This window comes from Actinoallomurus bryophytorum (assembly GCF_006716425.1).
In the GTDB taxonomy this organism is placed as follows: domain Bacteria; phylum Actinomycetota; class Actinomycetes; order Streptosporangiales; family Streptosporangiaceae; genus Actinoallomurus; species Actinoallomurus bryophytorum.
The window spans coordinates 171510-1081435 of record NZ_VFOZ01000001.1 but is presented as its reverse complement, the minus strand read 5'-3'; the positions used below and the strand labels follow the sequence as shown (position 1 = coordinate 1081435).

At 70.3% G+C, this 909926-nt stretch carries 849 protein-coding genes, 4 tRNA genes, 9 pseudogenes and 2 riboswitches (2 of these 864 cut by a window edge); of the genes and pseudogenes, 478 read left to right on the top strand and 384 right to left on the bottom strand.

Annotated features, from left to right (window positions below; all coding sequences use genetic code 11):
• Positions 1–18: the 3' portion of an HAD domain-containing protein gene (locus FB559_RS05105; RefSeq protein WP_246121358.1), read on the top strand. The gene continues 582 nt to the left of window position 1, outside the view; 18 of the gene's 600 nt are visible here — the last part of the coding sequence; its start codon lies off the left edge, out of view; its stop codon occupies positions 16–18.
• Here the strand turns inward: FB559_RS05105 and mctP are convergent.
• The 8 genes from mctP to FB559_RS05065 form a co-directional block, all read right to left on the bottom strand.
• Positions 15–1634, bottom strand: a complete 1620-nt coding sequence (mctP, locus tag FB559_RS05100; protein WP_221639889.1) for a monocarboxylate uptake permease MctP — start codon at positions 1632–1634, stop codon at positions 15–17. The genes FB559_RS05105 and mctP overlap by 4 nt on opposite strands.
• Positions 1634–1858 carry a DUF3311 domain-containing protein gene (locus tag FB559_RS05095; RefSeq protein ID WP_221639888.1) on the bottom strand — a complete coding sequence of 75 codons (225 nt, stop codon included), beginning with the start codon at positions 1856–1858 and terminating at the stop codon, positions 1634–1636. Before FB559_RS05095 ends, mctP begins: the two co-directional genes overlap by 1 nt.
• Positions 1859–2001: 143 nt before the next feature.
• Entirely contained in the window at positions 2002–2751 is a 750-nt protein-coding gene (locus FB559_RS05090) for a hypothetical protein (protein WP_141953819.1), read from the bottom strand.
• A gap of 71 nt (positions 2752–2822) precedes the next feature.
• Positions 2823–3866, bottom strand: a complete 1044-nt coding sequence (gene bioB, locus FB559_RS05085) for a biotin synthase BioB (protein WP_246121357.1) — start codon at positions 3864–3866, stop codon at positions 2823–2825.
• Between the two features lie 11 nt (positions 3867–3877).
• Positions 3878–4618, bottom strand: coding sequence for a dethiobiotin synthase (gene bioD / locus FB559_RS05080; protein ID WP_141953815.1), 741 nt, complete (start codon positions 4616–4618; stop codon positions 3878–3880).
• Between the two features lie 59 nt (positions 4619–4677).
• The gene (locus FB559_RS05075; RefSeq protein ID WP_185792048.1) at positions 4678–5331 is read right to left on the bottom strand and encodes a Uma2 family endonuclease; all 654 of its coding nucleotides are present in this window, start codon (positions 5329–5331) and stop codon (positions 4678–4680) included.
• Between the two features lie 93 nt (positions 5332–5424).
• Entirely contained in the window at positions 5425–6177 is a 753-nt protein-coding gene (locus tag FB559_RS05070; protein ID WP_185792047.1) for a GntR family transcriptional regulator, read from the bottom strand.
• 15 nt (positions 6178–6192) lie between these two features.
• Positions 6193–7368, bottom strand: a complete 1176-nt coding sequence (locus FB559_RS05065) for an 8-amino-7-oxononanoate synthase (protein WP_246121356.1) — start codon at positions 7366–7368, stop codon at positions 6193–6195.
• A 39-nt stretch (positions 7369–7407) separates the two neighbouring features.
• Here FB559_RS05065 and FB559_RS05060 point away from each other — a divergent pair, with 39 nt between their 5' ends.
• Complete coding sequence (locus FB559_RS05060) at positions 7408–8907, top strand: sensor histidine kinase (protein ID WP_141953809.1); 1500 nt, start codon at positions 7408–7410, stop codon at positions 8905–8907.
• Positions 8908–9213: 306 nt separating this feature from the next.
• On the opposite strand, the gene FB559_RS05055 is transcribed toward FB559_RS05060, so the two are convergent.
• Together FB559_RS05055 and FB559_RS05050 are read right to left on the bottom strand one after the other, a co-directional pair.
• Entirely contained in the window at positions 9214–9468 is a 255-nt protein-coding gene (locus tag FB559_RS05055; protein WP_141953807.1) for a WhiB family transcriptional regulator, read from the bottom strand.
• A 252-nt stretch (positions 9469–9720) separates the two neighbouring features.
• On the bottom strand, positions 9721–10647 hold the full coding sequence (locus FB559_RS05050) for a diacylglycerol/lipid kinase family protein (protein WP_141953805.1): 927 nt from the start codon (positions 10645–10647) through the stop codon (positions 9721–9723).
• 86 nt (positions 10648–10733) lie between these two features.
• On the opposite strand from FB559_RS05050, the gene FB559_RS05045 reads away from it, so the two are divergent.
• Positions 10734–11114: a hypothetical protein gene (locus tag FB559_RS05045; protein WP_141953803.1), complete on the top strand. Its 381-nt coding sequence runs from the start codon at positions 10734–10736 to the stop codon at positions 11112–11114.
• Positions 11115–11197: 83 nt separating this feature from the next.
• Here the strand turns inward: FB559_RS05045 and FB559_RS05040 are convergent, their stop codons facing one another.
• From FB559_RS05040 to sodN, 3 genes are all read right to left on the bottom strand, one after another.
• Positions 11198–11932, bottom strand: coding sequence for an RNA polymerase sigma factor SigF (locus tag FB559_RS05040; protein ID WP_246122392.1), 735 nt, complete (start codon positions 11930–11932; stop codon positions 11198–11200).
• A gap of 142 nt (positions 11933–12074) precedes the next feature.
• Positions 12075–12494, bottom strand: a complete 420-nt coding sequence (locus FB559_RS05035) for an ATP-binding protein (RefSeq protein ID WP_141953799.1) — start codon at positions 12492–12494, stop codon at positions 12075–12077.
• Between the two features lie 228 nt (positions 12495–12722).
• On the bottom strand, positions 12723–13157 hold the full coding sequence (gene sodN / locus FB559_RS05030; protein WP_141953797.1) for a superoxide dismutase, Ni: 435 nt from the start codon (positions 13155–13157) through the stop codon (positions 12723–12725).
• Between the two features lie 58 nt (positions 13158–13215).
• Between sodN and sodX the strand changes: the two genes are divergently transcribed.
• Positions 13216–13530, top strand: a complete 315-nt coding sequence (gene sodX, locus FB559_RS05025) for a nickel-type superoxide dismutase maturation protease (protein ID WP_141953795.1) — start codon at positions 13216–13218, stop codon at positions 13528–13530.
• A gap of 53 nt (positions 13531–13583) precedes the next feature.
• On the opposite strand, the gene FB559_RS05020 is transcribed toward sodX, so the two are convergent.
• The 5 genes from FB559_RS05020 to FB559_RS05000 form a co-directional block, all read right to left on the bottom strand.
• Entirely contained in the window at positions 13584–14372 is a 789-nt protein-coding gene (locus tag FB559_RS05020) for an amino acid ABC transporter ATP-binding protein (protein ID WP_141953793.1), read from the bottom strand.
• Positions 14369–15316, bottom strand: a complete 948-nt coding sequence (locus tag FB559_RS05015) for an amino acid ABC transporter permease (protein ID WP_246121355.1) — start codon at positions 15314–15316, stop codon at positions 14369–14371. Before FB559_RS05015 ends, FB559_RS05020 begins: the two co-directional genes overlap by 4 nt.
• Before the next feature lie 7 nt (positions 15317–15323).
• On the bottom strand, positions 15324–16223 hold the full coding sequence (locus FB559_RS05010; protein WP_221639887.1) for an ABC transporter substrate-binding protein: 900 nt from the start codon (positions 16221–16223) through the stop codon (positions 15324–15326).
• A gap of 190 nt (positions 16224–16413) precedes the next feature.
• The gene (locus FB559_RS05005) at positions 16414–17313 is read right to left on the bottom strand and encodes an ABC transporter substrate-binding protein (protein WP_141953789.1); all 900 of its coding nucleotides are present in this window, start codon (positions 17311–17313) and stop codon (positions 16414–16416) included.
• A 102-nt stretch (positions 17314–17415) separates the two neighbouring features.
• Positions 17416–18351: an ABC transporter substrate-binding protein gene (locus tag FB559_RS05000; RefSeq protein ID WP_141953787.1), complete on the bottom strand. Its 936-nt coding sequence runs from the start codon at positions 18349–18351 to the stop codon at positions 17416–17418.
• Between the two features lie 240 nt (positions 18352–18591).
• Here FB559_RS05000 and FB559_RS04995 point away from each other — a divergent pair, with 240 nt between their 5' ends.
• From FB559_RS04995 to FB559_RS04980, 4 genes are all read left to right on the top strand, one after another.
• The gene (locus FB559_RS04995) at positions 18592–19782 is read left to right on the top strand and encodes an NAD(P)-dependent malic enzyme (RefSeq protein WP_246121354.1); all 1191 of its coding nucleotides are present in this window, start codon (positions 18592–18594) and stop codon (positions 19780–19782) included.
• Between the two features lie 110 nt (positions 19783–19892).
• The gene (locus FB559_RS04990; RefSeq protein ID WP_141953782.1) at positions 19893–20177 is read left to right on the top strand and encodes a DUF2191 domain-containing protein; all 285 of its coding nucleotides are present in this window, start codon (positions 19893–19895) and stop codon (positions 20175–20177) included.
• Positions 20164–20592, top strand: a complete 429-nt coding sequence (locus tag FB559_RS04985; RefSeq protein WP_141953780.1) for a type II toxin-antitoxin system VapC family toxin — start codon at positions 20164–20166, stop codon at positions 20590–20592. Before FB559_RS04990 ends, FB559_RS04985 begins: the two co-directional genes overlap by 14 nt.
• A 43-nt stretch (positions 20593–20635) precedes the next feature.
• Complete coding sequence (locus FB559_RS04980; protein WP_141953778.1) at positions 20636–21604, top strand: zinc-binding dehydrogenase; 969 nt, start codon at positions 20636–20638, stop codon at positions 21602–21604.
• Positions 21605–21612: 8 nt separating this feature from the next.
• Here FB559_RS04980 and FB559_RS04975 read toward each other — a convergent pair whose 3' ends face one another.
• From FB559_RS04975 to FB559_RS04955, 5 genes are all read right to left on the bottom strand, one after another.
• Positions 21613–22347 carry a PadR family transcriptional regulator gene (locus FB559_RS04975; protein WP_141953776.1) on the bottom strand — a complete coding sequence of 245 codons (735 nt, stop codon included), beginning with the start codon at positions 22345–22347 and terminating at the stop codon, positions 21613–21615.
• Entirely contained in the window at positions 22344–23171 is an 828-nt protein-coding gene (locus FB559_RS04970; protein WP_141953774.1) for a DUF4097 family beta strand repeat-containing protein, read from the bottom strand. The genes FB559_RS04975 and FB559_RS04970 overlap by 4 nt, the downstream gene beginning before the upstream one ends.
• Positions 23172–23275: 104 nt before the next feature.
• Positions 23276–23455, bottom strand: a complete 180-nt coding sequence (locus tag FB559_RS04965; protein ID WP_141953772.1) for a DUF6104 family protein — start codon at positions 23453–23455, stop codon at positions 23276–23278.
• Between the two features lie 105 nt (positions 23456–23560).
• Positions 23561–27247 (bottom strand): multifunctional oxoglutarate decarboxylase/oxoglutarate dehydrogenase thiamine pyrophosphate-binding subunit/dihydrolipoyllysine-residue succinyltransferase subunit, encoded by a 3687-nt coding sequence (locus FB559_RS04960; RefSeq protein ID WP_141953770.1) that lies wholly within the window; start codon positions 27245–27247, stop codon positions 23561–23563.
• Between the two features lie 362 nt (positions 27248–27609).
• Positions 27610–28068: a hypothetical protein gene (locus tag FB559_RS04955; protein WP_141953768.1), complete on the bottom strand. Its 459-nt coding sequence runs from the start codon at positions 28066–28068 to the stop codon at positions 27610–27612.
• A gap of 212 nt (positions 28069–28280) precedes the next feature.
• Here FB559_RS04955 and FB559_RS04950 point away from each other — a divergent pair, with 212 nt between their 5' ends.
• Positions 28281–29219: a GlxA family transcriptional regulator gene (locus FB559_RS04950; protein WP_141953766.1), complete on the top strand. Its 939-nt coding sequence runs from the start codon at positions 28281–28283 to the stop codon at positions 29217–29219.
• A 7-nt stretch (positions 29220–29226) separates the two neighbouring features.
• On the opposite strand, the gene FB559_RS04945 is transcribed toward FB559_RS04950, so the two are convergent.
• On the bottom strand, positions 29227–30261 hold the full coding sequence (locus tag FB559_RS04945; RefSeq protein WP_141953764.1) for a serpin family protein: 1035 nt from the start codon (positions 30259–30261) through the stop codon (positions 29227–29229).
• A 31-nt stretch (positions 30262–30292) separates the two neighbouring features.
• On the bottom strand, positions 30293–31195 hold the full coding sequence (locus tag FB559_RS04940; protein ID WP_141953762.1) for a glutathione S-transferase family protein: 903 nt from the start codon (positions 31193–31195) through the stop codon (positions 30293–30295).
• Between the two features lie 109 nt (positions 31196–31304).
• Between FB559_RS04940 and FB559_RS04935 the strand changes: the two genes are divergently transcribed.
• The 3 genes from FB559_RS04935 to FB559_RS04925 all read left to right on the top strand — a co-directional run bounded on the left by FB559_RS04935 (position 31305) and on the right by FB559_RS04925 (position 33780).
• Positions 31305–31967 (top strand): DedA family protein, encoded by a 663-nt coding sequence (locus FB559_RS04935; protein WP_246121353.1) that lies wholly within the window; start codon positions 31305–31307, stop codon positions 31965–31967.
• Positions 31968–32052: 85 nt separating this feature from the next.
• Positions 32053–32952 (top strand): SDR family oxidoreductase, encoded by a 900-nt coding sequence (locus FB559_RS04930; protein ID WP_141953760.1) that lies wholly within the window; start codon positions 32053–32055, stop codon positions 32950–32952.
• Positions 32953–32964: 12 nt separating this feature from the next.
• The gene (locus FB559_RS04925) at positions 32965–33780 is read left to right on the top strand and encodes an enoyl-CoA hydratase/isomerase family protein (protein WP_141953757.1); all 816 of its coding nucleotides are present in this window, start codon (positions 32965–32967) and stop codon (positions 33778–33780) included.
• 2 nt (positions 33781–33782) lie between these two features.
• Here the strand turns inward: FB559_RS04925 and FB559_RS04920 are convergent, their stop codons facing one another.
• Positions 33783–34442 (bottom strand): cupin domain-containing protein, encoded by a 660-nt coding sequence (locus FB559_RS04920; RefSeq protein ID WP_246121352.1) that lies wholly within the window; start codon positions 34440–34442, stop codon positions 33783–33785.
• A 146-nt stretch (positions 34443–34588) separates the two neighbouring features.
• Between FB559_RS04920 and FB559_RS04915 the strand changes: the two genes are divergently transcribed.
• The 4 genes and pseudogenes from FB559_RS04915 to FB559_RS04900 all read left to right on the top strand — a co-directional run bounded on the left by FB559_RS04915 (position 34589) and on the right by FB559_RS04900 (position 39729).
• Positions 34589–35173 (top strand): DUF1707 SHOCT-like domain-containing protein, encoded by a 585-nt coding sequence (locus FB559_RS04915; RefSeq protein ID WP_141953755.1) that lies wholly within the window; start codon positions 34589–34591, stop codon positions 35171–35173.
• 107 nt (positions 35174–35280) lie between these two features.
• Complete coding sequence (locus FB559_RS04910; RefSeq protein WP_185792046.1) at positions 35281–36027, top strand: L,D-transpeptidase family protein; 747 nt, start codon at positions 35281–35283, stop codon at positions 36025–36027.
• Between the two features lie 7 nt (positions 36028–36034).
• A pseudogene (locus tag FB559_RS04905) lies at positions 36035–36867 on the top strand (LLM class flavin-dependent oxidoreductase).
• Positions 36868–36996: 129 nt separating this feature from the next.
• Positions 36997–39729 (top strand): hypothetical protein, encoded by a 2733-nt coding sequence (locus FB559_RS04900; protein WP_141953750.1) that lies wholly within the window; start codon positions 36997–36999, stop codon positions 39727–39729.
• A 550-nt stretch (positions 39730–40279) separates the two neighbouring features.
• Here the strand turns inward: FB559_RS04900 and FB559_RS04895 are convergent.
• Complete coding sequence (locus FB559_RS04895; RefSeq protein ID WP_141953748.1) at positions 40280–41509, bottom strand: CaiB/BaiF CoA transferase family protein; 1230 nt, start codon at positions 41507–41509, stop codon at positions 40280–40282.
• 71 nt (positions 41510–41580) lie between these two features.
• On the opposite strand from FB559_RS04895, the gene FB559_RS04890 reads away from it, so the two are divergent.
• From FB559_RS04890 to FB559_RS04875, 4 genes are read left to right on the top strand one after another with little or no spacing between them, the layout of a single operon-like run.
• Positions 41581–42390: an IclR family transcriptional regulator gene (locus FB559_RS04890; RefSeq protein ID WP_141953746.1), complete on the top strand. Its 810-nt coding sequence runs from the start codon at positions 41581–41583 to the stop codon at positions 42388–42390.
• 47 nt (positions 42391–42437) lie between these two features.
• A complete protein-coding gene (locus tag FB559_RS04885) occupies positions 42438–42803 on the top strand; it encodes a VOC family protein (protein WP_141953744.1) in 366 nt (121 codons plus the stop codon).
• The gene (locus FB559_RS04880; protein ID WP_246121351.1) at positions 42796–43122 is read left to right on the top strand and encodes an ArsR/SmtB family transcription factor; all 327 of its coding nucleotides are present in this window, start codon (positions 42796–42798) and stop codon (positions 43120–43122) included. The genes FB559_RS04885 and FB559_RS04880 overlap by 8 nt, the downstream gene beginning before the upstream one ends.
• Entirely contained in the window at positions 43119–43550 is a 432-nt protein-coding gene (locus tag FB559_RS04875; protein ID WP_141953740.1) for an SRPBCC family protein, read from the top strand. Before FB559_RS04880 ends, FB559_RS04875 begins: the two co-directional genes overlap by 4 nt.
• 108 nt (positions 43551–43658) lie before the next feature.
• On the opposite strand, the gene FB559_RS04870 is transcribed toward FB559_RS04875, so the two are convergent.
• The 3 genes from FB559_RS04870 to FB559_RS04860 all read right to left on the bottom strand — a co-directional run bounded on the left by FB559_RS04870 (position 43659) and on the right by FB559_RS04860 (position 46128).
• Positions 43659–44744 (bottom strand): alcohol dehydrogenase catalytic domain-containing protein, encoded by a 1086-nt coding sequence (locus FB559_RS04870; RefSeq protein WP_141953738.1) that lies wholly within the window; start codon positions 44742–44744, stop codon positions 43659–43661.
• Between the two features lie 52 nt (positions 44745–44796).
• Complete coding sequence (locus FB559_RS04865) at positions 44797–44991, bottom strand: ferredoxin (RefSeq protein ID WP_141953736.1); 195 nt, start codon at positions 44989–44991, stop codon at positions 44797–44799.
• 255 nt (positions 44992–45246) lie between these two features.
• Positions 45247–46128, bottom strand: coding sequence for a ribokinase (locus tag FB559_RS04860; protein WP_141953733.1), 882 nt, complete (start codon positions 46126–46128; stop codon positions 45247–45249).
• A 126-nt stretch (positions 46129–46254) separates the two neighbouring features.
• Between FB559_RS04860 and FB559_RS04855 the strand changes: the two genes are divergently transcribed.
• Positions 46255–46872 (top strand): class I SAM-dependent methyltransferase, encoded by a 618-nt coding sequence (locus tag FB559_RS04855; protein WP_141961503.1) that lies wholly within the window; start codon positions 46255–46257, stop codon positions 46870–46872.
• A 31-nt stretch (positions 46873–46903) separates the two neighbouring features.
• On the opposite strand, the gene FB559_RS04850 is transcribed toward FB559_RS04855, so the two are convergent.
• The 8 genes from FB559_RS04850 to FB559_RS04815 all read right to left on the bottom strand — a co-directional run bounded on the left by FB559_RS04850 (position 46904) and on the right by FB559_RS04815 (position 55278).
• Positions 46904–48022 (bottom strand): prenyltransferase/squalene oxidase repeat-containing protein, encoded by a 1119-nt coding sequence (locus tag FB559_RS04850; protein ID WP_141953731.1) that lies wholly within the window; start codon positions 48020–48022, stop codon positions 46904–46906.
• Entirely contained in the window at positions 48009–48758 is a 750-nt protein-coding gene (locus FB559_RS04845) for a class I SAM-dependent methyltransferase (RefSeq protein WP_185792568.1), read from the bottom strand. Before FB559_RS04845 ends, FB559_RS04850 begins: the two co-directional genes overlap by 14 nt.
• Positions 48739–50028: a glycosyltransferase family 4 protein gene (locus tag FB559_RS04840; RefSeq protein ID WP_141953727.1), complete on the bottom strand. Its 1290-nt coding sequence runs from the start codon at positions 50026–50028 to the stop codon at positions 48739–48741. The genes FB559_RS04845 and FB559_RS04840 overlap by 20 nt, the downstream gene beginning before the upstream one ends.
• A gap of 223 nt (positions 50029–50251) precedes the next feature.
• Positions 50252–51469, bottom strand: a complete 1218-nt coding sequence (locus tag FB559_RS04835) for a cytochrome P450 (protein ID WP_141953725.1) — start codon at positions 51467–51469, stop codon at positions 50252–50254.
• Positions 51470–51519: 50 nt separating this feature from the next.
• The gene (locus FB559_RS04830) at positions 51520–52755 is read right to left on the bottom strand and encodes a cytochrome P450 (RefSeq protein WP_141953723.1); all 1236 of its coding nucleotides are present in this window, start codon (positions 52753–52755) and stop codon (positions 51520–51522) included.
• 113 nt (positions 52756–52868) lie between these two features.
• On the bottom strand, positions 52869–54026 hold the full coding sequence (locus FB559_RS04825; protein ID WP_141953721.1) for a steroid 3-ketoacyl-CoA thiolase: 1158 nt from the start codon (positions 54024–54026) through the stop codon (positions 52869–52871).
• Positions 54027–54159: 133 nt separating this feature from the next.
• Positions 54160–54399 (bottom strand): DUF397 domain-containing protein, encoded by a 240-nt coding sequence (locus tag FB559_RS04820; RefSeq protein ID WP_141953718.1) that lies wholly within the window; start codon positions 54397–54399, stop codon positions 54160–54162.
• Positions 54400–55278, bottom strand: coding sequence for a helix-turn-helix domain-containing protein (locus FB559_RS04815; protein ID WP_141961502.1), 879 nt, complete (start codon positions 55276–55278; stop codon positions 54400–54402).
• On the opposite strand from FB559_RS04815, the gene FB559_RS46415 reads away from it, so the two are divergent.
• Positions 55178–55966, top strand: coding sequence for an ATP-binding protein (locus FB559_RS46415; RefSeq protein ID WP_425455049.1), 789 nt, complete (start codon positions 55178–55180; stop codon positions 55964–55966). The genes FB559_RS04815 and FB559_RS46415 overlap by 101 nt on opposite strands.
• A 4-nt stretch (positions 55967–55970) precedes the next feature.
• Here the strand turns inward: FB559_RS46415 and FB559_RS04805 are convergent, their stop codons facing one another.
• Both FB559_RS04805 and FB559_RS04800 read right to left on the bottom strand, forming a co-directional pair.
• A complete protein-coding gene (locus FB559_RS04805) occupies positions 55971–56240 on the bottom strand; it encodes a DUF202 domain-containing protein (RefSeq protein ID WP_141953714.1) in 270 nt (89 codons plus the stop codon).
• A 40-nt stretch (positions 56241–56280) separates the two neighbouring features.
• A complete protein-coding gene (locus tag FB559_RS04800; protein ID WP_185792045.1) occupies positions 56281–56625 on the bottom strand; it encodes a YidH family protein in 345 nt (114 codons plus the stop codon).
• Positions 56626–56722: 97 nt separating this feature from the next.
• Here FB559_RS04800 and FB559_RS04795 point away from each other — a divergent pair, with 97 nt between their 5' ends.
• The gene (locus FB559_RS04795; protein WP_141953710.1) at positions 56723–57640 is read left to right on the top strand and encodes a sugar kinase; all 918 of its coding nucleotides are present in this window, start codon (positions 56723–56725) and stop codon (positions 57638–57640) included.
• 317 nt (positions 57641–57957) lie between these two features.
• Here the strand turns inward: FB559_RS04795 and FB559_RS04790 are convergent, their stop codons facing one another.
• Positions 57958–59040 (bottom strand): DEAD/DEAH box helicase, encoded by a 1083-nt coding sequence (locus FB559_RS04790; protein ID WP_141953708.1) that lies wholly within the window; start codon positions 59038–59040, stop codon positions 57958–57960.
• A 7-nt stretch (positions 59041–59047) separates the two neighbouring features.
• On the opposite strand from FB559_RS04790, the gene FB559_RS04785 reads away from it, so the two are divergent.
• Positions 59048–59305 (top strand): hypothetical protein, encoded by a 258-nt coding sequence (locus tag FB559_RS04785; protein WP_141953705.1) that lies wholly within the window; start codon positions 59048–59050, stop codon positions 59303–59305.
• 193 nt (positions 59306–59498) lie between these two features.
• On the opposite strand, the gene FB559_RS43635 is transcribed toward FB559_RS04785, so the two are convergent.
• Positions 59499–59876, bottom strand: a complete 378-nt coding sequence (locus FB559_RS43635) for a hypothetical protein (protein ID WP_185792044.1) — start codon at positions 59874–59876, stop codon at positions 59499–59501.
• A 189-nt stretch (positions 59877–60065) separates the two neighbouring features.
• On the opposite strand from FB559_RS43635, the gene FB559_RS04775 reads away from it, so the two are divergent.
• A complete protein-coding gene (locus FB559_RS04775) occupies positions 60066–64598 on the top strand; it encodes a cation-translocating P-type ATPase (protein ID WP_141953703.1) in 4533 nt (1510 codons plus the stop codon).
• Between the two features lie 131 nt (positions 64599–64729).
• A complete protein-coding gene (locus FB559_RS46080) occupies positions 64730–64864 on the top strand; it encodes a hypothetical protein (RefSeq protein WP_281286224.1) in 135 nt (44 codons plus the stop codon).
• 10 nt (positions 64865–64874) lie between these two features.
• On the opposite strand, the gene FB559_RS04770 is transcribed toward FB559_RS46080, so the two are convergent.
• Complete coding sequence (locus tag FB559_RS04770) at positions 64875–65465, bottom strand: TetR family transcriptional regulator (RefSeq protein WP_141953701.1); 591 nt, start codon at positions 65463–65465, stop codon at positions 64875–64877.
• 245 nt (positions 65466–65710) lie between these two features.
• Between FB559_RS04770 and FB559_RS04765 the strand changes: the two genes are divergently transcribed.
• The 7 genes from FB559_RS04765 to FB559_RS04735 all read left to right on the top strand — a co-directional run bounded on the left by FB559_RS04765 (position 65711) and on the right by FB559_RS04735 (position 76351).
• Complete coding sequence (locus FB559_RS04765) at positions 65711–66847, top strand: acyl-CoA dehydrogenase family protein (RefSeq protein ID WP_141953699.1); 1137 nt, start codon at positions 65711–65713, stop codon at positions 66845–66847.
• Positions 66847–68019: an acyl-CoA dehydrogenase family protein gene (locus tag FB559_RS04760; protein WP_141953697.1), complete on the top strand. Its 1173-nt coding sequence runs from the start codon at positions 66847–66849 to the stop codon at positions 68017–68019. The genes FB559_RS04765 and FB559_RS04760 overlap by 1 nt, the downstream gene beginning before the upstream one ends.
• 23 nt (positions 68020–68042) lie before the next feature.
• Positions 68043–69329 (top strand): OB-fold domain-containing protein, encoded by a 1287-nt coding sequence (locus tag FB559_RS04755; protein ID WP_141953695.1) that lies wholly within the window; start codon positions 68043–68045, stop codon positions 69327–69329.
• Positions 69326–70492 carry a lipid-transfer protein gene (locus FB559_RS04750; RefSeq protein ID WP_141953693.1) on the top strand — a complete coding sequence of 389 codons (1167 nt, stop codon included), beginning with the start codon at positions 69326–69328 and terminating at the stop codon, positions 70490–70492. The genes FB559_RS04755 and FB559_RS04750 overlap by 4 nt, the downstream gene beginning before the upstream one ends.
• 388 nt (positions 70493–70880) lie before the next feature.
• Entirely contained in the window at positions 70881–71243 is a 363-nt protein-coding gene (locus tag FB559_RS04745; RefSeq protein ID WP_141953691.1) for a YbaB/EbfC family nucleoid-associated protein, read from the top strand.
• Positions 71244–71246: 3 nt separating this feature from the next.
• Positions 71247–75794 carry a GH-E family nuclease gene (locus FB559_RS04740; RefSeq protein ID WP_141953689.1) on the top strand — a complete coding sequence of 1516 codons (4548 nt, stop codon included), beginning with the start codon at positions 71247–71249 and terminating at the stop codon, positions 75792–75794.
• On the top strand, positions 75791–76351 hold the full coding sequence (locus FB559_RS04735; RefSeq protein ID WP_141953687.1) for a suppressor of fused domain protein: 561 nt from the start codon (positions 75791–75793) through the stop codon (positions 76349–76351). Before FB559_RS04740 ends, FB559_RS04735 begins: the two co-directional genes overlap by 4 nt.
• 44 nt (positions 76352–76395) lie before the next feature.
• Here FB559_RS04735 and FB559_RS04730 read toward each other — a convergent pair whose 3' ends face one another.
• The gene (locus FB559_RS04730; RefSeq protein WP_141953684.1) at positions 76396–76815 is read right to left on the bottom strand and encodes a VOC family protein; all 420 of its coding nucleotides are present in this window, start codon (positions 76813–76815) and stop codon (positions 76396–76398) included.
• 152 nt (positions 76816–76967) lie between these two features.
• Here FB559_RS04730 and FB559_RS44475 point away from each other — a divergent pair, with 152 nt between their 5' ends.
• Positions 76968–77165, top strand: a complete 198-nt coding sequence (locus FB559_RS44475; RefSeq protein ID WP_141953681.1) for a DUF5999 family protein — start codon at positions 76968–76970, stop codon at positions 77163–77165.
• 182 nt (positions 77166–77347) lie between these two features.
• Here the strand turns inward: FB559_RS44475 and FB559_RS04720 are convergent, their stop codons facing one another.
• Positions 77348–78040, bottom strand: a complete 693-nt coding sequence (locus FB559_RS04720; RefSeq protein ID WP_141953679.1) for a TetR family transcriptional regulator — start codon at positions 78038–78040, stop codon at positions 77348–77350.
• A 144-nt stretch (positions 78041–78184) separates the two neighbouring features.
• On the opposite strand from FB559_RS04720, the gene FB559_RS04715 reads away from it, so the two are divergent.
• From FB559_RS04715 to FB559_RS04705, 3 genes are all read left to right on the top strand, one after another.
• Positions 78185–79771, top strand: a complete 1587-nt coding sequence (locus tag FB559_RS04715) for an MFS transporter (protein WP_141953677.1) — start codon at positions 78185–78187, stop codon at positions 79769–79771.
• Between the two features lie 64 nt (positions 79772–79835).
• Positions 79836–80249: a hypothetical protein gene (locus tag FB559_RS04710; RefSeq protein ID WP_141953675.1), complete on the top strand. Its 414-nt coding sequence runs from the start codon at positions 79836–79838 to the stop codon at positions 80247–80249.
• A gap of 96 nt (positions 80250–80345) precedes the next feature.
• Entirely contained in the window at positions 80346–80999 is a 654-nt protein-coding gene (locus tag FB559_RS04705; protein ID WP_141953673.1) for a rhomboid-like protein, read from the top strand.
• On the opposite strand, the gene FB559_RS04700 is transcribed toward FB559_RS04705, so the two are convergent.
• Together FB559_RS04700 and FB559_RS04695 are read right to left on the bottom strand one after the other, a co-directional pair.
• Entirely contained in the window at positions 80926–81447 is a 522-nt protein-coding gene (locus FB559_RS04700) for a twin-arginine translocase subunit TatC (RefSeq protein ID WP_141953670.1), read from the bottom strand. The genes FB559_RS04705 and FB559_RS04700 overlap by 74 nt on opposite strands.
• Positions 81448–81558: 111 nt before the next feature.
• Entirely contained in the window at positions 81559–81861 is a 303-nt protein-coding gene (locus FB559_RS04695; RefSeq protein ID WP_141953668.1) for a hypothetical protein, read from the bottom strand.
• Positions 81862–82036: 175 nt separating this feature from the next.
• Here FB559_RS04695 and FB559_RS04690 point away from each other — a divergent pair, with 175 nt between their 5' ends.
• The 3 genes from FB559_RS04690 to FB559_RS04680 all read left to right on the top strand — a co-directional run bounded on the left by FB559_RS04690 (position 82037) and on the right by FB559_RS04680 (position 83339).
• Positions 82037–82813, top strand: a complete 777-nt coding sequence (locus tag FB559_RS04690) for a helix-turn-helix domain-containing protein (protein WP_141953665.1) — start codon at positions 82037–82039, stop codon at positions 82811–82813.
• Positions 82729–82911, top strand: a complete 183-nt coding sequence (locus FB559_RS46580) for a DUF397 domain-containing protein (RefSeq protein WP_141953662.1) — start codon at positions 82729–82731, stop codon at positions 82909–82911. The genes FB559_RS04690 and FB559_RS46580 overlap by 85 nt, the downstream gene beginning before the upstream one ends.
• A 224-nt stretch (positions 82912–83135) precedes the next feature.
• Positions 83136–83339 (top strand): hypothetical protein, encoded by a 204-nt coding sequence (locus FB559_RS04680; RefSeq protein ID WP_141953660.1) that lies wholly within the window; start codon positions 83136–83138, stop codon positions 83337–83339.
• Here FB559_RS04680 and FB559_RS04675 read toward each other — a convergent pair.
• The 5 genes from FB559_RS04675 to FB559_RS04655 all read right to left on the bottom strand — a co-directional run bounded on the left by FB559_RS04675 (position 83324) and on the right by FB559_RS04655 (position 88254).
• Complete coding sequence (locus FB559_RS04675) at positions 83324–84775, bottom strand: FAD-binding protein (RefSeq protein WP_141953657.1); 1452 nt, start codon at positions 84773–84775, stop codon at positions 83324–83326. The two genes, FB559_RS04680 and FB559_RS04675, sit on opposite strands and share 16 nt — an antisense overlap.
• A 168-nt stretch (positions 84776–84943) precedes the next feature.
• A complete protein-coding gene (locus FB559_RS04670) occupies positions 84944–85156 on the bottom strand; it encodes a hypothetical protein (RefSeq protein WP_141953654.1) in 213 nt (70 codons plus the stop codon).
• An 89-nt stretch (positions 85157–85245) separates the two neighbouring features.
• Entirely contained in the window at positions 85246–86598 is a 1353-nt protein-coding gene (locus FB559_RS04665; RefSeq protein ID WP_141953652.1) for an RNA polymerase sigma factor, read from the bottom strand.
• 266 nt (positions 86599–86864) lie between these two features.
• Entirely contained in the window at positions 86865–87362 is a 498-nt protein-coding gene (locus FB559_RS04660; RefSeq protein WP_141953650.1) for a cysteine dioxygenase, read from the bottom strand.
• A 4-nt stretch (positions 87363–87366) separates the two neighbouring features.
• Positions 87367–88254: an amidohydrolase family protein gene (locus FB559_RS04655; RefSeq protein ID WP_141953647.1), complete on the bottom strand. Its 888-nt coding sequence runs from the start codon at positions 88252–88254 to the stop codon at positions 87367–87369.
• A 204-nt stretch (positions 88255–88458) separates the two neighbouring features.
• Here FB559_RS04655 and egtA point away from each other — a divergent pair, with 204 nt between their 5' ends.
• The 7 genes from egtA to FB559_RS04620 all read left to right on the top strand — a co-directional run bounded on the left by egtA (position 88459) and on the right by FB559_RS04620 (position 95111).
• Positions 88459–89658 (top strand): ergothioneine biosynthesis glutamate--cysteine ligase EgtA, encoded by a 1200-nt coding sequence (egtA, locus tag FB559_RS04650; protein ID WP_141953645.1) that lies wholly within the window; start codon positions 88459–88461, stop codon positions 89656–89658.
• Positions 89649–90938 (top strand): ergothioneine biosynthesis protein EgtB, encoded by a 1290-nt coding sequence (gene egtB, locus FB559_RS04645; RefSeq protein WP_141953643.1) that lies wholly within the window; start codon positions 89649–89651, stop codon positions 90936–90938. The genes egtA and egtB overlap by 10 nt, the downstream gene beginning before the upstream one ends.
• On the top strand, positions 90938–91678 hold the full coding sequence (gene egtC / locus FB559_RS04640) for an ergothioneine biosynthesis protein EgtC (protein WP_141953641.1): 741 nt from the start codon (positions 90938–90940) through the stop codon (positions 91676–91678). The genes egtB and egtC overlap by 1 nt, the downstream gene beginning before the upstream one ends.
• A 39-nt stretch (positions 91679–91717) precedes the next feature.
• Entirely contained in the window at positions 91718–92680 is a 963-nt protein-coding gene (gene egtD, locus FB559_RS04635) for an L-histidine N(alpha)-methyltransferase (protein WP_246121349.1), read from the top strand.
• Between the two features lie 9 nt (positions 92681–92689).
• Positions 92690–93715, top strand: coding sequence for a LacI family DNA-binding transcriptional regulator (locus FB559_RS04630; RefSeq protein WP_141953637.1), 1026 nt, complete (start codon positions 92690–92692; stop codon positions 93713–93715).
• Between the two features lie 143 nt (positions 93716–93858).
• Complete coding sequence (locus FB559_RS04625) at positions 93859–94221, top strand: DUF3592 domain-containing protein (RefSeq protein WP_141953633.1); 363 nt, start codon at positions 93859–93861, stop codon at positions 94219–94221.
• A gap of 104 nt (positions 94222–94325) precedes the next feature.
• Positions 94326–95111, top strand: coding sequence for a DUF899 domain-containing protein (locus FB559_RS04620; RefSeq protein WP_141953631.1), 786 nt, complete (start codon positions 94326–94328; stop codon positions 95109–95111).
• Positions 95112–95500: 389 nt separating this feature from the next.
• On the opposite strand, the gene FB559_RS04610 is transcribed toward FB559_RS04620, so the two are convergent.
• Positions 95501–96946, bottom strand: a complete 1446-nt coding sequence (locus FB559_RS04610) for an aromatic amino acid ammonia-lyase (RefSeq protein WP_141953627.1) — start codon at positions 96944–96946, stop codon at positions 95501–95503.
• A gap of 369 nt (positions 96947–97315) precedes the next feature.
• On the opposite strand from FB559_RS04610, the gene FB559_RS04605 reads away from it, so the two are divergent.
• The 6 genes from FB559_RS04605 to FB559_RS04580 all read left to right on the top strand — a co-directional run bounded on the left by FB559_RS04605 (position 97316) and on the right by FB559_RS04580 (position 103331).
• On the top strand, positions 97316–98149 hold the full coding sequence (locus FB559_RS04605) for an ABC transporter ATP-binding protein (RefSeq protein WP_141953625.1): 834 nt from the start codon (positions 97316–97318) through the stop codon (positions 98147–98149).
• On the top strand, positions 98146–98835 hold the full coding sequence (locus FB559_RS04600; protein ID WP_141953623.1) for an ABC transporter permease: 690 nt from the start codon (positions 98146–98148) through the stop codon (positions 98833–98835). The genes FB559_RS04605 and FB559_RS04600 overlap by 4 nt, the downstream gene beginning before the upstream one ends.
• The gene (locus tag FB559_RS04595; RefSeq protein ID WP_141953620.1) at positions 98832–99563 is read left to right on the top strand and encodes an ABC transporter permease; all 732 of its coding nucleotides are present in this window, start codon (positions 98832–98834) and stop codon (positions 99561–99563) included. Before FB559_RS04600 ends, FB559_RS04595 begins: the two co-directional genes overlap by 4 nt.
• Positions 99564–99617: 54 nt before the next feature.
• Entirely contained in the window at positions 99618–100544 is a 927-nt protein-coding gene (locus FB559_RS04590) for an ABC transporter substrate-binding protein (protein WP_185792041.1), read from the top strand.
• A gap of 97 nt (positions 100545–100641) precedes the next feature.
• The gene (locus FB559_RS04585) at positions 100642–101109 is read left to right on the top strand and encodes an RICIN domain-containing protein (RefSeq protein ID WP_141953618.1); all 468 of its coding nucleotides are present in this window, start codon (positions 100642–100644) and stop codon (positions 101107–101109) included.
• Between the two features lie 305 nt (positions 101110–101414).
• Positions 101415–103331: a glycine betaine ABC transporter substrate-binding protein gene (locus tag FB559_RS04580; RefSeq protein WP_141953616.1), complete on the top strand. Its 1917-nt coding sequence runs from the start codon at positions 101415–101417 to the stop codon at positions 103329–103331.
• A gap of 931 nt (positions 103332–104262) precedes the next feature.
• Here the strand turns inward: FB559_RS04580 and FB559_RS04575 are convergent.
• Positions 104263–105891 (bottom strand): CehA/McbA family metallohydrolase, encoded by a 1629-nt coding sequence (locus FB559_RS04575; RefSeq protein ID WP_141953614.1) that lies wholly within the window; start codon positions 105889–105891, stop codon positions 104263–104265.
• Between the two features lie 132 nt (positions 105892–106023).
• Positions 106024–106329, bottom strand: a complete 306-nt coding sequence (locus FB559_RS04570) for a hypothetical protein (protein ID WP_141953612.1) — start codon at positions 106327–106329, stop codon at positions 106024–106026.
• A gap of 219 nt (positions 106330–106548) precedes the next feature.
• Here FB559_RS04570 and FB559_RS46575 point away from each other — a divergent pair, with 219 nt between their 5' ends.
• Positions 106549–106644 (top strand): DUF397 domain-containing protein, encoded by a 96-nt coding sequence (locus FB559_RS46575; protein ID WP_185792040.1) that lies wholly within the window; start codon positions 106549–106551, stop codon positions 106642–106644.
• A gap of 356 nt (positions 106645–107000) precedes the next feature.
• Here the strand turns inward: FB559_RS46575 and FB559_RS46075 are convergent, their stop codons facing one another.
• Positions 107001–107453 carry a helix-turn-helix domain-containing protein gene (locus FB559_RS46075; RefSeq protein WP_141953608.1) on the bottom strand — a complete coding sequence of 151 codons (453 nt, stop codon included), beginning with the start codon at positions 107451–107453 and terminating at the stop codon, positions 107001–107003.
• Positions 107377–107775 carry an ATP-binding protein gene (locus FB559_RS46570; RefSeq protein ID WP_141953606.1) on the bottom strand — a complete coding sequence of 133 codons (399 nt, stop codon included), beginning with the start codon at positions 107773–107775 and terminating at the stop codon, positions 107377–107379. Before FB559_RS46570 ends, FB559_RS46075 begins: the two co-directional genes overlap by 77 nt.
• Before the next feature lie 159 nt (positions 107776–107934).
• On the opposite strand from FB559_RS46570, the gene FB559_RS04550 reads away from it, so the two are divergent.
• The gene (locus FB559_RS04550) at positions 107935–108741 is read left to right on the top strand and encodes a helix-turn-helix domain-containing protein (RefSeq protein WP_141953603.1); all 807 of its coding nucleotides are present in this window, start codon (positions 107935–107937) and stop codon (positions 108739–108741) included.
• Positions 108741–108833 carry a DUF397 domain-containing protein gene (locus FB559_RS46565; protein WP_185792038.1) on the top strand — a complete coding sequence of 31 codons (93 nt, stop codon included), beginning with the start codon at positions 108741–108743 and terminating at the stop codon, positions 108831–108833. The genes FB559_RS04550 and FB559_RS46565 overlap by 1 nt, the downstream gene beginning before the upstream one ends.
• Positions 108834–108887: 54 nt before the next feature.
• Here FB559_RS46565 and FB559_RS04540 read toward each other — a convergent pair whose 3' ends face one another.
• Both FB559_RS04540 and FB559_RS04535 read right to left on the bottom strand, forming a co-directional pair.
• A complete protein-coding gene (locus tag FB559_RS04540; protein ID WP_141953601.1) occupies positions 108888–109661 on the bottom strand; it encodes an IclR family transcriptional regulator in 774 nt (257 codons plus the stop codon).
• 216 nt (positions 109662–109877) lie between these two features.
• The gene (locus FB559_RS04535; protein ID WP_141953598.1) at positions 109878–111476 is read right to left on the bottom strand and encodes a hypothetical protein; all 1599 of its coding nucleotides are present in this window, start codon (positions 111474–111476) and stop codon (positions 109878–109880) included.
• Between the two features lie 174 nt (positions 111477–111650).
• Here FB559_RS04535 and hutH point away from each other — a divergent pair, with 174 nt between their 5' ends.
• From hutH to FB559_RS04510, 5 genes are read left to right on the top strand one after another with little or no spacing between them, the layout of a single operon-like run.
• Positions 111651–113189: a histidine ammonia-lyase gene (gene hutH / locus FB559_RS04530; protein ID WP_141953596.1), complete on the top strand. Its 1539-nt coding sequence runs from the start codon at positions 111651–111653 to the stop codon at positions 113187–113189.
• Positions 113190–113200: 11 nt separating this feature from the next.
• On the top strand, positions 113201–114853 hold the full coding sequence (hutU, locus tag FB559_RS04525) for a urocanate hydratase (RefSeq protein WP_141953594.1): 1653 nt from the start codon (positions 113201–113203) through the stop codon (positions 114851–114853).
• 3 nt (positions 114854–114856) lie between these two features.
• The gene (locus FB559_RS04520) at positions 114857–116134 is read left to right on the top strand and encodes an allantoate amidohydrolase (protein ID WP_141953592.1); all 1278 of its coding nucleotides are present in this window, start codon (positions 114857–114859) and stop codon (positions 116132–116134) included.
• Positions 116125–117456 (top strand): formimidoylglutamate deiminase, encoded by a 1332-nt coding sequence (locus tag FB559_RS04515; RefSeq protein WP_425455048.1) that lies wholly within the window; start codon positions 116125–116127, stop codon positions 117454–117456. The genes FB559_RS04520 and FB559_RS04515 overlap by 10 nt, the downstream gene beginning before the upstream one ends.
• Before the next feature lie 23 nt (positions 117457–117479).
• Positions 117480–120563 (top strand): AfsR/SARP family transcriptional regulator, encoded by a 3084-nt coding sequence (locus FB559_RS04510; protein ID WP_141953589.1) that lies wholly within the window; start codon positions 117480–117482, stop codon positions 120561–120563.
• On the opposite strand, the gene FB559_RS04505 is transcribed toward FB559_RS04510, so the two are convergent.
• Positions 120542–121954, bottom strand: coding sequence for an FAD-dependent monooxygenase (locus FB559_RS04505; RefSeq protein WP_141953587.1), 1413 nt, complete (start codon positions 121952–121954; stop codon positions 120542–120544). The two genes, FB559_RS04510 and FB559_RS04505, sit on opposite strands and share 22 nt — an antisense overlap.
• A gap of 102 nt (positions 121955–122056) precedes the next feature.
• Between FB559_RS04505 and FB559_RS04500 the strand changes: the two genes are divergently transcribed.
• The 4 genes from FB559_RS04500 (at position 122057) to FB559_RS04485 (ending at position 125704) form a co-directional block, all read left to right on the top strand.
• Positions 122057–122515 carry a DUF4279 domain-containing protein gene (locus tag FB559_RS04500; RefSeq protein WP_141953584.1) on the top strand — a complete coding sequence of 153 codons (459 nt, stop codon included), beginning with the start codon at positions 122057–122059 and terminating at the stop codon, positions 122513–122515.
• A gap of 129 nt (positions 122516–122644) precedes the next feature.
• The gene (gene hutI / locus FB559_RS04495) at positions 122645–123787 is read left to right on the top strand and encodes an imidazolonepropionase (RefSeq protein ID WP_141953581.1); all 1143 of its coding nucleotides are present in this window, start codon (positions 122645–122647) and stop codon (positions 123785–123787) included.
• Positions 123788–124111: 324 nt separating this feature from the next.
• Entirely contained in the window at positions 124112–124717 is a 606-nt protein-coding gene (locus FB559_RS04490; RefSeq protein ID WP_141953579.1) for a response regulator transcription factor, read from the top strand.
• 354 nt (positions 124718–125071) lie between these two features.
• The gene (locus tag FB559_RS04485; protein ID WP_141953577.1) at positions 125072–125704 is read left to right on the top strand and encodes a class I SAM-dependent methyltransferase; all 633 of its coding nucleotides are present in this window, start codon (positions 125072–125074) and stop codon (positions 125702–125704) included.
• Here the strand turns inward: FB559_RS04485 and FB559_RS04480 are convergent.
• From FB559_RS04480 to FB559_RS04455, 6 genes are all read right to left on the bottom strand, one after another.
• On the bottom strand, positions 125701–127431 hold the full coding sequence (locus FB559_RS04480) for an ATP-binding cassette domain-containing protein (protein WP_141953574.1): 1731 nt from the start codon (positions 127429–127431) through the stop codon (positions 125701–125703). The genes FB559_RS04485 and FB559_RS04480 overlap by 4 nt on opposite strands.
• A complete protein-coding gene (locus tag FB559_RS04475) occupies positions 127424–129049 on the bottom strand; it encodes an ABC transporter ATP-binding protein (protein WP_141953572.1) in 1626 nt (541 codons plus the stop codon). The genes FB559_RS04480 and FB559_RS04475 overlap by 8 nt, the downstream gene beginning before the upstream one ends.
• Positions 129050–129103: 54 nt before the next feature.
• A complete protein-coding gene (locus tag FB559_RS04470; protein ID WP_141953570.1) occupies positions 129104–129232 on the bottom strand; it encodes a SapB/AmfS family lanthipeptide in 129 nt (42 codons plus the stop codon).
• 48 nt (positions 129233–129280) lie between these two features.
• Positions 129281–129409: a SapB/AmfS family lanthipeptide gene (locus FB559_RS04465; protein ID WP_141953567.1), complete on the bottom strand. Its 129-nt coding sequence runs from the start codon at positions 129407–129409 to the stop codon at positions 129281–129283.
• A 7-nt stretch (positions 129410–129416) separates the two neighbouring features.
• Positions 129417–131969, bottom strand: a complete 2553-nt coding sequence (gene lanKC / locus FB559_RS04460; protein WP_141953565.1) for a class III lanthionine synthetase LanKC — start codon at positions 131967–131969, stop codon at positions 129417–129419.
• Between the two features lie 789 nt (positions 131970–132758).
• Complete coding sequence (locus FB559_RS04455) at positions 132759–133670, bottom strand: helix-turn-helix domain-containing protein (protein WP_141953563.1); 912 nt, start codon at positions 133668–133670, stop codon at positions 132759–132761.
• Between the two features lie 1164 nt (positions 133671–134834).
• Here FB559_RS04455 and FB559_RS04450 point away from each other — a divergent pair.
• Entirely contained in the window at positions 134835–135038 is a 204-nt protein-coding gene (locus FB559_RS04450) for a hypothetical protein (RefSeq protein WP_141953561.1), read from the top strand.
• On the opposite strand, the gene FB559_RS04445 is transcribed toward FB559_RS04450, so the two are convergent.
• Positions 135019–135504: a flavin reductase family protein gene (locus tag FB559_RS04445; RefSeq protein ID WP_141953559.1), complete on the bottom strand. Its 486-nt coding sequence runs from the start codon at positions 135502–135504 to the stop codon at positions 135019–135021. The two genes, FB559_RS04450 and FB559_RS04445, sit on opposite strands and share 20 nt — an antisense overlap.
• Before the next feature lie 29 nt (positions 135505–135533).
• Positions 135534–137255: a signal peptide peptidase SppA gene (sppA, locus tag FB559_RS04440; protein ID WP_141953556.1), complete on the bottom strand. Its 1722-nt coding sequence runs from the start codon at positions 137253–137255 to the stop codon at positions 135534–135536.
• Positions 137256–137418: 163 nt separating this feature from the next.
• Here sppA and FB559_RS04435 point away from each other — a divergent pair, with 163 nt between their 5' ends.
• Both FB559_RS04435 and FB559_RS04430 read left to right on the top strand, forming a co-directional pair.
• Positions 137419–137775, top strand: a complete 357-nt coding sequence (locus tag FB559_RS04435) for a hypothetical protein (protein ID WP_141953554.1) — start codon at positions 137419–137421, stop codon at positions 137773–137775.
• 61 nt (positions 137776–137836) lie between these two features.
• Positions 137837–138460 carry a prepilin peptidase gene (locus tag FB559_RS04430; RefSeq protein WP_141953552.1) on the top strand — a complete coding sequence of 208 codons (624 nt, stop codon included), beginning with the start codon at positions 137837–137839 and terminating at the stop codon, positions 138458–138460.
• 42 nt (positions 138461–138502) lie between these two features.
• Here the strand turns inward: FB559_RS04430 and FB559_RS04425 are convergent, their stop codons facing one another.
• Positions 138503–140494: a glycoside hydrolase family 18 chitinase gene (locus FB559_RS04425; protein WP_141953550.1), complete on the bottom strand. Its 1992-nt coding sequence runs from the start codon at positions 140492–140494 to the stop codon at positions 138503–138505.
• Positions 140495–140632: 138 nt separating this feature from the next.
• Here FB559_RS04425 and FB559_RS04420 point away from each other — a divergent pair, with 138 nt between their 5' ends.
• Positions 140633–141490, top strand: a complete 858-nt coding sequence (locus FB559_RS04420) for an NUDIX domain-containing protein (protein ID WP_141953548.1) — start codon at positions 140633–140635, stop codon at positions 141488–141490.
• 4 nt (positions 141491–141494) lie between these two features.
• Here FB559_RS04420 and FB559_RS04415 read toward each other — a convergent pair whose 3' ends face one another.
• From FB559_RS04415 to FB559_RS04385, 7 genes are all read right to left on the bottom strand, one after another.
• The gene (locus FB559_RS04415) at positions 141495–142745 is read right to left on the bottom strand and encodes a M48 family metallopeptidase (protein ID WP_141953546.1); all 1251 of its coding nucleotides are present in this window, start codon (positions 142743–142745) and stop codon (positions 141495–141497) included.
• Between the two features lie 63 nt (positions 142746–142808).
• Positions 142809–143768: a ribonuclease Z gene (locus FB559_RS04410; RefSeq protein WP_141953544.1), complete on the bottom strand. Its 960-nt coding sequence runs from the start codon at positions 143766–143768 to the stop codon at positions 142809–142811.
• A gap of 114 nt (positions 143769–143882) precedes the next feature.
• Positions 143883–145820, bottom strand: coding sequence for a Xaa-Pro dipeptidyl-peptidase (locus FB559_RS04405; protein WP_246121348.1), 1938 nt, complete (start codon positions 145818–145820; stop codon positions 143883–143885).
• Between the two features lie 98 nt (positions 145821–145918).
• Positions 145919–148120, bottom strand: coding sequence for a 1,4-alpha-glucan branching protein GlgB (glgB, locus tag FB559_RS04400; RefSeq protein ID WP_141953541.1), 2202 nt, complete (start codon positions 148118–148120; stop codon positions 145919–145921).
• A 103-nt stretch (positions 148121–148223) separates the two neighbouring features.
• On the bottom strand, positions 148224–149609 hold the full coding sequence (locus FB559_RS04395) for a maltokinase N-terminal cap-like domain-containing protein (protein ID WP_141953539.1): 1386 nt from the start codon (positions 149607–149609) through the stop codon (positions 148224–148226).
• A 43-nt stretch (positions 149610–149652) separates the two neighbouring features.
• Positions 149653–151386 carry a maltose alpha-D-glucosyltransferase gene (gene treS / locus FB559_RS04390; RefSeq protein WP_246121347.1) on the bottom strand — a complete coding sequence of 578 codons (1734 nt, stop codon included), beginning with the start codon at positions 151384–151386 and terminating at the stop codon, positions 149653–149655.
• Positions 151383–153380 (bottom strand): alpha-1,4-glucan--maltose-1-phosphate maltosyltransferase, encoded by a 1998-nt coding sequence (locus tag FB559_RS04385; protein WP_141953537.1) that lies wholly within the window; start codon positions 153378–153380, stop codon positions 151383–151385. The genes treS and FB559_RS04385 overlap by 4 nt, the downstream gene beginning before the upstream one ends.
• Positions 153381–153883: 503 nt before the next feature.
• Between FB559_RS04385 and glgP the strand changes: the two genes are divergently transcribed.
• Positions 153884–156481 carry an alpha-glucan family phosphorylase gene (gene glgP / locus FB559_RS04380; protein ID WP_141953535.1) on the top strand — a complete coding sequence of 866 codons (2598 nt, stop codon included), beginning with the start codon at positions 153884–153886 and terminating at the stop codon, positions 156479–156481.
• A 59-nt stretch (positions 156482–156540) separates the two neighbouring features.
• On the opposite strand, the gene FB559_RS04375 is transcribed toward glgP, so the two are convergent.
• From FB559_RS04375 to FB559_RS04360, 4 genes are all read right to left on the bottom strand, one after another.
• The gene (locus FB559_RS04375) at positions 156541–157803 is read right to left on the bottom strand and encodes a hypothetical protein (protein ID WP_141953532.1); all 1263 of its coding nucleotides are present in this window, start codon (positions 157801–157803) and stop codon (positions 156541–156543) included.
• A gap of 169 nt (positions 157804–157972) precedes the next feature.
• Positions 157973–158785 (bottom strand): SWIM zinc finger family protein, encoded by an 813-nt coding sequence (locus tag FB559_RS04370; protein ID WP_141953530.1) that lies wholly within the window; start codon positions 158783–158785, stop codon positions 157973–157975.
• Positions 158785–161775 (bottom strand): DEAD/DEAH box helicase, encoded by a 2991-nt coding sequence (locus tag FB559_RS04365; protein ID WP_141953528.1) that lies wholly within the window; start codon positions 161773–161775, stop codon positions 158785–158787. The genes FB559_RS04370 and FB559_RS04365 overlap by 1 nt, the downstream gene beginning before the upstream one ends.
• A gap of 75 nt (positions 161776–161850) precedes the next feature.
• Entirely contained in the window at positions 161851–162849 is a 999-nt protein-coding gene (locus tag FB559_RS04360) for an SCO2583/SCO2584 N-terminal domain-containing protein (RefSeq protein WP_141953526.1), read from the bottom strand.
• A gap of 209 nt (positions 162850–163058) precedes the next feature.
• Between FB559_RS04360 and FB559_RS04355 the strand changes: the two genes are divergently transcribed.
• The 9 genes from FB559_RS04355 (at position 163059) to FB559_RS04315 (ending at position 172455) form a co-directional block, all read left to right on the top strand.
• Positions 163059–163838, top strand: coding sequence for an enoyl-CoA hydratase/isomerase family protein (locus tag FB559_RS04355; protein ID WP_141953524.1), 780 nt, complete (start codon positions 163059–163061; stop codon positions 163836–163838).
• Between the two features lie 60 nt (positions 163839–163898).
• Positions 163899–164768, top strand: coding sequence for a heavy metal-binding domain-containing protein (locus FB559_RS04350; RefSeq protein ID WP_141953520.1), 870 nt, complete (start codon positions 163899–163901; stop codon positions 164766–164768).
• A 3-nt stretch (positions 164769–164771) separates the two neighbouring features.
• Positions 164772–165587: a heavy metal-binding domain-containing protein gene (locus tag FB559_RS04345; protein ID WP_221639885.1), complete on the top strand. Its 816-nt coding sequence runs from the start codon at positions 164772–164774 to the stop codon at positions 165585–165587.
• 13 nt (positions 165588–165600) lie between these two features.
• Positions 165601–165987 (top strand): hypothetical protein, encoded by a 387-nt coding sequence (locus tag FB559_RS04340; RefSeq protein ID WP_141953518.1) that lies wholly within the window; start codon positions 165601–165603, stop codon positions 165985–165987.
• Positions 165988–166290: 303 nt separating this feature from the next.
• Positions 166291–167217, top strand: a complete 927-nt coding sequence (locus FB559_RS04335; RefSeq protein WP_141953515.1) for a helix-turn-helix domain-containing protein — start codon at positions 166291–166293, stop codon at positions 167215–167217.
• Entirely contained in the window at positions 167201–167374 is a 174-nt protein-coding gene (locus FB559_RS04330; protein WP_141953513.1) for a DUF397 domain-containing protein, read from the top strand. The genes FB559_RS04335 and FB559_RS04330 overlap by 17 nt, the downstream gene beginning before the upstream one ends.
• Positions 167375–167670: 296 nt before the next feature.
• Positions 167671–171018, top strand: a complete 3348-nt coding sequence (locus FB559_RS04325) for a phosphodiester glycosidase family protein (RefSeq protein WP_185792036.1) — start codon at positions 167671–167673, stop codon at positions 171016–171018.
• 67 nt (positions 171019–171085) lie between these two features.
• The gene (locus tag FB559_RS04320) at positions 171086–171916 is read left to right on the top strand and encodes a M55 family metallopeptidase (RefSeq protein ID WP_246121346.1); all 831 of its coding nucleotides are present in this window, start codon (positions 171086–171088) and stop codon (positions 171914–171916) included.
• 11 nt (positions 171917–171927) lie between these two features.
• Positions 171928–172455: a YbaK/EbsC family protein gene (locus FB559_RS04315; protein ID WP_141953505.1), complete on the top strand. Its 528-nt coding sequence runs from the start codon at positions 171928–171930 to the stop codon at positions 172453–172455.
• Positions 172456–172468: 13 nt separating this feature from the next.
• Here FB559_RS04315 and FB559_RS04310 read toward each other — a convergent pair whose 3' ends face one another.
• Genes FB559_RS04310 through eccCa form a run of 3 tightly spaced genes read right to left on the bottom strand, consistent with a single transcriptional unit; the run spans position 172469 to position 177887 of the window.
• Entirely contained in the window at positions 172469–173512 is a 1044-nt protein-coding gene (locus tag FB559_RS04310) for a DUF6177 family protein (protein WP_141953503.1), read from the bottom strand.
• Positions 173509–173874, bottom strand: a complete 366-nt coding sequence (locus FB559_RS04305) for a hypothetical protein (RefSeq protein ID WP_141953501.1) — start codon at positions 173872–173874, stop codon at positions 173509–173511. The genes FB559_RS04310 and FB559_RS04305 overlap by 4 nt, the downstream gene beginning before the upstream one ends.
• Positions 173871–177887, bottom strand: a complete 4017-nt coding sequence (gene eccCa, locus FB559_RS04300; protein WP_141953499.1) for a type VII secretion protein EccCa — start codon at positions 177885–177887, stop codon at positions 173871–173873. The genes FB559_RS04305 and eccCa overlap by 4 nt, the downstream gene beginning before the upstream one ends.
• Before the next feature lie 117 nt (positions 177888–178004).
• On the opposite strand from eccCa, the gene FB559_RS04295 reads away from it, so the two are divergent.
• Positions 178005–178931 (top strand): hypothetical protein, encoded by a 927-nt coding sequence (locus FB559_RS04295; protein ID WP_141953496.1) that lies wholly within the window; start codon positions 178005–178007, stop codon positions 178929–178931.
• A gap of 5 nt (positions 178932–178936) precedes the next feature.
• Here FB559_RS04295 and FB559_RS04290 read toward each other — a convergent pair whose 3' ends face one another.
• From FB559_RS04290 to FB559_RS04275, 4 genes are all read right to left on the bottom strand, one after another.
• Complete coding sequence (locus FB559_RS04290) at positions 178937–180262, bottom strand: EsaB/YukD family protein (protein ID WP_185792035.1); 1326 nt, start codon at positions 180260–180262, stop codon at positions 178937–178939.
• A gap of 39 nt (positions 180263–180301) precedes the next feature.
• On the bottom strand, positions 180302–181309 hold the full coding sequence (locus FB559_RS04285; RefSeq protein WP_141953492.1) for a TNT domain-containing protein: 1008 nt from the start codon (positions 181307–181309) through the stop codon (positions 180302–180304).
• Between the two features lie 102 nt (positions 181310–181411).
• Positions 181412–181717, bottom strand: a complete 306-nt coding sequence (locus tag FB559_RS04280; protein WP_141953489.1) for a pore-forming ESAT-6 family protein — start codon at positions 181715–181717, stop codon at positions 181412–181414.
• A 25-nt stretch (positions 181718–181742) separates the two neighbouring features.
• Entirely contained in the window at positions 181743–182084 is a 342-nt protein-coding gene (locus FB559_RS04275) for a hypothetical protein (protein ID WP_141953487.1), read from the bottom strand.
• A gap of 277 nt (positions 182085–182361) precedes the next feature.
• Between FB559_RS04275 and FB559_RS04270 the strand changes: the two genes are divergently transcribed.
• From FB559_RS04270 to FB559_RS04245, 6 genes are all read left to right on the top strand, one after another.
• The gene (locus tag FB559_RS04270) at positions 182362–182688 is read left to right on the top strand and encodes a hypothetical protein (protein ID WP_141953485.1); all 327 of its coding nucleotides are present in this window, start codon (positions 182362–182364) and stop codon (positions 182686–182688) included.
• Between the two features lie 12 nt (positions 182689–182700).
• Positions 182701–183036 (top strand): DUF6507 family protein, encoded by a 336-nt coding sequence (locus tag FB559_RS04265; protein WP_141953483.1) that lies wholly within the window; start codon positions 182701–182703, stop codon positions 183034–183036.
• Between the two features lie 132 nt (positions 183037–183168).
• Positions 183169–185403: a hypothetical protein gene (locus tag FB559_RS04260; protein ID WP_141953481.1), complete on the top strand. Its 2235-nt coding sequence runs from the start codon at positions 183169–183171 to the stop codon at positions 185401–185403.
• A 50-nt stretch (positions 185404–185453) separates the two neighbouring features.
• The gene (locus FB559_RS04255; RefSeq protein ID WP_141953479.1) at positions 185454–185963 is read left to right on the top strand and encodes a hypothetical protein; all 510 of its coding nucleotides are present in this window, start codon (positions 185454–185456) and stop codon (positions 185961–185963) included.
• Positions 185964–185987: 24 nt separating this feature from the next.
• Complete coding sequence (locus tag FB559_RS04250) at positions 185988–186950, top strand: hypothetical protein (protein ID WP_141953477.1); 963 nt, start codon at positions 185988–185990, stop codon at positions 186948–186950.
• Positions 186951–187134: 184 nt separating this feature from the next.
• Positions 187135–188565: a MinD/ParA family ATP-binding protein gene (locus tag FB559_RS04245; protein ID WP_141953475.1), complete on the top strand. Its 1431-nt coding sequence runs from the start codon at positions 187135–187137 to the stop codon at positions 188563–188565.
• A 55-nt stretch (positions 188566–188620) separates the two neighbouring features.
• Here FB559_RS04245 and FB559_RS04240 read toward each other — a convergent pair whose 3' ends face one another.
• Complete coding sequence (locus tag FB559_RS04240; protein WP_141953473.1) at positions 188621–190078, bottom strand: sulfatase family protein; 1458 nt, start codon at positions 190076–190078, stop codon at positions 188621–188623.
• Between the two features lie 123 nt (positions 190079–190201).
• Here FB559_RS04240 and FB559_RS04235 point away from each other — a divergent pair, with 123 nt between their 5' ends.
• Positions 190202–190633, top strand: coding sequence for a hypothetical protein (locus tag FB559_RS04235; RefSeq protein WP_141953470.1), 432 nt, complete (start codon positions 190202–190204; stop codon positions 190631–190633).
• Between the two features lie 9 nt (positions 190634–190642).
• Here FB559_RS04235 and FB559_RS04230 read toward each other — a convergent pair whose 3' ends face one another.
• Positions 190643–192169, bottom strand: a complete 1527-nt coding sequence (locus tag FB559_RS04230; protein WP_141953468.1) for a DUF885 family protein — start codon at positions 192167–192169, stop codon at positions 190643–190645.
• 51 nt (positions 192170–192220) lie between these two features.
• Here FB559_RS04230 and FB559_RS04225 point away from each other — a divergent pair, with 51 nt between their 5' ends.
• The 6 genes from FB559_RS04225 (at position 192221) to FB559_RS04200 (ending at position 198908) form a co-directional block, all read left to right on the top strand.
• Entirely contained in the window at positions 192221–193030 is an 810-nt protein-coding gene (locus FB559_RS04225) for a serine/threonine-protein kinase (RefSeq protein WP_141953466.1), read from the top strand.
• 56 nt (positions 193031–193086) lie between these two features.
• Positions 193087–194721 carry a serine/threonine-protein kinase gene (locus tag FB559_RS04220; protein WP_185792033.1) on the top strand — a complete coding sequence of 545 codons (1635 nt, stop codon included), beginning with the start codon at positions 193087–193089 and terminating at the stop codon, positions 194719–194721.
• Positions 194722–194745: 24 nt separating this feature from the next.
• A complete protein-coding gene (locus FB559_RS04215) occupies positions 194746–196200 on the top strand; it encodes a protein kinase domain-containing protein (protein WP_141953462.1) in 1455 nt (484 codons plus the stop codon).
• Positions 196201–196269: 69 nt separating this feature from the next.
• Complete coding sequence (locus FB559_RS04210; RefSeq protein WP_141953460.1) at positions 196270–196935, top strand: hypothetical protein; 666 nt, start codon at positions 196270–196272, stop codon at positions 196933–196935.
• 231 nt (positions 196936–197166) lie between these two features.
• On the top strand, positions 197167–197946 hold the full coding sequence (locus FB559_RS04205) for an electron transfer flavoprotein subunit beta/FixA family protein (protein WP_141953457.1): 780 nt from the start codon (positions 197167–197169) through the stop codon (positions 197944–197946).
• 11 nt (positions 197947–197957) lie between these two features.
• Complete coding sequence (locus FB559_RS04200) at positions 197958–198908, top strand: electron transfer flavoprotein subunit alpha/FixB family protein (RefSeq protein WP_141953455.1); 951 nt, start codon at positions 197958–197960, stop codon at positions 198906–198908.
• A 104-nt stretch (positions 198909–199012) separates the two neighbouring features.
• Here the strand turns inward: FB559_RS04200 and FB559_RS04195 are convergent, their stop codons facing one another.
• The 3 genes from FB559_RS04195 to FB559_RS04185 all read right to left on the bottom strand — a co-directional run bounded on the left by FB559_RS04195 (position 199013) and on the right by FB559_RS04185 (position 201359).
• Positions 199013–199462 (bottom strand): cupin domain-containing protein, encoded by a 450-nt coding sequence (locus FB559_RS04195; RefSeq protein WP_141953453.1) that lies wholly within the window; start codon positions 199460–199462, stop codon positions 199013–199015.
• A 98-nt stretch (positions 199463–199560) separates the two neighbouring features.
• A complete protein-coding gene (locus FB559_RS04190) occupies positions 199561–200760 on the bottom strand; it encodes an MFS transporter (protein WP_141953451.1) in 1200 nt (399 codons plus the stop codon).
• Positions 200761–200837: 77 nt separating this feature from the next.
• Complete coding sequence (locus FB559_RS04185; protein WP_141953449.1) at positions 200838–201359, bottom strand: TetR/AcrR family transcriptional regulator; 522 nt, start codon at positions 201357–201359, stop codon at positions 200838–200840.
• A 211-nt stretch (positions 201360–201570) separates the two neighbouring features.
• Here FB559_RS04185 and FB559_RS04180 point away from each other — a divergent pair, with 211 nt between their 5' ends.
• Complete coding sequence (locus tag FB559_RS04180) at positions 201571–202725, top strand: cysteine desulfurase family protein (RefSeq protein ID WP_141953446.1); 1155 nt, start codon at positions 201571–201573, stop codon at positions 202723–202725.
• Between the two features lie 9 nt (positions 202726–202734).
• On the opposite strand, the gene FB559_RS04175 is transcribed toward FB559_RS04180, so the two are convergent.
• Positions 202735–203739 carry a DUF695 domain-containing protein gene (locus FB559_RS04175; protein WP_141953443.1) on the bottom strand — a complete coding sequence of 335 codons (1005 nt, stop codon included), beginning with the start codon at positions 203737–203739 and terminating at the stop codon, positions 202735–202737.
• 93 nt (positions 203740–203832) lie between these two features.
• Between FB559_RS04175 and mnmA the strand changes: the two genes are divergently transcribed.
• The 8 genes from mnmA to gatB all read left to right on the top strand — a co-directional run bounded on the left by mnmA (position 203833) and on the right by gatB (position 215113).
• Positions 203833–204909 carry a tRNA 2-thiouridine(34) synthase MnmA gene (gene mnmA / locus FB559_RS04170; RefSeq protein WP_141953441.1) on the top strand — a complete coding sequence of 359 codons (1077 nt, stop codon included), beginning with the start codon at positions 203833–203835 and terminating at the stop codon, positions 204907–204909.
• 51 nt (positions 204910–204960) lie between these two features.
• Positions 204961–205776, top strand: coding sequence for an LLM class F420-dependent oxidoreductase (locus tag FB559_RS04165; protein ID WP_141953439.1), 816 nt, complete (start codon positions 204961–204963; stop codon positions 205774–205776).
• A gap of 47 nt (positions 205777–205823) precedes the next feature.
• Positions 205824–206822 carry a methionine synthase gene (locus FB559_RS04160; protein ID WP_141953437.1) on the top strand — a complete coding sequence of 333 codons (999 nt, stop codon included), beginning with the start codon at positions 205824–205826 and terminating at the stop codon, positions 206820–206822.
• Between the two features lie 126 nt (positions 206823–206948).
• On the top strand, positions 206949–209111 hold the full coding sequence (gene ligA, locus FB559_RS04155; RefSeq protein ID WP_141953435.1) for an NAD-dependent DNA ligase LigA: 2163 nt from the start codon (positions 206949–206951) through the stop codon (positions 209109–209111).
• A 227-nt stretch (positions 209112–209338) separates the two neighbouring features.
• Positions 209339–211441: a putative bifunctional diguanylate cyclase/phosphodiesterase gene (locus FB559_RS04150; protein WP_185792032.1), complete on the top strand. Its 2103-nt coding sequence runs from the start codon at positions 209339–209341 to the stop codon at positions 211439–211441.
• A 249-nt stretch (positions 211442–211690) separates the two neighbouring features.
• On the top strand, positions 211691–212026 hold the full coding sequence (gatC, locus tag FB559_RS04145) for an Asp-tRNA(Asn)/Glu-tRNA(Gln) amidotransferase subunit GatC (RefSeq protein WP_141953433.1): 336 nt from the start codon (positions 211691–211693) through the stop codon (positions 212024–212026).
• An 85-nt stretch (positions 212027–212111) separates the two neighbouring features.
• Complete coding sequence (gene gatA, locus FB559_RS04140) at positions 212112–213623, top strand: Asp-tRNA(Asn)/Glu-tRNA(Gln) amidotransferase subunit GatA (RefSeq protein WP_141953430.1); 1512 nt, start codon at positions 212112–212114, stop codon at positions 213621–213623.
• Positions 213620–215113, top strand: a complete 1494-nt coding sequence (gene gatB / locus FB559_RS04135) for an Asp-tRNA(Asn)/Glu-tRNA(Gln) amidotransferase subunit GatB (protein ID WP_246121345.1) — start codon at positions 213620–213622, stop codon at positions 215111–215113. The genes gatA and gatB overlap by 4 nt, the downstream gene beginning before the upstream one ends.
• A gap of 367 nt (positions 215114–215480) precedes the next feature.
• Here the strand turns inward: gatB and FB559_RS04130 are convergent, their stop codons facing one another.
• Both FB559_RS04130 and FB559_RS04120 read right to left on the bottom strand, forming a co-directional pair.
• Positions 215481–216821 (bottom strand): YihY/virulence factor BrkB family protein, encoded by a 1341-nt coding sequence (locus tag FB559_RS04130; protein WP_185792031.1) that lies wholly within the window; start codon positions 216819–216821, stop codon positions 215481–215483.
• Positions 216822–218259: 1438 nt separating this feature from the next.
• Positions 218260–218790 carry a suppressor of fused domain protein gene (locus tag FB559_RS04120; protein WP_185792030.1) on the bottom strand — a complete coding sequence of 177 codons (531 nt, stop codon included), beginning with the start codon at positions 218788–218790 and terminating at the stop codon, positions 218260–218262.
• Between the two features lie 57 nt (positions 218791–218847).
• Between FB559_RS04120 and FB559_RS04115 the strand changes: the two genes are divergently transcribed.
• On the top strand, positions 218848–220086 hold the full coding sequence (locus tag FB559_RS04115; protein ID WP_141953421.1) for an IS701 family transposase: 1239 nt from the start codon (positions 218848–218850) through the stop codon (positions 220084–220086).
• Positions 220087–220223: 137 nt separating this feature from the next.
• Here FB559_RS04115 and FB559_RS04110 read toward each other — a convergent pair whose 3' ends face one another.
• Positions 220224–221342: a PQQ-dependent sugar dehydrogenase gene (locus FB559_RS04110; RefSeq protein ID WP_141953418.1), complete on the bottom strand. Its 1119-nt coding sequence runs from the start codon at positions 221340–221342 to the stop codon at positions 220224–220226.
• Between the two features lie 179 nt (positions 221343–221521).
• Between FB559_RS04110 and FB559_RS04105 the strand changes: the two genes are divergently transcribed.
• The 6 genes from FB559_RS04105 to ilvC all read left to right on the top strand — a co-directional run bounded on the left by FB559_RS04105 (position 221522) and on the right by ilvC (position 231313).
• Complete coding sequence (locus tag FB559_RS04105) at positions 221522–222421, top strand: 2-hydroxyacid dehydrogenase (protein WP_246121344.1); 900 nt, start codon at positions 221522–221524, stop codon at positions 222419–222421.
• A gap of 446 nt (positions 222422–222867) precedes the next feature.
• Positions 222868–225606 carry a putative bifunctional diguanylate cyclase/phosphodiesterase gene (locus FB559_RS04100; RefSeq protein WP_141953414.1) on the top strand — a complete coding sequence of 913 codons (2739 nt, stop codon included), beginning with the start codon at positions 222868–222870 and terminating at the stop codon, positions 225604–225606.
• Between the two features lie 109 nt (positions 225607–225715).
• Positions 225716–227614, top strand: a complete 1899-nt coding sequence (locus FB559_RS04095) for an N-acetylmuramoyl-L-alanine amidase (RefSeq protein WP_141953412.1) — start codon at positions 225716–225718, stop codon at positions 227612–227614.
• Positions 227615–227865: 251 nt separating this feature from the next.
• Entirely contained in the window at positions 227866–229668 is a 1803-nt protein-coding gene (locus FB559_RS04090) for an acetolactate synthase large subunit (protein WP_281286221.1), read from the top strand.
• A gap of 101 nt (positions 229669–229769) precedes the next feature.
• Positions 229770–230294 (top strand): acetolactate synthase small subunit, encoded by a 525-nt coding sequence (gene ilvN, locus FB559_RS04085; protein WP_141953407.1) that lies wholly within the window; start codon positions 229770–229772, stop codon positions 230292–230294.
• 35 nt (positions 230295–230329) lie between these two features.
• The gene (gene ilvC, locus FB559_RS04080; protein ID WP_141961494.1) at positions 230330–231313 is read left to right on the top strand and encodes a ketol-acid reductoisomerase; all 984 of its coding nucleotides are present in this window, start codon (positions 230330–230332) and stop codon (positions 231311–231313) included.
• Positions 231314–231370: 57 nt separating this feature from the next.
• Here ilvC and FB559_RS04075 read toward each other — a convergent pair whose 3' ends face one another.
• Positions 231371–232006, bottom strand: coding sequence for an NAD(P)-dependent oxidoreductase (locus tag FB559_RS04075; protein WP_141953404.1), 636 nt, complete (start codon positions 232004–232006; stop codon positions 231371–231373).
• A 99-nt stretch (positions 232007–232105) separates the two neighbouring features.
• Between FB559_RS04075 and FB559_RS04070 the strand changes: the two genes are divergently transcribed.
• Positions 232106–232507 (top strand): winged helix-turn-helix transcriptional regulator, encoded by a 402-nt coding sequence (locus tag FB559_RS04070; RefSeq protein ID WP_141953402.1) that lies wholly within the window; start codon positions 232106–232108, stop codon positions 232505–232507.
• Here FB559_RS04070 and FB559_RS04065 read toward each other — a convergent pair.
• Positions 232479–233369, bottom strand: coding sequence for a CehA/McbA family metallohydrolase (locus FB559_RS04065; protein ID WP_141953400.1), 891 nt, complete (start codon positions 233367–233369; stop codon positions 232479–232481). The genes FB559_RS04070 and FB559_RS04065 overlap by 29 nt on opposite strands.
• A 181-nt stretch (positions 233370–233550) precedes the next feature.
• Entirely contained in the window at positions 233551–234225 is a 675-nt protein-coding gene (locus tag FB559_RS04060) for an SseB family protein (protein ID WP_141953397.1), read from the bottom strand.
• 177 nt (positions 234226–234402) lie between these two features.
• Between FB559_RS04060 and serA the strand changes: the two genes are divergently transcribed.
• Positions 234403–235995 carry a phosphoglycerate dehydrogenase gene (serA, locus tag FB559_RS04055; RefSeq protein ID WP_141953395.1) on the top strand — a complete coding sequence of 531 codons (1593 nt, stop codon included), beginning with the start codon at positions 234403–234405 and terminating at the stop codon, positions 235993–235995.
• Positions 235996–236416: 421 nt separating this feature from the next.
• Here serA and FB559_RS04050 read toward each other — a convergent pair whose 3' ends face one another.
• The gene (locus FB559_RS04050; protein ID WP_246121342.1) at positions 236417–237052 is read right to left on the bottom strand and encodes a maleylpyruvate isomerase N-terminal domain-containing protein; all 636 of its coding nucleotides are present in this window, start codon (positions 237050–237052) and stop codon (positions 236417–236419) included.
• A gap of 97 nt (positions 237053–237149) precedes the next feature.
• Here FB559_RS04050 and FB559_RS04045 point away from each other — a divergent pair, with 97 nt between their 5' ends.
• The gene (locus tag FB559_RS04045) at positions 237150–238427 is read left to right on the top strand and encodes an MFS transporter (RefSeq protein WP_141953390.1); all 1278 of its coding nucleotides are present in this window, start codon (positions 237150–237152) and stop codon (positions 238425–238427) included.
• Here the strand turns inward: FB559_RS04045 and FB559_RS04040 are convergent.
• The 8 genes from FB559_RS04040 to FB559_RS04005 form a co-directional block, all read right to left on the bottom strand.
• Positions 238422–239363, bottom strand: coding sequence for a helix-turn-helix domain-containing protein (locus tag FB559_RS04040; RefSeq protein ID WP_141953388.1), 942 nt, complete (start codon positions 239361–239363; stop codon positions 238422–238424). The genes FB559_RS04045 and FB559_RS04040 overlap by 6 nt on opposite strands.
• Positions 239364–239400: 37 nt before the next feature.
• Entirely contained in the window at positions 239401–239760 is a 360-nt protein-coding gene (locus FB559_RS04035; RefSeq protein ID WP_141953386.1) for a hypothetical protein, read from the bottom strand.
• 128 nt (positions 239761–239888) lie between these two features.
• The gene (locus FB559_RS04030) at positions 239889–240779 is read right to left on the bottom strand and encodes an ROK family protein (protein ID WP_141953383.1); all 891 of its coding nucleotides are present in this window, start codon (positions 240777–240779) and stop codon (positions 239889–239891) included.
• Positions 240769–242172 (bottom strand): APC family permease, encoded by a 1404-nt coding sequence (locus FB559_RS04025; protein ID WP_141953381.1) that lies wholly within the window; start codon positions 242170–242172, stop codon positions 240769–240771. The genes FB559_RS04030 and FB559_RS04025 overlap by 11 nt, the downstream gene beginning before the upstream one ends.
• Before the next feature lie 121 nt (positions 242173–242293).
• Complete coding sequence (locus FB559_RS04020) at positions 242294–243178, bottom strand: ROK family protein (protein ID WP_141953379.1); 885 nt, start codon at positions 243176–243178, stop codon at positions 242294–242296.
• A complete protein-coding gene (locus FB559_RS04015) occupies positions 243175–244383 on the bottom strand; it encodes a sugar ABC transporter permease (RefSeq protein WP_141953376.1) in 1209 nt (402 codons plus the stop codon). The genes FB559_RS04020 and FB559_RS04015 overlap by 4 nt, the downstream gene beginning before the upstream one ends.
• Complete coding sequence (locus FB559_RS04010; protein WP_246121341.1) at positions 244371–245108, bottom strand: ATP-binding cassette domain-containing protein; 738 nt, start codon at positions 245106–245108, stop codon at positions 244371–244373. Before FB559_RS04010 ends, FB559_RS04015 begins: the two co-directional genes overlap by 13 nt.
• A gap of 253 nt (positions 245109–245361) precedes the next feature.
• Complete coding sequence (locus tag FB559_RS04005; RefSeq protein WP_141953372.1) at positions 245362–246441, bottom strand: sugar ABC transporter substrate-binding protein; 1080 nt, start codon at positions 246439–246441, stop codon at positions 245362–245364.
• 231 nt (positions 246442–246672) lie between these two features.
• On the opposite strand from FB559_RS04005, the gene FB559_RS04000 reads away from it, so the two are divergent.
• From FB559_RS04000 to FB559_RS03990, 3 genes are all read left to right on the top strand, one after another.
• Positions 246673–247839 carry an ROK family transcriptional regulator gene (locus FB559_RS04000; protein WP_221639884.1) on the top strand — a complete coding sequence of 389 codons (1167 nt, stop codon included), beginning with the start codon at positions 246673–246675 and terminating at the stop codon, positions 247837–247839.
• Between the two features lie 60 nt (positions 247840–247899).
• Entirely contained in the window at positions 247900–248946 is a 1047-nt protein-coding gene (locus tag FB559_RS03995; protein WP_141953369.1) for a 3-isopropylmalate dehydrogenase, read from the top strand.
• 147 nt (positions 248947–249093) lie between these two features.
• Complete coding sequence (locus tag FB559_RS03990; RefSeq protein WP_141953367.1) at positions 249094–250191, top strand: branched-chain amino acid aminotransferase; 1098 nt, start codon at positions 249094–249096, stop codon at positions 250189–250191.
• Positions 250192–250193: 2 nt separating this feature from the next.
• Here FB559_RS03990 and FB559_RS03985 read toward each other — a convergent pair whose 3' ends face one another.
• Positions 250194–250778, bottom strand: coding sequence for a Uma2 family endonuclease (locus tag FB559_RS03985; protein ID WP_185792029.1), 585 nt, complete (start codon positions 250776–250778; stop codon positions 250194–250196).
• Positions 250779–251141: 363 nt separating this feature from the next.
• Between FB559_RS03985 and cimA the strand changes: the two genes are divergently transcribed.
• Positions 251142–252713 (top strand): citramalate synthase, encoded by a 1572-nt coding sequence (gene cimA, locus FB559_RS03980; protein ID WP_141953363.1) that lies wholly within the window; start codon positions 251142–251144, stop codon positions 252711–252713.
• Between the two features lie 127 nt (positions 252714–252840).
• Here the strand turns inward: cimA and FB559_RS03975 are convergent, their stop codons facing one another.
• Positions 252841–253200 (bottom strand): antibiotic biosynthesis monooxygenase family protein, encoded by a 360-nt coding sequence (locus FB559_RS03975; RefSeq protein WP_141953361.1) that lies wholly within the window; start codon positions 253198–253200, stop codon positions 252841–252843.
• A 391-nt stretch (positions 253201–253591) separates the two neighbouring features.
• Here FB559_RS03975 and FB559_RS03970 point away from each other — a divergent pair, with 391 nt between their 5' ends.
• From FB559_RS03970 to FB559_RS03945, 6 genes are all read left to right on the top strand, one after another.
• The gene (locus FB559_RS03970) at positions 253592–253792 is read left to right on the top strand and encodes a hypothetical protein (RefSeq protein ID WP_141953359.1); all 201 of its coding nucleotides are present in this window, start codon (positions 253592–253594) and stop codon (positions 253790–253792) included.
• A 294-nt stretch (positions 253793–254086) separates the two neighbouring features.
• Entirely contained in the window at positions 254087–254851 is a 765-nt protein-coding gene (locus FB559_RS03965) for a fumarylacetoacetate hydrolase family protein (protein ID WP_141953356.1), read from the top strand.
• A complete protein-coding gene (gltX, locus tag FB559_RS03960; RefSeq protein ID WP_141953354.1) occupies positions 254844–256247 on the top strand; it encodes a glutamate--tRNA ligase in 1404 nt (467 codons plus the stop codon). Before FB559_RS03965 ends, gltX begins: the two co-directional genes overlap by 8 nt.
• An 85-nt stretch (positions 256248–256332) precedes the next feature.
• Complete coding sequence (locus FB559_RS03955; RefSeq protein WP_141953352.1) at positions 256333–257490, top strand: Gfo/Idh/MocA family protein; 1158 nt, start codon at positions 256333–256335, stop codon at positions 257488–257490.
• Positions 257477–258658 (top strand): dihydrodipicolinate synthase family protein, encoded by a 1182-nt coding sequence (locus tag FB559_RS03950; RefSeq protein ID WP_141953350.1) that lies wholly within the window; start codon positions 257477–257479, stop codon positions 258656–258658. The genes FB559_RS03955 and FB559_RS03950 overlap by 14 nt, the downstream gene beginning before the upstream one ends.
• Positions 258655–259449, top strand: a complete 795-nt coding sequence (locus FB559_RS03945; protein WP_141953348.1) for a sugar phosphate isomerase/epimerase family protein — start codon at positions 258655–258657, stop codon at positions 259447–259449. The genes FB559_RS03950 and FB559_RS03945 overlap by 4 nt, the downstream gene beginning before the upstream one ends.
• Here FB559_RS03945 and FB559_RS03940 read toward each other — a convergent pair.
• Positions 259446–260522: an MFS transporter gene (locus FB559_RS03940; protein WP_141953345.1), complete on the bottom strand. Its 1077-nt coding sequence runs from the start codon at positions 260520–260522 to the stop codon at positions 259446–259448. The genes FB559_RS03945 and FB559_RS03940 overlap by 4 nt on opposite strands.
• Positions 260523–260774: 252 nt before the next feature.
• Here FB559_RS03940 and FB559_RS03935 point away from each other — a divergent pair.
• Positions 260775–260846: transfer RNA gene (locus FB559_RS03935), tRNA-Gln, on the top strand.
• A gap of 135 nt (positions 260847–260981) precedes the next feature.
• On the opposite strand, the gene FB559_RS03930 is transcribed toward FB559_RS03935, so the two are convergent.
• Positions 260982–261320 carry a hypothetical protein gene (locus tag FB559_RS03930; protein ID WP_141953343.1) on the bottom strand — a complete coding sequence of 113 codons (339 nt, stop codon included), beginning with the start codon at positions 261318–261320 and terminating at the stop codon, positions 260982–260984.
• Between the two features lie 395 nt (positions 261321–261715).
• Between FB559_RS03930 and FB559_RS03925 the strand changes: the two genes are divergently transcribed.
• From FB559_RS03925 to FB559_RS03915, 3 genes are all read left to right on the top strand, one after another.
• Entirely contained in the window at positions 261716–261961 is a 246-nt protein-coding gene (locus FB559_RS03925) for a hypothetical protein (RefSeq protein ID WP_141953341.1), read from the top strand.
• 327 nt (positions 261962–262288) lie between these two features.
• Positions 262289–263167: a TIGR03619 family F420-dependent LLM class oxidoreductase gene (locus FB559_RS03920; protein ID WP_141953339.1), complete on the top strand. Its 879-nt coding sequence runs from the start codon at positions 262289–262291 to the stop codon at positions 263165–263167.
• Between the two features lie 24 nt (positions 263168–263191).
• Positions 263192–263629, top strand: a complete 438-nt coding sequence (locus FB559_RS03915; RefSeq protein WP_141953337.1) for a nuclear transport factor 2 family protein — start codon at positions 263192–263194, stop codon at positions 263627–263629.
• Here FB559_RS03915 and FB559_RS03910 read toward each other — a convergent pair.
• Entirely contained in the window at positions 263626–264558 is a 933-nt protein-coding gene (locus FB559_RS03910; protein WP_185792028.1) for an RNA polymerase subunit sigma-70, read from the bottom strand. The genes FB559_RS03915 and FB559_RS03910 overlap by 4 nt on opposite strands.
• Before the next feature lie 87 nt (positions 264559–264645).
• Here FB559_RS03910 and FB559_RS03905 point away from each other — a divergent pair, with 87 nt between their 5' ends.
• The 12 genes from FB559_RS03905 to FB559_RS03850 all read left to right on the top strand — a co-directional run bounded on the left by FB559_RS03905 (position 264646) and on the right by FB559_RS03850 (position 277378).
• Positions 264646–266046, top strand: a complete 1401-nt coding sequence (locus tag FB559_RS03905) for a DHA2 family efflux MFS transporter permease subunit (RefSeq protein WP_141953333.1) — start codon at positions 264646–264648, stop codon at positions 266044–266046.
• Between the two features lie 913 nt (positions 266047–266959).
• The gene (locus FB559_RS03900) at positions 266960–267259 is read left to right on the top strand and encodes a hypothetical protein (RefSeq protein WP_141953331.1); all 300 of its coding nucleotides are present in this window, start codon (positions 266960–266962) and stop codon (positions 267257–267259) included.
• A 286-nt stretch (positions 267260–267545) separates the two neighbouring features.
• On the top strand, positions 267546–268091 hold the full coding sequence (locus FB559_RS03895; RefSeq protein ID WP_141953328.1) for a (2Fe-2S)-binding protein: 546 nt from the start codon (positions 267546–267548) through the stop codon (positions 268089–268091).
• Entirely contained in the window at positions 268088–269080 is a 993-nt protein-coding gene (locus tag FB559_RS03890) for an FAD binding domain-containing protein (protein WP_141953326.1), read from the top strand. Before FB559_RS03895 ends, FB559_RS03890 begins: the two co-directional genes overlap by 4 nt.
• Positions 269077–271242 carry a xanthine dehydrogenase family protein molybdopterin-binding subunit gene (locus FB559_RS03885; RefSeq protein ID WP_141953324.1) on the top strand — a complete coding sequence of 722 codons (2166 nt, stop codon included), beginning with the start codon at positions 269077–269079 and terminating at the stop codon, positions 271240–271242. Before FB559_RS03890 ends, FB559_RS03885 begins: the two co-directional genes overlap by 4 nt.
• Positions 271243–271256: 14 nt before the next feature.
• Positions 271257–272450, top strand: coding sequence for a damage-control phosphatase ARMT1 family protein (locus FB559_RS03880; protein WP_246121340.1), 1194 nt, complete (start codon positions 271257–271259; stop codon positions 272448–272450).
• A gap of 286 nt (positions 272451–272736) precedes the next feature.
• Entirely contained in the window at positions 272737–273375 is a 639-nt protein-coding gene (locus FB559_RS03875; RefSeq protein ID WP_141953321.1) for a carboxymuconolactone decarboxylase family protein, read from the top strand.
• A gap of 245 nt (positions 273376–273620) precedes the next feature.
• Complete coding sequence (gene murJ / locus FB559_RS03870; RefSeq protein WP_246121339.1) at positions 273621–275219, top strand: murein biosynthesis integral membrane protein MurJ; 1599 nt, start codon at positions 273621–273623, stop codon at positions 275217–275219.
• A 66-nt stretch (positions 275220–275285) separates the two neighbouring features.
• Positions 275286–275846: a DUF6939 family protein gene (locus FB559_RS03865; RefSeq protein WP_141953319.1), complete on the top strand. Its 561-nt coding sequence runs from the start codon at positions 275286–275288 to the stop codon at positions 275844–275846.
• 2 nt (positions 275847–275848) lie between these two features.
• On the top strand, positions 275849–275971 hold the full coding sequence (locus FB559_RS46070) for a hypothetical protein (protein WP_281286220.1): 123 nt from the start codon (positions 275849–275851) through the stop codon (positions 275969–275971).
• A gap of 295 nt (positions 275972–276266) precedes the next feature.
• Complete coding sequence (locus FB559_RS03855) at positions 276267–277055, top strand: endonuclease/exonuclease/phosphatase family protein (protein ID WP_141953317.1); 789 nt, start codon at positions 276267–276269, stop codon at positions 277053–277055.
• Between the two features lie 250 nt (positions 277056–277305).
• Positions 277306–277378, top strand: a tRNA-Glu gene (locus FB559_RS03850).
• A 110-nt stretch (positions 277379–277488) separates the two neighbouring features.
• On the opposite strand, the gene FB559_RS03845 is transcribed toward FB559_RS03850, so the two are convergent.
• Complete coding sequence (locus FB559_RS03845) at positions 277489–280650, bottom strand: AfsR/SARP family transcriptional regulator (RefSeq protein ID WP_141953314.1); 3162 nt, start codon at positions 280648–280650, stop codon at positions 277489–277491.
• A gap of 95 nt (positions 280651–280745) precedes the next feature.
• On the opposite strand from FB559_RS03845, the gene FB559_RS03840 reads away from it, so the two are divergent.
• The gene (locus FB559_RS03840; protein WP_141953312.1) at positions 280746–281819 is read left to right on the top strand and encodes a DUF2332 domain-containing protein; all 1074 of its coding nucleotides are present in this window, start codon (positions 280746–280748) and stop codon (positions 281817–281819) included.
• Here FB559_RS03840 and FB559_RS03835 read toward each other — a convergent pair.
• On the bottom strand, positions 281772–282101 hold the full coding sequence (locus FB559_RS03835; protein WP_246121338.1) for an ATP-binding protein: 330 nt from the start codon (positions 282099–282101) through the stop codon (positions 281772–281774). The genes FB559_RS03840 and FB559_RS03835 overlap by 48 nt on opposite strands.
• Positions 282102–282468: 367 nt before the next feature.
• Here FB559_RS03835 and FB559_RS03830 point away from each other — a divergent pair, with 367 nt between their 5' ends.
• Both FB559_RS03830 and FB559_RS03825 read left to right on the top strand, forming a co-directional pair.
• The gene (locus FB559_RS03830) at positions 282469–282705 is read left to right on the top strand and encodes a DUF397 domain-containing protein (RefSeq protein ID WP_141961490.1); all 237 of its coding nucleotides are present in this window, start codon (positions 282469–282471) and stop codon (positions 282703–282705) included.
• A gap of 68 nt (positions 282706–282773) precedes the next feature.
• Positions 282774–283679, top strand: a complete 906-nt coding sequence (locus FB559_RS03825) for a helix-turn-helix domain-containing protein (RefSeq protein ID WP_141953308.1) — start codon at positions 282774–282776, stop codon at positions 283677–283679.
• A 37-nt stretch (positions 283680–283716) separates the two neighbouring features.
• Here FB559_RS03825 and FB559_RS03820 read toward each other — a convergent pair whose 3' ends face one another.
• From FB559_RS03820 to FB559_RS03810, 3 genes are all read right to left on the bottom strand, one after another.
• Entirely contained in the window at positions 283717–284532 is an 816-nt protein-coding gene (locus FB559_RS03820) for an SAM-dependent methyltransferase (RefSeq protein ID WP_246121337.1), read from the bottom strand.
• A 487-nt stretch (positions 284533–285019) separates the two neighbouring features.
• On the bottom strand, positions 285020–285886 hold the full coding sequence (locus tag FB559_RS03815) for a hypothetical protein (RefSeq protein WP_141953304.1): 867 nt from the start codon (positions 285884–285886) through the stop codon (positions 285020–285022).
• Between the two features lie 64 nt (positions 285887–285950).
• Entirely contained in the window at positions 285951–286586 is a 636-nt protein-coding gene (locus FB559_RS03810) for a MerR family transcriptional regulator (protein WP_141953302.1), read from the bottom strand.
• A 75-nt stretch (positions 286587–286661) separates the two neighbouring features.
• On the opposite strand from FB559_RS03810, the gene FB559_RS03805 reads away from it, so the two are divergent.
• Positions 286662–287648 (top strand): TlpA disulfide reductase family protein, encoded by a 987-nt coding sequence (locus tag FB559_RS03805; RefSeq protein WP_141953300.1) that lies wholly within the window; start codon positions 286662–286664, stop codon positions 287646–287648.
• A gap of 369 nt (positions 287649–288017) precedes the next feature.
• Here FB559_RS03805 and FB559_RS03800 read toward each other — a convergent pair whose 3' ends face one another.
• Entirely contained in the window at positions 288018–288731 is a 714-nt protein-coding gene (locus FB559_RS03800) for an IclR family transcriptional regulator (protein ID WP_141953298.1), read from the bottom strand.
• Positions 288732–288807: 76 nt separating this feature from the next.
• Between FB559_RS03800 and leuC the strand changes: the two genes are divergently transcribed.
• The 4 genes from leuC (at position 288808) to FB559_RS03780 (ending at position 291582) form a co-directional block, all read left to right on the top strand.
• Complete coding sequence (leuC, locus tag FB559_RS03795) at positions 288808–290205, top strand: 3-isopropylmalate dehydratase large subunit (protein WP_141953296.1); 1398 nt, start codon at positions 288808–288810, stop codon at positions 290203–290205.
• Between the two features lie 9 nt (positions 290206–290214).
• Positions 290215–290805, top strand: coding sequence for a 3-isopropylmalate dehydratase small subunit (gene leuD, locus FB559_RS03790; protein WP_141953294.1), 591 nt, complete (start codon positions 290215–290217; stop codon positions 290803–290805).
• 157 nt (positions 290806–290962) lie between these two features.
• Complete coding sequence (locus FB559_RS03785; RefSeq protein WP_141953292.1) at positions 290963–291178, top strand: SCO5555 family protein; 216 nt, start codon at positions 290963–290965, stop codon at positions 291176–291178.
• 119 nt (positions 291179–291297) lie between these two features.
• Positions 291298–291582 carry an HU family DNA-binding protein gene (locus tag FB559_RS03780; protein ID WP_141953290.1) on the top strand — a complete coding sequence of 95 codons (285 nt, stop codon included), beginning with the start codon at positions 291298–291300 and terminating at the stop codon, positions 291580–291582.
• Positions 291583–291669: 87 nt separating this feature from the next.
• On the opposite strand, the gene FB559_RS03775 is transcribed toward FB559_RS03780, so the two are convergent.
• Together FB559_RS03775 and cofC are read right to left on the bottom strand one after the other, a co-directional pair.
• Positions 291670–291870 carry a hypothetical protein gene (locus FB559_RS03775; protein ID WP_141953288.1) on the bottom strand — a complete coding sequence of 67 codons (201 nt, stop codon included), beginning with the start codon at positions 291868–291870 and terminating at the stop codon, positions 291670–291672.
• Positions 291871–292196: 326 nt separating this feature from the next.
• Positions 292197–292850, bottom strand: a complete 654-nt coding sequence (gene cofC / locus FB559_RS03765) for a 2-phospho-L-lactate guanylyltransferase (RefSeq protein ID WP_141953286.1) — start codon at positions 292848–292850, stop codon at positions 292197–292199.
• An 81-nt stretch (positions 292851–292931) separates the two neighbouring features.
• On the opposite strand from cofC, the gene FB559_RS03760 reads away from it, so the two are divergent.
• The 4 genes from FB559_RS03760 (at position 292932) to FB559_RS03745 (ending at position 297185) form a co-directional block, all read left to right on the top strand.
• Entirely contained in the window at positions 292932–293720 is a 789-nt protein-coding gene (locus FB559_RS03760) for a lysophospholipid acyltransferase family protein (protein WP_141953284.1), read from the top strand.
• The gene (locus FB559_RS03755; RefSeq protein WP_141953282.1) at positions 293717–294721 is read left to right on the top strand and encodes an NAD(P)H-dependent glycerol-3-phosphate dehydrogenase; all 1005 of its coding nucleotides are present in this window, start codon (positions 293717–293719) and stop codon (positions 294719–294721) included. The genes FB559_RS03760 and FB559_RS03755 overlap by 4 nt, the downstream gene beginning before the upstream one ends.
• Positions 294722–294732: 11 nt before the next feature.
• Positions 294733–295995, top strand: coding sequence for a trans-sulfuration enzyme family protein (locus FB559_RS03750; protein WP_425455047.1), 1263 nt, complete (start codon positions 294733–294735; stop codon positions 295993–295995).
• 92 nt (positions 295996–296087) lie between these two features.
• Positions 296088–297185 carry a D-alanine--D-alanine ligase family protein gene (locus FB559_RS03745; RefSeq protein ID WP_141953277.1) on the top strand — a complete coding sequence of 366 codons (1098 nt, stop codon included), beginning with the start codon at positions 296088–296090 and terminating at the stop codon, positions 297183–297185.
• Positions 297186–297191: 6 nt separating this feature from the next.
• Here the strand turns inward: FB559_RS03745 and FB559_RS03740 are convergent, their stop codons facing one another.
• Positions 297192–299057: a beta-propeller domain-containing protein gene (locus FB559_RS03740; RefSeq protein WP_141953274.1), complete on the bottom strand. Its 1866-nt coding sequence runs from the start codon at positions 299055–299057 to the stop codon at positions 297192–297194.
• Between the two features lie 149 nt (positions 299058–299206).
• Between FB559_RS03740 and FB559_RS03735 the strand changes: the two genes are divergently transcribed.
• Both FB559_RS03735 and FB559_RS03730 read left to right on the top strand, forming a co-directional pair.
• Positions 299207–299842 (top strand): acetamidase/formamidase family protein, encoded by a 636-nt coding sequence (locus tag FB559_RS03735; RefSeq protein ID WP_246121336.1) that lies wholly within the window; start codon positions 299207–299209, stop codon positions 299840–299842.
• A 140-nt stretch (positions 299843–299982) separates the two neighbouring features.
• Positions 299983–300363: an ankyrin repeat domain-containing protein gene (locus FB559_RS03730; protein WP_141953271.1), complete on the top strand. Its 381-nt coding sequence runs from the start codon at positions 299983–299985 to the stop codon at positions 300361–300363.
• Positions 300364–300379: 16 nt separating this feature from the next.
• On the opposite strand, the gene FB559_RS03725 is transcribed toward FB559_RS03730, so the two are convergent.
• The 5 genes from FB559_RS03725 to FB559_RS03700 all read right to left on the bottom strand — a co-directional run bounded on the left by FB559_RS03725 (position 300380) and on the right by FB559_RS03700 (position 305646).
• Complete coding sequence (locus tag FB559_RS03725; protein WP_141953269.1) at positions 300380–301336, bottom strand: sigma-70 family RNA polymerase sigma factor; 957 nt, start codon at positions 301334–301336, stop codon at positions 300380–300382.
• Between the two features lie 200 nt (positions 301337–301536).
• Entirely contained in the window at positions 301537–302085 is a 549-nt protein-coding gene (locus FB559_RS03720; RefSeq protein WP_141953266.1) for a YceI family protein, read from the bottom strand.
• Positions 302086–302464: 379 nt separating this feature from the next.
• Positions 302465–303730 (bottom strand): glycoside hydrolase family 36 protein, encoded by a 1266-nt coding sequence (locus FB559_RS03710; protein WP_141961489.1) that lies wholly within the window; start codon positions 303728–303730, stop codon positions 302465–302467.
• A gap of 72 nt (positions 303731–303802) precedes the next feature.
• Positions 303803–304861, bottom strand: a complete 1059-nt coding sequence (gene galT, locus FB559_RS03705; RefSeq protein ID WP_141953264.1) for a galactose-1-phosphate uridylyltransferase — start codon at positions 304859–304861, stop codon at positions 303803–303805.
• Positions 304858–305646, bottom strand: a complete 789-nt coding sequence (locus FB559_RS03700; protein ID WP_141953262.1) for a DeoR/GlpR family DNA-binding transcription regulator — start codon at positions 305644–305646, stop codon at positions 304858–304860. Before FB559_RS03700 ends, galT begins: the two co-directional genes overlap by 4 nt.
• Before the next feature lie 204 nt (positions 305647–305850).
• Between FB559_RS03700 and FB559_RS03695 the strand changes: the two genes are divergently transcribed.
• From FB559_RS03695 to FB559_RS03685, 3 genes are all read left to right on the top strand, one after another.
• Complete coding sequence (locus tag FB559_RS03695) at positions 305851–306894, top strand: substrate-binding domain-containing protein (RefSeq protein ID WP_141953260.1); 1044 nt, start codon at positions 305851–305853, stop codon at positions 306892–306894.
• Positions 306895–307034: 140 nt separating this feature from the next.
• Positions 307035–309050, top strand: coding sequence for an NPCBM/NEW2 domain-containing protein (locus FB559_RS03690; protein WP_141953258.1), 2016 nt, complete (start codon positions 307035–307037; stop codon positions 309048–309050).
• A 121-nt stretch (positions 309051–309171) separates the two neighbouring features.
• Complete coding sequence (locus tag FB559_RS03685; protein ID WP_141953256.1) at positions 309172–310689, top strand: sugar ABC transporter ATP-binding protein; 1518 nt, start codon at positions 309172–309174, stop codon at positions 310687–310689.
• A gap of 29 nt (positions 310690–310718) precedes the next feature.
• On the opposite strand, the gene FB559_RS03680 is transcribed toward FB559_RS03685, so the two are convergent.
• On the bottom strand, positions 310719–311915 hold the full coding sequence (locus FB559_RS03680; protein WP_141953254.1) for an RNA-guided endonuclease InsQ/TnpB family protein: 1197 nt from the start codon (positions 311913–311915) through the stop codon (positions 310719–310721).
• 152 nt (positions 311916–312067) lie between these two features.
• Between FB559_RS03680 and FB559_RS03675 the strand changes: the two genes are divergently transcribed.
• The 3 genes from FB559_RS03675 to FB559_RS03665 all read left to right on the top strand — a co-directional run bounded on the left by FB559_RS03675 (position 312068) and on the right by FB559_RS03665 (position 316255).
• Positions 312068–313090, top strand: a complete 1023-nt coding sequence (locus FB559_RS03675; protein WP_141953252.1) for an ABC transporter permease — start codon at positions 312068–312070, stop codon at positions 313088–313090.
• 100 nt (positions 313091–313190) lie between these two features.
• Positions 313191–313916, top strand: a complete 726-nt coding sequence (locus FB559_RS03670) for an HAD family hydrolase (protein ID WP_141953250.1) — start codon at positions 313191–313193, stop codon at positions 313914–313916.
• Complete coding sequence (locus FB559_RS03665) at positions 313913–316255, top strand: glycoside hydrolase family 65 protein (protein ID WP_141953248.1); 2343 nt, start codon at positions 313913–313915, stop codon at positions 316253–316255. The genes FB559_RS03670 and FB559_RS03665 overlap by 4 nt, the downstream gene beginning before the upstream one ends.
• A gap of 9 nt (positions 316256–316264) precedes the next feature.
• Here the strand turns inward: FB559_RS03665 and FB559_RS03660 are convergent, their stop codons facing one another.
• Together FB559_RS03660 and FB559_RS03655 are read right to left on the bottom strand one after the other, a co-directional pair.
• A complete protein-coding gene (locus FB559_RS03660) occupies positions 316265–316726 on the bottom strand; it encodes a DUF3515 domain-containing protein (protein WP_141953246.1) in 462 nt (153 codons plus the stop codon).
• Between the two features lie 32 nt (positions 316727–316758).
• Positions 316759–316992 (bottom strand): Lrp/AsnC ligand binding domain-containing protein, encoded by a 234-nt coding sequence (locus FB559_RS03655; protein WP_141953243.1) that lies wholly within the window; start codon positions 316990–316992, stop codon positions 316759–316761.
• 62 nt (positions 316993–317054) lie between these two features.
• On the opposite strand from FB559_RS03655, the gene FB559_RS03650 reads away from it, so the two are divergent.
• The 5 genes from FB559_RS03650 to FB559_RS03635 all read left to right on the top strand — a co-directional run bounded on the left by FB559_RS03650 (position 317055) and on the right by FB559_RS03635 (position 320663).
• Positions 317055–317963: a thiamine-phosphate kinase gene (locus FB559_RS03650; RefSeq protein ID WP_141953240.1), complete on the top strand. Its 909-nt coding sequence runs from the start codon at positions 317055–317057 to the stop codon at positions 317961–317963.
• 93 nt (positions 317964–318056) lie between these two features.
• Positions 318057–318674: a cellulose binding domain-containing protein gene (locus tag FB559_RS03645; protein ID WP_185792027.1), complete on the top strand. Its 618-nt coding sequence runs from the start codon at positions 318057–318059 to the stop codon at positions 318672–318674.
• A gap of 25 nt (positions 318675–318699) precedes the next feature.
• Positions 318700–319491: a bifunctional hydroxymethylpyrimidine kinase/phosphomethylpyrimidine kinase gene (gene thiD, locus FB559_RS03640; protein ID WP_141953236.1), complete on the top strand. Its 792-nt coding sequence runs from the start codon at positions 318700–318702 to the stop codon at positions 319489–319491.
• A 337-nt stretch (positions 319492–319828) separates the two neighbouring features.
• Entirely contained in the window at positions 319829–319981 is a 153-nt protein-coding gene (locus FB559_RS43620) for a hypothetical protein (protein ID WP_185792026.1), read from the top strand.
• Positions 319974–320663, top strand: a complete 690-nt coding sequence (locus FB559_RS03635; RefSeq protein ID WP_141953233.1) for a hypothetical protein — start codon at positions 319974–319976, stop codon at positions 320661–320663. Before FB559_RS43620 ends, FB559_RS03635 begins: the two co-directional genes overlap by 8 nt.
• A 1-nt stretch (position 320664) precedes the next feature.
• On the opposite strand, the gene FB559_RS03630 is transcribed toward FB559_RS03635, so the two are convergent.
• Complete coding sequence (locus FB559_RS03630; protein WP_141953231.1) at positions 320665–321156, bottom strand: metallophosphoesterase family protein; 492 nt, start codon at positions 321154–321156, stop codon at positions 320665–320667.
• Between the two features lie 235 nt (positions 321157–321391).
• On the bottom strand, positions 321392–321589 hold the full coding sequence (gene rpmB, locus FB559_RS03625; RefSeq protein WP_141953229.1) for a 50S ribosomal protein L28: 198 nt from the start codon (positions 321587–321589) through the stop codon (positions 321392–321394).
• A 182-nt stretch (positions 321590–321771) separates the two neighbouring features.
• Here rpmB and FB559_RS03620 point away from each other — a divergent pair, with 182 nt between their 5' ends.
• The 4 genes from FB559_RS03620 (at position 321772) to FB559_RS03610 (ending at position 326737) form a co-directional block, all read left to right on the top strand.
• On the top strand, positions 321772–323358 hold the full coding sequence (locus FB559_RS03620; protein WP_246121335.1) for a DAK2 domain-containing protein: 1587 nt from the start codon (positions 321772–321774) through the stop codon (positions 323356–323358).
• Positions 323359–323743: 385 nt separating this feature from the next.
• Positions 323744–325951: an ATP-dependent DNA helicase RecG gene (gene recG, locus FB559_RS03615; protein ID WP_141953225.1), complete on the top strand. Its 2208-nt coding sequence runs from the start codon at positions 323744–323746 to the stop codon at positions 325949–325951.
• A gap of 63 nt (positions 325952–326014) precedes the next feature.
• The gene (locus FB559_RS46560) at positions 326015–326092 is read left to right on the top strand and encodes a putative leader peptide (protein WP_425455103.1); all 78 of its coding nucleotides are present in this window, start codon (positions 326015–326017) and stop codon (positions 326090–326092) included.
• A 42-nt stretch (positions 326093–326134) separates the two neighbouring features.
• Positions 326135–326737, top strand: coding sequence for a HEAT repeat domain-containing protein (locus FB559_RS03610; RefSeq protein WP_141953223.1), 603 nt, complete (start codon positions 326135–326137; stop codon positions 326735–326737).
• Positions 326738–326842: 105 nt separating this feature from the next.
• Here the strand turns inward: FB559_RS03610 and FB559_RS03605 are convergent, their stop codons facing one another.
• The gene (locus tag FB559_RS03605; protein ID WP_141953220.1) at positions 326843–327331 is read right to left on the bottom strand and encodes a DUF2000 domain-containing protein; all 489 of its coding nucleotides are present in this window, start codon (positions 327329–327331) and stop codon (positions 326843–326845) included.
• A gap of 95 nt (positions 327332–327426) precedes the next feature.
• On the opposite strand from FB559_RS03605, the gene FB559_RS03600 reads away from it, so the two are divergent.
• Positions 327427–327888: an Lrp/AsnC family transcriptional regulator gene (locus tag FB559_RS03600; protein WP_185792025.1), complete on the top strand. Its 462-nt coding sequence runs from the start codon at positions 327427–327429 to the stop codon at positions 327886–327888.
• Positions 327889–327947: 59 nt separating this feature from the next.
• Here the strand turns inward: FB559_RS03600 and FB559_RS03595 are convergent, their stop codons facing one another.
• A complete protein-coding gene (locus tag FB559_RS03595) occupies positions 327948–328121 on the bottom strand; it encodes a CsbD family protein (protein WP_141953217.1) in 174 nt (57 codons plus the stop codon).
• 335 nt (positions 328122–328456) lie between these two features.
• Positions 328457–329845 (bottom strand): PP2C family protein-serine/threonine phosphatase, encoded by a 1389-nt coding sequence (locus FB559_RS03590; RefSeq protein WP_141953215.1) that lies wholly within the window; start codon positions 329843–329845, stop codon positions 328457–328459.
• A 258-nt stretch (positions 329846–330103) separates the two neighbouring features.
• Here FB559_RS03590 and FB559_RS03585 point away from each other — a divergent pair, with 258 nt between their 5' ends.
• Together FB559_RS03585 and FB559_RS03580 are read left to right on the top strand one after the other, a co-directional pair.
• Positions 330104–330922: an SAM-dependent methyltransferase gene (locus FB559_RS03585; RefSeq protein ID WP_141953213.1), complete on the top strand. Its 819-nt coding sequence runs from the start codon at positions 330104–330106 to the stop codon at positions 330920–330922.
• Between the two features lie 81 nt (positions 330923–331003).
• Positions 331004–331582, top strand: a complete 579-nt coding sequence (locus FB559_RS03580) for a hypothetical protein (RefSeq protein ID WP_141953211.1) — start codon at positions 331004–331006, stop codon at positions 331580–331582.
• Positions 331583–331661: 79 nt separating this feature from the next.
• Here the strand turns inward: FB559_RS03580 and FB559_RS03575 are convergent, their stop codons facing one another.
• Positions 331662–332300, bottom strand: coding sequence for a hypothetical protein (locus FB559_RS03575; RefSeq protein ID WP_141953209.1), 639 nt, complete (start codon positions 332298–332300; stop codon positions 331662–331664).
• A 311-nt stretch (positions 332301–332611) separates the two neighbouring features.
• Here FB559_RS03575 and rsmD point away from each other — a divergent pair, with 311 nt between their 5' ends.
• The 13 genes from rsmD to ftsY all read left to right on the top strand — a co-directional run bounded on the left by rsmD (position 332612) and on the right by ftsY (position 345401).
• Positions 332612–333178: a 16S rRNA (guanine(966)-N(2))-methyltransferase RsmD gene (gene rsmD / locus FB559_RS03570; RefSeq protein ID WP_141953206.1), complete on the top strand. Its 567-nt coding sequence runs from the start codon at positions 332612–332614 to the stop codon at positions 333176–333178.
• Positions 333179–333206: 28 nt separating this feature from the next.
• Positions 333207–333686, top strand: coding sequence for a pantetheine-phosphate adenylyltransferase (gene coaD / locus FB559_RS03565; protein ID WP_141953204.1), 480 nt, complete (start codon positions 333207–333209; stop codon positions 333684–333686).
• An 88-nt stretch (positions 333687–333774) separates the two neighbouring features.
• Complete coding sequence (locus FB559_RS03560; RefSeq protein ID WP_141953201.1) at positions 333775–334359, top strand: YceD family protein; 585 nt, start codon at positions 333775–333777, stop codon at positions 334357–334359.
• A 1-nt stretch (position 334360) separates the two neighbouring features.
• Positions 334361–334537, top strand: a complete 177-nt coding sequence (rpmF, locus tag FB559_RS03555; RefSeq protein WP_141953199.1) for a 50S ribosomal protein L32 — start codon at positions 334361–334363, stop codon at positions 334535–334537.
• Between the two features lie 189 nt (positions 334538–334726).
• Positions 334727–335425: a ribonuclease III gene (gene rnc, locus FB559_RS03550; protein WP_141953196.1), complete on the top strand. Its 699-nt coding sequence runs from the start codon at positions 334727–334729 to the stop codon at positions 335423–335425.
• A gap of 44 nt (positions 335426–335469) precedes the next feature.
• Positions 335470–336327 (top strand): bifunctional DNA-formamidopyrimidine glycosylase/DNA-(apurinic or apyrimidinic site) lyase, encoded by an 858-nt coding sequence (mutM, locus tag FB559_RS03545; protein WP_141953194.1) that lies wholly within the window; start codon positions 335470–335472, stop codon positions 336325–336327.
• Between the two features lie 437 nt (positions 336328–336764).
• Positions 336765–337043 carry an acylphosphatase gene (locus tag FB559_RS03540; protein WP_185792024.1) on the top strand — a complete coding sequence of 93 codons (279 nt, stop codon included), beginning with the start codon at positions 336765–336767 and terminating at the stop codon, positions 337041–337043.
• Between the two features lie 167 nt (positions 337044–337210).
• Positions 337211–337408: a hypothetical protein gene (locus tag FB559_RS03535; protein ID WP_141953189.1), complete on the top strand. Its 198-nt coding sequence runs from the start codon at positions 337211–337213 to the stop codon at positions 337406–337408.
• A gap of 491 nt (positions 337409–337899) precedes the next feature.
• Positions 337900–341556 carry a chromosome segregation protein SMC gene (gene smc / locus FB559_RS03530; protein WP_141953187.1) on the top strand — a complete coding sequence of 1219 codons (3657 nt, stop codon included), beginning with the start codon at positions 337900–337902 and terminating at the stop codon, positions 341554–341556.
• A gap of 428 nt (positions 341557–341984) precedes the next feature.
• Positions 341985–342386: a globin domain-containing protein gene (locus FB559_RS03525; protein ID WP_141953185.1), complete on the top strand. Its 402-nt coding sequence runs from the start codon at positions 341985–341987 to the stop codon at positions 342384–342386.
• A 67-nt stretch (positions 342387–342453) separates the two neighbouring features.
• A complete protein-coding gene (locus FB559_RS03520) occupies positions 342454–343572 on the top strand; it encodes a globin domain-containing protein (RefSeq protein ID WP_141953183.1) in 1119 nt (372 codons plus the stop codon).
• Between the two features lie 8 nt (positions 343573–343580).
• On the top strand, positions 343581–344231 hold the full coding sequence (locus FB559_RS03515) for a DivIVA domain-containing protein (RefSeq protein ID WP_185792023.1): 651 nt from the start codon (positions 343581–343583) through the stop codon (positions 344229–344231).
• A gap of 33 nt (positions 344232–344264) precedes the next feature.
• Positions 344265–345401 carry a signal recognition particle-docking protein FtsY gene (ftsY, locus tag FB559_RS03510; RefSeq protein ID WP_141953178.1) on the top strand — a complete coding sequence of 379 codons (1137 nt, stop codon included), beginning with the start codon at positions 344265–344267 and terminating at the stop codon, positions 345399–345401.
• 233 nt (positions 345402–345634) lie between these two features.
• Here ftsY and FB559_RS03505 read toward each other — a convergent pair whose 3' ends face one another.
• A complete protein-coding gene (locus tag FB559_RS03505; RefSeq protein WP_246121334.1) occupies positions 345635–347914 on the bottom strand; it encodes a LuxR C-terminal-related transcriptional regulator in 2280 nt (759 codons plus the stop codon).
• Positions 347915–348246: 332 nt separating this feature from the next.
• Between FB559_RS03505 and FB559_RS03500 the strand changes: the two genes are divergently transcribed.
• The 4 genes from FB559_RS03500 (at position 348247) to FB559_RS03485 (ending at position 353871) form a co-directional block, all read left to right on the top strand.
• Complete coding sequence (locus FB559_RS03500) at positions 348247–349647, top strand: ammonium transporter (protein WP_342780910.1); 1401 nt, start codon at positions 348247–348249, stop codon at positions 349645–349647.
• On the top strand, positions 349644–349982 hold the full coding sequence (locus tag FB559_RS03495; protein WP_141953172.1) for a P-II family nitrogen regulator: 339 nt from the start codon (positions 349644–349646) through the stop codon (positions 349980–349982). Before FB559_RS03500 ends, FB559_RS03495 begins: the two co-directional genes overlap by 4 nt.
• A 2-nt stretch (positions 349983–349984) precedes the next feature.
• The gene (locus FB559_RS03490; RefSeq protein WP_141953170.1) at positions 349985–352303 is read left to right on the top strand and encodes a [protein-PII] uridylyltransferase; all 2319 of its coding nucleotides are present in this window, start codon (positions 349985–349987) and stop codon (positions 352301–352303) included.
• Positions 352304–352479: 176 nt separating this feature from the next.
• Positions 352480–353871, top strand: coding sequence for a hypothetical protein (locus FB559_RS03485; protein WP_221639881.1), 1392 nt, complete (start codon positions 352480–352482; stop codon positions 353869–353871).
• Positions 353872–353916: 45 nt separating this feature from the next.
• Here FB559_RS03485 and FB559_RS03480 read toward each other — a convergent pair whose 3' ends face one another.
• Complete coding sequence (locus FB559_RS03480; RefSeq protein ID WP_141953168.1) at positions 353917–354288, bottom strand: cupin domain-containing protein; 372 nt, start codon at positions 354286–354288, stop codon at positions 353917–353919.
• A 96-nt stretch (positions 354289–354384) separates the two neighbouring features.
• Between FB559_RS03480 and FB559_RS03475 the strand changes: the two genes are divergently transcribed.
• The 11 genes from FB559_RS03475 (at position 354385) to FB559_RS03430 (ending at position 363281) form a co-directional block, all read left to right on the top strand.
• Complete coding sequence (locus FB559_RS03475) at positions 354385–354831, top strand: MarR family winged helix-turn-helix transcriptional regulator (RefSeq protein ID WP_141953166.1); 447 nt, start codon at positions 354385–354387, stop codon at positions 354829–354831.
• A gap of 120 nt (positions 354832–354951) precedes the next feature.
• Positions 354952–356505 (top strand): signal recognition particle protein, encoded by a 1554-nt coding sequence (gene ffh / locus FB559_RS03470; protein ID WP_141953163.1) that lies wholly within the window; start codon positions 354952–354954, stop codon positions 356503–356505.
• A gap of 231 nt (positions 356506–356736) precedes the next feature.
• Positions 356737–357207 (top strand): 30S ribosomal protein S16, encoded by a 471-nt coding sequence (rpsP, locus tag FB559_RS03465; RefSeq protein WP_141953161.1) that lies wholly within the window; start codon positions 356737–356739, stop codon positions 357205–357207.
• Between the two features lies 1 nt (position 357208).
• On the top strand, positions 357209–357451 hold the full coding sequence (locus FB559_RS03460) for an RNA-binding protein (RefSeq protein ID WP_141953158.1): 243 nt from the start codon (positions 357209–357211) through the stop codon (positions 357449–357451).
• Positions 357452–357588: 137 nt separating this feature from the next.
• On the top strand, positions 357589–358086 hold the full coding sequence (gene rimM / locus FB559_RS03455) for a ribosome maturation factor RimM (RefSeq protein WP_141953156.1): 498 nt from the start codon (positions 357589–357591) through the stop codon (positions 358084–358086).
• A gap of 5 nt (positions 358087–358091) precedes the next feature.
• Positions 358092–358865 (top strand): tRNA (guanosine(37)-N1)-methyltransferase TrmD, encoded by a 774-nt coding sequence (trmD, locus tag FB559_RS03450; RefSeq protein ID WP_141953154.1) that lies wholly within the window; start codon positions 358092–358094, stop codon positions 358863–358865.
• A 104-nt stretch (positions 358866–358969) separates the two neighbouring features.
• Complete coding sequence (gene rplS, locus FB559_RS03445; protein WP_141953152.1) at positions 358970–359320, top strand: 50S ribosomal protein L19; 351 nt, start codon at positions 358970–358972, stop codon at positions 359318–359320.
• A gap of 142 nt (positions 359321–359462) precedes the next feature.
• Positions 359463–360410, top strand: a complete 948-nt coding sequence (gene lepB / locus FB559_RS03440) for a signal peptidase I (RefSeq protein ID WP_246121332.1) — start codon at positions 359463–359465, stop codon at positions 360408–360410.
• Between the two features lie 486 nt (positions 360411–360896).
• A complete protein-coding gene (locus FB559_RS43615) occupies positions 360897–361046 on the top strand; it encodes a hypothetical protein (RefSeq protein WP_185792022.1) in 150 nt (49 codons plus the stop codon).
• 1107 nt (positions 361047–362153) lie between these two features.
• Entirely contained in the window at positions 362154–362942 is a 789-nt protein-coding gene (locus tag FB559_RS03435) for a ribonuclease HII (RefSeq protein ID WP_246121331.1), read from the top strand.
• A 27-nt stretch (positions 362943–362969) separates the two neighbouring features.
• A complete protein-coding gene (locus tag FB559_RS03430) occupies positions 362970–363281 on the top strand; it encodes a DUF2469 domain-containing protein (protein ID WP_141953149.1) in 312 nt (103 codons plus the stop codon).
• Between the two features lie 482 nt (positions 363282–363763).
• On the opposite strand, the gene FB559_RS03425 is transcribed toward FB559_RS03430, so the two are convergent.
• Positions 363764–364012 carry a hypothetical protein gene (locus FB559_RS03425; protein ID WP_185792021.1) on the bottom strand — a complete coding sequence of 83 codons (249 nt, stop codon included), beginning with the start codon at positions 364010–364012 and terminating at the stop codon, positions 363764–363766.
• Between the two features lie 371 nt (positions 364013–364383).
• On the opposite strand from FB559_RS03425, the gene FB559_RS03420 reads away from it, so the two are divergent.
• From FB559_RS03420 to FB559_RS43610, 4 genes are all read left to right on the top strand, one after another.
• Positions 364384–364740, top strand: coding sequence for a YraN family protein (locus FB559_RS03420; protein WP_141953147.1), 357 nt, complete (start codon positions 364384–364386; stop codon positions 364738–364740).
• Complete coding sequence (locus FB559_RS03415) at positions 364741–366300, top strand: YifB family Mg chelatase-like AAA ATPase (protein WP_141953145.1); 1560 nt, start codon at positions 364741–364743, stop codon at positions 366298–366300. It begins immediately after the preceding gene.
• 97 nt (positions 366301–366397) lie between these two features.
• Complete coding sequence (gene dprA, locus FB559_RS03410) at positions 366398–367495, top strand: DNA-processing protein DprA (protein ID WP_246121330.1); 1098 nt, start codon at positions 366398–366400, stop codon at positions 367493–367495.
• Positions 367496–367532: 37 nt separating this feature from the next.
• Positions 367533–367670 carry a hypothetical protein gene (locus tag FB559_RS43610; RefSeq protein WP_185792020.1) on the top strand — a complete coding sequence of 46 codons (138 nt, stop codon included), beginning with the start codon at positions 367533–367535 and terminating at the stop codon, positions 367668–367670.
• 127 nt (positions 367671–367797) lie between these two features.
• Here FB559_RS43610 and FB559_RS03405 read toward each other — a convergent pair whose 3' ends face one another.
• Both FB559_RS03405 and FB559_RS03400 read right to left on the bottom strand, forming a co-directional pair.
• Positions 367798–368382: a maleylpyruvate isomerase family mycothiol-dependent enzyme gene (locus FB559_RS03405; protein ID WP_246121329.1), complete on the bottom strand. Its 585-nt coding sequence runs from the start codon at positions 368380–368382 to the stop codon at positions 367798–367800.
• Between the two features lie 432 nt (positions 368383–368814).
• Positions 368815–369345 carry a M23 family metallopeptidase gene (locus FB559_RS03400; RefSeq protein ID WP_141953139.1) on the bottom strand — a complete coding sequence of 177 codons (531 nt, stop codon included), beginning with the start codon at positions 369343–369345 and terminating at the stop codon, positions 368815–368817.
• A 277-nt stretch (positions 369346–369622) separates the two neighbouring features.
• Between FB559_RS03400 and rpsB the strand changes: the two genes are divergently transcribed.
• Genes rpsB through FB559_RS03375 form a run of 5 tightly spaced genes read left to right on the top strand, consistent with a single transcriptional unit; the run spans position 369623 to position 373778 of the window.
• Positions 369623–370636, top strand: a complete 1014-nt coding sequence (gene rpsB / locus FB559_RS03395) for a 30S ribosomal protein S2 (RefSeq protein WP_141953137.1) — start codon at positions 369623–369625, stop codon at positions 370634–370636.
• Positions 370637–370683: 47 nt separating this feature from the next.
• Positions 370684–371520 carry a translation elongation factor Ts gene (gene tsf, locus FB559_RS03390; protein ID WP_141953135.1) on the top strand — a complete coding sequence of 279 codons (837 nt, stop codon included), beginning with the start codon at positions 370684–370686 and terminating at the stop codon, positions 371518–371520.
• Positions 371521–371561: 41 nt separating this feature from the next.
• Positions 371562–372329 carry a UMP kinase gene (gene pyrH, locus FB559_RS03385; RefSeq protein ID WP_141953133.1) on the top strand — a complete coding sequence of 256 codons (768 nt, stop codon included), beginning with the start codon at positions 371562–371564 and terminating at the stop codon, positions 372327–372329.
• Positions 372330–372345: 16 nt separating this feature from the next.
• Entirely contained in the window at positions 372346–372903 is a 558-nt protein-coding gene (gene frr, locus FB559_RS03380) for a ribosome recycling factor (protein ID WP_141953131.1), read from the top strand.
• A 20-nt stretch (positions 372904–372923) separates the two neighbouring features.
• Entirely contained in the window at positions 372924–373778 is an 855-nt protein-coding gene (locus tag FB559_RS03375; protein WP_246121328.1) for a phosphatidate cytidylyltransferase, read from the top strand.
• 13 nt (positions 373779–373791) lie between these two features.
• On the opposite strand, the gene FB559_RS03370 is transcribed toward FB559_RS03375, so the two are convergent.
• A complete protein-coding gene (locus tag FB559_RS03370; protein WP_141953129.1) occupies positions 373792–374967 on the bottom strand; it encodes a suppressor of fused domain protein in 1176 nt (391 codons plus the stop codon).
• 129 nt (positions 374968–375096) lie between these two features.
• Between FB559_RS03370 and rlmN the strand changes: the two genes are divergently transcribed.
• The gene (gene rlmN, locus FB559_RS03365; protein WP_141953127.1) at positions 375097–376221 is read left to right on the top strand and encodes a dual-specificity RNA methyltransferase RlmN; all 1125 of its coding nucleotides are present in this window, start codon (positions 375097–375099) and stop codon (positions 376219–376221) included.
• 48 nt (positions 376222–376269) lie between these two features.
• Positions 376270–376776, top strand: a complete 507-nt coding sequence (locus FB559_RS46065) for a DivIVA domain-containing protein (protein WP_141953125.1) — start codon at positions 376270–376272, stop codon at positions 376774–376776.
• Positions 376777–376979: 203 nt separating this feature from the next.
• On the opposite strand, the gene FB559_RS03355 is transcribed toward FB559_RS46065, so the two are convergent.
• Positions 376980–377585, bottom strand: a complete 606-nt coding sequence (locus tag FB559_RS03355; protein WP_141953123.1) for a TetR/AcrR family transcriptional regulator — start codon at positions 377583–377585, stop codon at positions 376980–376982.
• A 122-nt stretch (positions 377586–377707) separates the two neighbouring features.
• Here FB559_RS03355 and FB559_RS03350 point away from each other — a divergent pair, with 122 nt between their 5' ends.
• Positions 377708–378568, top strand: coding sequence for an alpha/beta fold hydrolase (locus FB559_RS03350; RefSeq protein ID WP_221639880.1), 861 nt, complete (start codon positions 377708–377710; stop codon positions 378566–378568).
• Positions 378569–378657: 89 nt separating this feature from the next.
• On the opposite strand, the pseudogene FB559_RS03345 reads toward FB559_RS03350, so the two are convergent.
• The 3 genes and pseudogenes from FB559_RS03345 to FB559_RS03335 all read right to left on the bottom strand — a co-directional run.
• Positions 378658–379479, bottom strand: a pseudogene (locus FB559_RS03345) (IS701 family transposase); the annotation flags it as partial.
• 35 nt (positions 379480–379514) lie between these two features.
• Positions 379515–380207, bottom strand: coding sequence for a hypothetical protein (locus tag FB559_RS03340; RefSeq protein WP_141953121.1), 693 nt, complete (start codon positions 380205–380207; stop codon positions 379515–379517).
• Positions 380204–380908 carry an ATP-binding cassette domain-containing protein gene (locus FB559_RS03335; protein ID WP_141953118.1) on the bottom strand — a complete coding sequence of 235 codons (705 nt, stop codon included), beginning with the start codon at positions 380906–380908 and terminating at the stop codon, positions 380204–380206. Before FB559_RS03335 ends, FB559_RS03340 begins: the two co-directional genes overlap by 4 nt.
• A gap of 56 nt (positions 380909–380964) precedes the next feature.
• Here FB559_RS03335 and FB559_RS03330 point away from each other — a divergent pair, with 56 nt between their 5' ends.
• Complete coding sequence (locus tag FB559_RS03330) at positions 380965–381375, top strand: HIT domain-containing protein (RefSeq protein ID WP_141953116.1); 411 nt, start codon at positions 380965–380967, stop codon at positions 381373–381375.
• Complete coding sequence (locus tag FB559_RS03325; RefSeq protein WP_141953114.1) at positions 381375–382853, top strand: DUF2079 domain-containing protein; 1479 nt, start codon at positions 381375–381377, stop codon at positions 382851–382853. Before FB559_RS03330 ends, FB559_RS03325 begins: the two co-directional genes overlap by 1 nt.
• Position 382854: 1 nt before the next feature.
• On the opposite strand, the gene FB559_RS03320 is transcribed toward FB559_RS03325, so the two are convergent.
• The 6 genes from FB559_RS03320 to FB559_RS03295 form a co-directional block, all read right to left on the bottom strand.
• On the bottom strand, positions 382855–384156 hold the full coding sequence (locus tag FB559_RS03320) for an FtsX-like permease family protein (RefSeq protein WP_141953112.1): 1302 nt from the start codon (positions 384154–384156) through the stop codon (positions 382855–382857).
• Complete coding sequence (locus tag FB559_RS03315) at positions 384153–384824, bottom strand: ABC transporter ATP-binding protein (RefSeq protein WP_221639877.1); 672 nt, start codon at positions 384822–384824, stop codon at positions 384153–384155. The genes FB559_RS03320 and FB559_RS03315 overlap by 4 nt, the downstream gene beginning before the upstream one ends.
• A complete protein-coding gene (locus tag FB559_RS03310; RefSeq protein WP_141953107.1) occupies positions 384821–385348 on the bottom strand; it encodes a PadR family transcriptional regulator in 528 nt (175 codons plus the stop codon). Before FB559_RS03310 ends, FB559_RS03315 begins: the two co-directional genes overlap by 4 nt.
• A gap of 84 nt (positions 385349–385432) precedes the next feature.
• Positions 385433–386086 (bottom strand): pyridoxamine 5'-phosphate oxidase family protein, encoded by a 654-nt coding sequence (locus tag FB559_RS03305; protein WP_425455046.1) that lies wholly within the window; start codon positions 386084–386086, stop codon positions 385433–385435.
• Positions 386071–387426, bottom strand: a complete 1356-nt coding sequence (locus FB559_RS03300; RefSeq protein WP_141953105.1) for an aspartate aminotransferase family protein — start codon at positions 387424–387426, stop codon at positions 386071–386073. The genes FB559_RS03305 and FB559_RS03300 overlap by 16 nt, the downstream gene beginning before the upstream one ends.
• Positions 387427–387454: 28 nt before the next feature.
• Positions 387455–387955, bottom strand: a complete 501-nt coding sequence (locus tag FB559_RS03295) for an Lrp/AsnC family transcriptional regulator (RefSeq protein WP_141953103.1) — start codon at positions 387953–387955, stop codon at positions 387455–387457.
• Positions 387956–388105: 150 nt separating this feature from the next.
• Between FB559_RS03295 and FB559_RS03290 the strand changes: the two genes are divergently transcribed.
• Genes FB559_RS03290 through FB559_RS03265 form a run of 6 tightly spaced genes read left to right on the top strand, consistent with a single transcriptional unit; the run spans position 388106 to position 394961 of the window.
• On the top strand, positions 388106–389530 hold the full coding sequence (locus FB559_RS03290; RefSeq protein ID WP_221639876.1) for a gamma-aminobutyraldehyde dehydrogenase: 1425 nt from the start codon (positions 388106–388108) through the stop codon (positions 389528–389530).
• A gap of 31 nt (positions 389531–389561) precedes the next feature.
• Positions 389562–390659, top strand: a complete 1098-nt coding sequence (locus FB559_RS03285; protein ID WP_141953101.1) for an ABC transporter ATP-binding protein — start codon at positions 389562–389564, stop codon at positions 390657–390659.
• 5 nt (positions 390660–390664) lie between these two features.
• On the top strand, positions 390665–391885 hold the full coding sequence (locus FB559_RS03280) for a polyamine ABC transporter substrate-binding protein (protein WP_141953099.1): 1221 nt from the start codon (positions 390665–390667) through the stop codon (positions 391883–391885).
• Positions 391886–391888: 3 nt separating this feature from the next.
• Positions 391889–392743, top strand: coding sequence for an ABC transporter permease (locus FB559_RS03275; protein WP_141953096.1), 855 nt, complete (start codon positions 391889–391891; stop codon positions 392741–392743).
• Positions 392740–393567: an ABC transporter permease gene (locus FB559_RS03270; RefSeq protein ID WP_141953094.1), complete on the top strand. Its 828-nt coding sequence runs from the start codon at positions 392740–392742 to the stop codon at positions 393565–393567. The genes FB559_RS03275 and FB559_RS03270 overlap by 4 nt, the downstream gene beginning before the upstream one ends.
• Positions 393567–394961, top strand: a complete 1395-nt coding sequence (locus FB559_RS03265) for an NAD(P)/FAD-dependent oxidoreductase (RefSeq protein ID WP_141953091.1) — start codon at positions 393567–393569, stop codon at positions 394959–394961. Before FB559_RS03270 ends, FB559_RS03265 begins: the two co-directional genes overlap by 1 nt.
• A gap of 30 nt (positions 394962–394991) precedes the next feature.
• On the opposite strand, the gene FB559_RS03260 is transcribed toward FB559_RS03265, so the two are convergent.
• The 3 genes from FB559_RS03260 to FB559_RS03250 form a co-directional block, all read right to left on the bottom strand.
• Positions 394992–395519: a PH domain-containing protein gene (locus FB559_RS03260; RefSeq protein WP_246121327.1), complete on the bottom strand. Its 528-nt coding sequence runs from the start codon at positions 395517–395519 to the stop codon at positions 394992–394994.
• Between the two features lie 70 nt (positions 395520–395589).
• On the bottom strand, positions 395590–396087 hold the full coding sequence (locus tag FB559_RS03255; protein WP_141953089.1) for a DinB family protein: 498 nt from the start codon (positions 396085–396087) through the stop codon (positions 395590–395592).
• A gap of 98 nt (positions 396088–396185) precedes the next feature.
• Complete coding sequence (locus FB559_RS03250) at positions 396186–397217, bottom strand: S1 family peptidase (protein WP_246121326.1); 1032 nt, start codon at positions 397215–397217, stop codon at positions 396186–396188.
• Positions 397218–397612: 395 nt separating this feature from the next.
• Between FB559_RS03250 and FB559_RS03245 the strand changes: the two genes are divergently transcribed.
• Both FB559_RS03245 and FB559_RS03240 read left to right on the top strand, forming a co-directional pair.
• The gene (locus FB559_RS03245; RefSeq protein WP_141953085.1) at positions 397613–398869 is read left to right on the top strand and encodes a glycosyltransferase 87 family protein; all 1257 of its coding nucleotides are present in this window, start codon (positions 397613–397615) and stop codon (positions 398867–398869) included.
• Positions 398870–398883: 14 nt separating this feature from the next.
• The gene (locus FB559_RS03240; protein ID WP_141953083.1) at positions 398884–399585 is read left to right on the top strand and encodes a dienelactone hydrolase family protein; all 702 of its coding nucleotides are present in this window, start codon (positions 398884–398886) and stop codon (positions 399583–399585) included.
• Here FB559_RS03240 and FB559_RS03235 read toward each other — a convergent pair.
• Positions 399563–400732, bottom strand: a complete 1170-nt coding sequence (locus FB559_RS03235) for a DmpA family aminopeptidase (protein ID WP_141953081.1) — start codon at positions 400730–400732, stop codon at positions 399563–399565. The two genes, FB559_RS03240 and FB559_RS03235, sit on opposite strands and share 23 nt — an antisense overlap.
• A gap of 11 nt (positions 400733–400743) precedes the next feature.
• The gene (locus FB559_RS03230) at positions 400744–402396 is read right to left on the bottom strand and encodes a PucR family transcriptional regulator (RefSeq protein ID WP_141953079.1); all 1653 of its coding nucleotides are present in this window, start codon (positions 402394–402396) and stop codon (positions 400744–400746) included.
• 40 nt (positions 402397–402436) lie between these two features.
• On the opposite strand from FB559_RS03230, the gene FB559_RS03225 reads away from it, so the two are divergent.
• The 5 genes from FB559_RS03225 to FB559_RS03205 all read left to right on the top strand — a co-directional run bounded on the left by FB559_RS03225 (position 402437) and on the right by FB559_RS03205 (position 407869).
• Positions 402437–402712: a 4a-hydroxytetrahydrobiopterin dehydratase gene (locus FB559_RS03225; RefSeq protein ID WP_141953077.1), complete on the top strand. Its 276-nt coding sequence runs from the start codon at positions 402437–402439 to the stop codon at positions 402710–402712.
• 98 nt (positions 402713–402810) lie between these two features.
• Positions 402811–404073: an aspartate aminotransferase family protein gene (locus FB559_RS03220; RefSeq protein WP_141953075.1), complete on the top strand. Its 1263-nt coding sequence runs from the start codon at positions 402811–402813 to the stop codon at positions 404071–404073.
• Positions 404070–405560, top strand: a complete 1491-nt coding sequence (locus FB559_RS03215; RefSeq protein WP_141953072.1) for a CoA-acylating methylmalonate-semialdehyde dehydrogenase — start codon at positions 404070–404072, stop codon at positions 405558–405560. The genes FB559_RS03220 and FB559_RS03215 overlap by 4 nt, the downstream gene beginning before the upstream one ends.
• A 525-nt stretch (positions 405561–406085) precedes the next feature.
• Positions 406086–406400: a hypothetical protein gene (locus FB559_RS03210; protein ID WP_246121325.1), complete on the top strand. Its 315-nt coding sequence runs from the start codon at positions 406086–406088 to the stop codon at positions 406398–406400.
• Positions 406401–406693: 293 nt separating this feature from the next.
• Positions 406694–407869 (top strand): ABC transporter substrate-binding protein, encoded by a 1176-nt coding sequence (locus FB559_RS03205; RefSeq protein WP_141953070.1) that lies wholly within the window; start codon positions 406694–406696, stop codon positions 407867–407869.
• Positions 407870–408578: 709 nt separating this feature from the next.
• Here FB559_RS03205 and FB559_RS03195 read toward each other — a convergent pair.
• The gene (locus FB559_RS03195) at positions 408579–409298 is read right to left on the bottom strand and encodes a TetR/AcrR family transcriptional regulator (protein ID WP_185792019.1); all 720 of its coding nucleotides are present in this window, start codon (positions 409296–409298) and stop codon (positions 408579–408581) included.
• Between the two features lie 108 nt (positions 409299–409406).
• Here FB559_RS03195 and FB559_RS03190 point away from each other — a divergent pair, with 108 nt between their 5' ends.
• A complete protein-coding gene (locus FB559_RS03190) occupies positions 409407–411512 on the top strand; it encodes an MMPL family transporter (RefSeq protein WP_141953064.1) in 2106 nt (701 codons plus the stop codon).
• Here the strand turns inward: FB559_RS03190 and FB559_RS03185 are convergent.
• Together FB559_RS03185 and FB559_RS03180 are read right to left on the bottom strand one after the other, a co-directional pair.
• Positions 411509–412021 carry a GNAT family N-acetyltransferase gene (locus FB559_RS03185; RefSeq protein ID WP_246121324.1) on the bottom strand — a complete coding sequence of 171 codons (513 nt, stop codon included), beginning with the start codon at positions 412019–412021 and terminating at the stop codon, positions 411509–411511. The genes FB559_RS03190 and FB559_RS03185 overlap by 4 nt on opposite strands.
• A gap of 43 nt (positions 412022–412064) precedes the next feature.
• Positions 412065–413060: a trypsin-like serine peptidase gene (locus tag FB559_RS03180; protein WP_141953062.1), complete on the bottom strand. Its 996-nt coding sequence runs from the start codon at positions 413058–413060 to the stop codon at positions 412065–412067.
• 187 nt (positions 413061–413247) lie between these two features.
• On the opposite strand from FB559_RS03180, the gene dxr reads away from it, so the two are divergent.
• The 4 genes from dxr to FB559_RS03160 all read left to right on the top strand — a co-directional run bounded on the left by dxr (position 413248) and on the right by FB559_RS03160 (position 418629).
• Entirely contained in the window at positions 413248–414435 is a 1188-nt protein-coding gene (gene dxr, locus FB559_RS03175; RefSeq protein ID WP_221640358.1) for a 1-deoxy-D-xylulose-5-phosphate reductoisomerase, read from the top strand.
• A complete protein-coding gene (locus FB559_RS03170) occupies positions 414432–415619 on the top strand; it encodes a M50 family metallopeptidase (protein WP_141953060.1) in 1188 nt (395 codons plus the stop codon). The genes dxr and FB559_RS03170 overlap by 4 nt, the downstream gene beginning before the upstream one ends.
• A 118-nt stretch (positions 415620–415737) precedes the next feature.
• On the top strand, positions 415738–416895 hold the full coding sequence (gene ispG / locus FB559_RS03165; protein WP_141953058.1) for a flavodoxin-dependent (E)-4-hydroxy-3-methylbut-2-enyl-diphosphate synthase: 1158 nt from the start codon (positions 415738–415740) through the stop codon (positions 416893–416895).
• A 180-nt stretch (positions 416896–417075) separates the two neighbouring features.
• Positions 417076–418629 (top strand): alpha/beta hydrolase, encoded by a 1554-nt coding sequence (locus FB559_RS03160; RefSeq protein WP_141953056.1) that lies wholly within the window; start codon positions 417076–417078, stop codon positions 418627–418629.
• Positions 418630–418693: 64 nt separating this feature from the next.
• Here FB559_RS03160 and FB559_RS03155 read toward each other — a convergent pair.
• A pseudogene (locus FB559_RS03155) lies at positions 418694–419918 on the bottom strand (IS30 family transposase).
• Positions 419919–420203: 285 nt separating this feature from the next.
• Here FB559_RS03155 and FB559_RS03150 point away from each other — a divergent pair.
• Positions 420204–421046: a GNAT family N-acetyltransferase gene (locus FB559_RS03150; RefSeq protein WP_141961477.1), complete on the top strand. Its 843-nt coding sequence runs from the start codon at positions 420204–420206 to the stop codon at positions 421044–421046.
• 7 nt (positions 421047–421053) lie between these two features.
• Here the strand turns inward: FB559_RS03150 and FB559_RS03145 are convergent, their stop codons facing one another.
• Complete coding sequence (locus tag FB559_RS03145; RefSeq protein ID WP_221639875.1) at positions 421054–422091, bottom strand: DUF2891 domain-containing protein; 1038 nt, start codon at positions 422089–422091, stop codon at positions 421054–421056.
• A gap of 92 nt (positions 422092–422183) precedes the next feature.
• Here FB559_RS03145 and FB559_RS03140 point away from each other — a divergent pair, with 92 nt between their 5' ends.
• From FB559_RS03140 to FB559_RS03135, 3 genes are all read left to right on the top strand, one after another.
• Positions 422184–422804 carry a pentapeptide repeat-containing protein gene (locus FB559_RS03140; RefSeq protein WP_141953052.1) on the top strand — a complete coding sequence of 207 codons (621 nt, stop codon included), beginning with the start codon at positions 422184–422186 and terminating at the stop codon, positions 422802–422804.
• 48 nt (positions 422805–422852) lie between these two features.
• Positions 422853–422981, top strand: coding sequence for a hypothetical protein (locus FB559_RS46060; protein WP_281286216.1), 129 nt, complete (start codon positions 422853–422855; stop codon positions 422979–422981).
• Positions 422982–423079: 98 nt separating this feature from the next.
• Positions 423080–423895, top strand: coding sequence for an enoyl-CoA hydratase/isomerase family protein (locus FB559_RS03135; RefSeq protein WP_141953049.1), 816 nt, complete (start codon positions 423080–423082; stop codon positions 423893–423895).
• 25 nt (positions 423896–423920) lie between these two features.
• On the opposite strand, the gene FB559_RS03130 is transcribed toward FB559_RS03135, so the two are convergent.
• On the bottom strand, positions 423921–424295 hold the full coding sequence (locus tag FB559_RS03130) for a DUF3037 domain-containing protein (RefSeq protein ID WP_141953047.1): 375 nt from the start codon (positions 424293–424295) through the stop codon (positions 423921–423923).
• Positions 424292–425116 carry a HipA family kinase gene (locus tag FB559_RS03125; protein ID WP_141953045.1) on the bottom strand — a complete coding sequence of 275 codons (825 nt, stop codon included), beginning with the start codon at positions 425114–425116 and terminating at the stop codon, positions 424292–424294. Before FB559_RS03125 ends, FB559_RS03130 begins: the two co-directional genes overlap by 4 nt.
• 350 nt (positions 425117–425466) lie before the next feature.
• Between FB559_RS03125 and FB559_RS03120 the strand changes: the two genes are divergently transcribed.
• Positions 425467–427842 carry a transketolase-like TK C-terminal-containing protein gene (locus FB559_RS03120; RefSeq protein WP_141953043.1) on the top strand — a complete coding sequence of 792 codons (2376 nt, stop codon included), beginning with the start codon at positions 425467–425469 and terminating at the stop codon, positions 427840–427842.
• Positions 427843–427848: 6 nt separating this feature from the next.
• On the opposite strand, the gene FB559_RS03115 is transcribed toward FB559_RS03120, so the two are convergent.
• Positions 427849–428289 (bottom strand): SRPBCC family protein, encoded by a 441-nt coding sequence (locus FB559_RS03115; RefSeq protein ID WP_141953041.1) that lies wholly within the window; start codon positions 428287–428289, stop codon positions 427849–427851.
• 168 nt (positions 428290–428457) lie between these two features.
• Between FB559_RS03115 and FB559_RS03110 the strand changes: the two genes are divergently transcribed.
• The 4 genes from FB559_RS03110 (at position 428458) to FB559_RS03095 (ending at position 431636) form a co-directional block, all read left to right on the top strand.
• Positions 428458–429243, top strand: a complete 786-nt coding sequence (locus FB559_RS03110) for a pentapeptide repeat-containing protein (RefSeq protein ID WP_141953039.1) — start codon at positions 428458–428460, stop codon at positions 429241–429243.
• Positions 429244–429332: 89 nt separating this feature from the next.
• Positions 429333–429686: a YciI family protein gene (locus FB559_RS03105; protein WP_141953037.1), complete on the top strand. Its 354-nt coding sequence runs from the start codon at positions 429333–429335 to the stop codon at positions 429684–429686.
• A complete protein-coding gene (locus tag FB559_RS03100) occupies positions 429608–430888 on the top strand; it encodes an RNA polymerase sigma factor (RefSeq protein WP_221639874.1) in 1281 nt (426 codons plus the stop codon). Before FB559_RS03105 ends, FB559_RS03100 begins: the two co-directional genes overlap by 79 nt.
• Before the next feature lie 136 nt (positions 430889–431024).
• A complete protein-coding gene (locus FB559_RS03095) occupies positions 431025–431636 on the top strand; it encodes a hypothetical protein (protein ID WP_141953035.1) in 612 nt (203 codons plus the stop codon).
• Positions 431637–431639: 3 nt separating this feature from the next.
• Here FB559_RS03095 and FB559_RS03090 read toward each other — a convergent pair whose 3' ends face one another.
• Both FB559_RS03090 and FB559_RS03085 read right to left on the bottom strand, forming a co-directional pair.
• Entirely contained in the window at positions 431640–432464 is an 825-nt protein-coding gene (locus tag FB559_RS03090; protein ID WP_141953033.1) for a YceI family protein, read from the bottom strand.
• A 28-nt stretch (positions 432465–432492) separates the two neighbouring features.
• Positions 432493–434868 (bottom strand): MFS transporter, encoded by a 2376-nt coding sequence (locus FB559_RS03085; protein WP_221639873.1) that lies wholly within the window; start codon positions 434866–434868, stop codon positions 432493–432495.
• A gap of 351 nt (positions 434869–435219) precedes the next feature.
• Here FB559_RS03085 and FB559_RS03080 point away from each other — a divergent pair, with 351 nt between their 5' ends.
• Together FB559_RS03080 and FB559_RS03075 are read left to right on the top strand one after the other, a co-directional pair.
• Positions 435220–436848: an esterase-like activity of phytase family protein gene (locus tag FB559_RS03080; protein ID WP_141953029.1), complete on the top strand. Its 1629-nt coding sequence runs from the start codon at positions 435220–435222 to the stop codon at positions 436846–436848.
• Positions 436849–436917: 69 nt separating this feature from the next.
• On the top strand, positions 436918–437742 hold the full coding sequence (locus tag FB559_RS03075; protein ID WP_141953027.1) for a phosphotransferase family protein: 825 nt from the start codon (positions 436918–436920) through the stop codon (positions 437740–437742).
• Between the two features lie 144 nt (positions 437743–437886).
• On the opposite strand, the gene FB559_RS03070 is transcribed toward FB559_RS03075, so the two are convergent.
• Entirely contained in the window at positions 437887–438552 is a 666-nt protein-coding gene (locus FB559_RS03070; protein ID WP_141953025.1) for an enoyl-CoA hydratase/isomerase family protein, read from the bottom strand.
• Between the two features lie 161 nt (positions 438553–438713).
• On the opposite strand from FB559_RS03070, the gene FB559_RS03065 reads away from it, so the two are divergent.
• Positions 438714–438926: a DUF397 domain-containing protein gene (locus FB559_RS03065; protein ID WP_141953022.1), complete on the top strand. Its 213-nt coding sequence runs from the start codon at positions 438714–438716 to the stop codon at positions 438924–438926.
• A 338-nt stretch (positions 438927–439264) separates the two neighbouring features.
• Complete coding sequence (locus FB559_RS03060) at positions 439265–440158, top strand: hypothetical protein (RefSeq protein ID WP_141953020.1); 894 nt, start codon at positions 439265–439267, stop codon at positions 440156–440158.
• Between the two features lie 92 nt (positions 440159–440250).
• On the opposite strand, the gene FB559_RS03055 is transcribed toward FB559_RS03060, so the two are convergent.
• Entirely contained in the window at positions 440251–441678 is a 1428-nt protein-coding gene (locus FB559_RS03055; protein WP_221639872.1) for a helix-turn-helix domain-containing protein, read from the bottom strand.
• A 320-nt stretch (positions 441679–441998) separates the two neighbouring features.
• Between FB559_RS03055 and FB559_RS03050 the strand changes: the two genes are divergently transcribed.
• On the top strand, positions 441999–442187 hold the full coding sequence (locus FB559_RS03050; protein WP_141953016.1) for a hypothetical protein: 189 nt from the start codon (positions 441999–442001) through the stop codon (positions 442185–442187).
• Positions 442188–442528: 341 nt separating this feature from the next.
• Here FB559_RS03050 and FB559_RS03045 read toward each other — a convergent pair whose 3' ends face one another.
• Both FB559_RS03045 and FB559_RS03040 read right to left on the bottom strand, forming a co-directional pair.
• Positions 442529–443062, bottom strand: coding sequence for a PadR family transcriptional regulator (locus tag FB559_RS03045; protein WP_141953014.1), 534 nt, complete (start codon positions 443060–443062; stop codon positions 442529–442531).
• A gap of 364 nt (positions 443063–443426) precedes the next feature.
• Complete coding sequence (locus FB559_RS03040; RefSeq protein ID WP_141953012.1) at positions 443427–444188, bottom strand: glucose 1-dehydrogenase; 762 nt, start codon at positions 444186–444188, stop codon at positions 443427–443429.
• Between the two features lie 127 nt (positions 444189–444315).
• Here FB559_RS03040 and FB559_RS03035 point away from each other — a divergent pair, with 127 nt between their 5' ends.
• Entirely contained in the window at positions 444316–445950 is a 1635-nt protein-coding gene (locus FB559_RS03035) for a penicillin-binding transpeptidase domain-containing protein (protein WP_246121323.1), read from the top strand.
• Here FB559_RS03035 and FB559_RS03030 read toward each other — a convergent pair.
• On the bottom strand, positions 445937–446608 hold the full coding sequence (locus FB559_RS03030) for an endonuclease V (RefSeq protein ID WP_141953007.1): 672 nt from the start codon (positions 446606–446608) through the stop codon (positions 445937–445939). The genes FB559_RS03035 and FB559_RS03030 overlap by 14 nt on opposite strands.
• A gap of 353 nt (positions 446609–446961) precedes the next feature.
• Here FB559_RS03030 and FB559_RS03025 point away from each other — a divergent pair, with 353 nt between their 5' ends.
• Together FB559_RS03025 and FB559_RS03020 are read left to right on the top strand one after the other, a co-directional pair.
• Positions 446962–447261 (top strand): Dabb family protein, encoded by a 300-nt coding sequence (locus FB559_RS03025; protein WP_141953005.1) that lies wholly within the window; start codon positions 446962–446964, stop codon positions 447259–447261.
• 115 nt (positions 447262–447376) lie between these two features.
• The gene (locus FB559_RS03020; protein WP_246121322.1) at positions 447377–449521 is read left to right on the top strand and encodes an MMPL family transporter; all 2145 of its coding nucleotides are present in this window, start codon (positions 447377–447379) and stop codon (positions 449519–449521) included.
• A 1-nt stretch (position 449522) separates the two neighbouring features.
• On the opposite strand, the gene FB559_RS03015 is transcribed toward FB559_RS03020, so the two are convergent.
• The 3 genes from FB559_RS03015 to FB559_RS03005 all read right to left on the bottom strand — a co-directional run bounded on the left by FB559_RS03015 (position 449523) and on the right by FB559_RS03005 (position 451181).
• Positions 449523–450191, bottom strand: coding sequence for a TetR/AcrR family transcriptional regulator (locus FB559_RS03015; RefSeq protein ID WP_185792018.1), 669 nt, complete (start codon positions 450189–450191; stop codon positions 449523–449525).
• Positions 450192–450280: 89 nt separating this feature from the next.
• Positions 450281–450574: a hypothetical protein gene (locus tag FB559_RS03010; RefSeq protein WP_141953003.1), complete on the bottom strand. Its 294-nt coding sequence runs from the start codon at positions 450572–450574 to the stop codon at positions 450281–450283.
• Between the two features lie 10 nt (positions 450575–450584).
• A complete protein-coding gene (locus FB559_RS03005; RefSeq protein WP_141953001.1) occupies positions 450585–451181 on the bottom strand; it encodes a TetR/AcrR family transcriptional regulator in 597 nt (198 codons plus the stop codon).
• Positions 451182–451349: 168 nt separating this feature from the next.
• Between FB559_RS03005 and FB559_RS03000 the strand changes: the two genes are divergently transcribed.
• Entirely contained in the window at positions 451350–451946 is a 597-nt protein-coding gene (locus tag FB559_RS03000) for an HAD family hydrolase (RefSeq protein WP_141952999.1), read from the top strand.
• On the opposite strand, the gene FB559_RS02995 is transcribed toward FB559_RS03000, so the two are convergent.
• Entirely contained in the window at positions 451943–452362 is a 420-nt protein-coding gene (locus FB559_RS02995) for a TIGR03668 family PPOX class F420-dependent oxidoreductase (RefSeq protein WP_185792017.1), read from the bottom strand. The two genes, FB559_RS03000 and FB559_RS02995, sit on opposite strands and share 4 nt — an antisense overlap.
• 188 nt (positions 452363–452550) lie before the next feature.
• Between FB559_RS02995 and FB559_RS02990 the strand changes: the two genes are divergently transcribed.
• The 6 genes from FB559_RS02990 (at position 452551) to FB559_RS02965 (ending at position 459917) form a co-directional block, all read left to right on the top strand.
• Positions 452551–453870, top strand: coding sequence for an ABC transporter substrate-binding protein (locus FB559_RS02990; RefSeq protein ID WP_141952997.1), 1320 nt, complete (start codon positions 452551–452553; stop codon positions 453868–453870).
• Between the two features lie 88 nt (positions 453871–453958).
• Positions 453959–454924, top strand: a complete 966-nt coding sequence (locus tag FB559_RS02985; RefSeq protein ID WP_141952994.1) for a carbohydrate ABC transporter permease — start codon at positions 453959–453961, stop codon at positions 454922–454924.
• The gene (locus FB559_RS02980) at positions 454921–455796 is read left to right on the top strand and encodes a carbohydrate ABC transporter permease (RefSeq protein ID WP_141952992.1); all 876 of its coding nucleotides are present in this window, start codon (positions 454921–454923) and stop codon (positions 455794–455796) included. The genes FB559_RS02985 and FB559_RS02980 overlap by 4 nt, the downstream gene beginning before the upstream one ends.
• A gap of 336 nt (positions 455797–456132) precedes the next feature.
• The gene (locus FB559_RS02975) at positions 456133–457548 is read left to right on the top strand and encodes a GH1 family beta-glucosidase (RefSeq protein ID WP_141952989.1); all 1416 of its coding nucleotides are present in this window, start codon (positions 456133–456135) and stop codon (positions 457546–457548) included.
• A 4-nt stretch (positions 457549–457552) separates the two neighbouring features.
• Positions 457553–458590: a LacI family DNA-binding transcriptional regulator gene (locus FB559_RS02970; RefSeq protein ID WP_141952987.1), complete on the top strand. Its 1038-nt coding sequence runs from the start codon at positions 457553–457555 to the stop codon at positions 458588–458590.
• Positions 458591–458594: 4 nt separating this feature from the next.
• Positions 458595–459917, top strand: coding sequence for a protein kinase domain-containing protein (locus tag FB559_RS02965; protein WP_141952984.1), 1323 nt, complete (start codon positions 458595–458597; stop codon positions 459915–459917).
• Here the strand turns inward: FB559_RS02965 and FB559_RS02960 are convergent.
• Both FB559_RS02960 and FB559_RS02955 read right to left on the bottom strand, forming a co-directional pair.
• Positions 459892–460443, bottom strand: coding sequence for an NUDIX domain-containing protein (locus FB559_RS02960; protein ID WP_141952982.1), 552 nt, complete (start codon positions 460441–460443; stop codon positions 459892–459894). The two genes, FB559_RS02965 and FB559_RS02960, sit on opposite strands and share 26 nt — an antisense overlap.
• A 73-nt stretch (positions 460444–460516) precedes the next feature.
• Positions 460517–460999 carry a DinB family protein gene (locus FB559_RS02955; protein WP_221639871.1) on the bottom strand — a complete coding sequence of 161 codons (483 nt, stop codon included), beginning with the start codon at positions 460997–460999 and terminating at the stop codon, positions 460517–460519.
• Between the two features lie 180 nt (positions 461000–461179).
• Between FB559_RS02955 and FB559_RS02950 the strand changes: the two genes are divergently transcribed.
• Together FB559_RS02950 and FB559_RS02940 are read left to right on the top strand one after the other, a co-directional pair.
• A complete protein-coding gene (locus tag FB559_RS02950; RefSeq protein WP_141952980.1) occupies positions 461180–461461 on the top strand; it encodes a hypothetical protein in 282 nt (93 codons plus the stop codon).
• A gap of 518 nt (positions 461462–461979) precedes the next feature.
• Complete coding sequence (locus FB559_RS02940) at positions 461980–463068, top strand: SPFH domain-containing protein (RefSeq protein ID WP_221639870.1); 1089 nt, start codon at positions 461980–461982, stop codon at positions 463066–463068.
• A 1-nt stretch (position 463069) separates the two neighbouring features.
• On the opposite strand, the gene FB559_RS02935 is transcribed toward FB559_RS02940, so the two are convergent.
• The 3 genes from FB559_RS02935 to FB559_RS02925 form a co-directional block, all read right to left on the bottom strand.
• Positions 463070–463804 (bottom strand): class I SAM-dependent methyltransferase, encoded by a 735-nt coding sequence (locus FB559_RS02935; RefSeq protein WP_141952974.1) that lies wholly within the window; start codon positions 463802–463804, stop codon positions 463070–463072.
• A gap of 182 nt (positions 463805–463986) precedes the next feature.
• Positions 463987–465063: a MerR family transcriptional regulator gene (locus tag FB559_RS02930; RefSeq protein ID WP_141952972.1), complete on the bottom strand. Its 1077-nt coding sequence runs from the start codon at positions 465061–465063 to the stop codon at positions 463987–463989.
• Between the two features lie 35 nt (positions 465064–465098).
• Entirely contained in the window at positions 465099–465989 is an 891-nt protein-coding gene (locus FB559_RS02925; protein ID WP_141952970.1) for a LysR substrate-binding domain-containing protein, read from the bottom strand.
• A gap of 75 nt (positions 465990–466064) precedes the next feature.
• On the opposite strand from FB559_RS02925, the gene FB559_RS02920 reads away from it, so the two are divergent.
• Entirely contained in the window at positions 466065–467345 is a 1281-nt protein-coding gene (locus FB559_RS02920) for an aspartate aminotransferase family protein (protein WP_141952968.1), read from the top strand.
• Positions 467346–467382: 37 nt separating this feature from the next.
• A complete protein-coding gene (locus FB559_RS02915) occupies positions 467383–468045 on the top strand; it encodes a peptidyl-tRNA hydrolase (RefSeq protein WP_246121321.1) in 663 nt (220 codons plus the stop codon).
• Between the two features lie 158 nt (positions 468046–468203).
• Here the strand turns inward: FB559_RS02915 and FB559_RS02910 are convergent, their stop codons facing one another.
• Positions 468204–468785, bottom strand: coding sequence for a hypothetical protein (locus FB559_RS02910; protein WP_185792016.1), 582 nt, complete (start codon positions 468783–468785; stop codon positions 468204–468206).
• 417 nt (positions 468786–469202) lie between these two features.
• Between FB559_RS02910 and FB559_RS02905 the strand changes: the two genes are divergently transcribed.
• A complete protein-coding gene (locus FB559_RS02905) occupies positions 469203–469382 on the top strand; it encodes a hypothetical protein (protein ID WP_246121320.1) in 180 nt (59 codons plus the stop codon).
• Between the two features lie 53 nt (positions 469383–469435).
• Here FB559_RS02905 and FB559_RS02900 read toward each other — a convergent pair whose 3' ends face one another.
• The gene (locus FB559_RS02900; RefSeq protein WP_141952964.1) at positions 469436–470077 is read right to left on the bottom strand and encodes a flavin reductase family protein; all 642 of its coding nucleotides are present in this window, start codon (positions 470075–470077) and stop codon (positions 469436–469438) included.
• Positions 470078–470458: 381 nt separating this feature from the next.
• Between FB559_RS02900 and FB559_RS02895 the strand changes: the two genes are divergently transcribed.
• Positions 470459–471379 (top strand): DMT family transporter, encoded by a 921-nt coding sequence (locus FB559_RS02895; RefSeq protein ID WP_141952961.1) that lies wholly within the window; start codon positions 470459–470461, stop codon positions 471377–471379.
• An 8-nt stretch (positions 471380–471387) separates the two neighbouring features.
• Here FB559_RS02895 and FB559_RS02890 read toward each other — a convergent pair whose 3' ends face one another.
• The 4 genes from FB559_RS02890 to FB559_RS02875 all read right to left on the bottom strand — a co-directional run bounded on the left by FB559_RS02890 (position 471388) and on the right by FB559_RS02875 (position 474991).
• Positions 471388–472455 (bottom strand): lysylphosphatidylglycerol synthase transmembrane domain-containing protein, encoded by a 1068-nt coding sequence (locus FB559_RS02890; protein WP_141952959.1) that lies wholly within the window; start codon positions 472453–472455, stop codon positions 471388–471390.
• 92 nt (positions 472456–472547) lie between these two features.
• Positions 472548–473936: a threonine/serine exporter family protein gene (locus tag FB559_RS02885; RefSeq protein WP_141952957.1), complete on the bottom strand. Its 1389-nt coding sequence runs from the start codon at positions 473934–473936 to the stop codon at positions 472548–472550.
• Between the two features lie 64 nt (positions 473937–474000).
• Positions 474001–474453 carry a ferritin-like domain-containing protein gene (locus tag FB559_RS02880; protein ID WP_141952955.1) on the bottom strand — a complete coding sequence of 151 codons (453 nt, stop codon included), beginning with the start codon at positions 474451–474453 and terminating at the stop codon, positions 474001–474003.
• Between the two features lie 64 nt (positions 474454–474517).
• Positions 474518–474991: a hypothetical protein gene (locus FB559_RS02875; RefSeq protein WP_141952953.1), complete on the bottom strand. Its 474-nt coding sequence runs from the start codon at positions 474989–474991 to the stop codon at positions 474518–474520.
• A 397-nt stretch (positions 474992–475388) separates the two neighbouring features.
• On the opposite strand from FB559_RS02875, the gene rimP reads away from it, so the two are divergent.
• The 13 genes from rimP (at position 475389) to dapB (ending at position 489818) form a co-directional block, all read left to right on the top strand.
• Positions 475389–475925 (top strand): ribosome maturation factor RimP, encoded by a 537-nt coding sequence (rimP, locus tag FB559_RS02870; protein ID WP_141952951.1) that lies wholly within the window; start codon positions 475389–475391, stop codon positions 475923–475925.
• Positions 475926–475948: 23 nt separating this feature from the next.
• The gene (gene nusA, locus FB559_RS02865; protein ID WP_221640355.1) at positions 475949–477019 is read left to right on the top strand and encodes a transcription termination factor NusA; all 1071 of its coding nucleotides are present in this window, start codon (positions 475949–475951) and stop codon (positions 477017–477019) included.
• Complete coding sequence (locus FB559_RS02860; protein ID WP_342780907.1) at positions 476985–477299, top strand: YlxR family protein; 315 nt, start codon at positions 476985–476987, stop codon at positions 477297–477299. The genes nusA and FB559_RS02860 overlap by 35 nt, the downstream gene beginning before the upstream one ends.
• Before the next feature lie 116 nt (positions 477300–477415).
• Positions 477416–480529 carry a translation initiation factor IF-2 gene (infB, locus tag FB559_RS02855; RefSeq protein WP_141952944.1) on the top strand — a complete coding sequence of 1038 codons (3114 nt, stop codon included), beginning with the start codon at positions 477416–477418 and terminating at the stop codon, positions 480527–480529.
• Between the two features lie 98 nt (positions 480530–480627).
• Positions 480628–480933, top strand: coding sequence for a DUF503 domain-containing protein (locus tag FB559_RS02850; RefSeq protein ID WP_141952942.1), 306 nt, complete (start codon positions 480628–480630; stop codon positions 480931–480933).
• A 161-nt stretch (positions 480934–481094) separates the two neighbouring features.
• The gene (gene rbfA / locus FB559_RS02845; protein WP_141952940.1) at positions 481095–481577 is read left to right on the top strand and encodes a 30S ribosome-binding factor RbfA; all 483 of its coding nucleotides are present in this window, start codon (positions 481095–481097) and stop codon (positions 481575–481577) included.
• Positions 481574–482602, top strand: coding sequence for a DHH family phosphoesterase (locus tag FB559_RS02840; protein ID WP_246121319.1), 1029 nt, complete (start codon positions 481574–481576; stop codon positions 482600–482602). The genes rbfA and FB559_RS02840 overlap by 4 nt, the downstream gene beginning before the upstream one ends.
• On the top strand, positions 482599–483465 hold the full coding sequence (gene truB, locus FB559_RS02835) for a tRNA pseudouridine(55) synthase TruB (RefSeq protein WP_141952936.1): 867 nt from the start codon (positions 482599–482601) through the stop codon (positions 483463–483465). The genes FB559_RS02840 and truB overlap by 4 nt, the downstream gene beginning before the upstream one ends.
• Positions 483466–483561: 96 nt before the next feature.
• Positions 483562–484530 carry a bifunctional riboflavin kinase/FAD synthetase gene (locus FB559_RS02830; RefSeq protein WP_141952934.1) on the top strand — a complete coding sequence of 323 codons (969 nt, stop codon included), beginning with the start codon at positions 483562–483564 and terminating at the stop codon, positions 484528–484530.
• A gap of 247 nt (positions 484531–484777) precedes the next feature.
• Positions 484778–485047 (top strand): 30S ribosomal protein S15, encoded by a 270-nt coding sequence (rpsO, locus tag FB559_RS02825; protein ID WP_141952932.1) that lies wholly within the window; start codon positions 484778–484780, stop codon positions 485045–485047.
• Between the two features lie 215 nt (positions 485048–485262).
• Positions 485263–487593, top strand: coding sequence for a polyribonucleotide nucleotidyltransferase (locus FB559_RS02820; RefSeq protein WP_141952929.1), 2331 nt, complete (start codon positions 485263–485265; stop codon positions 487591–487593).
• Positions 487590–488918 (top strand): M16 family metallopeptidase, encoded by a 1329-nt coding sequence (locus FB559_RS02815; RefSeq protein WP_141952927.1) that lies wholly within the window; start codon positions 487590–487592, stop codon positions 488916–488918. Before FB559_RS02820 ends, FB559_RS02815 begins: the two co-directional genes overlap by 4 nt.
• A gap of 159 nt (positions 488919–489077) precedes the next feature.
• Entirely contained in the window at positions 489078–489818 is a 741-nt protein-coding gene (gene dapB, locus FB559_RS02810) for a 4-hydroxy-tetrahydrodipicolinate reductase (protein WP_141952925.1), read from the top strand.
• Positions 489819–489876: 58 nt separating this feature from the next.
• Here the strand turns inward: dapB and FB559_RS02805 are convergent, their stop codons facing one another.
• Positions 489877–490611 (bottom strand): hypothetical protein, encoded by a 735-nt coding sequence (locus FB559_RS02805; RefSeq protein ID WP_141952922.1) that lies wholly within the window; start codon positions 490609–490611, stop codon positions 489877–489879.
• A gap of 294 nt (positions 490612–490905) precedes the next feature.
• Between FB559_RS02805 and FB559_RS02800 the strand changes: the two genes are divergently transcribed.
• Positions 490906–492294 carry an MFS transporter gene (locus tag FB559_RS02800; RefSeq protein ID WP_141952920.1) on the top strand — a complete coding sequence of 463 codons (1389 nt, stop codon included), beginning with the start codon at positions 490906–490908 and terminating at the stop codon, positions 492292–492294.
• Between the two features lie 40 nt (positions 492295–492334).
• Here FB559_RS02800 and FB559_RS02795 read toward each other — a convergent pair whose 3' ends face one another.
• On the bottom strand, positions 492335–493234 hold the full coding sequence (locus FB559_RS02795) for an alpha/beta fold hydrolase (RefSeq protein WP_141952918.1): 900 nt from the start codon (positions 493232–493234) through the stop codon (positions 492335–492337).
• A gap of 87 nt (positions 493235–493321) precedes the next feature.
• The gene (locus FB559_RS02790; protein ID WP_221639869.1) at positions 493322–494239 is read right to left on the bottom strand and encodes an RNA polymerase sigma factor; all 918 of its coding nucleotides are present in this window, start codon (positions 494237–494239) and stop codon (positions 493322–493324) included.
• 143 nt (positions 494240–494382) lie between these two features.
• On the opposite strand from FB559_RS02790, the gene FB559_RS02785 reads away from it, so the two are divergent.
• Both FB559_RS02785 and FB559_RS02780 read left to right on the top strand, forming a co-directional pair.
• Positions 494383–495003 carry an HAD-IA family hydrolase gene (locus FB559_RS02785; RefSeq protein WP_141952913.1) on the top strand — a complete coding sequence of 207 codons (621 nt, stop codon included), beginning with the start codon at positions 494383–494385 and terminating at the stop codon, positions 495001–495003.
• Between the two features lie 77 nt (positions 495004–495080).
• On the top strand, positions 495081–495587 hold the full coding sequence (locus FB559_RS02780; protein WP_141952911.1) for a MarR family winged helix-turn-helix transcriptional regulator: 507 nt from the start codon (positions 495081–495083) through the stop codon (positions 495585–495587).
• Here the strand turns inward: FB559_RS02780 and modA are convergent.
• The 6 genes from modA to FB559_RS02750 form a co-directional block, all read right to left on the bottom strand.
• Entirely contained in the window at positions 495574–496323 is a 750-nt protein-coding gene (gene modA / locus FB559_RS02775) for a molybdate ABC transporter substrate-binding protein (protein WP_141952909.1), read from the bottom strand. The genes FB559_RS02780 and modA overlap by 14 nt on opposite strands.
• A 67-nt stretch (positions 496324–496390) precedes the next feature.
• Entirely contained in the window at positions 496391–497428 is a 1038-nt protein-coding gene (locus FB559_RS02770) for an ABC transporter ATP-binding protein (protein ID WP_141952907.1), read from the bottom strand.
• Positions 497416–498192 carry a molybdate ABC transporter permease subunit gene (modB, locus tag FB559_RS02765; protein WP_141952904.1) on the bottom strand — a complete coding sequence of 259 codons (777 nt, stop codon included), beginning with the start codon at positions 498190–498192 and terminating at the stop codon, positions 497416–497418. Before modB ends, FB559_RS02770 begins: the two co-directional genes overlap by 13 nt.
• Positions 498193–498220: 28 nt before the next feature.
• Positions 498221–498604, bottom strand: coding sequence for a TOBE domain-containing protein (locus tag FB559_RS02760; protein ID WP_141952901.1), 384 nt, complete (start codon positions 498602–498604; stop codon positions 498221–498223).
• Positions 498605–498704: 100 nt separating this feature from the next.
• Positions 498705–499571 (bottom strand): 1,4-dihydroxy-2-naphthoate polyprenyltransferase, encoded by an 867-nt coding sequence (locus FB559_RS02755; protein WP_141952899.1) that lies wholly within the window; start codon positions 499569–499571, stop codon positions 498705–498707.
• 25 nt (positions 499572–499596) lie between these two features.
• Complete coding sequence (locus FB559_RS02750) at positions 499597–501225, bottom strand: MFS transporter (protein WP_246121318.1); 1629 nt, start codon at positions 501223–501225, stop codon at positions 499597–499599.
• Positions 501226–501698: 473 nt separating this feature from the next.
• On the opposite strand from FB559_RS02750, the gene ung reads away from it, so the two are divergent.
• Positions 501699–502391 (top strand): uracil-DNA glycosylase, encoded by a 693-nt coding sequence (gene ung / locus FB559_RS02745; RefSeq protein WP_141952897.1) that lies wholly within the window; start codon positions 501699–501701, stop codon positions 502389–502391.
• A 71-nt stretch (positions 502392–502462) separates the two neighbouring features.
• Here ung and FB559_RS02740 read toward each other — a convergent pair whose 3' ends face one another.
• The 4 genes from FB559_RS02740 to FB559_RS02725 form a co-directional block, all read right to left on the bottom strand.
• Positions 502463–502990 (bottom strand): GNAT family N-acetyltransferase, encoded by a 528-nt coding sequence (locus tag FB559_RS02740; RefSeq protein WP_342781016.1) that lies wholly within the window; start codon positions 502988–502990, stop codon positions 502463–502465.
• 5 nt (positions 502991–502995) lie between these two features.
• Positions 502996–503508, bottom strand: a complete 513-nt coding sequence (locus FB559_RS02735) for a GNAT family N-acetyltransferase (RefSeq protein ID WP_141952893.1) — start codon at positions 503506–503508, stop codon at positions 502996–502998.
• 65 nt (positions 503509–503573) lie between these two features.
• Positions 503574–504098, bottom strand: coding sequence for a CGNR zinc finger domain-containing protein (locus FB559_RS02730; RefSeq protein WP_141952891.1), 525 nt, complete (start codon positions 504096–504098; stop codon positions 503574–503576).
• Positions 504099–504190: 92 nt separating this feature from the next.
• Positions 504191–505588, bottom strand: a complete 1398-nt coding sequence (locus FB559_RS02725) for an aminotransferase-like domain-containing protein (protein WP_141952889.1) — start codon at positions 505586–505588, stop codon at positions 504191–504193.
• Here FB559_RS02725 and FB559_RS02720 point away from each other — a divergent pair.
• From FB559_RS02720 to FB559_RS02660, 13 genes are all read left to right on the top strand, one after another.
• On the top strand, positions 505587–506567 hold the full coding sequence (locus tag FB559_RS02720) for a DMT family transporter (RefSeq protein ID WP_141952887.1): 981 nt from the start codon (positions 505587–505589) through the stop codon (positions 506565–506567). The two genes, FB559_RS02725 and FB559_RS02720, sit on opposite strands and share 2 nt — an antisense overlap.
• The gene (locus FB559_RS02715) at positions 506560–507588 is read left to right on the top strand and encodes a hypothetical protein (protein ID WP_141952885.1); all 1029 of its coding nucleotides are present in this window, start codon (positions 506560–506562) and stop codon (positions 507586–507588) included. The genes FB559_RS02720 and FB559_RS02715 overlap by 8 nt, the downstream gene beginning before the upstream one ends.
• Positions 507589–508034: 446 nt before the next feature.
• Positions 508035–508253, top strand: coding sequence for a hypothetical protein (locus FB559_RS02710; protein WP_141952883.1), 219 nt, complete (start codon positions 508035–508037; stop codon positions 508251–508253).
• A gap of 376 nt (positions 508254–508629) precedes the next feature.
• Positions 508630–508827, top strand: coding sequence for a hypothetical protein (locus tag FB559_RS02705; RefSeq protein ID WP_141952880.1), 198 nt, complete (start codon positions 508630–508632; stop codon positions 508825–508827).
• A 608-nt stretch (positions 508828–509435) separates the two neighbouring features.
• Positions 509436–510374: a 4-hydroxy-tetrahydrodipicolinate synthase gene (dapA, locus tag FB559_RS02700; protein ID WP_141952878.1), complete on the top strand. Its 939-nt coding sequence runs from the start codon at positions 509436–509438 to the stop codon at positions 510372–510374.
• A gap of 120 nt (positions 510375–510494) precedes the next feature.
• Complete coding sequence (locus tag FB559_RS02695) at positions 510495–512174, top strand: ribonuclease J (protein ID WP_141952875.1); 1680 nt, start codon at positions 510495–510497, stop codon at positions 512172–512174.
• 95 nt (positions 512175–512269) lie between these two features.
• Positions 512270–514846: an FtsK/SpoIIIE family DNA translocase gene (locus tag FB559_RS02690; RefSeq protein WP_141952873.1), complete on the top strand. Its 2577-nt coding sequence runs from the start codon at positions 512270–512272 to the stop codon at positions 514844–514846.
• 348 nt (positions 514847–515194) lie between these two features.
• Positions 515195–515998: a helix-turn-helix domain-containing protein gene (locus FB559_RS02685; protein ID WP_246121317.1), complete on the top strand. Its 804-nt coding sequence runs from the start codon at positions 515195–515197 to the stop codon at positions 515996–515998.
• A 106-nt stretch (positions 515999–516104) separates the two neighbouring features.
• Positions 516105–517526, top strand: a complete 1422-nt coding sequence (gene rimO, locus FB559_RS02680; protein WP_141952871.1) for a 30S ribosomal protein S12 methylthiotransferase RimO — start codon at positions 516105–516107, stop codon at positions 517524–517526.
• Positions 517523–518146 (top strand): CDP-diacylglycerol--glycerol-3-phosphate 3-phosphatidyltransferase, encoded by a 624-nt coding sequence (gene pgsA / locus FB559_RS02675; RefSeq protein WP_141952869.1) that lies wholly within the window; start codon positions 517523–517525, stop codon positions 518144–518146. The genes rimO and pgsA overlap by 4 nt, the downstream gene beginning before the upstream one ends.
• Positions 518112–519392, top strand: a complete 1281-nt coding sequence (locus tag FB559_RS02670) for a CinA family nicotinamide mononucleotide deamidase-related protein (protein ID WP_221639868.1) — start codon at positions 518112–518114, stop codon at positions 519390–519392. The genes pgsA and FB559_RS02670 overlap by 35 nt, the downstream gene beginning before the upstream one ends.
• A gap of 112 nt (positions 519393–519504) precedes the next feature.
• Positions 519505–519873, top strand: coding sequence for a helix-turn-helix domain-containing protein (locus tag FB559_RS02665; protein WP_141952867.1), 369 nt, complete (start codon positions 519505–519507; stop codon positions 519871–519873).
• A 172-nt stretch (positions 519874–520045) separates the two neighbouring features.
• Positions 520046–520513 (top strand): Dps family protein, encoded by a 468-nt coding sequence (locus FB559_RS02660; protein ID WP_141952865.1) that lies wholly within the window; start codon positions 520046–520048, stop codon positions 520511–520513.
• A gap of 3 nt (positions 520514–520516) precedes the next feature.
• Here the strand turns inward: FB559_RS02660 and FB559_RS02655 are convergent, their stop codons facing one another.
• The 6 genes from FB559_RS02655 to FB559_RS02630 all read right to left on the bottom strand — a co-directional run bounded on the left by FB559_RS02655 (position 520517) and on the right by FB559_RS02630 (position 526464).
• Positions 520517–521296, bottom strand: coding sequence for an Fpg/Nei family DNA glycosylase (locus FB559_RS02655; RefSeq protein WP_141952863.1), 780 nt, complete (start codon positions 521294–521296; stop codon positions 520517–520519).
• A gap of 3 nt (positions 521297–521299) precedes the next feature.
• Entirely contained in the window at positions 521300–521767 is a 468-nt protein-coding gene (locus FB559_RS02650; RefSeq protein ID WP_141952861.1) for an RrF2 family transcriptional regulator, read from the bottom strand.
• 7 nt (positions 521768–521774) lie between these two features.
• A complete protein-coding gene (locus FB559_RS02645) occupies positions 521775–523253 on the bottom strand; it encodes a glycoside hydrolase family 3 protein (protein WP_141952859.1) in 1479 nt (492 codons plus the stop codon).
• Between the two features lie 97 nt (positions 523254–523350).
• A complete protein-coding gene (locus FB559_RS02640; RefSeq protein WP_141952857.1) occupies positions 523351–524193 on the bottom strand; it encodes a carbohydrate ABC transporter permease in 843 nt (280 codons plus the stop codon).
• On the bottom strand, positions 524190–525164 hold the full coding sequence (locus FB559_RS02635; protein WP_141952855.1) for a carbohydrate ABC transporter permease: 975 nt from the start codon (positions 525162–525164) through the stop codon (positions 524190–524192). The genes FB559_RS02640 and FB559_RS02635 overlap by 4 nt, the downstream gene beginning before the upstream one ends.
• A 13-nt stretch (positions 525165–525177) precedes the next feature.
• Positions 525178–526464: an extracellular solute-binding protein gene (locus FB559_RS02630; RefSeq protein ID WP_141952853.1), complete on the bottom strand. Its 1287-nt coding sequence runs from the start codon at positions 526462–526464 to the stop codon at positions 525178–525180.
• A gap of 203 nt (positions 526465–526667) precedes the next feature.
• Between FB559_RS02630 and FB559_RS02625 the strand changes: the two genes are divergently transcribed.
• Together FB559_RS02625 and FB559_RS02620 are read left to right on the top strand one after the other, a co-directional pair.
• Positions 526668–527849, top strand: a complete 1182-nt coding sequence (locus FB559_RS02625) for an ROK family transcriptional regulator (RefSeq protein WP_141952850.1) — start codon at positions 526668–526670, stop codon at positions 527847–527849.
• Positions 527850–528634: 785 nt separating this feature from the next.
• Positions 528635–530599, top strand: coding sequence for a serine/threonine protein kinase (locus FB559_RS02620; RefSeq protein WP_246121316.1), 1965 nt, complete (start codon positions 528635–528637; stop codon positions 530597–530599).
• A 665-nt stretch (positions 530600–531264) separates the two neighbouring features.
• Here FB559_RS02620 and FB559_RS43605 read toward each other — a convergent pair.
• The 4 genes from FB559_RS43605 to FB559_RS02600 all read right to left on the bottom strand — a co-directional run bounded on the left by FB559_RS43605 (position 531265) and on the right by FB559_RS02600 (position 538384).
• On the bottom strand, positions 531265–531537 hold the full coding sequence (locus FB559_RS43605) for a hypothetical protein (RefSeq protein ID WP_185792015.1): 273 nt from the start codon (positions 531535–531537) through the stop codon (positions 531265–531267).
• A gap of 572 nt (positions 531538–532109) precedes the next feature.
• Positions 532110–532556: a MerR family transcriptional regulator gene (locus tag FB559_RS02610; protein ID WP_141952846.1), complete on the bottom strand. Its 447-nt coding sequence runs from the start codon at positions 532554–532556 to the stop codon at positions 532110–532112.
• Positions 532556–532882: a hypothetical protein gene (locus FB559_RS02605; protein WP_141961465.1), complete on the bottom strand. Its 327-nt coding sequence runs from the start codon at positions 532880–532882 to the stop codon at positions 532556–532558. The genes FB559_RS02610 and FB559_RS02605 overlap by 1 nt, the downstream gene beginning before the upstream one ends.
• 1035 nt (positions 532883–533917) lie before the next feature.
• Positions 533918–538384, bottom strand: a complete 4467-nt coding sequence (locus FB559_RS02600; protein ID WP_141952845.1) for an ATP-dependent helicase — start codon at positions 538382–538384, stop codon at positions 533918–533920.
• Positions 538385–538439: 55 nt separating this feature from the next.
• Between FB559_RS02600 and FB559_RS44465 the strand changes: the two genes are divergently transcribed.
• Positions 538440–538634 carry a DUF3046 domain-containing protein gene (locus FB559_RS44465; RefSeq protein WP_141952842.1) on the top strand — a complete coding sequence of 65 codons (195 nt, stop codon included), beginning with the start codon at positions 538440–538442 and terminating at the stop codon, positions 538632–538634.
• Positions 538631–539044, top strand: coding sequence for a rhodanese-like domain-containing protein (locus tag FB559_RS44460; protein WP_141952840.1), 414 nt, complete (start codon positions 538631–538633; stop codon positions 539042–539044). The genes FB559_RS44465 and FB559_RS44460 overlap by 4 nt, the downstream gene beginning before the upstream one ends.
• Here the strand turns inward: FB559_RS44460 and FB559_RS02585 are convergent.
• From FB559_RS02585 to FB559_RS02570, 4 genes are read right to left on the bottom strand one after another with little or no spacing between them, the layout of a single operon-like run.
• Positions 539037–539480, bottom strand: coding sequence for a DUF350 domain-containing protein (locus FB559_RS02585; RefSeq protein WP_141952838.1), 444 nt, complete (start codon positions 539478–539480; stop codon positions 539037–539039). The two genes, FB559_RS44460 and FB559_RS02585, sit on opposite strands and share 8 nt — an antisense overlap.
• Positions 539481–539496: 16 nt before the next feature.
• Positions 539497–540642 carry a glutathionylspermidine synthase family protein gene (locus tag FB559_RS02580; RefSeq protein ID WP_141952836.1) on the bottom strand — a complete coding sequence of 382 codons (1146 nt, stop codon included), beginning with the start codon at positions 540640–540642 and terminating at the stop codon, positions 539497–539499.
• A 3-nt stretch (positions 540643–540645) separates the two neighbouring features.
• The gene (locus FB559_RS02575; RefSeq protein WP_246121315.1) at positions 540646–540990 is read right to left on the bottom strand and encodes a hypothetical protein; all 345 of its coding nucleotides are present in this window, start codon (positions 540988–540990) and stop codon (positions 540646–540648) included.
• A gap of 45 nt (positions 540991–541035) precedes the next feature.
• A complete protein-coding gene (locus FB559_RS02570) occupies positions 541036–541896 on the bottom strand; it encodes an ATP-grasp domain-containing protein (RefSeq protein ID WP_141952833.1) in 861 nt (286 codons plus the stop codon).
• 207 nt (positions 541897–542103) lie between these two features.
• On the opposite strand from FB559_RS02570, the gene recA reads away from it, so the two are divergent.
• From recA to rny, 4 genes are all read left to right on the top strand, one after another.
• Positions 542104–543234 (top strand): recombinase RecA, encoded by a 1131-nt coding sequence (recA, locus tag FB559_RS02565; RefSeq protein WP_141952831.1) that lies wholly within the window; start codon positions 542104–542106, stop codon positions 543232–543234.
• A 712-nt stretch (positions 543235–543946) separates the two neighbouring features.
• Positions 543947–544495 carry a regulatory protein RecX gene (locus FB559_RS02560; protein WP_141952829.1) on the top strand — a complete coding sequence of 183 codons (549 nt, stop codon included), beginning with the start codon at positions 543947–543949 and terminating at the stop codon, positions 544493–544495.
• A gap of 174 nt (positions 544496–544669) precedes the next feature.
• Positions 544670–544798 carry a hypothetical protein gene (locus FB559_RS46055; protein WP_281286215.1) on the top strand — a complete coding sequence of 43 codons (129 nt, stop codon included), beginning with the start codon at positions 544670–544672 and terminating at the stop codon, positions 544796–544798.
• Between the two features lie 629 nt (positions 544799–545427).
• On the top strand, positions 545428–547023 hold the full coding sequence (gene rny, locus FB559_RS02555; protein WP_141952827.1) for a ribonuclease Y: 1596 nt from the start codon (positions 545428–545430) through the stop codon (positions 547021–547023).
• An 821-nt stretch (positions 547024–547844) separates the two neighbouring features.
• Here the strand turns inward: rny and FB559_RS02550 are convergent.
• From FB559_RS02550 to FB559_RS02530, 5 genes are all read right to left on the bottom strand, one after another.
• Complete coding sequence (locus tag FB559_RS02550; protein WP_221639867.1) at positions 547845–550001, bottom strand: S9 family peptidase; 2157 nt, start codon at positions 549999–550001, stop codon at positions 547845–547847.
• 134 nt (positions 550002–550135) lie between these two features.
• Positions 550136–551083 (bottom strand): amino acid ABC transporter permease, encoded by a 948-nt coding sequence (locus tag FB559_RS02545; RefSeq protein WP_342780904.1) that lies wholly within the window; start codon positions 551081–551083, stop codon positions 550136–550138.
• Complete coding sequence (locus FB559_RS02540; RefSeq protein WP_141952824.1) at positions 551080–551769, bottom strand: amino acid ABC transporter permease; 690 nt, start codon at positions 551767–551769, stop codon at positions 551080–551082. The genes FB559_RS02545 and FB559_RS02540 overlap by 4 nt, the downstream gene beginning before the upstream one ends.
• 70 nt (positions 551770–551839) lie before the next feature.
• Positions 551840–552697, bottom strand: a complete 858-nt coding sequence (locus FB559_RS02535; protein WP_141952822.1) for a glutamate ABC transporter substrate-binding protein — start codon at positions 552695–552697, stop codon at positions 551840–551842.
• A gap of 55 nt (positions 552698–552752) precedes the next feature.
• Positions 552753–553535 (bottom strand): amino acid ABC transporter ATP-binding protein, encoded by a 783-nt coding sequence (locus FB559_RS02530; RefSeq protein WP_141952820.1) that lies wholly within the window; start codon positions 553533–553535, stop codon positions 552753–552755.
• A 165-nt stretch (positions 553536–553700) separates the two neighbouring features.
• Between FB559_RS02530 and miaB the strand changes: the two genes are divergently transcribed.
• Both miaB and FB559_RS02520 read left to right on the top strand, forming a co-directional pair.
• Positions 553701–555194: a tRNA (N6-isopentenyl adenosine(37)-C2)-methylthiotransferase MiaB gene (gene miaB, locus FB559_RS02525; protein ID WP_141952818.1), complete on the top strand. Its 1494-nt coding sequence runs from the start codon at positions 553701–553703 to the stop codon at positions 555192–555194.
• A 4-nt stretch (positions 555195–555198) separates the two neighbouring features.
• Positions 555199–555867: a class III extradiol dioxygenase subunit B-like domain-containing protein gene (locus FB559_RS02520; protein WP_141952816.1), complete on the top strand. Its 669-nt coding sequence runs from the start codon at positions 555199–555201 to the stop codon at positions 555865–555867.
• Here the strand turns inward: FB559_RS02520 and FB559_RS02515 are convergent.
• The gene (locus FB559_RS02515) at positions 555857–556045 is read right to left on the bottom strand and encodes an antitoxin (protein WP_246121314.1); all 189 of its coding nucleotides are present in this window, start codon (positions 556043–556045) and stop codon (positions 555857–555859) included. The genes FB559_RS02520 and FB559_RS02515 overlap by 11 nt on opposite strands.
• A 134-nt stretch (positions 556046–556179) precedes the next feature.
• Between FB559_RS02515 and miaA the strand changes: the two genes are divergently transcribed.
• A complete protein-coding gene (gene miaA / locus FB559_RS02510) occupies positions 556180–557082 on the top strand; it encodes a tRNA (adenosine(37)-N6)-dimethylallyltransferase MiaA (protein WP_141961462.1) in 903 nt (300 codons plus the stop codon).
• A complete protein-coding gene (dapF, locus tag FB559_RS02505) occupies positions 557070–557876 on the top strand; it encodes a diaminopimelate epimerase (RefSeq protein WP_141952812.1) in 807 nt (268 codons plus the stop codon). The genes miaA and dapF overlap by 13 nt, the downstream gene beginning before the upstream one ends.
• Here dapF and FB559_RS02500 read toward each other — a convergent pair.
• The gene (locus tag FB559_RS02500; RefSeq protein WP_141952810.1) at positions 557860–558453 is read right to left on the bottom strand and encodes a TetR/AcrR family transcriptional regulator; all 594 of its coding nucleotides are present in this window, start codon (positions 558451–558453) and stop codon (positions 557860–557862) included. The two genes, dapF and FB559_RS02500, sit on opposite strands and share 17 nt — an antisense overlap.
• 100 nt (positions 558454–558553) lie before the next feature.
• Between FB559_RS02500 and FB559_RS02495 the strand changes: the two genes are divergently transcribed.
• The 5 genes from FB559_RS02495 to FB559_RS02475 all read left to right on the top strand — a co-directional run bounded on the left by FB559_RS02495 (position 558554) and on the right by FB559_RS02475 (position 563908).
• Positions 558554–560011 (top strand): MFS transporter, encoded by a 1458-nt coding sequence (locus FB559_RS02495; RefSeq protein WP_141952807.1) that lies wholly within the window; start codon positions 558554–558556, stop codon positions 560009–560011.
• Between the two features lie 49 nt (positions 560012–560060).
• Entirely contained in the window at positions 560061–560654 is a 594-nt protein-coding gene (locus tag FB559_RS02490; protein ID WP_185792014.1) for a TetR/AcrR family transcriptional regulator, read from the top strand.
• A gap of 11 nt (positions 560655–560665) precedes the next feature.
• Positions 560666–561835 (top strand): acyl-CoA dehydrogenase family protein, encoded by a 1170-nt coding sequence (locus FB559_RS02485; protein ID WP_141952803.1) that lies wholly within the window; start codon positions 560666–560668, stop codon positions 561833–561835.
• A 2-nt stretch (positions 561836–561837) separates the two neighbouring features.
• The gene (locus tag FB559_RS02480; protein WP_141952801.1) at positions 561838–562872 is read left to right on the top strand and encodes an acyl-CoA dehydrogenase family protein; all 1035 of its coding nucleotides are present in this window, start codon (positions 561838–561840) and stop codon (positions 562870–562872) included.
• Between the two features lie 85 nt (positions 562873–562957).
• The gene (locus tag FB559_RS02475) at positions 562958–563908 is read left to right on the top strand and encodes an ABC transporter permease (RefSeq protein WP_141952799.1); all 951 of its coding nucleotides are present in this window, start codon (positions 562958–562960) and stop codon (positions 563906–563908) included.
• 94 nt (positions 563909–564002) lie between these two features.
• On the opposite strand, the gene FB559_RS43595 is transcribed toward FB559_RS02475, so the two are convergent.
• A complete protein-coding gene (locus FB559_RS43595; RefSeq protein ID WP_246121313.1) occupies positions 564003–564875 on the bottom strand; it encodes a hypothetical protein in 873 nt (290 codons plus the stop codon).
• 595 nt (positions 564876–565470) lie between these two features.
• Between FB559_RS43595 and FB559_RS45225 the strand changes: the two genes are divergently transcribed.
• The 3 genes from FB559_RS45225 to FB559_RS02455 are packed head-to-tail and all read left to right on the top strand — an operon-like array spanning position 565471 to position 569788.
• Positions 565471–566088 carry an ABC transporter permease gene (locus tag FB559_RS45225; RefSeq protein WP_246121312.1) on the top strand — a complete coding sequence of 206 codons (618 nt, stop codon included), beginning with the start codon at positions 565471–565473 and terminating at the stop codon, positions 566086–566088.
• On the top strand, positions 566085–568127 hold the full coding sequence (locus FB559_RS02460; protein ID WP_246121311.1) for a dipeptide ABC transporter ATP-binding protein: 2043 nt from the start codon (positions 566085–566087) through the stop codon (positions 568125–568127). The genes FB559_RS45225 and FB559_RS02460 overlap by 4 nt, the downstream gene beginning before the upstream one ends.
• Entirely contained in the window at positions 568124–569788 is a 1665-nt protein-coding gene (locus tag FB559_RS02455) for an ABC transporter family substrate-binding protein (protein WP_141952795.1), read from the top strand. The genes FB559_RS02460 and FB559_RS02455 overlap by 4 nt, the downstream gene beginning before the upstream one ends.
• 4 nt (positions 569789–569792) lie before the next feature.
• Here FB559_RS02455 and FB559_RS02450 read toward each other — a convergent pair whose 3' ends face one another.
• The 11 genes from FB559_RS02450 to aceB all read right to left on the bottom strand — a co-directional run bounded on the left by FB559_RS02450 (position 569793) and on the right by aceB (position 585389).
• The gene (locus FB559_RS02450; RefSeq protein ID WP_141952792.1) at positions 569793–570095 is read right to left on the bottom strand and encodes a hypothetical protein; all 303 of its coding nucleotides are present in this window, start codon (positions 570093–570095) and stop codon (positions 569793–569795) included.
• Between the two features lie 865 nt (positions 570096–570960).
• Positions 570961–573855, bottom strand: a complete 2895-nt coding sequence (locus tag FB559_RS46050) for an ArnT family glycosyltransferase (RefSeq protein WP_281286213.1) — start codon at positions 573853–573855, stop codon at positions 570961–570963.
• Positions 573855–575090: a bifunctional glycosyltransferase family 2/GtrA family protein gene (locus FB559_RS02440; RefSeq protein WP_141952790.1), complete on the bottom strand. Its 1236-nt coding sequence runs from the start codon at positions 575088–575090 to the stop codon at positions 573855–573857. The genes FB559_RS46050 and FB559_RS02440 overlap by 1 nt, the downstream gene beginning before the upstream one ends.
• 46 nt (positions 575091–575136) lie before the next feature.
• Positions 575137–576537 (bottom strand): HAMP domain-containing sensor histidine kinase, encoded by a 1401-nt coding sequence (locus tag FB559_RS02435; RefSeq protein ID WP_141952788.1) that lies wholly within the window; start codon positions 576535–576537, stop codon positions 575137–575139.
• A 10-nt stretch (positions 576538–576547) separates the two neighbouring features.
• Positions 576548–577210: a response regulator transcription factor gene (locus tag FB559_RS02430; RefSeq protein WP_221640353.1), complete on the bottom strand. Its 663-nt coding sequence runs from the start codon at positions 577208–577210 to the stop codon at positions 576548–576550.
• A gap of 69 nt (positions 577211–577279) precedes the next feature.
• Positions 577280–577942, bottom strand: a complete 663-nt coding sequence (locus tag FB559_RS02425) for a hypothetical protein (protein WP_141952784.1) — start codon at positions 577940–577942, stop codon at positions 577280–577282.
• Between the two features lie 209 nt (positions 577943–578151).
• Positions 578152–579801 carry an L-lactate permease gene (locus tag FB559_RS02420; protein WP_141952782.1) on the bottom strand — a complete coding sequence of 550 codons (1650 nt, stop codon included), beginning with the start codon at positions 579799–579801 and terminating at the stop codon, positions 578152–578154.
• A gap of 6 nt (positions 579802–579807) precedes the next feature.
• A complete protein-coding gene (locus tag FB559_RS02415; protein WP_141952779.1) occupies positions 579808–581070 on the bottom strand; it encodes a (Fe-S)-binding protein in 1263 nt (420 codons plus the stop codon).
• Positions 581070–582230 carry an FAD-binding oxidoreductase gene (locus FB559_RS02410; protein WP_141952777.1) on the bottom strand — a complete coding sequence of 387 codons (1161 nt, stop codon included), beginning with the start codon at positions 582228–582230 and terminating at the stop codon, positions 581070–581072. The genes FB559_RS02415 and FB559_RS02410 overlap by 1 nt, the downstream gene beginning before the upstream one ends.
• Entirely contained in the window at positions 582230–583684 is a 1455-nt protein-coding gene (locus FB559_RS02405) for an FAD-linked oxidase C-terminal domain-containing protein (protein ID WP_141952775.1), read from the bottom strand. The genes FB559_RS02410 and FB559_RS02405 overlap by 1 nt, the downstream gene beginning before the upstream one ends.
• 103 nt (positions 583685–583787) lie before the next feature.
• Positions 583788–585389 (bottom strand): malate synthase A, encoded by a 1602-nt coding sequence (gene aceB / locus FB559_RS02400; RefSeq protein ID WP_141952773.1) that lies wholly within the window; start codon positions 585387–585389, stop codon positions 583788–583790.
• A gap of 239 nt (positions 585390–585628) precedes the next feature.
• Here aceB and hflX point away from each other — a divergent pair, with 239 nt between their 5' ends.
• The 3 genes from hflX (at position 585629) to FB559_RS02385 (ending at position 589607) form a co-directional block, all read left to right on the top strand.
• Complete coding sequence (gene hflX, locus FB559_RS02395) at positions 585629–587032, top strand: GTPase HflX (RefSeq protein WP_141952771.1); 1404 nt, start codon at positions 585629–585631, stop codon at positions 587030–587032.
• Between the two features lie 351 nt (positions 587033–587383).
• Positions 587384–588595 carry an imidazolonepropionase gene (gene hutI / locus FB559_RS02390; protein ID WP_141952768.1) on the top strand — a complete coding sequence of 404 codons (1212 nt, stop codon included), beginning with the start codon at positions 587384–587386 and terminating at the stop codon, positions 588593–588595.
• A 334-nt stretch (positions 588596–588929) separates the two neighbouring features.
• On the top strand, positions 588930–589607 hold the full coding sequence (locus FB559_RS02385) for an alpha/beta hydrolase (protein ID WP_141952766.1): 678 nt from the start codon (positions 588930–588932) through the stop codon (positions 589605–589607).
• A gap of 54 nt (positions 589608–589661) precedes the next feature.
• Here the strand turns inward: FB559_RS02385 and FB559_RS02380 are convergent, their stop codons facing one another.
• Both FB559_RS02380 and FB559_RS02375 read right to left on the bottom strand, forming a co-directional pair.
• Positions 589662–590483, bottom strand: coding sequence for a MerR family transcriptional regulator (locus FB559_RS02380; RefSeq protein ID WP_141952764.1), 822 nt, complete (start codon positions 590481–590483; stop codon positions 589662–589664).
• Between the two features lie 37 nt (positions 590484–590520).
• On the bottom strand, positions 590521–591396 hold the full coding sequence (locus FB559_RS02375) for a helix-turn-helix transcriptional regulator (protein ID WP_141952762.1): 876 nt from the start codon (positions 591394–591396) through the stop codon (positions 590521–590523).
• 193 nt (positions 591397–591589) lie between these two features.
• Here FB559_RS02375 and FB559_RS02370 point away from each other — a divergent pair.
• Positions 591590–591777, top strand: a pseudogene (locus tag FB559_RS02370) (ISL3 family transposase); the annotation flags it as partial.
• Between the two features lie 18 nt (positions 591778–591795).
• Here FB559_RS02370 and FB559_RS02365 read toward each other — a convergent pair.
• Together FB559_RS02365 and FB559_RS02360 are read right to left on the bottom strand one after the other, a co-directional pair.
• Positions 591796–592377, bottom strand: coding sequence for a dihydrofolate reductase family protein (locus FB559_RS02365; RefSeq protein WP_141952759.1), 582 nt, complete (start codon positions 592375–592377; stop codon positions 591796–591798).
• A gap of 66 nt (positions 592378–592443) precedes the next feature.
• Positions 592444–593283 (bottom strand): AraC family transcriptional regulator, encoded by an 840-nt coding sequence (locus FB559_RS02360; protein ID WP_221639865.1) that lies wholly within the window; start codon positions 593281–593283, stop codon positions 592444–592446.
• A 673-nt stretch (positions 593284–593956) separates the two neighbouring features.
• Between FB559_RS02360 and FB559_RS02355 the strand changes: the two genes are divergently transcribed.
• Together FB559_RS02355 and FB559_RS02350 are read left to right on the top strand one after the other, a co-directional pair.
• Positions 593957–594415, top strand: coding sequence for a cupin domain-containing protein (locus FB559_RS02355; protein ID WP_221639864.1), 459 nt, complete (start codon positions 593957–593959; stop codon positions 594413–594415).
• Positions 594416–594503: 88 nt separating this feature from the next.
• Positions 594504–595337: a DegV family protein gene (locus FB559_RS02350; RefSeq protein ID WP_141952755.1), complete on the top strand. Its 834-nt coding sequence runs from the start codon at positions 594504–594506 to the stop codon at positions 595335–595337.
• A gap of 41 nt (positions 595338–595378) precedes the next feature.
• Here the strand turns inward: FB559_RS02350 and FB559_RS02345 are convergent, their stop codons facing one another.
• The gene (locus FB559_RS02345; RefSeq protein ID WP_221639863.1) at positions 595379–597040 is read right to left on the bottom strand and encodes a carboxylesterase/lipase family protein; all 1662 of its coding nucleotides are present in this window, start codon (positions 597038–597040) and stop codon (positions 595379–595381) included.
• Positions 597041–597797: 757 nt separating this feature from the next.
• Here FB559_RS02345 and FB559_RS45215 point away from each other — a divergent pair.
• From FB559_RS45215 to FB559_RS45210, 3 genes and pseudogenes are all read left to right on the top strand, one after another.
• Positions 597798–598226 carry a ComEA family DNA-binding protein gene (locus FB559_RS45215; RefSeq protein ID WP_246121310.1) on the top strand — a complete coding sequence of 143 codons (429 nt, stop codon included), beginning with the start codon at positions 597798–597800 and terminating at the stop codon, positions 598224–598226.
• Positions 598227–599382: 1156 nt separating this feature from the next.
• Positions 599383–601268: pseudogene (locus FB559_RS46410) on the top strand (ComEC/Rec2 family competence protein); the annotation flags it as partial.
• A 126-nt stretch (positions 601269–601394) separates the two neighbouring features.
• Complete coding sequence (locus FB559_RS45210) at positions 601395–602174, top strand: ComEC/Rec2 family competence protein (protein WP_281286321.1); 780 nt, start codon at positions 601395–601397, stop codon at positions 602172–602174.
• A 139-nt stretch (positions 602175–602313) separates the two neighbouring features.
• Here FB559_RS45210 and FB559_RS43585 read toward each other — a convergent pair whose 3' ends face one another.
• On the bottom strand, positions 602314–602508 hold the full coding sequence (locus tag FB559_RS43585; RefSeq protein WP_185792010.1) for a hypothetical protein: 195 nt from the start codon (positions 602506–602508) through the stop codon (positions 602314–602316).
• A gap of 81 nt (positions 602509–602589) precedes the next feature.
• Between FB559_RS43585 and FB559_RS02325 the strand changes: the two genes are divergently transcribed.
• Together FB559_RS02325 and FB559_RS02320 are read left to right on the top strand one after the other, a co-directional pair.
• Positions 602590–605973 carry an NACHT N-terminal Helical domain 1-containing protein gene (locus tag FB559_RS02325; RefSeq protein ID WP_141952749.1) on the top strand — a complete coding sequence of 1128 codons (3384 nt, stop codon included), beginning with the start codon at positions 602590–602592 and terminating at the stop codon, positions 605971–605973.
• 47 nt (positions 605974–606020) lie between these two features.
• Positions 606021–606428 (top strand): PPOX class F420-dependent oxidoreductase, encoded by a 408-nt coding sequence (locus tag FB559_RS02320; RefSeq protein WP_246121309.1) that lies wholly within the window; start codon positions 606021–606023, stop codon positions 606426–606428.
• A gap of 40 nt (positions 606429–606468) precedes the next feature.
• On the opposite strand, the gene FB559_RS02315 is transcribed toward FB559_RS02320, so the two are convergent.
• Positions 606469–607437, bottom strand: coding sequence for an LLM class flavin-dependent oxidoreductase (locus FB559_RS02315; protein ID WP_246121308.1), 969 nt, complete (start codon positions 607435–607437; stop codon positions 606469–606471).
• Between the two features lie 186 nt (positions 607438–607623).
• Between FB559_RS02315 and FB559_RS02310 the strand changes: the two genes are divergently transcribed.
• The 3 genes from FB559_RS02310 to FB559_RS02300 all read left to right on the top strand — a co-directional run bounded on the left by FB559_RS02310 (position 607624) and on the right by FB559_RS02300 (position 609884).
• Positions 607624–608115, top strand: a complete 492-nt coding sequence (locus tag FB559_RS02310) for a nitroreductase family deazaflavin-dependent oxidoreductase (RefSeq protein ID WP_141952745.1) — start codon at positions 607624–607626, stop codon at positions 608113–608115.
• A gap of 50 nt (positions 608116–608165) precedes the next feature.
• Positions 608166–609125 carry a DNA polymerase III subunit delta gene (gene holA, locus FB559_RS02305; RefSeq protein WP_141952743.1) on the top strand — a complete coding sequence of 320 codons (960 nt, stop codon included), beginning with the start codon at positions 608166–608168 and terminating at the stop codon, positions 609123–609125.
• A gap of 198 nt (positions 609126–609323) precedes the next feature.
• The gene (locus FB559_RS02300; protein ID WP_221639862.1) at positions 609324–609884 is read left to right on the top strand and encodes a hypothetical protein; all 561 of its coding nucleotides are present in this window, start codon (positions 609324–609326) and stop codon (positions 609882–609884) included.
• A 115-nt stretch (positions 609885–609999) separates the two neighbouring features.
• Here the strand turns inward: FB559_RS02300 and rpsT are convergent, their stop codons facing one another.
• Positions 610000–610269 (bottom strand): 30S ribosomal protein S20, encoded by a 270-nt coding sequence (gene rpsT / locus FB559_RS02290; protein WP_141952741.1) that lies wholly within the window; start codon positions 610267–610269, stop codon positions 610000–610002.
• A 627-nt stretch (positions 610270–610896) separates the two neighbouring features.
• Here rpsT and lepA point away from each other — a divergent pair.
• From lepA to hemW, 4 genes are all read left to right on the top strand, one after another.
• Positions 610897–612720 (top strand): translation elongation factor 4, encoded by a 1824-nt coding sequence (gene lepA / locus FB559_RS02285; protein ID WP_425455045.1) that lies wholly within the window; start codon positions 610897–610899, stop codon positions 612718–612720.
• Between the two features lie 114 nt (positions 612721–612834).
• Positions 612835–613695, top strand: a complete 861-nt coding sequence (locus tag FB559_RS02280; protein WP_141952737.1) for an LLM class F420-dependent oxidoreductase — start codon at positions 612835–612837, stop codon at positions 613693–613695.
• Between the two features lie 162 nt (positions 613696–613857).
• On the top strand, positions 613858–614364 hold the full coding sequence (locus FB559_RS02275; protein ID WP_141952734.1) for an ATP-binding protein: 507 nt from the start codon (positions 613858–613860) through the stop codon (positions 614362–614364).
• A 140-nt stretch (positions 614365–614504) separates the two neighbouring features.
• The gene (hemW, locus tag FB559_RS02270) at positions 614505–615713 is read left to right on the top strand and encodes a radical SAM family heme chaperone HemW (protein ID WP_141952732.1); all 1209 of its coding nucleotides are present in this window, start codon (positions 614505–614507) and stop codon (positions 615711–615713) included.
• Positions 615714–615736: 23 nt separating this feature from the next.
• On the opposite strand, the gene FB559_RS02265 is transcribed toward hemW, so the two are convergent.
• The 3 genes from FB559_RS02265 to FB559_RS02255 all read right to left on the bottom strand — a co-directional run bounded on the left by FB559_RS02265 (position 615737) and on the right by FB559_RS02255 (position 617845).
• Positions 615737–616333 carry a DUF4870 domain-containing protein gene (locus FB559_RS02265; protein ID WP_141952730.1) on the bottom strand — a complete coding sequence of 199 codons (597 nt, stop codon included), beginning with the start codon at positions 616331–616333 and terminating at the stop codon, positions 615737–615739.
• 8 nt (positions 616334–616341) lie between these two features.
• Entirely contained in the window at positions 616342–616941 is a 600-nt protein-coding gene (locus FB559_RS02260; protein WP_141952728.1) for a DUF4870 domain-containing protein, read from the bottom strand.
• Between the two features lie 85 nt (positions 616942–617026).
• The gene (locus FB559_RS02255; protein WP_141952726.1) at positions 617027–617845 is read right to left on the bottom strand and encodes a DUF3097 domain-containing protein; all 819 of its coding nucleotides are present in this window, start codon (positions 617843–617845) and stop codon (positions 617027–617029) included.
• A gap of 270 nt (positions 617846–618115) precedes the next feature.
• On the opposite strand from FB559_RS02255, the gene hrcA reads away from it, so the two are divergent.
• From hrcA to FB559_RS02235, 4 genes are all read left to right on the top strand, one after another.
• Positions 618116–619129 (top strand): heat-inducible transcriptional repressor HrcA, encoded by a 1014-nt coding sequence (gene hrcA / locus FB559_RS02250; protein ID WP_141952724.1) that lies wholly within the window; start codon positions 618116–618118, stop codon positions 619127–619129.
• A complete protein-coding gene (gene dnaJ / locus FB559_RS02245; protein ID WP_141952722.1) occupies positions 619130–620260 on the top strand; it encodes a molecular chaperone DnaJ in 1131 nt (376 codons plus the stop codon). It abuts the gene before it with no gap.
• Positions 620261–620740: 480 nt separating this feature from the next.
• Positions 620741–621472 carry a 16S rRNA (uracil(1498)-N(3))-methyltransferase gene (locus tag FB559_RS02240; RefSeq protein ID WP_141952720.1) on the top strand — a complete coding sequence of 244 codons (732 nt, stop codon included), beginning with the start codon at positions 620741–620743 and terminating at the stop codon, positions 621470–621472.
• 273 nt (positions 621473–621745) lie between these two features.
• Positions 621746–623128 (top strand): pyridoxal phosphate-dependent decarboxylase family protein, encoded by a 1383-nt coding sequence (locus tag FB559_RS02235; RefSeq protein ID WP_141952718.1) that lies wholly within the window; start codon positions 621746–621748, stop codon positions 623126–623128.
• A gap of 3 nt (positions 623129–623131) precedes the next feature.
• Here the strand turns inward: FB559_RS02235 and FB559_RS02230 are convergent, their stop codons facing one another.
• Positions 623132–623779 carry a hypothetical protein gene (locus tag FB559_RS02230; protein WP_141952716.1) on the bottom strand — a complete coding sequence of 216 codons (648 nt, stop codon included), beginning with the start codon at positions 623777–623779 and terminating at the stop codon, positions 623132–623134.
• The gene (locus FB559_RS02225) at positions 623779–624363 is read right to left on the bottom strand and encodes a SigE family RNA polymerase sigma factor (protein WP_141952714.1); all 585 of its coding nucleotides are present in this window, start codon (positions 624361–624363) and stop codon (positions 623779–623781) included. Before FB559_RS02225 ends, FB559_RS02230 begins: the two co-directional genes overlap by 1 nt.
• 286 nt (positions 624364–624649) lie before the next feature.
• Here FB559_RS02225 and FB559_RS02220 point away from each other — a divergent pair, with 286 nt between their 5' ends.
• The 8 genes and pseudogenes from FB559_RS02220 (at position 624650) to era (ending at position 630786) form a co-directional block, all read left to right on the top strand.
• A complete protein-coding gene (locus FB559_RS02220) occupies positions 624650–625000 on the top strand; it encodes a histidine triad nucleotide-binding protein (RefSeq protein WP_141952712.1) in 351 nt (116 codons plus the stop codon).
• A gap of 115 nt (positions 625001–625115) precedes the next feature.
• Positions 625116–625826 (top strand): annotated as a pseudogene (locus FB559_RS46555) (PhoH family protein); the annotation flags it as partial.
• Positions 625815–626639: pseudogene (locus FB559_RS46550) on the top strand (LAGLIDADG family homing endonuclease); the annotation flags it as partial. The pseudogenes FB559_RS46555 and FB559_RS46550, both read left to right, overlap by 12 nt.
• Positions 626637–627245 (top strand): PhoH family protein, encoded by a 609-nt coding sequence (locus FB559_RS46405; RefSeq protein ID WP_342781015.1) that lies wholly within the window; start codon positions 626637–626639, stop codon positions 627243–627245. The pseudogene FB559_RS46550 and the gene FB559_RS46405, both read left to right, overlap by 3 nt.
• Before the next feature lie 181 nt (positions 627246–627426).
• Positions 627427–627909, top strand: coding sequence for an rRNA maturation RNase YbeY (gene ybeY / locus FB559_RS02210; RefSeq protein ID WP_141952708.1), 483 nt, complete (start codon positions 627427–627429; stop codon positions 627907–627909).
• Positions 627910–627976: 67 nt separating this feature from the next.
• Positions 627977–629278 (top strand): hemolysin family protein, encoded by a 1302-nt coding sequence (locus FB559_RS02205; RefSeq protein WP_141961457.1) that lies wholly within the window; start codon positions 627977–627979, stop codon positions 629276–629278.
• A gap of 136 nt (positions 629279–629414) precedes the next feature.
• Positions 629415–629744 (top strand): cytidine deaminase, encoded by a 330-nt coding sequence (locus FB559_RS02200; protein WP_221639861.1) that lies wholly within the window; start codon positions 629415–629417, stop codon positions 629742–629744.
• Positions 629745–629862: 118 nt separating this feature from the next.
• Complete coding sequence (gene era, locus FB559_RS02195) at positions 629863–630786, top strand: GTPase Era (RefSeq protein WP_141961455.1); 924 nt, start codon at positions 629863–629865, stop codon at positions 630784–630786.
• A gap of 33 nt (positions 630787–630819) precedes the next feature.
• On the opposite strand, the gene FB559_RS43580 is transcribed toward era, so the two are convergent.
• Positions 630820–631557 carry a hypothetical protein gene (locus FB559_RS43580; protein WP_185792009.1) on the bottom strand — a complete coding sequence of 246 codons (738 nt, stop codon included), beginning with the start codon at positions 631555–631557 and terminating at the stop codon, positions 630820–630822.
• A 225-nt stretch (positions 631558–631782) separates the two neighbouring features.
• Between FB559_RS43580 and FB559_RS02185 the strand changes: the two genes are divergently transcribed.
• From FB559_RS02185 to leuA, 3 genes are all read left to right on the top strand, one after another.
• Positions 631783–632397: a zinc-ribbon domain-containing protein gene (locus FB559_RS02185; RefSeq protein WP_185792008.1), complete on the top strand. Its 615-nt coding sequence runs from the start codon at positions 631783–631785 to the stop codon at positions 632395–632397.
• Positions 632398–632439: 42 nt separating this feature from the next.
• Positions 632440–633201, top strand: a complete 762-nt coding sequence (ddaH, locus tag FB559_RS02180; RefSeq protein WP_141952704.1) for a dimethylargininase — start codon at positions 632440–632442, stop codon at positions 633199–633201.
• Between the two features lie 192 nt (positions 633202–633393).
• Complete coding sequence (leuA, locus tag FB559_RS02175; RefSeq protein WP_246121306.1) at positions 633394–635100, top strand: 2-isopropylmalate synthase; 1707 nt, start codon at positions 633394–633396, stop codon at positions 635098–635100.
• Between the two features lie 59 nt (positions 635101–635159).
• Here the strand turns inward: leuA and FB559_RS02170 are convergent, their stop codons facing one another.
• The 3 genes from FB559_RS02170 to FB559_RS02160 form a co-directional block, all read right to left on the bottom strand.
• Complete coding sequence (locus FB559_RS02170) at positions 635160–635429, bottom strand: protealysin inhibitor emfourin (protein WP_141961454.1); 270 nt, start codon at positions 635427–635429, stop codon at positions 635160–635162.
• A gap of 2 nt (positions 635430–635431) precedes the next feature.
• Entirely contained in the window at positions 635432–636469 is a 1038-nt protein-coding gene (locus FB559_RS02165) for a M4 family metallopeptidase (protein WP_141952699.1), read from the bottom strand.
• A gap of 106 nt (positions 636470–636575) precedes the next feature.
• Positions 636576–636944: a hypothetical protein gene (locus FB559_RS02160; protein ID WP_185792007.1), complete on the bottom strand. Its 369-nt coding sequence runs from the start codon at positions 636942–636944 to the stop codon at positions 636576–636578.
• Positions 636945–637042: 98 nt separating this feature from the next.
• On the opposite strand from FB559_RS02160, the pseudogene recO reads away from it, so the two are divergent.
• Both recO and FB559_RS02150 read left to right on the top strand, forming a co-directional pair.
• Positions 637043–637765: pseudogene (gene recO, locus FB559_RS02155) on the top strand (DNA repair protein RecO); the annotation flags it as partial.
• 315 nt (positions 637766–638080) lie between these two features.
• On the top strand, positions 638081–638869 hold the full coding sequence (locus tag FB559_RS02150) for an isoprenyl transferase (RefSeq protein ID WP_141952697.1): 789 nt from the start codon (positions 638081–638083) through the stop codon (positions 638867–638869).
• A 3-nt stretch (positions 638870–638872) separates the two neighbouring features.
• Here FB559_RS02150 and FB559_RS02145 read toward each other — a convergent pair whose 3' ends face one another.
• From FB559_RS02145 to FB559_RS02130, 4 genes are all read right to left on the bottom strand, one after another.
• Positions 638873–639508 (bottom strand): TetR/AcrR family transcriptional regulator, encoded by a 636-nt coding sequence (locus FB559_RS02145; protein ID WP_141952695.1) that lies wholly within the window; start codon positions 639506–639508, stop codon positions 638873–638875.
• A 64-nt stretch (positions 639509–639572) separates the two neighbouring features.
• Complete coding sequence (locus FB559_RS02140; RefSeq protein WP_141952693.1) at positions 639573–640022, bottom strand: hypothetical protein; 450 nt, start codon at positions 640020–640022, stop codon at positions 639573–639575.
• A 282-nt stretch (positions 640023–640304) separates the two neighbouring features.
• Positions 640305–640952, bottom strand: a complete 648-nt coding sequence (locus FB559_RS02135; RefSeq protein WP_141952691.1) for a hypothetical protein — start codon at positions 640950–640952, stop codon at positions 640305–640307.
• Between the two features lie 165 nt (positions 640953–641117).
• A complete protein-coding gene (locus FB559_RS02130) occupies positions 641118–642755 on the bottom strand; it encodes a M4 family metallopeptidase (protein WP_141952689.1) in 1638 nt (545 codons plus the stop codon).
• A gap of 166 nt (positions 642756–642921) precedes the next feature.
• Between FB559_RS02130 and FB559_RS02125 the strand changes: the two genes are divergently transcribed.
• Together FB559_RS02125 and FB559_RS02120 are read left to right on the top strand one after the other, a co-directional pair.
• Entirely contained in the window at positions 642922–644592 is a 1671-nt protein-coding gene (locus FB559_RS02125; protein ID WP_141952687.1) for a helix-turn-helix domain-containing protein, read from the top strand.
• A 23-nt stretch (positions 644593–644615) separates the two neighbouring features.
• Positions 644616–644789 carry an SRPBCC domain-containing protein gene (locus FB559_RS02120; RefSeq protein WP_221639860.1) on the top strand — a complete coding sequence of 58 codons (174 nt, stop codon included), beginning with the start codon at positions 644616–644618 and terminating at the stop codon, positions 644787–644789.
• A gap of 76 nt (positions 644790–644865) precedes the next feature.
• On the opposite strand, the gene FB559_RS02115 is transcribed toward FB559_RS02120, so the two are convergent.
• Positions 644866–645501, bottom strand: a complete 636-nt coding sequence (locus FB559_RS02115) for a TetR/AcrR family transcriptional regulator (protein ID WP_141952685.1) — start codon at positions 645499–645501, stop codon at positions 644866–644868.
• 96 nt (positions 645502–645597) lie between these two features.
• On the opposite strand from FB559_RS02115, the gene FB559_RS02110 reads away from it, so the two are divergent.
• Both FB559_RS02110 and FB559_RS02105 read left to right on the top strand, forming a co-directional pair.
• On the top strand, positions 645598–646323 hold the full coding sequence (locus FB559_RS02110) for an SDR family NAD(P)-dependent oxidoreductase (protein WP_141952683.1): 726 nt from the start codon (positions 645598–645600) through the stop codon (positions 646321–646323).
• A 143-nt stretch (positions 646324–646466) separates the two neighbouring features.
• Positions 646467–647144 (top strand): DUF6461 domain-containing protein, encoded by a 678-nt coding sequence (locus FB559_RS02105; RefSeq protein WP_246122378.1) that lies wholly within the window; start codon positions 646467–646469, stop codon positions 647142–647144.
• Positions 647145–647233: 89 nt separating this feature from the next.
• Here FB559_RS02105 and FB559_RS02100 read toward each other — a convergent pair whose 3' ends face one another.
• Together FB559_RS02100 and FB559_RS45195 are read right to left on the bottom strand one after the other, a co-directional pair.
• Positions 647234–648547, bottom strand: a complete 1314-nt coding sequence (locus FB559_RS02100) for a hypothetical protein (protein WP_221639859.1) — start codon at positions 648545–648547, stop codon at positions 647234–647236.
• A 190-nt stretch (positions 648548–648737) separates the two neighbouring features.
• The gene (locus FB559_RS45195) at positions 648738–649259 is read right to left on the bottom strand and encodes an MmyB family transcriptional regulator (RefSeq protein ID WP_246121305.1); all 522 of its coding nucleotides are present in this window, start codon (positions 649257–649259) and stop codon (positions 648738–648740) included.
• Between FB559_RS45195 and FB559_RS46545 the strand changes: the two are divergent.
• Positions 649207–649719 (top strand): annotated as a pseudogene (locus tag FB559_RS46545) (SDR family NAD(P)-dependent oxidoreductase); the annotation flags it as partial. The gene FB559_RS45195 and the pseudogene FB559_RS46545 overlap by 53 nt on opposite strands.
• 105 nt (positions 649720–649824) lie before the next feature.
• Here FB559_RS46545 and FB559_RS46540 read toward each other — a convergent pair.
• Genes FB559_RS46540 through FB559_RS02060 form a run of 6 tightly spaced genes read right to left on the bottom strand, consistent with a single transcriptional unit; the run spans position 649825 to position 653391 of the window.
• Positions 649825–650193, bottom strand: coding sequence for a DUF427 domain-containing protein (locus tag FB559_RS46540; RefSeq protein WP_141952679.1), 369 nt, complete (start codon positions 650191–650193; stop codon positions 649825–649827).
• Between the two features lie 42 nt (positions 650194–650235).
• Positions 650236–650604, bottom strand: a complete 369-nt coding sequence (locus FB559_RS02080) for a Fur family transcriptional regulator (protein ID WP_141952677.1) — start codon at positions 650602–650604, stop codon at positions 650236–650238.
• Positions 650601–651422 carry a metal ABC transporter permease gene (locus FB559_RS02075; protein ID WP_141952675.1) on the bottom strand — a complete coding sequence of 274 codons (822 nt, stop codon included), beginning with the start codon at positions 651420–651422 and terminating at the stop codon, positions 650601–650603. The genes FB559_RS02080 and FB559_RS02075 overlap by 4 nt, the downstream gene beginning before the upstream one ends.
• Positions 651419–652174: a metal ABC transporter ATP-binding protein gene (locus tag FB559_RS02070; RefSeq protein ID WP_141952673.1), complete on the bottom strand. Its 756-nt coding sequence runs from the start codon at positions 652172–652174 to the stop codon at positions 651419–651421. The genes FB559_RS02075 and FB559_RS02070 overlap by 4 nt, the downstream gene beginning before the upstream one ends.
• A complete protein-coding gene (locus FB559_RS02065) occupies positions 652171–653064 on the bottom strand; it encodes a metal ABC transporter substrate-binding protein (RefSeq protein WP_246121303.1) in 894 nt (297 codons plus the stop codon). The genes FB559_RS02070 and FB559_RS02065 overlap by 4 nt, the downstream gene beginning before the upstream one ends.
• Positions 653065–653115: 51 nt before the next feature.
• On the bottom strand, positions 653116–653391 hold the full coding sequence (locus tag FB559_RS02060; RefSeq protein WP_141952669.1) for a DUF6703 family protein: 276 nt from the start codon (positions 653389–653391) through the stop codon (positions 653116–653118).
• Positions 653392–653456: 65 nt separating this feature from the next.
• Between FB559_RS02060 and FB559_RS02055 the strand changes: the two genes are divergently transcribed.
• The 7 genes from FB559_RS02055 (at position 653457) to FB559_RS02025 (ending at position 659991) form a co-directional block, all read left to right on the top strand.
• Entirely contained in the window at positions 653457–653744 is a 288-nt protein-coding gene (locus FB559_RS02055; RefSeq protein ID WP_141952666.1) for an antibiotic biosynthesis monooxygenase family protein, read from the top strand.
• 77 nt (positions 653745–653821) lie between these two features.
• Complete coding sequence (locus tag FB559_RS02050) at positions 653822–655039, top strand: DUF1906 domain-containing protein (protein ID WP_141952664.1); 1218 nt, start codon at positions 653822–653824, stop codon at positions 655037–655039.
• Positions 655040–655359: 320 nt separating this feature from the next.
• A complete protein-coding gene (locus FB559_RS02045) occupies positions 655360–656748 on the top strand; it encodes a glycine--tRNA ligase (protein ID WP_185792006.1) in 1389 nt (462 codons plus the stop codon).
• 34 nt (positions 656749–656782) lie between these two features.
• On the top strand, positions 656783–657481 hold the full coding sequence (locus FB559_RS02040; protein WP_141952662.1) for a hypothetical protein: 699 nt from the start codon (positions 656783–656785) through the stop codon (positions 657479–657481).
• A gap of 65 nt (positions 657482–657546) precedes the next feature.
• Positions 657547–658146: an RNA polymerase sigma factor gene (locus FB559_RS02035; protein WP_141952660.1), complete on the top strand. Its 600-nt coding sequence runs from the start codon at positions 657547–657549 to the stop codon at positions 658144–658146.
• Positions 658139–659179 carry a CU044_5270 family protein gene (locus tag FB559_RS02030; RefSeq protein ID WP_246121302.1) on the top strand — a complete coding sequence of 347 codons (1041 nt, stop codon included), beginning with the start codon at positions 658139–658141 and terminating at the stop codon, positions 659177–659179. The genes FB559_RS02035 and FB559_RS02030 overlap by 8 nt, the downstream gene beginning before the upstream one ends.
• An 83-nt stretch (positions 659180–659262) precedes the next feature.
• On the top strand, positions 659263–659991 hold the full coding sequence (locus tag FB559_RS02025) for a 2,3-bisphosphoglycerate-dependent phosphoglycerate mutase (RefSeq protein WP_185792005.1): 729 nt from the start codon (positions 659263–659265) through the stop codon (positions 659989–659991).
• A gap of 7 nt (positions 659992–659998) precedes the next feature.
• Here the strand turns inward: FB559_RS02025 and FB559_RS02020 are convergent, their stop codons facing one another.
• The gene (locus tag FB559_RS02020) at positions 659999–661003 is read right to left on the bottom strand and encodes a sigma-70 family RNA polymerase sigma factor (RefSeq protein WP_141952656.1); all 1005 of its coding nucleotides are present in this window, start codon (positions 661001–661003) and stop codon (positions 659999–660001) included.
• A 193-nt stretch (positions 661004–661196) separates the two neighbouring features.
• Between FB559_RS02020 and FB559_RS02015 the strand changes: the two genes are divergently transcribed.
• From FB559_RS02015 to FB559_RS02005, 3 genes are read left to right on the top strand one after another with little or no spacing between them, the layout of a single operon-like run.
• Entirely contained in the window at positions 661197–661988 is a 792-nt protein-coding gene (locus FB559_RS02015; protein WP_141952654.1) for an SDR family NAD(P)-dependent oxidoreductase, read from the top strand.
• 53 nt (positions 661989–662041) lie between these two features.
• Positions 662042–662479: a MarR family winged helix-turn-helix transcriptional regulator gene (locus tag FB559_RS02010; RefSeq protein WP_141952652.1), complete on the top strand. Its 438-nt coding sequence runs from the start codon at positions 662042–662044 to the stop codon at positions 662477–662479.
• A gap of 16 nt (positions 662480–662495) precedes the next feature.
• A complete protein-coding gene (locus FB559_RS02005; protein ID WP_141952650.1) occupies positions 662496–664835 on the top strand; it encodes an MFS transporter in 2340 nt (779 codons plus the stop codon).
• Here the strand turns inward: FB559_RS02005 and FB559_RS02000 are convergent.
• On the bottom strand, positions 664832–664924 hold the full coding sequence (locus tag FB559_RS02000; RefSeq protein WP_141952648.1) for a DUF397 domain-containing protein: 93 nt from the start codon (positions 664922–664924) through the stop codon (positions 664832–664834). The two genes, FB559_RS02005 and FB559_RS02000, sit on opposite strands and share 4 nt — an antisense overlap.
• Positions 664921–665736 carry a helix-turn-helix domain-containing protein gene (locus FB559_RS01995; protein ID WP_141952645.1) on the bottom strand — a complete coding sequence of 272 codons (816 nt, stop codon included), beginning with the start codon at positions 665734–665736 and terminating at the stop codon, positions 664921–664923. Before FB559_RS01995 ends, FB559_RS02000 begins: the two co-directional genes overlap by 4 nt.
• A 171-nt stretch (positions 665737–665907) precedes the next feature.
• On the opposite strand from FB559_RS01995, the gene FB559_RS01990 reads away from it, so the two are divergent.
• The 3 genes from FB559_RS01990 (at position 665908) to FB559_RS46535 (ending at position 667522) form a co-directional block, all read left to right on the top strand.
• Positions 665908–666333 carry an ATP-binding protein gene (locus tag FB559_RS01990; RefSeq protein WP_141952643.1) on the top strand — a complete coding sequence of 142 codons (426 nt, stop codon included), beginning with the start codon at positions 665908–665910 and terminating at the stop codon, positions 666331–666333.
• Between the two features lie 176 nt (positions 666334–666509).
• Positions 666510–666863 (top strand): helix-turn-helix domain-containing protein, encoded by a 354-nt coding sequence (locus tag FB559_RS46400; protein WP_141952641.1) that lies wholly within the window; start codon positions 666510–666512, stop codon positions 666861–666863.
• Positions 666864–666970: 107 nt separating this feature from the next.
• Positions 666971–667522 carry a TetR/AcrR family transcriptional regulator gene (locus FB559_RS46535; RefSeq protein WP_425455102.1) on the top strand — a complete coding sequence of 184 codons (552 nt, stop codon included), beginning with the start codon at positions 666971–666973 and terminating at the stop codon, positions 667520–667522.
• Positions 667523–667529: 7 nt separating this feature from the next.
• Here FB559_RS46535 and FB559_RS01975 read toward each other — a convergent pair whose 3' ends face one another.
• Positions 667530–668084: a TetR/AcrR family transcriptional regulator gene (locus FB559_RS01975; RefSeq protein WP_141952639.1), complete on the bottom strand. Its 555-nt coding sequence runs from the start codon at positions 668082–668084 to the stop codon at positions 667530–667532.
• A gap of 113 nt (positions 668085–668197) precedes the next feature.
• Between FB559_RS01975 and FB559_RS01970 the strand changes: the two genes are divergently transcribed.
• Complete coding sequence (locus FB559_RS01970) at positions 668198–669223, top strand: NAD-dependent epimerase/dehydratase family protein (protein ID WP_141952637.1); 1026 nt, start codon at positions 668198–668200, stop codon at positions 669221–669223.
• A gap of 415 nt (positions 669224–669638) precedes the next feature.
• Positions 669639–670457, top strand: a complete 819-nt coding sequence (locus FB559_RS01965; protein ID WP_141952635.1) for a hypothetical protein — start codon at positions 669639–669641, stop codon at positions 670455–670457.
• A gap of 123 nt (positions 670458–670580) precedes the next feature.
• Here the strand turns inward: FB559_RS01965 and FB559_RS01960 are convergent, their stop codons facing one another.
• Positions 670581–671135, bottom strand: coding sequence for a hypothetical protein (locus tag FB559_RS01960; protein WP_141952633.1), 555 nt, complete (start codon positions 671133–671135; stop codon positions 670581–670583).
• Between the two features lie 350 nt (positions 671136–671485).
• The gene (locus FB559_RS01955) at positions 671486–673369 is read right to left on the bottom strand and encodes a glycoside hydrolase family 15 protein (RefSeq protein WP_141952631.1); all 1884 of its coding nucleotides are present in this window, start codon (positions 673367–673369) and stop codon (positions 671486–671488) included.
• A gap of 233 nt (positions 673370–673602) precedes the next feature.
• Here FB559_RS01955 and ppdK point away from each other — a divergent pair, with 233 nt between their 5' ends.
• The 4 genes from ppdK to FB559_RS01935 all read left to right on the top strand — a co-directional run bounded on the left by ppdK (position 673603) and on the right by FB559_RS01935 (position 680158).
• A complete protein-coding gene (gene ppdK, locus FB559_RS01950) occupies positions 673603–676251 on the top strand; it encodes a pyruvate, phosphate dikinase (protein WP_141952629.1) in 2649 nt (882 codons plus the stop codon).
• 45 nt (positions 676252–676296) lie between these two features.
• Positions 676297–677130 carry a YdcF family protein gene (locus FB559_RS01945; protein ID WP_246121301.1) on the top strand — a complete coding sequence of 278 codons (834 nt, stop codon included), beginning with the start codon at positions 676297–676299 and terminating at the stop codon, positions 677128–677130.
• A 378-nt stretch (positions 677131–677508) separates the two neighbouring features.
• Positions 677509–678501: a chitinase gene (locus FB559_RS01940; RefSeq protein WP_141952627.1), complete on the top strand. Its 993-nt coding sequence runs from the start codon at positions 677509–677511 to the stop codon at positions 678499–678501.
• Positions 678502–678577: 76 nt separating this feature from the next.
• Complete coding sequence (locus FB559_RS01935) at positions 678578–680158, top strand: cellulose binding domain-containing protein (protein ID WP_141952625.1); 1581 nt, start codon at positions 678578–678580, stop codon at positions 680156–680158.
• Positions 680159–680482: 324 nt separating this feature from the next.
• Here FB559_RS01935 and FB559_RS01930 read toward each other — a convergent pair whose 3' ends face one another.
• Positions 680483–680737, bottom strand: a complete 255-nt coding sequence (locus tag FB559_RS01930; protein WP_141952623.1) for a hypothetical protein — start codon at positions 680735–680737, stop codon at positions 680483–680485.
• A gap of 690 nt (positions 680738–681427) precedes the next feature.
• Here FB559_RS01930 and FB559_RS01925 point away from each other — a divergent pair.
• Positions 681428–681895 (top strand): DUF3592 domain-containing protein, encoded by a 468-nt coding sequence (locus FB559_RS01925; RefSeq protein ID WP_141952621.1) that lies wholly within the window; start codon positions 681428–681430, stop codon positions 681893–681895.
• Positions 681896–682186: 291 nt separating this feature from the next.
• On the opposite strand, the gene FB559_RS01920 is transcribed toward FB559_RS01925, so the two are convergent.
• The 3 genes from FB559_RS01920 to FB559_RS01910 form a co-directional block, all read right to left on the bottom strand.
• The gene (locus FB559_RS01920; protein WP_141952619.1) at positions 682187–682660 is read right to left on the bottom strand and encodes a hypothetical protein; all 474 of its coding nucleotides are present in this window, start codon (positions 682658–682660) and stop codon (positions 682187–682189) included.
• Between the two features lie 1291 nt (positions 682661–683951).
• Positions 683952–684215 (bottom strand): hypothetical protein, encoded by a 264-nt coding sequence (locus tag FB559_RS01915; protein ID WP_141952617.1) that lies wholly within the window; start codon positions 684213–684215, stop codon positions 683952–683954.
• Positions 684216–684280: 65 nt separating this feature from the next.
• Positions 684281–684898: a dihydrofolate reductase family protein gene (locus FB559_RS01910; RefSeq protein ID WP_141952615.1), complete on the bottom strand. Its 618-nt coding sequence runs from the start codon at positions 684896–684898 to the stop codon at positions 684281–684283.
• A 391-nt stretch (positions 684899–685289) separates the two neighbouring features.
• On the opposite strand from FB559_RS01910, the gene FB559_RS01905 reads away from it, so the two are divergent.
• The 5 genes from FB559_RS01905 to FB559_RS01885 all read left to right on the top strand — a co-directional run bounded on the left by FB559_RS01905 (position 685290) and on the right by FB559_RS01885 (position 691601).
• Entirely contained in the window at positions 685290–686291 is a 1002-nt protein-coding gene (locus FB559_RS01905; protein WP_141952613.1) for a LacI family DNA-binding transcriptional regulator, read from the top strand.
• 39 nt (positions 686292–686330) lie between these two features.
• Positions 686331–689252: a glycoside hydrolase family 48 protein gene (locus FB559_RS01900; protein ID WP_141952611.1), complete on the top strand. Its 2922-nt coding sequence runs from the start codon at positions 686331–686333 to the stop codon at positions 689250–689252.
• A gap of 70 nt (positions 689253–689322) precedes the next feature.
• Positions 689323–690285, top strand: coding sequence for a GH12 family glycosyl hydrolase domain-containing protein (locus FB559_RS01895; RefSeq protein ID WP_141952607.1), 963 nt, complete (start codon positions 689323–689325; stop codon positions 690283–690285).
• On the top strand, positions 690282–690467 hold the full coding sequence (locus tag FB559_RS01890; protein ID WP_141952605.1) for a hypothetical protein: 186 nt from the start codon (positions 690282–690284) through the stop codon (positions 690465–690467). Before FB559_RS01895 ends, FB559_RS01890 begins: the two co-directional genes overlap by 4 nt.
• 111 nt (positions 690468–690578) lie before the next feature.
• Positions 690579–691601: a lytic polysaccharide monooxygenase auxiliary activity family 9 protein gene (locus FB559_RS01885; protein WP_246121300.1), complete on the top strand. Its 1023-nt coding sequence runs from the start codon at positions 690579–690581 to the stop codon at positions 691599–691601.
• 162 nt (positions 691602–691763) lie between these two features.
• On the opposite strand, the gene FB559_RS01880 is transcribed toward FB559_RS01885, so the two are convergent.
• The 4 genes from FB559_RS01880 to FB559_RS01865 form a co-directional block, all read right to left on the bottom strand.
• Entirely contained in the window at positions 691764–692183 is a 420-nt protein-coding gene (locus tag FB559_RS01880) for a DUF6010 family protein (protein WP_246121299.1), read from the bottom strand.
• 216 nt (positions 692184–692399) lie between these two features.
• Positions 692400–693386 carry a hypothetical protein gene (locus FB559_RS01875; RefSeq protein WP_141952600.1) on the bottom strand — a complete coding sequence of 329 codons (987 nt, stop codon included), beginning with the start codon at positions 693384–693386 and terminating at the stop codon, positions 692400–692402.
• 21 nt (positions 693387–693407) lie between these two features.
• Complete coding sequence (locus FB559_RS01870) at positions 693408–694328, bottom strand: hypothetical protein (protein ID WP_141952597.1); 921 nt, start codon at positions 694326–694328, stop codon at positions 693408–693410.
• 176 nt (positions 694329–694504) lie between these two features.
• A complete protein-coding gene (locus tag FB559_RS01865; protein ID WP_141952595.1) occupies positions 694505–695998 on the bottom strand; it encodes a M48 family metallopeptidase in 1494 nt (497 codons plus the stop codon).
• Between the two features lie 129 nt (positions 695999–696127).
• Between FB559_RS01865 and FB559_RS01860 the strand changes: the two genes are divergently transcribed.
• Together FB559_RS01860 and FB559_RS01855 are read left to right on the top strand one after the other, a co-directional pair.
• Positions 696128–697366, top strand: coding sequence for a deoxyguanosinetriphosphate triphosphohydrolase (locus FB559_RS01860; protein ID WP_141952593.1), 1239 nt, complete (start codon positions 696128–696130; stop codon positions 697364–697366).
• Positions 697367–697438: 72 nt separating this feature from the next.
• Complete coding sequence (locus FB559_RS01855) at positions 697439–698689, top strand: NAD(P)/FAD-dependent oxidoreductase (RefSeq protein WP_141952591.1); 1251 nt, start codon at positions 697439–697441, stop codon at positions 698687–698689.
• A gap of 52 nt (positions 698690–698741) precedes the next feature.
• Here FB559_RS01855 and FB559_RS01850 read toward each other — a convergent pair whose 3' ends face one another.
• The 4 genes from FB559_RS01850 to kduI form a co-directional block, all read right to left on the bottom strand.
• Entirely contained in the window at positions 698742–699530 is a 789-nt protein-coding gene (locus FB559_RS01850) for an NYN domain-containing protein (RefSeq protein WP_141952589.1), read from the bottom strand.
• Between the two features lie 67 nt (positions 699531–699597).
• Positions 699598–700365, bottom strand: a complete 768-nt coding sequence (locus FB559_RS01845) for a DUF1345 domain-containing protein (protein WP_141952586.1) — start codon at positions 700363–700365, stop codon at positions 699598–699600.
• 79 nt (positions 700366–700444) lie between these two features.
• Positions 700445–701224, bottom strand: coding sequence for an IclR family transcriptional regulator (locus FB559_RS01840; RefSeq protein WP_141952584.1), 780 nt, complete (start codon positions 701222–701224; stop codon positions 700445–700447).
• Entirely contained in the window at positions 701221–702033 is an 813-nt protein-coding gene (gene kduI / locus FB559_RS01835; protein WP_141952582.1) for a 5-dehydro-4-deoxy-D-glucuronate isomerase, read from the bottom strand. Before kduI ends, FB559_RS01840 begins: the two co-directional genes overlap by 4 nt.
• Positions 702034–702171: 138 nt before the next feature.
• Here kduI and FB559_RS01830 point away from each other — a divergent pair, with 138 nt between their 5' ends.
• Both FB559_RS01830 and FB559_RS01825 read left to right on the top strand, forming a co-directional pair.
• Positions 702172–703809: an L-lactate permease gene (locus FB559_RS01830; protein WP_221639857.1), complete on the top strand. Its 1638-nt coding sequence runs from the start codon at positions 702172–702174 to the stop codon at positions 703807–703809.
• Positions 703809–704000 (top strand): glycoside hydrolase family 88 protein, encoded by a 192-nt coding sequence (locus tag FB559_RS01825; protein ID WP_141952577.1) that lies wholly within the window; start codon positions 703809–703811, stop codon positions 703998–704000. The genes FB559_RS01830 and FB559_RS01825 overlap by 1 nt, the downstream gene beginning before the upstream one ends.
• Positions 704001–704103: 103 nt before the next feature.
• On the opposite strand, the gene FB559_RS01820 is transcribed toward FB559_RS01825, so the two are convergent.
• Complete coding sequence (locus tag FB559_RS01820) at positions 704104–704655, bottom strand: cysteine hydrolase family protein (RefSeq protein WP_141952575.1); 552 nt, start codon at positions 704653–704655, stop codon at positions 704104–704106.
• A 91-nt stretch (positions 704656–704746) separates the two neighbouring features.
• On the opposite strand from FB559_RS01820, the gene FB559_RS01815 reads away from it, so the two are divergent.
• Positions 704747–705049 carry a ribosomal protein L7/L12 gene (locus tag FB559_RS01815; RefSeq protein WP_185792004.1) on the top strand — a complete coding sequence of 101 codons (303 nt, stop codon included), beginning with the start codon at positions 704747–704749 and terminating at the stop codon, positions 705047–705049.
• 64 nt (positions 705050–705113) lie between these two features.
• On the opposite strand, the gene FB559_RS01810 is transcribed toward FB559_RS01815, so the two are convergent.
• From FB559_RS01810 to FB559_RS01785, 6 genes are read right to left on the bottom strand one after another with little or no spacing between them, the layout of a single operon-like run.
• Entirely contained in the window at positions 705114–705851 is a 738-nt protein-coding gene (locus FB559_RS01810; RefSeq protein WP_141952571.1) for an urease accessory protein UreD, read from the bottom strand.
• Positions 705848–706501, bottom strand: a complete 654-nt coding sequence (gene ureG / locus FB559_RS01805) for an urease accessory protein UreG (RefSeq protein WP_141952569.1) — start codon at positions 706499–706501, stop codon at positions 705848–705850. The genes FB559_RS01810 and ureG overlap by 4 nt, the downstream gene beginning before the upstream one ends.
• A 13-nt stretch (positions 706502–706514) precedes the next feature.
• On the bottom strand, positions 706515–707165 hold the full coding sequence (locus FB559_RS01800; protein WP_141952567.1) for an urease accessory protein UreF: 651 nt from the start codon (positions 707163–707165) through the stop codon (positions 706515–706517).
• Positions 707165–708862, bottom strand: a complete 1698-nt coding sequence (locus tag FB559_RS01795; RefSeq protein WP_141952565.1) for an urease subunit alpha — start codon at positions 708860–708862, stop codon at positions 707165–707167. Before FB559_RS01795 ends, FB559_RS01800 begins: the two co-directional genes overlap by 1 nt.
• Complete coding sequence (locus FB559_RS01790) at positions 708855–709145, bottom strand: urease subunit beta (RefSeq protein WP_141952563.1); 291 nt, start codon at positions 709143–709145, stop codon at positions 708855–708857. Before FB559_RS01790 ends, FB559_RS01795 begins: the two co-directional genes overlap by 8 nt.
• Positions 709142–709444, bottom strand: a complete 303-nt coding sequence (locus FB559_RS01785) for an urease subunit gamma (protein ID WP_141952560.1) — start codon at positions 709442–709444, stop codon at positions 709142–709144. Before FB559_RS01785 ends, FB559_RS01790 begins: the two co-directional genes overlap by 4 nt.
• 159 nt (positions 709445–709603) lie before the next feature.
• Between FB559_RS01785 and FB559_RS01780 the strand changes: the two genes are divergently transcribed.
• Positions 709604–711307, top strand: coding sequence for a hypothetical protein (locus FB559_RS01780; RefSeq protein ID WP_141952558.1), 1704 nt, complete (start codon positions 709604–709606; stop codon positions 711305–711307).
• Positions 711308–711353: 46 nt separating this feature from the next.
• Here the strand turns inward: FB559_RS01780 and FB559_RS01775 are convergent, their stop codons facing one another.
• Positions 711354–712610 carry an ABC transporter ATP-binding protein gene (locus FB559_RS01775; protein ID WP_141952556.1) on the bottom strand — a complete coding sequence of 419 codons (1257 nt, stop codon included), beginning with the start codon at positions 712608–712610 and terminating at the stop codon, positions 711354–711356.
• A gap of 224 nt (positions 712611–712834) precedes the next feature.
• Between FB559_RS01775 and dnaG the strand changes: the two genes are divergently transcribed.
• From dnaG to FB559_RS01745, 6 genes are all read left to right on the top strand, one after another.
• Positions 712835–714709 (top strand): DNA primase, encoded by a 1875-nt coding sequence (dnaG, locus tag FB559_RS01770; RefSeq protein WP_141952554.1) that lies wholly within the window; start codon positions 712835–712837, stop codon positions 714707–714709.
• A gap of 71 nt (positions 714710–714780) precedes the next feature.
• The gene (gene rpoD / locus FB559_RS01765) at positions 714781–715929 is read left to right on the top strand and encodes an RNA polymerase sigma factor RpoD (RefSeq protein WP_141961448.1); all 1149 of its coding nucleotides are present in this window, start codon (positions 714781–714783) and stop codon (positions 715927–715929) included.
• A 258-nt stretch (positions 715930–716187) separates the two neighbouring features.
• Entirely contained in the window at positions 716188–717309 is a 1122-nt protein-coding gene (gene efeO, locus FB559_RS01760) for an iron uptake system protein EfeO (protein ID WP_141952552.1), read from the top strand.
• Entirely contained in the window at positions 717306–718529 is a 1224-nt protein-coding gene (gene efeB / locus FB559_RS01755) for an iron uptake transporter deferrochelatase/peroxidase subunit (RefSeq protein ID WP_141952550.1), read from the top strand. Before efeO ends, efeB begins: the two co-directional genes overlap by 4 nt.
• Positions 718530–718594: 65 nt before the next feature.
• A complete protein-coding gene (locus FB559_RS01750) occupies positions 718595–719887 on the top strand; it encodes an MGH1-like glycoside hydrolase domain-containing protein (RefSeq protein WP_141952547.1) in 1293 nt (430 codons plus the stop codon).
• Positions 719888–719925: 38 nt separating this feature from the next.
• Positions 719926–720390, top strand: a complete 465-nt coding sequence (locus tag FB559_RS01745; RefSeq protein WP_141952545.1) for a hypothetical protein — start codon at positions 719926–719928, stop codon at positions 720388–720390.
• Between the two features lie 968 nt (positions 720391–721358).
• Here FB559_RS01745 and FB559_RS01740 read toward each other — a convergent pair.
• Positions 721359–721619 (bottom strand): YtxH domain-containing protein, encoded by a 261-nt coding sequence (locus FB559_RS01740; protein WP_141952543.1) that lies wholly within the window; start codon positions 721617–721619, stop codon positions 721359–721361.
• Between the two features lie 136 nt (positions 721620–721755).
• Here FB559_RS01740 and FB559_RS01735 point away from each other — a divergent pair.
• Positions 721756–721828, top strand: a tRNA-Asn gene (locus FB559_RS01735).
• A gap of 945 nt (positions 721829–722773) precedes the next feature.
• Positions 722774–723376 carry an RNA polymerase sigma factor SigE gene (gene sigE / locus FB559_RS01730; RefSeq protein ID WP_141952540.1) on the top strand — a complete coding sequence of 201 codons (603 nt, stop codon included), beginning with the start codon at positions 722774–722776 and terminating at the stop codon, positions 723374–723376.
• Here the strand turns inward: sigE and FB559_RS01725 are convergent.
• Positions 723373–724206: an EamA family transporter gene (locus tag FB559_RS01725; protein WP_141952538.1), complete on the bottom strand. Its 834-nt coding sequence runs from the start codon at positions 724204–724206 to the stop codon at positions 723373–723375. The genes sigE and FB559_RS01725 overlap by 4 nt on opposite strands.
• Positions 724207–724240: 34 nt before the next feature.
• Between FB559_RS01725 and FB559_RS01720 the strand changes: the two genes are divergently transcribed.
• Together FB559_RS01720 and FB559_RS01715 are read left to right on the top strand one after the other, a co-directional pair.
• Positions 724241–724723 (top strand): Lrp/AsnC family transcriptional regulator, encoded by a 483-nt coding sequence (locus FB559_RS01720; protein WP_141952535.1) that lies wholly within the window; start codon positions 724241–724243, stop codon positions 724721–724723.
• 59 nt (positions 724724–724782) lie between these two features.
• Positions 724783–726168, top strand: coding sequence for an FAD-binding oxidoreductase (locus FB559_RS01715; protein ID WP_141961447.1), 1386 nt, complete (start codon positions 724783–724785; stop codon positions 726166–726168).
• Positions 726169–726418: 250 nt separating this feature from the next.
• Here the strand turns inward: FB559_RS01715 and FB559_RS01710 are convergent, their stop codons facing one another.
• The 4 genes from FB559_RS01710 to FB559_RS01695 all read right to left on the bottom strand — a co-directional run bounded on the left by FB559_RS01710 (position 726419) and on the right by FB559_RS01695 (position 733450).
• Complete coding sequence (locus FB559_RS01710) at positions 726419–728770, bottom strand: FAD-dependent oxidoreductase (RefSeq protein WP_141952533.1); 2352 nt, start codon at positions 728768–728770, stop codon at positions 726419–726421.
• Positions 728767–729861 (bottom strand): alpha/beta fold hydrolase, encoded by a 1095-nt coding sequence (locus FB559_RS01705; protein ID WP_141952531.1) that lies wholly within the window; start codon positions 729859–729861, stop codon positions 728767–728769. The genes FB559_RS01710 and FB559_RS01705 overlap by 4 nt, the downstream gene beginning before the upstream one ends.
• 93 nt (positions 729862–729954) lie before the next feature.
• Complete coding sequence (locus FB559_RS01700) at positions 729955–732786, bottom strand: helix-turn-helix transcriptional regulator (RefSeq protein WP_246121298.1); 2832 nt, start codon at positions 732784–732786, stop codon at positions 729955–729957.
• A 220-nt stretch (positions 732787–733006) separates the two neighbouring features.
• The gene (locus tag FB559_RS01695; RefSeq protein ID WP_185792002.1) at positions 733007–733450 is read right to left on the bottom strand and encodes an ATP-binding protein; all 444 of its coding nucleotides are present in this window, start codon (positions 733448–733450) and stop codon (positions 733007–733009) included.
• 551 nt (positions 733451–734001) lie between these two features.
• Here FB559_RS01695 and FB559_RS01690 point away from each other — a divergent pair.
• Positions 734002–734078 (top strand) — tRNA-Ile (locus tag FB559_RS01690).
• A 356-nt stretch (positions 734079–734434) separates the two neighbouring features.
• Here the strand turns inward: FB559_RS01690 and FB559_RS01685 are convergent.
• A complete protein-coding gene (locus FB559_RS01685) occupies positions 734435–735094 on the bottom strand; it encodes a choice-of-anchor C family protein (protein WP_185792001.1) in 660 nt (219 codons plus the stop codon).
• 525 nt (positions 735095–735619) lie between these two features.
• Between FB559_RS01685 and FB559_RS01680 the strand changes: the two genes are divergently transcribed.
• Positions 735620–736525 carry a helix-turn-helix domain-containing protein gene (locus FB559_RS01680; RefSeq protein ID WP_141952521.1) on the top strand — a complete coding sequence of 302 codons (906 nt, stop codon included), beginning with the start codon at positions 735620–735622 and terminating at the stop codon, positions 736523–736525.
• Positions 736526–736603: 78 nt separating this feature from the next.
• Here the strand turns inward: FB559_RS01680 and FB559_RS01675 are convergent, their stop codons facing one another.
• Positions 736604–737473, bottom strand: a complete 870-nt coding sequence (locus FB559_RS01675; protein ID WP_246121297.1) for a helix-turn-helix domain-containing protein — start codon at positions 737471–737473, stop codon at positions 736604–736606.
• A gap of 471 nt (positions 737474–737944) precedes the next feature.
• Positions 737945–738511 carry a MarR family winged helix-turn-helix transcriptional regulator gene (locus FB559_RS01670; RefSeq protein ID WP_141952517.1) on the bottom strand — a complete coding sequence of 189 codons (567 nt, stop codon included), beginning with the start codon at positions 738509–738511 and terminating at the stop codon, positions 737945–737947.
• Positions 738512–738794: 283 nt separating this feature from the next.
• On the opposite strand from FB559_RS01670, the gene FB559_RS01665 reads away from it, so the two are divergent.
• Positions 738795–739292, top strand: a complete 498-nt coding sequence (locus FB559_RS01665) for a PH domain-containing protein (RefSeq protein WP_141952515.1) — start codon at positions 738795–738797, stop codon at positions 739290–739292.
• Entirely contained in the window at positions 739289–740791 is a 1503-nt protein-coding gene (locus FB559_RS01660) for a PH domain-containing protein (RefSeq protein WP_221639856.1), read from the top strand. Before FB559_RS01665 ends, FB559_RS01660 begins: the two co-directional genes overlap by 4 nt.
• 10 nt (positions 740792–740801) lie before the next feature.
• Here FB559_RS01660 and FB559_RS01655 read toward each other — a convergent pair whose 3' ends face one another.
• The 7 genes from FB559_RS01655 to FB559_RS01625 all read right to left on the bottom strand — a co-directional run bounded on the left by FB559_RS01655 (position 740802) and on the right by FB559_RS01625 (position 748467).
• Entirely contained in the window at positions 740802–741257 is a 456-nt protein-coding gene (locus FB559_RS01655) for a glycine-rich domain-containing protein (protein WP_141952512.1), read from the bottom strand.
• A 239-nt stretch (positions 741258–741496) separates the two neighbouring features.
• Complete coding sequence (locus FB559_RS01650) at positions 741497–742660, bottom strand: MFS transporter (RefSeq protein WP_141952510.1); 1164 nt, start codon at positions 742658–742660, stop codon at positions 741497–741499.
• 80 nt (positions 742661–742740) lie between these two features.
• Positions 742741–743979: an adenylosuccinate synthetase gene (locus FB559_RS01645; RefSeq protein ID WP_141952507.1), complete on the bottom strand. Its 1239-nt coding sequence runs from the start codon at positions 743977–743979 to the stop codon at positions 742741–742743.
• 55 nt (positions 743980–744034) lie between these two features.
• On the bottom strand, positions 744035–745003 hold the full coding sequence (locus tag FB559_RS01640) for a hypothetical protein (RefSeq protein WP_141952505.1): 969 nt from the start codon (positions 745001–745003) through the stop codon (positions 744035–744037).
• Positions 745004–745030: 27 nt separating this feature from the next.
• Positions 745031–745999, bottom strand: coding sequence for a molecular chaperone DnaJ (locus FB559_RS01635; RefSeq protein ID WP_141952503.1), 969 nt, complete (start codon positions 745997–745999; stop codon positions 745031–745033).
• A complete protein-coding gene (locus FB559_RS01630; protein ID WP_141952501.1) occupies positions 745996–746814 on the bottom strand; it encodes an NUDIX hydrolase in 819 nt (272 codons plus the stop codon). The genes FB559_RS01635 and FB559_RS01630 overlap by 4 nt, the downstream gene beginning before the upstream one ends.
• 87 nt (positions 746815–746901) lie before the next feature.
• The gene (locus FB559_RS01625) at positions 746902–748467 is read right to left on the bottom strand and encodes an amino acid permease (protein ID WP_246121296.1); all 1566 of its coding nucleotides are present in this window, start codon (positions 748465–748467) and stop codon (positions 746902–746904) included.
• Positions 748468–748683: 216 nt separating this feature from the next.
• Between FB559_RS01625 and ggt the strand changes: the two genes are divergently transcribed.
• From ggt to FB559_RS01610, 3 genes are all read left to right on the top strand, one after another.
• Positions 748684–750495: a gamma-glutamyltransferase gene (gene ggt / locus FB559_RS01620; protein ID WP_141952498.1), complete on the top strand. Its 1812-nt coding sequence runs from the start codon at positions 748684–748686 to the stop codon at positions 750493–750495.
• Positions 750496–750660: 165 nt separating this feature from the next.
• Positions 750661–751008 carry a divalent-cation tolerance protein CutA gene (gene cutA, locus FB559_RS01615; RefSeq protein WP_141952496.1) on the top strand — a complete coding sequence of 116 codons (348 nt, stop codon included), beginning with the start codon at positions 750661–750663 and terminating at the stop codon, positions 751006–751008.
• 73 nt (positions 751009–751081) lie between these two features.
• Complete coding sequence (locus FB559_RS01610; protein ID WP_246121295.1) at positions 751082–751921, top strand: oxygenase MpaB family protein; 840 nt, start codon at positions 751082–751084, stop codon at positions 751919–751921.
• A 5-nt stretch (positions 751922–751926) separates the two neighbouring features.
• Here FB559_RS01610 and FB559_RS01605 read toward each other — a convergent pair whose 3' ends face one another.
• The 5 genes from FB559_RS01605 to FB559_RS01585 all read right to left on the bottom strand — a co-directional run bounded on the left by FB559_RS01605 (position 751927) and on the right by FB559_RS01585 (position 756601).
• Positions 751927–752616, bottom strand: a complete 690-nt coding sequence (locus tag FB559_RS01605) for an alpha/beta fold hydrolase (RefSeq protein WP_141952494.1) — start codon at positions 752614–752616, stop codon at positions 751927–751929.
• A 10-nt stretch (positions 752617–752626) separates the two neighbouring features.
• The gene (locus tag FB559_RS01600) at positions 752627–752812 is read right to left on the bottom strand and encodes a hypothetical protein (RefSeq protein ID WP_141952492.1); all 186 of its coding nucleotides are present in this window, start codon (positions 752810–752812) and stop codon (positions 752627–752629) included.
• 229 nt (positions 752813–753041) lie between these two features.
• The gene (locus FB559_RS01595; protein ID WP_141952490.1) at positions 753042–753617 is read right to left on the bottom strand and encodes a histidine phosphatase family protein; all 576 of its coding nucleotides are present in this window, start codon (positions 753615–753617) and stop codon (positions 753042–753044) included.
• Between the two features lie 10 nt (positions 753618–753627).
• The gene (locus tag FB559_RS01590; protein WP_141952487.1) at positions 753628–755910 is read right to left on the bottom strand and encodes an FdhF/YdeP family oxidoreductase; all 2283 of its coding nucleotides are present in this window, start codon (positions 755908–755910) and stop codon (positions 753628–753630) included.
• Between the two features lie 73 nt (positions 755911–755983).
• Positions 755984–756601 carry an acyl-CoA-like ligand-binding transcription factor gene (locus tag FB559_RS01585; RefSeq protein WP_141952483.1) on the bottom strand — a complete coding sequence of 206 codons (618 nt, stop codon included), beginning with the start codon at positions 756599–756601 and terminating at the stop codon, positions 755984–755986.
• Between the two features lie 93 nt (positions 756602–756694).
• Here FB559_RS01585 and FB559_RS01580 point away from each other — a divergent pair, with 93 nt between their 5' ends.
• Positions 756695–757192, top strand: coding sequence for a pyridoxamine 5'-phosphate oxidase family protein (locus tag FB559_RS01580; protein ID WP_141952481.1), 498 nt, complete (start codon positions 756695–756697; stop codon positions 757190–757192).
• Positions 757193–757286: 94 nt separating this feature from the next.
• On the top strand, positions 757287–757754 hold the full coding sequence (locus tag FB559_RS01575; protein WP_281286211.1) for a nitroreductase family deazaflavin-dependent oxidoreductase: 468 nt from the start codon (positions 757287–757289) through the stop codon (positions 757752–757754).
• A gap of 2 nt (positions 757755–757756) precedes the next feature.
• Here FB559_RS01575 and ald read toward each other — a convergent pair whose 3' ends face one another.
• The 4 genes from ald to pucD all read right to left on the bottom strand — a co-directional run bounded on the left by ald (position 757757) and on the right by pucD (position 763467).
• Positions 757757–758872: an alanine dehydrogenase gene (gene ald / locus FB559_RS01570; protein ID WP_141952478.1), complete on the bottom strand. Its 1116-nt coding sequence runs from the start codon at positions 758870–758872 to the stop codon at positions 757757–757759.
• A 119-nt stretch (positions 758873–758991) separates the two neighbouring features.
• The gene (locus FB559_RS01565; protein WP_141952469.1) at positions 758992–760461 is read right to left on the bottom strand and encodes a potassium/proton antiporter; all 1470 of its coding nucleotides are present in this window, start codon (positions 760459–760461) and stop codon (positions 758992–758994) included.
• An 81-nt stretch (positions 760462–760542) separates the two neighbouring features.
• Positions 760543–761163, bottom strand: coding sequence for an FMN-binding negative transcriptional regulator (locus FB559_RS01560; protein ID WP_141952467.1), 621 nt, complete (start codon positions 761161–761163; stop codon positions 760543–760545).
• 78 nt (positions 761164–761241) lie between these two features.
• A complete protein-coding gene (pucD, locus tag FB559_RS01555; protein ID WP_246122375.1) occupies positions 761242–763467 on the bottom strand; it encodes a xanthine dehydrogenase subunit D in 2226 nt (741 codons plus the stop codon).
• A gap of 508 nt (positions 763468–763975) precedes the next feature.
• Here pucD and FB559_RS01550 point away from each other — a divergent pair.
• A complete protein-coding gene (locus FB559_RS01550) occupies positions 763976–765274 on the top strand; it encodes a helix-turn-helix domain-containing protein (protein WP_141952463.1) in 1299 nt (432 codons plus the stop codon).
• Between the two features lie 111 nt (positions 765275–765385).
• On the opposite strand, the gene FB559_RS01545 is transcribed toward FB559_RS01550, so the two are convergent.
• Entirely contained in the window at positions 765386–765976 is a 591-nt protein-coding gene (locus tag FB559_RS01545) for a TetR/AcrR family transcriptional regulator (protein ID WP_141952461.1), read from the bottom strand.
• Between the two features lie 98 nt (positions 765977–766074).
• Here FB559_RS01545 and FB559_RS01540 point away from each other — a divergent pair, with 98 nt between their 5' ends.
• The 4 genes from FB559_RS01540 (at position 766075) to FB559_RS01525 (ending at position 770429) form a co-directional block, all read left to right on the top strand.
• The gene (locus FB559_RS01540; RefSeq protein WP_141952459.1) at positions 766075–766488 is read left to right on the top strand and encodes a hypothetical protein; all 414 of its coding nucleotides are present in this window, start codon (positions 766075–766077) and stop codon (positions 766486–766488) included.
• Positions 766489–766753: 265 nt separating this feature from the next.
• Positions 766754–768772, top strand: coding sequence for a bifunctional copper resistance protein CopD/cytochrome c oxidase assembly protein (locus tag FB559_RS01535; protein WP_141952457.1), 2019 nt, complete (start codon positions 766754–766756; stop codon positions 768770–768772).
• Positions 768773–768853: 81 nt separating this feature from the next.
• Positions 768854–769828, top strand: coding sequence for a TIGR03621 family F420-dependent LLM class oxidoreductase (locus FB559_RS01530; RefSeq protein WP_141952455.1), 975 nt, complete (start codon positions 768854–768856; stop codon positions 769826–769828).
• Between the two features lie 52 nt (positions 769829–769880).
• Complete coding sequence (locus tag FB559_RS01525) at positions 769881–770429, top strand: retropepsin-like aspartic protease (protein ID WP_141952452.1); 549 nt, start codon at positions 769881–769883, stop codon at positions 770427–770429.
• A 20-nt stretch (positions 770430–770449) separates the two neighbouring features.
• Here the strand turns inward: FB559_RS01525 and FB559_RS01520 are convergent, their stop codons facing one another.
• The 4 genes from FB559_RS01520 to map all read right to left on the bottom strand — a co-directional run bounded on the left by FB559_RS01520 (position 770450) and on the right by map (position 774326).
• Positions 770450–771496, bottom strand: a complete 1047-nt coding sequence (locus FB559_RS01520) for a S1C family serine protease (protein WP_141952450.1) — start codon at positions 771494–771496, stop codon at positions 770450–770452.
• Between the two features lie 111 nt (positions 771497–771607).
• Positions 771608–772354, bottom strand: coding sequence for a metal-dependent hydrolase (locus FB559_RS01515; RefSeq protein WP_185792000.1), 747 nt, complete (start codon positions 772352–772354; stop codon positions 771608–771610).
• Positions 772355–772474: 120 nt separating this feature from the next.
• Positions 772475–773443, bottom strand: coding sequence for a DNA polymerase ligase N-terminal domain-containing protein (locus FB559_RS01510; protein WP_141952448.1), 969 nt, complete (start codon positions 773441–773443; stop codon positions 772475–772477).
• Between the two features lie 34 nt (positions 773444–773477).
• On the bottom strand, positions 773478–774326 hold the full coding sequence (map, locus tag FB559_RS01505; protein WP_141952446.1) for a type I methionyl aminopeptidase: 849 nt from the start codon (positions 774324–774326) through the stop codon (positions 773478–773480).
• A gap of 58 nt (positions 774327–774384) precedes the next feature.
• Here map and FB559_RS43575 point away from each other — a divergent pair, with 58 nt between their 5' ends.
• A complete protein-coding gene (locus FB559_RS43575; protein WP_185791999.1) occupies positions 774385–774558 on the top strand; it encodes a hypothetical protein in 174 nt (57 codons plus the stop codon).
• 13 nt (positions 774559–774571) lie between these two features.
• Here FB559_RS43575 and FB559_RS01500 read toward each other — a convergent pair whose 3' ends face one another.
• Positions 774572–775153 (bottom strand): hypothetical protein, encoded by a 582-nt coding sequence (locus FB559_RS01500; protein WP_141952444.1) that lies wholly within the window; start codon positions 775151–775153, stop codon positions 774572–774574.
• Positions 775154–775278: 125 nt separating this feature from the next.
• Between FB559_RS01500 and ppgK the strand changes: the two genes are divergently transcribed.
• The 5 genes from ppgK to FB559_RS01475 all read left to right on the top strand — a co-directional run bounded on the left by ppgK (position 775279) and on the right by FB559_RS01475 (position 779353).
• Complete coding sequence (ppgK, locus tag FB559_RS01495) at positions 775279–776028, top strand: polyphosphate--glucose phosphotransferase (RefSeq protein ID WP_141952442.1); 750 nt, start codon at positions 775279–775281, stop codon at positions 776026–776028.
• A 24-nt stretch (positions 776029–776052) separates the two neighbouring features.
• Positions 776053–776733 carry an NADPH-dependent F420 reductase gene (npdG, locus tag FB559_RS01490; protein ID WP_141952440.1) on the top strand — a complete coding sequence of 227 codons (681 nt, stop codon included), beginning with the start codon at positions 776053–776055 and terminating at the stop codon, positions 776731–776733.
• Entirely contained in the window at positions 776730–777680 is a 951-nt protein-coding gene (locus FB559_RS01485) for a ketopantoate reductase family protein (protein ID WP_141952437.1), read from the top strand. The genes npdG and FB559_RS01485 overlap by 4 nt, the downstream gene beginning before the upstream one ends.
• Positions 777677–778417 carry a helical backbone metal receptor gene (locus tag FB559_RS01480; RefSeq protein ID WP_141952435.1) on the top strand — a complete coding sequence of 247 codons (741 nt, stop codon included), beginning with the start codon at positions 777677–777679 and terminating at the stop codon, positions 778415–778417. Before FB559_RS01485 ends, FB559_RS01480 begins: the two co-directional genes overlap by 4 nt.
• Positions 778418–778464: 47 nt before the next feature.
• Positions 778465–779353, top strand: a protein-coding gene (locus tag FB559_RS01475) for an IS5 family transposase (protein ID WP_425455044.1) whose coding sequence is annotated in 2 segments (ribosomal slippage) — positions 778465–778859 and positions 778858–779353 — 891 coding nt in all. Because the reading frame shifts where the segments join, the coding sequence is not laid out codon by codon here.
• A 270-nt stretch (positions 779354–779623) separates the two neighbouring features.
• On the opposite strand, the gene FB559_RS01470 is transcribed toward FB559_RS01475, so the two are convergent.
• Both FB559_RS01470 and panB read right to left on the bottom strand, forming a co-directional pair.
• A complete protein-coding gene (locus FB559_RS01470) occupies positions 779624–780658 on the bottom strand; it encodes an asparaginase domain-containing protein (protein ID WP_141952433.1) in 1035 nt (344 codons plus the stop codon).
• Between the two features lie 103 nt (positions 780659–780761).
• A complete protein-coding gene (gene panB / locus FB559_RS01465; protein WP_141952431.1) occupies positions 780762–781607 on the bottom strand; it encodes a 3-methyl-2-oxobutanoate hydroxymethyltransferase in 846 nt (281 codons plus the stop codon).
• 198 nt (positions 781608–781805) lie between these two features.
• Here panB and FB559_RS01460 point away from each other — a divergent pair, with 198 nt between their 5' ends.
• From FB559_RS01460 to FB559_RS01450, 3 genes are all read left to right on the top strand, one after another.
• Entirely contained in the window at positions 781806–783365 is a 1560-nt protein-coding gene (locus FB559_RS01460; RefSeq protein ID WP_141952429.1) for a DHA2 family efflux MFS transporter permease subunit, read from the top strand.
• 14 nt (positions 783366–783379) lie between these two features.
• Positions 783380–784000, top strand: coding sequence for a TetR/AcrR family transcriptional regulator (locus tag FB559_RS01455; RefSeq protein WP_141952426.1), 621 nt, complete (start codon positions 783380–783382; stop codon positions 783998–784000).
• Between the two features lie 1180 nt (positions 784001–785180).
• Positions 785181–787244 carry an ATP-binding SpoIIE family protein phosphatase gene (locus tag FB559_RS01450; protein ID WP_141952424.1) on the top strand — a complete coding sequence of 688 codons (2064 nt, stop codon included), beginning with the start codon at positions 785181–785183 and terminating at the stop codon, positions 787242–787244.
• 357 nt (positions 787245–787601) lie between these two features.
• On the opposite strand, the gene FB559_RS01445 is transcribed toward FB559_RS01450, so the two are convergent.
• From FB559_RS01445 to FB559_RS01435, 3 genes are all read right to left on the bottom strand, one after another.
• Complete coding sequence (locus FB559_RS01445; RefSeq protein WP_141952422.1) at positions 787602–789446, bottom strand: NAD+ synthase; 1845 nt, start codon at positions 789444–789446, stop codon at positions 787602–787604.
• 512 nt (positions 789447–789958) lie between these two features.
• A complete protein-coding gene (locus FB559_RS01440) occupies positions 789959–791227 on the bottom strand; it encodes an MFS transporter (RefSeq protein ID WP_141952419.1) in 1269 nt (422 codons plus the stop codon).
• Positions 791228–791282: 55 nt separating this feature from the next.
• Entirely contained in the window at positions 791283–792521 is a 1239-nt protein-coding gene (locus FB559_RS01435; RefSeq protein ID WP_141952417.1) for an MDR family MFS transporter, read from the bottom strand.
• A 908-nt stretch (positions 792522–793429) separates the two neighbouring features.
• Between FB559_RS01435 and FB559_RS01430 the strand changes: the two genes are divergently transcribed.
• The 8 genes from FB559_RS01430 to FB559_RS01395 all read left to right on the top strand — a co-directional run bounded on the left by FB559_RS01430 (position 793430) and on the right by FB559_RS01395 (position 801601).
• The gene (locus FB559_RS01430; protein ID WP_141952415.1) at positions 793430–794236 is read left to right on the top strand and encodes an ABC transporter substrate-binding protein; all 807 of its coding nucleotides are present in this window, start codon (positions 793430–793432) and stop codon (positions 794234–794236) included.
• An 85-nt stretch (positions 794237–794321) separates the two neighbouring features.
• Entirely contained in the window at positions 794322–795848 is a 1527-nt protein-coding gene (locus FB559_RS01425; protein ID WP_141952413.1) for a penicillin-binding transpeptidase domain-containing protein, read from the top strand.
• Positions 795849–795923: 75 nt separating this feature from the next.
• Positions 795924–796730 carry a transporter substrate-binding domain-containing protein gene (locus tag FB559_RS01420; RefSeq protein WP_141952410.1) on the top strand — a complete coding sequence of 269 codons (807 nt, stop codon included), beginning with the start codon at positions 795924–795926 and terminating at the stop codon, positions 796728–796730.
• A gap of 3 nt (positions 796731–796733) precedes the next feature.
• Positions 796734–797555 carry an amino acid ABC transporter permease gene (locus tag FB559_RS01415; RefSeq protein WP_141952408.1) on the top strand — a complete coding sequence of 274 codons (822 nt, stop codon included), beginning with the start codon at positions 796734–796736 and terminating at the stop codon, positions 797553–797555.
• Positions 797552–798313: an amino acid ABC transporter ATP-binding protein gene (locus FB559_RS01410; RefSeq protein ID WP_141952406.1), complete on the top strand. Its 762-nt coding sequence runs from the start codon at positions 797552–797554 to the stop codon at positions 798311–798313. Before FB559_RS01415 ends, FB559_RS01410 begins: the two co-directional genes overlap by 4 nt.
• A gap of 105 nt (positions 798314–798418) precedes the next feature.
• Complete coding sequence (gene glnA / locus FB559_RS01405; protein WP_141952404.1) at positions 798419–799780, top strand: type I glutamate--ammonia ligase; 1362 nt, start codon at positions 798419–798421, stop codon at positions 799778–799780.
• Between the two features lie 75 nt (positions 799781–799855).
• Complete coding sequence (locus FB559_RS01400; RefSeq protein WP_221639855.1) at positions 799856–800788, top strand: RNA polymerase sigma factor; 933 nt, start codon at positions 799856–799858, stop codon at positions 800786–800788.
• A gap of 102 nt (positions 800789–800890) precedes the next feature.
• On the top strand, positions 800891–801601 hold the full coding sequence (locus FB559_RS01395; RefSeq protein ID WP_141952402.1) for an alpha/beta fold hydrolase: 711 nt from the start codon (positions 800891–800893) through the stop codon (positions 801599–801601).
• Between the two features lie 127 nt (positions 801602–801728).
• On the opposite strand, the gene FB559_RS01390 is transcribed toward FB559_RS01395, so the two are convergent.
• Both FB559_RS01390 and FB559_RS01385 read right to left on the bottom strand, forming a co-directional pair.
• Positions 801729–802154, bottom strand: a complete 426-nt coding sequence (locus FB559_RS01390) for a hypothetical protein (RefSeq protein WP_141952400.1) — start codon at positions 802152–802154, stop codon at positions 801729–801731.
• Between the two features lie 247 nt (positions 802155–802401).
• Entirely contained in the window at positions 802402–803640 is a 1239-nt protein-coding gene (locus FB559_RS01385; protein ID WP_221639854.1) for an MFS transporter, read from the bottom strand.
• A 73-nt stretch (positions 803641–803713) separates the two neighbouring features.
• Between FB559_RS01385 and FB559_RS01380 the strand changes: the two genes are divergently transcribed.
• Complete coding sequence (locus tag FB559_RS01380; protein ID WP_141952396.1) at positions 803714–804472, top strand: DeoR/GlpR family DNA-binding transcription regulator; 759 nt, start codon at positions 803714–803716, stop codon at positions 804470–804472.
• Between the two features lie 143 nt (positions 804473–804615).
• On the opposite strand, the gene FB559_RS01375 is transcribed toward FB559_RS01380, so the two are convergent.
• The gene (locus tag FB559_RS01375) at positions 804616–805194 is read right to left on the bottom strand and encodes a TetR/AcrR family transcriptional regulator (RefSeq protein WP_141952394.1); all 579 of its coding nucleotides are present in this window, start codon (positions 805192–805194) and stop codon (positions 804616–804618) included.
• Between the two features lie 173 nt (positions 805195–805367).
• On the opposite strand from FB559_RS01375, the gene FB559_RS01370 reads away from it, so the two are divergent.
• The 4 genes from FB559_RS01370 (at position 805368) to FB559_RS01355 (ending at position 811094) form a co-directional block, all read left to right on the top strand.
• Entirely contained in the window at positions 805368–806909 is a 1542-nt protein-coding gene (locus FB559_RS01370; protein ID WP_246121294.1) for an MDR family MFS transporter, read from the top strand.
• Positions 806910–806995: 86 nt separating this feature from the next.
• Positions 806996–807412 (top strand): NAD-dependent epimerase/dehydratase family protein, encoded by a 417-nt coding sequence (locus tag FB559_RS01365; protein ID WP_141952390.1) that lies wholly within the window; start codon positions 806996–806998, stop codon positions 807410–807412.
• An 81-nt stretch (positions 807413–807493) separates the two neighbouring features.
• Positions 807494–810499, top strand: coding sequence for a bifunctional [glutamine synthetase] adenylyltransferase/[glutamine synthetase]-adenylyl-L-tyrosine phosphorylase (locus FB559_RS01360; protein WP_425455043.1), 3006 nt, complete (start codon positions 807494–807496; stop codon positions 810497–810499).
• 22 nt (positions 810500–810521) lie between these two features.
• Positions 810522–811094, top strand: a complete 573-nt coding sequence (locus FB559_RS01355; RefSeq protein ID WP_141952385.1) for a hypothetical protein — start codon at positions 810522–810524, stop codon at positions 811092–811094.
• Positions 811095–811214: 120 nt separating this feature from the next.
• On the opposite strand, the gene FB559_RS01350 is transcribed toward FB559_RS01355, so the two are convergent.
• From FB559_RS01350 to FB559_RS01300, 11 genes are all read right to left on the bottom strand, one after another.
• Positions 811215–812081: an ABC transporter permease gene (locus FB559_RS01350; protein ID WP_246121293.1), complete on the bottom strand. Its 867-nt coding sequence runs from the start codon at positions 812079–812081 to the stop codon at positions 811215–811217.
• A gap of 204 nt (positions 812082–812285) precedes the next feature.
• Complete coding sequence (locus FB559_RS01345) at positions 812286–813254, bottom strand: ABC transporter ATP-binding protein (RefSeq protein WP_141961440.1); 969 nt, start codon at positions 813252–813254, stop codon at positions 812286–812288.
• Positions 813255–813322: 68 nt separating this feature from the next.
• Positions 813323–814231 carry a Nif11-like leader peptide family natural product precursor gene (locus FB559_RS01340; protein WP_141952383.1) on the bottom strand — a complete coding sequence of 303 codons (909 nt, stop codon included), beginning with the start codon at positions 814229–814231 and terminating at the stop codon, positions 813323–813325.
• A 13-nt stretch (positions 814232–814244) separates the two neighbouring features.
• Positions 814245–817436 carry a type 2 lanthipeptide synthetase LanM family protein gene (locus FB559_RS01335; protein ID WP_141952380.1) on the bottom strand — a complete coding sequence of 1064 codons (3192 nt, stop codon included), beginning with the start codon at positions 817434–817436 and terminating at the stop codon, positions 814245–814247.
• A gap of 93 nt (positions 817437–817529) precedes the next feature.
• Positions 817530–817766: a cinnamycin family lantibiotic gene (locus FB559_RS01330; protein WP_141952378.1), complete on the bottom strand. Its 237-nt coding sequence runs from the start codon at positions 817764–817766 to the stop codon at positions 817530–817532.
• 24 nt (positions 817767–817790) lie between these two features.
• Complete coding sequence (locus FB559_RS01325) at positions 817791–818147, bottom strand: DurN family substrate-assisted peptide maturase (protein WP_141952376.1); 357 nt, start codon at positions 818145–818147, stop codon at positions 817791–817793.
• A gap of 193 nt (positions 818148–818340) precedes the next feature.
• Complete coding sequence (locus FB559_RS01320; RefSeq protein WP_185791997.1) at positions 818341–819132, bottom strand: AfsR/SARP family transcriptional regulator; 792 nt, start codon at positions 819130–819132, stop codon at positions 818341–818343.
• 539 nt (positions 819133–819671) lie between these two features.
• A complete protein-coding gene (locus FB559_RS01315) occupies positions 819672–820472 on the bottom strand; it encodes a phosphatase PAP2 family protein (RefSeq protein WP_246121292.1) in 801 nt (266 codons plus the stop codon).
• A gap of 13 nt (positions 820473–820485) precedes the next feature.
• Positions 820486–821316, bottom strand: a complete 831-nt coding sequence (locus FB559_RS01310; protein WP_141952371.1) for a phosphatase PAP2 family protein — start codon at positions 821314–821316, stop codon at positions 820486–820488.
• A 567-nt stretch (positions 821317–821883) separates the two neighbouring features.
• Positions 821884–822282, bottom strand: coding sequence for an OsmC family protein (locus FB559_RS01305; protein WP_141952368.1), 399 nt, complete (start codon positions 822280–822282; stop codon positions 821884–821886).
• A 41-nt stretch (positions 822283–822323) separates the two neighbouring features.
• Positions 822324–822809, bottom strand: coding sequence for an HAD domain-containing protein (locus FB559_RS01300; protein WP_141952366.1), 486 nt, complete (start codon positions 822807–822809; stop codon positions 822324–822326).
• A gap of 295 nt (positions 822810–823104) precedes the next feature.
• Here FB559_RS01300 and FB559_RS01295 point away from each other — a divergent pair, with 295 nt between their 5' ends.
• Positions 823105–824322, top strand: coding sequence for an MFS transporter (locus FB559_RS01295; RefSeq protein ID WP_141952364.1), 1218 nt, complete (start codon positions 823105–823107; stop codon positions 824320–824322).
• A gap of 255 nt (positions 824323–824577) precedes the next feature.
• Here FB559_RS01295 and FB559_RS43570 read toward each other — a convergent pair whose 3' ends face one another.
• Positions 824578–824748, bottom strand: coding sequence for a hypothetical protein (locus FB559_RS43570; protein ID WP_185791996.1), 171 nt, complete (start codon positions 824746–824748; stop codon positions 824578–824580).
• 135 nt (positions 824749–824883) lie between these two features.
• Here FB559_RS43570 and FB559_RS01290 point away from each other — a divergent pair, with 135 nt between their 5' ends.
• From FB559_RS01290 to FB559_RS01275, 4 genes are read left to right on the top strand one after another with little or no spacing between them, the layout of a single operon-like run.
• Positions 824884–825192: a hypothetical protein gene (locus FB559_RS01290; protein ID WP_141952362.1), complete on the top strand. Its 309-nt coding sequence runs from the start codon at positions 824884–824886 to the stop codon at positions 825190–825192.
• Entirely contained in the window at positions 825189–825425 is a 237-nt protein-coding gene (locus tag FB559_RS01285) for a hypothetical protein (protein ID WP_141952360.1), read from the top strand. The genes FB559_RS01290 and FB559_RS01285 overlap by 4 nt, the downstream gene beginning before the upstream one ends.
• The gene (locus tag FB559_RS01280) at positions 825422–826054 is read left to right on the top strand and encodes a DUF2637 domain-containing protein (RefSeq protein ID WP_141952358.1); all 633 of its coding nucleotides are present in this window, start codon (positions 825422–825424) and stop codon (positions 826052–826054) included. The genes FB559_RS01285 and FB559_RS01280 overlap by 4 nt, the downstream gene beginning before the upstream one ends.
• Entirely contained in the window at positions 826051–826254 is a 204-nt protein-coding gene (locus tag FB559_RS01275; protein ID WP_141952355.1) for a hypothetical protein, read from the top strand. The genes FB559_RS01280 and FB559_RS01275 overlap by 4 nt, the downstream gene beginning before the upstream one ends.
• 58 nt (positions 826255–826312) lie before the next feature.
• Here the strand turns inward: FB559_RS01275 and FB559_RS01270 are convergent, their stop codons facing one another.
• Positions 826313–826558 (bottom strand): GntR family transcriptional regulator, encoded by a 246-nt coding sequence (locus FB559_RS01270; protein ID WP_141952353.1) that lies wholly within the window; start codon positions 826556–826558, stop codon positions 826313–826315.
• An 87-nt stretch (positions 826559–826645) separates the two neighbouring features.
• Here FB559_RS01270 and FB559_RS01265 point away from each other — a divergent pair, with 87 nt between their 5' ends.
• The 3 genes from FB559_RS01265 (at position 826646) to FB559_RS01260 (ending at position 827444) form a co-directional block, all read left to right on the top strand.
• The gene (locus FB559_RS01265; RefSeq protein WP_141952351.1) at positions 826646–826903 is read left to right on the top strand and encodes a hypothetical protein; all 258 of its coding nucleotides are present in this window, start codon (positions 826646–826648) and stop codon (positions 826901–826903) included.
• Positions 826900–827049 carry a hypothetical protein gene (locus FB559_RS43565; protein WP_185791995.1) on the top strand — a complete coding sequence of 50 codons (150 nt, stop codon included), beginning with the start codon at positions 826900–826902 and terminating at the stop codon, positions 827047–827049. Before FB559_RS01265 ends, FB559_RS43565 begins: the two co-directional genes overlap by 4 nt.
• Positions 827050–827330: 281 nt before the next feature.
• Positions 827331–827444, top strand: a complete 114-nt coding sequence (locus FB559_RS01260; RefSeq protein ID WP_185791994.1) for a DUF397 domain-containing protein — start codon at positions 827331–827333, stop codon at positions 827442–827444.
• 601 nt (positions 827445–828045) lie between these two features.
• Here the strand turns inward: FB559_RS01260 and FB559_RS01255 are convergent.
• The 10 genes from FB559_RS01255 to FB559_RS01210 form a co-directional block, all read right to left on the bottom strand.
• A complete protein-coding gene (locus tag FB559_RS01255) occupies positions 828046–828891 on the bottom strand; it encodes a hypothetical protein (RefSeq protein WP_141952349.1) in 846 nt (281 codons plus the stop codon).
• Positions 828888–829145 (bottom strand): hypothetical protein, encoded by a 258-nt coding sequence (locus FB559_RS43560; protein ID WP_185791993.1) that lies wholly within the window; start codon positions 829143–829145, stop codon positions 828888–828890. Before FB559_RS43560 ends, FB559_RS01255 begins: the two co-directional genes overlap by 4 nt.
• A complete protein-coding gene (locus FB559_RS01245) occupies positions 829129–829413 on the bottom strand; it encodes a hypothetical protein (protein ID WP_141952347.1) in 285 nt (94 codons plus the stop codon). Before FB559_RS01245 ends, FB559_RS43560 begins: the two co-directional genes overlap by 17 nt.
• Positions 829414–829451: 38 nt before the next feature.
• Positions 829452–830024, bottom strand: a complete 573-nt coding sequence (locus tag FB559_RS01240; RefSeq protein WP_141952345.1) for a hypothetical protein — start codon at positions 830022–830024, stop codon at positions 829452–829454.
• Positions 830025–830125: 101 nt separating this feature from the next.
• Complete coding sequence (locus FB559_RS01235; RefSeq protein ID WP_141952342.1) at positions 830126–830527, bottom strand: hypothetical protein; 402 nt, start codon at positions 830525–830527, stop codon at positions 830126–830128.
• A complete protein-coding gene (locus tag FB559_RS01230) occupies positions 830524–830808 on the bottom strand; it encodes a hypothetical protein (RefSeq protein ID WP_141952340.1) in 285 nt (94 codons plus the stop codon). The genes FB559_RS01235 and FB559_RS01230 overlap by 4 nt, the downstream gene beginning before the upstream one ends.
• Before the next feature lie 12 nt (positions 830809–830820).
• On the bottom strand, positions 830821–831057 hold the full coding sequence (locus FB559_RS01225) for a hypothetical protein (RefSeq protein WP_141952338.1): 237 nt from the start codon (positions 831055–831057) through the stop codon (positions 830821–830823).
• A 2-nt stretch (positions 831058–831059) separates the two neighbouring features.
• Complete coding sequence (locus tag FB559_RS01220; protein ID WP_141952335.1) at positions 831060–831251, bottom strand: hypothetical protein; 192 nt, start codon at positions 831249–831251, stop codon at positions 831060–831062.
• The gene (locus FB559_RS01215; RefSeq protein WP_185791992.1) at positions 831238–832836 is read right to left on the bottom strand and encodes a DnaB-like helicase N-terminal domain-containing protein; all 1599 of its coding nucleotides are present in this window, start codon (positions 832834–832836) and stop codon (positions 831238–831240) included. The genes FB559_RS01220 and FB559_RS01215 overlap by 14 nt, the downstream gene beginning before the upstream one ends.
• A 225-nt stretch (positions 832837–833061) precedes the next feature.
• Positions 833062–833250, bottom strand: coding sequence for a helix-turn-helix transcriptional regulator (locus tag FB559_RS01210; RefSeq protein WP_141952331.1), 189 nt, complete (start codon positions 833248–833250; stop codon positions 833062–833064).
• Between the two features lie 115 nt (positions 833251–833365).
• On the opposite strand from FB559_RS01210, the gene FB559_RS44450 reads away from it, so the two are divergent.
• Both FB559_RS44450 and FB559_RS01200 read left to right on the top strand, forming a co-directional pair.
• Entirely contained in the window at positions 833366–833872 is a 507-nt protein-coding gene (locus FB559_RS44450) for a helix-turn-helix domain-containing protein (RefSeq protein WP_141952329.1), read from the top strand.
• Positions 833873–833876: 4 nt separating this feature from the next.
• On the top strand, positions 833877–835052 hold the full coding sequence (locus FB559_RS01200) for a site-specific integrase (RefSeq protein ID WP_221639853.1): 1176 nt from the start codon (positions 833877–833879) through the stop codon (positions 835050–835052).
• Between the two features lie 30 nt (positions 835053–835082).
• Here the strand turns inward: FB559_RS01200 and glnA (FB559_RS01195) are convergent, their stop codons facing one another.
• A complete protein-coding gene (glnA, locus tag FB559_RS01195; protein ID WP_141952327.1) occupies positions 835083–836507 on the bottom strand; it encodes a type I glutamate--ammonia ligase in 1425 nt (474 codons plus the stop codon).
• 178 nt (positions 836508–836685) lie between these two features.
• Between glnA (FB559_RS01195) and FB559_RS01190 the strand changes: the two genes are divergently transcribed.
• Complete coding sequence (locus tag FB559_RS01190) at positions 836686–837150, top strand: RDD family protein (RefSeq protein ID WP_141952324.1); 465 nt, start codon at positions 836686–836688, stop codon at positions 837148–837150.
• Positions 837151–837156: 6 nt separating this feature from the next.
• Here FB559_RS01190 and FB559_RS01185 read toward each other — a convergent pair whose 3' ends face one another.
• Positions 837157–837852: a DUF4191 domain-containing protein gene (locus tag FB559_RS01185; protein WP_141952322.1), complete on the bottom strand. Its 696-nt coding sequence runs from the start codon at positions 837850–837852 to the stop codon at positions 837157–837159.
• A gap of 217 nt (positions 837853–838069) precedes the next feature.
• Here FB559_RS01185 and FB559_RS01180 point away from each other — a divergent pair, with 217 nt between their 5' ends.
• The 3 genes from FB559_RS01180 to FB559_RS01170 all read left to right on the top strand — a co-directional run bounded on the left by FB559_RS01180 (position 838070) and on the right by FB559_RS01170 (position 840669).
• Complete coding sequence (locus FB559_RS01180) at positions 838070–839314, top strand: C39 family peptidase (protein WP_246121291.1); 1245 nt, start codon at positions 838070–838072, stop codon at positions 839312–839314.
• Between the two features lie 109 nt (positions 839315–839423).
• Complete coding sequence (locus tag FB559_RS01175; protein WP_141952317.1) at positions 839424–839831, top strand: PaaI family thioesterase; 408 nt, start codon at positions 839424–839426, stop codon at positions 839829–839831.
• Between the two features lie 346 nt (positions 839832–840177).
• Positions 840178–840669, top strand: a complete 492-nt coding sequence (locus FB559_RS01170; protein ID WP_246121290.1) for a DUF1877 family protein — start codon at positions 840178–840180, stop codon at positions 840667–840669.
• On the opposite strand, the gene lipB is transcribed toward FB559_RS01170, so the two are convergent.
• The 6 genes from lipB to FB559_RS01140 all read right to left on the bottom strand — a co-directional run bounded on the left by lipB (position 840651) and on the right by FB559_RS01140 (position 847842).
• A complete protein-coding gene (gene lipB, locus FB559_RS01165) occupies positions 840651–841376 on the bottom strand; it encodes a lipoyl(octanoyl) transferase LipB (protein ID WP_141961437.1) in 726 nt (241 codons plus the stop codon). The two genes, FB559_RS01170 and lipB, sit on opposite strands and share 19 nt — an antisense overlap.
• A gap of 47 nt (positions 841377–841423) precedes the next feature.
• A complete protein-coding gene (locus tag FB559_RS01160; protein WP_141952312.1) occupies positions 841424–842161 on the bottom strand; it encodes a Type 1 glutamine amidotransferase-like domain-containing protein in 738 nt (245 codons plus the stop codon).
• 126 nt (positions 842162–842287) lie between these two features.
• Positions 842288–843175: a TIGR01777 family oxidoreductase gene (locus tag FB559_RS01155; protein WP_141952310.1), complete on the bottom strand. Its 888-nt coding sequence runs from the start codon at positions 843173–843175 to the stop codon at positions 842288–842290.
• A gap of 50 nt (positions 843176–843225) precedes the next feature.
• Entirely contained in the window at positions 843226–844728 is a 1503-nt protein-coding gene (gene sucB, locus FB559_RS01150; RefSeq protein WP_141952308.1) for a 2-oxoglutarate dehydrogenase, E2 component, dihydrolipoamide succinyltransferase, read from the bottom strand.
• Positions 844729–844768: 40 nt separating this feature from the next.
• Complete coding sequence (lpdA, locus tag FB559_RS01145; RefSeq protein ID WP_141952306.1) at positions 844769–846142, bottom strand: dihydrolipoyl dehydrogenase; 1374 nt, start codon at positions 846140–846142, stop codon at positions 844769–844771.
• 221 nt (positions 846143–846363) lie between these two features.
• Positions 846364–847842: a leucyl aminopeptidase gene (locus tag FB559_RS01140; protein WP_141952304.1), complete on the bottom strand. Its 1479-nt coding sequence runs from the start codon at positions 847840–847842 to the stop codon at positions 846364–846366.
• Positions 847843–847994: 152 nt separating this feature from the next.
• On the opposite strand from FB559_RS01140, the gene FB559_RS01135 reads away from it, so the two are divergent.
• Entirely contained in the window at positions 847995–848489 is a 495-nt protein-coding gene (locus FB559_RS01135; protein WP_141952301.1) for a MarR family winged helix-turn-helix transcriptional regulator, read from the top strand.
• Positions 848490–848511: 22 nt separating this feature from the next.
• On the opposite strand, the gene FB559_RS01130 is transcribed toward FB559_RS01135, so the two are convergent.
• From FB559_RS01130 to FB559_RS01105, 6 genes are read right to left on the bottom strand one after another with little or no spacing between them, the layout of a single operon-like run.
• Positions 848512–849300 carry an adenosylcobinamide-GDP ribazoletransferase gene (locus FB559_RS01130; protein ID WP_246121288.1) on the bottom strand — a complete coding sequence of 263 codons (789 nt, stop codon included), beginning with the start codon at positions 849298–849300 and terminating at the stop codon, positions 848512–848514.
• Positions 849297–850250 carry a bifunctional adenosylcobinamide kinase/adenosylcobinamide-phosphate guanylyltransferase gene (locus FB559_RS01125; RefSeq protein ID WP_141952299.1) on the bottom strand — a complete coding sequence of 318 codons (954 nt, stop codon included), beginning with the start codon at positions 850248–850250 and terminating at the stop codon, positions 849297–849299. The genes FB559_RS01130 and FB559_RS01125 overlap by 4 nt, the downstream gene beginning before the upstream one ends.
• A gap of 33 nt (positions 850251–850283) precedes the next feature.
• Positions 850284–851102 (bottom strand): ECF transporter S component, encoded by an 819-nt coding sequence (locus FB559_RS01120; RefSeq protein ID WP_221639852.1) that lies wholly within the window; start codon positions 851100–851102, stop codon positions 850284–850286.
• Positions 851099–852769, bottom strand: coding sequence for an ABC transporter ATP-binding protein (locus FB559_RS01115; protein ID WP_141952297.1), 1671 nt, complete (start codon positions 852767–852769; stop codon positions 851099–851101). The genes FB559_RS01120 and FB559_RS01115 overlap by 4 nt, the downstream gene beginning before the upstream one ends.
• Positions 852766–853806: an energy-coupling factor transporter transmembrane component T gene (locus tag FB559_RS01110; RefSeq protein WP_141952294.1), complete on the bottom strand. Its 1041-nt coding sequence runs from the start codon at positions 853804–853806 to the stop codon at positions 852766–852768. The genes FB559_RS01115 and FB559_RS01110 overlap by 4 nt, the downstream gene beginning before the upstream one ends.
• A gap of 25 nt (positions 853807–853831) precedes the next feature.
• Positions 853832–854452, bottom strand: a complete 621-nt coding sequence (locus tag FB559_RS01105) for an SCO2322 family protein (protein ID WP_141952292.1) — start codon at positions 854450–854452, stop codon at positions 853832–853834.
• Positions 854453–854569: 117 nt separating this feature from the next.
• Positions 854570–854729: riboswitch (cobalamin riboswitch) on the bottom strand.
• Positions 854730–854755: 26 nt separating this feature from the next.
• On the opposite strand from FB559_RS01105, the gene FB559_RS46045 reads away from it, so the two are divergent.
• The 3 genes from FB559_RS46045 (at position 854756) to FB559_RS01090 (ending at position 857659) form a co-directional block, all read left to right on the top strand.
• Complete coding sequence (locus tag FB559_RS46045; protein WP_141952290.1) at positions 854756–855778, top strand: DsbA family protein; 1023 nt, start codon at positions 854756–854758, stop codon at positions 855776–855778.
• Positions 855779–855810: 32 nt separating this feature from the next.
• Positions 855811–856023, top strand: coding sequence for a hypothetical protein (locus FB559_RS01095; protein ID WP_141952287.1), 213 nt, complete (start codon positions 855811–855813; stop codon positions 856021–856023).
• Positions 856024–856648: 625 nt separating this feature from the next.
• Complete coding sequence (locus FB559_RS01090; protein WP_141952285.1) at positions 856649–857659, top strand: MASE1 domain-containing protein; 1011 nt, start codon at positions 856649–856651, stop codon at positions 857657–857659.
• Between the two features lie 50 nt (positions 857660–857709).
• Here the strand turns inward: FB559_RS01090 and FB559_RS01085 are convergent, their stop codons facing one another.
• Entirely contained in the window at positions 857710–858711 is a 1002-nt protein-coding gene (locus FB559_RS01085; protein WP_141952282.1) for an aldo/keto reductase family protein, read from the bottom strand.
• Between the two features lie 20 nt (positions 858712–858731).
• Complete coding sequence (locus FB559_RS01080; protein ID WP_141952280.1) at positions 858732–859319, bottom strand: DUF3043 domain-containing protein; 588 nt, start codon at positions 859317–859319, stop codon at positions 858732–858734.
• A gap of 122 nt (positions 859320–859441) precedes the next feature.
• Here FB559_RS01080 and FB559_RS01075 point away from each other — a divergent pair, with 122 nt between their 5' ends.
• The 4 genes from FB559_RS01075 (at position 859442) to pspAB (ending at position 862087) form a co-directional block, all read left to right on the top strand.
• A complete protein-coding gene (locus FB559_RS01075; RefSeq protein WP_185791991.1) occupies positions 859442–860245 on the top strand; it encodes a PspA/IM30 family protein in 804 nt (267 codons plus the stop codon).
• Complete coding sequence (gene pspAA, locus FB559_RS01070) at positions 860242–860520, top strand: PspA-associated protein PspAA (protein WP_141952278.1); 279 nt, start codon at positions 860242–860244, stop codon at positions 860518–860520. Before FB559_RS01075 ends, pspAA begins: the two co-directional genes overlap by 4 nt.
• A 66-nt stretch (positions 860521–860586) precedes the next feature.
• Entirely contained in the window at positions 860587–861513 is a 927-nt protein-coding gene (gene htpX, locus FB559_RS01065) for a zinc metalloprotease HtpX (protein WP_141961433.1), read from the top strand.
• A gap of 1 nt (position 861514) precedes the next feature.
• A complete protein-coding gene (gene pspAB / locus FB559_RS01060) occupies positions 861515–862087 on the top strand; it encodes a PspA-associated protein PspAB (protein ID WP_141952276.1) in 573 nt (190 codons plus the stop codon).
• Here the strand turns inward: pspAB and FB559_RS01055 are convergent.
• Positions 862047–863051: a LysR family transcriptional regulator gene (locus tag FB559_RS01055; RefSeq protein WP_141952274.1), complete on the bottom strand. Its 1005-nt coding sequence runs from the start codon at positions 863049–863051 to the stop codon at positions 862047–862049. The genes pspAB and FB559_RS01055 overlap by 41 nt on opposite strands.
• A gap of 119 nt (positions 863052–863170) precedes the next feature.
• On the opposite strand from FB559_RS01055, the gene FB559_RS01050 reads away from it, so the two are divergent.
• On the top strand, positions 863171–863896 hold the full coding sequence (locus tag FB559_RS01050; protein ID WP_141952271.1) for an SDR family oxidoreductase: 726 nt from the start codon (positions 863171–863173) through the stop codon (positions 863894–863896).
• 225 nt (positions 863897–864121) lie between these two features.
• Here the strand turns inward: FB559_RS01050 and nadA are convergent, their stop codons facing one another.
• A complete protein-coding gene (gene nadA, locus FB559_RS01045) occupies positions 864122–865264 on the bottom strand; it encodes a quinolinate synthase NadA (RefSeq protein WP_221639851.1) in 1143 nt (380 codons plus the stop codon).
• Between the two features lie 215 nt (positions 865265–865479).
• Here nadA and FB559_RS01040 point away from each other — a divergent pair, with 215 nt between their 5' ends.
• Both FB559_RS01040 and FB559_RS01035 read left to right on the top strand, forming a co-directional pair.
• Positions 865480–865845, top strand: coding sequence for a HesB/IscA family protein (locus FB559_RS01040; RefSeq protein WP_141961432.1), 366 nt, complete (start codon positions 865480–865482; stop codon positions 865843–865845).
• A gap of 167 nt (positions 865846–866012) precedes the next feature.
• On the top strand, positions 866013–866984 hold the full coding sequence (locus tag FB559_RS01035) for a carbohydrate kinase family protein (protein WP_141952267.1): 972 nt from the start codon (positions 866013–866015) through the stop codon (positions 866982–866984).
• A 581-nt stretch (positions 866985–867565) separates the two neighbouring features.
• Here FB559_RS01035 and FB559_RS01030 read toward each other — a convergent pair.
• Both FB559_RS01030 and FB559_RS01025 read right to left on the bottom strand, forming a co-directional pair.
• Complete coding sequence (locus FB559_RS01030) at positions 867566–867862, bottom strand: sulfurtransferase TusA family protein (protein WP_141952264.1); 297 nt, start codon at positions 867860–867862, stop codon at positions 867566–867568.
• A 31-nt stretch (positions 867863–867893) separates the two neighbouring features.
• Entirely contained in the window at positions 867894–869027 is a 1134-nt protein-coding gene (locus FB559_RS01025; RefSeq protein ID WP_246121287.1) for a cysteine desulfurase family protein, read from the bottom strand.
• A gap of 157 nt (positions 869028–869184) precedes the next feature.
• Here FB559_RS01025 and ctaC point away from each other — a divergent pair, with 157 nt between their 5' ends.
• The 4 genes from ctaC (at position 869185) to FB559_RS01005 (ending at position 873364) form a co-directional block, all read left to right on the top strand.
• Positions 869185–869982, top strand: coding sequence for an aa3-type cytochrome oxidase subunit II (gene ctaC / locus FB559_RS01020; RefSeq protein WP_246121286.1), 798 nt, complete (start codon positions 869185–869187; stop codon positions 869980–869982).
• Positions 869979–871664, top strand: coding sequence for an aa3-type cytochrome oxidase subunit I (gene ctaD, locus FB559_RS01015; RefSeq protein ID WP_425455042.1), 1686 nt, complete (start codon positions 869979–869981; stop codon positions 871662–871664). The genes ctaC and ctaD overlap by 4 nt, the downstream gene beginning before the upstream one ends.
• A gap of 4 nt (positions 871665–871668) precedes the next feature.
• Entirely contained in the window at positions 871669–872064 is a 396-nt protein-coding gene (locus FB559_RS01010) for a cytochrome c oxidase subunit 4 (protein WP_141952260.1), read from the top strand.
• Positions 872065–872158: 94 nt separating this feature from the next.
• The gene (locus tag FB559_RS01005) at positions 872159–873364 is read left to right on the top strand and encodes a L,D-transpeptidase (protein WP_141952258.1); all 1206 of its coding nucleotides are present in this window, start codon (positions 872159–872161) and stop codon (positions 873362–873364) included.
• Positions 873365–873388: 24 nt separating this feature from the next.
• Here FB559_RS01005 and trpD read toward each other — a convergent pair whose 3' ends face one another.
• Together trpD and FB559_RS00995 are read right to left on the bottom strand one after the other, a co-directional pair.
• Positions 873389–874441, bottom strand: a complete 1053-nt coding sequence (trpD, locus tag FB559_RS01000) for an anthranilate phosphoribosyltransferase (RefSeq protein ID WP_141952256.1) — start codon at positions 874439–874441, stop codon at positions 873389–873391.
• A 27-nt stretch (positions 874442–874468) separates the two neighbouring features.
• Complete coding sequence (locus FB559_RS00995; RefSeq protein ID WP_141952253.1) at positions 874469–874876, bottom strand: response regulator transcription factor; 408 nt, start codon at positions 874874–874876, stop codon at positions 874469–874471.
• A gap of 312 nt (positions 874877–875188) precedes the next feature.
• On the opposite strand from FB559_RS00995, the gene ctaE reads away from it, so the two are divergent.
• From ctaE to qcrB, 4 genes are all read left to right on the top strand, one after another.
• Positions 875189–875845: an aa3-type cytochrome oxidase subunit III gene (ctaE, locus tag FB559_RS00990; protein ID WP_141952251.1), complete on the top strand. Its 657-nt coding sequence runs from the start codon at positions 875189–875191 to the stop codon at positions 875843–875845.
• 21 nt (positions 875846–875866) lie between these two features.
• Entirely contained in the window at positions 875867–876682 is an 816-nt protein-coding gene (gene qcrC, locus FB559_RS00985; RefSeq protein WP_141952249.1) for a cytochrome bc1 complex diheme cytochrome c subunit, read from the top strand.
• Positions 876675–877736: a cytochrome bc1 complex Rieske iron-sulfur subunit gene (gene qcrA / locus FB559_RS00980; RefSeq protein ID WP_141952246.1), complete on the top strand. Its 1062-nt coding sequence runs from the start codon at positions 876675–876677 to the stop codon at positions 877734–877736. The genes qcrC and qcrA overlap by 8 nt, the downstream gene beginning before the upstream one ends.
• Before the next feature lie 85 nt (positions 877737–877821).
• Positions 877822–879477 (top strand): cytochrome bc1 complex cytochrome b subunit, encoded by a 1656-nt coding sequence (gene qcrB, locus FB559_RS00975; protein ID WP_141952244.1) that lies wholly within the window; start codon positions 877822–877824, stop codon positions 879475–879477.
• Between the two features lie 314 nt (positions 879478–879791).
• Here qcrB and FB559_RS00970 read toward each other — a convergent pair whose 3' ends face one another.
• The 4 genes from FB559_RS00970 to FB559_RS00955 form a co-directional block, all read right to left on the bottom strand.
• A complete protein-coding gene (locus tag FB559_RS00970; RefSeq protein ID WP_141952242.1) occupies positions 879792–880046 on the bottom strand; it encodes a hypothetical protein in 255 nt (84 codons plus the stop codon).
• A 1278-nt stretch (positions 880047–881324) separates the two neighbouring features.
• On the bottom strand, positions 881325–881612 hold the full coding sequence (locus tag FB559_RS00965) for an Lrp/AsnC family transcriptional regulator (RefSeq protein ID WP_141952240.1): 288 nt from the start codon (positions 881610–881612) through the stop codon (positions 881325–881327).
• A gap of 64 nt (positions 881613–881676) precedes the next feature.
• On the bottom strand, positions 881677–882423 hold the full coding sequence (locus FB559_RS00960) for a rhomboid family intramembrane serine protease (RefSeq protein WP_141952238.1): 747 nt from the start codon (positions 882421–882423) through the stop codon (positions 881677–881679).
• 8 nt (positions 882424–882431) lie between these two features.
• Entirely contained in the window at positions 882432–884183 is a 1752-nt protein-coding gene (locus tag FB559_RS00955) for a DEDD exonuclease domain-containing protein (protein WP_141952236.1), read from the bottom strand.
• A gap of 167 nt (positions 884184–884350) precedes the next feature.
• On the opposite strand from FB559_RS00955, the gene FB559_RS00950 reads away from it, so the two are divergent.
• From FB559_RS00950 to FB559_RS00920, 7 genes are all read left to right on the top strand, one after another.
• The gene (locus tag FB559_RS00950) at positions 884351–885691 is read left to right on the top strand and encodes an NYN domain-containing protein (RefSeq protein ID WP_246121285.1); all 1341 of its coding nucleotides are present in this window, start codon (positions 884351–884353) and stop codon (positions 885689–885691) included.
• Between the two features lie 37 nt (positions 885692–885728).
• Positions 885729–885944: a hypothetical protein gene (locus FB559_RS00945; RefSeq protein ID WP_141952232.1), complete on the top strand. Its 216-nt coding sequence runs from the start codon at positions 885729–885731 to the stop codon at positions 885942–885944.
• 187 nt (positions 885945–886131) lie between these two features.
• Positions 886132–886258: riboswitch (cyclic di-AMP (ydaO/yuaA leader) on the top strand.
• A 132-nt stretch (positions 886259–886390) separates the two neighbouring features.
• Positions 886391–887299: a C40 family peptidase gene (locus FB559_RS00940; RefSeq protein ID WP_246121284.1), complete on the top strand. Its 909-nt coding sequence runs from the start codon at positions 886391–886393 to the stop codon at positions 887297–887299.
• A 33-nt stretch (positions 887300–887332) separates the two neighbouring features.
• Positions 887333–888313, top strand: a complete 981-nt coding sequence (locus tag FB559_RS00935) for a C40 family peptidase (protein WP_141952230.1) — start codon at positions 887333–887335, stop codon at positions 888311–888313.
• Between the two features lie 485 nt (positions 888314–888798).
• Entirely contained in the window at positions 888799–889305 is a 507-nt protein-coding gene (locus FB559_RS00930; protein WP_141952228.1) for a C40 family peptidase, read from the top strand.
• 287 nt (positions 889306–889592) lie between these two features.
• Complete coding sequence (locus tag FB559_RS00925) at positions 889593–890906, top strand: basic secretory protein-like protein (protein ID WP_141952226.1); 1314 nt, start codon at positions 889593–889595, stop codon at positions 890904–890906.
• Positions 890903–892330, top strand: coding sequence for a M48 family metallopeptidase (locus FB559_RS00920; protein ID WP_246121283.1), 1428 nt, complete (start codon positions 890903–890905; stop codon positions 892328–892330). Before FB559_RS00925 ends, FB559_RS00920 begins: the two co-directional genes overlap by 4 nt.
• 45 nt (positions 892331–892375) lie before the next feature.
• Here the strand turns inward: FB559_RS00920 and FB559_RS00915 are convergent, their stop codons facing one another.
• Positions 892376–893008 (bottom strand): acetate uptake transporter, encoded by a 633-nt coding sequence (locus FB559_RS00915; RefSeq protein WP_141952223.1) that lies wholly within the window; start codon positions 893006–893008, stop codon positions 892376–892378.
• Positions 893009–893185: 177 nt separating this feature from the next.
• Here FB559_RS00915 and FB559_RS00910 point away from each other — a divergent pair, with 177 nt between their 5' ends.
• On the top strand, positions 893186–894319 hold the full coding sequence (locus FB559_RS00910) for a glycosyltransferase family 4 protein (RefSeq protein ID WP_141952221.1): 1134 nt from the start codon (positions 893186–893188) through the stop codon (positions 894317–894319).
• On the opposite strand, the gene FB559_RS00905 is transcribed toward FB559_RS00910, so the two are convergent.
• Entirely contained in the window at positions 894310–896088 is a 1779-nt protein-coding gene (locus FB559_RS00905) for an AMP-dependent synthetase/ligase (protein WP_141952219.1), read from the bottom strand. The genes FB559_RS00910 and FB559_RS00905 overlap by 10 nt on opposite strands.
• A gap of 270 nt (positions 896089–896358) precedes the next feature.
• Here FB559_RS00905 and FB559_RS00900 point away from each other — a divergent pair, with 270 nt between their 5' ends.
• The 6 genes from FB559_RS00900 to FB559_RS00875 all read left to right on the top strand — a co-directional run bounded on the left by FB559_RS00900 (position 896359) and on the right by FB559_RS00875 (position 900501).
• On the top strand, positions 896359–897048 hold the full coding sequence (locus FB559_RS00900) for a copper homeostasis protein CutC (protein ID WP_141952217.1): 690 nt from the start codon (positions 896359–896361) through the stop codon (positions 897046–897048).
• 45 nt (positions 897049–897093) lie between these two features.
• A complete protein-coding gene (locus FB559_RS00895; RefSeq protein WP_141952215.1) occupies positions 897094–897861 on the top strand; it encodes a metallophosphoesterase family protein in 768 nt (255 codons plus the stop codon).
• Between the two features lie 81 nt (positions 897862–897942).
• Positions 897943–898377 carry an SRPBCC family protein gene (locus FB559_RS00890; protein WP_141952213.1) on the top strand — a complete coding sequence of 145 codons (435 nt, stop codon included), beginning with the start codon at positions 897943–897945 and terminating at the stop codon, positions 898375–898377.
• Between the two features lie 90 nt (positions 898378–898467).
• On the top strand, positions 898468–898821 hold the full coding sequence (locus FB559_RS00885; protein WP_141952211.1) for a DUF5304 family protein: 354 nt from the start codon (positions 898468–898470) through the stop codon (positions 898819–898821).
• A 12-nt stretch (positions 898822–898833) separates the two neighbouring features.
• The gene (locus tag FB559_RS00880) at positions 898834–899781 is read left to right on the top strand and encodes an ROK family glucokinase (RefSeq protein ID WP_141952209.1); all 948 of its coding nucleotides are present in this window, start codon (positions 898834–898836) and stop codon (positions 899779–899781) included.
• Positions 899782–899799: 18 nt separating this feature from the next.
• Entirely contained in the window at positions 899800–900501 is a 702-nt protein-coding gene (locus tag FB559_RS00875; protein ID WP_141952206.1) for an endonuclease/exonuclease/phosphatase family protein, read from the top strand.
• Positions 900502–900516: 15 nt separating this feature from the next.
• Here the strand turns inward: FB559_RS00875 and FB559_RS00870 are convergent, their stop codons facing one another.
• Entirely contained in the window at positions 900517–901239 is a 723-nt protein-coding gene (locus FB559_RS00870) for a hypothetical protein (RefSeq protein ID WP_141952204.1), read from the bottom strand.
• Positions 901240–901821: 582 nt separating this feature from the next.
• Between FB559_RS00870 and FB559_RS00865 the strand changes: the two genes are divergently transcribed.
• Positions 901822–902847, top strand: coding sequence for a 6-phosphofructokinase (locus tag FB559_RS00865; RefSeq protein WP_141952202.1), 1026 nt, complete (start codon positions 901822–901824; stop codon positions 902845–902847).
• A 166-nt stretch (positions 902848–903013) separates the two neighbouring features.
• Here the strand turns inward: FB559_RS00865 and FB559_RS00860 are convergent, their stop codons facing one another.
• Complete coding sequence (locus FB559_RS00860; RefSeq protein WP_141952200.1) at positions 903014–903991, bottom strand: ArsR/SmtB family transcription factor; 978 nt, start codon at positions 903989–903991, stop codon at positions 903014–903016.
• Between the two features lie 62 nt (positions 903992–904053).
• On the opposite strand from FB559_RS00860, the gene FB559_RS00855 reads away from it, so the two are divergent.
• The 3 genes from FB559_RS00855 (at position 904054) to thiI (ending at position 907523) form a co-directional block, all read left to right on the top strand.
• Positions 904054–905247, top strand: coding sequence for an MFS transporter (locus FB559_RS00855; RefSeq protein WP_141952198.1), 1194 nt, complete (start codon positions 904054–904056; stop codon positions 905245–905247).
• 199 nt (positions 905248–905446) lie between these two features.
• Positions 905447–906148 carry a class I SAM-dependent methyltransferase gene (locus tag FB559_RS00850; protein ID WP_141952195.1) on the top strand — a complete coding sequence of 234 codons (702 nt, stop codon included), beginning with the start codon at positions 905447–905449 and terminating at the stop codon, positions 906146–906148.
• Positions 906149–906248: 100 nt separating this feature from the next.
• Positions 906249–907523 (top strand): tRNA uracil 4-sulfurtransferase ThiI, encoded by a 1275-nt coding sequence (thiI, locus tag FB559_RS00845; RefSeq protein ID WP_141952193.1) that lies wholly within the window; start codon positions 906249–906251, stop codon positions 907521–907523.
• Here thiI and FB559_RS00840 read toward each other — a convergent pair.
• The 3 genes from FB559_RS00840 to aroF form a co-directional block, all read right to left on the bottom strand.
• The gene (locus FB559_RS00840; RefSeq protein WP_141952191.1) at positions 907484–908092 is read right to left on the bottom strand and encodes a hypothetical protein; all 609 of its coding nucleotides are present in this window, start codon (positions 908090–908092) and stop codon (positions 907484–907486) included. The genes thiI and FB559_RS00840 overlap by 40 nt on opposite strands.
• 22 nt (positions 908093–908114) lie before the next feature.
• The gene (locus FB559_RS00835) at positions 908115–909020 is read right to left on the bottom strand and encodes an EamA family transporter (protein WP_141952189.1); all 906 of its coding nucleotides are present in this window, start codon (positions 909018–909020) and stop codon (positions 908115–908117) included.
• A 715-nt stretch (positions 909021–909735) separates the two neighbouring features.
• Positions 909736–909926, bottom strand: the end of a protein-coding gene (gene aroF / locus FB559_RS00830) for a 3-deoxy-7-phosphoheptulonate synthase (protein ID WP_141952186.1). 832 nt of this gene lie beyond the right edge of the window; the window shows 191 of its 1023 coding nt (coding positions 833–1023); the start codon falls outside the window, past its right edge; its stop codon occupies positions 909736–909738.

The window sequence follows — 909926 nt, the reverse complement described above, 5'->3', positions numbered from 1 at the left end:
CACGACGGGATGCCCTAGTCGGTGACGAGCTCGGGAAGTTCCTTCACGCCCGGGTCGTCGGCGTCGGCCGTGTAGTCGGCGGGGTCGGTCTCGTCCCCGCCGACCGGCAGCCCGATCGCCTTGAAGATCGTGGTCAGGAGCAGGACGACGATCATGTTGATCACGAAGGCGGTCAGCGCGATGTAGGCGGTGTGGTGGAGGAACGGCACGTCGGCGGTGGACTGGGCGAAGTGCTTCTGTGCCGGTGAGTGCTGCTGGTAGGCGACCACGGTGCCGTACACCATGGCGGCCGCCCAGCCGGCGAGCAGCGCCCAGCGATGGAACCAGCGGGTGTAGAGCCCGAGGGTCAGTGACGGGAAGGTCTGCACGATCCAGATGCCGCCGAGGAGCTGCAGGTTGATCGACAGGGTCTTGTCGAACGCGAGTACGAAGACCAGTGCGCCGACCTTGACCAGCAAGGACACGATCCTGGCGACGCGTGTCTCCTCGGCCGGTGAGGCGCCGGGCCGCAGGAACTCCTTGTAGACGTTGCGGGTGAACAGGTTCGAGGCGGCGATCGACATGATCGCCGCCGGGACGAGCGCGCCCACGGCGATGGCCGCGAAGGCCACGCCGGCGAACCAGCTGGGGAACACGTGGTCGAACAGGGTCGGCACCGCGAGCTGAGGGTTCTTGGCGGCCCTGACCGCCGCGGCCACGTCCGGCTTGGCGAGGGCCATGTAGCCGAGAAGGGCGAGAAACCCGAGCAGCAGGGAGTACGCCGGGAGCAGCGCGGCGTTCCGTTTGATCACGTTGCGCCGTCCCGCCGCGAGCGTCCCGGTGACGGTGTGCGGGTAGATGAACAGCGCCAGCGCCGACCCCATCGCCAGGGTGCCGTACGCCCAGTGGGTCATGTCATTGGTGATGAGCGAGCCGCTCGGCTTACCCGTGGCGGGGTTGGGTTTGGCCAGACTCGTCTGTGCGCTGTCGAAGATGTGACCCCAGCCGCCCAGTTTCGTCGGGATGTAGAGGACCGCCACGATGATCACGAGATAGATCAGGGCGTCCTTGACGAACGCGATGAGCGCCGGGGCGCGCAGGCCCGAGGTGTAGGTGTAGGCGGCCAGTACCGCGAACGCGATGAAGAGCGGGAGATCCTTGGCGAGCCCGGTGCCCTTCACCCCGATGACGGTCAGAACCGCCTGGATGCCGACGAGCTGAAGTGCGATGTAGGGCATCATCGCCATGATCCCGGTGACCGCGACGGCCAGCCCCAGCGACCTGGACCCGAACCGGCCACGTACGAAGTCGGCCGTCGTGACGTAGCCGTGGACGTGGGAGACCGACCACAGCCGCGGGCCGACCAGGAACACGATCGGGTAGGCGATGGCGGCGTACGGCAGGGCCCAGAAGCCCATGGCCCCGCCGGCGAAGACGGCCGCCGGTACGGCGATGAACGTGTACGCCGTGTAGAGGTCGCCGCCGAGCAGGAACCACGTGGTGAACGTCCCGAAACGGCGGCCGGCCAGCCCCCACTCGTCGAGGTGCATGAGGCTCTGCCCGCGCCGCCAGCGCGCGGCCGCGAACCCCATCGCCGTGACGAGGACGAAGAAGACGATGACGATGGTGAGCTCAACGCCGTTGACGTCGTCCATCACTCGCCCCCTTCGTTCGCCGGGTCCGAGGCCGGGGCGTCACCGCGGGGGCGCGTGAGCAGGTAGGCGATCCCGATGAACACCCCTGTGATGATCACCCAGAGGAGCTGCCACCAGTAGAAGAACGGGAATCCGGCGAGGCGCGGCTTGACTCTCGCATAACTCGGAACGGCGAGGTAGGCGACGAATGGCGCGATCAGCAGAACCGCGACCACGATTCGCACGACGGGGCTGGTCGAACGTGGATCACCTTGAGGCATCGGAGGCCCTTTCGAAACATTGTTTCGCTCGGGGCCACTTTGAAGGCGGGTGATTACGTTTCGGCCGCCCCAGATCACGAGTCGGTAACGGTCCGCCCTGTGAAGCCTCAGCGGCTGAGCGCGGCGCAGTCACGCTCGTCGGGCAGCAGTGGCCGGATCCTCACCCGGAAGGACTTCCCGCGGTCGTTCCACTGCGTACGGGCCGTGGCGAGCCGCTGGGCCTTGGCGGCATCCGCGCCGGTGAGCACGGTGCAGCCGCTCGTCCCGACCCGTTTGCCGGAGGTCAGCGGGCCGTAGGGCCACTTCGGGCCGGAGCCCGGCGAGGCGACCGCCAGCACCGCGACCCGCGACGGACGGTACGCCACGGGAGCGGAGGCCTGGTCACCGCGCGGCCAGTTCGCCGGGACGAGCCGCGCGAGGAACTTCTTGGCCGGATCGTCTGCCCGACCACCCTCCTGGATGACCTTCGTCGTACGCGCCCGGCCGCCGGTCACGAAGGTGATGACCTTGTAGGTCCCGTCGGAGATGTTCGGGTCGTCGACGGTGCGCGGGGTCGCCAGCCCGGCCTTGGACGCGTCGCTGACGAGCCGCCGCAGGGCCTGGTGCGTGAGGTGGTACTCGGTCGGCTCCCGGCCGCCGGTGACGGCGCGCCCGTCGCCGTACAGGGAGAAGTCCGGCACGGTGCCGGGGCCGCCCAGGCCGGCGAAGCCTCCCGTGGTCATCGTGCGCAGCACGAGCGTGTCCGCCGAGCCGAGGCTCGGGGACGTGGAGTCGCCGACCTGGGCCTGGGAATCTCCGGCGCACCCGGAAACGAACAGTGCGACGCCGCTGAGGGCCGCCCCGACCGCGTTCCTCATCATGACCACCTTTGTTCGGTGACAGTTGATACTGCTGTCCGAACTTTGACGGTAGCGGGCGCCGGATGGTTCTAGAGAGTTTGTGACAGTGCCTTGATCGGCATTTTCAGTTCACCCAGCATTTCCAGGTCGCTGCCGGTCGGGCGGCCGAGCGTGGTGAGGTAGTTGCCGACGATGATCGCGTTGATCCCGCCGAGCATGCCCGACTTGGTGCCCAGGTCGCCGAGCGTCAGCTCGCGGCCCCCCGCGTACCGCAGGATGGTCCGCGGCAGCGCGAGCCGGAACGCCGCGATGGTCTTGAGCGCCTCGGCGCCCTCGACGAGGGGATACCCGGCGAACGGCGTGCCGGGCCGCGGGTTGAGGAAGTTGAGCGGCACCTCGTCGGGCGCGAGCTCACCGAGCTGCGCGGCGAACTCGGCCCGCTGCTCGATCGTCTCGCCCATGCCGACGATGCCGCCGCAGCACAGCTCCATGCCGGCGGCGCGCACCATCTCGCAGGTCTCCCAGCGCTCCTCCCACGTGTGGGTGGTCACGACGTTGTGGAAGTGGGACTTGGGCGCCTCGAGGTTGTGGTTGTAGCGGTGGACGCCCATCGCCGCCAGCTCGTCGACCTGTTCCTGCGTCAGCATGCCGAGCGAGCACGCGATGTTGATGTCCACCTCCTTGCGGATCGCCGCGACACCTTCGCGTACCTGGCTCATGAGCCGGTCATCGGGCCCGCGTACGGCGGCGACGATGCAGAACTCCGTCGCGCCCGTCTCGGCGGTCTCCTTGGCGGCCCGTACGAGTGAGGGGATGTCCAGCCACGCGGTGCGTACGGGGGACTCGAACTGCCCCGACTGCGAGCAGAAGTGACAGTCCTCCGGGCAGCCGCCGGTCTTGACCGAGACGATGCCCTCGACCTCGACCTCGGGCCCGCACCACCGCATGCGCACCTCGTGCGCGAGCGCGAGCAGGTCCTCGACACGGTCGTCGGGAAGCGTCAGGCATTCGTAGATCTGCTGCTCGCGGAGTCCTTCGCCCTGTTCGAGCACCTGCGCACGCGCGATGGCGAGGATGTCGGTCGGTGCACCGTCGGTCGTGGGCGGCGCCGGGGTCTCGCGAATGTCGCTCACGGCTCTTCCTCTCATGGGGTCAGTTCCCCGTACGTCTGCGTACGGGCATGGCAATCCTCCCGGAAGCTGCCCGGGTCGAAGACTCCGCCGAGGTGCGGAGCGAGGCCGTCACGTGCGGCGAGCAGGAACTCCGGGCCGCCCAGGCGCCCGGAGCCCTCGGGCAGCACCCCGGAGAGCGGGCGCGCCGCGATGGTCTCCAGGTCACGGACGTTGCACAGGTCGTCCAGGAGAGGGCGGCGCGGCCACGCCCCGATGACGATCCCGGCCAGTTCGACGCCGCGGCCGGCCATGGCCTCCAGCGTCAGCGCCGTGTGGTTGAGCGTGCCGAGCCCCGGCCGTACGGTGACGAGCACGGGAGCCCGGAGGGCATGGGCCAGGTCGGCGAGCGTGGCACCCTCGTCGTCGTAACGCACCAGGAGCCCGCCCGCGCCCTCGACGATGACCAGGTCCCGGTCGAGCGAGGTGATCTGCTCGGCACAGTTCGCGAGATCGAGTGGCGGCAGCCCGGCCAGGCGTGCCGCCGAGGCGGGCGCGAGAGCGGCGGCGTAGCGGGCGAACTCATGCAGATCGGTGAGACCGGCCAGCCTGCGCACCTCGTCCAGGTCGCCGGCCACCCCGGGACGCACCCCGGTCTGGGCGGGCTTGACCACCGCCACCGAGGCCCCGCGCGTACGCGCCAGCGCCGCCACCGCGGCCGTCACGACCGTCTTTCCCACACCGGTATCGGTCCCGGTCACGACGAGCACACTCACTCGCGCGACTCTAGCGACTCACCTGATGTCGGGTTCTCCCCGGGGCGGCCGGGCGTCCGTCAGCCGTCCCAGGGCCGCCAGGCGTCGGTGACGATCTCGAGCCCGAAGGGTTCCGGCAGGCGGATCGTCTCACCGAACTTCCAGGACTCGAAGTGCAGATAGGCGCCCGAAGCCGGATCCGGGTCGGAGTAGAGAACGGTCTGCGCGCTGCGGGGAGCCCGGTCGACCAGGAGGTAGTACGGCAGGCCCACCTGGGCGTAACCGTTCCATTTGGTGCCTGTCGAACGACTCAGGGCCGGTTGACGATCGTCGGCGGCGTTCGACCGTGACGTGACCTCCAGAACCAGCCCCACCTGATCGGGAAGCAGATGCCGGGCCTGCGCCTCGCGCGCCTTGTCGGAGGTATCGACGTCCAGGACGATGAGATCCGGGATGTAACCGTCACGGATCTCGCTCAGATTCAGGTCCATGGTGTGCACACAACGCCACCGGAATCCCGGATCGGCCATTTCCGCGGCGAACAACGCGCGCTGAACGTCCTGGACGATCAGGTTGTGATCATATGTCGGCCCCGGCGACACGACCATCTCCCCTCCGACGACCTCAACCTTGGTGCCGTCGTTGGGGAGGTGAAGCTGCTCGGCGAGCTCGTCGCGCAGCCACAGGTTGTACGGCGTGTCCGGCAGCGTGTAGTAATGGGCGACTGCGCTCACGTTGTGTGACTCTCCCCTCACGATCAGCTCCGGTCATCGTAGGGATTCTGCTCGCTCAGCGTACCCAGATCGGCCGAAGTAGCCGGGGAGGTGTCAGGGGGTCTCGCGCTGGCGGCGGAGGCGGGTGACGAACTTGTAGCGGTCGCCGCGGTACAGCGACTGGGCCCATTCGACCGGTTCGCCGTCTGTGTCGAAGGCGTGGCGGGACAGCAGGAGGAGCGGCAGGCCGACGTCGACGCCGAGGAGCTGTGCGTCGTCCGGGGTGGCCAGCACGGTCTCGATGGTCTCCTCCGCCTCGGCCAGGTGCACGTCGTACGCGGTGGCGAGGGTCTCGTACAGGGACCGGTGGCGCGGAAGCTCCTTGCGCAGGCCGGGGAAGCGGCGGGCCGGCAGCAGCGACGTGTCGATCGACATCGGCTCGCCGTCGGCCAGCCGGAGACGGTGGATGCGCAGCGCGCGGCCGCCGGGGCGGATGGCGAGCAGCCGCGCGAAGCGTTCGTCGGCGGTGACGTAACCGATGTCCAGGATGCGCGTCTCAGGGTGCAGGCCGTGGTGGCGCATGTCCTCGGTGTAGCTGACGAGCTGCAGCTCCTGGGAGACCTTCGGCTTGGCGACGAACGTGCCCTTGCCCTGGATGCGCTGCAGGCGGCCCTCGATCACGAGCTCCGCCAGGGCCTGTCGTACCGTGGTCCGCGACGTGCCGTACTTTTCCGCGAGACTCCGCTCAGGCGGGAGCGGGCTTCCGGGCGGGAGCGCCTCGGTCAGCTCCACGAGGTGCTTTTTCAACCGGTAGTACTTGGGAACGCGAGGTTCCACCCCCAGCTCTGGTGCCCGCTCAGCCGTCACTCGCACTCCTCACGTTCACCGCCGCGTCGCTTCGGCGTTACGAGCAGAGTACGGGCCGATCTGCTCCTTGACACCAGTCAGCGCACGGGTGACCGTTGTGAGTTCTGCCTCGTCCAGGCTCGCTCGTGCGGTCAGGCGGAGGCACGCGCGGCCGTACGGAACCGAGGGCGGGCGAAAGCAGCCCACCCGTACGTCGTACCCCGAACAGATCTCCGCCGCGCGCACCGCGTCGTGCGGATCGCCGATGATGACCGGGACCACGGCGGCCGCCGGTGAGGTCGTCTCCAGACCGAGCGCGTCCGCGATGCCGGCCAGGCGGCGGGCACGGTCCCGCGCGCGTTCGGCCAGCGCGGGCTCGGCGGCGAGCACGTCGAGCGCGGCGGCCGCCGCTCCGGCGGACGCGGGGGCGAGCCCGGTGTCGAAGACGAACGAACGCGCCGTGTCGACCATCGTCTCGATGACCTGCGGAGCGCCGAGCACCGCGCCGCCCTGGGACGCCAGCGACTTGGACAGGGTCACCGTCAGGATCACGTCGGGCTCGCCGGCGAGCCCGGCGGCGTACGCCGCGCCGCGTCCGCCCGGTCCGACGACGCCGAGCGCGTGCGCCTCGTCGATGACGAGCAGCGCGCCCCGGCTGCGTACGACGGCGTGCAGCTCGCGCAGCGGCGCGAGGTCACCGTCGACGGAGAAGACCGCGTCGGTCACGACGACCGCGTCCCTCGCGCCGTCGAGCGCGGCGTCCACGGCGGCGACGTCGCGGTGCGGCGTGACCACGACCGGGCATCGGGCGAGGCGGCAGCCGTCGATGAGGGAGGCGTGGTTGCCCTGGTCGGAGACGATCAGGCCGGGGCGCAGGGCGGTGAGCACGCCGAGGTTGGCGAGGTAGCCGGAGGAGAAGACGAGCGCGTCCGGCATGCACGTGAACTCGGCCAGCCGCGCCTCGAGCGCGGTGTGGAGTCCGGTGGTGCCGGTGACGAGTCGTGATCCGGTCGATCCGGTACCCCAGGTGCGTACGGCCTCGATCGCGCCCTCGGCCAGCCGCGGGTCGCGGGACAGCCCGAGATAGTCGTTCGAGGCCAGGTCGAGCGTCCCAGATTGAAAATGGCCGGGCTCGCGGGGCCGCAGAGTACGGCGCAGGCCTGCGGCCGTACGCTCACGCGTCGCGGCCGTCAGCCGTTCCAGAGGATCCACGCGCCGAATCATGCCAGTTCCACCTGCGATGATGCAGTCGTGCCCACGCTGAGCGACCTGATCAAGAAGCACACCGACCTCGACACCGCGGACCTGGAGTGGATCCACTCGCTGGTGTCGGACTGGCAGCTGCTCGCCGATCTGTCCTTCGCCGACCTCGTCCTCTGGGTGCCGCTGGGCTCCGAGGCCGCGCGCGGTGCGGAGAAGGAGAGCTGGGTGGCGGTGGCCCAGATCCGCCCCACGACCGGGCCGACCGCCTACCCGGAGGACCTCGTCGGGGTGGTGGCCGGCAAGGGGCGGCGCAACCTCGTCGACATCGCCTACCGCGAGGGACGCATCTGCCGCGAAGGCGACCCGGAGTGGGGGAGCGGCATCCCGGTACGCGAGGAGTCCATCCCGGTACGGCGTGGCAAGCGGATCCTCGGCGTCATCCAGCGCAGCACGAACCTGAGCTCGGCCCGTACGCCGAGCCGGCTCGAGCTGACGTACCTGCAGAGCGCCAGCGACCTGGCGAAGATGATCAATGACGGGCGGTTCCCGTTCCCCGAGCAGGAGCCCAACCTGGCCCGTTCACCCCGTGTGGGCGACGGTCTGCTGCGCATCGACCGCGAGGGACGCGTGCTGTACGCGAGCCCGAACGCCCAGTCGGCCTACCGGCGCCTCGGTCTCGCCACCGACCTGTCCGGCGCGCACCTGGGCGAGATGACGGCACGGATCAACACCGCGCCGGTCGACGACTCCCTGGCGATGGTCGCCGGTGGCCGTGCGGCCCGCGAGACCGAGGTCGAGGCGAACGGCGCGGTCGTCCAGCTCCGTGCCATCCCTCTCATCGTCGACGGTCACCGCACCGGCGCGCTCGTCCTGCTGCGCGACGTCACCGAGCTGCGCTGGCGCGACCGTGAGCTGATGACCAAGGACGCGACGATCCGCGAGATCCACCATCGGGTGAAGAACAACCTGCAGACGGTGGCGGCGCTGCTGCGCCTGCAGGCCCGGCGCTTGCAGGTGCCGGAGGGGAGAGACGCGCTGGAGGAGGCGGTACGCCGGGTCGGCTCCATCGCGATCGTGCACGAGACGCTCTCCCACACCCCGGAGGAGCTGATCGACTTCGACGACATCGCCGACCGGGTGATGGCCATGGCGGGTGAGGTGTCCGCGCCGGAGACCCGCGTACGGCCCAAGCGGATCGGCGGTTTCGGGGTCCTGCCCGCGGCCATCGCGACGCCGCTCGCGATGGTGCTGACGGAGCTGCTGCAGAACGCCCTGGAGCACGGGCTCACGGACAACTCCGGGCTCCTGGAGGTCGTGATCACGCGAAGCGGCGAGCGGCTGGGCGTCGTCGTGGCCGACAACGGAGTGGGCCTGCCGGAGGGATTCGACGTGGAGTCGGCGGCGAGCCTGGGCCTGCAGATCGTCCGGACACTGATCGTGGGGGAGCTGGGCGGCGTCCTCGAACTCCGCCGCCGAGACGGCGGAGGCACGGAGGTCACGCTGGACATCCCGCTGGACCGGGCACAGCGAACTCCCCAGAGCGGCTGAGCACTTCGGAGGCGTGGGAGGTCACCGGCCGGGGAAGTTATCGTCGGGGAGTTCTCAGCTCGAGGAGGCCACAGATCACCAACGTGACCTGCACGGACACCGCACCCCGCCCCACCGGCAGTGGGCGGTGGTTTGCGCCTTCGCTCCCACCGCCGCGCCGGACGGGCTCAGGTGGTGTCCCGGTCACACCCGGTCGGCGGAGCGGGGCTGGGAAGAACTCAGCGCCCGTGGCAGGGCCACGGGCGCTGGAGGCAGCCGACGAGCCGCGGGTCCACGTTGGGAGGCGCGGTGTCGGGTAGAGAGATTTCAGACGTGGGCGCGGGCGCGAGCGCGGGCGCGGCGGCGCTTCAGGGCGCGGCGTTCGTCCTCGCTCATGGCGCCCCAGACGCCGGCGTCCTGGCCGGAGCCGAGCGCCCACTGCAGGCACGACTCGGTCACCGGGCAGCGGCGGCACACCTGCTTGGCCTCTTCGATCTGCACAAGCGCGGGGCCGGTATTGCCGATCGGGAAGAACAGCTCGGGGTCCTCGTCACGGCAGGCAGCGCGGTGGCGCCAGTCCATGCGGTCCACTCCTTCTTCAAGCGTGAAGCCATGACTCCACTTGTGAACGGTTTCACGATGTAACCCACAGCCGGGTGCTGTTCGGCTTGGCCCCGGGAAGAGTTGTATGGCGCGCGGGGGTGTCATCCCATGTCCCGCGCCTCTTTAGAGATTCGCAGGGCCTCCGGAGGGGCGCAAGGCCTTTGAGAAAGTTTTCTCAAAGTATGGCTGTCGGATGTGTCACACAACCGAAACACCTACCGGGCATGTGTCCTAAATCACGATGCGTATCGCTTTAGGAACCGAACGGAACGTGACAAAGTCCCGCTGGCCCAGGTAGTCGCCGTCCACCTGGAAGGCAATGGGACGGTGGGAACGCAGGGTGAATTCGGGAAGATCGTGCAGGCCGAGGATGTGGCTGCCCCGAGGTAGCCGGTTGAACGGCGGGACGATCTGGGCCAGCACCCCCAGCGTCGACAGCAGGTCGAACCTCCGCAGCGCGAACAGGTCCAGCCCCGTCGCGAAGCTCGCCCGCGGGCTCGGGTCGATCGGCCACCGGCCCGCGTACGTCCACGGGGCGGTGTTGGAGATGATTCCGAGGAAGATGTGGCCGAGCGGCGGCTTTCCGGGCGCCTCCAGCGTGAGCGCGGGCCGCCGCCGGTCGGTCAGCACGAAGTACTGCCGCACCGCCGTACGCGTGTAGAGCGTCGAATGCGCCCGTGAGCCGGAGTTGCGAAGCTCCTCCACGGCGTGCACGACCTCGGCGTCCAGCCCGAGGCCCGCGCAGAACGTGAAGTAGCGGGAGCCCGCCTGGCCGAGAGAGACCGTACGGCTGCGGCCGGCGCGCAACGCCTCCAGCACCTGCCCGGCCGCGTCGAGCGGATTGTTCTGCATGCCCAGGGCACGGGCGAAGACGTTCGCGCTGCCCGACGGGACGACCGCGAGCGCCGGCAGGTCCGGTGACGGGCCATTGGCCAGGAGGCCGTTGACCGCCTCGTTGACCGTGCCGTCGCCGCCGAGCGCGATCACCACGTCGTACCCCTCACTCACCGCCTGCGCGGCGAGTTCGGTCGCGTGGCCGCGTCGCTGAGTCTCGGCCAGTTCCAGCCGAACCTCACCGGCGAACGCGCGCATCAGTACGTCCCTGGCTCGCCGGGAGGTCGTCGTCGCCTTGGGATTGGCGATCAGAAGTGCACGCACGTGCAAAAGAGTAGCTTCCACACCTCTTGCGTCGATCGCGCACCCTCGGTGACGGGTCCCCGCTGACCCGGATAGTGTTCGGGGCTGTGTCCACACGTCCCATCACCCTGAGTTCAGCGGCGGCCATCGAGGCCGTCCAAGGGGTCGCCGTGCTGGCGATCGGCCTGTTCGTCGGCATAGAGGCGATCATCGGCAGCCCGAACGACCTGGCGAGTGCCGTGGTGCTCGCCCTGATGGCGGTCGCCGCAGGTGTCGGCATCGTCGCCGTCGGCCGCGGGCTGTGGCAGGTGCGGCGCTGGGCACGCGCGCCCGCCCTGCTCACCCAGATCTTCGCGGTGATCGCGGCGATCTCGATGATCCAGAGCAGGCGCCTGGCCATCGGCGTCATCCTCATCGCGCTGGCCCTCGCGGGCGCGGCGACCCTGATGAGCCCGCCGTCGACGCGGGCCCTCGACGCGGAGGAGTAGGGCCCGTCTCGCCGTCCGCCCCGTACGGGGACTTCGAGAAAGGCCCCAAGGCCCGTCTCGAAGTCGGTGCCTACGCGCCCTGGCTAGTCGTCGGCCGTGAGGCCGTCGCGCAGCTGGGCGAGGGTACGCGCGAGGAGCCGGGACACGTGCATCTGGGAGATGCCAAGCTCCGCGGCGATCTGCGACTGGGTCATGTTGCCGAAGAACCGCAGCAACAGGATGCGCTTCTCCCGCGCGGGGAGCTTTTCCAGCAGCGGTTTGAGCGACTCGCGGTATTCGACGCCTTCGAGGGCGTCGTCGATGATGCCGAGGGAGTCGGCGACCGCGGGTGCGTCCTCATCGCCGGAGTCGGGCGCGTCGAGTGAGACCGTGGAGTAGGCGTTGGCCGACTCCAGGCCCTCGAGCACCTCTTCCTCGCTCATCTGCAGGTGCTGGGCCAGCTCGCTGACGGTCGGCGCGCGGCCCTCGCGCTGGGCGAGGTCGCTGATCGCCTTGGTCAGCGAGAGCTTGAGCTCCTGCAGCCGGCGGGGTACGCGGACCGCCCAGCCCTTGTCGCGGAAGTGCCGCTTGATCTCACCGACGATGGTCGGCGTCGCGTACGTGGAGAACTCCACCCCGCGTTCGAGGTCGAAGCGGTCGATCGACTTGATCAGGCCGATCGTCGCCACCTGGATCAGGTCGTCGAGCCACTCGCCGCGGTTGCGGAAGCGGCGTGCGAGGTATTCGACGAGCGGGAGATGCAGCTCCACCAGCTCGTCGCGGATGCGCTGGCGCTCCGCGTCGCCGTCCGGAAGGGCGTTGAGGCGTTCGAACAGCATGCGCGCTCGCGCGCGATCCGGTACGCCATGCTCGTTGCCCGCCACGGTCGTCTTCTCTGTCACGACAGCACCTCGCCTCGCGGCTCGGAGCCATGGGACGGGCCTGGCCACGCGGGGCGGTGCTGTGCTGGGTCGACTCTGGTCACGTCGTCTGCCCGCGTCGCTTCTGCAGGACGATGGTCACCCTGTCGTCGGCGCCGACCTCGGCGTCGACGTCACCGGCGAGGGAGCTCAGCACGGTCCATGCGAACGTGTCGCGGCTCGGCTGCCGACCGTCGACGGTGAGAACCGACACCCCGATGCTCATCGCATCGTCGGTCAGCTCGAACTCACACGTCAGGTCGGTGCCCGGAACCGCCTGGGCAAGGAGCATCGCGCATGCCTCGTCGATCGCGATGCGCAGATCTTCGATCTCGTCGAGATTGAAGTCGAGGCGCGCGGCCAGCCCGGCCGTCGCCGTGCGGAGCACGGACAGATAGGCGCTGTCGGCCGGCAGCCGCACGGTCACCACGTCGCGGACTTCAGAAAGACTGGCCGGCATGGCTGCGGTTTCCTCGGTCACGTCACTCCCTAGTTGGGGCTACCCGCTCCCTTGAAACTACCGCCTACGCGTACCTACTCGCGCGTCCGGCACGCCTGCATATGGCCAAGGGATCTTTCCACTGCCCGGGATCATCGGGCTCGGAGATCGCGGCGCCCGCCCGCTCACGCGCTGAACCGCCCAGGTAACGGGCCGACACGATGAGGGCCGCGTCCGCTCTCGCGAACCGGCCCTCATCGTGGGGAGAGATCAGGCGTTCTTGGTCTCCCAGAAAATCTTGCTGATCTCGTCGATCTTGGCCAGGAGTTCTTCGGCCTTGCCGTTGTCGACGCCGCCCTTCGTACCGGCGGCACCCGCGAGCTTGGTCGCCTCGTTGAACAGCTGGTGAAGCTGCGGGTACTTCTCAAAGTGCGGGGGCTTGAAGTAGTCGGTCCACAGCACCCACAGGTGGTGCTTGACCAGCTCGGACCGCTGCTCCTTGATGATCAGGGCGCGGGCGCGGAAGACCGGGTCCTCGTTGGACTCGTACTTTTCGATGATCGCCTTGACCGACTCGGCCTCGATCCGTGCTTGCGCCGGGTCGTAGATGCCGCAGGGCAGGTCACAGTGAGCGGACACCGTGGTCTTGGGGCGCAGAAATCGTGCGAGCACCTGCGTGTCCTTCCGTTGTCTCTCGTAGATCATGCTCTGGTACCAGACACTACTCCTGGGGCCCTACCCCTCGACGGAGAGGTTCATCATCATGCGGGCGGTCGAAGTCACGGGCGAGTCGATGCTGCCCGTACTCCGTCCCGGCGACTGGCTGATCGTACGGCCCGGCGCACGGATCGTCCCTGGCAGCGTCGTCGTGGCGCGGCACCCGAGCGAGACGGACACGCTCATCGTCAAGCGTGCCGCGCACCGGGGCGAGGGCGGATGGTGGCTGGAGAGCGACAACCAGCGGGCGCCCGGCCGCCAGGACAGCTGGGACTTCGGTGCGGTTCCCGACGGCCTCATCGTGGGACGCGTCGTCATGCGCTACTGGCCGAGGCCGTCGCTGCGCCTCGGAGCGCGCTGAGCCGTCCTGACAGAGTGTGACGCGGCCGCATCCGCGGCCGCGTCACACTCTCGTCAGAGCACCTTCGACAGGAAGTCCTGCGTACGCCGGTGCTTGGGCTCGGCCAGGACGTCACGCGGGTTGCCCTGCTCGACGATGGCGCCGCCGTCCATGAAGACGAGAGAGTCACCGACCTCGCGCGCGAAGCCCATCTCGTGCGTCACCACGACCATGGTCATGCCGTCCACGGCGAGCTGCCGCATCACGTCGAGCACGTCCCCGACCAGCTCGGGGTCGAGCGCGCTCGTCGGCTCGTCGAACAGCATCAGCTTGGGCTCCATGGCCAGGGCCCGCGCGATCGCCACCCGCTGCGCCTGCCCGCCCGAGAGCTGCGACGGGTAGGCGGAGATCTTGTCCGACAGGCCGACCTGGTCGAGCAGTGCCATCGCCCGCTCGCGGACGACCGCCTTGGACTCGCCCTTGACCTGGACCGGCGCCTCCATGATGTTCTCCAGCGCCGTCATGTGCGGGAAGAGGTTGAAGCGCTGGAACACCATGCCGATGTCCCGCCGTTGCGCCGCGACCTCGCTCTCGCGCATCTCGTGCAGCTTCTCCCCGCGCTGGCGGTAGCCGACGAGATGGCCGTCCACCCAGAGCCGACCGGAGTCGATCTTCTCCAGGTGGTTGATGCAGCGCAGGAAGGTGGACTTGCCGGAGCCGGACGGGCCGATGACGCACATGACCTCGCCGGAGGTGACCTCAAGGTCGATGCCGCACAGGACGTGCAGGCGGCCGAAGTACTTGTGGATCCCCTCGGCCTTGACCATCGGCCCACCGGCCGAGGCGACCGTCGGCTCGCTCATGACGTGCCCCTCTCCGGCACCTGCGGCCTGACGTGGAAGGTCGTCAGGTTGCGCCGCAGTCGCTGCATCGGAGTCGGCGGCAGTTCCCGCGAGGAGCCTCGCCCGTAGTAGCGCTCCAGGTAGTACTGCCCGACCGACAGGATCGAGGTGATGATGATGTACCAGACGCTCACTACGATGAGCAGCGGGATCGTCTTGTAGTTGGCGTTGAAGATGTCCTCGCCGGCCTTCAGCAGCTCCGTGAAGGCCACCGTGGACGCCAGGGACGTGGTCTTCAGCATCGAGATGGTCTCGTTGCCGGTCGGCGGGATGATCACGCGCATCGCCTGCGGCAGCACGATCCGGCGCATGATCTTCAGCCGCCGCATGCCGAGGGCCTGTGACGCCTCTGTCTGGCCCTCGTCGACCGACAGGATGCCGGCACGCACGATCTCGGACATGTACGCCGCCTCGTTCAGGCCGAGCCCGAGGATGGCCGCGACGAACGTGGTCACCAGGCTGTTGACGTCCCAGGTGATGAACGTCGGGCCGAACGGGATGCCGAGCGAGATGTCGCCGAACAGTGCCTTGATGTTGAACCAGAAGATCAGTTGCACCAGCACCGGCGTGCCGCGGAAGAACCAGATGTACAGCCACGCCGCCGACGAGAGCATCGGGTTGGCCGACAGCCGCATCAGCGCCAGGACCACGCCGCCCACGATGCCGATGGCCATCGCGATCACGGTCAGTTCGAGCGTGGCGACGAGGCCCTTGAGGATCTGCGTCTCGGAGAAGTACTTCCCGAACGTCCCCCAATCCAGGTTCGGATTGGTGAACAGCATGTGGACGAGCATGGCGGCGAGCACAGCCACGATCGCGCCGCTGACCCACCTGCCCGGGTGCCGGACCGGCACGGCCTTGATGGTCTCAGGCCGTACCGGTTCCGCAGTGTCGGTTTCAGTCACAGCGACCTCAGCCAGCCGCTCCGTTGACCTTGGGGTCGGTGATCCCGCCGTCGGAGACGCCCCACTTGTCGGTCAGCTGCTTGTACGTGCCGTCGGTGATCAGGTCCTTGATCGCCTTCTGGATCCCGTCACGCAGCTCGTTCTCGTTCTTGGGGATCGCGATGCCGTAGGGCGCGGTGTCGTACGCCTTGCCGGCGATCTCGAACTTGCCACCCGACTCCTTGGCCGCGTACGCGGCGACGGGGGAGTCGGCCAGCACCGCGTCGGCGCGGCCGTTGCCCAGCGCCAGGTTGGCGGCGTTCTGGTCATCGAGGGAGACCTTCGTCGGCGCGGACTTGCCGCCCTGCTTGCACTTGTCGACGCGAGCACCGGCGTCGGGCTTGGTGGAGGACTTCGGCGTGAGCTCGTCCTCCTGCGTGGTGCCCTTCTCGACCGCGATCTTCTTGCCGCACAGCGACAGGTCGTCCGGCGACAGCTTCTCCGGGTTGCCGGTCTTGACCATCAGGCCGGTGCCCGCCGAGAAGTAGGTCACGAAGTCGAAGCTCTGCTCACGCTGCTTGTTGTCCGTGAAGGACGACAGGCTGATGTCGTACTTCTTGCTCTGCAGGGCGGGCAGGATGTTGTCGAACTTGACGTCCTGGAAGTCCGCGGTGACGCCGAGCTTCTTGGCGATCGCGCTGCCCAGGTCGATGTCGAAGCCGACGATCTGACCGTTCTGCTTGAACTCGTTCGGAGCGTACGACGCGTCCGTCGCGATGACGATCTTGCCGTTCTTCTTGATCGTGTCGAGGGCGCTCTTCTTGCCCGGTGTGGTCGTCTTGGCGTTACACGCGGACAGCGCGAGGGCGCCTGCGATTACTGCGATGCCCACCGCGAGGCCGCGGCGGTGCAGAGGGCCGGTGTACACGGCGTCCTCCTCTAGAGATCGGGGGCGGCCCCCGATGGTTGCCTGTTCAGTGGTGGACATCTTTGCGTAACCGCGCCCTAAGGAGGATTACCGGCGTGAAACAATCATGCAACGCTAATACGCCACGTTGACCCGCGTATCCGGCATCGATCGCCTCGGACCGCCGTACCGGTGCCGGTCCTGCCGGTCCTCAGCCGGCCGCTCCGTTGATCTTGGGATCGGTGATTCCGCCGTCGGAGACGCCCCACTTGTCGGTCAGCACCTTGTAGATGCCGTTGCCGATGAGATTCTTGACGATCTTCTGGATCGCGTCGCGCAGCTCGCTCTCGTCCTTGGGGATCGCGATGCCGTACGGCGCGGTGTCGTAGGCCTTGCCGGTGGTGGCGAGCTTGCCGCCGGACTCCTTGGCAGCGTAGGAGGCGACCGGGGAGTCGGCGAGGACGGCGTCGGCATGGCCGCGGGCGAGTGCCCGGTTGGCGGCGTCCTGGTCGGGGAGGGAGACCTTCACCGGGGCGCGCTTGCCCGCCTGCTTGCACTTGGAGACGCGGGCGCCGTCTTCGGGCTTGGCCGAGGACTTGGGCACGAGTTCGTCCTCCTGCGTGGTGCCCTCCTGGACCGCGATCCTCCTGCCGCACAGCGACAGGCCGACGGGTGAGAGCTTGAGCGGGTTGCCCGCCTTCACCATCAGGCCGGTGCCGGCGGAGAAGTAGGTCACGAAGTCGAGGCTCTGCTCCCGCTGCTCGTTGTCGGTGAGGGAGGACATGCCGAGGTCGTACTTCTTGCTCTCCACGGCCGGCAGGATCTTGTCGAACTTGACGTTCTGGAAGTGCGCGGGGACACCCAGATTCCGTGCGATCTCGGTTCCGAGGTCGACGTCGAAACCGATGATCCGGCCGTGGAACTCGAACTCGTTGGGCTCGTACGACGCGTCCATGGCGATGGTGATCTTGCCGGCCTTCTTGATCCTGTCCAGGGCGCTCCGCTCGCCCGAGGAGGCCGTCCTGGTCCCGCAGGCGGACAGTGTGAAGGAGAGGGCGAGGGCGATGACGCCGGCCACGATGTCGCGGTGGCGTAGAAGGCCGGTATGCACGGCGAGCTCCTGACTTCCGGGATCCCCACGATCACAACGGAGGTCATCCTGGGCCACCCGTGTTAAACAAGGTTGCCGACAGGAAACACTCGTGCAACGCCACTAGCTCGCTGCATTGATCCGCGTATCGGGTACTTCGCCCGAGGATAGCCCCCACTGTCCGGTTAGCCGACGGTAGGTGCCGTCGGACATCAGGCTCTTCACCGCCTTGAAGATGGCGTCGCGCAGATCGCCCTCGCGTTTGGGGATCGCCACGCCGTACAGCGCGGTCGCGTAGGGCTCGCCGGAGCACTGGATGCGGCCGCTCGACTCCTTCGCCCCGTAGATCGCCGATGGCGAGTCGGTGAGCGAAGCGTCGGCGTGGCCCCTGAGGAGGGCCTCGTTGGCCGCGGCCTGGTCGTCGTAGGACATGCGGATCGGGGCCGGCCTGCCGCCGCTGAGGCAGGCGTCGATCCGCGTGCCGGCATCCGGCTTGGTCACGTCCTTGCGGGAGAGCTCCTCCTCCTGCGTGGTGCCCTTCTCGACCGCGATCCTCTTGCCGCACAGGGACAGGCCTTCGGGCCGCAGGTGGCGCGGGTTGCCCTGCGGGACCATCAGCATCGTGCCCGCCGACAGGTACGTGACGAAGTCGAATCTGCTCTCGCGCTCCCGGGTGTCGGTGAAGGAGGACAGGCTGATGTCGTACTTGTCCTCTTCCAGGGCCCGCAGGATCGTGTCGAACCTGACGTCCTGGAACTCCGCCTTGACGCCGAGCTTGCGCGCGATGGCGGTGCCGAGGTCGACGTCGAAGCCGACGATCCGGTCACCTTGCTTGAACTCGTTCGGCGGGTACAGGGCGTCGGTGGCGATGATGATCTTGCCTGCTCGCTGGATGCGGCCGAGCGCACCCGTGCCGGTGTCCCGGCAGGCTACGGCGAGGGGGGTTCCGAGCAGAGCGGCGAGCGTCGCCGCGCACATGCGGCGGACGAGGGGACGGGGGCGCAGAGCGTCCTCCTCTGGGCGGAGGTTCAGGGGTACGGAGAGGGGCTTAGACGACATCTGTGACGGTGGCCGCTAAGCGGGACCAACAATGGCATAAACCCTTTACGGACGGGCCTGAATGGCGGGGTACGCCTCTCTCTCCGGGGTGGTACGGTCCCCGGCCTGGAGTCCGCCGGGGGATGTGGTTGAATCGGTGAACGGGTGACCCCCGTACACCGAGAGACGCCCGCGTCGCCCGTTGACCCAGGGATGACCAGGTCGTCTACCCGTACATACACGCAAATAGCAGGGGTCGCTGTGGCTGCCAAGCCTGATGGATCGACTGATCATGACTACGACGCCGATCCGGCGTTCGCGCTGCACCGAGGGGGCAAACTCGAGGTGCGCTCGACCGTTCCGGTACGCGACCGGGACGATCTTTCACTCGCCTACACGCCGGGCGTCGCCCGCGTCTGCATGGCGATCGCGGAGGAGCCGGAGCTCGTCCACGACTACACCTGGGTCTCCAAGGTGGTGGCGGTGGTCACCGACGGCACCGCCGTACTCGGCCTCGGCGACATCGGCCCCGCCGCCGCGATGCCGGTGATGGAGGGCAAGGCCCTGCTCTTCAAGGAGTTCGGCGGCCTGGACTCCGTGCCGATCTGCCTCGACTGCACCGACGCCGACGACCTCGTCGAGACCGTCATCCGGCTGGCCCCCAGCTTCGGCGGCATCAACCTCGAGGACATCAGCGCGCCGCGCTGCTTCGAGATCGAGGACCGCCTGCGGGCCGCGCTCGACATCCCGGTCTTCCACGACGACCAGCACGGCACCGCGATCGTGGTGCTCGCCGCGCTGCGCAACGCCTCCCGCCTCATCGGCAAGCCGCTGTCGGAGATGCGCGGCGTCGTTGCCGGAGCCGGCGCCTCGGGCGTCGCCGTCTCCCGCATCCTGCTGGAGGCCGGCCTCGGCGACATCGCGATCTCCGACAGCAAGGGCCTGATCTACGAGGGCCGTGACGGGCTGAACCCCGTCAAGCAGGCGCTGGCACGTGACTCCAACCGCTCGGCGCTCAAGGGCTCGACGGAGGACGCCCTGGTCGGCGCCGATGTGTTCATCGGCCTCTCGGGCGGCACCATCCGCGAGGACTGCGTGGACGCCATGGCCGACGACGCCATCGTCTTCGCGCTGTCCAACCCCGACCCGGAGATCCAGCCGGATGTCGCGCGGCGGCATGCCCGCGTGGTCGCGACCGGCCGCAGTGACTACCCCAACCAGATCAACAACGTGCTGGCCTTCCCCGGGGTCTTCCGTGGCGCCCTGGACGTACGGGCCCACTCGATCACCGAGGGCATGAAGCTCGCCGCCGCCACGGCGCTCGCCGGCGTGGTGGGCGACGAGCTGTCGGAGGACTACGTCATCCCGAGCCCGTTCGACGAGCGCGTCGCCCCGGCCGTGACCAAGGCCGTGGCCGACCAGGCTCGCAAGGAGGGCGTCGCCCGCATCTGAGCCGAACGTCCGACACGGCCCGTACTCTCGTTCGAGAGTACGGGCCGTGTTCGTTCGATGACCGCTTGTGATCATTGACATTTTTATGTCACGCTGCTGACACTGAAGGCATGCGGAGGACCACAGTGCGGATCGACGACGAGCTCCTGGCGGACGCCAAGGCGTTCGCGGCCAAGCACGGCCGCAGCCTCAACTCGGTAGTGGAGGACGCCTTGTACCAACTGCTCAGACGCACACGGGAGAGCGGCGAGCGCCCGCACGTCGATCTCCCCGTGTCCGGAGGTGGAGGACTCCAGCCCGGCTGGGCTCCGGATACGGACATCAAGGAGATCGCCTATGAGGTGGTCGTGCAGGACTACATGAGGGAGCAGGACCGAGGCGATGCTGCTTCTTGACGTCAATGTCCTGATCTACGCGAACCGGCTCGATGCGGTTCGGCACGAGGACTACCGACGATGGGTCCTGGGTGTGGTCGGGGGAGATGAGCCGTATGCGGTCTCTGACTTCGTCATCAACGGCTATCTCAGGATCGTCACCGACCGTCGGATCTACAAGAACCCCACAAAGCTCGAGGAGGCGTTGCTGTTCGCGGACGGCATCCGCAACCAGGAACACGCCGTGGTGATCAATCCGGGCGGCCGGCACTGGTCGATCTTCAACGACCTCTGCCGGCAGGCCGACGCGAAAGGCAAGCTCGTCCCGGACGCCTACCTCGCGGCACTGGCCATCGAGCACCGATGCGAGTTCATCAGCACCGATCGCGACTTCGGCCGCTTTCCCGGATTGCGGTGGCGACGCCCACTCGGGTAGGCGGGGGAGCGGGCGGGCGGGCTTTCTGACTACAGTGCCGTTCATGTTCGCCGTCACCGCAGCACGCATCGATGCCGACAATCCGCTCGACGGGATGGAGCTCGGGGAGCGTCCCGACCCCACGGTTCCCGAGGGCTGGACGACCGTGACCGTCAAGGCCGCCGCGCTCAACCACCACGACGTCTGGACCCTCCGCGGCGTCGGGATACGTGAGGACCGGCTTCCGATCATCCTGGGCGGTGACGCGGCCGGGATCGACGAGGACGGTAACGAAGTGATCGTCCATTCCGTCATCGGCGACCTGGAGCGCGGCGGGGGCGACGAGACGCTCGACCCGAAGCGTTCGCTGCTCTCGGAGGTCCACGACGGCACGTTCGCGCAGAAGGTCGCGGTTCCCCGTCGCAACCTCGTGCCCAAGCCCGCCTCGCTGTCGTTCGAAGAGGCCGCCTGCCTGCCGACCGCCTGGCTGACCGCGTACCGCATGCTCTTCGACAAGGCCGGCCTCCAGCCGGGCGCCACCGTCCTCGTCCAGGGTGCCGGCGGCGGGGTCGCGACGGCCGCCATCGCGCTGGGTTCGGCCGCCGGCTATCGCGTCTGGGCGACCAGCCGCAGCGCCGACAAGCGCAAGCGTGCGCTCGACCTCGGTGCCGACCAGGCCTTCGAGTCCGGCGCGCGGCTGCCCGAGCGGGTGGACGCCGTCCTCGAGACCGTCGGCGAGGCCACGTGGAGCCACTCGCTCAAGTCGCTCCGGCCCGGCGGCCGGATCGTCGTCTCCGGTGCCACCAGCGGCGAGGTCCCGCCCGCCGAGCTGAACCGCGTCTTCTTCCTGCAACTGTCGGTCGTCGGGTCGTCCATGGGCACGCGCGACCAGCTCGTACGGCTCGCGCGGTTCCTCGACGTCACCGGCGTGCGCCCGCTGGTCGACCGGGTCCTCCCGCTGGAGCAGGCGCGTGACGGCTTCGCGGCCATGGCCGATGGCAAGATCTTCGGAAAGATCGTCTTTACGCCGTGACCGTGGTGCTACTGCTCTGACGGCCGGTCGTCGGAGTGCAGGATCTCCGACCGGATGCGCTTGGACGTCTCGGTGAGCAGCTCACGCGTGCGCGTGAGCTGCTCGGTGTCCAGGCCGTCCTGCGAAGCCTCGCGTATCTCCTCGACGAACCTGCGCAGCACGCGGTCGAGCTTGACGCGCGTGGCCTCGTCCTGCGAACCCGTGGCGGTCGCCCAGGCGTCCTCCCAGGTGTGGCGCCACTCTTCCTTCCAGACGCGCTTCTGGTCCTTCCAGTAATCCTTCTGGCGCCGCCACTCTTCCTTCTGGCGCTGAGTGGTGTCCTTGAGGTTCTGCGTCGCGCCCACCGGGCCCTGCTTGCGCATCTCGCGCGCGGCGTGGGTCAGCTCCTCGCGCAGTGACCGTACGGTGTCGCGCACGTCCTCCTGGACCTCGCGGGCGATGTCGCGTACGGACTCGGTCAGCTCGTCCTCCAGCTCGGCCAGTTCGTCCATGCGCCGCTCCAGCTCGGCGCGGCCCGCGTCGGTCAGCCGGTAGACCTTCTTGCCCTTGACCACCTCGTGGGTGACGAGCCCTTCTTCCTCCAGCCTCGCCAGCCGCGGGTAGATGGTGCCCGGGGAGGGGGAGTAGACGCCGAGGAAGCGATCCTGGAGCAGCCGGATGACCTCATAGCCGTGCCGTGGGCTCTCTTCGAGCAGCTTCAGCAGGTACAGCCTCAGCCGGCCGTGGCCGAACACGGGACTCATCGGTCGTGGTCACCTTCTCGCTTCAGTGCTTCCGGATCGGGACGGCTCAGGAGCGTTACGGCGCCGGAGACGGAGTTGACGGTCAGTGACGCCGTGCCGTCGCCGAGCGTACCGGTGACGCTCTTGGGTACGCCGCGTTCCTCGCGGCCGAGCCCGTCGAACGCGGCGTCGATCCGCCCGCCCATCGAACTCAGCGTGACCTTGGCCGACGTCGACTTCGGCAGGCGCATGGTCACCTCGCCCGAGACGGTCCTGACCTGTACGCGGGCGGCGGCACGGAGGTCGACGTCGGTGGTGATCCGGCCGCTGACGGAGTGGGCGTTCAGCCGGTCGACGGCGCCGCCGGCCAGAGCGAGGTCGCCGGAGACGGAGTTGAAGGTCACCGAGCCGCCGACCCCCTGGCCCTCGATCGCGCCGGTCGCCGTGTTGGCGTCGATCGTCCCGGTCACGCCGTCGAAGGTGACGTCACCGGAGGCCGTCCGGACCGAGACGCGCCCGGACATCCCGGTGACGATCGCGTTCGCGGTGACGAGGTTGAGGGTGACCGGGCAGTCCTCGGGCACCGTCACCGTGATCGTGGTGCGCCCCTTGGTGTTCTGCAACCACTTGAGGACGCCCTCCATGCCGCTGCGCTTCTGGGTGAGGCTCAGCATGCCCGCCTCGTGTACGACCTCGAGTGGATGCCCGGAGATCTCGCTCACGTGCAGGGTGGGGCGGTCGCCGGTCGGGAGTACCGAGACCGTGCCCGCCACGATGTTCGCCTTGAGCGCGACCACGCCGTCGAAATCGATCTTCGTCGGCTCATCGACCGTCCAGCGCGCCATGTGCGAGTCCCTTCCGTCAGAAACGCTCTTCTATCAAGATATGTCGCGTTTGAGGAAAGTCAAGATGTATCGCGTCTGGGTTCGGCTGCCCGTACCGGGCCGGCTCAGTCGTCGTCCTCGTCGGCCAGCCTCGCCAGCCAGGTGGCGAGGCGTTCGACCGGCGTCTCGAACTCGGGGTTCAGATCGACGAACTCCCTGAGGCGGTCGGCCACCCAGGCAAGGGAGACCTCCTCCTCGCCACGGCGTTCGGCGAGCTCCTCGATACCTCGATCGGTGAAGTACATGCGTCTATGTCCGCAACTGTTCGCTGGCTGAACCGGCGGCGGCATCGGCCGGCCGCCGGGTACCCCGGTGCCCCGCACGCCAGGCGTGCGGGGCGACCCGAAGGATCAGTCCTCGCCGAAGATGGCGGCGACCAGACCCTGCTGCTCGGCCGTGTGTATCTTGGCCGAACCCACCGCCGGGGACGAGCTGGCCTTGCGGGAGACCCGCTTCAGCTCGCGGCCCTCGAGGTGGGGCGGCAGCTTGAGCGCCATGAAGGGCCACGCACCCATGTTGGCGGGCTCTTCCTGTGCCCAGATGAGCTCGGCGTCGGAGGAGTACTTCGCGAGCTCGGCCTTGATCTCGTCGACCGGGAGCGGATAGAGCCGCTCGACGCGTACGAGCGCCGTCGAGGTGTCGCCGGACTTCGCGCGAGCCTTGTCCAGGTCGTAGTAGAGCTTGCCGGTGGTGAACACGACCCGGCGTACGTCTCCGGGCTCCACCGTGTCGCCGATCACCGGCAGGAAGGTCCCCGAGGTGAACTCCGAGATGGCCGACGTCGCCGCCTTGAGCCGCAGCATCGACTTCGGCGTGAAGACGATCAGCGGCTTTTCCCGCGGCGACAGTGCCTGCCAGCGCAGCAGGTGGAAGTAGTTCGCCGGGGTGGTCGGCTGGGCCACCGTCATGTTGTCCTGCGCGCAGTCCTGCAGGTAGCGCTCGATGCGCGCGGAGGTGTGGTCCGGCCCCTGGCCCTCGTGGCCGTGCGGCAGCAGCAACACGACGGAGGAGTGCTGCCCCCACTTCTGCTCGCCCGACGAGACGTACTCGTCCATGATCGACTGGGCGCCGTTGGCGAAGTCGCCGAACTGGGCCTCCCAGCAGACCAGCGCGTCCGGCCGGGTCATGGAGTAGCCGTACTCGAAGCCCATCGCGGCGTACTCGCTCAGGAGCGAGTCGTGCACGTAGAACTTCGAGGTGCCCTGGCCGAACTGCTTGAGTGGGGTGTACTCCTCGCCGGTCTTGCGGTCGAACAGCACGGCGTGCCGCTGGCCGAAGGTGCCACGGCGCGTGTCCTGGCCGACGAGGCGCACCGGACGGCCGTCGATGAGCAGCCCGCCGAGGGCGAACATCTCACCGGTCGCCCAGTCGATCGCGTCGTCCTCGACCATCTGCGCGCGCTTCTGCAGCAGCGGCTGCACGCGCGGGTGCGGGGTGAAGCCCTCCGGCGGGTTGACCTGGGTGTCGAGGATGCGCTTCACCGTCTCCTCGGAGATGGCCGAGGGCACGCTCGCATGGTCGACGGGGATGCGTTCGGTGTCCGGCTTGGTGAAGCTGTCCTGCGGCGGCTGGTTGATCGCCTCACGGGTCTCGCTGAACGCCCGCTCGAGCTGCTCCTGGTAGTCGCGCAGTGCCTGCTCGGCCTCTTCTACGCTGATGTCGCCGCGGCCGATCAGCGCCTCGGTGTAGAGCTTGCGTACCGAGCGCTTGGCGTCGATGAGGTCGTACATCAGCGGCTGCGTGAACGACGGGTTGTCGGACTCGTTGTGCCCGCGTCGCCGATAGCAGATCATGTCGATGACGACGTCCTTGTTGAACGCCTGCCGGTATTCGAAGGCCAGCTGGGCGACCCGCGCGCACTGCTCGGGGTCGTCGCCGTTGACGTGGAAGATCGGCGCCTGGATCATCCGGGCCACGTCGGTGGCGTAGACGCTGGAGCGGGAGTATTCGGGCGCGGTCGTGAAACCGACCTGGTTGTTGACCACGACGTGGATCGAGCCACCGGTGCGGTAGCCGCGCAGCTGCGAGAGGTTGAGCGTCTCGGCCACGACACCCTGGCCGGCGAAGGCCGCGTCGCCGTGGATGAGGACCGGCATGACGGTGAACCCGCCCTCGCCGACGTCGAGGATGTCCTGTTTGGCGCGCACGACGCCCTCGGCGACCGGGTCGACGGTCTCCAGGTGGCTCGGGTTGGCCACCAGCGAGGTCCGGATCTTGGAGCCGTCGCGGGCCACGAAGTCGCCGTCGGCGCCCAGGTGGTACTTGACGTCGCCGGAGCCCTGCGCGCTGCGGGGGTCGAGGTTGCCCTCGAACTCACCGAAGATCTGGCCGTAGGACTTGCCCACGATGTTGGCCAGGACGTTGAGCCGGCCGCGGTGGGCCATGCCGATGACGACCTCGTCCAGGTGCGACTGCGCCGCGGAGGTGATCACCGCGTCGAGCAGCGGGATCAGCGACTCGCCGCCCTCGAGCGAGAAGCGCTTCTGCCCCACGAACTTGGTCTGCAGGAACGTCTCGAACGCCTCGGCGGTGTTGAGCCGGCCGAGGATGTGCTTCTGCTCCTCGGGGTCCGGCTTGCCCGGCGGCACCTCGACGCGTTCCTGGATCCAGGCGCGCTCCTTGGGGTCCTGGATGTGCATGTACTCGATGCCGACGGTGCGGCAGTAGGAGTTGCGCAGCACGCCGAGGATGTCACGGAGCTTCATGGTCGGCTTGCCGCCGAACCCGCCGGTGGCGAACTCCCGCTCCAGGTCCCACAGGGTGAGACCGTGCTTGAGCACGTCCAGGTCGGGGTGGCGGCGCTGGGTGTACTCCAGCGGGTCGGTGTCGGCCATGAGGTGGCCGCGCACGCGGTAGGCGTGGATCAGCTCGTGCACCCGGGCGACCTTGGCGACGTCGTCCTCGTGGCTGGTGCTGATGTCCTGGACCCAGCGCACCGGCTCGTACGGGATCCGCAGCGCCTCGAAGATCTCGTCGTAGAACTCGTCCTCGCCCAGCAGCAACTGGTGGACGCGGCGCAGGAAGTCGCCCGACTGGGCGCCCTGGATGATGCGGTGGTCATAGGTCGACGTCAGCGTCATGACCTTGCTGATGCCGAGCCGGGCCAGTGCCTCGGAGGACGTGCCGGCGTACTCGGCGGGGTACTCCATCGCGCCCACGCCGATGATCGTGCCCTGGCCGGGCATGAGCCGCGGCACCGAGTGGACGGTGCCGATGGTGCCCGGGTTGGTCAGGCTGATCGTGGTGCCGGCGTAGTCGTCGATCGTGAGCTTGTTGCCCCGCGCCTTGCGGACGACCTCTTCGTAGGCCGCCCAGAACTGGCGGAAGTCGAGGGCCTCGGCGCTCTTGATGTTGGGCACGACGAGCTGTCGCTGGCCGTCGTCCTTCTTCAGGTCGATCGCCAGGCCGAAGTTGACGTGCTCGGGCCGGACCAGCGTGGGCTTGCCGTCCACCTCGGTGTAGGAGGCGTTCATCTCCGGCATCGCCTGCAGCGCGCGGACGAGGGCGTAGCCGATGAGGTGGGTGAAGGAGACCTTGCCACCGCGCCCGCGCTTGAGGTGGTTGTTGATGACGATGCGGTTGTCGATCAAGAGCTTGGCCGGCACCGCGCGCACGCTCGTCGCGGTGGGAACCGTGAGGCTGGACTCCATGTTGGTCACCGTGCGGGCGGCGACGCCGCGCAGGCGTACCTCTTCGGCGCCGCTCGGGACCTGAGGCGTGGGGGCCGCCTTCTTCGCCGGCTTCTCGGCGGCCTTCTGGGCCGCGGGCCCGGCGGGCTTGGCCGTCGGCTCGGCCGCGGGCTTCTGCTGGGGCGCGGGAGCCGCCGGGGCGGTCTGCGGTGCAGGAGAGGCCGCGGCCGCACCGTCCGCCTTCGCCGGGCGGTCCGGCTGATAGTCCGCGAAGAAGTTCCACCAGGCTCGATCGACTGAGTTGGGGTCTTCTAGATATTTTTGGTAAAGCTCGTCGACCAACCACTCATTCGGACCGAAGTCGGGAGTGCTCAGGTCGGCAGAGGATCGCGACGACTGAGTCGACACGGCGGAGATCGCCCTCTTCCGCGCTCGCAGGTGGATCTGTAATCGAGACAAGGCTACTCGTCCGTGACCGTCACCGATGCAAGGCCATGCGTTCTCTACATCCAGGAACGGCCACCTCACGACACAGCGCTCGGACGCATGCCGCTATTCCAGTCCAATACGGGCGACGCTAAAGGGCACTTCGGGGGCGTAGCGATCGCGTGACGCGACGTACCGTCTCCTGTTCAGCGCGAGGAAACGGTACGTGCGCCCGTCATCGGGCGCTCCGGCGGCGGGCCCCGGCCGGTGGTCCGCGGCGGCCCGGACGCCACCATCGATGTGACGCAGATCACGTGTAGGATCTGCAACTTTCGGGGAAAGTGTCAAGCCCCCGTGGTCGAGCCGGGCCGGACGATCATCAGCACGGTCACGGTCGCCCAGAGAAGGTTGAACGTCCCGGTGTACATCGCGAGCCGTGCCGGGTTCCCGCCCCCGTTCTCGCCGGTCCGTGTGCCGGCGATCAGCGCGCCCTGGCGGGGGAGGATGAGCAGCAGGAGCACGGCCGCGGCGAGCGCGGTCAGGGCGATCGACACGATCACCCAGGCGTCGCCCATGACGTGCATGGCGCCGGCGGTGGCCAGCCCGAAGACGGGGACGAAGACGCCGATCGCGGCGTAGACGCGGCAGATGCGGTTCAGGATCCGTGCGTCCGCCAGTGCCCGGCCGGCGGGATCGGTCACCGCGCGCCGCGCGGCGGACGGGAACATGCTGGCCGCGACGGCCACCGGGCCGACGGCGAGGATGGCGGCCAGGACATGGGCGATGAGAAGGATCTTGGTCACGGGAGCCGGTGCCTCCGGGGTGGGTGATCGGGTACGGCGCCCACAGGTGTGCGGCGCCGTGCCGACGCTACGGAGGAGGCCCGTGAGGTCGATAGTGGCTCCAATGCCAATAGGCAGCGGATTCTCGCCATCCCTCTGTGGTCATGGGTAATGGGCGAGACTCACTGCTCGGGGCGGCTGACGGGAATCCGCTGTTCGCATAGATTGCGGCCATGCACACGATCGCCGTACTCGCGCTGGACGGGGTCATCGGCTTCGATCTGACGACGCCGCTGGAGGTGTTCGGCCGCACACGCCTGCCCGACGGCCGCATGCCGTACCGGGTACGCGTCTGCGCCCCCGCGCCCGAGGTCGACGCGGGGGCCTTCACGCTCCGCGCGCCCTGGGGGCTGGACATGCTGGCGGAGGCGGACACGATCATGGTGCCGGGCGTCGCCGACCCCACCGCGCCGGTTCCCGCCGAGGTGGTCGACGCGTTGCGGCGGGCGGCCGAGGCGGGCACACGCATCGCCTCGATCTGCGCCGGCGCCTTCACCCTCGCCGCGGCGGGCCTGCTGGACGGCAGGCGCGCCACCACCCACTGGGTCGCCGCCGGGCTCCTGGCCGCCCGGCATCCGGCCGTGGAGGTGGATCCCGACGTCCTCTATGTGGACGACGGGCGGCTGCTGACCTCCGCGGGCGCGGCGGCAGGGCTCGACCTGTGCCTGCACATGATCCGGTGCGACCATGGTTCGGCCGTGGCCGCCGACGCCGCGCGTCTCTCGGTGATGGCCCTGGAAAGAGAGGGCGGGCAGGCGCAGTTCATCGTGCACGAGCAGCCGCCGGCGACACGGGGTTCGCTGCTCGAACCCGTGCTGCGATGGATGGAGGAGAACTCCGGACGTGACCTCACCCTCGACGACATCGCCGCGCATGCCGGGATGAGCACCCGTACGCTCAACCGGCGCTTCCGCGAGCAGACGGGCACGACACCCTTGCAGTGGCTGCACCGGGCGCGGATCCGCCAGGCGCAGTACCTCCTGGAGACCACCACGCATCCCGTCGACCGCATCGCGAGCCAGGTCGGGTTCGGCTCGCCGACGGCGTTCCGCGACCGTTTCCGTCGCGTGGCGGGCACCAGTCCGGGTGCCTACCGGCGCGCGTTCCGCTGAGGGCGGCTCAGGGCTCGACCACGTGGGCGAGGAAGTAGACGGCCTCGGTCGCCGGGTGGCGCACGACGACCGCGAAGGGCCGGTCGACGCGGAACTCCACCGGCCTGCTCATGTCGAGGCCCGCGGGCACCATGACCACCGCGGTCGCCGCCGCGCCCTCGAAGCCGTCCTCGTCGGCGTCGAGCACCGCCTTGTGCTCGATCCGGTCGATCTGCGTGGCCTCGGCGGTGATGCCGGAGAAGTCGGCGTCACGGGTGAAGGCGGTGGTGACACCCAGGGCGCGAAGGGGGTCGGTCAGGCTCGTCTGACTCTCGACCCGGAACCTCGGCACCGACAGCTCCACCTTCACCGACCTCGCGGCGTCGTACAGCCGCCGGAGCACCTGCGGAGACGGCGCGCTCTCGTCCGGCCCGAGCAGGACGTCCGCGACGACCCCGCCCTCGGCGGCGAGCGTGACCATCCGCCAGCCGTCAGCGTCGGCGTACGGCAGGTGCCCGGTACGGCGCATCGTCGGCACTCTCCGCCGTCCACCGGGGCCGTCGAAGGGCGCCGGCCGGGTGTCGCCCTTGGCGAACACCCGCTGCCAGGCGGCCTTGAGATAGAGGGCGTTGACGATGATCGCGGTGGTCTGCGCCTCGACCGAGCCGGGCGGCAGCAGGTCGCGGATGAGCTCGCGCGTCGTCTTGGCCACCTCGGCGTTGACGGCCCGCCGCGCGCCCTCGGCATCGCCGCCGAAGTCGGCGTGCCGCACCGCCGCGCCCGGGAAGCCGGCGACCGCGCGTTCGTAGGCCTCCTCGACGGGCAGCCCCTCGCGCATCCAGAGCGTGTTGGCCACGGCGATCTCCGCGCCGTCGAGCGTGGCCGCCTCGGCGATGCGGAGCTCGCCCGGTGCCGCGCCCAGCGCGCGCACCAGCTCGTCGTAGGTGCGGCCGCGTGCGCCGGCGGCGGCCAGACCGAGCGCCGACGCGACCGAGTACGGCGACCAGACCCGGTTTCCCGTCGCATCCAGCCGGCCGTCGAGGTTCAGCGCGAACTCATACATGCCACGAACGTACCCCGGGGCAGGCCGGAGATCAGGTCCAGGAGATGGCCGGGCCCTTGGGAACGATGCCGGAGGGGTTCAGGTGCCGATGGGTCTCGTAGTAGTGGCGCTTGATGTGGTCGAAGTCGGTGGTCTCACCGAACGCCGGGATCGCGTAGAGCCGCCGGGCGTACGCCCACAGGCCCGGGTAGTCGGTGATCCGCCGCAGGTTGCACTTGAAGTGGCTGTAGTAGACCGCGTCGAAACGCGCCAGCGTCGGGTACAGGCGCACGTCGGCCTCGGTGAGCCGGTCGCCGACGAGGAAGTCATGGCCCTCCAGCCGTGCCTCCAGGCGGTCCAGCGTGGCGAACAGCGCGTCGAACGACTCTTCGTACGCCTCCTGAGTGGTGGCCATCCCCGCCTTGTAGACGCCGTTGTTGACGTTGTGGAAGACCTCGTCGTTCAGCTCGTCGATCTCGGCGCGCAGCTCGCGGGGGTACAGGTCCGGTGCGCCCTGCCGGTGGAACGGAGCGAACGCCTCCGACTCGAACATGAGCGTGATCTGCGGATAGTCGTTGGTGACGAGGCGCTTGGTCTCGGTGTCCCAGACGCACGGCACGGTGTGCCGTCCGTCGTAGGAGGGGTCGGTCGCGGTGTAGAGCTCGGCCAGGAAGCGCATCCCGGTGACGGGGTCGCGGTCGTCCGGCGAAAGCGTGAAGCGCCAGCCGCGTTCGTCGCGGATCGGGTCCACGACCGTCACGCCGATCATGTCCTCGAGCCCCAGCAGCCGCCGCACGATCAGCGTGCGATGGGCCCATGGACATGCCAGAGAGACATACAGGTGATAGCGCCCCTTCTCGGCGGGGAAATCCTCGGAGCCGATCAGGCCGGTGAACCGGTTGGGCTGCCGTACGAACCGGCCGTCCTTCATCTCACGCGTCACGATGTTCGCCATGATCCTTCTCGCGGACGACGGGTAGTCCGACCTCCGGGCGATCCGGCGGCGTCGCCCTCCCCGTACGATTATGGTCATGGAGACGCCGGAACCGGGACGTTGAGCGCGCGTGGGCCACATCACCGACACTCTTCTGAACCTGCACGGCCCGGTCATCTACGCCGTGGTCGCGGCATTGGTGTTCGCCGAGGCGGCCCTCTTCTTCGGAATGGTCTTCCCGGGCGAGACGGCGATCGTCGTCGGCGGCGTGCTGGCCAGCCAGCACCGGGTCTCGCTCCCGATCCTGCTGATCATCGTCGCGGTCTCCGCCGTGGTCGGCGATTCCGTCGGTTATGAGATCGGCCGGCGTTTCGGCGACCGGCTGCTCGACACCAAGGCGCTGCGCAAGCACCGTGAAAAGCTCGACGGGGCGCACCACCTGCTCCGGCGGCGGGGCGCCATGGCGGTCTTCATCGGCCGCTTCACGGCCATCCTTCGCGCGCTCATGCCCGCTCTCGCAGGCAGTGCGCGGATGCCGTACGGGCGGTTTCTCGTCTTCAACGCGATGGGCGGCATCACCTGGGGCGTCGGCTTCACGGTGGGCGGCTACCTCGCCGGCACGGCCTTCGAGCAGGTCGCGCAGTGGGCCGGCCGGGTGCTGGCGATCGCGGTCGCCGCGATCGCGCTGATCGCGATCGCCATCTGGTTCGTCCGCCGCAGGCGCAGGGAGGCCGCCGAGCAGGCGGTGGCGGCCGAAGAGCCCGTGGCCGTCCCGGACCTGAGAGAGAACTGACCGCGACCGCACCTCCTCAGCCGAGCGGGATTCGGTTCAGTGATAGACACTGAGTCAGAAAACGCGTCGCGAGGAGGATGTGGAGATGTCGGAACTCCGGTTCAACGGACGAGTGGCGGTCATCACCGGTGCGGGGCAGGGCCTAGGCCGGCAACACGCGCTCGAACTGGCCGCGCGTGGCGCGAAGGTCGTCGTCAACGATCTCGGCGGAGCCCTCGACGGCAGTGGCTCCTCCACCGGGCCCGCGGCCGCGGTGGTCGAGGAGATCAAGAAGAACGGCGGTGAGGCGGTCGCCAACACCGACAACGTCGCGACCCCCGAGGGCGCCCAGGCGATCGTGCAGACCGCGCTGGACGCGTTCGGCAAGATCGACATCGTGGTGAACAACGCCGGCATCCTGCGGGACAAGTCCTTCAAGAACATGGCGCCGGAGGAGTTCGACCAGGTGATCGCCGTGCACCTGCGCGGATCGTTCCTGGTCACGCACGCGGCCTGGCCGCACCTTCGCGAGCAGGCGTACGGCCGTGTGGTCATGACCTCCTCGCCCGCCGGGCTGTTCGGCAACTTCGGCCAGGCCAACTACGCCTCGGCGAAGATGGGCCTGGTCGGGCTGACCAAGACGCTCGCCGCCGAGGGCGCCAAGTACAACATCAAGGTCAACGCGATCGCCCCGATCGCGTGGACCCGGATGACCGAGGAGATGTTCCCGCCGGAATACAAGGAGAAGCTGAGCGCCGAGCTGGTGACGCCCGTGGTGGCGTGGCTCGTGCACGAGAGCAACGAGGGTACCGGCGAGACCTACACCGTGGGCGGCGGCAGAGTGGCCCGCGTCTTCGTGGCGGAGGGGCCCGGCTTCACCGGCCAGAACGGTCTGCGCGCCGAGGACGTGCGCGACAACTGGCAGCAGATCAACGAGACCGAGCCGTATCTGCTCGCCAAGAACATCGGCGAGCAGACCATGGCCATCTTCGACGCCATCAAGTAGGGCGCGGGGTCGATGGGCGACATCGAGTTCGAGCGGCGGGACGGGCTGGCCGTGATCACCCTGTCCCGCCCCGAGCGGCTCAACGCGGTCACTCCCGCCATGGTCGAGGAGCTCATCGCCCTCTTCGACCGGCTCGCGACCGACCCGGCGACGCGCGTCGTGGTGCTCACCGGCGCGGGCCGGGCGTTCACCGCGGGCATGGACATCCTGGGCGACGGCGCGGGCGCGGCGCCGGCGGACGAGGCGAGTGAGCCGGAGGGCCGGGTCGCGCGGGCCTACAGCGGCATGGTCCGCAGCGGCGAGATCATCCTGCGGCTGCGAGAGATCCCGCAGCCGGTGATCGCCGCGCTGCACGGCCCGGTGGTCGGCATGGGAATGGCGATCGCGCTCGCCTGCGACCTGCGAGTCGCCGACCCGACCGCGAAGTTCATGGCGCCGTTCCTCAAGCTCGGCTTCTCGGCCGGGGATCTCGGGCTGACCTGGATGCTGCCCCGCCTGATCGGCACGTCGAGGGCCGCGGAGATCTTCTACCGGGCGCGCTCGGTCACCTCCGCGGAGGCGCGCGAACTCGGCCTGATCGCCGAGATGGCGGACGAGGGCGCGGACCTGGAGGCCGCGCTCGCGCTGGCCGCGGAGCTGCTGGCGAAGTCGCCGTTCGGGCTGCGGCACACCAAGGAACTGCTCAACCTCTCGCTCGACGCGTCCGGCCTGCGGGCGCACCTGGCGGTCGAAAACCGTACCCAGACGCTGGCGTTCCTGACCGAGGACCTGACCGAGGGCTTCGCCGCCACTGTGGAGAAGCGCGAGCCGCGGTTTCGTAACCGTTGAGGTCAGACGCTGAAGTCGGCGGGGTCGAAGCCGGGGGAGACGACGCAGCTCACGAGCACCTCCTGGTCACCCGCCGGCCGGGCGGCCTGCCAGATCCCGCCGGGCACGAGCGCCTGCGGCACCTGGCCGTGCTCGACGTCGGGGCCGAGCAGGACGGTGTTCTCCTCGCCCGGCGCGTCGCCGCGCAGGGTCAGCTCGAGCGGTCCACCGCGATGCCACAGCCACAGCTCGTCCGAGCGCACGGCGTGCCAAATCGACTCCTCGCCGACGCCGAGCAGGAAGTAGATGCCGGTGGCGGTGGCGCGCTCGCCGCCGTGCGCCGGGACCGGGGTCGTCGTCCTCCAGGTCTCGCGGAACCAGCCGCCCTCCGGGTGGGGCAGCAGGTCGAGCGCCTCGGCCACCGGGGGCCTGGGGAAGAAACCGGTCACCTGGCCGCTCGGGTCGCGCCGGGCGTACCGCACCTCCTCGACGGTGGACCGGTTGACCGCGCCGGGCAGCGGCATCCGCGAGAACGGGACGACCAGACCGACGACCTGCTCGTCGGCGAACGCGTCGTTGGCCAGCGCGACCGCGTCCTCTTCGGGCGAGTACGCGGCCGTCTCGCTGCGGAACGGCTGGTCCGGCTCGGATCGCCACGCGTCGAGTGTCGTGAGTAGCAGCACACGATCAACCTAACGGCCCGAGGTGCGTGCCGGTGGCCGGGCCCCGGCGAGTCGCCGGGTCGCGTCGTCCAAGATGAGAAGGTCTCGTCATTAGAGAGAAATGTCGTTAAGATACATCTCGACTTTGGCCGAAGAGGAGATCAATCATGGAGCCGTACCGCGAGGCGAAGCCGTCCGGCATGCGCGCCTCCGACCAGGAGCGGGACGCCACCGTACAGCGGCTGCAGGTCGCCTTCGCCGAGGGGCGCCTGGCGGACGGGGAGTTCGACGAGCGCATGCGCGCCGCGCTGGCCGCACGGACCCACGGCGACCTGGACGGGCTGCTCGTCGACCTTCCGTCCGCGACGGCGCCCGTCGTGCCGCGTACCGCGGTCACCCCCGGGAGCGGACCCAAACCCGGTCGCTACGCGGTCGCCTACAAGAACAACGTGCGCCACGCCGGGCGGTGGCGCGTGCCGGGGACGTTCCGGACGCTGGTCTACAAGGGCAGCGGGGTGTTCGACCTGCGGGCCGCCGAGCTCACCGAGCCGGTCACGACCATCCTCGCGATCGCCTACAAGTCCGACATCGAGATCATCGTGCCGCCGGGCATCCGCGTCGAGGTGAACGGCTTCGGCGTCACCCGTGACGAGGAATGGGCCGGTGAGCTGCCGGCCGACGCGCCGGTGCTGCACGTACGCGCGGTCGCGTACAAGGGCCTGGTGGAAACACGCACGATTCCCCGCCGCTGAGCGCGTGACCCCCCGAATATGTCAAGCGGACGAAATAAATGAGTAAAGCGTCCAATAGCGGGGACGCCGGGAACGACCAATCCTCTCGACGTCGTGGAGTGAACCCGATGCGAGTCAGCTTGGGCAAGGTCGTTCTCACCGGCACCGGCTCGGCGGTCCTCATGGCCCCGGTGTTCACCGCACAGGCCGTCGCCGCGCCCGCCCCCGCGCAGGCCGCCGTGCGGAGCGCACAGAACCCGCGGGCCGAGCTCGTCGGCCCGACGGTGCACTTCGGGGATCACGGTGCGGGGGTCGAGAAGCTGCAGCAGCGGCTGAAGGACCTCGGCTACGACCCCGGCACGGTCGACGGTAAGTGGGGTCAGGCGACGAGCTTCGCCGTCTGGGCGTTCCAGAAGGTCAACCACATCAAGCCGAGCTCCAACGCCGGCACGAAGACCTGGGCCGCGCTCGCGCTGCCGCACCTGCCCGAGCCGCTCGTGCCCAAGGGCGCCAAGAACCGCGCCGAGGTCGACGTCAAGCACCAGCTGCTCTACGTCTACAAGAGCGGACGGCTCGTCCTGACGAGCCACATCTCCTCCGGGACGGAGACGAGCTACTCCACCAACGGGCACACCGGCTTCGCGCACACGCCGCGAGGCAAGTTCCGGGTGTACCGCAAGGCCTCGGGCTGGGAGACCTCACCGCTCGGCACGCTCTACAAGGCCAACTACTTCGACGGCGGCTACGCCATCCACGGCGAGCCCGCGGTGCCGCTGCACCCGGCGTCGCACGGCTGCGTGCGGATCCCGATGGGCACCTCGAACATCGTGGCCAAGCTGCTGCCCATCGGCACGCGCGTCTACGTCCGAGGCTGACCGGCCGGTGCGGGTCGGGCTCTTCCTGCTGGCCGCGCAGTTCCCCGGCCAGACCCACGCCGAAGTGCTGGAGCGTACGGTCGCGGCGGCCGTGGCCGCCGAGCGGGCGGGCTTCGACGGAGTGTGGCTCGCCGAGCACCAGTCAGCGGGGGACGGTTCCGGCTGGGGGTCGGCCGGGGCGGCCCGTGGGTCGACCTGGAGGTGTTCGGCACCGGGCTCGCCCGGTACGAGTCCGGCTTCGGCGAGAGCCTGGACCTGCTGCTCGACGCGCTCACCGGCGAACGCGTGGGCGGGGACGGGACGTTCGCGTTCCGTCCCGTGCCCGTGGTCCCGCGCCCGCTGACCGGGCCACCCGTCGTGGTGGCCTGCACCTCCACGCACACGGTGGAGCTCGCCGCGCGGCGCGGCCTGCCGATGCTGCTCGGCATGCACGCCGGCGACGAGGAGAAACGCGCGCTGGTCGAGCACTACCGGCGGTACGGTCCGGCGGTGTCCGGCCACATGGCGGCGGCCGTCGCCTACGTCGCCGACAGCCGCGCCGAGGCCCAGCGCGTGCTCCGCACGGCGATGCCCCGCTGGCTCGGTCCGGGCCTTGCGGGATACGTACCGGTCGATGACCGTCCGCGACGGCGCCGCGACCCTGAGGAGTACGCCGCGCTGCTGTGCCGCATCCACCCGGTCGGGACGGCCGACGACTGCGTCGCGGCACTGGCGGAGACCGCCGAGCGTACCGGTGTCGAGCACTTCGCCCTCATGGTCGAAGGCACCGGAGACCCGGCGTTGACCAGGGAGAACATCGTCCGGCTCGGGGCTGAGGTAATCCCACGCCTCCGAGCGTGAGCGCTCTTCCACACCGCGTGGTGGCCCGCTCGGGGAAATCCGTGCCCGACATGCCCCTTCCCGTCGTCGTGGCGTCCCGAATCACGGTTTGATGGGTACCCGCACGGATGGTTTGACGAGAGGGACAGCGTGAGCACGACCGGCAACGGCGCCTCCCCTGGAGACTTCACCGGCGGCGGTGCCGCCCCTAGGCCACGGGATCGGGCCGGCCAGTCCGCGCCGCCGAGCGCGAAGAGCGAGCGCCGCCGGATCGGCGAGCGGCTGGCCGAGGCCGCCGCGACCGCCGAGACGGGCCGTGGCCGCGGGATGCCCAGCGCGTCGCCCTGGCAGCGTTCGAACGCCGTATGGCACCGCGCGGGCATCGACTGGAGCCGTGCCGATCCCGCGCCACGCGCCGCCCGGCCGGCGGCGAGCGTGCCGGCGCCGCGCCCGGCTCCCCAGTACCCGGCCCCGGTGCCGACGGCGCCGGCGCGGCCGCAGAGCCCCGCCCGGCCCCAGGACGCGGACGAGCCGTCCGGTGAGCGGGCCCCGGGCGACCCCGAGCCGTGGGTGCCCCCGAAGCGGCGCCGTCGCCTGCCGGCCCTTGACGGTCTCCCCGTCCTGCCCATCGCGATCGCGGTGGTGGCCGTCCTCATCGCCGGCGCCGGCGCGTACGTGCTGTTCGGCGGGGACGGCGGCGAGGCGAAGAAGCCGGCGGGCACGCCGGCCGTGGCGGCAGGGCGGCTGTTCGCGCTCGATCCCACGACGGCCACCGGCGGTCGTTCCCACACGCTCGACACCGTCGTCTCGTCCGGCAGCACGGCCGTGGCGATCGGCTCGGAGCAGGGCGGCGTCTACTCCCGCGGGCAGTTCCTGACCTCGGGCGACGGCGGCCACTCCTGGCGTCTCGCGGCGGTGCGCGCCGCCGACGGCGGCGATCCGCCGCAGGGGGAGTACCCCCAGCTCCTGGCCGGCGGGACGGGCGAGTGGGCGGCGCTGGGGAACACCCACGACGGCATCGTCGAGTGGACGAGCCGCGACGCGCGCACCTGGACCCGCCGCCCCCAGTCCGGTGCGTTCGGCTCCGGCGACACCGTCAGGCAGCTGGTACGTACGACGTCGGGCTTCGTCGCCGCGGGCACCGCGACGGTGAACGCCGCCACGCAGGCCGTGATCTGGACCTCCCCCGACGGCAGCACCTGGACGCGGCTCGGCGGCGACCCGTTCAAGCCGGCCTCCGGCGGCACGACCGTCGGGCTGTCCCAGGTCGCGGCACACGGTGACATCGTGGTGGCGCGTGGCCGGGTGCGGACCACCAAGACGGTGATCAAGCGAGTGAAGAGGAAGCGCAGGAAGGTCCGGCGGACCGCCGAGAGCGAGGCGTTCTGGCGTTCGCCCGACGGCGGGCGCAGCTGGGAGCCGGTGAGGGTCCCGCAGGGGCAGGGCTCCTCCGGTGACGTGGTGGATGTCGCCGCGACCCAGACCGGCTTCTTCGCCGCACGTGAGGCGTCCCGCACCACCGGCCGTAAGAGAAGGCGCACGACCACCGCGTACGGGGCGTTCTTCGGCTCGTCGGACGGCAAGAACTGGGCGACGGCCGGCCGGCTCGCGGTGAGCGGGTACTCCGGAATCCATCTGCTGCGGGGGACCGACAGCGGCCTGACCGTCCTCGTCTCCCTGCACGGCGGCAAGACCGCGGTCATGACCAGCGGCGACACCAAGGCATGGCGGCACGTCGCGGACCTGCCGGCCGGACGCACGCTCACCGGCGCGGCGCTCACCTCGCAGGGGCCGGTCGTGACCGGGCGGCTCGGCAGCGGTGACGCCTACTTGACGATGGCCGGCGCGGGCGACGTCAACCTCGCCGCCGTCCCCGACGCGGTGCACGCCGAACGCACGGTCGACGGAATCACGGCCGACGCCGGCCGGATCGTCGCGGTCGGCAGCACGAACGGCCGGGCCGCGCTGTGGACCTCGGCGGACGGCGCCGCGTGGAGCAGGGCGCGGCTCCCGGCTTCCAAGGCGCCGGGGCAGCAGCGTCTCGTCGACGTGGTCCACGGCGGGCCGGGCTGGCTGGCCGTCGGGGGTACGGGCTCGCGTTCGCTCGTGCTGATGTCGGGCGACACGAGCACCTGGCAGCCGGTGCCGGGCAGCCGTGCGTTCGGCGGTGCCCTCGTCCCGTCCGCGGCCGCCGCGAACGGATCCACCTATGTCGTGGTCGGCACCGACAACGGCACGACCGCCGCCGCGTGGTCCTCGGGCGATCTGAAGGACTGGGCTCGTTCCCGCGACGCCGGAAAGACCGATCTGGACGGCGGCCGGGCCGCGCCGAAGTGGATGAGCGACGTGACCGCCACGCCGAGCGGGTTCGTCGCGGTTGGCGGCCAGACGAAGAACAAGCTGTCGCAGCCCGCGCTGTGGACCTCGCCGGACGGCAAGCGCTGGACGCTGGCGACGACGGCACCCGCGCTGCCGCAGGGCACGACCGAGGGCGCGCTGACCAAGGTCGTCGCGCGGGGGAGCGTGCTGGTGGCCACCGGCATCGCCGGCGCGTACGTCTTCGCGTCGGTCTCCGCGGACGGCGGCCACACCTGGCAGCCGGCGGCACTGCCCGGCGCGGCGCCGGGTACCGCGCTCACCACGGCCACCGCGACACCGCGCGGATTCGTGCTCGCCGGCGGGACGCGGTCCGACGTGATCATGTGGACGTCGCCGGACGGCCGCACCTGGCGCGCCGTGCGCCCGCACGGCCTCGGTCTCGACGGGCCCGGTGTGCAGCGGCTCGACGGACTGACGGTGGTGGGAGCGAACCTGCTCGCGGTCGGTTTTACCGGCGACTACCGCACCGACGAGCCCACGCTGTGGCGGACTCCGACGCCCTGAACGCCTTCGCGGCCGCTCCCACGAGGTGAGCGGCCGCGAAAGAGGGGGGTCAGGTCAGCTGACGTGCAGGCTGACGCCGAGAAGGACGAGGAACCACAGGAAGATCGCGAGCAGCGCGCTGAGGACCTTCTTCAGCAGGCTGATCGTGATGTAGTCGTGGTCCCACGCCACGAAAATGCCAATCAATATGTAGATCAGACCGATAAGACTGACTCCGCCCCGTCTGCGCATCGGGACCTCCTTGGCTCGGTTCGAACGCCCGCGATTTGCCCGATAGGCGGCATTCGAAACTTTTGTCCGTAAATTGTGGGGGCTTGACTGTAGCGCCGGGGTCGCCGTTCGCGATGTAACAGTTGAGTCACCGCACAAGGGTGACCCGGCGGCCCGGTCCGGGACGCTCATCATGGCGAGACACCCGCCCGCGTATCGCGGGAGAAACGGGTGTCGCGAAGGGGCGGTCGGCAGCCTGGCAGCGCACGCCGGCCGCTCCTCTCACCTTCGGGCGAGCTCATGCGACGCCACGACGCCACGGCGTCCGGCCGCGAAGACGTCAGATCACTCCTTGTTCGCGCAGCTCGGCGCGGCGTGGAGCGTCGATGCCCAGCTCCGACAGGACCGCGTCGGTGTGCTCGCCGAGCTCCGGGCCGAGCCAGGTGACCCGGCCCGGGTTGCGGCCGAGCTTGGGCACGACGCCGGGGAAGATCACGTCCTCGCTGTGCCCGTCGCCGATCGCCACGGTGCGGCGCTCGTGCATCCCGCGCGCCGAGTAGTGCGGATCCTCCACGATCTCCTCAGCGGTCAGGATGGGCCCGTTCGGCACGCCCGCCTCCACGAGGGCCGCCTCGGCGGCGTCCTGGGTGCGTTCGGCCACCCAGGAACTGATGGCGTCATCCAGCTCCTTGGTGTTGCGTACGCGCCCGGAGTCGTCGGCCGGCCGTGGGCCGTCGGCGAGGTCGGGCCGGCCGACGACCCGCATGAGGCGACCGAACATCGCCTCCCCGTTGCCGCCGACCACGATGTACCTGCCGTCGCCGCAGCGGTAGGTGCAGGCGGGCGCGGCACCCGGAGGGCCGCTGCCCCCGGGTTCACGCACCACGCCGAACGCGTCGAAGTCGGGCACCAGCGACTCCGTCAGTGAGTACACGCACTCGTACAGGGCCACGTCGACCACCTCACCCGCGACGTGGTCACGCTGGAGCAGCCCCATCAGCGCGCCGATGACCGCGTACAGGCCCGCGACGGAGTCGGCGAGGCTGATCCCGATGCGGGTCGGCGGCTGGCCCGAGTGGCCGGTGAGGGCCCGCAGGCCGCCGACCGCCTCGGCCACGCCGCCGAAGTCGGGCCGGTCGCGGTAGGGGCCGGTCTGTCCGTAGCCGGAGATGCGGACCAGAACCAGGCCGGGGTTGGCCGCGCGCAGGTCGGCCGGGCCCAGGCCCCACTTCTCCAGCGTTCCCGGGCGGAAGTTCTCCAGGACGACGTCGGTGCCGGCCGCCAGCCGCAGCGCGATGTCCCGCCCTTCGGGACGGCTCAGGTCCAGGGTGAGTGACCTCTTGTTACGCCCCAGGATCCGGAACAGCAAGGAGGTGTCGCCGTCGTACAACCGCCAGCGTCGCAGCTCGTCGCCGACGCCCGGGCGCTCGACCTTGATGACGTCCGCGCCGAACTCGGCGAGCAGCCGCCCGGCGGTGGGCGCCGCGATGAAGTTGCCGAGCTCGAGAACACGGACGCCGGCCAGGGGGCCGTAGGTCTCCGGCGGGCCCGCTGCCGGGTCGGTGTTCATGGCCACCCTCCATAACATCCGCATCGTGGGTAGTCATCCCATAATGTGGTGTTGGTAGAGATGGGGTCAAGATGACGACGTCGGGTGAGGAGCGCGAGAAGGCCGCCGTGGCGCCGGTCCTCGTGATCCGGAAGGTCAAGCAGATCCTCGAGTCGTTCACGATCGAGGAGCCCGAGCTCACGCTGCAGCAGATCACCAGGCTGACCGGCCTGCCGTCGAGCACCTGTCAGCGGCTGGTGCAGAACCTCGTGCGCGAGGGGTTCCTGGACCGGTACGAGGACCGTTACCGGATCGGGCTGGGCCTCGTGCAGGTGGCGGCGCCGGGAACGTTCGGGCTCGACCTGGTAAGGCTGACGCGCCCGGCCCTGCGACGGCTGCGCGACGAGACCGGCGAGACGGCCTGCCTCTACATGCGCGACGGGGCGTTCCGCACCGTCGTCGCGCTGGCCGAGTCCCGCCACCCGGTCATCCGCCTGTTCGTGGTGGGCATGGTGATGCCCCTGCACGCGGGCTCGGCGGGAAAGGTCTTCATGGCCTGGGACCCCGCCGCGCGTCGCGACGCGGTGGGTCAGGGCCTGCCGCGCTACACCCCGCGTACCGTCGTCGACATCGACCTGCTCACCGAGCAGCTCGGGCAGATCCGGCGGGCCGGCTACGCGACCAGCTTCGAAGAACGCGACTACGGCGCGGCCTCGATCAGCGCCCCGGTGTTCGGCATGACCGGGGATCTCGTCGCGGCGATCGGAATCGGCGCACCCACCCAGCGCCTGGCACCCTCGGACACCGGCCGGCTCGCCTCGGCGGTCGTCGGCGCGGCCGAGGAGGCGTCCCGCCGGCTCGGTCACCGCACAGGCGTCCGCCCGGACAGCGCCGCGCTCTGACTCCTGGAGCGTTGACCGGTAGGGAAAATCCTACCTATTATGGCCCCATGAGTCTCACGCACATTCAGCTGCTGTCCGTGCCGGTCGCCGATCAGGACCGCGCGAAGGACTTCTACGTCGGCACGCTCGGGTTCGAGCTGGTGGCCGACACCGCGATGGGGCCGGACCAGCGCTGGGTGCAGGTACGGCCACGGGGCTCGGTGTCCTCGATCACGCTGGTCACCTGGTTCGAGACGATGCCACCCGGGTCGCTCAAGGGCCTGGTCATCGAGACCGACGACCTTCAGGGCGACATCGAGTCCCTGGGGCTCGGTGACGCGGATGTCCAGGACGCGCCCTGGGGACGGTTCGTCACCCTTGAGGATCCCGACGGCAACGGTCTCATCCTGCAGGCCACGGCCTCCGGTGCCTGAGAGCGACGTCTTCGCCGCACTGGCCAGCCCGGCGCGGCGGCAGCTGCTGGGGCTCCTGCTCGAACGCGGCCCGCTGCCCGTACAGGAGCTCGCCTCGCACTTCGCGATGCGCCGCCCCAGCGTCTCCGAGCATCTCAAGGTGCTCAAGGACGCGGGGCTGGTGGGCGAGCGCAAGAGCGGCCGGATGCGCTTCTACCACCTGGAGCCCGACCCCCTGCGCGAGGTCTCCCAGTGGCTCACCCCGTACGAGCGGTTCTGGCGGGAGAAGCTTTCGGGTCTGCGTGAGCTACTCGACGAAGAAGGCGACGCCCCGTCATGACCGACCCACGGGCCATCCACGTCGATGAGTTCCTCGCCCATCCGCCGGCGCGGGTCTGGAAGGCGCTGACCGACCCGGTTCTGCTGGCCAGGTGGCTGATGCCGAACGACTTCCGTCCGGTGGTCGGCCATCGGTTCACGTTCGTGACCGACCCGCGGCCGAACGCCGGCTTCGACGGTGTCGTCCACTGCGAGGTCCTGGTCGTCGAGCCGGAGAGCCTGCTGCGCATCAGCTGGCGCGGGGGTTCCCTGGACAGCACGGTGACCTGGACCCTGAAGTCCGAGGGCCGGGGTACCCGCCTGTTCCTCGAACACGACGGCTTCGATCCCGACGACCCGACCCAGCAGCTCAGCCGGCGGATCCTGGGCGGCGGCTGGCGTTCGAACGTCATGTCCGCGCTCCGGTCCGCGCTCGCCGACCTACCCTGACCGGGCGCTGTCGCGCCCCACCTCACGGGCGGCGGAACCCCGGTACGTTCCGGCCGCGGCCTGGTGCGTCACCGGCGATCCATGGAGGGATCGCCGGTGACACCGGGGTCAGTCGAACAGGACGACCTGACGGATCGCGTCGCCGCGCTCGAGGGTGGCGATGGCGTCGTTGAGGTCCTCGAACCGGATGCGCCGCGTGATGAGGCTCTCCAGGTCCAGCTTGCCGTTGCGCCACAGGGCCACGAAGCGCGGGATGTCGCGGCGGAGGTCGGAGCTGCCGTACAGCGACGCCTTGAGGTTCTTACCGTCGAAGAGCAGCTCGAACGCGTTGAACTGCACGTTGTCGTCGGCCGCGCCGGCGCCGACCACGATGACGTCGCCGCCGCGCCGGGTGAGCTGCCACGCCGCGCGGATCGTGGCGCTCCTGCCCACGACCTCGAAGGAGTAGTCGAAGCCCTGTCCGGCGGTGAGGAGGTTCTTCACGCCCTCGGCGTCGTCCGGCGTCGCGGTGTGCGTGGCGCCGAACTTCTTGGCGATCTCGTGCTTGGACTCCAGCGGGTCGATCGCGAGGATGGCCGCCGCGCCCGCCGCTTTGGCGCCCTGGATGACCGACAGGCCGACGCCGCCGCAGCCGACGACCGCGACCGCCGTGCCGGGACGTACCTGGGCGGTGTTGATCGCGGCGCCCACACCGGTCGAGATGCCGCAGCCGAGCAGCGCGGCGTACTCGTACGGCACGTCGTCGTCGACCTTGATGCAGGCCTCCCAAGGCACCACCATCTCCTCGGCCCAGGTGCCGCAGCCCGCCATGCCGAACGCCGGCGTGCCGTCGCCCAGCCGGAACCTCGGCTTGGTGTAGCCCTCGATGATGTACTTCAGGCAGAGGAACGGCCGCCCGGCGACGCAGTCCGGGCACAGGCCACAGGACGGCGTCCAGCTGATGACCACGCGGTCGCCGACCGCGACCTCGCTGACGTGCTCACCGATCTCGATGACCTCACCGGCGGCCTCGTGGCCGAGCACGGCCGGATAGCTGTTCGGCAGGGTTCCGCTCAGAATGGACAGGTCGGAGTGGCAGACCCCGGTCGCCTTGATCTTGACCTTGACCTCGGCGGGGTCCGGGCCGACCGTCGTCGCGTCGTCGCGGAGCTCGACCTCTTTGACCCCGGAACCTTGGATGACCGCTGCTCGCACCTTGTACCTCCAGGACGGGGCCGGTCCCGGAGGCCGGCCGATGATCGGGGTTTCAGTCCTCGTTGAGGGTCAGCGCGGCCTTGGGGCAGGACCGTACGGCGTGCCGGACGCGGTCGGCCAGCTCCGCGGGCGGCGTCGGCTGGGCGATCTGCAGCGCGTCGTCGTCATCGAGGTCGAAGACCTCGGGGACGAGCCCGACACAGACACCATTGGCCTCGCAGACCAGTGGGTCGACCCGTACTTCCATGACGCTGTTCCCCTCCGGTCAGGTCAGCTTGCGATGGTCTCAGGACGGCTTGGGAGCCAACATACCGAACGTCGTTCGGGTCTGTCAGGATCCTGGCGGTGCCGTACGGCGTCAGGTGTGCCGTCGATGGCCGCCAACGGGGACTCGGGTCGTTCGCCGATGGGGGCCCCGACCTCGTCGTCCGTCATCGCGATGCGCGAGCGCTGACTCACGCCGAAGAGTAGAACACGTTTCAGTCTGTGGCGGCAAGACCGTCTACAGGTCGCCCGTGGAGGGGAACGAACTCTGCGCGCCGGGCCTGGTCACGGCCGCGGCGCCGACGCGGGCGGCGAGGCGCGCGGCGGTGGCCAGATCGTCGCCTCGCGCGAGCCGCAGGGACAGCGCACCGGTGAACGCGTCGCCCGCGCCGGTCGTGTCCACCACCTCCACACGAGGGCTGGGCACCTCGGTGACGCCCGAGCGGTCGGCGACGATGGCACCGTCCGCGCCACGGGTGATGACCACCGACCGCGGACCGCGTGCGAGCAGGCCCTCCGGGCGCGGGTCGCCGAGGAACTCCGCCTCGTGCTCGTTGACCACCAGCGGGTCGCAGTACGCGAGGAGCTCGTCCGGCACCTCGGCGGCGGGCGAGAGGTTGAACACGACCCGTGCGCCCGCCCCGGCCGCGGCCCGTGCGGCCGCCGTCACCGTGGGCAGCGGGATCTCGAGCTGGAGCGACACCACGGCGGCCGCGGAGAACAGGGCCCCGGCCGACGCGACGTCGTCCGCGGAGACACGGGAGTTGGCGCCGGGGGAGACGATGATGCTGTTGTCCCCGTCGGGGCCGAGGGTGATCAGCGCCACCCCGGTCGGCGCGGACGTGGTGACCAGGTGGCCGATGTCCACGCCGTCGCCGCGCAGCGCGTCGCGTACGAGATCGCCGTTGCCGTCCGTGCCCGCACGCCCGAGGAAGGCGACCCCGCCGCCGAGCCGGGCGGCGGCCACCGCCTGGTTGGCGCCCTTGCCGCCCGGGTGGATCTCCAGGTCGGAGCCGAGCACGGTCTCCCCGGCCGCCGGGCGCCGGTCGACCCGCACCACGAGATCGGCGTTGACCGAACCGACGACGAGGAGGTCGTACGCGGCGTGGCTCTGCGGCATCACGGGCTCCGTTTCTCGGGGGTTCCATGGTGACAGGCGGCCACCCGCACGCGCTGTCGGCGTGTACGACCGGGTACGGCTGTACGGCCGCGTAGGGCTAGAGTGCGCGGCGTGGATGACCAGGCGATGCCGACCGGCCTGCGAGACGCCGCCGAGGCGGCCAAGGGCTTCATGCCGGTGGCCGAAGGACTCGCGCTGTACGAGACGGCCCTGGCGTACGGCGCACGCGGCCCGATCCTCGAGGTCGGCACCTACTGCGGCAAGTCGGCGATCTATCTCGGCGCGGCGGCCCGCGGGGCCGACTCGGTGGTCGTCACCGTCGACCACCACCATGGCTCGGAGGAGAACCAGGTCGGCTGGGAGTACCACGACGACACCCTGGTCGACCCGGCGACCGGCCGTATGGACACGCTGCCGACCTTCCGCGCCACGATCGTGTCGGCGGGCCTCGAAGACCGCGTCGTCGCCGTCGTCGGCACGTCCGGCACCGTGTCCAGGCTGTGGGCCACGCCGCTGGGCATGCTCTTCATCGACGGCGGGCACGCCGAGAACCTCGCCCAGGCCGACTACGACGGCTGGGCCCACCACGTCATGCCCGGCGGCGCGCTGGCCTTCCACGACATCTTCCCCGACCCGGCCGACGGCGGGCAGGCGCCGTACCGCGTCTACCGGCGCGCCCTGGAGACCGGCCTCTGGACCGAACGCCGCGTCGAGGGCTCCCTACGGGTCCTCGAACGCCGCTAGGCGCTCGGAGGCTGAGGACCGGCGCCGGTCCTCAGCGGTGGGTCTGGACCGAGTCGGCCAGAGACGGGGCCTCGCAGCCGCAGGCGACCGGGTCGGACGGGTCGGACGGGCCCAGGTCGCGGTCGGCGATCCGCTTGAAGATGCGGGCGGCCGGTGAGCCGTCGGCCAGAGCGTCGGCGGCCAGGATCACCGCGGCGGCCGTGTAGGTCGAGCGGTCGCCCGGAAAGTGGCGTTCGTTGGCGTACTGCCAGCCCGTCCAGTACGACCCGTCCTCGTGGCGGAGATGCTGCATCGCCGCGAAGAGCTCCCGCGCCCGGTCCTTGTCGCCCATCGCGTCCAGGGCGAGCACGAGCTCACTGGTCTCCGCGCCGGTCACCCACGGCTGGTCGGAGACGCATCGGCAGCCGAGGCCGTCGACGACGAAGGTCTCCCACCGCTCGTCGACACGACGGTACGCCGACGCGCCGCGGAGGGGCCCGCCGAGGATCGGGTAGTACCAGTCCATCGAGAAGCGGTCCTTGTCGGCGAACGCCTCGGGGTGGCAGGCGACGACGTGGCCGAGCTGGTCGGCGGCCAGCTCCCAGTCCGGCTGCGGTTCGCCCAGGTGCTCGGCCAGGGCGACCGCGCAGCGCAGCGACTGGTATATCGAGGAGCAGCCGGTGAGCAGGGCGTGGTCGGCCGCCGAGCCGTCCGGATGCCGCATCCACATGATCTCGCCGCGGGCGCTCTGGAGGCCGAGGACGAACTCGACGGCGCGGCGTACCGAGGGCCACATGTTCTCGGCGAAGGCACGGTCGCCGGTCAGCGTGAGCTCGTGCCAGACGCCGACGGCGAGGTACGCGGCGTGGTTGGACTCCCCGCCGGGCTCGGTGACGTCGCCGATGACCCACTTGGCCGGCCACGACCCGTCCTCGCGCTGGACGCCGCGCAGCCATTCGTACGCGCGGCGGGCCGGGGCGGTGAACCCGGCGGTGGACAGCGCCATCGCGGACTCGACGTGGTTCCACGCGTCCACGTGCCCGGGGACGCCGTCCACGGGCGCGAACCACGGGATGGCTCCCGAGGGCTCCTGCTGGGAGACGATCGATTGAGCGGTGGCGAGAAGGTCGTCGGCGGTCAGGATCCCGGGTACGGCGTCAGGCCGCCGCATGGGCCTGCTCCCGCGCGGCCGGCACGTCCGGCTTGGTGAAGTAGACGACGACGCTCTTGCCGATGACGGGGTTGAGCACACGGTCGGCCAGGCGAGTGGCGCGAGGCCGCTTCATGATGTCCCAGACCAGGAGCTGGTGGTAGGCCTTGGCGAGCGGATGGGCGTCGTTGTTCACCCCCACCGCACACTTGATCCACCAGTACGGCGCGTGCAGGCCGTGCGCGTGGTGGTGGCCGCCCACCTGGAAACCGGTGGCCTTGAGCTTGGCCTCCAGCTCGGCGCGCGTGTAGATGCGCACGTGTCCGCCCGGCGCGGTGTGGTAGTCCTCCGACAGCGCCCAGCAGATGCGCTCGGGCAGCCACGACGGCACGGTCACGGCGAGCCGGCCGCCCGGCCGGAGCACGCGCAGCAGCTCGGCCATCGCGCTCATGTCGTCCGGGATGTGCTCCAGCACCTCCGCGGCGACGATCTTGTCGAAGGAGTCGTCCGGGAACGGCAGGTTGAGCGCGTCGCCGGTCACCGTCTTGGCCGAGGCGTCCGCGGGCACCTCGCCCTCGAGCTCCATGGCACCGAACATCGTCGCGACCGACGCCAGCTCTTTCTCGTCGCGGTCGAACGCCACCACGTGGGCCCCGCGCCGATAGAGCTCGAACGCGTGCCGGCCGGCGCCGCAGCCCATGTCGAGCACCTGCTCGCCGGGCGAGATGCGGAACCGGTCAAAGTCCACGGTCAGCAGGGCCGTGCTCCTTCCGTCCTGCGCCCGCCGTACGGCGGGCGATGGCGTCGCGGTAGTGACCGACGGTGGCCCGCGCGACCGCGGACCAGGTGAAACGTTCCTGTACGCGCGCGTAGCCGGCCGCGCCGACGCGTTCGCGCTCCTCAGGTGAGTCGTGCAGCCGCCGGAAGACGGCGGCCAGCTCCTCGACGTCGCCCGGCTCGACGAGGACGGCGGCGTCGCCGACCACCTCGGGCAGCGCGCCGGTACGGCTGGCGACGAGCGGGGTGCCCGAGGCCATGTGCTCGACCGCCGGCAGCGAGAACCCTTCGTACAGCGAGGGGACCGCCGCGATCTCGGCGCTGGACAGCAGCTCGCCCAGCTCCTCGTCGGAGATGCCGGACACGAAGCGGACGCGGTCGCCGAGGGAGAGCTCGCCGACGAGCTTGTCGGTCGGGCCACCCTTGGTCGGCCTGCCGACGACCACGACGTGCACGTCACGCTCGGTGGCGAGCTTGGCGACCGCGCGCAGCAGCGTGGCGACACCCTTGAGCGGCGAGTCGGCGCTGGCGACCGCGACGATGCGGCCGGGGACTCGCTCGCCTCGCGGGCGGAAGTTGTCGTCGTCGACGCCGAGCGGCAGGATGTGCACCTGCTCGGGGAGCGCGCCGAAGTCACGCACGATGTCGTGCTTGGAGGAACCGGAGACGGTCAGGATCGGCCCGACGCGCGCGGCGACGCGCGCCTGCATCCGGACGAAGCCGTACCAGCGTCGCTTGCCGAACTGCTGCTTGATGCCCTTGGCGGCCTCGATCTCGATGCGCCGGTCGACGCTGATCGGGTGGTGGATGCTGGTCACCAGCGGCAGGCCGAGGCGCGGGATGCCGAGGTTGCCGTAGCCGAGCACCTGGTTGTCGTGCACCACGTCGTACTCGCCGCGGCGCCCGCGCAGCTCACGGAGGACGCGAAGGCTGAAGGTCAGGGGTTCGGGAAAGCCGCCCGTGCGCATGTGGGCGAACTCCAGCACGTCGATCCAGTCGCGGAACTCTTTGAGCTTCGGCGTACGGAACGGGTCCTCGTCGGCGTACAGGTCCAGGCTCGGGACCTTGTGCAGCGTGATCTCGTCGCGGTCGAGGTCCGGGTACGGCTGGCCGGAGAAGACGTCGACGTGGTGTCCGAGATCGACCAGCTCGCGCGAAAGGTGCCGAAGGTAGACGCCTTGGCCGCCGCAGTGCGGTTTGCTCCGATAGGAGAGCAGTGCGACGCGCAATGGTTCGTCTACCTCATTCACGCTCGCCCCTCCCGTAAATGTGTCACCCAGTGAAGTAAGACCATAGCCTGGCCGGTCCTACCTGCGCGTTCGATATTAGGCACTGAGTCTAAAAGGTGGCGAAAGCCACTCAATGCGGGGTAAGGCGCCCGAGGTCAGCCGCACGGCGGACCGTACGGACGGAGGGCGAACGTACTGATGGCGCGACGGCGGGCCGGGCGCGAGGACGATCACGGGGCGCGCCTCAGGTGGCGAACCGGACCGGCATCTCCTTGATGCCGTTGATGAAGTTGGACCGCAGCCGCCGGGCGTCGCCCGTCTGTGTGATGCCGGGCATCCGCGCCAGCAGCGTCTCGAACAGCACGCGTAGCTCCAGCCGGGCGAGGTGAGCGCCCAGGCAGAAGTGCGGGCCGCCGCCGCCGAAGCCGATGTGGGGGTTGGGGTCGCGGCCGACGTCGAAGCTGTACGGGTCCGCGAACACGCCCTCGTCGCGGTTGGCCGACGAGTAGAAGACGACGACCTTGTCACCCTCGGCGATCCGCTGGCCCCGGATCTCGGTGTCCTTCATCGCCGTGCGCTTGAACAGGTTGACCGGGCTGACCCAGCGCACGATCTCGTCCGGGAACGTGCCCGCGAGCCGGTCGCCCCCGGCGGCGCGCTCGTCGAGCAGCCGCTGCCACTGCGCGGGGTTCTCGAAGAAGGCGAGCATGCCTCCGGAGGCCGCGTTGCGGGTGGTCTCGTTGCCAGCCACGGTCAGCAGCATCACGAACAGGTCGAACTCGTCGACCGACAGCTCCTCGCCGCCGTGCTGCTGGAGCAGCTTGGTCACGATGTCGTCGCGCGGCTCCTCGCGACGGCGCACGGCGAGCTCGTTGGCGTAGGCGTACAGCTCGGTCGCCGCGGCCATGCCGTCGTCCTCCGGCGCGCGGTAGTCCGGGTCGTCCTGGGCGATCAGCCGGTTGGACCAGTCGAAGATCTTCTCCCGGTCCTCGGGCGGGGCACCGAGAAGCTCGCAGATCACATACAGCGGGAGCGGCGCGGAGATGTCATGGACGAAGTCCGCCTCGCCGCGGCCCGCGACCTCGTCGATCAGGCCGTCGCAGATCGCCCGGATGTGGTCCTCCAGCTTGCCGATCGTGCGCGGCGTGAAGCCCCGGTTGACGATCGAGCGCTTGCGCGTGTGCTCCGGAGGGTCCTGGTTCAGCATCATCATGCGCTGCATGGCGAGCTGGTCCTCCGAAGGTTCCGGGAAGAGCGCTAGCTTCTCGCGGGAGGAGAAGATCTCCGGATGGCGTGACACGTGCACGACGTCGTCGAAGCGGGTGATCGCCCAGAAGTCGGTCTCGCCGGCGCCGTCGCCGTGATGGCGGTACACCGGGGCGTTCTCCCGCAACCACCGGAACTGCTCGTGCGGGATGCCTCCGTTCGCGTAGAAGTCGGGATTGACGAGATCGATGTCCATGACGACCGCCCTTGGAGGCTCGGGGCTCTTGAGCGTAAACGACGATGAGGCTAAATGAAACACGTTCTACTGAGAGGCTCCGAGGGGGCGAACCGTACCGGCATCTCCTTGATGCCGTTGATGAAGTTGGACCGCAGCCGTCGCGCCTCACCCGCCGGCCGGATGTCGGGCATCCGGTCCAGCAGGAGCTCGAAGAGCACGTTCAGCTCCAGCCGGGCGAGGTGCGTGCCCAGGCAGAAGTGCGGGCCGCCGCCGCCGAAGCCGATGTGGGGGTTGGGGTCGCGGCCGATGTCGAAGGTGTACGGGTCGGCGAAGATGTCCTCGTCGCGGTTGGCGGAGGAGTAGAAGATGACCACCTTGTCGCCCGCGTGAATGCGCTGACCTCGGATCTCGGTGTCCTTCAGCGCCGTGCGCCGGAACAGGTTGACCGGGCTCACCCAGCGCACGATCTCGTCGGCGGTGGTCCTGAGCAGGGCACGGTTGCCGGCCAGCCGCTGCCACTGGTCGGGGTGCTGGAAGAACGCCAGCATGCCGCCGGAGGCGCCGTTGCGCGTGGTCTCGTTACCCGCGATGAGCAGCAGCAGGATGAACATCGCGAACTCGTCGCTGCTGAGCCGCTTGCCGTCGGAGTCCGGTTCGAGGAGGCTCGTCGCGATGTCGTCACCGGGGTGTTCCCTGCGGTGAGCGGCCAGTTTGTGGGCATACTCGAGGACCTGGATGGAGACCTCGCGCGCGTCCTCGGGTGACGTGGAGTAGTCCGGGTCGTCGGCGCCGACCAGGGCGTTGGACCACTCGAAGATCTTCTCGCGGTCCTCCATCGGCGCGCCGATGAGCTCGCAGATGACGTACAGCGGGAACGGCGCCGCGATGTCGCGGACGAAACAGCACTCGCCGCGGGTCACGACCTCGTCGATGAGCCGGTGGGCGACCTCGCGGATGTGCTCCTCGAGCTGCTTGATCATGCGAGGCGTGAAGCCGCGGTTGACGAACATCCTCTGCCTGGTGTGCTGCGGAGGATCCATGAACAGCATCATCAGCTGGTACAGCGCGATGTCGTCCTCGGCGAGCTCGGTGAACATCGACGTGCGCGCGTGGGACGAGAACAGCTCGGGGTGCCGCGAGACGTGTACGACGTCGTCGTACCTGGTCACGGCCCAGAAACCGGGCGCGCCCTGCGCGGGATCCTCGTACCAGTGGATCGGTGACTCACGTCGCAGCCGGCGGAAGTCGTCGTCCGGGAAGCCTCTCGTCTCGTAAAGCTCCGGCGTGATGATGTCGATGCCCATCGGCGCTCCTCCGGTCGGCGCTTCTGTAACACGTTCTAAACCAAGCGCTCGTTAGGGTCAACGTGGCGCGTGTCTCACCACGCCTGGTGGCAGGAGGGTTTGAGGGCCCTAGATCAGAGACGTTCGAGGATGGTGGCGGTGGACAGGGCGCCGCCGGCGCACATCGCGACCAGGACGGTCGAGGCGTCGCGGCGCTCCATCTCGTGCAGTGCCGTGGTGATGAGGCGTGCGCCGGTCGCGCCCACGGGATGTCCGAGCGCGATCGCCCCGCCGTTGACGTTGACCTTCTCCAGGTCCGGCTCGTGCACCGACGCCCACGACAGCACGACCGAGGCGAACGCCTCGTTGACCTCGAACAGGTCGATGTCACCGATCGTCATTCCGGCCGCCTCCAGGACGCGGGCGGTCGACTGCACCGGGCCGTCGAGGTGGTAGTACGGCTCGGAGCCGACCAGCGCCTGGGCACGGATCCGGGCACGGGGCCGGAGCCCGTTCGCGCGTGCGGCCTCCTCCGACATCACGAGTACGGCCGCGGCGCCGTCGGAGATCTGGGAGGACGTCCCGGCGGTGTGCAGGCTCTCGCCGAACGCCGGCCGCAGCCTCGAGAGCCCCTCGAGGGTCGTCTCGCGCAGCCCCTCGTCGCCGGTGACCGCATAAGTCTCACCTGTCGGCGCGCCTTCGGAGTCCAGTACCGGGGCCTCGACCGGCGTGATCTCGCGCTCGAAGCGCCCGTCGGCCTGCGCCTTGGCGGCGAGCCGCTGAGAACGTACGCCGAACGCGTCCAGGTCGGCACGGGTGAGGCCACGGCGGGCGGCGATGCGCTCGGCCGCGGTGAACTGGTCGGGCAGGTCGATCGACCAGTCGTCCGGGCGCGGGTTCGCGGGCAGCACGTTGCTGCCGAGCGGCGCGCGGCTCATCACCTCGACGCCGCAGCCGATCGCCGTCCCGACCACGTCCGCGTGCACGAGCGCCGCGGCGAGGTGGACGGCCTGCTGGCTGGAGCCGCACTGCGCGTCGATGGTCGTGACGCCGGTCCGGTGGTCCAGCCCGGAGTACAGCCAGGCCTGCCGGCCGACATGGCCGCCCTGCTCACCGGCCTGGGTCACGCAGCCGGCGAACACCTGGCCGACATCGGCCGCGTCGATTCCGGCGCGGTCGACCAGGGCTCGCTGCGCGTGGGCGAGCAGTGCCTGCGGTTTGAGTCCGGCCAGCCGGCCTCGGCGCTTGCCGATCGGCGTACGGACGGCTTCGACGATGACGGGGTTGCTCATGTGGCCTCCCACCAGAACGATGTTCGGAAACAATAACCTGTTCTAGTGGGACACCGGCAAGCGAAGGAGGGCAGGGGTTCCTGCCGATAACGGGTTCTATCTACAGCCCCCGGCCGATAGCACGGCCGGAGGTTCAGACGAGCAGGCTGTCGAAGTCGCCGGCCTTGGCCCCGAGGATCAGGGCCTGGATCTCGGCCTTGGTGTAGACGAGCGCCGGGCCCGCAGGATGCCGGGAGTTGCGTACCGCGACGCTGCCGTCGGGCAGCTTCGCGAGCTCGACGCAGTTGCCTTGGGAGTTGCTCCGATGACTCTTCTGCCAGCTGACGTCGAGGAGGTCGGTGGCGGGGACGCCGTTGTAGGTGGGGTACTGCATCTATGTCTCCTGGAGAATCCTGCTGAGGATCTCGGCGGTGTTGTCCGGAGGTGCGCTGACCACACAGAGGCGCTCCATGGCCTCCATGTAGGCATCGACGTCGTCGCGTCTGTCCAGATAGAGAGCACTGGTCAGCTGCTCGACGTAGACCACGTCCGGCAGGTCCGACTCGGGAAAACGCAGGATGGTGAAGGCTCCGGCTTCGGCGGTGTGCCCGCCGACCCGGAATGGCAGCACCTGGAGGATGACGCCCGGCAGCTTGGTGGCCTCGATCAGCCGCTGGATCTGGCCGCGCATCACATCCCGTCCCCCGATCGGACGGCGCAAAGCCGCCTCGTCCACGACAGCCCACAAGCGAGGTGCGTCCCCGCGTGTGAGTAGCTTCTGACGCGTTGTACGCAGGCTGACCCTCTGCTCGATCTCCTCTGGCGGTGAGGCGGAGTTGCCCAGGGAGATGACGGCACGAGCATATTCCTCGGTCTGCAGCAGGCCGGGGATGAACTGGACTTCGTAGGTGCGGACCAGGGCCGCGGCCTCTTCCAGGCCGACGTACGTCTCGAACCAGCCGGGGAGGACGTCGCCGTACCGGTGCCACCAGCCAGGGCTGTTGGCATCCTGGGCGAGGCCGAGCAGGGTGTCCCGGTCGGTGTCGTCGGTGACACCGTAAAGGGTGAGCAGGTCCGCGACGTCGCGCTCCTTGAAGCCGACACGGCCCAGCTCGAGGCGGCTCATCTTGGAGCCGGAGGCGCGGATGGCGTACCCGGCCTCTTCGCGCGTGATGCCCTGCCGTTCTCGCAGACGGCGCAGCTGGGCGCCGAGGAGCCGGCGAAGAACGGTCGGTCCTCCGGCGGGCTGCGCTGTTTCCACCCCTACCTCCATGAGCATCGGTCAGCGGACAGTCTGCCACTCCCTCCCGGTGCTGTCAGAGTGCGCACGGTCATCTGCACGTGCATCGGGCCTTGCATCTGCAAGACATGTCGAGCAGGATAGCGCGCGGACACGCCGATCACTGAGTACCCGGGGATCGCGGATGACAGCACACGGAGCGCGCTGGATGGCAGGAGAAAGAACAGGGGAAACGGTCGACGAGGCGCAAGAGTGGTTGTCGACGATCGCGCAGGGTGAGCGATCGCGTGACCACACCACCGCGTCGATCCGCTCCGCCCTGCAGACGAGGTCTGTGAGGCTTGCCGCTGTTCCAGAGTCGGTGAAGGAGGCCCGGGACTTCGTCCGGGGCGCCCTGTCCTCCTGGGGTCTCACCGGGATGTACGACGACGTACGCCTCGTCGTCTCCGAGCTCGTCACCAACGCCCTGCGGTACGCCGTCGGCTGCCCGACCCAGGGCGACCCGCCCATCCGGCTGAGCCTGCTGCGGACCAGCGGCCGGCTGACCTGCGCCGTCACCGATCCGTGCGACCAGATCCCGGTGTGCCGGGAGCCCGACTTCGCCTCCCAGAGCGGGCGCGGCCTGCATCTGGTCGAGGCGTTCAGCGACTCGTGGAACTGGGCGCCGCTGTCCAGCCACGGCAAGGTCGTCTGGGCCTGCTTCCTGTGCCCTGACTGCTGACTCCTCAGAGCCGTACCGCCTCCGCGACGGCCGTCAGCACGCAGGCGGCCACCATGAGCACGGCCGCTCCCCGGGACAGAGTGGGCGGCGTACCGTCGCCCCTGAGCCGCCGCCGCCTCGCCTGCGCGATCGCGGTCACCGCCACGGGGCCCATGAGGGCGAGGACGCCCACCGGCAGCGCGACGCGTGCCGTGAGCACCACCACCGCCCAGGACGCGAGGACCAGACGCAGCCAGGCCAGGTCGGTGCGCTGCCGCTGAAGACCGGCGCTCATGGTGGCCTCCTTCGTCGGAGGGGGTTCCTGGTTCGCTCGCTCATGTCATCGCCACGCCGACCAGCGTGATCACGAGCAGGGCCACCACGCCCGACGTGACGATCACCGGCAGCGGATCACGGGGGAGTCGCAGGCCGAGGCGCATCGCGAGCTGGGAGCGGCGCCAGTTGCGGTACGCGGCGGGCACGATCATCACGCTCAGCGCGATCGCGCCCAGGCCGATCTCGTGGTGCCAGGGCGGCAGCCGTACGCCGTGGATACCACCGGCGAGCGGCAGGCCGAGAGCGAGAAGGCCGAACGCCGTCTGGATCCAGGACAGGAGCGTGCGTTCGTTGGCGAGGGAGAATCGGTAGTCGGGCTCGTAGCCGGGCTCCTCGCGCGCCATCGGTGCTCCTTCGTTTATCGGGCCGTCCGTATCCGTACCCTCGGACTGTCCGACCCGTACTGTCGGAGACGCCCGGATATTGGGGACAAGGAGTAGCATGATCGTAACCGTCGGTGAAGTACTGGCGGTGATGGACGCCGCCGGCTCCGGTCCCTTGCGGCACGCCGTCTCCTTTCGGCTGACCGTCGCCGGTGCCGAGTCGAACGTCGCCATCGGCGCAGCGCGCCTCGGGGTTCCCGTCGCGTACGCGGGCCGGGTCGGCGACGACGAGTTCGGGCGGCTGGTGCTCGCCACGCTGCGCGGTGAGGGCGTGGACGTGTCCGGTGTGGTCACCGACGCCGACGCCCCGACCGCGCTCATGGTGAAGGAACACCGGCTGCCGGAGGTCGTGGGCGTCGCGTACTACCGTTCGGGCAGCGCGGGCTCGCGGCTGACCGCCGGTGACCTGCCCGAGGACCTGCTGCGTACGGCCGGCCTGCTGCACGTCAGCGGCGTCACACCCGCGCTGTCGGCCTCGGCCCGCGAGGCGGTGTTCGCCGCGACCGAGCTCGCGCCGCGCGTGTCCTTCGACGTCAACTACCGCGCCCGGCTGTGGTCACCGGACGAGGCCCGGCCCGTGCTCACCGACCTCGCGGCCCGCGCCGACGTGCTGTTCGCCGGCGAGGACGAGGCGACACTGCTGACGGGCTCACCGGACCCGGAGGCGCTGGCCCGGCTGGGCCCGTCGGAGGTCGTCGTGAAGCGAGGCGCGGACGGCTGCGCGGCCTGGTGCGAGGGACGGCCGCTGTCCAGCGCCGCCCGGCCGGTACGGGCGGTCGACACGGTGGGCGCCGGGGACGCGTTCGCCGCGGGCTACCTCGCGGACCGGCTCGCCGGGAGGGACTTCCCGGCCGCACTGCACACGGCGGTGACCGTGGGGGCGTTCGCGGTGACCCAGCGCGGCGACTGGGAGGGCCTACCCCGCCGCGAGGAACTGCCCTTGCTCGACCGGACACCCGGGACCGTGCTCCGCTAGCGCCGCTCGGACTGGGGTTGCTCCCGCTCCAGGCATCCGCTTTGGGCGGGCTGGGGTCGCCTGGGTTGGGGCTGGGGTCGCTTGGGCTGGTGCCGCTCCCGCTCCGGGCACGCATCCGCTTCGGGCGGGCTGGGGCGCTTGGGCTAGCGCCGCTCCCGCTCCGGCACGCCGTCCCATTCCTGCTCCTCTGCCCGCCCCGCTCTCGCACCCCGCCCGCTCTCACCCGGCTCCGGCTTCCCGCACTGGGCCCCTGGGTTCCGGCGCGGCATCCGGCGCTTGGCGCTGGGCCGAGCCCTGTCTCGGAACCAGAGCCGGATTCAGCCCTGGCCCTGGTTCCTCGACCCGCTCCAGCGGTCGGCGATCGGGCGCATGACCCCGCCAGGGACCGTCCGGAATCGCTGTGGTGTCGTCTCCTGCGCGGTCGGCCGACCGGGGCGTTCCTGCGGGATGGCCCTAATGTTGTCGCTTCCCATTGCGCCGCCGTGACCAGGGAAAAGGTCGGTCTGGATCTGCGGCGTGACGCTTGGGGGCACTCGCTCCCGGAAACAACGTGGACTTAACCGGATAACGCGTTCGGGCACGTGAGCGGGGGGATGGGACGGTATGGCCGAAGCTGGGAGAGCGACCAGAGCGGGGACCGCGTCACGGGGGACGGCCGCGCGCACCAAGAGTTCGGGTGCCAGGACTTCGGGCGCCGGCACCTCGGGTACCAAGAGCTCGGGCACGAAGGCATCCGGAGCGAAGGCCTCCACCGCCAGGGCCTCGAGCGCCAGGACCTCAGGTGCGAGAACCTCCAGTGCCAGGACCTCCAGTGCCAGAACCTCTGGTGCCAGGACTTCAGGCGCCGGCACCTCGAGCGCCAGAACCTCAGGTGCCCGGGCTTCGGCCGCCGGCACCTCGGGTGCCAGGGCCTCGGGCACGAAGGCATCCGGAGCAAAGGCCTCCGCCACCAAGGCTTCGAGCCCCAGGACCTCCAGCGCCCGGACCTCGAGTGCCATGAAGTCGGGCTCCAGGGCCTCGAGCGCGATGAAGCCGGGCTCCAGGACGTCGAGCGCCATGAAGTCGGCGGGTTCCAGGGCATCGAGTGCGATGAAGTCGGATTCCAGGACGTCGAGTGCGATGAAGCCCGGTTCCAGGACGTCCAGCGCCAAGACGTCGGGTTCCAGGACGTCCGGCGGCAGGACCTCCAGCGCCAGGCCTTCGAGTTCCAGGACCTCCAGGTCCAGGACGTCCGGCACCAGAGCCGCGAGGCCGTCGAGCGCCAGGACCGCGAGTGCGAGAACGTCGAGCGCCAGGACGTCCGGCGCGTCCAGTACCACCGTCTCGGGCCAGCGCCGGCTGGCGGCCCGCGCCGGCACCGCGAACGGGAACGGGGTCAACGTCGCGGTGCCCGTCCTCACGCCTCACATGAAGGTCCTTCACGTTCCGACACCGGGGATGTCCTACGTCGGCGACGCCGGCCGCGTCGTCGCGGGCTACCTCCCGCCACCCGAGCGCCTGGCGTTCTACGGCGGCCTGGGGCTGGCGGCCGTCATCGGCGCCATCGACTGGCCGGTGGCCGCCGCGATCGGCGTCGGCGCCATGATCGCCCGCCGGACCGGCCGCAGAGCGGGAGGCCTGCGCTCCCGTACCAGGCGGCAACCGGGATCCACGACGCGCACGTGATCGCCGAACCACCCTGCGGAACACCGGCACCCGAGACCGCGTCGCGCACGAGCAGGCCGTCCCCACGTCTGGGCGGGGCCGGCCGGTTGGCCGGGAGCCAGCGGAGCCGCGTGCGGGACCGACGTACGGGCCAGGCCGGCCTCAGCCCGGGATGCGCACGCGGAGTGCGGCCGGGGTGCTAGGGGATTCGTCCTCAGACGCAGGCGGCGTCCGAGAGAGAGACCACCTGCCACCCGGCGCTCCGGCGCCTCCGGCGCCACGTCCGGCCCCGCCCGCGATCCGATGCGCCCGCGATCCGGATCCGCCCGTGGCCCAGGTCGCATCGCGACCGGGCCACCGGCCAGGTCTGGGCCACCGGCCAGGTCTGGGCCACCGGCCAGGTCTGGGCCACCGGCCAGGTCTGGGCCACCGGCCAGGTCTGGGCCACCGGCCAGGTCTGGGCCACCGGCCAGGTCTGGGCCACCGGCCAGGTCTGGGCCACCGGCCAGGTCTGGGCCACCGGCCAGGTCTGGGCCACCGGCCAGGTCTGGGCCACCGGCCAGGTCTGGGCCACCGGCCAGGTCTGGGCCACCGGCCAGGCGAGACCGGGGCCGGGGCCGGGGTCACGAAAACCAGGACCAGGGCCCACGAAACCGGGGCCAGGGCCATGAAACCGGGCCGCGTCGTGTCGGGAGCTCGCGTCTGGCCCCAAGGCGCCGTGGCACGCACGTTCGGCCGTCAGTAGTGATCACCGACGTACACCGCGACGAGGAAGACAGCCATGCGACTGCGAGGACTTCTCGGTACCGCGACCGGACTGCCCGGCAACGCCCTGCGGGCGGTGGCCGGCGGGGTTTCCGGCGCCATGGAGCGGCGGCAGGTGCACGCCTCGCCCGGGTCTACGCGGATTCAGGTTCGTGGCATGCACAAGCCGGGGACCGAGGCCGTCGCCAAGTCGCTCGTCGCCCGGCTTCTCGACGTCGCCGGGGTGACGCGCGCCGAGGTGAACGCGCCCCTCGGGCTCGTCATGGTCGTGCACGGCGACGAGACGCCGGTCGACGCGCTTCTCGACGTGGTCGAGGCGATCGAGGAGCTCCACGCCGTCTCCGGTGAGCCGTTCTCCGCGATCGGTCATCCGGCGAACCGGCAGACCGTCATCCGCGATGCGGTCCTCGTCGGCGCGTACCTCGCCGGTGGCGGTGCCGCCATCGCCGGGCGGCTGGTGCGGGCCACGCCGCTGCCGCCCGGTGTGGCGACGCTCGCCGCGATGGCCGACGCGGCTCCGCAGGTACGCGGCGGGCTGGAGCGGCGGATCGGGAGGCCGGCGACCGATCTGGTCCTCGGCGGCGGTGTGGCGATCACCCACGCGTTCGCGTACCAGCCGTCCGGGCCGCTCATCAACTCCGTGCACCGGATGATCCGGATCGTCGAGATGCGCGGCCACCTGGCGACCTGGAACCGCCAGGCCTGCCGCATGGCGCCGATCCCCGGGGCCTTCCACGCGGAGCCGATCGACGTGCCGCCAAGGCCGGTTCCGCTGCCGTACGGGCCGGTGGAACGCGCCGCCTGGACGATCCCGGCCGCACTGACCGCGGCCGTCGGCACGTACGCCCTCGGTCGTGACGCGGACCGGGCCCAGGGCGTGCTCGCCGCGGGTGTGCCCAAGGCGGCGCGGCTGGGGCGTGACGCGTTCGCCGCCCAGCTCGGCATGTCGGCCGGCCGCCGCGACGTCGTCGTGGTCGAGCCGGACGCGCTGAGAAGGCTCGACCGCGTGGACCAGCTGGTCGTCGACGCGTCCGCGCTGAGGACCGGCAACCTGGTCATCGACGAGATCGTCCAGGTCGGCGACGAGGGGATTCCGCCCGAAGAGATCCATGAGCGTGCGCACGCTCTCGTCGACGTGCAGAACCTGAGCGGCCGCCACGTGGACGGACCCTGGGCGGTGGCGCCGCTGCGCTCACGCACCATGCCGCCCGGCGCGGAGGAACAGCTGGCCGTGATGCGCAAGGGCGGCGCGACCGTACTCCTCCTGACCCACGACGACGAGCCGGTCGCGCTGGTGTCCGTCGTGGTCGAGCTGGACTCCCTCGCCGAGTCGCTGCTCGTGACCGCACGGCGCGCCTGCGCGGTCGCCGTCGCCGGTGCCGCCGCAGGCTTGCGGCACCGGCTCCCGGTCGAGCAGGCGGTACCCGGGGGGAGCCGGCTCCTGACCTCCATCCGGCGGCTGCAGGAGGACGGCCGTACGGTCATGCTGATCTCCGCGCGGGGCGGAGCGGCGCTGGCCGCCGCCGACATCGGCGTCGGGCTCCTGGGGACGAACGGCCATCCGCCCTGGGGCGCCCACATTCTCTGCGGTCCGGGCCTCGGGAAGGCATACCCGCTGATCGAGGCGCTGCTGCCCGCCCGTGACGTCAGCTCGCGCTCGGCCCGTATCGCCGAGGTCGGGTCGGTGGCCGGCGCTCTGCTGGCCGCGACCGGAACCCCCGCGACCGCCGCGCGCAGGGCCCAGCTCGCGGTCGACATGGCGGCGCTGTCCGCCCTCGCGACCGGGACCTGGGCGGGGCTCGCGGTGACCCGGCGGCCCCAGGCCGTGCCGGCCGACCGTACGCCCTGGCACGCGTGGCCGGCCCAGGCCGTACTGGACCGGCTCGACTCGACCACGTCGGGCATCAGCGAGTCGGAGGCGGAACGCCGAAGGATCCACGCGGAGACCGGCGGGCCGGAGATCCCCGGCCTCGCACGGGTCACGGTCGAGGAGCTCGACAACCCGCTCACGCCCGCGCTGGCGGCCGGGGCGGGAGTGTCCGCGGTGGTCGGCTCCATCACCGACGCCGCGTTGATCGGGACCGTCCTCGGGGTCAACGCCCTCATGTCCGGTGTCCAGCGCGTCGGCGCCGACCGTGCCCTGCGGCAACTGGTCGACCTCAGCGCCGTGCGCGTACGCCTGCGGCGGCCCGACCCGGCGGAGCCCGACGTGAGAGCCACGGCGGAGGAGCTGGTGCCCGGCGACGTGGTCATGCTGAGCGCCGGCGACGCGGTGCCGGCGGACCTGCGGCTGCTCGCCGCGAAGGGGCTGGAGGTCGACGAGTCCAGCCTCACCGGCGAGTCGCAGCTGGTCATCAAGAGCGCACGGCCGAGCGTGTCCAAGGCCGTCGCGGACCGTACCTCGATGCTCTACGAGGGCACGGTCATCGCGGCCGGGGAGGCGACGGGGGTCGTCGTCGCCACCGGGGACCGGACCGAGATCGGGCGTACGACGAGGCTCGCCGGCGAGCGCCGCCCCGGCGGGGTCGAGTCACGGCTCCAGTCCCTCACCGCGGTCACGCTGCCGGTCGCGCTGGGAGCCGGTGCGGGACTGTTCCTGTCGGACCTGCTGCGCGGGCGGTCGGTCGCCCAGGCCCTGGGCCCGGCGGTCAGCCTCGCGGTCGCCGCGGTGCCGGAGGGCCTGCCCTTCGTCGCGACCGCCGCGGAGCTGGCGACGGCGCGCCGCCTGTCCCGGCGCGGCGCGCTCGTACGCAACCCGTCGACGATCGAGGCCCTCGGCCGGATCGACGTCCTGTGCTTCGACAAGACCGGCACCCTGACCAAGGGCAGGCTCCGGCTGAGGCAGGTCTCGGACGGCGAGTCGGCCACCCCGCTCAAGGAGCTGACGCCGCAGCGCCGGGTGATCGTCGCGGCCGCGCTCCGTGCGAGCCCGGAGCAGGTCGGCCGGAGGCTGCCACACCCCACCGACCGGGCGATCATCCGCGCGGCCAAGAAGCTCGGCATGGACGAGTCCGAGGGGTACACGTCCTGGAAACGCGTCGAGGAGATCCCGTTCGAGCCCGCCCGCGGCTACCATGCCGTGCTCGGCCGCACCCCGGACGGGCAGGTCCTCAGCGTCAAGGGAGCGCCGGAGATCGTGCTGGACCGCTGCGTCACGTGGGCGCGCGAGGAGGGCCTCACGGAGTTCGACTCCGGCGCGCGGGAGAAGGTCGAGCAGGAGATCGACCGGCTGGCGCGTCTCGGATACCGCGTCCTCGCCGTCGCCGAACGCGAGGCGTCGGGCCGCCAGGACCTCACCGAGTCGCGCATCGACCGGCTGTGCCTGCTCGGCCTGGTCTGCATCGCCGACCCGGTACGGCCGACCGCCGCCGAGGCCGTCTCGCGGCTGCGCAAGGCCGGCGTCGACGTCATGATGATCACCGGTGACCACCCCACGACCGCGGAGGCCATCGCGTCGGAGCTGAACCTCCTGAACGGCCGGATCATGACGGGCGCCGACCTCGACGCCCTGGAGGACGACGAGCTCGCGGAGGCGCTGGCCACGGTCTCGGTGTTCGCCCGGGTCAGCCCCAGCCAGAAGGCACGCGTCGTCCAGGCCCTACGGACGGCCGGCCGCGTGGTGGCCGTCACGGGCGACGGCGCCAACGACGCCCCGGCGATCCGGCTGGCCGACGTGGGGATCGCGCTCGGCGAGCGTGCCACTCCGGCCGCACGCGAGACCGCGGACGTCGTGGTCACCGACGACCGGATCGAGACCATCACCGACGCGATCGCCGACTGCCGGGCGATGTGGCGGTCGACCCGCGACGCGCTCGCCGTCCTGCTCGGAGGCAACCTCGGTGAGATCGCCTTCACCGTCGTCACAGGTCTGGTCAGCGGCGCCAGCCCGCTGAACGTCCGCCAGCTCCTCCTGGTCAACCTGCTCACCGACATGCTCCCCGCGGTCGCGCTCGCGTCCCGCCCGCCCTCGGGAGTGAGCCGCGAGGAACTGCTCCAGGAAGGGCCCGACCGCTCGCTCGGCTCCGCGCTCACCCGTGACATCGCGGTACGCGCGAGCGCCACCGCCGGAGCCGCCATGGCCGCCTGGACGCTCGGCCGGATGAGCGGCACCCGGAACCAGGCCGACACGGTCGGTCTCGTCGCCCTGGTCGGCACGCAGCTCGCGCAGACGATCGTGACCGGCGGCCGTGATCCGCTGGTCCTGGTGTCCGGGGTCGCCTCGTTCGCCGCGCTCGGGATCATCGTCCAGGTCCCGGTGCTGAGTCAGTTCTTCGGCAGCACGCCGCTGCTGCCGCACGGCTGGATGATCGCGCTGGCCTGCGCCGGGGGCTTCGCGCTCGGGGCGCTCCTGGTGACGCGCCTGCCCAGCGGCACACTGGTCGCGTACGTGCCGGGCGCCGAGCTGGCCGCGCGGCTGGCCGAGGGGGTCAAGGACGGCCTCGCCGACGGGATGAAGGACGGTCTTCCGAGCGGCATCTCGGCCGCCGTTCCGGCCGAGGTCGCCGACGGTGCACGGATGGTCTGGCGTACCGTACGGGGCGCGGGGTGACTCAGGGGGTTCGGCCGGTGACCTGACGTCAGGGGATGTTCATCTGCCTGTTACCGAGAGTAGTTGCCTAAAATTCGGACAAGCAGGCATACTCGGGTCGAAACTACCCCCCGATGAGTTAGGTGTTCCCCGTGCCGGACCTCGTCTCGACCATCCTCGCGAAGGCCCTCGTGATGCTCCTTGAGGCCCTTCTCGCCCGGTTGATCCTGCAGTTCATGCGCTCCGGGCTTTACCGCGATCTTCGTGCGGCGGGCGCCGCCGCCTGATCACGGTCCCTCAGAAGCCGGCGAGCAGGCGCTCGGCGGCGATCTCCAGGCGCGCCTGAAGCCGCTCGGTGCCGCTGCGGCCTCGCAGGATCTCCATCATCTCCATGATCCAGATGCTGGAGAGTGAGCGGAGCAGCACGCCGTGCTCCTCGGGCCGGCCGGCCCCGTCCTCGGCCACCTTCGCGAGCATCCCGGCCATCCGGTCGCCCAGGTCGGTCTTGACGTCCGAGAGCAGCAGCGAGCGGATCAGCGCGTCGGCGAGCTCCGGCTCGCGCATCAGACCGCGCGTCGCGCGCATGAGCACCTCGACGGCACGGCCGGCGGGGGAGCCCGACCTCGGCGGACGGCGGTCTAGGCTCGCCTCGAGGGTGTCCATCTCCTCGTTGACGACGGCCACCACGAGATCCATCTTGGACGGGAAGTAGCGGTAGAGCGTGCCCAGGGCCACTCCGGCGCGTTCGGCGACGGTCCGCATCTGCATCGCCTCCACGCCCCCGCGTGACGCGAGCGCGGCGGCGGCCTGGAGGATGCGCTTGCGGCGCTGGTGCTGGCTGCGGGAGCGGCCTGTCTGGTGACCGGCCGCCGCGGGTTCTGCGGTCACGTCGGCCCTCCCTCGGGGAGCGCGGAACCTATCCGCGCGGTTACTGTGCACAAGGGTACATGCGCGAGAACACGTTATTCCGCGCGAGCTGTACAGGCGCTCGAAAGTGGATGTTATGCGATCAGTCAACCATCGCACCACATGGTGGGATGAGAGCAGTTCCCTCAAGGTGGACACGTACTAGAATCTGTTCTAGTTTTCATCGCAGTCCCGGCTGCCGCCTGCTTCTGCCGCGAGAGGGGATCATGGACTTCGATCTCGACGAGAGCTTTCAGGAGCTGCGGACACTGGCGGGGGGCCTGCTCGATCGCGAGGCCACCACGGTCCGGCTCGACGCACACGAACGCTCAGGTGACCCCTACGACGGCAAACTCTGGACGGCGCTGGCCGATGCCGGCCTGCTCGGCGCCTGCCTGCCGGAGGATCTCGGCGGGGCCGGGCTCGACGCGGTCGGGCTGGCGGTGCTCCTACGGGAGATCGCGGCGTACGCCGCGCCGGTGCCCGCGTACGCCTCGCTGATCGCCGCCGTCACCGTCGCACGCCACGGCAGCGCCGACCAGCGCGCGCGCCTCACCGCGCTGGCCGAGGGCGAACTGGTCATCACCGCCGCGGTACGCGAGCCGGGCACCGACCTGTCCGTGCCCCCCGCGGCGACACCGGGTACGACGCCCGGCACGGCGCCCACCGCGACGATCGCCACGACCGCGAGGCGCGACGGCGACGCGTACGTCATCGACGGCGTGAAGACCTTCGTGCCCTATGCCGGGCAGTCGGCCTACATCCTGGTCCCCGCCCGTACCGAGGACGGCGGCGTCGGCGTCTTCCTTCTCGAGCCCGGCCAGGTCGCGCTCACTCCGTACCCGGCCGCCACCCACGAGCCCATGGCGCGCCTGGGCCTGGACGGCGTCCGCGCCGGCGCGGACACCCTGCTCGGCGCCGGCGCGTACGAGACACTGCTCGGGCACGCCACCGCCGGGGCCGTCGCCAGCGCGTCCGGTGCCCTCGCCTCGGCGTTGCGCCTCACCACCGAGCACGTCAAGACGCGTCAGCAGTTCGACCGGGTGCTCGCGGAGTTCCAGGCCGTCACCATGCAGATGGGCGACGTCTACATCGCGGGACGCACCCTGGACGTGGCCATGTGGGCGGGCATCTGGCGGCTCGCCGAAGGCCGCGACGACGCCGCCGAGGTGCTCGCCGTCGCCGCCTGGGCCGCCTGCGAGGGAGCCCTGAAAGCCGTCTACACCTGCCAGCACCTGCACGGCGGGCTCGGACTCGACGTGACCTACCCGCTGCACCGCCACTTCGCGTGGGTCAAGCACTACGCCCATCTCCTCGGTGGCGCCGAGGCACAGCTCGAGGCGATCGGAGCTCTGGTGGCCTGATGTTCATCGACCTGACCGACGCACAGAAGGCGCTCCGCGACGAACTGCGCGACTACTTCCGCGCCTGCCTGACCGACGAGCAGCGGGACCGGATCCATCGCGACTCGTTCGGCCCCTCGTACATGGAGCACTGCCGGCGCCTGGGCCAGGACGGCATGCTGGGCATCGCGCTCCCCGAGGAGTACGGCGGGCGCGGCTTCGGCCCGGTCGAGCAGCAGATCTTCGCCAACGAGATCGCCCGCGCCGAGGTGCCGTACCCGCTCATCACCCTCAACACCGTCGCTCCGACGCTCGTGCAGTACGGGACCGAGGAGCAGAAGAAGCGCTTCCTGCCCCGGATCCTCGCCGGTGAGTGCCACTTCGCCATCGGCTACACCGAGCCCGGCGCCGGCACCGACCTGGCCGCGCTCCGTACGACGGCGGTCAGGGACGGCGACCACTACGTCGTGAACGGCCAGAAGATCTTCACCTCGGGCGCGCACCACGCCGACCACATCTGGCTGGCCGCGCGCACGGACGCCGACGCCAAGAAGCACAAGGGCATCTCGATGCTCATCGTCGACTGCACCGACCCGGGGTTCTCCTCGACGCCGATCGTCACGATGGACGGCCGCCACCACACCAACTCGACCTACTACCAGGACGTACGCGTGCCGGTCGACATGCTCGTCGGCGAGGAGAACCGCGGCTGGGACCTCATCGTCAACCAGCTCAACCACGAACGCGTCACGCTCGGCCCGGCCGGCAACATCGCCCACACCTACGACCGGTTCCTGCGCTGGGCGCGCACCAAGCCCGGCCGTGACGGGCGGCCACTGATCGAGCAGCCCGCCGTACGCCGCGCCGTCGCCGAGATCCACGCGTTCCTGCGCATCAACGAGCTGCTCAACTGGCAGGTCGCCGCGAGCATGGACCTCGGCTGGCTCGGCGCGCCGGACGCCTCCGCCACCAAGATCTACGGCTCCGAGCGCATGCAGGACGCCGGGCGCATCGCCGGCGAGGTGCTGGCGCGGTACGGCGACCCGGGCGACGAGGAGACCCGCGACCTGATCGACCGCGTCGACCGCGGGGTGAAGGGCGGCCTCGTGCTCACCTTCGGCGGCGGCGTCAACGAGATCCAGCGTGAGATCATCGCGATGATCGGCCTCGGCCTGCCGCGGGCCCCTCGCTGACCGCGCGCGGCGGAGGGAGAGACATGCACGATCGCCTCATGGCGCTCGCGGCCGAACTCACGGCCAAGGGGGAGGTGCCGGTCGGGCCGTGCCCCGATCCGGTGAACGCGGCGATGATCCGCAACTGGACCCAGACGCTCGGTGATCCGAACCCGCTCTGGGCCGAGTACGCCCCGCCGGCCATGATCCAGGTCTGGTCCATGCCCGGCCTGGGCCCGCGGCGGCCGGCCGTGTCCGAGCCCGCCCTCGCGATGCTGCACGAGGCGGGCTACACGGGCATCGTCGCCACCGACTGCGAGCAGACCTACGACCGATACCTCCGGCTGGGGGAAGAACTCCGCATCACCCTGCGCCTGGGCGACGTGGTCGGCCCTAAGCAGACCGCGCTCGGCGAGGGCTACTTCGTGACCTGGTACCAGACCTGGTACGCCGGGGACGAACGCGTCGCGGAGATGCTGTTCCGCGTGCTGAAGTTCCGGCCACGCGACTCCGGCGGCGCGGCCCCGTCGCCCGATGGCCGCTATCCGCTGCGGCCCGCCGTGAACGCGGACACCCGGTTCTTCTGGGAGGGCGTCGAGGCCGGCGAGCTGCGCATCCAGCGTTGCGCCGAATGCGGCGAGCTGCGACATCCGCCCGGCCCGATGTGCCCGCACTGCCACGCGACCAAGCGCGACCACGTCACGGCGAGCGGGCGCGGCGTCGTGCACAGCTATGTCGTGCACCACCATCCGCCGGTTCCGGGGCAGCGGTCGCCGTTCGTCGTGGCGCTGGTCGAGCTGGAGGAGGGCGTGCGGATGGTCGGGAACCTCCTCGGCTGCACCCGTGACGACGTCCGTATCGGCATGCCCGTCGAGCTGTCCTTCCAGCGGATGGACGACGAGCTGACGCTGCCGCAGTGGCGGCCGGCCGGTGCGGTGCCGGAAGAGACGGCGGCTCCGCAGGAGGCGCAGGTCGCCGGCGGCCCGGCGCTCCGCATCGAGCTGACCCCGACGTTCGTGATCTCCACCGCGCTGGCGACCAGGGACTTCATGCCGGTGCACCACGATCCCGCACGTGCCAGGGCACAGGGGTCCAAGGACATCTTCCTCAACATCCTCACCACGATGGGCCTGGTCCAGCGGTGCGCCCTGGATCTCGTCCCGGACGCGCGGCTCTCGGGCATCGCGATACGCCTGGGCGTCCCGGCGTACGCGGGAGAGACGCTGGTCCTGACCGGCCACCGGTCCGGCGACCACACCCTGGAGGTCCGCGGCGCGGTGAGCCTCGGCGATCACGTCACCGCGACCGTACGGCTGAAGGAGCCCGCATGACGATCTCGGGCCGGGCGGCGATCGCCGGCATCGGCGCGACCGAGTTCTCCAAGGAGTCGGGCCGTTCGGAGCTCCAGCTCGCCGCGGAGGCGTGCATCGCCGCGATCAAGGACGCGGGGCTGACGCCGTCGGACGTCGACGGCCTGGTGACCTTCACCCAGGACGCCAACTCCGAGATCGCGGTCGCCCGCGAGCTGGGCATCCCGGAGCTGAACTTCTTCTCCCGCGTGGACTACGGCGGCGGCGCGGCCTGCGGCACGGTCGCGCACGCCGCGATGGCGGTCGCGTCCGGGCAGGCGGAGACGGTCGTGTGCTACCGGGCGTTCAACGAGCGCTCCGGGCACCGCTTCGGCCAGGCGAGCACGCGCTCGACACCGGGCACGACCACGCTGGAGTTCTCCTGGCACCTGCCGTACGGCTTCGCCACCCCCGCCGCGTGGGTCGCGATGCAGGCCCGGAGGTACATGCACGAGTACGGCGCCACCAGCGAGGACTTCGGCCGTGTCGCGGTCGCGATGCGGCGCCACGCCGCCACCAACCCCAAGGCGTGGTTCCACGACCGGCCGATCACGCTGGAGGAGCACCAGGCCAGCCGGTGGGTGGTCGAGCCGCTGCACCTGTTCGACTGCTGCCAGGAGTCCGACGGCGGGGTGGCGATCGTGGTGACCGGCGCGGACCGCGCCCGCGACCTCGCCCACCCGCCGGCGATGGTCAGAGCCGCCGCGCAGGGAGCCGGGCCGAACCAGATGATGATGTTCGGCTACTACGAGACCGACGTCGCCGCACTCCCCGCGATGGGCGTCGTGGGCCGCTCACTGTGGAGCCGGTCCGGTCTGGGTCCGGCGGACGTGCAGACCGCGATCCTGTACGACCACTTCACGCCGTTCGTGCTGATGCAGCTTGAAGAGCTGGGCTTCTGCGACCGGGGAGAGGCCAAGGACCTCGTCGCGGACGGCGGCATCGAACTCGGCGGCCGGCTGCCGGTCAACCCGAACGGCGGCCAGCTCGGCGAGGCGTACATCCACGGCATGAACGGCATCGCCGAGGCGGTACGCCAGATACGCGGCACGTCGGTGAACCAGGTCCCCGAGGTCGAGAACGTCCTCGTGACGGCCGGCACCGGAGTCCCGACGAGCGGCCTCATCCTCGGCCGGGACGAGTAGCCGTCCTTAGATCGTCGATGGGAGGTTGGCGGCTGCTGTCTCGATGCCGGCTCCGGCGAAGCCTTTGTCGTGGTCATCCAGATGCACATAGAGCGCGACCAGAAGGGCGTCTAGGTCTGTCTTCACACACCGACCTTGGGCTCCCTTCCTCTTGGCCCAAAGCCGCTTCGGCGATATCCCACCAACGATCTGGGCGAACTCGGTCGGTCCGGCCTAGCTGACGCCGATGGTGAGCGCGTGGCCGGTCGGTAGAGCCCTGGCCTCGCCGGGAAGGCTGGGTGCTCCAACGTACCTTATGTCCTTTTTGGGATAAACGGTCCTTATTTGCCTTTCGTTAAGTATCAAGAAAAGCTGGCGTTTCGATCTTCAGGAACGCCAAAATGTCCGGATGAGTTCGACGCGTGATCAGCGGCGGCTCGAGGAAGTGCAGCGGCTACGGCGCGATGTCGCCGAGGTGACCGTCACTTCCCGATCCCGCAATGGCGAGGTATCGGTCGAGGTCGGCGCACAGGGGCAGCTTCGTGACATCCGGTTCAAACCGCAGGCACTGACGAAGCTGAACGCCCAGAAGCTGGCTCATCTGATCATGACCGTCGTGGCCGAGGCCGCCGAGGAAGCGGCCGCTCAGGCGATGGACATGACCGCGGCGTTTCTTCCGGACGACATGGTCGCCCGGCTGCGTGACGGGGAGAGGGATCTCATCTCCCTACTCCCCATACCTCCTCGTATCCAAGAGACCGGCGAGGAGTGAATCGTGGCCGTATCGGGATACACCGTTCAGTTCGACACGTTCAAGAGCGCCGGGAAGGGGATCTCGGCGGCGGGCGACACCCTGGCGCTCGCGGTCGACACGCTGTGCCGTGAGCTGGCCGCGGCCGGACAGGCGTGGGGTCAGGATGACATCGGCCGGGCGTTCTTCACCGGGGACGACCAGGCGATGGGCTTCGGCGCCGTACGGGACGTCGTGCTCGCGGCCTTGGCGGACATGGTCAACCTCCTCCGGGCCACCGGGGGCACGTTGATCGTCAACGGCCGCAACTACCAGTTGGCGGAGAACGCGAACACGGTGGGCGCGGCGTTGCCGGACGGCGCCGACAAGGGCGCCCAGGCCGGGGAGAACCCGTACTCGCTGCCCGCTGTGGCGGCGGGACTGGCACGTTCGGATCCGCCACCGCCGGCGGTCCACCAAATCATCGGCTTAGTTGAGGAACTCGTCGGCGGGTGTGAGTACCCGGACGGCGACATGGCGGGCCTGAAGTCGATCGAAGCGGCGTGCACGACCGCTGCCTCGTCGGTCCTGGACGTGGCACGAGACGTGGACGGGCACTCCCGTGCGGTGACGGCCAACAACGCGGGTGAGGCGGTCGAGAGGTTCGGATCGTTCGCGGCGGCGCTGCGAGGCGGCGGTGAAGAGGGCGGGCTGCTGTGGCTGGCCGGAATGTGCCAGGCGCTGGGGGACTCCGCCGGGTTTCTGGTCAAGCAGAAGAACGCCGCTCGCCTGCAGTTCGAGCTGTCGTGCGCGTTCCTGGTCGCGACGTGGACGGCCGCGATGGCCATCTCGTGGCTGACGGCCGGTACGTCGGTCGCGGAGGCCAACGCCGTGACCGTGGTCGAGGGCTCGATGCTCAAGTCGCTCCTGGCCAGGATCGTCACCGTGGTCCGGGGAATGTGGAAGGCCGTCGCGGCGGGCGCGGGGTTCGCCGGTGGCCTGGACGGCATCGGGCAGTACGCGCGCATCCACGAGGGCGTCCAGCGGAACTTCGACGGCGGGGAGCTCTTGACCGCGATCGAGGAGGGCGCCGTCGCCGGCGGTGTGATGGGCGGCGCGGGACTCGTGATCGCGGGCCGCGGCACCCGGCTGACCGCCGCGCTGGCCGACCGGATGAGCGCGAACGGTGGCAACGCGATTCTCACGCGTATGGGCGTGGCCGCCGCGACCGGCACCGCGGGCAACGTCGCGGCGCAGGGGCTGGTCGAACACCGCGTCGACCTCGCCCAGGCGGCCGAGTTCGGCGTCGGTATGGCCGCCATGGGCGCCGCCGGGGAGACCGGTAAGCACCTCCTCGGCCAGCACGGGGGAGCCGCCCCGGCCGCGTTCTCCCGATCCGGCCTGGACGCCGCTCCGTACGAGGCCGGAGAGGCCCCGGTGGCCGACGTCCCCGTGATCGGTCCTGGCGAGCAGGCGGGTCAGGGCGGTGTCCCGGCGCCCGACGTCCCGGCGCCCGACGTCCCGGCGGCCGATGTCCCCGTGACCCCCGCCGCGTACGGCCACGAGGGCGCGGCGGTGGGCGATCCGGCCACGACCAGGCTGGCCGCGGACCAGGCCCCGGCCGTCGGCGGCGACGCCGCTCCTGGGGGGCAGGGCCAGGGCACCTCCCCGGGCGGTACGGGCGTCGGCCGGGTCAACGCGCTCATCAACCTGCCGCCCGCCCATGGGTCCGGCGACGCCGTGCCCGTTCAGACCGTGGCCGCCCACCGTACGGGCGTCCCCGCGGAGGGCCTCGCCTCGAAGGGCACCCTGCCATCCGGCACGTCGGCAGCGTCCGGGAACCCCGGTACGTCGAGCGCCCGGCCGGCGCTCGGCCAGAACGCCTCCGTACCCCTGAGCCGGGATCCCGGGCGGCCCGCCTCCGGGCAGGGCACCGCCGAGGTGTCCCTCGCGGGAGAGAGTTCCGGCGATCCGGTGTCTCCGGTCGCCCGGGGCTCCGGCCGCCCCGACTCCTCGCCCGCGTACGGTCTCGGCGAGCCGCCCGCGGATCTGGCCGGGGCGGACCGGCCACCGGTCGTCCTCGACCGGTCCGGCGGCTCAGAGACGCTGCTTCGGCCCGCGCCCGTCGAGGTCCCGGTGACGCCGGGCGACGCGGGCCGAGCCCAACCCGGCGGCACCGCACCTCACAGCGCACCGGGCAGGACGGCACCGCGCGTCGACCACCCGGCCGCCGAGACCGGGCCGGGCACGCGTACGGACGCGCCCGGACTCGACTCCGGCTCCCGTACACCGGTGGCGCGTGAGGCCACCTCGCCTCGCAGCCTCGACCTGAATCCGGACACGCGTACGCCGCTGATTCCCGACACGGTGACCGCGGGAGAGGCGCCGCACGCCTCGGAGTGGGCGCATCTGCGGGAGTCCGCGACCGCGGTGCCGCTCCTGCGCGAGATCCATCCGTTCACCGACGCCTCACGCGTCGAGGTACGGCGGATGACCCTGGCCGGAGCGGGGGAGACCCCGCGAACGGTGACCGAGTTCACGGTCAGGCTCCGCTACCAGGCCGATCCGGCGATGACGCCCGCGGACGTCGTACGCGCCAAGTCGAACATCCTCGATGCGGTCGACGCGCATTTCAACCATCAGTACCGCGCCTCCGACGGCTCTCGGCTCCACCTGCGCGCGGAGTTCGAGGAGGTGCCGGCGTCGGTGACGGAGGAGGCCGCGAGCCCGCAGGTCGTGCGCCTGCACCGGGGCGACGGCATGGGCCCGGGTGAGCGGCCGGACATGCTCAACCTGTACGCCGACATGGACCCGGCCGTCATCGCCCACGAGCTCGGCCACCACCTCGACCTGCGCGACGGTTACCCGGACCCGGGACGGACCGGCGGAGGATCGCTGACGGCGCCGGGGGTGCACCGCGACCTGGGCCTGATGGGCAGCGTGTTCCGCTTCTGGGCGGACCACACGGTGGTGGTGGACCACCTCGGCAACCCGGTGCCCGCCCACGTCGACCTGCGCGAGCGCGACCTGAGGCAGCTGGAGAAGTTCGCCGGCCGCCCGCCGGAGGTTCGCGGCGAGCCCGGTCCACGAGTCCCGGGGGAGACCCCGCGCACCCGTGGGGAGGTGACGCCGGAACTGCCGGATCACGTACGGGATCTGCTCACGCGCCTCGACGAGGACGGCCACCCGGTATTCCCGGCCGAGGGCCGCGATCCGCTCGAGCACGCGATGCTGGTCGACCGTACCCACGCGGTGTTCGAGGGCGAGGTCCCGCCGGAGCGGCTGACCCGTGAGCACATGCGGTACACCGAGGAGCTCACCGACGCGGCGCGAGAGCTCTACGACACGGCCCCGGACTACTCGTTCCGGGCGACCGACCTGCGGGGCCTGCGCGAACTCGCGGACGTCGTGGGCGCGGCCCCCGAGGGCGTGATGCCACGCGCCGACCTCCTGCACGACGTCGCCCACGAGACCCTGGGACACACTCCGGCTCCGCACGAGATCGAGGCCCTGACCAGCCTGGCCGACCACCTCAACAACGTGATGGACGGCCGCCGGCCGTTCGAGCCGTCCGCCGACGCCCTGCACCGCGCCGCGGCCGACCGGCTCGGCACCACCACGGGCCCTGAGACCACCCGCCGCGCGATCGACGAGCTCACCGAGAGCCCTCCCCTCGCCCACCCCGGCGAAAATCCCGTGCCGCGCGTGGAGTACTCCCCCCGATCACGACAAGAGCGGGTCGATCTGACGAATGATTCCGTCCGGGATTACGAGCAGCGATATGGCAGGCTGAGCCGAGACGCGAGGCTGCAGCTGGCCCGAGAGATCTACAACTCCTTCGAGCCGCCGATCAAGAGCACGGACCGACCGCACATCACTAAGGCGACCCGTGAGGAGATCTTCAAACGAGCCAAACGTGATCAGGCGGGGAACATCATCAGCGCGACCACCGGAAAACCCATCCCCGCCGGGGACATCCACAAGGGACACGTCGACGGAAACGAGCACCGTAAGCTTGTGGCGGACGCGAACAGGCTGGGCATGAACGAGGCGATGTTCAGGGCGGCGATGCAGAACGCCGACCTCTATCGGCTGGAGAAGGGCAGCGGGGCGGACGGCAACAGCGCCCACCAGCATGAGGACAAGAGCAACAAGCCCAGTGATCTCTTTGCAGGTGCCAAAAAGCTGCGAGACGGTAGCGTCCTCGTTCGAGGCGTGAGAATCCTCCGCAACGGAATGGCGCTCGACGCGAGGACCCAAAGACCGATCAAGGATGCCGATCTCCCGCGCGCCTGGGAAAGGAAGTCCAGTTCGGTTCAAGGCCAGGCCACGAAGGCGGCGGACAAGGCCGCGAAGGAGCAGGAGGCGGCACTTGACGAGCGACAGCAGTGGCTGAAGCAGACATCTGAGCAGGAAAAGCTGAACAGCAGGCAGCGGAATGCCTTGGAGGCACAGCGAAAAGCGAACGAGGCTGCGGAGAAGGCCCGAAAGGCCATTATCTGGAAGAAGACAGCCGCGGATGTGGCGGCCGAGGCGGCGGAGAAGGCCCAGAAGGCGTACGAGAAGGCGAATCCGAAGAGGAAGCACAAGTGAGCGACGACTCCATGCGGCTCTATCTCGACCACCTGAGCGAGTGGACGAACGGAGACGCGGAGATCCACACGGTGCCGGTCGACGATGACGCGGCGCCGGTGTTCACCTTCACCTGCCGCGATCCGTTCGGCGCGGACACCATCGCGGGCTTCACCTACGGCCTCTCGTTGGCCTCGCACCCCGAATGGCGGACGGCCAAGCCGGAGCTCTTCATCAGCATGGACTCCGACCGGGTGGACTGGACGCTCGCCGCGGGCTCGGTCGTGAAGGCCGGCCGGGGCAGGGAGCGGTTCAGCGAGGGTGACGTCTTCGACTTCGGCGGCCCGATCAGCCCGGACGAGTCCGAGATGTCGGTCCTCCTCGTGTTCCTGGTCACCGACCTGGACCCGGACTTCACCCACATCGAGCTCCCGGACGGACCGGTCAACCTCATCCAGCTTTATCCGATGTACGAGTCGGAGCTCCCGCTCCTGGAGGAGCAGGGCCCGGAGGGGTTCCTCACGACAGAGAACGTGAACTTCCGAGACCCGCGTCGCTCCCCTCTGCGTATGGGCTGACCCCTGGCCCTGCTACTGGTCGCGCTTGGGTAGTCCCTGAACACCTAAGGTCGCCAGGGCATGTGCTGGAGGGTCCAGGTGTTGCCGTCCGGGTCGGCGAAGTAGGCGTAGTAGACGCCGCCCATGTCCTGGACCGGGCCCACCTCGGTCCCGCGTTCGATCAGTGCTGCCCGTGCCGCCTCGATGTCGCTCACGACCAGGTGCAGGCCCCGTAGCGTCCCCGGTGGCATGTCGAGGGCCGACAGGCCCTCGGTCAGGGTGATCGAGCAGGCCGAGCCCGGTGGGGTGAGCTGGACGATCCGCACCCCGTCCGCCGGGCGTACGTCGACGTCCTCGACGAAGCCGAGGCGGTCGACGTAGAAGGCCTTGGACCGGTCGAGATCCGTCACGGGCACGGGTACGAGTTCGAGCAGGAGCGCACCGGGGGGTACCGGCGGCGGGGTGGTCTCAGCGTCGGGGAGCATGGACACCACCTTGGCATACCGGCTAGCCGTAAGACCGATGGTGCCGCTGGCAGGCGCGGTGCTTGGGGGCTGGCCCCGCAGACACGAGGGCATTCAATGAGCGATGGTGGTGTTGTAGGTAAATCCGGCTACGACAAGAAAGGGGAAGTGACATGTGCCAGCACCGGCCTCCATGCCCTGCGGCGAGCGCAGACGATCACACGGCGGCACGTGTCGTGTCGTCCCACCCCGAACAGGGATGGTGCCTGCTCTGCAACGGTGTCGTCATCTTCGATGACACCGGCGAGCTGGCCCCCGACGGTCACACCACGGCACCCCACCGAGCTCGGCCCCTGTCCTTCGCTGCCTGACCCCGCAAGCCCCTCGGTCCGCGTATGTGGACCTCCCCAGGGCCCCGGAGGAGCGACCCTACGCACCCCGCGGCCATCCCCGGCAGGACGTGCCGGTTCACGGAGACTTCCCCCATCTGCTCCGTGGACCGGCGGACCGGCCGGGACCTTCGACTGCCGTCCCCATGAGCCCGTGTGGGCCCTTACCGGGACGGCGTCGTCATTTCCGGCGTCGCGGTCTGATCCGCGGGCATGTAGTTGAGGCCGTCCTCCATGACCCCGAAGACCTGGTCGAGCACGTCGGAGAAGCGCCCGGTCCCGGACACGCGTGAGCTCAGGACCTCGAACGCGCTGCGGAACGCGCAGTTGGACAGGCCCGCCGCCACGTGCGGCCGCAGGTCGACGGCCGGGTCCACGCCCATGCGCTCGGCGATGACCCGGGTGATCTCCGCCTGTTTCTTCTGCCCGTGTTCGAGGCTGCGGCCGAAGACCGCCGGGCTGTTCTCCATCATGTGCTGGAGGCAGCCGAAGCGCTCGGGGTCGAAGCCGTACTCGCCGTCCTCGCAGGCGCGCAGCACCGATACCGCCGCGTTGCGGAGCGCGGTCATCACCGGTTCGGACGCCGGACGGGCCGCCAGGGCCTCCAGCATCGTCGTGAACTGCTCCTCCTGGAAGGTGAGGACGACGTCCTCCTTCGACGCGAAGTAACGGAAGAACGTCCGTGACGACACGTCGACCTCGTCGGCGATCTCCTCCACGGTCGTCGCCTCGAAGCCCTTCTCCTGGAAGAGCTGGAATGCCGCGTCGATCAACGCCTCGCGGGTGCGCTGCTTCTTGCGCTCACGTCGACCGCACGTGGGCGTCACACAGCTTGTTTCCACCGTGGTCGCCTCCATGCCAGGAGGGTAACTGACGAAGTTCACTTAGCCAAGGTCACCTTTCACTTTGTGACAGTCGTCATAGTGAGACTTTAGTCGCTTGACGACATGTGTCACGGCATGACACTTTTGTGCCTCATCGAACTTCACGGAGGCAAGTTCATGTCCCAAGCGACACTCGCGCCCCACGCTGAGGCGCGCGACAGGCCGAGTCGTACCGGACACGGCCATCCCTGGCTGACGCTGTTCGCGGTCGCCCTCGGCGTGATGATGGTCGGGCTCGACGCCACCGTCGTCTCCATCGCCAATCCGGCGATCGCGACCGACCTGCACGCGGACCTCACCGGACTGCAGTGGGTCACCAACGGATACCTGCTCTCCCTCGCCGTCACCCTGATCCCCGCGGGAAAGATCGCCGACCGGTTCGGCCGCAAGCGGACCTTCCTGGTGGGAGTCGTCGGATTCGCCGCCGCCTCGTTGCTGGTGGGTCTCTCGGGCGGCATCGGAATGGTGATCTTCTGGCGCGTCGTCCAGGGGTTCGCGGGGGCACTCCTGCAGCCGGCCAGCCTGGCGATCATCCGCAACACGTTCCCCGCCCACCGGCTCAACGCCGCGATCGGCATCTGGGGTGCCACGGTCGGGATCTCCATCGCCGGCGGCCCGATCGTCGGCGGGCTCCTCGTCCAGCACGTCAATTGGGAGTCGGTCTTCTACCTCAACGCACCCCTCGGTCTCATCGCGCTCCTGGTCGGCCTTTGGGTGATCCGCGAGTCGCGTGACGAGGAGGCGCACGGATCCTTCGACCTGTCCGGCGTCGCCCTGCTGTCGGGGTCGCTGTTCGCCCTGGTCTGGGGACTGATCAAGGCCGGTACGTACGGTTTCGGTGACCCTGTGCCGGTGTGGTCCTTCATTGCGTTCGCGGTGCTCCTCGCCGGCTTCGTCGTGCGTGAACTGATGGCCTCACACCCGGTGCTGCCGCTCAGCCTGTTCCGGTCGGTGTCGCTGTCCGCGGCGACCGGCCTGCTGCTGCTCGGCGTCTTCGCGCTGTTCGGCACGATCTTCTTCATCACGCTGTACCTGCAGCAGGTGCACGGGTTGAGCCCGGTCGCCGCGGGCGTGCGGTTGCTCCCGATGACCGGCATCTTCATCGTGTCCTCGCCGCTGGGGGGCGCGCTGACCCAGCGCTTCGGTCCACGTGTGCCGCTGGGGATCGGCATGGTGTTCACCGCCGTGGCGATGTTCGGTCTGTCCCGGATCAGCGTCGACGCGTCGTACAACACCATCTGGCCCTGGTTCGTGCTGATCGGCCTGGCGTTCGGCTTCATCCTGACCGCCGGGACGGAGGCCATCGTCGGCAACGCCCCGGTGCAGCTGGCGGGGGTCGCGGGCGGCCTGCAGCAGACCGCGTTCCAGGTCGGCGGCGTGCTCGGCACGTCGGTCCTCGGCACCATCCTGTCGACTCGTGTGGGCAACGTCCTCGTGGACCGGCTCTCCGGAGCGGGCGTTCCCGGACCGGCCGCGCACGGGCTCGCGGGCGCCAAGTCCTACGTCGCCCAGGGCGTCGCACCGGTGCCGCCGGGCACTCCCGGACCCGTCGCGACCGCGATCACGAACGGCAGCCACCTGGCCTTCATGGACGGTTTCCAGACCGCCATGTCGGTCGCCGCGGTCGTGGCTCTGGCCGCCGCCGTCGTCGCGGTGTTCGTACGGCGTGGCGAGTCCTCCGTCGAGGGTTCCGCCGCCATCTGATCGACGACAGGTGCGGGCGGACTCCCTCCGCCCGCACCCTTTTCACACGAACGGGGAGTACGTGATGGACACGGGGATCGAAGCGGCCGGGACTCCGCTGCCGGAAAGCGGCTGGGAGCTGCGGGTGGGCCGGGGGAGCGGGGACCGCCCCGCCCTGGAAGTGCACACGGGTGACGGGCTGATCGACGTCGCGGTGGCGGGCGGGCCGGGGGCCGTGCTCGTACGCGGTGCCGTGCGCGGCCGCCAGTTCTCGGTGGCGTGGGGACAGCTTCCGCCCGGGGGCGAGGTGCTCGTGGAGTTCCGTGCCGGGGGCTCGTCGCGTACGGTGCCGGCGCTGACGGTCGCGGGTGCGTTCTGGGCGGCCGAGGTGCCGGGAAAGTTCCGCGAGGTCATCGTCACGACGGCCGTGGACCGCGGGGCGTACCGCCTGCATCGGTTCCGCGAGCGGCGAGGTGGCCGCAGAGTGACAGCGGCCTGACTCTGCCCGGGTTGTCAGAAAATGCTCAGCCAAGCACCCTAGGCTGCCCAGGTGCCCTCGATCCTCAGGCGTTTCCCCGTACCCATTCTTTTCATCATGGCGTTGTGCGTCGTCTCTTCGGTGTACGCGTACGGGCTCGAACCGTCTGACCAGCGATCATTCGTGGCCTCGACCGCCACGAACCTGGTGAACCTGAGATCCGACCCGCTCGGCACGCTCATCGCCTCCGCCTTCGTGTCCGAGGCGGCGCCGTGGATCTGGGTGGGCTTCGCGATCGTCGGCCTGTTCCCGCTGGCACACCGTTTCGGCAACCTGCGGGCCCTGCTGCTCGTCGGTGCCGCCCAGATCATCGGCACGCTGCTCAGCGAGGGCCTGCTGGCCTGGCGCATCTCGACCGGCGCGGTCCCGGGTTCGCTGCGCTTCCTCGACGACGTGGGGCCCTCCTACGTCATCGCGTCCGCGCTCATCGCGACCATCCTGTACGGCGCCGAGCCCGCCGTCCGCACGGCCCGGCACGGACACTGGTTGTTCGACCGGATCCCGAGCCTCTGGTGGCGTGTCGGGGCGTTTGTGGGCCTCGCGTTCCTGGCCCCGCATCTGTTCGGCGGCCTGAACCACCTGGACGTCGCGGCCGTCGGTCACACGGTCGCCCTGATCACCGGTGCCGGGGCGGGCCTCATCCTGGTGCGCCTCGAGCCCCGCGCCGACGAGCCCGCAGTGACATCGCCGCAAGCAGCGAAAGCTCCATGACCAGCCCGAAGACCAGTATCCGGGCGATGGCCTGATCAAGGAACGTGCCGGTCGTGACCAGCGTGATGGTGTCGCCGGAGCCGGACAGCCACCAGTCACGCCGCAGCGACACGCAGGCCAGAGCGACGCCGGCCGCGAACAGCGCCAACGCCGCGGCGAGGTGGACCCCGCGCCGTACGCCGTGCGGCGAGGGCAGCTGGTAGAGCCAGATCGGTGCCGACACGACCAGCCCGAAGACGAACGCGAGCTTCAGGTGTGACGAGAACGGCCCGGTGGCGCTCTGTCTCACGCATTCCGCGGCGCAGCCGCCGGGCGGTGGCGGGCTCAGGAAGTCCCAGACCGCGCCGGCGACCAGCCAGCCGATCGCCGTACCGGCCGCGACGGCGAGCAGGCCCCAGAGAAGCCGGTACGACCGGACAGGCGTGCCGGGGCCCGTCGGTGACGTCATTCGTGCCTCCTGAACGGTCGCTTGGCGCCGCACGGTAGGCGAGGCACGGGCAGGGCGGGGTTCATTACGACGTTCTTTGAACCGTCCGGGCCTTCCCGCGGCTGGACCGCCTCACTCCGGCAGGTCGCTCGGTTCGCCTTCGGGCCCCGGTGGCATGACCACGTGGGCGATGACCTTGACCGCGTCCACGATCTGCGCGGCGGGGCAGATCGGCTCGTCCCAGCTCCACCACCAGTAGAGCGACTCCTGGTGGTCCGGCATGCAGCGGATGATCTCCGTGAGCCGCGCGCCGGTGCCGGGAGAGCTGACGCGTACGCGGGTCGGGGCGAGGGCCACGGCCTCCAGTCCGGCCGCCTGGCAGCCGTCGGTCAGCTGTGCGACGAGGTCGTCGACGTCCTGGATGGGGGTTGTCATCGACGCGGCTCCGTCCCTTTTCGCGTTGCGTTGTTACGCCTCTCATGCTGACCTCGTCGAGTTACGATTGGAAGCCTTTACAAAGATCGCCACACGCTATTGATGGGCGCACTTTTACCGTTGAAACTCACCGGCGCTTGCTGAGCCGAGCTGAATATGGACATGGGGGACTAGCATGGCAAATCGGGTCGATCCAGCCATGGCGACGTTCGGCAAGGCGGTCCGGGCATTCCGAATGGCGAAGGGATTCACGCAGGACCAACTGGCCCAGACGATCAACTACTCGAAAGCATGGCTGAGCAACGTCGAGACCGGTCAGCTGCGTCCGTTGCGGAAGGTCATCTGCGAATTCGAGGCGGCTTTGGGAGTGACGGACCAGGCTCTGCTGGAGCTCTATGACGAATTATCAAAAGAGACCGTTCCCGGATGGGCGAGGGACTGGTGGGACGAGGAGGCCAGGGCGTCGAGCCTGCGCGCCTTCGAGGATTCGCTCATCTACGGGCTGCTCCAGACCGAGGACTACGCCAGGGCCGTCTTCCGGGGCGACGAGGAGGCCCTCCAGCACCGAATGGCCAGGCAGGCGAGGGTTTTGGCCGGCAATCCGCCCACCGTGCGCTGTGTCCTGGACGAGATGGCGCTATATCGGGAGATAGGCGGCCGTGAAGTGATGCGGGCCCAGCTTGAGCACCTGGTCACCACCGCGACTTCGATCGCCACGATCCAGATCGTTCCCGCCTCGGCGAACCCCCATCGGCTGGGAGCGTTCACGATCGCATCGGTGGATGGCGGCGACGTGGCCTATGTGGAGAATGCCGTTCGGGGTGTCGTCACCAATGACAGAAAAGATCTGTTGCACCTTAATGATATATGGGAGTCGATCCGCTCGCAAGCCCTTCCCGTCGGAATGTCGATAGACTTCATCGCCAGGACGGTAGAAGAGAGATGGATATGAGCGAGCCCGACTGGCGAAAGGCCAGTAGAAGCGGAGAAAATCAAGGTAACTGCGTTGAGGTCGCGGTTACCGAAATCGAGCAATCCCCAATCGGCTGATGGCCGTCGTCGTGGCTCGGGCCTCGTCTTTTACGGCCGCGCATGCGCGATTGCTTGATCGGCGATGGCTCGAGCCGGTCACCGGGGCGGGGGGATCACCTGACGTGCGCTCGGCTCTTTCGGCTCACCGAAACGAGGATGGCGGCTTCGGCTTCGACCGGGGACTGGAGCCGGACCTTCGGTCGCCGGAGAGCCGGCCTGCCGGGGCGCCGCACGCTTTCGAAATGCTGGCCGGGACCGGCCCCGCGATCGGCCGTGAGATCGGCTCGGAGGCCGGCTCCGCGATCAGCTGTGGGATTCGCCGTGAGCTCGGCTCCGAGGCCGGCGCGGTCGGGGTGGCCGGCTTCGCCTCCGGGGCCGGCGCGTCCGAACGGCGTGGGTACGCCGCCGTGGCCGGGACGCCGCGGGCGCATCAGAAGACGCCCTGACCCGGAGCGAGAATTCCGGCCGGGTCGTACGCGCGTTTCGCCGCGGCCAGGCGCGGCCACCACGGGCCGAAGTGACGGCGCCAGTCCGCGTGGGTCGTGGGAATGGTGCCGACCGGATACTGCGTGCCACCCGCGGCCTGGACCCGCCGGTAGAGTGCGCGGTTGGCCTCGACCATCACGGCCGGGTCGGCGGCGCCGGGCGAGGCGGTCCTGAGCAGCGTGAGCAGGAACACCAGTTCCTCGCCGGGCACCCGCAGCAGGGGAGCGCGCAGCCGCCGGCGCGGTATCGGATAGAGCAGGACCACGCCGCTGAGCCCGATGTCGGCCGGTCTCAGCTCCTCGATGACCGACGCGACGAGAGAGTCGGTGCCGGTGCCGGGCAGGAAGACGTTCAGCCAGGGGTGCGGGCGCGCCCACTCGCCGATCGACTTCAGGAACTCCACCGAGGCGGCGAGCCGGTTGAGGAAGTCGAAGTAGGTCAGGTCCTCGGCCTGCTCACTGCCACGCGTGTACGACAGGTCGCCGAGCAGCCCCGCGTCGTCCGCCGGCGTCCCGTCGAAGGCCGCCGCCTCCAGAAGGTAGAGCCGGTGGCCGGACCCGCCGGGCGCGGCCTGGACCTGCCCCTCGACGTAGTCGAACCTCTCCTCGCGGACGACCCGGCGCTGGTCGGCCGTCAACGCGGTGGGGCTCGGATAGAACAGCTGGTAGCGCCGTGCCGAGGTGGGGGCGGGCAGCAGCCGTACGGTGGCGCTGGTGATGATCGCGCACTGGCCCAGGCCGGCGAGTACGGCGTGGAAGAGGTCCGCGTGCCGTGCCGGTGAGCAGACCGTACGCTCGCCGGTTCCGGTGACCACCTCCAGCTCGATGACGTTGTCGACCTGCGCGCCGTGCCGGTGGCTGGTGCCGCCGAGGCCCCCGGCGGACAGGGTGCCGCCGATCGAGAGCTCGAGGTAGTCGGTCAGCACGGGCGGCGTGAGTCCCGCGGGCAGCGTCGCGCGCAGGAGGTCGCTCCACAGTGCCCCCGCCTGGACCACGGCGTACCCGTCGCGTACGTCGATCCCGTGAAGTGTCCCCATGTCGACCACGAGCCCGCCCGCCACCTGCGCCTGCCCGCCGGTGGCGTGCCCCTGCCCGCGCGCGGCGACCGGGACGCGGTGCTCGCGGCAGTACCCCACCATGACGGCGACGTCGTTCACCGACCCGGGCTCGAGTACGGCGAGCGGGCGATGACGCACGAGATGCCCGAAGTCGTCGGCGGCCGCGGCGCGTGCCGCGTCGTCGAGGCGTACCCGCCCCTCCAGCCACGGCAGGTCGTGCGGCACCTCACTCGCGGACGCCTCGGTGAGCCAGTTCCCGGTCATCGGGTCGAACCCGGTCACCAGTGCGCCGGCGCCGATACCGGCGACGACCGTCCATCGCGTCAGCCGATCGTCCATCCTCGTGACTCCTGCTGGTTGTGATCAGTCGTGTACGTTCCGATACGTCGGATCCCGACCGTTCTTAACATGGGCGACCGCCGTCCGCCGAGGACCCCGGCCGGGACCGGCCGTGCCGTCGAACAGGTACATCATGAGCCGGGGCGGTCTTGGCCGGAAGTACAAGGGTCAGCCGCAGGTGGCGGGCGCGACGACCGGACCGGCCGCGACCATCATGGTGGCGTGCGGGGTGACGCGGTGGAACGCCGACTCCGCGCCGGAGAGCGACACGACCCTGGCCGAGATGATCCGTACGAACGAGCTCCGGGCCCGCGGCATCCGGCGCTTACCGCGCAACGGGAGCAGCGACCGCGCCGACGGCGGCACGACCAGGGTGCGCACGGCGCGGCCCAGGGAACCTCAGCGGGGTCCGTGTCCAGAGAACGGCAGGCGCAGGTCCTCGACGTTGCCCGTACGACTCCGCCGACGGGTCAGGGGGTGCTGGGGTCCGGGGACGGAGAGTCGCTGCCCGAGTCGGTCGGGGAGTCGCTCGGCGTGGGTGTCGGCGTCGGGGTCGTCGTCGGCGGATCGCTCGGCGGCGGGTCACTGGGCGGAGGATCACTCGGAGGCGGGTCGCTCGGGGGCGGCGTCGGATGCGACGGGCCCGAGCCGTCCGCCGGCGGGGGCGCCGGCTGGTCCGGTGCGGTCGTCCCCGGAGGTGCGGTGGTCGTGGGGTCGGGCGCGGCCTGGGACTTCGTCGGCGTGGGCGTCGGCGACGTGCCGGGCTTGGAGGTCGCTCCCTGCGGCGGGATGCCGTCGCCCACCGGAGGAGCGGGCTGAGCCGAACGGCTCGCCGACGCCCCCCGGTGCAGGAACAGGCTGGACCCGTCCATGTTCGAGGCGCCGTCGTGGTTGTGCGGGCTCGGCCACAGGGCCAGCACGCTCGTCGCCGCCGCGACACACGCGGCCAGCCCGGCGACCTCGACCAGGCCGTCGCGCCTCCGGCTGAGGAAGGGTTCCTTCTTCGGCCGCGCGTGACCGCCGTGGACACCGCCGTCACGTGATGTACGCCGCGGCTCGAACACCGAGGACACCGACGCCACCGAGGCGTCCGTGTCGACCTGACGCATCGGGCCCGTCGGCTCGTCCGCGATGTCGACCTTGGCGAAGGGATGGGTCGGGTCCTCCGCGGTCCCGAACAGGCCGTCCAGCGGGATCGGCATTCCGTCCTGGTCGAACAGCAGGGCGCCGTCGGCCGCGCGTTCGGCCGCCGCGCACGAGAACAGCACCCTCTCGCGCTGCCTCGGGGGCGCCTCGTACCCGCGCATCACCAGCCGGTGCAGGTTGCCGCCGCTCAGGGCGGCGAGCATGGCCTCGTCGTTCACCGGTCGGGCGCCGAGTACGGAGGCCGCCGCCTGTTCGAGCCGTCGCTCCGACACTCGCAGGAGCATCTCTGCGGTGTCCGCCGCCACGCCGATGACGCGGGCGATCTCGTCGGGCTTCAGGGCGGTGGACAGGGCCAGCACCTCACGGTGCTCGGGGCGAAGGCGTGCCAGGGCGCGTCGCAGCGGGTCCACCGACGGCGGCATCGTGGGCTTGCGCACCAGCGCGCCGCGGCGGACGCATTCGGCGCGGGCCAGCGCGTACAGCCACACGGGCAGCGCGTCGTCGTCCGGTGCCGTACCCGGATGCCGGGCGACCGCGATGAAGGCGTCGCGTACGGCATCCGCCGCCTCGTCGCCGACCATGATGTGGCAGTAGGCGTACAGCCGTTCGGCGTGCTCGTCGTAGAGCACACCGAAGGCGTCCGGAGCACCTGCCCGCAGGGCTTCGGTAAGAGACACCATTCCTCCGTCCCGCCCATCACTTGGTCACCACATGATTCACGCATAACGCTAGGAATCTGGATATTAGCGGCCGTGCCGGTCAAACGACAGCATTGAGGGTCCCCAATCCCTCGGCAGGGGTCACGACGACAGATGGATCCGGCACGGGCCGGCGCGTGGTCACAGCGGCAGCGTGTACGGCCGGCACCGGGTCCAGGTGACGCGCACCCGTTCCTCCGTACCGCTGGACCACCGGGAGGAAGACGGCTGCCGGCGGGGGACGGTCAGGCGACGGCGTTGAGGGGGCGCAGTTCGTCGGCGTAGCTCACCGAGACGCGCCGCATCACGCCGCCCTCGTCGATCGAATACTGGCCCAGGCGCCATAGCGGCGGTGAGTAGGCGTGGATGGAGACGCTCTGGTCGGCGGCTCCGACCAGGCGGTGGATGTGCTCCGGTCCGAAGGCGAAGGACACGCCCTCCTCGACCGCCACCTCGACGTGGGCGCCGCCGATCCGGGGGTTGTACTCCTTCAGGCTGCCGTCCACGACCGCGACCGCGCCGGAGGAGATGTCGTGGTCGTGCCAGCCGGTGTCGTTCTCCGGCGTCCAGCAGAGCAGCCAGACGTCGACGTACTCGTCACGGTGCAGCGACACGTAGTGCCGCTGACCGTCCGGGAAGGCCACGTGCTCGCGCCAAGACTCGGTGTCCTGTGCCAGACCGTCCACGAGCTCGCGGAGCTCGCGCTTGTCGAGACACCGTGCGGGCAGTGACTCGAAGGACATTGGATCACTCCTCTCCGTTCAGCAGTCGCTCCGGGTTGGCTACCCGGATGGCATGCTCGGCGGCCTCTCCGAGGCCGAGGTCGCCGGGCGGTGGTGCGTACGGCCGGTCAGAGCCGCACACGATCGTGTCGATGCCGAGCGCCCGTATCGTCGCGTCGATGGCGCGCGGCCCGTAGGACGAGGTCTCGACGAAGGCGTCGCGGTCGACCTCGCCGCGACCCCCGCCGCGTACGGCGAGGCGCTCGCCGTGCAGCGGAGCCAGGCCGGCGAGCAGCGCGAAGCACACCCGCAGCCGCGGATGACTCGCACGCCCGAACGCGCGGAACGCGAACCACGCCGCGTGCATCTGCTGGACGTACGGGACGAGAGCGGGCCACCAGGAGGGTCCGGAGGCGTCCGGAGCGGGCCCGGGATGGACGAACAGCGGCAGCCCGCGTTCCTCCAGCAGCGACAGCAGCGGCTCACAGCGTTCGTAGCCGGCCGCGTCGACAAGCGCGTTCGCGGGAAGTTGCAGGCCCGTGAAGCCGCGGTCCAGCCACCGGGCGAGGCCGGGCGCGTCGATCTCGGCGACGCAGGCGGCCGCCCACGCCCCGAACGGGGCCGGCAGCGCGAGAGCGTCCTCGTGGTAGGCATCCAGCAACGGGGTACTGTCAGGCGGGGCGAGCCACTCGATTCCGAGTGGCGAGGACAGAGAAGTCAGGACGCGGTCGAAACCGTCCGTGGCGGCGAGCGCCGAACGCGCCGCCAAATCGTGGTCGGCGGGATCGACGTCGTACGGCGCCTCGCCGTCGAGATGCAGAGTCCAGCCGTCGAGCCGGGGCACCAACGTCCGCCCGCGCAGAGCGTCGATGAAGGCCGGGCCCCACACGTGTTGGTGTACGTCGGTCGCCACGGCGCTCCCGTCTCGTCAGGCGTCTGGTCAGGCTCTGGTGAACCGGTTTACTGAACCGTATCACTGTACCGCTTAAGTAAACCGATTCACCAGCTCAGGCGGCTGAAGAGTTCACCGACGCGTTACCAGCGAAAAGTGAGCTTTCGGATTATTGATCCGGTTCAGTAGGGAATGACCATCGATCGTGAGTGAACGGAGGTACCCATGACCCGTCTGACCTTGGACGACGTGTACGAACACATCAGCGGTGTCTGTTTCAAGACCGGGCCACCTGGGCAGGTGGGCGCGGAGACCGAGTGGTTCGTCGTCGACCGGCGCGAACCCGAACGGCACGTGCCGATCACCCTGTTGCGTACGGCCATGGAGGCCGCGGGCCCACCGCCCGCCGGCAGCCGGATCACGTACGAACCGGGAGGTCAGCTCGAGCTCAGCTCGCAACCGCAACGGGGTGTCACGGCGGCGCACGCCGCTCTCGCGGCGGACATCGCCCACGTGGGGGGACGGCTGGCCCAGGAGGGGCTGGCACTGCTGGGGCGGGGTACGGATCCCCGCGACGTGCGCGCGCCCTTCCAGCTCGACGAGGGCCGTTATCGCTGCATGCGCGCCTACTTCGGCGAACCGGGGCTGGCCATGATGTGCGCGACGGCCTCGCTGCAGGTCTGCCTCGACATCGGGGCCGACGAGAAGGACGCGGCGCGGCGCTGGCAGCTCGCGCACGCCCTGGGGCCGATGCTGGTGGCGGCGTTCGCCAACTCGCCGGGGGGCGGCCACCGCTCCTCCCGCCAGGTGGTCTGGGAGGCGCTCGACCGCGGCCGTACCGGGCCGGTCGTGGGGGATGACCCGGTGACGGCGTGGGCGGAGTACGCCCTCGACGCGCGGGTCATGCTGCTGCGGGACGGCTGGGTGCCCGACCCCGGCATGACCTTCCGCGAGTGGATCACCGACGGACGGCCGGACGTCACCGACCTCGCCTACCACCTGACCACGCTGTTCCCGCCGGTACGCCCCCAGGGCTGGCTGGAGCTGCGGATGATCGACGCGTTGCCGGAGCCCTACTGGCCCGTGCCGATCGCGGTGGTCGCGGCGCTGATCGAGGATCCGATGGCCGCCGACATCGCCGCCGAGGCGACCGAACCCGCGGCGGACCGCTGGTGGCAGGCCGCACGCCTCGGCCTCACCGACCCCGTACTGGGGCGCGCCGCACGCCGCTGCTTCGAGGCCGCGCGCGACGCGCTGCCAAGGCTCGGAGCGTCGGCACTCGTCCCCCTCGTCGACGACTACACAGAACGCTTCGTGGCACGCGGCCGCTGCCCCGCCGACGGAGCCGATGAAACCCCCCTGGGCACGACCTCCGGGGGCTCCGGCGCGCGGGTGCCCGCCGGCAAGGAGGAACTATGGATGTGAAGGAACGGATCGTCGCGGAGCTGGTCGCGGCGCGCGACCGCAGCTTCGGGCTGACGGTGGGGGCGCTGGAGGACCCCGAGCTGACCTCGCAGGTCTCCCCGTTGATGTCGCCGCTCGTCTGGGACCTGGCCCACATCGGCAACTACGAGGAGCAGTGGCTGCTGCGCGCGGCGGCCGGAGCCGAGGCCGTACGCCCCGACATCGACGACATCTACGACGCCTTCGAGCATCCCCGTGCCGAACGCCCGTCGCTGCCGCTGCTCACGCCCAAGGAGAGCCGCGCGTACGTCACCACGGTGCGCGACAGGGTGATCGACTCCCTGGAGAAGGTGCCGCTCGTCGGCGCCCTCGCCGGGGACGGCTTCGTCTACCACATGGTCATCCAGCACGAGCACATGCACGACGAGACCATGCTGGCCACCCACCAGCTGCGCAAGGGCGCCCCGGCGCTGCTCGACCCGCCCGGACAGGAACCCGGCACGGGTGAGGCGGTCGGCGCGGAGGTGCTCGTCCCCGGCGGTCCCTTCCTCATGGGGACCTCGGACGACCCGTGGGCGTACGACAACGAACGGCCCGGCCACCTGGTCGACGTGCCGTCCTACTACATCGACACGACACCGGTCGGCAACGCCGCCTACGCCGCGTTCGTCGAGGCGGGCGGATACCAGGACCCGCGCTGGTGGCAGCCGAAGGGATGGGAGTGGAGGTCCACCTCAGGCAAGGAGGCCCCGGCGTTCTGGTTCCGCGAGGGCGGCCAGTGGATGCGGCGACGGCTCGGCCGGGTCGAACCCGTGCCCATGAACGAGCCCGTACAGCACGTCTGCTGGTACGAGGCGGACGCCTACGCCCGGTGGGCGGGACGGCGGCTGCCGACCGAGGCGGAGTGGGAGAAGGCCGCGAGCTGGGATCCCGTGGCGGGCCGCAAGCGCCGTCTGCCCTGGGGCGACTCGGGCGAGGCCGACGCGCACGCCAACCTCGGGCAGCGCCGGCTCCACCCCTCACCGCTGGGCTCCTACCCGGAGGGCGCGTCGGCCTACGGCGTACGGCAGCTGGTCGGGGACGTGTGGGAGTGGACCTCGACGAGCTTCCACGGCTACCCCGGCTTCCGATCCTTCCCCTACAAGGAGTACTCCGAGGTGTTCTTCGGCGATGACTACAAGGTGCTGAAGGGCGGGTCCTGGGCGACGCACCCCCTGTCCGGCCGGCCCACCTTCCGCAACTGGGACTACCCGATCCGCCGGCAGATCTTCTCCGGCTTCCGTTGCGCGAGGGATGCCTGATGTGCCGTCACCTGGGCTACCTCGGCGGCACGCGGAGCCTGCACGAGCTGCTGTACGCGCCGGAGCACTCGCTGGAGACGCAGGCGTACGCACCGCGCATGTCGCGCGCCTGCATCCTGAACGCGGACGGGTTCGGCGCGGGCTGGTACGACCCCGCCCGCGACGCCCCCGTGCGCTACCGGCGCACCCAGCCGATGTGGACCGACCTGTCCTTCGCCGACGTCGCCGACGTGGTGCGCACGCGATGCGCGGTCGCGGCGGTCCGGTCGGCGACCGTCGGCTTTCCCGTCGACGAGTCGTGCGCCCAGCCGTTCACGGACGGGACGCGGCTGTTCAGCCACAACGGAGTGATCCAGGGGTTCGGCGGGGTGGAGGCGAAGCTGCGCGAGCTGGCCGGCGACCTCGCCCCGGTGCCGGACGCGCGTGCGCCGGTGGACTCGGCCCTGCTGTTCGCGCTGGCCGCCGCCCCGTGGCGCGCCGGCCGGTCGCTGGCCGAGGGCCTGGTTCACGCCGTGCGCACCGTCACCCCGCTGGCCGGCGGCCGCTACAACCTGCTGGCCGCCGACGGTACGCAGCTGGCGGCCACGACCTGGGGGGACACGCTCTTCGTCCGCGACCTCGGGGGCTCGGACGTCGTGCTCGCCTCCGAGCCGTACGACGACGAACCCGGATGGGAGGAGGTGCCCGACCGATCACTCGTGACCGCCGGTCCGGGGGGCGTCGACATCAGCCCACTCTGATCCGCTCACCTCGGCCGAAACTCGATGAGGAGATCCTCAGTGCCGACCACCAAGAGCTTTCTCACGCCTGACGACCTCGGCAAGTCGCTCCGGCAGGACGTCGCCGACGGGCTGACCGCCTTCCCGAAGACGCTGCCGCCGAAATGGTTCTACGACGAGCGCGGGAGTGAGCTGTTCGAGGAGATCACCAGGCTGGAGGAGTACTACCCGACACGTCGCGAGCGCGCCATCCTCACCGAACGCGCGGCCGAGATCGCCTCGGTGACCGGAGCGCGCACGCTGCTCGAGCTCGGCGCCGGGTCGGGGGAGAAGACACGGCTCCTGCTCGACGCGCTCGGCGGGACGCTGGGGACGTACGTCCCGGTGGACGTCAGCGGCGACTTCCTCGCCACGGCGGCGGAGCAGATCGCGACAGAGTATCCGGCACTTTCGATCCAGCCGATCGTCGCCGACTACGAACGCCACCTGGACCAGCTGCCGGCGGGCGAGCGTCGCCTGATCGCCTTCCTCGGCGGCACGATCGGCAACATGGAGCCGGACGAGCGCGTGTCCTTCCTCGGCGGGCTGCGCGCCACCATGGCCGAGGACGACGCGCTGCTCATCGGCGCCGACCTGGTCAAGGCGCCGCAGCGGCTCGTACGCGCGTACGACGACGCGCGCGGCGTGACCGCGGAGTTCAACCGCAACGTGCTGCACGTGATCAACCGTGAGCTCGGCGCCGACTTCGCCGTCTCGCGGTTCTCCCACGTCGCGGTGTGGGACGGCACGGAAGAGCGGATCGAGATGCGGCTGCGCTCGACGCAGGCCCAGACCGTACGCGTCGCGGCCCTTGACCTGGTCGTGGAGTTCGCGGCGGGGGAGGAGATGCGCACCGAGATCTCGGCGAAGTTCCGCCGCGAACGCTTCGAGGCTTCGATGGAGGCGGCGGGCCTCCGGGTTGACCAGTGGTGGACTGACAAGGATCAAGACTTCGTCCTCAGTCTTGTCCGGCCTGCTCTATAGGGTTGGGGCGTGACGCAGCAGCGAAAGCGCGCGACGATCCGCGAGGTGGCGAAGGCGACGGGGCTCTCGCCCGCCGCCGTCTCATACGCGCTGCGTGGCATCCAGACCTCAGAAGAGACGCAGGAGCGGGTCCGCAAGGCCGCCGAGGAGCTGGGCTATGAGGCCCATCCGATCGCCCGCGCGCTGGCCAGCGGGCGCAGCGGCATGGTGGGCCTGCTCTGCGGCTCTCTCGAGGACCTGTGGCAGCAGTCCCTGGCGGTGGGCATCGGCCGCGCGCTGTTCGCCCGCGACCGCTTCGCCATCATCCTGGACGCGGCGGGCGACCCTGAGCGCGAGCTGATGCTCGCCCGCCAACTGCGCGACCAGCGGGTCGACGGGCTCATCGTGCAGCCGGTCGACCCGTCCGCCGCCCTGTGGGCCGACCTCGCCGAGAGCCTGCCGATCGTCTCGATCGGAGACTCACTGCCCGGCGGCCACGCCTACGGCGAGGTGGTCTTCGACAACCGTGCGGGCGTCACCCTGGCGCTGGAGCATCTGTACAACCTGGGCCACCGGCACATCGCCGTGCTCACCCCGACGGTGGCCCGCACTCCCGACCGTCCGGCCGACATCCACGTCAACGCCGAAGCCGAACGGCTGGGCGTCAAGGTCGACGTGGTCACCTCTCCCCAGGCGCTCGGCGCCGCCACCGACGTCGCACTCGACGTCCTGGGCAACTCCCCGCGGCCGACCGCGCTCTTCTGCTTCTCCGACTCCATCGGTTACGGCGTCTACGCCGCCACTCGCGAGCTGGGCCTGGCCGTCCCGGAGGACGTCTCGGTCGCCGGCTTCGACAACCACCCGATGTCCGGCCTGCTCACGCCCCCGCTGACCAGCGTCGACTGGGACATCGAGGGCATCGTCCACTCCGCGGTCCGCGTCATGATCGGCGCGATCGACGGCAAGCCCCGCAGGCGGCGCATCGTCTGCGAGCCCAGCCTCCTCCAGCGCGAGTCCACCGGCCGGGCCCGCGGCGTCGATCCCGAGGTCAACTGAGCGGCGCCGCGTCCGGCGATCCCTTCGCCGGGTTCATTCCTGCCGTCCGCCGCCTTGTCTTCGCCGAAAAGATCGCTTGATAAGCTCCCCCGCGCCATCGTCGCCGTGAGCCGGAGGCCGACATGCCGTTTCTCGGAGTCTGCGTGCTCGCCTTCGCCGGCCTGCTGATTTTCGGCACCGTCAGTGACGTGGTCAGGTCGTCGCAGGTGCGCCGCCGTGGAGCCGCCGCCACCGCGGAGGTGATCGGGATCAACCCCCGCACCGGCCTGGCGAACTACAGCCGCTCCCGCGTCGTCCGCTTCACCACCGCCCAGAACAGGGAAGTGACCGTGGCAATGCCCAGGGGGCGGCTCCGCGACGTTCCTGTCGGCGGCCGGACGGGGATTCGGTACCTGCCGGAAAAGCCGGAGGTAGTCCGGTCGCCGGGCGGCGGCGCCCGATTCGCTTCGAGCCTCTTCGGGGTCGCCGTGTGCGTTGCCCTCGGCGTGAGCCTGCTCATTTCCTGAATTCCTGTGTTCGACGAGGCCCGCTCGGGGCAGGCAAGCGGTTCACCGAAGTGCTGTGCTGAGGCCGGATCTAGTCGCAGAACGAGAGCGGTTGGGAGATCGAGATGACGATGGGGAACCTGCCCGAGGTCGTGTCGCGCGAGGAGTGGCTCGCCGCCCGCAAGGAACTGCTGGAGAAGGAGAAGGAACTGACCCGGGCCCGTACCCGGGTCAACGCCGACCGCCGTCGCCTGCCGATGGTCCGCATGGACAAGCCGTACACGTTCGAGGGCCCGGACGGGACGGTGAGCCTGCCCGACCTGTTCGAGGGCCGGCCGCAGCTGGTGATGCACCACTTCATGTTCGCCCCGGACTGGGACCAGGGCTGCCCGAGCTGCTCCTCCGCCGCCGACGGGATCGGCAGACTGCGGCAGCTCCACGTGCGCAACACCACGCTCGTCGCGGTGTCACGGGCTCCGTACGAGAAGATCGCCGCGTTCCGCGAGCGGATGGGCTGGACGTTCCCCTGGTACTCCTCCTACGGCAGCGACTTCAACTACGACTTCCACGCCACCCTCGACGACCGGGTCGCGCCGGTGCTGCTCCACTTCCGCACCGAGGCCGAACTCGCCGAGGTCGGGACACCGTGGACGGGAGGCCCGTGGACGGAGAGCATGCGCGGGGAGGAGCTCCCGGGCATCAGCGCCTTCCTGCGGGTCGGCGATGAGGTCTTCCACACCTACTCCACGTACGGCCGCGGCATCGAGGAGTTCCACAACGGTTATGAGTACCTCGACCTCACCGCCCTCGGCCGCCAGGAGGAGTGGGAGGAACCGAAGGGCCGCGCGACCCCACTGGGCCTGAACGTCGGCGGCCCGGCGATGCGCCTGCCCGACGAGTACGACACCTGATCTGTCGCCGTACCCGACCGCCCAGCGAATCCGACCGGGATGGCCGCGGCGCCATTGGGCCTGTCTCGAAGTCCTTGGTCTGAGTCCCGCGGGTCTTGGGGGTTGCGGGTCTTGGAGCCCGCGGGTCTTGGGGCCCGCCCGTCTGGGGCCCGCCCGTCTGGGGCCCGCCCGTCTGGGGCCCGCCCGTCTGGGGCCCGCCCGTCTGGGGCCCACCCACCTGGAGCCCACCCGCCCGGGGGTGCCATCCCACTCTCATTGTCCAGCCAGAACAGCAGCGGGCGGAAGTAGAGCGGGGTTCTGTGGATAACCCCGGGCGGCGCAACCCAGGCGCCACCCAGGCGCCACCCAGGCGGCGCTGCACGGCAACCAGCATGGCTTTGAGACAGACCCTAATAAACGCCGTACGGGGCGAGGCGGGGGAGGAGGTCGGCGGCGGAGCTGATGTCGCCGTCCAGTGCCCGGTCCTCGACGGCGGAGTCCAGTGCGTCCGCGCTGCGGGCGAACACCTCGCCCAGCCGTCCCGACGGCTCGCGGCCCTGCATGCGCAGGGCGCGTACCGCGGCGATGAGTTCGCACGCGAGCACGATGCGGTACGCCGTGACCGCCTCCGTCGTGGCGCGTGCCGACTGTGTGGAGAAACCCGCGTGCTCCTCCACGCCACGGGACAGCACGGCGCTGCCGAGCGCGGACGGCGTGGCCAGCCGGCGGATGTCGGCGATGGCCGAGTGGGCGACGTACTCCAGGATCATGATGCCCGAGCCCGGCTCGCCCGGCGCCGCCTGGAAGGGCTGCAGGCCGGTGAACGTCGGCTCGACCAGCGTGCCCAGGCGCGCCGCCGACAGCGCCGCGGTCTGGAACATCGCCGCGCGGACCGCGTCCAGCCCCAGGCCCACGTACGCGGTGTGGAAGTTGCCGTTGTGCCAGACCGTACGGTTCGCCACGTCCACGAGGGGGTTCTCCGACGAGGCGTTGATCTCCCGGGTCACGACCGTCTCGGCGTTCTCCACGGCGTCCACGGCCGGCCCGTGCACCTGGGGGAAGGCGCGGTAGCCGTACGGGTCCTGGATGCGCGCGGGCTTGAGCTCCTCCCCTTCGAGCAGTCCGCGCATGGCGTCCGCGACGCGGCGCCGCCCCGGGTGCGGGCACCCGGCGTGCACCGGCGCGGCGTACGCCTCCGCGGAGCCCTGTACGGCCAGCAGCGACAGGCCGGTCACCGGGATCGACACGCGCAGGAGTTCGAGGACGTCACGGCAGGCCAGCGCCGACTCGCCCAGTGTCGCCGCGTTGGAGCTGATGAACGCGAGCGCGTCGGCCGGCCGCAGGGGAAAGTGCGCGCCGACCACGTTGCCCTGCCACGGGCGCTCGCCGATCAGGCACAGCGCGGTCGAGGCGAGGGCGGTCAGGTCTCCGGTGCCGATGGCGCCGTACGCTGGAATCGGAGGGATCAGCCATCGGTTGATCACGTCCGCGAGGGCGCCGAGCACGTCGGGGTCGACGCCGGAGCCGCCCGCGGCGATCTGGTTGAGGCGCACGATGAGCATCGCCCGTACGGTCTCGGCCGACATGAGGGGTCCCGCCCCGCCGGAGTGACTGCGGAGTACCCGCAGGCCGTGCGCGGCATCGTCCTCGATCAGGACGTTCCGGTTGGCGCCGACACCGGTGGTCCGGCCGTACACCGGCTGACGTGTCGCGACCTCGCGAACGACCTCCCACGCCTGCCGCGCGCGTTCGACCGCTTGTGGAGTAACGGTAACGAAGGCGCCGTCACGGGCCACTGCGGCTACAACGTCGCAGTTCAAACCGCTACCGTTGACCGCTATGGCCGTTTGGTTCATGGGCGAACCATCACGGACAGTAGATATTCCACTATCTTGACCTCTTATCCCGGTAATCACAGGGCGGAACACCTTGATCCGAAACGACGGCGTCACCGAGCGTCGCGCCGACGGCGGCACGCCCGACGAGGTGTTCGGCCTGCCGGTGGGGCCGTCCGGCCGGAATGCGGCCCCCTGGTTCCGGATGATAAGGCCCGTAACGCGGGGTAATCCGAATGATCTTCGTCTAGTGTCTCGTATGTCAGACAGAAACGTGTCTTGTCGGGTCCTGTCGCCGGCGCCGTTCCCGTGCAATGACGTGAAGCATCCATTGGGGCAGAGCGGTGACGTCGGGGTGGGTCTCGCTAACGCCAGGAGAGAGAGCCACTCTTGATCAAATTTGAGGGCGTCACCAAGCGGTATCCGGATGGCACCGTGGCCGTCGACGATCTGAACCTGGAGATCCCGTCGGGCCAGATCACCGTGCTGGTCGGACCGTCCGGCTGTGGCAAGACCACTACGCTTCGGATGATCAATCGATTGATCGACACCACTTCCGGAACGATCACGATCGACGGCGAGGACATTCGCGCGAAGGATCCGTCGGACCTGCGCCGTGGCATCGGCTATGTGATCCAGCACGCGGGCCTTTTCCCGCACCGCACCATCATCGACAACATCGCGACCGTTCCCTATCTGCTCGGCTGGGACAAGAAGAAGGCGCGGGCCACGGCGATGGAACTGATGGAGCGCGTGGGACTGGACACCAAGATGGCCAAGCGCTATCCGTTCCAGCTCTCCGGCGGCCAGCAGCAGCGTGTGGGCGTCGCGCGTGCGCTCGCCGCCGATCCGCCGATCATGCTGATGGACGAGCCGTTCAGCGCGGTCGACCCCATCGTGCGCAAGAGCCTGCAGGATGAGTTCCTCCGGCTCCAGTCCGAGGTGCAGAAGACCATCGCCTTCGTCACGCACGACATCGACGAGGCGGTCAAGCTCGGGCACCGGATCGCGGTCTTCCAGGTCGGCGGCGTCCTCGCCCAGCACGCCACGCCGGACGAACTGCTCTCCCACCCCGCCGAAGGCTTCGTGACGGAGTTCCTCGGCGGGCAGAAGGGCCTCAAGCGCCTGCGCTTCAACCGTGAGCTCGAGGCGACCGCCGACGACGAGCCGGCTCCCTCCACGGCGAGCGGCGCGTCCGACGAGGTCGAGGCGGCCGAGCGATGAGCGCACTCGCCGACGGCGAACCTCTCGTCCGGTGGAACTGGATCGGTGACCACACCGACGAGCTCACCACCCTCACGCTCCATCATCTGAAGCTCGCGCTGCTGCCGGTCCTCTTCGGCCTGATCATCGCGATCCCGCTCGGGATCCTGTGCGTCCGCTGGCGCTGGCTCTACCCCCCCACGCTGGGCGTCGCCAACGTCCTGTACGGCGTGCCGTCGCTGGCGCTGTTCATGCTGTTCATCCCGTACTTCGGCATCGGCAGCGGCGGCGAGGCGGATTTCACGATCATCATTCCGCTCACGCTGTTCTCGCTGTCGGTGCTCGTGCCGAACGTCGTCGACGGGCTGCGGTCGGTCCCGGACCCGGTGCGCCAGGCGGCCACCGCGATGGGCTTCGGTACGCTTCGCCGGCTCGTCCAGGTCGAGCTGCCCATCGCGGTCCCGGTGGTCATCGCCGGTGCTCGCGTGGCCACGGTCGCCTCGATCAGCCTGGTGAGCGTCGGCGTGCTGATCGGCAACGGCGGCCTCGGGCAGCTGTTCATCGACGGCTACTCCCGCGACTTCACCACGCCGATCATCGTCTCCTGCGTGCTGATCATGGTGCTCGCGCTGTTCAGCGACGGCATCCTCGTGACGGCACAGCGGTTGCTCACGCCGTGGACGCGCACCCGTAGGAGCAACGGATGAACCTCTCCGACCAGATCACCGCCGCCTGGAACTGGCTCACCGCCTCTTCTCACTGGAGCGGTGGCGACGGTATCCCCTCGCGTCTGCTGGAGCACCTGGGCTACAGCGCGCTGGCGCTGGCCATCGCCGCCGTCATCGCACTGCCGCTCGGCGCGCTCGTCGGCCACACCGGCCGCGGCGGCTTCATCGTCGTCAACTTCGCCAACCTGGTACGCGCCGTCCCCACGCTCGGCCTGCTCCTGCTCGTGGTCACCGTCACCTCGATCGGCCTCACCCCGGTGATCGTCCCGCTGATCGCCCTCGCGACGCCGCCGATCCTCGTGAACACCTTCGAGGGCATCCGCAGCGTCGACGACGACATCAAGGACGCCGCCAAGGGGATGGGCATGAAGGGGACCGGCGTCCTGCTCAAGGCCGAGATACCGGTCGCCATGCCGCTGATCCTCCTCGGGCTGCGCACGGCGGCGATCCAGATCGTCGCGACGGCGACGATCGCGGCGTACGCCGGCCTGGGCGGTCTCGGCCGCTTCATCGTCGATGGTCTCTCCCGTAAGGACTATCCGTCAGTGGTGGGTGGTTCGCTACTGGTCGTGCTCCTCGCCGTCGTGGTCCAGCTCGGCTTCATCGGCCTCCGGAGAGTGCTCGTGTCTCAGGGCCTGCGTGGGTCGTCCCGCCTTGATCGCAGTCGGTCGAGGCGCGTGATCTCCGTACCCATAAACGATCAATAGGACGAGCAGATCTCCGGAAATGCGTACTTCGTGAAACAGGGAAGGAAACAAACAATGATCCGGATAGTCCGTGGCGCCGTTCTCGGTGTCGTCGTCGCGCTGGTCGTCAGTGCGTGCGGCGGTGACAAGAAGGACAGCGGCAATCCGCTGGACCAAAAACCCGCCGGTGGCGGAGGGAGTGTCGTCGTCGGTTCGGCGAACTTCCCCGAGAGTCAGCTGCTGGGTGAGGTGTACGCCCAGGCGCTGGAGGCCAAGGGCGTGAAGGTCACCAGGAAGTTCAACATCGGTAGCCGTGAGGTCTACTACGACCAGGTCAAGTCCGGTGCGATCACGGTGATGCCGGAGTACAACGGCGCGCTGCTGACCACGTCGGTGGACAAGGAGAGCAAGGCGGTCACCACCGCCGATGTCAACGCCGCTCTCAAGGCCAAGCTGCCCTCGACGCTGGCGATCCTGGACTCCTCCCAGGCGGAGGACAAGGACTCGGTGACGGTCAACCCCCAGACCGCCCAGAAGTACGGCCTCAAGTCCATCGCGGACCTGAAGTCGTCGGCCGGTCAGGTCACCATCGGCGGCCCGTCGGAGTTCAAGACCCGGCAGCAGGGCCTGGTCGGCCTGCAGAGCACCTATGGCCTGAAGTTCAAGAAGTTCCAGTCCTTCGACGCCAACGCCCAGACCACCTTGGTCAAGCTGCTGAAGAACAACACCATCCAGGCGGCCGACCTGTTCACGACCGACCCGACGATCTCGCAGAACAAGTTCGTCGTGCTCGCCGACCCCCAGAACGTCTTCAGCGCGCAGAATGTCACGCCGCTGATCTACAAGTCCGGGGTGGACGCCGCGTCCCAGGCCACGCTCAACGCGGTCTCGGCCAAGCTCACCACCCAGGACCTGCTCGCCATGATGACCAAGCTCGTCGCCGACAAGGACGACGCGGACACGGTCGCCAAGGGCTGGCTGTCCCAGGCCGGCCTCGGCTGACGCACCAAGCGAAAGAACGGCCGCCGCCACGCGCAAGCGTGACGGCGGCCGTTTCGCGTGATGACTTCTGGAGCACTCGCGGCGTCATCGCAGGTGAATGGTCGGCACCGCCGGCCCGGCGGCCGCGGGCACCGGGCCGTGGCGGATCTGGCCCCAGAGCGACCCGTCCCTGTGCCTGCAGTCGGGCGGGGCCAGCGGGCGTGACATCACCGTGCAGCCGTGCAGCGGCAGCGCGGCGCAGAGGTTCTTCTTCAGAGACTCGCCTGACGGCCCCACGTGGCAGTTGATCACGGACGACTGGGGACTCTGCACCAATATCAAGGGCGGCGTCTACGCGAACAACACGCACGTCATCAGCTACAAATGCGGTGCCGGGCCGAATGACCAGTGGTACCCGGAGATCTGGACCACGACCTCCCCCAACTACTACTCGATAATGGACAAGGCCGGGCCCACCATGGGGTGGAACGTATCCGGCGCGGTGACGAAGGCCGGTGCTCCACTGGTCATCTACGGCTTCAAGCCGAGCTACAAGAACTCGCTGTTCAGCTGGAGAACGTTCTGAGCAAGCAGGATGCGGCGGCCGGCCCGTGGACGCGGGCCGTCCGTCTTCGGGTGCTTCAGGGGCGCCGAGCGTAGCGACGGCGGCGGAGCGCACGGCGCCGGTACCCATCGCGACACCGGGTTCCGCAGGCCGGCGACGATCAGGCTCCCCAGGCTCCTGCCCACCCGTGCCCACGCGATGATCGTCATTCCACCGGCCTTTCGCGTCGATTCCTTTCGTGCGGCAAATGAGGCGAGCTCTGATGCGTTTCAGTAAGAGACGATGGAGCGAGAGTCATTCGGCGGCATTTCGGGGGAGGAAACGCAATGCGGCACATCGACCCATTGCGTGCGGAAGACCCGGGGAGGATCGGACGGTACCGCCTGACCGGGCGCCTCGGCGAGGGCGGCCAGGGCATCGTCTACCGTGCCGATGGAGGCGACGGCGTCCCGGTGGCGCTCAAGGTGCTGCGTCCACGGCTGCTCCGTGACGCGGAGGCGCACGCCCGGCTGAGCGACGAGATCGCGATGGTGCGCAGGGTGGCGGACTTCTGCACCGCGCGCGTGTACGAGCTGGGCGCCGACGACGGCCGTTCGTACGTCGTGAGCGAGTACGTCGACGGACCCTCGCTCCAGGAGCTCGTCGAGCGGGACGGGCCGCTGACCGGCGGGACCCTGGCCCGGCTCATGGTCGGTACGGCCTCGGCCCTGACGGCCGTTCACCGCGCCGGCGTCCTGCACCGCGACTTCACCCCCCACAACGTGCTGATCGGCCCCGATGGTCCGCGGGTGATCGACTTCGGTATCGCGCGGGCACTGGACAACGCCGCGACCGTCACGAGCGGGCTGGTCGGCACCCCCGCCTACGCCGCGCCCGAACTCCTGGGCGGAGAGCACCACACGCCCGCCGCCGACATCTTCGGCTGGGCGAACGCGATGACGTTCGCGGCGACGGGAAAGCCGGCCTTCGGCGCGGACACCGTCGCCGCGGTGTTCCAGCGCATCCTGAACGACGAGCCCACCATCGCGGCCGTCCCGTCGCCGTTCCGTGAGGTGATCGCGCGCTGCCTGGACAAGGACCCACGCGCGCGTCCGGCGGCGTGGGACATCCTGTTCCAGTTGCTCGGCCACCAAGACGTCGAGGCCGCCTCGTCCGCGATCGCGCTGCCCGAGGGCGTACGCGGCCCGGACCGCCTGACGGTCGACCGGCCCGAGCGCGGCGCCGTACCGCAGAACGCCACACGTCCGGACGCGTACACCCGCCCCGACCGGACCCTGGTGGTGTCCCGGAGATGGACGAGGGCACGGACGCTCGTCGCGGCCTGCTCCGCCGTCGCCGTCGCGGCCGCCCTCGCCTTCGTCCTGTGGCCGGGCACCGGATCGAGGGGGGCCGTGGGCCCCGGGCGGGTCACGGTGGGCTCGGCCAACTTCGCCGAGAGCTCCCTGCTCGCCGAGATCTACGCCCAGGCGCTGGAGGCCAAGGGCTACCGCGTCACGAGGAGGTTCGACCTGGGCGACCGCGAAACCTACTACGAGCAGGTGAGGTCCGGGCAGATCGACGTGATCCCGGAGTACAACGGCGCGCTGGCCACCGCCCTCGACCCGGCCGGCGACGTGACCACCGCGGCGCGAGTGAACGAGGTGCTCCGCCGGGCGCTGCCGTCACAGCTCCAGCTGCTGGATCCGGCGGCGGCCGAGGACAAGGACACGGTCACCGTGACGAAGAAGACGGCCGGCCGGTACCACCTGCGCACCATCGCCGACCTCAGGCCGGTGGACCACGACATCGTCCTGGGAGGGTCGCGGGAGTTCCAGTCCCGGCACCAGGGCCAGGTCGGCTTACGCCAGACCTACAAGCTGGACTTCCGTGACTATCAGCCCTTCGCGACCGACGACCGCGCCACGATCGTCCGGCAGTTGGAGGATGGCCTCATCCAGGCGGCGAACCTCTTCACGACCGAGCCCGCGATCGCCGCGAGCGGGCTCGTCGTGCTGGCCGACCCGAAGCATCTGTTCGGCGTGCAGAACGTCACGCCGCTCATCTACCGGTCGGCGCTGAGCGCCCCTGGCCGGGCCGCCCTCAACGCGGTCTCGGCCAGGCTGACCACCGCCGACCTGCTCCTGATGAACGTCCGGATCCTGGTCGACCGGGTCGACCGGCGGACCGTCGCGAGAGACTGGCTGAGCCGGCACGGTGTCGTCGGCGGGGTCGTCTCGCCCCCGGCCCACGGCGCCACCCCTTGACGGTCCATGCCCCTGGCGGGCGCCTTCCGGCCCGCTCGAAGAAGTAACGGCAATCGACTCCCCGCAAGGGTCGCTTCCCATTTTCTCGTGACCCCGAGTTCGGGGATTGTAAATTGGCCTGGCAACCGCGATTGTCGAGGACTGGTGACGCTCGCATCAATTCGTCTACCAGGACTTCCACGGGGGAAAGCCGCGATGGTCAAGCAACGAAGATTGCGAATGGTGTCGGCCGCCACTGCCACGTTGGCCGTCGTCGGCTGCACGATCGGCGTTGCCATTCTTATTCGCGCACACATGCCGTTCTACATATGGGTCATCCCGCTCTCAGCCGCGTGCGTCGCCGTCGCGCTGATGGTCTACCTGCTGAACGGCAGTGTGGACCTCGTCGGCCTGGTGGACCAATGGATCGGCCTACCCGGTGGGGATCGTCGCAATAGTGCTGCCACTTCTGGTCACACACACCGGAGAAGTCGGCGAGCCGACCTCCAAGTCGCCTCCCGGCCCGGGACAAAACGTCTGTTGCCCGCTGCCGCGTGGGTGAAACGCGCTTGCGCCGGCGACCTCGCCAGAGTTGGCCGAGCCGCCGGTCACCGGCGTCGGAAAGGCACACATAGACGGCGTCGCGTCTTATGACGGAAAGCTGGGCGTCGGCTCCGCGATGGTGATCTGCCTTGCCATCACCCAAAAGGCATCTCCGAACCGGACGTTGTGGCTGGTATCTCGTCTGAATCCTTCTCCACCCTCACCCACCCACCCTCTGTATTTCGCCAAACAAGAGCTTGCCGTGCAGATGGGTATTCAGAAGGTCACTCTTAACTCACTGTGCGGCCCGGCCAACGCTTGCGACTGCACGAGGGTGCCGTAGTGATCTCCAATCAAGGTGATGTGTTCCGCACTCGGTGAGCGATCCACGGGTTCTGTCGTGAGGCGGTCAGGCGCGTTTGAGGAAGACCGGGTTGGTCAGCGCGGCCATGGGTCCCCACTGCAGCACCGGGCCCATCGTGTTTCCGTGGCCGGGGTTGCCGTCGGCCATCGGGTGGCGTACCTCCGCGCGTACGTAGGCGGCGAGCGAGCTCGTCGTCCGCCACACGACGGTGCCGGTGCCGGAGGCGGGCAGGGACTCCTGGTGCATCTGGCCCTCGTCGGTGATGAGCCGGACCGTGCCGTTGGGTACGCCCTGGACCTCCAGGCGGACGTCGACCGGGGCGGCGGCGGGAGTGGTCAGGGTCTCGCCGATGCCGGCCTGCCGGCCGTTACCGCCGGCGGTGAACGCCAGCCCCACGGACGCCGACTCGGCGATCCAGGTACGGCCCGCGCGCAGGCCGCTCGTGATCGCGCCGGTGGTCAGGTCGTCCGCGTACACGACATTGTGCGGCAGGCCGATGACCTGGGGTTCGCTGTGGGCGTCGCTGTCGCCCACGGCGGGGAGCCACCGACCGCCCGTACGCACGGCCTCGCCGAGCCTGGCGTCCCAGGTGTCGACGGCCGACTCATCGTCGTAGGTCCACGGGCCGTTCCACACCTCCACCGCGTCGGCGTCGTCGTAGCCGAACTTCCACTGGCAGGCGACGTACGGGCAGTACGGGTGGGCGGGGACCACGAGGCCGCCGGCGCGGTGCACCTGCTGGGCGAACCGGTGGAAGTCGCCGTCGCGTGAGCGGTACCGCCAGTCGATCCACTCTCCGGCGGGCAGCCCCCACGCCAGCCAGTGGCCGTTCCGGGTGGTGATCTCCTCGCCGGTGATGATCAGCAGGTCATCGCCGGCGTACTCGCCCCAGACGGCATGTGAGGAGGACGTGTTGTGGTCGGTCGAGATCATGTAGTCGAGCCCGGCCGCCCGCGCCCCGGCCGCCACCTCGGAGGGCAGCCGCTTTCCGTCGGAGTGCACCGTGTGAAGGTGACCGTCGCCGCGGTACCAGGTGCGGCCACGCCCCTTGGCCCGCCGCGGCGGATAGGTGGGTACGAAGGCGGCCCCTGCCGCACCGAAGGTCAAGGTGATCTTGACCTGGTAGTTCATGCCCTGCGGCGCCACCTGGTACGGGCCAAGGACGATGTTCCAGGTGCCGGCCTGGACCGGACCGGGGAGATAGCCCGGGGTGGCCTCGCTCGCGCTGATCTCGAAAGACGTGCGGAAGCCACCGGACCAGCCACGGAAACCCTTGCCGCCGAGCTTGGTGCCGTGCTGGTCGAAGACGCCGATGTCGCAGGAGTTGCCCGGGGTGCCCGCCGGGACGGACGGCCTGTCGTAGGAGTACTCAACGGCGATCTTCTGTACGCCCTTGGGTACCTCCACCGGGAGGTACACGAAGTCCGCCGCGCCGGTCTCCAGGTGCCCCGTGACCGTACGGGTCACCTCGCCCGGACCGGTCGCGCCCTTCGGCGGGGCGGTGGCCGCCTGGGCGCGGGCGAAGGACACCGGGGCCAGCGTGAGCGCGGCGGCCCCGGTGGCGGCAGCGGCCAGCAGCCGACGGCGATCAAGCCCGCCGGCACTCTCCTGCCGCCCCTCACTCGCGTTCGTCAACGGGTTGACGTTGTGCTCACACTGTCCGCCAAGACACATGTCGTCCTCATCGGGTCGAGAGAAGTTCGCACGTCACATGCGGTCCGAACCCCTGGATACTCGCTCAGTCCAGCGAACGGCGAATGATCATTGAACGGATGGATCGGATCGCGGTCATGACGGGATGGCGCGTCATCGGCCGTGGGGGTCCAGCTCGGCCGCCACCCGGACCGGCCAGTCCTCGTGGGCGAGCCCGGCGGCGACCAGAAGGTCACGCCAGTCCCGCCTGCCGAGGTCGAGCGCGCCGTCCAGCCTCTCCAGGTCGCCCCGGCCGAGTAGGAGCGCGGCCACCTGGATGCGCTCGATCGCGGGCGAGTCGCGGGTCTCACTGGGAAAGATGTCGCTGGTCAGCTCGATCAGCGCCGCGGTGACCAGATGGGCGTGACGCGGGAACTCCGCCTGGACGCGCCGTTCGAGTCGTGTCGAGATCCCCGTCACCCGTACACATTCGCATGGCGAGGGAAAGGCTGACAACGGCCGGAGAGGGTGGCCGTCCCTCACATCGAAGTTAACCTCCGTCCGCACCGTGGAGGCGGCGGACCTGTGCCATCTGCGACAGAGATGCGGTCGGTTTCGGTGCACTATGACCGCATTGGCGAGGTGACCTCGCCCGCGAAAACCCCCGCACGATGATCGAAAGGCCATGGAGGCACCGTGATGGCAGAGTCAGGATGGACAAAGAGCTCCCGGAGCGGGACACAGGATGGAAACTGCGTAGAGGTCAAGTTCATCGAGTCCGAGACGGACGCCTGACTCTCCCCCGCATGGATCCGCCATAACCCCGCACCTTCCCATAAGGCGCACGGAACGCGCTGAGTCGTAGGGCAGGGGTGTGGTTTCGAGCGGGTTCTGTTCGTGGTCGCCACCTGGGGCGGCCTTCAGCTCGCCGAGCGGGGCTGAGGGCCGCCCTTCACCGCGGAGCCGTGCCGGTTTTTCCCGGTGCGGAGGTTTCAGGGACGGGAATCCTTTTTCCGTCCTCTGCTGTGGCGGGCCATCGCGGAGCGTGCGAGCACGCCTACGAACAGGCTGCCGCCCAGGACACCCCAGGCAAAGTCAGGATCGCGAAGTGTGGCACCAATTGTCGTCACCTCCCTTCGATGGTCCGTGACCTATCGGCGATCGGGCCGGCCGTTCTCCGCGCCCCCGCGGTCTCTCAAGGCGGTCCGCCTGGCAAGAATGCGGCGCATCGCGCCGTAGTCGCACGCGAAACGGCTCGCGACCTGGCGAATGGACCATCCCTCGTCGTACAGGCGTACCGCGTCCTCCTCCATCGCGGTGCGGGCGGGATCGCGGGCGTCCTTCTCGTCGAACAGTGCGCGTACGTCGGCGGGCCGGTAACGGCGGTGGCCGCCCAGTGTCAGGGCGGACGGCAGTTCCCCGTCACGCGCCAGCCGTGCGAGGGTAGTGACGGTTATGCCAAGAATGGCTGCCGCCTCTTTGGGCCTGAGGAGGGCGTTGCCGAGGACGTCGGCGTACCGCCGGCGGTCAGCGCGATATTCGGGCCCATACGGTCTTGCCTCCTCCTCTTTCGGGTCGGATTCCCCACTCTTTTGAGAGAGCATCTACCAGGAACATCCCTCGGCCGTTGACCGCGAGATCATCGGGCCGCATGACTTCAGGCGTGGCGTCGGCACAGTCCCTCACCTCGATGAGTATCTGATCTCCGTGGAGACGCAGTGCCAGCGTGAATACGTCCATGGAGTGCGTCAGGGCATTGGTCACCAGCTCGCCCAGGACAATGTGAGCGTCGTCGGCAGGGGAGTCGCGGACCTGCCACCCTAAAAGTGCCCATTCCAGCACTTTGTGGGCCTGGCGGGACGCTATCGCGTGCGGTGGTAACGGTAGGCGATAGTCACGGAGTTGTGCTATCCCTGGTTCATCCATCCCGCCCCCGATTCCTTCTGCCGGAACGCGGCGGGCCCATTTCGAGGCCCTGCGTCCGTCTCCGATTCGTTGAACTCCTTTGGCGCTGCAAGAAAGTCTGGACCGTTCGCAATGCCGCCGGAAGCATTCCGGAAACGTTGGAAAGTCAGGAGAGAAGACATGGCTCAGCACCAAGCGGTGGACCCTGACTCCTCGCTGTGGGCGTGGCTCGCTTATGACCTGCGCTTCTACAGAGAAAAGTACGGTTTGCCGCAGACGGCGATGGGAAAGATCATCGGTCGCAGTTCCACGAACCTTTCCAACTGTGAGGCGGGCCGGAGACGGATCACCGACAAGGAGGCGAAGGCGCTCGACCGCCACTTCGCGACCGGCGGGCACTTCCAGCGCCTCCTCCGGTTCGCCCAGCGCGGCCACGACCCGAACTGGTTCAAACAGTTCGTCGACCTGGAGAAGAAGGCCAAGACGATTAAGACGTTCCAGGCCCTGGCCGTCCCGGGGTTACTCCAGGTCGCCGATTACGCATTGGCTCTGATCAAGGCAGGAGGGGCGTCCGACCCGCAGGAACGGATGGAGGAAAGGATGAGGAGGCAGGTCATCCTGGATGACGCTCCATCTCCGCTGTTGTGGGCCTTGATCACAGAGAACGTTCTGGAGTGGCCCGTGGGGGGCCGAGTGGTGATGCGCAAGCAACTGGCGCATCTCCTTGAGATGTCTCAGCGAGAGAACATCGGGATACGCGTGATCCCCAAGGTCACTGGTGCGCATGCTGGGCTCGACGGGAGCTTTTCCATCATCTCCGGTGAGATCGGGGACGTCGCCTACACCGACTCTCCGGGAGGTGGCAGGCTGGTACCCTCAACGACCGAGGTACGGTCATATGGAGTGCGCTACGACCGCATCGGCCAAGTGGCCCTGCCGACAGAACCCTCTCGAGCAATGATCGAAAAGGCAATGGAGGCATTTTAGTGGCGGAGTCCGGATGGGTTAAGAGCTCCCGAAGCGGGACTCAAGGAGACTGTGTAGAGGTCACGTCCTTGGAGTCCGAGACGGACGCCTGACTTCTCTCCCAAGATGGATCCCCGCTTCGGTCACGGCTCGGTGGGGATCCTTTCTTATCGGGTGGGGGCGTGGCCGGACAGGCGGCGGGTGAGTTCGGCGGACGCCTCGCGGGCGCAGGTCGCGATGGCGGGCCATTCGGCCTCGGCGCGGGAGTCTCGCCGGAACGTCACCGTGATCGCGGCCGCCGGCCGGCCGACGTGGTCGAAGCTGCACGCCGCGATGCTCGCGAACCCCTCGGTCACGTGCCCGTCCTCGACCGCCCACCCGCGGCGGGCGTCCTCGGCGAGCAGGCGGCGCAGCTCCCGCAGTGAGCGGGGCCCCGCGCCGGTGCGGTTGAGGAGGTCACCACCCGGGATCAGCGCCCTGACCTGGGCGGCCGGTAGGTATGCGAGCATCGCGCGGCCGCTGGCGGTGAGGTATGCGGGCATGCGCACGCCGACGTCGGTGACCAGAGTGGCGTGGTGTCTCGGCTGTTCCTTCAGCAGGTAGAGCGTCTCGGGCCCGTGCAGCACGCCGAGCTGGACGATCTCACCGAGCCGGTCGACCAGGCGTACGAGCAGCGGCCGGGCCAGGCGTTCGAGCGGCCCCTGTCGCAGATAGGCCGAGCCGATCTCGAAGGCCGTCACGCCGAGGCCCCACAGCCGGTCCTCGGGCAGGTACGTCACGAAGCCCTCCTCGGACATCGCGGTGAGGAGGTGGTAGGTGCTGGAGCGCGGCAGGTCGAGCTCGCGTGCGATCGTCGACGCGGCCAGGGGACGTGCGGAGGACGCCAGCAGGCGCAGCACGGCGAGGACACGCCGCGCGGCCGGAACCTGTTCGCCGGACAACCGGAACCTCCCCCGCTCCCGCCCAGTGTCTCGCGGGGTGCCCAGCCACGCGATACTCGCCCCATCCGCCAGGGCCTGCCTCGAAGTCCCCGTCCGTAGCGAGCGGCGTCCAGGTGGTGCCACGCAAGGCGGAGGGGGAGTAAGGGGTGTTGACCGACGACAACGCGACGGGACGCCGCCTGGGCGCCGCGCAGTAGGACAGCGGGACCTCAGGCCCTAGCGGGGCGTGCTCCACGGGTCGAGTTCCTTGTCGATGGTGTAGTCGGATTTGTCGCCGCCTCGGGCCCAGTACTGTGCCACGCGGCCGAACGGCAGGATGGTCGACGCCGCACTGCCCACGACGCCGACATCGTTGTTCAACCCGCGCACTCCTCCGCGGCCGTCCGCGATCTGGACGGACAGAACCCGTATCTTGCGCGCGCCGTCCGGATAGGGCGTCCCGTACTGGTCGGTCCGGAACTGACGGAATCCGAAATTCTGCAGGGCGCCGTTCTTCGCCGCTCGCACCGTCTGCTTACCGATGCTGACGTAGCCGTGGAAGGCGTCGATCTTCTCGTGTCTTCCCCGGACGGCGTCCTCTCTGACGATCGCCTGGGTCTGGCGGCCGCCGCCGTACGGGGACTCCATGAACTTTTCTCCGGGCGACGAACGAGCGAGCGCCGCGAACGACTTGTCCTTGATCCGCACCAGCTCCGTACGCAGTCTGCTCACCAGTCCGCTGATGCGCCGGAGCATGCCCGTCAGCGACGTCATCAGGCGCCCGACGTCGCCGGCGGTTCTCTCCGACTCCGCCGTGATCCGCTCCGCGGCGGCCACCTCGGAGGCGCCGAACGTCTCGGCCGCGGCCAGCTGGGCGCTGAACCAGGTCACGACCGCCCAGGTGATCACATCGGTGATCATCGAGCGGATGACGGTCTCGACGTCGGTGATCAGGGAGCTGACCAGTTGCAGCAGCGCGGCGATACGGTCGGCGCCGCCCGCGGTCTCGTTGATTCCGTCCCGCATCGCGGTCAGCCGCTGCCGTGCGCTGTCCGCGGCGGTGCCGTGCCACGTCCCGCTGAGCGCCCGGTCCACGGTCTCGCCGAGGTCCGCCGCGAGCTTGCGGCATCCTTCGGCGATGCTGTCGAAGTTGTAGGCGGCCTGTCCGGTGGCGATCGGGTCACCCGTCAGCCAGTCCGTGACGCTCTTCGTCCAGTAGAAGGCGTTCAGCAGAAAGGGCATGCCCGCCCGGATCAGGAGCCCCAGCGGGTCGGCACGTAGATGGGCGTAGTCGGCGCGAACCTGCAGGAAAGCGATGGACGCGTCGGTCGTCAGCATCGCGACGTCAGTGCCGATGTTGTACTTGTCGTCACTGCTCAGGTCGCCGACGAACCGCCATGCGTGAAGGACGGTCGAGCCGCCGATGGCCGGGGGAGCGGCGGCGATGACGCCGTTCCACAGCCGGTGGTCCTGGTAGAAGCGGGAGGCCGGATTCAGCCGGCGAAGCCGCTGGCCGTCGCCGTGGTCGTTACCGACTTTCGCCAGCACCTGCAGGCACGCCTTGTCCGCCGACGAATAGCCGGCGGCCGTGTGGTCGAGGCGTCTCTTCGCGCCGTCGATGGCGCCGGACAGGTGGTTGAGGTGCTGTTCGAACCCGGCGGCGAGCGACAGGAATTCATGGCGCAGCGGCCGGAGCATTCCCCAGGCGTGCGCGGGGGACAGCGAACGCTTCACGTCGTCGGTGGAACGCTGAAACGTCTCCACCCGGGTCGCCAGCGCTCCGATACCGGACGCGGCACTGCCGATGGCGCTGGGGGAGGCGAGGAAATCCAACATGAACGCTCCAGCCGCGGTCGGCCATCAGCCGTGATCACCGCAAATGATCGTATCGCGGCACGAGCCCCAAACCAGGTGCCGTCTGGCGCCCGCTCGTACCCAGTGTCTCGCATCTCAGACACAAGCACGCTACCCGGGGTGCCGTCGCCGGACGCGGTCACGTCCAATGGAGGTATGACGAACATCCCCGTCGGGACCGGCCCGCTCGCCTTCGGCGACGTCGTGGCCGTCGCCCGTCACGGAGCCGAGGTCTCACTGACCGACGAGGCGCTCAAGGCGATCGCCGAGGCACGGGCGCACGTGGACGACCTCGCGGCACAGCCGACGCCCGCGTACGGCATCTCGACCGGGTTCGGCGCACTGGCCACCCGGCACATCCACGAGGAGTTGCGAGCCAGGCTCCAGGAGAACATCGTCCGCTCACACGCCGCGGGCTCCGGGCCCGAGGTCGAGCGCGAGGTCGTACGGGCGATGATGCTCCTGCGGCTGAGCACGCTCGCCACCGGCCGTACGGGCGTCCGCCCCGTCACCGCCGAGACGCTGGCCGGCCTGCTCAACGCGGGGATCACGCCGATCGTGCACGAGTACGGCAGCCTGGGCTGCTCCGGCGACCTCGCCCCGCTCTCCCACGTCGCCCTCGCGCTGATCGGCGAGGGCGAGGTCCACGACGCCGGGGGGACCAGGCGCCCGGCCGCCGAGGCGATGGCCGCCGCGGGCATCGAGCCCCTGACGCTCGTCGCCAAGGAGGGGCTGGCCCTCCTCAACGGCACGGACGGCATGCTCGGCATGCTCGTCCTGGCCATCGAGGACCTGCGCGGTCTGCTGCGGAGCGCCGACATCGGCGCCGCTATGAGCGTCGAGGCCCAGCTCGGCACGGACCGGGTCTTCGCCGCCGACCTGCAAGAACTCCGCCCGCACCCTGGTCAGGCCGCGAGCGCCGCCAACCTGCGCGCGCTCCTCGAGGACTCGCCGATCATGGAGTCACACCGGGGCCCGCACTGCAACCGCGTCCAGGACGCGTACTCCCTGCGCTGCTCGCCGCAGGTGCACGGCGCCGCCCGCGACACCCTCGACCACGCCTCGCTCGTCGCCTCGCGTGAGCTCGCCGCCGCCGTGGACAACCCCGTCGTGCTGCCGGACGGACGCGTCGAGTCCAACGGCAACTTCCACGGCGCCCCGATCGCGTACGTCCTGGACTTCCTGGCCATCCCGGTCGCGGACGTGGCCTCCATGGCCGAGCGCCGTACGGACCGGATGCTGGATACGGCCAGGTCGCACGGGCTGCCCGCGTTCCTCGCCGACGACCCGGGCGTGGACTCCGGATACATGATCGCGCAGTACACGCAGGCCGCCATCGTGTCGGAACTCAAGCGGCTCGCGAACCCGGCGAGCGTCGACTCGATCCCCAGCTCGGCCATGCAGGAGGACCACGTCTCCATGGGCTGGGGCGGTGCCCGCAAGCTGCGGCGCGCCGTCGACGGCCTCACCCGGGTGGTCGCCATCGAGATCATGACCGCCGCGCGCGCCCTGGACCTGCGGGCTCCGCTGCGCCCCGGCCCGGCGACCGCCGCCGTCGTGGCCGCCCTCCGTACGGGCGTGCCCGCGCCCGGACCCGACCGTTACGTCGCCCCCGAGATCGCCGCCGCCGTCGACCTGGTCCGCGACGGATCGCTGGTCGCCGCCGCCGAGTCCGTCGTCGGATCACTGTCCTAGAAGGAGAACCCATGGGTCCCCGTCCCGTACGCGCACCGCGCGGCACGACACTGAGCGCCAAGGGCTGGCCGCAGGAGGCCGCCCTGCGGATGCTCATGAACAACCTCGACCCCGAGGTCGCCGAGCACCCCGACGAACTCATCGTGTACGGCGGCTCGGGCCGCGCCGCACGGTCGTGGGACGCCTTCGACGCGATGGTCCGCGCACTGCGCGACCTGGAGGCCGACGAGACGCTCATGGTCCAATCCGGCAAACCGGTCGGCGTCTTCCGTACGCACGAGTGGGCGCCGCGGGTGCTCATCGCCAACTCCAACCTTGTGCCGCAGTGGGCGACCTGGGAGGAGTTCCGGCGCCTTGAGTCGCTCGGGCTGACCATGTTCGGGCAGATGACCGCCGGCTCCTGGATCTACATCGGGACGCAGGGCATCCTGCAGGGCACCTACGAGACGTTCGCGGCGGTGGCCGCCAAGAGGTTCGGCGGCACCCTCGCCGGCACGATCACGCTCACCGCCGGGCTCGGCGGCATGGGCGGCGCCCAGCCGCTCGCGGTGACCATGAACGGCGGCGTGGCGATCTGCGTCGAGTGCGACCCTTCGCGCATCGACCGCCGGGTCGAGCACGGCTACTGCGACGTGCGCGCCGACAGCGTCGAGGAGGCGCTGCGGCTCGCCCAGGAGGCCAAGGAGGGGCGCCGGCCCCTGTCGATCGGCCTGCTCGGCAACGCCGCCGACATCGTGCCCGAGCTGCTCGCGGCCGGCGCACCGATCGACATCGTGACCGACCAGACGTCGGCGCACGACCCGCAGATGTACCTGCCGCGCGGCATGGACTTCGAGGACATGGCCGCGGCGCGCGCCAAGGACCCCGAGGGGTTCGTGACGCGGGCACGGGAGTCCATGGCCACGCACGTCGAGGCGATGGTCGGCTTCCAGGGCGCCGGCGCGGAGGTCTTCGACTACGGCAACTCGATCCGCGGCGAGGCGCAGACCGCGGGCTACACGCGCGCGTTCGACTTCCCCGGGTTCGTGCCCGCCTACATCCGGCCGCTGTTCTGCGAGGGCAGGGGGCCGTTCCGCTGGGCGGCGCTGTCCGGCGACCCGAAGGACATCGCCCGTACGGACAAGGCGATCCTGGACCTGTTCCCCGAGAACGAGCCGCTGGCCCGCTGGATCAAGCTCGCGGGCGAGAAGGTCCACTTCCAGGGGCTGCCCGCGCGGATCTGCTGGCTCGGCTACGGCGAGCGCGACCGGGCCGGGCTGGAGTTCAACAAGCTGGTGGAGACCGGCGAGATCTCGGCTCCGATCGTGATCGGCCGCGACCACCTCGACTCGGGCAGCGTCGCGTCGCCGTACCGCGAGACCGAGGGCATGGCCGACGGCTCGGACGCGATCGCGGACTGGCCGCTGCTCAACGCGCTCATCAACGCCTCTTCGGGGGCCTCGTGGGTGTCGATCCACCACGGCGGCGGCGTCGGCATCGGCCGTTCGATCCACGCGGGCCAGGTCTCGGTGGCGGACGGCACGCCGCTCGCGGCGCAGAAACTGGAGCGGGTCCTGACCAACGACCCGGGCATGGGCGTCATCCGCCACGTCGACGCCGGTTACGACCGTGCCGACGAGGTGGCCGCCGAGCGTGGTGTGCGCGTCCCCATGCGCGAGGCCTGATCCATGGCGTTCGAGGAGATGTGGGAGGCGCTGCGGCCCATCGGACGCGGCGACGGCGGCGGCTACCGGAGGTTCTCCTGGACGGCGGCCGACCGTGAGTGCCGCGACTGGTTCGCCCAGGAGGCGCGGTCGCGCGGGCTGGCCCTCGACCAGGACCGCAACGGCAACCTGCTCGCCTGGTGGGACGTCGAACCCGAGCCGGGCCCCGGCGCGGCGGACATGGTCGCCGGTGCGGCGAGCATCGCCGCCGGCGGCATCACGGGTGACCCGATGGCCGGGCGCATGCGCCGGGACGCGGTGCTGACCGGCAGCCATCTGGACTCGGTGCCGGACGGCGGCGCGTACGACGGGCCGCTGGGCGTCGTGTCCGCGCTCGCCGCGATCGACCTGCTCCGCGAACGCGGGGTGTCGCCGCGGCGGCCGCTCGGCGTGGCCGTCTTCGCCGAGGAGGAGGGCGCGCGGTTCGGCGTGGCCTGCCTGGGGTCGCGGCTGGTCACCGGGGCGATCGACCCGGCGCGTGCGCGCGGCCTCCGCGACGCCGACGGCGTCACCTGGGCCGCGGCGATGGAGGCCCAGGGATATGACCCCGAGCTGATCGGCCCGGACCCGGACCTGCTGTCGATCAACTGCTACGTGGAGCTGCACGTCGAGCAGGGGCGCGCGCTGAACGCTCCCGTCGGGGTGGCGAGCGCGATCTGGCCGCACGGCCGCTGGCGGTTCGACTTCACCGGGGAGGGCAACCACGCCGGCACGACGCTGCTCGGCGACCGGAGGGACCCGATGCTGCCGTTCGCCCGTACGGTGCTGGCCGCCCGCGACGCCGCCGAACACAATGACGCCGTCGCGACGATGGGCAAGGTCCGGATCACGCCGAACGGCGTCAACGCGATCCCGTCATCGGTCCAGGCGTGGCTGGACGCCCGCGCCCCGTCCGAGGCCGCCGTACGCGCGACGGTCGCCCGTACCCTGTCCGCGGCCGAGGAGGCCGCGGGGTGGGACGGCGTCGAGGTGGCGCTGACCGAGGAGTCCTACACCGAGGTCGTGGAGTTCCACACCGCGCTGCGGGACCGGCTGGCCAAGACGCTCGGCGACCCACCGGTGCTGCCGACCGGCGCCGGACACGACGCGGGCATCCTGTCCGCGCACGTGCCCACCGCGATGCTGTTCGTCCGCAACCCGACCGGTGTGTCGCACGCGCCGTCGGAGTACGCCTCGCCGGAGGACTGCCACGCGGGTGTGGTGGCGCTGGCCGACGTACTGGAGGAGCTGGCGTGCCGGTGAGGTACCACGCCCCGCACGCGTGGCTCGGCGACGCGGTCGCGGCGGACGTGCTCATCGAGGTCTCGGGGGAGCGGTTCACCCGGGTGACCGCGGGTGTGCCCGCGCCGCCGGACGCCGTACGCCTGGCCGGGCTCACCCTGCCGGGCATGGCCGACGCGCATTCCCACGCGTTCCATCGCGCGCTGCGCGGGCGCGTACAGGCCGATCGTGGCACGTTCTGGACGTGGCGCTCGCGGATGTACGAGGTGGCCGCACGGCTCGATCCGGACTCCTACTTCGCCCTGGCCAGAGCGGTGTACGCGGAGATGGCCCTCGCCGGGATCAGCTGCGTGGGGGAGTTCCACTATCTCCACCACGGTCCAGGCGGCACGCCGTACGACGACCCGAACGCCATGGGCGCGGCGCTCCTCGCCGCGGCCGGCGAGGCGGGCATCCGGATCACCCTTCTCGACACGTGTTATCTGACCGGCGGCATCGGCGAGGAACTGCACGGGCCGCAGCTCCGGTTCGGTGACGGGACGGCCGCGGCCTGGGCGTCGCGCGTGTCCTCGCTGCGCACGGCCGGCCACGCTCGCGTCGGCGCCGCACTCCACTCCGTACGTGCCGTGCCACGTGAGCAGATCGGCACGGTCGCCGGGTGGGCGGACCTGCACGACGCGCCGCTGCACGTCCACCTGTCCGAGCAGCCGGCCGAGAACGAGGCGTGCCAGGACGCCTATGGCCGAACCCCTGCGGGCCTGCTGGCCGACTGCGAGGCCCTCGGCCCGCGAACGGCCGCCGTGCACGCGACGCATCTCACCTCTGCCGACATCGGCCTCCTCGGCGGGACGCGCACCGGCGTCTGCATGTGCCCGACCACCGAACGCGACCTGGCCGACGGCATCGGCCCCGCCCGGGCCCTGGCGGACGCGGGCTCGCCGCTCTCGCTGGGCTCGGACCAGCACGCGATGATCGACCTGTTCGAGGAGGCCAGAGCGGTCGAGCTGGACGAGCGCCTCCGCACCCGGCGGCGCGGCCACTGGACGGCGGGCGAGCTGCTCGCCGCCGCCACGACCGCGGGCCACACCACGCTGGGCTGGCCGGAGGCGGGCCGCATCGAACCGGGCGCGTACGCCGACCTGGTCACCGTGTCCCTCGACTCCGTACGCCTGGCCGGCGCCGCCCCGGACCACCTGCCGGAGTCGGTGGTCTTCGCGGCATCGCCCGCCGACGTACGGCATGTCGTGATCTCAGGTCGCGAGGTCGTCGACGGCGGCCGTCACCTGCTGGTGGAGGACGTCCCCGCCGCGCTCGCCGAGACGATCGCCGCCGTCACGGGGTAGAGCCGCATAGGCTTCACCGCGTTATGCGTGTGGCGATGCTGGGACCGCTGCGGGTGCGGGGCGAGGGCGACCGGCCCATCGAGGTCGGTGGGGCGCGGCTGCGGCTCCTGCTGATCCGGCTCGCGCTCGACCCCGGGCGGGTCGTGACGGCCGACCGGCTCGCCGAGGACCTCTGGGGCGATGACCTGCCCGTGGATCCCGCCGGAGCGTTGCAGACGCTCGTCGCCCGGCTGCGCCGGGCCTTCGGGAGTGAGCGCGCGGTGATCGTGTCGCATCCCGCCGGGTACCTCCTCGACGTCGCGCCCGACGGCGTGGACGTGTGGATGTTCGAGCGGGCGGCCGAGGACGGGCATGCGGCGTTGGAGGCCGGAGACCCGGAGCGTGCGGGGGTCGTACTCCGCGCCGGGCTCGAGCTGTGGCGCGGGACGCCGTTCGCCGACGCGGGAGGCGCCCTGTTCGCCATGGCGCCGGCCGCGCGACTCGAAGAGACGCGTCTCGCGATGATCGAGGATCGGATCGACGCCGACCTGGCGGCGGGGACGCACGTGCCGGTGGCCGAGGTCGAGGAGCCGGCACGCGAGCACCCTCTGCGCGAACGCCTGCATGCCCGGCTGGTACGCGTGCTGTGCGCCGCGGACCGGCGTGCGGAGGCACTGGAGGCCTACGAGCGGATCCGGCACGACCTCGCCGAACGGCTCGGCGTCGACCCCGGTCCCGAGCTGCGGGCCGCGCACCTGGCGGCGCTGCGGACCGAGCGCGCGCCACGCAGGGGCGGCCTGCCCGCGCGGGCGACCGGCTTCGTCGGCCGTGACACCGAACTGGCGGCACTCCGCGCCGCTCTGGAGGAGTCCCGGCTGGTCACGATCACGGGCTTCGGCGGCACCGGCAAGACCCGCCTGGCCCTGGAGGCGGCGTCCGGCCTGTCGCGGCCCGTACGCCTGGTCGAGCTCGGGTCCGTCGCCGATCCGGCACGCGTCGTCCCGGCCGTGGTGGCCACGGTCGGAGACGACGGCGTCTTCGGCACCGACACCGGCCGGCCACCGCTCGAACGCCTCGCGTCCATGCTCACAGGCCACGACCTGCTCCTGATCCTCGACAACTGCGAGCACGTGATCGACGCCGCCGCGGGCGTCGCCGAACACCTCCTGGCGGCCGCGCCGGACGTCACCATCCTCGCCACGAGCCGCGAACCGCTCGCCATCGGCGGCGAGACCCTGTTCCCGCTGTCCCCGCTGGGGCTGCCCGAGCCGGGGACCGACCCCCGCGCCGCGCCGGCGGTCGCGCTGTTCGCCGAGCGCGCCGCGGCGGTGCGGCCGGGATTCACCGTCAACGAGGACGTCGCCCACATCTGCCGCGAGCTGGAGGGCATCCCGCTCGCCATCGAGCTGGCGGCGGCACGCCTGCGGTCGCTGACGGTCGGGCAGCTCACCGAGCGGATCGGTGACCGGTTCGGGCTCCTGGAGCGCGGCAGCCGTACCGCCCAGCCGCGCCACCGTACGCTGCGCGCCGTCGTCGACTGGAGCTGGGAGCTCCTGGACGAGGCCGAGCGCGAGGTGCTCCGGCGGCTGTCGGTCTTCTTCGGCGGCGCCACCGTGGCGGCCGTGACCTCGGTCTGCGAGCCCGCCCGCGACACCGTCGACCTGCTCGCCGGGCTGGTCGACAAGTCTCTCCTCCTGATGACCGAGGACGAGCAGGACGTCCGTTACCGCCTCCTGGACACCGTGCGCGAGTACGCGCGTGAGCGTCTGGAACAGGCGGGAGAGGCCGGGCGTGTACGTGCCGCGCACGCCGGCTTCTACGCGGGGTTCGCCGAGACCGCCGAGCCGAGGCTGCGCGGCGGCGACCAGCTGCTGTGGCTGGCACGCCTCGACGCCGAGCAGGGCAACCTGGACGCGGCGCTCGGCCACGCCATCGAGTCCGGGCGCCACGGTACGGCCCTGCGCCTGATAATCGCGCGGACCTGGCCGTGGGTCATGCGCGGGCGCCGGCGCGAGGCGGAAGACTGGGCGCGGGCCGTGCTCGCGGCCGTGGGCGACGACGCCCCACCCGGTCACGAGCTGGCGCACGGCATGTGCGTCCTCATCGCGGCGGCCGAGGACTCATCCGGTGTCCAGCGCGCGCTGGAGGTGGTCAACCGCTCCGACCGGCCGGCCGCCCTCGGGGCCTGGACCATCGCGGGCGGTCACATGGGCCAGGCCGCCGTCATCCGGGCGCACGCGTCCGAGGTGGCCGAACGCCTCGGCGCGAGTCCGGACCCGTGGCTGCGGGCCATGGCCGGCCTGGCCTCCGGACTCGTGCGGTTGGAGTTCACCTCGGGCGGCGCGGGGGAGGCGGAGGAGCACCTGCGCGCCGCCGAGGAGGGCTTCACGGCGGTCGGCGACCGCTGGGGAGAGGCGGTCACCCTCTTCGCGCTCGGCATGGTGCTGGCCAACCGCGGTTCGTGGTCGGACACCGTACGCGTCCTCGAACGCGCGCGGGCCCGTGCCGCCGCGGTCGGCGGAGTGGAGGAGATCCCGGCGCCGATGATGCTGCTCGTCCAGCTGGGACAGGCGCGGACGAGGGCCGGTGACCGTGCCGGTGCCCGTACCGACCTCGAACGGGCGCTGGTGACCGCCGAGCGCGGCGGGGACGCGCTCGCGCTGGCCCGGGTCCGCCACGCGCTCGGCGACCTGGCGTACGCGGACGGCGATCCCGACGGAGCGGCCAGGTGCCACCGGGCGGCGCTGGCGTGCGTACGTGAGGCTCCGAAGCAGTTCCTGGCGCTCCTGCACATGTCGGCGGCCTGCGCCGAGGCCGCGCTGGGCGACGACGACCGTGCCGGCGAGCTGGCCTCGCATGCCCTCACCCTGATCGCCGGCTCCGGCGACGACGTGGCGCGCGCGACGGTTCTGGAGGGCGCCGCCTGCCGCCTGAGGCACGACGACGCCGTGGCTGTCCTCAGCGCGGCACGCACGCTGCGCGGCATCGAGGACACCGCCGACCCCGGCGTACGTGCCCTGCTCGACCGCTGCCGGGCCGAGCTGGGCGAGGAGCGGTTCGCGGCCGCCTGGTCGCGCGTCCTCTCCTCACCCGAGTCGTTCGCCCGTCAGGCCAGCGCCCGCAGGTAGTCCTCCGGCGAGGCGTCGTAGACCCCGATGTAACCGTCGGGCCGCACCAGGACCAGGCCGTCCGTGCCGTACGCGCGGCGCGCGTGGCCGCCGGAGTCCACGAGATCGCCCGTGGCGCCCACGGTGTGGGCACGGACCGCGGCACCGTACCGCTCGCCGATCCGCGCGACGGTCTCGGCATGGTGCTCGCCGAAGCCGAGCAGGGTGAAGTGCGGGCCGCGGAAGACGTCGAACAGCCGCCCGTCGCGCAGCGGCGCGTCCGGAGCGCGCTGCCCGGCCTTCCCGCCGCCGACCGACAGCGAGCCGCCGGGATAGCCGATGCCGAGCTGCTCGGTCTCCCCGCCACGGCGGTACGCCTCGGCCTGCCGCTCGGCGATCTCGCGGTACGGGCGGGTGCTGAGACCGAGCACCCCCGCGGCGACCGGGAGCCGTTCCTCCTCGTACGTGTCCAGCGCGCGTTCGGCGGCCAGCTTCCAGCCGAGGTTGTAGGCGTCCTGCACACCGGTGTTGAGGCCCTGCCCGCCGGCCGGGGAGTGCACGTGCGCGGCGTCCCCGGCCAGGAAGACCCGGCCGTCGCGGAAGCGTTCGGCCATCCGGATGTTGACGCGGTAGAGCGACATCCAGCCCACGTCCCGCAGCCGTACGCCGGACACCTCCGCGGCGAGCTTCTCGAACGTCGCCGGGGACAGGTCCGGCGTCTCGTCACCGGTGACGGGGGCGGTGAGCTGGAAGACGTCGGTGCCCGGCATCGGGCAGAGCCCGACCTTGAGCGCCTGTGTCGCCATGTCGCCCCAGATGTGCCAGTGCTCGCGGTCGAGGTCGTCGGTGCGGACGTCGGCGATCAGCATCCGCTCGGTCTCGTGGGTCTCGCCCTCGAAACCGACCCCGAGCCGCTTGCGCACGAGGCTGCGGCCACCGTCCGAGCCGACGAGGTAGGCGGCGCGGACCTGCCGGGTCCCGTCGAGAACGGCCGTCACGCCGTCGGCGTCCTGCTCGAACCCGGTCAGCTCGGCGTGTTCGACGCGGACACCCAGCTCGGCCAGCCGGTCGCGCAGGATCCGCTCGGTGCGCCACTGCGGGAGCATCATCACGTTGGGATAGGGAACCTCCGGCGTCGGCTCCTTCGGCTCGTGCATGCGGCCCTCCCAGACGACCTCGCCGCCCGCGTACGAGCGAAGGGGTGGGTACTCCGCCCCGGCGGCCATCACGGCATCGAGCACGCCGAGGTCGTCGAAGACCTCCAGCGTGCGCGGCTGCAGCCCCTTCCCGCGCGACCCGGCGAGCCGTTCCTTCTCCACGATCCGCACGTCGACGCCACGCCGCGCGAGGTCGCATGCCAGAGTGAGCCCGGTCGGCCCGGCGCCCGCGATCAGTACCTGTGTCTCGTCCATGCCGCGCACGCTGCCGGGCGCCGCTGTCAGCTCACCGGCATCCCGCTGACAGCCGGATGCCATCCACGACCGCCCGCGGCGTCACCGGTTAGGGTCCGCCACGTGGAGATCGAGCAGTACGCCTATTTCGCGCTGAAAAGCGCGGTCGTCCCGGCAGCGGAGATGGCGGAGCGGCTGGGCATGGAACCAGACGAGGTATCGGTTCGGGGCAGTCGGATCGCCGAGCCGCCGAGGCCGATCCGCCATGCGTGGAAGATCGTGTGCCGAAAGCCCGGCCTGGCGGTCGACGAGCAGATCGGCCAGATCATGGACCGTCTCCGGCCCTGCCGGGAGCGGATCGTGGCGTTCTCCGCGGAGCTCAGGGCCCGGGATCCGGACCAGGCCGGCGCGGTTCTCGAGGTGGTGCGCTACTTCGATCATTCCGGCGGAGAAGCGCTCGAGCGCCCGCGAGATCCCGCCGACCGGCACCGTCTTCTGGGCTGGGCCCTCGATCACGAGGTGCTGGAGTTCCTCGTCGCGACGGGCGCCCACCTGGACGTTGACGAGTACGGATCCCCCTGAACCGCACCAGCCGGCCCGGCGCCCGGCCTGGCAGAGTCGCTTACCTCTCGGGACCGGTGTCTCGGATGCGAGACGGCTTGCCGTCTCCGGGTCCTGTGGGCGGCGATCCGTGGATGGGATGCTGGCGGGGTGAGCACCGTGATCACGAACATCGGAGAGCTGGCCGGGGCCGCCGAGGACCGGTGGCTGATCGAGGACGCCGCGCTCGTCATCGACGGTGACCGCGTCGCGTGGGCCGGGCCGGCCGCGGACGCGCCGGCGGCCGATGAGAGCTACGACGCGGGCGGCCGGGCGGTGCTGCCCGGGTTCGTGGACTCCCACGCGCATCTGGTGTTCGCGGGGGAGCGGGCGGAGGAGTTCGCCGCGCGGATGAGCGGCCGGCCGTACGCGGCCGGGGGGATCCGTACGACCGTCGAGCGCACCCGCGCCGCCTCCGACGACGACCTGCGGGCCAACGTGCGCAGGATCGTCGGTGAGATGGCCCGGCAGGGCACGACCACGGTCGAGTGCAAGTCCGGGTACGGCCTGACCGTGGAGCAGGAGGAGCGGGCCGTGCGGATCGCGGCCGAGCTCGTGGACGAGGTCACCTTCCTCGGCGCCCACGTCGTACCGGCCGGTGTCGATCCCGCCGAGTACGTCGGCCTCGTCACCGGCCCGATGCTGGCCGCCTGCGCGCCGCACGCGCGCTGGATCGACGTGTTCTGCGAGCGGGGGGCCTTCGACGCGGACCAGACCCGGCAGATCCTGTCCGCCGGGCGTGCCGCCGGTCTCGTGCCGCGGCTGCACGCCAACCAGCTCGGCCACGGGCCGGGGGTGGGGATCGCGGTCGAGTACGACGCCGCGTCCGCCGACCACTGCACGTACCTGTCCGATGAGGACCTCGCCGCGCTGGCGGGCTCGGAGACGGTGGCGACGCTGCTGCCCGGCGTGGAGTTCTCGACCCGCCAGCCGTACCCGGACGCCCGCGCGCTCATCGACGCGGGCGCGAGCGTCGCGCTGGCCACCGACTGCAACCCGGGCTCGTGCTACTCGTCCAGCATGGCGTTCTGCATCGCCCTGGCCGTACGCGAGATGCACATGACGCCGGAGGAGGCCGTACGCGCGGCCACGGAGGGCGGGGCGAAGGCGCTGCGGCGCACCGACGTCGGGCATCTGCGGCCCGGTGCCCGCGCCGACGTCCTCATGCTCGACGCACCGTCGCACATCCATCTCGCCTACCGGCCCGGGGTCCCCCAAGTGGCCCGCGTATGGCGTGCGGGCGGACCGATATAGGCGGCCGGGGGATATTTGGCCGCGAAACGCGTATCGCGGAACATTGTTTCGCCGCGGTTGAATAAGCATTCACCGGCGTCAGGGCCTTTCCCGGCCACGCGTGGACGTTGACTGATCACGGATTGTCATCCAGTGTTAAAGGTGCACTGGCCCTAGCCCCTCAGGAGTCCACGATGCACGTTCTTGATCGTTTGCGACCTCAGGTGATGCCCTATCCGTTATCACAAGAAGTGAACGTCTATTCATTAGCTGCTGCTGGGGTGATTCGCCGTTTGATCGGGTAACGTCGTCCGGCGAAATCGACTATGCCACACGAGGCTAAACGTGATCCACGTTCTCATCGTTGAGAATATGAACCTGATTCGGGGCGGCCTGGTCGCCCTGCTTTCCGGACATCCGGATATGGCGGTGGTAGCGGCGTTGGAATCCGCAGACAAGGCACTTCCCGCCGCCCTGGAACTCGAACCCGACGTCGTCCTGCTCGGGGCGGGTATGGAGGATGCCAACGGATTTGCGATCGCCAAATCTCTCCACGACGAATTACGGTCATGCGCGATCGTCATAATGGCAAATCGCCGCCGGCCGGGCGATCTGCGCCGCGCCGTCGCCGCGGGGGTCATGGGCTATCTGCTGATCGACGCCCCTCCGGACGACCTGGCCGACGCGGTACGCCGGGCCGCACAGGGCGAGCGGGTGATCGACTCCGAGCTCGCCTTCGCCGCCCTCGACAGCGCGGAGAGTCCCCTGACCGACCGGGAGGTCGACGTACTGCGGCTCGCGGCGCAGGGTGCGTCATCCGCGGAGATCGCCGGCCATCTGTTCCTTTCGGTACGAACGGTGCGCAACCACATCTCGCGCATCATCGGGAAGATCGGCGCCCGCAACCGGATCGACGCCATCCGCATCGCCGACGACGCGGGCTGGTTATGACCGGCCCGCCTGCCGGCCGAGTGCGGCCCCCGGGGGCTCGGGAGCCCCCGGGGGCGGTGCCCCGCAGCGGCCGAGGGGGATCGACCACCCTCGGTCCGCCGGGTGCGGCACTGGCCACGATTCGCCGGACCAAGGCATCGTGGCCGGTCCTGGACTCCTCACCGAACGCAGCTCGAATGTCTCGACCCCTACGGGTACGCGTGGAAGTTCTTCCAGCCGCTCCCGTACGCGCCCTCGGACGGCCTGCGCGCCACCCCATGACAGCTGGTTCGCCCCCTGACGCCGCCGGCAGACCGTCCCGTGATCAGGTGACGGGACGCCGAAGAACGTGCACCGGTGTTAGCTTCTCTGCCCGTGGTGGAGCATCAGCGGGAGACCAGGGCGGCCTATGACGGGGTCGTCGAGTTGTACGCGTCGCTGTTCGCCGACCGGCTGGAGACGCAGCCGTTCGCGCGGGCCATGATCGGTATCTTCGCCGAGCTGGTGCGCGGTACGGGGAACCGGCGAGTGGCCGACGTCGGGTGCGGACCCGGACATCTGACGGCCCTGCTGCACGAGCAGGGGCTGGACGCGTTCGGCCTCGACCTTTCCCCGGCCATGGTCGACCATGCCCGGCGGGCCAATCCGGCGTTGCGGTTCGACGAGGCGTGGATGGAGTCCCTGCCGGTCGAGGACGGCGCGCTCGGCGGCGTGATGGCCCACTACTCGATGATCCACACCCCGCCCGGGGAACTGCCCGCGCTGCTCGCCGAGCAGGTGCGCGTCCTGGCGCCGGAGGGGCTGTTCCTGGTCTCGTTCTTCGCGACCGACGGACCGGAGCCGGTCCGCTTCGACCACAAGGTGACTCCTGCCTACAGCTGGCCCGTGGACCGGTTCGCCGGACTCCTGGCAGAGGCAGGGCTCGTGGTGTTCGGCCGGCTCGTCCACGATCCGGCCTCCGAGCGTGGCTTCCTCGACGCCCACCTGCTGGCCCGCCGCCGTTCCTAGGCCGGGGACGGGGAGGCTTCGCGACCCGTTCGCCCGGTCGGTTCCGGAGGTGGTGCCGACCAGTGGCCGTGCAGCTCGCGGTAGAGGCCGCAGTCCGCGAGCAGGTCCTCATGGGTGCCCAGCCACGAGCGGGTGCCGTCCAGGACGAGGATGTGACGCGCGCGGCGGGCCGAGGTCATCCGGTGGGCGATGACGATGAGTGAGCCGGGGCGGGACGCGAAGGCGCGTTCGGCCCGTTCTTCGGCGAGGGCGTCCAGGTGGCAGGTCGCCTCGTCCAGGATGACCAGCCGCGCCGGCGACAGGTACGCCCGTACGAGGGCGATGAGCTGGCGTTCGCCGGCCGAGAGCGTCTCGGGGGACACCTCGGCTCGATATCCGCCGAGTCGTTCGGCGAGGTCACCCGCGCCCACGGCCGTGACGGCGCGGTCCAGGGCGTGGTCGGAGGCGCCGGGGCGCAGATAACACAGGTTGTCCCGCAGCGTGCCGCCGAAGACGTACGCCTCCTGGGGGATCAGCGCGCGGTCGTCCGGGTCCGCCTCGTCGGCGGGTACGCCGCCGAGGGTGACGGACCCCGCCGAGGGCGTGAGGAGGCCGGCGGCGAGCAGCGACAGTGTCGACTTGCCGATGCCGCTGGGGCCGACGATGGCGAGGTGGTCGCCGTCCGGCACCCGCAGGGACAGGTCGTCGACCACCGGCGCGGCCCCGGGCCCGTACGCGAAGCTCACCCCGCACAGCCGCAGGTCGCCGCCTGCCGGACGGGACGGCCGGGGCACCTGCGTCACCTCGGCCGCCTCCATGACGCGGTCCAGCGTCACGGCCAGCCGCAGTCCGCTGCCGCCCACTCCCCGGATGATCGTGCTCAGCGCGGGGGAGAGGCCCTGCAGCACGTACGTCAGCGAACCCAGGATGACGCCCGGCGTCGCGCCGTGCCGTACCAGCCACGGCGCGGCGCCCAGGATGAGCAGCAGCGGCAGCCGCCCGCCCACGGCCAGCGCCACCGTACGGCCGGCGGCGAGCCGGGCCATCGACCGCGCGGTCGCGGCCTGAGCGTCGATCAACCGTCCGGCCGAGGCCGCCATCGCCTCCTCCGAGCCGCACGCGGTGACGTCCCGCAGGCCCGCCGCGAGCGCCGTGGCGGACTCGGCGATCCGCTCCTCGGCGAGGATCAGTTGCCGCTGCCGGGTGATCGAACGCGAGACGAGGCAGAGGAACAGCCCGAGCCCCACGAGGACCGGCGGCACGACCAGCAGGAGCGTCACCGGCATCAGCGTCAGCAGGCCGATCAGCGCGCCGGCCAGCGTGAAGACGAAGCCCTGGACGATCATCAGCAGCCCGGCGAACGTATCTCGGACGATCTCCACCTGCTGGGTGAGGCGGGCGACGGCGCCGTCGTCACGGCGCCCGGTGCGTACCGAGTCGTGGACCGCGCCCCGTACGACATGGCGGACGAGGGCGTCGCGGAGCGGTTCGACGATCGCGGCCAGCGGCCCGTACACCCGCGTGGCGCCCACCGCCCCGACCACCGCCGCGCCGGCCAGCACCGCCAGCCAGCACAGCGCGGCCTCGACACGGTGGGCGAGGAACGCGTCGGTGGCGCCCGCGACCGCACGCCCGAAGACCAGCACGGGAGCCGCCTCCAGCGCCGACCAGACGCCGAACAGCACGAGCCGGCGCGGCTGCCGGCGCAGCGCGGCGGCCAGGACCCGGTGGCCACGTACCTCATTCACCGAACACCTCGCGGTACTCCGGATCCGGCCACAGCTCGTGGTGCGGTGCGCAGGCGCGGACCCGGCCGCCGTCGAGCCAGGCGACCAGGTCCGCGCGTGCCGCCGTCCCGACCCGGTGCGCGATGATCAACCGGGTCCTGCCGTCACGGGTGAGTACGTCGCCGACCTGCACCTCGGTAACGGTGTCGAGGCTGGAGGTGGCGTCGTCGAGGACGAGTACCCGCCCGGGGTGGGCGAAGGCGCGAGCGAGGCCGAGACGCTGCAGCTCTCCGCCCGACATCGGCGCTTCGGACGGCGGCGTCCGGTAGCCGAGCGGCAGCCGGCGGATGAAGGGATCCGCGCAGGCCGCACGCGCGGCGGCCTCGGCGTCTCCGCCGATCGCGTCGGCGATGGTGGCGCCGAACAGAGCGGGTCGCGCGAACGCGTACCCGACGGCATGCCGGAGCGCGTCATGGTCCAGCGACGTCAGCGGCATCCCGTCGAGCAGGATCCGGCCGTCGTCGGGGTCGGCCAGCCGCCCCGCCAGCGCGGCGAGCAGCGACTTGCCGCCACCCGAGCGCCCGACGACGGCCAGCGCGGCGCCGCCCGGGACGACCAGGTCGAGACCGTCGAGTACGGAGGCGGCCGACACGTGCCGGAACTCCAGCCGCCCGGGTCCGTCCGGCAGCGCCGCGGAGCCGTACACGGGGACCGGCCGCTCCAGCACCGGGGTCAGCCGGGACGCGCCGGCGCGGGCGCGGGCCAGCCGCCCGAGCTGGGCGATCAGCGGGCCGATGTCGGAGCCGAGGCCCGCGTACTGCGTCGCCGCGAGCAGCCCGCCGGTGGTGAGCCGCCCGCGGGCCAGTTCGTATCCCGCCACGGCGAGCACCGCGACCTGGAGCAGCGGGACGGCCAGCGTGCCGCGGCCCGACGTCGTCGCCTGGATGCGCCAGGTCGCGTAGCCGTGTCCGGCCAGCTCGGGGAGGGGCTGCAGGATCCGGCCGGTCTCGCGTTCGGCGGTTCCGGCGGCGGCGACCGTACGGTTGCCGGCCAGGGTCTCCACGAGGCGGGTGGCGATCAGGCCCTGGGCCTCGAGGTACCGCGTGACCACCGAGGACGTGTCGCGGACGAACGACCGGAGCAGCGCGGCGATCGCGGGCAGGCCCAGCGTGAACGTCAGCGCGAGCCAGGGATCGAGAAGGATGAGGGCGATCACTCCGCCGAAGGGAGGGACGACGGCGGTGAGCGCGAGGATCGAGGCGGACGGCGCGTACGCGGTGTCCGCCGTCGCCGTGACCGCGCGGGTCGTCAGGTCCCCGGCGGGAAGACCGGCGGACGTGCCCAGCCCGAGTACGTGCCGGGTGAACCGGTGCCGCAGCCGCGCCGTCGCGTTGGCCGTGCTCGCCCCGATGGAGAGTTCGCTCAGGGAATCGCCGGCCATCGAGAGGGCGACCAGGCCGGCGTACAGAGCGGGCCAGGTCAGTGCGCGGGAGCCACCGAGGATGCCGTCGACGGCCCGGCCGAGCACCGCCGGCAGGAGGACCGCGGCCCCGGCCTGAACCAAAGAGGTGACGGCGAGCAGACTCGCCCAGACGCCGCCGTAGCGGATCGTCCGAATCACGAGCCTGCTCGCCGTCATCGGTCTCCTTGCTGTCGTGGTCCTGCCATGGCACTCAGGGCCACGGGTCAGTCATCAGAGGCAGATCGTGATGCTGTGCGAGCTGTGGCAGAGCAGGCTCAGCGTGCTGTTGTTCTCGCCGCCGCCGCCCCCACCGTGGCCGCCGGGGGCCGTGCTCATCCCCTGCATGTCCAGAAGCGCCATTGTCGTGTCACCTCCCTCTCGGTCGAGCGTTCATGTCCGGATCCGCCGTCAGAGGCAGATCGTGATGCTGTGCGAGCTGTGGCAGAGCAGGCTCAGCGTGCTGTTGTTCTCGCCGCCGCCACCGCCCCCACCGCCGTTCGGGGCCGTGCTCATCCCCTGCATGTCCAGAAGCGCCATCGTCGTGTCACCTCCTTGCCGAGTGAGTTGCGGTCCCCGCGAGGGATCTCGCGGGAAGCTCTGGTGCCGCCAGGAACGGCAGGTGTACCGGGCCGTCGTGCAGTGCCGCGCCGAGCGCGAGCAGTACGCCGGCCGTGCCGGTGCCGAGGTCCATCGACATCCTCAGCAGGTTCTCGCCGGGGAAGGCCAGCCCGCCGCCGTAGGAGAGCGCGTGCCAGGCCATGTCGCGTACGTGCATGGCGGTCCGCGGATCGCGTTGGCGGGCGAGGTGGAGCAGCATCCCGGCGCGCCCGCTGAACAGCCCGGACTGGGCGTAGTAGCGCGTGAGAGCGGCCGTACGGATGGCGGCCTGGGCCGCGCGGAAGCGTTCGTCCTCGCGGTGGAGGAGGTAGTCGTCGATGACCATGCCGATCCCGACACTGCCGCGGGCGAGGTAGGGCAGAATGCGCGATCCGTCGTCGACGTGCATGGCGCCGTTCTTGTCGGTCACGCATCCGTCGAGGTCGAGCCCGATGGCGCGGGCCGCGAGATCGAGGAGGTTCGTGTCCCCGGTGCGCTCGAAGAGCCGCAGGAACATCAGCGCCGGACCGGCCATGCCGCGCATGAGCCCGGGCCGGGCGGGCGCGCCGTCGGCGGCCATGACATGGTCCGCGACGATCTGCGCGGCGCGTGCGGCCGCCCCGCGCAGTGCGGGTTCGGACAGGACGCCGGCGAGATGGTCGAGGTTGAGGGCGACGCCGGGGAGCCCGCCGTGCAGGTCGATGCCGAGCCGCTCCCAGCGTTCGCCGAGGCAGATGTCGACGACCTTCGCCGCGGCGTCCGGATGCCCGAGATGGGCCAGGCCGTACGCGGCGCCGTGCAGCCCGTCGTACAGTCCGAGGCCGGTGCCCTGGGGCGGGTCGGTGGCGTGTTCGATCAGCCAGTTCTCGTGCTCGTACTTGACGCCGAAGCCGGTGACGTCGAGCGCGTACAGCACGCCGGCCGCGCCGAAGGCCAGACCGAGCCCGCCGCTGCCGAACTGCTGGATGTCGCCGGGGAACAGCCGGTCGTCGCGCTGCGGTGTCGCGCTGGCGAGGATGGCCGTGCTCAGGGCGGCGCGCGCGTTCACCCAGCCGGGTGGCTCCGGGGCGAACCGGGGGATCGCCCTCCGGCCCGGCTCGCCCCGGGTGATCTCGTCGACCGCCTCTTCGAGGTAGCCCGGGGGGACCGGGAACCAATCGGCGATCACCTCGGCCAGGTGGGCCGCCTTGGCCAGGTCGAGCATGAAGAGATTGGTCGTCGGCGTGAACAGCGCGATCTTGAGACACGCGAGGCTGTAGCGGTCGATCGCGATGCCGCGCCGGTCGGGAGGCGCCAGGAAGCCCGGGTTCGCGAGGGTCTGCCGGCGGTTGTCGGCGGCGGGCGCCGCGGCCTCGAAGTCGATCAGGGCCACCGTGTCGTCCGGAGCGACCATGATATTGAACATGTGCAGGTCGTTGAAGGCGACGCCGCGCGCGTGGACCTTCTTGATGATCCGTTCGGTGCCGGCGTAGATCTTCATCGCCCAGGCCGTGTAGTCGGCGAGGTCCTGGGGGTCCGGCTCGGGATCCAGCAGGGGATGCCGCTCGGCGAAGAAGGTGTTCAGCGGCCGTCCCTCGACGAACTCCTCGACGAGGAAGTGGTGGTCGCCGACCACGAAGTGGTCGAGTGCCCGCGGCACCCCGTCGATGCCACCCAGGAGCCGCAGGATGTCGTACTCGCGGCGGATCCGGGTGACGGCGTCGGCGCCGTCGGCGGCCAGACCCGCGTGCGGCCGTCCCTCCTTGAGCACCACCTTCCGCCCGGTACGGGTGTTCTCGGCCGCGTACACGCCGCCGCCGTTGCTGAAATGCAATGCCTCGGTGATCCGGTACGGGACGCCGGCCATCGTCACGGCGTTTCTCTTGTCGAGGTGGGCCGTGAGGCAGTCGGGCAGCGTGACCCAGTCCGGCACCACGAAGACCGGCTCGCGGCGGTCGGGCACGAGCCGCCCGGTGCCGTCCTCGATCGCGGCGACCAGCCGGCCGCTCTCGTCCTCGCAGTGCTTTTCGGTGAACCCGCCGTAGCGGACGTAGAGGGGCCCCTCGCCGATGCGCAGGTCGCTGAGGATGTACGGACCGGGCTCGCCGGCGAGGATGCCGCCGAGTTCGTCGAGGATCCGGGCGAACTCCTCGTCGTCACGCGGGTAGATGGTGACGAGCTTCCCGCTGGCACCCCGCGGAGAGTATTTCGCGTTGCGCATGAGAAGCATGTCCGCGCTGCGGAGGTGCTTGAAGGAGATGCCTTTGGGCAGGCAGTAGTCGCGTACACGGATGAGGACGTCTGAGGCGTTCTCGTGCCTCGCCGAGACGTGGATCTTCCATCCTTGCGAAGGAATCTCGTGTACGGGGGGAACGTAGACGATCCATTCGCTGCGCTGAATTCGCTGCCATCCATCGGGAAGCGCTTCGTCGACGATGGTGAAAGCCGGGCTCTCCTGTCCATCAAGGACGTCATAGAAGAGCCTGTCTTTCAGGCAATACACTTCGTACTGCTTTTCCACCGGATACGTCCTCTGCTATAGCCCTTTGCCGGGCGAAGGTCGGAACCGACTGTTCGCTTCGACACAGAGACTCGCAGGTCGGACAGGGTGGGGCCTAGGGACAAGTGTCACGAATGCATCGTGAAGATATCCCATAGGGTGAAGTGAGTGGCTAAACGCAAGGATGTGGGTCATGTGGCGTTGATGCTGTATTGGACGGTCCGGGGACGTCTAAGGGCGAGTTGAACTGTGATCATTGGTCGTCGTCGCCTCAAATTTGGTGCACTGTGGCCAGTGGTGTCCATTTTGAGATTTTTGCGACATTATTCTGCGCCGCTTCGCACGGTCGGCCGCGGCCTGAGTCGATGGGGCCAGGTCCGCGCGGATGAGGTGCGGTCGCCGAGCTCCAACGCGGCCGGCGCGGACGTGGGAGGGGGCGCCATCGCGGGGTCCTCGCATGAGGGCCTGGAGCAACAGTGATCGACTTTCGGCGTTCCCGCTTGCCTGGCGTGCGCCTCTGGTTAAATTCGGTACGCTCAACGCGTTCGTGACACACTGCGCATGGGTATTCACTATGCGTAGCTAAAATTTGCCGACACTGGGCCCCTATGGGGGTCCATCTGAGGTTTTGAGGAGAAGGCATGGCTGCCGACCCAAGCTCGCTCATGCTGGCGGAGTTGTGGCGCAAAGGTACGCGTAGCGGCTCTGGCGGATGTGTAGAGGCCGCCCTTGTGACAGCTCCTCGTCCTTGGCCGATAAATGCTCCGGCTCCCGAAGAGGATATTTCCCGATAACGAGACGCAGATCTGCTCAGACCACTGAGGGCTCATCGCTGTTCGCCAGCTCGGCAGCCGTCCTGTCTTTCATCCGGTCGGTGGCCGCCTCGATGAAGGTGGTGGATTCGGGCTCAGTCAAGGCCAACTGGCGCAGATGGTCGAACGCCTCGAGATAAGACGCGATCTGGTCACTGTCGGCGACCGTCAAGTCTGGCCCCTGCGCGTTCTCCAAGAACAGCACGCCTGCGGGACCGCTCTCGAATCCCAGGATGGTGAATTCTCCCCTCATCCCGAAATGTGACCCCCTTTCAAAGGGGATCAGCTCAATGGTGATGTCGGGCCGCTGGGCGAGTTCGAGCAGATGGATTAGTTGGCGTGGCATTATCCCCGGATCGCGTTGCCCGCCGACCCGGCGTCGGATGACGGCCTCATCGAGCACATAGTGCTGTTGTGGCAGGTCTTCTCGGTTGAAGATCTTGTCCTGGCGCAGCATGCGGGCCTCGATTACCGCCTCGGCGACAGGGCCCGGCACGTACTCGATGGTCAGCGCACGTGCGTATTCTTCGGTCTGCAGAAGACCGGGGACCAGGAGCGGGCTGAACGACCTGACGAAAGAGGCTCCGAGCTCGTACCCGAGATAGCTGGAAAAAGGGGCGCCCAGGTCCTCCTTGTAGGGATCCCACCAGCCGCGCCCTCTGGCGCCGCGTGCGAGCGCGGAGAGTTCGAGGATGCGGGTCTCGTCGGAGATGCCGCAATATCTGAGCAGTGCCTGAAGGTCGGTCGTCGAGATGCCGACGTTGCCGCCCTCGATGCGGATCAGTTTTGACGGTGACCAGTCGAGCGCGCGGGCGACCTCCTCCTGAGTCTTGCCGGCGTCGCGCCGGATTCTCTGGAGTTCGGCGGTGAGGCGTGCGCGCTGGACTACAGGGCCGGGATCCGAAGCCATGTTTCCCCCTTGCAGGTGAAGATCGAGATTCGGGGGGCTCGTCCGTCATCTCGCTTTTCGCTGCCTTCCAACAGGCTTAGATTAAATCAGCAAGGTGGCAGGTTGCCATACCCTTTTAGAGCGAGGTGGCAAGCGTCCACCCGGCCAGCCCCTTACGTCACACATATTTGATCTTGTTGAGATGGTCGGTGAACGAATTAATTCTGCTCGACATGCGTGTTGACCAGGGATAACGGGGTGCGTCGGAGTCGTGCTCGGTGCAGAACCGGGTAAATTTGCCGAGCTGAGAACCGCGCGAATTTTAGCCGCTCAAAATATGGGGATTCGGCTCTTCTGGATGGCAGTTCCGTCCGCCCGTGTGATCATTTCCGCGGCGGACACGCGTGTGCCGGGCCGTTGATGTCGAGATGCGTCAGGCGTTCGCCCAGGTCAGAAGTCAGATGGCAGCTATACGTGGCCGGCGCCTGCCTGCTTATGGCCACCTTGCTGTACGCGGGTACGCACGATGGTGGTGGGCACGGCGCGGGTGTGCACGCTGGGAGTGCGCATCGTGACGGCAGGCAGCACGCGGGCAGGCGTCATGGTGGCAGGCATGGCGGCGGGACGCAGCGCGCGGGTAGGCGTGGCGGCGGTACGCAGCTCGACGGCAGGCATCGTGCGGGGACGCATTCGGGAATGTCAGGAAATGATATCTAGCCATTTACGCCTTAGCGAATTAGCACTTGGCATTTGGCTTTATTGCTAATACAGAAATGTTACCTTCGTGACTAGATAACCTATTGAGTAATGCATCCAGGCGCAGTTAATATCCTTTCAGGAAGAGTAGAACGGGAGCTGCTCTTCGTAAAGGAGATGAGCGGTGCGCGTTTACAGGAATGTCGAGACGAGTCTCGACCAGAGCGGAGCCGGGAGTTCGATGGCCCGATCGAACACGGCCTTCCGCCTGGTCACGTGGATGCGAGACACCGGTGAGACGCCCGCGCGGGGTGTCTCGGGGGAGCCGGCTCGTATCGCGGAGACGGATCTCGGCGCGCATTTCGCCCCGGCCGGCCGTGTGCTCCACGCGGCCGGCGGGGTGACGCTCACTCGGGCCCTGTCTCGCGATTGCGCCGGTGCCCTGCTGTCGTGGCCCGGCGTACTCCCCTCAACGGAAAGGACCCTTCCATGCTCGTACTGATCGCAGTCGGCGTCGCGGTGTTCATCGGAATTCGTTCCGAGCGTGCGCGCCAGGCCCACTACATGTGGTCCAACTACAAGGACCGGCTCGCCAGCATGCGCGGCCTGCGCATGAAAGAGACGATGAACGCCGTTCTCGGGGTCTGCGCCCTCATCGCGGTCGTCGTCATCGTCACCGGTATCGGTGGTTGAAGCGGATCAACGGAGGCCGGTCGGCGGCGATGTAGTCGACTGACAGGACCTCGGCGACGAACAGCACGTGGTCGCCGGCCGGCACTCGCTGCCGCGTTTCGCACTCCAGCGCGGCCCCTCCGTCGTCCACGATGAGGGCGTCGGACAGCGGTCCCCGGTGATGGGGGACACTCGCGATCAGAAGCCGGGCGCTCGGTCGCCCGGCCGAGGCGAACCGGCCGGCGATGGCCCGCTGATCGGCGGAGAGTACGGTCACCGCCCACCGGTCGCAGCGGTGCAGCACCTCGGTGACATAGGACTCCCTCGCCACCGCCACCATGACCATCGGCGGGTCCAGCGAGACGGACGAGAACGCCGTCAGCGTGGTGCCGATGTCATCCCGCCCCTCGCGTACGGTCACCACCACGACGCCGGTGGCGAAGGTCGCGAGCGCGTCGGTGAGGTCCCGGAGGGGAACGTCGTCCACGACTGACCAGGCCTCCGCAGGATCGGGTCTCAGTCGATGCTCCAGTTGCCGGTGAGCATCAGCGGTCCGCCCAGGGGAAGGCCCATGCGCGCGGCGGTGGTGGACATCGGGCCCCAGGCGTCCAGGCGGGCGCTCGCGGCCGTACGGTCCTCGCTCGAATCGGCCGGGCGCAGGCGGTCCAGCGGCGAGACGTGCGGGTACGTGCGTACGGGTGCGTCCGTGGCCAGGCCGGCCTTCTTCCGTGCCACGTCCAGGGCGAAGCCCAGACCGCCGAGCTCGTCGACCAGCCCGCGCTCGTGGGCGTCCGCGCCGGTCCAGACCCGGCCGCGTGCCATCGCGTCGACCTGTTCGGGTGACAGGTCGCGGCCCTCGGCGACCTTGCCCACGAAGTCGTCGTACACGCGGTCGAGGAAGGTGTTGACCCGGGTCCACTCCTCCTCGGTGAAGTCGCGGGTCGGTGCGAACATCCGGGCGTGCGCGCCGTTCTCGACGCTGCCCAGGCCGATGCCGAGGCGGTCCAGCAGGTCGCCGATGACCGGCTTGCCGACCACGACCCCGATCGAGCCGGTCAGTGTGCCCGGCTGGGCGACGATCATGGTCGCGGGTGCGGCGACGAAGTATCCGCCCGAGGCGGCGACGTTGCCCATCGACACGATCACCGGCTTGCCGGCCCGGCGGGCGAGCACGACCTCGCGCCAGATCGTGTCCGACGCGACGTACGAGCCGCCAGGGCTGTCCACGCGGAACACGATCGCCTTGACCCTGTCGTCCTTGACCGCGGCGCGGAACGCCGCCGCGATGGTGTCCGACCCGATCGAGGAACCCTGGCCCGGCATCGCGCTGCGCCCGCTGCGGCCGACCTTGATCGGCCCCTGTCCCTGGATGAGCGCCACGGCGTCCTGCTGCGGGCGCGGTAGACGCTTCGCCAGCCCGCTGGTGCGGTTGTAGCGGGAGACGTATCGCAGCCGCGCGGTCTCGTCGGGCTCGCCCGGCTCGGTGGCGATGGCCTTGCGTACCTCCGCGTACACCTCATCGCGGTAGGCCAGCTTGTCCACGAGACCGGCCTCGAGCGCCTCGGCGCCCAGCAGCGGCGCCTGGTCGATCAGCTCACGTACGCGCTCCTCCGGCAGCCCGCGCCCGGCGGCGACGCCGGCCACCACCTGCTCGCCGGCGGAGGCGACGAGACGACCCGACATCTCCTCGTGCTCGGGCGTGTAGGCGCGTTCCATGAACGTGTTGGCGGCCGTCTTGTACTCGTGACGCTTGGCGAAGCGCGGCGTGACCCCGATCTTGCCGAGCGCCTCGTTGAAGAACGGCTCCTCCAGGGCGACGCCGGTCAGCGCCAGGTCGCCGGAGGGCTGCATGTAGATCCGCTCGAAGACGGTCGCCAGGTAGTACGGCACCGTGCCGCGGCTGACCTCGCCGAATGACTCCGCCCACGCGACCGTGAGCTTGCCGGAGTCGCGGAACGCGCGTACCGCGTCGCGCAGCTCCTGCGCCATCGCCAGCCCGAGGCGCTGACCGCCGATCTTGACGATGAGGGCACGGACCCGCGGGTCCGTACGCCCCCGGCGCAGCCCACCGAGCACGTCCCGCAGATGGGGACGGCGCATGCCGAGCAGCGCCGAGACCGGGTCGGCAGGCTGCCCCTCCATGATCCCGTCGGTGAGGTCGATTTCGAGGATCAGCGCCGCGTTGCGCCGATCACGAGCGTCTTTGAGCAGGTCAACGACTGATCCGGCATCCACCATGTGCCAACTCTATGGCGCACCGCCCCGGGCGGGGACCCCAGTCGGCCAACCGGAGGCGAGACGGCGGCAATCGCTTCAGGGTGCAGGGCGATTTCGTCGCTTTGGAGGGCATATATGACACATCCGGCAGAGGGCCGGCCCCAGACTGACGACGGGTGAGGACATGCCCGGCAGCGAGCAGGCAGGCATCCGGCGTTCCGCGCTTCCGTACGTGGCGATGCTCGCCTTCGCGGCGCTGCCTCCCCTCATGCTGGAGCTGATCGGCATCTTCGGCGACCACAGCGTGCCCGCAGGGGAGTGCGAGGGCATCGGCGGCGGCTGCGTGCTCTCGCCGGCCGGCACGGCACGGCTCATCCTGCTGTTCGTGCTGCCCGTGATGGTGCTGTGGGCGGCCGGGGCCATGATCGTGCTGGCCCTCCTGCGCCGCCGCCCCACCTTCCGCGACCGGCCCGCGATCGTCCAGGGCCTGCTCCCGGTCGCCCCGGCGCTGTTGATGATCATCGCTTTCGTTTTCATCTGACGACAGCCGTTCCCGGCTATCCTCCCGTCGAGGCCACCGGCGGCTACGGAGAGGCACGTCCTTGGACATCTGGCTGGTGCCGCTGTGCGCCCTCGGCGGCGCGGTCGCCGGCCTGCTCTGCGCGCCGCTGGCCGGGCACTACTTCGACCGGCCGGTCCGCTGGGCGCGGCCCGGCATCGCGCTCACCATGGCGGCCGCCTTCGCCGCGATGGCCTGGCGGTTCGCCGGCCACGCCGAGCTGGCCGCGTACCTCTACCTGGCCGGCGTGGGGACCCTGCTGGCCTTCGTCGACGTCGCGGTCAAACGGCTGCCGGACCCGTACACGCTGCCCTCCTACCTCGTCGGCCCCGCGCTGCTCGGAGTCACGGTGCTCACCGGCGGACGTCCGGAACGGCTCGGGCACGCCCTGATCGGGCTGGCGGTGCTGTGGGCCCTGTACGCCGTGCAGCACCTGTTCGCGCCCGGAGCGATCGGCTGGGGTGACGTCAAGCTGGCAGGTGTGCTCGGCCTCTATCTCGGCTGGCTGGGGGCGGCGGCCTGGTGGCTCGGCATGCTCGCCGGCTTCGTTCTCGGCGGCCTGTACGCCGCCGGGCTGCTCATCACCCGACGAGGCTCGCGAAAGTCGGAGATCCCGTTCGGGCCGTTCATGCTGGCCGGCGCGCTGGCCGGAATCCTCGTGAGCTGAGGGTGGCCCCCCGGGTCGGGGGCCACCCTCGGCGACGACGGACTACCTCAGCCCGCCGTCCAGAGCGGACATCAGGGTGCCGGTGTCACCGGACATCTCCCAGATCATCGCGCCGCCCAGGCCGTTCGCCTTGATGTAGTCGGTCTTCTTGCCGATGGACCACGGGTCATCGAAGGTCCACCACTGGCCGTTGGCGCCCGTGTAGCAGTACGTCGCGACGGACTGTTCGTTGTGGTGGACCGTGCAGCCCGGCACGTTCGTGGCGAGGTTCTTGTATCCGCGGGTGCCGGCCTCTTCGGGAAAGTCGCCGGGCGCGGCGCCGTTCGCCTGCTGCCACTCGCCGCTCTTGCCGCCGTCGGCGACCTGCTGCCAGCCGCGGCCGTAGAACGGGATGCCGACCAGGACCTTCTTCGGGGTCACCCCGGCGCCGGTGTAGAGCTTGACGGTGGAGTCGACGCTGAAGTGGGTCGGGTACGGGTCGTTCGGGTCCGTGTACAGGTTGGCCTGGTCGCCCGTGCGGTTCGGCTCCCACGAGTTGTCGCTGCCGGAGCCGTGGAAGTCATACCCCTGCACGTTGGCGTAGTCGAGCGAGTTGAAGATCTTCGAGAAGTCCCAGCCGGCGCTGATCTTGGCCTGGTCGGCGGGGGTGAACGCGGTCAGCAGGCGGCCGGAGCCCAGCGCGTCGAGCTCGGTACGGAACTCCGCCAGCAGCGCGGTGAAGTTGGCCTTGTCCGCGGTGGAGTAGTGGTTGCCCGGGTGACCGTCGGGGCTGCCGGGCCACTCCCAGTCGATGTCGAAGCCGTCGAACACGCCCGCGCCGGTGCCCGCGCCGCCCGTACCGTCCGAAGACACTGGCAGGTTGCCCTTGATGAACATGTCGATGCAGGAGCCGACGAACTTCTTGCGCGACGCGTCCGTCTTGGCCACGTCGGAGAAGAACTTCGAGTACGTCCAGCCGCCGAGCGAGACGAGCACCTTGAGGTTCGGGTGCTTGGCCTTGAGCTTCTTGATCTGGTTGAAGTTGCCCTTGAGTTTCTGGTCCCAGGTGTCGGCGACACCGTCGACGCTGTGGTCGGCGGTCACCGAGACGCCGTAGTCGGCGTACTGGTCACCGGCGCCGGTGCCCTGGTCCGGGTCCGACGGGTTGCTGCTCGTGGCCTTGGTCGCCTCGAAGCAGGTCAGGTTGTTCGGGTCGATGTTCTCGAAGGAGTAGTTGAGCACGGTCAGCTTGCTCGCCGCGCCGTTCGTGTCCAGGTCCTTCATCCAGAAGTTGCGGCCGTAGATTCCCCACTGGGGGTAGTAGCCGATCTTCTGGTACGTCCCGGTGCCGCCTCCGCCACCGCTCGCCTGGGTCTTGCCGGTGACGGCCGCGCTCTTGGCCGACTCGTTTCCGGCGGCGTCGCGGGCGGCGACGGTGTAGGTGTGGCTGCTGCTCGCGGCCAGCCCGCTGACGGTGGCGCTGGTCCCGGTCACGTCCGCGACGGCCGTACCGCCTTCGTAGACGCGGTACCCGGTGACGCCGACGTTGTCGGTCGAGGCGGTCCACGCGAGCGAGATCGAGGATGAGGTGGTGCCGGTCACCTGCGGGCTCGCGGGCACGGTCGGCGCGGATGTGTCGGTGCCTCCGCCTCCGCCTCCGCCGCCGGCGCACGGTTGCCCGTTGAGGGTGCAGTTCGTGGGGGTGGCCGACTCGGGAGCGCCGGAGAACCCGAAGCTCGTCGAGGCGCCCGGCGCGAGCGTGCCGTTGTAGGACTGGTTCGCGAACGTGTAGTGGGTGCCGCTGTGCGTCATCGCGGTGTCCCAGGCGGAGCTGATCGACCCGCCGGAGGGCACGTCGACCTCGACCTTCCAGCCGTTCAGCGTGGTCGAACCGCCGTTGGTGATCGTGTATTTGCCCTGGTAACCGGTGCCCCAGCCGGAGTCCTTGGAGAACGTCGCGGTCGGCGTACCGGCCGCGTGGGCGGCGAGCTGGGGCAGCGTGAGGGAGGCCGTCGCGGCGAACGCGACGGCGAGTCGGAGGATGGCTCGTTTCAAGGTGGTGCTCCTCGGTCTGGCGGGAGGGAGGAGCGCGGCGCCGCACTTAACAGAAAGGAAAGTTTCCTGTCAGATCGGACGGTAGCCTCCGCCGCGCCTGCCGTCAATGCCCGAGGCGCGGCGGCTAGGCTCGCCTCCATGGGCGACGGCGACGGCTGGGCGAGCTGCGACGCGGGACACCGGCACTGGGGGCGGTACGGTGCCGCCGGCCTCCTCCTCTACCACCCGGGCGACGAGCCGTACATCCTGCTGCAGAAGCGGTCCCGGCTGTCGATCGGCGGTGGCACGTGGGGCCTGCTCGGGGGCGCGCGGCACAGCCACGAGGGCCCGGTCGAGGCCGCGCTGCGCGAGGCGTCGGAGGAGAGCACGCTGGACCCGTCGCTGGTCCGCCCGCACTGGCTGTCGCGTGAGGACCACGGCGGCTGGTCGTACGAGACGGTGATCGGCTCGGCGGCGTCGCGCCTCGACGTACGACCGCAGTCGTTCGAGACCGCCGGGGTCGCCTGGGTGCCCGCCTCCGAGGTCGCGGACCAGAAGCTGTTCCCGCCGTTCGCCGAGTCCTGGCGGCGCCTGCGACGGTCGCTGTACCGCGTGGTCATCGTCGTGGACACGGCGAACGTCATGGGCTCACGCGCGGACGGCTGGTGGCGCGACCGGCGCGGCGCGGCCGAGCGGTTGCGGGACGAGGTCGCGGCCGTCGACGGCTTCACCGGTGTGCCGGGAGCGGTCGCCGAGATCTGTTATCCGCGGATCGTGATGGTCGCGGAGGGCGCGGCGCGGGGCATGTCCGGTGTGCCCGGTGCCGAGGTGGTGGACGCCCCGGGCAGCGGCGACGACACGATCGCCTCGCTCGCCGAGCCGCAGGCCGCCGACGAGCGCCGCGTCGTGGTGACGGCCGACCGCGAACTGCGCGCCCGCTGCGAGAGCGCGGGAGCGATGGTGACCGGCCCCCGCTGGCTGCTCGACGCCGTGGACCGCCCCTGCCCGGCGTCGTGAGGCCTCAGCGGTAGAGCGCCGCCCGCGCGGCCTCGCGAAGATCCTTGGCGACCCGGTCGTAGTCCTGGGCGAGCTCCGCCTGGATCCTGTCGCGCTCGGCGCCCTCCAGCCGGATCCGTGGCTCGGTGTCCGGACGCCCCTTCAGCGCCGCGATCCGCAGGTGTGTGGGCGGGTGGCTCCGGTCGACGCGCAACCGCCGGCGAGCGGCCACGCGGCGGCGGCGTTCGCGCTCCCGCTCCGGAAGCGCGGCGAAGCCGTGCCGGTGGTCGTCCCAGAACGCGGTGCTGCGGGGCAGCGCCTGGCGGCGTACGACCGCGGTGTGCGAGTCCGCGGCGGTGTGCAGCGTGTCCAGCATGCCCATGGCGGCGGCGGGCGAGGCGACCCGGGCCGCGAGACGGTCGGCGAGGTACTCGGCTCTCTGCCCGGCCCGCAGGGTGATGATCATTTGGAGGCGGAAGGCCAGCCCGATCAGCCACCCTGCCGCGCCCTGGATCGCTCTGGCGATCAGATCGATGAGGTAGTTGACCCGGGCGTCGCCGCCGCCGGGCAGGACCGCGGAGTGGAGCCGGCTCAAACTGGACAGTGACGTACCGACGACGAGCCCGTGCCGTGAGTCGCCGTTGACGCCGTGCGCGAGCTCATGGCCGATCAGCGCGACGCGCTGCTGTTCGGACAGCACGTCCCACAGCGGGAGGCCGATCTCCAGGACGCGTCGTCGCCGGAGCCCGACCGCGCCGTACGCGGCGTTGAACTCCGGGGAGACCACGACGGCGTCCACCGGCCGTGCGTCCATCTCGGCGCCGATCCGGTCCAGGAGCCCGAACAGCGCCGGAGCGTCCCCACGGAACCGCACGTGTTCTTTGGGGAGCCGCCCCGGCCTGGGCGCGATGGCGAAGACGGTGAGCACGAGGATCAGCACGATGATCATCGTGAAGAGGTTCCTGGCCTTCCACATCAGCAGGACCGCGACCAGGAGAAGGCTCAGCGTGAAAGCGTGCACGGCCAGCGCGAGGAGGTAGGAAAGGACGCGGGCCAGGTCCCAGCCGGGCCGGTGGATCTCCTTGCCGGACACCTCCTCGTACAGTGCCTCGACCATGTGAGCGGAACGCCTGCCGAGCCGGCCGCGTACGGGTCCGGTGGCCGGGGTCCCGTCGCCGAGGCCCCATTCGCACTGGGTGCACCAGGCCGGGAAGTCGCCGGCCGCCTCGATGGCACTCGCACAGCTCGGGCAGGTATGTGGCGGTTCGGCGATCATGGACGGAATGCTAGGGAAAACCGTCCCTAAATGATCATGGATTCGGCCGTCGGGCCGGGGCCGTTACCGACTCGTTGGGGTTTCGTCCGTCTGCCGGAGGCGTGGGGGTACCGGGACGCGGTCGAGGTCGCGGGCGAGCACGATGTCGCCGCCGAAGACGGTGGCCGCCTCCGCGGCGAACCGTGGTTCGTCCTCCTCGCCGTACCGCTCGGAGAAGTGGGACAGGACCAGGCGCCGTACGCCGCCCTCCGCCGCCAGCCGGCCGGCCTGCGCCGCGGTGAGGTGGCCGTACTCCTCGGCCAGCCGCGCGTCCGCGTCGAGGTAGGTCGCCTCGGCGATGAGCAGGTCGACGCCGTCGACCAGCGGCGCGATCGCGTCGCAGAGCCGGGTGTCCATGACGAACGCGGCCTTCTGGCCGGGCCGCGGCACACTGCACTCGTCCAGCGTGACCGTACGGCCGTCCGGGGCGGTCAGCGTTCCCTCGCGCTGGAGCCGCCCGACGAGCGGCCCTTCGACCCCGTGCCGGGCGAGCCGGTCGGGCAGCATCGTGACCCCGTCGGGCTCCTCGAGCCGGTAGCCGTACGACTCGACCCGATGGGAGAGCCGCCGCACGGTCAGCCCGAACGGCGCGCCTCCGGTCGGGACCGGCATCACGTCCCCGTCGACCGGATGCTCGGTGACGACCTGCGTGTCATTGAAGATCGCCGCGTGCCGCAACCGCCGCCAGTAGGCCTCCCCGCTCCCTGGAAAGACCGCCCGAACGGGATGCTCGACCCCGTCCCGCGCGATGCGCTGGATGACGCCCGGCACACCGAGGCAGTGATCGCCATGGAAGTGGCTGAGGCAGATCCAGTCGATGTCATGCGCACTGACGCCGGCGCGCACCATCTGCCGCTGCGTACCCTCCCCGGGATCGAACAGGATGCCGTGCCCGTCCCAGCGCAGCAGATAGCCATTGTGGTTCCGCTGCTTGGTCGGCACCGCACTGGACGTGCCGAGAACCACGAGCTCCCGCGACGACATGCGCCCATGATGCCCGACCACCCGAGCGTGCGGACCACGCCGGCGGCAGCGCGTCGCGACCGGAACGGGAACGGGCCCCGGGACGAATCCCGGGGCCCGTCGTCGGTCAGGTGATCAGTAGAACAGGCGGGGCTGGCGGGGCAGGACCACGTTGGTCGGGCCGCGCCAGGCCTGTTCGGTGGAGAACGTCTTGGCCGACGGCGCCGCGCCGCTCACCACCACCGGCAGCGTGACCTTGCTGCCCGCCAGGTCCACCGTGACCCCGGCTCCGGTGCCGGGCTCGTCGTACTGGACGTCGCCGTCCGTGCCGAAGAGGACCAGGGCCAGCCGGTGTCCCGCCTTGAACCGGTAGTCCTGCGGCAGAGTCTGCCAGCGAACCGCGTACGACTTCCCCGGTGCCAGCGGGGAGGAGTGGCTCAGCGACGTACGGTTCTGGGCGTCCAGGAAGCCGCGCGTCACCACGTTCACGTCCGAGGTCACCGTGTCCGTCACCACCTGCCGGTAGCAGGCGTCATCCGTCGCGGTGCTCTCGCCGTTGCAGTCCTCCGTCGTCAGCGTACGGACGCCGGAGCCGGCGCCCAGGTAGTTCACCCGCGTGTCCGTGCCGTAGTCGACCAGCAGCGCGCCGAGGTTCGCCGCCGGGTGGTCCGACTTGATCCTCAGCGACACCGTCGGCGTTCCGGACAGCCGTACGTCCTGCTTCAGTGGCGCCGTCGTGTATGCCAGCCGGTACGGCTGGGCGGTCGTCGGGTCGCTCACCAATGAGGCCTCGTCCTCGGAGGTGTCGGTGAACATCGCGCTGCCCTGAGAAGGAGCCAGGCCCAGCGTGCCGTCGGCCTGCGGGGACAGGTTCAGGGGGCGTGCGGCCGGCGCGGGCCAGTCGGACTGGCCGACCCACTGGTCCGGGGCGACCTCGACGTCGGCGCGCGGCTGCTTCATGACGTCGTTCGGGACGTGCCACAGCCAGTGGTCGAACCACTGGTGCAGCGTGTCCACCCACGCGTCGCGGCGGAAGTCGAACGGGTCCACGTGGCCGTACTGCGACAGCCACACCTTGCGCGGTACGCCGCGTGCCGCCAGGCCCGCCCACCAGGTGGAGAACTGGTTCGGCTTGACGTTCAGGTCGTTCGTGCCGTGGACCGCGAACACCGAGGCGTGCACGCGAGAGACCGACGGCACCGGCGCCGAACGGTAGTTCCGCGAGTCCCAGAAGGAGTTGTAGTTCCCGGTGGCGTCGTCCTGGCCCGTGGCGAGGTCGGCGTTCACCGCGGCGCACTTGGCGGGCGGGTCGGTGTCGACCGTGTCGGCGAGGCCGTCCTCCTCGCCCGTCCACCAGACCGCGCCGTTCATGCGGCTGTAGTCGTACCAGGAGCTGATCGCCGAGATCGGCACGATCGTGTCGAGGCCCTCGACGCCGGTCGCGGCCACGCCGTTGGCCAAGGTGCCGTCGTAGGACTTGCCGATCATTCCCGTACGGCCGTTGGTCCAGGACGCCTTGACCTTCTTGCCGGCGGCGTCGTACGCCGTCGCGCGGCCGTTCAGCCAGTCGACGACGGCCTTGCCGCCGAGCACGTCGGACAGGCCGCCGGAGGTGGGGCAGCCATCGGACTTCGTGGTGCCGTCCATGTCGACGTCGAGCACCGCGTAGCCGCGCGGGACGAAGTAGTTGTCGTAGAAGAGCGGGAACTTGACCGGGTTCCCGGCGGCGTCGTACGTCTTGCGCTCCGACTCGTTCCCACGACCGAGGTTGTCGTAGTACGGGCTCTCGTCCATGATCACGGGGACCTTGAGCCCCGCGTCGCTCTCCTTCGGGCGGATGATGTCCACCCGGATCAGGTCCTTCTTCCCGTCACGGTCGGCGTCGACGGAAGACTGGACCCGGACGTACTCGCGGATCGCGTCCTGGTAGGAGAAGACCGGCTGGGTCACCCCGCCGGACACCTTGATCGCAGGTTTCTTCGCCGCGTTGGCGGCAGGTGCCCCCGCGACCGCGAGTGCGGCCGCGACGACGATCGCGGAGGCGAGGATGCCCCGCCGTGATGAGATCGGCACGCGATACCTCCTGGGGTTGCGCGCGCAAATCCTCCGCGACCTGTCGCCTCAGCACAAGATCTCTTGCCACATCCGGCCCAGGTCCGCCCAGGAGCAGATCATTCAGGCGCGAGCCAGACCGCGCCGAGCGGCGGCACCCGGAGGAGCGCGGACGCAGGCTGGCCGTGGCACGGCTCGCCGGTCGCCTCGACCGCGCCGAAGTTGCCGACGCCGCTGCCGCCGTAGTCGTACGCGTCGGTGTTCACGACCTCGCGCCAGCGGCCCGTACGGGGCAGGCCCAGCCGGTAGTCGTCATGCGGGACGCCGGCGAAGTTGACCACGCAGGCCAGCGGCGTGCCGTCGGAGGCGTAGCGCAGGAAGGAGATCACGTTGCCCGCGACGTCGTCCGCGTCGATCCAGCTGAACCCCTCGGGCTCGGCGTCCATCGTCCACAGCGCCCCCGAGGCGACATAGGACCGGTTGAGGTCGCGGACCAGCCGCTGGAGGCCGGCGTGGTAGTTGTCCTCGGCCTCGTCCAGCAGCCACCAGTCGAGCGAGCGCTGCTCGGCCCACTCCGCGCCCTGGCCGAACTCCTGGCCCATGAACAGCAGCTGCTTGCCCGGATGCGCCCACATGTACGCCAGCAGCGCCCGCAGCCCGGCGAACCGCTGCCATTCGTCCCCGGGCATCTTGCCCAGCAGCGAGCCCTTGCCGTGCACGACCTCGTCATGGGACAGCGGCAGCACGTAGTTCTCCGAGTACGCGTACACCATCGAGAAGGTGATCTCGTGGTGGTGGTAGCCGCGGAAGATCGGCTCGTGCTTGAGGTAGTTGAGCGTGTCGTGCATCCAGCCCATGTTCCACTTGAAGCCGAAGCCCAGCCCGCCCAGGTGCGTCGGCCGGGACACCCCGGGCCACGCGGTGGACTCCTCGGCGATCGTCACGATGCCGGGGGAGCGCTTGTAGCAGGTGGCGTTCATCTCCTTGAGGAAGTCGATCGCCTCGAGGTTCTCGCGCCCGCCGTAGATGTTCGGCGTCCACTCGCCCTCGGCGCGCGAGTAGTCGAGATAGATCATCGAGGCGACCGCGTCCACGCGCAGGCCGTCGACGTGGAACTCCTCCAGCCAGTACGAGGCGTTGGCGACCAGGAAGTTGCGCACCTCCGAGCGGCCGAAGTCGAAGATGAACGTGCCCCAGTCCTTCTGCTCGCCCCGGCGCGGGTCGCCGTGCTCGTACAGCGCCGTGCCGTCGAACCGCGCGAGGGCCCACTCGTCCTTGGGGAAGTGGCCGGGCACCCAGTCGATGATCACGCCGATGCCGGCCTGGTGGAGCCGGTCCACGAGGTGCCGGAACTCATCGGGGTTGCCGAACCGCGAGGTGGGCGCGTAGTAGGAGGTGACCTGGTAGCCCCACGACCCGCCGAAGGGATGCTCGGAGACCGGCAGCAGCTCCACGTGCGTGAAGCCCATGTCGGCGACGTAGTCCACCAGCTCCTCGGCGAGCTCCCGGTAGCCCAGGTGGGACCGCCACGAGCCCAGGTGCACCTCGTACACGCTCATCGGCGAGCGCAGCGCGTCATAGGACTTGCGCCGCGTCAGCCACTCGCCGTCCTCCCACTCGTAGCCGGAGGTGAACACCTTCGAGGCGGTCGCGGGCGGCCGTTCGGCGTACTGCGCCATCGGGTCGGCCTTGCGCCGCCACACCTGGTCGGCGCCGAGGATCTCGAACTTGTAGTTCGTGCCGTCGCCGACGCCGGGCACGAACAGCTCCCACACTCCGGACGAGCCCAGCGAGCGCATGGGGTGGGCGCGGCCGTCCCAGTGGTTGAAGTCGCCGATGACGCGTACGCCGCGCGCGCTCGGCGCCCAGACCGCGAACGCGGTGCCCTGGACGGGTTCGAACGCCGACGTGTACGTGCGGGTGTGGGCGCCGAGGGCCTTCCACAGCTCCTCGTGCCGGCCCTCGCCGATCAGGTGCAGGTCGAGCTCGCCGAGCGTGGGCGCGTGCCGGTACGGGTCGTCCTGCACGACCTCGGGCCCGTCGGCGTACGTCACCGCGAGGCGGTAGTCGGGCACCGCCACCGGCTCGTCGCCGGACAGCGGGCTGCCGGGTGTCAAGGTGATGGCGAAGACGCCCTCGTGGATGTGGCGCATCGGCCGGCGTTCTCCGCCGGCGAGGACGACCTCGACCTCGCCGGCGAGCGGGCGCAGCGCGCGGATCGTGACACCGTCACGGTCGGGGTGCGCGCCCAGGATCCCGTGGGGGTCGTGATGGTCTCCGCTGATCAACCGGTCGATCTCGTCGTGGGTGACCCGCGCCATGACGCTCCTCGGATATCGGGGGTGCTTTCGTATTTGCGTACCCGGTGAGGGGAGCGTAACCGTCCCCTGGTCACCGGGCGGAAAGTGTGCGCTGGGACACGTCTCAGCGTGCGGCCGACCCCGGGGCCGGTGACGCGCTGAGGGCGGCGATCGAGCCGAGGGGGATGTGCAGCCACGACGGGCGGTTGCGCGCCTCGTACATGACCTCGTAGACGGCCTTGTCGAACTCGAAGGCGCGGATGATCTCCTCGTGCGCGGCAGGGTCGACGCCGCCGGCCTCGGCGTACCCGCGGCAGAACGCCGAGCGGTTGCGCTCGGCCCACTCGTGCGCGCGGAACTCCAGCTGGTCCGGGTTGCCGGACACCGCCTTGCCGTTGACCAGCAGGTGCCGGGCCGCGTAGTCGTAGGAACGCAGCATGCCGGCGACGTCGCGCAGCGGGTGCGCCGGCTGCCGGCGCTCCTCCAGCGACTTGGCCGGCTCGCCCTCGAAGTCCAGCAGCATCCAGCCCGTCTCGGTCCGCATCACCTGACCGAGGTGGTAGTCACCGTGGACACGCTGCACCATCAGCGGCTCGTCGAGCTCGGCGAACGCCTCGAACGCGTCGTTCAGCCGTCCCGCGTACGGCACCAGCTGGGGGACCGTGGAGCATGCCTCGGTCAGCCGGGTCTTCATCTGCCGGGCCAGTGCCGTCACGTCCGACGAGGACATCACGCCGGTGCCGAAGGCCGCGGCCAGGTCGCGGTGGACCTCCGCGGTCGCGGCGCCCAGGCGTTCGGACTCGCTCGCGAAGTCGCCGCCGACCTCGTCGGCGTGCAGGTCGGCCTCGGCGTACAGGTCGCGCACGCTCGTGCCGGCGAGCTGCCACCCGTCGGTGCCGGACCGCAGGAACTCCGTCATCATGGCGAGGGTGCACACGGTGCCGTCGAGCTGGCACGAGATCCAGCCGTAGAGGGCCGGTACGTGCTTGCTGCCGGCGCCGACGAGCCCGCGGCTCAGCTCGAGATCGGGGTTGATGCCCGGGGTGAGGCGCCGGAACAGCTTGCAGATGTACAGATCGCCGTAGATGAGCGAGGTGTTGCTCTGCTCGGCGGGGCTGGCGAGGCTGTCGAGGTCGGTGTCCAGAGTGCCGATCGACCGGAACGCCAGCGGCCCGGCGTCGGCGCAGTCGGCCATCTTCTCCAGGAACACCCGGGTGAGCTCGGGGTCGTGTACCGCGTCGTAGACGTGCACGTCGTCGATCTGCCCGATCTCGGCGTACTCCAGCCGCCCGGGTAGCTCGCGGCGGAGGCCGACCGGTACCTGGTAACGGTCGACCTGCTCGCCCTGGCGTACGGCGATGACGACGTGATGCAGCGCCGGATCACCCTCGACCAGCTCCGTCTCGATCACGACCGAGACGTCGTCGATGTCACGGTCCTTGCCAGCGAACCACCGCTGGCGCGGAAGCCAATCCGCGATCAGATCGTCGAGTCGTTCGGACAGCCGCACTGGCTACGTCACCTCGCCTGTTCCACCTGCCTGGTCCACATGGCTACTCGCCACCACCTCCGTGGTTCGTGGGCAGGAGGAACCAGTAGAAACCGTGTCCTGGAAGTGTCAGGAGATAAGGCAATTCCCCAATTGGAGGGAATTGAACACCACCCATGCACTCGACCGGGTTGACGCCCTCGAAGCGCCGCAGATCGAGCTCCACAGGTTGCGGAAAACGTGACAAGTTGTTCACACAAAGTACGCGATCCGCGCCGAACTCCCTAACGAAGGCGAGGACGCTCGGGTTGGAGGCGGACAGCTCCGTGTAGTCGCCCATCCCGAACACCGGGTGGCGCTTACGGATCTCGATCATCTTCCGGGTCCAGTGCAGCAGCGAACCCGGGTTGTGCTGCTGCGACTCGACGTTGATCGCCTGGTACCCGTAGATCGGGTCCATGATCGTCGGCAGGTAGAGCCGGCCCGGGTCGCAGTTGGAGAAGCCCGCGTTGCGGTCCGGGGTCCACTGCATCGGCGTACGGACCCCGTCGCGGTCACCGAGCCAGATGTTGTCGCCCATGCCGATCTCGTCGCCGTAGTACAGCACCGGCGAGCCGGGGAGCGACATCAGCAGGGCGGTGAACAGCTCCAGCTGGTTGCGGTCGTTGTCGAGGAGCGGGGCCAGCCGCCGGCGGATGCCGATGTTGGCCTTCATCCTCGGGTCCTTGGCGTACTCCGAATACATGTAGTCGCGTTCTTCGTCCGTCACCATCTCGAGCGTCAGCTCGTCGTGGTTGCGGAGGAAGATGCCCCACTGCGCGTTCTCCGGGATCTTCGGCGTCTGGGCCATGATCTCCGAGATCGGGTAGCGCTGCTCCCGGCGTACCGCCATGAAGATGCGCGGCATGACCGGGAAGTGGAACGCCATGTGGCATTCGTCACCACCGGTCGCCGGGTCGCCGAAGTACTCCACGACGTCGGCGGGCCACTGGTTGGCCTCGGCCAGCATCACCCGGTCGGGGTAGAGCCGGTCGATCTCTTTGCGGACCGACTTGAGGTAGTCGTGGGTCTCCTTGAGGTTCTCGCAGTTGGTGCCCTCGCGCTCGAAGAGGTAGGGCACCGCGTCGAGACGGAAACCGTCGATGCCGAGGTCCAGCCAGAACCTCAGGACCTCGAGCATCGCTTCTTGTACGGCCGGGTTGTCGAAGTTGAGGTCCGGCTGGTGGCTGAAGAACCGGTGCCAGTAGTACTGGCCGCGTACCGGGTCCCAGGTCCAGTTGGAGGTCTCGGTGTCGACGAAGATGATCCGCGCATCGGGGTAGCCCTCGTTGCTGTCGGACCATACGTAGAAGTCGCCGAACGGCCCGTCCGGGTCCTCCTGGGACGCCTTGAACCACGAGTGCTGGTCGCTGGTGTGGTTCATCACCAGGTCGGCGATGACGCGGAGGCCGCGCTTGTGCGCCTCGTCCACCAGCTCCACGAAGTCACCGAGGTCACCGAACTCGGGCAGGACCTTCATGAAGTCGCTGATGTCGTACCCGCCGTCGCGCAGCGGCGACTCGTAGATCGGCAGCAGCCAGATGCAGTCGATACCGAGCCAGACGAGATAGTCCAGTTTTTCGGTGAGGCCCTTGATGTCCCCGGTGCCATCGCCGGTGGAATCGTAGAAGCCGCGGATCAGCACCTCGTAGAAAACGGCGTTCTTGTACCAGTGAGGCGCGTTCGGCAGGTCACGCGTGAACGTGTCCGGAACCGGCTCTATGGCGCCGCCTCCGAGCAGGGGATCGATCTGGGTCAACTCTCGCCTCTCGAAACCGTGAAGATGTGTGCTGACTGGGTGTGCGGGTCGAGGCGCACGTAGTTCGCCTGGCCCCAGGTGTACGACTCACCGGACAGCTCATCGGTGACGACGAGCTGATCCGCCCAATCGAGACCGAGTGCCGGCATGTCCAGATAGACGGTCGCCTCACGGGCCTGATGTGGGTTCAGGTTGACGACGACCAGCACCACGTCTCCGGGGTCCGCGGTGTTCCCGCCGGCCGGAGGCACGCGTTTGGAGAAGCAGATCAGCTCTGGCTGGTCGACGTTATGGAACCGTAGATTACGCAACCTGCGCAGCGCGGGATGCGCTCTTCGCAAAGAGTTGAGAGTTGAGATGAGCGGCACGAGACTCCGGCCCTCACGCTCGGCCGCCTCCCAGTCGCGCGGCCGATACTGGTACTTCTCCGAGTCGCGGTACTCCTCGCTGCCCGGGCGCACCGGAGTGTTCTCGAACAGCTCGAAGCCGGAGTAGACGCCCCAGGCCGGGGCGAGCATCGAGGCGAGGACGGCACGCACCGTGAACGCGGGCGGACCGCCGTGTTGCAGGTACTCATGCAGGATGTCGGGGGTGTTGACGAAGAAGTTCGGCCGCATGTACGGCGAGGCCGGACCGGACAGCTCGCGGAGGTAGTCCTCCAGCTCGTCCTTGCTGTTACGCCAGGTGAAGTAGGTGTAGGACTGGTGGAAGCCGATCTTGCCGAGCGTGTGCATCATCGCCGGCTTGGTGAACGCCTCGGCGAGGAACAGCACGTCGGGGTCGGTCTCGGCGATGCTGCCCAGCAGCCGCTCCCAGAACGCCACCGGCTTGGTGTGCGGGTTGTCCACCCGGAAGATCCGTACGCCGTGGTCCATCCACAGCCGTACGACGCGCTCGACCTCGCGGTAGATGCCCTCGGGGTCGTTGTCGAAGTTGAGCGGGTAGATGTCCTGGTACTTCTTGGGAGGGTTCTCGGCGTACGCGATCGACCCGTCGGCCCGCGTGGTGAACCACTCGGGGTGCTCCTTGACCCACGGGTGGTCCGGTGAGCACTGCAACGCCAGGTCGAGCGCGACCTCCATGCCGAGGTTCTTGGCGTAGTCGACGAAGGCGTCGAAGTCGGCGAAGCCGCCGAGCGCCTTGTGGATCGCGTCGTGCCCGCCGTCCTCCGAGCCGATCGCCCACGGCGAGCCGGGATCGTGCGCCTCGGCGTGCAGCGTGTTGTTCGGGCCCTTGCGGAACTGGGTGCCGATCGGGTGGATCGGCGGCAGGTAGACGACGTCGAAGCCCATCTCGGCGACGGCGGGCAGCCGTTTCATCGCACTTCGGAACGTTCCCGACTGCGGTGCGCGCCGCCCCATCGGATCATGCGTCGCCCCCTCCGAGCGTGGGAACAGCTCGTACCAGGAGCCGTACAGCGCCCGTTCGCGCTGGACGAGCAGCGGATGCCAGTCGGTCACCGTCACGTGCTCGCGCAGGGGATACCGCTCGAGCAGCTCGTGGACCTCGGGCGCGTCCGCCGCCTCGAAGCGCATGATCGCCGGGATCGCGATCTCGCGGAGCGCGCGGATCACGCCCTTGATCACCGAGCGTTCGCCCTTGGGCACGTCCTTGACCACGCGCTCGAACAGCCGCGCGCCCTCCTCGAGCATCAGCTCGGTGTCCTGCCCGCGGGGGATCTTGATGGCCGCGTCGTGCCACCAGTGCGCGATCGGGTCGCCCCACGCCTCCACCCTGAAGTGCCACAGGCCGGTCGAGGAGGGGGTGACCTCCGCGGCGTACCGGTCGGTGCCCGGGGTGACCTCGCGCAGGCGCGCGAGCGGTCCGCTGCCGCCCTCCGGATCGCGCAGCACGACACCGGCACCCAGCATCTCGTGCCCCTCGCGGAACACGGTGGCGCCGACCTCGAAGGTCTCGTCGGGGACGGCCTTCGCGGGCCACCGACCGCAGTCGACCACCGGCTGCACGTCGAGAATGGGAATACGTCCGATCATCGCTGGCGAGCGTACCGACGAGGGGGCGGGATCAACCTCGTCTTCCGAAATAAATGATCTATCTTGACCGCCCGTGTCGCCGCGGGGGAGCCGGGGGCTCGGCGAAGGCTCGCGCATATGGTCTCCGTTGCCAATCTCCCGCGTGCGAAACGGGAGAATTGTCGCTTTTCATGATCGGGGGGTATCTCTGCACGTCGGTGGTACCGGGCGATCCCGACGGAGGCCGGCGGTCCACCAGGGGGCCGGATTCGTGTTCTCGCCTGCAACGATGGTACGGCGGGGGCGCGAGCACCCCGCACCTCGTGGACGTGACGGCCGGTGTCGCTCGCTGGTGGTCACCGAGGATCTGCCCGGTGGCACTCGTCTCATGCTTGCACTCCTGGACGAACTTCGCACTCTCGGGCTTTTGGCCGTCCCGGAGCGGCAAACATAGGTCCAAGGTGTGGGCGGCTGTGCGGATTTGGGTCGCGAGCATGGCCCCCTACCGATTAGTGTCGCGCCACGTGAAGGCCATCCGGAGATTCACCGTACGCACGGTACTGCCCGAGCCGCTTCAGCCGCTCGAAGAGCTCGTCCTCAACCTGCGCTGGTCATGGCACCCTGAGACGCTCGACCTGTTCGAATCGGTCGATCCGGAGCTCTGGGAAACGACGCGCCATGATCCGATGCGACTGCTCGGAGAGGTCTCGGCCGAACGCCTGACCGCCCTGACCGGCGATCGGCGCTTTCTGCGTGCCCTCGGCGACGCCGTAGAGGAGCTACGGGAGTACGTCACCGCCCCCCGCTGGTACCAGGGCCTGTCCGACGTACCGTCGGCCATCGCCTACTTCTCCCCCGAGTACGGCATCGCGTCGGCGCTGCCGCAGTACTCCGGTGGCCTCGGCATCCTCGCCGGTGATCACCTCAAGACCGCGAGCGACCTGGGCGTGCCGATCATCGGGGTCGGGCTGCTCTACCGCCACGGATACTTCGCCCAGTCGCTGTCGCCGGACGGGTGGCAGCAGGAGCACTACCCCCCGGTCGACCCCGACGGCCTGCCGCTGACGCTGCTGCGCGAGCAGGGCGGGGCGCCGGTACGGGTCGCCGTGGGCCTCCCGGACGGCGGGAAGCTGCACGCGCAGGTCTGGGTGGCCAGTGTCGGGCGGGTGCCGCTGCTCCTCCTCGACTCCAACGTCGAGGAGAACGCCCCGGCCGGGCGCGACGTGACCGACCGGCTGTACGGCGGTGGAACGGACCATCGGCTGCTGCAGGAGATGCTGCTCGGCATCGGCGGCGTGCGGGCGATCCGTGAGTTCTGCCAGGCCACCGGCCACGCCGCGCCGGAGGTCTTCCACACCAACGAGGGCCACGCCGGCTTCCTCGGCCTGGAGCGCATCCGGGAGTACATCGACGACAAGGGCCTGACCTTCGACGAGGCGGTCGAGGCCGCCCGCGGCGGCACGGTGTTCACCACGCACACGCCCGTCCCGGCCGGCATCGACCGCTTCCCCCGTGAGCTGATCAAGAAGTACTTCGGCACCGACAACGAGGCCGCCAGCGTCTCGACCGACCGGATCCTGGCACTCGGCGCGGAGACCTACGACGAGGGCGACCCCGACGTCTTCAACATGGCCGTCATGGGCATGCGCCTGGCGCAGCGCGTGAACGGCGTCTCGGTGCTGCACGGCGCCGTCAGCCGGGAGATGTTCGGCGGCCTGTGGCCGGGCTTCGACACCGAAGAGGTGCCGATCGGCTCGATCACCAACGGCGTGCACGCCGAGACCTGGGTGGCCCCTGAGGTCATCGAGCTCGCCCGGCGCGAGCTGCCCGGCGTCGTCGAGGACGGCAAGGGCTGGGACGCCGTCGCCAAGGTCGCCGAGCCGGAGATCTGGCGCATCCGCCGTACGCTGCGCGAACGCCTCGTGCTCGACGCCCGCCGTCGCCTGCGGGAGTCCTGGCACCAGCGCGGCGCCAGCGACGCCGAGCTGACCTGGATCGACGACGTCCTCGACCCGGACGTGCTGACCTTCGGCTTCGCCCGCCGCGTGCCGTCTTACAAGCGGCTCACCCTGATGCTGCGCGACCCCGAGCGGCTCAAGTCGTTCCTGCTCGACCCCGAGCGGCCGGTGCAGATCATCATCGCCGGCAAGGCGCACCCGGCCGACGAGGGCGGCAAGCGGCTGATCCAGGACATCGTCCGGTTCACCGACGACCCCGCCGTACGCCACCGGATCGTCTTCCTGCCCGACTACGACATGGCGCTCGGCCAGTCGCTGGTCCAGGGCTGCGACGTGTGGATGAACAACCCGCTCCGCCCGCTGGAGGCCTGCGGCACGTCCGGCATGAAGGCCGCGCTGAACGGCGGGCTCAACCTGTCGATCCGCGACGGCTGGTGGGATGAGTGGTTCGACGGCAACAACGGCTGGTCGATCCCGTCGGCCGACCGCGCCGCCGACCCGGACCGCCGTGACGACGTCGAGGCGAACGCCCTGTACGAGCTGATCGAGGACCACGTCGCGGCGCTGTTCTACGACCGTGCCGCGGACGGCCTGCCGCGCCGCTGGCTGGAGATGGTCAAGCACACCCTGGCCTCTCTGGGCCCGAAGGTGCTGGCCGGGCGCATGCTCCGCGACTACGTCCTGGACCTGTACGCGCCCGCCGCGGTCTCCGGGCGGCTGCTGGCCGCCGACGAGCACGCGGCCGCGAAGTCCGTGGCCGCGTGGAAGCTGCGCGTGGCCAAACTGTGGCAGAACGTCACGGTCGAGCACGTCGAGTCCAGCGGTGCCGGGCAGAGCCCGCAGCTGGGTACCGGCCTCACCGTACGTGCGACGGTCGAGCTGGGCGGCCTCGAACCCTCCGACGTCGCGGTGGAGGTCGTGTACGGCCGGGTCGGGGAGACCGACACGCTGGTCGACCCGTCCTACCTCGAGCTGACCCAGGTCGAGAACGTCGACGGCGGCCGGCTGCGCTACGCGGGCGAGGTCCCCCTCAACCGGCCGGGCGCCTTCGGCTATAGCGTCCGCGTCGTGCCCAAGCACGAGCTGTTCGCGTCGAGGGCGGAGATGGGCCTGGTCGCCCTTCCCCCGGCCCCGACCGGAATGACCAACGGCGACCTGCGGTAACACGGTTCGCTTGTGGCCCTGACCCGGTTTCGGCCGGGTCAGGGCCACTCTCGTCCCCGCTAGCGGGGGTCGGCGTACACGGCGTCGCTGACGGACGGCTGGAAGTACCGGCCGCCTCGGTAGTGTGCCCGCCAGTAGCCCGGGCGGGTCTCCTGGATCGTCGTGGAGAAGGAGGAGTTCGCCGGCAGCGTCGCCCTGCGGTGCCAGGTCGTGCCGTCGAGCGAGAACTGGATGTCGACCTGCGGATCACCCGGAGAGGCGAGCCCGGGGAAGTAGAGGTTCCCCCGCACATTGACCGCTCCGGCGTCGACGCCGCGCTCGGCCTCGAACTCGGAGATGACCGACGGCTGGACGACGATGACCGCGGCCGCCGCCGTGGCGTCGGCCACGAACGGGTCCTGCGTCGTGTAATACACGGGGATGTCTCCCGTGTTGTACGGAACCATGGTCACGGAGTAGCGCCCGTCGCTCCCCGTGGTCACCTCCTGCGGCCCCACGCCGAGCCGTGCCCCCGCGAGGGGCTGCCATCCGGTGGGGGACTTCCACGTGGCCTGGCCGGACACGGTGATCTGAGCGTCCGGGACGACCCGGCGCGGGTCGGACACGGCGGTCACCCGTACCGGAGCCTGCTTCACGCCGATCCGCAGCGTCGGCGAACTGCCCCTGAGATAGCCGGGGAAGTCGTTCCGGTAGTCGTAGAGCGCGTCGAAGTCGGCGGCCCCCGTCAGCGTCTGGGTGGAGGAGAACCGCCCTTGGGCGTCGGTCGTCAGCTGGACCGAGCCGAAGTGGTCGTCGCCGTTTCCGTTCCGGCCGTAGATCCGGTAGCTGAGCCCGACGGGCGCATTGGCGAACGGCGTGAGCTCGCGGGTCGCGGGCGAGCGGCTCGACAGCCGTCCGCGCACGATGACGTCGCGGTGGGCGTAGTTCACCGCCGTGCGGTTCGCCGTGAACGGATCGAAGACCGTCTGTGCGTAGTAGCTCAGATAGCCGATGGACCGCGCGGTGACCTGACCGCCGTCCGAGGCCGTGGCGTCGACCGTGACCGGGTAATTGTCCAGCTGGTCGAGCTTGAAAGTGTCACGTGTGGCCCACTCACCGTTCTCGGCCGTGCCCGACCGCAGCACGAAGTCGTCGGTGGCCGCGACCTCGGCCCCGGTCTTCGGCGAGATGATGTGGGCCGTCAAGTGTGTGATCGCCTGAGCGGACGTCACCGAGACCCGGAGGACGCCCAGGTCGTCCGGGTCGCTGTTCGCCCAGTTGACGACCGGCTGATCCGCGGCGAACGCGGTGTGCGGTGTGGTGATTCCGAGTGCCAGCAGCACGGCACTCAGCAGAACTAGCCCGATGCGACGCAAGAAAAGGACCCCCTGTAAGTCGCGACGATCTTTCCCGTCGTGCATTTCTTACGTCACTAATGGCGGTTATGTGGGGATCCTGCCTCAAGTGGTCAGTTCAAAATGCCTGACATCCGTCGGGTGTCGTTGCGCGTCCTCACGCAGGCCCCCGGGTTTCGCCGAGCGCGTCGTACGCGGGGCGCAGCACGTCGGTGAGATCCCTGCGGCGCACCTTGACCTTCGGGGGGTCGAGCAGCTTCAGCAGCAGTCCCGGCGGCATCGGGGGAGCGGGCGGGCGGTCGCGTATCGCGGCCGGGGTCCAGAAGTCGTCCAGACGCTCGGTGAGCGGCGTCTCCTCGATCTCCAGCGGGTCGGCGGTCGCGGCGGCCTCGGCCGAGTCCAGGCGGCGCAGGCCGGCGAGGAGCCGTTCGCGGGTACGGCCGTTCCAGGTGAGGATCAGGAACGGGTCGTCGTCGAAGGCCTCGGCCAGGAGGTAGAGCACGGCGGCGGCGTGCTTGCACGGCTCGCCCCAGTCGGGGCAGCTGCACATGATGTGCATGTCACCGGACGCTCCCGGGAACAGCGGGATGCCGAACGCGGCGAAGACGTCCTCGATCTCCGGCGGCATCTCCCCGGCCAGCAGCCGCGCGCGGAACACCGCCTGGGACGCCAGCGCCTCCTCGATCGCCTCCCAGGTCGGCTCGTCGATGACGTCGATGCCGATCGCCACGTCGTACGGCTCCTCGCGCGAGCCCTGCACCTGGGCCGTCACCTCGTACGCGTCGACCTTCAGGCCGACCACCTGGCCCTTGCGCGCGTACGACCGGCCGCGGCCGAGCCTCCCGGAGTCGGCGAAGGACTCCAGCACGTCGATGAAGCGGCGCGACCACCACTCCTCGCCGATCGTGCCGCGCTCGGTGCGGGCGCGGATGCCGCCCTCGACCGGGCGCGGGGGACCGTACATGGGCATCAGGCGCTCACCGCCTCGGGCCCGAGGCGGACCACGTCGCGCAGCTCGGCGACGGACAGCTCGGTGAGCCAGCCCTCGCCGGTGCCGACGATGCGCTCGGCCAGGGCCTTCTTGCGTTCGATCATCTCGTCGACGCGCTCCTCCATGGTGCCCACGCAGATGAACTTGCGGACCTGGACGTTTTTGGTCTGGCCGATGCGGAACGCCCGGTCGGTGGCCTGGTCCTCGACCGCGGGGTTCCACCAGCGGTCGACGTGGACGACGTGGTTGGCGGCCGTGAGGTTGAGCCCGGTGCCGGCGGCCTTCAGCGACAGCAGGAAGACGGCGGGCTCGGTGTCCTCCTGGAAACGTCGTACGAGCTCGTCGCGGCGCCGCTTGGTGGTGCCGCCGTGGAGCCACAGCACCGGCCGGCCGAGGCGGGCCTCCAGGTGCGGCTGCAGCATCGTGCCGAACTCGGAGTACTGAGTGAAGACGAGGGCCTTTTCGCCCTCGGCGACCACCTCGGCGCAGATCTCCTCCAGGCGCTCCAGCTTTCCCGAGCGCCCAGGAAGCCGCGAGCCGTCCTTGAGCAGGTGGGCGGGGTGGTTGCAGACCTGCTTCAGCTTGGCCATGGTGGCCAGGACCAGGCCGCGCCGCTCCATGCCCGAGCTCGCGGAGATGCGGTCGAGCATGTCCTCGACGGTCGCCTGGTAGAGCGACGCCTGCTCAGGGGTGAGGTTGCACCAGACCTTGATCTCCTGCTTGTCCGGCAGGTCGGTGATGATCGTCTTGTCGGTCTTCAGCCGGCGCAGGATGAACGGCCCGGTGGCCCGGCCGAGCGCCGCCGCGGCCTCCTCGTCGCCGTGGGCCTCGATCGGCGTGGCGAACCGCTCACGGAACGCCTGCCTGGGCCCGAGCAGCCCCGGGTTGGCGAACTCCATGATCGACCACAGCTCGGTCAGGTGGTTTTCGACCGGGGTGCCGGTGAGCGCGATCCGGCCGCGCGCCGGGATGCTCCGCACCGCCTGGGCCTGCCGGGTGCCGCTGTTCTTCAGCGCCTGCGCCTCGTCGCAGACCACCCGGTCCCATGCGATGGCGGAGAGCGCCTCCCGGTCTCGGGTCGCGGTGCCGTAGGTCGTGAGCACCAGGTCGGCGCCCCGTACGGCCTCCTCCAGCTCCTCGCCGCGATGCCGGCCGCCGCCGTGATGGACGTAGACCCGCAGCTTCGGCGTGAAGCGCGCCGCCTCCCGCTGCCAGTTGCCGACGAGCGACATCGGCCCGATGAGCAGAGTCGGCCCGCGTTCACTCCGGTAGGGCGCCCGTGTCGCGAGCAGCGCGAGCGTCTGTGTGGTCTTGCCAAGGCCCATGTCGTCCGCGAGCACCGCGCCCAGACCCAGGTCGTCGAGGAAGGCCAGCCAGGCCAGGCCGCGCTCCTGGTACGGGCGCAGCGTCCCCTCGAAGCTGTCCGGCGTGGGGATCGGCTCCAGGCGGCGGTCGGCCTGGCCGGACAGCAGATCGCCCAGCCCCCCGTCGGCGTCGATCTCCATGAGCGGCAGGGTGTCGTCGCCCGCGTGGATCACGGCGCGTACGGCCTGGGCGGCGCTCATCTCACCCGCACGGCCACGGCTCAGGAACTCCAGCGCCTTGGTGAGCTGGGCGTCGTCCAGCTCGACCCATTTGCCGCGCAGCCGGACCAGCGGGGCCTTCAGCCGCGCCAGCTCGGTCAGCTCCTCCTCGGTGAGGTCCTCGCCCTCGAGCGCCAGATCCCATCGGAAGTCCACCAGGTCGCCGAGGCCGAACCCGGACGAGACCGTGGCCCCCGGATCGGTCTTCGTACGGGTCGTGAGCTTCATGCCCAGCCGGGCACGGCCCGCCCACTGCGGCAGTTGCACGCCGAACCCGGCGGCCGACAGCAGCGGCGCGGACTCGCGCAGGAAGCGGAACGCACCCTCGGCGTCCGTGGTGACGCTGGTCGGCGTGGCGACGCGCAGCGCCTCGGTGATCTGCGGGTAGAGGCGCAGCGCACGTCCCAGGCCGGCCAGGAGCGTCTCCTCGGCGCCGGCCACGGAGGCGGCGTCGCCGGTCCAGATCGCGCCGGCCGGGACGTAGAGACTCGGGTCGTCGGTGCCCTGTAGTGCGAACTGCACCGTCCAGGGGCCGCCGGGATCGTCCTGCGGCGGCTCGCCGAGCCGGAAGCAGACGCGCAGCGGGCCCGACGGGCGGAGCGCGGCCGCCGCCCAGGAGTCCAGCTCCGCGGCGAGGGCGCCGGGGTCGTCGCCGGGCTCGCGCGCGACCGCGGGGTCGGGGCCGGTCAGGGCCTCGGCCCAGCGCTCGGCGAGGGGCAGCCGGTCGGGGACGCGGCCGGTGCGCTCGGCGAGCAGAGGGTGGGGGACGATGCCGCGTACGGTCGCGTCGGCCAGGCCGGTCAGCGCCTCCAGCAGCACCTCGGCGGCGGCACGCCCGTCGCCGGCCGCGCGGCAGGCCGGCGGCATCGCGCGGGCGAGCTCACGGAAGCGCTCGGCGTCGGCGCCGGTGATCACCGGCCGCCATCGTGCGGTCAGGTCGCCGTCCTCGCGGACCAGCGCGGGCAGCACCCGGCCGCGCTCGGCCAGGTGCATCGCCTCGTCGGCGACGAGTGCGAAGAACCGCAGGTCGGCCCCGCGCACGATGTCCTCCGCGTCGTCGGCCGAGCCGAGCAGCGCCATCGCCGCGAACGGGTCGAGGGCCAGCGCGGGCACCCGCCAGGGATGCGGGGCCGGCCGCCGGGAGGACGGCTCGCGCGCCAGCTCCGGAGAAGGGAAGGGACCGGCGGCCGAGCCCGGCAGCAGCAGCGTCAGCTCGACGCGCATGGCCCCGGCGGTCAGTGCCGCGTAGGAGGTGCCGTGCAGGTCGGCGGCGGCGAACGGGTGCGGTTTCGGGGTCACGCGTACGCGGCTGGTGTCGGGCAGCGCGGGATCTTCGGCCCACAGGCACAGCGCACCACCGTGCCAGGTGGCGTGCGCGACCAGCATGCCCGTGCTCCCAACGTCGCCGACCCGGCGAAGTTACCAGGAGGGTCCGTCCATCTTGGCGCGCCGGCCCGCCGGTCAGGTGCCGGTTGACCGAAGGCACTTTCCGTTCTTGGGCTCCGGGTCCGACCGGTCGTACGGGTCCAGCGGCCGCCCGGACGGGGCCGCCTTCTCCGGCGCCGAGTCACCGTAGGAGGGGTGGATGAACCCGTCGCGGACGTCGCAGCGCGCGGGAGTGGGGGAGACGGACCAGTCGGCGATGTGGATGTGCATCGTGCCGCTCCGCAGGTAGTAGAAGACCTCTCCGCTCACCCGCGCCACCAGCCGTTCGAGCGTACGGGGCGCGCCGGGCCGCTGGATCGGGTAGACGAACAGGTAGTCGAACCGGACGCCCACGCCGTGCGCGCCCTGGAGCGTGACCGGATGCGCCGACATGCCGCCGTCGACCTTGATGGTCCTGCCGACGAGCTCGGCGGTGTGCGGCGCGAAGGTGACGAGCCACCCGCGGGTCCGCTGACCGGTGTCGTGGTCGTTCAGGCGCTTCACGAAGTCGGGCCGCTCGTCCGGCCCGACGGCGGCGGCGAAGGCGTCGGGGCTGCCGCCGAGGAGGGTCTGGCGGTCCAGCGCGGAGGCGGCGAGCAGATGTCCGGTGTTCGCGTAGGCGGCCACCACGTTGCGGGCTGAGAACGCGCCCACCGGCTTCGCGGGCGGCGGCACGATCCCGGCGGCACCGTCGGCGTACGAGGCGGCAGGAGAGCCCTCGAACGGGTTCGCGGCGCCGATGGCGGGGACCGGGCCCTTCTTGACGGAGGCGGTCTCGGGTGAGAGGGCACCGCCACCGCGGACCTTCCACGCCAGCGCGCCGACCAGCGCCATCGCCACCACGACGGCGAGCACCGTGACGGCCGTCTTCATCCGCGACCCGTCGCGCCGCGTCCGCCGTCCGGCGGCGCGCGCGATCCGGCGGCGCTCCAGCCGTCCGGGGCGGCGTGCGCGTTCCCGCGCGGACGGTTCGGTGAACGACGCGCCCTTGATGAAGTCGTCGTCGAACATCGGGGCCTCGGGTTCACCGGACATGGCGGTTCCATTCATGATCGTTCGATGAGCCGGTGAAATATAGCGATCACCCGATCCCCGGCGGGGGATATGCGCCGAATGTTCGCTCTGTGATTGTCCCGGCGGCGCCCGCCGACCGGCGGGGCGGTACGGGAACCACCGCACGGACCGCCGGTGGGAAGGCGGGCGTTAGGCTCGCGGCCAGCGCAGTCGATCATTCTGGAGGGGCAGTGGGAGAGTTCGTACGTCTCGAGGTCTCAGGCGCGGTGGCGACGATCCGGCTGGACCGGCCGAAGATGAACGCCGTCAACGCCCAGCTGCGTGACGAGCTCGCGGAGGCCGCCCGCGCCGCCGACGCCGACCCGGCCGTACGCGCCGTCATCCTCTACGGCGGCGAGCGCGTCTTCGCGGCGGGCGCCGACATCAAGGAGATGGCCGAGCTGTCGTACGCCGAGACGACCGAGCACTGCCGTGCCCTCCAAAACGCGCTGAACACCGTCGCGCGGATCGGCGCGCCGGTGGTGGCCGCGATCACCGGGTACGCGCTCGGCGGCGGGCTCGAGCTCGCGTTGTGCGCCGACTTTCGTGTCGCGGGCGAGTCGGCCAAGGTCGGGCAGCCGGAGATCCAGCTCGGCGTCATCCCCGGTGCCGGGGGCACCCAGCGGCTGCCGAGGCTGATCGGCCCGTCTCGTGCCAAGGACCTGATCTTCACCGGCCGGCACGTCAAGGCGGACGAGGCGCTCGCCATCGGGCTCGTCGACAAGGTCGTACCGGACGACCAGGTGTACGACGCCGCCAAGGAGATGGCAGCCCGGTACGCCAACGGCCCGGCCGTCGCGCTGCGGGCCGCCAAGGAGGCGGTCGACGCCGGTCTGGAGGTCGACCTCGCCACCGGCCTGGAGATCGAGCGGCTGCACTTCGCGGGCCTGTTCGCCACCGAGGACCAGAAGATCGGAATGCGCAGCTTCGTCGAGGACGGTCCGGGGAAGGCCGAGTTCACCGGCCGCTGAGCGGAACCTCTGGGGTCACTCACACGTCACATGTCCTGTAGTCGTCCATGAGGGGGGAGCGTGACCCAGCAGCTGCCGCCCACCGCGCAGGCCCGGCTCAACCAGGCCAGGCGAGGGGGCACCTGGACCTCCAGTCTGAGCGTCGGCGAGTTCGCCGGCCTGCGCTCCCGCGGGTTCGAGCCGGTCGGCCAGGTGATGGGGAGCACGGTCCACAACCTCGGGTGGTGGTACCGCGCGCCGACCTACTGCGGCTACAGCACCGGCCTGTTCGGCACCGGCACGTCGCGCACCGTCACGTCCGGCATGCAGAGCGCATGGGGCGGTTTCAGCACCTACATCGACACGCTCTACCAGGCCCGCCACGTCGCGATGGGCCGGATGGCCGCGGAGTGCGCGGCGCTCGGCGGCGACGGTGTCGTGGCGGTCGAGCTCACCATCGCGCCGTTCCAGGGGGCTGCGCACCACCTGGAGTTCCAGGCCGTCGGCACCGCCGTACGCGCCGTCGGGAACGTCCGGCCCGGCCGTGTCTTCATGTCCCACCTGAGCGGCCAGGAGTTCGCCAAGCTGATCGAGAGCGGCTGGGTGCCGGTCGACCTCGTGATGGGCGCCTCGGTGGGCGTACGCCACGACGACTGGCGTACCGGCTGGTCCACCGGCACGTTCGCCCCCGCCCAGGAGGTGGCGGGCTGGACCGAGCTGGTCTCGGTCACCCGGCACGAGGCACGCGCGCACTTCCTCGCCGACACCGCGCGCACGGGGGCCGACGGGGTCGTGGTGTCCGACATCGAGTTCCACGTACGCGAACGCGAGTGCTCCTACAACGACGAACAGCGCGACCACATCGTCGAGACGACGCTCATCGGCACGGCGATCGCCGAGTTCCGCACCGCCCACCACCCGCCTTCATCGCTGACGATCATGAGGTTGTGACAGATGACCGATCCTGTTGCCCAGGGAGTCCCCGCCGACGCGATGGCACGCCTCGCCGAGCTGCGGCCGGGCAAGCCAGGGTCGCTGTTCACCAGCGACCTGTCCGTCAACGAGTTCCTCCTCGTACGCGAGGCCGGGTTCCGGCCGCTCGGCCTGGTGCTCGGCAGCTCGATCTACCACGTCGGCATCCAGGTCGGCCGGTGGAGCAAGAACATGGAGCTCGACCAGCTTTCCAGCGCGATGTACCACGCACGCGAGCTGGCGATGACCCGCATGGAGGCCGAGGCCGACCAGCTCGGCGCGGACGGCATCGTCGGTGTACGCCTGCGGGTCGAGTTCCGTGACTTCGGCAGCGACATCGCCGAGTTCATCGCGATCGGCACCGCGGTCAAGGCCGACGACACGTCGCAGAACTGGCGCAACAACAAGAACCAGCCGTTCACCTCGGACCTGAACGGCCAGGACTTCTGGACGCTCATCCAGTCGGGGTACGCCCCGGTCGGAATGGTCATGGGCACCTGCGTCTACCACGTCGCCCACCGGCGGCTCGGGTCGGTGCTGGGCAACATGGGGCAGAACGTCGAGATCCCGGAGTTCACCCAGGCCCTGTACGACGCGCGGGAGCTGGCGATGAGCCGCATGCAGGCCGAGGGCCAGGCGCTGCACGCCGAGGGCATCGTCGGGGTGTTCCTGGACCAGTTCCACCACCAGTGGGGCGGTCACACGATGGAGTTCTTCGCCATCGGCACCGCCGTACGCCCGCTGCGCGCCGACCATGTGATCGCCAAGCCGCAGATGGTGCTCGGCCTCGACCGCTGATTCACTGGTAATCATGGACTTCGACATGGTGGCCGCCGCGCTACGACAGGACGCGGCCGACGTCGCCACCTACGCACGCGTGCTCACGGTCACCCTGGCCGACGTGCTGCCGCCCGGCAGCGTCGAGGTCGAGTACGAGCGCAGCCTCTCGGACCGGCTGAAGGGCCGGGAGGGTCACCCGAGCCGCATCGTGGTCCGGCTGGGCGAGCGCACCCTGTTCCTCGCCGGTGGCGGCCGGCCGGTCGCCGAGATCCACCACGAGGTACGCGGCGTGGTGCTGTCCCGCGACCAGGTGACCCTCGACGTGTGGGTCCAGGCCCTGGCACGGGAACTCGTCGCCCAGGCCGATGCCAGCGCCCGCGCCGCCGAGGCCCTACGCCGCCTGGTCGCCGGCACCTGACCCGCGGCTGCCGCCGCCGTCCGAGCATGGTCCCCCTCGGGTACGGGCCACCCTCATCGGCCGGCACGACATTGCGTTGGCGGTAGGCAGGCGGGATGGCTGTGGATGACCCCGTTGGGGTACTCCGATGCCCGTATTGATTTGAACCACTCCGACCGGCTCGCCTCGCGCGCCTCGGGAGTGGGCCCCCGACGGCCTTTGCCAAGCGGTGTGTTCGCAGCACTGGCCGGGGCCGTCTTTCCGCTGATGCAATTTGCATCGCCCTGATGATCTGGGCGAAGCGGGATTTATTCGTCGGCTTCAGTGGCCGATCTGCAGCTTCTGGTGAATGGCTTGGCTCTTGCGCGGTATTTTCGCTATGTTCTCTGGAATTTTGGAACTTTCGAGAACCCTTACACCTGGAGAATAGCGATGAATGAATCACCCAATCCAAGATCCTCGATGTATGATTTCATCGCCTACTACCTGCGGTTTCTCCGCCGCCAGCACGGATGGTCAGGTGGCGCATTGGCGGAGCTGCTGAACTGCGCACGGTCGAGCATTTCCCGACTTGAGTCTGGTCAGGCAAAGCTTGCGCTCGATCAGGCGGAAAAGCTCGACGCCGCCTGGAATACGGGCGGCCTGTTCGGAATAATGGTGTATTACGCCACATATGCTGGTGATCCAGACTGGTTCAAGGCGCACCTTGAGTTTGAGGGCCGGGCCACCTCACTCAAGATGTATGAGCTGAGCGTGGTGCCTGGTCTGCTCCAGACCGAAGAGTACGCACGGGCGCTGTTCCTCTCGTTCGACGTGAAGGACGTCGATGGGAAGGTCGCCCAGCGTATGGCTCGGCAGGAGAGGTTAACCGGAGCAAGTGCGCCGAGGCTCTGGATCCTGCTCGCTCAGCCGGTCCTTGAGTGGCACGTCGGCGGTCCGGACGTGCTGTATCGGCAACTGGCCAAGCTCCTAGAGGTCTCGCAGATGCCCAACGTCAGCCTTCGGGTGCTGCCCAAGACCGCAGGCGCACATCCGGGGATGCCTGGAGCCTTCAAGATCATAAGAGTAGGCGGAACGGATCTTGTATATACGGAAGCGGTCGGCGGTGGAAGACTGGCCCAAGGAGCATCCGAGGTGGAGACCTTCCAGGACCGGTACGACGGCATAAGCGCCAAGGCACTTCCCGAAGACTCCTCGCGAAGGTTGATAGAACAGACCATGGAGGTCATCCGCCATGATCCAATGGCGTAAGTCGAGCCGGAGTCAGGGCCTCGAGAACAGCGACTGTGTAGAAGTTGCGAACCTCTCCGGGGGCAACTGCCTGCGCGACAGCGAGAATCCTCGCACCGGACAAACGGACGCCTCTGTGGAAAGCCTCGCGGGTCTCCGGGCGCAGCGTCGTCCTTAATGGGTCTGTGCGGGACCTCCAGCTGTCATCGCGGCCACATGGGACACTCGCCCTGCGGCGGCCGTGCAACTCTCCGCTGGTCTTCAAGGCGGCCCGCCAAGCGGGCCCCGCGCGCCGTCGGCCGACTCGCATCCTGACCTCCAGGTCCATGCGCCGGCGGGCGAAGCAAGAGGCTTGACCACGGGCGGCCATCAGTTCGTAGGAAACTTGCCGATCACCCGTCGCTTCCCGTAAATCATTGCCTGCTGTGGTTTGTGAGCCACATCGCGGCTTTTGAGAACTTCATGGGAGGCGCCGTGCACGCGGCGAATCGTCTCGGCAGGATCACCCTCGCCGCCGTGCTCGCGGCGGCCCTCACGGCCATCGGACCCCCGGGGCAGGCCCACGCGGCGGCCGGGGCCTGGCTTCCGGAGACCCCGGACTTCTGGCCGGTCGTCGTCGACCAGAGCCGTACCCCGCAGGTCCCGGTCACCCACGGCGTGGACGCCCACTCCGAGACCTACGACGCCGTCGGCGGCCGTCAGCACGGCCAGGTGCTCGACGTCGACCTGGCCGACGGCAACGTACGCGTCGGCGCGGTCGAGGCCGGGGACCAGATCACGTACCCGTCCGACGAGACCCTCACCTCGATGGGGACCCGTACGGGCGCCGTCGCCGGGATCAACGGCGACTACTTCGACATCAACGCCACCGGGCGCCCGACCGGCGGGATCATCGCCGGCGGCCGCCTGCTCAAGACGCCCAAGCCCGGCTTCAACGCCCAGCTCGGGGTCAGGCCCGACGGCAGCATGGTCATCGGCCCGCAGGACTACAGCGGCACGGTCACCGACGGCGAGGCGAGCCACGCCGTCACCTCGGTCAACACCGTCACCGACGTCGGCGCGGGCGGCGTGAGCAGGCTCACCCCGGACCTCGGCGGACCGACCGCCGTACCCGCGGCGACGCTCGTCCAAGGGCGCGCGGCCGGCGGCACCCTGACCGTCGACACCGTCACGACCGGTGTCACGTCGATCCCGCGCCTCGCCGCCGGGACGGAAGGACTGGCCGGCGCCGGAGCGGGCGGCCAGTGGCTGTCCGCCACCGTGCACCCCGGCGACACGCTGAAGATCAGCGAGAAAACCCCCGACCTGAAAGAGATGATCAGCGGCGCGACCGTGCTGGTCAGGGACGGCAAGGCGTACAAGGACCCGGCCGGGACCCCGCCAGGCGGCGCGAACCCCGCCCGGAACCCCGAGACCGCCGTCGGCCTGAGCGAGGACGGCAGGCACGCGACGTTCGTGGTCCTGGACGGACGCGCCGGCGAGTCCGTCGCGTCCGGCGTCACCCCGGACGAGGCGACCGGCTACCTGCTCGCGCACGGCGCGGACAGTGCCATCCTGTTCGACGGCGGCGGCTCCAGCGAGCTGGTCGCCCGCAAACCGGGCGACACGAAGCTGTCGATCATGAACGCTCCGTCGGACGGCCACGAGCGCGCGGTCGCGAACGGCCTGTTCCTCTACACGACCGCCAAGGCGGCGGGCCCGGCGAGCAAGATCGTCATCAACGACGGCAAGCCCGTCACCACCGTGCCGGGCGCGACCGTCGACGTGCCGGTGTACGCCACGGACGCCGCGCGGAACCCCGCCACCGGGACGCCCGAGGTCAAGGTCGAACCGTCGTCCCTGGCCACCTGGCAGAACGGCCGGCTCACCGTGAACCGCACCGGCGACGGCGTCATCGTCGCCAAGGACGGCCACGCCACCACGGCCCAGCCGCTGCACGTCCTGTCCCGGCTGGACTCCGTCGCGATCAGCCCGGACGAGCCGGACGCCGTCAACGGCGCCACCCAGCAGTTCACCGTCACCGGGAACGGCGCCATCCCGATCCCGCCCGAGACCGCCCACTGGACGGTGACCCCGGCGAACCTGGGCACGGTCGACGCGCACGGCCTGTTCACCGCGGCGGCCACGGGGTCGGGACTGGCCACCGTCACCGCGACCGCCGGCGGTAAGAGCGCGAGCACGACGGTCGCGGTCGGCAGCGTGTCGGCGCTCATCGACGACATGAGTGACCCCGGCGGCTGGAACCTGCGCAACACCACCGGACAGCCCGCCGACCTGACCGAGGCCGACGGCGTCGTACCACCCGGGTCGACGGCGCCGGGATCCATGCGGCTGACCTACAACGTGCCGGCCGGGCCGGGCGTCAAGCAGCTCGTCCTGTCCTCGAAGACGACGCTGGAGGCCAAGGCGGACGACGAGGGCAAGAACCCGACCGGCATCGGGCTGTGGATCAAGGGTGACGGCAGCGGCATCAACCTGGCCGAGTCCTACATCGGCGCCGACGGCCTCACCACGACGCTCTACCCGACGACCGTGACCTGGAAGGACTGGCGGCTGGCGGTCGCACAGCTGCCGGCCGGGCTGAAGTTCCCGCTCAAGATCAGCTTCATCGACTTCCTCGGCATCAACGCGGCGACGACGATGAGCGGCACGCTGAACGTCAGCGGCCTGCAGGCGCTCTACTCTCCGCGCCCCGCGACCGCCCCGCCGTACACGGCGATCCCGGAGAACCCGTCCTGGCTGTCGTATGAGGAGAGTACGAAGGCCTTCGGCAACAGCGGCGCCACGCTCCTGACCGGCGACGACGCCCACCTGGTCGCCGCCGGCCCGGGCTCGGCGAGCAGCGCCGTCATGGACGCCATCGCCGAGCGGGCACCCAAGGCCGACCGCGCACAGTTCCTCGGTGACATGTCCGACGACGGGCAGCCCGCCGACCTCGCGTACGCGAAGCAGAAGATGGACGCGCTCGGGATCCCGTACCGCGACGCCGTCGGCAACCACGAGATCAGTCAGGGCGTGCTGCCGGAGAACGCGAACTTCGCGCAGGCCTTCGGCGAGACGCACTACGCGTACACCGCCGGGGCCGCCGATGTGATCGTGACCGACAGCGCCCACGGCGGCCTGCTGTCCTCCGACGCGTACCAGTCACCCGCCGGGCCGCAGTACCCGTGGCTGGTGAAGCAGCTCGACGCGAACCGGTCCAAGGCGCTGGTCGTCGTGACGCACGAGCCCGCGTACGACCCGCATCCGGAGGCGAACAGCCAGTTCGGCGACCGGTGGGAGGCGCGGATGTACCTCCGGCTGATCCAGAAGTACCAGCAGACACACCGCGGCACGCACGTGATCATGTTGTACGGCCACGCGCGCGGCTTCGCCGAGCAGATCCTCGACCCGCTCGGGCATCCGTCGGCGGACGGGGTGCCGCAGCTCACCTTCGCCGACCTGGGCATGCCCGCGTACGCGAGCGCGGACAAGGGCGGTTTCTACCACTTCGGCCTGATCCACGTCACGCCGTCGGGCGAGTTCCGCTTCACCGTCGAGCCGGTGCTCGCCTCCATCGCGGTGACCGGGCCAGGGACACTGAAGACCGGCGCGAGAACGTCCCTGGCCGCGACCGGCACGGCCGTCGGCGGGGACGACCTGCCGCCGCTGACCATGCCCGTCGCCGATCCGGCCTCGCACGTGTGGACGTCGAGCGACCCCCGGGTGGTCTCGGTAGACGCGGTCACCGGCGCGGTCACCGCGCACCGCCCGGGCGCCGCCACCGTCTCGGTCGTCAGCGGAGGCGTCACCGGGAGGCTCACGTTGACCGTCACCCGCTGAGCCGAACCCCCTCGCGGTACGGTCGAGCGAGCCGTATCGCGAGGGGGTTCGCCGTATGAGGGTGTTCGTGTCCGTCGACATGGAGGGCGTCTCGGGGCTCACCGACCCCGAGGAGATGCGTGCCGGCGGCCGGGGCTATGACCGCGGCTGCGAGCTGATGACCGGCGACGCCAACGCGGCGGTACGCGGGTCGTTCGTCGCCGGCGCCGACGAGGTCGTGGTCACCGACGCGCACGGCAGCACCAAGAACATCCGCGCCGACCTCATCGACGAGCGCTGCACCCTGATCCGCGGGCCGTACCGCCCGCTGCGGATGGGCCAGGGGATCGGCCCCTCGCACGACGCGGCGATGTTCGTCGGCTACCACGCGCGGGCGGGCGTGCCGCACGGCGTGCTCAACCACACGTGGATGGGATATGAGATCCAGAACATGTACCTCAACGGGGAGATCTGCGGTGAGATCCGGCTGATCGCCGGGCTGGCCGGCTCCATGGGCGTACCCGTCGCCCTGGTCACCGGCGACGAGGCGGCCTGCGCCGAGGCGCGGGAGTTGCTCGGCGACGTCGAGACGGTCGCCGTGAAGAAGGGCATCGACCGCTACTCCGCCGAGCTGCTGTCACCGGGCCGCGCGCAGAGCCTGATCGGCGAGGCCGCCGCCCGCGCCCTGCGGAGCCTGGACCGGCTCCGGCCCTACGAGGTGCCGGCACCGTACACGCTCGGCATCGACTGGGCGTCCACCTCGATGGCCGAGTCCTGCGCGATGATCCCGGGCGTCAAGCGCGCGGGCGCGCGCTCGGTGGAGTTCACCAGCGACGACTACACCGAGATCATGGCGGTGCTCGGCATCCTCGCCACCATCGGGGGGAGCGTCGGCTGCACGGGCGCGCAGTACGGCTAGGGTTTCACGGCATGTGGGGACTGACAATCGAACCTGCCCTGGACCGTACCGACCTGCTCGCCGAGACCGTCGCGTCGGCGATCCGCGCCTGGAAGGGCGACGGCGCGTTCCAGGTCGCCGAGATCGATCCCGGGCTGGCCGACACCGCGGCGTTCTGCGAGCGGTACGCCGTGCCGCTGGAGGTCTCCGCCAACTGCGTGATCGTCGCGGGCAAGCGTGGCGGGGAGACACGGCTCGCCGCGTGCGTGGTCCTGGCCACGACAAGGGCCGACGTGAACGGCGTGGTCCGCAAGCACCTGGACGCGCGCAAGGCGTCGTTCGCCCCGCAGGACCAGGCGGTGGCCGAGACCGGCATGGAGTACGGCGGGATCACCCCGTTCGGGCTCCCGTCCACCTGGCCCGTGCTCGTGGACAGGGCCGTCACCGAGCAGGCCTACGTCGTCGTGGGCAGCGGCGTGCGCCGCTCCAAGCTCATCGTGCCCGGAGCGGCGCTGGCCGGGATCGGGACGGCCGAGGTCCTGCCGGGCCTCGCCCGCTGACGCCGCCGAGCCCTCAGGCCATTCCCTCGGGCCGCAGGTGCTTCAGCAGGTCGCTGAAGCTCGACCACGCCTGTGGGTCCTGCCCGTCACCGAGCGGGTACCACACGGCCGGCGCGCGTTCCGGCCCGATGGGGCGGCCTTCGGCGGGAGCGGACAGCGCGTGGTCCAGGCCGATCTCCCGCACGCCCTCGGCGCCGATCGCGAGGCCGACCGGCACCGGCGCCCCGCACCACCGTGCCGGATAGGTCAGATCCGTGCGCCCACGGGTCCGCTGGACGGTCATCGACAGCAGGACGTCCGCGAACTCGGCCACGATCCCTTCGAGCAGGTCGAGAGGTGGCTCCTCGTCCGGTCCGTAGCCGACCAGGAACGTGATCTCCTCCTTGACGCCCGAGGTCACACGGGACACCAGCACGCTGCCGATGAAGCGCCGTCCGGCCGAGCCGGTGAACATCAGCCAGGTCGACTTGGGGGACCGGCGATGGCACAGCTCGGTCAGCTCGGCGCGGTCCCACGGGTTGACGGCGGGCTCGGCGATGCCCCAGCCGGCCGGCTCACCGCCGCCGAGGATCCGGGCCAGCGCCTCGACGGCACCACCGAGGACCAGGTCGAGCGTTGCCTCGTGCCGGATCCTCACGTCGAGCAGCAGGTGGCTGCCCAGGTCGGGCACCGATTGTGCGAAGGTCGGCGACGGGCCGGCCTTGGCCTGTTCGGGCAGGATCGCGAACGCCGAGCCGTCCCAGGCCAGCGGTACACCGGAGAGGCCGTCGTAGAAGCCGGCGTCGCCCGGTTCGCGCACCACCCAGCGGGAGCCCGGACCGGACAGGGTGGTGCGCAGCGGCAGCGTGATCCGCGCGTTCGCCGGGGTGAGGATCTGCAGGCCCTGCTGGGCCTGGGCGCACGCCGACGCCGCGTCCACCAGCCAGGCCGTCAGCGGCACCACCGGCCGTTCCTGTACGACCACGGCGACCTGGTCCGTGACGGCGTCGACGGCGGGGTGGATGAAGACTCCGGGATCCTCCTCCGGCGAAGGGATCTCGGCTTCCTGGGCGCTCACACCGCCTCCCATCCGGTCCACACCGTGCCGCCGAGCCGGCGGACCAGCTCGTCGGCGAACCGGCGGGCGAGTGCCGCGGAGCGTTCGTCCGCGAGGGCGGCGCGTGCCTCCACCCACCAGACCGGGGTCGGGACCTTCGCCGCGACCTCCGCGCCGAGCAACCGCTCCACCTCGCCGTCGACCCGGACGAACTGGGGCGCCTCGATGCTCACCAGCGCCTGGCCCTCCTCGTTGCAGAGCTGGATGATGGCGCCCTCCCCGGTGCCCCGCACGCGGAGGTGCTCGTCGGTCTCGGCCATGCTGTCGACCATCGTCCGCACGTCGGGTGCGTTCCGCACCAGGGCGACCACGTCGTGGGTCACTCGTTCCCCCTCGGTTCGCGCGCCGGGCCGGCCGGAGCCTGGAGCAGCGCGGTCTGGATCAGATGGGCCTGCTCGCCGCGGCGGATCCACTTGCCACGGCCCGGTGGCTGCTGGGCGGCGTAGACCCGCGGGAAGAGTTGTCCCTCGGAGCGTTCGCCGGACATCAGCAGGGCGCTCGCGCTGATCTCGCGCACCGCCTGGAGCAGCGGGTCGTACAGTCCGCGGCTCGCGCCCGCCACCGGATGGGTCAGCACGAAATGCAGCCCGATGTCCCGCCCGGCCGGCACGAACGGCAGGAAGGGAGTCAGCGGGTGCTGCCCGGCCGCCGTGAGCAGGTGGTAGTCGTCCACGAGCACGACGACGTGCGGCCCGTCGAAGTGACTCCCCTCGGCGAGGTCGGCCTGGTCCCCTTCGTCGGGCATGCGGCCCTCGAGCTCCTTGGAGACCCCGGCGGCCAGCCCCGCGCACACGCGGGAGTTGCTCGCGTAGCCGCCCAGGTAGGCGTCCGGCACGAGGTCACGCAGCTTTCGCCGCGGATCCATGACGGCGAACACGACCTCCTCCGGCGAGTAGCGCTCGATCAGCCCGCGCGCGATGAGCCGCAGAAGGTTGGTCTTGCCGCACTCACCGTCGCCGAGCACCAGGAGGTTCTGGTCCTGGTCGAACAGGTCCAGCAGCACGGGTTCGAAGGCCCGCTCGTCGATGCCGATCGGAACCCGGCGGGGTTCGGCGGCCACGGACGGCAGCGCGCGGGTGGCGAGCTCGTAGGGCAGTACACGTACGGGGGCGGCGACCGTGCCGTGCCACGCGCCGCGGATGGTGCGCGCGGTCGTCTCGACGACCTTGCCCAGGTCGTTCGCGTCCGGCTGCCGGTCGATCCTGGGCAGGGCCACGTGCGCGAACAGCCTGCCGTCGGTGAGCGCGCGGCCCGGCTCCCTGGCGCTGATGGTCTCGGCGAGCTTGCGGTCGATGGAGGAGTCGGACGGGTCGTTCAGGTGCAGCTCGACCCGCTGGCCGAAGTTGGACTGCATCGCCATCCGCACGTCGTTCCAGCGCAGCATGCCCGCCACGACGTGGATGCCGTAACCGCCACCGCGCTGCAGGAGATCGCTGATCATGTCGTCGATTTCTTCGAAGTCGTTCCTGATCGCGCCGAAACCGTCGACGATCAGCACCACGTCGGCGGAGGGCAACTCGGGCAGCTCGCCCGCGGCGTGCATGGCGCGCAGCCGCTGGGTCGAGTCGATGCCGCGGACCCGGAAGACCTCCTGCCGGAGGTCCAGCATCCCGGAGACCTCTTCGACCGTCCGGCGTACGCGCTCGTGGTCGGCGCGCCCCGCGACGCCTCCGACACCCGGCAGCCCGGCGAGCACCTGCAGGCCGCCGCCGATCAGGTCGACCGCGTAGACGGACACCTGACCGGGCGTGTGCGTGAGCGCCAGTGAGAGCACGAGCGTGCGCAGGAGCGTCGTCTTGCCGGTCTGGGGACCCCCGATCAGCGCGACGTGGCCGCCGGCCGCGGTCAGGTCGAGGTTCCACAGGCCCTGCCACTGCCGCTTGGGGTCGTCCAGCACCCCGACCGGGACGTTCAGCCAGGGGACCCGCAACGGCAGCCACATCCCGTTGCCGGTGACCCGTACGGGACCGGTCAGCGTGTCGAGGGCGGTCGCGACGGGCAGCGGCGGCAGCCAGATGTTGCGCACCCGGTCGCCGTGCCGGCGCAGCTGGTCCACCATCACGTCCAGGAGCGTGGGACCGACGGTGCGTTCGGGGAGCCCGGACTCCTCGTCGCCGGTGGCCTCCGCCTGCTGCTGCGAACCCATGATGTTGTACGCGGGGTAGGGCCGCACGGGTACCGCGACGTCGGTCTCCTCCACGATCGCCACCGGACCGCGGTAGGGCCCGGAGACATATCCGGCCTTGAACCGCTGGTAGATGGTGGTGTCGACCTTGAGGTAGCCGAAGCCCGGCAACGTGGGGAGGTGGAACGCGTCCGGGGTCTCCAAGATGGTCCGGCTCTCCTCCTCCGAAAAGGTGCGCAGGCCCAGCCGGTAGGACAGATAGCTGTCGAGGCCGCGCAGCTTGCCGCCTTCGATCCGCTGGCTGGACAGCAGCAGGTGCACGCCGATGCTGCGTCCGATCCGCCCGATGGACAGGAACAGCTCGATGAAGTCCGGCCGGGCGGTGAGCAACTCGCCGAACTCATCGATGATCACAAGGAGGTGCGGCAACGGCGGCAGGTCCGGGTCGTGCCGGCGCCGGTACGTGTAGTCGCCGATGTTGGCGATGTTGCCGGCGTCCTTGAGCACCTGCTGGCGACGTTGCACCTCGCCCGCGAGGCTGGAGTAGACGCGTTCGATCAGGCCGGCGTCGTCCTCCAGGTTGGTGATGACGCCGGCGACGTGCGGCAGGCTTTCGAACGGAGCGAAGGTCGCACCGCCCTTGTAGTCGACCAGCAGCATGCTGACCCGGTCCGGCGGGTGCGAGGAGGCGAGAGAGAGCACCAGCGTGCGGAGCAGCTCGCTCTTGCCGGAGCCGGTCGCTCCGACACACAGGCCGTGGGGCCCCATGCCCAGCTGGGCGGACTCCTTCAGGTCGAGGATGACCGGCTCGCCCGCGTCGTCCATCCCGATCGGGACCCGCAGGAAGTTGCGCTCGGTACGCGGTGCCCACAGCCGCCGGATGTCCAGGTCGCCCGGGTCCTCGACGTTCATCAGCGAGGTGAAGTCGATGTTGCCCGCGTCGGCCTCTTCCCTGAGCGACTCGCGCGACAGCCGGATCGGGGCGAGCATCCGGGCCAGTCCGCTCATCATGGCGGCGCCCACGTCATCCACCGTGCCGGTCAGCGTGGTGGGCGCCTCGCCGCGCAGATCCTCCAGCACCACCTGGTCTCCCGACACCGTCATCCGGACGCTGACCTCGCTCGGCTCGTCCACCTGCCGGGCGACCAGATGCAGGACCGTCGTGGCCAGTTCCTCCGGAGCGAGGGTCTCGTCGGGGCGGACCAGCTCGTCGGCCACGTCGCCGTGAGTGTCGTGCACGACCAGCAGCCGGCGTACCAGCCGGAGCGCTTCGCGCTGGCCCAGACCACGCCGGATCTCGGTGGCGAAGTCACCGCGCTGACGCAGCTCGTCGGCGAGGAGCACGCCGAGTCGTAAGGGCGTCGGCGCGATCTGCCGGACGTTCACGCCGCCGTCGCGCCGATGGGGATCGAGCACATGCGGCAGCCACTTGAGCCAGTCCCAGTCGGGTGATCGCGCACCATCGTGCATCACCGCGACCGCGACGTCCGTGGGGGAGTGGAAGACCGACAGCTGCAGCAGCAGCGACCGCGTCAGCCGCATCACGTCCTCGCGCGCGCCGATCACGCTCACGTTGCCGGCGATGTCCAACGGCACCGTCAACGGCATGTCCGGCATGATCTCGTACCGGCGGATGGCCGCCTGCGCCTCGGAGGCCATGAAGGGGTCGGTGGGCGAGAGGGCGCTGCCGTGCTCGCCGAGCGTCAGCGGGTCACCGGGCATGTAGCCGGTGCCGATGCGCACCTGGAGGAAGTCGGGGTGCCGGCGACGGCGTTCCCACAGCCGGGTCGGGTCACGTACGACGTCGTACAACGCCTCCGGGGGCGGGTCGAGCAGCCGTGCACGGGTCCGGATCTCGCGTTCCGACCTGCCGAGCTCCTCGCGGAGCTCCTCCAGGTAGTCGAGGTAGCGCTCGCGCTGCGCGCGGCGCTGCCGTCCGAGCTGACCGCGGCGCGACAGCAGCATGCCGGCTCCGGCCAGCACCGCGACCACGAGGATCACCGCGCCGAGTCCCATGAAGGCCGGGTTGCGCAGCACGGTCATCATGGTCAGCGAGCCCATCATGCCGACCATCGGCAGGATGCTCATGAGCGGGCTGCCGCCACCGCCCTGCCCGTCGGGGAGCGTGGGCGGTGCCTCCACCTGGCGGGTGCCCGGCCCGGCCGGCGGGTAGACGGTGCGCGCCGGCCGATGGACGATGCGAGTGGTCACCAGCCCTCCTCAGCATCGAGAATCGCCATATACACCCTAAGACGCCCGGGATCGCTTCCTGGGTCCGTCGTTTCGACATCGCGTCCGTGGGGTGGTGACGGGTGAAGGAGCGCGCCGATGAGTGAGCCGGTGGACGTCGCGGCGGATGTGTGCGCCCTGATCCAGGACCTCCTGCCCATCCTGGTGCCCGACGCGCGGTTCAACATCGAGACGGCCGAGGTCATCCTGCCGGTCGGCCGGGCCGAGCCGTGGGCCGTCACGACCACCATCGTCGCTCGCTGTGCGGAGGCTCCGCGCCACGCGTGGCCGCGAATGGTCGAGGAGTGGCTGTGCGCCGTCAGCGACAAGGCGACCCTGGCGGTCGGCGAGATCGAGCTGCTCGGCGACGTACGCAAGCTGTTACGGCTCCGCATCGTCCCCAAGACCTCCGCGCGGACGCGCGAGCAGTTCGTCGTGACCGACTTCGGGCCCTTCTTCGACGCCATGGTGGTGATCGACCACCCGCGGTACGGAGGCCCGCTCAGCCAAGAACGCGCCGCGCTGTTCGAACTCAGCCGGCTCGGCACCCTTGCCATCGACAACACCACCACGCGCGAGCTCGTCGGCCTCACCGTCACCGAGCGCCCCCTAACGATGACCGAGTCCGTACGACTCGTCACCAAGCCCGGCAGCCGCTACGTCTCCTGCGCGCTCATCGAGCTGGAGAGCCATCTGCCCCGGCGGTGTCCGTACGGCGCCCTGGTCGGCGTGCCCGACCACAACAGGGTGTTGCTGTACCCCGTCGCCTCCACCACTGTGTTCGACGTCCTTCCGGTGTTCGCCGATGTCGTCGCGGAGATGTACGACGGCAGCGCCGACCCGTGCTCCCGTGAGGTCTTCTGGTGGGTCGACGGCAGCCTCCTGCTCGTACGGGAACGCGGCGAACCTCCCCCCGAGCTGCGCGGACTGGTCTCGCGCATTCCAGCGGCGGGGAGAGCCGCCGCGCCGGTGCGCGTGTGGCGCGGGGTCTCGGCGGCCGTCCGCGCCGTGACGCGGCGGCGGTAGCCGGATCAGAACGTGTCCAGCAGGCGCTCGAAGGTGCCGAAGGCGCCGATCGCCACGGGCAGCATCACCACGACGGCGACGGCCTCGACGCGGTTCACGATCCGGCGCAGCCGGGCCCTGACGTGTTCGGGCGGCTCGGTGGACAGCACCACGATCGGCGGTACCGACGCCAGCAGCAGAACGCCGATCGCCGGCGCCACGGCCCATGAGTCGTGCCCGGCCCACGCCCAGGCCACGCAGACGAGGGTCCAGAGGGCGGCACCGAACAGCGCGATCTTCTCGATGGCCAGCGGGAACGTACGCGCCCTGCTGGCGACGACGGTGGCCAGCAGCACCGACAGCGCCGCGGTCCAGCCGTCGAAGGCGACGACCGGGCCGTACCCGGCCACGACCACCGAGCCCGCCACCGCCACGGTCGCCAGCACCATGCTCCGATGCGCGCTCACCAGGGAGCTCGCCACGTCCGTACGGGTCACGGTGCCGCCCGCGCTGCGCCGGTCGTCCAGTGAGGTGAGCCCGGACAGCATCAGCGCGATCCGCAGCAGCAGGCTCAGTACGAGCACGGAGGCGACCGCGAGCACGGCGGCCACGCGGGCACCGCTCAGCCCCAGCCCGGCGGTGATCGTCCCGGCGGCGGCGAGGAGCAGCGCCACCCCGCCGCCGATCGTTCCGCCGCCGCGCAGCGGCGAGGTCAGCCCGAGCCCGATGGTGATCAGGGCCGCCAGGACGGACAGACCGCCCCAGCGGGCCCAGGTCTCCCAGGTATAGACGTCCGCCGCGAACCAGACCGCGAGTCCGGCGAGGACGCCGCCGCCGAGCGTCAGTGCCGTCCCGAGCGGCTCGCGCCACCTCACGCCGACCGCCATGCCGGTGAGGAGCAGCAGGAGGGCGGTGGCCGCCACGACGGCGAGACCGTTCGCCTCGGGGAACCGTTGCCGCAGGAGTACGCCGATGGCGAGCATCAGGGTGGCCGCGCTGACGGTGGCGGTCCATCGCCGGGCGCGCGGCCCCCAGCGCCAGGCGTAACCGTCCAGGGAGTCGGCCACCACTTCGGGGACCTCGTGCACCACCGGCGCCGGCAGCGGCTCGTCGGCCCTGACCAGCCGCAGGATCGACCCGTCGGGAATGCGCCGGTCGGCGAGGGTGGCGTTGCCGTCGAGGACCTCGCCGGCCGTGGTGACCAGATGCCGGAGCCGTGGCGGGCGCTCCACCTCGTCGCCGATCAGTTGCAGCACGTCGGGCATGAGCGCCCCGATCGGCTCCTGCGCGGGCAGGACGGCGTCCACCCTCCGCTGGTCACCGACGATCGTGACCCGGCTCCACGACGCCACAGGCGTCTCCCTTCGACTCGCGGTCATGCCCTTGGTGCCTTACTTCGGGACGGTCTCCGGGGCGACCCGGGCGAGGTAGCCGTTGCGCAGCAGCCAGCGGACGGTCGGCAGCCCGGGCGGCTCGGAGAACAGCTCGGCGCTGACGGCGAGGCGGACCCCGCCGCCCGGACCATCGGGTCCCTTCGGCACGATCGAGGCGTTCACCTGGAACGGCCTGACCACCCGGTACCGGTAGTAGTTCCTGGGCACCTTCGGATTCGCGGTGACCCGCACGGACCTGGGGAGCCCGCGCTGGCCGAAGGGGGTGGCGTCCGGGAACAGCGTGGACCCGCTCTCCTGGCCGAACGCGTCGACCAGACGGCCCGGTACCAGGGGATAGGCGAGGGGAGCGCCGGTGCTCTGCGCGATCTTGCTCTTGACGTCCTGGACGAGCGCGGCCGTGAGCTGGGCGGCCTGCTGCTCCTCCGGGGTACTGAGACGCGTCGGACGAGTCTCCCGGATGACGAGTTCGCCGTACATCCACCGGCATGCCTCGTCCTCGGTGCTGAACTCGGCTCCGATCCGACCCTGACGGCCCTCCACGGTCCCGGCGGTGAAGCCGTCCTGCGTCTTGGCCAGCAGGTAGTAGCTGGCGGTCCGTGAGGGGGCGGGCCGGCTCTGCCCCGGGAGCACATAGAGCGTGGCCGGGACGCCCGCGCCGCCGAGGGCTTCACGCAGCATGGGGAGCGTCACCTGGGTGCCGACCCAGCCGGCGGGGATCTGCACCTCGGGAGCACTCGGCGCCGAAGTCGCCGGAGCGGTGGCGGGGCCGGTCGGCAGCGACTGCGGGGCCTGTTGCTTCTGTTTCAGTAGCTGGGTCTTGACGAGCGACCAGCCCACGCAGCCCGCGCACACGACCGCGGCCAGGCACAGGCCGATCAAGATCTTGTTGATGTTCTCGTCGAGCGTCCGGCGCGTGCGGTGCCGTCCGAACAGCACGGCGTCGCGGAGCCGGCGGCGCCGTACGGCCACCGACTCCAGGAGTTGCGTGTCGTAGTCTCGGGCCACTCGCGTCCCCCGGCTGTGAGCGGCCCGTCGGCCGGACCGCGAGGGGCCGGCCGGCCCCTCCTACTCCTCGGCTGTCAGTGATCCGTACGGGCCGTGGAAACCTCAGATCGCCTCGACCGCCGAGCTCGCCCTGGTGAGCGTGTTCTGCGCGGTGCCGTCGTTGGACTCGAGAGTGCTCTTGACCAGCCGGATGATCTCGCGGACCTCGTTGGCGGCGTTGTGCCACTTGAGTTCCTTGGCGCTGTACTGGTCCGAGACCCCCGTGGCCTCGAAGTCGGACATCGCGGTCGAGACGTCGGTGTCGTGCTGGCCGATCAGCGTCTCCAGCCGCCCGATGATGACGTGGATGTTGGTCTGCGCCTCCTGCGAGGCGCCGGTGTCGTAGCTGCGCCGTCCGTCGCCGCTCATGGCGTTCGCGTCTCCCTTTTCTCGCTCAGGCGCCGGTCTTGAACTTGGCGGCGTCGAAATTGGCCGAGCTCATTCTCGACTGCGCGTCGTCCGCCATGGTCTGGTCGCCCATGGAGAACGCCTTCTCCATGCCCACCTGGCCGGTATTGACCGACCCCAGGCCGGCATTAAGGTCCGCCGTAATCTGGTCGGCGTGGGCCTTGAAATTATCGAAGGCGATCTTGCCTGCGCCGTTGAATTTGCCCGCGAGGGGCTGCGCCGCCTCGATCAGCTGTTTGACGAGAGTTCCCAACTCCTGGGTCGAACCCTGGGTACCCCGCGCCAGGGTGACCAGCGTCTGCTGGCCGTGATCCCACCGCCCTGACATGCTCTCACCTGCCCACTCGGTCCATTGCTTCCCGTGCTCTGTCCGCGGCCGGAACCACCGTGCGCTCATCGCGGCACTGGTGCCTCCGCAAGTACAGATGTGCGACGCGCCGGTCTGGTTCCCGTCGTGGCGCCTCTGTGAGAATTCCCCGATGTAACTGTTAGTCCGTCATGTGAGTCTTAGAATAGTCTCTCCTACTGAGACTTCACGGGAACCGATGCGATTTCTGACGCATCCAATGGTCAACACGCAGCACTGACCGACGTTAGGCCAGGTCATGAAGTTCGAGATCGTGGAGCAGGCCGGGGGATCTCCTTCGGCCGACGACCTTGTCGATAACGGCAATTTGCCAACCGAAATTCAGATATCGGCCGACCCGATTCAGGGACTGAAGGCCGGGACGACTCGGCTGGTCTCCGGTGTACGTGGGGAGGCGCAGCAGATCGCCGACTGTGTGGCGGAGGTGACGGGCCTGGCGGCGCAGGCCACGGGAATGCGCCTCGGCCGGTACGCGCCAGTGGCCGCCGCACGTCCACCGGTGAGCTTTCGCGCCGGCCGGTTCGGCGCCCACATCGAACGGCCCGCCGCGGGCCCCACCGACTGACGAGGAGCGCTCATGGCTAAGGGTTGGGACATCGATCCACCCGGGGTCAAGAGTGTCGTGACCAAGGTCGCCGGTCACGTCACCGACGGCCACGGCGGCGGCGAGACGCTCGAACACCATCTCAAGGACTTCGGCGACCATCTCGAGAACGCCGGAAACAGCGCGGCGAGCGCTCCGATCGGCACCGCGCTGAAGGAGTTCGTCGAGCACTACACACCCACCCTGAAAGGGATGGCGACCAAGACCGGCAGCTGCATCAAGGGCGCGGTCGACGCGACGAAGGCCTACATCCAAGGGGATCTTGAAATGGCGGCCGAGGCGCAGAAGAAGGCGGTGGAGGCGCAGTAAGGGCGCCCATCCGGTGGAGCCGTGGACGGGGATCGTGTTCCGTGGCTTCGATAGTCAGAGCCGAACGAGCCGGCTTCTGGGGGTATGACGTTGAGTGACGTAATCGATCCGAATGCGATTCCGATTCCCGGGTTGAACCAGGAAAACCTCGAAACGGCCGGCAAGGACATCAAGGCCGACGGCGTGAAGATCGCCCAGACGGGCCACGACATCGACTCGGACTGGCAGGGGCTGAAGCAGTTCTACCATTCGCCGGAGGCGGAGTTACTGTTCGCCAAGACGAAACCGGTGGCCACGGCCGGGGACGGCATGAAGGTGCCGACGCAGACCGTGGGCGACGCACTGACCACATTCGCGCAGACGGCGGGTTCGCTGCTGAACGACCTCAAGAATCTGAAACTGAGGGCCGAGGCGTTCCGGAAGAAGATCGACGGGGACGACGACTGGCGCGAGGACGAGGACAAGGTCAACGAGCACAACAACCTGAACGACGACATCTTCGCCAAGCTGGTCGCCTACCAGGCGGCGGAGCGGGACTGCGCCAACAAGATCACGGGACTGTTCGGCGGAACGCATTTCGTCGGGAGCGACCCGACCTCGGACACATTGCTGCTCCACACCGGCGAGCAGGTCTACGGCCTGACCAAGTCGGTCGACGGAGTGGAGACGCCGTGGGCCAAGCCGCAGACGTACGACGCTCCCTGGTACGAGGACGTCTGGAACGGCGTCAAGGACTTCGGCGTCGGCCTCGCGCAGGACCTGTCCTCGCTGGTCGGCATGTACGGCGCGGACGGCTGGGGCTGGCAGGGCTGGGGCGGCCTGCTGGACAACTGGGAGGGCCTGGCGGGAGGCATCGTCGGCCTGGTCGGCTTCTACGGCCCTGACGGGTGGGGCTGGCAGGGCTGGGGCAACCTGGGCGACAACTGGCTGAACCTCGTGAACGGCTTCGTCCCCTACCGCGAATGGGACGGCGGCAACGGCGCCGGCTACGTCATCACCCAGAGCATTCTCAACATCGGCTCGTGCTTCGTCGGTGCCGGAGTCGTCAAGGGCCTGGTGAAGGCCGGCAAGGCCGCCCGCGGGCTCGAGGCCATGGAAGGCGCCAGTACGGCCGCCAAGGCCGGCCTTCTGGGCCGTGAGTTCATGGCGGGCTTCAAGAGCGCCTTCAAGCTTCCGAGCATCGGCGACCTGAAGACCTCACTGAACAACTTCAAGTTCAAGTTCGACGAACTGCGAGGTCTTGGTAAGTCGGTCGATGATGCCGAAGGCTTCAAGCCGCCGGACACCGATGTGGACACGGACACACCCGATCCCAACCTGCCCGACCGCGACCCCGTGCACGTGGGCGGCCACGACGACCCCGGCACCGGCGGCGGTGACCACGGTGCGGGCGACCACGGTGGCGGCGACCACGGTGGTGGTGACCACGGTGGCGGTGACCACGACGGGACCGGCGGTCACACTGACCCAGGCGATGGTCACACCGATCCGACCGACGGCCACACCGATCCGCACGGCCATCAGGACCCGGGCGATGGTTCGAAGCCGCACCAGGGACAGGACCACGATCCCGCCACACCTGACCCCGACGAGGCCAAGAAGCTCGACCGGGCGAACAAGGCCGAGGACAGTCTGCGGAACGGCGGCCTCACGGACGACCAGATCGACCGGCTCCGAGGAGATCTGCCCCGGGACAGCCGTCAGTGGCAGCGGCTGGCGTCGGCGCTCAGCCAGGAGTTCAGCGGCAAGGTCAAGGGACTGCTGCACCCCAAGGCGATCGATTTCGCCTCCGACGGAGGTCGTGTCTCCGATCCGGAGACGTTCGCCCACAGGTACGAGTACTTCAAGGCGCGCTTTGACGCGCTGAGGGACTCGCTCGCAGAGCAGACCGGCCTCACCAAGAAACAGGTCGCGCTGGACGCGGCCCAGAAGGTGCTCGACCTGGATATGAAGGCCGAGCTGGCGGCCGACCTGCGCACCGTTCATGGCCTTCGCCCCGATCCGGCGTTCGTCGACCCGCATCTCCCCGCGCCCGACCTGGAGAACGTCTTGCGGTCCAGGGCGGGTGACATCGACATGGGCTCGGACACGTCCGCGGCCTACCATGGCTACAAGCACTACGACGAGCTCCCCGCGGTCGAGAAGACCGGGCATCCGTTGGAGGACTACTTCCAAAGTGCGGAGCGGACCATCCGTGATGGCCAGGTGTGGAAGCGTGAGACGTTCCCTGATGGTAGAGAAGAGCTCATCTTCCGCCGTGAGGTCATCGAAGCGGGAGGTCTGCGCAAGACGATGGAGGCCATCGTCCTCGTCCGGCCCGACGGAAAGGTCATCATGAAGACCTTCGGCGTTGCGAAAGCGAAGTGATGGTGGAGTCCGAGACACCTCTGTCCGCAGAAGCGATCATGCGGGCGATCGTGTCAGCGCTCGAAACCGCCGGTTCGGGGTCTGCGAACGGCAGTGCCCTGGTCGGAGAGGCGCTGGGGGGTCTGATCGCGTTGCGGCAGAGGGCCGCGCACGGCGATGTGCCTGCCCCGGAGGAGCTCGACCACTTTCGGCGTCGGGTCGCCGAGTTGCTCAAGGCCGGGCGCAATCCCGGCAGGTTCTCCCAGTACCGCGAGCATGTCCTCGAATACGCCGAGCGGGGGCGCTTCGACGGATATGAGCTGGCGTCTCTAGGCCGTTCGGCCCTGGAGTTTCTGCGGGAGGACTTCGCGGACCTGGACGTGTTCGACGACATGACCGAGTCCGACCTGGCGGAGATCGACGAGGAGCTGACGGCGGCCGCGGAGGAGGCTCCGCCGATACTCGACGTGCCGTCCTGGGTGCCCGAGTCGCACTGGTGGTGGCGGGCGCCCAAGCAGACGGACATGAGCGAGGAAGAACGCCGGCACCGGCTGTACGGCGGAGAGCTCGATGACTACTGAGGAAGCGGTCCACGGTCGTGTCGCGTGCCGTTCCGGGATGGGATGTTCGAGGCGATGAGCAACGGGCGTGAGGACGAGATCGCCGCGAATCGGATGCTGGCGGATCCGCAGGCCGTGCGCGGTCAGCTGGCGGCCGATCTGGCGGAGATCGCCGCGCTGGGCCGTGGCGGCGTTCAGACGGATCCCGCCGCCGGGTCGCGGGCGATGGCCGAGGTCGTACGGGCGAACGCGGACCGGCTGGCGTTCCGCTCACCCGTGGAGGCGGCCACCCTCTCGTTGCGGCGGCTCAGAGAGCTCCCGGTGGCCGAACGCGGTGCCGGCTCGCCCATCGGGCCCTACCACGCCGCGGCCTCGGCGACGGTGGCGCACGGTGAGCTGCGGTCCGCCTCGCGAGGTCGGCTGGTCTTCGACCGAGTCGCGGCGGAGGTGGCGCACACGACCGTGACACTCCAGGCGGTCGTGGAGGTCGATGCGGACGGCAGCGTATGGCTGGAGGCGTTCGGGTGGCCGGCCGAGCCGGACGGAGCGCCGATCTGGGTCTTCGGCGGCACCGCTGAGGAGTACCTCGCCCAGGCCGTGACGGACGCGCGTTCCGGCATGCCGTTCGACCGGGTCATGTCGATGGTGCTCGGCACCGCCTCGGCCTGGCCGGGACCGGTCGGCACCGAGGCGCGGCGGATCGAGCTCGCCGAAGCGGTCGCCGCCCGGCGCGGGGAGCTGGGCGCCTACGTCTCGAACGCCGAGTCGTACGCGCTGGCGGTCAGGGCGCATGGGCCGTTCGCCGCCTGCTTCTACCGTTCCGCACTGGAGACGCTGTTCGAGGGGTTTCTCGGCGGCGCCGCGGTCTCCCTCGTCGACATGGAGGAGATCGAGGAGATCGACGACGAGCTTCGGGACGTGGTCGCGGAGGTGGGTCCCGTGCCGCCCGGTGCCGTACCGGCAGGCATTCCGTCGCACCACTGGTGGTGGCATCCCCCATCGCCCTGACGACCGGCCGCGCGGGCAGCCGCCGGGGGAAAAGAGCCGCGGAGCCGCCGGTCTTTCGACATAGGCTCGATGTCGTGTTGACCGTGACGTTGGCCGCGCGTTTCGCCCGCCGTGGCGCGGATGACGAGCGGCGCAGTGGTCGCCGTTCTCCGTACGGTTCCCGCGGTCGGACGTGGTGGCCGGCATGACCGACGCGACCTGGCCGGTGGTGGTCGGTGAGGACTGGCAGGCGAAGGTCCTCGAGGAGCTGAACGTCGAGCCCGGCATGACCGTCTTCCCCGCGGAGGCACCGGCCGCAGAAGCACCGGTCGCGGAGGCACCGAGCGTCGACGGCCATCCTCAGGCCTCGCCGCATCCGGCCGTGCCCGAGCCCGCGCAGCCTCCCGAGCCCGCGCGGCCTCCCGAGCCCGGACCATCGATCCCGGCGTCCGCGTCGAAGGGGTCGTCCACCCTGTCGCCGCCCGTACTCGCCCGGCCGGAAGAACCCGACGGTCCGGCACCGAACGGCCGTGCCCCGAACGCGAACCCCGCCCCCCAGCCGCCTGCGGACCTACCGTCAGGACCGCCGGCGTACGAAGCACCGCCGTCCACACGGTGGGATGTCGTCGTCCAGGGACCGGGCACGGGGATCCCTCCCGAGCCGTACGTGGACGGGCAGAGCCCCTGGGGAAACGCCCCGCCGCAGCCGGTCAGCCCACCGCAGCACTATCAGCAGCCGGTCCCGCCACCGCCCGAGCCGCCTGAGCCTGGCCGGGCCATGCACGGAGATCCGCTGCTGCGGCGGGTCGGGCGCGGGGTACGGCGCGTGGTCGGCGTGTCCGCCGCGCAGGACGTGCACGACTGGACCGCGGTGGCGGCCGCCATGCAGCAGCCGGTGACGACGATCCGGCGGATCGCGGTGAGCAGTGTCCGCGGGGGAGCCGGCAAGACGACGGTCGCCGTGCTCATCGCGTCCGCGCTCGCCCGGCACCGTCAGGACCGGGTCCTGCTGATCGACGCCGATCCCGGCCTGGGGTCCCTGCCGATGCGCTTCGGCATGACCGCGGCGCCGTCGCTGCGTGACTTCGCGGGGACCCGGCCGACCTCGTTCGAGGAGGTCAGGCCGCACCTCACCCGTACAGACGTGGGCCTGTGGGTATTGCCCGGCGCCCGCGGTGAGATGGCCGACCAGCCGCTCGATCTGGCGACCTACGCGTCCGTGACCTCCGTGCTGGAACGCTTCTTCACGGTCGTCGTGATCGACTGCGGGGTGGGGATGGTCGGAGAGCTGCCGGAGGCGATCCTCGCGAGCGCCCATGCGTGCGTCCATGTCACGCCGGCCACCAACGACGGCGCGATCGGTGTCGGCCGCGCGCTGGACTGGATGGAGCGCAACGAACTCGGGGGACTCGTACCCCGCACGATGGCGGTGTTCGCGACACACGCCCCGCACGCACGGCCCGACCTGCACGAGGCGGCCGCGCTCCTGCGCGACAACGGGGTCGGCGTCGCGTACCTGCCCTATGACCGTCATCTCGCCTCGGGCGGGGTGCTCATCCCCTCACTCCTGGCCGAGACCACGCGCTCGGTCGCGCTCACGGTCGCCGCCGAGGCGATGACCAGAGCGAACCGCTGACGCCCCGTACGCCACGGGGCAGGCCCCGCCGGACCCGCCCCGCTTCCGCGAAGGATCAGCGGCACGCCTTGCCGGAGCACTTCTCCAGCCGGTGCAGCATCGACTTGAGCTGCGTCAGCCGCTCGGCCGGCACGCGGGACACGGCGTTGTCGAGCTCGTTCGGATCCTTGCGGACGTCGTAGTACTCCCGCTCGCCGTCGGCGTACTCCACGTACACGTCATGGTCGGTGCGGACCGCCTCGTAGCTCGGCGGGTCGCCCATCGCCCCGGTCTGCTTGTCCGGGTCGTCCGCCGCCTGGCCGGGACCGTGGTGTTCGACCAGGACCGCGTCACGCGTGTCCCGCACAGCGTCACCCTTGAAGAACGGCACGAGCGAGCGGCCGTCCACCGAGTCCGGCACCTTCGCTCCGCCGAGGGCCTCGAAGGTCGGGCACAGGTCGGTGTTCTGCGCGAGCACGGTGGACTTGTGGCCGGCCGCGACACCCGGTCCGGTGACCACGAGAGGCACGTTGATGTCGGTGTCGAACGCCGTCTGCTTGCCCGGCATGAGCCGGTGATCACCCATGTGGAAGCCGTTGTCGGAACCGAACACGATGTAGGTGTCACGGTCGACGCCGTTCTTCTTCAGGGCCGCCTGCAGGTCACCGAGCATCTTGTCGACCGCCTGCACGGCGCGCGCCCGCTTGCGGAACGCCAGGTCGATCCGGTTGGTCTGCTTCTGGTTCAGTGCGGGGCGGTCCTTGATCCACTTGGGCTTGTCGGACATGTCGGCCTCGTTGAACGCGGGGCCGCGCGGCGCCTTGAGGTCGGGGAACTTGTTCGCGTCACGCGGCGCGGGTGTGGCCGGGCCGTGCGGGGCGAACGTCGCCAGTTCCATCATGAACGGCTGACCCGCCTTGGCCGACCGGGCGATGAAGTCCTGCCCCTTGCGGTTCAGCACGTCGGTCAGGTAGTCGCCCGGCCGGTGGCCGTACTGGACGACCTTGCCGTTCTCGTTCAGCGAGTAGTCGTACTCGGGGTAGCCGTTGCCGGCGACGTCCCACTCGCTCCAGCCGGGCGGCACCGGGTCGGCAGGCTGGTAGCCGTTGAGATACTTGCCCATCATGGCGGTGCGGTAGCCAGCCGACTTGAGCGCGGTCGCGAAGGTCTGCCGCTGGTCACCGTGGGCATTGAACGCCTGGTAGCCGCCGTCCGCGCCGGTGTTGGTGAAGACGCCGGTGTTGTGCGGGAACTTGCCGGTGAACGTCGTCGACCGTGAGGGGCAGCACAGGGAGTCGGTCACGAAGTAGTTACCGAACGACGTGCCCTGCCGCTGCATCTGCTGGACCTTGGGCATGTACGCGACGAGGTTGGTCGCGAGGTCGTCGGTGAGGACGAAGATGACGTTCGGCCGGCCCCGCGCCTGGGCCGCAGCCTGGGCCGCCGTCTGTTGTGAGCTCCGCTCGGAGGCGTCCGCCCGGCATGAGGCGAGCGCCAGGCAGGCCGCGATCGTCAGTGCCGCGAACCGCTTCATCTCAGGGCCTTCCGTCGCTGACGTGGACAGGCCGTCAGCGTGACCGAGGAGTCTTGGAGGACCATGGGACCGCTCTCACACGACCCTGTGAGAGGTCAGGAACGGGCGAGTACGCTCCCGGCCATGTTCCCCCCTGAACCGGCCGAGGGCAGGCCCCGCCCCCTCGTCGTGGCGGCAGGACTGCTCGTGGCCTTCTGGGTCGCCTCGGCGGTCATGGCCCTGTGGCGGATCGGGCACGAACACCGGGCATCCGGCCGGACCGGCGCGCTGGCCACGGTCGCGTTCTGGACGGTGGTCTTCGCGCTGGTGATCTGGCGCGTGTGGCGCGGCGGCCGGACCGCGATCGCGTTCATGGCCCGCGTCGCCGCGATGATCGGCACCGTCTTCCTGGCCGGCATGGTGGCCTTCGCCGTCCTGATCTTCGCCGCGCCGCCCGGCGGCCTCGCGCCGGATGCCCTCGTCTACCTGCTGCCCGGACTGCTCGCCGGTGGCGCGTTGCTCACGGCGGGCATTCTGCTGCGCCGCCCCGAGGTGTCCCGCTGGGGCGGTCGCTGACCGGCGCTCTCAGATCCTGGGCGGGTGGCCGAGAGCCGTGCCCAGCAGGCCGAGGGGCGGCGCGCCGAGCTCGAGCATCGCGCGGTGGAAGCGCGGGTGCGAGTAGCCGGCGCCCCACTCCGCGCGTGCGCGTTCGCGCAGCCGCAGGATCTCCAGCTTGCCGTGGGTGTACCTGCCGTAGGTCGGGTCGAACACCGCGCGAGCGGCCTCGGCGCGCGCCGCCGAACCCGCGAGGTGGGTGTCGGCGGCGAAGCGGCGCGTGCCGTCCTCGACCGTCATCTCCCCGCTGTGCACGCCGATCGCGCAGGCGAGGCGCGTCACGCGTACCAGCGCCTCCAGCCACACCCCGATCTCGAACCTCGGGTCGTCGGCCAGGAAGCCCTCCTCGACGCACAGCTCCTCCGCGTAGTGCGCCCATCCCTCGACGAAGGCCCAGGAGTAGAGCGTCCTGCGCACCGCCGTCGGCGCGTGCCGCAGCGCCCGGCCGTGGGAGTAGTGCCCGGGAGCGACCTCGTGCACCGTGACGCCGGGCAGCGTGGTCGCGCTGAACACCTGCAGCCAGTCCTCGATGTCCTCCTCCGGCCAGGAGGGGTCCGGCGGGCTGATGTGGTACCAGGAGGGCGCGTCCGGTTCGCCCGGCGCCGCCCAGGACATCATCGCCATGCCCCACCGGCGTGACTCCGGTGACAGCCCCACCCGGCACTCACCGTCGTGGTAGGGCACGAGGTCGCGTTCGCGGCTGAACTCCAGGGCGCGTTCGGTCCAGTGCCGTGACGCCTCCAGCACGCCGTCGATGTCGGGATGGTCCCGTACGAGCTCGCGGCACAGCTCCAGCGGCGGCTTCGCGGGGTCGAGGCGCGCGCAGGACTCGGTCAGGCGCTCGATCAGCCGGTCGCGTTCGCGGTCGGCCTCGGCTGCCAGGCCGCCGAGGTCGAGGTCGAGGGCCTCCGGGGTGCCCATCAGCCGGGTCAGCGCGTCCGCGCCGAGCGCGGCGTCCGGGTCGCCGTGTTCGGCGAGGTGCTCGATGTGCGCGACGAGCCGGGCGTGCGCCGCCCGTGCCTTGGCGCCGGTCTCGCCGGAGTCGGCGGGTATGCCGGCGGACAGGCCGCGGATGGCGCCGAGCAGCGCCGTGGCGACCGGCGCCGGGACCAGGTCGAGCGTACGCACGGCGGCGTCGGCCGCTTCCGGCCAGCCCGCCAGGTGCCGCAGCCGCGCCGCCTCGCGCTCGGCGGCCGGTGCGTACTCACGCTCGTAACAGGCCAGGTCGAGCGCTTCCAGGTGGTCGAGCGGGTTACGACGATGCAGCTCCAGCTCGCCGTACGTGGTCCGCAGAAGCGACTCGAACGCCCGGAGATGCGCCTCGTCGTGCGGATCGTCGAGACGCTCACCTGCCCCGACGCGGGTCAGCGCGTCCCGTACGCCGGGCACCGAGTAGTCGGGCAGGCGGCCGTCGTACTCGTGCCGGCCCGCCCCCTCGCGTACGAGGGGCATGAGGAGATCGCAGACCGCACGGAGCCGCGCCGGCAGAGCATCCATGTCCCGGACAATAGCCGGAACCCACGCCGCCGATCTCACGTCGAATGGGTCATGAACGGCATAGGGGTTCGGCCACTGGGCTCCTACGATCTGCTCGAGGCGGTCGGGGAGGGTGCCACGTCCGTCGTTTACCGCGCGTCGGATCCGTTCGGTCGCGTCGTCGCGGTGAAGGAACCGCGCCGCGAGCTGGCGGGGGACCCGGCCATCCGCCGCCGGCTGGCCCGTGAGGCGCGCACGATGGCACGGGTACGCAGCCCGTACGTCGCCGAGGCGTTCGACGCGTGCCTGACGGGGGAGCGGCCGTTCATCGTCACCGAGTACGTCCCCGGGGTGCCGCTGCGCGACCTCTCGGCGCGGTTCGGCCCGATGCGGGGAGAGGCGCTGACCGTGTTCGCGGGGCGCTTCGCGCAGGGGCTCGCCGCGATCCACGGGGCGGGCGTGCTGCACCGCGATCTCAAGCCGGGCAACGTGATGGTCATCGCGGGCGCCCCGAAGATCATCGACTTCGGCATCGCGCAGGAGTCGCACGCCGCGCAGGTGACCCAGCCCGGCATGCTGACCGGCACGCCCGGCTACGTCGCGCCCGAGCTCATCGACGGCGGGCGCTCGAGCGAGGCGTCCGATGTCTTCTCGTGGGCGGCGACGGTCGCCTTCGCCGCGACCGGCCGCCCGCCGTTCGGCGCCGGATCGCTGCACGGAGTGTGCTTCCGCGTACTCAGCGGCGCCGCCGACCTGGGCGGTGTCCCGGAACCGGTCCTCTCGCTGCTGCGGCTCGCACTGCGACGCGACCCGGCGACACGGCCCTCCGCGGCCTGGCTCTCCGCCCGGCTTACGCTGGGCGAACCGAGGCGCGCTTCGTGACGTTGTCCTGATTGGCACCCGCTTGACCCCACATGCACGGGTATCGTGGCGGAACTATGGAGGGGGTAGACACGTCCGGGCAGATGATCGGCCGTTACCGCTTGCTCGAGAAGATCGGGGAAGGCGGCATGGGGGTCGTGCACCTGGCCACCGACGCCCAGGGGCGCCAGGTGGCCGTCAAGGTGCTGCGTCCCGGCGTCGCCTCCGACCAGACCGCGCTGCGCCGGCTGGCGCGCGAGGTCGACTCGATGCGGCGGGTGCACAGCCCGCACGTGGCCGAGATCGTCGACGCCGACGTCACGGCCGAGCCGCCCTATGTCGTGACGCAGTACGTCCCCGGGCGCACGCTGGAGCAGACCGTGCGCGACCGTGGCGCGCTGCGCGGAGTCGAGCTGCAACGGCTGGCCACCGGCCTGGCCGACGCCCTCGCGGCGATCCACGCGGCCGGGATCATCCATCGTGACCTCAAGCCCGGCAACGTCATGTTCCTCGACAACGGGCAGCCGGTCGTCATCGACTTCGGCATCGCGCAGGGCGTCGACGCGACGCGGCTCACCGCCACCGGACTGGTCATCGGCACCCCCGGCTACCTCGCACCGGAGATCATCGAGGGCGAGGACGCCGCCGCCCCTGCCGACGTGCACTCCTGGGCCAGCACCATCGCCTTCGCCGCGACCGGCCGCGCGCCCTTCGGCTCGGGCACCTTCGAGTCGATCTTCTACAAGATCATGGAGGGCAAGCCCGACCTCGACGGTGTGCCGGCGGCGATGATGCCGCTGGTCCGCGCCGCGATGGCGCGCAACCCGGCCGAACGCCCGACGGCCCAGGCGCTCATCGGCCTGGCCTCGCGTCTCGACGTCGAGGCCACGATGTTCGACAAGCCCTCGGCGCCGCACACCAAGCCGCTCACGGCCGTGGCCGCGCCGCCGATGGCGAACCCGCGCGACTTTCGCGGTCAGCTGCCGCCGGTGGCGCCTCCGCCCCAGCAGCCCCCGCCGCCGTACGGCCGCCGGCCGTACCCGCAGCCGCCTCCGCCCTCGGCGTCGCGTGAGCGGCCGCCCGACGCGGGACCGAAGCCCGACGAGCCCAAGCCGTACGGCCTCTACCGGCTTCTCAGCTTCATCCTCCTCGCCGGCGCGGTGGGGCTGGCCATGGTCGTGCCGTCGGTCGCGGTGATCATCGTGCTGATCGTCCTGCTGCTGCTGCGGGTGGCCGACCGTGCGCACCAGACCCTCACCTCCAAGCGCACGCGGCGTGGACCACGTCCGGCCGACGTCGCCGGGGTGATCGTGAAGTCGCCGTTCTCGGTGGTCCGCGCGGGCCTCGTGATGGCGCTGATCAGCCCGGTCGGCATCTTCGCGGCCCTGGTGGTGCTGGTCATCGCGCTGGCGTCCAAGAGCGAGATGACGACCGCGCGCGCCCTGTCGTTCAGCGCCGCGGCGTTCATCATCGTGCAGTGCCTCGGGCCGGGCAGCCAGCCGGCCCGCGCTCAGCTCGCGCGCATCTGGGGCGCCGTCGCGCCCCGGCGCGACCGCGCGCTGATCGTCGTGGGCGTCGTCGCCCTGCTCACCTTCTTTCTCGTGTCGTTCTCGCTGAGCCAGACCCCGGAACTGCGGCCCTTCAACTTTCCCCAGTTCAACCACGATCTGGCTCACACGCGGCATCAGATCCGCCAGTTGCTCGGGCACTGATCGCGTACACGTGCCGTGACGCCGGTGGAGGGCTCCGACACGGAGCGCGCAGGTCCGTACCGCCTGCTGGAGTTCATCGGCGAGGGCGGCATGGGAGTGGTACGCCGCGGGCTCGACCATCGAGGCCATGAGGTCGCGGTCAAGCTGCTCAAGCCCGAGCTCGCCGTGAACGCCGACTTCCGCCGCCGGCTGGCGCGCGAGGTGGACACGATGCGGCGCGTGCGCAGCCCGTACGTCGCCGAGGTGCTGGACGCCGACGTGTCCGCCGAGCGGCCCTACGTCGTGACGAGGTTCATCAAGGGCAGCCCGCTGGATGACACGGTCCGTGCCAGTGGACCGCTCTCCGGCGAGGCGCTGCGGCGTCTGGCGGCCGGCCTGGCGGAGGCGCTGGTGGCGATCCACGGTGCCGGCGTCGTCCACCGCGACCTGAAGCCGACCAACGTCATGCTCGTCGGCGGAGTCCCCGTCGTCATCGACTTCGGCATCGCGCACGCGGTGGACGCCACCCGCCTCACACGCCTGGGGCAGGTCGTCGGGACGCCCGGATACATGGGACCCGAGATCATCGAGGGGGCGACGCCGGGACCGGCGGTGGACGTGTACGGCTGGGCGGCCACCGTGACGTTCGCGGCCATCGGCCGGTCGCCCTTCGGCACCGGTTCGCTGGAGTCGGTGCTGGCCCGTATCGCGTCGGGCCGTCCCGACCTCGACGGCGTGCCGCCCTGGCTCGACCCCCTGCTGCGCGCGGCGCTCGAGCGCGACCCGGCCCGCCGCCCGTCCGCGCCGCGGCTCGTGGAACGGATGCGCGGGGCCGGCCCCGAGGTTCCGGTGCTCCCCGCCGCCGCGGAGGAGACGCTCCCGGACCGTACGGCTCCCGCGCGCCGTCCGTCGCTCCGGGTCTACAAGGTGCTCGCCTACGTGTCGATCGGGGGCGCCGCCGCGGCCTGCGCCGTGCTCCCGTTCCTCGGCGGCGCGGGGGTCGTCGCCGCCGGGTGGTACCTGCGTGCGGGCGACTCGGCCGTCCGCAACCGTCGTGTCCCGGTGCGGACCGCCGGCGAGCTGGTGCTGGCACCCACGGGCGGCGGCCGGATCCGCTCCACCGCCATGCTCGTGCCGGCGGTGACGTACGCCGGGTTGGCGGCGACGGCGGTGGGCACCTCACTGTTCGTCCGCGAGAAGCTGGAGGGCACCGTCGCGTCCGGCGGCATCACCAAGTGGACCGCCGTCGTCTTCGCGTACATGATCCTGGCCGGCCCGCGGGTGATGGCGCCGCGCCGCCAGCTCGTACGCCTCCTGTCGGCGCTGGCACGGGACCGGCGGGCGACCGCGCGTGCCGGGCTCCTCATCGCCGCTCTCGCGGTGGGCGCGGCCGTCGCCGGCTGGGTCCTCCCGCCGTACTGGTGGCCGCTCCCGCCGCCGGACCGGGTTCTCGGCCGGCTGGCCGATCTCGCTGAGGACCTGATCCGGGATCTGGGCTGACCCGCCCTTTACGTAGCACCGTCCAGCATGACCCCCGAACGGCGTTCGCGCCGGTAATGTTGCCTGGCGATGACGTCGGACGAGACACACGCGATCCCCCTCGGGCAGCGGCTGGCGGACGAACAGGACGCCGACGCCGTGGTCGAGGGCTGGTCGCGCCTCTTCGCCTACCTGGTCATCGCGATCGTGGTGGGCTTCACGGTCGTGCTGCCCTTTTTCGGTCTCCTGCTCGCCCTGGCCGCCGCGTCCTACCTGCGGGCGGGTGAGCTGCACGCTCGCCGCCACGGCGACGAGGGCCTCCTGCGCGTGCTGGCCGGTCCGCTGACCGCCCCGCTCGACCTGGCACGCGGCGCCGCCGGCACTCTCGTCAGCCTGCCGTACGCCGCGGTGTTCGCCGTCGCCGTGCCGCTGCTGATCATGTCGGTGTCCGCGGTCCACGTTCAGGTCGCCCCGCTGGTCGGCGCCGCGTGGGGAGCGGGCGCGGCGGCGTATGTCGTCCTGGCGGCTCCCGGCGTACGCACGCCCCGCCGCCATCTGGTCCGTGTCTTCACGGCGCTCGCCGCCGAACCGCGGCGGATCGCGGTCGCGGGCGTGCTGCTGTGCGTGCTCGCGCTGGCCGCGGTGGCGGGCGCGATCGTGCTGCAGCCGAGGTTCTCGCCGGTGTACGAGCTGAAGAACTCCATCGCGCAGGAGCTTTCCAACTTCCAGCACTCGGTGCGCCAGCACGTCTCCTGAGCCCGCTCGCCCGTCCCGTGCGGTTTTGCAGGGTGGCTACTCGCGGGTAACATCATGGGCGTACAAACTGCCGGAGCCCCCCGAAGCCGAATGTCCTTCGGGTGTTTGGCAGTCTTAGGTGCGAACGCATGACCCCGCGCCGGCCCGACCGGGCGGCGCCTGTTCTTTTACGCAGGCGAGGCGGGACGGAGAGAGGCGCGTTATGAAGTGTGCAGGGAGGGCGTACACGGAATGAACATCGTCGTCTGCGTGAAGCAGGTACCCGACACGGCGACCGAACGGAAGCTGAAGTCCGGTGACAAGACCCTCGACCGTGAGGCCGCCGACGGCGTCATCAACGAGCTCGACGAGTATGCCGTCGAAGAGGCGTTGACGATCAAGGAGGCGCAGGGCGGAGAGGTGACCGTCCTGACCATGGGGCCGGAGAAGGCCGCCGACTCGATCCGCAAGGCCCTCGCGATGGGCGCCGACAAGGCCGTCCACGTGTCGGATGAGGCGCTGGTCGGCTCGGACGCCCTGTCGACGTCGTACGCGCTGACCCAGGTCCTGAAGAAGATCGGGTTCGACCTGGTCATCCTGGGCTCGGAGTCGACCGACGCGCGTACGGGCATGCTCGCCGCGATGCTGTCCGAGCGGCTCGGAGTCCCCCAGGTGACGCTCGCCAACAAGGTGGAGATCGACGGGACCTCGATCAAGGCCCAGCGCCTGACCGACTACGGCTTCGACCGCGTCGAGGCGACGCTCCCGGCCGTCGTGAGCGTGGTCGAGAAGATCAACGAGCCCCGCTACCCCTCGTTCAAGGGGATCATGGCGGCGAAGAAGAAGCCCGTCGAGAAGCTCGCCGTCGCCGACGCCGAGATCGACGCCGCCCTGGTCGGGCTCACCGGAGCCTCCACCGAGGTCGTCGACTTCGCCGACGCGCCGCCGCGCGAAAAGGGTCAGATCGTCAAGGACGAGGGTGATGGCGGCTCGAAGGCCGCGGAGTTCCTCGCGTCGAAGAAGTTCATCTGAGAGGCGGGGAAATGGCTGAGATTCTCGTCCTCGTCGACCATGTCGACGGGGAGGTCAAGAAGGTCACCTTCGAGCTCCTGACACTGGCCAGGGCGCACGGCGAGGCCGCCGCGGTCTGGATCGGGCCGGGGTATGAGGGTGCCAAGGACAAGCTGGCCGAGTACGGCGCCGCCAAGGTGTACGTCGCCGCCGACGAGGAGCTGACGTCCTACGTCGTCGCGCCGAAGGCGGAGCTGCTCGCACAGCTCGTGGCGGACAAGTCGCCCGCCGCGGTGCTGGTGCCCGCGACCGGTGAGGGCAAGGAGATCGCGGGCCGGCTCGCGGTCAAGATCGACTCTGGCGTCCTGACCGACGTGGTCGGTCTGGCGGACGACTTCGTCGGCGAGCACTCGATCTTCGGTGGGGCGATCGTCTCGCACGCCAAGGTGTCGAAGGGCACGCCTATCGTCGCCGTACGGCCCAACTCCACCGCCCCCGAGGCCTCCCCTTCCACGCCGGAGGAGGAGCAGGTGTCGGTGAGTCTCTCCGACGCCGCCAAGGGCACTCACGTGGTCGAGAAGGTCGTCCAGGAGAAGGGTGAGCGCCCCGAGCTCACCGAGGCCGCGATCGTGGTCTCCGGTGGCCGTGGTGTCGGCGGAGCCGACAACTTCAAGCTCATCGAGGACCTGGCGGACTCACTCGGCGCGGCGGTCGGCGCCTCGCGCGCCGCCACCGACGCCGGCTGGTACCCGCACAGCTTCCAGGTCGGCCAGACCGGCAAGACGGTGTCGCCGCAGCTCTACGTCGCGGTCGGCATCTCCGGGGCCATCCAGCACCGGGCCGGCATGCAGACCTCCAAGACGATCGTCGCCATCAACAAGGACTCCGAGGCGCCGATCTTCGAGCTGGTCGACTACGGAGTGGTGGGCGACCTGTTCCAGGTGGCACCGCAGCTCACCGAAGAGATCAAGAAGCGCAAGTAGCGGGGCGGCGTCCCGGTCCTCGCCGGCCGGAACGCCGCCGCGGACAGGGCAGGACCCGGGCCGGTGGCGCCGGGTCCTTGCCTTGTCCGGGTGCCGTCCGGCGCTCAGGTCTCCGTGACCATGCCGTGGCGTCGCATCAACTCCTTCTCCGTCTCCGGTGCGGGCGGCTCGTCGCCCAGCCAGAGTTCGTGCAGCTCCTCGAAGTAGGCGTCCATCGCGGGCGCGTGCAGGATCAGCAGCCGGGCCGGCTCGGGCCCGGCGTTCGCGAAGCTGTGGGAGACCCCGCCCGGTACGAGGACGAACGCGCCCGCTCCCTGCCGGGTCGTGGCGTCGTCGAGCCAGAACTCGATCTCGCCCTCGAGGACGTAGAACGCCTCGGAGGCCGCGACGTGCACGTGCTTGGGCGGCCGCCGCCCGCCCGGCGGGAGCGTGCGGTCCATGAAGGAGAACCGGCCGTCGGTGGTCGCCCGCCCGGCCTTGAACACCAGCTCGCTCCCGCGGGCGCTGTAGACCTGCCCCTCGCCGTCGGCCAGCACGATCGCGTTGCCCACCATGACTCCTCGGTCGCCGTCCGTCGGACCAGTGTCGCCCCACCCCGTACATGAGAGGACACCGGAGGCGAACGGCCCCCGGTGTCCGTGGAAAGGCGCGATCAGGCGGCGAGGCTGACGGCCTCACGCTCGTGCTCGCGTTCGCCGGCGATGGCGACCAGGCGTCGCATCGGGACGTAGCGGGCGCCGGCCGCGATGAGCAGTCCGAGTACGGCGGCCACGCCCAGCCCGACGCGCAGTGACGACACGTTCGCCAGGAAGCCGATCACGACGGGTCCGAGTACCAGGCCTCCGTACCCCATCGCGCCGACCTGGGCGACCGCGCCGGCCGAGCGGCCGGGCGCGATCGTGCCGGCGACCGAGATGGTGGTCGGGATCACCGTACAGATCGCCAGGCCGGTGAGGACGAAGCCGGCGAGCGCGACCTCGGCCGTCGGCGCCAGGACGACGACGGCCACCGCACCGGCCGTACCCAGGCCGGCGTACGTCATCAGCCGGCGGGTGCCGACACGGGAGCGCAGCCGGTCGCCCACGAGCCGTCCGGCCAGCATCGCGCCCTCGAACATCGGGTAGCCGAGGGCGCCGATCGCCTCGCCGGCGCCGAGCTCGCGGCTCAGGTACAGCCCGCTCCAGTCGGCGATCGAGCCCTCCATCATGAACGCGGCGAACGCCAGCCCGCCGACGATGTAGACCACGAGCGGAAGCCTCGTACGGCGGTCGCCGGTCGCCGCGGACACGGGGCCGTCGGGGATGTAGCAACGCCCGATCGCCAGAGTCGCGGGCAGGGCGAGCAGCCCGCCGCAGAACAGGGTCTGGCCGAAGGACAGCCCGGCCGAGGCGCTGAGCACACCGAGCAGGCCGCCCGAGATGGCCCCCGCGGACCATCCGGCGTGCATCGCGTTCATGACCGGCCGGCCATAGGAACGTTCCACAGCGCTGCCCTGCGCGTTCATCCCGATGTCGGTCAGGCCGAAGGTCATGCCGAACACCGCGACGGCGGCGAGCAGCAACGGCCAGTTCGGGGCCAGGCCGATGAGCGCCAGGCTGAGTGCGGTCAGCGGCGCCGCGATCCGCAGCACCGCGTGGCTGCCGGCCCGGGCGATGACGCCCCGCAGCCCCTGCATCGCGATGATGGCACCGATTCCCCAGACGAGGATCGCGATGCCGACAGAGCCGTCGCTCAGCCCGAACCTCGCGGCGAGCGCCGGGGTACGCGACACCCAGATTCCGCAGAGCATGCCGGCCAGGGCGAACGTGAGTACGGTGCCCAGGCGTGCACGGGAGAGGACCCGAGACGTCATGATTTCACCTCTTTCGCATTGCGCACGGAACGACCGGCGCCCGCTGGGCACCGGCTCGTCAGTTCGTCTATCGGCTGCTAAAGCTGTTCGAGCAGCCGTTCGCGCAGCTCTTCGAGCTGCGCCTCGTCGTAGAGGCCGGGGTCGTGTATGACGACCTCCCAGAGCCCCTCGGCGGCCAGCCGCGCCATCCGTGCGGCGACCGGATCAGGGTCGTCGGCCGGATCGACGTCATGCCAGCGGTGCATGGCCTCGCGGACCAGGGCGAGCAGCTCCGGATCGGCCGCGGCCGCGCTCACCGTCGCCCATCGCCGCAGGAGCCGTGACTGGTCACGGTCCATGACGACGGCCAGGTTGGCCTCCACGAAGGCGCGTGTGTACGCCCCCGGGCCGCCCGAGTCGTAGGACGCGATCAACGCGTCGAACTCCTCCACGAGCCGTGCGACGAGACCTCTGACCAGCGCTTCCTTGGTGTGGAAGTGGTAGAGCAGACCACCCTTGCTGACCCCGGCGCGGTCGGCCACCGCGGACAGGGTGAGCGCCTGGGTGCCCTGCTCGCAGAGCAGAGCCTCGGCGGCGTCGAGGAGGTCGTCTCGTTTCATGGCGCTCCCAACTATACCGTCCGGACGGTACACACGGTCAAACCGGGACGGACGCGACGTAATTCCCTCCCCGGTCGGGCCGTATGGCGGCCGGCGGAGTCGCCGTGAAAGGCCGGGTTCTCCCGTCACCTGCGGGGACGGGAAGAACGGCCGTCCAGGACCGGACCGCGGCGTCGCCGCCCGCAGAACGCGCGGATAGGCTGAGGCCGCCATGGTGTACCTGGATCATGCGGCGACCACGCCGATGCTGCCCGAGGCGATCGACGCGATGACCGCGGAGATGGCGCGCGTCGGGAACCCCTCTTCACTGCACGCCTCCGGTCGACGGGCACGGCGCGTCGTCGAGGAGTCACGCGAGATCATCGCCGAGGCGATGGGCGCCCGTCCCAGCGAGGTGGTGTTCACCAGCGGCGGCACCGAGGCCGACAACCTCGCGGTCAAGGGCATCTTCTGGGCCCGGCGCGACGCCGGCCCCGGGCGTACCCGCGTGCTCGTCAGCGCGGTCGAGCACCACGCCGTACTCGACTCGGCCGACCTGCTGGCCGAACGCGAGGGCGCCACCGTCGAGCGCCTCCCGGTCGACGAACACGGCCGCGTCCTCCCCGCCACACTGCGTGCCGCCGTCGAGCGGGACCCGGACTCGGTCGCCCTCGTCAGCGTCATGTGGGCCAACAACGAGGTCGGCACGGTGCAGCCGATCAGTGAGCTCGCCGAGATCGCCCGCGAGCACGGCATCCCGTTCCACACCGACGCCGTGCAGGCGACCGCGCTGTTGCCGGTCCGGTTCACGACCGACGCCATGACCATCACCGGGCACAAGATCGGCGGCCCGGTCGGCGTCGGCGCGCTGCTGCTGGCCAAGGGGCTCGACCCGGTCCCGGTGATGCACGGCGGCGGCCAGGAGCGCGACGTGCGATCCGGCACGCTCGACACGGCCGGGATCGCGGCGTTCGCCGCCGCGATCGGCGTCGCGGTCTCGCGCCGCACCGCCGAGGCCGACCGCCTCACGCGGCTACGCGACGACCTCATCGGGCGCATCCGCAAGGAGGTCCCGGACGCCGTGCTCAACGGCGACCCGGTCGACCGCCTGCCCGGCAACGCGCACTTCTCGTTCCCCGGATGTGAGGGCGACGCCCTGCTGATGCTGCTCGACGCGCGCGGAATCGAGTGCTCCACGGGCTCGGCGTGCTCGGCGGGCGTGGCCGAGCCCAGTCACGTACTCCTGGCGATGGGCGCCGACCTCGGCAGGGCCCGCGGGTCGCTGAGGTTCTCCCTCGGCCACGACTCGGCCGAGGCCGACGTCGAGGCCGCGGCGGCGGCGATCGGCCCCGTGGTCGAGCGCGCGCGCCGCGCGGGCGCCGTCTGAGACGCCGTTCTAAGGACGGTACGGCGCCAGCGCGGTCCAGGCCGGATCCGGCTGCGTGGTGACCTTGGCACGCCCCTCGGACCAGGACGCGGCGAGCTGGTCGATCTTCGCGACCGCACCCGACCCGGGGTCGGCGTACAGGTGCAGGGTGCGGCGCCCGTCGCCGGTCTCGTGCGCGGCGAGTACGGCTCCGCTGCCCAGCGCCTCGACGGCCGTCTCGAAGTCACGCAGCGCCGAGGCCGACGGCTCGACCGGCAGCCGGTCGGGGTTGGCGTGGGCGTACGGCAGTGCGACCGAGATGTACTGGTCGCACAGCGGATAGTCCTGCCGGTGCAGCGGGAAGCGTACGGAGACCCGCGCGGCGTGACCCAGCGGCGTACGGCCCTCGCCGACCAGCCACGCCGGCTCGCTGAACGGCGCGGAGATCTGCTCGACCACGGTCGGCAGCATGCTCGGCGGCAGCGCGTCCAGGGGCTCGTCCGCGACCGTCGTGACCTCGCCCACCCAGCGCGCGACGTCGTCCTCGCCGAGCGCCCAGTCGAGCACGCGGTAGGTGAGGGCGAGCCGGGTCTCGTCCGGGACGAAGAGAAAGTCCGGGTGGTAGGAGGTGATGTCGACGCGCGCGCGGGTCGAGTCGGCGCGCAGCCCCATACGTACGTACTCCAGGTCGAACTCGTGCTCGTCGAGCTGGAGCTTCCCGCTGAGCATCGCCGGGTCGGCCGGGCGCGCCGCGCGGAACACCCAGCCGTCGTCGGGGGCGCCGAGCAGCCAGCGTTCGGCGATGCCGCGCAGCTCGTCGACGCCGCCGCCGCTCACGGTCAGGCCGGGACCGGGGCCGATCTCCCATTCGAGATCTTTGTGTATGGCCTCGACGTACGCGGACATGTCATCCGCGATGTCGGCGGGCATCCCGTTGTCGAGCCGTCTGCGGGCCTGCGGCCACCACTCCCAGAAGCGGGCGATGGCCTCGGTGTGCGGGGCTGCGGCGTCGGGTGAACGGCGGAAGAATCCCATAGTGCCGCCAATCGTATGTGGGACAGGCCACCGAGTACGCGCGGGCGGGCGGGTTTCCCGTTTGCGGCCCGCGGTGCGTACCCTCGATAGGTCATGACTCTTCGCGTACTCGCCGCCATGTCGGGCGGGGTGGACTCCGCGGTGGCCGCCGCACGTGCCGCCGAAGCCGGTCACGAGGTGACCGGTGTCCATCTCGCACTGTCCGCCAACCCCAAGTCCTACCGCACCGGCGCACGTGGCTGCTGCACGCTCGAGGACGCCCGCGACGCGCGCCGCGCCGCCGACGTGATCGGCATCCCGTTCTACGTCTGGGACATGGCCGAACGCTTCGACCGCGACGTCGTGCAGGACTTCGTCAGCGAGTACGCCGCGGGCCGTACGCCCAATCCGTGCCTGCGCTGCAACGAGAAGATCAAGTTCCAGGCGCTGCTGGACCGCGCGATCGCCCTCGGCTTCGACGCGGTCTGCACCGGGCACCACGCGCAGCTGGTCGACGGCACGCTGCGGCGCAGCGTCGACCAGGGCAAGGACCAGTCCTACGTCCTGGCGGTGTGCACACGGGAGCAGCTCGCGCACGCGATGTTCCCGCTGGGCGACACGACCAAGGCGGACGTACGCCGCGAGGCCGACCGCCGCGGCCTGGCGGTCGCCGACAAGCCGGACAGCCACGACATCTGCTTCATCGCCGACGGCGACACCCGCGGTTTTCTCGCTTCGCGGCTGGGTGCGGAGGAGGGCCCGATCGTCGACACCTCCGGCGAGGTGCTGGGCTCACACGACGGCGCGTACGCGTACACGATCGGCCAGCGGCACGGACTGCGCCTCGGCCGTCCCGCGCCGGACGGACGGCCGCGCTACGTCCTGGACATCTCCCCGGTGACCAACACGGTGACGGTCGGCCCGCGCGAGGCACTCGACGTGCACGAGATCGTGGGGGAGCGCCCCGTGTGGCTCTCGCCGCCGCCGGACGGCCCGCTTTCATGTGTGGTCCAGCTGCGGGCGCACGGAGAGGTGTACGACTGCACCGTCCGCGTCGAGGGCGACGTGCTGCGCCTGAGCCTCGACCGCCCGGCGCGCGGCGTCGCCAAGGGACAGGCGGCGGTGCTGTACGCGGGTGACACGGTGCTGGGCTCGTCCACGATCGCGGTCGCGGTGCCGTCGATGGCGTGATCATCCGAACGTGGCGGGTAGGGGAGGACCGTTCACCACGTTTGGAGAAGCATGAGATTCGGTGTCTCGACCTTCGTGACGGATGAGGGCATTCCGCCCGCCGTGCTCGGCCCGGCGCTGGAGGAGCGCGGCTTCGCGTCGTTGTACGTCGCGGAGCACACCCATGTTCCGGTCGAGATGGGGCCGCCGTCCGCGTCGGGCGAGGGCCTGGCGCGTCACTACTACCGGACGCTGGACCCGTTCGTGACGCTGGCCGTGGCCGGGGCCGCCACCGAGCGGCTCGAGGTCGGCACCGGCATCGCCCTGATCAACCAGCGTGACCCGATCCTGCTCGCCAAGGAGACCGCGTCCCTCGACGTGGTCACCGGTGGCCGCGCCGTACTCGGCGTCGGCGCCGGCTGGAGCCGCCGGGAGATGCTGAACCACGGCACGGACCCGAAGACCCGGGTGGCCCGTATGCGGGAGTACGTCCTCGCGATCCGGGCGATCTGGGAGAGCGACCAGGCCGAGTTCCACGGTGAGTTCGCCGACTTCGATCCGATCTACTCCTGGCCGAAGCCGGTACGCCGGCCACCGATCCTGATCGGCGGCTGGGGCCCGACGACCCTGGACCGCGTCATCGAGTACGGCGACGGCTGGCTGCCGGACGTGGGACGCGAGGACGACGGCCTGGCCGAGGCGGTGGCCGACCTGCGCGCCCGCGCGGGGTGGCACGTGCCGGTCGTGGCCTATGCCGCCGCGGCCAGGGCGGACAGGGTCGAGCAGCTGACGCTGGCGGGCGTGGACGAGATCCTGTTCTACCTGCCGACCGAGCCGACGGCCCCGACCCTCGAACGCCTCGACACCTACGCCCGCCTGACCGCCTAGCTCTCGCCACGGCTCGGCGGGTGCGGTGGCTGACTAGGCTCAGGGCCGTGCATGAGTTCCCGTGGAGCGAAGGTTCCGCCACCGGTGTCGGCTCCTATCCCGGCGAAGACCCGGCCGAAGCGCTCCAGGTCGTGATCGGCGAACTGCCGGACCTGCCGCATCTGCCCGAGCTGCCCGCCCGCGGTCCCGGGGCGGACATGATCGCGCGGACCGCCGGGCTGCTCGTCGACCTCGCCGTCAGCCTGCAACCTTCGGGCTGGAGGTTCGCCGACCACCCCGGCGGCGACACGTCCCGTACCCACGGCTACCTCGCCCAGGACCTCGACACTCTGGAGGAGCTCGGCGCCGACGTCGAAGGACCGGTCAAGATCCAGGTGGCCGGCCCGTGGACCCTCGCCGCGTCCATCGAGATGAGGAGCGGTGAGCGAGCGCTCGCCGATCCCGGTGCGGTACGCGATCTGACGGCCTCGCTCGCCGAAGGGGTGGCCGCGCACGTCCGTGACGTACGGCGGCGGCTGCCGCGGGCGACCGTGCTCCTGCAGCTGGACGAGCCGTCCCTGCCCGGGGTGCTGGACGGCAGCGTGCCCACCGCGAGCGGCTTCTCCCGTATCCGCTCCGTCGAGGCGCCCCACGCCGAAGAACGGCTGCGGCATGTCATCGAGACGGCCGGGGCCTTCCCGATCGTGCACTGCTGCGCCCGCCGCGTCCCGTACGCCCTGCTGCGCTCGGCCGGCGCCAAGGCGATCTCGGCCGACGCGTCCCTGATCCGCGACGAGGACGCGATCGGCGAGGCCGTCGAGGCGGGTACCGGCTTCCTCATGGGCGTCGTCCCCGGGCGCGGCACCCGTCTGCCGGCCCCGGCGAAGTCCGTCGCGCCGGTACGCGAGCTGTGGCACCGCCTCGGGCTCTCACCCCGATCACTCGCCGCGTCGGTGGTCCTCACCCCGTCCTGCGGGCTGTCCGGCGCCACCCCGGCGTACGCGCGCGGCGCCCTGAGGCACTGCCGCGAGGCCGGCCGCATCCTGCGCGACTCCGCCGAGGACTGACCGCGTACGGACCCTGCGTACGCGTGACGCGACCAGGCCCGAACAACGGGCGCGCCGCAGGTCAAAGTGTCAGAGCCGCGCGAGAGAATACTGTTTGGCGGTACTCGCACGGCAGGGGAGACACACGTGGCGACAGGCATACCCGATGAGGCCCGGCAGCGTCATGGCGAGCTGAGCCAGGAGCTCGACGACGCCAACTACCGTTACTACGTTCTCGACCAGCCGACGATCAGCGACGCGGACTACGACCGCCTGATGCGCCAGATCCTGGAGCTGGAGAGCGAGCATCCCGAGCTGATCACGCCCGACTCGCCGACGCAGAAGGTCGGGTCGCCGATCACGACCGAGTTCGACACGGTCGAGCATCTCGAGCGCATGCAGAGCCTCGACAACGCCTTCAGCACCGACGAGCTGTCCGCCTGGGTGGCGCGCGCGGAGAAGGAGGTCGGCACGCTCGCCTCGTTCCTGTGCGAGCTCAAGATCGACGGACTGGCGGTCAACCTGACCTACGAGCAGGGCCGGCTCGTACGCGGTGCGACGCGCGGTGACGGGCGCACGGGTGAGGACATCACCAACAACATCCGCACCATCGAGGCCATCCCGACCCAGCTCAAGGGGGAGGACATCCCCGACGTGCTGGAGGTGCGCGGCGAGGTCTACCTCCCGGTCGAGGCGTTCGAAAAGCTCAACGAAAGCCTGGTCGACGCGGGCAAGGCGCCGTTCGCCAACCCGCGCAACGGGGCGGCGGGGTCGCTGCGGCAAAAGGACCCGCGGGTCACCGCCAAGCGCCCGCTCAACATGATCGTGCACGGCTTCGGCACGTGGACGGGTGGCACGCAGCCCGAGAGCCAGTCGCACGCGTACGAGGTGATGCGGTCGTTCGGCCTGCCGGTGAGCGACCGCTACACGGTCGTCGACGGGCTCGAGGAGGTACGCCACTACATCGAGCACTACGGCGAAAACCGGCACGAGCCCGCGTACGAGATCGACGGTGTCGTGGTCAAGGTCGACCAGCTCACGCTGCAGCGCCGGCTCGGGTCCACGAGCCGCTGGCCGCGGTGGGCGATCGCCTGGAAGTACCCGCCGCAGGAGGTCAACACCCGGCTCCTCGACATCCGCGTCGGTGTCGGCCGCACCGGGCGGGTGACGCCGTACGGCGTGATGGAGCCGATCAAGGTCGCCGGTTCCACGGTCGCGTACGCCACGCTGCACAACGCCGACGAGGTGCGGCGCAAGGGCGTGAAGATCGGCGACATGGTCGTGCTGCGCAAGGCCGGTGACGTCATCCCCGAGATCGTCGGCCCCGTCGCCGACCTGAGGGACGGCAGTGAGCGCGAGTTCGCGATGCCGACCCACTGCCCTGAGTGCGACACGGAGCTGAGGGCGCAGAAGGAGGGCGACGTCGACATCCGCTGCCCCAACGCCCGCAACTGTCCCGCCCAGCTCCGCGAGCGCCTCTACTTCGTGGCCGGCCGCGGCGCCTTCGACATCGAGGCCCTCGGCTATGTCGCGGCGACCGCGCTGACCCAGCCGCTGGAGCCCGACGACCCGCCGGTCAAAAACGAAGGTGACCTGTTCCACCTGGACATCGACGAGCTGAAAAAGATCAAGTCCGTCGTACGCGAGCAGCGCACCGGCCTGCCCAAGATCGACCCGAAGACGGGGGAGGAGAAGGTCGTCACCTTCTTCGCCACCAAGGCGGGCGAGCCCAAGAAGACGGTGGACAAGCTCTTCGAGGAGCTGGAGAAGGCCAAGCGGCAGCCGCTCTGGCGGGTCCTGGTCGGGCTCTCGATCAGGCATGTCGGGCCCACGGCCGCGCAGGCCCTGGCGCGGGAGTTCCGGTCGATGGACCGCATCATCGAGGCCTCGGAGGAGGAGCTCACCGCGGTCGAGGACGTCGGGCCGACGATCGCGGCCGCGGTCAAGGACTGGTTCGAGGTCGACTGGCACCGCGAGATCGTCGAAAAGTGGCGCGCGGCCGGCGTGCGCATGGAGGACGAGGGCAGCGAAGGCCCACGGCCGCTCGAAGGCGTCAGCGTGGTGATCACCGGTTCGCTCGAGAGCCACAGCCGTGACTCCGCCACCGCCGCGGTGCAGGCGCTCGGCGGCAAGGTGTCCAGCGCGGTGTCCAAAAAGACCGGATTTGTGGTGTTCGGAGACAGCCCAGGGTCCAAATACGACAAAGCGGTCAAGCTCGGCGTACCTCTTCTGGACGACGCGGGATTCGCCGTTCTGCTCGAAAAAGGGCCGGATGCGGCCACTGAGGTAGCGATCACTTCCGAAGAGTGACACGGGGCCAGTTCTCTGCTTTCTGACCTGCGACAACATACCGTACGGTATCGTCTGATTACTGACGAGCCGATCAACCCTAGATTTCGGACGTAACGGAACGTGCCCAACTGGTTTCGCGAAGTTGCCCGAACGTCGTAGTCTCCCCTCAAGCACCACCTGTGTCCGTCCAAACACCACCGCACTGATCCAAGGCGGAGCGTTTGGTGTAACCCCTCGAGGACGTGATGAAGGACCCGAACAACACGCGGGACACGGTCCCTCGGCGCGGATCGCCGTTGTGGGTCTACATCGCCTGTGTCACTTTGGTCGGTGTCGCGGCCCTGGCCACCTCGGTCGCCTTCCTTCACCGCGACGACCTGCGGGAGCTGGTCCGTAACCCGCTTTTCTGGATCCTGGCCGCCCTCATCCTCCTCGGCGAGCTCAAGCCGATCGTCACCCCCGGCTCCACCGAGACCACCGGCGCCACCATCTCGACCACGTTCACCTTCGCCACCATGCTCTACGCGGGTCTTCCCACGGCCCTGCTGTTGCAGGCGATCGCCACCGTGGCCAGCGGCGCCCTGCGCAGGCGCGCCGTCCACCGCAACGCGTTCAACGTCGGCCAGTACACCCTGAGCTTCACGGCGTCCGGGCTCACGCTGCTGGCGTTCGGCATCACCGCCTCGCCGAGTCACGTGTGGATCCTCGAAGGCACCGACCTGCTGCCGCTGGCGCTGGCCGGCATGGTCTACTTCCTGGTCAACTCGCTGCTGGTGAACGCCGCCATCGCCTTCCACGAGCGCGGTTCGATGGTCAAGGCGATGCGGTGGAACCTCGGCCTCCAGCTCCTCGTGCACAGCGCCCTGCTGGGCCTGGCGCCGCTCGTCGCGGTCGCGATGAGCCGGTCCGCGGCGTTCGTGCCGCTGTTCGTGCTGCCGTTCATCGCGGTCTACCTCAACGCCTCGGTCTCGCTCAGCCGCGAACACCAGGCCCTGCACGACGCCCTCACCGGGCTGCCCAACCGCAAGCTGCTGATCGTCCGTACCGAGGAGGCGCTGGCCCAGGCACGTCACCGGGCCGAGCGCAGGGCGGTGCAGGGGCGCGACACCGACGACGAGGAGCCGCAGCAGCGCGTCGGTCTCTTCCTCCTGGACCTGGACCGGTTCAAGGAGGTCAACGACACGCTCGGGCACCCCACCGGCGACCGGCTGCTGCAGCTCGTCGCGCACCGGCTGACCCACAGCGTGCGGCCCGGTGACCTCGTCGCACGGCTCGGCGGAGATGAGTTCGCCGTGCTGCTGCCCTCCGTACGCGACGCGCGCGCCGCGCGTGAGGTGGCGGCCCGGCTGCGGGCCGCGCTCAACGAGCCGGTACGGCTCGACGGCAACTCCTTCGACCTCGACGGCAGCGTGGGCATCGCGCTCCATCCCGACCACGCGCCCGACTTCGAGCTCCTGCTGCAGCGCGCCGACGTCGCGATGTACGTGGCGAAGGAGAGTCGCACCGGGGTGGAGATCTATTCACCCGACCGCGACCGAAACTCCCCGGAGCGGCTGGGCCGCCAGGGGGAGCTGCGCCGTGCCATCGACCGCGGCGAGCTGGAGCTGCACTACCAGCCCAAGATCTTCCTTGAGGACGGCCGCCCGGCCGGCATGGAGGCGCTGCTGCGCTGGCGGCATCCCACCAAGGGCCTGCTCACCCCGGACCAGTTCCTCCCGATCGCCGAGCAGACCTACCTCATGCGCGGCATCACCGGCTTCGTCGTCGGTGCCGCCCTCGCGCAGGTGGCCGAGTGGTGGAAGGCCGGGCTGCAGATCCAGGTGGCGATCAACGCCTCAGGACGTGACCTGCTCGACTCGACGCTCACCGAGACCATCGCCTCCGCCCTGCTGCGGCACTCCGTGCCCCCGCACGCGCTCCAGCTCGAGATCACCGAGCGGATCCTGATGACCGAACCGGCCTACGCCGCCGACACGGTCGCGGCCCTCGCCAAGCTCGGCATCCCCCTGAGCCTGGACGACTTCGGCACCGGCTACTCCTCGCTCGTACGCCTGAGGAGCCTGCCGGTGGAGGAGATCAAGATCGACTCCTCGTTCGTCGGCCGGCTGTGCGACACGGGCGACGACGCGGTGATCGTCCAGTCCATCGTCGACCTCGTCCACACGCTCGGGCTGCGGTCCGTCGCCGAAGGCGTGGAGAACGCCGGCACGGCCACCCTGCTGCGCAAGATGGGCTGCGACGCGGCCCAGGGCTACCACTTCCGGCCGCCGATGACCGCCGCCGACGCGACCATCTGGCTCCGCGAACGCTCCCACCTGCTGGCCGCACAAGAAGAGGCCGCCTGCTGACGATCACCGCTGGGTGAGAGCCCGCGCGGGTGGGGCGCGCGTAGCGAGCGGTGTCCAGGTGGTGTCTGGCAAGGCGGAGGAGGGAGTCGGCCCGGTGTTGTCCGGCGACCGACGACAACGCCGCCAGGCGCCGCCTGGACACGGCGCAGTAGCGCAGTCCTGCCCGCGCGGGCTCTAAACCGGTCGGTGCGGGTGTCCTTGGCCCTCTAGGATTGAAGAGAACCCATCGATCGCAGAAACGGTTTCCCTATGCCTGATGAGCACGCCGCCACGGGTGCCGCCACCGGCGGAGCCATCACCCGGGACGAGGTCGCGCACCTCGCCCGGCTTTCCCGGCTGGCGCTACGCGAGGACGAGCTCGACCACCTCGCCACCCAGCTCGGTGACATCATCTCCGCGGTCGCACGCGTCCAGGAGGTCACGGCGGCCGACATTCCGCCGACCTCGCACGCACTGCCGCTGACCAACGTCTACCGCGCCGACGAGCTGCGTCCGGGCCTCACGCCCGAACAGGCGCTCTCCGGCGCCCCTGCCTCCGAGCAGCAGCGTTTCAAGGTCCCGCGGATCCTGGACGAGGAGGTCTGAGTGGAGCGAACCCGACGCAGTGAGTGGAGTGGACGGGTGAGGCACGAGGCCGTCCGCGTAGCGAATGAGGAGCGCTGAGCGACCAATGAGCTCGAGTCTCATCAAGAAGACCGCCGCCGAGCTGGCCGCGCTCATCGCCTCCGGCGAGGCCTCGGCCGCCGAGGTCGCCCAGGCCCACCTCGACCGCATCAACGCGGTCGACGGTTCGGTCAAGGCGTTCCTGCACGTCGATGGGGAGACCGTTCTCTCGCAGGCGCGCGCCGTCGACGCGAAGCGCGCCGCCGGCGAGCAGCTCGGCCCGCTCGCGGGCGTGCCCATCGCGCACAAGGACGTCTTCACCACCGAGGACATGCCGACCACCTGCTCCTCCAAGATCCTGGAGGGCTGGCACCCGCCGTACGACGCGACCGTCACCGCACGGCTGCGCGAGGCCGGCCTGGTCATCCTCGGCAAGACCAACATGGACGAGTTCGCGATGGGCTCCTCCACGGAGAACAGCGCGTACGGCACGACGCACAACCCGTGGGACCTCACGCGGATCCCCGGCGGGTCGTCCGGCGGCTCGTCGGCGGCGGTCGCCGCGTACGAGGCGCCGCTGGCCACCGGCACCGACACGGGCGGCTCGATCCGCCAGCCCGCCGCGGTCACCGGCCTGGTCGGCATGAAGCCCACCTACGGCGGCTCCTCGCGGTACGGCGTGATCGCGTTCGCCTCCTCGCTGGACACGCCGGGCCCGCTGGCCCGTACGGTCCTGGACGCGGCACTGCTGCACGAGGCGTTCTCCGGGCACGACCCGATGGACTCCACCTCGATCGACGCACCCGTACCCCCCGTGGTCGAGGCCGCGCGCCGCGCCGACGTGGAGGGTCTGCGCATCGGTGTGGTCAAGGAGTTCGGCGGCGAGGGCTACCAGCCCGGCGTCCTGGCGCGCTTCCACGAGACGGTCGAGCTCCTCGAGTCGCTCGGTGCCAAGGTGGTCGAGGTGTCCTGCCCGCACTTCACCTACGCCCTGCCGGCGTACTACCTGATCGCCCCGTCGGAGTGCTCGTCCAACCTGGCCCGCTTCGACGCGATGCGTTACGGGCTGCGCGTCGGTGACGACGGCACGCGCTCGGCCGAGGAGGTCATGGCGCTGACCCGCGCCGAGGGCTTCGGCGAAGAGGTCAAGCGCCGCATCATGCTCGGCACCTACGCGCTGTCGAGCGGCTACTACGACGCCTACTACGGCAAGGCCCAGCAGGTCCGCACGCTCATCGCCCGCGACTTCGACGCGGCGTACGAGCAGGTGGACGTGCTCATCTCGCCGACGACCCCGACGACCGCGTTCCCGATCGGGGAGCGGGCCGACGACCCGATGGCGATGTACCTCGCCGACCTGTGCACGATCCCCTCCAACCTCGCCGGCAACGCCGCCATCTCGGTGCCCTGCGGCCTGGCCGACGAGGACGGCCTGCCGGTCGGCCTGCAGGTCATGGCGCCGGTGCTGGCCGACGATCGCGTCTATCGCGTCGGCGCCGCGGTGGAGAAGGCCCTGCAGGACCGCTGGGGTGGTCCGCTGCTGGCCCAGGCCCCAGACCTCACGGAGGCTGCGAAGTGACCACTCTTGTGCCGTACGACGAGGCGCTGGCGCGGTACGAGCCGGTGCTGGGCATCGAGACCCACATCGAGCTGGGCACCCGGAGCAAGATGTTCTGTGGTTGCTCGACCACGTTCGGCGCTCCGCCGAACACCCAGGTCTGCCCGGTCTGCCTCGGCCTGCCGGGCGCCCTGCCGGTGACGAACCGGTCCGCGATCGAGGGCATCATCAAGATCGGCCTCGCGCTGAACTGCTCGATCGTGGAGTGGTGCCGGTTCGCCCGGAAGAACTACTTCTATCCGGACATGCCGAAGAACTTCCAGATCTCGCAGTACGACGAGCCGCTGTGCGTCGACGGCCACCTCGACGTCGAGGTCGACGGCCGGACGTACCGCGTCGAGATCGAGCGGGTCCACATGGAGGAGGACACCGGCAAGTCGCTGCACGTCGGCGGCGCCACCGGCCGGATCCACGGCGCCGACTACTCCCTGGTGGACTACAACCGGGCCGGCATCCCGCTCGTCGAGATCGTCACCAAGCCGATCCCCGACACTGGGGTGGCGGCTCCGCTGGTCGCGCGGGCGTACGCCACCGAGCTGCGCGAGCTGGTCCGTTCCCTGGGCGTGTCCGACGTACGCATGGAGCAGGGCTCGATGCGCTGCGACGTCAACGTCTCGCTGATGCCGTCCGGGTCCACGGTCTGGGGCACCCGCTCGGAGACCAAGAACGTCAACTCCCTGCGCTCGGTCGAGCGGTCCGTACGGCACGAGATCGAACGCCAGGCGGCCGTCCTCGACGCGGGCGAGCGTGTGGTCCAGGAGACGCGCCACTTCCAGGAGGACAGCGGCACCACGACGAGCGGCCGGAGCAAGGAAGAGGCGCAGGACTACCGCTACTTCCCCGAGCCGGACCTGGTGCCGATGGCCCCGTCGCGCGAATGGGTCAAGGAGCTGCTCGGCGGCCTGCCCGAACTGCCCGCCGCGCGCCGCGTACGGGTACGCGACGAGTGGGCGGTCAGCGAGAAGGAGTTCCAGGACATCGTCAACGCCGGGGCGCTCGACCTCATCGAGGAGACCGTCCAGGCCGGCGCCGACGCACCCGCCGCGCGCAAGTGGTGGATGAACGAACTCTCCCGCCGCGCCACCGAACAGGGCGTGGAGCTCACGGAGCTGCCGGTCACTCCGGCGGACGTCGTACGGGTGAGCCTCCTCGTCGCCGAGGGCACCATCAACGACAAGCTCGCCCGGCAGGTCTTCGACGGCGTCCTCGCCGGCGAGGGCACCCCGGACGAGGTCGTGGAGAAGCGCGGCCTGAAGGTCGTCAGCGACGACGGCGAGCTCTCCAGCGTCATCGACGAGGTCATCGCGGGCAACCCGGAGGTCGCCGACAAGATCCGCGGCGGCAAGGTGGCCGCGGCCGGCGCCCTGGTAGGCGCGGTCATGAAGGCCACCCGAGGCCAGGCCGACGCCGGCCGCGCCCGCGAGCTCATCATCGAGAAACTCACCGGCTGACCCGACCCCACCGCCGGCCACGGTCCTCGAAGACGACGGCGATGATGCGGTCCTCCGGAGGAGGACCGCATCGGGCCGTGTGGCTGGGCCGTGTGGCTGGGCCGTGTGGCTGGGCCGTGTGGCTGGGCCGTGTGGCTGGGCCGTGTGGCTGGGCCGTGTGGCTGGGCCGTGTGGCTGGGCCGTGTGGCTGGGCCGTGTGGCTGGGCCGTGTGGCTGGGCCGTGTGGCTGGGCCGTGTGGCTGGGCCGTGTGGCTGGGCCGTGTGGCTGGGCCGTGTGGCTGGGCCGTGCCGTGTGGCTGGGCCGTGTGGCTGGGCCGTGTGGCTGGGCCGTGTGGCTGGGCCGTGTGGCTGGGCCGTGCTGTAAGGCTCAGGCGGATACTGTCGGCTCGCCCTGTGGGTCTGCGCGGGGGATGGCAGGAGACGCGGCGGGTGGGCCCTCCGGGCGGGTGCTGTGGGGTTCCGCCGGTGCGGCCGGAGGTGAGTCCGCTGTGGGGTCGGCCGGCTCGACTGGTTCCTTCGGTCCGTTGTCGTGAGGTTCCATGGGCCGGGTCGCCGGGGTGGCGGGAACGGAGTCCGCCGCGGAGAGGCCGGGCACAACAGGGTTCTCCGGCAGGTGTTTCGTGCCGTTGCCGTTGCCGTTGCCGTTGCCGTTGCCGTTGCCGTTGCCGTTGCCGTTGGGGTCCGCGGGTCGGCTGGCCGCAGTGGCCAGGGATGAGTCCGCTGCGGGGAGGGCATGCTCATCCGGCTTCTCGGGGTGTGCCTCGGCGGGCTCGTCGCGCATGACGGATCTGCGGGCCAGGATGCGTTCGATCTCGGCGTTGATCTCCGCGCCGAGCAGGACGATGTAGGACGACATGTACAGCCAGGTCGCGATGGCCGCCACGCCCGCGAGAGTCCCGTACGTCGAGCTTCGGCCGCCCGTGTCCGCCACGTACAGGCCCAACACCAGAGACATCACCAGCCAGCACACCATGGCGATCCCCGCGCCCCAGCGCACGGCGTGCCAGTCCGCGTCCTTGCGGTCCGGGCCGTAGCGGTACAGCAGGATCAGGCCGACGACCGCGAGCAGGGCGAGGATCACGCACCGGATCCCGAAGCCCAGCACCACGTCCGCCTGGTGCAGCGCGACATGGGGTACGGCGGAGACCAGCGCCAGCGCGCCCAGGACGGTGGCCACCGCCCCGATGGCCAGGGCGAACGCCGTGGCACGGCGCCGTACGACACTCCGCGTCTCCGTCTCGTCGATCACGATGTGTAGGCCGCTGATCACCGCGCTGATCCCGCGCGAACACGTCCACAGCACACCGAGGAGGCCGACGACGAGGCCGAGCGTCCGTCCCTGGCCACTCATCGCAGCGGCCGCGTCCGACAGCTGGTCCGTGAGGGAGTGGGCGACAGGACGCGGCAGAATGCCGGCCAGCGGGCGGAGCTGCTCGTGGACCTGGGCCGGACCAGCGACCAGAACGCCGACCGCCATGATCCCCACCAGCAGCGGAACGATCGAGAGGATGGCCCAGAAGGCGACGCCGGCGGCGATCAGCCCGACGTTGTCCTCCTTGGCCTCTTTGCGCACCCGCTGGATGACGACGACCCAGTCGCGCGCCGTGAAACCCTCGCCCGGCCCAGCGACCGCACGCCGCATGGTCTCCGTGCTCAGGAAGCGCTGGATGAATATCGCTATCCGGATATGTCGCTGATCTTCTGACACCCAAGTGACGATAGGGGCACGAGCGCCTGCGCCGCACCCCGTTCGGTAACCGGCCGACCACATGCCGCCCAACACGCGGCCCGTCCGGCGCCGCCCGGCCACCGGTCCCGACACAGATTCACGGCCCCACCACTGGCCACCGCCAGGCTCGCCCGTCCGGCCAACGCCTCGCCCGTCCGGCCATTGGCCGGGCCCGGCCAATGGCCACGGGCAGACGGGCAGACGGGCAGACGGGCAGACGGGCAGACGGGCAGACGGGCAGACGGGCAGACGGGAGACGGGCAGACGGGAGACGGGCAGACGGGAGACGGGCAGACGGGAGACGGGCAGACGGGAGACGGGCAGGTCCGCCAACGCGGGCACCGGGTCGCCCGCCGAGTGCGCGTAGGCGGCGTTTCGACCCGCTGCGGCTGGTCGCGCTGACCGCCGCCGAGGTGACGGCCGGGCAGACGGGCCGAGCGTCCGGCGGGGGATACTCCTACCGCTTGGCGGCTTCCTGGCCCGGCCGGCTGTCTGGCTACCGGTGCGGCCACCGCTCGTTCCGGGCCTGACCGCCCGCTCCCGGCCCGGGCCACCCAGACATGGACCACGGTCCTACCGACTGAGTACTGGCAGGGCTCGGCCGCCCAGCCACCGCTCGCTCCCGGTGTGGTCGTGCGGCTGCGGCGGGGCCGCGTGGTCAGTGGCTGCGGATAGGCGGTCTGAGCGTCCGGTGGGGGGATTCCGATCACCTGGCGACTTCCCGTCCCGACCCGCCGGGCCGTCTGGCCACCGCTCGTTCCCGGCCGGACCGCTCGTCCCGCCTACGGCCGTCCGTTCCCGCCCGGCCGTCCGTTCCCGGCCGTCCGTTCCCGGCCGGACCGCTGGTTCCTGGCCGGACCGCTGGTTCCCGGCCCGGCCGCCCGCTCCCGGCCCAGGGCCGCTCGGACACAGACCACGGCCCTACCGCAGGCCTACCGGCAGGGCTCGGCCGTCCGGCCACCGGCGCAACCACTGATCCTTCCCGGCCCGACCGTCCAGCAGCCGTTCCGGCCGCCCGGCCACTAGCCAGGCCCGCCGCCTACAGGCCGCGGGCCGGCGGGGTGAGAGTCCCGCGCCGGGACTGCTACCACCTGCCGGCGGTGAGAGTCCCGCGCGGGGACTGCTACCGCCTGCCGGCGGTGAGAGTCCCGCGCAGGGACTGCTACCGCCTGTCGGCGTCCCGGCCCGGTCGTCGGCCACCCCGGGCGCGGCCCCCATCCGGTCGTCGGCTCGCGAGGAAGATCAGACCGCCGAGGTGCGGTGGAGGTCCAGCAGGTCGGTGCCTGACGCCTCCCACAGGCCGCGGGCCGGCGGGTGAGAGTCCCGCGCAGGGACTGCTACCGCCCGCCGGCGTCCCGGCCCGGTCGTCGGCCACCCCGGGCGCGGCCCCCATCCGGTCGTCGGCTCGCGAGGAAGATCAGACCGCCGAGGTGCGGTGGAGGTCCAGCAGGTCGGTGCCTGACGCCTCCCACAGTTCGAACAGCTCGCCGGTCTCATGGTCGCGGAGATGCCGGGCCTCCGCTCCGGTCAGGGGCACCAGCGTGACGAACTGCAGGCGCAGCTCGCCTCCCGCGTCACGGAACAGGTTGAACATCTCGTCCGCATACGGATGCGGTGCCGCGAGCAGCCCGCGTACCCGGCTGCCGTCGACCAGCGGCTCATCCACGACGAACCCGTCGTCGTACTCCACCTCCGACCCGCTGCGTACGGTCGAGTCCGCGAACATCTCCACGAGGCGTACGGCCACATCCTCCTGCCCCGGCAGGACCGAGCAGGCGAACTCCAGCGGCAGCGACGACTGGAGCGACCGGAAGCGCATCCCGTCGGTGACCGCCGACACCATGGACGGCGAGGAATGGACGCCGATCGAGAAACCAGAGACCGAGACCGTACGCGTTCGGGCACCGAGATACCGCTCGACGTGCCCCAGGACCTCAGGATCACTCATCCGCATCACCCTAGTAGTGCTTTGTTACGTTTGTGATCTTGGTTGCGATGATCTTGTGTGAGGTCTGGGGAGATCGCCGCGGTCCGGTCGCGGTTGGAGGAGTTCGCGGCTGAGGTGTTCGCGTCCTTGCCGCGGTCGGATCAGCGCGCCACGGGTGAGCTGTATGTGCGGGGCCTGTTGCTGGACGGGCAGCGCAAGTCGATGCAGCCGATGGCGGAGCGGCTGGGGACCGATCATCAGCGGCTGCAGCAGTTCATGAGCTCTTCGACGTGGGATTTCGCTGGAGTGCGGCGTCGGCTGGCGGCCCGGATTCACGATGTGGTGGAGCCGGTGGCGTGGGTGATCGATGACACCGGGTTCCCCAAGTACGGGACGTCCTCGCCCGGGGTGGCCCGGCAGTACTCGGGCACCTTGGGCAAGGTCGGCAACTGCCAGATCGGGGTGAGCGTGCACGCGGTCTGTGACCATGCTTCGGCCGCTTTGGACTGGCGGTTGTTCATCCCCGAGGCCTGGGACGATGCGTGCACCGGCGACCCGATCCTGGCCCAGGAGATCAGGCGCAGGCGCGCACGGTGCGGCATTGATGATGAGGAGCGGAACCGGCCGAAATGGCAGTTGGCGATCGAGATGCTCGATGAGCTGCGTGACTGGGGCCTGTCGGCGCCGGTGATCTGCGCGGACGCCGGCTACGGTGACAACGCTCATTTCCGCTCTGCCCTTGCTGAGCGAGATCTGCGCTACATCGTGCAGGTCAAAGGCTCGGGCACCGCCCATGCCGCCGACGCCGTGCCCGAACTGCTGCCCGCCAAGGGCAAGGGATGGCGTGGCCTGCCGCGCTATCGCACCAAACCGGTCTCCTTGCGCGAACATGTCCTGGCCGCCGGCCGCACCGGCGTCCGCCGCCTGTCCTGGCGTCAAGGCTCCAAAGGCAGACTGGCGGCCGAGTTCCTCACGCTGCGCGTCCGCCCGGCCGGCCGCCGGCCCCGCTATGCCGACGACGGCACCTTGGCCGAGGCCTGGCTGATCGCCCAGTGGCCGCCGGATGAACCCGAGCCGGTCAGGTACTGGCTGTCGAACCTGCCCGCCGACACCCCACTTCAGGATCTGATCCGGCTCGGGAAGATCCGCTGGCGCATCGAACACGATTACCGCGAACTCAAGACCGGCCTGGGCCTGGACCACTACGAAGGCCGCTCCTGGGCCGGCTGGAACCGCCATGTCACCCTCGTCGCCGCCGCCCACCTGTTCCTCACGACCCTGCGCCTGACCAGCCCAAAAGCAACCGGGGCAGCCTGAGTCTCTACAAAATCCTCCGCGAGCTACAAGCACTGCTCGCAACCTGGACAGGCCACTGCCCCACCTGCCGACCCCAACCCCTCGCCTTACTCATCTAACAAAGCACTACTAGGGCGTGCCCGGCGGACTCGTCCTGGTCAAGAGACGGGGATCACCAGGATCCGGTCGTCACCCTGCTTCGGGTCACCCCGGCCGTCGCGGTTGCTGGTGCTCACCCACAGCGAGCCGTCCGGTGCGGCGGCGACCGCGCGCAGTCGTCCGTACCGGGCGGTGAAATGGGCGACGGGCTTGCCGACGGTGCCGTTCGCCGCGACCGGCACCTGCCACAACCGCCGCCCGCCCAGCGCGCCGGCCCACAGCGAACCACCGGCGTACGCGAGCCCGGACGGCGACGCCTCGTCGGTCGTCCAGGTCAGCAGCGGCGGCGTGTAGCGCTTGCGGTCGCCGCCGAACCCCTCGACCACCGGCCAGCCGTAGTTGTGGCCCGCGGTGATCCGGTTGATCTCGTCGAAGCGGTCCTGGCCGAACTCGGTGGCGAACATGCGCCCCTGCCGGTCCCACGCGAGGCCCTGGACGTTGCGGTGCCCGTACGTCCATACGAGCGTGCCGAACGGGTTGCCCGGTGCGGGCTTGCCGTCCGGCGTCATCCGCAGGATCTTCCCGCCGAGCGATGATCGGTCCTGTGACAGCCCGCCGCGGCCGGTCTCCCCGGTCGAGGCGTAGAGCAGGTGGTCGGGACCGAACGCGAGCCGTCCGCCGTTGTGGATCGGGCCGCGCGGGATTCCGGTGACGAGGGTCCGTACGCCGCTGATCCCCGGTCCGCGATATTCGAACCGTACGATCCGGTTCTCCGACGCCGCGCTGTAGTAGAGGAAGACCAGGTGGTCCCGCGTGAACGTGGGTGAGACGGCGACGCCGAGCAGGCCGCCCTCACCGGCCGGTGACACGCCGGGCACCTTTCCGACTGTGCTGACCTTCCCGGCAGGCGTCACGCGCAGGAGCCGGGCGGTGTCCCGTTCGGTCACCAGCGCGTCGCCGCCGGGCAGGAACGCGATCGCCCAGGGGACGGCCAGGCCGGTCGCCAGGTCCCGTGGAGTACCGAGGTGCGCCGCGGAGCCGGGCGGGGTTCCGGCCGGAGCGGACGACGGCAACGGCGGGGGAGTGGAGCCGCTCGCGTCCGGCGGGCCGCTCGACGAACAGCCGGCGAGAGCGAGGGCGCTTAGGGCGGCGACGATGCTGAGCCTCACTTTGGTCAAGTTCCCATCTCAATACGGAACGAACTTCCCGGGCGGGCGTTGACTCTCCGTGGTCGGCACCTCGAGGCGTCCACGAGGCGTCCCTCGTAAGCATCGTCACACCTCGGCGTCACGGCAGGGAAACGACGGCCTACGATCGCAGTCGGCCTAGCGGAAGGTTCAGTGCGGTGAGGATTTGGGTGCCGGATCAGGAGATCGCGGACGCCGTGGCGGACATCGACGGGGTCAGCGTGGGGGTCTACGACGGCCGCGGCGACGACCTGCCGGGCGACCCGGCCGAGGTCGCCGTGTACGTGCCGCCGTTCGTCGCGACGCCGCGGAGCCGCGAGATCATCGCCTCGATGACGAACCTGCAGGTCGTACAGCTGCAGGTCGCAGGCGTGGACACGTTCATCCCTCATGTTCCGGCGGGTGCGGTGCTGTGCAACGCGCGCGGGGTACACGACGCGAGCACGGCGGAGTGGGTGGTCGGCGGGATCATCGCGGCGCAGCGGGAATTCCCCGGATTCGCCGGCGCCCAGAGCGAGGGCCGCTGGGACTGGCACATGACAGACGCCTTGACAGACCGGACGGTGATGATCGTCGGGTACGGCTCGGTGGGCGCGGCGATCGAGCGGCGGCTGGTCCCGTTCGAGACGCGGATCGTCCGCGTCGCACGTACTGTGCGTGACGGTGTGCACGGTGTGAGCGCGCTTCCGGAACTCCTGCCCGACGCCGACGTCGTCGTCCTCATCGTGCCGTCGACGACGGAGACCACCGGAATGGTCGACAAGGAGTTTCTGTCCCGGATGAGGGACGGTGCGCTCCTGGTCAACGCCGCTCGCGGCACGGTCGTGGTCACCGAGGCACTGCTGGCCGAGCTCACGAATCGGCGGCTCCGCGCGGTGCTCGACGTGACCGACCCCGAGCCCCTTCCCGCCGGGCATCCGCTCTGGTCAGCGCCCGGAGTCTTCATCACCCCGCATGTCGGCGGGTCCACGCCGGCCTCGCGGCGCCGGGCCGTCGCGCTGGTGCGCGCGCAGGTCGCGCGGTTCGTGGCGGGCGAGCCGTTGCACAACATCATCAAGGGCGACTACTGATCCGGTAAAGCCTCTGCGGCGGCACTTTGCGCGGCGGCGGCCGATTACACGCCGCAACTTTTCTCATCCGTGCTGCGTTAACGACAAACCACCCAAAACGTCCGAGATTCGGTCACGGAACGTATCCGGTTGTCGCCGGGTGGACGCCCGGCCTCAATCGCTCTGTGACATACGGCCCGTAGATTGAACGTCGAAGCTGACCAGCCTGACCGCCGCATGGACCGTGCCGGAAGATCCCGGCCGAAACCAGGTGGCGCGCAACTCCAAACCCGGTGTCCCGTATGCGGGACGCCGCCTCGTACAGGATGACAAAGCACTTGACAGACCGGCGGAGATCACGCCCAAGAACGTCCCGAGGTCGGTGGAGATCTCGGGAGTCATGTGTCCGGTGCGAGGCGTTTCCAAATGCGGGACGGCTCATGATCAAGTGGCGGGGAGCAAGTTAGATGACCGCGGAAGGGACGGGGCGGCGACACCGGGGGATCCCGGTGGCGGTGCGGCCGTTCGGAGCGCTCGCGGCGCTCGCGTTGATCTACGCCCTCGCCCTCGTGCTGGGATGGGGAGGCGGCCTTTCGGGCGCCTGGCTGTCCGCGTGGTCCGCCGCGGTGGCGGCGACCTCCCTGCTGTACGCCGCAGGGCGGACACCGCAGACACCCGTCGGCAAGATCGACCGCGACATGTGGCGCTGGTTCGGCGTCGCCGCGATCGCCTGGTGCGCGGGCTCGACCGTCAACGCCATCTCCCGGCTCGTGATCAGCCGCGCCGTGGTGACGGTCTCTCCGGCCGACCTGTTCCTCCTGGTCGCCCCGATCGCGATCACCGCGGGCTTCATCGTGCCGGTGCGCCTGCCGCGCACCACACGGCCCTGGCTGCGCTACCTGGCCGACACCTATGTCTGTGCCTGCGCCCTCTTCGTGGTCGGCTGGGTCGCGATCTTCGACCGGCTCTACCACGTGGCCGGTGAGGGCTGGGGCCAGTTCCTCATCGAGCTGCGCTATCCGGTGCTCGACGCCGCGCTGATCTGTGTGCTGTTCCCCATGACGCTCGCCGCCGTGCGCGCGAACCACCGGTCCGCCGTGGTCGCCTACTGCGCGGTGCTCGTCCTCACCACGGCCGACGTCCTGTACGCCGCGCTCCGCCTCAACGACGGCGGTGCGCACGGCGTCCCGGCCGACGTCACCCGCATGGTCGGCCTGCTGTTCCTCGCCACCGTGCCGTGGATCCGCGGACGGCAGTCCGCCGAGGAGGGCGGCCGGCAGCCCGCGGAGGAGACACGCCGCCCGCTCGTCGGGCCCGGTCTGGCACCCGCCGCGACTGCCGCCGCCGCGGCGATCTTCGTCGCCGGCCACACGCTCACCGCCGCCCGCGGGCTGCGGCCCATCGTGCCCATCATCGCCGGCTCGGCGGTGCTCGTCGTGCTCGCCCGGCTCGCCGAGCTGCTCCGTGAGAACGACCGGCTCGGCCGCGCCGCCGAGACCGGCGAGGAGCACTTCCGCGCCCTGGCCGAGAGCATCAACGACGTCGTCCTCATCTGCGGCCTCGACGGTGTCGTGCAGTACGTCAGCGCCGGCGCGCGGCGTTCGTACCACTACGCGGCCGAGGACCTGCTCGGCCGGCCCGTGTACGACATCGTGCACCCCGAGGACCTGCCGCGGGTCGTGGACGCGGTGACCTCCTTCCTGAGATCCGAGTGCGACCTCGACGTCGCGCGCATCGCCTGCCGCGTACGTGCCACCGACGGCACCTGGCTGCCCACCGAGTCGACGATCTCCCGGTACGGCCGGGCCGGCGACGGCACCGACCAGCTCCTGGTCACGACGCGCGACTTCAGCGAGCAGGTCGCCCTAGAGCGCCAGGTCGCCCACCTGACCTTCCACGACGGGCTGACCGGCCTGCCCAACCGCGCCTACCTCGAAGAACGCGCGCGTGAGAAGGTCGAGCACAGCCAGGGCCCGGTCGCGGTGGTCTTCGTCGACCTCGACGGGTTCACCGCGGTGAACGACTCGATCGGCCACGGCGGCGGCGACCAGGTGCTCGCCCAGGCGGCCCGGCGGCTCCGCGCCGGCGTCCTGGCCGACGACACGGTCGCGCGCTGGGGCGGAGACGAGTTCGCCGTCCTCATGGAGAGCGCGACCGAGGTGGAGACCGTGGTCGACCTCGGCGAGCGGCTGCTGCGAGCGCTTGCCGGTGAGCCGTACCGCGTCGCCGACCGTGGCATCGTGCTGACCGCGAGCGTCGGCATCGCCTTCGCCGAGGAGGGCATCGCCGGTTCCGAGCTCATCCGCAACGCCGACATCGCGCTGTCACGCGCGAAGGAGCTCGGCGGCGGCCGCGTCGAGGTCTTCGCCGCCAAGATGCACGCCGACGTCATGCGCCGCCTCGAGCTCGGCAGCGACCTGCAGCGCGCGCTCACCGAGCAGCAGTTCGCGGTGGAGTTCCAGCCGGTGGTCGAGCTCGCCACCTCACGGGTCACCGGCGTCGAGGCCCTGGTCCGCTGGTGGCGCGACGGCGTCTCCATACCGCCCGAGGAGTTCATCGGCACGGCCGAGGAGTCCGGCCTGATGGTGCCGCTCGGCAACTGGGTGCTGCGCGAGGCCACCTGCCAGGTGGCCCACTGGCGCGAGGCGGGCTGGGACATCGGACTGTCGATCAACCTTCGCCCGCGCGAGATCGCCGCGGCGCACTTCGTCGACTCGGTCGCCGAGGCGCTGGCCGACAGCGGCCTGCCGCCCGGCGCGCTCACCCTCGAGGTCGAGGAAGAGGTCCTGGTCGACGGGGCCGAGGAGCTCATCGCCCGGCTGTCCGCCCTGCGCGACCTCGGCGTGGGCCTGGCCATCGACGACTTCGGCACCGGGTACGCCTCACTGGCGTTCCTGCGCCAGCTGCCGGTCGACGTCATCAAGATCGACCCGTCCTTCGTCTCCGGTCTGGGCCGTGACGAGACGCTCACCCTGCTGACCAGGACGATCGCCCGGGTCGGCCGCGACCTCGGCCTCACGGTCGTGGCCGAGGGCGTCGAACGCCCCGAGCAGCTCGAGCTGCTGCGGGAGATGGGCTGCCCGCGCGCGCAGGGATTCCTCGTCTCGCGCCCGATGGCCCCGAGCGGCATCGAGGCGGTCGTCCAGCTGAACGCGCGCGGCGAGGCGTCCATCCCGCTGCACGGCTCGGTGATCTCCGCAAGCTGACGCGGTGTAGGAATTCTCCGCGGCGCACCGGTTGATCGAAAGCCATTGACGGTGGGCGGTCTCTTCGGCACTCTTACCGCGACCCCCACTGTCAGTGCGGAGGCTGCCGATGCGCGTGCGACGCCCTACCCTCGTCGCGGTGACCGTGGCCCTGGCCGGTCTAGGAACCGGACAGGCCTACGCCGCCCAGCAACCCAGTCCGGCTCCCATCACCCGACAACAGGCCTTCGCCGGTGCGGCGAAGGCCTATCGCGTACCCGAGAAACTGCTGCTCGCCGTGTCCTACCTGGAGTCGCGGTGGGACGCCAACCAGGGCCGGCCCAGCGTCAGCGCGGGCTACGGGCCCATGCACCTGACCGACGGCACCCTGACCCCGTCCGGCGAGCACTTCTCCGGAGGCGCCGAGGACCCGCGCGGCGACACCTCGCGCCCGGCGCTCCACCCGAAGGCCGTGGCCGCAAAAGGCCAGCCGGCCGGCGGGCAGACGCTGCAGGAGGCCGCGCGGCTCACCGGGGCCACCGCCGGCAGGCTGCGCGCCGACCCGGCGGCCAACATCGGGGGCGGCGCCGCGCTGCTCGCGAGCTACCAGCGCGACCTCGGCAGGCCTCTCAGCGCGGATCCTGCCGCGTGGTACCAGGCGGCCGTACGCTACGGCGGCTCCGCCTGGTTCGCGGGTCAGGTCTACGACGTGCTCCGGAGCGGCGCCTCGCGTACGACCGACGACGGCCAGAGCGTCACGCTCGCCGCCACGCCGGGCCTGCGGGCCGCCGGAGCCGGCGCCAACGACGCGGAGACCGAGTGCCCGCCCGGTCTCGGCTGTGAGTGGATCCCCGCACCGTACGAGCAGCTCGACCCGGCCGACCCCACCGCCTACGGCAACCACGACCTGGGGAACCGGCCCAAGAGCCAGAAGATCCGCTTCATCGTCATCCACGACACCGAGGGCAGCTACCCGGTCACCCTGAACCTGGTGCAGGACCCGACGTACCTCGCCTGGAACTACACGGTCCGCTCCGCCGACGGCCACGTGGCCCAGCACCTCAAGGCCAAGGACGTGGGCTGGCAGGCGGGCAACTGGTACATCAACAGCAAGTCCATCGGCATCGAGCACGAGGGCTTCCTGGCCCAGGGCGGCAGCTGGTACACCGAGGCGATGTACCGCAGCTCCTCGCAGCTGGTGCGCTACCTGACCAGGAAGTACGACATCCCGGTGGACCGCGCGCACATCCTGGGCCACGACAACGTCCCGGGCATCACGCCGGCGGGCGTCCAGGGCATGCACGAGGACCCCGGGCCGTACTGGGACTGGGCGCACTACTTCGACCTGCTGCGCAGACCGCTGCACGCCACCGCCGGACCCCGCTCGGGCCTGGTCAAGATCTTGCCGGACTACGACAAGAACGTCGTGCCCTACACCGGCTGCGACGACGCGAACCCGAGCGCCGCGTGCCCGGCGCACGGTGGCGGCTCGATCATGCTGCGCACCGCGCCGAGCGCCGACGCGCCGCTCGTGAAGGACATCGGCAAGCACCCGCCGAACGGCGACGCGACGATGAGCGTGTACGACCACAGCGCACGCGCCGCGACCGGCCAGACCTTCGCCGTGGCCGGCCGCCAGGGCGACTGGACGTCGATCTGGTACCTCGGGCAGCAGGCGTGGTTCTACAACCCGAAGGGCCGGCCGGTCGCCGTCGGGGCGCGCGGTCTCGTCGCCACGCCCAAGCCGGGCCTCGCGTCGGTGCCGGTCTACGGGCGTGCCTATCCCGAGCCCGAGGCCTATCCGGCGAACATCCCGGTGCAGACGCTAGCGCCCATGCAGTACACCTTCGCCGCGGGCCAGAGTTACTCCGTGGCGGATGAGGTACGCGGGGAGTACGACTACTCGAACACCTTCGACGTGTCCACGCACGCCATCGTCTCTGGCAAGCTCAGGTACTACGAGCTCCAGTTCGGGCATCGCGTGTACTTCGTGAAGACGGGCGACGTGGTGCTGAAGCACGTGTCGTAGCCGCGCACGGACGACGGGGCGGCCCGCCGTGATCGTGCCGATCACGGCGGGCTGTCTCATATGGTGAGACTTGTCGTCCACCAATTTGACGTGACGCGGCAAATTCGCCATGGTTGTGAACGTGAAACGCAACCTGATTCTCGTACTTGGACAGCGCGCAAGCTGACCAAGTAGATCGCTTGCGCGCTCCCCTCGACCGCCGACCGGCGCGAGGGGTTTTTTGTTGGCCATGACCCCTGGGTCCGTGTGACGTGCCGGCGGCGCGTGATCACGAGCCCGAGCCCAGCGCTCAGGAGCACAAGGACATTGCGATGACCGAACGGATGACCGGAGCACAGGCGCTCGTCAGAGCCCTGGAGCAGGTCGGTGTGGACACTGTGTTCGGGATCCCGGGTGGCGCGATCCTCCCGGCGTACGACCCGCTCTTCGACTCGCGGCAGGTACGCCACATCCTTGTCCGCCACGAGCAGGGCGCCGGCCACGCCGCCCAGGGATACGCGCAGGCCACCGGGAAGGTCGGCGTCTGCATGGCGACGAGCGGTCCGGGCGCGACGAACCTCGTCACCCCGATCGCGGACGCCTACATGGACTCGGTGCCGATCGTCGCCATCACCGGCCAGGTGGCGAGCGGGGCCATCGGGACGGACGCCTTCCAAGAGGCCGACATCTCGGGCATCACCATGCCGATCACGAAGCACAACTTCCTGGTCACCGACCCGGCCGACATCGGGCGGACCATCGCCGAGGCGTTCCACATCGCCTCCACCGGGCGTCCCGGCCCGGTGCTGGTCGACATCTCCAAGGACGCGCTGCAGAACCCGGTCGACTTCGTCTGGCCGCAGCCGATGCAGCTCCCCGGCTACCGGCCGGCGATCCGCCCGCACGCCAAGCAGGTCCGTGAGGCGGCCCGGCTCCTGACCGCGGCCCGGCGACCGGTCCTGTACGTCGGCGGCGGTGTGATCAAGGCGAGGGCGGCGGAGGAACTGCGCACTCTCGCCGAGCTGACCGGCGCCCCCGTCGTCACGACGCTCATGGCCAGGGGAGCGCTGCCCGACAGCCATCCGCTGCACATGGGCATGCCCGGGATGCACGGCACCGTCGGCGCGGTCGGCGCGCTGCAGCGCTCCGACCTGCTCGTCGCGCTGGGCGCACGCTTCGACGACCGGGTCACCGGCCGGCTCGACACCTTCGCCTCCGACGCGAAGATCGTGCACGCCGACATCGACCCGGCCGAGATCTCCAAGAACCGCCACGCGGACGTGCCCATCGTGGGTGATTGCCGTGACGTGATCGCCGACCTCATCGTCGCCGTGCGGAACGAGCACGCCGCCGGGCGCAAGGGCGACCACAAGGAGTGGTGGAGCCAGCTCAACGCCTGGCGCGACACCTACCCTCTGGGCTACGAGACCCCGTCCGACGGGTCGCTGTCCCCGCAGCAGACCATCGAGCGCATCGGCCAGATCGTCGGCCCCGACGCCCTGTACGTCGCGGGCGTGGGCCAGCACCAGATGTGGGCCGCGCAGTTCATCGGCTACGAGCGGCCTGGGGCGTTCATCAACTCCGGCGGGCTCGGCACCATGGGGTACGCCGTGCCGGCCGCGATGGGTGCCAAGCACGGCCGCCCGGACACGGCCGTCTGGGCGATCGACGGCGACGGTTGCTTCCAGATGACCAACCAGGAGCTCGCCACCTGCGCCATCGAGGGCATCCCGATCAAGGTGGCCGTGATCAACAACGGCAACCTCGGCATGATCCGCCAGTGGCAGACCCTGTTCTACAACGAGCGGTACTCCAACTCCGACCTGCAGTCCCGGCGGATCCCCGACTTCGTCAAGCTGGCGGAGGCGTACGGCTGCGCGGGCCTGCGCTGTGACAGCGCCACCGACCTGGACGCCACCATCAACAAGGCGATGGAGATCAACGACGTGCCCGTCGTCATCGACTTCGTCGTCCACCACGACGCGATGGTCTGGCCGATGGTCGCCGCGGGCACCGGCAACGACGAGATCAAGATCGCCCGGGACATGGCTCCGGACTGGGGAAACGATGCCTGAGTGCCGCGAACAGCGAGGGGGAGAGCAGTGGAGATGAGCGAGCGGAGTGAGCGAATCGGCGAGCACGGCGCTCTGGTCACTCGTCCGACGAAGGAGGGCTCATGAGCATGCATACGCTTTCGGTGCTGGTGGAGAACAAACCCGGCATCCTCGCGCGCGTCGCGGGGCTCTTCTCCCGCCGCGGCTTCAACATCGACTCGCTCGCCGTCGGCACGACGGAGCACCCCGAGATCTCCCGCATGACGATCGTCGTCAACGTCGAGGAACGCCCGCTCGAGCAGGTGACCAAGCAGCTCAACAAGCTGATCAACGTCATCAAGATCGTCGAGCTGGACCCGACGGCGTCGGTGCAGCGGGAGCTCGTCCTCATCAAGGTGCGCGCCGACCACGAGACGCGTTCGCAGGTCCTGGAGACGGTCGAACTCTTCCGCGCGCGGGTCATCGACGTGGCCCCGGACGCGGTGACCATCGAGGCGACCGGCAGCAAGGACAAGCTCGACGCCCTGATCAGGGTCCTCGAACCCTTCGGCGTCAAGGAACTCGTGCAATCGGGTGCGGTGGCCATCGGCCGCGGCGCCCGCTCCATCACCGACCGATCGCTGCGCGCCATCGAGCGCAGCGCTTGACCCGTTTTCGAAAGAGGTAAACACCAGTGGCTGAGATCTTCTATGACAAGGACGCGGACCTGAGCGTCATCCAGGACCGCCATGTCGCGGTACTCGGATACGGCAGCCAGGGCCACGCGCACGCGCTTTCGCTCCGTGACTCCGGTGTCGACGTGCGTGTCGGGTTGCCGAAGGAGTCCAAGAGCCGTGAGAAGGCCGAGAACGACGGCCTGCGCGTGGTCACGCCCGAGGAGGCGTGTGAAGAGGCCAACCTGACGATGGTGCTCATCCCCGACCACCTGCAGCGCGAGCTGTACGCCTCGGCGATCGCGCCGGCGCTGGTCGAGGGCGACGCGCTGTTCTTCGGCCACGGCCTCAACATCCGCTACGACCTCATCCAGCCGCCTGAGGGCGTCGACATCTGCATGGTCGCCCCCAAGGGCCCCGGTCACCTCGTGCGCCGCCAGTACACCGAGGGCCGCGGGGTCCCGGTGCTCGTCGCGGTCGAGCGGGACGCCACCGGCAACGCCTGGCCGCTCACCCTGTCGTACGCCAAGGCCATCGGCGGCACCCGGCCCGGCGCGCTCAAGACGACCTTCACCGAGGAGACCGAGACCGACCTGTTCGGCGAGCAGGCCGTACTCTGCGGCGGCGTGTCCGAGCTGATCAAGGCCGGCTTCCAGACGCTCGTCGACGCCGGCTACCAGCCGGAGGCCGCCTACTTCGAGTGCCTGCACGAGATGAAGCTGATCGTCGACCTCATGTACGAGGGCGGCCTGTCGAAGATGCGCTGGTCGATCTCGGACACCGCCGAGTTCGGCGACTACACCCGCGGCCGTCGCATCATCACCGAGGAGACCCGCGAGGAGATGCGCAAGATCCTCGGCGAGATCAAGGACGGCACCTTCGCCAAGGAGCTCGTGGAGGAGTTCGACGGCGGGAAGAAGAACTTCCTCAAGCGCCGCGAGGAGGAGCAGCACTCGGCGATCGAGGAGACCGGTGCCAAGCTCCGCCCGATGATGTCCTGGCTCCAGGACTGAGCACGGCCTTCCGATACGCCCCGGCGTGTGCGCTCGCACACACCGGGGCGTACGCGTCTACGGAACGTCGATGCCCACGTGTGTGCGGTGGTGCTCGGGAGTGTCGATCTCATCGAGCAGGGCGATCGCGAAGTCGGCGTAGGAGACACGGGAGGCCGCCTCCGCCGGGGCGGTCCGGTAGCGGCCGGTGCGACCCCCGTCGTGGTCGAAGTCGCCGGCCGGGCTCAGGACCAGCCAGTCCAGCGCGCCGGTGGCGGCTCTGAACACGTCGTTCCCGGCGGCATGGGCCAGGTAGAAGGCGCGGTATTCCTGTGGATAGCCGGCGGTGTCCATCAGGAGGACCCCGGACTCGGTCGGGAGGATCGATGCCAGACCGACCGTCACCAGCCTGTCCACGCCGGCTCGTGGCAGCCCGTCGACAAGGGCACGAGCGGCGGCGGCGAAGAAGACCTCGGGCGGCGCTCCCGCGTCGTAGACGGCGCTGATCGCGCCGTCGTGATCGTGCGCCGCCTCGGCGACGCTGCCGGCGTCGGTGACGTCCCCGGCGACCAGCCGTACGCCGTCCGTCGCCAGTCCGCCGTGCCCGGCCGGATCACGCACCACGGCGGTGACCTCATGCCCGCGCCGGCGAGCCTCCGCCACCGCCGCCCGGCCGGCCCTGCCGCCCGCGCCGAACACCACGATTCTGCTCATGCGTTCACCTCACGTCCGAGCCGGTGCGATCACCGGCCGATGCCCGGGACGCTAACCGGACCGGTGGTTACCTCGCGGATACCGGCTAGCGTGGGGCGCGTGACCAAGCCGCTGGATCCGGAGATGTTCGACCCGATCTGCCCGTCGGAGATGTTGCCGTTCCGCTTCGGCGACAAATGGGCAGGACTGATAATTCGCTGCCTGCAGGACGGACCACGACGCTTCTCCGAGCTACGGATCCCCCTGCGCGGCATCACCGCGAAGGTGCTCACCCAGTCGCTGCGGGCGCTCGAACGCGACGGAATGGTCAGGCGGACGGCCTACGCGGCGCCGGTGCGGCGGGTCGAGTACGAACTCACTCCGCTCGGCCGCAGCCTTCTCGCTCCCATGGAGGCCGCCTGCGCATGGGCGGAGCAGCACTGGGACGAGTTGCTCGACGCACGTGAGGCGTCCTCGCCGGCCGGTGGCGGGATCAGCGGCCCGGGAAGACCGGGTTGGTGAACGCGGCCATCGAGCCGTCCGGGTGGCGGACCTCCGCGCGCACGTACGCGGAGACGTGCGGCGTCGTACGCCAGGTGGCCGTGCCGGCCGGGCACTCGAAGACCTGACCCTCGTCGGTGAACAGGCGGATCACGCCCGCCGCCACGCCTTCGGTCCGTACGGACACGGTGACCGGGTCGCCCGGCTCCGCGCCCAGCCGCTCGCCGATGCCGGCGGTGCGCGAGCCCGCTGCGGCCTCGAAGGACATCGACACCGCGGACGACTCGGCGACGTAGAGGCGCCCGGCCCTGACCGCCGACAGGATGGCGCCGCGTTCGAGGTCCTCGGCGAGCACGACGTTCTGCGGCAGGACGATGACCTGGCCCTCCCTGTGCGAGTCGCTGTCGCCGACCGCCGGGACCCAGCGCCGCCCTTCGGCCGGCAGGCCGCTCCACAGCCGCAGGGACGCCTCGTCGCCCGAGGTCCACGGGCCGTTCCAGACCTCGATCGCGTCCACCTGGGAGTACCCGAACTTCCACTGGCCGCCGGCGAACGGGCCGAACGGGTGCGCGGCCACGGCCAGCGCGCCGTGCCGGTAAACCTCGTCCAGGAAGCGCGGGATCACTCCGTCGGCGGCGCGGTACCGCCAGTCGATCCAGGTTCCCGGCGGCAGCCCGAGCGCGGTGTAGTGGCCGTCGCGGGTGGTGACCTCCTCACCGTCGATGATCAGGAGGTCGTCGCGTGAGTGGTGGCCCCAGATCCCCGCCGCGCTGGAGGTGTTGTGCTCGGTCGAGACGATGAAGTCCAGGCCCGATCGGCGCGCCTCGGCCACGATCTGTTCCGGCGTCCACGCGCCGTCGGAGTGCACCGAGTGCAGGTGCATGTCCCCGCGGTACCAGGCGCGACCGCGTCCACGCGCCCGCGTCGGCGCGTGTGAGGGGACGAAGGCCGGTCCGGCTCGCCGAACCGCAGCGTCACCGCGACCGTCCAGCGACCGTACGGGTCCGCTCCTCGCCCGGCGCGGCGGGGGCGAAGGTCAGTGGATCCACCGTCACCGCGGCGCGCTACCGGCGTACGACGACGGCATCCATCTCGGTGAGGAATCCCTCGGTCTCCTCGTCGCCGAGGTGGGCGAAGACCGGGACGTCGCTCGTCGGCAGGTCCTGCATCGTCGCCTGGAGCAGCTCGTTGGCCAGCTGCGGGTCGGCGCCCTCGGCGACCATGACGTGCAGCATGATGCCCTCGACGCCGCTCGGCATGCGTACGTCGGAGATCCACACCCGCTCGACGTCCGGGTAGTCGGGGAGCCGGGTGGCGATCCCGTCCCGCAGGCTGGGCACCAGCTCGTGCTCGCTCGGCCGGAAGGCGACCTCGACGTCCTCGTCCACGCTCATGCCCTGGGCGATCAGGTAGCCCTGGATGTCGGTGAACGGGATGAGCGCGGCGTCGTCGCCCTCGGGGTCGACGACGATCGCGTCGACGTCACCGCTGCGCGCGATCTCCAGCAGCAAGGCGGCGTCGGCCTGCTGGAACGTCTCCTCGTCCTGCTTGTTGCCGTACGTCTCGGGGGAGGTGAACGCGGCGAGGACGACGCTCTCGTCCTCGAGCTGTCCGACGAGCACGGAGCCGTCGGGGTTGGACACTATGAGGACCCCGCCGTCGACCAGCGCGCCCAGGATCTGCTCGGGTTCACCACGCTGCGCGAGCACGTCGGCCAGCTTCGCGTTTCCATTCGCCATGCGCTTGACCCTAGTGCGTGGACGGGACTGCGCGGGGCACCTACGAGTGAGGGGCACCGGGCGTTCATTTGACTCACGGAACGCGACGGGTCCGTCGCTAGACTCGGCCGCGGCGGGGGCTCGACGGTGTCTCGCGCCACGCCCCCGTACGGGCAGCCTACGCAAGGGAGACGTACGTTGAGCAAGCCTGTGGTCCTCGTCGCCGAGGAGCTCTCGCCCGCCGGTCTCGCCCTGCTCGAGGGCGACTTCGAGGTGCGCCGCACCGACGGCGCCGACCGCGAGGGGCTGCTGGCCGCCGTCACCGACGTGGACGCGGTCATCGTGCGCAGCGCCACCCGGATCGACGCCGGCGTGTTCGCGGTGGCCAGGCGGCTGCGGGTGGTCGCACGCGCGGGCGTCGGCCTCGACAACGTCGACGTCGAGGCGGCGACCAAGGCCGGCGTCATGGTCGTCAACGCGCCGACCTCCAACATCGTGACGGCCGCCGAGCACGCCGTCGCCCTGCTGCTGGCCACCGCGCGCAACGTTCCACAGGGACACTCGGCGCTGAAGCAGGGGGAGTGGAAGCGCTCGAAGTACACCGGCGTCGAACTGGCTGAAAAGACCGTCGGCGTGCTCGGCCTCGGCCGCATCGGCGTGCTCGTCGCCAAGCGGCTCGCCGCCTTCGACATGAAGGTGATCGCCTACGACCCGTACGTCCAGGCGCCGCGCGCCGCCCAGCTCGGGGTGCGGCTCGTCTCCTTGGACGAGCTGCTGCGCGAGAGCGACTTCATCACCGTGCACCTGCCCAAGAACAAGGAGACGCTCGGTCTGATCGGCGACCGTGAGCTGCACCTGGTCAAGCCCTCGGTGCGGCTCGTCAACGCCGCGCGCGGGGGCATCATCGACGAGAACGCCCTCGACCTGGCGCTGAAGGAGAAACGCGTCGCCGGCGCCGGCATCGACGTCTTCACCAGCGAGCCCTGCACCGACAGTCCGCTGTTCCACCACGACAACGTCGTGGTCACCCCGCACCTGGGCGCGAGCACGCACGAGGCGCAGGAGAAGGCCGGCACACAGGTCGCCCGTTCGGTGTTCCTGGCGCTGTCCGGCGAGTTCGTGCCCGACGCGGTCAACGTGCGCGGCGGCGGTGTCGTCGCCGAGGAGGTCAAGCCCGGCCTGCCCCTCGCCGAAAAGCTCGGCCGCGTCTTCACCGCGCTCGCGGGCGGCGTCCCGGCCCGCCTCGAGGTCGAGGTGCGCGGCGAGATCGCGCACCACGATGTGAAGGTCCTCGAACTCGCCGCGCTCAAGGGCGCGTTCACCGACGTCGTCGAGGACGCGGTGACCTATGTCAACGCGCCGTTGCTGTCCCGCGACCGCGGCGTCGAGGTGACGCTGACCACGAGCGAGGACAGCCCCGACTGGCGCAACCTCATCACCGTCCGCGGCACGATGGCCGACGGCGGCATCGTGTCGGTGTCCGGGACTCTCACGGGCCCCAAGCACGCCGAGCGTCTCGTCGAGGTCAACGGCTACGCGATGGAGATCGCGCCGACCGCGCACATGGCGTTCTTCACCTACATCGACCGGCCGGGCATCGTCGGGATGGTGGGCCGGCTGCTGGGCGACGCCGGCGTCAACATCGCGGGTATGCAGGTCGGCCGGCACAAAAAGGGCGGCAAGGCGCTTATCGCATTGACCGTCGATTCCGCACTCGGGCCGGACCTGACCGACGCGATCACGGCGGAGATCGGCGCTGAACAGGGACGTCGCGTCGATCTGGAGGACTGAGCCGGTCGCCTGCCGTCTCACCTGGTGGGATTTCTGACCGCGAGGCGAGACTTCGGCGTCGGGGCCGAGGTAGCGTGGAAATCAATATGCGGCGCTACGTATACATCCTTAGCAGCCGCGGCGGGGTCTGATCCCTCGGGCAGACCGGCGACCCGCCGCGGAGTCAGCCGCTGGTCCCAAGTCCCGATCGCCCTGATGTCAACATCACGGAGACGAATCCCATGGACTCGATGTACGTGTCGAAGCCTGCAGAAGACGCCGCCGAAGAAGCCACCCGGGCCGTCCAGATCGCCTTGGATCGCCGCGACAACGGTGGCGCCGCCAGCAAGTAACAGCCGCCGCCCGGCGCTTGGACGGATTCTCACGTGCCGTCCAGGCGCCGAGTGCCGTCCCGATGAGCCCGCGCGCCGCCGTGGCCCGGTCAGATCGCGTTGATCGCCGCGGGCGCCCGCTCCGTCCGGGTCAACGCTCGCAGCACCGCCGTCTGGCCGTGCCGCCGCACGGCGAGCCGGGCCAGCAGCATGAGCACGGGGTCGAAGACGCCGTGCGGGAGCTCTCGCGTGGCGAGCCCCACGCTGACGGCCAGGTCGTCCAGGTGCACGACGAGTTCCAGCGTCCGCGTGGTGAGGAAGTCGCCGAGCCTGAGCGCCCAGCCCGTCTGCGGCAAGAACACCACCTGATCGTCCGGATGCCCCGCGAGCCTGGTCCGTTGCCCGGCGAGTGCGGCGCCCGCGCGTTCCCGCAGCGGCCGCGCCCCCTCGGACGCGATGTCCTCACCCTTCGCGCGGATGCCGGCGTTGACGTCCCCGTCCAGCGGTGTGCCGATCCATTCGGCACGCGCGTAGTGTTCCAGCAGCGGAATCGGTGCCTGTCTTGACGCGGGCCCGTCCAGCGCGGACCCGACACTGAGGATCTGGTAGGCCAGGTGCCCCGCAAGGCCGCTGACCGTCATCTCCGCCAGCGCGCTGGGCCGTTCCCACGTCGCGGCGATCTCCGGCCGCCCGAGTAGGTCTACCGCCTCGCCGGCGGCGGCCAGGTACGCGTCCTTGACACTCACGAAGTCCTCCGTTGTCGCGTTTTTCGCCGGTAGATGTCCGAAAGTATGCGCATGACGTCGTTTTCGCCACTCGCCCGGCAGGATCTCCGACGTCAGCATGACGGGTGTGGAAAAGCAGGCACGACTCGGTGCGAGCCCGATCCCGCTGCGACCGGGCAAGGCGCGGCAGTGGTGGCCGGCGGGGCTGGCGGTGGCGGCGGTCGGGTGGGGCGCGCAGCAGTTCGCGCCCTTGCTGCTCCTCTACCAGGCGAGGCTCCATCTGTCGGCGACGGTCACCCAGGCGACGTTCGGCCTCTACATCTTCGGCTTGATCCCCGGACTGCTGCTGGGCGGCCCGTTCTCGGACCGGTACGGCCGCCGCCGGGTGATGGCCCCGACGCTGGTCGCGTCCGCCGCCGCCACCGTCCTGCTGATGTCCGGTGGGGCAGGGGTCGGCGGGCTGTTCGCCGGGCGGTTGCTCGCCGGTGTGGCCAGCGGCGCGGCCTTCAGCTCGGGCGCGGCCTGGATCAAGGAGCTCTCCGCGGCCGGCTCACCCGGCGGCGGAGGCCACGCTCCGCGGCGGATCACCGTGGCGATGAGTGCCGGTTTCGGGCTCGGGCCGCTGGTCGCCGGTGTCCTGGCCCAGTGGGCGCCGGCACCGACCGTCCTGCCGTACCTGCCTCACTTGGGTCTGGCGGCCGTCGCCCTTCCGGCGGTGCTCCGCACCCCGGAGACCCGTGTCCCGGACGTCCAGGACGGCCTGCTGCGGCAACTGCGCGTCCCCGAGGCCGGCGACCGCCGCTTCCGCAGGGTCGTGGTGCCGCTCGCGCCGTGGGTGTTCGGCTCGGTGGCGGTGGCCATGGCCTACCTGCCCTGGGTGGTCAAGGACCGCCTGGCGGGGTACACGGTGGTGTTCAGCGCGGCGGTGACGCTGCTGACCGCGTTCGCCGGCATCTTCGTGCAGCCGCTGGCACGCCGGGTCGACGTCCCCGGCAGGCCACGCCTTCTCGCGACGTCGATGGCGATCGTGGTGGCCGGAACGCTGATCGCCGCCCTGGCCGCGGCGGTCGTGCAGCCGGTGCTCGTGGTGGTGGCCGCGCTGGTGCTCGGCGCGGGCTACGGCTGCTGCCAGGTGTGCGGCCTGATCGAGGTGCAGCGCCTGGCGGGGCCCGGCCACCTGGCCGGGCTGACCGCGGTCTACCAGGCGGTGTCCTACCTCGGCCTGGTCGTCTCCCTCCCGCTCGCCGCCGCGACTCAGGCCGTGCCGGCGGGCGTCCTCCTGCTCGTCGTGGCCGCGCTCGCGGCCCTCACGCTGGCGTGGACGGCCGCCCAGGCGCGAGAACCCGGCGAGGCACGGCTCGCGGACGACCTGCCGGAGCGCCGGGCCGCCTCATGATCCGTCGCGGAACGTGCGGCGGTAGGTGTCGGGCGGCACTCCGATGACGCGGCTGAAGTGCCGTCGCAGGGTGGCGGCGGTCCCCATCCCGGTATGCGCGGCGACCAGCTCGACGCTGTCGCCGGTGGTCTCCAGCAGCTCCTGTGCCCGGTGGATCCGCTGGGTCAGCAGCCACTGCAGCGGGGTCGTCCCGGTCACGGCGTTGAAGTGCCGGGCCAGGTTGCGGGCGCTCATGTTCGCCCGGCGCGCCAGGTCCTCGACCGTGAGCGGCCGGTCCAGCCGGGCGATCGCCCAGGGGAGCAGGTCCGAGAGCGCGTGCTCCCGGCCGTTCGGCACCGGGGTGGGAATGAACTGCGCCTGGCCGCCGGGCCGGTGCGGAGGCACGACGAGGCGGCGTGCCAGGTCGTTGGCGACCGCCATGCCGTGATCGAGCCGGACGATGTGCAGGCACAGATCCATCCCGGAGGCCTTGCCCGCCGCGGTGAGGACCTGGCCCTCGTCGATGTAGAGCACCTCGGGATCGACCCGCACCCGGGGATACCGTGCCGCGAGAAGGCCGGCATGCATCCAGTGCGTGGTGGCACGCCGGCCGTCGAGCAGCCCGGCCGCGGCCAGGACGAACGCCCCGGTGCAGATGGAGACCACCCGCGCCCCGCGATCGTAGGCCGCGCGTACGGCCTGGACCAGGTCGGCTGGCGGCTCCTCGTCGACGTCACGGCAGGCCGGCACGATGACGGTGCCGGCGGAGGCGAGCTCGTCGAGGCCGCTGGGCGCCTCCACCCGGAACCACCCGCCGACCCGTACGGTGCCGGCGCCGCAGACGGTGAAGTCGTACCAGGGGTCGGCGAGCCCGCGGTCCACCCCGAACACCTCGCAGACCGAGGCGACCTCGAAGATCGTGATCCCGTCGTGGACGGCGAGTGCGACCGAACGCATGTCCGAAAGTGTACGCATCATGGCGTTCCGGACAAGGTCAGTGGGCCTCCGCGCACTTCGGGCACGGCGCCTCGACGTACCGGATGGGGGCGCGGTCGGTGTCGCACTCGACGTGGGCGACCGCGCCGACGCCGAAGCAGTCGGCGCACATGCCCGCACCCGCGACCATCCGGCGTACGGCGATCTGCCTGCGGGTCGGCGGCAGGCCGCGGACGATCTCGTCCACCTCGTGTTCTTCGCAGTCGATGTGGACATGCCCCGACCCGTGGCACTGCGGGCACTCGCCCACACGCAGCACCTGCGGCGGCCGGCCGTCGAGTGTGACCAGCTCACCGACCTCGAGGCACATGTCGCACGGTGTCAGTACGCCCCCGAACGTCTCATCGTCATCACGCACGATTCGCCGCCGCGGATGGGATGCCGCCTTGTCCGTCACCCATCACCGCCACCTCCTCGTTCAGCGTCCACAGGGGTGTTTCTCGCGTCAAGACCCGGCGCGGGGTGGAGTGAGATTCGGCGGGCGTGTCAGAGCGCCTCGACGGCCAAAGCGATGGCGCCGATGAGCGGAGCGTCGTCGATGAAGCGCGCGGCCACCACCGGAGGCGGGAACGGGACCGCGCGCCTGATGGCACCTTCGATGGCGGGCAGGAACGCGGTGGCCATGCCGCCGCCGACCACGACGCGCTCGGGGTCCAGGAACGTCGCCAGGTTGGCGACCGTCATCCCGATCGTGGCGGCGGCGTCGTCCAGCAGGCTGGCGACGGCGGGCTGGTGCCGGCTCGCCGCCAGGTCGACGGCGGTGACCGACCGGCGGAGCAGGGTGGTGCCCCGTGCGGCCAGGCCGCTGCCGGAGGTGTACTCCTCCAGCGGCGCGTGCCCGTGGGCGTACCCGGGCTCGCCCGGCTCACGGAGCAGGTAGCCGATCTCGCCCGCGGCGCCGTGCACGCCGGGGATGACACGGCCGCCGACGATGAGGGCGGCGCCGGTGCCGGTGCCAAGGTTGATGTAGAGGCCGACGTCCGTACTCGCGAGGGCGCCCCAGTCGAGCTCGGCGGTGGCGGCCGCGTTGACGTCGTTGTCGACGTTCAGCGCGGACACGCCGAGACCGTCGCGGAGCAGCGCGGGCAGGGGCAGGTCCTCCCATCCGGGCACGTTGGGCGCGAGGTGCACGCGGCCGTCCCGTACGACGCCGAACGTCGAGACGCCCGCGGCCAGGAGACGGCCGGGGGCCGTGCCGGCCAGCCGGTGCGCGGCGGCCACGGTCCGCCGCATGACCTCCTCCGCGCCGTCGGCGGCGCGCGTCTCGATGCGGGTGGCACGCAGTCGCTCACCGGCCGTCGTGGCGGTCGCGAGGGCGATCTTCGTCCCCCCGAAGTCGATTCCGAGGACGAAGCCGGCCGGGTCGTCAGGTGCCATGGACGGCCTCCCCGGTGTTCTCCAGGAAGGACTCCCGGATCTCCTTGGGGCCGAACGGCCAGGTGTGTTCGGCGCGCGCCCAGACCAGGAAGGCGATGCCGCCGGCCGCCAGCCACGCGAGGGACAGCAGGATGTGGTCGATGCCCGCCGACTTGTAGATGTAGAGCCAGCCGGCCAGCGCGACGATGCTGGGCAGCGGGTACAGCCACATCTTGTACGGGCGGGGCAGGCCCGGCTGCCGTCGGCGCAGCACGGTCAGCGCGACCACCTGGGCGACCGACTGGATGAGCACGAAGACCGCGGTGAGCATGCTGATCACGTCGGTGAGCGTGAAGAGGCTGCCGATCGCCGTGATGACCCCCATCGCGAACAGCCCGGCGGTCGGGAACCTCAGCCGGGGGTGCAACCGCCCGAACCAGGACAGGAACACCTTGTCCCGCGCGGCGTTGTACGGCACGCGTGAGCCGCCCAGCAGCCCGGCGAAGACCGAGGCGAACGCGGTGATGATGATCCCGACGGTGAAGATCTGCGCGGTGCCCTTGCCCCACGCCTTCTCCAGGACGAGCGAGGCGACCGAGCTGGAGTGCTCGGCCTGCTGCCAGGGCACGACGCCGAGCACGCCGACCTGGAGCAGGAAGTACAGCCCCATGATCCCGAGGATCGCGAAGACGATCGAACGGGGGATCACCCGGCCCGGATCCTTGATCTCGGCGCCGAGATAGGCGCTGGTGTTGTAGCCGAGGTAGTCGTAGATGGCGATGACCAGGCCCGCGCCCAGCCCGGTGAAGAACTTCGAGCCCCCGTTCGCGGGGAAGGTGAAGGCCAGGTGGGGGCTGAAGTGCGTGAAGGCCGCGAAGATCACGCCCAGCACGGAGATCAGCATCACCACGAAGAAGACGGAGGTCAGCCGGCCGATGTCGCCGATCCGGCGGTACAGCGCGACGATCACGAGCACGACGACGCCGATGGCGACCAGGTGGCCCGGCGTGGACAGACCACTGCCGTGGACGAGCGTCGGCCACAGGTACCCCGCGTACTGCACGAGTCCGATGACACCGGTCGACATGATCAGCGGGATGAACAGCACCGCGGACCAGACGAACAGGAAGGGCATGAGCCGCCCGGTGCGGTACTGGAACGCCTCACGGAGATAGAGATAGCTCCCGCCGGCGCCGGGCATCGCGGCGCCGAGCTCCGCCCAGACCAGGCCGTCGGTGATCGCGATGATCGCGCCGACCACCCAGCCGAACATCGCCTGCGGCCCTTCCATCGTCGCGATCATGACGGGGATGGTGACGAACGGCCCGATGCCGCACATCTGCGTCATGTTCACGGTGGTGGCCTGGAACAGGCCGAGGCGGCGCTCGAACGTCGGCGCTGTGGGACTCGCCATGGAAGCTCTCCGTTCGCGGGGGAGACGGGAAAGGCCATACCCAGGGGAAACGCTCTCCATCAAAGGTAAGGGAGACTCCCTAACAAATGAACCGGCTGGCCCGAAATGCCGTGAAAACAGCTCAGGCGCGGCCGTTCGCGGTCCGCACCGCCAGGGCGACCGCGCCGATCAGCGGGGCGTCGTCGATGAAGCGCGCCGCCTCGACCGGAGGCGGGAAGGGGACCGCGCCGGCGATGGCGGCCCGCAGCGCGGGCAGGAACGCGCCGGCCATGCCGCCCCCGACGACGACGCGTTCGGGGTCGAGGAAGGTGGCGAGGTTGGCCACCGTCATGCCGACCTCGCCGGCGGCGTCCTCCAGCAGCGCGGCGACCGCGGGCTCCTCCCGGCGCTCGAACAGGCCGGCCGCCGCGACCGGCTCGCCGAGCAGCTCAGAGCCGCGCGCGGCGAGCCCGCTGCCGGAGGTGTGCTCCTCCAGCGGCGCACGCCCGGAGGCGTAGGCGGGCTCACCCGGTGTGCGGAGGAAGTAGCCGATCTCCCCGGCCGCACCGTGCGTCCCGGGGATCACCCGGCCTCCGACGACGAGGGCCGCGCCGGTGCCCGTACCCAGGTTGACGTACAGGCCGACGTCGGTGCCGGCGAGACCACCCCAGTGCAGCTCGGCGGTCGCGGCGGCGTTCACGTCGTTGTCCACGTCCAGGGCGGACACGCCGAGGCCGTCGCGCAGGATCGCGGGCAGCGGCAGGTCCTCCCAGCCGGGGACGTTCGGCGCGAGGCGCACCCGGCCGCCCCGCACCACCCCGAACGTCGAGACCCCGGCCGCCACGAGGCGGCCGGGGGTGGCGGCGACGAGGGCGTTCGCGGCGTCGAGGGCCCGCCGCAGGACCGCCTCGGCCCCCTCCGGGGCGCGGGTCTCGATCCGCGTACCGCGCAGGCGTTCGCCGGAGGTGGTCGCGGTCGCGAGCGCGATCTTGGTACCGCCGAAGTCGATGCCCAGGACCAGGCTCACCGAGCGGCTCCCGGCCGTCCCTTGCGCGCGAGCGAGTCGATCGCGACGGCGAGCGCCAGCACGCTCGCGGTCACCATGAAGCGCACCGAGGAGTCGACGTTGAGCAGGAGCATTCCGTTGGTGATCGACTGGATGACCAGGATGCCCAGCAGCGCGGCGTACGTGCGCCCGCGCCCGCCGAACAGGCTCGTACCCCCGATCACGGCCGCGGCGATCGCGTTGAGCAGGATGTCGCTGCCACCGGAGCTCTGGTTGACCGCGACGAGGCGGCTCGCGGCGAGGATGCCGCCCGCCGCCGCGAGGCTGGAGGCCGCCACGAACGCCGTGACCCGTACCGCGGTGACGTTGATGCCGGCGCGCCGTGCCGCCTCGGGGTTGCCGCCCACGGCGTAGATCCACCGGCCGCCGACCGTGTGCCGCAGCACCAGGTCCAGCGCCACGACCAGCGCCCCGAAGATGACCAGGGTCAGCGGCACCCCGCGGTCGCCGTTCAGCACCGCCACGGTGACGCACAGGACCACGGCGAGCCCGCCGATCCGTACGACCGCCCAGGTCAACACCTGGACCGGCAGCCCGGCGGCGGCACGCGCGCGCCGTGAGACCAGCGCCGAGCCGCCGTACACCCCGACGATCACGATGGCGGTCACCCAGCTCAGTACCGGCGGCAGCCACGAGTCGCTCATCTTCGCGATCGCCCCGTCGAAGGGCAGGTTGATCGTGCCCTCCTTGCCGAGCAGGTAGAGCAGCAGTCCCTGCCAGCCGATCAGGCCGGCCAGCGTGACCACGAAGGACGGCATCCCCAGCTTGGTGAACATCAGCCCGTGCACCAGGCCGATCACCGCGGCGATGGCGATCGCGGCCACGACCGACAGCAGGGGGTTCAGGCCGTGCTCGACATTGAAGATCGTCATGAGCACGGCGCTCAGCCCGCTGACCGAACCGACCGACAGGTCGATCTCGCCGAGGAGCAGCACCATGATGACGCCGAGCGAGATCGTCCCGGTGGCGGCCATCTGCAGCGCGAGGTTGGTGAGGTTCTCCGCCGACAGGAAGTGGTCGTTGAGCGTCCCGAAGACGATCGCGATCACCACGAGCCCGGCGATCACCGGCAGCGGCCCGAGGTCACCGCGGGCGAGGCGGTCCCCGGCCGAGCGCAGTACGGCGCCGGGCTCGGCGCGGTCCGGTGCGCGCGTCACTGAGGCCATGTCGGGTCCTCCAGACCGGTGATGGCGGCCACGATCGCTCCCTGCGAGGTGTCCGCGGTACGGAAGTCGCCCGCGTTACGGCCCAGGCGCAGCACCACGATGCGGTCGCTGACGGCACGGACGTCGGCCAGGTTGTGAGAGATGACCATGACCGCGAGGCCACGATCTCGCAGCCGTTTGACCAGGTCCAGCACCTGGGCGGTCTGCTCGACCCCCAGCGCCGCGGTGGGCTCGTCCAGGATGACGAGCCGCGGTTCGCCGAGCAGCGCACGGGTGATCGCCACCGACTGCCGCTGGCCGCCGGACAGGGCCGCGACCGGCGCCGAGATGTCGCGGATCCGGACGTCGAGGGAGGTCAGCAGGTCACGGGCGCGGCGCTCCATCCGGATGCCGCGCATCAGCGACCACCTGCGCTCCTCGGAGCCGAGGAACAGGTTGCCGACCACGTCGAGGTTCTCGCAGAGCGCGAGATCCTGGTAGACGGTGGAGATGCCGAGGGCCTGCGCGTCGTGCGGCCGGTTGATCCGCACCGTACGGCCCTCGAACTCCAGCGTCCCCGAGTCCGGCGTGATCACGCCGGAGACGACCTTGACGAGGGTCGACTTGCCCGCGCCGTTGTCGCCGACCAGCGCGACCACCTCGCCCGCCTCCACGCTCAGGTCCACCCCGTCGAGGGCCTGGACGGCGCCGTACCGCTTGGAGACGCCGCTGACCTGGAGCGTCACCGGACGCCTCCTGCGTGGCGGCCCTGTCCATCGGGGCGGGGAGGGAATGTGGCATGGTCGGGCACTTTTGTCTCCCGGTTCTGTCGGTGTGAGTCGGTGGTCCGGTCGGCGGGGTTCCCAAGGTGGGGCCGGCACTGTTCCGCCGGTCTGATACCTCGCCGGCGGTCCCGCATCAGTCGCCGCACGGCGGGGGCTACCTCGTCCCAGTGGGGTGGTCGCTGGGGACATCCCCGCCTTCAGGCGAGGGAGGATGTCATTTGATCCCCGCGCTCGCGCACGCGGCGGCGATCTTGCCGGTGCAGATCTTGGCGGCCGTGTAGAAGCCGTCCTTGATGATCGTGGACTGGATCTTGTCCTTGGTGACCGCGGTCGGGTCGAGCAGGAACGCCGGGATGTCCGCGCTGCCGTTGTTGACCTTCGTGGGTGCGGCCGGGTGCTGGCCGCGGCCCAGCGCGACCGCCAGCTCGGCGGACTTCTCGGCCTGCTGCCTGATGTTGAGGTAGATCGTCATGTACTGCTCGCCGGTGATGATCCGCTGGACCGCCCCGACCTCGGCGTCCTGCCCGGTGATCGGGGGCAGTGTCTTGTAGCCGGCGCGCTTCATCGCGGCGATCGCGCCGCCGGCCATGCCGTCGTTGGCCGAGAGCACGCCCACGACGTTGTCCCGGCCGAGCGCCGTGATGGCCTGTTCGGTCTCCTGCTGCGCCTTGTCGGGGCTCCAGTCGGGAGTGTCGAACTCCCTGCCGATCTGGACCTTGCCGTCCAGGACGCTGTGCGCGCCCTTCTTGTAGTCGCCCGAGCTCGGGTCGGTGGGCGCGCCGTTGAGCATGATGATCTTGCCCTTGGCCGTCGTGCCACGCGCGTTCATCGCGTCGAGCAGTGCCTGCCCCTGCATCTGGCCGACCCGCACGTTGTTGAACGAGACGTAGTACGCGTAGTCGATGCCGGTGATCAGCCGGTCGTAGGCGATGACCGGGATGTTGCGCTGCCGCGCGTGGTTGACCTGCGGCGCGACCGCCTTGGCGTCGACGGCGTCGAGGGCCAGGACGTCGGCCCCCTGGGTGATCGCCGACTCGACCTGGGACTGCTGCTTGGCGGCGTCCTGGTCGGCGTTGTTGTAGAGGATCTTGCAGGCCGGGCAGAGCGCCTTGACCTTCGCCTCGAACAGCGGCCGGTCGAAGGCCTCATAACGCGTCGTCTTGGATTCGGGGAGGAAGAGCGCGATCGTCGGTGACTTCTCACCGCCCTTCGCGGAGTCGTTCTTCTTACCGGATCCACAGCCTGCGGCGACGAGTGCCACCGCGACGGGTATCACGAGCCATCCTCTGCGCATGGGATGTCCACCTTCTTCCTGGTGTCCGCCCGCGGACCGTGACGGCCCGCGATCCAGGGTTCCCCCGAGCTACCCTGGGGAGAAATGTAAGGGAGGGTCCCTAACGAATCAATACGCGCAACCCGGACCGTCTCGTGATATGCCAACCTGTGACATCGGCGTGGGAGGGGACGCGTGTCGACCGAACTTGGTGGGACGGGGAGTGTGAATCCCACCGCGAACACCACAAGCGTGTTGCGGATCATGAACGAGCGGGCCGTCTACGAGCGGATCCGTGTGCTGGGCCCGGTCTCGCGACCCCAGCTCGCGGCCGCGACCGGTCTGTCGAAGCCGACGATCTCGCTCGCCCTGGCCGACCTCGAGCGCGCGGGGCTGGTCCTCTCCGTGGGGCATCGCACCGGGAACGCGGGACGCGCCGCGCTGCTGTACGAGATCCGGCCCGAGGCCGGCTGGGTGATCGGCCTCGACGTCGGGCGTGAGTGGATTCGCGCCGCGCTGGTCGACCTGAGCGGCGAGATCGCCGTACGCGAGGACGTCCCGGCCCAGGCGGGGAGCGCGACCGCGCTGATCGGCAGGCTCGGCCGGATCGTCGACGACCTCGCCGCCGCGGCCGGCGGGGAGATCACCAACATCGTCCTGGGCACACCGGGCGTGCACGACGTCGGCAACCGGCGCCTGCACCTCGCACCCAACCTGCCCGGCTGGGACCAGCCCGGCGTGATCGGGCGCCTCGCCGAGCGGCTGCCGGTCCCGTTCGCGATCGAGAACGACATCGCGCTGGCCGCGCTGGGGGAGCAGGGGTACGGGCTCGGCGCGGGTCTGCGGCACTTCGTCTACGTCTCGATCGGCACCGGCATCGGCATGGGGATCATCATCGACGGCGAGCTCTACCGCGGCGCGCGCGGCGCGGCCGGTGAGATCGCGTTCCTGCCGATGGGGGAGACCGACCCGCTCGCGAACACCCCGGGCACCAGGCGGCACGGCATGTTCGAGTCCGTCGCGTCGGCTCCCGGCGTGGTCGCGACCGCGCAGCGTCTCGGCATGGAGGGGCAGATCACCGCCAAGCGTGTCTTCGACGAGGCACGGGACGGCGACCCCGTCGCGGTGCGCGCGGTCGCGCACGAGACCGACCACGTGGCACGCGCTCTGGCCGGAGTGGTGGCCCTGCTCGACCCCGAGCTCGTCGTGCTGGGCGGCGGCATCGGTGGTCACGGCGCGGACGTCCTGCTCGGAGCGGTACGCGAACGGCTGGAGACGACCACGCCACTGGGACCGCCGCGGGTCGAGGTCTCACCTCTCGGTGACGACGCCGTCGTGCTCGGGGCCCTCGCGACCGGCCTGGCCACCGCGCGTGCCCTGGTCTTCGACCGCGCGATCGCCGGCGCGGAACCCGCCTGATCGAGGTTCATGGGGTGAGACGAGTGTTCAGGCGCTGAGACGCTCCGCTAGGGTACGTAAATGGCTTCCCGCAGCATCAGGCTCGCCGTGGTCCCAGGTGACGGCATCGGCCCCGAGGTCGTGGCGGAAGGGCTGAAGGTCCTCGACGCGCTCGGGCTCACGATCGAGCAGACGGTGTACGAACTGGGCGCGACCTACTGGCACAAGACGGGCGAGGCGCTGCCCGACGCGACGCTGGAGGAGATCCGCGGCCACGACGCGATCCTGCTGGGCGCCGTGGGCGACCCGAGCGTGCCGAGCGGCGTCCTCGAGCGCGGGCTCCTGCTCAAGCTGCGGTTCGAGCTCGACCACTACATCAACCTGCGCCCCGTCCGCCTCTACCCGGGTGTGGCCACTCCTCTGGCCGGCGTGCGGTCCGAGGACATCGACATGATGGTCGTCCGTGAGGGCACCGAGGGCCCGTACGCCGGAGCGGGTGGCGTCCTGCGGCGCGGCACCCCCCAGGAGATCGCCACCCAGGAGAGCGTCAACACCGCCTTCGGCGTCGAGCGCACCGTCCGGTACGCCTTCGAGCTCGCCGCCCGGCGGCCGCGCAAGAAGCTCACCCTCGTCCACAAGAACAACGTGCTGGTCTATGCCGGTGACCTGTGGTCGCGTACCGTCGATGCCGTGGCCCAGGAGTTTCCCGACATCGAGGTCGACTACTGCCATGTCGACGCCGCCACCATGTTCTTCGTCAGCCAGCCGCAGCGCTTCGACGTGATCGTCACCGACAACCTGTTCGGCGACATCATCACCGACCTGGGCGCCGCGGTGGCCGGCGGCATCGGCCTGGCCGCGAGCGGCAACCTCAACCCCTCCGGCAGCGCGCCGAGCATGTTCGAGCCGGTGCACGGCAGCGCGCCCGACATCGCAGGGCAGGGCAAGGCCGACCCCACGGCCACCGTCCTGTCCGTCGGGCTCCTCCTGGACCATCTGGGATTCACCACGGAGGCGCGTCGCGTGGAGCAGGCGGTCGCCGACGACATCATCGAACGCCAGGGCGCATGGGCCGCGCGTTCGACGCAGGAGGCCGGCGACGACCTCGCCGAGCGAGTAACCGGCTAGGGCGCGCCTTCCTCCCAAGGAACATCTCCGGGCGCGCCCCACGGCGCGCCCTTTCTGCGTTGCCGTGACCGAGGAGATACTAGGACGTCAAAGTAAGACAATGATGGGTAAGCGTGGCGACGCGGCCGCGCCGCGAGAGGACCGCAGATGAACAACACCTTTGATATCCAGCTATCCGGGCACCGCAGCTCGGCCGAGGAGCGTCAGCGCCTGCTGGAGAACCCCGGATTCGGCCAGGTCTTCACCGATCACATGATCACCATCAGCTGGACCGAAGAGGACGGCTGGCACGACGCGCGCCTTGAGCCGTACGGGCCGCTGACGCTCGACCCGGCGACCGCGGTCTTCCACTACGCGCAGGAGCTGTTCGAAGGTCTGAAGGCGTACCGGCAGGCGGACGGGTCGATCGTGACCTTCCGCCCGTACGCCAACGCGGCCCGTTTCAACAGCTCGTGTGAGCGGATGGCGATGCCGCCGTTGCCCGAGGAGCTGTTCGTCCGCTCGCTCGAGCTCCTGGTCGACACGGACCGTGACTGGGTCCCCACTCACGAGGGACACAGCCTCTACCTGCGCCCCTTCATGATCGCGACGCAGCGTGGGCTCGGCGTGAACAGCCCTTCGTCGTCGTTCAAATTCATCGTCATCGCCTCGCCCTCGGGCGCGTACTTCACCGGCGGCATCAAGCCGGTCTCGGTGTGGCTGTCGGAGGAGTACACGCGCGCCGCCCCCGGCGGCACCGGAACGGCCAAGTGCGGCGGCAACTACGCCGCGGCCTTCGTCGCCCAGGCCCAGGCGGTCCGCGAGGGCTGCGACCAGGTCGTCTGGCTCGACGCCAACGAGCACCGGTGGGTCGAGGAGATGGGGGGCATGAACCTCTTCTTCGTCCACGGGTCGGGCTCGGACGCCCGCATCGTGACCCCTGCCCTGACCGGCACGCTGCTGCCCGGCATCACGCGTGACTCTCTGCTGCAACTCGCTCCCGACCTGGGATTTCCCGCGTCCGAAGGCCGGATCTCGACCGACGAGTGGCGCGCCGGGTGCGCCTCGGGAGAGCTGACCGAGGTCTTCGCCTGCGGTACGGCTGCGGTGATCACCCCGGTCGGACGGGTCAAGGGCGCCGGCGGCGAGTGGACGGTCGGCTCCGGCGAGCCGGGCCCGGTGACCATGCGCCTGCGCGAGGAGCTCGTCGGCATCCAGTACGGCGAGCGCCCCGACCCGTACGGCTGGATCCACAAGACCGGCTGAGCTCAGCCACCCAGGACGGACGTGTCGAGGGTGAGGCTCCACGGGTCGGGCAGCTCGAGCGGCTCACCCAGCCTCACCTCGACCTTCCGGCCGTACCCCTTCTCGCCGGGTCGGCTGAGCAGCCTTACCCGGCCGGAGAAGGTGTCGACCACGAGATAGAGCGGCACCCCGCCGCGTGCGGATCCACGCGGCTTGACCTCGTGATCGTCATGGCTGCTGTTCTTGGAGACCACCTCGACGACGAGCAGCGTGTCCTGGCCGAAGACATGATCGTTACCCCAGAGCTTCGGATCTGGCGGTACGACCAGGATGTCCGGCCGGTAGCGGCCGAGCTGCGGGCCGAGGAAGAGCGCGACGTCGTTCCAGGCTTCCCAGCCTCGCTCCATCATCACGGGAATGAGCTGAAGCAGCAGGCGGTAGATCAGCTTGGCGTGTTCCGTGGTGGGCACTTCTCTCACCACGATCCGGTCGTCGATGAGCTCGACCTTGCGGTCAGGACACTGATCGCTGAGTTGTTGGTAGCGCTCCTCGAGTGAGGTGCCCTCACCTGTCTCCGTGTCCATCGGCATCTCCGGCACAGTGGACATGGTGCCATCATCTCCTCCGGATTCTCCATCCTCGGTGTCCGTTCGATGACAGAAAGTAGCGAACACGGAGGGTGGTTGTCCGGCGAACTTCATTCATCAGTTCGATTTCGGCCCCGAGTGGGCCGTCCGTGGCCGCGGGAGACCTGGCCGATCGCGAATGTGTCTCACCATGTGGAATGAGTGGTGTCACGGGCCGTACACCTGTGGCAGACTCACTGACATCATGCGCTGCGGACTTCTCATTATCGGCGAGCGCGTCGGCTGATCTCACTACATCGCCGACGCGCTGACCTCTCACGACCGTGAGGGGTCATTTTGTTTTCCGGGGCAGTGCGCTCACTCTCAGCAGAGGAATCGACACCCATGCAGGATGACGGCTTCCACGTCTACGACACGACGCTTCGTGACGGGGCCCAGCAGGAGGGCCTCAACCTCTCTGTGGCCGACAAGCTGGCCATCGCGCGCCACCTCGACGAGCTGGGCGTCGGTTTCATCGAGGGCGGCTGGCCCGGCTCCAACCCCAAGGACACCGAGTTCTTCCGGCGTGCCCGGACCGAACTCGGGCTGAAACACGCGCAGCTCGCCGCTTTCGGCGCGACCCGCCGAGCCGGCGCGAAGGCCGCGGACGACCCACTCGTGGCCGCGCTGCGCGAGTCCGGCGCGCCGGTCGTGACCCTTGTCGCCAAGAGTCACGACCGGCACGTCGAACTGGCCCTTCGTACGACGCTGGAGGAGAACCTCGCGATGATCCGCGACACGGTCTCCCACCTGTGCGCGGAGGGACAACGCGTCTTCCTCGACGCCGAGCACTTCTTCGACGGCTACCTTTCCAACCCCGCGTACGCCGTCGAGGTGGTCCGCACCGCCGCCGAGGCCGGCGCATCCGTGATCGCGCTGTGCGACACGAACGGCGGCATGCTCCCCGACGAGCTGGCCGACGTCGTGGGGGCCGTCGGGGCGTCGGGCGCACGGCTCGGCATCCACTGCCACGACGACAGCGGCTGCGCGGTGGCCAACACTCTCGCGGCGGTCCGTGCCGGAGTGACGCATGTGCAGGGCTGCGCCAACGGGTACGGCGAGCGCAGCGGGAACGCCAACCTGTTCACGGTCGTCGGAAACCTGCAGCTCAAGCGCGGTCACGACCTCGGTGTCCGGCTCAGTGAGATGACACGCGTCGCGCATGCCGTCTCGAAGGTGACCAATGTCGCGCCGTCGTCGCAGCAGCCGTACGTGGGCACGTCGGCGTTCGCGCACAAGGCGGGCCTGCACGCCTCGGCCGTCAAGGTCGACCCCATGCTCTACCAGCACATCGATCCGTCACTGGTCGGCAACGACATGCGCATGCTGATCTCCAGCATGGCCGGCCGCGCGTCCGTCGAGCTCAAGGGGCGCGAGCTGGGGTACGACCTGAGCGGTGAGTCGGCCAAGCACGTGGTCGGCAAGGTGAAGGACCTGGAGTCCGCCGGCTACACCTTCGAGGCCGCGGACGCCTCGTTCGAGCTGCTGCTCCGCGAGGAGCTCTCAGGCTCGCGTACGCGGTTCTTCACGGTCGAGTCGTGGCGGACCATCGTCGAGCGCCGCACCGACGGCTCCCTCGTGAGCGAGGCGACGGTCAAGCTGCACGCCAAGGGCGAGCGGATCGTGGCCACCGGCGAGGGGAACGGCCCGGTCAACGCGCTGGACCGCGCGCTGCGCCTCGCGCTCGAACGCATCTACCCGGAGCTGTCCGAGCTCGAGCTGGTCGACTACAAGGTGCGCATCCTGGAGGGCACCCACGGTACGGAGGCGCGGACGCGGGTGCTGATCGAGTCCAGCGACTCCTCCGGGGAGTGGGGCACGGTCGGGGTCCAGGACGACGTGATCGCCGCCTCGTGGGACGCGCTGGAGGAGTCGGTGACCTACTGCCTCCTGCGCGCCGGCCACGCGCCGCTCTAGAGCACCGTCCGACGGATCGCTGTCCGGGTGCGCGGCGGCCTGGCCGCGCCGTCGGCTGAGTTGCTCCACCGCCCCGCGCGGCAGGGCGCCGCTCGTGCCGAACGCGATCCGTCGGCCACCCCTTGGCTCACTGCTTGGGAGCGGCCTGCTCGATGACCTCGAAGGACCACAGCTCGGCGGCGCTCGAGGCGGGGCCGCCGTGGCCGTGGCCGTGGCCTGTGGGCGCGTCGCCCTTCTCGGCGTCGGCCCGTGCCTGCTCGTGGCCTTTCTGGAACGACTGGCTCTCGGTCCAGCGCTGGAAGTCCTCCTCGCTCCGCCATCGGGTGTACACGAAGTAGCGGTCGTTCCCGTCGACGGGGCGGAGCAGCTCGAACCCCTCGAAGCCGTCGGCGTTCTCGACGAGGCCGGCGCGTCCGGCGAAGCGGCGCTCCAGCTCGTCTCGCATGGACTCCGGGACGGTCAGGACGTTGATCTTCACGACGCTCATGAGGGCATTGTCGCGCGGCACGGGTCCGGTACGGGTGAGGGGGGCCTTGTCGCGGGGCCATGGCCGACCAATGACAGGGAAATGTCCACTTTGTACTGTCTGGAAAAATGAACGAATGTCGGCACGTGCGTGTGCACGTGCATTTCATTGGTGACCTATTCGATACCGAGCAGAATCCAGCTACCCCTAGACTCTGTGTTCGCGCAGGTCAGGGCCGACATCGTGGCTCCGGGACCGGTTGGGTTTTCTAGCGCCATTGGGGAAAATGTTGTGCGAAGGGCGCTAAATAGGTGGCGAAGGTGCAAAAATCTAGCGCAGAATCTTCCACGCATCGGCCTTGGGGGGCACCTTCGCCGATGCGTTCATGTTCAGCAGGATCATCGGGGGCCGAATGTCTGTTTTGCTACCTTCTCAACGAACGTTGCGCTACGACCGCGACGCTGAGCTGCTCTTGATCGCCGAGGTCAGCCGCTGGCTGGACACGACGAGCCGCTCGGGCGACCAGGAGTCGATGGAGTCCGTCATGGCACTGCTGGAACGCCAGCAGCACGTGGCGGCCTGCCGGGCCCTGGACCGCCCGATCGAGGCCTGACCGCCCGGCACACGGGCGTGGAGCCGGGGTTCCTCCCCGGCGCGAATGAAATCATCGGACCCGGCCTGCCGTCGGAACGTTATACGCCGGCAGACCGGAGGACCGTGCCTTGGCGACGAGCACGACGAGCCGATGAAGATCCCCGGGTTCCGGCGGACCACGAGCCGCCCGAAGCCGCCGAGCCGCCCCCAGACCCCCACGGTCCGCCGCCCGCGTCCCCGGCCGGCCCGCCGAGGGGCACCAACCGCCGTACTGTGGCGGCAGCACGGTTTCAGGCTCGATAGCCTCAGTGTCGTGCGTATCGCGAGGTTCACCAAAGACGGCGATCTGTCCTTCGGGGTGGTCGGGGACGACGACACCATCGCCACTGTGGCCGCCCATCCCTTCGGCGAGATCCAGCTCACCGGTGAACGCCAGCCACTGGCCGACGTACGGCTGACGGCGCCGATCCTGCCGAACAAGGTGATCGCGATCGGCCGCAACTACGCCGAACACGCGAAAGAGCTGGGCAACGAGGTGCCGGCCGAGCCGCTGATCTTCATGAAGCCGTCCACGTCGGTGATCGGGCAGCAGGAGGCGATCGTCTACCCGTCGCTGTCCGAGCGCGTCGACTACGAGGGTGAGCTGGCCGTCGTCATCGGCCGGCTGTGCCGCGACGTACCCGCGCAAAGGGCCGCCGAGGTCATCCTCGGCTACACCTGCGCCAACGACGTGACAGCGCGCGACCTGCAGAAGAAGGACGGTCAGTGGACCCGGGCGAAGGGCTTCGACACCTTCTGCCCGCTGGGCCCGTGGATCGAGACCGAGCTCGACCCTTCGGACCTGGCCATCACCACGACCGTGAACGGCGAGAAGCGCCAGGACTCCCGTACCGACAAGCTGCTACACCACATCCCGGCGCTGATCGAGTACGTCACGCAGGTGATGACCCTGCTTCCCGGAGACGTCATCCTCACCGGCACGCCCGAGGGTGTGGGGCCGATGCGGGTCGGGGACGAGGTCTCCGTGACCATCGAGAACATCGGCACGCTCACCAACCGGGTGATCTCACGTGACTGACAACACGCCGCGCGTACGCTTCGCGCCGTCACCGACCGGCATGTTCCACGTCGGCGGCGCGCGGTCCGCGCTGTTCAACTGGCTCTACGCCCGCCAGCACGGCGGCGCGCTCGTCCTGCGCATCGAGGACACCGACGCCTCGCGCAACCGGCCCGAGTGGATCGACGGGATCATCCGGGCGCTGGCGTGGCTGGGCATCGACGAGGGCCAGTACGAGGGCCCGTTCTTCCAGTCGGCCAACGCCGAGGAGCACGGCAAGGCCGTCGAACGCCTCCGCGAGGCCGGCCGCGCGTACTTCTGCGACTGCACCCGCGACGACGTGATCGCCCGCACCGGCGACTCGTACAAGGGCTACGACGGCTTCTGCCGCGACCGCGGCCTGGAGGCCGGGCCCGGCAGGGCGCTGCGCTTCCGTACGCCCGACGAGGGCACCACGGTCGTCATCGACCTGATCCGCGGCAAGCCGGCCTTCGAGAACCACGCGATCGAGGACTTCGTGATCGCCCGCGCCGACGGCTCGGTGCTGTTCATGCTCGCGAACGTCGTCGACGACATGACGCAGGGCATCACGCACGTGATCCGCGCGGAGGAGCACCTGTCCAACACCCCCAAGCAGCAGCTGCTGTGGGAGGCGCTGGGCGTGCAGCCGCCGATCTGGGCGCACGTGCCCGTCGTCGTCAACGAGAAGCGCCAGAAGCTGTCCAAGCGCCGCGACAAGGTCGCGCTGGAGGACTACCAGGCGGAGGGCTACCTCGCCGAGGCGATGCGCAACTACCTGATGCTCCTGGGCTGGGCGCCGTCCGGCGACCGGGAGATCGTGCCGTGGAGCGTGATCGAGGAGGAGTTCCGCCTCGAGGACGTCCATCCTTCTCCGGCGTTCTTCGACGTCAAGAAGCTGCGCGCGTTCAACGGCGAGTACATCCGCGCCCTGCCGGTCGAGGAGTTCGTCGAGCGGAGCCGGCCCTGGCTCGTCGCGCCGTACGCTCCCTGGACGCCGGAGCAGTACGACGAGGACGTGTTCGCCGCACTCGCACCGCTCGCCCAGACCCGTGTGTCGGTGATGTCGGAGATCACCGCGATCGTGGACTTCGCGTTCCTGGCCGAGCCGGCCGTCGACGAGGCGTCGTGGAACAAGGCCATGAAGGAGCCCGCCGCCGCGATCCTGGCGGCCGCGCTCGAGGCGTACGCCGACGTGCCCTGGACGGCCGAGGAGATCAAGGCGCGTACGGAGGCGATCGGGGCCGAGCACGGGTTGAAGCTCGGCAAGACCCAGGCTCCGATACGCGTCGCCGTCACCGGCCGTACGGTCGGCCTCCCGCTGTTCGAGTCGCTGCAGGTCATCGGCAGAGAGCGGACGCTGGAGCGGCTGAGGAAGGCGATCGGCGCACTGTCCTGACGCCGATGGGACAATCTGGACACCAGGGCCACCGGCTGCGTACGGTGGCGCGGAAAGCGCTTTCCCTGGGCTCGGGAGGTCACGGGTGACGACACGCACTCTCGGCGTCATCATGAACGGCGTCACCGGTCGGATGGGACACAACCAGCATCTCGTCCGGTCGGTGCTGGCCATCAACGAGCAGGGGGGCGTTGCGCTCGGCGACGGCGAACGCGTCCTGCTCCGGCCCGTCCTCGTCGGGCGCAACTCCGCCAAGCTGCGTGCGCTCGCGCAGACCTATGGCCTGGAGGAGTGGACCACGTCGCTCGGCGAGGCGCTCGACGATCCCGGTGCCGAGATCTACTTCGACGCCCAGACGACGCAGGCGCGCGTCCCCGCCGTCACGAAGGCGATCGAGGCGGGCAAGCACGTCTACGTCGAGAAGCCGACCGCCGAGAGCCTCCACGGCGCGACGGAGCTGGCCGGCCTCGCGCGTACCGCGGGCGTCAAGAACGGCGTCGTACAGGACAAGCTCTTCCTGCCCGGCCTGCTCAAGCTGAAGAGGCTGGTCGACGGCGGCTTCTTCGGCCGGATCCTGTCGGTACGAGGTGAGTTCGGCTACTGGGTGTTCGAGGGCGACTGGCAGGCCGCCCAGCGCCCCTCGTGGAACTACCGCTCCGAGGACGGCGGTGGCATCGTGCTCGACATGTTCCCGCACTGGACCTATGTCCTGGAGAGCCTCTTCGGCCGGGTCGACGCGGTGACCGCACGCGCGGTGACGCACATCGCCGAGCGCTCGGACGAAGACGGCAAGCCGTACGACTCGACCGCGGACGACGCCGCATACGGGATCTTCGAGCTGGACGGCGGGATCGTCGCCCAGATCAACTCCTCCTGGTGTGTACGGGTCAACCGCGACGAACTCCTGGAGTTCCAGGTGGACGGCACGCACGGCAGCGCCGTGGCGGGCCTGCGCAACTGCCGGGTCCAGCACCGGGGCATGACGCCCAAGCCGGTGTGGAACCCCGACGTACCGGCCGAGCACGGCTTCCGCGGCCAGTGGCACGAGGTCCCGGACAACGTCGACTTCGACAACGCGTTCAAGACCCAGTGGGAGATGTTCATCCGCCACGTCGCCGACGACGCGCCGTTCCCGCACGACTTCGCCGCCGGTGCTCGCGGCGTGTACGTCGCCGAGGCGGGGCTGCGTTCGTCGGCCGAGGGTCGCCGTATCGAACTGGAGCCGCTCGATGATCACTCGTGAGAACCGCGTACGCCGGCGCCCGGCCCGCCGCTTCCTGCTCCTCCCCGTGCCCGGGGGAGCGCTCGAGTCCTACGAGCTCAAGGGGCCGCGCGCCTGGCCACGGCCGGACGCCCGGCCGACCTCACGCGTCGCGTACGCCGCCGCCCACGTCGTCGCCGACCCGCTCGCCGCCCCGGGCACCGCGACGCTCGACTGGGACACCACGCTGGCGTACCGGCGTCACCTCTGGTCGTACGGGATGCGCGTCGCCGACGCGATGGACACCGCGCAGCGCAACAGGGGCCTGGACTGGGAGGCCACCCGCGAGCTGATCCGCCGTAGCGCCGCCGAGGCGAAGACCTTCGGCGACCCGTACGAGCTGCTCGCCTGCGGAGCGGGCACGGACCAGGCGCCGGACGCCGCCTCTCTCGACGCGGTCACCGCCGCGTACACCGAACAGGCCGGCGTGGTCGAGGACGCCGGCGCCCGAGTGATCCTCATGGCCAGCCGGCAGCTCGCCGCGGTCGCGCGCGGTCCCGAGGACTACCACGAGGTGTACGGCCGCGTGCTGGACCAGGTCTCCCGTCCGGTGATCCTCCACTGGCTGGGGGAGATGTTCGATCCCCATCTGGCCGGATACTGGGGCTCGCCCGATCTGGAGCCGGCCACCGAGTCGTTCCTCTCGCTCGTACGCTCGCACGCCTCGTCCATCGACGGTGTCAAGGTCTCGCTGCTCGACGCCGCACACGAGACGCGGCTGCGGGCCTCGCTGCCGTCGGGCGTACGGCTCTACACGGGCGACGACCTCGACTACCCCTCGCTGATCAAGGACGGCAGCGACGCGCTGCTCGGCATCTTCGACGCGATCGCCCCGGCGGCGTCCGCCGCCCTGGCCGCCCTGGACCAGGGAGAGCCGGAGACCTACGACGCGATCTTCGCCCGTACGCTGCCGCTGGCCCGCAAGATCTTCGAGGCCCCGACGCATGATTACAAGACCGGCATCGTGTTCCTGGCCTGGCTCGCCGGCTACCAGGACGCGTTCGTGATGGTCGCCGGGGCACAGAGCGCACGGTCGGTGCTGCACCTGACCGACGTGTTCCGTCTCGCCGACCAGGCGGGCCTGCTGCCCGACCCCGACCTGGCCGTACGCCGGATGCGGTCCTTCCTCACCACGGCCGGGGTGCTGTGAACCGTCTCTCGCTGAACCAGTGGACGACGCGTCGCTGGTCGGTCGGGGAGGCGGTGGACGGCTGCGTGCGCCACGGGATCCCCGCGATCGGTCTGTGGCGCGAGCACGTCGCCGCGCACGGCTTGTCGGAGACGGCGGCACTCGTACGTTCTGCGGGCCTGCGCGTCTCGTCGCTGTGCCGCGGCGGCTTCTTCACGGGTCCGGACTGGCGCTCGGAGAATCGGCGGGCCATCGACGAGGCGGCGGTGCTGGGGGCGGCCTGCCTGGTCCTGGTGCCTGGTGGGTTGCCCGCGGGATCCAAGGACCTGTTGGGCGCGCGTGCCCAGGTATCCGACGCGCTGGCCGAGCTGGCACCGTACGCGACGTCGTGCGGTGTGCGGCTGGCGCTGGAGCCGCTGCACCCGATGTACTGCGGCGACCGGTCGGTGGTCTCGACGCTGAAGCAGGCTCTCGACATCGCGCCGCCGGACGTCGGGGTCGTCGTCGACTCGTTCCACGTCTGGTGGGACCCTGAGGCGGCGGACCAGATCGCTCGCGCGGGTTCACGGATCGCCGCCTTCCAGGTCTGCGACTTCCTGTTGCCGCTCCCGTCCGACCTGCTGCTCGGCCGCGCGATGATGGGCGACGGAGTGATCGACTTCCCGCCGCTGTACGCGGCAGTCTCGGCGGCCGGATACACCGGCGACATCGAGGTCGAGATCTTCAACGCCGATGTGTGGGCGGCCGATCCGGACGAGGTGCTCGCCACGATGAAGAAGCGCTACGCCGAACTCGTCCTGCCCCCTGGCTAGGCGCGCGCGGCGAGCGTACGTATCGCCAGGGCGGCCAGCAGCACGGGGACGATGAGGTAGGCGGCACGGAGCCCGGTGAGGTCGGCGAGCCGCGCGAGTACGAAGGGCGCGCCGCCGATCGCCATCCCGGAGGCGAGCGCGGCGCGGGCGGCGGCCCGGTCGTGCGCGTGCGGCCACGCGGCGACCGTACGGCTGACGGTGGTGGGGTACAGCAGCGCGACGCCGAGCCCGGTCACCACGAGCCCGACGGCGGCGAGGGGCAGCACCGGCGCCGACCAGAACACCACGAACCCGGCCGCCGCGACCCCGATGCACGTCAACATGAGAACCCGCACGTTCGGCAGCCGCCTCACGACCGGAACCGCGAGCGAACGCGCGACCGCCATACCGACGAGGAACAGCGACGCCACCGCGGGCGCCACCCCATCGGAGGCGTGATGCCAGTCGGTGACCGCCGAAGCCGCCCAGAAGACCATGCAGAACTCCACACTGACCGCGAGCAGCACCTCCACCCAGGGCCCGAGCAGAGCGGTGGCCCGGCCGGGGGGCGCGTCGTGCGGGGGAGCCGTGGCCACCGGAAGCGGAACGCGCCACACGGGCACGAGAACGATCGCGAGCATCACCAGGGGAACGAGCAGGTAACCCACCCGCCAGCCCAGCCCCGCGGCCAGCGCCCCCGCCACCGCGAGCGGAGCCAGCACCGATGCCCCACTGGCCAGCCCATTGGCCTCCCCGACCGCCGCAGCCGGCGCGTGCGGGTGAAGCGCCGTCAGGAGAGCGGGGGTCAACTGGATCAGCAAGGCCCCGCCGACACCGAGAAGCAGCGCCCCGGCCAGCGTGAGCGCCAGCGAGGACGTGGCGAGCAGCAGCCCTCCGAGGATCATCCCAACGATGGACACCCGCAAGGCCACGGGCCGGCCGAGCCACCCGACCACCCGCCCGCCGACGACACCGACGATCAGCAACCCGACCGCGAAGAGCGTGGGGTAGAACGCGACCCGGTCCCGGCCGACGTGCAACTCCTTCTGCAGCGGCACCAGGATCGCGCCGATCCCGTTGAGCAGGAAACTCATGCAGCTGAGGACGGCGTAGAGCAACCAGGTGGCTCTCCCGCGCGACAAACCCCCCGAATGATCCACATTCGGGAGACTAGCCCCAAGCGGGGAGCCCCCATGAGCCCCGGACCGCCGGAAACGACCACCACAGGGGACGATCAGCGCCCCACGAGCCCCCCACCGCCGAACCACCTCACTTGCCCGTTCGCGAGCGGTGGTGAATGTCCGCTAAACTCGCTGAGGCGCTGCGGACCAGGGGTTCGTGGCCTGTGGGGTATGGTGTAATCGGCAGCACGACTGATTCTGGTTCAGTTAGTCTAGGTTCGAGTCCTGGTACCCCAGCAAGCGTATGACCTGGAGTGGGAGTCTCATTGAGACCCCGCTTTCGTCATTCCCGGGCACGTTCGGGAACGGATAGGGAACAGCATCCTGAACCCGCTCTCTAGAGGCCTGCTGGAGCGGCCTTGATCACGGTCACTACCGAATCCAGGCGAGCCCTCTTGCGCCGGGTCTCAGGCCTGGGCACGCGGTCCGGCGGCGTGGGCGTCCGGTGGTCATCACCCGCTCGGGTGCGTACACGAAACCGGTGTCCTGGATGGAGGGTCGCCCACATTCCGCCGCCGATCCCACGACGCGGACGATGCTCTGTGCGGCCTTCTCGCGTACGAGAACCGCGGCGTCGGAATCGGTCGGCCGCAGCGCGGCCTGCACGTCCGTCGGTGGCCGCGGACTGCGCCGGGCGGATACGGCGGCCGGCGGATGCGTCCACACCACCACGCCGAGCAGCGCCAGAGTGGCCGCGAGAGCCAACGTCATGAGCGAGAGCAGCACGAGAAGCGCGCGAGGCGAACGGTCAGGACGAGGGATCCCTGTCATCCGGCGCCCGGGCGACGGGCTCGCTTGATCATCTGCCGTGGGGCGGGGTACGCGGCATGGGCCTGCGGCTTGGTCCGGTGCCACCGATGCCGGGCCGCACGCAACATTTCGGCGGGTAGGCCCATTAATGATCGGCGGAATTGCATGGCGTCGGCGGAAGCGCCTGCTGTCAGGGAGTAGGCGGAATATTATCGCGAATGGCGGTACGCCGGACACTTAGAGTTGCGATTCGATTACGCGTCGACAAGTTCGGCTATGGCTCATGAGCATCGGGATACGGATGGCGTCGTGGTCCTGTGATTAGGCCACAGAGAACCGCGACGTAAGGGGAATCAGTGCTCAAGAAACTCACCGCAACGGGAATCGTGGCGGCGGCGGCCGCAGGGTTCATGCTGCTCGGTGGTGCCGCGAACGCGGACCAGATCTCCCTCAACCAAGCAGAACACGCGCCGACCGCGTACCACCCCGGCCACCACGACGGCTGGGGCCGGTGGCACCACCGTTACCACCATCGCAACCCCTGGGGCCAGTGGCACCACCACGACCGGTGGAACCGGCATCGGTTCCACTTCCACCACTAGGCCGGCACATTTCAATTCCTGCCGCGACGGCCGGACGCCGTGGCCCGCTTGTCATCACAGGCGGGCCACGGCCCTGCGTGGATTCGGCAGGAGGCACAACGCGTGATCGCATTGATGGCTCGGCGATGTCTCCTAAAGCGCGGGAAAGCCCAAAGCGCCGATTATGCGCTCCGCCGACGGCCGGCTGTGAATCAGGCCACGTTCCGGCACTGCGGGCGATCCGCTGCCGACAGCGGCCAACCAGGGAAGGAGCGAGGCGCTTTCCTCGCATGTGACTGGAACGCGTTCTAGTATTGGTCGCCCGTCGCCGACGTCTGGAGCGGTTCCATGAGGTTCACCTACGCCGAGGCCATGACCGACCCGTCCTACTACGCGCCGCTCGCGCGTGCGGCCGAGGCGGCCGGGTACGCGAGCTTCTCGGTCGCGGACTCGCTCATCTACCCCAGGGAGTCCGACTCCACCTATCCCTACACCGACGACGGCAACCGTGAGTTCCTTGAGGACAAGGCGTTCATCGAGACGTTCACGCTGATCGCGGCGCTCGGTGCGGTGACCGAGCGGATCAGGTTCACGCCGTTCGTGCTCAAGCTCGCGGTGCGCCCGCCGGTGCTGGTGGCCAAGCAGGCGATGTCGATCGCGGCCCTGAACGGGGGGCGGCTCGGCCTGGGCGTGGGGTTGAGCCCCTGGCCCGAGGACTTCACCGTGATGGGTGTTCCGTGGGAGCGGCGCGGTAAGCGCATGGACGAGGCCATCGACATCGTGCGCGGGCTCAGCACCGGCGAGTACTTCGAGTACCACGGCGAGTTCTTCGACCTCCCGGCGGTGAAGATGTCGCCCGCGCCGCCCGAGCCGATTCCCATCCTGGTCGGCGGTCACAGCGACGCCGCCCTGCGGCGGTCCGTCGTACGCGGCGACGGATGGATGCACGCCGGCGGCGACCCCGAGGAACTGGACGCGATGCTGGCCAAGCTGGCGCGGATCCGCGAGGAGGAGGGCAGGGCCGGCGACCCGTTCGAGGTGCATGTCATCTCGCTCGACGCCTACACCACCGACGGCGTGAAGCGCCTCGAGGACAAGGGCGTCACCGACGCGATCGTGGGATTCCGGTGGCCCTATATCAAGGGATCCGACACCGAGCCGCTGGCTACGAAGATCGAGAACCTCGAACGCTTCGCCGAGACGGTGATCGCGAAGGTTTCCGGCTAAACGAGAACGGGTTATTGTTTCGCCATGACGGTCACGTGGGACGCGCCCGACTCCGACCATCCCGCCCGTCGCGCCGCGAAGGCCTCCATGGCCGCCGTCGCCGAGGGCCGCAAGGACGACTGGATCAGTCTCTTCACAGCGGACGCCCTGGTCGAGGATCCCGTCGGCCCCTCGATGCTCGACCCGGAGGGCAAGGGGCATCGCGGCCACGAAGGGATCCTCGGTTTCTGGGACTCCTTCATCGGCACCGCGAAGGCCTACCGCTTCGACGTCCGGGACTCGTTCGCCAACGGCCCATGCTGCGCCAATGTCACCACGATCACCATCACGCTGGACGACGCGGGCACCACCATGACCGTCGACTGCCTGCCGATCTACACGGTCGACGACGACGGCCTGATCACCTCGATGCGGGCCCACTGGGAGCCGGATCGCGCGATGGCCACCCTCACCAGGCCCTAGATCTGGGGAGGCAGGCCGAACCGCCGTACGAGGGCGGCGTCGTGGAACGCCGTGACGGCGGCGATGGCCGGGCCGCGCAGCGTGATGACCTGGACGGCGAAGGCCTTGCCTTCGTGGTACATGGCGAAGCCCGCCTGTCCGTTGGCCCGGACCGGAACCATCCGGGTACGCGCGCCGCGCAGCCTGGCGGTCAGCAGCCGGATGACGCTGTCGCGGCCGGCGAACCATGACGGGTTGGGCGGCATCTGCCAGACCGCGTCCTCGGTCAGCAGCCGGGTCAGTGCCGCGATGTCGGCCCGTTCGAAGGCGTCGGCGTACCGGTCGAGCAGGTCGCGCTGCTCCCGCTCGGCGGGTTCGGTCAGCTCGTCGATGGCCGGTTCCAGCCGGTCCAGTCGCGCACGGGCGCGCCGCAGCGTGCTGTGCACCGCGGCCGGGGTGATGCCGAGCACCTCGGCGGCCTCCTCCGCCGGCCAGGCCAGGACGTCCCGCAGGATGAGCACCGTCCGCTGCTGTACGGGCAGGTGCTGCAGTGCGGCGATGAGGGCCAGCCGCAGCCCGGCCCGTCCGGCCACGATGGCCGCGGGGTCGGCCTGCTCGTCGGGTATCGGCTCCAGCCAGGGGATCTCGGGATCGCGGGGGGCCAGCGCCGCCGGGTCGGTGGCCGGGCCGCCCAGCCCGGCCGGCAGCACCCGGTGGCCGCTGTGCCGCAGCGCGTTGAGGCAGGCGTTGGTGGCGATCCGGTAGAGCCAGGTGCGCAGCGAGGAGCGGCCCTCGAATCCCTGGTAGGACCGCCAGGCCCGCAGATAGGTCTCCTGCACGAGGTCCTCGGCGTCCTGCACCGACCCCAGCATCCGATAGCAGTGGGTCAGCAGTTCACGCCGGAACGGCCCGGTCAGTCGGACGAACTCATCATGCGGCTGCTCGATCATGGTCACCCTTGTAAGGACACGCCAGACCGCCGGAATTCGTCGGGTCCGGCCCGGCCAATCGCGCGGGGACCCCGGGTCGGTACTCACATGAACAGAAAATGGGTTCTGGGGCTCGCCTCGGCGGCCTCGGTGATGGTGGCGCTCGACGCCACCGTCGTGACGACGGCACTGAGCCGGATCCGGCTGGATCTCGGCACCTCGATCGAACAACTCGAGTGGACGGTGAACGCCTACAGCCTGAGCTTCGCGGTCCTGCTGATGACCGGCGCCGTGCTGGGCGACCGGTACGGGCGGCGGCTGGTCTTCACGACCGGGCTGGCCCTGTTCACCGCGGCCTCGGCGGCCTGCGCGCTCGCACCGGGCGTGGGCTGGTTGATCGCGGCACGGGCGGTACAGGGTGCCGGTGCGGCGCTCGTGATGCCGCTGGCGATGGCGTTGCTCAGCGCCGCCTATCCTCCGCGGGACCGGCCGAAGGCCCTGGGGCTCTTCTCCGGGCTGACCGGGCTCGCGGTGGTCGCCGGCCCGGTGGTGGGCGGCGCCGTCACCCAGGGTCTCGCCTGGCAGTGGATCTTCTGGCTCAACCTGCCGATCGGCCTGGCCGTCATCCCGCTGGTGCTGCGCCGGATCCCGGAGAGCCGTGGTGCCGGAGGCCGGGTGGACGCCGGCGGGCTGGTGCTGGTGACCGGCGCCGCGCTCGGGCTGGTGTGGGGCCTGGTCCGCTCGCACGCCGCCGGGTGGGGCAGCGCCGAGGTGACGGGCACGCTGCTCGCGGGTGCGGTCTGCGGTCTGGCCTTCGTGGCCTGGCAGCGGGTCGCCGCGCGGCCGATGGTGCCACTGGGGCTGTTCCGGCTTCGCGGCTTCGTGGCGGGAAACGCCGCCGGGGTGTTCTTGTACGCCTCGCTCTACGGGTCGCTGTTCTTCGCGGCGCAGTACTTCCAGACGGGGCGCGGCGATTCGCCACTGGCGGCCGGGCTTCACCTGCTGGCCTGGACGGCCTCGGTGACCGTCGTGGCACCGTTGGCCGGGAGGCTGGTGAACCGGGTCGGCGCCCGGCCGCTGGCCGCGCTCGGACTGACCTTGCAGGCTGCCGGGATGGGCTGGCTCGCGCTCGTCGCGACACCGTCGGTGGCGTACTGGGAGATGGTCGCGCCGATGCTCATCGCGGGCGCCGGTGTGAGCATGGCGATGCCCGCCGCCCAGACCGCCGTACTCAACGCGGTCGCGTCCGAGCAGATCGGCAAGGCCTCCGGGGTCTTCAACACCGGTCGGCAACTGGGCGGAGTGTTCGGGGTCGCGGTGCTGGCCCTGGTGTTCACCAGGGCCGGGAGCTACGCGGGACCGGCCGCCTTCACCGACGGGTTCGCCCCGGCGATCGCGGTCAGCGGCGCACTGTCGCTGGCCGGGGCGGTGGGGGCACTGGCCATCCCGGGCCGCCGGACCACCCCGGTCCTCCCGGCCGCCGCGCCGGTGCTCACCCCGGGCCGCTGATCTGCTTTACACCGAGCGGACGGTGCTTGCGCAGGAGGTTTGGATAAGCCTGAATGCCATCGACACCGCACAGCAAGGCCATGCGGGATTGCGAGCGCGATGAATCGCTCTCTCAGAAGAGAGGAAGGGGAGGTTCGTGTTAACGCGCGACATGGTGAAGGGTAAGTAACTACGGTGCTTACAGCCAAATCAATTGCAACCCCAGCGTCTCTGGTATCGACAAGACGTGCGGTACGATCCCGGCGCACAGCTCTGGGCATTGGATCCAGTCTCAGATCCAGTGCGGAAGCGCCGGAGGGCCACTCGGGACGATCTACTACCAAGTCGTCGACGCGGCCAACGGTGCCGTGGCGCGCTCGGGTAACTGCAAAGGCTTGAGCGATGGCCCGATGGTCACCACCTATGGCCTCACTGGATGCCCGGTACGTACCGTCATGGTCCGTATCGGGCATCCGGGCCGGCCGTGGGTGGACGACGGAGAGGGGGCGCTCCTCGGCTGCCGCCCGAGCCGCGCTCGCGAGCCTCGCTGGACGAAGCTGTCCGTAGCCGTGGTGGAACTCCAGCCTCATCGGGCGGCGAGACGCATGCCGAAGCCCGGGCGGCCGTGCAATTACGCTTCTCTGGTCTGCGCTTTATCTGGACATTGAGTAAGGGCGGCCACCGGGATCGAAGTGAGCATCGAAGGCCGTACGGAGAGGGAAAGAGCCGGTCTCCGAGTCGTGGGTGCCTGGCTGCGGCTTCGGAGTTCGAAGTCGGGGTGGAAAATTATCGCGCACCCCCACGTACCAGACACTTAGCATTACGAATTGATCACGCATTGGCGCGCCCCCGTTCGCACCGATCGGTATCTGGATATCTCTTGCGTCGTGGCCCTGAGATCGGGCCACGAGAGTTACGATTTAGGGGGAAATCAGTGCTCAAGAAGCTCACCGCAACAGGAATCCTGGCAGCGGCAACCGCGGGCGTGATGCTGTCCGGCGGTTCCGCTGAGGCGGACCTTCTCTCCGCCCAGCCAGCACACGCGTCGACCGCGTACCCGGTCGACCCCTGCTACAACATCGTGCCCGGCGTCTACACGCCGAGTTGGTGCACCAACTACACGCCGCCGGTCGCGGTCTACCCGCCGACCACGTACTACCCCGGTTACAACTACGGCTGGAACCGGTGGCACCACGGTGGGTGGAACCGCGGGCCGTACCACTTCCACCGGTAAGACGACGCGAAACAGGCCGCGATAGGCGGCCGCCGCGGCCCGCCCGTGTCATCACGGGCGGGCCGCGGCGCTTCAAGGAGTGCCCCATCTGCACCGATTTGCCATTCGGAGCATCCTCCGTTTAGGGTGAATATCGCGGAGGAGTCTCCGGTTGCCGCAGGCACAACGCCAGGTTGCCGTGCGGACAACAGGATCACCGATGAGCGCATGACCACGCCGACCGCCCTGATGATGACGGTGGCGACCGGCCGCGCACCCCCCGCATCCCGCTCTCAGGAGATCTTCAATGGCTTCCACCAAATCGACAACGATCTCGCTCCGTGTCAACGATGAGACGCACTCCCTCACGGTCGACAACCGCACCACCCTGCTCGACGCCCTGCGGGAGCGGCTTGATCTGACCGGCACCAAGAAGGGCTGTGACCAGGGTCAGTGCGGTGCCTGCACCGTTCTGCTCGACGGCCGGCGCGCCAACTCCTGCCTGCAGCTCGCGGTCGCGGTGGAGGGGCGCGAGGTCACCACCATCGAGGGTGTGGCCGACGGTGAGCGGCTCCACCCGGTGCAGCAGGCGTTCCTCGACTTCGACGGCTACCAGTGCGGCTACTGCACGTCCGGCCAGATCTGCTCCGCGGTCGCCGTGATCGAGGAGTTCGCGGCGGACTGGCCGAGCGCCGTCACCGCCGACGTACGGCCCGAGGCCGGGCCGCCGGAGGTCGGCGACGAGGAGATACGAGAACGCATGAGCGGCAACCTGTGCCGCTGCGGGGCGTACGTCTCCATCGTGCGCGCGGTGACGGAGGCGGCGGAGGCCGCGAAGCAGGTGACGGCATGAGGGAGTTCGACTACCGGCGCGCTACCGGCGTGTCCGAGGCGGTCACCCTGCTCGCGACCGGCCAGGAGGCGCGCTTCCTCGGCGGGGGCACCAACCTCGTCGACCTCATGAAGGCCGGTGTGGAGAGCCCGGACCTGCTCGTCGACGTACGCGGGCTGCCGCTCGACCGGATCGAGGTCGCGGGAGACGGCGCCATCAGCATCGGCGCGACCGTGACCAACAGCGACCTCGCCGCCGACCCCGAGGTGAGGCGCCGCTACCCGGCCCTGGCCCAGGCGGTGCTCGCGGGGGCGTCCGGCCAGTTGCGCAACATGGCCACCGTCGGCGGGAACCTCCTGCAGCGCACCCGCTGCGGCTACTTCGGCGACATCACCCAGCCGTGCAACAAGCGCGAGCCCGGCAGCGGTTGCGCGGCACTCGCGGGCGAGCACCACAACCACGCCATCTTCGGCTGGTCCGAGCACTGCGTGGCCACACATCCCTCCGACATGGGAGTGGCGCTCACCGCGTTCGACGCCGTCGTCTCGGTCCACACGCTGGACGGCGACCAGGAACTGCCCCTGTCGGATTTCTACCTGCCCGTCGGCGACACCCCGCACCGCGAGACCGCGCTGCCGCCCGGCGCGCTGATCACCGGGATCACCATCCCGGCCGCCCCGGTGGCGGCCCGGTCCCGTTATCGCAAGGTACGGGAGCGCGCCTCGTACGCGTTCGCCAACGGTTCGATCGCGGCCGCCCTGGACGTCGAGGACGGCACCGTACGTGACGTGCGGCTCGCCTTCGGGGCGGTCGCGTCCCGGCCGTGGCGGGCGCGGGCGGCCGAGCGGGCGCTGATCGGCGGGCCGGCGACCGCCGAGGCGTACGCCGCCGCGGCCGACGCCGAACTGGCCGCGGCCCGGCCCCTGCCCCACAACGGTTACAAGGTGCCGCTGATCCGGAATCTGGTCGTGGACGTGCTGACCGAGCTCACCCAGGAGACCACCCGATGACCTTGCTCGACGTGACCGCGAGTACGACCACCACCGAGACCACGCCCACCCGTACGCACGACGCCGTGGGCACCGCGAACACCCGGGTGGAGGGCATCGCCAAGGTCACCGGACAGGCCCGTTACGCCGGGGACATCCCGTTCGCCGAGCTCGCGCACGGCTGGCTGGTGCTTTCGACGGTGGCCCGTGGCCGAATCCGTTCGATCGATGCCGAGCCCGTGCTCGCGATGCCCGGCGTCCTCGCCGTCCTGCACCACGAGAACGCGCCGCGCCTCAAGCCGGGTGTCGGCCTGATGGGACCCGACGCGAGCACCCTGCTCCTACAGGACGACCGCGTGCCCTATCGGGGCTGGCCCGTGGCGCTGGTGGTCGCGGAGACCGCCGAGCAGGCCAGAGCCGCCGCCGAGGCGCTCGTCGTCACCTATGAAGAGGAACCGCACGACGTGGTGTTCACGGCCGGCCATCCCGGCGCGTACACGCCGGAGTCCAGCCGCTTCGTGCAGCCGGACGTGGAGAGGGGCGACGTCGAAGCGGAGCTTGCCGCGTCCGCGGTGGTGGTCGACGAGGAGTACACCACGCCCGAGCAGTACCACAACGCGATGGAGCCGCACGCCGCGATGGCGCGGTGGGAGGACGGCCGGCTGGAGGTCGTCGACTCGAACCAGGGTTCCCACGCCGTCGCGCAGCTGCTGGCCGCGCTGTTCTCCCTCGACGGGGACTCGGTACGGGTCCGGTCGGAGCACGTAGGCGGTGCCTTCGGGTCCAAGGGCTTCAACGCGCACCTGATCCTCGCGGTGATGGCCGCGACTCAGCTCGACCGGCCGGTCCGGGTCGTGCTCACGCGACGGCAGATGTTCTCCCTCGTCGGCTACCGGCCCGCGACGGCGCAGCGGGTCCGGCTGGGCGCGGACGCGGACGGGCGGCTGCGAGCGCTCGACCACGAGTCGGTCTCGCTCTCCTCGGCCCTCCAGCAGTTCGTGGAGGCGAGCACGCGGCACAGCCGCGCCCTGTACGGTGCCGACGCCTTGCGTGTTCGCACCAAGGTGGTGCCTCTGGATGTGGGCGCCCCGTCCTTCATGCGCGCTCCGGGCTGGGCCCCCGGTTCGTTCGCCGTGGAGTCGGCGATGGACGAGCTCGCGGACAAGAGCGGCGAGGACCCGATCCGGCTGCGCGTCCGCAACGAGCCCGCGGTCGCGCCGGGGTCCGGACTGCCGTTCAGCAGCCGGAACATCATCGCCTGCTATGAGGAGGGAGCCCGCCGGTTCGGGTGGGCGGACCGCGACCCACGGCCGGGTACGCGCCGCGACGGGCGGTGGGCGCTGGGTCTCGGGATGGCCGCGTCGGCCCACTCCGCCGGCGTCGCGCCGGCCACGGCGTCCATCACGGCCGAGGCGGACGGCACCTTCACCGTACGCATCGCGGCGGCCGACATCGGGACCGGAGCGCGTACGGCGCTCATCCTGATCGCGGCCGACGCGCTCGCGGTCCCCAAGGAATCGGTCCGGATGAAGATCGCGGACAGCGACTTCGGACCCGCGTTCCTCGCGGGAGGCTCCATGGGCACCACCTCCTGGGCTTGGGCGATCACCGAGGCGGCGGTCGCGCTGAGCAAGAAGGTCGTGCCCGGTGACCCGATCCCGCCGGAGGGCATCATGGCCAGGGCGGACACGACGGAGCTGGTCGGCGGCCGGGAGCAGCGCGAGAGCCTGGGCTTCGGCGCTCAGTTCGCCGAGGTCGCGGTGGATGTGGCCACCGGCGAGGTGCGGGTACGCCGGATGCTCGGCGTCTTCGCCGTCGGCAGGGTCGTCAACCCGACGACCGCGCGCAGCCAGCTCATCGGCGGGATGACGTGGGGGCTGTCGATGGCGCTGCACGAGGAGGGCGTCAGGGACGTCGCCTCAGGCGGCCTGGCCAACGCCGACCTCGCGGCCTACCACTTCGCGTCCAACGCGGACGTCCCTGTCATCGAGGCCGACTGGGTCGATGACCCGGACACGTACAATCCCTCAGGGATCAAGGGCCTCGGCGAGATCGGCATCGTCGGCGGCGCCGCGGCCATCGCCAATGCGGTCTGGCACGCGACGGGCGTACGCCAGCGGCACCTGCCGATCCGCCTCGACCGGGTGCTGATGGCCGGTGCCGCCTCGGGGGGCGGCGCCTGAGGGAGGTGGGGGCGGTGCCCTGGCCGCGACCGGAGTCCGGTGATCTGCCCGCGGCGCCGGCGTTCGACGTGCCGGAGCTGGGCAGCGACGATCCCGGCGGCTTCGGCTGGAGCGTCCTGCACGACCGTACGCCCGCGCTTATCGCCCAGGTCCGTGACACGCGACCGTACGGGCCCGCCCAACGCCGGGCGCTGGACTCGTTGCTGGAGGAGATCACCTCCAGCACGATGAAGCCGCTCGGCTCGGGCGCGCACGACCGCGATGCCTGGGATCGCTGGGGCGCCGCCTACTTCGGCCGGCCATGGGGTGACGTGCCGTTCCTCTGGTGGGAGTCCTACTTCTACCGGAGGCTGCTGGAGGCGGTCGGGTTCTTCGAGCCCGGCCCCTGGTTCTGGCTCGACCCGTTCGATCACTGGAAGACCGCGGAACTTCACGGCCCGGGAGTGGACGCCGATCTCGCCGCGCTCGCCGCCACCTCGGAGCGGCAGGCACTCCTGTCGGCCTCGCTGTGGGGCAACCAGGCCGACCTGGGTTTTCTCTTCGGCTCAACCGGACTTCCGGACGCGCCCGGGTCCGGCGATCGGCTGGTGGCCGACGAAAGCGCGCTGCTCTGGGACGCGCTGGAGGCGGGCCGCCCGAACCACGTCGGCGTCGTCACCGACAACGCCGGCCGGGAGCTGCTCGCCGATCTGCTGCTGGCCGACCACCTGCTCGAGACCGGGCTCGCCGCGACGTTGACACTGCACCTGAAGCCGCGCCCGTACTACGTGTCCGACGCGACAACGGCCGACCTGGTCGCCTGCCTGCGCCGGCTCGCCGCCGCGGAGGGACGTGCCGCGGACGTTTCGCGCCGGCTGTCTCAGGCGATCGGCGCGGGACGCCTACGCCTGCGCGCCCATGAGTTCTCGTGCGCGCCGTGGTCGTTCCACCGCATGCCGGCGGATCTGGCGGAGGAGTTCCGCACCTTCTCGCTCACCGTGCTGAAGGGCGACCTGAACTACCGGCGTCTCGTCGGCGATCGCGCCTGGCACCCGGCCACGCCTTTCGCCGAGGTCACCGCGTACTTTCCCGGGCCGGTGGCGGCTCTTCGCACGTTGAAGTCCGACGTCGTGACCGGAATCTCCGCGGCGAGGCTCTCCTCGCTCGGCGCTTCCGGGCGCGGCTGGAGGACCGAGGGCACCCACGGCCTGATCCAGGTACGACTCTGACCGGCGGCCTTTGTTGCAATCGTTTGCGGGTCGTGGTCGACCGCTTCGCCGCGATCGTACGCAGGCGTGCGCACGGCCGACGGCTCGTTTCCGCTGTGTTTTCGCCACGGAGAGCAATCGGTTTTCCCTTTGGCGCAATGATTGACATATCGGGCATGCTCAGCGACGATGCAGTCGTTTGCAGCACCTCCCCGCACCGGTAACCGACGGCGATCACGCGCCCTCACGCTGGGCATTCGAGCAGGGCCGATCGCTCCCGCACCCACGACGAGCCAGAGGAGCGACCATGGAGGAAACGGCCAGGCAGCGCATCGGTTATGTGCCGCTGGAGGCGATGGACGAGCGGATGCGGGAGGAGATGCGCCGGTGCGCCCGTGAGGGCACACCCCGGCCGGAGAGCTCGGCGGTCCGGGCGAACGCCCCGAACGCGTTCTGGGCGTTCGCCGACTCATGGAAGGCGATCTTCCACGGCGGCGTCTGCGACCACGCCATCAAGGAACTGTGCCGGGTGTACATCTCGCGCACCGTGAAGTGCGAGTTCTGCGGCAACCAGCGCTCGATCAAGGCGACGACCGCGGGCCTGCGCGAGCAGCAGTACGACGACCTGCTGAACTTCGAGTCCTCGACGAAGTACGACGAACGGCAGAAGGCCGCCCTCGCCTACGCGGAGGCCATCGCCTGGCGCCTGGAGACCGACGACGCCTTCTGGGACCGCCTGCACGGCCACTTCTCGGATGCGGAACTGGTGGAGCTGGGGTGCTTCGTCGCTCTGACCTTCGGCCAGCAGAGCTGGATCCGCCTGCTGGGCATCGACCATCACCAGTACATGGCAGAGACGACGGCCTCGATGGCCCCCGGTTTCGAGTCGGCGGAGGCCGCGGCGAAGACGAGAGCCTCAGCGGACTACTGGGCGAACCAGACCTGACGGACGAGCCTCGTACCCGGCCTCGCCCGGCCGGGTACGAGACGAGGTCGGTACGTGGCGCCGCCGGCCTCTGGGCACGGATCGCGACGTCCGTGTAGCCGTCAGGCATACCGAGCAGCGGCTCATGAAAGTCTTCCCCGCCGGACGATCGTGACGGCGCGCCTGCCGTCGGGCCGGCACCCCTCGGCACCCGGACCGCCTCCCCGGATCGGACATACTGCTCCGTATCAACCTGTGGAGGAGACGTGTCGGAGGTGGGGGAGCCGCGGCTGCTGCGGAGTGGGCGGGCGATGGTGGTGGCGATCGTCGTCTCGCGGGTGACCGGGTTCGTCCGCACGCTGGCGCTCGTGGCCGCGCTCGGGCTGGGAACGCGGCTCCTCGACGCGTACACCGCCGCCAACGTCACCCCGAACACGATCTACGAGCTCGTCCTCGGCGGCGCGCTCGCCAGCGTCCTCGTGCCGCTGCTGATCCGTACGGCCACCAACGGCGACGTCGACGGGGACGTCTTCGCCCAGCGGCTGCTGTCGCTCGTCGTCTACGCTCTCGCCGCGGTGGTGATCGTGACGATCATCGCCGCGCCCCTCATCGTCGACCTCTACGTCCCCGGCTTCAGCCCGCCGCAGCGCCACCTGGCGATCGTCTTCACCCGGTTCTTCATGCCCCAGATCCTCTTCTACGGCGTGAGCGCGACCCTGTCGGCGGTGCTCAACGCCCGTGGCCGTTTCGCGTCGCCGCAGTGGGCGCCCGTGGCCAACAACCTCGTCGTCATCGCCACCGCGCTCGTCTTCCTGCTGCTCGGCGGGACCGGGAAGATGGAGAGTCTCACGCACGCCCAGACGCTGATGCTCTCGGCCGGTACGAGCGCCGGGGTCGCCGCGCAGACGGCCGTACTCGCCCTCGCGAGCCGCCGGGCCGGGTTCCGGCTGCGGCTGCGGGCCGATCCGCGGGGCATCGGGGTGCGCAGGATCGCCGTCCTGGCCGGCTGGACGCTCACCTCCGTGGTCGCCGCGCAGGCGGTCTTCGTCGTGGTCACCCGGATCGCCTCGCAGGCCGGGGCCGGCGCCGTCAGTGTCTACTCCAACGCCTACACCCTGTTCCAGCTGCCGTACGCCGTCATCGCGGTCAGCCTCATCACCGGCGTGCTGCCCCGGATGTCACGGGCGGCGGCCGAGCGTGACCTCGCCAAGGTCATCGCCGACCTGTCCCAGAGCCTGCGGCTGGCCGGCGTCGTGCTCGTGCCGATCGCCGCCGCGCTCATCGTGCTCGGGCCGCGGCTCACCACGCTGCTGTTCGCGTACGGGAACGCCTCGCCCGACGCCGCCCGGCTGACCGGGACGGTGCTCGCGGCCTACGGGTTCGCGCTGGTGCCGTTCGCCGGGTACCAGATCATGCTCCGGGTCTTCTACGCGCTCGGCGACACGCGTGTCCCGGCGCTGCTCGGCATCGGCGTCTCCGCCGTCACCGTCGCGGCCTGCCTGGCCGCCACGCGGATCACGCCCGGCCCGCACCTGGTCATCGCGCTCGCCGCCTCCTCGGCGCTCGCCTACACCGCCGGGATGCTCGTCACGGTCTGGGTGCTCCGCCGCCGGCTCGGCCGGGTCGACGGGCACCGGCTGGTCAGCGCCCATGTCCGGATGCTGGCCGCCGCGGTCCTCGCCGGGCTCGCCGCCGCCGGCACCGTACGGGTCCTCGGCCCGGCACTGGGGACGGGCCGTACCGGCTCCCTCATCATCGTCTGCGCGGCGGTCCTGACCGGGGGATGCCTGTACGCCCTGGCGGCGCGCGGCCTCCGCATCGGAGAGTTCCGTGCCCTGACAGCGGCCCTGCGCGCCGGCGGCTGAGGCGTACCCGGCAGAAAATGTCGGCCCTGCCCACCATGCTGGACCCCGGATGAGAAGGGGGCCGGCATGCCGATCCACATAGCGAGCCGCCGCCGCTCGGCGGCCACGCTCGTCACGGAGTTTCCCGGCGCGCGGATCATCGACGTGACCTCCAAGGCGGACGAGCCCTGGGTACGCCTGAGCCCGTTCTACCCGCACGGCGGCATCCCCGTCCCGCTCACGGCCGGGGTCACCGCCCAGTCCGTCGAGGGCATCTGGCAGGCGCTCAAGGTCTTCGAGTCGGCCGGCACCGACCCCGCCAAGCTCGACGTCACCGGCATGACCGGGCTCAAGCGGACGGTGCGCAGATACGGTCCTGTGCTCGGCCATCGTGACGGCCTGTACGGCGAGGGACTGCTGCCGTACGAGACCGCACGGCGCCGCATCTACCTGCCCGCCTACCGCTGGGTCCTGGAGCACCGGACCGCCGGCCTGGTCGAGGACCTGCGCGGTCTCGCGGGGGAGCAGGACGTCGTGCTGCTCGACTACACCACCAACGGCGACGTCGCGGACCTCGCCACCCCGCTCTCCCACGCGGCGCTGGTCCGCCTCCACATTCTCGGCCGCTGGCCTGAGGAGATGTCCTGAGCATGGACTGGCGGGCATGGCACGACGACCACGACCGCCCGGGCTCGGAGCTCGCGCGGCGGTTACGGGTCGTCGAGGAGCGGATCCGGCTCGTACTGGACGCCCGCCCGCCCGGATCCAGGTGATCAGCCTGTGCGCCGGGCAGGGCCGTGACCTGATCGGCGTCCTCGCCGACCACCCTCGCCGCGACGACGTACGCGCGCGGCTGGTTCGAGGAGCGTGGCTGGTTCGGGGAGCGTGGCTGGTTCCGGGAGCGCGGCTTCGACCGATCATGGCTGTCCGACCCGAGCATGGCTTTCGGCGTCGGGGCCCACCGTTTCGGCGGCGAGTCGTGGCCACTGGCCGGGGGCGCCGCCAGGTTCGCCTTCGTCGGCTACGACGCGCTCGGCCGAGCGTAAGGCCCGGGTATATCTTCGGCGGATGGCGTACGACATCGCCGAGCCGTACGGGCCTCTCATCGAGACCACGCTGCGGCTCGTCTCGTGGAACGTCTGGGCGCGATTCGGGCCCTGGGAGCAGCGGGAGACCGCCATACGGGAGACCCTCGCACGCCATGATCCGGACATCGTCGGGCTGGTCGAGGCGTGGGGCGAGCCGGGACGACGGCTCGGGATGCCGCACCAGGTCTTCGCCGGTGAGGAGGACTCCGGGCTGGCCGTCCTGTCCCGCTGGCCCATCGAACGGCACGAGCAGCGGCCGCTCGCCGGCCCCGAGGACGCCACCGGTGCCGTCCTGTTCGCCCAGATCGCCGGCCCGCGAGGCCCGGTACAGGTCTTCCTGGTGGCGCTGACCTGGCGGCTGGAGCACAGTGCGGTGCGTCAGGCGCAGGTACGCGAGGCGGCCGCGTTCGTCGCGAGCCTCCAGCGCCGCTGGTACCCGACGATCGTGTGCGGCGACTTCAACGCCGACCCCGACAGCGACGAGATCCGCATGCTCACCGGGAAGTCCGCTCCCGCAGTGCCGGAGCTCGTCTGTTACGACGCGTGGGACACCGCCGGCACCGGCGGACCCGGGTACACCTGGGCTCGGGACAACCCCTGGGCCGCCCCGGCGCTGTGGCCCGACCGCCGGATCGACCACGTGTTCTCCGCGTGGCCGCGCCGCGGCGGCGCCGGCCATCCCGTCCACTGCGAGGTGATCGGGACCGAGGCGGTCGGCGGCGTCCTGCCCTCGGACCACTACGGCGTCCTCGCCGATCTGCGGTACTAAGAGTCCGCGCGGGCTCAAAGCCGCGGAAAATGACCCGCGTGAACGGGCGGGAGAGCGCGGGTCGCCTCGTTTGGCGCCGACGTCGTCCATCGGTATGCTGGCGGCGCCGGTATCCCGGCAGGTCGCCTGGCATCCACTGAAGGCGGCCGCTTCTCTTGTAGGTACCGGGTTCGAAGAACCCGGTTCGTACAACGGGAGAACGTCCGCTAAGCTGGGCGTCGCCCACAAGGGAGACCAAGCGGGCACATGAGGTCCCGTCGTCTAGTGGCCTAGGACGCCGCCCTCTCAAGGCGGTAACGCCGGTTCAAATCCGGTCGGGACTACATCGAAAAGGGTTGATCGCTATAAAGGCGGTCAGCCCTTTTGTCATAAACGCACCCGCGTTCACCGAGACGACGGTTCCGGCGTCGCTACCGGCCCCCACGCACCGCCCTCACCGGCCGGGCGCCATGAGGGTGAGGATCTCCTCGCGCGACATCGCCGCACCGCGGTCATAGGCCGACGTGTACGCGGCGTCCCCGAGCAGCTCCCGCGCCCGGCGGGAGGCGCGGGCCACGTCCGGATCACCGGCCACGGACATGCCGCGCAGCGCGGGCCCGGCGCCGAGCAGCAGCGCGGCGCGTTCTCCGTCATCGTCGAACAACGCAACCCCGGCCATGCCCTCGACGGCGCTCGCCGCGGCCCGCAGGTCGCCGGGGCTGACGGTCAGCGCCTCGCGATAGCGGGAGGCGGCCCCGGCGGCGTCGCCCTCGGCCTCGGCCACCCGCCCGAGGCCGATGAGGACGTGCGCCCGTACCTCCATGACGCCGAACGACTCCGTCGTGCAGGCGCTCAGCGCGTTCTCGTAGCACCGCCGGGCCTCGGCCAGATCGCCCCTCGTCCGTGCCAGCTCGCCGAGGCCGCGCCGGACCTGTGCCACCGTCTCGGGCGCGCCCGACGTACGGGCGAACTCAGCGGCTCGCTCGTAGCAGGCGTGCGCCTGCGCGAAGTCGCCGGAGCGCGTCATCCCCTCGGCGCGCAGGCACAGCAGGTCCGCCAGGTCCTCGACCGCGCCGAGCTGCCGGACCAGCTCGAACGCCTCGTCGGCCAGCGCGAGTGAGCGGTCGTCCTCACCGCGGCCGGCGGCGAGCCGTGCCTGCGCCGCGAGCAGTCCGGCGAGGCCCCAGCGGTCGCCGATCGCGCGGAAGCCCACGATGCCCGCCTCGAACTCCGCCTCGGCGCCGGTCACGTCGCCGCCGAATATGCGGATGTAGCCCCACCCGAGATGGCGGAGCGCCAGCGACCACGGATCCCGGCCCATGAGCCGCTCCTGCAGCTCGATGTTCGTGTGGGAGGGGCCGGTCATCAGCGCCCAGAGCACGGTCACCATCGGCCGCAGCGGCGGATGCTCCGGACCCAGGCCCGACAGGATCGACTCGACGGTCCGCTTGTGGTCGCGGGTCCGCGGTCCCTGGGATCCGCCGTGTACGGCGATCATGATGGCGAGCACGTACTCCTCCTCCATCCCCGCGAGCGGCTCGGGTCCGATGAGGTCGAGCAGCTCGAGGGCGATGGGGGCGCCTTCGCTGCGCAGGCCGCGCAGCCACCAGTACGACGACAGCGCGGCGAGCAGCCGGAGCGCCGACGCCTGGTCGCCGCGCACGGCCCACCGCAGCGCGGCCACGAGGTTGCCATGGTCGGCGCCCAGCCTGGCCAGCCAGTCCACCTGCTCGGCGCGCCGGAGGTAGGACTCGGCGGTCTCGGCCAGACCGAGGAAGTACGCGGTGTGCGCCGCGTGCGTGGACTCCTCCTCACCCGCCTCGGCCAGCCGCTCCGCGCAGAACACCCGGATCGTGTCCAGCATGCGGTAGCGGCCGCCGGCGTCCTCGACGAGCGACTTGTCCACGAGGTCGGCGAGGAGCTCGTCGACGTCGGGCAGCCCGCACACGCGCGCCGCGGCCTCCGGAGTCGCGCCACCGGCGAAGACCGTGAGCCGCCGGGCGAGCCTCTGTTCGTCCTCCCCGAGGAGGTCCCAGCTCCACTCGACCACGGCGCGAAGCGTCCGGTGCCGCGGCGCCTTCGTACGGTCACCGCGCGACAGCAGCCGGAACCGGTCGTCCAGGCGCGCCGCGACCTCCTCGACGGTCAGCGACCGTAGCCGCGCGGCCGCCAGCTCGATGGCCAGCGGCAGCCCGTCGAGCGCGGCACAGATCCGCTGGATCGCCGGAAGCTCGGCGGCCGGGTCCAGGCCGGGGCGTACGGCGGTGGCCCGGTCGGCGAACAGGCGTACGGCCGGATACCCGAGGGCCTCCGGGGCGTCGGTGGCGGGCGGGGGCAGCGCGAGTGGCGGCAGCGGGCACAGCGCCTCCCCGGTGATGCCGAGTGCCTCACGGCTCGTCGCGAGCACGCGGAGGAGAGGACAGGCGCCGAGGAGCCGATGCGTGAGCCGGGCGGCCTCCTCGATGACGTGCTCGCAGTTGTCGAGGATGAGCAGGATCCGGCGTTCGGACAGGGCCGCGACCAGCCTTCCGACCGGGTCGGGCAGCTCGGGCGCCGACGCGAACAGCCCGGACTCCCGCAGGCCGAGGGATTCGATCACCGCCTGGGCCACGGGCATCGCGTCGGGCGAGGAGACACCCTCGACCGGGGCCAGGTCGACGAAGCAGACCTCGCACCGCTCCTGGCCCACGGCCTCGATCGCCAGCCGGGTCTTGCCGGCACCACCGGGGCCGAGAAGGGTGACGAGACGACCGGCGGCGAGCAGCTTGCCGATCCGCTGGAGCTCCTCCTCACGTCCCACGAAGCTGGTCAGCTGGGCCGGGAGCCTGGCGGGCCCGGCCGGGGCCGCGTACGGCGTCTCGGCCGGCGCGGCAAGGGCGGGCTCGGCACGCAGCACGGCGAGATGCACCGCGGTGAGCTCGGGAGAGGGGTCGGTGCCGAGTTCTTCGGCGAGGGTCCGCCGTGCGTCCTCGAAGACGGTGAGGGCCTCGGCCTGCCGCCCTCCCGCGTACAGGGCCCGCATGAGCTGGCCGTACGCACGCTCGCGTAGAGGGTTCGCCGCGACGAGATCGCGCAGCTCGGGGACGAGGTCGCGGTGGCCGCCCAGCTTCAGCTCGGCCTCGGCGCGGTCCTCGACGGCCGAGACGCGCAGCTCTTCGAGCCGGGCGATCTGGGCCTCGGCGAACGGTGCCCCGGTCACGTCGGCGAGTGCCGGTCCGCGCCACAGGCCGAGCGCCTCCCGCAGCAGGGCGGACGCGCGTGACGCGTCGCCGGCGTTCAGGGCCTGGCGTCCGTCCCTGGTGAGACGCTCGAACCGGTGGACGTCGACGTCGTCCGGGTCGACGGCGAGCCGGTAGCCGGCGGCGTGGAACTCCACGCTGTCAGCCGCGTCCATGAGCCCGCGGCGCAGCCGGGAGACCTGGGACTGCAGGGCGTTGGCGGCACCGGCGGGCGGGTCGTCGCCGTACAGCCCGTCGATCAGTCGTTCGGTGGCGACCAGCCGCCCGGCGTTCAGCAGCAGGAGGGCGAGGAGCGACCGTACGCGTGGTCCGCCGACCGGTACGGCGCCGCCGTCGGCGGACCGTACCTCCGTCGCGCCAAGAATGCCGAACCACATGGCGCTGATTGTCGCGCATGCCGGAAATCCTGGGCCACTCTATTGATTAAAATCAATGTTGACCGTAGTTGACCGTCCTTGCGACGATCGAGGGCATGAGCACAGCCAAGGACGACTTCGGGCTCGCCGGCATGTTCGCGGCCTCACCGCCTCTCTTCCCCACTTCGCCGCTGTACGGGCGGCTCGTCCAGGTGGTCGCGGGCGATGACCGCCTGCTCGCCATCGCGGAACAGGCCCGAGCCGGCCAGCTACCCCCGAACCTGCTGCTCGCCTCGGTGCACTACCTGCTGCTGCGGGACGGGGGACACGAGCTGGCGGCCTGGTACCGCTCGCTCGGCGGCACGGCGACCGGTGACCCGGGACCGGCGTTCACCGACTTCTGCCTGGGCCGGCGGGCCGAGATCGTCGACCTGATGCGCCACCGCCTCGTGCAGACGAACGTCGTGAAACGCTCCGCCGTACTGCGCGTCGGCATGGCGGCGGTGGCGTCGATGACAAGCGAGCCGGTGATGCTGATCGAGGTCGGCTGCAGCGCGGGCCTGCAGCTGCGGTTCGACGAGTACCGGTACGAGCTGGCGGGGCGTACGTGGGGGAACCCGTCCTCACCCGTGGTCGTGTCGGCCGAGTGGCGGGAGGGGCCCGCGCCGACCGGCCTGGATCGGATTCCGGTGATCGCGGACCGGGTGGGCGTGGACCTCAACCCGATCGACGCCACCGACCCCGACGAACGGCTGTGGCTTCGCGGGTTGATCTGGCCGGAGAACACCGCGCAGGCGGCGCTCCAGGACGCGGCCCTGCGGGTCGTGGCGGCCGATCCGCCGCGTACCGTCGCCGGAGACATGGCCGCCGTGCTTCCGGAGGTGGTGGCCGGGGTGCCGCGCGGCATGCCGGTGGTGGTCTTTCACTCGGCGACGCGGCTGCACGTGCCGTACGAGCGCCGGGAGGGGTTCGACGCGGCGATCGCGGAGATCGCCCGGGACCACGAGCTGTTCCATCTGTCCTACGAGGGCGACACCGACAAGCTGGGGTTCACCCTCGAGCTGCGTCACAGCGACCGTGGGGCCCGCGCGCTGGCGTTCGGGGACGGGCACGCCGAGTGGCTTTCGGCGCCCGCCGGGGACTCAGATGATGGAGAAGGACGCCCAGACGGCCTTTCCGCCCTGCAGTAGCGGGGTCCAGCCCCAGGCGCGGCTCATCGCCTCGATGATGTGCAGGCCGCGGCCGGTCTCGGTGATCCAGTCGGGCTCTCTCATCGTCGGAGCCGCGTCGGCCGGATCGGTGACCATGCACACGAGCTGGCGTTCGTAGCGTACGAGGACCAGCCGCAGCGGATAGCCGACGCCCGGGCGGAGTCCATAACGGATGGCATTCGTCACGAGTTCGGAGACGACCACCGCGGCGTCGTCATAGAACTCACCCAGACTCCACCGGACAAGTGTGGCTTTAGTCACATTTCGGGCAATTCCTGGCGATTCAACCTCGGGGGGAAGGTTCCTGGATGCGACCAAGGGCCGATCCCCGTTCGACCGGGGGTTATCGGCGAAAGGGCGGAGCCAGTCATCCCACCCCTGGTCATTGAGGGGGATACCGGTGGTCTCGCTCGGCGGCGGGAAGTTCATTGCGAACCCTGGGGGAGTCGTCATCGTCGCAAGGCGCGTGGTGCGTCGTTCCGCTATCTTGCTCCTCAAGTCGTGCATATGCAAGCACACTTGCACGCACGAATGCACGTGCAAGTGCACGAGCGTGGCGCTGTCCCGGGGGGAGCGGCTCGACCGGTTACCGGCCGGGCAGTCCTCGAACGACGGCTTGGAGGGCGAGATGTATCAGGCCTACAACGGAATATCGGCCACCTACCTGCAGGAGGCCAGTTGGCTCAAGAGCCGTGTCAGCAACCCGAGTGGCAACTGCGTGGAGTTGGCGGAGCTGCCGTGCGGTGAGATCGCGATACGTAACTCGCGGTTCCCGGACGGTCCCGCCCTGCTCTACACACGAGCCGAGATCGACGCCTTCATCAAGGGCGCCAAGGACGGCGACTTCGATCACATGCTTGCTTGAGGCAAGCGCTTTGCATCTGAGGGCTCCAGTGGGACACTGGGCCGATTCCAGTGTCCTTAGGGGAGCACATGATCGGGTCCCAGCCTGGCGGGGAGGCGGCCACCACCGACATCTTCGGTGACCACCGTGGTGGCCCGACGGTGTTGCGCATCGTGCTGGGCTCTCAGCTGCGCCGGTTGCGGGAGCGGAGCCAGATCACGTGCGAGGAGGCCGGCGCCGCCATTCGTGCTTCCCACTCCAAGATCAGCCGCATGGAGCTGGGCCGCGTACGGTGCCGCCGGCGCGACGTCGCCGACCTGCTGACCCTCTACGGCGTCACCGACGACGACGAGCAGAAGGGCATGCTGACGCTCGCCGACCGGGCGAACGAACCCGGCTGGTGGCACAGCTACTCCGACATCCTGCCCAACTGGTTCGAGATCTACATCGGCCTCGAGGAGGCCGCCTCCCGCATCCGGACGTATGAGGTCCAGTTCGTACCCGGGCTCCTGCAGACGGAGGACTACGCCCGCGCCGTCACCCTGCTCGGCCACCCGTCCGCCCCCGGACACGAGGTGGAGCGGCGTGTGGGGCTGCGTATGCGCCGGCAGTCGCTGCTGGAGGCAGGCGACCCGCCGCACCTGTGGGCGGTGGTGGACGAGGCCGTGCTGCGGCGTCCACTGGGCGGCAAGCGGGTCATGCGCAGGCAGCTGGAGCACCTGCTCGAGGTGACCGAGCTGCCGAACGTCACGCTGCAGGTCGTGCCGTTCGCGCGGGGCGGCCACGCGGCGGCCGGGGGACCGTTCAGCATCCTGAGGTTCGCCGACCGCGACCTGCCCGACGTGGTCTACCTCGAGCAGCTGACCAGCGCGCTGTACCTCGACAAGCGCGAGGACGTCGACCACTACCACATGGTGATGGAGCGGCTCTGTATCGATGCCGAGCCGGCCTCGGAGATCCAGGACACGCTTACCCGCATCCTCGGCGATTCCTAGAGCCTGTCTCGAAGTCCCGCGGCCGTGGTCCGTGCACCTAGGCCTTGCGGGCCACTCCGCCGACCACCCATACCTTTTCGGCGCTCCGCGCGCTCAATGGGTTGTCCGGGTGCCACTGGCGTACGTAGACCAGGCCGGGCTCGATGAGGTCCCAGCCGTCGAAGAAGCGCCGTACGTCCTCGATATTGCGCGCCGCCTTGGCGTCGGGCCGTTCGAAGATCCCCCGGTAGATGTCCTCGATGGGGTCGACGGCGTCCGGCCTGGTGTCGAAGACCACGTGGGAGATCGCGAGGTAGCTGCCGGGCGGCATCGCGTCCCGCATCCACGCGACGCACTTGAACGGGTCCTCGGAGTGCGGGATGAAGTGCAGCGCGCCGAAGATGAGCACCGCCACCGGCTCGTCGAGGTCGACGATGCGGCGGACCTGGGGGTGGGTGACGAGGTCTTCGGGGTGGAGGATGTCGCCTTCGACGACGACGGTGCGCTCGTTGTTGGCGAGGATCGCCCGGCCGTGGGAGATGACGACCGGGTCCTTGTCGACGTAGACCACACGGGCGTCGGGAGCGACCTTCTGCGCCACCTCGTGGGTGTTGCGGCGGCTCGGTAGCCCGGATCCGATGTCGATGAACTGCCGGATTCCATGTTCGGCCAGGTAGCGTACGGCCCGGCCGAGGAAGCGGCGGTTCTCCGTAGCGATGTCCTGGATCTCCGGGGCGATCGCGAGCAGCTGCTCGGCCGCCTCCCGGTCGACGGCGAAATTGTCCTTGCCGCCCAGGAAGTAGTCGTTCATGCGGGCGATGTTGGGTCTGGTCGTGTTGAAATCCCCGAGGGCCCGCCGCGCCGCGCCGGTCACGTCCCCACCCTTTCTGTTGTTTTGATCTGATCTTAGACCCTGGCCAGGTGCCAGCGCTCTGTTGGTTCCCCGCTGATGTGTGATGAACCAATTGAGTTTTAGCCATATATGCATACATGTGATCTGGGAAATAGTCGGATACGACCATTACCGTCGCGGTCGGGCCGGCGCCTCGGGGGGCGGTGCCAGGGGGTGACGCATCATGCCTGGTCGGCTCATGCCTGGGTCGGCTCGGCTCCCGTCCCGTGGGCTCGCGGCGGCGGGCGCGCGCAGAGAGTGGACGGGGGCGGTGCCGGTCCGAGCGCACGGCCCACGTCCCAGCCTGGGCATCCTGGACCGTCAAGTCCCCATGAGCCGGTGAACAGCCCCGTACTGGGCGTGGACATGCGGCCGGTGCCGGTCCGTACGGTCCAGGAGGGTCATGGCCGGTCCCATGCCGGGTCGGCTCCTGGTCGGCGCGGGTCCGCCGATCTGCGGTCCGCGCGGGTTACGGGTCCGTCGGCGTACGGACCGCGCGGGTTACGGCCGGTTCTGTCAGTTGTCCGGCGCGGCGGCGGGCGTCCTTGGCGGCGCGTGCGGCGCGGTCGTGCTCCCGGCCCGCGACCTCGGCCTTGCGGTTCAGGTCCGCCCGCCGCGCCTCGGCCTCCCGTAGGCGGTCGCGTAGGTGGTCGAGGTCCTCGTCGGCCGTGGCGAGCTGCTGTCGCGCCTCATCGAGCGCGGTCTTCCACTCGGCGAGGGAACGCTCGGCCTCCTCGGCCTTGCGTTCGGCGGCCTTCGCCTCCTTCTCGCGCGCCTTCTCTCGCTCCTTCCGTTCCCGCTCCTCGCGCTCCTTCTTGCCGGTCCCCTTCTCCTTCTCTTTACGGCGTACCGGAGTGGCGGCCCGTGCCGGTGCCGGCGCGCCCCCGAACGGCCCGAACCCGGCGTGCCGCAACGGGTGGTCGAGCCGCCCCGCGCGTACGGCGTCGGCGGCCGAGGGGTCGGCGATGGCGGCTCGCAACGTCTCCTCGACCTCGTCGGCGAACGCGTCGCTCAGCGGCCGGCCCGCCTCGTCGGCCAGCTCGCGCGCGCGGCGTACGAGGTCCTCGACGAGGGACGCGCGCTCGCGATCGAGGGGGGCGAGGTCGCCGCCGTCGGACCATGCCGCGCGCATGCGCTCGCCCAGGTCCAGGAGCGGGCCGACGGCGTCGTCGCGTACGAGCCGGTTCACCGCCCACGCGGGCACGGTCGGCCGGCGTAGCGCGGTGAGCCGCCGGGCCTGCTCGCGGGGGAGCTCGCCGGCCAGGCGTTTCCGCGTGGCCGTGAACTCCGCGGGCAGGACGCCGTACAGCTCGTCGGCGGCGGCGGAGAATTCCACACCGTCATGATTACCCGCGAGCGACGTGGCGTGAAGCGCCGTTTCCGTCGCGTGCCGATGCCGGTCAGCCGGAGCCGCCGAACCGCTGGGCCGAGGCGTTCTCCTGTGCCATCCGCCGCAGCGCGAGCAGCACCTTCTCGTACAGCACGTTGGTCGCCACGGCCGTCTGCACGGCCCTGCCGCGTTCGCCTTCGAGGGGGACCGCCCCGATCTCGTGCTCGGCGATGATCGTCGCGGCCTCGATGTAGGGGCGCAGCTCGGTCCAGACGATGGGCAGGCCGAGCCGGCGCAGCGCGAGGAACGCCTGCGCGAGCAGGTCACGGGTCGGCGCGTCCGGCGTCACCCGCCAGCCGAGCTCCGCGACGATCGCATCCACGTCCTGGCGCGCGGCCCGCCACTCCGGTTCGCCCGGCTGCGGGTCTGCCGAGGGACTCAGCGCGTACGCGGCGGTGCCGAGCAGGTCGTGCAGGCCGATGTCCTCGTCGTCGACGGCACTGACGATGCGCTTGACCGAGGCGATCGGGAGCTCGCCGACCTCGCGCAGGGCACGGATCAGCCGCAGCCGCTCCAGGTGGGTGTCGTCGTACTCCGCCCTGGTCGCGGCGGTCGCGGCACCCTTCGGCAGCAGCCCTTCGCGGATGTAGTACTTGATCGTCTGCACGGGCAGACCGCTGCGATCGCTGAGCTCGGAGACCTTCATTCACATTCCCCCTTGACTTGGATACTACCGCTATCCAATAGTTGGAGAGTGGCACTATCTAATAGGGGGCGAGTCATGGAGTACACCCTTCTCGGCGAGGACGGCGAACAGCGGCTGAACCTGGACGCCGAGCTGCGCGCGCCGTTGACCGAGCCGGTGCTCGGCTGGGTACGCAAGCCGTACGGCTGGTGCCGCGGCGATGCATGCATCCCGGCGGCGCGCGTCCGCGACGCCGAGACCGAGTGGGCCATCGACGTCATCGCCTTCGCCGAGCTGACCGGCAGGCTCGCCGCCGTCGACCGCGAGGAGCGTGTGATCGCCTTCGCCGACGCCGAGCCGTCTCTCACCACGGGCCGGGCGCCGGACTTCACGCTCGGCGGCCGGTCCCTGAGCGACTTCCGCGGACGCAAGGTGGCCCTGGTGTTCTGGGCGTCATGGTGCGGCTGCCGGTACGACCTGCCGGCCTGGGAGGAACGCCACCAGGCGCTGGAGCCCCACGGCCTCACCGTGGTGAGCATCGCCTGTGACCGTGACCCGGAGCAGGCGAAGCCCTGGCAGAGCGACCTCACCCACCCCGCCTTGGCCGACGCCGACGGGATCGTGGCCGAGCGCTACAACGTGGTCAACGTGCCGACCGTCGTCTGGATCGACGAGGAGGGCCGGATCGCACGGCCGCAGGACACACAGACGGCGACGGACCTGTTCCGTTCGATGAACGGCATCGACTCCGAGGCGTCGCTCGCGGCACTGCGCCGCTGGGTCGTCGACGGGGACCGCGGTCTCACCGACGCACAGATCGGTGCGAACCTCCGCGTCCCCACCCGAGACGAACAGCACGCACGCGCGCACGCCCGGCTCGCGGTCTGGCTCGCCCGCCGGGACCGCACGGAGGCGGCCGCCCGCCACGTCGAACAAGCCGCCGAACTGGCACCGCACGACGTCACCATCCGCCGCGGCCTGATGCCCTTGACGGGCCTCGACCCGTTCGGCGACGCGTACTTCGCGCTACGGGAGGAGCTGGAGGCCCGGAAGATCCCCATCTACCGCCCGTTGAACGCCTGACGCGAACGCGCCTGGGTCGGGTCGCGTGGTGAGGTCTGGGGACAGGTTGGTGTTCGGGCGGGTTGGTGTTCGGGCGGGTTGGTGTTCGGGCGGGTTGGTGTTCGGGCGGGTTGGTGTTCGCCCGGGTTCGCGTTCGTCCAGGTCCCCGCCCGTCCAGGTCCCCGCCCGTCCAGGTCCCCGCCCGTCCAGGTCCCCGCCCGTCCAGGTCCCCGCCCGTCCAGGTCCCCGCCCGTCCAGGTCCCCGCCCGCCCAGGGGGCCGACCCCACTTTTATTGTCCAGCGCGGGCCGGCCACGTGGAAGACGTGTGCGTGCCCTGTGGATAAAGCGAGGGTCCGGTGTGGTGTGGCCTGTACCCGCAGGTCAGGGGCTCAGGGGCGGCGCATGGATTCGGAGATCTTCTCGGCGGCGGCCAGGATCGGTGGGGCGTGCATGCGGCCCGGGGAGCGGCTCAGGCGTTCGATGGGGCCGGAGACCGAGATCGCGGCGATCACCCGCGCGCCCGTGCCGCGGATCGGGGCCGACACCGACGCGACGCCCTGCTCGCGTTCGGCGACGCTCTGGGCCCAGCCGCGGCGGCGTACGGAGGCGAGGGTGGTCGCGGTGAACTTCGCGCCGCGCAGCCCGCGGTGCAGGCGGTCCGGTTCCTCCCACGCCAGCAGGATCTGGGCCGCCGACCCGGCCGTCATCGGCAGCGCGCTGCCCACCGGGACGGTGTCGCGCAAGCCGCTCGCGCGTTCGGCCGCGGCCACGCAGACACGTGAGTCGCCCTGGCGGCGGTACAGCTGGGCGCTCTCGCCGGTCAGGTCGCGCAGCTGGGTCAGGATCGGCTGGGCGACGGCCAGCAGCCGGTCCTCACCGGCCGCTGCGGCCAGCTCGGACAGCCGCGGGCCGAGGATGAACCGGCCCTGAGTGTCGCGGTGGACCAGGCGGTGGTGCTCCAGCGCGACGGCGAGCCGGTGGGCGGTCGGCCTGGCCAGGCCGGTCGTCTGCACGAGCTGGGCCAGGGACGCGGGCCCGGCCTCCAGGGCGTTTAGGACGAGGACCGCTTTGTCAAGTACGCCGACTCCGCTAGAGTTGTCCATACCTCGATACTGGCGTCTCGTAATCTGAGATGCAAGTCGTGAGGGACGAAGCCTGGGACCAAGAAGAGGTGAAGTGATGGGCCGGACACTGGCGGACAAGGTTTACGACGCGCACGTCGTGCGGAGTGCCGAGGGCGAGCCGGACGTGCTCTATATCGATCTTCATCTCATTCACGAGGTGACCAGCCCGCAGGCGTTCGACGGCCTGCGCATGGCGGACCGTGCGGTCCGGCGCCCCGACCTCACGATCGCCACAGAAGACCACAACGTACCCACGACCGACATCCTGGCGCCGATCGCCGACCCTGTGTCGCGTACCCAGGTCGAGACCCTGCGCAAGAACTGCGCGGAGTTCGGCGTACGCCTGTACCCGATGGGAGACGCGGGTCAGGGCATCGTGCACGTCATCGGCCCGCAGCTCGGCCTGACCCAGCCGGGCATGACCGTGGTCTGCGGCGACTCGCACACCTCGACCCACGGCGCGTTCGGCGCCCTGGCCTTCGGCATCGGCACGAGCGAGGTCGAACACGTCCTCGCCACCCAGACGCTGCCGCAGAAACGGCCCAAGATGATGGCGGTCACCGTCGACGGCGACCTGCCGTACGGCGTCACGGCCAAGGACCTGATCCTGGCGATCATCACCAAGATCGGCACCGGCGGCGGCCAGGGCCACATCATCGAGTATCGCGGCGAGGCGATCCGGTCGCTGTCGATGGAGGGCCGCATGACGGTCTGCAACATGTCCATCGAGGCCGGCGCGCGTGCCGGCATGATCGCGCCGGACGAGACGACCTTCGCCTACCTGGAGGGCCGCCCGAACGCGCCCACCGGGGACGACTGGGAGGCGGCCAAGGAGTACTGGCGGTCGCTGCGCACCGACGACGACGCGGCCTTCGACCGCGAGGTCGTCATCGACGCCTCCGAGCTGACCCCGTTCGTCACGTGGGGCACCAACCCGGGCCAGGGCGCGCCGCTCGCCGCGACCGTGCCCGACCCGGCCGACTACGACGACCCGACCCGGCGCAGCGCCGCCGAGCGTGCCCTGGAGTACATGGGGCTCACCGCCGGTACGCCGCTGCGCGACGTGTCCGTGGACACCGTGTTCGTCGGGTCCTGCACCAACGGCCGCATCGAGGACCTGCGGGCCGCCGCGGACATCATCAAGGGCCGCAAGGTCGCCGACGGCGTCCGCATGCTGGTCGTGCCCGGCTCGATGAAGGTCAAGGCGCAGGCCGAGGAGGAGGGCCTGAACGCCGTCTTCACCGCCGCCGGCGCCGAGTGGCGCGAGGCCGGGTGCTCGATGTGCCTGGGCATGAACCCCGACCAGCTCAAGCCGGGGGAGCGCAGCGCCTCGACCTCCAACCGCAACTTCGAGGGCCGGCAGGGCAAGGGCGGCCGTACCCACCTGGTCTCACCCGCCGTCGCCGCCGCCACCGCCGTCACCGGCCGCCTGGCCGCTCCGGCCGACCTGTAACGAGGAGCCATGGAAGCCTTCACCACCCACACCGGGCGCGCCGTGCCGCTGCGGCGCAGCAACGTCGACACCGACCAGATCATCCCGGCGGTCTGGCTCAAGCAGGTCAGCCGCACCGGTTTCGAGAAGGGCCTGTTCGGCGCCTGGCGGGAGAACCCGGACTTCGTACTGAACCGGCCGGAGTACGACGGGGCCTCGATCCTGGTCGCCGGCCCGGACTTCGGCACCGGATCCTCGCGCGAGCACGCCGTCTGGGCGCTGCAGCAGTACGGCTTCCGCGCCGTCGTCTCGGCCCGTTTCGGCGACATCTTCCGCAACAACGCCACCAAGATGGGCCTGCTGCCGATCGAGCTGTCCGAGGCGGACGTCGAGCGCCTGCAGGACAAGATCGAGGCGAACCCCGCCACGGAGTTCACCGTCGACCTGGCCGCCCAGGAGCTGCGCTGTGACGACGGGGGCGTGCTGTCCTTCGCGATCGACGACTACACCCGCTGGCGCCTCCTGGAGGGGCTCGACGACATCGGCCTCACCCTCCGTCACGCCGACGACATCACCGCGTACGAGCAGAACCGCAGGCCCTGGATGCCGGTGACCGCCTGAGAGACCGCGGGAGACCGGCGTCCGTACGACGGGGACGCCGACGATGCTGCGCGCCCAGCATGTGGCGGGGCCGGCCCGGGCTGGCGCCGGCGGGACACCCCGCCGGCGTGCCGGGCGCTCGGTGCCGCGCGGCGCGCCGAGAAAGTCAGGTGTGATTATGAACGCACCGGACCGGCCCTCTTGGAACGATCCGGAGCTCGACGCCCTGGCCGACGGTCTGCGGCTCGCGCATGCCCGTGTGACGGCCCTTCCACCGCAGGTCAGACCCCAGATGACCAGGCATTTGCTGGTCATCACCGACCTCGCGAAGCGGGATGCCTCGCTCGCCCTGAGACGCCTCGAATCGTTCCTGAGTGATCTCGAAGAGCGATGAAAACGTACCCCGAACGGCAGTTCCACCTGCGACACAGCCGAAAACCTCGGCCATGGGTGATTGTGTAGATGCCGCAAGTCCCCTAGTTTCAAGCGAGCAAGGGGGAAGAGGAGTAACCCATGAACAAGCGTGAGCTCGTCGACGCAGTCGCCGAACGAGTGGGCAGTAAGAAGGTCGCGGGAGAGGCCGTCGACGCGATTCTGGACACCATCCAGAGCACCGTCGCCAAGGGGGAGAAGGTCGCCATCACTGGCTTCGGATCCTTCGAAAAGGCTGATCGGCCGGCCCGAGAGGCCCGCAACCCGGCGACTGGCGCCACTATCAAGGTCCCAGCGACATCGGTGCCGAAGTTCAAGGCAGGCGCCGATTTCAAGGGGCACGTGGCCGGTCCCAAGAAAAAGTAACCAACCAGAGAACAACCACATCGGCTACGGCGCCCGGCGGGACATCTCGTCTCTCGGGCGCCGTCGTCGTACCCGGGCCCGGCTCACTCAGGGCAGCGGGAACGTGGACAGCGTGATGGCGGTGATCCAGCCGTCCTCGACGGCGATGTTGACCCGCTGACCCAGGCGCAGCAGCCTCAGGCCGCCCGCGTCGAACGCCAGCGCCCCGAAGGGCATCTCGCTCCCGTCGTCGAGCAGCACACTCCCGCTGCGGGTCTCGCGGTCGTAATCCTTCACCGTCGCCTGCATACGGCAGAGCTTAGAGGGTGCTCCACCCGGCGTTATCCACAGAATCCCGCTCTACTTCCGTACCCCGCTGATCCGACTGGACAATGAGAATGGGATGGCACCCCAGGGCGGGTGGGGTCCGAGCGGGTGGGGTCCGAGCGGGTGGGGTCCGAGCGGGTGGGGTCCGAGCGGGTGGGGTCCGAGCGGGTGGGGTCCGAGCGGGTGGGGTCCGAGCGGGTGGGGTCCGAGCGGGTGGGGTCCGAGCCGGTGGGGTCCGAGCCGGTGGGGTCCGAGCCGGTGGGCTTCGAGCGGGCGGGCTTCGGGCGAGGAGGATTTCGAGACAGGCCTTAGCGGCGTACGACGGGCAGCAGCGGCGCCACCGAGGCCGTGTGCGGACCCACGCCGAGTTCGAGCGCGGCTTGCAGGTCCTCGATGGTGTCGACGTCGCGCCGCACGCTCGGTACGCCTTCGAGTGCCAGCTCGCGGGCGCCGCCCTCGCGGTGGCGGGCGCGGGAGTCCACGCCGAACGCCGGGGTGAAGTTCGCGTCCGGGCGCGCCGTGTAGAGCGTCGTGCCGATGCCGGCCGCGTCCGCCACGAAGGCGTTCGGTGCGGCGGAGGCGGCGTCCAGCACCCGGTCCAGCTCTGCGGGCCGCAGCGAGGGCAGGTCGGCGCTCAGCGCGCCCACCGCGCTCGCCGGGGCGAGCCGCCGGGCCTCGGCGGCGCCGTGGACGAGGGCGGGGTTCAGGCCGCTGTCGGGCGCGTCCGGCACGATGACGGCACCGAGCGCCGCGAGCTCCGGCGCGGCGACCGGATCGTCGGTGACGACCACGACCCCCTGGACCCGCGAGGATCGCAGCACGGCCGATACCGTGTCGGTCGCGATCGCGAGCGCGAGGCGTTCGCGGTGGGGTCCGGCCGCCCCGGACAGACGTGACTTGGCCCGTGCCAGGAGCTTGACCGGCACGACGAGGGTCCAGGTGAGGGGGTGTGCGTGAGGCATCGTGGGTCGACACTATGCGGAACCAACCGCGAGACTTGACCGGACCCCGCAGTTCGCGGGGACGAACCTAGGAGATGGGCAGTGGAGCATTCGCCGCTATGGCGCACGATCGTGGTGGGGATCCTGCGGCCGTTGCTGTTCAACCTGCTGAAGCGCGACTGGAAGGGCCAGGAGAACGTCCCGCGTGACGGCGGCGTGATCATCGCGCCCAATCACCTGTCGGAGTCCGACCCGCTGGTCCTCGCCCATTTCATCAACCGGGCCGGCCGGTTCCCGGTCTACCTCGCCAAGGCCTCGGTCTTCAAGAGCAAGGTCGTCGGCCACATCCTCCGCCGTACCGGGCAGATCCCGGTCTACCGCGACCGTACGGACGCCGGCCTGGCGCTACGGGACGCCGAGAAGGGCGTGCGCGGCGGGGAGTGCCTGATCTTCTACCCCGAGGGGACCTGCACCCGCGACCCCGACCTGTGGCCGATGACCGGCAAGACCGGCGCGGCCAGAGTCGCCCTCGCCACCGGCGTCCCCGTGGTCCCCGTCGCGCACTGGGGAGCGCACGAGCTGTGGCGGTACGGTACGAAGAAGATCCGGCCGTTCCCCCGCAAGACGATGCACGTCATCGCGGGTCCCCCGGTCGACCTGTCGAAGTACGAGGGCAAGCCGCTCGACGCCGAGACGCTCACGGCCGCCACCGCGGACATCATGCGGGCCATCGCCGACCTGCTCGGCGAGCTGCGCGGCGAAAAGCCGCCGGAGAAGCTCTATGACCACCACGAGGCGTCCCGCGCGGCACGCGGGGGCAAGGACGGCAACGACAAGGGCGGCAACGACAAGGACGGCAACGACAAGGACAAGGAGGCCAAGGCCTCTTGAAGATCGCCGTACTCGGGGCAGGGTCATGGGGCACCGTGTTCGCCAAGGTGCTCGCCGACGCCGGTGGCGACGTCACGATGTGGGGCCGCCGCACGGACGTCGTCGACGCGATCAATGAGACCCGGCGCAACCCCGACTATCTCCCGGACTGCCCGCTGCCCGAGCGCCTGCGCGCCACGACGGACGTCGTCGAGGCGCTCGACGGCGCTTCCTACGTCGTCCTGGCCGTACCGGCCCAGACGCTGCGCGCCAACCTGTCGGAGTGGCGGCCGCTGATCAGCGACGACGCGGTGCTGGTGAGCCTGATGAAGGGCATCGAGCTCGGCACGTGCAAGCGGATGAGCGAGGTGATCCGCGAGGTGGCGGAGGTGCCGGACGAGCGGGTCGCGGTGGTCAGCGGGCCCAACCTCGCCCGGGAGATCGCCCTGGAGCAGCCGTCGGCCGCCGTCGTCGCCTGCACCGACGAGCCGACCGCCCAGAAGCTCCAGCTCGCCTGCATGACCCCCTACTTCCGCGCGTACACCAACCGCGACGTGGTCGGCTGCGAGCTGGGCGGGGCGGTCAAGAACGTCATCGCCCTCGCCGTCGGCATCGCGGTCGGCATGGGCATGGGCGACAACGCGAGCGCCCTCGTGATGACCCGCGGGCTCGCGGAGATCGCCCGGCTCGGCGGGGTGCTCGGCGCCGACCAGCACACGTTCGCCGGGCTCGCGGGCATGGGCGACCTCGTCGCCACGTGCAGCTCGCCACTGTCACGCAACCGGACGTTCGGGGAGAACCTCGGCCGTGGCATGAGCCTGGAGGAGGTCATCGCCGCGACCAAACAGACCGCCGAGGGCGTCAAGTCCTGCGACGCCGTGCTCGAACTCGCGCGGACGCACCACGTGGAGATGCCGATCACCGAGGGCATCGTGGCCGTCATGCACGGCGGCCTGAGCCCGGTGGAGGCCGGCCGGCTGCTGATGTCACGAACCCCCAAGCCGGAACGCTACGGAGTCTGAGGCCCGATCACATGGATGAGATGCCCGACACACCCCCTCCTGGGGAGAACACCCGCGCGGTGCACCTGCCGCCGCTCCCCGTTCCGAGCCAGACCCCGCTCGGCACCCCCGTGTGGCGCAGCGCCACGTTCGCCTTCGAGACCTCCCAGGAGTACGCCGACGTGCTCGGGGACCGGGCGCCCGGCTACACCTACAGTCGCGTGGACAACCCGACCTCCGACGCGTTCGCCGAGGCGGTGGCCGCCCTGGAGGGCGTCCGTGCCGGCGGCGGCGTGGCCGGTCAGGCGTTCGCCTCCGGCATGGCCGCCATCACCGCGGCCCTCTTGGCGTTCACGCACGCCGGCGCGCACGTCGTGGCGCCGGCCGCGGCGTACGGCGGCACCTACGGTCTCCTCACCGAGCTGATGTCGAGGTTCGGTGTACGCACCGACTTCGTCGACATGACCGACCTGGCGAAGGTACGCGCGGCGATCCGGCCCGAGACGCGGATCGTGTGGGCCGAGACCCTGGCGAACCCCACCATGGCCGTCGCCGACCTGCCCGCGCTGGCCGAGGCCGCGCACGAGGCCGGCGCGCTGCTGGTGGTCGACTCGACGTTCGCGACGCCGGTGGTGTGCCGTCCGCTGGAGCACGGCGCGGATCTGGTCGTCCACTCGGCCACCAAGTACATCGGCGGGCACAGCGACTCCACCGGTGGTGTCGTCGTGGGGCGGACCGGGCTGATCGGGCCCGTACGCGCGGTACGGATCCACACGGGCGGCATGCTCGCGCCCGATGAGGCGTTCCTACTGCGCCGCGGCCTGCAGACGCTCCCGCTGCGGGTGCGCCGCCAGTGCGACACCGCCGCACTGCTCGCCGCCGCCGTGGCGCGGCATCCGGCCGTCGCCAGGGTGGACTATCCGGGCCTGCCGGGGCACCCGGGCCACGAGACGGCCCGCCGGCTCTTCGACTCCGGGCCGGAGGGTACGCGGTTCGGCGCGATCGTCACGATCACGCCACGCGGCGGACCCGCGGCCGGCATGGCCCTGGCGGACGGCCTTCGGCTCGCCACGGTGGCGACGTCCCTGGGGGGCACCCACACGCTGGCCGGCCACATCGCCTCCACCACGCATCGGCAGATGGACGCCGGGGTATTGGCCGCCGCGGGCATCGATCCGGGCGCCGTGCGCTTCTCTATCGGGCTCGAGGACGCCGACGACCTGATCGTCGATGTCAACAATGCCTTGACCGCGCTGGGGCGGACCGGGACCCAGGACGGGGCATTCATCTCGTAATCGGGCGGGACTTCCGGTGCCGTCGACCAGGCGAAATGCCATGTATGGTCGAGGCCTCGCGAGTCCTGACGCAGGCGAGAAGAGGTGGATGCATGGGCAAGATCCGTGTCGCCGTCGTTTTCGGTGGCCGCAGCTCGGAGCATGCGATCTCCTGCCTGACCGCGGGCAGCGTCATGGCGGCGATCGACGAGGACCGCTATGAGATCGTCCCGGTGGGCATCGCCCGTGACGGCAGGTGGGTCCTGGCCTCCGGGCAGCGGCTCGCGATCGAGGACGGCGACCTGCCCGAGGTGAGCGGCGAGGGCCTGCCTCTCGCCCTTCCCTTCGGCACGCCCGGCGGCGACCTCATCGTCGTGGAGCCCGGCGAGGTGCCGCGGGCGCTCGGCGACGTCGACGTGGTGCTGCCGCTGCTCCACGGCCCGTACGGCGAGGACGGCACGATCCAGGGTCTGCTCGAGCTGGCCGGGGTCCGCTACGTGGGCGCGGGGGTGTTCGCCAGCGCCGCCAGCATGGACAAGGGCTTCATGAAGGTCGTCTGGGAGGGTGCCGGGCTCCCGGTCGGGCCGCACGTCGTGGTCGGCGACCGCCACTGGCGGCGCGAGCGCAAGCGGGTCGTGGATGAGATCAAGGAGCTCGGCTGGCCGGTGTTCGTCAAGCCGGCGCGGGCCGGTTCCAGCATGGGCATCTCCCGGGTCGACGCCGAACCGGAGCTGGAGGCCGCGGTCGAGGCCGCGCGCGAACACGACCCCAAGGTGATCGTCGAGGCGGCGATCGAGGGCCGGGAGATCGAGTGCGGGGTCCTGGAGGGCCTCGACGACGACCCGGCGGAGGCCAGCCTGCCCGCCGAGGTGCGCGTCGGCTCCGGTCACGACTACTACGACTTCGACGCCAAGTACCTGGATGCCGACCTGCGCATCGACATCCCGCCGGACCTTCCGCCCGCCGTGATCGAGGAGGTCCGCAGGCTGTCGGTGCGGGCATTCGAGGCGCTGGGCTGTGAGGGCCTCGCCCGGGTCGACTTCTTCTACACCCCCGGCGGCGAGATCATCCTCAACGAGATCAACACGATGCCCGGCTGCACGCCCGCCTCGGCGTTCCCGAAGATGTGGGCCGCCACCGGCCTGGACTACCCGGCCCTGGTCGACCGCTGGATCCGTACGGCCCTGCGGCGCCCCACCGGCCTGCGCTGACGCCGTTCAGGAGAACGGCACCCAGGCGGTCCTGGCGAGGGTCGTGGCGTCGCCGGCCTGCAGTCCCGAGGGAGTGAGCGTCCACAGCGTGCCGCCGACGACCAGGGCGCGCTGGACGGCGCCCGCGGCCTTCGGCGGGTCCACCTCGCCCAGCCGCCGCACCCCCGCCGGGGTCACGGTCAGCGCCAGCGCGCCGTCCTTGCCCGGCCCGGCCATCGGGACGACGGTCAGCCCGCTCTGCGGCCAGTACAGGAACGCGTGGGGGTCGAACTCGGCCATCGACCAGGTCGACGGCACGGTGTACGCGCTCAGCCGCCGCGGAGCGGCCGGGTCGGACACGTCGAACAGCGACACCTGGGTGCCCAGCGGCCGTCCCTTCGCGTCGGTGTGCTGGCCGACGCCGATGAGCCGTCCGTCGCCGGCCGGATGCAGGTACGCCGAGTAGCCGCTGATCTTCAGCTCGCCGGTAGCACGCGGCTTGGCCGGGTCGCGTAGGTCGAGGGCGTAGAGCGGGTCGGTCTGCCGGAAGGTCACCACGTAGCCGGACGGCCCGGCGAAGCGTACGGCGTGGATGCGCTCGCCGCGGCCGAGACCGCCGAGCCGTCCCACCTGCTCCAGACGCCCGCCGTGGCGTGCCAGGACGTACACGGCGCTCTCGGTCGGCGGTGTCGTGCCGGGGGAGGCCCAGGGCACCTGCACCTGGCCGGTCGTGGTGGCGACACGGAGGTTCCCGGCGTACTCCGACAAGGAGTACTGGTTCAGCAGGTCACCGGGGACTGAACCGGACGCGGCGAACCTCGGCGGTCCGGAGCCGTTGAGATCGAACCGGTAGATGTCGGTTCTGTCCGCCGTGCCGGTCGCCGGGCGGTCCGTAACGTACAGGCCGGTGCCCGAGCCGTACACGGTCTGGCCGCCGGCCACGACGCTCACCGGTGAGACGTCGGCCATGTCGCCGGCCAGGTCGACGGACAGCACCGACACCAGAGACGTCCCCGTGTAGGACGCGGGGTGGCTGACCTGGTCGCACGGCACCGTGCGCGACTCGGTACGGCCGCCGCGCGTGACCTTGTAGTGCGGCAGCCAGGAGTCCAGCGGCGCGTGCTCGACGGCCCGGCGGTTCGCCGCGGTCGCGCCGGAGTCGGTGCCGCCACGGCGCGACGGGAACGTGATGGCGGGCGCCGAGCGGACGACCAGCCGGGCGACCGAGCCGACCTGCCGGGCGTCCACGTAGGAGCCGTCGGCCTGCAGGGAGCTCACGACGCGCGGGGCGCCCTTGAGGTCGACGAGGACCAGCCGAGGTCCCTGGCCGCGCGGGATCGGGGCGATGTCGGTGATACCGCCGATGGTGTCGCGCGCGAAGGTGATCGCCGGGCGCAGCACCACCAGCGCGCGGTCCCCGCCGAGCAGCAGCTCACCGGGTGACCAGGTGGTGCCGGCGCCCAGGTCGGCCGTGCCGGTCTCCTTGCGCGAGGCCGCGTCGATCACGTGCAGCCGCCCGCGCGAGGCGGTGACGATGCGGCGGCCGTCCGTCTTGACGAGGTCGGGCTCGTCGATGCCGGGTTCTTGGACGTTGGTGGCCGAATGCGTGGTGTCGGGGGCCTGCTGGGCCGCCTTCGCGTCCCCCGGGACGCGGCCGCTCGCCAGCGGGCGCATCATCGGGTCACCCGCCAGGCCGTACGGCCCGACGTGTGCCGCGGTGGCCTCGCGCAGGCCGCGGAGCAGCCCGCCGCAGTCGTCGTAGGCGACCAGCCGCAGGGACGGCGCTGGACGCACGGAGGTGGCGGCGCCGCCCGCGCCGCATCCGGCGATGATCAATCCGGCTGCCGCGACCGCGAGGACCGGCCGGGCGCCCGAGCCTGAGTCGGAGCCCATGGGCCTTGGACGCCGCGCGCCTCCCCGGGGTTCCGGTGAATTTCAATTGACGACGCGTTAAAAGCCGCGAAACCCGCGTGAAACAGCTTGACGTGCAGGATTGACCCAGCAGATCGACCGCGAGAGACAGCACAGAAGGGACCGGCAACTTGCTGTTCACGCCCGCCGCACCGCTCCGGACCGTGCAGTACGTTCCCGGTCACAACCGCTGGCACCCCGACATCCCCGCCGTCGCCGAAATGATCGCCGGCGGCTCGATCCGGCTGAACTGCGAGGGCGACGACGTCCTGTGCGGCCCGATCGGCATCGTCGGAGCCGAACCGGGCGACCTCGTCATGGTGGAGGTCCTGGGCATCGGCCGGATGGACGGGCGGTTCGCGGGCACGGGCCATCCGGGCATCCTCGGCTGCGCCCCGTCGCACGCCATGCTGCGCGACGCCGGCGGCGATCCCACCGGGGCGCTGCTCGGCCGCATCGCACCCGCCTCGGCGGACCACGCACGCGTGGCCGCGCGTGCCGAGCCGATCCGGGCGACCTGCCGTGCCCTGGCGCCGCGGGCACAGATCCTGCTGCCCGTGTACGTCCCCGGCGCCCGCATCTCGGCCGGTGATCTGCACTTCCCCGACGAGGGAGGATGCCGGACCCAGGATGGCTGGCTCGACCTGCGGATCCATCTGACCAAGCGCGGCATGGAGCGGTTCCGCGTCACCGAACCGCTGCTCATGCCGATCACGACCAGCTCTCTCGACGCGACAGTCGCAGGGCTGACCGTCGGAGTCGCCTAGTGGCACGAGCGTCGCGGGAACGCGGCGCGAACGAGGAGGTGAACGCCTAGCGAGAGCACCGAACCGTCAGGAGGCACCACGCCGGGGGGAGCGATTCGTCTCCCGCGCCCCCCGGCGTCTCTCCATGGGATGCTTGACCGGTGAATGATCCAGAGTTGGTGGAGTTCGCGACCAAGGTGTTCGGCTTCGCCCGCTCGGGTGCGACCGAGTCGCTGGTCGCGTACGTCGACGCCGGCGTGCCGGTCGACCTCACCAACGAGGCGGGAGACACTCTGCTCATGCTGGCCGCCTACCACGGCCACGCGGCGACGGTACGAGCGCTGGTCGAGCGCGGCGCCGACCCGGGACGGCTCAACGACCGCGGACAGACGCCCTTGGCGGGAGCGGTCTTCAAGAAGGAACCCGAGGTCGTACGCGCGCTGCTCGACGCGGGTGCCGACCCGCGGGAGGGCACCCCGTCGGCCGTCGACACGGCCCGGATGTTCGGCCATGAGGACTTTCTGACCTGGTTCGGCGCATGAGGCGCCGGACCGCGGCTCAGGCGGCGAGGGGTGCGTCCAGCCGCTGCGCCATCTCACGCATGCGCCGCAAGGCTGCCAGCTCCATCTGCCGTACGCGCTCGGCGGATACCCCGAGCCGCGTCGCGATCTCGCGGCGGCTGTGCTCGGTGCCGTCCTCCAGGCCGTAACGCGCCCGCAGGACCACGGCCTCGCGAGGCTCCAGCCGGTCGAGCATGCCGTCGATGATCTCGAGCTGGGCACCGGCCATGGCGGTGTCCTCGGGCGAGGGAGCGTCCACGTCGGCGAGCAGGTCGCCCAGTGAGGTCTCCTCGTCCTCGCCGACGACGGCGTCCAGGCTGGCCGGCGTACGGTCCCAGCGGTCCAGTTCGCCGATCCGCTCCACCGGCAGGTCGAGCTCGGCGGCGAGCTCCTCGTCGGCGGGCTCGGAGCCCGTGAGCAGGACCAGCTCGCGGCGTGCCTTGCGGAGCCGGTTGACGTCGGTGTGGACCGCCCCGGGGAGGCGTACCGATCGCGACGAGTTGGCCAGCGCGCGGCCGATCGCCTGCCGGATCCACCACGTGGCGTAGGTGGAGAACTTGAAACCCCGTCGCGGGTCGAAACCCTCGACCGCCCGGATCAGGCCGATCGTGCCCTCCTGGATCAGGTCGAGCAGGCTCATGCCGTCCGTGGGATAGCGCCGCGCGACCGAGACGACCAGGCGGAGGTTGGCCAGGATGAAACGGTCCTTGGCCGCGTCGCCCCGTGCCGCGACCTCCTCCAGCTCCTCGACGGTCGCGCCTTCCGGGCGTGTGCCGCTGTCGAGATGGTTGTGCGCGAGCAGTCCGGCCTCCATGGCCAGTGCCAGCTCGATCTCCTGTTCGGCGGCGAGCAGCGGTGTCGCGGCGATTTCGTCCAGGTAGGCGCCGAGCAGATCTCCGTCGGCGGCCCGTCCGGGCCGCCTGACACGCCTGCCACTATTCGTGGTCGCCACCATTGGGCCACCTCGCTCTCACGTCGGATCCCGTAAGGATCAACGCCGATCTCCCCTTTGCTGTTCCGCGATACCCCGAATGTCGGCTTCGCCAACACGGAGAAGAGCACCAGGCGGAATTCGTCCTGGTGCTCTTCGTCACGAACCGCCGCGGAGGGTGGACGCCACGGACATGGATCCCGTGGACGCCCTGACCGGTGTGCTCAGGCGTGGACGGCCTGGATCTCGAGCAGAATGTCCACGTTGTCGCCGAGCAGGGCCTTGTCGCCACCGAACGGGATGTTGAACTCGACGCCGTACTCCTTGCGGCTGATCGAGGCGGTGGCGCTGAATCCGGCGCGCGTCTTGCCCCAGGGGTCCTCGCTGGTGCCGTTGAACTCGACGGCGAGCGTGATCGGGTTCGTGACGCTCCTGACCGTGAGCGTGCCGTCGAGGAGGTAGTTGTCGCCGTCCTGGCGTACGCCCGAGGCCTCGAACTTGATCGCCGGGTGGTTCTCGAGGTCAAGGATCTCGGCGGACCGGATGTGGGCGTCACGGTCGGCGTTACGCGTGTCGATCGACGCGATCTGGATCTCGACGTTGGTACGGGAGTCCTCGACCTTCTCGGCGATCTCGATCGACCCGGTGAAGTCGGTGAAAGTACCCCGGACCTTGGTCATGAGGTGCCGGATTATGAAAGAGATCTCGGTGTGTGCCGGATCGAGGTTCCAGGTGCCGACCGGAAGTCCGAGTTCGCTGGCGAGCGCGGCCATGTCATCCTCCACTTATATTGAAGCCTCAACTATGTCCTGGAGCTTAGTTGAAAGTTAAACCAAATGCAAGCCCGGGGGAGTGCTCTCGCGCAGGGTCTCGATGAAGGCGTGGTTCGAGGGGCGCCGATCGGCGTGAGCCCGCCACGCGACGTGGACATGCCTGGTCAGAGCAGGTCTCACCGGCACGAAGCGTACGCCGTCGGGCACCGGATCGCGACCGGGCCGGGGAATGACCGCCACGCCGGTCCGGTGGCCACGAGGGCCGTCGGCCTGGCTGCCGGCCCGCTCACCCGTCATGCTGCCGATCCCCGGCACGAGCTCGATCGAGCACCTGGGGCGGCGCGCCCGGCTCGACGCCGTGGGCCGCTGGCGCCGGCCGTCACGGAGTTCCGAAGGGCACCGGGTCCGGGGCCGAGGACAGCAGGCGCCGCGTCGTCTCCAGCCCCCATGCGTCGAGGTCGGCGATGCGGTCAGAGGACGCGCGCAGGCCGCCGTAGCGTTCCACGACAGCGGCCCAGTCCTCGCGGCGTTCGACCTGCGGGCGTGCGATCAGGCAGTCCGGGTCGTTCACCCAGAACCGCCCGTGCTGCCAGGCGCGCGCGATCGTCGTCACCGTCGCGGCCCGCTGCGAGGCCCGGGAAAGGTCGCCGTCCTCCGGCTCGTAGACGGGGCTGACGTCGGGGGAGACCCGCATGGCGTCGACCAGGCCCACGCTCGGCAGGATCGGGGCGCCGCAGCCGACCAGGTACGCGTCGGGGCCCACCGCCTCGCGGATCACCGTGAGCCCGTGCCGGTAGGCGTCCAGGCCGCCCATCGCCCCGGCGTAGAGGAAGTCCAGCTTGAAATAGTCGAATCCCCAGGCGCGCAGGGCGGTGAACACCTCGCGCAGGTGATCCTCGGCGCGCACGACGTCCAGGGCGAACAGGGCCTGGCCCCAGTTGTGCCCGGCGTCGCCGCCCAGCCGGCCCGGGTGCGCGCGGGCGAGATCGCTGTTCGCGGCGGCGAGGAACGGCGCGACCCAGATGCCCGCCCGCCGGCCGGCGCTCCGGATCCGCCCGGCCAGCCTCGGCAGTCCGGCGAACGGGCCGGAGAAGGAGAGCCAGTCGCCGATGCCGGCCTGCCAGCCGTCGTCGATCTGGATCACGTCGACCGGCAGGTCCCGCTCCTCCACCGCGTCGAGGTTCTCCAGGATGTCGTCGGTGGTCACCGCGCCGAAGTAGTGGTACCAGGAGCACCAGACGGCCGGGGCGGCCCGGACGGCGCCGGCGCCCGTACGGCGGGCGTATCCGTCCGCCCACGTGCCGAGCGCGCGCTCGATCGTGCCGGGGTGCAGGGCCTGCTCGACGTCACCGTCCGCGTCGACGGTGAGTACGCCGTCCCCGTACGCCGCGCGGATCGAGGGCACCTCGGCGCGGCCGTCGCGCGCGGCGTAGACGTGGACCGGCTCACCCGTGCCCGGGTCGACCGCGAGCAGTCCCTCGCCCTGGAAGCCCTCCCGGGGAGCGGGCCGCCCGGGACGTCCGTACATCGCCGGAGTCAAGGGCCGGTGCGCGGTCGCCGTGACGCCGTACGTCGTGGTCGGGCTCCAGCTCTGCCAGCCGTGCTCGTAGACCTGGGCCCGTACGGGGTCGACCCGCAGTCGCATCACCGGTGCACGCCCTCCGGGAATGTGCCGAAGCCCTCACCATCGCCCGCCTGGAGGGCGCTGTAAAGGCCGCTATGTGGCCGCGCGCAGGCGGCGAGCGGCGTCCTCGGGGTAGATGTCGTTCACGAACGCGCCCATGGCGGCCTCCGAGCCGGCCAGGTACTTCAGCTTCTCCGCCGCCCTCCGGCTGCTGAACAGCTGAAGGTGCAGGTAGCCCAGGTCGCGGCCGGTCGAGACCGGGGCCTGATGCCAGGCCGAGATGTAGGGCATCGGCACGCCGAACAGCCGGTCGAGGCGTTGCAGCACGTCGACGTACAGCGTGGCGAACGCCTCCCGCTCCTCCATCGACAGCGCGGCCAGGTCCGGCAGCTTGCGGTGCGGGAAGAGGTGCACCTCGAACGGCCACCGGGCGGCCTCGGGCACGAACGCGGTCCACAGGTCGTTGGCCGCCACGACCCGTACCCCGGCGGCCCGCTCGGAGGCGAGGACGTCGGCGAACAGGTCACGGCCGGTCTCGTCGCGGTGGGCGCGGGCGACGCTCAGCATCCGCTCGGTGCGCGGCGTCACGAACGGATAGGCGTAGATCTGGCCGTGCGGGTGGGCGAGGGTGACGCCGATCTCGGCGCCGCGGTTCTCGAAGCAGAACACCTGCTGGACGCCGGGCAGCGTGGACAGCTCGGCGGTACGGTCCGCCCACGCCTCCATGACCGTGCCGACCTGCGCCAGGTCCAGGGTCGCGAACGACGCGTCGTGGTCGGGGGAGAAGCACACGACCTCGGCGCGGCCGACTCCCGGTGTCGCGCCGTGCAGGTCGTCCGGCACGCGCCCGGAATAGGACGGGAACCGGTTCTCGAAGACGACCACCTCGTAGTCGGAGGCGGGGATCTCGGTCGGCCGGCCGGGGGCGGACGGGTCGAGCGGGCACTGGTCGCTCGGCGGCAGGTACGTACGGTCCTGGCGGTGCGAGGCGATCGTGACCCACTCGCCGAGCAGCCGGTCGCGGCGCAGCTCCGAGGCCTGCGGGGGAGGCGGCAGTGTCCGTGTGTCCACCGCGGACCGGTCGGCGTCATCGTGCCGGTCGAAGTAGATCAGCTCTCTGCCGTCGGCGAGATGGGTGACGGTGCGTTTCATGGGTGCGCCTCGGCCGGGTCGACGGTGACGAGCTCGCCGACCTCCTCGATGAGTTGCTTGCGTGCGTCGTCGCTCAGGCCCGCGTCGGTGATGAGCACGTCGGCGTCGCCGAGGCGCGCGATCGTGCTGAGCCCGACCGTGCCCCACTTGGTGTGGTCGGCCAGCACCGCGAGGCGGCGGGCAGCGCCCACCATCGCGCGGTCCGTCTCGGCCTCCATGAGGTTCGGCGTGGTGAAGCCGGCCCGCGTGCTCATGCCGTGCACGCCGAGCAGCAGCAGGTCGACGTTGAGGGAGCGGATCGCGTTGACCGCGACCGGGCCGACGAGCGCGTCCGAGGGTGTGCGGATGCCGCCGGTGAGCACGATCGTCTGGTCGGCGCGGTTGGCCCGGTAGAAGACATCGGCGATCTGGATCGAGTTGGTGACAACGGTCAGCTCCGGGACGTCGGTCAGATGGTGGGCGAGCGCCCACGTGGTGGTGCCGGCGGAGACCGCGACGGCCGTACCCGGGCGTACGAGCCGGGCGGCGCGGCGGGCGATGGCGTCCTTCTCCTGCCGCTGACGGACCGACTTGGCGGCGAAGCCGGGCTCCTCGGTCGACCCGGCGCCCACCGTGGTGGCGCCGCCGTGCACCTTGGAGATCAGGCCGCGGTCGGCGAGTACCTCCAGGTCACGGCGGATCGTCATGTCTGAGACGCTGAACTCTCGAACAAGGTCGGCGACACGGACGCCTCCGTGCTGCTGGACGAGATCCAAAATTGCCTGCTGCCGTTGCTGGGCGAGCATCGTCCCCCCTCTCAGCGACCGCCACCGCGTGCAGCGTGCCCCCAGAAACGACATATGTCAACACGGCCCAACATGTTACCGAATCGAGTCTTGTTGGTTTGTGTTGAGACTGGTAGGAATAGCGCACATCGCCTGGTAACTCAGCGGAAACATCGGGGAAACGGGACCAGGTCCAGCCACCAAAGGCCAGAAAGAAGGCAGAGCATGGCCCGGATACGCAGGCCCGGCGCGGTCGTGGCGATAGGTCTCGCCGCCGCCCTCAGCCTTGCCGCCTGTTCGTCAGGCAAAGAGAGCTCCTCGGCGAGCTCCAGCAAGAAGGTCTCAGGGAAGATCTCGATCGCCTTCCTGCAGAAGCAGGGCGATCAGCAGTACTTCATCGACGAGGCGGACGGCGCCAAGGCCAAGGCCAAGCAGCTCGGCAACGTCGACGTCAAGATCGTCAACCTGGGCAACGACACCAACAAGGCGGTGTCGGAGACCCAGGCGGCCGTCGCGCAGAAGGTGAACGGCGTCCTCATCGTGCCGCCGGACCCGGCGGTCGGCCCGCAGATCGTGCAGACCGCGGCGGGCGGCAAGGTGACGCTGCTCAGCACGGACGACCAGATCTGCAAGACCGGCCCGGACCCGGCCAAGTGCCCCAAGGACCAGCTGGTCCAGCGGGTGGGCTTCTCCGGCAGCCAGATGGGCACCCAGGTCGGCCAGCGCGCCGGCGAGGAGTTCAAGAAGTCCGGCTGGAAGCCCGCGGACACCGCGATCATCTCGGCCTGGAAGCAGGACGTGACCGTCTGCACCGACCGCGTGGTCGCCGCGCAGGCCGCGTTCGAGCAGGCCGCAGGGGCCAAGGTCCAGGTGATCAAGGTCGGTACGGACAACACCCCGACCGACGCGCAGTCCAAGACCGGTGCCGTGATCTCGGGCCACCGGTCCGTCAAGCACTGGGTCGTGTGGGGCTGCAACGACGAGAACGTCTCCGGCGCGGTCACCGCGATCCAGAACGGCGGCTACAAGGCGGCCGACATCGACGGCGTCGGGCTCGGCGCCCAGCTGGCCTGCAAGGACTGGGGTTCGGGCAAGGCGACCGGCATGAGGGCCGCGCTGTTCATCAACGGCTACGACGTCGGTGGCCTGGCCGTACAGGAGATCGTGGACAACCTGCGGACCGGCAAGCCGATGCCGCAGGAGGCGTTCGCCCCGACCAAGATGGTGGACGCGTCCAACTGGAAGCAGGAAGGCGTCAAGTGCAGCTGACGTCCTGAGACCACGCCGACGATCCTGACCGGCGGGCGCCTCCGTCGCCCGCCGGTTCGGGTCACCCGGGGACCGGCACGGCGCGTCTGGCCGTGCCGATCCCCAGCAGTGCGCAGTCCCCCGAAAACAGGAGCAGCCCCATGCGCACCGTCCGTACCCTGACATCGGTACTCGCCGCGCTCGCGACGAGCGTCGCCGGTGCCGCGGTCCTCACGCTCGCATCGGCCCCGCCGGCCGCCGCTCTCGACAACGGCCTCGCCCTGACCCCGCAGATGGGGTTCAACAACTGGAACGCGACGCACTGCGGCGCGGACTTCAACGAGGCGATGGTCAAGGGAATCGCCGACCTCTTCGTCTCCTCGGGCCTGAAGGACGCCGGATACCAGTACGTCAACCTCGACGACTGCTGGGCGCTCCCTCAGCGTGACGCCGACGGGAACCTGCAGCCGGACCCCTCGCGCTTCCCGGACGGCATCAAGGCGGTCGCGGACTACGTCCACTCCAAGGGCCTCAAGCTCGGCATCTACTCCAGCGCCGGCACCAAGACCTGCGACACCAACGGCTTCCCCGGCGGCCTCGGCCACGAGCGGCAGGACGCGAACCTGTGGGCGTCGTGGGGCGTCGACTACCTCAAGTACGACAACTGCAACAACCAGGGCGTCGACGCGCAGCAGCGCTACACCACGATGCGCGACGCGCTGAAGGCCACCGGCCGCGACATCCTGTTCTCCATCTGCGAGTGGGGCGAGAACAAGCCCTGGCTGTGGGCCAAGGACGTCGGCAACTCCTGGCGTACCACCGGCGACATCAGCGACAGCTACTCGAGCATGCTCGGCATCGTGCACCAGAACATGGTGCTGGCCCCGTACGCCGGCCCCGGCCACTGGAACGATCCGGACATGCTGGAGGTCGGCAACGGCGGCATGACCGACACCGAGTACCGCTCGCACTTCAGCCTGTGGGCCGAGATGGCGGCACCGCTGCTGATCGGCAGCGACCTGCGCAAGGCCTCCGCCGCGACGATGGCCATTCTCACCAACAAAGAGGTCATCGCGGTCGACCAGGACAAGCTCGGCGTCCAGGGCGCGCCGATCTCCACGGACGGCGGACGCGACGTCTTCGTCAAGCCGCTCGCGAACGGCGACCGGGCGGTGACGCTCTTCAACGAGTCGGACGCGGCCCAGCGGATCACGACGTCGGCGAGCGCGGCCGGGATGCCCGCCGCGCCCGCGTACCGGGTCCGCGACCTGTGGGCGCACACTACGCGGGAGACCGCCGGCTCCCTCACCGCGACGGTTCCGGCGCACGGCACCGTGATGCTGCGCGTCGCACGTGACCCGCGGTGGGCGATCTACCCGCCGGCGGTGGACGCGGGAGCGGATGTGCCCGCGGCCTACCCGGGCGCGCGGCCGTTCGTCGAACCGGGCAAGCCGGTCACCGTCACCACGACCGCGACCAACTCCGGAAAGCTGCCCGCCGTACTGCTGCACAACAGCCTCGCCGTCCCGGACGGCTGGAACGTCATGGCCACCTCCCGCAGGTCGAGCGTGCTCGTCGGCTCGAACCAGAGGTTCGCCACGACCTGGACGGTCCAGGTGCCGGCGGACGCCAAGCCCGGGTCCTACGACCTGACCACCACGGCGACGTACGAGCCGGACGGCGCGGTCAGCCAGAGCACGGTCCAGGTGGACGTGCTGAACACCGGTGCGCCACCCTCCGGCACGTCCTACCTGAGCGACATCCCCTGGCTGCGGGCCGACAACGGCTACGGCCCGGTGGAGAAGGACACCAGCAACGGTGAGAAGGCCGCCGGCGACGGTCACCCGATCACCATCAACGGTGCCGTCTACAAGAAGGGCCTGGGCACCAACGCGCCGAGCAGCATCGAGTACTACACGGCCAAGAAGTGCACGTCCCTGTCGGCCGACGTCGGCGTGGACGACGAGAAGACGGCCAGCGGCTCGGTGACCTTCGAGGTGTGGGCCGACGGGAACAAGGTCGCCGACAGCGGTCTGCTGACCACCGCCGACCCGGCCAGGCACCTGACCGCGGATGTCGGCGGAGCGACGTTCGTCCGCGTCGTCGTCACCGACGGAGGAAACGGCAACAACTCCGACCACGGTGACTGGGCCGGCGCCCAGCTCACCTGCACCTGACCCACCCGGCGGGGCGGCCAAGCCGCCCCGCCCCAACCCCCCAGGGGCGTGACATGACCGAGCGACGCGAGGGAATCGACGGCGCAGTCCGCCTGGTCACCCCTCCGACGAAGGAGGATTCATGACCGAGTTGAGCGTCGCAGGGATCTCCAAGCGGTTCGCCGGCGTACGGGCGCTGAACGACGTCACGCTGGACTTCCCCAGCGGGGCCGTGACCGCCCTCATGGGCGAGAACGGCGCCGGGAAATCCACCCTTATCAAGATCATTACCGGCGACTATCTGCCGGACAAGGGCGAGATCTCCCTCGGCGGCGACGTGCTGAGCCTGCACTCGCCGGCGGACGCGAGGAAGGCCGGCATCCGGGTGATCCCGCAGGAGCCGGAGATCGTGCCGCACGTCTCGGTCGCCGAGAACGTCTACCTCGGCGCGCTGCCGCGCAAGGGTGGCCGCGGTTTCGACAGGGCGACGCTCTTCCGCCGCGTACGCGCCGACCTCGAACGCCTGGGCTTCGAACGCGTCATCTCGCCCGAGACGCTCGGCTCGCGCCTCACCCCCGCGCAGCGCCAGCTCGTGGAGATCCTGCGGGCGCTGACCACAGACGCGAAGGTCATCGCGTTCGACGAGCCGACGTCCTCGCTGTCCGAGCACGAGGTGGACGCGCTGTTCACCCTGATCCGCCGGCTGCGCGAGGAGGGCCTCGCCGTCATCTACGTCTCCCACCGGCTCCAGGAGATCTTCCAGCTCGCCGACCACATCGCGGTGCTGCGCGACGGCGGCCTGGTGGGCGTGCGCGACGCCGCGGACACCGACGAGAACGAGATCGTGCGGATGATGGTCGGCCGCGACCTGTCGTCCCTGTTCGCCCGCGAACGCTCCGAGATCGGCGCGGCCGTCCTCGAGGTCGAGGACGTCACCACCGACGACGTGCGCGACATCAGCCTCACCGTGCACGCGGGCGAGGTCGTGGCCCTGGCCGGGCTGGTCGGCGCGGGCCGTTCGGAACTCGCCGGCGCGCTGGTGGGCGACCTGCCGATCCGCTCCGGGCATGTGTCGGTCGACGGGAAACAGGTGCGCCTGCGGCAGCCGAGCGACGCCGTACGCGCCGGGATGGGGTACGCCCCCGAGGAGCGCAAGGCCCAGGCCCTGCTGCTCGGACGCTCGGTGCGCGACAACACCTCCCTGGTGGTCCTGGACCGGCTGCGCCGCTTCCGCTTCGTCAAACGCGCCGAAGAACGCCGGCTGACCCAGAAGTACGTCGACGAGCTCCACGTGCGTACGCCGGGCATCGAGCAGGAGGTGCGCAAGCTGTCGGGCGGAAACCAGCAGAAGGTCGTGCTGGCACGCTGGCTGGCACGCAAGCCCAAGGTGCTCATCCTGGACGAGCCGACCCGCGGCATCGACGTCGGCGCCAAGGCCGAGATCTACCACCTCATCGACGACCTCGCCCGCTCCGGCGTGGCCGTCCTCGTCATCTCGTCCGAGCTCCCCGAGGTGCTCGGACTCGCCGACCGCATCATCGTCATGCAGAACGGCCACATCACCGGCGAACTCGACCGGGCCGACGCTTCTGAAGAGGCCATCCTCGGCCTCGCAATGGCGGAGGACCTGACCACGTCGCTATCGGAGGGACAGCATTGACATCTCCCGGCCCTGAAGGGCCGGGGTTCCTACGGCTCGCGCTGCAGGAATTCCTGTTTCATCGCCGACTGCCCGCCCGGAGTGCTCCGTTGAGGTCTTACACCGGCTCCACAGGCCGACACCGCCAGCCCGGCGGCCAGAAGGTTCTTCGCCGCGTTCACGTCGCGGTCGTGGGTCGTGCCGCATTCACATTTCCAAGTACGAACGCCCAGCGACATCGTGTCCCGCCTGGTGCCGCAGTGCGAGCACAGCCTGGAGGAGGGGAACCAGCGGTCAACCGCGATCACTTCGCGGCCATACCAGCGGGCCTTGTACTCCAGCATGGTCCGGAACTCCCGCCATGCCGCATCGGAGATCGCCCGGGACAGGCGTCGGTTCTTCAGCATGTTCCGGACGCTCAGATCCTCGATCACGACCGTTTGGTTCTCACGGACGAGACGAGTCGTCAGTTTGTGCAGGTGGTCTCGGCGCCGGTCAGCGATCCGGGCATGGATACGGGCGACCTTGAGTCGGGTCTTGGCGCGGTTCGCCGATCCTTTCTTTTTACGGGCGTGAGCACGCTGAGCCTTCGCGAGGCGCGCATGGTCACGCCGCTCATACCGAGGGTTGGCGATTTTCTCTCCGCTGGAGAGAGTGAGCAGGTGCGCAAGACCCGCGTCGATGCCGACCGTGGTTTCCGTTGCGGGAAGTGGCTGGGCAGTGGGGTCTGCGCAGAGCAGGGACACGAACCAGCGACCGGAGGTGTCTTGGGACACGGTCACCGTCGAGGGCCGTGCACCCAACGGAAGCGGCCGGGACCACACGATGTCGAGCGGCTCGGCCATCTTCGCCAGCCTCAGCCTGCCATCGTGGAAGCGGAAAGCGCTGGTGGTGTACTCGGCGGACTTGCGGGACTTCTTCTTGGATTTGAAACGTGGGTACTTGGCGCGTTTGGCGAAGAAGTGGGTGAACGCCGATTGAAGGTGCCGAAGCGTTTGTTGCAGCGGCACAGAGGAGACATCGTTGAGGTAGGCCAGTTCCTCGGTCTGTTTCCACGTCGTCAGCATCGCCGACGTGGCGTTGTAGTCGACCGACTCCTGTCGCTGTGTCCACGCCTGCGTGCGAGCCGCCAAGGCCATGTTGTAGACCTTCCGCACACACCCGAACGTGCGCGACAGCTCCGCTGCCTGCGCATCACTCGGATAGAAGCGGTACTTGAACGCCCGCTTCACGTGCATGGTGGCCACGTGCCACACCCATCACGTGAACTTGTGATCCTGCGGGCGGTTGGGGGCACACGCCAGGCCGCCCTTACGGCGGACCGGCTTTTCTCGCCCTGCTCCGCAGCGGCCCGATTCCTTCCCGCCCTGAAGAGCGGGGTTTCCTCGGAGGAGATCAGATGACAACCGCCACCCGCGAGCCCGTGGACACGCCGCCCAAGGACCCGGCGCCGCGCCGCATCCTGGCCACGGTGGGCCCCCAGAACATCAGCCTCATCGGCGCGCTCGTCGTGGTCGTCGCCCTCTTCAGCTGGCTGAACTCCGGCTACTTCACCTGGGACAACATCCAGGTGATCGGCGAGGCCGCGACCGTCGCCGGGCTGCTGGCGGTCGTGCAGACCGTGGTCATCATCTGCGGCGCGCTGGACATCTCCGTCGGCTCCCAGACCGGGGTGGCCTCGGTCGTCTCCGCCATGGCCTTCACGGCGACCGGGCACAACCCGCTGCTGGGGATGGCCGCCGCCGTCGGCGTGGGTGTCGTGATCGGCATCCTGAACGGCCTCATCATCGTGTACGGCCGCGTCAACCCGACCATCGCGACCCTGGCCGGCCTCGCCGCGTACAAGGGCGTCGCCCAGCTCATCTCCGGCGGCCGCGCGCAGGGCTTCGTCCTCGGCGACGACCTGTTCATCTTCATCGCCCGCGGCCGGATCGCCGGCATTCCGGTGCAGGTCTGCATCCTGATCGTCGTTGCCATCCTCGTGCACCTGATGCTGAAGTACACCGACATCGGGCGGAACCTCTATGCGATCGGCGGCAACGACACCGCGGCGCGCCTCGCCGGTATCAAGATCAACAAGTACCTCATCTCCGTGTACGCCCTGGCGGGCATCGTCGCGGCGTTCGCCGGCATCGTGCTGACCGCGCGTACCGGCTCCGGGCAGCCGACCAGCGGCAGTGAGGGGCTGGAGCTCCAGTCGATCACCGCCGCGGCGCTGGGCGGCTGTGCGCTGAAGGGTGGCAAGGGCGGGGTCGGCGGCACGCTCCTGGCGGTGCTGCTGCTCGGCGCCCTCAACAACGGCCTCAACGTCGTGGGGGTCAACACGTTCTGGCAGAACGTCGCCCAGGGCGCGCTCCTCGTCGTCGCGGTCATCATCCAGCAGCGTCGCAACGGTGAGCGGGCCGTCGGCCTGCCGACCTGACCTGCCGCGATGTCGCCGTCGTGTCAACCGCCGGGGCCCCGGCGGTTGACATGGCCCGATGGGGTAAGCATGTGTCGTTCGCCGATACGGGGAGGACCACATGCTCGGCCTGCCGGACGCCGCGACGGCGTGCCTGTTCGATATGGACGGTGTGCTGACACGCACCGCCACCGTTCACGCCGCGGCGTGGAAGCAGATGTTCGACGACTTCCTGCGGGAGCGTGACGGCGACTCGTTCACGCCGTTCGACCAGGAGGCCGACTACGACACCTACGTCGACGGCAAGCGGCGCGAGGACGGCACCAGGTCCTTCCTCGAGTCACGGGGCATCGAGCTCCCAGAGGGCTCGCCGGACGATCCGGCCGGCGCGGCCACGATCAACGGGCTGAGCTCGCGCAAGAACGAACTCGTGCTGGACAAGCTCCGCGAAAACGGCGTCGAGCTGTACGACGGCTCGGTCCGCTACGTACGCGCCGCGCGTGAGGCGGGGCTGCGCACCGCGGTGGTCTCCTCCAGCGCCAACACCGCCCAGGTGCTCGACGCGGCGGGCATCGCGGACCTGTTCGACGCGCGCGTCGACGGGGTGACGGCCAAGGAGCACGACCTCGCCGGGAAACCGGCCCCCGACATGTTCCTCGCCGGGGCCGAGGCGCTCGGCGTACCGCCCTCGCAGGCCGTGGTGTTCGAGGACGCCCTGTCGGGGGTGCAGGCCGGCCGGGCGGGGGGCTTCGTGTTCGTCGTCGGTGTGGATCGTGTCGGCCAGGCGGAGGCGCTGAAGAGCCACGGCGCCGACACCGTCGTCAAGGACCTGGAGGAGCTGCTTTGATCAAGCAGGCCGCGTACGCCGTGGAGCCGTGGTGTGTACGGGAGCAGCGGCTCGATCTCGACACTCTCGCCCAGAGCGAGTCGGTGTTCGCCCTGTCCAACGGGCACATCGGGCTGCGAGGAAACCTCGACGAGGGTGAGCCGCACGGGCTGCCGGGCACCTACCTCAACTCCGTGTACGAGCTGCGGGCGCTGCCGTACGCCGAGGCCGGCTACGGCTATCCGGAGTCCGGCCAGACGATCATCAACATCACCAACGGCAAGCTGATCCGGTTGCTGGTCAACGACGAGCCGTTCGACGTGCGCTATGGCGAGGTGGGCTCCCACGAGCGGCTCCTCGACCTGCGGGCCGGCACGCTGAGCAGGAAGGCCGAGTGGACCTCACCGGCCGGCGACACGGTCCGGGTGTCCTCGGTCCGGCTCGTCTCCCTGGTGCAGCGGTCCGTCGCGGCCATCTGTTACGAGGTCGAGGCGGTGAACGAGCCGGTCCGCATCGTCGTGCAGTCCGAGCTGGTCGCCAACGAGTCACTGCCGGACACGGTCAAGGACCCGCGAGCCGCCGCCGTGGTCGACTGCCCACTCGTCGGCGAGGAATGCGTCGCCGGCGAACAGAGCGTCGTCATGGTGCACCGGACCCGTGAGAGCGGGCTCCGCGTCGCGGCGGCGATGGGGCACGAGATCGAGAGTCCCGACGGGAAGATCGAGACGGATGTCAGCGACGACGTCGGCCGCCTCACCGTGGCCACGCATCTGAAGCCCGGCGAACGGCTGCGCATCGTCAAGTACCTCGCGTACGGCTGGTCGAGCCAGCGGTCGCGGCCCGCGCTGCACGACCAGGTGATCGCCGCGATGGCCGCGGCGAAGCTGTCCGGCTGGGACGGGTTGCTCAGTGAGCAGCGGAAATACCTCGATGACTTCTGGGCGGGCGCCGACGTCGAGGTCGACGGCGACCCCGAGGTGCAGCAGGCGGTGCGGTTCGGCCTGTTCCACGTCCTGCAGGCCGGCGCGCGCGGGGAACGGCGGCCGATCTCCGCCAAGGGACTGACCGGGCCCGGCTACGACGGTCACACGTTCTGGGACACCGAGTCGTTCGTGCTGCCGGTGCTGACCTTCACGCAGCCGCGGGTGGTCGCGGACGCGCTGCGGTGGCGGCACTCGACGCTGGACGCGGCCAAGGCGCGCGCCGAGCAGCTCGGCCTGGCCGGCGCGGCGTTCCCGTGGCGGACCATCTCGGGCGACGAGTGCTCGGGCTACTGGCCGGCCGGCACCGCGGCGTTCCACATCGGCGCCGACATCGCCCACGCCGTCGTCCGCTACCTGTACGCCACCGAGGACGAGGACTTCGCCCGCGACTACGGGCTGGAGCTGCTCGTGCAGACCGCGCGCCTGTGGCGCAGTCTCGGCCACCACGACGCCCAGGGGCGCTTCCGCATCGACGGGGTGACCGGGCCGGATGAGTACAGCGCGATCGCCGACGACAACGTCTACACCAACCTGATGGCGCAGCAGAACCTCCGGGCCGCCGCCGACCTGGCCGAACGCCATCCCGAGCAGGCCGAGCACCTCGGCGTGACGGACGAGGAGACGGCCTCCTGGCGTGACGCCGCCGCCGACATGTACATCCCCTTCGACGAGCGGCTCCAGGTGCACCCGCAGAGCGAGGGCTTCACCGACCACGCGCCGTGGGACTTCGAGTCCACCGAAGCCGACCAGTATCCGCTGCTGCTGCACTTTCCCTACTTCGACATCTACCGCAAGCAGGTCGTCAAACAGGCCGATCTCGTCCTCGCCATGCACCTGCTCGGTGAGGCGTTCACGCCCGAGCAGAAGGCGCGCAACTTCGCGTACTACGAGGCGCTCACGGTCCGCGACTCCTCACTGTCGGCCAGCACCCAGGCGGTGATCGCCGCCGAGACGGGCCACCTCGACCTCGCCCACGACTATCTGGGTGAGGCGGCGCTGATGGACCTCGGCGACCTGGAGCACAACACGCGCGACGGGCTGCACATCGCCTCGCTCGCCGGCGCCTGGACCGCGCTGGTCGCCGGGCTCGGCGGGATGCGCATGCCGGAGGGACGGCTGGAGTTCACACCCAGGCTGCCCGGCGGCATCACCCGGCTGGTCTTCCGTATGCGGTTCCGCGGACGCCGGCTGAAGATCCACATCACGGCCCACGAGGTCGTGTACGAGCTGCTCGAGGGAGAGCCGCTGGAGATCTTCCACAACGGCAAGCCGCTGGTGCTGAACGGCGGCGCGGTGACCCGCAAGGTGAGCGCCCCGCCTCGGCGGCCCGCTCCCACGCAGCCGCGTGGCCGCGCGCCCCGGCGCCGCGTCGAGTGAGGACGGCCTCTAGAGGGAGCCGTCGGGGGAGGCGGGGATCGCCGCCTTGATCGGGCCGGCCAGCTCGATCAGCACGTCGCCCGGCGGCTGGTAGGCGGCCGGCACGGTCACCTCGACGTAGCCCAGCCGCCCGACCGCGGTGAAGGTCACCGGCCGGTCCACCGGCACTCCGAGCCACGAGACGCCGTTGACCACCACGAGCTCGGAGGTGGGTTTCAGCGCGGCGGGCCGTGGCATGCCGCACCGGATCACGATGGCGGGGGAGCCCCACGCGGTGACGAGGGGCGACTTGGGCGTCGTCGCGCGCCGGGCGAATCCGTGGACCTTCTGCGGCAGCCGGTCGTGCAGCGTACGGCAGCGGGCCGCGACCTCCGCGGGCGGGCGGGGCGCGGGTGCCTCGACGGCACCGGAGCCGCATCCGGACACGGAGAACAGTGTGAGCAGGCCGCCCGCCGCCAGCGCCCGTCTCATGGTGCAGACTGACGGCAGGGAGGACACCGCGCTCAGATGTGAACGATGGGACAGGTCAGTGTCCGCGTGATTCCCTCGACCGATTGGATCTGCGCGACGACGAGCTTGCCGAGCTCGTCGACGTTGTTCGCCTCGGCACGGACGATCACGTCATAAGGTCCGGTGACGTCTTCGGCAAGGGTCACGCCCTGGATGCCGGAGATCTCACGGGCCACGTCGGCGGCCTTGCCGACTTCGGTCTGGATGAGGATGTAGGCCTGCACCATCACGTCCTCCCTGGGACTGCCATCAGGCGGCCACCGTACCGTGTCTTCGCTGGAGGTGGGTCATCAGCATCGGTGAACTCGGCGAGTTCGGGATCATCGCAAGGATCACCGCGCGTCTGGGCCGCGGACCAGGCGTCGAGCTGGGTCCGGGCGACGACGCCGCGATCATCAGTGCGCCGGGCGGCCGCGTCGTCGCGACCACCGACGTACTGGTCGAGGGCGGGCACTTTCGCCGCGACTGGTCGCCGCCGTACGACATCGGGCGCAAGGCCGCCGCGCAGAACCTCGCGGACGTGGTCGCGATGGGCGCCAGGCCCACGGCCCTGCTGCTCGGGTTCGGTGCGCCGCCGGAGACCCCTGTCGAGTGGGTGGAGGCGCTGTGCGACGGCCTGCGCGACGAGTGCGCCGAGGTGGACGCCTCCGTGGCCGGTGGTGACGTCGTCCGCGCCGACTCCGTGCTTCTCGCGGTGACCGCGCTCGGTGCGCTGGACGGCCCGCCGGTGACCCGTTCGGGCGCACGGCCCGGCGACGTCGTGGCGGTCTGCGGACGGCTCGGTCACGCCGCCGCCGGCGTCGAGCTGCTCTCCCGCGGTCTGCGCGAACCGGCCGGTCTCATCGACGCGCACCGGCGCCCGCGCCCGCCGTACGCCGCGGGCCTGCGCGCACGTGACCTCGGAGCCACCGCGATGCTCGACGTCAGCGACGGCCTCGTACAGGATCTCGGGCACGTGGCGGACGCGAGCGGTGTCCGCATCGAGATCGACGGCGACGCCGTGACCGGGCCGCCGGTGCCCGACGCGCGCCGCCTGGCGCTGACCGGTGGCGAGGACCACGCGTTCGCCGCGACGTTCCCGGCCGGGACGGCGCTGCCCGCGGAGTGGCAGGTCATCGGACGGGTGGTCGCCGGGTCTCCCGCCGTTCTGGTCGACGGTCGCGTGTACGGATCCGGTGGATGGGATCACTTCCTGTAGTCAAATCGAAGAGTTGTCCCTGTTGACGCTGCTCGTCTGGTAGGCATGACTCGTGTGCTTTTGGTATACATCCCGAGACCGGAGAGGGACGGGATGGGACGACACACCAAGAACGTGGAAGACGACGTTCCGGAGGACGACGGCCCTCACCGGCGCCGGAGGGTCGGCAAGGTGCCGCTCCTGCCGGCGGTCACCGGCGTCGTGGCGATCGGTGCGGTCGTGTCCGCGATCAGCACGCAGCAGATCTCACTGAACTTCGCCGGCGGCCCCCCGCCGCCGGAGCGTCAGGTGCAGCCACAGGCATCCGACTCCGTCCGCCCGGATGGCCGGCACAGCCGTCACACCGCGCGGGACGACTCGTCGCTGACCCCGCGTGAGGGCAGCCGGGTGAGCCGGGGGGCGGACCGGGCCGCCGTCACGGTGGCGCTCCGTACGGTCGAGACGTGGCGCGCGGGATTCCGCGGCCAGGCGACGATCACCAACCGTACGACCAGGTCCGTGACGGGCTGGACGCTGATCCTGCGGTACCCGCAGACCCAGATCCTCTCCGCCTGGGACGTGAAGATCATCCGCAAGGGTGCCACTCTGGTGGCGGACAACCCGGCCGCGCATCCGTCCATCCCGCCCGGAGCGTCGGTGAAGGTCTCCTTCACCGCCCGTGGCGCGAGCTCCGGTCCGGCCGCCTGCTCGTTCAACGGCAAGGCGTGCTGATCGGCCGCACCCGTACCCTGGGATCATGCCGACTCCTCCTCGTGTGCTGACGATCGCCGGATCCGACTCCGGCGGCGGCGCGGGCATCCAGGCCGACCTCAAGACGATGCTCGCGCTCGGCGTGCACGGGATGAGCGTGATCGCCGCCGTCACGGCGCAGAACTCCCTGGGGGTCCAGGGGTACTGGGAGCTGCCGCCGGTGGCCGTACGCGCCCAGCTCGACTCCGTGCTCTCCGACATCGGCACCCAGGCGGTGAAGACCGGCATGCTCGCGTCGACCGTCCTGGTCGAGACGGTCGCCGAGGTGCTCGCGGACGTGACCGTGCCGATCATTGTCGACCCCGTGGGCGTGTCCAAGCACGGTGACTCACTGCTGGCCCCGGATGCCCTCGATGCGGTCCGCAGCGTGCTTCTCCCGCTCGCCACGGTCGTCACGCCGAACCTCTGGGAGGTCGAGCAGCTCACCGGCATCAAGGTCGATGAGGAGAACCGCCTGCGCGACGCCGCCGAGGCGGTACGCGCGCTCGGCCCGGAATGGGTGCTGATCAAGGGCGGCCACCTCCCCGGCGAGCCGGTCGACCTGCTGTTCGACGGCACGAGTGAATACCGGTTCGCGGCGGCGCGGCACGACAACCGGCACACCCATGGGACCGGCTGCACGCTCGCCTCGGCCATCGCCTCCCATCTAGCGCTGGGCAGCGACGTCGTGGAGGCGGTCGGCCGCGCCAAGGAGTACGTCACCGGCGCCATCGAGCACGGTTTCCCCCTCGGCGAGGGCATCGGGCCGGTCGACCACGCCTGGCTGCAGCGCCGCTGAGCGGGCACCCTCCCGGTATCTCGCCGCTCGTTTCCCGGCGCGTATCCCGCGTCGGCGAGGTTCGCCGGCCTGGTCGTCCGGATCTCCGCCGACACGCCCGGCGGGAGCGCCGTGGCCGCGGTGATGAAGGCTTCGTACCCGGCGGCCCGTGACGGACCCCGCCTCGACGTCGTCGCGCGGGCGCGCGTTCGCCGAGCGCTCGGTGACGCCTGCCCGAGCTGCCGCTGGGGGCGGCGGTCCGCGCCGCGGGTACCGCGATCCGGACGCGGCCTGGCTCGCGTACACGGTCCACGGAGACGCGCCAGCGCGCGTGGGCGGTTGACGCGATACTCATGCGATGAGCACCGAGCCGCAGGTGGGAGACGTGCGCTTCTCCGACTCCGGGGAGATCGAAGTGTTCGACGGCGCCGAATGGAGTCCGTACAGGCGGCTTCCCACGGACGGCGACGTCGTCTTCCGCTATGGCATCGACGGTGAGACGCATGGGTGAGGACGCACCGCCGGAGCGGCTCCACTCGCCCTCCGACGCCGTGGCCGACATGAGGGCCACCGCCCGGTGGACCGTCGCCGGCGCGGCCGCGGTGGGCGCGCTGCTGCTCGGCGGAGCGCCCCTGACCGCGATCGGGAAGATCTCCCACGTCGGGGACGCGGTGCTGGCCTTCGCGGGGCTCGTCGTCGCTCTCGGCGGGGTGGCGTGGGCGATCTGGCAGACGGGTGAGGCGCTGATGCCCCGCATCGCCACGCTCACCGACCTGGACGACCCGGACCTGAGCGATCTGCGGGCGAGGATGGCCAGGGATCGGCCGGCGTTCTTCGGCCCGTTCGGGCAGGGCCGGGAGGACCTGCGCGCGGCGGTCGCGTTCCACGGCACCGTCGCCGCCAACCTCGCCGTCACCGCGGCCGCCGAACAGGATCCGGTACGGTCCCGCCTGCTGGCCCAGGCGCTCGCCGACGCCAGGGCCAACGCCGATCTCGCCCGCCGGCTCCAGGACCGGCTCGTGGAGCTCGTCCACGCCTGGAAGGTACGGACCGCCGTACGCCGCTCCCGCCGTCACACACTTGGCGCGGCGGCGGTCGTCGCGCTGGGCGCGGTGCTTTTCCTCAGCGCGGCGCACGGGCACGAGGCCGCCCGGACCACCCGCCCGGCTCCCTCGCCGAACGCGACCCGGTGACTCAGGTCACCGGGACGATCCGCGCCTCGATGATCCGGGAGTCCTCGATCCGGAGCAGGCCGAGGGTGCCGTGGGGCTGGCGGCGGCGGTCGGTGGGGGAGCCCGGGTTGAAGATGCGGACGCCGTCGCCCGTCTCGTCCAGCGGGATGTGGGAGTGGCCGAAGACGACGAGCTCGGCGCCGGGGAAGCGGCGCTTCATCCGGGCGGTCCGCCGGGTGGCGGGACCGCTGTCGTGCACCATCGCCACCGGCAGCCCGGCCAGCTCGAACTCCAGCGTGTCCGGCGCACCCCAGGCGGCGACGTCGGGCCCGTCGTTGTTGCCCCGCACGGCCTTCACCGGCGCGTAGGCGGCCAGCTCGTCGAGCACGGAGGGCACGCACACGTCACCGGCGTGCAGGATGAGCTCGGCACCACGCAGATGCCCGGCCACCGCGGGCGGACAACCACGCCACCGCCGCGGCGCGTGCGTGTCCGCGAGCACCACCACTCTCATCGTCCCATCCTGCCCCGGACCGCCGAGAGTATGAGCGACCGCCCCCGCTGGAGGGTGAGCCCGACCGCTCATTCAGCCTGCGGTGGGGACCTGGGCTACGTGCGGTCAGTGGAGGGGGCGGGCGGCGGCTCGGGGAATGTCGAACGGCCGGTCCGTGTGGGGGACCGGCCGTTCGTTGTGCCCGGTGAGAGCACAGTCCGTGTGGGCGCCTCGCGGCGCCCTTAGGGGTGTGTCGTCAGCGCGCGACGGGGCGAATGACCTTGCCCGCCTTGATGCATGACGTGCACACGTTGATCCGCTTGGTGCTGCGGCCGACGACCGCACGCACTCGCTGGATGTTGGGGTTCCAGCGGCGCGGGGTGCGGCGGTGCGAGTGAGAGACGCGCATGCCGAACCCCGGCCCCTTGCCGCAGACGTCGCAGACGGAAGCCATGGATGCGCTCCAAAAGGTCGAGTGGGATGGCCCGGGATCGGGCGCTCGTCAAAAGAGGGCCCGGACAGGGCACTGGGAAGAGAATAGCCGACCCCGCCCCGCCGAGGCGAATCGCCGAGTTACTGGAGCCGGCCGTTCGTTGTCCGGTAAGTCTAGTGCCGACGGAAATCTCTGGAGGTGGCGTGGGAGACCTTGGCGACGCCGTGGCCGTACGGCAGTGGTGCCGGCTCGCGGCGGACGCACTGGGCCGGACCCGCGCCGACATCGACGCGCTCAACGTCTTCCCGGTGCCCGACGGAGACACCGGGACCAACCTCTACCTGACCGTCCTCGCCGCCGCGGAGGCGGTCGACCGGCTGCCCGGCGACACCGGCGATACCGGCGCCGCGGCGGCGTGGCGCGCGCTCGCCGAGGGCGCGCTGCTCGGCGCGCGCGGAAACTCCGGTGTGATCCTCAGCCAGATCCTGCGCGCCCTGGCCGAGGTCCTGGGCGGCGGAGGCGGCCTGGCGGAGGCGCTGCGGCACGCGTCGCGGCTGGCCGACCAGGCCGTCGCCCACCCGGTCGAGGGCACGATGCTCAGCGTCCTTCGCACGGTGGCCGTGGCCTGCCCGGACGGCGGCGAGGCCGGGGCCGTCGCGCGTACCGTCGCGGAACACGCGCGTGCCGCGCTGCGCGAGACGACCGGCCAGCTGGACGTGCTCGCACGCAACGGGGTCGTCGACGCCGGCGCGGCCGGGCTGTGCGTCGTACTGGAGGCGCTCGCCGCCGTCGTCACCGGGGAGTTCCCGCAGACGTACGACGTGCCGCGCCGCGCCGTTCCCTCCGAGGCGGGGGAGGCCGGCACCTGTGAGCCCGAGGACCACGCCGGTGGCGGCGGATACGAGGTCATGTACCTCCTCGACGCCGACGAGGCCGCGGTGTCGGAGCTGCGCGACTCCCTCGACGCGCTCGGCGACTCTCTGGTCGTGGTCGGCGGCGACGGACTGTGGAACGTCCACGTGCACACCGACGACGCGGGCCCGGCGGTCGAGGCCGGCATCCGGGCCGGCCGCCCCCACCGCATCCGCGTGACCTACCTGCAGGCGCCCGCCGACCGGCACGCGCACAACACCGGGCGCGGCGTCGTGGCGGTCACCCTGGGGGCGGGCCTGACCGCCCTGTTCGAGGACCACGGGGCCCAGGCGGTACGCCGGGAGAGCGGCCGCGCGCCGTCGCTGGACGAGCTGGCCGGGGCGATCGTACGGGCCGGCGACGAGGTCGCCGTGCTGCCGAACGACCGGGCGGTCCTCGCGGTCGCCGAGGCGGCGGCGCAGCGCGCGCGTGAGGACGGCGTACGCGTCGCGGTCGTCCCGGCCAGGGCGTCCGCCCAGGGGCTCGCCGCGCTGGCCGTGCACGACCCGCTGCGCCGCTTCGACGACGACGTCATCGCCATGACCAGCGCGGCGGGCGCCACGAGGTCCGGTCAGCTCGAGACGGCCGGGGAGGAGGCGGTGACGAGCGTCGGCATCTGCCACCCCGGCGACACGCTCGGCCTGATCGAGGGCGACGTGTCCGTGATCGGGCCGGACCTCACCGACGTGGCGCTGCGGATCCTCACGGGGATGCTGTCCGGAGGCGGCGAGCTCGTCACGCTGATCACCGGCATCGGGGCGCCCGACGGTCTCGTCGAGGCGGCGCAGGGGTATCTGCACGAGCACCGTCCGGACGTGGAGGTCGTGGTCTACGACGGCGGCCAGGACCGCTATCCGCTGCTCATCGGCGTCGAGTAGGCCGAGCGGGCCGGCCCGGTGCCCTGTGAGCCCCGGACCGGCCGCCTGTCCCGATCAGAAGGCCCCCGTGGCACTCCTGATCCTGGACGATCCCCCGTCCGCGCTCGTGCGGGCGGACCCGTACCGGCCGTCGCCGCCCGGGACTTGACCGGCCGCGTGCAACGGCTTTTAAGGTGCATTTGTCCCTCCTTGGGCGGCGCCAGACGTACGGATGCGTCTGTTGGTACGCAGCCAGGCCCCCGGAGGTTCAGGAAGATGCAGGAAATCTTCAGGATGTCCGGCAGTGGACACGGCGGGGAGATCGGCCGAGCGCGGGCGCGGATCGGCCCGAGCCGATAGAACTGTCGGTGCCGGGCTGTTACATGGCCTGATAAGGAAGGGTTCCGTGACGACACTCGAGCAGCCACTGGTCAAGGCGGTGGGGGCCAAGGCGGCCAAAAAGCTGGCCGCCCTCGACCTGGAGACCGCCGGGGATCTGCTGCGCCATTATCCGCGGCGCTACGCCCAGCGAGGCGAGCTGACCGACCTCGACAGCCTCGCCGAGGGCGAGTACGTCACGGTCATGGCCGAGGTGGAAAAGGTCCAGGGGCGCCGGATCACCCGAAAGCCCGGTTACCTCCTCGAGGTCACCGTCACCGACGGCAGCGGCCGTCTGACCCTGACGTTCTTCGGCAAGGGCGCCCATGTGCCCGAACGCGAGCTCCCCCCGGGCACGAGGGGCCTGTTCGCCGGAAAGGTGAGCTTCTACCGCGCCGGCCGGGGGATCAAGCGCCAGCTGGTCCACCCGGAGTACAAGGCGATCGCGGGCGGTGACAGCGCCGACGCGGCGCGGGAGTTCGCCGAGGAGCTGATCCCGGTGTACCCGGCGGGCAAGGGGCTGACCTCCTGGCAGATCGCCGACTGCGTACGCGTGGTCCTCGACACCGCCGACCTGGGTGCCGACCCGCTTCCCGAACAACTGCGAAAGGGCCATCGGCTCATCGGGCTGTCCGACGCGTACCGCGGGATCCACCGGCCGCAGGACATGGCCGAGGCCGGACGGGCGCGCAAGCGGCTCAAATGGGACGAGGCGTTCGTGCTCCAGGTCGCCCTCGCGCAGCGCCGGCGGGCGGCCGCCGAGCTTGCCGCGACGCCACGTCCGCCGGCCGGCGCGGGCCTGCTGGCCGAGTTCGACGCGATGCTGCCGTTCGAGCTCACGGAGGGACAGCGCGCCGTCGGCGAGGAGATCGCGGCCGACCTGGTCCGCACCCACCCGATGCACCGGCTGCTCCAGGGCGACGTGGGCGCGGGCAAGACGGTCGTCGGCCTGCGCGCGATGCTCCAGGTCGTCGACGCCGGAGGGCAGGCGGCGCTGCTCGCACCGACCGAGGTGCTCGCCCAGCAGCACCATCGCTCGATCGTGGCGATGCTCGGGCCCCTCGCACAGGCGGGGCGGCTCGGCGGCTCCGAGCACGGCACGCGCGTCGCCCTCCTCACCGGCTCGCAGGGCGCCAAGGCGCGGCGCGAGGGGCTGCTCGACGCGGCCTCCGGCGCGGCCGGCATCGTCGTCGGCACCCACGCGTTGCTGCAGGAGCACGTGCAGTTCGCGGACCTGGGCCTCGTCGTGATCGACGAACAGCACCGCTTCGGCGTCGAGCAGCGTGACGCGCTGCGCGAGAAGGCGACCGGCGGACGCCCGCACGTCCTCGTCATGACCGCGACGCCGATCCCGCGCACCGTCGCCATGACCGTCTACGGCGACCTCGACACCTCCGCGCTGACCCAGCTGCCGGCCGGGCGCTCCCCGATCGCCACCCACGTCGTCCCCGCGGGCAACCGCGCCTACTGGGACCGCGCGTGGGAGCGCATCCGCGAGGAGGCCGGGCAGGGCCGCCAGGCGTACGTCGTGTGCCCCCGCATCGGCGACGAGCCGGCCGGGGACGTCACGGCCGGAGACGATGACGAGGACGAGGGCGCGGAGGAGGACGAGAGCGCCCGGCGGCCGCCGCTGGCCGTGCTCGACGTCGCGCCGAAGCTCACCGAGGGGCCGCTGCACGGGCTGCGCGTCGCTGTCCTGCACGGCCGGATGCACTCCGACGACAAGGACACGGTGATGCGGAGGTTCGCCGCCGCCGAGCTGGACGTCCTGGTGGCGACCACCGTGATCGAGGTCGGTGTCGACGTGCCCAACTCCACGGTCATGGTGGTGATGGACGCCGACCGGTTCGGCGTCTCGCAGCTCCATCAGCTGCGCGGGCGCGTCGGCCGTGGCCGCCACCCCGGCCTGTGCCTGCTCGTCACGGACGCGGTGGAGGAGTCGAAGGCGCGCGAACGTCTCGACGCCGTGGCCTCGACGCTGGACGGCTTCGAGCTTTCCCGCCTCGACCTGGAGCAGCGCCGTGAGGGCGATGTCCTCGGCGAGAGCCAGTCCGGCCGGCGTTCCAGCCTGCGGCTGCTCACCCTGCTCCAAGACGAGGAGATCATCAAGGCGGCCCGCGCCGAGGCGAGCGAGCTCGTGGCGGCCGATCCCGAGCTGCGCGATCACCCGGGGCTGGCGGCCGAGCTCGCCGCCCTGGTGGACGAGGAGCGCGCGGAGTACCTGGAGAAGACCTGAGGGTCACGGGGTTCCCTACCTAACTGGTTGACATTGGAGGGATTCTCCTCCACGATCGGGACTGTGTACCGGAGAGCTCTGCTGGTCGTGCGGCTCCACGTCGATCTGCGACGTCAGGCCAGCTCGCTGTGTCGCCGGTGATGGCCCAGTTCACGCCCGAACGACACGTCTCCGGAGGACCCCATGACCGTCATCGACCTGCCCGTACACCGCCCCCAGGGGCTCACCGAGGAGGCCGGCAACCGCCTCGCCCGCGCGCTCGCCGACCCTGACGTCCGCGTACGCCACGCCGCCGCCGACGCTCTCATCGACGAGCGCGAGGTGCTCATCGGGGAGGAGGGCGTCCGCGCGCTGGTCGAGGCCGAGACGGCGAGCGCGGACCCGTACGTACGCGCCGTGGCCGCCGAACTCGTCCGCGCGATGCGCGCGGCCGCCTGGGAGATCTACAGCGGGGCGCTCGGCCGCAAGGACGCCACACGGGCGGAGACCGTACGCGGCCTGGCGGTCCTACGCGCGGCGGCCGAGCTCGGCGAGATCGCCCTGACCGACCCGGGCTGGCGAGTGCGCGAACGCGCCACCGCCGCCCTCGGCCACCTCGACAGCCGCTCCGCGATCGGCCCCCTGACCAGCGTCCTGGACGACGAGATCGTCGCCGTACGCCGTGCCGCCGTGCAAGCACTGAGCAAGTGGGCGGCCGACCGCCATTACGCCCGCACCGCGCTGACGAATGCCTTGGACGACCCGGACGCCGGCGTACGTGCCGAGGCGCGCTGGGCGCTGGCCTGAACGGGCGGCCGACCGCCGTTACACCGCACCGCGCCGACCAGCGCCCCCGGACGTCGGCGTACGGGGCCGAGGCCCGCTGGGCGCCGGCTTGAACGAGCTCTGGGCTCATGACAGCAGGGTGAGCCTCTTGGCGAGCTTGTCGACGCGGTTGCGCGGTCCGATGACGCTCACCGCGCCGACGGCCAGCTTCTCGGCGGGGGTCGTGGAGAGTTCGTCGAGGTAGCCGTCGTAGACGCGGTTCGTCTGCGCGGCCGCCGGCATGTCGATGACCAGGAGGTTCGCGGCGGACACGGCCTTGGCGCGGGTCTCGGCCAGCAGCTCCGGTGTGGCACCGAGGACCGTGCACCCCGCCCAGGGCAGGCCGGGGTGCCAGGCTCCCGAGGCATCCGTGCCACCCCGGGCGATCAGCCCCTCGACCTGGGCGCCGGTCGCGGCGGCGACACAGACGGCCGCGTTGACCATCAGCCCACCCGGCAGGGTCTCGTCCACGATCACGATCCACTTCAGCCGGGCGGACCGGGTCGGCCGGTCGGTGACGACCTCGTCGGGGGCGAAGCCCGGGATGACTGCTTCTTCGTCAGGAGGATTAGGCATCAGGATCTCCACTAGTGCGTCAACTGGCACCCGAGCGTAGATATCCAGATACTGTAAGTAAAATAATCCGTATTTAATTCGGCGCGAGGTGTCCGATGGCGGGACTGGACGAACTTGATACGGCGATCCTGCGCGAACTGCAGGTGGACGCACGGCGCACCAACCGGGACATCGCCGCCGCCGTGGGCGTCTCGCCCACCACCGCGCTGGACCGAACGCGCGGGCTGCGGCAGCGCGGCGTCATCCGGGGAGCGCTGCTCGACGTCGACCTCGGTAGCATCGGCCGGTCGGTCCAGGCCTTGATCGCCGTGCGCATCCGGCCGCCGTCCCGCCGCAACATCGAGGGATTCCGGGACTGGGTCAGCACCCTTCCCGAGACGGTCGGCGTGTTCGTCGTCTCCGGCTCCGAGGACTTCCTCATCCATGTCGCCGTCGAGGACAACGATCGGCTGTACGCCTTCGTCATCGACCGCCTCACCCAGCGCCCCGAGATCGCCGACGTGCGTACCAGCGTGGTGTACGAGCACCTGCGCAACCCCGGCGTCGCACCCGTCTGACGGCCCGGGGCGCGTCAGGGTCCACCTCCCCGGAGACGGATCCTGACGCGCCGGACCGGTCAGTCCTTGAAAGCGTCCTTGATCTTCTCGCCGGCCTGCTTCATGTTGCCCTTGTCCTGGTCGGTTTCGCCCTCGGCCTCCATTTCCTCGTTTCCGACCGCCTTGCCCGTGGTCTCCTTGATCTTGCCCTTCATCTCCTCGCCCTTGTTGCGGGCTTTGTCCGCGCTACCCATTGCTCTCTCCTCAATGTCGAACGGAACGAAGTCGGCCGCGTGATCGGTACGCGCGTGACGGCGATCTTCGACGGCCGAGCCTGGTCATGTTCTCCCTGCCCGTGCTGGTCGCGGCGCAACATCGTGGTCAGGGCGGATCAGGAGGATGTGGCGGCTTCGAGAGCGAGACTTCGCCAAAGAATGGGGACCCGGCATACGGAAGCTGGACGCGTTTCGACCCCGGCACCATCGCCGTCGGCTCCTCATGACGCAACGTATCCACAATTCATATCGCGCCCGCCGCCCCGCGCCGGCCGCCTCGAAAAGCGCGGGGTTAAACCGTGAGGCAGAAGAAATCAGGTGCGCATGGTCTGAAGGGTGAGCCGGTCTCCAGACCGTTTGGGCATCCATTCCACCAGGATCACGGTCGCGTCGTCGGAGAGGCGTCCGCGCTGGTGGTCGAGGACCGCGCGGTTGAGGCTGCGGAGGATCTCCGGCGCCGCCATGCCCTCCGCGCTCCGGCGGATGACGAAGTCGCTGAGGCGCGCTGTGCTGAACTGACGGCCGTCGTCGTCGCGTCCCTCGATGACCCCATCGGTGTAGAGGAGGAGCCGGTCACCCGCCTGGAGTTGCTCGGTGTACCCGGCGACCGGTGCGCCGCTGTACCCGTCGCCGGACGACCCGCCGCCGATCGTCCCGCCGCCGATCGTCCCGCCGCGCGCGGCCAGGTCGGCGTCGATCTCGGCCAGTCCCAGCGGGAGGCAGGGCGGGCGAGTGAGCTCCTCGACCTTGTCGCCGCGGATGAGCAGCGGAGGCGGGTGGCCGCAGGGCAGCCACGCGAACTCACCGCTGGCGATGTCGAGGTCGCACAGGAGCGCGGTGGCGAACCGGGAGGCGCCGAACTCGTTCGCGATGGCCTCGTCGGCGCGGACCGCGATGTCGGTCAGGCCGCCGCCGGTCCGGCGGGTGGTGCGGCAGGAGGCCATCGCGACGCTGGAGATCAGACCGGCGGTCAGATCGTGGCCCACCGAGTCGAAGAGCGACACGTGGAAGCGGTCCCCGATCAGCGAATGGTCGAAGGCGTCCCCACCGACCTCGTAGGCCGGCTCCAGGGCGCAGGCGAGCTGCACGCGGCTGGTCGCGAACGTACGCGGGGCCATGAAGGCCCAGACCATCTCCGCCTGCAGTGCCATGGCCCGGCTGCGCTGTATCTCGGTGTAGATGTCGCTGTACGTGCCCTTGCTGGCGATGAGGAGGCCGGTGAGCGAGGCGAGTATCCGGCACCTCTCGAGCGTCGCCGCGCTGATCTTTCCGCTGACGTCGTCGAGAAGCCGGGTGCTCGCCTCGCCGCCGTCACGGGTGAAGCACAGCTCCAGCACGCCCAGCCGCTCCACGCCCTCCAGCAGCGGGACCCAGAGCCGGAACGGGCCGTCCTGGCCTGCCACGTGCTCGATCTCGGCGGACTGGATGGTGACCGTCTGGAAGGCCCGCCCGGCCGTCGTCGACTCGATGTCGAGGGGTTCGGCTCCGCTGCCTGAGCCGTCGGGCATCGGCCGTAGCCGGTGTTGCTGGAGGTCGGCCAGATAGATCCGGGCCTCCGACACACCTAGCGGCCGGGCCGCCTCGGCCAGGTGATCCGCCAGGGTTCCCGGCGCCATCAGATGGGAGCGCAGGAGCAGGGTCGAGAGCATCTGGCCGATCACCGGGTCACCGGTGTCGGCGGGGTGCGTGAAGCCGGGGTACATGGACCAAGCCTCCTCCCCTGCGAGCCCGGGTGCCGCCGAGGCCTGTCGCGGGCATCTTCCAGCGCGCCGACGGCGATGGCAAGGGCGGCCGGCCGGCGACGGCCGCCGATGGTGACGCGGCGTTCGCGGCGCCTCCGGAGTGTGATGACCACGCCGAACAAGATGAGCGAAACGTCGTCTTTTATGTGAGATCCGTACGAAACATCAGGACCCCCCTGGATACCCTGCCATCGCAGGAGATCTTCAGGAGGTGACGGTATGGCGGACACGACGCGTGCCTCTGCCGGCTTCCATCCTCGTACACCCAGCGAAGCGCGTGTGCTCGACTACCTGCTGGGCGGCAAGGACAACTTCGCCGCCGACCGTGAGGCCGCCGAGCGTGCCATCGCCCTGGCGCCGGAGCTGCCGATGATGGCCCTGGAGAGCCGCAAGTTCCTGGGGCGGGCGGTGCGTTTCCTCGCCGATGAGGGCATCCGGCAGTTCGTCGACATCGGCTGTGGCCTGCCGACCCAGAACAACGCGCACGAGGTCGCCCAGGCCGCGGCGCCGGAATCGCGTGTGGTGTACGTCGACATCGACCCGGTCGTGGTCAGCCACGCGAGCGCCATCCTCGCCGGCGACGAGCGGACCGGCGTGATCCAGGCCGACATGCGCGAGCCCGACAAGATCCTCGCCCACCCGGGCCTGCGCCACCTCATCGACCTCGACGAACCCGTCGCGATCCTGCTGGTCTCCGCCTTCACCGCCATCCCCGAAGACGAGGTCGCACTCGACATCGTCGCCCGCCTGCGCCAGGCGATCAGTTCGGGGAGCTGGATGGTGATCTCCCACCCGATCTCCGACAGCCGGCCCCAGGTGGCCGAGCAGATCGCCGCGATGTACCAGGCCAAGGACCTCTCCGGCGCGCCACGGCGCCACGACATTCGCAGCCGCGCCGAGGTCGAGCCGTACTTCGACAAGCTGGACATGGCGGACCCCGGGATCGTCCGCCTGCCCGCGTGGCGGCCCGGCCCGGCCGGCCCCAGCGTCGATCCCAAAATGGTCTGGGCGATCGGCGGCGTCGGCCGCAAGCTCTGACCGCGAACCTACGGTGATCTTCGGCGGGGTACGCGGCGCGGGACGTGGCAGGAGTGGGGCGGATCCGGTTACCCTCCCGCAGTGGAGCAGAAGAGCGACTTCCCTCTTCCTGTCGCCGCCGCGCCCGCGTACCTGACCGCGACGGTGGCGGGCGTCTCGGCCGCCGGAGCGCTCGTCGTCCTGGTGATGGTGGGATATCTGCTGGCCACGATGGGTCCTCTGTCCGGACAGCCCGTCGCCACACTCGTGTTCGTCTTCTTCCCGGTGCTGGCCTTCGGCCTGCTCGCCTCGGCCACCGTGATGGCGTTGCTCGCCCGCGGGGAGTTCCGGCTCCTTCGGAACCCTCCCGTCTTCACCGCCGACGGCGTACGGCTCCGGGTGTTCGCCCGCCGCGGTTACGACGTGTTCGTCCCCTGGGATCGCGTGTCGCGGCTGCGGATCGCCGACGTGGGGCCGCGGCCGTTCCTGGTGGTCGACGTGCCCGGGGCGGAGGACCTCGTCGGCGACGACCCGGACAGGGCCGAGCGCCTGCGCCGTACCAGGGAACGCTTCGAGGGTGCCGCCTTCGTGTACGGGCTGCGGGGCGCCCTCATCCATGCCGAGGACCTCGACGCGGTGGTCGGCCGGCTCAGCGACGGGGCCGTCGCCCTCGACTACTGAGCGGGGCGCCGCGCGGGGGACATTTCCGGGCGGTCGAAAGGGGCGCCCCGTCGCACGGGAGCGCCCCTTTCTCGCGTCGTCAGGCGTCGCCGGCGGGCTTGCGGCGCGAGGCGGCGATACCGGCGGCACCGGACAGCACGGCGGTCGCGCCGAGCAGCGTGAGCGCGCCGATCGGGCCGCCCGTGAACGGCAGGTCGTCTCCGATGGCGGGCAGGGAGCCCGTGGCCGGGGCGGCCTCAGCGGGTTGCCTGGGCGTCAGGGGCATCCCGACCGGAGGCGTCGGCGGGGGAGTGGGCGGAACCGGCGGTGCCGGCGGCGTCGGAGGGATCGGGCTGGGCGGATTGGGCACGCACTCCCGCGGCGGCTGGGCGCACAGACGGAGACTCACGTCGGCACGTACCGACAGAGGGGCGACCTTGACCGACGCCTTCACGCCCGCGTGCACCGCCGGCGCGGAGGGCCTGCCCGGCTTGCGGGCGGGGGCGCCCAGCCGCAGGTCGACCGGCAGGTTCACGCGCAGGCCGGGACCTGCCGAGCGCCGCGGGCCGGACGTCGCCTGCTTCACCACGCCGTCGACGGTCTTGCCGAGGGGCCCGGTCTTGGCCAGGGGACCGGTCAGGTCGACGGGGAGCTTGAGCCCGCCGGTGTCGGCCTGGGCCATCCCGCTCATGGCGGTGAGGCCCAGGACCGTCACGCCCGCGGTCGTGACCAGTCTCACGCTTTTTCGCATTGAGGAATCTCCAGGTCGGAGGGGCGGCGAACGTAACCACGTGCCGGGTGGAGGCAGCCGGGCACGGTGAGTACGGGCCTCCCGCCGCCTTGTCACAAGGCGCCGCAATGTCATCCGCACCACCACATGTCCCGGGAAGCCCTGCCATACAGGTAGCGATCAGTTTGTCACGTCAAGTAGCGTTTTGGAACGCCGATCGACGGCGTTCTGTCAGCGATTCACAGCGCTGAGTGGGCACCCTGGCGAGCGGCGGACGGGCGCATCCGTGTCCGCGACGCACTCTGCGCCACACTGAGTGCGTGACCCGAGTCATCGCAGGAACCGCCGGCGGCCGGCGGATCTCCGTGCCCACCGGCCGTGACACCAGGCCGACCAGTGACCGCGCCCGCGAAGGACTGTTCGCCACCGTCCACTCGCTGCTCGGCGACCTCGACGGCCTGCGCGCCGCCGACCTGTTCGCCGGGTCCGGGGCGGTCGGCCTGGAGGCCCTGTCCCGCGGTGCCGCCCACGTGCTGCTCGTCGAGTCGTCCGCCCGCGCCGCCAGGGTGATCAAGGAAAACGTCGAGGCGCTCGGCCTGCCCGGAGCCGAGCTGGTCACCGACCGCGTCGAACGCGTGCTCCGGCAGGCTCCCCCCGAGCCGTACGACCTGGTCTTCGCCGACCCTCCGTACGCGGTGACCGCGGAGACCGTCATCGGGATGCTCGACGCGCTGCGCGACAACGGCTGGCTGGCGCCAGAGGCGCTCGTCGCCGTCGAACGCGCCACGCGCGGCGAGCCCGTCCGCTGGCCGGCGGGGTACGCGGAGAGCAGGGCCCGTCGTTACGGCGAGGGGACACTTTGGTACGGTCACGCCGCAGGCCACTGACGACTTCCTTGCAGAGGGGACTCACCTCGTGCGCCGTGTTGTCTGTCCGGGTTCGTATGATCCCGTCACCAACGGACACCTCGACATCATCAGCCGAGCGTCGCGCCTCTACGACGAGGTCGTCGTCGCCGTGCTGATCAACATCTCCAAGAAGAGCCTCTTCACGGTCGAAGAACGCGTCGAGATGATCGGCGAGGTCACCAAGGAGTACGGCAACGTCAGCGTCGAGAAGTTCCACGGGCTGACCGTGGACTTCTGCCGCGAGCGGGGCATCCCGGTGATCGTGCGCGGGCTCAGGGCGGTCAGCGACTTCGACTACGAGCTGCAGATCGCCCAGATGAACCACCAGATGGCCGGCGTCGAGACCATGTTCATGGCCACCAACCCGCTCTACTCGTTCCTGTCCTCCAGCCTGGTCAAGGAGATCGCGCAGTACGGTGGGGACGTGTCCGGGCTGGTGCCCGAGCCCGTCCAGCGCCGTCTCACGCGGCGCTTCTCCGAGTCCTGACCGGGGGCCCGCACCCCGCCGAGTTGGGCGAACGGGCCTGCATTCGGTACCCTTTCCAATCGACCTTGCCAGACGACGGTGATGCGCCATGCCTCACGGAAGCAGGAAGAACCTGACTCGCATCGATCCCCGCGACCCATTCGTGATCGACACGCTCATACTGGGCCGCCGTCCGGGATCGATGCGCAAGGACTCCTACGCCGTGCCGGCTCCGGCGGATCTCGGCGTCGAGATGGTGAGCGTTCCCGAGGGCACCGAGATCGAGCTGGACTTCCGGCTCGAGGCGGTGATGGAGGGCGTGCTCGTCTCGGGCACGGCGCGTGCGTCTCTCGCAGGAGAGTGCGCGCGCTGCCTGGATCCCCTCACCTCGTCGATCGAGGTGGAGTTCCAGGAGCTCTACGTCTACTCCGACACTCGTTCCGGCGAGAGCGCGGACGAAGACGAACGCCGTCTCGAGGGAGATCTCATCGATCTCGAACCGGTGGTACGGGACGCGATGGTGCTAGCACTGCCGCTGTCCCCGCTGTGCCGGGACGACTGTCCCGGTCTGTGCACGGACTGCGGGGTCCGGCTGGCCGATGCCGGTCCGGACCACCATCACGACGCCGTCGACCCTCGGTGGGCGGCATTGCAGGGCATGTTGGATCAACGACAAGAAGACCAGGAGGGCTGACGTGGCCGTACCAAAGCGGAAGAAGTCGCGCAGCAACACGCGGCACCGTCGCTCGCAGTGGAAGACCCAGGCTCCCACGCTTGTGCGCTGCCCGCAGTGCCGCGACCAGAAGCTGCCCCACACCGCGTGCGCGACCTGCGGCACCTACAACCGCCGTCAGGTCATCGACGTGGCCTGAGGACGTTCCGGGGGCGGCGCAGTGCCGCCCCCGCCCGTCTCGCGATGAAGACTCGCCCGAGGCCGTGGCGGACGCCGGGAACGACCCGGCGTGTACCTCGCTCTCGCGGAACCTTCCGCGGAGGAAGACCGTGAATTCTGTCTGTGCCGCCTCCCTGACCCGGGGGGCCGCGTGAAGCCGGACCACTCCATGACCGACCGCAGCGCGCTCGAGGCCGCGCTCGGTGTCAGGCCCGACCCGGAGCTGCTCGAACGCGCCCTGACCCACCGCTCCTACGCGTACGAGAACGGCGGGCTGCCGACCAACGAGCGGCTGGAGTTCCTCGGCGACTCCGTGCTCGGCCTGGTCGTCACCGACACGCTGTTCAACGGCCATCCGGATCTGCCCGAGGGCCAGCTCGCCAAGCTGCGCGCGGCCGTCGTCAACATGCGGGCGCTCGCCGGCGTGGCACGCCAGCTCGACCTGGGCGCCTACATCCGCCTCGGCCGCGGCGAAGAGGGGACCGGGGGCCGCGACAAGGCCTCGATCCTCGCCGACACGCTCGAGGCCGTGATCGGCGCGGTCTATCTCGACCAGGGCCTCAAGGCGGCGGACGCCCTCGTGCACCGTCTGTTCGACGCCCTGATCATCCGGTCGGCGAGCCTGGGCGCCGGGCTCGACTGGAAGACCTCGCTGCAGGAGCTGACCGCCACCGAGGAGCTCGGCGTGCCCGAGTACCACGTGGAGGAGAGCGGCCCGGACCACCAGAAGAGCTTCCGCGCCGTCGTCGCCGTCGGTGGTGTCGCCTACGGCCACGGTGAGGGCCGCAGCAAGAAGGAGGCCGAGCAGCAGGCGGCCGAGGCGGCATGGACGACGATCCGCGAGCGTTCTTCCTCTGCCGGCAACTGACGCGCCGGACATCCCCCGCCACAGCCGGAAAGAGGAGAACACCCGTGCCCGAGCTGCCCGAGGTCGAGGTCGTACGGCGTGGAGTCGAACGCTGGGTGGCCGGCCGGACCGTCGAGTCCGCCACCGTCCTCCACCCGCGCGCGGCGCGCCGCCACGTCGAGGGCCCGGCCGACCTCGCCGCCCGGATGACCGGGCGCCTGGTGTCCGGCGCGCGGCGGCGGGGAAAGTACCTGTGGCTGCCCGTCGGCGACGACGAGGCGTTCCTGGCCCACCTCGGCATGAGCGGCCAGCTGATCGTCGGTGAGCCGGACCGGGCCTACGAAAAGCATCTGCGCGCCCGGTTCACCTTCACCGACGGGGGGCTGGACCTGCGCTTCGTCGACCAGCGCACCTTCGGTCACCTGATGCTCACCGGCACCACGGACGACGGGGTGCCCCTGCCGATCGCGCACATCGCCCCGGATCCGCTGGAGGCGGCCTTCGACGAGGAGGCGTTCCTGCGCGCACTCCGCCGGCGCCGTACGGGGATCAAGCGCGCGCTGCTCGACCAGTCGCTGATCAGCGGCGTGGGCAACATCTACGCCGACGAGGCGCTGTGGCGGGCGAAGCTCCACTGGGCACGGCCCACCGAGACTCTCACGCGGCCCGAGGCGCGGCGCGTGCTGACGGCCGCCCGCGAGGTCATGGGCGACGCCCTGACGGCGGGCGGCACGTCCTTCGACAGCCTGTACGTCAACGTCAACGGAGAGAGCGGTTACTTCGGCCGGTCACTCAACGTGTACGGCCGGGAGGACGAGCCGTGCCCCCGCTGCGGCGACCCGGTCCGGCGTGACGCGTTCATGAACCGCTCGTCCTACACCTGTCCCCGGTGCCAGCCCCGCCCTCGCCGCGGGCGCTACTGACGTTCAGCGGGTTCCGGCACGCCCTCAGGGCCTCATCCGAGGTCCCGCTGCGCGGCGCCCAGGCGGCGCCCTCGCCGCGTTGTCGTCGGTCGCCGGCCGGTACCGGGCTGATTCCCTCCTCCGCCTTGCGACGCGCCGCGTGGACGCCGCTCGCTACGGATCGGGACTTCGAGACAGCCCCTTAAGGGGCTTTTCGACGCTCCGCATGCGTCCGGGTCCGGTCACGGGCGTTCCGTCAGGCGGGGTTGTCCGGGTTCGACCGCGGTGCTAGACGACCGCCCGGGGGGCCCTCCCGTGCGTGGTGACGGCGTCGCCGGACGGATCTCGATCGCCGCCGTCGCCCGGCCGCGAGCCTTCCGTGCGGTCCTTGCCGTGGGTCTTTTGTCGCAACTATCGGCGTATGGCCGGGTCCTCTCGCGGGACTAGGATCCCGGAACGTGGAGGACCAGATTCGGCTGACCGCGTGGGTGCGCGGCCACGTGCAAGGTGTGGGTTTCCGGTGGTGGGTACGTTCCAGGGCGCTCGAGCTCGGTCTGGCCGGCTCGGCGAGCAACCTCAGGGACGGCCGGGTCGAGGTGATCGCCGAAGGCCCCCGGGCGGCCTGTGACGGGCTGCTCACCCTGTTGCGCGGCGGGGAGACGCCGGGAATGGTCGACGGCGTTGTGGAGCGATGGACGGAGCCGCGTGGCGATCTTCGCGGCTTCGTCGAACGGTGATCGCTCTGGGAAGTCTGCTAAACTTGGATAGGCAGGTTGTTACGCGTCTGTGACATCTGTCTTGACCGGCTCTCCAGCCGGTGCGACCCTAGTTGTTACGCGCATCATTTCGGCTCTCATGTGCGCGATCATTCCTGCTGGTCACTCAGCGTGGAGGACCCTTAATCATGGCGAAGGCTCTACTCGGCCACGTCGGCGGTCCGGACCCCCGCATGGTTGCGGAGATGCGGCGCCTTCAGCAACGTGTCCGTGACCTGGAGGCCGAGCTCGTACGGCTCCAGACCGAGAACGACACGCTCGCGGCGGTCGCGGACAACGAAGTCATGGCGCTCAGCGCCAACGACCGCGAACCGGCTCTGACCTAACGGTCAGACCGCTCCTTAAAAGGGACGTCGATCATGACGTCCCTTTTTGCTGCCTCGAATTAACATCCGGCGTGCTTCACCAAAGGTTGTTCCTTGACCGCAACGGTGAGGCAATCACTTCGGAAATGCACGTGTGATCATGTTCGCCCCCAGGTCAGCCGATCGCCCGATGGCGCGGGGAATTTCCGTCCGCTCCCGTTGAGGGCGTCGATAGGCGGCGCCAGAACGGGCGTTCGACCGAAGAAGAGGCCATTTCCTGATCCGTCGTGGCCGGTGGTCGCCGGGGCGGGACGCCGGAGCCGCCGGGCGGGGTGGTTCTCCCGGACAGACCACGCATCAGGATCGATCGTGGCACATTTGGGGATGTCAGATGGCCGGTGCTACGCCGGGTTCGGGGTCTCGGCCGGTATCGTTCGCAGAGGCCAAGCCCGGCCGGCCTCCCGAATCTCACGGGCCGGCATCGAACGGTCGCGGAAAGGATCGGTAGACGCTTGTACTTGAAGAGCCTCACGCTGCGTGGCTTCAAGTCCTTCGCGTCCTCGACCACGCTGCGTCTCGAACCGGGCATCACCTGTGTCGTCGGACCCAACGGCTCGGGCAAGTCCAACGTCGTCGACGCGCTCTCGTGGGTGATGGGCGAGCAGGGCGCCAAGTCGCTGCGCGGCGGCAAGATGGAGGACGTCATCTTCGCGGGCACGTCGTCGCGCCCGCCGCTCGGCCGCGCCGAGGTCCTCCTCACCATCGACAACACCGACGGCGCACTGCCGATCGACTACACCGAGGTCACGATCAGCAGGCTCATGTTCCGGTCGGGGCAGAGCGAGTACGCGATCAACGGTGACTCCTGCCGCCTGCTCGACGTTCAGGAACTCCTGTCGGACTCCGGCATCGGTCGCGAGATGCACGTGATCATCGGTCAGGGGCAGCTCGACCGGATTCTGCATTCCGGGCCCGAGGGGCGCCGCGCGGTCGTCGAGGAGGCGGCCGGCGTCCTCAAGCACCGCAAGCGCAAGGAGAAGGCCCTGCGCAAGCTGGACGCGATGGGGGCCAACCTCACGCGCGTCCAGGACCTCACCACCGAGCTGCGCCGCCAGCTCAAACCGCTCGGCCGGCAGGCGGAGATCGCCCGCCGGGCCGCCGTGATCCAGTCCGACCTGCGTGACGCGCGGGTCCGCCTGCTCGCCGACGACCTCGTGACGCTGAGCGGGCGGCTCAAGCAGGAGACCCTCGACGAGGCCGCCGTACGCCAGCGGCACACGGCCGTGGAGGAGGCCCTCGGCCAGGCCCAGCAGAGGGAGACCCTTCTGGAGGCCGAGGCCGCCGAGCAGGCGCCGCTGCTGGTCCGCACCCAGGAGACCTGGTACTCCCTGTCGTCCTTCCGCGAGCGCCTGCGCGGCGTCGGTGAGGTCGCCGCCGAGCGCCACCGGCACGCCGTCGAGGCGGAGGGGGAGGAGCGCCGGGGCCGCGATCCCGAGGACATGGAGCGCGAGGCCGCCGAGGTACGCGAGCAGGAGGAGGTACTCGCCGCGCGCCTGGAGGCCGTGGAGGAGATGCTCGCCGAGTCCGTACGCGAGCGGTCCGAGGCGGAGACCGCGCTCGAGGCCGAAGAACGCCGCCTGCAGGCCGCCGCCCGCGCCGCGGCCGACCGTCGCGAGGGCCTGGCGCGGCTGCGCGGCCAGGTCGACGCGCTGGGCAGCAAGATGCAGGCCACCGAGGCGGAGATCGGCCGGCTCAACGAGGCGCGAGCCGCCGCCGGCGAACGCGCGCGGGTGGCCGAGGCCGAATACTCGTCACAGGAGACGCAGGCGGCCGAGGACCCGGAGCTGGCCGCCGAGCACGAACGCGTACAGGAGATCCTCGAACAGGCCAAGGAGTCCGCCGAACAGGCACGCGACGCGGTAGACGAGCCCCGTCGCGCCGTACGCGAGGCGCATGAGCGCGTCGGCGCGGCCCGCGGGGCCGACCAGTCCGCGCAGAAGGAGCTCACCGCGCTGCAGGCGCGGGTCGAGGCCCTCGATCTCACCCTGGGCAGTGCCGTGGACGGCGGTGAGGTACTCCTGTCCGCCGGCCTCGACGGCGTGCTGGGCACGCTCGCCGCGCTTCTGTCGGTCGAGCCGGGCGCCGAGGTCGCGGTCGCCGCGGCCCTGGGCGCGGCCACCGAGGCCGTCGCCGTCGCCTCTCTCGACACCGCGTCATCGGCGCTCGCCCTGCTACGCGCCGACGACGCGGGGCAGGCCGGTCTCGTGGTCGGCGACGGGCCCTCCGCCCACGGCGACCGCGCCGCTCTGCCGGGCGGCGCCCGCTACGCGGCCGACCTGGTCGACGCGGCGGAGTCGGTGCGTTCGGCGGTCCACCACCTCCTCGACGGCGTCGTGGTCGTGCAGGACCTGTCCGCCGCGACCGCGCTCGTACGCGAGAGGCCCGCGCTGCGGGCGGTCACCCGCGACGGCGACCTGCTCGGCGCCCACTGGGCACTGGGCGGTGGCGGCGGTCGGCAGAGCCCGCTGCAGATGCGCGCCGCACGCGACGAGGCGGCCGAACGCCTGGCCGCGGCACGCGAGAGGGCCGAGCACACCGCCGAGGCGCTGGAGGAGGCAGTCTCGGCCGAGCAGCGCGCCCAAGCGGTCCTGGAGGCGGCACAGGCGGCGGTCGGCGAGGCGCAGGCCGGCGTCAACCGCGCGCAGGCCGGACTCGACCGCGTACGCGCCAAGCTCCGTGAGGCCGCCGCCGAGGCGGCACAGGAGGCCAGGCACGTGGCCGGGCTCCAGGCCGCGGCGCAGGCCGCCCGCCAGGAGACCGAACGCCTGTCCTCGTCCGTACGCGCCGCCGAAGAAGCACGCGAACGCGACGCCGAGGCCCACGCCGGGCTGCGCGAGCGGCTGGAGGCCGCCGAGGCCGAGCCGCTGTCGGACGACGAGGAGGACTCCGCCCGCCGCGACGAACTCACCGACCACTGCCAGGAGCTGCGCGCCGCCGAGATGGAGGCGCGCCTCAACGTCCGTACCGCCGAGGAGCGCGTCACCGCCATCACCGGCCGCGCCGACGCACTGCTGCGCGCTGCCGACGAGGAACGCGCCGAACGCGCCCGCGCCGCCGAACGCCGCGAGCGTCGCGCGCACGACGCCCGGGTCGCCCAGGCCGTCGTCACCGGCGCACGCGCGGCACTGGCCCGCATCGAGGTCTCGATCGCCGCGGCGGTCGCCGAGCGCGAGGCCGCCGAGCAGGCACGCGCCGCACGCGAGGAGGAGCTCAAGACCGTCCGCACGCGCGTACGGGAGCTCACCGGCGAGCACGAGAGGCTCCTCAACGTCGCGCACGGCAGCGAGGTGGCACGCGCCGAGCGGCGGCTGCGCCTCGAGCAGATGGAGGAGCGGGCGATGGAGGAGTTCGGACTGGAGGTGGACGTGCTCGTCTCCGAGTACGGCCCCGACCAGCTCGTCCCCCCGGCGCCGGACGCCCCCGAAGACGCCGTGCCCGCACCGTACGACCGGGCCGTGCAGGAGAAGCGCGCCAAGCAGGCCGAACGCCAGCTGACCCAGCTGGGCAAGGTCAACCCCCTGGCGCTGGAGGAGTTCGCGGCGCTGGAGGAGCGGCACGCCTTCCTGACGTCCCAGCTGGAGGATCTCAAGAAGACCCGGCGCGACCTGCTCACGGTCGTCAAGGAGGTCGACGAGCGGGTCGAACAGGTCTTCACCTCGGCGTACGAGGACACCGCACGGGAGTTCGAAGGGATCTTCTCCCGGCTGTTCCCCGGCGGAGAGGGACGGCTGTCCCTGACCGAGCCGGAGGACATGCTCACCACCGGCATCGAGGTCGAGGCCCGCCCACCGGGCAAGAAGGTCAAGCGCCTGTCGCTGCTGTCCGGTGGAGAACGATCCCTGGTGGCGATCGCCTTCCTGGTCGCCATCTTCAAGGCCCGCCCGTCCCCGTTCTACGTGCTGGACGAGGTCGAGGCCGCCCTGGACGACACCAACACCCAGCGCCTGCTGGGCATCTTCGAAGAACTCCGCGAGTCCTCACAGCTGATCGTCATCACCCACCAGAAGCGCACGATGGAGGGCGCTGACGCCCTGTACGGCGTGAGCATGCGCGGCGACGGAGTGACCCAGGTCATCAGCCAACGCCTCCGCGAGCCCGAACCCGCCTGACCCGAGCCGGCGTGACCGAGTCGGCCTGGCCCGAGTCGATCTGTCGCGCCGCATCCGTTTGAGTGAGCCGGGGCGGCTGTGTGGATCGTGGCGGGTGCGTCCGGCCCGTACGTGACGGCGGGCCGCCGACTCGCGTGACGGGCGGGGCGGGAGGCCTCCGTCCAGGCGTGCGCTGCGGCTCGGGATTCACGAGTTCACGTGATCCTGGGCACGTTCCAAACGCCCGCCGGGTTCATTCGGGGGCCGTCCGCCGCGCCATCCCGGCCTCTTGCCCGGGACATCCAGGCCGACCGGGCGAGTCCTCTATCTCACGAATTCCCAGGCTACGACCCTGCCGTCTCAATTGTCCCTAGTTAACCGTGCGTAACCCTTGCGCAAGGTCGTGTGAGTCGTTAGGAATTGAGGTCTTCGGAAACGGAAGGGACTACATGAACGCTCAACGAATCAAGGAAAACTTCGCGCTGGTCGCCGATCACGGTCTGGAAGTGGCTGACTACTTTTACGCAGATTTGTTCGAGCGTAATCCGGGATACCGATCGCTTTTCCCGGCCTCCATGGAGCAGCAGCACAAGGTACTTCTCGCCGCACTCGCGCAGATCGTGGAGTGGGTGGATAACACTGAGGAATTGATTCCTTACCTTCAGCGACTGGGAAGCGATCACTCCGGATTCGGGGTCACCGCGGAGGACTACCCGGAGGTCGGCGCGAGCCTCATCGCGACCCTCCGCCACTTCAGCGGCGACGCATGGACCCCCGACCTGGAGAAGGACTGGACAGCCGCGTACGGCGTGGTTTCCGAGGTCATGGTGCAGGCGGGCGGCGAGCGGTAGCGCGGACCCGGGCGCCGATCCCCGCCGGCGCCCCGCTCGCGCGCAAGACCGTCCCTCAGGAGAACGTGTGGATGCCCAGGCATTGAAAGATAACTTTGCGCAGGTCGCACAGCACGGCGATGCTGTCGCATTGTTCTTTTACTCGGACTTGTTTCTGAGAAACCCCGGTCTACGGGAGATGTTCCCGATCGGAATGAGCCATCAGCGTGACCGTCTGTTGAGTGCACTCGGCCGCGTGGTCGCGCAGGTGGACAACCTGCCAGAAGTCGTTCCGTTCGTTCGTCAACTCGGCGCTGACCACCGGAAATTCGGTGTCGAGGCGCTGCATTATCCCGAGGTCGGCCAGAGTCTGATCGCCACTCTGCGTTACTTCTCCGGCGCCGCGTGGAGTGACGCACTCGCGCGCGACTGGGGCGATGCCTACACCCTCCTGGCGAACGTCATGGTCGAGGCCGCCGACGAGGACGCGAAGCAGCGCCCGGCCTGGTGGAACGCCCAGATCGTGGCGCACGAGCGCCGCCGGTTCGACCTCGCCGTCCTGCGCGTCGTGACGGACCGGCCGCTGCCCTACCTGCCCGGGCAGTCGGTGGCGGTCGAGGTGCCGGTACGGCCGCGGATGTGGCGCTACTACTCCATGGCCAACGCTCCCCGGCACGACAACACGCTCGACTTCCACGTACGGCTCGTCGACGGCGGCCCGGTGAGTCCCGTCCTGGTGCGCTCCGCCGGTGCCGGTGACTGGCTCAAGCTGGGCTCGCCGGTCGGGACCATGACCTTCAACGAGCGGTCCGGCCGCGACGTCCTCCTCATCGGCGGGAGTACGGGCCTGGCGCCGCTCAAGGCGATCCTCGAACGGATCGCCCGCAGTCCCGCACCGCCGCGGGTGCACCTGTTCTTCGGCGCGCGCACCGCCGACGGACTCTACGACCTCGCCGACCTGACCAAACGTGCCGCCGACAGTCCCTGGCTCACCGTGGTGCCCGCCGTGTCCGAAGGCGGGGCCGACGGAGCCGAACAGGCCGAGCAGGGCGTACTGGCCGACGTGGTCGCCCGGTACGGCCTCTGGAGAGACCACGACGCCTACGTATGCGGCTCACCCGCGATGGTCGACGCGACCGTGGAACGGCTCGTGGGCCTCGGGCTCGGCATGGACCGGATCCGGTCGGACAAGTTCGCGGACGCATAGGGAGAGCGATGAACTCACCAGACATTTCCGGAGCTCAGCGCCTGACCCCCGCCGAGCTGCAGGCGGTCAACTTCCGGCGCGCGCCGCTCGGCCGGCGCGGTTTCGACGAGGACCAGGTACGCGCCTTCCTCGGCCAGGTCGAACAGGAGCTGGTCCGCGTCCTGAACGAGAAGGCCGCGATGCAGCACGAGGTCGGGCGGCTGCGGGACCGGATCACCGGTAACCCGCAGGGCTTCTCGCCCGTACAGGCCGAGGACGCCCACATCCAGGCGGTCCGCATCCTGTCCAAGGCGCAGGAGACCGCCGACCATTACGTGGCCGACGCCCAGCGCTACAGCCGGGAGATCGCCGAGGAGGCGCGCCGGGGCAGGGACGAGATCCTCGCCGAGGCCAAGGCGCGGGCCGTACTGGTCCTGGACGAGGCGCATCGCCAGGCCTCGACCGCCGCCGAGCAGGTCAAGCCGTCCTCCGAGCCCCTGTCGGAGGACGAGCGGCGCAACCTCGAAAGCGAGATCGCCTACCTGCGGACCTTCAGCGACGTCTACCGCACGCATCTGCGGTCCTACCTGGAGGCCCTGCTGCGCAACGTGGAGGAGTGGGATCACTCGGAGCACGACTCCACGCCCGGCGCGCGTACGCCGCTGCCCCGCCCGCGCTGAGCGTCCCCGGCCTCTGCGACACTGGGACACGCTATGGAATACCTGATCCTCGCCATCGCGATCGTCGTGCTCGCCGTCGTCGCCGCCGGATTCTTTCTGCTGCGCGGCCGCGGCCGGGGCCGTACAGCTCCGCCGCCCGAGACCTCCGCGGGCGGCACGGCCGTCCTGGACGACGACGAGGTCGCGACCGCGGCTCCACCCGTCGACGTCCCGGTCGCCCCGGCGGCGCCGGAGATCGAGCTTCCGCCGCCCTCCGCCGGACGTCTCGTACGCCTGCGCGCGCGGCTGTCCCGGTCCCAGAACGCCCTGGGCAAGAGCCTGCTGGCGCTGCTGTCCCGTGACGCCCTCGACGACGAAGCGTGGGAGGAGATCGAGGACACGCTGGTCACCGCGGACGTCGGGGTCGTGCCCGCCAGGCAGATCGTGGACGACCTGCGGACGAAGGTGAAGGTCCTCGGCTCGCGGGACCCGGTCCAGGTGCGCGCGATGCTCAAGGAGGAGCTGCTCGGCCAGCTCGGCGTGGACTGGGATCGGACGCTGCGCACCGAGCCGCACGGCAACCAGCCTGCGGTCATCCTCGTCGTCGGCGTCAACGGCACCGGCAAGACGACCACATGCGGCAAGCTCGCGCGGGTCATCGTCGGCGACGGCCGTACGGTCCTGCTCGGTGCCGCCGACACCTTCCGTGCCGCCGCGGCCGACCAGCTGCAGACCTGGGGATCACGGGTCGGCGCCGAGGTCGTACGCAAGGCGGAGGGCACGGACCCGGCGAGCGTCGCGTTCGAGGCCGTCAAGCAGGGCATCGCGGGCGCCGTCGACACGGTGATCGTCGACACCGCGGGCCGGCTGCACACCAAGACCGGGCTGATGGACGAGCTCGGCAAGGTCAAGCGGGTGATCGAAAAGCAGGCACAGGTCGACGAGGTGATCCTGGTCCTCGACGCGACGACGGGGCAGAACGGCCTGCGGCAGGCACGTGTCTTCGCCGAGGTCGTCAACGTCACCGGCATCGCGTTGACCAAGCTCGACGGCACCGCCAAGGGCGGCATCGTCATCGCCGTGCAACGCGAGCTCGGCGTTCCCGTCAAGCTCGTCGGCCTCGGTGAGGGGCCCGATGACCTTGCCCCCTTCGACCCGGATGCCTTCGTCGAGGCGATTCTGGGCGACTGATCGGGATACGTACACCTAGATACGTACCCGTATAGGTATTTCTCCCGCTTCGCTCGGGGCGCTCTTTCGGGCACTCTCTGAGACGTTGTGGCGACGTTCCCCCGGGCGGCCGTCACCGTACCGGCGTCGTGACCGCGCGCGACGCCTTCTGGGCGGCGTCCCCCCTATGCGCCGCCGAGGGAAACGCTGGGGCCGGCACAGGCCAGGACCTGCGCCGGCCCCAGCGTTCGGTTTCAGGACCGGGCGGTGGACCTGCTGATCCAGACCGCGATCTGTGATCGTGAGCCGTACCCGAGCTTGCCCAGAATGTGCTCGACATGACCTTCGGCGGTGCGCTGGGAGATCACCAGCTCGGCGGCGATCTCCTTGTTGGTCAGGCCCCGGCCGACGAGCCGGGCCACCTCCGTCTCCCGGCGGGTCAGCGGAGAACGCTCGCCGTTCACGGACTCCGCCGGCGCGACGTCCTCCTCCGCCGTCTCCTCCAGCGCGTACGCGAGCGCGCGGTCGACGTCGAGCAGCGTGCCGTGGCGTACCAGCTTCTCGAAGTCGGCGTCCCCGAGCACGAGCCGCAGGTCGGCCACGCACTGCTCCTGGTATCGGCGGAGATGCCGGTATCCGGCCACCTGCGCCCCGACCGCCCGTCGCGACCTGGGCTCCTGCGAGAACGTCCCAAAGGTCCCCAGTAGCCGCGCCGCGCGTTCGTACCGGCCCTCCGCCGCGGCGATCCAGGCGAGAGCCGCCAGGTTGAGCCCGATCCCACGAGGGTTGCCGAGCACGCGGTGGACCGCCAGGCTCTCCATCACGAGCTCGCCGGCACGTACGGTCTCGCCCCGGCGCCAGAGCGTGATGCCGAGCATGGTCAGCAGGTGCGCCCGGTAGAGCCCCTTGCCGTTGGCCTCGCACAGAACGATGCCCTCCTCGGCGGCGGAGACGGCGGATTCGAGCTCGCCGCCGAGAGTGAGCGCGCCGGTGAGCCACAGGTGCGCCCGGATCCGGCCCATGATGTCGCCGCTCGCGCGCTGCTGCTCGGCCGCGTTCCGGCAGAGCGTGATCGCGGTCGCCGCGTCGCCCCGGTCCAGCGCGACCAGGCCACGCTGGAGGGCGACGTCGGCGAGGATCACGCCGTGCCCCAGCCGCTCCCCGATCTCCAGCGCCTCGTCGAGCATCCGGTCGGCCATGTCGGGCTGCCCGTCGACCACGGCCAGCCAGCTGTCGATCACCAGTGCACGGCCGCGGGCATCGTCCGGCGCGTGGTGCAGGGCCAGTCCCTGCGCCAGCCGCTGGCGGCCTTCGCCGAGATAGCCGCTCAGCCAGTGATTACGCAGGTCGGCGGCCATGTGCAGGCCGTTGGCGGCGCGTTCGGGCCCGCTGAAGCAATAATCCATGGCCGAGCGGAGATTGCCGCGTTCGAGCTTCGCCCGGGCGAGCATGGTCAGCTGCGAGGCGCCGGGCCGCACGAGCGTGTCGGAGCACATCCGGCGGTAGTAGTCGCAGTGGCGACGGTGCACCTCCTCCGCCTCGCCGGACTCGGCGAGCCGCTCCCGGCCGTACTCCCGCAGGGACTCGAGCAGCCGATAGCGGATCCCGAGCTGGTTCTCCTCCGTGACGAACACCGACTTGTCCACCAGCCCGGTCACGAGGTCCAGTACGTCCTCGGGCGCGATGCCGTCGCCGGAGCAGACCGCCTCGGCACCCTCCAGGTCCAGGCCGCCGACGAAGACCGAGGCCCGCGCCCACAGCGACCGCTCCTGCGGGGTACAGCGGGCGTAACTCCAGTCGATCAGCGCCCACAGGGTCCGATGGCGCGGCTGCGCCGTGGAGGTACGGAACTCCAGCAGCCGGAACCGGTCGTCCAGGCGGTCGAGCAGCTGCTGGACGGAGAGCGCCCGCAGGCGTACGGCCGCGAGCTCGATCGCCAGCGGGATGCCGTCGAGGCGGCGGCAGATCCGCTCGACGACGTCGTGGTTCTCCTCGGTCACGGTGAAGTCGTGCAGCACCGCCTGCGCCCGGTCGGCGAACAGCTGCACCGCGTCGCACTGCGCGGCGGCCTCGGCGGAGTTCGCGGCGGCGGGCAGCGGCAGCACCGGGACGGTCAGCGCCTGTTCGCCGGTGACGCCGAGGAGCTGCCTGCTGGTGGCGAGGATCCGCACGGAGGGGGCGCTCCGCAGCAGCGTCTCGGCCAGCGCGGCGCACGCGGGCCGGAGGTGTTCGCAGTTGTCCAGGACGATTAGCGCGTTCATGTCCCGCAGATGCTCGGTCAGGACCCCCATGGCCGGCCGCCCGGAGCGGTCCTCGATCCCGAGCACCTCGGACACGGTGTGCGTGAGGAGTTCGGGGTTCTCCAGCTCGGCCAGCTCGACCAGCCACACGCCGTCCGGGAACACCCGCCACAGCTCGCCTGCCACCCGGTAGGCCAGCCGGGTCTTGCCCACCCCGCCCACACCGGTCAGCGTCACCAGCCGGGACGCGGACAGCAGGCGTTTGACGTCGGCCATCTCTTGCCGACGCCCCACGAAGCTCGTCACCTCGGCCGGCAGCCCGCGCTCCCGCCACCGACCCGAGGTACGCATCACCATGAAGACCTGTACCCGCCGCGCTTCTGGTAGTGCTGACCTGCGAAGTTGCCATCTCACTGTACGCACGCCCGCGCGCTCTCCGGCACCCCGTGGCCGCCCAGGCGGCGAGCGTCGGTCTTCGGGGTAAATGGGCGATAAGCGTTCTGAAACACGGCGGAAACATGGGCGGGCATGGTTTCACACCGGCGAAACACTCATGCCCCGTAGGTGAAACGGTGCTGCTCGAAGCTCCAGAGCAGTATCGACCACCTCACCCGAAGGGACGCCGCATGCCGCCGGACGTTCTCAAAATGTTGAATTCAGGCGACACCGCCTGGCTGTTGGCGAGCTCAGCTCTTGTGCTTCTCATGACCCCGGGTCTGGCGTTCTTCTATGGCGGTATGACCCGGTCCAAGAGCGTCCTCAACATGCTGATGATGAACTTCGCCACGATCGGCATCGTCAGCGTGCTGTGGGTCCTCTACGGCTACTCCCTCGCGTTCGCCAAAGACGTCGGCAACCATGGTTTCATCGGCGGGTTCGGCCGGGTCGGGCTGAAGGACACGCTGATCTCGGCGTCGGGCACCTCGCCGGAGCTGGCCTTCTCCTCCTTCCAGCTCATGTTCGCCATCATCACCCCCGCGTTGATCAGTGGTGCCATCGCCGACCGCGTGAAGTTCGGCGGCTGGTGCACCTTCGTGGCCATCTGGACCACGGTCGTCTACTTCCCGGTCGCCCACTGGGTCTTCTTCTTCGGCGACCTGACGACGACCAAGGACGGTGGCTTCCTCGCCGACCACATCGGCGCGCTCGACTTCGCGGGCGGTACCGCGGTCCACCTGAACGCCGGTATGGCCGGTCTCGCCATGGCTCTGGTGGTCGGCAAGCGTGTCGGCTGGCCCAAGGAGCCGATGCGCCCCCACAACGTCCCGTTCGTGCTGCTCGGCGCCGGTCTGCTGTGGTTCGGCTGGTTCGGCTTCAACGCCGGCTCGGCACTGGCCGCCAACGCCCAGGCGTCGGTGGTGTTCATGAACACGCAGGTCGCGACGGCCGCCGCGGCGCTCGCGTGGGTCATCGTGGAGAGGTTCCGCTACGGCAAGTCCACCGCGCTGGGCATGGCCTCCGGTGCGGTCGCCGGACTCGTCGCGATCACCCCGGCCTGTGCCTCGGTCAACCCGCTCGGTGCGATCGTCGTCGGCCTCGTCGCCGGTGCGCTCTGCTCCGTCGCGGTCGGCATCAAGTCCAAGTTCGGCTTCGACGACTCCCTCGACGTCGTCGGTGTGCACGCGGTCGGCGGCGCGGCGGGCGCCCTGCTGATCGGCTTCCTGGCCACCCCGACCGTGACCGGCATCCTGACGCCGGCCAAGGGCGACGGACCGGCCGGCCTCCTGTACGGCGGCGGCTTCAGCCAGCTCGGCAAGCAGGCCATCGGCGTCGTGATGGTCGGCGTGTACTCCTTCGTCCTCACCTGGATCATCGGCAAGATCCTCGACAAGATCATGGGTCTGCGGATCACCGATGAGGACGAGGTGTCCGGCATCGACTTCGCCGTCCACGCGGAGACCGCGTACGAGATCGGCGGCGCGTTCGGCGGCGCCGGCGGCGGCGGGATCATCGCTGCTTTGAAGGGCGACAATGGCGGGCAACCCGTGGAGAAGCCCGGTGACACGAAGGTAGAGGCTGAGGCATGAAACTCGTCACGGCGGTGATCAAGCCGTTCAAGCTCGACGACGTGAAGGCGGCGCTCGAGACGTTCGGTGTGAACGGCCTCACGGTCAGCGAGGCCAGCGGGTACGGCCGCCAGCGCGGACACACCGAGGTCTACCGGGGCGCGGAGTACAAGGTCGACCTCGTACCCAAGCTCCGCGTCGAGGTCCTCGTCGACGACGAGGACGCCGATGACATCGTCGATGTGATCGTGAAGGCGGCGCAGACCGGCAAGATCGGCGATGGCAAGGTCTGGTCGGTCCCGGTCGACACCGTGGTGCGCGTCCGTACCGGTGAGACCGGGCCGGAGGCGCTGTAAGGGTGACGGACACGATCGGGGGAGGGCAAGGCCCGGCTGAGGCGCTGGCCCAGCCGGGCCCTGCCGTCGTGCCGGCCTCGACGGAGCAGGACAACGCACGTGCGCGGCTGCACGCCGAGCGTGCGGAGCGTGCGGACGAGCTCGACCGCACGCTGGCACGGCTGGTCGGCGCCGAGCCCGACGTGGCGCTGCTCGCGGTGGGCAGCCACGGCCGCCGCGAGCTCACGCCGGGCGGCGACGTCGACCTGGTCCTCCTCCACCGTGGCCGGCCCGACATCGCCGCGCTCGCCGATCGCGTCTGGTACCCGATCTGGGACTCGGGGCTGCGCCTCGACCACTCCGTACGTACGCCCGACGAGGGCCGCGCCGTCGCGCGCGAGGACCTCAAGGCGGCGACCGGACTGATCTCCGCCCGGCACGTGGCGGGCGACCCGGAGCTGACCAGGCAGGTACGCGAGGCGGTGCTCGCCGACTGGCGTGCCGACTCGCGGCGCCGTCTGCCCGAGCTGCGGAAGCTGACCCGGCGCCGGTGGGAGGACGACGGCGAGCTCGCGTTCCTGCTGGAGCCGGACCTGAAGGAGTCGCGTGGCGGGCTGCGCGACGTACACGCGATCCAGGCGGTCGCCGCCGCATGGGTCGCCCCCGCCCCGACGGACCGGGTCAAGGACGCCTACTCCCTGCTCCTCGACGTGCGGCACGCCCTGCACGCGTCCACCGGCCGCGCGGGCGATCGTCTCGTCCTCCAGGAGCAGGAGACGGTGGCCGGCGCGCTGGGCCTGCTCGACGCGGAGGTGCTGCTGCGCGCCGTGGTGGAGGCGGCCCGCACCGTGACTTTCGCCGTCGACCACATGTGGCGCGCGGTGGACCGCTTCTGCTCTCCGTCCGGACGGCCCGTACGCAGGCCGCTCGCCGACGGGGTCGTCGAACACGACTCCGAGGTCGTGCTGGCCCTCGGGGCCGACGCCACCAAGGACCCCACGCTCGTCCTGCGCGCCGCGGCCGCCGCGGCGCAGGCGGGCCTGCCGCTGGCGATCTCGACGGTCGAGCGGCTGGCCAGGGAGACCCCGACGATGCCGGTGCCGTGGCCGCCGGAGGCACGCGACGCGCTCGTCACCCTGCTCGGCGCGGGCCCGCCCGCGATCGGCGTGTGGGAGGCGCTCGACCAGGTCGGGCTGATCGAACGCCTGCTGCCCGACTGGGAGCGCGTACGCAACCGGCCGCAGCGCAACCCGGTGCACACCTACACCGTCGACCGCCACCTCGTGGAGACCGCCGCGCGCGCCGCCGCGCACACTCGCGACGTCGCCCGCCCCGACCTGCTGCTCGTCGGCGCGCTCCTGCACGACATCGGCAAGGGCTGGCCGGGCGACCACTCCAAGACCGGCGCCGTGATGGCGCGCGACATGGGGGAGCGCCTCGGCTTCGACACGGCCGACGTCGGTGTGCTGGAGGCCGTCGTACGGCACCACCTGCTGCTGCCGGAGACCGCGACACGACGCGACCTCGACGACCCGGTGACGATCGAGACGGTGGCCGAGGCGGTCGGCGACCCGGTCGTACTGGAGACGCTCGCCGCCCTCGCGATCGCCGACGGCCTGGCCACCGGGCCCGCGGCATGGGGTTCCTGGAAGGCCGGCCTCGTCGCCGAACTGGCCCGCCGCGTGGCCGGCGTCCTCGCGGGCGCCCCTCCGCAGGTGGCACCGGAGCCCACATCCGAACAGCTCGCCCTCGCCCGGCACGGCGGCGGAGCCGTACGCGTCGTGGGATCACAGATCACCATCGTCGCGCCGGACCGGCCCGGCCTGCTGTGGCAGGCCGCGGGCGTGCTCGCGCTCCACCGCCTCGCGGTCCGCGGCGCCCGTTCGGTGTCGTGGGGCGTGGGGGCCGAGGGGACGACGGCGCTGCTGGAGTTCATCGCGGTGCCCGACTACGGCTCGGGCCCGGACCCGGCCGCGCTCGAGGTCGACCTGCGCCGGATCCTGGCGGGCCGCCTCGACGTCGAGAAACGGCTCGAACGGCGGGCCCGCTCGTACCGTCCCCGCAAGGGCGTACCGGTGCCGCCGCCCCGGGTGACCATGATCGACGACGCGTCGGAGACCGCCACGGTCGTGGAGGTGCGCGCACACGACCGGCCCGGCCTGCTCTGGCGCATCGGGCACGTCCTCGGCTCGTTCGGCATGCAGGTCCGCGCCGCCCGGGTGGAGACGCTGGGCGCCGAGGCGGTCGACGTCTTCTATGTCGTCGATGCCGAGGGACGGCCGGTCACCGACGGAGCGCTACGCGCGTCGATCCGCACGGCCATCCTCGAGGCCGTCCGCTAGGGACCTGCGTGAGGTGTGGGCACCCACGGAGGAGGCGAGCCGCCCTCGGCTCGGCCCGGCCCGGGTGACGTGGCACAGACCGGCCAGTGAAGATCGCGGAAACGGTGGCCGGGGTCGTTGACGGTGCCGGTGTGGGCGATGACGCTTCTTGGGTCCGCGATGCCTGGGAGGCTCCTGTGCGAAGAACTCTGCTCGCCCGCACCGCCGTGCTGGGAGGCGTTGCGGCCGCCTTGGGGCTGATGGCGGTCCCGGCGGCCACGGCGGGGACCACGGTCGTCGACCGCGGTCACTCGCAGGTGGTCACGTTCCGCACGAGCCACGCGGGTGAGGCGCTCGTCGACGTGACCGCCGCCGCGCCCGGCGTGTCCTGGGCGGTCAAGGGCCACGAGTCCGCGGTGCTGTCGCTGTTCGTCGACGGCCGGTACGCGACCGATGACGTCGTGCCCGCCGCGTTCCCGATCACCAGGGAGTTCGCGCTCGGGCACCTGAAGGCCGGGCGGCACCGGCTGTCGCTGCGTCTCGCCGCCGACCGCTCCGCCGGCCGTACGGTACGCGTGACCCGCACGTCGTTCCGCACGGTGAGCCGGGGTCAGGCCTACACCGACCTGTCGCACGCCCCGATCCTGTACGGGCGGAACGGCGCCGACTCGGGCGGCCCGTTCCAGAACGCCTCCACCGACACCCCGCTCGTCGCCTGGCACGAGGACGTCCCCGCCCTTCTTCCCGGGCACCGGCTGCTGACCTACTCCTACATCTGGAGCAACGAGGACGGCGGCACGTCCACGCCGCAGCTGATGGCGCGCTGGGGCCGTACGACCGACATCGAGTGGATCTACCAGGTCGAGGTCGACGCCCGTGGCCGGCGCGTACCGGGCACCGCGGTCATCCAGGCGCCGAACCACGTGACCCAGCCGTTCGGCGGGACGTACGAGGGCGACCACCCGCTCATGCAGACCTGCACGCTGAACAACAACATCTGCGACACGGTCGATGACCCGATGAGGTTCTTCCTGTCCACCTCGGGGTCGCTGGACGCCGCGACCGAGGCACGCGAGCAGGTCATGGACCGCAACCCGTGGACGTACTGGGTGGCCGCCGCCGAGTCGCGCCGCGAGGGGAAGGTGCAGGCGGACCCGCCGACCTCCTCGACGGACTTCATCGCCGACCCGCGCGACTACCTGTACCTGGTCGTGCGCAAGGAGACGGTGAACCCGCCGAACCTGCTGGACTGGGTGGGTCTGTCCATCGGCGTGCGGCTGAAGGGCGACCCGACGCTGTACCGGTCGGACCACCTGTTCCCGGACCGCTCGATCCAGCGCGACCTGCCGGCCGCCACGACGGTGCAGCTGCCGCCGGGCACCAAGGCGTCCGACATCGAGCAGATCACCGCCATCCGCGTACCGGCGACGGCCGTCGACACGGGCGCGACGATCAACGTGAAGGCGATCAACCGCGCGTTCTTCCTGGGCGGAGACGACCAGCCCGGCACGTCGTTCCTGTCCGGCCCGACGCCGGCCACCCTGACGCCGGCCGACCCCACCGCGGTCCTCTACAGCTCGACCGTCTGACGCTCGCGGGGGCCGCTCCCGCCGGGGGAGCGACCCCTCCGCGGGTCATTCGGACCAGGGGGGCACGACGGTCTGGCCGTTCAGGGACGCTTGGACGCCGGCCGAGGTGCAGACCAGCACCTGCGCGCTCTCGCTCCCGTCGTTGCCCAGGCTGAACGGCACGCCCGGCGGCACGATGAGCGCGTCTCCCGGGCCGGCCTCGCACGGTTCGCCGCCCAGGGTCCCGGACAGCCGCCCGGTGCGGACGACGAAGACCTCCTCGCGGTCCACCGTGTGCTCCTCGCCGCGTACGCCGGGCCCCACCTCCAGATGCCAGATGGCCAGCTCGGACGTCCCTCGGCTGGGAACGGCGATCGGGCGCGCGGTCAGACCGTGGAACTCGATCGTCCTCGCCTCGGCGAGTGTGCTGACGGGCATGGTGTCCTCCTCGATATGGTCAAGCTACTTGACGACTAATAAGGTAAAGCGGCTTGTCTAGATGGTCAAGCCGCTTGTCTTTATAGGAGGTCGCCTATGAGCGGCGAGATCCCAGGACTGCTCGGCATGGCCTTCCACGCCGTCATGGAGGAAGTGCACGTCAGGCTGGCCCAGGAGGGCTTCGACGACGTACGGCCCGCGCACGGCTTCGCGTTCCAGTACCTATCGGTACGCGGTGGCGCGACCGCCGTCGAGCTGGGGGAGCATCTGGGCGTCACGAAGCAGGCCGCGGTGCAACTGGTCGACGAACTGGAGAGACGCGGTTACGTCGAGCGCCGGCCGCACCCGGTCGACCGTCGTGCCCGCGTCGTCGTGCTCGCCGCGCGCGGCTGGGCCTGCGTCGAACGCGTCGTCGCACTGTGGGGCGAGATCGAAGGCCGCTGGGCCGCGATGGTGGGACCCGAGCGGCTCACGGCGCTCCGCGACGACCTGTCGGCGTTCGTCGTCGCCGCGGGTTCCCCGCCGATCCGCCCTCTCTGGTGATCCGGCGGCGGTGAAAACGACCGCGAGAAGAGATGGCGGCGCTCAGGCCGATACTCAAGCGCCGCCGAGCGGATAGTGTTGGAGGCCGATCCCCGAAGCTTCCTAGGACTGGCCACACACGTGTTCGAGACGCTTTCCGACCGGCTGACTACGGTCTTCTCCTCGCTGCGCAGCAAGGGCAAGTTGTCCGACGCGGACATCGACGCCACGGCACGCGAGATCCGCATCGCGCTCCTTGAGGCCGACGTGGCATTGCCCGTCGTCAGGGACTTCATCACGCAGATCAAAGAGCGGGCCCGCGGCGCGGAGGTGTCACAGGCGCTCAACCCCGCTCAGCAGGTCGTCAAGATCGTCAATGACGAGCTCATCAACATCCTCGGTGGTGAGACGCGGCGGGTCCGATACGCCAAGAGCCCGCCGACCGTGATCATGCTGGCGGGCCTCCAGGGTTCCGGTAAGACGACGCTCGCGGGCAAGCTGTCGCGGTGGTTCAAGAGCGAAGGGCACGCGCCGCTCCTGGTCGCCGCCGACCTGCAGCGACCCAACGCCGTACAGCAACTGCAGGTGCTCGGCGAGCGCGCGGCCACCCCGGTGTACGCGCCCGAGCCCGGCAACGGCGTCGGCGACCCGATCAAGGTGGCTCGCGACTCGATCGAGCACGCCAGGCACGCGCAGCACGACGTGGTCATCATCGACACCGCCGGCCGGCTGGGCATCGACACCGAGATGATGCAGCAGGCGGCCGACATCCGCGACGCGGTCGGCCCGGACGAGATCCTGTTCGTCGTCGACGCCATGATCGGCCAGGACGCCGTCACGACGGCGCAGGCGTTCGTCGACGGCGTCGGCTTCGACGGTGTCGTCCTCACCAAGCTCGACGGTGACGCCCGCGGCGGCGCCGCGCTGTCCGTACGCCACATCACCGGCCGCCCGATCATGTTCGCGTCGACCGGTGAGAAGCTCGAGGACTTCGACGTCTTCCACCCCGACCGGATGGCCGGCCGGATCCTCGACATGGGTGACATCCTCACCCTGATCGAGCAGGCCGAAAAGGCGTTCGACGCCGACCAGGCCGAGAAGATGTCGACGAAGTTCGCCTCAGGCGAGGATTTCAGCCTGGAGGACTTCCTCGAGCAGATGCAGATGATCCGCAAGCTCGGGCCGATCAAAAATCTTCTCGGGATGATGCCCGGCATGGGGCAGATGCGGGGCCAGCTCGACGAGATCGACGACCGTGACCTCGACCGCGTCGGCGGCATCATCAACTCGATGACGCCCGACGAGCGGCGCAACCCCAAGATGATCAACGGCTCCCGCCGCGCGCGCATCGCGCGTGGGTCCGGTGTGTCGGTGACCGAGGTGAACAACCTCGTCACCCGCTTCTTCGACGCGCAGAAGATGATGCGTCAGATGGCCGGCGGGATGGGGATCCCCGGCATGCCGGGCACCCGCCGCAAGGCGGTCAAGGCGGCCGGAAAGAAGAAGAAGGGCAAGCAGCGCAGCGGTGACCCGCGCAAACGCGCCCAGCAGGGCGGCAAGCCCGACGGCGCGGCGCAGGACCCGATGCCGAAGGGGCTGCCGCCGGGCCTGGGCGGCGGCCTGCCCGGTCAGCTGCCGCCCGGCTTCCAGATGCCCGACCTGTCCAAACTGCAGAACCCGAAGAAGGGGAAATAACCGAATTCGGCCGTGTCGTGCGGTGATTGCCCGGTTCCGCCGGCTGATCATCGGCGAAAGCACTGGTCGATTGCGACTTCACCGCGATCGTCTGGCAGAATGGCAGGCTGGAATCGCGGTCAGTCAGGGACCCTCTCTAACCCGGGCGAGCCGTGTCCTTCCGAGTGGCAGCGCAGGTCCCCACCCGGCGCAGGTCCACTCATCCATGCGAATCTGGAGAACACCACAGCTGTGGCAGTCAAGATCAAGCTCAAGCGTCTGGGGAAGATCCGGGCACCGTACTACCGGATCGTCGTAGCCGACTCCCGCACCAAGCGCGACGGTCGCGCCATCGAGGAGATCGGCAAGTACCACCCGAAGGAGGAGCCCTCGTTCATCGAGGTCAGCTCCGAGCGGGTGCAGTACTGGCTGGGCGTCGGCGCCCAGCCGACCGAGCCCGTCCTGGCCATCCTCAAGATCACCGGCGACTGGCAGAAGTTCAAGGGCGAGCCGGGTGCCGAGGGCACGCTGAGGGTCGCCGAGCCGAAGCCTGACAAGACCGAGGTCTTCCAGGCCGCCGTCAAGGAGACCATGGGCGAGACCGAGGGCAAGGCGACCTCGCCGAAGTCCAAGAAGGCCGCTCCGAAGAAGGCCAAGAAGGACGAGGCGAAGGTAGAGGAGAAGCCGGCCGAGGACGCCGCCGAAGCCAAGAGCGAGGCGTAGCGTGCTCGAGGAGGCGCTCGAGCACTTGGTGCGCGGCATCGTCGAAAACCCGGACGAGGTCCAGGTACGGGCGCGCCGCCTTCGTAACGGCAGGGTCCTGGAAGTACGCGTGCACCCCGATGACCTGGGCAAGGTCATCGGGCGTAACGGCCGTACCGCCAAGGCCCTGCGCACCGTGGTGAGCGCCATCGCCGGAGGTCGCTACGTCCGCGTCGACCTGCTCGACCTCAACGAGGCGCGCTAGGGCGTGGCCGACGAATCCGCTGGCCGGCAGTGCGGCACGCCTTGCCGTCTCGTCGGTCGCCGGCCTGTACCAGGTCGGCTCCGCGAGGCGACAGCGCGCTCCGTCTGGTCGTCGGCTGCCGCGCCCGGAGCGGCCTGATGCTGCTCGTGGTCGGCCGCGTCGGCCGCGCGCACGGCATTCGTGGCGAGGTGAGCGTGGAGATACGCACCGATGACCCCGACGCGCGATTCGCGCCGGGGTCATCGCTTGCCACCGAGGACATCGGCCCGCTGACGGTCGAGACGGTGCGCACACACGCCGATCGCCTGCTGGTGCGCTTCGCCGGCATCGAGGACCGTTCGGCCGCGGAGACACTGCGCGGCGTCCTGCTGCTCGTCGACTCCTCCGAGGTTCCGCCGACCGCCGATCCCGACGAGTTCCACGATCACGAGCTCATCGGCCTGGCCGCGGTGACCGCGGACGGCGCCGATCTCGGTGAGATCGTGGACGTCGAGCACCACGGCCAGGATCTGCTGGTGCTGCGCCGTACGGCGGGCGGCGACGCCCTGGTGCCGTTCGTCAGCGCGATCGTCACCGACGTCGACGTGCCCGGCGGCCGGGTCGTCCTCGACCCTCCGCCCGGCCTGCTCGAGTGAGACCGATGAAACTCGACATCGTCACGATCTTCCCTGACTACTTCGCACCGCTCGACGTCTCGTTGCTGGGCAAGGCACGCCAGCGCGGCGACGTCGACGCACACGTGCACGACCTGCGCGGCTGGGCCCACGACCGGCACCGCACCGTCGACGACACCCCGTACGGCGGCGGCCCCGGCATGGTGATGAAGCCGGAACCCTGGGGGGAGGCGCTCGACGCGATCGTCCCGCCCGGCTCTTCGGCGCGGCTGGTCGTGCCGACGCCGAGCGGGCGCCCGTTCACCCAGGAACTGGCCGGCGCGTACGCGGCCGAGCCGTGGCTCGTGTTCGCCTGCGGCCGGTACGAAGGCATCGACGCCCGGGTGATCGAGGACGCGCGCTCACGGATGCCCGTCGACGAAGTGAGCATCGGCGACTACGTCCTGGCCGGGGGAGAGTCGGCGGTCCTGGTCATGGTCGAGGCGGTCACCCGGCTGCTGCCGGGCGTACTGGGCAACGCCGGTTCGGCCGCCGACGACTCTTTCGCGCCGGGCCGGATGGAGGCCCTTCTCGAGGGGCCGGTCTACACCAAGCCGCCGGACTGGCGCGGACGCCCGGTACCTCCGGTGCTGATGTCGGGCAACCACGGGGCGATCGCCAGGTGGCGGCGCGACGAGGCACTCCGCCGTACGGCGGCGATCCGGCCCGAGCTCATCGCCCGGAATGCCCTGGACGACGCTGATCGGCGTACGCTGTCAGAGGCCGGTTTTCCGATCGACGGCGAACATATGGCACACTGAGATGTCGACCCGGCTTCATGCTGGGCGCGCCCAGACTTCCCAGAAGACCCTTCGCGTTCCGGCGCTGTGCGCCTGTGCGCGTGTCCAACAGAGGAACCCCAGTCATGCACACCCTGATCCAGGAGATCGAGAACGCCGCGAAGCGGTCGGATGTACCGGACTTTCGCCCGGGTGACACGCTCAAGGTTCACGTGCGCGTGACAGAGGGCACCCGCAGCCGTATCCAGGTCTTCCAGGGCGTGGTCATCCGGCGTCAGGGCGGTGGCGCTCGCGAGACCTTCACCGTTCGCAAGGTGAGCTACAGCGTGGGCGTGGAGCGGACCTTCCCGCTCAACAGCCCCTCGATCGACAAGATCGAGATCGTCACCCGCGGCGACGTCCGGCGCGCCAAGCTCTACTACCTGCGCGACCTCCGCGGCAAGGCCGCACGCATCAAGGAAAAGCGCGACAACTGAGCGCGGCTTCTCGTTCCGCCCCGGGCGCCGCATCGGCGTTCCGGGGCGAACTTCGTTAATCGGTTGACTCCGGCGCCCTTGCTGGAGACGACACGCGGGCGATAGCCTCCCGCGCGGCTTCAGGGCATTAGGCTTCCCAATGATGAGCGACGACGATCAGGGCCTGCGCGAGCCCGCGCCCACTTCTGGTGAAACGCGCCACGACATGACTCGGTCCGGCGGCGCGCGGGACGACGGCTCCTTGATCGGAGACGATCGCTCCAACGATGATGAGGGGTCGGGGGACAAGCCCCCGAAGAAGAAGCAAGGCTCCTTCTGGAAAGAACTCCCCATCCTGGTCGGGGTGGCGCTGGCGCTGGCCATGGTCATCAAGGCCTTCGCCGTCCAGGCGTTCTACATCCCGTCACAGTCGATGGAGAACACCCTCAAGGTCGGCGACCGGGTCCTGGTCAACAAGATCGTCTACCACACGCGCGATATCAAGCGCGGTGACGTCGTCGTCTTCAACGGCCTCGACTCGTGGGACCCCGAGGTCCAGTACCCGCAGCCGAAGAACCCTGTCTCCAAGCTGCTGCACGCCATCGGGAGCGCGTTCGGTGTGGTGCCGGGGGAGAAGGACTACATCAAGCGCGTCATCGGCGTCCCGGGCGACCGCGTGTCCTGCTGCGACGCACAGGGCCACGTGATGGTCAACGGCCACCCGCTGACGGAGACGCCCTACATCTACACCGACCCGCAGACCGGCGAACAGAACCGCCCGTCGGACAGCAAGTTCAAAATCACCGTCCCGCCGGGCCACCTGTGGGTGATGGGCGACCACCGTGAGGTCTCGTACGACTCGCGCGGCCACATCGGCGACCCGGGCGGCGGCACGATCCCCGAGAGCCGGGTGATCGGCCGAGCCTTCGTGGTCGTCTGGCCGCTCTCGCGGGTCAAGACACTGTCGATCCCGTCCACTTTCGCCACCCCTGGCCTGTCCCTGCCGAACGACGCCCTGCCCGGCGCCCCACTGGCACTGGGCCTGGTGGGCGCGGTCCCGGTGACGCTGCTCCGCCGACGCCGCCGATCACGCCGCACGTCCACCGATTGACCGTCGCATTCGCGCGGCTCGTTCCTGACCCGCTCGGGCCTACCTGGTCACCTTGCTCCACGTCACCGGGCGCGAGCCGACCGACGCCGCGCACGGGGCGTTCGGGCGCGTACGGGATCTGGCGTACCGCCGAATCGCCCATCGGGAACAGGCCCGGCACCGGCATGACGATGGGCCCGCGCCCGCGCCCGCACGGTGCCCATCGTCAGGTCGCCCCCGGGCTGCTCGGCTGTGGCCGTCCCAGGCGCTATCCCGGTGCGGGCGGCTGACCCAGATGAGCAGGACGTCGCCGCGGGGTCGGCTGAGCTACTTGGGCCGTATGGTCTGGTTCGGCTGGGTGACCTGGTCCTGAGACTGGGCCATGTGGTGCACCGCATCGCCACGGCGCTCGACACCAGCCTCCTGCCCATCCGCGTCTGCCTACGGTCACGCCACGCCTTCGCCGGTTGACCTCAGTGCGCTGGGGCGAGGAGCGCGGAGATCGCGTTGGCTCGCTCCGACCCGCCCGACCTTGGTAGGCCGCCCAACCCCGAGCTGGACGTGTGCGCCTACGGCCTGTTCGGCCCCCACGCCGCCGGGATGCGATGGTCGGTGGCCTGGAGCTCGACCGGACAGCACAATTGCGGCGCGGTGTAGCCGGCCCAGCCGCTGCGCACCCACTTGCGGCCGTCGGCATGTGGGGCCTGCCTAGGTCGGCTGCGTGTTTCTGGTTCGTGGTTGCTGGGGACTCGGGTCCGATGGTCTGGTCGTCTGGCCTTCGCTGCGCTACCCGGTCCGGCCGTCGGCATGTGGGGCCTGCCTAGGTCGGCTGCGTGTTCCTGGTTCCTGGTTGCTGGGGACTCGGGTCCCACGGTCTGGTCGTCTGGCCCTCGCTGGGCTACCGGTCCGGCCGTCGTCGGCGCCGAGCCGGTCGGCTGACGCGCACGGCGGCGGTGGGTTCGCCTGCGACCCCATCTGCGATGCCTACGACCTCGCGAGGGGCCCCGCCTCGCCCGCCAGGTTGGCTGGGGTGGGTCCGGCTGCTGCGGAACTCGGGCCGCACGGTTCGGTGGTGGGACTGTCCGGATCGATCTACGTCCGCATATTTGGCCGAGGAGCCCAGACCCGGCCCACTCGGTCCGCCTCCACGGAGCGGCGTGGCCCGCCTGGCGCGCTGGATCGGCCAGAGGAGGTTCGCTTCGCCGAAACTCGACATCCCGCCGTTCGCCTGCCGCCCCGGCCGCGGTCGACATGACCACGCCCGGCATTGAGGTTCGCCCGCTCAAGGAGCTCACAGGGGACGAGGTCTTCAACTGGGTCTTCCTCGACGAGGTGTTCGTGCCATTTAGCAGGGGACTGTGGCTGATGGGTGCCCATTGCAAGGTTTCGTTCCGTACTAGCGTTCTATGCCGGTGGGAAGGCCGTAACCGGCCTATCGCCGCTCTGGGCTCGCGGGCGGATCGCCGGTTCCCAAACCAAATTTTGCCGGGCCGTTCTGAGGGCTCCGCTTGGCTTTGCGTACGGGGAGGCGGCGCCCTTGTTTCGTTAGCGCGCGGTCGCTGGGTGGGGTCTGGGGGATACGGGCCTGCTGAAGTGCGTGGGAATGGGCGTATCGGTGTGTTCGCACGACGTTGATCGTGGCGGGGAGCCTCAAGCGGGAGGCATGTGCCGCTCGGGTTTCGTCCCGACGAGACCATCCGTCGGTCGAGGTGTCCCGTGGCGTTCCGGCCCGAGCTTGGGGGTCGGCGACGTACCCTGCCTGATGTGCACATCGATGTCCGGGCTCATCGACCTCGTGGTCTCACTCCCCGGCGCGACGCCGGGTTGTATGCCTATGAGCGGGTGCTCGAACGCGCCGGGTTCGGCCCTGTCGCCGGGGTGGACGAGGCAGGACGAGGTGCGTGTGCGGGGCCGCTCGTGGTCGCCGCGGTCGTGCTCGCTCCGGCGCGCCGGGGCCGCCTTGAGGGGCTGGCCGACTCCAAGCTGCTCACCGCGAAGCGCAGGGAGCAGCTGTACGAGGAGATCACTGCCACGGCGTCGGCGTGGAGTGCGTTGATCGTGTCGAGGGAGGAGATCGACCGGATCGGCCTGCACCGGTGCAACATCGCCGGGATGCGCAGAGCACTGGCGGGTCTGAACATGGTGCCCGGGTACGTGCTCACGGACGGGTTCCGCGTACCCGGCCTGGTCGTACCGGGCCTGCCGGTACCCAAGGGGGACCGGGTCGCCGCGTGCGTCGCCGCCGCCTCGATCGTGGCGAAAGTGACACGAGACCGGATCATGGTCGAGCTTCACGAGCAGTACCCGGACTACGGTTTCGCCGTGCACAAGGGATATGTCACGCGTGCGCACACTGCGGCGCTTACCGAACACGGTCCATGTCCTGAACACCGTCACTCGTTCATCAACGTGGCGCGAGCGGCGAACGGGGAAACCGGGCAGACGACCGTGGTTGCCGGAACCACGGAGGAAGAAGATGCTCCCATCACTGGGGAAACTGATTGGGACGCGTCAGAGTATGAAGATACCGCCGGCCGGGCGGACGTCGCCTGAGCCGGCAGTACGGGGAGGGGAACGGCCATGAGCGCAGAGGATCTCGAAAAATACGAGACTGAGATGGAGCTCCAGCTCTATCGCGAATACCGCGACGTCGTCGGCCTGTTCGCGTATGTCGTGGAGACCGAGCGCCGTTTCTACCTGACCAACACGGTCGACCTGCAGGTGCGCAGCACCGAAAACGGCGAGGTCTTCTTCGAGGTCACCATGCAGGATGCCTGGGTGTGGGACATGTACCGCCCTGCCCGCTTCGTCAAGAGCGTTCGTGTCGTGACCTTCAAGGACGTCAACGTCGAAGAACTCGCCAAGAGCGATCTCGAACTCCCCGAGAGCTGATCGCAAACATCACGGTCCCAGCCGGGGGCGACCTGGTGCGTCCCTCGGCGGGGGGACACAGCGTGCCGCCCGAGCCGAAGCGGATATGGGCGGGCAGTCCGGATCGTGCTGATGTGCGGCCTCGTCCACTTCATCACCGCAGCCGACTGCCGCACCTTCCGGCTCCTGCTCCAGCCCCTCCTAGAGCATGTCTTACGGACGGCCGCAGGCCGCCGGCACACCGGTCTCGCCTGGCACGCAATCGCCGCCGCCGGCGAAAGGGCCTGACACGTCGGCCAGCCTGCCCGAGCTGTACAGCTAACCCCGTCCCGCCGAGTGCCCAGGCGGGCCGGTTGGATGGGGCTGCGCGGTTCGAGGGCGGGTCGGATGGGTCACGCGGTTGGGGTGTCGGTCGGATGGGGCTGCGCGGTAGGGGTGTCGGTCGGATTGAACCGTTCCGGCCTCGCCGCCCTTGACGACCATCACCGGACGCCCTCGTCCGACTACTCGAAGCCGCCGAGTGAGGTGCCGAACTCGACCGCGCCGCCGAGCTCCGCGAGCCGCAGCCTCAGCGCTTCCTCGATCCGCCATTCGGGCGTGATCAGGCTCGCCGGATAAGGGATGTCGGGGCGATCCCTCAGCGTCTCGGGGACGTCCAGCGTCACCTGGCCGTCGGAAGCGGTCGAACGGGTCGGCATCGCCATCCGGCCGCCTGCGATCACGCGGTCGATGATGCCGAGATCGCCGAACACATCGAGGCTATGCGGGTCGAGAGTCGGTCGGATCGAGCTGCTCGGACACCAGGGGCCGGTCGGATCGAGCTGTCGCATCAAGACTGGTCGGATCAAGGCTGGTCGGATCGAGCCTGCTTGCCAACCGACGTGTTGGTGGTGACTTCGATAGTCGATCTTGAGCGTGCCGTCCGCGCTCCCCTCACATCGAGGGGTCGTAGGTCCTCAGCGAACTCCACCACTCCGGACCTCAAAACGTGCGACTAGCCGGGCATACGACATCGCCCCGAAAGCGGCGACGAACCTTGAACCCAGGTGCGTTATCCACAGAACGTGATTCCACTACCGCCCATCGTGACCTTCCGGCAGTTTCGAGGTCGGAGGTGAGGCACATGCGCGCGAAGGACGTGCTTGGAAGGCTTGGCGAGGAAGCGGCCGCGAGGCATCTGGCCGGGCTCGGGTGGACGATCATCGACCGCAACTGGCGCTGCCCGGAAGGCGAGCTCGACATCGTGGCCCGCGATGGGGCCAGTCTCGTGGTGTGCGAGGTGAAGACCCGCTCCGGCCTCGTCTACGGCGCTCCCGTGGAGGCCGTCACGCCGGCCAAGGCGGCGCGGCTCCGCCGGCTCGCCGCTCGATGGGTGGCGATGCGCGGCATCGCGTACTCGCCCGTCCGCATCGATGCCATCGGGCTCGTGTCCGAGGGCGGCGGGCGGTTCAGCATCGACCACCTGAGGGGAGTGTGCTGAATGGCGCTCGCCCGCACCCGGGCCGTGGCCCTCTTCGGCGTGGACGGCCAGATCGTCGACGTGGAGGCCGCGATCACCAACGGTGTCCCCGGTCTCCATCTGGTCGGTCTTCCGGACACGGCGCTCAGCGAGGCGCGCGACCGGGTACGCGCGGCGATTCTGCACAGTGGCGAAAACTGGCCCAATCGCCACGTGACCGTGAGCCTCTTCCCTGCCAGCCTGCCCAAGCGAGGAAGTGGCTTCGACATCGCAATCGCCGTCGCCGTCCTCGGAGCGGGCGAGGCGTTGCCGACCGACGCCTGCGCGGGTCTGGTGATGATCGGAGAGCTCGGTCTCGACGGCCGGATCCGTCCCGTGTCCGGTGTCCTGCCCGCGGTGCTCGCCGCGGCTGACAGCGGAGCCGACACAGTGATCGTCGCGAAGGGCAACGCCGCCGAGGCGTCCTTGGTACCCGACGTCAAGGTGGTCGCGGTGGGATCGCTGCGCGCCCTGCTTGCCCGGCTGCGCGACCTGCCCCCGCCCGAGGATCCCGATGACGAGGCCGACGTGGAGGGCCCCGCGCCCCACACCGATGGGCTGGCCGCACGTTCCAAGGCCCGGCGCGGCGACCTCGACCTCGCCGACGTCCGCGGACAGGCCGAGGGGCGCAAGATCCTGGAGGTCAGCGCAGCCGGAGGGCATCACGTCTGCTTCATGGGCCCACCCGGCTGCGGCAAGACAATGCTCGCCGAACGCCTCCCCACGCTGCTCCCCGATCTCGAACGCGGCGCGGCGCTCGAGGTCACCGCGATCCACTCGGTCGCCGGCACACTCCCCGCAGGACAGCCTCTGATCACCCGTCCGCCGTTCCAGGCACCGCACCACACGGCGTCGCGAGCGGCCCTGGTCGGCGGCGGCAGCGCCCGGATGATCCAGCCAGGGGCCGCATCCCTCGCACATCGGGGCATCTTGTTCCTGGACGAGGGCCCGGAGTTCGGCGGCGGCGTCCTCGACGCGTTACGCCAGCCGCTGGAGGAGGGCGAGGTCGTGATCGCCCGTTCGGGCGCGACCGCCCGCTTCCCCGCGCGGTTCACGATGCTCCTCGCGGCCAACCCGTGCCCGTGCGCGGCCCCGAAGGTACGTGACTGCAGCTGCGCGCCATCGGTACGGCGCCGATACCTCGCCCGGCTGTCCGGACCGCTGCTCGACCGTGTCGATCTCAAGTCCCGGCTGAAAGAGGTGACACGTGCCGAGCTCCGCTACGACCTCGAACTCGCCGAGTCCAGCGAGGTCGTCGCCGAGCGGGTGCTCACCGCGAGAGACCGCACCCGCAGACGCCTTGCCGACACCCCGTGGCGCACCAACGCGGAAATCCCCGGCCGCGAACTACGGCGCAGGTTCGCCCCACCCGGACAGGCCCTGGCGACACTCGACCGCCCACTCGCCGACGGACGCCTGAGCGCCCGCGGCCTGGACCGTGTGGTCCGCGTCGCCTGGACCCTCACGGACCTCATCGGCAAGGAAGGACCCACCACCGACGAGATCAACCAGGCACTGGCCTTATGGGAGGGACGCACCTGACCGGAGCGGACACCACTCCGGACACCGGACCACGGGCGGGAGGCAACAGATGATCGTCCCTATTGAAGAACGGCTGGCGCGGGCCGTGCTCACATGCATGGCTGAGCCCGGCGACCAGCGCTTAGGCCGCCTGATCGAGCAGGAAGGGGCCCAGGACGCGCTCGCGGCCGTGCGCTCCGGTGAGGCTCCCGCCGGGCTGGACCGAGTCGAACTTGAAAAACGATTCCCTGCTTGGCGGGCACGGTTGTCGGAGGCCGACCCCGAGCGCCTCCTCGCCACCTGTGAGGAGAGCGGCGGCCGGCTTGTGTGCCCGGGTGAGGCGGAGTGGCCTTCGCAGCTAGACGACCTGGGTGACGGCCGTCCGTACGCGTTGTGGGTACGCGGCGATCAGGATCTGCGGTTCGGCTGTCTCAGATCGGTCGCACTGGTGGGAGCCCGAGCCGCGTCGGCGTACGGCATCCACGTGGCCGCCGAGATGGCCGCGGAGCTGGCGGACCACAACTGGACCGTGGTCAGCGGCGGCGCGTACGGCATCGACGCCGCGGCACACCGCGGAGTGCTCAGCGCCGATGGCCTGACCGTGGCGGTGCTCGCGTGCGGCGTGGACGTGACCTATCCGAGCGCGCATGCCGGCCTGTTCACGGAGATAGCACGGAGCGGTCTCCTGGTCAGCGAACTACCACCGAGGGCGACCCCGACCCGCCCGCGCTTCCTCATCCGGAACAGGGCCATCGCGGCACTGACCCGCGGCACCGTCGTGGTCGAAGCGGCCCAGCGCAGCGGTGCGATCAGCACGGCCCGCCACGCCCGCGACCTTGGCCGCGCCGTGATGGTGGTGCCGGGCCCGGTGACCTCGCCGACGTCCGCAGGCTGCCACACCCTCCTGCGCGAATGGGGCGAAGCCGTGTGCGTGACCGACGCCTCGGACGTTCTCGACCGCGTCGGCCTCATCGGCGACGACATGGCCCCTCAACGCCGCGGCCCGGTCCTCGACCGCGACCGCCTAGGCCCAGCCGCACGCGACGTACTCGAAGCACTCCCGTCACGCGGCGGAGCCGGCGCCGCCCGCATCGCGGTGACCGCGGGAGTAGACCTCGACACCGCCCTGACCTGCCTGGGCGCCCTCGCCGCAGGCGGTTTCGTCGAACGCTGCATGAAAGGCTGGAAACTACGCCACAACCCATTGGACCCCTGACCCGAATGTCGGCCTCGACATCACTCGGAGCGGCCCTATGGGCATCTGGATCGCCAGCGTCCAGCAGCTCAAGGGTGCTCTGCAGTCCTATGAGGGCGCGCTCATCATCGCGAGCCAGACGAACGTTCACCCCGAAGAACTTCGCCGACCACCCCCGAACGCCACCCCGGGTTGATCAGGCGAGCGCGCGACGTGGTGTGATCGTGGTGGCTCCGGTGCCCTGATCCGGCCGTTCCCCCGCGATATTCGTACGGCCCCGGACCTGGACCCGGCCGCGACCTGGACCCGGACCCGGACCCGGCTCAGTGGGCCTCCGCGAACTCCAGCTCGTCCTCGACCGAGTCGCGCCCCGACAGCCACAGGCCCAGGGCCTCGCGGGTGCCGCGTACCTCGCGTCCCCGGCCGACCGTCCGGTCGCCGTCGGTGAGTACGAGACGGTGGCGCAGCACGCGGCGGTTCATCCATAGGCTCAGCTGCATGCCCTCGCGCAGGATCGCGCGGGCGATCGGCTCGGGTACCTCGCGTGGCCGGCCGAGTCCGCGCAGGATGTCCTGGTGGTGCACGCCGAGGTCGCCGAGGAACAGCAGCGCGCCTAGCCGGCTGGTCAGGGCGGGGCGCTCAGCCCACTCGGCGGCACGATCCATCAGTTGAGCGCGGCTCAACTCACGGGCCTCGCGCGCCATCGCGGCGTTCGCCACGTTGATCCGGCCTCCATGGCGTACGTAGGTGCTCATGGTGTCGACGCCGATCACATGGCCGAGCACGTCGCGGGGCGACCAGTCCTCGCACAGGGTCCGTCCCGATGTGAACTCGTCGTCGGACAGGCCGTCAATCGTCTCGATCAGCCGCCGCCGCTCGCGGCGCTGCTCGTCTTCGAACGGGAACACACAAACCTCCGGGGCCGTCGGGGCCCGACATTCTTGATCTTCCAGCCGTCGACCGCAACTCTCCGTGCTCTGGTGCGAGCGTGCAGTGAAACGAGGCTGGGTCATTCTGTCGATCCGGCGCTGTTTCGGGTCGGTGACATGACGCCAGGCCGGTGGCGTCTTGGGTGGGTCCATTGACCTGAGGCGGAGGCCGAAACCGTGAGTGGCCGCATCGTTGGGCCGGGGGATCGGGCAATGCTCACGCCCAGGCATGGGCTGTTGGCGTGGTTCATCGGGGGCGGGTGGTGGAGGGGTCGGGGGGTGGCGAGGGGGCCTCGGCGGGTTCCGGGGGGTTGCGTCCCACCAGGGCAGTAGGCGTACGGGGCCGAGGCCCAGGAGGGTCAGGGGTCCAGGTACTTGGCCCCCTCGCGTGGGCCTCAGCGCACGCGTGGGTTATTGGCGGCGGGTGGTCGGGGGGTCGGGGGGTGGCAAAGGGGCCTCGGCTGGGTTCCAGGGGGGCGCGTCCCACCAGGGGAGTAGGCGTACGGGGCCGAGGCCCAGCAAGGTCAGGGGGTCCAGGTACTCGACGCCCTCGCGTAGGCCCCAGTGCAGGCATGGGGTCTGGCCGCAGTGGCCCAGGACGTTCTCGACCCTGCCGATCGGGTCGCCTGCCGACACCCGGCGGCCCGGGTGGACCGATGGGTGTACTGGCAGGTACGTCGTCCGCAGGGTGCCGTGGACGATCGTTACGACGCCTCGGCCGGCCAGGTCTCGGGCGAAGCCCACTCGGCCCGGGCCGGTGGCGTACACGAGGCTGCCCGGGGTGGCCGCCAGGTCGACGCCGCGGTGGCCGGGGTCCCACGGATGCGCCGGTGGGTCGAAGACACGCAGGATTTGCGGTGCCGGTCTCAGTGGCCACTGCCAGCCCGGGCCGGAGGGGGGTAGCAAGGCTGTGACCAGCAGAAGTATTCCATTCCACACCATGGGACCAGAGCATGCGCCCGCGCTCTCGGACCCGCCAGAGGGGTGCGCGAATGTGGATAACCCAAGGATGAATCATGCCGATTCCACGGCGGGGGCGTGCCGCCGGTACACTGACTGAACGGTCGCATGACCGAATTCACGCGCCCGCCGGTCACCGGTGTGAAGGTGGGGCTGCCCTCTCGGTCCGTGGCAACAGCCATGGGAGGGGCACGCACGGGCGCAGGAACAACCGAGAGCGGCCCGGAGAGCGACCGGGCCAGACAGGAGAACACGGGCAATGGCACCCGTCGTCACCATGAAGCAGCTCCTCGAGAGCGGCGTTCATTTCGGGCATCAGACCCGGCGCTGGAACCCGAAGATGAAGCGTTTCATCTTCACCGAGCGCAACGGCATCTACATCATCGACCTGCAGCAGTCGCTGTCCTACATCGACCGCGCCTACGACTTCATCAAGGAGACCGTCGCCCACGGCGGCACGATCCTGTTCGTCGGCACCAAGAAGCAGGCGCAGGAGTCGATCAACGAGCAGGCGCTGCGTGTCGGTATGCCGTTCGTCAACCAGCGCTGGCTGGGTGGCATGCTCACCAACTTCTCGACGGTGCACAAGCGCCTGACGCGTCTGAAGGAGCTCGAGGAGCTCGACTACGACGACGTCGCGGGCTCCGGCCTGACGAAGAAAGAGCTCCTCATGCGCAAGCGTGAGAAGGACAAGCTCGAGCGCACCCTCGGCGGTATCCGGGACATGGCGCGTGTGCCCAGCGCGGTGTGGATCTGTGACACCAAGAAGGAGCACATCGCCGTCAACGAGGCCCGCAAGCTGGGCATCCCGGTCGTCGCGATCCTCGACACCAACTGCGACCCGGACGAGGTCGACTACCCGATCCCGGGCAACGACGACGCCATCCGTAGCGTCAGCCTGCTCACCCGCGTCGTCGCCGACGCCGTGGCCGACGGCCTGATCTCCCGCGCGGGCGCCGCCACCTCCGGTGACGAGAAGCCCGCCGCCGGTGGTGGCGAGGAGCCGCTCACCGAGTGGGAGCGCGAGCTGCTGGAGAAGAAGGACGAGACTCCGGCCGACGCAGCCCCCGAGGCCGCAGCCGCCGAGACGGAGACGCCCGCCCCCGAGGCAGCGGCTCCCGAGGCGACCGAGGCCGAGGCCGAGGCCACCGAGACGACCGAGGCGACCGAGGCAGCGGCTCCCGAGACGGCCGAAGCCGCTCCCGAGGCGGCCCCGGCCGACGCCGAAGCCGCGCCCGCCGAAGCCGCGCCCGCGGAAGCCCAGGACGCCTGACGCCTGACGGCCACCAGAACGACGACGACGAGAGAGACACGACCACAATGGCGAACACCACCGCCGCGGATGTCAAGCGGCTACGGGAGCTCACCGGTTCGGGCATGATGGCCTGTAAGAAGGCCCTTGAGGAGGCGGAAGGCGACCTTGACAAGGCCGTCGAGCTGCTGCGCCTCAAGGGTGCCAAGGACGTCGGCAAGCGTGCCGAGCGGACCGCGGCGAACGGCCTGGTCGTTGAGTTCTTCAACGGCTCGGGCGACGGCACGCTTCTCGAGCTGAACTGCGAGACCGACTTCGTCGCCAAGAACGAGCAGTTCATCGCGCTGGCCGACCGCATCGCCGAGTTCGCCGCGGGCAGTGACGCGGCCGACGCGCCGGCGCTGCTGGCCGCCGAGATCGAGCCGGGCAAGTCGGTGCAGCAGCTGATCGACGACAACAGCGCCAAGATCGGTGAGAAGATCGAGCTGCGTCGTTTCGCCCACTTCAAGGGCGCCTTCGTGACCAGCTACCTGCACAAGTCCGACCCGTCCCTGCCGCCGACCACCGGCGTCCTGGTCGAGCTGGACGTCGACAACGCCCAGGTCGGCAAGGACGTCGCGCAGCAGATCGCGGCGATGTCGCCGAAGTACCTGAGCAACGACGACGTGCCCGAAGACGTCGTCGCCAAGGAGCGGGCCCTCGCGGAGCAGATCACGCGTGACGAGGGCAAGCCCGAGCAGGCGATCCCGAAGATCGTCGAGGGCCGCGTGCGGTCCTACTTCAAGGACTTCGTCCTGCTCGAGCAGCCGTTCGTGAAGGACCCCAAGAAGACGATCGCCAAGGTCCTCCAGGAGTCCGGCGTCACCGTCAAGCGCTTTGCCCGGTTCAAGGTCGGACAGGCCTGAGGGTCGCCGGGGACTGAACGAGAGACTAAGGAGCCGCCGCCGTGCAGGAAAAGGAAACCACCGACACGACGGCGGCTCCGTCGCCTCAGGTCCATGGCTGGAAGCGGGTGCTCCTCAAGCTGTCCGGCGAGGCGTTCGCCGGCGGCGAGGGGCTCGGCATCGACCCGTCGGTCGTGCAGCACATCGCGAAGGCGGTCGCCGAGGTCACCCGTGAGGGAGTGCAGGTCGCGGTCGTCTGCGGCGGCGGGAACATGTTCCGCGGCGCGCAGATGTCCGCACGTGGCATGGACCGCGCCCGCGGCGACTACATGGGCATGCTGGGCACGGTGATCAACTGCCTGGCGCTGCAGGACTTCCTGGAGAAGCTCGGGGTCGACACGCGGGTGCAGACCGCCATAACGATGGGGCAGGTGGCGGAGCCGTACATCCCGAGGCGCGCCATCCGTCACCTCGAGAAGGGGCGCGTGGTCATCTTCGGTGCCGGCATCGGCCAGCCGTTCTTCTCCACGGACACGGCCGCCGCCCAGCGCGCCCTGGAGATCTCCGCGGACGCCGTGCTCAAGGGCACCCAGGTCGACGGCGTGTACGACGCCGACCCGAAGACCAACCCGGACGCCTTCCGGTTCGACCGGCTGGAGTACGTCGAGGTGCTGCAGCGTGGGCTGAAGGTCATGGACGCCACCGCGATCAGTTTGTGCATGGACAACGGTCTGCCGATCGTCGTCTTCGACCTGATGGGTCAGGGCAATATCGTGCGGGCCGTACGCGGTGAGAAGATCGGCACATTGGTAAGTCCGGCGGACAGTTGAAAATCAGGAGCCTAAGGTGATCGACGATATCCTCCTCGAGGCCGAGGAGAAGATGGAGAAGGCCGTCACTGTCGCCAAGGACGACTTCACCAGCATCCGGACCGGGCGCGTCACGCCCGCGATGTTCAACAAGATCACCGCGGAGTACTACGGGACGCCGACCCCCATCAACCAGCTCGCGTCCTTCCAGCTCCCCGAGGCCCGGATGGTGATCGTCGCGCCGTACGACGCCTCGTCGCTGACGGCGATCGAAAAGGCCATCCGAGAGAGCGATCTCGGAGTGAACCCCGGAAATGACGGTAAGATCATTCGTGTGGTCTTCCCCGAGCTCTCGGAGGAGCGCCGCAGGGAGTTCATCAAGGTGGCCGGGCACAAGGCGGAGGACGCGCGGGTCTCGATCCGCAACATCCGTCGGCATGCCAAGGACGCCTTGGACAAGCTCGCCAAGGCCGGCGACGCGGGCGAGGACGACGTGCACCGCGCGGAGAAGGATCTCGACGACTTCACGCACAAGCACGTCGCGAAGATCGACGAGTTGCTCGAGCACAAGAAGGCCGAGCTGCTCGAGGTCTAGTGGGACTCGAACAGGCCCCCGTGCCGACGCCGGAGACCCCGGAGGCGGACATGGGCAAGAAGAAGCGCGCACCCAGCCGTAACCTCCCCATCGCCGCAGGCGTGGGCGTGGGTCTCGGCGCCGTGGTGCTCCTGTCGCTCTACACCATCAAAGAGATCTTCCTCGGCGTCGTCATGGTCTTCCTCGGCGTCGCCGTCTGGGAGTTCATCCGTGCCTTCGCCACGCGTGACATCCGGATCCCGTGGGTCCCCGTCATGTTCGGTGGCGTGGCGATGCTGCTGTGCACCTACTTCTGGGGCACGACCGCGCTCGTCGCGGGCTTCGGCCTGACCACTCTGGCGGTGCTGCTCTGGCGGCTCCCGAAGGGCCAGGAGGGCTACGTCCGCGACGCCACGGCCGGGGTATTCGCCACCGCGTACATCTGGTTCCTGGCCGGGTTCGTCGTGCTCCTGCTGCGTCCCTCCGACGGCCCGGACCGGGTGCTGATCTTCATCGCTGCCACGGTCGCGAGCGACATCGGCGGGTTCTTCGCCGGCTCGTTCTTCGGCAACCACAAGCTGGCCCCGTCCATCAGCCCGAAGAAGACCTGGGAGGGATTCACCGGCTCGGCGATCACCTGCATGGTCGTCGGTGGTGTGCTCCTGCCCTGGCTGCTGCACGGCCACTGGTGGCAGGGCGTCATCGTCGGCGTGGCCGCGGTGGGCTCGGCGACGTTCGGCGACCTCATCGAGTCCGTGATCAAGCGCGATCTCGGGATCAAGGACATGGGCAGTCTCCTGCCCGAGCACGGCGGGGTGATGGACCGCCTCGACTCGCTCCTCGCCACCGTTCCGGTGGTCTGGGTGCTCCTCGAGGCGTTCGTCCCACCGAACTGAGCGGCGCGGCGCCTCAGCCGACCACCCAGCTCCGTCCCTCGCGGGCGAGCCGCTCGATCAGGGCGTCGGACCCCTCGCGCTTGCCGAACTGCCGTTCGTCCTCGGTGATGGGCACGAGCCACAGCCACTGCACCGGGTCGCCGCCGAAGGAGAACGCCGTCAGGTCCGGCGCGTCGGGGCCGTCGAGGCGGTTCGGGTTGTCCAGCAGGAGTACGCCCTCCCAGGACGGGCCGAGCGGGAACGTCCGTGCCTCGTGGTACCACTTCACGTTGTCACCCGGCGCGAAGGAGGTGACGGCCTGCCACGGATACTGCGCGAGCCAGGGAAAGACCCGCCCGGCGCGTACGCTGGGCAGCGTCGTCGCGACCGCCAGCTCGATGCGCGCGTGCTCGCCGACGTTGTCCTCATAGAGCTCGACCGTGGGCATCCGCTGGCAGCTCATGCCCACGGTGCTCAGCACGGTGTACGCGCGGTCGCCCCGCGCCGGGCGCTCGGAGACGCCGACGACGGGCTCGTGGGCGGCCGAGGCGTTCGCGGGACGCGGCGCGGGCATCGCCGGAGGCTGCGGCGTGCCCGGCTCCGTACGGCCCGGCTGCCGGGCGACGTCGTGCCAGTAGTACCCGCCCGGCCCCAGCCGGCTCAGGAGGTGGCCGAGCAGCGACTGCTGGAAGCCCTCCCACGCCCCGGCACCACGCCGCCACTTCCAGTACGCCTGGGCCTGCAGGATGCGCGGCCCGAGCTCGTCGATCTCATCGTCGAGCGCGAACGCGAACGGGCTGCGGCCGATCGCCTCCCGCGCGTAGCCCGGGACGCCGCGGTCCGTGTCGGACCAGCCGGGGATGACGCAGAGCGGCTGCCCGGCCTCCATCAGCGCGACCCCGTCGCCCTCTTCGAGCCAGACGACCTCGAGGGTGCGGGGATCGAGCGGCGGCCGGCCCTTGGGATGCTTCGTACGACCGCTCGGCAGGGCCGGTACGAGCCCGGCGTTGAGCCGCGCGAGATCGGCGTGGAAGGGGGCCTCCTGGTGGTTGGCGACCCAGGTGGCCGCGACCGTGTCCCCGTCGCTCGTCCGCAGGTACGCCGCCGTCGCGACGTGGTCGTACTCGATGTCCAGGACACGGCTCCCGTACGGGCTCGTGTCGCTGAGCAGCACCCGCGCTTCCCGCGGCGTTCTACGCAATACCGGCATGGGAATGGACTGTAGTGATTCCGCGGTCTCAGGGGGAGTAACGACCTGCCGTGAGACGGCCTCTTGGCCAAGACCGTCTAGCGGACCGGGTCAAAGCTCTCCTCGTCGTCTGCCACACTGGATACCGTCATGTCCGCTGAACTCACCTTCGCCGCTCCCCGCCGGGCGAAGCCACCCCGCCATCTCGCCGACCTGTCCTCTGACGAGCGTCGCGAGGCCGTAGCCGCGCTCGGGGAAAAACAGTTCCGCGCCGACCAGCTGTCGCGCCACTACTTCGGCAGGCTCGCCGACGACCCGGCCGACATGACCGATCTGCCCGCCGATCTGCGCGACCGGCTCGTGGCCGAGCTGCTTCCGCCGCTGCTCACCTCCGTACGCGACCAGGTCTGCGACGAGGGCATGACCCGCAAGACGCTGTGGAAGGCCTTCGACGGCACGCTCATCGAGTCGGTCCTGATGCGTTACCCCGACCGGGTCACGATGTGCGTGTCCTCACAGGCCGGCTGCGGCATGAACTGCCCCTTCTGCGCGACCGGTCAGGCCGGCCTGACCCGCAACCTGTCGACCGCCGAGATCGTCGAGCAGGTGGTCGCGGGAGCACGCGCGCTCAGCCGTGGCGAGATCCCCGGCGGACCGGGCCGCGTCAGCAACATCGTCTTCATGGGGATGGGCGAGCCGCTCGCGTCGTTCCCGGCCGTCATACGGGCGATCCACCGGTTCAGCGACCCGAGCCCGGCAGGGCTGGGCATCTCCCAGCGCAACATCACCGTCTCCACGGTCGGGCTGGTGCCCGCGATCGGCAAGCTCACCGAGCTGGACCTGAAGGTACGCCTGGCGGTGTCGCTGCACGCGCCGGACGACGAGCTGCGCGACGAGCTCGTGCCGATCAACACGCGGTGGAAGGTCGGCGAGGTTCTCGACGCCGCTTGGACGTACGCCGACCGCACCCGGCGCCGCGTCTCCATCGAGTACGCGCTCATCCGCGACATCAACGACCAGGCATGGCGCGCGGACCTGCTCGGCCGCCTCATCAAGGGCCACCCCGTCCACGTCAACCTGATCCCGCTCAACCCCACGCCCGGCTCCAAGTGGACCGCGTCGCGGCCCTCGGACCAGACGGAGTTCGTCCGCCGCCTTGAGGCGCACGGCGTGCCGGTCACCGTACGCGACACCCGTGGCCAGGAGATCGACGGAGCCTGCGGCCAGCTCGCCGCCATGCCCGAGGAGCCTCCGCTGCGGACCCAGCAGCAATAAGCGCCGGTTAAGCCTTCGTATCGGCCGGACATCGGAAACAATGGCCGGATGCCCGACTTTCGGCGTGCCTTCCGTGGTTACCACCGCGACCAGGTGGACGCGCTCATCGCCCGCATCGAGGGGACGCTCGGCAGGTCCCCGCTGTACGCGCCGGCGGTGACCGCGGACGAGGTGACCGCGGCACGGTTCAAGCGCAGGCTGGGCGGATACCGGATCAAGCCGGTGGACGAGGCGCTCGACGACTACGTCCGTCAGCTGGAGGACAAGGGCGGGCCGAACCGCATCCGCTCCACCGAGGCGGACCAGCTCATCGGCCTGGTGCGCAACGTGCGGTTCGGCACCACACGGCTCAGGGTGGGCTACGACGAGCAGGAGGTCGACGCCTTCCTCGACGAGATGATCACCGCGCTGCGACGGGACCGGGCACGGGCGTCGCAGGTGAAGAACGCGGTGTTCGCCACCACCCGGATGCGGCCCGGCTACCGCCAGCCCGACGTGGACGCCTTCCTGGAGCGGCTGGCCTCGGAGATCGAGCGGCTGCGGTCGAAGACCTAAGGCGTGTCTGTCCGACACGCCCTAGTACTGCAACGCATCCGGGTTTGTAAGAGTGTTCAGCCTCGCTGAAATCAGCAACCCACCTGCATTTGGGTCGGCGGCCAGAATCCGATGAAAAAGCGACTCGTAATGAAGGGGGGACCAAGTCTCCTCGTCGGCTCTGAGTCACTCTCGACGCGCGCCCGTGCCGAAGGCCGTTCGGGTCACGGCCTGAGCGCACGCAGGGTGGACCGCTCGGCTTCGTCGATGATCGCTTTGACCCGCGCCGGGGGTGGAGTCGAGATCAGCTGCAGTGCGATCCCGCGGACGAGGCCAACGAGGAACACGGCCATCGCCTCGGGGTCGGCATCTGCTCGCACCGAGCCGTCGCGGATCCCTTCGCTGACCTTGTCGGCGAGGAGGCGCCGGAAGCCGGCGTCTTGTTCCGCGTAGAGCGGCATCAGGACAGGATCGGCGGCAATCGCCTCGCCCCACATCTGCAGGAACGCGCCGGCAGCCGGACGTCGGCTGGTGACGTTGTTGAGGTAGGCGCGAACCGTGTCCGCCAGCCAGTCCGCGGCGCTGTCCCCAAGCTCCGGGAGGGTGAAGGTCTGAGCATCTCGCATCACCGCGCGGAGCAGATTCTCGCGGCTGCCGAAGTGATGAGAGACGATCCCCCGGCTGTAGCCGGCGGCCTCGCCGACCGCCGCCAGGGTGAGCGCGCGCGACCCGTGCTGGGCGATCAGCGCCGTCGCGGCACCTAGCACCTTGTGTTCGGTCTCTTCGCGACGCTCCCGCTGCGTGCGGCGAGCGGGAGGCTGATCGGGCATCAGGACTCCTCAGACATCGGGTCGACCAAGCATAGGGTCCGCCGGTTCTGTGCGTTGGTCCCGTCGACGGCACGCGGGACGAGAGCACGCAAGCGGCCAGGACGGCACGATACGATACTTGTGTGTCAGTCAACAAGTATCTGAAAGGTGGTCTTGTGCCGCGCACTCCACTCGTCCTCGTCCACGGCAACCCCGAGACAGCGGCCATCTGGGGAAAGCTCATCGGGGAGCTCGACCGGGCCGACGCGGTAGTCCTGTCCCCGCCCGGGTTCGGCGTCCCCGCGCCCCGCGGCTTCGACTCGTCGACGACGGCCTATCGAGACTGGCTGGCGTCTCAGCTGGAGCTGTTCCGCGCTCCGGTCGACCTGGTGGGTCACGACTGGGGTGGAATCCACGTCGCAGCGCTGGCCATGAGCCGTCCGGATTTGATTCGCAGCTGGGCCTCCGACGCACTCGGCGTGTTCGCGCCCGACTACGTCTGGCATCCGCGGGCACAGGTGTGGCAGCAGGAGGGGCCGGGGGAAGCCTCGGTGCGGGAGTTGTGGGGAGGCGATCTGGAGCAGCGACTCGCGGTGACGTCGGCCCTCGGTATGACCGGGCGCATGGCGGAGCGGGTCGCGGCAGGCATGGATCCCGAGATGGGTCGCGCCGTCCTCAAGCTGTTGCGGTCGGCACGACAGCCGGCGATGGCCGAAGCGGGACGGCTGCTGCCGAGCGCCGCAGAACGTCCGGGGCTCGCTCTCATCGCCGTTGACGACTTCGAGCGAGCCAGCGGGACGCTGGTGCAGCACGAGTGGGCAGCGCGGCGATCGGGCGCGAGGATGGCGCATCTTGAGGGCGTGGGCCACTGGTGGCCCGAGGAGACGCCGGCGCCGGTTGCCAAGGCTCTGACGAACTTCTGGGCAGAGCTGCCGGATCCCGAAGGAGCTAGTACTGCAACGGCACGTGGGCGAGTGGGTGGCCGCGTCGTTTGTAGTGGCTGAGGCGGGCTTGGTGTCGGCGTCTGCGGCGCCAGATCGACCAGACCAGGTGTGTTCGGCTGTGTGGACGGCGCGGTGGGCCAAGTTGATCAGCATTCCTCGATCCGCAAGGGCGCCCCGGCGATCCAGGCCAGGTCGGCCAGGCTGGAGCGGTGTGGGCCGTAACAGACGTAGTAGGCGATCTGGTCCGGGTGGCTGATCGAGCGGCGGGCCGGCAGCCAATGACCACGTCCGCGTGCCCAGCCGATGCGGATCGGGATGCGCGCCCAGTCGTACTCGCGCGGGCCATGGCTACCGCACCGGCCGAAAATCCGTCGCCAGGCCCGCGCGCCCAGGTCGGCGACCAGTTGATCGGCCTGGCGCTGGTGGCCGGTAGTGGTGATGAGCACCTCGGTGCGGCGGGTCGCCGGCACGTAGGACGCGTCGCGTTCTTCCAGCCACACCCGCAGGTACTTGACCTGCCCGTAGGCCTCATCAGCCGTCACCCGGGCGAACGGCACCCTCGCGGCGAAGGCTCGCGCCGGCATCGCCATCGCCTGGCGGGGCCTGGTCGCGAACGCCACCTCCTCCGGAATGCCCGCCGCCCGGCATCGCTGCCGGTCATCGGTCCAGGACTCGGGCAGGTACAACTCCCGGTCGACCAACGCGTGCCCACGTGCCGCCGCGTAGGCCGAGAACGTCCCGATCTGGCAGTTCTCGGTCCGGCCCGCAGCCCCGGAGAACTGCCGCCGCATCCCATCAGGCGAAACCGCACCGCTGCGTTCGGCAAGCGTCCAGCCGTTCTTACGCTCCAGCCCCGCGACCAGCCCCGACACATACTCACGCACCCGTTCACGCGGCTCGGACCGAGTGAACCGACCTGCCATCCGCACATGCACCCGATCCAGCTCCGCGGCGACCACATCGACCACCACACGGTCCACGATCCACTACAAACCCGGATGCAGTACTAAGGCCTGGTACGGCGCAGCCAGGCGTACAGGGCGCCGCCCACCGCCGCCCAGGCGAGCGTCCGCAGTGCCAGCCAGGGAAAGGCGCCGGCGAGGTCGGAGGGGCCGTCGGAGGCCGCGCGCATCCACTCGATCAGGGGTACGGTCAGCACCTTCAGCGGGCCGATGCCCAGGATGAGGTCGAGGCCGCACACGCCGAGCAGCACGAGGACCGAGGTGCCGGGCGAGGGGATGACGGCCCGGCTCGTCAGCGCGCCCAGCGCCGTCGCGGCCAGCGCCGTCAGCGGTAGCAGCGCCACGCTCAGCAGCACGTCCCGCACGCCCAGGCCGGCCATGACCCCCTGGGCCAGCGGGTAGATCGGGGCGATGAGCGCCATGACGACGCTGAAGGCGTACGCGGCCACGGACCCCGCCAGCACGGCACGCCGGCGTCCCGCGGTGACCGCGGTGACGTGCCGCTGGGTGTCCGGTTCGGTGTCGAGGAGCCCGCGGGCCGCCCAGGCGCAGATGGGGAAGATGAGCGCGGTCATGTCGGCGACGGCGGTCAGCGCGCCGTGCCGGATCTGCGCCGGCGTCCCGCCCAGGGGGCTGGAGAACACGATCGCGAGCAGCAGCCCGAGCGCGAGGATGGGATGCAGCGCGCGTACCGACCGCAGATAGCCGCTCAGCTGGAACCGGATCACCGCGATCACCGGCGCCGCGCCCGGTAGCCGTCGGCGGTGAGCCGGTCCACGAGCGTGCCGGCCTCATCGACCGGCACGGTCACCTCGACGATCGCGTACTCGTCGGGAAGGTCGCCGGTGGTCACCTTATGGCCGGACACCTGCCAGCGCACGATGCCGGGCAGCTCACGCAGGCCGGCCTGATGGTCACTGACCACCACGGAGGTGCCGCCGGTGGCGATGTCCGCCAGCAGTAAGGGCAGTGCCGCACGCGTGTCGGCGTCCAGCCCGGCGAAGGGCTCGTCCAGCACGAGCAGGCCGGGGGAGCCGAGGAGGGCCTGGATCAGCCCCACCTTGTGCGCGCTGCCCTTGGACAGGTCGGGCAGGCGCGTGCCGAGCAGCCCGGCGAAGCCGAGGCGTTCGGCCCAATCCGCGGCCCCGGCGAAGGGCACACCGCGGATCTTCGCCATGTGGGCGAGATAGTCGCTCGCGCTGAACGGCTGGGCGGCGGGGAACCGCTCCGGCGCGTAGCCGACACGCGCGGGCCGTTCGGAGACGCGTCCCCGTACGGGCGGCACGATGCCCGCGAGCAGGCGGAGCAAGGTCGACTTGCCCGCTCCGTTGGCCCCGCTCACCTCGATGACCCGCCCGCGCGGTACGGTCAGCGTCACATCACGGAGGACCCAGGGTGCGCGGCGTCGGTAGCGGAAGGCGACCTGCTCCAATTGCATGATCTCGGACTTTACCGACGCGACGTAAGCCCTGCGTAAGCGAAAGAATGCCCACCATGGACTGCGCGTTCTGCGAGATCATCGCGGGGAGCCGAGCCGCCCACGTCGTACTCGACGACGGGCCCACCGTGGCGTTCCTCGACAGCCGGCCGCTGTTCAAGGGGCACGTGCTGCTCGTACCCCGTACCCACTACGAGACCCTGCCCGACCTGCCGGCCGATCTGCTCGCTCCCTACTTCGGCGCCGCGCAGAGCCTGGCCGCCGCGATGGAGACCGTGCTCGGCGCCGCCGGGTCGTTCGTCGCGATGAACAACAAGGTCTCCCAGAGTGTGCCTCACCTGCACACCCACGTCGTGCCGCGCAACCGCAAGGACGGCCTGCGCGGGTTCTTCTGGCCGCGGACCAAGTACGACTCCGACGACGAGGCGCGGGAGTACGCCAACCGTCTTCGCGGCGCGCTCGGCTGATGCTCGCCGCGACCACGGAGCCGGCCGCGCCGGCCGGGACCGCCCGGCGCGACCTGATCACGGTCGGTGTTCTCACGGTCGCCGTCGCGGCCCTCTACTCCGTGTACTCCCTCATGCGGTTCTGGGCGTTCCACACCACGACGTACGACCTTGTGATCTTCGACCAGGCGGTGCGGTCCTACAGCCATCTCCACCTGCCCATCGCGATCGTCAAGGGCGTGCACAACGGCTTCGGCCCGCACTTCAACGTGCTCGGCGACCACTTCTCGCCGATACTCGCGCTGCTGGCGCCGCTGTACTGGATCCATGACGGGCCGCAGACGCTGCTCATCGCCCAGTCCGCGCTGCTCGCCCTGGCGATCGTCCCGCTGTGGGCGTACACGCGACGGCGGCTCGGGGTCGGGCCGGCCTACTGCGTCAGCCTCGTGTACGCCCTGGCCTGGCCGGTGGCCGAGACGCTGGCGTTCGACTTTCACGAGATGGCGTTCGTGCCGGTGCTCTCGATGCTCATGCTCGAGCGCCACGAGGCCGGCCGCAGATGGCAGTGCGCCGCGGCGGCCGGTGCCCTGCTGCTGGTCAAGGAGGACATGGGGTTGCTCGTGGCGGGCTTCGGGCTGTACCTGCTGACCCGGCCAGGGGAGCGGCGCCAGGCGGCGCTGTTCGTCGGGGCCGGGCTGGTCTGGACCGTCCTGGCCTCGCGGGTGCTCATCCCCGCGTTCGGCGGCGACGCCGACTACTACTGGGCCTACGACGGGCTCGGCCGTGACCTGCCGCACGCCGCCATGAACACCCTCACCCATCCGTGGCGGGCGCTGAAGCTGGCGGTCACCCCGCAGGTGAAGGCGACGACGATGCTGTGGCTGGTGGCGCCGCTGCTGCTGTTGCCACTGGCCTCTCCGATCACGCTGGCGGTGCTACCGCTTCTGGCCGAGCGGATGCTGTCGAGCCGGTTCGGGCACTGGTGGGAGCCGAGGTTCCACTACAACGTCGCGCTGGTCGCCCTGCTCGTCGCGGCCGGCGTCGACGGCGCCTCCCGCCTCGCGCGGCTCCTCCCCGAGCGGACGCGCGCCGATCGGATCTGGCCGGTCGCGGCCCTGGCGGTCACTCTGGCGGTCGTCCCGCACTTCGCGTTGAAGCGCTTCCTCGAGCCGGGCTTCTACCGCCGCGACGCGCGGGCGCGGTCGGCGGCGGCGGTCCTGCCCGCCGTTCCCAGCGGGGTGCTGGTCGAGGCGCCCAACACACTGGGGCCGATGCTGACCGCCCGCACCCGCGTGCTGCTCTGGGACGACCGGCCGCGCTGGGCTCCGTGGGTGGTCGCCGACACCGCGAAGGTGACCTTCCCGTTCGCCTCGGTGGACGACCAGCGCGCGCGGGTGAGCCTCCTGCTGCGCTCGGGCTACTCGATCGTCCGGAGCCGGGGCGGTTACGTGGTGCTCAACCGCCCCGGGTCCGAGCCCGACCTGCGCGCCGTCCGGTAGCTCACTCGACGCGCAGGAGCGCGGGCGTGACCGTACGGCGCAGCCGGCGCCGGGACAGGGCCGCGCTGAGGACGGCCGCGAGGATGCCCAGGGCGGCCATGAGCACGGCGCGTGTCACCGGCCACAGGATCCAGATGCGGATTCCTATGACCAGCGGGTACAGGCCCATCAGGGCCGCGACGACGCACACCGGGACGCTGGCGATCAGCGCCTGGCGGACCAGGACGCGGCGCAGCGCGACCTCCGGCGTACCCGTGGCCCGGAGCGTGGAGAGTACGGGGCCGCGCTCCAGGAAGTACTCGGCGTGGTGCACGAGGAGCGCGGAGGCCGCCACGGCGATCGCCACCAGCAGGGCAAGGTCGACGAGGACGAAGCTGGAGAGCCAGAACGCCTCCGTCGCGCGCCGCTCCATCAGCATCTCGGCCTCGGCCCAACCCGTTATGGTGCCGACGGCCACGGCCAGGCCCACGACGGAGAGCGTACGGCCCCAGGGACGCGCGTCGGCCTCCAGCGCACGGGCGGCGAGCAGCGTCTCGGCCGAGCGCGCACGGCGTCCGGTCACCCGGGCGGAGAGCCGGACCAGCGAGCTCGAGGAGAACAGGAGGCCGACCACCAGGAGGACCACACCGGCCAGGGGGACGGGGTTCCCCAGGAACCGCAACCCGGTGATCAGTACGAGACCGACCACGGGCAGCGCGATCGCGTACGGGCGGGGAGGCCGGCGGTTGGCGCGGACGGTGACGCCGAGCGGTGTCGCGACGACGTGCCGCCCGGCGAGCAGGCCGGAGACGGCCGCGGCCGCGATCACGAGCACCATCGCGGCGGCGCAGAGCAGGGGCGGGACGCCGACGTTCGCGGGTGATCGCGGGTCCAGCAGCAGCCGGCGGGCGACCCACTGGAGCAGGAGGTACGTCGCGGCGCCCGTGACGGTGCCGATCAGGGCGGCACGAGTCGTCTCGGCCGCGCCGAGCAGCCGGACCTGCGAGGGCGTCGCCCCGGCCAGGCGGAGTGCGGAGAGCCGCCGTTCGCGGTCGGCGGTCGCCAGCCGGCTCGACTGGTAGAGGAAGGCCGTGACCGGCAGGACCAGTACGACGAGGGCGAAGGCGGTGCCGCCTCGTGTACCGGGCTGCGACGCGGGGCCCAGCCACTCGCTCAGGTGCCCGCGCAGTGCGAGCACGTTGGCCGCGCCGAACAAAAACCAGGTGGCGAGCATCGCCCCGGCTGCCATGAGACGCCTACGGGTGCGTTCGGCCGGGGTGCCGCCGCGGGCGAGCATGCCCGTCACGCTCAGCAGTGACCTCATGCCGGCACCCCCGTCGTGACGCCGTCGCGCAGCACGATCTCGCGGTCGGCGTACGCGGCGACCTGGTTGTCGTGCGTGACGATCACGACCGTCGCGTTGTTGAGTCGCGCGGCCGCCAGCAGCAGCGACAGCACGCGCTCGCCGGCGACCGAGTCGAGCGCCCCGGTCGGCTCATCGGCGAAGATGATCTTGGGGGCGGTGACGAGCGCGCGGGCCACCGCCACCCGCTGGAGCTGGCCCCCGGACAGCTCCAGCGGGCGGGCGTCGGCGACCTCGATCGCGCCGGCCTCCTCCAGCCAGGCGCGCGCCACCGTCATGGCCTCCTCGCGGCCGTGCCGATCGAACAGCAGCGGCAGCGCGACGTTCTCGGCCGCGGTCAGCTCCGGGACGAGCCTGCCGAACTGGAAGACGATCCCGAAGTGCTCCCGGCGCAGCCTCGTGCGCGCGGCCTCGTCGAGGGTGTCGACGCGCTGCCCGGCGTAGTACACCTCGCCGGTCTCCGGGCGCATGATCCCGCTGAGGCAGTGCAGGAGGGTGGACTTGCCCGAGCCGCTCGGCCCGGTGATCGCGACGACCTCGCCGGGCTCGATCGTGGCCGACAGTCCCCGCAGCGCGTGCGTGCGGCCGAAGGCCTTCTCGATCTGCCAGGCTTCCAGCGTGCTCATCATCGGATCTCCTTGGTGAGTTCGCCGATGCGCTGCCGCGCGGTCTCGATCCAGCGCAGATCGGCGTCGAGGTGGTGCAGGGCGTAGTCGGCGGCGAGCACCTCACCGGCCGAGGCTCCGGCCGCGCTCCTGCGCGTCGTGAGTTCGCGCATCCGGTCCAGGTGCGCGGCCCGCTGCCGGAGCAGGTACTCCTCGGCCGAACCCTCGGTGACCAGAGCCAGTACGACGCGTGCGAACAGCGGACTGGAGACGTACGGCGCCGGGGGCTCGGTCTCGGTCAGCCAGCGGTGCACGTCGGCGGTGCCCTCGCCGGTGATCTCATAGACGGTTCGCTCGGGGCCGGACTCCTGTGCGGTGCCGGTCACGGCCACCTTGCCGTCGCGCTGGAGCCGCTGGAGGGTGGCGTAGACCTGCCCGTACGCGAGCGGCTTGGCCCCCGGGAGCCGCTCGTCGTGCTCGCGCTTGAGTTCGTAACCGTGCTTGGGCCGCTCGGTGAGCAGGCCCAGCAGGATGTGCCCGGTAGACATGCGGAGGACTATACATTCAATGTATTCATTGAGTGAATAGATGCGCCGCGAAAGACCGCGAACCTGCCGGGACGGCCGAGCCGGTCAGGTCGCGAGCGCGGTGATGTGGGCGGGCGCGGTGATGTCGCCGGGCAGCGCGGGATCGGGCTCGGGCGGCCGGCGGACCGACTCGATCGGCACGACTCCGGCCCACAGGCCGAGCGCGGCGTCCGGGCCGTCGCCGTCGCCGGGCGGCCCTTCGGCGATCTTCACCGACGCCTCGTCCAGTGACAGCGCGAAGATCGAGGTGGCCGCGAGCTCCTTGCGGCTCGGCCGCCTCGCGTAGTCCCACTGGCCCGGCGCGGCGTGCTCGCTCAGCACCCGGAGCCCGGCGAGCTTGTCGTCGCCGTCGAGGGCGCGCGGCAGCCCGTACACCATCGCGCTGCGGTAGTTCACGCCGTGCTCGAACACCGAGCGCGCCAGCACCAGCCCGTCGACGTGCGTCACCGTGACGCAGACCGTCTGCCCGCCCGCCAGGCTGCGGCTCGCCACCGACCCGTGGAAGTACAGGAAGTCGTCGTCGAAGCCGTACACGGTCGGTACGACCATCGGCGCCCCGTCGAGCACGACGCCGAGATGGCAGACGAAGCCCGCGCCCAGCACCGCGAACAGGGCGGCGCGATCGGAGCGGCCCTGTTCGCGCAGGCGCCGGAGCCGGGTTCGTTCGGTAGGTGACAGCTCCATCAGAGCCTGGTCCACGCCTCCGTCAGCACCGACCGCAGCACGCGCTCGATCTCGTCGAAGTGCTCCTGGCCGCAGATCAGCGGGGGCGCGAGCTGGATGACCGGGTCGCCGCGGTCGTCGGCACGGCACACCAGCCCGGCCTCGAACAGCGCGGGGGACAGGAAGCCGCGCAGCAGCCGCTCGGACTCGTCGTCGCTGAAGGTCGTCCTGGTCGCCTTGTCCTTGACCAGCTCGATCCCGTAGAAGTAGCCGTCCCCGCGCACGTCACCGACGATCGGCAGGTCGTTCAGCTTCTCCAGGGACGCGCGGAAGCCGGCCTCGTTCGTACGGACGTTGTCGAGCAGCTTCTCCTTCTCGAACACGTCCAGGTTGGCCAGCGCGACGGCGGTCGAGACCGGGTGCCCGGCGAAGGTGACGCCGTGCAGGAACGTCGCCGGGCCGTCGTTGAACGGCTCCATCAGGCGGTCCTGCACGAGCATGCCGCCCAGCGGCGAATAACCCGAGGTCAAGCCCTTCGCGAAGGTGATGATGTCGGGCTGGTAGCCGTACCGCTCGGAGCCGAAATAGTGGCCGAGCCGGCCGAACGCGCAGATCACCTCGTCGGAGACCAGCAGCACTCCGTGGCGGTCGCAGATCTCCCGCACCCGCTGGAAGTAGCCGGGCGGCGGCGGGAAGCAGCCGCCGGAGTTCTGCACCGGCTCCAGGTACACCGCCGCCACCGACGACGGGCCCTCGCGCAGAATGGCCCGCTCGATCTCGTCGGCGGCCCACTGCCCGAAGCGCTCCAGAGAGTCGCCGTGCTCGGGCGCGCGGTAGAAGTTGGTGTTCGGCACCCGTACCGACCCGGGGACCAGCGGCTCGAACGGCGGCTTGATGTCGGCCAGGCCGGTGATCGACAGCGCGCCCATCGTGGTGCCGTGGTAGGCGATGTCGCGGCTGATCACCTTGTAGCGGCCGGGCTCGCCGGTCAGCTTGAAGTAGTTGCGGGCCAGCTTGAAGGCCGACTCGACGGCCTCCGAGCCGCTCGTGGTGAAGAACACCCGGTTGAGGTCGCCCGGAGCGAGGTTCGCCAGCCGCTCGGCCAGCTCGATGGCGTTGGGGTGGGCGTAGGACCACAGCGGGAAGTAGGCGAGCTCGCCGGCCTGGCGGGACGCGGCCTCGGCGAGCTCACGCCGGCCGTGGCCGATCTGGGAGACGAACAGGCCGGACAGCCCGTCCAGGTAGCGGCGGCCCTTGTCGTCGAAGACATAGGGCCCCTCGCCGCGCACGATGACCGGCACGTCGCCGTCCTTGTAGGCCGACATACGCGTGAAGTGCATCCACAGGTGCCGTTTGGCCGCGTCCTGCATGTTCATGGCGCACACCCTCCTGGCGCTCGGGGGCTCACCTGGTCCCCCAGGAATAGATCTGCTTGCGGAGCTTGAGATAGACGAAGCTCTCGGTGCTGGTCACGGTGGGTAGGGCACGGATACGGCCGAGGAGCTCGAGCAGATGGTCATCGCTCTCACAGACGAGCTCGGCCAGCAGGTCGAAGGACCCCGCCGTGATCACCACGTAGTCGATCTCGTCCATTCCGGCGAGCTCGTCCGCGACCTTGTCCAGGTCGCCCTCACACTTGACACCGATCATCGCCTGCCGCAGGAAGCCCAGGGACAGGGGATCGGTCACCGCGACGATCTGCATCACGCCGGACTCGAGCAGCCGCTGGACGCGCTGGCGTACCGCGGCCTCGGACAGGCCGACGGCCTTGCCGAGCGCGGCGTACGAGCGGCGTCCGTCCGCCTGCAGCAGCTCGATGATCTTCTTTGATGTCTCGTCGAGGGTCACACCTGAGCGCCTCCCGTTCGGTTGTGGTCGTACGGGGGGCGGGTGTTCGTCGGCCATCGAGTCCCTCCTCGATGCGACATCGTGTCATCTATGCCTGGATTGTCAAGGATTCCGTCGTGAAATCGGATTGTAACAACGGAATCCCTTGTTTTAGGTGTTTTGGTCTGACATGGTCGGGGCCATCCGAATCACGGTCGGAGGTCGAGGGTGACCCTGCGAAACTTCGTCAACGGTGAGCACGTCGACGCCAAGGACGGGCGTACGTCCGACGTGGTCGACCCGAGCACCGGGGACGCCTACGATCAGGCCCCGTTGTCGGGACCCGCGGACGTCGACGCCGCCATGACCACGGCCGTCGCCGCGTTCGAGGGCTGGCGCGACGCCACGCCTTCGGAGCGGAGCCTGGCCCTGCTGCGCGTCGCCGACGCCGTCGAGGCGAAGGCGGAGGAGCTGGTCCAGGCGGAGTGCCGCAACACCGGCAAGCCGCTGCAGCTCACCCGGGACGAGGAGATCGGCCCGATGGTGGACGAGTTCCGGTTCTTCGCCGGCTGCGCACGCCTGCTGGAGGGACGGTCGGCGGGGGAGTACATGGCCGACCACACCTCCATGATCCGCCGTGAGCCCATCGGGGTCTGCGCGCAGGTCACGCCCTGGAACTACCCCATGGTCATGGCCACCTGGAAGATCGCGCCGGCGCTGGCCGCGGGCAACACGGTGGTACTCAAGCCCTCAGATACGACTCCGGTCACGACGCTGATGCTCGCGGAGATCGCCGCGGAGTTCCTGCCGCCGGGTGTGCTCAACGTCGTCTGCGGCGACCGCGACACCGGCCGCGAACTGGTGGGCCACGCGATTCCGCAGATGGTGTCGGTGACCGGCTCCGTACGCGCGGGCAAGGAGGTCGCCAAGCAGGCGGCCGAGACCCTCAAGAAGGTCCACCTCGAGCTGGGCGGCAAGGCCCCCGTGATCGTCTTCGACGACGCGGACGTCGAGAAGGCCGCCGAGGGCATCGCCGCTGCGGGCTACTTCAACGCCGGGCAGGACTGCACCGCGGCCACCCGCGTGATCGCCGGTCCCGGTGTGCACGACGACTTCGTGGCCGCCCTGGCCGAGCAGGCCCGCGCCACCAAGGTCGGCCCGCCCTCGCAGGAGGACGCCTTCTACGGGCCGCTCAACAACGCGAACCAGCTCGCCCGCGTGAGCGGCTTCCTGGACCGCGTTCCCTCGCATGCCGAGGTCAGAGCCGGTGGCGAGCGCCTCGGCGACCGCGGCTACTTCTACGCGCCGACCGTCGTCAGCGGCCTCGCCCAAGGCGACGAGATGGTGCAGAACGAGATCTTCGGCCCGGTCATCACCGTGCAGCGTTTCGGCGACGAGGACGAGGCGCTCCGCTGGGCCAACGGAGTGGACTACGGACTGGCGGCGAGCGTGTGGACGAAGGACCACGGACGCGCGATGCGGATGGCCAAGCGGCTCGACTTCGGCGCCGTGTGGATCAACACCCACATTCCGTTCGTGTCGGAGATGCCGCACGGCGGCTTCAAGCACTCGGGGTACGGCAAGGACCTGTCGATGTACGGGTTCGAGGACTACACGCGTATCAAGCACGTGATGAGCCACATCGGAGCCTGACGTGACGGAAACGAAAGAGGCGGATACCGCCATGAGCACCGAGCTCGCCGCGATCGAGCTCAAGGGGATCGTCAAGACGTTCCACTCCCACGGCGACGCCGTGGCGGCGGTCAAGGGCGTCGACGTGTCCATCGGCGAGGGGGAGTTCTTCTCCCTGCTCGGCCCGTCCGGGTGCGGCAAGACCACGACGATGCGCATGATCGCCGGGTTCGACGAGCCGACCGAGGGCGAGGTCTTCCTGCACGGCCAGAACGTCGTGGGCGTGCCGCCGAACAAGCGCGACATCAACATGGTGTTCCAGTCCTACGCGTTGTTCCCGCACATGAGCGTGTTCGAGAACGTCGCGTTCGGGCTACGCCGCAAGGGCGTCTCCAAGGACGAGGTCGCCCGCCGCGCCGGCGAGATGCTGGAGATCGTCGACCTCAAGGGCCGGGAGAAACGCCGGCCGCGCGAGCTGTCCGGAGGCCAGCAGCAGCGCGTGGCGCTGGCCCGTGCGCTGGTCAACCGGCCGCGAGCGCTCCTGCTGGACGAGCCGCTCGGCGCACTGGACCTCAAGCTCCGTCAGGCCATGCAGGTCGAGCTCAAGCGCATCCAGCGCGAGGTCGGCATCACGTTCGTGTACGTGACGCACGACCAGAACGAGGCGCTGACGATGTCGGACCGCATTGCCGTGATGAACGACGGGCGGATCGAGCAGCTCGGCTCGCCCCGTGACATCTACGAACGGCCCGCGAGCAAGTTCGTGGCCGGTTTCATCGGCACCTCCAACGTGGTGACCGGGACCGTCACGAGCACCGGCGGAGGCCGGGCCGTCATCGAGCCGGGCCCGGGGGAGCGCATCGTGGTCACCCAGGACGTCTCACCCGGTGACGAGATCGAGCTGACCGTACGGCCGGAGAAGATCGACGTCCGCTCCGATCCCCCGGAGGGCGACGGCTGCGCGCTGCGCGGCACCGTCAACGAGGTCGTCTATCTCGGCATGTTCACCAACTACAACGTGACGACCTCGACCGGTGCCGAGGTCGTCGTCTTCGTGCAGAACGTCTCCTCCGCGGACGACGTCGCCACCCGGGGGGACAGCGTCTGGCTGTCGTGGGATCCACGCCACTCCTACGTGATCGGAGCCTGACACATATGAGTACAAACCCCGCGTTCCTGAGAGGTATGACGAGCAGCCGCCGCGACGCCCTGCGACTCTTCGGCCTCGCGGGCGCCGGCATCGGCCTCGCGGCCTGCGGCGTCAAGGGCCAGAAGGCCGCCCCCGCCAAGCAGGACGACGTGCAGAAGTACTGGGCGGACAAGACCAAGCACGGCCACGTGAACTTCGCGAACTGGCCGTTGTACATGGACAAGGGCCGCACGCCGCTGAAGGCGTTCACCCAGGCGACCGGCATCTCGGTGACCTACCGCGAGGTCATCCAGGACGACCCCCAGTGGTTCGGCAAGATCGCGCCGCAGCTCCAGGCCGGCCAGTCGATCGGCTATGACCTCATGGTGGTCACGAACGGCGTGGAGTTCACCAAGCTCGTCGAGCTGGGCTACCTGATCCCGCTGGACCACTCCAAGCTGCCGAACTTCACCAAGAACGCGGACCCGATCTACAAGAAGGAGTCCTTCGACTCCGGGAACGTCTACAGCATCCCGTACACGACCGGCATCACGGGCATCGCGTACGACCCGCAGAAGACCGGGCGCGAGATCACGAGCATGCAGGACCTGTGGGACCCGGCGTTCAAGGGCAAGGTCGGGATGATGTCCGACCCCCAGGAGATCGGGAACTTCGGGATGTTCGCCCTCGGCATCGACCCGGAGAAGTCGACCCCGGACGACTGGAAGAAGGCCGGTGTCAAGCTGCAGGAGCAGAAGGACAAGGGCATCGTCCGCAAGTACTACGAACAGGACTACATCGACGCCCTGACGCGCGGCGACGTGTGGATCACGATGGCCTGGTCGGGCGACATCTTCCAGCAGAACCTCTCGGAGAAGTCGGACCTGAAGTTCGTCATCCCCAAGGAGGGGGCGACGATCTGGACCGACAACCTGATGATCCCCAAGACCGCCGAGAACCCGGTCGACGCACTCATGCTGATGGACTACCTCTACCAGCCGGATGCCGCCGCCAAGCTGACGGAGATCATCAACTACGTCACGCCGGTGCCCGCGGCCAAGGACGTCATCGCCGCCGACGCGGCCAAGGCGACCGGGGCGGACCAGAAATCGCTCCAGGCCGTCGCCACCAGCCCGCTGGTCTTCCCCTCCGAGGCCGACTACGCCAAGCTGCGCCACTACCGCAGCCTGACGCCGGCGACGGAGAAGGAGTACAACGCGGTCTTCCAGCACATCACGGCGGGTTGATCGATGCGCAGACGTCTCGCGCCGTACGCGTTGATCCTGCCCGGAGGGCTCTGGCTCGCCATCTTCTTCGTGGTGCCGATGGTGGTGATGCTGTCCTTCTCGCTGATGCAGGGTGACGTCGTCAACGGTTTCCGGCTCACCTGGCACTGGCAGAACTACAGCGAGGGCCTGTCCACCTACGACGACCAGCTCATCCGGTCGTTGATCTACGGTGTCCTGGCCACCGCCGCCTGCATCGTGCTCGCCTACCCGGCGGCGTACTGGATCGCGTTCCGCGGCGGCGCGCGCAAGACGACGTACCTGTTCCTGATCCTGCTGCCGTTCTTCGTCTCGTTCGTGCTGCGGACCTTCTCCTGGAAGTTCCTGCTGGCCGATGACGGCATCATCCTGTCCCCGCTGAAGGACATCGGGCTGCTGCCGCAGGACTTCCACGTGATCGCCACCGGCTTCGCGGTCGTGGCCGGCCTCACCTACAACTACCTGCCGTTCATGGTGCTGCCGATCTACGTGGCGCTGGAACGGGTGGACCCGAAGATGATCGAGGCGGCGCAGGACCTGTACGCCTCGCCGACGCAGGCGTTCGTACGGGTGGTCTTCCCGCTCTCACTGCCGGGGGTCTTCGCCGGAGTGCTGATGACGTTCGTGCCGGTCAGCGCCGACTACGTGAACTCCACCGTGCTCGGCGGCACCAACAACACGATGATCGGCAACATCATCCAGAACCTCTATCTGGTCAACACCGACTATCCGCAGGCCGCGGCGCTGTCCTTCACGCTGATGGCGATCCTGCTGCTGGGGATCTTCCTGTACGCGAAGGCGCTCGGCACCGAGGACGTCCTGGAGGTGGCCACCCGATGACCGCCACGACAGCCGAGCGGAAGACGGCGGCACCGCGCAGACAGCGCGGGCGCTGGTCCGACCGGCTCCTCTACGGCTACACCTGGGCCATCATCATCTGGCTGTGCCTGCCCATCGCGGTCATGATCGCGTTCGGGTTCAACAACACCAAGGGCCGGCTCAACCTGACCTGGCAGGGCTTCACGTTCAAGTGGTACGCCCAGCTGTTCTCGGTGCCCGACCTGACCACGGCGCTGGTGAACTCCCTGACGATCGCGCTGATCGCCACCCTCGGCAGCGCCGTGCTCGGCACGCTGATCGGGCTGGCGCTCGGCCGGTACCGGTTCCGCGGGCAGGGCACGCTGAACCTCGTGCAGTTCGCCGCGATCTCCGCCCCGGAGACCGTGATGGGCGCGTCCCTGCTGTCGTTCTTCGTGCAGCTGAACGTGGGACGCGGCTACTGGACGATCGTCGTCGCGCACATCATGTTCTCGCTGTCCTTCGTGGCGGTGACCGTACGGTCACGGGTGCTCACGCTGGACCCGGCCATCGACGAGGCGGCACGCGACCTGGGGGCCGGCGGCTGGACGGCGTTCCGGCTCGTCACCCTCCCCATGATCTTCCCCGCGGTGCTGGCCGGATCGCTGCTCGCGTTCGCGCTCTCGATCGACGACTTCATCATCACGAGCTTCAACAGCGGGTCCACGCTGACGTTCCCGCTGTGGATCTGGGGTGCGCAGAAGAACGGCCTGCCGCCGCAGGTCAACGTGATGGGCACGTTGATCTTCGTGGCGGGCATCCTGCTCGCGGTCGGCAACGCGGTGATCGCACGCCGGCGTCGCTGATGGACGTGCTGAAGGCGCTCGCCGAGGCCGAGCCCACGCCGTTCTGGCTGGCCGACCCGGCGGCGCCCGAGCCCGCCGCGGCGCTGACCGGCCCTGCCTCCTGCGACCTCGCGGTCGTCGGAGGCGGGTACACCGGGCTGTGGACGGCACTGCGCGCCAAGGAACGCGACCCGTCGCGCGACGTCGTCCTCGTCGAGGCCGACGTGGCCGGCGGTGCCGCCTCCGGCCGCAACGGCGGGTTCTGCTCGGCCAGCCTCACGCACGGGCTCGGCAACGGCTTCGCCCGCTGGCCCGGCGAGATGCTCACCCTGGAGCGGCTCGGCCGGGAGAACCTGGGCGGCATCGAGGCCACGCTCGGGAGATACGGCATCGACGCCGAGTTCGAGCGGACGGGCGAGCTGGACGTGGCCACCGAGGACTGGCAGCTCGCCGAGCTCACCGAGCTGGCCGAGCGCGCGCGTGACGCCGGGCGGAACCTGGAGTTTCTCGACGCCGGCGCCGTACGGGCCGAGGTGGACTCGCCCACCTACCGCGGTGCCCTGTGGGACCGGGACGGCGTCGCACTGGTGCACCCGGCCAAGCTCGCGTGGGGCCTGCGACGCGCGTGCCTGGAGGCCGGGGTCCGGATCTTCGAGCGCACGCCGGTACGCGCCATCGACGATGAGGGCCGCTCGCTGCGGCTGCGGACGCCGTACGGATCGATCACCGCGGCCAAGGTCGCGCTGGGCACCGGAGGGTTCCCCGCCCCGCTGCGGCGGCTGCGGCATTTCATCGCGCCCGTCTACGACTACGCGCTGGTCACCGAGCCGCTGACCGACGCGCAGCTGGCCTCGGTCGGCTGGCGCAGCCGTGCGGGGGTCGGCGACGCCGGCAACCAGTTCCACTACTACCGGCTGACCGCCGACAACCGGATCCTGTGGGGCGGCTACGACGCGATCTACCACTACGGCGGCGCGGTCCGCGCCGAACTCGAACGCCGCCCGGCCACGTACGCGCTGCTCGCCGAGCACTTCTTCACGACCTTCCCGCAGCTGGCCGGGCTGCGTTTCAGCCACGCGTGGGGCGGCGTCATCGACACGTGCAGCCGGTTCTGCGCCTTCTTCGGGACCGCGCACGGCGGGCGGCTGGCGTACGCGGCCGGCTACACCGGGCTCGGCGTGGGCGCCACGCGCTTCGGCGCCGACGTGATGCTCGACCTGCTCTCGGGGGAGGAGACCGAGCGGACCCGCCTGGCGATGGTCGGGTCCAAGCCGGTGCCCTTCCCGCCGGAGCCATTGCGGTACGGCGCCGTGCAGCTCACGCGCTGGTCGATGGCGCGGGCCGACCGCCGTGAGGGGCGCCGCAACCTGTGGCTGCGCGCACTGGACGCCATCGGCGCCGGCTTCGACTCCTGAGAGTCGGTGCTGCTCGGTCGCGCTCGCCGCTCAGTCATCGCCGTGGCCGAAGGCCACGGCCGAGATGTCCAGGTAGATCGCTTCGGGCTCGGGGACGTACTCCACCTTCGACAGCGCCTGGTCCTGGCCGGCGGACTCCAGGACGATCGTGCCGTAGCCGAGCATGCGGCCCACGATCGTGCGGTCCACCGTGAGGTCGGTGACCTTGGACAGCGGCATCATGTCGACACGCCGGGTGACGATCCCGTGCACGAGCATCACACGGACTTTGGTGACCGCGAAGAACTCATCCGACCACTCGAACACCTTGAAGGCGAGCCGGCTGGTGACCGCGAGGAACCCGACCCAGATCAGGGTCAGGATGGTCGACTGGTGGACCACCGCGCTGAGCACCCCGGCCAGGATGAGCGCGCCGAAGCTCTCAAGCACGTAGCGCAGGAGCATGGCGGGATGCCGTCGGATCAGTACCGAGTCCTCGTCCATCTCCTGCGGCAGGAGGTACTTCTCGAGGTGGTGCGGATCGACGTTCCGTACGGTGAGGAATCCCGGGAGCGGCACGTCGGCACTGTAACCCGGGATCACCGCCGAAGTGATCCATTTGTGCGGCGCGCCGAGGCCGGAGCCGGTCTCAGCCGCCGGTCACGCCGTCGAGCATCTCGCGCAGGATGTCGATGTGACCGTTGTGACGGGCGGTCTCCTCGACCAGGTGCACGAGGATCCAGCGGAGGGTGACGCGCTCCTGGCGGCGTTCGACCGCCGCCTCTGTGTCGAGGCTCAGTGACCGGACGACCTCGTTGTTGTGCGCGCACTGGCGCTCGTACGCGGCCAGGAGTCCGGCCAGCGGCGTGCCGTCCGCCTTGAAGTCCCCGTCCGGGTCCTCCGCGGACCACGGCAGGTCGACCGCTTCGCCCAGCAGCACGTGATCGACCCAGTCCCGCTCCACCCAGTAGAGATGACTGACGAGCCCGGCGATGGTCATCAGGGGTGAGGAGGCGAGCAGTGGCCGGTGGGCGAGATCCTCGGCCAGCCCCTCGGTCTTGACGAAGACGGTGGCGCGATGCCAGTCGAGCCAGGCGATGAGCATCGCGGCCTCATCGGCGGCGCGGGGCACTTGGATGCGTTCCATGACCGGCGATCCTCCCGTGACGGGCGCGTCCCCCGCAAACAGGAAAACCCCCGGGAGGCGCGTGGACCGCGTCCTCCCGGGGGTTTTCAGGCGGGGATCTAGTAGACGCTGACGCCGTACGTGCTCAGCGCCTCGGTGACGGGCTGGAAGAAGGTCGTTCCGCCGGAGCTGCAGTTGCCGCTGCCGCCGGAGGTCAGGCCCAGGGCGACGGAACCGGCGTAGAGCGAGCCGCCGCTGTCGCCACCTTCGGCGCAGACGGTGGTCTGGATCATTCCTCGGACCGAGCCCTCGGCGTAGTTCACCGTGGCGTTGAGCGCGGTCACGCGGCCTGAGTGGATGCCGGTCGTGCTACCACGCCGGGTCACGGTCTGACCCACGGTGGCGTTGCCGGCCGAAGCGATGTCCTGGCTGCCGACCGTGCCCGACGGAGTACCCGTCGCGGTGTAGCGCACGATGGCGAAGTCGTTGTTCGGGAAGGAGCTGCTCTGCGTGTTGCCGAGAACCGACGTGTGACCCGAGTTGGAGTACCACGTCGAGGCGATGTTCCCGCAGTGCCCGGCGGTCAGGAAGTAGTACGTGCTGCCGCTACGAACGTTGAAGCCGAGTGAGCAGCGGTACTGGCCGCCGTAGATGGCGTCGCCGCCGCTCAGCTTCGTGGTGAACGTGCCGGGCACGTGGTTGACGCGCACGGCGCTGCCGAGCGACTTGGCGGCGGAGGTGACCTGGGCGAGCTTGGCGCCGGTCACCGTGCTGTCGACGGACAGGACGACCTGGTCCGTGGCCGGGTCGACCGCCCACGCGGTGCCGGGCACCTTGGCCGAGCTCTCGAGACTGGACGTGGCCTGCTGCAGCTGGGCCCCGCTGAGAGCGACGGTCTTGGGTACGGCGCCCGCGGCGCGTACGGCGTTGGCGTCGGACGTGGAGGTGACGGTGACGACGAGCTTGTTGGTGGAGTGGTCCATGTAGGCACCGGCGGAACGGGATCCCAGCTGGCCGGCCAGCTTCGTGGCGAGCTGGGACGGGTCCGGTTGCGAGGCGGAAGCCTGCGCGGATGCGGCGAACAGTGTGCCGCCGACCAGCCCGGCCGCCGCGACGATCAGTCCGGCGCGTCGGGGTGCAGAGAACCTCACTCGAGCCTCCCTCAGGGGGTGGCGGGTGCGCCCCGATGGCGCACCCGAGGGATGGCTTGGCACGGCGGGGCTCGCCTCGACGGACGGTCTGGGGGCGTCCGTTCCGGCGGGACCGAGAACCGAGTACCTTGCCTGCCCGAGAGAGTCACGCATCTAGTAAATTTTTGCAAGATTCCTTGTAAGTCCGGTTTTGGCCACAGAAAGCAGATTCGGGTGCTTACCTGGGGTGTTGAAAGATCTACCGGACCCTCGGTCCGCGCCAGGAGTCACGCCGCATACGACCGGTGACCTTCTGGCCGCGGAGAGAAGTCAAAGGGCAAAGGGAACCTGAGAGTTCGCTGTATTTAGCCGGGGCCGGACAGACGTCGTGTCCGAATGTGAGAGCCTGGCTGACGATGGACCATCCTTATTACACAGCATTCATCCTGGTAGCAGGCCTGATCGCGGGTGTTCTGGCGCAGTGGCGCGGCTGGCGGCCCTCACTGTGGACCTCCCTCGCCGTGGGCGTCGGGCTGCGGCTGATCCTTCTGGTCTTCGCGGCGGCCGATTCCTGGCAGCCCGTCGACTTCTACGAAGGATTCAGGCCGGCGGGATTCGCCATCCTGCATCACCAGGATCCGGTGCTCGCGACACAGGGCTCCTGGCATTTCCTGCCGATGATCCCCTACCTGTACGCCCTGACGCTCGCACCCGGGCTCCCGTGGGAGGTCGCCGGACGGGTCTGGACGCTCCTCGCGGACGTGGTCCTCATCGGGCTGGTCGGCAAGCTCGCGGGCCGCAAGTACGGACCGATGGCCCGGTTCCAGTACGCGACCAACCCGATCGCCCTGATGGTCGCCGTGATCCACGCCCAGGTGGAGCCGGTCGCGCTGGTGTTCCTGGTCGGCGCCTACATCGTGGCGCGCGCCGCCCGTCCCGCTGACGGCCTGACGAGCCGAGGGGCCATGTACGCCGCATGGGCCGGGGCGCTGTTCGGGTTCGCGCTGTCGGCCAAGAGCTGGCCGATCGTCCTGCTCCCGGTCCTGCTGGCCATGCTGCCCACCTGGCGGCAGCGGCTGTACGGCCTGTGCGCCGCCGGCGCCGTGCCGGTCTTCTTCCTGGTGACGCTGCCGCTCGTGGTGGACACCTCCTGGAAGAACATGCTGAACGTCGCCCGCTACCTCGGCGAGGTGCGGCCCGTCGTCGGCGAGTGGGGATGGACCGCCGTGCTGACGGGCGGCGACGAGAAGCTCGTGCCGCTCGCGGCGACCATCGGCCAGGTCATCCTGTACTCAACGATCGCGCTCGTCATGTGGCTGTGGTGGCGTTCCGACCGGATCGACCAGACCTCGGCGATCCTGCTCGCGTTCATGGTCGTGACGCCGCGGATGGGCTCGCAGTACCTGCTGTGGTTCGTGCCCTTCCTGTGCGCACGCCCGACGCGCTGGAGCCGCCCGGCGATGGCGCTCGGCGCCGTCTGGGCGGGCATCGGCTACATCTACCTCACGCAGTTCGGCGACAACGGCTGGTGGACGAACCACGAGTGGTGGTCGATCAGCTCGATCGCCGTGATTCCGTTCCTGGCCCTGGCGATGCCCTGGGCCCGCCGCGTGCCGCGTCCGGCGGGCGAGCTCTCCGTCTCCGAGACCGAGCTGGTCACCGCCACGACATGATCTAGGGTGCCGCCATGGCATCTCGTGTTGAGCAAGTGGCGGTATCCGGTGGCGCGTACGACCTGACGGTGTGGCCACCGGACCGCGGGAGCGGTCCTGGAGTGCTGCTCATCCCGGAGATCTTCGGCGTCAGCGACTACATCGAAGCGGTGGCCGAGGATCTGGCCGGGCTGGGGTACGTCGTCGCGGCGCCCGACCTGTTCTGGCGGCTGCACCCCGGCTGGCGGGCGGCGCACGACGAGGAGGGTGTTCGCAGCTCCCTCGAGCTCGCCCAGCGCTTCGACTTCGAGCAGGGCGTCGCGGACAGCGCCGCGGGCCTGCGGCATCTCACCGACCTGCCCGAGGTCGGCGGAGAGGTCGGCATCGTCGGGTTCTGCCTGGGCGGCTCGATCGGCTACTTCCTCGCGGCCCAGAACGCCGCGGCGGCCGTCGTGTCGTTCTACGGCTCGGCCGTGCCGGACCGCCTGGAGCTCCTGGACGCGATCGAGCGCCCGCTGCAGTTCCACTTCGGGGGCGATGACCCCTACATCGCGCGCACCGAGGTCGCGAAGGTCGAAGAGGCCGTGCGGACGCGGGCGAACGCCGAGATCCACGTGGAGGAGCGTGCGGGCCACGCCTTCCACAACCGCATGGCGCCGATGTTCTACGTGCCGGAGCCGGCCGCACGGGCCTGGCGGCGCACCGAGGACTTCCTCAGCCGCCACCTGCCCGTGTGAGAGCGCCCAGGAGGCGCTCCGGATCCAGGGCGTACGCCGTGACGCCGTCGCGGCCGGTCATCGTCTCAGCGGCGAGCAGGGCGTTGATCACGGCCTCCTCGGTGGCCTCGATCACGCCGTGGAAGAGCGGGTCGATGTAGGCGTCGGCCAGCGCCTCGACCTGGAGCACCCGCGGGGGTTCGGCGCCCCGGGCGTCGGTGGGCAGCCGGCCGCGGTTCGCGGTGGAGAAGGCGAGGAAGCCGTCGCCACTGGAGTTCTCCCCGGCCCCGCCCGTACGCGCGATGCCCAGGCCGGCGCGCTGGGCGAGCCGCCGGCACTGGTGGGGGAGCAGCGGCGCGTCGGTCGCCACGATCACGATCACCGACCCGGCCCCCTCGAGCGCCGGAGGCGCCGGCCGTGGCACGTCCTCGATCCGCACCGGGACGCCGTCGACGGTGAGCCGCTCGCGCCTGCCGTGGTTGGCCTGCAGGAGCACGCCGACCGTCCAGCCGCCGTCCACGAGGCGCGAGGCCGTGCCGATCCCGCCCTTGAAGCCGTGGCAGATCATGCCCGTGCCGCCGCCCACGTTGCCTTCGGCCACGCCGGCTCCCGATCCGGCCCGCTCGGCGGCCTCGTACGCCTCGCGCGTGTGCGCCGCGGTCACGTGCTGGCCGTCGATGTCGTTGAGGATGCCGTCCCAGGTCTCGCCGACGACCGGCAGGCCCCAGCCGCTGCGCTCACTGCCCCGGCGGTCGATGTCGACCAGCGCGTCGCGTACGACGCCGACGCTGTGGGTGTTGGTGAGCCCGATCGGGGTGGTGAGCATGCCGCCCTCACGGATCCACGCGGTGCCGGTCAGCTCGCCGTTGCCGTTGAGCCAGTGGAAGCCCGCGTACAGCGGCTCGTCCTGGATCCGCCCGTCGTGCGGCAGCACCACCGTGACGCCGGTCCGCACCGGGCCTTCGCCGATCCGCAGCGGCCCGTCGCCCTCGACGATCGTCGCGTGCCCGACCCGCACGCCCGCCACATCGGTGATCGCGTTCGCGGGGCCCGGAACGCCGGTGCCGATCCGTATGCCCAGGTCGCGGGCCCGGTGGTCGCGAGCTTGGTGGTCGCGAGCTTGGTGGTCGCGAGCTTGGTGGTCGCGGGTTTGGCGGGGGAGGGTCAAGAGCGTTCCCTTCAGCGTTCTCTTCGGACGGAGTCCAGGGCGAGCAGGGCGACGTGCAGTGACGCGCAGGACTCCACGTCCTCCAGGTCCGCATCGAGGACCCGCTCGATCCGCCGCAGCCGTTCGTACAGAGCCGGGCGGGACAGGTGCGCACGCTGCGCGGCGAGTGCCTTGTTGCGCCCGCTGTCGAGGTAGAGCGCGAGCACCCGTACGAGGTCTCCGCCACGCGCCGCGTCGTGCGTGAGGAGAGGGCCCAGCTCGCGTTCGACGAAGGTCTGGAGCCGCGCGTCGTCGCGCAGGAGGTGCAGCAGCCCGCGCAGCCGCAGGTCGGGCAGGCGGTAGAAGGAGCGGTCGTCGCTGCGCCGCGCGGCCACGTCCGCGACCTGCTCGGCTTCGAGGAACGAGCGGCGTACGTCGCGGATCGACTCGACGATCGACCCGGCGGCCATGACGAAGTCGCGGGCGTGGCCGCGGGGCCGTCCCTCGGCCGATGACGTCACCGCGTGGTGCGCGCGCAGTCGGCGCGCGACGTCGCCGAGCAGCTTCTCGTCCTCGGCACGCGTGGGCAGCGAGGCCAGCACGCCCACTCTGGCCTGCGGTGATCCCTCGTCGAGGGTGCCGACGAGTGCGGCGAGCCCGGCGTCGCGGCAGGCGGCGGCGGTGGCGTCGGCCAGCTCCGAGAGCGGGGGGAGGCCGCCGTCCGTGCCGGTGCGGCACGGGAGCACCACGATGCCGAGCAGGCGCCGCCCGGTGAGCGGCACGCCGAGCGCGCGTGCGCGTGCCGCGGCCTCCTGCGGATCGGAGTAGGCGTGCGCGAGGATCCCGCTGATGATCGAGCCGTGCGCCTGGCGTTCGAGGCTCTGGGCATGCTGTTCGAGCAGCCGCCCGAGCGCGAGCGTGGTCGCGGCGCGCTCGATGAGGACGACGTCGCGCGGGGAGGGCGGCCCGGTCCCGGCGATGATCAGCCGTCCCCAGTCCTCGCCGCGCGCGCCGACGACGGTCACCAGCCACCGCGACGACTCGTCGTAGGCGGTGCGCTCCTCGGTGCGTACGGCGCGGGAGTGCGTCTCCCACCCGGCCAGCAGCTCGGCGGGATCGGCCCCGGCGGCGTCCGCGGCGAGGACCTGATGGGAGAGGTTCTCCAAGATGACCGGCTGCCCGGCGAGGCGTGCCACCTGGCGGATCACGTCGGCGGGCGGCGCCCCGTCCACCGACAGCTGGGTGAAGACCTCGTGCAGCTTCTCCGACGCGCGCAGCTCGGCGAGCTGCGCGTCGATGATCTGTGCGTGCACGGCCTCGGTGACGTCGATGAACGGCGTCTCGCGCGCCCACGCGATCAGCGGCAGGCCGTACTCCTCGGCGGCGGAGATGAGAGCGGCGGGAAGGGCGCTGGCGTACTTGCGGCCGAGCTCCACGATGAGGCCGCTGGCGCCGACCTCGGACAGCTCGGCGACATAGCGCCTCAGCCGCCCGGGCTCGTCGGGCAGGGCGATACCGGTGGTGAGCACGAGCTCGCCGCCGCGCAGCAGGTGGGCGATGTCGGTCACCTCGGCGCTGTGCACCCAGCGGACGCGGGCGTCCAGCCGGTCGGCACCGGCGACGACACGGGGTTCGCCGCGCCGTACGGCGTCGAGACGCAGGACATCGGCCAGAGTGGGCAGCACATTCGTGATGGTATGAAACGAAGAGAAGGGGAGGCCAAAAATGGAGAAGCTGAATGAGGCCGAGGTCGAGCGGGAGCTGGCCGACACGCCCGGCTGGGAGCGCGCCGGCGACTCCATCGTGCGCACCGCGAAGTTCAAGGACTTCAAGGAGGCCATGGAGTTCGTCAACCGTGTCGCCGGTGTGGCGGAGGAGGCGAACCACCACCCGGACATCACGATCCAGTGGAACACCGTCACCCTGACCCAGAGCACTCATGTCGCGGGTGGCCTGACCGAGCACGACTTCCGGCTGGCTCGCCGGCTGAACGCACTGTGATCACGGCCTGCCGGGCGTGACAGGTTGCCACATGCGGGGCCAGAGTCCTGACACTGTGTCGCCTGCGCTCGGTACGGCAGGACAGGAAGACTCTAGACATGTCGGACTTGCTTGCACGCCATCGCGCGGTCATCCCGAACTGGGTGGCCCTCTACTACGACGAGCCCATCGAGATCGTCAGCGGCCGGGGCAGCCGGGTCACCGACGCCGAGGGCCGTACCTACCTCGACTTCTTCGCGGGAATCGTCACCAACACGCTGGGCTATGACATCGCCGAGGTGCGCGAGGCCGTGGAGCGCCAGCTCGCGACCGGAGTGGTGCACACCTCCACGCTGTACCTCCTGCGCGGGCAGGTCGAGCTGGCCGAGAAGATCGCCCGGCTGTCCGGCATCGAGGACGCCAAGGTGTTCTTCACCAACTCCGGCACCGAGGCCAACGAGACGGCGCTGCTGCTGGCGACGTACGCGCGCAAGAGCAACCAGGTGCTCGCGATGCGGCAGAGCTACCACGGCCGGTCCTTCGGCACCATCTCGATCACCGCGAACCGGTCCTGGAAGAACAGCGCCCTGTCGCCGCTCAGCGTGTACTTCCTGCACGGCGGCGACCAGCACCTCACGCAGTTCCGCGGGCTGTCGGACGAGGACTACATCAAGGTCTGTGCCGAGGACCTGCGGCACACCCTCGCCACCGTCACGGGCGGCGACGTGGCCGCGGTCATCGCCGAGCCGATCCAGGGCGTCGGCGGCTACACCTGCCCGCCGGACGGGCTGTACGCCGCGTACCAGGAGGTCCTGGCCGAGCAGGGCATCCTGTTCATCTCCGATGAGGTGCAGACCGGCTGGGGACGCACCGGGCAGAACTTCTGGGGCATCCAGAACCACGGTGTGACGCCGGACATGATGACCTTCGCCAAGGGGCTCGGCAACGGGTTCGCCATCGGCGGGGTCGTGGCCCGTGGCGAGCTGCTGGACGCGCTGCACGCGACCGGCCTGTCGACCTTCGGCGGCAACCCGATCTCGACCGCGGCGGCGAACGCCACGCTCGACTACATCCTCGACCACGACCTGCAGGCCAACGCCGCCAAGGTGGGGGGACGGATCATAGACGGGCTGAAGGCCGCCGGCGACCGCCTGGACATCGTCACCGACGTACGCGGCAAGGGCCTGATGTTCGCGATCGAGCTGACCGAGCCCGAGCTCGCCGCCCGCATGCTGGAGGCGACGAAGGCACGTGGTCTGCTCATCGGCAAGGGCGGCCTGTACGGCAACACCCTGCGGATGGCGCCACCCCTCACGCTGACCGAGGACGAGGGCGAAGAGGGTCTGGGCATCCTGATCGACGCGCTGGAAGAGATCGCATGAAGCGGATAACCCACTGGATCGGCGGCAAGCCCTGGACCGGTACCGCCGAGCGTCAGGGCGACGTGTACGACCCGGCGACGGGCGAGCTGAGCGGGCACGTCGACTTCGCCACCACCGATGACGTGGGCACGGCCGTCGCCACCGCCAAGGCGGCGTTCCCCGGATGGCGGGACACGTCCCTGGCCAAGCGCGCGAACGTCCTGTTCGCCTTCCGCGAGCTGGTGCGGAGCAACGCCGGCGAGCTGGCGGCGCTGATCAGCTCCGAACACGGGAAGGTCCGGTCCGACGCGGCCGGCGAGGTGGCGCGCGGACTGGAGGTGGTGGAGTTCGCGTGCGGGATCCCGCACCTGCTCAAGGGCGGTTTCTCCGAGAACGTCTCGACGCGCGTGGACTCCTACTCCATCCGGCAGCCGCTGGGCGTCGTCGCGGGGATCACGCCCTTCAACTTCCCGGCGATGGTGCCGATGTGGATGTTCCCGGTGGCGATCGCGGCCGGCAACACCTTCGTGCTGAAGCCGTCGGAGAAGGACCCCTCGACCTCGGTACGGCTCGCCGAGCTGTGGCAGGAGGCGGGCCTGCCCGAAGGCGTCTTCAACGTCGTGCACGGCGACAAGGTCAGCGTGGACGCCCTGCTGTCCCATCCGGACGTACGCGCGGTGAGCTTCGTCGGCTCGACGCCGATCGCGCGCTACGTCTATGAGACCGGCACCGCGCACGGCAAGCGGGTGCAGGCGCTCGGCGGGGCCAAGAACCACATGCTCGTGCTCCCCGACGCCGACCTCGACCTGGCCGCCGACGCCGCCGTCTCGGCCGGGTTCGGCTCGGCCGGCGAGCGCTGCATGGCGATCTCGGTCGTGGTGGCCGTCGACCCGGTGGGCGACGAGCTGGTCGACAAGATCAAGGAACGCGTCGCCGGGCTGACCGTCGGGCCGGGCACGGAGGCGGCCTCGGAGATGGGGCCGCTCGTCACGCGCCAGCACCGCGACAAGGTCGAGTCCTATCTGGACGGCGGGGTCGCCCAGGGCGCCACGCTCGCCGTCGACGGGCGGTCGCACCCGGTGCCGTCAGGGGACGGCTTCTGGCTCGGGCCCACCGTGCTCGACCACGTCACCTCCGAGATGGACTGCTACCGGGACGAGATCTTCGGGCCCGTGCTCTCGGTCGTACGCGCGTCCTCCTACGACGCGGGCATGGAGCTCATCGCCGGCAACCCGTACGGGAACGGCACCGCGATCTTCACCAATGACGGCGGTGCCGCGCGCCGGTTCCAGAATGAGGTTGAGGTCGGCATGATCGGGGTGAATGTGCCGATCCCGGTGCCGATGGCGTACTACTCCTTCGGCGGCTGGAAGTCCTCACTGTTCGGCGACACCCACGTGCACGGCAGCGAGGGCGTCCACTTCTACACCCGCGGCAAGGTCGTCACCGCCCGCTGGCTGGGGCCCGAGCACGGCGGGGTCAACCTGGGCTTCCCCACCAACGCCTGAGCCGAGCCGCGTCGTGGCCGCATCCCGTCCGATGGGGGTGCGGCCACGATCATGATAAAGGGACGCGCCCTTTCCGGCATTTTGCGCACAGACGCTTTGTGCGCCGATTTCGCGGGCCGGAAAAAAGGGCCGGTCCGCATTTCGCGTCGTACGCTGCGGGTTTTCCGGACCGGGCGAAACGGCCCTACGGCGATGTGTCGGAGAAGCAGGTGCTCCGGAGGCTGGTCTCCGGCGGCGGAGTAGGTCACCATGTGCTGAGGGGGACCGCTCAACAGGTCCAAGGCGGGTTGCCGCGGTGGTGGCACCGCCGTAAACGGGGTCCTGTGGACGGCGGGGAAGATCATTGACTCCGCCATGCCGGCCCGGCGTTGAACAGCGCTTTTGCGCTGTCTATCTCCGTTGACAGGGCAAACTACAAATAATAGCTACGGCTCTTGACCTCCTCTGTGGCATACGACACACTTCGAATGTCGACATTTGCTCAACGCAAAAATAAGACGTTCCCCGGTTGTCAGGGAGCCCCTCATGCCTGCCGACGAATCGCTCGACCAGCAGCCGGTTTCAGTGTTGGCCATGCTGGCGGCGCGTTACCCGTACTGGACGATCTGGTTCGGGCAGGCGACCCGCCATTGGTGGGCGCTCCCTCCACTCGGTGGAGATGCCGACCGCTTCCTAGAAGCGCCGAACGTGAAGGAGCTCGTCGAGTCGATCGAGGTCATCCAGGCTCGTCGCCGTATGTCGCCTCCGCCCCCACAGCCCGGCGGCATCCTCTTCGGCGAGGCCGAGACGTCACGGGCACGCCGGGTTCCGGCGGCCGCGTGGCCCGGTAGCCGGCGATGACCGTTCAGCCGACCCTCACCTCCCGCGGCCGCGTCAGGCGGCCGCCCGAAAGCCGCGGTCTCGGGCGGGCATTTTACAGTCGCGCCGCCTCCCCCTCCAACACCTCCGTGACAGGCGTGACTGCAGAGGGGCGCCCTCCCGAGGCCGCATAACGTCCGGACAACCGCGTAGCCCCCGGCGCGGTTGTCCGGACTTCTTCCGTTCCCCGGCGTCAAACCCGGTCCCCGTACGCATCCGCTCACGTACGTCGTTACGCTCGCCGCAGAGGTTCTTCACGATGGAACGGGAGCGGTATGAGGCGTTCGCGGATGCTCGCGGCGGCCGTGATGGCCACCGCACTCGGTCTCGCGGGCTGCAGCGGGGGCGGCGGCGATCACCAGACCACAGAGGTGCGGGCGGCCCAGACCATGGGGCAGGGCGAGGGCTCCGTGTCCCTGGTGAGCTGGAACGGCTACCTCGAGGACGGCGCCAACGACCCGCGAGTCGACTGGATCACCCCGTTCGAGAAGAAGACCAAGTGCAAGGTCAACATCAAGTACGCGGCGAACCCGCAGGAGATGCTGGCCCTGATGTCCAAGCCGAACCTCCACTACGACGGGGTCGCCGCGACCCCGGAGATCGCCGGCAAGCTCATTACCGACAAACAGGTCGTGCCGGTCAACCCGGACCTCGTCGACTCCTACAAGGAGCTCGAGCCCGCCCTCCGCTCGCAGCTCACGGTGAAGGGCAAGCACTACGCCGTGCCGTTCACCTGGGGTGCGAACCTCCTCATGTACGACCAGCGGACCGTACGCCCGCAGCCGGACAGCTGGGCGGCGCTGTTCGACCCGGCGCAGGCCAAGAGGTACTCGGGGCACCTGGTCGTACGGGACAGCCCGCTGACGCTGGGCGACGTCGCGCTCTACCTGCGGGCGCACAACCGGAAGCTGCACATCAAGGACCCCTTCGCGCTGACGCCCAAGCAGCTCTCCGCCGCGGCGAACGTGATCGCCAAGCAGCACCCGATGGTGAAGACGTACTGGCTCAACCCGTCGGACGCGATCGCCGCGTTCGCGACGGGGGAGGCCTCGCTGGGCGAGGTCTGGCCGTACCAGGTCGACGTGCTCAGCCGCAGCGGCCGGCCCGTCGCCGGGGTGACGCCGCGCGAGGGCGTGACCGGCTGGATGGACTCCTGGATGATCGGCGCCCGTGCCGACCATCCGAACTGCATGTACCAGTGGCTCAACTGGGCGAGCTCGCCGGAGGTACAGCAGCAGGTGGCCCAGTGGGACGGCGTGGCCCCGGCCAACCCGGAGGCGTGCGCGCCCGACCGGCTGCGCCCGCAGTTCTGCAGCGCCTACCACGTCGGTGACCGTGCCTATCTGAGCAAGGTGCTGTTCGCCCGGATGCCGGCCGCGAGCTGCGCCAAGGACAAGGGCTGCGCCGACTACGCGGACTGGAACCGCGCCTGGCAGGACGCCCGCGGCTGAGGCCGCCCCGGCCATCGGCCAGGATGCCCGCCGCTGCCCGCCCGTGGCCGAGGCCGTCCCGATCGTCGCCGTGTGACGTCGCGGGTCCTCGGCGCTGCGGGCGCGGCCGGCGGTGGTCGGATCCGGTCGGCGTGGGAGCCGCGACCGGCCGGAGGTGAAGTGAAGAGACGCGCGCCCGGCCGCCCCCGCCGGGCGCGCGTCTCTCGTGAGCGTCCTGGGCTCCCCCCGGACTCAGGACGCTCTTCCAATTAGGCTCTGGTCAAACTCTGTGCTCGCCTGCGGGGCTCCTTGCCCTTGGCGGCTCGTCTGCGGACCGGCTGCGGAATGATCCGCAGCGCGGGCACGCAGTCATCGCATGCGAATACCCGGGAATCGTCTGGCAGCCGTCCCACGTGAGCCCTTGGTCGCGGCCACTTCTTGTGGCACACGACGCAGGCCTCTCCGTAGCGCTGCGCGGCGGTCAGACCGTCCGGGTCGAATGTCGGACCGGAACGGGCCATGAAGTTTCCCCCTGCTTCCTCGGCTCCGCTTCGGCCTCCAGTTCTATCGCCGTGAAGGTGTGCAATCAGTCGCCGCAACTGCAAACCACGGCAAAACTGTGCCGACCGTGGATTACCACGCGCCCCGACCACCTGATGTAATCCGAATCCGGGAAATGGCGGACGAATGCGATGGTTCGGGCTGTGTAATCCCCGCAAATCCGGACCCGTCAGGCAGGGGCGATCTTCTTCAGGCCGAGCATCTTGCCGAGGTCGGCCAGCTCGGACTCGAAGAACGGATCGGCGTCCTCCATCAGATAGTGCACGTGTCCGAAAATCTCCATCGTGACCAGGCCGTACAACCGGACCCATGCCGCGGCGTACAACCGGATGACGCCGATCGGCATGCCGGCCACCTCGGGGCCGCACCCGGCCGAGAACACCTCGAGCTGACGGCGCAGCGCGGGGTTGATCTCCTCATCGGACGGAATGGGGAAGGGCGCCCGCTGCCAGAGCTCGGCGAACAGCGCGAAGAAGATGCCGCCCAGCCGTCCTCCCGCCTCCCGGATCCCGCCCTCCTCCGGCGCGCTGAAGCCCGGCGCGGGCGCGCCGTAGATCATCGTGAACTCCGGCCTGTGGTCCAGGGCCCACGAGCGGAAGGCGCGGGTCACGGCGACGAGACGGCCGCCCACGTCATCGGCGGGCAGCGCGTCGCGCGCGGCCTCCATCGCGTCACTCAGCTCGTGTGTGTACGTCTCGATCATCGCCGCGAGGAGGTCTTCGAGGCTCGCGTAGTAGCGGTACAGCGCCGGGGCGGTCATGCCGATGTCACGCGCGATGCCGCGCAGGGAGATACCGGCGGGGCCGTGAGCTCGGAGGTGTTCGCGCGCCACCTCCTTGATCTCGAGCAGCGTGGCGTCGCGCAGGCGTTCCCGGCGGGTGGTCGGCACGGCTCTCCCTTGACGGTGGTAAACGGCGTGTGCTTCAGTGAACACCGTTAACGGTAAACGGCGTTCACTGAAGTTATCGCTAGTAACAGGTTACTCGGGAGCAGAGACATGTTCGAATCTCTAGGCCGCCTCGTCCACCAGCGGCGACGATGGGTCCTCGCTGGAGCCCTCGTGCTCATCGCCATCGCCTCCGTGTGGGGTACCCAGGTGTTCGGCGCGCTCAAGGGCGGCGGCTTCGACGACCCGGGCTCCGGATCGTCCCACGCCGCAAAGATCATCAACGACCGTGTCGGCCCCTCCGACGGCGAACTCGTCGTGCTGTACGAGAGCCGGTCCATGACCGTCGACGACCCGGCCTTCCGTACCGCGGTCACCGGGACACTGGCCAAGCTTCCGACGAGCGACGTGCCGCACGTCACCACCTACTGGGACACGCGCTCGCCGGCCCTGGTCTCGCGCGACCGCCACGCGACGTACGCGGCGATCCGGCTGACCGGCGCCGACCTGCAGGCGCGTCTGGCCACCTACAAGCGCGTCCGCGACGACCTGGCGGCGCCCGGCCTGAGAACCCTGCGCGGCGGGACGATCGGCGTCAACAGCGACCTGAACCGGCAGACCTCCGCAGGCCTGGCACGCGCGGAGATGATCTCCACGCCGATCCTGCTGGTGCTGCTCGTCGTGATCTTCGGCAGCCTGGTGTCCGCGCTGCTGCCGCTGGCCATCGGCGGCGTGGCGATCCTCGGCGCGTTCACCGCTCTGCGGCTGCTCACCCTCACCACCGACGTGTCCACGTTCGCGATCAACGTGGTGACGATGCTCGGGCTCGGCCTGGCCATCGACTACGCGCTGTTCATCGTGACCCGCTACCGCGAGGAACTGCGGCGTACCGACTCCGAACAGGAGGCGCTGGCCCGGACCATGGCCACCGCGGGCCGCACGGTCGCGTTCTCCGGCATCACGGTCGCCATCGCGCTCGGCGGGCTGCTGTTCTTCCCGCAGATGTTCCTGCGGTCGATGGGCCTCGGCGGGATGGCGGTCGTGCTCGTCGACATGCTGGCCGCGCTCACCGTGCTGCCGGCGCTGCTGGCACTGCTCGGGCGGCGCGTCGACGCGCTCCGTCTCGTGCGGCGGCGTACCGGTGAGCGGACCGGCAGGGGCGCCTGGTACCGGCTCGCCCGCAGCGTCATGCGCCGGCCCGTGCTCTACGCCGTCGGCTCGATCGCGGTCCTCCTCGCGCTCGGCGCGCCGTTCCTGGGCATCCGGTTCGGCGGCGTCGACGTACGCGCACTGCCGCCCGGCGCCGAGGCACGTACCGTCTCGACCACCCTCGACCGCGACTTCGCCCACAGCTCGCTCTCACCGATCGACGTCGTCCTCACCGGCGGCGTCTCGGGCCCTGACCTGCAGGGCTACACCGGCAGGCTGCGCGGTCTGCCGGGGGTGTCCGCGGTCGACATCGCGGGAACGGGCGGCGGCGCGACCCACGTCGCGGTACGCACGCCGGCCGACCCGCAGTCATCGGAGGCCCGCGACCTGGTGAAACGGATCCGGGCACTGCCCGCGCCGGGACAGGTGTACGTCGGCGGGCAGACCGCGGAGCTCACCGACCTGCTGAGCAGCCTCTCCCGCGTACTCCCGTGGACGGCGCTGTTCGTGGCGGTGGTGACGTTCGCCCTGCTGTTCGCGGCGCTCGGCTCGGTCGTGCTTCCGCTCAAGGCACTGGTCATGAACGGGCTGTCGCTCAGTGCGGCGTTCGGCGTCATGGTGTGGGTGTTCCAGGACGGCCATCTCTCGGGCCTGCTCGGCTTCACCTCGACGGGGACGGTCGAGGCGTCACAGCCGGTGCTCATTCTCGCCGTGGCGTTCGGGCTGTCGATGGACTATGAGTTGTTCCTGCTCAGCCGGATCCGGGAGGAGTGGGACCGCACCGGGGACAACACCGCGGCGGTCGCCGTCGGGCTGCAGCGCACCGGCGCCATCATCACGAACGCCGCCCTGCTCCTGGCCGTCGTGATCGGCGCCTTCACCACGTCGGGCATCTCGTTCATCAAGCTCATCGGCGTCGGCCTCCTGACCGCGGTGGTGATCGACGCCACCGTCGTACGCGCGCTGCTGGTACCGGCCACGATCCGGCTGCTGGGCCGCGCCAACTGGTGGCTGCCGAGCCCCCTGCGGCGACTGCACGCCCGCCTCGCGCTGAGCGAGGCCGGCTAGGTCCGGGGCAGGGACCGGGGGCCGGTCGTCCGGCCCCCGGTCACCGGGACGAGCAGAGACTTTTCGAAACAGACGCTGCGGGCGGGATGCCGCCCGAACGGCGCGATCCGGACGTAGCCGCTGGAGGCGTACAGCCCGGCGACGCGAAGGTCGCCCGCCTCGAGCCGGGCGACCGTGAACCCCCGGCGCCGGGCGAGGTCCTCCACACCGGCCAGCAACAGCCGTGAGATGCCCAGCCCGCGGTATTCGGGCCGCACATAAAGGCGCTCGACCTCGGCGGTGTCGTCCCCGAGCCGCCGCAGCCCGGCGCATCCGACCGGACCGGATGCCGACCGCGCGACCAGGAAGACCATCCCGGCGTCGGTGGCGACAGGCGGATACGCCGCCCTGGACCGCCCGGCCGCCGCGGTGCCCGGCTCCCCGGTCGGCGGCGGCCCGGCGTGGAGACGGCTCACGATCGGGTCGTCGAACGAGGCCACGACGAGTTCGACGGGCGGGCTGGTCTTCATGCGCGACAACCTTAAGGACCGGCTGTTACGCGCGTGTGTATTTTCACGCCCCCTGGGCCCTGGCGTACATGCGGCGTACGGCATTCCCGAAATAAGGGCCGTACATCGTGGCGGGGTCGTCGGCGTACTTGAAGCTGCTCACCGAGGTGACCACGCCGGTCCCCGTGCCGGCGTCGAACCGGGTCAGCCACGGGCCGCCGCTGGAGCCCTCCGTCATGTCGCAGCGCAGGCCCTCGTCGTGAGTGATCTTGTGGGAGTCGGGATAGGTCTTGCCGCTGCAGTACGTCAGGTGCTCGCCGTCGTAGCGGCCTCCGGCGGGGTAGCCGAAGCCGTACACGAGTGAGCCGCGCGGCTGGTCGAAGGCGATGCCCTGGGCACCGACCACGTCGGTGACATGCCGTCCGCCGGTCGTGGCGAGCACCACCAGGGCGACGTCGTAGTTCTCGTCGCCCCGCGCCGACCACCGGCCCGGCACGAACAGGTGCCTCGCCGCGAACGCGCCGTACGGACGGCGGCCCTGGTCGTACCCCGGTACGTAGATCCAGTTGCGGGCCCACGTGCCGGTGGCGTCCTGTGCGCAGTGGCCGGCGGTCACGACCAGGTCGTGGTTGGCGCTGGCGACCGTGCCCGCGGAACACACGTAGTCGGCGCCGTTGATGGTGAAGAAGACCTTGCCGGTGGTGGCGCGTACGGCGCCGCGTGAGGTCCATGGCGCGCCGGGGGTCTCCACACCGCGGCGGCTGGACTGGGGGGCGGGCGCGCTGCCCGGGATCATGACCGGTGCGCCGGTGTCCTGGCCGGCGTCGTCGGGGCCGGACATGCCGGTCATCGGGTTCGAGCGCTGACGCCGTGGGGGGATCAGCGCGCGGCGCATGCGCTCCGCGGTCCAGTAGCGGAGGGTCGTGGAGGGGCCGGACGCGATGACGTGATCGGTCACCGCGGTCACACCGGGCGCGGGGTGGTTCGTCGCCGGGCCGAGGGCGCCGAGGACGGCGCCGATGGCGGGGGTGACGAGGGCGATGGGGGCACTCTTGAACATGAGCCAAAAGTGTGCAGCACGTTGGGTGATCGTATGCTCACTTTAGGTAAAACGGTGCTCGTGATCAGGTGTTGTGTGCTTTGACGTCGCGGCGTCCGCCGCCCGCGGCGAGAATGGAGAGGTGATTCCCGACGAGAAACCCGCACTGACCGATCCGGCGCAGCGGACGGCCGGTACGAGAGACATCGTGATCCTCGGTTCGACCGGCTCCATCGGCACGCAGGCCATCGACGTGATCCGGCGCAACCCCGGCCGGTTCCGCGTGGCCGGGCTGGCCGCCGGCGGGGGGCGGGTCGACCTGCTCGCGGCGCAGGTTCTGGACCTGCGTCCCGACGTGGTCGCCGTGGCCAAGGGCTCGGCCGCCGAGGACCTCCAGCTCGCCCTCTACGCGGAGGCGCAGCAGCGCGGCTACTCCAGCGGCGGCTACCGCCTGCCCAAGCTCCTCGCCGGGCCGGGCACGATCGCCGAGGTGGCCGCCTGGCCGTGCGACGTCGTGCTCAACGCCGTCGACGGCGCGGCCGGCCTGGCCTCGACCCTGGCCGCCCTCGACGCCGGCCGCACGCTCGCGCTGGCCAACAAGGAGTCCTTGATAATCGGCGGCCCGCTCGTCAAGCGGCGCGCCAAGCCGGGTCAGATCATCCCCGTCGACTCCGAGCACTCCGCGCTGGCCCAGTGCCTGCGCGGGGGGACACGCGGCGAGCTGCGCCGGCTGGTCGTGACCGCCAGCGGCGGGCCGTTCCGTGGCCGTACGCGCGCGGAGCTGGAGGACGTCACCCCGGAGCAGGCGCTCGCCCACCCGACCTGGTCGATGGGGCCGCTCGTCACGATCAACTCCGCCACGCTGGTCAACAAGGGCCTGGAGGTGATCGAGGCGCACCTGCTGTACGACGTGCCCTTCGACCGCATCGAGGTCATGGTGCATCCGCAGTCCGCGGTGCACTCGATGGTGGAGTTCACCGACGGTGCGACGATCGCCCAGGCCAGCCCGCCCGACATGCGCCTGCCGATCGGGCTGGCGCTCGGCTGGCCGGACCGGGTGCCGGACGTGGCACCGGGCATCGACTGGACGCGGTCGCACACCTGGGAGTTCTTTCCGCTCGACGACGACGCCTTCCCCGCCGTACGCCTCGCGCGCGAGGTCGGCGCGGCCGGCGGCACGGCCCCGGCGGTCTACAACGGGGCGAATGAGGAGTGTGTCGGCGCCTTCCTCAAGGGAACCGTCGCATTTCCGGCGATTGTCGACACCGTTGCGCGGGTAGTGTCGGAGCACATGAGCGGTTCCGACTCACCGGCGCCGGACGGGCTGACACTCGATGACGTGCTGGCCGCCGACGCGTGGGCGCGAACCCGGGCACGGGAGCTGACGTCTGGTTGACCCACTTCTACGGCCTTCTCGGCGTGGCCGCCTTCGTACTGGCGCTCCTGCTCACCGTCGTGCTGCACGAGGCCGGGCACCTGCTCACCGCGAAACGCTTCGGCATGAAGGCGTCGCAGTTCTTCGCGGGGTTCGGCGCCACGCTGTGGTCCCGACGGCGGGGTGAGACCGAGTACGGCATCAAGGCCATCCCGCTCGGCGGCTTCGTGAAGATCGTCGGTTACACGCCGCTGGAGAAGGTCGACCCGGCGGACGAGCCGCGCGCCTTCTACCGGCAGCCCGCAGCGCGTCGTGCGGTGGTCATCGGCGCCGGGGTGGTCGTGAACATCCTCCTGGCGTTCGTCCTGCTCCTCGTGCTGGCGATGGGAGTGGGCATCCCGTCGGACAATGCCGCCAGCACCGTCGTACGCCGGGTGTCCCCGTGCGTGTCGGCCGCCGACGTCTGCACCCCGCGCGACCCGGAGTCGCCCTCGAAGAAGGCGGGACTGCGGGCCCGCGACAGGATCATCTCGTTCGGCGGCCGTACGGTGCGCGACTGGAACCAGCTGTCCGCGGCGATCCGGGCCACCAAGCCGGGCAGCACGGTGGTGGTCGTGGTGGAGCGCGGCGGCTCGAGGCTCACGCTGCCGGCCACGGTCGCCGACCTCGGTGGCAGCGGCTACTTCGGGCTCGAACCGGCCGCACGTACGCACCGGCTCGGCCCGATCGCCGCGGTCACCTTCGCGGGGCGGTTCATGGGCGACATGACCGTCTCGATCGGCGGGGTCGTCGTGGACATCCCGCACGCGATCCCCAAGCTGTTCGGCCACGAGCGGGCGAGCACGCCCGGTGGTCAGGCCGGCAGCATCGTCGGCGGCGCGGAGGCCTCCGGGCAGGTGTTCTCCTCCAGCGACACGTGGCGTGACAAGTTCACGACGTTCATCCTGCTCATCGTCTCGCTCAACCTGTTCGTCGGCCTGCTCAACCTGGTGCCGCTGCTGCCGCTGGACGGCGGTCATCTCGCGGTGCTCTGCTACGAGCGGATCAAGGCCCTGGTCTTCCGTAGCCGCGGACGGCCCGATCCGGGGCCGGTCGATATGACCAAACTCATGCCGCTGACGTACGTGGCGGTGACGTTGCTCGTCGGACTGGGTGTACTGCTGATTCTCGCGGACGTCATCAATCCACTCAAAGTGCCGCAATAGACCCTGAGCGTGCGGATCACTCCTCAGGGTGCCTAGGCTTGACCCTGTACGCCTACCTGCACAATCGAAAGGAGGCCGCGGCGCCCACCGGAGCGTACGGCTCCGTGCCGCGTGACCGATGAGCGTCGATCTCGGGATTCCTCAGGCCAGACCCAGGCCGATCGCCCCGCGCCGAAAGTCGCGGCAGATCATGGTGGGTTCGGTGCCGGTAGGCGGTGACAGTCCGGTCTCGGTGCAGTCGATGACGACGACGCTGACCTCGGATGTGAACGCGACTCTTCAGCAGATCGCCGAGCTGACGGCGGCGGGGTGTCAGATCGTACGGGTGGCGGTGCCCTCACAGGACGACGCCGACGCGTTGCCGGCGATCGCGCGCAAGTCGCAGATACCGGTGATCGCCGACATTCACTTCCAGCCGAAGTACGTCTTCGCGGCGATCGACGCCGGATGTGCGGCGGTCCGGGTGAATCCGGGCAACATCAAGAAGTTCGACGACAAGGTCGGGGAGATCGCCCGCGCGGCCAAGGCCACGGGGACGCCGATCCGGATCGGCGTCAACGCCGGGTCCCTGGACAAACGGCTGCTGGAAAAGTACGGCAAGGCGACCGCCGAGGCGCTGGTCGAGTCGGCGTTGTGGGAGTGCTCGCTGTTCGAGGAGCACGACTTCCGCGACATCAAGATCTCGGTCAAGCACAACGACCCGGTGGTCATGATCAACGCTTACCGGCAGCTCGCGGCGCGTTGTGACTACCCGCTGCACCTGGGAGTGACCGAGGCCGGCCCGACGTTCCAGGGCACGATCAAGTCCTCGGTCGCGTTCGGCGCGCTGCTGGCCGAGGGCATCGGCGACACCATCCGGGTGTCACTGTCGGCGCCTCCGGTCGAGGAGATCAAGGTCGGCAACGCCATCCTCGAGTCCCTCGGGCTGCGTGAACGCGGTTTGGAGATCGTCTCCTGCCCCTCCTGCGGCCGCGCGCAGGTCGACGTCTACACCCTGGCCGACCAGGTGACCGCGGCGTTGCAGGACTTCCCGGCCCCGCTGCGGGTCGCCGTCATGGGCTGCGTCGTCAACGGCCCGGGTGAGGCACGCGAGGCCGACCTGGGCGTCGCCTCCGGCAACGGCAAGGGCCAGATCTTCGTGAAGGGCGAGGTCGTCAAGACCGTGCCCGAGTCGGAGATCGTGGAGACCCTCATCGAGGAGGCCGTCCGCATCGCGGAGGGAATGGGCATCGACGTCATGGGCGAGGGCCCGGGCGCCGAGGTCACCGTGTCGTGACCACCGAATAGCACCGCTCGAAAAACCCCTGGCCTGAAGGCCGGGGGTTTTTGCCGTGCCGCGCCGCCGGAACTTTGGCCACTGTTGGCCGGGCCCTTCCCGGCCGTAGGACATCCTCACGAAAATCGTGCGTTACCGCATGATCCGGGGTTCATTGCCGAACCTCGCGAAAGGGGTTACGTGAAAAAGCTTGCCATCGCGGCGGCCGCCGCGGGAGCCGGACTGGTCGGGTTGGCGCTCGCGCCGACCGTGGCCCAGGCCCGCCCCGTTCAGCCGTCCGTGAGCCTGAGCTGGTCGGCGTGTACCGACGAGAGCCTCAGCGGTCTCGAGTGCGCCAGCCTCAAGGTGCCGCTCGACCACTCCAAGCCGCACGGGCAGCAGATCACCCTGGCTCTGTCCCGTTTCAAGCACACCGGGACGACGGGTTACCAGGGCGCGATGCTGGTCAACCCGGGCGGCCCTGGGGGCACCGGCCGTGACTTCGCCTCGCGTGTGGCGGACGGCCTGCCGGACAGCCTCAAGGCCACCTACGACGTGATCGGGTTCGACCCGCGCGGCGTGGGCGGCAGCAGCCCGTCGCTGACCTGTGACCCGAACTACTTCCTGCCGGTCAGGCCCGACTACCTGCCGACGACAAAGGCGCTCGAGACGACCTGGCTGAAGCGCTCGGCCAAGTACGCCGCGACGTGTGGCAAGAAGTACGGCTCGCTGCTGAACCACATGAAGACCACCGACGCCGTCCGTGACATGGACGACATCCGGGCGGCGCTGGGCCAGAAGCAGATCAACTACTACGGCGCCTCCTACGGCACGTACCTCGGCTCGGTGTACGCGACGATGTTCCCGTCGCATGTCCGGCGCATGGTGCTGGACAGCAACGTCAAGCCGAGCGACGTCTGGTACGACGCCAACCTCGAGCAGGACAAGGCGTTCGAGGGCAACATCAACGCGTTGTTCGCGTGGGCGGCCAAGTACGACTCGGTCTACCACCTGGGCACGACCCAGAAGGCGGTGCGCGACTTCTACTTCGCCACTCGCGCGAAGCTGGCCAAGGCCCCGGCCCTCGGCACGGTGGGCGGTGACGAGCTCGACGACACCTACCTGGTCGCCGGCTACATCGACGAGGGCGGCTACTGGCAGTACCTGGTGAACGCCCTGTCGCAGTACAAGGCGGGCAACGCCCAGGCGCTGGTCGACGCGTACAACCTGCTCGGGCTCACCACCGACGACAACGGCTACGCGGTCTACAACGCCGTGCAGTGCAGCGACGTCCAGTGGCCCAAGAGCTGGGACAAGTGGCGCCGCGACAACTCCAAGCTCTACAACGCGGGCTACAAGTTCGAGACCTGGGGCAACGCCTGGTACAACGCCCCGTGTCTGACCTGGCCCGCCAAGGCCGGCAAGCCGGTCGACGTGGGGCACGCCAAGGGCGTACCGCCGGTACTCCTGTTCCAGGCGACCAATGACGCCGCGACGCCGTTCCCCGGTGGCGTGGAGATGAACCAGCGGCTCAAGGGCTCGCGACTGGTGATCGAAGATGGCGGCCGTACGCACGGCGTCGTCGAGCGGGGCAACGCCTGCATCGACGACAAGTTCGCCGCCTTCCTCACCAACGGCGCCCTGCCGGCGAACAAGACGCACTGCGCGCGTCTTCCCGAGCCGGTTCCGCCCTCCGGAGCGACGGCCAAGGCGGCCGTCGCGCAGCCGTCCCAGCAGCCGCTGGGCCGGCCGTAACGGACCGATCGGCGAAGGCCCCCGGCACGTGGGCGGATTCAAGGGGTCGTTGCAACACCGGTGGTCAACTGGCTGGTGCCAGGAGCTTAGCGAGACGCTCGGCTGGGGTTTCCCAGCCGAGCGTTTTGCGTGGTCGGCTGTTGAGGCGGGCGGCGACGTCGGTCCTGTGCTCGGCGGTGTGGGCTGACAGGTCGGTGCCTCTGGGGAAGTACTGGCGGAGCAGGCCGTTGGTGTTCTCGTTCGAGCCGCGTTGCCATGGCGAGTGCGGGTCGCAGAAGTAGACGGGTAGCCCGGTGGTCATGCTGAATTGGTGGTGCAGGCTCATCTCGCTGCCTTGGTCCCAGGTCAGGGAACGTTTGAGTTCGGCGGGCATGGTGGTCATCGTGGCGGCGAGTGCGTCACGGACGGTCTCGGCGTCGCGATTGCCGGGCAGGTGAACGAGCAGGACGTAGCGGGTGGCGCGTTCGACAAGGGTGCCGATCTGGGAGGCCTGGTCTTTGCCGATGATCAGGTCGCCTTCCCAGTGGCCGGGCACCGCCCGGTCGCCGGCTTCGGCGGGGCGTTCACTGATCATCACCATCGGAGCAGCGGAAACGCGACTGGCGCTGGTCAGGGCGGCGGCGCGGGACCCGGCGGGCACGGCCGGTCCGTAGTGCCCGGGTCAGCTCGCGGCGCAGCTCTCCACGTCCTTGGACATAAAGCGCCTGGTAGATCGTCTCGTGCGACACCTGCATCTCCGGCCGGTCGGGGAACTGGGCGAGCAGGTGGTTGCTGATCTGCTCAGGACTCCATTCCATCTCCAGCCGGCCCTGAACGGCCTGGCGCAGCGCCGGACCGGCTGCGATCTTCCCGGTTTTCGGGCGTGGACGTCGGGCCTGCGCGCGGGCCTGAGCGGCGTGTGGCCGGTACTGCCCATTGCCAGGGTGGCGGTTACGGCGGATCTGCCGACTGATCGTCGAGGGACTGCGCCCCAGCTCGGCAGCGATCGCCCGGATCGATGCCTTTTCCCGCAGCCGGTCAGCGATATGGATCCGATCGTCTTCTCGCAGGTAGCGGGACGGACCGGCTGGGGGCGCCACCGCGGTGATCGGTGACGCCCCCCGATGCCCCGCGGACCCAGAACGCCCATTACGCCAGCGCTTACCGGTCCGCGGGTTGACCCCGACGATCTGACATGCCTGCTTGCTGCTCAAACCCTCACGCACGAGCCGCAAGTATTCCTCGCGCTCACGGACCAGCTTCTTACGTCCCTGAGCCCGCCCCCGGTTCTCCCGGATCTCGAAAGCCATCGCATCCCCTCAGCAGGGGTGTTGCGACGACCACTAGAACCCAAGGTGCCGGGGGCCTTCGTGTGTCCGGTCCCGGCTTCGAGCACCCACTCGTACCTAGATCATCGTAAATCTGCCGAGAACTCCCTGGATTTCCGCTGATGAGGCTCTCGTCCGTACCGTGCGAGAGATCTCCGGGCGATCCTGCCGTACCCTTGACATCGTGAGCGGAGCGGAACTGTCGGTAGGTCGACGGCTCGGCTCGCATGGCTCCGAGCAGGCAGCTGAGGAGATCTCGTGAGCCCGGTGCTTCGGACCTCCCCGGTCCGCATACTCGATGACCGCCATCTCGACGACGCGATCGCGATCCTCGACGCCGACCCGGTGTCCAACGTGTTCGTGAGCTCGCGCGTGCACATCGCCGGGCTGGATCCAGGCCGTCTGGGCGCCCAGATGTGGGGTTACCACCGCGACGGGCGGCTCACCGCGCTGTGCTACTCCGGAGCCAACCTCGTCCCGGTGGCCGCCGACTCCCAGGCCGCACGCCACTTCGCCGACAAGGCGCGTTCGCAGGGCCGGCGGTGCTCCTCGATCGTCGGACCGGTCGCCCCGGTGACCCAGCTGTGGAATGCCCTGCGTCCCTACTGGGGGTCCCCGCGGGCCGTCCGCGAGGCCCAGCCGGTCATGTCGACCACGTCACCGCCGCCGGTCGCCCCGGACGACGCGGTACGCCGCGTCACGATGAAGGACTTCGACACCCTCTATCCGGCGTGCGTGGCGATGTTCACCGAGGAGGTCGGGATCTCGCCACAGACCGGCGACGGGGGAGTGCTCTACCGGGCACGCGTCGCCGAGCTGATCCGCTCGGGCCGGGCCTTCGCCCGGATCGAGGGCGGCAGGGTGGTGTTCAAGGCCGAGATCGGCGCGGTCACCCCGTACGCCTGCCAGGTCCAGGGAGTCTGGGTCAACCCGGAGATGCGCGGCCGCCGCTACGCGGTCCACGGGATGGCCGCGGTCGTGGACGAGGCCCTGCGCACGATCGCCCCCGCGGTCTCGCTGTACGTGAACGACTTCAACGCCCCGGCCCGCGCGACGTACCGCCGCGTCGGCCTGCACGACGTCAACACCTTCATGTCGGTGATGTTCTGACCGCCGGTCAGGTCAGCAGGAGGACGGCGTAGCAGGCGAGCCAGTGTTCGACGGCGTAGTGGCTGCCCGCGGCGTGGGACAGGGCGGCGTCGGCGTGGCGGCGCGCCGCCTCGATCATGGGTTCGGTCCGCGGATCGTCCTCGCCGAGGGTCTCGGCGAGGCGGCGCCAGCACCACGCGCGGTTGAGGTTGAGGCCGTGCAGGTGGGCGATGTAGCCGTCGCTGGAGTCGGAGACGGTGACCGGAGAGAACAGCGTCTCGGGCCGGCTTTTCGCGATGCCGGGCAGAAAGCCGTCCAGCCAGCCGGCGAACCGGTCGCGCGGCAGGACCTGGGCCATGAGCTCGGCCTCGACGAGGGCGGCGGACAGGAAGTCCGCTCCCGAGGGCTCCCACCGGGCGGGATAGTCGCGGTCGCCGTCGAAGTAGCGGTGGGCGGTCTCCACGATCGCGGTGAGCAGCGCGTCGTCGCCGGATCGCGCGCGGTGGCGGGCGTACGGGAGGGCGCGTGACAGGCCGAAGGCGGTGTTGGAATGGGCCCCGTCGCGTACCGGGTAGGTGGCCTTGGGAAGCCACTGCAGGAATCCGGCGGTGAGGGCGTCCGCCATCGGGGTCAGGGCGGCGGCCCAGCGGCGGGCGTCGGGATCGTCCCAGGTGGCCGCCTCGTGGACGAGCCACAGGGCCCAGCCCCAGCCGTAGGGGCGCTGGTTCAGGCGGCGTTCGGGGTCGGCCAGGTAGGCGGCCTCCACCGCCAGCGGCTCGGCGGCCAGGTGCTCGTCCAGCCGGGAGCGGATCCGCTCCTCGGGCACCAGGCCGGGGACCGTGCGCAGGAGGCGGACCAGCAGCCAGTGCATCTCCACGCAGGAGTGCCAGTCGAAGCTGCCGTAGAACGACGGATGCACGTCGCGGGGCCAGGGCCGGTCCTCCGGCCCGTTCATCGCGTGCCGCAGGTCGTTGGGGTACTCCCGGTCGATGTTGACCAGCGCCACCTCGGCGAGTTCCCGCGCCTGCTGGGCCAGCCGCTCGCGTCGTTCCTCGCCCTGGACCACATCCGCTCCCGTCCCTCGATGGTCTCGCACACCTGTTCTACCGCGAGTAGCCTCACCCTCGTGCATCCGACCATCACTGTGGCCCGCTAGCCGTGGCCGGCCGCAGACGCGCGCATCCGGGGCCCGAGACGGAGACGACCGTCCGGTCCGAGGACTGGGACGGCCGCGACATCGCCGGCGAGGTCCACGACCGGGTGGAGTTCGTCGACGTCGACATGACCGAGCTGGTGACCAACGGGGCGACGTTCTCCGACTGCTCCTTCCGCGGGGTCCGGTTCAACGTCTCCGAGCACACCAACACGGCGTTCACCAACTGCGCCTTCTCGCGATGCTCGTTCTTCGACGCCACCTTCACCGGCTGCAAGCTCGTCGGCAGCACCTTCGACGCCTGCACCTACGGCCTGCTGGAGGTCTCCGGCGGCGACTGGTCGTTCGTCGCGCTCCCCGGCGCCGACCTGAACGGCGCGTCCTTCACCGACGTACGGATGCGTGAGTGCGAGCTCACCGGCGTACGGCTGGGCGGCGCCACGGTGCGCGGCGTCGACCTGTCCGGAGCCGCGCTCGACCGCGCCGACCTCACCGGCTGCGACCTGCGCGGGAGCGATCTTTCCGCGCTGAACCCGCTCACCGTCCAGCTCGGCGGCGCGGTTATCGACCCGGTCCAGGCCGTCATGATCGCCACGGCGCTCGGGCTCGACGTCCGCTCCGGCTGAGCCCGGTGTCTCGGCAGCTCCTGGTACACGATCTCGGGGTACGACGACTTGACTTCCCTCACTGCGAGAGACGACGTCCAGACCGGTGAGTACTACGACGGCAACCTCTACCTCGCGCGAGCCCGCTTCCACCTGGACTTCCCCGGCGCGGCCCATCACTGCACGTACGGACTCTGAGCCCGGCCGCCAAAGCGCCGCTTGAACGCGATCTCCCACACTGCCGATCGTCCGCCTACGATCGGCAGTGTGGGCGGACGCGCGAGCGGGGTGGTCTAGTGCCCGAAGGTGAGCCCAAGAAGGTCGGACTGCTGTACCGCGACCTCGGAGTGGCCGATGTCTCCGTCGGCGACGGGCAGCGCGGCAACGCGCTGTCCAGCGAGGACTGGCGCGAGCTGGAACAGACGTTCCGTCATCTGGCCGAGGACGACGAGCTGCGCGCCGTGGTCGTACGCGGCCAGGGCGGTACGTTCAGCGCCGGGTCGGACATGCGTGAGTGGGTCCAGGCCGACCGGACGGACGTCGCGCAGAGCTTCGCCGCGATGGAGGCGGCCTTCACCGCGATCGAGGACCTGCCGGTGCCGGTGATCGCCGAGGTCGAGGGCGTGGCCGCGGGCGCCGGCTGCCAGCTCGCGCTGGCCTGTGACCTGAGGGTTCTCGCCGAGACGGCGCGGATCGGGATGCCGATCGCGCGGCTGGGCATCCTCGTCAGCCCGTCGTTCGCGGCCCGGCTCAGCGTGCTGGCGGGCCCCGGGGTCGCGCGGGAGCTGCTCTACACCGGGCGCCTGGTCTCGGCCGAGGAGGCGGTACGGCTCGGCCTGGCGACGCGGAGCGTCCCGGTCGAACACCTGGCCTCGGCCACCCGCAGGCTGGTGCTGTCGGTCGTACGCCATCCGGGCTCGGCGATCCGCGCGGCCAAGCACGCCGTGGACGTGTCGCTCGCTCCGGTACGCGCCGTGGCGAAGGCGCGGGCCGAAGGGCCGCCGGTCGCCTACGACGACTTCCAGCGGGGGATCATGACGTTTCTCAACCGGAATCCGGAACGCGGACGGGACGAGGGTCCGGAGCCCGGCGGCGAGCCCGCGCCGGACTGAGTCAGCGAGCACGCGCCGGACTGAGTCAGCGGACCAGCGCGTCGAGGAGCCGGTCCAGCTCGGCCGCCGGATCGGCGGTGAGGCCCGCGTGCACCGGGCCGCTCTGGATCACGGTGCTCCGCGGCGCGGTCAGCCAGCGGAACCGCACGCCCATCGGCTCGTCCGCCGCCTGCCCGGATTGCGGCCCGCCCTCGCAGGTGCACTCGACCGCGGCCAGCGCCGCGCGTACGCCGTCCAGGTCCAGGCCCGCGTCCAGGGCGTGCAGGCGCGCGGTGTCGATGTGCACGCGGCAGCCGAGGAAGTCGCGGGCCTGGCAGTAGACGATCACGCCGACGTTCATGCTCTCGCCGCGTTCGACACGGGGGACCACGCGCAGTGCGGCGTACTCGAAGACGTTCATGGGCCCAGCCATCCTGGCCGGGCGGCGGGTCGCGGGGCCGGAGCACGCGCCGGCCGCGCCGGGCCGACCTCGGGCAGCCAGGCCGACGGGTCGGCGGCACGTGCGCGCAGGTGCGCGACATAGGCGGCCGCGACGTCCGCGGGGGAGTCGAAGCCGGGCTCGTCCTCCAGCCACGCGACGGGCACGAGATCCACCACCTCACGGAGCAGGTCGCCGGTGACCAGCGGCGCGAGCGCGCGACCGGCCGCGCCGAGCGCGTCGTCGTCGACGAACGTCGCCAGGACATGGTCATCGGCGTCGTACGGCCTGGCGACCAGTTTCGCGGCGCTCGCCCAGGCGTGGTGGAAGTACAGGCTCGCGCCGTGGTCGATCAGCCACACCTCCCCGTGCCAGACGAGGAGGTTGGGGTTGCGCCAGCTGCGGTCGACGTTGCCGATGAGGGCGTCGAACCACAGCACCGACGCGGCGAACGCGGGATCCGGTGCCCAGGCGAGCGGGTCGAAGCCGAGCGAGCCGGGCAGGTAGTCGATGCCCAGGTTGCGGCCGGGGCTCGCCTTGAGCAGGTCCTGGACGTCCGGGTCGGGCTCGTGCCGGCCGATCACCGGGTCGACGTCGACCGTGACGATGTCGGGTACGCGCAGGCCGAGGCGGCGGCCGAGCTCGCCGGAGATGATCTCGGCGACCAGGGCCTTGCGTCCCTGGCCCGCGCCGTGGAACTTCACGACATAGGTGCCGAGATCGTCGGCCTCCACGATGGCGGGCAGCGACCCGCCCTCACGCAGCGGCGTCACGTAACGGGTGGCGGTGACGTTGGGCAGCACGGGCTTACCGTATCGAGGTGTGGCGGCATGCGAGCCACACGCGCACGCATGCCGCCCCCGACGCCACGGCCCAGGCGGACAAGCCCCGGAACCGCCCGCCCGAAGCCGTGTGCATCGTAAGCGCGCGCCGGCAGGCGGGTCTGATGCATATGGCACACATTCGGGTGTCCGGGAGCCGGATGGGGAGACAACTCATCTATGCCGCGACCGCGGGCCGCGGCACGGTGCCCGTCGGCGCGGGCGTCCGAGCCGGACGCGGGAGCAGGGCGGATATGACCGTCCTCTAGTCTCGTGTCGGATGATAAGCGGCACAACGGGCACAGTGTGCTGTTCCGCCGAAAGGGCATCAAATGACCGTTGAGGTTGGCGACAACGAGGTCGCCGAGGTGGATCTGGACGTCCTGGACGAGATCCAGCAGCGGGTGCTGTGGCTCGCCGTACGCATCGTCGACGCGGCGAACCGGGACCGCGAGACCGGTGACGGCGTCAAGGTCGGCGGTCACCAGGCCTCCAGCGCCTCGCTGGTGACCGCGATGACCGCGCTGTGGTTCGCGTACCTGCGCGCCGAGGACCGGGTCAGCGTCAAGCCGCACGCCTCACCGGTCTTCCACGCGATCAAGTACCTGCTCGGCGACCTCGACCGTTCGTACCTGACGACGCTGCGGTCCCGTGGCGGCCTCCAGTCCTACCCGAGCCGTACCAAGGACCCCGACGACGTCGACTTCTCGACCGGCTCGGTCGGGCTGGGCGCGGCGGCGCCACTGTTCTCCGGCGCGGTCCGCCGGTACGTGGACGCCCACTGGGGCGCGCCGGAAGGGCCGGGGGAGTCGCGGCGGCAGCCGCGGTTCGTCGCGCTGCTCGGCGACGCCGAACTCGACGAGGGCAACGTGTGGGAGGCCATCGCCGACCCGGCGACGCAGGGCCTCGGCAACGTCATGTGGCTCGTCGACTTCAACCGGCAGTCGCTGGACCGGGTGGTGCCGGGCGTGCGGATCGCGCAGTGGCGCGGCCAGTTCGAGGCGGCCGGCTGGCATGTCGTCGAGGTCAAGTACGGGCGGCGGCTGCGCGACGCGCCCCCGGCCGTACGCGGCTGGATCGACCTGATGTCGAACGAGCAGTACCAGGCGCTGTTCGGGCTGACCGGCGACAAGCTGCGGGAGATGTTCCTGGACGGTGCGCCGGCCGAGGTCGGCGACGCCGTGGCCGGTCTGCCCGACGACGAACTGGCCCTGCTCGTCCAGGACCTCGGCGGCCACGACCTGGTCGCCATGCTGGAGGCGTACGCGCAGTGCGACGCCGTCACCGACCGGCCGAGCGTGGTGTTCGCCTACACCGTCAAGGGGTACGGGCTGCCGATCGCCGGCAACCCGCGCAACCACTCGGCGCTGCTCACCGCCGACCAGATCGGCGCGCTGCGCCGGTCCACGGGACTCGCCGACGGTCCCGCCGAATGGGACCGGTTCGACCCGGCCACCCCCGCCGGGATCCTGTGCAACCAGCGGCGCGAGGCGCTGCGGCGCCCGCCCGCGAGCCCGTCACTCGACGTCACGATCCCTGCGGCCACCGGCGTGCGTACCGCGCGGCCGGTGTCCACCCAGGACTCCTTCGGCAAGATCCTCGTCGAGCTGTCACGTGACGAGAGCGTCGCGCCGTACCTGGTGACGACCGCGCCCGACGTGGCGACCTCGACGAACCTGGCCGGCTTCATCAACCGCATGGGGGTGTTCTCGCCGGCCGAGCAGCGGGCGTGGAGCGCCGATCCGCTGCTGAAGTGGACCGAGGGGCCGAAGGGCCAGCACATCGAGCTGGGCATCTCGGAGATGAACCTCTTCCTGCTGCTCGGTCAGCTCGGCCTGTCGGGCGAATTGCACGGACGGCCGCTGCTGCCGGTCGGCACCGTCTATGACCCGTTCGTGTGCCGGGGCCTGGACGCGTTCATCTACGGGGTCTACTCGGGCGCGAGGTTCGTCGTCGCCGGGACGCCGTCCGGCGTGACGCTGGCCCCCGAGGGCGGCGCGCACCAGTCGAGCATCACCGCCTCCATCGGCCTCGAACTGCCGAACGTCACCTACATCGAGCCGGCCTACGCCACGGCGCTGGACTGGCTGCTCTGCGACGCCCTGGGCCGGGTCGCGACCGGGCCCGCCGAGACCCCGACCGCGGTGCCGGCCGAGGGCGGCGCCTACTACTTCCGGCTGACCACCCGGCCGCTGGACCAGGCGCCGTTCGAGGCGGCGCGCGCCCGGCTGGGCGACGCGGTCCTGCGGCGCCAGGTCCTCGCCGGGGCCTACCTCCTGCACGAGACCGAGGTGGACGGGCCGCCGGTCTACCTGGCCGCCACCGGCGCCGTGCTGCCGGAGGCGCTCGCCGCGGCCCGTGAGCTGGAGGAGGAGGGCATCGCCGCGAGCGTCGTCGACGTGACCTCACCGGACCGGCTCTACTCGGCCTGGCGGCGCACGCTCAGGCAGGGCGTGCGGACCGCGACGACACCGTCCCAGCCCGGCGCGCTGCGTGCGGCGTTCGCGGACCGGGCGCCGATCGTGACCGTGCACGACGCGGCCTCGCACGCGATGGCCTGGCTCGGCTCCGCGCTCGGCGTGCCGTGCGTGCCGCTCGGGGTCGATGAGTTCGGCCAGTCCGGCTCGATCCCCGAGCTCTACGAGCTGCACGACCTGCTGCCGGGCTCGATCGTCAACGCCGCCCTCGCGGCGCTGTCCCTGGGGTGAGTGCGTTCAGGCGGTGAGCGGCTCTCCGGTTTCGAGCAGGGTCTTCAGGCCACTGAGGACGAACATCCACCCCGGTCCGGAGACGCTCGCGGCCGTCTTGGGCGCGCCCTCGAGCCGGTCGTGGACCACGGTCAGGCGGCACAGCCCGCCGTCGGCCGGCTCGATCTCCCAGCTCACGCGGCTGGTCTCCTCCTTGGCCATCTCCTCGTCGTAGAGCGACCGCCAGCCGTGGACGAGACGGCGCGGCGGGTCCCAGTCGAAGACCTCGGCATCGCCCCACAGGTCGCCGTTCGGGCCGTGGGAGACGTACTTGTCCTCCGCGGCCTCGATCCGGGCGCCGTGGAAGTACCTGGCGGTGAACTCCGGCGTGGTGATGGCCTCCCAGACCTGCTCCGGGGTGGCCTTGATGAACACCTGGTAGACCTGCGTCGTCAGTGCGTCGGTCATGGTCGTCACGATCTCCTCCGGCTGAGTCACGGGCTCGCTGAATGTTCCTGAGGCAGTGTCGGCGAGGACCTCGAAGAGAGGCCGCCGGCCGTGGCCACGAGAATAGGTGACCAAAAGGTCACATGTCTAGAGGTGGAACACCCTCGAGGCGACGGTCGATTACCGGGTATGAACCGGTTCGCCGCGATGGTGACCTTGGCCACCGTCGCCCTCGGCCTGCTGCTGGTCGCCTGTGTGGCCCTGCTCCCCGGCTGGATCGTCGGCGACGCCGCGCTTCCGCTCGCCGACCGGCTCCGGGCCGAGAACGACGTCCGCGCGACACTTCTGCAGGGCGTGGCCGGGCTGCTGGCCCTGGCCGGCCTGGCGCTGGGGGCCTCGGTGACCATGCGGCAGGTGCGCGTCAACCGCGAAGGGCAGTTCATCGACCTGTTCACCAAGGCCGTCGAGCAACTGGCGAGTGAGCAGGTGGCGGTGCGGCACGGTGGCGTCTACGCCATGGAGCGCATCGCCGAGGCGGCGCCGCACTATCGCGGCCATGTCGCGGCGCTGCTGGCCGCCTTCGTCCGGCAGCAGGCACCCTGGCCGCCGGCCGACGCGGAGGAGCGGCCGCACTGGCACGGGGGGCTGCGCGACGACGTCGGTGGCGCGATGGGGGTACTCGGCCGCCGGACGATGGTGCTTCCCGGAACCGGTATCGAGCTCGAGCGGACCGATCTGCGCGGCGCGGAGCTGGCCGGCCAGGATTTCAGCCGGTTCTGCTTCGCCGGCGCCAACCTCGACGGTGCCGTGCTCACCGGGTGCGACCTGTCCGACGCGACCTTCACCGGCGCCACTCTGCGGAACGCCGTCCTCACGGACGCCACGCTCGCGCGCGCCGACCTGGCGGGGGCCGACCTGACCGGCGCCGATCTCCAGGGCGTTCGCGGCCTCGCCACCGCGACTACAGATCCATAATGGGGAAAATCTCCCGCTCGCTGTCGATCCGGAGGCCGGCCGTTCGACTACATGCAGAGGCCGATCGGCGGCCACGAGAGGGGTTCGGGATGAAGTACCTGTTCTTGCTGTACGGAACGCCGCTCGACGAGCAGAGTGCCGAGGAGCAGCGGGAGACCTACACCGCGTACAAGGCCGCCAACGAAGCGCTGGCCAAGGCGGGGGTGCTGATCGACTGCGCGCCGCTGCAGCCGGTCTCCGCGTCCACGACCGTACAGGTCCGCGACGGTGAGACCCTGCTCACCGACGGCCCGGCCGCCGAGATCAAGGAGCACTTCGGCGGGTACACCCTGGTCGAGTGCGCCGACCTGGACGAGGCGCTCAGGTGGGCGGCCCTGATGCCCGCGGCGAACGGCGGGTCGGTGGAGGTGCGACCTCTCGTACCGGTGGAGGTGCCCGCCTGAACGGCCGGTACGGCGACCTGTTCCGCGCCCACTGGGGCGCGGCGGTCGCCGCGACCACCCGTCTCGTGGGCGACCTCGAGGTGGCCGAGGACGCCGTCCAGGACGCCTGCGTCGTGGCGCTGGACCGGTGGCCGTCCGAGGGCGTGCCGGCCAATCCGCGGGCGTGGCTGGTCGGGGTGGCCCGGCACAAGGCCCTCGACCGGCTGCGACGTGACTCCAGGCGCGTGGAGAAGGAGACCGTGGCGGTACGCGACGCCGGCGGGGCCCCGCCCGCGGAGGGCCCGATCCTGGACGACGAGCTCGCCCTGATCTTCCTGTGCTGCCACCCGTCCCTCGATCCGGGGGTACGCGTGGCGCTAACGCTGCGCTCGGTCTGCGGACTGGGCACCGCCGAGATCGCCGCCGCGTTCCTGGTGCCGGAGCCGACGATGGCGCAGCGGCTCGTACGTGCCAAGCGCAAGATCAGACAGGCGGGGATCTCCTTCGGCGTGCCCGGCGCCGCGTACCTGGCGCCGCGCCTGGACGCCGTGCTGCGCGTCGTCTATCTCGTGTTCACCGAAGGGCATCGGGCCTCCGGCGGGCCGTCGCTGGTCCGCGGCGATCTCTGTGACACGGCGGTCCGGCTGGCCCGCGTGCTCGCCCGTCTCATGCCCGGTGAGCCGGAGGTCGTCGGCCTGCTGGCCCTGCTGCTGCTCACCGACGCACGCCGTGACGCGCGTACCGACGACGGCGGCTCGCTCGTCCTGCTGGAGGACCAGGACCGGAGCCGCTGGAACACCGAGATGATCAACGAGGGTGAGGCACTCGTCGAGCACGCCCTACGGATGGGGCGGCCGGGGCCCTACCAGGTGCACGCCGCGATCGCCGCCTGTCACTCGGCCGCTCCGGTCACCGACTGGCCGCAGATCGCGGCGCTCTACCGGGAACTCCTCCGCTACGAGCCGTCCCCGGTGGTGGAGGCGAACCGCGCCGTCGCGGTCGGCATGGCGGACGGCCCGGCGGCGGGCCTGAAGATCCTGGACGGCGTGCGCGAGCATCCGCGGCTGGCCGGCTGGCCTCAGCTGCACATCGCGCGGGCCGAGCTCCTGAGCCGCCTGGGCCGCCGCGACGAGGCCCTGACCGCCTACCGCACCGCGCTGAGCCTCGAGCCGCCTCCGGCCGAACGCGCCTTCCTCGAACGTCGCGTCCGCGAACGGTCCTGACCGGCGGCCGGCAGCGCGTTCCGGCAGTACCCGGCGTACGGCGTGAGACCATGAGTCGGGTATCGGAGAAGGGTGGCCGAATGCGGGCAGCGGGCTGGAACCGCGTTCGTGGCGCGTTCGTCCTACGGTTGTGATCATGTCCGGGCCCTATATGTGGTCGACCCTGCCGCAGGGAGACGGGGTCGAACTACGGGATACGGTTTCCGGGCGTTCGACCGTGCTCCGCCGTCCCCCCTCCGAGCTGCTGGCGATCGAGGACGTCGTCCGGATCGAGGCGCTGGCCTTCCGCGAGGACGACCACCCGCAGGCCGAGCTGTTCGGCGCGATGGACACCGACCCGCTGCGCGTGCTCACCGGAATGAACTGGCTCATCGCGTTCTGGTCGGTGCTGTGGGACCTGCGCTCCGGCTCACCGGCGGGTGACCTGATCCGCTCCCTCGACTACGACGGCCCGTGGCGGTCCGGCGTGATACCCGAGCGTGAGCAGGTGTGGCGCACGATGAGCCAGCGGGTGCGCTCGGGCGTGCTGGCCGCGCTGACCGGCAACCCCGAGGCGCACCGCGTGTACGAGGCCGAGGTGCGCCGCCTCGCGCCGGACGTCTTCCTGCACGTGACGCTGACCATCATGGACACGCTCAGCGGCGATCTGACCCGGCAGGGCCTCGACCTGGAGGGCATGGCCGCAGGCCTGGCCGAACGCACCAGTTCCGGGCCGGACGGCGGCCCGTCCTTCTCGCCTCCCCGCTGAGACTCAGCCGGGCGGCAGCCGCTCGCCGCGTACGGCCTGGATGTCGATGGCCACGCGGAGGGTGGTGCCGATCGCGCCGATGCCGGCGGACAGGATCTGGTTGTAGACCATGGAGAAGTCCTCGCGCCGCAGCTCGGTCGTCGCGCGGAACGCCGCACGGCGGCCGCCCCACGGGTCCGGGCCGGTGCCGAGGTAGGTCAGGTCCAGCTCCACCGGGCGCCGGACGTCCTTCAGCGAGAGCTCACCGTGCACGGTCCAGCGGTCTTCGCCCGCCGGTGTCACGCGGGCACCCGTGTACGTGATGAGCGGGAAGCGCTGGACGTCCAGGAAGTCGGGGCCGCGCAGATGCTGGTCCCGCATCGCGACGGCGGTGTCGATCGTGGCGGCCTTGATCTCGGCCGCCACCCGGGACCGCTCGAGGTGCGCGGCGACGTCGATGCGGCCGGCGAACTCCCCGAACCGGCCGTGGACACTCGACAGGCCCAGATGCCGGACGGTGACCATGACGGTCGAATGCGCCGGGTCGATGGTCCACGGTCCGGGCATGGGCAGGTCCGTGCCGGCCTGGCGGGTCAGCACGACGGTGCCGAGCTCGGCGGCGCCCGCCGGCCCGATCTTCGCGGTCGACGCCGTCGGGGCGTACCCGATGGCCGTGACGATCGCCGTGTAGCGCCCGGCCGGTAAGGGGCCGGTGCACACGACGCCGTCGTGGTCCGCCTGGGCGCGGGAGATCTGCTGGCCCGTCATGTCGGCGACCGTGACGACCGCGTGGGGCAGCGCCCAGCCGTCCTTGGTGCGGACCCGTGCGCGAAGGCCCCGGTTGTCCATTACGACTCCTGCTCCTTCTCGGAGGACGTCACTCGTCCGGGTGGCTGAGCGTGAGGCCGAACGCCTCGGGGGCCGCCTGCCCGATCGTCAGCGTGGCCGCGACCGGCGGATAGCCGCTGGCGATCACGGTGTACGGCCCGGGGTCCAGGTCCTCGAAGGCGTACGTGCCGTCGGGGCCGGTGGTGGCCGTGGCGATGACGTTGCCGGCGGCGTCGACAAGGGTGACCCGCGCGTCGGCCAGCAGCAGGTCGTCGGTGCCGGCGCGCACGGTGCCGTGCACACGGGCGGCGGGCGGCAGCTCCACCTCACAGTGCGTGGTGCCCTGGCCGGCCACCTCGACCGGCATCGCGCAGGGCCGGTGGCGGCGCCCGCTCACCGCGACGACGAAGGTGCCGGAGACGAGGTCGTCGAAGGAGAACTCCCCGTCGCGCCCCGTCTCCGCGGAGGCGATCACCTCGCCGTGCGCGTCGGTCACCACGACCATCGCGCCCTTGACCCGCGCGCCGGTCGCGGCGCTGCGCACGATGCCGGACAGGCCGGAGGTGCCCGAAAGCGTCACGTCATAGCCGAGCGGCTCGTCGCCGACCATGACGGTGGCCGCCTGCGGCTGGTGGCCGTCGGCCGCCGCGATCAGCATGTACGGACCCGAACCGGGCGCCGCCAGCATGTACGAGCCGTCGGCGCGGGTGCCCGCACGGTCGACCTGGCGTCCGCCGAGGTCGATCAGCGTGAGCGCCGCACCCACGACCGGGCCTCCGTCGCCACCGCGTACCCGGCCGTGGACCCGGGCGCCGACGTCACCGAACGCCGCGGACACCCTCGGGGCGTACGCGGGCCGCGCGTGCGTGCCGTCGTCGTGCGGCGGCTCGGCGCGCGCGCCGACGGACGCGAGCTCCCTGGTGCGCGGGGCCTCCGCGATGACCGGCTCCGGCACCCCGGGCTCGGCGGCGACCCGCGCGGCCCTGCGCTCGCCCCTGCTGTTGATCAGCACGGCGACGGCGAGCGCGGCCAGGCAGATGACGCCCATCGCCCACCAGAGGGCGACGGTGAAGCCGTGCACCAGGCCGGCCGCCGCGATACCCGCCGAGGGCCGGCTCCCCGCGTGCGTCGCGATGTAGCCGGTGGTCGCGGTGGCGCCGATGGTGTTCAGCAGGGCGGTGCCGAGCGAGCCGCCGACCTGCTGGGAGGTGTTCACCATGGCCGAGGCGACACCCGCGTCGCGTGAGTCGACGCCCGCCGTGGCGAGGTTCATCGCGGGCATGAGCGCCGTGCCGAGCCCGATGCCGAGCAGGAGCTGTGAGGGCAGGACCAGGGCGGCGTACGCGCTGTCGACCTGCAGCCGGGTCAGCAGCGCGACGCCCGTCGCGGCCACGAGGAGACCGGGCACCATCAGCAGGCGCGCCGGCACGCGGTTCATCAGCCGCGCGGCGATCTGCGTCGAACCCGTGATCATGCCGGCGGTCATCGGCAGGAACGCCAGGCCGGTCCGGACGGGTGAGTAGTGCTTGACGTTCTGCAGGTAGTAGGTCAGGAACAGGAACAGCCCGAACATCCCGATCACCGACAGGCCGACCGACAGGTAGGCGCCGCCGCGGTTGCGGTCCAGGATCACCCGCAGCGGCAGCAACGGCTCCCTGGTCAGGCTCTCCACCACGGCGAACGCCACCAGCAGCACGCCCGCCACCGTGAGCAGGCCGACCACGCCGGGTTCGCCCCAGCCCTCGGACTCGGCTCGGGTGAAGCCGTAGACCAGCGCGATCAGGCCCGTGGTGACCAGGACGACGCCGGGCAGGTCGAGGCGGCCGCGGCCCCGCGCGGTGACCGGGTCGCGTACGAAGAGCAGCCCGCCGGTGAGCCCGATGGCGGCGACCGGCACGTTGACGTACAGCGCCCAGCGCCAGTTGAGGTATTCGGTGAGCAGGCCGCCGACGATCAGCCCGATGGCCGCGCCACCGCCCGCGATCGCGCCGTAGATGCCGAACGCCTTGGCCCGCTCCTTCGGGGCGGTGAACGTCACGGCGAGCAGCGACAGCGCCGACGGGGCCAGCAGCGCGCCGAACGCTCCCTGCAGCGCACGCGCGCCGAGCAGCATGCCCTCGTTGACGGCGGCGCCGCCCAGGGCCGAGGCCCCCGCGAAGCCGACGAGGCCGATGAGAAAGGCGCGCCTGCGGCCCATGAGGTCGCCGACCCTGCCGCCGAACAGGAGTAAACCGCCGAACGCGAGCGTGTACGCGGTGATCATCCATTGGCGGTTCGCGTCGGAGATCTCCAGGGCCCTCTGGGCGGACGGCAGGGCGATGTTCACGATGGTCGCGTCGAGGACGACCATCAGCTGGGCCAGCGCTATGAAGACCAGGGCGATCCAGCGCCGGGGGACAGGTGGGCCGGAGACCGGTGCGGTCATCGACATGACGAGGCGTCTCCAAAGTTGGGGAATCAGGCCTGGGCGAGCGATACGTCGGGCAGGACTGCCATCGATCGGAGATGGGGCCGGGCGGCGCGTACGCCATGGACCGCGCCACCCCCTGTCGCCCCCGAGACTACCTAATGTACTGGTTCAGTTACTGAGGGTACATCAAGCTCTTGACGGGATAAAGAGCGAAGACAGCGCAAAAGACCCGGGCGCTGAGCAGGGCGAATACGGGCAAGCGTCGTGTGTCGTTCACCTCGGCATCGGCCGTCTGACCGCACCCGGCCATCCCGGTTGATCAAACTGCTCGGTCGGCACGTCGTGCGACGGGCCGGGGAGGATCGAATGAATCGCCTGAACGCCACCACCGCCATCACCGCCGCCGCGACGCTGACCCTGGCGCTGACGGGGGGTGGGACCGCGGAGGCCGCCGGGGCGGCACACGCGCACGGCCACGCGCTCACGGCACGCGACGACGCCTACGGAACGCGGGCCGGTCACACCCTCGACGCGGCGGGGCTCTTCCGCAACGACACCGGTGACCGGATCACGCTGACCTCGCACACCTCGCCGGCCCACGGGTCGCTGAGCCTGAACGCCGACGGCTCCTTCCGCTACACGCCCGCCGCGGGCTTCGTCGGCACGGACACGTTCGACTACACGGTCAGCGACGCCGTGGGCCTGTACCCGACGCACCTGCCCCCGCTGGCCACGATCGGCGGCGTGCCGATCACGGGCGGCGCCTACGGCTCGTCGCTGGCCCCGGTACCCGGCTCGCGCGATGAGTACTACGGCCTGACCGACCGCGGCCCGAACGTCGACGGTCCCGGCGGGGAGAAGATCCTCCCGCTGCCCGGCTTCACCCCGGCGATCGGCAGGTTCCGCCTCGTCGACCGCAAGGCCGTACTGGAGAAGACGATCCCGCTGCGGGAGGCGGACGGCACCCCGTACTCGGGCCGGGTGAACCCCCAGGCCACGACCGGTGAGAACCTCGTCGACCGCGATGGCGCGGCGCTGGCGCCGGACGCGTCGGGCTATGACTCCGAAGGCCTGGTCGCCATGCCGGACGGCGGCTTCTGGGTGTCGGACGAGTACGGCCCGTTCATCACGCACTTCGACCGCGGCGGCCGGGCGACGCAGCGGCTCTCGCCCTTCGACGGCTCGCTTCCGCGCGAGCTCGCCAACCGGGTGCCGAACAAGGGCATGGAGGGCCTCACCGTCACCCCGGACGGCAGGACGCTGGTGGGGATGATGCAGTCGGCGCTGCAGCAGCCGGACGTCACCGCCAAGCCGGCGAACGTCACCACGCTGCGCATCGTGACGTACGACCTGCGCACGCGGACCACGCACGAGTACATCTACCTCCTCGACGACCCCAAGGACAACAGCGGGGCGGTCAGCGAGATCACCGCGCTCAGCGCCACCACGTTCCTCGTCGACGAGCGTGACGGCGGTTTCGAGCCGAACGCCTTCAAGAAGCTGTTCAAGATCGACCTGAGGGGCGCGACCGATGTCGGCCCGCACGCGTCGGTGCCCGGGGCCACCTACGACGCGGCCAAGGGCGGCCTGCTCGTGGGCGGCAGGACGATCGACGCGTACGTCGGTACGGACGACACCGCGCAGTCGGGCAAGGACCTGGCCGGCGTGGGCGTCACCCCGGTGCGCAAGAGCCTGGACGTCGACCTGGGCGGCCTGGTGACCCGCCTCGACCCCACGGGCGGCTTCTTCGGCCACGACAAGGTCGAGGGGGTCGCGACCACGGACGGCGGGCGCACCATCGTCGTCAGCAACGACAACGACTTCGGCGTCGACGGTGTCACGTCGGACGTGCCGCCGTTCCCGCTGCACGTCAAGACGCTGCCGAACGGCACCCAGGACGACGGCGAGTACCTGGTCATCGACACCACGAAGCTCCCCGCCGTCACCCGTACCGCGACCGTGACCATCCGGGTGGCCGGCGGCCACGGCCGGTAGCACGGTCGGTAGTGTCGGTGCCGGTCCAGCCGTGACCTGCGGCCGGACCGGCGGCGACGGGAGCGGGAGATGGCCGATCGGGCGAACACCCATGCGGTCGCGCTCGGCCCGGCGGTGGTGGTCAAACGGTTCCGGTCCTGGGATCTGGACCAGCACGGACGTGAGTGGCGCGCGCTCACCCTGCTCGCCGAGTACGCTCCCGGGCTGGCGCCGGAGCCGCTGCGCGCCGACCTGGACGCCGATCCACCGGCCGTCGAGATGTCACGTCTGGACGGCGTCCCCCTCGCCGCGCCCGTGACGGCCGGGCAGACCGCCGCCCTGGCCGAGGCCGTCGAGACGCTCCAGCGGGCGATCCCACCCGAGGTCCTCCGCCGTCTGCCGTCCCGCCTTCTGCATCCGCGGGACGCCCTCCGCAACCTCCGTGCGTGGTGCGCGAGACGACCGCCGCCGGTCGCCGACCCTCTGGCGGCGCAGGCGTTCGGCGCGGTCACCGACTGGGTCGCGCGGCCCCGGCTGGACGAGGTCTTCGCCGCCGAGCTCCCGCCGGTCTTCGGATCCGGGGACGGCAACCTGGCCAACTTCCTGTGGGACGGGTCGCGGATCCGGGTGGTGGACTTCGAGTTCTCCGGCAGGAGCGACCGTGCCTATGAGGTCGCCGAGGTCCTCGAGCACCTGTCCGCCCGCGCGCATGACGCCTTCGACCCGACGGCGCTGCTGTCGCGGTTCGAGCTGACCGCGGCGGAGAGCACGCGGCTCGCCGACTGCAGGCGGCTGCTCGCGCTGTTCTGGTTCCTGTCCGTGCTGTCCGAGGATCCGGACAATCCTCGCAACCCGCCCGGCACCATCGCGGGCCAGGCGGAACACCTGCTTGCGCTGCTGGCCGCGGGGAAATGACAGGGCCGGCCCCGCTGCCACTCGGAGCCGGCCCTTCGCCGTCCGGGCCCGACGCGCAGGGACCTTTGGACGTCACGCATGGTCAGCGACATGCGATGGCTGCCGCTGGGACGCTGACCGTAATTCATACTATATCGACCGGAATTAGATTGTAAAGGACAGGTTCAGTGCGTCGAGGACGGGCCTGTACATCCCGGTCCGGATCTTCGCGATCGTGTCGCCGTCCTTGGCCGCCAGGGGTTCGGCGAGCGCGATCGCCGCGGGCACGACCTCCGGCTCGGCCACCGCCTGGTGCACGATGCCCGCGGAGACGGACTCCTCGCCCCCGTACCGGCGGCCGGTGACCATGGCCTCGTGCGCTGTCGCCTTCGGCAGCCGGCTCTGGATCAGGGCGCTCATGCCCGGTGTGAAGGGCAGTCCCAGGTCGACCTCGGGCAGCATGAAGTAGCCCCGGTCGGCGCGCATGACCCGGTAGTCGCAGGTGAGGCTCAGCATCGCGCCCGCGGCGACGACGTGCCCGTTGAGCGCCGCGACCGTGGGCATCGGCAGTGTCAGCAGCCGGGCGAACAGCCCATGGACGCGGTCGATGTACGGGCCCAGGCCGTCGCCGTCGCGGATGACACGGTCCAGCTCGAGACCCGCCGAGAAGAACTTGCCGGTGCCGGTCAGCACCAGCGCCCGCGGACCCGTCGCCTTCGTCACCTCGTCGAGTGCCGCCGAGAGCCCGTCGAGCAGGTCGGGGGTGAAACGGTTCTCGCCGTCGTCGAGCCGCAGGACGTGGACGCCGCCCTCGTGCCGTAGATCGATCATGCTGTCCTCCCGTGGGTTACTCACGGGTAAATCTAGGGGATCGAACCACACCCGCGTGGCGTGGCGTTCCGGCGGCGCGGCGGGCGCGCGGACTATAGCCTGATCCCGGGGCGACCTGTGGGACGGGGCGCCCCATCTTCCCCTGAGCAGAAGAGGCCCGCATGAGTGAGCAATCCGGGTCCGTCGAGATCCTGTTCGTCGACGGCAAGGACGTGCCGATCAAGCACAAGCACGCCGACCGCATGGTCGTCATGCGCGACTCCAGCAAGCCGGACGGCGACGCGCTCTACTACACCCCGAACGAATGGGAAGCGTTCATTCTCGGGGTCAAGGACGGCGAGTTCGACGACATGGTCGAGGAACCCCGCGCCTAGAGATCTTTGGTTTTCCGCGGCATCCCCTCTGAGCGGGGGCCCGTGCGCGTCCAACGGAGCATCCCCCTACGACGGAGCGACAGGCCGCAGACTCCCGCACGGGCCCGGCGCCGTCCGGCGATGGCCGGACCGCGTCACGACAGCCCGCCGTTTGGTGTTCAGCACACGCACGGTGACCGATCATCCGCAGCACGTTTACGCCCGGCCGGGCGTCGGATCACGGATCGCGTTGGTCCGCCATGCGATGGACCACGACCTGCTCGGCGAGTCGGCGGTAAGTAGACAGGAAGCCGACGATACGTAGAGCAACGTATCGCCGAGGACATCGCCCAATTGTGATGCTGAGTTTGAACGACAGGTCGGCTCCTGTCATCGCACCTAAGGAAAGGCGCGGAATGAGCAGTCAGGGCGCACAACTCAACACGTTCACCGATTCGTCGGGACGCATCACGACCGCCGTCTTCATGCACCGGGGGAGTCCGCCTCAGGCGCATTGGAAAGAGGAGGGCATCACGGTCGGTGACCAGGAAATGCTGGCCGTCGGCGGAGGCGGCGTCGCCGCTGAATTCCCCGAGGGTGCGTTGCTGACGGCCTCTCACCCCAACGAAGATCTGACCGGGTGGGTGGTCAGCTCAAAGGATCACCAACGCTCCAACCCGCACGAGCTCGTTACCTACGTGATCGGCATAAAGATCGCCGGCATGACCAGAGACCAGCTCCGTGACGCCATCCAGGTCGTACCCGCCGACAGTGGGTTGGCGCCCCATCCCGAATCCGAAGCCGGGATCAATTCCAATACCCATGTTCTGCTGGGCGGCGGCTTCAAGGTGGAATGGTTCGGAAACGGCAACCTCGCGACCGCCTCGTTCCCCTCCACCCGCGCCAGCTGGAAAGCGCGGTCCAAGGACCACCGCGTTCCGGACGCGGCCAACCTGCGGGTGTTCGCCATCGGCCTCAGGAGGAATCTGCCGGTCGGAACGGTGGTCGACACCGAACCCGTGCGTTCGGACGGCGGCCAGTCCCCCCACCCCTCGGCGACCGCCGGAATCCCTCCGGGCTTCGTGCTCACCGGTGGCGGCGCCGAAGTGCACTTCTCCGGAGCCGGGAACCTGCTGTGGAAGCTGCAACCGTCCAACTCACAGGACCCCAGCTTCACCGCGGCCTCCAAAGACCACATAACCCCGGACCCGTGCACCATCACCACGTACGCGCTCGGGATCCGGCTGCTGTAGATCTGTCCGAGCCGCACCGAGTCGGTTTCGGCCTGGGGGCCAGGACGGCGTCGAACCATCGTCACCCTGCTCCGCGCATCGGGAGACTCGTCCTAGCCGTCCGACAGGACGCGGTGCTCGCGCAACTGCGCCGCCACACGGCGCGGGTCGCCGGGCGGTAGCACCGCCATCAGCCGGCCGAGGACCTCCAGGTCGTCCTCGCCGGTCTGGGCATAGGCCCACAGGTCGTCGATGTCTCCGTGGTGCAGGAGCTGGCGGCGCAGCTGTGCGTTGAGGTCGTCGCGCTCACTCTGGATGGCCACCGACTCCGAGCGTGGCAGCAGCGGCCCGGGATAGAGGCGTACGGCGGCGCTGACGTTCCCGGTGCCGAGCAGCCGGCGTACGGTCAGGAAGTCGGCGTCCACGTCACAGTCGAGGCGGTACGGCTTGGCGCGTACGACGTCGCCGAGCTGGGCGCGCAGCCGGTGGATCTCCGCGCGTACGGTCACGGGGTTGCCCTCGTCGCCATAGAGGTGAAACGAGGACTGCTCACAGGTCAGCCCGCTCGGGTGCAGGGCCATCAGGGTGAGCAGCTCCGCGTGCCGCAGCGACAGCGGAATGCGCCGTCCGTCCAGGAACGCCTGGGGCTGCTGGTCGCCGAGCAGCCGCAGCATCAGCGAGGGACGGTCGCCCTCGACCGCGCGCAGGACGAACGCCTGGCCGAGGATCTCGGCCACGGCCGTCCTGCCGTCGGGCAGCGTCACCCGGTGTCCCGCCTCCGGCACCGCGATCCGGCCGTCGCGCCAGCCGTCCGGATCGGCCGCCAGGATGCGTCCGGTGGCCGTCACCAGCACGCTGGCGTCGCCGTGCAGATGGCGGAAGTAGCGGTCGCGCAGGTGTTCGTCGCGGCGCGCCATCTCCAGCATGAGCTCCGCCTCGGTGAGCCGGGCCGCGGCCTGGACTAAGGCGATGACGGCCGGGTGCATGGAGTTCTTGGCGCCGGTGATGTCGACGCAGCCGATCACCTTGCCCGTGTCGGGGTCGGTGATCGGTGCGGCAACGCACGACCAGGCGTGGAGTACGCGTATGAGGTGCTCGGTGGCCTGGATGTGGACGGGGCCGCCGACACTGAGCGCGGTGCCCATGCCGTTGGTGCCGACCGACTCCTCGGCCCAGCGGAAGCCCTCGGCCAGGCCGACGCGGTCCGCGCGGCGGCGCACGGAACGCGGGCCCTCGCTCCACAGCACGTGTCCCTCGGCGTCGGTGACCACCATGAGATGGGCCGAGGCGTCGGCCGTGCCACGGAGCGTCTCGCGCAGCAGGGGCAGATGGCGGTCGAGCGGATGGCACTCCCGGAAACCGGGAAGCGTGTCCGCGTCGAAGACCAGCGGGGCCGACGGTAAGTCGGGGTCGACGCCCGCGGCCAGCGAGCGTTGCCACGAGTCGGTGACCATGGGCCGGTCGCCGGCACCGGCGCCGACGACAGGGGTCCGGCGATCACAGTCCGCGATCGCTCGGTCTGCCTGGCTACTCCGCGTCAAGGTGTCTCCATGGGGGCGTGCGTGTCTTGAGCATCCGTGCCCACGGCCACCGTTGCAACCCAATACGTAAAACCTTCACCAGCGATTTATCACGTACTGCTATTGGATGGGTGCAACGTGTTTGCAACCTCACGTCGCCTAGCGTGCGTACTGCGGCACGGCGGGTGACGAACTCTGACGCCCGGACGCAGCCGCTCGATGGCGGTCCGCCCGGAGCCGTTTGAGGGGACGGATTCGGCGCGCCGCGCCAGCGCCCGCCGCCGGGAAGCCTCAGGGAGAGGGGCATCCCGGTGGCGGGTCGTGGCAGGGGGGAGAAGACGTTGCTTTGCCTGACCTGCAACCGGGTCCGTCCGGCGCGCAGCCCGGAGGAGTACACCGTTCTGCGCGCCCACTTGATCACCATCTACGGGCTGTGCACCTGTACGCAGCCGGGACCGTGGATGCCGGAGACGCTGGCCGACGTGGCCGTCGCCGGCGACTCCCGTGAGACGGGGGGCCGAGCCTCTTAGAGACCGCCCGCCGGTCGGTGCCGAACCGGGGGAGAAACGCCGCCGGGAGTCCTGCCGCGGGCGACCGCGCGCCGGCCGAGCGCGGGCCCACTCGCATCGTCCGGCACCTGGCACCTCTGCCGACGCCCGCCGGCGGCTCGCCGTGGCCGGGCCACGTCGGCGAAGGCGCGTCAGTGGTGGGGGCGAGGGTGTCCGCGGAAGTCTCGCCGGGGCGGGTCCACCGCGGCACGGGCCGGCCGGGCCCCGGGCGGCCACGCCGCCGGTGTCCGAGCGCCGGTGCCAGCAGGCCTGGCGGCACCAGAAGCTCGTCACGTGCCGTCTGCCAGCGTCGGGGCGGGCTTCTACTCGCCGGGGAGTTCTTTGAGCAGGTCGGCCCAGAAGCCTTCGACCGTGCGCTCGTAGCGGATGCCGAGCTCCAGGGACTTCATCTGCCAGTGGTCGGCGGCACCGGCCAGCAGCTGGTGCGTGCGTTCGTACTCGTCGGCGCGGTCACGATGGGCTCGGTGCTGGTCCGCCGCGATGGCGCGGACGTCGCCGGGCCGTGCGTGCTTGGCGAAGAAGAGCTTGAGCAGACCGGGGTCACGTACATCCGTACGGCCCGGGGTGGGCTCGGCGAGCCAGCCGGCCAGCTCGGCCCGGCCGGCGTCGGTGATGGTGTACGTGCGCCGGCGGCGGCCGCCGTCCTCGCTGCTGGCGTCGACCAGGCCGGCGGCCGCCAGGCGTACCGGCTCGTCGTAGAGCTGCGAGTGGGCGAACTCCCAGAAGTTGCCGATGGTGAGGGCGACTCGGCGCTTGAGCTCGTAGCTCGTGGCGGGAGCGTCGGCGAGTAGCCCGAGCACGAGGTATGACGTCGCCGTCATCCGATGGTCGGCCACAGGTCTCCTCTCCGTCCACGTCCATCTTGCTCTATGTGACGGCCATTAGGGATCAGCGAATAGTCGTAAACGACCGTTGAATCCGATGTTATGCTGCCCGCGCTCGAGACTTCTGGCGATGACCTACGGGGTCAGGCCAGTTTGGAGGGTGGCGTCACCGGGGTCCGGCCAAAAGGGGCGGTTCGGATCCCGGGACGCCCCCGACGCGACGGGAACCCCACCGGGTGACGGCGACCTCGGGTACCGGGAGGTCCTTGGCCACCCGATCAGCCCCGCGTGGCCTCGGCCCCGCGGCCCCGCGCGACCTCGGCGGCCGCGACCTCGGCGGCCGGCCCAGGCGGACGCCTTCCGGATGGTGACCCGGTCAGTAGCCGGCACCGGTGAGCATGCCGCCGTCGACGACGAACTCCCCGCCGGTGCAGTAGCTGGACTCGTCCGAGGCCAGGTAGACGACGATCCCGGGAATCTCGCCGGCCTCGCCCATGCGCCCCAGCGGCAGCGCCCGCAGGAACGCGTCCGCGCTCTCCGCCTTGGCGGTGACCAGGTCGGGATCGGTGATCATCGGCGTGAGGATGGCGCCCGGGTGGATCGAGTTGACGCGGATGCCGTACTCGCCGAGCTCGCGCGCGGCGGCCTTCGTCAGGCCCCGTACACCGAACTTGCTGGCGCTGTAGGCGGCGAGCCCGGAGGCGCCGATGAACCCCTCGGTGGAGGACACGTTGACGATGGAGCCGCCACCGGCCGCCTTCAGAGGGCCGATGACCGACTTCACGCCGAGCCACTGCCCGATGAGGTTCACCTCGATGATCCTGGCGAACTCCTCGAGGGGCATGTCCTCGATCAGCCGGTGCCGGAGGATGCCGGCGTTGTTGACCAGTACGCCGAGCCCGCCGAAGACGGACGTCACGGTGTCCACGGCGGTCTCCCAGTCGGCCGGCCGGGTGACGTCCATCGGGACGAAGCGGACCGCGTCGCCCAGCTCGGCCTCGATCCGGGCGCCGTCCTCCTCGAGAACGTCGCCGAAGACGACCCTGGCACCTTCGGCGACGAAGCGGCGCACGTGCTCGGCGCCCATTCCGCGGGCGCCGCCCGTGATGAGCGCCACCTTCCCGTCCAGCCTGCCCATGGCACCTCGCATCCGGTGGTACGTCCGGACGTGGCCGCCGTGCGGAAACCGGGATGCCGCCGGCGTCGCGACGCCAGACACTACGATGACCGATCAGACCAGACATCCGGGGGAGTGTCACGAACTCGTGCGACACAAGTATCTGTGGGCGGCGATCGCCGCGGGGACCGTCGTGCTCATCGGCATCGCGGGCGGTGCGTATGTGCTGCTCCGTACCAAGGGAAGTCCCGCCGCGACGGCGCAGCAGTTCCTGACCGCCTGGGAGCGCGGAGACAGCACGACGATGCGGGCCATGACGGCCGCGCCGCCACCCGACATGGACCAGCAGTACAAGGCCCTGAGCACCGGTCTCGGCGTCAAGAAGGTGCAGGCGACGCTCGGGTCCGTCAGCAAGAAGGGCGGCCACGCGACCGCCCCGTTCACCGCGTCCCTCACCCTGCCCATGGGGACCTGGCGCTACCAGGGACGGCTGAGCCTGGCGACGGACCATCGCGAGTGGAAGGTCGGCTGGTCGCCCGAGAGCATCCATCCCGACCTGCACTCCGGCCAGCACCTGACGACGTCCTACCGGTGGCCTCAGCGCGCGCGGGTGGTCGCCGCCAACGGCACGGTGATCGACGGTACGAACGTCTCCGGCTCCGTGCAGCAGCTCGTCGGCAGCGCCGCGCCTCTCACCGAGAAGCAGGCCAAGAAGTACGACGCGTCCTACCACAAGGGCGACATCGTCGGGCAGTCGGGAATCCAGCAGCGATTCGACAAGCGCCTGGCCGGTACGCCCTCGGCGTCGGTCACCGTGGCCGACGCGTCGAACCACGCGGTCAAGACGGTCGGCGGCTTCCCCGGCAAACCCGGCCGGAACGTCCGCACGACGCTGGACCCGCACGTCCAGCAGGCCGGCTCGGACGCCCTGCAGGGCCAGACCAAGCCGACGTCCCTGGTCGCCATCCGGCCCTCGAACGGCCAGATCCTCGCGGTGGTCAACGCACCCGGTGGATTCGACCGCGCGATGCAGGGCATCTACCCGCCCGGCTCGACGTTCAAGGTCGTCACGGCGTACGCGCTGCTGCGCAGCGGTCTCAGCCCCTCCGCCACGGTGCAGTGCCCCAAGCAGGCCAACGTGGGCGGACAGGTGATCCACAACGCCGAGGCCGAAGAGCTCGGCAGCATCACGTTCAAGGAAGCGCTGGCCCAGTCGTGCAACACCGCCTTCGCGCTGCAGACGCAGCGGCGCCTCAGCGCGGCCCGGCTGTCGAGCGCCGCGAACCTGTTCGGCTTCAACCAGAAGATCGACCCCGGCGTACGCGTCGCCGCGGGCAGCTACCCGACGCCGAAGGACACCGCGGATCTGGCGGTCTCCGGGTTCGGGCAGGGACGTGACCTCGCCAACGCCCTCGACATGGCCGGAGTGTCCGCGGCGGTCGCCGGTGGCACCTGGCGCCCGCCGATCTTCGTGTCCGACCCGCCGATCCCGCAGAAGGCCAAGGCGGGCCGGCTCGACCCCACCCTGCGTTCCCAGCTCGTCGACATGATGCGCGCCGTGGTGACGACGGGTACCGCGAAGGACGTCCACCTGCCGGCCGGCACCGCGGGCAAGACCGGCACGGCCGAGTACGCCGGGGGCCAGAACGGCAAGGAGCCGCCGACGCACGCGTGGTTCATCGGCTTCCACGGGGACCTGGCGTTCGCCATCATCGTCGAGGGAGGCGGGTTCGGTGCCAAGGCCGCCGGACCCTTGGCCAGGCGTTTCCTCAACAACCTGTGAGGGTCCGCCGGGACAGGCGGTCGGCCAGGCGGGTGGTCTCCGGCAGGCGGTAGCGCGGCGCGAGCCGCAGCGTCAGGGCGCAGGCCGCCTCCAGGTCGGCACGGTGTCCCACCGAGACGAACACCGGCCGTACGCCCGTCTGCGTGCGCAGCGCGCGCCCGACGACCTGGCCGCCGTCGCTGAGCGCGCTCCAGGCGCCGCGGTCGGTGGCGGGCTCGTCGTAGGAGCCGACGAGCCGGGTCTTGCCGACGCCGATCGCGGGCAGCCCGGTCAGCACGCCGAGATGGCAGGCGAGGCCGAACCTCTTCGGGTGCGCCAGTCCGTGACCGTCGCAGACCAGGAGGTCGGGGGTGACCGTGAGCTCGCGCAGGGCCCCCACCAGAGCAGGCAGCTCACGGAACGCGAACAGCCCGGGGATGTAGGGGAAGGCAGGCCGGTCGAGGACCGTGGCCTCCTCGACGACGTCGAGGCTGTCCGCGTCCAGCACGACCACCGCGGCGGCCAGCCGGTCATCGGCGTAGGCCACGTCGAGGCCCGCCACCGTGCGTAGGGTCGGGGGTCCCGGCGAGGTCAGATCGGCGAGGGGACGCAGTGTGTCCTGGATCGCCGTCGCCTCCTCGGCCGTCGCCGGCCAGGGGTGCAGATCCACTACCTTCACAGGTGATCACGCTATCGGGAACCGTGCCGATGGCTATCCGTGCGGGTGACGGCTGACCAAGAGCGTCCGTGACCGTGAGTGAAATAGTAAATGCACGTAGTGCTTGGGTCAAAATAGGTCAAAAGACGTATTTCAAGTTGGCCGCCGAGCTTCTAGCCTCGGTGGGAGATCACCGCATCTGGGGAGCGGGGTCACTGAGGACATGCGGGGAGAGGAAGGCGTAATGGACGGAGTGTCCTGGTCCTGAAGGACTTGGCAAACAGGGAGCGGTCAGGTTGTCACCGGCCGCTCCCTTTCTCTGTCCGACGGACTCCGTAAGGTCGTCCAGAGGCATTGAACGCGAGGAGGAAGCGATGTCAGGGTTCCGGCACATAGCGCTGTTCCAGTGGCGTGAGGACGCGACCGCGGAGCAGAAGAGGACCCTCGAGGACCGGCTCAACGAGCTGCCCGGGGTGATACCCGAGCTTCGTGCCTACGCCATCGGCGGCGATGCCGGCGTCAACGACGGCAACTTCGACTTCGCCGTGGTGGCCGACTTCGCGGACCGTGACGCGTACCTCGTCTACCGCGACCACCCGACGCACCGGAAGATCATCGACGAGTGCGTCACGCCGATCGTCGCCGAACGACGCGCGGTGCAGTACGCGCTGTAGGCGCCGCATACATCTCACGGCGTACGTGGCCGCCGAAGTGTCATCGCGAGCATGACGCCCGCGGCGGGCCGCGACCGGGACTCTTTGGGCACGCGAATTATTCGAGGTGATTCCTGTGCACGAAGGCCCGCTCGTACGGCTGGCCCGATTCTGTTACCGCCGACGCCGCCGGGTCCTGCTGTTCTGGATCGTCGGCGCCGTGGCCGTGATGGCGGTCGGCTTCGGTTTTTCGGCTCCGGCCGACAACAGCTTCGCCGGTGGCGACACCGAGTCCGCACGTGCCCAGAACCTGATCAAGGAGCACTTCCCGCAGCAGAACGGCGACACCCTCACGCTGGCCATCCACGCGGACGGCGACGTCACGGCCGTCCGGCCTCGCGTGGAGCGGGTTCTCACCGCGCTCGCCCACGCCCCGCACGTCGCCTCCGTGACCTCGCCGTACCAGGCGCCGGAGCAGATCTCGCCCGACCGGCATACCGCGTTCGCCCCGGTCCAGCTCGACCGGGTCTCGGCCGACGTGCCGAAGGCCGGCGTGGTGAAGATGATCTCCGATGTGCGCGACGCGTCCGGGAACGGCCTGACACTCGCCCTCGGCGGCGCCACGGTCACCGACGCGGAGACGCCCGGGGGCGGGCCGACCGAGGGGATCGGCCTGCTCGCGGCCGTGATCGTGCTGCTGATCGCGTTCGGCTCGCTGCTCGCGATGGGCCTGCCGATCGTCACCGCGATCTTCGGCATCGGCACCGGGCTGGCCGGCATCTCGATCCTCGGTCACGTGCTGCCCGCCCCGTCGTTCAGCCCCATCGTGGCCGGTCTCATCGGCCTCGGCGTCGGCGTCGACTACGCGCTGTTCATCGTCACCCGCTATCGCGAGGCCCTCGACGGCGGCGCCGATCCCGAAAAGGCCACCGGCATGGCCATCGTGACCGCGGGCCGGTCGGTGCTGTTCGCCGGGACGACCGTGGTCCTCGCGCTCCTTGGACTGCTCGTCATGCAGCAGCGGCTGCTCAGCTCGATCGCCGTCGCGGCGTCGGTCACCGTGCTGATGACCATGATCGCCGCGGTCACGCTGCTGCCCGCGCTGCTCGGCTTCACCGGCCGGCGCATCGACCGGTTCAAGCTGCCGCTGCTGGCACGCCGGTCCGGACGCGCGCCGCTGTCAGAACGCTGGGCCGGACTGATCCAGCGGCGCCCGGTCATCGCGGGTACCGCGGCCGGGGTGCTCCTGCTCGTGCTCGCCGTCCCCGCCCTGTCGATGCGGTTGAGCTTCAACGACTCCAGCACCCAGCCGCACGACACCAGCAGCTACACCTCGCACCGCATCCTCACCGACGGCTTCGGCCCCGGCTACGACGCGCCGCTGATCGGGGTCTCGACGTCGGCCGACGGCGCGAGCGCGGTCGCGGCGGCGGTCGGGCGCACTCCCGGCGTCGCGTCCGTGACACCGGTGCGGACCAGCCAGGACGGTGCCGCGTCCCTGTTCATCGCCTATCCGAAGACCGGGCTGGAGGACGTCGCCACACCCGCGCTCGTGCACCGGCTACGCGACACCGTCGTGCCACGGGCGGCCGGGAACGCGCAGGTGCTGATCGGCGGCGCGAACGCCGGCACGATCGACTTCTCCGACTCGGTGACCTCGCGGCTGCCGTACCTGATCGCCGTCGTCGTGGGCCTGTCACTGCTCCTGCTGCTCGTGTTCGTCCGCTCGGTCGCCATCGCGGTGAAGGCGGCGGTGATGAACCTCCTGTCCATCGCCAGTGCCTACGGCGTGCTCACCGCGATCGTGCAGTGGGGCTGGCTCGGGCGCCAGCTCGGCTTCCCGGTCGGCATGCCGGTGACCGCGTGGGTGCCGCTGTTCATGTTCCCGATCCTGTTCGGGCTCTCCACCGACTACGAGGTCTTCCTGATCTCCCGGATCCGTGAGGAGTACGACCTCGGCGCGGAGACGCGGGTGGCGGTGACCCGCGGCCTGGCGCGTACCGCACGTGTCATCACCGCGGCGGCCGCGATCATGGTGTGCGTGTTCCTGTCGGTCCTGCTCGTCGGTCAGATCGACGTCAAGCAGGTCGGGCTTGGCCTGGGAGTCGCGGTGCTGATCGACGCGACGATCGTGCGGATGGTGCTCGTGCCCGCCGTCATGGAGCTGCTCGGCCGCGCCAACTGGTGGCTGCCCGGCTGGCTCGCCCGCATCCTGCCCGTCGCCGAGCCGCCCGCGGCCACGGCACCGCTGCCCGGCCGGGTGGAGGAGCCGGCCGGCTGAGTCAGTGCACGGCGATGCCGTCGAAGAGGACCTTGATGTAGTGGTCGGCGAGACCCTGGGCGTCGAGCCGGCCACCCGGCCTGAACCACCGGACGGCCACCCAGATCGTGTCGCGGATCATCCGGTAGGTCAGCCGGGCGTCGATGTCGTCGCGGAACAGCCCGATCTCCTGTCCCTTGCTGATCTGGCCCATCCACATGCGCTCGGCCTTCTCCTCCGACCGGGTCAGGTAGTCGAAGCGGTCGAACTGCCGCAGGTAGTTCCAGTCGTTCTGCATGACCATGATGGCGGCGCGGTGGGGTACCAGCGTGCCGAAGCAGTTGCTCACGAGCGCGGCCAGGATCGTACGCGGGTCGCCGCCGCGTTCGAGGGCGGCCTGGTTGGTGGCGGTCAGCTCGTCGAAGAAGGCGGAGAGGATCTCGTCCACGATCGACTCCTTGGAGTCGAAGTGGTGGTAGAGACTTCCCGACAGGATGCCCGCCTCGTCCGCGATGTTGCGGACCGTCGTGGCCTGGTAGCCCTTTTCGGCGAAGAGCTCGGCCGCGAGGCGCACCAGGTGCTCACGGCGCTCCGAGGCGAACACCGTCGATCCTCTGCCGCGACGCCGGGCGCCTCCAGCGGCGCGGGCACCGGCTCGGTGCGGTCCCTTGTCCTTGCCCGTGGTCGTCACCCTGACATTATGACGCGGTCACCCAATCGCTTGCTCAAGTCTCTGGACAACCCACGCCTGTCAGAGCCCACCTGGACAGGCCGCGTGTCCTACTCCGGTGCGGCTCGTCGTCCGAAGGCCCCCGGGCCGGCGTGGAACAGGCCGATGAGCAGGACGCCCAGGGCGGCGGCGCCGAAGGACCAGCCGGGATGCCGGCCGGGGTGCGCCCAGTGAAGGAACAGCGCGGCCAGGACGAGCCCGCTCCATCCGGCGATCAGGTTGGACACCGGCCCGTTACCCAGCAGGTTCGGATAGGACTTCTTGGTGATGCCTCGCGCGAAATGAGGGAAGGCGTTCCCGGCGCTCACTCCGCCGATGAGACTGAGGGCGATGGTCTGCCACATGTGCGGATCCTTATCGTCGGCCCGACTGGTGGTCCAGGAGGGGAAGGAGTACGTCGTCGGTGAGGTGATGAACAAAGGCGTCGTCGAGTGGCTCACCCGTGACGAAAAGGCGGGAGAACAACATCGCCGAGCTGATCTCCACGAACAGCGCGTGGTCGACCGTCGCCGGAAGGTCGCCGCGCGCGACGGCACGGGCGATGACCGCGCCGAACACCTCACGTTTGTCGTCGACGACCTGTCCGCGCACCGTGCGGGCGAGTTCGGGATCGCGGCGCATCGCGATCATGAGGCCGAGGATGAGCGCGGCGTCCTGCCCGGTGAGACTGGACCGCATCACACCCAGCACGGCCAGCAGATCCTGACGCAGGTTCCCGGTGTCGGGCGGCGTCATCACCGGACTTCCCGCGTGCCGTTTGACGGCCGTGACGACGAGTTCGGCCTTGCCCTGCCACCTGCGGTAGATCGTGGCCTTGCTGGCGCCGGCGCGCTTGGCCACCGCGTCCATGGTCACCTGGTCGTAGCCGACCTCGGCCAGCAGCGCGAGCGTGGCCAGCAGGATCGCGTCCTCCCGTTCCTCGCCGCGCCCACGCGTTGTCGTCGGTGTCATGTCTCCTCCATCGAAACGAAACCGTTCCGTACACTAGCGTGATCCGCGGAAGAGTACGCAATCGTTTCGCTCCAGGGTCGCGGATCATCAGCGGCGCCCGGCCGGCGTCGTACGCCCTGCTTGTACGCTCGTCCCGGCCCCGCCGACCGCTTCGCCCGAAGGGAACCCATGCCGCGCGCGATCGTGTTCGACCTGTTCGGCGTCATCGCGTCGACCCAGAAGCCCGAGGACGTCGCCAGGATCGAGCTGATCGCCGGCGTGGACGCGGGGCCGTTCTGGGAGGCCTACTGGGCGCTGCGCAAGCCGTACGACGCCGGGCAGTCCGCGACGGACTACTGGGCCGCGGTGGCGGGCCGGCTTGACGTGCGGTTCGACGACGCTACGGTCCGGCGGCTGGTGGAGGCCGACATGGACAGCTGGACCAACATGGACCCGGCAATGGTCGAACTGGTCGGCGAGCTGGCCGCCGGCGGACGCACGCTCGGCCTGCTCTCCAACATCGTCGCCGACCTGGTGCCGATCTTCGAGGCACGCCACGGCGCGTGGCTCGCGCACTTCAAGGTGCTGGCCTACTCGTGTGAGACCGGCGTGGCCAAGCCGGACCGCGAGGCGTACGAGATCGTGGCCGGCCGCCTCGGCGTCGAGCCGCAGGACTGCCTGTTCATCGACGACAACGAGGCCAACGTGCTCGCCGCACGCGAGGCCGGGATGCGGGCCGAGGTGTTCCGCGACCCCGGCCAGGTCCGCGCGCTGCTGGCGGTCTAGCCCTCGTACGCCCAGCCGGTCCAGCGTTCGACCGTGAGGGCGATGACCGGCCCCTCCGGCGGTGTCTCGCGGTACTGGCGGTAGCGCTCGCGGAGCAGCGAGATGGGCCGTGCCATCGCGGCCGGGTCCTCGATGATCTCGGCGGTCGCGTCGGCGCGTACCCACCACAGGTGGGTCCAGTCGTCCTCGTAGTGGTCGGCCAGGACGGCCACGCGCGGGTCGGCGCGGATGTTGCGGAGACGTTTCAGGTCACGCGTGCGCTTCGGTTTGGCGTCGACCGCCGTGAAGATGTGATCGCCCTCGATCGCGAAGGTCACCACGACCAGATGCGGCCGGCCGGCCGCGTCCGTGGACGCCAGCCGGAGGACGGTTGCCGAGGTCAGGCGCTCGCGGGCGGCCTCCTCCGTCAGCCTCATGCCCCGAGCGTGTCATGTGCCCGGAACGCCAGGGCGATGTGGCCATCGTGTAACGAAGCGGTTTCGAACACTTGACACCTGATACCTCACACGGCTTCGCTGCGTGGGAGCGCTCCCACGGGCGCCGGGCCCGCGGAGCCCGGCGGCCATGAACCCGGCTATTGGAGACGACCTGAGAGGGGTTCGTCATGAGGGTCATCAGACATCGCGGGCGGATAGCCCTGGCGATGATGCTGTCCGCCACGCTTGCGGCGGCAACGGCATGCGCGGGGGACGACACGAAAAGCGACGGAGGGGCCGATCAGAAGATCACGCTGAACGTCGACGACTTCGGCACCTTCGGCTACCAGGACCTGTACAAGCAGTACGAGGCGCAGCACCCGAACATCAAGATCAATGAACGCAATGTGCCCAAGCTCGATGACTACACGCCGCGACTCCAGCAGTGGATCGCGGCGGGCGCCGGCGCCGGCGACGTGGTGGCCATCGAAGAGGGCATCATGGTCAAGTTCAAGTCCCAGCCGGACAAGTTCGTCGACCTGAAGAAGTACGGCGCGTCCTCGCTCCAGGGCAATTTCATTCCCTGGAAGTGGGAGGGCGGCATGAGCCCCGACGGTTCCAAGCTCATCGGCCTGGGCACCGACGTCGGCAGCATCGGGCTGTGCTACCGGAGCGACCTGTTCAAGAAGGCAGGACTGCCGACCGACCGGGATGCCGTCACCAAGCTGTGGCCCACCTGGGACGACTTCATCGCCACCGGCAAGAAGTTCACCGGGAAGGTCGGCGGTGACACGAAGTTCATCGACAGCCCTGAGACGTACTACAACACGATCCTCATGCAGGAGGCCGGAAAGGGCAGCAACCAGACCTACTTCGACCAGAGCAACAAGTTCGTCATGGAATCGAACCCGGCCGTGAAGGCGGCCTGGGACGAGACCGTGAAGATGTCGCAGGCCGGGCTGGCGAACGGTGTCCAGTTCCTGTCCGACCAGTGGAGCCAGGCGCTGAAGAAGGACGCGTTCGCGACCGCGCCGTGCCCGGCCTGGATGCTCGGGCTCATCAAGGAGTTCGGCGGCAGCGGGCAGAGCGGCAAGTGGGACGTCGCGGGGATTCCGGGCGGCGGCGGTAGCTGGGGTGGGTCCTGGCTCGCGGTGCCCTCGCAGAGCAAGCACCCCAAGGAAGCGGCCGACCTGGCGAAGTTCCTGACCAGCCCGCAGGGTCAGATCGGGGCGTTCAAGGCGGCCAACAACCTGCCGTCCTCGCCGCAGGCGCTGAACGACGCCGCGGTCAAGGCGTTCTCCAACCCGTACTTCAACAACGCGCCGGTCGGAAAGATCTACGGACCGGCCGCGACGAGCCTCAAGCCGGTCTACCTGGGTGCCGACAACCAGGAGGTACGCCAGGCGGTCGAGGCCGACATCCGCGCCATCGCGCAGGGCAAGCTCTCGCCGGGTTCCGGATGGAGCAAGGCGGTCTCCGACGCCAAGAAGGCCTCGGGAACGGGGTGATACCGGGCGGCGGCGCCGGGCTCCCCAGGTGAACCTGCCGGCGCCGCCCCCATGCCCTCCTGTCCCCTCACGGAAAGGACCTCCTCGCATGGCTCTCGACGTGCGGCCCGCCCCGGGCGGTGCCCGGGTCGCGCCGCCGCCACAACGGCGCCGATGGCGGACCCGGCTCTCACGGCTGGACGTGTCGCTCTCGCCGTACCTCTACATCTCGCCCTTCTACCTGCTGTTCCTGGTGTTCGGCCTGTTCCCGCTCGGCTACACGTTCTGGGTCTCGCTGAACCACTGGGAGATCATCGGCGGACACGAGTACATCGGCCTGCAGAACTACTCGCGGCTGCTGACCGATGACCAGTTCTGGAACGCGGTCGGCAACACGTTCGGGATGTTCCTCCTCGCCACCGTGCCCCAGCTCCTGCTGGCGCTCTTCCTCGCGAACGCGCTCAACCGCAAGATGCGGGCGCCCACCCTGTTCCGCATGGGCGTGCTGCTGCCGCTCGTCACCTCCATCGCCGCGGTGGCGATCGTGTTCACCCAGATCTTCGGCCGCGACTACGGCATGGCCAACTGGTTCCTGCACTTCTTCGGCGTCCACAAGATCGACTGGCAGGCGAACAAGTGGTCGGCGTGGCTGGCCGTCGCGACGATGGTCGACTGGCGGTGGACCGGCTACAACTCGCTGATCTTCCTGGCCGGCATGCAGGCGATCCCGCGCTCGCTCTACGAGGCGGCGGCGATCGACGGCGCCACGCGGATACGGCAGTTCTGGAGCGTCACCGTGCCGCTGCTGCGGCCGACCATCATCTTCGTCACCATCATCTCAACAATCGGGGGCCTGCAACTGTTCACCGAGCCGCTGATGTTCAACAGCGGCTACATGAACGGCGGCTCGTTGCGGCAGTCGCAGACCGTGATGATGTACATGTACGAGAACGCCTTCCAGCGCTTCCAGTACGGATACGGCTCGGCCGTCGCCTGGATGCTGTTCCTGCTGATCCTGGTCTTCTCCCTGCTCAACTTCCTGATCATCCGCCGTCTTTCGAGGGGCGCCACATGAAGGCCGTGATCCGGCGCCGTACGCACCGTGCCGTGGCGGGCTCCGCGCGGCTCTGGCAGGCCAGTCCGCTCACGTACGTCGTGCTGATATTCGGGGTCGTCCTGTCGGCGTTCCCGCTGTACTGGATGTTCGTCGTGGCCACGCGGACGAACGCGGTGGTCGGGGCGGTGCCGCCGCCGTTCATCGCCGGTCAGCACCTCGGCGCGAACCTGCGCCGGCTGTTCGACAACGAGCAGGCACACTTCGCCAAGGCGCTGGTGAACTCCGCCATCGCCTCGGCCGTGGTCGCGTTCTCGACGGTGTTCTTCTCCTCGCTGGCCGGGTTCGCCTTCGCCAAGCTCCGCTTCCGCGGCCGCAATGCCCTGCTGCTTCTCATCGTGGGGACGATGATGGTCCCGGTGCAGATGGGGATCATCCCGCTCTACATGGTCATGGTGCACGTGCACTGGACCGGGAAGCTCCAGGCCGTGATCGTGCCGTTCCTCGTCACGGGCTTCGGCGTCTTCATGATGCGGCAGTACGCCGGGCAGGCCGTGCCGGACGAGCTCATCGAGGCCGCACGCGTCGACGGCGCCTCGACGTTCCGGATCTTCTGGAGCGTCGTGTTGCCCGCGTTGCGCCCGGCCGCCTCCGTGCTCGCGCTGTTCACCTTCATGCAGACCTGGAACGACTTTCTCTGGCCGCGGGCGGTGCTCAACCCGGACAACCCGACCGTTCAGGTCTCCCTCGCGCTGCTCAACAGCGCCTACTTCAACGACTACACGCTGATGTTCGCCGGAACCGTCGTCGCGACCGTGCCGCTGGCCATCGTCTTCGTCGTGTTCGGCCGCCAGATCATCGGCGGAATCATGGACGGTGCGGTCAAGGCTTGACATCCTCCCCCGGCCTGATCAGGCGGGGGATCTCAACCCTTCCCCTACGCAGAGGAGAGAACGAGTTGGGGACCGCGGTTAACGGGCCGACCTACCGGCCGGCCTCCCCGCGCAGTCACGGCACGACCTGCCGCGATGTTATCGGCCGCTGTGCCACCGCGAGAACTCAGATCAATCGGGCGTGTGTGTCGTGCTCCAGCAACGCCTGTTCTTGGGCGGGCGTCGGTTGAAGGCGAAACCGCAGGTGAGCACGCTATCGACCGTCACTGACAAACGAAGGAGGGAGCGGCGTTTTCCCCCGACCCCGGAGGCCAGGGCTTCCACGCCGCGCATCCCATGACGACGCAGCCATCACAGGCGGAGACACGACTCGGCTTCCCCACGGACTTCGTCTGGGGGGCGGCGACCGCCGCCTACCAGATCGAGGGCGCGGTCGCCGAGGACGGCCGCGGGACCTCGGTCTGGGACACCTTCGCCCACACTCCCGGCGTGGTGCTGGGCGGTGACACCGGAGACGTCGCCGTCGACCACTACCACCGGTACCGCGAGGACGTCGCGCTGATGTCCTCGCTCGGGCTGGGCGCGTACCGCTTCTCGATCTCCTGGCCGCGGGTGCAGCCGGACGGCTCGGGGGCGGTGAACGCCAAGGGGCTCGACTTCTACCGGCGGCTCGTGGACACCCTGCTCGACGCCGGCATCCAGCCCTGGCCGACGCTGTACCACTGGGACCTGCCGCAGGCACTGGAGGACGCCGGCGGCTGGCCGGCACGCGACACGGCGTACCGGTTCGCCGAGTACGCCACGCTCGTGCAGGAGGCCATCGGCGACCGGGTGACCAACTGGACGACGATCAACGAGCCCTGGTGCGCGGCCTTCCTCGGGTACGCCTCCGGTGACCACGCCCCCGGCCGCCGTGACCCGGAGGCGTCCGTACGCGCGGCGCACCACCTCCTGCTCGGCCACGGCCTGGCCGCACGTGCCCTGCGCCGCAAGGGCGTACGGGTGGGCGCCGCGGTCAACCTGTACGCGGTGTCGCCGGCGAGCGAGGCCGCCGAGGACGTGGACGCGGCCCGCAGGATCGACGGGTTGCAGAACCGCTTCTTCCTCGACGCCCTGCTGTGCGGACGCTACCCCGACGACGTGCTCGCCGACCTGGAGCCGTACGACCTCGGCATCGAGGGCGGCGACCTGGGGGTCATCGGCGGGCCCATCGACATGCTGGGCGTGAATTACTACAACCGCTTCATCGTCACCGGCCGCGAGGGCGCCGCCCCGGCGATCACCTCGCCGTTCGCGGCGGCCTCACCCTGGCCGGGCAGTGAGCACATCGGGTTCGTGAAGGCCGGCCGGCCGGAGACCGCGATGGGCTGGGAGATCGACGAGTCCGGTCTGGCCGAGGTGCTCACGCGGGTCGCGACCGAATACCCGCCGGTGCCCCTGTACGTCACCGAGAACGGCGCGGCGTTCGACGATGTCGTGTCGGCCGGTGGCGGAGTCGAGGATCCCGACCGGATCGCCTACCTCGACGCGCACCTGCGCGCCTGCCACGCGGCGATCGCCGCAGGGGTGCCGCTGCGGGGCTATTTCGCCTGGTCACTGATGGACAACTTCGAGTGGGGCTGGGGGTACGCCAAGCGGTTCGGCCTCGTCTACATCGATTTCGAGACCCAGGCGCGCATCCCCAAGAGCAGCGCCCACTGGTACTCCTCGGTGATCGGACGAGGCGGAGTCGGCCTGTCATCGGCAGAATGAAGCCGTGAGCGAGCGCACGCGGGACCCAGCATCGGCACGGCCGACCCTTGAGGCCGTCGCGGCCCGTGCGGGAGTCGGCCGCGGCACCGTCTCACGCGTGGTCAACGGGTCACCGAAGGTGAGCCCGGAGGCCCGCGAGGCGGTGCTGCGGGCGATCGACGAGCTCGGGTACGTCCCGAACAGCGCCGCCCGTACTCTCGTCACCCGGCGCACCGACACCGTCGCGCTGTTCGTGTCGGAGTCGGAGGAACGCGTCTTCGGCGAGCCGTACTTCGCCGGGATCATCCGGGGGATCAGCGCCGGGCTGGCCGGCACCGGGCTCCAGCTCCTGCTGGCCATCGCCCAGTCCGCCGACGACCACGTGCGCTTCGAGCGCTACCTCACCGGCCGGCACGTCGACGGCGTGCTGCTGATCTCGCTGCACGGCGGCGACCCGCTGCCCCGCCACCTGGAGGACAACGGCGTGCCCACCGTGCTCGGTGGCGCTCCGGTCGGCGTCGAGCCGGTGAGCTGCGTCGACGCCGACAACCGCGGGGGCGCCCGGCAGGCGGTCGAGCACCTGATCGGGCTCGGCCGCCGCCGGGTCGCCACGATCGCCGGCCCGCAGGACATGCGCGTGGGCGTCGACCGCCTCGGCGGCTACCGCGACGTGCTGTCCGAGGCCGGCCTGCCGCAGATGGTCAGCACCGGTGACTTCAGCGAGGAGTCCGGCGAGCGCGGCATGCGCGAACTGCTCGCACGTACGCCCGAGATCGACGGCGTTTTCGCGGCGTCGGATCCGATGGCGGTCGGCGCGATGCGGGTCCTCAAGGAGCACGGTCTGCGCATCCCCGAAGACGTCGCACTGGTCGGCTTCGACGACTCGGCCACCGCGCGGCACACCGATCCGCCTCTCACCTCCGTGCATCAGCCACTGGAGGCGATGGGCCGTGAAATGGCCCGATTGCTGGTCGCGCGCATTCGCGGGGAGTCGGTCGACAATTCCATGGTCATTTTGGATACCCATCTGGTCACACGAGCATCCTCTTGTACGCCACACTGAGCGAATGGACTCGCTCCTCGCCGGCAGATACCGGCTGCGCCAGCGGATCGGCACCGGTGGCATGGCATCCGTCTGGCTCGCCCGCGATGAGGTTCTGATCCGCCCGGTCGCGGTGAAGCTGATCGACCCCGAGCTCGTACGCGACCAGGAGTTCCGCGAGCGCTTCCGCGAGGAGGCGCGTGCGGCCGCCGCCCTGTCACACCCGCACATCGTGACCGTGCACGACTACGGAGAGTCCGACGGCACTCCGTACATCGTGATGGAGCTGCTCACCGGCGGAACCCTCGACGAGCGCTACCCGGTCGCCGACGTGGGCCGGGTGATCGGCGAGATCGCCGCCGCCCTGGCCGCCGCGCATGCCGCACGGATCGTCCACCGCGACATCAAGCCCACCAACGTCATCCTGACCTCGGCCGGGGTCAAGGTGCTCGACTTCGGTATCGCCGACGACGAGCGCATGGGCACCCCGGCCTACCTGCCGCCGGAGAACGACCTTTCACCCTCGGCCGACGTGTTCGCCCTGGGGATCGTGTGGTTCGAGGCGGTGAAGGGACGCCGTCCGGAACCGGGGGAGACCCTCGGCGGCCTGCAAGAACGCTGCGTCGACCCGTCGGCCGCGAGCCGGCCGACGGCCGCCGAGATCGCCACCGCGCTCGGCGTCCCGACGGGAGCGGACCAGGAGGACGAGGGCAGCGAGCAGGCCGCGGCGTACGAGGCGGCCGCCGCGTACCGCGCCGCCGTGCCGCCGTCGCCGCCGCGCCCCCGCACACGTACGCTCACGACCACCACCACCTCACAAGGCCCGCACGGCCGGCTGCTGCTGGTCGCGGGCGGCACGACGGCGGCCGCCGCGGTCGCTCTGGGCCTGCTGCTGAGCGGTGCGGCGTTCCGCCCGATGGCGTCGCCGGTGGACTCGTCCTCATCGGGCGCGCCGTCGCCGGCGACCCTGAGCGCGACGCCGGAGCGGCCGGTGACGAATCCCTCGTCGCCGGTGCACCGGCAGCGGGGACGTTCGGTGGCGACGCGGACGTCGCCCACCGCGGTGCCGAGACCGCCGAACGCCACACCGCCGGGCGCGATCGACGCGCTGACCCGCATGCGGCGCGCGGTCGACGAGGGCCTGGCGGCCAGTGAGGTACGGGCCGACGTGGCCGTCGACCTGGACAACCTCATCACCAACCTGCTGAACGAACTCGCCGCCGGCGCCCACGTGAACGTGGATCAGCGGGTGAGTGAGCTCCGCACCAAGATCGCCCAGCGCGTCCGCGAGGGTGGCCTTTCTCCCGCACGCGCGGGCCTGCTCACCAGGACCCTGTCCGCCCTGTGACGTCGTGCTGGAGGGCGAGCTGGGCGTAGGCGGCCATGGTGGAGCCGTCGACGATCTCACCGTTCCGCAGCATCCGCTCGAACTCTGCACGGGGGAACCACGCCTGTTTCATGCCCTGCTCCTCCGGGTCGCGGTCGGGCTCGCCCGCGGTGAGGTCGGTGGCGAGGAAGATGTCACAGCGCTGACTCGTGAACCCCGGCGCGATCGCGAAGGAGCCGAGGTGCTCGATCCGCCCGGCGCTCAGCCCGGTCTCCTGCGCGAGTTCGGCCTTTGCCAGCTCCTCGGTGGTGGTCTCACGGTCGTCGGGCCACGTCCCCTGCGGAAACTCCCACGACCTGCGCGACAGCGCGTACCGGTACTGCTCCACGAGATGGAACCCGTCGTTTTCCAGGGGAATCACCAACGCCGCCGTCGGCTTGTCCACCACCCCGTAGATCCCGGGCGATCCGTCGGGGTGACGAATGTCGTCCTCACGTACCGACATCCAGCGGTTCCGATATACCTCGCGCGAAGAGATCTGGATCATCCGCCCACCCTGCCATGAGCGGTCGATCGGCCTCCATCCGATCAAAGGGGCATCGGCCGGGGCGGACCGCGGGCTATCGCGGCCCGAGCCCGGTCTTTCCGTCGAGCAGCTCGCGGGCGGCGTCGAGGTGACCGGCGTGACGGGAGGTCTCCTCGATCATGTGCAGCACGATCCGGCGCAGGTCGGTCGTCTCGTCACCGAGCGGAGGCGGGTGACTTCCCCGCGGGCGCGTCGAGAGGGGCAGGGAGGCCAGGATGGCATCGGACCGCCTGCACTGGTCGCGGTAGAACGCGAAGACCACGGACGGCGGTCGCGGAGTGGTGAGCGGCGCGTTGTCGTCGGGCCATTCCAGCGGCTCGGCGGTTCCGGTGAGGACCTCCTGGAACCAGTGCCGCTCGGCGTACCCCAGGTGTTCGACGAGCCCCAGCGGCGTCCACCCCGACGGCAGGACCGCGGTCGTCAGCGCCTCCACGCCGAGACCGTCGACGATCGCCAGCACGCTGGCCCGCTGCGCCTCCAGGAACATCGACAGTGCGTCCTTTTCGCCGTCATCCACGAGGCCCACCTCCGGTCGATCAGACGGTCGCCCAGAAGTCTCACATGGATCACGTACGTCCGGTGGGAGTCACTCCGCCGGAGGCCGAGACAGACGGTGTGGCTGCGGGCCGGGAGACCGGCCGCGCGGGCGCGAGAGACCACCTGTCGCCGGCCGGCCATGGCTGGAAGAGTGCTCCGTATGAAGAAGAGAGGCGTTTCGCGAGGGCAGGATTCGGCGGGTTCCATCCTGAGCTTCGGATCAAGTGGATCGATCCTGTCGATCGGCTCGGCCGGCTCGATCCTGTCGATCGGTTCGGCGGGTTCGATTCTGTCGATCGGCTCGGTGGGCTCCTTTGCCTCTGTGCTCTCGATCGGCTCGGTGATGAGTCTCGGGTCGATTCTGTCGGGGCTGTCCGCCTGGTCCGTTCGGAGCTGGCGATTCGCGCCGCCGGTGACCTCTGGCCAGGAACGGCCGAAATGAGCAATGGCACCGCCCCGACCTCCCCGATCGCCGTGTCCGCGCCCCGATAATGTGAGGGATGGGGCGTCACGGCCCCACCTGAGGGGGTGCCGGTGGTCAGGGACGAGTCCTGCATAGGGTGCCTCGGAGTCCTCATCATCGGTACTCGCGGATCCGCCGGCCCGGGGGAGGCGCTGGTCAAGGTCCGCGGCGGATCGGAGACCTTTCTGGCGTGGTCGGACACTCCGCTTCCGAAGGACACCAGGGTCTTGGTCATAGAGTCGCGCGGTGCCAGGACGGTGGACGTCATCGAGTGGGATGAGATCGCCGGCGGTGGCGTCTAGGTGTTCCTCACAAATGGCGTTCGCGCGCGGTAGGGCGGGCATTCGCCGGACCCGCCCTAGCGGCGGCCGCTCCAAGGCGCGTAATGTGCGCGAAGCTCCAGGCCATATCCCTCCGGGCGGCGTCGCTCCAGGCCTGTCGTAGCACTGAGGAGACAAGAGATGTTCGGTTATCGTGTTCCGGCCCCCGATGAGGCCATGTTGATTTCCGGAGGCCGAGCGGCCAGGAACGGCGCGCCCTTCCGTGTGGTCACCGGTCATGGCGCGTTCATCCTGCCGGTCTTTCGTAAGGTGCGTTTTCTGACCTTGGCCATGTGCGAGGCGGAGGTGTCGGAGACCTGTGTCACCAGGCAGGGCATCAGTCTCAACGTGCGCTCGGTGATCGCGTTCAAGGTCGGGAACGACGCCGAGAGCATCATCAACGCGGGTCAGCGGTTCCTGTCCGACCAGGACCAGATGTCGACGCTGACCGGGCGGATCTTCGCCGGTCACCTGCGTTCGATCATCGGTTCGATGACCGTCGAGGAGATCGTCACCGAACGACAGAAGCTGGCGCTCGAGGTCCTCGACGGCTCGAAGGCGGAGATGGCCAAGATCGGGCTCACCGTCGACTCGTTGCAGATCCAGTCCATCGACGACATGAACACCGGCTACATCGACGCGATGGCCGCCCCTCACAACGCCGCGATCCAGCGGCAGGCGCAGATCGCGCAGGCGCAGGCGACGCAGGCCGCGGTCGAGGCCCAGCAGGAGTCGCAGCGTAACCAGGCCGAGTACGCGCGGCAGACGGCGATCGTCCAGGCGGAGTACAAGGCCGAGGTGGACCGGGCACAGGCCGAGGCCGGGCAGGCCGGGCCGCTCTCGCAGGCCCAGGCACAGCGTGAGGTCATCGCCGCGCAGACCGAACTGGCCATGCGCGAGGCCGAGCTCCGCCAGCAGCAGCTGGTGGCCGAGGTCGTCCGGCCGGCGGAGGCCGACGCGCAGCGGGTTCGCATCCTGGCCCAGGCCGAGGCCGAGCGGATGAAGGTCCAGGCCGAGGCCGCGGCCTCCTATGACCGGGTCGCCCTCGACCGCATGCTCATCGACCAGTTGCCGCAGATCGTACGGGAGGCGGCGAGCGGCCTTTCCGGCGCGAACGTCAACATCCTGAACGGGGCCGACGGCCTCGGCGAGATCGCCGCCGGACTCGTCGGCCAGGGGCTGACCATCCTCGAAGCGGTCAAGAAGAACCTCGCGGAGGAGACCGACGGCCGGCGCGAGCTTCCCGAGAAGGCGGACGGGAAGTAGCTCAGGCGGGCTCTCTGCGGCGGTAGGCGGTCATGGTGCTGCCGGCGTGCCGCCAGCTGACGTGCCGGGCACTCGAGCCGACCGGTGTCCAGGCACGGTCCAGGAGTCCGAAGAAGGCGTCGTCGGCGCAGACACCGCCACGGGGCTGGCCGATGTAGACGAACACGTCGCCTGCGTACGCGTCGAGGGTACTGGTCGCCCAGGAGTCATTGTGGGTCGGCCAGCACAGCATCAGCGCCCGGTCGGGGTGGTGCCGGGCGACGCTGTGGCCCTCTCGCAGGACGGTGGAGTACTCAGTGCCGTCGGTGTACGCGTTGGCGGCGGAGTCGGCCGGCTCGTAGGCGATGACGTCGATCCCGGCCTGCCGCGCCTGCCATGCCCAGTAGCCCGAGCCGGCGCCGATCTCGACCAGGCCGCGACGGCCGAGTACGTCCCCGAGCCAGGCGATGTCGCCCGGCGAGGGGATCGCCCAGGAGTAGCGCTTGGTCAGCAGATGATGGCCGACGGGAAGCTCACGGGCGAACCCGTCCGGGCAGACGCCGTGCCCGGTTCCGCGCACCGAGGGCAGCTGCCGGACGATCTCCCAGTACGGATTGTCGACGCCGGCCGGGGTGAGCTGGTCATGGGCGCTACCGGCGATCCGGCAGACCTGCTCGGCGGGGGCCGGGCCGGGGGGAGCGGATCGGTTCGCCCACCAGTGCTGGATCTCGGCGAGCTCCGCTGACACCGTCACCATGATCTCCTCGGTGGACTAACCCGAGAGTATGGAGCACCGCGTACGCCCCCGGCTACGGACAGGAACCCCTAACACGGTCATCTCCGGCAGCCGCTCGCCGGGTCAGGGCGGTTCCACGAAACCGTCAACAACGGTCATGCGACGGCGATCGGCCGATATCCGGTCAGGAGAACGTGATGACCTCATTCCCGCGGCGCCTCCTGGTCGGTCACATCGGCGACGACACAGGTGACGTTGTCCGGCCCGCCCGCGTCGTTGGCGAGGTCGACCAGCCGCCGTACGGCGTCATCGGGGTCGGCCACCGTGGCGAGCGTGTCGTGGACGGCCTGGACCGGGACCACCGTGGACAGGCCGTCCGAGCACAGCAGGTACCGGTCACCGGGCCGCGCCTCGTGCAGCTTCAGGTCGGCCGCCACACCGGAGCCCTCCAGCGCGCGCAGCAGCAGCGACCGCTGCGGGTGCGAGGCCGCCTCCTCGTGGGTGAGGCGCCCCTCGTCGATCAGCGACTGGACGAGGGTGTGGTCGTGGGTGATCTGGAACAGCTCGCCCTCGCGCAGGACGTACGCCCGGCAGTCGCCGATATGGACGAGGCCGAGGCGTGAACCCGACCACAGCATCGCGGTGAGCGTGCTGCCGGCCCCCTCCATCGCGGGGTCGGAACGAGTGATCTCACGGAGCGCCGCGTCGGCCGAGTGGACCGCCTGGTCGAGCGCGGTCAGCAGGTCGCCCGCGGCGACGCCCGCGTCGAGCGGGCGCAGCGCCTCGATGACGGCCGCGCTCGCCGGAGCGCCGCGCCCGTGGCCGCCGAAGCCGTCCGCGACGGCGAGGAGCCGCGTCCCGGCGTACACGGAGTCCTCGTTGGCGTCGCGGACCCTCCCGATGTCGGAGTGCTTCGCGTAGCGGATGCGCAGAGTCATGTGCTCATCGTCCCCTCCGGACAACTGGTCGATGAGGAAGGCGGCGAGGTCACGCCGGGCCACGACGTCGGACTCGACCTGCGCCCAGTAGGCGGCCACCTCGCGTGCGGCCGAGGCCGGGTCCAGCGAGCACACGACCCGGATGCGGGCCAGCGGCATGCCGAGCCGGCGGAGCCAGGCCACCAGCCGGGCCCGCGCGAGCTGCGACGGCTCGTACAGCCGGTAGCCGGAGACCGGGTCGACACGCGCGGGCCGCAGCAGGCCGAGCTCGTCGTAGAGCCGCAGGGCCTTCGGCGACAGCCGTGCCGCACGCGCGAACGCGCCGATCGTCAACGAGCCCATGACACCTTCCTCCTGTCGGCCTCGATGCTGGGGCTTCACCCAGGGACAAGGTCAAGCGCCGCCGCGCGGAGCGCCGAACGGACCGCGTCGAGCGCGGGCCGCGCGAGGCCGTCGTCCCGTACGACGGTCAGGACGCGCCGCGCGATCCCGATGTCCCGCACCGCGACCGAGGGGTCGCGCTCGGGCCGTGACAGGTCGGGCAACAGCGTGACGGCGCCGCCCCTGGCGACGAGCGCGAGCAGGACGAGCAGGTCGGTGGCCCGATGGCGGACATCGGGCGTGAAGCCGCCGATGGTCGTGCACGCCTGGTCCAGCAGGCGCTCGTGGCTGGTGCCGGGGTGGCCGCCGGCCCACGCCGCTCCCGCCAGCTCACCCAGGGTCGTCGCCGGGTGGTCGCGCGGCAGCACGAGGCGCACCCGCTCGGCGTACACCTCCTCGAACGTGAGGCCGCGCGGCCGGGTCCTCCGCCGCCCGCCGTACTCGTCGCAGATCGCGACGTCGCACTCGCGGCGCAGCAGGGCGTCGACCGCCTCGTCCGGCTCGGCCTCGGTGAGCTCGAGACGCAGCCCGGGATGGCGGCTCGCGAGGTCGGTCAGCGCGGGGGCGACCAGGCTGATCGCCGCCGTCTGGAACGCCGCGAGGCGTACGGTCCCGGCCACGACACCGGCCGCGGCCGCCATCTCGGCCTCGGCGCGTTCCATGCGGGTGAGCAGGGCGTCCGCGTGGCGTACGAGGACGCGCGCCGCCTCGGTGAGGCGCAGCCGACGGCCGTCGCGCTCGAACAGCAGCACGCCCGCCTCGCGCTGGAGCTCGGCGAGCTGGTGGGAGACGGTCGAGGGACTGTAGGACAGGGCGTCCGCGACCGACGCGATGGTGCCGCGTTCGTGGAGTTCGCGGAGGAGCCGCAGCCGCCGGAGGTCGAGCATCGTTCGGATTCTTCCACGATTATCCGGCGAGAATCATCGCTGGACCCGATGGGTCGGCGGGGTGACCATCGGCACATGGACCCACGTGAACGCCACCTGATCCGCTACAACGGGGAGTTCGCCCACGACGTGATCGCCCGGGCTTCGGGGTCGTGGCTGGAGACCACCGACGGGCGCCGCGTCCTCGACTTCACCTCCGGCCAGATCTGCGCCACGATCGGGCACAGCCACCCGCGCATAGTCGAGGCGGTGCGCCGCTCCCTCGACGAGGCCGTCCATCTCAACTCCGGCCTGCTGTCCGAGCCGGTGCTGGCCCTGGCGGAGAGGGTCGCCGCGCTGATGCCCGACGGCCTGGACCGCTCGATGTTCCTGAGCACGGGCGGAGAGGCGAACGAGGCCGCGGTGCGCATGGCCAAGCTCGCCACCGGCGGCTTCGAGATCGTCTCGCTGACCCGCAGCTGGCACGGCATGACGTCGGGCAGCCAGTCCCTGACCTACTCGGCGGGTCGCCGCGGGCACGGCCCCACCATGCCGGGAGTCTTCGCGCTGCCCGCGCCGTACGCCTACCGGTGCCCGGTACGCCACTGCGCCGGCACCTGCGACCACACCTGCCTGGAGGTCGGCTTCGAGCTGTACGACCAGCAGACGAGCGGGTCGCGCGCCGCCGTCGTCGCCGAGCCGGTCCTGTCCTCCGGCGGGATCCTCGTCCCACCGCCCGGATATTTCGCCCGGCTGCTTGAGCTGACCCACGAACGCGACATGCTGCTCATCCTGGACGAGGCGCAGACCGGCTTCGGCCGGCTGGGCGCGATGTTCGGCATGGACGTCTTCGGCGTCGTACCGGACATCGTGACGCTGTCCAAGACCCTCGGCGGCGGCCTGCCGATCAGCGCGGTCGTCACGACCGGCGCGATCGAGCAGACCGCGTACGACGCCGGGCTCATGTACTACACCTCCCACCAGTCCGACCCGCTTCCCGCGGCCGCCGCGCTGGCCGTCCTGGACGTCGTGGAGGAAGAGGACCTCGCCACCCGTTCCGCCCAGCGTGGCGAACGCCTCGGCGCGCACCTGCGCGAGCTGGCCCGCCGCCACGAGCTGATCGGCGACGTACGCGGGATGGGCCTGCTCTGGGGCGTCGAGCTGGTCGAGGACCGCGCGACCAAGGCGCCCGCGATCGGGCAGGGCGACGCGCTGACCGACGCCTGCTACGCCTGCGGGCTGTCGCTGAACATCACCAAGGGCCGGGCCGGGGGAGCGGCGGCCTGCCTGCGCATCGCCCCTCCGCTGACGGTCACCGAGGAGGAGATCGACACGGGCGCCGAGATCCTGGACGAGGCGCTGACCAAGCTCACCTAGATACCGGTTGGCCCGAACGCGGGCGCGTTGTGTAGACATGGTGCTCGTGAGCGTGAACGGGCATGAGGATCCGGCGGACCAGCCGCCATGGGCGATGCAGCTCGTGCTGCGCGTGGAGAAGGGCGAGCCTCCTGCCCATCTGGCGGTCTGTGAGTCCGCCGCGATGGCCGCGGTGACCCTCCTCGGCGATCCGCGGTCGGAGCCGGGAGGAGAGTGGCATGAGGCGGTCGCGGCCTGGGAGGACCGGCGCATCCGCAAGGTGGTGCGACGGGCACGCGGCATCCGCTGGGAGGCGCTCGGCGACCTGCCCGGCGTGCTGGTCGACCACGAGGGGGCACCGGCGCGGGCGTTCGTGCCCGGCCCGGTCACCGAGGTGCCGGCCGCGATCTCGCGGCTCCAGGTCGGCGGCACCGACCTGCCGCGCGACGACGAGCCGAAACCCCCGCCCGCGCCCCCGTACGCCCTGGTCGGACTGAACCCCGGCGTGGCGATGACGACCGGCAAGGCGGCCGCGCAGTGCGGGCACGCCGCGCACCTGCTGCTGCGCGCCAAGGGCGCCTGGCCGGGCCTGCGGGTACGCGTGGTCGAGCCCGCCGACTGGAGACGGGCCGTGGCCGAGGCGGACGTGGTCGTGCGCGACGGCGGCTTCACCGAGGTCGCGCCCGGCACGATGACCGCCGTCGCGCGCCTGGTCGGCTAGGGCGTGTCTGACAAATCCTGTTCGTAGCGAGCGGTGTCCAGGTGGTGCGTCGCAAGGCGGATGAGGGAGTCGGCCTGGTGTTGGCCGGCGACCGACGACAACGTGGCGAGGCGCCGCCTGGGCGTCGCGCAGCCGGACGAGGGTTTGTCAGACACGCCCTAGTCCTGGTCCTCGGGCGGAGCGGTGCCAGGCCCGCGGACGGGTAGGTCGTGGCGGGTCAGGTCGGGGCTCCGTACCGGCAGGTCCTGCCGCGTGACCTCGGGCCTGCGTACCGGCAGGTCCTGGCGGGTGACGTCGGGCGAGGGCACCGGCAGGTCCGCGCGGGTGCCGTGCGGCGCCATCACCCGTACGGGGTGCGGGCTCACATCGGGTACGGGCTCCGTGCCGGTCCGCCGGCCCCGCACGCGCGTCGCCACCAGGAGGCCGGCGAACACCGCGAAGGAGAGCCCGTGCTCGACCAGCCTGCCGAGGTCGCCGTAGACCGCGGCCACGATGGACAGCAGCGCGAGGTCGGCGGTCCACCCGGCGAGGACGACGCGGAGCAGGGTGTCGTCGCGCCGGATCAGGGAGAGCACGGCGAGGACGGTGAGCAGGAGTTCGGCGGCCTTGCCCGCGATCAGCAGCCCGGTCGCGGCGCCGGATCCGTGGCCCAGCATCGCGGCGACGTCACGGTGCAGGCGCGACCAGTCGAGGAGCTCGGCGAGCTTCGCGACGCCGAAGAGGATCACGAACGCGCACATCGGTGAGTGCGTGCGCCCGGTCGCCCGGTCCGATATTGCCGGATCCAACTGCGGCCCCCTGTCCCTTGATCCGCCTCGTAGGACGTAGGCGCGGTGCGGCGGGTTCATGATGCGGGTCCCCGATGTGGAAGAGAGCATAGGGCGAAACCCACGCAGTTCCCGCGCATTCGCACCTGCTGCGCGGACGAGTTCGGGAACGCCCGGTGATGCGAATTGCGCACCGCGTAGTGCGGCGGAATGCTGAGGCTCCATCGGGCCACGTGTTCAAGATGAGGTGATCCGATCGTGTCTGATGAGAAGGCCGCGTTAGCGCGGACGCGAATCGCATATCTCGAAAGCCTCGGCGACGAGCTCCGGAACCGGGGCTTCGCCGTGCGGCTGACGATTCCGCAAGGAGGACCGCCGAGCCTTCACGTGGTGAACCCACACGCATCGGCCCTCGCGGAGAACATCCTGGCGGAGAGCGCGACAGGCGCTGACGGAACCTGGTGGTTCTGGTGGTCGTGGGCGGAGCGGATCGCGCCGGCCGACGACCTGGGTGAGGCGGCGGACCGCGTCACCCGCGTCCTCGCCGCGACGGGGGAGTACAGCTCCTGAGACGGTACTGGAGGCCCGCTGTCGACCAGAGAAGCCTCCAGTACCGATCCGGCTCAGTCGCCGAAGCTGCCGTAGGAGCCCTTGTAGAAGACGAGGGGATCGCCGTCGTGATGCCGGTCCAGGTGGTGCACTCGGGCGACGACGATCATATGGTCTCCGGCGGCGTGCTCCGCCTCGACCGAGCACTCCAGCCATGCCAGGGCACCGTCGATCACCGGCTCACCGCTCGGTGACCCGGTCCACTCCAGCCCGGCGAACTTCTCACCGCCTCTGGAGGCGAACCGCAGGCAGACGTCCCGCTGCGACGCGGACAGGATGTTGACGCAGAGCCGCTCGGCCTTGCGGAGCCGCGGCCAGGTCGTGCTCGTGTGCGCCACGCAGAAGGAGACCAGCGCCGGGTCGAGTGACACCGAGGTGAAGGAGTTCGCGGCCAGCCCGGTGGGCCGTCCCGTCTCCGGGTCGATCGCGGTGATCACCACGACGCCGGTGGCGAAATGCCCGAGAATGCTGCGAAATCGTCGGGCGTCGATGGCGCTGACCCCGTCGGCCGCGCCCTGTCCCGTCCGATCCGCGGCACTCGGTCCGCCGTCGATCCGATCGGCCCGGCCCACCGCCGTCAGCGGGGGGCCCTGGCTGCGTCCCGAGGGCCGCTCCACCGGACCGTACGGCCTCGCGGCGGATGCGCCGTCGGTCATGGACTTTCCCCTCTGCCGGTCGAGCGTTCGGCCCACGGGACGTCCCGTGCGCGCGGCACCGCCGGGGCGCCGCAGTCCAGTAAAGCGTCCTGTCGCCACAGAGATTCCGGCCGGCACGGCATTTCCGCCGAAAGACCTACGACCAGTCCATGACGCCCGTCCGGCGATGCCGCCGCGGTCACAGGTTTCCCCCAGGTCGGGGTGCTTGGCTGACTCGAGAGGCGCTTTTCGACCGGTCCAGACCTCTGATTTGGGTCGATCGGGTAAGTTCATGGCTCAAGGTCACGTCGACGGACGCTTCCTCGTGCGTCCTGACCTGCGATGTCAGGCAACTCGCGCCTGGATCGTCATGTCCCCCAACGCAGGCTCGGAGGAGGCTGCTTGTTCTACGGCATCGTCCTCGGGCTGATCGCCACCGTCCTCTACAACGCCGGATTCGTGTTGGAGAAGCGGGCGCTGCGCGATCTGCCGCCCCTCAGCATGCGGCGCATCGGACGGCTCGTACGCCTGCTCGCCACGAGCAAGGCGTGGCTGACCGGCTTCCTCGTCATGGGCATGGGCATGGCCTGCCAGGTCGTCGTGATGTCGCTCGTCCCGCTGAGCGTCGCGCAGCCGATCCAGCTGGCCGGTCTCGCGCTGCTGGTCGTCTTCTCCGCGGTGTTCCTCGGCGAGCGGACCACGCAGCGGGAGTGGGCCGGCCTCGGTGTGCTGGCGCTGTCCCTGCTGCTCATCTGCCTGTCGATGGAGCCCACGCGGCTCGGGCTGCACGCCGGCACGGGCGTGATGTTCTCGGTGATCGGCGGCACGGTTTTCCTGGGCCTGGCCGCGTTCGTCACGGCCGCCCGCTCCGGAGCACGCTCCGGCCGGATGCCGGCCCCGGGCCTGCTGTACGGCGCCGCCTCCGGTCTGCTGTACGGGGCGGCGGGACTGCAGACGAAGGGCGTCTCGGGCTTCCTCGCCGAAGACGCCCATCACTTCGTCGGCCGTACCCTCGCATCGCCCTATCCCTACCTCTACCTGGTGTTGTCCGGGGCGGGGCTGCTGCTGTTCCAGACGGCCCTGCAGCGCGGACGGGCCTCCATCGTCGTCCCCGTCTCCAGCGTGGTCGGCAGCGTCTACACGGTGCTGGCGGGCACGGCCGTTTTCGGTGAGCCACTGCCGCAGGATCCCGTACGGCTGGTGCTCAGGTCCGCCGGGTTCGGGGCCGCGATCGTCGTCGTGGCGCTCATGCCGAAACACGAGGACATGCCGGAGCCCGACGCGGTGAAGGCCCCCGCCCTCGTGGCCGACCAGGCGCTCTAGACCCGTTCTCACGCCGTAGCGGCGTCCGCGGTCAGGTCCTCCGCGCGGTTCCGCTCACCGGCGCGTACCGCCAGCCAGGCCAGCCATCCGGCTCCGACGACGCCCCAGAACGACACGAGCCGGTACAGCGCCACCGCGGCACCGGCCGGCGCGGTCAGGGCGCCGAACGCGACGAGAGACGCCGCGAGGCTGCCCTCGATGGCGCCGAGCCCTCCGGGCAGCAGGGGAACCAGACTGCCGGCCGCCTGGGCGGCGAAGTAGGCGAGCGTGATGGCGTACAGCGCCGTGTGCATCCCGACCGCGCGGCCGGACGCTGCGAGGGACAGGATGTCGAACACCCAGTTCAGCAGCGAGGCACTGATGAGCATGGCCCAGTCGGCGGGGCTCAGCCGCAGGTCGGCACGGCCCTCGCGGAACCGCGCGGTGAACCGCGCGACGAACCGGTGCCGCAGGACGGGCCGCAGGGCCCGCCGTGCCAGGAGCGCCGGGTGTGTCCCGCGCCGCCAGGCCGCGACGGCCGGCAGGCCGGCCAGAACGACGACGGCCGCCACGGCGGCCACCGCGAATCCCCGCGAACGCGGCTCGGCGAGCAGCGCGACCAGGCCCACCGCGGTGTACGCGCCGGTCATGATCACTCCGCCGAGCAGGACCACCGCCGTGGCGAGACGTGCGGGCGCTCCCGCGTGGCGGTACTGCCGGAAGTTGAAGGCGACGCTGATCGCGGGCCCGGCCGGCAGCGTCGTGGACAGGGCGTTCCCCGCGTAGGTCATCCGGATCGCGCGCGGGAGCGACATCCGTACGCCGCCGGCCCGCAGCAACCGCCGCTGCACACGGGCGAACATCCCCATGGAGGCCAGCTGGGCGGCGACCGCGCAGGCGAGCCAGCCCGGCCCGGCGTGGACGATGACGCGCCACAACGCGGCGGGTTCGGGCAGGTCGGCGCGGAAGAGCACCACGCACACGCCGAGTGCCACGAGCATCGCCGCGGTCCCGGCCCATCGGAGCCGGCGGCGCCTCGAGGCCGGTACGGGGCGTGCCACGGCAGGCACCATCGCCGCCACTGTCACCTCGGTCACGACGGCCACCTCACCTGCGCTGATGCTCCCCCGCGCTCAACACACGTTCGGCGCCACACATTCCGACAGAAGCCACCAAAGGGGACAAAAGGTCAATAGCCTCTGGTGCGCCGAGCCGCCGGACGGGCGCCACGCCCCGATCCGCCGACCCCCACGCGCTGGAAGGCACGGACGAGCTCGCCGCCCAGGTTGACGCCCGCGCCGAGGGCGAGTGCCACCGAGATGCCGCCGATCAGCGTGAGCACGCCCTCGGAGGCGGCACCGTCGTTCAGCTGGATCATCCCGCGGTACACGGCGGTCCCGGGCAGCAGCGGCGCGATCGCGGGCACGATGTAGGGCAGCGGGGGCAGCTGGCGGCGCCGCGCGAGGAGGTGGCCGAGCAGGCCGACGATCACCGCGCCGACCGCGGCGGCCAGCAGCGGCGCGGCTCCCAGGCCGCGCGCGAACACGTACACCACCCAGATCAGCGCCCCGCCCAGCGCCGCCGCCGGCAGCACCCGGCGGGGCACGGCCAGCGCCACCGCGAACGTCATCGACACGGCCGCCGCGGCGAGCACCGCCACCGGCCGCAGGGTCACCGGCGCCGCCGGCAGGTCACGTACGTCGATCGGCACTCCCAGGTGCACCGCCGCGTAGACGGTCAGCCCGAGCCCTGAGACGATCGCCGCCACGATGAAGAACACCTCGAGCAGCCGCGCTCCGGCGCTGACCAGGTCTCCGGTGATGCCGTCCTGGATGCTCGCGACCAGAGGCCGCCCCGGCAACAGCGCCACGACGGCGCCGGTGACGATGGTCGACGCGTTGGCCGGCGCCCCGGCGGCGATCACCAGCACGGCGCTCGCCGTACCGATGCTCGCGGCCACCGCGAGCTGGAAGAACTCCGCGATGCCCCGGCGGCCCAGCATCGCCGCGGCCCGGTCGCCCAGCACCGTCGCGACGAACGCGGTCCCGGCCACCAGCAAGCCGCCGCCCACCAGCACGCCCGCCGAGGAGGCGATCAGCCCGAGCGCGATCACCCCGAGCCAGGGCGGATAGGGGGCACCGTACGGCGGCAGGCTCCGCTTGATCCTCCGGAGCCGGTCGTGGGCCTCCTCGACGTCGAGCAGGCCGATGGAGGCCTCCTGGATGAGCGAGTGCAGCGCGACCAGCCGCCAGTACGCGGGGTTACGCCGCCGGATGGCCCGCGCGCCGGTGACCGGGAGGGCGCCCCGGCCCGGGTGAACCGAGACGGAGATCACCGTGAACGTCACCGAGACCTCGCAGCGCGGCAGCTCGTAGGCGACCGCCAGGCTGAGCATCGACTCGTTGACCCGCTCGGTGGCCTCGCCGCTGGCCAGCAGGAGCTCGCCGACGCGCAGAACGAGGTCGAGCGCCTCGCCGGAGACGATGTCGATGGGTTCTTCCTCAGGCGGCTCCAGGATGGTCGCGTCCCCCATGAGGGTTCGCCAGCTGTCCCGCAGTCGCTCCAGACTTACGCCCATATGTGCGCCGTTGACCTCCCTGTCGTGATTTACGCCAGGCAGGTTACCTATCGCCGAACTGGGACTATCCCTCCGCCTTCGGGTAGAGCTCCGCCTTGGTCAGCCCGGGAAAGGCGGACGGCGGCGAACCACGCCAGCGGACCGCGCGCACCGTGGCCTCCTGCATCGCCAGCGCGGCGTAGCGGCGCAGGCCGGGGTCGGTCACCCCGGCCAGGCCGGCGTAGCCCGCGGCCACACCGTCCTCCAGCCGGGCGGCGAGCTGGGCCGCCGCGCGGGACGAGGAGATCGGCGAGGGCAGGCGGTAGGCGGGCGCGGCGGCGACCGGCGTCCCGCCGCCCGCCTCGACGTAGGAGCGCAGCTTGTCCCTGCGGGTGCGATGGGCGTTCCACATCTGATCGGCGTTGCCCCGCTGTACGCCGAGGAGGTGGGCGCCCAGCACGCCGTATCCGAAGATCGCGACATGCTCGGCGGCGAGCGCCCCCTGGAGCGCGGCGATCGTCGCTGGAGAGGCGGTCATGCGCCCTCCTCCGTCGGGAGAGTGACCGTGGGACCGTGCCTGCCGGTTCTCTCGCTTCGCTCGCTCACGTGAGCTCCTGTGCGTGTCCGGCCTCGCAGGCGCCGATGGCCGCCAGCAGCTGAGAGAGCCCCGGAGACGCGCGGCGGACCTCGTCGGCGTGGGCCGTGGCAGCCTTGCGTTCGGCGCTGCGGAGGGCCGACAGGGCGCTCGCCTCACGGGCGGGCGCGGTGACGGCCGGTCGCGGTGCCGGGGTCGCGGTGCCGGTGTTGCTGCCGGGAACATAGTGGCGTTTGAGCACCGCGAGATGCTGGACGTGATGGTCCCGCAGGGGCGCCAGCCGGCCGCTGAGCCCCTGGTGGGCGGCGATGACGGCGTCATAGAGCGCGATGAGCCGCGCCTCGTTCTGGATCGCGCCGTCCAGGAGGGCCACCTCGGGCCCGGCGAGGGGCGCGTCCGCCTGCCCGACACTCGTGCATCCCGTGGCCGTCGCCAGCACCGCCGCGGTCCCGCCGAGCACCGCGCGCCGCGTTGGAGTCACGGACCGCAACGCGTCCAAGCGTGCCCTCCGTCCATCGGTCTTCACTCAGGTGCGCAAGCATTCCATAAGACCCCGCGCGAATAGCACCGCAAGAGCAAGCGCGGAGTGGGCCTGTGGGAGTCAGGGTGGGGTGGGACTGGGCTACTAAGCGGCATTCAGGCAGCGCCCGGCGGCGTTGTCATCAGTCGGCGGGCAGAACGAGGCCGGGCTCCCTCCCGTCTCGCCGGTACCACCTGGACGCCGCTCCCCGCGCGCGCCCTGGCCGTGTGGGCTCCGAGGCGCGCCGGTCGGCCGCCGATGCGGCACCCGCCGCCCTCAGCTGTGGATAGTCTTATGTGCGGAGTGGGCGCATCGGGCGACCACCCGCCCAGCGGCCGTGATGCCAAAAGGAGGTCCCATGAGCGTAAACGCCGATTCAGGCCAAGCTCAGCGGGACCGGCGGGGGCCGGGGCACCAGACGCGGGCCGCGCTGATGCGACTGCTCGAGCCGGTGATCGTCGATGCCGGGTTCGATCTCGAGGACGTTCTGGTGACGCCGGCGGGCAGGCGGCGGCAGGTGCGCGTGATCGTCGACGGTGACGAGGGCGTGAGCCTCGACGACGTCGCGGTCGTGAGCCAAAAGATCTCCGCCGTGCTCGACGACGGCGAGGCGATGGGCTCCGGACCGTACGTCCTGGAGGTGACCTCACCCGGGGTCGACCGTCCCCTCACTCAGCCACGGCACTGGCGGCGTGCGCGCGGCCGTCTCGTGCGCGCGACGTTGTCGGGCGGCGAGGAGATCACCGGCCGTGTCACCGCGGCCGATGACGAGACCGTCGTGTTCGACGCCGACGGCCACGAGCGACGTATCGCACATGACGAACTCGTCCGGGGGCTGGTCCAGGTGGAGTTCAACCGCCGGGGTGACGATGACCCCGTCGGCGACGAGGACTAGGGGGAGGCCTCGTGGACATCGATATGACGGCTTTGCGCAGTCTTGAGAGTGAGAAGGACATCTCTCTCGAGCTTGTGGTCAAGGCGATCGAAGAAGCACTGCTGATCGCGTATCACCGGACCGAAGGCGCTGCGGTCAAGGCCCGCGTCGAGCTCGATCGCAAGTCCGGGCACGTCACGGTGTGGGCCACCGAGCCCCCCGCCGACAGTGGTGAGGACGCCGAGAGCACGGACGAGACCGAGACCGCGCCCGTCCCGCCCGCCGAGCCCGTCGCGCCGCGTGAATACGACGACACGCCCACCAATTTCAGCCGTATCGCGGCGACCACCGCGAAACAGGTGATCCTGCAGCATCTGCGCAACGCCGAGGACGAGCTGACGTTCGGCGAGTACGCCGGGCGCGAGGGCGACATCGTCGCGGGCGTCATCCAGCAGGGCAAGGACCCGCGCAACGTCCTGGTCGACCTCGGCAAGATCGAGGGCGTGATCCCACCGGAAGAGCAGGTCCCGGGGGAGAGCTACGACCACGGTGAACGCCTCCGCTCCTACGTCGTCCAGGTCAAGAAGGGGCACCGGGGACCGCTGGTCAAGCTGTCGCGTACCCATCCCAACCTGGTCAAAAAGCTCTTCGCACTGGAGGTTCCGGAGATCGCCGACGGCACCGTCGAGATCGCCGCGATCGCCCGCGAGGCCGGTCACCGCACGAAGATCGCCGTACGCTCCCGCAAGCCCGGAGTGAACGCAAAGGGCGCCTGCATCGGGCCGATGGGCGGCCGGGTCCGCAACGTCATGCACGAGCTGCACGGCGAGAAGATCGACATCGTCGACTGGTCCGACGAACCCGCCGATTTCGTGGGCAATGCCCTGTCGCCCGCGCGGGTCCACCATGTCGAGGTCATCGACGCGGAGGCGCGGGTCGCCCGGGTCATCGTGCCTGACTACCAGCTCTCTCTGGCGATCGGCAAAGAGGGGCAGAACGCCCGTCTCGCCGCCCGGCTGACGGGGTGGCGGATCGACATCCGCCCGGACACCGAAAACGGGTCTTCCGCCGAAGGCGAGCATGCGGCAGGTCCCGCGGACGCGCCGACGCGGTAGACTCATGGCTCGTGGTCGCGCGGTCCCACGGCGTACATGCGTGGGTTGTCGGATTTGCACGACCAAGTCCGACCTGCTGCGCCTGGTCGTGGTCGAGGGCTCTGTAGTCCCCGACCCGCGTGGGCGACTGCCGGGACGGGGCGCCTCCCTGCACCCTGACCTGGCATGTCTTGAGCTGGCTGAGCGGCGTCGGGCGTTTCCGCGGGCATTTCGCCGAGCGGGACCGCTCGAAGTTCGCACTCTCCGCCAATGGCTCGAGTCACAGCAGGACGGTTCGTAAGCGACGTCTAGTCGGAAGCAGGTCGAGATTGCTATGAGCGCTCGATGAGCACGCAGCGATGATTACCGCAAGGTAGCGACGGTCCGAGGACGTCCCCGGACCGAGTAGGGAGTGCAGTGGCAAAGGTCCGGGTATACGAGCTCGCCAAGGAGTTCGGTGTTGAGAGCAAGGCTGTCATGGCCAAGCTCAACGAGATGGGCGAGTTCGTACGATCGGCATCCTCGACGATAGAGGCACCGGTCGTTCGCAGACTTAAAGAAGCATTCGGAGGACCGTCGGCCAAGTCTGCCGACGGAAAGAAGGCCCCGGCGCCCAAGCCGGGTCCGCGGAAGCCGGCGCCCAAGCCGGCCGCACCCAAGCCCGAGTTCCAGGCGGAGACCAAGCCGGAGATCACACCGGAGGCGTCCGCGCCGCCGGCTCCCGCGCCGTCTCGGCCCGAGATTCCGCCGGTGCCCGAGGTGCCCAGGCCGGGACCCCAGCAGGCTCCGCGCCAGCAGGCCCCGCGTCCGGGTCCCGCCGCGCCCAAGCCGGCGGCAGGTCCGCCGGCAAGCCCGGCAGCACCGGCGGCACCGGCAAGCCCGGCAGCACCGGCAGGACCTTCCGGTCCCGCGGCTCCGTCCGACGGGCCCAAGCCGGGCCCGCGGCCAGCGCCCGCGGCACGTCCGGCGGGTCCCAAGCCGGGTCCGCGTTCCAGCGGTCCTGGTGGTCCCGGTGGCGCTTCGCGTCCGTCCGGCCCTGGTCAGCGTTCCGGCGGTGGTCGTCCGCGTCCGGGTAACAACCCGTTCTCCTCGACCAACACCGGCATGGGCTCGGCCAAGCCGGGCCCGCGTCCCGGCCCCGCGCCGCGCAGTGGTGACCGCCCGGCGGGCCCGCGCAGCGACCGGCCGAGCCCGCCGCGCGGTGACCGCGCGTCCGGTGCTCCGCCGCGTCCGTCCTCGGGCCGTCCCGGCGCTCCCGGCGCCGGTGGCCCGCGTCCGGGCTCCGGCATGCCGCCGCGGCCCGGTGGTGGCGGTGGCGGAGGCCCCCGTCCCAGCCCGATGAACATGCCGTCGCGTCCGCAGCGCGACTCCGGCGGCCCGGGTGGCGGCGGCGGTGGCCGTGGTCGTCCCGGTGGCGGCGGCGGTGGCGGTGGCGGCGGTCGCCCTGGTGGCGGCGGCGGTGGCGGCGGTCGTCCTGGTGGCGGCGGTCGTCCCGGCGGTGGCGGTGGCTTCGGCGGCCGTCCGGCCGGTGCCGGTGGCGGTGGCCGTCCCGGTGGTGGCTTCGGTGGCCCGCGTTCGGGCGGCGGTGGCCGTGGCCGTGGTGGCACGCAGGGCGCGTTCGGCCGTCCCGGCGGACGTCCCACGCGTGGCCGCAAGTCCAAGAAGCAGCGGCGTCAAGAGTTCGACAACATGCAGGCCCCGTCGATCGGCGGCGTCCGCGTTCCCCGTGGCAACGGACAGTCGGTCCGGCTGCCGCAGGGCGCCTCGCTCACCGACTTCGCCGAGAAGATCGGCGCCAACCCGGCGTCGCTCGTCGAGGTGATGTTGCACCTCGGTGAGATGGTGACCGCGACCCAGTCGGTCAGCGAGGAGATCCTGCAGCTGCTCGGTGCCGAGCTGGACTACAACGTCCAGGTCGTCAGCCCCGAGGACGAGGACCGCGAGCTGCTCGAGTCCTTCGACATCGAGTTCGGTGAGGACGAGGGCGACGACGAGCACCTGGTTTCCCGTCCGCCGGTCGTGACCGTCATGGGTCACGTCGACCACGGTAAGACCAAGCTGCTCGACGCGATCCGCAACGCCGACGTCGTCGCCGGTGAGGCCGGCGGCATCACCCAGCACATCGGTGCGTACCAGGTCGCGACCGTGGTCGACGGCCAGGAACGCAAGATCACCTTCATCGACACCCCGGGTCACGAGGCGTTCACCGCCATGCGTGCCCGTGGCGCCGAGACGACCGACCTGGTCGTGCTGGTGGTCGCCGCCGACGACGGTGTGAAGCCGCAGACCACTGAGGCGATCGACCACGCCAACGCGGCCGGAGTGCCGATCGTCGTGGCGGTCAACAAGGTGGACAAGGAAGGCGCGGACCCCCAGCGGGTGCGTGCCCAGCTCACCGAGTACGGCCTCGTCGCGGAGGAGTTCGGTGGCCAGACGCAGTTCGTCGACATCTCGGCGAAGCAGCGGCTGGGCATCGACGACCTCCTCGAGGCCGTGGTCCTGACCGCCGACGCCGAGCTCGACCTGCGGGCCAACCCCGAGCAGGACGCTCAGGGTGTCGCGATCGAGGCGCACCTGGACAAGGGTCGCGGCTCCGTGGCGACCGTGCTCGTACAGCGCGGCACGCTCAAGGTCGGCGACTCGATCGTCTGTGGCGAGGCCTTCGGTCGCGTCCGGGCGATGCTGGACGAAAACGGCAACAACGTCGAAGAGGCGCTGCCGTCCCGTCCGGTCCTGGTGCTCGGCCTGTCGGCCACCCCCGGTGCCGGCGACAACTTCATCGTCGTCGACGACGACCGGATGGCACGGCAGATCGCCGACCGCCGTCAGGCGCGCAAGCGCAACGCCGAGCTGCTCCGCAGTCGTGGCCGCCGCACCCTCGAGGAGCTGTTCAAGGACCTCGAGAAGGGTGAGCTCCAGGAGCTGCTGCTCGTCATCAAGGGTGACGTGTCCGGTTCGGTGGAAGCCCTCGAAGACGCGTTCCTCAAGATCGACGTTGGCGAGGAGGTCGGTCTCCGGGTGATCCGCCGCGGTGTCGGTGCGATCACGCAGGACGACGTGAACCTCGCGCTCACGTCCGAGGGCACCGTCATCATCGGCTTCAACGTCCGGCCCGAGCGCAACGCGCAGGAGCTGGCCGACCGCGAAGGCGTCGACATCCGCTACTACTCGGTCATCTACCAGGCGATCGAGGAGGTCGAAGCCGCACTCAAGGGCATGCTCAAGCCCGAGTTCGAAGAGGTGCAGCTCGGCACGGCGGAGATCCGCGACATCTTCAAGGTGCCGCGCATCGGCAACGTCGCCGGTTCGATGGTCCAGTCCGGCACGATCAAGCGCAACAGCAAGGCGCGCCTGGTACGGGACGGCGTGGTCATCTCCGACAACCTCACGGTGTCCTCTCTCCGCCGGTTCAAGGACGACGCGACCGAGGTCCGCGAGGGCTTCGAGTGCGGTATCGGCGTCGGGTACAACGACATCAAGATCGGTGACATCATCGAGACCTTCGAGATGCGGGAGAAGCCACGCGTGTAAGCGCGTTCTTCCGCCGGTCTCGGCGGATGGCTGAGAGGTGGCGTGCGGCTCTGTCGCACGCCACCTCGTCCGTCGAGGACCGGATCCGACCGCGGGGGATGACGGTTGTGTATGTGGGAGCCCTGACCTTGGACCTTTTGCTCGGCGACGTACATTCGCTGAAGCAGAAACGTGCCGTGGTCCGTCCGATCGTCGCCGAGGTACGGCGGCGGTTCCCGGCGGCCGCGGCGGCTGAGACCGGCCATCTCGACCTGCATCGCCGGGCCGAGATAGCGGTCGCGGTCGTCTCCTCGACCGCGGGCAACTGCGTCGAGGTGCTGGAGGCCTGTGAACGACTGATCGCCGGGAGACCGGAGATCGAGCTGCTCTCCACCCGGCAGCGGCTCTTCAGCGAAGAGTCATAGAGTGCGTTCGGCCCCCCCGGGGCCGATGGACATAGTTCGGAAGAACCGGTGATCAGGCATGGGAGCCCGATTCCGGTTCGGTGAAGAGGACCTGTGACCGGGCCGCACGAGGGAACCCCCCACGCGGCGGCTTGGCCGACAGGTCCTACGGAGGAGGACCTGTGACGGATCCTGCGAGGGCTCGTAAGCTCGCGGACCGCATCCAGCAGATCGTCGCGGAGATGCTGGAGCTGCGCATCAAGGACCCACGGCTCGGCTTCGTCACTGTGACGGACACGCGGCTGACCAACGACCTGCGGGACGCGACGGTCTTCTACACCGTCTACGGCACCGACACCGAGCGCGCGGACAGCGCGGCGGCACTCGAGAGCGCCAAGGGCGTGATCCGGTCGGAGGTGGGCAAGCGCACCGGCGTACGCCACACCCCGAGCGTGACGTTCGTGCCGGACGCTCTGCCCGACAACGCCCGGCAGATCAACGACCTGCTCGCCAAGGCGCGCGCCGCGGACGAGCAGGTGGCCAAGGTCGCCGAGGGCGCCCTTCCCGCGGGGGAGGCGAACCCTTACCGGGAGGCGCGAACCGAGGAGGATGTTGACGAAACAGACGGCGATGACGCCGCCAACGCGAGATACTCCGGGTCGTGAACTCCGCGCCGGGTAGCGTCACAGCCATCACCGCCGACGAGTGGGCACGCGCGATCGCCTCAATCCAGGAGGCGCAGACGATCTGCCTCGCCTGTCACGTCAACCCGGATGGCGACGCGCTCGGTTCGATGCTGGCCTTCGCGCAGGCGTTGCGGGCCATGGACAAGCCGTTCGTCGCCTCGTTCGGCGACGCGTTCGTCGTCCCGCGGATCCTGCGGTTCCTGCCGGCGCTGGACCTGCTCACGCACCCGGACGACTATCCGGCCGAGCCCGACGTCATGGTCACCTTCGACGCGGCCAGCCGTGACCGTCTCGGCAGCCTCGCGGCCAACGCGCGCAAGGCGGACGAGGTGATCGTCCTCGATCACCACTCGTCCAACACGCGCTTCGGCACGACGCATCTCGTCGACCCCGGCGCGGCGGCCACCGCGGCGGTCGCCGAGGAGCTCATCGGACGTCTCGGCGTCCCGCTCACCCACGACATGGCCCTGGACCTGTACGTCGGGCTGGTCACCGACACCGGCTCGTTCAAGTACGCCGCGACCACGCCCGAGGTCCACGCGCTCGCCGGGCGGCTGCTCGCCACCGGCATCCAGCCCGAAATCGTCTCCCGCGAGGTCTGGGACCGTGCGCCGTTCGGCTACCTCCCGGTGCTGGCCGGCGCGCTCGGCCGCGCGACGCTGGAGCCGGACGTCGCGGGCGGTCTCGGCATGGTCTGGACGACGGTGACGCGCGCCGACCGCGCGGAGTACGACCTGCCGTACGACCTGATCGAAGGCGTGATCGACATCGTGCGACGGACCGACGAGGCCGAGGTCGCCATCGTCTTCAAGGAGGACGACGAGGGGGCCTGGCAGGTCTCCACCCGGTCCAAGGGCCGTGTCGACGTCGGGCTGGCGTGCGTCGCCCTCGGCGGCGGCGGCCACCCGGCCGCGGCCGGCTTCACCCTGCACGGCGAGGTCGGGCACGCGGTCGAACGCCTACGTGAGCTTCTCGCCGAGATCGAGGTCGTCACCCGCATATGAACGGACTTGTCATCGTCGACAAGCCGGCCGGCTGGACGTCCCACGATGTCGTGGGCAAGCTGCGCCGGCTGGCGGGTACACGCAGAGTCGGGCACGCCGGCACGCTGGATCCCATGGCCACGGGCGTGCTCGTCATCGGAGTGGACAAGGCGACCCGGCTCCTGGGCCACCTGGCGCTCACCGAGAAGTCCTATGACGCGGTCATCCGGCTGGGCCGGTCCACCAACACCGACGACGCCGAGGGCGAGATCACCGCGACCGCATCGGCCACGGAGGTGACGGAGGAAGCCCTCCGCGCCGCGATCACCGACCTGACCGGAACCATCGAGCAGATCCCGCCCCAGGTCAGCGCCATCAAGATCGACGGCCGCCGCGCGTACAAGCGGGTACGCGACGGTGAGGAGGTCGCGCTCAAGGCCCGGCCGGTCACCGTGTACGACTTCGCCATCGGCGACCTGCGCTACGACGGCGACCTGCTGGACGTCTCGGCGACGGTGACCTGCTCCAGCGGCACCTACATCCGCGCGCTGGCCCGCGACCTGGGCGCCGCGCTGGGCGTCGGTGGCCATCTCAGCTACCTCCGCCGTACGCGCGTGGGCCCGTACGACCTGCCGCAGGCCCGCACGATCGAGCAGCTCACCGAGGAGCTGGTCGTGCTGCCGCTGGCCGAGGCCGTGTCCGCGGCCTTCCCGCGCCTGGACGTCTCCGAGGACGACGCCCGCAAGATCGCCCACGGCGGGCGGCTGGGCGCGACCGGGCTCGGGCCGGGCCCCATCGGGGTGTTCGGACCGGACGGCACGCTCCTGGCGCTGATGGAGGAGCACGGCCCGGTCGCCAAGCCGCTCGCGGTCTTCGTCCCCTGACCCGGGCGGACGTGCGGGGGTTCGCCGGAACCGGCCCGATGTCACCCCCGGCAGTGAACGCATGGCACGCTAGGAGCACCGCGAGAGGGGTGGACAGTGCGACGTTGGCATGGCCTCGACGACGTGCCCGGTGAATGGGGCAGGTCCGTCGTCACCATCGGCGTTTTCGACGGTGTGCACCGTGGGCACCAGCGGCTCGTCGACCGGACCGCCGAGCTCGCACGTGAGCTGGGGCTGCCCACCGTAGTGATCACTTTCGACCCGCATCCGGACGAGGTCGTACGGCCCGGCACCCATCCGCCGCTGCTGTGCACGCCGAAGCGGCGTGCCGCGCTCCTCGCGGGGCTCGGCGCCGACGCGGTGATGGTGCTGCCCTTCACCCTCGAGCTGTCCCAGATGGGGCCGGACGAGTTCGTCCAGTCGGTGCTCGTCGATCGGCTGCACGCCGCCCGTGTCGTGGTCGGTGAGGACTTTCGCTTCGGCCACCGGGCCAAGGGCGATGTCGCCCTGCTCAAGGAGCTCGGCGGCAAGTACGACTTCGAGGCCGAGGGAGTGCCGCTCGTGGCCGACGGGCAGCCGATCTCCTCCACACTGGTCCGCGAGCGCCTGGCCGGCGGCGACGTCGAGGGCGCCGCGCGGCTGCTCGGCCGTCCCCACCGCGTCGAGGGCGTGGTCGTACGCGGCGCACAGCGCGGCCGTGACCTCGGCTTCCCGACGGCGAACCTCGAGAGCCTGCCGCACACCGCCATCCCACGGGACGGCGTGTACGCGGGCTACCTCAACTGCGACGACTACGGGCGCACCCACGACGACCGCTCGGCGGGCCATCCGGACGCCCGGTGGCCGGCGGCGATCTCCATCGGCGTCAACCCCACCTTCGAGGGGAGCGAGCGCACCGTCGAGGCGTACGCCCTGGACCGTGACGACCTCGACCTGTACGGCGCGCACGTGAGCGTCGACTTCACCGCCCGGCTCCGTGACACCCTCAAGTTCGACTCGGTCGACGCCCTCGTGGAGCAGATGCGCCACGACGTCGACCGGGCGCGCGAACTCACCCGGGAGTGACCTGACCTGGGCCCCTCCGGGGAGGGGAACACTCCACCGGGACAGGGCGTTCAAGTCATTGGCGGGGTTTCCGGTTTGACGTGGTACCGTGACTTGCCGCTGGGAAGTGACCGGCAGTAGTCGGCTGCCCGCGCAGGGCGTGATGACTCGTCGAGCCATCCCCCCTTCCACTCGGATGACTGTGGGTACGCATGGTTTCCGGGTGTTTTTCTCGCTACCGCGTACCCGCTAGTTGAAAAGGAGTGCCGTGTCGCTCGACACCGCCGCCAAGAAGAAGATCATGGACGAGTACGCCACGACCGAAGGCGACACTGGGTCGCCCGAGGTGCAGGTGGCGATGCTCACCAAGCGCATCAACGAGCTCACTGAGCACCTCAAGATCCACAAGCACGACCACCACAGCCGTCGTGGTCTGCTGCTCATGGTGGGCCGCAGGCGTCGACTTCTGCAGTACCTGCAGAAGAAGGACATCGCTCGATACCGCCAGCTGATCGAGCGTCTCGGCCTCCGCCGATAGCGCGCAGAGGGAGCGGCATCCGCCGCTCCCTCTCTTCGTATAACTGCAAGAGTCCGCTACCGCCGCCCCTGGGTGCGTCGGGGGCCGGTCCTCGGTAGTGGCCATCGGAACAGGGCGATCCGACGGCTTCGATCGAAGACCGGCACCTCTCCACAGAGCGCTGCACCCCCGGGAACCGTATGCGGACACCACCGAATTCAAGGAGGGTCCACATCGTGGAAGGTGTGAAGGTCGCCGAAGCCGTCATCGACAATGGCGCTTTCGGTCAACGCACGATCAGATTCGAAACCGGGCGACTCGCCCGGCAGGCAGCCGGGTCCGCCGTCGTCTATCTCGACGACGACACCATGGTCCTGTCCGCGACCACCGCGTCGAAGAAGCCGAAGGACAACCTCGACTTCTTCCCCCTGACGGTCGACGTCGAGGAGCGGATGTACGCCGCAGGGCGCATCCCCGGCTCGTTCTTCCGTCGTGAGGGCCGGCCCAGCGAGGACGCGATCCTCACCTGCCGGCTGATCGACCGTCCGCTGCGTCCTTCGTTCAAGAAGGGCCTGCGCAACGAGATCCAGGTCGTCGAGACGATCCTGGCGCTCAACCCCGACCACCTGTACGACGTCGTCGCGATCAACGCCGCGTCGATGTCCACGCAGATCGCCGGTCTGCCGTTCTCCGGCCCGATCGGCGGCGTCCGCGTCGCCCTGATCGAGGGCCAGTGGGTCGGCTTCCCGACCCACACCGAGCTGGAGCGCGCGACCTTCGACATGGTCGTGGCCGGCCGGGTGCTCGAGGACGGCGACGTCGCGATCATGATGGTCGAGGCCGAGTCGACGCCCCGCACGCTCACCCTGGTCGCCGACGGTGCCGCGGCACCGACCGAGGACTCGGTGGCCGAGGGCCTCGAGGCCGCCAAGCCGTTCATCAAGGTGCTCTGCCAGGCGCAGAGCCAGCTGGCCGCGCAGTCCTCCAAGGAGACGGCCGACTACCCGATCTTCCTGGACTACCAGGACGACGTGTTCGCCGCCGTCGAGGCCGCCGTACGCTCCGAGCTGGCCCAGGCGCTGACCATCGCGGGCAAGCAGGAGCGCGAGAGCGAGCTCGACCGGGTCAAGGCGCTCGCCGCCGAGAAGGTCGGGCCCGACTTCGAGGAGCGCGAGAAGGAGATCAGCGCGGCGTTCCGCGCGCTGACCAAGAAGCTCGTGCGCGAGCGGGTCATCTCCGAAAAGGTCCGCATCGACGGCCGTGGCGTCAAGGACATCCGCCAGCTGACCGCCGAGGTCGGCGTGGTGCCGCGGGTGCACGGTTCGGCGCTGTTCGAGCGTGGCGAGACCCAGATCATGGGTGTCACGACGCTGAACATGCTCCGCATGGAGCAGATGATCGACACGCTCAACCCCGAGCGCACCAAGCGCTACATGCACAACTACAACTTCCCGCCGTACTCCACCGGTGAGACCGGCCGCGTCGGTTCGCCGAAGCGCCGCGAGATCGGCCACGGAGCGCTCGCCGAGCGCGCGCTGCTGCCGGTGCTGCCCACGCGCGAGGAGTTCCCGTACGCCATCCGGCAGGTGTCGGAGGCCCTGAGCTCCAACGGCTCCACCTCGATGGGCTCGGTCTGCGCCAGCACGATGTCGCTCCTGGCCGCGGGTGTGCCGCTGAAGCAGATGGTGGCCGGCATCGCCATGGGTCTGATCAACGAGGGCGAGGACTACGTCACGCTGACGGACATCCTCGGCGCCGAGGACGCCTTCGGCGACATGGACTTCAAGGTCGCCGGCACCCGTGACGTCATCACGGCCCTGCAGCTCGACACCAAGCTCGACGGCATTCCCGCCGGCGTGCTGGCCGCCGCGCTCAAGCAGGCCAAGGGCGCACGGCTCGCGATCCTGGACGTCATGCAGGAGGCCATCGAGGCCCCCGGCGAGATGAGCCCGAACGCCCCGCGGATCATCACGATCAAGGTCCCGGTCGACAAGATCGGCGAGGTCATCGGCCCCAAGGGCAAGATGATCAACTCGATCCAGGACGACACGGGCGCCGAGATCACCATCGAGGACGACGGCACGATCTACGTCGGCGCCACCGACGGCCCGTCGGCCGAGGCCGCGCGGCAGGCGATCAACTCGATCGCCAACCCGCACATGCCCGAGGTCGGCGAGCGCTACCTCGGCACGGTCGTCAAGACCACGACGTTCGGTGCCTTCGTCTCGCTGCTGCCCGGCAAGGACGGTCTGCTGCACGTCTCGCAGATCCGCAAGCTGCACGGCGGCGCCCGGATCGAGAACATCGACGACGTCATCAAGGTCGGCGAGAAGGTCCAGGTCGAGGTCACCGAGATCGACTCCCGCGGCAAGCTGTCGCTGGTGCCGGTCGACGTGGTCGAGCGCGAGGCCGCCGAGGGCGGCTCCGGCGCGCCGGAGGCCTCCTCCGAGGGCGACGGACAGCCCGAAGAGCGGCGCAACGGTGAGGGCGGTGGCGAACGCCCCCGTCGCAGGCGTACGCGCAGTGGCGGCGGCCGTGACGACCGCGGCGGCGACCGCAACTCATGACGGTCACCGCTCGAGAGCAGGAACCCGGCTCGACGTACACCGTCCACCCCGGCGCCGACGGCGCCGGGGTGGTGCGGCGCACCGTCCTGCCGGGCGGCTTGCGCATCGTCACCGAGACGATGCCGACCGTACGCTCGGTGGCCTTCGGCATCTGGGCGGGCGTCGGGTCGCGTGACGAGTCGCATCAGGAGGCCGGTGCCTCCCACTTCCTGGAGCACCTGCTGTTCAAGGGCACGCCCAAGCGCACCGCCCTGGAGATGTCCTCGCTGATGGACGCGGTCGGCGGTGAGATGAACGCCTTCACCGCCAAGGAGTACACCTGCTACTACGCGCGGGTGCTCGACTCCGACCTGCCGCTCGCCATCGACGTCGTCTCCGACATGGTGACGGCGTCCCTGATCGAGAGCCAGGACGTCGAGGCGGAGCGCGGGGTGATCCTCGAAGAGATCGCCATGCACGACGACGACCCCACCGACGCCGTCCACGACGAGTTCGCGGCCGCGCTGTTCGGCGACGCGCCTCTCGGCCGGCCGATCCTCGGCACGGTCGAGTCGATCAGCAGCCTCGGCCAGGAGCGCATCGCGGGCTACTACCGTGACCGCTACGTCGCCCCCAACCTGGTCGTGGCCGCCGCGGGCAACCTCGACCACGACGAGGTCGTACGCCTGGTCGCGGCGGCGTTCGAGGCGAGCCTGGGTGACGCCGGCCGGCCGCCGAACACCCCGCGGATCGAGGGTGCGGGCGCCGAGGTCAACCCGGGAGTCCGCTCGCTCGACCGGCCGACGGAGCAGGCCAACCTGATCCTCGGCACGATCGGCATCACCCGCACCGACGAGCGGCGGTTCGCCCTCGGCGTGCTCAACGCGGCCCTGGGCGGCGGGATGTCATCCCGGCTGTTCCAGGAGATCCGCGAAAAGCGCGGGCTGGCGTACTCCGTCTACAGCTACAACTCCCAGTACGCCGACACGGGCACGTTCGGTGTCTATGCCGGCTGCCTGCCCGCCAAGGTCGACGAGGTCCTGGCGATCTGCCGGGACGAGGTCGCCAAGGTGGCCGGCGGCGGCATCACCGCCGACGAGCTCGAACGCGGCAAGGGCCAGCTCCGGGGCTCGTTCGTCCTGGGCCTGGAGGACACCGGGTCGAGGATGAGCCGCATCGGCAAGAGCGAGCTGGTCTACGACAGCCTGCTGTCGGTCGACGACATTCTCGCCCGCATCGAGGCGGTCACGCTCGACGACGTCCGCGCGATCGGCGAGGAGGTGCTCGGCCGGCCGATGACGCTGAGCGTCATCGGTCCTTTCGAGGGCCGCGACTTCTCGCTGTGACGCCGTGATCCGGCCCGCACGGTTGGGGGACCGTGCGGGCCTTCGGCGTCTCCCGGGGCCGCTGTCCTGGCCCGCGCCGCCGCTTCGCGATGGACGGAGACGGGCTCCCGGCACCCCGCGATAGGCTCGGCGCTGCGCCGGGACGAGCGGGAGGAAATCATGATCAAGGTCGGGGTACTGGGTGCGCGCGGGCGCGTCGGTGCGGAGCTGTGCCGGGCCGTGGAGGCCGCGGAGGACCTGGAGCTCGTCGCCGCCGTCGACGTGGGCGACTCGCGGGAGCCGCTGTCGTCGGCCCAGGTCGCCATCGACTTCACCCACCCCGACGCCGTGATGGACAACCTGCGCTGGTGCGTCGAGCACGGTGTGCACACGGTGGTGGGGACGACCGGCTTCGACGCGCAGAAGCTGGAGACCGTACGCGGCTGGCTCGCCGCGCACTCCGGCGTCAACTCCCTGATCGCTCCCAACTTCGCCGTCGGCGCGGTGCTCATGATGCACTTCGCGCAGAAGGCCGCTCCGTTCTTCGACTCCGTCGAGATCGTCGAGCTGCACCACCCGAACAAGGCCGACGCTCCCAGCGGCACCGCCCGCCGCACCGCCGAACTCGCCAACGCCGCGCGTGAGAAGGCCGGAGTCGGCCGTTCGCCGGACGCGACCACGACGGGCCTGGACGGGGCTCGCGGGGCCGATGTGGACGGTGTCCGTGTGCATGCCGTGCGTCTGGCGGGGCTGATCGCCCACCAGGAGGTCCTGCTCGGCGGCCACGGCGAGACGCTGACGATCCGCCACGACTCCCTGAGCCGCGAGTCGTTCAGCCCCGGCGTGCTGCTCGGCGTCCGCCGGGTCGGCGAGCTCCCCGGCCTCACCGTCGGCCTGGAGTCCCTGCTGGGCCTCGACTGACCCGTCCGTGCGGCTTCGGCCGTGGCTCGGGAGCCGCGGGCCCGCCCGCCGGCGGGAGTCAGCCGCTGAGGCGGGAGACCAGGTCCGCGATCAGGTCGTGCACCGACTCTCCGGAGCCGTACTGGAGATACCGCCTGACCTTGCCGAACGTGTTGACACGCGACCCCAGCCCGAGCCCGGCCCGCATGTGCAGCGGGCCGGATCTGCCGGGCTGCCCGTACCACCACATCGCCTCGCGGGTGTGACGGCGCAGGACCTCACCCGCGTACGCGCCGGCCAGCACGACCAGGTCGCCGTCGGTGAAGTCCTCGTCCCGGTCGCCGGGGGAGAGGCCGTGTACGCGCCGGCATTCCTCCAGCGCGTCGTCGAGCAGCACGAGCGACTCGATCGAGCCGTCGAGCCCGTTGTCGGCGGCGAACCGCCCGGCGTTCGCCGCCTGGAGTGAGTCGATGTCCGGCGCGCCGTCGTGCAGGTTCGGGTACCGCGCCGGGCGCCCGGCCGCCGGCCGCGGCCCGGCCTTACCGGCGATCATCGCCGCGATGCCCCGCTCGCCGAGGAACTCCAGCACGCTGGAGGGCGGCTCGCCACTGCTGTGCAGCAGGACCGTCGAGCGATGTCCCTCACCCCCGATCCGCTCCGCGTGCGCGAGAACCCCGGCGAGCTTGACCAGGAGCTGTACGTACTCGAGCGCCTCGCGCTCCGGCGGCCAGTCGTCGGACAGGATCCAGAGGCCCTGGTCACCACCGGCCTCTCCCGTTACGAGGTCGACGTCGTCAAGGTCCGCGAGTCCCAAGGGGTGAACTCCGTAAGGGGGGAAGTGTCGCTGGGGTCAGCATTGTCCCGCTCTCGCGGATCTCCGCGCACCGCGACCCGCCGTCACACGGCGAACACCCGAAACGGTTTCGCGTCCACCGACCGTGCTGGACCCCGCGAGAGCCCGGCACCGGCCGGCCCACCCCGCCTGGTCCGCCCGCCTGGTCCGCCCGGTCCGCAGGCCGGCCCACGTCAGACGATATACTTCTTAGACAGAAGTATTCTCCTTCAGTAGGAAAAGGATGATGGTCCTCAGTCACGGAGGCCCGGCCGGATGACGCGGCTGCTGATCGAGCCGCCGCGGCCGCAGGCCGTACGGGAGCACCGGAACGCCCCCTGGTTCGCGGTGGGTTCGGTGTGCGTGGGGGCGTTCATGGGGCAGCTGGACGCCAGCATCGTCACGCTCGCCTTTCCCGCGTTGCAGCGGGAGTTCCACGCCTCCCTCGCCGCCGCGCAGTGGGTGTCGCTGGGCTACCTGCTGGCGCTCGTCGGGCTCCTCGCCGGTGCCGGACGCCTGGCGGACGCGGCCGGGCGCAAGCTCGTCTACCTCTATGGCTTCGTCGTCTTCACGGTCGCCTCGGCGGCGTGCGGGTTCGCGCCCTCGCTCGGGCTGCTGGTGGCGTTCCGGGTGGTGCAGGCGGCCGGGGCGGCGATGTTGCAGGCCAACAGCGTGGCCCTCGTGGTGACCAGTGTGCCCAGGTCGCGGATGCGGGCCGGGCTGGGCATGCAGGCCGCCGCCCAGGCACTCGGGCTCGCGCTCGGGCCCACCGTCGGTGGCCTCCTGGTCGGCTCGGCGGGGTGGCGCTGGGTGTTCTGGGTGAACGTCCCCGTCGGATGCGCCGCCCTCGTCGTCGGGCGCTACCTCCTTCCCCGTACGCGTGAGCGCGCGGCGGCGGCGAGGTTCGACTGGCAGGGGCTGGTCCTGCTCGCCACCGCGAGCACCGCGTTGCTCCTCGCGATCTCCGGGGCCTCCGGCCTCGGCCTGCCCCTCTGGGCGATGATCACGCTCGCGGCCGCGGCGGTGACCGCGACGGTGGCGCTCCGCGCACGGGAGCGGCGGGCGACCGCCCCGCTGATCGACCTGTCCCTGCTGCGTACGCGCGCGGTATCGGCCGGGCTGGCCGGGGCGATGTGCGGCTACCTCGTGCTGTTCGGGCCGCTGGCGCTCATCCCGCAGATCCTCACGGCCAGGGGAACCGGCGCGACGTACGCGGGGCTCGTGCTCACCGCGCTGCCCGCGGGGTTCGCGCTGGCCGCGCTCGCCGCCGACCGGGTACTGCCGGACCGGTTCGGCAACCGGCACCGCTGCCTGCTCGGCGGCGCGGTCGCCGCAATCTCGGCGGGCGCCCTCGTCCTGGGCCAGGCCGGACTCGGCGTGACCGCGGTCCTGCTGGCGCTGCTCGGCATGGGACTCGGCCTGTTCATCCCCGCCAACAACACCGCGATCATGGCCGCCATCCCGAGCCGGCTGTCGGCCACCGCGGGCGGCATGGTGAACATGACACGGGGCGCCGGCACCGCTCTCGGCATCGCCATGGTGACGCTGGCCCTGCACACCACCACGAGCGTTCCGGCGGGCGCGCGGCTCGCCTTCGCCGCACTGGCCGTGGTCGCCGTCCTGGCGACCGCGACCGGTACGACGGCGCGAGCCTCCGAGACGTGACGGAGCCGGAAGGGGCCTTCGCGGCCTTCCGGCTCCGTCGTCACGCGCCGGCCGTGGAGGCGACGAAGCCGGCGACGGCGCGTGCGAACACGTCCGGCTCCTCGAGGTGCCCGAAGTGGCCGCTGTCCTCCAGCACGACCAGCTCGGAGCTGGGAATCCCCTCGTGGAGCTCGTCGGCCCAGCGGGGACCGCAGATGAAGTCGTGCCGCCCGACGATCACGAGGGTGGGCGTCATGACCGAGCCGAGCAGTTCCCGGTCGTCGATGAGAACCGGCTCCATACGCTCGTCGAACCCGGAGATGTACGTCCCGCGCACCGCGGTACGGGCCGCGGCGAACTCCTCCTCACGGCCCCAGTAGTCGGCGAAGTACGCGGGGAACAGGCGCTGGACCACCGCGGTCATCGCCTCGTCATCGGAGATCGTGGGGACCGACCTCCAGGCGTCGAGCACGTCCGGTAGCCCGTGAGCGTCCGCGTGCGCGGCGGCGAACCCCTCCATCCTGGCCGCGGCGTCGGCGAACTGCTCGGGTCCGGTCAGCGGCGCGCTGTCGTACAGGATGATCCCGGCGAGCCGGTCGGCGTACTTCAGGGCGTAGTGCTGCGTGACGAAGCCGCCGTGGGAGTGGCCCAGAAGATGAACCCGTCGAACACCGAGGTGGGCGATCAGCCGGTCCAGGGCCTGGGCGTAGCGCTCTCGCGTGTAGCCGTGGGGGTGGGACGCCAGCCGGCCCGACTCACCCGTTCCGATCGGCTCCACGTAGACCATGGTCAGGTGCTGCTCGACGGCGGGCATCCTCAGGTAGTCCCACCAGATTCCGGGGCCGCCCGGGTGGGCCAGGCACACGGGCCCGGTGCCGCTGACGTGGTAGCGCAGGGCGACGCCGCCGACCTCGACGGTGTGCGCGCCCGTGGACAGCGGCGTTGCAGGTACAGGACCCATCGGGGGTCTCCGATCTCGCTCGGTGTGCTTGACACCGGCAAGATGCGCGGCGGCGGAGCGAGTTCGACTCCTCGGCCGTGACGCTCGTCACACACCGCTCATGGGGTGGAACAGCCGCAGCCGCCGTACCCGGCCCTCCCGCAGGTCCATGAGCCAGGCCACGCTCGGGGGACAGTGCTCAGGATCGTCCGGCGGGTTGATCAGGTCCATCTCCCAGATGACGATGTCGCGGCTCGCGACCGCCTGGACGAACCGCTGGTGGACGCCTGCCTCGAGGTCACCGTTCATCCCCGCGACCGCGCGCTGGGGCCCGCCGCGTTCGCCCTGTCCGCCGACGAGCTCGAAGCGCGGCGACCAACGCTCGGCCGCGACCTCGGCCATGGCGCCGCGTTCGGCGGCCGCCAGGGTCTCGACCGCCTCACGGGCCGACGCCGCGGTCAGCGCGGCGGCGTCGTCATGGGCCAGCGTCGCGGTCGCGAGCAGAGCCTCGGCCAGCTTGGCCCGCGCCTGGCTGAGCCGGCTCCGTACCGTGCCCACGGGCACTTCACAGGCGGCCGCGATCTGTTCGTAGGAGGTGATCTCGCTGAAATGACGCAGCATGACGGCCGTACGGAGCGGCGGGGACAGCTCTTCGATCGCGTGCCAGACCCAGTCACGCAGCGCGTGCTCGTCCACGATCTGTTCGGGAGTCGGCGCCTTCGAGGCGAAGTCCCCGGTGAACGGCACCATGGCCGGCGCCCGAAGCCGCATGCGGCACGTGTTGCGCACGATCATCCGCAGCCAGGGCCCGACGGCGGCCGGGTCGCGAACGCCGCCGATCCGGCGCAGCGCGACCAGTGCCGCGTCCTGCAGCGCGTCGTCCACGTCCGGTACGTGACCCAGGAGGCTCAGCGCCACCGCGCGCATCCCCGCCCGATGCCGGGCCAGCAGGAGCCCGAGCGCCCCGGGCTCACCGGACTGCGCCCGGCGCGTCAGCTCGCTGTCCGAGGGCGACGCGGACGACACGGTTTGCTCACTCCTCGCTGGGGGCGCCCGCCGGGACGCGCTGCAGGCGGTGTCGAACGAGGTTATGACGGCTCGCGGCGGATGACCAGCCGCGGACCGTTAGCCTTACCGGTGATCGATGTGTGTTCTGAGGATGGAGATTCATGAGTCGCCGGACGGGCCTGATCCTCGACTTCGGCGGGGTGCTGACGACCAGCGTGGCGGCGTGTGCCCTCGCGTTCGAACGCCGCAGCGGCCTGGCCGAGGGCGCCCTGCTCACCGCGCTCGCAATCGACCCCCGTGGACTCGCGCTGTACGAGGACCTCGAGCGCGGTGCGATCTCGCAGGCCGAGTGGAACACGGGCACCGGCGACATCATCGGCATCGACGGCACGGACCTGCTCGGCCGGATGCTGGCGGACCTGCATCCCGAACCCCGCGTCATCGAGGCGGCACGTGCCGCACGCGCCGCCGGCGTCAAGGTGGGGATCCTGTCCAACTCGCTGGGCATGGAGCCGCACAACCCCTACGACGGCTACGAGCTCGACCGGCACTACGACGCGGTCCTGCTCTCGGAGCACTACCGGATGCGCAAGCCCGATCCGGCGATCTACCAGATCATGCTCGACCTGATGGAGCTGCCGGCCGAGGCGTGCGTCTTCGTCGACGACACCGCGCACAACCTGCCGCCCGCCGAAGAACTCGGCATCACCACGATCCTCGCCGCGGACCCGGCCGAGACGGTCGCGCGAATCCATACCGCGCTCGAACTCCCCCTGACCTGACGCCCCGGTCACGGCGGCACGCCCGGCCGGGCCTGGGCGGCACACTTATCCCCCCGATTAGGGGGACAATCAGCCGTATGGCCCCTGCCAACCGACCATCCGATCCGGGTGAGAGCCCGTCGGCGGCCACCGGTGTGCTTCTCGCCGACACCGTCGCGCGTCTGCGCCGTGCGATGCGCCGCGCAGCGCGCGCCGCGGATCCGGGCAACCCGCTCTCCGTCGCGCAGCTGGAGGTGCTGGCGTGCGTGGCCGATCAGCCCGGTATCCGTCCCGGGCGGCTCGCCCGGCAGCTCATGCTCGCCGCCAACTCCGTCACCACGCTCGTCAACGCCCTCAACGCGCGCGGGCTCATCGTCCGTACCCACGCCACCGACGACGCGCGCGCGGTCGCGCTCACCCTCACGTCTGAGGGGCAGCTGGCCGTGGAGGGCTGGAAGACGACCAACACCGCGATCCTCCAGGCCGCCCTCGGCACGCTCGGCGAGCGCCACCAGGCCGCCCTCGCCGAGGCGCTGCCCGGCCTGCGGCGACTGGCCGAGGCGGTCGACACACTCGCCGAGGCGCCGGACGTCAGGCGGGCATGAAGCCGTATTTGCGCAGGATGGACGCTGCGGTGGGGGAGCGGAGCCAGGTCACGAAGTCCTTCGCGGCCGAGCCGTGTTTGCTCTGGCGTACCGCCGCGGCGAAGTAGGTCGCGGTGACGTTCTGCTGGACGGGGATGGCCACGCTCATCGCGGAGACCCCTGCCGAGCGCATGTCGGTCACGTACACGATGCCCGCGTCCGCCACGCCCGTACGCACCCTCGTGAGCACCGTACGCGCGTCGGCCTCCTCCGACTTCGGCCGTACGGTGACTCCCGCCTTGGCGAGCACCTCCATCGCGTAGCGTCCCACCGGCACCGTCGGGCCGCCCAGCACCACCCGCAGCCGAGGATCGGCCAGGTCGGCCAGTCCACGGATCCGGTGCGGGTTGTCCGGCGCGACCGCGATCGTCATCGAGCCGTGCGCGAACGCCAGGTTGTTCGTCACGTGCTCGGCGGCGATGTTCATGGACACGTCGTCGGCGGTGGCCAGTACGTCGGCCTGTTCCCGGTCCGCCACGTCTCCGGCGACCTCCTGCGACCCGGCGAACTCGAACTGCACGGAGGTCACATGCCGGTTCGCGGACCGGTACGCGGTGCCCAGCTCGCCGAAAGCATCGGTGAGCGACGAGGCGGCCAGCACCCTGAGAGTGAACCGCTCGTCGCCGGACGCGATGCCGCACCCCGCCAGGGCAAGGGCCACCGCGACGAACGCGGCAAGGCGGGAGAAATATGGCATGCGCGCGATCTTAGGGTGATCCGGCGATTATGATCATCCGCCGCGCCGCCGGCGCGTCACGCGTCCGTCACGCCGGATAGGCGTGCGTCTCCGTGGCCTTGACGGCCGCCCACACCGGATCACCTTCGGTCAGGCGAAGGTCGGCCAGGGCGGCGGGGGTGATGTCCGCCGAGGCCGGCACGGGCCCGTCCAGGAGCACCCGTACCTGGTCCCCGTGCGGCTCGACACCGCCGACCGTCGCCTGCCACAGGTTGCGCGGGCTCCCCTCGGGACGCGTACGGAACAGTGCCACCGCCGTCGGAGGAAAGGCGAGGAACACCTCTCCCTTCAGGGGCTCGGTCACGGTGAGCGTGAGGCCGTCCAGCGTCACGGTGTGGCCGTCGGCCGTGCCCCGGTAGAGGTTGAGGCCTACGAGGCGGGCGACATAGTCCGTACGCGGCCGGCGGGCGATGTGGGCGGGCGCGCCCTCCTGGACGACGCGGCCGTCCTCGATCACGATCAGCCGGTCGGCGAGCGCCATCGCGTCGAGCGGGTCGTGGGTGACGAGCACCGACGCCCCGTCGAACTCCGCGAGATGCCGCCGCAGCCCGGCGCGGATCTCCCTGCGGGTGTCGACGTCGAGCGCGGCCAGCGGCTCGTCGAGCAGCAACAACCGGGGCCGTACGGCCAGGGCGCGGGCGAGCGCGACCCGTTGTGCCTGCCCGCCCGACAAGGCGGACGGCCTGCGGCCGGCGTAGTCGGCGAGGCCGACGCGTTCGAGCCACTCGGCCGCCAGCCGGCGGGACTCGCCCTTGCGGACACCCTGGCAACGCGGGCCGAACGCCACGTTGTCCAGCGCCGTGAGATGGGGAAAGAGCAGATAGTCCTGGAAGACCATGCCGACCGGCCGCCGGTCCGCGGGCCGGTCACGCCACTCCTCGCCGCCGAACCGGATGTGCCCGGAGGAGAGTGGCAGGAGCCCCGCGAGGGCGCGCAGCGCGGTGGTCTTGCCCGCGCCGTTGGGGCCGAGCACCGCCACGACCTCGCCCTCGGCGACCGTCAGCTCGATGTCGAGGGCGAACCCCGTACGCCGTACGACCAGGTGAGCGTCGATCACGACACCCATCGCCCCCTCAGCCCGGTCAGGACGACCACGGACACCGCGAGGAGTACGAGACTGAGCACGATCGCGGCCTGCGGGTCGGTCTCCAGGGCGAGGTAGACCGCGAGCGGCATGGTCTGGGTACGGCCAGGGAAGTTGCCGGCGAACGTGATGGTGGCCCCGAACTCACCCAGCGCCCGCGCCCAGCACAGCACCGCCCCGGCCCCGATTCCGGGCGCGATGAGCGGCAGCGTGACGCGCCGGAAGGTCGTCCAGCGCGAGGCGCCGAGCGTCGCCGCGGCGTCCTCGTACCGAAGGTCCGCGGCGCGCAGCGCCCCCTCGACGCTGATCACGAGAAAGGGCAGGGCGACGAACGCCTCGGCCACCACGACCCCGGCGGTGGTGAACGGCAGGGTCAGGCCGAACCAGCGGTCCAGCCACTGCCCGACCAGCCCGTTGCGGCCGAGAGCCAGCAGGAGGGCCACACCGCCGACCACCGGCGGCAGCACGAGCGGCACGGTCACCAGCGCGCGCACGAGGCGCCGGCCGGGGAAGGCGACGCGGGCGAGCACCCACGCGAGCGGCACGCCGAGCAGCAGGCAGAACAAGGTCGCGAGGGTCGCGCAGATCAGTGACAGGCGCAGCGCGTCGAGGATCTCCGGCTGGCCGAGCCGGGTGCCGAGCGTGGACCAGGGAGCGCGGACCAGCAGGCCCGCCACGGGCAGGATGAGAAAGACCAACCCGGCGATCGCGGGCACCACGAGCACCCAGGGTGCCCGGCGGTTCACGGGTGTACGGCCCTGGAGGAGTTGACGATCATTCGGGCCGCTCCACGACGACGTTGGTGGACTTGACGACGGCGACGGCGAGGACGCCGGGTTCGAGGCCGAGGTCGTCGGCCGCCTCCCGGCTCATCAGGGAGACGACGCGGAACGGTCCCGCCTGGATCTCCACCTTCGCCATCACGCCGTCGCGTACGACATCGGTGACGATCCCGCGCAACCGGTTGCGCGCGGAGGAGAAGGCGGCCTCGGACTCGGCGGGCGAGCGGACGAACGCCGCCAGATCCACGCCCGAGACGATCCGATGGCCGTTGTCGTCGCGCTCGGCCATAAGCCGTCCCGAGTCGACCCACCGCCGGACGGTGTCCGAGCTGACGTCGAGCAGGGACGCGACCTCACTGATACGGAACACCGTCACGGCGGAGAGTATATCCCTCGCAGAAACGAAGAATCTTCGACGAAACGCCAGGACGATGCGGGGATCGCCCGCAATTGACCATGGCAGATGCGGCGAGGGCTCAGAGCGCCAGGCCGACCGCGAAGAGCACGCCGAAGATGATCTGCAGGCGGCCGGTCTCGCCCAGTACGGGGATCAGGTCCCTGCCGGTCGCGCCGCGCAGCACCCGGCGTACCGGGGAGATCGCCCACAGCGCGGCCGGCAGGCCGAGCATCGCCCACGGATGCGCGATGGCGATGACCGGCACGCAGCAGAACGCGGCGATCGCGCATCCGGTGTACAGCAGGCGCGTGCGCCCGTCGCCGAGTACCACCGCGAGGGTGCGCTTGCCGGAGTCACGGTCGCTCGGGATGTCGCGCAGGTTGTTGACGACGAGCATCGAGCACGACAGCAGGCCCACCGGGATCGCCGCCACCCAGGCGGCCCACGGCAGCCCCTCGAGCTGCACGTACGCGGTGCCGACGACCGACACGAGCCCGAAGAAGACGAACACCGAGATCTCGCCCAGCGCCCGGTAGCCGTACGGCCGCGATCCGCCGGTGTAGAACCACCCGGCCGCGATCGCCGCCGCGCCGATGAGCAGCAGCCACCAGCTCGTCACCGCCGCCAGGACCAGCCCCGCCACGGCCGCCAGCAGGAAACAGCCGACCGCCGCCGCGAGCACCTGCCGGGGCGCCGCGACCTTGGAGCCGACCAGGCGCAACGGCCCGACGCGTTCCTCGTCGGTGCCACGGATGCCGTCGCTGTAGTCGTTGGCGAAGTTGACACCGATCTGCAGCAGCATGGAGACGACCAGCGCGACCGCCGCACGCCACCAGATCGCGTGGCCGAAGCCGATCGCGATGCCGGTGCCGACCAGGACGGGGACGATGGAGTTCGGGAGCGTGCGTGGTCGCGCACCGGCGACCCACTGGGAGGGCGAAGCCACTAGCGCACGCGTCCGGGGGCGAGGATCATGCGGGAGATTCTGCCGGATGCGCTTCGGGCGGCTGACGCAGCCCCAGGGTCAGCAGGAAGCCGATGGTCAGCAGTCCGGCGGTGGCGAAGGCCGCGCGGTCGGTCGCCACCGCCAGGCTCTCGTCGGCGGCGCGGGCGACACGGGGGTCGCCGTCGCGCAGGTCACGGGCGAAGGTCCCGGCCGTGTCACGCAGCCGCGCGGCGTACACGCCGCCCTGCCCCGGCGGGACACCGGTGGAGCGCAGCCGGTCGGTCATGACATGACTCAGGCTCATCGCGAAGACGCCGCCGATCAGCGCGATGCCCAGCGCCGACCCGATCTGCCGCGCCGTCGACTGGGTTCCGGAGGCCAGGCCCGCGCGGGCCGGCGGCACGTCGCGCAGGATGATGCTCGTGAGCTGCGCCGTGGTCAGCCCGAGTCCGATGCCGTAGATGAGCATCCAGGGCGCGAGTTCGTACCCGGTGGTGTCGGCATGTGTCGTGAGGCCGATGAGCACCACGGCGACGATCTCGAGGACCATGCCGGTCTGCAGCATCCGCGCGGCGCCGAGGCGGCGTGACATCCGCGCCGCGAAACCGCCCGTGAGCAGGGTGCCGACGGCGAGCGGCAGGATCGCGACGCTGACCTGGAGCGGGGAGTTGCCGTGCACGTCCTGCAGGAAGAGCGGCAGCGTGAACATCAGCCCGAGCTCACCAACGCTGATCAGGGACGCCGCGGCGTTGCCGCGGCCGAAGCCCGGTATGCGGAACAGCGTCAGGTCGAGCACGACCGGCCGGCCGGCCGCGGCCCGCGCGCGCTCCACGCCGACGAGCGCGCACAGAGCGATCACCCCGGCGGCCAGTGCGACGGGCACCGGAGAGATCGTGGAGCCCCAGTGCAGCGGCCCGGCGGAGAAGGACCGGGTGAGCCGCCACCAGCCGTACCGCTGCCCCTCGATCAGCGCGAACACGATGGCGGCGAGCCCGGCCGCGCTGAGCAGGCCGCCGGTCCAGTCGATGCCGCGCGCGGCCGCACGGTCCCGCGTCTCCGGGACCAGCAGCAGCGCACCGACGATCACCACCGCGCCGAGCGGGAGGTTCACCCCGAACGCCCAGCGCCAGCCGTACGACGTGGCGAGCCAGCCGCCGAGCAGCGGGCCGAGCGCGGCCATGCCGCCGATGAGCGACCCCCAGACGCCGAACGCGATGGCCCGGTCGCGGCCCTTGAACACCGCGGTCACCGTGGAGAGCGTGGCCGGCAGGATCATCGACGCACCGGCACCCTGCAGCAGACGCGCGCCGATGAGGGCCGAGCCGCTGCCCGAGACGGCCGCGAGCAGGCTGGCGGCCACGAAGACCACGGTGCCGAGCACGAACATTCGCCGGCGTCCGTACGCGTCACCGGCCATCCCGAACGGGATCAGGAGCGCGGCGAAGACAAGGGAGTAGACCGAGGTGATCCACTCGGCGTCGGCCGTGGTCAGGTGAAGGTCGTCGACCACGCGAGGCAGCATGACGTTGACGATCGTGGCGTCCACGATGATCAGCGAGACGCCGAGGCCGATGACCACCATGCCGAGCCAGCGCCGGCGTCCTGGAGTGGCGGCGGCAGCTGCGGGAACGGCCGGAGACGCGCTTGTGATCATGGGGTTCTGAGCCGGCCTGGGTGAGGATGGGCGGATGTCAGCCGCTGAACGGTTCGCCCTCAACATACCCCCGCCCCTCCGAAGCCTTGATCCGGGTCGGCGACCCGCCCGCCCGGCCGGCCATGCCGGCCCTGAGCACGGACGATGTCGCCGTCGTCGCTTCCGAAGCCGATTCCGAGGGCATGTCGCCGTCCCGCCTGCCGGCGGTGGCCGGGCACCTCGTCGCCGTTCGCCCGCGCTTCATGGGGCGCCACGGCCTGACGCCGCACGGCGTGGCCGTGCTCGCCCACCTCGAACACGTATCCGGGCTGACCCGGCCGGACGCTGCGGCGTCGCACCCCCCACCCTCAATCACACGGTAGACCACCTCGCCCGGCCCGGCCGGGTCGAGCGCCGCCGACCGCCAAGTCACCGGGGCACGGGGGACTCTGAGTTACGAACGGGCCGAGCCGCGCGCTGTTAGTTTCTGGCGCATGTCCTTCGATCTTCTCGAGCTCCTGCCCGGCCCGTGGCGTGACCTCATCGAACCCCTGCTCGATCCCGCCGCGGCGCGCCGGCTGGCCGACTTCGTGTCCGCCGAGTACGCCGAGCAGACCGTCTATCCGGCGCTGCCCGACCTGTTCAGCGCCTTCCGGCTGTGCTCGCCGGACGAGGCCAGGGTGCTCATCCTGGGCCAGGACCCCTACCACGGCGCCGGCCAGGCACACGGCCTGAGCTTCAGCGTGCGCGAGGGCGTGCGCGTCCCGCCGTCGCTGCGCAACGTGTTCAAGGAGCTGCGCGACGACCTGGGCGTCCCGATGCCGGCCGGCGGCGACCTGACGCCCTGGGCGGGACGCGGGGTGCTGCTGCTCAACGCGGTGCTGACGGTACGCGCGGGCAAGCCGGGCTCACACGCGGGGAAGGGCTGGGAGGAGTTCACCGACGCGGTGATCCGCGCGCTGGACGCCAGGGAGGAGCGCGTCGTGTTCGTGCTCTGGGGCGCCTACGCGCGCAAGAAGCGCGATCTGGTCACCGGCACCCGCCACGTCGTCCTGGAGGCGGGACACCCGAGCCCGATGAACCCGCGCGGCTTCCTGGGCACCCGCCCGTTCAGCGCGGTCAACAAGGCCCTGGCCGACGCCGGCCGGCCCGAGGTCGACTGGACCCTCGACGAGAAGATCTTCTAGGCCGCAAGGGCCTTTCTCGAAGTCCGCCGCCCGGTCGCCGGTCGCCACGGACGGGGACTTCGAGAAAGGCCCTAAGCGATGCCGGTGTGCAGGCGCACCATGGGGACCGGCTCGCCCATGTCGACCTTGCTGTGGGCGCCGTCCGGCGCCCACCCGGCCGACATCAGGAACGCCCGGAACACGTCATCGGCCGCGAACACCCACGTGATGGCCGTCGCGCAGCCGTCGTCGCGCAGATGGTCGACGGTCGCGGCGAGCAGCCGGCTGCCGTGGCCGGCCCGCTGGTGCGCCGGGTCGACCAGCAGCGTCAGCAGCTCCCCGGTGGTGCCGGCGTCCTGGTCCGGATCCTCGGGCGGGCCCTGCGCCGCGAAGCCGGTGATGACGCCCTCGTCGACCGCGACGAGCAGCCGGTGCCGCGGGCTCGGCGGGGCCGACACCGCCTCGGCCCAGCGGTCGCGCCAGAGCCCGATCGCCGTGTCACTCGTCATCTCGGCCAGCGCCTCGGCCGGGACGATCCCCCCGTAACCCTCGCGCCAGGCGCGGACCTGGATGTCCGCGACCGCGCCGACGTCGCCCGGATAGGCCGGTCGTACCCCCACAACACTCAACGGACCTCCCGTTCGTATCGGACGTCGTACGTCATGTGGCCGAACCGTTCGATGATCTTCTGCTCGGTGGCTGCGAAACCGTACCGCTCGTAGAAGCGCCGTGCGCGCAGGTTGGCGGCCAGCACCCACAGGGCGATCCGGGAGTAGCCGCCGGTGCGGACGCCGTCGAGCACGCCGTCCATGAGCGGCGCGCCGACGTTCTTGGACCAGTAGCCGGGCAGGACGTAGATGGCGTAGAGCTCCGCATGACCGCCCGGATCCCGGTCCGGACCGTACACGGCCATCCCCACGGCCGCGTCGCCGTCCTCGGCCAGCAGTGCCCGCCGGCCGGGCGTCTCGGTGAGGAACGCCCGCTGCCGCTCCACCCAGTCCGGGCCGGTGGCGATCTCGATCAGCGCCGGCGACAGCAGGCCGTCGTAGGCGGACCGCCAGCTCAGCGAGCGCACGCGTGCCAGCGCCTCCGCGTCTTCCGGCCCGGCGTCCCGTACCGTCACCATGCCCTCACCCACGGCACGAACTCTAGAGGGTGCCCGACGAACACGCCCAGGGCACCGGCGCCGCCTCCGAACGCGGCTCAGTCGCTCACGCGCTGCCGCTCCCGGTACGCGCGGGTCTTCGTGCGGTTGCCGCACATGCGCATCGAGCACCACGTGCGCGAGCGGTTCTTGGAGGTGTCGAGGAAGGCCCAGCGGCAGGTCGGCTCCTGGCAGACCTTGAGGCGTGCCCAGGTGCCGTCGGCGTCGCTCGCCACGACCGCCGCGGCGACCCCGGCGAGCGCGCCGCGGATCCCGCGGTGCACGGGGACGAGCACCGGGCCGTCGAGCGACAGCCGCAGTGGCAGCCCGGCCAGGAGGCCGTCGAGGTGGTCCGGCCGGTCGCACGGCTCACGGCGCGCCGGCATGGCCGCCCGCAGTCCCTCCCGCAGCGCGACCGCGATCCCCAGGTCGAACTCGTCGGCGCGGTCGCCGGGCGCCGCCAGCCCGTGCTCGGACAGCCAGCCGCCGAGGTCGGACGGCGCGCCGAACTCGTCGATGTCGCACTGGACGTCGTAGGTGTTGACGAAGTCGCGCAGCAGCAGGGCGCTGTCCGAGCCGCTCACGTCTCCTCCTTCGCCGATGGGGGTGTTCGCCGGGTCCTCGCTCCGCTCGGTCACCGACACCGGTGAACGGCGGTCACTGGTTGCCGGGGAGACTACCCGGTCGCGGAGAGTACGCGGGCGAGGCGTGCGGCGCCGTCGGCGAGCTCGCCCTCACCGGCCGCGGATCCGTAGCTGAGCCGCAGGCGGGGACCGGCGGGTTCGGCGGGGAAGTAGCGGCGGCCCGCGCCGACCAGGACACCGGCCCGCAGCGCCGCCTCGGCGAGCGCGACATCGTCGGTGCCGGCCGGCAGCCCGGCCCACACGTGCAGGCCTCCGCGCGGCACCACGGCGGGACGGAGCCCGTGCGAGGCCATCGCGGACACGAGCGTGTCGCGTCGCCGCCGTAGCGCCTCGCCGACCATGCGGACGTGGCGGGGCCAGGCGGGGGAGCCGACGAGCTCCAGAGCGGCCTCCTGCAGCGGCCGGGCGACGAAGAACGAGTCGACCAGCTGCGTCGCGCGGATGCGTTCGGCGACCGGGCCGCGGGCGGCCACCGCGGCGACACGGACGCTCGGTGCGGTCACTTTCGTGAGCGAGGAGATGTGCACGACCCGGCCCTCGCGGTCGGCCGAGATCAGCGACGGCGGCGCCGGGTCGATCGCGAGATGCCGCGCGAAGTCGTCCTCGATGACGAACGCCCCGGCCGCGCGGGCGACGTCGAGCACGTGCTCGCGGCGGGCGGGGGCGAGCACGGCGCCGGTCGGGTTGTGGAAGGTGGGCTGGCAGTACACCGCGCGTGCCCCGGAGGCGGCGAACGCGTCGGCGAGCAGGTCCGTCCGCAGCCCCTGGTCATCGACCGGTACGGGCACGGGCCGCAGGCCGGCGGCGCGGGCCGAGTCCAGCGCGCCCGGATAGGTGGGCGATTCGACGAGCAGCGGCGCGCCGGGCGGCAGCAGCGCCCGCAGAGCGAGTGTCACCGCGGCCTGCCCGCCCCCGGTGATCGTGACGTCCGCCCCGGTCACGTCGCCGCCCGCCGTACGTGCGAACCACTCGCGCAGCCCACCCAGGCCATAGAGCGGCGGACGCTCCCACGCGCCGGGCCGCCGTACGGCGCGTGCCGCGGCCGTGGCCAGGGCACGTTCGGGCTGAAGCTCCGGTGCGAGGTAGCCGCCGCTCAGCGCGATCACCCCGTCGGGAGGCGGGGACAGCATCGCCACGACGCCGCCGGCGTCGACGGTGCGGTCGGCGAGAGGGACCGCCTGCCAGGCGTAGGCGAGGTCCACCGGGACGCGAGGCCGAGCGCGCTCGGCGACGTACGTGCCGCTGCCGGGTCTGGTGACGATCAGGCCCTCCGCGCTGAGCAGCCCGATCGCCCGCGACACGGTGACCGGGCTGACCTGGTGCCGGGCCATCAGCGCCCGGCTGGAGGGCAGCCGGTCGCCGGCCCGCAGCGCCGCCACCGTGCCACGCAGCTCGGCTGCCAGGGTGGCGATACTGCTATCGTCTTCCATGACAGATCAGGATAACGCTACTGTGCGGCGCGCGATAGCGCTGCCCGCGGGATTCGGCGCCGCCGCGCTCGGGGTCCTCGCCTTCTCCTTCACCCTGCCGGCCACCTCCTTCGCGCTGCGCGGCTTCGGCCCGTACACGATCGGCCTCGGCCGTGCCGCGATCGCCGCCGTGCTCGCGGTGGTGGCGCTGCGCCTGACACGCGCGGCGCGTCCGAGCGGTCGCCAGTGGGCCTCCCTCGTCGTGGTCGCGCTCGGCGTCGTCTTCGGTTTCCCGGTCCTGTCCACGCTCGCGCTCGGCCACGGCTCCTCCGCCTCTCACGCCGCCGTGGTGATCGGGCTGCTGCCCGTCATGACGGCGGTGTTCGCCGTCGTACGCGCGGGCGAACGGCCCTCATGGGCGTTCTGGGCGGCGAGTCTGGCCGGCGCGGCGTGCATCCTCGCCTTCACCCTGCGGAACGGACCGGGGCGCTTCTCCGCCGCCGACGTCCTGCTGCTCGGGGCGCTGCTGACCGCCGGTCTCGGGTACGCCGAGGGCGGCCGGCTGGCACGCGAGATGCCGGGCGGCGCCGTGGTCTCCTGGGCGCTGGTCATCGCCGCGCCCGTCACCGTCCCGGTGACGGTGGCGCTGTTCGCCGCCGAGCCGCCGCGCTGGAGCGCCGCGGCCGTCGGTGGGCTCGCCTACCTGACCGTCGTCTCGATGTTCCTGGGGTTCTTCGCCTGGTACTCAGGGCTCGCCCGTGCGGGGGTCGCGCGGGCGAGCCAGGTGCAGCTCGCCCAGCCGCTGCTGACGCTGCTCTGGTCGTGGCTGCTGCTCGGCGAGCACGCGGGAATGAGCACCGTGGTGGCCGCGGCCGGCGTACTGGTGTGCGTCCTGGTCGCCCAGCGGGCCCGGGTCTCGCGGGATATGACAGGATCGCCCGCGATTCGGCGTACTGTGTCACAAGAGGCGGTCTCACGACGAGGAGCGGTAGATGGCTGACAGGAAGCTGACGATTCCCGAGGGCGGCTTCTGGCCCGCGCCGGAGGTCCCGCAGCCGAACATCTACCCGATGGAATGGCACGTCGACACCCAGAAGCTCGTCGACATCTACGAGAAGTCCAAGCGCGTGGTCTGGAACCCGGCCGACCTCCCGTGGGACGGCCTGCGCCCGGAGGACTTCACGGTCGAGCAGCGGCTGGGGATCATGTACTGGTTCTCCGTGCTGGCCAACTTCGACGCCTCCGGCCCCGCGGTGTTCGCGCGCGCCACGATCCAGGCCTTCGAGAAGCACGAGGAGGACCCGGTCCGCAAGTGCTTCTTCTCCATCACCCGCGACGAGATGAACCACGAGGAGTGCTGCCAGCGGACGATCGCCAAGCTGTGGCCGGGTGGTCCGCTCGACTGGGAGCCCAAGACCGACCTGGAGAAGGCGGCGCACAACAACATCGGCTGGCTCTACCACAATGGCGGGCGCTACTGGACCGGCTACAACACCGCCGTCGGCCGCTACACCCTCCCGGTGCTGTTCACGAGCTTCATGATGGGGGAGATGGCCGCCTCCACGCTGTTCCGCGGAATGGCGTCGGGCACTACGCACCCGGTCTTCGGCGAGATGTTCCAGCGCATCGGCCGCGACGAGTCCCGGCATCTGCAGATCTGCATGACGATCCTGGAGAACGAGTGGCCGGGCCTCACCGACGACACCCGTGAGCTGATCACCAAGCAGCTCCGCGCCGGCTTCGTGTTCCTGTCGATGATCCTCTGGGAGCCGCCGGAGGGCTTCTGGGACCTGCCGCCGTACTTCCTGGCGAACCACCGGATCCTGATGTCGTACGCACGCGACGCGGGCCTGGGCATCCTGTCGTTCGACGAGCAGGCGGACAACTGGCGCGTGGCGATGGCCCGCGTACGCGCGATCGTCGAACGCTGGGGCATCGCGTTCCCGGCCATCCCCGAACTCGACATCGACGGCGTGGACGTCTCCGACATCGACCCGGAGGACATCATCCCGGTGTTCTGAGTTCCCGGCGCGCTTCGACGTGTCGACCGGCCGGGCGTGCCGAAGGGCGCGATCAGGTTTTGAACCGGGCAGGGATTGGAACTCCTTAGGCAGTTACTGGCCTGATTTCGATCCAGGGGAATGCCGGGGGAGGCAATGACCTGCTGGATGCGTCGCAGCTCGGACATCCGTCGGTTCGGCCGCGAGCGGGACCGGGAGACCGGCTCGTGCGTGTCCGTGGCAGGTGATGATCACTTCCTGCGATACTCGGCTGCTTGCTCACCGTGAAACCGATCGCGCGCCGGCCGTCGCTCCATCGCCTCCGGGCATGGCGCCGTCTCTCCGCGCGTCTCGACCGGCCGGCGGAGCCGACCGGTCGTCTCCCGGGTCATGGACCGCGCCGCCCGTCCGGCTCCGCGAGCCGCCGCCTGATCCGCCGGCGTCGGGCCGGTGCGGCGGGCCCCTTCATGGACTACGGGCCGGACTGGCCTCCGCGGCGAAGGCCGCCCGAGTACCCCCACGCGCTGCTGCGCCGATGCGTCGCCGTGGTGATCTTGTACGCGGTCATCTGGGCGCTGGGCTCGGTCCTGCTCGAGCTCCGTCTGCAGGCACTGCGCGACGTCACCGGTGAGCCGGTGACGACCTACACGACCATCACCGGCTCACCTCACCACGGCCGCCACTGACGCCGTTCGCGGGAAGCGACCCCCGGGCTCGCCTCCGTCGCGCCGAACCACGCGCTGACCTGCAAGGAAACGGGTTGCTCACCGACGGCCTCATGACACCCTGCGCCGAGGCTCGCGGTGGAACTTGCAGCGAGGGTTGCGGCAGACGTGTCAGCGGCTGTCAAGCGCGCAGGGACAAGTACTTGTCACGATTTAGTTACATCGTCGGCGAATTGCCTGGACTTTGGCTCGTCATGCCATCGTCTTGCCCGCGTACAAGATCACGTAGGCGTCGCAGGGCGTTTTCACGCGATCAAACCCTCATGTCTGGGGGAAGTAATCCGGGGACCCGCCGCGCTGGTCGTGGCGGATGGCGGTGTAGGGAGGTTCGGAGAGCATGAGCATGAGGCACATCGTCGACCGGTCTGACGGCCGGCTCCAGGAACTCGCGGCCGGTTATTCCGGCTGGAGGTTCGGACTGGGTGGTTCGGGTCACTGGTGGGCGGTGCGCGGAAACGAGTTCTTCCGCGCGCTGAGTCCGGAGGATCTCAAGTCGCGGCTCGACGAGCACCTCGCGACCGGGCACGAAGGCTGAGTTCCCCCATGAGAATGCACCCGCCCGGCTAGCTGGGCCGAACAGAACAGGAATGTGCGCGGCCGCGCAGGCGAGCGGATGAGCCAGAGCATGCGCGGCCGGGCGAACGAGTGAAGGCGCGCTCAGTGATGGTGACCTGACGCGCGAGCCGGTGAAGAACGGCCCGGCGATGCCGCCTGGGATGGCGGCGCATCGAGAACGTGCTGGTCACGCGGGAGAAAAGCTCCCGCCAAGACGCCCCAGGGCGGTCCGGGTGAAGGATGCGCGCGCCTCGGCCGCGGGTGCGCCGATCGGGTGGGTGATCGGCGCGAGAGAGCCCCAGACCCCGGCGACCGAGGCGCGCATCCTCCGCCGGGAGAGGCTCCGCCAGCCCCGCCAGACCCCGGCGGAACCTCATCCCACTCTCTTTAACGCGCGAAAGCCCGCCAAGGTTCACCGGTAACGCCGGATTTGTGGCAGACGATTGATCAGAAGACGCCGTCAGAACATGTACCCCCGAGCGTGTTCTGGCGGCGTCTTCGTCATTCCGCGAGTTCAGAGGCGGCAAGAAGACGACACGAGGGTGCCCGCGGGTCCCCACCGGGGGCGATGCCCGGTAAGTTCGGAACATGGCACCCAGCACGATCCCTGAGCCGCAGGAGCGCGACGACGCGGCGCCCTTCGGCCGGATGCTCACCGCGATGGTCACTCCGATGACGGCCGACGGCGCCGTCGACTACGACGGCGCGGCGCGTCTCGCGACGTACCTCGTCGACCAGCAGCGCAACGACGGCCTCGTCGTCAGCGGCACGACCGGTGAGTCCCCCACGACGACCGACACCGAGGACGAGCGCCTGCTCCGGACCGTCGTCGACGCGGTGGGCGACCGCGCGACCATCGTCGCGGGTGTGGGTACCAACAACACCGTGCACACCCTGAAGCTGGCGCGCCAGGCGGAGAGCGCGGGAGCCGACGGGCTGCTCGTGGTCACCCCGTACTACAACAAGCCACCGCAGGAGGGTCTCGCGCGCCACTTCGAGACCGTGGCCGACGCGACCGGGCTCCCGGTGATGCTCTATGACATCCCCGGCCGTACCGGCACGCCGATCGCGACCGAGACGCTGCTGCGCCTCGCCGCGCACCCCCGGATCATCGCGGTCAAGGACGCCAAGGGCGACCTGTTCGCGGCGTCCAAGGTGATGGCGGAGACCGACCTGGTGTTCTACTCCGGCGACGACGCCCTCAACCTGCCCTGGCTCTCGGTGGGCGCGGCCGGGTTCGTCAGCGTGGTCGGACACGTGGTCGGCGCCGACCTGCACGACATGATCGACGCATTCCTCGCCGGGGACACCGAGCGCGCGCGGCGGATTCACCGTCGCCTGGTGCCCGTGATCACTGCGATCATGACCCGGACGCAGGGTGTGATCGCTGCGAAGGCCGCGCTGTCGCTCGTCGGCCAGCCGGGTGGGGCCGTACGGCCCCCGCTGGTGGACGCGACGCCGGAGTTCACCGCCGCGCTGAGGGAGGACCTCATCGCCGGCGGCGTCAAGATCTTGGAGGGTCCGTGAGAGGACCGAAGGCACGACACGGCATCGTCGGAGAGGCGAGCCGCTGAAGAAGCTAGGAGGGCGCGTGACAGACGCGCATGAGCATGCCCCCGTACGCCTCGAAGAGGGGCGGGGTGAACGATGAGTCATCCACATCCTGACCTGGGCTCGCCGCCCCGGCTGCCCGCGGGCGGCCTGCGCATCGTGCCGCTCGGCGGCTTGGGCGAGATCGGCCGCAACATGACGGTCTTCGAGTTCGAGGGGCGGCTGCTGATCGTGGACTGCGGGGTGCTCTTCCCCGAGTCCGAACAGCCCGGCGTGGACCTGATCCTGCCGGACTTCGACTACATACGAGAGCGCCTCGACGACGTCGAGGGCATCGTGTTGACCCATGGGCACGAAGACCACATCGGTGGGGTGCCCTACCTCCTCCGTGAGCGGCCCGACATCCCGCTGATCGGTTCACGGCTGACGCTGGCGCTGATCGAGGCCAAGCTCACCGAGCACCGGATCAAGCCGATCACCGTGCAGGTACGCGAGGGCGAGACGCGGACGTTCGGTCCTTTCGAGTGCGAGTTCCTCGCGGTCAACCACTCGATCCCGGACGCGCTCGCGGTCGCCATCCGCACGCCCGCCGGTCTCGTGCTGGCCACCGGCGACTTCAAGATGGACCAGCTGCCGCTGGACAACCGCCTCACCGACCTGGGCGGGTTCGCCCGGCTCGGCGCCGAGGGCATCGACCTGCTGATGTCGGACTCCACCAACGCCGAGGTCCCTGGGTTCGTCACCAGCGAGCGCGATATCGGCATCGTGCTGAGCGACGTGCTGCGGATCGCGAAGAAGCGCGCCATCGTCGCCTGCTTCGCCTCGCACGTGCACCGTGTCCAGCAGGTGCTCGACGCCGCGCACGTGAGCGGGCGCAAGGTCTGCTTCGTCGGCCGGTCGATGGTCCGCAACATGGGCGTCGCCCGCGACCTGGGCTATCTGCGCGTCCCCGCCGGGATCCTCGTCGAGCAGAAGGAGATCGACGACCTGCCCGCGGAGAAGGTCGTGCTGGTCTGCACCGGCTCGCAGGGCGAGCCGATGTCCGCCCTTTCGCGGATGGCGGGCCGTGACCACCAGATCCGCATCGAGCAGGGCGACACGGTGATCCTCGCCTCGTCGCTCATCCCGGGCAACGAGAACGCCGTCAACCGCGTGATCAACGGGCTGACCCGCTGGGGCGCGAAGGTCGTGCACAAGGGCAACGCGCTCGTGCACGTCTCCGGCCACGCGCCGGCCGGTGAGCTGCTCTACGTCCTGAACATGACCCGGCCGGGCAACTTCATGCCGATCCACGGCGAGTGGCGCCATCTCAGCGCGCACGCACGCCTGGCCGCGCTCACCGGGGTGCCCGAGGACAACATCGTGATCGCCGAGGACGGGGTCGTGGTCGACCTCGTCGACGGACAGGCCTCGATCGTCGGCGCGGTCCGCGCGGGATACGTGTACGTGGACGGGCTCTCGGTCGGCGAGATCACCGAGACCTCGCTCAAGGACCGGCGCATCCTCGGCGACGAGGGGTTCGTGTCCGTGGTCATCGCCATCGACTCCTCCACCGGCAAGCTGCTCGGCGGCCCGGAGATCCACGCGCGAGGGGCGGGCATCGAGAGCTTCGACGCCGTCATCCCGCGTCTGGAGGAGGTCCTGGAGGCGGCGGCCGCCGACGGGATCAACGATGTGCACCAGCTCCGCCAGGTCGTACGCCGCACGGCGGGGCGCTGGGTCAATGAGTCCTTCGGCCGCCGGCCGATGATCGTCCCGGTGATCGTCGAGCTCTGAAGCACGGATCGGCGGAGTCGCGTCCCCGATCGGGGGTGCGACACGCCGTCCGCGCAGAAGGGAACCCATCGGGCATAGCCGTTAGTCTCACCATCATGGCCACACGTACGCCAGGGGGCGCCAAAGGCTCCTCCGGCGCGCGTGGTGGCGGACGGACCGGTGGGAGCGGCAAGCCGGCGGCGCGCCGCAAGCCCGCGTCCCGCACCACGGCCGCCCGCAAACCGGCGGCTCGCAAACCCGCCCAGGGACGGTCGGCCGCCGCCCGGCGGCCGGCCAAGAACCGTCCCAAACGGCCGGATCCGATCGCCCAGCTGATCATCGGCATCTATCGCATCGTCGGCGGGGTGTGGGTGGTCGCCGCGCAGGCCCTGGGCGGCCTGGTGCGAAGGTTCGGCCAGAGCGCACGCGACCTCGACGTCGAACACCGCCGCGACGGGCTCGGCCTGGCCAACCTCGGCCTGGCCATCGTGCTCGCCGCCGCGACATGGTGGTCGCCGGAGTCCGGTCTGATCAAATACTTCGGCCGGGCCGTACGCGACGGCTTCGGCTCACTCGCCGGGCTGCTGCCGCTGATGTTCGCGCTGCTGGCGTGGCGGCTCCTGCGCCATCCCGAACACAACAGCGAGGGCGGCCGCATCACCATCGGCTGCGGCGCGCTAGTCGGCGGCATCCTCGGTGTCGTCCACATCGCGCACGGCACGCCGTACCCCAACGCGGGCGAGCACGCACTCCAGTCCTCCGGCGGACTCATCGGCTGGCTGCTGTCGGCGCCGCTGACGAGCACGCTGACCGCCTGGGTCGCGGTGCCGCTCCTGCTGCTGGTGGCCGGCTTCGGCCTGCTCGTCGTCACCGCCACACCCGTTCACCAGGTGCCCGAGCGCCTCGTCGCGCTCCGCGACCGGCTCATGCTGCGCGACCCGATCATGCCGGAGGGCGGGCCGGAGGAGAGCGAGGAGAGCGACCGCCCGGCGAAGAAGAAGCGCAAGAGCGACCTGGAGCTGGGCGAGCACAAGAAGCCCTACGACACCCCGGTGATGGCCGCCCCGGACGACGTGACGCGGGAGGTCGAGGACCACAGCCTCGTCGACGAGCTCCTGTCGCCGCCGGAGCCGCCCGACATCTTCGAGCCGGTCGAGCCGGCGCTGCCGGACCCCACGCCTCCGCCGAAGAGCACGGAGCAGCTGACGCTGTCGGCCTCGGGAGCGGGCGGTGACTACACCCTTCCGCCGGTCGGCAAGCTCAAGCCCGGTTCGATCGTCAAGCCGCGCACCAAGGCCAACGACATCGTCGTGAACGCCCTGTCGGAGGTGCTGGACCAGTTCGGCGTCGACGCCCAGGTCACCGGCTTCACCCGGGGGCCGACGATCACCCGGTACGAGATCGAGCTCGGCCCCGCGGTCAAGGTCGAGCGGATCACCGCGCTGACCAAGAACATCGCCTTGGCGGTCAAGAGCGCGGACGTGCGGATCATCTCGCCGATCCCCGGCAAGGCCGCGATCGGCGTCGAGATCCCCAACACCGACAAGGACATCGTCAGCCTCGGCGACACGCTGCGGTCGCCGGTCGCGGTCAACGACCACCACCCGATGATCGTCGGCCTCGGCAAGGACGTCGAGGGCCGTACGGTCGTGGCCAACCTCGCGAAGATGCCGCACATGCTCATCGCGGGTGCCACCGGCGCCGGCAAGTCCACCTGCATCAACGGGCTCATCACCTCGATCCTCATGCGGTCCACGCCGGACGAGGTACGCATGGTCCTGGTCGACCCCAAGCGCGTCGAGCTGACCTCCTACGCCGGCGTCCCGCACCTCATCACGCCGATCATCACCAACCCCAAGAAGGCGGCGGAGGCGCTGCAGTGGGTCGTGGGGGAGATGGACCGGCGCTACGACGACCTGGCGGCCTCCGGCTACCGGCACATCGACGACTTCAACAAGGGGGTGGTGGCGGGCAAGCTCACCGCCCCGCCCGGCAGCGAGCGGGTCTACCGGCCGTACCCCTACCTGCTCGTGATCGTGGACGAGCTGGCCGACCTGATGATGGTCGCCCCCCGCGACGTCGAGGACTCCATCGTCCGCATCACCCAGCTCGCCCGTGCCGCCGGCATCCACCTCGTGCTCGCCACCCAGCGCCCGAGCGTCGACGTCGTGACCGGCCTGATCAAGGCCAACGTCCCGTCCCGCCTGGCGTTCGCCACCTCCAGCCTCGCCGACAGCCGCGTGATCCTCGACCAGCCGGGCGCGGAAAAGCTGGTCGGCCAGGGTGACGCGCTCTTCCTGCCGATGGGCGCGAGCAAGCCGATGCGGCTGCAGAACGCCTTCGTGTCGGAAAAAGAGATCCACGACGTCGTCGAGCACTGCAAGAAGCAGGCCGAGCCGGACTACCGCGAGGACGTCGCCGCCGCCGAGCAGCGCAAGAAGGACATCGACGAGGACATCGGCGACGACCTGGACCTGCTCGTCCAGGCGACCGAGCTGATCGTCTCGACGCAGTTCGGGTCGACCTCGATGCTCCAGCGGAAACTCCGCGTCGGATTCGCCAAGGCGGGCCGTCTCATGGACCTTCTGGAGAGCCGTTCCATCGTCGGTCCCAGCGAAGGGTCGAAGGCACGTGATGTGTTGGTCAAACCCGACGATCTGCCGGGAGTGCTGGCATCGCTGCGCGGCGAGTAGCGGCGGAGATCTTGGGTAGCTGACATATACAGCGTTGCACGTCGCTTCTCGCGGTCGGCCTTCATAGACTCAGCCCGGGAGTGAAGGACGAGCCGGGCGACGTCGCACGTGAACAACGCCATGAGGTTCTCAGGAGGCGTCGTGACCGAGCGCAGCGAGGGAACCGATAAGCACAGCACCTTGGTCACGGGCTCCGACGAAGGAGGTGCCGTGTCCGAGCGCAGCGAGGGAACCGATAAGCACAGCACCTTGGTCACGGGCTCCGACGAAGGAGGTGCCGTGTCCGAGCGCGGCGAGGGAACCGATAAGCACAGCACCTTGGTCACGGGCTCCGACGAAGGAGGTGCCGTGACCGAGCGCGGCGAGGGGACCCTCACGCACAGCACCTCTGGTCGTGGTGCCGACGAAGGAGACACCTTGACCATCGGTGGCACCCTTGCGAAGGCCCGCCAGGAGGCGGGCCTGACCGTCACGCAGGTGGCCGACCGGACCAGGATCCGCGAGACCGTGATCAAGGCCATCGAACGCGACGACTACACGCTGTGCGGCGGAAACTTCTACACGCGCGGGCACATCCGCAGCATCGCGCGCGTCGCCGGGCTCGACCCGGAACCGCTCATCGGCGAGTACGACGAGGCGCACGGTGGATCACCGCAGGCGATCCCGGCACGGCAGGCGTTCGAACCGGAGACCCCCGTGCGTTTCCGTGAGAGACGGGCGCCGAACTGGAGTGCGGCCATGGTCGTCGCGCTCGTCCTGGTCGCGATCTACGGCATCGTCCGGGTCGCCGTCGGCCACGACGAGCACCACGCGGCCAAACGGGCCGCCGCGCCCGCCTCGGCCAAACCCGCGACCCGCCCCTCGCAGAGCGCCGTCGTGGTGCCGATGCCGCGCAAGGACGTCACCGTCAAGGTCAAGGCCAGGCGCGCGAGCTGGCTCAACGTGCGCGACGCCAAGGGCAAGCAGCTGTTCACCGGCATCATCCGCGCCGGCCAGACCGAGCAGTGGAAGTCCAAGAAGCGCATCCGGCTGCTCATCGGCAACGGCGGCGGCGTACGCGTGACGGTCAACGGCAAGGACATGGGTTCACCTGGTGAGACCGGCCAGGTGATCCGGCTCAGCTACGGTCCGCGGGACCCGCTCAAAGGCTGACCGCCGCTCACCTCACCGGGGCCAGTACCGTATGGGGCATGTCCACCCGCCGTACTGAGCCCGTGCTCGCCTTCCCCGCGTGCCCGGCGAGAGGGGAGCGCCTCGCGTGAGCACCGCCGACCACTCCGCGAAATCGGCGGACCGCCGTTCCGTCTCACTTGTCACCCTTGGCTGCGCGCGCAACGAGGTCGACTCCGAAGAGCTCGCGGCACGGCTCGAGAACGCGGGGTGGACGCTGGACGACTCCGGCGACGCCTCGGTCGTCCTCGTCAACACCTGCGGCTTCATCGACGCCGCCAAGAAGGACTCGATCGACACGCTCCTGGCCGCGTCCGACTCCGGGGCGAAGGTCGTCGCGGCCGGCTGCCTCGCCGAGCGGTACGGCGCGGAGCTGGCCGCCTCGCTGCCCGAGGCCGACGCGGTCCTGGGCTTCGACGACTACGCCTCCATCGGCGACCGGCTCGAGGACGTCGTGGCCGGCCGCCCGCACCGGTCGCACGCCCCCCAGGACCGCAGGAAGCTCCTGCCCCTGAGCCCGGCCGAGCGGTCGGACTCCCATGTGCACGTCCCCGGGCACGGCGCGCCCGACCTTCCCGAGGGTCTCGCCCCGGCGTCCGGCCCGCGCGTGCTGCGCCGCCGTCTCGGCGGCGGCCCGGCCGCGCCGCTCAAGCTCGCCTCCGGCTGCGACCGGCGCTGCACGTTCTGCGCGATCCCCGCGTTCCGCGGCGCGTACGTCTCCCGGCGCCCGACCGAGGTGCTGGACGAGGCGCGCTGGCTGGCCGGCCAGGGCGTACGCGAGGTCGTCCTCGTCAGCGAGAACTCCACCTCCTACGGCAAGGACCTGGGCGACCTGCGGCTCCTGGAGACCCTGCTGCCCGAGCTCGCCGCCGTGGAGGGCATCGAGCGCGTACGCGTGAGCTACCTGCAGCCGGCCGAGCTGCGCCCCGGACTGATCGAGGCGATCGCCGGCACACCCGGCGTGGCGCCCTACTTCGACCTGTCCTTCCAGCACGCCAGCGGCTCGCTGCTGCGGCGGATGCGCAGGTTCGGCGACACCGAGCGCTTCCTGGGCCTGCTGGAGCAGGTCCGCGCCCTCGCGCCGGAGGCCGGCGTACGCTCCAACTTCATCGTCGGCTTCCCCGGCGAGACCGAGGAGGACGTCGAGGAGCTGGCCGGATTCCTCACCGCGGCGAGGCTCGACGTGATCGGCGTGTTCGGCTACTCCGACGAGGAGGGCACGGAGGCGGCCGGCTTCGACGGCAAGCTGGACGACGACGAGGTGGCCGCCCGCGTCGCCGACCTGTCCGTGCTCGCCGAGGAGCTCACCGCGCAGCGCGCCGAAGAACGCCTCGGCTCGACGGTCGAGGTCCTCGTGGAGGAGCCGGGGGAGGGCCGCGCGGCCCACCAGGCGCCCGAGATCGACGGCATCGTGACCCTCAAGGGCGACGCGCCGGTCGGCGCGTTCGTCCGAGCCCAAGTCGTCGAGGCGATGGGGGTCGACCTTCTCGCCGTCGTGGACGAGCGGTGACCGCCGGCGACGGGTCGCTCCCGGCCGGGAGCGACCCGATCGCGACGCCCGCCGTCCCGCAGGCCGGTCTGCTCAACATCGCCAACGTGCTGACCGTCGTACGCCTCCTGCTCGTGCCGTTCTTCCTCTGGCTGCTGTTCACCGACGGCACGTGGTGGCGGATCGCGGCGCTGGTGGTGTTCGGCGTGGCCTCCTTCACGGACCGCGTCGACGGACAGCTCGCCCGCAGCCGCAACCTCGTCACCGACTTCGGCAAGATCGCCGATCCGATCGCCGACAAGGCGCTGACCGGCTCCGCCCTGGTGGGCCTGTCGCTGCTGGGCGATCTTTGGTGGTGGGTCACGATCGTGATCCTGGTCCGCGAGATCGGGATCACCCTGCTGAGGTTCGTCGTCATCCGGTACGGCGTGATCGCGGCGAGCCGGGGCGGCAAGCTCAAGACCATGCTCCAGGTGTTCGCCATCGGGTTCTACGTGATGCCGGGCCCGATCGACCTCCTGCGCTGGGTGACCATGGGCGCGGCCGTGATCGTCACGGTCGTCACCGGACTGGACTACGTACTCAAGGCATGGAGGCTGTGGGTCGATGGCCGTGCGGGTCGAACTGCTGACGGTCGGTGATGAGCTGCTGCGCGGCGACACCGCCAACGGAAACGCCACCTGGCTGGGGCGGCGGCTGACCGAGGCCGGTGCCGAGGTCACGCGCAGCGCGGTCGTCCCCGACGACCTCGAGGTCATCTCCGGGGCCGTGCACGACGCCCTGACGCGCGCCGACGCGGTCATCATGACGGGCGGGCTCGGGCCCACCTCCGATGACATGACCCGTGAGGCCATCGCCCTCGCGGCGGGGGTCACGCTCCACCGGGATCCGGACGTGGAGCGGAACCTTCGCGAGCGCGCCGCCGCCCGCCGCGTCCCGCTGCGCCCGGACGCGCTGCGCATGGCCGACGTGCCCGGAGGGGCGACGCTGCTGCCCAACCCGGCGGGCAGCGCACCCGGGCTGCGGCTGGCGCTGCCGGACGGCGTGGTGTACGCCCTGCCGGGCGTGCCCTCGGAGATGCGTGCCATCACCGAAGAGTCCATCCTGGCCGAGCTCGGCGGCGAGACGGTGTCCGCCGCCGTCCTGCGCACCGCCACGGTCTGGGAGTCGGTGGTCGCCGACCGGCTGGCGCCGGTCGAGGCGATGGCGGGGGTCAAGCTCGCCTACTACGCCTCCGCCGGCGAGGTGCGCGTACGGATCGAGGCGGAGGGCACGGACCGGCTGGCCGAGGCCGAGGCGGCGGCGCGCGACCTGCTCGGCTCAGCGCTGTACGGCGACGGCGAGGTGACGCTCGACCGGGTCGTGCACGGCCTGCTGGCCGAGCGCGGCGCGACCGTGGCCGTGGCCGAGTCCCTCACCGGCGGGCTGCTCGGCGCGGAGCTGACCGCGATGCCCGGCTCGTCCGCGACGTTCGCCGGCGGCGTGATCGCCTACGCCACGCCGCTGAAGCACTCTCTCCTCGGCGTGCCCGAGGATCTCCTGGCCGCCCATGGCGCCGTACACCCCGAAGTGGCCGCCGCCATGGCGCGGGGCGTCAGGGAGCGTCTGGGCGCCTCGTACGGCCTCGCGGTGACCGGGGTGGCCGGTCCGGAACCGCAGGACGGGCATCCGGTGGGCACGGTTCATGTCGCGGTGGCCGATTCCGGCGGAGACGTTTGGACACGGTCGCCGGGCCTTCCGGTGGCCGCCGACGGGGCCCGCGCCCGCGCCGGGATCCGGCAGATGACCGCCGTGCACGCCCTTGACCTGCTGCGGCGTGTCCTGCTCGATCTTCAGGCGACCGATCCGTGGCCCGGCTGGGCGGAAGATCGGGAAGAACCAGGGTGATTACAGCGTTACGTCGGAAGCGAACACGAAAGCTTCGGTCTGCCACCTGCCTCGTCAAGACAGGTACGGTGGAACCACAAGAAGGGTCAGGACTCATCGGAGGGAGCGAGACATGGTCCTGCTTCGTCAGCTGCTCGGCGACGTACTCCGGCAGCTGCGGCTGCGCCAAGGCCGTACCCTCCGGGAGGTCTCGGCGGCCGCAAGGGTGTCTCTCGGTTATCTGTCCGAGGTCGAACGCGGACAGAAAGAGGCCTCCTCCGAGCTGCTCGCGTCGATCTGCAAAGCCCTCGGTGTCCCCCTCTCACACGTCCTGCGTGACGTCTCCGACCAGTTGGCGCTGGCCGAGCTGCAGCAGGAGCCGGTGATGGCGGGTGCGCCGGAGCACGAGCGCATCGACGCCGAGCGAATCTCGGCGGAGAGCATCCCGGCGACTCCGGAGACGATCGAGAGCGCACTTCGCGCCGACATGGTGGCGGCCTGAGGATCAGGTCCTCACCCACGGCACTCGCGAATGCCCTGCCCCTGCGGGCGGGGCATTCTGCGTTTTCGTGACCATACGGTTTCTTTACGTAAGGCCGATCACGCTTATCCCACGGGAGCGGAGGGAAGTTCCGCCAGTAGCGATGCAATCATCCGCGAAAGGAGATCTGGCCATGACGACGGTCAAGAGCTCGCTCACCGATGAGGCGCGCAGGGTCACCGGCGCCGTGCTGCAGGAGGCGCTGGTCGACCTGATCGACCTGCACCTGTCGGCCAAGCAGGCGCACTGGAACCTCACCGGCCGCAACTTCCGCTCGATCCACCTTCAGCTCGACGAGGTCGTCGACCTGGCGCGCAAGCATGCCGACACGGTGGCCGAGAGGGCCGTCGCGATCGGCGTGAACCCGGACGGCCGGGCGCGCACGATCGCCGAGAACACCAAGCTGCACCCGCTGGAGAGCGGGTCCCTGCCCGACGACAAGGTGATCGCCGCCATCACCGACACGCTCGGGGAGATGGGCAAACGCTTCCGCGACCGCATCGAGACCACCGATGACACGGATCTGGTGAGCCAGGACATCCTGATCGCTGCGGCCCAGGACCTGGACGAACAGCACTGGATGTTCGCCGTACAGCGCTGATCATCAGGATCGGGCGGGCTGGCAGGCCGGGCACCAGAAGGTGACGCGTTCCTGCGCCGGCCCGCCCTGCTCGGCGCGCCTGACCGGACCGCCACAACGCCGGCAGGTGCGCCGCCCGTAGACCCAGGTCGTCTCGCCGTGCCGCCGGGTGCCCGTCGTGCTCTGGTCGACGCCCTCCTTGTTGGCGTCGAGGAGCCGGCGCGCGAGTTCGACGAGGCCGTCCAGGTCGGCCACGTCGCCGACCGGGCGCCACGGGTCGACGCCGCGCAGAAAGAGCGTCTCGGCCTTGTAGAGGTTGCCGATTCCGGCGAGCCTGGTCTGGTCGAGCAGCGCCTCCCCGATGGCACGCTCCGGCGTTTCGAGCAGGCGGCGTACGGCCTCGGCCGCGTCCCAGTCCGGGCCGAGCAGGTCCGGCCCCAGCCGGCCGACGACCCGGTCCTCCTGTGAGGTGCGGACCAGCTCCACGACGCCGAGAGAGTAGCCGGCCGCCTGCCACTCGGCGTTGGCCAGCACGAGCCGTACGCGGTGGTCGCGTGGCACCGGCGCGGCGGCGGGCCGGATCCGCCAGCTGCCGTCCATGCGCAGATGGGTGTGGACGGTCAGATCACCGTCGACCCGGGTCAAGAGGTGTTTTCCGCGAGAGACGACCTCGCCCACGGCACGTCCGGTGAGGTCGGTGGTGGCGAGTCGCGGCACCCGGAAGTCGCTGCGGGTCAGCTCGCGCCCGGCGAGCGCGTCGTGGAGGCGGCGCGCGGCCGCCCAGACGACGTCACCCTCCGGCATCGGTCACGGGCGGAAGGCGGGGGAGTCCCAGGCGGCCGGGTCCTTCGTCAGCGCGTGCACGGCGGTGGGCAGGTCGCCCGACGCGACGTCGGCGAGGCTCACCTGTTCGAGGATGAGCCTCTCGTTCGCGCGCAGTGCGATCCACACCAGCTGCAACGCCTTGGCGGGGCCTTCGTAGCCGAGGTCCTCCGGCCGCTCGCCGCGTACGCCGACGAGAGGCCCGTCGATGGCCCGGATGACGTCGGCCAGGAAGATCTCCGACGCCGGGCGGGCCAGCCAGTAACCGCCCTCAGGGCCCCGCTGGCTGCGGATCAGTCCCGAACGGCGCAGCTGGCTGAGGATGTTCTCCAGGAACTTCGGCGGGATCTGCTGTGCCTCGGCGAGCTGGATCGCCGTTACGGGGCGCTCGCCGCCGACGGCCAGCTCGGCGGCTGCGCGAAGCGCGTAATCGACCCGTGCGGACAATCTCATAGGTCGATTATCCCGCCTCGGACGACGTGATCGTGCCACCCGCCTCCGTTTCTTCTCCCACCAGCCCGAGAAGCTCGGCCGCCGCACGCGCGTTCGCGCGTGTCGCACCGTATGTGGCGACGTACGCGGCGGTCTCGGGACGCCACACCGGAAGTCCCATCTCGACGAGTACGGCGTCGGGACGTGCGGACAGCAACGTGGTCACCAGAGCCCGGTGCCCGGCGTAGCGGTGCGCGTCCCGTACGACGACGACCAGGGGTCTCCCGGTGGCACGGGCGAGGAGTTCGTCCGGGTCGGCCGTCTCGGCGTCGACCGGCACGGCGTCCGGCGCCCACGGCCCGAAGCCCCACGGCACCGGGCCGACCGCGATGTTGGACGGCGCCTGCAGCTCCACGATCACCGGAGCGGCGACCGACAGCGAGCCGGTGACCCGGATCGCGCGGCGCGCGGCCTCCAGCCCGACCGCGCGGTCGACCTCGGCCGTCCTCGGCACGGCGAGCCACGCCTTGAGGGCGGCGATGCGTGCCGCCGACTCCTCCAGGCGCTCGGCGGACAGCCGTCCCTCGCGTACCGCGGCCATGATCTGCTCGCGGATGGCGCGCACGCTGTCCTCGTACTCCTTCGAGCCGAGGCAGAGCAGGTCGGCGCCGGCGGCGAGTGCCCGTACGGCCGCCTCCGGAATGCCCATCGCGCCACTCGCCGCACGCATGTCGAGGGCGTCGGTGACGACGACCCCGTCGTACCCGAGCGTGCCCCGCAGCAGCCCGGTGATCGCGGCCGGTGACAGTGTGGCCGGCGTTGCGCCCGTGAGCGCCGGCACGCGGATGTGGGCCGTCATGATCGACTGGACCCCGGCCTCGATGGCGGCGCGGAACGGCACCATCTCGCGGCGTTCGAGCAGGGGCAGGTCCGCGTCGATCGACGGGACCTCCAGGTGGGAGTCCTGCGAGGTCGCGCCGTGGCCGGGAAAGTGCTTCGCGCAGGCGGCGACGCCGGCCTCCTGCAGGCCGGACACGGCCGCGGTGATGTGCCGCGCGACCAGCTCGGGGTCGGACCCGAACGCCCGGGTGCCGATGATCGGATTGTCGTCGGCGGTGTTCACGTCGGCCGAGGGCGCGAAGTCCAGGTTCACGCCCGCGCCGCGCAGCTCCGCGCCGAGCGAGCGGTGGACCCGCCACGTGGTTGCGGTGTCGTCGAGGGCGCCGAGCGCGGCGCTGCCCGGGTAGGGGCTGCCCGTCTCGTGCGCCAGCCGCGTCACGTCGCCGCCCTCCTCGTCGATGGAGACGAGCGCTTCGGACGTCGCGCGCAGCCCGGCGGTGAGAGCGGTGAGCCCGCCCGCGCTCGGGACGTTGCCGTTGATCGCGAAGAGGGTGACGCCGCTCACGCCCCGCTCGAGGCCCTCCAAGACCCAGCGGGGCGCGGCGGCGCCCGGGAAGGGCACGAGCAGAGTGGCGTTGACGAGCCGTTCGAGAGAGGGGTCGCTCATCGGTCGTTCACCATTTCTTGCTCGATGTGCCGGCTTGGCTTCGTGGTCATGGATCGCTCACCTTCCCGTACGTGCGGCACCGGAGCCCGTCGCCCACTCATCCCTTCACCGCCCCGCCGACCAGGCCGGACACCATGCGGCGCTGGACGAGAAGGAAGAAGGCGATGACCGGGAGGGTGAGCAGTGTCGATGCGGCCATGATCGGACCCCAGTCGTTGCCGGAGCGCCCGAAGAAGAACTGCAACATGATCGGCAACGTGGCCTTGTCCTGGTCCTTCAGGAACGTGTAGGCGAAGATCAACTCGTTCCACGCCGTGATGAAGGAGAAGATGCTGGTCGCCACGAGACCCGGCGCGACGAGCGGCAGCAGGATCCGGAAGAAGATCCGGATCGGCCCGGCGCCGTCGATCGCGGCGGCCTCCTCCAGCTCCTTGGGTATCGCCGCGACGAACCCGCGCAGCATCCAGACGCCGAACGGCAGCGCGAACCCGACGTAGACCGCGGTCAGGCCGACCAGGCTGTTCAGCAGGCCCAGGTGCTTCAGGTCGATGAACATCGGGATGACCAGTGCCTCCGCCGGCACCATCTGCACGACCAGGAGCAGGATCAGGAAGGTCGTACGGAACCGGAAGCGGAACCTCGCCACCGCGGTCGCGGCCAGCAGCGCGAGCAGTCCGGACACGACCACGGTCCCGACCGCCAGGATGAGGCTGTTGACGAAGTAGTGCCAGAAGGAGACCCCGGCGATGCCGCCGTTCAGCACGTAGTCGAAGTGGTGCAGCGTCGGGTGGAAGGGCACCGGGTGCGGCGTGGAGCTGAAGATCTCCTGGTTGGGCTTGAACGCCGTCGAGATCATCCAGAAGACGGGGAAGGCCGAGACGACGAACACCGCGATCCCCGCGGTGTTCAGGGCGATCCGCCGTACTCTGCGCGCGCTCATGCCACCCCCTGCTGCCGGACGATCATTCGCGTGTAGATCGCTGTGACGATCAGGACGATCACCGTGAGGACCATCGCGATCGCCGACCCGAGGCCGTACTTGGCGTTGAGCGAGCCGAACGCCTCTGAGTAGCCGTACAGCGACAGGTTGAACGAGTCGCTGTTGGCGAGCCCGGACAGGATGAACAGCTGGGTGAAGACCCGGAAGTCCCAGATCACCGAGAGCACCAGCAGGATCCCGAAGACCGGCCTGAGCAGCGGAAACGTTATTTTCCAGAAAGTGTTCCACGCGCTGGAGCCGTCAACCTTGGCGGCCTCGTACAGCTCGGTCGGCACCGTACGCAGCCCGGCCAGGACCGAGACGGCGATGAAGGGGAACGACATCCAGACGACGCAGATCGTCAGGACGGTGTAGTCGGGCAGCGGTGAGGAGAACCAGTTGTAGTTCTGCCAGCCGCCGCCGACGAGCCAGTTCGGCAGCAGGTCGAGCAGCCATCCGACCAGGCCGCCGGTGGTGCCGAACAGCCAGGCGAACAGGACCGCCGCGGTGACCGGCGGGGTCGCCCAGGCGACCAGTACGCCGCCCGCGACGAACGAGGACATCCGCCGGCCGAGCTGGTTCAGCAGTAGTCCGACGAGGGTGCCGACCAGCAGCGTGGCGGTGACGGCGACGGCCGCGAACAGGACCGTGTGCCGGACGGTGGTCCAGAAGAAGCTGTCACCGAGGATCTGCCGGTAGTTGTCGAGTCCGACGTTCTCCGCGGGTTCGCCGCGGAGCTGGCGCAGGCCGACCTTCTGGAACGACATCCGGCCGATCTGGACCACCGGCCAGATGAGGAGCACGGCGATGGTCACGAGCGCGGGCAGGATCAGAAGGTAGGGCCCGAAGCGTGGGCGGCGGCGGGCGGGCCGTGCCGGGCCGGACGATGTCCGGCCCGGCACGTGCCGCACCGCCTGGGCGGTGTCGAGCATGCGGGCTGATCCCTTACTGGTTGAGGAGGGTGCCGGCCTGCTCGTCGGCCTTCTTCAGCTCATCGTCGGCCGACTTGCCCTGCATGATCGCCTTGACGGCGTTCGGCAGGATCTTCTTGGCGCCTTCGTAGTCCGCCCACCCCTTGCTGTTGGGGGTGAACTTCACGCCGGACGCGGCGGCCTGCGCGAACGGGCCCATGATCGGGTCGGCCTGGTAGGAGCCGCCCTGCAGCACGTCGGTGAACTGCGGCAGGAACTTCAGCGTGTCGGCGAAGGTCTTGGCGTCCTTCTTGCTGTCGAGCGTCGTCAGGTAGTCGAACGCGACGTCCTTGTACTTGCTGTCCTTCCAGACGGCGAGGTCGGAACCGCCCGAGAAGACCGGTGCGAGGCCGCCTGTCTTGCCGGGGATCGGGAAGACGCCCCAGTTCTTCTCGTCCTTCTTGTTCACCTTCTCCAGCTGGGGAAGGGCCCAGCTGCCGTCCATGTACATGCCGACCTTGCCGAGGGCGAAGTCCTGCTGGGGGCCCTGCAGCTCGTTCTTGCCGACGTACTTGTCCGGTGCGACCTTGTCCTTGTTGACCAGGCCGGCGTAGAACTCGATGGCCTCCTTGGCCTGCGGCTGGTCGAGGGTGCCGACCCACTTGTCGCCCTGCTTGGTGGCGACGTCGCCGCCGTTGGCCCACACGAAGCTCAGGATGCCGTTGGTGAAGTCACTGGGCGCGGCGATGCCCGGCACCTTCTTCTTGTCCTGGATCGTCTTTGCCGCGGCCTCCAGGTCGGCCCAGGTCTTCGGCGGCTGGATGCCCAGGTCGGTGAACCAGTCCTTGTGGTACCAGACGGCCCGTACGCCGCCGTACCAGGGCGCGGCGTAGGTCTTGCCGTCAAGCTGGTCGTTGGCGAGGGCGCCCTTGCTGAGGGTCTTGCCCTCGGCCCAGGAGCCCATCTTGTCGGTGATGTCGGCGAAGGCGCCCTGCTCGGCCCATGACTGCACGTCGGTGTTGCCGACCTCGGTCACGTCCGGGCCCGAACCGCTGGCGATCGCGGTCTGGAACTTCTGGGTGGCCTGCGGCCAGGGGATGTACTGAATCTCGACCGCGGTGTTCGGGTGCTTCTGGCGGAACTCCGCGGTCACTCCGTCGAGGAACTTGGTCTGCTCCGGGCTGCCATCGCCCATCTGCCAAACGACGATCTTCGCGGGGTCTGCGGGCTTGGCGGCGGAGTCGTCTTTCTTTTTGCTGCCACAGCCGGTTATGGCCACAGCGAGTGCGACGGCCGCCGCGGCGGCCTTGGTGTACCTCACAATGGAACTCCCTTCGGTACCGCCCGATCGGTGTACGACTGGTATTCATGCGGCATGTCGTACGCACGGTCGCTGGGCGCCTGCCTACAGTCGGGCTGTGGGTCTGCCGGATTATGGGATAACGGACTGCTTGGACTAAACTAACAGGAAAGTTTCCTAACCAAGAAGACCTGTTAGCGGATCGAGATGGAAGGTGTACGGAGATGGCGAGTCGGCCGGGGACGCCAAGACTCCTACGCGAGCTGAACGATCGGTCCGCACTCGATCTTCTGGTGAGCTCGGGTCCGCTGACGCGTACGCAGATCGGTGAACGCACGGGACTGTCGAAGGTGACCGCGTCGCAGCTGCTCGCCCGGCTGGAGGACCGTGGCCTGGTGGCGGTCGTGGGAGAGCAGGCCGGCGGCCGGGGCCCGAACGCCGCGCTGTACGCCGTGGTGCCCTCCAGCGCGTACGTGGCCGGCCTCGACGTGGGCCCGAACGCCGTGACGGCCGGGATCGCCGACATCACGGGACACGTCGCCGCGGAGGTGACGGTCGAGCCCGGAGACGCGTCGGACGCGGTCTCCCTGGTGCACAACGCGGTCGTGAAGGCATGCCGGTCGGCGAAGGTGCCCCTGGCCAAGCTGCACGCCCTGGTGATCGGCACCCCGGGCGTCGTGGACCCCCGCACCGGTGACGTGCAGTTCATCTACGACATGCCGCACTGGCACGCGGGCATCCTCGAGGCCCTCCGCCGCGACCTGCGCATGCCCGTCACGATCGAGAACGACGTCAACCTGGGCGCCCTGGCGGAGAAGGAGTGCGGCGCCGCGCGCGACGTGGACGACTTCGCCCTGCTGTGGGCCCACCGAGGCCTGGGCCTCGCGGTCGTCCTGGGCGGCCGGCTGCACCGAGGCTTCTCCGGCGGCGCCGGCGAGATCGGCTACCTGCCGGTCCCAGGCGCGGCACTACCGGAAAAGGACACCGAGTCGGTCACATGGGGCATGCCGGCCCTGGCCGGAGGCCTGGGCGCGCTGGCGGGCGCCGACGCCGTACGCGACCTGGCACGTGAACACGGCTTCGACGAGCCGACCGCCACCGAGTGCGTACGCGCGGCCGCGTCCGCAGGCGCCTCGGGTGGCCCGTTCTTGGACGAACTCGCCACCCGCCTGGCGTACGGGGTCGCGTCGGTGACGATCGTGCTGGACCCGGAGCTGGTCTTGATCTCGGGCGAACTGGGAATCGCCGGCGGCGAACGCCTCATCCGCCGCATCCAGGAGGCGGTCGGCCGAATCTGCCCGACACGGCCGCGGGTCGCGTTGAGCGAGGTCCAGGGGAATCCGGTGCTGCGAGGCGCGGTGTTCGCGGCCTTGGACCGTGCCCGGGACGAGGTCTTCTCCAGCTAGCGGTCTCTGCCCGTTTCGCTGTCCCGGCGCTGGGGGACTGCGGTTCGCTTCGGTTGCATCTGGCTGCTCGGGGCCGCCTGAGCCTGTCCCTTTGGCGACCGTGAGTCGCGTTGATCCAGATCATTCCTGGCGGTCCGAGGACGCCTTGGCCTCCCGGAAGCGGCCACGGCTAGCGCCACGGCGTCCTTGACGGGGAACAACATGCCCGCGCGGCCGTCGAACAGCGGCCACTCCCGGCAGTGCCCCGGCTGAACACTCGCCCAGCCACACCGCCAGCCGCTGGCAACGATCCGCGATATGTGACCTGAGATCCGCAAGCTGCGACCTGCGATCCGCGCCTGCGTCCCGCGCCTGCGTCCCGCGCCTGCGTCCCGCGAACTATGACCCGCACCCGTGACCCGTGCAGTAGGCCTCCCGCGACCTGCGACCCGCCATCTGCCATCCGCGACCGCCGACCGGCCACCCACGATCGGCCACTCACCGCGGGCCCCGATCGTCCACCTCCAGTGGCGATCTGCCGCCCGCCGCGGCCATCTGCCATCCGCGACCGGCAATCCACTACGTGCGACCCGCGCTGTGCGCCCGTCATCGGCTGCCGGTCATCCGCAAAGACAGGTGACGGCTCACCGTCGGTCCGTGAACTGGCCCATGCCACGTAGTGACGGTGGTCGCAGGCGGAGAGACGTCCCGCTCCGACGGGGTTGCGGCTCGATCGCCGAAGATGGAGATTTCCGGCGGCGTTGATAGGTTCTGCGGCGTCCGTGTCATGTGATCGGGAGGCCGCCGTGGTGAACGTCCAGCCGCTCAGTGACGGGGATCCCCGTCGGCTGGGGGACTACGACGTGACCGGACGGCTCGGCGAGGGTGGCCAGGGTGTCGTCTATCTGGGCCGGGGTTCGGCCGGGGCGGTGGCCATCAAGCTCCTGCACCCTCAGCTGATCGAGGATGCACCCGCCCGCGCCCGTTTCGTACGCGAGGTGGAGGTCACCAAGCGCGTCGCGCGCTTTTGCACGGCCCAGGTCCTGGACGCGGGAATGGCGGCCGACCGCCCGTACATCATCAGCGAGTACGTGCCCGGCCCGTCACTGCACGACCAGCTCCGAGCCGAAGGCCCCCGCCGCGGATCCGCCCTGGACCGCCTGGCCATCAACACGGTCACCGCGCTGGCCGCGATCCACCAGGCCGGAGTGGTCCATCGTGACTTCAAGCCGGGCAACGTCCTGATGGGTCCGGACGGTCCCGTGGTCATCGACTTCGGCATCTCAAAGGCATTGGACGCGAGCGGAACGATGACGAGCGCGGTGAGCCAGGTCGTGGGAACACCCGCGTTCATGGCGCCGGAGCAGCTCAGCGAGGGCCCGATCGGACCACACACGGACATGTTCGCCTGGGCCGTCACGATGGTCTACGCGGCCAGCGGAACACCCGCCTTCGGCCACCGCTCGATCCCGCAGGTGATCAACCGAATCCTCCATGAGGAGCCTGACCTGGGACAACTGGACGGCAGGCTACGCCCCGCCGTGGCCGCATGCCTGTCCAAGGACCCGGCACGCCGCCCCACCGCCCGGCACCTGATGGACGACCTGATGGGCCACCATGGCCCAGCGGCGTCCCTGGCCTCCGCGGCACCGCCCGGCGCACCCGAGCGGGGGAACCCGCAGCCGCGGCCTCCTGATCGGCCAGCTGCACAGGGCATGCCTGCGTCTGGCCCGGCCATCGGCGCATCCGATCACGGGAACCTGCGGCCGCCCTCACCTGATCGGGCAGGCATGCAAGCCATGCCTGCCGTCGACTCGGCCGGCGACGCATCCGAGCGCGAGAACCCGCAGTCGCCGGCACTCGATCGGCCCACCGCCATGCATGGGGGCGGCGGAGTGGGCACGCCGTACGTGTCCGGCATGGACCGGCGTTCATCCGATGGCACTCCGGGTCCGGTGGGCAGGAGTGAGGCGGCCCCCAGCCACCCGTCACTCTCCGGACCGTCTTCATTCGGCGGTCCCACAGGATCGGCCGATCTGGGTGGAGCGGGAACCGTGCGCCTTCCCGCAAGCACTCCGTCCTCGTACGGCGTCGGGCCGGGGCCGGGCGCGCCGAATGAGGAACGGACCGCGCGTCTACCCACCTCTGGCCCGGCGTTCTCCGGGGGTGTACCCGGTCACCCGGGCGCGCCGGCATCGACGATCGACCCACCGGACGGGCGAAAAGGTCGTACGGTACTGATCATCGCGGCAGTGGCAGCCGTCCTCATCGCACTGGTCGGCGGAGTCGCCGCGATGGCCGCGTCCGGGGGAGACGGAAAAGATGAGAAGGTCGCCGCACCACCTCCGTCTGCCCCGTCCGCCAACCGGTCTCGCCACCCGTCCAAGCGACGGACCCCGGCGACATCTCATACGCCGTCGCGCAAACCGGCCGTGGCCAAGGCGAAGCCCAACCCGTACACACCCCAGCGAGTGTGCGGTACCGGCTATCGCGTCATCGACATGCACGGGCTTGGCGACGCCACGACCTACCTGCTGTACAACGCCAAGGCCGGTGCCAACTGCGTCGTCACGATGATCCGCAAGTCCAGCGGAAAGACGTACCTGGGTGCCTCCTTGGTCGTTAAGGGCGGCGGCCGGGGGAGCAGGGCGGGCGCCTTCCCGTTCTACGCGGGCCCGGTACGCCTGGCGGCGAAGGGCAAGTGCGTCACCTGGGGCGGTGCCTCGAAAACGGCCAAGTGGACGAGCGGCTGGAGCCACTGCGGCAAATAACCCGCCGCGACGGTCCCTTACGAGACGACCTCCGCACGCGGAAGCCGCCACGCGAAAGTGCCCCGCACAACATCCTCTCCGCACGGGAGGTGCCGACGTGGCAACCTCGTCACACGGGAAGTGCGCTGTGCGGCCATCCTCCACGTGGCGAGCCTCCCACGCGGGAGGTGCCGACGTGGCAACCTCGTCACACGGGAAGTGCGCTGCGTGGCCATCCTCCATGCGGAGGCCCCCGCGCGGGAGGTGCCTGACGGGGCAACCTCATCACGCGGGAAGTGCATTACGCGGCAAATCCTTCGCCCGGCAATTTCCCGCGCGCGGGAAGTGCCCCATGGGGAAATCCCGTCACGTGTGAGGTGTGCTGCGCGGCAAATCCTCCATGCAGCAACCTTTCGCGCGAAGAGCGGTGCCCACGTGGCAGATCATCCAAGCGAGTGCGCTCTATCCACTGGAATCGGCGACGCCGAGTTCCGCAGTTGACTCCTCCCCTAGTTGGCGATTTCCGGCTGTGATGGCGATATTTTTCCGTAGCCGTAGCCGTAGCCGTAGCCGTAGCCGTAGCCGTAGCCGTAGCCGTAGCCGTAGCCGTAGCCGTAGCCGTAGCCGTAGGCAGCGGTTCTCCCTTCCCGGCAGCGGCGATTATCGATCTCGTGCTGTGGTGCGATTCACATTTCGTGATGGCGATTATCGCTTTGCGAGCCGTGCCGTCGTGTAGTACTGATTTGCCGCAGCCGCAGCCGCAGCCGCAGCCGCAGCCGCAGCCGCAGCCGCAGCCGCAGCCGCAGCCGCAGCCGCAGCCGCAGCCGCAGCCGCAGCCGCAGCCGCAGCCGCAGCCGCAGCCGCAGCCGCAGCCGCAGCCGCAGCCGCAGCCGGGTAGTTTCCCTTCCGAGGTAGGTGTCGCCTACTCCGGCGGGCCCTCCTTTCGCGGCGGGAGTCACACGGAGAGGCCGGACGTCTCGTCGCGGCTTACATGCGCGCCACCGCGCATGTGGTGTGGACCCAGGTGAGGCCGAGGCGGGCGATGTACTGGCCGATGCGGACCGGGCCTCGGCACAGGGGACACCAACTGCTGCGGCGCGCCTTGCGGGCCCTATCGGCGAGGATCATTCGCCTGCCCTCGGTGGTTCACGTGGCTACGCGAAGTCCCGTTTCCTGGGTGTGGTCGCTGTTGTTCGTATCCCGCCAGGCGGCTCTCAGCTCCGTGCGCCGACGGGCCGGTATCTTTGGCCGACGTATCGGCCGGGTGGATCGATAATCTCCACCTCGTCGGCTCCCATAAGTGGACTCTTCGCTGGCATTCATCACCTCTCGCTCGAGCAGAAAAATCTCTGGGCTTCGGCTTTCCGGATAGCGTCATGGACGCTCCTTGTGTGAGAGATGAATCGGCATCTGAAGGCCAATGTAATGGATGGCTCTGACAGTTTTAGGTCGCCATTGGAGTCAGTATTTGGCATATCTAATCGCCAAATTTATCCATATGCGACGAGTGTTCTTGTCGGGGACCGCCGGGCTAATTCGTCAGGTCCGGCAGCGGTGATGAGTCGAATGTCCCACTCGATGCCTGGGGGCAGTTCGGTGAGGTGCAGTGGGCCAGGTCGTCGCATCCGGCCGCTACGACGGCGGCCAGGGTCGTACGCACGGTGGTGAGGTCCGCCAGCTTCGCGTCGATTTCGACGAGTTTGGCGACCGCATGTCCATGCAGGCCTGCCTGCCGGCGCCTTGCCCGACGCCGGTCGGTCGCCAGTAGTGAGGCGATTTCCTGCAGGCTGAAGCCGAGACGCTGCGCGGCTTTGATCGTTCGCAGCAACCCGACCGCGTCGGGCGGATAGGCGCGGTGGCCGCCGGGGGTTCGCGATGGGAGGGGCAGCAGACCCTGGCGTTCGTAGTAGCGCAGTGTCTGAACGTTGACCCCGGCCAGCCTGGCCACCTCGCCCGTACGCAGCGAGCGTTCCGTCATCAGTGCCTCGATCCGCGTGTGAGCCGGGCCGCCAGCGCATCGAGTACCGATTCGTGAACGGGAGGCACAGCGATCTCCACGACCAGCCCGCCGCCGTTCCGCACGATCGTGAAAGCAAAGAACGAGCAGCATGAACTCTCACGAGCGATCAGGTCACGTAGCTCGGCCTCCCACATTTCATCGACGACCAGACGCAGTCGTCGGCGGTCGACCCGTTCGACGCTGCGCAGCGCGCGCTCGAACAGCGCGTCGAATTCCGCCACGCGCAGCGGACGTTCCGCCGAAGGCAGGGTGCAGGCATCCGGCACCCAGGACGCTTCAACCATCGAGATCACCCCGAGACGACGATAAGCCTGTACCGGGGTACCGGATTCAACTGCCGAGAGCGAAGAAACCGGCGCCGGTAGGAGAAACCGCGGGCTCCAAAGCGGCGGCGAGCGATGGGGCCGACCACGGTGCCGCCGTCCGCGCTCAACGATCAGCTTCCCGATAGCGGCAGGTGGCTGCAGTGCGCGTGCTCCCCAGGAGCGAAGGCGTAGGCCGCGGTGTGAGATCCATGGCGGCCGTGATCGTCAGTGGCAGGCGTCGGCTGTACGGGGACGGGCGGAAGCGGCCGTTTCCGAGCGAGTCGAGGCGTTCGGGAGCCAAAGCGGAGGCTGTGGGGTGGGGATGTGGGGTGGAGGCTGGCCGCAAGCGGCGGTGAGGGGCGTTGATGGCGCCGCCATCCGCTCGTTCGAGTGTCGGGAGTGGGGGTTGCGCGGAGGTGGGTGGAAGGTCGCTTCCCATGAACGACGTGCGGGGACTTGATGACGTCGACGCGTCGGTCGCCGAGCGGGGCGAGGCGTTCGGGAGTGGAGGCGGAGGCCGCGGGATGTGGAGTGGACGCTCGCTGCTTCCAAGGCGGTCGCCAAGGGCGAGTCGGTGATGGTGCCGCCATCCGCTCGCTCGAGCGTCGGAGCGGGGTTGCGCAGGGGTGGGTGGTGCCGGGTGTTTTCGGCGAGCGGCGAAGGCGATGGTGGCGTCGCTGTCCGCTCGTTGGCGTGTCAGGAGTAGGGGTCGTGTGGGGCGGGTGGAAAGGTCGTTTTCGGTGAACGGTTGCGGGGTCTTGACGGCCGCTGCCGTTGACGTGTCGGTGTCCGAGCGGGGAGAGGCGTTCGGGAGCGGAAACGTAGGCCGTGGGTGTGGGGTGGACGCTCGCTGCCTCCAAGTCGGTCGCCAAGGGGGAGTCGGTGATGGCGCCGCCATCCACACGTTCGAGCGTCGGGAGAGGGCCGTGCGGAGGTGGGCGAAAAGGTCTTCTCCAGTGAACGGCGTGTGGGGACTCGATGACGGTCGCATCGGTCGCCGGGCAGCGTAAAGCGTCAGGAGCGGAGGCGTAGGCCTCGGGGTGTGGGGTGGAAGCCCGCCGCCTCCAGCGCGGCCGCCAAGGGGGAGTCGTTGATGGCGCCGCCATCCGCGCGTTCGACCGTTAGTTTTCCGAGGGCTCCCTCGCGTACCGCCAGGGCGAGGGCGTCGACGGCCGGCTGTAGGTCGGTTTCGTTCCACGACAGCAGGGTCTTGCCGCCGCGTTCGACGTAGAGGACCAGTTGTCCCTCCACGAGGACGACGAGTGCTCCCGCCTTGCGGCCCGGTTTGTGGCCGCTCGCGGCGTCCTCCGGGCGTTCGGGCCAGGGCAGGGCGGCGCCGTACGGGTTGGCCGGGTCGGTCGCGGCCAGGACCAGGGCGCGGGGCGCGTCGGCGCGGGTGGTGGCGCGTAGGCGGTCGACGGCTCCCGGCAGGGCGAACTGGGCGGCGCCCAGGCCATCCACGAAGTAGCCGCGGCGGCACCGGCCCGTCTCCTCGAACGCCCGGAGCACGGGGTACACCGCCGCGAAGCCTCCCGGTGTGCGTTCGGCCATTACCGCGCCGCGGATGACGACGCCGTACCGGTCGAGCAGTGTCTCGGCCAGGGCGTGGCTGCGGCGGGTCGCGTCGAAGACGCGTTCGGGCAGAAGCCACCAGCGGCCGGCCACCGTCGGGGGGCCGGTGCGTGAGGGCATGACCGGGCGGCGGCGGGTGCGAGGACGGTGTGTGGTCCGGCTCGAACCGAGCCGCGAACGCAGCGGGGCCAGCGTGTCGTTGGTCAGCCGGCCCGCCCACACCAGGTCCCACAGCACCGTGACCAGCTCCTGGTCGTTCAGCGAGCCCACCCGGTCGGACAGCGTGCGGAAGAACACCGCCCCGCCGTCGCCCAGCGCCTCCAGGACCGCCGAATGCAGCGGCGTCAGGGTGATGTCGGCGGGTTCGGCCATGAGGAGCGGAGCCGTGTCGGCCAGATAGAGCGACACCCACCCGTCGCCGCCCGGCAGGCCGCCCTGGCCCGCCCACACCACCTCACCGGAGGCGGTCAGCTCGTCCAGCATCGCGGGGGAGTAGCCGGGGACCCGCGCGGGCAGCACCAGCGACTCCAGGGCCGACGCCGGCACCGCGGCGCCCTGCAACTGTTCGATCGCCTGCACCAGCGCGTCGAGACCCCGCAGCCGCGAGGAGCCGATGCCGTGCCACGCGGGCAGGAAACGGGCCAGGGCGTCGTGCGACGAGGGCTCCACCTCGGCGCGCAGGCGAGCCAGTGACCGGCGGCGCAGCATGCGCAGCACCCCGGTGTCGCACCACTCGGTGCCGCGCTCACCCGGCGTGAACTCCCCCTCGGACACGCGGCCCGCGAGCCGGTGCAGCGTGTCGTTCACCACCGCGACGCCCAGCCCGAACCGGGAGGCCGCGTCCGACGCGTGGAACGGACCGTGTGTACGCGCATGACGGCTCAGCAGGTCGGCGAGCGGGTCGGCGATCGGCTCCAGGAAGACCTCCGGCACGCCGACCGGCAGCGGCACCCCGAGTGCGTCGCGCAGTCGTGCGGCGTCCTCGATGGCCGCCCATCGCTCCTCGCCGGAGATGCGCACCCGTATCGCACGGCGCGACTCCTCCAGCTCGGCCAGCCATTGCGCGGTCGCGCCCCGCGAGATCAGCTCGGGAGTCGTGAGCGGCCCCAGCTCGCGGAGCAGGTCGGCGGTGCCCTCCATGTCGCGTGCGTGCCGTGCGGCCGGCAGCCGCTGCAGCTCCAGAGACGCCTCGGCGACCACCTCCGGGTCGAGGAGCTCGCGGAGGTCGGCCTGGCCGAGCAGCTCGGCGAGCAGTGTCGAGTCGAGGGCGAGGGCCTGCGCGCGCCGCTCTGCGAGCGGGGCGTCGCCCTCGTACATGAACGCGCCGACGTAGCTGAACAGCAGGGACCGCGCGTACGGCGAGGGCACCTGCGTCTCCACCTCGACCAGCCGCGTCTTGCGGCCGGCCAGGTCGCGCATCAGCGTGACCAGCCCCGGCACGTCGAACACGTCCTGGAGGCACTCGCGCACGGTCTCCAGCACGATCGGGAACGAGGCGTACTTGCTCGCCACGGCGAGCAGCTGCGCCGCCCTCTGCCGCTGCTGCCACAGCGGCATGCGCTTGCCCGGACGGTGCCGGGGCAGCAGTAGCGCACGCGCCGCGCACTCGCGGAACCGTGAGGCGAACAGCGCCGAGCCGCCCAGCTCGTCCGTGACGATCCGCTCGATCTCGTCGGGATCGAACAGCGCCAGGTCGCTCGCCGGCGGCGCGGCCTCGGTGCCGCCGGTGTCGGGGATGCGCAGCACGATGCCGTCGTCGGAGTGCATGGCCTGGGCGTCGACACCGTAGCGTTCGCGCAGCCGGGAGGCCATGGCGAGCGCCCATGGAGCGTGCACGAGCGCCCCGAAGGGTGAGTGGACCACGATCCGCCAGTCGCCCAGCTCGTCGCGGAACCGCTCGACCACCAGGGTGCGGTCGTCGGGCACGTAGCCGGTCGCCTCACGCTGCTCGGACAGATAGGCGAGCAGGTTGCCGGCGGCCCATTCGTCCAGGCCCGCGGCACGTACGCGAGAGCGCGCCTGGTCCGGTGACAGCGCGGACAGCTCACGGCTGAACGCGCCCAGGGCGCGCCCCAGCTCGGCCGGGCGCCCGGGAGCGTCGCCGTGCCAGAACGGCAGCTTGCCCGGCCGTCCCGGCGCGGGGGAGACCAGCACGCGGTCGGGGGTGATGTCCTCGATGCGCCACGAGCTCGCGCCGAGCACGAACACGTCGCCGACCCGCGACTCGTACACCATCTCCTCGTCCAGCTCGCCCACCCGCGACGCCTTCTCACCCACGAGGAAGACGCCGAACAGGCCGCGGTCGGGGATGGTGCCGCCGCTGGTGACCGCGAGCCGCTGCGCCCCGGGGCGCCCCCGCAGGACCCCGGCGACGCGGTCCCACACCAGCCGTGGGCGCAGCTCGCCGAACTCGTCGCTCGGGTAGCGACCGGCGAGCATGTCGAGTGTGGCCTCCAGCACCGAACGCGGCAGCGTCGCGAACGATGCCGCGCGTCGTACCAGGATCTCCAGGTCATCGACCGGCCACTCGTCCATGCCGACCATCGCGATGATCTGCTGGGCGAGCACGTCGAGGGGGTTGCGCGGGTAACGCAGCTCCTCGATCTCGCCGTCGCGCATCCGCTCGGCCACGATCGCGGTCTGCACGAGGTCGCCCCGGTATTTGGGGAAGATGACGCCCTTGGAGACGGCGCCGACCTGGTGCCCGGCCCGGCCGATGCGCTGGAGCCCGCCGGCCACCGAGGGCGGCGACTCGACCTGGATCACCAGGTCGACCGCGCCCATGTCGATGCCGAGCTCCAGGCTGGAGGTGGCGACGACGGCGGGCAGCCGCCCGGCCTTGAGCGCCTCCTCGATCCCGGCCCGCTCCTCCTTGGAGACCGACCCGTGATGCGCGCGTACGACGTCGGCCGGAGCCCCGCGCGAGGCCCCGGCCTGCGCCATCATCTCGGCGGGCGAGTCGTCCTCGGCGAGCTCCTCCTCGGCCCGCTCCAGCGACAGCTCGTTGAGGCGTCCGCTCAGCCGCTCGGCCAGGCGGCGCGAGTTGGCGAAGACGATCGTCGAGCGGTGTGCCTCGATGAGGTCCAGCACGCGCGCCTCCACGTGCGGCCAGATCGACGTGCGGTTGGGCTCTCCGGCCGCCGCCCCGCTCAGGTCCTCGGTCGGCTGCCCCAGCTCGGTCATGTCCTCGATCGGCACGACGATCTCGAGCTCGACCTCTTTCTGGTGCGGCGGCTGCACCACGGTGGCGGGTCTCGTGCCGCCGAGGAACGTCGCGACCTCGGCCACCGGCCGTACCGTCGCGGAGAGACCGACGCGCTGGGCGGGTCGCTCCAGGAGCGCGTCGAGCCGCTCGAGAGAAAGTGCGAGATGGGCGCCGCGCTTGGTCGCCGCCACCGCGTGGACCTCATCGATGATCACCGTCTCGACGCCGCGCAGCGCCTCGCGCGCCTGTGAGGTCAGGATCAGGAACAGCGACTCCGGCGTCGTGATGAGGATGTCGGACGGCTTGGCCGCGAACCGGCGGCGCTCGTCAGCGGGAGTGTCACCGGAGCGCACGGCCACGCGTATGTCCGGCTCGTCCAGGCCCAGCCGCTGGGACGTCTGCCGCAGCCCGGTCAGCGGGGCCCGGAGGTTGCGCTCGATGTCGACGGCCAGCGCCTTGAGCGGGGAGACGTACAGCACCCGGCAGCGCCGCTTGGGATCCTCCGGCGGCGGCACGGTGGCGAGCCGGTCGAGTGACCAGAAGAACGCGGCGAGGGTCTTGCCCGAGCCGGTCGGGGCCACGACCAGGGTGTTGTCGCCACGGGAGATGGCCTCCCAGGCGCCCTCCTGAGCCGCCGTGGGCGCGGCGAACGCCCCGGTGAACCACGCACGCGCGGCGGCGGAGAAGCGGTCTAGCGGTCCCATGCTGCCATGATGCCTCGCGGCACCGACAGAACGCGCCGGCCGGTAGCGTTGAGGGGTGCGTCTCACCGTGTTCTGGGAACGAATGAACAGCCAGTTCGGCGATGGCTATGCCGAGAGCGTGGCCAAGGACTACGTCCTGGCCGAGCTAGGTGGCCGCACCGTCGAACAGGCCTTGGCCGAAGGCGTCGCCGTCAAAGCCGTGTGGCAGGCGGTCTGCGCCACCTTCGACGTCCCCCAGAAACTGCGGTGAGCGTCGACCGGCTGCTCGCCGAGGCCAGGGCGGGGCTCACGCGCCTCAAGCCGCACGAGGCGGCCGAGGCCGTACGCGCCGGCGGGCTCCTCGTCGACACGCGTCCCGAATACCAGCGGCGCGCCGACGGCGACATCCCCGGCGCCGTCGTCGTCGAGCGCAACCATCTCGAGTGGCGGCTCGACCCCGGCAGCGACTCTCGTATCCCCGAGGCCGTCCACGACCGCGTCCGCTGGATCGTGATCTGCGACGAGGGCTACTCCTCGTCGCTGGCCGCGGCGTCTCTGCGGGCGATCGGCCTGGTCGACGCCACGGACGTGGTCGGCGGCTTCCAGGAGTGGCGGGCGGCCGGGCTCCCGGTGACGCCCGGTCCCGTACGCCCGCGGCTCGCCTCGTACGACCTCAGATGACGGCGACCGCGGTGATCAGGCCGACCGTGACCTGCGTCGCGCCCAGGAGGATCGCCGAGGGTTCGAGCTTCTCCTTGTTCATCAGCCCGGCCACGTCGATGCCCAGCAGGTAACGCACGACCAGCGTGGCGATCTGCTGGGTGATGATGCCCACCAGGCCCCAGACGAGAGTCGCGATCAGCCCTTCGAGGAGCTTCCCGCCGGACGCGAAGATCGACGCGGCCACCACGAGGCCCACGCCCGCCATGCCGCAGACGGCGAGCAGTGTCGCGTTGGCGTTGCGGTTCGTCCTGATGATCGTGGTGAGGCGGCCCGGCGTGGTCATGTCGACCGCGAAGAACCCGATGAGCAGCAGCACGAGCCCCAGTGCCGTGTACGCCGCGATCGCGCCGGCGCCCTTGCCCAGAGCCGTGCCGAAACCTTCCGAGAACGCCATAGCCATGTCGATCTCCCTAACGAGGTGCCACGTCGATGCGGTGCGGGACGAATGAAGAGGTGTCATCGGTGATGAGACCGGAGGTCTCGCGGATGCCCAGGCCGGCGGCCTCGTCGCCCACGACCCAGGCGCCGAGTACGGGATGCTCGCCGCCGAAGTCGGGCAGCGGGCACAGCTCCTGGAAGACGAAGCCCTCGGCTCCGTACTCCCCAGGAGTGGTCTGTACGCCGTCGGGCGTCACGATGCTCATGCTCGCCCCCTCACGGCCGAGCAGCGGCTTGCGCACGTACGACGTGAGCGAGCTCGGCGTGCCGAGGAACGTCGGCAGGAGGTTCGGATGGCCCGGGTACAGCTCCCAGAGCACGACGAGCAGCGCCTTGTTCGACAGGAGCATCTTCCAGATCGGCTCGATCCAGGACGCACGCGTGACGTGCCGGCCGAACGGCTCGGCGACGATCCACTCCCACGGGTAGAGCTTGCAGAGCGTACGGATCTCGGCCTCGTCCAGGTCGACGAAGCGTTCGTCCCGTGCGTGCCAGCCGACGTCCTCCATCGCGATGGGGGTGGCAGCGACGCCGGCCTGTTCGGCGGTCTCCTGCAGGTACGCGACGGTCATCAGCTCTTCGCCGGTCTCGTCTTCCGTGGTCCAGGCGAAGTGCACCGGTCCCGGCGCGATCTCCTTCCAGCGGTCCACGAGGCGTTCGTGGACGGAGTTCCACTGGTCGCCGTCGGCGTAGACGTCCTGTAGCCAGTACCACTGCACGATCGAGCTCTCCACCAGCGCGGTGGGGGTGTCGGCGTTGTACTCCAGCAGCTTGGCCGGGCCCTCGCCGTCGTACCGGAGGTCGAACCGCCCGTACAGGTGCGGGTCGCGGCGCCGCCAGGACGCCTCGATGAGCGGGCGCACCCAGGGCGGGATGCCGAACACGTCGTACCGGCCGGTCGTCACGACGTGCTCCACCGCTGCCAGGCACATCCCGTGGAGTTCTTCGACGACCGTCTCCAGGGCGAGGACCTCGTCCATGCCGAAGACGTAGTGCACCGACTCGTCCCAGTACGGGCGGGTCAGGTGCTCGGGGTGGGAGGTGCGGTGGTACGCGAGGCCCTGTGACTCGATGATCTGGGCCCAGTCCCCCCGCGGGTCCGAGAACTCGCGTCGCACGGCTCAGCCTCCGTGCGAGCCGGAGTGCCCGCCGAAGCCACCACGCGAGATCACCCGGCCGCCGCGTGAAGTGATCTTGCTGCCGCGGGGACGGATCGTGGAGCCGCGGGAGATGTAACCGCCGTGGTAGCGGCCGCCGTAGTACCAGTAGTAGCGGCCGTACGTGCCGCCGTTGTCGCAGTAGCGGTCGTCGACGACGCGGTGTGAGCCGCCGCGGGAGTTCTGGCCGTCGACGCAGGACGCGCTGGTGCTGGAGGAGCAGGCCACGAGCGTCAGGGACAGCACGCCCACCGCGCTGAGCTGTACGGCACCGGAGCGCATCCGCCGTCCGGCGTCTTGGGGAGGCATGGGCCCTCCGGTTCCGGGGGTGATGTCCGGTAAGTGTAGAGGTGCCTAGCGGATCGGGAAGCTCAGGTACAGGTCGGCGGGTTCGGCGCCTCCTGGAAGATCGCTCACCTGTCCGTCGCCGACCTCGACCACCCGCCAGGCGCCGTCCGCGCGCCGCGCGAGGTCCGTCGTGATGAAGCGGCAGCCCAGAGAACGTACGCAGGGCGCGGTGGGCTCCGTACGCGGGCGTGGATGCCGGTCCGGGGTGTCCGGATGCGGCCCGACCAGCACCGGCTCACCGTCGACCCACCAGACGCGCGCCTCGCCGCCCTCGTACGTCTCGAACTCGCGGATCACGATGCCGCCGGCCAGGGAGTCGCCCTGAAGCTCGAAGAAACGCGACACCACGGCGTGCAGCCGGTCGAGGTCGGTGACGTCGGGCACGAAGCACGCCTCGTCCCACTCGTGCTTGCGCGACTTGACGTAGTCCTTGACGATCACGGGTCCCTTGGGAAGCGGGCGTACGAGCTGCGCCAGCCTGTCCCTGCCTGGGGGAGCGCCGGGGGGCATCGGGAGCCACACGCTCGCGGGAGTGACACCGGCGAACGTGTCGTACCAGCCGGGCAGCTCATGGGCCTTCTGGTAGCCGTCCGGCGGCACCGCCATCGTGACCCTCCGCGCGCCGAGGGCGGAGGTCAGCGCGATGTACTGCACGGCCGTGATCATCCAGCCGCGGTACCAGACGGTGCCCAGGTCACGGGGTACGCGGTGGACGGCCATGGCGGCGTCGCCGTGCTGGAGGGCATCATGGTCGATGAGCGCGATGGAGCCGCCGAGCGCGCGTACGGCGTCGGCCTCCCGGGCGAAGTGCTCGTCGACCCTCCGGGGGTTGAGCGGGTCGGCGCACATGAGAATGGTCACCGGCATGATCCTGCGCTCAGCGTAAGCCAACTCCCTCCGGGTTTCCGGTGGGAATCGGAGTGTCTTACCATGATCGAACACGTGTTCGGCTAAAGTTGGCCGTAACGAGCGACGTCATCCACACCGGTGGCCCGGACTCTCGAAAACTGTCAGTGCGGCCCCGTAACGTCGCATCCGATAACAGCAGGCACCGATTTCACAGGGACACCTCACATGGCAGCAAACGATCGCGAGAAGGCTCTCGAGGCGGCGCTCGCCCAGATCGAGCGGCAGTTCGGCAAGGGTTCCGTCATGCGGCTGGGCCAGGAGGGGCGCCCTCCGGTCGAGGTGATCCCGACCGGTTCGATCGCCCTTGACGTGGCCCTCGGCATCGGCGGCCTCCCGCGTGGCCGTGTCGTAGAGATCTACGGCCCCGAGTCCTCCGGTAAGACGTCCCTCGCGCTCCACGCGGTCGCGAGCGCGCAGAAGAACGGCGGCATCGCGGCGTTCGTCGACGCCGAGCACGCGCTCGACCCCGAGTACGCGAAGAAGATCGGCGTCGACGTCGACGCGCTCCTCGTCTCCCAGCCGGACACGGGGGAGCAGGCGCTGGAGATCACCGACATGCTGATCCGCTCCGGCGCGATCGACGTCGTGGTCATCGACTCCGTCGCGGCCCTCGTGCCACGCGCGGAGATCGAGGGGGAGATGGGCGACAGTCACGTCGGTCTCCAGGCCCGCCTCATGTCGCAGGCCCTCCGTAAGCTCACCGGCGCCATCAACCAGACCAAGACCACAGCGATCTTCATCAACCAGCTGCGGGAAAAGGTCGGCGTCATGTTCGGCTCGCCCGAGACGACCACGGGCGGCAAGGCGCTGAAGTTCTACGCGTCGGTGCGCCTCGACATCCGCCGCATCGAGACGATGAAGGACGGCACGGAGGCGGTCGGCAACCGCACGCGCGTCAAGGTCGTAAAGAACAAGATGGCGCCGCCGTTCAAGGTCGCTGACTTCGACATCCTGTACGGCGTGGGCATCAGCCGTGAGGGCGGCCTCATCGACATGGGCGTCGAGCAGGGCTTCGTCCGCAAGTCCGGCGCCTGGTACACCTACGAGAACGACCAGCTCGGGCAGGGCAAGGAGAACGCCCGCACCTTCCTCAAGGAAAACCCGGACATGGCCAACGAGCTCGAGAAGAAGATCAAGGAAAAGCTCGGGGTGGGCCCGAAGCTCGACGCCGACCCGACCTCCCCGGCCGCGCCTCCCGCGGAGGCACCGGCCGACGGGGCGGTCACGGCGGGGGCGGGTAAGCCGGCAGGGGCCAAGCGGGGCGCCAAGAGCACCCCGAAGCCGGGCGACGTCTGAGAGCCGGCCCGATAAGCCCTCCTGGCGGGCGGCGGCGTCACGCCCCGCGCCGGACCGAGACCGGCGCGGAGTCCTTCCCCGGTGGCGTCGCCCCCGTCCAGGAGCCTCTTGCCGTTTCGCTTTGCGGGCACTTGTCCCCGGACCGCCGAACATCGGCGCTCCGGGCGGTGTCGAGCCGGGTTTCCTGGCGGCGTCGCGACTGGCTGGGAGTGGGTGGGGCTCGTGCTCACTCGCTCTGTGGGTGCCTGCCGGGAGGCTCCCCAGGGGGCGGTATCGGCGGTTGGCCGGAGCGCGAGGACCGGATCCGGGGTTCGCTGATGTTGGTGTTCGCCTGTCGGCGGCGTCTCGCTGAGGGGTTGGTGTCGCGGTGGGCTCTGAGCTCGCCGGCGTCGCGTCTCGCTGGGGCGTGGCCGTCCGGTCGGTCCCACGGTCGTTCGTGTGGCGCCGGTGCCGGTCCGGTCGGTCGGTCCGGTCGGCGGGAGTCTCGGCTTGAGGGCGCGGTGGTTCCGGTTCACCGCTTCGGGCGTCCGGCGCTTGTCTCCGTCCAGGGGGCAGTGGTTCGGACGGACATTCGGGTACGGCGAGAGTTCAAGGGGATGTCGTGGCAGGACGAAAGGCCGATAACGGATTTGGCGGCGCTGCACGCAGTGGTTCCGGTTGGAAGGCGAAGCGGTCCGCGTCCGACGGGCGGTCCACGGTGGGTGGGAGGTCCATGGCGGGTGGGAGGTCGTCGGCCGGTCGGCGTTCCGCCGCGGACGCTGACGATCCGGAGGCCGCGGCACGTGAGATCTGCCTCCGGCTGCTGAGCTTCTCGCCTCGCACACGCGCCCAACTAGCCGACGCGCTGCGGCGCAAGGGCGTGACGGACGAGGTGGCCGAGCGGGTACTGGGACGCTATACGGAGGCCGGCCTGATCGACGACGCCGCGTTCGCCCAGGCCTGGGTACAGTCCCGGCACGCCGGCCGCGGCCTGGCACGCCGCGCACTCGCCGCCGAACTCCGGCAGCGCGGCGTCGCCGACGACACCGTCAAGGAAGCGGTCGAAGAACTGGCCCCGGAGCAGGAAGAGTCCGCGGCCCGCGAACTCATAGCGAAACGAATGGCCGTCACCCGCGGCATGGACCCCGTCAAACGCACCCGCCGCATCGCGGGCGTACTCGCCCGCAAGGGCTACTCCGGCAGCCTCGCCTACAACCTGATCCGCGAGGCCCTCGAAGCGGAGGGCATCGGCGACCTCCCCGACTCACCCCCAGAGGACTAACCCCGGTCGCCGCAGCCCGACACCCCCGAGCACGAGAACGCCCCAGCGCACCCCCAGGATCCAGCCGACGCACGTGACCGCGATGACCGTCCCGGCAGTGGGCACGGCCGGCCTCGTCCAGCTGCGGGGCGAGGTGGGGGGCATGGCCGGTCTCGTCCGGTTGCGGAGCATGGGATGAGAAGCGTGGGTGCGGAGCGTGGCCACCGTGCGCCCGATGACGAGGTGGCGTTGACCCTGCACCGGCTCACCCGCGCGGCTTGTGGCGGGATGACCTGGGGGAGTGCCTGGGGCGGCGCGGTCTGAGCCGGGTGAGGTTGCTCAGGACGGGCCAGGCCAGGCCCACTGTGGCTGCCGTGACTTAGCCGTGCCGGCTCCAGGGCGTCGACCGCAGACCAGTGGGCCCATGGTGACTGGCGATGATCTTCCGGGCGGCGTGGTGCTCGGCGGTGGGAACAGGGGCGCGACGCGCCCGTGGGTGTAGCGGGTCCACAAAATTTGCCCTGGTCCGTGGCCGAGGGTGTGTACGGGTCCTGGTCAGGGCCGCCACGCGGCCGACCAGCGCGATCTTGTCTCTCACCTGCGGCGAGGGAGGTATGGGTATCTGCTTGCCACATGCAACGAATCGTCCGGAACGTGTGGTCTTTCCTTGCCCATTACCTCCGCGACGCTTACGGTTACGGCAGTGAGGAGTTACTCCGCGCAGTGCGGATTTCCATACGACCGCAGACTTTGACGAGCTGAGAGGTATCCCGGCCGGCTCCCCTATGGCCGGTTGGTGGGATTACAGGGTTCTGGTGGGAGTCCGGGACCCTGGATGGTTGTGCCCCGGCTGGCATCCGTCGGCGGTCCGGTGGACCCATGGCGCGTTCGTAGCCCCTCGCGCGCTGCCTTGGTGTTGGGTGGCGTCGACGTCGAGGAAAGGGGTCAGTGCCGTGATCTTGGGTGTCATAGGTGCGGCACTGCTCATCATCGTGGCCTTCGTCATCCTCGTCATCGTTGTGCTCCGGAGGATCCTCGGCCGGGTGGTCGCGGCTACCAAGAGCACCGTGCGGAGCGAAGAGGAAGTCAACGCTCATCGGGACGCGGACGAGATCGTAGCGCGGGCGAAGGCCCAGGCGCAGGAGATCGTCGCCGAAGCCGAGGCCAAGGCCAAGGACACCTCCGCGGTGGCCCGTGCCGAGGCAGAGAAGGAGGTCAAGACCCTCAAGGACGACCTCCGCCCGGTGCGGGAAGACCTCGAACGTCGCGAGATCCGTCTCGCCGAGCGTGAGCAGCGGCTCGATGACGAGATGCGGCGGCTCGAGGAGCGCAGCCAGAAGCTGGACGAGGTCAAGCAGTCGCTCCGAGAGCGCCGGGCCGAGCTCGAACGCGTCGACGAAGAACGCCAGCAGGTTCTCGAACAGGCCGCCGGGCTCACCGCCGACCAGGCCAAGAGCGAGCTCGTCGTCGCCATCGAGAACCAGGCCAAGCGCGAGGCCGCACTGATCGTCCGTGACATCGAGGGCGAGGCGCGCGACGAGGGCGAGAAGCGCGCGCGGAAGATCGTCACGCTCGCGATCCAGCGGGTGGCGACCGAGCAGACCGCCGAGTCCGTCGTGTCCGTGCTGCACCTGCCCAGCGACGAGATGAAGGGCCGCATCATCGGCCGCGAGGGCCGCAACATCCGCGCGTTCGAGACGGCCACCGGCGTCAACCTCATCATCGACGACACACCCGAAGCGGTACTGCTGAGCTGCTTCGATCCCGTACGCCGCGAGGTCGGCCGGCTCACCCTCGAAAAGCTCGTCCTCGACGGCCGGATCCATCCGCAGCGCATCGAGGAGATCTACGACCACAGCAAGGCCGAGGTCGAACAACTGTGCGTACGCGCCGGTGAGGACGCCCTCGTCGAGCTGGGCATCACCGAGATGCACCCGGAACTGATCGCCCTGCTCGGCCAGCTGCGCTACCGCACGTCGTACGGCCAGAACGTCCTGAAGCACCTCATCGAGTCGGCGCACATCGCGGGCATCATGGCCGCCGAGCTGCGGCTGCCGACCGTACTCCTCAAGCGCTGCACACTCCTGCACGACATCGGCAAGGCGCTCACGCACGAGGTCGAGGGCAGTCACGCTCTGATCGGTGCCGAGATCGCCCGGCGGTACGGCGAGGAGGAGGACGTCGTCCACGCGATCGAGGCGCACCACAACGAGGTCGAGGTACGCACCGTGGAGGCCGTACTCACCCAGGCCGCCGACTCGATCAGCGGCGGCCGCCCAGGCGCCCGGCGCGAGTCCCTGGAGGCGTACGTCAAGCGCCTCGAGCGCCTGGAGGAGATCGCCACCGAACGCGAAGGCGTCGAGAAGGTCTTCGCGATGCAGGCGGGTCGCGAGATCCGCGTCATGGTCCGGCCCGACTCGGTGGACGACATCCAGGCCCAGGTCATCGCGCACGACATCGCCAAGCAGGTGGAGGAGGAGCTGACCTACCCCGGTCAGATCCGCATCACCGTCGTCCGGGAGTCCCGCGCCACCGAGTTCGCCCGCTGAGCCCGCCCACCGCCGCGGCCGTGCCGGATGGTGGAGCGACTGCCGTACGGCCAGTGCCGATGTGGGCTGGTGGGCATGGGCCGGTCGAGGGGCTGGGCCGGGCGGAGCGTGCGTGCGGCATGCGGCTGGCGTGTGGACAGGGAGCGGCGACGTACGGTCGCTGCGGGCAGGGGGTCCACGCTCCGGGATAGGGCCGGTACGGCGAGCCGGCGACACGCAGGGCCGCCGGATGAGCGCGGAGACGACGGAGCCGGGCCGAGCGGTGAGGTGGCTGAGGTAGGGACCGATGCTCCGCTCGCTCGTGGCCGGCCTCTGCCGGTGCTCGTCGTTTCAGGTAGGTGAGGTGGCTGAGGTAGGGGCTGATGCTCCGCTCGCTTGTGGCCGTCCTGTGCCGGTACCCGTCGTTTCAGGCAGGTGACGTGCCGGCTCTGGTCGAGGTGCCGGACGAATGGCCGGAGTGCGCTGCCGAGCTCGAACATCGGTACGTCAGGTGCGCGCCGTGGTCGACCGGCCGTCGGCGACGCGTGAGGCTGCCGCTGCGGTTGCGGGTCGTGCTGTCGCGCGAGTACGTGTCGTGCGGAGGTCGGCGAAGCAATGCCCGGCGCCGAGACCGGCCGACCGGTCCCCGGGGAGCGGGCGGTTACGTGATGGTCTTCCAGCAATAGCTGCCCGGCTGCCCCGGCGCGGGTCGCGATGGCGCGCGAGGCGGCGCCCGGCGATCCCCTCCGGCTCGGCCGCGCACTCAGGCGGTGGGTTCGTTGACACCCACACACCTGGGCCTCATCGCCGGGAGCGTACGACGGCGAGGCCGCGTGCCTCGGCTACGCCTTCGGCCCGGTGGGCGCCTGGGCTCCGCCGCCCGGTGCGGCTCCGCCACCCGGCTGCGCGCCGGCCCCCTGACCTCCGGCCCCCTGCGGCCGAGCCCCCTGTGCCCCCGCCTGACCGCCGCCCGCCTGGGCTCCGGCCGTCTGAGCGCCGCCCGGTCGTGCCTGGGGGGCCTGTGCCGCGGACGGGGTGGCCTGCTGGGCCGGGCGTCGGCCGACCCTCAGGTCCAGCGCGGGGACGTTCTTCGGGTCGAAGCCGAGCGTCTGGCCATAGAACGCCAGCTCCGCCTCCAAGCACGCCTTCACCGTCTCGGCGCGGCGGAATCCATGTGACTCGCCCTCGAACGTCAGGTACGCGTACGGGATGTCCTTACGCGCCACCGCGTCGGCGAAGCGTTCGGACTGAGGAGGCGACACGATCGGGTCGTCCAGGCCCTGCAGCAGCAGCACCGGGCAGGCCGTGTCCGAGGCGCGCGCTATCGGTGAGCGCTCCTGGTAGGCACGCTGGAACCCCGGCATCGGCCCGATCAGCCCGTACAGGTACGTCGACTCGAAGTCGTGCGTCTCCTTGAGCCAGTTCTCCGGATCGCTGATCCCGTAGTACGACGTGCCGGCCTTGAACAGGGTGCTCTGCGTGATCGCGCACAGGGTCGTCCACCCGCCCGCGCTGCCGCCGCGGATGGCGAGGCGGCCCGGGTCGGCCGTGCCGCTCTGTATGAGTGCCTCGGCCGCCGCGATGGTGTCGTCGACGTCGACGATGCCCCACTGTCGCCGGAGCCTCTCGCGGTACGAGCGGCCGTAGCCGGTCGAGCCGCCGTAGTTGACGTCGATGACGCCCAGGCCGCGGCTCGTGAAGTAGGCGATCTCCAGGTCCAGCACGCTCGTCGAGTGCCCGGTCGGGCCGCCGTGCACGAACACGATGTACGGCGGCAGCTCACCCTCGGGCGCCTGTGCGGCGGGGTTGGACGGCGGGTACACGAACGCGTGCACCGGGCGCCCGAACGGCCCCTCCAGCTCCTGGGCGCGCGGCAGCGGCAGGTACGCGGAGTCGGGCGTCGACTCCAGCTCGCCGCGCAGCACCTTGGCCTCGCCGGTGTCGGCGGAGACCGCGACCACGGACCAGGGGAGGTCCGGGGCGCCCGCGATCCCGACGATGGTCGTGCCCTCCGCGGAGAGCTGTAGCTTCCAGTCGGTGTAGGGCAGGTCGAAGTCGGTCAGCTCGGCGGTCTCCGGGTCGTACAGTCCCAGCCGCTGGTCGCCCTGCCCGTGCAGCACCGCGACGCGGCCGTCATCGAGTACCGCGTACGGTCGGCCGCCGAGCTGCCACAGCGCCCCGGCGAACTCCTCCTCGGCCGGGTACAGCGCCTGCGGCGAGTCACCGAGCAGGCCGACCTCGTAGAGGTTCCACCAACCGGGCCAGTCGGAGACGACGTACAGCCGGGACTCGCTCAGCCACGTCGGTACGAGCGCCGACTCGCTGAGGCCGCCCTTGACCGTACGAGGCCGCTCGAGCACCCCCGCGGTGTTGAAGACGGCGACGCGCAGCTCGGTTCCGTCCCACGGCATGCGGGGGTGGCTCCACTGCACCCACGCGAGGTGGCCGCCCTCGGGGGAGGGGGTCGGGAAGGCGTAGAAGTCCGCGCCGCTGACGAGCTCGCGTACGGCGCCGGGGTCCTGCGTGGCGGTGCCGTCCACCGGGATGGCCACGATCGACCGGCGTACGGCGCCGGCGGCGTGGCTCTCCTGGACGCACCAGACATGCCGGCCGTCGGGGGACAGCGTGAAGTCGGCGTAGCGCAGGCCGGCCCGCTCGGCGGGCTCGGGCGTGACGGGGATCGGGCTCTGGCCCTCGGCGACCCGGTAGAGACGCTGGTCGTCGTAGTTGGCGAAGATGAGGTCGCCGTCGGGGAGCGGGAGATAGGACCGCCCGCCGTACTCGTGCACGCGGGTGCGGGCGTTCCATGGCGCGGGCACCAACTCGACCCCGGACCGCACGATCGTGGTGCGTCCGCCCCCCTCTGGTCGGGTCTCCTGCCACCACACCTGATCGCCGTGGATGGTCGGATAGCTGAGGCGGAGGCGTGCCCTCGCGACGTCGGCGGCGGAGATGGGGGAGGGCCAGGAGCCATAGGGAGCGGTCGCACGAGCGGTCATATCGGAATCGTCTCGCAAACCGGGGGACAATGGGGCCTCGAACCGTCACTTGAGGTCGCAAAAGATATGAGGCCGGGGGCGGTGGCGTGTCCACCGGCCCCCGGCCTCGCTGACCTGGCCCGTACGGGTGACGGCTACAAGGAGCCCATACCCGCGGCGGGAGGCACGCCTGTGCCGATGCCGAGGGTCCGTGCGGAGGTCTTGCGGCTGCGCCGGCTGCGCTTCTCCAGCCACGTCGCGACCAGCCCGAGCAGGATGTTGATGATGATGTAGATCACAGCGATCACGATCGCGGACGGGATGATGTTGCCGAAGTTGCCCGAGACCACGCGCAGGCCCGCGTTGAGCAGGTCGTTGTAGGCGATGATGTAGCCCAGCGCGGTGTCCTTGAGCAGCACGACCAACTGGCTGATGACCGCCGGCATCATCGCGGTGACGGCCTGCGGCACCAGGATGCGCAGCATGACCCCGCTCCGGCGCAGGCCGATCGAGTAGCCCGCCTCCGACTGGCCCTTCGGGATCGAGTTGATGCCGGAGCGGAAGATCTCCGCCAGCACCGACCCGTTGTAGAGCGTGAGCCCGATCACGAGGGCCAGGAACGCCGACACGGGCGGCAGGACCCGCCCGAACGCGTCCATGATCGCGGGTGGGCCGGCCTGAGCGAAGAAGATCATGATCAGCAGGGGGATGGCACGGAAGAACTCCACCACAGCCCCGGCCGGAACGCTGACCCACTTGTGCTCCGACAGCCGGCCGAGCCCGAAGACCAGCCCGAACACCAGGGCGAACACCGAGGCGACCACGGCCGCCTTCAGTGTGCCGCCCAGGCCCGGGATGATCTGCCTGGTCCAGACGTCCTTCTCCGTGAAGGGCTCCCAGAGCTTGCCGGAGAACTGATGCTCCTGGCTCAGCCGTGCGATCAGCAGGTAGACGACGAACAACAGCACCACGGCCGCGATCAGCGTCAGCACGTTGTTCCGCAGCCGGGCGCGGGGACCCGGGGCGTCGAACAGGACCGAGGGCTTGCTCTTGCTGGGCCGCCGTGCCGGTGCGGCGGCCTGGGTGTCCGCCGGCATCGTCATCGCGCCACCGCCAGTCGCTTGGAGAGCCAGCCGAAGAAGAACCCGGTCGGGAGGGTCAGCACCATGAACCCGACCGCGAACCCGATGAAGATCGGGATGGTGCCGCCGTACGTGTCGAACATCTGCTTCATCTGGGCCGACGCCTCGAAGTAGCCCGCGGCGAGCGCGATCGTGGTGTTTTTGATCATTGCGATGAAGACGCTGCCCAGCGGGGCCACCACCGCGCGGAACGCCTGCGGCAGCACGACGAGGCGCAGGGACTGGGTGAAGGTCAGCCCGATCGAGCGGGCCGCCTCGGCCTGGCCGAGCGGGACGGTGTTGATGCCCGCCCGAAGCGACTCGCAGACGAACGACGAGGTGTAGATCGTCATGCCGATCGCCGCCAGCCAGAAGCCGTTGGTGCCCGGGTCCTCGGAGATGTGGAGCCTCAACGTGTCGCTCAGGCCGAGGCTGCAGAACAACAGGATCAGCGTCAGCGGGGTGTTACGGAAAATGTAGACGTAGAGGGCGCCGGCCGCGCGCAGCACCGGGGTCGGGGAGACCCGCATCGCGGCGAGCACCGTGCCGAAGATCATCGCACCGATGCCCGTTACGAGGGCGAGCCGGACCGTCCCCCAGAACGCCTTCATGATGGTGCCGAATTCTTGCTGCAGTGGACTGAAGTCCAACAGCGCGTGGAAATTCATGGGTCTCCACCGGATCGAGACGGCGCCGGTGAGCACGGAGGCTCACCGGCGCTCTATCGGGTGCTTCGGCTCAGCTGCAGCCCTGGAAAGCCGGGGGCTTGCTGGTGTCGAACTGCAGGTGTTCCGGGGTGAACCATTTGTCGACCAGCTTCTTGGCGGTGCCGTCGGCGTACATCTCGGTGATCGCCTTGTTGACCGCGTTGCAGGTCTTGACATCGCCCTTCTTGATGCCGACGCCGTACTTCTCGTCGGTGAACGGCACGTTGTCGACCTTGACCGCGGTGCCCTCACGGGCGGCGTAGCCGGCGAGAATGGTGCTGTCGGTGGAGATCGCGTCGAGCGAGCCACCCTTGAGCTTGGTGATGCACTCCTCGTACGCGTTGGCCGGCACGAGCTTGATCGCGACCTTCTGGTTGAACTTGTTCGTGCCGTCGGTGAGGTTCTTCCAGGAGTTCGAACCGGAGACCTGGCAGACCCGCTTGCCCTTGAGGTCGGCGAACGTCTTGATCGAGGTGTCGTCGCCGCGGACCAGGATGTCCTGGTGCGGGATGAGGTACGGGCCGCCGAAGGTGACCAGCGGCAGCCGCGCGGCGGTGATGGAGTAGCTGGCGAGGACGAGGTCGTCGCTGCCGTTCTTGAGGAACGACTCGCGGTTGGCCGAGATCGTCTCTTTCCAGGTGATGTTCTTCTCCGTCACGCCGAGCTTGCCGGCGATGTACTTGGCGACGTCGACGTCGAAGCCCTCGACGGTGCCGTCGGGCTTCTTCAGGCCGATGCCCGGCTGGTCGAACTTCACCCCGATCGTGAGCTTCTTGTCGTTCTTGGCCTTGTCGACGACCGACCCGGCCTTCTTGGCGCCACAGCCGGAAATGCCCATCGTGGCGACGGCCAGAGCGGCGACGGCGACGCCGAAGTGACGTACTCGCATGATCTTCCTCTGCTTTCAAGCCGGAACCGAGAGTCGGCCGGCGAGTTCAATACATTCAGTGCGTCAGGATCTTGGAAAGGAAATCCTTTGCGCGATCGCTTCGAGCATTTGTGAAGAACTCTTCCGGGGTGTTCTCCTCGATGATCTGACCATCGGCCATGAAGACCACTTTGTTGGCCGAGGCGCGGGCGAATCCCATTTCGTGGGTCACCACGACCATCGTCATTCCCTCGGAGGCGAGGTTCGTCATCACATCGAGCACTTCTTTGATCATTTCGGGATCGAGCGCGGAAGTGGGCTCGTCGAAGAGCATCACCTTCGGCCGCATGGCGAGCGCGCGTGCGATCGCGGCCCGCTGCTGCTGGCCGCCCGACAGCTGCGCCGGGTACTTCTCCGCCTGGCTGGCGATGCCGACGCGTTCGAGGAGTTCCATCGCGTGCTGCTCGGCCTCGGCGGCGCCGAGCTTCTTGACCTTCGTCGGCCCGAGAGTGACGTTCTGGAGGATCGTCTTGTGCGCGAACAGATTGAATGACTGAAAGACCATGCCGACGTCAGCCCTGAGCTGAGCGAGCTCCTTGCCGTCTTCGGGCAGCGGCTGCCCGTCGATACGGATGGTCCCGTCGTCGATCGGCTCAAGCCGGTTGATGGCGCGGCACAACGTGGACTTGCCGCCGCCGGACGGCCCGATCACGACCACGACCTCGCCACGATGGATGGTGAGGTCGATGTCCTTCAGGACGTGCAATTCACCGAAGTACTTGTTGACGTTCTCAAGTACTACGAGCGGTCCGCCGCCACTCACCTCGGCCTCCTGGGCCGCCTTGCCGCTGTCGGTCATGCCCGCAAAGCGTACGTCATGCGAAGAACACTAACAGTCATCTGATATACCGATCCGATCACGTTGCGCTCCCTGCCGTTCCTCCGGTCATAGGCCTCATCGGGACGATTCGCCCGATCAACGGTCCCGTAGAGGTGCCGAGCGCGCGTACCCTTTCTTCTTGAGATGAACGCGCCCACGACATTCGACGACCACACCCGTACCTATGAGATTCGCACGTACGGGTGCCAGATGAACGTCCACGACTCCGAGCGGCTGGCCGGGCTCCTCGAGGACGCCGGATACGCACGCGCCGACGACGGAGCGACACCCGACGTCGTCGTGTTCAACACCTGTGCCGTACGCGAGAACGCCGACAACCGGCTCTATGGCAACCTCGGGCACCTGCGGCCCGTCAAGGAGGGCCACGCCGGCATGCAGATCGCCGTCGGCGGCTGCCTGGCGCAGAAGGACCGCGACACGATCGTGCGGCGGGCCCCCTGGGTGGACGTGGTGTTCGGCACGCACAACATCGGCTCGCTGCCGGTGCTGCTCGAACGCGCGCGCGTCCAGGAAGCGGCCCAGGTCGAGATCAAGGAGTCGCTGGAGGCGTTCCCCAGCACCCTGCCGACGCGGCGCGAGTCCCCGTACGCCGCGTGGGTCTCGATCTCGGTCGGCTGCAACAACACCTGCACCTTCTGCATCGTCCCGTCGCTGCGCGGCAAGGAGACCGACCGCCGGCCCGGCGAGATCCTCGCCGAGATCGAGGCGCTCGTCGCCGAGGGCGTCCTGGAGATCACCCTGCTGGGGCAGAACGTCAACTCCTACGGCGCGGAGTTCGGCGATCGGGGCGCGTTCGCGGACCTGCTGCGCGCCTGCGGCGGCGTCGAGGGCCTGGAGCGGGTGCGCTTCACCTCGCCGCATCCGCGCGACTTCACCGACGACGTGATCGCCGCGATGGCCGAGACGCCCAACGTGATGCCGTCCCTGCACATGCCGCTGCAGTCCGGCTCCGATCCCGTGCTCAAGGCCATGCGTCGCTCGTACCGCCAGGAGCGCTACCTCGGCATCATCGAGCGGGTCCGCGCCGCCATTCCGGACGCCGCCATCACCACCGACATCATCGTGGGCTTCCCGGGCGAGACCGAGGAGGACTTCCAGCAGACCCTCCACGTCGTACGCGAGGCGAGGTTCTCCAGCGCGTTCACCTTCCAGTACTCCAAGCGGCCCGGCACTCCGGCGGCCGACATGGACGGACAGGTGCCCAAGAAGGTCGTGCAGGAGCGGTACGAACGCCTGGTGGCGCTGCAGGAGGAGATCTCCTGGGAGGAGAACAAACGGCAGCTCGGCCGCACCCTCGAGGTGCTGGTGGCCGAGGGCGAGGGCCGCAAGGACGGACGCACTCACCGCATGTCCGGCCGTGCCCCCGACAACCGTCTCGTCCACTTCACCGCCGTGGAGACCGCACGGCCCGGTGACGTGGTGACCGTCGACGTCACGTACGCGGCGCCGCACCACCTGGTCGCCGACGGCCCGGTGCGCGGCGTACGGCGCACCCCCGCGGGCGACGCCTGGGAGAGGCGTATGGCCGAGCCTGCGGCGTCGTCCAAGGGAGTCTCGCTCGGCATGCCCGGGATCGGCAGGCCCTCCGCCGCGCCCTCCGCGCCGTCCTGCCGCTGACCACGTGCTGACCTCGGCCGCGGTGTGCCCGCATCCGCCGTTGCTCGTGCCACAGGTCGCCGGCGGTGCCGCGCCCGAGCTGGACGGCCTGCGTGCCGCGTGCGCCGAGGCCGTACGCCGCCTGAGCGGCGATCTGGTCGTCGTGGTCGGCTCGGGGCCGCTGACCCGCGACTTCGGCGGCGACGCGGCGGGGAGCCTGAGACCGTACGGTCCCGACATCACGGTGGGCAGCGGTGATCCGGTGCTCCCGCTGTCGCTGACGATCGGCCGCTGGCTGCTCGGCGAACGCCCGGCCCTCTACCGTGCCGTCGCGCAGGACGCCCCGGCGGAGTCGTGCGCGAGGCTCGGCGAGGAGCTCGCCGGGCTGGCCGGGAGCGTCGCGCTGCTGGTGATGGGCGACGGCAGCGCGTGCCGTACCGAACGCGCGCCCGGTTACCTGGACGAGCGTGCCGAAGGTTTCGACGCGGGCGTGGCACGCGCCCTGGCGGAGGCGGACACCGGCGCACTGGCCCGTCTCGACGCGACCGTGGCCGCCGAACTCCTGGCGGCGGGCCGGGCACCCTGGCAGGTGCTCGCGGGCGCGGCGCGGGGCGCCCGCCTCACCGGTGAGATCCTCGCGGACGAGGCGCCGTACGGTGTCGGTTATCTCGTCGCGAGCTGGGTCAAGGCCTAGGCTGCTGCCGCCCTTCCTCGCCCCACTTGTCCGCGGTGCGCCTGGCCTGCTCCTGGGCCTTGTCGACCTTGTCGGCGTACTTGCCGCCGGTCTTCTGGTCGACCACGTCGCCGGCCTTCTCGACGACCTTGTCGACCTTGTCGCCGTGCTTGCCGAGGAGGTCCTTCATTTTGTCCATGATGGACATGGGATTTCCCCTGCCGGTCTCGTCGGGCACCGACGTCCGGTGCCGTGTGTGCGGAGCCATACCCGTGGTGGGGCCAGAATTAGCGTGTGAATACGGGAACCATTCCCCACAGCGCTCTGGCCACCATGAACGTCGTCGCCGTCGTGGGACCGACCGCCGCGGGCAAGTCCGACCTGGCGGTGGAGCTGGCCCTGCGTCTCGGCGGCGAGGTGGTCAACGCCGACTCGATGCAGCTGTACCGCGGCATGGACGTGGGGACCGCCAAGCTCGGTGCCGAGGAGCGGAAAGGCGTTCCGCACCATCTGCTGGACATCTGGGACGTCACGGAGACCGCGAGCGTCGCGGACTACCAGCGGGCGGCGCGCCAGGCGGTCGCGGGGATCCACGAGCGCGGCCGGGTCCCGCTGCTAGTCGGGGGTTCCGGGCTCTACATCCGCGCGGTCATCGACGATCTGGACTTCCCCGGCACCGACCCGGCGGTGCGGGCGCGGCTGGACGCCGAGCTCGCGGACGTGGGGTCCGCGGCGCTGCACGCGCGGCTCGCCGAGCTCGATCCGGTGGCGGCCGCCGCGATCCTGGCCGGCAACGGGCGGCGGATCGTCCGTGCGCTGGAGGTGATCGAGATGACCGGGCGGCCCTTCAGCGCGTCGATGCCCTCCTACGAGGACGCCGAGGACGACGTGACGCAGCTCGGCCTGACCGTCCCGCGTCCCGAGCTGGACCAGCGCATCGAGACACGCGTGGAGCGCATGTGGTCCGCGGGGCTGGTGGAGGAGGTGCGGCGCCTGGAGCCGCACGGGCTGCGCGACGGGCTGACCGCGAGCCGCGCTCTCGGGTACGCGCAGGTGCTGAGATTCCTGTCGGGGGAGTGGAGCGAGGAGCACGCGCGGCAGGAGACCGTGCGCGCCACCCGGAGGTTCGCCCGCCGCCAGGAGTCCTGGTTCCGCCGCGACCCGCGTGTGCGCTGGATCGGGTACGACGCGCCGCTCCAGCGCGTGCTGGATACGATCGAGCCATGCGATTCGTGAAGGGGCACGGCACCGAGAACGACTTTGTGATCCTGCCCGACCCCGATGGCTCGCTCGACCTCACGCCCGCCCTCGTCGCCGCGATCTGTGATCGCCGCGCGGGCATCGGCGCGGACGGCGTGCTGCGCGTCGTACGGTCCAAGGCGCTCGGCCGTGACGCCGATCCCGAGTGGTTCATGGACTACCGCAACGCCGATGGCAGCATCGCGGAGATGTGCGGCAACGGGACGCGGGTCTTCGCCCGTTACCTGGTCGAGGCGGGTCTGGCGGCACCCGGCGACCTGTCGATCGGCACGCGGGGCGGAGTCCGCGCCGTGCACCTGGGGCCGAGCGGAGACGTCACGGTCGACATGGGCGCACCGGAGGTGCTGGGGGAGAGCCGGGCGCTGCTGGCCGGGCACCCGCATGACGGGCTGGGCGTCTCGATGGGCAACCCGCACCTCGCGTGCGCGGTCACCGAGCCCGTCGCCGGCCTCGACCTGACCCGCGCGCCCTCCTACGACACGGCCTTCTTCCCCGACGGGGTCAACGTCGAGCTGTACCGGCCGCTGGGTCCGGGCCGGATCGAGATGCGGGTGTACGAACGCGGCGTGGGGGAGACCCGTTCGTGCGGTACGGGCACGGTCGCGACCGCGGTCGCCGCGGCGCACGCCGAGGGGCGGGACGAGGGCACCTGGGAGATCACCGTGCCCGGCGGCACGCTCACCGTGATCCTGGACGGCCGGACGAGCTTCCTGCGCGGCTCCGCGGTGCTGGTCGCCGAGGGAGAGCTGAGCCTCAGCTCGCTCCGGTAAGGGCGTGGAACCCCGCGCGGAGCGTGCGGGCATCGACGCCTCCGGCCAGCAGCCTCTGCATGACGAATCCCGGCATCACGCACATCAACGTCGCACCCACCGCCTCCGGGTCGGCGTCCCGCGGTAGCCGTCCGGCGTCGCGCATGCGCTCGGCGAGCTCGGTCCACCGGTACCGCAGCCCCCTGAAGAGGTCGGCGACGATCACCTGGTAGTCCGGGTCGTGCAGTGCCTCGGCCCAGACCTGGGGCGCGATGCGGAGGGCCCCGTCGTCGACGAGGATCGACTCCACGTGCGTCATCAGCCTCTCGATGATCTCCTCGAACGGTGGGAGCGGATCCTCCTTCATGATCGCCTCCAGGAGCTCGACGGCGCTGCCCTGCTTCTCGGTGGCGATCGCGTGGATGAGGTCCTTCTTGCTCTTGAAGTAGCGGTAGACGGCACCGGCCGACAGCCCCGACTCGGCGAAGACGTCCTGCATCGACGTCTGGTGGAAGCCCTTGCGGATGAAGCAGGCCCGCGCGGCGTCGAGGATCTGCCGGCGGCGGCGTTCGAGGTGGTCGTCGCTGACTCTGGGCATGGGGCTCAAACTAAAACGAATGTCCGTTCTTGACAAGTCCGGCGGGTCGGTGCGACGGTTGCGCTAAATAGAACGAACATCCGATTTATGGAGGCTCCCGATGGACCCTCGTCCCCCGACTCGTACGGCACCGGTCGTCCCGCCCGAGCCGGTCGTCCACCGGCGCTGGGTGGCGCTCCTGTTCATCTGCCTGGCCCAGCTGATGATCGTCCTGGACGCCACGATCGTGAACATCGCCCTGCCGTCGGCCCAGCGCGACCTCGGCGTCTCCGACGTCGACCGCCAGTGGGTCATCACCGCGTACACGCTGGCGTTCGGCGGCCTGCTTCTGCTGGGCGGGCGGATCGCCGACTACACCGGGCGCCGGAGGACCTTCCTCATCGGCCTGCTCGGCTTCGCCGGCGCCTCCGCGCTCGGCGGTGCGGCACCCGGCTTCGGGGTCCTGCTGGCGGCCCGCGCGTGCCAGGGCGCGTTCGGCGCACTGCTCGCCCCGTCGGCGCTCTCCCTGCTCTCGGTGATCTTCGCGCGCCCCGCCGACCGGGCCAAGGCGTTCGGCGTCTTCGGCGCCATCGCGGCGGGCGGAGGCTCGATCGGACTGGTCCTCGGCGGGCTGCTGACGGAGTACCTCGACTGGCGCTGGTGCCTGTACGTCAACGTCCCGATCGCCGTCATCTGCGTGCTCGGCTGGTACTTCCTCCCTCGCGACCACCACGACGGAACCCGCGCGCGCTTCGACGTTCCGGGGGTCCTCCTGGCCGGCCTCGGACTCGTCGCCATCGTGTACGGGTGCAGCCGCGCCGAGTCCGACGGCTGGGCCTCCGTGCCGGTCGCCGGTCTGCTGATCGCCGGAGTCGTCCTGCTCGCGGCCTTCGTGGTGGTCGAGAGCCGGGTGGCGCGTCCTCTCCTGCCGCTGCGCGTGGTGCTGAACCGGACCCGGGGCGGCGCGTACCTCGCCGTGGCCGTCGCGATCATCGCGATGTTCGGGATGCTGCTGCTCCTCACGTACGACCTGCAGGTGGTCAAGGGATACTCGCCGGTCCGCACGGGCATCGCCTTCCTGCCGCTGACCGGTGCCGTGCTGGTCTCGGCCGGCGGCATCGCCTCCCGGCTGCTGCCCCGCGTACCGCCGCGGGTCCTGATGGCGCCGGGCCTGCTCGTCGCCGCGGGCGGCCTCGCCTGGCTGTCACGCCTGGACGCCACCACCTCGTACGCGTCGGGCGTGCTGCCGGGCCAGCTCCTGGTCGGCCTCGGCATGGGCCTGGTGATGGCGCCGGCGCTGAACTACGCGACACACGAGGTGAACGCCTCGGACGCCGGCGTCGCGTCCGCCATGGCGAACACCGCCCAGCAGGTGGGCGGCTCGATCGGCGTGGCCCTGCTCAACACGGTCGCCACCAGCGCGACCGCCGGCTACCTGGCCGGCCGGCCGAAGAACCCGCTCGTACTGAAAGAGGGCCTGGTACGGGGCTTCACCCACGGATTCACGACGGCGGCCGTCGTCCTCGCGGCCGGCGCCCTCGTGATCGGCGTCGTGATGAACACCGCACGCCCGCGCTGACGGTCTCCGAGATGTCGATGACCGAATCGGTTTCGGTTACGATGTGTGCGTGACCGAGGTCAAGCGGCAGGCTCGTGCGGAGCGGACGCGGGCCTCTCTGCTCCGTGGCGCCCGGGAGGTCTTCGAGGAGCGAGGCTTCCTCGACGCCAAGATCAGCGAGATCTGCGACCGGGCCGGCGTCGCGTACGGGAGCTTCTACACGCACTTCGCCGACAAGGACGCGGTCTTCGCCGAGTTGATCGACGAGATGCTGCGCGGCCTGCTCACGGTCATGCGCGCCGAGGCGCTGAACGGTGACGGGCCCGAGGCGCGCATCGCCCGCGCCAACCGCGCCTACCTGCGCGCGTACGAGAAGAGTGCCCGGCTGATGGCGGTGTTCGAGCAGGTCGCCACGTTCTCCCCGGCGATGCGGGAGACCTACCTGCGCGCCTGGGGCGTGTTCTATGACCGCCAGGAGCGCGCGATCCGCGGCTGGCAGGAGGCCGGTCTCGTCCCGGCCGACATCGACCCGCGTACGGCCGCGGTCGCCCTCGCCACCATGATCGGGCGCACCGCGTACACCTGGTTCGTGCTCGGCCGGCCCCATGAGGACGGTGACGTGGACCAGCTCACCCGGCTCTACTGCCGGGCCATCGGGATCTGAGGGAGGCCGGTGTGGACTTTCACGACACGCAGGAGGAGGCCGCGTTCCGCGCGGAGCTTCGCTCGTGGCTATCGGAACACTGGGCGGGCCGGCCGTCCGAGGGAGGCCGCGGCGACTTCGACACGCTGCGCCGCTGGGGCGGTGAGCTGTACGACGCCGGGTACGTCGGGCTGACCTGGCCCGCGGAGTACGGCGGCCGCGGACTGTCCCCGACGTACCAGGCGATCTACCTGGAGGAGATGTCCCGCGCGAACGCGCCCGGCCACCCGGGTGTCATCGGCCTCAACATGGCCGGGCCGACGATCATCGCGTGGGGCACGGAGGAGCAGAAACAGCGCTACCTCAAACCGCTGCTGAACGGCGCCGAGATCTGGTGCCAGGGCTTTTCCGAGCCCGGCTCCGGCTCCGACCTGGCCGCCGGCCGTACGAGCGCGGTGCTCGACGGCGACCACTGGGTGGTGAACGGGCAGAAGGTCTGGTCCTCGTACGCCCACAAGGCCGACTTCTGCATCCTCGTGGTCCGTACGGACCCGTCGGCGCCCAAGCACGCCGGCCTGTCGTACCTCATCGTGGACATGCACGCGCCCGGCGTGACCGTACGGCCGCTGCACCAGATCACCGGCGACCCGGAGTTCAACGAGATCTTCTTCGACGACGTACGCGTGCCGCGTTCGTCGATCCTGGGCTCACCCGGCGACGGGTGGAAGGTCGCGATGACCACGTTGCTGCACGAGCGCGGCACCCTCGGGTTCGCCCTGTCGGCCGAGCTGGAGCGCATGGTCAACCAGCTGATCAAGCTGGTCAAGGAGCCGGCTCCCGATGGCCGTCGTCCCGCCGACGACCCGGTCATCCGCGACGCCGTCGCGCGTGAGTGGATCGAGATGCAGTCGCTGCGCTTCACCAACTACCGGTCGCTGACCACGCTGCTGGAGACCGGCATCCCGGGCCCGGAGGGTTCCGGGGTCAAGCTGGCCTGGAGTGAGGCGAACCAGCGGCTGACCTCGCTCGCCCAGTCGGTGTTCGGCCTGCACGCGCAGGTCACCGGCGACGAAGTGCCCTGGAACGGCTTCTGGCAGTACTGGCAGCTGAGGTCGCGCGGCAACACCATCGAGGCCGGCACCTCCGAGATCCTGCGCAACATCATCGCCGAGCGAGTCCTCGGCCTGCCGAAGGGACGTTGATCATGGACTTCGCGTTCTCCGAGGAGCAGGAGCAGTTGCGCGGCTTCGCCCGTGAGTTCCTGGCGGCCCGCTATGACGATGGGCGGCTGGCCGAGATCGCCGACTCCGCGACCGGCGTCGACGCCGAGGTGTGGCCCAGGCTCGCCGAGATGGGCTGGCTCGACGCCGAGCTCACCTTCCTCGACCAGGCGGTGCTCTTCGAGGAGACCGGACACCGTCCGCTGCCCGCTCCCTACCTGTCGACGGTCGCCCTGGCCCTGCCGGCCCTGGACGACGAGACGGCCAAGCGCGTCGCGGAGGGCACGCTACGGGCGACGCTCGCGTGGGCGGAGCCGAACCGGCCGCAGGGACTGCTGGACCCCGTCGCCGCGTCGGTCTCCGATGGCCGGCTGACCGGATCCAAGGTGCTGGTCCCCGACGGTGCGGCCGCCGGCCTGTTCGTCGTCGTGGCCGCCGAGGGCCTGTACGCCGTCGACGCAGAGGACGCCGTCGTGACGCCGCGTACGACGTTGGACGGCACGCGGAGGGTCGCGGACGTTCGCTTCTCCGGCACGCCGGCCCGCCTGCTCGCCGCCGGCGAGGAGGCCCGGGCCCTGCTCGGCCGCATCCGGGACCGCGCGTACGCCGCGCTGGCGCTGGAGGGCGTCGGTGTCGCGCAGCGTTCACTGGATCTGCTGGTCTCCTATGCCAAGGAACGCACGCAGTTCGGCAAGCCGATCGGGGTCTACCAGGCGGTCTCGCACAAGGCCTCGAACGTCTACGTGCGGTTGCAGGAGGCGCGTTCCCTGGCCTACTGGGCGGCGTGGTGCGTCTCGTCGGACGACGAGATGGCGCGCCAGGCGTGCCTGGCCGCCAAGTCACTGGCCGGGGAGGCCGCGGTGTTCGCCTGCGAGAGCGCCATACAGGGACACGGCGGGATCGGCTTCACCTGGGAACACGTGCTGCACCGCTACTACAAGCGCGCCCAGTGGATCGCGGCCTTCGACGGGCCGGCCAGGAGCCAGCGGGCCGAGGTCGCGGCCTTCCTGCTGGACTGATGTCCACGGGCTCACCCCTTGTAGCTGTTCACTGACGGTGACTTTGCGATAACTTTCCGTGGTCTACTCCCGGAAAGGTGTCCTCGTGTTGCGTCAGCTGCTGGGCCGTGTCCTGCTCGCCGGTGCCGGGGCGAGCCTGGCCTACCTCCTGGCGGCCGCGTCCCTCGATCCGCGTGCCGAGCTGTCGGATCGGAGCCCGCGGCCACCGCAGGCCGCCGTCACGGCCCGGCTGAGCGAGCTCAACCTGGACGGGCCGCTGCTCCGGCGATACCTCACCTGGGCCTCCGGAGTGACCCACGGTGACTTCGGGGAGACGCTCGACGGGGCCTCGGCCGGCGCCGAGCTGGAGCGGCGTTCGTCGGTGAGCCTGCGGCTCGTGGCCGCGGGCGCGGTGCTGGGCACGGCCGGCGGCGTGCTCGTGGGTGCGCTGGGCGCTTTTCGGCAGCATGGCCTGGCCGACCGCGTGCTCACCGCGGGGACGCTGGTGCTGGTGTCCGTCCCGGTCTTCGCCCTGGCCGTGCTGCTCCAGACCGGTGCGCAGTGGGCGAACACCCGGACCGGCATCCGCGTCTTCGAATGGACCGGAGAGTACGCCCCGGACGGCCCGGCCTCGCTGGGAGGCCGCCTGCGGCATCTGCTGTTACCGACCGCCGCGATCGCCCTGGGCCAGGCCGCACTCTGCGCCCGCTACCAGCGCGGCATGATGCTCGACGTCCTGCACGCCGGCTACGTGCGGACCGCCATGGCCAAGGGCCTGCGACGCCGCCGCGCGTTGCTCCGCCATGCCCTCCGCGTCGCCGTCATCCCGATGACGACCTTCGCCACGTACGCCTTCGCGGCACTGCTGACCGGCACGGCCATCACCGAGAAGATCTTCGGCTGGCACGGGCTGGGGGAGTGGCTGCTGGACTCGATCCAGGCCAATGACGTGAACGCGGTCGCGGCCTGCGGCTGCGCCGCCGCCGTGGCGGTATCCGCCGCGGGCCTGCTCGCCGACCTCACCCGCACCGCCCTGGACCCCCGGACGCGCCGATGAGCACGTCACTCCCACCCACCCCCGGACCGCCCCCGCCCCCGGACACCTTTCCAAGGCCCACCACTTCTTCGACTCCTTCGGCGTCGGCCACTTCTCAGGGGTCCGCCACTTCTTCGGCGTCGGCCACCCCTTCGGCATCCGTCACCCCTTCGGGTTCCGCCACTTTCTCGGCGTCCGTCACCCCTCCGAGGTTCACCACTTCTCCGGGGTCCGCCACCGCTTTGGCACTCGCGATCTCTACGAGATCCGCCGCTCCACCAACGCCCGCCGCTCCACCAACGCCCGCCGCTCCACCAAAGCCCGTCACGTCTTCGGTCCCCGTCACGTCTTCGGTCCCCGTCACGTCTTCGGTCCCCGTCACGTCTTCGGTCCCCGTCACGTCTTCGGTCCCCGTCACGTCTTCGGTCCCCGTCACGTCTTCGGTCCCCGTCACGTCTTCGGTCCCCGTCACGTCTTCGGTCCCCGTCACGTCTTCGGTCCCCGTCACGTCTTCGGTCCCCGTCACGTCTTCGGTCCCCGTCACGTCTTCGGTCCCCGTCACGTCTTCGGTCCCCGTCACGTCTTCGGTCCCCGTCACGTCTTCGGTCCCCGTCACGTCTTCGGTCCCCGTCACGTCTTCGGTCCCCGTCACGTCTTCGGTCCCCGTCACGTCTTCGGTCCCCGTCACGTCTTCGGTCTTCCTCACTCGCTGGACGTCTGTCATCCGTTGGGTGTCGAGCACGCTTTCGGCCGCGGCCACCTCTTGGGTCTTCCTCGCCCGTTCGGCATCGAGCACGCCCCCGGTCGCCGCCACCTCCCGGGCCTTCCTCGCCCGTTGGGCATCGAGCGCGGCCGCCGTTATGTCTTCGGTCTTCCTCACCCGGTGGGCGTCCGTTGTCCGCTGGGCGTCCGGCAGGCTCTCGGCCACTTTCACCTCTCCGGTCCTGCTCGGCCGTTCGGCCTTCGCCACCCCCTCCACGTCTCTCACCCTTGCGGCCTCCACCGGCGGGGGGCGACGCGTTCTCCTGCCTTCCAGACCCGGCCCCGGCCTCAGCTCTTTCGGGGCCCGGATCACCGAGCGCTGCCCCAGTGGCCTGCGCCAGAGCAGATCCGTCTGGCGCGCGATCTCCGGCCCCGCGGCGACCCTCACCGCACTTCCGCCCGCCGTCGCCGTCGGCTCGGCCATCAGCCTCGCTCGGGGAAGATCTCCGCTGACCCCGGCCCGCCGTAGCGGGCGAACGACCTCTGACCGCCGTCGCGGGCGAACCGGCGGGCGTCACGCCGCAAGACGGCGCGATCCCCATCGGGGCAGCGCCCGGCACGGACCCCTCGGCCCCCGGAACCGCGCCGGCCGCCTACGCGTTCGCCGACGGCAGGCCCCGCCGCCCCGCGGACGGGTCCGGATCCTCGTCGGTCTGGGATTCCTGCTGTCGCTGCTGGTCCTCGCCCTCGCCGGGCCCTACCTCACGAGGTGGAGCTGGACCGACATCGATCTCGGCGCGTTCCGCGAGCCGCCGTCGGCGTCGCACTGGCTCGGTACGACGCAGACCGGCCGGGACGTGTACGCAGTCACGCTGCACGGCATGCGCGTCTCGCTCCTGACCGGCCTGCTCGTGGCGGCGTCCGCCACCGGCCTGGCCACGGTCACGGGCACCGTCGCGGGCTACTTCGGCGGCTGGGCCGATCGCGGCCTGACAAGCGTCATCGACCTGATGCTCGTCCTTCCCCCGCTCCTCGCCGTCGCGACCGTGTCCCCTGCCCTCCGCGGTTCCGAACTGCCGGTCCTGGCGCCGCTGCTCGCCGCGTTCATGTGGATGGTCACCGCCCGCGTCGTACGCGGAATGACCATCTCGCTGCGGGACCGGGACTACGTCCTGGCGGCCCGCTACCTGGGAGTGAGGCCGATGACGATCATTCGGCGGCACATCATCCCGAACCTCGCCTCACTGCTGATCGTGGACGCGACGCTGAACGTGAGTACGGCCGTCATCGGCGAGACCAGCCTGTCCTACCTCGGGCTCGGCGTACGGCCGCCGGACGTCTCGCTCGGCACGATCATCGCCGACGGAGCGTCGGCCGCGACCGTGTTCCCCTGGCTGTTCCTGCCTCCGGTGTTCCTGCTGATCCTCATCCTGCTGGGCGTCAACCTCGTCGGCGACGGCCTGCGCGACGCGATCGACAAAGAAGGGCGGCTCCGGTGATCGCGATCAGCGCGCGAGCACCTGCCGTGCCACTGCTGGAGGTGTCCGGCCTGCACGTCACCTTCGCCGCCGGTGTGCGCGCGGTCCGGGGCGCGGGCTTCACCGTCGCGCCCGGCGAGGTGCTCGCGATCGTCGGAGAGTCCGGCGCCGGAAAGTCGGCCACCGCGCTGGCGATCATGGGCCTGCTGCCCGTGTCCGCGCACGTCACAGGGTCCGTACGACTGCGCGGGCGCGAGCTGCTCGGCCTCGGTGACCGGGATCTCGCGGCCGTACGCGGCGACGACCTCGCGATGGTCTTCCAGGACTCCGCCTTCACGCCCGTCTACCGGATCGGCGACCAGATCGCCGAGGCCGTACGGGCCCACGCACGAGTACCACGGCGTGCGGCGGCCACACGAGCGATCGAGCTCCTCGCGCTGGCCGGGATCCCGGACGCGGCACGGGTGGCCCGCGCGTTCCCCCACGAACTGTCCGGCGGCCTGTGCCGCCGGGCGATGATCGCGATGGCGGTGGCGGGCGATCCGGCGGTCATCCTCGCCGACGAGCCGACGTCCGCGCTCGACGTGACCGTACAGGCGCAGGTCCTGGACGCCCTCCAGACCGTGCAGAGCCGCACCCGCGCCGCCCTCATCCTGATCACGCACGACCTGGGAATGGTCGCCGGCCGCGCCGACCGCGTGATGGTGATGTACGCGGGGCGCCCCGTCGAGACGGGCCCGGTGGACGCGGTCTTCGGCGGGCCGCGCATGCCGTACACCGCGGGCCTGCTCCGCTCCGCCGTACGGCTGGACCGCCCGTACGCGCGCCCGCTGCCGATCGCCGGCCCGCCGCCGTCCGCGACCGACCCGCGTGAGCGCTGTGCGTTCGAGCCACGCTGTCCGCTGGCGACCGGCGAGTGCCGGACCGCCGTACCCCCACTGCGTCCGGCAGGCACTCCCGGCCACCGCGCCGCCTGCGTGCACGCATCGGAGACCGTGCCCGTGGATCACGGTGGATACGCGCACGACCGCCCGGTGCGCGCATCGAACCAGGGCCCGCCCGTGCTCGAGGTGGACGGCCTGGTCCGGCACTATCCACTGGTCAAGAGCCTGCTCCCACGACGGCGTACGGCCACTGTGCGCGCCGTCGACGGCATCGACTTCGACATCCGTACGGGCGAGACCCTGGGCCTGGTCGGAGAGTCGGGATGCGGCAAGACGACCACCCTGCTGGAAATCCTGAGGCTGGGTGCCCACCAGGCCGGACGGGTCGCGGTGTTCGGCCGGGACACCCGTGCGCTGTCCAACGCCGAACGCCGTGTGCTCCGCCGCGACGTTCAGATCGTCTTCCAGGACCCTGCCACGGCGCTCGATCCGAGGGCGACGGTCGGCGCCATCCTCGCCGAACCGCTGCGCGCCCACGGCCACGCGAGGCGCGGCGTCTCCACTCGTGTTCCCGAACTCCTGCGTCTCGTCGGCCTGGAGCCGGCGCTCGCCACCCGCCATCCCGGTGAACTCTCCGGCGGCCAGGGCCAGCGTGTGAACATCGCCCGCGCCCTGGCGCTCGAACCGAGACTCCTGGTCCTGGACGAGCCGTTCTCGGCGCTCGACGTCTCCGTCCAGGCCGCCGTGATCGGCCTGCTCCGCGACCTGAAGCTCCGCCTCGGCCTGTCCTACCTTCTCGCCGCGCACGACCTGGCGGCCGTGCGCCAGCTCGCCGACCGCGCCGCCGTCATGCGCCTCGGACGCATCGTGGAGATCGGCGATGCCGACGCGGTCTACGAGTCACCCGCCCATCCGTACACCCGGGCCCTGCTGTCCGCCGTGCCGCTACCCGACCCGCCCCTCGAACGCAGAAGGCTGCGGGTCACGCTCCGAGACGACCTGGGGCCCGATCCCGATCCACCCTCCGGCTGCCGGTTCCGTGGCCGCTGCCTGACGTTCGCGACACTCCCCGCCCACGAAGGCCGGCGCTGCGTGGACGAGGAGCCCGCCGTACGGCGCGTTCGCAGCGGACAGTCCGCCGCGTGTCACTTTCCGAACGAGAAGAGTCCCCGATGAGATCGCGCGTCAGTGTGGTGGTCATCCTGCTGGCCGCCCTGGCCCTGCCGAGTGGATGCGGCACGCCCCACCGCGAGCCGAGACGCGGGATCGCCGCGTACGACATCGCTCCCACCTCCCGCGAGCACGTACGAGACGGCGGCACGCTCAGGCTGGCGACGACGGAGTTCCGTACGCAGTGGAACTACTGGCATCTGGGCGGCGCGGACCTGGACACCGCCCGGATCCTCGGCGCGCTGATGCCGTGGCTGTTCCGCAGCGACCAGAACGGCAGGATCACCGCCGACCCCGCGTACCTGCTCAAGGCGGGGATCACCCGGACCAGACCGAAGCAGGTCATCACGTACGACCTCAACCCGAAGGCCCGTTGGTCCGACGGCACACCGCTGAATTTCCGTGATTTCCAAGCGCTCTGGCACGCCTGCCGTGGCCGCGACCGGGCGTACCAGATCACCACGTCGACCGGCTATGAGCGGATCGAGAGCGTCGAGCGCGGGACGAGCGACCGGCAGGTGGTGGTGACCTACGCCCGGCCGTTCGGGGAGTGGCGGGGGCTGTTCAGCCCCCTGTACCCGGCGAAGGCGATCAGCGGCCGCGCGGCCTGGGACCGGGGCTGGGTGAACCACCTGCCGATCACGGCGGGGCCGTTCCGGCCGGAGCGGCTCGACCGGACCGCCCAGGCGTTCTCGGTGGTCCGCGATCCACGGTGGTGGGGACCGCGCGCCAAGCTCGACCGGGTCGTCTTCCGCTACCTCGCGCGCGACGCCATGCCCGGGGCTTTCGCGAACGGCGAGATCGACGCGTTCGACGTCGGCTCCGACGCAGCCGCGTACCGCCGTGCCGGGCAGGCCGCCGACACCGTCGTACGCAGGGCGGCCGGACCGGACTTCAGCCAGCTCACCTTCAACGGCGCCGCTCCGGCCCTGACCGATGTGAACGTGCGCCGGGCCGTCGCGATGGCGATCGACCGGCAGGCGATCGCCCGCTCTTCGCTGACCGGTCTCGACTGGCCGATACGCCTTCTGAACGACCACGCCTTCGTGAACACCCAGGAGGGCTACCGCAACGACGCCGGCGACCTGACCGCCTACGACCCGAACCAGGCGCGCCGGCTGCTGGACGCGGCAGGCTGGCGAGCGAACGGACCCACCCGCTGGAAAAACGGGAAATCCCTGGTGCTGCGCTACGTCTACCCGCTCAGCAACGCGACGAGCAGGCAGAACGGCGAACTCATCCAGGCCATGCTCGGTCCCGTGGGTGTACGGCTGGAGCTGCGGCCGGTGCCGGACAGCGACTTCTTCGACCGCTACCTCATCCGGGGCGCGTACGACCTCGCGCCGTTCTCGTGGATCGGCGGAGCGTTCCCGATCTCCGGCCTGAGATCGATATACGGCAGGCCGCAAGGGGGCGGCGTCCAGCAGAACGTGGCCCGCATCGGCTCCCGGAGACTCGACGCGACACTGGATCGCGCGAGCACCGAGCTGGACCCGACCAAGGCCCGCCGGTACGCGAACGAGGCCGACCGCATGATCTGGACGGAGGTGCACTCGCTGACGCTCTACCAGCGCCCACAGATCCTGCCGACCAGACGGACCCTGGTGAACTGGGGGGCGTTCGGGCTTTACACGCCGGTCTGGACCGACGTCGGATTCCGGGATTAGGGGGTCACCAGGGGCTCGGCGAGCCGTACGGGCCCTTTCCACCGAGCACGGCCTCTTCGGCCGTCACCTTCGTCGGGGTGTTGCGGAGGGCGTCCTCGGCGGCCTGAACGATGCTGAGGAGAGCCCACCTGAGCTGCCTGCGCTGGTTGTCGACGCTGCTGTGAAAGCTCGGATCTCGCTGCGCCCGTTGAGCCACGTCGAACGAGCTGTTGAGCATTCGTTCAAGATCAATAGCGTCCTTCCGAACGCCATTTACCGCCTGTCCGAGCTTCGCATAGAACGGGTTGTCAAACAGAACTCCCGCCATCGCCGGCACCCTTTCTGCCCACGCTGTTCAGTGCTGAGATGCTAACGAGCGCCGACCATGGTGAACAGGCCCTAATCCCAGGAACTTGCCCCCCGGCCCCGATCTCGACCGACCACCTGACGTGCTCTTTACCACCGCCTCCCAGGTCCTGACCAGATACGGCCATGAGGACGTCCCTTTGACCGGCGAGTGAGCACCATCAGCCAGCCGAGGACAAGGATCCGGCCGCGCGACGTAAACATGTCGCACCGGACGGTGCCCAGGCGTGTCAGGCACCTTTCAGAGCAACCCGAGGGGCCGTCCGCGCCGAGGGAACGGCCACCGGCAGGGCCTCCAGCTCGTGTTCCCGGGCCTTGAGCTCCGAGCCCGGAGGCCCCGGCCCGGCGAAGCGGGCCTTGAGCCGCGAGGCCCGAGCCCGGAGCACCAGACTTCGGGTCCCGGATCTCGGGTCCCGGATCTCGGGTCCCGGATCTCGGGTCCCGGATCTCGGGTCCCGGACCTCGGATTCCAGACCCCAGACCCCAGAGTCGGGCCTCAGACCACAGAGCCGGGCCCCAGACCCCGGGGTCCAGATCCCAGGCCTGGGCCCAAGACCCCGGGCCCAAAAAGCTTGGGTCCAGGCGCTCGGGTCCGGGCCTTGGGCCTGCGAGGCCTCGGCCGGGTCGCGCGCCCTTAGGCTCTGTCTCAAAGTCATGCTGTTGCCGTGTGGCGCCGCCTGAGCGGCACCACACGGCGTTATCCACAGAACCCCGCTCTACTTCCACCAGCCGCTGTTCCCGCTGGACAATAAAAGTGGGATGGCAACCCCCGGGCGGGTGGGCTCCAGGACGGGGCGGGGCTCAGACCGGGGCCTTCGAGACAGGTCCTAGCCGCAGCGGTAGAGCGTTTGGGAGGTCTGCGCGGAATCCGAGGTGCTGCCGTAGTCGGAGGCTTTCACTGCCGAGCAGTTCTTTGAGACCCACGAACTAACGGACGAGCTGCCTCCGCCGCCCGGTCCGCCGCCGGGGCCGCCTCCGCCGGTCATGACGTAATGCAATTTGCCTCTCTGGACGTATGACTGGAGCTTCTGCGTGGTCATGGCGGGATCACTGCCGGTGAAGCCGCCCATGGCGATGACCGGGAGGCCGGTTCGCAGAATGATCGACGACGCGCTCTGTGCGCTGGCGACTGCGACGAGCCAGGTGGCGCCTTCTCGGTGTTTCTCCAGGTAGGAGATGAGCTGGGAGTCCACCTGGCCCATTCCTGGCCCGCCTGCGCCGGGAGCGTCGGGCCGCGGTCCAGGTCCCGATCCCGGTGGGGCGTCGGCTCCGTTGGATTGACCACCCTCTCCGGCCTTCGACTCGGTCGCCCCGGAGCCGGCGGCTCCCGTTCCGGTGGAGCCGTCTTGGGTGGTTCCTGGCCCGGTGGCCCCAGGGCCGGTGGAGCCGTCTTGGGCGGTACCTGACCTGGTGGCCCCAGGGCCGGTGGAGCCGTCTTGGGCGGTACCTGACCTGGTGGCCCCAGGGCCGGTAGAGCCATCTTGGGCGGTTCCTGATCCGGCGGATCCAGGGGCGGCGGAGCCATTGGATCCGTTGGGTCGGCTTGGGGCGGCCGGTTCGCCGGATCCGTTTGGGTTCGACGGTGGGTTGCCGAACGGTGGTTGGCCGCCGGAGAAGCGGCCCTCCTCCATCATTCTTCGGATGGCTGCGGGGGGTCGGGCGCCGCCGGGCATGCCCGGGCCGCCCATCCCGAAGCCACCGAAGGCAGGGCCCGCCAGCGGATTGGTTCCATTGGTGTGGCTCGCGGCTGCGGAGGCCGCGTAGGCGGCCGGCCCGGTCAGTCCGGCCAGTACTCCGACGATCACGGCGAGCACCGTCACGCGCCTCACCACCGAGGATTCGGCTTCCGGGGGCACCGCCTCCGAGGGATAAGCGTCAGACGGAGCGGTGTCCGACGGAGCAGTGTCCGAGGGAAGGGCCTCGGGGGACGTGGCCTCGGAGTGCAGAGCATTGGGTGGCACGGCGTCTGAGGACGCTGGCCCCACCGACACGGCCTGCGCTGGCACGGCCTGCGCTGGCACGGCCTGCGCTGGCACGGCCTGCGCTGACGCGGGCTGTGCTGACGCGGGCTGTGCTGACGCGGGCTGTGCGGATTCGGCTTGCCCGGGCGCGGTTTGCCCGGGCGCGGCCTGCACGGGCGCGGCCTGCGCTGACGCGGCTTGCCCGGGCGCTGTCTGCGCTGACGCGGCCTGCGCTGGCGTGGCCTGTGCTGGCGGCGCGGTCTGCGCGGGTGCGGTGGCCGACGTTGGTGTCCTGGGGGTGTTGTCCGATGTGCCGTCCGTCCCCGTCCCCGTCCCCGTCTCCGTCTCCGTGGCGGTCGTAGCGGGCGGGTGATGGCCAGGGGTTATAGGGGCTGTCAGGCGTACCGTCACCAAGGCCGCGATGGTGATCACGGTCAGGACGGCCACAGTCCAAGCCAGCCACGGATGCCACTCCGGTGTGCGTCGTAGGAGGACGACAGACCATGCGCCGGTCAGGGCGGTGCTCAGCGGGAGGGCCCAGGTCCACGCGCGGGAGTGGCGGTATGCGTCGTACAGCAGGACGGCGCCGATGCCCGTGAGTGCCGCCACCGCTGGGGTCAGGGCGGTCGTGTAGTACGGATGCATCGTGCCGCTGGAGAAGCTGAACACCACAAAGTGAACGACCAGCCAGCCTCCCCAGAGCACCAGTGCCGCCCTCGCCAGGTCGGTACGCGGACGCTTCCACAACAAGACCATGCCCGTGACCAGTGCGAAGGCGGCGAACGGCAGGAGCCAGGAGATCTGGCCGCCGACGACGTCGTTGAACAGCCGTCCGGGCCCCGAGGCGCCGGCGAAGCTCGCTCCCTGACCACCGCGCCCCGGCCCACCACCCGGCCCACCGCCCGGTCCGCCGGAACCGCCCGTCACGCGGCCCAGGCCGTTGTAGCCGATCACGAGGTCCCAGACCGTGTTGTCGGTGCTGCCTCCGATGAAAGGCCGATCAGCGGCGGGGATCAAGTCGACGACGACCATCCACCACAGGCTTGACACCGCCAGTACGGCCCCGGCGGCGAGCAGCCGGACGACCCGCCGGACGAACCCGCCCGGGGCGAACAGCGCGAACACCAGCACGAGCGCCGGCAGCACCAGGTACGCCTGCAGCATCTTCGTGTTGAAGGCGCAGCCGAGAAAGAACGCCGACGCCATCAGCCACGGCAGCCGGCCGGACGCGAGGGCCCGTTGCAGGGCCCACGCCGACAGCACCAGCAGGAGTACCAGCAGCGTGTCCGGGTTGTTGTCCCGGTTGATCGCGACCGTGATCGGTGTCAGCGTCATGACGAGCGCGGCGATCAGGCCGGCGATAGGGCCGAAAGCGCGCCGTACCGTCGCGTACAGCACGCCGACCGTCGCGACGCCCATGAGGACCGAGGGCAGCAGCAGGCTCCACGTGCCGAAGCCGAAGAGTCGCGCGGACAGCTCCTGTACCCACAGTGCCATCGGCGGCTTGTCCACCGTGATGAAGGACGCCGAGTCCAGGGAGCCGAAGAAGAATGCCTTCCAGCTCTCGGTCCCGCTCTTCACCGCCGCCGAGTAGTACTCGTTGGCGTATCCGCTTCCGGACAGCCCCCAGCCGTACAGCACGCCGGCCAGCGCCAGCACGGCGAGCAGGCCGGGCCGTACCCACCGCGGGGAAGGCTCCCGCGAGGTGACCGAGGCGGGGACCACTCGCGGGGCGAGGCGGCCCAGAGTCAAGGTCGTCATCACACGTGCTCCCGAAGGACGGACCGGGCCCGCCGCGGGTGGAAGACCCACGCGCGCAGCAGGACGAAACGGATCACGGCGGCGAACAGGTTGAGGACCAGCAACGCCGCCAGCTCGGCGAGCCGGGGAGCGCGCGGCCACATCGCGTGGACCGCGAAAAGGCCCCCGGTGCTCACCGCGAGACCCACGAGAAACGCCACGCCCCCTTCCAGCTGATGCCGTACGGCACGCCGGGCGCCCACCACGCCGAAGGTGAATCGCCGGTTGGCGGCCGTGTTGGCGATCGCGGCCAGAAAGTAGGACACGACGTTGGCGGCGACCACCGGCATGAAGAGCCGTAGCAGCGCGTACAGCACGAGCTGCGCCACCGTACTCACCACGCCGATCAGCGCGAATGACGGCAGCTGTGAGCGCATCCCGGCCGGCAGCCGCGCCGAGCGCGGCGGCGGCACCGGTACGCGCAGCGCGCCGGACAGCAGTCGCCGGGCCATCCGCAGCATGCCCCGCAGATCCTCGACGGCGGTGCGGACGACGTCGACGCGGCTGTCGGGATCATCGACCCAGTCGACCGGGACCTCGTGGATGCGCAGGCCGTTCCGCTCCGCGAGCAGCAGCAACTCGGTGTCGAAGAACCACGCCTGGTCCTCCACCGCCGGCAGCAGTGCACGGACGACGTCGGTGCGGCCGGCCTTGAAGCCGCACTGCGCGTCGGAGAACCGCGCGGCGAGCGTCGTGCGCAGCAGCAGGTTGTACGCACGCGAGATCAGCTCGCGCCGGGGCCCGCGCACCACCGCCGAGCCCCGCGACAGCCGGCTGCCGATGGCGAGGTCGCTGTGCCCGGACACCAGTGGCGCGATCAGCGGCAGGAACGCCTGCAGGTCGGTGGACAGGTCCACGTCCATGTACGCCACGATGTCGGCCGAGCTCGTACTCCATGCGTACCGCAGCGCGCGACCACGGCCCTTGTCCTCCAGCCGTACGGCCTCCACCTCGGCGATCTCCAGCGACAGCCGCTCGGCGACCTCCCAGGTCCGGTCCGTGCTGGCGTTGTCCACGACGGTGATGACGAACCGGTACGGGAACGTCTCGATGAGGTAGGTGTGGAGGCGGCGCACGCTCGCCGCCAGGACATGTTCTTCGTTGTAGGCCGGAATGGCGATCTCGATGAGAGGACCACGTGGCGCGGCCACGACGCCGGGCAAGGGCCGGGCCTCGAGAGATGTCAGCTCGCTCATGATGACCAAGCTCGTGGCCGACCGTGGGAGCCGGGTGAGCCGTTTCTTAACCGCCGATGAGAAAGCCGTCCGCGGCAATGGTTCCCGGCAGCCGCAGCCACGCCTCGGTGCCCCCACCGGGCGCCGGGCGCAGGGCGATCTCCCCGTCGGCCTCGCGCACGGCCCGCGCCGCGATCGCCAGCCCCAGCCCCGATCCCGGCAGGCCGCGCGCGGACGGCGAGCGCCAGAACCGGTCGAAGACGTACGGCAGGTCCTCTTCGGGGATGCCGGGCCCCTCGTCCCGTACGGTCAGCTCGCCGTCCTCGAGCCGTACGGTCACGGTCCCGTCGGGCGGGCTGAACTTCACCGCGTTGTCCAGGAGGTTCACCAGCGCTCGCTCCAGCGAGGTCGCGTCGCCGTGGACGTACCAGGGCGCCACCTCGGCGCTGATCCGGAGCGACGGTCCGCGCGGCCGCACCCGGCGGACGGCGTTGTCCACGATCTCGTGCAGCGCGACCACCTCCACGCCCGGCGGAGCCTCGGCGCGCGACAGGTCGAGGAGGTCGCCGACGAGGCTCGACAGCTCCAGCAGCTGCGCCTTGACGTTGACGAGCAGCCGCTCCTTGTCGCCGGCGGGCAGCGGACGGCCGGTCGTCTCGCTGCGGAGCATGAGGTCGACGTTCGTGCGCAGGCTGGTCAGCGGGGTACGCAGCTCATGTCCGGCGTCCACGATGAGCCGCTGCTGGCGGTCACGAGAGCCGGCCAGCGCGCGGGTCATGCTGTTGAAGGACCGGCTCAGCCGGGCGATCTCGTCCGTGCCTCCCGCCGGGATGGTCGTGTCCAGGTCCTCCGTACGTGCGATGTGCTCGACCACCTCGGTGAGGCGGTCCACGGGCTTCAGCCCGGCACGCGCGATGAGCAGGCCGGCGATCGCGGCCCCGACCACGCCGACCGCGGCCACCGCGATGAGCAGCAGGGCCAGGCTGTCCAGCGAGTCGGTCACCGGTGCGAGCGGCTGGGCCACCGACACCGCGACCCCGGACGCGTCCGGATGGGTGAACACGCGCACCGGCGTGCCGCCGGCCGTCGTGCCGTCGCGGTACGTCGCGCCCTTCAGCCCGCGGGCGATCGCCACGTCGCCGGGCGTGACCTTGAGCGGGTCGGTGGTGCCGGGCGCGCTGCACGCGGTGCCGTCACGCGCCACGACCTGGAGTGTGGGCAGGAACCCGCGGAACCCGTCGTCGCCCGGAGGCGGCGAGGAACAGATCCCGAGCGGCGACCCGGAGTCGTGCGTTCCGGGAGCGCGCGGACCGCCGGCGCGCGGCCCCGACAGTGACGTGTCCAGCTGGTCGATCAGCCGCCCGCGTACGACGAACCAGCAGCCGACCGCGCAGGCCGCCACCGCCACGGCCACGGCGAGGCTGGTCAGCACCGCCAGCCGGGCGCGCAGGGACAGATGCCGTCTCACCGGTTCTCCTTCACGGGGCGCGCAGGACGTAGCCGACGCCGCGCACGGTGTTGATGAGGCGCGGCTCGCCGGTCTTGCGGCGCAGGTACATCACGTAGACGTCCAGGGAGTTCGACGACGGCTCGAAGTCGAAACCCCAGACCGTCTTGAGGATCTGCTCGCGCGTCAACACCTGGCGCGGGTGGGTGAGGAACATTTCCAGCAGGGAGTACTCGGTGCGCGTCAGGTCGAGGTCACGGCCGTCGCGGGTGACGTCACGGGTGAGGGTGTTCATCCGCAGGCCGGCGTACTCCAGGATGTCGCCGTCGCGCGCCGTCACCAGGCTGCGGCGCAGCAGCGCGCGTACGCGGGCGAGCAGCTCGTCCAGCTCGAACGGTTTGACCAGGTAGTCGTCGGCGCCGGCGTCCAGTCCGGTCACCCGGTCACCGATCGTGTCGCGCGCGGTCAGCATCAGGACCGGAAGCGTCTCCCCGCGGGCGCGCAGGCGGCGGCAGGTGGTCAGGCCGTCCATGCGCGGCATGAGCACGTCGAGGATGGCGAGGTCGGGGCGGGTCCGGTCCAGCTCGTCCAGCGCCGACATGCCGTCGATCGCCGTGACCACCTCGTAGTCCTCGAAGGCGAGGCTGCTCGCGAGGGACTCACGGACCGCGGGTTCGTCGTCCACGACCAGAATGCGCACGTCATCGACGGTAGCCCCGGATCCGACCGAGCCGGACGACGGTGACGCCTTCTCATGGAAATCTCAGCCGGGGAAGGGCACCTCGACGGCTCGCCGGTCAGAGACGAAACGGGAGTCCCAGACGTACAACCCCAGGTCATGCTGCGTGGTCCCGGTGCTCACCGGCATGTCGGTGGCGACCCGCACCAGGTAGCTGGCTCCGGCCGGGATGTACTGGTCCTCATCCTCTGACCTGGGCGCGGCGAAGCCGAGCGTGTTGACCACGTCGGTGTGGTCCGGGAGCGTGCACATGTCCGTGGGCGCGCCGGGCTGGGGCATGCAGCGGTTCTTGTCCAGCACGCCCGACGGCACCCGCGTCCGCTTGACGAACAGGTCGGCCGGGAAGTCCAGCAGGGCCGGGGCGTTGCCCGTGTTGGTGAGCACGTAGTCGGCATAGCCGAGCGTCGTGCCGTCCGGCGGTGGCGTGCGGGTGCTCGCCAGCGGCCGGTCGGCGGTCCCGCCCTTCACCGCGGCGAGTGAGTAGGAGAACCCGTCCGGCGTGCTGACGTCGAGCTCGGTGCCCGTCTTGAGCTGTGCGCGGCTCCGCAGCCCGGACGGGGACTTGCGCGCGGCGCCCTCACCGGTGCGTGCCGCCACGGTCCGCGGCGTGGCCTCGGCGTGGTCGTCGTGGGCGCGTACCACGACGATCAGGCCGGCGATCGCGCCCACACCGAGCACTCCGGTCACGCCGCCCGCTATGCCGAGCCGGGCGGCGTGCCGAGCGTGATTCTGTCTTCGATGTGAATGATGATTTTGTGCCATGGCCCCACGTCCGGGTCGCGGCCGGATGCGCTCCATGACGTTGTCGCAGGTAGGAGCGGCCGACGCTGATCAAGGGCCACAAAACATAGCAAAGTACTCCTCGGTAACCCTGCGACTGGACCGATGACTAAAGGTCAGGGAACCATCCACGATAGGACGGATACGGACTGCAGCAGCGAGAGCACGCACATGCCGGCGAGGAAGATCAGGCTCCAGACGATCACCTTACGGAAGATGTCGCCCTCCTTGCCGTCCATGCCGACGGCCGCCGCGGCGATCGCGAGGTTCTGCGGGGAGACCATCTTCCCGAGCACGCCGCCGGAGCTGTTCGAGGCGGCCATCAGGACCGGATCCAGGTGGGCCTTGCCGGCGGCGGCCACCTGCAGGGCGCCGAACAGGGAGTTGGAGGAGGTGTCGGAACCCGTCACCGCCGTGCCGAGCCAGCCGAGCACGGGGGAGAGGAAGGCGAAGAATCCACCGGCCCCCGCCATCCAGCTTCCCAGCGTGATCGTCTGCCCGGAGGCGTTCATCACGTACGCGAGGCCGAGCACCGCCATGACGGTGACGATCGCCCAGCGCAGCTGCACGAGCGTGGCCCAGTACGCCCGGAGCGCCCGCCCCACGCTGACCTTCAGCGCGATCGCGGTCAGCACGCCGGAGATCAGCAGCAGGCTCCCCGCCGCGTTCAGCCAGTTGACCTTGAACTGCGGCAGCGTGGACGCCTTGCCCGAAGCGCCGGTGATGTGCAGGCCGGGCCAGTTGACGATCTTGGTCGGCTGGTCGAGCCAGCCCTTGATCGGATCGATCTGCGCGAGGACGAAGACCACGATGATGATCGCGTACGGCGCCCAGGCCCGCACGATCTCGCCACGCGCGTCCGGGTGCGCGACGCGGCCGGCGAACTCCGGTGTCGGCTCGTCGGCCGACCCTCCGGCGACGACCGGCGTGGTCGCACTGCCACCCAGCGTCTCGCCGGGCTGCCAGACCCGCAGGAGCGCGACGAGCACGATCACCGAGAACAGCGACGCGACGATGTCGGTGAGCGGCACCGAGAGATGGTTCGAAGTGATCCACTGGGCCACGCCGAACGCGACACCGGCGGTGAGCGCCGCGACCCACGTCTGAGAGACACCGCGCCGGCCGTCGACGATGAACACCAGGACGAGCGGGACGAAGATCGCCAGGATGGGCGTCTGGTGGCCGACCATGGCACCGAGGGTGTCGCTCGATAGGTGCGTCACGCCGCCGAGCGTGATGATCGGGATGGCCATCGCGCCGAACGCGACCGGCGCCGTGTTGGCCACGAGCGCGACCACCGCGGCCTTGAGCGGCTTGAAGCCCATCGCGATGAGCATGACCGACGTGATCGCGACGGGAGTGCCGAACCCGGCCAGCGCCTCCAGCAGCGCGCCGAAAGAGAACGCGATGATGATCGCCTGGATCCGCTGGTCGTCACTGACCTGGGCGAACGTTCGCCGCAGCACGTCGAAGTGCCCGGTCTCGACGGTCATGGTGTAGATCCAGATCGCGTTGATCACGATCCAGAGGATGGGGAAGAAGCCGAATATCGCTCCCTCGCTGCCGGCGAGGACGGCCTGACCGACGGGCATGCTGTACGCCCAGACCGCGATGACGAGCGAGACGACGAGAGCGAGGATCGACGCCACCCACGCTCGCATCCGCAGGATGCCGAGCAGGACGAACAGCGTGATCAGCGGGAGCGCCGCGACGAGCGAGCTCCATGCCAGCGAATGGCCGACGGGATCGAGCACTTGGCGGTACAACGGGGGTCACCTCCGAGGGGACAACAGGTCCTTGCCGATCCCCCGAATGGACGCATCGAGTACTTCTGCGGTGTGGGCCACCGCGATCTCCTCGCCACGGCGGCGCAGCGCTGTGGCGATCTGTAGTGAGCAGCCCGGATTGGCCGCCACCAGAAGATCCGCTCCGGCGGCCGAAACGTTTCGTGCTTTTCGGTCGCCCAGTTCGGCGGCGGCCTCAGGCTGGAGGAGGTTGTAGACGCCGGCCGAACCACAGCAGATCTCCGGATCGGCGATCTCCCGTATCTCCAGGCCGGGGATGCCGTTCAGCAGCGCGCGGGGCTGGGCACGGATGCCCTGCGCGTGGGCGAGATGGCAGGCGTCGTGGTACGCGACCGTGATCTCCAGCGGATGCCGGGTGGCGCGCGGGCCCAGCTCGGCGAGGTATTCGGCGAGGTCGCGCGTCTTGGCGGTGAACGCCTTCGCCCGCTCCGCCCATTCGGGCTCGTCGGCCAGCACGTCGGCGTAGTCCTTCATCGCCGACCCGCACCCGGCGGCGTTCACGACGACCGTCTCGACGTCCGCGAACGTGTCGATGGTCTGCTTCGCGAACGCCTTCGCCTCCGCCGACCGTCCGCTGTGCAGCGACAACGCGCCGCAGCAGCCCTGGCCCTTGGGGATGACGACGTCGCAGCCCTCCATCGCCAGCACCCGCGCGGTCGCGGCGTTGACGCCGGGGAAGAACTCCCGCTGCACGCAGCCGGTCAGCATGCCGACGACGGCACGCCGCTCGCCCTTGGCGGGGACGAGGGCCGGCAGGCGCACGTGGTCGGCGCGCGGCGGCGCGAGGCGTTCCATCGCGGCCAAGGTGGGGGAGATCCGGCTCAGCAGCGGCGACATGTTGATCTTGGATGCCTGGTAGGCGCGCAGCGGCCAGCGCAGCGCGCGCAGCCGTTTCGGGTACGGGAAGACCGCGAAGATCGCCTCGCGCAGCAGCCGGTCGGTCCGCCTGCGGGGCTTCTCCTCCTCGACCTGGGCCCGGGTGACCTCGATGAGCCGGTCGTACTGGACGCCCGACGGGCAGGCGGTCACGCAGGCCATGCAGCCGAGGCAGCGGTCGAAGTGCTCGACCATCGAGTCGCTGAGCGGCGCGCCCTCCTGGTGCTGGAGCATCAGGTGGATCCGCCCGCGCGGGGAGTCCATCTCCTCGCCCCACAGCTCGTACGTCGGGCAGGTCGGCAGGCAGAACCCGCAGTGCACGCAGTCGTCCAGGAGCTCACGGAAGTCGTCCATCAGATCCCTCCCGCGAAGCGTCCCGGCGAAAGCCGGTGGCCGGGGTCGAACTGGTCCTTGACGCGCCGCATCAGGGGAAGAGCCGGTACGGCTCCCCACCGGTCGAGCCGGGTGTCATCCGGTGCCGACAGCACGACGGCGCTGCCGTGGCGCCGCAGGCGCGTCAGTGTCTCCCCGGCGCCGCCGGCGAGCAGGCCGACGTGCCAGATCCCGCGTCCGGTCGAGCCGCGGACGTGTCCCGGCTCCTCGGCGAAGATCGAGGTCAGCTTCGACGGCGCGGCGCGTACCTCGGCGAGCACGTCTCCTTCGGGCAGCCGTCCCCACCACGCCGGCGGCTCGGCGGTGATCTCCCCGCCGATGAGCTCGCGCGCCGCCTCCGCACGCTGGGGCAACGCCTCGGCGATTCCTTCGAGCAGCACGCTGACGCTGATCGGACCGGGCCCGTCCACCTCGATCGCGGCCGGCACGAGCGGAGAGTGCAGCAGCGCACGCGTCAGCTCCAGCGCACGGGCGGCGTCTTCGGCCGTGGCCGTGACGTACGCGCTCGCCTGCGGCAGCGGATGCAGCCGGAACGCCGCCTCCGTGATCAGGCCCAGCGTGCCCCGCGAGCCGGTGAACAGCTTGCCGAGGTCATAGCCGGCGACGTTCTTGACCACCTTGCCGCCCGCGTGGGCGACGACGCCGTCGGCCCGTACCACCGTGATCCCGATGAGCAGGTCGCGTGCCGAGCCGTACAGCAGACGTCGTGGTCCCGCGGACGCGGTGGCCAGCATCCCGCCGATCGTCGCGCCGGGCACGAGGTCGTCGATCGCGAGCTGCTGGCGGGTGCCCGCGACGACCTCCTGCAACCCGGCCAGGGGCAGGCCCGCCTCGGCCTTGACGACCAGGTCGCCCGCTGTGTGCTCGATCAGCCGTCCGAGCCGGCGCGTGTCGACGACCAGGTCGCAGCGCTCGGGCGGTGACCCCCAGTGGATCTTGGTACCGGCGCCGCGTGGCAGGACGGCCAGCTCGTGCTCGGCCGCCGTCCGCATCAGCTCGCTCGCCTCCGCGGTGGTGGCGGGCGACGCGACGTAGGACGGCGTCACCCCCTGCACGGCGTCTTCGGCCTCGCCCGGCCTGGTGTCACAGGCCTTCGCGAGGGCGTCGAGGGGAGTGGTCATCAGAACAGGTCCGCCTTTCCGCTCTCGACGAGCGGATGGACCTTGGTACGCCGCCCCGGCACCTCGCCGCACAGGCGGGGGGTGGGGTAGATCTTGCCGGGGTTGCACAGGCCGTCGGGGTCGAAGGCGCACCGCACCATCTGCATGGTGTCCAGGTCCTCCTCGGTGAACATCCGCGGCATGTGCTTGGCCTTGTCCACGCCCACGCCGTGCTCGCCGGTGATCGACCCGCCGTGTTCGATGCACAGGTCGAGGATCTTCCCTGAGACCTCCTCGGCGCGTTCGCCGGCGCCCGGGACCGCGTCGTCGAACAGCACCAGCGGATGCAGGTTGCCATCGCCCGCGTGGAAGACGTTGGCGACGCGTACGCCGCTGTCGCCGGACATCTCGTCGATGCGGGCCAGCACCTCGGGCAGCGCCGTACGGGGGATCACGCCGTCCTGCACGATGTAGTCCGGGCTGATCCGCCCCACCGCCGCGAACGCGGACTTGCGCCCGCGCCAGATCAGCGCGCGCTCGGCGTCATCGGCCGCCACACGGATCTCGAACGCCTGCCCGCACAACTCCTTCACCTGCGCGAACTGGTGTTCGACCTCGATGGAGGGCCCGTCCAGCTCGACGACCAGGACCGCGCCGGCGCCCTCGGGATACTCGCAGTGCACGGCGGCCTCGGCGGCCTCGATTGCCAGGGCGTCCATCATCTCGATCGCGGCGGGCACCACGCCGGCGCCGATGATCGCTGACACCGCCTCGCCCGCGCTCTCGATCGAGGTGAACGCCGCCAGGAGTGTCTCGACGGCCTCCGGCAGCCGCGTCAGCCGTACGGTGACCTTGGTGGCGATGCCGAGGGTGCCCTCCGAGCCGACGAAGGCGCCGAGCAGGTCGTAGCCGGGCGCTTCCGAGATGTCGACGATCTCCCCACTGGGCGTGACGATCTCGCAGGCCAGCACGTGGTTGACCGTGAAGCCGTACTTCAGGCAGTGCGCCCCGCCGGAGTTCTCGGCGACGTTGCCGCCGATGGAGCAGATCTGCTGGCTGGACGGGTCGGGCGCGTAGTAGTAGCCGCCGGGCCGTACCGCCTTCGAGACGTCCAGGTTGATCACGCCCGGCTCGACGACGGCGCGCTCGTCCTCGATGTCGATCTCCAGGATGCGGCGCATGCGGGACGTGACGATCAGTACGCCGTCGGTGCGGGGGAGCGCGCCCCCGGACAGGCCGGTACCCGAGCCGCGCGCGATGTACGGGACCTTTTCGGCGGTGCACGCCCGGACGATCTCGGCGATCTGCTCGGCACCGTCCGGCAGCACCACGACCCCGGGTGTGGCCCGGTGGTAGGTCAGCCCGTCGCACTCGTACGTGCGCAGCTCGGCGGGGTCGGTAATGACGTTCTCGGCTCCGGCAACGACCCTGAGCCGCTCCGCGAGCCTCTCGAGCCTTGCTGTCACATCACCCATCCTTGACCTTTTGCGACAGATCCAAACTAGTCGGTATCAATGCGTGATCCGGCGGTCGCGGACAGCGCCGGAGCCCGGGGCGGCCCCGGGCTCCGGCCGCCGGTCAGAGCATGCGTTCGTAGGCGGGAAGGGTGAGGAAGTCGGCGTAGTCGTCGGCGAGGGCGACCTCCTTGAAGAGACCGACCGCGTCGGCGAAGCGCTTCTCGTCGAACGCGTCCCCGTACTGCTCGCGGATCTTGGACAGCTCCTCGTCGATGAGCCGTTCGACCAGTTCCGGGGTGACCTTGGGCCCGTCGGCGAGCTCGACGTCGTTGTGGATCCACTGCCAGACCTGCGAACGGGCGATCTCGGCGGTCGCGGCGTCCTCCATCAGGTTGAAGATGCCGACGGCGCCGTTCCCGCCCAGCCAGGTCGCGATGTACTGCAGCCCGACGCTGATGTTGTTGCGCAGGCCCGCCTCGGTGATGTCGCCCGGGGTCTTGTCGACGGCCAGCAGATCAGAGGCCGAGACCGACACGTCCTCGCGGAGCCGGTCACGCTGGTTCGGCCTGTCGCCGAGGACGCCATCGAAGATCTCGCGGCAGATGTCCACCATGCCGGGGTGGGCGACCCAGGAGCCGTCGAAGCCGTCCTCGGACTCGCGGGTCTTGTCCGCCCGCACCTTCTCGAAGGCGGCCTTGTTGACCTCTTCGTCGCGCCGCGACGGGATGAACGCGGCCATGCCGCCGATCGCGTGCGCGCCGCGCTTGTGGCAGGTGCGCACGAGCAGTTCCGTGTAGGACCGCATGAACGGCGCCGTCATCGTGATCGCGTTGCGCTCGGGCAGCAGGAACTGCCGTCCGCGCGAGCGGAACTTCTTGATCACCGAGAACAGGTAGTCCCACCGGCCGGCGTTGAGCCCGGCCGAGTGGTCGCGCAGCTCGTAGAGGATCTCCTCCATCTCGAACGCGGCCGGGATGGTCTCGATCAGCACGGTCGCGCGGATCGTGCCGCGCGGGATCTCCAGCAGGTCCTGCGCGAGGTTGAAGACGTCGTTCCACAGGCGCGCCTCGTGGCGGCTCTCGATCTTCGGGAGGTAGAAGTAGGGGCCCTTGCCCTTGTCGAGCTGGCGGCGCGCGCAGTGGAAGAAGTAGAGGCCGAAGTCGAACAGCGAGCCCGACATGCGCTCGCCGTCCACGAGGACGTGCTTCTCGTCCAGGTGCCAGCCGCGCGGCCGTACGACGATGGTCGCCAGCTCCTCGTCGGGCTTCAGCTCATAGGACTTTCCGCCGGTCTCGAAGTCGACCTTGCGGTCCAGGGCGTCGCGGAGGTTGAGCTGGCCACCGACCATGTTCTTCCAGAGCGGGGTGTTGGCGTCCTCGAAGTCGGCCAGCCAGACCTTCGCGCCGGAGTTGAGCGCGTTGATCGTCATCTTGCGGTCCGTGGGACCGGTGATCTCGACGCGACGGTCCTCGAGGCCGGGGGCCGGGTCGGCCACCCGCCAGGTGTCGTCGTTCCGTATGTCGGCGGTCTCCGGCGCGAAGTCGAGGGTGCCGCCCTGCGACAGCTTTTCCTGGCGCTCGGCACGCAACCCCAGCAGCTCGCCCCGCCGGACGCCGAACTCGCGCTGGAGGGTGGCGAGGAAGTTCAGCGCCTCGGGCGTGAGGATCTCATCGAATCGTTCGTCGACGGGGCCGGTCAGCTCCACGCCTGCGGGTTCGGCCATCCCAGCCATGTCTCTGCCCTTTCGTATAGCGAAAAAGTACTTCTGCTTAGCGGAAAGCCTATTAAGCCGGTCGCGGACCGGTCAAAACCGGCCGGTCACAGCGGTTCGCCACTCCCATACCCGCATACGCGCCGCACAGCGGGTAGGGCGTCCTGTACCGATATCCAGGTGTGTGATCCCGCCAGTCGTGGCAGCATCAAGGAAGATCCGGGGACGTTCCGGCGTTGACATGGGGGAACATGTCTACTTTTTCTTACGAAGAACCAGAGCCGCTGACCGGCGAGCTCGACCTCGAAGACCGGCAGGCACTGCGCCGGGTCGCCGGGCTCTCCACAGAGCTCCGCGACGTCACCGAGGTCGAATACCGTGCCCTGCGGCTCGAGCGCGTCGTCCTCATCGGCGTGTGGACCGACGGCGACGAGGTCCACGCCGAAAACTCCCTCCGTGAGCTGGCACTGCTGGCCGAGACCGCCGGATCCGAGATCCTCGAGGGCATGATCCAGCGCCGGTCGCGGCCGGACCCGGCGACGTACGTCGGCTCGGGCAAGGCGATCGAGCTCCGCGACGTCGTGATCTCCTCCGGCGCCGACACCGTGATCTGCGACGGAGAGCTGGCCCCCAGCCAGCTGCGCCGTCTCGAGGAGGTCGTCCAGGTCAAGGTCATCGACCGGACCGCCCTCATCCTCGACATCTTCGCCCAGCACGCGAGCAGCCGCGAGGGCAAGGCCCAGGTGGAGCTTGCCCAGCTCGAGTACCTCCTGCCGCGCCTGCGTGGCTGGGGTGGCAACCTGTCCCGTCAGGTCGGTGGCCGCGCGGCCGGCGGTGTGGGCATCGGTGGCCGTGGCCCTGGTGAGACCAAGATCGAGCTGGACCGGCGCCGGATCCGCACCCGCATGGCCAAGCTCCGCCGCCAGATGGGTGAGATGGGCAAGGCGCGCGACACGATGCGCTCGCAGCGTCGTACGCGCGCGGTGCCCGCGGTCGCCATCGCCGGTTACACCAACGCCGGCAAGTCCAGCCTGCTCAACCGCCTCACCGGCGCGGGCGTGCTGGTGGAGAACGCCCTGTTCGCCACCCTCGACCCGACGATCCGCCGGGCGCAGACGCCGAACGGCCGCGCCATCACGCTCGCCGACACGGTCGGGTTCGTCCGGCACCTGCCACACCAGCTCGTCGAGGCGTTCCGCTCGACGCTGGAGGAGGTCGCCGACTCCGACCTGATCCTCCACGTGGTCGACGGTTCCGACGCCGACCCGGAGGCCCAGATCGCGGCCGTACGCGAGGTGCTGCGCGACGTCGGCGGCGGTGACGTGCCGGAGCTCATCGTCATCAACAAGGCCGACGTGGCCGACGAGATGTCCATCGCCCGGCTCCGCCGTCAGGAGCCGCGCAGCGTCGTCGTGTCGGCGCGCACCGGCGCCGGCCTCGAAGAACTCCTCCAGGCGGTGGAGGACACGCTGCCTCGCGCCGAGCGCGAGATGCGCGTCCTGGTGCCCTACGACCGAGGTGACCTGGTCGCCCGCGTGCACGATCTGGGGGAGGTGCTCTCCCAGGAGCACACCGCCGACGGCACCGCGCTCCACGTGCGTGTGCCGGAACGCATGGCGGCCGACCTGGAGCCGTACGCCTCTGCGCAGGTCTGATCACTTCCCGGCCGGGGCCGTCGATGTTCGGCCCCGGCCGTCTTTCTGGTTCGCACCGACCTCGGGGTCTTTCTGAGGTATCGTCAAAGCGCCTGTGACAGTTGGCCGTTGGGTCGGTTGAGGAGTCGTGTTGCGCGGCCAGAGGCTGTACAGGGTGGCATCGGTGCACTACCGTGACGAAACCGAGTTTTACGGGTTCGTTGCTCCCGGTGGCCTGATGGCCATCTCCTTAACCGCACTTGGGTCCGTCGGCAGCGTTGCCGGCGTCAGTCGAGCGAGAGCAGGTGACCCGCTGCATGGCGTCCGGACACCCTTCACCGGCGCGCGATTCCAAGGCCGGGCGGTGATGCAATGACCGTACGTTTGCTGACGAACATCGGTCGACTGTGGACCGGTACCGACGTGTGCAGCAACGCCGCGATCCTCGTGCACGACGACCGGATCGTGTGGGCCGGCCCGGCATCGGACCTGCCACAGAGCGTCCCTGGCGTCATCGACGACATCGTCGACGTCGACCATGTCGAAAACCTCGGCGGCGGGCTCGTCACACCCGGCCTCATCGACGCGCACTCCCACCCGGTCTACGCGGGCAACCGCTGGGCCGAGCTCGCCATGCGCACGAGCGGCTCGACCAACAACGAGATCGTCGCCGCGGGCGGCGGCGTGGCGTCCACGGTGACCGTGACCCGTGGCACCGACCCCTGGACCCTGTGCAACAACGTGCGTGAGCGGCTCCGCCAGTGGATCTGCGGCGGCACCACCACGATCGAGGCGAAGACCGGATACCACCTCACCCGTGACGGCGAGCTGGCCGACATCCGGATGCTCCGCTCTCTCGAGGACGAGCCGTCGATGCCGCGCATCCACGCGACCTTCCTCGCCGCGCACGTGCTCCCACCCGAATACTTCGGCCGCCGCCGCGACTACATCGAGGCCGTACGCCTCTGGGCCGGCGACGCGGCCGCAGCGGGCGCCGACAGCATCGACGTCTACTGCGACGAGGGCCACTTCACCCCGGACGAGGCCCGCGTCCTGCTGATGACCGGCCAGCGCGTCGGCCTCAAGGCCCGTCTGCACGCGTGCGCCAACGAGCGCGTCGGCGCCGCGCAGGTCGCGGCCGAGGTCGGGTGCGCCTCCGCCGACCTGCTCACCGAGGCCAACGAGGACGACATCAAGGCGCTCGCCCACGGAGGCGTCGCCGCGACGATCTGCCCGGGCAGCGCCCTGCACAACGGCCGCACGCCGCCGGTCCGCGCCCTGCTCGACCGCGGCGTCACGCTCGCGCTCGGCACCGACCACAACCCCGGCCAGTGCGGCATCACCTCGATGCCGCTGGTCGTCGGCCTGTCCGTGGCGATGTTCGGTCTCAGCGTCAACGAGGCCCTGCGCGCCGCGACGCTCGGTGGCGCGGCCGCGCTGCGCGTCAACGACCGGGGCGCGCTCGCGCCCGGCATGTACGCCGACATCGTGCTGTGGGACGCCGACCACGAGGGCGCCTTCGCCTGGGCGTTCGGCCTGCGGGCCCAGCGCGTCTGGCGGGGCGGCGTTCCGGTCCAGCCTTAAGGTGTATCACCCGGCCGGACCGGCCGGGGAAAGACGGCGACGAAGCGGGCCACGGCCTGCTCGTCGCCTTCGATTTCGAGGGTCCCGTCCTGCTCCAGAGTCGAAGCTCGTTTTCAGCGCGAACCTCAAGGCGTTGAGCTCCTCGCCGGAGGCCGGCGGGCTCCGGCCGCCCGCGGGTTCCAGGTCACGGCCCCACTCCGTCGGCTCGTGCGGCGGGGGGTCGTACGACCCCGCTCTTTCCCGCCCGTTCCAGGAGTGGTTGCTCCTAAGGTAGGAGCCGTTTGGAGGCCCTCATGACCACCGCCGACCTTTCGCCACGTGACGAGGCCCGCTGATGGCGACCTACGTCCTGATCCACGGCGCCGGCGACTCCTCGTACTGGTCCCTGGTCGTCCCGGAACTGCGCGCCCGCGGCCACGACGTCGTGGCGCCCGAGCTGCCGAGCGACGACGCGGCGGGACTGTCCGGGTACACCGACGCGGTCGTCGCGGCCATCGGCGACCGTACGGATCTCATCGTGGTGGCCCAGTCGCTGGGCGGCTTCACCGCTCCGCTGGTGTGCGACCGCGTGCCGGCCCGGCTGCTGGTGATGCTCGCCGCGATGGTCCCGTCGCCGGGGGAGACCGCCGGTGACTGGTGGGACAACACCGGCTCGGAGCAGGCCCGCCTCGAACAGGCCGAACGCGACGGCCGGCCGCCGGAGTTCGACCTGATGACGACCTTCTTCCACGACGTGCCCCCGGAGATCGCGGCCGAGGCGACGTCCCGCGAGCAGCGGGCCGAGTCGGCGGCGATGTGGACCCAGCCATGGCCACTCGACGCCTGGCCGGAGGTGCCGACCCGCTTCCTGCTGTGCCGGGACGACCGTTTCTTCCCGGCCCCGTTCATGCGCCGCGTCGTACGGGACCGCCTCGGCATCACCCCGGACGAGATGGACGGCGGTCACCTGCCCGCCCTGAGCCGCCCGAAGGACCTGGTCGACCGCCTGGAGGCCTACCGGGCGGCGCTGTGAGGCGACGGGCTCTGGCGACCACCAGAGCCCGCAACCTCGCGCTCACCGGCGCGATCAGTCCGCTTCGACGGGTGCCTGGAGTTCGGTGACCCATTTGCCGGGGGCGTCCTGCGGGCAGTCGAGGTAGAGCTCGCGGGCATGCCCCGTCGCGCGGTGGCCGTGAGTGTCGAGCCACCGCGCCAGGATCTGTTCCGTCGCGACGACCTCGTCCATCGATCCGTGGTGCACGATGGTGGCCGCCGACGCGACGGCGGGAAGGTCCACGACCGCGAATTCGTACTCCTCCTTCGGCGCCACCGCCACCGGCAGGGAGGCGTGGACGGTGATCGTGCCTTCGGGGGAGTCCTCGTAGTAGGCGATGCCCGGTCCGGTGACCGTGACGCCGGCCTGGGCCAGCCGGCGGTCGAGTTCGGGATAGAGCGGCTGGATGACCGGCCCGATGTCCTCGGGCGCGAAGCTCGCGGCGATGCCGGTGAGCTCGGCCACCCGTACGGCGGGAAGGCGTTTGAGTACGACGTCGGCGGTGGGCATGTGCCCCTCACTTTCGATCATCCGGAGTCTCGCCTCGACCCTCGTCAGCCTCGCGGCGTCCGCGTTCATCCGGGCCTCCAGCTCCGCACGGCGCAGCCGGAGCATGCCGTACAGCTCGTCGGTCCGTACCCGCTCGTCCAGGATCGTCCGGACCTGTTGCAGGGTGAACCCGAGATCCTTCAGGGCGATGACGCGGTTGAGCCTGGTCAGCTGCGCGGCGTCGTAGAAGCGGTAGCCGCTGGCCGGGTCGACGCGATCGGGCCGTAGCAGCCCGATCGCGTCGTAGTGCCGGAGCATGCGGACCGAGACACGACCGTACCTGGCGAAATCTCCGATGGTGAACATGACGCCTCCCAGTGCACGGCCTGACACCGTGTCACAGTCAAGTGGCGCCGCCGGCCGGTGGATCGCCCTCGGGCAGCGACGTGACTCGCCGTAGGGTGGCTTCGTTCGTGGGTACTTGCAGGACCATGAGCAGGTCCGGGAAGTCGACCGGTCGAAACTGGAACATCTCCAGGTCGAGCCGGCCGACCTGAGGGTGGTCGATCCCGACCGTCGTGGGCCTGAAACCGCGGATGGGGTACTCCGCCCACCACTCACGGAACTCCGGGCTGACCTCGGTCAGCTCCGTCACCAGTGTCGCGAACCGCGGATCGTCCGGACGCTGGCCGACGGCGGCTCGGAACTGGCTCAGCACGCCGCGCGCCGCGGTCTCCCACGCCACCATGCGGGCCCGGTTCCGCGCGTCGGTGAACATCATCCACAGCAGATTGCGCCGGTCGGTGGGGAATGTCGCCGGGTCGACCCGGAACTGCGTGTACGGCGTGTTCCACACCACGTAGTCGAGGTGCGCGTCATAGACGGAGGCGATGTTCGGGGCGGCCGCGTCGACCAGGCGCTGCAGCCGGGGAGAGACGTCGTCGATGTGCGTCTGCCCCGCCGCTGTGGCAAGACCCGCCAGGGCGCGGAGGTGACGGCGCTGCTCGGTGTCGAGCAGAAGTGCCCGGGCGAGCGCGTCGACCACCTGCTCGGACGCCGAGATTTTCCGGCCCTGTTCGAGCCAGGTGTACCAGGTGACGCCGACACCGGAGAGCTGGGCGACCTCTTCGCGGCGCAGGCCGGGAGTACGGCGAAGACCGGGACCGCCGTCACCTGGCAGTCCCACGTCGGCCGGCCGTAGCCGTGCCCGCCGAGCGCGCAGAAAGGCGCCGAGCTCGGCGCGGCGCGCCGACGGCGGGGTCTCCTGGCCATTCGTCACGCCGACTTTGACTCCTGAGTGGAATGTCGCTCTTCACAGTTGTTGGTGTAGCCGCTGGGTGGATGGTGGCTGGCGCGTCGGTCCCGGGGTAGGTGTCGAGGTCTTCCGGGGATGGAGGTTCCTACGCCGCCCATCTGGAGGACCTCGACGTGCCTGACGCTACCTTCGGCCACCCTGACCTGACCACGTTCCCTGGGGCATCTACCGGGGATGATCGCCGCCTACCGGCACCCCGGCCCGGCCGCGGGTCGCGAGCTGATGGTCAAGCTGATCGAGTCGCTCAGCGCCGGCGTCCCCAGGCCGCTGGTCGAGATCGCCGAGCTCGGCCGCACCCTGAGCAAGCGAGCCGCTGACGTACCGGCCCACCCGTGGACTTCTTCGCGTACCCGCCCAGATCGGTCAACGGCGCACCCGGTGGCGCAGGTGAAGTACCCGGTTGCCCTGGATCACCACGTCAGGATCCTCCAGCAGGTGCTGCGCGTCGACCGACCCGAAGTAGCGCTTGCCGGACCCGAACACCACGGGTACGACGTCCATGCGCACCTCGTCGACCAGGCCCGCGGCAAGCACCTGGCCACCGACGTCGCCGGCGGCGACCTCGACCACGCGGTCACCCGCAAGCTCCTGCGCCTTGGCCACGGCTGCCTCGACGCCGTCGACGAAGTGAAACGGCGCCTCGGGGTCCCAGCCCTCGGGCTCCGGCCGGTGCGTCACGACGACCACGTGGTCGATCCCGCTCGGAGGCTTCCCGTCCCAGCCGTCCGTCATGTCGAAGACGTGGCGGCCGACGAGTGTCGCCCCGATCTGGTCCCAGTACGGCCGGGTGTAGTCGTAGGAGGTCTGCGACACCTTCACCTCGCCGCTCTCGTCCAACGGGACGTCACCGCTGGACAACCAGTCGAACAGCGGTCCGGGCTGGTCATTCTCGTCCGCGACGAAGCCGTCCACCGACACCGAGCCGTACATGACCACCTTGCCCACGGGGCTCTCCTCTGCTTTTGGGGTGCCCCAAATTAGCGGGTCGTGACCTGCCGCTCTTGTAAGAAATCAATCGGCGGGCAGCGGCCAGCCGTCCATCGCGTGGCCGGGATGTTCGCGCAGGAACCGTCGCCGGACTTCGACGTACCGGGTCGGCGTGAGCCCGGTGAACGCCCGGAACTCGTGGCCGAAGTGGGCCTGGTCGAAGTAGCCTGCGCCACCGGCGAGTTCGCCCCAGTCGACCGGTCCGGCGGGGTTGATCGCGAACACGGTGGCGGCGAAGCGGTGGGTGCGGGCCAGCCGCTTCGGCGTGACGCCGATGAGCTCCTTGAACCGCTGTGCCAGATGAGTGCTGCTGACACCGGCTGCCACACTCAGGTCGCCGATCGCCGCCGCCCCGCTGGTCGCCGCGATGACGCTGCTCGTACGGCGGACCAGCCCCAGGCCGGCGGTCTCGCACAGCCGTCGCATCAGCTCCTCCTCGAGCAGCGTCAGCATCTCGTGCGGTCCGTCCGCCGTGGCCAGCCGGTCCCGCAGCTCAGCAACGGCGGGCCGGCCCCAGACCTGCTCTATCGTCACCGGACGGTCACACAGCTCGGCCGCGGGCATCGGCAGGAACGGCGCCAGCCCCCACGGCTTGACGTGCACGCCGACGGACCGGGTCCAGAGTGGGTAGCCGAACTCGAACGCGCGGGTGGGCATGGTGACCACGCAGCCGTCGGCGTACTCGGTCGTCTCGATTTCGGTGCCGGTGCGGATGCGGAACGGCGCGCCGAGGTTGACGATGAGCAGCGCCGCCGGCATCGGCGGCAGCGTCAGCCGAGCGTACGGCGGCGCACCCTCCAGGTAGTAAAGGTCGTCGATCAGCCCGTCCAGCGGCGGCCGCGGCACTCTGGACACGTACTCCACGCGCACAGTATCGCCGACCCCCGCCGGCATCGCCCCCCGGGGGTCCGCATCACGCGCCCGACCTCCCGGACGCGTTGTAGATCTGCTTTGTCCGAGTGTGACGACAATCGGCGTATCAGCGTCACCGAAGACATCTTGCATTGCGAAAAGCCTGGAATGGCCGGTTCGCCGGCCGCAGGCTAGCAGCATCAGTAACAGGATCGACCGGGCATATCTCCCTACGCTTACGAGAGTGGCCATTCATTCGGAGGCTGATGTCGGGAGCGTCGTATGGCAGATCACCGGGAACCGGTACTGGTCATCGGCGCCACCGGTCAGCAGGGCGCGACCGCGAGGCACCCGTCGAAGGCGGCGGCCTGGTACGGAACGCCGGTTCGCCCGCCGCCAAGGCGCGACGCGGTGCGGGCTCAAAGGCGCTCCACGGTGCGGGCTCAATGGCGCGGGGGCGCGTTCGGGAATCCCGTACTACGAGAGCAAGCCGCGAATCGGAAACCGCATTCACGCGCTCGGACTTCCATCGACCATCCTTCGTCCGGTGCCCTTCACGGACATTTCGCCGCCGAGACCTGGTTGCGCACGACCGGCTGGAAACTCTGACCAAAGAAAGCGAGCAGGCATGACCGACGGACTACTGCTACCGCCCGGTGGCGGTCGCAGGATGCGGACGCAGACCATGACCCTGAAGGTAGGCGCCGAGCACTCGAAGATCTGGTCGACGTTCGAGGCCGAGGTCGCCCCAGGCTTCGATGTCGGGGCGCACCTGCACCAGCAGGCCGAAGAGATCTTCTACGTCCTCGAAGGCGAACTCGACCTGCTCGCCTTCCAGCCGGTCACGGCCGGCGACGACTGGCGCACCTGGGAGTCGGAGACCGGTGAGACGGTGTTCCGTGGCGGGCCGGGAAGCTTCATGTTCGTGCCCGCCGGATGCCCGCATGCCTTCTCCAACCCGGGGTCGGCACCGGCGCGAATGCTCTTCCTCGTGTCCCCGGCCGGCCACGAGATCTACCTCCAGGAGCTCGGCGAACTGCTCGCCGCCCCCGGACCACCGGACCAGGCCGAGATCGCGGCGCTGCGGGCCCGCCATGACATCCACCAGCTCACTTCGCTCACGAGACCTCCGTTCAGACCATGACGCCTCGTCGGCGGCCGCGTCGTGGTGGTCGGCGCGCCCGGCCGTACGAACCGGCCGGGATGTCGTGAGGGCGCTCTAGACTCCCGGCATGACAGCAGCGGTCGCGATCGTCACCGATTCCACCGCCTATCTGCCGGACGACGTCACCGGTGTCACGGTCGTCCCCCTCCAGATCGGGATCGGCGCCGAGGTCCACGAGGAGGCCCGGGGCCGTACGGCGTCGGAGACCGCCCGCGAGTGGCGGACCGTCACGACGTCACGGCCCTCACCGGAACGCTTCGAACGCGCGTACAAGGAGGCGGCCACGGCGGGGGCGACCGCCGTGGCGTCCGTCCACCTGTCCGGTGAGATGTCGGGCACCGTGGACAGCGCGCGCCTCGCCGCGGGCGAAGCGCACCTACCGGTCCGGGTGATCGACAGCCGTTCGATCGGCATGGGGCTCGGCTTCGGTGTCATGGCCGCCGCCGAGGCCGCCACGTCCGGGGCGAGCCTGGAGGAGGTCGCGGACGCCGCGCTGCGCCGCCTGCGCGCGACCCGGTCGCTGTTCTACGTCGACACTCTGGAGCATCTGCGCCGCGGCGGCCGCATCGGCGCTGCGGCGAGCCTGCTGGGTTCGGCTCTGATGATCAAGCCGCTGCTGCGCATCACGGGCGGCCGGATCGCGCCGCTGGAGAAGGTACGCACGGCGTCGCGTGCGCTCGCGCGGTTGGAGGAGCTGGCCGTCGAGCTGGCGGGGGAGCGCGAGGTCGACGTGGCGGTGCAGCACGTGGCGGCGGCGCCGCGGGCGGCCGCACTCGCCGCCCGGCTCCGCGAACGCGTGCCGCGCCTCTTCGAGCTGTACGTCGGAGAGGCCGGACCGGTCGTCGGGGCGCATGTCGGGCCGGGGATGCTGGGGGTAGTCGTCTCCCGGCGTGACTTCTGAAACGGCGGCCGGGGTGGCCCCGCCGCCGTTCTCCCGTCCTGTCAGAGGGACTGCCAGAAGCCGCAGCGGTGCTCACCGGCGAGGTCGGTCTGGCCGTTGCCGGCGGTCGTCAGCGACCGCGCGCGGTCTGCGCCGAACCGCGGCCACGGAGGGGTGCCACCGCCGTTCGGGTTCCCGGTACGGGCGAAGTTCGCCCAGTACTTGATCATCTGGTCGGACAGCCTCTGCTGTGCCGCCGAGAGCGGGCCGGTGAACTGCTCGTCGTCGAACAGGTACTGCAGCTCGGCGGCGTGGAACGCGCCGGTCGGGAAGCTCGGCGTCGTCCCGTCGCCGGCCCAGGGCGCGTTCTCGTCGGCGAACTCGTACGCGTACGTCGGAACCCGGGTGCTGAGCAGGTGGTCGGTGTCGAGTGCCGTGCACGTCCAGGAGGAGTCGGTCCAGATCGCCGACAGTGCCGTGCTGGGGGAGTCGTAGGCCCTGAGCAGGTACTCGGCGCGAACCTTGGCGGCCTTCTCCTTGCCGAAGAAGCCGTCCAGGTCATCGCGGTAGTCCTGTGCGGTGGCCGAGTGGCCGGTGAAGGACTCGATGGCGGCGGTGAACGTACGGTGCTCGTCGCGGGTGGTTCCGTTGATGACCGGAACCCGGTTGAACTCTCCGGTGGCCAGCGCCGTCGCCGGGATGACGGGAAGCACGCCGCCCTCTCCCGCGGCGGGCCCGAAGCCCTGCCCGCCGGCCGAGGCGTCCATCAGCTCCGCCACCGACTTGCCGCGCAGGCAGGAGACGTCGTTTCCTTCGTCTCCGCAGCCGAGTTTTGCGGCCAGCTCCGTGCCCTGCTTATCGGCCACCGCGCGGGGGCGTACGCCCCAGTTGCCGTCGGCGAAGGGCCAGGTCTTGGCGAGGTCTCCACAGGGACCGCTCTGGATGATCGCGCGGCTGAACAGCCCCTTGGCGGCGGGGGAGACCAGCTGGGAGCAGGTGCTGACGCCACCGGCCGACTCACCGAACAGGGTGACGTCGCCCGCGTCCCCGCCGAACGCCGCCGCGTTGTCACGCACCCAGCGCAGCGCGGTCTGCTGGTCCTGCAGGCCGTAGTCGCCGGACTTACCCGCTGAGCCGTCGAGGCTCGGGTGGGCGAGGAAGCCGAGCACGCCCAGGCGGTAGTTGAGCGTCACGACGATGACGTTGCCCTTCTCGGCGAGCCGCTGAGCGCCGTACAGGCTGCCGGAGCCGGAGTAGAAGCCGCCGCCGTGGATCCAGAACATGACCGGCAGCTTCTTGCCGCCGCCGTTCCGCGGGGTGGTGACGTTGAGGTATAGGCAGTCCTCGTTGTCGCTGGGCGGGTCGCCGAGGAACCCGGCGGTCTGGGGGCAGGCGCTTTTGGTCCTGGTCGCGTCGCGCGTGCCGGCCCAAGCCTGTTTCTGCTGTGGTGGGGCCCATCGCCGTTCACCGACGGGTGGTTCGGCGTACGGGATGCCCGCGAACTCCCGGTAGTCCGTGGTGACGATGCCGCGAACGGCCCCGTCGGTGGTCTTGACGACGGCTGCGTCCTCCCGGCCGTGGACGCGGCTCGCCGTGGCGGGGGCCGCCATCCCGGCCGCGACGGCGCCGGCGATCCCGGTGGCGATGACGATGCGCCTTGACGCCCTACCGCGGAACGCGCGTCGCGTCGCCGGCTGCTCGGGCGTGTCGTTCTGTGCGGACATGGGGGACGCCTCCGTTTTCGGAGCTGGATGAGATGTCTCCGACTCTCCGGTACGCGGTAGGGCGTGTCAGTGGGGATGAAGCATGGTGGGTGGTGGACCTGTCACCACCTTGCACGGGGTGTTCGATGCCACCGGGACCGGGGCCGGGACCGGGGCCGGGGCCGGGGTCGCTCGCTCTTCCATCAGCTGTTTTCTCGGCGGTGGGGTCCGGTGGCGGCGGGATCCGGGTTTCGCGGTGGTGGCGTTCGTGGTGCCTTTCAGCGCCGAGGTGTCGATGCCGGTCGGGGGGTTATCCACAGATCGGTCAGCCCATGTTGCTCTGTGTGATGGCTCGTTAACGTCATGCGCCATGAAGCGCCTACCGTCCCCCTCAGCCTTCGATCGGCTACGTGAGGCGTTCCGGCCGCCGCAGTCGTTCGGCGCCGTGGCCGGGAGCCCGTCCTCACCCCCGCCGTCGGCGTCCTTACGCGCCTCGCCGGACGATCCCGACCTCGGCCCTGCCGAGTCCGGTTGGAGCGAGGACGCCACATGGTCAGGTGGAGCGGGCCGTCGCCTCAGGATCGACCCAGGCCTACCGGGCGTACGCGTGCTGGCGCTGGCCGGGTTGCTCGCCGCGCTGCTGGCAGGTGTCTATCTCTGGCGGTCGAGACCGGCACCACGGCCCGCTCCTCAACCCATCGTTCGCCCTGCCGCCCAACCGGCCATCGCGCCCTCGATGGGCGGGAGTACGCCAAGCCCATCCCCGAACCCAGTAGTCGTGGACGTGGCCGGAAAGGTCCGCCATCCGGGCGTGGTGAGCCTGCCATCGGGCGCCAGGGTCATCGATGCGATCAAGGAGGCCGGCGGAGTCCGCCCAGGCGCAAAGACCGACACCCTGAACCTGGCCCGCCACGTGGTGGACGGCGAACAGATCCTCGTCGGCGTGAACGCCACCCCAGCCCCCACGGGCCCGCCGACGGACGCCTCGGGAGCGTCAGGTCCAGTCGCGCCGGGTTCTCCGATAGACCTCAACTCCGCCACCGCCACACAACTGGACCAGCTCCCCGGCGTCGGCCCGGTACTGGCCCAACGCATCGTCACCTACCGCACCGAACACGGCGGATTCCGCTCGGTGGACGAACTCCGGCAGGTCTCGGGCATCGGCGACGCCAAGTACGCCGACATCAAGTCCCTGGTCCGAATATGAACACCACCCCACCCGACACCCCCGACCCACCCCCACCCAAACCAACCCCCCACGCGCCCCCCTCCTCTGCCCGAGCCCCCACGCCTCGCTCCCACCTGAGTCGAGCCCCCATGCTCCGCTCCTACCTGAGTCGAGCCCCCATGCTCCGCTCCTACCTGAGTCGAGCCCCCATGCTCCGCTCCTACCTGAGTCGAGCCCCCATGCTCCGCTCCTACCTGAGTCGAGCCCCCATGCTCCGCTCCTACCTGAGTCGAGCCCCCATGCTCCGCTCCTACCTGAGTCGAGCCCCCATGCTCCGCTCCTACCTGAGTCGAGCCCCCATGCTCCGCTCCTACCTGAGTCGAGCCCCCATGCTCCGCTCCTACCTGAGTCGAGCCCCCATGCTCCGCTCCTACCTGAGTCGAGCCCCCATGCTCCGCTCCTACCTGAGTCGAGCCCCCATGCTCCGCTCCTACCTGAGTCGAGCCCCCATGCTCCGCTCCTACCTGAGTCGAGCCCCCATGCTCCGCTCCTACCTGAGTCGAGCCCCCATGCTCCGCTCCTACCTGAGTCGAGCCCCCATGCTCCGCTCCTACCTGAGTCGAGCCCCCATGCTCCGCTCCTACCTGAGTCGAGCCCCCATGCTCCGCTCCTACCTGAGTCGAGCCCCCATGCTCCGCTCCTACCTGAGTCGAGCCCCCATGCTCCGCTCCTACCTGAGTCGAGCCCCCATGCTCCGCTCCTACCTGAGTCGAGCCCCCATGCTCCGCTCCTACCTGAGTCGAGCCCCCACGCTTCGCCCCTACCTGAGTCGAGCCCCCACGCTTCGCCCCTACCTGAGTCGAGCCCCCACGCTTCGCCCCTACCTGAGTCGAGCCCCCACGCTCCGCCCCTACCTGAGTCGAACCCCCACACTCCGCTCTCACCCGAGTCGAGTCCGGCCCCGTCTCCGCGCGTATCAGGCTCCTACGCTCTGCCTCTGGCTAGGCGGAGTGTCGATCATCCGTCCGCAGTCGAAGAGGGAGAGCTTGTTTCCGCCTCGGGTGGTCCGAGCGCTGGTCATCAACCGCCTTCGCCCGAGCCAGGAGTCCCTGTTTCGCCTTCAACCGAGTCGAGCCTCCGCACTCCGGCCTCGGCCGTGTCGAGCGCCGACCGTCCATCACGCCCCGAGCCAGGAATGTCTGTTCGCGCCTCGACGGGGTCGAGTGCCGACCCCTCGCCCTCACCTGGGCCACCTGTCCCTGGCCCGGCCTCGGCGGTGCCAAGGGCGGACCGCCCATTCCCATCCGGGCCAAGAGCGCCTGGCTCTGTCCCGACCGGGTCGGGTGTCGACCACCCGCTCTCCGCCGACCCGGGTGCCGACCCGGGTCCGTCGTCTCTCAGGCTGACGGGCCGCGACTTGCGGCTCGTGGGTCCCGCCATCGCTGCCTGGCTGTCGGCACTGGTGCTACTCGGCACGCAGCCCACCGTCGCTTATGCCGTCTCCGCCGCAGCCCTGATCGCAACTGCGATCCTTCTGACCCGACGATCCCCACGTGCCGCCTCCACCCCCGCCCCCGCGTCTGCTCCTGCTCCCGCTCCCGCTCCCGCCTCCGCGTCCGCGTCCGCTCCCGCCTCCGCCTCCGCCTCCGCGTCCGCCTCCGCGTCCGCCTCCGCGTCCGCGTCCGCGTCCGCGTCCGCGTCCGCCTCCGCGTCCGCGTCCGCGTCCGCCTTTACCTCCACCAACGCCCGCAGAGGTGGTGCCGGAGACATCGGCACACAAGCTGGCGTCCCCGAGACGACGGCACAAGGAGCCGGGCCACCGACCTCGCAAGGAACGGGGTCACCACCCGGCGGTGGCGGACTCCGGCTCGGCGTCGCGGCCGCGTTGATCTGCGTGGCGGCCTCGGCGCTGGGCGTGGCCCTGCGGATGACCGCCGTGGGATCCGGACCGGTACGTGCCCTCGCCGTCCGAGACGCCACCGCGCGCCTTGACGGTGTGGTGACCGGCGACCCGAAACTGATCTTGCAGACCGGCGCGGTCCACCACCGCGAGACGGTTCTCGTCCCGGTACGGGTGGAGGAGGCCGACCAGAAGCGTGTACGCGTGCCCGTCCTCGTGCTCGCCGACGACCCGCTATGGAAACGCCTGTTTCCGAGCCAGCGGATCCGCTTCACGGCACATCTCACGACCCCGCGGCCCGGCGAACTGCTGGCCGCCGTCGCGCTCGTACGCGGGCCACCGGTAACCGTCGGCACACCATCGTTACCGCAGCGGGTGGCGGGCACGATCCGTGAACGCCTGCGGAGGGCGGCGAGCGGACTGCCGAGCGACCAGCGTGGCGTCCTGCCCGGGTTGGTGGACGGGGACACGTCCCTTCTCCAACCCGACCTGGCCGACGCGTTCGAGAAGGCCGGGCTCACCCACCTCATGGCCGTGAGCGGCGAGAACCTCTCACTGATCCTCGGCGCCGTACTCGGCCTCGGCAGGATCGCGGGCCTCGGACGGCGCGCTGGACCGCTGCTCGCCGGGGCGGCGATCATCGCCTTCGTCATCGTGGCGCGCCCCTCGCCGAGCGTGCTGCGGCGACGGTCATGGGGGCGGTCGCTCTCGTGGCGGTCGTCAGTGGGCGGGAGCGTCAGGGCATCCCGGCGCTCTGTGGCGCCGTGCTCGTTCTCGTGCTGATCGATCCCGAGCTGGCACGCTCGTACGGCTTCGCACTGTCGGCGCTGGCGACGGCCGGAATTCTCATCCTGGCGCCGCGCTGGCGCGACCGGCTGAGCAGGCGGATGCCCCGAGGGCTCGCCGAGCCTCTCGCGGTATCCGCCGCCGCCCATGTCGCGTGCGCTCCGGTGCTCGCCATGCTCGGGGCCGGAGTGAGCCTGGTCGCGATACCTGCGAACCTGCTCGCCGCGCCGGCGGTCGGACCGGCGACGTTGATCGGCGTGTCCGCGGCCGTGGTCGCGCCGATGTCTTTACCCGTCGCCCGCCTGATCGTCATACCGGCCGGTGTCGCGGTGGGGTGGATCACGGGCGTCGCGAGGTTCTGCGCCCAGGTGCCGTACGCGGTGATCGGCTGGCCGAACGGTCTCGCGGGTGTCGCGTTACTGTTCGCCGCCGTCATCGCGGGCGTGATCGTGCTGCGCCGGCCACTGCCACGCAGGATCGCGGCGGCCGCGCTGGCCGGGATCGCGCTCACCGTGATCGGCATGCGAATCTTCGCGCCGAGCTGGCCGCCACGCGGATGGCTGTTCGTCACCTGCGACGTGGGCCAGGGAGACGGCCTGGCACTGTTCGCAGGCCGGGGACAGGCCGTCGTCGTGGACACCGGACCCGACCCACGGCTCATGGACGGCTGCCTGCGCGATCTCGGCATCGACACCGTCCCGCTGCTCTTCCTCACCCACCCGCATGCCGACCACATCGACGGCTTACCGGGCGTCCTGCGCGGACGGGCGGTGGGCACGATCGTCATCAGCCCGGACAGCGACGGAGAAGAACGGCGCCTGCTACCCGGCCGCACGCCCCGTACGGCCGGAGTCGGCGACGTCTGGAGCATCGGCCCCCTCACCCTCGCCGTCCTCGGCCCACTGAGCACCGTCCGCGTGACCGCCCGGGACAGCGGCACGACCGTCAACAACGCCAGCATCGTGATGCTCGCCCGCTGGCCGGATTTGAGCGTCCTGCTCTGCGGTGACGTCGAGATCGAGGCACAACACGAACTCGTGGCGGCGGGTGTACCGCAGGCCCAGGTGCTCAAGATCCCTCATCATGGCTCTGCTCATCAGGATCCGGCCTTCCTCGCCGCCGTACACGCACGAATCGCCATCGCATCCGTAGGCGCGGACAACGACTATGGCCACCCGGCCCCGTCGACGATCGCCGAACTCGCCCACCTCGGCGAACGCGTCTACCGCACCGACCGCGACGGCGACGTCGCGGTCATCCATTCGAGAGGAGGCCTCGCCGTCGTGACCCACCGCCCTTGAGCCATACCGATACGAACCGGCGGAACGGATTGCAGGAATGCCGTCCCCGCGACCAGGGGCCATGGCCGTACGAGCCGGCCGGGGCGCGACAGTACCGGTGCCTGAATGGAGTGCTCAGACGAATGCCTAAATAGAGGGCTCAGACGAACTGGCGCGCTGCGACTCTCTGGTTGCCGTGGTTGCCGTGGTTGCCGTGGTTGCCGTGGTTGCCGTGGTTGCCGTGGTTGCCGTGGTTGCCGTGGTTGCCGTGGTTGCCGTGGTTGCCGGACTGCCTGTGCCCAGCCCCTAGCGACGAGACCGAGGTGATCGTCGCAGCACTACGGAGCCCCTTCACTGCCCATGATCTTGGTGCTCGGCCGTCTCGATGCCCGGTATTCGTCGATAATGCCCTCACGCGTTGCCTGAGGAGGTCTGGATGGCGTTGGAGGCCGCGGCCGTCGCCGTCGGTAAGGCTCTGGGGAAGCAGCTGGCGCAGGTATGGCTGGCAGGCCGTTCCGCCGAGCAGGAACGCGGTAAGGATCTCGTCGAGCTGATCCAGACGAGGTTCCCCGACCGGATCGCGCGCCGGCGGTTCGAGCGGCAGGTCGCTGATGTCGCGGACCAGGTCGCCGAGCGGTTACTCGCCATGTGCGGGCACGAGTACGGCGGGCTGGGCGAGAACGACAAGGCGGCCGCGCTCGCCGAGGTCGTGCAGACGCTCGCCGAGGCCGACCTGTCCGACCAGGCCCTGTTCGCGGCGGACCTGGACCCGGTACGCGTCGCCGCGCAGATCCGCGCCGGAATCCGCCGCTGGGGCGAGGAGACAAATGCGGCCCGGGCGATCGAGATGCAGCTCGGGGAGGCCGGCGCGCGGCTGTACGAGGTCGTTCTCGACGAGTGTTGTGACTGTTTCGTGCGCATCGTCCGGCAACTGCCGCAGTTCGGGCCGAGAGCGTCCACCGAGACCCTCGCCCGGCTCTCCGGGGTTTCGGAGCAGGTCGAGCTCCTGCTCGCCCGGCTACCCGTCCGTACGCTGGACGCGCCCGAAGGTACGGCGACCGACGAGGCGTTCCGACGGCGCTATCTCGAGCACATCAGCGTCACCCTCGACGTCCTCGAACTCTTCGGTGTCCGCGTCGAGCGCTACCGGCCCCGTACGACCCTGAGCGTCGCCTACATCAGCCTTAGCGTGTCCACCGACGAGGTTTCCGCCGGCCGGGGCGACCGACGAAGCGCGAACAAAGGCACCCACCTCGACGAATGGCGCAAGGGCGAGCACGAGCCGGAGGAGTCCACGCTTCGGGTCGAGACGGCGCTCGGCCGGGCACCGCTGACCCTGATCCGAGGTGAGGCCGGTTCGGGCAAGAGCACGCTGCTTCGCTGGCTGGCGATCTCGGCCGCGCGCGGCACCTTCAGCGGGGACCTCGCGGACTGGAACGGCCGCGTGCCGTTCCTGGTCAAGCTGCGCAGCCACGCGGGCCATACGCTGCCGCCCCCCGAGCGGTTCCTGGACGGGGTGGCGGACTCCATCGCCGGGTTGATGCCCGCCGGGTGGGTGCACCGGCGCCTGCAGGACGGCCGGGTTCTGCTGATGGTCGACGGTGTCGACGAACTGCCGAGCGCGCAGCGGCGAGGCGTGCGCCCTTGGCTCGCCGGACTCATCGCCGAGTACCCGGACCTGCGCGTCGTCGTCACCTCCAGGCCCGCAGCGGCCGGGGCCGACTGGCTGACGGCCGAGGGTTTCGCGACCGCACTGCTCGAACGCATGACACCGGCCGACATCAAGGAGCTGATCCGGCACTGGCACGACGCGGTACGTGACGCCGGAGACCTCCCGTGCGCCCCCGAACAACTCCCCGCCTTCGAAAGCGCCCTGCTGGCGCGCATGGAGTCGGCCCCCCACCTGCGAGCACTCGCCGGCAGCCCGCTCCTCGCCGCGATGCTGTGCGCGCTCAACCTCGACCGCGAGAAACAACTGCCCCGCGACCGGATGGGCCTGTACGCGGCGGCACTAGAGCTCCTGCTCGAACGCCGCGACGTCGAGCGCCAGATCCAGGCCGACAGCGAACTCACCCTGGAGCGCGCCCAGAAGCTGAGGATCCTCCAGGACTTCGCCTGGCGATTGTCGATCACCGGCCGCACGGAACTGCCGAAGGACGCGGTGGTCCGCCGTACGGCCGAGAGGCTCGCCGCGACGCTGGGCGCCCCCGCCGACGCCGAGGCCGTGCTCGAACACCTGCTCCAGCGCAGCGGCGTCCTTCGCGAGCCCGTACCCGGCCGTATCGACTTCGTGCACCGGACCGTACAGGAGTACCTCACCGCCAAGCAGTTCGCCGACGACGGCGACCTCGAGCCCTTGATCGCCCAGGCCCACAAGGACCAGTGGCGCGAGACCATCATCATGGCCGCCGGCCACGCCAACGCCCCCCAGCGCGAGGACCTCCTGAACGGCCTGCTCGCCAGGATCAGCGCCGAGCCGCGCAACGCACGCCGCCTCAAGCTGCTCGTCGCCGGATGTCTGGAGACCCTCCCGGCCATCCCCGCCGGACTCCGCGCCGACGTGGAGGGATGCCTGGACGACCTCGTCCCGCCCCGCGACCTCGCGTCGGCTCGCTCTCTGTCGAATGTGGGAGAGCCGATCCTGGACCGGCTTCCCCGTACGCCGGACGGCCTCACCGCGGCCACCGCCCGCGCCGTTGTGCGGACCGCGTGGCTGGTGAACGGGCCCGGTGCCCTCGAACTGCTGACCGGTTACGGCGCGGATCCCCGAGACGAGGTACAAGAGGAACTCATCAGGGGCTGGGAGTACTTCGACCCGGATCTCTACGCGCGAAAGGTCCTGGCCCGCAGGCCGCCCAGCGTCAGTCACGTCACCTTGCCGGTGCCTCGTCTGCTGTCCGCCATACGGCACATCAAAGGGCTCAGCTCGCTTCACGTCGCCGACCATCCCGTGAGTGATCTGTCGTTCTTGTACGACCTCGAGAGCCCTCTCGAGTCTTTGAGAATCAGCGGTTACCTGCAGTCCAGTGATCTGACTCCTTTGGAGTCGTGTGCTGAGAGCCTTGAGTACCTGACCATCTGGACGGACTCCGCTGTTCTCGACCTTGCGCCGATCAAGAGGCTGCGCAGGTTGAAGAGGCTGATCCTCGTGACCGTCGGAATCGATGACATTGAATTCGTTCGAGACCTTCCTGAACTGGAGATTTTGCAGCTCGGGACACTGACAGATGTCACCGATTTCTCTCCGCTGCGAACGCGGACCTCGATCAGAACCCTCGGATTGAACAGCTGCCCGGCCCTGACGGGAATCGGCGACCTTCCTCCCCTGGACGGTCTCGACCGTTTGACGCTCACCGGTTCGACGCTGACATCTGGACTTCGGGAGCTGGTGGAACGCGCACCGAACCTGAGCGGACTCCACCTAACCGGCTCCTCATGGGTCGATGACCTACGGCCTCTCGCCACGCTGCGGCTAGACGGCCTGGGTCTGTGGGGATGCCGTGGAATCCGCGACTTCTCGCCGCTGGCGCGGTTGCCCGAACTCAGGTTTCTCGATCTGGAGGACACGAACATCGGTGATCTGTCGCCGATCGCCGAAATGGCGAACCTCGAGACACTCTGGCTTCGCGGCTGCGAGAACGTCACCGACCTGGCTCCGCTCGGCGGGCTTCGCGCTCTGAAAAGGCTCTTCATCGCCGACCTCCCGCCGGGGATCGACCTGGCTCCGCTCGAGGACAACCGCAGGATCACCGTCTACATCCGCGGGGGCCAAGACGTACGCAACCGTGACAAGCTCGGCCGTCGCGTCCACGTGGACTGACGACGGCACTCGACGGGCGCCCGTGACCTCGGCGATGATCGGTGATCGTGACGATCCTGAATGACGCGGTACGGAAGCTTCTCGACGACCCGAACCTCGCGGTGCTCGCGACCATCAATTCCGACGGAAGCCCGCAGACCTCCGTCGTCTGGGTCGGCCGCGACGGAGACGACGTGCTCATCTCCAGCGCCGCCGGCCGGCGCAAGGACAAGAACCTCCGCCGGGATCCGCGCGTCAGCCTGAGCGTGATCGACAAGGACGACCCGCTCCAGTACGCCGAGATCCGCGGCACGGCCACCGTGACCGAGGACGTCGGCCGGCGGCTCGCCGTCGCGCTGGCGGAGAACTACGAGGGTCCGGGCGCCGGTCAGGAATACCTCGACCTGCCGCCCGAGATCGTCCGCGTCGTCGTGCGGATCACTCCTCAGCACGTCGCCGGCTACGCCGCCGACTGAAGGCATCGCCGGCTACGCCGCCGGCTGAGGACGGCGCCGGTCACAGCTCCTTGGCGATCTCGGCGACGATCTCGTACGAGCGGCGGCGTGCGGCCGGGTCGCCGATGTTCGTGGAGACCATCAGCTCCTGCGGCCGGGTGCGTTCGAGGAGCGACAGCAGCCCCTTGCGTACGGTGTCCGGGCCGCCCACCACGTGCGACTCGGTGTACGTCGCGATGGCCTCGCGCTCCTGCGGGGAGAAGTCGTGCGCGAGCGCCTCCTCCGGCGTCGGCAGCAGCCCGGGGTTGCCCGAACGCAGCCGCAGGATCGACAGGCCCTGCGGTGCGGCGAGCCGGCGCGCCTCCTCGTCCGTGTCGGCGGCGAACACGGCCGCGGTCACCATCGCGTACGGGCGGTCGAGCGTGCCGGACGGCTGGAAGCTGGAGCGGTACAGCTCCAGGGCCGGGTCGGTGAACCGCGCGCTGAAGTGGTGCGCGAACGCGAACGGCAGGCCGAGGATGCCCGCGAGCTGGGCGCTGTACCCACTGGAGCCGAGCAGCCAGACGGCCGGCGGGCTGTCCGGGACCGGCACGGCGCGGATCCGCGGATAGGTCCCGTCGAGGAACGCGCGAAGCTGGGAGAGGTCCTCGGGGAAGGCGTCGGCGCTGAGGTCCGGCGTACGGCGCAGCGCGTACGCCGTGGCCTGGTCCGTGCCCGGTGCGCGGCCGATGCCGAGGTCGATGCGGCCCGGGTGCAGGGCCTCCAGCGTCCCGAACTGTTCCGCCACGACCAGCGGCGCGTGGTTGGGCAGCATCACGCCGCCCGAACCGACCCGCAGTGTCGTCGTCGCCTCGGCGAGGTGCGCGATGAGTACGGCGGGGGAGGAGCTGGCGATGCCGGGCATGCCGTGGTGTTCGGCGACCCACAGACGGTGGTATCCGAGCCGTTCGACCTCCGGCGCCAGGTCGACGGACGCCCGCAGGGCCTCCGCCGGGGTCGTCGCCGTGGTCACCGGCACCAGGTCCAACACTGACCAGCGCACATCACTGAATTCGGGCATGTATCTGGTAACCGGCCGCGCCGAACCGCGATTCCCCGCCGGACGGCACCGCTCGTACGGGACGCACACCCCGGCCCGGTCACGAAGGTGTTCCGAACCCGCCTCGGCACCCTGTTTCCGTTCTCCAGACCCCCTCGATCCGGGCATTATTGGACGATGAGCCGAGAAGGGTCCGGCGCTCGCAGGCCCACGGGGCTGTTGCTCCGCGTCATGCGAGCACCGTCGTGGGTGTACCGCCGTGACCTCGGTCACCTTCTCGGCAGGCGATTTCTCTATCTGGCCCATCAGGGACGCTTCAGCGGGCTCCGGCACGAGACCGTGCTGGAGGTCGCACGCCTCGACCATGGGACGGGGGAGGTCGTCGCCATCGCGGCCTGGGGAAACCGGGCCGACTGGGTACGGAACATCCGGGCCGGCCGTGCCCTCGAACTCCGGATCGGTCATCTCCGGTTCCCCGAGCCCGAGCACCGCTTCCTGACCGCCGAGGAGTGCCGGTCGCTGCTCGTCTCCCTCCGCGAGGAGCACGCGGTCGGCCGGCGGTTGCTCACGATGGTGTTCCCGCTGCCGCTGGATCCCAAGAACGACGACCTCGGCGACGTACGCGCCGTCGCCTTCCGCCCGCACGTACCGCCAGGCGCGGGCTCCTAAGACCCCCGAGTACGGCGCGTGGGCGCCCGGCGGCGTGGGATGCTGCGAAGGTGTCCTCCGAACGTCTCACCCTGGTCGTCGGCGACGAGGAGTTGCTCATCGACCGGGCCATCGCCGATGTCCTCGCCGCCGCGCGTGCGCGCGAGTCGGAGGCCGAGGTCTACGAGCTGACCCCGGCCACCCTCACACGCGGGGGGCTGGCCGAGCTCACCTCGCCGTCGCTGTTCGGCGGGGGACGAGTGGTCGTGCTCCGTTCGGCGCAGGACTTCGGCAAGGACCTGATCACCGAGATCGGCAAGTACGCGGCCGACCCGGCCGACGACATCGACCTCGTCGTCGTGCACGCGGGCGGCGCCAAGGGCAAGGCGCTGCTCGACGCGTTCACCAAGGCGGGCGCGCGCAAGGTCACCTGCCAGAAGATCACCCGGCCGGGTGAGCGGGTCGCCTTCGTACGCGCCGAGGTGCGCCGGGCCGGGGGCACGATCGGCGAGGACGCCGCGCGTGGCCTGCTCGACGCGGTCGGCACCGACCTGCGCGAGCTCGCCAGTGCCTGCAGCCAGCTCGTGGCCGACACCGGCGGCCGGATCGGCGACGACGCGGTCGCGCGCTACCACCGGGGACGCGCGGAGGTCAGCGGCTTCAACGTCGCCGACCGTGCCGTCGAGGGCCGGCTCGGTGACGCACTCGAACAGCTGCGCTGGGCGCTGTCCACCGGTGTCGCGCCGGTCCTGATCACCAGCGCGCTGGCGCAGGGGGTCCGCTCCCTCGCGAAGGTGGGCGGCGCGCCGCGCGGGCTGCGCGGCGCCGGGCTGGCCAAGGAGCTCGGCATGCCGCCCTGGAAGGTGGACCGCGTACGCCAGCAGCTGCGCGGCTGGACCCCGGAGGGCGTGGCGGAGGCACTCCAGGTGGTCGCCGAGACCGACGCGCAGGTCAAGGGCGCCGGAGCCGATCCCGCGTACGCCCTGGAGAAGGCGATCGGCCAGATCGTCGCCGCTCGTGGCTCACGCTGAGGCACCTCGGCGTCGTGCCTTGCCGCTCGGGTCGGGCGGTACGTTCTCGACGAGGTGCGCCGCGCGTGCTCGACCCGGCGCTCCGGGGCTTGGAACGCGATGAGCTCGACTGCTTCCTGAAGCGGTTCGACCGGTAAGCGCGACGCTGGGGCGGAAAATGTGTTTTCGGCCGTTCCGTCCATGCCTCACTCTGGTGGCGTGAACACAAGTACGGAACCGCGTCTCGGAGTCGACTTCGGTCGGGTGATCCACGGCGGTGCGGCGGTGGCGGGGGAGGAGGACACGGTCTTCCTCAGCGGTGACGCCGAGGAGGCGATGCGCTCACCGGCGACGGAGGGCATGTTCGACGTCCTGCCCGGGCTGGTCGCACGTTTCGGCGGGCAGGTCTGGGTGATCTCCAAGTGCGGCGAACGCATCCAGGACAGGACCCTGCGGTGGCTGGACCGCAACGACTTCTACCGGCGTACCGGGATCGCCGCGGGCAACGTACGGTTCTGCCGGAAGCGGGCCGACAAGGCCGGCCACTGCGCGGACCTGGGCATCACGCACATGGTCGACGATCGCCTCGACGTGCACGCCGCGCTGCGGGGGCTGGTGCCGCACCTGTTCCTGTTCGGCCCGCAGACCTCGGCCGCGCCGGAGTGGGTGCGGGCGGTACGGACGTGGGCGGACCTGGAAGAGGAGATCGGGGTGGTAGGGGCGGCGGCGCCTGGCCCTACGGGCACGGGCGGCCCTCTGCGACGAGGTCGGGGCGGCTGAGGCTCGTCTCGATCTACAGGGACCGAACGCCTGTTACCAGGCAGTACAACGCCTTACCGGGCAGCACAACGACGCCGTGCCCGTCTTGGGGCACGGCGTCGTGAAGCGAAGAACCTTACTTGGCCTGCAACTCGGCGGCGCGCTTGGCGATCGCCGACTTGCGGTTGGCGGCCTGGTTCTTGTGGATGACGCCCTTGCTCACGGCCTTGTCGAGCTTGCGCGTCGCGGACCGCAGCTGAGCCGTGGTCGCGTCGACGTCGCCGGACTCGGCGGCCTCACGGAACTTGCGGATCTCGGTCTTCAGCTCCGACTTGACCGCCTTGTTGCGAAGGCGTGCCTTCTCGTTCTGCTTGTTCCGCTTGATCTGGGACTTGATGTTCGCCACGAAGAAAGCCTCAGGTGTTAAGTCGATGGAATGGGGGCGCGGGACCTAACGCGCCCACACGCAGTGGGACAGCCTACCAAGGGCTTCACCCAACGCCCAAACCGAGCCGTCCCAGCCGGTCGCCGCGCCGGCGGTTCAATCACGGATCCGGCGTACGCGAGGGGCGTGGGTCCACGGGTAGCCGGGACGCCGTGCGGCAGCGCGTACGGGCCTCGACGCGGTACGCGGCGGGTAGGGCGGTGCCCACACGGCCGGGCTGTGGGGGCCCGGCCGGAGGGCTGCGACGGTCTCGGCCGGAGGGGTACGGCGGTCTCGGTCCGGGGGGCTGCGACGGTCTCGGCCGGGGGGGTACGGCGGTCTCGGTCCGGGGGGCTGCGACGGTCTCGGCCGGGGGGGTACGGCGGTCTCGGTCCGGGGGGCTGCGACGGTCTCGGCCGGAGGGGTACGGCCGTCTTGGTCGGGGGGCTGCGACGGTCTCGGCCGGAGGGGTACGGCCGTCTTGGTCGGGGGGCTGCGGCGGTCTCGGCCGGGGCTGCCGGATGGCTGATCGGCGGGTGCTCGGAACAGAGCATGCCGCGCGGCGTGGGACCATGGATAACGCTAATCCATCACTCCACGAGGAACCCGGTGCCGGCCGTACCGAACCACACCGATCCCGCGGTGATCCGCAATTTCTGCATCATCGCGCACATCGACCATGGCAAGTCGACCCTCGCCGACCGCATGTTGCAGCTCACCGGTGTCGTCGAGGGGCGTCAGATGCGCGCCCAGTATCTCGACCGTATGGACATCGAGCGTGAGCGTGGCATCACGATCAAGAGCCAGGCCGTGCGCCTGCCGTGGCGGGATTACGTTCTCAACCTGATCGACACGCCCGGGCACGTCGACTTCTCCTATGAGGTCTCGCGGTCGCTGGAGGCGTGCGAAGGGGCGGTCCTGCTCGTGGACGCCGCCCAGGGCATCGAGGCGCAGACGCTCGCCAACCTCTACCTCGCGCTCGAGGCGGACCTGCACATCATCCCGGTCCTCAACAAGATCGACCTGCCGGCCGCGCAGCCGGACAAGTACGCCGAGGAGATCGCCGGGATCATCGGGGTGGACCCGGGCGAGGTCCTCCGGGTGTCCGGCAAGACCGGCGAGGGCGTCAAGGAGCTCCTCGACAACATCGTCGCGACCGTGCCCGCGCCGCAGGGTGACCCCGACGGGCCCGCCCGTGCGCTGATCTTCGACTCGGTGTACGACACCTATCGCGGTGTCGTGACGTACGTCCGGGTCATCGACGGGCATCTGTCCCGCCGCGAGAAGAGCCTCATGATGTCCACCGGGAGCGCGCACGAGACACTCGAGGTGGGCGTGATCTCGCCCGACCCCGTGCCGACCGACGGGCTGGGCGTCGGTGAGGTCGGCTACCTCATCACCGGGGTCAAGGACGTGCGCCAGGCGCGGGTCGGCGACACCGTGACGAGCGCCGCCGGGCGGGCCACCAAGGCGCTCGCCGGATACCGGCACCCCCGGCCGATGGTGTTCTCCGGCCTGTACCCGGTCGACGGCGACGACTATCCCGAGCTGCGCGACGCCCTCGACAAGCTGCGGCTCAACGACGCGGCGCTCGTGTACGAGCCGGAGACCTCGCTGGCGCTCGGCTTCGGGTTCCGCTGCGGCTTCCTCGGCCTGCTGCACATGGAGATCGTGCGTGAGCGGCTCGAGCGGGAGTTCGACCTGTCGCTGATCTCCACGGCGCCGAACGTCGTCTACCGCGTCGTCATGGAGACCGGTGAGGAGCACCGGGTCACCAACCCGAGTGAGTTCCCCGAGGGCAAGATCGGCATGGTCTACGAGCCGATGGTCAGGGCCACGATCCTGTCGCCGAGTGACCACATCGGGGCGATCATGGAGCTGTGCCAGGGCCGCCGCGGCGTACTCCTGGGCATGGACTACCTGTCCGAGGACCGCGTCGAGATCCGCTACACGCTCCCGCTCGCCGAGATCATCTTCGACTTCTTCGACCAGCTGAAGTCGCGGACCCGCGGGTACGCCTCACTCGACTACGACCCCAGCGGCGAGGAGCAGTCCGACCTGGTCAAGGTGGACATCCTGCTGCAGGGCGAGTCCGTCGACGCGTTCAGCCAGATCGTGCACAAGGACAAGTCACGCGAGTACGGCCTGATGATGACGGCCAAGCTCAAGGAGCTCATCCCGCGCCAGCAGTTCGAGGTGCCGATTCAGGCCGCGATCGGCGCGCGGATCATCGCCCGCGAGAACATCCGCGCCATCCGCAAGGACGTCCTCGCCAAGTGCTACGGCGGCGACATCTCCCGCAAGCGCAAGTTGCTGGAGAAGCAGAAAGAGGGCAAGAAGCGGATGAAGACGATCGGCAGGGTCGACGTCCCGCAGGAGGCCTTCGTGGCGGCGCTGTCCACGAGTGGTGGCACGGAGAAGGGCAAGAAATAGGCGGACGCCCGGTCAGGTTGCGCATTGAGAGCCCACGCGGGGTAGGGCGCCCATGCGCCGCCCGGAGTCCCATCCGCGCGGGCTCCGCACAGTCGACCGAGGGTTGGAGCAGGCATGGATCTTGGCCAGATCGGCATCTGGAACTCCGGGTTGCGTGATGAGGACCGGCGGGCCGCGGACGGGGTCCGCGAGGCCGCGGCCGAGCTCGAGGAGCTGGGGTACGACGCGATCTGGCTGGGAGGCAGCCCCGGTGTACGCCACGCGGCGCCGCTGCTGGAGGCCACCGAACGCATCGTGGTCGCCACCGGCATCCTCAACATCTGGGAGTACGAGCCGGCCGAGGTCGCCGAGGAGCAGACCGCCCTCGCCGAACGGCATCCCGGCCGTTTCCTGCTGGGGCTCGGCGCCAGCCACGCCGCGCTGGTCAAGGGCTACCGCAAGCCGTACTCCATGATGGTGGACTACCTCGACCGCCTCGACGCCGCCGGCTCGGCGAAGGAGCATCGCGTACTCGCCGCGCTCGGCCCGCGCATGCTCACGCTGTCACGTGACCGCGCGGCGGGCGCCCACCCGTACCTCATCACCCCCGAGCACACCGCGACGGCCCGCGAGATCCTCGGCCCGGACTCCCTGCTGGCGCCCGAGGTGAAGGTCGTCCTCGAGACCGACCCCGAACGCGCCCGCGCCGCCGCGCGCGGCCACCTCGCGATCTACCTGGGAATGCCCAACTACACCGGCAACCTGCTGCGGCTCGGCTTCGTCGACGACGACTTCCGAGACGGCGGCAGCGACCGGCTCATCGACGCGACCTTCGCCTGGGGAGACATGGAGGCGATACGGGCCCGCCTCGCGGCGCACCGGGAGGCGGGCGCCGACCAGCTCGTCGTCCAGGTCGTGACCGGCGATCAGGTGGCGATGCCCCGCTCGCAGTGGCGCGAGCTCGCCGACGGTCTCGAGCTGCGCTCCAGGAGCTGAGACCTCCGGTGAACGGCGGGCGGGCGATCGCCTAGGCCCCCTTTTCGGCGCGGACCGTGGCAATACCGGGTGAGGCCGGAACCAAGCTTCGGTGTTCTCGCGTCACACGGGGGGTAGGGACGCCGTGCTCGCCGTTCATCGGGAGGAACATTGGACGCTGCTATGGCGGGACAGGGAGTTCGCCGTGACAACGCTCCGCGCGACGTGCAGGACGGTGACCCGGGTGATCCAGGGGATCCGGGGGATACGGCACTGAGCACCACCATCACTCTGCCCGGCGTGGAGCGTTCGGTGGCGGTCGGCCGCCGATTCGTACGGGACACGCTCGGAACGCGGCACCCGGCGCTGGAGAAGGTCGCGCTGAGCGTGAGCGAACTCGCCACCAACGCGATCATGCACACGCCGAGCGGGGACGGTGGTCATCTCACGATCGGCATCCGGGCCACCGGGCACGTGATCCGCGCCGAGGTCACGAACGACGGCACGATGGCCACCAAGCCCCGTGTCAGGAGGGACGCCGAGGCCGAGAACGGACGGGGAATCCTCATCATCGAGGCGCTCGCCGAGTCCTGGGGCGTCATCGAGGACTCCGGGACGACGACGGTATGGGTCGAGTTCCGCGACGGATCCTGGGCCCTGCCGGACGGCCACCAGGTCCCGGAACGCTGAGACGCCTCTGGCCGGACGCAGGCGGAGATCTTCTGGGGACGCGCGGACACCGCCTGAGCCATCGGTCCCGGAACCCGCCATCGGGCCCGCCCGCGGAGGGGACGGCGCGGGCATGCTCGCTCGGGCGGCACACTTGAGACGTGCCATCGACGCTGCCGGACGGAGATCCGGTCCCGAGAGACGGAGCGCTGCCGCCCAGCGCTCTCGACGGCCTCGGCGGCCGCCCGTTCGGTTTCTACGTGCACGTGCCGTTCTGCGTCACCCGCTGCGGTTACTGCGACTTCAACACCTACACCGCCACGGAGCTGCGGGGAGCGTCCCGCGACTCGTACGCCGACACCGCGATCGCCGAGATCCGGATGGCCCGGCGCGTGCTGGGCGACGTCGACCTGCCGGTGGAGACGGTGTTCGTCGGCGGAGGCACGCCCACGCTGCTGTCCGCCGCCGACCTCGGCCGGGTGCTGGACGCGATCGGCAAGGATTTCGGGCTGGCCGAGGGGGCCGAGGTCACCACCGAGTCCAACCCCGAGACCGTCGACCCCGCCTACCTCGCCGAGCTGCGAGAGGCGGGTTTCACGCGCATGTCGTTCGGCATGCAGAGCGCCCGTGAGCATGTCCTGGCCGTCCTCGACCGTACGCACACGCCCGGCCGGCCGCAGCAGTGCGTCTCCTGGGCGCGCGAGGCCGGCTTCGAGCACGTCAACCTCGACCTCATCTACGGCACGCCGGGCGAGAGCGACGCCGACTGGCAGGCCAGCCTCGACGCCGCCATGGCCGCCCGGCCCGACCACATCTCCGCGTACGCCCTCATCGTCGAGGACGGCACCCGCCTGGCCACGCGCGTACGGCGGGGTGAGCTGGCCGCGCCCGACGACGACGCGATGGCCGACCGCTACCTCGCCGCCGAACGCACGCTCGGGGCGCACGGGCTCGGCTGGTACGAGATCTCCAACTGGGCCGCGAGCGAAGAGGCCCGCTGCCGGCACAACCTTCTCTACTGGACCGGCGGCGACTGGTGGGGTGTGGGCCCCGGCGCGCACAGCCACGTCGGTGGCACGCGCTGGTGGAACGTCAAGCACCCGGCCGCGTACGCGGCGCGGCTCGCGGAGGAGGCCTCGGCCGCGTACGCCCGCGAGGTGCTGGAGGCCGCGGACCGCAGGTTCGAGCGGATCATGCTGGAGGTGCGGCTGGCCGACGGCTGCCCGCTCGGCCTGTTCGACGACGTCGCGGCGGTCCGCCGCGCGGTCGGCGACGGCCTCCTGGTGCCCGAGGCGTTCGAGGCAGGCCGCGCCGTGCTCACGCTACGAGGACGGCTGCTGGCCGACGCCGTCGTCCGCGACCTCACCTGACCGCAGGGGATCCGCGGTGCCCGTCACTTGATCATGCGCCAGCAGATCCAGGCGGGAAGCCGGTACATCTCGAGCCGGCCGGCCCTGACCGCCCCGATGATCAGATAGACGAAGTGCACGATGCCGAAGATGATCATCGCGGGTATCACGACGATCAGCGCGGCGGGGGCGCCGGCCACCACGGTGACGACGGCGAGGGCGATGCCTCCGAGGAAGACGGCGAGGTAGCTCAGCGCCGCGTTGAGCGCCTGCGCAGCGTGGAAGCGGATGAAGGGCGTCTGGTCCTGGCGGACGAGAAAGACCACGAGCGGAGCGATGACGCCGATGATCAGCTGGCCGATATAGGCCGCCAGCGCCCAGTTCGTGTCGTCGGCGGGGTTGTTCCCCTGCGGTCCGTACGGCGGGGGGTACGGGCCTTGCCCGTACGGCGGCGGGTACGGGCCGGGCCCGTACGGGGGCGGTGGACCTCCGACGTGCGGTCCAGGAGGAGGGCCACCGTACGGATGCCCCGGAGGGGGCGGAGGGCTGCCGAATTGCGGCTGACCGGGAGGAGTTAACGGGGTGGACGGCTCGTCATGGGGTTCCTCGGGCGATGGTCCGCGATCGTCGGGTTCGGTCATGACGCTCCTCAGCGGAAGATGGGCCACGCCACGATGGCGGGGAGGCGGTACCACTCACAGCGGTTGGCGCCGATCGCGGCCCTGGTCACGACGTAGGAGCCGGCGGCCAGCGCCAGCAGCACGAGCGGTATCCAGGCGACACCTTTGAAGTAGGCCAGCAGCAACGCGGTGAAGGTGCAGGCGAACACCGCGACGAACAGGTTCAGCGCCTGTACGGCGTGGAAGCGCGCGAAGGGCGAGGTGCGTCCCTTCGCGACCAGCACGATCGCGGGCGCGACGAAGCCCGAGACGAACATGCCGACGTACGCGGGCACCGCCCACCGCTCGTCCTCGTCGACGACCGGGCCGCCGGCCGGAGCCCGCACGCGCCGCCGACGGTCCTGGACCGTTACGGCGGCGTACGGGTAAGGCTGTTCCGGCTGCCCGCCCCGTGGCCGCCGTCCGTGACCCGGCGGGGCGTGGTGCTGCGGCGGCGCGTAGTACTGCGGCGGTGGGCTCTGCGGGGGCTGCTGAGCGCCCTGGCCGTACCCCGGCCGCCCGTCCGGCTGTCCCGGGGGCGGCCCGTACGGCCGGCCGGATCGCCCGCCGCCGGGTTGACCGTAGGTCATCGTGCGTCCCTTCCGGCGGATATGTCTGGTGCGATGTGGTGTCGCAGTTTATGAGACGTGCGCGGGCGCCGGATGGTTGCGCGGGTCAGCCGCCCGGGGCGGTGACGAAGTCGATGAGCTCCTCGACCCGGCCGAGAAGCGCGGGCTCCAGATCCGCGTACGTGCGCACCCGGCCCAGGATGGCCTGCCACACCTCGCCCGGCTCACCTCTCCAGCCCAGCGCGGAGATCACGCCCTCTTTCCAGGGAATGCCGCGCGGCACGTCCGGCCAGGCGGAGATGCCGAGGGTGGCGGGCTTGACCGCCTGCCAGATGTCGATGAAGGGATGCCCGGTGACCAGGACGTACGGCGAGTCGATCTGTTCGGCGATCCGGCTCTCCTTCGAGCCGGCGACCAGGTGGTCGACGAGTACGCCCAGGCGGCGGCCGGGCTCGGGGCCGAACTCCTCGGCGATCTCCGGCAGGTGGTCGACGCCTTCGAGGAACTCCACGACGACGCCCTCCACCCGCAGGTCGTGGCCCCAGATCTTCTCCACGAGCTCGGCGTCGTGCTTTCCCTCGACGTAGATCCGGCTCTCCCGCGCGACGCGTGCGCGCAGGCCGGCCACGGCGATGGAGCCGGACGCGGAGATCGCGCGGCCCGCGGCACGTACGGGCCGCACCAGCGTCACCGGCTTGCCGTCGATCAGGAACCCGGCCTTGGCCAGCGGGAACACCCGGCGCTTGCCGAACCGGTCCTCGAGCGTCACCGAGTCCTTCTCACAGGCCACGACCGCGCCGCAGAAGCCGCTGGACGGGTCCTCGGCCACCAGGCCGGACTCGGCCGCGATCTCCGGGATCTGGCCTTTGCGAGGGCGTCGCCAGTCGCCCGACAGAACGTCCTTGGCGTAGTTCTTGCTCCGCACGGCCGCACCGTATCGGGACCAACCCGGCCGAGCCGGGATCAACACGCGTGCGCGCTCAAGACGGTACGCTGGCGCGCCGACGCTCACGCCGGAGCCGGAATACCGGTGCCGGGGGCGGCGTCGCGCCAGTGCTCGGCCATCATCCAGGCGACTTTTCCCGCCGCCGTTCGTCGTCGCCGTCTCACCGCGACGGTCGTCAATCGCCGTACACTTGGCACTCAAGAACACGGAGTGCCAAATTAGAGGCCTGTAGCCGTGGGAGGTGAGTGCGTGCTCGACGATCGGAAGCTGGCGGTGCTCCGCGCCATCGTTGAGGATTACGTGTCCACCAACGAACCCGTGGGCTCGAAGGCGCTGGCCGACCGGCACAACCTCGGTGTCTCACCGGCCACGATCCGCAACGACATGGCAGTCCTCGAGGAGCAGGGCTACATCGCCCAGCCGCACACGAGCGCGGGACGCGTGCCGACCGACAAGGGATACCGGCTGTTCGTCGACCGGCTGTCGACGATCAAACCGCTGTCCTCGGCGGAGCGGCGCGCGATCGAGACGTTCCTCGCGAACGCCTACGACCTCGACGACGTCGTGACCCGTACGGTCCGGCTGCTCGCGCAGCTGACCCGCCAGGTCGCGGTCGTGCAGTACCCCTCGCTCACGCGGTCGGCGGTGCGCCACATCGAGCTCGTCCCGATCGGTCCCGAACGCCTGCTGCTGGTGATCATCACCAACACGGGCCGGGTCGAGCAGCGGGCCATCGAGATGCCCCTGGGCTTCTCCGAGGAGTCCATCGCCCATCTGCGGGCGCTGCTCAACGCGCACCTGGACGGGTGCTGGCTCACCGACGTGCCCGGGGTCGTCGCCGAGGTCCCCGACCGGGTCTCCGCGGAGGAGCGTCCGCTCGCCGCGACCGTCCTGTCGGTGCTCCTCGAGACCCTGATCGAAAAACACGAAGAAAAGATCGTCATAGCCGGCGCGGCGAACCTCGCCCGCGCCGACTTGTCCCAGAGCCTCCGCGACGTGCTGGAGGCGTTGGAAGAACAGGTCGTCCTGATGCGACTGCTCGGCGAGGTGAGTGATCCCACCAGCCTCACCGTGCGAATCGGAGCCGAAAACCCCCACGAGAGCCTGTTCACGACCTCCGTGGTCGCCACCGGATACGGTGCCGGCGACCAGGTCGTGGCCCGGCTCGGCGTGCTCGGCCCGACGCGAATGGACTACCCCGGCACGATGGGAGCGGTACGCGCAGTGGCACGTTACGTCGGGCAGATTCTGGCGGGGTCGTAAGTGGCGAACGACTACTACGCGACCCTCGGGGTGCGCCGTGACGCGGGTGCGGACGAGATCAAGAAGGCCTACCGCAGGCTCGCCCGCGAACTGCACCCGGACGTCAACCCCGACCCCGAGACGCAGGACCGGTTCAAGGAGATCACCCAGGCGTACGAGGTGCTCTCCGACCCCAAAAAGCGTGAGATGTACGACCTTGGCGCTGATCCGTTCGCGTCGGGCGGCGCGGGCGCCGGCGCCGGGTTCGGGGCAGGCTTCCCGTTCAGCGACATCATGGACGCCTTCTTCGGCAACCAGGCCCAGCGGGGTCCGCGCAGCCGCGCCCGGCGCGGCCGCAACGGCACCATCCGCGTGGAGCTCGACCTGTCGGAGACGGCCTTCGGCACGACACGCGAGCTGACCGTCGACACCGCGATCGTCTGCACGACCTGTACCGGTGCGGGCACCGCGCCCGGCACCCAGCCGGAAAGCTGCGACATGTGTCACGGCCGTGGCGAGGTGCAGCAGGTCACGCGGTCCTTCCTCGGCCAGGTCATGACCTCGCGCGCCTGCCCGCAGTGCGGTGGCTACGGCAGCGTCATCCGCACGCCGTGCGCCGAGTGCTCGGGCGACGGACGGGTCCGCACCCGCCGTACGATCAAGGTTCGCATCCCGGCGGGCGTGGAGAACGGCACCCACATCCAGCTCGCCGGCGAGGGCGAGGTCGGCCCCGGCGGAGGGCCGTCCGGCGACCTGTTCCTGGAGATCGTCGAGCGACCTCACTCGATCTACGAGCGGCAGGGCGACGACCTGCACTGCACCGTCCAGGTCCCCATGACGGCCGCCGCGCTGGGCACCTCGCTCACCGTGGAGACCCTCGACGGGCCGGAGGAGATCGACATCCGGCCCGGCACCCAGTCCGGCCAGCAGATCCCGATGTACGGCCGGGGGGTCAAGCACCTCAACGAGACCGGCCGCGGCGACCTGATGATCCACGTGAACATCGAGACGCCCACCAAGCTCGACGAACAGCAGGAGGACCTGCTGCGCCAGCTGTCCGTGCTGCGCGGCGAGGAGCGCCCGCCGGGCAAGTTCACCCCCGGGCAGCAGGGTTTCTTCTCCCGCCTGCGCGATGCCTTCAACGGCCGCTGAGACCCGTCCGGTCCCGCCGAGCCACCAGGCTCGACGGGGCCGCCCGTACGAAGGGCGCCGCGCGGCCGGGCCGGTCCGCGACGGCCGTGCACAGGTCGCCGGTGTCCTGGGGGCGGGGACGGTTTCACCGTGGACCAGGCAGCGCCGGGCGTGCCCGGCGAGCGTCGCGATTACGGGTTCGCCGCCCCGGCTGTTGGGGCGTGGTGGTGACGTTGGGGCTGGGCGGGCGGGCCGGGTCGGTTGCCCGCGGTCGTCTGTCTCGCGTCGTGAGGGTCGGCGTCGTGGTGATGCGGCGGTGATGTTGCGGGCGTCTTCGGTGAGGGCCGCGGTGGCGGGTTCGCCGATCGGGCTGTTGGGGCGTGGTGGCGAGGTGGGGGCCAGGTGGCCGGGCCGGGCCGGTCGCCCGCAGCCGTGCGCCGCATGCCGGGTGCGTCCCTGTCGTTCTCTGCGGGCGGTGCCGGTCGCGGAGGGCGGGCTTCGATGAGCCCGCCGGTCTTTCTCTGCGACGGCGACCGGCTCGGCGCCGACCGGATCCTGCTCGACGGCCCCGAGGGCAGGCACGCCGCGGCCGTACGACGGCTCAAGCCGGGTGAGCGCGCCGACCTCACCGACGGTGCCGGGCTCGTGGTCGAATGCGTGGTTACGAGCGCGGGCCGTGACAGCCTCGAACTCCAGGCCATGGCTCGCCGCCACGAGGCACCTGCCGAGCCGCGCATCGTCGTCGTCCAGGCACTGCCGAAGGGCGACCGCGGCGAGCTCGCCGTCGAGACGATGACCGAGGTCGGCGTCGACGTGATCGTGCCCTGGGCCGCCTCGCGCTGCGTCACCCAGTGGCGGCCGGAGCGCCGGGAAAAGGCCCTGGGCCGCTGGCGTAGTACCGCCAAAGAGGCCGCCAAGCAGGCACGCCGCGCCTGGCTGCCCGAGGTGACCGACCTCGCCACCACGGCACAGGCGGCCGAGCGCATCTCCGCCGCGGCCCTCGCCGTGGTCCTCCACGAAGAGGCCGAGCACCCGCTGAGCGGCCTGGCCGTGCCGGACCAGGGCGAGATCGTTCTCGTGGTCGGGCCCGAGGGCGGCCTGACCGGCGAGGAACTCGCGGCCTTCGCGTCCGCCGGCGCCGCCACCGCCCTTCTGGGGCCCACCGTCCTGCGTACGTCCACGGCCGGAGTGGCCGCCGCCTCCGTGCTGCTCAGCCGCACCGGTCGGTGGTGACGGACGCTCCGGTCGGTGGTGACGGACGCACTACCGCGGGATGGCTTTTCGACGGAGATATTCCGTTCGTTAAGTGGATGCGGACGGACACCGATCCGATCCGTGGCGCGCCGAGATCCCCGTACACGCCTGGCTTCGCGGCGTCTGAGGGCCGGAGATCTCACCGCCCTGACGCACCTGTCCGAACTCTCATCTCGTAAAGCCCACCAAACGGCACGTGGCAGGATCTCCCGCGTGAACCTTGACTTTCCCCTTGAGCCCGGCCTTGCGGAAATGACGGAGATGGGGCGTCTCGTCGTTGATCGTGTGGCGGCCTTCATCGAACGGCTGCCGGATCGCCCGACGAGTCCTCCCGCCGACCCGGGGCTCGCCGATCTCGTCGGCGCGTTCCTCGCCCCGCCACCCGAGGAGGCGGGGGAGCTGACCGCGCTGCTCGACCGGTTGGAACGTGCCACTGACCATGCGATGGAGACGGCGGGCCCGGGCTACCTCGCGTACGTGCCGGGCGGGGGGCTCTACACGTCAGCTCTGGCCGAGTTCTACACGCGCGGCGTGAACCGCTACGGCGGCCTGGCGATCGGCGCTCCCGCCCTCGCCGCTCTCGAGGAGAGCGTGGTGCGCTGGATCGCCCGTGACGTCTGCGGACTGCCGTCCGGCAGCGGCGGCATGCTGACCACGGGGGGCTCGATGGCCACCTTCTCCGCCCTGGTCGCCGCCCGGCACGCTCATCTCGGCGAGGAGATCGGAGAAGGAACCCTCTACGTCGGCGCGCACGCCCACCACTCCGTGGCGAAGGCGGCCAGGCTCGCGGGCATCAGGGAGCACAACGTCCGTGTCGTGCCGTCGGCCGGCGACCTGCGGATGGACGTCGACGCCGCGGCGGCGATGATCCGGGCCGATCGAGACGCCGGGTTGCGCCCTTTCCTGCTGGTCGGCTCGGCCGGCACCACCGACACCGGGACGATCGACCCACTGCCGGCCCTTGCAGGGCTGGCACGGCGTGAGGGTGTCTGGTTCCACGTGGACGCGGCCTACGGCGGCTTCTTCCGGCTCACCGAGCGCGGACGCGACCGGCTGGCCGGCACCGAACTGGCCGACTCGATCACCCTGGACCCCCACAAGACGCTGTTCCTGCCCTTCGGCACCGGCGCCCTCGTCGTACGGGACCCGGCGACGCTCTATGCCGCGCACGAGGGCACCGGGAACTACCTGCAGGATGCGGGCTCCGGCGACGGCCTGCCGAACTACGCCCAGCTGGGGCCGGAGCTGACCCGGGAGAACCGCGGCCTGCGCGCCTGGCTGCCGCTGCACCTGCACGGTGTGGCGGCCTTCCGTGAGGCGCTCGACGAGAAGCTCGACCTGACCGAGCAGGTCTACGGAAAACTCGCCACGGTGCCCTCGCTCGAACTCCTCGGGCGGCCGGACCTGAGCACGGTGGCCTTCCGTGTGCGCCCGCGCAACGGCGACGTCGCGGCGGCGGACCGGGCTACCCGCCGGCTGCTGGACCGCGTCAACGCGGACGGCCGGGTGCTGCTCTCGAGCACCATCGTCGATGAGCGGCAGACCCTGCGGATCTGCATCGTGGTCCACCGTACGCACGGCGACCGCGTGGCCGAGGCGCTCGACCTCATCATCGCGGCGGCCGCCGCCGAGTGAGTGTCAGGGGGACAGGTTCGGGTTGGGAACCGACTCCGTGGGCTGTTCGGTCGGCTGGTCCGCAGGCGGCTGGGTGGCCGGGGGCGGGGGCGAGTCGGTGACCGGCGGTCCCGTCGGGCCGGTGCCGGCGGTCGGCTCGCACGTGACGTGGACGGTCGGGCCAGGGTCGGGCGGGGTGGGCGCCGGGCTGCCCGACGGCGTGACCAGGCTCTCACCCGGGTCGCAGGTGGGGCCGTTGACGACGTGCTTGCCGGTGTTGGACGGGCGAATGGACGTCGGGCTCGGTGAGGTGTCCGGGACCGGGTTGGACGAACCGCCCGGCACCACCTGGCCCTGGGAGCGACCGCTGTTGGAGGACGATCCCGGGTCGTCACTGCCGGAACCGTCGCTGAAGTGACCGGTCTGGACGAAGTTCTTCAGCGCCGGGGTCGCCGAGACGGCGGCGCCGCAGACGAGCACCGCGGCGGTCGCTGCCGCCAGCGGACGCATCCACGGAACGGAGAAGGAGAACCCGAACCGCCGCTCGTGCTTGTCGTTGATCTTGCTGCGGATTCGCTCAAGTCCCTCCGGAGAGGGCGTGACCGCGTCCGCTTCCGCGTGAAGGGCACGGCGAAGACGGTCGCCGTACTCGTCGTCGAAGGACTGGGTCATTACTGCTGCTCCAGGACGGTGCGTAGCGCGGCCATCCCGCGCGCGGTGTGGCTTTTGACGGCCCCCCGGCTGATACCCATCGACCGAGCGATCTCCGCCTCGGACAGATCACCGTAGTAGCGGAGCACGAGTGCTTCCCGCTGTCGATTCGGCAGCCCGCCGAGCGCCTTGACGACCGCGGTGCGTTCGAGCTCCACGATCGCGCCGTTCTCCGCGCTCGGTGCGTCGGGCAGCCCCTTGGGGGCGTACTTCTCCACGACGGCACGGTGCCGCAACACTGATCGTGACCGATTGACCACGGACTGCCGAAGATACGACAGAGCCTTGTCCGGCTCGCGCAGCCGCCGCCAGGCCCCGTGCATGGCGACGAACGCGTCCTGTACGACTTCCTCGGCCGTCGCGACATCGCGTACGAGCAGTGCCGCGAGGCGCACCAGCGAGCGGTAATGCGCACTGTAGAGCGCGGTGACAGCCTGGTCTGCGTCCCAGGCGACCGCCACGGCTCCCGCCGTACTCCTGGCTACGAGGGTTTCGGTCACATCAGTTGGACGCGCGCCCTCACTCTGAGGTTTACGAAAGGCCATACCTCTGTCTCGCCTTATCCCGCCCATCGGTGCCACCGGCATGTGTCTTGTCGATTGGACGACATGTCGGATCCGCAAGTTCATGCGAACTTGGACCGGCTTCGGATCAAGAGGTCGGCTGGGGGTCCGGGGGCCGGGGGTTCGCGTGACAGCAACCCTAACCAGAGGATGACGGTTATTGGACACGGCGGCGTCGTCCGCTCGTAACGATTCGCAGACGAGCGGGGAGTCCGAGCCGCGATAACATGCGCTGACCATGCTGACCATGGGGCGTGAGGAGAGTTCAGTGACACAGCACGACTGTTTGTTCTGCAAGATCGTGTCCGGTGACGTGCCCGCGACCGTGGTCCGCGAATCAGCCCGTACGCTGGCGTTTCGCGACATCAACCCGCAGGCGCCCACGCACGTGCTGGTGATCCCGAAGGAGCACCACCCGACCGCGGCCGAGCTCGCGGCCTCCGACGGCGACCTGCTCGCCGAGATCGTGCGCGAGGCACACGAGGTCGCGGTCGACGACGGCGTCGCCGGCACCGGCTACCGGGTGGTCTTCAACACCGGGCCGGGCGCCGGCCAGACCGTCTTCCACGTGCACGCCCACGTGCTCGGAGGACGCGGCCTGAACTGGCCGCCGGGCTGATCCGCGCTGGTGAGTGAGCCGATAATGGTCGGTCTCGGCCGGTAACATGGGTACGACTCAGCCGAGGACCGAACGCAACCGGAAGGCAGGGACGAAGAGGCCGCAAGGCCGGGCTATGGCCGATTCAACTCACACCGCTGACGCCGCACCGGACAGCGCGCGCACGCAAGTCAAGATCGTGATTCCGGATGACCTTTCGATGGTCGCCCTGCTCGGCTCGCGTGACGAGCTCCTCGATGTCGTGGAGAAGACCTTCTCCAGCGACGTCCACGTACGCGGGAACGAAATCACGATCAACGGCCCTGCCGAGGAGACCGAGCTCGTCGCCAAGCTCTTCGAGGAGCTGCTCGACCTGCTGAAGACCGGCACGCCACTCACTCCCGACGTGATCGAGCGCAGCGTGGCCATGCTCCGCGCGGAGACCACCGAGCGGCCGGCCGAGGTGCTGACGCTCGACATCCTCTCCTCGCGCGGCCGCACGATCCGGCCGAAGACGATCAACCAGAAGCACTACGTCGACGCGATCGACAAGCACACGATCGTGTTCGCGATCGGCCCCGCGGGCACCGGGAAGACCTACCTCGGGATGGCCAAGGCAGTGAAGGCGCTGCAGGCCAAGGAGGTCAACCGGATCATCTTGACCCGGCCGGCCGTCGAGGCGGGCGAGCGGCTGGGCTTCCTGCCCGGCACGCTGTACGAGAAGATCGACCCGTACCTCCGCCCGCTGTACGACGCGCTGCACGACATGATCGATCCGGACTCGATCCCGCGCCTCATGGCCGCCGGCACGATCGAGGTGGCGCCGCTCGCCTATATGAGGGGAAGGGCGCAGCCTGTCTTCACCCCTGTCCTGACGCCGGATGGCTGGCGTCCCATCGGCGATCTCCAAGTCGGCGACCTCGTCGTCGGCTCGAACGGGGAGCCGACCCCGGTCCTTGGCGTCTATCCGCAGGGGGAAAAGGACATCTACCGCGTCACCGCTCAGGACGGTGCGTGGACCCTGTGCTGCGGTGAGCATCTGTGGACGGTCAGCACGGCTTCCGACAGGCGCCGCAACAAGCCATGGCGGGTCCTGGAGACCCGGGAGATGATCGGAAATCTGCGCGCGGCACATGCCCGGCGCTATCAGCTGCCGCTCCTTGCCGCTCCGGTCCGCTTCCCTGAGCGCGAGGTCCCGATGGATCCCTACGCGCTGGGGCTGCTGCTGGGCGATGGCTGCCTGACCGGCGCCACGACGCCGTCCTTCGCCACAGCCGATCCTGAGCTCGCCGTCGCGTTGGGAGAGCTTCTGCCTGGCATCGAGATCCGCCACAAGGGCGGTGTCGATTATGTGCTGAACCGCGTGACCGAGCCCGGGCAGGTCATCACGATCACGAACCCGGTCACCGCGATCGCACGCGAGCTCGGATTGAGCGGTTCGAGGTCGGCGACGAAGTTCGTTCCGGACGTATATCTCCGCAACACCGCCGAGGTCAGGGTCGCCCTTCTCCAGGGCCTCCTGGACGCTGATGGCGGGCCAGTCGCACAGGCCGACCGCACCTGCCGCGTCCAGTTCACGACGACATCGATCCTGCTTCGCGACGATGTCATCGAGCTGGTCCGGTCGCTGGGCGGAGTCGCCTACACGCGGCGCCGCATGGCCGAGGGCCGCAAGCCAGGCAGGGCGCTGGGACGTGACGTTCACCACCGACGTGACGCCCACGTCGTCGACATCCGGCTTCCCGAAGGCGTCGAACCCTTCCGCCTCACCCGCAAGCGCGAGAGGTACCACGCGGCCGGGGGCGGCGGGCGGCCGATGCGGTTCATCGACAGCATCGAACCGGCCGGCCGCGAAGAGTGTGTGTGCATCCAGGTGGCGGCCGAGGACTCGTTGTACGTCACCCAGGACCACCTGCTGACGCACAACACCCTCAATGACGCCTTCATCATCCTCGACGAGGCGCAGAACACCTCGCCCGAGCAGATGAAGATGTTCCTGACCCGGCTCGGGTTCGGGTCCAAGGTCGTGGTCACCGGTGACGTCACCCAGGTCGACCTGCCGTCGGGCCAGCAGAGTGGCCTCCGCGTCGTACAGGACATCCTGGATGGCATCGACGACATCAGCTTCCGTACTCTGACCAGTAAGGACGTCGTACGCCACAAGCTGGTCGGCCAGATCGTCGACGCGTACGACCGCCACGACCTGCAGAGCCGGCCACGCGATGTGAAGCAGGACGGCCGCGCCTCACGCAAGCGGGGAAGATAAGCAGTGAGCATGAGTGAACCCGACGTAGCGAGCGGAGTGGGTCGCCGAGGTACGAGGTGCCCCGCGCAGCGAGTGAGAAGGGTGAGCGAGCAGTGAGCATGAGTGAACCCGACGTAGCGAGCGGAGTGGGTCGCCGAGGTACGAGGTGCCCCGCGCAGCGAGTGAGAAGGGTGAGCGAGCAGTGAGCATCGAAGTACTGAACGAGTCCGGAGAGGTCGTCGACGAGGCGACGCTCTCCGCGCTGGCCACGCACGTGCTCGACCGCCTGGACGTGCATCCGCTGGCGGAGCTGTCGATCGTCCTCGTGGACGAGACGGCAATGACCGAGCTGCACGAAAAGTGGATGAACGAGCCCGGCCCGACCGACGTGCTGGCCTTCCCGATGGACGAGCTGCGCCCCGGTCACGTGTCCGGCGGCACCGAGGACGCGCCGGTCGACCCGGCCCTGCTCGGCGACGTCGTGCTCTGCCCGGTCATCGCGGCCAAGCAGGCCGTCAAGGCGGGTCACGGCACCGAGGACGAGCTGCACCTGCTCTGCACCCACGGCATCCTCCACCTGCTCGGCTACGACCATGCCGAGCCCGAGGAGCACAAGGAGATGTTCGGCCTGCAGGCGGAGCTTCTCGCCTCCTGGCGCGAAGCCCGCGCGCAGACCCCCTCATGACCGAGCGAATCGACGAGCACACATCCCTGGTGGCTTCGGCGACCCAGGAGGTCACGTGACCGCGACCATGATCTGGCTGGTGATACTCGCGGCCGCGCTCGTGGCGGTGGCGGGCCTGTTCGCCAGTGCCGAGACGGCACTCGCACGGATCTCACGGGTCCGGGTCGAGGAGCTGGTACGCGACGACGGCCGGCTCGCCCGGATGCTGGCGGAGGTCGTCGCCGACCCGCCGCGCTACCTCAACCTCGTGCTGCTGCTGCGGGTCAGCTGCGAGCTCGCCGCGACGGTCATCGTCGCGGCGGTGTGCACCACCTGGCTCGGCGAGAACTGGCGCGCGTACGCCACGGCGGCCGCGGTGATGATCGTGGTGAGCTACATCGCCGTCGGCGTGAGCCCGCGCACGATCGGCCGCCAGCACGTCGACCGGATGGCCCTCGTCGGCGCCGCGGTGATCCATCCGCTGGCCCGGGTGCTCGGCCCGCTGCCGAAGCTCCTCATCCTGCTCGGCAACGCGCTGACGCCCGGCAAGGGTTTCCGCGAGGGCCCGTTCACCTCCGAGGCGGAGCTGCGCGACCTGGTCGACCTGGCCGAACAGCGGCGGCTCATCCAGCCGGACGAGCGCGAGATGATCCACTCGGTGTTCGAGCTGGGCGACACGCTCGTACGCGAGGTGATGGTGCCGCGTACGGACATGGTTTTCATCGAGCGGGACAAGACGCTGCGGCAGGCGCTGTCGCTGGCGCTGCGCAGCGGTTTCTCGCGCATCCCGGTGGTGGGCGAGAACGAGGACGACGTCGTCGGCATCGCCTACCTCAAGGACATCGTGCGCCGCAGCCACGAATACCGCGATGGTGAGTCGGTCGAGCGGGTCGAGTCGATCATGCGCCCGGCGACGTACATCCCGGACAGCAAGGCGATCGACGAGCTGCTGCGCGAGATGCAGGCCCGGCAGACCCACTGCGCCGTGGTGATCGACGAGTACGGCGGCACGGCGGGGCTGGTCACCATCGAGGACATCCTCGAGGAGATCGTCGGGGAGATCACCGACGAGTACGACCAGGAGGCGCCCCCGGTCGAGCAGCTCGCCGAGGGGCGGGCCCGGATCACCGCGCGGTTCCCGGTCGAGGACCTGGCCGACCTGTTCGACGTCGAGATCGACGTGGACGAGGTCGAGACCGTCGGCGGCCTGCTGGCCCACGCCCTCGGCCGCGTGCCGATCGCCGGCTCGCAGGCGACGGTCGCCGGCCTGCGCCTGACCGCCGAGAACCTCGCGGGCCGCCGCAACAAGATCGGCACCGTCCTCGTCGAGCGTGCCGCCTCGGACAAGCAGGAGCAACCGGCCGAAGACCGCGAGAACGCCGACGCCTGACCGGGCGGGCGAGCCCCGCCGGGGTCTGAGATCCCGGGCTCGGGCGGGAACCCTGTCCGGCGCGGGTCGCGCGGGCACTTCTGGCCGGGCCGTGGCGGGTCATGGCGGGCGCGAGGGCGTGGGTACGCTGGGCGGCGTGAGTGAGCTTGGGGCGGAAGACGCGAAGATCATTACTCTTGCCCGGTCCACGCGGGCGCGTGCCGGGGCCGCCGAGGGTGCGGCCGTACGGGACGAGACCGGGCGCACCTACGCGGCCGGGCCGGTGGACCTTCCCTCGTTGAAGCTGACCGCGCTCCAGGTCGCGGTCGCGATGGCGGTGTCCAGCGGTGCGCAGGACCTTGAGGCCGCGGCGGTCGTCACCGAGGAGGAGACCCCCGACATCGCCGCCGTACGTGATCTCGGGCCCAAGGCGCCGGTCCTCGTCGCGGGTCCGGACGGCACGCTCCGCACCGTGCTGGGGAGCTGACCGGCGGCGCCGGGAGAGCCGTGCGGCGGCCAGGCGGGTGAGGCAGGAGTGGGCCCGCGTGAGCGAGCGAGGAGTACGGGCGACCCAGCAGTGCCGCGAGTACGCCACAATCAAGGGTGTGACCTCGCCCCAGACATCGACCGGCACCCGATTCAAGTCGGGCTTCGCGTGCTTCATCGGGCGCCCCAACGTGGGCAAGTCCACGCTCATGAACGCCCTGGTCGGCACCAAGGTGGCGATCACCAGCAGCAAGCCACAGACCACCCGGCGCACCATCCGCGGCATCGTGCACCGGCCCGACGCCCAGCTCGTCATCGTCGACACTCCCGGCCTGCACAAGCCCCGTACGCTGCTCGGTGAGCGGCTCGACAGCCTGGTGCGCTCCACGCTCGGCGAGGTCGACGTGATCGGCTTCTGCGTCCCGGCGAACGAACAGGTCGGGCCCGGCGACCGGTTCATCGCCGCCGAGCTGGCCCAGGTGAAACGCACCCCGATCGTCGCGATGGTGACCAAGACCGACCTCGCGACCCACCAGCAGGTCGCCGAGCAGCTCCTGAAGGTCTCCAGGCTCGGCGAGTGGGCCGACGTCGTCCCCTGTTCGGCGGAGTCGAACTTCCAGCTCGACGTGGTCGGCGATGTGCTGGTCGACCGGCTGCCCGAAGGCATGCCGCTCTATCCCGAGGGCGAGCTGACCGACGAGCCCGAGCAGATCATGGTGGCCGAGCTGATCCGTGAGGCCGCGCTCGAGGGCGTACGCGACGAGCTTCCGCACTCGATCGCGGTGGTCGTGGAGGAGATGAAGGCCCGCGAGGGCCGCGACGACCTTGTCGACGTGCACGCCTGGCTCTACGTCGAGCGGCCCAGCCAGAAGGGCATCGTCATCGGCCCCAAGGGCGCGCGGCTGAAGGACGTGGGCACGCGCGCCCGGATACAGATCGAGGCGCTGCTCGGCTCCAAGGTGTACCTCGACCTGCGGATCAAGGTCGCCAAGGACTGGCAGCGCGACCCCAAGCAGCTGCGCCGCCTGGGTTTCTACGACTGAGGAGAGGGCCGGGGAGCGGACCCCGGCCCGTGCTCAGCCGGACGACCTGGTGGTCACCGCGCCGATGACGCCCAGGGCGATGACGGCGATGGCCGCGATCAAGGACACGTAGATGCCGGCGGACAGCGAGACGTGCACGCTGCTCCCGGTCCCGAGAGCGGGCATCTTGTCGTCGTAGCTCGCCTTGTCGGCGAAGACCTTGAACACCACGAGGATGCCGATGACCGCCGGCGCGATCGCGATGAGGCCGAGCTTGGCGTTGTTGACCATCGCGACGATGCCGAGGCCTATCGCCACCACGGCGCACAGCAGAACGATCTTGCCCTCTCCGGCCTTGATGCCGGCGAGGCTGCGGCTGATGTTGCTGCTGGAGAGCGGCGTGCCGTAGATGCTGGAGGTGCCGAGCTGGAGCTTCACCGAGACCCACGGCAGGAACGTGCCGATGGCCATGAGGACTCCGGCGACCGCCACGCCGATGCCGAGGGGCGATCCCTTGCCGCGGCTCGCCCCGGCAGGCTGCCAGGGAGGCTGACCGTACCCCTGCTGGGGCGGATAGCCGGGCGGTTGCTGCTGATATTGAGGGGGATATCCCTGCTGCTGAGGGGGCGGGTATCCGCCCTGCTGCGGTGGGTATCCGCCTTGCTGTGGGTATCCACCCTGCTGCGGGGGATACCCGCCCTGCTGACCGGGGTAGCCGCCGGGAGGCTGCTGACCGGGCGCCCCCCATGGCTGCTGACCACCGCCGTAGCCGGGATCGTATGGCTGACTCATGTCATGCAGGGTAGAAGTTCCGCCGGGCGGCGGACAGTCCTTCGGAGATCACAACCGGGCTGCGAACTCATTCCGGCCGCCTATCCTTCCTGGGAGGGGCCCGCTTTCCGGTACGGGCGCGACGCACGCCACACCGCCGGAATCGGGGAACCGTTTCTGTGCGCCGGGGGGATGCGGCAGGATCGAGACCGGTGGGCACCCAGCCCGACAGAGAAGGAGCGGCCGGTGTTGCTGATCTTCGGTCTCTCGGTGTTCTTCCGTACCCTCGGCCAGGGCGACTTCCACTGCCCTGGCTGCGGCGGTGACCGGCACTACCGGCAGCGGGTCGCGCGCCGCTGGTTCACGCTGTTCTTCGTCCCGGTCATTCCGCTGAACCGGGTCGGTGAGGTGGTCGAGTGCACGACCTGCCGCACCCGCTACAACCTCGACGTGCTCCGCCTGCCGACCGCGCGGGAGATGGCGGCGGCCCTGCCCGCGGCGATGCGCGCGTCCGCCGTAGCGGTCCTGGTCGCCGGTGACCCGTCCGCCTCGGCCGCACGTGCGCGCGCCGTCGAGGCGGTGCACGGCTACGGCATGGCGGCGTTCGACGACGCGATGCTGGCGGCCGACCTGGAGCAGGCCCCCGACGCCTCCGGCGAGGTGATCGCGCAGGCGGGCGCGCAGCTCACCACCGAGGCACGCGAGTGGTTCCTCGCCCAGGTCGTACGCATCGCGCTCGCCGACGGGGCGATCGGCGCCGGCGAACGCCAGGCGCTGCACACGGTCGCGGGCCGGCTCGGCATGACGCCGGCGCACACCGTGGGTGTGATCAGTACGACCGAGGGGGCGGCCCGAGAGTGAACGCCCCGACCCGGGCACCCGCGGGTGCGCATGGAGGCGAGCATGGCTGAGCGGACCGCGCTGGTACGCAGCCCGAGCCCCCGGCTGGCCGAGGGCATCGTCACGCACCTGGAGCGCAGGCCGGTCGACGCGGCGCTGGCCGCGCGCCAGCACGACGCGTACGCCGCCGCGATCGAGGAGGCCGGCTGGCGGGTCCGCAGCCTGCCACCGGCCGACGACCTGCCCGACGCCGTCTTCGTCGAGGACACCGTCGTCGTCTGCGACGACCTGGCGGTCCTGGCCCGGCCGGGCGCGCCCGAACGCGCCCCGGAGGTCGACTCGATGGCGACCATGATCGCCGATCTGGGCCTGGAGACGGTTCGCATCGAGGGCGAGGGCACGCTCGACGGCGGTGACGTGCTGCAGGTCGGCAACACCGTGTACGCGGGGCGTTCGGCACGGACGAACGAGGACGCGCTCTGCCAGCTGGCACGGCTGCTCGCCACCCGGGGCCGTCGCGTCGTGCCGGTGACGCTGGACGGCTGTCTCCACCTCAAGTCGGCGATGACCGCACTGCCCGACGGCTCGCTGATCGGCATACCGGAGCTGGTGGACACGTCGGCGCTGCCGTACCTGGGCGTGGCTCAGGAGCCGGCCGGCGCGCACGTCGTCGTACTCGGGGACAAGCAGGTGCTGATCGCCGCCTCGGCGCCCCGTACGGCGGACCAGCTCGCGGCGGGTGGATACGAGGTGTCGGTGGTCGACATCAGCGAGTTCGAGAAGATCGAGGGCTGCGTCACCTGCCTGAGCGTCCTGGTCCCGTGACGCCCCGTCACGTCTCAACTGGTGGGACGGCGATTGGGGAGATGTCCGCGCGGTCTGTTAACTTGGTCGACGTGCTGCGTGAGCTGCTCCTCCTTAGCGGCCGCGACGGGGGCCTGTAAAGGTCGGCTCCCTCGTCGCGGGGCTTTGGCGTGATCGCTGGCCACAGGCACTTCACCGGGAGCACCGTTCATCATGCGACGTAGCAATCAGCAACGCAGCCCCATGCCCATCGGGCGTTACGCGCCCTTCCCCGCGGTCGACCTGCCGGACCGCACGTGGCCGGGTAAGACGATCACCAAGGCCCCGCGATGGCTGTCCACCGACCTGCGGGACGGCAACCAGGCGCTGATCGATCCCATGAGCCCGACCCGCAAGCTCGCCATGTTCGAGCTGCTGGTACGCATGGGCTACAAGGAGATCGAGGTCGGGTTCCCGGCCGCCAGCCAGACCGACTTCGACTTCGTACGCCAGCTCGTCGAAGAGGACAGGGTCCCCGCCGACGTACAGATCTCCGTCCTGACGCAGGCGCGTGAGGAGCTGATCGACCGGACCGTGCAGTCCCTGGCCGGAATGCCGCGGGCCACCGTCCACCTGTACAACGCCACCGCCCCGCTGTTCCGCAGGGTGGTGTTCGGTATCGAGAAGGCCGAGTGCAAGGCCCTCGCGGTCCAGGGCACGCAGCACGTCATGAAGTTCGCCGAAAAGTACCTGGGCGACTGCGACTTCGGTTACGAGTACAGCCCGGAGATCTTCATCGACACCGAGCTGGACTTCGCGCTCGAGGTCTGTGAGGCGGTCATGGACGTCTGGCAGCCCGGACCCGGCCGCGAGATCGTGCTCAACCTGCCGTCGACGATCGAGCGCTCGACGCCGAACGTCTACGCCGACCAGATCGAGTGGATGAGCCGCCACCTGTCCCACCGGGAGCACGTCGCGCTCTCGGTGCACCCTCACAACGACCGCGGCACCGCCGTCGCCTCGGCCGAGCTGGCCGTGATGGCCGGCGCGGACCGGGTCGAGGGCTGCCTGTTCGGCAACGGCGAGCGCACCGGCAACGTGGACCTGGTCACCCTGGGCATGAACCTCTTCTCCCAGGGCGTCGACCCGGAGATCGACTTCTCCGACATCGACGGCATCCGCCGCACCGTGGAGTACTGCAACCAGATCCCGGTGCACGAGCGCCACCCGTACGCCGGCGACCTGGTCTACACGTCGTTCTCCGGCTCTCACCAGGACGCCATCAAGAAGGGCTTCGACGCGCTGCGGCACGACGCGGCCGAGGCCGGCGTGCCCGTGGAGGAGTTCCGCTGGGCCCTGCCGTACCTGCCGATCGACCCGAGGGACGTCGGCCGCTCCTACGAGGCCGTGATCCGGGTCAACAGCCAGTCCGGCAAGGGCGGCGTCGCGTACATCATGAAGACCGAGCACTCTCTCGACCTGCCGCGCAGGCTGCAGATCGAGTTCTCCCGTGTGGTGCAGGAGCACACGGACGGCGAGGGCGGCGAGGTCACGCCCGAGCAGATGTGGCAGATCTTCGAGGCCGAGTTCCTCACGAACGGCCCGAAGGTGGGGCTCCTGGCGCACCGGGCCATCTCGCGGGTGGATGAGAAGGACCTGCTCAACGTCGACGTCCGGCTCGAGGGCGAGATCCGGGAGATCGAGGGCATCGGCAACGGCCCGATCTCCGCGTTCGTCAACGCGCTCGCCACGATCGGGGTCCAGGCCCGCGTGCTCGACTACGCCGAGCACGCCCTGTCCGCGGGCAGCGACGCGAAGGCCGCCGCGTACGTCGAATGCCAGGTGGGGGACGAGGTGCTGTGGGGGATCGGCATCGACGCCAACACCGTCACCGCCTCGCTGAAGGCGGTGCTGTCGGCGGTCAACCGCGCGACGCGCTGACGAGACCGGTCCCGGCCGCCGTTGATCGCCCCGCACGGGTGGTCGGCGGCGGCCGTGGGTCAGGGAGCAGGAGAGGGGGGTCGGCGGCCGTGGGTCATGACGTGGTCCACGAGTTCGCGCAGGGGGCCACGCAGATCGGCCTCGGAGACCTGGGCTGAGTGGTCGCCGATCTGGATGTCGTAGACGAATCGGTCGGGCTCCGGCTTGGGCTCGGGTACTTCGTCCAGCCGGACGTCGTCGATGAGGCCGGCCACCGCCGGATGATCCGCCGAGTCGACCTCGGCACGACGGACCAAGCCGGCGAACCCGCCACTGCGGGTGACGGCCACTTTCACGTGATTTTGACCCCCACTGTCGTCCACGCCTCGCGTACGGCGTCGCTTTCCGTGCTCTTCACACCGAACAGGGTGCCCGCCGTCGCATAGGTCATGCTGGCGAACAGCGCGAAATCCGCACTCATAGGCACCTTTTTGCTGGTGAGGGTGTCATACCAGATACGACCCGCCTTCTCCCACGCGTGACCGCCGATCGAGGTCGCGGCCAGGTAGAACGCGTGGTTGGGGATGCCGGAGTTGACGTGCACCCCGCCGTTGTCGCCGTCGGTGTCGACGTAGTCGGCCATCTGGGCGGGCTGCGGGTCCTTGCCGAGGGTCTCGTCGTCGTACGCGGTGCCCGGTGCCTTCATCGAACGCAGCGCGACGCCGTTGACCGATGGGGTGAACATGCCCGCGCCGATGAGCCAGTCGGCCTGGTCGGCGGTCTGCCCGAGGTGGTACTGCTTCACCAGGGAGCCGAACACGTCCGACACCGACTCGTTGAGCGCCCCGCTCTGGCCCTGGTAGTCCAGGCCGCCGGAGTACTGCGTGACGCCGTGGGTCAGCTCGTGGCCGGTCACGTCGAGCGGCCCCGTGAAGGTCTTGAAGAGGTCCTGGTCCCCGTCGCCGTAGACCATCTGGGCGCCTTCCCAGAAGGCGTTGTCGTAGTCGACGCCGTAGTGCACGGTCGCCACCAGCGGCAGGCCCGCGCCGTCGATGGAGTTGCGGCCGTAGACGGTGCTGTAGAAGTCGAACGTCACGCCGAGCCAGTCGTAGACCTCGTCGGCCTGCTGGTCGCCCGTTGCCGCGCCGCCCTCGGAGCGTACGGTCCTGCCCGGAAGGCTCTCCTGGTGCCCGGCGTCGTGGAGCGTGCGGTTCGCCGCCGCGGGTGTCGTGGCCGGAGGAGGCTGGGCGATCAGCTGCGTGGCGTCGCGCACCTGGCGCTGCCGGCGGTCGAGGGTGAGGGTGCGCTGGGCGAGCTCGCGCACTTGCTCGTCGCGGTGCTGCTCAGCGACGTGCCGCAGGATGTGCGGCGGAACGATGGTGCATCTCATGGATTCACATTTGCATGGCGAATGTGATCCGTACCAGCACTGATCAGGCCGCAAGTGGTCACTGTAAGTTAATTTCCGACTACAGCGTGTTTACAACCGTAGGTTGTTACCAGTCATTGCCGTAATCCCCATAGTCATCCACGACGTCGACGACGTCCACCTGTTCGACCATCTCGTCGTTGTCGAACATCTCGTTGACGATCATGCCGCCGAGGAAGCCGGCCGCGCCGGCGGCGACCACCGACCCGGTGCCGTACCCGCGTCGCTGCGCAGTGTAGTCCTGCGGGTAACCCGGCTGAGGATAGCCCGGCTGGGGGTCGCTTGGGCGGGGGTAGCCGTTCCGGCCCTGGAGATGGTCGGTCCAGCGCTGTGCGCAGGCGGGGCAGGCGAACACCGGCCGCGGCGAACCCCACTGCGGCGACCACATGATCTCCTGGCTGCCGGAGCCGTGCGAGGCGTCGAAGAAACAGGTCACGTTCTCCCCCTGTGGGCGGTGGATGGTCGGTCCGACGAGGATTGGACCGCCGCGGGTGCCGGGCCGGTTCCACCTGGTTCGTGCGGGACAATGAACGCGTGAGTCTTTATCGTGACGAGGGCGTCGTGCTGCGCACCCAGAAGCTGGGTGAGGCCGACCGCATCGTGACGATCCTGACCCGGCGTACGGGGAGGGTGCGCGCCGCGGCCAAGGGCGTGCGCAAGACCAAGTCGCGGTTCGGTGCGCGGCTGGAGCCCTTCACCCACGTCGACCTGCAGCTGTACGAACGCCGCTCGCTCGATCTCGTGACGCAGGCCGAGACGCTGCGGCCGTACGGCGAGCGTCTTGCCTCCGACTATCCGCGCTACACCGCGGGCACCGCGATGCTGGAGACGGCCGAAAAGCTGACGCCGGTCGAGAAAGAACCGGCGCTGCGGCAGTTCCTGCTGGTCGTCGGCGGCCTGCGGACGCTCGTCGAGGGCGGTCACGATCCCCGGCTGGTGCTGGACGCCTTCTTCCTGCGCTCGCTGGCGATCGCGGGCTACGCGCCGGCGCTGGAGGACTGCGCGCGCTGCGGCGAGCGTACGGGCCGGTCGTTCGCGATCGCGGCGGGCGGCATGGTGTGCGGGTCATGCCGGCCGCCGGGCTCGGCCAGCCCCGCCGAGGCGACGGTCGGGCTGATGATCGCGCTGCTGCGCGGCGACTGGGCACGGGCCGATTCGAGCGAGCCCCGCCACCGGGTAGAGTGCAGCGGCCTTGTCGCCGCCTACCTCCAATGGCATCTGGAACACGGCATCCGCTCCCTCAGGCATGTCGAGCGGGAGGCGCCGAGCGAGCGTAGTGGTCGGTTGAGGGACGAGGCCGGCCGCGAAGCGAGTGAGAAGCCGAGTGCGACCAATGAGCGCGAGCGGGAGGCGCCGAGCGAGCGTAGTGGTCGGTTGAGGGACGAGGCCGGCCGCGAAGCGAGTGAGAAGCCGAGTGCGACCAATGAGCGCGAGCGGGAGGCGCCGAGCGAGCGTAGTGGTCGGTTGAGGGACGAGGCCGGCCGCGAAGCGAGTGAGAAGCCGAGTGCGACCAATGAGCGCGAGCGGGAGGCGCCGAGGAATGTCGCCATCGAATAGGAGAAGAACTCGAATATGAGGGCCGTACAGCCGCCGGAGCCGCACGAGAGCGGGGCACGACCGCCGGAGCTGCCCAAGGAGCTGATTCCCCGCCATGTCGCCATCGTCATGGACGGCAACGGCCGCTGGGCCAAGGAACGCGGCCTGGCACGCACCGAGGGTCACAAGATGGGGGAGTACACCCTCTTCGACGTGATCATGGGAGCCATCGAGCTCGGCGTACCCTACCTGTCGACGTACGCGTTCTCCACGGAGAACTGGCGGCGTTCGCCGGAAGAGGTGCGGTTCCTGATGGGGTTCAACCGCGACGTGATCCGCCGCCGCCGCGACCAGCTGAACGCGATGGGCGTACGCGTGCGGTGGGCCGGCCGCCGGCCGAAGCTCTGGCGCAGCGTCATCAAGGAGCTCGAGGACGCCGAGCGGATGACCGAGAACAACGACGTTCTGACGCTGCAGTTCTGCGTCAACTACGGCGGGCGGGCCGAGATCGCGGACGCCGCGGCGGCGATCGCCCGTGATGTCCAGGCCGGCAAGCTGCGGCCCGACAAGATCAACGAGAAGGTCTTCGCGCGTTACCTGTACCGGCCGGAGATCCCGGAGGTCGACCTGTTCCTGCGCCCGTCAGGGGAGCAGCGCAGCTCCAACTTCCTGGTCTGGCAGGCGGCGTACGCGGAGTTCGTCTACCAGGACATCATGTGGCCCGACTACGACCGCCGCGACTTCTGGCAGGCCTGTGAGCAGTTCGCCCGCCGCGACAGAAGGTTCGGCGGAGCGGTTCCGAACGAGGTCACCGCGGCGAAGTAGGTCTCAGACCGCCCTGAGGGGGTGTACGGGCTCGTCGGGCGGTTCGCCGGCCGGCAGCCCGTACATGGTGAGCAGGCGGTGGCGTATGGCGGCGATCGGATAGGTCTGCGGGTAGACCGCCATCTTGAAGATCACGCCTTCGAGCACGCTGCGGAACATGATCTCTTCGAGGGCCGGGTCGTCGGCCCCGCGGTCGGCGAAGACCTCCTGGATCCGGCGCTCGAACTCCTCGACGGCCTCGACCTTGGCGGCCTCGACACCGACGAAGATCTCACGGGTGCCGGGCTGGAGCATCAGGCAGAGGACGAGCCGCTGCACCCCGATCGTGTCCGCCGCCGCGGCGAGGGTCCGGTGGATGATGCCGGCCAGCCGCTCGTCGGGGGTGGTCTCGCCCTCGGCCGGATCGGTCAGCGCGAAGATGCCGTCCAGCACCTGGCCGAGCAGCGCCTGCAGCAGCTGCTCCTTGGCCGGGAAGTAGTACGACACCAGTCCCCGCGCGACCCCCGCGCGCTCGGCGATCTGGGCGATGGTGGCACCTTCGTACCCTTGCTCGGCGAACGACATCAGGGCCGCTTGGAGGATCCGTTGCTGCGACTGCTCACGCAGCTCCTGGTTGACCTGGGCCGAACGTGGCGACAAGCGAACCCCCGGAGATCGATGACAGCCTCCATTGTCCCCGCTCGCCGCCACGGTGGTGCACTGGTCAGCTCCGTACCCGGCCGTTGATCGCGCCGATCACGTTGTTGACGCCGCCCTTGTCAGGCGACTCGAGCTCCAGGTCGACGCCGCCGGTGAACGTGATCGTGAAGTTGTAGACCTTGATCGACACCTGCGCCCGGCCGGCCTCTGTGAGCCGCGCCTGGGCGACCTGGGTGATCGGGATCTCGGCGACCAGGTCCTTGGCCCGGCCGAGCATGGACTGTTCGAAGATCAGCACGCGCCGGTCGGTCACCGCGAGGTTCATCTTCGGCGGCAGCCCGCCGTCCGCCGCCACGTCGACGAACCTGATCCCCACGACGTTCTGCAGCGCCGAGTAGTACCCCTCGCGCTTCAGCGTGCCCGGCAGGTTGGCCATGCAGCTGGCCACGAGCCTCTCGTCGGGACCCAGGATCTTCGAAGCGGCCTTCTTGACGGCCCAGTCGCGTGCGGCCATAGATGTTTCTCCGTTTCAGTCGGGGTCAGGCGTGGGTCAGCGGGGGACCGGCTCAAGCCGGTCGAGGAATCATTGACTGTACAGCCAACCAGTCATCGCCACACGCGAACCTGACGAACCGGACGGGGGTGTGCATACCGCGGAGTGTAGAAGGGCCCAGAGGCTTGCCGGATCTTCCTGGTTGAGGCTTACCGCACTCCAGGCGGGACCATCGGGAAGAGAAGGGAGGTGTTCGTGGGCTGGGACACCGTCAAAGCACGCACGCCTGGCCGTAGGGCGAGGCTAATGTTCATAACCGGGGATCAGGTTACGGGGGACCCAAGCTCCGTCGTGCTGAACGTAGACCTGCGCGTGCGTACCGAAGATCTCCATTTGGACCGTTCTCGCCCGGCCGTCAAGGTCCTGGGAGGTTCTGGATACCTGGCGAGATTGCTCTGCGACGTCATGGTAGTTCGCTGTGTCGAGCCCGGAATTGCCGAACGTAAGCCGGTCCCCTTTCAACAGCTGCCTCGTGGGCTCCCCCAGATGGGTTTCGCTGATGCGAGTTACCTCAAGCTGCGCCCGGCGCGTCTCGTTGCCGACCAGGCGGAGCCGCTCACGCGTATCCTCCGAGAGCCTGGGGTGCGCCCACAGTCCGTCGGCCGACCACTGTCTGGCTTCCGCGGCCCGGATCGGCCCGGTCTCGCTGATTTCCCTTCGGGCGGCTTCGATCGCCCTCTCGGCGCTCCCGATCGTCTGTGCGGGGAAGCGGAGACGTTTTTCGGCCGCACTGATACCCGGTTGCGCCCGCACCACCGCCGCGTCGAGCTCTCGCTGGGCCGAGGCCCTGCTGGCAATCAATTCGGGATTCTCGGCGATGTGGGCTGCTTCTTTCGCGACCTTTTCCTCAGGAGCGCGGAGGAATTTGAAAACCATCGCGAATATCGACACGCGACGATTAAACCATCGCTGTCGCCCGGCGTGACAGAGCTTGAAGGCGGCACTTCCGCCCGGTCCGCGCATGGCGCCGGCGGCCGCTGAGCCTTGCGCGTCAGCGACCGCCGGTGCAGAGGGGCCCGGCGGGCCACCAGGGGGAGGGTGGCCCGCCGGATTTTCCTAGTTGACGCTTACCGCACTCCAGGCCGCGGCCACGGCCTTGTACTGAGTGCTGGTCGAGCCGTACAGGTCGGTGGCTGCCGCCAGCGACTGCGTACGGGCCTGTGCGTACTTCGTGCTCGAGGTGAAGTGCGCCGTCAGCGCCTGGTACCAGATCTTCGCGGCGGCGGCGCGCCCGATGCCGGTCACGGTCGAGCCGTTGCAGGTCGGGCTGTTGTAGGACACGCCGTTGATGGTCTTCGCGCCGCTGCCCTCGGACAGCAGGTAGAAGAAGTGGTTGGCGATGCCGGAGGAGTAGTGCACGTCGACGCTGGCGGCCCGGCTCGACCAGCAGTCCAGCGAGGCGCCGTCCTTGCTGGGCTTGTCCATGTAGCGCAGCGCGCCGCCGTTGCGCGAGATCTCCTCGCCGATCAGGTAGTCGCCGACGTCATTGGCGTTGGCGGCGTTGAACTCCACGTTGGTGCCGAAGATGTCCGAGGTCGCCTCGTTGAGACCGCCGGACTCACCCGAGTAGGTCAGGTTCGCGGTACGCGACGTGACGCCGTGGGACATCTCGTGCCCCGCGACGTCGAGCGAGACGAGCGGGGTGAAGCTCGAGCCGCCGTCGCCGTACGTCATGCAGAAGCAGCTGTCGCTCCAGAAGGCGTTCTCGTAGTTCCTGGAGTAGTGCACGTTGTTGTGCGAACCCTTGCCGTCGTTGGCGATGCCGGTGCGGCCGTAGGTGTTCTTGTAGTAGTCCCAGGTCTGGTTGGTGCCGTATTGGGCGTCGACCGCGGCGCTCGCCGGGTCGCTGGTCGTCCCGTTGCCCCAGTGGTTGTCGGCGTCGGTCATCGGGTTGCCGTTGCTGCCCGTACCGCCGTTGAGGTTGTCGGTGTAGGTGTTCCCGCGCGTCGGGTCCTTGAGCTGGTACGTGCTGCCCGACAGCGTCGTCTGCAGCGGCACCGTGCCGCTGTAGAGGGAGCGCCCGTCACCGGCGACCTGCGGGGCGGCCGCCTTCCCGGATGCGTGCGTCACGCTGTTGGTCTTCGGCTTGCTGCCGGGCGCGGCGAGCGTCCAGACCTGCTCGGCGGCGACGAGCACCTTGGCGTTCGACGCGTCGACGGTCACGGACTTTCGGCTGGGCGTGCCGTCGGACTGCCGGCCGGCCGTCTCGACCTGCCAGGCGAGCCGCGGCGTGCCCGTGCGCGCCTCGACCACGAGCGCGGGCGTGCCCTGGGCGGTCTCGTGCGTCGCCTTGGCGGCCGACTTCGCGGCCTTGGCGGCCGACACGTCGGGGGTGGTGCTCACCGAAGGGGTCTGGCTGAGCGACTGGTCGACGCCGAGCAGGTTGCCCTGGGCGTCCTGGTGGACGACGAAGTCGCCACCGAGCACCGGCAGGTTCTGGTAGGTGCGGACCATCCTCGTGTGGGTGATACCGCTGTGGTCGGCCTGGACGTCGACGGCGCTGAACGCCTGGCCGGCGCCTCCGTGCACCGTGCCGGCGTGCGACGCGGCGGCGGAGAGGGCTCGGGCCGCGACCGCGGACCGGGCCTGCGGGGACGCTGGCGGAGTGGGGGACGCGGCAGATGCCTGCTGGACCATCGCGGTGAGCGCGGAGGTCAGCACGGCGGCTGCGACTACCCCTACACGTCTCCTCATGTCGATCCTTTCGGGGGGAATGGATCACGGAGGCTGCGATGACTCCCCGGCGGGCCTCCTGTCAGACCCGCCACCCGCAGCCGTAGGCCATTCAAGGCCGTGTCGATGACCCACGTCTCATACACAAACTGCACAAAAAGTCAGGACGGGCGTAAAATGGGTGATCATGCGCGGCATACCGCCCGACCGCGACACCCCCGCTCCTGTCGTGGCCGAAGGCCTCCCGAGCCCGCTGAAGCACGCCTTACACCGGGTGGAGGAGCTGGGCCTGAGGGGCGAGCCCGACATGGCACTCGAACGCCTCACCCAGGTCGCCGGGGACGTGCCGGGTGACGCGCCCGAACAACACGTCGCCGTCGCGGAGCACGCGATGCTGCTCGAGCGGCTCGGCGGCCGGCACACGATCGCGCAGGAGATCTGCGACCGCTCCCTCACGCGGTTGCGGGACGCCGGGGCACGCGGACGGGTCCTCCTGGCACGCGGCCGGGTGAGCAAGGGCCCGGAACGCCGCAGGTCCTACACGGCCGCGCTGACGGAGTTCGCGGTCGCCGACGACCAGCTCGGCAAGGCGCTGGCGCTCGGCGGCCTGGCGTTCCCCTTCAACGACGACTCCGAGCTGTCGCTCGACTATCGGGCCAGGCTGGGGACCGACGGGCTGCGGCTCGCCGTCGCGTCCAGGGACCCGTACGCGATCGCCCTGTGCGCCGGCAACCTCGCCGCCTGCGAGACCTACCTCGGCAGGCCCTCGGCGCTGGACCGGTGGCGACGCGCGGTGGAGCTGATGCCGTCCGAGATCGACGCGCGTACGGCTCCCGTCGTGTCGCTCAACTACCTGAACTGGGGCCTGACCGCTACCGGCCTCGGCGAGTACGGGGTCGCCGCCCGTGTCGTGAACGAGGGTGCCGCCCTCGCACGCGGGCTGCGCTGGGAGCGTACGTTCGCGGCCGTCGAGGCGGTGATCGCGCTGCGGCGCGGCGAGCTGACGTCGGCCGCCGAGGCCGCCGCCCGTACGGTCGGCGACAACGGCGAGGCCGGCGCGATCGGTGCCGTGGTGACGGCCGCGTGCGGCTACCAGCGTGAGGCCCGGCTCGAGAGCGGGCCGCTCGACCGCGCGGTCCAGCGGGTGGTCGCGGCCAGCGAACAGCTCGGCGCGTTCGCCCTCACCGAGCAGGCGCGCTATCGCGCCGCACGCCGGGAGCCGCAGCCGTACCGCGGGCTCCTCGCCGCGCTCGACACGGCACGGCGCCGTGGCCGCCGGTTCGGCTGGGAGGACCTGGTGGTCGTCCTCGCCGAGATCCGGCCCGCCGAGGCGAAGGCGGTCATGGCCGACCTCGGCGAGCTGTGGCCGGCCGGCCGGCGTGCACGGACCGCGCGCCGGTACGCCGAGGGGCTGCTGTCGGCGGACACGGCCGCGCTGGTCCAGGCAGGAGAGGAGTACCTCGCCCTGCCGGAGCCGGTCAGCGCCGGCCAGGCCTTCCACGCGGCGGCGCGCCTCGCCGCCGACGTCCAGGAGGGCAACCTCCTGCGGCTGCGTGCGATGGAGCTGTTCCAGGCGGCCGGGGCGGACCGTTCGCTGGCCGCCGTACTACGGGAGGGACGCCTCGGACGCGCACGCGGGCTGCCGAGGATCCCGGCGAGCCAGCGCAACGTGGTGCACGCCGGCCTGACGCCACGCGAACACGAGGTCGCGCTGCTGGCCCAGAAGGGCCTCACCGCCCGCGAGATCGCCGAACGCCTGTCCCTCACGGAGGGCACGGTCCGCAACCACCTGCTGCGAATCCGCGCGAAGTTCGGCGGCGTGCCCAAGCACCGGCTCGGGGAGATCCTCGCCGACTAGGACGTCTGACAAATCGGGTCCTGATGACCGCCACGATCACGCTCAACGACCACCCGGACGGCACGGACTACCGGATCGTCGTCAAGCACGGCGGCCCGGACGCCCCCGCTCGTCACGAGAAGCTCGGCTTCGCCGAGGGCTGGGGGACGGTCACCGGCCGGCTGGCCGCTCTCACCGAGAGCACGGCTCCGCGATGACGATCACCCTCACCGGGTTCGTCGAATACGAAGGAATCACCGCCTTCACCTGAGCGGCGCCACCGCCCGCGTCGCGTCACCGGCTCCGCAGGACCTCGGCGAGCTGTGCGTCGGTCAGCGGCGGCACCGGGACCGGGCGGGCGGCGCCGGCGCGCAGGCCGTCGAGGAAGAGCGCCAGGTGCCGGCGCCACGCCTGCGGTGCCACCCCCATCGACTCGCGGATCACCTGGGACATCGCCCACATCAGCGGGGTGAGGTCCTGCGGTTCGAAGTCGGCGCGGAGCTCTCCGCTCTTCTTGGCGCGTTCGATGATCCGCTCCGCGTGCTGGAAGCCCCGGTGACATGCCTCCAGGACCTCGGGGCTCATCGGGAGCCGGCCCGCCAGCGCGTCGTTGAGCCCGTGATCATTGGACTGCAGCTCGAAGAGCCCTTCGAGGAAACCGGTGAACCCGTTCCACGGGTCGGCGTCGGCCAGCGCCGCCGTGGCGACCTGCTCCAGTGCCGCCAGTCGTTCGGGGAGGATCGCGTCGAAGAACGCCTCCCGGGTGGGGAAATGGTTGTAGAGCGTGCCGATGCTGACTCCCGCCTGGCGCGCGATCTCCTCCAGCGGCGCGTCGAGGCCGCGCTCGCCGAACACCCGCGCGGCCGTGACCAGCAGTTTGTCGCGGTTGCGCGCGGCGTCGGCCCGCAGCGGCCTGGCTCCAGTGGTCATGTCTCCATCGCCGAACTCGAAGGCACCCTCAACTTCATGTTATCGTCCCGAATTAACTTGAGGGTTCCCTCGATTTAGTTGCCAGGAGGCATCCGCATGTCCTCAGCCACGCGTAAGGCCGCCGTCGTCATCGGAGCCGGCCCCGGGCTCGGCATGTCCATCGCGCACCGCTTCGGCCGCGAGGGCTACGCCGTCGCCCTGGTCTCTCGCAGCGATGCTCGCCACGCCGGATATATCTCGTCTTTCACCGAGGCGGGGGTGGAGGTGGCGGCCTTCACCGCCGACGTACGCGACCGTGACCGGCTGCTGTCCGTCCTGGACGTCGTCGCCGAGCGGTACGGGAGCGTCGACCTCGTCTACTACGGGCCCGGCGCGGCTGACCCGGAGGCACTCCCGGTGCCGATCACCCAGGCCGGCGCCGAGGACGTACGCGAGGCGATGAGCTGGGTGTACCCGGCCGTCGACGTAGTCGCCAAGGTGCTGCCCGGCATGACGGAGCGGCGGGACGGCGCCCTGCTGTTCGCCGGCGGCCTCAGTGCCGTTCTGCCGATGCCCGCCCTCGGTGCGCTGGCGCTCGCCTCGGCGGCGCTCCGCAACTACGCCCTGACCCTGAATGCGGGCCTGGCCGAGCAGGGCGTCTACGCGGGCACGCTCACGATCGGCGGCCTGATCGAACGCGGCGACATCCACACGCTGGTGACCTCCCAGCCGGACCGCTTCGGTCCCGTGGGGACCTTGAACCCGGACGAGATAGCGGACGCCGCTTGGCGCCTGTACGCCGAGCGCGACGGAGCCGAGGCGACCTTCAGCGCCGTCGGCTGAAGCGGGCTCAGCGGGGTACGTCCATGCTCTGCGTGCCGACGACCGATAGCGGTCACAGCGACTCCTCGGACGGCGAGCCGGGATGTGGAATAGGAAGGAGCTCGCCTGTTCTCATCGATGACGAGGTGTCCCTGTTGCGATCCGTGTTGTCCGAGTGCGTGCCCTCGGACCATTACTGCGTCACCTGCGTTCGTGATCTGTCTCCGGCCGAGGTGATGGCCCGGCTGGGTGTCGCCGACCAGGACCCGTATCCACGCTGCACGCCAGAGGAGGCGGTGGAGCGGTTCGACCTCGACGTGCCGGCGGTGCGTGTGCATCACGAGGGTGACTGGGTCTTCGTTCTGGAGGTGAACTCCCAGCTGGGGGTCACGTTCAAGCCGCAGATGCTCGCCCGGCTGTCGGAAGGCTCCGAGGCTGTGTCGGCTCAGCAGTTGCTGGACAGCACGGCCAAGGTCGCCCATGCGCGGCAGGGCGAGCTCCTGGCCACTTACATCGACTGGCACTTCGAGCCGCCATCGGGGAAAGACCCTTCCCGCCTCAACCGGGCCTTGACGCAGGTCGGTTTCTTCCGCGAGGAGAACGAGGACTCCGACGAGTGGGAAGCATCGAAGATGATCCTGGTCGCGGTGGAGCGCGAGTTCGGCCTGACCGTTTCTCCCGAAGTCGTCAACGGGCCTTTGCCGACCGCCGTCCTTCCGTATGTGAAAGCACCGGCACCTCCCCGGGAACCTTTGCAGAGAAAGCCGTCGGCCGACGGCTCCGTCGTACCGAAACTCCAGGCCGAGCAGGCCAGGAACGATGACCACGAAGATGGTCGCTGACAGGCCGTCTCTTTTCGAGAGGGCAGGGCGTGGCGGTCGACCTCCAACGACAGGTCGACCGCCTCGCCTGCAGTGAGCGAACTTCGAACTCAGGGTGCGACGTTCAGCCAGAACGGATCTTCATCTGCGAGCCTCATGTTAACGACAAAATTTCCGTAAGCCCCGCCTGCATCGGTGTTAAGATCGCTCGGAATGTGGCCGCGGACACATTTTTCGCTGCCGGAAAAACCTCCGATCACTCTTATGGTCGGCCAGTCCAGTGCGAGGTTGCCGGACGATCCTGCCTGTACTGCGGTCACCTGTGCACAATCGTTGCCGTTGTCGATCCCGTTGAGCGCGGCGCTTTCGTAGGTGCCGGCAAAGGGAAACTCGTCGCAGGTGTCGTCGGGGATGCTCGGGTCTTTCGTGAACTTTGTCGAGCCACAGATGGCATTGCGGTTTTTGGCCTTATCGGCGTTGCTCTGCAATCGATGAAGGGGTTGTCCCGAGTTCCGTGCTCCCCAGTGGCCTGAGAGGCTGCCTTGTGCCCATTCGATCATATCGGTTGACGCGCCATAAAGGGAGCGCGAAAGGTACAGGGTCGGAGTGAACCAGGGCACCACGCATCCACTGCTGTTGGTTATGGACAGCATCTGGTCGCAGCGGACTTCGACGCCTCCCCAGGTGATCGGAGGGAGCAGTTTGATAGTGCCCGGGCTGCCGATGGTCAGTTTGTAACTCACATCAAGATAATCGTATGTGTTGGTAGGGTTCTTGTCTTCCAGTGTATAGGTTTTGATGAGGTTCTGACCCAAGCTAATGGGTGTCTCGGTCCAGGTGTTCGTGCTGGTGGGTGCACAGGTGGCGGAGCAGGTCGTTGTCCAGGAGACCGCCAGATCGGGTATGGTGCCTTCGGATTCGAGCATGGTGAGCTGATCGGTCTCTGTCCATTTTAGGCTTGTTGTGGAGAGGTCAATTTGTTGCGCTGCGGCAAACCGTGCCGTGCCGATTATCTCGCCATCGCTGTTGCGGTAAGTATAAGTCACATTGGGGTCTATCTCGCATTGCATTGTGCGAAGGGCATACCAGTTGCCGTCTTCGTCGCCCGTGCAGTCGTTCTTTGGCAGTGGAACATCGGATGCCGCATTGGGCTGCGCCGTGGTGCTGGTCGGCGCGGACATGGTCACGCAGCCGTAGTTGTGTGCGTGGAGCCGTGCGGCTTCGGCCCTGGCCTCATCGCAGTCTTTATCGGGAGTATGAGTCACTTTCTGGGCGACGTCCCGACCTGCGGCCGGAACGGTCGCGGCCCCGTTACGAGATGTGGTCCGGTCGCTCGGTGACAGGGGGGCCGCGCTTGCCGGCCAGATTCCGCCGAGAAGCAGTGCGGATACGGCAATAGCGGCGAGAAGCACACGTTTGATCATAATCTTCTATATAAGAAGAAAAGATCTACGCGTCAAGTAGCGCCTTGAGTCATTGCTGATCAGCGACGGATTATCACCATCTGCAGTACGTGGATGTTGTATATGTCATTTGACATATTAGGTGTAGTTTGGTAAATGCAGCTTTCAAATGCCAAGTAGGCGGCAGACCTTTTTCGGCGGTCCGAATCGTTCAAATTGAGGCGATGTTCGGCGCCGTCGGCCGACCCTGGGTGCCGACGACCGACAGCAGGCGCATAGCCTCCCCGGACGGTGAGCCGGGGTCGGCGGTGTAGATCGCGACCCGCTGGTCCTGGTCGGTGATGTCGAGGACGTCGCAGTTGACGGTGATCGGGCTGGCCGCCGGGTGCGTGAAGGTCTTGCGAAGGGCGGGCTCGACGGACACGTCGTGGGAGGCCCACAGCCGGGCGAACTCCTTGCTTCCTGCGAGTTCCTCCACCAGTCCGGTCACCTCGGGGTCGCCGGGGTGAGGCGGGGCTGTGGCGCGCAGGTCCTGGCCGAGGAGCGCGCGAACGTGTCCGCGGAGGCGCCGCTGCGGCCCGGCTGTTCGCCCGTGAGGGCGCGCGAGTGATGCTCGCGGGCCGGACGGAGGCCCGGCTGAAGGCGGTGACCGAGGAGGTACGGGCGGCGTCGCGGACCACGTGGTGTGCGACCTGGCCGACCCGGCAGCCGTACGCGCCGCCGCCGACCGCACCGTCGAGACGTACGGTCGGCTCGACGTCGCCTTCGACAACGACGCGACAATCTCGCCGCCCGGTCCGATGGACCAGGTGCCGGAGGCCGACTTCGACCGCCTCTACGCCGTGTACCTCAAGGACCCGTGGCTCGCGATGACCGCCGAGGTCGCCGCGATCCGGGCCACCGCGCGTACGGGCGCCATCGTCGACAACTCCAGCGTCGGCAGCCTGATGGGTGACCCCGAACTGCCCGCCTACGGCACGATGCAGCGGGCGGTCAACAGCCTCACCGAGTCGGCGGCCGTCACGTCCGGCCCGGAAGGCATCCGCGTCAACGCGATCGCCCTCGGCAACACGCTGACCGAGACGAGCCGTACCTGGGAGGCGGACTCGCCCGGTCTCGTCGAGCGGCTCGAGGCACAGACGCCGCTGCGCCGTGCGGCCGATCCCGACGAGATCGCCCAGGCCGCCGCCTGGCTCCTCAGCGACCGCTCCTCGTACGTGACCGGCACGGTCCTCCGCGTCGACGCAGGCGCCCGCGCCTGCCCGGAGGCCGAGGGTCGAACGGGTACGGTCCGCCGGTTAGGCGGGCTGGCCGTTCACCTCGAGGGTGACGCCCGGCTTCTCGGTCCAGAACGAGAGCATCCCCATGATCTGCTCGACCTTCGGGAACGGCTCGGGGTAGGACCAGACGATGTCCTCGGCCAGGCCGTCGCCGGTGTCGACCGACCAGTAGACCGCGTCGCCCTTGAACGGGCAGTGTGACGTCGTCGTCGAGCTCCGGAGCAGGTCCATCTTCACGTCCGCCGCCGGAAGGTAGTAGCGCGTCGGCGAGCCGGTCTCGGCGAGCGCCAGCGCCCGGGAGGAGGTCGCGACGATCGTGTCCTTGACCCGCACCACGACCTGGTCCGTTCCGGATGTGATCTCTATGTCGTGCCCTCGTGTACTCATGACCTGATCCCATCAAATATCGGTCGTCGCCGCCAACAGCGGTCAGTGCTTCGAGCAGGTGCCGAAGACCTCGACGGTGTGGGTGATGTCGCGGAACCCGTGCTCGGCGCCCACCGCGTCGGCCCAGCTCTCCACCGCGGGGCCCTCGATCTCCACGGTACGGCCGCACACGCGGCAGACCAGGTGGTGGTGGTGTTCGCCGGTCCGGCAGACGCGGTAGACGGCCTCGCCGTCGTCGGTGCGCAGCACGTCGACCTCACCGGAGTCGCTCAGCACCTGCAGCGCGCGGTAGACCGTCGTCAGGCCGATCTTGGATCCCGCGGAGCGAAGACCGGCGTAGATGTCCTGCGCGCTGCGGAAGCCCTCCGCGGAGGACAGCTCGCGGCGCACGTCGTCACGGCGGCCGGTCATGGGGTTTCCGTACGGCGCATGCGGATCAGTCTTCCAGTCCCGACGGCTCCCAGGAAGACGGCCATCGCGAGCAGCACGATCGTCGGGCCGGGGGCGAGGTCGGCGTCGACCGACACCCACAGACCGCCGACCGCCGCGACCACACCGACGACCATGGCCAGTCCGATCGTGGCACGGAAGCCCCGCGTCAGCTGCTGCGCGGCGGCGACCGGAACGACCATCAGCGCGCTGACCAGCAGCAGGCCGACGGCCCGCATCGCCACCACGACGGTCAGTGCGGCCGTCACCGCGATGAGCAACGAGAGGAACCGCACCGGCAGGCCACTGGCGCGTGCCACCTCCTCGTCCTGGCACAGCACGAACAGCTCGCGACCGAAAACGGTCAGCGTGACCAGCACGACCACGGCGAGACCCGCCACCACGTACAGGTCGCTGGTGCTGACGCTGCTGATGGACCCGAACAGGTAGCTGTTGAGGTTCGCGCTGCCGCCGGACAGGTTGGCGAACAGTACGCCGCCGGCCAGGCCTCCGTAGAACAGCAGCGCGAGCGCCACGTCGCCGCCGGTCCGGGTGCGCACCCGCAGCAGCTCGATCGCGACCGCGCCCAGAGCGGACACGATCAGCGCGAGGATCGTGGGCGAGCTGCGGGTCAGCAGGCCGAGGCCGACGCCGGTGAGCGCGATGTGGCCGATGCCGTCGCCGAGCAGGGCGAGGCGCCGCTGCACGATGAACGTGCCGACCGCGGGCGCGGAGACGCCGACGAGCACCGCGGCGATCAGGGCGCGGCGCAGGAAGTCGTACGACAGGAGTTCGATCATGACAGCAGGTGTGACTCCTCGGCCGGCGCGTGCGGGTGTACGTGGTCGTGGCCGGGTCGGGCGCACTCGCCCTGCGGCACCGGGGGGACGCCCTCGTGCACGATCCGGCCCGCCTCCATGACGACCGAGCGGGTGATCAGTGGCTCCAGCGGCCCCAGCTCGTGGGCGACGAGCACGACCGTACGGCCCTGTCCGACCAGGTCACGCAGCGTGCCGGCGAGCGTCTCCTGGCTTTGGGCGTCGACGCCGGCCGTCGGCTCGTCCATGACGAGGGAGTCCGGCTCCCCGGCGAGGGCACGCGCGATCAGCACGCGCTGCTGCTGGCCGCCGGAGAGCTCCTGTGCCGGGTCGCGGGCACGGTCGGCCATGCCGACGGCCCGCAGCGCGTGGTCCACCGCCAGGCGGTCGGCGGCCGAGGACGGGCGGAACCGCGACTGGCGGGCGATCCGGCCCGAGGCGACGATCTCGCGTACGGTGGCCGGCACCCCGCCGCCGATCGACAGGCGCTGTGGGACGTACCCGATGCGTTTCCAGTCGCGGAACTTCGCCGGCGGCATGCCGTACAGCTCGGTCCGGCCCGCGGACAGCGGGACCAGCCCGAGCAGCGCGCGGACCAGCGTGGACTTGCCAGAACCGTTGGCGCCCATCACGGCCACGACCTCCCCGGGCCGTACGGCGAGGTCGACGCCGCGCAGCACGAGGCGGCGTTCGAAGCGCACCTCGCCGCCGGTCAGGCAGAACGGGAGGCTCATGAACACCCCAATGCGGGCCGGAGCGTCGCGAGGTCGCGGCGCATGATCGAGAAGTAGTCGTCGTGGGAGTGCGGCCGCACGCCCTCGGCGGGGTCGAGCACCTCGGTGCGGACCCCGGCCTCCTGGGCGAGCGTGGCCGCCGTCTTGGGGCTGGTCAGGGTCTCGGTGAAGACGGTGGTCGCGCCGGTCCGGCGTACCAGCCCGGTCAGGTCGGCGATGCGCCTCGGCGAGGGCTCGGCGTCGGGGTCCAGACCGGCCACGCCGACCTGCGTCAGCCCGTAACGCTCCGCCAGGTAACCGAAGGCGGAGTGACCGGTGACGATCTCCTTGCGGGCGCAGTCGCGCAGGCCGGTACGGAACTCCGCGTCCAGGGCGTTCAGCCGCGTGACCACCTGGGCCGCGCGGGACCGGTACACCGCGGCGTTGGGCGCGTCGACCCGTGCCAGCCGCTCGCCCAGCGCGGTGGCCACCGTCGCGAAGCGCGTCGGGTCGAGCCACAGGTGCGGGTCGGCCGCGCCGTCGCCCGCCTCGTCCTGCGGCGCGGGCAGGGTCCTGACCACGGACTCGGCGTCGAGCGAGTGACCTTTGGCGTGCTGGCGCACGGCCTTGTCCACGGCCGGTTGCACGCCCTTGACGTAGAAGGCGAGCTTGGACTCACCGACGTCGATGACCTGCCGCGGCGTCAGCTCCAGGTCGTGCGGCTCGGCGCCGGGCTTGGTGAGGTTCTGGACGTAGAAACCCGGGCCGGCGACCTGCTCGGCCAGCCAGGCGAGCGGATAGAACGCCGCGGCGATCACGGGCTTGCCGCCGCCGTTCGCGCGCGCTCCGCACCCGCAGCCGCAGGCGACCAGGGCCGCGGCCATGGCGAGAGGCAAGAGTCGGGTGCGCACCCTTGAATTATGGGTGAACATGAAAATGATTGTCAAAATCACGCGATGTCGTCAGCCGAGTACTTTGGCGACCGCGACGGCGATGAGGGCGAGCGGCACGAGGTAGCGGATCAGGCGGTGTGAGGCGCTACGGGCCGGCGAGGCCAGGAACATGAACCAGATGACGAGCGCCAGCAGGACCAGCGCGATCGCGCCGCCCACGCCGGGCACGGCCAGTCCGGCGATGAGCAGTGCGGGCAGCACGATCAGCGGTACCCATCGGGGCAGCTGGTGCATGTAGACGAGGAAGACGGCGCTCTGCCGCCGGATCGCGGATTTGGATGACACCCCTCCATGGTGGCGTATCCACGTCACCGGTGTGAGCGCCGCCACGGCTCCGGCATCATGGACGCGTGCTGGCCATCACCCGTTATCGCGTATCCGACGGCGAAACCGACGACTTCGTCCGTACCGCCCAGGAGGTGCTGCGCGCCCTCGAAGGCAGTCCCGGCCACCTTTCGGGCCGCCTCGGCCGTGCCGTGGACGACCCCGAGCTCTGGGCGATGGTGACCGACTGGGGCGGCGCGGGCTTCTACCGCCGTGCCCTCGGCGCGTACGACGTGCGCGTGGCCCTCATCCCGCTCTCCACCCTCGCCATCGACGAGGCCGGGGCGTACGAGATCGTCGAGGGGCCCGGGTAAAGGCGCGGGCGAGCCCGCGCGAAAGACCGCACAAGTACGCCGCGCGCTCCCGTCACGGGACGCGTCCCGTGACGATCATGGTCGTAACGGACGACGATCTCGGGGAGAACGCGATGCGACGTGCCGGCCTGTTCGGCTGCCTGCTGGGAGCGCTCATCCTGGGGCCGCCTGCGCACGCGGACACGACCGTCGACTACAAGGGGCTGCGGATCACCGTGCCCGCGGGATGGCCGGTGTACCGCCTCGGCCCCGGTTCCACCGAATGCCTGCGCTACGACCGGCATGCGGTCTACCTCGGTCCGGCGGGGGAGAACCAGGTCTGCCCGGCGCACGCGGTGGGCCGTACCGAGGCACTGCACGTCGAGCCGCTCACCGAGCAGACGGCGTCGTTCGCCTCGGACCTGCTCGGCGGGCGATCCGCCGAACGGACCCGGCTGGCCGGGATGCCCGCCGTTACCGTACGGGACGCCGCCACCGGTGAGATCCGCGCGGCCGTCCCCGGCGCCGGCGTGCTGGTCACCGGTTCGTACGGGCCCGGCCCGCGCGAGCTGGAACACGTGCTGGGCGAGATCACCCCGGTCCCACGCGACAACGAACGCCGTGGCGGCGAGCGGAACCGATGGGTCACCGGCATGGGCTTCGACACCTGCTCCGCGCCGTCGCTGGCGGCGATGCACGCGTGGCGGGAACACTTCGTGGCCGCGAACATCTACATCGGCGGCCCCGCGCGGGCGTGCCCGGACGGGCGGCTGTCCCGCTCCTGGGTGGCGGCCGTACGGGCGATGGGGTGGCGGCTGATCCCCACCTACGTCGGCCCGCAGGCGCCGTGCGCCTCGTCCCGCCCGCGTTTCTCCCTGGGGACCGCGGCGATCGCCGGCCAGCTGTCCGCCGTGGACGCGGTCAGCCGCGCCGTCGCGCTCGGCCTGCCGCCCAGGACGCCGATCTACATGGACATGGAGGCGTACGGGCGCGGTGCCACCTGCCGGGAGGCCGTGCTGATCTTCCTGGACTCCTGGACACGGGCGATCCACGCGCTGGAGTACACGCCGGGGGTCTACAGCAGTGTCGCGTCGGGCATCCGCGACCTCGGCGAGGCGACCGGGATCAGCAAGCCGACCGAGATCTGGTTCGCGCACTGGGACAAGAAGGCGGATGTGCACGGCGACCGCTATCTCGAGGACGACTGGTGGCCGGGCCACCACCGCATCAAGCAGTTCCGCGGCGACCATTTCGAGAAACACGGCGGCGTCCGGCTGCACATCGACAGCGACGACGTCGACGGCCACGTGCACTGAGCCCTCCCGGCACGACCGCGGCTGCTCGCGTGACCCTGCGAACGCCCCCGTACGGCGGCCACCCCTGGCCACGCCGATGAGGGCCAGGTCAGGGGACTGGAGAGGCCGGGTAACACTCCAGTGACGCTACGGGGCGTTTCGGGGCGCGACAGGCCCGCCGGTGTCCTAAGCTGAAGAGATCCTGGGCGCCGGGGCCGTAACCGCAGGTCGGTCGGTCCGGCGCCACGTGTCTTACTGATGCCTTGTCTTACCAACGCTGTGTCGCACCAACGCCGTATCGCGGGGAACACCGCCGACCGCCAGCCGGATGGAGATCACTCATGGCCCGTCGTTCCGATGTGATGGAGACCATCGTCAACCTCAGCAAACGCCGGGGTCTGGTCTTTCCGTCGAGCGAGATCTACGGCGGGCTGCGTGCCTCCTGGGACTACGGCCCGCTCGGCGTCGAGCTGAAGAACAACGTCAAGCGCCAGTGGTGGAAGTCCATGGTGCAGGGCCGCGACGACGTCGTCGGCCTCGACTCGTCCGTCATCCTGGCCCGCGAGGTCTGGGAGGCGAGCGGCCACGTACGCGAGTTCGCCGACCCGCTGACCGAGTGCCAGTCGTGTCACAAGCGGCACCGCGCCGACCACCTCGAAGAGGCGTACGAGGCAAAGAACGGCAAGCCGCCGGAGAACGGCCTGGCCGACCTGGTCTGCCCGGACTGCGGCACCCGTGGCGCGTTCACCGAGACGAAGATGTTCAACGGGCTGCTCAAGACCTACCTCGGCCCCGTACAGGACGAGTCCGGCCTGGCCTATCTCCGGCCGGAGACCGCGCAGGGCATCTTCATCAACTACGCGGCGGTGCAGCAGGCCGCGCGTCGCAAGCCGCCGTTCGGCATCGGCCAGATCGGCAAGTCGTTCCGCAACGAGATCACGCCGGGCAACTTCATCTTCCGTACGCGGGAGTTCGAGCAGATGGAGATGGAGTTCTTCGTCGAGCCGGGCACCGACGAAGAATGGCACCAGTACTGGATCGACACGCGCTTCCAGTGGTACGTCGACCTGGGCATCGCAAAGGATGACCTGCGGCTCTTCGAGCACCCGAAGGAGAAGCTCGCCCACTACGCCAAGCGCACCGTGGACGTGGAGTACCGCTTCAACTTCCCGGGCAGCGAGTGGGGTGAGCTGGAGGGCGTCGCGAACCGCACCAACTTCGACCTGTCCACGCACGCCAAGCACTCCGGCCAGGATCTGTCCTACTTCGACCAGGAGAAGAACGAGCGCTACGTCCCCTGGGTCATCGAGCCCGCGGCGGGCGTCGACCGCTGTGTGCTGACGTTCATGATGGACGCCTACAACGAGGACGAGGCGCCGAACGCCAAGGGCAAGATGGAAAAGCGCGTGGTCATGCGCCTCGACCACCGCCTCGCGCCGGTCAAGGTCGCGGTGCTGCCCCTGTCGCGCAACGCCGACCTGTCGCCGAAGGCCAAGGACCTGGCCACCCAGCTCCGCCGCAACTGGAACGTCGACTTCGACGACGCCGGCGCGATCGGCCGCCGCTACCGCCGCCAGGACGAGATCGGCACGCCGTACTGCGTCACGGTCGACTTCGACACCCTCGAGGACAACGCGGTGACGGTACGCGAGCGCGACTCGATGGCCCAGGAGCGCATCGGCCTCGACCAGGTGGAGGCGTTCCTCGCCACCCGCCTGCTCGGCTGCTGACGTACGCGATCCCGTTCTCGGCCGCGATACGCCGGTGCGCACACTCTTCGACGCCGGGCCCGACGCCCTGGAGCTTTTTCTGACCGCCTGGTACGGCGAGCCCGACCGCGAGCCGGAGGTGTCCGCCTCCGGCATCGGGCCGCCGCCCTTGCGTGGCTTCTTCGAGGTCACGTCCCGCTGGTCCAGACCGCTGACCACGCATAACCACGTGCTCACGCCCGAGCGGGTGCGCGCGGAGGACGGCAGGCGCGTGTTCTGCGTGGAGAACCAGAGCGTGTGGGTGTGGGGCATGGAGGAGGCCGGCGAGGACCCGGCCGTGTACGACCGGCTGAACGAGGCCGGTGAGGAATGGCTGCCGACCGGGGTGCCGCTGTCGACGTTCCTGCTGCACCTCGCGGTGTTCGAGGCGATCATGGGTGCCCCGGAGCCGGCGATCGCCTGTTCCGCCGGCCGGGCCGAACGCGATGCGGCCCTGGAGCCGCTGCGGGCGCTTCCCATGCCCGCCTGGCGCTGGCCGGGGCCCGGTCAGCGGCTCTACGCCGGCGAAGGACTGCTGGCCTTCACCAGACCGACCACCGGCCCGGACGACGGCGCGGCGTCGGAGCACGAGGTGTGGATCGCGGCGCGAGAGCCGGATCGTCTGCACTACCTGACCGCGCTCCCGGCTTCGACCTGGGACGTCTTCCCGGACCTCTCCGGCCCGCCGGGACGCGGTGCGGGCGGTTCGGTCTAACGGGGAACCGTTCGCGGCCGGGTGGGCAACAACGGGTGTCCTGATCCGACCCCGAGAGGCCGCAGATGAGTGAGACGAGCCGGGCGGAGGCCGACGATGCCGCTGTCATCGGACGTTCCCGGCAGGAGCCCGAGGCGTTCGCCGAGGTCTTTCGCCGGTACGCCCCGGACATCAAGCGCTATGTCACGCGCAGGCTCGGCCCCGAGGCCGCCGAGGACGTCGCGGCGGAGACGTTCCTGGCGGCGTTCCGGCAGCGCGGCGGCTATGACCTGTCGCGCCGGAACGCGCGGCCGTGGCTGTACGGCATAGCGACCAACCTGATGGGCCGGCACGTGCGGACCGAGGTGCGGCAGTTGCGCATCCTGGAGCGGACCGGCACCGACCCGGTGACGGCGTCGTTCGCCGAGCGCAGCGACGAACGGCTCAGCGCGGAGGCGTCCGGCCCGACGCTGGCGGGTGCCCTCGCAGCGCTGCCCAACGGGCATCGTGATGCCTTGCTGCTGGTGGTATGGGGCGATCTCAGCTACCCGGAGGCGGCCCAGGCACTGGGTGTACGCGTGGGAACGGTGCGGTCGCGTATCAACCGGGCTCGTAGAAACCTTCGCCGAGACCTCGGCGGGGTCAACCCGATGGCCATTGTCAGGGAGGAGACCACCCATGAATGAGATGACCCGGCTCGAGCGGTTCCGCTCGGAGGTTCCCCTGCCCGGTCCGGCCGACCTCAGGACCGAGGAGAGCCGGTTGCTCGACGCCATGGCGCATGCGGCGACCGTCAGGCCCGTACGCGGGGCGGGCCGTACGCGGCGGGCGCGGCGCCTGCGGTTCGGCCTCGTGGCCGGACTGGCCGCCGCGGCGCTGACGGCCGGGGTCGCCGGGGTCGCGCTCCACCAGAAACCGGCCGCCCCCCCGGTGATCCACGCGGAGAACGCCGCGGCGGCGCGGATCCTCACGCGGGCGGCCGACAACGTGAGCGAGGCCCCGGAGCTGCATCCCCGGCCCGACCAGTTCCTGGTCTTCACGTCACAGACCATGAACACCGTCGATTCGGTCGAGCAGGGCGGCCGGGCGTCCCACTATCTGTCACGGGGCAAGCGCACGATCTGGCTCCCCGCGCGAGGAGACGCGACGCACGGGGTGATCGAGGAGGAGGTGCTGAAGCCCCATGCCTACCCGGGCCGGCCGATTCCCCCCGAGGCCTACGAGAACATCGGCCGCCACGGCCCGGAGAAGGCCGTGGACGAGGACAACACCGCCGACTACCTGCGTACGGACTACGCGCATCTGAGCCGGCTGCCCACCGATCCGGCGAAGATGTACGAACATCTGTACATCCAGCTCGGAACGGGTCCGCTGGCCGACGCCCGTGCCTGGGACTACGTGGGCGGCATGCTCGTCGAGGCCTACATGCCCGCGGCACAGCGGGCCGCGCTGTTCCGGGCGGCGGCGATGATCCACGGCGTCACCGTCGTCCGCAGCGCCACGGACGCCGCGGGCCGCAGGGGCATCGCCGTGGCTTCGACGTGGAAAGGTCTTCGGACCGAGTACATCTTCACTCCGGAGACCTACCAGTTCCTCGGCCTGCGGACCGTCGTCGTGGGTCCCACCCGGGTCAAGGCACCGGTTGGGAGCGTGCTGACCTCCACGGCCCAGCTGAGCGTCTCCGTCGCCGACCATGCTCCCAAGGTGAAGCGGCGCTGACCGGCGGTGCGCCGTGCGGGCCGTCGCCTGCGGATTGCTACCGTCTACAGGCCATTGACGACGCGAAACGGAGCGCTGATCGCGTGAACCGGGGGATCCTGCCCACCGCCGGAGCTCGGGAACTGACGGTGCGTGCCGCCCATCTGGTGCTGCTGCGGCACGGTGAGAGTGTCTGGAACTCCGCCGACAGGTTCGGCGGATGGGTCGACATCCCGCTGACCGCCCATGGCCTACGGCAGGCCGCCGACGCCGGGCGTACTCTCGCCCAGGCCGGACTGGTGCCGACGGTCCTGCACACGTCGGAGCTACGGCGTGCCATCGACACCGCCTCCGAGGTGGCCCGTGTGACGGGCGGCCGCCCGGCGACGCGGCGGTCGTGGCGGCTGAACGAACGGCACTACGGCGCCTGGCAGGGCCGTGGCCGGCGGGACGTCCTCGCCGAGGTGGGGGAGGAGCACTTCACCGAGGTACGGCGGGGCTGGTCCGCCCGGCCGCCCGAGGGCGGACCGCGTTCGGGTGGGGAGTTCCCCGAGCTCCGCCGTGCGGGCGTCACGGCGGAGAGCCTGGCCGACGTGTGGACGCGTCTCCAGCCGTACTGGCATGAGTCGATCACGCGAGACCTGACGACGGACGCGGTCGTCCTCGTGGTCGCTCACGGGAACTCCCTGCGCGCACTGGTCAGACACCTCGACGGCCTGGACGAGGCCGAACTCGGCTCGTTCGAGCTCACGGTCGGCCGTCCCCGGATGTACCGCTTCGACCGTACGGACGGCGCCGATGGTCACCCGCAGGCGGTCCGCACCGTCACCTGAGCGCCGGTCATCGGCCCGGGAGCGATCGTGGCAGCCCGAACCAGGGGAGCACGCCGCCGTCGAAGCGGGCCATGGCGCAGATCCGGTCGCCGGTGAGGGTGAGGACGAACAGGCCGGTCCCGTGGCGGACGCCGGTCGGGGCGCGCAGGTACGCGCCGAGCGCCGGCTGACCGTTCGCCCGCGCCGGCAGGAAGTCGAAGCGCGCGCCGGAGCCGAAGACGCTTGCGCAGAAGCGTGCCACGACGTCCCGGCCCTCGTACTCGAGGGGCATCGGTGGCATCGACATGAACACGTCGTCGGTCAGCAGGGCCACCAGCGCGTCGAGATCGGCGGACGCGTACGCGCTGACGAACTTCGCGACGATCGCGTCCTCGTCGGTCGAGCCGGAGGCGGGGGGTGGTTCGCGGTCCGTGGCCGGCCGTTGGCGCCGCAGGCCGCCGCGGGCCCGTTTCAGGGCGCTGGTGACCGACTCGACGGTCGAGTCCAGCATCTCGGCCACCTCGTTGGCGTGGAATCCGAGGACGTCGCGCAGGACGAGCACGGCGAGCTGGCGAGGCGGCAGGAGCTGAAGGGCGGTGACGAAGGCCAGGGAGATGGACTCGGTCTGCTCGTAGCGGGCCTCGGGGCCGAGCGGTACGTCGATCGCGCCATCGAGGAGGGCGTCGGGAAACGGTTCGAGCCACGCGACCTCGCCGAGCCGGGTGGGCTCGGGCGGCTCGACCCCGGGGATGTTCCACTCCTTGGCGGGCCGCCTACCGGCCGAGCGAAGCGTGTTGAGGCACCGGTTGGTGGCGATCCGGTAGAGCCAGGTGCGGAGCGAGGACCGTTCCGCGAACCCCGCGAGGCCCTGCCAGGCGCTCAGCAGCGTGTCCTGCAGGGCGTCCTCGGCGTCCTGGAGGGATCCGAGCATCCGGTAGCAGTGCACCTGTAGCTCTCGGCGGTGCGGCTCGGTCAGCGCACGGAACGCGTCACCGTCCCCGGCCCGCGCCCTTGAGATCAGGTCGGTCGTCACCGCCCTCACCACCTTCTTCCCGCGTCCTGTGGCGTTTCCATCCTGTTGTAGACACCGGCCGGGGGGTGAACTGGGCGGTCGGCGGGCGCCCAATTTCCCCACGTCGCGGCATCTACCTCATCGACGGCGCCGGCGATGCGGGCATCGGCGGATGGCGTCGCGGTTCTCACTCTCCAGGACAGGAAGAAGCCAGATGATGCTGAAGAACAAGGTCGCGGTGGTCTACGGAGCCGGAGGCGCGATCGGCGGTGCGGTCGCACGCGCCTTCGCGAGCGAGGGGGCCAGGCTCTTTCTCACCGGGCGCCTCCAGGCATCGGTCGAGACGGTCGCCAAGGACATCGTCGCCGCCGGCGGCTCCGCCGAGGTGGCGCAGGTCGACGCCTGCGACGAGCAGGCCATCGACCGGCATCTGCGGTCCGTGATCGATCAGGCGGGCCGGGTCGACATCTCGTTCAACGCGGTCGGAGTGCCGGACACGGAGATTCTGGGTGTGCCCCTGACCGAGCTGGACGTCGAGAGATTCTCCCTGCCGATCACGGCCTACACGACGTCGTACTTCCTGACCGCGCGCCTGGCCGCGAGGCGCATGATCCCGAACGGCTCGGGAGTGATCATGAGCGTCAGCGCTCTCCCCGCACGGATGGGCTCCCCGCTGAACGGAGGCTACGGTCCGGCGCAGGCCGCCAAGGAGGCGATGACCCGGGACCTGTCGTGCGAACTCGCGCCCCAGGGCATTCGCGTGGTCGGTCTGCGGCCACACGGCATCCCGGAGACGCGCACGATGACGGAGGTCTTCGACACCAAGGCCAAGGCGTCGGACATGACGTGGGACCAGTTCACCGGATATCTCGCGGGCACGACCCACCCGCGACGGGTCATGACGCTCGACGAGGTGGCGAACATGGCGGCCTTCCTGGCGTCCGACAGGGCGAGCGGGATGACGGGAACGACGGTCAACCTGACCATGGGCAGCCTGGACGACTAGGGTCACTCCGGCTTTATTTGCTAAGTACGGACTTATCAGTCTAGCCTGAGAATATGGCAGATGGTCCGGAGGTCAACGAGGTCGCGGCGGCGCTGCTGGTGAGCATGGGGCTGCTCCGCCGCCGGCTTCGTCAGGTTCCCGTCGAGGGCGAGCTCACGCTGCCCGAGACCTCGGCGCTGTCGCGTCTGGACCGCGGGGGGCCGACCACGGCGAGCATGCTCGCGCGGATCGAGCAGATCAGCCCGCAGTCGATGGGGGCGACGCTCGCGGCGCTGGAGGCACGCGGCCTGGTCGGCCGGCGGCCCGATCCGGAGGACGGCAGGCGCGTCGTCCTGTCGGTTACCGAGGCCGGGCGGGAGGTGCTGCGCAACAAGCGGACCGCGCGGATCGAGCAGCTCGCGCAGGCCCTGTCCGGCGGCTTCACCCCCTCTGAGCTCGAAGGGCTGATGGTGGCGGCGCCGCTCATCGAGCGACTGGCGCAGAGTCTTTGATGAGCCAGGGCCGTCGATGAGACAGAAGCTCGCGACGAGACACGACACCGGGGCGGCGGCGGACCGCTACAAATGGGTGGCGCTGGCGAACACGACGGCCGCCGTGTTCATGTCCGTGCTCGACGGCTCGATCGTCCTCATCGCGCTGCCGGCGATCTTCCGCGGCATCCACCTGGACCCGCTCGCGCCGGGCAACGTCGGCTACCTGCTGTGGATGATCATGGGGTACCGGCTGGTGCAGGCGGTCTTCGTCGTTCCCGTCGGGCGGCTCGGCGACATGTTCGGCCGGGTGAAGATCTACAACTACGGGTTCGCGGTGTTCACCATCGCGTCCATCCTGCTGTCGTTCGACCCGTTCCACGGTGGCCGCGGGGCGGTGTGGCTGATCGGCTGGCGAATGCTGCAGGCGATCGGCGGGTCCATGCTCACCGCCAACTCGGCCGCGATCCTCACCGACGCGTTCCCGGCCGACCAGCGTGGTTTCGCGCTGGGGATCAACCAGGTCGCCGGTCTGGCCGGGCAGTTCATCGGCCTGGTCGCCGGAGGGCTGCTGGCGATCTGGGACTGGCGTGCGGTCTTCTGGGTGAACGTCCCGGTCGGCGTCTTCGGCACCCTGTGGGCCTACCGCAGGCTCCACGACAACGGCGAACGCAACCCCGGCCGCATCGACTGGTGGGGCAACATCACGTTCGCCGTCGGGCTGAGCGCGGTGCTGGTCGCCATCACCAACGGCATCCACCCGTACCGGGACCACGCCATGGGCTGGGCGAACCCGCAGGTGTACGGCCTGCTCGCCGGCGGTGTCGTGCTGCTCGGCGTGTTCGGCGTGATCGAGAGCCGGGTGGCCGAACCGATGTTCCAGATCGGCCTGCTCCGCATCCGGGCGTTCACCGCCGGGAACGCGGCGAGCTTCGCCACGAGGCTCGCCCAGGGCGGTCTGCAGTTCATGCTGATCATCTGGTTGCAGGGGATCTGGCTGCCGCTGCACGGCTACGACTACAGCGACACCCCGCTGTGGGCCGGGATCTTCCTGCTGCCCCTGACCGGCGGCTTTCTCGTCGCGGGACCGGTGTCGGGACTGCTGTCCGACCGGTTCGGCGCCCGGGGATTCGCCACCGCCGGGATGGTGGTGTTCGGCGCCAGCTTCGTCGGCCTGATGCTGCTGCCCGTGGACTTTCCCTACTGGGCGTTCGCGCTGCTCATCGCCTTGAACGGTGTCGGGACGGGCATGTTCAGCTCGCCCAACTCCTCGGCGATCATGAGCAGCGTCCCGGCACGGCAGCGCGGCGCGGCCTCGGGGATGCGCTCGACGTTCCAGAACTCCGGCACGTCACTGTCGATCGGGGTGTTCTTCTCCCTCATGATCGCCGGGCTGGCGGGCAGCCTGCCGCACACGCTGACGAGTGGCCTGCAGCGGCAGGGCGTGCCCTCAGGCGTCGCGCACCAGGTCGGGGGGCTTCCGCCGGTGTCGTCGCTGTTCGCCGCCATCCTCGGCGTGAACCCGATCCGTACCCTTCTCGCGCCCAGCGGAGCACTGTCCGGGCTGCCGGTCGCGAACCAGCGGACCCTCACCGGCCGGGAGTTCTTCCCGCACCTGATCTCGGCGCCGTTCCACCACGGCCTGGTGGTCGTCTTCGCCGTTTCGACCGCCCTGGCGGCACTCGCCGCGCTCGCCTCGCTCCTGCGCGGCGGGCGCGTGACCCCGTCAACGGGGACCCCACTGCCGGCGCGAACCCCACTGCCGGCGCGAACTCCACTGGAGAAGGACACGATGGCACTCTCGACGATCGACCCCAAGCCCGCACTCGTGGTGATCGACCTGCAGAAGGGGATCCTCACCATCCCGGCGGCGCACCCGATCGAGGAGGTCGTACGGCGGTCGGCGAACCTGGCCGAGGCGTTCCGCCGCCACCACCTGCCCGTCGTCCTCGTGAACGCCACGGGCAGGGCCCCCGGTCGTACGGAGGCCGGCTCGGCGATGCCCGCGGATTTCACTCCGCCGCCGGACTGGGCCGACCTCGCGGACGAGCTCGACGTACAGCCGGAGGACCACCTGGTGACGAAGACGACCTGGGGAGCCTTCCACGAGACGCCGCTCCACGCCCGTCTCCAGGAACTCGGCGTCACCCAGGTCGTGCTGACGGGCGTCGCGACCAGCGCCGGCGTCGAGTCGACGGCACGAGCGGCGCACGAGCACGGTTACCACGTCGTCCTCGCCACCGACGCGATGACCGACCGCGACGCCGACGCCCATCAGAACAGCGTGGAGCGGATCTTCCCCAAGCTCGGCGAGACCGCCACGACCGACGAGATCCTCGACCTGCTCGAGAAGACCCGCCCCGAGGCCGGCGTCTAGCGCCGGACGGCCACCATCATTGCCACCTCGACGCAATTGCCGCCACTGCCGCCGCTGCGGCGGCTCTTGCGCCAGTCGGGCGTGTTCATAGGCTCTCCAGAATTGACTCGATCAATTTACGCGACTCTGCCACGGGAAGGGCGTGCCCTCTGATCAAGTCGTACCTTACGTGGAAATCGGATACTCCGATCGGATCCTCCACGACCTGTCCATGCCCGGCGGCCTCGGTATAGGCGACATCGGGTTCGTTGTCGAAGCTCAGCAGGACGAGGTCACCTTCCAAGCCCGCATGGGGATCAGCGTCCTGCGGTACGACCTCGATCATGATGTGGGCACGTCTGGACGCTTCGAGTAGGAATTCGAGCTGACCGCGCATGACATCGGGGCCGCCGACCATGCAGCGCAGAGCACGTTCGTCAAAGGTGGCCCAGAGGCGTGGCGGTTTCTCGCGTTTGAGTACCGCCTGACGCTCCATGCGGCTGGCGACGAATTGGTCGACCACGTCCGGCTGTTGAATAGTCAGTAGAATCTCGCGCGCATACGCCTCCGTCTGCAACAATCCCTGGATCAGCACGAGGCCGAATACTCGTATCGCGCTCGCCTCTGCCTCCAGCTGTACGTACTTCGAGAAGCCTGGTGGTAATGCGGCGAGATGGCGGGTCTCGGTGATGAGTTTCCAGAGGCGGACGAAGAGACCGTTGGTCTTGAACAGCGTGTCCGTGTCCTCTGAGAACTTCCTCGACGGGATGTTCTTTCCGGCTTCGAGCTGACTGATCAACTGTGGGGTATAGCCGAGCGTCTCGGCCAGCTCGACCTTGGACATCGTGCCACGCCAGGCCGCTAATTCGGTCGCGAAGGCGCGGATCGCGGGGAACTCGTAGGGCTCGCGCTGAGCCACCATGCGGGCCTCCAAATATCAACCGGATGACCGGGTTTCGATGGTAGGAACGGTGGTTGAATCCTGGTAACCAGGGGTTCGTAGCAAAGGGTAATCGCCCGTGTGAGTCTGGTCATCGGATTCGCAAAATGAAGAGGCGGAAAATTGCGGGCGATACCTGAAGTCAAAGAGACGGTGCGGCGGCCACAGATCGGCGAGAGCCGGGTCCACCGATTTCCCCTTCCGCCGCATCCCATCGCGGCGGAACAGGCCCGGCTTCTGACAAAGATCGCGCTCGCCGACTGGGACCTCAGGGACGCACTCGACAACGCATTGATCATCGTCGCCGAGCTGGCCACCAATGCCATGAAGGCCGGCGACGTCTTCCGGCTGTCGCTGACCCGCCAGGGCGACACGGTCCTGATCGAGGTCTGGGACGGCAGCGAGGCCCTGCCGGACCGCCGGCGGCGTTCGGTCGACCAGGTGGACGGGCGCGGCCTGCTGCTCGTCGAGGGATGTTCGACGGACTGGGGCTGGCGGCTGGAGGACCAGGGCGGCAAGACCGTCTGGGCCATCGCCGGCGAACCGGTCACGGAGGGCACCTCACCGCTGCGGATGTGACCCCCAGAGCCCCCCGGCCCTGAGCGTCGCTGTGGTCATCGCCCGGAACCCCCCGAACCGGCGCGGTCACCGCGGGGAAGCGGAGCGCGCCTCAGGGCCGGGGCCCCTTCTCTCGCGCCGCCCGTCCCACGCCGTTTCTCCCCTGCCGCCCGGCGAACACCCCGACAGGATCGACAATGCCCCCTCAGCTCCCCGGCCCCGACGACGAACTGCTCCGGCCGCGAGAGGTCGCCGCGCTCCTCGGCGTACGCACCGCGACGATCGCGCGCTGGGCACGGCAGGGACGACTCTCACCGCTGCTCACGCCCGGCGGCCATCGCCGCTACACCCGGGCCAGTGTGCGAGCGGTGCTGGACGAAGAACCGGCCGCGCCGGCGATGGCCGAAGACGCCGCACGCCTGTACGAGCAGGGGTGGAGCATCCGGCAGGTCGCGCAGCGGTTCGGCTGCGAGTACGGCGTCATGCGCCGCATCCTCCGCAGGCAGGTCACCCTGAGGACCCGGGGCGGCCGCGAGCGCGCCCTGCCGTGAAGCCCAGGGCGGCGTCGTGAACGACGGCGAGGGCATGGCCTCAAACGACCTCGGCGACCTTGTAGGCGATGCCGCCCTCGACCAGGTAGCCCGAGCCCACGCAGACCATCGCCCGGCATGCCGTCGACGTCGCGTCCCTCGAAGGGCTCAACGGGCTCAGTCTCGGCCGGCTGGCCACCGACCTCGGGCTGAGCAAGAGCGGCATCCAGACTCTTTTCGGAACGAAGGAGAGACTGCAGCTCGCCGCCGTCGAGTCGGCACGTGAGCAGTTCACCGATGCGGTCGTAGGGCCCGCGCAGGCCCTACCCCATGGCGCCGCCCGGCTGCGCGCCCTGGTCGAACGCTGGATCGGCTACGCCGAGACGCCGCTGTTCGCCGGCGGCTGCTTCTGGGTGGCGAACCTCGCCGACTTCGACAGCCGCCCGGGGCAGGTCCGCGACGCGCTGTCACGTCAGCACCGGGACTGGCTCGCCCTCATCGAGAGCGAGCTGCGACACGCGGTCGACGCCGGTGAGATCGCCGAGCTGGACACCGGCCTCGTGGCGTTCCAGATCGACGCGGTCCTCGCCGCCGCGAACACCGCGCTGCGGCTCGGCGACGAAGACGCCGTGGACAAGGTTCGCCGCGTGGTCGACGGGTTTCTCGCGCCTCCGCGCTGACCGAGGTTCAGTCCCGCGCGAGGAGACCCTCCATGACGAGGTCGAGCATCCGGGCGGCGCGGGCCTCGCCTCCGGTCGCGGGGTCGATCCGCCACAGGAACGAGATCAGGAGCAGGAAGTCGTCGGGGTCGATGTCCGGGCGGAGCAGTTCGGCGTCCGAACCCGCGGCGAGCAGCTGCTTGATCGCGGCGATGACCAGGGCGTACGTCTCGTCCTCCATACCGGCCGTGGTCGCCGCGTGGATGACCTCCGCGGCGCCGTACTTCAGCTGCCCGTACCGCGCGACACGGTCCAGCCACAGGCGCAGGGCCTCCAGGGGCGGATGCGTGCCGAGGAGCGCCGGTGCGAGGGCGGCGAGATCCTCGATCTCGTGCCGGTAGACCACCAGGACGAGCGACTCGCGCGTCGGGAAGTGGCGGTAGAGGGTGCCCGGCCCGACGCCGGCGCGTTTGGCGATCTCGTTGAGCGACGTGTCGCCCGACTGCGCGAACGCGTCGCGTGCGACCTCCAGGATCCGGCGCCGGTTCTCACGGGCGTCGGACCGGACGGGCTTCCCGGTCATCGCCAGGCTCCATTCTCGCGTACGCAATGCTCCACTATGCAAGTGGAGAGGTCTCCGGTACAGTCCTCGAGATAGCCGGAGACCTCTCCGGTTAGAAGCCGAGGAGGAAACCGGTGGCGGACCAGACCGTGTTGGTGACCGGAGGCACAGGGTACGTCGCGGGCTGGTGCGTCGTGGAGCTTCTCCGGCGGGGGTACGCGGTGCGGACCACGATCCGTACCCCGGACCGGGAGCGGGCCGTACGCGACGCGGTGTCGTCGGCGGCCGACCCGGGGGACCGGCTCTCCTTCGCCGTCGCGGACCTGACCTCGGATGGGGGATGGGACGCCGCGGTCGACGGCGTCGACTTCGTCCTCCACGTCGCGTCACCGCTCGGCGAGGGCGGGCGTGACGCCGGCGAGCTGATCGCGCCGGCGCGCGACGGGGCGCTCCGGGTCCTGCGCGCCGCGACGAGCGCCGGCGTGCGGCGCGTCGTGATGACCTCGGCGGCCAACACGGCGAGCCCGTCCTCCTATGGCGAGGACGGCGTGACCGACGAGACCCTCTGGACGGACCTCGACGACCCGACCCTGATCCCGTATCGGCGGGCCAAGACGGCCGCGGAGAGGGCGGCGTGGGACTTCATGGCCACCTACGACGGGCCGACCACGCTCACGACGATCCTGCCGGGCGCGGTGTTCGGCCCGGTCCTGGGCGCCGGTCACCTCGGCACCACGCGGATCGTCGCCCGCATGCTGGGCGGCGGCATGCGCGGAGTGCCGAGGATCGCGTTCGAGATCGTCGACGTACGCGACGTCGCCGACATCCACATCCGCGCGATGACGTCTCCGGAGGCGGCGGGGGAGAGGTTCCTGGCGACCGGAGAGTTCCTGTGGATGCGCGAGATGGCCCTCGCCCTCCGCTCGGGTCTCGGCTCGGCCGCCGACGGGGCGCCGACCCGGGAGCTCCCCGACTTCGCGGTACGGCTCGCAGCGAGGTTCTTCGACCGCTCGCTGCGGAGCGTCGTTCCGGGGCTGGGAAGGCGCAACCGGCACAGCACGGAGAAGGCCCGGCGGCTCCTCGGCTGGCAGGCCCGCCCCGCGGCCGAGACCGTCGTGGACTGCGGGCGGAGCCTCATCGCGGCGAACGCGGTGACCTGAGAGCCGCGGAGCGCGACGCGGACCATGCCGTCGGCGGCTGTCGCGATGACGGGCGAGTCGTTGAGCACTCGCCAGATCTCCGGCGAGGTCGATCCGGGCGGCACCGTCCGGTCCGATTCAATTCCGTACGGCCCATATTCTGCCAATTCGTCCAGTTCTGTTCTTCTGGGATCTTCGGCCAGTGGCTTGGCAGCACGTTCTCTTCGTGGGCTTCCTTCTGCTACGTTGATCGCGATTTAGATGGTCTTTTGAGCAGATATAGAGGCATGTCATGTCATTGTCGTCGGATCGTTCAGGGCTCTCACGCAGACGTCTTATCCAGGCTGTCGGCATCGCGGCGGCGGGTGCGGTTCCGTTTGTCGGAGGGCGGGCAGAGGCGGCAACGGCAAAGGCCAGATCCTCCCGGCATGCGGCCATGCTCGTCGGAGCGGCTTCTCAGGAGTTGTCGGGGTCGGACTTTCCCGCACTGGACGCCGTGGCCGGACCGTGGACGGTACGTCGCTCCTACGGGAGCCAAACGGACGGTATCCCCAGTTCGTTCGCCGACTCGGTGGCCGGAATAGATATCGGCGAGCGTGCCTCTGTGCTGTCGCTGAAACCTGATCTGACCGCCATGGCGGACGGTTCGCTGGACGCAGCCGTGATCGCGTTCGTGAAGTCCATCCCCTCCGGACACCGCACGTTCTTGACGATCTGGCACGAACCCGACGGCAAGATCCGTAGCGGCAAGTTCACCCTCGAGGCATGGATGGCCGCCTTCAAACGGTTCTGCGACCTCGTGCACCATGCCGGCGGCCCGTTCGTCTATACGGCGCTCATTCTGGAGGCCTGGTCCGGGCAGCAGCCGGCGCCGGGCAGCACGTACGAGGAACTCTGGCCGGGGCTGGACGCCACTGGATGTCCCTACGCGGATGTGTTCGCCGTGGACGGCTCCAGCGACAGCGGCAGCGAAGAAGCCTTGTGGGGGCCCGCCCGCGCGTTCGCGCAACATGTGGGCGTTCCCTGGGCCATCTCCGAGATAGGTTGCAAGCTGGAATTGTCCGTCGACTGGATGGCCAGCAACGCCGTCTACGCCGCCGACCATTCCGCGGCGTTCCTGTGCTGGTTCTCGAACAACAACAACGCCGTCCCGACTCCGGGCACCGACCCGGCCGCCGATTCCCGTAGTCATCAGATCAGCCTCGACTACCACACCGATCCCGCCACCTACGTTCTGCCGCGATCGCATCGGTGACGACGCGGGGCGCTCGGGCGGAGTCCGCGAGCCGCGCACCGTCAGATGAATGGTGCGCGGCGTTCGGCGCGCATGACCTGCATGACCGCGTTGATCAAGGCCAGACGCGTGAAGCCCTGCGGGCTAAAGAACGACCGCTGACGCCCAAAGATTGTAGTTGTCAGGGCGGGCCGTGTAATCGGCGGATCCGCCGGTAAGCGCACTCGTCGTCTTTGTAGCGTTGTCGGAGACGCGGTCCAGGGCCTTGGTGGCCTGGGCGATGATGTTCGCCTGCTGATTGATCGACGCCTGCGTCTGGGAGTTCAGCTTTGGCACGAATTGCATCGCGACATTGATCGCCGTGACGTCGGCGTCGCCATCGTCCCCGTCTTCGCCCTTGAAAGGGATGACGCCCAGCAGTGCGTGGTAGGCGCCGCCGAGCATATGTCCGCGGCGGGAGAGCTGATCGTAGCCGGCTTGTAGCTCGACGAACGCATCGAGAGCGCGGTCGCTCCCGCGCACCCACTGGGTAGTGGGGTTCCAAAATGTCCCGGGCGTCTCCAGGGGTGCGTCCGCCTGCCGCTGGAATATCCTCTCGACAGAGCGCCAAATTTTGCTGAGGAACTGCAGCTTGTCCTCGTCGATGGCCAGCGGCGTATATCCGACAAGCTCTGCTGTTTTGGCAAGATCGGCCGGCATCTCTATATTCGATCTCAGTCCTTCAGCTTTGGTAGGAGTTCGACACTGAAGACGTCACGCTTGTTCTCGTCGTCGGCGGCTGCATAGTCGGACGCCATCTTTGCCACATTGTCCGCTACGGCGGAAGGCACGGAGTCGATGAGACCGTCCGTGCGGAAGGCGAGCGCGGACCATGCCGTCGGCGGCGGTCGCGATGACCTGCGAGTTCTCGCGCGGGGGATCGTCGACCACAGGGTTTCGTTTCTCGCGAGAGAGCCGACGTCTTCCCGCCGACAGACGCTTCAGGTGATCATAATGCCAGCGATGATCACCATTTGGCGAAATGTCATGAAGTGTGAATGTCCGTGCCGTCAGATGAACGGCTCGTGGCGTTCGCGGCGTTCGGCACGGATGACCTGCATCACCGCGTTGATCAATGCCAGGTGGGTGAAGCCCTGCGGGAAGTTGCCCAGGTGACGGCCGCTGTGCACGTCGATCTCCTCGGCGTACAGCTGGAGCGGGCTGGCGTAGGACAGGATCTTCTCGCACAGCGCCTTGGCCCGGTCCAGCTCGCCGATCAGCACGAACGCCGACACGAGCCAGAACGAGCACATCGTGAACGTTCCCTCGCCGGAGGAGAACCCGTCGTCGGTCTCGTCCGTCCGGTAGCGGTAGACGAGGTCGTCCTCGGTCAGCTCGTCGGCGATCGCGAAGACCGTCGCGCGGACCCGCTCGTCGTCGGGGGCCAGGAAGCCGACCAGCGGGATGAGCAGCACCGACGCGTCCAGTGAGGTCGTCCCGTAGTGCTGGACGAAGACCCCCCGCTCATCGACCGCGTGGGCCAGGATGTCGGCGTGGATCTCGTCGGCGGCCTCCTGCCACTCCATCGCGCGTTCGGTGTCGCCGCGGATCAGGGCCAGCTGCGCGCCCCGATGAGCGGCCACCCAGCAGAACACCTTGGAGGACGTGAAGTGCCGGCGCTCCCCGCGTACCTCCCACATCCCGTGATCGGGGCCGCGCCAATGCGCGAGCGCGACCTCGACCTGCTTGACGATGATCGCCCACAGCCGGTCGTCGAGGCGGTCGCGCTTGCGGACGTACAGGTAGATCGAGCCGATGATGCCGCCCCACACGTCGTGCTGTTCTTGCAGGTAAGCGGCGTTGCCGACGCGTACGGGCCGGGCCCCGTCGTACCCGCAGAGGTGGCCGAGCACCTGCTCGTCCAGGTTGGCGCGGCCGTCGACGCCGTACATGATCTGCAGGTGCCCGCCGGCGGCCTCGGCCACGTCGGCGATGAAGTAGAAGAAGTCGTTGGCCTCCCAGTCGAAACCGAGCGTGTAGAAGGCCCACAGCGCCATCGTCGAGTCGCGGATCCAGGTGTAGCGGTAGTCCCAGTTGCGCTCGCCGCCCTGCACCTCGGGCAGTGACGTGGTCGGCGCCGCGGCGACGGCGCCGGTGGGCGCGTAGGTCAGGCCCTTGAGCGTGAGCGCGCTCCGCTGCAGGTAGCTGCGCCAGGGATGGTCGGGGAACCTCCCGCGATCCAGCCAGTGCTGCCAGTGGTGGACCGTCCAGGTGAGCCGTGTCTGCGCCTCGTCGTACGTCGTCGGCGGTGCGTGCTCGCTCCACGAGAGCGTGACGAAGCGGGTGTCGCCCTGCTTGAGGAGCGTACGCGCGGTGGCCAGCGGCCCTTCGAAGCCGACGTTCAGGTCGGTGGTGAGCCGCAGGTCGATGCCCTCGCCCCCGGCCGACGCCTCGTGGTAGCCCGGCCCCGAGTACTCCCATCGCGCCGCGACAACGCCGTAGTCGAAGACCGGCAGGCAGTCGAGGCGCACCTGGACCTGGCCGTTCACGCAGCGGAGCGTACGCAGCAGCACGTGGTCCGCGTCGTAGTCGGTGGGGGCGCGCCGGTGCGTGTGCGACCGGTCGGTCTCGTGGTGCCAGGGCCCGATCAGCAGAGTGTCGAGGACGACCAGCCAGCCGCCGGGCGTCCACCAGGTGGTCTCCAGGACCAGCGTGCCGGGGATGTAGCGCCGGGCGGCGGGCACGTCGACGCCGGCCGGTCCCACGCGGAAGTAGCCCGCGTCGCGGTCGAGCAGGGAGCCGAACACACTCGGCGAGTCGACTCGCGGCAGGCACATCCACTCGACGTTGCCGCTCGGTGCCAGCAGCGCCGTGGTCTCGGCGTCGGACAGGAATCCGTACTCCGCGACAGGGGCGAACGGCTCACCCGTGCCCCCGTCCGTCGCAGGCCTCATGCCGCATCATCTCCAGCACTGAGTGCGGGTAAGTACATACTCGCAGGTCTCGGAAAGAAGGCCCCTCTCGGGGGTTATTGGGGAAAATAGCCGGGAATGTCGGTATTGGAATAGACCACTTTACCCAGTCTGACCTGCACGAACACCTACCAACGCCCACAGTGACCGAGGTTTCACCGAGAGGTGGGTAGAGTCACCGCATTCAGCACGCCGGGAGTGAGGAAGAGTCCCCAATGCCGAAGTATGTGTACGACTTCACTGAGGGCAACAAGGATCTCAAGGACCTGCTTGGCGGCAAAGGCGCCAACCTCGCCGAGATGACCAACCTCGGACTGCCCGTACCCCCTGGGTTCACCATCACCTCCGAGGCATGCCGGTACTACCTCGAGCACGACTCCGTACCCGACGGCCTCGACGACGAGATCGGGCGCAACCTCGAGGCGCTGGAGCGGGAGATGGGTAAGCGCCTCGGCCAGCCGGACGACCCGCTGCTGGTCAGCGTGCGTTCGGGGGCGAAGTTCTCGATGCCCGGCATGATGGAGACCGTCCTGAACGTCGGGCTGAACGACGAGTCGGTGCACGGCCTCGCGGAGCGGTCCGGCAACGAGAGGTTCGCCTGGGACTCCTACCGCCGCCTCATCCAGATGTTCGGCAAGACCGTGCTCGACATCGACGGGGAGCTCTTCGAGGACGCCATCGACCAGGCGAAACAGGCCAGGGGCGTCGAGAACGACCTGGACCTGGAGACGGACGACTTCAAGGGTCTGGTCGCGCGGTACAAGGACATCGTCCGTGAGCAGGCCGGCCGTGACTTCCCCACCGAACCGCGCGAGCAGATGGACCTGGCGATCAAGGCGGTCTTCGGATCCTGGAACGCCCCGCGCGCCATCCTCTACCGCCGGCAGGAGCGCATCCCCTCGGACCTGGGCACGGCGGTCAACATCGTCGCGATGGTCTTCGGCAACATGGGCATGGACTCGGGCACGGGCGTGGCCTTCACCCGTGACCCCTCAACCGGCAGGCAGGGCATCTACGGCGACTACCTGCAGAACGCCCAGGGCGAGGACGTCGTCGCCGGCGTACGCAGCACGGTGCCGCTGACCGACCTGGAGGAGCTGGACAAGAGCTCCTACGACGAGCTTCTCCAGATCATGGAGACGCTCGAGAACCACTACCTCGACCTGTGCGACATCGAGTTCACCATCGAGAGCGGGAAGCTCTGGATGCTGCAGACGCGCGTTGGCAAGCGGACCGCCGCCGCGGCGTTCCGCATCGCCACCCAGCTCGTCGACCAGGGGCTCATCGACAAGGACGAGGCCGTACGCCGGGTGACCGGCGACCAGCTGGCCCAGCTGATGTTCCCCCGGTTCGGCGACATCAGCGACGCCGAGGAGCTCACCAAGGGCATGGGCGCCTCGCCCGGCGCCGCCGTCGGCAAGGCCGTCTTCACCTCCCGGCGTGCGGTCGAGCTGGCCGACGACGGCGAGGACGTCATCCTCCTGCGCCGCGAGACCAGTCCGGACGACCTGGACGGCATGATCGCCGCACGCGGCATCCTCACCTCGCGGGGCGGCAAGACCTCGCACGCCGCCGTCGTCGCCCGTGGCATGGGCAAGACCTGCGTCTGCGGTGCCGAGGAGCTCGAGATCGACGTCAAGGCCCGGCAGGCGCACGGCCCCGGGAACGTGACGATCAAGGAGGGCGACGTCCTCTCGATCGACGGGACCTCCGGCGCCGTCTACCTCGGCGAGGTCGCGGTCGTCGACTCCCCGGTCGTGCAGTACTTCGAGGGCACGCTGTCGGCCACCGAAGGGGACGAACTCGTCGAGGCGGTCGACCGGCTGATGGGCCACGCCGACGCGGCACGCCGCCTCGGCGTACGCGCCAACGCGGACAACGGCGACGACGCCGCCCGCGCGCGGAGGTTCGGCGCGCAGGGCATCGGGCTGTGCCGTACCGAGCACATGTTCCTCGGCGAGCGGCGGCAGTACGTCGAGGACCTCATCCTGGCCGAGACCACGGAGGACAGGCAGCACGCCCTCGACGCCCTGGAGCCACTGCAGAAGCAGGACTTCAAGGAGATCTTCGAGGCGATGGACGGCCTGCCGGTGACGATCCGGCTGATCGACCCGCCGCTGCACGAGTTCCTCCCCGACCTCACCGACCTTACGGTCAAGGTGGCCACCGGCGACGCCGATGACGACGACGAGCGGCTGCTGGAGGCCGTACAGCGCCTGCACGAGCAGAACCCCATGCTGGGCCTGCGCGGCGTACGGCTCGGCGTGGTCATCCCCGGGCTGTTCGGCATGCAGGTACGCGCCATCGCGGAGGCCGTGGCCGAGCTGACGGAGGCCGGCAAGGACCCGCACGCGGAGATCATGATCCCGCTGGTGGCCGCGGTGCAGGAGCTGGAGATCGTCCGGGACGAGGCCGAGGGGATCCTCGCGGACGTCGGCGTGGACGCGCTCATCGGCACGATGATCGAGCTGCCGCGCGCCGCGATGACGGCCGGCCAGATCGCCGAGGCCGCCCACTTCTTCTCCTTCGGCACCAACGACCTCACCCAGACGACCTGGGGGTTCTCCCGCGACGACGTCGAGTCGGCGTTCTTCGGCCGCTACCTCGAACTCGGCATCTTCGGCGTCTCCCCGTTCGAGACCCTGGACGTCGACGGCGTCGGGCGGCTGGTGCGGATCGCCGTCGAGGAGGGCCGCAGGACCCGGCCGGACCTCAAGCTCGGCATCTGCGGTGAGCACGGTGGCGACCCGGAATCGGTGCACTTCTTCCACGATGTCGGCCTCGACTACGTCTCCTGCTCGCCGTTCCGCATCCCTGTCGCTCGCCTGGAAGCGGGGCGCGCGGCGATAGAGTCGAACGGGTAACGAGACTCACAGAACCATCGGCCCGTGTTGTTCGTCTGACCGGTCGTGAGGGATGGAGGAGCGATCACCGAACGACCGGACGGCACGGATCCCACCGTCGAGATGCACCGAGACGACATGGGGGACAAGTCCCCACGTACGCGTCTCGACCTGCCTCGGCGACAGGCGGATCCGACGCGTGAAGATCTTCCGCGGCGGCGGCAGGTGCCCGACGAGCCCGACGAGCCGGTGGTGCCCTACGACGAGGACTCCTCCGGCCCGCGCAGGCGTACGCCGTGGCGCTGGGTCGTGCGGACGTTCTTCCTGGTCGTCGCCCTGATCGTCGGTACACCGCTCGCCGCGGGCTTCTACGTCTGGTACGTCGCACGCGAGGACGTCCGCACGCATTCGGACGCGATCCTCGTGCTGGGCGCCGCGCAGTTCAACGGCACGCCCGGCGACGTGCTCGAATGGCGGTTGCGGCACGCGCTCAGCCTCTACCAGGCAGGCGTCGCGAAGCACATCGTGACCGTCGGCGGCAACCGGCCGGGCGACAACTTCACCGAGGCGGGCAGCGGGAAGACCTGGCTCAACGAGCACGGCGTGCCCGCGAGCCGGCTGGTGGCCGTGCCGACGGGCAGCGACACGCTGCAGAGCATGATCGCGGTCGGGAGTGAGTTCCGGAAGCTCGGCTGGCACACGGCGGTGATCGTCACCGACCCGCCGCACACGCTGCGCTCCCGCACGATGGCACGTGCCAACGGGATCCAGGCGGTGACCTCGCCGACGCGTAGCGGCCCGATGGTCTACTCGCGCGACACCGAGCTGCACTACATCGTGCGCGAGACCGGCGGTTACCTGTACTTCCAGCTGTACGGGCGCTGGCACGACGAGCCTTAGTCCGCTGTCGTCCCGTACCGGGGTCTCCACGTCCGGGCCGTTCTCGCGGAGCCTGGCCGGCGGCCGGGCACGCGCAGGGTGATCGCGTGATCACCCTGCGCGTGTTACGGACGCCCGTAAGTTGGGTTTCGGATCCGCTGCGCCGGATGTGGTCTAGGCATTGACTTGCGGTTCGCCGGAGTGCCTCGAACTCTGATAGGAAAGTTTCCTGTTAGATATTGACGCGACCTGACCGGATCCTGTCCACTTCATCATGACTGCCGCGTCAGGACGGTGCAGGCTGTGAGCCTCGGGGGCTCGCCCAACGGCCGCGACAGGGTTCGGACCGCCGCCGTGACCCTCGCCCGCTCTCTGCGGGCATCCGCAAGGAGGACCCCCGTGCGTCTTCGCCTGCGCGCCCTGCTGACCGCTCTCCTCATCGGCCCGCTCATCCTGGTCGGCCACCCGGCGTGGTCCGCGCCGCTGCGGGCGTCGGCGTACTACATGCCGCTCGACAACGACCCGCAGCCCATCTCCTCGATCGTGAGCGGGAGCGGCCTGCGGCAGCTCGTCCTCGCCTTCGTGCTCGCGCCGAACGGCGGTGGCTGCACTCCCACCTGGGACGGAGGCGGTCTCGTCTCGAGCGACACGACGGTCAAGGCCGACGTGGACGCCCTGCGCGCGGCCGGCGGCGACGTGGCCACCTCGTTCGGCGGCTACAACGGCGTCGAACTGGGAGCCGCCTGCCCGGACGCGGCGTCACTGGCGCGTGCGTACCAGCAGGTGATCGACAAGTACGCGCTGACGCACATCGACCTCGACATCGAGGGCGACGACCTCGGGGACGCCGCCGGCGAGGCCCGGCGCTTCCAGGCGGTCCGGATCCTCAAGCAGAACGCCGCCGCCGCGGGACGCGGGCTGGAGGTCTCGCTGACCATGCCGGTCACCACGATCGGGCTGAGCGACCTGGACCGGGCCGAGATCCAGCGGGCCAAGGACAACGGCGCTGACATCGACACGTACGCCGTCATGGCCTTCGACTACGGAGGCCCGGCCGCGTCCATGGCCGCCGACGTAGGGAAGGTGATGGAGGACGCGCACGCCCAGCTCGTCGCGCTCCGCCCCGACCTGTCCTCCGACGCCGTCTACGCCCGTACGGGCCTGATCCTCATGAACGGCCACACGGACCAGCCGAGCGAGCTGTTCACCCCGGCCACGTTCACCACGCTGCTCGGGTACGCGAGCGAGCACCACCTCGCCCGGCTGTCGTTCTGGTCGCTCAACCGGGACCGCTCGTGCACCGGAAACGTCGGCTGGGTGGACGGCAAGTGCAGCAGCGTGACCCAGCAGCCCTTCGACTTCGCCAAGGTCATCGCCCGTTTCACCGGCTGAGCCCCGGCTCCCGGTCGCGGTGACCCGCCAGACGGCGGCCGGGAGCCGGTCCCACCAAAGAGAGGTTCCCCGCCACATGAAGAGAGCCCGGCTGTCCCTCATCGGGGCGCTCCTGCTGCCCCTCGCCTTTCTCCTGCTGCCCGTCACGTCGGCGTACGCGGCAGCGAACACCGCGACCTTCGCCAAGACGTCCACCTGGGACAACGGCTACCAGGGCCAGTACACGATCACCAACAACGGCACCGCGGCGACCAGCGGCTGGACGGTGGAGTTCGACCTGCCGTCCGGGACGTCGGCCGGGACGTACTGGGACGCGACCCTGACCCAGACGGGTTCGCATTACGCCTTCAAGAACCGTGATTACAACGGAAGCCTCGCCCCAGGTGCTTCGGCGGTGTTCGGCTTCGTGGTCGCCGGCGGCGGTGCGCCGACGGGGTGCAAGCTGAACGGCGCGGCGTGCGCGGGCGGCGACGGCGGAGGCGGCTCCGCGGACACCCAGGCGCCGTCGGTGCCGGGCGGCCTCACGGTGACCGGCCACACGTCGTCCAGCGTGTCGCTGTCCTGGAGCGCCTCGTCCGACAACGTCGGCGTGAGCGGCTATGAGGTCTACCAGGGATCGTCGTCCGCCACGACGGTCACCGGCACGAGCGCGACGGTGCCGGGCCTGAGCGCCTCGACCGCCTACACCTTCAAGGTCCGGGCGAGGGACGCTGCGGGCAACCTGTCCGCGTTCACCTCGACCGTCAGCGCGACGACGGACGCGTCATCCGGGGGCGGCGGCGGATCCACCGGTGGCCGCTTCTCGCCGTACATCGACATCACCTTCGCCACGCCCACCCTCCGCGACGTGGCCAACGCGACCGGCCAGAAGCACTTCAACCTCGCCTTCGCGCTGGCCGACAGCACCGGCTGCAACCCGTCCTGGGGCGGGACCGTTCCGCTGAACGACTCGCGCGTCATCGGCGAGGTCAACGACCTGAAGGGCGTCGGCGGCGATGTGACCGTCTCCACCGGCGGAGCCGCGGGCCCGTACCTGGAGACCACCTGCGGGTCGAGCGCGGCTCTCGAGGCGGCGTACAAGAAGGCCCTGGACGCGGTCGGCAGCAACCGCCTGGACGTGGACGTGGAGGCGTCCATCCCGGTGGCCCAGGTGAACACGGCGCTGAAGCAGCTGCAGAGCGAGCGCGGCACCACCATCTCGTACACGCTGCGCGTGCAGGCACAGGACTACGGAGTCGACCCGTTCTCGGTCCAGATCCTGCAGGACGCGGCGTCCCGCGGCCTCAACGTCACGGTGAACCCGATGCTGATGGACTTCGGCTTCACCGGCGACTGGGGCACCGCCATCATCTCGGCGGCGAACGCGACCCTGGGCCAGATGCGGCAGATCTGGCCGGGCAAGAGCGACGCCGACCTGAAGCACATGCTGGGCCTGACCCCGATGATCGGCAAGAACGACACGGGCCCGACGACGACCCAGGCGATCGCGCGTCAGGTCTTGAGCTACGCCCAGTCGAACCACGTGGGCTCCATCGGCTTCTGGTCGGCCGGCCGCGACAACGGCGGCTGCCCGAACGGCAGCGTGCAGCCGACGTGCAGCGGCATCAGCCAGAGCACCTATGAGTTCACGAACATCTTCAAGGGATTCACCGGCTAGGACACATCGTGTACGGCGATCACCGGGCTTCCTGCCCTCGGGTGGCGACACCCCGGAACGCCCGGTCGATCGCCGTACGCGTCTCGCCAGAGGCCACCAAGTGCGTGTAGGTCCGCAGTGTGAAACCAGGGTCAGAATGTCCGAGGTACTCGGCCAGCGTGCAGATATCGACAGCCGCCGGCTAGCAACGTCGACGCGTACGTGTGGCGCAGCTCGTGCATGCCGTTCTTGTAGCACCCGACCTCAGGCCGAGGTACCAGACCATCATGTTGAACCATGCTCGATGCACTGGGCCATCGCCCTTGCTGAACAACCCACAGGCTGCTACGGCAGGATGCGGGCTGGGTCACTCGCGGGAGCGAAACCAGCGAGTTTGCTTGGGTCCCGATCGGTAGCCGTGTCTTCCTCCCAGCCGACGGCGTAGCTCACGACATAGTCCCGACCCGTACCGGTCTCCAAGATCAGACAGCGCGCGCCGCCGTCATGGTCGATATCGACGTTCTCGGCGTAGATCTGCTCGGCCTCTTCCCGGTCGGCACATCGGACGACGCCGTCGGGGTATTCGATCCTCAGCTTCATGGCTAGGACGGGCTTGAAGACGAGGTCTATGCGGGACTGCTCGCCCCCCGTTCGTGTGCGTAGCAGTAGTTGGCTGTGGCTGATCGTGTAGGCCCATACGGTGAAAGCTCGGTCCGAGCGGAAGAGTTCCGGCCCGGAATGAACCGGTCATCGGTGTTCAGCCACTCCCGTGCACGCATGGGGTGGATCTTGCCATGAACCGCGTGCCCGTTACGTGCCCGTCAGAGCGGACGGTCACGGTCGCGTACGGTCGTCAATGGGCAGAGCGTAAGGGAGGCGCAGGTCAGCGCTTCCGCAGGTGATCAACGATCACTGGTGCCGACTTCCCAAGCTGACAGTGCGGGTTCGATTCTCGTCACCCGCTCCACACGCTCAGGTCCAGGTCAGGACAGTAGTCCAAGTCTGGGCCTCGATCGTTTTGGCGGGCATTAACGATCTTCCGCGCACTTAGGCTTGCCCCGTCGTCATCGTCGCTGCCGCCGTCCTGGGTCGTGAGCAGGGCGTCCAGGGCCTCGGCAATCGCTTGGTCGGCTCGATTGGTGGCGTGCTGGTAGATGAGCGCCGCGAGCGATCATGGTGAAGTCGGCTCCTGCCCGGGGGAGGCGATGCGCCGCTGGGCTGATGCGGGGTGGCGACGAGATGATCCGGTAAGAGGCTGCGAGAAGCGTAACGCGTAGGCATAATTTGGTTATGAGTGACCTGAGAATGAGTCTACTGTCGCTGGTCTTGGCGGTCGGCAGCTTCGCTTTCGTCACGGTAACTTGGCGTGCCGTCGTGCGGCCGCACCTCCTTTTTCGGCGCTCAGCGATCCCAACCGTTGGCACAGTCGTTGGCATTAGGCGACGTACGGAATTCTGGCCGAGCAATCCTCTTGCGTTCGGCATGAATCATTTTCCCGTCGTCGATTTCGCCGTGGAGAGTGGCAGGAATATCCGCGCTACATCCAGAGTAGGAAAGGTTCCTTCGATTTGGCGCCCGCCTTTCCGTATCGGTGAACAGGTACGCATTGCTTATGATCCAAATGATCCCGATGACGTGCGATGGCGCGATTACCGCAGTTCGGCAGCAGTCTTCGGGCGCCTGCTCGCGATAGCCATACTTACCGGAACGGCCGGAACTGCCATGTTGATCTATCAGGTCATCAACGGGCTATGGTGATCAAGCAGTCGACATCTTTCGCTCGGGGGAGCCAGCTGGCGCCCAGGGGCCGGTCGACGGCCTGACGAGGTCACGTCCGGCCGACCGGGGCGACGGTGAAGGGCCGTGCCATTAGCCACGGTAATCAAGGGTCAACCGCGGTCACTCACGAGCACACCGACGGCCAGGTCAGCGCTTGTGACGGCCGAGTTCCATACGCTTCCCAAGCTGATAGCGCGGAACGCTTAGGTCAGTCGGCCGCCGGGTTGCCGCCGCGAGGACGCTGCAGAGCGCCCAAAGCCGGTTCGCCGCTCAGTGCATGGACACAGCCGCAAATATGGTCTGCACGACGCCAGCTATGCCGCCGACGACGGTGAAGAAGATCACCAGTCGTTGGGCGATGTCGACAGTGACGGTGTCCGGGTCCGGGGTGGGTTGACTTTTCAGGGCCGCCGTCCCGTCGGCTGAAGGTGCGGTTATGGCCTGCGATCGCCCGGCGGTGAGGGCACGGAACAGGTCTGCTCTCTTCCCGGGACCGTGCGACACTTGATGCCTGCATCCCTTAAGCAGGCCGTAGCAGGGGTGCTTGCATAAGCCCTTGCGCGTGGTTCTCGCTTTACAGCGAGTAGGCGCGACCCATAGTTCGTACACGCCCAAGGCCATCAGGGGCGGACCCCAGTCACTGAATCTCCCGGAATCCCACGCGATCTTGCACAGCACCAGGAACACGATCCAGAAACCCAGTGCGATGTACAGACGCTTCTTGTATTCGGGAACCCGCGCCATGCGCTACCTCCCCGACAAGCGGTCGGCCCCAGGCGGAAGCTACCGATCCGGAGCGACCGGGTCTCGGTCACCTGACACAGACGGGTCTACCGGCCACTGTGGACATATGGCCGCAGACGCGTCCTCCCGCAACTGCCTACCGCTCGATGCCCTGCCCCGTGCAATTAGCGTGCCATTAGCCAGGGTGATCAGGGGTCAACAGCGGCTACTCGCGGACACATGCCCGCGCAGGTCAACGGCCATATGGGGCAAGATCGGCATGATTTGCAAGCAGGAAGTCAGGGGTTCGAATCCTCTAGGCTCCACAGTGCCGGCCCGGGGGGCGACCCCCGGAACCCCCGATGTGAGGGGCTCCGCCCCCCACGCCCCCTCGCGGGTTGGGGTCGCAGGGTTGCCTGCGGGTTCATTTGGGTGGCGTTGCTCGGGCTGTTCTTTGGGGCGGTGGCGGATACGTTGCCGAATTAATCTCTATTGAATCAAGGCGCTGGCGCTGGCGCTGGCGCTGCGCGCCGCCGTAGGCCGCCCGCTCCGGCACGCCCTACGGGCGTGCGGCGTGGGCGCCGGTCCCTCCGGCCGTGCCGGTCGGGCGGCCGGGCCACGGGTCCGTGTCTCGCTCATCGAAGTGATTAGCCGAGGCCTGCAGACATCTGGTGTCTTGCCCATCTACGAAACCTCCACAGGCCGAACAGCCCGAGCGCGAACCTGAAACGCGCCGTATCCCCGTCTACGACCAGCCGGAGCCGTCTGATGGTCGGAGCACCGTTAGTCGAGCGCAAGCGAAGGCGAAGCAGGCGCACGCGGAGCACAGCTCCCCACGTGTCCTCCTCCCTGGCAGCTTGCAACACCGGCCGGACGGACTCGAACGCGGGAAAAGCCCGAAACTCACACGACACCCAGGGATCATCCCGCTCGGTCTCCCGGAGCAGAGCGATCGGCCGGCCCCCACGCGTAAGCACGTAATCGGCACCGTCCATCTCAACCACGCTCAACAATCGATGGCAGACGTCGGCAATCGTCTGTGCAGCCCACAGCCTTGCTAGGGACGTCACCCCAGGTAAGCGTCATCCAGCCCACAGTTCACGAACATCTGCAAGGAATTCGCCGGCTAGTCCGTCTGACCTGGGGCGTTATCGGCTCATTGACCACCTCAGGGCGCACATCGTGTGCCGCAGTCACCAGGCTTCCGGTCCTCGGGTGGCGACACCCCCGGGAAGCCGGTCGATCGCCTTACGCGTGCGTTCCTCTTGTGATCAGCGATCGGGTCGGCGCGGCCGGCGGTGAATCCGTGCCCTCAGGCAGGGGCGGTCGGGCGGCCCTCGACGTCGGTCAGGTCGTCGGCGATCGCGTCCAGGCGCTTGCGGCTGTCTCTGCTCAGGAAGGTGAACAGCGCTCCGCAGTCGCGGCAGGCTCGTGCGAAGCCCGCATCGAAGGTCGGGCGGGCCTTCAGTAGCCCCTGCCGGCCGAACCTCAGCTCCAGGCGGTCCTGCCACTTGCCGCCCGAGACGAGCTCCCCGACCGGGCTCAGTCGTTCCGACCCACACATGGCGCACCGCATGCCATGGACTGTACACAGGGCATTCCTCCCATCGGCGACGGCCGGTCGGTCACCACCGCGCCCTGTCAGTCGTTTCCGTGTTGGGGCAGGTGCGTCTTGGCGTCGTCGTACGTGCCCGTGAGAGTGGATGCGGCCGGGGCGTAGACGAGGTGCAGGACGCCGGTGGCGAAGGCCTTGGAGGAGACGAGCCGCAGCGGGATCGGTTCGCCCTCGTCGAAAAGGCGCGCGCCCTTGCGGAGGGCGATCGGGTGCACCAGCAGATGGAGTTCGTCCAGGAGGCCGGCGGCCAGCAGCTGACGGACGACGGAGACGGATCCGCTCATTCCGATATGCGTCGTGCCCGCCTCGTTCTTCAGGGCGGTGACGGTCTCGACCAGGTCGCCTCGCAGCTGCTCGGAGTTGCGCCAGGTGAACTGGAGGTCCTGGTTCGAGACCACGATCTTGCGCGCGTCGCCGAGCGCCTTGCCCATGGCGGCGTCATCGCCGCCCGCGGCCTCGCGGTCCGGCCACGCGCCGGCGAAGCTGTCGTAGGTCCTGCGGCCGAGCAATAGCGTGTCCGCGGCGCCCAGCTGAGCATCGACGGCCATGCCCATCTCGTCGTCGAAGTACGGGAAGTGCCAGTCCTGCGGGTCCTCGACGACGCCGTCGAGCGAGATGAACAGACCGGCGGTGATCTTCCGCATCGAAGTGCTCCTTGATCATCGTTGTGAGATGTCGTGCCGTCCGGTCCGACCGTCGGCGAGGCGGAAACTCATCGCCGGGCGGCAGAAGGCGTTCGAGACGAGCGGCGATGGTATGCCGCCGGGGATCTGCCGACGTGGCGAAAAGGACGTTTCACTGTTGCCCTTTCATGGTCTTTCACGGATCGGTCACCCACCGTGTCGGCGAGTGACGACAAATCGGTCCTGGTGGGGTCGCTGATCATCCATGGTGTCCCGGACGCCCTGTAACAGACGGTTTACACGCCCGACACATTCCTATTGACAAGCATCTGTCGGCCTTGGATGGTGTGGGAGCGCTCCCACCTCGCCAGCTGTGCCTCCGCGCCAGAAGGGAGTCTTCGCCTTGACCTGGATGGAATTCGTTGCACCTCCGGAGACGGCCAAGATGCCGACACTTGCCGACGTCGCGGCGCTCGCGGGTGTGTCGCCCGCGACCGCCTCGCGTGTCATCAACGGAAGCGCGCGTGTCAGTCAGCGCGCCCGCACTCAGGTCGAGAGTGCCGTCGAGCGGTTGCGTTACGTGCCGAACCGCGCCGCGCCCCGCGGCGGCTCGATAGCCGCGTTGATCTGTGAGGACGACACACGTGTGTTCAGTGACGGCTCGTTCGCCCGGCTGCTCGGGGGCGTGCGGCGCGAGCTCGGTGACCGGCGTGAGCTCGTCGTGCTCGTCACCGGCGTCACGGGCCGCTGTACGACCGTCTCAAGGTTCCTCCGCAGCGGCCAGACCGACGGAGTCCTGCTGATCGGCGCGCACGACGGACCGTGCGCGGCACTGCGGCAGGCCGGGATCCCGGTCGTGCTGGGAGGCCGTCCGCTCCACGCCATGTCGCTGCCGTACGTCGATGCCGACGACCGCGGTGGCGCCTGCGCCGCGGTGGACTACCTCGCCGGATCCGGCCGGCGGGCGATCGGAACCATCGCCGGGCCGCCCGACCGGGCCGCCGGAGTCAACCGGCTGGCCGGCTACCGGGCGGCGATGGCCGTGCACGGAGCCACGAGCCCCGGCCTGATCACCTACGGGGACTTCCGGCAGGCCTCGGGGGAGCACGCGATGAACCGGCTGCTCGACCGCCGCCCGGACATCGACGCCGTGCTGGCCGCCTCCGACGAGATGGCGGTGGGCGCCCTGCGGGCGCTGCGCCGCACCGGCCGGCGCGTGCCGGACGACGTCGCGGTCGTCGGCTTCGACGACGCGCCGATCGCCGGCCGGGTACGGCCGAGGCTCACCACGGTCCGGCGGCCCATCGAGGAGATGGGCGCCCGCATGGCACGGGAGCTGCTCGGCCGGATCGCCGGCGCCCCCGACCGGAATGTCGTTCTCGACACCACATTGATCATCCGCGACTCCGCTTGACCGGCCCGCCCCGGCCGGCCCCGTCAGGAGAGATGCCCCATGAAAAGACGCCCCCGCTGGCGACCGCTCCTGGTCGCCCTGATGCTCCTCACCGGCACGCTCGTCGCCGGGCAGGGCGCGAACGCCGCCGACGTCCAGTGCAAGGTCGACTACTCGGCCGACGACTGGGGGTCCGGCTTCAACGCGAACCTCACACTCACCAACCTCGGCCCGGCGATCAACGGCTGGACGCTGAAGTACTCCTACGCCGGAAACCAGCGGCTCACCCAGGGCTGGAGTGGCAGCTGGACCCAGTCCGGCAAGGACGTCACCGTCACCAACCTGAGCTGGAACGGCACGATCGCCACCAACGCCACCCTCAGTCTCGGCGCCGGCTTCACCTACAGCGGTACCAACACCGCCCCGTCCGCGTTCACGCTCAACGGCACGACGTGCACCGGTGCCCACCAGGCGCCGACCGTCGCGCTGACCAGCCCGGCCGCGGGTGCGACCTACTCCAGCGGCGCCACGATCCCGCTCGCCGCCACCGCGTCGGCGGCCGACGGCGCCGCCATCAGCAAGGTCGAGTTCTACAGCGACACCACGCTGCTCGGCAGTGACACCAGCGCCCCGTACGCCGCGAGCTGGGCGAACGTCCCGGCCGGTGACTACTCCGTCTACGCCAAGGCCTACGACGGTCAGGGCGCCACGGCCGAGTCCACGCCCGTCGGCGTGCACGTCGCGAGCGGACCGGCGGTCGTCGCGAGCCCGGCGGCGCTCGCGGTCCAGCAGGGCAATACCGGGACGTTCGGCGTCAAGCTGTCCGGCCAGCCGTCCGGCAACGTCACCGTCACGGTCGCGCGGGCGAGCGGCAACACCGGGCTTTCGGTCTCCGGCGGCGGCTCGCTGACCTTCACCACGGCGAACTGGTCCACCGCGCAGAACGTCACGGTCAGCGCCGACGCCTCCGGGACCGGTGCGGCCGAGTTCACGGCGAAGGCCACCGGCTATGACACCGCGACCGTCACGGTGACCGAGACCAAGTCCAACGGGGCGTACGAGGACCGTTTCCTCGCCCTCTACAACAAGATCACCGACCCGGCCAGCGGCTACTTCAGCAAGGAGGGCATCCCGTACCACTCGGTCGAGACGCTGATGGTCGAGGCGCCGGACCAGGGTCACGAGACCACCTCCGAGGCGTACAGCTACCTGATCTGGATGCAGGCGGTGTACGGGAAGGTCACCGGCGACTGGAGCAAGTTCAACGCCGCGTGGGCGCTCATGGAGAAGTACATGATCCCCGCGCACGCGGACCAGCCGACGAACTCCTTCTACAACGCGAGCAAGCCGGCGACGTACGCGCCCGAGCACGATCTGCCCGACCAGTACCCCTCCCAGCTCGACTCCGGGGTGAGCGTCGGCCAGGACCCGATCGCCGCCGAGCTGAAGTCGGCGTACGGCACCGACGACGTCTACGGAATGCACTGGCTCCAGGACGTCGACAACGTCTACGGCTACGGCGACACACCCGGCGGCGGCTGTGAGAACGGGCCGTCGACCAAGGCGCCATCCTTCATCAACAGCTACCAGCGCGGACCGCAGGAGTCGGTCTGGGAGACGATCCCGCAGCCGACCTGCGACAAGTTCGCCTACGGCGGCAAGAACGGTTACCTGGACCTGTTCGTGAAGGATTCGGCGTACGCCAAGCAGTGGAAGTACACCGACGCGCCGGACGCCGACGCACGCGCCATCCAGGCCGCCTACTGGGCCGACACCTGGGCGAAGGCCCAGGGCAAGAGTTCGGACGTGTCCGCGACCGTGGCCAAGGCCGGGAAGATGGGCGACTACCTGCGCTATTCGTTCTTCGACAAGTACTTCAAGAAGATCGGCAACTGCACGAGCCCGAGCTGCCCGGCGGGCACCGGCAAGGACAGCGAGCACTATCTGCTCTCCTGGTACTACGCCTGGGGCGGCGCGACCGACACCAGCGCGGGCTGGGCCTGGCGCATCGGCGACAGCGCGTCCCATTCGGGCTACCAGAACCCGCTCGCGGCGTACGCGCTCGCCAACGACACCGCCATGCAACCGAAGTCGGCCACCGGCGTCGACGACTGGAAGAAGAGCCTGCAGCGGCAGCTGGAGTTCTACCGGTGGCTGCAGTCCTCCGAAGGCGCGATCGCCGGCGGGGCGACCAACAGCTGGGGCGGCGCGTACGGCACTCCGCCGTCCGGGGACTCGACCTTCTACGGCATGGCCTATGACCCGGCTCCGGTCTACCACGACCCGCCGAGCAACCAGTGGTTCGGCTTCCAGGCATGGTCGATGGAGCGCGTCGCGGAGTACTACTACGTCTCCGGCGACACCTCGGCGAAGGCCGTGCTGGACAAGTGGGTGAAGTGGGCGACCGCCAACACCACCCTGAACCCGGACGGGTCCTACCAGATCCCCTCCACGCTGCACTGGAGCGGCCAGCCCGACACCTGGAACGCCAGCAGCCCCGGGACCAACGCCGGCCTGCACGTCACGATCGCCGACTACACGAACGACGTCGGCGTGACCGCGGCCTACGCCAAGACCCTGTCCTACTACGCCGCCAAGTCCGGCGACACCACGGCACGGAGCACCGCCAAGGCCCTGCTTGACGGCATGTGGAGCAACGACCAGGACGGGATCGGCGTCTCGGTGCCGGAGACCAGGACCGACTACAACCGCTTCACCCAGCCCTACAGCACGGCCAACGCCAACCACGACGGCGTGTACGTGCCGCCGGGCTGGACCGGCACGATGCCGAACGGCGACAAGATCGACTCGACCTCGACGTTCCTTTCCATTCGGTCCTGGTACAAGCAGGACCCGAGCTGGTCGAAGGTCCAGGGCTACCTGGACGGTGGGGCGGCTCCCACCTTCACCTACCACCGTTTCTGGGCGCAGTCGGACATCGCGATGGCGATGGCGGCGTACGGCCAGCTCTTCGACCAGTGACAAGCCGGTCCCGGGGGCGCGACGGAGCGCACTGCGTGCCCCCGGGGCCCCACTCCGCACGAGGTGCCGAATGGAATCCTCCCGAAACCGTGTCGCGCTCATCGTCTTGGGAGCGGTGCTGCTGCTGGTCGCGCTCGTGACGGGGACGCGTCCCGTCCACGCGGCCACCCAGCTGTGCGGCGCGACGCAGACCACCGTGGTGAACGGCGGCGAGTACATCGCGCAGAACAACGTGTGGGGCGCCACGACCCCGCAGTGCATCAGCGTGAGCGGCACGTCGTTCACCGTCGACTCCGCCGGTCACGCCAACGCCACCAACGGCGCGCCCGCGTCGTACCCGTCGCTGTTCAAGGGCTGTCACTGGGGTCAGTGCACCTCCGGCAGCGGGCTGCCGGCGCAGGTCGGCGCGATGCCCGCGGTGACGAGCGACTGGAACACCACGCAGCCGGGCTCCGGAGCGTACGACGTGGCGTACGACCTCTGGTACGACACCAGGCCCTCGACCATCACCGACCCGGACGGCGCCGAGGTGATGATCTGGCTGAACAGCCGCGGCGGCGTGCAGCCGGCCGGATCACGCGTCGCGACCGGTGTGCCGCTCGGCGGCGCGACCTGGGACGTCTGGTACACCCGGATGAGCTGGAACTACATCGCCTACGTCCGTACGTCCGGCACGACGGCGGTGAGCGGACTTGACCTGCGCGCGTTCACCCGCGACGCGGTGACCCGCGGCTACATCCAGAACTCCTGGTACTTCATCGACGCCGAGGCCGGGTTCGAGATCTGGCAGGGCGGCGCGGGGCCGGCCACGAACGCGTTCTCGGTCACGGTCGGCGGCGGGGGCGACGGTGGCGGTGGCGGTGGAGGAGGAGGCACCCCGCCGCCGTCGAGCGGCCGGTCCTGTACGGCGGCGCTGCACGTCGACAACGCCTGGTCCGGCGGGTTCGTGGCGACCGTGACGGTGACCGCGACCGGGAGCCCCGCCCCGAGCGGAAGCGCTCACTCATGCGTCCGAGGAGGGCACCACGCATGAAAATCCACCTCCATCGCCGGCTCGGCCGGGCGCTCGCCGCCCTGGCGGCGGTCGTGCTCGGCCTGACGGCCGCGTTCCTCACCCTCGGTACGGCGCGCGGTCGCGGGCCGCACGGTCACCTGCTCCACCCGGCCGGGGCGTTGCCCGGCGCGCCGCTGTCCGGTCACCGGTTCTCCGCGTAGTTCCACCAGCTGATGCAGAACGCCTACCCGCCGCCGTCCTGGCGGCGAACGGGACGGGGGCGTCCTCACGGACGCCCCGTCCGCGCCTACGGCCCGTCGAAAGGAAGAGTCTTGAGAAAGCGATGGACAAGGGCCCTCGCCGGTGTGGCGATGTCGGCCGCGAGCCTCCTCGCCGCGAGCGTGCTGACCGCGCCGCCCGCGGCCGCGCACGGCGCGTTCATGCAGCCGGGCAGCCGTACCTTCCTGTGCTGGGAGGACGGCCTCACCGACTCGGGCCAGATCGTGCCCAAGAACCCGGCCTGCTCGGCCGCGGTGGCGCAGAGCGGGACCAACGCGCTCTACAACTGGTTCGCGGTCCTACGCTCGGACGGCGCCGGCCGTACCCGCGGCTTCATCCAGGACGGGCAGTTGTGCGCCGGTGGCAACCCGAACTACACCGGCTTCGACCTGCCGAGTGCGGACTGGCCCGTCACGCACCTGACGAGCGGGGCGAACTTCGACTTCCGCTACAACAAGTGGGCCGCGCACCCCGGGTCGTTCTCCCTGTACGTGACCAAGGACGGATGGGACCCGTCCAAGCCCCTGACCTGGGACGAGATGGAAACCACGCCGTTCCTCGTCGCCGACCACCCGCCGAGCACCGGACCGGTGGGCAGCGTGGACGGCTACTACTACTGGTCCGGCGACCTGCCCGCGAACAAGACCGGCCGGCACGTCATCTACTCGGTCTGGCAGCGCTCGGACAGCAACGAGACCTTCTACGGCTGCTCCGACGTCGTCTTCGACGGCGGCAACGGTGAGGTCACCGGCATCGGGCAGTCCGGCGATCCGGGCACGTCACCCTGCGAGGCCACCTTCGCGGTCACGAACCAGTGGTCCGGAGGCTTCCAGGCCGAGGTGACCGTGCGCAACCCGGGCACGGCGGCGATGAACGGCTGGACCGTGAGCTGGCTGACGCCGAGCGGCCAGCAGGTCGCCAGCGTGTGGAACGGCACCCTGACCGTCAGCGGAGACCTGGCCGCCGTACGGAACGCCGACTGGAACCGTACGGTCGCCGCCGGAGCGTCGACGACTTTCGGGCTCGTGGCGAACGGCCCGGCGACGGTTCCCACCCTCAGCTGCGTCAGCCCCTAGGCACCCCGCGAAGAGGAGGAACACGGTGTCATCCCTCAACGGCACGACGTGCGACTGACGCGTCCTGGCTGAGTGGTCGCCGGCTCCGCCGTCGGCGGCGGCGGTGTCGCACGTGATCGCCGCCGACGGCTCCGGCGTGTGCCAGGAGCGCATTTCGTGAGGCTATGCGGGCCCGCGTTGCTCGGCCCGTCCGTGCTCGCGCCCGACCCGTGCGCCAGAGGCGGATGCGGGCCGCGACGGGAACCAGGACCTGACGAGGCCGGGCAGCGAGGGACCGCCCCGCAGGCACCAGATGGCGATCACCGGGTCGCAGATCGCGCAGCCGAGCGACGAGTGCGAGGCGAACGGGATGATCGGGGCGCCACGCACAAAGTGCAGGACGTCCCAGGCGGCGTGCAGGAGCCAGGCGACGCCGATCCAGACATAGGAGTCGAGTCCGCGGTACGCGCAGTACGTGATCGCGGCCGTGAAGACGAACTCCCAGGGTCCGAAGCCGCCACCGCTGCTGAGATAGGCGGCGCCGGCGCCCGCGACCATGATCGCGTTGAGCCGCCGCCTCGTGGGCTCCCGAAGCAGGGACATGAGAGATGCGTACAGGAGACCGATCACAACCGGCGCTACGACAATCATGGAACGTGACGCTAACCGCCTGTTCGCGGCCCTAGTAGAGGCCGCGGTGCCAGGTACCAACGGAATATCGCCAACCGGGGCGGCAGGGGAGGACCGGCCATCACGCGTCACTTCTGCGGGCGCGGAGGGCACGAGGCCGATCGTCGCTCGTGGGTGTTCCGTACGGCCCTAGAAACCGGTCCGTGCCACGACGAGTGGGGGCTCGTGCGGGCCGGTCGAGGCCGGTTGGGCGGGGCTCCCGTCGCCACCGCCGTCGGAGGAGTCCGCCCCGTCGGGGAGCGGGCTCTCGCAGTGGGCGTAGCCCTTCCTCATGCCGTCCGCCGCCACCGGCGTGCCGTCCACGGTGACCTGGCAGCCCACCTTCGCGTTCCGGGAGCTCGCTCGTACGCTCAGGCTCGCGTCGGGTGCCCGCGCGCCCGGGGGGACGGCCATCTGGACCGTGCGGACCCACGGCAGGCGTGGTTTCGACAGGAACCCGCCGTGTTTGAAGCCGGTGTAGTCCTCCCACTCGAGAGTCGCGGCCCGCCCGCTACCGACCACCTCGTACTCGATCTTGTGGTCGGTGCCCACGTCCTGGGCGCCGACGTGGGGGAGGCGGCGCAGGACCAGGTTGGACAGCTCGGTCAGGACCTGACGCGGGTCCTTCTCGGTCCTGCCCCTCACTCCGCCGAGCACGATGCCCACGATCAGCGCGCCGCGGCGTAGCCGGATCTCGTGGGGTTCCGGCGTGGGGTCGGTCGAGCCGAGCGCCCGGTCGTACCAGCTCTCGTCGGCGGGCCCCACCAGGTCGTCGGCGAGATCGGAGGTCAGATGGGCTCGGGCCAGGTCGCCCCTGTGCTCCTCCAGACCGGTGGCGAAGACGTACTTGGCGTACTCGGCCGTCGGCGTGAGGGTCAGCGTCAGCTCGTCGTTGGCCCGGTACTGACAGTCCAGAGAGTTGTTCCCGGCGACGGTGCCCCACATGTTCGGCTGCCGTACGTGGCCGAGTCTGGTGTAGTCGGCCTTGGTGAGCAGCCGGCACATGTCGCTGGTGAGCCGCCCGGCCGCGGGCTGCGGCCAGCTGACGGGCGGCTGTTCGCCGCCGGCCCAGCCCCCCACCGGGTCGCAGCCCGCCAGCGCGAGCGCCACCAGGAACGCGAAGACGACGCGTCTCATGAGAAAGCCCCTACCAAGAGATCACTTCGGCGGGGTGTAGGACTGAATGCAACTGGCGAAGGCACCGATTCTCGGTTGCTCTACGACCACCGTCTGGCCGTCCACGGAGATGCTGCAGCCGAGCGCCGCCATCGGGGAGCCGCTCGTCGCGTTCAAGGTGAACATCACCATGGGATTGCCCAGGGTGACCAGCGGCTTCTCCACGTGCCAGGGCAGCTTGACGTTCTTCAGCGTGACGGTCTTCGACGTGGTGGGGTCGTTGTAGATGATCTGCTTGGCGCGGCCCGGGCCGACGACCGAGAACCTCGCCTTCTGCGTCTTGCCCGTGTCGGCCCTGCCGACGGCCGGAATGCGCTGCAGGACCAGGCCGGCGAGGCCGGACAGCAGCACGCGGGGGTCCTGCTCCTTCTTCCCCTTCAGGCCGCTGAGGGTCACGCCGACGATCAGAGATCCGCGGCGCACGCTGATCTGGTACTCGGTGTACTTGGAGCCGGCGGTGCCGAGTGTCCAGTAGTCGAACCAGCTCTGGTCACTGCCCGGGACGACGTTCTCGGCCAGGACCGTGGGACGGCCGTCCTCGGCGAGCTGCTTTTTGTGGTTCCTGAGTCCGGCGTCGTAGGTGAGCTTGGCCGCCTCCGCGGTCGGCTGAAGGTTCAGTGCCAGCTCGTCATTGACCGTGTACAGGCAATCGACGGCGTTGGGCTCGTTGTCGACGCGCTTCTCCGAGACCATCGGGAGCCGCTCATGGCCGTACTTCGCGTAGTCGGCGTCCGTCAGCAGCCCGCACATCTGGGTGGTCAGCTGGCCGTTCACCGGTTGTGGCCAGCCGCCCGGCGGGGGTCCGCCATTCGGTGTGGCGGCGCTGTGCCCGCCCGGCACCTCGGTTTTGCAGCCCGCCAGCGCGAGCACCAGTGCGCAGGCGATCGCCACCCCACGTCTCATGACAAAAGCTCCCCGTGTGATTTATCTCGTAATGACAGGAAATGCATTCCCGGCGGTATCAAACCATGGCGTAAAGCCGCTGGATCGGGAATTCGCGGAACAGGTCCCACGAATTGCGAAACGGCCACCGGGCGTGACTCACCGACTCGAATCCGCTGCCGCACGCCCGGGACGGTTCAGCCGGGGAGTGGTGCCGCGCCGGGAACCGAGGCCGGAGTGATCCCCCAGCGCATCAGCCCGTCGTGCAGGGCGTTCACCTGCCGCGGGTCATCGACCGCGCTCCGTACGAGGGGAGCCAGGTCCACCTCGGCGCCGTCGCGGTCGCGGAGCTTGGCGAGTTCGGACCAGGAGAAGACGTACCGGGCGCGGCCGGCCTGGATGATCAGGCCCTCGAACGCGCGGGCGACCACGCGGGCCACCAGTTCGGGCGTGTCGTCGCCGCGCCAGTTCATCATGCGCAGGCGGGCGCCGAGGTCGCCCGCGCCGCCGCCCGCCAGCACCCGCAGGATCGTGTCGACCGTGGGCCGCCCGGTGTCCGCCAGATGCCCGGCCGCGTTGAACACGTCCTTCATCGCCTCGGAGTTGGAGGCGGACCATAGGCCGCGTTCGACGATCTGCGGCCAGTCCAGGGTCGGCAGCCGCAGGGCCTCCGCGGTGAGCATCGACGCCTGCGTGTGCAGCGCGGCGCGCTGCGGGTCGGCGAGCAGCGCGAGCGCCGGCCGGGGATCCGGGCGTACGGACGGCTCGGGCAGCCGCTCGATGGCGGCGAGCCGCTCGGCCAGGCTCGGGTGCGAGTCGTACGGCGAGCGCTCCTCGGGGGAGTTGACCACCTTGGCCAGCTCGCTCCCCATGCTCGGCTCGTGGAAGAGCGTGTAGAAGCCCGCGAACAGGTCGGCCGGGCGTGCCTTGGCGGGGCCGATCATCTGCATGTGGGTGTTCAGGTAGAAGTCCCACGCCGCCGCGCTCGCGCGTACCTTGCGCAGGGCGTCGCCCATGGGACGACGGCCGGCGATCGTGACGGCGGCGGCGTCCGCCTCCAGCTCCTGCCGGCGGGAGACCGCCTGGGAGACCCGCAGGTAGAGCTTGGCGTAGAGCAGGAACACGGCACGGATGACGGCGTGCTGGCGCAGCCGGTCGATCGTGCGGATCAGCGCCGTACGCCCGCGGTACGTGATGCCGCCGAGGCGCGTGTGCGCACCGCTGTAGTGCCCGAGCTCGTGGCACAGGACCGCGCGCAGCTCGTCGGCGCTGAGGGTCAGCATCAGCGGGATGCCGACGTACATGTGACGCTTGCCGGGGATCAGCCCGAGCAGCCGGGTGTCCTCGCTGACCGCGGCGTTGACCTCGGGCACGAGCCGGATCTCGTCCGGTACGCGCGTCTGGACGCGCGCGGCCAGCTCGGTGACCGTACGCCACAGTTCGGGTTCGTCCCTCGGGGTCACCGGGACGCCGGGCTGGTCGCCGTCCTTACGGCGGCCGACGACGAACACGCCGCGCAGCATCGCGAACACGCCCAGGGTGGCGAACGCGGCCACCTTGAACCCGCCCGCGTGGCCGTACCGGACCGCGTAGTAGTCGAACACGGCGACGCCCGCCGTGAACGCGGCGACGAGGACGTAGAAGCCCGCGAGGAGGACGACGGCCACCGCCGCGCGGAAAGTCGTGATCATGAACGGCCTCGGGTAGCTCGGACGGAGATAGCAGGACCTTAGATCATCAGACGGGCGTATCGGGTTCCCTTTGTTCGGCGCGTATGTCGCGGCGCGGGTGTCATCGGCAGGACGTACGCTCAGAATCCGATGACCGAATACGCCGACCGAGACACCGAGCGCTGGGTCGCCGAGCCGCCGAAGCGGCGCGAGCGCACCCCGTTCGAACGCGACCGCGCCCGCGTGCTGCACAGTTCGGCGCTGCGCCGCCTCGCCGCCAAGACCCAGGTGGTCGATCTCGCCGCGGGCGACCACTACGACCGACTCGGCCAGCACAGCCCACGTACCCGGCTCACGCACTCGCTCGAATGCGCGCAGATCGGACGGGAGCTGGGCAAGGCGTTCGGCTGCGACCCGGACCTCGTCGAGGTCGCCTGCCTGTCGCACGACCTCGGGCACCCGCCGTTCGGGCACAACGGAGAGGCGGCGCTGGACGAGGTCGCGGCGGAGTGCGGCGGGTTCGAGGGCAACGCGCAGAGCCTGCGGCTGCTGACCCGGCTGGAGGCCAAGTCGTTCGCGGCCGACGGCCACAGCGCCGGCCTCAACCTGACCCGTGCCGTCCTCGACGCCGCCATGAAGTACCCCTGGCCGAGGGGGAGCGGCGGGCCCAAGTTCGGCGTCTACTCCGATGACCGGCCGGTCTTCGCGTGGGTACGCGACGGAGCGCCCGGCGAGCGGCTCTGCTTCGAGGCGCAGGTCATGGACTGGTCCGACGACGTCGCGTACTCCGTGCACGACCTCGAGGACGGGCTGCACGCCGGGCACATCCGCCTCGACGCGCTGGCCGACCCCGCCGAGCGCCGCGACGTGTGCGCGGTCACCGCCTCGCTCTACTGCGACGCACCGGCCGCCGAGCTGGAGGAGCGGTTCGGCGCGCTGCTGGCGGAGCCGTACTGGCCGAGGCGCTATGACGGGACGCTACGGACGCTGGCCGCGCTGAAAAACCTCACCAGCGAACTGATCGGCCGCTTCTGCCGCGCCGCCGAGGAGGCCACGCACGCGGTGTACGGCGCGGCGCCCCTCAGCAGGTACGCCGCCGACCTCGTCGTGCCGCGCGCCCAGCGGCTCGAATGCGCGCTGCTCAAGGGCATCGCCGCGCGCTATGTCATGCGGCGCGAGGGCCGCAAGACGGCACAGGCGCGGGAGCGGGAGGTCGTGTCCGAACTCGCCGCCGCCCTCATGGCGAGCGCACCGGACCTGCTCACCCCGGTCTTCCGCGCCTTCTACCTGGATGCCACCGACGACGCGGCCCGGTTGCGCGTGATCGTCGACCAGCTGGCGTCGCTCACGGACACCGCCGCCCTGGCCTGGCACGCCGAACTCGCCTGAGCTTCGGGCGGGATCATCGGGTTGAGCCTCGCGGCGCCGGACATACTGGTGGGACCCGACGTGGAGGTGCCCATGCCCGAGGAGATTCCTGAGGAGACTTTCGTCATCGTCGGCGCGAGCCTGGCGGGGGCGAAGGCGGCCCAGAAGCTGCGTGAGGAGGGGTTCGCCGGGCGCGTCGTGCTGATCGGCGACGAGGCGCGCCGGCCGTACGAACGGCCGCCCCTGACCAAGGAGTTCCTCACCGGCAAGGATCCCCTCGACAAGGCGTACGTGCACGAGGAGTCCTGGTACGCCGACAACGACGTCGAGCTGCGGCTCGGCACCGCGGTGACGCGGATCGACCGGGCCAGGCGCGAGGTCCATCTCGCCGACGGCGAGCGGGTCGGCTACGCGCGCCTCCTCCTCACGACCGGTGCCTCGGCGCGCCGCCTCGACGTTCCGGGCGCGGAGCAGGACCACGTGCACCACATCCGTACGGCGGACGACTCCGAACGGCTGCGGTCCGCACTCGTCGCCGGCGACCGGAGGGTCGTCGTGGTGGGCGCCGGCTGGATCGGGCTCGAGACGGCCGCCGCGGCGCGCGGGTACGGCAATGACGTGCACGTCGTCGAACCGGAGCCCACGCCGCTGCACCGCGTACTCGGCCCCGAGCTCGGCGAGGTGTTCGCGAGCGTGCACCGGCGGCAGGGCGTGGACTTCACACTCGGCGACGGCGTCGCCGAGATCTCCGCGACGGCCGTGGTCACCTCGTCCGGCGCGTCCCTGCCCGCCGACCTCGTCATCGTCGGCATCGGCGCGGTGCCCAACACCCGGCTCGCCGAGGAGGCGGGACTGGGGGTCGACAACGGCGTGCTCGTTGACCAGGCGCTGTGCACGTCCGACCCGGAGATCTTCGCCGCCGGCGACGTCGCGAACATCCAGAACCCCCTGCTGGGCCGCCGGATCCGCGTCGAACACTGGGCGAACGCCCTGAACGGCGGCCCAGACGCGGCCCGCTCCATGCTCGGCCGCGACGTCGTCTACGACCGGGTGCCCTACTTCTACACCGACCAGTTCGAGCTCGGCATGGAGGCCTCGGGCGACTGGGCCGGCGACTACGACGACGTGGTCTACCGCGGCAAGGATCCTTCGGCGTACGTCTCCGGTGAATCCGACGACCTGGAGTTCATCGCCTTCTGGCTCTCCGGCGGACGGGTCGTCGGCGGGATGAACGTCAATGTCTGGGACGTCACGGACGACATCCAGGCGCTGATCCGCTCCGGCAAGCCGGTGGACAGGGACCGCCTCGCCGACCCGGGCGTACCCCTCTCCTCGCTCATCTAGATCTCGCCTCGGCCTGATGCGCGACTGACGGGCGGAGGCAAGCGGCCTCGGGTCAAGAGACCGAGGCCGCCTTGGGCTTTTTGTCCTGGCGCTTGTCGCGGGCGTAGATGACCCCCGCCTTTCCGTCGCCAGGGCTGCGCCGGTCCAGCTCGAACAGCGTCGTCGCGGCCATGAGGTCGCTGAGCTTGGTGTAGCCGTAGTTGCGGGAGTCGAAGTCCGGGCGCTGCTTGGTGATGATGTGGCCGACGTTCGCGAGGGCGGCCCAGCCGTCGTCGTCGGAGGCGGCCTCCACGGCGTTGCGCAGCTGGCTCACCAGCGCGGTGTCGCCCTTGAGCTTCGCGCCGGAGGCGCGTGGCGTCGGGTTCGGCACCTCGCCGGGGGGTGCCGCCGCGCTCTGGGCGTAGGTGAGGTTCTCGATGTAGATGAACTTGTCGCACGCCGCGACGAACGGCTTGGGGGTCTTGCGTTCGCCGAACCCGTACACGGTGAGGCCGGATTCGCGGATTCGCGCGGCCAGGCGGGTGAAGTCGCTGTCGCTGGAGACGATGCAGAATCCGTCGAAGCGCTCGGAGTACAGCAGGTCCATCGCGTCGATGACCATCGCCGCGTCGGTCGCGTTCTTTCCGCTGGTGTAGGCGAACTGCTGGATCGGCTGGATCGACTGGGCGAGCAACTGGTCCTTCCAGCCTCTCAGGCTGGTGCCGGTCCAGTCGCCATACGCACGCTTGACGTGGGCGGTGCCGTACTTGGCGACCTCGGCCAGCAGCCCCTCGGTGATCGCAGGCTGTGCGTTGTCCGCGTCGATGAGCACCGCGAGCTTGGCGGTGTTTTCGCTGACCATGTGCTCTTCCTGCCACTGAGGGAGGGGAATGGGACCGCGAACCAGTATGACGTGCCGGCGGCCGGGGTCATTTGAAGATGTTGACCGCGCGGGAGATGACGAGGGCGACGGCCACGATGGAGACCGCCGACTGAAAGAGCATCATCATCTTGGCCCAGCGGCTCAGCGGCATCACGTCGGTGGGGCTGAACGCGGTCGCATTGGTGAATGACAGGTACAGATAGTCCAGGAAGGCCGGCTCCCAGTTCGGTGGAGAGAGCTCGGGCGCGGTCATCTGCGTGAACAGGAAGTCCGGGTAGGGGTTGCCGCCCTTGGCGCGAGCGGCCGGGCCGCCGCGATCCAGCTCCCAGTACCACAGGGCGAAGGCGATGACATTCGTGCCCCAGATCGCCACTCCGGTGCCCAGCAGCGCTCCCGCGCTGTTCCCGCCGTTGCCGTCGACCAGGTTCCGTACGAGAAGTACGGCCGAGACCGCGTTTCCCAGGCTGATCACCGCCAGCAGGCTCAGGCTGGTGGCCCGCAGCACCGTGGACTCCCGGTTGATCCGTACCGGGTTCGCCATGGCCAGCCCGACCAGCAGGGCCCCCTCCAGCGCCGGCAGCAGCAGGTGGGGCCGGAGGGCGAACCTGCCGGGCAGCATGATCTGCAGCACGATCGCGGCCAGTACGGCCACCGAGACCGGCACTCGCTGCTCGCCCTCGGTACGGCGCAGCCAGGCGGGGAGATGCGTGTCCTCGAAGTCCTCCGCCAGATGGACATCGGCGGACAGCACCCGCTCCAGCCGCATCAACTGGCCACGGAGTGTCTCGGTGAGATAGCGGTGTTCGTCGCCCATGGCGCCAGTCTCCTCCAACGCCGCACACGGCAATGCAGGGCCGCGTCGCGCCCGTCGAATTCGCGGATGGCGGCCGGGGCTAGCCGGATACCGGCGGCCGGGCGGGGAGGTGGCCCAGCGACTCGGAGATCTCCCGTGCCGAGGCGCGTACCCGGGCGGCGAGGTCGGCCAGCGGGCGGTCCCAGGGTTCGAGGGCGAGCGTCGAGATGCTCACCGCGCCCGTGGCGCGGCCCGTGTGGTCATAGACCGCCGCGCTGACGCACCGGATGCCGGGTTCGTTCTCCTCCTCGTCCAGCGAGTATCCGCGCGTACGTATCGAGGCCAGGTGCTCCAGCAGCGCCGGCACGGACGTGATGGTGCCCGGCGTACGTGCCTCCATCCCGGTACGGCCCATGATCGCGCTCACCGCCTCGTCGGTCATCGTCGCGAGGATGGCCTTGCCGATCGCGGTCGTGTGCAGGCGTACGCCCATCCCGATTCGCGAGGGCATGCGGTACGGCTTCTTGCCCTCCACCTTCGCGGCGTAGACCACGTCATCCCCGGCCAGCAGGCCGAGATGGACCGTGTAGCCGGTGTCCTCCCGCAGCCGCCGCAGTGTCCCGTCGGCGTGCTGGGCCGGGTCGAAGCGGCCCAGCAGCCGGCCCGCGAGTGTCAGGATGCGCGGGCCGCCGATGTAGCGGCCGTCCCCGGCGTTCAGGGCGAAGCGGTGCTCGACCAGCGACTGCAGAATGCGGTGGACGGTGGACTTGGGCAGTCCGGTCACACCTGAGATGTCCGCGATGCGTTCGTTGTCGGCCAGCGCCTGCAGGACCGCGAGCACCTTCTCTGTCGCGTTCCCGTTCCCCGGTGTGCTCTTCACCGAAGAGAGGGTATGGCGACGTGGTCCATGTCGTCGAAGGCCTGGTTCTCCCCGGCCATGGCCCAGACGAACGCGTAGCTGGCGGTGCCGAAGCCGCAGTGCACCGACCAGCTCGGTGAGATCACGGCCTGGCGGTCCGACACGATGAGGTTGCGGGTCTCGTCCGGGCGGCCCATCAGATGCACGACGCGATGGTCCTCGGGCAGGTCGAAGTACAGGTAGACCTCGGTACGCCGGTCGTGTGTGTGGCAGGGCATCGTGTTCCACATCGAGCCCGGCTCCAGCACCGTCACGCCGAGGACGAGCTGGCAGCTGAGCACGCCGTCCGCGTGGATGTGCTTGTAGATCGTACGGTCGTTGGAGCCCTCGGCGCCGCCGAGCCGGTTGCCGGTGACGTCGGCCAGCCGCGACAGCGTCGTCGGGTACGTCGCGTGGGCCGGCGCCGAGATCAGGTAGAAGGCCCCGCCGGGACCGAACACGACGTCCTCGGCGCCCCGCCCCACATACAGACAGTCGCCGTGTGCGAGGTCGTACGCCGTGCCGTCGACGGTCACCGGCGCGGGGGAACCGACGTTCACCACGCCCAGCTCACGCCGTTCGCAGAAGTACGCGCTGCGCAGCGGGTCGGGGGACTCCAGCCGGACGGGAGACGACGGCGCGACACCTCCGACGACCGTGCGGTCCTGGTGGGAGTACACCAGGCGCGGCCGTTCGGCCGGGAACAGGTCCTCGACCAAGTAGTGGCCGCGCAGGTCGGCGGTGCCGAATCCACTCACCTGGCTCGGATGCGTGGCGTGCCGGATCTCCATACTTCGGACCTCTTCCCTTGGCGGTTTCTGGGTGGCACTATAAACCCACTCTACAGAATAGCGTTCTGTCTTATGGAACGCCTTGCCTTGTGGAACGCAGTTCGCAACGCACGGCCCACCGCCCCTGGGAGGTGCACCTTGTTCCGCCAAGACCTCGACCCGACCGGCTCGCCGACCCTCAGCGCGCTCCTGGCCCTGCTGCCACTGATCGCACTGCTCGTCCTCCTCGGCGCGTTCCGCTGGAAGGCGCACTGGGCGAGCCTCGTCGCCCTGGGCGTCTCCCTCGTGATCGCGGTGTTCACGTTCTCTATGCCGGTCGGCCAGGCACTGGACGCGGGTGTCTTCGGCGCGGCGCTGAGCGTCCTGAACATCCTGTGGATCACCTTCAACGCCATCTGGATCTACAACCTGACGGTCAGGTCCGGGCACTTCGCGGTGCTGCGGCGGGCGTTCGCGTCGATCAGCGACGACCGGCGGATCCAGGCGATCGTCATCGCGTTCTCGTTCGGAGCGTTGCTGGAGGCACTGGCCGGCGGCGGCTCACCCGTCGCCATCTGCGCGGTGATGCTCATCGCGATCGGCTTCGACCCGCTCAAGGCGGCCGCGCTCGCGCTGATCGCCGACACCGCGCCGGTCGCGTTCGGCGGGCTCGGCAACCCGATCACCATCCTCGGCACCACGACCGGGCTGAGCCCGGACGACTTCGGGGCGATGGCCGGGCGGCAGACCGCGATCCTCGCGGTGTTCGTGCCGTTCATCCTCATCGGCGTCGCCGATGGCCGCAGGGGGCTGCGTCAGGCGTGGCCGGCCGCGCTGACCGCCGGGCTGACGTTCGGCATCTGCCAGTTCGTCTTCTCCAACTACTGGTCCTACAAGCTGTGCGACATCTTCGCCGCGCTCGTCTCCGCCGGCGCGATCATCCTGCTCAACCGGGTGTGGAGCCCGGGGGAGGCCACCGTCGCGACGCCGGTCATCGCGGGCGGCTCCGAAGACGTGCCCGACGCGGCCTTCGAGCGGCGCGCCGGCCGTGCGGACTCCGGCGGCGACAGGCTCAAGGCGTTCGCGCCGTACATCATCATCGTGGTGCTGTTCTCCATCGCCCAGATCACGTCGGTGAAGACCTGGCTCACCACGCACGGCGTGTGGACCTTCGCCTGGCCCGGCCTGCACGTGCTGGGTCCCAAGGGCAAGCCCGCCAACACCGCGTACGTGCTCAACTACCTCGGCGCGACCGGCACGCTGCTGTTCGTCTCCGGCCTGCTCACCCTCGTCGTCCTGCGGATCGGGCCGCTCGCGGGGCTGAGGACGTACGGGAAGACGATCCGCCAGTTCGGCTGGGCGATCTTCACCATCCTCTGTGTCTTCGCGCTGTCCTACGTCATGAACCTGTCCGGCCAGATCTCCAGCCTCGGCGTGTGGCTCGCCAAGGCGGGCGCGTTCTTCGCGTTCCTGTCACCGGTCGTCGGCTGGTTCGGCGTCACGATCACCGGGACCGACGCCGGGTCGAACGCGCTGTTCGGCAACCTCCAGGTCACCGCGGCGCACCAGCTGAACGTCTCGCCGACGCTCTTCGGAGCGGCGAACACCTCCGGTGGCGTCATGGCCAAGATGATCTCCCCGCAGAACCTCGCGGTCGGTACGGCCGCGGTCGGCATCGTCGGAGCCGAGGGCACGCTGTTCCGCCGCGTGTTCGGCTGGAGCGCGCTGCTGCTGGTCCTGATGTGCCTGCTCGTCTGGCTCCAGTCCACTCCCGTCCTCGGCTGGATGGTGCCCTGATGAACGTCTGCTGGTCCCGCGGCAACGGCTGGGCCGCAGCGGCGTTCGCCAAGGTCCTGCGGACGCTGCCGGCCACCCGTACCCAGGAGTACCGCGACCGGCTGACCGAGATGGCGGCCGCGCTGCGCGCGGTGCAGCGCTCGGACGGCTTCCTGTACGCGGGTACCGAGGTGGCCGCGCGGGCCGGCTGACCGGCCTCGAGACCGGCCGCGCGGCCGTGGCCCCCCACTTCACCGGATGGGGGCGCCCGGCCGCGCGGTCTTGGCCGTCGAAGGCCGGCGTCGTCCCCGCGCGTCAGGCGAGGGACTTCGTCCAGTCGTCGATGGTGGTGACGCCGGCCTGCCGGGGGAACACCTTCTCGGTGAGGACCCGGTGGACCTCCGCGTCGGGGTCGTAGCAGCCGTCGGCCAGGACGGTCAGCCGGTAGTCCAGGTCCGCGGCCTGGCGCAGGGTGGACAGGACGACGCCGCTCGTGGCGACGCCGGTCAGGACGAGGTGGTCGAACCCGCCGGACCGCAGGACCAGCTCCAGGTCGCTGCCCGCGAACGCGCTGATCCGCCGCTTGGTGATCACGAGTTCGCCCGGCCGGGGCGCGACGTCGTCGTGGATGGCGGCACCGGGATCGTCCTCGGTGAAGGCGTCCGGCGGCAGGGCGCCGAAGGTCTTGTTGCGGTCGCTCGCCTCCGGGTGGCCGGGGCGGAAGCCGACGACGACGTGGAGGACGGGAACACCCGCCTCCCTCGCGCCCTCGACCGCGCGGACCAGGCGCGGCACGTAGCCGGGGTCCTGGACGCGGCCGACGATGCCTTTTTGGAGGTCCATCACGAGCAGGGCGGTGGTGGTCATGAACGGTCATCCTCCCAGGTGCCGGATACGCCCGGAATCGGATCTCGAGTGCGGCGGTCATGGCGGGCCGATCGCTGCTTTACTCGCTCGCATGACCTCTTGGTTGTCACTGCTCGGTTTCGCCATAATCGCCGGCGCCGCGCTGACGTCATCGTTCATGTCGGCGCGGACCCCGTCACTGGACAGACGCCTGGCACGGATCGAACGGCAGCTCGGTCTGATCATGAAGCGGCTGGAGATCGAAGAACCCACGTCGGACCTTCCCGGCGTGGTGGCGGAGCTCGAACAGGGCAACAAGATCAAGGCGATCAAGACCTACCGGGAGGAGACCGGCGCCGGCCTGGCGGAGGCCAAGGCGTCGGTCGAGACGATCGCGAAAGAGCGCGGCCTGTGACCCGAGCGCGGCGAAGCCGGCCGGCGGAGACCGTGCGCCGGCCGGGATAGCGCCACCGCCCGCGTCAGGTCCGTACGGCCGGACGTCCCGTCGCGGCCGAGCGGCCCCGTTCAAGAAGGTTGCGCAGCCGTACGGTGTCGGCGGCGAGAGCCGTCACCAGCACTCCCGGGCCGGCGAGGGGCAGCACGGCGAGCCCCTCGGCGGCGTACGGCTCGGGCGTGAGGTTCTTCCCGGCCAGCAGCACGGTGCCGACGGCCTTGGCGTCGCCGAGAACGGCGGCGCTCGTCGCGTCATCGTCGACGCGCAGCTCGTGGCGGAGCAGCGGGACGCCGGAGGCCGTGACGTCGAAACGGCTGACGTACCGGCCCGGCCGTTCGCCGTGGCGGCCGAGCACGATCTCCTCCTGCCAGACCAGCTCCGCGCCCTCCTCGAGGCCGACGTCGGCGAACGCGCGATGGTCACAGCCCGCGGCGGCGATCGCCGGCTCGGGAGCGAACACGAGCCGGGCCCCGGAGCCGACGCGGGCGCGTACGGTCAGCCGTGACACCGCCGCCCGGCGGCCCGGCAGCACCAGGGACGCGGCGGCCGAGCGGATGTCGAGGCACGCGCCCGCGCCCACGTCGACGGTCAGCTCCAGGTCGTCACCGCCGAGCGGTCCCGCGCCCGCCCCGACCAGGTACACCGCGCCGCCCGACTCGCGCAGCGCGAGCGGGCCGTCCGACCGGAGTCGTGAGAGGCGTGTCCGCCCGCCGGGACCGCGCTCGGCCACCACGGCAGCGCGCGACGTGAAGCCGGTGCTCACGCCGGGGCCCGTGCCCCGACGACCTCGCGCACCCAGTCCGCCACCTCGGGGACGTCCGGCCGCTCCCGCAGCGACGTGAACGCGATCGGCAGGCCGTTCCGCACGCGTCCGGCGTCGCGGGCCATCACGCCGAGGTCGGCGCCGACCAGCGGCGCGAGGTCGGTCTTGTTCACCACGAGCAGGTCGGCTGTCGTCACCCCCGGTCCGCCCTTGCGCGGCACCTTGTCGCCGCCCGAGACGTCCAGCACGAAGATCTGCCGGTCGGCCAGCCCACGGCTGAACGTCGCGGTCAGGTTGTCCCCGCCGCTCTCGACGATGACCAGGTCGAGCGGCCCGTGGCGCTCCTCCAGCGACTCGACGGCGTCGAGGTTGGCGGAGATGTCGTCGCGGATCGCCGTGTGCGGGCAGCAGCCGGTGCGTACCGCCATGATCCGGTCGTCGTCGAGCACCGCGTTACGGCGCAGGAAGTCGGCGTCCTCGGTCGTGTAGATGTCGTTGGTGACCACGGCCAGGGCGAGCTCGCCGCGCAGCAGCCGGCACAGCGCCGCGGTCAGTGCGGTCTTGCCGCTGCCGACCGGCCCGCCGATGCCGAGCCGGAGCGCACGGTGCGGCCGTGCCTCGTGCGGGTCGTGGCCATGGTCGAGTCCCATCCGTGCCTCCTGATCAGGATTCGAACAGGCGGAGATCCGCCTGCTGATGGATTTCGGCGAGCAGGTCGAGGGCGGGCGCGGACGCCGCGGGCAGCCCGCCCGCACGTACGGTCTCGGCCGCCGATGCCGCGACCGCGTCGATCCGTACGGCGAGGTCGGCGAGCACGCGCTGGACACCGAGCGGATCGAGGCCCAGCAGGCGTACCGCCGCCGACGCGGGCCCGGTCACCGACGCGTACGCCGCGATCGCCGCGGCCTGCCCGGCGTCACCGCCCACGACGTGGACGACCGCGCCGAGCACGACCGGGTGATGGGGTGCGGTGAGCCCGTCCAGGTCGGGATGCGGCCAGGCGGCGCGCGCGGCACGGAGCAGCGCGCGTCCCTGGGCACGCGACGCCCTCCGCTGCGCGGGCGACGGCGTACGCGCGTCCGCCTCGGCGTCGAGCGCCGCCCGGTCTCCGGACACCGACGCCGCGGCCAGCCCGGCGGCGACCAGGCCCGCCGTGGCCAGCCGGCCGCGCAGGAAGTCCGCGAGAGTCGCCAGGTCGCGTACGGCTCCGGCGGTGGCGGCCGGTTCGAGCCCGCCCGAGTGCGCGTGCCCGCCCGCGGGGAGCCGCGAGTCGGCGAGCAGCAGCAGCGCGGCGTTCGCCGGCGGGCCCGTCATCAGAACAGGAAGTAACGCTGGGCCATGGGCAGTACGGACGCGGGAGCGGGCTCGACCTCGTCGCCGTCGACGGACACCGTGAACGTGTCGGGGTCGACCTTGATCTTGGGCAGCGCGTCGTTGAGCGGCATGTCCGCCTTGCCCAGCCGCCGGGTGTCCTTGACCGCCACGAGCCTGCGGCGTACGTCGAGGCGGTCGGCGAGCCCGTCCTCCAGGGCGGCGGGAGCGACGAAGTGCACCGAGATCGCCGGTGCCGCGGTCGCGCCCCACATCGGGCGGGGGAACACCGGCTGAGGCGTGGGGATGGAGGCGTTCGCGTCGCCCATCTGCCCCCAGGCGATCATGCCGCCCTTGATCACCACGTGCGGCCGTACCCCGAAGAACGCCGGGTCCCACAGGACCAGGTCGGCGAGCTTGCCCGTCTCGACCGAGCCGACCTCCGCGTCCAGGCCGTGCGCGATGGCGGGGCAGATCGTGTACTTCGCGACGTAGCGCCGTGCGCGCAGGTTGTCGTCCAGGCCGCCGCGGTGACCCTTCATCACGTGCGCCGTCTGCCAGGTGCGGATGACGGTCTCGCCGATCCGGCCCATCGCCTGGGAGTCCGAGCCGATCATCGAGATCGCGCCGAGGTCGTGCAGGACGTCCTCGGCCGCCATGGTCGTCGGGCGGATCCGTGACTCGGCGAACGCCAGGTCCTCGGGCACCGACGGGTTGAGGTGGTGGCAGACCATGAGCATGTCGAGGTGCTCGTCGAGCGTGTTCACGGTGTGCGGCCGGGTCGGGTTGGTCGAGGAGGGCAGGACGTTCGGGTGCGAGGCGACCGTGATGATGTCCGGCGCGTGCCCGCCGCCCGCCCCCTCGGTGTGGTACGCGTGGATCGACCGGCCGTCGATGGCGTCGAGCGTCGACTCGACGTAGCCCGCCTCGTTGAGCGTGTCGGTGTGCAGCGCGACCTGCACACCGGAGGCGTCGGCGACGCGGAGGCACGCGTTGATCGCGGCCGGCGTCGACCCCCAGTCCTCGTGCAGCTTGAACCCTGACGCGCCGCCGCGCAGCGCCTCCCACATGGCCTCCTCCGAGACCGTGTTGCCCTTGCCGAGCAGCGCGACGTTGACGGGGAAGGAGTCCATCGCCTCCAGCATCCGGGACAGGTACCAGGACCCGGGCGTGACCGTCGTGGCCTTGGTCCCCTCGGCGGGCCCGGTACCTCCGCCGATCAGCGTGGTCACCCCGGCGCCCAGCGCCTCGTCGACCAGCTGCGGGCAGATCAGGTGGACGTGGGAGTCGACCGCGCCGGCGGTGAGGATCTTGCCGTTGCCGGCGAGGATCTCGGTCGACGGGCCGATGACCAGGCCGGGATGGACGCCGTCCATGGTGTCGGGGTTGCCGGCCTTGCCGAGCGCCACGACACGGCCGTCGCGCACGCCGACGTCGGCCTTGACCACACCCCAGTGGTCCAGGACCACGACCCCGGTGATGACCAGGTCGGGGGCGCCCTCGGCGCGGGTCGCCATGCCCTGGCCCATCGACTCGCGGATCACCTTGCCACCACCGAAGACCGCCTCGTCGCCGGCCCCGGCGCCCCGGCTCCAGTCCTCGGTGACCTCGATGAACAGGTCGGTGTCGGCGAGCCGTACGCGGTCGCCGGCGGTCGGGCCGTACAGCTGGGCGTAGCGGGAGCGTGAGATCTCAGTCATCGCGCAGCCCCGGTACGACGCCCAGCCCGGCGAAGGGAACCAAGGAGACCTCCCGGGTGATGCCCGGCTCGAACCGCACCGCGGTGCCCGCGGGCACGTCGAGCCGGTGCCCGTCAGCGGCCTGCCGGTCGAACTCCAGTGCGTCGTTGGCCTGGGCGAAGTGGTAATGCGAACCGATCTGCACGGGCCGGTCGCCGGTGTTGACCACGGTGAGCGTCGTACGCGGCCGGCCGGGGTTCAGCTCCACCGTGCTCCCGCCCGTCTCGAACTCGCCGGGGATCATGGGATCGGCCGATGGACCGTGACGAGCTTGGTGCCGTCGGGGAAGGTCGCCTCGATCTGGACCGACTCCAGCATCTCCGGGATCCCCTCCATCACGTCCTCGCGGGTGAGCACGGTCCGGCCCGCCTCCATCAGGTCGGCGACCCCCCGCCCGTCTCGCGCGCCCTCCAGGACGTACGCGGCGATGATCGCGGTCGCTTCGGGATGGTTGAGTCGCAGCCCTCGGTCCCGGCGCTCGCGGGCGAGGCCGGCCGCCACGTGAATCAGCAGGCGCTCCTGCTCATGCGGGGTGATCAGCACATCTGGACGCTAACCCCGTACGGCGCCGCAGGAGAACGGCCCGGCCCGTGATGTAACAGGAACTTCACAACGGAAATCTTCCCCGGAATGGATCGGGGAGCCCTCCCGGACCGTCGGTGATTAGGAGGGAGAAATCTCCCGAACCAGGAGGCGCCGGACATGAACTCCCTGAAGTCGCGACTCCCCGCTCTCGCGCTGTGGTGGCTGTGGATGCCGGTCGGCGCGTTCCTGGTCTGGGCCCTCCTCCGGTACGGCCTGCCGGGCATGGGGACCTGGTCGCAGTGGTGGCGGCTCGTCCTCGTGCGGCGGCAGTGGCTGCCCGGCGGCCTCCTCGCCCCGCCCACCGCCCTGTTCTGGCTGTGGGTCGCGGTCGGGCTCATCGGCACCGCCGTCATCGTCACCGGTTCCGGACCCGCGCCCCGTGGCTCGGGGGCCGTCGCCACCATCGCCGTCATCGCCGCCATCGGGGTCCTGGCCGTGCCGTTCGTCCGCGCGGTATGGGACAACGACAAGGACGGGGGCCGGTACTACAACCGCGCCACGACCTGGCACATCACCGACGGCGCGAGCCCTCCCGCCTCGCTCGCGTACCTCATGCGCGGGGCGCGGAAGAACGACCGCGGGTGCGCCTACCGCAGCGCCGCCGACGTGCCGGCCTGCGTTCAGGTCGGCAAGCTGCCCGGCATCGCCTCCTGGGAGGGCCGCACGTCCTCCTACGCCTCGGCACAGCAGATGATGGCGCACGCCGGTTCGCCCGCCCCGAAGGTCGACTTCTGGGAGGACACCCTCACCTATCTGTACGGTGCGCCCCCGCAGCCCGGCCGCAAGGGCGGGCCGGGCCTTTGGACCGCGGTCCTGGACGGGTCAGGAAAGGCCACCCCGACCTACGGCATCGCCTCCTGGGACGGCGCGTCCAACACCGTCAAGGTCGCGTGCCGCTTCGCCCCGGGCTCCTTCGACCGGGCCTTCCACGGCGCGCGCGGCAACAGCCTGGGGAACTGGCTCGGCGAGAAGTATCCCGACCTGCTGTGGGACGAGGACGACGTCTGGGGCTACTGCCAGGGCGCGAACCCGGTCATCGTCGTCCCGGTCACCCGGCAGGTCGCCTACAAGAACCGCACCGCGATGACCGCCGCCGGCGTGCTGGTGCTGACCGGCGACCACGGTGTTCACGTCGCCTACCGGCCCGCGGTCCGGGCGGGCGAGCTGCCCGGACCCGCCTACCCCGACAGCCTGGCCGAGAAGCAGCGCGAGGCCACCGAGTGGGCGGCCGGCCGCAAGTGGCGATCCCGCGCGTCGTTCGGGTTCAAGCCCACCGTGGACGACGTGCAGGGCGCCAACACCACCGAGTACCTGCTGCGCGCCCCCGACCACCACCTGTACTACGTCACCCCGCTGACGCCGAGGGCGTCCAAGTCGCAGGCGTTCATCGCCTACGCCGTGTCCCCGGCCGACACCGCCGCCAATGGCCGCCTCAACGGCATGGACCTGTACGTCCTGCCCGACGGCGACCCGAACGTGGCCAACCTCAACGCGCTGACGAACAAGGCGACCGACGCCGTACGCGGCGTCGACCCGACGTTCCTCAACACCGGCGGGCGGCTGGAGGAGTTCACTCCGCTCGGCGGCGACATGTGGCGCGTGTACGGCGTGCGCCGTGGGCTGACGGAGTTCTACGTCGACCTGTCCATCACCGGGCGCATCAGCCCGCGCACGGTGAACGTGTCCGGCACGCCGCCCGCGCGGGACAGGACCGTGACCGGCTGCGGCAGGTCGCCGGGGGAGCTGAGCGACCGCGAGCTGGCGAACTGCCTCGGCGCGTTCGCCGACGAGCTACGCCGCCGGAACGGGTCCGCGCCGTGACCGCGGCGCGGCCAGGGCCGCGAGTCTCCCCGCCGGCGGGCGGGTGTCAGCGCTCGACCTTGTCCACGCGCCGGCCGTCCTCGCCGAACAGCAGCATGCGCTCGGCGTCGATGGACAGGCGTATGGTCTCGCCGACCGAGATCCCGGACCGCGACTCCAGCCGGAAGACGAGGTCGGACCGGCGGTGGACGCCGCCGTGCGGGACGGGTGCGGCCGGAGCCTCCTCGGCGACGATCCCGGTCGTGCGCAGGAACCGGCGCAGCAGCCCCGGCTCGCCCTCCTGCCCGGTCTGCTGCGGCTCGTCGTCGCGGAACGCCTCGGTGTCGACCAGCGCCACGCCCGCCTCGACGTGCGCCAGCCATTCGTGCCCGTGGAACTCCAGGGCGCGCACCCGCCCCGAGATCTGCCCGTCGGGGTCGGGGCGCAGGGCGTCCGCGCGGATGCCGAGCGTGACGGACGAGCCGTGCCGGGAGACCAGCGCCGTCGCCCGCGGGTCCGACCACGGCATGTGGAGTTCCTGGCCGCCGATGCCGAGCCGGACCCCGTCGTTCTGGTCGGCGCGGACCGAGGCGCGTACGAGGTTGATCGGCGGGGCGCTCAGGAACGCCGCGGTGAACGTCGTGGCCGGGTCGTCGTAGACCTGCTGCGGTGTGCCGACGTCCTGCAGGATGCCGCGCCGCAGGATGGCGACGCGGTCGGCGAGGGTCAGCGCCTCGGTCTGGTCGTGCGTGACATAGAGAGTGGTCACGCCGACGGAGCGGACGAGCGCGCCGATCTCCATTCGCAGCTCGGTACGCAGGCCGGCGTCGAGGTTGGACAGCGGCTCGTCCATGAGGAAGATCCCGGGCTGCCTGATCAGCGCCCGCCCCATCGCGACCCGCTGGCGCTGGCCACCGGACAGCGTCGAGGGCAGCCGGTTGAGCGTCTCCTCGATGCCGAGCGCACGTGACAGCTCGATGATGCGCTCGTGGGAGTCGGCGGCGTTCTCGCCCGCGACCTCCAGCGGGAAGGAGATGTTGCCGCGTACGTTGCGGTGCGGGTACAGCGCCCCGTTCTGAAAGACCATGGCGAGGTCGCGGTCGCGCGGCGGCAGGTGGTTGGCGAGCCGGCCGCTGAGCCACAGGCTGCCCGAGGTGATCTCCTCCAGCCCGGCGACCATGCGCAGGACCGTCGACTTTCCGCATCCGGACGGGCCGAGCAGGACGAACAGCTCCCCGTCGGGCACGCGCAAGGTCAGATCACGGACCGCGTGAAAGCCATCCGGATATACCTTGTTCACCGCGTCTAGGACGACTTCGGTCATCGCTGACACCTCGTGCTACTGCGGAGGTCAGCGCAGACGACCGCCGCGTGCGGGATTGCTGCTCGTCTGGGTCCCCCCGAGACACCCGATGACAAGGCATCGACGGGATCTGCGATAGCCCGCCGAAGTTGAGCCAGTACACCGTGTATGTCCATGATTTGTCCAGTGAACGCCAATGGTCACAGTCGGCCTCGGCCGTGGTGGGACGCGACTAGACTGCCGACGTGGCAGGCCGGATCCGCGATGAAGACATCGCCCTCGTACGCGAACGGTCGCCGATCGACTCGGTCGTGGGGGAATACGTCCAGCTTCGCAACGCCGGAGGCGGTGCGCTGAAGGGCCTTTGCCCGTTCCACGACGAAAAGTCGCCCTCCTTCAATGTCTCGAACGGCCTCTGGCACTGCTTCGGCTGCGGCGAGGGCGGCGACGCGATCGCTTTCATCCAGAAGATCGACCACCTGTCCTTCGCCGAGGCGATCGAGCACCTCGCGAGCAAGGCCGGCATCCAGCTCCGCTACACCGAGGGCGGCTACGTCCCCGGACGGCAGAAGGGCGAGCGCACCCGGCTCGTCGAGGCGCACCGGGCGGCCGCGGAATACTACGCCGAGCAGCTCATGACCCCCGCCGCGGAGATCGGCCGCAGGTTCCTGTCCGAGCGCGGGTTCGGCCGCGAGGAGGCGGCGCGGTTCGGCGTCGGCTACGCGCCGAACGAATGGGAGGCGCTGGTCGGCCATCTGCGCGGTCGTGGCTTCAGCGACAAGGAGCTGATCACCGGCGGGCTGGCGAGCCAGGGACGGCGCGGGCCGATCGACCGGTTCCGCGGGCGGCTGATCTGGCCGATCCGCGACCTCACCGGCGACGTGGTCGGGTTCGGCGCCCGCCGGCTCGAGGAGCGCGACGACGGCCCGAAGTACCTCAACACCCCCGAGACCCCGCTGTTCAAGAAGGGGTCGGTGCTGTACGGCGCCGACCTGGCCAAAAAGGAGATCGCCCGACGGCGGCAGGCCGTCATCGTCGAGGGCTACACCGACGTCATGGCCTGCCATCTGGCCGGTGTCGGCACGGCCATCGCCACGTCCGGCACGTCGTTCGGCGAGGAGCACATCAAGATCCTTCGCCGGCTCCTGATGGACCAGGACGAGGCGAGCGGCGAGGTCATCTTCACCTTCGACGGTGACGCGGCGGGCCAGAAGGCGGCGCTGCGGGCGTTCGAGTCCGAGCACAAGTTCGCCGCACAGACGTTCGTGGCCGTGCAGCCGGACGGGCTCGACCCGTGCGACCTGCGGATGAAGCACGGCGACGCCGCGGTGCGCGACCTGGTCGCCTCCCGGGTGCCGCTGTTCAGGTTCGCGATCCGCGCGACCATCGAAAAGTACGACCTCGACACGACCGAGGGCCGCCTCGCCGCCATCGACGCCGCCTCGCCGATCATCGCGGGGATCCGCGACCGCGGCATGCGCGACCGGTACGCCATCGACCTGGACAAGTGGACCGGCTTCCTGGACGAGCAGTTCGTGCTCCAACGGGTACGCGACCACGCCACCCGCCGGCGCGGCGACACCCGTGGCCGCCGGTCCGACGCCCCGGAGGCGCCGCGTACGCCGCCGGTGGCACCCACCCATGACCCGAACGACCCGATCGTGCGGGTCGAGCGCGAGACGCTCAAGCTCGCGGTGCAGCGGCCGGCACTCCTCGGGCCGGGCTTCGACGCCATTCCCGCCGAGGCTCTGACCGTCCCCGGCCACGCCGCCGTACGCCAGCTGATCGCCGAGCTCGGCGGCACGGCCGCCGCGACCGGACCGGAATGGGCCGGCCGGCTGCGCGAGGCCGCGCCGAACGACGAGGTCAAGGACCTGATCACCGGTCTCGCGGTGGAGCCGTTGCGTTACAACGGACTTCCGGATGACCGTTATGCGCTATCTCAGTTGTCCAGATTGCTGGAAGTGCAGGTCACTCGGGAGATCGCGAAGCTGCAGTCCAAACTAGGACGGCTGAATCCGGTCGAGAACCAAGAGCAGTACAACCGCATGTTCGGGGACCTCATGGCTCTTGAACAGCAGAGACACGCGTTGCGGGAGCGAGGGATCGGGACCTTGTGACGGGCGGGGCCGAAAAATAGGTCCCCCGTTACGCGGGCACCTTGACGCACACTGTCATCGTGGGCCCTTCGGTGCTGCCAAGCGAGACGCCATCGGTTGAGCAGGTGGCGGATCTTGTCGCACGTGGCAGAGAGCGCGGCGTCGGAATAACCGTCGACGACGTGGCTGCCGCGATCGACCGCTCTGACCTGCCGGCCGACTCGATGGATCGAGTCGTCCGGATACTGGGAGAGCAAGGTGTCGAAGTCCTCGAGTCGCACAGCGGACACGAGGACTCGGCGCGCGTCGACGGAGATGACCTCTCCAGGCGTGCGCCGACTAGCGATCTGGTCCGTATCTATCTGCGAGAAATCGGCCGCGTGCCGCTACTCACGGCAGAAGAGGAAGTCGAACTCGCGAAATCGATCGAGGCGGGACTGTTCGCCGAGGAGAAGGTGGCCAGAGCGGTCATCATCACCCCCGGTGAAAGAACCGATCTCGAACTGCTCGCCCGCGACGGAGTGCGGGCGAAGCAACGACTGATCGAGGCCAACCTGCGCCTGGTGGTATCCATCGCCAAGCGTTATGTCGGTCGCGGAATGCTGTTCCTCGATCTCATCCAGGAGGGGAATCTCGGGCTGATACGTGCCGTCGAGAAATTCGACTACACCAAGGGCTACAAGTTCTCTACCTATGCGACCTGGTGGATCCGCCAGGCGATCACGCGAGCGATCGCCGACCAGGCCCGGACCATCCGGATTCCGGTCCACATGGTGGAGACCATCAACAAGCTGGTGCGCGTGCAGCGCCAGCTCCACCAGGACCTCGGCAGGGAACCCTCGCCCGACGAGATCGGCCTGGAGATGGGCCTTTCCCCCGAGCGCGTGGTCGAGATCCAGCGCGTCGCCCAAGAACCCGTCTCCCTGCAGTCCCCGATCGGAGAGGAGGACTCCGATCTCGGGGATTTCATCGAGGACGCCGATGCGGTCGTCCCCATCGAGGCGGCGGCGTTCATCCTGCTCCAGGACCAGCTCGACGGCATCCTGGGGTCGCTGTCGGACCGGGAGCAGCGGATCATCCAGCTGCGCTTCGGCCTGACGGACGGACATCCGCGCACCCTCGAAGAGGTCGGCCGGGAGTTCGGGGTGACGCGCGAGCGCATCCGCCAGATCGAGTCCAAGACGCTGGCCAAGCTGCGCCACCCGACGCGGGCCCAGATGTTGCGGGAGTATCTCGAGTAGAGCGACCGTGGGCCGGCGCTCGCCAGAGTGCCGGGCCCGCCGATACACCCGCGTGCCGGTCGGGGTGCGCGGGTGTTCGCTTGCCCGGACCGTGAAGTCCGAGGTCAGAGTGCCCGCGCGGGGGGCAGGTGGTGGGAAGGGTCACAAAGTCGCACGCGTGGGTGGCTTGACGGGATGAGGTTAGGTAAGGCTAAGTTAGGCACGCCTAGGCTAACTAAGGACCCCCTAACCCGATTCACGTCGTCTGCTGGAGATCTCATGCGTCCTGTCCATTTGCTCGCCACCGCGAGCGCCGTCTTCGTCTCACTTTCGGTGCTGTCGGCGTGTGGGAAGGACGACGCCGCGTCCGGTAAGGACGCCGCCATCAAGGTCACCGCGACCGACTCGTCGTGTGAGGTCGGTGCCAAGACCGGTGCGGCCGGTGCGACGACGTTCAAGATGACGAACAATGGTTCGCAGGTCAACGAGCTGGAGATCCTCGCTCCGGACGGCAAGATCGTCTCGGAGCGCGAGAACATCGGCCCCGGTACCGGCGCGGAGGTCACCGTCTCTCTCGAGGCGGGCACGTACAAGGTCCTCTGCAGCGCCGGGATGACCGGCAAGGGCCCCTCGCAGGCGTTCACGGTCACCGGTAAGGGCAAGGCGACCGACCCGCGCCTTGACGCCGCGGTCGCGGCCTACCGGATCTACATCGGCGCGCAGGTGGACGACACCCTCGCCAAGACCAAGACGTTCGCCGCGTCGGTGTCGAAGGGTGACATCGCCGGCGCGAAGGCCGAGTTCGCTCCGTCGCGGTTCGGGTGGGAGGCGATCGAGCCGGTGGCCGAATCGTTCGGTGACATCGATCCCAAGACCGATACCCGTGAGGCCGACCTGGAGAAGGGCCAGAAGTGGACCGGGTGGCACCAGATCGAGAAGGCGTTGTGGAAGACCAAGTCCCTGAAGGGTGAGGGCCCCTACGCCGACGATCTCGTCAAGAACATCGAGACGTTGAAGGTCCGGGTGGGTACCGCGTCGATCACCCCCACCTCGATGGCCAACGGTGCCAAGGAGCTTCTGGACGAGGTCGCGACGGGGAAGATCACCGGTGAGGAGGACACGTTCTCTCACACCGATCTGAGTGACTTCAAGGCCAACGTCGACGGAGCGCAGAAGGCGTTCGAGCTGCTCAAGCCGGTCGTGCAGGAAAAAGACGCCGGGCTGACCGGTGACCTGACCGACGAGTTCGCGAAGGTGCAGAAGCTGCTGGACAAGTACAAGAAGGGTGACGGGTACGTCTCTTATGACACCGTCGGTAAGGCGCAGCGCAAGGAACTGTCCGATGAGGTCAACGCCCTCGGTGAGCCGCTGTCGAAGCTGGCGGGGGTCGTCGCGCGGTGACGGAGGTCAGCAGGCGCAGGTTGCTGGGGTATTCGGGTGCGACGCTGGCCGCGGGTGCCGCGGCCGGCGCCGGTCTGGTCAGCGTCGCCCAAGCCCACGAAGGGCCCTCTTCCGGCAACGGCCCGGTGCCGTTCTTCGGGGCGCATCAGGCCGGTATCGCCACCCCGGTCCAGGACCGGTTGCATTTCGCGTCGTTCGACGTCGTCACCGACGACCGCGACCGCCTGGTCCGCATGCTGAAGGAGTGGACCGCCGCCGGCGCGGCGCTGACCGCCGGGCACCCGTACGGGTCGGCGGCGGGTGGCCTGCCCGAGTCCCCACCCGATGACACCGGAGAGGCGCTCGGCCTGCCGCCGGCCCGGCTGACGCTGACGGTCGGGTTCGGGCCGGCGTTGTTCGGGTCGGGGGGTAAGGACCGGTTCGGGGTGAAGGCGCGGCGGCCGGCGCCGCTGATCGATCTGCCGCATTTTCCTGGTGACAATCTGGCCGCTGATCGTAGTGGCGGGGATGTCTGTGTTCAGGCGTGTGCTGATGATCCGCAGGTGGCGGTGCACGCGATCCGTAACCTGGCGCGGATCGGTTTCGGTGTGGTGGCGGTGCGATGGTCTCAGCTGGGGTTCGGGAAGACCTCTTCCACGACGCCGGACCAGCAGACGCCGCGGAACATGTTCGGGTTCAAGGACGGCACCCGAAACATTCCCGGCGATGACCACGCGGCGCTGGACCGGTACGTGTGGGCGTCGGCCAAGGACGGTGCGGCGTGGATGGACGGCGGGTCGTATCTGGTCGCGCGGCGGATCCGGATGCACATCGAGACGTGGGACCGTACCTCCCTCAAAGAACAGCAAGACGTCTTCGGCCGGATGAAAGGCGAAGGCAACCCCTACGGGGCCCCACGCGAACATGATCCTGTGCCGCTGGCGAAGCTGCCCGCGGACTCCCACGTACGCCTGGCGCACCCGGACAGCAACGGCGGCGTCCGGATCCTGCGCCGCGGCTACTCCTTCACCGACGGCAGCGACGGACTCGGGCGCCTGGACGCAGGCCTGTTCTTCATCGCCTACCAGCGAGACCCCCGAACCCAGTTCGTCACCCTCCAGAACAAACTCGCCGCCACCGACCACATGAACGAATACGTCCAACACGTCGGATCCGGCATCTTCGCCTGCCCACCCGGCGTCCGGAAAGGCGGATTCTGGGGGGAGACCCTCTTCTCTTAGTTTTTTTCGGACATTAGGGCGAATCGGGCATCGCTCTTGATGCTCCCGGCCCGTACGCTGTGATAATGGGGCTCCGGCTCACAGGTGATGAGACGGCCGTCTGGACGGCCGCCGCGCGCGTACTCGACGCGAACTGGACCGGTACGGCCACGGTCCCCTCACCAGGGCTCTATCCGCACCAGTGGAGCTGGGACTCGTCCTTCGTCAGCCTCGGTCTGGCGCGTCACCGGCCGGAGCGGGCGCGCATCGAGCTCCTGTCGGTGTTCCGTGGACAGTGGGCGACCGGCCTCGTACCGCACATCGTGTTCAGCTCCGGCATCCCGCGGCACGCCTACTTTCCCGGCCCGGAGTTCTGGCGCAGCCGCGCCCAGCCGGCCGCGCCGCGCGGCGTGGACACCTCGGGCCTGGCCCAGCCGCCGTTGCAGGCGCTCGCCGCGCTGCGGCTGGCGCGTGAGCCGGGGGAGCACCGGGCGTTCCTGACGCGGCTCTACCCGCTGCTGGCCGCCCAGCACGCCTATCTCGAACGCGACCGCGACATCGCCGGCTGCGGGCTCGTCAGCCTCTGCCATCCCTGGGAGTCCGGACTGGAGAACAGCCCGGCCTGGGACCGCCCGCTCGAAGCCGTCTCCCCGCCGGCCTCGCCGTACGCCCGTGGCTCTGACGGCGGTGACTGTGCCGACTCCGACCGGCACGTGTCGCTCGTACGGTCGATGCGCGACGCCGGATATCGGGCGGAGTACCTCCATGACGATCATCCGTTCGTGGTCGAGGACCCGCTGTTCAACGCGGTCTTCCTGGCCTCGACGCATGCCCTGGCCGAGGTCGCCGAGCTGGCCGGCGCCGACCCGGGTCCGCACCGGGAGGCGGCGCAGCGGATCCACCTCGCCATGCTCGACCGACTGTGGGACGGCGAGACCTGCTGCTTTCGCGCCCGCGACGTACGGACCGGTCAGCTGACCCCGGCCGCCACGATCTCCGCCTTCGTGCCACTGCTGGACCCCGATCTTCCCCGCTCCATCGTGCGCGGGCTGGCCGAGCTGCTGCTGTCCGCGCGGTTCGCCGGCGCGACCGGTTATCCGGTGCCGACCGTCGACGTGCAGTCGGCGGCCTTCGACCGCAGCGGGTACTGGCGCGGGCCGACCTGGGTGAACACGAACTGGCTGGTGTGGCTAGGCGCGCTCACTCATCACCTGGACGCGGTCGCGGACCTGCTGCTGGGGTCGACACTGCGGCTCGTACGCCAGTCGGGGTTCCGGGAGTACTTCGATCCGTTCGACGGCACGGGGCGCGGCAGCCACGACTTCAGCTGGTCGGCCGCTCTCGTCCTGGACCTGCTGGCCTCGCGCCGGTGTTCGTGATGGGCTTTCGCCCTGCCGGGCGGCTGTAGCGTGATCGCATGCGACTGACACGGCGGAGGAACCTGCCCGAGGGCCTGACCCTCGACAAGGGAGAACGGGTCCTGGCGGTCAGCGGCGACACGGTCGCGACCGACGCCGCGCTGCATTTCCAGGACGGCGCCGGGTTCACCCGCCTGCCGTGGGAGCGCGTCGAACAGGCCGTCTGGAAGGACGGACTGCTGGTCGTACGCGAGGTCGGCGGCGACCGCCACACCGTGCACCTGACCGAGCCGGGCTCGGTACCGGAGACCGTACGCGAGCGTGTGACCTCGACGGTCGTGGTCAGCACCCACGTGAAGCTGCCCGGCGGGGGCGTGCGCATCGCGGCACGCCGCCCGGCGAGGGGCTCCGGCGAGCCCCGCTGGACCCTGGTCTTCGACCCGGGCCTGGACCCGACGGACGCGGGCCTGCTGGCCCAGGCCGAACAGGCGATGGAGGAACTCCGCCGCCAGACGGGCCTGTGAGGCCGGAGAGTTTCTGAGGCCGGGGCTTCTGAGGTCGGGGGCTTCTGACGCCGGGGCTTCTGAGGTCGAGCTTTCGCGTCCCTCAGCGTCGCCTTCGGCCCGGACGGCACCGGCTTCCCCAACGGCACCGCCGACCAGCGGCAGGTTGAGTGGATGGCGCCGACGGGATCGGAGTGCCACGGGCGGAATCGACATCCCGATGGAGGTAGCCGGGCCGGGACCTCTCCCGGGGTCGGGGCCTGTGCGGGGTCGGAGTTCGTCTCGGGGGTGAGGCCTGCGCGGGATTGGGACCTGTACGGGGTCTGGATCTGTGCGGAGGGCGAGGCCTGTGTCGGGGTCGGGGGCCTGTGCGGGGTCGGTATTTATGCCGGGGGGCCTACGCGGGGTTGGGACCCGTGCGGGCTCGGGGCCTGTGCGGTGCCGGGGCCTGTGCGGAAGGCGAGGTCCGTGTCGGGGTCGAGGCCTGTGCAGGGCCGGGATCTGTGCGGAGGCCTGCGTCGGGGTCGGGGGCCTGTGCGGGGTCGGGATCTATCCCGGGTGCGAGGCCTGTGCGGGTTGGGACCCGTGCGGTGCCGGGACCTGCGCGGAGAGCGAGACCTATGCCGGGGTCTGGACCTGTGCGGGTTGGGACCCGTGCGGTGCCGGGACCTGCGCGGAGAGCGAGACCTATGCCGGGGTCTGGACCTGTGCGGGTTGGGACCCGTGCGGTGCCGGGACCTGCGCGGAGAGCGAGACCTATGCCGGGGTCTGGACCTGTGCGGGTTGGGACCCGGGCAGGTCGAGACCTACCTCGCCGGGGCCGGGGCCGGGACCGCCCGTCTGCCGGCCGGGCCGTGGCGGCCCGGCCTCACCCGCGGCAGCCCCGATGACGGCATGCGCCATCGCACGACCCGCCCTCCTCGGCCGGCCGTCCTGTCGAGGAGGTACTCCTCCTGTATCCCCGTGAACCGGAACCAGTGGCGGCCTCGTCAGCCGACGTCGGCTGTGTCCTTGTGCTCGCGGCGCATGCCGGGAACCTTGTCGTACACCTTGTCGCCGACCTTCTGGCGTGCCGTGTCGGCGAGCTCGCCGGCCCGCGCCCGCAGGATGCCGGCGGCCTCCTGGACGGTCGGGTTCTCCGCGACACTCCGGGAGAGACGCTTGATCTGCTCATAGCGCTCCCGCCCCGCGTGGGTGCCCAGCACATATCCGACTGCTGCTCCCGTGAGGAACCCAAAGCGATACTTCATGGCCATCTCCTCTACCGGTCGTCCTAGACATACCCCCCGTCCGCCCCGGCAGTCGGGAGGAAACGAGCGCCCCCGGAATGCGCTAACCTTGGAAGCCGCTAGGGCGTCCGGAGCGTTGAGCGGCCGCCTTGCACGATCCTCCGTAGCTCAATTGGCAGAGCAGCCGGCTGTTAACCGGCAGGTTACTGGTTCGAGTCCAGTCGGGGGAGCCGAGGCAACCATCCCTACTCACCGACCTTTGGTCGGTTTCGCTCGGGCCCGCGATGTTGTCCAGGGGGGCGACCCCCTGGAACCCCCGATGCGGGGCTCCGCCCCGCCCTTGGTGGCTCAGGTCGGGATCGTGCTTGCTCTTTTCGGTGGGCGGCCAACGCTCCCCGGACTCATAGTTCGTGACCGTGGCGTACCGCCTTTGGTGGTTTTGGCGGTGCCCGCGCTGGTTGTCCTGGGGTGCGATCCCTGGAATCCCCGTGCGGGGCTTCGCCCCGCCCTGGGTGGCTCAGGTCGGGATCGTGCTTGCTCATTCCGGTGGGCGGCCAACGCTTCCCCGGACTCATAGTTCGTGACCGTGACGTATCGCCTTTGGTTGGTCTTGGCGGTGCCCGCGCTGGTTGTCCAGGGGGCGACCTCCCGGAACCCTCGGTGCGGGGCTTCGCCCCGTCCTTGGGTGGCTCCGCAGAAGGCGGTGCGGGTTTCTCGCCGGGTTTCGGGTTCAGGGTGGGGGTCTTCCTTGTTCGTCCCGGTGGGCGGCCGGTGGTTTCGTGGCTCACCATTGCCGATCTTGAGGTACCGACCTTCGGCCTGCGGGGCTGGGGCGGGAGGGCGGTTCTCGGCAGGGCCGGATCACGAGTCCGGTCTTTTCTCATCTCACCAGGGGTTTCGCCGGTGCCGGAATCGGTCGGGCCTCAGACGTTGAACCGACGACCCCCTGGGCACCGTATGCGTGTCATAGGGATCTACTTCCAGAGGATGAAGGCGTTCCCGGCCGTCTCCACCCCGCGGTGGACGAAGGTATGGACAAGACCCGCCTGCCGGGCGACGTTGGAGGAGGCCGGCGCTGACATGCTTGAGATCGTGAGAGGGAAGTGGCGCCCTTACATCGCCCTTACCTCCCGCAGGCAAGACTCTGATGTACACACCGCTTTCGGGGGTGACAGGTGAAGGTTGACACGGCGGCATGGACGCCGCCCAGCTGGGACGGGATCGTGCGTGAGCACTCAGCGCGCGTCTACCGCCTGGCGTACCGGCTGACGGGGAACCAGCACGATGCCGAGGATCTCACCCAAGAGGTCTTCGTACGCGTGTTCCGGTCCCTGTCGAATTACACTCCCGGCACGTTCGAGGGTTGGCTGCACCGCATCACGACGAACCTCTTCCTCGACCAGGTACGACGCAAGCAACGGATCCGTTTCGAGGGTCTCGGTGACGACGCGGCCGAGCGGCTGCGCGGTCGCGAGCCGAGCCCGGCGCAGGCATATGACGACCAGCATCTCGACGGCGACATCCAGACGGCACTCGACGCCCTCGCCCCGGAGTACCGCGCCGCGGTGGTCCTGTGCGACATCGAAGGGCTGTCCTACGAAGAGATCGCCGCGACACTCGGCGTGAAGATGGGCACCGTACGCAGCCGGATCCACCGGGGCCGTGCCCAGCTGCGCGCCGCGCTCGAGCACCGCGCACCCGAGGTGCGCACCGCCTCCAAGCGCAAGCCGCGCCGTGTCGGCCGCATGCGCACCAACCCGGCCTTCACGACGCCCTAACCGCGCTCCCGATGGAGCGCGGTCCCTGCGACCACCAGGCCGATGCCGGCCACCTCGGCGGGCATCGGCAGCTGGCCCAGCACGACGGCGCCGATGACCGCCGCCGTCGCGGGCAGCAGTGAGACCAGCAGCGCGTACGTCGCGCGTGCCATCCGTGCCATGGCGAGCTGGTCGCAGACGTACGGGATCACCGACGAGCTGATCCCCACACCGATGCCGGCGCCGAGCAGCGCCGGATGGGTCAGCGCGGGTGCCACCTGCCACGTGCCGAGCGGTATCACGCAGACCGCCGCCACCAGCATCGCCGCGGCCAGGCCGTCGACCCCGTCACCGTCGCTTTGGGCCACGCGGTGCGCGAGCACGATGTAGAGGCCGAACAACGCGGCGTTGGCGAACGCGAAGACGAACCCGAGCGGCTCCCCGGCGAGTCGTACGTCCGTGAGCACGTAGACGCCGACCGCGGCGGCCACCAGGGCCGCGATGTTGCGCGGCGTACGGGTGCCCGCGGCGGCGAGCGCGATCACCGGAACGAACTCGATCGCGGCGACCGTACCCAGCGGCAGCCGGGCCACCGCCTCGTAGAAGCAGCTGTTCATCGCTGCCAGCACCAGGCCCCAGCACACGATCGTGGGCTCGCCGAGCCGTCGCCAGGGGCGGCGCCAGAGGGCGAAGACGAGCGCGGCGCTCCAGATGCGCAGCCCGGCCACGCCGGCCGGGGCGACGCGGGCGAAGAGCAGAACGGCGAAGGCGGGCCCGAGGTAGTGGAAGACCGCGCTGCCGACGAAGTACGACCAGCCCGGCGCGCTTCTCGTTCGCCGCGAAATGTCCATGACGGAATGGTCGTCCCGGCGATACCGTGCGTGAATGGCGGTTCGACGACCCAGGCCGGGTGAAGGCTACGGATCCAAGCCGCTCGACGCGATCGACCTGAGGATCGTCGGCGAACTCCAGATGGACGCCCGTACGAGCCTGGCCGAGCTGGGCCGCAGGGTCGGCCTGTCGGCTCCGGCCGTGGCCGAGCGCGTCCAGCGGCTGGAGGACACCGGCGTGATCACCGGGTACCACGCCGACGTGGACCCTGCGGCGCTCGGCTTCCCGCTCACCGTGATCGTCCGGATCAGTCCCGCGGTACGGGAGATCCCGCGCGTCGCCAAGATCGCCGTCGACATCCCCGAGGTCGTCGAGTGCCATCGCGTCACCGGCGAGGACTGCTTCGTGCTCAAGCTGTGCCTGCGGGCCATCGGTGACCTCGAAGGCATCCTCGACCTGTTCACACCGTTCGGCCGCACGACGACGTCGGTCGTGCAGTCCTCTCCCGTCCCGCGCCGCCCGCTCCCGCTCGACTAGGCCCCTCTCCGAACGGCAGTGGGCGATTCGGGTCGAATAGGGTGCCACGTATGGCGGTGATGTCCGGAAACGTGGTGGCCGAGCTGGAGCGTGTACTGCCCACCGGCCGGGTCGTACGGGACGCGGATGTGCTGGCGTCCTACTCGCATGACGAGGCGGAGTGGGCGCCGTACGGCAGCCCGGCCGCACTGGTACGGCCCCGCGACACGGCGGAGGTGGCCGAGATCGTCGCGCGGTGCGCCGCCCTGGGTGTCCCGGTCGTCGCGCGCGGCGCGGGCACCGGCCTGTCCGGGGGCGCCAACGCCCTCGACGGCTGCGTGGTCATCTCGTTCGAGGCGATGAACAAGATCATCGCCATTGACCCGGACGAACGCCTCGCCGTCGTGCAGCCCGGCGTGGTCAACGACGAACTGCGCGACGCGTGCGCGCGGCAGGATCTCTGGTACCCGCCGGACCCGGCGAGTGCGCCGTGGTCGACCATCGGCGGCAACGTCGCCACCAACGCGGGCGGGCTCTGCTGTGTGAAGTACGGCGTGACCCGCGACTACGTGCTCGGCATGGAGGCGGTCGTCGGGCGCGGCGAGGTCGTACGGCTCGGCCGCCGTACGGCCAAAGGCGTGGCAGGGTACGACCTGGCCGGCCTGATGGTCGGCTCCGAGGGCACACTCGGCGTCATCACCGAGATCACCGTACGGCTGCGAGGCAGGCGCGCCGCCGAGCGCACGGTGGTGGGCTACTTCGACTCACTCGTCGCCGCCGGCCAGGCGGTCGCCGCGGTCTCCGCCGCGGGGGTCGTCCCCAGCGCGCTGGAGCTCATCGACCGGCACTGCCTGCGCGCGGTCGACGAGTGGCGGCACATGGGCCTCGCGGACGGCGGCAACGTGCTGCTGCTCGGCCGCAGCGACGCTCCCGGCCAGGCCGGCGAGGAGGAGGCGGACGCGATCCTGGCCTGCTTCGAGTCGGCGGGCGCGACCTGGAGCACGCGGTCGACGGACCCGGAGGAGGCCGAAGCGCTGTTCGCCGCGCGGCGGCTGGCCTATCCCGCCGTGGAGCGGCTGGGCCCGGTCCTGACCGAGGACATCTGCGTCCCGCGCATGCTCGTACCGGAGATGCTCGCCCGGATCGAGCGCATCGCGACGGAGCACGACATCCACATCGCCAACGTGGCGCATGCCGGAGACGGCAACCTCCACCCCTTGATGATCACCTCCCCGGACGACGACGCCGCACGGGAACGAGCCCAGGAGGCGTTCGAGCGAATCGTCGACGAGGCGATCGCGCTGGGCGGCACGGTCACGGGCGAGCACGGGGTCGGCCTGCTGAAGCGCCGCGGCCTGCGGGAGGAGGTCGGCCCGGTCGTCCTCGGGATGCACCGGGCGATCAAACAGGCCCTCGACCCGGCCGGGATCTTCAACCCGGGCAAGGTCTTCGCCCTGGACACCTGACCGACCCCGCACGGACCAGAACGGGCACGCCCGTGGCGTCGGGATTCGGCGGGCCGGGGCAGCGGTAGGTGGGACCGGGTCGCGCGGCTGGGACCGCCGGATCGCGGAGACGCCAGCGGGCGAGTGGTGCCCGGGTGCCGGCTCCGTGCGGCAAGGGGCTTCGTGCGGGCGGGATGCTCCGCCTTCGGGCGGCGCCATGTCGGACCCGGCGCGGCTGGCGGCGCCCCGGCCGGCGGCGCAGGCGGGAGGCTCAGAGCCTGGGGCGGTACATGTCCCAGAGCTCGCCGAGGAAGAAGCCGGCGAAGCGTTCGAGGGCGGACGGGCCGTGCGGTCCGGTGGTGCGGAACGTCGTCAGCTGCCGGGCGAAGTCGTCCATGCCCAGGTGAAGGATGCCGGCGCCGGCGATGGCGGCCTCGTCGTCGCCACCGTCGGGTACGTGGCCGTCGAGGAGGCGGAAGTAGAGCGTCGTGGTGTCCGGCCAGAGGCGGCTCGTCGGGTGCCGGCGGATGTCCTTCCAGCCCGAAAGGGTGCGGGGCCGGTTCGTTCCGTCGGTGAAGTGCAGGCGGTATCGCATGAGTCGGCGATCCGGCGCACCTCCCGGCGAGAACAGGTTGAACCAGCCCCGCTCGACTTGACACCGGCCCCCGCAGCCAGCGGCGTCAATCCATCCCTCGGCCTGAGCGGTGTGCTCCGGCTCCTCGAGAAAACGCTCCACGTCATCGACCGTGATCGTGAGCCGGAAACCGAGCGACTGCCCGGCCTCCCGTCCGGCTTCCTCTCCCGGTCCAGGAGCGTTCTCTCCGTCGGTGTAGAACCCCTTCATCTCCTCGGTGAACGACAGCGACGTGCGATCCGGAGAACCCCCGGCGTCCTCCGTGACGCTCGTCGTGTCGTTCACCGCCCCCCTTGCCGGCCGCGCGTGAGCGCGACCGGGGTTCTCGAGCAGGCGGGTGGACATGCGGTCCGCCAGCGCTGCGATGGTGAGTGACGGGTTGGCCCCCACCGGGCCGGGAAGGGCCGCTCCGTCGGCGACGTAGAGACCCGGGAAGCCGTGCACCTCACCCCAGGGATCGCAGACCCCCTCGCCCGCGCTGCGGCCCATCGGCGCGCCGCCCAGCGGGTGCACCGTCACGATCTTCTTGCGGAACCAGATCGGGTTGTCCGCGTAGGTCGCACCCAGCACGTGCGCGACCCGCCGCATGGTGGCGCGCAGCCGCTTGAAGTACGCCTCGCTGGTCTCGGCCGTCCACGTGACGTCGAGGTTTCCGCTCTTGAGCCGGAGCCTGCCGTCCGGGACGTCACGGCCCATGCCGAGCAGCGGCAGGGAGCTCATGGACAGGGCGCCGTCGCCGATCAGGTCCGAGAGCTCCTTGGACGTGCGGCTGTCGGGCGCGCCCGAGATGAAGGCGCGGAAGCGCTCGAGCGCGAGGCGCACCATCCGGGAGATCTCGTGCCCGAAGTCGGCCTCCTCGACCATCCAGTTGACGAAGCCCGGGTAGCCCCCGTCCTGGATGTAGGCGCCACGACCCGCCCCGCTGACGCCGTCCAGCTCGTCGGGCAGCCGGATCGTGCTGGTGATGACCGGGCCACGGCTCGCGTCGAGCGGGCGGATCCGTGCGCGGTCCCTGGCCCGCAGCAGGAAGGTGAGCAGGTCGCCGTTGCCGGAGAACCGGGTGCCGATCGCGTCGCTCAGCCCGGGGAAGCGTGCCCGGTCGCGCAGCAGGAGGTAGGAGGTGCCGTACGTGCCGGCCGCCAGCACCAGGCGATCACAGGAGATCGTCTGCAGCGGCGGCTTGCGTGTCTTCGCGTCCGGGTCGTGCACGACGAAGTCGACCTCATAGCCGCCCTCGGGCCGTGGCCGGATCGCCAGGACCTCGTGCAGCGTCCGCAGGTCGGCGCCGTGGTGCTTGGCCGCGGACAGGTAGTTGTGGTCGAGGCTGTTCTTGGCGCCGTCGTTGCAGCCGATGTTGCACTCGCCGCACAGCCGGCAGGTCACGCGCTGCGCGCCGTGCAGGTTGCCGTACGCCGGCTCGGTCAGCGGCAGGCCCAGGCCCGGCCCGGTCTTCGCGTCCGGGGCGAAGCTGACCGCGAGCGGCGGAAGGTGCCAGTCGAGCCCCAGCTCGGCCGCGGCGTCCTGCATCGCGTGCGTCTTGGGAGTCGCGGCGAACGCGGGGACATCAAGGGGGTACGGCCGGGCGCCGAGCATCTTCTCGACCGCGTCGTAGTGCGGATCGAGGTCGGCGCGCGTCACCGGCCAGGTCTCATAGCCCCCGCCGGGAAGCGCCTCCTCGTCGACGAACCAGCGCTCGTCCTTGCGGAGCAGCACGTTCGCGTAGATCAGCGAGCCGCCGCCGAGCCCGCTGGAGACCACTGAGTCGAAGCCGCGGAAGCTCCAGACGTCGAACAGCCCGTAGAGCCGCTCGGTCGGGTCCCAGAAGGCGCGGCTCATCTCGGCCGGAGAGCGGGCGAAGCTGCCGGGCGGGTAGTCGCGCCCCCGCTCGAGGACCACGACGGACTTGCCGGCCTCGGCCAGCCGGTACGCCGCGACGGACCCGCCGAACCCCGACCCGACGACGACCACGTCGGTGTGCTCGCCGGTCATGCGGCGCTCCGCTTGAGGAAGTCGACGATCTTCGGGAAGACGTCCAGATGGACGTTTTTGCCGGTGAAGGGATCGAAGTGGCCGTATCCAGGGAGGATCTCCAGCTCGTGCCGGCCTGGTGCGATCTTGTTGAGCGTTTCGTAGCAGACGACGTTCGCCTGCGGGAAGACGTGGTTTTGGTCGCCGGTCAGGAACAGGACCGGGGTCGGGATGTCCGCCGCGCCCGCGAGGTAGTCGTCGGGCAGGTCGGCGTGGCGCGAGTCCGACGGGTCGTACTTCACGACCTGCCCGGCCGAGACCATCTTGCGTACGTGCCGGAAGTAGTTGAGGCCGCAGGGCCCGAGCAGGTCCGCGATGCGCTCGTGGGTCACCGGGTCGAGGTTGTCGTGGGGGTACATCGCGGGCCGGCCGCTGCCCCACATGAAGCTCTCCATGTGGCAGGCGCGCACGTCGCACTCGCGGTGGAACAGGGACACCGCGCGCGACAGCATCCAGCCGCGCGTGAAGGGCGGTGCATCGCCGAAGCGCGGGTCGAGGAACGAGAGGCCGAGGACGTACTCCGACATCGCCGGTCCCACGGCGAGCTTGAACCGCGACCAGGCCGGCACCCGGGGCGTCAGCGAGACGCTGTTGCTCACCAGGCTGGTGATGCCGTCGACGGCGCCGCCGAACAGGCTCATCGAGAACGACACCGAGCCGAGGCAGTGCGCGATGACGTGCACCCGGCGGTCTCCGACATGGCGGCGCAGCTCCCGTACGGCCGCGGGGTGGTCCCAGTGCGCGATGTCGTCGAGCGTGAAGCGGTGGGTCTCGGTGTCGTAGGGGAACCGGTTGCTCATCCGGAAGTCCGACGTCCAGACGTCGGTGAACCCGGCGTCCAGCAGGAAGCTCACCAGGTTGTGGTGCTCGGGCATGATGAACATGTCGCTGGAGGACGTGAGGCCGTGCACGATCAGCACGACATCGTCGCAGTCGGCGCGGTGGAAGCGCCTGAGCTCGAGGCCGAGGTCGTCCTCCGTCGCGAACGGATGCACGGATATCTCGGCGTCCTTGACGCCTTCGAGTGTGTATCGCGCGATGTGACGCTGCATGGCTGTCGTCCTCCGTGTTCCCCTGGAGTCACCCTCTCGCTCGGAAGGGACCCGGGGCATCGTGGTAATCCCTGACTTTCTTCTGCACAGGGGTCACAGAGGGCGGTTCAGCGCGCTGACGATCGCGACGCGGGAGGTCACGCCGAGCTTGGCGAAGATGTGGGAGATGTGGGTCTCGACCGTGCGCGGGCTCACGAAGAGTCTCTCGGCGATCTGCTGGTTGGTGTTGCCGTCGACGATGAGCCGGGCGACTTCCATCTCACGCCGGGTCAGGCCGTGCGGACCCGCTCCGCGCCCCGCCGTCCGGCGGTTGACCCGGACGCCGAGGCGGCGCTGCTCGCGTACGGTCTGGGCGTGCAGGTTGCGTGCGCCGCAGTCCTCGAAGATCGTGGCGGCGGCGCCGAGCCGGCTGACCGCGTGCCCGCGCTCGCCGGCCGCGGCGTAAGCGATGCCGGCGTGCATCGTCGCCCGGCCGGCGTCGATGCGGAGCTCGGCGGTGGCGAACACCTCGGCCGCGGCGCTCGCGTGCTCCGCTGCGACCGCCGGGTCGCTCTCGATGAGGGTGTGCGCGCGGGCGAGCCGGGCCGCGGCCATGGTGGTCTCGGCGTCGGGGCGTGCGCCTTGCTCGGCCCGGTCGGCCCACTGGATCGCCTCACGCTGCCGGCCACGCGACGCCGCCACCCAGGCCAGCGTCTCGCAGCAGAAGATCAGGGTGCCGAGGTCGAGCCGGGGTGCCTTGAAGTCGTCGCAGGCGTCGAGGAGCGCGGGTTCGCCGGCTTCGAGGTCGCCGGAGTTGACGAGCGCCATCCCACGCGCGTAGCGGGCCAGCGCGCCCCACCACTCGCCGCCTCCGCCGGTGTCGACGGCCTCGGCGCCGAGCCGCAGGGCGACCTCGTCGTCGCCGGCCCAGCTGCGGGCGAGGCATTCCTGGGTGAGTGCGAACCCCAGCTGCTGCCCCGAACCCAGCAGCCGGGCGGCGTCGGCGGCGTCCTCGGCCGCGGCGGCGGCCTCATCGAGGCGGCCGAGCATGACGCCCGACCGCGCCTTTCCGGCGAACAGATTGCTCATGATGTAGCTCTGGCCGGTGGCGCGGTACACCGCGATCGCACGGTCGAAGTGCTCGCGCGCCGCGCGATGCCGGCCGAGGAAGGTCTCGGTCCAGCACAGCCACGCGATGGCGTCGGGCCACTCGGCGAGATGCTCGTCGGCGGCGGTCGCCAGCAGCCGGGAGGCGGCATCGATGTAGCGGACCGCGTCCGCCATCCGGCCCGCGGCATACGCGGGCAGCGGGCGGAGCGCGGCCACCGCCAGAGTGATGCCCGGGTCCCAGTCCGGTGACGTCTCGGGCATCATGTCCAGCACCGCCTGGGCGGCGCGGAAGTCGCTGCGCATCAGGCTTTCGGCGACCAGGCGGATCCGCAGCGGCAGGGCGGCGGCCGACTGCGGGCCCGGAATCCGGCGCAGCTCGTCCAGCAGCAGCGCGCGTGCCTCGTGCGGACGGTCGAGCTGGCGCTCCATCAGCGCACCGAACCTCGCGGCCTGGGCCCGCCGCGCGTAGTCGGCGGGCGGCAGCAGCCGCAGCACCTCCCGCGCGGTGTCCCGGCCCTCCTGCAGCCGGCCGCTGACCGCCTGCAGCCGGGCCAGCTCCAGCAGCAGCTCGATCCGGTCGCTCGCCTCTTCGGGCATGAGGTTCAGGGCCGCGGCGAGCCAGTGCGCGGCGGCGGCCGGTGCCTGAGCGGCGACGGCACGCGTCGCGGCGACGAGGGTGTCGATGGCCGCACGGTCGCCGAACCGGCCCGAGCGCTCGACATGGTGAGCGCGCGTGGTCGCGGGGGCGCCCAGCCGGGCCAGGTGCGCGGCGATCCGTGCGTGCGCGGCGAGCTGCCAGCCGGCCGCCGCCGCACCGTACGCGGCGTGGCGTACGAGCGGATGGCGGAACCGGAACCGGCCCGGTGAGGCGGGCCGCACGACGTCGCGGGCGACGAGTTCGCTGATCGCCTCGAGAGTCCGGTCCTCGGGCAGCTCCGCGGCGACCGCCGCCAGCGCGGGTTCGAACTCGTCCGCGGCGACGGCCGCGGCCTGCGCGACGAGCCGGGCGTCCGCGGGAAGCCCGCTCAGCTCCACTCGCAGCGCCGCGCGGATGGCGGGCGGAAGCTCGTCCGGACCCCCGCTGCCGGCGATGGGTTCGCTGCCCATGCGGGCCAGCGCCTCCAGATAGAAGGGGTTGCCTCCGCTGGCCTCGAACAGGGCCTTGCGCCGCGCGCGGTTGACGCCCGGTCCGAGGAACTCCTCCACCTCGGTCTCGTCGAACGGGCCCACCGAGATCCTCGGCGCGGCCTCCATGAGGGCGGCCAGCCGGGGAGACGCCTGGGCCGGCCGGTAGGCGACCACGACGAGCACCTGTCCGTGCGGGGGATGGCGGACCAGGTGGTCGAGCAGCTCGACCGACGCCTCATCGGCCCAGTGCAGGTCGTCCAGGATGAGAACGAGGCCCTCTTTGGGGATGACCTCCTCCAGCAGCCGCCGTATCGCGCGGTAGGCGCCGTAGCGGCCCATGCCGGTGTCGACCGGGACGGAGGCGTCGAAGCGGTTCGCCGACAGTGCGGGGAAGACGGCCGACAGAAGCGACCCGGCCTGTTCTCCGAGCCGGCCGGGGAGTTCGGCGGCGAAGGTCTCCAAGTGGTCGTCCAGGGCGTCCACCACGGCCCCGAACGGCATCTCCTGCTCGAACTCGGCCGCCTGGCCCCAGAGCGGGAGCATCCCGCGGCTCTCGGCGTCGGACATCAGCTCGATGAGCAGCCGCGTCTTTCCTGTGCCTGGCTCGCCGGCCAGGCCGACCAGCCGGGCCATGCCATCGCCGATGACGTCGAGAAGCCGGGTGAACTGGTCGAGGACGTCGCGGCGGCCGACCAGCGGGGGAGTCACATCGCGGCCTGTGCCCGCCGTCGACGATGCACCGGTCGGTCCGCTGACACGCCCATTCATACCGAATCCTTGAGGTGGCGATGCTTCGCGGCTTACCGAGGTCCGAAAGACGTAAGCGGCAGTTTACATAGCCGAGGGTGTCACGTGTCACGCCAGGATATTGACTGTTCGTGACCGACGCCACAAAAACACAGCGAGTGAGGTGGCCCGGCCGTTCTCGTCATGACGTGGAGAGTGCGGCCCAGACGGCCTTGCCCGTACCGGGCAGAGGGGTCCATCCCCAGACGCGGCTGAGCGCCTCGATCACGTGGAGACCGCGGCCGTTCTCACAGACGTCGTCCGCGGAGCGCATCTTGGGGTCCTGGTCGCTGGGGTCACAGACGATGAAGACGACGAGGTTGCCCTGGCGTACGAGCGTGAGCTTGATCGGCATGTCCCCGGCCGCCGCGGCGTACGGGGGGAGTCCGTGACGTACGGCGTTGGTGACGAGCTCGGAGATGATCACGGCTGCGTCGTCGACGAGGTCGGGGAGTCCCCACGAACGCAGCGTCTTCGCGGCGAACTCGCGGGCGGTACGTGACGAGGTGCTGACCGGCCGCAGCGCGCACACCGCGCCGTCAGGCGCGGACAGACCGGACTCGAGAGCCGCGAAGGACGGCAGCAAATGAGTCCTGTCGTGCGTTACCGCAGGCGGGCGCCGTGTTTCAGGGCGGCCGTCCGTGCCGGAACTGCACGTCGTGCTGTACACGGGCATCTGGCGGGCCTCCAGACGAACTCGGGGCGGATCCGAGTGGGTTCGATCGGCTATCTTCCTCCCCCCGCCATGCGGATGCAAGAACTGATGCACTCCCAAATGCACGTGCATTTGGGAGTGCATCCGCAGCCTTCACCTGTCTGGAGTGCGGCAGAGCCGCCGAAACGGGTGGTGAACGGTCACTTGCCGGGGCTCATGGTGACCGTGAGTGGACACGGAAGAAAGTGGCGGATGAGTCCGGCTGGTGGGACATCGGCGTCCGGTCCGGTGTCGGGGCAGCCGGCGGCCACTCGCGTGCGGCCGTCCCTATTGCCTTGGCGCGGCGGCGCGCCAAGGCAATATCGGTCAAGGCAAGCGGGCGGCGTCACGTTCGCGCACCGGGGAGGTCCTGAGCCGGTGTGTCCGAGTTGCGTCGAGCCTTGCCAGGCGGGCAAGGTAGTGGGGCTCGGGGCCGATACCTCGGGGCGGTAGCTCAGCCGGTTAGAGCAGAGGACTCATAATCCTTGGGTCGTGGGTTCGAGTCCCACCCGCCCCACCACCAGCGGAAACGAGACCTGAGCAAGCCTAAGCGGCCTTCCACATCCGTCATGACCAGAGGACTTGAGGACTCGACCCGGTCATGACGAGAGGCGTCCACGGGCCTCCACGGCACTGAGAGAGTCCCTGCGGCTCGGGCGGAACTCCGCTACACCGCCTGCCTATAGCGCCGTCCGCCACATGCTGGTGAGGCCCTCAAGGCGTCTGGGATACGGCGGCCACGCCACGGCGGGCGCCCCGCGAAGTGTGCCGCGGCCTTTTCTGACAGAGCAAAACCCCTGTTCACGAATGTGCTGAGCACGAGTGAACAGGGGTTTTACGCGTTGCCCGCCTAAATGGCGGTTATTGCGGCTCGTGTCACGGGCGCACGAGGCGGCATTCGATCGGGTTGGACTGGCTGACGTTCACGGCGTCGACGACCGGACCGTAGCCCCCGCCCGTCGTGCTGGCGAAGGTGAGGGTCGCGCTCGGGGCGAACGCGCGGAAGCGGTACCGCTGCGCGACGTAGCCCATGTTGCCCCGTGACTTGCCCGCCGTGTTGAAGATGAAGTTCTTCTGGACGGTCGGGTGGCCGAGGGTGTGCTGGACCACCCGGGTGAAGCCGCGCTTCACCGTCGGGCCGCCGTCCGGGTTCCCGGCCAGCGCGAAGGTCACCGTGTAGCAGCCGCCGATGCGCGTCGGGATCTGCTGTTCGACCGTCCCGGAGTCGCTGCCCTCGAGGTCGAGGGACTGGCGCCCGTCGGCGGCCTGCCAGAAGTTGGCGCCGGTGAGGTCGACGTTGCCCTGGCTGACCCGCCAGGGGCCGATCGTGCTCCCCGTGCCGTACCGGATGAAGGAGTTCACCGGGATGGCCGGCGCCTCGAAGCCGCCGTTGGCGAGCATCGGAGACGGTGGCACCGTGCGGGCCTGTGCGGCGGGCGCGGCGGCGGCGGCGATGGACAGTGCGACGGCGCAGACCGGCGGGAGCGCGCTGATCAGCCGGGAGACTTGCGGGCTACGACGCAACGGGACAGTCATATCTTTCTCCTGTTGTTTGCGATCTGTTCCCGGGCGGGCGGATGAAGTCCGAAACAGACGCCAGAGCCCCCCCGAGCACCTGCTGTAATTGAACATCAGCTCTGGGTAATCAAGGGGAGGCTCGCCGGGCCCTGTCGAAAGACGAAGTCCCAGTTCAGACATGTCGTGTCGGTAAATGGCGCCCGGTCGGCCCGAGCTCCCGCCGATGCCTATCCGTTGGTTGCGGCGAACTCATTGACCGGATTCGGCCATGCTGTGAAAAATGCCGGGCGGGATGGCCCGAAACGTGTCCTGCCAGAACGGCGAGAGTGCGCGGAGGAGGCCACGTCAGCCCGCGTGAGGTGCGCGCCCTTGCGGGCGCCGTTCGACCGCGAACCTGCGGACACGTCCGGCGGGCGGCCGGCCCGAACCCGCTCGTCGCGGCGGACGTTCTACGGTCGGATGGCGTTGCGACGCTACCTTGGGGGTTGCATCGGTAACTGCGAGTGGGACACTGGGCCGATTCCAGTGTCCTAAGGGGAGCACATGATCGGGTCCCAGCCTGGCGGTGAAGTGGCCGTCAGCAACATGTTCGGTCATCATCGAGGTGGTCCGACGGTGTTGCGTATTGTGCTGGGCTCGCAGTTGCGGCGGCTGCGGGAGCAGCGGCAGATCACCTGCGAGGAGGCCGGCGAGGCGATTCGTGCCTCCCACTCCAAGATCAGTCGCATGGAGCTCGGCCGCGTGCGGTTCCGTAGCCGTGACGTCGCCGACCTGCTGACCCTTTACGGCGTCACCGACGAGGAAGAACGCAAGGCCATGCTGTCCCTGGCCGACCAGGCGAACGAGCCCGGCTGGTGGCACAGCTACTCCGACATCCTGCCCAACTGGTTCGAGGTCTACATCGGCCTGGAAGAGGCGGCCTCCCGCATCCGTGCGTACGAGGTCCAGTTCGTCCCCGGCCTGCTGCAGACCGAGGACTACGCCCGCGCCGTCACCCTCCTGGGCCATCCCGACGCCCCGGGACACGAGGTGGAGCGACGGGTCGGGCTGCGCATGCGCCGCCAGTCCCTGCTCAACGCCGAGGAGCCTCCCCACCTGTGGGCGGTCGTCGACGAGGCGGTGCTGCGGCGTCCGCTGGGCGGCGCTCCGGCGATGCGCAAGCAGCTCGAGCACCTCATCGAGATGACCGAGTCGCCGAACATCACGCTGCAGGTGGTCCCGTTCGAGCTGGGCGGGCACGCCGCGGCCGGGGGACCGTTCAGCATCCTGCGGTTCGCCGAGCGCGACCTGCCCGACGTGGTCTACCTCGAGCAGCTGACCAGCTCGCTCTATCTCGACAAGCGCGAGGACGTCGACCACTATCTCGCGGTGATGGAGCGGCTCTGCATCGACGCCGAGCCGGCGACGGCCATCCGCGACACCCTCGGCCGCATCCTGCGGGAGACCTGACCGGCGGCATGCCGGGTCACGACCGGCCGGGCCGCCGCGTGGACGACATCACGGATTCGGTGAGCGCTCGACGGCGCCTCAGATCTCCCGGATGATCTTGCTGATCAGGTCCATGGACTCCTCCGGCGACGCGCTCTGCACGCACAGCCGCTCCATCGCGGCGCCGTAGTGGTCCATGTCGTCGTCGCGCTCCAGGTACATCGCGCCGGTGAGCTGCTCGAGGTAGGCGATGTCGTGCAGCTCGGGCTCGGGGAAACGCAGGATCGTGAACGCCCCCGCCTCGCCGGCATGGCCGCCCACGCGGAACGGCATCACCTGGACCGTGATGTTCTGCAGCCGCGCGGCGTCGAGCAGCGCGCGCAACTGGGCGCGTGACACCTCCGAGCCGCCGATCGGCCGCCACAGGGCCGCCTCGTCGATGACCGCCCACAGCCGCGTCGGGTTCGGTGCGGTCAGGATCTGCTGCCGTCGCAGCCGCAGCTCGACCCGCCGTGCCACCTCGTCCTCCGGCGGCTCGGACAGGCCGTGGGCGACGACGGCGCGGGCGTACTCCTCGGTCTGCAGCAGCCCGGGGATGAACTGCACCTCATACGTCCGGATGACCTGAGCGGCCTCTTCGAGGTCGACGTACGGACGGAACCACGCGGGCATCGCTCCGCTGAACGCCTGGAGCCAGCCGGGCCGGTTCGCCTCGCGCGCGAGGGCGAGCAGCGCGTCGCGCTCCTGAGGGTCGTGGATGCCGTACAGCTCCAGGAGCTGTTTGACCTCGTGCTCCTCCAGGCCCGCGCGTCCGGCCTCGATCCGGCCGAGCCGGGACTCGCCGACACCGATGGACGCGCCCGCCTCCCGGCGGCTGACGCCCGAGGCGTCGCGAAGCCGGCGTAGCTGAGCGCCCACGATCCGGCGGCGGACGGTGGGACGGCTCGCCGAGTGGGCCGCGACCGCCACAGACTCCACCTCCGATCACCACAACGCGGGCAGAGTCTGCCATTGATGACCATCGGTGAACAGACCTGACGGCGAAACCATTTCGGCGGGTACTCATTGACTCCGTTGTGCGATCTTACGGCCTTCCTTGTGGCGGAATGGGGGGAACCGGCCACTGTGGTACGAGCCATTCCACGACCTGTCACGACATGGCCGCTCATCGTCTCGGCGCCACTGGAAGCGCGTGCGATGCCGGCCGCGTAGCGTCTCGGCCCGACGTACGCGGCCGGCGTTCCGGACAGCAGATCGAGCATCGTGTCCATCGGTCGATTGCCTGGAATTGTCCCTGATGTACCCGTTAGTCCGATCGAGGGGGGCGTTCTGGTGGTCGCGGCGGACGCGGCATGCGCAGGAGAGCGAAGTTGAGCGCCTGCGGACCGGCGACGTAGGTCCTGGGCGCAGATGCGTCGCGCGCTGGGCGTGGCGACGCTCTCATGCGCGCCGGGTTCGCCCCGTGGTCGCCGCCGTGTCCGATACCGGGGCGGCTCGCGGGCGTACCCCGCCGGTGTGGGACACGACGGTGCGGCGTCTCAGACCGGTGTGCGGCGTCGCGACGCCGATGTTCTGGATGACCCGGGTCAGGTACCGGAGGAACTCCTCCGTCTCGCCGGGCGTGAACCCCTTCAGCACGATGTCGCCACTCGCGGCGACGATCCCGGACAGCCGGGCGTACATGGCCTCGCCGGTGTCGGTCAGGCGAACGAGCGCGGCCCGCCGGTCCGCGCTCGTACGGTGCCGCTCGACCAGCCCCTCCGCCTCCATGCGGGCGAGATGCCGGGTCAGCGTGGGGCCCTCGACGTTCAGCAGCCCGGCCAGCTCACGCTGGATCAGCGGGCCCTTGGTCTTCAACGCGAACAGGGCGGTCCAGACCGCGAAGCTCGCCCCGGCGGCGGCCAGATGCTGTTCGAGGTAGCCCCGTGCGGACTTCGCCGCGAAGTTGAGCTGACGGCCCAGAGCGTGCTTCGCGTCCGCTCCGGTGACATCCGCGTCTTCGTGCATCTCTCACTCTCGGCGCCGGGCCGCTCATCGGCGTCCGCGTGGTCCAGAGGCCGGCCGCTGCGGCGACGTTTCCGCAGGTGATCGCCATCATGCACGTTTCGATTCCGGAAGAGAAGCGCCCGGTGATCTTCGGCGCGTTCGGCGCGGTGCCACGCTGAGGCGGCGGCAGCGCGGCGGGCGTACGCCGCGAAAGCGGATCTACCCGGCTTCGTGACATTTGTACTGACGAATCCAGGACGTGTCGTCGTTCAGCGCGGGGTCCGCCTCTGCCAGGATCGACACCATGGAGTCAACTGAGGCGGGCCTGCGGCCACCGCGCCACCTGGTCAGCCCGCGGGCACGCGCCTACTGGGCGGTTCGCGCCCTGGCCGGTTGGCTGGTGCCGATCGCCGTCGAGGTCATCTGGATGACACAGGACGGCGCGCACACGAAGTGGCACGTCGCCGGTCTCGTGGCGACCGTGGTCCTCGCGGTCGCGCACGTCACCGTCATGCCGCTGTGGAGGTACCGCGTGCACCGGTGGGAGTCGACGGCGGAGGCCGTCTACACCCAGTCCGGCTGGTTCAACCAGGAGCGGCGGATCGCACCGGTCTCCCGCATCCAGACCGTCGACAGCGAACGCGGACCGATCGAGCAGCTCTTCCGGCTCTCGAACGTCACCGTCACGACGGCGTCCGCGGCCGGTCCGATCAAGATCCATGGCCTCGACCGCGACATCGCACAGCACCTCGTCGACGAGCTCACCGAGGGCACCCAGGCCGAACGGGGCGACGCCACGTGACCACGGCGCACGAGAGCGACGGGTGGCGCCGGCTGTCCACCCGGATGCTCATCATCCATCCGGTCCAGGAGCTGATCCGCCTGTGGCCGGGCCTGATCGCGCTGGTCTTCGCCGGCTCGCAGGGCGGTCACGGGGGCTGGTGGAGCCTGTCCGGCGCCGTCGTCGTCGTGGTCATGGGCATGCTGCGCTGGTTCACCACGAGGTACCGCGTCTCGGCCGAACAGGTCCAGGTCCGCAAGGGCCTGCTCCGCCGTCAGCTGCTGACCGTGCCCCGCGACCGGGTCCGCACGGTCGACGTCACCGCGAACGCGCTGCACCGCGTCCTCGGGTTGGCCAAGGTGGAGGTCGGCACCGGCCGTACCGACCGCAAGAACGACGGGGTCAAGCTCGACGCCCTGCACGCCGACGAGGCCGCCCGGCTGCGGGTCGAGCTCCTGCACCGGCCGTCGTCGCGCTCTGCCGAGCCGTCGGAGGCGGCGACCGCGAAGGCTCCCAGCGAGACGCTGCTCGTACGGGTGCCCCCGGAGTGGGTGCGGTACGGCCCGTTCACCCTGACCGGCCTGGTCACCGTCGGCGTGATCGCCGGCGTCGCCGGGCGCGCGGTGAACGAGGCGCACATCGACCCGGGGCAGCTCGGGCCGCTGAGCACGCTGCTGGACCGGTGGGAGCACGCCGCCGTGCCGGTCGAGATCGCGGTATTCGTGGCCGCGCTGGCGGTCGCGGTGGCGCTCGCCTCGACGTTCGGCTACGTGCTGGCGTTCTTCCGGTTCCGGCTCACGCGCAACAGCGCCGGCACGCTGCACATCACGCGCGGCCTGATCACCACCCGGGCGATCACCATCGAGGAGCGCCGCCTCCGGGGCGTCGAGATCAGCGAGCCGCTGCTCCTTCGCACCGTACGCGGCGCACGCTGCCTGGCCATCACGACCGGCCTGCGCGTCGGGCGCGGTGCCGAACGCGGAGGTTCGCTGCTGCTGCCGCCCGGGCCACGCTCCGAGGCCCTGCGGGTGGCCGGCCTGGTACTGGGCCGTACGGCGCCGCTCACCGCACCTCTCGTCCCGCACGGACGGCGCGCCATCGGGCGCCGCTTCACGCGCGCCGCCGGCGTCGTCGTGCTCATCGCCCTGGCCTGCGCCCTCCTGTCGTGGTGGGGCTGGCTGCCGGACTGGACCTGGCGGCTGGCGCCGCTGCTGCTCGTGGTCGCCGTTCCGCTCGCGTACGACCGCGCCCGGTCGCTCGGCCACGCCCTGGTCGAGAACACCCTCGTGAGCCGCCGGGGTTCCCTCGTACGCCGCCGCAGCGCGCTGTCCTATGAGGGCATCATCGGCTGGAACCTGCAACGGTCGTTCTTCCAGCGCCGGGCAGGCCTGGCGACACTCGTCGCGACGACCGCCGCCGGCCGTCAGCGGATCGACGTGCAGGACGTCCCCCTGGACGAGGCCCTCCGCGTCGCCGACGAGGCACTGCCCGGCCTCCTCACCCCCTTCATCGACCGTTAGCGGATCTCGCTCAGTGGCCGCCGCCGGAGCAGCAGCGTTCGCAGTTGGCCGAGCACGCGGCCTGGCCCACGGCCCACAGCTCCTCGTCCACCGGGAGCCCGGTACGCCGCATGACGTCGGCGGTCATCTCGTTCCGCGCGACGGTGTCGGCGCGGTCGGTTTCCGGGTCCTCGGGCGCGTGGTGGATGAACTCCCCGGCGACGCGGTCGCAGAAGTCGGCGTACTCGCGTGTGTGCAGGATGAAGGCGTGCCACCCGTGGTCGACCTCCCGCGACGGTGCGAGCGGGGTCTCCGGGTTGCGCGCGCAGGCAAGGAGGAACGCCAGAGCCTGCCGCATGATGCGCTCGGCGTGCTCCCGGTCGACCTTCGCGTCGCGCTCGACGCGCGCGGCGAGCTTGGCGAACAGGGCCGCCGGGACCAGAGTCTCCGGGTCGTAGAGGGTCGGACGCGCAGTCGTGACAGTCATATCTGCCCACTCCTTGGATTGTCGGGTGTCTGGCCGTCCGCACCGCCGACGCCATTTACCGCGTCCAGCCCGACGCCGCCGGTCCAGCACGCTCTCGGATCCGCTGCTGGCGACCAGAGGTGTTCTACCTGGGCAGATACCCGCCCGCCGCACTCCTGACCCCACAGGAAGATCATCCGGGCATCGTGACAGGGCCAATGTGGTCAAAGCTTCAACCACGGGCCCGTGCGGTCTTGGACTCAGGTGGCGCTCGCCCGCAGGGCGCCCGCGGGAACCGCGATGAGCGCGGTGATCACTGCGACGAGTGCCAGCGCGAACGTCAGTGAGGTTCCCTGGGCGACGAAGCCGATCACCGGCGGCGCCAGCATCCAGCCGCCGTACCCGACGGTGGCGACGGCCGCCACCGCCGTGCCCGGATCGTGGCCGGGCGTGCTGCCCGCCGCGCTGAACGTCAGCGGGACGACCGTGGCCATCCCGAGCCCGAGGACCGCGAACGAGACGATCACGACCGGGGTCACCGGGACCAGCAGGCCGAGTGCCAGGCCGATCGCTCCGGTGAGCGCCGCCCCGCGTACGAGCCGGGCCGAGCCGATCCATTCGACCAGGCGGTCGCCCATCAGTCTCCCGCCGGCCATGGCCAGGGAGAACGCGGCATAGCCCCAGGCGGCCACGCTCTGCGAGGCGTGTGCGGTGGTGTGGAGATAGACCGCGCTCCAGTCGGCGGCGGCGGCCTCGGCGAACAGCCCGAAGAAGATCACCGCTCCCAGGAGGAGCAGAACGCGGTCCGGCCGGGCGAAGACCTTTCCGACGGCGGACCGTGGCGCCGGCGTGAGCCAGACCCCGCTCACCGCGCTGATGACCAGGAGCGCGGCGCCGACCATCAGCAGATGGGCGGGCGCGCCCATGCCCGCCCCTGCGGCCAGGCCCGCGATCACGGACCCGGTCAGCCCGCCGATGCTCCAGATGCCATGCAGCCCGGACATGATCGAGCGGCCATAGCGCTCCTGGACGACCACGCCGTTCGCGTTCATCGAGACGTCGAGGACGCTGCCGGTCGCGCCGAACAGCAGCAGCGCGCCGAAGATCATGGGCAGCACGGGCGCGAACGCCACGAGCGGCAGGCTCGCCGCCATCGCGAGCCCCATGCCCCTCGTGACGGCGCGACTGCCGAACCGCGAGATCAGCACCGCCGCCAGCGGCGCCGCCAGCAGGCCGCCGACCGCGGCGCCCATCAGGGCGACTCCAAGACCGGCCGGCGACAGATGCCGTACGTCCTTGACCCAGGGGATACGGCCGGCCCAGCTGCCCGCCGCCACTCCGTGAACGCCGAAGGTGACCGCCACCGCGACCCGTGCCTGACGGTCTCGGCGGGCGGGGACGGCGGCGACCGGGGTCACTGTCATGCGTCCAATGATCGCGGACCGAAGAAGGTGTGGTGGCCCGTGGCGGTCCGCGCGCGCCGGGCCCGTGCCGTACGTCGTGGTCAGGCGATCGCGCGCCGGGAGAAGTCCGTTCGGGTCCAGATCGAGACGGCCGTCTTGTCCGATGCCGCCGGGCCGCAGGAGCGGAGCGCGACGGGGACGCCGAGCGCGGCCTCGATCGTCCCGGCCGCGTCCGCGCCGACCGGCGAGTAGCGCGGGCGGGCGGACAGCAGGCGGTCGGTGAGCAGCGCCTGGCCTGTCAGGTCCGCCGCGGGCGCGATGCGGGCACCGAGGTCGTACGCCTCGCAGATGAGCGGTGCCGGCGCGTCGAGATGCGTCACGGCCAGCGCGTCCGCGCCGCCGCACACCTCCAGGGCGTACCGCAGCGCGACGGCGTCGAGCTGCCCCGTGCGGAACGCGCCCTGCCAGCGGCCGTGGCGGTTGTGCGGCTCGGGCCGGAGCAGGCCCGGGTCCTCGGTGACGAACGGACCCGGCCCGTGCCGCGTCAGGTACGCGCGCAGCACACCCAGGCGCCGCGCGCCGTCACCGGCCTCGGCGAGCAGCGTCTCGGCGCCCGCGAACGTCGTCGTCGACCAGGTCGTGTACGGATGGAAGCCGAAGCGTTCGTCGAGGAGCACGCCCTGCGCGCCCTCGAAGACCGCCGGGCCGGCGCGCAGGAGCCCGGGCAGGTAGCCGTCGCCGGTGATGCGCGCCCGCCCGGCGAACGCGCCGAACGCCGCCGCGCACTCCTCGACATCCGGGACCTCGAGCGGCCCCAGCTCGTCGAAGAGCCGCTCCCGCAGGCGCATGAGCCGCCGGCGCAGCCGCGCGGGGGAGTGGCAGTCACCCGCGCGGGGAGCGTCGTCGCAGACCAGGGCGTACGCGGCGGTCTCGCCGATGCCCATGCCGCACGAGCCGTGCCGCAGCGCGGTGTCCCGCGCCCGGTTCGCCGCGCGGTGGTACGGCGTGGTCAGGAGCGCGTCGCGGTCGACCGTCAGCCGGTCCAGCGCGTCGCCGACGCCGACGGCGGCCAGGTGGTCCGCCTCGGCCGCCAGCGCGAGCGGATCCACCATCATGAACCGGGACAGGTGCGTCACCACACCCGGCGTGAACGTGCCCGAGCCGAACTGCGCGAACGTGTGATGCCGCCCGTCCGTGGTCACGACGTTGTGCGCCGCCTGCGCGCCGCCGTTGAACCGCACCACTGTGGCGTACGGGCCGCGGGCGCAGAGCCAGTCGACGACCGTGCCCTTGCCCGCGTCCCCGTACCCCAGGTCGACCACGATGACGTTCGCGGTCACGGGACCTCCTTCGTCGGCGGTGTGACCAGGGGGCTGTGTTCGATGGTTGCCTCGGTCACAGGCGCGTGACCTCGGTGTCGGCCGGGTCCAGGCCGGTCGGCATCGCCGACACGGCGACGGCGCCGCGCCGGGAGTTCAGCGGGGCGAGCGCACGGGAGACCGAGCTCCCCGCGCCGGAGCCGAACTCGCGCAGGTGGTCCAGGCCCTCCTCCAGGTCGACCGCGTCCTCGGCCAGCCCGACCGTGAGCGCGATCGTCTCGCAGACCGCGTCGAGGTCGTCCAGGCGGATGACGTTCTGGCCGAGCTGGGTGCGCCAGAAGTCGGCCAGCCTGTCGTCGGCGGAGTAGTACGCGCCCTCGGGGATGATGAAGTAGACGTCGTACTTGCGCTTGAGCTCGGCGACGATCGCGGCGAAGGGGATGTCCTCGACCTGCTCGCCTCCGATGATCTTGTTGATCTCGCGCGCCTTCACCTTCGGGTAGGCCAGCTCGTCCCCGATCAGGAACAGGTAGCCGCGCTTCCCGCGCTTGTCCAGGCAGTCCATGGCGGTGTGCCGGGCCATGAAGTACATCGCCAGCTCGTAGGACTCGGTCATCTGGCCGCCGCCCCCGCCCTCCAGCAGGATCCTGCCGAGGTCGTCGTCCATCCGGTTGTCGGACTCGAACTGCCCGACCTGCAGGGGCGCGCGGTCGCAGGTGGCGTCGCCGACCGCGCCGAACAGGATCTGCGGGTGCTCGACGTAGCCCTTGCGCATGAGCAGTCCGAGCAGGTCGGGCAGCTTCGACTGCAGCGTGCGCGGCACGTTGCCCATCGACCCGGTGACGTCGAAGAGCACGGCCAGCGCGAGCGACTCGGGGTGCTCGTCGCTGTCCCGGCTCTCCCGTACGGTCACGCCGAACGGGTCGAGGTCCTCGTGGACCGCGGTCGCGCCGCCGTCGCTGTAGGCGAACGCGCTGGCGCCGGTCGCCGCGCGGTAGCTCGCCGCGGCGTCGTAGACGTTGGTGGACCAGATTCCGCTTCCCATGGTGGTGTCCTTTCGGGGACGGGGTGATCATGCGGGCAGGTGGAACGGCCGGAAGCGGCGCGGGCCGTACAGCCGTTCGAGGAGGTCGTCGAGCTCGGCGAGCAGCCGCCAGGCGTCGGAGGGCCGCCGGTACTGCGACGTCAGGAGGCAGCCGCGCGCGAACGCGCGCAGCGACTTGGGCGCCCGGTCGCCCATCAGGTAGGTCATGCACCGGGTGGCCAGGTAGATGTCGGTGCCGGGGCCGGCCGGCTCGCGCGCGGCGACCTCGGGCGGGTACCAGTCCGCGCGCCGGGTGACCATGGCCGGGACCCGGACGCCGCGGTCCGGATGGCAGCCGGGCACCGAGTAGCACCAGTCGACCAGCACGAGGCCGTGCTGTTCCGGATGGATGAGCACGTGTTCGGGGAGCACCGCGCCGTGCAGGACGCCGGCCCGGTGCGCGAAGCCCAGCGCGACCAGCAGCCGCCGCCACATCCACGCCACGTCGCGGGGGTCGACCCCGTCGGCGTACGCGGCGCGCACCTCGGCGAGCGAACGGAAACCGTCGAGGCGGCCGATCGCGTTCGCGCGCCGCTCGGTCCCGGTCGCCTCGTCGCGGTGCCGGAAGCTCTCCAGCAGACGCGGCACGTACGGCAGGAACCGCCCGTCGCCGTCCTTGGGCAGCTGCCGCAGCGCGATCGCCTCGCGTTCGAGCAGGTCGTTCACTGCCGGGTCGCGCGGGATCTTGACCATCGCCTCACCCGCGTCGTACAGGTTGGCCAGGTCACCGCGGACCGGCGCCGCGTCCAGCGGATACGTCCCGCGGCGCGTTCTGATCACGGGCGGCCCGTACGCGCGCCACAGCGCGGTCAGCCGGTCGAACGCCTCCCGCGGCCCGCCCGCGTCGGGGTGGACGAGCCGTACCAGGCGCCGGTACTCCCGTGCCCCGCCGGGGCCGAACAGCTCGGCGGGCGTACGCGCGGTCGCGATGAGGCGTACGGCCTCGGCGCGTCTCATCTGATCTCCTCCTCACGTGAGGGCCGCAGCAGGGCCGGGTGCAGCAGCCGCGCGTCGCCGGGCCGGTAGAGGCGGGCCCGCGGGCCCCCGCGCCGGCCGCCGCGCTCGGAGGTCGTGCCGGTGCTCTCCACGAACCCCGGCACCGACAGGACCTTGCGGTGGAAGTTCCCGGCGTGCAGCTCCTCGCCCCAGACCGTCTCGTAGACGGCCCGCAGCTCCGGGATCGTGAACTCGGGCGCGCAGAACGTCGTCGCCAGCGCCGTGTACTCCAGCTTCGAGCGGGCCCGCTCCAGCCCGTCGGTGAGGATGACCGAGTGGTCGAAGGCCAGCCGCCGGGTCGTGCCGGGCCGCTGCGCGCCGGTGCCGGTCAGGCCGAGCGAGCCGACCGGGGTCCACACCGCGTCGGCGGCGTCGCTGCCCGCCCGCGGCTCGGGCATCTCCGGGGCGAAGGCGAGGTAGGCGACCGAGACCACGCGCATGCGCGGGTCACGGCCGGGCGCGCCGTACGCCGCGAGCTGTTCGAGGTGGACCCGCTCCAGCGCGTCGGCGCGTACGCCGGTCTCCTCGGCGAGCTCCCTGGCGGCCGCCTCGTCCAGGCCCTCGGGCCGCACGGCGCCGGTCTCGTCGCGGGTGTTCTTGACGAAGCCGCCGGGCAGCGCCCACATGCCCTCCTGCGGAGGCGCGCCGCGCTGGACGAGCAGGACGTTCAGCGCGCCGTCGCGGATGGTGAGGGCGACCACGTCGATGGCGACCGCCACGGGGTCGTACGCCCGCGGGTCGTACGCCGCCAGGAACTCCTCTTCGCGTCGGTCCATGAGTCCTTCTCGTATTGAGATAATCTCGATCTGAGAAGAACGTACGTCATGGCGCGCCGGATGTCGAGCCTTTTCACGCCGGGAGGGTCAGCGCCGGTGGCGGCCCTGCGGGTGCACGGGGCGCCCGCCCAGCACCTGCCGCAGACGGCTGTGCCGCCGTCCGTACACCAGGTAGACGAGGAGCCCCGCGGTCATCCACGCGCCGAAGTACACCCAGGTGCGCAGGTGCAGGTTGAGCAGGAGCCAGCCGGTCGCGGCGATGGCCAGCAGGGGCGTCAGCGGCGCGCCCCAGACGCGGAAGCCGCGGGGCAGGTCCGGGCGGGACCGGCGCAGCGCCAGTACGCCCGCCGAGACGAAGATGAACGCGAACAGCGTGCCGATCACGATCATCTGCTGCAGGGCGAGGATGCTCACCTTGCCGAACGTCCACACGTCGACCTGCGACAGCACGATCCCCGTGGCGCCGACGAGCACGGCCGCGCGGGTCGGCACCTTGTACCGGGGGCTGATCACGGCCAGGGTCGCGGGCATCAGGCCGTCGCGTGCCATCGCGAACAGGACCCGTGTCTGGGCGATCATCACGACGAGGACCACCGTGGCCAGCCCGATCACCGCGCCCACGTCGATGACCACGCCCATGGCGCTGGACCCGACCGCGTGGAACGCCGACGTCAACGGGGTGTCGGGGTTGAGCGTCCGGTAGGGCACCATGCCGACCATGGCGACCGCGACGCCGATGTAGAGGGCGATCGCGATGAGCAGGCTGATGAGCATTCCCCGCGGTACGCGACGCTGCGCGTCCTTGGTCTCCTCAGCAGAGGTGGCGATCAGGTCGAAGCCGATGTAGGCGAACGCGATCGCCGACGTGGCGGTGAAGATCCCGACGAGCCCGAACGCGTGCGGGCTGCCGCCCATCAGCGCGTCCAGCACCGTCCTGCCGTCACCGGCGGCGGCGGTGCGCGGCGGCGGCACGAACGGACGCAGGTTCGAGGAGTGGAAGTACAGCAGGCCGCCGCCGATCACGAAGCCGATGACGATGACCTTGGTGAGCACCATGAACCACAGCGTGTACAGACTGAGCCGCGCGCCGATGGCCACGATCACCGCCAGCAACAGCAGGAGCGCCAGCGCGAATACGTCCAGGCCGGTCGGCCTGCCGGCGATGCCGGACAAGGCCGAAGGCACTTTGATCCAGGCGATCCCGGCCAGGGTGCCCACGTCGTCGACCAGCCGCATCGCGTACAGCGACCAGGCCCGGCTCACGACGGCCGCGGCGAGCTGGAGCTCGAGGATGAGCGCCCAGCCGATCACCCAGGCCCAGATCTCGCCGAACGCCACATACGTGAAGGAGTACGCGCTGCCCGCCACCGGCATGGTCGAGGACAGCTCGGCGTAGGACAGGGCCGACAGCAGGCAGGCGGCGCCCGCGATGACGAAGGACAGGATGACGGCGGGCCCGGCCGTCGTGGCGGCCTCCTGCCCGGCGATGTTGAAGATCCCAGAGCCGATCATGACACCGAGGCCGAGCACGACCAGGTCGCGGGTTCCGTAGACCAGCGACAGGCGGTGGCGGCCGCCCTGGCGCGGGCCGATGGTCTCTTCGACCGGCAGGCGGCGCAGGAGGTTGTTACGGAAGGGCGCTTCGGTGCTCAATGGCGGTGTTTCCCCATGTCTTCGGCGTTCTGCTCCCCCTGCGGCCTCCGGGGTGCCGGTGGATGTACAGAATTTCCGAAATTACCTCTAGTCACAAGGATCTACGGGTTTATTCCGTTTCGATCAGTAACGGAAGGGTAACTGCGTGATCTTGTGGATCTGGAAGCCGCGGGATGGCAAAGTTGGGGGACGCGATCCCCTGACTCAGGAGATGCAATGCGCCGGAGCACCGCAGTCATCGGCCTCACCGCCGCCGCGCTGGCCACGCTGGTCGTGCCCGCCCAGGCGCGCCAGCCCGCCGCTCACGCGCCGCAGGACCAGAAGCAGGCGGTCGCGGTCGGGTACGGGGGAGCGGTCTCCAGCGTCGATCTGGACGCGAGCAAGAGTGGCATCGAGGTGCTGCGGCACGGCGGCAACGCCGTCGACGCGGCCGTCGCCACCGCCGCCACGCTCGGCGTGACCGAGCCGTACGTCTCGGCGATCGGCGGAGGTGGCTACTTCACCTACTACGACGCGCGTACGCGCAAGGTCTACACCTTCGACGGCCGCGAGACCGGCCCGGCGAAGATGACGAAGGACTTCTTCATCGACCCCAAGACGGGCAAGCCGCTGTCCTTCGACGAGGCGGTGACGAGCGGCCTGTCGGTGGGTGTTCCCGGGACCCTGGCCACCTGGGACTCCGCGCTGCGCCGCTTCGGCTCCCGCAAGCTGGGCACCCTGCTGCAGCCCGCGATCGACGTGGCCGACCGCGGCTTCACCGTGGACCAGGAGTTCTACGACCAGACCGCGCTCAACGCGGACCGGTTCAAGGACATCGTGCCGACGCGGCAGCTCTTCCTGCCCGGCGGCAAGCCGCCCGCCGTCGGCTCGACGTTCCACAACCCCGAGCTGGCCGACACCTACCGGCAGATCTCCAAGAAGGGGCTCGGCTTCTTCTACGGTGGCGAGCTGGGCAAGGAGATCGCCGAGACCGTCCAGCACCCGCCGGTGGACCCGGCGGCGACCCGCAACGTACGGCCCGGTGTGGTCCAGCCCTCCGACCTCGGGCACTACAAGGTCGTCCCCCGTGACCCCACGCACGTGGACTACCGGGGGTACGACGTCTACGGCATGGCCCCCTCCTCGTCCGGCGGCTCGACCGACGGCGAGGCGCTGAACATCATGAAGCAGTTCAAGCTCGGCGACCCGGTCCAGGCGCTGCACACCTACATCGAGGCGTCCAAGCTCGCCTACGCCGACCGCGGCGCGTACGTCGGCGACCCGGCGTATGAGAACGTGCCCCTCAAGACCCTGCTGTCGGACCGGTTCGCCCGCTCGCGCGCCTGCCTGATCAAGCCGGACCAGGCACTCACCGCACCCGTGCTGCCCGGCGACCTGAACGGCGCCGGCTGCGCGACACCGTCCGGCACCGGCCAGCAGCTTCCCTACGAGGGCCCGCAGACCACGCATCTCGTCGCCACCGACAAGTGGGGCAACGTCGTCTCCTACACGCTGACGATCGAGCAGTTCGGCGGCAGCGCGCTCACCGTGCCGCACCGCGGGTTCCTGCTGAACAACGAGATGACGGACTTCAACTTCACCTCCTCCACGCCGGCCGGCTACGCCGACCCGAACCTTCCCGCCGCGGGCAAGCGGCCGCGCAGCAGTATGGCGCCGACGATCGTGCTGAAGAACCACAAGCCGCTGCTGGCGGTCGGCTCGCCCGGCGGCTCGACGATCATCACCACGGTGCTGCAGATCCTGATGAACCGACTCGACCTCGGCATGACGCTCCCGGAGGCGATCGACGCGCCGCGCGCCACCCAGCGCAACACGGCTCAGACCGCCGCCGAGCAGGCCTTCATCGACAGGTACGGCACCGCGCTCAAGGCCAAGGGGCAGGACCTCGTGCTCTTCCCCGGCCCGCCGGCGGGAGTGATCGGCTCGGCCACCGGCCTGGAGTTCCTGGGCGGCGGGAAGGTCGAGGCGGTCGCCGAGAAGGTCCGCCGCCACGGAGGCAGCGCGCTGGTGGCCCGGCCCGCACGCTGACACCGATCGTGCGGGTGGACGTGGCCGTACGGATGACCACTATGCGGCACGATCGACCGGGAACTCCGCCCGATCGGGGAAGGCTGTCCTAACGGAAACATTTGTGCGATCACTGCGGGATCTGAGCTGGTGGCGGAGCTACGATCAGCGGGGAAGGAGTCGCTGATGGCCGAGGCGTACGTCCAGGTGACGACGACCACCGATTCACGCAAGGAGGCCGCCGAGCTCGCGAGGTCGGCGGTCACCGGGCGCCTCGCGGCCTGCGCTCAGCTGGTCGGCCCGATCGCCAGCACGTACTGGTGGGAGGGGGAGATCGAGTCCGCCGAAGAATGGATGGTGCTCTTCAAGACCACCACGGACTGCTTCGAGGACCTCGCCGCCCAGATCACCGAGCAGCACTCGTACGACACGCCCGAGATCATCGCGACTCCGGTCGTGGCGGGCAGCGCCGAATACCTGTCCTGGGTGCGGGAGCAGACCACCGAAGCACCGCTTGGTCAAGAGGGGGTGTGATCGGGGGTGATCGTGGGTAATAAGTCGTCACTTATCCACCCCGGAAGCACAGTGCCCCCGAGGACGGTGAACGGTGAGTGAGGACTACGGCCTGTTCGGTCCCGGCTCCGTGACCTGGCGCGTGATGGCCGAGCCGGTGCAGATCGTCGGCGGCCTGCGCGCGCTCATCCTGCAGGCACTGCACCCACCGTCCATGTGGGGGACCGCGCAGAACTCCGAGCTGATGGACCCGCGCGCGGCCTGGGCCCGCTTGGGCCGCACCGTGGAGTTCGTCCGCGTCCGCACGTACGGCACCCTGGACGAGGTCGAACGCGTCGGACGCCGGGTCCGCAACCTGCACTCACGGCTGACCGGCCTGAACCTCGACACCGGCGAGGTCTTCCCGGTCGACGCGCCGGAGAACCTCCTGTGGGTGCACATGGGCGAGGTCGACTCCTACCTCGACGTCGCTTTGCGCGCCGGCGTACCGCTGTCGCGCGCCGACGCCGACGCGTTCGTGGACGAGCAGCGCAGGGCGGGGGAGGTCGTCGGCCTGGATCCGGCGTGCATCCCCGCGTCGGTCGCCGAGATGGCCGACTACTACGCCGGGATGCGGCAGCGGATCTACGCCTGCCGGGAGGCCAAGGAAGGCCTCCGGCGGCTCTACACCCCGGCGGTGCCACGGCAGTGGCTGCCGCTCAAGCTGGCCGCGCCGGGCGTCGCCACCCTCGTCATCGCGACCCTGCCACGCTGGGCGCGCCGCATGTACGGCCTGCCGGCGACGCCTCTGGAGGACATCTGGGCCACGGCCTGGCTCAAGGCGCTCTACCGCGGCACCCGGGTCGTCCCCGAGTCGTGGCGCTACTCACCGGACGCCCGCCGGGCGCGCGAGCTGAGCCGCGAGGCCGGACCGGGCCTGGCCGCGGCGTCCTGACCCTCTCAGGAGAGGAAGGCCGCGACCTCGGCCTCGAACTCCCCGGGCCGCTTCTCGTGCACGAGGTGCCCCGCCTCGATCGTGACGAGGCGGCAATCGGAGATCGTCCGCGCCATCTTCGCGATCGCGTCCTGCGGAATGTGGCTGCCGGGGCCACCGGCGACGATCAGCGTCGGGGCGGTGATCGCGGCCAGGGTCTGCCAGTACGCGGGGTCGAAGTCGCCCCGCTGCCGGTAGATCGCCGCCACCATCTCCCAGTCGAATGACGCGGGCCGGCTCCGGTCCTCCTCGGTCACGAACCGCGGTGGATCGACGCGTACGGGCGGTGGGGGCTCCTCCAGGACGAGGCGGCTCACCCGCTCCGGCCGCTCACCGGCCAGCAGATAGGCCACGACGGCGCCCATCGAGTGCCCCATCAGCGTGACCGCGCCGAACCCCAGGGTGTCGAGGAGGCGCAGGACGTCATCGCGCATCAGCTCGAAGGAGTAGTCAGGGCACCGGTCGCTCTCGCCGTGCCCCCGCATGTCGGGCGCGTACACCTGGTATCGGCCGGCCAGCCGCCGCGCCGTCTCGTCCCAGGACGACCCGTCCTCGCCGAGCGAGTGCAGCGCCACGAGCGGTGGCGCCGAGCCGTCTCCGGTCACGCGGCAGGCGAGCCGAACGCCGCCGGTGTCCACCATCCGAAGATCGCCCATGGGGCCGAACCTATCCGGTGGGGGGTCGCTTCCGCCGCCTCGGGCGGCGGCGCAGGGTCGTGCGGCGCCGGAGGATGCCGCGCATGACGACGTCGCTGTAGCCGAACCGCCGTGCGACCTGCCGGATGGCCCACCCCTCCTGGTAGAGCCGCGTGGCGTCGTCCTCCAGCTGCTCCTGGTCGGAGGCGGTGCGCACGCCGGCCCCCCGGCCCCCGGTCAGGGATAAGCGCAGGATTCGAACACGCCTGGCGATCACCTTGGTGACCCTTCTGGCGATCCTCGCCGCCGGCAGGTCGTCGCCACGGGAGTCGGAGCACTGTAAGGACATCGCGACCGGCCAATCTCGTCAGGATGGGACCAGGGGATTCGTAACCCTCCGGCCCGTGGATTGGCGGAGGGGAACCTTTTCGACGCGAGCGAGGTCCCTAGGCCGTCGCGGGGACGTTCCAGGAGCGGATCACCGGCTGGTCGTGTTCGGTGCCGAGCGTCGACAGTGTCCCCGTGTCCAGCCGGAACAGGCGGCCCCCGGCCGGGGGCAGGTCCAGCCATCGCGCGGTCAGGACGCGGAGGACATGGCCGTGCGCCACGAGCACCACGTCGCCCTCGGCCAGGTGCGGGCGTACCCGGTCGAGTACGCCGTCCACGCGGACGCCGACCTGCTCGACCGTCTCACCATCGACCACCCCGTCGCGCCAGAGATACCAGTCCGGGCGTTCCTCGCGGATCTGCGGCGTGGTCCTGCCCTCGTACGCGCCGTAGTCCCACTCCCAGAGCCGGTCGTCGGTCTCGGCCCCGCCGAGCCCGGCCAGCTCGGCCGTGCGCCGGGCCCGCGCGGCCGGGCTGACCAGCCTGAACGCGATCTTGCGGTCGGCGAGCAGGGGCGCGAGCGAGCGCGCCTGCTCCTCGCCGCGCGGTGTGAGCGGCACGTCCGTGCGGCCGGTGTGGCGGCCGTCGCGGGCCCATTCGGTCTCACCGTGTCGCACCAGGATCAATTCCCCCATGCACCGCACATTACGGGAGGTCCGCGTCGGTCGCCGGTTCGAGGCGTATGACGATGGACTTGGAGGTGGGGGTGTTGCTGATCTCGGCGGTGCTGTCCAGCGGGACGAGCACGTTGGTCTCGGGGAAGTACGCCGCCGCGCAGCCGCGCGCGGTCGGGTAGGAGACGACGCGGAAGCCGGGCGCCCGGCGGTCGGCCTCACCGGGCCACTCGCCGACCAGGTCGACCATGGAGCCGTCGGCGAGGTCGAGCGCCGCCAGGTCATCGGGGTTGACGAACACCACGCGGCGCCCCGCCTTGATGCCCCGATAGCGGTCGTCCAGCCCGTAGATCGTGGTGTTGTACTGGTCGTGGCTGCGCACGGTCTGCAGCAGCAACCGGCCGTCGGGCACCCGCAGGACCTTCAGCGGGTTGACCGTCAGGTTGGCCTTCCCGGTGGCCGTGGGGAACTCCCGCCTGTCGCGCGGCGCGTGCGGCAGGGTGAACCCGCCGGACTCACGGATCCGTACGTTGTAGTCCGCGAAGCCGGGCACGACGCGGGAGACGTGGTCGCGGATCACGTCGTAGTCGCGTTCCATCGCGGCCCAGCCGAGGTCGTCGCCGAGCGTGGCGAGGGCCAGCCGGCACACGATCGAGACCTCCGACAGCAGGTCCGGCGCGGGGGCCGGCAGGCGGCCCCGCGAGGCGTGCACCATGCCCATGGAGTCCTCGACCGAGACGAACTGCGGCCCGCTCTCCTGCGGGTCCCGCTCCGTACGGCCCAGCGTGGGCAGGATGAGGGCACGCTCGCCGGTCACGGTGTGGGAGCGGTTGAGCTTGGTGGACACGTGCGCCGTCAGCCGGCAGGAGCGCATCGCGGCCTCGGTGACCGCCGAGTCCGGGGTGGCGCGCACGAAGTTGCCGCCCATGCCGAGAAAGACCTTGATCTCGCCCGCGCGCATCGCGCGGATCGTGTCGACGGTGTCCAGGCCGTGCTCACGTGGCGGCGCGAAGCCGAACTCGGCCTCCAGGGCGTCCAGGAACGCTGCGGGCGGCTTCTCGTAGATCCCCATCGTCCGGTCGCCCTGGACGTTGGAGTGGCCGCGTACCGGACAGACGCCCGCGCCGGGACGGCCGACGTTGCCGCGCAGCAGCAGGAAGTTGACGACCTCCCGGATGGTCGGCACCGAGTTGCGGTGCTGGGTCAGGCCCATCGCCCAGCAGACGATGATCCGTTCCGCGCCGAGGACGTCGGACACGGTCGCGTCGATCTCCTCCTCGGTGAGCCCGGTCGCCTCCAGCACGTCGTCCCGGTCGAGGGCGTGGACGTGCTTCTCGAACTCCGCGAAGCCCGCCGTGTGCCGGTCGATGAACTCCTGGTCGATCGCGCCCGTCTCCAGCAGCGCCCGGTTGAGCGCCTGGAACAGCGCCAGGTCGCCGTTCAGCCGGATCTGCAGGTAACGGTCGGCCAGCGCGGTTCCCCGGCCGATCACCCCGGAGACCTTCTGCGGGTTCTTGAACCTCATCAGCCCGGCCTCGGGCAGGGGGTTCACCGCCACGATCCGTGTACCGCCGCGCTTGGCGCTCTCGAGCGCCGAGAGCATCCGCGGATGGTTGGTGCCCGGGTTCTGCCCCACCACGAAGATCAGGTCGGCCTTGGCCAGGTCCTCCAGGAGCACCGAGCCCTTGCCGACGCCGAGCGTCTCGGTGAGCGCCGAGCCCGATGACTCGTGGCACATGTTGGAGCAGTCGGGCAGGTTGTTGGTGCCGAGGGCGCGGACGAACAGCTGGTACGCGAACGCCGCCTCGTTGCTGGTCCGGCCCGAGGTGTAGAAGACGGCCTCGCCGGGGGAGTCCAGCCCCTTCAGCTCGTCGGCGAGCAGCCCGATCGCGGTCTCCCAGGAGACCGGCTCGTAGTGGTCCGAACCGGCGTCGAGGAGCATCGGCTCGGTCAGCCGGCCCTGCTGGCCCAGCCAGTGATCCGAGCGTACGGCCAGCTCCGAGACGGGGTGTGCGGCGAAGAACTCCCGGGTGACGCGCCGGGTGGTGGCCTCCTCGGCCACCGCCTTGGCGCCGTTCTCACAGAACTCCGCGACATGCCGGTGGTCGCCCTCGGGCCAGGCGCAGCCGGGGCAGTCGAAGCCGTTCTTCTGATTGACCCGCAACAGCGTCAGGGCCGTGCGGCGCACGCCCATCTGCTCGTAGGCCTTGCCCAACGTCACCGCGACGGCCGGCACTCCCGCCGCGTGGTCCTTGGGGGGCGACACCTCCAGCCGGGTGTCGTCGGTGTCCTCGGACGGGGCTTTACGGCTCATTCGTATCCTCGTGGGTCGATCTTCGATGCCGTGTCCCGTATATCAGAGATCGACCGCGTGTCCGCGACCGGCCTCAGGGGGATCGGCCAGGTCCCGGGGCGGGGCCGACGACGACGGATCGCAGGGCGCGATGAATCAGGTCGGGCAGTGACCCGCCGTTTCGTGCCCAGTCGTCGAGGGAGATGCGGACGGCGGCCATGGTGAGCGCCGCGATCATACGGGGACGGGGGTCGTCGGCGGTGAGGTCGGGGATCCTGCTCGCCGCCAGGCCGGCGATGGCCTTCTCGTAGCGGTGGTAGGCGCGCAGGGTCCAGGCGTCCAGCGTGTTCGACGTCCGCGTCAGCTGGGCGAGTTCGTGTATCCGGGCGTGGTGGTCGGGCAGGTGGTCGGCCAGTTCGGCGAACGCGGCGATGATGGCCTCGATCGCGGTCAGGTGGGCCGGCTGGCGGGCGATGGCATCGGTGATCAAGGTCAGCCACGGGCCGGTGATCCCCTCGGCGACCGCGTTCTCCTTGGCCTGGTAGTAGCGGAAGAACGTGGCGCGCCCGATCTCGGCGTCGTCGGCGATCTCGTCGACGGTCGTGCCCGCGAGTCCTCGCTCGGCAGCGAGCCTGGCCGCCGAGGCGGCGATGCGAGCGGTGGTGGCCCGCCTCTTGCGGTTTTTGAGGCCATCCGGTTCACTGCGAGACATAATCTCATTTTGGACTCCGTCTCATCCGGGTGCAATGCCGCCGGCCCGCGCCGGGCATGCGCTTCACCCCTGCCGACAGCGAAGGAGCGCCGCATGGGCGTGAACCAGCGCAGCCAGATCGTCATGTCCGAGCCGGAGATCACCCGGTTCCTCGAGGAGCAGCGGGTGGCGACGCTGGCGAGCAACGGCCCTTCGGGGCATCCGCATCTGGTGGCGATGTGGTACGCGGTGATCGACGGTGTCGTGTGGTTCGAGACGAAGGCGAAGTCCCAGAAGGCCGTGAACCTGCGCCGGGACGGCCGCGTGACGGTCATGGTGGAGGCGGGCCACACCTACGACACGCTGCGCGGCGTATCGCTGGAGGGCCGGGCGACGGTGGTCGACGACGCCGAGGCGCTGTGGGCGGTCGGGGTGAGCGTCTGGGAGCGCTACAACGGCCCGTACGACGAGGAGGTCCGGCCGCTCGTGGAGATGATGCTGCGCAAGCGCGTCGCGGTACGGGTCGAGGCCGAGCGTGTCCGCTCGTGGGACCACCGCAAGATGGGCCTGGACCCGATTCCCCTCGGCGGCAGCACCGCCGAGTTCCTCTGACGGCCGGCCGCGCGGAAGGCGGATCACTATGCCCGGCACCCCGCCCGCCCCATCGTCGCCCCTCAGACGCCCGCAGGGACTCGACTCACCGATCGTGCCGAAGATCATCAAACTGATGTCCCGGCTCAACGTCGCGGCCTACCGCGCCACGGGTGGCCGGATCGGCGGTGTCTGGCGCATCGGCAGCGCCTTCCCGCGCGGCGTGCCCATCTGCCTGCTCACCACCCAGGGCCGCAGGACCGGCCTCCCGCGGACCTCGCCGCTGCTGTACCTGGCCGACGGCGACCGGGTGATCCTCGTGGCCTCACAGGGCGGACTGGCGAAGAACCCGCTGTGGTACCTCAACGTGCGGGCCGACCCGGAGGTCACCGTCCAGGTCCGGAGGAACGTACGGAAGATGCGCGCCCGCGTCGCGGGCCCGGCCGAGCGCGCCGAGCTCTGGCGGCGGCTCGTCGCCATGTACGCCGACTTCGACCGGTATCAGGCGTGGACCGATCGCGAGATACCCGTCGTCATCTGCGAGCCGGCCCAGAGCCCGTCACACGACCTGCCCGAGCGGTAGACCTAGACGAGAAGGTCGTCCAGTTCCACGCACTCCAGGCCGTGGGCCTCGGCGACCGGGTAGCTGGTGAGCCTGCCCTCGTGGGTGCTCACGCCGTGCGCCAGCGCCACGTCGTCGGTGACGGCCTGCTGCCAGCCCTTGCCGGCGAGCGCGATGGCGTACGGCAGGGTCACGTTGGTCAGGGCGTACGTCGAGGTGTTCGGCACCGAGCCCGGCATGTTCGCGACGCAGTAGAAGACCGAGTCGTGCACCTTGTAGGTGGGCTCGTCGTGCGTGGTGGGGCGGGAGTCCTCGAAGCAGCCGCCCTGGTCGATGGCGATGTCGACCAGCACCGAGCCCGGCTTCATCCGCGCGACCAGGTCGTTGGACACGAGCTTGGGCGCCTTCGCGCCGGGGATCAGCACCGCGCCGATGACGAGGTCGGCCTCGAGGGCGGCCTGCTCGATGGCGTATGTGCTGGACATCAGGGTCGTGAGGCGGCCCTGGTAGATCGAGTCGATGTGGCGGAGCCGGTCGATGCTGACGTCCAGGATCGAGACGTCGGCGCCCATGCCGACCGCGACCTGGGCGGCGTTCAGGCCGGACACACCGCCGCCGATGACGACGACCTTGGCCGGAGCCACTCCCGGCACGCCGCCGGGGAGCACGCCGCGGCCGCCGTTGAACCTCATCAGGTTGTACGCGCCGACCTGCGGAGCCAGGCGGCCGGCCACCTCGGACATGGGAGCGAGCAGCGGCAGGGAGCGGTTCGGCAGCTGCACGGTCTCGTACGCGATCGAGGTGACCCCCGAGTCGAGCAGTGCCTCGGTGCAGGCGCGGGAGGCGGCAAGGTGGAGGTAGGTGAAGAGCGTCTGCCCCTTGCGCATGCGGTGGTACTCAGGCTCGATCGGCTCCTTGACCTTCAAGATCAGCTCGCCGGTCGACCAGACGTCGTCGGCGGTCTCAAGGATCTTGGCTCCGGCCCCGATGTAGTCCTCGTCGGGGATGGACGAACCCGCGCCCGCGTGCCGCTCGACGAACACCTCATGACCGTGCCGCACCAGCTCGTGCGCTCCGGCGGGCGTCATTGCAACGCGATACTCGTTGTTCTTGATCTCGCGCGGTACGCCGATCTTCACAATGCCTCCACAGGTTTGTGCTCCTCCCTAAGGGTGCGACGGGGGCGTCCAGAACCGCGATGAGCAGCATGTATTGCTATCTCAAAGAATGCTGACACAGTGTCAGATCATGTCGGTCTTCAGGGAGAGTTGTCCGTTTTCTGGGTGAAGACGGCCTCCAGGTGGGGGACGTCGTCGGCGAGGACCAGCACCTCGTCGCCGGCCCGCATCTCGGTGTCGCCGCGCACCGGAACGAGACGCCCCTCGCGGATGACGAAGCTGACCCAGGCGTCCTCACCGCACGGCAGGTCGCCGACCGTCGCACCGTCGGCGGCCGAGCCGGCCACGACCTGGTAGCGGTGCAGGCCCTCCGGCTCCTCCTGGAAGCGGACGCCCAGGCTCCACGGCTCCGGCTCGACGGTCCGCAGCGGGATGCGCAGGCGGTGCGCGAGGGCGGGCACCAGGCCGCCCTGCACGATCACCGAGAACAGCACGACGACGAAGATGATCTCGTACGCCCGGCGTGCGTCCTTCAGGCCGGCCTGCAGGATGAAGGACCCGAGCAGGATCGGCACCGCGCCCTTCAGCCCGGTCCAGAGCACGAAGGCGCGCTCACGCCACCCGAGCCGGATGGGCAGCAGGACGAGCCCGGCGAAGACCGGCCGGATCACGAAGGCGAGGGCGACGGCGAGCAGCAGCCCGATCCACCACGCCCCGCCGTCGAGCAGGTCGTGCAGCCTGATCGTGAGCCCGAGCATGGTGAACGCGACGATCTCACCGAGGCTCGCCAGCGAGGAGTGGAAACGCTCGATCTCCCTCTTGTACGGCGCGCGCTCGTCGCCGAGCAGGATGCCGGCCGCGAAGACGGCGAGGAACCCCGAGCCGTGCGCCGCGGTCGCCAGCCCGTAGATCATGAGCGCGCCGAACAGGACGCGCAGCGCGTACAGGCCCGCGCCGGGCAGCGGCACCCGCCGCATGAAGAACAGCAGCGCCATCCCGCCCGCGATGCCGACGGCCGCCCCGATGGCCATCTGCTGGAAGAACTCCAGCGTGACCTGCCCGGCGGCGGACAGGCCCCCTCCGCTCGCGGTCAGCAGCGCCACCATCAGCGCGATGCCGACCGGGTCGTTCGCGCCGGACTCACCCTCCAGGAGGGTGCCGCTGCGCCCCGCGACCTCCCGTTTGCCGAGTACGGAGAACACCACCGCCGGGTCGGTGGGGGCGAGCGCGGTGCCCAGTAGCATCGCGATGCGCCAGTCGATGCCGAACGCGTAGTGCGCCAGGACGGCCAGGGCCGCGGCCGTGACGAGGGTGCCTGCCACGCCGAGCCACACGGTCGCGCCGGCCGCCGAGCGGAACCGGCGCCGCCCGATGTGCATGCCGCCGTCGAACAGGATCACCGCCAGCGCCACGGTGACGATCTTCTCGACCGTCGCGACCTGCACGGTGCCCAGGCGGGGCCAGACCTCGGCGGCGGCCGCGGCGCCCACCAGGAAGATCGCCGGAGCCGGGATGCGCAGGCGCTCGCCGAACCGGTTGGAGAGCACGGCGAGCATGCCGATCAGCGCGATCAGCAGGATCACTCGGCCGAACGGCTCGACGTCGGTCACGACACCGCCTCTTCCCCTTCTGGAGGATCACCAAGGACAGCGCCGACCAGACTTCCCGGCACACCAGGTTCTTAACGCTATCTACACGCGGCGCAACGCGTGGTCGCGTGCCGCGATGTCGGCACGCGTGCCGCGCTCCTCCAGCCGGTCGGCGATCTCCCGTACGTGGTCGGCCTCCTTGTTGCCGCCGTACTTGAACTTGGCCCGCACGTCGGTGACCGTCAGCTCGATTCCGCGGATGCCGGGCAGCAGCCGCCGGTCCGGGTCCTCATCGGCCGACACGGGGAGCCGCGCGGACCCCGGTTCGAAGTGGGCCAGCTGCCGGTCGAGCAGCCCGGCCTTCTCCGTCGGGTCGTCGATGACGCGGACGTCGCAGGTCAACTGCACGGTCGCGTAGTAGGAGGTCGGCACGCCGCGCTCGACCGGCCCGCCCGGGTCGGCATTCCAGTCCGAGCGGATGTAGGTGTAGTCGTCGACCACGGTCAGCAGCGCGCGCGGGTGCTCGGTGAGCGGCTCCCAGACCGGGTTCGGCCGGGCCAGATGGAGCCAGACCGTCCGCTCTCCGTCGAAGACGAAATGGGTGGGGACCACGACCGGCACGTCGCGCCCGCGTCCGCCGGCGATCAGCTGGCCGAAGTCGCGATCGGCGAGCCAGGCCCGCCACTCCTTGTCGTCGGCCGAATCCCAAGGGTGTACGAGCACTGCGGGCCTCCGATCGATCATGCTTGATGCGGAGCAGAGTAGGCGAGCGACCCGGTGTGCCGCGACGCGGTATACGCGTCAGGCCGGGGCGGCGGGCGTCCGGTGGCCCGTGTCCACGATGGCCAGGATGTCCTGTGGGCGTACCGGCACCCTGCTGAGCGGCACGCCGCACGCGTCCCGGATGGCGGCCACGATCGCCGGCGTCGAGGACAGCGTGGGGGGCTCGCCCGCGCCGCGCAGCCCGTACGGCGCGTGCGGGTCCGGGTGCTCCAGGATCTCCAGGCTCATCGGCGGCATGTCCAGGATCGTGGGGATGAGGTAGTCGGTGAACGAGGGGTTGCGGATGCGCCCGTCCCGTACCTGGATCTCCTCCATCAGCGCGAGGCCCAGTCCCTGCGCGGTGCCGCCGTGGATCTGGCCCTCCAGCGCGATCGGGTTGAGGATCCGCCCGACGTCCTGCACCGCGGCCAGCTCGACCACCTTGACGAGGCCCAGCTCGATGTCCACGTCGACGACCGCCCGGTGCACGCAGAACGCGAACTGCGTGTGCGAGTCGCCCTGCCCGGTGACCGGGTCGAGGGGGGTCGTGGGCCGGTGGTGGAACTCCCGTGTCTCCTCGACGAACCGGTCCCCGAGCACCTCGGCCAGCGGTACCGAGCGGTCGCCGGCCACGACGTGCTCGCCCGTCAGGGTGCCGCCGGGCATCCCGGCGAGGCGGAGCACCCGCTCGCGTACGGCCTCGCAGGCGGCACGGACCGCGCCGCCGGTCATGTACGACTGGCGCGACGCGCTCGACGATCCCGCCGATCCCACGGTGGTGTCGGCGGGCGCGACCGTGACCCGCTCGACGCCGAGCTCGGTCCGCGCGATCTGCGCCTGCAGCGTGACCAGGCCCTGCCCGACCTCGGCGGCGGCGGTGTGCACCAGCGCGGTGACCTCACCGCCCGAGACCTCCAGGCGTACCCGCGCGGTGGACAGGTCGTCGTATCCCTCGGAGTAGCAGATGTTCTTGATGCCGATGCCGTACCCGACGCCACGGACGACGCCTTCGCCGTGCGTGGTGTTGGAGACGCCGCCGGGCAGGTTCCGCAGGTCGAGGGCGCCGGTGGCCCGGGGCATGGGGAACGCCTCCGCGCGGCGCAGCATGTCGGTGAGGGGCGCGGGCATGTCCACGATCTGCCCGGTGGGCAGCCGCGAGCCCTCGGACAGCGCGTTGCGCACGCGGATCTCGATCGGGCCGAGCCCGCACGCCTCGGCGAGGCGGTCCATCTGCGACTCGTAGGCGAAGCACGCCTGTACGGCGCCGAAGCCGCGCATCGCGCCGCACGGCGGGTTGTTGGTGTAGACGCCGTAGGCGTCGACGGCGACGTTCGCCACGTCGTACGGGCCGGCGCCGAGCGAGGCGGCATTGCCGACCACCGCCGGGGTGGAGGAGCAGTACGCCCCGCCGTCCAGGATGATCTCCGCCTTGACGTACACGAGCCGGCCGTCGCGATCGGCGCCGTGCTCATAGCGGAGAGTGGCCGGATGGCGGTGTACGTGGCCGGAGAACGACTCCTCACGGCCATAGACGATCTTGACGGGCCGCGCGGTGTACAGGGCGAGGAGACATGCGTGGATCTGCATGGACAGGTCCTCGCGTGCGCCGAACGCGCCGCCCACGCCGGACAGGGTCAGCCTGATCTTGTCCTCGGGGAGGCCCAGGACGGGTGCGATCTGCTCCTGGTCGACGTGCAGCCACTGGGTGGCGATGAACAGGTCGACGCCGCCGTCCTCGGCCGGCACGGCGAGTCCGGACTCCGGGCCGAGGAACGCCTGGTCCTGCATGCCCACCTCGTACTCGCCCGTCACGACGACCTCGGCCGTGAAGGTCTCGCCGGTGCGTACGGGCTGGTGGCGAACGACGTTGCCGCGCTCGTGCACCTTCGGGCAGGCCGGGTCGAGCGCGGCCGCCCGCGCGTCGGTCACCGGCTCGCGTACGTCGTAGTCCACCACGATGAGGTCGCAGGCGCGACGGGCGGTCTCGGGGTGGTCCGCGGCCACGATGGCGACCGCCTCGCCCTGGTAGCGGACCTGGTCGATGGCCAGTACGGGCTGGTCCTTGAGCTCCAGGCCATAGTGCTTGGCGCCGGGGACGTCCTCGTGGGTGAGCACGGCGTGCACGCCGGGCAGCTTCACCGCCTCGGTGACGTCGATGCCGCGGATGCCGGCGCTCGGGTGCGGGCTGCGGAGCGTCGCGCCCCACAGCATCCCGTCCATCCAGAGATCTGAGGAGTACGCGAACGCGCCCCTCACCTTCAGCACCCCGTCCGGGCGTGGCGCGCTGTCACCGACACCGCCCGCGAAGGAGCGCCCGGTAACTGGTGCGCCTTCCCTTGCGCGCGGATCGTGCTGTTTCGTCACGACATCCACCTCCTGTCCCTACCCGGCCTGAGGGCAGTAGAGCAGGCGCGTACGAGAAAGAGACAGGGACGATCTCACGAATCCCGCGGCGCTCTTTGGCGAGATCTCCCGATATGGTCGCTGGGCGGGGCCCGGTCCAACACGGGTCCCCGCCGACGCATCTCCGGCATTTTTCCGTAGATGCTTCTGGAAGAAGCCGGAGATACCTATCCTTTTGAAGAGTAGGACGTCAGCAGCAGTGGAACACGCCGGGGGAGCCTCCGTGTTCGACGCTGGTGACGGCCACCGCGGGAGTGCTCCCGATGGCGAGCGAAATACCGGTTACGGCGACTAGCGTGGCGGCGGCTCTCTTGAGTCGATTCATGCGAAAGTCACTCCATCTATAACATTCGAGTAAAAGCGGGTCAATGTGGATAGTCAAGGATCACTCGGTCACAGAATCCGGTCGACCCGGATTCGTCAGGGCCTGTCACAGGCGCAGTTGGCCCTTCCAGAGCTGTCCGATAGCTACGTTTCCCTGATCGAGAGCGGTAAGCGCATCCCCACGCCCGATGTCGTTCGGTTGCTCGCCCGTAAACTCGGATGTTCAGCGTCATATCTGTCAAGTGGCATCGACGAGGACGCGCAGGACAGGATGCGCGTGACCTTGGAATACGCCGAGATCGCGCTGCAGAACGGCGAGGCCGCCGAGGCGCGCGACCGGCTGACGGAGCTGCTGGCCGACCCGGACCTGGTCTCCCTGCCGGACTACGCCCGCCGGGCCAGGTGGGGGCACGCCCTCGCGCTGGAGGCGACCGGTGACCTGGAGGAGGCGCTCCACGAGTTCGCCGCCCTGGCCGCGGTGCTGTCGCCGGACTACGACACCGAAGAGTGGATCCGGCTGAACATCGCGATGTCCCGCTGCCACCGCGAGCAGGGCGACGCCGCCCGCAGCGTCGCGGTCGCCGAGGGCGCCTTCGCCCGCGTGATCTCCAGGCCGGGCCCGTGGAGCGACGAGACCGTCAAGCTCGGCGCGACCCTCGTGGGCGCGTACCTGGAGCGCGGTGACCTGGTCAGCGGACGCCAGCTCGCCGACCGCCTGATCGAGCACGCGGACAAGCTCGGCAGCTCCGTCGCCCGGATGGCGGCGTACTGGGAGGCCGCCATCGTGGCCCGCTACCAGGCCGACTTCGAACAGGCGGTGGCGTACGGCGAACGCGCGCTGGCGCTGCTCGGCGAGGCGGCGGACCAGCGCAACCTGAGCCGGCTGCGGGGTGAGTACGGGACCCTGATGCTGCTGGCCCATCCCGACGAGGCCGAGCGCGCCCGCGACGAGCTGCAGCGCGCCACCCGCGAGATGGCCGCCACGGCCGCCGGCGGGATCGACATCGCCCGCTGCCTGACGGAGCTCGCGCGTGCCGAGCTCGCCATGGGCCAGCCGCGCAAGGCCGCGGACCGGGCGGCCGAGGCGCTCGACCTGCTGGGAACCGAGCCGAGGCCGGCGACCGCGGGCGCGCTTCTCGTGCTGGCCGAGGCCCGCGTACGCCTCGGCCGCGAGGAGGAGGCCCGTGAGGCACTGGGGCGGGCGATGACGTGCCTGCAGCAGATGGAGCCCTCCCGCGAGGTGGCCGAGGGATGGTTCAACCTCGCGGAGCTGCTGTCGCGTACAGGCGAGGAGAAAAGCCGCACCGAGGCGTACCGCCAGGCCCTCACCTGCGCCGGGCTGTGACCCCGGACCGGACACCCGCTGACGGCGCGGCCGAAGTGAAGGGGTGTCGCGTCTGCCGCCCCGAAGCCACGGTCACGCCCGGCGGGCGCCGGCGCCCGGTCTCGCTTTCGATCAGGGCGTGACGAAGACGCCCGCACGGGCGGCGGCGGCGACGGCCGCGGCGGACTGGTCGGCGGCCTCGTGGTCGAGTTGTTCGGCGGTGACGAGCAGCCGCATGTACAACGGTGCCCCGATGGCTCGTGATATGTCGGCCGGCCGGGTGCCGGCGGGCAGCTCGCCGCGGTGGACGGCACGGGCGACGATCTCGGCGACCATCGTGGTGTGCTCGGCCCAGAACGCGCGGACGACCTGCGCGACCTGGCTGTGGTGACCGGCCGAGACCATGGCCCGGATCAGGGCCTGGCCGGCACGGTCGGCGAGGACGGCGAGCGCGGAGCGTGCGAGCTGGCGTAGATCACCGTCGATGCCGCCGGTGTCGGGCATCGCCACCGACCGGTCGGCGAAGAGTACGAGGGCGTCGACCAGGAGCCCGTCGAGGGTGCCCCAGCGCCGGTAGACCGTGGCCTTGTGCACGCCGGCGCGGTTGGCGACGGCCTCCATGCTCAGCCCGGCGTACCCGGACTCGACGAGCTCGTCGATGGTCGCCTCCAGCACGGCCGCGCGGGTACGCGCGGTGCGGCCTCCGGGCCGGGTCTGGGCCATGTCCCCTCGGATCCTTTGCGACAAATCGTTGCATTAACGTTTCGGCCGTGTCATCGTACCCGTTAACGCGACAAGTCGTCGCACAGGGGAAGTGGACGATGAGCACTTTGACCTCGACCGGCACATCATCTCGATGGCGGACCATCGGCCAGGCACTGACCGGGCTGGCAGCGATCTCCGCACTCGTCGCGGCCGGCTCCGCGATCTCGGACGTGACCTCGGCGGACCACACCACCCTGGTCGTCCAGACCTGGCGCATGTACGGCCTGTTCCTGTGCGGCGGGCTGTTCGTCCTGCTCGCAGTGCGGCCGCGGGTCCACGGCGCGGTCTGGGCGCTGGTGATCCTCAACAAGGCGGCGCTGACCGTCACCACGGCCGCCTACCTCGCCCACGGCGGCATCGCGGAGGCCGCCAAGACCGTCGGCTGGGACGGCGCCCTGACCGTCGTCCTGGTCACCGCCTACCTCATGAGCCGGGCCGATCCCACGGGCCGGGCGAAGACCGCCGGCTGATCGCCGGGTTCTCCGTCCCCCCCGGTCCGGCACCACGTCTTCCCCCGAATCGAGCAGTCGCCGCAGCCTCTCGGCGAGGGGTGAATAAGGTGGGAAGGTCCACGCCGCCCGCACATTCCTGAGAGAGCGACCTCCGCCTCCATGACGAACCATCCCCGGACCGAGCGCCGCTCACGCCGCGCCGCGTCCCGTCACCCGGTGCGTCCCGCCGCTCAAGCCGTTCGCGCGGCGAGCGCGGGTGCCGTACCGCCTCCCGGCGGCGCCCATGCGTAGGCAAGGGGTCTACATCACGGCGGCCGCGGCGTTCGCGGGTGTCCTCGCCATGGTCATCGCGGGTCTCGCCGGCGGCGCGCTGCGCGAGCAGGTGATCTCGGGACTGGCCGACGCCGGCCCGCTGACCCGCTGGGGCCTGCCCGTCTCGCGCTTCATCATGGAGGCCGGGGGCACGCTCACCGTCGGTGTGCTGCTCGGCGCCGCGGTGCTCCTCCCGTCCACGCGCGGGGTGCTCGACCCGCAGGCCGTCCGCTACCTGCGGGGCGCCTCCTGGATCGCCGCCGTCTGGGCCGCCGGCGCCGCCGCCACCCTGATCTTCACGGTCTCCGACATCCTCGGCGTACCGGCGGGCCAGGTCGTGGGCGGCAGCGAGCTGTCCAGCTACGTGGGCCAGCTGCCCCAGGGCACCGCCCTGATGTTCGTCGTCCTGCTGGCCGCGCTGGTCGCGCTCCTGGCCCGTACGGCCGCCACGCCCGGCAGCGCCGCGGGGCTGCTCGTCGTCGCGCTCATCGCGATCCTGCCCCCGCCGCTGACCGGGCACTCCTCGTCGTCGCCCAACCACGAGCTCGCGATCAGCGCGCTGGCGATGCACGTCGTCGCACTCGCCCCCTGGGTCGGCGGGCTGCTGCTGCTCGTCTGGCACGCCGCCCACCGCGGCGACCATCTCGGCGTGGCGGCCCAGAGGTTCAGCCGGATGGCGCTCTGGTGCTACATCGCCGTGGGCGTCAGCGGCGCCGCCAACGTCGTGTCCCGGCTGCCCGACCCCACGCTCCTGTACACCACTGACTACGGGCGGCTCGTCCTGGTCAAGGTCGGCCTCTTCACCGTCCTGGGGATCTTCGGGTACTTCCACCGCGAGCGCACACTGCCCGCGCTGATGGCGCACAACCCCAAGGGGTACGCCCGGCCGGCCGTCAGCCGCACGCCGTGGGCGTTCACCCGGCTGGCGGGTGCCGAGGTCATCCTGATGGCCGCCACCCTCGGCGTCGCCGTCGCGCTGGCCCGTACGGCCCCGCCCGCCTCGACCGCCGACGAGGACCCGGTCACGGGCATGCTCGGCTTCCCCCTGCCGCCGCCGATCACGATCGGCCGGCTGGTCACCCTGTGGCGGCCCGACCTGTTCTTCGCGGTGCTCGTGCTCGTGCTGGGCGGCCTGTACGCCGGCGGGGTCGTGCGCCTGCGCCGCCGCGGCGACACCTGGCCGATCGGCCGCACGATCTCTTGGGCCGCGGGACTGGTCACGATCGTGGGCGTCACGATGACCGGGGTCGCGACGTACTCTCCGGTGCTGTTCAGCACGCACATGATCCAGCACATGACCCTGTCGATGCTGAGCCCGATCCTCCTCGTGCTCGGCGCGCCGGTGACGCTCGCGCTGCGCGCGCTGAAGCCGGCCGCGATCCGGGGCGACCGCGGGCCGCGCGAATGGCTGACGATCATCCTGCACAGCCGGGCCCTGCGGTTCATCGGCCATCCGGCGACCGCGACGGTCATCTTCATCGTCAGCACGTACGCGGTGTACTTCACGCCGCTGTTCGGCTACCTGATGCGCGCGCACGTCGGGCATCTGGTCATGCTCATGCACTTCCTCGCGTCGGGCGGGCTCTTCTTCTGGGTGCTGATCGGCGTCGACCCCACGCCGCGCAAGCTGCCCTACATCGCCAAGATGCTCCTGCTGTTCGTGACCATGCCGTTCCACGCGTTCTTCGGCATCGCGCTGATGGAGATCGGCACTCCCATCGCCGCCGGCTGGTACAACGCGCTGCACCGCACCTGGGGTTCGTCGATCCTGTCCGACCAGCACACCGGCGGCGGGATCGCCTGGGGCTTCGGCGAAATTCCGACGTTCATCGTGCTGGTCGCGATGGTGTTCCAGTGGTACGCCGACGACCGGCGGCTGGCGCGGCGTCTCGAACGGCAGGCCGACCGGTCCGAGGCGGCCCAGGCCGACACCGAGCTGTCGGACTACAACGACTACCTCGCCTCGCTCGACCGGCGGCCCAAGGAGTAGAGGAACGACCGGATAGCCGGATCCGGCTATCTCGCGGAAGGATCTGGCGCGGGTGCGGACACGTCGGGCAGTGTCGCCGTCATGGCTGACTTCCGGTTCTCGTTCAACATCCTCACCGTCGACTCGCAGGAGAAGTTCGTCGAGACGTGCCGGCAGGGCGAGCGGTACGGCTACGACACGGTGTTCGCCGCCGACCATCTCGGGCACGAGGCGCCGTTCCCCGTCCTGGTCGCGGCGGCGGCGGCCACGGAGCGGATGAACGTCGGCACGCTCGTGCTGAACGTCCCGTTCTGGAACCCCGCCCTGCTGGCCCGCGAGGCCATCACCACCGACGTCCTCACCGGCGGGCGCCTGGAGCTGGGCCTGGGCGCCGGGCACATGAAGTGGGAGTTCGAGGAGGCCGGCATCCCGTGGGAGCCGTTCGGGGAGCGTGCGGACCGGCTGGAGGCGACCATCCGCGAGCTGGGCCGGCTGTTCAAGGCCGACGGCTACCCGCAGCAGGCGGCGGCACGTGAGTCGATGGGCCTCGGGGTTCCGCGGCCGGTCCAGCGGCGCGGCTTCGACGGGACGGGCCCGCCGTTGATCGTCGGCGGTACCGGCGACCGGGTCCTGCGGATCGCCGCGGAGCACGCCGACATCGTCGCGATCGCCGGCGCGTACCAGATCAAGGGGCAGCCGCCCGGGACCTTCCGCATCGGCACCGCCGAGGAGGCCGCCGAGCGGGTGCGGTACGCGCGCAAAGTCGCGGGTGAGCGGGCCAGCCGGATCGAATGGCACGTGCTGGCCCAGCTGGTGCTGGAGACCGCCGACCGCCGGGCCGCCGCGGAGGCCGTCCTGGACCGGTACGGACCGATGATGACCACCGACGAGCTTCTCGACACGCCCTTCGTCCTCGTCGGGACGGTCGAGGAGATGGCCGGGCAGATCATCCGTAACCGCGGGCGCTTCGGCTTCAGCTATTACACCGTCCACGGCCCGTACATGGAGACGTTCGCCCCCGTGATCGAACGCGTCCGCGCCGAGGTGGCCGGGGGGAATGCCGGAATCGAGGGATGACCAGGTCAGACGATCACGGGTAAGGCGACCCGCACGCGGGAAGGTCCGTCCTGTGTCCCGCACCGTGTTCACCGGACTACTGCTGACGGCAGCGCTTCAGATCGCCGTGGGCTGCGCCGACGCACAGGTCGACGCGGTGCGGAGCCGGGGGGAGGCGACCCCCCGGGTGACGGTCACGGCGCCGGTGCCCACGCCGGCGGCGCTCAGGCCCGCGCCGATCACCCTGCCGATGCGGGTCGTGCGCGGCAACGGCGGCACGCTCGTGTACGTCCCCATGCGCGTCAACGGCCGCGGGCCCTATGAGTTCGTCCTCGACACCGGATCCTCCAACTCCTCGGTGGACCGCAGCCTCGTACGCCGCCTGGGCCTGCCGCACACCGGGCAGCAGCATCCGGTCCAGGGAGTGACGGGAAGCGGCATGGTGCCGGTGGTGAAAGTGCACCGCTGGACACTCGGCGGCCTGCCCATGCACGGCTCGTCGCTGTCGGTCGTGGACCTGGGCATCGGCGTCGCCGGGCTGCTGGGCTCCGACGAGCTGTGCCGCTTCGGCAACGTCGTGCTGGACTTCCGGCACAACAAACTGGTCATCCAGCGTCGCTGACGGTGCGACGGTGCCGGCGGTCAGCCCGGAAGCTGGCCGAGCGTGAGGGTCACGATCTTCTTCGAGCCGTCGGGACGCTGGATCTCCACCCTGACCTTCTCGCCGGGCTTGAGGGTGGCGAGCGCCTCGGCCAGCGCGGTGGTCGTCGGCGTGCGGACGCCGCCCACGTACAGGATGACGTCGTCCGCCGCGATCCCGGCCTTCGCCGCGGGCCCGCCCCGCGTCACCGACACCACCCCGACGCCCGTGACGTTGCCCTGCACGTCGACCACGGTCCGTACCTTGACGCCGATCGCGGCCCGCCCGGACTCCTTCACCCGCCCCGACGCGATGAGCTGGTTGGCGATCAGCTTGACGGTGTTGCTCGGGATGGCGAACCCGATGCCGGCCGCCGCGCCGCCGATCTGCGGGTCCGAGACGGTCAGCGTCGGGATGCCGACGACCTGGTTGGTCAGGGTGACCAGGGCGCCGCCGCTGTTGCCCGGGTTGATGGGCGCGCTGGTCTGCACGGCACCGGCGATCGTCGCGCCGGGGAAGGACCCCTCACGCTGTGAGGTGACCGTACGGCCCAGCGCGGAGACGATGCCGTTGGTGACGCTTCCCGACAGGCCCAGCGGGTTGCCCATCGCCATCACGATCTGCCCGACCGCCAGGCGGCTGGAGTCGCCGAACGTGGCCGGGGTCAGGTGCGCGTTCTTCACTCGTACGACGGCCAGGTCGTTGGCGGAGAACTCCCCGATGAGCGTCGCGGGCAGCGGCGACTTGGAGCTGGGCGTGGTCACCTGGAGCCGCCGCGCGCCGGCGACGACGTGGTCGTTGGTGACGATGTCGCCCTTGGTGTCGTACACGACGCCGGACCCCAGCCCGGAGTCGGTGTTGATCTGCACGACGGACGGCAGCACGGTCTTCACGACCTGCTCGTACTGCCGCTCGAGGACGTCGCCGGAGCCAGGTGCGCCCGCGGTCACCGCCGCCGGTGCCGCCTGTCTCCGCACGCCGTTGCCGCAGCCGGCGACCAGCGTCAGCCCGGCGACCAGCGCCACGGCGCGCCGCTTTTCTCGCTCCATGCCCCTTGCTGTTCCCAGCAAGCGTGGAGGGCAAGCCGTGCGGCACGCCTGACCAGGTCATCCTTTGCCGGACCAAGGCCCCCGGCCGGTTGTGTTCAGCCGGGATTCCGCTCAGCCGCGGTTGTGCTCCAGCCAGTGCGCCGCGTAGTGGCCGGCCGCCGAGCGGACCGCCAGGAGCACCATGCCGAGGGTGAGGATCGGCGTCACCACCCACTTCTCCACGACGCCATCGGTACGCGGCACGATCGGGACCTCGAACCTGGTCTTGACGGGCCAGAACACCGGACAGCCCTCTGGGGTGAGGCAGTCGGTGAAGACATGCATGAAGCAGCCGAGCCCCACCGCCAGACCGGCCCAGCCCAGCCGGTAGTCGTTCACGTACAGGTCGATCCCGGGCCCGGCGAAGCGCATGCCGATCATCACGTACGTGATGCCCCCGGCGATCGCGCCGTTCAGCACGAAGTTGAAGTGCTCGCGTTCGGGGATGTGGATGCCGATGCCGCGCAGTCCCAGGCCGATGAGCAGGAAGAGGATCACCCACCAGCCGGGTCGGAAGTACTGGGAGAGAAGGTCGCAGCCGAACATCGCGATCAGCATGAACAGCAGCGAGTGCGTCGCGTGCCGATGCCCCCCGGAGATCCAGGCGACGAACTTGGTCAGCACCTTGGTGACCGGTCCGAGCGCCTGGGAGATCGAGCCGGACTGGTGGTCCATGTCGGGCAGCAGCGCCGCCCCCGCGCAGACGATGGAGCCGGCCACGACCTGACCAGGCGTCATCTTCATCCCGTACTCCGACAGCGCGGGCACCAGCCCCAGCCACGCGACAGCCCCCGCAAGGGCGTGGGTATGCCCCATCATCCGTACATCACTCGCTTTACCCGCTTAAATGCCACGCGCGGGACTTTAACCAACCGGGGGCCTTCAACACCGCGCGACGCGCCGGAGAAGATCCGCGCGTTTACCGTCGGTCAGCAGGACTCAGACGGCGATCAGGCGCCAGTCGGCCTTGGCCTGGTCATACGGGGCGTCGAGACGCTTGGCGACGATGCCGGGCAGACCCTGTTCGCGTGCGGCCTCGCGGACCGCGCCGCCGTCGTCGAACGACGGGGCGGTCTGCCAGCGCGGTCCGGAGAGCCCCAGCTCACCCAGGAGCTCGCGGCGCCGTTCGTAGGGCTCGTCGAACAGCGCGCGCCCGTCCAGGTACAGCAGATCGAAGATCATGTACGTCTCGTCGGCACCCGTGCCGGTCATCTCGCCGTCGAGTACCGCGCGGCGGGACCCGAGCGCCTCGCCGAGGCCCCGGGGCGCGCGGGCCTGGTCGCCGTTCACGTCGCGCGCCTGTGCCGGCCCGCGGTCGGCGTACATGATCAGGCGGCGCCCGCCCCAGGCGAACTCATAGCCGTACTCGTCCTTACGCTGCGGCAGGCGTTTGCGTTCGGCGGGTAGCACCGGGCGTACGTCGCCGGGCATCGGGTCGGCGTCGGGGGAGACCGGCGGGTCCATCCGGTGGATGATCCAGTTCTTGCCCTTGGTGGGGAACAGCACGTAGCGCCCGGAGACGCGCTCGCCGTGCAGCACGATCTTGACCTCGCGCTCGGCCCACTTCTCGGTCTCGTACGTCCCGCGGTCCCAGATCTTCACCTGGCCGCCGCCGTACTCGCCCGCGGGGATCTCGCCGGCGAAGGAGGCGTACTCCAGCGGGTGGTCCTCGGTGTGCACGGCGAGGTGGTTGGTCTTCGGGTCGTCCGGCACACCCTTGGGAAGCGCCCACGAGACGAGCACGCCGTCGCGTTCGAGGCGGAAGTCCCAGTGGAGCCGCCGCGCGTGGTGCTCCTGGATCACGAACGTGTCGTCGCGGCCCTCGGGGAGCGGGCCCTGCTCGGGGACCGGCTCGGGCGTACGGCGGCTGTCGCGCTTGCTCCGGTAAGTGCCCAGCCTGTCCGCCACGGCGCGGTACGTACCCGCCGCGGCGCCCGTTATCTCACGGCAGGGTGAGGATCTCCGCGCCGTCGTCGGTGACCAGGAGCGTGTGCTCGAACTGCGCGGTCCGCTTGCGGTCCTTCGTCACGACCGTCCAGTTGTCCGGCCAGATGTCGTACTCGATCGTGCCGAGCGTGAGCATCGGCTCGATGGTGAACGTCATGCCCGGCTCGATGAGGGTCGCGGCGCCGGCGTCGTCGTAGTGCGGCACGATCAGGCCGGAGTGGAAGGTCGTGCCGATGCCATGGCCGGTGAAGTCGCGGACCACGCCGTACCCGAACCGCTTGGCGTAGGACTCGATGACCCGGCCGATGACGTTGAGCCGCCGGCCGGGGCGCACCGCCTTGATGGCGCGCGCGAGTGTCTCGCGGGTGCGCTCGACGAGCAGCCGCGACTCCTCGTCCACGTCGCCGACCAGGTATGTCGCGTCGGTGTCGCCGTGCACGCCGTCCTTGAACGCGGTGATGTCGATGTTGATGATGTCGCCGTCGCGTACGACCGTGTCGTCGGGGATGCCGTGGCAGATCACCTCGTTCAGCGAGGTGCACAGCGACTTGGGGAAGCCGCGGTAGCCGAGCGTGGAGGGATAGGCGCCGTGGTCGAGCATGTACTCGTGGCCGATGCGGTCCAGCTCGTCGGTGGTGACACCGGGGGTGATGTTCTTGGCGACCTCGGCCATCGCCTGTGCCGCGATCCGGCCGGCCACCCGCATCCTCTCGATGATCTCCGGCGTCTTGACGTCGGGCTCACCGGTGCGGGGGAACTTCTTGCCGACGTACTCCGGCCGCGGAATCTCCGCGGGAACACTGCGGATCGGTGAGACGTGGCCGGGCCGGAGTTGCGTCGTCATGGTGTTGGAGTGTAGTTGGCCCCTACGGGCACGATGACAACATGATCAGGAGACGGCGATGAGCGACGACGGCAAGTGGTTCTACTGCCTCAAGCACAAGCGGGTCGAGCAGGGCCCAGGGTGTCCGGACCGTGACCGGATGGGTCCGTACGACAGCGAGAACGAGGCCACGAACGCCCTGCAGCGTGCCAAGGAGCGCAACGAGGATTGGGAGTCCAAGAACGACGACTGACGGCGCGCGGTAGTCAGCCGGCCGGCGGGCCGGTGATCGTGTCGAGGAGGTCGGCCAGCCGGTCGCGCAGGCCGCGCCTCGACCGCGGCTCGCCGGCCGCCGCGCTGACGAGGTGCTGGGCGGCGTCGAAGGAGACCAGTGTGTCGCTCGACGGGACGCTCAGCGACTCGTGTGCCAGCCCGCGCAGCTCGTGGTCGTCGCCGTCCATCGTGAAGATCGTGGCGCCGACCCGGCGCGCGTCGTCGACCCGCTCCAGGAGCCCCTCCGGAGCGGCCTCCTCCGAGACCACGAGCAGCGACTCACCGCGCCGCGCCGCCTCCAGCCGGTCGAGCCCGATCCGCAGGTGGGAGGGGGCGCCGGGCGGCGGTGCCCAGCGCACGAGCGTGGGGGAGATCTCCGGCAGCGAGTTGAGACGGCTCTCGTCGTCGAGGTGGGCGGCCAGATGCCACGGCTCGTCGTCGGGCGGCCCGAACAGCAGCAGGCTCCCCGGCACCTTGGCGGAGGCGCGCAGGGCGCGGGCGAAGTCCTGCGTGCGCTCCGGCCAGCCGGTCGCCGACAGCAACCCGCGCAGGGCCGTGACCTGACTCGCGTCCATGACTCCATCGTGCCGTACCAGCCAGGAGCTCTCACCCTCATCTGCGGCATCCAGAAAAGTCGTCTGTCACGTACCGGACGAATCCGGTGCGGGCGCGGAGGCGTCTCGTGGTGTACGCATGACATATGGAGATACTCGGCATCGACATCGGCGGCAGCGGCATCAAGGGCGCGCCCGTGGAGGTCCAGACCGGCGAGTTCACCCGTGACCGGCTGAAGGTGGACACACCGGCGCCCGCCGAGCCTCGTGAGGTCGCCAAGGCCGTCGCGGGCATTGTGCGTCACTTCGACTGGGACGGGCCGGTCGGCGTGACCTTCCCCGGCGTCGTCATCGACGGCGTCACCCACAGCGCCGCCAACCTCAGCGACGAGTGGCGCGGCCTGCAGGCGCGCGACCTGTTCGCGAAGGAGAGCGGCGTGCCGATCACGCTGCTGAACGACGCGGACGCCGCGGGCGTCGCGGAGATGACGCACGGCGCCGGGCGCGGCCGGCAGGACACCGTGCTCCTCGTCACGCTCGGCACCGGTATCGGCACCGCGCTGTTCACCGAGGGCAGGCTGGTGCCCAACACCGAGCTGGGGCACATCGAGATCCGTGGCAAGGACGCCGAGGAGCGGGCCTCCGCGCACGCACGAGAGGTACACGAGTGGAGCTGGTCGAAGTGGGCCGAAAAGCTCGATGAGTACCTCCACCGCATCGAGGACCTGGTGTGGCCGTCGCTGATCATCGTGGGCGGCGGCGTCAGCCGGCACGCCGAGCACTTCCTGCCGCACCTGAAGGACGTGCGCGCCACCGTCGTTCCCGCCGAACTGCACAACGCCGCCGGGATCGTCGGGGCCGCCATGGCCGCGGCACCCCGGACACAGACGGGGTGATCGGGCCCTGGCAGGATCGCTGTCATGACCACATCGCAGGCTGAACCACCGGACGTCAGCGGCCTGTCCATCGGGATCCTCGGCGGCACCGGAGACCAGGGCAAGGGCCTGGCCCGCCGCTTCGCGCTCGCCGGACATCACGTCATCATCGGCTCGCGCAGCGCCGACCGCGCCCACCAGGCGGCCCAGAGCCTCGGCGACGGGCTGAGCGCACGCGGCGAGGAGAACCCCGTCGCCGCGCGCGAGGCCGACGTGGTGATCGTCGCCGTGCCGTGGGACGGCCACAAGGCGCTGCTCGAGTCGCTGCGCGACGACCTCGCCGGCAAGATCGTCGTCGACTGCGTCAACCCCCTCGGCTTCGACAAGCAGGGCGCCTACGCACTGCCGGTGGAGGAGGGCAGCGCCGCCCAGCAGGCGGCGGCCGTGCTGACCGGCAGCACCGTCGTCGCCGCCTTCCACCACGTCTCCGCGGTCGTCCTCCTCGACCCCGAGGTCGACGAGGTCGAGCTCGACGTGCTGGTGCTCGGCGAGGACCGCGAGGCCACCGGGATCGTGCAGGCGCTGGCCGCGCGGATCGCCGGGGTGCGCGGTCTGTACGGTGGCCGGCTCCGCAACGCGCACCAGGTCGAGGCCCTGACCGCCAACCTCATCTCTGTCAACCGGCGCTACAAGACGCACGCGGGCGTCCGGGTGACCGGCGTATGAGGTTCGTCGTCTACGGGGCGGGCGCGATCGGCGGCGTCATCGGCGCCCGGCTGTTCCAGCAGGGGCACGACGTCACGCTCATCGCCCGCGGCGCGCACTACGAGGCGATCCGCGACCGCGGACTGCGGCTCGAGACCCCCGACGAGAGCCTCACTCTGCCCGTTCCGGTCGCCGACCGGCCCGCCGAGGTGAAGTTCGCGGGCGGCGACGTCGTGCTCCTGGCCATGAAGACGCAGGACACCGCGGCCGCCCTGACCGAGCTGTCCGCGGTCGCCCCGCCGGACGTCGTCATCGCCTCCGCGCAGAACGGCGTTGAGAACGAACGCCTCGCCCTGCGGCGCTTCCCCGAGGTGTACGGCGTCTGCGTGCTGCTGCCGGCGTCCTTCCTCGAACCCGGCGTCGTCGAGACGTACATGGCACCGGTCTTCGGCCGGCTGGACGTCGGCCGGTACCCCCGCGGTGAGGACTCGACCGCGGTCGCGCTGGCCGAGGCGTTCACCGGCGCGGGGTTCGAGGCGGAGGTACGCCCGGACGTCATGCGCTTCAAGTACGGCAAGCTGGTGACCAATCTCGGCAACGCGGTCGAGGCCGTCATCGGCCCCGGCGAGGCCGGCCGTGAGATCGCCCGCATGGCCCGCGAGGAGGGCGCCGCCTGCCTGCGCGTGGCGGGCATCGAGGCCGAGCGCGGCGTCACCGTGCTCGCGCGGGCCAGGCCGGTCCGTGGCCGCGACCGGCTCGGCGGCTCGACACACCAGAGCCTGCAGCGCGGCACCGGCACGATCGAGGTCGACTACCTCAACGGCGAGATCGTCCTGCTCGGCCGCGAGCACGGCGTGCCGACCCCCGTGAACGAGCTGCTGCGGAGCCTGGCGAACCGGATGGCGCGCGAGGGCCTGAGCCCGGGCCTGATGACGGCGGAGGAGTTCCTCGCGCGCCTGGAGACGTGAGCCCGCCCGGGCGCGTGCGGCGCGTCGTGTCGCTCGTGCCGTCGCTGACCGAGGCGATCGCCACGACCGCGCCGGGGCTCCTGGCCGGTGCCACCGACTGGTGCACGCACCCGGCCGGGCTGGACGTCGTACGGGTGCGGGGCACCAAGAACCCCGACACGGACCGGATCATCGCGCTGGAGCCTGACCTGGTCGTGGCCAACTTCGAGGAGAACCGCCCGGCCGACCTGGAGATCCTGCGCGCGGCCGGGATCCCGGTCTGGGTGACGGTCATCCGCACCCTGCCCGAGGCGCTGACCGGCCTGGGCGCGATGCTGGCCGCGTGCGGCCTTGACGAGCCGTCCTGGCTGGCCGGCGCTCGCGCGGCCTGGGCGGACGTCCTGGAGTCGCCGCCGCCGGCGTCGCGTACGGCGGTCGTCCCGATCTGGCGGCGGCCCTGGATGGTGCTGGGGCGCGAGACCTTCGCCGGCGACGTTCTGGCGCGGCTCGGCGTCGCGAACCTGTACGCCGGCGACGCCGAGCGGTACCCGAAGGTGCCGGTGGAGCGGATGCTCCACCACCGCCCGGACGTGGTCATCCTGCCCGACGAGCCGTACGCGTTCGGCGCCGCCGACGGCCCGGAGGCGTTTCCGGACCTGCCGGTGGCGCTGGTGAGCGGGCGTCACCTGGAGTGGTACGGCCCCTCTCTCACGGAGGCGCGCGAGGTGCTCACCGCGTCACTGGCCATTTCGGGCTAGGGCGTGTCCTCAAAGCTGGCTGGGTTGGTCTGGTTTGATCTTGGTTTGTGGTGCGTAGGCATGAGTTGAGTGATGAGCAGTGGCAGGTGATTGAGCCGTTGCTGCCTGTTTCGGGTGCTGCTGGGCGGCCGCGGGTGGATGACCGGCGGGTGATCAATGGGATGTTGTTCAAGGCCAAGACCGGGGTGGCCTGGCGGGATCTGCCGGAGCGGTACGGGCCGTGGAAGACGGTCTACAACCGGTTTTGGCGCTGGTCTCGTAACGGCACGCTCACGATGCTGGTCTCTAAGGCGCAGGTGATCGCCGAGGCGATCGATGAACTGGACCGGGAGGTGTCGGTGGATTCCTCCATCGTGCGGGCCCATCAGCACGCCGCCGGAGCCCGTCGTCTGGCGGCCGGCCGCACAGGGGGCACAATCGCCGGTCGGGCAGGCCGAACCAGTTGATCATGCTATCGGCCGGTCCCGGGGCGGTGTCACGACAAAGATCCATCTTGCCTGTGATGGTCACGGTCGGCCCCTGTCGGTCGTGCTGACGGGCGGGAACGTCAATGACTGCACCATGTTCGAGCAGGTGATGGCCGGGATCTGCATCCGCCGTCACCCCGCGCAGCGGCCCGGGCGGCCTTGGCGGCGTCCGGTGCGGGTGATCGCCGATAAGGGTTACAGCTCCCGCGCGATCCGCGCCTACCTGCGCCGCCGTGGTATCGCTGCGACCATCCCCGAACGAGTCGACCAGCAAGCCGGCCGTCGGCGCCGCGGCTCACAAGGGGGCCGGCCACCCGCCTTCGACCCCCGCGTCTACCGCCGGCGCAACGTCGTCGAACGCTGCTTCGGCCGCCTCAAGCAGTACCGCGCCATCGCCACCCGCTATGACAAGACCGCCCAGTCCTACCAAGGGATGATCGACCTGGCCACCCTGCTCATATGGCTTTGAGGACAGGCTCTAGGGCCTGTCCCAAGGTCATGCCGTTGCCGTGTGGCGCCGCTTGGGTGGCGCGTGGGCGGCGCTTGGGCGGCGCCGCCCGAGGTTATCCACAGAACCCCGCTCTACTTCCGCCCGCCGTTGTTCTGGCTGGACAATGAGAGTGGGATGGCACCCCCGGGCGGGTGGGATCCACGACGGGTGGGCTCCACGACGGGTGGGCTCCACGACGGGTGGGCTCCACGACGGGGCGGGTCCCAGAGCTGGGACTTCGAGACAGGCCTAGAGCTGTGCCGGGCCGGGCCGCTCGGCGGCCGCGAAGGCGGCGATGACGGCATCGCGGTCCCGGCCCGCGGCGAGGAGCAGGTGCATCAGCACACGGGCCTTCAGCGGGTCCAGCCTGGTCACCGGTAGCGAGCTGTGGGCGATGGGGGAGACGAGCACGACCGGGATGCGCGCCGACGCCCCGGCGAGGGCGCCCGCGGCCTCGGGCGGCACGCCGCCCGTCGCGGTGGCCGTCACGATCAGGCCGTCACAGCGTTCGGCCAGGGCGCCGAGCAGCTCACCGTCGTCGCCCAGGGTCACGGTGTGCAGGCCGACACGCGGAGAGCCTCCGCCGGGCCCGCCGTGGGTGCCACCATTGGTGCCTCCAGCGGTGCCTCCAGCGGTGCCTCCAGCGGTGCCGTCGGTGCCGCCGCGCAACGTCAGCCGCTCCGGCGGGCGCCATGCCAGGCGTACCACTCCGGCGGTCACGTGTCCCATCGGACCGGCACCGGGCGAGGCCAGAACGAGCGCGTCGGTGCCGATGCGGCGGACGTGCCGTGCCGCGTGGATCTCGCCGCGTGTGACGAGCAGGCAGCCGGCGCGGTACGGCGCGGCGGCCGCGACGCTGATCGCGTCCGCGACGTCCGTGGTGTGGTCGGGGTTGGCGGCGAGCACAAGAGGCGCGTCGCCGGGGTGCAGCAGGTCCAGTGCCCATGCCGTCTCGTCCGGCGCCTCCGTGCCCGCCACGATCACGACGCCGTCCGCGCCCTCGCTCAGCGCGCGCGCCGCGGCGTCCGCCAGGTCACGTACGCCGGCGAAGCCCGGGGCAGGGGCGGGTATCGACCTCGCGTCCACCCGCACTCCCGGTACGGCGCCGAGGACGTCACGTACGCCGGCGTCGTCCGGGGCGAGCAGAGCGACGGTCCGGTGCGGTGGGCCGGACGGCGGCGTCACCGGCTCCGCCGGAGGCGGCGGCCCGGTCGCCGCCGACGGGGTCGTGACGGTCCACGACGGCGGAATCGGCCAAGGTGGCGGCCCCGGGGAGAGGGTCATGTCGGCGTGCGTCCTCCGGCGTCGTGCGGCGCCGAAGCGTCCGCTCCGTGATCATGCGATACACCGCAACCTATTGCATGATCACGGTTCGCGGGCGGCCGACTCAGCGGTAGGAGTGCTCTTCGGCCGGGAACGCGCCGGACACGACGTCGGCGGCGTACTCCTCGACGGCGGAGCGCAGCACCCCGGCCACGTCGGCGTACCGCTTGACGAACTTGGCGGTCTGCGGCGTGAGCCCGGCCATGTCCTGCCAGACGAGCACCTGGGCGTCGGTGCCGGACCCGGCCCCGATGCCGATGACCGGGATCGACAGCGCGTGGGTCACCCGCTCGGCGAGTTCCGCCGGCACGCACTCGAGCACGAGCGAGAACGCGCCCGCCGCCTCCATGGCCTTGGCGTCGGACATCAGGCGTTCGCCCGCCTCGCCGCGCCCCTGGACCCGGTAGCCGCCGAAGGCGTTCACCGACTGGGGCGTGAGGCCGAGGTGGGCCATGACCGGGATGCCGGCCGCGACCAGTGTCTCGACCTGCGGGAGCACGCGCTCGCCGCCCTCGAGCTTGACCGCGTGGGCGCCGGCCTCCTTGAGGAAACGCGCCGCGTTGCGCAGCGCCTCCTCCGGGCCGGTCTGGTACGAGCCGAACGGCATGTCCGCGACGACCAGCGCGCGCGACGTGCCGCGTACGACGGCGGCGGTGAGCGGGAGCAGTTCGTCGACGGTCACCGGGATCGTGGAGTCGTAGCCCAGGACCACCATGCCCCCGGAGTCGCCGACGAGCAGGACCGGAATCCCGGCGTCGTCGAACACCCGCGCGGTCAGCGCGTCGTACGCGGTGAGCATGGGCCACTTCTCGCCGCGTTCCTTTGCCGTCGCGAGGTCGCGTACGGTCACGCGGCGTCCGGTCTGGCCGCCGCCGTAGAGCGCGGTCGGCTGACTCTGAGATGCAGACATCGATACCTCCAGCCTCGAGGCGCCGCTCTGGCGTCCCCGGACGTCACCGATGATTTCACGGACGTAACGGCGCGAACAGCCCCGAAATTTCGGGTCGAGTAACGAAACGGGATCGTCGCGTATTGCCGGGAAGAGATCCATGGCCGGAGGTGTTCTGATACGCAACAGCATCGTATCGATATACCGTGAAGGGTCTACATGGATCCGCAGACCATCCACAAGAGGCGTTGGACGATCCTGTACGTCCTGGTCATCTGCCTTCTTGTCATCGTCCTCGACAACACCGTGCTCAACGTCGCCCTGAAGACCATCGCGGATCCGCGACAGGGCCTGGGCGCCTCGCAGGGGCAGCTCGAGTGGGCGATCAACGCCTACACGCTCGTCTTCGCGGGCCTGCTGTTCACCTTCGGCGTCCTGGGCGACCGGATCGGCCACCGGCGCATGCTGGTCATCGGCATGGTGATGTTCGGCCTGTCGTCCCTGGTCTCCTCGTACGCCCAGACGCCCGGCCAGCTCATCCTGGCCCGCGCGGCAATGGGCCTCGGCGGCGCGGCGGTCATGCCGCAGACGCTGTCGATCATCGCCAACGTCTTCGAGCCCGAGGAGCGGGGCCGCGCCATCGGCATCTGGGCCGGGGCGGTCGGCATCGGGATCGCGATCGGGCCGATCACCGGCGGGCTGCTGCTCGACCACTTCTGGTGGGGTTCGGTCTTCCTGATCAACGTCCCGATCGTCGTGGTCGGAGTGATCGCCGTCTCCCTGCTCGTCCCCGAGTCCCGCGGACGGCACATGAAGATCGACTTCGGCGGCGTGCTGCTGTCGATCGCCGGTCTGGTGCTGCTGACCTACGGGATCATCGAGGGCGGAGAGAAGGCCACCGTCACCGCCCCGCAGGTGTACGGCGCGGTCATCGCCGGCATCGTGCTCCTCGGCGCGTTCGTCTGGTACGAGTCGCGCATCGAACACCCGTCGCTGAACGTCAGGCTGTTCCGCGACGGCCGCCTGTCGGCGTCGGTCGGCGCGATCGGACTCGTCTTCTTCGCGCTCGGCGGCGTCGTCCTGTTCATCTCGCTGTACCTGCAGAGCGTCCGCGGCTTCAGCCCACTGCGCGCGGGCCTGCTGTCCCTGCCGCTGGCGGTGGGGCAGCTGCTCGTCGCACCGCGCAGCGCCACGTTCGTCGCGCGCTTCGGGGCCCGGCGAGTGGCCGCGACCGGGCTGTTCATGGTCGCGCTCGCCCTGCTGAGCTACCACCTGACCGCCACCGTGGACAGCCCGATCTGGCTGCTCGAGGTCACGTTCTTCGTCCAGGGCGCCGGAATGGGCATGGTCATGCCGCCGGCCACCACCGCGGTCATGGCGGTACTGCCACGCGAACAGGCGGGATCCGGATCGGCGATCAACAACATCGCCCGTCAGGTCGCGATCGCGCTCGGCGTCGCCGTACTCGGCTCACTGGTCTCCTCGATCTACCGGTCCGACATGAAGCCGCACCTGGCGGCCCTGCCCGCGAAGCTGCGCGACGCCGCGGGGGAGTCGATCGGCGCCACCGGGGGAGTGGCCGAAAGGCTCGGCCCGGCCGGCCGGACGATCCTCGCCCCCGCACACCAGTCGTTCGTGCACGCCATGCATGTGACCTCGGCGATCTCATCCGCGGTCGCCCTGCTCGGCGTCTTCGTCGTACTCAAGTGGATGCCGGGAAAAGGGTCCGATGAGGTCCTGGAGCCGTCCGCCTCGCAGCCAGAGCACATCGAGGTGTGAGACGGTGAACCGCGATGACTCAGACGAGTGACGGACCGGTCACGAAGCTCACCGTGCGTCCACCCGGACGCCCCCGCAGTGAGCGCGCGGACAGGGCGATCATCGAAGCGACGGTCGACCTGCTCGCCGAGGAGGGCGGCGTGGCCGGCGTCTCGATCGAAGCCGTCGCCGCACGAGCGGCCGTCGGCAAGACGACGATCTACCGGCGCTGGCCCAACAAGGAAGCGCTGATCATCGACGCCCTGGCCGCGCTGAAGGAGCCGTTCCCCGTACCGGTCGGCGACTCGGTACGGGACGACCTCGTCGCCATCGCACGGGCCTTCATGACGGACAAGAGCGACAAGAAGCGGCTCGACTGCTACTGGAGCATCATGAGCGGGGCCGAGCGGTACCCGGAGCTGATCGCCCGCTTCAACCGCGAGGTCATCGAACCGCGCCGCGACGTCATCCGCCGGGTGCTGCGCCGCGGCATCGAGTCGGGCGAGCTGAGAGCGGACCTCGACGTCGAGGTGACGCTCTGGCTCATCATGGGCGCGGTCGCCCACCGCGCCCGCGCCTGGGGCGCGGGCCCGGTGCCGGACGACTTCCCGGGCAAAGTGATCGACGCCCTCCTCGCCGGCATCGGTACGAACTGACTCACCCCAGGGCCGGCCTGCCCGTCGGACCGGCTTGCGTGGCGTGGGCGTGCGCTGTGGTTTGGCGGGTTGGTGTGTGGTGGCCCTGGGTTCCGGGCCGGGGTCGGCCGCCTGCCCTTCTGGCCGGACTGTGTGGCGTGGGCGTGCGTTGCGGCCTGCCGGGTTGTTGTGTGACCGCCCCGCCTTCCGGGCCATGATCGGCCGCCTGCCCGCCGGGCCGGACTGTGTGGCGTGGGCGTGCGCTGTGGCTTGGCGGGTTGCTGTGTGGCGGCCCTGGGTTCCGGGCCGGGGCCGGCCGCCGGGCCTTCTGGCCGGACTGTGTGGCGCGGGCGTGCGCTCCGGCTTGGCGGGTTGCTGTGTGACCGCCTCGCCTTCCGGCTGGGGCGGGCCACCTGCCCTTCGGGCCGGATTGTGGCGGGGGGCGGGCTGCGGGCTGCGGCCTGGCAGTTGCGACCACCCCCGTCCTCTGGGACGGGCCGCCGACCTTGCCCTTCGGGCCCCGCACTGCGTGTCCTGGGCATGCGCTGCGGCCTGGCGGATCGCTGTGCGACCGCCCCGTCCTCCGGCCGGGGCTCACCATCCGTCCTCCGGGCCGAACCGACCGCCCCGTCCTCCGGGCCGAACCGACCGCCCCGTCCTCCGGGCCGAACCGACCGCCCCGTCCTCCGGGCCGAACCGACCGTCCCGCCCTCCGGGCCGAACCGATCGTCCTGCGCCTGGCCAGGGGCAGGACGTGCCGGGTAGGGCGGCCAGGAGCTGTCCGCCGGCCCAGCTCACCGGTCCCCGATCGGCACCCTCGTACCGTGCCGCCTCACGGCACCGTGGCGTCGGTCGTCAGGGGCGGTTCCGGCATTCCAGCGGCGGACCGGTCGCACAGTGACGGATGCGACCTTTTCCATGCACGGTGAAGCCCTGCTCCAAAGGGATATGGTCCTGTTCTGGTAGCGGTTCGCCGCGAGGGCGGCCGTGCGACGTCCGGGAGGGGCCGGGCCCACCCCAGCCGCCCGCGTGGGGGGCCACGGGATCGAGGGTGGAAGGACAGGATCTGTGATCAACTGGTGACGGTTGTCTCGCAGCCTGGAGTCGACAAATTTGGTTTGTCTCGTATTTAGCGGCGAATTCGACATACTTGACCTGATGCAAGGATGCGGCGACGGGACAACGGAAGGGTTCGTCAGTCATGGCCGATTCTTCGGCGAGAACACTCGTGCTCGGCATCGGCCGCTCCGGCGAGATCCTCCAATGCGGTCAGAACGCCCCGGGTGTGGTCGGCCGCGCTTCTGAGGACATCGTCGGCACCGACGCGGCCGATCTGTTCGCCGTTGACGGCAAAGAGGCCCTCGCCGGGCTGCTCGACGCGCTGGACACCAACCAGGAACGCACCGCGGTCCTCAGTGTCCAGGAAGAAGACGGTGTGGCCCACGACGCCGTGGTCACCGTCGTCCCCATGCACGCGCGCGAGGGTGAGGGCGGCGGGCTGATGATGATCCGGGTCGCCGTGACCGACCTGGAGCGTTTCACCGACCCGGCCCTGATGAGATGGGCACTCCTGGACGACGCGCTGCCCCGTATCAGCGCGATGCTCGACCTCGAGCAGATGGCGCAGGAGCTCGTCGGTGTGGTCGTCCCGCATTTCTGCAACTCCGCCGGGGTGCTCATCAGGGAGAGCATCATGGGCGCCGACGAGGTGCCGTCCTTCTCCCCGGAGGGCACGGCGGTGCTGCACCGGCTGGCGGTCGCCGCCGACAACGACTTTCCCAGCTGGAGCGCCGCGTTCCCGGCCGGTGAGGTCCTCGCGTACCCGCCCGGCACGCCGTACGCGCGCTGCATGGCGACCGGCGGGCCGATCCTCGAGACCCACCTCGACAGCGACGCCGCACGCCGCATCGCGCGGGCGTGGCGGCGGGCGCCCGTGGCCCGGCTGCTCGACGGCGTCTCCATGGTCCTGCTGCCGCTGATCGCCAGGGGCACGACACTCGGCTTCATCGTGTGCACCCGCAGCGACGCCCACCGCGCCTTCGACGCGTACGACGTCGAGATCGGGATGGACTTCGCCGCCCGCGCCGCCCTCTACATCGACAACGCGCGCCGCTACAGCCGTGAACGTGCGACCGCGCTCACGCTCCAGCGCAGCATGCTGCCGACCGGACTCACCGCGCCCTCCAGCGTCGAGATCCGCCACCGCTACCTGCCCGGCAACCAGCTCATCGAGGTCGGCGGCGACTGGTACGACGCCATCGCCCTGCCCGGCGGACGCGTCGCCCTGATCGTCGGCGACGTGGCCGGTCACGGTGTACGCGCCGCCGTCACGATGGGCCGGCTGCGTACGGCGCTCCAGACGATCGTCAACCTGGAGCTGTCGCCCGCCGACGGCCTCCAGCAGGTCGACGACCTGATGCACGGCATCGGCGAGCGCGAACCCGCCTTCGCGACCTGCGTGTACGCGGTGTACGACGCGACCGACGGCACGTGCGAGATCGCCTCCGCCGGCCACCTTCCGCCGTTGCTGCTGCAACCCGGCGGCACGAGTGAGTTCCTCGACGTCTCGCCGGCGCCGCCGCTCGGTGTCGGCGAAGGCATGATCGAGACCCGCACCTTCACCATCGGCGACGGCGGCATCCTCGTGCTCTACACCGACGGCCTGGTGGAGAACCGCGGCCAGGACATCGACGACGGGCTCGCACGGCTGCGCCGCGTGTTCGGGCCGGAGGCGCTGCTCAGCCCGCTCGAGGATCTCGCCAAGTCGACCCTCGACGGCGCCTACTCCGACCACGACCGCGACGACATCGCCGTACTCATCGCCCGCCTCCGGCGCCTGCCGGAAGAGCACGTGGTCTCCATGACCCTCCCGGCCCGCCCGTCGGCCGTACGCGACGCGCGCGGCCGGGTGCGCAGCACGCTGGAGTCGTGGGAGCTGCAGGAGCTGTCCTTCACCGCCGAGCTGCTCGTGTCCGAGCTCGTCACCAACGCCCTGCGGTACGCCAACGGCGACATCGGCCTGAGGATGCTGCTCGACCGCACGCTCGTCTTCGAGGTACGCGACGGCTCGGACGCGCTGCCGCGGGCCCGCCAGGCCGCCGAGGACGACGAGAACGGCCGCGGCCTCCAGGTCGTCCACCGCCTCGCGAAACGCTGGGGCGCCCGGCTCGCCGGTCAGGGCAAGGTCGTCTGGTGCGAGATCGAGCTTCCCGGCGGTGGCGAGCGCCTCATGGAGGCGTGGCCCGGCGAGGCGCACCACCTCTGAGCCTCCGCCTCCGCCGATGGCGCCTCGCGCGTCGCAGCCCTGGACGCCGTCGTCGGTACGCCCGCGCGGCATTGGGTGGCACTGGTCCGACGGCGAGGTCGACGCGCTCCACCACATGCGCGCCGTGGCCGCCGCCGTCGCGGCGCGACCACGCCGATGCTCGATTTGGACGTTCTCGGGGACTACTTCGGCGAGCGGGAGCAGCGCGGGAACGCCCCTCGCACCGAGTCGGCGCGACGGCGAGGCCGGGCGGCCTCACCGGCACGCCTGCTCGTAGCGCTCACGGGCGCGGTCCCGGCGCGACAGGTCCACCGTCGACCCGTACGTCCGCAGCCGCCGCGGCCCGGCCGAACCGGCTCAGGCGTCGCGGGCGTTCTGCCGTGTGCTGACCCGTGCCGGGTCGGGTGTGCCCGGCGCGGCGATCTCGCGCCAGCGGTTGGTGATCGGGAGGCGGCGGTCGCGGCCGAAGTTCTTCGGCGTGATCTTGGGACCGGGCGGATACTGGCGGCGCTTGTACTCCGCCGCGTCGACCAGCCGGATGATCCGTTCGACCAGCTCCTGGTCGTGGCCCGCCGCGATCAGCGCGTCGTGGCCCATGTCCTTCTCGACGTAGTCGTCGAGCAACGCGTCGAGGATCTCGTACGGCGGCAGCGAGTCGGTGTCCAGCTGGCCCGGACGCAGCTCGGCCGACGGCGGCTTGTCGATGATGTTCTGCGGGATCGGCGGCGTCGCCGAGGCGCGTACGAGCGGTGGCAGGCCGGCCGGCTGCTCGTTGCGCCACCGGCAGAGCGCGAACACGGTCACCTTCGGCACGTCCTTGATCGGACCGAAGCCGCCGGCCGAGTCGCCGTACAGCGTCGAATAGCCGGTCGCCAGCTCGCTCTTGTTGCCCGTCGTGAGCACGAGATGGCCGTGCTCGTTGGACAGTCCCATGAGGATGTTGCCGCGTACCCGTGCCTGGAGGTTCTCCGCGGCGAGGCCGGTCAGGTCGAGCTCGGCTTCGTACGCGTCGACCATCCCGCGGATCGGCACCGTACGGCCGTGGATGCCCTGACGTTTGACCAGGTCCTCCGCGTCGGTGATCGAGTGGTCGCTGGAGTAGCGGCTCGGCATCAGCACCGCGTGTACGTTGTCCGGCCCGAGGGCGTCGGCGGCGATCGTGGCCACCAGTGCGGAGTCGATGCCGCCCGACAGGCCGAGGATCACCGAGCCGAAGCCGTTCTTGCGGGCGTAGTCGCGTACGCCGAGCACCAACGCGCCGTACACCTCGCCCAGGTCGCCCAGAGGCTCGGCGACGGGCGGAGTCTCGGCCGGGTACGGGGCCACGGGATCGGAGGACAGGAGCACCCGCTCGATCGTGATCGTGGTGCCGTCGTGCGCGTCGGCCGGCGTCTCGCCGGGCTCGAACGCCGCGGGTGCCTCGGGCAGCTCGAGGTCCGTCACCAGCAGATCCTCGGCGAACTGCGGTCCGCGGGCGAGCAGCTCACCCGAGCCGGACACGACGACCGAGTCGCCGTCGAAGACCAGCTCGTCCTGGCCGCCGACCAGGTTGACGTACGCGAGCGCGCAGCCCGCCTCGCGTGCCCGCCGGGCGCACAGCTCCAGGCGTACGTCGTCCTTGTTGCGCTCGTACGGCGAGGCGTTCGGCACGACGAGCAGCTGCGCCCCGGCCTCGCGGGCCAGCGCGACCGGCCCGCCGTCCTGCCACAGGTCCTCACAGACCGCGACGGCGACGTCGGTGCCGTGCAGGCGGAAGACCGGAAGCCGGTCCCCGCGCACGAAGTAGCGGTATTCGTCGAAGACGCCGTAGTTGGGCAGATGGTGCTTTGCCGTACGGACCACGACCCGTCCCTCGTACAGCACCGCGGCCGCGTCGAGCGGGGCACCGGCCGGCTGGCCGACCCGGTCGACGACGTCGCTGCGCCGGTCGAGGTAGCCGGCGACGACCGGAATGCCGCCGAGCCCTTCATCGGCGAGCCGCCGCGCCGTCGCCTGGAGGGTCTCGATGGAGGCGTCGACGAAGGACTTGCGCAGGACAAGGTCCTCCACCGGGTACCCGGTCAGGAACATCTCCGGGAAGACGATGAGATGGGCGCCGCGCTCGGCGGCGCGCCGGGTCCACTCGAGGATCAGGTCGGCGTTCCCGGTGAGGTCACCGACGGTCCCGTTGACCTGTGCGAGAGCGATGCGCAACTGTGCCACGGCATCGAGCCTAGACCGGCCCGCCGACGCCGGTGCGGACGGCGTCGGCGCCAGGAGAGCGCAAGGCCTCCACCTGCGTCATCTTCCGTACCAGCGCGTATCTGTCCTGTCCTGCCACGCGGCACCCAGACGACGCCGCGCCGGCCGACCTCTCCCCCTCCGCCTCCCGACGCGCCGCCCGGACACCATTCACCGCGAACGCCATCCGTCCGACAGTTTTAGACCTGGTCCTTAGAGCTGTCTCGAAGTCCTCGGTCTGGGCCTGCCCCGTCGTGGAGCCCACCGTCGTGGAGCCCACCCACCTGGAGCCCACCCACCTGGAGCCCACCCGCCCGGGGGGTGCCATCCCACTTTTATTGTCCAGCGGGAATAGCGGCGGGCGGAAGTAGAGCGGGGTTCTGTGGATAACCCGGGTGGTGCAACCCCGGAGCGGCGCCATCCAGGATGGTGCCACCCAGTCGGCGCCATCCAGGGCGGCGCCACACGGCGACAGCATGGCTGTGAGGCAGACGCTAGGTCCGGTTGGAGGGTGAGGCGTAGACGGGCTCCCGCGCGGGGGAGGGGAGGGTGCGGACCTCGGGTACGAGCAGGGGGAAGAGGGCCACGAGGATCTGAAGCGCTCCCGCGGTCCACAACGTCGCGTGCAGGCCGAGTCGGCCGACCACCGGTGCGACGAGCACCAGTCCGAGCGGCTGGCACGCGACCGCGCCGGCCCATTCGTAGGCGCTCACCCGCGACAGTGAGGTGGCCGGGATGTGTTGCTGCAGGGTGGTCTCCCACAGCGTGTTGAAGACCATCATCACCATCCCGCCGCAGAACGCCGCGGCCGCCACCACGCCCACGGTCAGGCCCGCCGCCAGTGTGAGGGTCGGCCACGCGAACGCCACCATCACGATCAGGGCCGACCGCAGCGGGAACCGCGGGCGTACGCACAGTGCGACGAGGCTGCCGCCCAGGCATCCCGTGCCGAACGTGGCGGAGATGAGCGCCCACGCGCCGGCGCCGCCGAAGGCGCGCACGCTGACCGCGGGTCCCAGTACCAAGAATCCGGCGTAGAGGAGGTTCATCACGGACGCGGCGAGGATGATGCTCCACACCCATCGGCGCGACCGGAACTCACGCCACCCGTCGGCCAGGTCGCGGCCGAAGCGGTAGCGGCCCCGGCGGACCTGGTCGCCCAGCCGGACCCGGGAGAGACACGCGGCACTGGCCGCGAACGTCACCGCGTCGATGGCGATCGCCCAGCCCGGCCCCAGGGCCACGACCAGGATGCCCGCCAGGGCCGGGCCCACGATGAGAGAGCCGGACATGGCGAGCACACGGAGCGCGTTGGCGGGCTGCCGCTGTTCGGGGGTGGTGGTGGACTGGATCAGGCCCGGCACCGCGGGCATGAACAGTGCCGCCGCCAGGCCGTGCACCACCTGCAGGACGAGGAGGTGCCAGACACGCGCGGTGCCGGTGATCAGCAGCAGGGCCATGATGCCCTGGCTGACGGTGCGCAGCAGGTCCGAACCGAGCATCAGCGCGTTGCGCGGCAGCCAGTCGGCGATCACCCCGCCGGCGAGCATGAACAGCACCTGTGACGCCGTCCCGGCGGCCAGTACCAGCCCGAGGTCGGATACGCGTCCGGTGAGTCCGAGGATGGCGAAGGCGAGTGCCGGCGGGACCATCCCGTCGCCGAGCATCGAGGCACACTGGCCCAGGAAGAACCAGCGGAAGTTCCGCTCGCGAAGGACTCTCAGCCGGCTCGCCGTATCGGCCGAGCTTGATGCTTGCACCATTCGGCTCGCGCGCCGTTTCTTCGGGTATCAACTTTCGAAGTTAGGCATTTGGGAGCTAAACGGTCAAGGCTTCGCTTCGCCTCCGTCGTACGGCGGGCGCGAGCGCGAGGGCCCCGGTGCCCGAGGCCGCGCACAGGATCGCGCAGGTCAGCCACGGCAGCCACGTGCCATGCCCGAGCAGCCAACTGCCCCCGAGCGGGCCGAGCAGAGCCGCGACCGAGAAGGCCGTCCCATAGAGCCCGCCGTAGCGTCCGCGGAGATGGGGCGGCGCGAGATCGGCGACGATCGCCATGGAGACGGCCGCGAACAGCACCTCACCGACCGTCCACACCAGCACCGTCGCGGCGAAGGTCAGGGTCGAGCCCGCCAGCGCGGTGAGCCCGAAGCCGAGCCCCACGACGCCCATGCCGGCGGCCAGTACGCGGCTCGCGTCGTGGCGTTGCAGCCAGCCCACGGCGACCGGCTGGATGATCACGATGCCGATGCCGTTCACCGCCATGGCCAGGCCGTACGCCTGTGGCGGCAGCCCGCCGTGGCCCATCGCGAGGGGAAGTGTGGAGTACGCCTGGAGGTAGACGAACGCGTACCCGAACACGATGAGGACCGAGGCGACCGCCACCCGGTCGCGCAGCACGTCGGCGAACCCGCCCGGCTCGCGGTCGGCCCGGCGTACGCGGGTCTCGGGAACGGCACGCCAGATGAGGACCGCGTACACGGCGCACGTGGCCGCGTCGACCCAGAAGAGCCAGGAGAAGCCCGCGCGTGACAGCGTGCCGCCCAGCACCATCGCGACGGCGAAGCCGAGGTTGATCGCCCAGAACAGCAGACCGTAGGCGCGCGGCCGGTCGGCCGGCGCGACCAGGTCCGCCACCAGCGCCTGGGAGGCCGGGCGGTACATGTCGATGGTCACGCCGAGCACGAACACGACCGCGATCACGACGGGCGTCGTCGTGACGTAGCCGAGCGCGAGCATCGCCGCGGCGGTCGCCAGCATGCCGCCGGTCAGCGTGGCACGCCGCCCGACGCGGTCGGCCAGCACGCCGCCCAGCACCTGCGAGATCACCGACCCCAGCCCGAACAGGGCCAGCACGGCACCGGTGGCGGCGAGCGAGAACCCGCGCACGCCGGTGAGGTAGAAGGCGAGGAACGGCTCGACCATCGTGCCGAGCCGGTTGACGAAGGAGCCCGCCCACAGCGCCCAGAACGCACGTGGCAGCCCACCGACGCGCGTGTGAAGGAAACCGGGAAGGCGCGTCGGCGGGGGAGCGCTCACCTGCTCTTCAACGCACGTCATAGGAGCATGGTCCCTGGGGGGTACGACATTTTTCGACGGCGTTTCCGCGCGTGGCAAAGGCAGGTGGGCGCTGGGCGATGGTGGTCACGGTCGGCGTGCGCAGGGGGGCCGGTGACGCGGCGGGCGCACCAGCGGGCGGTGACCATCTGGCGGCGATCGTGGCGTGTTGCGGTGCTTTTGTGGGTGTGGCGGGGTGGTCAGGTAGTGGGTGGTTGGGGTGGGGTTGTGTGAGGACGCTGGGCCGGCGTGGGCGGCAGGGTAGGCCCGGCGCGAGCTGCGGTGCATTGGTGGGGTGCGGCGGGATGGAGGGATGGTGAGTGGGTGGTCGGGGCGGGGTTGTGTGAGGACGCTGGCCCAGCGTCTGCGGCAGGGTAGGCCCGGCTCGGTCGGCCGGGCGTTTCCCAGGCATCCCCTGGCCCTCTGGCCTCGGCTATGTGGGCTGGGCTCTCTGGCCTTCGGCCTGGGTCTGCGGCTTTGGGATCTCGTCCAGGGGCCTCCAGACCCCGGATTTCGGGGCTCTCACCCTCCGGCCTCTCCTGCGCCGCACTCCGGCCCCTCGTCCTCGGGTCACCCCATGGCCTTCGCCCGGCCGCTCTCCGGGTCTCCGCCTCTCCGGGTCTCCGCCTCTCCGGGTCTCCGCCTCTCCGGGTCTCCGCCTCTCCGGGTCTCCGCCTCTGCGGGTCTCCGCCTCTGCGGGCCTCCGCCCCTGGACCCCCGCCCCCCCGGAACCTGAGATCCCTGGCCTGCGACCCCGGTCCGCCGCTCCCCGGCCCCGGCGCCCGGTCGTGGGGCCGGTGTCCGTCCATGGGCGGTCGACTGGAAGTAACGCCCCGCAACTGGTTGACTCACCTCAGTGACCGGGTCGTCCCTGCCCGCCCGCCGAAGATCCGAACCCCTCGGAGGCCCCCGTGCACCCCATCGGTCCGTCGCGGCCGGCCGTTGTTCTCGCGGTCGCGGCCTTATCGCTGGCCGCCTGTGGCACCGGCGCGGGCGGCGATACCGTCCAGGGCGTTCGCCTGGTCGCCCGGGGCGTGCTGACCACCTGCACCCATCTGCCGTACGCCCCGTTCCAGTTCGAGCGCCGGGGCAGGGTGGTCGGCTTCGACGTCGACCTGATGGACCTCGTGGCGCGGCGGCTGCACCTCCGCCAGAAGGTCGTCGACACCGACTTCACCGCGATCACGTCCGGCAAGGTGTTCGCGGGCGGCGAGTGTGACGTCGCCGCGGCCGGTATGACGATCAACAGTCACCGGGCGGCCGCGATCGACTTCTCCCGCCCCTACTTCAACTCGGGGCTCGTGCTGATGGCACGCAGGCAGCCACGGCTGAAGGCCGACGACATCGCCGCGGACGGGCTGCGGGTCGGCGTCGTCGTGGGCACCACGGCCCAGGAGTACGCGCGGACGCGCGGCTGGACGCTCAAGGCGTACGAGAACTCCGTGACCGAGCTCGGCGCGCTCCGTACGGGCCAGGTCGACGTCCTCGTGCAGGACGACCCGGTGGTGCGCTACTGGCTGACCGACCAGGACAACGCCGACTTCACGATCGTCGCGGGCCTGCGTACTCGCGAGCGGTACGGCTTCGCGGTGCGCAAGACCCGCAACCCGGGCCTGCTGCGGCTGATCGACCAGGTCATCGCCGGCAGCCGCGGCGACGGCGCGTACCAGCGGATCTACGAGAAGTGGATGGGCCCGATGCCGCCGGACGCCGGCTGATTCTGGCCGGAACAGGCCACCCTCCTCGCCCAAGGACGGCACCGGCTGATCAAGTTGGCGTGGTCGCACAGGGGAGCCGGTGGGCATGCGCAGAGTCCTTGTCCTTGTCGGGGGAGTCGTCGTGCTCGTCCTGGCGGCGGCGTTCTCGTGCGCCGCGCTGCGGCCGCCGGGCGGGTCGGCCACGCCCGAAGAGGCGGCGCGGAGATACTTCGCCGCCTGGGGCAGGGGCGACAACGACGGGATGCGGCGCCTGGTCGACGACCCGCCCGCCGACTTCGCCTACCAGCACCGCACGTTGTCCAAGGCCCTGCACGTACAGGCGGTGGGGTTCGAGCCCGCCCGGCCGGTACGCCAGGGGAACACCGCGTCAGTGGACTACAAGGTCGAACGCGAGTTATCCGGCATCGGCACCTGGAGTTTCCACGCGGTCCTGCGGCTCGGCCGCCGGCACGGGCGCTGGTGGGTGCGCTGGTCGCCGGCCACCCTGTACCCCTCGCTCGCCGACGGCGGGCAACTGGTGCTCGCCCGGCTCGCCGCGGCCCCGTCCGCGCCGGTGGCCGCCGACGGCAAGCAGCTGCCCGCCGACAGCAGCGTCCAGCCCTACCTCGCCGACGTCGCCGACCGGTTCGGCCCCGACGACGCCGGCGATCCCGGCTGGGCGGTCGAGCTGTGGAACCCCGGACGGGCGGCGCAGCGGGTCAAGCTCCTCGGCGGCGACCATGCAAAACCGGTCCGTACGACCCTCGACCGGCGGCTGCAGACGGCCGCCGACCGCGCGGTGGGATCGGCGCCCGCCGCGCTCGTGGCGCTGCGGCCCTCCACCGGCGAGATCGTCGCGATCGCCGACCGGCTGGAGGAGCCGAAGGGCGCCCTGCTCGGCCTGAACCCGCCGGGGTCGACGTTCAAGGTGATCACCGGCGCCGCCGTCCTGGACGGGGGAATGTCGCCCGGTGCCTCCGTCGCCTGCCCGGCGGTCACCGTGGCGGCGCAGCGCACGATCCACAACGCCGGCGACTTCGCCCTCGGCTCGGTGCCGCTCACGCGCGCCTTCGCTGAGTCCTGCAACACGACCTTCGCCAGGCTCGGCGTCACGGCGGGCACGCACCGGCTGGCGGACGCCGCGAAGGCGTTCGGGTTCGGCTCCCACTTCGACCCCGGTGTCGCGGCCTACTCCGGCGACTTTCCCAAGGACGCCCAGGGCAATGCTCTCGCCGAGGCGTCCATCGGCCAAGGGAAGGTGCAGGCCACCACCCTCGACATGGCCGTCGTCGCCGCCGCGGTGGGCGACGGCACGTACCGGTCGCCGAGGCTGGTCGTCGAGCACCTGGTCGGCCACCGAGAGGCCAGGCGGCTCCCCGCCGCGGTCGCCGGTGGACTCCGTTCGATGATGGGCGCCGTCGTGAGCTACGGGACGGCCGCGCACGCCCATCTGCCCGCCGGCACCCACGGCAAGACCGGCACCGCGGAGTACGGCTCCGCCGGTCACACGCACGCGTGGTTCATCGGTTACCGCGGCGACCTCGCGTTCGCGGTCTACGTCGAGCGCGGGGGAGAGGGCGGCAAGGTCGCCGCCCCGATCGCCGCACGGTTCCTCACCGTGGCGAAGCCGTGACCTGGCGTCGTCTCTCCTGGTAGTGGCAGATATGACATAGTCTCGGGCATTGCTTACAGGGATCCTGGAGGAACTGTGTCTCTACGTCGCCGGCTGGCCGCCAGCGCCGGGCTCTGCGTGACCGCCCTCATCGTCGCGGCGTGCGGTAACGGAGGCAAGGAGGTGACGGTCCAGGGTGCCAAGCTTGTGAAGAAGGGGCACCTGACCACCTGCACCCACCTGCCGTACCCCCCGTTCCAGTCCGCACAGGGTGGCAAGGTCGTCGGCTTCGACGTCGACGTGATCGACCTGGTGGCCAAGAAGCTCGGCGTGACCCAGCAGGTGATCGACACGCCCTTCGAGACGATCAAGACCGGATCGGCGCTCAACGCGGGCAAGTGCGACCTCGCCGCCGCCGGTATGACGATCAAGCCGGACCGGGCCAAGTTCATCGACTTCTCCAAGCCCTACTTCAACGCCACGCAGGCGCTCATGGCCAAGAAGGGCACCACGTTCACCTCGCTCGACGACGTCAAGGCCAAGAAGCTCAAGGTCGGGTCGCAGGCCCAGACCACCGGCGAGGAGTACGTCCAGGGCAAGGGCTTCGACCCCAAGTCGTTCAAGGACTCGGCGAGCCTGCTCAACGGCCTGCGCAGCGGCCAGGTGGACGTCATCGTCGAGGACTACCCGGTCGTGCAGGGGTGGCTGAAGGACCCGGCGAACTCCGCGTACGGCGTCGCGGCCAATCTCAACACCGGTGAGCAGTACGGCTTCGCGGTCCGCAAGGGCCACAACCCCAAGCTCCTCGCGATGATCAACCAGGCCATCGACGAGTCCAAGCAGGACGGCGAGTACAAGAAGATCTACGAGAAGTGGATCGGCCCGCTCCCCGCGGGTGCCTGAGCCGTGACGACAGCCGAAGGGGCGGCGCCCCGGCTCACGCGGCGCCGCCGGAGACAACTCGTCCTCGGCGGCGAGTACGGCATCTTCCTCGTCATCGTCGTCGCCCTGCTGGCCTCGGCGGACTGGCACGAGATCCACACCAACTTCGCTAACTGGGACATCGCCAAGGGGCTCTTCCCCGATGTCATCACGATCGGCCTGCGCAACACCCTGATCTTCACGATCACCGGGTTCACGCTCGGCCTGGCCGGCGGTCTGGTGCTGGCGCTGATGCGGCTGTCGTCGGCGGCGCCGTACCGCTGGTTCGCGCTCGGCTACATCGAGGTGTTCCGCGGGCTGCCGGCACTGTTGATCTTCGTCTTCGTCGGCACGGGCGTGCCCCTCGCCTTCCCGGGCACGAACCTGCCCGGCGGGGTGTACGGCCAGGCGGCGCTCGCCCTCGGCCTGGTGTCGGCCGCGTACATGGCCGAGACGATCCGGGCCGGCATCGAGGCGGTGCCGCGCGGTCAGATGGAGGCCGCGCGCACGCTGGGCATGTCGCAGGGCAGGGCGATGCGCTCGATCGTCGTCCCGCAGGCGCTGCGGATCGTGATCCCGCCGCTCACCAACGAGCTCGTCCTGCTCTTCAAGGACTCCTCGCTGGCTCTCTTCCTCGGCATCACGCTGCAGCAGCGTGAGCTGTCCAAGTACGCCAACGACGTGGCCAGCCAGCAGGGCAACTCCACGCCCATCATCATCGCGGCGTTCTGCTATCTGATCATCACCATCCCGCTGAGCTATCTGGCGCGGCGTCTGGAGGCTCGGCAGAAGAGGGGACAGCGATGATCGAGGTACGCGACCTGCACAAGTCGTTCGGCGACCTCGAGGTGCTGCGCGGTATCGACCTGGAGGTCGAGGCCGGCGAGGTGGTCTGTGTCATCGGGCCGTCCGGGTCGGGCAAATCGACCCTCCTGCGCTGCGTGAACCTCCTGGAGGCGCCGACCTCGGGCACGGTGATCGTCGACGGCGTCGAGCTGACCGACCCCGAATGCGACCTCGACGCCGTACGCCGCCGCATCGGCATGGTGTTCCAGCAGTTCAACCTCTTCCCGCACCTATCCGTGCTGGCCAACGTGACCATCTCTCAGCGCAAGGTGCTGCGCCGGTCCGCGGCCGAGGCGGAGAAGGTGGCGCGGGTCAACCTGGAACGCGTCGGGCTCAGCGACAAGGTCGACGCCTATCCGGCACAGCTGTCCGGCGGCCAGCAGCAGCGCGTCGCGATCGCCCGCGCCCTGGCCATGGGCCCGTCGGTGATGCTCTTCGACGAGCCGACCTCCGCCCTGGACCCCGAGCTCGTCGGCGACGTGCTCGCCGTCATGCGCGGACTCGCCGTCGAGGGAATGACGATGATGGTCGTCACCCACGAGATGAGCTTCGCCCGTGAGGTCGCCGACCGGGTGATCTTCATGGACGGTGGCGTGATCGTGGAGGAGGGCCCGGCCGCCGAGGTGATCGGCTCGCCGGCCACCGACCGCGCACGTACGTTCCTGTCCCGCGTTCTCGATCCGGCCGCCGCCAGTGTCGGCGAGGTCGAGGAGGTCTGAGGCGCCGTCCCGGTGACCTCGTGGGTACCCGTAACGTGGGGGTAACACGGAGACGGCAGAATGTAAGTTGCCATCGGCGTCTCCTGGCTTACGAAGGGATCGGCTTTGGATCGTCAGCAGGAGTTCGTGCTCCGCACTCTGGAGGAGCGCGACATCCGTTTCATCCGGCTCTGGTTCACCGACGTGCTCGGGTTCCTCAAGTCGGTTGCTGTCGCGCCTGCCGAGCTCGAGCAGGCCTTCGCGGAGGGCATCGGCTTCGACGGGTCCTCGATCGAGGGCTTCGCGCGGATCCACGAGGCCGACATGCTGGCCAAGCCGGACCCCTCGACCTTCCAGGTGCTGCCCTGGCGGTCCGAGTCGCCCGGCACCGCGCGGATCTTCTGCGACATCCTCATGCCGGACAGCACGCCGAGCTTCGCCGACCCCCGCTACGTCCTCAAGCGCACGCTCGCCCGTGCCGCCGACCTCGGCTTCACCTTCTACACCCACCCTGAGCTGGAGTTCTACCTGCTCAAGGAGCAGGTGGCAGAGGGAGCAGAGCCCGAGCCGGCCGACTCGGGCGGCTACTTCGACCACACCCCGCACCGCGCCGCCCACGACTTCCGGCGCGCCGCGATCATGATGCTGGAGTCGATGGGCATCTCGGTGGAGTTCAGCCACCACGAGGGCGGCCCGGGCCAGCAGGAGATCGACCTGCGCTACGCCGACGCGCTCACCACCGCCGACAACATCATGACGTTCCGGCTGGTGATGAAGGAGGTCGCGCTGGAGCACGGCGTGTTCGCCTCCTTCATGCCCAAGCCGTTCACCGACCAGCCCGGCTCGGGCATGCACACCCACATGTCGCTGTTCGAGGGCGACCGCAACGCCTTCTACGAGCCGGGGGCGGAGTTCCAGCTCTCCAAGGTCGGCCGGGCGTTCATCTCCGGCGTGCTGCGGCACGCGGCCGAGATCACCGCGGTCACCAACCAGTGGGTCAACTCCTACAAGCGGCTGTGGGGCGGCGTCGGCGCCTCCGCGGGTGCCGGTGGCGAGGCGCCACCGTACATCTGCTGGGGGCACAACAACCGCTCGGCCCTCGTACGCGTGCCGATGTACAAGCCGCAGAAGGGCCACGCGACCCGCATCGAGTTCCGCTCGCTGGACACCGCGTGCAACCCGTACCTCGCCTTCGCGGTGATCCTCGGGGCCGGTCTCAAGGGCATCGAGGAGGGGTACGAGCTCCCGCCCGGCGCCGAGGACGACGTGTGGGCGCTGACCCCGGGTGAGCGCCGCGCGATGGGCATCGAGCCGCTGCCGCAGAGCCTGGACGAGGCGATCGCCGCGATGGAACGCAGCGAGCTCGTCGCCGAGGTGCTCGGCGAACACGTCTTCGACTTCTTCCTCCGCAACAAGCGCGCCGAGTGGGAGGACTACCGGCGCCAGGTGACGGAGTACGAGCGCCGTCGCTACCTCGCGGTGCTGTAAGCGCTGCTCAGGTCGTCGGTGGCGAAGAGACCCCTGGTGGGGGAGCACTCGAGGTCGCCGTGGGACACTCACCGCATGTCCGACCCGCACCGCGACGCCGACCTCATGCTCGTCCGCGATGCTCAGGCCGGTGACGTGGCGGCGCTCGGAGCGTTGTTCGAGCGGTACCGGCCGGCGATGTTCGCGGTGGCGCTGAGCGTCCTGGGCAGGCCCAGTGACGCGGAGGACGCCGTGCAGGACGCCATGCTGACGGCGCTGGGGCGGATCCGGGATCTGCGCGATCCGGGCGCGGTCGGGCCGTGGCTGAAGATGATCGCGCGGAACTGCTGCAGGATGCACGTCCGGGCCAACCTGCCGGTGCCGGTGGCCGAGCGGCTGCCCTCGCCCCGCCTGGCCATGGCGGCCGACCCGGCGCTGCTGGTCGAGGATCACGCTGCACGGGACTGGGTGTGGCATGCCGTCGAGCAGCTCTCGGAGCCACTGCGAGTGGTCACCCTGCTGCGCTACTTCACCCGGGTGAGGACCTACGACCAGATCGGAGCCATCTGCGGGATTCCGGTCGGTACGGTCCGCAGTCGGCTGAGCAAGGCCCGATCCACGCTCGCCCGCCATCTGCGCGAGGCCGGCGCGCAGGCGCACGCCGACGTCGACGTGATCACCACCGCTCGCCGTCGTGAGGCCGAGCAGGTCCTGCTGCCCGGGCCGCGGGAGTACGCCGCGACCCTGCGTGACGCGTGGCATCCGGGGCTGCGGACGACATGGCCGGACGGACGGCACACGCTCGGCGTCGATCCGGTCATCGAGCTGCTCGACCGCAGTGCCGGTGCCGGCGTCGAGCAGCGGCTGACCACCGTGGTGGCCAGCCGGCAGATCGTGATCTGGGAGACCGACACGCTCAACCCTCCGGAGGACCCCTACCACTGCCCGGCCGGCTCGGCCTGGCTGATGTGGCTGGACACCGGCCGGGTGGGCCGGCTCCGGCTGTTCTCGGAACCGCACGCCGCCTGACCGGACCGGCGAGAAGATTCATCCGCGCGGGTGCGAACTCCGCGGCCCCCGCGCGCATCGTGTTGGTGACCCTTCGTATCTCCACAGAGAGGCACCATCGTCATGACCTTCACCTCCCCCACCTTCGTCCTCGTACCCGGGGCCTGGCAGGGCGGCTGGGCCTGGCAGCCGGTCGCCCGGCGGCTGCGGGAGGCCGGCCACGCAGCGGTGACGATCACGCTGCCCGGCCTGGCCGACGGCGACGAGCGTGCGGGACTCCGGCTGTCGGACGCGGTCGATCACGTCGTGACCGAGGTCGAGCGCCGCGATCTCAGCGAGGTCGTCCTGGTCGGGCAGAGCTGGGGCGGCTACGTGATCACCGGGGCGGCGCACGAACTGGCGGGGCGGCTGGCCGAGGTCGTCTACTACAACGCCGTGGTCCCGGCCCGTGGCGCCGCGATGGTGGACGAGAACGCCGAGTACGCGGGGCTGATCCGGGCCGCGATCGAGGCCAGTCCGGACGGCACCATCGGCATGGCCCGCGAGCAGGTCCCGAGCTTCATGCCGGAGGCCGATGAGGGGGCACAGGACCTGTTCTTCGAACTCCTCGTCCCGCAGCCGGGCGGCTACTTCCTCGACGCGCTCGATGTCGACGACGTCACCGGCCTGGGGGTGCCGGCCGGATACATCCTCAGCGAGGACGACCGGACCCTGGCCCGGCCGGGTGCCGAGTTCGCCGCCCGGATCGGCCTGACGCCGGTGATGGTGTCCGGCGGGCACGAGTCGATGCTGACCCGCCCGGACGAGGTCACCGAGGCCTTGCTCAAGATCTGACGGGTTGCCCCGCCCGCTGAGGGCCGCAGAGCGGCCCTCAGCGGTCATGCGGTCGCCCTCTCGGGGGGTGCGTCCGGGGAGTGGTCTCGCCTTGCCGGAGCCCGCATTCAGCGCCGAGATCCACTGATCAGCGGACGCCGAGAATTTCCAGCGCCTTGAGGACGAACACCCGGTCCTTGGCCTTCTCCGGTTCGGACAGCCGGTGGTAGGGCAACCGCTGTTCAGGTGGCGCCCAATCGCCGTTCCGCTCCAGCCAGGCCTCGTGGACCTTGGCGCTCGCGGACTCCACGAACGCGCTTTCGCCGACCCTCTGTCCGTTCCGTAGGCCGTCGGCCGTCACTCCAACGGCGACCAAGGCCGAGGCCCTGGTCTCCTTCTGCCAGTCGGCGGGCAGATCCTCATAGGCCGTGTTGGCGATATCCACGTCGTCCGTGCCGTTTTGCGCTATCCATTCTTGGTCCTCGGTCTTCTTCGGCCGAGGCTCGTACCCTCCATCCGCCAGTCTGCGAGGGGTGCGCCAGTGGTCGTGCATGTGGCTGGCCACGACCTCCACCGCTCTGGCCTCGCGTTCTTCGCTGATCGGACGAGGATGTGTCCGCTTCGCGGTCCGCAACAAAAAGGAGAGAGCCCCGAATATGCCCAAGCGCTGAGACGCCAAGCCCACTTCTCTTTTCGAGCTGTGATGGCCGACTGTTTCACGATGTGGAACGGATGCGAGAGGTGGCCAGAATACACAGGCCGTGGAAGGGACACGCGACCCGCGTCGAGTGGGGGGAGGACGGTCCCACGCCCCTGGCAGGTCATGCGGTCCTCCTTTCCCGAGTGCCTCCCGAGAGTTCGACCCTCGGGTCGCGCACGCCGGACTCGTCATCCGTATGTGCGGCCGAGGGCCGGGAACGCAGGACGCCGGCCGCGCAGGCGGCGATGACGCAGAACGCCACGGGGAGGAAGAAGGTGAGGTTGAGCGGGATGAAGTGGGTCAGTGGTCCGATGACGGCGGGCCCGGCGAGCATGCCGAGGTAGCCGAGGCCGGCGACGCGCGAGACGTTGGCCCCGGCGGCGTTCTGGTCGGTGTGGCCCGCGGCGCTGAAGAGCTGAGGGACGCAGCCGGACATCCCGATCCCGAACACGGCCCACCCGGCCAGGGCGAGGGGGATCCAGGGGGAGAGCGCCGCCGCCGTCAGGCCGAGCGCGGCCACGGACGCGCCGTAGCGGACGATGGCCACCGGCCCGAAACGCGCGGCCACCCGGTCGGCGAGCAACCGGCCCACGGTCATCGCGGTGGAGAAGGCGCCGTAGGCGAGCGCCGCGGTCGCGGCGTGCGCATCGAGGACGTCCCGCAGGTCCAGCACGCTCCAGTCGTTGGCCACACCTTCGCAGAGCATGAGCATCAGCGCGAGAGCGGCCAGCACCCAGATACGCCGCGGAGTCCGGCGCCGGGGCCTGGCCACGGCGGCGGGCGTCTTGACGGCGTCGGCGCGCTCAGGCCGCAGCAGCGCGGGGGCGACCAGAGCGGTGCCGGCGAGGCCGAGGGCCGCCGCCAAGCCGAGGGTCACCACCGGACTCCAGCCCCAGCTGAGCGTACGTGCGCCGGCCAGCGCGGCGAGGACACCGCCGATGGAGAAGGAAGCGTGGAAGGCCGACATGACGGGCCGCCGGTAGCCGCGCTCGACCTGGACGGCATGAGCGTTCATGCTGACGTCCAGGCAGCCGTTGCCCAGGCCGAGCACCAGAAGCGCCGTCCCCAGCGTCCAGGCGTTGGTGGCCAGGCCCGGAAGGACGACGGCCGCACTGCACAGCGCCGCGCCGGCCGGAACGACGGCGCGGGCGCCGAAGCGGTCGGTGAGCGGGCCGATGACCTGCATGCCCGCGAAGGCACCCCCGCCCAGCAGCAGCAACAGCCAGCCGAGTACGGCATGGCTTATCCCGGCGCGGTGCTCGACGGCGGGGATGTGGACGACCCACATCCCCATGAGGAAGCCGTTCAGCGCGAAATAGGCGAACGTCGCCAGCCGACCGGCCCGTAGTGATCTCTCCATGCGTACGAACATAGCCAACAATATTCATGTGCGTAAGTTTGACTTTCGAACATCAATGATGTTCTATCGCGATGTGGCGAGTACAGATCGACTGAGACAGATCATCGACGCGGTACGCGAGGCGGGCCGGATCGGCGTCGCGGAGCTGGCCGCCCTGACCGGTGCCTCGGAGATGACCATCCGCCGCGACCTGGAGATCCTGGCCGACCAGGGAGTCCTGGAGCGCTACCGCGGAGGAGCGCGAAGCCTGCTGCTGCGCGGCGAGGGCCCGCCGTTCGCCATGCGGGCGCAGGAGGGGCTGGAGGTCAAGCGGCGCATCGCCGCCGAGGTCGCCGGGCTGATCGCCGACGGAGAGTCCGTCGTCCTGGACAGCGGCACCACCTGCCTCGAAGTGGCTCACGCGCTGGAGCACCGCCGTCTGACCGTGATGCCGCTGTCCCTGCACGCGGCGAACGCGCTGAGCAGGGCATCGCAACTGACGCTGCTGGTGCCCGGTGGCCAGGCGCGGCCGGGCGAGCTGACGCTGACCGGCCCCCTGGCCCAGGCGTCGCTGGCCGCCCTGCGTTTCGACACCGCGGTCATCGGCTGCTGCGGACTGAACGCGACGAACGGCCTCACCGCGTACGACCTGGACGACGCCGCCGTCAAGCGTGCGGCGATCGCGTCGGCCCGCCGCGTCATCGCCGTCGCGGAGGCCGACAAGCTCTCCCGCACCGCCCTCGCCTTCGTCGCCCCCGCCTCCGCTCTGCACGCCGTCGTCACCGACCGGGCCGCCCCGCACGACGAGACGGACGCACTGGCCACGGCGGGCGTGACCGTACGGAAGGTGTGACCCCCGGGCACGAAAAAAGCCTCCCCGGCGGTGTCCTGACCGGTCCAGGAAGGCCTCGTTGATCGAATATCGGCAGGTCCGCCCGCGGCGCCAAGGGCGAGATGTCGTGAACCCGCCGGGTCATCGAGGACGAGCGGCGCGCGCTACCTCATGGTGCTCTGGGGCGCGGGTTCGCTCGAGAGGAGTTCGAGCGCGAGCTTGAGACCGGCCTCGTACCTCTCGTCGTCGGTCGCTTCGGCATCTTTGAGCATGAACACCGAGGCGCTGGCCGTGATCAGGGCGACTGCCGACTTCAGCTGCTCGTCCAGCGGCGCGTCCGGGGCGTGCAGCATGCCGGACAGCGTGCGGAAGCGGCACTGGAGCTTTTCGCCCGGCGCCAGCTCCTGCATCGTGGTCTTGCTCTCCTGGATGAACCGCATCATGCTCTTCGGCCGCTCGCGGGCCAGCCGGCCGTAGCGGCGGATGAGCTCCTGGCGCGTCTCCAGCGTGAGCGGCTGGTCCATGCCCCAGTTGATGATCTCGTCGATGCCCGCGATGAGGTCCTCGAAGAGGCTGACGACGATCGCCTCTTTGGTGTTGAAGTGGTAGTACAGCGCGGCTTTGGTCACGTCGAGCCGCTCGGCGATCTCGCGCAGCGAGGTCTTCTCGTAGCCGTGCTCGGCGAACAGCTCGACCGCGACCGCCTGGATCCTCTCGCGCGTGCCGCTCCGTCGCTCGCCCATCCTCGTCTCCACCCCTGGGAATAAACTTACTTGTCGCCCGGCTAGGTTGACATACCCTACCGTACGGCAAGTAAGCTTGCTAGCCGGTCGGCAAGTAAGCAGGCCGACCATCTAGGGAGAGGCTATCCATGTCGGGGACCAATACCGTGGAGTCCAGACCGGACTCCGCGCCAGTGACTTCCAACCGATCGATCTACATCGCGATCATCGGGCTGATGCTCGGCATGTTCCTGGCGATGCTCGACAACCTGATGCTGGGCACGGCGCTGCCCACGATCGTCGGTGAACTCGGCGGCATCAACCGCCTGTCGTGGGTCGTCACGGCCTACACCCTGGCGACGGCCGCGGCGACACCGATCTGGGGCAAGCTCGGCGACCTGTTCGGCCGCAAGGGCATGTTCATGGCCTCGATCGTGATCTTCCTGATCGGCTCCATGCTGTCCGGGCTCTCGCAGAACATCAACGAGCTCATCGGCTTCCGCGCCGTCCAGGGCCTGGGCGCCGGCGGCCTGATGGTCGGCGCGTTCGCGATCATCGGCGACTTGGTGCCACCGCGTGAGCGGGGCCGTTTCCAGGCGATCATCGGCGGCATGATGCCGATCGCCTTCGTCGGTGGCCCGCTGCTCGGCGGCTTCCTCACCGACAGCCTGAGCTGGCGCTGGGCCTTCTACGTGAACGTACCGCTCGGCGCGGTCGCGCTGCTCGTCACCGGGCTCGGCATGCACCTGCACACCCCCCACATCAAGGCCAAGATCGACTACTGGGGCGCGCTGCTGCTCACCGTCGGCATCGTCGCCCTGACGCTGGTGGCGTCCTGGGGCGGCACGGAGTACCCCTGGGCCTCGACCCAGATCATCGGGCTGGCCGTGCTGAGCATCGTCGCGCTGGCCGGGTTCGTGTACGTCGAGGGACGCGTGCCGGAACCCATCCTGCCGCTGCGGCTGTTCCGCGACCGCAACTTCACGCTCGCCCAGATCCTGAGCTTCCTCGTCGGCGCCGCCATGTTCGGCGCGGTGAACTTCCTGCCGCAGTACATGCAGGACGTCCAGGGCGCGTCGGCGACCGCCAGCGGGCTCCTGCTGCTGCCGCTGATGTTCGGCATGCTCGTCGTGATGCTCACCGTCGGGCAGCTCATCATGCGCAACGGCCGTTACCGCATCTACCCGATCTTGGGTGGCGCGGCACTGACCGCCGGCATGCTGCTCATGCTCCTGCTGCAGGTGGGCACCAGCACCGTCGAAGCCTCGGCGCTCACCCTCGTGGCCGGGCTCGGCATGGGCTTCATCATGCAGAACACCACGCTCATCACGCAGAACAGCGTGGAACTGCGCGACATGGGCGCGGCCAGCGGTTCGGTCACCCTGTTCCGTACGATCGGCGGTTCGCTGGGCATCGCCCTGCTCGGCTCGATCTTCACCAGCCGTCTGGAGAACACCCTGTCCGGCCGGCTCGGAGAGAAGGCCGGCCACTCGATCGCCTCCGGCGGCGTCCACGTGACGCCGTCCATGCTGAAGAGCCTCCCGGTGGCGGTCCAGGACGCGTTCAAGTCGGGCATCACCAGCGGCCTGCACGGCACGATGATCGGCGGCGCGGTGCTCGCGTTCCTCGGCTTCGTGATCGCCTGGTTCATCCGCGAGGTCCCGCTGCGGGGCGGACCCGGCACCACGCCCTCGGCGGAGCCGGTCCCCGAGGTCCTGGCCGAGCCGGTCATCTGAGCCACACCCGACATCGCCCGGAGCCCGCCGTACGCGCGTGGTCCCGGGCGATGTCACGTCCGGGCGCCTCACCACGTCGCCAGTGCATGACCGAGATTCTTGTGACCGGCGGGACCGGGGTCCTCGGCCGCAGGCTCGTGGGCCGGCTGGCCGGGGCCGCGGACGTACGGGTGCTCAGCCGCGGTGCCGGTGAGATCGCCGGTGCCCGGGTCCTCCGCGGCGACCTGGAGACGGGAGAAGGCCTCCGCGCGGCGGCCGACGGCGCCGGCGTGATCGTGCACGCGGCGAGCACCGGCACCGACATCCGCAAGCCCGGCCACGACATCGGAGCGACACGGCGGCTGCTGGAGGCGATCCCGGGCCGGGCCATGGCCGCCTATCGCGCGGGCCATCACCTGGCCCCGGCCGGTGCCACCGGAGTCCGCGGCTTCGCCGAGGACCTGCGGGAACGGATCGGCTCCGACGGCGTTCTGCGGCCGCCGTACGACCTCCGCCGCCGCTGAAGAGGACGCAACCGGCCAGGTCGGATAAATCCACTCAGTCGGTTGCTATGAGTGCCTGGTCGGCCCCGATACCTTTTGTTGGTGAGCGAACGCCGACTCGAGAGCCTCGCCGGGCGGCTGGCCCGGCTCGGGATCACCGACGCCGCCGGTGCCGAGCACCGGCTTGAGGGCCACGACCTCGACGACGCACTACTCGACGCCCTGGGCATCGCGGCCGACCCCGACCTCGCGCTCACCGGCCTGCTCCGGATCCTGGAGGCCATCGACATCCAGCCGGAGCTGGCCGATGACCCCGCCGCGCGGGACCGGCTCCTGTCCGTGCTCGGGGTGAGCGCGGCGCTCGCCGACCACCTGGCCCGGCATCCGGACCACTGGAAGGTCCTGTCCGGCCCCGGCGCCGTACGCCGCCCGACCGCGGAGGAGCTGCGGGGCTCGCTGCTGCGCGCGGTCGGCGCCGGCCCGGACGACCCCGCGCCACGTGCGGGCGCCGAGGACGCGATGGTCGCGCTGCGGGTGGCGTACCGCAGGGCCCTGCTGCACCTCGCCGCCCGTGACCTCACCCACGTCCTGGACGTCGAGGACGTCGCCGCCGAACTGGCCGACCTCGCCTCGGCCGCGCTGGAGGCGGGCCTGGCCATCGCGCGTGCCGAGCTCGGCGACCAGGCCGAGCTGTGCCGTCTCGCCGTGATCGGCATGGGCAAGTGCGGCGGGCGCGAGCTCAACTACGTCAGCGACGTGGACGTCGTCTTCGTCGCCGAGCCCGCGCCGGGCCAGGACGAGGAGGCCGCGCTGCGGGCCGCGACCAAACTCGCGTCCGGCATGATGCGGGCGTGCTCGGACAGTACGACCGAGGGTGCGCTGTGGGAGGTCGACGCGGCGCTGCGCCCGGAGGGCAAGTCGGGACCGCTCGTCCGTACGCTCGCCAGCCACCAGGCCTACTACGAGCGCTGGGCCAAGACCTGGGAGTTCCAGGCGCTGCTCAAGGCCCGTCCGATCGCGGGGGACCGCAAGCTCGGCGAGGAGTACGTCGAGACGCTCGCGCCGCTCGTCTGGCGCGCCGCCGGCCGGGACAACTTCGTCGAGGACGTCCAGGCCATGCGCCGGCGGGTGGAGGAGCACATCGCGCCCGAACAGGCCGGCCGGCAGCTGAAGCTGGGCCCGGGCGGGCTGCGCGACGTGGAGTTCGCGGTGCAGCTGCTCCAGCTCGTGCACGGCCGCGCCGATGAGGACCTCCGGGGACCCAACACGCTGATCGCCCTGAAGAAGCTGTCCTGGGGCGGGTACGTCGGCCGGGGCGACGCCGCCGCGCTCGGCAACGCGTACCGGTTCCTGCGGCGCGTCGAGCACCTGATCCAGCTCCACCGGCTCCGGCGTACCCATCTCGTGCCCGAGGAGGAGCCGGCGCTGCGGCGGCTGGGCCGCGCGCTGGGGTTCCGTGCCGACCCCGTACGGGAGTTCACCGCCGAGTGGCGCCGCCACGCACGCGAGGTACGCCGGCTGCACGAGAAGCTGTTCTACCGCCCGCTGCTGCAGGCCGTGGCGCGGCTGCCCGACGACGAGGCACGCCTCACCCACGAGGCGGCACGTACGCGCCTGGAGGCCCTCGGTTTCGGCGACCCCGCGGGCGCGCTCCGCCATCTGGAGGCACTGACCTCCGGCGTCTCCCGCCGCGCGGCCATCCAGCGTACGCTGCTGCCGGTGATGCTCGACTGGTTCGCGGACGGGCCCGACCCGGACGCCGGGTTGCTCGGATTTCGCCAGGTCAGCGACGCGCTCGGCACCACGCCCTGGTACCTCCGGCTGCTGCGCGACGACGTCTCCGTGGCCGAGCGGATGGCACACGTGCTGGCCTCCAGCCGGTACGCCACCGATCTGCTCCTGCGTGCGCCGGAGGCGGTCGGCATGCTCGGCGGCGAGTCCGGGCTCACGCCACGGCCATCCGACGCGCTGCACGCCGAGGCGCAGGCGGCGGTGCGCAGGTACATGGAGTCGGCCGCCGCCATGGGCGCGCTGCAGGACCGGTCGGTGGACGCCGTCGCCGCGGTACGCGGGCTGCGCCGCCGCGAGCTGTTCCGTACGGCGGTCGCCGACCTGCTCGGTCTCCTCGACGAACGCGCCACCGCCGAGGCGCTCACCTCGATCACCACGGTCACGCTCGACGCCGCGCTGCGGGCCGCCGTCGACCGGATCGAGACCGAACGCCGCAGCCCGCTGCCGACCAGGTTCGCGATCGTGGCGATGGGGAGGTACGGGGGCTACGAGCTCGGCTACAGCAGCGACGCCGACGTCATGTTCGTGCACGACCCGCTTCCCGGCGCGGCCGATCGCGAGGCGTCGGCCGCCGCGCACGCGGTGGCCGAAGAGCTGCGGAGGCTGCTCGCGCTGCCCGCCCCCGACCCGCCTCTGGTGATCGACCCCGGACTGCGGCCCGAGGGGCGCCAGGGGCCGCTCGTCCGCACCCTCGACTCGTACGCGTCCTACTACCGGCGCTGGTCCGCGCCGTGGGAGAGCCAGGCGCTGCTGCGCGCCGCGCCGGTCATCGGGGACGAGGGGTTGCGCACGCGCTTCCAGGAGCTGATCGACCCCGTGCGGTGGCCCGAGGACGGCATCGACGAGAACGCGCTCCGGCAGATCCGCCGGCTGAAGGCCCGCATGGAGGCCGAACGCCTGCCGCGAGGTGTCGACCGCCGGCTGCACACCAAGCTGGGACCGGGTGGCCTGTCCGACGTCGAGTGGGTGGCGCAGCTGCTCCAGCTCCAGCACGCGCACGAGGTGGCCGGTTTGCGGACGACGAGGACGCTCGCCGCACTGGACGCCGCGGTCGAGGCCGGTCTGCTCGACTCCGAGGACGCCTCGACCCTGACCGAGGCCTGGCAGATGGCCACCCGCATCCGCAACGCCACCATGCTCGTCCGCGGACGCGCCTCGGACCTGCTGCCGACCGAGCACCATCGCGAGCGCTCGGCGGTGACCAGCCTCCTCGGCTACCCGACGTCCGGTGCTCTCTTGGAGGACTACCGCCGCCGCGCACGTCACGCCCGTATGGTGGTCGAACGTATTTTCTACGGAGACGACGGAAACGACTGAGCCCGTCGGTCAAGGGGGCGACATGGGGGACTCCCCGGATGACGGGCGATTCGCCGTCGGATACCGGCTCGCGGCGCTGGCCCCATCGGGCGTTCTCGTCGTGCTGCTGCCGCTCGCGGCCGCGTACGCCGGCTTCCTCGCGCTGGATGCCGGCGTGGTCATCGCCAGCGCGGCGTTCACCGTCTTCGGGCTGGTGACGCTCGCCCTCGTTCCGCTCTACCTTCGTGCGGTGGTGCGCGCCCTGCGCGGCGCTCCGCTGCTCACCTTCTCCGATCGCGGTGTCACCCTGCACTCGGCGCGGGTCACGCTTCCCTGGTCCAACCTCGCGCAGATCCGGATCGACCACACGCCGGGCCGCGCCGACCTGATCGTGTTCGTCCCCCTGGAGCAGGAGCGGGTCCTGGCGGAGCTGCGCGGCCTGCCACGCAAGTTCGCACGTGACGGCATCGGCCGCGTGGGCGGGCCGATCTTCGTGCGCACCGCGCAGCTGGCGAGGCCGGTCGAGGAGATCCTGGCCGCCGCCCGTGGCTTCACGTCCGCACCCGTACGCCACCACCGGACCCTCGGACGGACCCCGGCCAAGCTGCCTCGCTGAGGCCGCCGGCGTACGCTCCGGCCGCATCGGAAAGGGGCCGTTCGACGTCCGGGATGCCTCGTCGCCCGGCGGCTCCGGTGCAGGCCCCTACCGGCTTCCGGGGGGTGTTCCGTTTCGGTCTCAGCCGGTGCGGCCGAAGCGCCGGGCGGCCACGGTCAGCGCTATCGCGGTGAAGACGGCGACCACGGCCAGCTCGAGCGGGGGAGAGGGGTGCACCCCACCCCAGGCGACCGGTTCGAACAGTGCCGAGGAGGTCCGCGGCGGTCGATAGGCGCCGATCGTGGCCCGCATGGCGTCCACCGCGTACGTGAGCGGGTCGGCCAGCGTGAGCCACGACATCCAGGTGGGCATCGCGGCGACCGGGAACATCAGCCCGGACAGGAAGATCAGCGGAGTCATCAGCACGCTCAGCACCGTGGTGAACGTGCGCGCACGCCGGATGACGACCGCGACCACCGCGCCCAGCACCGTCATCGCCAGCGCGGTCAGGGCCAGCTCCGCCAGCAGCAGCGCGAACAGGACGGGCCGGTACGGGACGTGGATCAGCCCGGCACTGGCGAGCACGACCGTGCCCTGGCAGGTGGCCACCGTCGCGCCGCCGAGGCATTTGCCGGCCAGCAGCGTGCCGCGCCGGACGGGGGCGACGAGCATCTCCCGGAGGAAGCCGCTCTCACGGTCCCAGACGATGGACGCGCCGACCGAGATCGCGGCCGGCTGCGCCGCCATCACGAGCACACCGGGGAACAGGAACGTCAGGTAGTCCGCCGCCGGCCCCCCACCGGCGAGGGCCAGCAGCCGTCCCAGGCCGACGCCGAGGACGAAGAGGAAGAGCAACGGCTGGAGCAACGCGACGAGAGTGCCCGTACGGTCGCGGACGAAGTGCAGCATCTCCCGCCGCCAGACCATACGGGCGGCACGCAGCTCGGCTGGGAACGGCCGGGGCTCCCCGCCGTCCATGTCGTACCGCGCGTGCGTGGCATGGGTCATGAGCGCTCTCCACAGAACTCGCCGCGTGCGTGCCGTCCGGGCCGCGGCGCCGGGGCCCCGCGATGCGATGGGCCGCAGGCTCGCCTGACGAATCCCTGTCCGGCTTCGCGGCGTCCGGCCGAGGCCTCGCCGCGGCGATCTTCGAATGCTGGGCGGCGTGGGTCCGGGACGACGGGGTGTCGCTCATGGCGTCCGGCGCGGCGGTCAGGGGCCGGGGTCGGGCGGTCGCGGGTGGTCACGGGTGGGCTCCCGAGGTACGTCGCGGATGCGGTGGCCTGTGTGGTGGAGGAACACGTCGTCGAGGGTCGGACGGGTGACCGTCACCGCGTACACGGGTACGTCCAGGCCCGCGCACAGGCGGGGGACCAGCCGTGCGCCGTCCTCGGCCTGGACGTGGACTCCGCCGGGGCCCGCGACGGCGTGCACGCCGAACCCGGCGCGTAGTGCCGCGGCGGCCGCGGTGTCGTCGCCGGTGCGGAGCTCGACCCGGTCGGCGCCCAGCACCGACTTCAGCGCGGCGGGCGTGCCCTGGGCCACGATGCGGCCGTCGTCGATGATGGCGACGCGGTCGCAGCGTTCGGCCTCCTCGAGGTAGTGCGTGGTCAGGAACAGCGTGGTCGCCTCGCGTTCGCGGATCTCGGTCAGGTGGGTCCACAGCTGGGCGCGTGCCCGCGGGTCCAGGCCGATGGTGGGTTCGTCCAGGAACAGCACTCTCGGGCGGTGCAGCAGGCCGCGGGCGATCTCCAGGCGCCGGCGCATGCCACCGGAGAACGTGCGGACCAGTGAGTCGCGGCGGGCCGTCAGGTCGACGAGGTCCAGCATCGCGTCGACACGTGCCGGCAGCGTCGCCTTGGGCAGGGCGTACAGGTCGGCGTGGAAGCGGAGGTTCTCCTCGGCGGTCAGGTCGCCGTCGAGGGTGGTCTCCTGGAAGACCAGGCCGAGGCTGCGGCGTACGCGCCCGGGTGCGGTCCGCGTGTCGTGGCCGGCGATCTCGATCCGGCCGGCCGTGGGCATGGCCAGCGTGCACAGCATCGCGATGGTGGTGGTCTTGCCCGCGCCGTTCGGGCCGAGGAAGCCGAACGTCTCACCCTGGGCGACGGTCAGGTCGATGCCGCGTACGGCCTCCACGCCCGGATAGGACTTGCGGACGCCGGCGGCCAGGATCGCCGGGATGCCCGGAGCGGGGAAGGGGACGCCGGCGGGATCGCGGGACGCTGCCTGAGCCCGAACACGTCCGTCCCTCACATCTGCCGCGTGATCGCGGTCATCCAGTCCTCCGGGACGACGAAGCCGAAGCTCCACCGGTGCTGCTGCGTGGGGTTCACGATGCAGTGCCAGAACAGCTTGCCGGGATCCTGCTCGGCCTTGAAGAAGCGGACCATCCGCGGGCGTTCGTCCAGCGTCACGATCTCCTCCGTACGCGGGTCCATGTAGCGGAAGAAGGACGTGCCGGCGGGCTCCTCGTCGAAGTCGATGACGTACATCCGCCAGCCCGGCTGGGTCTCGTTGGTGTGCCACAGCCGGTAGCTCGACGGGGGATACCAGAGGCTGCCCGAGAACCGGACCTCGGAGCCGAAGAACTCCTCGAGCGTGCGGATCATGCGGTGCTTGGCCTCGAGGTAACGGTCGTAGCCGGGATGGTCGACGTGCTCGTCCAGGTTGACCAGGTGGAAGTCGCGCCGGGGCGCGGACGAGCCCAGGGCCGGGTCGCGCCAGTGGGCCTTCGTCATCGCCTCGTGCCACGCCTGGAACGCCGGGTCCGCCGGGGACATCGAGGTGGACCGCAGGTCCTCCTCGCGGAAGGACCCCGAGAACCGGGCCGGATCGACCGAGGGCGGTTTGATCTTGAGGTGGGGGAGCTGGTCGATCATGCCTTTGAGTCCCGGCAGGTCGTCCAGCCGGTATTCGTGATGGAGCGGCCCGGACTCCGGGGGCGGCGGCACCGTACGCCGCGCCGCCTTCGGTGCCCGGCCCGGCGCCGTGGTGAAGGACGACGACGCCTCCATCAGCTCGGGCACGTCGAAGGTGTATCCGTAGCGCAGCCCGAGCCGCACGATCTCCTGGGTGCCGGTGACGGCCTTCAGCTGCTGGTTCAGCTCCGGTGAGTCGTAGACGATCCGCAGGAAGGCCCGGCTGGACTCGACGGACATCGGTGTCTCCTTGTCATTGTCGGCTGGGGGCGGGATCGAGGAGCAGCACGGACGGGACCCGGTCGGGGCGGGCCAGGCGCAGGAAGTGCATGCCGAAGCCGGACATCCCGAGCATCAGTCCCGGGAAGAAACCACCGTCGCCGACCCCGTGTTCGGCGTCGTCCAGATGCCGCCACTGGTCCTGCACCTGGACGTTCGCCTCGAGCCGGAACGCCGGCTCGTCCCGCAGCACGGCGAACCGCAGGAACAGCTCGGCGTTGCCGGTACGGCCGTGGCACAGCGTGTCGTTCATCAGCCGGGGGAAGCCCCGCATCGTGGCGGCGAGCGCCTGGTGGGCCTCGCGTAACAGCAGCTCGTCGTCGCGGCCGAGCGTCGCCCAGCTCGCGATGCGGCTCAGCCCGATGCCGGCCGCGCCGTTGCACCAGGCGTTGGCGAAGTGGCGGCCGTCGCGCGCGCCACCGCCGGGGCTGGTGCGCAGGTCGTACCAGTCCTGCCGGGGCTCGTCGAAGTGACGGGCCTCGTAGGTGAAGGCGCGCCGTCCGGCGTCGACGTAGGCCGGGTCGTCGATCGCGGCCCCGAGCTGGATCAGTGCCCACCCGATGCCGCCCGCGCCGTGGGAGAAGCCGGTGAGGTTCGCGGTCGCCTCGCCGGGATCGGCCGGCGGCCAGCTCAGCGTGTCGCCGTCCTCGACGGCGTGGCGCAGCAGGAGGTCCGCGCAGCGGCAGGCGTGTTCGAGGCTCTGGCCGTTGGTCTGGCGGCCGAGGCCCAGCAGCACCGGGATGAGGCCGGCGGCGCCGCTGAGCACGTCGAAGTGCGTGTCCGCCTCGATCGGCCCCGGCAGCTCGTGGCTCAGCCGCACCGCCAGCTCGAGCAGCCCGCGGTCCTCCCACAGGTGATGCAGGTGCGTGAGCACGTAGATCAGCCCGCCGAGCCCCTGGAACGCTCCGGCTCGCCGCCGGTCGGTGTGCGTGACCGCGTGGGACAGGGCACGCCCGGCGGCCCGGCGGAACTCCGGGCGCGGCACCAGGTCGTTGAGGTAGGCGAGGAACAGGGCGATGCCCGCCGACCCGTGGTAGAGGTCACCGTCGACGTCGACCTCGGCCATGCCGTCGCCGGTGAGCCCGTACGAGGTCCAGGGCGCGGGCGCCGACGGATCGCGGAGCATCCGGCACAGCCGCTCCCCGATCCGGGTGGCGTACTCGATCGAGGCGGTGACGAACGCCGGGCTGGCGACCTCGCCGGAGGACAGGCTGGCGGCGATGTACTGGCTCTGCTGGGCGCGGTTGGCGCGGGAGAGACGTCCGATGCGCTGCGCCGCGCCCTCGATGGGAGAGACCTCGAGATAGGACGGCAGGCGTACGGCGTGGTCGTGCACCAGCTGACGGTCACCGGCCCCCGCGGTGAAGATGGGTACGTCGAGCCGCCACATCGAGTCCAGCTCGCGCTCGGCGAGCGTGCCGTCGGTGTCCCAGGTGCGCGGGAACGTGCGTACGGTGCTCACCAGCAGGTCGACCTCCAGCGGGTCGACCAGGCACTTGGGGTGACGGGCGGAGAGGAGCAGCTGCGCGTAGATCTGGGTGCCCCAGTTGATGAACCGCGCCGAGGCCCCGGAGAAGATCTCGCCCACGTCGCGCGCCGCCTCGTCGGGCCGCTCCTCGAACCACGCGTAGACACGGCCGAAGCCGTCCATGATGGCGTCGGTGAAGTCCTGTGGCCGCATCAGCCGGTCGCCGAGGAAGACGCGGTTGGACCCGGCGGGCTCGACGCGTACGCCCGAGTGGTGGGTGACGGACGCGCGGAAGCTGAACCGGTGTTCGTTGACACGGGGTACGGCGGTCGGCATGTCGTACGCCTCGCCTCCGGCGTACCCGCTGATCCGCATCTCGGTCGCCGACGTCGTGGTGCGCGGCCACTCCAGCAGCCCCGTCTTGAAGACCGAGTCGAGCAGGGTGCCGGCCGGGCGTGCCTGACCGCGCGGGAGCACGCCGAGAGCGGTCTCGCAGTCGCACACGAAGGCGTGCCCGTCCGCGATCAGGATGTTCTCGAAGTGCAGGTCGCCGCCGCCCAGCACGTAGAAGACGCCGAGATAGCCGCCGAGCTCGGCGTAGACGCGTTCGACCTCCTCCCGCGTGCTCAGATGGTTGCGGCCGGCCGGGATCAGCGCCTCGTAGCCGTACGCCTGGCGCGGCAGCACCGGCCGGGGCGCGAAGCCGAGGACGCCGTCGTCGCGCAGCCGGCCGAGCAGCTCCTGCATGGCGGCCTCGGACCGGATGCAGCGGGACTTGTACACGAACGACCCGGTGCCGCCGTCGGCCAGTCCCACCTCGGCGATGGCGACGCTCCGTGCCCCCGCGTGGTGGTCGGACAGCCCGAGGCGCACCGACAGGAAGGCCGTGATGTCCTCGCCCAGGAGCGCCCGGCCGATGTCGGCGCGGTCGGCGGCGAAACGGTCGATCAGCTCGCGGCCGAAGACGGCGAGGAGGGACGTGACCTCGGCGAGCCAGCGCCCGAGGACCGGGAACCTCAGATAGAAGCGGTGGTAGGCGGCGGCGTCGGCGAAGGTCGTGTCGAGGTAGGCGAGGTATTCCTCACGCGTCGCGTCGTCCCTGTCGATGCCGGTACGTGCGCAGTGGGTGTTGGCGTCGGCCTCGACGGCCCAGGCCAGTGACAGCTCGAACCTGTCCAGCAGGTGACGCTGGAAGTCCTCGATGACCTGGGGGCCGATCCGGCCTTGGTGGCTCGCGCGCGCGACGTCGAGCCGGCGGCCGAGCTCGGTCAGGAACGGCTCGCACGCGATGGCCAGCCGGCCGTAGTAGGCCTCGGAGTGGCGCCAGCTCACGTCGGGCGCGGCCGGGCGGTCGAGATGGCGCAGGGCGGCCTGGTAGGCCGGCAGCCACGAGTCGTGGACGTCGGCGAAGACGGCCCTGGTCTCCTCGCTCGCGTCGCTGAGGACGAGCTCGTGGTGCCGGTAGGCGGTCAGCACGCTCGCGATGTGGTCCGTGGTGTGGCCGCCGGGACCGGTCCGCCGCATGGCCTCTTTCCGCGCGAGCCTGGCCGCCAGCCGGTCGATCTTCCACACGTCGAACGGCGGGAGCACGCCGGGCGCGACCGTCGTGCCCGCGGCGCGCAGGGAGGCGACGATCCGGGTGCGTTCGGACAGGTTGGCGGCGCGGGCGGCGAGATCGAGGAAGGAATGGTCGCTCATGGAGAGAAGGCGCTCCTGCGGTAGCGAGGGGACGGTGGGCCGGTGGCCGCCGGCCCACCGTCGGCGTCCGGGGGGTGGGCCCCGGGTGCCGGTCTACTTGGTGGTGCCGTCGCAGACCGCCGTGATCGGACCCCAGCTGCAACTGGTCTGGCAGGCGTAGATCTCCATCGCGGCGACGCCCTCGGTCCAGAAGCCCAGGGCCTCCTGGTCCGGCTGTTCGACGGGAGCGGGCAGGTCGGAGACGGACAGACCGAACGCGGCCGGGTCGGCCAGCAGCTCGGTACGGAACTCACCGTCGACCACGGCCTGGAGTGTCAGGGTCTCGGACATTGAAGCCTCCACGTGAATGTCGGTCTATGGGGTGGTCTCGGCGACGAGCCTCATGCCGAGCTGCCCTTCGGCGTTCCGCAGCTCGGCGATGGCGGCCGCCATGTTTTCACTGTCGTTCTGCCAGCGGACCAGCTCCTTTTCCTCGGCGGACAGCCCGTTTTCAAGCCAGATGGCTTCAAGCCATGCCTTTGCGGCATGAGGCTGGGTATCGGACATCGGGGTGACCCGTGAGAGAACGGGCTCCTCGTGCAGGGAGAGGGCGAGGGAAAGGACCTCGCGCAGCTTCCCGTCCGGTGGTATTAGAGAGCAGAAGATCATCAATTGCTGAACCCGCCGGATCGCGTCCACGCCCGGGTAGATCGTCGGTCCTTTCGCGCTCATGTGCCCTCCTTCGTCGGAGGAGTGACCAGGGCGCTGTGTTTGTTGGTTCGCTCGCTTCGCTCGCTCATGCGCCCTCCTTCGTCGGAGGAGTGACCAGGGCGCTGTGTTTGTTGATCCGCTCGCTCCGCTGGCTCATGCGTGCCCTTTCCTTCGTTGGCGGTTCCCAACGTAGAAAGGGGTTCTTTCAGAGCGCTTACAGTTTGCCTTCAGGTCGCGTGGACGAAAGGCGAGGGTCGTCGCGCAGGATCGCGGTGTGCAGATCGCGTACTTCGGGGCCGGGGCATACGCCGAGCCTGCGGCGCAGGGACGCGGTCACCTCGCCGTACGCCTCGAGCGCCTCGGCGGGCCGTCCGCAGCGGTACAGCGCGACCATCAGCTGCTTCCAGAAGCGTTCGTGGAAGGGGTGCTTGCCGGTCAGGGCGCGCAGCTCGCAGACGAGCCGGTCGTGCCGGCCGAGCGCCAGGTCGACCTCGTGGCGCCGTTCGAGGGTCCGCAGGTGCTCCTCGATCAGACTGGGCACGACGTCGCGGTGCAGGGAGTCCGAGCGCACGTCGGGGAGTATCGGGCCGCGCCACAGCGAGAGCGCCTCGGTGAGGCCCGCCGACTCCGCCGCGAGGTCGCCGCGCTCCCCGGCCGTACGGGCCCGGCCGACCATCTCGCGGAAGCGGATGAGGTCGAGTGCGCCCGCGGCGACCTCGATGCCGTAGCCGGCCGCCGAGGTGCGGATCGGGCCCGTCTCGCCGTCGCCGTGCCGGTCGAGGGTCTGCCGCAGGCGGGTGACGTAGGTGTGCAGCGCGCCGCGCGGGCCCCGGGGCGGGTCCGTGCCCCACAGGCGCTCGGACAGCTCCTCGATCGGCACGGTGCGGTTGGCGCTGAGCAGCAGCGTGGCGAGGAGGACGCGCTGTTTGCCCGCCGCCACGGGAACGCGCCGCGCATTGACGGTGACCTCGAGCGGACCGAGTATGCGGAAATCTAGATCATGCACGACTGAACTCCAGGCTGCGTTTGTCGTACGGCGATCCGGCTTCTGGGGGCGACGGTGGGGATTCGCTTCGATATTGGTCAAATGGGGCGTTATTGACTTCCGTTGGCCGTGTTCATGCGGGCGCGCTTCGAGCACTCCTGCGTGTCACGGGTTTCGGGCTCGTACGATACAGGCCCGGACGTTGATGGACAATCACGATCAATGGGGGGTGGCCTGCGGTAATGGCGGACCGGCGCGTGGTCTTCGGCGGTCGTTTCAAGCGCCGGGTTTCGGTCGCCGTTATGTCGATTGTGACCGACGGTGATCGATCGGCGCGGGGTGTTCTCGGCATCCGGGAAGGGTGCGTTAAGAGTGATATTTCCGGCGCGGGTGGAGGGAAAGGGATGCGCCTATGGCGCACGGAATGGCCGAAGGCCGGAGGGCGGCCCGGGGCGGTGACGGATACGAGGGTCGGCACCGGCTGCGGGGTGGGCGGTAACGGCTTACGGCGTGTGGCCTGCCATACGGGCCGGGGCGTGGCCGCGGGTGCGTCCCGCGGGTCAGTCGCGGGAGAAGACGCGGGCGACCGGGCCGAGCCGGGGGATCACCAGCCGTACGCCGCGGGTGGCCAGGTAGCCGAGGCCCAAGGTGATCGCTCCGCCCACGGCATCCAGGAAGTAGTGGTTGGCCGTGCCCAGGATGGCGATGATGGTCGCGGCCGGGTAGCAGAAGGCGAGGACCTTCGCCCAGCGGGGGCGTACGACGTCGGCGACGGCGATCGCGCACCACAGGGCCCAGCCCGTGTGGAGGGACGGCATCGCGGCGTACTGGTTCGACACCGAGCCGATCGGTGAGGCGCCCGAGGCGTACAGGCCCTCGGTGTGGAACGCCAGGACGGTGTCCACGAAACCGGGCAGCATCCGTGGGGGTGCGAGGGGGAGCAGCCAGAACCCGATCAGCGCCAGCACGGTCGTCGCGAAGATCAGCCGCCGGTAGAAGACGTAGCGGTCCTGGTGCCGGAGGTACAGCCAGGCGAGGACGCCGGGCGTGACGACGAAGTGCAGCGTCGAATAGTAGTAGTTGCCGGCGACGCCGAGCCAGTGGACCTGGATGAACAGATGGTTGATCCACCGCTCGGGGTCCAGGTGCAGGAACCGCTCGAAATCGAGGATCTGGTGACCGAACCGCAGCGCCCGCGTGTGCGTGGTGGGCACGAGGTTGCGTACGAGAGAGTACGCGCTGTAACACAGGGCGATGAGGAGGATCTCGCGGTAGAGCCGAGGACGTTTCCCGGCCGGCTGGTCCCCTGGCGCCTCCATCACGTCGCCCGTGGCGACTGGCGCTACGGCCGAACTCGACATGATCTCCATGGTGTCAGATCGAGCGGCCGAGGCTCTCGACAATAGTTGTCTTGTTTGTCACTTCGTGATCCTTCGCTGGACTTGGCCGGTTCTCCCGCAGATGGAGGATAAGGCCTACGAACAGGGCGAACGCCATCACAGCGACGCCTGCCACGGCGTCAAGCAGGTAATGATTGGCGGTTGAGAAGATCACGGTGATTGTGACGATTGGGTAAAGGGCCGCGATTGCCATGATCAATGGCCGCCGGGTGCTCACGATCACCGCCACCGCACACCAGATCGCCCACCCGGCGTGCATCGAGGGCATCGCGGCGAACTGGTTGGTGAGAGACCCCGCCTGCGGCGAGGAGTACAGGCCGAAACTGTGGAACGCCGTCACCGGGTCGACGAACCCCGCCCCGCCGATGAACCGCGGCGGAGCGAGCGGGTAGAACCAGAACCCCACCAGCGCGATGGCCGTGGCGACGAGCAGGGACGTGCGCAGCCAGCGGTAGTGCACCGGCCGCCGCCGGTACAGCCATACGAGAACCAGCAGCGTGACGGCGAAGTGCGCGGTCGCGTAGTAGATGTTGGCGACCTTGGCGAGTGCGGGAACGCGCAGGAGGGCGTGGTTGAGGCTCAGCTCGACGTTCGGGCCCAGTGCGTGCTCGAACCGCAGAACCTGACCGGCGTGGACGTATGCCGCGGCCTCGTCGTGGGGTATCAGTACGCGCACGAGCGTGTACGCACCGTAGAAGACGGCGATGAGGGCGATCTCCCACCAGAGCCGTGGAGACCACGACGCCTCGCGGGGCGGATGGTACGGCGCCGGGCGGACCGGGCATGGTGCGGCAAGCTGGGCCATGCTCTAAATCCTGTAGGAACCCTCTGCGTTTGTGATCACCTACAGGAATGGTCTGTGACTCGGCCCATATGAGTACGAGCCCTAGTCCTCAGGGTGGATACGGATGCCCGGATGGCCCGAATGGTCAACGAGGACAATCCGATTGATCGACAGTGCCGGAGAGTCGTACACCCAGGTGAGGCGCACCGACTCCGCAATGGTCCGGCCGCGACTCGGCCGGCGTACTCAAGGTTGACGCCGCCGTCGGTGAGTGGGGTGCGCCCGGAGGCCGTCGTTGACGCTCTGGCGTCCGGCCGCGGTCCCGTCCGGCGGCCGTGGCGCGTGCCGCGGCGGTGCTCTCGTGGGCCAGGGCGGTCCACGAGACGCCGTCGGCGGTAAGTAGTCCGGGTTCCGGCGCGGATGCGGTCATCCGGGCCGTGAGGGCCGCCCACGAGGACCGAGGCGTCCCGGCGGCCCCGAAGTCCACGCCCGCCCGGTCGCCGGTCGCCATCGCTGGAAACACGTGGCGGAGACCCGGGCCGCTCGGCGGGCAGGCAGAGGCGGGACCGCGGCCTCAGGACGGTGCGGCTACGGCAGCACCTGCTCGGTGGCCGTCACCTCGCGCAGCGCTCGCCCGACCGTGCAGTGCTTCTCGTGTACGCGGTGGGCGACGTCGGTGAAGACCTTGGCGGCGTCGTCATCGCCCGGGGGGAGTTCGACGTCGTAGGTGACCGTGATCGTGCCGAGCCGGGTGGGCGCGACCTTCTCGGCCTCGACCGTGGCCGCGAGCTTCACGAGCCGGTGGCCGCGGTCGGCGGTCAGCGGCTCGACCGTCACGATCTCGCAGCCGCCGAGGGCGGCCAGCAGGAGCTCCACCGGGCTGAAGACGCCGTCGTCGCTCGCGCCGCCGATGGCGACCTCGGCGCCACGGCCGTTCCGGGCGACGAAGCCCCCGTCGTCCGTGCGTTCAACCCGGACCGAAGTCATGATCACTCCCTTGTGTCGACCCGATGCCCGTAACCATGCCGCTATCGGAGTTGTTCCAGCCAGTCGCGCGCCTGCTCCACGTGGAGGTCGGTCAGCCCCTCCTGGGGATCGACCGGCACGATGAGGTGCGGGCCGAGCTCCGGCCCGGCGGCGAGCGCGTCGCTCACGTCCGGTTCGTCCTCGAGCCAGACGAAGGGTCGTTCGCCGACCCATTCGGCGACGTGGCGGGCCTTCCACCCCCCGTAGGTGTACCGGGGGTCCCGCGGGGGGATGGGGACCGACCGCAGGATGGGCAGCCCGACGCGGGGCCCGATCCAGTCGTTGGCCGTGTCGGTCCAGTAGCTGGCCCAGATCAGCTCCGCGCCCGTCGCCTCCGCAAGCCCGGTCAGCAATGGTCCGTGCCGGGGGTTGAGCAGGAGCCGGTACGTGATGCCGTTGGGCGTCGCCCGGTAGCGCTGATACCCGGGGGAGCGCTGCAGGGGGTTGAGAACACCGTCCACGTCGAGCAGTATCAGCGGCGTGTCCATGGTAGGGACGGTATGTCAGCTCGCATCCCCTTCCTAGGGCCGGGGGATGATCATCCATAAATGATCGCGTGCTATGCGGGCCGAAAATGGTGTTGTCCCGTCACCCGGAGGCCACGTACCGTCACCGGTGTAGCCGGTCGGAAGACAGGAGTCCGCATGCGCCTCGGCATGGTCAGGGTCCTCGCCTCGACGCGGGAGCCGGCCGAGCTCTGAGCCGCCGTCCGCGCGGCTCTCTCCCACGGCTCCTCGCCCTCGAGGCGGTCCCCCATGACCGCACTTCTCCGAGGAGCTCCCCTTGCGTACGCGGGCGTCCGCGCGTCTCGGCGCGGACTTCACCAGGCTCTGGACGGCCTCGGCCGTCTCCAACGTCGGCGATGGCGTCACCGTGGTCGCCGGCCCGCTGCTCGTCGCCTCTCTCACCCGTGACCCCGTGCTCGTCGCCGGCGCGGCGTTCGTCCAGTCGCTGTCCTGGCTGCTGTTCTCACTCGTCGGCGGCGTCCTGGCGGATCGCCTCGACCGGCGGCGGCTGATCGTCGTCATCGACGTCGTCCGTGCCGCCGCGCTCGCCGGGCTGTGTGCCGCCGTGGCGACGGGGACGGTGGGCATCCTTCTCGTCTACGCCGTGTTCTTCCTGCTCGGCGCCTGCGAGACGATCGCCGACACGGCCGCCGTCGCCCGGTTACCGGCCATCGTGGCGCCCGGCAGTCTCGCGGCGGCCAACGCCCGGCTGATGGCCACCTTCACGGTCGGCAACCAGTTCGTCGCCAAGCCACTGGGCGCCTGGCTTTTCGCCGGCGCGGCGGCGCTGCCGTTCGGCGTGGACGCCGTCTCGTTCGTGGCGGCGAGCGTACTGGTGGCCGGGATGCGGTCCGTCCCGGCCGAGCCACGGTCGCGCGGGACCCTGCGCGGCGACATCGCCGAGGGCGTCCGCTGGTTGTGGTCGAGGCGGCTCCTGCGCTGCCTGGCACTGTCGATGGGGATCGCGAACGTCGCCTTCTGCGGAGCCTTCGCGGTCTTCGTCCTGTACGCGCGCGAGCGGCTGGGTCTGTCGGGCGTCGGTTACGGCCTTCTGCTCACCACCTTCGCGGTGGGAGGCCTGACCGGTACGTTCGTCGCCGGCCGTCTCCAGAGGTGGTTCGGCACCACCTCGGTGCTCCGCGCGGGGCTGTTCGTCGAGGCGCTCACCCACCTGACACTCGCGGTCACGAGGAAGCCCTGGCTCGCCGCGGCGATCCTCGTCGTCTTCGGGGTGCACACGATGGTCTGGGGAGTGATCGTGACGACGTTGCGTCAGCGGGCCGTGCCCGACCGGCTGCTCGGCAGGGTCGCCGGTGTCCAGACGCTGCTCGAGGCGGGCGGTGCCACGCTCGGGCTGCTCCTGGGCGGTGTGCTCGCCCAGAGCCTGGGCGTCACCGCGCCGTACTGGATCGCCTGCGCGGCCATGCTCTCGGTCGCGGCGGCGGCGTGGGGTCCCCTGGGCGAGGCGTCCGGCAGGGTCGTCCACGGAGAGTAGGAGCCGGCCGTCCATGCGAAAGGCCACCGGCCCCGCCCGGAAGGGGCAGGGCCGGTGGCCTCACACGTCCAGATGTGCCCTGGACGGGCTTCGATCAGCAGTCGTAGTACATCTCGAACTCCACACGGGGGCGCCGCGACCTGCGGAGAGTCCCGCAATACGCCTCGTGAACAGGCGCTTTACTTCCCAACGTTTCCCATCGTTTCCCGGCTCTACTCAGCGTCCGGCGGAACGGAGACGGAACAGGGATCGAGATCATTTCTTGCGGAGGTAGCGCCGAAGGCAGTCGTTGACGACGTCGCTGACGTTCTTGCCCTCGGCCTCGGCCTTCGCCTTCGCGTCGTCCCAGACCTCATCCGGTACGCGCACTGTACGGTTCGGCGTCTGACCGGTGGCCGGTCGGCCGCGAGGCTTCTTTTCTGCCATGGCAGGAATGCTAGCCCAAAAGCCTTGACGGGCATAGCGCAACGTGATTATCTGCCATTGCAAGTAAGCGGCCCCACCCGGTGTTCGAGCACCGGACGGGGCCTAGGGATCCAACCTGGCGAGAGGCCGAACCCCATGGCACCCGAGTCTACGAACATCACCCCGCCGGCGGGCGGCGAACGCACGGCGCGCCCCGGCGAGACCTGCAGCTGCGGCCGGCTGGCCGTCATCGCCTACGTCACCGCGGACCACGGTGACGTGCCGTTCTGCGGCGAGCACTCCACCGACACGGCGCCGAGGATGACCGTCGCGGACATCAACCGCGAGTGGGAGGCGATCCGGGCGGACTGGGACGCCCACACCGCCGCGGGCGACGTCATCATGCAGCGCGTCGCGGCGCTCCAGCGCACCGTGCAGGCCATGCTCGCCGAGGGCGAGCTGTGAGCGCGCCGGCCACCGCCGTGCCCGCCTGGGCGCGCGCGGCCATCGACGGCCTCGACCGCGTGAAGGCGGACGCGCGCGGACAGCTGACCCACGCCGAGTACGATCTGCTCGCCGCCGCCGATCTGCTGCTGCGGGCCCGGTTCGGAGAGACGCTCCTCGACGACGCGCACGAGATCGCCCGCGACCTGGCGAGTGCCGCCGCGCGGGAGCTCGACGCCGAGGCGGTCCGATGAGCGCCCGGACCATCGCCCGTACGGTCACCGTCGCCCTGATGGGCGTGGCGGTCCTGGTCGCCACCGGGGACGGCTTCGCGCAGTCCTACGCGGGGCTGTACGGCTGGGCGACCGAGCACGGCCTGCACGGCTGGAAGGCGCAGTCCTTCCCGCTGATGGTCGACCTGTTCATCGGCGTCGGTGAACTCGGCCTGTTCCTGCTCGCCATCGATGGGCACCGGTTGCGCCGGTCGCTCATGTCGTGGCTGGACCTGATCGTGCCCGCGGCCGTCGCCGCGTCCGGCTGGTGCGCCTCGCTGGTTTTCAACGTGGGACACGTCGAGGTGCACGACTTCGCGACGCAAGCCACCGCGGCCGTACCGCCGCTCGCCTCGATGGTCGGCCTGCTCGTGCTCCTGCGCACGCTCCACCGGTACGTGGCGCTGAGCAGCGAACCGTTGGCGAGGACCACCGCACCCGTTGAGATCGAGCCGTACCTGACCCGCGCTCGGGACGTGTTCGGCGAGCAGCTGGCCGGCGGCGAGGTCCCGAGCCTCCGCCGGCTGAAGGCTGGTCTCCGCATCGGGCAGCCGCGCGCCAAGGAAGTACACGCGCACCTGACCGCACTCACCGGGCAGGCGCGGTCATGAGCGGCCGGACGCACGCGGAGCGCGTCGAGGACTATCGGCGGGAGCTCCGAGCCATACCGTCGCTGACCGACGAGCAGGTCGCCCGGTACGCACGCTGTTTCGTCTACCTGGAGGGCCTCGCCGTGTCCGATCCGGAGAAGTTCGACGGCTACATGGCCGAGCTCACGGCGATCGAGGACGGGACGTGGTCTTCGGAGTAGCAGGCGCCACCGACAGAACGGGTTCCCCTCATCAGTAGAGAGGGAACCCGTTCGCGTCTCAGCTCTTGCCGGACTGCTCGATGACGAAGATGCCCATGCCGGTGACGGTCTCGACCAGGCCCTCATCCTTCAGCACCTGGATGGCCTTGCGGAGTGTGTCCCGCGCCACCTCGAACTCCTGCTCCAGCTCGACCAGACTCGGGATGCGCCGGCCTGGCGGGATCTCGCCGGACTCGATGCGCTCGCGCAGAATCCCCGCTATCTGCCGGTACGGCGGGATGGGTCCATCCCGGTCGATGCTCATGATCAAAACGTTAGGTGACCAGCACAGACGTACCATAGCTACCCCAGGGGGTAGACGGGGGTAGCACACCAGACGTACGGTGCGGACATGGCCGAACCCTTCCCCGGTCGATGGGTGCCGACGTTCGCGACGGACATCCAGCCCGGTGACAAGATCCGCATCGATGGCAAGACCGAGCGCTACGTGATCGGTCGCGACTACCCGCCCAGCTTCCGCGCGGCATTCCGGATCGAGTACACGACCGGCGCCGAGGGCATCTACAAGACCGACCTGGTGGAGATCTGGGACGAAGACGGTTCGGTGTCCCAGCGGGTCATGGACCTCAGCGCCGCGGCGGTCCGATGATCGCCAACAGCGGGCCCGGCGGCCGGGAGCCCATGACTCCCGAGGAGTTCACGCACGCCATGCAGATGCTGCGCCACGAGCCTGTGCGCCACGACCCGGACGACCTGGAGCCGGACGACGAGGACGACGAGGACGCCGGCCAGTGAGCTCACCCTGGCTGGAGATCATGTATCTGCGCTATCAAGAGGCTCAGGCCGAGTGCGACGATGCCGAGGACGCGCCCGAGGACGACCCGAAGCCACCGCCCCCCTGATCGGATGAGGTGGGGGCGTCGCGGTCAAACCTTGGGGAAGGAGCCGCGCCCCTGCCTCGTCCCCCCAGACGGCCCCGGCACGTTGTTCACCCCTCGTGCCGGGGTCCCAGGCGCCGCGTCCCGAGGCTGCGAATGTCCTCGGGACGCGGCGACAACGAGAGAGAGGGGAACGGCATGACGACATGGAAGACGTCGAGCTACAGCGGTACCGGCGACGAGCAGGGCGGCGGTAACTGCGTCCAGGTCGCCGAACTCTGCGACGGGCAGGACTGGTTCGCCAACGCCTGACCCGGCACAACTGGCCGGCCGCTCTCCCATCCCCCAGGGAGGCGGCCGGCCTTCTGCTGTTACCCCCCGGCCCAATGTCCCTCTGCGTGACGGCGGCGCACCTCACTCGAACGGCACCGAAAACTCTCCCCACGCAGAGTGATAATGCCCCCCCGGGTCGAAGTCCATATGAGTGACGGCGGGAGACCTCGCGCACTGGCTCCCGTTTTTACACATGGCTCTAAGTAGTTTCCGCTGCGTGCTCCCTCCCGGCCAGTTACGGAACGTTATGGACCACGGGGAGAGAAAAGGGAGACGGACGAGGTCTCCCACCTGTCATGATCCAATGGACTTTGATGGGGGGCCCCTGACCTGCGACGATGCCATGCTCACGGCCCTGACCTGCACAAACGTCCGATGCCCTGACCTGCATTGATACGCGCAACGCCCTGACCTGCACTAACGTCGATCACGTGCAGTGATTGTCACCGCTCACGCGCCTATCACTGTGTGTGACCTATGAGGCCGAGGTGCGCGGGCCGCATCATTGACGTCAGAAGGATGAGACGTCTCTTCGACCTTGCCTGTGACGTGTGCAGGGTTGACGCACCTCGGCCTCTGCTCAGGTGGCGACCAGGGGCAGCGAGGCGAAGGCGAGCAGGCTCATCAGGCCAGGCGCCGGCCAGTCAGCCCCCGCCTTGTCGGGGGCGTCACTACTGATGACCCCCTCCTCCTGGGCGTGCTCGACGGGGGCGTGGCGGTGGCGCTGGAAGGCTGCCCGTACCTCGCTGTAGGTCTCCTCGGCCTGTGCCCGTACGAGGCCGTACGAGGCGCGTGGTGCCAGGGCGCCGAGGCCCTCGGCGAGTCGATCGGCGTACGCCTCGGCCTCCTCGGATGTGCGCGGGTCGCGGCGCGGGTCGAGGGCGTGGCCGAGCTCGTGCAGCCACTGGCCGGTGGTGTGTCCGGCCGTCAGCTCGATCACGATGGCCTCGGCCTGCTGGCCGTCGACGTCGACGTGCGCGCGGTACGTGCAGCGTCCGGAGATGGCCGGGCCGAGGTCGGCGAGGTAGACGCCGAGGCGCCCGGTGGTGGCGCGTGCGTGCTCGACGGCGGCCTCGAGCAGTGGCAGGCCGTACAGCTCCGGGTCGACGTCGGCGACGACACCGGGCGGGAACGGCCGCGCGGGGGCCGGTGGCTGGACTGTAGCTAGGGCGAGCCGTGCGGCCTCGTGCAGCCATATCAAGGTGCGGTCGATGCCGTCGACGTCGAGCGTCGCGTGATCGCTCAGGGCGCGCCGTACGGTCCCCGGTGACATCTGCAACGCCAGGACAGCGAGCGTCATCGGGCCGAGGCCGAGGAACGTCGACCGCGCCACGCAGCGCGCCGCGGCGGCGCGCACCTCGCGGGGTGAGGCGGTCAGCAGGTCGCCGAGCACCTCACCCCACGCCACGCGGTCGAGTGCGGTCATGCGCCGAAGTCGCGTTCGACGTCCGTCCGGCCGAGGACGGCGCCGCCGGCCGTGCCGCGGTCGCGTGCGAGGTACTCGCCGTCGCCGAGGTCGACGGACTCCCCAGCGCGTACGGCCTTCGCTGCGGCGAGGGCCTCGATGAGGATGTCCGGCGTTGGGCAGACGGTGGCGAGCAGCGCGCTCGCGGCGTCCCGTCCTTCCAGGGTGGCGGCCTCGCTGATGGCGGTGATCTGCTCGTCAGTGAATCGGGGCATGGGTGGTGGTCCTCTCTTCGGGCGCGGGCAGCTCGAGGCCGGCCGCGATGAGCATCTGCGTACATCCCGCGATCTCGTTCTCAGCGATCATGCGCGGGCCACTGACGGGGTCCAGGAGTCCGATCACCGCGGTCCGTACGTCCACGAGGCGCTCCCACTGCCAGCACGGCTTGTTGATCGCGTGCCGGTCGGGGGCGGCGAGTGCGACGTTGATCCGCTCGAGGAGGACCTGGGCGACGTCGAGCACGGCGACCACGTCGCGGGACATGGCACGCATCCCGCGGGCGTGCACAGCCTGTTCGGGGGTCACAGCGCGGCCGCTTCGTCCACGGACAGCCACCGCGAGTCGGCGATGAGCTGGCGGCACAGCGCGGCGGTGGGGAAGTTCGCGACGGCCTCGGCCATCGTGATGCCGCCGCGGTTCCGCTTGGCGATCTCCTGCCACAACCGGTACGCCCGTACGGGCGCGTCGTCCTCGGCGAACAGCCACGAGCGGAAGCCACCGAACCCGTCCGCGATCCCCTCGGCCGCGGGCGCGACAAGCTGACGGCCCGCCCACTCGAGATCGGCGATGGTCCACGGCTCGTTCACCGGGCCGGTGTCGCGGGGCACGAACTTCCGTGAGCCGCGCGGTTCGGCGTAGCCCGGTGCGGCACGGTGCAGCAGTACGCCGTGCTGCCCGGCGCCGTCCGGCCGGTCTTCGGGCACGCAGATGTGCTCGACGCCGGCGCCGCTGGAGATGACGAGGTCGCCGTCGCGGGTCAGCCAGACGTCGTTCACGTCCCGCACGGGGAAGCCGTACTCGGCGGCGCGTTCGAGGAGTTCGGGCGCGGGGATGCGCGGGCGAACCGGCCGGACGGGAAGCACTGGCGTGGACATGGGTGTCTCCTTCATTCGTGGGGCGCCGCGCACCATGCGCGGCGCGTTCGCGTCGAGTCCTGCGAGGGTGCGCCGACCGCGGAGGGCGGCCCACCGGACGGTCACCGGAACAGGCCCTTGTCGATCCGGCCGGGGTCGACGGGTGCCGACGTGTAGGCGTTCGGGCCGGCCGACTGGCAGCGCTGCTCGAGAGCGGCAATCAGCTCGGGTCGCTGCGCCCACGCGGGCCGGTTCCGTTCGGTGTGCAGGACCCGGCCGGGCGGGAACGCGGCCGACTTGTCGACCGTCGCGAGGATCCGCTCGGGTGAGGCGTCGGGCTCGGGCCAGCCGAGGAGATCGGCAAGGCGCGTAGCGAGCAGGTTCTGCCCGGGCTCGGTGGCGACGGTGAGCCAGAGCACGTGTGCGCGTTCTTGGCCGTTGCTCTGGTCGGCCTTCGCCCACTCGGCGAGGTCCTCGCCGCGCAGACCCTCGGGCGGTCGGGGTGCGGTGTCGGGGACGTTCACGCGATCCACACCGACCCTTCGACCGAACCGGTGGTGGACAGGTACAGGCCGTTTACGGCGCGCAGACCGCCATCGATCGTGACCGGCGGGGTGGTGGCTCCGGACGTTCCCAGGGCGTAGGCGTACAGCACGGTGCCCGACGCGGCTGAGGCGTTGTCGTAGATCTTCACCGTGTTGCCCGAGCCGCTGGTGTCCCGCAGCGACAGGCCGCGGAGCGTGCAGGGACCGGCCTGAACCGCGCCAGTCCCGGTGACGGCTTTCGCGCTCGCTTGAGCGGTCATGGGGTCTCTCCTCTATCTCTGTGCCGGTTCGGGCATCGCGTACGGCCGCGCGGGTGCGGCCTGCTCGGCCTCGGCGTTCATCTGGGCGATGGCCGCCAGGGCGGTCGTGACGATCCCGGCGGCGAGGACGGCCCACCAGACGCCGACCAGGCCGCCCACGGCGACGACGACGGCGAGCAGGCCGCCGAGGCCGGCGAAGTTCGAGGCGGCGCCGGCGGGCAGGCGCGGCACGGTGATGTGGATGGTCATGATCAGTTCCTCTCGTTCTGGATGCGTGCGAGCTTCGCGGCGTGGCGCTGGCGGAGGCCGGCCGCACGGACAGCGCTCCGGCGGGCCCGCGCGACACGCTCGGCCTCGCGGCGTCGGGCGTGCTCGGCGAGGCGCTCGGCGAGCCGGGCGTCGACCACGGCGACCACGTCCGCAGCGAGGTCATCGGGGGTCATCGATCGGCCCCTGATCGTCTGAGTGCGCCGCGGCGCACTGACCCTCTTCGGGGTGTGTGTGCGCCGTGCGCCCTATAGGCGCACTGGCGCACTCATCACTAGTGCGCTGGCGCACACTCGGCGCACTCGGCGCACTGGCGTTTTCGGGGGTGGTGGCGAAGTGCAGGATGGCCCGTCGAGGACCCTCCGCCGTGTCGACCTTTCCCTGTCCGATGGCCCGGCGGAGCGCCGTACGGACGTCGAGCCGCTTATGCGGGTGCGGGCTCAGCGCCGACTCGACGGCGCGCCCGGACGCGCCCGGGTTCCCGGTGAGGTAGTCGAGGATGTCCGGGATCACGGCATCGGCCGCGGTCTCTCGGCGCGTGCCGCCGGCGAGCAGGAGGCGTCGGTGCGGCTGGTCGTAGGTCAGCAGGCCCTCGGGTACGTCGACGTCGCGGCCGTACGCGGAGAAGTAGCGGCGCGCGTCGGCGAGCGTCTCGCCGTCCTCGCCTTTCTCGCGTACGAGGCGCCACGTGACGTCGGGCCAGTCGAGGATGCGGCTGTCTCCTCGGGAGCGTTCGCCGTTGTGGCCCATGTGGTGGTTCACCAGGCCCTCGGACACGCCGGCCTCATCGAGGAGTGCGTCGAAGGCGACGAGGAACTGTCCGGCGTCCTTGTCCTCGCTCAGGCCGAGCGCGTCGAGGACGGGGCGGAGGCAATCGAGGATGACGACGCTGGCCTCGATGGCGCGGAGCTTCGTCGCCCAGCGGGCCCGGCCGGCGCGGTCGCGTAGGTCGAACGTGCCGACCTTCCCTCGCAGCGACAGGACGGCCACCTGCCGGGTGTTCACGATGCCCTGATCGCGGAGCCAGCGGCGGAGCATGCGTTCGTCGAGCTCGTTGTCGATGATGACGACGCGGCCCTCGGGCGGGGTGACGCTGAACGCGCCGAGGAACTCCTCCTTGTCGACCAGGGCCCGCACGACGTTGTCCCGCATGGTCGTCTTCCCGGCCTTGAACTGTGCGGCGGCCACGATCCGGCCACCGACCGGCCAGAGACCGTCAACGCGGTAGAACGCCGGCTCATCCTCCACGGCGAGGAAGTCGTCGAGGAGGATGAACTCCGGCCCGCCGAGTGCGCCCGCGCGCTCCTGTCGAGTCAGATCGAGGGCGGCGATGACGTCGGTGACGACCTCGGCCGCGTCCGCCTCTGGGCTCTGCAGCCGCTGCCGGGCGTGCTCGACGACCTCCAGCGCGCGGCGGCGCGTGCCGAGTCCGGCGACGATGCCCGCGTGATACTCGATCTCCACACCCGGCGGCGCGACGGCGTACAGCTCGGCGAGGTAGGCGCCCTCGCCCACACGCGCGATCTCGCCGCGGCGTCGCAGTTCGTCCCGCAGGACTACCGGGTCGGTCGGTCGGCCGGTCACGGTGAGGTCGACCAGCGCCCGCCAGATCATCCGGTGTGCGGGCCGCACGAAGTCGTCCGAGCCGTCGAGGACGTCGATGGCCCGCTCGACAGCCGCGGCCGAGGTCATGCACGCGCCGAGCACCGCGCGCTCGGCGTCGATATCGGCGATCAGCGGACCGTCTGGCTCACTCGTCACGGGGCCACCACCCCCGACGTCGAAGTGCCGCTTCGACGTACCGCGGTGGTAGCGGGCGCACGCCGACGTCGGCGAGGTGCCAGCAGGCCGAGGCCCAGGCCCGCAGCACTGGCGGGCGAACGTCATCGAGGCGAGGTACGCTCTGGTCAGCGTGATGCCCGCCCGGCTGATCGTCTTCGTCTGGCCCGGTTCCCTGCCGTGGGGACCGGGCCTTCGTGTCTGTGGTCACCGGGCCGCGGCTCCCGCGTACCGGGAGTTCTCCCACGTCACGACGTCGGCCAGCCTGTAGCGCACGTGACGGCCGATCTTCATGTACCGCGGGCCATCGCCGCGCGAGTTCCATCCATAGATCGTCTTCACCGGGACGCCGACACGCTCGGCGAGGTCCTCGGGGGTCAGGTGCTTTTCGTCCATCTGGGCTCCCGTTCACTACTCAACGATTCGTTGTGTCGAGACGTCGAAACGTTGACTACCCGTAGGTTCCCAGTAGTGCTAGACCGTTGTCAATGTGGCTGGTAGATTCAACGATATGTTGAATCACGAGGTGAGCGAGATCGTGGCGGTACGCGTCAAGGAAGTCCGCAACAAGCGGGGCATGAAGGCGCGCGACCTGGCGACGCGGTGCGCAGAACTTGGGATGCCGCACCTCAGTGCGGCGACGCTGTCGAACATCGAGACGGGACGCCCGAAGGACGGTCAGCGGACGCGAGACGTCACCGTTGACGAGCTGGTCGTCCTGGCCCTGGCCCTGAACGTCGCTCCGGTCCATCTGCTGGTGCCGATCGATGATGACAACACCGGGTATCCCGCGACCAACGTCCGAGCCGGCCGGACGCGCGAATGGATCCGCGGCTACCACCCGCTGTCCGGCACGGCCGAGGCGCCGAGCGAACGCGACTACTTCAGCGAGGTCCCCGAGTTCGAGTGGACGCCGCCCACCAACCGGCCGATCCCGGTCGACAGCGCTCCGGAGCGCCAGGCGCGGCTGGCCGAGCTGGAGCGCCGCGGACTCGGCGACCTACAGGCCGAGGAGTAAGGCCGTGGCGCGCGTAAAGGATCTGTGGTGGACCACCTCGAGGCCTCGGCGGAAGACCTCCCGACACCCGGACAACGGCGGCAGTAAGGACGCGAAGCGGTGGCTTGCGATCTGGATCGGCCCGGACGGCAAGGAAGCGAGCCGAGCCTTCGAGAAGAAGTCCGACGCCGAGAAGCACGGCACGGCGATGGAAGCGGACACGCTCCGCGGCGTATACGTCGACCCGAAGGTCGCCCGAACGACCGTCGAGCAGTGGTGCGACACATGGCTCACGGGCTACGCGACGCGGCGGAAGTCGACCGTGCGGCAGGCCCGTACGCACGTCGCACAGATCAAGGCCGAGTTCGGCCCGCTCCCGCTGTCGGCCGTCCGGCCGTCGCAGATCCGCTCATGGACGGCCCGGCTACGCGCCGAGGGGAGGACGCTGAGGTCGGGGGAGAAGCAGCCGCTCGCAGACTCCTACGTCTACGCGCTCCACTCCCGGCTCTCGCAGATCATGTCCGACGCCGTGCGGGACGGGATCATTCCCCGAAGTCCCTGCTCGCGGTACACGTCGCCCGGGGCCGGCAAGCAGCGTGCGTACGTCGCGACCACAGAGCAGATCTGGACTCTGTACGAGGCCATGCCCGAGCGTTACCAGGCGTCGATCCTCCTCGGCGCGTTCGTGGGCCTGAGGATCGCCGAGGCGTGCGGCCTGCACGTCGAGGACGTCGACTTCATGCGTGGGATCGTCCATCCGGCCGTGCAGTTCCCGGCCGAGCCGCTGAAGACGGAGATGTCACGGGCGTCGGTGCCGATCTCGAGGTCGCTCGCGACGGACTATCTCGCGCCGCACGTCGCGGAGTGGCCGGCGGCGACGGTGCTCACCGCCGAACCGGGCGGCGGCCAGCTGGAGCCGTGGAGGCTGGAGCGCGCGTTCCGTACGGCGCGCGGGAAGGTCGACGGGCTCCCGGCCGGCTTCCGCTTCCAGGACTTGCGGCACTACTTCGCGTCGCTGCTGATCGCCTCGGGCGCCGACGTGAAGGTGGTCCAGGCCCGTCTGCGGCACGCCTCGGCGAAGACCACGCTCGACACGTACGGGCACCTGTGGCCCGACAAGGACGAGTCCACGCGCGAGGCCGTCGATGCGGTCCTCAGTGCCCGGACGGAACAGGGCCGGAACACGCGAAAGGCGCGCTGACATCTTGCGAGGTCAGCGCGCCTTTCCGGGTCAGCAGTCGTAGTACATCTCGAACTCGTGCGGGTGCGGGCGGAGGCGGATCGGGTCCAGCTCGTTCTCGCGCTTGTAGGCGATCCACGTCTCGATGAGGTCCGGCGTGAACACGCCGCCCTCGAGGAGGTAGTCGTGGTCGGCCTCGAGAGAGTTGAGCACCGCGTCCAGCGAACCCGGCACCTGCGGGACGCTGCGGGCCTCCTCCGGCGGCAGCTCGTACAGGTCCTTGTCCACCGGCTCCGCCGGCTCGATCTTGTTCTTGATGCCGTCCAGGCCGGCCATCAGCATCGCAGGGAAGGCGAGGTACGGGTTGGCCGACGGGTCCGGCACGCGGAACTCCAGGCGCTTGGCCTTGGGGTTCGAGCCGGTGATCGGGATGCGGACGCAGGCCGAGCGGTTGCGCTGGGAGTAGACCAGGTTGACCGGTGCCTCATAGCCCGGGACCAGGCGGTGGTAGGAGTTCACCGTCGGGTTCGTGAAGGCCAGCAGCGAGGACGCGTGCTTGAGCAGGCCGCCGATGTAGTAGCGGGCCATGTCCGACAGACCGGCGTAGCCGACCTCGTCGTAGAAGAGCGGCGAGCCGTCCTTCCACAGCGACTGGTGGCAGTGCATGCCGGAGCCGTTGTCACCGAAGATGGGCTTCGGCATGAACGTGACCGTCTTGCCCGCCTGCCGCGCGACGCTCTTCACGATGTACTTGTAGAGCATCAGCTTGTCGGCCATCTTCAACATCGAGTCGAACTTGATGTCGATCTCGGCCTGCCCGGCGGTGCCCACCTCGTGGTGCTGCATCTCGGTCTCGACGCCCGACGCGATGAGCTGCCGGACCATCTCCGAGCGCAGGTCGGTGAAGTGGTCCATCGGCGGCACCGGGAAGTAGCCGCCCTTGTAGCGCTGCTTGTATCCGAGGTTGCCGCCGTCCTCGGCGCGGCCGGTGTTCCAGGCGCCCTCGACGGAGTCGATATGGAAGTACGACTCGTGCTGGCTCGTCTCGAAGCGCACGTCGTCGAAGATGTAGAACTCCGCCTCGGGACCGAAGAACGCCGTGTCCGCGATGCCGGTGCCACGCAGGTAGTCCTCCGCCTTGCGGGAGACGTTGCGCGGGTCACGGGTGTACGCCTCGCCGGTCAGCGGGTCGTGCACGAAGAACGTGAGGTTCAAGGTCTTGTGCTGGCGGAACGGATCGATCACAGCCGTCGTCGGGTCCGGCAGCAACAGCATGTCCGATTCGTGGATTTCCTGAAAACCACGGATGGAGGACCCGTCGAACATCAGGCCATCGGTGAACACGTTCTCACCGAAGTTCTCCACAGGGAACGTGAAGTGCTGCGTCGTGCCCGGCAGGTCGGTGAACCTGACATCGACGAACTGCACCCCTTCGTCCTTGATGTAATTCAGGACCTCGCCGGCGCTGCTGAACATCCAACCTCCTTGGGGTGCTTTCAGGGCGTCTAGCACGCTACGAGCCAGCCGTTTCCAGGCCGTGTCCCATGTGTTTCACACGTGTTACATGGCGTCCACCAGGGCTCGCCGTGCCGAACGGTAACGGTTGTCGGCCCCCCGGCACGGATGATCACGGCCGGCGGATAGTTTTGAGGCCATGAGCGGACCTCGGCGGACGACCGGATCGTGGCTTTCTGGCGCTCGCGCGGCAGGCGCCGACCTGGGTTACCCGGGGGAGCGGATGGGCCTTCCCGAGCAGGGGCCGGGCGCGGTCGCCGGATACGGCCGCCGGCTCGCGGCCCTGGTCGTCGACTGGCTGGTCGCCCTGCTCATCGCGCAGGCGCTGTCGGCCGCGCTTCACTGGAGCCCCATGGTCCGCAGCTTCGTCACCCTGGCCGTTTTCGGCGTCATCGCGTGGCTGGCCACGGGAATCTTCGGGACGACCCTCGGCAAACGGATCGCCGGGCTGCGGGTCGCCGGGCCGGACGGCGGCCGGGTCGGGCTCTTCTGGGCGTTCGAGCGCACCGTGCTGCTGGTGATCGTGGTGCCCGCCGTGATCTGGGACCGCGACCACCGCGGACTCCACGACCGTGCGGCGAACACGGTCGTGGTCGTCCGATAGCGCTGGCTAGCGCGTACGCGGCTTGGGGCCCTTCGGCATGCGGGCGCCCTTGGGGATCGGGCCCTTCGGCATCTGCATCGTCTGCGGCAGCGCGTTGAGGCGGTCGATCACCTCGCTGACCTTGTCCTTCTTGAGGTTGCGCGGCAGCTTGGTGAGATGACGCTGGAGCTTGCCGATCGGCACCTGACCCTCGTCGTTGCCGACCTGGATGTCATAGATCGGCACCTCGGAGGCGGCGCGGGAGATCCGCTTCTTCTCGGCGCCGATGAGCTTGCCGACACGCGACGCGGGCCCCTCGGCGAGCAGGATCACGCCCGGATGGCCGACCACGCGGTGCACGACGTCCATGTTGCGGTTGGCCTGCACGGCCGGCGTGACCACCCAGCGGCCCCGCATGTTCTCCACGATCGACGCGGCCGCTCCCGGCCTGCCCTCGAGCATGGAGTACTGCGTCCGCTGTGCGAGCTGGCCGAACACGATCATGCCCACGGCCACGGCGGCGAGCACGCCGAGCGGGATCAGCAGGAGTGCCTGGCCCAGCAGCAATCCGAGGACCACGAACACGACGAGAGTCCCGATCGCCGCGGCGAAGACCATCGGCAGGGCCTTCGGATTGGCCTTGTGGACGAGCGAGGCGACCATGCGGATCTGCTTGAGGCGGCCGGGGCTTTCGTCCTGTCCGTCCTGGGACTTCTTTGCCATGGAGGGAAGGATACGAGGCTTCGGTCCCGCAGTCGAAAAGGGAGGCACGACAAGTAAACAAATTTCGATCTGAGGCACGGCCCCGTAAAGCGTTGACACGACGGCTCGGTCGTCTTAGCGTCCCGGGCAGATCGTCGCCGTCCTGGGAGTTGCCATGGTGTGGTCGGGTGCCCGTGCTTCGGTGCGGAGGATTTCCTTTCTCATCTCAGCCGGTCTCTTGACGACCGGGCTGACCGCGGTGCCCGGCGCTGGAGCCGAGACCGCCCCGCAGTCGCAGGTCGCGTACCACCAGTGGACCTCGGTGCTCGACTTCGCGCGCGGCTCGTCCGAGGGCGTACGGCCCGACGGTCTCGGCGCGCTCACCATCGCGCGTACCGTCGGCACGGCGGCCTACACCGATCCGTACGGCGCCGGCACCAAGACCTGGGACTACGCGCGCTGGACCTCCCCGAAGGTGAACGTCGGCTTCGGCGCGAGCCAGCTCGTCGCCTCCTGGACCGCCAGCACGCCGCACGGCTCCTGGCTGCAGGTCGAGATGCGCGGCCACACCGGCGCGGGCGCCGACACGAAGTGGTACGTCATGGGCCGCTGGGCGTCCGACGACCCCGGTGAGGGCGGCGACATCAACCGCACGACCGTGCCCGGTCAGGCCGACGACAACGGCAACGTCGACATCGACACCTTCATCGCCAAGAACTCGCTGACCTCCTACCAGCTCAGGGTCACGCTCTACCGCGCGCCCGGCGGGCACGTGCGGCCGGTGCTGCGCTCGGTCGGCGCGATGGCCTCGCTCGTGGCGCAGCGCACGAGCGTGCCGGTCAGTCCGCTCGGCGGTGCCGAGGGCATCGAACTCAAGGTCCCGACGTACGCCCAGAACATCCACAAGGGCGAGTACCCCGAGTACGACGGCGGTGGCGAGGCGTGGTGCAGCCCCACGTCCACCTCGATGGTCGTCGGCTACTGGAAGCGCGGCCCCTCCAAGGAGGACATGGCCTGGGTCGACCCCGCGTACGCCGACCCGCAGGTCGACTTCGCCGCGCGGCACACCTATGACTACAACTACGAGGGCACCGGAAACTGGCCGTTCAACCCCGCGTACGCCGGCCGCTACGGCCTCAACGGCTTCGTCACGCGGCTGCGGTCGGTGAACGAACTGGAGCAGTTCATCAAGGCCGGCATCCCGGTGGTGACCTCACAGTCGTTCAAGGCCGACGAACTGCCCGGATCGAACTACAGCACCAACGGGCACCTGTTCGTGGTCGTCGGCTTCACCAAGGAGGGCGACCCGATCATCAACGACCCGGCCTCCTCCTCCGACGCCGTCGTCCGCAACGTCTACCCGCGCGCCAACTTCGAGAACGTCTGGCTGCGCAGCTCTTCCAGCGGCGGCATCGCCTACATCATGTATCCGCCCGGCCACCGGCTTCCCAAGAACGTCCCCGGGGCCACGAAGAACTGGTGAGGTCCGGCTGACCCGAACGCCCCGGCGCGCCCCGGCGCTACCCGCGCCGGGGCGTTCCCATGTCTCCGCGCCACTTTCGCGGCCTCTCCCGCGCGGGGATGATGACGGGATGACGCTGAGCGCCGCCGACGGCAACGCGATCCTGAAGGAGAACTTCGCTCCCTGGGTGCAGGACCTGGGGCTGGTCGTGGAGGAGACGGGCGAGCTGTCCGCCGTGCTCCGCCTGCCGTGGTCGGCGCGGCTCGCCCGCGAGGGCGGGGCGCTGTCCGGACAGGCGCTGATGGCCGCCGCCGACACCGCGACCGTGATCGCCGTGTCCGCGGCGCGCGGGGAGTTCGTGCCGATGACGACGGTGCAGCAGTCGAGCACGTTCCAGCGGCCGGTCGTGGACACCGACGTCCTCGTCGCGGCGCGGCTGACCAAGCTCGGCCGTACGCTGGCCTTCGCCGAGATCACCATGACCGCGAACGGGGCAGTCGCCGCCCACGCGACCACGGTCTACGCGCTCCTGGGCTGAGCCGGGCCACGAACGCTGCGGAGGCCGCTCTTCGGGCCGAGGACGACGCGGCCGCGACTTCAGGCGGCCGCCGAGGCCCCGGAGTGCCGCCGCCCACGGCGCCGGAGTACGCGGGGGTCGCTCAGTTTGCGCATCTGCCGGACATGGTGGAGTGTCTGCCGAGATACTGAGTCGATAGCCCTGTGGCGTCCGGTTCTCGTGCGCCGGGTGGTGTGCGACAAACCGGTTGAAGTTGAGATCGGTCTTTTACCGTGTTCTCACCATACGTAGCTGTCGATCTCTCTAAGGTAACTGGGATGTCGCGTGCACAACTGCGCATAACGGGAGGTCGGGCTTGCGAGTTGCCATGACGTACCTCAGGCTTCCTGAAGCCGAGGGCGGAGGCGATCCGGGTGCCGTCGCCAGGTCGGTTTTCAGGCAGCGGGGCTGGTGGGAACGCTACCCCTCGCTGGCCATCGCCGGCACGTGGCAGGGCCTCCATTACCTGATCACGGGTGACCCCTGGGACGGCCCGCATCCCGCCGCCGACGTCGTCTGCGGCGGACGGCTCCTGACCGAGAACGGTGCGGAGGAGCTCGGCGTCGACGTCATCTACCTGGCGCCCCAGCGGGTGAAGCCGGCCGCCGACCATCTCGCCGCCACCGACTTCCGGCAGATCGCCGGTCGTTACGACCCGGCGAAGATGGCCAAGCTCGGCGTCCAGGGCGCGGACGACTGGATCGACAAGCCCCCCGAGGCCGTACGCGACCGTGACCTGCGCACCGCGTACGAAAGGCTCGCGGGCTTCTTCAAGGCCGCCGCCGACGAGGGTCAGGCGATCTACAAGGCGATGGGCTGATCGGCCGGACCACGGCCCAGCATCGCCCGCAGTGTGCGGTGTGCGGTGTTCGCCGCGCCCAGCACCTCGGCGAGCCGCTGCTCGGACAGTGCCAGCGTCTCGGCCACCGAGATCTGGCGGCCCAGCTCCGCGGAGAGTGACGTCACGCCCGCGTCGCGGATGCCACACGGGACGATCCGGTCGAACCACGACAGGTCAGCGTCGCAGTTGATCTCGAAACCATGCATCGTCACGCCACGTGAGACGCGGATGCCGATGGCCCCGACCTTGCGGTCGGGAGTTCCCGGCACCCAGACGCCGCTCCGGCCCTCCACCCGTTTGGTCTCCAGCCCGAGGTCGCCACAGGTGCGCATCAGCGCCTCCTCGATCGTGCGAACGTAGGCGACGACGTCGACCGGGTCCTTGAGCTTCACGATCGGATAGCCGACCAGCTGTCCCGGACCGTGCCAGGTGATCTTTCCGCCGCGGTCGACATCGATCACCGGGGCGCCGGGGTCGCCGATCGGCCGGTCCAGCGGCTCGGTGCGCTTGCCCGCGGTGTAGACCGGCGGGTGCTCCAGCAGCAGGCAGACGTCGGGGATCTCGTCCGCCACGCGGCGTTCGTGCAGGCGGCGTTGCAGCTCCCATGCCTCTTCGTACGGGACCGCGTGCTCACCGAAGCCGGCGTGGATGAACACCAGGTCGCTCGCGCCGGCCGGCTCGAGAATCGCCCCTACGGTTGCAGACTCGCTCACGGACAAAGCGTACGGCTCTCTCAGAGCGATGCCAGCAGCCGAGGTTCGATGCGGGTCTCCTTGACCCCGCCCGCGCCGTCCGGCGAGACGTCGTAGGCGCCACGGCCGTCGACGTAGCTCACGGCCTGGACGAACTCGATGCCGACGTAGTGCAGGCCCACGGCCTCGTCCGCGGCGTACCCCGCGGGCAGCGTCCCGTCGGCGACGAGGCGGTGCAGCAGCGGCCGTCGCTGCGCGTCGCTGTCGTAGTGCACGCCGCAGGAGTAGGGGAGCAGCCCGAGCCCGTCGGTGAGCGGGCGCAGCTGCGGGCCGAACGAGTCGGTGTTTCCGCCGCTGTGCCAGCACAGCGCGCCGGCGCTCTGCCCGCACAGCACGACTCCGGACCGCCACGCCTGGGCGAACGCGTCGTCGAGGCCGTGCAGGCGCCACAGGGCCAGCAGGTTGGCGACGCTGCCGCCGGAGACGTAGACCAGGTCCTGGGCGAGCAGATGCGCCGCCGGGTCCTCGTGGTTGGGCATCGGGAACAGCGACAGGTGGCTGACCTCCGCGTCCACCTGTGAGAACGCGGAGTAGAAGCGTGCGATGTGCTCGCTGCCGTCGCCCAGTGCGGTCGCGACGAAGCACACACGCGGCCGGTCGTGGCCGGTGAGGTCGAGCGCGTACCGCAACAGCGGGCTCGGCGCGAGGCCGTACCTGTCGGTCGGAATGAAGCTGCCACCACCGACCGCGAGGATGTGCGGTTTCCCATCGGTACTCATGCGCGCGAGACCCTTTCCACGAACTTCCCCCTGTGCACTCCGCATCAGTCACCGTACGCGGCGGAGGGTGGGCGCGCAGGAGAGTGGCGGGTTCCTTGCGAGTTCGTGGTGACAGGGCACCGCGCTTCAGGACAGAACGTCGGCGAGAGCGGTGTCGATGTCCGGGTGCGCGAAGGTGAACCCGGCCTTGGTCAGACGGTCCGGAAGGGCCCGCTGGCTGACCAGGGCGCCCTCGTCGGCGAACTCGCCCAGCGCCAGCCGCAGAGCCGGCGCCGGCACGATGAACGGTGCCGGGCGGTGCAGGGCCCGCCCGATCGCGCGGGTGTAGACGGTGTTGGTCACCGGCTCGGGCGCGGTGAGGTTGACGGGGCCCTGGAGGCCGTCGTTGATCAGGAAGCGCAGCGCGGCGATGTGGTCGGCGACGCTGATCCAGCTCATCCACTGCCGTCCGCTCCCGAGCCGGCCGCCCAGGCCGAGGCGGAACAGCGGCAGGGTCTTGGCGAGGAGCCCGCCGTCACGCGACAGCACGAGGCCCGAACGCGGGTGCACGACGCGGATCCCGGCGTCCACGGCCGGCTGTGCCGCGGCCTCCCAGTCGACGCACAGGTCAGCGAGGAACCCCTCGCCCGCCGCGGCCGACTCGTCGACGGGGAGATCACCCGTGTCGCCGTAGAAGCCCACGGCCGAGCCGGACACGAACACCGCGGGCCGCCGGTCGAGACGGGCCAGGGCGCGCGAGAGCGTACGCGTGCCCTCGACGCGGCTGTCGCGGACCTCACGTTTGTACGCCTCGGTCCAGCGGTGGTCGCCGAGGCCGGCACCCGCGAGATGGACGACGGCGTCCACCCCCTCCAGCGAGGCCGTGTCGACCTCGCCGAACGGATCCCAGCGGACCTCGTCCTCGGCGGTGGCCGGCCGGCGCACGAGCCGGATGACAGTAAGGCCCTCGTCGCGCAGTGCGCGAACGAGGGCCTTGCCGATGAGCCCGGTCGAACCGGTGATGGCGATCTGCACGATGGCCACCCTAGTTAGCCCGGGGCCGTTGGAGTACTGGCGGGAAGTGCCTAGATTCCCAGCTCGGACTCGAAATTGCCTTCCTCAAGACGGTTCTTGACCGTAGTGAGGAACCGGGCGGCGTCGGCGCCGTCCACCAGGCGGTGGTCGTAGGTCAGTGCGAGGTAGACGATCGACCGCACGGCGATGACCTCGCCGAGCTGGCTGTCCTCGATGACCGCGGGGCGCTTGACGACCGTGCCGGTCCCGAGCATGCCCACCTGGGGCTGGTTCAGGATCGGCGTGTCGAACAGCGCGCCACGGCTGCCGGTGTTGGTCAGCGTGAACGTGCCGCCGGTCACCTCGTCCGGGCTCACCTTGTTGGTACGGGTGCGCTCGGCGAGGTCGGCGATCCGCTGTGCCAGGCCGCCCAGGTTGAGCTGCCCGGCATTGTGGATCACCGGCACCATGAGGCCCTTGTCGGCGTCGACCGCGAAGCCGAGGTTCTCGACGTCGTGGTAGGTGACCTCGTTGGTCTCGGAGTTGATGACGGCGTTCAGCTTCGGGTGGATCTTGAGCGCCTCGACCGCGGCCAGGGCGAAGAACGGCAGGAAGCTGAGCTTCACGCCCTCCCGCGCCTGGAAGTCGGCCTTGGCGAGGTCGCGCAGCCGGGCGATCTTGGTGACGTCCGCCTCGACGACCGTGGTCAGCTGGGCGGACACCTTGAGCGACTCGACCATGTGGCGGGCGATGGACTGACGCGTCCGCGACATCTTCTCGGTCGTGCCGCGCAGGCGGGCGGCGGCCGCCGGAGCCTGGGACGGCGCCGGGGGCGCGGACTTGGCGGCGGCCGGCTGGGCCGGCTGGGCCGGGGGAGCCGTCCCCTGGGACGGTGCCGGTGCGGCCGGCTGCGGCGCGGGCGCCTGCTTGGCCCTCGCGGCCTCCAGGACGTCCTGTTTGCGGATGCGGCCGCCGACGCCGGTGCCCTTGATGGAGCCCAGGTCGACGTCGTGCTCACTCGCCAGCTTGCGGACGAGGGGCGTGACGTACGGGCTGTCTCCCGAGGCTCCGGCCGGCGCGGCCGACGGCTGAGGCGCGGGCGCCTCCTGCCGCGGGGCCGGCTCCGGCGTGGACGGCGCGGGCGGCGGCCAGGACGGCGCCTGCTGGGAGGAGGACCGCTGCTGCGGCTCCGGGGCCGACTCGGGCTCGGGCTCGGGTTCCGGCTCGGCCTGGGCCTGCTCCGGCTCGGGCTCGGGCTCGGGCTCCGGTTCGGGCTCCGGCTCGGACTGCGCCTGCTCGGGCTCGGCCTTACCGCCGGAGTCCGCGGACGCCTCGCCCTCCTCGGCGATGACCGCCAGCTCGGCTCCGACCTCGACGGTCTCGTCCTCGGCGACGGTGATGCTGCTCAGGACCCCCGCGGCGGGCGAGGGGATCTCGGTGTCGACCTTGTCGGTCGACACCTCGAGGAGCGGCTCGTCGGCCTCGACGTGCTCACCCTCTTTCTTGAGCCAGCGGGTGACAGTGCCCTCGGTCACGCTCTCGCCGAGCTGGGGCATGGTTACGGAGACCGACATGGTTCTCAGCGACTCCTCGTAGTGCTTAATCGGGCGGTGATCAGCCGTGGACGTGCAGCGGCTTGCCGGCGAGGGCGAGGTGAGCCTCGCCGATTGCCTCGGACTGGGTGGGATGCGGGTGGATGAGCTGGGCGACCTCGGAAGGCAGGGCTTCCCAGTTGTAGATCAGCTGACCTTCGGTGATGAGCTCGCCCACACGGCTGCCGACCATGTGGATTCCCAGGACCGGGCCGTCCTTCTGCGCGATGACCTTGACCTCGCCCTGGGTCCCCAGGATCTTGCTCCGGGGGTTGCCGGCCAGGTCGTAGGTGAACGACGCCGTCTCGAGCCCACGCTCCTCGGCGGTCGCGGAGGTGATGCCCACGGACGCGACCTCGGGCTCGGAGTAGGTGATGCGCGGGACGCCGTCGTAGTCGATCGGCGCCGGGTCGAGCCCGCCGAGCCGCTCGGCGACCAGGATGCCCTCGGCGAAGCCGACGTGTGCCAGCTGCAGCGTGGGGATCAGGTCGCCCACCGCCGAGATGGTCTCGACATTGGTGCGGCAGTATTCGTCGACCTTGACGAAGCCGCGCTCGGTCTCGACGCCGACCTCTTCGAGGCCGAGGCCGTCGGAGACCGGGCCGCGGCCCACGGCGACGAGCATCAGGTCGGCGTCCAGGCTCTTGCCACCCTCGAGCGTGACGATGACGCCCGAGTCGGTGTGCTTGACGCTCTCGTAGCGGACGCCCAGCTCGAACTTGATGCCGCGCTTGCGGAAGGCGCGCTCGAGCCGCTTGGAGCTGGACTCCTCCTCCAGCGGCAGCAGGTGCGGCAGCGCCTCGACGATGGTCACCTCGGCGCCGAAGGACCGCCAGACGCTCGCGAACTCGACACCGATGACGCCGCCGCCGAGCACGACCACGGACTGCGGGATGCGGTCCAGCGTGAGCGCGTGGTCGCTGGAGATCACCCGGTCGCCGTCGATCTCGAGGCCGGGCAGTGACTTGGGCACCGAGCCGGTGGCCAGCACGATGTGGCGGCCCTCGTAGGTCGTGTCGCCGACGGTCACCTGCGTGGGGCCGGTCACCCGTCCCTCGCCGTCGACGATGGTGATGCCCTTGGACTTGATCAGCCCGGTCAGGCCCTTCACCGTGGTGGTGACGACCTTGTCCTTGTAGGCGTGCACCCCGGGCAGGTCGATGCCGTCGAACCTCGCCTTGATGCCGAACGTGGCCGCCTCACGGGTCTGGTCCGCGACCTCGGCGGCGTGCAGCAGTGCCTTGGTCGGGATGCAGCCGCGGTTGAGGCAGGTGCCACCCAGCTTGTCCTTCTCGATGAGCAGGACGCTCTTGCCCAGCTCCACCGCGCGCAGCGCGCACGCATAACCGCCGCTGCCCCCACCTAGGACCACGATGTCGTAGGTGTCATTCGACACGGGACGCTCCTTCGATCCTTGATCGCGCGCTCTGCGGCGCTGCGATGGTCCTTCCGTGAAGCATCTTTCCACCTGTGGCCACCGTCCGGTGACAGTGCCTCTGGTTGATGTCACCCCTCGGCCGCCGATGTCTCGTGGGTGCCACCAGATGCCTCCGGCTCACTGCTGCTTCAACACCGTGGACCTCGTTTACAATCCGTCCTCGATGATGCCCTCTTTCCTTACAGTCCGTCGGCCGCGACGTCCTCGGTGATCTGCACCAGGGTGCGGACGGCGGCACCGGTGCCGCCCTTCGGGGTGTAGCCGTACGGCTCGCCCCGGTGGAACGCGGGACCGGCGATGTCCAGGTGCGCCCAGCGGACGCCTTCGGGCACGAAGTCCCGGAGAAAGACGCCGGCGGTCAGCATGCCGCCCCAGCGCTCGCTGCTGACGTTGGCGATGTCGGCCACGGTCGAGTCCAGGCCCTTGCGCAGCTCCTCCGGCAGCGGCATCGGCCAGACGGACTCACCGGCCCGGCCCGCGGACCGGACGACCCGGTCGCGTAGGTCGTCGTCGTTGGCCATCACGCCGGCGGTGCGAGTACCCAGGGCGACGAGCTGCGCACCGGTGAGCGTGGCCACATCGATGATCAGATCGGGGTCGTCCTCGCCGGCGCGCACGATCGCGTCGGCCATCACGAGACGGCCCTCGGCGTCGGTGTTGAGCACCTCGACGGTCTTGCCGCCGTAGATGGTGATCACGTCGGAGGGACGCTGCGCGGTGCCGCTCGGCATGTTCTCGGCGATGGCGAGGTAGCCGACGACGTTGGTCTTCGGCCCGAGCTTGGCGATCGCCTTGAGCGCGCCGAGCACGGCGGCGGCTCCGCCCATGTCGGACTTCATCCAGTCCATGGAGTCGGCGGGCTTCAGCGACAGGCCGCCGGAGTCGAAGGTGATGCCCTTGCCGACGAAGGCGATGGTGTGGGCGGCCTCGGGGTGGCTGTAGGCGAGACGGACGAGCCGGGGCGGGTTGACCGAACCCTGGCCGACGCCGGCGATGCCGCCGTAGCCGCCCTCGACGAGGGCCTTCTCGTCCAGGACCTCGACGGACAGGCCGGAGTCCGCGCCGACCTGCTCGGCGGTCTCGGCGAGGATCTCCGGGCTCAGATCCGAGGGCGGGGTGTTGACCAGGTCGCGCACCAGCGTGACGGACTCGGCGAGCACCTCGGCCCGGCGCAGCGCGTCCTCGGCGTCGGTGCCACTGACGATCGTGACGTCGCCGACCGGCTGCTTGTGGCCGTTTCCGGTCCGGTAGGCCAGGTAGGCGTAGTTGCCGAGGAGAGCGCCCGCGGCGACCGCGGAGACCTCGGCGGCCGTCGAGGCGGGCAGCGCCACCGCCACCGTCGCCGCACCGGCCAGCGAGCGCAGCGCGGCGCCGGCCGCGCGGCGCAGGGCCTCCTCGTCGTAGGAAGCGCCGAGCCCGACCGACACCACGACCGGTGCGGTCAGCTTGCCGAAGGAGGGGAGCTTGGTGACCTCGCCCTGCGCGCCGGTCGCACCCAGGCCGCTGAGCAGGGCGGTCAGGTCGCCGCCGAACGCCCGGTCGACGTCCTCGGAACCGGGTGCGAGGCCCACGTCGGATTCGTTGCTGACGACGCCGACCACCACCGCGTCGACGTCGAGGGATGCGATTTCGGGGTTGGCAAGCCTGAGGTTCGTCACGTGGCCAGATGCTAGTCGCACTGCCGACCGGTTTTGCCAATTCGATCAAGACCGTCTGCCCGGCTGCCTGCGGGTTTGCCGCGTGAGTGTCCGCGACCGGCCACGGATCCGGCGTTTTATCAGCCCTGCTGAAGTTCAGCCATACTGAGGGCATGGTGACCGAGGAGACCGACGTCACACCGGAGCTGGCGCGAAACGCCGGGGATCTGCGGGTCCGCATGGCGAGGCTCGCCCGCAGACTCCGTCAGGAGGATGGGGGGCACGCGCTGACGATGTCGCAGCTGACCGCCCTCGGCCGGCTCGTCCGGCTCGGCCCGGCGACGCTGAGCGAGCTCGCCGCCGGCGAGCGCGTACGGCCCCAGTCGATGGCCCGCGCGATCGACGCCCTGGAGACGGCGGGGATGGTCCGCCGGACGCCGCACCCGACCGACCGCCGGCAGAACGTGATCAGGCTGACGGGCAACGGGCGTGCCGTGATCGCCGACAACCGGCTGCGACGCGACGCGTGGCTCGCCCGTGCGATGGCGGCCGCGCTCTCACCCGAGGAGCGGGACCTGCTGACCCGCGCCGGCGGCCTGATGGAACGCCTCGCCGACCTCACCGAGGAGGGCGTCCCCGGCACCTACGTGCCGGGGACGGGCGACTAGCGGAGCAGGCCGGCGACCTGGGTCATCGCAGTGACATGACGAGCAGCGCCGCCGTCACGGCGGTCTCGACGAGTGCTCCGAGCACGTCGCCGGTGATGCCCCCCAGCCGTCGTACGGCGTGCCGGAGCAGGGCCGCCGACGCCACCAGGCCCGCGAGGACGGCGGCCGCCCCGAGCACGGCGTCCCGTACCCCGCCGCCGGGTCCGGTCAGGGCCGCGAGTGCCCCGGCCGCGGCGGTGAGCACGATGACGGCGACCGCGTCACTGCGGCGTACGGTGCCCGCGACCAGCGCGCCGAGACCGTCCGGCCGGGCGGCGCGCACGCCGGACCGGCAGGCCCAGGTGACCGCGAGCCGTCCCGCCATGGCGGCGACGACGACGGCGGCGACCCGCGTCTCGGCGATCGCGGCGACCTGGATCGCGAGCGTCAGCACCAGCGTGATGACGCCGAACGGCCCGATGTCGGACTTCTTCATGATCGTCAAAGCCTCGGCGGCCGGCTTGCCGCTGCCCAGGCCGTCGGCGAGGTCGGCCAGGCCGTCCAGGTGCAGTCCCCGTGTCAGGAGCGCCATCGCGGCGACCGCCAGGGCCGCGGCCAGCAGCGAGCCGAAGCCCAGCCATCCCGATACGACGAGCACGACCGCGGCCACCCCACCAACGATGAGCCCGGCCACGGGCGCCAGCGTCATCGCCCACCGTGCGGACTCCCTGTCCACCCGCCCCGACCGCACCGGTACGACGGTGAGCAGCGTCACGGCCAATCTGAGCCCGGCCCGCACCGCCGGGTCGGTGCGTTCGCGCCCCGCGTTCACGGCAGGTCCAGAACGCGGCCGGCGACGACGAGGGCGCTCTCCTCGGACTCGGCGGCCAGCCGCTGGTTGAGCCGGCCCAGCATGTCGCGGAACGCCCGGCCCACCGGGGTCTCCGGGACGACGGAGAGCCCGACCTCATCGCTCACCGCCACGACGTGCGCCTCGGTGGACCGCCACGCCTTGACCAGCTCGTCCACCCGCGGCTCGACGGCGCGCGGGTACTCCCACGCGCCCAGCGCGTCGAACATCGCGGTCAGCCAGGTGCCCATGCCGTCGATGAGCAGTGTTCCGGACGCGGTGCGCAGCAGGCCCGCCACGTCGATCGTCTCCGCCGTGTCCCACCACCTCGGCCGGCGCTCGCGGTGCACGGCGATCCGTGCGCGCCAGTCAGGGTCGTCGGCGTGCATCACACCGGTCGCCACGTAGGTCACCTCCGCATGGGCGAGCACTCGATTCTCCGCCTCCTGTGACTTTCCCGACCGCGCACCGCCGAGGATCAGCGTCCGCCAGGGCGCGGCGACCGGCCGCCGCCAGCGTTCGAGCAGCCGTTCGAGCTCGAGTGGGGAGGCGACACGGTGGTCGACCTGCACGGCCTCGATCCGGGTCGCCGAGGTGACCGCGCCGATGTGCCGCAGCCAGCCCAGATGGGACGCGTCGCCGACCAGGTCCAGCAGGACCGCGTCGTACGGGCCCGGGGACGGAGGCCTCGGCCGGGCGCCCGGCCGCGAGGCGAAGAGCACCCGGTGGCCCCGCGGCGTGCGGACCTCGTACCCGCCCGGCACCTCCTGGCGCCGGCACCGGTCCAGCGGCACACCGTCGAGCAGTACGCGAGTGGGCTCCAGCCGGCGCTTGGCGGCCCGCATCCGGGTGCACGAGGAGCACCGGCAGCCGGGCTCGGGCCATCCACCGGGTCCGGCCGTGCCGAGCAGATGGAGCTCTAATACGTCCATGATCGGCTCACCTTCGGCACGACCCGTCCACCGTCATGGACGCCGGAAATCTACGGGGGCCTCGAAGGCGGCCCGGCGGGCGGCGCGCCGCAGCGCCAGCAGCACCGGCCGGCCGGTGACCGCCACCAGCACCGCCGTCGTGACCGCGCGAGGCACGTCGAAACCCAGCGACGTGGCAAGGTCGAACGCCACGAACCGGCCGAGGTTCGCGGTCACCGATGCACCTGGTTCATAAGCGATCGACGTTGATACTCCCGTCGCGAATGGCCATAGCGCCAGATCCTGCAACGAACCATAGATGAACGCGGCCGCCGCGCCATAGCCGGAGAGCATCACGATCTCGCCCCGGCCGCCGAGCCGCGGCAGGCATCCGGCGAAGAACCCCACCCACGCGGCGCCGAGCATCTGGAAGGGCAGCCACGGGCCCATGCCCGCCGTGAGCAGCGCGCTCGCGAACATCGTCACCGATCCGAGCAGGTACCCGAAGCCCCGGCCGAGCACCCGCCCGCCGTGCACCAGGACGAAGAACATCGGCTCGAACCCGGCCACGCCGGTGCCGAGAGGACGCAGTGCCGCCCCGATCGCGCCGAGCACACCGAGAAGGGCCACCGCCTTGGCGTCCACGCCGCCCTCGGAGATCTCCGCGAGCGCCACGAGCAGCAGGAGCGGGAGCAGAGCCACGAACAGCCACGACGCCGGCCCGGACTGGGTGAGCCCCGCCGACGGCGCCACGACGAGGGGCCAGCCGAACGCCACGAGGCCGGCCGCCGACACCAGCCCGACGGCGATCGCCGAGCGCGGGCGCAGCCGCACCGCCGAGACGGACCCGCGGAGCGGGCGCGGCCCGGTCACGCCGGACCCCGCAGGGCGGCGGTGGCCTGGGCGACGGTCAGCAGCGGCAGCGGCGCGAACACCTTGCTCATCTGGGGCGCGAACGCGGGGGAGGAGACCAGGACCTCATCGGCCGGGCCGTCCGCGACTACCTCGCCCTCGGCGATCACCACCGCGCGGGTGGCGACCTCGGCGGCCAGCTCGACGTCGTGGGTGGCGAGCACGATGGCGTGGCCGCCTGTGGCCAGCTCGCCGAGGATCTCCACCAGCCGTGTCTTGGCCGTGTAATCGAGGCCTCGGGTGGGCTCGTCGAGCAGGACCAGGGGAGGCCGTCCGGCCAGGATGACGGACAGGGCCAGGGACAGCCGGCCGCCCTCGGACAGGTCGCGTGGGTGCGTGCCGTCCGCGACGTCCGGCGCGAGGCGTTCGAACAGGGCCCGGCAGGTCCCCTGCGGTGCGGCCAGGTCGCGGTCCGCGGCGCGGCACTCCGCCCCGACCGTGTCGGCGTAAAGCAGGTCGGCGGGGTCCTGCGGCACCAGGCCCGCGCGGCGGACGATCTCGCGGGCGCGCAGTTCGTGCGGCGCCGCGCCGAGCACGTCGACGTGGCCTCCGGCCGGCCGCACCAGCCCCACCAGGGCGGCGAGCAGGGAGGACTTGCCCGCGCCGTTGCGGCCCATGAGGGCGACGACCTCGCCTCGCGTGACGGCGAGGTCGACGCCCCGAAGCGCCGGCACCGTCCCGTACCGGACCTCGAGCCGCCGCAGGCGGGCGACGGCGGGCCCGGCCGGAGGGTGTGTCCGGCGATCCCGGCCGTTTCCCCCGCGCTCCGCGGGCGGCTCGTCCTTTCGGCTCTCACCCGGCCCGGCCGGAGGGACGGCGGCGCGGTCGCGCATCGGAGCGGCGGCGCGACGGGCGTCACGTACCGAAAGCGGCAACGGCGACCAGCCCGCGGCACGCCCGAGCCGGACCACCGGCGGCGCCACCGGGGACTCGGCCATGATCATCGCGGCCGGGCCGTACGCGACCGGGCCGCCGTCGCCGGGGAGCAGGACGACGCTGTCGGCGAGGTGGACGACGCGTTCGAGGCGATGCTCGGCCAGGACGACGGTCAGCCCGAGATCGTGCACGAGCCGCTGGAGGATGGCCAGCACGTCCTCGGCGCCGACCGGGTCGAGCGCGGAGGTGGGCTCGTCCAGCACGAGCACCCGCGGATGCGCGGTCAGCACCGACCCGATCGCCACTCGCTGCGCCTGCCCGCCGGAGAGCGTGGCGAGCGGCCGGTCGCGGACGCCCTCCAGGCCCAGCAGGTCCAGGGTCTCCTCGACGCGGCGCCGCATCACCGCGGGAGCCAGGCCGAGCGACTCCATCCCGTAGGCGAGTTCCTCCTCGACCCGGTCGGTGACGAAGCCGGCGCGGGGATCCTGGCCCACGTACCCGACGACGTCCGCGAGGTCGCGCGGCGGATGGTCACGGGTGTCACGGCCGGCCACGGTGAGGCGGCCGGCCAGGATTCCGCCGGTGAAGTGGGGGACCAGCCCGTTGACCGCGCGCAGCAGCGTCGACTTGCCGGTCCCGGTACGGCCCACGACGAGGCAGAGCTCACCCTCGTCGATCTCCAGGTCGACCTCGGCGAGCACCGGCGGCGCCTCCTCGGCGTAGCGGAAGCCGACCCGCTCGAACCGGATCACGTCCTGTCCCCGCCGGGCACGCGTCGCAGCGGCAGGAGCGCCACGACGAGGGCGAGCAGCAGCGCGGCGGCCGTCAGCGGCGGCGGGCCGGTTCCGTACCCGTGCGTCCCGCTCGCGACCGCCGCCGCCAGACCGCACGCCGAGACGAGCCACTCCGGCCATCTCCACGGGTCCGGGCGGTAGCGCGTACGCGGCGAGCGGCGGCCGCCGAGCCACAGACCCGCGATCGCCGCGGCCAGCCCGAGGACGAGCGGCGGGGCGCCGAGGACGGCCGGCGAGCCGCCGCCCAGCAGGCCGTAGAGCCCGGCGCACACGGCGAGCAGCCCGGCGAGCGTCAGCGCGGCCGTGGCGCGGCGCAGCGCGGGCGGGACCGGAGAGGTCCGGCCGTAGCCGCGTGAGTCCATCGCCGCCGCGAGCTCGACCGACCGCTCCAGCGCGCCCTCGATGACCGGCATGACGAGCCCGCGCACGGCCCGCAGCCCGCGGTCCGGACGGCCGCGCAGCCGGTGCGCCGCCCGTACGCGCCGTACGTGTGTCACCGCCTGCGGCGCGAACGTCATCGCCACCACGACCGCGACCCCCATCTCGTACAGCGCGCCGGGCACCGCCTTCAGCAGCCGGCTGGGGCTGGCCAGGGCGTTGGCGGCGCCCAGGCAGACGAGTACGGCGGCCAGGCGCAGTCCGTCGTAGAGGCCGGAGAGCAGGCCGTGGGCGGTCACCGGGCCGCCGATCCGGGTGCCCGCCAGCCACGACGGCAGCGTCACCGACGGAAGCGTGAACAGCGCGGGCCCGGTGGCCTGCGCGGCGAACACCACCCAGAAGACGACGCGGATGACGACCACCACCAGGCCCAGGCGCAGGAACACCGCGTAGGAGCCCGCCCATGCCTCACCGGAGCGCCGCACGGCCACGACCAGGCCGGTGGCGGCCACGACCATCAGCAGGAGCAGCGGGCTGGCGGTACGGGTGGCCGCTGTGGCGAGACCGAGTGCCCACAGCCACCAGGCGCCCGGGTGCAGGTGCCGTCCGGCACTCACCCGCGCCCCCGCCGGGCGGGCGCCCTCACTGGCCGGTGCGGCGCCGCAGGGCCACCATGCTGCCGCCGGCGGCGAGCACGAGGACCACGCCGATGCCGACCGTAAGCGCGGTCGAGCCGGCGTCCTTCTTCTTCGCCGCGGGGGACGAGGGGGTGGCCGCCGGAGCGGCCGGGGCACAGGGCCCGAACGCGTCGATGGCGCAGATCAGGCCTGACTTGTCCGCCTTCGGCGTGGCCACCTTGGCGAGGACGTCCGAGCCCGTGGCACTCTGCGGCACGACCGCGCAGGACGTCTTGGCGGCGGGCGGCGTGGCGCCGGCGGGCGCGTCGGCCGGTTCGCCGTAGTCGATGACGACCGCGACCCGCTTGTCGCCTGCCCGCGCGGCGGTGGACCCGCAGATCTTCGCGAAGGCGGGCTCGGCGCGCGGAGGTGTGCCGGTGTCGCCGCTCGACCGGGCGAACCGCCAGCCTTCGACGGCGCCCTCCTTGGGATGCGCGGAGGCCGGGCCGGTCTTGGCGAAGGCCCAGTCCGAGCCGCTCGCCTGCCAGTAACCCCAGAACGCGGTGGCATCCGCCGTCGCCGGGGCGGCGAAAGCGAGAGTCGCCCCGACGACAAGGGCCGACACAACGCCGGATCGCTTGAGCATGGGCGCCTTTCTGGTGCTCTGCGAGGTCCCGGCGGAACGGGCGCACCGCGAGCACGCGCCCGGACTCCACCCGCAGACCACGACGGATTTCAGAGCCACACGGGGAGTATCCGTCGGATACGCCCCAGCGCCGGCGCGGGCATCCCGGCTCGCCTGCGGGCGGATGCCCGCCGGTCCACGGTTGCGGGTCAGCGCCGGATTCGAACCGGCTTTCCCCACGTCGGCGCGTGTGCTGCTGCCGATGAGTTGACCACGGACGCTGAGACCTCGTCAAAACGGCTCAGACCGGTAATCTGACGCATCGTGAGCCAATCCCCCGGCGGCCCGCCGCCCGAAGGCCCGGAGCCCCCGGATGATCCGCCGCCCGGCGCCCCCCGGCCAGAGCAAGGCCCCGCGACCGAGGAGTGGCAGCCGCCACACCCCGCGTCTCCGGCGCCGTCCCCGTACGGACCTCCTCCCCAGTACGGACCCCCGCAGGGACCGCCCCCTCAGGGGCCGCCTCCCGGGTACGGTCCCTCGCCGTACGGGGCGCCGCCGCCCGGTGCACCCCCGTACGGGCAGCAGCCGTACCCGCCGCAGTACGGACAGCCGCCTTATGGGCAGCCTCCGTACGGGCAGCCGTACGGGCAGCCCGTCCCCACCCGCAGGCGCCGGGGGCTGGTAATCGGCCTGGTCGCCGGGTTCCTCGTCCTGGCGGTCTGCGTCGCGGTCACCGCCGTGCTCGTCTCGCGCGACAAGTCGCTCGGCAAGCCGGCCCCCCTGCCCAGCGGCGTCACGGCCGAGGTGTCCTCGGTCGGGACCGTGACCATGGCGAAGCCCGGGGTCACCGTCCCGCTCGTCGACGTCTACGAGGACTTCCAGTGCCCGATCTGCAAGGAGTTCCACCGGGTCAACGACGTGACGCTCAAGAACCTCGCCGGGGAGGGGCGGGCGAAGATCGTCTACCACCCGATCGTGATCTTCACCAGTGAGCCGCTGTCGGGGAACTCGGTACGCGCGTCGGCCGCGGCGCACTGCATCACCGACGGGGCGCGGTGGCTGGCCTTCCAGGACCAGCTCTTCCTCCACCAGCCGCCGGAGGGGTCGGTCGGCTTCAGCACCACCGACCTGGTGTCCTACGGCCGGAGCGCGGGAATCGACGACTCGGGGTTCGGGTCGTGCGTGCGGAGCCAGCGGTACGCGGCAGAGGTGAGACAGACGAGCCAGACGGCGATCTCGGGTGGCGTGTTCGGCACGCCGACGGTGAACGTGGGCGGCGTGGCGCTGCCCTCGAGTGAGACGCTGACGGCCGAAGGATTGCGCAACGCGATCATCGCGGCCGGGTGAGGCCGCGGCTACTGCGGACACAGAGGAGACCAATGCCCTGGAGCTGGCGCTACGAGAAGGCCGACGGATCGGTGACCGAGGCCCCCGACCTCGGAGACGAGACGTGGACCACACAGGCGGACGCCGAGTCGTGGGTGGGGGAGAACTGGCGGAGCCTGGTCGAGGCCGGCGTCGACCAGGTCAGCCTGCTCGAGGACGGCCGCAAGGTGTACGGCCCGATGAGCCTGCACCCGCCCGAGGGGTGAGGCGCCCGCCACCGGCGCGCGGGACGGGCCCCACCCCCTGCCCGAGGGGGTGGCCCGCCCGCGGGTGCCATCTGCCCGAGTGGGGCGCCAGCCTGCGGTCGTCGGGGTACGCATCGCGGCGGGCTCCTATCCGGCGGTCCGGTCGGCGCCAGGCGACGCGTCCCTGATCGTCTGAGGCTCGCCGGTCACCACCTCGCCGGCGGTTTTCGCCGTCGTCGGCCCGGTCGGCGGTCGTGGCGGTACGCGTCGTGGCGGGCCACGTCGCGGTTCGGTCGCCCTCAGTGACGTGGGGCTGATCGTCTCGGGCCGCCCATCACCACCTCGGCGGCTGCCGCCACCGTCGGCCCGGCCGGCGGTCGTGGCGGTACGCGTCGTGGCGGGCCACCGGTCGCCTGTCCGGGACCGCGTCGCGGTTCGGGCGGCCTCCAGTGACGTGTCGCTGATCGTCTGAGGCTCGCCCGTCACCACCTCGCCGGCGGCTTTCGCCGTCGTCGGCCGGGACACGGTTCGGCGATGGCGAATCCGGGTCCTGTCCAGGGCGTACTCTGACTTTGTGGCCACACCGCTTCCGCGGTGGTGCCAGGGGGACTGGGACCGGCCTGGAGAAGATGGGCCCGCCGGACCGGTGAGCCAGAGCAGGAGCCGACGCGCGGTCTCGGTGGGCCTGCGCGTCCTCATCACCGCCGCCGCCTACTACGGAGCCGCCGAACTCGGACTCCGGCTCGCCGCCGTGCACGGCCACATCGCTCCGCTGTGGCTGCCGATCGGCGTCGCGGTCGTGTCCCTTCTGCTGTTCGGAGGCTGGACCGGTCCGGGCATCACGCTCGCCGCGTTCGCCGTCAACCTGCCCCTCGGGCCCTCGGTACCCGTCGTCGCGATGATCGCGCTGGGCAACACGGCCGCCCCGGTGTGCGCCTACCTCCTGCTCCGGCGGGCCGGCTTTCACCTCGGGCTGAATCGGCTGCGTGACGCCTTGGCGCTGATCTTCCTGGCCGCCTTCGGCAGCATGCTGATCAGTGCGACGGTCGGCAGCACGGCGCTGTTCTTCGGGGGTGCGGTGCCGACCGGGCAGTACTGGCAGACCTGGTCGGTGTGGTGGACCGGCGACGCGATGGGCGTCCTTGTGATCGTCCCGTTCTTGCTGGTGCTGCGCACCGCCCGCGCCCGTGACCTGCGCCCCGCCCGCTGGCTCGAACTGGCCGTACTCCTCGGGAGCACGCTCCTCATCGCGGCCGTGGTGACCACGATCCCCTACGAACTGCTGTTCCTCGTCTTCCCTCCGCTGATCTGGGCCGCGCTGCGGTTCGAGCACACCGGAGCCGCGCCGTGCGTCCTGATCGTCGCGCTGGTGGCGGCCGTCGCGGCGACGCGGGGGTACGGTCCGTTCGCCCACCACGGCGTCTTCGGCCGGCTTGTCGTCCTGCAGACCTACAACAGCGCGGTCGCGCTGACCGCGCTCCTGCTCGCCACGATGGTCAGCGAGCGTAACTCCGCCAGGCTGACGATCGACCGCGTGGCCGCCGACCTCAGCAAGATGACCGACGATCTCGAACGCGGGCAGAAAACGCTCAAGGGCATGGTCCTGGACCTGGTGCGCGCCCAGCACACCCCACGTGACGGCGAACCGCCGGCGTGACCCGCACGGAGCGGTGAGCGACCGATCGCACGGTCACGCCGGCGGCCGGGTCAGGACCGCTTGGCCGGGCTGGTGGTCTTGGCCGGGTCGCGCTCGATGAACGGCTCGAGGACGTCGTCGATGCGCTTCAGCACCTCCGGGGCGAGCCGTACCCCCGCCGCGCGTACGTTGTCGCGCACCTGCTCGGGCCGGGTGGCGCCGATGATCGCGGACGAGACGCCGGGGTTCTGCAGCACCCACGCGACCGCGAGCTGGGCCATCGACAGGCCCGCCTCGTCGGCGACCGGGAGAAGGTCCTGCACCCGCGTGAGGAGGTCCTCCCGCATGTGGCGCGAGATGAAGTTCGCACCGCTCTTCTCGTCGGTCGCGCGCGAGCCGGCCGGCGGCGCCTGACCGGGCAGGTACTTGCCGGTGAGCACGCCCTGGGCGATCGGGGAGAACACGACCTGGCCGATGCCCTCCTGCTGCGACAGCGGCACGACCTCGGACTCGATGACGCGCCACAGCATGTTGTACTGCGGCTGGTTGGACACGATCCGGTCCAGCCCCATCTCGTCAGCGATCTTCACCGCGCGGGCGATCTCCTCGGCACGCCACTCCGACACGCCGACATAGAGGACCTTGCCCTGGCGTACGAGATCGTCGAAGGCCCGCAGCGTCTCCTCGAGCGGCGTCTCGTGGTCGAAACGGTGCGCCTGGTACACGTCGACGTAGTCGGTCCGCAGCCGCCGCAGCGAGCCATGGACCGACTCGAAGATGTGCTTGCGCGACAGGCCGCTGTCGTTCTTGCCGCTGCCTGTCGGCCAGTAGACCTTGGTGAAGATCTCCAGCGACTCCCTGCGTTCTCCCTGCAGGGCGCGGCCGAGCACCTCCTCCGCCCGGGTGCCGGCGTACACGTCGGCGGTGTCGAACGTCGTGATCCCCTCGTCGAGGGCGGCGCGCACGCATGCCGCGGCGGCCTCCTCCTCCACCTGTGAACCGTGGGTGATCCAGTTTCCGTAGGCGAGTTCACTGACCTTGAGGCCGCTGCGGCCAAGACGACGAAACTCCATGCCCGCACCCTAGCTTCGGGTCACACTTCGGTCTTCTGACCCGGCTTGAGCTTCGGCTGGGGCATCCGGAGCCGGCGGATCTGCATCGAGCGGGTGATCGCGTACATGCCGGCACCCTGGGTGCTCTCGTCGGGGAAACGCTCCCGCGCCAGCTTCTTCACGCGGTTCGAGAGCCAGACCGACTCGCCGATGATCAGGACCAGCAGCACCGGAAGGCCGAACTGCTGGAGGTAGAGGCGTACGTTCAGCGGCCCCAGGGTCGATGCGATGAGAACGAGGATGGTGAGGTACATGAAGAACTCGCCGAACGTCCGCCGAGAGTCGACGAAATCGCGGGCGAGCTTCCGTACCGGTCCTTTGTCGCGCTTCAGCAGATAGCGCTCGTCGCCGCGGGCCATGGCCGCGCGGCCCTTTTTTCGGTTGCCGGCATTTCGCTCGCGCTCCTGGCGGTAGGCCTCCTTGCGGGTGCGCGGTGCGGTGATCGGCTGGCGGTTTCGCCGCTCTGCGTCGCGGCGTTTGGGCGTGGGCCGGCCCTTGCCCGCGGGCTTGGTGGCCTCGGGGGACTGCGGGGGCTCTTCGGTGGTGGTATCGGTACGGCGTCGGAACACCAGATCAGCCTACCGGCGCCAGGGCGCGAACATAATGACTGTCTTGAGCGTTAACGCGTAGGGTGGTGGCTAACCCCAGCAGCGTTTGCACAGCAACAGCACGAAGGGACCGGCCGCGCGCGATGAGCGTGATGAAACGTATGTCGATGATCTTCAAGTCCAAGGCCAACAAGGCCCTGGACAAAATGGAAGATCCTCGCGAGACCCTTGACTATTCGTATCAGCGCCAGCTTGAGATGCTCCAGAAGGTTCGCCGCGGTGTGGCCGACGTGGCCACCTCCCGCAAGCGGCTCGAGCTCCAGATCAACCAGCTCGAACAGCAGCAGAACAAGCTCACCGACCAGGGCAAGAAGGCCCTGCAGGTCGGCCGCGAGGACCTCGCACGCGAGGCTCTGACCCGGCGAGGCGGCCTCGACGGCCAGCTGGGTGATCTGCGGGCGCAGTACCAGCAGCTGCAGGGCGAGGAGGAAAAGCTCACGCTGGCCTCGCAGCGGCTGCAGGCCAAGGTCGACTCCTTCCGTACGCGCAAGGAGACCATCAAGGCGACCTACACCGCGGCCGAGGCGCAGACCAAGATCAACGAGGCGTTCTCCGGCATCTCCGAGGAGATGGGCGACGTCGGCCTGGCGATCCAGCGCGCCGAGGAGAAGACCGAGAACATGAAGGCGCGCGCCGGCGCCATCGACGAGCTGCTCGCCTCGGGCGCTCTCGAGGACTACTCCGGACCGCGCGATGACATCCAGGCCGAGCTCGACCGCGTCGGTGCCACCGGTCCCGGCGTCGACCTCGAGCTGGAGCAGATGAAGGCGGAGCTGGGCATGGGCTCGGCGCCCAAGGAGCTTGACGCCGCCCCCGGGCAGCAGCAGAGCCAGGCGCAGCAGGCACAGCAGGCGCCCCGTCCCCAGCAGCCTGGGGAGGGCCAGTGATCGTCCGGCTCATGGGCGAGGGGCAGCTGGAGGTCGCCGAGGGTGACCTGGCGGCTCTCAACAAGCTCGACGGTGAGCTCGAAGCCGCGATCGAATCCGGTGACGAGGAAAAGTTCCGTACCGCGCTGCACGCCCTGCTGGAGCAGGTACGTGCGGTCGGCAAGACGCTGCCCGCCGAGGACCTTGCGCCGTCCGGGCTGATCCTGCCGCCCGCGGACGCCACGATGGACGAAGTACGCGCGATGCTGGGTGACGCGGGACTCATTCCCGACTGACCTGGCACCTTGCGCGGTCGTCCGGCGTTCTAACGGGTAAGTGCAGACGGGGTAGGAAGGGGCATGATGGCGCGTTCTCGTTTCGCACCAGATCGAGGGCTCACGGCGCGCATGCTGGTGACGATGTTCCTGCTGGGGCTGCTGTACGTCGCCTTCGTCGGTTTCTTCGTCGTGTACGTACCCCGCCTGTGGGTGGTGGTCCTCATCATCGCCGTGGGCTTCCTGCTGGTGCAGTACTTCTTCTCCGACAAGCTCGCGCTGTTCGCGATGCACGGGAGGGTGGTCTCCCCGGAGGAGGCGCCGGAGCTGCACGGGGTCATCGACCGCATCTGCGCGATGAGCGACATGAAGAAGCCGCGGGTCGCGGTGGCCGACACGGACGTGCCGAACGCCTTCGCCACCGGACGAAACCAGGACAACGCGGTCGTCTGCGTCACGACGGGGCTGCTCCGCCGGCTCGACACCACCGAGCTGGAGGGCGTGCTCGCGCACGAACTCGCGCACGTCGCCCACCGCGACGTCGCCGTGATGACGATCGCGTCGTTCCTGGGCATTCTGGCCGGCCTGCTGACGCGGTTCGGCCTCGAATGGGGCCTGTGGGGCGGCTTCAGCGACCGCAACCGCAACAACAACGACCAAAGTGGCGCGATGGTCCTGCTGATCGTCATCGGCGTCAGCGCCGCGGTGTACGCGGTCAGCTTCCTGCTCACGCGAGCGCTGTCCCGCTACCGCGAGCTGTCCGCCGACCGGTCGGCGGCGGTCCTGACGGGCCGGCCGTCGGCGCTGGCCAGCGCGCTGACCAAGGTGACCGGCGAGATGGCACGTATCCCGACGAAGGACCTGCGGGCGGCCGAGCCGTTCAACGCGTTCTACTTCGCGCCCGCGTTCTCGAAGGGGTTCAGCATCTCCTCGCTGTTCTCCACCCACCCGTCGCTGGACAAGCGCCTCGAGCAGCTCGCGTCGATCTCGGCCCAGCTCGGCCGGGGCGTGTGACGTGGGATTCCTCGACGTGCTGCTCGGCCGGTCCAAGCCGAAAAAGCCCGACCTGGACCGGCTGTTCGCCCTGCCCACGGCCGCCTTGACGCTGGAGGCCGCCTCGGCGCTCAAGCCCACCGGGGTGGGCGCGGTCTGCTTCCGCGCCGCCGAGGGCGCCGCCTTCGCCCAGATCGAGAGCGACGTACGCGAGCTGCTCGACGCGCGTGAGGACGGCCCCAAGGTCGAGCTGACCAAGGACTCCTACGGCTATTCGTGGCTGGTGACGCGGCACGAGCCGACCGACCTCGAAGGGCTCGTCACCGACATCCACGCGGTCAACTCCTCCTTGGAGGCCGGCGGATTCGGACCGCAGCTGCTGTGCTCGGTCGTCGTCTTCGCCGGACCGGACAGCCGCAAGACCGGCCTGGTCTACCTCTACAAGAGGGGCACGTTCTACCCGTTCGCGCCGACCTCGGGGGAGCGCCGCGACAACGCGCTCGAACTCCAGGTCCGCGCCGCGGTCGGCGCCGACCTGCCGGTGGAGAACGACCTCAGCCGCTGGTTCCCCGTCTGGGGCGCCCCCGGCCTCTAGCGCTGTCAGGACCCTGGGTGGGTCCGGTTCGGCCTTCCTCGCGTGCCGGCCGTTCGCTGACGTCCGGTCCTGACGGCCGGGCCGCACGAGCCGGGTCCAGGCAGCGTTCGCGGACGATTTCCTCGATCGCGCGCAGCTCCGCGGAGTCGCGGCCGGCCTGGTAGGCGAGGGCGACCTGGTTGGGCGCCAGATCCTCGACGGGCCGATAGGTCACGTCCGGGCGCGTGTAGAACCGCGCCGTCGACGCGGGAAGGACCACGACACCGAGCTCACCGGCGACCATCTCCAGCTTCTCCTCGACGGTGCGCGCGCGTGGCGGCTGGGTCTGTGCGGTGCCGCGGAGCGCGGCCGACGCGTCGCGCCACTCGGGTACCGCCTGGGGGTCCTGGAGAAGGTCGAGCCCGGCCAGCTCGGCGATGCTCACGGACTCGCGCGCGGCGAGCGGATGCGAGGAGGGCAGGACCACGACGCGCGGCTCGGTGTAGAGCGGGATCACCGTGAGGCCGCGGCGCCTGATGGGGAAGCGCACGAAGCTCGCGTCGATCCGCCCGTCCAGGACCATCTCGACCTGGTCGTCCCAGGAGGTACGGACGACATCGACGTGTAGGTCCGGGAAGCGCTCGCGAAGCGCACGTACCGTCTCGGTCGGCAGGATGCCCGGCATGAACCCGACGGTCAGCCGCGACCCACCGCGCGCGGCATGCCGTACCCGGCGCTGCACGGCCATCGCCGACCGGAGGATCGCGCGGGCGTCGTCGACGAGCTCGGCCCCGGCGGGCGTCAGCGCGGTCCCCCGCGTGGAGCGGACGAAGAGCTCGACCCCGAGCTCCTTTTCGAGCGCCTTGATCTGACGGGTGAGCACCGGCTGCGCGATGTACAGCCTCTCGGCCGCGCGGATGAAGCTCAGCTCCTCCGCCACGGCGACAAAATAGCGTAGTTTACGCAGGTCGAGGTCGTCCGGCATCTCATCTCACCAGTCCCCGGTAATACCTTCGAGGTATCAATTCTGCCACACGGAGGTCTTGGACAGGGCGCCGCCCGCGAGCCAGGGTTGAACCGCGTCGACCACGAAAGGCTCACCTGATGACTCTCGACGGAACCCGCGTCCTCCTCGTCGGCGGCACCTCGGGGCTCGGCCTCGCGGTCGCCCGGGCCGCCGCCGAGCGTGGGGCGACCCCGATCGTCGCCTCCCGCAACCCCGCGAGCGTCGACCGCGCGCTCGGCGCCCTGCCCGGGCGCGCGACGGGCACCACGGTCGACCTCGCCGACACCGCGTCCATCGAACGGCTCGTGGAGTTCGCCGGACCCATCGACCACCTGGTCTACAGCGCCGGCGAACCCCTGCGGCTCACCCTGCTGCCCGACCTCACCTCGGAGATCGCCCGCGCCTTCTGGGAGACCCGTTACTTCGGCGCGCTGGCCGTGATCCGAGCGATCACCGGCGCCGGCTCGGTACGCGAGGGCGGCTCCATCGTCCTCACCGGCGGCAACGCCGCCCAGCGCCCCGCGCCGGGCTGGTCGCTCGGGGCGAGCATGACCGGCGCCCTGGACGCTCTGACGCGGCAGCTCGCCCTCGAACTCGCCCCTATCCGGGTCAACCTGGTCGCACCCGGCGTCACCCAGAGCCCGCTGTGGGCCGGCATGCCCGCCGAGCAGCAGCAGGCGATGTACGACGGCATCGCCGCCTCCCTGCCCGTCGGCCGCGTGGGTAACCCGTCCGACGTCGCCCTCGCGTACCTGTACGCGATGGAGCAGCCGATGGCGACCGGCACCTCGATTCTCGTCGACGGCGGCGCGGTCCTCGTCTGAGCGCGACCCGGGGAGGTCTGAGCGAACGAGCCGGGGGACGATGCCCCGACGCGGCAACGCCCCGGTCCGGTCCGGTCCGGTCCCGGAGAGCCCGGCCGCTGCTGATCTGCCATCCGGCCATATCCGGCCATCAGACCCCACCCGCCGCCTCCGCGTCTGTGGTGTGGAGGCGGGGCGGGGCGGGCGAGGCCGGTCACCCCGGGATCGGGATCGTCGGCGAACGGGCTACGGCAGTGCGAGCATCCGGTCGAGGGCGGCGCGGGCGTAGTGGGCCGTCTCCTCGTCCACGGTGATCTGGTTCACGACCTCGCCCGCGGCCAGTGACTCCAGTGACCAGACCAGGTGCGGCAGGTCGATGCGGTTCATGGTGGAGCAGAAGCAGACGGTCTTGTCGAGGTAGACGATGGTCTTGTCGGGGTGCCGATCGGCCAGGCGCTTCACGAGGTTCAGCTCCGTGCCGACCGCCCACGCCGACCCGGCGGGGGCCTGGTCGATCATGCGGATGATGTACTCCGTCGACCCGACCTGGTCGGCGGCGCGTACGACCTCGTGGCGGCATTCGGGGTGCACCAGCACGTTCACGCCCGGGATCCGGGCACGTACGTCATCGACCGAGTCCAGGCTGAACCGGCCGTGCACCGAGCAGTGCCCGCGCCACAGGATCATCGTCGCGTCGCGCAGTTCGTCCGTCGTCAGGCCGCCGTCGCGGCGGTTGGGGCTGTAGATGACGCAGTCGTCCAGTGACAGGCCCATCTCCAGGACGGCGGTGTTGCGGCCGAGATGCTGGTCGGGCAGGAACAGGACCTTCGAGCCCCGCGCGTAGGCCCATTCGAGCGCGCGCTTGGCGTTGGAGGACGTGCAGACGATCCCGCCGTGCCGGCCCACGAACGCCTTGATGTCGGCCGAGGAGTTCATGTACGTGACGGGCACCACGTCGTCGGCGATGCCGGCCTCCTCCAGGACCTCCCAGCACTCCTCGACCTGGTCGTACGTGGCCATGTCGGCCATCGAGCAGCCGGCGGCCAGGTCCGGGAGTACGACCCGCTGTTCGGGCGTGGTGAGGATGTCGGCGGACTCGGCCATGAAGTGCACGCCGCAGAACACGATATAGGGGGCCTGCGGCCGCGCCGCGGCCTCCTGGGCGAGCTTGAACGAGTCGCCGGTCACATCGGCGAACTGGATGACCTCATCGCGCTGGTAGTGGTGGCCGAGCACGAAGAGCCGGTCTCCGAGAGCCGCCTTGGCGGCGCGGGCGCGGTCCACCAGGTCGGGGTCAGAGGCGGCCGGGAGCTCGCCGGGACAGGAGACCCCGCGTTCGCTGGCCGGGTCCGATCCACGTCCGAGAATCAGCAGGCTGCTGGTGGTCACTAGGGGTACCCCCTCCAACGAGGCTTATCGTCGCTTTGACGATACTGCACCGCGAGGCCGTGTTGCGGGGGAGGGGGCCCGGGATGTGGCGATGTGGGGTCAGGAACACACACGTGGAGTGGGGAATGGCCGAGGGCAGCGGGTACGTTGTGCAGGAGGGAAATGCCAACAGCGACGGCCGTCATGGGACGGCCGAGCCAACCGGGAGTCAGCACATGACGGTTTCAGCCGACACCTCTTCAGCCGACACCTCCACCAAGGGCGTCATCCTCACCGACGTCGCGGCGGAGAAGGCTAAGAGCCTGCTCGAACAGCAGGGCGAGGAAGGCCTTGCGCTGCGTGTGCAGGTCCAGCCGGGAGGCTGCTCGGGCCTGGTCTACCAGCTCTACTTCGACGACCGTGAGGTCGACGGCGACGCTGTCCAGGACTTCAACGGGCTCAATGTCCGTATCGACCGGATGAGCGTGCCCTACCTCGCCGGCGCGACGATCGACTTCGTCGACACCATCGAGAAGCAGGGCTTCACGATCGACAACCCGAATGCCGGCGGCTCCTGCGCCTGCGGCGACTCGTTCCACTAAGAGCCCGCGCCAGATGTCGGTGCCCGCGTTCCGGGATTATCCGGGCGCGGGCATCTGGCGTGTTCGGCCCCTGATGAGGCAGTACTCTTGCCGGGTTTTGCACCACAGGTTCGAGACGGCCCCGCGGCAATGACGGGGTCGCCGAAACGACTGAGGAGATCGACGTCGTGCGCATCGCTGTTGCCGGCTCCATCGCCACCGACCACCTGATGACGTTTCCAGGACGGTTCGCCGACCAGCTCATCCCCGACCAGCTGCACACCGTGTCCCTGTCGTTCCTCGTGGACGCCCTGGACATCCGGCGCGGAGGCGTCGCCGCCAACATCTGCTACGGAATGGGCGTACTCGGCCGCAGCCCGATCCTCGTCGGCGCCGTCGGCGACGACTTCGCCGACTACCGATCCTGGCTCGACCGGCACGGCGTCGACACCGCCTCGGTGTACGTCTCCCAGCTCCATCACACGGCGCGCTTCCTGTGCACCACCGACGAGGACCACAACCAGATCGCGTCGTTCTACACGGGAGCGATGAGCGAGGCGCGCGAGATCGAGCTGCAGCCCATCGTGGAGCGCGTCGGCGGCCTCGACCTGGTGCTGATCGGCGCCGATGACCCCGAGGGGATGCTCCGGCACACCGAGGAGTGCCGTACGCGCGGCATCCCGTTCGCCGCCGACCCCTCCCAGCAGCTCGCGCGCATGAACGACGTACGAGAGCTGGTCGACGGCGCCGCGTACCTGTTCACCAACGAGTACGAAAAGTCGCTGTGCGAGCAGAAGACCGGCTGGTCGGACGAGGAGATCCTCGACCGCGTCGGCGTGCGCGTGACCACGCTGGGCCCCAAGGGCGTGCGCATCGACCGCAAGGGCGAGCCCAGCCTGCACGTCGACGCCGCCCCCGAGGTCCGCAAGGTCGAGCCGACCGGGGTGGGCGACGCGTTCCGCGCCGGCTTCCTGTCCGCGATCGCGTGGGAGCTGCCTTTGGAGCGCGCCGCGCAGACGGGCAACCTCCTGGCCGCGCACGCGCTGGAGGTGGCCGGGCCGCAGGAGTACACCCTGCACCGGCAGCAGTTCGTGGACCGCTTCGCCGACGCGTACGGCCGTGAGGCCGCCGACGAGGTCGCCCAGCACGTCCTGAGCTAGGGCCCGCGTCTCGAACCCGGCCAACACCTGACGGCCGCAGGCCCAGACCCCGTACGGGCCCCCGCAGTCCCCAGGTCGGTGCCCGCGCCGCAGCGGCGGACGGTGACCAGGTCCTGGCGGGCGTCGGGGTCCTCGGTCTGAGGCCCGCCTGGTCTGGGCCCGGCCTGGTCTGGGCCCGGCCTGGTCTGGGCCCGGCCTGGTCTGGGCCCGGCCTGGTCTGGGCCCGGCCTGGTCTGGGCCCCGCCCGGTCTGGGCCCCGCCCGGTCTGGGCCCCGCCCGGTCTGGAGCCCGCCTGGTCTGGGTCTCACCCGGTCTGGGGCCCACCCACCTGGAGTCCACCCACCTGGAGTCCACCCACCTGGAGCCCACCCACCTGGAGCCCACCCACCTGGAGCCCACCCGCCCGGGGGTGCCATCCCACTCTTATTGTCCAGCGGGAACAGTGGCGGGTGGAAGTAGAGCGGGGTTCTGTGGATAACCGCCGCCCAGGCGCCGCCTGGGCGGCGCCACACGGCACCAGCATGACTTTGAGACAGGACCGCATGACGGCCGCCCGCAGGGAGGCCCTCAGCCGAGCCGTCTCAGTACGTGCGGCGTACGTGGAAGGCCCAGCCGCGCGGCAGGGTCTCCTCCCAGACGAAGTCCTGGGACTTCATCCGGCACCAGGCCGGCACGTCCGTGCGCGCCGCGACATCGTCGGCCTTCACCGCGATGATCCCGCCGACCGGGACCTCGCCGATCCGCTCGGCGAGCATGATGATCGGGATCGGGCACTTACGGCCCAGAGCGTCGATCGTGACCAGTGCCGCGGGCCCGGTGCTCACCGGAGGCGCCTCCGGGGGGGCCTCCCGGACGGCGCGGCGGCGCTTCAGGGCCATATGCCGGTCTCCTCGCTCACACTCTGCCCGCTCAACCCGTCACTCCACTGGTCTGGCGGAGACGATCCACGGCCCCGGGAAGGACCGCGAGGAAGCGGTCGACATCGGCCGCTCTCGTCCCGCGGGAGAGCGATACCCGGACATTTCCATGAGTAATCACTCCCATCGCCTCCAGAACGTGGCTGGGACGGAGCGTATCGGCCGTACAGGAGCTCCCGGACGAGACCTCGAATCCCAGCCGGTCGAGCTCGGTCAGCAGCGCCTCGCCCTCCACGTACAGACACGAGAACGTGACCAGGTGGGGGAGGCGTTCGACCGGGTCGCCGATGACCTCGACATCGTCGATGAGGCGGGGCACGCGCTCGCGGATCAGCTCGACGAGCGCCGACAGGCGGGGCGCGTCGAGTTCCATCTCGCCGCGGTACGCCTCCAGCGCCGCCGCCGCGGCCGCGATGCCCGGAACATTCTCATATCCCGGGACGCGGCGGCTCTCGCGGTCGTCCTCGGGCAGCGGCGACCGCCAGCGGGTGTTCTTGCGCACGACGAGCACGCCGACGCCGGGCGGGCCGCCCCACTTGTGCGCGGAGGCGGTCAGCAGCGACCAGCCGCCGGGTATGGGCACCCGGCCGGCGGACTGGGCCGCGTCCACGAGCAGGGGTACGCGGGCCGCGCGGCACGCCTCGGCGACCTCGGTCACGGGCTGGAGCGTGCCGACCTCGTGGTTGGCCGACTGCAGGCAGGCCAGTGCCGTGTCGGGGCGCAGCGCCGCGGCGAACTCCTCCGGGTCGACCCGGCCCGAGCGGTCGACGCCCACCGTGGTGACCTTGCCGCCGTCGCGTTCGTGCTGACCCGCCGTGTGCAGCACGCTGGAGTGCTCGACCGCGCTCACCACCAGGTGCCGGCCGGCTCGCCGCCGGGCGTGCAGGGTGCCGAGCATGCCCAGATGCACCGCCTGGGTGCCGGACGAGGTGAAGGACGTCTCGTCGGGACGCGCGCCCAAAGAGGCCGCGACCTGCGCACGGGCCCGCTCGAGCAGCATGCGGGCGCGGCGCGCGGGGCCGTACAGCCGCTGGGGATCCGCCCAGCCGCCCTCCAGCGCCTCCAGCAGCGCCTCGCGCGCGGCGGGGTGCAGAGGTTCGGTGGAAGCGGCGTCGAAGTAGGCCACGCCTACGACAGTAACGGGGGTACCACCGGGGTGTCCGCGACCCTCCGCTAATCTTTCCCACACACGTGTGAACATCGACCTGATCGCCCGAGACTCGGGCTTCATCGTGGGAAGGCAATCCGTGAGTCCCACCCGCCGTAGGGAGCGGCGTACGCCCGTGCGCACAGGCGCGCAGGGCGCGCGCCGACGCTTGCTGACGGGCGCGATCGCGCTCTCGATGCTGGCATTCGCCGCGACGGCGTGCTCCAAAGACAACCCGCGCCTCGGTCTGCCGACGCCGGTCACCGAGCAGGGCAAGCGTGTCCTGACCCTGTGGCAGGGCTCGTGGCTCGCTGCGCTGGCCGTGGGCGCGCTCGTCTGGGGTTTGATCATCTGGGCGGTGCTCTTCCACCGCAAGCGGTCCGACCAGCTGCCGCCGCAGGTGCGTTACAACCTGCCCATCGAGATGCTCTACACCGTCGTGCCGTTCATCATCATCGCGGTGCTGTTCTACTTCACCGCGCGCGACGAGACGTATCTCGGGAAGCTGACCAAGAACCCGCAACCGGGCCAGGTCACCCTCGTCAACGTGACGGCGTTCCAGTGGAGCTGGCAGTTCGACTATCCGCAGTACCACACGACGCCGATCGTTGGTCAGCCCGTCGCGCCGGACGCCAAGAACAAGCCCATGTTCGAGATCCCCGTGGGCAAGAAGGTGCGTTTCCATCTGCAGTCCAAGGACGTCATCCACTCGTTCTGGGTCCCGTCCTTCATCTTCAAGCGCGACATCCTTCCGGGGGTCAAGTCCGGCGAGGACTTCGAGATCACGCCGACCAAGACGGGCACGTACGAGGGTCGCTGCGCCGAGCTCTGCGGTGTCGACCACGGTCGCATGCTGTTCCAGGTGAAGATCGTGCCGCAGGCGGAGTTCGACCAGTTCATCGCCAGTCATAAGCCGAGTGGGGGCGCCCAGTGACCACCACCATCTCCCACCCGAGCCCGGGTGCGGCCGCGCCGAGCGCGCGGCCGCGTACCTCCAAGGGCCGGATCCTCGCGTCCTGGATGTCGTCCACGGACCACAAGGTGATCGGGTACATGTACCTGATCACGTCGTTCGTGTTCTTCGGCATCGGCGGCATCCTGGCGCTCGTCATGCGCGCCGAGCTGGCCCGGCCGGGCGAGCAGATCGTCAGCCGTGAGCAGTTCAACCAGCTGTTCACCATGCACGGCACGATCATGCTGCTGCTGTTCGCGACGCCGCTGTTCATCGGCTTCGGGAACGTCATCATGCCGCTGCAGATCGGCTCGCCCGACGTGGCGTTCCCGCGCATGAACATGCTGAGCTTCTACCTGTTCCTGTTCGGCGGCACCATCACGATCAGCGGGTTCTTCACCCCGGGCGGTGCCGCGAGCTTCGGCTGGTACGCCTACTCGCCGCTGTCGAACGCCATCCGGTCGCCAGACGTCGGCAGCGACCTGTGGATCATGGGTCTGGTGCTGTCCGGCCTGGGCACGATCCTCGGTGGCGTCAACTTCGTCACCACGATCTTCTGCATGCGCGCACCGGGCATGACCATGTTCCGGATGCCGATCTTCACGTGGAACATCCTGCTGACGTCGGTGCTCGTCCTGATGGCGTTCCCGGTGCTGGCCGCCGCGTTGCTGGCCCTGGAGGCCGACCGGAAGCTCGGAGCGCACGTCTTCGACGCCGCGAACGGCGGTGCGTTGCTCTGGCAGCACCTCTTCTGGTTCTTCGGCCATCCCGAGGTCTACATCGTCGCGATCCCGTTCTTCGGCATCATCACCGAGATCCTGCCGGTGTTCAGCCGCAAGCCGGTCTTCGGCTACGTCGGCCTGGTCGGCGCGACCGTCGCCATCTCCGGTCTGTCGGTGACGGTGTGGGCGCACCACATGTTCCCCACGGGCCAGGTGCTGCTGCCGTTCTTCTCGTTCATGACGTTCCTCATCGCGGTGCCCACCGGGGTGAAGTTCTTCAACTGGGTCGGAACGATCTGGCGAGGGCATCTGACGTTCGAGACACCGATGCTGTGGGCGCTGGGCTTCCTCGTGACATTCCTGTTCGGCGGCCTGACCGGCATCATCCTGGCCTCGCCGCCCCTGGACTTCCAGCTCAACGACTCCTACTTCGTCGTCGCGCACTTCCACTACGTGCTGTTCGGCACCGTGGTGTTCGCGATGTTCGGCGGCTTCTACTTCTGGTGGCCGAAGATGACGGGGAAGATGCTCAACGAGACCTGGGGGAAGATCCACTTCTGGCTGCTGTTCATCGGCTTCCACACGACCTTCCTGGTCCAGCACTGGCTGGGCGCCGAGGGCATGCAGCGGCGCGTCTCGGACTACTCCAAGGAGTTCGCGGGCCTGAACATGGTCTCCAGCATCGGCGCGCTGATCCTGGGGATCTCGATGCTGCCGTTCCTGTGGAACGTCTTCATCACCGCCAGGCACGGCGAACGGGTCAACGTCGATGACCCGTGGGGATACGGCAACTCCCTGGAGTGGGCCACGTCGTGCCCGCCGCCGCGGCACAACTTCACCGCGATCCCGCGGATCCGCTCCGAGCGGCCCGCGTTCGACCTGCACTACCCGCGCACCGAGGCGGAACCCGCCTTGACGGCAGGCGCCGGAACGGAGGACTGAGACGATGAAGATCGAAGGCTATCTGTTCGTCTTCAGTGCCCTGTTCTTCGCGATCATGGACGTCATCTACTGGTTGTGGTCACATGACCCGACGGGGACGACGGCCCTGGCGCTGACGGTCGCCCTGGCCGGCCTGGTCGGCTTCTACCTGCTGTTCACCGGTCGCCGCGTCGGCCCGCGGCCGGAGGACGACAAGCAGGGCGAGATCGCCGACGGCGCGGGCGAGCTCGGCTTCTTCAGCCCGCACAGCTGGTGGCCGCTGTTCGCGGCGCTGGCCGCCGCGACGGCCGCGGTCGGCGCCGTCATCGGCTGGTGGCTGCTGATGATCGGCATGCTCGCGGTGATCCTCGCCGCGGTCGGGTTCGTCTTCGAGTACTACCGGGGTCACTTCTCTCACTGAGAACCCCCAAGAGACGGTCACGAAGGCCGGTGTCGCCAGATGGCGGCGCCGGCCTTCGCCCATACTCGCCAGGGGCTCACTGGTGGGGGTGCTTATGAGGCGTGGGGCAGCCGTCGTCGCAGGTCTGTCCCTGTACGCCGCGGCCGGTTGCGGACACGCCGAGCCGCACCGGGCCGCCACCGTCATGGTCGTACCGGCGAACGGCGCGCGTGCCGTGCGTCCCGACGACCCGGTGACGCTGAGGGTGCGGGACGGCCGGTTCCGCTCGGTCACCCTCACGGACGGCGACCGCCGACTCGACGGCCGGTTCAGCCCGGACGGCACCCAGTGGTGGCCGAAGTGGGCACTGAGCCCCGGCCGCGCGTACCGCCTCGCGGCCACCGTCACCGGCGTCGACGGCCGCCTGAGCACGGTGCACACCGCGTTCCGTACGCGCCGGGTCGCCCACACGATCGCCGCGACGGTCATCACGCCGGGCCCGGACGCGACGGTGGGCGTGGGCATGCCGATCATGTTGCGCTTCACCGAGCCGGTCCAGAACCGCAAGGCCGTCGAACGCTCCCTGGAACTCCGCATGTCCGTCCCGGTGACCGGCGCCTGGCACTGGTTCTCCGCCACGGACGTGGTGTTCCGCCCCAGGACGTACTGGCCGGCGCACACGAGCGTACGGCTGCAGGCTCATCTGGCCGGCCTGCGGCTCACCAGGGGCGCGTACGGCGCGCAGGACGTCGCCACGGCCTTCGGCGTCGGTGACTCCCACATCACGGTGGCCAGCGCGCGCAACCACCACCAGGTGGTCCGGATCAACGGGCAGCGGGTCCGCCGGATGCCGATCAGCATGGGCAAGGGCGGGCCGCTCAAGTACACGACCACCAGCGGGGTGCACCTGACGATGGAGAAGGCCCATCACGTGGTGATGGACTCGGCGTCGGTCGGCTGCCCGCCGGGATGCCCCGACCACTACCGGCACGACGTCTACTTCGCCGTGCGCATCTCCGACAGCGGCGAGTACGAGCACAGCGCGCCGTGGTCGGTGGGGGACCAGGGCAGCCGCAACGTCAGCCACGGCTGCATCAACCTGGGCCCGCACGACGCGCGGTGGTTCTACCGCCACACCCAGCCGGGCGACGTCGTCCAGGTCACCGGCACCCGGCGGCGCCTGGAGGTGGGCAACGGCTGGGGCTTCTGGCAGCTCACGTGGGCCGAGTGGCTGGCCGGCAGCAGGCTGGGCCCCACCGCGGGGCAGGGCATGCCCGCTCCGGCCACCGGCACCAGAGCGGCGAGCGTCACGCGCCCGTGAGCGGGTGCGGCCGGGGTGTACGGCTCAGGCGGCGTTGAGGCGCCGCGTCAGCTCGGCCCAGCGGTCGAGGAGGGCGGTGGCCCGGCCGGAGTCGATGGCCTCCAGAGCGCGGGCGTACGCCGCGCGCAGCGCCTCCGTGAGGTCTTCGGCCGGAGGCGTGCCGTCCGCGGCGACAAGCGCCGCGGCGGCGTTGAGAGCCACGATGTCGCGAACCGGGCCCGGCTCCCCGGCCAGCACCGCGCGTGCCACGCGGGCGTTGTACGGGGCGTCCGCGCCGCGCAGGTCGTCCGGCGTGGCGCGGGGGATGCCCAGGTCGGCCGGGTCGAAGACGGTCTCGGTGGCGGTGCCGTCACGAACCACCCAGATCACCGACGTCGAGGTGGTCGTCAGCTCGTCGAGCCCGTCGTCGCCGCGGAACACCAGCGAGGAGCAGCCGCGTTCGGCGAAGACGCCCGCCATGATCCCCGCCATGTGGGGGTGGAACACGCCCACCGCCTGGGCTGCGGTCCGCGCCGGGTTGGTCAGCGGGCCGAGGAAGTTGAACACCGTCGGGGTGCCCAGATCCCTCCGCGTACGCGCGGTGTGCCGCAGCGCCGGGTGGTAAAGCGGAGCGAAGCAGAAGGTGATGCCGATCTCGGCCACGACCTCGGCCGTCTTGGCCGGCGGCAGGTTGATGACGATGCCGAGCTCGTCCAGCAGGTCGGCGGCGCCGCAGGAGGACGTGGCGGCGCGGTTGCCGTGCTTGACCATCCGCGCGCCCGCGGCCGCGGCGACGATGGCGCCCATGGTGGAGATGTTGACGGTGTGGGCCAGATCACCACCGGTGCCGACGAGGTCGACGGAGGGCCCGGCCACCGTGATCGGCGTGGCGTGCGCGAGCATGCCCGCGGCAAGACCCGCCACCTCGGCGACCGTCTCGCCCTTGGCGCGAAGCGCCACGGCGAAGCCCGCGATCTGAGCGTCGGTCGCCTGCCCCGACATGATCTCGTTCATCGCCCAGGTGGACTCGTCCGCCGTCAGCGACTGCCCGTTGAGCAGCGCGTGGAGCACGGTCGGCCACGTCGTACGCGGGTCCATGCGAACGCTCCCTGGCGTTTCTGGCGTCTACTGGCGGGACAACTCGGTGCCGGACTCCGCGGCGCGCCTGCGCATCAGCCCGGCGACGCCCTCGGCGAGGGCCACCGCGTCGATGGGCTGGCCGGCGACGGCGTCCGCGCGGGACCAGGTGGCGAGCCAGCCGTCGTCGCGGCGGGCGATGAGGACCATGATCGGGGGGCAGTTGTAAATCTCGTCCTTGGCCTGGCGGCAGATGCCCATGCCACCGGCCGGCTGCGCCTCGCCGTCGAGCACGGCGACGTCGACGCCGCCCTCGTCGAGGCGGGCGAACACGGCGGGCTCGGTGGCGACCTCGAGGTATTCGACCTGGGGGAGCCCGGGAGCGGGCCGCCTGCCGATCGCGAGGCGTACCTGGGCGCGGGTGTTCGCGTCGTGACTGTAAACGAGGATCTTCATCTGAGTCTGGCGCGGAGGCCCCGGCGGTCAGGCCGGAGAGGGACTGCGCCGCCCCCTTCCTGGAATGACTTGGTCACGCCGCGTGATGCCGGCGCCCGCTGGCGACGTGATCATCAACGCCGATCCGGCGATGAGGCCCCGCGCACGTAGCGATGTTACCGGGCGGGACCCCGCCACCACGACCGTACGGCGCTCCGTAACGGCACGTTCACCGGCGACGCCCCGAAAACCGCCTGGAAGCAGAGGTGAAGCGAAGATCGGGGCACGCCTGATGGGGGGTCCTGCGTCACCTACTCGGCAGGTGCCGTAATAATGCTGCCCGTGGCAACAGTATCCGCGACAGACCGCGCACCCAGCTCCCGCGCCAACCGGCCCAGCCTTGTCAGCGTGGGCACGATCGTGTGGCTGTCGTCCGAGCTCATGTTCTTCGCGGCGCTGTTCGCGATGTACTTCACCATCCGGTCGGTGACCAAGGGTGACGGTGGCTCATGGCCACAGGCCCACCTGGACATCCCGTACGCCTCGGTGAACACCTTCATCCTGCTGATGTCCAGTGTGACCTGCCAGATGGGTGTGTTCGCGGCCGAGCGGGGACAGGTCCGGCGCAAGGGGAGCATCTTCAAGCTCCCCAAGTGGGGTCTCCGCGAGTGGTACTTCCTGTCCTTCCTCATGGGCGCGGTCTTCGTTGCCGGCCAGCTCAACGAGTACCGCACGCTCGTCGGTGAGGGCACCACGATCTCCTCGAGCGCGTACGGCTCGGTGTTCTACCTGACCACGGGCTTCCACGGTCTCCACGTCACCGGCGGCCTCATCGCGTTCCTGTTCATGCTCGGGCGCACGTACGCCGCGAAGCGCTGGACCCACGAGCAGGCGACGAGCGCGATCGTCGTGTCTTACTACTGGCATTTCGTCGATGCAGTGTGGGTCGGGCTGTTCGCCACGATCTACCTGATCGAGCTGTTCCACTGATCCAGAACGGGGAATTCTTCCGTGAAATGGTTCACCGCATGGCGCCGGCGCCCGTGGGCGGGCTACGCCGTCGTGCTGGCCGCACTCGCGATCATCGGTGTTGCGTACGCCGGTGCCTCGTCGAGTGCCGATCGCGCTCAGGCGTCTGACACATCGGCGTCCGCGCAGGATGTCGCCAAGGGCAAGGAGCTGTTCAACCAGACCTGCTCCAGCTGCCACGGCCCGAACGCCGAGGGCACGAAAATCGCGCCCAGCCTCATCGGCGTCGGTGCCGCCTCTGTCGACTTCCAGGTCGGCACGGGCCGGATGCCCGCCTCGAATCCCGGCGCGCAGATCCCGCGCAAGAAGCCGATCTTCAACAAGGAGCAGATCCAGCAGATCGCGGCCTACGTCGCCTCGCTCGGAGGCGGGCCCCCCGTCCCGTCGTCCGACCAGGTCGACCCGGCGCACGGCGACTCGGCCCTCGGCGGCGAGCTGTTCCGCGCCAACTGTGCCCAGTGCCACAACTTCGCCGGATCCGGTGGCGCGCTCACCGGCGGCAAGTACGCCCCGTCGCTGGACAAGGCCACGCCCACACAGATCTACGAAGCGATGATCACCGGACCGCAGGCGATGCCGGTCTTCAACGACACGACCGTCACGCCCGCGCAGAAGCGCGCGATCATCGCGTACGTCACGCAGACCCGCGACGAGCCCAACCCCGGCGGCAGCGGCCTCGGCCGTATCGGGCCGGTGGCCGAAGGCCTCGTCGGCTGGCTCGTCGGGATCGGATTCATGGTCGTCGCAGCGATGTGGCTCACTGCCAGGAAGCCCAAGAAGAAGCAGCCCAATGACTGACAACAACGACACCAGCGACGCGACTCCGGAAGAGGAAGGGCGCGTCCCCAAGCGAGTGATCGGCACCCCGGCGCCGAGCGGCACCCAGGAGCTGGTGCCCCGCAAGGAGCCGGCGGACACGGGCGGCGCCTACGTGCTGGACGAGAGGAAGGCACGTAACGCCGAACGCGTCGCGGCCGCCTTCTTCGGGCTCAGCTTCGTCGGCGGCATCGCCTTCATCGTGTTCTACGCCGTCTGGCCCGGCCACGTCGGCAACATCGACCGGGCGACCCGCTCCAACTACACGCTCGGCATCTCGCTGACACTGGTGCTCCTCGGCATCGCCGTGGGCCTGACGATCTGGGTTCGCCACCTGGTGACGACCCCGGAGATCGTGCAGGAGCGTCACGCGATCTCCTCCACGCCCGAGGACCGCGCGACCTTCAACCAGTACCTCCAGGAAGGCAGCCGGGAGAGCGGCCTGGGACAGCGCAAGCTGCTCCGCCGCACGCTCCTGCTGGCCACCGCGCCGCTGGGCCTGCTGCCGCTCGTCCTGCTGCGCGACCTCGGTCCGCTGCCGGAGAAGAAGCTGCGGCACACCACGTGGAAGAACGGCACCCGGCTCGTCGTCGACGGCACCGGCCTGCCGCTGAAGGCGTCCGACTTCAACTCTCCCGGCGGCATCATCACCGTCGTCCCGGAGGGCGCCGAGCACAACCTGGACGAGATCGCCACGGGTGCGGTCCTGCTGCTCAACGTCCCGGTCGACCTGCTGAAGGTCAAGAAGGGCCGGGAGAACTGGCACGTCGGCGGGATCATCGCGTACTCCAAGATCTGCACACACGTTGGCTGCCCGGCCGCACTGTACGAGCAGACCACCCACCACATCCTCTGCCCGTGCCACCAGTCGACCTTCGACGCGCTGGACAGCGCCAAGGTGATCTTCGGCCCGGCTGCACGGCCGCTGCCCCAGCTCCCCATTGGCGTAGACTCCGAGGGCTACCTCATCGCCACGAGCGACTTCAAGGAGCCGGTCGGCCCGAGCTTCTGGGAGCGCGGGAGGACTAAGGCATGAGCGACATGACCTGTTCTGTACGCATCCGGTGCGACGGCTCGCGAAGGCTCATCGGTGACGCGCGCCGCGAGCGAGGAGCGGTGAAATGAGCACCACGACGCCCCCAAAGGCCATCGACGACGCGGTCGGCTACGCCGACGATCGCTTCGCAAGTGCGAATTTCATGCGCAGCAAGATGAAGAAGGTCTTCCCCGACCACTGGTCGTTCATGCTGGGCGAGATCGCGCTGTACTCCTTCGTCATCCTGCTGCTGACCGGGACGTTCCTGACGTTCTGGTTCAAGCCGAGCATGGCCGAGGTCGTCTACAACGGCAGCTACACCAAGCTCCACGGCGTCAGCGTGAGCGAGGCGTACGACTCGACGCTGCGCATCAGCTTCGACGTCCGCGGCGGTCTGCTCATTCGGCAGATCCACCACTGGGCGGCCGTGCTGTTCCTGGCCTCGATCATGGTGCACATGCTCCGGATCTTCTTCACCGGCGCGTACCGCAAGCCGCGTGAGGTCAACTGGCTCATCGGCATCACGATGTTCACCATCGCGATCCTGGAGGGCCTGTTCGGCTACTCACTGCCGGACGACCTGCTGTCCGGTACCGGTCTGCGCATCACCCAGGGCGTGCTGCAGTCGATCCCGGTCGTGGGCACGTATCTGTACTACTTCGCCTTCGGCGGTGCGTTCCCAGGCCAGGACTTCATTCCACGGCTCTACACGATCCACGTGCTCCTGATACCCGGCATCCTCCTGGCCCTGGTCGTGGCGCACCTCATGATCATGTGGTTCCAGGGCCACACGCAGTACGCGGGCAAGGGCAAGTCGGAGAAGACCGTCACGGGCAAGGCCTTCTACCCGGTCTTCCTGATCAAGACCAACGCGTTCTTCATCTACACGTTCGCGATCTGCGCGGCGCTCGCCACATTCGCGCAGATCAACCCGATCTGGCTCTTCGGGCCGTACACACCGGACTCCATCACGGCCGGGTCGCAACCCGACTTCTACATGGGCTTCCTCGAGGGCGCACTGCGCATCATGCCCAACTGGGAGACCAGCCTGTGGGGCCACACGGTCGGCTGGAACGTCCTGATCCCGGCACTGGTGCCATTGGGTCTGATCATGACCGGCGCCGCTCTGTGGCCGTTCGTCGAACAGTGGGCGACCGGCGACCGGAGGGTCCACCACCTGGCCGACCGGCCGCGCAACGCCCCGTTCCGTACGGCGGTCGGCATGACCGTGGTCGCGTTCTACGGGTTCCTGTGGCTGGCCGGCGGCAACGACATCCTCGCCGACCGGTTCCATGTCTCCCTGTACGCGACGACGTGGTTCTTCCGCGGCGCCGTGTTCATCGGACCTGCCATCACCTATGTCGTCACCAAGCGGATCTGCATCGGCCTGCAGCGCAGCGATGTGGCCAAGCTGGATCACGGCGTGGAGTCCGGCATCATCAAGATGATGCCGAGCGGTGAGTTCGTCGAGGTCCACGAGCCGGTGAAGGAAGAGGCCGAGGCGGTCCTGCGGGCCAAGCCGGAACCCCTCGCCCTGCCGGCGGCCGCCGAGGACGAGAACGGCATCCCGTCGCCAGGCTCCCGAGGCCCTCTCGGCCGCGCACGCAAGGCACTCAACACGGCCTTCGTCGCGGACGACATCCCGAATGGCCACACCAACGGCCACAACGGACATGGCGACGGCCACGAGGAGTCACCGGAGGTCGGAAGCGGCGACCACAAGGAGCTGAGCCGGGGCTGACCGGCAATCGAACGGCCCGCCCCCGGCACACCCGGCGGCGGGCCGTTCGGCGTTCTCCCCGGCCTCTCGGCGCTTACGAGGCCAGGGCCGTCGGAACGGCGCCCGGCTCGATCGCCGTCGTCTTCCAGCGGAGGCCGCGGATCTCCTCCCGGTTCTTCGGGATCCGCCGACTCGAGAAGCGGCGGCGGCCGTGACGGTCTTTCTGAAGACCGTGACCAACGTGGCCATCGGCAAGGCTGTGACCCGCTGTTCGCCGAGCCGCTGTGCCGCAGCCGCCAGAATCGGCTAGCCACCGGTCGGAGAATCGGCGAACACTACGACACGGAGTCGGCGAACCGGCGAACCGGAACCGGCCAGATCCCGCGTCCGGTCGAGCCGCGGACGTGTCCCGGCTCCTCGGCGAAGATCGAGGTCAGCTTCGACGGCGCGGCGCGTACCTCGGCGAGCACGTCTCCTTCGGGCAGCCGTCCCCACCACGCCGGCGGCTCGGCGGTGATCTCCCCGCCGATGAGCTCGCGCGCCGCCTCCGCACGCTGGGGCAACGCCTCGGCGATTCCTTCGAGCAGCACGCTGACGCTGATCGGACCGGGCCCGTCCACCTCGATCGCGGCCGGCGAGCGCTGCAGCGGCGGACCGGAGGGCCACCGGAACCGGCGAAACTGCCGAAGCGTCGAAACCGGCTAGCCGCCGGAACTGGCGAACACTGCGACGCGGAGCTGGCGGGCCGCCGGAGTCGGCGAACCGGCAGCGTCCGGATGAGCACGTAGCGGGGCGCGGTGGCATGGCTGCGACTTGGCCTGGGTCTCGCGTCGACGGCGATCGGTGCCGCGCTCGCCCGCTGATGCTCATGGTGGCGTGACGACGGGGCCGACCGCGAAGCCGGCGCGTCAGCGGCTGGCGTCGGGCTACCCGGATGCTCGTCCCCTCGTGCCGTGCCTGGAGCCAATGGAGTCATGGCGCGCGTAGGCGTCTGAGAACCATCCGGTTACGGCGGGGCCGGTCCGGATGGCCTACCTGTATGCCGACGGCTCGGCCCCCAATACACGCGTGAGACAGGATGCCCATGCCGTTCTCTCAGCGTCCGGCGCCGGCGTCCCCGGCACCTGCCACCCCCACCAGCTGACGGACGCGCCGCCCAGCGCCCCCCTCGCACGCGATCGAACGCCGGCATGTATCCCGGTGGTGGGTCGCCGGGTCCCGTTGGGGCGGCCTGCGGCCTGCGGCCCCTGCCACGTCGTCGATGGGTCGGTTAGTGACATCAGAATGGCGATCGCGACCTGCCTGCGACAGCCTGGCTAGACCTTGTGTCCTACCGGCCCGCATCCCAGGGTCTGTTTTCCCGCAGGACGGTCGTCCTGGCCGGAAGGGGTGACGGGGTGGAGGCCTGTCCTGGCCCGGGGGTGGGGTCGCCGCGTCGTGCTGAGCCTCGGTGTCCGGCTTCGAGGTCTGTGGTTCCGGAGTGGTCGTGCTGGCTACGTCCGTCCAGGCCTGCCTTGGCCCGGGGGTGGGGTCGCCGCGTCGTGCTGAGCCTCGGTGTCCGGCTTCGAGGTCTGTGGTTCCGGAGTGGTCGTGCTGGCTACGTCCGTCCAGGCCTGCCCTGGCCCGGCGGTGGGGTCGCCGCGTTGTCCTGAGCCTCGGTGCCCCGCGTCGGGGTCTGTTCCCGCGAGCGGTCGCCCTGGCCGGAAGGGGGCGGCAGAGCGGCTGCGTCCGTGCAGGTGTGTGGTCGCCCGGCCGTGGGCTGGTCGCTCCGGCGTGCTGAGCCCCCCACGCCGGTCCGTCATCTCGGACGCGGTCGCTCGCCCGCAGTGGCGTCCTTAGGGCCCCTCACGCACCGCCCCGGGCGTGGGTCAGTCGGCGCTCGGGAGGCCCAGGGAGAAGGCGGCTTCGAGGTCGTGCTGGGAGTACGTGCGGAAGGCGATGTGGGTTTCCGTGTGGGTCACGCCGTCGACCTTGTTGAGGCCGCCCGGGATGACGTCGGCGATCTGTTCGTACTGTCGTACGCGGACCAGGGCGACCAGGTCGAACTCACCCGTGACCGAGTAGACCTCGCTTACCCCCGTGAGGCCGGCGATGGTCTCGGCCACCTCGGGGATGCGTGAGACGTCGGCCTTGATGAGCACGATGGCGGTGATCACGAGGTCCTCCTGCGATGGGTGGCGTCGGCCTCAGGGCTGTGCCGAAAGCCTAGTCCAGCGTGGATCACTGCCAGCTCAGTGCCGCCGACTTGCGGGCGAAGCCGCCTCGGCGTACGAGCAGGCCGCAGATCATGCCGGCCACGAAGCCGTAGATGTGCGCGACGTACGCCGTCTGGCTCTGGTCGCCGAGGCTGAACCACTGGAGTACGAAGAACTGCGCCAGCAGCACCCACGACGGCAGCCGGAACGGGATGAAGGACAGGACCAGCGTGATCGTCCTCGACCGGGGATACAGCACCAGGTGGGAGCCCAGCACGCCCGCGATCGCGCCCGAGGCGCCGACCAGCGGGGTCAGGGAACCCGGGTAGGTCAGCGCGAAGCCGTACGCCGCGATGTAGCCCACCAGCAGGTAGAAGACCAGGAACCGCAGCCGCCCCAGCCGGTCCTCGGTGGCCGCGCCGAAGACGAACAGGTAGACCATGTTGCCCAGGATGTGGGCCACGCCGCCGTGCAGGAACATCGACGACAGCGCGGAGAGCCACGGCCGCTTGTGGAAGGGCTTCGGGTGGCAGGCCTCCGCGACCTCCGCGGGCATCGGCTCCGCCCGGTTGTCGACCATCTCCTTGGGGATCGCGCCGTACTTGAGCAGGAACGTCACCTGCTCGCACTTGCGCTGGCCGTCCGTTTCGTTCTGGTGGCCGATCGAGGCGACCGGCGACAGCAGGAAGACGACCACGTTGGCGGCGATGAGGAGATAGGTGACCAGCGGAGCACGCCGAGTGGGCTGGTTGTCATAAAGCGGCAGCGCCACCCCTGCTCCTAACGCATCGGCCGACCGGCGCGGTCAACCTTACGGGAATCGGTCTCCCGATAAGCGGCCTCGATCCAGCGGCGCACGCTCTCGGCGCCGTGTGCCGGGCAGCTCCAGGTGCCGTCCACCTCGACGAGGCGTACGCCGGGGGAGTCGAGCCAGCGCAGGACGCACTCCATCTCCTCCGCGGAGGCGCGCGGGGCGGCGCCGGGACCGGGGCGTACGGTCTCGGCGGTGGCGACGAGGGCCTGGACGTAGGGAACCGGATGGGCGTGCGGCGGGACGGTGCCGGCGGCGGCGAGCCGGCCGTGCCGTACGACGTGCAGCTCCCAGCCGCCGTCGAACGCGGGGCGGGCCGCGACGAGCTGGGCGATCCCCGCGAGGGCGGACAGGCGCTGGCAGCGCGCCGCGCCCCGCACGAAGGCCGCCAGGCGGTCGCGGAGCGCCGCCGCCTCCTCGTAACGGAGCTGTTCGGAGAGCCGGTCGATGCGGGTGCGTGCGGCGGCCACGACGGGGCGTACGTCGCCGGTCAGGATGGCGCGGGCGTACGCGGCGTGCTCGGAGTAGGTGTCGGGGCTCTGGCGTCCCTCGCAGGGCGCGCCGCACCGGCCGAGCTCGCTGAGGGCGCAGGTGCTCGCCCGGCCCTCGGAGATCACGCGGAGCGTCAGCCGCTGGGTGCACTGGCGCAGCGGGACGGCGTCGTGCACGGCCGCGCGTGCCTCCTCGGCGACCCGGGTGCTGCCGAACGGGCCGAGGTAGGAGCCGCCGTCGTCGCGCACCTCGCGGACGATGGACAGCCGGGGGAACACCTCGGCGGTCAGCTTGAGCCACACGGCGCGCTCGGGATGGCGGGAGCGGCGGTTGTAGCGCGGCTTGTGGGCCGCGATGAGGCGCAGCTCGCGCACCTCGGCCTCCAGCGCGCTCGCGCACACGATCGTGCGGACGCGTTCGGCGATGCCGATCATCTCGCGGACGCCCCGGCGGGTCTCCGAGGCCGTGAAGTAGGACTTGACGCGTGTGCGCAGGCGCCCGCTCTTTCCGACGTAGAGCGGCTCGCCGCGCACGTCCTCGAAGATGTAGACGCCCGGCGCGGCCGGCACCGCGTCGGCCAGGTGGCGCTTGCGCTTCTGCTCCGGCGTGGGGGCACGGGCGAAGCTCGTCAGCTCCTCGAGGGACTCGACGCCGAACGCGCCGGCCCGCTCCAGCAGCCCGTGGAGCACGTCGACCGTCGCCCGCGCGTCCGAGAGCGCGCGGTGGCAGGGCTCGGTGGTGGCGCGGAAAAAGCGGGCGAGGGTCGAGAGCTTGCAGTTGGGCACCTCGTCGCGGGTGAGGAGGCGGCGCCCCAGGTCGGCGGTGTCGACGACGGCGGGTGCGGGCCAGGGGCGTCCCTGCGCGGCGCAGGCGGCCTTGAGGAAGCCCATGTCGAAGGGTGCGTTGTGCGCCACCAGCACGGCTCCGCGGGCGAACTCCAGGAAGGCCGGGAGCACCTCGTCGATGCGCGGCGCGGCGATGACCATCTGCTGGGTGATGCCGGTCAGCACCGTGATGAACGGCGGGATCTCCTGGCCCGGGTCGACGAGCGTGCCGAACTCGCCCAGGATCTCTCCTCCGCGGACCTTCACGGCGCCGATCTCGGTGATGGCGGAGTCGTGCGCCGAGCCGCCGGTGGTCTCCAGGTCGACGATCACGAACGTGACACCGATCAGAGGCGTGCCGAGATCGTCGAGGGTGCCCTGCACGGCAGGACCTTCGGAGGCCATGGCACGCACCGTACGGGTGGCCACCGACAATGCACGGCGTGCGGGGGAACACCGAGGTCATTCGTCGGCGGATCACCTACTCCCGGGTGCCGTGCCGTCTACGCTGGGCAGCGACGGGGGTAGGGGCCGCCGGTGGCACGTTTCCGGGGCCCGCGACCGGCTCATGCGTGAGGAGACAGATCATCGACACCGGCCCGGGCGAACAGCTCGATCAACCGTTGCCAGAGGCCGTCCGGCAGCGCGTGGTCGAGCTCGCCGCCGAAGTGGTCGGCGCACTCCGGGCGGACGAGATCCCCGCGCCGCTGCGGCGCGTCGCCCGGTTCGAGCCACGCCGCAGGGCCAGGCTGGCGGCCACCCCGATCGCCACCCAGCTGGAAAAGGACACCGACTTCCGCGAACGCGTCGCCGAGGTCGTACGCGAGGGCCAGCCCGAGCTCGCCGCCGCGCTCGACTCGGGCACGGTGCCGGCGGCGGCCGACCCGGTGAACGTCGCGGCCCTCGCCTACCTCATCCGGCCACCGGGCTGGCCGGAGCGGGTCGAGACGGCACGCCGCGATCTCGAACGCTCCGCGCTCGCGGCCGACGAGGCCGAGACGATCCGCAAGCTGGCCGAGCTGCAGGAGCAGATCGCCGCGGCCAAGGCGACACGCACCGAAGAGATCGACAAGCTGCGTACCGAGCTGCGCAGCTCGCGCGCCGAGAACGCCGAGCTCCGCAAGAAGCTGCACGAGAGCCGCACCCGCGCCAAGCGCGAGCACGCGCGCGCCGAGGAGCTGGACCGCCAGGCCGGCGAGGAGCGGGCCGGTGCGGCGGCCGCGGGCGCGGCGACAGAGGCGGAGCTGCGCCGACTGCGCGCCAGGCTCTCCCAGGCCGAGTCCGCGGTGGAGAACACCCGCCGGGCCGCACGCGAGGGACGCAACCTCGACGAGACGCGGCTGCGGGTGCTCCTCGACGCCCTCACCGACGCGACCAAGGGGCTGCGGGAGGAGATCGGGCTGCCGACGGGGATCACCCGCCCGGCCGACAGCGTCGGCGCCGTCGCGCCGCAGCAGCCCGGGCACCGCACGCTCCCGGGGCGTGCCCTCGCCGACAGCGACCCGGCACTGCTCGACCAGCTCCTCATGCTGCCGCAGGTGCACCTCATCATCGACGGCTACAACGTCACCAAGACCGGCTACGGCGACATCCCGCTGTCCGACCAGCGGTCCCGGCTCATCTCCGGCGTCGGCGTCCTGCACGCCCAGACCAAGGCGGAGGTGACCGTGGTCTTCGACGGCGCGGAGCTGGACGCTCCGGTCGCGGTGCAGGCGCCACGCGGCGTACGCGTGTTGTTCAGCGCGCCGGGGCAGACCGCCGACGATCTCATCGGCCAGCTCGTACGCGCGGAGCCGGGCGGCCGGGCGGTGGTGGTCATCTCCTCCGACCAGGAGGTCTGCGACTCGGCCCGCCGCGCCGACGCCCGCCCGGCCCCGGCATCGCTGCTGCTGAGACGGCTCAGCCGCACCTGACGCGTTTCTGTCGGTGCCTCCTTCTAGCGTCTGTGTCATGACGTCGACACGAGGAGACACCATGCTCATCGACTGCGAAAAGTGTGAGGTACGCAACGTCGGCTGCGCCGACTGCGTAGTGTCCGCAATGCTCGGCGCGCCGTTCGAGGCGGTGGAGATCGGCGACGGAGAGCGCCGTGCGCTGGATGTTCTCGCCGAAGGCGGCATGTTGCCGCCTCTGCGGCTGACGATCTCCGATGAGCGCGCCTCGTAGTCGCACGTGCGCACGCTGTTGCGCTATTGACGGGAATTGGAGTTTTTCCCGTAGAAGCGGTTGTTACCAGGGTGATACTTGACTAGTCTCGCGCCCTGAGTCAGTCGCTCGTTCGTCGCCCCCCAGGCGACGGCGACGGGCTCCCGCCGAGTCGCTACGGCATACGAGGAGACCTCCGTCGATGGTGGTCTCCCTTTGGCCGTACGAGCCGGGGAACCAGGTTCCAGGGGTGAATCGGAGCGCATCTGCTCCGTAGGGCGACTTCCACGCCCGAATCCGTCAGCTAACCCGGTAGGCGGTCCTTGGGAGAGGGGCGTGCCGCAATCGTGGCCACAAAGCGCAGTGCCGGCAGTAGTGCCGGTGGCTGGCTGCCAGGAGGCAGGGTTGGGCTTCGAGCCCTCACGACCCTGTGCGTAGCGGCTTCCACGGCGCTGATCGTGCCTGTCATGCCCGCGCAGGCAGCACCGAAGCCATCACTGAAAGAGAGTCAGGCCAAGCTCAAGAAGCTGAACTCTCAGGTCGACCATCAGGACAATATTTACAACAAGGCCAAAGAAGAACGACAGGCCGCCAAGAAAAAGCTCGACGCGCTGAACAAATCGGTCAGCCAAGACAAGAAGACGTACGAGCAGCTCCGTATACGGGTCGTGCAGCTCGCCGCCGCCGCTTACAAGAGCGGCCAGTCCGGCGACATTCCGGCCCTCGTGTCGTCGAGCGACCCCGCGGACGTCCTGGACCAGATCTCGGTGTTCACGCAGGTCGCGCGCAACCGGTCGAGTGAGGTCACTCAGTTCCTCAACGCCGCCCAGCTGCTGCAGCGCCAGAAGGCGCAGGCGCAGCAGGCCGCCGACGACCTGAACGCCAAGCTCAAGTCCGAGCAGAAGCAGCTCGCCAGCCTCAAGAAGAAGGCCGGCCAGCAGCGGTCGCTGGTCAACAGGCTCGGCGGTGGTGTCTCCTCCTCCGGCGGCCACGGCGGCACCTACACCGGACCGGCGTCCGGCAGTGCCCGCCTCGCCCTCGAGTACGCGTACGAGCAGAAGGGTGCCCCCTACCGTTATGGCGGCACCGGCCCGTACAGCTCCGGCTTCGACTGCTCGGGACTCGTGATGATGGCCTGGCGCCACGCCGGCGTCAGCCTTCCCCGCGTCGTGCCCGACCAGTACAACGCAACCCGCCGTGTGGCGCGCTCGGACCTGCAGCCCGGCGACCTGGTGTTCTTCGACAGCCTGAACCACGTGGGCATCTACGTCGGCAACAACCAGTTCATGCACGCACCGCACACCGGCACGGTCGTCCAGATCGAGAGCCTGAGCGGCTACTACAGCTCCGCCTATTACGGCGCGGGCCGTCCGTAGGGAGCCGTCAAAGTGGAGATGAAGCGTACAAGCATGTCCAAGACCAGTCGTTGGTTCGTCGGTACCGCCGGAGCAGCCGTGGTGGCCGGGCTCGTGATGCCCGCCACCGTCGCGGAGGCCAAGCCCACTCCATCGCTGAGTGCCGCGAAGAAGCAGCTCGTTCAGCTCAACGACCAGGTCGACAAGCTCGGAAACCAGTACAACAAGGCCAAGGAGGACTGGCAGGCCGCTCAGAGCCGTCTGAAGGCCCTGAACTCCTCCGTCACGACCGAGAAGGCCACGTTCGAGCAGCTGCACGTCAGGGTGGCTCAGCTGGCCGCGGCGGCGTACAAGACCGGAGGCGAGGCCGGCTCGGTCCCGGACCTGCTCTCGGCCAAGGACCCGTCGGCCGTGCTCGACCAGATGACGGCCTTCACCCAGGTCTCCAACAACCGTGCCGCGGAGCTGACCCAGTTCCTGGCGTCGGCGCAGCGGCTGGAGCGGCAGAAGGCGCTGGCCCAGCAGGCGGCCGAGCAGCTCGCCCAGCAGAAGACGCAGGCCGACAAGCAGCGTGCGGCGGCCAACACGGCCATCAGGAAGCAGCTGACGCTGATCAACAGGCTCGGCAGCAACATCGACCCGGGCAGCTCCAAGGCGAACTGCTCGATCCTGGCCACCGGCCGGGCCGAGACCGTGCTGCGGTACGCCTGCGCCCAGCTCGGCAAGCCCTATGTGTTCGGTGCCGCCGGTCCGAACTCCTTCGACTGCTCCGGGCTGACGATGATGGCCTACAAGCAGATCGGCATCAATATCAACCACTACGTGCCCAACCAGTACAGCGCGAGCAGGCGGATCGCCAAGGCCGATCTGCAGCCGGGTGACCTGGTGTTCTTCAGCAACAACGATCACGTAGGCATGTACGTCGGCAACGGGAAGTTCATCGAGGCCCCGCACACCGGCGACGTCGTGAAGATCGCCAGTCTGAGTGACGCGTACTACAGCTCCGTTTACTACGGTGCCGGGCGTCTCGTCTGACAGAGACGTAGATCTCATAATGGCGGGCGGCGCAATTCACGTTATGTGATTGCGCCGCCACGCTTTTGCCGCAAATTTGCCGATGCCATGCGGTCTTGCTAGCGTGCGGCGAATGTGCGGTACGTCCCATGCACCGCATCGCCGGGATGGATTCCGGCATTCACGCGTCGTGGAACGCGTGCCGGGGATTTCCATTTCGACATTTTCCGGAATGCGCCGATAAGCGGCCAGCCGCAGAAACCGTCCATCAGGGACGCGTCAGGTGGCCGCGCACGCCTAGTCCGCGGGCACGCGGAGCCGGGGACCCGACTGCGCGACAGACGCAGCTCTCCAGGGTGAGTCGGGCACCTGCGATGACAGGCGCACCGTAGGGCGGCTTCCAGCCCGAACCCCCTCGCCGACCCGGTTGGCGTCCATGGAAGGAGAACACCCTGTATCGCACCCCCTCGACCGCTTCACCCGCACGCATCCGCCTCGCCGGCGGCATGCTGGCCGCCGGCGCCGTACTCGCGCCCACGGCCCTGACGGTCCAGGCGGCCGACGCGGCCACCCTGACCGTCATCCCCGTGGCCCCTCCGACGGCGGCCGACACCGCGGCGAAAACGTCTTGGAACGCGCGACACAAGGTCGGGCTGACGGCGGTGGCCGTCGCCCGCGAGCAGATCGGCAAGCCGTACCGCTACGGCGGTGCCGGGCCCGCCGCCTTCGACTGCTCCGGTCTGGTCCAGTACGCCTACCGGAAGGCCGGAGTCAGCCTTCCGCGTACGGCGGACGCCCAGCACGGCCACGTCAAGCGGCACGTGAAGTTCACGGACTTCGCCACCGGTGACCTGGTCTACTTCTACGGCGACGGCCACACCGGCATCGTCTCGAAGGTCGACGGCGGCAAGGTGTACATGATCCACGCGGCCCACACGGGCACCCGGATCAAGCAGGTCCTGATCAACGGTTACTACCGCGGGCACTTCAACGGCGGCGTACGGCCGTACTAGGCGTGTCTGACGATCCTGTCCGTAGCGAGCGGCGTCCAGGTGGTGCGTCGCAAGGCGGAGGAGGAGTCAGCCCGGTGTGGGCCGGCGACCGACGACAACGCGGCGAGGCGCCGCCTGGGCGTCGCGCAGCCGGAGGAGGGTTTGCCGGACACGCCCAAGGGCGTGTCCGGCGCCGGGGCTCGTCCGTAACGGACGAGCCCCGGCGCTTCCGGGCGGTCGGCCCGGCGCATTCAGCGGCGGCGGCTAGGATCGCGCGCATGCCGGCCAAGGGGAATGCGGACTCGCGCGTGTCTGCGCTGCCCATATTCGCCGGTTTTGCCGGATTGGCGATCGTGGCCAACCTCGTCACCGGCATCGGCTACGTCGCACTCCACGACGGCGCGAGCCGGTCCGCCGCTCCCTCGCGGCCCGTCGCCGGGGCACTGCCCGCCCCCAGTACGGCGACGGTGAACTCCCTGCTCCAGCGCCGCTCCCACGCGGTCCTCGCGCACGACCGCGCCGCCTTCCTCGCCACCGTCGACCCTTCGGGCCAGGCGTTCCGCGCCGGGCAGGAGGTGCTGTTCGACAACCTGGCCGAGGTCCCCCTCACCGGGTGGAAGGAGTCCTTGGCCGACACGCGCCCGGCGGTGGCCGCCGACGACGGCTGGACCGCACGGCTGAGGCTCGCCTACCGGCTGCGGGGCTATGACCGCCGGGAGCTCGTCTACACCGAGTACCTCACCTTCGACCGCCGCCCGGGTACGGGCTGGGTGGTCTCCGGCGACGGGGCGGCGCACGGCCTGCGCGACGATCCGCAGATCTGGAGCGGCGGCAGCCTCAAGGTCGTGCGGGGCCGCCGCAGCATCGTGCTCGCCGAGGACGGCGCCGTGGCCGGCCAGGACGCCCGCGCGCGTACGGCCGAGCTCCGCGACATCGCCGACCGCCTCGACCAAGGCGTCGGCATCGTCTCCGGCGTCGTGGGCGACCGATGGTCCCGGCGCGTCGTCGCGCTCGTCCCCGCCACCGAGCAGAAGGCCGAGGAACTCGTCGGCGACGTACGCAATCTCGGGGACATCGCCGCGCTCGCCACCGTCACCGGCGACGCCGGCGGAACGGCGACCGGGGAGGACCGCGTCGTCATCAGCCCCACCGCCTTCGGCCGCCTCAACGCGCTCGGCCGGCACGTCGTGCTGACGCACGAGCTCGTCCACGTCGCGATGGGTGGCGCCCGCGACGGCAAGACCCCGATGTGGCTGATCGAGGGGCTCGCGGACTACGTCGGGTACAAGGACGCCGGCGTGGCGACGAAGGCCGCGGGACGCGAGCTGAAGAACCTGATCTCCTCCGGAGACATGCCCTCCGCGCCGCCGGGGCGTACCGAGTTCGAAGGCTCGGGCGACCGGCTCTCCGCGGCGTACGAAGAGGCGTGGCTCGCCTGCCGGATGATCGCCGAACGCTACGGAGAGGACACGTTGGTGCGGCTTTACCGTACGGCGGAGGGTGAACCCGGTGCCTCGGGCGACCCGCGCATCGAGGACCGCGCGTTGCGTACCGTGCTCGGCATCGGCTCGGCCCGGTTCGACGAAGAGTGGCGAAGCTACGTTCGCGGGGTGCTCTCGTGAGCGAGGAGAACGACCGTCAGGGCACACGCCGCACTGACGAGGCCGGGGACGTGACGGTCGGCTCACACGTCGCCGCCGGCGCGGAGGCCGTGGCGGACGCCCGGCGCCCGGCCGTGGCGGGGGACAGGGCGTCGCGGCGGGCGGCCGCGGTCGCCGCGGTGGTGCTCGGCGCGCTGCTGGCCGTCGTGGTCGCGGTGACCACACCCTGGCATCCGCTGCCGGGCGCGGACCGCGGGCCCGACCCGGCGCTCGACTTCACCCCGGCGGAGATCGCACGTAGCCACGCGTTCAACGCGGCGCTCAACCCGCCGGCCTATGCCGGGCTCATCGCCGGGATCGTGGTCGTGGTACTGCTGGGTCTCACACCGCTGGGCTCGCGTCTCCTCGGAGCGGTCACGGGCCCCCTGCGCCGGTGGCCGTTGCGCCTGGTCGGCGCGGCCGTCGTGCTGGCGGTGCTGACCAGGCTGGCCGGCCTGCCGTTCGACGTGTGGTCCGAGACCGTGCTGCGGCGGTACGGCCTGTCGACCGAACACTGGGGCGGCTGGGCACGGGACCAGGTCACCTCCCTCGGCGTCACACTCGTCATCTGGATCATCGTGGTGCTCGGCCTCCACCTGCTCATCCGCAGGTTCCCCCGGCGCTGGTGGGCCGGGGCGGCCGCGGGCGGGTTCGTGCTCGTCGCGGCGGCCTCGTTCGGCTACCCGGTCCTGGTCGAGCCGCTGTTCAACTCGTTCCACTCGATGCCCGCCGGTCCGCTGCGCACCGATCTGCTGCGACTGGCGCGCGAGGACGGCGTGCCGGTCGACGACGTCCTCGTCGCCGACGCGTCCAAGCGCACCACGACGCTGAACGCCTACGTCTCCGGGTTCGGCTCGACCCGGCGGATCGTCGTCTACGACACCCTTCTCGACAGCGAGCCGCGCCAGGAGGTCGAGCTGGTCGTCGCGCACGAGCTCGGCCACGCGAAACGCGGGGACGTCCTGCACGGCACCCTCGTGGGCGCGCTCGGGGTCGCCGCCGGGGTCTGCGTGCTCTACCTGGTCATGAGTTCGCCCCGGCTGCTCAGACGTGCCGGGGCGGAGTCGGCGGCCGACCCGCGGTCGGTCGCGTTGCTGCTCGCGGGGGTGACCGTGCTGCTCCAGCTCTCGGCGCCGGTGGAGAACCTCGTGAGCCGTCACATCGAGGCGCGTGCCGACATGCATGCCCTCGACCTGACCAGGGACCCCGCGACGTACGTGCGGATGCAGCGCTCGCTCAGCGCCCGCAATCTGGACGAGCTGTCGCCGGACGCTCTGGAGTACGCGCTGTGGAACACCCACCCGACCGGGCCGGAGCGGATCGCCATGGGCCGCGAGTGGGCCCGGCTTCATCACCTCGCGGTGCCCGCGCCGCTCGTGGCGAAAGGGCACCGGGCCCCGCCGTGAACCCGCGCGGAGAGCGCGAGTTCACGGCGAGACCGGCCGACGCGGCTAGCTCTTGAGGCCGAAGGCCTTGCCGACCGGCAGGGAGAACCTGCTGTCCATGCCGTTGGTGACTCCGGCCGCGGAGGTGTACCAGGCCACGATCGCGGTCAGGACACCGATCCACCCACCGAGCTTGATCGTGCCGGTGCTGTGCGACAGGTTGCCGATGAACAGGATGATCTCGGTGACCTCGAGTGTGAGGAAGACACCGAAGACCGCCTTGCTGACCTGCGTGCTCCACAGCAACATGTACGTGTTGAAGATGGCGAACGCGAGCAGGATCCAGCCCAGGTCGTTCTGGATCAGCGACTCGGCGTTCGGGCCGCCGGCCTTGACGGCCTCCGGCGCGACGAGATGAACGTACAGACCAAGGCCGATCCAGAATCCGCCGTACGTCGAGAACGCGGTGGCGCCGAAGACGTTGCGGTTGCGGAACTCCCACATGCCTGCGAGCAACTGGACCAGGCCGCCGTAGGCGAAGGCGAAGCCCAGCCACGCGTCGGTTCCGTCCGTCCAGGCGGCGTTCTTGGCGGAGAGTAGGAACGTGGTGAGTGCGAAGGCGGCGAGGCCCAAGGGGGCCGGGTCCGCTATCGCCGACACCACGGGAGAGGGGGCTCGGGTCGTTTCGGTTTCGGTCAAGGTGGCTCCTCCTGATCAGTGTGGAGACTCCACCGCCGTGCCTCGTCAGGTCCATCGATCAGGGCCGGGCGGGGTGGGGGCGGCCACAAGTGAGACCGGTAAAGGTTAACGCCCTGTTTCGTCCTGGTCACTGGTCTGGAACCGAACTGTGATCATGCATGCGATGCTGGCGGGGCCATGACAAAGACGCTCGTCGTGACCAACGACTTCCCGCCGCGCCCGGGAGGCATCCAGGCGTTCGTGCACAACCTCGCAGTGCGGCGCCCGCCCGGTTCCGTCGTCGTGTACGCGCCCGAGTGGAAGGGCGCCGCGGAGTTCGACGCCCGGCAGCCCTTTCCGGTCGTCCGCCACCCCACGCGGCTCATGCTGCCGGTGCCCGCGGTCCTGCGCCGCGCGGCCGGCATCATGCGCGCCGAGAACTGCGACTCGGTCGTGTTCGGTGCGGCGGCGCCGCTCGGCCTGCTCGCACCCGGGCTGCGTCGCGCCGGCGCCGGCCGCGTCATCGGCCTCACCCACGGCCACGAGGCGGGCTGGGCGTCGCTGCCCGGCTCCCGTGCGTTGCTGCGCCGCATCGGCGACGGCACGGACGTCCTCACGTACCTGGGGGAGTACACCCGTGGCCGGATCGCCGCGGGCCTGTCACCCGCCGCGGCCGCGCGGATGCGGCGGCTCGCCCCCGGCGTGGACGAGACGGTCTTCCGCGCAGGCGCGGGCGGCGCCGAGATCCGCGCCCGGCACGGGCTTGCGGACCGGCCGGTCGTCGTCTGCGTCTCGCGCCTGGTGCCGCGCAAGGGCCAGGACGCGCTGATCCACGCCTGGCCACGGGTGCGGCGGGCGATCCCGGACGCGGCGCTGCTGCTCGTCGGCGGCGGACCGTACCGCCCGGCCCTGGAGCGGCTGCGGACCGAGCTGGACGTGGCCGACTCGGTACGGATCACCGGGACCGTGCCGTGGGAGGAGCTCCCCGCGCACTACGACGCCGGGGACGTCTTCGCCATGCCCTGCCGGACCCGGCGGCGCGGCCTGGACGTCGAGGGGCTCGGCATCGTCTACCTCGAGGCGTCCGCAACCGGGCTGCCGGTCATCGCCGGAGACTCCGGTGGCGCGCCCGACGCCGTCCTCCGCGGAGAGACGGGCCTGGTGATCGACGGTCGCTCCGTCGCCGCGGTCGCCGACTCCGTGATCGAGCTGCTGCGCAACCCGGCGGGGGCGGCCGCGATGGGCGACAAGGGCCGCTCGTGGGTCGAGCGTGAGTGGCGCTGGACGGTCCAGGCACGGAGGTTCGCGACCCTCCTGGAGAGTCAGGAGTAGAGAGCCTCGATCTCCGCCTCGAAGTCGCGGACGACGAGGTTCCGCTTGACCTTGAGGGTCGGGGTGAGGTGACCGGTGTCCTCGGTGAAGTCGGCCTCGAGGATGCGGTACTTCTTGATCGCCTCGGCCCGTGACACCGAGGCGTTGGTCTCGGCCACCGCGGCGTCGACCTCCTTGACGAGGTCGGGGTCCTCGATCAGCTCGGCGGTGGACATCGAGCCCTTGCCGTGCTGTTCTTTCCACGGTCCGAGGGCCTCGGGGTCCAGCGTGATCAGGCAGCCGATGAACTTGCGTCCGTCGCCGACGACCAGGCACTGGCTGATCAGCGGATGGGCGCGCAGACGGTCCTCGAGCGGGCCCGGGGCGACGTTCTTGCCGCCCGCCGTGACGATGAGCTCCTTCTTGCGGCCGGTGATCCTGAGGTAGCCGTCGTCGTCCAGCTCGCCGATGTCGCCGGTGTGGAACCAGCCGTCCTCCACCGCCTCCTTGGTGGCCTGCTCGTTGTGCCAGTAGCCGGCGAAGACGTTCGGGCCCTTCGTCAGGATCTCGCCGTCGTCGGCGATGCGCACCGTGCTGCCCGGGATCGGCTTGCCGACGGCGCCGATGCGGTTGTCGCTCGGCAGGTTGACCGCGATCGGCGCGGTCGTCTCCGTCAGGCCGTAGCCCTCCAGGATGGTGATCCCGACGCCGTTGAAGAAGTGGCCGAGGCGCTCGCCGAGCGCGGCGCCGCCGGACACGGCGTGCGTCACCCGCCCGCCGACCGCCGCGCGCAGCTTGGTGTAGACGAGCTTGTCGAACGCCGCGTGCTTCAGCCGCAGCCCCAGACCGGGGGAGTCGGCCCGGCTGTAGGCGATCGCGGTGTCGGCGGCGAGGTGGAAGATCCTGCCCTTGCCCTCCGCCGCGGCCTTCTGCTCGGCGCCGTTGTAGACCTTCTCGAAGACACGGGGGACGGCCAGCAGGAACGTCGGCTGGAACGATCCGAGGTCCTCGACGAGGTCGGTCAGGTCCGGCGTGTGGCCCAGAGTCACCCCGGCCTCGACGCAGCCGACCTCGATCAGGCGCGCGAAGACGTGCGCGAGCGGGAGGAACAGCAGGGTGGAGCCGTCGGCGAGGCTGAACACCTCCGTGAGCGCGCCCTCGACGACGTTGCGAGCCGTCGAGAGCAGGTTGCCGTGGGTGATCTCACACCCCTTGGGGCGGCCCGTCGTGCCCGAGGTGTAGATGATCGTCGCCAGGTCCGCGGACGTACGCGACGCGCGCCGCTCGTCCAGGCTCGCCCCGACGGGCTCGTCGGTCTCTCCGCTCGGCCGGGAGGGAAGGTCGTCCATCCGCCACACGTGCGCGAGGCCGGGCAGCTCGCCGCGTACGGACGCCACCGCCTTCTCGTGTTCGTCGCTCTCGACGAACATCGCCTTCGCGCCGGAGTCGCCGATGATCCACTCGATCTGCGAGGCGGAGGAGGTCTCGTAGATGGGCACGGCCACCGCGCCCGCCGTCCAGATCGCGTAGTCCGCGACCGTCCACTCGTAGCGGGTGCGCGACATGATCGCGACCCGGTCTCCCGGCTCGACACCGGCCGCGACGAGTCCCTCGGCGACGCGGGCGACCTCGTCGCCGAACGCGCGGGCGCTGATGTCGAGCCACCCCGAGCCGTCCTTGCGGCGGAACACGGTCCGGTCGGGCTCTTCGGCGGCGCGGGAGAAGAGCGTCTCGGTCAGATTCGCCGAATCGGCGATCGTCACCTGCGCGGGAACGCTGAACTCACGCACGACTTCTCCTCTTTCGGGGGCGGGGTCCCAAGACTGCACGGACGTTATCGCTTCCACTTACCGATCGGTAGCGTTCGGCGAGTGACGCGTCTCGCTTTTCTTCTTATCACCGGTTAAGGCACTCGTTCACCATGACCGCGTCATGCTAGAGGAGCGGTCAGGAGGGCGCCACCGCGGACAAAGACCAGGTCAATCCGGTCCGCACCGTTCTCCAGCGCCGCGAGAATGCGCTCGTCCGCCGTGAAAACAGTTGGCCAGCCGGGGAGGAAGATGTCGCTGCTCGAGGTGATCACCCAGACCGTGGCCGACGTCGAGGCCGCCGAGGACGGCGGCGCAGACCGGGTCGAGGTCGTGGCGGACGTACGGGCGGGAGGACTCTCGCCCGACCCGCGGATCGTCGCCGGAATGCGCCGCGCCACGTCGCTGCCGATGCGCGTCATGCTGCGGGCCAAGACCGGGTTCCGTACGACCGGCCCGGAGCTGGACCGGCTGCGGCGGGCGGCCGCCGAGCACGCGGCGGCCGGCGCGGACGGTTTCGTCTTCGGCTTCCTCGACTCGGCCGGCGCCGTCGACGTCGCGGCGACCACGAAGCTCGTCGACGCGGTCGCGCCGCTGCCCTGGACCTTCCACCGGGCCGTGGACAACGCCGCGTGCGCCGACGACGCATGGCTCACCGTCGCTGACCTGCCCGGACTGGACGCCGTCCTGTCGGCCGGGTCGCCGCGCGGCGTGGAGGCCGGGATGGAGACGCTGCTGCGGCGGGCCGCCTCTCGCGCGACGCTGATGCTCGCGGGCGGCGGGTTGCGGCGTAAGCACGTGGCCGTGCTCGCCGCCGCGGGGGTGGACGCGTTCCACGTCGGTGTCGCCGTACGTCGGCGGGGCGTCTCCGGGACGAACGCGGTGGACGCCGGCCTGGTACGCGAGTGGCGGACGCTGGTCGACGCGTCGCCGTACCTCTGAGCGCCGTGTCGCGGAAGCACGGCAGGTCCGGAATAGGGTTTGTGCATGCGGGTTCATGTGGTGAGCGACGTACATGGGCGGGTGGACGCGCTCGCCACCGCCGGTGACGGAGCCGACGCGCTCGTGTGCCTCGGGGATCTGATCCTGTTCATCGACTATGACGACCACGGTCAGGGGATCTTCGCGGACCTGTTCGGCGAGCGGCATGCCGACACGTTCATCTCGCTGCGCACCCAGCGGCGCTTCGAGGAGGCGCGGGAGTTCTCCCAGGCGCTGTGGGCCTCGCTGGACGGTGAGCCGCGCACCCACATCGAGGCGGCCGTGCGCCGGCAGTACAAGGCGCTGTTCGGCGTGATGCCCACCCCCGCCTACCTCACGTACGGCAACGTCGACATCCCGCAACTTTGGGCGGAGAACCTCCGCGACGGCCACCGGGTGCTCGACGGGGAGACGGCCGAGATCGGCGGCCTGACGTTCGGTTTCGTCGGCGGCGGCCTGCGCACGCGCTACCGCACCCCGTACGAGATCGACGACGAGACCTACGCCGCGAAGGTGGCGGCGGTCGGCTCGGTCGACGTGCTCTGCTGCCACATCCCGCCTGCCGTGCCCGAGCTGCTCTATGACACCGTGGCCCGGCGTTTCGAGCGCGGGAGCGAGGCGGTGCTGGCGGCGATCCACGAGACCCAGCCGCGCTACGTGCTGTTCGGCCACGTCCACCAGCCGCTCGTACGCCGGACGCGCATCGGCCGTACCGAGTGCGTCAACGTCGGGCACTTCCGCGCCCGCGGAGCTCCCTACGTCCTCGAGTGGTAGCGGATACGCTCCCGGAACCACGCGGCACTGTGGCCGGCCGAAGACAGCGCACGACTGCGCCCGACGAAAGGAGGCCCGCCGATGGCGGATCGCACCAGCTCGAGCATCACGATCAACGCGTCCGCACCTGAGGTGATGGCGGTCATCGCGGACTTTCCCGCATACCCTGGATGGGCTGAGGGCATCACCGCCGCCGAAGTCGTCTCCACGGCCGAGGACGGGCGGGCCGAGCAGGTACGGATCACGTTGGAGGCCGGGCCGATCAAGGACACCTATGTCCTGGCCTACGACTGGGCCGACGATGACGCGGTGCAGTGGAACCTCGCCGAGGCCGGCACGATGCTCACCGGCATGACCGGGGCATATCGCCTCGCCCCGGGCGATGGGAGCACCGAGGTGACCTACGAGCTCGCGGTCGACGTGCGCATTCCGATGATCGGAATGGTCCGGCGTAAGGCAGAGAAGCGGATAATCGAGACCGCGCTCAAAGGCCTGAAACGCCGAGTCGAGGCTTAGACCATGCCAGCGAGACTCGGACGTGTGCGCCACGCATCCCCTCCGGGGCGGTACCGTTTCACGCCGAACGATTAGGTAGATGATGACCCCATGAGTGACCAGCCAGCATCGGTGCTGTTCGAAGCCGTACGTCTCGCCGAGGTGTTGCGTAAGCGGATGAGCGGCGGCGCCGGACCCGGTGATGTGTGGAGCGACGCGACGAGTGACGCCTGGGGCGAGCACATCGCGACCGGCGCGCCCGAGTGCCGCTACTGCCCGGTCTGCCGGGCGATCGCGGCCTCCCGTACGTCCGGGCCCGACGTCGTCGGCCACGTCGTGTCGGCCGGTGAGTCGCTGTTCGCGGCGGTCCGCGAGGCGGTCGCGGGGTTCGAGCGGACGCGGACGCCGCGCCAGGAGCCGGGCGAGACGCCGGCCGACGGCGGCGACCGGCCGCACAGCGACTAGGGGGCCGCGTCGATGACGCTGACCATAGGTGTGGATGTCGGCGGCACGAAGGTCGCCGCCGGAGTGGTCGACGACCACGGCCGGATCGTCGAGAAGCTCCGGCGTCCGACGCCCTCGACCAGCCCGCACGAGACCGCCGCGGTCATCGCCGAGGTCGTCGACATCCTCAAGGGCAAGTTCGAAGAGGTCGAGGCCGTCGGGCTCGGCGCCGCGGGTTTCGTGGACGAGAGCCGGTCGACCGTGCTGTTCGCGCCGAACCTCGCCTGGCGCGACGAGCCGATCAAGAAGAAGGTGGAGAGCCAGGTCGGCCTGCCGGTGGTCGTCGAGAACGACGCCAACGCCACCGCCTGGGGCGAGGCCAAGTTCGGTGCCGGGCGCGGCGAGGACCACATCACGCTGATCACCCTGGGCACCGGCATCGGCGGCGCCCTGATCATGGACGGTGAGCTGTACCGCGGCCGGTTCGGCATCGGCGGTGAGTTCGGTCACTACCGCGTGGTGCCGGACGGGCGGCGCTGCGGCTGCGGCAACCGCGGCTGCTGGGAGCAGTACGCCTCCGGCAACGCCCTGGTCGCCGAGGCACGCGAGCTGGCTCGCGTGTCCCCGGCGCTGGCCGGGCGCCTGCTGGAGCTCGGTGACGGCTCACCGGAGGGCATCAGCGGCCCGGAGATCACCGAGGCGGCGCGTGGCGGCGACACCGCGGCTCTGGAGTGCTTCCGCAGTGTGGCGGCGTGGGTCGGACAGGGAATGGCGGACCTCGCCGCCATCCTCGACCCGGGCGCGTTCATCATCGGCGGTGGCCTTTCGGAGGCCGGCGACCTGCTGCTCGACCCCGCACGCGCGGCGTTCGAGAACGCCCTGACCGGCCGCGGCCACCGCGTCTTCGCCGACATTCGGATCGCCGAGCTTGGCCCGGACGCCGGCATCGTCGGCGCCGCGGACCTCGCGCGACTCCGCTGAGCCCCCTCGTTCCCCTCGATGACGACGATCCGGCTGCTCAGCTACAACATCCGGTCGATGCGGGATGACCGCGCGGCGCTGGCCCGGGTGATCAATCGCCTGGAGCCGGACGTCGTCTGTGTGCAGGAGGCGCCGCGGTTCGCGTTCTGGCTGCGCAAACGGCGATGGCTGGCGCGTGAGGTCTCGCTGGGCCTGGCCGTACGCCGGCGTCCCGCGGGGCTGGAGCTGTACGCCGGCCGGCGTACGGCGCTCCTGCACCGCGGGCATCGCCTGCTGTCGTCGGTGCCCGGCCTGCACCGCCGCGGGCTGGTCATGGGCCTGTTCGACGTCGGCGGCGTGCGGCTCGTCGTGGCCAGCGTCCATCTCGACCTGCTCGGCGGCCCGCGCCTCCGCCACGCGGAGGAGATCGTCAAGGAGCTCGAACGCGCACGTGAGCGCTTCGACGCGCCGGTCGTGCTGGCCGGGGACATCAACGAGGAGCCCGGCGGCGCGGCATGGGACTTCCTGGCCGAGCACTTCCAGGACGGTTATCTGGTCGCGCCGGCCGGCGAGGGCGCGACGTACAGCTCGTCCGCGCCGCGCACCCGCATCGACGGGGTCTTCGCCGATCCCGGCATCGAGGTGCTGAGCTGCGGGGTACCCGACGAGCCCGAGCTCCTCGCCGACTATCCGGACGCGACCGACCACCGTCCGATCCTGGCCGAGCTCCGCGTCCGCTGAGGGCGCGGCCCGTTTCTAGACGACCGCGCCGTCGTCGTCCTCCGGGGGCTCGTCCCCCATGCGCAGCACCAGCGCCACGAAGCCGCCGATGAAGGCGGCCACCGCGACGAACGCCGCCCAGCTGGGCACGGCGCTGTTGAGGAAGACCGATGCCACCAGGTAGAGCGGGCCGCCGAGCAGCGCCACCCAGGCGAAGCGCGTCATAGCGTCCGGCTTGGGCAGCGGTGGCGGGGGAGGCGGGATGAAGTGCTCCTCGTCGTCCTCGTCATCGGTGGCGGGCTTGACCACGCGTGCCGTGAGGATGAGCTCGCTCGCCGAGTCGCCGGGTGACTCCTCGCCCTTGTCCTCGGCCGCGTCCTCGGGGGTCTCGTCGATGTTCTCCTCGGCGGGCCACGGCGTCTCGCCGTCGGCCGAGGGAGCGTCGAAGGCGGCCACGATCTCGGCGAAGATCTGGTCCTCGTCGCGGGAGGCCGCGTAGTCCGCCCGTAGCTCGGGCAGCCGTGTCTCCAGGATCTCCTCGGCCGCCATCTTGGCGCTCGCGTCGGCGTACAGGCGGTCGGTGGGCTCCTCCGGCAGGCGTACGTCCAGGTAACCCCCGGTCTCACCGGGTGCCGGGACCGCGTACGCCGCGATGCCGGCCTCGCGCAGGGCGGCCAGCATGGCGTCGGCGAGCTGTGGTGTCAGGTCGGCGAGTGGGACGTACGCGTCCGCCGTCAGTCCGTTGCCCCGCCTGCTCACCGTCCGGCCCCCTTTTGTGCACGGCCGGAGCGGCCGCGTGACGCGCCCTGCTCCTCAGGCCGGACGCCCGGCGTCAACGCCATGGCGCCTCCCCTCGAACTCCCGTCGACCGACGCTCACGCGATGAGCCTACGGCCGGGACAACTCTGATTGACCAAAAGGTTGCGGGTGCGGATCGTGGGCGCGGACGGCCCGGGGTTGGGAAGATGACCATCATCTCTCAGATCGGTCTCCGGGCGACACTTCTGATGAGGCGGGAGGTGGTCTTACGGGTCGTCAAGCGGTCCTTGTCATCATTGTCCACCCGCCGGTACGCGGCGCGCGAGGGCCCGGAGCCCTGGCGGGGCCGTAGGTCACGCCAGGGCGGCCTCGATGTGACCACCCGCCGAAGCCCGCGGGGCCGTACCCTCATAGGGTGAAAAGTCAGGATGTTCTATACGTACCTGGCTGATCGGGCCTGGTTTTATCCGCTATGGTCTAGACCAATCGCGGTGTGCTCGTGTCTTGCGCGTGATGCCGCATCCACCATGCCCGCGCCATTAGTCTGGTCGGGTCAGTCCGATGGTTCGAAGAGGAGAAGGCATGCGTGTCGGAGTGCTGACCGGCGGCGGTGACTGCCCCGGCCTGAACGCCGTCATCCGCGCAGTGGTCCGCAAGGGCGTCCAGGTCTACGGATACGAGTTCATCGGCTTCCGTGACGGCTGGCGGGGTCCCCTGGAGGGTGACACCCTGCCGCTGGACGTGCAGGCCGTACGCGGGATCCTGCCGCGCGGCGGCACCATCCTCGGCTCGTCGCGTACCAACCCGATCAAGATCGAGGGTGGCGTCGAGCGGATCAAGGACAACCTCGCCGGGCTGGGCGTGGACGCGCTCATCGCCATCGGCGGCGAGGACACCCTCGGCGTGGCGCGGCAGCTGCACGACCGCGGTGTCAACGTGGTCGGCGTGCCGAAGACGATCGACAACGACCTCAACGCCACGGACTACACGTTCGGCTTCGACACCGCGGTCAACATCGCGATGGAGGCCATCGACCGGCTGCACACCACGGCCGAGTCCCACCACCGTGCGCTGATCTGCGAGGTCATGGGCCGCCACGCGGGCTGGATCGCCCTGCACGCCGGCATGGCGTCCGGCGCCAACGTGATCCTGATCCCCGAGCGCCCCTTCGACATCGAGAAGGTCTGCGGCTACGTCGAGAGCCGCTTCAAGACGCGCTACGCCCCGATCATCGTGGTCGCCGAGGGCGCCCACCCGGCCGACGGCCAGATGGCGACGGAGAACCAGGAGCTGGACGCCTTCGGCCACGTGCGCCTGGGCGGCATCGGCGAGCGCCTGGCCGCCGAGATCGAAAAGCGCACCGGCAAGGAGGCCCGCACGACGGTCCTCGGCCACATCCAGCGCGGCGGCACCCCGACCGCCTTCGACCGCGTACTCGCCACGCGCTTCGGCCTCCACGCCATCGACGCCGTGCACGACGGCGACTTCGGCAAGATGGTCGGCCTGAAGGGCACCGACATCCACCGGGTGGACCTGAGCGCGGCCACGGACGAGCTCAAGACCGTCCCGGAGGAGCGCTACACCGAGTCCGAGGTCTTCTTCGGCTGACCTCCCACGCTCGAACGAGGCCCCCGTCGTCGACGGGGGCCTCGGCTTTTCGAGGTGTTGGCGTTTACCTTCTGTACGTGGTCGACTACCAAGAGCGCCGCACCTCACTTGGGCTTGGGGCGCGGGATACAGTCGTTCGACGAGTGACGCGGTGCGGGCGTCGCCCTCAGGGGGACGGCTCGGTCTGGGCTTCGATGAGGACGTCTCCGGCGGTGGTGCGGTAGTACAGCACGGATCTTCCCGCGCGGCGCCGGCGGATCAGCTGGGCGTCCAGGAGCACCTTCAGATGGCGGCCCACCGATCCCAGGCCCTGCCCGGTCAGAGCCACCAGCTGCGTCGTGCTCTTCGGTGACCCGAGCAGGACCAGGACGCTCGCCCGCGCCGGGCCGAGCAGCCGGCCCAGGGCGTCGGGGGCCGGCGCGCGGTCCGCGTCCACCAGGACGCCCGAGCACGGGTACACCACCGCGTACCGGTGCGGCTCCTCCCAGGAGACCCAGCCCCGCCCGGGCGTGACGGGCACGAAGAGCAGCTGCGCCCCCGAGATCTCGCGCGGCGGATAGTCGAGCACGTTGATCTGCAGGCGGCCGTCGCCCAGCCAGCGCATTCCCGGGCGCATGTCGTCCAGGGCCGCGGCCCAGCCGTGCCGGCTCAGCTGCCGGGTACGCGCGACGATGTCGGCCTCCAGGATCTGACGGCGCCGCCACCAGTAGGGCTCCACCGCCTCCGTCCACACCCACTCCAGCAGGTCGGCGGCGCGTGCGGGCAGGTCGTCGCGCCGCAGCAGGGCGGGGAGAGGCCCGTCCGCGGAGACCATCAGGTCCGCGCGGGCCGTCTCGGGCGGTGTCTCGCGGATCCGCGTCAGCTCCTCGGCGAAGGGCGTGTCTCCCTCGGCCAGAGGTGTGGGCGTGAGGAAGTCCGCGTTCCAGGGCCGGGTCAGCCCCACCCGCATCAGCAGCGCGGTGACCGGGTCGTCGCGCAGCCGCTCCCGGTACGCCGGCACGTGGGCGTCGAGCCACACGCGCCGGCCGGGGTGGGTGGCCGTGTTCCGTTCCAGGTCCCGGAGGGAGGAGATGGTCTCGTTCAACGCCGAGACCACGAACCTGCTGCCCGCCAGTGTGTCCGCGTTGACCTGCCAGAGTCCCACGTGGTTTCGCCTCCGCGCGAAACAATAACGGCCGTACGGCACGCCACGCGATATTCCGTGCCATGCGTACATACGGGGATCTGTTCCGGGTGCCGGAATTCCGGCCGCTCTTCGCGACCGTCTCCCTGCAGGTGGCCGCGTCGACGGTGAGCGGGCTCGCGCTCGGCACGCTCGTCTACGCGGCCACCCGGTCGCCGTTGCTGTCGGCCCTGAGCATGTTCGGCGCCTCGTTCGCCCAGCTGATCGGCGCGGTGGCGTTGCTGTCGGCGGCCGACCGGCTGCCGCCGCGGGCCGCGACGACCGCGATGGCGGTCGCGTTCGGCCTGAGCACGGTCGTCCTGGCCCTGCCCGGTCTGCCGGTATGGGCCGTCTTCGCCGTCATCCTCGGCCAGGGGCTCGTCGCGTCGGTGGCCGGTGGCGTGCGGTACGGGCTGCTCAGCGAGATCCTCCCGGCCGACGGCTACCTGCTCGGCCGCTCCGTGCTCAACATGTCGGTCGGCGCCATGCAGATCTGCGGGTTCGCGGCCGGCGGCGTGCTCGTGACCGTGCTGTCCCCGCGCGGCACGTTGCTCGCGGGTGCGGCCCTCTATCTGGTCGCCGCGATCGTCGCCCGGTTCGGCCTCAGCTCGCGCCCGCCGCGCGCCACCGGCCGCCCGTCGGTCACCGAGACGTGGCGGACCAACGCGCGCCTGTGGTCGCGGCCGTCCCGCCGCTACGTCTACGCCGGCCTGTGGGTGCCCAACGGGCTGATCGTCGGCTGCGAGTCGCTCTTCGTCCCGTACTCGCCACGGCACGCGGGTCTGCTGTTCGCGTTCGCGGCGTTCGGCATGCTCATCGGCGACACGCTGACCGGCCGGTTCGTCCCGCAGCACTGGCGGACGAGGCTGGGCGCGCCGCTGCGCCTCCTGCTCGCCGCGCCGTACCTGATCTTCATCCTGCACCCGGCGCTACCGCTCGCCGTGGCGGCCGTCGTGCTCGCCTCGATCGGCTACGCGGCGACGCTGCTGCTCCAGGAGCGCCTGATGGCCCTGACCCCGGACGACATGCACGGGCAGGCCCTCGGCCTGCACTCCTCCGGCATGCTCGCCATGCAGGGGGTCGGCGCCACGCTCGCCGGAACGGTCGCCCAGCAGAGCTCGCCCGCCGTCGCGATGACCGCGATGGCGGTGGCGTCCGTCGCGGTGACCCTGCTCCTCGGGCCGGGACTGCGACCGGCACGCGCCGAGGAGGCCCCCTTGGAACCCGTCACGAGCTGACGCCCTCGCGCGCGATCGTTGGAGCGGCGCAGCGCTACGTTCGAGGGGTTCCTGCGGACGGCGGCGCCGGACACCCTCGAAGGGCGACCTGCTCGCCCAGACCGTCCGCCCTCGAGAGCGGACGCCCGATCCCGGCCGGCGTCTGACGGCCGCCGAAAACCGGGTGCCGGGCTCCGGCAGCGGATGTCAGGATCGCGGCATGGACGCATCCTGGGTTCCCGACGAGCTCTCGTACGCGGGTGCGGAGCATCTCGATCCCGCCTTCGTCGCCGCGTACGACCGCAAGGCCGGATACGACGCGGGGGCCCGGATCGACGTCGACGAAGACCTCGCCGCGCTGGCCGGTCTGGACGGCACGCTCGTGGATCTCGGTGCCGGTACGGGCACGCTCACCCTCGCCGCGGCACCGGGGTTCCGCCGCGTGGTGGCGGTGGACGTCTCGCCCGCGATGCAGCACGTTCTTCGTGAGCGGGCCGCGCGGGCCGGGCTCTCGAACATCGAGTGCGTACGCGCGGGGTTCCTGTCCTACGAGCACACCGGACCGCCGGCCGACGCCGTGTGCACGCGCAACGCACTGCACCAGCTCCCGGACTTCTGGAAGGCGGTCGCGCTGGAGCGTGCCGCCCGGCTCCTGCGGCCGGGCGGCGTACTGCGCCTGCGCGACCTGATCTTCGACTTCCAGCCGGGCGAGACCGACGAGGTCATCGGGCGGTGGCTCGACGGAGCGGCGACCGATCCCGCGCGGGGCTACACACGGGACGACTTCGCCGAACACCTGCGCACCGAGTTCAGCACCTTCCGGTGGCTGCTGGAGCCCATGCTCGACGCCGCCGGGTTCGAGATCGTCCAGGTCGCCTTCCGCGGTGGCGTCTACGGGGCGTACACGTGCGTGAAGCGGTGACGTCGCGGGGAACACCGCGGCCGAGTCGCGGTGTTGCAGTTCTTGCGCGACACTAGGCGTTCATCCCCTTCCCGGTTTTTCCCCTGCAGGAGGTCCACCCATGCCGATGCTCGACGCGGCGCCCGAGCGGGCCGGCGAGAGTGCGGAGCAGAGCCAGGACACGCGTTCACCCGTGACGGGTGAGCCGTGTGTGCTGCTCAAGCTGGGCGAGCTTGTCCTCAAGGGCAAAAACCGCGAGGTCTTCGAGCGGCGGCTGCAGAACAACATCCGGGCCGCGGTCAAGGGCCTCGGCATCAAGATCCAGGTCTGGCAGCGCGAGGGCGTCATCGTCGTCCGTACCGAGAGCGGCGAGCTCGCCGACGTGGACGCGGTGGCCCGCAGGATGACCGACGTCATGGGCATCGTCTGGGTGCACCGCGCCTGGCGGGTGGCCAAGGACCCCGAGGCCGCCGTCCAGGCCTCGCTCGACCTCGTCGCCCAGCACCCGGCACTGCTGCGCAAGGGCGCCTTCGCGATCCGTGCGCGCCGCCGCGACAAGCGCTTCTCCATGACCTCTTCGGAGCTGAACATCCTCGTCGGCACCAAGGTCCAGGAGCGTTACGACCTGCCGGTCAACCTCAAGCGCCCGGACATCACCGTCTTCATCGAGGTCGACCAGCGCGAGGTGTTCGTCTTCACCGACGGCATGCCGGGCGCGGGCGGCCTGCCGGTCGGCATGAGCGGGCGCGCCCTCGTTCTGATGTCCGGCGGCATCGACTCGCCCGTCGCCGCGTACCGGATGATGCGCCGTGGCCTGCGGGTCGACTTCCTGCACTTCTCCGGCATGCCGTTCACCGGCCCCGAGTCGATCTACAAGGCGTACGCGCTGGTCCGTGAGCTGGACAAGTACCAGGGCGGGTCGCGGCTGTTCGTCGTGCCGTTCGGCAAGGCCCAGCAGCAGATCAAGTCCTCCGGCGCCGACCGCCTGCAGATCGTCGCGCAGCGCCGCCTGATGCTGAAGACCGCGGAGGTCGTCGCGCACAACCTCGGCGGCGCGGCCCTGATCACCGGCGACTCGCTGGGGCAGGTGAGCAGCCAGACCCTGCAGAACATCACGGCCCTCGACGACGCCGTCGAGCTCCCGATCATGCGGCCGCTCATCGGCATGGACAAGATCGAGATCATGGCCGAGGCCCGCGGCATCCACACGCTGGCCATCTCCGAGCTGCCGGACGAGGACTGCTGCACCGTCCTGACGCCCCGGCGTGCCGAGACCCGCGCCAAGATCGATGATCTGCGCCAGATCGAGAAGCGCCTCGACGCGGGGGAGATGGCCGAGCAGCTCGCCACGACCCTTCAGGAGCACCGGCCGTCGTACGGCGACTCCGGGGCGTGACCGGGGCCCGGCTGGGTCGAGCGGCTTCGTAGCGTTTCCTCCAGGCGGACCAGCCGGGGGGTGCGCTGTGCGCGTTCTCTCCAGAACGACAGGCTCAGCAGGCCACACGCGCACGTGAGCACGATCGAGCCGATGCCGGGCGAAACGATCGCCACGATCAGGGCCAGCACTGTGAACGCGCTGATCAACCAGGGTGTACGGCGGACATCGGTCCAACGCTTGATCGCCAAGGTCTGCAGGCCCTTGTCGAACGAGGTGTTCGCCGGGGCGTCTCCCGTCCATAACGCCCGGACGACCACCGTCCAGTCATCATGATCCCTGGCCCCGGCGACGCGCTGCTCTCTGCGGCGAACGAGGACTCCGACGCCGGTTATCCAGGAAGCCATGATCAGGACGAAGACGACCCCACGGATGATCGGCCGGTCCTCGTAGTCCGAATTGGCAATCCCCAGCACGCCGACGATGACGCAATTGACCGCGAACAGCACCCCGGCGGGCGCCAGCTCAAGACGCGCTCTCCAACCCATGTTGGGATTATCACCCCGGAACCTTTCGGCGGGGAGCGGCATTTACCGCCCCCCGCGCGAGGTCTTACCGGGTCGATGATCTCCGCGTGGGCAGAGCGAGGATGAGCAGGCTGATGACCAGCAGAACCAGGCCGCCGAGGGCGGTCGCGCCCAGGTGCTCCCCGAGGACGAACAGCCCGAGCACGGCGGCGACGGCTGGCTCGGCGAGGGTCAGTGTCGTGGCGGCGGCGACCGGAGTCGTACGCAGCCCGCGCCCGTACAGGACGTAACCCACGCCGGTGGTGATCAGGCCGAGGTAGAGCGAGGCCGCAGCACCGCGTCCCGTGAGCAGCCAGCCCGGCCCGTACAGCGCCAGTACCGGGAGCAGCAGCACCCCGGCGCCGCCGAACAGGACGCCGACGACCGCCCCGCTGTCCTCCCCTCGGGTGATCAGTGCCGAGGCCACGGTGGCGTACGCCGCGTAGCCGAAGCCGGACAGCAGCGCGAGTGCGATACCGACGGGTTCGACCCCGGCGGAGTGGCCGCCGGCGGTCAGCGCCGCGCAGCCCGCCACCGCGCCGGCCGTCGAGAGCAGCCAGCGGCGGGTCGGCGTGCCCATCCGCAGCAGCCAGGAGAGCAGTCCGGCGAACACCGGCCCGCTGCCGATCGTGACAACGGTTCCGGTGGCGACGCCCGTACGTGCGACCGCGCTGAAGAACGCGACCTGGTAGATCGCGGCGAGGACGGCGCCGAGGAGAAGGATCAGTCGCGTACGCCGGCCGCCCGCGACCAGCGGCCGCAGCCCGCCGGAACGGACCGCGAGGGCGAACAGGAACGCGCCGCCGATCAGGAGGCGCGCCGCACCGACCGCGACGGGGCTCGCGTGGACGAAGCTGCGTACGGTGCCGGTGGTGCCCCAGAGGGCCGCGGCGAGAACGATGTCGGCGCCGCCACCGAACCGGCGCACGGGCGTGGTCGAACCAATGGACATACTGGTCAAGGAGAACGCTCCAGAACTCGAACCGGAAGGGTCGTCGAATCCGGGGCGCGCGGCCGTTGTCAGGACGGCATCAGAGACCACGCCGGGCATGGCTGCCGGGCGGGGGAAGGGCGACCCCGGTCAGGAGCGGGGCGGTCCGAGCTGAGCGGTGAAGTACGCCATGGCGGGCAGCCTAGCCGCCTGACACCACGCCGACCAATGCCCGGCACCCGAGCGTGGCGAACGGTCGTCGTTCGCGAGCCTCGTGCAGCCTGCGGAGCGGGCGAAGCCGAGGCGCCTGATCACGGTTTCCACTGCGCGCGGCCGGCGATGGACCAGGCGTCGACCCGGCCGGCGTGAGAACGGTGATGCGATGTCTGGCGTCATGCGGCCAGCCTTGCCTCGGTAGTCGGGGTGTCTAGAAGAGCCTGCCGTCCTTGAACCTTGTATGGCCCTGCCATCCCCGAGCGACGCGCCGACGCAGGTGCGATACCGACCCCGAGCGCGACCAGGCTGAGCGCGTCAACGGTTGACCAGCGGGCCTGGCCGACTCGCCCAGCGCGAACGCCACCACCAGACCGACTGCCGATACCCCGCCACATCCCCGCCCACATCCCCGCCCGCGTGCCTGCCCGCATGGTCCCCGCCCGCCCTGGGGGCCGACCCCACTCATATTGTCCAGCGCAGGGCGGGGCGGGGGAAGACGGGCGGGGGCGGTGTGGATAACTCAGGCACGCGTCAGGGTGCGGTTCACCAGCGGCGGGAGGTCGCGTACCGTCTTGGCCAGTTCGCGCAGGTCGCCGTCGACCAGCGCCTGCGGGCCGTCGCACAGGGCCGCCTCCGGGTGCGGGTGGACGTCGATGATCACGCCGTCGGCGCCGACCGCGATGGCCGCCCGGGTCAGAGGCAGGACGAGTT

What these genes read in the sequence shown, in the direction of transcription:
- mctP (WP_221639889.1), bottom strand. Translation starts at nt 1,634, where the DNA reads ATGGACGACGTCAACGGCGTTGAGCTCACCATCGTCATCGTCTTCTTC.
- FB559_RS05090 (WP_141953819.1), bottom strand. Translation starts at nt 2,751, where the DNA reads ATGAGGAACGCGGTCGGGGCGGCCCTCAGCGGCGTCGCACTGTTCGTT.
- FB559_RS05055 (WP_141953807.1), bottom strand. Translation starts at nt 9,468, where the DNA reads ATGGACTGGCGCCACCGCGCTGCCTGCCGTGACGAGGACCCCGAGCTG.
- FB559_RS05040 (WP_246122392.1), bottom strand. Translation starts at nt 11,932, where the DNA reads ATGCTGTTCGAACGCCTCAACGCCCTTCCGGACGGCGACGCGGAGCGC.
- sodN (WP_141953797.1), bottom strand. Translation starts at nt 13,157, where the DNA reads ATGATCTACGAGAGACAACGGAAGGACACGCAGGTGCTCGCACGATTT.
- sodX (WP_141953795.1), top strand. Translation starts at nt 13,216, where the DNA reads ATGCGGGCGGTCGAAGTCACGGGCGAGTCGATGCTGCCCGTACTCCGT.
- FB559_RS05020 (WP_141953793.1), bottom strand. Translation starts at nt 14,372, where the DNA reads ATGAGCGAGCCGACGGTCGCCTCGGCCGGTGGGCCGATGGTCAAGGCC.
- FB559_RS05000 (WP_141953787.1), bottom strand. Translation starts at nt 18,351, where the DNA reads ATGTCGTCTAAGCCCCTCTCCGTACCCCTGAACCTCCGCCCAGAGGAG.
- FB559_RS04990 (WP_141953782.1), top strand. Translation starts at nt 19,893, where the DNA reads ATGCGGAGGACCACAGTGCGGATCGACGACGAGCTCCTGGCGGACGCC.
- FB559_RS04985 (WP_141953780.1), top strand. Translation starts at nt 20,164, where the DNA reads ATGCTGCTTCTTGACGTCAATGTCCTGATCTACGCGAACCGGCTCGAT.
- FB559_RS04980 (WP_141953778.1), top strand. Translation starts at nt 20,636, where the DNA reads ATGTTCGCCGTCACCGCAGCACGCATCGATGCCGACAATCCGCTCGAC.
- FB559_RS04975 (WP_141953776.1), bottom strand. Translation starts at nt 22,347, where the DNA reads ATGAGTCCCGTGTTCGGCCACGGCCGGCTGAGGCTGTACCTGCTGAAG.
- FB559_RS04970 (WP_141953774.1), bottom strand. Translation starts at nt 23,171, where the DNA reads ATGGCGCGCTGGACGGTCGATGAGCCGACGAAGATCGATTTCGACGGC.
- FB559_RS04965 (WP_141953772.1), bottom strand. Translation starts at nt 23,455, where the DNA reads ATGTACTTCACCGATCGAGGTATCGAGGAGCTCGCCGAACGCCGTGGC.
- FB559_RS04950 (WP_141953766.1), top strand. Translation starts at nt 28,281, where the DNA reads ATGCACACGATCGCCGTACTCGCGCTGGACGGGGTCATCGGCTTCGAT.
- FB559_RS04945 (WP_141953764.1), bottom strand. Translation starts at nt 30,261, where the DNA reads ATGTATGAGTTCGCGCTGAACCTCGACGGCCGGCTGGATGCGACGGGA.
- FB559_RS04940 (WP_141953762.1), bottom strand. Translation starts at nt 31,195, where the DNA reads ATGGCGAACATCGTGACGCGTGAGATGAAGGACGGCCGGTTCGTACGG.
- FB559_RS04930 (WP_141953760.1), top strand. Translation starts at nt 32,053, where the DNA reads ATGTCGGAACTCCGGTTCAACGGACGAGTGGCGGTCATCACCGGTGCG.
- FB559_RS04925 (WP_141953757.1), top strand. Translation starts at nt 32,965, where the DNA reads ATGGGCGACATCGAGTTCGAGCGGCGGGACGGGCTGGCCGTGATCACC.
- FB559_RS04915 (WP_141953755.1), top strand. Translation starts at nt 34,589, where the DNA reads ATGGAGCCGTACCGCGAGGCGAAGCCGTCCGGCATGCGCGCCTCCGAC.
- FB559_RS04910 (WP_185792046.1), top strand. Translation starts at nt 35,281, where the DNA reads ATGCGAGTCAGCTTGGGCAAGGTCGTTCTCACCGGCACCGGCTCGGCG.
- FB559_RS04895 (WP_141953748.1), bottom strand. Translation starts at nt 41,509, where the DNA reads ATGAACACCGACCCGGCAGCGGGCCCGCCGGAGACCTACGGCCCCCTG.
- FB559_RS04890 (WP_141953746.1), top strand. Translation starts at nt 41,581, where the DNA reads ATGACGACGTCGGGTGAGGAGCGCGAGAAGGCCGCCGTGGCGCCGGTC.
- FB559_RS04885 (WP_141953744.1), top strand. Translation starts at nt 42,438, where the DNA reads ATGAGTCTCACGCACATTCAGCTGCTGTCCGTGCCGGTCGCCGATCAG.
- FB559_RS04875 (WP_141953740.1), top strand. Translation starts at nt 43,119, where the DNA reads ATGACCGACCCACGGGCCATCCACGTCGATGAGTTCCTCGCCCATCCG.
- FB559_RS04865 (WP_141953736.1), bottom strand. Translation starts at nt 44,991, where the DNA reads ATGGAAGTACGGGTCGACCCACTGGTCTGCGAGGCCAATGGTGTCTGT.
- FB559_RS04860 (WP_141953733.1), bottom strand. Translation starts at nt 46,128, where the DNA reads ATGCCGCAGAGCCACGCCGCGTACGACCTCCTCGTCGTCGGTTCGGTC.
- FB559_RS04855 (WP_141961503.1), top strand. Translation starts at nt 46,255, where the DNA reads ATGCCGACCGGCCTGCGAGACGCCGCCGAGGCGGCCAAGGGCTTCATG.
- FB559_RS04850 (WP_141953731.1), bottom strand. Translation starts at nt 48,022, where the DNA reads ATGCGGCGGCCTGACGCCGTACCCGGGATCCTGACCGCCGACGACCTT.
- FB559_RS04835 (WP_141953725.1), bottom strand. Translation starts at nt 51,469, where the DNA reads ATGGACATCGATCTCGTCAATCCCGACTTCTACGCGAACGGAGGCATC.
- FB559_RS04830 (WP_141953723.1), bottom strand. Translation starts at nt 52,755, where the DNA reads ATGGGCATCGACATCATCACGCCGGAGCTTTACGAGACGAGAGGCTTC.
- FB559_RS04825 (WP_141953721.1), bottom strand. Translation starts at nt 54,026, where the DNA reads ATGAGCAACCCCGTCATCGTCGAAGCCGTCCGTACGCCGATCGGCAAG.
- FB559_RS04820 (WP_141953718.1), bottom strand. Translation starts at nt 54,399, where the DNA reads ATGCAGTACCCCACCTACAACGGCGTCCCCGCCACCGACCTCCTCGAC.
- FB559_RS46415 (WP_425455049.1), top strand. Translation starts at nt 55,178, where the DNA reads ATGCCCTGCCGTTCTCGCAGACGGCGCAGCTGGGCGCCGAGGAGCCGG.
- FB559_RS04815 (WP_141961502.1), bottom strand. Translation starts at nt 55,278, where the DNA reads ATGGAGGTAGGGGTGGAAACAGCGCAGCCCGCCGGAGGACCGACCGTT.
- FB559_RS04805 (WP_141953714.1), bottom strand. Translation starts at nt 56,240, where the DNA reads ATGAGCGCCGGTCTTCAGCGGCAGCGCACCGACCTGGCCTGGCTGCGT.
- FB559_RS04800 (WP_185792045.1), bottom strand. Translation starts at nt 56,625, where the DNA reads ATGGCGCGCGAGGAGCCCGGCTACGAGCCCGACTACCGATTCTCCCTC.
- FB559_RS04795 (WP_141953710.1), top strand. Translation starts at nt 56,723, where the DNA reads ATGATCGTAACCGTCGGTGAAGTACTGGCGGTGATGGACGCCGCCGGC.
- FB559_RS04785 (WP_141953705.1), top strand. Translation starts at nt 59,048, where the DNA reads ATGAAGGTCCTTCACGTTCCGACACCGGGGATGTCCTACGTCGGCGAC.
- FB559_RS04775 (WP_141953703.1), top strand. Translation starts at nt 60,066, where the DNA reads ATGCGACTGCGAGGACTTCTCGGTACCGCGACCGGACTGCCCGGCAAC.
- FB559_RS04765 (WP_141953699.1), top strand. Translation starts at nt 65,711, where the DNA reads ATGGACTTCGATCTCGACGAGAGCTTTCAGGAGCTGCGGACACTGGCG.
- FB559_RS04760 (WP_141953697.1), top strand. Translation starts at nt 66,847, where the DNA reads ATGTTCATCGACCTGACCGACGCACAGAAGGCGCTCCGCGACGAACTG.
- FB559_RS04755 (WP_141953695.1), top strand. Translation starts at nt 68,043, where the DNA reads ATGCACGATCGCCTCATGGCGCTCGCGGCCGAACTCACGGCCAAGGGG.
- FB559_RS04750 (WP_141953693.1), top strand. Translation starts at nt 69,326, where the DNA reads ATGACGATCTCGGGCCGGGCGGCGATCGCCGGCATCGGCGCGACCGAG.
- FB559_RS04745 (WP_141953691.1), top strand. Translation starts at nt 70,881, where the DNA reads ATGAGTTCGACGCGTGATCAGCGGCGGCTCGAGGAAGTGCAGCGGCTA.
- FB559_RS04730 (WP_141953684.1), bottom strand. Translation starts at nt 76,815, where the DNA reads ATGCTCCCCGACGCTGAGACCACCCCGCCGCCGGTACCCCCCGGTGCG.
- FB559_RS44475 (WP_141953681.1), top strand. Translation starts at nt 76,968, where the DNA reads ATGTGCCAGCACCGGCCTCCATGCCCTGCGGCGAGCGCAGACGATCAC.
- FB559_RS04720 (WP_141953679.1), bottom strand. Translation starts at nt 78,040, where the DNA reads ATGGAGGCGACCACGGTGGAAACAAGCTGTGTGACGCCCACGTGCGGT.
- FB559_RS04715 (WP_141953677.1), top strand. Translation starts at nt 78,185, where the DNA reads ATGTCCCAAGCGACACTCGCGCCCCACGCTGAGGCGCGCGACAGGCCG.
- FB559_RS04710 (WP_141953675.1), top strand. Translation starts at nt 79,836, where the DNA reads ATGGACACGGGGATCGAAGCGGCCGGGACTCCGCTGCCGGAAAGCGGC.
- FB559_RS04705 (WP_141953673.1), top strand. Translation starts at nt 80,346, where the DNA reads ATGGCGTTGTGCGTCGTCTCTTCGGTGTACGCGTACGGGCTCGAACCG.
- FB559_RS04700 (WP_141953670.1), bottom strand. Translation starts at nt 81,447, where the DNA reads ATGACGTCACCGACGGGCCCCGGCACGCCTGTCCGGTCGTACCGGCTT.
- FB559_RS04695 (WP_141953668.1), bottom strand. Translation starts at nt 81,861, where the DNA reads ATGACAACCCCCATCCAGGACGTCGACGACCTCGTCGCACAGCTGACC.
- FB559_RS04690 (WP_141953665.1), top strand. Translation starts at nt 82,037, where the DNA reads ATGGCAAATCGGGTCGATCCAGCCATGGCGACGTTCGGCAAGGCGGTC.
- FB559_RS46580 (WP_141953662.1), top strand. Translation starts at nt 82,729, where the DNA reads ATGGGAGTCGATCCGCTCGCAAGCCCTTCCCGTCGGAATGTCGATAGA.
- FB559_RS04680 (WP_141953660.1), top strand. Translation starts at nt 83,136, where the DNA reads ATGCTGGCCGGGACCGGCCCCGCGATCGGCCGTGAGATCGGCTCGGAG.
- FB559_RS04675 (WP_141953657.1), bottom strand. Translation starts at nt 84,775, where the DNA reads ATGGACGATCGGCTGACGCGATGGACGGTCGTCGCCGGTATCGGCGCC.
- FB559_RS04660 (WP_141953650.1), bottom strand. Translation starts at nt 87,362, where the DNA reads ATGTCCTTCGAGTCACTGCCCGCACGGTGTCTCGACAAGCGCGAGCTC.
- egtA (WP_141953645.1), top strand. Translation starts at nt 88,459, where the DNA reads ATGACCCGTCTGACCTTGGACGACGTGTACGAACACATCAGCGGTGTC.
- egtB (WP_141953643.1), top strand. Translation starts at nt 89,649, where the DNA reads ATGGATGTGAAGGAACGGATCGTCGCGGAGCTGGTCGCGGCGCGCGAC.
- egtC (WP_141953641.1), top strand. Translation starts at nt 90,938, where the DNA reads ATGTGCCGTCACCTGGGCTACCTCGGCGGCACGCGGAGCCTGCACGAG.
- FB559_RS04620 (WP_141953631.1), top strand. Translation starts at nt 94,326, where the DNA reads ATGACGATGGGGAACCTGCCCGAGGTCGTGTCGCGCGAGGAGTGGCTC.
- FB559_RS04610 (WP_141953627.1), bottom strand. Translation starts at nt 96,946, where the DNA reads ATGAACCAAACGGCCATAGCGGTCAACGGTAGCGGTTTGAACTGCGAC.
- FB559_RS04600 (WP_141953623.1), top strand. Translation starts at nt 98,146, where the DNA reads ATGAGCGCACTCGCCGACGGCGAACCTCTCGTCCGGTGGAACTGGATC.
- FB559_RS04595 (WP_141953620.1), top strand. Translation starts at nt 98,832, where the DNA reads ATGAACCTCTCCGACCAGATCACCGCCGCCTGGAACTGGCTCACCGCC.
- FB559_RS04590 (WP_185792041.1), top strand. Translation starts at nt 99,618, where the DNA reads ATGATCCGGATAGTCCGTGGCGCCGTTCTCGGTGTCGTCGTCGCGCTG.
- FB559_RS04585 (WP_141953618.1), top strand. Translation starts at nt 100,642, where the DNA reads ATGGTCGGCACCGCCGGCCCGGCGGCCGCGGGCACCGGGCCGTGGCGG.
- FB559_RS04580 (WP_141953616.1), top strand. Translation starts at nt 101,415, where the DNA reads ATGCGGCACATCGACCCATTGCGTGCGGAAGACCCGGGGAGGATCGGA.
- FB559_RS04575 (WP_141953614.1), bottom strand. Translation starts at nt 105,891, where the DNA reads ATGTGTCTTGGCGGACAGTGTGAGCACAACGTCAACCCGTTGACGAAC.
- FB559_RS46575 (WP_185792040.1), top strand. Translation starts at nt 106,549, where the DNA reads ATGGCAGAGTCAGGATGGACAAAGAGCTCCCGGAGCGGGACACAGGAT.
- FB559_RS46075 (WP_141953608.1), bottom strand. Translation starts at nt 107,453, where the DNA reads ATGCTCTCTCAAAAGAGTGGGGAATCCGACCCGAAAGAGGAGGAGGCA.
- FB559_RS46570 (WP_141953606.1), bottom strand. Translation starts at nt 107,775, where the DNA reads ATGGATGAACCAGGGATAGCACAACTCCGTGACTATCGCCTACCGTTA.
- FB559_RS04550 (WP_141953603.1), top strand. Translation starts at nt 107,935, where the DNA reads ATGGCTCAGCACCAAGCGGTGGACCCTGACTCCTCGCTGTGGGCGTGG.
- FB559_RS04535 (WP_141953598.1), bottom strand. Translation starts at nt 111,476, where the DNA reads ATGTTGGATTTCCTCGCCTCCCCCAGCGCCATCGGCAGTGCCGCGTCC.
- hutH (WP_141953596.1), top strand. Translation starts at nt 111,651, where the DNA reads ATGACGAACATCCCCGTCGGGACCGGCCCGCTCGCCTTCGGCGACGTC.
- hutU (WP_141953594.1), top strand. Translation starts at nt 113,201, where the DNA reads ATGGGTCCCCGTCCCGTACGCGCACCGCGCGGCACGACACTGAGCGCC.
- FB559_RS04520 (WP_141953592.1), top strand. Translation starts at nt 114,857, where the DNA reads ATGGCGTTCGAGGAGATGTGGGAGGCGCTGCGGCCCATCGGACGCGGC.
- FB559_RS04510 (WP_141953589.1), top strand. Translation starts at nt 117,480, where the DNA reads ATGCGTGTGGCGATGCTGGGACCGCTGCGGGTGCGGGGCGAGGGCGAC.
- FB559_RS04505 (WP_141953587.1), bottom strand. Translation starts at nt 121,954, where the DNA reads ATGGACGAGACACAGGTACTGATCGCGGGCGCCGGGCCGACCGGGCTC.
- FB559_RS04475 (WP_141953572.1), bottom strand. Translation starts at nt 129,049, where the DNA reads ATGACGGCGAGCAGGCTCGTGATTCGGACGATCCGCTACGGCGGCGTC.
- FB559_RS04470 (WP_141953570.1), bottom strand. Translation starts at nt 129,232, where the DNA reads ATGGCGCTTCTGGACATGCAGGGGATGAGCACGGCCCCCGGCGGCCAC.
- FB559_RS04465 (WP_141953567.1), bottom strand. Translation starts at nt 129,409, where the DNA reads ATGGCGCTTCTGGACATGCAGGGGATGAGCACGGCCCCGAACGGCGGT.
- FB559_RS04455 (WP_141953563.1), bottom strand. Translation starts at nt 133,670, where the DNA reads ATGGCTTCGGATCCCGGCCCTGTAGTCCAGCGCGCACGCCTCACCGCC.
- FB559_RS04450 (WP_141953561.1), top strand. Translation starts at nt 134,835, where the DNA reads ATGCTCGTACTGATCGCAGTCGGCGTCGCGGTGTTCATCGGAATTCGT.
- sppA (WP_141953556.1), bottom strand. Translation starts at nt 137,255, where the DNA reads ATGGTGGATGCCGGATCAGTCGTTGACCTGCTCAAAGACGCTCGTGAT.
- FB559_RS04435 (WP_141953554.1), top strand. Translation starts at nt 137,419, where the DNA reads ATGCCCGGCAGCGAGCAGGCAGGCATCCGGCGTTCCGCGCTTCCGTAC.
- FB559_RS04420 (WP_141953548.1), top strand. Translation starts at nt 140,633, where the DNA reads ATGGGCGACGGCGACGGCTGGGCGAGCTGCGACGCGGGACACCGGCAC.
- FB559_RS04415 (WP_141953546.1), bottom strand. Translation starts at nt 142,745, where the DNA reads ATGATCGCCGAACCGCCACATACCTGCCCGAGCTGTGCGAGTGCCATC.
- FB559_RS04410 (WP_141953544.1), bottom strand. Translation starts at nt 143,768, where the DNA reads ATGTCGTCGCGGGAGCTCGTGGTTCTCGGCACGTCCAGTGCGGTGCCG.
- glgB (WP_141953541.1), bottom strand. Translation starts at nt 148,120, where the DNA reads ATGGCGCGGGTCACCCACGACGAGATCGACCGGTTGATCAGCGGAGAC.
- FB559_RS04385 (WP_141953537.1), bottom strand. Translation starts at nt 153,380, where the DNA reads ATGATCGGACGTATTCCCATTCTCGACGTGCAGCCGGTGGTCGACTGC.
- FB559_RS04370 (WP_141953530.1), bottom strand. Translation starts at nt 158,785, where the DNA reads ATGCCCATGTACGGTCCCCCGCGCCCGGTCGAGGGCGGCATCCGCGCC.
- FB559_RS04365 (WP_141953528.1), bottom strand. Translation starts at nt 161,775, where the DNA reads ATGCTGGTCGCGCACGCCACCTGGCACGGTGGTGCGCTGTGCCTGTGG.
- FB559_RS04360 (WP_141953526.1), bottom strand. Translation starts at nt 162,849, where the DNA reads ATGTCCGGTGAACCCGAGGCCCCGATGTTCGACGACGACTTCATCAAG.
- FB559_RS04345 (WP_221639885.1), top strand. Translation starts at nt 164,772, where the DNA reads ATGACCGATCCTGTTGCCCAGGGAGTCCCCGCCGACGCGATGGCACGC.
- FB559_RS04340 (WP_141953518.1), top strand. Translation starts at nt 165,601, where the DNA reads ATGGACTTCGACATGGTGGCCGCCGCGCTACGACAGGACGCGGCCGAC.
- FB559_RS04330 (WP_141953513.1), top strand. Translation starts at nt 167,201, where the DNA reads ATGATCCAATGGCGTAAGTCGAGCCGGAGTCAGGGCCTCGAGAACAGC.
- FB559_RS04315 (WP_141953505.1), top strand. Translation starts at nt 171,928, where the DNA reads ATGTGGGGACTGACAATCGAACCTGCCCTGGACCGTACCGACCTGCTC.
- FB559_RS04295 (WP_141953496.1), top strand. Translation starts at nt 178,005, where the DNA reads ATGAGTGAGCCGGTGGACGTCGCGGCGGATGTGTGCGCCCTGATCCAG.
- FB559_RS04280 (WP_141953489.1), bottom strand. Translation starts at nt 181,717, where the DNA reads ATGAGCGGCGACGGACGGCGCAGCTACGACACCGGCGCCTCGCAGGAG.
- FB559_RS04275 (WP_141953487.1), bottom strand. Translation starts at nt 182,084, where the DNA reads ATGTCAGGGCGGTGGGATCACGGCCAGCAGACGCTGGTCACCCTGGCG.
- FB559_RS04270 (WP_141953485.1), top strand. Translation starts at nt 182,362, where the DNA reads ATGAAGTTCGAGATCGTGGAGCAGGCCGGGGGATCTCCTTCGGCCGAC.
- FB559_RS04265 (WP_141953483.1), top strand. Translation starts at nt 182,701, where the DNA reads ATGGCTAAGGGTTGGGACATCGATCCACCCGGGGTCAAGAGTGTCGTG.
- FB559_RS04245 (WP_141953475.1), top strand. Translation starts at nt 187,135, where the DNA reads ATGACCGACGCGACCTGGCCGGTGGTGGTCGGTGAGGACTGGCAGGCG.
- FB559_RS04240 (WP_141953473.1), bottom strand. Translation starts at nt 190,078, where the DNA reads ATGAAGCGGTTCGCGGCACTGACGATCGCGGCCTGCCTGGCGCTCGCC.
- FB559_RS04235 (WP_141953470.1), top strand. Translation starts at nt 190,202, where the DNA reads ATGTTCCCCCCTGAACCGGCCGAGGGCAGGCCCCGCCCCCTCGTCGTG.
- FB559_RS04230 (WP_141953468.1), bottom strand. Translation starts at nt 192,169, where the DNA reads ATGGATGCTCTGCCGGCGCGGCTCCGTGCGGTCTGCGATCTCCTCATG.
- FB559_RS04225 (WP_141953466.1), top strand. Translation starts at nt 192,221, where the DNA reads ATGAACGGCATAGGGGTTCGGCCACTGGGCTCCTACGATCTGCTCGAG.
- FB559_RS04220 (WP_185792033.1), top strand. Translation starts at nt 193,087, where the DNA reads ATGGAGGGGGTAGACACGTCCGGGCAGATGATCGGCCGTTACCGCTTG.
- FB559_RS04210 (WP_141953460.1), top strand. Translation starts at nt 196,270, where the DNA reads ATGACGTCGGACGAGACACACGCGATCCCCCTCGGGCAGCGGCTGGCG.
- FB559_RS04205 (WP_141953457.1), top strand. Translation starts at nt 197,167, where the DNA reads ATGAACATCGTCGTCTGCGTGAAGCAGGTACCCGACACGGCGACCGAA.
- FB559_RS04200 (WP_141953455.1), top strand. Translation starts at nt 197,958, where the DNA reads ATGGCTGAGATTCTCGTCCTCGTCGACCATGTCGACGGGGAGGTCAAG.
- FB559_RS04195 (WP_141953453.1), bottom strand. Translation starts at nt 199,462, where the DNA reads ATGGTGGGCAACGCGATCGTGCTGGCCGACGGCGAGGGGCAGGTCTAC.
- FB559_RS04190 (WP_141953451.1), bottom strand. Translation starts at nt 200,760, where the DNA reads ATGACGTCTCGGGTCCTCTCCCGTGCACGCCTGGGCACCGTACTCACG.
- FB559_RS04185 (WP_141953449.1), bottom strand. Translation starts at nt 201,359, where the DNA reads ATGAAACGAGACGACCTCCTCGACGCCGCCGAGGCTCTGCTCTGCGAG.
- FB559_RS04180 (WP_141953446.1), top strand. Translation starts at nt 201,571, where the DNA reads ATGGTGTACCTGGATCATGCGGCGACCACGCCGATGCTGCCCGAGGCG.
- FB559_RS04175 (WP_141953443.1), bottom strand. Translation starts at nt 203,739, where the DNA reads ATGGGATTCTTCCGCCGTTCACCCGACGCCGCAGCCCCGCACACCGAG.
- mnmA (WP_141953441.1), top strand. Translation starts at nt 203,833, where the DNA reads ATGACTCTTCGCGTACTCGCCGCCATGTCGGGCGGGGTGGACTCCGCG.
- FB559_RS04165 (WP_141953439.1), top strand. Translation starts at nt 204,961, where the DNA reads ATGAGATTCGGTGTCTCGACCTTCGTGACGGATGAGGGCATTCCGCCC.
- FB559_RS04150 (WP_185792032.1), top strand. Translation starts at nt 209,339, where the DNA reads ATGAAGGACCCGAACAACACGCGGGACACGGTCCCTCGGCGCGGATCG.
- gatC (WP_141953433.1), top strand. Translation starts at nt 211,691, where the DNA reads ATGCCTGATGAGCACGCCGCCACGGGTGCCGCCACCGGCGGAGCCATC.
- gatA (WP_141953430.1), top strand. Translation starts at nt 212,112, where the DNA reads ATGAGCTCGAGTCTCATCAAGAAGACCGCCGCCGAGCTGGCCGCGCTC.
- FB559_RS04120 (WP_185792030.1), bottom strand. Translation starts at nt 218,790, where the DNA reads ATGAGTGATCCTGAGGTCCTGGGGCACGTCGAGCGGTATCTCGGTGCC.
- FB559_RS04100 (WP_141953414.1), top strand. Translation starts at nt 222,868, where the DNA reads ATGACCGCGGAAGGGACGGGGCGGCGACACCGGGGGATCCCGGTGGCG.
- FB559_RS04095 (WP_141953412.1), top strand. Translation starts at nt 225,716, where the DNA reads ATGCGCGTGCGACGCCCTACCCTCGTCGCGGTGACCGTGGCCCTGGCC.
- ilvN (WP_141953407.1), top strand. Translation starts at nt 229,770, where the DNA reads ATGAGCATGCATACGCTTTCGGTGCTGGTGGAGAACAAACCCGGCATC.
- FB559_RS04075 (WP_141953404.1), bottom strand. Translation starts at nt 232,006, where the DNA reads ATGAGCAGAATCGTGGTGTTCGGCGCGGGCGGCAGGGCCGGCCGGGCG.
- FB559_RS04065 (WP_141953400.1), bottom strand. Translation starts at nt 233,369, where the DNA reads ATGCACCTGCACTCGGTGCACTCCGACGGCGCGTGGACGCCGGAACAG.
- FB559_RS04060 (WP_141953397.1), bottom strand. Translation starts at nt 234,225, where the DNA reads ATGGCGAATGGAAACGCGAAGCTGGCCGACGTGCTCGCGCAGCGTGGT.
- FB559_RS04045 (WP_141953390.1), top strand. Translation starts at nt 237,150, where the DNA reads ATGACGGGTGTGGAAAAGCAGGCACGACTCGGTGCGAGCCCGATCCCG.
- FB559_RS04040 (WP_141953388.1), bottom strand. Translation starts at nt 239,363, where the DNA reads ATGCGTTCGGTCGCACTCGCCGTCCACGACGGGATCACGATCTTCGAG.
- FB559_RS04030 (WP_141953383.1), bottom strand. Translation starts at nt 240,779, where the DNA reads ATGGCACCTGACGACCCGGCCGGCTTCGTCCTCGGAATCGACTTCGGG.
- FB559_RS04025 (WP_141953381.1), bottom strand. Translation starts at nt 242,172, where the DNA reads ATGGCGAGTCCCACAGCGCCGACGTTCGAGCGCCGCCTCGGCCTGTTC.
- FB559_RS04015 (WP_141953376.1), bottom strand. Translation starts at nt 244,383, where the DNA reads ATGGCCTCAGTGACGCGCGCACCGGACCGCGCCGAGCCCGGCGCCGTA.
- FB559_RS04005 (WP_141953372.1), bottom strand. Translation starts at nt 246,441, where the DNA reads ATGCGCAGAGGATGGCTCGTGATACCCGTCGCGGTGGCACTCGTCGCC.
- FB559_RS03995 (WP_141953369.1), top strand. Translation starts at nt 247,900, where the DNA reads ATGGCTTCCCGCAGCATCAGGCTCGCCGTGGTCCCAGGTGACGGCATC.
- FB559_RS03990 (WP_141953367.1), top strand. Translation starts at nt 249,094, where the DNA reads ATGAACAACACCTTTGATATCCAGCTATCCGGGCACCGCAGCTCGGCC.
- FB559_RS03985 (WP_185792029.1), bottom strand. Translation starts at nt 250,778, where the DNA reads ATGTCCACTGTGCCGGAGATGCCGATGGACACGGAGACAGGTGAGGGC.
- cimA (WP_141953363.1), top strand. Translation starts at nt 251,142, where the DNA reads ATGCAGGATGACGGCTTCCACGTCTACGACACGACGCTTCGTGACGGG.
- FB559_RS03975 (WP_141953361.1), bottom strand. Translation starts at nt 253,200, where the DNA reads ATGAGCGTCGTGAAGATCAACGTCCTGACCGTCCCGGAGTCCATGCGA.
- FB559_RS03970 (WP_141953359.1), top strand. Translation starts at nt 253,592, where the DNA reads ATGTCTGTTTTGCTACCTTCTCAACGAACGTTGCGCTACGACCGCGAC.
- FB559_RS03950 (WP_141953350.1), top strand. Translation starts at nt 257,477, where the DNA reads ATGATCACTCGTGAGAACCGCGTACGCCGGCGCCCGGCCCGCCGCTTC.
- FB559_RS03940 (WP_141953345.1), bottom strand. Translation starts at nt 260,522, where the DNA reads ATGAGTTTCCTGCTCAACGGGATCGGCGCGATCCTGGTGCCGCTGCAG.
- FB559_RS03930 (WP_141953343.1), bottom strand. Translation starts at nt 261,320, where the DNA reads ATGACGTTGGCTCTCGCGGCCACTCTGGCGCTGCTCGGCGTGGTGGTG.
- FB559_RS03920 (WP_141953339.1), top strand. Translation starts at nt 262,289, where the DNA reads ATGAGGTTCACCTACGCCGAGGCCATGACCGACCCGTCCTACTACGCG.
- FB559_RS03915 (WP_141953337.1), top strand. Translation starts at nt 263,192, where the DNA reads ATGACGGTCACGTGGGACGCGCCCGACTCCGACCATCCCGCCCGTCGC.
- FB559_RS03910 (WP_185792028.1), bottom strand. Translation starts at nt 264,558, where the DNA reads ATGATCGAGCAGCCGCATGATGAGTTCGTCCGACTGACCGGGCCGTTC.
- FB559_RS03905 (WP_141953333.1), top strand. Translation starts at nt 264,646, where the DNA reads ATGAACAGAAAATGGGTTCTGGGGCTCGCCTCGGCGGCCTCGGTGATG.
- FB559_RS03895 (WP_141953328.1), top strand. Translation starts at nt 267,546, where the DNA reads ATGGCTTCCACCAAATCGACAACGATCTCGCTCCGTGTCAACGATGAG.
- FB559_RS03890 (WP_141953326.1), top strand. Translation starts at nt 268,088, where the DNA reads ATGAGGGAGTTCGACTACCGGCGCGCTACCGGCGTGTCCGAGGCGGTC.
- FB559_RS03885 (WP_141953324.1), top strand. Translation starts at nt 269,077, where the DNA reads ATGACCTTGCTCGACGTGACCGCGAGTACGACCACCACCGAGACCACG.
- FB559_RS03875 (WP_141953321.1), top strand. Translation starts at nt 272,737, where the DNA reads ATGGAGGAAACGGCCAGGCAGCGCATCGGTTATGTGCCGCTGGAGGCG.
- FB559_RS03865 (WP_141953319.1), top strand. Translation starts at nt 275,286, where the DNA reads ATGCCGATCCACATAGCGAGCCGCCGCCGCTCGGCGGCCACGCTCGTC.
- FB559_RS46070 (WP_281286220.1), top strand. Translation starts at nt 275,849, where the DNA reads ATGGACTGGCGGGCATGGCACGACGACCACGACCGCCCGGGCTCGGAG.
- FB559_RS03855 (WP_141953317.1), top strand. Translation starts at nt 276,267, where the DNA reads ATGGCGTACGACATCGCCGAGCCGTACGGGCCTCTCATCGAGACCACG.
- FB559_RS03845 (WP_141953314.1), bottom strand. Translation starts at nt 280,650, where the DNA reads ATGTGGTTCGGCATTCTTGGCGCGACGGAGGTACGGTCCGCCGACGGC.
- FB559_RS03840 (WP_141953312.1), top strand. Translation starts at nt 280,746, where the DNA reads ATGAGCACAGCCAAGGACGACTTCGGGCTCGCCGGCATGTTCGCGGCC.
- FB559_RS03830 (WP_141961490.1), top strand. Translation starts at nt 282,469, where the DNA reads ATGTATCAGGCCTACAACGGAATATCGGCCACCTACCTGCAGGAGGCC.
- FB559_RS03825 (WP_141953308.1), top strand. Translation starts at nt 282,774, where the DNA reads ATGATCGGGTCCCAGCCTGGCGGGGAGGCGGCCACCACCGACATCTTC.
- FB559_RS03810 (WP_141953302.1), bottom strand. Translation starts at nt 286,586, where the DNA reads ATGAAGGTCTCCGAGCTCAGCGATCGCAGCGGTCTGCCCGTGCAGACG.
- FB559_RS03805 (WP_141953300.1), top strand. Translation starts at nt 286,662, where the DNA reads ATGGAGTACACCCTTCTCGGCGAGGACGGCGAACAGCGGCTGAACCTG.
- FB559_RS03800 (WP_141953298.1), bottom strand. Translation starts at nt 288,731, where the DNA reads ATGGACAACTCTAGCGGAGTCGGCGTACTTGACAAAGCGGTCCTCGTC.
- leuC (WP_141953296.1), top strand. Translation starts at nt 288,808, where the DNA reads ATGGGCCGGACACTGGCGGACAAGGTTTACGACGCGCACGTCGTGCGG.
- leuD (WP_141953294.1), top strand. Translation starts at nt 290,215, where the DNA reads ATGGAAGCCTTCACCACCCACACCGGGCGCGCCGTGCCGCTGCGGCGC.
- FB559_RS03785 (WP_141953292.1), top strand. Translation starts at nt 290,963, where the DNA reads ATGAACGCACCGGACCGGCCCTCTTGGAACGATCCGGAGCTCGACGCC.
- FB559_RS03780 (WP_141953290.1), top strand. Translation starts at nt 291,298, where the DNA reads ATGAACAAGCGTGAGCTCGTCGACGCAGTCGCCGAACGAGTGGGCAGT.
- FB559_RS03775 (WP_141953288.1), bottom strand. Translation starts at nt 291,870, where the DNA reads ATGCAGGCGACGGTGAAGGATTACGACCGCGAGACCCGCAGCGGGAGT.
- cofC (WP_141953286.1), bottom strand. Translation starts at nt 292,850, where the DNA reads ATGCCTCACGCACACCCCCTCACCTGGACCCTCGTCGTGCCGGTCAAG.
- FB559_RS03750 (WP_425455047.1), top strand. Translation starts at nt 294,733, where the DNA reads ATGGATGAGATGCCCGACACACCCCCTCCTGGGGAGAACACCCGCGCG.
- FB559_RS03745 (WP_141953277.1), top strand. Translation starts at nt 296,088, where the DNA reads ATGGGCAAGATCCGTGTCGCCGTCGTTTTCGGTGGCCGCAGCTCGGAG.
- FB559_RS03740 (WP_141953274.1), bottom strand. Translation starts at nt 299,057, where the DNA reads ATGGGCTCCGACTCAGGCTCGGGCGCCCGGCCGGTCCTCGCGGTCGCG.
- FB559_RS03725 (WP_141953269.1), bottom strand. Translation starts at nt 301,336, where the DNA reads ATGGTGGCGACCACGAATAGTGGCAGGCGTGTCAGGCGGCCCGGACGG.
- FB559_RS03720 (WP_141953266.1), bottom strand. Translation starts at nt 302,085, where the DNA reads ATGGCCGCGCTCGCCAGCGAACTCGGACTTCCGGTCGGCACCTGGAAC.
- FB559_RS03710 (WP_141961489.1), bottom strand. Translation starts at nt 303,730, where the DNA reads ATGCGACTGCGGGTCGACCCCGTACGGGCCCAGGTCTACGAGCACGGC.
- galT (WP_141953264.1), bottom strand. Translation starts at nt 304,861, where the DNA reads ATGAAACGCACCGTCACCCATCTCGCCGACGGCAGAGAGCTGATCTAC.
- FB559_RS03700 (WP_141953262.1), bottom strand. Translation starts at nt 305,646, where the DNA reads ATGCTCGCCCAGCAACGGCAGCAGGCAATTTTGGATCTCGTCCAGCAG.
- FB559_RS03695 (WP_141953260.1), top strand. Translation starts at nt 305,851, where the DNA reads ATGGCCCGGATACGCAGGCCCGGCGCGGTCGTGGCGATAGGTCTCGCC.
- FB559_RS03690 (WP_141953258.1), top strand. Translation starts at nt 307,035, where the DNA reads ATGCGCACCGTCCGTACCCTGACATCGGTACTCGCCGCGCTCGCGACG.
- FB559_RS03685 (WP_141953256.1), top strand. Translation starts at nt 309,172, where the DNA reads ATGACCGAGTTGAGCGTCGCAGGGATCTCCAAGCGGTTCGCCGGCGTA.
- FB559_RS03675 (WP_141953252.1), top strand. Translation starts at nt 312,068, where the DNA reads ATGACAACCGCCACCCGCGAGCCCGTGGACACGCCGCCCAAGGACCCG.
- FB559_RS03670 (WP_141953250.1), top strand. Translation starts at nt 313,191, where the DNA reads ATGCTCGGCCTGCCGGACGCCGCGACGGCGTGCCTGTTCGATATGGAC.
- FB559_RS03660 (WP_141953246.1), bottom strand. Translation starts at nt 316,726, where the DNA reads ATGAGACGGGCGCTGGCGGCGGGCGGCCTGCTCACACTGTTCTCCGTG.
- FB559_RS03655 (WP_141953243.1), bottom strand. Translation starts at nt 316,992, where the DNA reads ATGGTGCAGGCCTACATCCTCATCCAGACCGAAGTCGGCAAGGCCGCC.
- FB559_RS03645 (WP_185792027.1), top strand. Translation starts at nt 318,057, where the DNA reads ATGGGACGACACACCAAGAACGTGGAAGACGACGTTCCGGAGGACGAC.
- thiD (WP_141953236.1), top strand. Translation starts at nt 318,700, where the DNA reads ATGCCGACTCCTCCTCGTGTGCTGACGATCGCCGGATCCGACTCCGGC.
- FB559_RS43620 (WP_185792026.1), top strand. Translation starts at nt 319,829, where the DNA reads ATGAGCACCGAGCCGCAGGTGGGAGACGTGCGCTTCTCCGACTCCGGG.
- FB559_RS03635 (WP_141953233.1), top strand. Translation starts at nt 319,974, where the DNA reads ATGGGTGAGGACGCACCGCCGGAGCGGCTCCACTCGCCCTCCGACGCC.
- FB559_RS03630 (WP_141953231.1), bottom strand. Translation starts at nt 321,156, where the DNA reads ATGAGAGTGGTGGTGCTCGCGGACACGCACGCGCCGCGGCGGTGGCGT.
- rpmB (WP_141953229.1), bottom strand. Translation starts at nt 321,589, where the DNA reads ATGGCTTCCGTCTGCGACGTCTGCGGCAAGGGGCCGGGGTTCGGCATG.
- FB559_RS03610 (WP_141953223.1), top strand. Translation starts at nt 326,135, where the DNA reads ATGACCGTCATCGACCTGCCCGTACACCGCCCCCAGGGGCTCACCGAG.
- FB559_RS03605 (WP_141953220.1), bottom strand. Translation starts at nt 327,331, where the DNA reads ATGCCTAATCCTCCTGACGAAGAAGCAGTCATCCCGGGCTTCGCCCCC.
- FB559_RS03600 (WP_185792025.1), top strand. Translation starts at nt 327,427, where the DNA reads ATGGCGGGACTGGACGAACTTGATACGGCGATCCTGCGCGAACTGCAG.
- FB559_RS03595 (WP_141953217.1), bottom strand. Translation starts at nt 328,121, where the DNA reads ATGGGTAGCGCGGACAAAGCCCGCAACAAGGGCGAGGAGATGAAGGGC.
- FB559_RS03590 (WP_141953215.1), bottom strand. Translation starts at nt 329,845, where the DNA reads ATGTACCCCGGCTTCACGCACCCCGCCGACACCGGTGACCCGGTGATC.
- FB559_RS03585 (WP_141953213.1), top strand. Translation starts at nt 330,104, where the DNA reads ATGGCGGACACGACGCGTGCCTCTGCCGGCTTCCATCCTCGTACACCC.
- FB559_RS03560 (WP_141953201.1), top strand. Translation starts at nt 333,775, where the DNA reads ATGCCTCACGGAAGCAGGAAGAACCTGACTCGCATCGATCCCCGCGAC.
- rnc (WP_141953196.1), top strand. Translation starts at nt 334,727, where the DNA reads ATGACCGACCGCAGCGCGCTCGAGGCCGCGCTCGGTGTCAGGCCCGAC.
- FB559_RS03535 (WP_141953189.1), top strand. Translation starts at nt 337,211, where the DNA reads ATGGCGAAGGCTCTACTCGGCCACGTCGGCGGTCCGGACCCCCGCATG.
- FB559_RS03525 (WP_141953185.1), top strand. Translation starts at nt 341,985, where the DNA reads ATGAACGCTCAACGAATCAAGGAAAACTTCGCGCTGGTCGCCGATCAC.
- FB559_RS03515 (WP_185792023.1), top strand. Translation starts at nt 343,581, where the DNA reads ATGAACTCACCAGACATTTCCGGAGCTCAGCGCCTGACCCCCGCCGAG.
- ftsY (WP_141953178.1), top strand. Translation starts at nt 344,265, where the DNA reads ATGGAATACCTGATCCTCGCCATCGCGATCGTCGTGCTCGCCGTCGTC.
- FB559_RS03500 (WP_342780910.1), top strand. Translation starts at nt 348,247, where the DNA reads ATGCCGCCGGACGTTCTCAAAATGTTGAATTCAGGCGACACCGCCTGG.
- FB559_RS03495 (WP_141953172.1), top strand. Translation starts at nt 349,644, where the DNA reads ATGAAACTCGTCACGGCGGTGATCAAGCCGTTCAAGCTCGACGACGTG.
- FB559_RS03480 (WP_141953168.1), bottom strand. Translation starts at nt 354,288, where the DNA reads ATGCCCGTCAGCACACTCGCCGAGGCGAGGACGATCGAGTTCCACGGT.
- FB559_RS03475 (WP_141953166.1), top strand. Translation starts at nt 354,385, where the DNA reads ATGAGCGGCGAGATCCCAGGACTGCTCGGCATGGCCTTCCACGCCGTC.
- rimM (WP_141953156.1), top strand. Translation starts at nt 357,589, where the DNA reads ATGCTGCTCGTGGTCGGCCGCGTCGGCCGCGCGCACGGCATTCGTGGC.
- trmD (WP_141953154.1), top strand. Translation starts at nt 358,092, where the DNA reads ATGAAACTCGACATCGTCACGATCTTCCCTGACTACTTCGCACCGCTC.
- rplS (WP_141953152.1), top strand. Translation starts at nt 358,970, where the DNA reads ATGCACACCCTGATCCAGGAGATCGAGAACGCCGCGAAGCGGTCGGAT.
- lepB (WP_246121332.1), top strand. Translation starts at nt 359,463, where the DNA reads ATGAGCGACGACGATCAGGGCCTGCGCGAGCCCGCGCCCACTTCTGGT.
- FB559_RS03430 (WP_141953149.1), top strand. Translation starts at nt 362,970, where the DNA reads ATGAGCGCAGAGGATCTCGAAAAATACGAGACTGAGATGGAGCTCCAG.
- FB559_RS03420 (WP_141953147.1), top strand. Translation starts at nt 364,384, where the DNA reads ATGCGCGCGAAGGACGTGCTTGGAAGGCTTGGCGAGGAAGCGGCCGCG.
- FB559_RS03415 (WP_141953145.1), top strand. Translation starts at nt 364,741, where the DNA reads ATGGCGCTCGCCCGCACCCGGGCCGTGGCCCTCTTCGGCGTGGACGGC.
- dprA (WP_246121330.1), top strand. Translation starts at nt 366,398, where the DNA reads ATGGCTGAGCCCGGCGACCAGCGCTTAGGCCGCCTGATCGAGCAGGAA.
- FB559_RS43610 (WP_185792020.1), top strand. Translation starts at nt 367,533, where the DNA reads ATGGGCATCTGGATCGCCAGCGTCCAGCAGCTCAAGGGTGCTCTGCAG.
- FB559_RS03400 (WP_141953139.1), bottom strand. Translation starts at nt 369,345, where the DNA reads ATGGTGTGGAATGGAATACTTCTGCTGGTCACAGCCTTGCTACCCCCC.
- rpsB (WP_141953137.1), top strand. Translation starts at nt 369,623, where the DNA reads ATGGCACCCGTCGTCACCATGAAGCAGCTCCTCGAGAGCGGCGTTCAT.
- tsf (WP_141953135.1), top strand. Translation starts at nt 370,684, where the DNA reads ATGGCGAACACCACCGCCGCGGATGTCAAGCGGCTACGGGAGCTCACC.
- FB559_RS03370 (WP_141953129.1), bottom strand. Translation starts at nt 374,967, where the DNA reads ATGCCGGTATTGCGTAGAACGCCGCGGGAAGCGCGGGTGCTGCTCAGC.
- rlmN (WP_141953127.1), top strand. Translation starts at nt 375,097, where the DNA reads ATGTCCGCTGAACTCACCTTCGCCGCTCCCCGCCGGGCGAAGCCACCC.
- FB559_RS46065 (WP_141953125.1), top strand. Translation starts at nt 376,270, where the DNA reads ATGCCCGACTTTCGGCGTGCCTTCCGTGGTTACCACCGCGACCAGGTG.
- FB559_RS03355 (WP_141953123.1), bottom strand. Translation starts at nt 377,585, where the DNA reads ATGCCCGATCAGCCTCCCGCTCGCCGCACGCAGCGGGAGCGTCGCGAA.
- FB559_RS03335 (WP_141953118.1), bottom strand. Translation starts at nt 380,908, where the DNA reads ATGCAATTGGAGCAGGTCGCCTTCCGCTACCGACGCCGCGCACCCTGG.
- FB559_RS03330 (WP_141953116.1), top strand. Translation starts at nt 380,965, where the DNA reads ATGGACTGCGCGTTCTGCGAGATCATCGCGGGGAGCCGAGCCGCCCAC.
- FB559_RS03325 (WP_141953114.1), top strand. Translation starts at nt 381,375, where the DNA reads ATGCTCGCCGCGACCACGGAGCCGGCCGCGCCGGCCGGGACCGCCCGG.
- FB559_RS03320 (WP_141953112.1), bottom strand. Translation starts at nt 384,156, where the DNA reads ATGAGGTCACTGCTGAGCGTGACGGGCATGCTCGCCCGCGGCGGCACC.
- FB559_RS03315 (WP_221639877.1), bottom strand. Translation starts at nt 384,824, where the DNA reads ATGATGAGCACGCTGGAAGCCTGGCAGATCGAGAAGGCCTTCGGCCGC.
- FB559_RS03310 (WP_141953107.1), bottom strand. Translation starts at nt 385,348, where the DNA reads ATGTCTACCGGGCACATCCTGCTGGGCCTGCTCACCGAGCGGCCCAAG.
- FB559_RS03300 (WP_141953105.1), bottom strand. Translation starts at nt 387,426, where the DNA reads ATGAACATGCAGGACGCGGCCAAACGGCACCTGTGGATGCACTTCACG.
- FB559_RS03295 (WP_141953103.1), bottom strand. Translation starts at nt 387,955, where the DNA reads ATGGCCGACGAACACCCGCCCCCCGTACGACCACAACCGAACGGGAGG.
- FB559_RS03285 (WP_141953101.1), top strand. Translation starts at nt 389,562, where the DNA reads ATGAGCACCGAGCTCGCCGCGATCGAGCTCAAGGGGATCGTCAAGACG.
- FB559_RS03280 (WP_141953099.1), top strand. Translation starts at nt 390,665, where the DNA reads ATGAGTACAAACCCCGCGTTCCTGAGAGGTATGACGAGCAGCCGCCGC.
- FB559_RS03275 (WP_141953096.1), top strand. Translation starts at nt 391,889, where the DNA reads ATGCGCAGACGTCTCGCGCCGTACGCGTTGATCCTGCCCGGAGGGCTC.
- FB559_RS03270 (WP_141953094.1), top strand. Translation starts at nt 392,740, where the DNA reads ATGACCGCCACGACAGCCGAGCGGAAGACGGCGGCACCGCGCAGACAG.
- FB559_RS03265 (WP_141953091.1), top strand. Translation starts at nt 393,567, where the DNA reads ATGGACGTGCTGAAGGCGCTCGCCGAGGCCGAGCCCACGCCGTTCTGG.
- FB559_RS03255 (WP_141953089.1), bottom strand. Translation starts at nt 396,087, where the DNA reads ATGGAACGCATCCAAGTGCCCCGCGCCGCCGATGAGGCCGCGATGCTC.
- FB559_RS03245 (WP_141953085.1), top strand. Translation starts at nt 397,613, where the DNA reads ATGGACCATCCTTATTACACAGCATTCATCCTGGTAGCAGGCCTGATC.
- FB559_RS03240 (WP_141953083.1), top strand. Translation starts at nt 398,884, where the DNA reads ATGGCATCTCGTGTTGAGCAAGTGGCGGTATCCGGTGGCGCGTACGAC.
- FB559_RS03225 (WP_141953077.1), top strand. Translation starts at nt 402,437, where the DNA reads ATGGAGAAGCTGAATGAGGCCGAGGTCGAGCGGGAGCTGGCCGACACG.
- FB559_RS03220 (WP_141953075.1), top strand. Translation starts at nt 402,811, where the DNA reads ATGTCGGACTTGCTTGCACGCCATCGCGCGGTCATCCCGAACTGGGTG.
- FB559_RS03215 (WP_141953072.1), top strand. Translation starts at nt 404,070, where the DNA reads ATGAAGCGGATAACCCACTGGATCGGCGGCAAGCCCTGGACCGGTACC.
- FB559_RS03210 (WP_246121325.1), top strand. Translation starts at nt 406,086, where the DNA reads ATGCCTGCCGACGAATCGCTCGACCAGCAGCCGGTTTCAGTGTTGGCC.
- FB559_RS03205 (WP_141953070.1), top strand. Translation starts at nt 406,694, where the DNA reads ATGAGGCGTTCGCGGATGCTCGCGGCGGCCGTGATGGCCACCGCACTC.
- FB559_RS03190 (WP_141953064.1), top strand. Translation starts at nt 409,407, where the DNA reads ATGTTCGAATCTCTAGGCCGCCTCGTCCACCAGCGGCGACGATGGGTC.
- FB559_RS03185 (WP_246121324.1), bottom strand. Translation starts at nt 412,021, where the DNA reads ATGAAGACCAGCCCGCCCGTCGAACTCGTCGTGGCCTCGTTCGACGAC.
- FB559_RS03180 (WP_141953062.1), bottom strand. Translation starts at nt 413,060, where the DNA reads ATGTTCAAGAGTGCCCCCATCGCCCTCGTCACCCCCGCCATCGGCGCC.
- ispG (WP_141953058.1), top strand. Translation starts at nt 415,738, where the DNA reads ATGAGCGTCGATCTCGGGATTCCTCAGGCCAGACCCAGGCCGATCGCC.
- FB559_RS03130 (WP_141953047.1), bottom strand. Translation starts at nt 424,295, where the DNA reads ATGAACGTCTTCGAGTACGCCGCACTGCGCGTGGTCCCCCGTGTCGAA.
- FB559_RS03120 (WP_141953043.1), top strand. Translation starts at nt 425,467, where the DNA reads ATGACCGTTGAGGTTGGCGACAACGAGGTCGCCGAGGTGGATCTGGAC.
- FB559_RS03115 (WP_141953041.1), bottom strand. Translation starts at nt 428,289, where the DNA reads ATGACCGACGCACTGACGACGCAGGTCTACCAGGTGTTCATCAAGGCC.
- FB559_RS03110 (WP_141953039.1), top strand. Translation starts at nt 428,458, where the DNA reads ATGAACCGGTTCGCCGCGATGGTGACCTTGGCCACCGTCGCCCTCGGC.
- FB559_RS03105 (WP_141953037.1), top strand. Translation starts at nt 429,333, where the DNA reads ATGAAGTACCTGTTCTTGCTGTACGGAACGCCGCTCGACGAGCAGAGT.
- FB559_RS03095 (WP_141953035.1), top strand. Translation starts at nt 431,025, where the DNA reads ATGTCCGGGCCCTATATGTGGTCGACCCTGCCGCAGGGAGACGGGGTC.
- FB559_RS03090 (WP_141953033.1), bottom strand. Translation starts at nt 432,464, where the DNA reads ATGGACAACCGGGGCCTTCGCGCACGGGTCCGCACCAAGGACGGCTGG.
- FB559_RS03085 (WP_221639873.1), bottom strand. Translation starts at nt 434,868, where the DNA reads ATGACCGCACCGGTCTCCGGCCCACCTGTCCCCCGGCGCTGGATCGCC.
- FB559_RS03080 (WP_141953029.1), top strand. Translation starts at nt 435,220, where the DNA reads ATGAATCGCCTGAACGCCACCACCGCCATCACCGCCGCCGCGACGCTG.
- FB559_RS03075 (WP_141953027.1), top strand. Translation starts at nt 436,918, where the DNA reads ATGGCCGATCGGGCGAACACCCATGCGGTCGCGCTCGGCCCGGCGGTG.
- FB559_RS03070 (WP_141953025.1), bottom strand. Translation starts at nt 438,552, where the DNA reads ATGATCGATCTACGGCACGAGGGCGGCGTCCACGTCCTGCGGCTCGAC.
- FB559_RS03065 (WP_141953022.1), top strand. Translation starts at nt 438,714, where the DNA reads ATGAGTGAGCAATCCGGGTCCGTCGAGATCCTGTTCGTCGACGGCAAG.
- FB559_RS03060 (WP_141953020.1), top strand. Translation starts at nt 439,265, where the DNA reads ATGCTGAGTTTGAACGACAGGTCGGCTCCTGTCATCGCACCTAAGGAA.
- FB559_RS03040 (WP_141953012.1), bottom strand. Translation starts at nt 444,188, where the DNA reads ATGGGCAGGCTGGACGGGAAGGTGGCGCTCATCACGGGCGGCGCCCGC.
- FB559_RS03025 (WP_141953005.1), top strand. Translation starts at nt 446,962, where the DNA reads ATGTCAGGGTTCCGGCACATAGCGCTGTTCCAGTGGCGTGAGGACGCG.
- FB559_RS03010 (WP_141953003.1), bottom strand. Translation starts at nt 450,574, where the DNA reads ATGTGGCAGACCATCGCCCTCAGTCTCATCGGCGGAGTGAGCGCCGGG.
- FB559_RS03005 (WP_141953001.1), bottom strand. Translation starts at nt 451,181, where the DNA reads ATGACACCGACGACAACGCGTGGGCGCGGCGAGGAACGGGAGGACGCG.
- FB559_RS03000 (WP_141952999.1), top strand. Translation starts at nt 451,350, where the DNA reads ATGCCGCGCGCGATCGTGTTCGACCTGTTCGGCGTCATCGCGTCGACC.
- FB559_RS02995 (WP_185792017.1), bottom strand. Translation starts at nt 452,362, where the DNA reads ATGAGGCTGACGGAGGAGGCCGCCCGCGAGCGCCTGACCTCGGCAACC.
- FB559_RS02990 (WP_141952997.1), top strand. Translation starts at nt 452,551, where the DNA reads ATGAGGGTCATCAGACATCGCGGGCGGATAGCCCTGGCGATGATGCTG.
- FB559_RS02985 (WP_141952994.1), top strand. Translation starts at nt 453,959, where the DNA reads ATGGCTCTCGACGTGCGGCCCGCCCCGGGCGGTGCCCGGGTCGCGCCG.
- FB559_RS02980 (WP_141952992.1), top strand. Translation starts at nt 454,921, where the DNA reads ATGAAGGCCGTGATCCGGCGCCGTACGCACCGTGCCGTGGCGGGCTCC.
- FB559_RS02975 (WP_141952989.1), top strand. Translation starts at nt 456,133, where the DNA reads ATGACGACGCAGCCATCACAGGCGGAGACACGACTCGGCTTCCCCACG.
- FB559_RS02965 (WP_141952984.1), top strand. Translation starts at nt 458,595, where the DNA reads ATGGACTCGCTCCTCGCCGGCAGATACCGGCTGCGCCAGCGGATCGGC.
- FB559_RS02960 (WP_141952982.1), bottom strand. Translation starts at nt 460,443, where the DNA reads ATGATCCAGATCTCTTCGCGCGAGGTATATCGGAACCGCTGGATGTCG.
- FB559_RS02950 (WP_141952980.1), top strand. Translation starts at nt 461,180, where the DNA reads ATGAAGAAGAGAGGCGTTTCGCGAGGGCAGGATTCGGCGGGTTCCATC.
- FB559_RS02940 (WP_221639870.1), top strand. Translation starts at nt 461,980, where the DNA reads ATGTTGATTTCCGGAGGCCGAGCGGCCAGGAACGGCGCGCCCTTCCGT.
- FB559_RS02935 (WP_141952974.1), bottom strand. Translation starts at nt 463,804, where the DNA reads ATGGTGACGGTGTCAGCGGAGCTCGCCGAGATCCAGCACTGGTGGGCG.
- FB559_RS02930 (WP_141952972.1), bottom strand. Translation starts at nt 465,063, where the DNA reads ATGGGCTCGTTGACGATCGGCGCGTTCGCGCGTGCGGCACGGCTGTCG.
- FB559_RS02925 (WP_141952970.1), bottom strand. Translation starts at nt 465,989, where the DNA reads ATGCTCGACCTCCGGCGGCTGCGGCTCCTCCGCGAACTCCACGAACGC.
- FB559_RS02920 (WP_141952968.1), top strand. Translation starts at nt 466,065, where the DNA reads ATGGACCCACGTGAACGCCACCTGATCCGCTACAACGGGGAGTTCGCC.
- FB559_RS02915 (WP_246121321.1), top strand. Translation starts at nt 467,383, where the DNA reads ATGGTGCTCGTGAGCGTGAACGGGCATGAGGATCCGGCGGACCAGCCG.
- FB559_RS02910 (WP_185792016.1), bottom strand. Translation starts at nt 468,785, where the DNA reads ATGTGCGCGTTCGTGATCCTCTTCGGCGTCGCGAAGCTCGCCGAGCTC.
- FB559_RS02900 (WP_141952964.1), bottom strand. Translation starts at nt 470,077, where the DNA reads ATGACCGACGGCGCATCCGCCGCGAGGCCGTACGGTCCGGTGGAGCGG.
- FB559_RS02885 (WP_141952957.1), bottom strand. Translation starts at nt 473,936, where the DNA reads ATGGGCGTAAGTCTGGAGCGACTGCGGGACAGCTGGCGAACCCTCATG.
- FB559_RS02880 (WP_141952955.1), bottom strand. Translation starts at nt 474,453, where the DNA reads ATGACCGCCTCTCCAGCGACGATCGCCGCGCTCCAGGGGGCGCTCGCC.
- rimP (WP_141952951.1), top strand. Translation starts at nt 475,389, where the DNA reads ATGAGCGTAAACGCCGATTCAGGCCAAGCTCAGCGGGACCGGCGGGGG.
- nusA (WP_221640355.1), top strand. Translation starts at nt 475,949, where the DNA reads ATGACGGCTTTGCGCAGTCTTGAGAGTGAGAAGGACATCTCTCTCGAG.
- FB559_RS02860 (WP_342780907.1), top strand. Translation starts at nt 476,985, where the DNA reads ATGCGGCAGGTCCCGCGGACGCGCCGACGCGGTAGACTCATGGCTCGT.
- FB559_RS02850 (WP_141952942.1), top strand. Translation starts at nt 480,628, where the DNA reads ATGACGGTTGTGTATGTGGGAGCCCTGACCTTGGACCTTTTGCTCGGC.
- truB (WP_141952936.1), top strand. Translation starts at nt 482,599, where the DNA reads ATGAACGGACTTGTCATCGTCGACAAGCCGGCCGGCTGGACGTCCCAC.
- FB559_RS02815 (WP_141952927.1), top strand. Translation starts at nt 487,590, where the DNA reads ATGACGGTCACCGCTCGAGAGCAGGAACCCGGCTCGACGTACACCGTC.
- dapB (WP_141952925.1), top strand. Translation starts at nt 489,078, where the DNA reads ATGATCAAGGTCGGGGTACTGGGTGCGCGCGGGCGCGTCGGTGCGGAG.
- FB559_RS02800 (WP_141952920.1), top strand. Translation starts at nt 490,906, where the DNA reads ATGACGCGGCTGCTGATCGAGCCGCCGCGGCCGCAGGCCGTACGGGAG.
- FB559_RS02795 (WP_141952918.1), bottom strand. Translation starts at nt 493,234, where the DNA reads ATGGGTCCTGTACCTGCAACGCCGCTGTCCACGGGCGCGCACACCGTC.
- FB559_RS02785 (WP_141952913.1), top strand. Translation starts at nt 494,383, where the DNA reads ATGAGTCGCCGGACGGGCCTGATCCTCGACTTCGGCGGGGTGCTGACG.
- FB559_RS02780 (WP_141952911.1), top strand. Translation starts at nt 495,081, where the DNA reads ATGGCCCCTGCCAACCGACCATCCGATCCGGGTGAGAGCCCGTCGGCG.
- modA (WP_141952909.1), bottom strand. Translation starts at nt 496,323, where the DNA reads ATGCCATATTTCTCCCGCCTTGCCGCGTTCGTCGCGGTGGCCCTTGCC.
- FB559_RS02770 (WP_141952907.1), bottom strand. Translation starts at nt 497,428, where the DNA reads ATGGGTGTCGTGATCGACGCTCACCTGGTCGTACGGCGTACGGGGTTC.
- FB559_RS02750 (WP_246121318.1), bottom strand. Translation starts at nt 501,225, where the DNA reads ATGATCACAAGCGCGTCTCCGGCCGTTCCCGCAGCTGCCGCCGCCACT.
- ung (WP_141952897.1), top strand. Translation starts at nt 501,699, where the DNA reads ATGTCCTTCGATCTTCTCGAGCTCCTGCCCGGCCCGTGGCGTGACCTC.
- FB559_RS02720 (WP_141952887.1), top strand. Translation starts at nt 505,587, where the DNA reads ATGACAGATCAGGATAACGCTACTGTGCGGCGCGCGATAGCGCTGCCC.
- FB559_RS02725 (WP_141952889.1), bottom strand. Translation starts at nt 505,588, where the DNA reads ATGGAAGACGATAGCAGTATCGCCACCCTGGCAGCCGAGCTGCGTGGC.
- FB559_RS02715 (WP_141952885.1), top strand. Translation starts at nt 506,560, where the DNA reads ATGGCTGACAGGAAGCTGACGATTCCCGAGGGCGGCTTCTGGCCCGCG.
- FB559_RS02710 (WP_141952883.1), top strand. Translation starts at nt 508,035, where the DNA reads ATGGACTACGGGCCGGACTGGCCTCCGCGGCGAAGGCCGCCCGAGTAC.
- FB559_RS02705 (WP_141952880.1), top strand. Translation starts at nt 508,630, where the DNA reads ATGAGCATGAGGCACATCGTCGACCGGTCTGACGGCCGGCTCCAGGAA.
- dapA (WP_141952878.1), top strand. Translation starts at nt 509,436, where the DNA reads ATGGCACCCAGCACGATCCCTGAGCCGCAGGAGCGCGACGACGCGGCG.
- FB559_RS02695 (WP_141952875.1), top strand. Translation starts at nt 510,495, where the DNA reads ATGAGTCATCCACATCCTGACCTGGGCTCGCCGCCCCGGCTGCCCGCG.
- FB559_RS02690 (WP_141952873.1), top strand. Translation starts at nt 512,270, where the DNA reads ATGGCCACACGTACGCCAGGGGGCGCCAAAGGCTCCTCCGGCGCGCGT.
- FB559_RS02670 (WP_221639868.1), top strand. Translation starts at nt 518,112, where the DNA reads ATGGCCGTGCGGGTCGAACTGCTGACGGTCGGTGATGAGCTGCTGCGC.
- FB559_RS02665 (WP_141952867.1), top strand. Translation starts at nt 519,505, where the DNA reads ATGGTCCTGCTTCGTCAGCTGCTCGGCGACGTACTCCGGCAGCTGCGG.
- FB559_RS02660 (WP_141952865.1), top strand. Translation starts at nt 520,046, where the DNA reads ATGACGACGGTCAAGAGCTCGCTCACCGATGAGGCGCGCAGGGTCACC.
- FB559_RS02655 (WP_141952863.1), bottom strand. Translation starts at nt 521,296, where the DNA reads ATGCCGGAGGGTGACGTCGTCTGGGCGGCCGCGCGCCGCCTCCACGAC.
- FB559_RS02650 (WP_141952861.1), bottom strand. Translation starts at nt 521,767, where the DNA reads ATGAGATTGTCCGCACGGGTCGATTACGCGCTTCGCGCAGCCGCCGAG.
- FB559_RS02645 (WP_141952859.1), bottom strand. Translation starts at nt 523,253, where the DNA reads ATGAGCGACCCCTCTCTCGAACGGCTCGTCAACGCCACTCTGCTCGTG.
- FB559_RS02640 (WP_141952857.1), bottom strand. Translation starts at nt 524,193, where the DNA reads ATGAGCGCGCGCAGAGTACGGCGGATCGCCCTGAACACCGCGGGGATC.
- FB559_RS02635 (WP_141952855.1), bottom strand. Translation starts at nt 525,164, where the DNA reads ATGCTCGACACCGCCCAGGCGGTGCGGCACGTGCCGGGCCGGACATCG.
- FB559_RS02625 (WP_141952850.1), top strand. Translation starts at nt 526,668, where the DNA reads ATGGCGAGTCGGCCGGGGACGCCAAGACTCCTACGCGAGCTGAACGAT.
- FB559_RS02610 (WP_141952846.1), bottom strand. Translation starts at nt 532,556, where the DNA reads ATGACGGAACGCTCGCTGCGTACGGGCGAGGTGGCCAGGCTGGCCGGG.
- FB559_RS02605 (WP_141961465.1), bottom strand. Translation starts at nt 532,882, where the DNA reads ATGGTTGAAGCGTCCTGGGTGCCGGATGCCTGCACCCTGCCTTCGGCG.
- FB559_RS02600 (WP_141952845.1), bottom strand. Translation starts at nt 538,384, where the DNA reads ATGGGACCGCTAGACCGCTTCTCCGCCGCCGCGCGTGCGTGGTTCACC.
- FB559_RS02585 (WP_141952838.1), bottom strand. Translation starts at nt 539,480, where the DNA reads ATGGCGTTCTCGGAAGGTTTCGGCACGGCTCTGGGCAAGGGCGCCGGC.
- FB559_RS02575 (WP_246121315.1), bottom strand. Translation starts at nt 540,990, where the DNA reads ATGCCTCCCCAAGACGCCGGACGGCGGATGCGCTCCGGTGCCGTACAG.
- FB559_RS02570 (WP_141952833.1), bottom strand. Translation starts at nt 541,896, where the DNA reads ATGCCGGTGACCATTCTCATGTGCGCCGACCCGCTCAACCCCCGGAGG.
- recA (WP_141952831.1), top strand. Translation starts at nt 542,104, where the DNA reads ATGGCAGCAAACGATCGCGAGAAGGCTCTCGAGGCGGCGCTCGCCCAG.
- FB559_RS02560 (WP_141952829.1), top strand. Translation starts at nt 543,947, where the DNA reads ATGGCGGGTGGGAGGTCGTCGGCCGGTCGGCGTTCCGCCGCGGACGCT.
- FB559_RS46055 (WP_281286215.1), top strand. Translation starts at nt 544,670, where the DNA reads ATGAGAAGCGTGGGTGCGGAGCGTGGCCACCGTGCGCCCGATGACGAG.
- FB559_RS02550 (WP_221639867.1), bottom strand. Translation starts at nt 550,001, where the DNA reads ATGACCGCTCGTGCGACCGCTCCCTATGGCTCCTGGCCCTCCCCCATC.
- FB559_RS02545 (WP_342780904.1), bottom strand. Translation starts at nt 551,083, where the DNA reads ATGACGATGCCGGCGGACACCCAGGCCGCCGCACCGGCACGGCGGCCC.
- FB559_RS02540 (WP_141952824.1), bottom strand. Translation starts at nt 551,769, where the DNA reads ATGAATTTCCACGCGCTGTTGGACTTCAGTCCACTGCAGCAAGAATTC.
- FB559_RS02535 (WP_141952822.1), bottom strand. Translation starts at nt 552,697, where the DNA reads ATGCGAGTACGTCACTTCGGCGTCGCCGTCGCCGCTCTGGCCGTCGCC.
- FB559_RS02530 (WP_141952820.1), bottom strand. Translation starts at nt 553,535, where the DNA reads ATGACCGACAGCGGCAAGGCGGCCCAGGAGGCCGAGGTGAGTGGCGGC.
- miaB (WP_141952818.1), top strand. Translation starts at nt 553,701, where the DNA reads ATGAACGCGCCCACGACATTCGACGACCACACCCGTACCTATGAGATT.
- FB559_RS02515 (WP_246121314.1), bottom strand. Translation starts at nt 556,045, where the DNA reads ATGGACAAAATGAAGGACCTCCTCGGCAAGCACGGCGACAAGGTCGAC.
- miaA (WP_141961462.1), top strand. Translation starts at nt 556,180, where the DNA reads ATGAACGTCGTCGCCGTCGTGGGACCGACCGCCGCGGGCAAGTCCGAC.
- dapF (WP_141952812.1), top strand. Translation starts at nt 557,070, where the DNA reads ATGCGATTCGTGAAGGGGCACGGCACCGAGAACGACTTTGTGATCCTG.
- FB559_RS02500 (WP_141952810.1), bottom strand. Translation starts at nt 558,453, where the DNA reads ATGCCCAGAGTCAGCGACGACCACCTCGAACGCCGCCGCCGGCAGATC.
- FB559_RS02495 (WP_141952807.1), top strand. Translation starts at nt 558,554, where the DNA reads ATGGACCCTCGTCCCCCGACTCGTACGGCACCGGTCGTCCCGCCCGAG.
- FB559_RS02480 (WP_141952801.1), top strand. Translation starts at nt 561,838, where the DNA reads ATGGACTTCGCGTTCTCCGAGGAGCAGGAGCAGTTGCGCGGCTTCGCC.
- FB559_RS45225 (WP_246121312.1), top strand. Translation starts at nt 565,471, where the DNA reads ATGCGCGTCTCGCTCCTGACCGGCCTGCTCGTGGCGGCGTCCGCCACC.
- FB559_RS02455 (WP_141952795.1), top strand. Translation starts at nt 568,124, where the DNA reads ATGAGATCGCGCGTCAGTGTGGTGGTCATCCTGCTGGCCGCCCTGGCC.
- FB559_RS02450 (WP_141952792.1), bottom strand. Translation starts at nt 570,095, where the DNA reads ATGGCGGGAGTTCTGTTTGACAACCCGTTCTATGCGAAGCTCGGACAG.
- FB559_RS46050 (WP_281286213.1), bottom strand. Translation starts at nt 573,855, where the DNA reads ATGACGACCTTGACTCTGGGCCGCCTCGCCCCGCGAGTGGTCCCCGCC.
- FB559_RS02440 (WP_141952790.1), bottom strand. Translation starts at nt 575,090, where the DNA reads ATGAGCGAGCTGACATCTCTCGAGGCCCGGCCCTTGCCCGGCGTCGTG.
- FB559_RS02415 (WP_141952779.1), bottom strand. Translation starts at nt 581,070, where the DNA reads ATGGACGACTTCCGTGAGCTCCTGGACGACTGCGTGCACTGCGGGTTC.
- FB559_RS02410 (WP_141952777.1), bottom strand. Translation starts at nt 582,230, where the DNA reads ATGACCACTCCCCTCGACGCCCTCGCGAAGGCCTGTGACACCAGGCCG.
- FB559_RS02405 (WP_141952775.1), bottom strand. Translation starts at nt 583,684, where the DNA reads ATGGGTGATGTGACAGCAAGGCTCGAGAGGCTCGCGGAGCGGCTCAGG.
- aceB (WP_141952773.1), bottom strand. Translation starts at nt 585,389, where the DNA reads ATGGCCGAACCCGCAGGCGTGGAGCTGACCGGCCCCGTCGACGAACGA.
- hflX (WP_141952771.1), top strand. Translation starts at nt 585,629, where the DNA reads ATGTCTACTTTTTCTTACGAAGAACCAGAGCCGCTGACCGGCGAGCTC.
- hutI (WP_141952768.1), top strand. Translation starts at nt 587,384, where the DNA reads ATGACCGTACGTTTGCTGACGAACATCGGTCGACTGTGGACCGGTACC.
- FB559_RS02385 (WP_141952766.1), top strand. Translation starts at nt 588,930, where the DNA reads ATGGCGACCTACGTCCTGATCCACGGCGCCGGCGACTCCTCGTACTGG.
- FB559_RS02380 (WP_141952764.1), bottom strand. Translation starts at nt 590,483, where the DNA reads ATGTTCACCATCGGAGATTTCGCCAGGTACGGTCGTGTCTCGGTCCGC.
- FB559_RS02355 (WP_221639864.1), top strand. Translation starts at nt 593,957, where the DNA reads ATGACCCTGAAGGTAGGCGCCGAGCACTCGAAGATCTGGTCGACGTTC.
- FB559_RS02350 (WP_141952755.1), top strand. Translation starts at nt 594,504, where the DNA reads ATGACAGCAGCGGTCGCGATCGTCACCGATTCCACCGCCTATCTGCCG.
- FB559_RS02345 (WP_221639863.1), bottom strand. Translation starts at nt 597,040, where the DNA reads ATGTCCGCACAGAACGACACGCCCGAGCAGCCGGCGACGCGACGCGCG.
- FB559_RS45210 (WP_281286321.1), top strand. Translation starts at nt 601,395, where the DNA reads ATGCGAATCTTCGCGCCGAGCTGGCCGCCACGCGGATGGCTGTTCGTC.
- FB559_RS02325 (WP_141952749.1), top strand. Translation starts at nt 602,590, where the DNA reads ATGGCGTTGGAGGCCGCGGCCGTCGCCGTCGGTAAGGCTCTGGGGAAG.
- FB559_RS02310 (WP_141952745.1), top strand. Translation starts at nt 607,624, where the DNA reads ATGAGCCGAGAAGGGTCCGGCGCTCGCAGGCCCACGGGGCTGTTGCTC.
- FB559_RS02280 (WP_141952737.1), top strand. Translation starts at nt 612,835, where the DNA reads ATGGATCTTGGCCAGATCGGCATCTGGAACTCCGGGTTGCGTGATGAG.
- FB559_RS02275 (WP_141952734.1), top strand. Translation starts at nt 613,858, where the DNA reads ATGGCGGGACAGGGAGTTCGCCGTGACAACGCTCCGCGCGACGTGCAG.
- FB559_RS02265 (WP_141952730.1), bottom strand. Translation starts at nt 616,333, where the DNA reads ATGACCGAACCCGACGATCGCGGACCATCGCCCGAGGAACCCCATGAC.
- FB559_RS02260 (WP_141952728.1), bottom strand. Translation starts at nt 616,941, where the DNA reads ATGACCTACGGTCAACCCGGCGGCGGGCGATCCGGCCGGCCGTACGGG.
- FB559_RS02240 (WP_141952720.1), top strand. Translation starts at nt 620,741, where the DNA reads ATGAGCCCGCCGGTCTTTCTCTGCGACGGCGACCGGCTCGGCGCCGAC.
- FB559_RS02235 (WP_141952718.1), top strand. Translation starts at nt 621,746, where the DNA reads ATGACGGAGATGGGGCGTCTCGTCGTTGATCGTGTGGCGGCCTTCATC.
- FB559_RS02230 (WP_141952716.1), bottom strand. Translation starts at nt 623,779, where the DNA reads ATGACCCAGTCCTTCGACGACGAGTACGGCGACCGTCTTCGCCGTGCC.
- FB559_RS02225 (WP_141952714.1), bottom strand. Translation starts at nt 624,363, where the DNA reads ATGGCCTTTCGTAAACCTCAGAGTGAGGGCGCGCGTCCAACTGATGTG.
- FB559_RS46405 (WP_342781015.1), top strand. Translation starts at nt 626,637, where the DNA reads ATGGCCGAGGGCCGCAAGCCAGGCAGGGCGCTGGGACGTGACGTTCAC.
- FB559_RS02205 (WP_141961457.1), top strand. Translation starts at nt 627,977, where the DNA reads ATGATCTGGCTGGTGATACTCGCGGCCGCGCTCGTGGCGGTGGCGGGC.
- FB559_RS43580 (WP_185792009.1), bottom strand. Translation starts at nt 631,557, where the DNA reads ATGAGTCAGCCATACGATCCCGGCTACGGCGGTGGTCAGCAGCCATGG.
- ddaH (WP_141952704.1), top strand. Translation starts at nt 632,440, where the DNA reads ATGGCTGAGCGGACCGCGCTGGTACGCAGCCCGAGCCCCCGGCTGGCC.
- leuA (WP_246121306.1), top strand. Translation starts at nt 633,394, where the DNA reads ATGCGACGTAGCAATCAGCAACGCAGCCCCATGCCCATCGGGCGTTAC.
- FB559_RS02165 (WP_141952699.1), bottom strand. Translation starts at nt 636,469, where the DNA reads ATGAGATGCACCATCGTTCCGCCGCACATCCTGCGGCACGTCGCTGAG.
- FB559_RS02150 (WP_141952697.1), top strand. Translation starts at nt 638,081, where the DNA reads ATGAGGGCCGTACAGCCGCCGGAGCCGCACGAGAGCGGGGCACGACCG.
- FB559_RS02140 (WP_141952693.1), bottom strand. Translation starts at nt 640,022, where the DNA reads ATGGCCGCACGCGACTGGGCCGTCAAGAAGGCCGCTTCGAAGATCCTG.
- FB559_RS02130 (WP_141952689.1), bottom strand. Translation starts at nt 642,755, where the DNA reads ATGAGGAGACGTGTAGGGGTAGTCGCAGCCGCCGTGCTGACCTCCGCG.
- FB559_RS02125 (WP_141952687.1), top strand. Translation starts at nt 642,922, where the DNA reads ATGCGCGGCATACCGCCCGACCGCGACACCCCCGCTCCTGTCGTGGCC.
- FB559_RS02120 (WP_221639860.1), top strand. Translation starts at nt 644,616, where the DNA reads ATGACCGCCACGATCACGCTCAACGACCACCCGGACGGCACGGACTAC.
- FB559_RS02115 (WP_141952685.1), bottom strand. Translation starts at nt 645,501, where the DNA reads ATGACCACTGGAGCCAGGCCGCTGCGGGCCGACGCCGCGCGCAACCGC.
- FB559_RS02110 (WP_141952683.1), top strand. Translation starts at nt 645,598, where the DNA reads ATGTCCTCAGCCACGCGTAAGGCCGCCGTCGTCATCGGAGCCGGCCCC.
- FB559_RS02100 (WP_221639859.1), bottom strand. Translation starts at nt 648,547, where the DNA reads ATGATCAAACGTGTGCTTCTCGCCGCTATTGCCGTATCCGCACTGCTT.
- FB559_RS46540 (WP_141952679.1), bottom strand. Translation starts at nt 650,193, where the DNA reads ATGAGTACACGAGGGCACGACATAGAGATCACATCCGGAACGGACCAG.
- FB559_RS02080 (WP_141952677.1), bottom strand. Translation starts at nt 650,604, where the DNA reads ATGACCGGCCGCCGTGACGACGTGCGCCGCGAGCTGTCCTCCGCGGAG.
- FB559_RS02075 (WP_141952675.1), bottom strand. Translation starts at nt 651,422, where the DNA reads ATGATCGAACTCCTGTCGTACGACTTCCTGCGCCGCGCCCTGATCGCC.
- FB559_RS02070 (WP_141952673.1), bottom strand. Translation starts at nt 652,174, where the DNA reads ATGAGCCTCCCGTTCTGCCTGACCGGCGGCGAGGTGCGCTTCGAACGC.
- FB559_RS02050 (WP_141952664.1), top strand. Translation starts at nt 653,822, where the DNA reads ATGGTCGTAACGGACGACGATCTCGGGGAGAACGCGATGCGACGTGCC.
- FB559_RS02045 (WP_185792006.1), top strand. Translation starts at nt 655,360, where the DNA reads ATGGCCCGTCGTTCCGATGTGATGGAGACCATCGTCAACCTCAGCAAA.
- FB559_RS02035 (WP_141952660.1), top strand. Translation starts at nt 657,547, where the DNA reads ATGAGTGAGACGAGCCGGGCGGAGGCCGACGATGCCGCTGTCATCGGA.
- FB559_RS02030 (WP_246121302.1), top strand. Translation starts at nt 658,139, where the DNA reads ATGAATGAGATGACCCGGCTCGAGCGGTTCCGCTCGGAGGTTCCCCTG.
- FB559_RS02015 (WP_141952654.1), top strand. Translation starts at nt 661,197, where the DNA reads ATGATGCTGAAGAACAAGGTCGCGGTGGTCTACGGAGCCGGAGGCGCG.
- FB559_RS02010 (WP_141952652.1), top strand. Translation starts at nt 662,042, where the DNA reads ATGGCAGATGGTCCGGAGGTCAACGAGGTCGCGGCGGCGCTGCTGGTG.
- FB559_RS02005 (WP_141952650.1), top strand. Translation starts at nt 662,496, where the DNA reads ATGAGACAGAAGCTCGCGACGAGACACGACACCGGGGCGGCGGCGGAC.
- FB559_RS02000 (WP_141952648.1), bottom strand. Translation starts at nt 664,924, where the DNA reads ATGAACACGCCCGACTGGCGCAAGAGCCGCCGCAGCGGCGGCAGTGGC.
- FB559_RS01995 (WP_141952645.1), bottom strand. Translation starts at nt 665,736, where the DNA reads ATGGTGGCTCAGCGCGAGCCCTACGAGTTCCCCGCGATCCGCGCCTTC.
- FB559_RS46400 (WP_141952641.1), top strand. Translation starts at nt 666,510, where the DNA reads ATGCCCCCTCAGCTCCCCGGCCCCGACGACGAACTGCTCCGGCCGCGA.
- FB559_RS01975 (WP_141952639.1), bottom strand. Translation starts at nt 668,084, where the DNA reads ATGACCGGGAAGCCCGTCCGGTCCGACGCCCGTGAGAACCGGCGCCGG.
- FB559_RS01965 (WP_141952635.1), top strand. Translation starts at nt 669,639, where the DNA reads ATGCTCGTCGGAGCGGCTTCTCAGGAGTTGTCGGGGTCGGACTTTCCC.
- FB559_RS01960 (WP_141952633.1), bottom strand. Translation starts at nt 671,135, where the DNA reads ATGCCGGCCGATCTTGCCAAAACAGCAGAGCTTGTCGGATATACGCCG.
- FB559_RS01955 (WP_141952631.1), bottom strand. Translation starts at nt 673,369, where the DNA reads ATGAGGCCTGCGACGGACGGGGGCACGGGTGAGCCGTTCGCCCCTGTC.
- ppdK (WP_141952629.1), top strand. Translation starts at nt 673,603, where the DNA reads ATGCCGAAGTATGTGTACGACTTCACTGAGGGCAACAAGGATCTCAAG.
- FB559_RS01935 (WP_141952625.1), top strand. Translation starts at nt 678,578, where the DNA reads ATGAAGAGAGCCCGGCTGTCCCTCATCGGGGCGCTCCTGCTGCCCCTC.
- FB559_RS01930 (WP_141952623.1), bottom strand. Translation starts at nt 680,737, where the DNA reads ATGAAGCTGAGGATCGAATACCCCGACGGCGTCGTCCGATGTGCCGAC.
- FB559_RS01925 (WP_141952621.1), top strand. Translation starts at nt 681,428, where the DNA reads ATGAGTGACCTGAGAATGAGTCTACTGTCGCTGGTCTTGGCGGTCGGC.
- FB559_RS01920 (WP_141952619.1), bottom strand. Translation starts at nt 682,660, where the DNA reads ATGGCGCGGGTTCCCGAATACAAGAAGCGTCTGTACATCGCACTGGGT.
- FB559_RS01915 (WP_141952617.1), bottom strand. Translation starts at nt 684,215, where the DNA reads ATGCGGTGCGCCATGTGTGGGTCGGAACGACTGAGCCCGGTCGGGGAG.
- FB559_RS01910 (WP_141952615.1), bottom strand. Translation starts at nt 684,898, where the DNA reads ATGCGGAAGATCACCGCCGGTCTGTTCATCTCGCTCGACGGCGTCGTC.
- FB559_RS01905 (WP_141952613.1), top strand. Translation starts at nt 685,290, where the DNA reads ATGGAATTCGTTGCACCTCCGGAGACGGCCAAGATGCCGACACTTGCC.
- FB559_RS01900 (WP_141952611.1), top strand. Translation starts at nt 686,331, where the DNA reads ATGAAAAGACGCCCCCGCTGGCGACCGCTCCTGGTCGCCCTGATGCTC.
- FB559_RS01895 (WP_141952607.1), top strand. Translation starts at nt 689,323, where the DNA reads ATGGAATCCTCCCGAAACCGTGTCGCGCTCATCGTCTTGGGAGCGGTG.
- FB559_RS01890 (WP_141952605.1), top strand. Translation starts at nt 690,282, where the DNA reads ATGAAAATCCACCTCCATCGCCGGCTCGGCCGGGCGCTCGCCGCCCTG.
- FB559_RS01880 (WP_246121299.1), bottom strand. Translation starts at nt 692,183, where the DNA reads ATGTCCCTGCTTCGGGAGCCCACGAGGCGGCGGCTCAACGCGATCATG.
- FB559_RS01875 (WP_141952600.1), bottom strand. Translation starts at nt 693,386, where the DNA reads ATGAGACGCGTCGTCTTCGCGTTCCTGGTGGCGCTCGCGCTGGCGGGC.
- FB559_RS01870 (WP_141952597.1), bottom strand. Translation starts at nt 694,328, where the DNA reads ATGAGACGTGGGGTGGCGATCGCCTGCGCACTGGTGCTCGCGCTGGCG.
- FB559_RS01865 (WP_141952595.1), bottom strand. Translation starts at nt 695,998, where the DNA reads ATGATCACGACTTTCCGCGCGGCGGTGGCCGTCGTCCTCCTCGCGGGC.
- FB559_RS01860 (WP_141952593.1), top strand. Translation starts at nt 696,128, where the DNA reads ATGACCGAATACGCCGACCGAGACACCGAGCGCTGGGTCGCCGAGCCG.
- FB559_RS01855 (WP_141952591.1), top strand. Translation starts at nt 697,439, where the DNA reads ATGCCCGAGGAGATTCCTGAGGAGACTTTCGTCATCGTCGGCGCGAGC.
- FB559_RS01850 (WP_141952589.1), bottom strand. Translation starts at nt 699,530, where the DNA reads ATGGTCAGCGAAAACACCGCCAAGCTCGCGGTGCTCATCGACGCGGAC.
- FB559_RS01845 (WP_141952586.1), bottom strand. Translation starts at nt 700,365, where the DNA reads ATGGGCGACGAACACCGCTATCTCACCGAGACACTCCGTGGCCAGTTG.
- kduI (WP_141952582.1), bottom strand. Translation starts at nt 702,033, where the DNA reads ATGGAGATCCGGCACGCCACGCATCCGAGCCAGGTGAGTGGATTCGGC.
- FB559_RS01825 (WP_141952577.1), top strand. Translation starts at nt 703,809, where the DNA reads ATGAACGTCTGCTGGTCCCGCGGCAACGGCTGGGCCGCAGCGGCGTTC.
- FB559_RS01820 (WP_141952575.1), bottom strand. Translation starts at nt 704,655, where the DNA reads ATGACCACCACCGCCCTGCTCGTGATGGACCTCCAAAAAGGCATCGTC.
- FB559_RS01815 (WP_185792004.1), top strand. Translation starts at nt 704,747, where the DNA reads ATGACCTCTTGGTTGTCACTGCTCGGTTTCGCCATAATCGCCGGCGCC.
- ureG (WP_141952569.1), bottom strand. Translation starts at nt 706,501, where the DNA reads ATGGGACTCGACCATGGCCACGACCCGCACGAGGCACGGCCGCACCGT.
- FB559_RS01800 (WP_141952567.1), bottom strand. Translation starts at nt 707,165, where the DNA reads ATGACGGGCCCGCCGGCGAACGCCGCGCTGCTGCTGCTCGCCGACTCG.
- FB559_RS01795 (WP_141952565.1), bottom strand. Translation starts at nt 708,862, where the DNA reads ATGACTGAGATCTCACGCTCCCGCTACGCCCAGCTGTACGGCCCGACC.
- FB559_RS01790 (WP_141952563.1), bottom strand. Translation starts at nt 709,145, where the DNA reads ATGATCCCCGGCGAGTTCGAGACGGGCGGGAGCACGGTGGAGCTGAAC.
- FB559_RS01780 (WP_141952558.1), top strand. Translation starts at nt 709,604, where the DNA reads ATGAACTCCCTGAAGTCGCGACTCCCCGCTCTCGCGCTGTGGTGGCTG.
- FB559_RS01775 (WP_141952556.1), bottom strand. Translation starts at nt 712,610, where the DNA reads ATGACCGAAGTCGTCCTAGACGCGGTGAACAAGGTATATCCGGATGGC.
- efeO (WP_141952552.1), top strand. Translation starts at nt 716,188, where the DNA reads ATGCGTCCTGTCCATTTGCTCGCCACCGCGAGCGCCGTCTTCGTCTCA.
- FB559_RS01750 (WP_141952547.1), top strand. Translation starts at nt 718,595, where the DNA reads ATGGGGCTCCGGCTCACAGGTGATGAGACGGCCGTCTGGACGGCCGCC.
- FB559_RS01745 (WP_141952545.1), top strand. Translation starts at nt 719,926, where the DNA reads ATGCGACTGACACGGCGGAGGAACCTGCCCGAGGGCCTGACCCTCGAC.
- FB559_RS01740 (WP_141952543.1), bottom strand. Translation starts at nt 721,619, where the DNA reads ATGAAGTATCGCTTTGGGTTCCTCACGGGAGCAGCAGTCGGATATGTG.
- FB559_RS01725 (WP_141952538.1), bottom strand. Translation starts at nt 724,206, where the DNA reads ATGGACATTTCGCGGCGAACGAGAAGCGCGCCGGGCTGGTCGTACTTC.
- FB559_RS01720 (WP_141952535.1), top strand. Translation starts at nt 724,241, where the DNA reads ATGGCGGTTCGACGACCCAGGCCGGGTGAAGGCTACGGATCCAAGCCG.
- FB559_RS01715 (WP_141961447.1), top strand. Translation starts at nt 724,783, where the DNA reads ATGTCCGGAAACGTGGTGGCCGAGCTGGAGCGTGTACTGCCCACCGGC.
- FB559_RS01710 (WP_141952533.1), bottom strand. Translation starts at nt 728,770, where the DNA reads ATGACCGGCGAGCACACCGACGTGGTCGTCGTCGGGTCGGGGTTCGGC.
- FB559_RS01705 (WP_141952531.1), bottom strand. Translation starts at nt 729,861, where the DNA reads ATGCAGCGTCACATCGCGCGATACACACTCGAAGGCGTCAAGGACGCC.
- FB559_RS01685 (WP_185792001.1), bottom strand. Translation starts at nt 735,094, where the DNA reads ATGACTGTCCCGTTGCGTCGTAGCCCGCAAGTCTCCCGGCTGATCAGC.
- FB559_RS01680 (WP_141952521.1), top strand. Translation starts at nt 735,620, where the DNA reads ATGATCGGGTCCCAGCCTGGCGGTGAAGTGGCCGTCAGCAACATGTTC.
- FB559_RS01670 (WP_141952517.1), bottom strand. Translation starts at nt 738,511, where the DNA reads ATGCACGAAGACGCGGATGTCACCGGAGCGGACGCGAAGCACGCTCTG.
- FB559_RS01665 (WP_141952515.1), top strand. Translation starts at nt 738,795, where the DNA reads ATGGAGTCAACTGAGGCGGGCCTGCGGCCACCGCGCCACCTGGTCAGC.
- FB559_RS01655 (WP_141952512.1), bottom strand. Translation starts at nt 741,257, where the DNA reads ATGACTGTCACGACTGCGCGTCCGACCCTCTACGACCCGGAGACTCTG.
- FB559_RS01650 (WP_141952510.1), bottom strand. Translation starts at nt 742,660, where the DNA reads ATGACAGTGACCCCGGTCGCCGCCGTCCCCGCCCGCCGAGACCGTCAG.
- FB559_RS01640 (WP_141952505.1), bottom strand. Translation starts at nt 745,003, where the DNA reads ATGGGAAGCGGAATCTGGTCCACCAACGTCTACGACGCCGCGGCGAGC.
- FB559_RS01635 (WP_141952503.1), bottom strand. Translation starts at nt 745,999, where the DNA reads ATGAGACGCGCCGAGGCCGTACGCCTCATCGCGACCGCGCGTACGCCC.
- FB559_RS01630 (WP_141952501.1), bottom strand. Translation starts at nt 746,814, where the DNA reads ATGGACCGACGCGAAGAGGAGTTCCTGGCGGCGTACGACCCGCGGGCG.
- ggt (WP_141952498.1), top strand. Translation starts at nt 748,684, where the DNA reads ATGCGCCGGAGCACCGCAGTCATCGGCCTCACCGCCGCCGCGCTGGCC.
- cutA (WP_141952496.1), top strand. Translation starts at nt 750,661, where the DNA reads ATGGCCGAGGCGTACGTCCAGGTGACGACGACCACCGATTCACGCAAG.
- FB559_RS01605 (WP_141952494.1), bottom strand. Translation starts at nt 752,616, where the DNA reads ATGGGCGATCTTCGGATGGTGGACACCGGCGGCGTTCGGCTCGCCTGC.
- FB559_RS01595 (WP_141952490.1), bottom strand. Translation starts at nt 753,617, where the DNA reads ATGGGGGAATTGATCCTGGTGCGACACGGTGAGACCGAATGGGCCCGC.
- FB559_RS01590 (WP_141952487.1), bottom strand. Translation starts at nt 755,910, where the DNA reads ATGAGCCGTAAAGCCCCGTCCGAGGACACCGACGACACCCGGCTGGAG.
- FB559_RS01585 (WP_141952483.1), bottom strand. Translation starts at nt 756,601, where the DNA reads ATGTCTCGCAGTGAACCGGATGGCCTCAAAAACCGCAAGAGGCGGGCC.
- FB559_RS01580 (WP_141952481.1), top strand. Translation starts at nt 756,695, where the DNA reads ATGGGCGTGAACCAGCGCAGCCAGATCGTCATGTCCGAGCCGGAGATC.
- FB559_RS01545 (WP_141952461.1), bottom strand. Translation starts at nt 765,976, where the DNA reads ATGGCCCAGACCCGGCCCGGAGGCCGCACCGCGCGTACCCGCGCGGCC.
- FB559_RS01540 (WP_141952459.1), top strand. Translation starts at nt 766,075, where the DNA reads ATGAGCACTTTGACCTCGACCGGCACATCATCTCGATGGCGGACCATC.
- FB559_RS01535 (WP_141952457.1), top strand. Translation starts at nt 766,754, where the DNA reads ATGCGTAGGCAAGGGGTCTACATCACGGCGGCCGCGGCGTTCGCGGGT.
- FB559_RS01530 (WP_141952455.1), top strand. Translation starts at nt 768,854, where the DNA reads ATGGCTGACTTCCGGTTCTCGTTCAACATCCTCACCGTCGACTCGCAG.
- FB559_RS01520 (WP_141952450.1), bottom strand. Translation starts at nt 771,496, where the DNA reads ATGGAGCGAGAAAAGCGGCGCGCCGTGGCGCTGGTCGCCGGGCTGACG.
- FB559_RS01515 (WP_185792000.1), bottom strand. Translation starts at nt 772,354, where the DNA reads ATGATGGGGCATACCCACGCCCTTGCGGGGGCTGTCGCGTGGCTGGGG.
- map (WP_141952446.1), bottom strand. Translation starts at nt 774,326, where the DNA reads ATGACGACGCAACTCCGGCCCGGCCACGTCTCACCGATCCGCAGTGTT.
- FB559_RS43575 (WP_185791999.1), top strand. Translation starts at nt 774,385, where the DNA reads ATGAGCGACGACGGCAAGTGGTTCTACTGCCTCAAGCACAAGCGGGTC.
- FB559_RS01500 (WP_141952444.1), bottom strand. Translation starts at nt 775,153, where the DNA reads ATGGACGCGAGTCAGGTCACGGCCCTGCGCGGGTTGCTGTCGGCGACC.
- ppgK (WP_141952442.1), top strand. Translation starts at nt 775,279, where the DNA reads ATGGAGATACTCGGCATCGACATCGGCGGCAGCGGCATCAAGGGCGCG.
- npdG (WP_141952440.1), top strand. Translation starts at nt 776,053, where the DNA reads ATGACCACATCGCAGGCTGAACCACCGGACGTCAGCGGCCTGTCCATC.
- FB559_RS01485 (WP_141952437.1), top strand. Translation starts at nt 776,730, where the DNA reads ATGAGGTTCGTCGTCTACGGGGCGGGCGCGATCGGCGGCGTCATCGGC.
- FB559_RS01470 (WP_141952433.1), bottom strand. Translation starts at nt 780,658, where the DNA reads ATGACCCTCTCCCCGGGGCCGCCACCTTGGCCGATTCCGCCGTCGTGG.
- panB (WP_141952431.1), bottom strand. Translation starts at nt 781,607, where the DNA reads ATGTCTGCATCTCAGAGTCAGCCGACCGCGCTCTACGGCGGCGGCCAG.
- FB559_RS01460 (WP_141952429.1), top strand. Translation starts at nt 781,806, where the DNA reads ATGGATCCGCAGACCATCCACAAGAGGCGTTGGACGATCCTGTACGTC.
- FB559_RS01455 (WP_141952426.1), top strand. Translation starts at nt 783,380, where the DNA reads ATGACTCAGACGAGTGACGGACCGGTCACGAAGCTCACCGTGCGTCCA.
- FB559_RS01450 (WP_141952424.1), top strand. Translation starts at nt 785,181, where the DNA reads ATGGCCGATTCTTCGGCGAGAACACTCGTGCTCGGCATCGGCCGCTCC.
- FB559_RS01440 (WP_141952419.1), bottom strand. Translation starts at nt 791,227, where the DNA reads ATGGTGCAAGCATCAAGCTCGGCCGATACGGCGAGCCGGCTGAGAGTC.
- FB559_RS01435 (WP_141952417.1), bottom strand. Translation starts at nt 792,521, where the DNA reads ATGACGTGCGTTGAAGAGCAGGTGAGCGCTCCCCCGCCGACGCGCCTT.
- FB559_RS01425 (WP_141952413.1), top strand. Translation starts at nt 794,322, where the DNA reads ATGCGCAGAGTCCTTGTCCTTGTCGGGGGAGTCGTCGTGCTCGTCCTG.
- FB559_RS01410 (WP_141952406.1), top strand. Translation starts at nt 797,552, where the DNA reads ATGATCGAGGTACGCGACCTGCACAAGTCGTTCGGCGACCTCGAGGTG.
- FB559_RS01400 (WP_221639855.1), top strand. Translation starts at nt 799,856, where the DNA reads ATGTCCGACCCGCACCGCGACGCCGACCTCATGCTCGTCCGCGATGCT.
- FB559_RS01395 (WP_141952402.1), top strand. Translation starts at nt 800,891, where the DNA reads ATGACCTTCACCTCCCCCACCTTCGTCCTCGTACCCGGGGCCTGGCAG.
- FB559_RS01385 (WP_221639854.1), bottom strand. Translation starts at nt 803,640, where the DNA reads ATGGAGAGATCACTACGGGCCGGTCGGCTGGCGACGTTCGCCTATTTC.
- FB559_RS01375 (WP_141952394.1), bottom strand. Translation starts at nt 805,194, where the DNA reads ATGGGCGAGCGACGGAGCGGCACGCGCGAGAGGATCCAGGCGGTCGCG.
- FB559_RS01365 (WP_141952390.1), top strand. Translation starts at nt 806,996, where the DNA reads ATGACCGAGATTCTTGTGACCGGCGGGACCGGGGTCCTCGGCCGCAGG.
- FB559_RS01355 (WP_141952385.1), top strand. Translation starts at nt 810,522, where the DNA reads ATGGGGGACTCCCCGGATGACGGGCGATTCGCCGTCGGATACCGGCTC.
- FB559_RS01350 (WP_246121293.1), bottom strand. Translation starts at nt 812,081, where the DNA reads ATGACCCATGCCACGCACGCGCGGTACGACATGGACGGCGGGGAGCCC.
- FB559_RS01340 (WP_141952383.1), bottom strand. Translation starts at nt 814,231, where the DNA reads ATGTCCGTCGAGTCCAGCCGGGCCTTCCTGCGGATCGTCTACGACTCA.
- FB559_RS01335 (WP_141952380.1), bottom strand. Translation starts at nt 817,436, where the DNA reads ATGAGCGACCATTCCTTCCTCGATCTCGCCGCCCGCGCCGCCAACCTG.
- FB559_RS01330 (WP_141952378.1), bottom strand. Translation starts at nt 817,766, where the DNA reads ATGTCCGAGACCCTGACACTCCAGGCCGTGGTCGACGGTGAGTTCCGT.
- FB559_RS01325 (WP_141952376.1), bottom strand. Translation starts at nt 818,147, where the DNA reads ATGAGCGCGAAAGGACCGACGATCTACCCGGGCGTGGACGCGATCCGG.
- FB559_RS01315 (WP_246121292.1), bottom strand. Translation starts at nt 820,472, where the DNA reads ATGTCGAGTTCGGCCGTAGCGCCAGTCGCCACGGGCGACGTGATGGAG.
- FB559_RS01310 (WP_141952371.1), bottom strand. Translation starts at nt 821,316, where the DNA reads ATGGCCCAGCTTGCCGCACCATGCCCGGTCCGCCCGGCGCCGTACCAT.
- FB559_RS01305 (WP_141952368.1), bottom strand. Translation starts at nt 822,282, where the DNA reads ATGACTTCGGTCCGGGTTGAACGCACGGACGACGGGGGCTTCGTCGCC.
- FB559_RS01300 (WP_141952366.1), bottom strand. Translation starts at nt 822,809, where the DNA reads ATGGACACGCCGCTGATACTGCTCGACGTGGACGGTGTTCTCAACCCC.
- FB559_RS43570 (WP_185791996.1), bottom strand. Translation starts at nt 824,748, where the DNA reads ATGGCAGAAAAGAAGCCTCGCGGCCGACCGGCCACCGGTCAGACGCCG.
- FB559_RS01290 (WP_141952362.1), top strand. Translation starts at nt 824,884, where the DNA reads ATGGCACCCGAGTCTACGAACATCACCCCGCCGGCGGGCGGCGAACGC.
- FB559_RS01280 (WP_141952358.1), top strand. Translation starts at nt 825,422, where the DNA reads ATGAGCGCCCGGACCATCGCCCGTACGGTCACCGTCGCCCTGATGGGC.
- FB559_RS01275 (WP_141952355.1), top strand. Translation starts at nt 826,051, where the DNA reads ATGAGCGGCCGGACGCACGCGGAGCGCGTCGAGGACTATCGGCGGGAG.
- FB559_RS01270 (WP_141952353.1), bottom strand. Translation starts at nt 826,558, where the DNA reads ATGAGCATCGACCGGGATGGACCCATCCCGCCGTACCGGCAGATAGCG.
- FB559_RS01265 (WP_141952351.1), top strand. Translation starts at nt 826,646, where the DNA reads ATGGCCGAACCCTTCCCCGGTCGATGGGTGCCGACGTTCGCGACGGAC.
- FB559_RS43565 (WP_185791995.1), top strand. Translation starts at nt 826,900, where the DNA reads ATGATCGCCAACAGCGGGCCCGGCGGCCGGGAGCCCATGACTCCCGAG.
- FB559_RS01260 (WP_185791994.1), top strand. Translation starts at nt 827,331, where the DNA reads ATGACGACATGGAAGACGTCGAGCTACAGCGGTACCGGCGACGAGCAG.
- FB559_RS01255 (WP_141952349.1), bottom strand. Translation starts at nt 828,891, where the DNA reads ATGACCGCACTCGACCGCGTGGCGTGGGGTGAGGTGCTCGGCGACCTG.
- FB559_RS43560 (WP_185791993.1), bottom strand. Translation starts at nt 829,145, where the DNA reads ATGCCCCGATTCACTGACGAGCAGATCACCGCCATCAGCGAGGCCGCC.
- FB559_RS01245 (WP_141952347.1), bottom strand. Translation starts at nt 829,413, where the DNA reads ATGTCCCGCGACGTGGTCGCCGTGCTCGACGTCGCCCAGGTCCTCCTC.
- FB559_RS01240 (WP_141952345.1), bottom strand. Translation starts at nt 830,024, where the DNA reads ATGTCCACGCCAGTGCTTCCCGTCCGGCCGGTTCGCCCGCGCATCCCC.
- FB559_RS01230 (WP_141952340.1), bottom strand. Translation starts at nt 830,808, where the DNA reads ATGACCGCTCAAGCGAGCGCGAAAGCCGTCACCGGGACTGGCGCGGTT.
- FB559_RS01225 (WP_141952338.1), bottom strand. Translation starts at nt 831,057, where the DNA reads ATGACCATCCACATCACCGTGCCGCGCCTGCCCGCCGGCGCCGCCTCG.
- FB559_RS01220 (WP_141952335.1), bottom strand. Translation starts at nt 831,251, where the DNA reads ATGACCCCCGATGACCTCGCTGCGGACGTGGTCGCCGTGGTCGACGCC.
- FB559_RS01210 (WP_141952331.1), bottom strand. Translation starts at nt 833,250, where the DNA reads ATGGACGAAAAGCACCTGACCCCCGAGGACCTCGCCGAGCGTGTCGGC.
- FB559_RS44450 (WP_141952329.1), top strand. Translation starts at nt 833,366, where the DNA reads ATGTTGAATCACGAGGTGAGCGAGATCGTGGCGGTACGCGTCAAGGAA.
- glnA (WP_141952327.1), bottom strand. Translation starts at nt 836,507, where the DNA reads ATGTTCAGCAGCGCCGGCGAGGTCCTGAATTACATCAAGGACGAAGGG.
- FB559_RS01190 (WP_141952324.1), top strand. Translation starts at nt 836,686, where the DNA reads ATGAGCGGACCTCGGCGGACGACCGGATCGTGGCTTTCTGGCGCTCGC.
- FB559_RS01185 (WP_141952322.1), bottom strand. Translation starts at nt 837,852, where the DNA reads ATGGCAAAGAAGTCCCAGGACGGACAGGACGAAAGCCCCGGCCGCCTC.
- FB559_RS01175 (WP_141952317.1), top strand. Translation starts at nt 839,424, where the DNA reads ATGACGCTGAGCGCCGCCGACGGCAACGCGATCCTGAAGGAGAACTTC.
- FB559_RS01170 (WP_246121290.1), top strand. Translation starts at nt 840,178, where the DNA reads ATGACGTACCTCAGGCTTCCTGAAGCCGAGGGCGGAGGCGATCCGGGT.
- FB559_RS01160 (WP_141952312.1), bottom strand. Translation starts at nt 842,161, where the DNA reads ATGAGTACCGATGGGAAACCGCACATCCTCGCGGTCGGTGGTGGCAGC.
- sucB (WP_141952308.1), bottom strand. Translation starts at nt 844,728, where the DNA reads ATGTCGGTCTCCGTAACCATGCCCCAGCTCGGCGAGAGCGTGACCGAG.
- FB559_RS01135 (WP_141952301.1), top strand. Translation starts at nt 847,995, where the DNA reads ATGGTGACCGAGGAGACCGACGTCACACCGGAGCTGGCGCGAAACGCC.
- FB559_RS01125 (WP_141952299.1), bottom strand. Translation starts at nt 850,250, where the DNA reads ATGGACGTATTAGAGCTCCATCTGCTCGGCACGGCCGGACCCGGTGGA.
- FB559_RS01105 (WP_141952292.1), bottom strand. Translation starts at nt 854,452, where the DNA reads ATGCTCAAGCGATCCGGCGTTGTGTCGGCCCTTGTCGTCGGGGCGACT.
- FB559_RS01095 (WP_141952287.1), top strand. Translation starts at nt 855,811, where the DNA reads ATGCCCTGGAGCTGGCGCTACGAGAAGGCCGACGGATCGGTGACCGAG.
- FB559_RS01085 (WP_141952282.1), bottom strand. Translation starts at nt 858,711, where the DNA reads ATGGAGTTTCGTCGTCTTGGCCGCAGCGGCCTCAAGGTCAGTGAACTC.
- FB559_RS01075 (WP_185791991.1), top strand. Translation starts at nt 859,442, where the DNA reads ATGAGCGTGATGAAACGTATGTCGATGATCTTCAAGTCCAAGGCCAAC.
- htpX (WP_141961433.1), top strand. Translation starts at nt 860,587, where the DNA reads ATGGCGCGTTCTCGTTTCGCACCAGATCGAGGGCTCACGGCGCGCATG.
- FB559_RS01055 (WP_141952274.1), bottom strand. Translation starts at nt 863,051, where the DNA reads ATGCCGGACGACCTCGACCTGCGTAAACTACGCTATTTTGTCGCCGTG.
- FB559_RS01050 (WP_141952271.1), top strand. Translation starts at nt 863,171, where the DNA reads ATGACTCTCGACGGAACCCGCGTCCTCCTCGTCGGCGGCACCTCGGGG.
- FB559_RS01040 (WP_141961432.1), top strand. Translation starts at nt 865,480, where the DNA reads ATGACGGTTTCAGCCGACACCTCTTCAGCCGACACCTCCACCAAGGGC.
- FB559_RS01030 (WP_141952264.1), bottom strand. Translation starts at nt 867,862, where the DNA reads ATGGCCCTGAAGCGCCGCCGCGCCGTCCGGGAGGCCCCCCCGGAGGCG.
- FB559_RS01010 (WP_141952260.1), top strand. Translation starts at nt 871,669, where the DNA reads ATGAAGATCGAAGGCTATCTGTTCGTCTTCAGTGCCCTGTTCTTCGCG.
- FB559_RS01005 (WP_141952258.1), top strand. Translation starts at nt 872,159, where the DNA reads ATGAGGCGTGGGGCAGCCGTCGTCGCAGGTCTGTCCCTGTACGCCGCG.
- trpD (WP_141952256.1), bottom strand. Translation starts at nt 874,441, where the DNA reads ATGGACCCGCGTACGACGTGGCCGACCGTGCTCCACGCGCTGCTCAAC.
- FB559_RS00995 (WP_141952253.1), bottom strand. Translation starts at nt 874,876, where the DNA reads ATGAAGATCCTCGTTTACAGTCACGACGCGAACACCCGCGCCCAGGTA.
- ctaE (WP_141952251.1), top strand. Translation starts at nt 875,189, where the DNA reads ATGCTGCCCGTGGCAACAGTATCCGCGACAGACCGCGCACCCAGCTCC.
- qcrA (WP_141952246.1), top strand. Translation starts at nt 876,675, where the DNA reads ATGACTGACAACAACGACACCAGCGACGCGACTCCGGAAGAGGAAGGG.
- qcrB (WP_141952244.1), top strand. Translation starts at nt 877,822, where the DNA reads ATGAGCACCACGACGCCCCCAAAGGCCATCGACGACGCGGTCGGCTAC.
- FB559_RS00955 (WP_141952236.1), bottom strand. Translation starts at nt 884,183, where the DNA reads ATGGCCTCCGAAGGTCCTGCCGTGCAGGGCACCCTCGACGATCTCGGC.
- FB559_RS00945 (WP_141952232.1), top strand. Translation starts at nt 885,729, where the DNA reads ATGACGTCGACACGAGGAGACACCATGCTCATCGACTGCGAAAAGTGT.
- FB559_RS00940 (WP_246121284.1), top strand. Translation starts at nt 886,391, where the DNA reads ATGCCCGCGCAGGCAGCACCGAAGCCATCACTGAAAGAGAGTCAGGCC.
- FB559_RS00935 (WP_141952230.1), top strand. Translation starts at nt 887,333, where the DNA reads ATGTCCAAGACCAGTCGTTGGTTCGTCGGTACCGCCGGAGCAGCCGTG.
- FB559_RS00930 (WP_141952228.1), top strand. Translation starts at nt 888,799, where the DNA reads ATGCTGGCCGCCGGCGCCGTACTCGCGCCCACGGCCCTGACGGTCCAG.
- FB559_RS00910 (WP_141952221.1), top strand. Translation starts at nt 893,186, where the DNA reads ATGACAAAGACGCTCGTCGTGACCAACGACTTCCCGCCGCGCCCGGGA.
- FB559_RS00900 (WP_141952217.1), top strand. Translation starts at nt 896,359, where the DNA reads ATGTCGCTGCTCGAGGTGATCACCCAGACCGTGGCCGACGTCGAGGCC.
- FB559_RS00895 (WP_141952215.1), top strand. Translation starts at nt 897,094, where the DNA reads ATGCGGGTTCATGTGGTGAGCGACGTACATGGGCGGGTGGACGCGCTC.
- FB559_RS00890 (WP_141952213.1), top strand. Translation starts at nt 897,943, where the DNA reads ATGGCGGATCGCACCAGCTCGAGCATCACGATCAACGCGTCCGCACCT.
- FB559_RS00885 (WP_141952211.1), top strand. Translation starts at nt 898,468, where the DNA reads ATGAGTGACCAGCCAGCATCGGTGCTGTTCGAAGCCGTACGTCTCGCC.
- FB559_RS00880 (WP_141952209.1), top strand. Translation starts at nt 898,834, where the DNA reads ATGACGCTGACCATAGGTGTGGATGTCGGCGGCACGAAGGTCGCCGCC.
- FB559_RS00875 (WP_141952206.1), top strand. Translation starts at nt 899,800, where the DNA reads ATGACGACGATCCGGCTGCTCAGCTACAACATCCGGTCGATGCGGGAT.
- FB559_RS00865 (WP_141952202.1), top strand. Translation starts at nt 901,822, where the DNA reads ATGCGTGTCGGAGTGCTGACCGGCGGCGGTGACTGCCCCGGCCTGAAC.
- FB559_RS00855 (WP_141952198.1), top strand. Translation starts at nt 904,054, where the DNA reads ATGCGTACATACGGGGATCTGTTCCGGGTGCCGGAATTCCGGCCGCTC.
- FB559_RS00850 (WP_141952195.1), top strand. Translation starts at nt 905,447, where the DNA reads ATGGACGCATCCTGGGTTCCCGACGAGCTCTCGTACGCGGGTGCGGAG.
- thiI (WP_141952193.1), top strand. Translation starts at nt 906,249, where the DNA reads ATGCCGATGCTCGACGCGGCGCCCGAGCGGGCCGGCGAGAGTGCGGAG.
- FB559_RS00840 (WP_141952191.1), bottom strand. Translation starts at nt 908,092, where the DNA reads ATGCCGCTCCCCGCCGAAAGGTTCCGGGGTGATAATCCCAACATGGGT.
- FB559_RS00835 (WP_141952189.1), bottom strand. Translation starts at nt 909,020, where the DNA reads ATGTCCATTGGTTCGACCACGCCCGTGCGCCGGTTCGGTGGCGGCGCC.